Below are 922,746 nucleotides of genomic sequence, written 5' to 3' on the forward strand. Positions count from 1 at the left end.
TGGTGAACCGGCCCGAGCCGATGAACGACACGAGCCGGTAGCGCTTGCCCAGAACTCGACCGATCTCCTTCATTTCGGGCACGCTTTGAGGGTACCGATCTCCTTCATTTCGGGCACGCTTTGAGGGTACTGCCTGCTCGGAGTGGTTCCTGTGACTCGCCCAATCCAAAGTCATCCGGGGTGTATCTCGCCATCGGTAGCGGGCACACTGAGAAAGTGCGGAACTTCAACTTGTTGCGACGGCTACTTCTGGGAGCCGCAGCCCTGGTGGGCATAGCCGCCATCCTGCTGGCGCTGTTCCTGGCCGACACCGACGACATTGACGTGACCATCTCCGGCAACGCTGCGGTGGACGCGCTCATTCCCCCTCGCAACGCCGAGGTCCTCTCGCAAGAGACAGTGGGGGTGGATCTCGCCACCGGCTACGATGCCCGCCTGGCGCTCAACGGTGTGAACATTCCCCCGGAGCAGGTACGCCACATGCCCAATATCAACCGGTTCACCTTCCGCCCCGATGAGGGGAAGGTGATCGAGAGGCTTCAGGCCGAGCGGAACTGTGTTGAGGTCACCTACTGGCCCCTCGCCGCCGGTCCCGAGCAGGCCGACACCATCAGTTGGTGCTTCAACGCTTCCTAGCCGGTTAGGTGTTTGTTTGTCCTCGGGGCTGGTGCTTCAACGCTTCCTAGCCGGTTAGGTGTTTGTTTGTCCTCGGGGCTGGTGCTTCAACGCTTCCTAGCCGGTTAGGCGCTGGCGGGCAAGGGTGGTGGCCAGGCCGGGGCGGGAGGGGGCGATCAGAACCGCGGTTGTCTTGATGTCACCGGTACTCGTGTCGCCGGTGGCGCGATTCGCCCGACGGGTGGGTGGGGTCAGGGTGATCGGCTGGGTCATGGCCAGCTCCAGGATCAAGCCGGCCGCCCCCATGCTCAGGTCCACCGTGTCTGATTCTTGTGGGGCCGCCCCCGTGCTCAGGTCAACTGTGTCTGATCCTTGATCTGATCCTTGCGGGGCAGGGCCGAGGACGGCCACCACCCGGCGGCGCAAGAGCAGTGGATCCTGCACCGCGAGATGATCGTGGATCACCACCCCGGCGGGAACGAAAACCAGCCATCGCCGGGTTAGTGAGTAGAGGGAACGGGCCCCTACTACTGCCAAAAGCCCGCCCACCACCGTGATTACCACCCCTGCCACCCAGTGCTCGGCGGCCAGAAGCAGGGGTCCGCTGAGCAAGCCGCCCACGGTGATGGCCGCCGCGGCCGGCACGGGTCCGGCCACCAGCATCGCCGGGGGTCGCAGCAGCAGCCTGATCTCATCGCCGTAGGAGATCCCGTTCACGAGCACCTGGCCCACCGGAGCGCTGAGCGAGGCTGCGGCCACCGCGGCGGTGATCGCTGCCACCAGGGCAACCTCATCCCAGCCGGCCCCGCCCAGTCCGGCCCACACCAGCGCGGCCACCGCCGAGGGCAGCGCCAACCGAACCAGGACCAGCGTCACCGGATGAGCCAGCAGGATGCCCACCAGTACCAGTGCCCACAGTACCCATAATCCCAGCGACGAGGTCGATCTCCACGACGGCGATGTTTCGTGCAGGGCATCGGCCAGAACCGGCCCGGCAGTGAACGGCAACGCCGCCCACCACCCCCGCACCCCCCACACCCACAATCGATCTCCCCGAAGACCCCTCACGGCCCCCACTACAGCACCTCCCCCACCCCAGCCCAAACCATCCACACTGCACTCCGTATCAGTAGAGCTCGCCGTTTTGCCGCCGAAGTTGGTAGGTCGGCAGGTGTCGCCGGTGGTTGCGAGTTGTACTTGAACTGCGATTCGCAGTGCGCTATGTTTGACCCATGAGATTGAAAGCAACCTTCAAGTCGTTTGGGCGTGACCGCTCCAGCGACACACACACACACACACACACAGCGCGGGGGGAACAGCAATGGCTGACACCTCTCGTGTCTCACTGCGTAGTCCCCGCAGGGTCTTCGCCCTAGCGCTTACTGCCGCGGTTCTGACTGCCGCTCTCACGGTGGTACCGATCTCCAGCAGTGTTCCCCTGCTTGGCAACTCGGATGATCAGGCTCTGGCCCAATGTTGGGGGCTTCCCAGTTGGGCGTGTGGAGGGCATGATTTTAGAGACTCCGTGGATTTAGCCAACAAGGTGTTGGATCCCGTTTATGATGCCACTTCCGCGGCTCGGATGGGGACGTGGCAAACGGTGTGCACGCCACCGGTATCTTTAGGCACTCTGGTAGCTGCCAGCCAGACTGGTTTCCCGAGAATCGCTCAAGGGGCTGTTCGGTTTGCACCTGCCGCCGCTGTTGTCTGTACAACAATTTGGATATCGTTCTACTGAATCAAGGAGAAAGCACATGACACTGATGCACCATTGGCTGAGTTGTGTAGCCAGGTTCATCACGCAACCGAGTCATGCCCGCCGAGTGGTGTTCACGGCGGTTTTTGCAGGCGTGATCATCCTGCTGCGGATGATTGGGTTGCCGAACTAGGGTACGTATCCGGCATCTTGGCGAAGGCCGCTGCGTATGCAGGAGCGGTTTTCGCCGAGTTCCGGTGCTTTGTCCGTGAACGCCCCCGTTTCTTTGCCGAGGCCCGCCCCGACTTCTTCCCTAATACGGTATTGGAGGCCATAACTACCTGGATGTTGTAAAGCATTCCCACCTCGCTGCCGGTCCGCATCGGGGTAGAGTGCGACGAGTGACCAGGGGGGCAGAGGAGCGGATTGCTGAGCTGACCGAGCTTGTCCGCTATCACAACCAGCGCTACTACGTGAGCAACGCCCCGGAGATTTCCGATGCCGAGTACGACGGGCTCATGCGGGAGCTGGTGGAGCTGGAAACCGCCCATCCGGAGTTCGCCCGCCCCGACTCCCCCACCCAGACGGTTGGAGCCGACCCGGCCACGATGTTCGCCCCGGTGGAGCACCGGGTGCCGATGATGTCGCTGGACAACGCTTTTGACCGGGGCGAGCTGAATGCCTGGGCCGATAGGGCCCGGCGGGTCCTGGGCTCCCCCGAGCTGGGCGAACTGGTGTGCGAGCTGAAGTTCGATGGGCTGGCGGTGTCGCTGCGCTACGAGAACGGGGTGCTGGTCCAAGCCGCTACACGGGGAAACGGTCGGGTGGGTGAGGACATCACCGCCAACATCCTCACCATCAAGTCGCTTCCCCACCGGCTTGCTGCCGGAGCACCCGAGGTGCTGGAGGTGCGGGGTGAGGTATACCTTCCACTGGCCGCTTTCAATGCCCTCAATGCCCAGCAGGAGGCGGAGGGCAGGCCCCGGTACGTGAATCCCCGAAACACCGCCGCCGGTTCGCTGCGCCAGAAGGATCCATCCATCACCGCCACCCGGGGACTGGCGATGTGGTGCTACCAGGCCGGCGAGATGCGGGGAGGCCCCGATCTGGCCAGCCACAGCCACACCCTGAATTTGCTGGCCGATCTCGGCCTACCCATCAACCCGGAAACCACCACGGTGAGTTCCCTAGATGCAGCTTGGAGGTTTGTGGAGCACTGCGAGGCTGAGCGCCACAGCCTGCCATATGAGATCGATGGCGCGGTGATCAAGATCGACCGTCTGGACCTCCAGCAGGAACTCGGGGCCACCAGCCGGGCCCCCCGCTGGGCAATTGCCTACAAGCTCCCCCCCGAGGAGAGGGCCACCAAGCTGCAAGGGATCCAGGTATCCATCGGCAGCAAGGGCAAGGCCACTCCGTTCGCAGTGCTGGAGCCGGTTTTCGTCGGTGGTTCCACCGTGGCCATGGCCACCCTGCACAACGAGGATCAGGTGCGGGCCAAGGATGTGCGTCCGGGCGACACCGTGGTGGTTCGCAAAGCCGGCGATGTGATTCCCGAGGTGCTGAGGCCGGTCCTGGCCGACCGCCCCCCCGATCTGCCCGAGTGGGAATTTCCCGCAGTATGCCCCTGCCCCCACGCCGAACCGCTGGTCCGCAAAGAGGGTGATGCCGCCCACTACTGCCGATTCGCCCGATGTCCCGAGCAGCTCCGGGGTTGGATCGAGCACTTCGCTGCCCGCAACGCCCTTGACATCGAACACCTCGGCGAGCAGCGGGTGCGCTTGTTCATCAAACTGGGCCTCATAACCGATGTGAGCAGCATCTACAGCTTGGACCTCGAGCGCCTTGAAGCATTGAAGGGCACCTCCTGGAGTGCAGTGCTGGACGGCGGCACGGAGCTGATCCTGGACACTGATTTGATAGCAGCACTGTCACAGATGAACGCCGAGCGGCGCGACAAGCTGGCCGCATCGATTGAGGATCTGAAGCGGCGTTCTTTGGCCGAGCTACTGGTCGCGTTGAAAATTGACGGGTTGGGATCCAAAACCGCCGCATTGATAGCCCAGGCTTTCCCGCATCTGGACGATGTAATCGGGGCTTCCGCCCAAGAATTGGCCGAGGTCCAAGGTGTCGGGTCCCAGGTGGCCGGCAACGTTCACGACTTCTTGGGGTCACGGGTCAACCGGATCGCCATCGATAAGCTGCGCCGAGCTGGGGTGAACCTTGGAGCTTCGGCTTCTGAAGCATCAGGCCCGCAGGCATCGGAAACCAGCCCGCCACCTACCGGGGCGTTCGTTTCCCAACCGACCCGACTCTCACCGCCAGGAATGAACCTGGATCCGCAACAGGACCAGGACTTGCAGCGGATAATCCGCTTCACCGCCTCAACCCCAAAAAGGGCCGAAACGACCAAGGCCATCCCTGCGACCGCCGTGGAGGGATTGGGCAAGCAGAAAGCCAGGTTGCTCTTCCATCTGGGGCTGGTTGACGACTTCGGTGATCTGTTCGACCTGGATTTGGCGATGGTCGAGCAGCCCCGGCAGTCGGACTGGAGCACGGAGATCGACGGTGGGGGCCGGTTGACCCTACCGGTCGATGAGTTGGCTCAGTTGGGGAGCTTTGCCGACCTCTCCATGTCCAACCTGAAGGCCGCCATCGACACCTCCAGGCAGCAACCTCTGGCCCGGCTGCTCATAGGACTGAACATCCGCCACCTGGGTGATACCGCCAGCGAGGTTCTGGCCGGAGAGTTTGGACACCTGGACCGGATCATGGAGGCATCGATGGAGGAATTGGCCGAGGTGGACGGAATCGGGCCGGTTATTGCCGAGAGCGTGTACGAGTTCTTCCAGTCGGCGGCCAACCGGGAAATCATCGAGAAGCTCCGAACCGCGGGACTCAACTTCGCTGACGATACCTCCGGGGTCGGCACCGGGGTCGGCGCGCGGCCCCAGACGTTGGCCGACATGACCATCGTGGTCACCGGCGGGCTCGAGGGCTACACCCGTGACGGCGTGGGGGCGGCCATCAAGGCCCGGGGGGGTAAATCCCCCGGCAGCGTGTCATCCAGAACCACTGCTTTGGTGGTGGGCCAGAACCCCGGTGCTTCCAAACTGGACAAGGCCGAGAAACTGGGGGTCCCAGTCCTGGACGAGGCCCAGTTCCAGAAGCTCCTCGAGACCGGGGAACTGCCATGATCATGCCCCGATAACGGTCAACCCCAATGATCTGGCGGCTTGTGCTTGGCGATTGTCGAAGGTCAACAGGGTGGTTGCTGGTCCGGTACGAAAAGCGGAGGCAAGATGCAGCGCGTCCAGCGATCGGCAAAGGGTTTGCTCTGCGATCCTGGCTGCCTCACTGACGATTACGACATCCAGGCTTACCATATGTAATGCATCCAAGTCCTTGAGAAACTGGCTCTTGGCTCTGGCTGCTTCGTCCGGGTGGAGGAGGCGAGTGAGGTTTTGCCTGATCTCTATTTCGGTCAATCTGGATGTGACCAACACCGGGTCTGCTGCCATCAACTCTTCGGCCAGGTCAGAGTCGTGTTCGGCCACATAGCGCTTCAGCAGAGCGCTTGTGTCAACATACAAACTCACCCGCGATCCTCATCGAGAACTTCAAGCACCCCTTTTCTGGCAAAAAAGCGCTGTGTCGACTCCAACCCGGAGCGTTTCGAGGGCTCGATCCAGCCTTCCCGTATCCCTCGTTCTATGGCCGAATAGCCTGGTAGAGGTCCTAGCTGGGCTACCGGGCGGCCTCGATCGGTTATAAACACCGGTTCACCCTCGGAAGCAATCCCGATGAACTCGGACAGCTTTGCCTTCAATTCCCTTATACCAACTTCCATGTAGTCACATTACAAGAATAACGTGACTACCGCAATTTGCAGGCCAATAACCCCCCCTACCCCAGGACTGTTGGTTTCAACAGGTCACGCTGCCACCCCGCCGCCTATAACCAGATCACCCTGGTAGAACACCAGGGCTTGGCCGGGGGCTACTCGCCGCTGCGGCTCAACCCAACGGATCTCGCAACTGCCCCCTCCTCTGCTGGCGGTAACGGTGCCGACCATGGGGGCGGGGTGCGGGCCGCCTGGTTCGCCCTCCCTTGCTCTGCTTTCCGTAACCGTGCCGACCATGGGGGTACCGTGGGCGCTGGCCTGGATGTCCACCGGGCCGTTTACCGCCTCGCCGGTCCACTGGATGCCAATCACGTCCTGGGTGTCGGTGTAGAGATCCTCCCGCCGGCCCAGGGTGATCCGGGCCGAGGCGATGTCCACGCCGGTCACGTACCGGGGTTCATCGTTTCCGCCCAGGTTCAGCCCCCGGCGCTGTCCGATGGTCACCGCCGGCACCGACTCCACCGAGCCCAGCACCGTTCCGTCGGCATCGACCACGGTTCCCGGCATCTCGCCCAACCGCCGGGCCAGAAAGCCGCGCCTGCCCCCCGACCGGTTGGCAATGAAACACACATCCTGACTGTCGGGCTTGGCCGAGTTGCGCAGGCCCAGATCGGCAGCCCGCTCGCGGACCTCGGCCTTGGTCAGGTGACCGATCGGCAGCATCAGCCGGGCCATCTGCTGCTGGCTCAACATGTATAGCACGTAGGACTGATCCTTGGCCGTGTCCACCCCCCGCTGCACACGGGGCCCGCCGCCGGTGTCCAGCAGGCGAGCATGATGGCCGGTGGCCACCGCGTCAAAGCCCAGGGCCTCGGCCCGCACCATCAGCTTGTCGAACTTGATGTGCCGGTTGCACTCGATGCAGGGGTTGGGGGTAAGCCCGCCGGCGTGGCCATCCACATAGGGGGTTACCACCCGCTGCTCGAAGGCATCGCCGAAGTTGAACACGTGATGCTCCAGACCCAGCCGGTCGGCCACCCGGCGGGCATCCTGCACATCTGACACCGAGCAGCAGCCGGTGTCCGACTCCCCTCCCCACAGCTTGAGGGTGACCCCCACCACATCGTGACCCTGCTCGGCCAGCAGCCCCGCAGCCACCGACGAGTCCACTCCTCCCGACATGGCGGCCAGAACCCTCATTTCGTCACCTCCGGTACTGGGTGGTGGCTGGGGGTTGCTCCCTTCGACATGGCAGCCAGAACTCTCATGGCTTCAGCCCGGGCCGTGGGCGCGGAGGCGGGCGACCGCGGTGGGGATGGCGGCCAGCGCCCGGTCGATGTCGCTCTCGGTGGTCTCGTAGCCCAGCGACAGGCGCAGCGATCCCCCGGCCAGCCCCCGGTCGTAGCCCATGGCCGCCAGGACATGCGACGGATCCTGAGCGCCGCTGGAGCACGACGAGGCGGCCGACGCGTACACCCCGGCATCCTCCAGCAAGAACAGCAGGGCCTCCGACTCAATGCCCTCGAAACACAAATGGACCGACCCGGCCACCTTGGCCGACCGGTCTCCGGTTTCCACCACCCCTTCCACCGTACCCAGCACCCCGCCGGCCAGCCGATCCCGCAGCCGGGCCAGTCGGACCACCTGGTCGTCCCGGTTCTTCACCACGACCTCGGCGGCGGCGGCCATGCCCACGATGCCGGCCGCGTTGTGGGTGCCCGAGCGCAGCCCCCACTCCTGGCCGCCCCCCAGCAGCAGCGGGGACAGTTCCACCCCGGCGCGCACCACCAACGCCCCTACCCCCTTGGGCCCCCCGAACTTGTGAGCACTCACCGAGATCATGCCGGCTCCGGCGGCGGCGGTGGCCACGTCCAGCCAGGGAAAGGCCTGCACCGCGTCGGTGTGCAGCACGGCCCGGGGAGCAGCCGAGCGCACCACCTCGGCCACCCGGCTCAGAGGCTGCACCATGCCGGTCTCGTTGTTGGCCAGCATCACCGATACCACGGTCACGTCCTCGTCCAGGGCCGCGGCCAGGGCCTCGCAATCAATGACCCCGGTGCTGTCCACCGCCACCACCCGGCCCCCCAGGTGCTCCACCGGCTCCAGCACCGCGTGATGCTCGATGGCCGAGCACACCGGCACCCCGCCCGCTCGCCGGTAACGGCCGACCACGGCCAGGTTGTCGCTCTCGGTGCCCCCGCCGGTGAACACGATCTCACCGGGTTCGGCCCCGAGGGCCTCGGCCATCAGGTCACGGGCATCGTCAATCCGCCGCCGGGTGGCCCGGGCCAAGCAGTGCGCTCCGGTCGGGTTGGCGTAAAGCTCCCGGTGCAGCGGAGCCATCGCCTCAGCCGCCTCCCGGCACAGCGGGGTGGAGGCGGCATTATCCAGGTAGGCAACCTCGTCAGGCCCTGCGGATGCATTCATTGGGGGTTCGCTTTCATACCGGCACCTGCTGAGGTCGCGTAGAAGAGCAGTTCATGTCGGCACTCGTCTAGGTCGAGGAGAAGAGCAGTGTTCGTACCGGCACCCGCTTAGATCGCGGGGAAGACCAGATCGTCGCGCTGGGAGCGTTTCAGCTCGGCGAATGACGGCCATGAGGCCAGGGTCACCACCGCGTCCCACAGGCGCACCGAATCCTCCGGCGGCGGGAGTTGACTCACCACCGGTCCGAAGAACGAGGTGGTCCCCCGATCATGGTGAAACGTGATGATCGGGGTGCCCACATCCGGCCCCGTGCGCCTCAGCGCCTCCTGGGTGGAGTCCCGCAGGGCATCGTCCAACGACTCGTCCCCGGCCCGGCCGGCCAGCTCCCGGGCCACGCCGATTCGCTCCAGCGCGGCGGCCAGGTGCTCTTCGGAGGCCACCTTGTCCATTGATGAGCGGATGTTGGGGTCGGGGTTCCAGATGGTGTGCCCGTAGGCGGTGTACAGCGGGCCGACCGCCGCTGGTCCGTGCTCCTGGCGCACCGCTTGAGCCACCCGCAGCATCCGCCGACCCTTGTGGTGCAGCTCCCGGTAGCCGTCGGGAAAGCCGTCGTAGTCGCTGTTCTCGTTCAGGATCGACAAGCAGATAAACCGCCAGTCCACCGAATAGTCCCGCTGGCGAACCACCTCGGTCACCCATCGAGAGGTGATCCAGGCAAACGGGCAGATGGGATCCCAGAAGAACTCGATGTCGGTATCGGCCATGCCCATGATCCTACGGCTCGTGCCGCCACAAACCGGCCATCAAAACCGATCCGGCGATCCAGCTAAACCGGCCATCCAGCTAAACCGGCCATCAAAACCGATCCGGTGATCCAGCTAAACCGGCCATAAACTTGGGGGGTGGCCAGAATCCGGGTATCCACAACCATCGAGGCCCCCCTGGATGCGGTCTGGGAGTATGTGCGTCGCATCGACCGCCATACGGAGTGGATGGCCGACGCCCGGTCGATCGCCTTCAGCAGCCCTCAAACCGAGGGGGTGGGCACGGCCTTCGAGTGCCTCACCCAAATAGGCCCCTTCCGGCTCACCGACACCATGGTGGTTACCGAGTGGATCGAAGGGGCCGCCATCGGTGTACGCCACACCGGTCTGGTTGCCGGCGAGGGCCGCTTCACCCTGAGGGCCGCCGGAACCAATCGCACCGAGTTCTGCTGGGCCGAGGAGTTGCGCTTTCCCTGGTGGATGGGAGGCCCGCTGGGCGACATAATCGGGGCCCGCATCCTCGAATGGGTGTGGCGGCGCAACCTCAAGACCCTGCGCAACCAATTCTGAACCCACCCCCGCCGGCCCTCATGCCCAGCGGGTGGCGGCCCAGAGGGCACCGGCGAAGGAACCGGCAGCGACGACGACCGCAACCAGCAGGATGATCGCGATGGGGTGGTACTGCCGCCGGAAGGCCTGAGCCGTGGCCATCCCCACGATGAACCCGCCGAGGAGTCCACCGATGTGGCCACCCAGCGAGATCGACCGAACGAAGAGGCTGATCGCCAGGTTGATGATCAGGATCATCCCCAGCGGGGTCCGGAACAAGCTCACCCCCTGGTTCAGGGACAGAGCTGCGTAAGCACCCAGCAGCCCGAAGATGGCTCCCGATGCCCCAGCCACCAGCGCGTCGGGAGTTTCCAGGAGGGCTCCGAACGACCCGCTCACCAGCGACGAGAAATACACCGCAGCAAACGGGATCCGGCCCAGGGACTGCTCCAGTATCAACCCCAATATGAAGAGCGAGTACATGTTGACCGCCAGATGAAACAGTCCATGGTGCAGGAACCCGCCGGTGAACACCCTCCACCACTCGTTGAGCACATCGATGGCTACTCCCCGAGTGGCGGCCTCGAGGATCAGACCATTTTCGCTTGGTGTGCCGGTAAGGCTGTCCCCCAAGGCCACGCTCGCAATGAACACAGCCACATTGGTGGCAATAAGCATCTGGGTGACGATCACATGGCTGCTGAACCATGTACCCGTTTGCTGTGGAACCATACCGAAGCAGAGGCTACAGCCCCACCAGCGAGCCACCACTCACCAGATCTAGAGCCACGACCACCCCTTTACACAATGCGGAGGTTGTGTCTGCCCCAGCAGGTTATGGTGCCATCGGTGCGTATCCCGCAGGTGTGGACATTGCTGGTGGTGATGGCGGTGAATCGTCCCTTTGGGGCTTTCGTCTGACCGTATTCGTTGTCTCCCCAGCAGGTGATGGTGTTGTCGGTATGCAACCCGCACGAGTGAGATGAGCCGGCGGTGATGGCGGTGAATTGTCCCTCCGGCGCTTCGGTCTGACCGTATTCGTTGTCTCCCCAGCAGGTGATGGTGTTGTTGGTGCGCAACCCGCAGGCATGCCACCCACCGGCGGTGATGGCGGTGAATTGTCCCTCCGGCGCTTCCGTCTGACCGTATTCGTTGTCTCCCCAGCAGGTGATGGTGTTGTTGGTGCGCAACCCGCACGAGTGCGATGAGCCGGTGGTGATGGCGGTGAATCGTCCCTTTGGGGCTTCCGTCTGACCGTATTCGTTGTCTCCCCAGCAGGTGATGGTGTTGTTGGTGCGCAACCCGCACGAGTGCGATGAGCCGGTGGTGATGGCGGTGAATTGTCCCTCCGGCGCTTCGGTCTGACCGTATTCGTTGTCTCCCCAGCAGGTGATGGTGTTGTTGGTGCGCAACCCGCACGAGTGCGATGAGCCGGTGGTGATGGCGGTGAATTGTCCCTCCGGCGCTTCGGTCTGACCGTATTCGTTGTCTCCCCAGCAGGTGATGGTGTTGTTGGTGCGCAACCCGCAGGCATGCCACCCACTGGCGGTGATGGCAGTGAATCGTCCAGCCGGGGCCACTGCTTGGCCGGTGTCGTTATTGCCCCAGCATTCGATGGTTCTGTTGGTGCGTATCCCGCACGAGTGGTAGCTGCCGGCGGTGATGGCAGTGAATTGTCCTGCCGGTGCTACTGCTTGACCGGTGTAGTTGTCGTCCAGGTCGCTGTTGCTGCCCCAGCAAGTGATGGTTTTGTCGGTGCGTATTGCGCATGAGTGGTCCCAGCCGGCGGTGACAGCTGTGAATTGTCCTTCAGGTGCTTCTGCCCGACCACTTAGGTTGCTGCCCCAGCAGGTGATGGTGTTGTTGGTACGCAAGCCGCACGAGTGCAATAAGCTGGCGGTGATAGCTGTGAATTGTCCCCTTGGTGCTTTTGTTTGGCCAAACTCGTTGCTGCCCCAGCAGGTGATGGTGTTGTTGGTGCGTATCCCGCACGAGTGGTAGCTGCCGGCGGTGATGGCAGTGAATTGTCCTGCCGGTGCTACTGCTTGACCGGTGTAGTTGTCGTCCAGGTTGCTGTTGCTGCCCCAGCAAGTGATGGTTTTGTCGGTGCGTATTGCGCATGAGTGTGACGAGCCGGCGGTGATGGCTGTGAATTGTCCCCTTGGTGCTTTTGTTTCGCCAAACTCGTTATCGCCCCAGCAGGTGATGGTCTTGTTGGTGCGCAACCCGCATGAGTGTAACGAGCCGGTGGTGATGGCGGTGAATTGTCCTGCCGGGGCTACTGCTTGACCGGTGTAGTTGGAACCCCAGCAAGTGATGGTTTTGTCGGTGCGTATTGCGCACGAGTAGGCCCAGCCAGCAGTGATAGCGGTAAATTGGTTTGATTTAGAAAATTGAAGTGTGAGTGGGGAGCTGGCTAGCCAGCGGTTGGTGGGGGCGTTAGGGGGGAAGTAGCGGGTTTGGGGTAGCAGGCGCTCACCCCATGTGCCGTCGGGTTGGGCGGGTTGGAGGGCGAATTCAACTTTGCTGTTTTCCAGCTTGCGGGCAACGATGCGGACCTTTGCAATTCCCACAAGCAGCGAGGAGCTGGCTAGCCAGCGGTTGGTGGGGGCAGCAGGGGGGAAGTAGCGGGTTTGGGGTAGGAGGCGCTCGCCCCATGTGCCGTCGGTTTCTGCGGGTTGGAGGGCGAATTCAACTTTGCTGTTTTCCAGCTTGCGAGCGACGATGCGCACCTGTGTCGTGGTGTCATCGTTGGTGGGGTTTTGCGCTGCTGCTGAGGATGGGGCGATTGCCATAACTGCGGTCAACGACAACGCGGCGACGCAGGCAGCCGCCAACTGCTTCCCCAACACGGTGGGAACTCCGATTTGCCTCTTTGCCATGGATCTTCCTCTTTCCTGGCCATACCGCAGAGCGGCCCAAGTCTAAAGCGTTTTCGATCGGTGTGGAGGCTACAGACCTACCGGTGAGCCGTCGCTCAGCAGGGTTTGGCCGATGTTCACCACCTCGGTGATCCCTTCCACCCGGTCCTTGAGGATTCGTTCCACCCCGGCTTTCAGGGTGACGGTTGAGGCGGGACAGCTCACGCAGGCTCCCACCAGCTCTACGGTGACCACGCCGGTGGTCTCGTTCACCTCTCGCAAGTAGATGTCCCCGTTGTCGGCCTGCACCGCGGGGCGGATGGCTTCGATCACCTTGGCAACGGCCTCCTGCACTCCCCCATTGTCTCAACCAGGGATCGCTTCGCCAACCTCGCCGTCAAACTCCTCAACTATGAGGGCTCCCACCCGCCGAGTCGGGACCACCCCTACCCACAGCGTAGAGAATCATACATAGTGCTAGCTATATACCCTCTGACATGGGGTTTTAGCCCTGCGAAAGTGGATGAGGGTGTCTGCGGGCTGTAGCCGCGCTGCTGTCACACACAAGCTCCGCTACAAATTGTGTGTCGATATAGTAGTCTGTACGTATGGGTTTGGTCGCTGCGCGTGAACTCTCGGAGTGGATGATCAGTCAGGAACGCACTTTCGCTTCCGCGGGTGAGATCGCCCGCTGGCTCGGCTGCTCTCAACTTCAGGTTCCGCACCGTCTCCGAGGGGCGCGACAGGCAGGTGAAATGGTTTGCGTAACCACCGGAGGCTGGGTGCCTGCCCGCAATCATCGAATCTGGGTGGATTCGTTCCTCGACGAAATGATGCGTTACCTCGGTCACCCCTACTATGTGGGATACCTCACCGCTGCCAGCATTTACGGGGTGACGCATCAAGCGATCCAAACCACCACCCTGGCTACCACCGCTGCCTTGCGGACACGTAGCATCGGGGTCCACGGAATGCGATTCGCCCGTAAAAATGACTTGGCACGGTTCCCAACCCGGAAGCGTCAGATGGTAACAGGGTGGGGAAACTCCAAGAAGGCCTTACTGTTATCTACCCCGGAGGTGACCCTGCTGGATTTGATGGAACGTCCAAAACGGCGCGGTGGGCACATTTACTTGAACGTGGTGGCCGAGATGCTGGACTCCAGGGAGACCATAGTTCCAGCACCCACCGACCCTGATGCTCCCAAGCTACGCCAAGTGTCCATGGTTGACCCCTACGAACTGGCAGACGCAGCATATCTGTACGGTCACAGCACACGGCAAAGAGCCGGATACGTGCTAGACGCAATGGCGGATTACATGGGTGTTGAGTTCGACACCGACCCGTTGCGATCCACTCTTCCGGTCAACCCACGCCGTGTTCACTATGATACCAATATCGATGAATATGACCGTGAAGAAGGCTGGGTGAAAATAGACGACCGTTGGAATGTCACCCAGTGGCGCGAATTCGACCCCGATGTCTGATGCTCAACCGTGAGACTATTAAGCAATGGAGGCAGCAGGTTCCCTGGCGTGAGGCTCAGCAGGTCGAGCAGGATTTGCTACTCGAAGCGGTTTTACATACTTGGGTAAAAGCGGAAGAGGCATTAGACAATTTTGTTCTGATCGGCGGTACTTGTCTTCACAAATTCCATATAGATAAGCAGCAAGGACGCTACTCTGAGGACATTGATGTCACATACACGGGCGATATCAAGAGGCTATGGGATGTGCTTCACTCAATAAGAGATTGTCTGGGCGATCTTGATTTTGAGGAGATTGAAGTGATCCCACCAGATTCAGCGAGGTTCCCGAAGCTGCTGCTTTACTTCACGAATATCAATGGAGGTAAGAGGAAGATCAAGTTTGAGATAAACACTGGCTTAGCCGATGTTTTGAGAGGCGAGCAGGTGATGTTGCCGTTATACACCGACTCCGATTGGATGCGGCAACAGTCATTAATACCGTGCGCTCCACTGCCTTCCATAGCTGCGATGAAAGTCCTTGCTTTAGGCGACCGTGTGAAGCCTCGCGATTTTTATGATCTTTGGGTCATGCGAGAACAGCTCGGAGTCCTTCACTCCGACCTGGAATGGTGGTTCAGACGAATGAGCCCCTCGGACCTGAAGTTACCTCGTCGCCATCGTGCTGTGAAACGCAGATTACATAAAGGTGTCGATTGGGGGGAACTGGAGAACACTTTGCCTCAAGGCACCATGCTGGACAAAACCATCAAGGCCGATATGGGTAACCTGGCTTTGAACACTCTGCACCGGCTACAACCTCAAAACACAGCACAGTAAAGATCCCCCAATCCACCGTGCAGAGACTACAAGCCCACTGGTGAGCCGTTGTTCAGCAGGTCTTTGAGTTAGGACCACCCCTACCTGATGCGTAGGTTGGAGATGCCCCAGCATTCGATGGTTTTGTCGGTGAGCAACCCGCACGAGTAGAACAAGCCGGCGGTGATGGCGGTGAACTCTCCCTCTGGGGCCACTGTCTGGCCGTAGCTGTTGTCGCCCCAGCAGGTGACAGTGCGGTTAGCGCGCAACCCGCAGGTATGCCCACTGCTGGTGGCTATGGCGGTGAACTGCCCTTGCGGGGCCTCCGTCTGCCCGGACGAGTTGCCTCCCCAGCAGGCGATGGTGTTGTTGGTTCGCAACCCGCAGGAGTGGTACTCGCCGGTGGCTATGGCGGTGAACTCTCCCTCTGGGGCCACTGCTCGGCCGTATTCGTCGTCGCCCCAGCAGGCGATGGTGCTATCGGCACGCAATCCGCAGGAGTGGTGCCAGCCGGTGGCTATGGCGGTGAACTCTCCCTCTGGGGCCACTGCTCGGCCGTATTCGTTGTCGCCCCAGCAGGTGATGGTGTTGTTGGTTCGCAATCCGCAGGCATGCAAATGGCCGGCGGCGATGGCAGTGAATTGTCCTTGTGGAGCCTCCGTCTGGCCGTATCTGTTGTCGCCCCAGCATTCGATGGTGCTGTTGTGGCGCAAACCGCAGGAGTAATACGGGCCGGCGGCGATGGCGGTGAATTGTCCTTGCGGGGCCTCCGCCTCGCCGTAGCCGTTGAGGCCCCAGCAGGCCGCGGTGCTGCCGGTGTGCAACCCGCACAAGTGGAACAATCCGGAGCTGATGGCGGTGAATTGGTTTTGCGGGAGGGTGAGGGGGGAGCTGACCAGCCAGCGGCCGGTGGGGGCACTAGGGGGGAAGTAGCGGGTTCGGGGCAGAAGGCGCTCACCCCATGTGCCGTCGGGCTGGGCGGGTTGAAGGGCGAACTCAACCCGGCCACTTTCCAGCTTGCGGGCAACGATGCGGGCCGTTGTGATTCCTACGGTGAGTGGGGAGCTGGCCAGCCAGCGGTTGGTGGGGGCACCGGGGGGGAAGTAGCGGGTTTGGGGCAGAAGGCGCTCACCCCATGTGCCGTCGGGTTGGGCGGGTTGGAGGGCGAATTCGATTTTGCTGTTTTCCAGCTTGCGGGCAACGATCCGCACCTGTGTCGTGGTGCCATCGCTGGTGGAGCTCTGCGCGGCGGCTGAGGATGAGGCTATTGCCATAACCACGGCCAACGACAATGCCACCATGCCGGCACCCGCCAACTGCTTCCACAGCACGGTGGGAACCCCGAATCGACTCCTTACCATCAATCTTCCTCCAAATGGCGGTAGCGCAGAGCAGTCTAAATGTAGAACCCCCGGTAGGGAAGCCAGGGAGGGCTCAGTTGGGTGGGGGTCCGGGGGTCTGGCAGACTCGGAGGTGTGGAAGTGCTGGCCCACCAGGGGGGATGGGACGAGATTCTCCTGCTTGCCGTTCCGCTGGTTCTGCTGGGTGGGCTCTTGTTCTTGGCTAACCGTCGGGCTTCTCGCGGCGGACGTCGGCCCCAAGGTCGCTGAGCTTGCCGACCAGGTTCTCGTAGCCCCGATCGATGTGGTGGGGGTCCAGCACCTCGGTGGTGCCGTCGGCGGCCAGGCCGGCCACCACCAGGGCTGCCCCGGCCCGGATGTCGGAAGCCCGAACCGGTGCGCCGCTCAGCCGCTCGACCCCCCGGATGACCGCATGGTGGCTCTCGGTGCGGATGTCGGCCCCCATGCGTATCAGCTCGTCGATGTAGCGGAACCGGCCGGAGAACAGGTTCTCGGTGACGATTCCCACCCCCTCGGCCACCGACAGCATGGCCACCAGCAACGGTTTGCAGTCGGTGGGCAGACCCGGGTAGGGCAGGGTCGAAACATCGGCTGAGCGCGGCCGGCCCCTGCTCATGGCCCACATGCCGTCGGGATCCGATGAGGTCCGCACTCCCATGTCCCCGAGCTTGCGGCACAGCATGGCCATGTGGTCGGGGCGGGCCCCTTGCAGGGTAATCTCCCCGCCGGCCACTCCGAGGGCGGCCAGGAATGTAGCCGCCTCGATCCGGTCGCTCATGGCGGTGTGCTCGGTGGGGTGCAACTCGCTCACTCCCTCCACCACGATGGTGGATGTTCCCGCCCCGATGACACGACCGCCCATGTGGTTGAGAAACCCGGCCAGGTCGGCTATCTCCGGTTCCCGGGCGGCGTTGTCGATCATCGTGGTTCCCCTGGCCCGAGCCGCGGCCATCATCACGTTCTCGGTGGCCCCCACGCTGGGGAACTCCAGCAGCACCGAGCTGCCCCTCAGGATGTCGGCGGTGGCGTGGATGTCACCCCCCGAGATTTCGAACCGGCACCCTATGGCCTCCAGCCCGGCAATGTGCATATCGATGGGCCGGGACCCGAAATCGTCCCCACCGGGCAAAGCCACCCGGGCCTGCCCGGCTCCGGCCAGCAGAGGGCCCAGCACCGCGGTGGAAGCCCGTAGCCGTTCGGTCAGCTCGTAGGGAACCTCGGGGTTGATGTCCGGGGGGCGGACAATGGTGAGGGTATCGCCCGACCGATCCACGGACACCCCCATGGTTCGCAGCACCTCGGTCATCACCATCACGTCTTCTATGTCGGGCACGTTGCGGATCACGTTCGTGCCCACGGTCAAAAGGCAGGCGGCCATGAGCTTGAGCACCGAGTTCTTGGCTCCGCCGATGGGCACCGTCCCCTCCAGTGGCCCACCGGGGTGCACCACGATCCGATCCTGCTGTTCCCGACTGTCCCGGTAGGTGCGCTCCACCCCACCAGTATGCCCGCCCGAACCCGCCAACCCATCCGATCCCCGCTTCGTGGATCGCGGGCCGTCCCTTTTCCGCAAGTAAACTGCCCCGCACCCATGCCCTCTGTGATGTCTCGTCGCGTCCTGGGTACCGATGTTGCCGATGAAGCGCTGAACGGTCCCGGCGGCCTGCTGACCCCCCGATCCGACATGGTCCTGGAACGCCTCGCTGAGGATGGCACCGACCAACTAGCCGGCGGTCAACTAGCCATCAACCAGCCGGCTGGCGATCAACTAGATGGCAAGAGGGAGATGGGCTGTGGGGAGGCCGTGTTCGTTGCGGTGGAGGGGCCGGTCGACCACTACTTGCGCACGGTCACCGTCGAGCCGCTCGGGCGCGACCAGGTTGTGGTCATCGAGAGGTTCGACTACCGGCTGGCCGTGCCGGTGTGGCAGGTGCTGTTCGACATTCCCTTCCGCCGCGCCCTGTGCCGGGGCCGGGAGTGGCCGTGGTGGCATCCACCGGTTCGATTCAACGCCCGGCAGGCCCGGGTGGTGGCCCTTCTGGCCATCCTGGCGGTGATCGCCGGGTTCCTGGGCACGCTGATCGGCCAGACCATCACGTTCGCCCGCCAGGAGTTCGGGTTCAGCAAGTCGGCCGAGGGGGTTGCTCTCGGGTTGATCCGGCTCAGCATCCTGGTAACGGTGGTGGTGGCCGCCCTCGGTGATCGCCAGGGACGCCGGCGCACCCTGCTGCTGGCCGCCGCCGGATCCATCACCGCGGCGGTGGCCACGGCCCCGGCCCTGGGGTTGGGCATGCTGGTGGCCACCCAGGCCGTGTCCAGGGGTCTGTCCCACGCCATGGCCCTGCTGGTGCTGGTGTTCGCCATGGAGGAGTCCCCGGCCGGGGCCCGAGCCTACGTGGCCTCGATGCTGGCACTGGCTGCCGGTCTGGGCTCGGGCCTGGTGGTCGGGTTCCTGCCCCTGGCCGACCTGGGAACATCCGGATGGCGGTTGGTCTTTTTGACGGCTCTTGCCGGTTTGCCATTGGTGGCTTACGTGGCTCGGCACCTGCCCGAATCACGGCGTTTCGAGGTTGTCCGCCGTCAACCCCGAACCCAGCGGCCGCCCGAGCATCGCTCTCGCCTGGGGTTGCTGGCGGTGACGTCATTTGCCGCTCTGGTGTTCTCAACCCCCGCGTCCCAGCTCCAGAACGATTTCTTGCGTGATGATCGGGGTTTCAGCGCCACCAGGATCACGATGTTCACCCTTCTCACCGCCTGGACCGCCGGGCCGGGCATGCTCTTTGCCGGAAAGCTGGCCGATCTCCGGGGTCGGCGGGTGATCGGTGCTCTGGGCTCGGCGGGCGGCGCGCTTTTGATTTTGTGGCACTTCACCCAGACCGGATGGCCCATGTGGGTGGTGTTCGCGGGGGGCGCATGTCTGGGGGCGGCCACCATACCGTCGCTGGGGGTGTACCGGGCCGAGCTGTTCGGCACCGCTCACCGCTCGGAGTCCAACGGGTTGCTGGGGGTGGCCTCGGTGGCGGGGAGCGCGGCGGGGCTGGCCGCCGCCGGTTTCATGGCCGATGCCTGGGGTTATGGCACCGCCTTTTCCGTTCTGGTGGCCGGCCCGATTCTTGTCGCTCTCGTCGTGATCCTGTTCTATCCCGACACCGCTCGCCGCTCCCTGGAGGACCTGAACCCCGATGACAAGCCCGATGACAAGTAGGCGAGATCGGCCATCACATGTGGCAACTACATGTACGGTCGCAGGTGATCACGCAGGGCTGTTGCGGCCTCAACCCCGGACATTTCCCCGGCCCCCGGATCGGGGTCGGTTGCCAGGATGTCTCGTAGTTGTTCGGCGCAATCCAACATCGAGCGCCAGAAGTCGGCTGTGTAACCCCACGGCAGGCTGAGCTGCGTCACCTGGTCGTGGGCGATCACGAAATCCTGCACCGCCCTGGAATCCTTGAGGGTGCGGCGCAGACGATCGGCAGCCAAAAAGAGCGCTTCCAGCACCTCGTAGGGCTCAACTCCGGGAAGTCCCGGTCCGAACCGGGGTGGGGCATCGGCACCGGCCATGCGGTCGAACAACCCGTCAACGGCCTCCTCGTCGTTTTCCCCCACCACCAGGTTGCCGTCGTCATCTGTCTCATGGGCGATGTGCTCGGACAGCAACTCGCTCAGGACCGCGGCCCTCTGGTCATCACCGAATTCATCCATCTCGTACACCACCGTGGGCTGGTTCTGGTCGAGCTCGGGCAGTTCATCCCGCAGGACTTGCTCCACCGCCCGGTCCACCGCCTCCTCGTCACGCTCGCACACGATCAGGGTCGGACCCAGCCAGGCGTGCTCCAGGGTTTGATCCCTGAGCGAGGCCTCCAGGCGGCCACGGGCGCGGTAGGACCACTCGTGGAACTCGTAGGCAAGCTGCTCCTCGTCGTGGCCTCCCACATCGGTGGCCGGCTGGGGTTGGGTGGGGAAGGTGGCCACACCGCACTCCACGCACTCCAACACGTCCTCCTCGTAAGGGGCACCGCACTGGAAGCACCAGACCATTGCCCCATGCTGACAGATCGAGATGAGCCGGCCACACCCGAAACCGCGCTCTGTCCAACCCCTGAATCGAAGTGTTGGGAACCTGTTGGCGGATAGTGCCTTTGGCGGTTCGGTGGCATTACGGTTGGGCAACGTGAATGCATCGCCCGAGACCCCCGACCGCAACCTGGCGATGGAGCTGGTCCGGGTTACCGAGGTAGCCGCTCTGGCGGCTTCGCGGTGGATGGGTCGGGGTGACAAGGAGGGGGCCGACGGTGCCGCAGTCGAGGCCATGCGAGTGCTGCTGCGGACCGTACCCATGGACGGGGTGGTGGTGATTGGCGAGGGCGAGAAGGACGAAGCGCCCATGCTCTACAACGGGGAGTTGATCGGCGATGGATCACCCCCGGAGTGCGACATAGCCGTTGATCCCATCGATGGCACCACGCTCACCTCGTTGGGCCGGAGCAACGCCCTGTCGGTGATCGCTGTCTCCGAGCGGGGCACCATGTTCAACCCCGGCCCCTGCGTGTACATGGAGAAGATCGCCTTCGGCCCGGAGTGCGCCGGCCACGGTATCTCACTGGACAACTCCCCCACCCAGAACCTGGAGCTGGTGGCCGAGGCCAAGAGCGAGTCGGTGCGAGATGTGACCGCTGTCATACTGGATCGGGACCGCCACGCCGAGCTGATTGCCGAGGTGCGCGAGGCCGGGGCCCGCATTCGTCTGATTCCCGATGGTGACGTGGCCGGGGCCATCTCGACCGCATGGGCCGACTCGGGGGCCGACATCCTGTTCGGTATCGGAGGCACCCCCGAGGGGGTGATTTCGGCTGCGGCCCTGAAATGCATGGGTGGTGAGATGCTGGGACGGCTCTGGCCCCGCAACGACCGGGAGAGGAAGGCAGCGGAAAAGAGGGGAATGGACCTGGGGGCCACGCTCACCGCCAATGATCTGGTTCGCAGCAACAACTGCTTTTTCGCCGCCACCGGAATCACCGACGGGGACCTGCTCAGGGGGGTTCACTACAGCAAGCAGCACGCCAGCACCCAGTCGCTGGTAATGCGGTCCAAGTCGGGCACCGTCCGGTTGGTCAACGCCACCCACCAGATGAGAAAGCTGACCAGCTTCTCCGCGGTGGAGTTCGGCTAGCAGCCCCCAGTTCGGCTAGTAACCCGGTTCGGCTAGCAGCCCCCAGTTCGGCTAGTGGCCCGGTTCGGCTAGTAACCCGGTTCGGCTAGCGGCGGCGGGCGGCCCAGCCTATGGCTATTCGCCGCAGACGGCGGGGAGCTTTGGTGGTCACCACCGAGTAGACCCGGTTGAGCCGTCCGGTCACCACCTCGGCTCGACCCCTGACCGCAGCGGCCAGCGCCTCGGTGGCCACGGCATCGGCATCCTGCCAACCCACCGACGGCCAGCGATTGAGATCCCAACCTCCCCGCTGGTGGAACTCGGTGCGGGTCAGCCCGGGCAGCACAGTGGTGACCACCACCCCGTTGGGTTTCATCTCCTCGTGAAGAGCTTCGCCCAGGCTGGTGATGAATGCCTTGGTGGCGGCGTAGACCGCGGTCATGGGCATCCCCTGGAGCGAGGCCATGGATGACACGAGAATCACCTGGCCGCGACCCCGGGCGGTCATCGGCCCCAGCGCGGCATGGGTCAGCCGCACCAGCGCTACCAGGTTCACCCCAATGGTTTCGGACACCTCTGAGCTGCTCTGGGTGTGGAAGGGCCCTTCGTAGCCCAAGCCGGCGTTGTTCACCAAAAGGTCGATGGGGGCCTCGCTAGCCGTCACTCTCCGTTCCACCTCGGCCAGGTCATCAGGGTCGGACAGATCCGCGGCCAGCACCTCCACGTCGGGCCCGGTGCCGCCGGCCCGCAGCTCCCCCGCCAGCGCCTCCAGCCGGTCGCGGTTGCGGGACACCAGCACCAGATCGGTCCCGGCATCGGCCAAGCGGACGGCGATGGCTCGACCAATGCCGGCGGATGCCCCCGTTACCAGCGCCCGATCCCAGGACCGCCCCTCAACCCGATTCCTCAAGAACAGATATGTTAGCGCTACAAGCTCGGGCCAGGATCAATGCCGTCACCGCTGCCAGCTATAACACGCGGCCATGGCTCTAAACCCCTTCCCCGCTGTGGCCGGGTGGATGGAGAGACGGAGCGACGGCATCGCCCTTGCATCACCTGTAACGCTTGGGGCTATAATTTTCCATGGCTTTCGGGGGCTGGGGTGATGATGACGACTCCGATGGGGGCTCCGGCGGTTGGGGTGGTGGTGGCTCCGATGGGGGTTTTGGCGGCTGGGGTGGTGGTGGCTCCGATGAGAGTTCAAGTGGCTGGGGCGATGACGACGACTCCGATGTGAGTTTTGGTGGTTGGGGTTCTGGGGATGATGATGATTCCGATGAGGGTTTTGGTGGTTGGGGTTCTGGGGATGATGATGATGATTCCGATGAGGGTTTTGGTGGTTGGGGTTCTGGGGATGATGATGATGATTCCGATGTGGGTTTTGGTGGTTGGGGTTCTGGGGATGATGATGATGATGATTCCGATGAGGGTTCAAGTGGCCGGGACGATGACAAGGACTCCGATGAGGGTTCAAGTGGCCGGGACGATGACAAGGACTCCGATGAGGGTTCAAGTGGCCGGGACGATGACAAGGACTCCGATGAGAGTTCAAGTGGCTGGAGCGATGGTGATAGGGACAACTCCGATTTGGTCATCGCGGGCACAGCGACCTTGGCTGCCGCGAACATTGCCCGAGAGAGGAAGAAGGCTGCCAGGGCCCGCTACAAGAAACGGGCAGCGGCCGCCTTTGTCATCTGGCAAGCGATGAAGCGAAACACTGCCACCCGGAGCGCCGCGCGCAGGAAAGCTAGGGCTGCCTACAACGCTGAGCTTCGTGCGGCTGCCGCCGAAAAACGGGCTACGAAGCGAGGGAAATAAGTACCGTTACCGCTGCCAGCTATGCGGAGGCAGTCAGGATACGGTGGCGGTGTCGCTGAGTACGGCTACGTTGTCGTGGGCGATTTCCACGAAGCCCCGCTCCACTGCGATGGTGGTCTTGGTGCCGTCGGTGGTGTACACCCGCACATCGCCGGGAACCAGAACTCCCAGAAAGGGCACGTGGCCGGGTTGGAACGCGATCTCCCCGTCGGTGGTGCGGGCCACAACCATCTCGGCTTCGCCGGAGTAGACGATCTCCTCGGGGGAGACTAGCTCGATGCTCAAAGCCATGGTCGGGTTCCCCTGCCTGCCGATGCTTCGCGTCCCCTGAGCGCCACTAGGCCGCCTGAGCCTCGAGTTCGGCCGCCTTGCGCTGAGCATCCTCGGCCCCGCCGACCATGAAGAACGCCTGCTCGGGCAGGTCGTCCAGTTCACCGCCCACCAGGGCCTCGAACGAGTCCACCGTCTCGGTGACCGGGGTGAATATCCCGCTCAGCCCGGTGAATACCTCGGCCACGAACATGGGCTGGGACAGGAACCGTTGCACCTTGCGGGCCCGGGACACGATCACCTTGTCCTCCTCCGACAGCTCATCCAGACCCAGGATGGCGATGATGTCCTGGAGCTCCTTGTAGCGCTGGAGGATCTCCTGCACCCTGCGGGCCACACGGTAGTGACGGTCACCCACCACCTCGGGAGTGAGAATGGTCGAGGTGGAGGACAGGGGATCGACTGCGGGGTAGATGCCCAGAGCGGCGATGTCCCGGCTCAGCTCGGTGGTGCCGTCGAAGTGGGTGAACGAGGTGAACGGTGCCGGGTCGGTGTAGTCGTCGGCGGGCACGTAGACCGCCTGCAAAGAGGTGATCGACCGGCCTCGAGTCGAGGTGATGCGCTCCTGGAGTTCACCCATCTCGTCGGCCAAGGTGGGCTGGTAACCCACCGCCGATGGCATCCGCCCCAGCAGGGTGGACACCTCCGAGCCGGCCTGGACGAACCGGAAGATGTTGTCGATGAACAGCAGCACATCCTGGTTCTGAACATCCCGGAAGTACTCGGCCATGGTGACCCCGGCCAGGCCCACCCGCAGCCGGACACCGGGGGGTTCGTCCATCTGGCCGAACACGAGGGCGGCCTTGTCCAGAACCCCCGACTCCTCCATCTCCAAAAACAGGTCGGTTCCCTCACGGGTGCGCTCCCCCACACCGGCGAACACCGATACGCCACCGTGCTGGGTGGCCACCCGGTTGATCATCTCGGTGATGAGCACGGTCTTACCCACACCGGCCCCCCCGAATAGGCCGATCTTGCCGCCCTCCTTGTAGGGGGTGAGCAGGTCGATGACCTTGATCCCGGTTTCGAACATGCGGGTGGACGGTTCCAGGGCGGCGAACGCCGGGGCCGGGCGGTGGATCTCCCACTCCTCCTTCACGTCCAGGGTGGCCCGGTCGGTGTCCAGGCACTCCCCCACCACGTTCCACACGTGGCCCAGAGTGACATCGCCCACCGGTACGGTCATGCCCCGGCCGGTGTTGCGCACCACCGTTCCCCGGGTGAGGCCGTCGGTGGGCTTCAGGGCGATGGCCCGAACCCGGCCCTCACCGATCTGCTGGGCCACCTCGGCCTTCACCGTCACGGTCTGCCCGTCCACGTTCACGTCGAACTCGAGGGCGGTGTTGATCTCCGGCAGCGCGTCCGGGGGGAACTCGGCATCGATGACCGGGCCGGCGATGGTGATCACCCGGCCGTCCTTGAGATTCTCCGACATCTTTACTCCTACTGGTTGGTGATGGCAGCGAGGTGATCGGCCATGCTGCCGCCACCTTTTTCTTTTTCTTCCTTGAGGGCCTCGGCCCCGCCCACGATCTCCATGATCTCGGTGGTGATGGCGTCCTGGCGGGCCCGGTTCATGGCCCGGGTGAGCTTGGTGATCAGCTCCTCGGCGTTGTCGGTGGCCGCTTTCATGGCCCGCTGGCGGTTGGCGTGCTCGGAAGCAGCCGCGTCCAGAAGGGCCGAGAAAAGCCGTGACTCCACGTATCGGGGTAGCAGCGACTCGAGTACTCCCTCGGGGGAGGGTTCGAACTCGAATGCGGCCCGCAGCTCTCCCGAGCCGGAGGCGGCGATCACGTCGATGCTCTCCAGCGGCAGGAACCGCCGCACCGCCACCCTTTGGGTGCCGATGGTGAGGAACTCCATGTAGGCCAGGATCACCTCATCGATGTAGCCCGATTCGAATCGGTCGGCCACGATCTCGGCCACCTGGCGGGCATGATCGTAGGTGGGGGTGTCGCTCATGCCGGTGAAAGCCTCGTCGATGCGGTAGTTGCGGAACCGGAAGTAGTCCTGGGCCTTCTTGCCGATGAGGATGAGCGAGTAGTCCTGCCCCTTGGTCTGAGCATCCATCAGCTCTCGCTCGGCGGCCTTGATCACCGAACTGTTGTACGGTCCGGCCAGGCCCCGGTCGGAGGCTATGACCACGAACCCCACCCGCCGCACCGTCTCCCGCCTTTCCAGCAGCGGGTGCGAGGCCTCGGCCCCGCCGGCCGCCACATCCTCGATGATGCTGGTGAGCCTGGTGGAGTAGGGACGGGCGGCGTGGGCCCGCTGCTGGGCCTTGACCACCCGGGTAGCGGCGATGAGCTCCATGGCCCGGGTGATCTTCTTGGTTGACTGCACCGACGAGATTCGCCGGCGAAGCACCCGTTCCTGACCGCCGGCCACGGATCAGTTACCCCCGGGGCGGTTCGCCGCCCACCGACCGGTGCGATCTCGAGCTCGATCTCGACCACGGGCCACGGATCAGCTCTCCTCGGGGCGTTGAATATCGGTTTCGGGGAGGGTGTAGTCGGCATCCACCACCCCCGAGGTGGCTTCGGCCTGGGTCTCGGCGTCGGGTTCATCGCCCTCGGGTTGAACCGACGACTCGAACTGGGAGGCGAAGGCCCCCACCGCGGTTTCCAGTTTCTCCTCGTCCACCGCCCCGGTATCGACCACCTCCGCCAGCAGGTCGGCGTTGCGAGTCCGCACCCACTCCAGCAGTTCGGCCTCGAACCGGGCCACATCCTCCACCGGGATGGTGTCCAGGTAGCCTCGGGTTCCGGCGTACAGCGTCACCACCTGCTCCTCCACCGGCATGGGCGACTGGATGCCCTGCTTGAGCAACTCGGTCAGGCGGTAACCCCGGTCGAGCTGGGCCTGGGACACCGCGTCCAGGTCGGAGCCGAAAGCGGCGAAGGCCTCCAGCTCCCGGAACTGCTGGAGGTCGGCCTTGAGCGTGCCCACGGCGGTTTTCATGGCCTTGATCTGGGCGGCTGAGCCCACCCGGGATACCGAGATGCCCACATCCACTGCCGGCCTCACCCCCGACTTGAACAGGTCGTCCTGCAAGAAGATCTGCCCGTCGGTGATGGAGATCACGTTGGTGGGAATGTAGGCCGATACGTCGCCGGCCTTGGTCTCGATGATGGGCAGCGCGGTCAGCGAGCCCGCCCCCCGCTCGTCGCTCAGCTTGGCCGCCCGCTCGAGCAGCCGGCTGTGCAGGTAGAAAACGTCGCCGGGGTAGGCCTCCCGGCCCGGAGGGCGGCGCAGCAGCAGCGCCATCTGGCGGTAGGACTCGGCCTGCTTGGACAGGTCGTCGTACACCGCCAGGGCGTGGCCGCCGTTGTCCATCCAGTGCTGGCCCATGGCGCAGCCGGCGTAGGGAGCCAGGTACTTGAACGGGGCCGGGTCGGAGGCGGGAGCCACCACCACCACCGTGTATTCCATGGCCCCCCGCTGGGTCAGGGTGGCCACCGCTTGGGCCACGGTGGAGGCCTTCTGGCCTATGGCCACGTAGATGCACTTAACGCCCTGGCCCTTCTGGTTCAAGATGGTGTCCAGGGCCACGGTGGTCTTGCCCGTCTTGCGGTCGCCGATGATCAGCTCCCGCTGGCCCCGACCGATGGGGATGAGCGAGTCGATGGCCTTGATGCCGGTCTGGATGGGTTCGTGCACCGGCTTGCGTCCGGTTATACCGGGGGCCTGCACCTCCATGCGGCGGGTTTCGGCCCCGACGATGGGGCCCTTGCCGTCCACCGGCTCACCGAGGGCGTTCACCACCCGGCCCAGAAGAGCGTCACCCACCGGAACCGACAGGATGTCCCCGGTGGAACGGACTGCCTGGCCCTCCTCGATCTCGTCCACCTCGCCGAGCACCACCGCGCCGATGGAGTCCTCGTCCAGGTTCAGGGCCAAACCGATCATGCCGTTCTCAAACTCGAGCATCTCGTTCACCGCCGCTCCGGGAAGCCCGGAGATACGGGCGATGCCGTCGCCCACCTCGGTGATCCGACCCACCCGGGCCTGCTCGACCTTGGGCTGGAAACCCTCCAGGTTGCGGCGGATGGCCTCCGCGATGGCGCTGGTCTCGATGGTCAGCTCAGCCATTGCTCTCCTCGGTAGGAAACGTTCATCGAATTCATCGGCCCGAGGATCACTGGAACGAGTCCCGGAGCTGGTTCAGGCGGTTGCGCACCGATCCGTCTATGACCTCATCACCAATGGTGGTGATCACGCCCCCCATGACGTTGGGATCCACCACCACTTTGATGTCCACCCGGTGGCCGGTCGCGGCACCGAGGGCGGCGGCCAGCCGCTCGGTCTGGTCCTCGGTGAGCGCCACCGCGGCTCGTACCTCGGCCACCGAGCGACCCCGGTCGCGGGCGTTTTGCTCCACCGCCTCCCGGGCAATGCCGCCCAGGTCGGAGGACCGCCCCGCCGCCACGATCATGGATGCCACAGCGATGGTGGTGTCCGATGCCCGGTCGCCCAGCAGGTCCTCCACGATCTGCTGGCGGCGGGCCGCGGGAATCTGCCGGTCCGAAAGAGTCATGCGCAGCTCGTCGGAGCTCTCCAAAGCCCGGGCCACCCGGAACAGCTCGTCGGACACCACGTCGAGGTTGCCCTCGGCGCGGGCCACCGCAGCCACGGCATCGGCGTAGCCGGCAGACCGATCGCTCATGGCCACCTGCTGGTTCGCGCCCACGCGGGCGATGGCCCGCCCCAGTCTTGTCGCTGCCTTATCATCGCTACTGGTTAGCGCCCACGCGGGCGATGTAGTCGTCGACCAGTTGACGCTGGGTCTCGGGGTCCTCCAGGGTGCGGCCCAAAACGGCCTCGGCCGCGCCCAGGGCGATGTCGGACACCTCCGACTGCAAGTCGGCTATGGCCTGCCGCTTGGAGGCTTCGGCATCGGCGGCGGCCCGTTCCCGCATCTCGGCGATGTCGGCCTCGGCTCGAGCCTGAAGGTCGGCCCGTACCGAGGCTGCCTGGTTGCGGGCCTCCTCCACGATACGGGCGGCCTCGGCCTTGGCATCGGCCAGCTCCGCCTCGTAGCGAGCCTTCACCTCGGCGGCTTCGTCCTTTTGCCGGTCGGCATCGTCGAGAGCCCCCTGAATGCGCGCGGCCCGCTGGTCCATGAGGTTCTTCACCACCGGGAACAGCTTCCAGCGCATCAGGAGGAGGAGTACAACGAACGCTGCCCCGCCCCAGATGATCTCGGTAACCTCGGGGATGATCGGGTTGGGGGCCTCAAGGCAGCCCTCGAGATCCTCCTCGAACTTCTCCTTGAGTTCCTTGGCCTGCTCGTCACCCGCCTTGTACTGGTCTTTCAGGTTCTTGACCGCGGTAAACCCCTCGCCGTCGATACCGGTGAACCGGGCCTCGCCCAGTTCGTCGAAGACGCAGGAACCGACCGTTTCTCCGGCAGCGCCGGCCGCCGACGCGCTGAGCGCGACCACGGCCACCACCATGGCGACCGCGGCTCCAAGCCGCCGGTTCATGGGAGCAGGAGGATGAAGACGACGAAACCGATCAGGGCCAGCGCCTCGGTGAAGGCGATGCCCAAGAACATTGTGGTCCGGGCCACACCGGCCGACTCGGGCTGGCGAGCCATGGCGGTAATGGCGTTGCCGACCACGGTACCGATACCGATACCGGGGCCGATTGCGGCCAAGCCATAGCCGAGACCGGCGCCGATGGCCTTCAGTCCCTCGAGGAACTCGCCGGCTTCGGTGGCCGACTGGGCAAGGATGGAAAGCAAGGTGTTTCTCCTAATGCTCGGGGTGTAGTGATCCACCGATGTACACGGCGGTGAGAATGGTGAAGATGAAGGCTTGCAGGGCCGATACGAATATCTCGAACCCGGTCAGCAGTATCAGGGCGGCGAAGGGCAGCACCGCCGGCAGGTATCCCGTGCCCCACAGGGCGGCCGACAGCACCGCAAAGGTCACCAGCAGGAGGTGGCCGGCCACCATGTTGGCCCATAACCGGATGGCCAGCGACAGCGGCCGGATCAGCAGGATCTGAAGCAGCTCGATGGGGGCCACCAGGATGTAAAGCGGCTTGGGCACCCCCGGCGGGAAAATCGCACCCTTGAAGTATGTACCCAATCCCTGGGCCCTGATGCCCACGTAGTGGTAGATGGCCCACACCACCAGGGCGAGCGCCAGGGGGATGGCCATTCGGGAGTTGGCGGGGAACTGGATGAACGGTATGACCTCAAAAATGTTGCTGAAGAGTATGAAGAAGAACAGCGTGGTCAAAAAGGGTAGGTACCGGCGGCCCTCAGGACCGATGGTTTGCATGATGATGCTGTTCTCGACAAATTCGATACCGGTTTCGACCACCGTCTGGGTGCCGGTTGGCACCAGTGACCGCCGCCGGCCGGCAGCCCAGAACAATCCGGCGGTCAGCACTAGCGAGGCCAGGTAGATCAACCCGGTCTTGTTCAGCGCCAGCGGTGTGTCCTGGAACAAGATGTCGGGCCAGTTGAACAGTTGCGAGACCGGAGGGAACTCCAGGGCGAACACGGTCATCGGCTAAACCCTGCCCACTTATTAAACCGGCTTATCAGCCGCCTTATCCACCGCACCACCCGGCTCGGGACTGGCAGGAACTTCGAGATGTTCACGAGCGGGCTCCTTGCGGCTTCAAGCCGGGGTAAGCGAGCGACATTGAGACGTACCGGGTCTCCCAGACAAGCAGAACAATATGGGCTGCCACCAGGGTTATGACAAATGGGAGCGCCTCGAACCAGCCGGTATTCCTCACCAGGAAGTAGGCCCCGGTGAGAATGCCCAGCCGCACGAAGTAGCCCCCCAGCACGCCGGCCAGCAGCACAGTGGGGGAAATCCGTACCGACCAGGTGATCAGCGAGGCAGCCAGCCAGAAGTTGATCAGGATCAGGCCCAGGGCATAGCCGCTCGACCACAGTCCGTCGAGACCCCACGCCCCGGCGCAGGCCCCGACCAGAACCGGGCCGCCGATCACCCCTCGCCTGATGATGTCGCGAGCTACGGCCTGCTCGGGGTTCTGCTGGTTTACGGCCCGCTCGGGGTTCTGCTGGTTTACGGCCCGCTGGTCGGTCCGGTCGGTCGGCGCAGCCGAGCGTTCAGCCATCGGTGGCCTCCGAATTGGGCGAATGGGAAGCGACCCGGCGGCTGGGCAGGTTGCGGTCGTAGATATCCATACGGGCGCTGTAGGTTCTCATGGCTTTCCAACCGGCATAAACCGCAGTGAACAGGCCCAGCGCCAGGGTGAACGCCGGCCCGGTGCCCAGCGCCCTGTCGATGAGCCAACCGAAAAAGGCGAACAGGGCAGGGGTGGCCACCAGCTCAAAGGCTATGGATAGGGCATCCCCCGCGCTCTGGGGGTTGTTGGGTTGGCGATTCTGCGTCATTGCAGTGGGCACGTGGTGGGCCTTTGGTAGACGGTCCGACCTCGCCGAAATAGTTTCGCGAACCGCCCCGTGAGGACAAATCATGAGCCACCTCTGATCATGAATAACCATGAGGATCGGACCATGTTGCGACGCGTTGGGGCCGGTTGATCACCGATCATGGGGTGCGGCGGCGCAGGATGGGGTGGAACACCGTGTAGAGCATCAGCACCAGCACCGCGGCTGCCGGCACCACGATTGCTTCGCCCCCTCCGGCGTAGGTGGGGTACAGCACCAGGGTGGACATCAGGGCGGTGAACAGCCACAGGATCAGCACGCTGCGGCGGTGCCCGTGGCCCAGGCTCATCAATCGATGGTGCAGGTGCTCCTTGTCGGGGGTGGTGAGGCTGGTCCGGGCCCGGGTTCGCCGGAGCACCGCCCACAGCACATCCACTACCGGCACTGCCAGGATGATCAGCGGGATGAGCATGGGGGCGAACAAGAAATAGGTCTGGCCGGCGAAGGGCTCGCTGCTGCGCCCCCCCACCGAAACGGTGGAAGCGGCCAGCAGCGTGCCCAAGAACAACGCCCCGCCATCGCCCATGAAGATGCGAGCCCGGTGGAAGTTGTGGGGCAGAAAGCCCACCGCCACCCCGCCGGCGGTGATGGCCACCAGCGGACCGATGTTGTTGGGCAGCAGAACCTCGTCGTCGGTGAGCTTGACGGAGTACACGAAGAAGGTGATCCCGGCGATGGCCACGATGCCCGCGGCCAGGCCATCGAGGCCGTCGATGAGGTTGATGGCGTTGACGATGGCCACCAGCCACAGCACCGTGATCAAAAAGGCGAGGTCCTGGGACAGGATGAGGGCTCCCACCACCGGCAGGCGCAGGTTCAGCACGGTCACCCCGGTGAACGACAGAATGCTGCCGGCCAGCACCATGGATGCCACCTTGGCCGGGGCCGACATTTCCCGGACGTCGTCGTAGGTGCCGAACGCAATCATCACCAACCCGGCGATGACGATGCCCACGGCCTCGGAGGCGGCTGCGAAAACCACATCGAAGTCGTCCAGCAGCCAGGCCACGCCCATGGCCGACAGGAAACCGGTGAACATGGCCACCCCGCCGAGCAGAGCGGTGGATCGCTCGTGGATCCGGCGGGCATCGGGTTCCACCATGAAATCCCAGCGCTCGCTGATCCGGCGTACCACCGGAGTGATCACCAGCGTGACCCCGGCGGCTACCGCGAAGACCGTGAGGTAGCTGCCGATCCCGGGGGACATCGCGAAGACCGTGAGGTAGCTGCCGATCCCGGGGGATATCGCGAACACCGTGAGGTCGCTGCCGATCCCGGGGGACATCGCGCTTGCCGGTTCCGGCCTCGATGTTTATGCCGCGCTTATACCGCGGGCGGGTAGGGGGTGAACCGCTGGCAGAGATCGTTGACCTCGGCTCGAACTTCGGCCACCACGCCCTCGTCGTCGCGCTGGCGCAGGGTCCGGCCGATCATCCCCGCAATGGTGCCCATTTCCTCGGGGCCCATGCCCTGGGTGGTGGTGGCCGGGGTGCCGATCCGTACCCCGCTGGTCACGAACGGGGATCGGGGGTCGTCGGGCACGGTGTTCTTGTTCAGGGTTATGCCCGCCCGGTCGAGCACCTCCTGGGCAACCTTGCCGGTGAGGTCGGGATCGAAGGCCCGAAAATCCACCAGCAACAGGTGATTGTCGCTGCCCCCGGAAACCAGGCGGAAACCCTCCCGGGCCAGTCCCGCCACCAGTTCCCCACTGTTTTTCACGATTCGGGCTGTGTAGCCGGCGAACTCGGGGGTGGTGGCCTCGCCGAAGGCCACCGCCTTGGCGGCGATGACGTGCTCCAAGGGACCGCCCTGGAGCCCCGGGAACAAGGCCTTGTCCACCGCCGGAGCCAGTTCCTGGGTGCACAGGATGGTCCCGCCCCGGGGGCCGCGCAGGGTCTTGTGGGTGGTGAAGGTGACAATATCGCAATGGGGTACCGGGTTGGGATGGACACCACCGGCGATCAGCCCGGCAATGTGCGCGGCGTCGAACATGAACAGGGCCCCCACCTCGTCGGCGATGGCGCGGAAGGGTTCCGGGTCGATGATCCGGGGATAGGCGGTGGCACCGGCCACGATCAGCTTGGGCCGGTGCTCGTGGGCCAGGTCGCGAACCTGGTCGTAGTCGATGCGCTCGTCGCTGGGGGTCACGCCGTAGGCCACGAACCGGTAGGTGCGACCACTGATGTTCACCGGGGAGCCGTGGGTGAGGTGGCCACCGTGGTCCAGGCTCATACCCAGCACCGTGTCGCCCGCCTCCAGGACGGCCAGGTAGGCGGCTACGTTGGCGTTGGCTCCCGAATGGGGTTGCACATTGGCGTGATCGGCCCCGAACAGGGACACGGCCCGCTGCCGGGCAATGGATTCCACCTCGTCGATCACCATGTTGCCGCCGTAGTAGCGGCGTCCGGGGTACCCCTCGCTGTACTTGTTCGTAAGCACCGACCCGGTGGCGGCCAGAACCGCGGGCGAAGCGAAGTTCTCCGATGCGATGAGCTGAACGGTGGTGTTCTGGCGCTCCACCTCCCGGTGGATCATCTCGAACACCGGGTCGTCGCTGCTGTCCGGCCAGATCATGGTCATCCTTCTCCCTCGGACTCCGGTGTGCCCTTGGGCCCGGGCAGCAGGGCGTTTATTTTTGCCACCCGGGGAGCATGGCGACCTTCCTCGAATGCGGTGTCGAGGAAGGTTTCCAGGGCCTCCCGGGCCAGTTCGGGGCCAATGAGCCGCTCCCCCAGGCAGATCACGTTGGCATCGTTGTGGGCCCGGGTGAGCCGGGCCGAGGTCACGTCGTGCACCGTGGCCGCCCGCACGCCGGGCACCTTGTTGGCCGCCATGGCGATTCCGATGCCCGTACCGCACACACATAGCCCCATCTCGACCTCCCCGGCGGCCACCTTGCGGGCCACGGCCTCCCCGTAGTCGGGATAGTCCACCCGGTCGGGGCCGTGGGTACCGCAGTCGATGACCTCGTGCCCGCCGGCCCGCAGATGGTTCACCAGCTCATCCTTCAGCCGCACTCCGGCGTGGTCCGCTCCGGCGGCGATTCGCTTCACGACCATCAAACCTATCCCCCGCCGGCGACACTTCGGACGGCATTAGCCGAGATCGCGCCTTCCCGCAGCACGGTGAGCCCGGCCTCGGTGACCTCCACAACGGTGGATGGCGGGGATTGGCATCGGCCACCGTCGATTACCAGACTCACCGCCCCGAACGCGCCGGCCGCCGCCGCGGCGGTGTGAGGGGTCGGCTGCCCGCTCAGGTTGGCGCTGCTGGTGGTTATCGGGCCGACCTCTGCCGCCAGGGCCCGCACCAGGGGGTGATCGGGGCAGCGCACGCCACAGCCGTCCTGAACAATGGTGAGCGCGCCGGGCCAGAACCTCTCCATGAGTCGCCGGGTGGGGGGAAGGGGATCGAACAGTTCCCCGGCATCGGCGGCTCGGGCCACCAGCACGGCCACCGCCTTGTCGGGGGGGCGGTGCTTGAGCTCGAACAGCAGCTCCACATTCTCGGGCAGAACGGCCAGCCCGTACACGGTATCGGTGGGGATCACCACTGCCCTTCCGGCTCGCAGCTCCGCAACGACCATTCCTATTGCCCCGTCGGCATCGCTTTTCACCATTGTTTGCGATCCGGGTTTTATTGCATTGCCGGCCATTCCTACCGGCTCCGGCATTGCAGTACGCGGTCCCGGCCGGTCAGGTCGGGGTGGATAGCCTCAACCTCCAGGCCGGCGGCTCGGGCCAGCGACGAGGCGGTGCCCATCTGGTCGGGGGACAGCTCCAGCAGTACCGATCCCCCCGAGCTCAACCAGCGGGAGGCCCCGGCCAGAATCCGGCGGGTGCCGTCCAGACCGTCGGGGCCGCCCCGCAGGGCCAGAGCCGGCTCCCAGCCGGCCACTTCGGGGGGCAGCGCATCCTCGTCGCCCACATAGGGGGGGTTGCTCACCACCACATCAACCGTCGAGGCCAGGCACTCGGGCAGGGCCTCGTACCAAGACCCCTGATACACCGACACCCTCACCGCCGCTCTGCCCAGCCCGGCCAGATTGGCTCGGGCCACGGCCAGGGCATCGGTGGAGACATCGGTCAGCACCACCTGGGCCGCCTTGCACTCCGCGGCCACGGCCAGGCCCACCGCTCCGCTGCCGGTACCCAGGTCCACGACCAGACCGCCGGGAGGATCCCTGCGTTCCAGCTCGGCTATGAGCAGGCCGGCCAGCGTCTCGGTCTCGGGTCGGGGGATGAGCACCGAGGGGTTGACGATCAGGTCCAAACCCCGAAACCCCCAACGGCCCAGCACGTACTGGAGCGGTTGGCCCGCCAGCCTGCGGGCCACCATCGAATCCAGGCGGGCCGCCTGTCCCCGGGTGGCTGCTTGGGTAAGGCCCCGGTAGTACTCCGAGCCCTCGTAGCCCGATGCCTGTTCCACCAGGCGGCGAGCCTGGACCTGCGCTCCGGCCACCCTGGCCCTCTCGAGACGGTGGGCGGTCTCGGCGGCAATGGCACCCCAGGTAACCGTGCCGGTGGTCGGGCTCACGATCCGACCTGCTCAGAATCCGACCTGCTCAGAATCCGACCCGTTCACGGTCCGACCAGCTCATGATCCGACCTGCTCAGAATCCGACCAGGTTGTCCTGGCGCTCTGCGTCGGCCAGGGCGTCCACAACCTCGTCCAGGTTTCCGGCCAGGATGCGGTCCAGCTTGTACAGGGTGAGGCCGATTCGGTGATCGGAGACCCGGTTCTCCTTGAAGTTGTAGGTGCGTATCTTCTCCGAGCGGCCACCTCCGCCCACCTGGCCCCGGCGCTGCTCCGACAGCTCGTCCTGGCGGCGCTGCTCCTCGGCCTGAAGCAGCCGGGCCCGCAGGACGGCCATGGCCTTGTTGCGGTTCTGAAGCTGGCTCTTCTCGTCCTGCATGGACACCACCATCCCGGTGGGTTTGTGAGTGATGCGCACCGCCGAGTCGGTGGTGTTCACCGATTGCCCGCCCGGCCCCGAGGACCGGTAGACATCAATCTGGAGATCCTTCTCGTCAATGTGGATCTCCACCTCCTCGGCTTCGGGCAGCACCGACACGGTGGCGGAGGAAGTGTGCACCCGCCCCTGAGACTCGGTGGCCGGTACCCGCTGCACTCTATGAGGCCCCCCCTCGTACTTCATCCGGCGCCAAACGTTGTCGCCCCGCAGCATGAACACCACATCGGTGTAGCCCCCCATATCGGAACTCCGGGCGTTCATCATCTCCAGCTTCCAACGGTTCAAACCGGCATAGGCCTCGTACATGGCAAACAGGTCGCGAGCGAACAGGTTGGCCTCCTCGCCCCCCTCGGCTCCCTTGATTTCCACGATCACGTTCTTGCCGTCGTTGGGATCGGTCGGGATCATCAGATCGGCCAGCTCGGCCTCCAGGGTGGAGACCGCTTCGGTGGTGGTTCGGATCTCGGCCTCCAGCAGGTTCCGCTCGCCGGCATCGGCCTCGGCCAGCATCTCGGTGGCCACCGCTATGTCCTCGCGGTGCCCCAACAGTTCCCGGATGCGGGTGGCCCTGGGCTCGAGTTGCTTGTAGCGCCGGGCGGCAACGGCATACCCATCCCTATCGGCCAGCAGTTCGGGATCGCCCAACCGTGCCTCCAACTGGGCGAACTCCGCCTCGATCTCCTCGTAGGTGGAACGGGCCTGCATGGCTCCAAGCTACCGCCGGGCCGGGAACAGTATGGAAAGGGTGGGGGCGCGCCCGGTCAGCTCTGGCGGGGGGCGCGCTTGCGGTGGCCGTAGCGGCGCTCGAAGCGCTCGACCCGTCCCGCAGTGTCCACGATGGTCATCTGGCCGGTGAAGAACGGGTGGCTGGCGCTGGAGATGCCCACCTTGGCCAGGGGGTACTCGTTGCCGTCCTCCCACACCACCGTCTCGGTGGTGTCAATGGTGGATCGGGTGAGGATGGATGTGCCGGCGGAGGTGTCCTGGAACACCACCATTCGGTACTCGGGATGGATGTCGGGTTTCATGTTCCTCCTAGTGGCCCCGGCCTCATACCCCGGCGGGACCCTTGGCTACCTCCTCCAGGAAGGCATCATTGTTGGGAAAGGTTCGCAGCCGGTCGATCAGCAGTTCCAGTCCGGCGGCCCCGCCCCCGTTGCCGTCACTGGAGATGCCGTTGAGCACCCGGCGCAGCTTCCACACCTGCTGGAGCTTGCGCCGCTCAAACAGCAGCTCCTCGTGGCGGGTGGATGAGGCATCGACGTTGATGGCCGGGTAGATGCGCCGCTCGGCGATGTGCCGGTCGAGGCGCAGCTCCATGTTGCCGGTGCCCTTGAACTCCTCGAAGATCACCTCGTCCATCCGGGAGCCGGTCTCCACCAGTGCGGTGGCCAGGATGGTGAGCGAGCCGCCCTCCTCCACGTTGCGAGCCGCCCCGAAGAACTTCTTGGGCGGGTACAGGGCCCCGGTGTCGATACCGCCGGACATGATGCGGCCGGTAGCCGGTGCCGCCAGGTTGTAGGCCCTCGACAGGCGGGTGATGCCGTCCAGGATTATCACCACGTCCTCGCCCCGCTCGACCATGCGCTTGGCCCGTTCGATGGTCATCTCCGCCACCTGGGTGTGCTCGTCGGCCGGCCGGTCGAAGGTGGACGCAGCCACCTCGCCCCGCAGCAGCCAGCGCCGCATGTCGGTAACCTCCTCGGGCCGCTCGTCCACCAGCAGCACCAGCAGGTGCACCTCGGGATTGTTGAGTTCGATGGACCGGGCAATCTCCTTCATGATCGTGGTCTTGCCCGCTTTGGGAGGGGACACGATCAGGCCGCGCTGACCCTTGCCGATGGGTGACAGGAGATCGATGATCCGGCAGGTCATGTTGGTGGGGTCGTCGTCTCGCTCCAGCCGCAGTTTCTGGTCGGGGAAAAGCGGGGTGAGATCCTCGAATCGAGGCCGTTTCCTGCTGGACTCGGGTGGCTGTTCGTTGACGCTGTCGATTTGCAGGATGGCCGGGTTCTTCTCGTTGCGGGTGGCCGGCCGGCAGTCACCGGTTATGAGGTCGCCCTTGCGGAGCCCGAACTGGCGTACCTGCTTGACCGATACGTAGGCGTCATCCCTGCTGGGGTGGAAACCTTTGGTCCGCAGGAAGCCGTAGCCGTCTTCCCTCAGATCCAGGTAGCCGGAGATGGCGATGGGATCACCGGTCCAGGGTTCCTCCGGACGATCCCGGTCGTTGCGGCCTCGCCCCCGGCGGCGGCGACGGTTACCGGCTTCGGGTTGGTCGTCGGATTGGCGCGATCTGTCCTGGCGGTCATCGCGGTCCTGGTTGTTGCGCGATCTGTCCTGGCGGTCCTCGCGGTCGCGGTCCTGGTTGTTGCGGGGGTGGTCTTCGCGGTCGCGGTTGTCGCGGTCCTGGTTGTTGCGGGGGTGGGGAGTTGGTCTCTCGCCCGCTTTGTCCGGTTGATCTCGGCTTTCGGGGCTGCTTCTGGCTGCTCCCCTTCGGGTTCCCCGGTGCTTGACTCGGCGGCAGCCGGCTCCGGGAATGCGCTCGGCTCGGCCTCTTCCCCGGTACTGCTGCGCTGATCCCGGCTGCTTTCCTCCTGCTTCGCGATCCGGATCGGGGCGGGGCCGTCCCCATTGCCGGTCGGGTCCGGCCCGGCACCATCGGGACCGATACCGGCGAGGTCGAGGATCAGATCCACGATCTCGGCCTTGCGAGCCTTGCCATCGGGTCGCCCGCCCATGGCTCTGGCAATGATCTGGAGCTGTGCCCGGTCCTTGCGTTGAAGTTTGGACCGAGAGAGCCCAGTGGTTTCTACGCTCACGATTCTCCCTTGAACATGAATCACTTATGTGCGTTGCTCGCGCTTGCGGGTAACACAATCCGAACAGCCGTTCACCGCCGGGACGCTGACAATAGGAATGTCGAAATCGACCAGGAGGTCAGAAGGCTTAGCCTGAGGTTGCGGGCATTAGCGAAACCTCAACGCCGGTTACCTTACACCAATCCTCGACTCCGGGCAACATTCCGGCTTTGCCATCCCGATTTTACCATCTTGGGTCATTTTGGCTTTGCCATCCCGGTTTTACCATCTTGGGTCATTCCGGCTTTGCCATCCCGGCGTTGCCGGTTCTTTTGGTCCCGGTTGCTTCTGCCGGCTTCTTGGCTACCACTGCCCGTGCAATAACTCCGTCATCAGCAGGTGGCCGGGCAGCACCTGGGCAGCTTCCGCCCCCCGCTCGGTGTAAACCCCACCGGAGCCATCGGTCCGGGAGTCCACCAGAAGGTAGGGAACCGGATCGCTGGTATGGCTTCTTAGCGACAGTGGCGTGGCGTGGTCGGGCAGCAGCAGCAGTCGCCACGGCCCCATCCGGTCCAGGCCGTCCACCAGTCCGGCCAGGATGCGGCGATCCCAGTTCTCCAGGCACCTGACCTTCTCGGCGACGTTGCCCTCGTGGCCGGCTTCGTCGCTGGCCTCCACGTGGATCACATACAGGTCGGCTCCTGCGGCCAACCCGGCCAGGGCCGCATCCCGCTTGCCCTCGTAGTTGGTGTCGTACCAGGCGGTCGCACCGGGTACATCGGCCACGGCCATACCGGTGAGCACACCGATCCCCCGCACCAGGTCGACCGCGCTGACCAGTCCGGCATCCACCCCGTGCATTTCCCGGAAGGAGGGCATATCGGGTTGGAAGCCCTGCCCCCACAGCCAAATCCGGTTGGCCTTCAGGTCGAATCCAGCCAGCACCGCCCGGGAAGCTTCCTCCAGTGCGGCCAGCTTGGGGGCAGCCGGGCCCTGAGGGCCCACCACCGGTTGATCGGAGAGCTCGTGGGGCGGGATGCACACCGCATCGGCCCACTCGGCCGGGGCAATCATGGTGTGGCGGTACTGGACACCGGGGTAGAAGCTGACCTCGCCGCCCAGTTCAGTGTTCAGGGCGGCGATGGCTTCGCCGGCCCGGCCCGAGTCGGGGTGACCACCGGAGAAATCGGCCATGATCCCGTCATCTGTCACCGTGACCAGATTGCACCGGTAGGCCACCTGGTCGGGGGTGAGGGTCAGGCCCATAGCGGCGGCCTCGATGGGCGATCGGCCGGTGTGGTACCGGGTTGGGTCGTAGCCGAAGATGGACATGTTGCCCACATCGCTACCTGCCGGCAGGCCCGGGGGGATGACCTCGGCCAGCCCCACCTGCCCCCGGGCGGCCAGCGAATCGAGCACCGGGGTGCGAGCCACTTCCAGCGGGGTGGCCCCATCCAGCTCGGGCACCGGCAGATCGGCGCACCCGTCGGGGATGCACACCACGTACTTCACAAAGACCTACTCTCTTTCATCGAGGCCCATCTTCTCACACTCCCCATCAGCCCGATACGCCGAACCGCCCCTGTCGCGCCGAAATTCCCGCCACCCCATGGAACGACACCTCACCAGCCGGCGGGCAATCTTCCCGACACCCCGTACATACCAGCATGGTCGCCCCGTCGCGATCACCGATGGAGCCCGGCGTTGAGCTGTGGTCAGTTTGTTTGAGCGGTGCAGCGGGTTATGTGGGTTTTTACTGCGGCTAGATCGTTGGGTAGGTGGGTGCAGTGTTCGGGCCGGTCGGCCAGTTCGACCAGGGGCGGCGGCACCGGTGGGGGTTTTCCGATGGCGACTTTTACCGCGTCGCCGAACTTGGCCGGGTGGGCGGTGGCGAGTACCACCATCTGCTGGCCGGCTTCACGGTTGACCCGGTGGGCGGCGGCCAGGGCTACCGCGGTGTGGGGGTCGATGATGATCCCTGTGTCTCGGTAAAGCTTGGCGATGGTGGCTGTGGTCTCGGTGTCGTCCACCCTCACCCCGAACCAGCCCTGAGAAAGCCTGGCGGAGACACCGGCATCTATACGCATCCGCCCGGTGGCCCGGAAACTGTCCAGCAGATCGGCGGTACGGGAGCCATCTCGATCCAAAAGCTCGAACAGCAGCCGTTCGAGGTTGGACGAAACCTGAATGTCCATACTCGGTGACAGCGTGGGATGCACCTCGGAGATGGTCATCGAACCGGTGGTGAAGAACTGGGTCAAGATGTCGTTACGGTTGCTGGCCACCACGAACCGGTCCACGGCCAGGCCCATCTGCCGAGCGGCATGGCCGGCCAGCACATTGCCGAAGTTACCGGTGGGCACCGAGAAGCTCACCCGCTCCAGCTCGTAGCGGGTGGTGGCGGCCACGTAGTAAACGGTCTGGGCCATGACCCGGGCCCAGTTGATGGAGTTGACCGCCGACAGCCGCTGCTCGTTCCGAAAGGCGGTGTCGGCGAACATGGCCTTCACCAGATCCTGGCAGTCGTCGAACGTACCCTCGATGGCCACGTTGTGAACGTTGGCGCTGTCCACGGTGGTCATCTGCCGGCGCTGCATCTCCGAGATTCGCCCGTGAGGGTGCAGGATGACGATCTGGATGTTCTCCCGGTCGCGCACCGCCTCGATGGCGGCCGACCCGGTGTCGCCCGAGGTGGCTCCCACTATTGTCACCCGCTCACCCCGGCGGGCCAGCTCCTCGGCGAACAGTCGCCCCACCAACTGGAGGGCAATGTCCTTGAAGGCCAGCGTGGGGCCGTGGAACAGCTCCAGGAGCCACAGCCCGTCACCCACCTCCACCAGCGGGGCCACCTCGGGGTGGGAGAACCCCCCATAGGCATCCCGCACCAGCTCATCGAACCGGCCCCGGGGGTAGGTGCCGTCCACGAAGGGCCACATGACCTCACTGGCCAGATCGGCGTAATCCCCGCGTCCGGGGCTTCCGCTCCGCGCCCCCGAAGACAGCTCGGGCCACCGGTCGGGCACGTAGAGCCCGCCGTCGGTCGCCAACCCGGCCAGCAGCGCATCCCCGAACTCCAGAACCGGTGCCCGGCCCCGGGTGCTGACATACTTCATGGGCTCATGGTTGCCTAGCGGATTCGCCCTCACCGGTTGATGACGCGCAGCAACGCGGGCGCTCCCCGCACTGCCTCCAACTCCCGGAGATCGGTAAGGGTGGCCTGCACATCCCGCTCGGTTGCCCTGTGGGTTATGAACACCAGCCGGGCCTGGTCGTCCAAGCCCTCCTGCTCCATGGAGCGGATGCTCACCCCGTGGTGCCCGAACACGCCGGCCACCGCGGCCAGCACCCCGGGGCGGTCCAGCACCTCCAGGTCGATGCAGTACTCCGACGCCAGATCGTCGATGGGACGGATCACCGCCTCCCCCAGGTCGCCAATCGGGTTCCACGTATTCCGGTAGCGGTTGCCGGCGGCGTCGATGAGATCGCCCAGAACGGCGCTGGCGGTGGGCCGGCCTCCGGCACCCCGGCCGTACAGCATCAGCTCCCCCACCGCGCCGCCCTCCACGAACACCGCGTTGAAGGAGTCGCGGACCGAGGCCAAAGGATGATCCACCGGCAGCATCGCCGGGTGGACCCGAACGGCCAGCTCGGGCTTGCCCTCGACCCGACCCACCTGCTCCACGATGGCCAGGAGCTTGACCACGTAGCCCAACCGCCCGGCGTGAGCGATGTTCGTGGGGCCGATGTCCGAGATCCCCTCCCGGTACACGTTGCCGGCCAGCACCCGGGCCCCGAAGGCCACGGTGGCGATGATGGCCGCCTTGGCCGCCGCGTCGAAGCCCTCCACATCGGCGGTGGGATCCCTCTCGGCGTACCCCAGTGATTGGGCACTGGCCAAAGCGTCCTGGTAGCTGGTGCCCTCCTCGGTCATGCGGCTGAGGATGTAGTTGGTGGTTCCGTTCACAATGCCCATAACCCGGCGGATGGGCTCGGCGGCCAAAGATGCCCGCAGGGGGCGGATGAGGGGTATCCCGCCACCCACGGCGGCCTCGAACAGCAGGTCCACCCCGGCGGTGTCGGCGGCGGCGTACAGCTCGGCACCATAGTTGGCCAGCAGCTCCTTGTTGGCGGTGACCACCGGCTTGCCCAGCTTCAGTGCGGTGGTCACCAGCTCCCGGGCCGGTTCGATACCCCCGATCAGCTCCACCACCACATCCACCGAAGGGTCGCGAACCACCGCGGCGGCATCGGTGGTCAGCACGCCATCGGCTATTGCCACCTTGCGGGAGCGCGAGGCGCTGCGCACCGCCACCCGGACCACATCCAGCTCCAGACCGGTGCGCCCGGCGATAATCGTCCGCTGCTCGGCCAGCAGCTCGACCAAAGCCGCTCCCACGTTCCCACAACCCAACAAGCCCACGCCCACCCGCGCCCTGGAAGGATCCTTCACCTTTGCCGGTTGGGTAGCCGTGCTCTCACCGGCCTGGTCGTGCGTCCCGGAAGGATCCTTCACCTTTGCCACCGTATCGGCTTGGGCCGGTTGGGTGGAAGGTTTTACCCGGTGGGGGGTCACTGCCCGGCGGTGCTTTCCCCAATCCAAAAGATTCTATTGATTTTCATTATAAAACATATACTCTGAATCAAACATGACCTCCCATGAACTGTTTGCCCTGGCCGACGATCTGCAACGTCAGGCGTTGATTTGCGATCGGTTGCGAGCCGAGGTGGATCCGATCTGGTTCGGGCTCGACGAGGTGCTCAACCGGCCGGTGGACGGGCATGCCCCGGCGGTTTGGCAGTCGGCCACGGCTGATGCCAGTCGCCTTCGGCTTCGCCACCAGCGCTCCCACCTGGTGAGGCTGCGCTACGAGATCCAGCAGGTGGCCCGCCGTCTCGCCGACCGAGCCGAGAGTCTGTACGGCGACGCGGTCCGGGCTCGAACCGCCGCCGAGTACGCCTTACGGGAGGAAGCTCGAGAACTTGAATTGCAAATGCATTATTTTAGATAAATATCTTGCTATTTCAGTTTTGAAGAGCTAGGAATAGTGACGTTCAACCGGCTCAGCCGAAAAATTGGAGCAAGGAAAGGCCCGCCATGTCCGTTCTCAGCATGAACACCGAGGAGATGGACCATCTCCAGCAGCAGTTCTCCGCGTTCGCCGCCCAGGTGGAGGATCTCCGCTCCCGGCTGTCGGCAACCCTGGAGGGCACCACCTGGACGGGGAGCCGTTCCGAGCGATTCCGGGGGGCATGGCACGAGCAGTGGTCACCCTCTTTGGGTCAGCTACAAGAGGCCCTAACCGAGCTGGCCACCTCCGTGGGCCTCGAGCGTCAAAACACCATCGCGGCCCTCGACGCGGTTTGATCGCCGGGGCGGAGTGCGGGCTCGTGTTATTGGCATTTTCACTGAAGAATCGGTTGCCTCGACGCGGTTTGATTGCCGGGGCGGAGTGCGGGCCCTCCGGCACGGCCTGATCCGGCCCTGATCTCGCCCCATCGAGGCGGCCCGTGCGCCTGCTCTACGAGGGGCCCGAGGGCGGTCGCGAGATAAGTATCAGTACCGCTCGGGTCGCCTCCGTAGCAGAACTGGCCGAGGCCCTGGGTCTGCCCGCTCCGGTAACGGGTTTATGGATCCACGACCATTGGGTGGCAGCCGATACCCGGCTGGACGAAGCGGGGATGGCCGATGGTGTCCGGGTGGGTATCCGTCCCGACCCCGAGCCCGACCAGCCGGGGTTGACCCTCGAGGTGATCGGGGGTATCTGGGCCGGTGACCGCCACCGATTGGGGTCGCAAGGTTTACGGGTGGGCCGTTCGCCGGGCGATGACGTGACCCTGCCCCACTCCGGGTTGCGCCCCCACCATGCCCGCCTCGAGCACCGGGATGGCCGCATCCAGGCCCGGCTGGGCGATGACGAACCGGTGGCCATGGAGACAGCCGTCCCGCTCCGGGTGGGTCGCGCCCTGGTGCAGGTGGTGGATACGCCCGATGACCGTCCCCACCGCCTGGTGGTGATCCCCGGGGGTACCGTCTCGGGGCGGGTCGCCTTCAATCGGCCTCCCCGGGCATCTCCCCCCAGTGCTCCAGAACCGCTGCCCGCCCCGGTTCACGAGCCCGGCCGCTCGTTCCGGGCGGCGGCCTTCGGCTGGGCCGCGCTGGGAGGGCCGCTCCTGGTCGGGCTGCTGATGGCCGTGCTCTACCGGCCGGTCATGGCTCTTTTTGCCCTGCTCAGCCCTTTGATGATGGCGGCAAGCTGGATCGATGGTCGCCGCCGTGACCGCTCGGCCCGGCGCCGGTTGTGGCATCGCATGCAGGCATCCCTGGCCGACTTCGGTGAAGCCGCCGCTGCTGCCCACCGGGCCGAGACCCGGCACCGGCGGGAGATTCATCCCCACCTGGCCGAGGTGGTCAGGCGAATCCGCCGCCCGAGCATGCGATTGTGGGAGCGAAGACCGAGCCACGAGGATTTCATGCTGCTGGTTGCCGGCCACGGTTCGTGCCCCTTCGATCCGGAGCTGAAGGTGGAGGGATCCCGCCCCGCCGATGGAGTTGCCGGCGCGCTCGAACAGCTGGGTCCGCTGATCGACGTGCCCATCCCGGTGGACCTTGGTCCGGGCAAGCTGCTGGGCCTGGTGGGGCCCAGGGTGGTGACCACGGCACTGGCCCGGTCGCTCATCCTCCAGGCGGCGGCTCACCATGGTCCTGCCGACCTGGCGGTGCTGGTGGCGGCCGATGCGGTTACCGCGCCGGCCTGGACCTGGACCTCCTGGTTGCCCCATACCCACCATCCGGCCATCGGGGAGCACCGCCGGCTGATCACCGGTAGCCGTTCGGGGCTGGCCGGCCTGGCTCTCGAGCTGGCGGATGCCTGGCAGCGGCGGGGAGAGGCACCCTGGCCCCAGCTCATGGCCGTGTTCGACGGAAACGATCTGGCCACGGGACGAAACCCGCCGGCGCGACCCCTGCTGCGGGGTGATGGTCCGGTTTCGGCGATCGTGCTGGCCCCCAGCGTGGATCAGCTTCCGGCGATGGCCACCACGGTGATCGAGGCCCGTGATGGGTCGGGTTTGGTGGAGGTATCGTCCCGCGAGACGGTTCCGTCGGTTCTGGCCACCGGGATGGGTTTGAACCTGGCTCACGACACTGCCCGCCGGCTGGCTCGCTTCGAGGATCCCGAACTGGCCGGTTCCGACTCCGGCATTCCCCGCTACTCGTCTTTGTTCAACCTGCTGGATCTGGAGTCCGTCGCCTCCGAGGTTTCGCAAGTGGATCTGGAATCCGTCGCCGAAGACTCACCAGCGGATCTGGAATCCACCGCTCCCGAGACCTCGCCAGCGGATCTGGTTGCGGCGATCTCGGCCCGGTGGAGCGAAAACAGGCACAGCGACAATCTGGCTGCTCCTATAGGAGTCGACGGCCACGGGCCTTTGCTGTGTGACATGGTGACCGACGGCCCCCACACGCTGGTCGGCGGTACCACCGGATCGGGCAAGAGCGAGCTGTTGCGCACGCTGGTGGCATCGGTGGCTTCCACCTACTCCCCCGAGCAGGTCACCTTTGTCCTGGTGGATTACAAGGGTGGTAGCGCGTTCGATGCCTGCGCCGGTTTGCCGCATGTGGTCGGCCTGGTCACCGACCTGGACGACCGCCTGGCCGAGCGGGCGTTGCGCTGCCTGGAGGCCGAAATTCGCCACCGTGAGCAGGTGCTGCGAGCCCACGGAGCCACCGACCTGATTCAGTATCGAACATTGCGTCGCTCCCCGCATGAATCTGCCCAAGATCGAGACGCTGGGGACCTGATTCACTATCGAACATTACGTCGCTCCCCGCATGAATCTGCCCAAGATCGAGACGCTGGGGACCTGATTCACTATCGAACATTGCGTCGCTCCCCGCAACCGCCCTGCCCTCCCGCTGAAAGCGACCCGTGTTTACTTGCTGAGAGCACCCCGTGCCCGCCCGACGAGAGCCCCCCGTGGTTACCGCTTCCCCGCCTGGTGGTGGTCATTGACGAGTTCGCCGCGCTGGCCACCGAGCTGCCCGGCTTCACCGACTCGCTGGTGAACGTGGCTCAGCGGGGGCGCAGCCTGGGCATGCACCTGGTGCTGGCCACCCAGCGCCCGACAGGCGCGGTCAGCGCCAACATCAGGACCAATACCGGGCTGCGGATCGCCCTACGTATGCTGGACTCGTCCGATTCGGTGGACATTCTCGACAGTCCCGAAGCCGCCGGAATCGGCCGGGATCAGCCGGGACGGGCTCTCGTGCGCTTCGGCCCCAACGATTTGATCGGGTTCCAGGCCGCTCTGGTCACCGGGGTAACCGCCCCAGCCGAGCGGGGTTTGCGAGTGGTGGCTGTCGTGGATGGGATGCCGGCTCCCGATCCCGCGACCACACCACCCGGGGACCGACCCAGCGACTTGTCCCGGCTGGTGGTTGCCGCCCGCGACGCATGGTCCCGGCAGGGTGCGGTTCCGTTGCGCTGCCCGTGGCCCGACCCCCTACCCCGGCGGATCACCCTAAAGGAGTTGGCCAAACATGAATCAGGTCTGGTTCCGCTCGGTGATCCCAACCAGAAACCCCTTTATCCGGGGGCAGTCATCGCTTTGGCCGATGATCCCAACCAGCAGAGGCAGTATCCGTTGCAGTGGGATCCTCACCGGGGCAGCGTCTTGTTCGCGGGCATTGCCGGAAGCGGGACCACCACCGCGCTGGGATCACTGGCACTGGCCCTGGCTCACCGCTACCGCCCCGCCGGTTGCCATCTGTACGCCATCGACTACGGCTCCGGCGGGCTGTCAGCCCTGGAGGATCTACCCCACTGCGGTGCGGTGGTGGGGATTGATGAGCGTGACCGGACCTTGCGGCTCATCCGCCGCCTGGGGGAGGAGCTGGATCGCCGCCTGGCCGCTAATGCCGGCCGGGGTGACGGCGGAGATCAACCACCGCTGGTGGTGACGCTGGTGGACAACTGGGGAGCGCTGGCCAAGAGCCTGGACACGGTAACCGACCACGCCCTTTTGACCACCCTCGAACGGGTATGGGTGGAGGGCCCCACGGTCGGGCTGGGCATTGCCGCGGCCACCGACCAACTCTCCCGGGTGAGCCGTACCGTGCAATCCTCCACCCCCCAGACATTCGTGTTCCGCCTCACCGATCCCGCGCTGTACCGGCAGTGGGGAGTGAGCGTTGCCGACCCCTCGGTTCTGCCTCCGGGCCGAGGTTTCGCCGTCCCGTCGGGAATCGAGGTGCAGGTGGCGCTACCCGATGGCGGGCTGGCCGAAGCAGTGCCCCGAGCCGCCGGCCTTCATCCCCCCGCGGGCGGTCCCCAACCGGTGGGGAGCTTGCCTTCCGTGGTGAACCCCGCCGGCCTGGACGGAGCCCGATTGGCCGGCTCCCCCATCTACCTCCCCCTGGGGCTGAGTGACGACACCCTGGCTCCGGTCGGGCTTACCCTGCACCCCGGTGAGCACGCCATGATCCTGGGACCGGCCCGGTCGGGCCGATCCACCGCCCTGGCCCAGGTGGCCGCAGTGGTATCGGCCGCCGGCGGGTCGGTGGTCGCCCTGGCCTCACCGGAGTCGCCACTGGCCCGCTGCCCCGGTGTCGGGTTGGTGGCCGATCCGGATGATCTGGTTACCGCGGTGAGCGGCCTCGAGAACTCGGTGCTGATACTGATCGACGACACCGAAACGGTGGACGATCCCGGTGGGGCACTGATGGCTCTGGCTGCCGGTGGTCGCCCCGGGCTCCACATCGTGGCCGCCGGCCGAGCCGACCGGCTGCGCACGACCTACGGCCACTGGACCACCGAGATTCGCTTCTCCCGCACCGGGGTGCTGCTTCAACCCGCTCCCCTGGACGGTGACCTGTTCGGACTCCAACTCCCCACCCGTCCAGCCCTGCCCCCACTGCCCGGCCGTGGTTGGCTCATCCAGAACGGCCACCCTTCCATCATCCAGGTAGCCGGGAACGCCGAATCGGTGTCCAACGGCATTTAGGCATTTAGAGGTACAACGGTGTTTAGGTCCGGAGGCCCAGCCGCGTTTAGAGGTCGTTGCGGATGAGGTCTTCGTGGGTTTCCCGGCGGATCACCAGACGGGCCTCACCGTCTCGCACGAACACAACTGCGGGGCGGGGTACCTTGTTGTAGTTGGACCCCATCGAGTGACCGTAGGCTCCGGTCACCGGGGTGGCCAGGATATCGTCCACCTTGATGTCACCGGGCACCCAGCCGTCCCGCACCAGCAGGTCGCCCGATTCGCAGTGCTTGCCCACAACTCTGACCGCCCGGTCACGGTCGCGGTCAACCGCTCGGGGCAAGAACGTCTCGTAGCCGCTGCCGTACAGCACCGGCCGGGGGTTGTCGCTCATGCCCCCGTCCACCGAAACGTAAGTGCGAATCCCGGGCAGGTCCTTGATGGTGCCCACCCGGTAGAGCGTGATCGCCGAGGAGGCCACCAGGGCTCGTCCCGGCTCCACGCTCACCGGGGCGGTGAAACCGGCCACAGCGCAGGCCTCGTCTATGGCCGCGGCCCATTCGGCGATGCTCGGAGCCGATTCCCCCTCCACGTAGGCCACACCCAAGCCGCCGCCCAGAGAAAGCTCGGGCAGGCCGTAGGGCTGGGCGAACCCGGCGATCACTTCCACCGCCTGGCGGAACGGACCCAGCTCGAACACCTGGCTACCGATGTGGGCGTGCAGGCCCATCAACTCCACCGAGCCGGACCGCCGGCACCGGTTGATGGCGGCATCGGCCATCCCGCTGGAGGCGGTGAAACCGAACTTGGTGTCGTCCACCCCGGTGGTTACGTACTCGTGGGTGTGGACCTCCACCCCCGGGGTGATCCTCAGCAGCACCCGGGGGCGGGCACCGGTGGCCTGGTGGAGCGCATCCAGACGATCCAGCTCGTCGAAGGAGTCCACCACGATGCGGCCCACTCCGGCATCCACAGCGTCGCTCAGCTCGGCGGCCGATTTGTTGTTGCCGTTCATCACCAGGCGGTGGCCGGGCATCCCCGCGGCCCGAGCCACGTACAGCTCTCCGCCGGTGGCCACATCCAGGTGCAGCCCCTCCTCGTGGGCCAGGCGGACCATGGCTAGGCAAAGGAACGCCTTGGCGGCATAGGCCACCGAGCCGGCGAAGGCGGTTCGGGCCTGGCGGCACCGCTCCCGCAGGTGGGCCTCGTCGTACACGAACAGCGGGGTGCCGAACTCCTGGGCCAGCTCCAGTGTGTCGCATCCGCCAATGAACAACCGCCCACCGGCCCCCAGCGATGCGTTGTCGGGCAAAAGAGGCAGGGGAAGCACTGACATGTTCAGATTTTCACAGGGTTTCGGATGTGTTCATGTTCAGATTTTCACATGGCTTCGGAGGCGCTCATGTTCAGATTTTCACAGGGTTTCGGATGTGTTCATGTTCAGATTTTCACATGGCTTCGGGGGCGCTCACGCCGAGCACGCCCAGAGCGGTGGCCAGGCCCACCCGAGCGGCTTCAATCAGCATCAGGCGGGCCCGGGTCAGTTCGGGGGCGATGCCGGTACCCATTACCTGGCAGTCGTGGTAGAAGCCGTGAACCGCGGCAGCGAAGTCTCGTAGCCAAGTGGTAATCCGGTGGGGGGCCCGCTCCTCGGCCGCGGTGGCGATCACTTCCTCCAGGGTGGAGAGCCGGCGCATCATATCCAGCTCCCGCTCGTGGTCGAGCACCCCCAGATCCACGGGGGCGGCACTGTCCCCAACCATCCCTCCGGCCCGGGCCCGGGCTGCGATGGAGCACAGCCGGGCGTGGGCCATCTGCACGTAGAACACCGGGTTCTCCATGACCTGGGCAGCGGCGGCGGCCAGGTCGAAGGTTGGCGTGGAGTCCATCGACTGGAGCAGGTAGGTGAACCGGGTGGCATCGGCCCCCACCTCGTCGATCACATCACCCAGCTCGATGATTTCACCGGCCCGCTTGGACAGCTTTACATCCTCGCCGTCGCGCTCCAGGTGGACGAGTTGGGTGACCACCACCTCCAGACGGTTGGGGTCGTAGCCCAGTGCGGCCAGAGCCGCCTTCATGCGGGCAACGTATCCATGGTGGTCGGCCCCCCACACGTTGATCAGCAGGCCCTCCGGACCGACCCGATCCAGCTTGTCACGGTGATAGGCGATATCGGGCAGCAGGTAGGTGTACTCACCGTCGGATTTCACCAGTACCCGATCCTTGTCGTCGCCGTGGTCGCGGGTGCGCAGCCACCGGGCCCCCCCGGAGTCGTAGCAGGCCCCGGCCGCCTCGAGCAGGGCCAGCGTCTCGTCGATGGCTCCGGAGTCCACCAGCGATTGTTCGCTGAACCAGGTGTCGAACTCCACGGCCATCGAGCCCAGCACTTCTTTCTGGGTGGCCAGCGCCTTCTGCCGGCCCCACCGGCGGGGGTCGGCGTCGGCAGGCATCTCCGCTGCCCAATCGGCGATGTACTGGCCGTTGTAGCCCCCATCGGGTACCGGCTGGTTCTTTCGGGCCGCGGCCAGCGAGGCGGCGTAGAGCTCCATCTGGGTTCCCCGGTCGTTGACGTAGAACTCCCTCTGCACGCGGTAGCCGCACCGGGCCAGCAGCCGAGCCACCGCGTCGCCGTATGCCGCACCCCGCCCGTGGCCGGCATGGACCGGCCCGGTGGGGTTGGCGCTCACGAACTCCACGATCACGGTACGACCCCGACCGAGGTTCCGGCGGCCGTATCCCTCGGTGCCGGCGGCAACCGCCTCCCGGACAACGCTGTGCAGCCAGCCCGGTGCCAGCCGGAAGTTGATGAATCCGGGGCCCGCGGTGCTCACCTCGGCCACGTGCTCGGGCCGGTGCTTGTCCAACCAGGCCGCCAGCTCTGCCGCCAGCTCCCGGGGAATGCGTCCCGTCCCCCTGGCCGTGGCCAGCGCCACATTGGACGACCAGTCCCCGTGCTCGGGCCGGGCCGGACGTTCCAAACCGGCCCGAAAACCGGCCGGCAGGTCAATCCCCGCGGCAATCAGCGCGGCATGCAGGGCCTCGATCAAAGAGGCGCGGATATCGGCCATGAAGTGAGACATGCTAGACCCGCCTGGCTGGGTATACTCATCCGGTCACTGCCTCACCCATGTCCAGCGGGCTGCCTAGCCGGTGGTGGCCGCCTGGCTGGGTATACTCATCCGGTCACTGCCTCCGTGGCTCAGAGCTATGACCAGCAGTGGCAATAGCGAGTAGTACATCTGATCACTGCCCACGTAGCTCAGGGGATAGAGCACTTGCCTCCGGAGCAAGGGGCCGCAGGTTCGAATCCTGCCGTGGGCGCTTCCAGGAGTTTTCTGCGGTTGCCAGCACGAAGTGGGGCCCCTGGGCTCAGCCTGCCGCCGCTGTAGAGAGCCTCCCCCAACAGCGCCCGAGCGTCGCCGCATCGAACAGCGGGGTGCCGGGCTGGCAATTGGGATGGCCCATTTCCCCAGGCAGCTCCAACACGTTGATGACCCGCACAGCTCTCACACACCTCATCCTACAATCGGCCACCCGCCGGAATGGTCGAAACCCTAAGTAGAACTTCTGATAGGTTGTGAGTGTTGGCAGTGTGCTTCTTGTAGCTATTTTGACAAAATATTTTTTAGAAATATCTTTATATTTTGGGTGGGTATTGTCACTCGGTCTGATAGTATTACAGGTATGGAGTTCGACCCCAGTGTTTCCGAACCTGAGAGCAAAGGTAATGCCAATGCTGCTGGCATTAACGATGCTGATGGTGGGGATGTTTTGCGGTTGGAGATGGTTGATTTGGAGGGCATGGATTCCAAGGGTTTGTTCAATTTGCTGTTCGAGATCAACGCGGCCCGCTGCACGCTGGATGGGTACATGACCGAGGTGTTGAATCGTTACGGTGATCTTTTGGGCGAGGGCGAGGTGCGGGCTCTTTGCCTTCAGTTCGGTATGGGCCGTTACCTGGCCAACCGCGAGGCCCGAACTGCTGGGGCGTTGCGGGAGTTGCCGGCCACGGTGGATGCGGTCAAGGCCGGGGGTTTTCGATAGATCATGCTCGTTTGTTGGGGGAGTCTCATGGTCGGGTGCCTTTGAGCCGGGCACAGGAAGATGACTTGATCAACAAAGCCAGAACCGAGGACCTGGACAGGTTCAGAAAAACCCTGGCCCGCCAGGAGGATGATCGGCGCGGCTCTGATGGTGAATCGCAACTCGACCAGCAGCGCCGCCGCCGCAAGGCTGCGGTGTTCAACGGTGATGACGGCATGGTGGTGCTGCACGACGAACTTGACCAGGTGACTGGTGAGCGGGTCAAAACCGCTTTGGACGGCATGTGTGATCGCCTGTTTCGCGATGACTCCAAAGTTGGTAGCGATCGCACCCACCAGCAGCGCGCCGCCGACGCGCTGGCTGCGCTTATTACCCAAACCCCTGGTAAGAACCCTAAAACCGGTGGCACCTGTGGTGGCCATGTGGTGGTGCAGCCCACGACGCTTGTGGTGAAGGTTGACTACGACTTGCTCACTGGTCAGCTCAAAAATGCTGGGCTCATAGATGACACTCCCATTGAAATAGAGGAGTTGCGCCGCATCGCTTGTGACGCAGCGCTGGTGCCGGCCATTTTCACCGCCGAGGGAATACCCCTGTATCTGGGTCGCAAGCAGCGTTCCGCTACCCAAAAACAAAAACTCGCTCTCTACGCCCGTGACAAACACTGTGTCAACTGCGGGCTGAGAGCTACTGCTTGTGATGTGCACCACATCAAGCCCTGGGAACACGGCGGCAAAACCAGCATCAATAACCTCGTCCTGCTCTGCCCCACCTGCCACGCTGAAACCCACAAACAGCAACCCCAACCACCCTCCACCCCATGGGCCCGAAAACCCATCTACAGCAACGTCCTCCTCAGCACCTAAGCAACCGGTCAATCCCCCGCATCCACCCGAAACACCCTGCCCAACCCAGCAGGCCTTCACCGGAGAGTACTGGGATCTGAAGCCTTGAGGTGCCAACCCGCCGGAATGGTCAAAGCCGTGCCGGACTGATTTGGGGGTGGATGAACAAATCCTGGCCCCGACGTGGCAAGATTTGAGTATGGCTGCGGGCAAGGTTCGTTGGACCCATCAGTGGAAGGAGCTCTACGAGGAGGTAATCGACTCGGGGCTGTGCACGGGTTGTGCCGGCTGTGTCATTGCCTGCCCCCACGATGTGATCGGTTACAAGCATGAGCCCGGCCAGTACAAACCCTTCCACCTCGAGGAGGAGCTGGGTCTCACCGACTGCATCCATGGCCAGAAGGGATGCACCTCGTGCACCCGGGCCTGCCCCCGGTTCCGCACCTGGGAGGCCGAGGCCGATGAGCACCTGTTCGGTCGTATCCGCACCGAGGACGAGGTGGCGGGGATCTTCAGCGATGTCCTGTTGGTGCGGGCCTCCGACGATTACGTATACGAACTGGGCCAGGACGGCGGCCTGGTGTCGGCCATCCTGATCTGGTGTCTCGAGAACGATGTGATCGACGGTGCCCTCACCTCATTCCTGGAGGGGGGCGATGCCGGCGGCTGGAAAGCGGTGCCCGGCCTGGCCGTCAACCGCGACGAGGTGCTGCGGGGTGCCGGCAGCCGCTACACCTACTCGGCCAATACTCTGGCCTACCCCGAGGCCAGGGAACGGGGTTTGAGCCGCCTGGCCCTGGTGGGCATGAGCTGCCAGACCTCCATAGGCCCGGTGATGTGGAACCGCAAGGTGGGCAAGGTGGGCCGCCCCATCAAGCTGAACATCGGACTCCTGTGCTCCAAGAGCTTCGACGACTCCATGTTCGAGGAGTTGTTCTGGGTGAAGTACGGCCTGCCCACCGATCAGATTGCCAAAATGAACATCAAGGGTGTCTTCCAGGTGTGGATGAAGAACGGCGACTACCACGAGATAAACCTCAAGGAGTGCCATGCCTGGACCCGGGAGGGCTGCAACTTCTGTCCCGACTTCGCCGCCGAGCACGCCGACATCTCCACCGGCGGCATTGGCGACGTTACCGACTGGACCCTCACCGTGGTCCGCACCGAGCTGGGCCGGGCCATCGTCAACGCCATGCTTGCCGATGGGGTGATCGAAGCCCGGCCGGGTGACGACGACCCCGGCGGGGTGGCGCTCATGCACAAGCTGGCCGCCAAGAGTCGCCAACGCTGGCCGGAGTGGGCCGAGAGCGCGGTCAGGGTGGGAGTCTGAAGGTTCCCCACCGGATCGGCCGGGTTCCCGGCTAGCTGCCGCCGGCTAGCTACCGCCGGCCGGCGAGCCGTCAGATTCCGGCTTCGTCCTTGATGCACTGGCCTATCTTGGTTTTCACCGATTCGGGCAACCGGGTGTTGATGTTGCTGCGCAAGTCATCGTCGAGCTTCTTGAAGTCCTCGAAGTTCGGGAATTCGTCCTTGATCGCGTCGAAGCTGCACTTGCATACATCTGCCAGGTTCTGCTTCACATCATCACTCAGGTCATCCCGGCCGGATTCTTCGCAGCCGTCGCGGAAGTTCCTCTCGGCCTGACCGACATCGGGTTCTCCTTGATATTCGGCGGGGTTGTCCTCATAGGTGGTTGGAGCGCCGGAATTGGCGCAGGCCGCCAGGACCAGGAGCAGCAGGGTTACCACGACCAGCAAGCGGCCATTTCTCACGGTCCCAACTGTATTGCCCCACTCCACCCGGTCGCGAACCATCCCGCGGTTGGGTCGATCAGCCACCGGGGCCGCCGACCTCGCCATCCTGAGGGGCACCGGCGTGGGCCAACCTCATCATCCTCCTGAAGGGGCACCGGCATGGGCCAGCGCTTTTTGGAACACCTGGTCGAGCATGCCGGGAGTGAGCCGGCCGGTGAACGTGTTCTGCTGGCTCACGTGGTAGGAGCACATCAAGATGGGCCCGCCGGGGACGGTCACCTCCAAACCGTGGGCGAACCGGGGCCGGGGCTTTACCGCCAGTTCGGTGGCCGCGGCATCGTAACCGATGGCTCCAAGCGCCACGAACACCCGGGCCCGGTTCAAAAGGGCCAGCTCCCGGGCCAGAAACGGGCGGCAGGCATCTCGCTCGGCTGCGGTCGGCTTGTTCTGAGGCGGTGCGCATCGAACCGGTGCGGTGATGTAGACATCGCGCAGAACCAGCCCGTCGTCGATGCCGGTGGCATCGGGCTGGTTGGCCAAACCCATCCGATGGAGCGAGGCGTACAGGAAATCCCCCGACCGGTCGCCGGTGAACATTCGCCCGGTGCGGTTGGCTCCGTGGGCGGCCGGAGCCAGGCCCACCACCACGATTCGGGCCCCGGGATCGCCGAAGCCCGGCACCGGTCGCCCCCAGTACGTCCAATCCCGGTAGGCGGCCCGCTTGGTTGCCGCCACCTCCTCCCGCCAGGCCACCAGCCGGGGGCAGGCCCGGCAGGCGATAACATCATTGGCCAATCCATCTAGTGAATCCATTACCACCCCAAACTAGGTAAAGCTGGAGAATCATGCCCCGCAAACCCACCATGGTGTTGTTCGTGCGCCACGGCCAAACTCCCACCACCGGGGCGGTATTGCCCGGACGGGCCCCGGGCTTGAATCTCAGCGACCGGGGCCGGGAGCAGGCCGAGCAAGCCGCGGCTCGTATTGCGGTCTTGGGCCCGGACCGGATTGAAGCGGTGTACGCCTCCCCCATGGAGCGGGCTCGACAGACCGCCGCCCCCATCGCCCGGGCGGTGGGCCGCCGGGTGCGGGTGCTTCAGGGGCTGAACGAGTGCGATTTCGGCCGGTGGACCGGTCGCCGCCTCAGCGACTTGCGCCGCCGCCGCGATTGGCAGCAGGTGCAGCGCACCCCGAGCAGCTTCCGCTTTCCTGGTGGGGAGTCCTTTGCGGAGATGCAGATCCGGATCACCGGCGCAGTGCAGTTGCTGGTGGACCGTCACCCCGGCTCAACGGTGGTGGCAGTGTCGCACGCCGACCCCATAAAGGCGGCGATCGCCCACGCCTCGGGGACCCACCTGGACCTGTTCCAGCGGATAGTGGTGTCACCCTGTTCGATAAACGCCGTTCTGTACCATGAGGATGGCCCGCTGGTGCTGGCGGTGAACAGCACCACCGATCTGGAAGCGCTGGTGCCCCAATGAACGTTTTACTGTCACAGCGTCTCGCAACCGCAACCACCGATCTGGAAGCGTTGATGCCCTAATGACCGTTTTACTGTCACAGCGTCTCGCGACCGCAATCACCGATCTGGAAGCGTTGATGCCCTAATGAGCCCCTCCTACGATCTTTTTGACCTTGAGCACTTCACCGTGGGAGCCACCGGATCCCCCGGGCAGCGGGTGTTCTATCTTCAGGCCGGGGTAACCGGCACGCTGGTCTCCCTGAAGCTGGAGAAGCAGCAGGTAGCCGCGCTGGCCGAGTACCTGGACGGGGTTATGCGGGAGATCAGCGACGACCCCGAGGCCATCGTGCCCGAGGCCGACATCGGCCTGATCGAGCCGGTGGAGGCGGAGTGGACGGTGGGTGACATCGGTATCGGGTACGACCCCGAGGCCGACCGGATGCTGATTATGGCCACCGAACTGCTGGCCCAGGACCACCCCGACGACCCGGCCTCCGCCCGGTTTCGGATCACCCGGGCTCAGGTGGTGAGATTCGTGGCCCGCGCCCGGCAGGTGGTGGCGGCCGGGCGGCCTCCATGCCGCTACTGCGGTGCCCCGCTCAACGACGACGGTAGCTGGTGCCCCTGCTCCAACTAGTTGCCCACAAGCCCGGTAACGAGTCGCCGTTTCGATGGTTGCGCCGAATGGGGTGGCCCCGGTGAAGCCCGGTAACGAGTCGCCGTTTCGAGATCGGCCACCCCTGGCCGACGGGGAGGCCGTTGAGCGGTTGCGAACCGGCGAGCTGGACGTTCTGGGGCGGATGCCGTGGAGCTCGAACCTGACCTTTTTGGTGGATGTCCACTCCCCCGGTGTTCCCATCATCCAGGGGGTGTACAAGCCGGTGCGGGGGGAGCGGCCTCTGTGGGATTTTCCCGCCGGGTTGTACAAGCGAGAGATCGCGGCCTTCGAGCTGGCCCGGGCGCTGGGTTGGAGCCTGGTGCCCCCCACTGTGCTGAGGGGTGGACCGCTGGGTGAGGGGTCGGTCCAGCTCTACGTGCCCACCAACTACGACGAGCACTACTTCACCCTTCGGGAGGAGCCCAACCACCACCGGTGGTTGCAGCAACTGTGCGCATTCGACTTCATCATCAACAGCACCGACCGCAAGGGCGGCCACATCCTGCTGGGCGACGACGGGAGGCTCTACGCGGTGGACAACGGCTTGTCGTTCCACCACCAATTCAAGCTGCGCACGGTGATCTGGGAGTGGGCCGGGGAACCCCTGCCCCCCGCGCTGGTCGATGCAGTGAACCGCCTGCTGGTCGAGGGCCTGCCCCCCGGGGTGGCCGGCCTGCTCTCCCGGTCGGAACACGATGCCCTGCTCATCCGGGCGGGCACCCTGGTGAACGAGGGTCGCTTCCCCACCGATCCCAGCGGTAACCGCTACCCCTGGCCCCTGGTGTAAGCAACCGAGAACCGGAGCGGGCCCCGGTTTGAGGTGATCCCAGTAACGAGGTTCTGGCCCCCGGTTTGAGGTGATCCCAGTAACGAGGTTCTGGCCCCCGGTTTGAGGTGATCCCAGTAACGAGGTTCTGGCCCCCGGTTTGAGGTGATCCCAGTAACGAGGTTCTGGCCCCCGGTTTGAGGTGATCCCAGTAACCAGGTTCTGGCCCTAGCCTCGGGCTTGCAGTGCTTCGATCAGCTTGGGCAGTACTTTGTGCACATCGCCCACCACCCCGAGGTCGGCGATCCCGAAAATGGGGGCCTCGGTGTCCTTGTTGATGGCGATTATGTGCTTGGAGCCCTTCATGCCCACCATGTGCTGGGTGGCTCCGGAGATGCCGCAGGCCACGTAGACATCGGGCTTGACCACCTTGCCGGTCTGCCCCACCTGGTGGGAGTAGGGAACCCAGCCGGCATCCACTATGGCCCGGGAGGCCCCCGCCGCTCCCCCCAGCAGCCGGGCCAGATCCTCGATCATCGAGTACTTCTCGGCATCGCCCAGGCCCCGACCGCCGGACACCACCACGCCGGCCTCGTCGAGTTTGGGGCCGGTGGCCTCCTCGGCGTACCGGTCCACCACCCGAGCCGCTCCGGTGGCTCCCAGCTCGGGAACGGCCAGCGCTGACACCGCCGCCGGGGCCCCTCCGCTCTGCTCGGCGGTGAACGACTTGGGGCGGACCAGGTACAGGCCTGTACCCGGTCCGCTGAACCGGGTACTGACGTTGACCGTTCCGCCGAATACCGGCTCGGTTCCCACCAGAGTCGCATCGGACTGTTCGAGCTCGACGATGTTGGTGATGACCGGCACGCCCAGCTTGGCCGAGAGCCGCCCGGCCACGTCCCGGCCGTCGTAGGTGGTGCCGAACAAGATCGCGCCGGGGGCGGCACCGCCGGCAACGGCGGCGGCGATGGCCGAGGCCACGGCGGGGCCGGCCAGGCGGCCTTCCAGATCACCGGTGGCGTGGACCGTGGTCGCCCCGTGCGCGCCCAGCTCGGCGGCCACCGGCTCGCCCTCGCCCCCCACCACTGCTTCCACCGTGCCGGCCAGCTCCCGGGCCCTGGTCAACAGCTCGAGGCTGATCGAGGCGACCTTCCCCCCCGAAGCCTCGGCAAGTACCCAAATGGTGTCCATGGTGCCTCCTAGACGATCCTGAGTTCTTCGAGCAGGGCGATGATGCGTTCGTGGGCATCGCCCTCGTCGGTGATGATCTCACCGGCCTCCCGCTCGGGGGCAGGGCTGATGTCAACTATCTCCTGGCCCCCGCCGCTCCAGCCCACCTGGTCCGGGTTCATACCCAGATCGGTTATTCCCACCTGGTCCATCGGCTTGGATTTGGCCGCCATGATTCCCTTGAAGGACGGGTAGCGGGGCTCAACCACACCGGCGGTGACCGAGACAACTGCGGGCAAAGGGCACCTAACCTCGTCGTAGCCTGCCTCGGTCTGGCGTTTCACCATCACCTCATCGCCTTCGATCCGGATCTCCTTGGCGAAGGTTACCGAGGGCAGACCCAGTAGCTCGGCCACCTGCTCAGGAACGGTGCCGGTGTAACCGTCGGACGACTCGGTGGCCGTCAGAATCAGGTCGGCTCGAGCCCGCCCGATGGCCGCGGCCAGAACCCGAGCCGTGCCCAGGGCATCGGTTCCGGCCAGAGCCTGATCGCTTACCAGGATGGCCTTGTCGGCCCCCATGGCCAGTGCCGATCGCAGTCCGTTGACCTCCTCATGGGGGGCCATGGACACCAGGGTTACCTCCCCCTCCCCCACGGTATCCCGGAGCTGGAGAGCCATCTCCACGCCGTAGGAGTCCGACTCGTCCATGATGAGCTTCATGTCTCGTTTGAGGGTTCTGGTTTCCGGATCGAGTTCCCCGGGATCGGCCGGGTCGGGGATCTGCTTCACGCAGACGACGATGTCCATAAGGTGCAAGTTTCCCACCACACTCCGGGCGCGCAAAACCGAGCACCCAAGCCCTCCCGCCGGGTCGGGGAACGTCTTCAACAACCGAGCCCTGCTTTTGGGTCGGGGAACGTCTTCAACAACCGAGCCCTGCTTTTGGGTTGGGGAACGTCTTCAACAACCGAGCCCTGCTTTTGGGTTGGGGAACGTCTTCAACACCCAAGCCCTCCCGCCGGGTCGGGGAACATTTCATGGTAGGGGGTACCATTGGGGGTCTGAGAGTGCTGCTTCTCGTCAATCCCCATGCCTCGTCGGTGACCGCTCGGACCCAGGTGATCATCCAGAAGGCACTGTCCGCCGACCACGATGTGACGCTGGCCACCACCCACCGGCGGGGCCATGCCTCCCGCCTGGCTCACGGGGCGGTGGCCGATGGGTGCGAGGTGGTGGCGGTGCTGGGGGGCGACGGAACCCTGAACGAGGCCGTCAACGGGTTGGCCGGTTCCGGCGTGGCCCTCGCCCCCCTGCCCGGGGGGTCCACCAATGTGTTCGCCCGTTCCATAGGGTTGCCCGACGATCCGGTGGAGGCGGCCGCCCTGCTGCTGGAGACGCTGGCCGCCGACAACATCCGAAGTGTGGGTCTGGGCTGGGTGAACGGGAGGTTCTTTCTGTTCCATGCCGGGGTGGGGTACGACGCCGCCGTGGTGCAGCAAGTGGAGCGCCGGGCCGGGTTGAAGCGGTACGCCAACCATGCCTTGTTCGCCTTTGCGGCCGTGGACACCTGGATGCGCCACTACGACCGCTCACGTCCCCGCTTCACCGTGTACCACTCCGACGGCGAGCCGGTGGCCGGCCAGTTCGCCATCTGCCTCAATACCGACCCCTATACCTACCTGGGGTCACGCCCCTTCAACATCGTACCCGGAACCACCCTGGATGGACCGCTGTCCATGGTGGTTTTACGCTCGCTGCGAGCCACCCGGCTCCTGCGGGTGGCGGCCGGAGCCCTCGGCCTCGGCTCTCCGGTTACCGCCCACCGCCACGTCCACTCCCGCACCGGAGTGGATCACGTTGTTGTGGCCGGTGAGACCCCCTTCCCGTACCAGCTCGACGGCGACTACCTCGGAGAGACCACCCGCCTCGAGTTCCACCACGCCCCTGATGCCCTGGCTCTGGCCCTGCCCCTGGTCTGAAACCCCCGCCCCAATCAGTTGAAGAGGGGGCGCGCCACGGGTCACAACTACCGGTTGTCCAGCACCTCGCGGGCGACATGGCTACCGGTTGTCCAGCACCTCGCGGGCGACATGGCTACCGGTTGTCCAGCACCTCGCGGGCGACATCGCTACCGGTTGTCCAGCACCTCGCGGGCGACATCGCTACCGGTTGTCCAGCACCTCGCGGGCGACATCGGGGACGTCGGTGATCACGGCATCGGTGCCCAGGGAGGCGAGGTGGGCGATCCGGTCGGGGTCGTTCACGGTCCAGACGTTCACCTCCAGATCGGCGGCGTGGGCGGCATCCACCAGGGCCTTGCTGGTGGAAGCCACATGGGGGTGGATGGCAGTATGGCCCGCGGCCACCACCCGGCTCACCAGCAGTTCGGGGGCCAGTACCTCGAAGGTCAGGTAGGCGGTGGGGATCCGGGGGTCAATGGCTCTTATCCGGTTGATGGCCTCCATATCGAATGAGGAGACGATCACCTCCCCGCCGGTCTCGCCGATCCCCCACCCCAGCACCAATCCGGCCACCGCGGCCGATACTTGGTGCTCGGCATCGTAGTCGGGGTCTCCGGGCCAACTCTTGATCTCGAGGTTGATGAGGAACTCCCGATCAATGGCCGGATCCCGGCACACGTCCATGGCTTCGGCCAGCGTCGGCACCCAATCGGGGAGCTCGCCGTCCACCAGATCCACGAGGGCTCGGCCGTCGGGAAGGTGGGCATCGTGGTGGACCACCAGGACATCGTTGGCCGTCCTCCTCACGTCCATCTCCACCCCGTCGGCGTTGAGCCGCATTGCGGCGCGAAACGCATCCAGGGTGTTTTCCCGCTCCACCGCAGATGCTCCCCGGTGGGCGATCACTCTCACTCAACCATCCCGACCGGACCAACCTTCAACTCTCACGTAGCCACCTCGAGCGGACCAACCTTCAACTCTCACTCAACCATCCCGACCGGACCAACCTTCACACGAGCAACACGGTTATGTGGCATCATCATCAGCCCCTCTTGCCCCATCAGTAAACCTGCTCTATTCTTATTCCCAAGTGATGCACAAGAGCTTGCTGGAGAGCCTGGACCGCGACCAGAGTCAATGGCGGTGCGATGCGGCCTGCCGCGACACCGATCCCGACCTGTTCTTTCCCATTGGGAGCACGGGCTTGGCCCTGGAGCAGATCGAGTTGGCCAAGTCGGTGTGCCAGGCGTGTGTTGCCCGCACCGACTGCCTGGAGTTCGCCCTGACCACCAATCAGGACTCCGGCATATGGGGCGGCCTGTCCGAGGAGGAACGTCGTCAGATCCGCCGCCGCCGAAAGGCCGAGCGGCTCCGGGTCTCCGTTGTCGGGGTTTAGCCTCACGATTCGCTCCGGGTCTCCGTTGTCGGGGTTTAGCCTCACGATTCGCTCCGGGTCTCCGTTGTCGGGGTTTAGCCTCATATCTGCTTGACCTCCTGATGGGCCATCAGGGGTATCGCCACCTCCACCACGGTCCCGGGCCGGGGAGGATTCCCCCCACCGTTGCTCATGGAGATGCTCCCTCGGAGGTCGGCACCCACCAGGCTTCGCACTATGGCGATTCCCAGGCCGTCGGCGCTGCCCACCTCGAAGCCAGGAGGCAAACCCACCCCGTCGTCGATGACCCTTACCCGTACCCGATCACCGTCGTTGTCCAACTCGATTCGTACCTGCCCGCCGGGGGGATCGGGATAGGCGTGGTCCACCACGTTTTGCAAGCACTCGTTGATCACCACCGCCAGCGGTGTGGCCACATCGGCGTCCAGCTCGCCGGCATCGCCCGTCACCTTGAACTCCACCGGCCGGTCGGGACCGGTCAGCCCCTCCTCGACCATGCGCATCAGCGACCGCACGATCTCCACGAAGGGCACCTCGCTGCTGGCATCACGGGACAGGATCTCGTGGACTATGGCTATCGCCCGGATGCGCCGCACCGATTCCTCGATGACGGCCCGGGTCTCCGGCTCGGTAACCCGGCGCCCTTGCAGGCGCAGCAGCGAGGAAACCGTCTGAAGGTTGTTCTTCACCCGGTGGTGGATCTCGGCGATGGTGGCATCCTTGGACATCAAAAGCCGGTCCCGGCGGCGCAGCTCGGATATGTCCCGCATCAGGACCAGCGCGCCGGTTACCTCTCCCCCGCCAATCAGCGGCAGGCAGCGCAGGACCAGCGTGCCCCGGTCGCCCTGCTGTATCTCCTCGGTCTGGGGGAGGCGGGAGGCCAGCGCGGCCCGGATGGCTCGCTGCTCCAGGCCGATCTCGGCCAGCCGGTGCCCCTCGGCATTGCTGTGCAGACCTATGCGGTGCAGCGCCGAGGCGGCGTTGGGTGACAGCAACCGGACTCGGCCCGAAGCGTCCAGCAGCATCAAACCGTCACTGACTCGGGGGGATTCCTCCGTCTCGATGTCGTCCACCGGAAACGGGTACTCGCCCTCGGCGATCATGGTGGCCAGGCGCCGGAACAGTCTGAAGTAGTTCGTCTCCAGTTCACCGGGGTTCCGCTGGCTGTCGGGGTCGAACTCCCGGGCCAGCACCGCGATCACCTCGCCGTGGCAGTTCACCGGCACGGCCAGCGTCCGGATGCGGGGTTGGTCGGCATGGCCGATGCGCCCGCCGTCGGTTATCCGACCCTCCCGGTAGGCCACATCCACCAAAGGACGCTGCCCGGGGGTGAAGCGAGTACCCACCAGGTTGTTGCGATGAACAGATCGAGCCGTGGTGGGACGGATCTGCCCGGCGATGGTGTAACTCTCGACGGTTCCTGCGGGCGGGCCTTCGCCATTTTGGTCACCGGAGCGCAAGCCGCCCGGCACGTACAGCAGGAGATCGGCAAAGGAGATGTCGGCCAGCGGCGCCCATGTCCTCATGAGTCGCTTGAGGTGGTTGAGGCGCGACTTGGGCAAGCCGGGTGCCAGCTCCTCCAGGCTCGCCATTGTTCAAGTCTACGGGCCGCGGGCAGCCCGACTTTGGCAGGTGCTGCTAGCTCCCGAAGCGGATCCTCCCACGAACTCGGCCGTGGGGTCAGGCAAGGCGGTCAGGTTCTGCTAGCTCCCGCGGTCAGCTCCCGCGGTCAGCTCCCGCGGTCAGCTCCCGAAGCCGATGGATCGGCTCGAAGCGGCGGGATCGAGCTCGATGTAGGCCACACTGGCCGCCGGGATTCCCACCTCCCGGCCCCGGCTGTCGGTCAGCCACAGCATCTCCCCCGAGACCACCCCGGAGGTGATGGTTTTCTTCACTTTTTTCACATCGGAGTCGGGGTCCAGTTCCACCTCGATCTCCTTCTGGCTCCGGGCAACGCCGATCCTCACGTGCATGGGTGTTCTCCTTTGTCCTTCAGTGTTGTCTTGGATGATCTTTCCTAGATGATCTTGAGCTCCGGCCGGTGGATCCGCCGGGGAGGCGGGTTGTCCAGCAGGTGGGCGGCCATGGCCGAGAAGGCCCGGCCGGCCTCGGAGTCCGGAGCGGTCGCCACGATGGGCCGCCCCCCGTCGGCTCCCTCCCGCAGCGCGGGCAGAAGCGGCACCCGGCCGATCAGGGGCACGTCGAGCCGGTCGGCCAGTTCCTGGCCTCCCCCGGCGCCGAACAGCTCGTACCGCTTGCCGTCGTCGCCGGTGAACCAGGACATGTTCTCGATCACCCCCCGCACCGTAAGGTTGACCTTGCCGGCCATGAACGCCGCCCGCTGGGCCACCCGCTGAGCTGCCGGTTGAGGGGTGGTAACCACGTACACTTCGGAGCGGGGCAAGAACTGGGCCAGCGATATGGAGATGTCCCCGGTGCCCGGCGGCAGGTCCACCAGCAAAAAATCGGGATCCTCCCAGGCCACATCGGTGAGGAACTGCTCCAGGGCCTTGTGAAGCATGGGGCCTCGCCAGATGACCGCTTGGTCCTCCTCGGCGAAGAACCCCATGGAGATGCACCGCACGCCGTGGGCCTCGGGGGGCACGATCATCTCGTCCACCATCTGCGGGGGGTGGTGGATTCCCAGCATCCGGGGAACGGAGAACCCCCACACATCAGCGTCCACCACTGCGGTGCGGTGCCCGGCCGCGGCCAGGGCCACGGCCAGGTTCACGGTTATCGACGACTTGCCCACCCCGCCCTTGCCCGAGGCGATCAGCATCACCCGGGTCGAGCACGCCGGATCGGTGAAGGGGATGGTTCGCCGGGGCGGGGCGGAGGTGTCGTCGCCGGGAGCCATGCCGGTAGATTACGGCATCGACTCCCCGTTCCTTGTGCCGTGACCAACCGCCACTATCTCGACCACGCATCGACATCGCCCATCCGCCCCGAGTCGGTGGCGGCCATGAATCGCTGGTGGGCCGCCGAGCACGGCGATCCCTCCCGGATGCACGCCGAGGCTCTGGCCACCCGCTACGAGATCGAGCAGGCCCGCCGGCAGGTGGCCGATTTCTTCGGTGCCCGACCCCGGGAGGTGGTGTTCACCAGCGGAGCCACCGAGTCGATAGCCGCCGCGGTTCATGGGGCATCGCATCGCGGTACCCACCAGGTGTTGAGCGCGGTGGAGCATTCTGCGGTGCGGCTGTCCACCCGAAGGCTCGAGACCCAGCATCACGACATAACCGTGGTCGGGGTGGACGGCACCGGGCGGGTGGACCCCGACCGGATGGCCGGGGCCATCACGGCCGTAACCGCCGCCGTTCACTGCCAGTGGGCCAACCACGAGGTGGGCACCGTGCAGCCGGTGGCAGAGGTGATTGCTGCCTGCCGGGAACGATCCCCCGAGGTTCTGATCCACGTGGATGCCGCCGCCGCCGGCGGCCGCCTGCCCATCGACTTTGCTGGGATCGGAGCCGATTTGCTGTCGATCAGCGCCCACAAGTTCGGAGGTCCCCCCGGCGTGGGGGCGTTGCTGGTGCGCCAGGGGTTGCGTCTGGTGCCGCTCCTCGAGGGCGGGGACCAGGAACGAGGCCGCCGGGCCGGGTTGGAGAACGGCGCGGCCATCGCCGGCTTCGCGGCCGCTTGCACCGCTCTGGCCGGGGATGGCCTGAAGAGGGAGGCCCAGCGCTGCGAATCGCTCACCGGCCGGCTCAGGTCGCAGGTCGCCGCCATCGAGGGGGTGGCCATCCACGGGCACCCCACCCAGCGCCTACCCCATCTGGTGTGCCTGGGAATCGACGATGTGGAGCCTCAGGCAGTGCTGCTGGCCCTGGATCGAGCCGGGGTGGCCGCCCATTCCGGCAGCTCCTGCGCTTCGGAGTCGCTGATGCCTTCCCCGGTACTGGAGGCCATGGGGGTGGATGCGCACCATTCGCTGCGCCTCTCGGTGGGCTGGTCCACTGGGGACCAGGATGTGGACACCGCCGTCGAGGCTCTCCAAGAAGCTCTGGCGGGCCTGCGCCGCCTCCGGCCCCACTGAGAGGCGCCACTGAGGGTGAGGGTCAGGAAGTCGAAAGTGGGCTAGCCCAGCCAGTCGAAGAAGTCGGAACCGGCCAGGGCACCGGGGATTCCCTCCAGCTCCTCCACGTGCAAGAACTCGAACCCGGCGGCTTCGGCATAGTAACGATCCACTTCGGTGTCGCCGATGTGAACGTAGCGGCTGGCCTCGAACCGGTCCCGGACGTCGCTCAGGTGGTGCTTGCCCCCCACGAAGTCAACGTTGATCCCGTTGGCATCCCACAGACGCTCCTGATCGGAGCGAACCCGGTCGGAGCCGCTGCCAATCACGTAGCCCCGGGCTTTGGCTTCGCGCATGGCTTCCAGTGAGATAGGACCGGGAGGATCGCCACATTCCAACGTGCCGTCGATGTCAAATGAGATGAGGATGGCGAAATCTTACTACCTTGTCGGTATTGATCGGTACTGGTTCTCCTATGGGCCAGGAGGTAACTTGCGAATTGAACCGCTCAGCGCCATCATCGGGGCGTCGGTGGCCGACGTTGCTGCGCCGACTGGTTAGGTGCGGGGGCGGGTGGGGACGTTGGTTTGGCCGCTACTGTTGTCACCCCAGCAAACAACGTGGCCTGTGCGCAGCAGCCCGCACGAATGCTCATGGCCAATCGACACCTCTCTGAACAGGTGCGCCGAAAACTTTGACTTGCTGAAGTCGTAATCGCCATCGCCCCAGCAGAAAGTAGCGCCATAAGCATCCATGCCGCACGACTGCCAGTAACCAGCCGACACCCTCCTCATGGTGGATGGGTGCGTAGGCACATCCGTCTGGCTTCTACTGTTATCACCCCAACAAACAATAGTGCCGCCCTGTTTGACTGTGCAGGAATGCTGGTAGCCAGCCGATAGTCTAAGGAAGCTTTCGGTCCAACTTGAGCCTTGTTGTTTCACGGGTGCGTCCGTTTGACCGCTACTGTTATCACCCCAACAAACAACACTTTCGCCTCGGAGTATGACTATACTATATCCTCGCTTTAGTCCACAAGAATGCTGGTAACCAACCGACACCGCATCGAACGTGCCCGAAGGGGCGTCCGTTTGACCATGGCTGTTGTCACCCCAGCAGGCAATAGCGCCGCCAGGGCGCAACCCGCACGAATGAGCCCCACCGGAAGATATAGCAATGAACTCACCCGACGGAGCGTCCAACTGGCCTTTGCTGTTGTTCCCCCAACAACTAACGGTACTGCCAGTGCGCGCTACCCCGCAGGAGAAGTCCTGGCCGGTGGAAATAGCGGTAAACTTGCCTGAATTCGGAGTTGACTGGCCATGGCTGTCGTCTCCCCAACAAATGGCTTTGGCATCATCACTCAACAAGCCAGTAAGCAACCCGCACGTGTGATCCCCACCAGAAGATATAGACGAGAACCGGAATGGCTGGTTTGACCCATCGGTTGACGTACCCGCCAAATCGTCGGGTACGTCCGTCTGGCCATCATCGCTGATACCCCAGCATACAAGGGTGCCATCAACACGCATGGCACAAGAATGCCGCCAACCAGCACTGATCGCAGTGAAGCTCCCCGCTGGTGGGTCAGTCTGGCTCAACCTCTCATTACCCCAGCAGGCAATGCTGCCGCCAACACGCACCCCGCAGGCAAAGTCAACGCCGGCAGCTAAAGCTTTGAACTCACCCTCCGGAACATCCGACACCAGGGAGAGCCACCCGTCGCGACCCCAGCAGGCAATAGTCCCATCAGGGCGCAACCCGCACGCAAAATCCCCGCCAGCCGAAACCGATGTGAACTTACCTGGTGGAGGAAGCAACTTGCTGTAAATACTGGAAAGGTCGGGTTTCTTACAGTAAAAATCTTCCATCGTGGTACCAGTGAACACTTTGCATAGAAAAGGATCGACAGTAGGAGTAGGACTTGGAGTGGTGGAACTTTCGCCTACCCAGCAGGCAACGGTGCCGTCAGCACGCAGAGCGCAAGCAGCGTTAAACCCTGTTGACAAGGTGCTGAACTTGCCTGACGGAACGTTTAACTGGCCCGACCCGTTGCTACCCCAGCAGGCAATAGTACCGTCAGTGCGCAACCCGCACGCATAAGACCGTGCAGTTGATACCGCGCTGAAGCTTCCCGATGGTATACCCACCCGCAGATCCACACCCTTATTACCCGCAGACCCCCAGCAGGTAATGGTACCATCAGTGCGCAACCCGCAAGAAGAGTAGCTGGCAGCTACCGCACTGAACTTACCCGCCGGAACATCCAACTGGCCATCCCGGTTGCTACCCCAACAGGTAATACTACCGTCGTCACGCAACGCGCAGGAATGGTCCATACCAGCAGCAAAAAGAGGGCTTTCAGACGCAGTAACAACAACGTCATCCACCTTGCCCACAGCACCATCACCATCGTCATCATCATTCAAACCACCATCATCGTTATTGTCATCATTACTATCATCGTTTACATTGCTGGGAGGAGGCGTGGGTTCAGGAGTCGCAGTGGCAGTGGGGGTTGGAGTGGGAGTAGGAGTTGCAGTGGGGGTAGAGGTTGGAGTGGGAGTAGGTATGCCATCTTGTGTGGGTTGTTCGTCTCTGATTCCAGCTCCGTAGACTTGGGTTTGAGTCGCATCGTCATCACGGATGGTGCCGGTGGCTTCAAGTTTCCGATCGCCTCCTGTGAAAATAACTCGATCATCCTGAGTTTGAAGGTTTTTGAGGCGCAAAACAAAGGTTTCGTCGTCCTCCGATGCTGTATCCCCCACCACTTTGACGGTAACGGTTTGAGTGAGCTGAGTTCCGGTGGCGTTGGCTGGAAAGAGCACAGATCTTTTGTTGAAACCTACGTAATCACGCCCCGGATTGTTTTTATTGCGGGTGGCTGAGGCACCCAGGGGTGACACTGCTGAGGCATGCATGGTTACGTCATGGCTGGGGGTGCCGCTCAACTCCACCGTGAACACAAGGTCGGTGTAATCGCGGTTACCCTCAGCAACGCTCACATCAGCCATTGATACCGTCAACACCTCTGGCGTGGGTTCGGGGGTGGGCTCAGGGGTTGGTTCTGGCGTGGGTTCGGGGGTGGGCTCAGGGGTTGGTTCTGGCGTGGGTTCTGGCGTGGGCTCAGGGGTTGGTTCTGGTGTGGGTTCGGGGGTGGACTCAGCGGTCGTTGTGAAACTAACTGTTTTGCCACCGTTGCTTGCGTACCTGTCACAGCTTTGCGAATGAGGCCACACCTGGACCCAATAACCAGTAGACGGAGCCAAACCCTCATCGACCTCGAAACTGGTGGCCGGGTAATCCAAATAATCCTCGGCATCAAGAACATACTGGCCTGCCGCGAAGTGATACACCCTCACCCAGTACCGTGAAACAGGACACTCGACACCCTCACCAGCACCACCAACATGAGTCCATGACAAAGTAACCCCAGCACTCGAAGGAACAACCACCACCTCCGGCACAACCTCAACCCCATCAACAGCCCCCTCACCCGAAGAGCCTTGCGCCGCCAGACCCTGAGGAACAACTGCCACAGCAACCCCACCTGCCAACAACGCCACCAACAACAAACACCTGCGAAAACACGCTCTACTCATCAATCAGTCCTCCTAGGGCTGAAACTCACTCAGCTCCAACCTTACCCCCCCCCCCCCCTCCCGAAGTCAAGCCTACCCACGATATTTCTCCTACCGGTCGCTGGGCCTCCATCGAGTACAACTCACCGAAGGCGCGATACCAGCCCTCCGGGACGAACAGGGCAACGATCTCATCCGGTTCGTTACGGCGGCATCAGGGGTGAGGTTGCCGGCATCGCACCCGTCGGCTGCGGTCAGCGTGGAAGGGTCATCACGGTACTCGCACGGGAGCACGAAAATGGGTGGCGCGGCTGTCCAGCCCGAACCGGTGATGGCGAACTCCGTACCGCCGGAAGCTTCCACGTGGCTCGGTTCGGCTCCAGGATGTCGTTGCTGTTCAGAACCTGTACCCAGGTGGCCATCAGCCGCTCGGCGGAGATCGCGTGGTTGAACAGGCACCCCCCGACCGGTCGTAGACCGACTGGGGCAACACCCCCGATTGGGCGTAGGCGATGCGCTCGTGCTGCTCGGTGACGCACAGCACGGTCTCCGCGGCCATCCCGCCGACGAACACCACGATGAAGGCCTCGTCGTCCTCGGTCGCCTGGATGCAGGCCGGCTGCTGGTCGGTGGCCGTGGCCCCGATCACGATCAACACCCTCACCGTTCGTAGCACTACGATCCCCTCTCATTGGTGGCACCGCCGCGGGCGGCCACAAATTGATGTTTACCGGGGGCCGAGCACTTCAAAGGCGTTCATGCAGGCAGCCCAACGGTTTCCCGCTGTTTTTTGGGGGTTAGCGCAGGTCGAAGCGGTCCAGGTGCATGACCTTGGACCAGGCGGTGGCGAAGTCGTTTACGAACTTATGCTCGCCGTCGCTGGCGGCGTAGACCTCGGCGATGGCTCGGAGCTGCGAGTTGGAGCCGAACACCAGGTCGGCGGCAGTGGCGGTCCAGCGAAGTTCGCCCGAGGTTCGGTCACGACCCTCGTAAACTTCGGCCTGGTCGGCCGACGGCTGCCACCGGGTGTCCATGTCGAGCAGGTTCACGAAGAAATCGTTGGTGAGCGCCCCCGGCCGGCCGGTGAGGACACCGTGGCGAACCGAACCGACGTTGGCATCGAGGACCCGCATGCCCCCGACCAGCACCGCCATCTCCGGGGCGGTCAGGTTGAGCAGGAACGCCTTGTCCACCAGCAGTTCCTCGGCCGGCCGCTTGTGGAAGTCAGCCCGGTGATTGCGGAAGCCGTCGGCGGTGGGCTCGAGCACGGCAAAGCTCTGAACGTCGGTCTGTTCCTGGCTGGCATCGGTCCGGCCCGGCGAGAAAGCAACCTCCACCTCGTGTCCGGCATCGCCGGCGGCCTTCTCCACCGCGGCGCAACCGCCGAGGACGATCAGGTCGGCCAGCGAGACCTGCCGGGCTTCCCGGGCGTTGAAGTCGGCCTGGATCCGCTCGAGAGCGCTCAGCACGGGGTGGACACCGGCCAACACGTTGACCTCCCAGTCCCTTTGAGGAGCAAGCCGGATGCGAGCTCCGTTGGCACCGCCCCGCATGTCGGTGCCCCGGAATGTGGAGGCCGAGGCCCACGCCGTTGCCACCAACTGGGCCACGGACAGTCCCGACTCGAGGATCATGGTCTTCAGGGCGGCGGTATCCGCCTTGGTGATCGCTTCGCCACCGGCGGCGGGAACCGGGTCCTGCCAGATCAGCTCCTCATCGGGAACCTCCGGGCCCAGGTAGCGGGACACCGGCCCCATGTCGCGGTGGGTGAGCTTGAACCAGGCCCGGGCGAAGGCATCGGCCAGCTCATCGGGGTGGGCGTGGAAGCGGCGTGAGATGGGCTCGTACACAGGGTCGAATCGCAGCGCCAGGTCGGTTGTGAGCATCACCGGTGCATGCCGCTTGGAGGGATCGTGAGCGTCGGGCACGGTACCGTCGGCGGCTCGATCGGTCGGTCGCCACTGGCTGGCCCCGGCGGGGCTCTGCGTAAGCTCCCACTCGTAGTTGAACAGGTTGTCGAAGAAACCGTTGTCCCACCTGGTGGGATCGGTGGTCCACGCCCCCTCGAGACCACTGGTGATCGTGTCAGCACCGGTACCGGAGCCGAAGGTGTTCCTCCAGCCCAGCCCTTGCTCCTCGAGGGCGGCCCCCTCGGGTTCGGGGCCGACATAGCTGTCGGGGGCCGCTCCGTGCATCTTGCCGAAGGTGTGACCGCCGGCGATCAGGGCCACGGTTTCCTCGTCGTCCATTGCCATGCGGCCGAAGGTTTCCCGGATGTCGATACCGGCGGCAACCGGATCGGGGTTGCCGTTGGGCCCCTCGGGGTTCACGTAGATGAGACCCATCTGGACCGCGCCCAGCGGGGTCTCCAACTCGCGGTCCCCCGAGTAGCGCTCATCACCGAGCCACTCGCTCTCGGTGCCCCAGTTGACATCCTCCTCCGGGGCCCAGATGTCCTCGCGACCTCCGCCGAAACCGAAGGTCTTGAGGCCCATCGACTCCAGGGCCACGTTGCCGGCCAGGATAAGAAGATCGGCCCATGACAACTGGCGGCCGTACTTCTGCTTGATCGGCCACAGCAGCCGCCGGGCCTTGTCGAGGCCGGCGTTGTCGGGCCAACTGTTCAGCGGCGCGAACCTCTGCGCCCCGGTTCCCCCACCCCCGCGACCGTCACCGATCCGGTACGTGCCGGCGGCATGCCAGGTGAGGCGAACCATCAACGGTCCGTAGTGGCCGTAGTCGGCCGGCCACCAGTCCTGGGATTTGGTCAGCACGCCGACGATGTCCCGCTTCACGGCGGCCAGGTCGAGGGACTCGAACTCGGTGGCGTAGTCGAAGTCCCCACCCATCGGATCGGCTTCGGCCGAGTGCTGGTGCAGGATCTTCAGGTTCAACTGCTCGGGCCACCACTGTTCGGTGGCCGATGCTGCCTTCACGGTGTTGGCACCCGAGAACGGGCACCGGTTCGCTTCTTGTGACATGGGATTCTCCTTACGGATGATGGATGTTATGGATGGATGGGTTCATAAGGCCGAGGATTTCGGCGCTTCGGCGAGGCACCGGGGGCATCGGCCCCAGTAGATGACCTCGGCCTCGTCGATCTCGTAACCGGAGTTGTCGGCGGCGGTGAGGCAGGGGGTGTACCCCACCGCGCAGTCAACATCCACCATGCAGCCGCAGGCCCGGCAGATCAGGTGGTGGTGGTTGTCGCCGACTCGGTCCTCGTAGCGCGCCGGGGATCGGGCCGGTTGTATCCGGCGGATCAGTCCCCGGTCGGCCAGCATCCCCAACGAGTCGTACACGGACTGGCGGGATATGGCGCCGATCTCGTGGTGGACGGCTTCGGCCACATCGTCGGCGGTGCTGTGGGGTTGGGTGGCCACGGCACGCAGAACCGCGAGCCGCTGAGCAGTGACCTGAATACCGCTCCTGCGCAACAGATCAGCAGCGGGTTCTCCGGGGGCCATGACCCCATACTGCTACTGATATTGGACTAAGTCAAATTATATTAGCAATCCAATTTAAGTTTTCTCCTTCTGATGATTCCCCACTGGGATCCAACCGGGTGCGGTTTTGTATGGGCCGGGATCAGTCCCAGATCGAGGTGTGGCCGTCGGGATCGAAGAAATGGAGATTCCCAACCTTGACCGTGATATCGATGATCTCACCGGCGCTGCATCTGCTGCGGGGATCCAAACGGGCTACGGCGTTGTTGTGGCGGGTGTCATCGCTGGGGTCGGGATTTCCGGGGTCAGCCCTTGTGGCATCGAGCAGGAAATGGATGACGATCTCGTTGCCCAAAGATTCGGTCAACTCCACAGTGCAGCTCATGGTCGTGCCGCTCGGCGGAGTCGGCCCCAACGATGCATCCTCCAGATCCTCGGGCCTCACCCCCACGATCACGTTCTGGCCCCGGTAGCGCTGGAGAGCGGGCCGCTGCTCGAAGGTTGAGGTCGGCAGCGTCAACTCGTGCGATCCGAGCCGGAGCCGGTGATCCTCCAGCGAGGCTTCGTAGAGATTCATCGAGGGCGAACCGATGAAGGCGGCCACGAAAACGTTATTGGGCCGGTCGTAGAGCACTTGGGGGGTGTCGATCTGCTGGAGTACCCCGTCTTTGAGAACAGCCACCCGGTCGCCCATCGTCATCGCTTCGACCTGGTCGTGGGTGACGTAGATGGTCGTGACTCCCAACTGCCGCTGGAGCCGGGAGATGTCGGCTCGCATCTGGACCCGGAGCTTGGCATCGAGGTTCGACAGCGGTTCGTCCATCAAGAAGGCGGCGGGTTGCCGCACTATTGCTCGACCCATCGCCACGCGCTGGCGCTGCCCGCCGGATAGCTGGCTCGGTTTCTTGTCCAGTTGTTCGGACAGCTCGAGCATCTGGGCGGCCTCGATGACGCGTTTGGTGACCTCCTTTCTCGGGACCTTGGCCAGCTTCAGTGCGAATCCGATGTTCTCCCTGGCGGTCATATGCGGGTAAAGCGCGTAGTTCTGGAAGACCATGGCGATATCGCGGTTCTTGGGTTCAACATTGTTGACCACCCGATCGCCGATTCGCAGCACGCCGCTGGTGATCTCCTCGAGGCCCGCCACCATTCTCAAAGCGGTTGATTTGCCGCAGCCGGATGGCCCGACGAGTACCAGGAACTCCCCGTCCTCGACCTCCAGGTTGAGGTTGTGGATTGCCTGGAAGTCATTGGGGTAGACCTTGTCCACCTGCTGGATCGTTATCGATGCCATTGCCTCAACTCCTTTTCGGGGCTGCCAGTTCGGGGCTCAACTCGTACTGTGAGCTGAGATCCCCGGTTGTAACCACACGTCAACCCTGGTGATCGCGCCCTTTCGGGCAAACAACGCCCTGCTGGTTTCCCGGTCCAACCGGTCATCACCGGTGACCACCTCTCCATCGGTATGGGTTGCATGGGTCAGCAGCTCTCCATCTCGGCGGTGGTAGACGATCGGGATTCCACAGTAAGTGAAACCCAAAGTGTTGGCCTCAAGGGCCTGACCCGGCCCGAGCGGTGCCCATGGTCGCGGCTCGGTCAGGAACTCCTGGTTGGCGAGAAAAATGGGTTGAAAGCGTACGGAACCGGCTTCTACTCGCACCCCGAGTTCACCCCACCGCAGAAGAACGCCTTCCTTGGCCGCACCGGTTGGTCCGGGCTGCTGCGCACCGGAGTGGGCCGGAGTGTGCGAATGGGGGTCGAGCGGGAACGCCCCGTGGTTGGCAACGGTTTTCCTGTCCCCGAGGCCGGCCCTTATCCGGCGGTAACGTTCGATCATCCCGGTCACGAGGGCCACGTCGTCACCCGAGTCAACCGCGGCAAAAATACGTTCCTGCAACGCGAGCAGCAGTTTGGCCACCATGTGCCAGTAGACCGACCCGAGCCCCTCGTACCGGTACATGGTCTGGGATCGGCCGGTGAAGGCCCAGTGGTTGAACACGGCCTCGTAAGCATCCATGATCTCGGCGCGGTCGAGCGGCAGCGATGCATCCAGTTCATCGAGAGCGGCTGTGAGATCCCGAGCGCAGCGGAGGTGGCTACCAAATCGCACGATGCCGTTTATGTCGCGGCTCACGATCCCGGTATCGGCATCCAGGAGGCTCGACACAACAGGGCCGATCATTGTGTTGGGAACCCGGTTCTTGTGCAAAAACGGTGGGCGCGGGGTGAACGGATAGAGCAGGAAGGAGGCCTGATCGGGCCTATAGAGCCTGCTCCTGAACAAGTTGTCAACGAGTTCGATCACCGAGTTGGGGTCGGTGGCCGAAGAACCCAGTGCAGCCACCTGGCCTTCGAGCATGAGGTAGAGCCTCTCCGAGTCGGCGGTGTTCGGCCCGAGTCGGAGCAAGCGGTAGGCATCCACCAGCCCGTCGGGCCGTCGCGCCGTATCGGTCACATTGTCCAGATGGGGCCGGACGGCGTGGATGAAGCTGCGGAGTTCGTCCACACCGACCGGGGCGGCTTGCCCCGGGGAGTGGCCGTATACCCGTGATCGGTACCGGCTGGCGGCGGTTCCCAATCGATCCATCAGCCGCCGGCGGGTTACGGCGGTCAGCGAGCCCAGCGGACCCAGCGGACCCGTCAAATCGGTATCGGCGGGGTCGGCATATGCCGAAAAGGCGGCATCCAGATCGCGGAGCCAGTCGATAACCGGCAGCCCGATCGGCACCTGATCCCCCGGTGATCGCTCCAGAATCCCATCGATGAAAGCGAGGTAGTCACGAAGATGGAATACCGTCACCACCGATACGCCATTGCCAACCAGGGCGTTGTTGGCATCGTTCCATTCGGGTCGTTGGGTATTCAGCCAGATTCCCGCGCCGGGAACCAGGTTGGAGAGCTTCGCCAGCGCAGGTACGAGCAGTTTCTCGGCCAGTGACGCGTGGTGCACCTGGCCGTCGTTTGTCAGCACGAGCTTGCCGTCCGAGCCCATTGCGGCCACCCGGAAATCTATCCTGGCTTGCTCGCCATGGTCGAACTCCAGGGTGTACTTGGGGTCCTCGAGGATTGTGTCGTAGGGAAGGATCCGGTACGGCACGTTGGCATACGAGAAGGCCGGGTTGGGCAGCATTTTTTCGAGTAGTCCGGGATGGAAGCGATGCACGGCATCGAGCAGCCGGTGCAGGTAAACGATCTGATGATCACCCCAATAGCCGAAGTTGGACCAACTCCCCTCTTCGGGTGTCTCCCATTCGATTCCCTGACTGGTGATCCGGTACGGGTTGTACCCATCCATCGTGGATGCGTTGAGGAACTTGGCCACCACCGGCTCGGCATATCCCGGAAAGCTGCGAATCAGCGCTTCCCAATTCTGGAAGATGTCCCGCCAGTTGCCCTCGTACTCGAGGGAAACCGTTCCTCCGGAGGGCCAGCTTCCTATGTTGAAGCTGTTCCACGGCCGGCTCGGATCGCCGTGGCGGCGACTGAGCGCCAGAGGGAGGTACTCGTTGAGCAGGCGGGAAAGGTCAATGTCGCCTGCCACCGCGTCGCGAAGCACGTCACGCTCCACCGTGGGGTCCAGAGCTTTGACAAGGGGAGCGAGCCTGGTACTCGCAGCCCGGTTTCGCGATGCCACGAAGCGGCTGAAGTCGTCGATCTCCAGGCGGTGGCTGTCAACGGGCACACCACCTCGCATGCAGTTGTAAAGCACGTTGGTGAAATGGCTGACGACTGCTCGACGATCCCCGGTCTCCTGCTGGGCATCGGCTGACGCGACAAGATCGATCAATCCGGAACTGGTGGTGTCCGCGGCCGCAGCCACCTCGGCCTCCGGTGCTGTCGAGCTGCGAAGCCACCGGAGGAGGCGAACCACGGCGGCATGGTCCTGGCCCACATCGGCGACCATTGTCCACCGCAAGGGCGAGGAAGCATCCAGACGGGCTCTCGTCGAGACGAGAAAAGCCCCCTTCCTACCGGTAACAAGGTGCTCGGGCTGGATATTTTCTCCAGAACGGAAGCTGCGAATCTGGCGCTCGGACAGGGCCGTGGTCACGTTCTCCAGTCCGGCTGACCACACCACCGATGCCCTCAGGGATTCCGCGGGGTCGGGCTTATCGGTTATCAGGGCCTCGAGTGTGAAAAGCGCCAGACCCGACTCGGAATCCAACTCCGAGCGGCGGTATGCATCCACCAGGGAACTGGATAACTTTTGGGTCGAGAGTTCGACTCCGGCAGGGAGCACATCGATCAATCCGTCAAGCAGATCCACCTCCACCGCTTGCTGGGGACCGTCGAAGGCCAGCTCGCAGGTTCGGATCAGGCCGAAATCCACCGCTGATGACCATGTGTAGCAAAAGGTGAGCCCCAACGCCGGATTGTGTTCCTGGAAGCGCAGCCGGTCGCCCTGGGATGTCTTGGCGATGGATCTGTGGACCTTTCCCATCGGGGTGTGCTCGGCAAACGGTTCCCAGGCTTCGTCTATTCCTTCGACACGAATGAGGGTGAAAGGGCCGGTTTTTCCACCGCTGCGGTGCAGGCGGTCCTCCGTTTCATAAGGAAAAAGTGCGTTGTCGGCACGATGCCGTCCCGCGGTGATCGCCCCCGAACTCGAGGCGAAGAGCCACTGGTCGTGAGGAGCGATTACGTTGATCAAAAACGGGTCGAGGAGGTCGTAGTTATCAATCCTGTACCACTCGAGGCCGTCCTCCACGCAGAACTCCCCCACCGGCCTTACCCCGGACATCGAGCCCCCGGACACCGCTAGGCCCCGGATTCCGAGATTGGCCGGTAGACGCGCACATGGTCCACGTAGAGGTTCACCGGAAACTCCACATCGAGGCCGATCGGGCCGGGGAACTGGCCGCCCACCGCAAGGTTCAAAATGAGAAAGAACTCGTGGTCGAATACCCACTCACGCTTGCCCACAACATCTCTGGTCAGGGTGTGGTACAGCTCGCCGTCGTAGAACCAGCGGATTCCCTCCGCGTCCCATTCGATGGCATAGGTGTGGAAATCATCGGCGATGTCGTAATCCCGGCGGTTCCACTTGGTGAAGCCGAGTGCCCCCGAATAGCCCGGACCGTGAAGCGTTCCCATGATGAGGTCGGGCTCGCGGCCGAGGTACTCCATGATGTCTATCTCCCCGACGAAGGGCCAGTGGTTGGTCGGATCGGCGGAGTGCCGGTCGAAATGAGCACCGAGCATCCAAAACGCCGGCCACAATCCGGCACCGGCGGGAACCTTGATTCGAGCTTCGAATCGGCCGTACCGGAACTCTTGCAGCCCCTGTGTCTTGAGACGGGCAGATGTGTAGTACGAGTTCTCGAAGCGCTCCTGGCGGGCTTCGATCACCAGCAGACCGTTCTCGACCCGGGCGTTCTGGGGGCGGGAGGTGTAGTACTGCGCCTCCCCGTTTCCCCAGCCCCAACCGCCAATGTCGTAAGTCCAGTTGGATGGGTCAATGGTGTCGCCGTCGAACTCATCGTGCCAGACCAGTTCCCACCCCACCCCCGGATCGATCGGTACGGGAGTAGGGGCGGCAATCGGTGCAGTGGTCGGCACCTCAGTCGGGGTGATGCTGCTGGGGCTGGGCACAGGCGATACCTCCACACCGACCGCCTGGGTTGATGCCCGGGTTGGTGCCTGCTCCGGTACAGCTTGCTGCTCAGCCCCGCAACCGGTCGCCAAAATGATGCAAATCAGCGTTATGATACTCATGGCTTTGGTGCTCATATCGACTGCGGTCAACCTTTCACTGCGCCGGCGGTCAGGCCAGAGATTATGTATCGCTGCAAGAATAAAAAGAGCAGGAGCATCGGCATCATCAACATGAGCACAGCGGCTGCCAGAGGCGGCCAATTGCTGCCATACAGTCCCTCGAAAACGATCAAACCGCGCGTAATCGGATAGAGGTCATCATTGGTCAAGTAAATTGTCGGTAGAATCAACTCATTCCATATTCCAATGGCATGGAGCACCGTCACGGTAGCAATAGCAGGCCGAATAAGAGGCATTATTATAGTGAAAATAAACCGGTAGTACCCGCAACCGTCCACCGCAGCCGACTCGTCAAGTTCTCTCGGAATGGATTTTATATAGTTAACCAAAATGATTATACCTATAGGGTTCACAAGAAAAAGCAGGATGTAGCCAGTTCTAGTGTTGAAAAGGCCCAGGTTCAAAATTAGTTGGAACTGAGGGATCAGTGCCGGTGGTAGGAAAAGTGCGATGAGGTACAAAGTCAGGATGAGCTTGGCTCCCTTGAAATATCCACGGGCTATTGGGAAGGCAACCAGCACCGAAGTGATCACGCATATTGCCGTAGCTATCCCCGTGTACAACGCGGTGTTGAGAAGGTAGCGGGGAAAGTTGGCCAACTCCCAGGCAGTGGTAAAGTTTTCAAAACCGAAACCCTCTGGCCAGCCGGTTGGGTTCCTGAAAAACTCCGGAAGCGATTTGAACGAGGTGAGAACCAGCATCAGCAGTGGACCGATGTATAGAGCAGTAAACACCAACAAGACTACATAAGAAGCAACCTTACCTTTTTTCGGCATTTTTTTTGCACCTAATCGTTGTTTCGGTGTCTTGAGTGGCTTTTTTGCAATTATGGTCATGATAAGTACTTCTTCTCACGGCGGGAAACTAGGAAATTGGCTGCCAGCGCGATGAACAGCACCAGCATGAACAAGGCTATCGAAGCTGCTGCGGCGTAACCTTGGCGAAAGGCTGTGGTCACTGAGCCTGATGTTTGCCCAAACCCCTCGGCAAATACTAGATATCCCAGTACTTGACTGCCCGGTCGGTAACCAATAAGTACAAGGAATAGCTGCCATGCTTGTAGAGAACCAATGATGTTGAGGAGAAAGTTAGTGTTGGCTGCTGGGGTCAACAACGGCCAGGTGACGTTTTTGAAAACCTGCCAGCCGCTGGCACCATCAATCCGGGCTGCTTCGTACAGACTATCTGGTATTGTTTGCATACCTGCAAGGAAGATCACCATGGTTATACCGACGTTTGACCAGATTTGAACGACGATAACCCAAGCAAAAGCCTGGTTGGGTTGGCCGCCCAGAAACTCGGAGGTAACTCCGAAGAATTCAAATACTTCCGCCGCAGGACCCCCTCGTGGCAGGAGGAACAACTTCCAGATCAGTCCCTGAATTGCCACCCCGAGGATAACAGGCATAAAAAAGATCGTCCGGAAGAAGGCCGTGCCCTTCAGCCGGCGGTTCAGGAGCACCGCAAGCAAGAGCCCCAGCACGAACTGAATAGTGGTGACGAAGAAACAGAAGTAGAGCGTTCGCTTGAGCGCATCGATGTTGTCGCGTGATGCTGCCCCGCGAAAAAGAAACTCATCGTAGTTCTCAAAGCCGACCCATTTGATGGGTATGCCCGTGATTCCTGTCGCATCGGTGAACGAGTAGACAGCGGTCGCCAGCGAGGGTCCAACCGCTATTACCAGGTAGAGCAGGAACCCCGGCAACAGCAGGACAATCGGGGCCATGCTCTTCCAGCCCCGGGCGAACAGGTAGTCCCGCTTGATGAACTGCATGCCTTCCCCCGCAATCCGCCGGGGTGCGGGCCCCACGCGGGGCCCGCACCATTCAGCGGTTGTGGTTTCTACTGGCTGGCGTCAAGTCCGGCTTGCAGGTCGGACTGAGCCTGCTCCGCCAGCGCGACTGGATCGCTCCACTCATTGAACGGCTGGAACCATGCCGCTGCTTGAGAGCCATTGGCCCACTGACCCGCGCCGGTGGGCGGAACCCAGTACTGCTCAAAGCCAACCTGGAAGTTCTTCAAGTATGGTGCGACTTCGGCACCAAGTTGGGTATTGAGGTTGGCAGTGGGCTGGGTGGGAATGAATCCGACTGCGTTGGCGAAAGCCTCGTAGTTGTCCGGCTCCGAAAACGCATCGAGGTAAGCCAGCGCGGCCTCCGGATGCGGTGTGTTCGCAGCTATGGCCCACCCCTGGTCGTACTTGCCGAACAGGTATTGGTTGTCCTCAGGGTTGTTGCTGCCCGGGAAGGGTATGTAGGCCCAATCGAAGTCCACACCGGCATCTTCGAGGGCGGGAGCCTGCCATACCCCGGTGGGCATCATTGCGACATCACCGGCAGCAAAGCGGGCCGGAGCGGCATCATGGGACAGGCCGGTAACCCCGTCCTCGAGCATCTCGGTGGCGTATACCTGCATGCGGCGGAACATCTCCACCGAACGCTCGTCGTCCCAGGTGATGTCACCGTTCCAAAGTCCCTCGACCAGCGCCGCCTGGTCGGGGTACATGGAGCCCAGCAAACCGTAGGAACCGACGAAGATAGGCCACCCGTCGGATCCACCTGCGGTCATGCAGGAGTTACCGGCATCCTTGAACGCCTCACATGCGGCCACGAGTTCATCCCAAGTGGTGGGGATCTCAACGCCGGTGGTCTCGAAAAGATCCAGGTTCAAGAACATGCCGCTGTAGGAGGTGCGGCCAAGATTTATCGCGTAAACCTTGCCATTGAGTGAACCGGCATCGGCGATGGTCGCAGCGTCGTAGTTGTCCACAAATGGCTGGCCGGTCAGATCCATCAACAGCCCGGCTTCAATCAAGGTCTGCCAGTTCGGCGGCGTTACATCGGACATGTAGGGCTGAGCGGCGTTGGCGAACCCGAAGATGTCGATGACATCAATGTCGTTGGCCGACAAACGGGTTTGAGTGGAAATACTCAGATCGCCGGCTTCAACCACCTGCATGTCGATCGAGATGTTGGGGTTGTCGTCCTCGAATGCTTCGTTGAACTGTTCCATGAACTCCACCATTGGTGGGTTCTGGTGCACGAGCACTCGTAAGGTGACATCCTCGGCCGGCTCCTCAGTGGGAGCCATCGGGTCGGGCGAGTCGGTGTCGCCCGGTTCGGCCGTGGCCGGGTTCGGTTCATCCGTGCCCCCCGTTGAGTCATCGTCGTTGCCGCAAGCGGTCGCGACCATAACCAGAGCGAGCAGGAGGACCAGCAGGTTTCTGATTACTGGGATTTTCATGGTTGTGTATCTCCTTTATAGGGGTTACGAGGGTTGGGGGTTTCTTGGCCAAAATGGCAAGAGCGTAGGGAGCGCTCGCAGCCTCTTGCGCAAGGAGGGGATCGCGCAATGGTTGGGAGCGCTCTCAACAAATTGTTCGGCAAAGCTAAGGGCTGAAAGGTGAGCAAAAGCCGATCTCATGATTTACATCCCGTTGGCGAGTCGTGACCCGCACGATTCACGTATGACCAGTTCGGTCGGGAATGAGATGCACTCGGGAACCGTGACAGACCCGTCAATAACCGATTTGAGTAATCTGACGGCGCGTTCGCCTACCTTGCTCACCGGTTGAGCTACCGAGGTCAGTGACGGAACGGTCTGATCGGGAGCAACCAGACCGTCAAATGACACCATCGCGATGTCTTTTGGACACGAGAGCCCGGCATCTCTTATAGCCCCCAACGCACCCACGGCCATGCGATCCGAGGCGATGAAGACGGCATCGGGTCGATCGGGCAGCAGATCCTCCATTGCTCTTCGGCCCGAGCTTTCCGTCCAATCCCCGGCTCGGACTCGATTTTCCAGGTTGAGTCCGGCTTCGGTGATGCCGTCCAGAAAACCTTTCCGCCGGTCAACCCCGGCGCTGGTGCTGGATGGCGCGGAGATGAGCGCCATGCGCCGGTGACCAAGCCCGGCCAGATGCAGGGCTGCCGCTCGGGCCCCTCCTCGGTTGTCGACATCCACCGAATAGACCGGTCCTCCGTCATCAGGTCGCCCGATGACTACGAAGGGCATGTTCGTACCCCGTAGGTAATCGATCAGCGGGTCGCCCATCTTGGTTGCAGTGACAATGACCCCGTCAACCAGACCTGGACTCACCACCCGCGAGATGATCGAGCTCTCATCGGGTACTTCTCCGAACAGGAACAGGGTCAAAGTCATACGCACTTCGTTCGTGGTCCTGCTGATGCCGTAGATGAGGCGACCGAAATACGGATCGTCAAAAAGAGTCTCCACCGCGCTGGGGATGACGAGCCCCAGGACATCGGTGCTGTTGGAGGCCAGGGACCGGGCCGCGGCGTGGGGACGGTAGCCGGTCTCGGCAATGACAGCCTCAACCCGCTTCTTGGTCTTGGAACTCACGTTGCGGTCGCCGTTGACCACGCGAGAAACGGTTGAGCGGGACACACCCGCTCTACGTCCGATCTCCTCCAGGTTCAGTCTTCGCTCCATCCATCCCCCCTGAGAGCGCTCCCACACCATATTGGCCTCGTACCTGCCTGTCAACCCCAAAATCTAGCTGGAAAAATTTCCCCGGCAATGGCCGACAGTATTCTGGGAGCGCTCCTAATTGGGAGCGCTCCTATTATGGAGTGGGATCAGCGGGTAACCGAAGCCTGCCTGGAGGGGCTCAGGGGGCCGCGTACTTCTTCGGCTCAGCCCGTTTTGGTCCGGTCGTGGGTTGTTGGGGACACGCCGCGCTCGCGCAGCTTGATTTTCTGTACCCGTTCCGACGGGGTCTTGGGGAGCTCATCGACCACCTCGATGAACCGGGGCACCGCGAACGCCGGCATGCGGGTATCGGCCCAGGCCCACAGTTCGGTCATATCGATCGGGCCCGAGGTAACCAGCCAGGCCATCACCTCGTCCTCGCCGGCCTCGATGTCGGCCTCGACGGCGACAACCGCGCACTCGGCGATGTCGGGATGGCCGAGCAGGGCCTGCTCGACCTCGTAGGAGGAGATGTTCTCGCCCCGCCGCCGCAGCGCATCCTTCAGGCGGTCCACGAAGTAGTACCAGCCGTCGGCATCGCGGCGCAGGCCGTCACCGGTGTGGAACCACAGGTTGCGCCACGCCTCCGCGGTCTTGTCGGGCATGTTGTAGTAGCCCATGGAACAGGTCCACGGGTATTTGGTGCGGATAACCAGTTCGCCCAGTTCGCCGGTGGGAACCTCCTCGTCGGTCTCGGGGTCCACCAGCCGGACATCGAACCAGTCCTCGACCGCCAGACCCGCCGCTCCCGGGGGGCGATCCTCCCCGTAGGGCGACAGGATGGGCATCGAGGTCTCGGTGAGTCCGAACACCTCAACGAACGCGTCCACCCCGAACCGGGCTTTGAACTCGTCGATGATCGAGTAGGCGGTCGGTGCCGCGAAGATGCACCGCAGATCGTTGCCGGCATCGTCGGGCCGAGGCGGCTGTTTCCACACGAAGTCCATCATCACGCCCAGAAAGTTCGTCACGGTTGCCCCGCAGTCGCGGATCTGATCGATCCAGCGGCTGGCCGAGAAGTGCGAGTGCAAAACGAACCGGGCTCCCGCCACCAGCGCCGGGTACGCGGCGAGGAACTGGGCATTGCCGTGGAACAGCGGTGTGGTGATCATGTAGGTGTCGGCATCGGTGAGGCGGGTGAGCGAGACGCACTCGTCCGCGAAGAAGTACATCTGCGCCTGGGGCATCATCACCCCCTTGGACGGCCCGGTGGTCCCCGACGTGAAGAAGATGGATGCCAGATCTCGGGGCGACGCTTCGACCGGTTCGACCGGCTCCGAAGCCTCGAGCGTGTTCCACAACTCGGCCTCCCAGCCCGCGTCGCGCAGCGTGGCTATGCCGGTGGCCGCGTCGGGGCCCGCCACCCAGAACCGCTGGATGGATTCGCAGGCTGCCCTGGATTCCACGAAGCGCTCGGCATACGAGCCGTCGATCACGGCCAACTTCGGACGCACCGTGGATACCTGATGCTCGAGGAACTGGCCCCGGTAGCTGGTGTTGATCGGAACCTCGACCATGCCCGCCACCTGGGAACCGAGCCAGGTGCGGATGAACATCGACGAGTTGGGCAGCATCACCAGCAGCCGCTCGCCCGGCCCACCCCCCGACGACAGCGTGGCCGCCACCCGGCAAGCCGCCTCGAAGATTTCGCGGTAAGTCCAGGTGCGCCCCTCCTCGGGACAATCCAGGTAGATGGCATCACCATGGCTCTGCGCCCGGTGAGCCAGCACCCGTGCGGTTGTCCAGGACTCACGATCAGCGAACGTGGGCCGGAGATCCCGGTAGGTGCGAACGGGACGGTTGGGTTCGGCCGGGCTCAAGTCTGAATGCCCGGCCCTAGGAGTGACTGTTGGGTTGCTTGCGTTGGCTGCACTGCCTCAGCTTCAGGATCGGTCACTGCTGCTTCGAGATCATCGATCGACGAGATCGCAAGTGCCCCTTTTTCGATGAGTTTTTCGTTGCCAGGACCTTGGCCGGGCCCTCGCCACACGCCCACACGCCCTGATCTCTGTTCCAAGGCTTTGCTGGCTCCGTACCAGGTTCCACCCTTCTCGAGATCGCTCGCGACAACCAGGGTGATGATGGATAAAGCGTAGATGAGCTTGTTTCTGCCCATCGCGGTCCCGCGGTGGAAGTGCGGCGCGTCAGGGTTGTAGGGCGTGCACATGACGGCGCGCCTTTCGTGAATGGCCCCTCGTACATCCGGAGACTTGAGTTTTCGCTCGAGCGCCCCAGCGAGGACACCTACGACAGTCCCGCCGGCATCGAGAGCGGCATACATGGCGAGCTCATCCACGCCTCTTGCGCCTCCCGATACCAACCCGTAGCCGAGTCCAGCGGCTAGCTGGGCTGCCTCCTTTGCCACATCGGCACCATCATCGCTCACATCCCGGCTGCCGACCACCCCAATCCCAGGACGCTGGAGCAGGTGAAGTTCGCCGGCTGCATAAAGAAGCGTGGGGGCCCTGGTTGCAAGCTGCTTGATAAAACGTTCTGGATAGCGGTCATCGAATGGGGTGAGCGTGCTGATGCCCGACTGCTCAAGCCTCTCGAGCTCGGAAGTCATATCCGTGGCTCTAGCGAGCAGGCGAACGATTCTGGCCGCGAACTCAGATTCAAACCCATGGCCCTGGGAGAGCTCACTCTCGGTCTGTCCAAGCAAGACACTCGGCTTGCCAATTTGGCTACACAGCTTCCAGTACTCCGAGGGCTTGAGCGGCTGCACTCCTTCATCAAAGAGTCTGCTTACAAGCAAGATTCTTGCCAGAGAATCGTCGCTCCTCACGTCAGCGACCTCCTCGCCGTGTCGGCCAGAGCGAACGGATAGACGTGCGAGACACCGGCTGCTCGGAGTTCGTACCCAATGACGGTCAATGTCCATCGAGAGTCGACGATGTCGTCCACCAGCAACACAGCCCCACCCGGTACCGGGGTAAATACCTTGAACGCCCCTCGGACGTTGCCGTACTGCTGCTGGCTGTTCTCCAGCGTCTTCTGCGGCTCAGTCTCACGAACCTTCACCACTACATCTTCGCAGGGCAAACCCAGGGATTCGGCCAGGCTCTCGGCAAAGTCCGGCACGAGGGTAAGGTTTCGCAAGGATGGAGCGTAGGTCACCCACGTAGGAGGCGGGTTGGGGCGCCAGCGGTTTCTGATGAGGTCGGCTGCGTCCCCAACGAGTCGGTCGTCGAAGTGTCCGTCAACTTGCTTGCCCGAGCGGACAAGATCGCTCCAACCCCCATCCCCCCATACTGAGAGGACTCGTCCGACTTCGAGCCGACGGTCTTCTGCGATCTTGGTTCCATCTGGCAGTTGCTTGAGCGGTTTGATCAGTAGCTCCGCCGAGCCTGAGCGCAAGTATCGCTCTGCCCTTTGCTCTTCCTCTGGCGAGGGCAAGGCCTTGAGGGTGTGGGCTGCATCGGAGCAGTTGTCACAGATGCCGCAGGTCTCACCGGCCGGGTCATCCAAAAACCTCGACAAAAGCTGCATCCGGCAACCCTTCGCACGTATGTACTGGCGCATTTGAGCCTGCTCTGTCCGTCGTAGGGCGATGACTGACCGAGCCCGTCTGTGATCGTAGGCCCAAGGTTTACTCGTTCGTCGCCACCCAGTGTTCTCGCTCTCCATACCCTCGCGCTTTGTGCTCTCACGCTCTACTGCCCCCTCCGCTTCCAGAGTCTTCAACAACTTCTCGAGTTCCTTCCACTCCACGTTGACCTCTTCCAGGATCTCCTTTCCTGACGTGAAATCAGGGCGATTCTCCAGGAAGGTCACAACCTGCTCGGCGAGATATAGGTCGGGAAATGCCGAACGAATGAAGTAGTCCTGTCTGTTGGTTTCCTCAGCCACGCTCAGCAGAATCCCTAAAGATTTTGGGAGTGCAGTACCAGCGCGGCCAACCTGCTGGTAGTAGGCAACCGGTGAACCAGGTGGTTGGTAGTGAATGACAAACGCGAGGTCGGGTTTGTCAAATCCCATCCCCAGTGCCGATGTCGCCACCACCACCTTGAGTTGGTTCGACAGGAGATCTTGTTCGATCCGAACCCGTTGCTCAGAATTGGTGCTCCCGGAATACGCGACCGCGGAGATCCCGTTGATCTGAAGCCACTCAGCGACTCGCTGCGTGTCCGCAACCCTCACGCAGAACACGATTCCGGTGCCCGGCAGCTTGGGGATCTGGTTGGCAAGCCACGCGAGGCGGGTGGCCTGCTCCGGCATTTCGAGGGCAGCGAGGTAGAGGCCGTCGCGGGCCAGCGGACCTCTGACCAGCGCTAGATCGGAACCGAGTTCGGACGTTATGTCATCGAGTACTCGCTTGTTGGCAGAGACCGTGCAACAGAGCACCGGTATACCAGTGGGAAGCAGATCCAGTACTCCTGCGAGTTGCCGGTAGGCCGGCCTGAAGTAATGACCCCAGTCGGAGATGCAGTACGCCTCGTCGATGACCAGCAGCCCGCTTCGACGACCAACCTCCGGAAGGATGTCGGAACGGAACTGCGGTTTGGCGAGACGTTCCGGCGAGATCAGGAGAAGATCAACCTCGCCTGCCTCGAGCTGCCACTCGATCTCCTTCCAGTCCTCATAGTTCTCGCCATTGATCGTGGCGGCCCGAACGCCCATGCGTTGCGCTGCCTGGATCTGGTTACGTATGAGCGCTAGGAGCGGTGACACCAAAAGCGTGGGGCCAGCGCCTCGGTCACGCAGCATTCTGGTCGCAATGAAGTAGACGGCGCTCTTGCCCCACCCTGTCCTTTGCACGAGGAGCATCCTTTGGCGATCCTCAACCAGTCCCCGAATCACCTCAAGCTGCCCATCGCGAAAGGTACTGCTCGCATCGCCAGTGAGCCTGCGCAGCATGGCCAGCGCCTCAGCAGCAAGAGAATCACTCATCAGCACGACGATCTCGGGCATCCGGACCTCGGGGTCAACTCCACGACACTCCCCATCGCTTGCCCCACCCCCTCAGAGTATCCCGTGAAGTCGGCCCACGCGGGAACTCCGGCTTATGGTAGTGGACATGTTGAGAGGTTTTCGTTACATTTAGATCTTATGAGTACGGCTGAGCTGGTCCGCAAGCGGGTTGAAGGCGCTCCGCAGCGTTCCTTCATCGAAATCGCTGAACTGCCAGGGTCTCGTCACGCCGTTGAGTGTGAGTTGTCTCGACTTCTCGCCAAGGGTGAGGTCACGAGGGTTCGTAGGGGCCTGTACTGGAAGGGGCCACGCACTCCGGTAGGTATGCCGCTACCTCCCGCTTTCGATGTTGGCATGGTGATTGCCGGACCTGGTGCCGGCCCGGCCAGCGTGTCCGCAGCCATGTTTCTTGGACTGACGACACAGGTTCCTGCTGTCGAGACGATCGCGGTCCCTGGGCGGGTCCCAACGCCTCCGGCTGGTGTTCGATTTGTGAGTCGGTCGATCGAGCGGCGTATCCAAGGTTTGGAGTTGGCTGAGGTTGCCGTTCTTGAGGTTCTTAGGGGCGGGCCCACGACCATCGAGACACCATGGACCCGTCTGGCCGGGGTAGTCATGCGTCTTGAACACGACACCCTGATTCGCCCCTGGCTGATCACCGAACAGCTTGCCCAAGAACACCACGTTGCCGCGCGCCAGCGTTGGGCCGAGCTGCATTGACCGACCCTAATCAGCGCCACCTGCGCGAGACTGTGGAAAGCGAACTGATCTGGCCTACAGCACCAGCATCATCGATCGCTGAGTGCTGCCAGCGCGTGTATGAGCTTGCCGAACTACTTTAGAGCGCACAATAGAGGGCTATGACCGGGTTGTGGGCATCGCTTTGTCCGAAGCATCGGTGGACACATCGACCCACAAAGCGCCCTGCAGGGGCGACCGGGCAGGCAAAAACGTAGCAGGACCCGAAGAGTGCACCAGCCAATGTGTCGGAGGGGGGACTTGAACCCCCACGCCCGTATTGGGCACTAGCCCCTCAAGCTAGCGCGTCTGCCAATTCCGCCACTCCGACGTGGATACCTGGCCGCCGGGGTCACCGGCGGGAAGGTCATCCTACTTCATGGTCACGGAGTTTTCGCAGTGGGTAACCGGGGAGCGCTGGGCAGGCCCAGTACCCGCTCGCCCAGGATGTTGCGCATCACATTGGAGGTGCCGCCCATGATGGTGTAGCCGGGGGAATAGCAGATGCCCCGGGTCCAGGGGCTGTCCAGCAGGGCATCCGGGCCCAGTTGGGTGGCGGCGAACCGGGCCACCCGCTGCTCGTGCTCGGTGCAGAACGCCTTGGTGGCTGCGCTGAAGTTGGTAGGGGCCTGTCCCATCGCCTCCCGGTAGACCAGCAGCCGCCCCACCCGGTACTCGCTCTCGAGCCGGGCGATCTGCTGGCGAACCCGCCGATCCTGCCGGTCGGCCCGGGCACAGGCGTGGTGAAACAGCGCCCGGTTGGACACCAGGCGGTCGATGCCCCCCCGCTCGTGGGCCAACTGCGCCATGGTCTGCTTGAAGGCATCCCCCTCGGTGCCCACCAGATTGCCGGCCGGCACCCTGACACCGGTAAAGAAGATCTCGCAGAAGTGCCGGTTGGAGATCATGTCGGTGATGGGATGCACCTCGATACCCGGGGAGTCCATGGGGACGACAATCTCGCTGATCCCCCGGTGGGGCGGCCCATCGTCGCCGGTGCGACAGATCAGGTAGCAGTAGTCGGCCACATGCCCGAAGCTGGTCCAGATCTTCCGACCCTCGATCACGAAGTCCGATCCGTCCCGCACCGCCCGGGTGGAAATGGACACCAGGTCGGAGCCGGCGTCGGGCTCGCTCATCCCGATGCACCACGTGGCCTCCCCCGACAGCATCTTGGGCAGGTAAGCCGCCTTCTGCTGCTCGGTGCCGTAGGCGATCAGGGTTGGCCCCATCTGGCGGTCGGCGAACCACATGGCGGCCACCGGGGCCCCGGCGGTGATCATCTCCTCGGCCACGATCAGCCGCTCGATGGGCGGCCGGGCCTGGCCCCCGTACTCCTTCGGCCATCCCATGCCGATCCAACCCTCACCGGCCATGACCTGGGCGAACTCCTTGGAGTAGCCGTTGATCCAGGAATCGTTGTGCCGACCGAACCGAGCCACTCCCTCGGCGGCCACCGCCCGCGCCCGGTCGCGCAGCTCCAGAAGGTCGGGGCTGAGGGCGAAATCCAACCGGAAGCTAGCTGGAGTCCAGCAGCAGGGCCAGTGCCAGGGTGCAGAAGGTGAAGATCAGGGCGGTGGAAATGGTCAACCGGTCCAGGTTCTTCTCGACCACCGTGGACCCCGCAGCCTGGGTCCCCAGCCCACCGCCGAACATGTCGGACAGGCCACCCCCCCGGCCACTGTGCAGCAGCACCAGAAAGAGCAGCGTCAGCGCGGAAGCAACATCTATCACCAGCAAAGCGATGGTCACGACGGGTAATCCTACTTGCTCAAAGCGATGGTCACAGTGGGCAATCCTACTTGCTCAACGCGATGGTCACGACGGGTAATCCTACTTGCTCAACGCGATGGTCACAGTGGGCAATCCTACTCCTACCGCCGGCCTGATCGGCCACCCGACAGGGAGGCTCCCTGCCGCCCGGTCCGCGGAATTGATGGGGCTTGTCTACCGCCCGGTCCGCGGAGTTAAGCGTGCGAAGCATTACTCTGACCTCAACTGCTGGATGCCCGACGGTGTCGAGGGAGATCGCTTGCTTACCGTTTCGATTGCTACTGGGAAACGCCCGTGAAACCGGGCCGCGGGTTGGTTCGTGGGGTTCGCCGGGGCTGGGGTGGTGTAGCGGGAGTTGCGGGCGTGGCGGGCCGCGGGTTGGTTCGTGGGGTTCGCCGGGGTTGGGGTGGTGTAGCGGGAGTTGTGGGCGTGGCGGGGCGCGGGTTGGTTCGTGGGGTTCGCCGGGGCTGGAACGCAACCAGGCAGGCTTTGGGAGGCTTCGGGCTACGCCGGACTCTGGGGGTGCTCGCAGTCCTAGGGGTTGCCTTCGGGCTGGGGATCGTGGTTTCTAGGACATGGATACCGGGTGGTTCCGGCAACGACGGGCGAACCGGCGATCCAACCGGCGATCCCCCGGCCGGCTCGGCAACAGTGGTTCCCGCTATCCCCCAGCCCACCCCCACGCCGACGACCACCCCACCACCAAGCGCCACCCCCACGCCGACGACCACTTCCACCCCTACCGCTACCCCCGCGCCCACCCCGACTGCCACCCCCGCGCCCAGCCCCACCCCGGTGTTCGTGGTTCTGGAGCGAGAGCCGCCCCCCTTCGAGCAGGCCCTGGAGTTCGCCACCACCCTGGCCCCGAGAACCTCGGTCCCCAGCGACTGCATGTCCCCACTTCCCCACCCCGCCCTGCTGCCCAACTCCTCCCGAAACTACCGCTCGGGAATCCACCAGGGGGTTGACTTCCGGTGTTTTGCCCGAGGCCACGAAGCGGTAGCCGCTCTCGATGGGAGGATCGTGGTGGTGGTCGGTGAGTACGCCGACCCCGATCCCAACGACCGGATACAACTGCTGGACATAGCCGCCCAGGTCGGCAACACCCCTCCCTACACGCTGTTGACGCTGTACGGGAACTATGTGGTGATCGACCACGGCATCATCTCCGGCGTGGGCCATGTCGTATCGATCTACGCTCACCTGGAGGAAGTGGACCCAAACATCAGGGTCGGCCAACTCGTGGAGGCGGGCCACACGATCGGCTTGATCGGGAACCGGGGAACCCATGCCGCCGCCAACGGTGATCTCTACGACGATCCCCACCTGCATTGGGAACTGCACATCGACAACCAGTTCCTCGGCGCCGGCCTCTCGGTCGACGAAACCCGAAAGGTGTACACCACCCTTTTTGCCCCACCCTCGGGCTGATACTCCTCCACCCTTTTTGCCCCACCCTCGGGCTGATACCTCACCGGCGGACTCAAGAACCCCCGCGCCGCTCTGCAAGACTTATGGGAATGGATTCGGAATTCATCAAACGGGCGGTGGAGTTGGCCGATCTGGACGCGGTGCGGGTGGCGCTTTATCACAACACCGACGATCCCGAGATCGAGGCCCTCCCCAGAGCCATTGAGCTCGACGACGGCGACCGGGAGCTGCTTATCGACAAGGCGGTGTCCTGGCTCGAGAAAAATGCCGGTCCGGGAATGCCCGAGGAACCCCCGCTCCCCCGCTTGCGCAAGCTCATGAACCTGGCCATGAAGGAAGAAATGGGCGACCTGGAGTTCGAGGCCCGCCAAGACCTGGCCGCCTTCAAACCCTTTCCCTGGACGGCCGGCTGGACGGGCACCAAACCCGATCTCCCCGAGGGCTTCAAGGTGGCCATCATCGGCAGCGGTTTCAGCGGGCTGGCCGCCGGCATCCAGATGGAACTGCTGGGAATCCCCTACGTGATCCTCGAGCGCCGATCCGAACCGGGCGGCACCTGGAGCCGGCACCGCTATCCCGACATCCGGGTGGACACCATCTCCATCACCTACGAGTTCGCCTTCGAGAAGAACTACCCGTGGTCGGAGTACTTCGGTCAGGGCCGCGAGGTTCTGAGCTACCTAACCCACATCTCCAAAAAGTACGGGATGCACGAGAACACCCGCTTCGACCACGAACTGAAGCGGGCAACGCTCGACGAGGGCCGCAACTTGTGGATGCTGGAGGTGGACACCCCGAAAGGCCCCGAAATCCTGGAGGCCAACGTGGTGATCAACGCGGTGGGGGCGTTTGCCAACCAGAGAACCCCCGACTTCGAGGGTTTGAACGATTTCCCGGGCCCGATCATCCACCCATCCCAGTGGCCCGACGACTACGACTACGAGGGGAGGCGCATCGCGGTGATCGGCAACGGTTCCACCGGCGTGCAGCTCTTGGCCCCCATTGCCGAAAAAGCCGAACAGGTTTACGTGTTCCAGCGCACCAAGCAGTGGATCAGCCCCCGACCCAAGTACGGCGACCCCATCGAACCCGAGATCAGGTGGCTGCTCGACAACTTCCCGGGTTACTGGAACTGGTGGCGCTACATGGCCATCGCCGCGCTCTTCAAGACCCACGACCAACTCGTTCCCGACGAGGAATGGCAGGCCAAGGGCGGCTACTGGAACGAGGTCAACGACCAGTTGCGCGCCTTTCTCACCAACTACATCCACGAGCAGACCGACCACCGTGAAGACCTCGTCGATAGGTTGGTTCCCGACTACGCCCCCTTCTCGAGGCGTCCGGTGGTGGATAACGGCTGGTACCGTGCGCTGACCCGCGACAACGTCGAACTGGTCACCGATCCCATCACCCGGTTCACTTCCCGCGGCATAGAGACGGCCGGGGGAACCCTCCATGAGGTGGACTCGGTGATCACCGCCATCGGTTTCGACATCGTGCAGTACCTCTGGCCCGCCGACTGGATCGGTAGGAACGGCCTCAGCGTGCACGACTTCTGGTCCAAGGACGGCCCCCGCGCCTACCTGAGCATGATGGTTCCGAACTATCCCAACATGTTCATGCTCTACGGCCCCAACTCCCAGCCCCTCTCGGGCGGCACCGGGCTGCCCATCTGGTACCAGGTGTGGTCAGGTTACGCAGCGCAGCTCATCGTGAAGATGCTGGAAGAGGGAAAGTCCAGCGTGGAGGTGAAGCCCGATGCTCACGATCGCTACAACGAGGCCCTGGATCAGGAGGCTTCCGAGCTCTTGCTGATGCAAGACATCGGGGCCCCGGAGAAGAACTACTACCTCAACCAGACCCACCATCGTCTCCAGATGAACGCCCCCTGGTACGGGCCCGAGTTCCACCGCCTCTGCACCGAGGTGAACTGGGAGGACATCCAGATCACCTGATCGGCTTCACCCGATCAAGCAGCTACTGGAGCCGGAAGCGGACTATCCGGGAGAAGCTCTCCACCTCCAGGGAGGCACCGCCCACCAGTGCCCCATCGATGTCGGGTTGGGCCATGAGGTCAGCGATGTTGATGGGTTTGACCGAGCCGCCGTACTGGATGCGGACCTGGGCCGCGGCTTTGCTCCCGAACCCGGCCCGTACCCGGTCACGGATGATGGCGCAGCCGGCCTGGGCATCGGCGGGGGTGGCGGTGCGACCCGTCCCGATGGCCCACACCGGTTCGTAGGCGATCACCATGGATCCCACCTGATCCCGCTTCAACCCCACCAGCCCGGCATCCACCTGAGCGGTGATGCGGGCCTCGGTTTGTCCCGCCTCCCGCTCGGCCAGCGTCTCCCCGCTGCACATGATCGGGGTCATGCCGGCGGCCAGGATGGCCTGCACCCGGCGGTTCACGTTCTCATCGGTCTCCCCGAAGAGCAGGCGACGCTCGGAGTGGCCGGCGATCACGTGGCTCACCGCCAGCCGGGCCAGCATGGGGGCCGACACCTCCCCGGTGAACGCCCCGCCGCTCTCCCAGTGGCAGTGCTGAGCCCCCAGAGCGATGGGGATGTTGTCGGCGTCCAGCACCGTCTGGGCCGACCGCAGGTTGGTGAACGGCGGGTGTATGGACACGTCGGCGGTGTCGTAGTCGGCCTGATCCAGCAGGTACGACAGTTTCTGGATGAACTGGATGGCCTCCAGATGATTCATGTGCATCTTCCAGTTGCCACTGATGAGCGGCTTGCGCTTGTCAGCCATTCGCTACCCCTTTCCGGTAGGTTTGCGAGTTCCGGAGGGCTTCGAGGCCGGGCAGGTCGCCCCGCTCTATCAACTCCAGGGATGCTCCCCCTCCGGTGGAGACGTGATCCATCTCCCGGTCCAGCCCGAACCGGCGGACCGCGGCGGCGCTGTCACCCCCGCCGACCACGGTGAACGCCCGGGTGGTGGCCATTGCCTGCGCCACCACTTTGGTGCCGGCCGCGAACCGGGGATCCTCGAACAACCCCATGGGGCCGTTCCACAGCACGGTGCCGGCATCGGCAATGAGGTCACTGAATTCGGCGGCTGAGCCCGGCCCGATGTCCAGCCCCCGCCATCCGGGGCGTAGATCCACCCCGGCCTGCACCACCCGCTCCCCCGGGGCCAGCGCGGTGATGTCGGAGGGCAGCCGGATGCGAGCCCCCGAGGCCAGCAGGTGGGAGCAGGCCTCCACCTGGTCGGCCTGAAGCAGCGAATCACCCACCGGGTGCCCCAGAGCGGCCAGGAAGGTGAAGCACATTCCCCCACCGATCACCACCTCGTCGGCAATCCCCAGCAGGGCGGCGATCACTCCCAACTTGTCGCTCACCTTGGCCCCGCCCAGCACGGCGACGAACGGACGCTTGGGCGCGGCCCGCAGGCCCAGCAGCACCTCGGTCTCCCGGGCCAGCAGGGAGCCGGCGGCGCTGGGCAGGTAGCGGGGCGGTCCCACGATCGAGGCATGAGCCCGGTGCGATGCCCCGAAGGCTTCGTTCACATAGCCGTGGCAGCCCTCCACCAGTTCCTGCACGAAGCGGTCGTCGTTGCCGGTCTCGCCCCGATTGAACCGCAGGTTCTCCAGCAACTCCACCCCGGGAGCCCGCTCGGCCAGCCGCTCCCGCACCGGGGCCAGCGAGTAGCGGGAGTCGGGTTCGCCGCCGGGACGCCCGAGGTGGCTGCACACGACCACCGCCGCCCCCCGGCCGGTCAGCCATCGGATGGTGGGCAACGTAGCCTCGACGCGGAAGTCGTCGGCGATCCGCCCCCCGGCATCCAGCGGTACGTTGAGATCGGCCCGCACCAGGATCCGCCGGGACTCCAGACCCCCCAGAGCCTCGCTCAAGGATTCGAGGGAAGGAAGCACCGGTGTTATGCCGAGCCCACGATCTCCACCAGGTCAACCAGGCGGTTGGAGTAGCCCCACTCGTTGTCGTACCAGCCCGATACCTTGACCAGGTTGCCCAGTGCCATGGTCAACTTCGAATCGAAGGTGCAGGAGGCGGGTGATCCGCAGATATCGGCCGACACCAGCGGGGCCTCGCTGTAGTCCAGCACCCCGGCCAGCGAACCACCGGTTGCGGCGGCGGCGAAAGCGGCGTTTATCTCCTCGGCGGAGGGCTCGCCCCTCACCACCGCGGTGAAGTCGGTGAGCGAACCGTCGGGTATGGGCACCCGCAGGGCGATGCCGTCGAGCAGGCCGTTCATGGTCTGGAGAACCAGGCCGGTGGCTCGGGCCGCCCCGGTGGAGGTGGGCACGATGTTCACCGCCGCGGCCCGAGCCCGGCGCAGGTCGGAGTGGGGCCCGTCCACCAGGGATTGATCGCCGGTATAGGCGTGAACGGTGGTCATCAGCCCCCGCTCCACCCCGAAAGCGTCGTCGAGCACCTTGACCATGGGGACGAAGCAGTTGGTGGTGCAGGAGGCGTTGGATACCACCAGGTGGGTTTCGGGGTCGAAGTCCCTGTCGTTCACCCCCACCACGAAGGTGGCATCGGCCCCCGAGGATGGGGCCGAGACGATCACCCTCGGGGCCCCCGCGGTCAGGTGTGCGGCTGCCTTGTCGCGGGCGGTGAAGAATCCGGTGGACTCCACCACCACATCCACCCCCAGATTGCCCCAGGGAAGATCGGCCGGGTTGCGCTCCGACAGCACCCGAAGAGCGGTGCCGCCGATGTCGAGCCCACCATCGACCACGGTAACCGGGTCGGGGAACCGGCCCATCACCGAGTCGTACTGCAACAGGTGGGCCATGGTTGCCAGGTTGCCCAGGTCGTTGACCGCCACGAACTCGAGGTCGGCACCGGCCTGGCGGGCCGCTCTGAAGAGGTTCCGCCCGATACGACCGAACCCGTTGATTCCCACACGAATGCTCATGGTGTTGAGGGTAACTCAGTACAGTCGCCTGAAACCTATGCGAATCGTTGATCTGCTTGAACGGGATGCTGCTTCTAGGGGGTCGCATGCGAATTGTTGATCTGCTTGAACGGGATGCTGCTTCTAGGGGGTCGCATGCGAATCGTTGATCTGCTTGAACGGGATGCTGCTCTTTACCCCGATCGGGTGGCGGTCGCAGTGGTGGGCGGCCCCTCGCTGACCTTTGGTGAGCTTCGCGATCGGGTTCGGCGGGTGGCCGGGGGGTTCCGGGCCGCCGGAGTGGGCCGGGGTGACAGGGTCGCAGTCATGGCCGGCAACGGTTTGGTGTTCTTCGACGTGTACCTGGCCGCCGCGTATCTCGGTGCCGCCGTCGTTCCCATCAACCCCGGACTCACCGGCGAGGAGATCACCTACATCCTTGCAGATGCCGAACCCGCACTGACCATCGCCGGGGCGGGCCACGCCGATCGGGTGGGGGCAGGGGTGGGGGCCAAGATGGAGGTTGTCGAGGTGGCCACGGCGGGGTACCGGGATCTGCTGCTGGCTGATCCCTTGGCCGGCACGGAGCACTCGGACGAGGAGGATGTGGCCCTCATCATCTACACCAGCGGCACCACCGGGCAACCGAAGGGGGTGTGCCTCACCCAGCGGGGATTGGCGTTCAACGGCCTGACCATGGCCCTGGTGCAGCGGTTCCGGCCCGACGACGTGTTTCTATCCACCCTGCCGCTGTACCACGCCGCCGCCGGCACCCGGGTCAGCTCGATGCTGGCCGACGGCCAGACCCATGTGGTGCTGCGCTCCTTCTCGCCCGAGTCGTTCTTCGCCGCGGTGGCCGAATACCGGATCACCATCTCGATATTGGTTCCCGCGCAGTTGCGCCGCATTCTGGATCACCCCGGCTTCGACGGTGCCGACCTCTCCAGCCTCCGTCTCATCGTGTACGGTGCGGCTCCCACCGCCGGGGCGCTCATCCGCCGGGCCCACGAGCGTTTCGGCTGCGGGTTGTACCAGGCCTACGGCCTTTCCGAGGGTGTCAGCAACCTCACCGGGTTGCTGCCCGAGGACCACGACCTCGCGATGGCCGGCCGTCCCGAGCTGCTCGACTCCTGCGGGCGCCCCGTGCCGGGGGTGCAAATCGAGATCCGTGACGGCGATGGCGCTGCGGTGCTCCCCGGTGAGGTGGGCGAGATCTGGGTGAGGAGCGAGAAGGTCATGGCCGGCTACTGGCGCGATCCCGACCGGACCGCCGAAGCCCTCGTTGGGGGATGGCTGCGAACCGGGGATCTGGGCCGGATGGATGGCGATGGTTACCTCTACATTGTGGATCGGGTCAAGGACATGCTCATCAGCGGCGGTGTCAACGTCTACCCCGGCGAGATCGAGGCCGTGCTGCACGCCCACCCGAGCATCATCGAGGCGGCGGTGGTCGGGTGCCGGGATCCCCAATGGGGCGAGCGTCCGGTGGCCTTCGTCCAGTTGCGGCCGGGCGGATCGCTCGACCCTTTGCCCGGGTGGTGCCGCCGGTACTTGGCCAGGATCAAGGTTCCCGATGAGTTCTTTGCCGTGGATGGTTTCCCTCGTACCGCCACCGGCAAGATCCGCAAAGCCGAGCTTCGGGAGCGCCTCGCCGCCGGGCAGCAAGCCGCTGGCACCTGATACCAGGGGCCGGTTCGGGCTGCTGCCTTTCGATGTCCCAGGGGGCCGGTTCGGGCTGCTGCCTTTCGATGTCCCAGGGGGCCGGTTTTGCCTGTTACCTTTCGATGTCCCGGTGGATGATCAGGGGGCGGACACCGAACTCGGGATTCTCGGTGAGGCGGCGGCTGATGTCCTCGGCCACGAAAACGGAGCGGTGGCGGCCCCCGGTGCAGCCGAAAGCAATGGTGAGGTACGACTTGCCCTCCCTCACATAAGCGGGTACCAGCAGTTCGAGGAGGTTCTCGGTCTGCTGGAGAAAGGTTTCGGCCATGGGCTGGCCGGTGAGCAGGAAGTCCTTCACCACCGCGTCCTGGCCGGTGAGGGGGCGGAGTTCCTCAACCCAGTGGGGATTCGGCAAGAAGCGACAGTCCAGCACCAGGTCGGCGTCGAGGGGGATGCCGTGCTTGAAGCCGAACGACATGATCCGGGTGGTTACCGATTCCGGGCCGGAGTCGAGCTCGAACACCTCGTCTATGAAGCGATTCAGTTGGTAGATGCTGAACTCGGAGGTATCCACCACCACGTCGGCCTGGCTGCGCAGGTAGACCAGCGCTTCCCGCTCGGACTCGATGGCATCGGACACGCCCATCGGTGAGGTGCCGGCGAACGGGTGGCGGCGCTTGGTGCTCTCGAAGCGATTCACCAGCACCGGGGTGGTGGCATCCAGAAAGAGGATCCGCACCGCCCCTTCGGCGGAGGCCCTGAAAGCGCTGAGAGCGGGAGCCACTTGTTTGTGGTAGCGGTTCAGCCCCAGCACCAGACCCACTCGGGAGATGCCGCTGTCGGGGGCATCGGCAAACTCTCGCACTTTGGGAAGCAGTGCGGGGGGCAGGTTGTCCACCACGTACCAACCCAAGTCCTCGAAGTGGTTCGCCGCCTGAGAGCGGCCAGCTCCCGACATGCCGGTTATCACCACGAATTCGGCCATACCTCCAGGCTAACGGCCAAAACCTGGTCGTTCGGGCAATCCCGGTTGAAAACGCAGGAGTCGAGAATGCGCAGATCAAACAGATTAGTCCGAGGTGCCGACTTTTCAGGGTTGTGGTTGGTGGTGGGTGTAGTGGAGGTTGAAGTTGACGGGTTGTTGGAGGGGTTGGTCGAGGGTGATGGTGATGGTTGTGGTGGGGTTGGTTCCTTCGGTGACGGTGGTTGTGGTGGGTTGTATGGAGATGAGGTTGTTGTTGGTGATGGTTATGGTGATTGTTCGCAGGTAGGCGTAGTCGTTGGTGTCGGTGGCGGTCACCGTCATGGTGTAGGTGCCGGTTTGGGTTGGCGTGAAGGTGAGTTGAGCGGTGTTGAGTATTGTGCCCTCCGGTAGTGGTGGGGTGGTCTCGTCGGGTTCACGAGTCCAGGCGTAGGTGATGACCTCATCCTCATTGGTGTGGGTGGCTGTGGCGGTGATGTTCACTTGTTGGCCGAGTCTGAGGACCAGGTTGTTGAGGGGGGCGAGCTCCAGTGGGTTGGTGTGGTTGTCGGTGGGGCTGATTTCGTGTTCTTCGGGGGTTGGGGGGGTGCCGACGGTGATTATTACTGTTTGGGTGTCGGTGTTGTTGTGGGTGTCGGTGGCGGTGATGGTCATGGTGTAGGTGCCCGATGTGGTGGTGGTGAACCGTAGTCGGGCGGTGTTGAGTGTTGTGCCGGTGGGTAGTGGTGGTGCGGTCTCGCCGGGTTCGCGGGCCCAGGTGTAGGTGATGGTTTCGTTGTCTTTGGTGTGGGTGGCTGTGGCGGTGATGTCGATTCGTTGACCGGCTTGGACTTTGATGTCGTTGAGCGGTTCCAGTGCTGGGGAGTTGTCGTCGTCGATGACGGTGATGGTGGCGGTGGCGTTACCCATCCCGAAACCCGCCGGCAGCGGGCCAACCGGTTCTATGGTCACCGTGATGGTTTCTGTTTCTTCGTCCACTTCGTCGTCGGGTATGGGGATGGTGATGGTTTTGGACACCTCGTCGGGGCCGAAACGCAAGGTGGCTACAACTGCTACCACCACGGTCCGGGTGTCGGTGTTGCCGTTACCGTCACTGGCGGTCACCGTCATGGTGTAGGTTCCCACCTGGGTGGGGGTGAACGTCAACCGGGGTGTGTCCAGCGCGGTGTTCTCAGGCAACGGTGGGGTGGTTTCGCCGTCTTTGCGGGACCATTGGTAGGTGATTGTGTCTGCGTCGTTGTCGGTGGCTGATGCAGCGATGTTGACTTTTTGGCCGGCTCTGACGGTGATGTTTTGTAGTGGTTTGAGTATTGGTGAGCTGTCGTCGTCGGCGATTTTTGCGATTGTGATGGTGTTGCCCATGACGAACCCATCGGGTAGTGGGTTGATGGGGGCTATGATCACGCTGAACCATTCATCACCCTCATCTACCCCGTCGTTGGTGATTGGAATCATGATGTCTGCGAACCGTTCGTTGGCTTCAAGGACGACTTGGGTGATGTTTTCACCGAAATCCGTTCCGTCGGTGGCTGTGCCGCCGGCGGTGATTCCACCGATTGAAGCGGTGTCGTAGATGACTCTGAAGGTTACGTCCTGGGTGGGTGGTTCAGCGGTGCTGATCCTGACTGCGGCGAAGTTATCGGTGCCCTCTGTCACCGACACCATGGCTGGTACCGAGATCACGGTGTCGGCAACAACGGTGATAGTCACGGTTTCGGTGCTGACAGTGTTGTTGTTGCTGTCGGTGGCGGTGACTGTCATGGTGTAGGTTCCCATCCGGGTTGGGGTGAATGTCAACCGGGCTTGGTTGAGTAGTGTGCCCGTTGGCAGCGGTGGTGCTGTTTCGCCGGTCTTGCGAGTCCACTGGTAGGTGTAGGGGTTGTCGTCATCGGTGCTAGCAGCCGTAGCAATGACGTCCACAAGCTGGCCGACTTTGGTTGTTACCTGGAGTGGGAAGCTGTCGTAATCGGTGATCGTCACCGTCGCCACCGTGTTGCCCAATCTGTAACCGGCTGGTAGCGCTGCTGATGGTGCGATGGTGACAACAATGGTTTCGGCGCCCTCTACTACATTGTCGTCGGTGATCGGGATCACAATGTTCTTCGACGTGTCGCTGTTGCTGAAGGTGATCGAGGTTACAGCGTCGTTGTCGTAGTCCCCGTTGGCCGGGTCAGCCGCGCCGGTCGCGGTACCAGCATAGGTGATGTTGAAGGTGACCGGTTGGGTGAACGCTTCGGCCAGGCTGATCGTGACCGTGGCATTTTTATCGTTGCCCTCGGTTGCTACCACTGCGGCGGGCACCGACACCACTGTTTTCGGGTTGACTGTGATGACCACTGTTTCAGCGTCGGTGTTGGCGTTACCATCGCCGGCGGTCACGGTCATGGTGTAAACCCCGGCAGTGGTTGGGGTGAACATCAACTGTTTGGCACCCAACGCGGTGCTCTGGGGCAGCGCGGGTAAGTTCTCACTCGCCTTACGTGACCAGGTATAAGAGATGGTGTCCCCATCGGCATCGGTGGCGTTGGCGGTGATGTCCACCTGTTGCCCGGCTTTGAGGGTGACATCGGTCAACTCCTCCAACACCGGGGAGTTATCATCATCGGTGATCGTCACCGTAGCCACCGCGTTGCCCAACCTGTACCCGGCCGGCAACGCAGGTGATGGGTCTATGGTTATGGTGATCGTTTCCGCGGTCTCGTCCAAACCATCGTCGGTGATCGGGATCACGATGTTCTTCGACGTGTCGCTGGTTCCAAAAGTGACTGATGTTATGGTGTCGTTGTCGTAATCCCCGTTAGAGGGGTCAGTCGCGCCGGTAGCGGTACCGCCATAATCAATGTTGAAGACGACCGATTGGCCGAACGCTTCCGCCAAACTGATCGTAACCGTTGCGTTGCTATCAGTCCCCTCCGTCACCGCCACCGTTGCTGGTACCGACACCACTACCTTTGGGTTGACTGTGATTGTCACTGTTTTGGTGTCGGTGTTGGCGTTGCCGTCGTTGGCGGTAACGGTCATGGTGTAGGTACCGGTGGTGGTCGGGGTGAACGTCAACCGCTTAGCGTTCAACGCGGTGCTTGGAGGTAGTGCGGGGGTGGTTTCGCCGCTCTTGCGGGTCCAGGTATAGGAAATCGTGTCAGCATCCGTGTCGGTGGCGTTGGCGGTGATGTCCACCTGCTGGCCTGCTTTGAGGGTGACATCGGTCAAGTCCTCCAGCACCGGGGAGTTGTCATCATCGGTAATGGTCACCGTTGTGGTGGCGTTGCCCAACGTGTATCCGGCCGGTAACGCTGCTGAAGGCGCAACAGTCACAATGATCGTCTCGGCGTTCTCGTCCAAACCGTCATCGGTGATCGGTATCACAACATTCTTCGACGTGTCGCTGGTGCTGAAAGTTACTGATGTTACTTCATTATTGTCATAGTCGCCGTTGGCCGGGTTATTAGCCCCGGTAGCGGTACCGCCATAGGTGATGTTGAAGGTGACCGATTGGTCGAACGCTTCCGCCAGGCTGATCGTGACGGTAGCATTACTATTGGTTCCCTCGGTTACCGCCACCGCCGCGGGTACTGATACCACTACTTTTGCGGCGACTGTGATAACCACCGTTTTGGTATCGGTATTACCATTACCATCACTGGCGGTCACCGTCATGGTGTAGGTGCCGACCGCGGTAGGGGTAAAGCGCAACCGTTTCGCACTCAGCGTGGTCTCAGGCAGCGCCGGGGTACTCTCACCGCTCTTGCGGGTCCAGGCATAAGAGATCGTGTCACCGTCGGTGTCGGTGGCGTTGGCGGTGATGTCCACCTGCTGGCCCACCTTGACCCCAACATCGGCCAAATCCCCCAACACCGGGGAATCATCATCATCGGTAATCGTCACGGTTGTCGCGGCGTTGCCCAACGTGTACCCAGCCGGCAACGCCGCCGACGGGGCAACAGTGACAATGATTGTTTCCGCGGTCTCATCCAAACCGTCATCAGTAATCGGGATCACGATGTTCTTCGACGTATCGCTGGTTCCGAAGGTGACCGATGTTACCGCGTCGTTGTCATAATCCCCATCAGCCGGGTTTGCCGCGCCGGTAGCGGTACCCCCATAAGTCACATTGAACGTAACCGACTGGCCGAATGATTCCGCCAGGCTGATCGTCACCGTAGCATTACTATCGGTCCCCTCGGTGACCGCCACCGTGGTTGGTACCGACACCACTACCTTCGCCCCAACAGTGATAACCACTGTTTTGGTGTCGGTGTTGCCGTTGCCGTCGTTGGCGGTCACGGTCATGGTGTAGGTGCCGGTAGCGGTGGGGGTGAACGTCAACCGTTTCGTGTTCAGCGCCGTTCCCCCGGGTAGCGCGGGTGTGGTCTCACCGGCCTTGCGGGTCCAGGTATAAGAGATCGTGTCGCTGTCGGCATCGGTGGCGTTGGCGGTGATGTCCACAAGCTGGCCCACCTTGAGCGTCACATCAGCCAAATCCCCCAGCACCGGGGAGTTATCGTCATCGGTGATCGTAACGGTTGTCGCGGCGTTACCCAACGTGTACCCGGCCGGCAACGCCGCTGATGGGGCAATGGTCACAGTGATTGTTTCCGCGGTCTCATCGAGACCATCATTGGTGATCGGGATCACGATGTTCTTCGAGGTGTCGCTGGTGTTGAAGGTGACCGAGGTTACCGCGTCGTTGTCGTAATCCCCATCAGCAGGGTTTGCCGCACCGGTAGCAGTACCGCTATAGGTGATGTTGAAGGTGACCGACTGGCCGAACCCCTCAGCCAGGCTGATCGTCACCGTAGCATTCGTATCGGTTCCCTCGGTGACCGCCACCGTAGCGGGTACTGATACCACTACTTTTGCGGTGACTGTGATTACCACCGTTTCGGTATCGCTGTTACCGTTACCATCGTTGGCGGTAACGGTCATGGTGTAGGTGCCGGTGGTGGTGGGGGTGAACGTCAACCGCTTCGCGTTCAACGCCGTCCCCCCGGGCAGCGCCGGGGTGGTCTCACCCGCCTTGCGGGTCCAGGCATAAGAAATAGTGTCGCCAGTATCGGCGTCGGTGGCGTTGGCGGTGATGTCCACCTGCTGGCCCACCTTCACCCCAACCGCCGCCAAATCACCCAACACCGGCGAGTTGTCATCATCAGTAACCGTCACCGTCGCCGCGGCGTTGCCCAACGTGAACCCGGCCGGCAACGCCGCCGACGGGGCAACAGTGACAGTGATTGTTTCAGCAGCCTCATCGAGACCATCATCAGTGATCGGAATCACGATGTTCTTCGATGTGTCGCTGGTGCTGAAGGTGACCGAGGTTACCGCGTCGTTGTCGTAATCACCATCAGCCGGATCACTGGCACCGGTAGCGGTACCACCATAAGTCACATTAAACGTAACCGACTGGCCGAACCCCTCAGCCAAACTAATCGTCACCGTAGCATTACTATCGGTTCCCTCGGTTACCGCCACCGTAGTGGGTACTGATACCACTACCTTCGCGGCAACAGTGATAACCACTGTTTTGGTATCGGTGTTGCCGTTACCGTCGTTGGCGGTCACGGTCATGGTGTAGGTGCCGGTAGCGGTGGGGGTGAAAGTCAACCGTTTCGTGTTCAACGCCGTTCCCCCGGGTAGCGCGGGTGTGGTTTCACCGTTCTTGCGGGTCCAGGTGTAGGAGATCGTGTCGCTGTCGGTGTCGGTGGCGTTGGCGGTGATGTCCACCTGCTGGCCCACCTTGACCCCAACCGCCGCCAAATCCCCCAACACCGGCGAGTTGTCATCATCAGTAACCGTAACGGTTGTAGCGGCGTTGCCCAACGTGAACCCGGCCGGTAACGCCGCCGATGGGGCGATGGTCACAACGATTGTCTCCGCAGCCTCATCGAGATCATCATCAGTAATCGGAATAACAATATTCTTCGACGTGTCAGTAGTTCCGAAGGTGACCGACGTTGCCGCGTCGTTGTCGTAATCCCCGTCAGCCGGATTAGCCGCACCGGTAGCGGTACCGCTATAAGAAACGTTGAAGGTGACCGATTGGCCGAACGCTTCGGCCACGCTAATCGCCACGGTTGCGTTGCTATCGGTACCCTCGGTCACCGCCACCGTCTCGGGCACCGACACCGGGGTGTCAGCCAGAACAGTGATAACCACCGTCTTAGTGTCACTATTACCGTTACCATCACTGGCGGTCACCGTCATCGTATACGTACCGGTGGTGGTGGGGGTGAACCTCAACCGCTTCGCGTTCAACGCCGTCCCCCCGGGCAGCGCCGGTGTGGTCTCACCGGCCTTGCGGGTCCAGGCATAAGAAACCGTGTCGCTATCGGCGTCGGTGGCGTTCGCGGTGATGTTCACCTGCTGGCCGGCTTTGACCCTAACCGCGGTCAAGTCATCGAGCACCGGGGAGTTGTCATCATCGGTGATCGTCACCGTCGCCGTGGCGTTGCCCAACACAAACCCGGCCGGTAACGCCGCCGACGGTGCGATGGTCACAATGATCGTTTCCGCAGCTTCATCGAGATCATCATCGGTGATCGGAATCACAATATTTTTCGACGTATCCGCGGTGCTGAAGGTGACCGATGTTACCGCGTCGTTGTCGTAATCACCATCAGCCGGATCACCAGCACCGGTAGCGGTACCACCATAGGTGACATTGAACGTCACCGATTGGCCGAACGCCTCGGCCACACTGATCGTCACAGTCGCATTAGTATCAGTGCCCTCGGTTACCGCTAACGTGGTTGGTACCGATACCACCGTTTTCGCGTTGACTGTGATAGTCACTGTTTTGGTGTCGCTGTTGCCGTTACCATCGGTGGCGGTAACGGTCATGGTGTAGACACCGGCCTGGGTTGGGGTGAACCGCAACCGCCTCGCACCCAACGTGGTCTCGGGCAGCGCCGGTGTGGTCTCCCCGCTCTTACGGGTCCAAGCATAGGAAATCGTGTCACTATCAGCATCGGTCGCCGTTGCTCTGATGTTCACCTGCTGGCCCACCTTGACTGTCACATCCTCCAAATCCGCCGCACCGGGGAGTGGTCATCATCGGTGATCGTCACCGTCGTGGTGGCGTTGCCCAACGTGAACCCGGTCGGTAACGCCGCCGACGGTGCAATGGTCACAGTGATCGTCTCCGCCGGCTCATCGAGATCATCATCGGTGATCGGGATCACGATGTTCTTGGAGGTGTCGCTGGTGCCGAAGGTGACCGATGTTGCCGCGTCGTTGTCGTAATCCCCATCAGCCGGATCACTAGCACCGGTAGCGGTACCACCATAGGTGACGTTGAAGGTGACCGACTGTCCGAACGCTTCGGTCACACTAATTGTGACTGTCGCATTGGTATCGGTGCCCTCGGTTACCGCCACCGCTTCGGGTACCGACACCACCGTTTTCGCTGTGACCGTGATAACCACCGTCTCGGTGTCGCGGTTGCCGTTACCATCGGTGGCGGTAACAACCATGGTGTAAACACCGGCCCGGGTGGGGGTGAACGTCAACCGTTTCGTGTTCAACGTCGTACCTTGGGGCAGCGCGGGGGTGGTCTCACCAGCCTTGCGGGTCCAAACATAAGAAACCGTGTCATTATCAGCATCGGTCGCATTAGCGGTGATGTCCACCTGCTGGCCCACCTTGGCATCAACATCGGCCAACCCGTCCAACACCGGAGAACTATCATCATCGGTGATCGTCACCGTCGCCGTGGCGTTACCCAACACGAACCCCGCCGGCAAAGTTGCCGACGGTGCAATAGTCACAATGATCGTCTCCGCGGGCTCGTCGATATCATCATCGGTGATCGGAATCACAATATTCTTCGACGTATCACTGGTGCCGAAAACAACCGAGGTTACCGCGTCGTTGTCGTAATCACCATCAGCCGGGTTATTGGCACCAGTAGCAGTACCCCCATAAGAAACATTGAAGGTGACCGATTGGCCGAACGCCTCGGTCACGCTGATCGTCACCGTCGCATTGGTATCGGTGCCCTCGGTTACCGCCACCGCTTCGGGCACTGACACCACCGTTTTCGCCCCGACAGTGATAACCACCGTCTCGGCGTCACTGTTACCATTACCATCGGTGGCAGTCACCGTCATCGTATAAGTACCCGTGCTTGTAGGGGTGAACCGCAACCGCTTCCGGTTCAACGCCGTCGCTTCGGGCAAAGCGGGTGTGGACTCACCGCTCTTACGGGTCCAGGCATAGGAAATCGTGTCACTATCAGCATCAGTCGCGTTAGCAGTAATACTCACCTGCTGGCCTATCTTCACCGTCACATCATCCAACTCCTCCAACACCGGAGAACTATCATCATCAGTGATCGTCACCGTCGCCACCGCGTTACCCAACGCGAAACCAGCCGGCAACGCTGCTGACGGCGTAATGGTCACAGTGATCGTCTCATCGGGCTCATCCAAATCATCATCAGTAACCGGAACCACAATATCCTTCGACGTATCACTGTTCCCGAAAGTGACCGATGTCACCGCGTCGTTGTCATAATCACCGTTGGCCGGGTTATTGGCACCAGTAGCAGTACCCCCATAAGCCACATTAAAAGTAACCGACTCCCCGAACGCCTCTGCCACACTGATCGTCACCGTCGCGTTACTATCAGTGCCCTCGGTCACCGCCACCGCTTCGGGCACCGACACCACCGTCTTCGCCGCAACAGTAATAACCACCGTCTCGGTATCACTGTTACCATTACCATCGGTGGCGGTAACCGTCATGGTATAAGTGCCGGCCTCAGTAGGAGTAAACCGCAACCGCCTCGTACTCAGCGTCGTGTCAGGCAACGCCGGGGTGGTCTCCCCAGCCTTGCGGGTCCAGGCATAGGAAATCGTGTCACTATCAGCATCAGTCGCCGTCGCCCTGATGCTCACCTGCTCACCCACCTTGACCGTAACATCGGTCAAATCCTCCAACACCGGCGAGTTGTCATCATCGGTGATCGTCACCGTCGCCGTGGCGTTACCCAACGAGAACCCCTCCGGCAACGCCGCCGCCGAAGCAATGGTCACAGTAATCGTCTCATCGGGCTCATCCAAACCATCATCAGTAACCGGAATCACAATATCCTTCGACGTATCCCCGGCCCCGAAAACAACAGAAGTCACCGCATCATTATCATAATCCCCATCAGCCGGATCACTCGCACCAGTAGCAGTACCACCATAAGAAACATTAAACGTAACCGACTCCCCAAACGCCTCACCCACACCAACCCTCACCGTCGCACTAGCATCAACACCCTCCGTCACCGCCACCACTGATGGAACCGACACACTCTTAGGAGACACAACAGGAATAACAACAGCACCAATCTCATCAAGGGACAAATCCCCGCCTAAAGCATCTATCACAGCCACTAGAATAGCCATACCCCCCTCCGGTACCGTGAAAGTTCTCTTACCTGTCCAACTACCCTCACTGTTGACCCTCGCGCCTCTGACAGAGGCTAGGAGCGCCAGTAGACCACCAGCAAAAGCTATATTTTTCACACAAATGTTGGGGTCACCTTCAATCTTGTTCACATCCCCACCAGGTGGGTAATCACATGCTATGAAGAAAACACCCAGATCTTGAGAAGCTCCTTCAGTGTCCCACCCGGAACCGCTAAGAGTGAACTCATAATCACCAGCACTTTCAACACTTGCTGGGCTAACTGTTACAGGCTTAAACTCAGGAAACTTAGGATAAAACATTGACGCTTGCTCAGGTGACACCAAACCATTATCCGTGCGAACCTGGAAAGTATACACAGAAAAATTGGTTAAACCTGTTGTTAGAGTATAACTAGTCGTATCCGCATCCGAACCCGGCACCTCCAACCAAGAAGTATAAGGAACATCAGGCGCAACCTGATGATCAACTTTATAACGATACTCATAACCAGTAATACTATTATCATTAGGATCAGTCCACGACAACTCCATCAGCCCCTTAGCAGATTCCACTGCAAAACCACTGAGTTGCTCCGCTGGGTCATCCAGCGTCCCATCAGCGATACTATCACTGCCTACCGTATAACCCGTACCAGCATTCAAAGTGACCCGATAAGCCTCACCACCCTCAACAGAAGCATCACTCAAGGTCGGAATTATTACCGCACCAGTTGTATTAGGAGTCGAACCGAAAACGGCATCGAAGTTACGCGGCCCCAGCATGCCCTGAATATCGTCTGCGGTGAAACCACTGGAATCACGGGCCGCCAAAGTTAGACTCACCTGCTGCGTGCCCGTCAACGCCTTATTGGAGGTAACCGTCAAACTGATATCATTGCCCTCCGACACCGTCGCCGGATCAGTCAACAACTGCAAAACCGGAGGGTCAATCAGTGCTCCATCAGCGATGCTGTCACCACCCACTGTGTAACCCGTCCCAGCATTCAAGGTAATCCGATAAGCCTCAGCACCCTCAACCGAGGAATCACTCAAGGTCGGAATCGTCACCGTACCAGTCGTATCAGGAGTCGAACCGAAAACAGCGTCGAAGTTACGCGGCCCCAAAGTGCCCTGAATATCAGCTGCGGTGAAACCACTGGAATCACGAGCCGCCAAAGTCAAATTCACCGCCACCGTGCCCGTCAACGCCCTACTCGAGGTAACCGCCAAACTGATATCATTGCCCTCCGACACCGTCGCCGGATCAGTCAACAACTGTAGTAAAACCACTGCATCGTTAATTGTTCCATCAGCGATACTGTCACTACCCACCGTGTAACCCGCCCCAGCATTCAAAGTAACCCGATAAGCCTCATCACCCTCAACCAAGGTATCACTCAAGGTCGGAATCGTCACCGTACCAGTTGTATTAGGGCTCGAACCGAAAACAGCGTCAAAGTTACGCGGCCCCAAAGTGCCCTGAATATCGTCTGCAGTGAAACCACTGGAATCACGGGCCACCAAAGTCAAACTCACCTGCTGCGTGCCCGTCAACGCCCTATTGGAGGTAACCGTCAAACTGATATCATTGCCCTCCGTCACCGCCGCCGGATCAGTCAACAACTGCAGCGAAGGCGGTGGGTCGCTCAGTGTCCCATCAGCAGTGCCGTCACTACCCACCGTGTAACCCGTCCCAGCATTCAAAGTAATCCGATAAGCCTCAGCACCCTCAACAGAGGCATCGCTCAAGGTGGAAATCGTCACCGTACCAGTCCTGCTGGGACTCGCCCCGAAAACGGCATCAAAATTGCGCGGCCCCAAAGTGCCTACAATGTCGTCTGCGGTGAAACCACTGGAATCACGAGCCACCAAAGTCAAACTCACCTCCTGCGTACCCGTCAACACCCTATTCGAGGTAACCGTCAAACTAATATCATTGCCCTCCGACACCGTCGCCGGATCAGTCGACAACTGCAAAACCGGAGGGTCGTCCACTGTACCATCAGCAGTGCTGTCACTACCCACCGTGTAACCCGCCCCAGCATTCAAAGTAACCCGATAAGCCTCAGCACCCTCAACCAAGGAATCGCTCGAGGTGGGAATCCTCACCGTACCAGTCCTACTGGGACTCGACCCGAAATCAGCGTCAAAGTTACGCGGCCCCAAAGTACCCACAATATCGGCCGCTGTGAAACCACTGGAATCACGAGCCGCCAAAGTCAAACTCACCTGCTGCGTACCCGTCAACGCCTTATTAGAGGTAACCGTCAAACTAATATCATTGCCCTCCGACACCGCCGCCGGATCAGTCAACAACTGCAAAACAGGAAGAAGAGTAGCTACACGGATAGCAACCAAAGCTACTTCATTAGGAGCACCAGTAGCTAATATGATTGTCCCTGTTGCCGGCACCGTACGGTTAGTAATTTTTTTGGTAAAGGCACCCTGCTCCAGCTTGACAAAATCAATATAATTACCAAAATTGGTGCTACAAGCTGTGTAGACAAAATCTTTAATTTTGCCGCTTGATGGCATATCACATTGAAAGAGCCAGGGAGCAGTGGTACCCCAGTCGCTGCCGGTAATTGTGAAATCATAAGTACCAGCACTAGAAACCGACGACGGATCTGCCGTAAGCGAAGGCCCAGCAGGTGTTGTAGTAGGAGCAGGCGTAGGAGCAGGCGTGGGGGTAGGATCGGACCCCTCAGTTTCCTGCGCACGGAGCTCACCAGACCCGACGATTGACCCCCCCCCCCCCCCCAGATCATGAGAACCAGCGCAACCATGACGACCCACCACCTCTTAAGGAGCGTCAAAACTTGAGCTGATGATCCGTGCTCTTTCATTTTCCCCCTCTTTTCTGTTTTGCTGTTCACAGCTAGCCACCCACAGACCCCGTATGCTACCGCGAGTGACGCTCCCTGTCCAGAGCCTCTTGAGATTTCTGCCCAAGCCGAACAGCCGCGCCCACCCCAGCAGCGATACCCACCCCCACCCGGGCCGCTTCAAGCTCGAGACCGACCCCATCCTCAAACACCTGCACCTGGCGGTTACCCCTCAACTACGAGCTACCCACCCCCAACACCCACAGGGCGATGGATACCACGAGAAGAAAAAACAAGAGGAGTGTTGCTGGGGCACGGGTGTCGAAGTCCACATCGAGAAGATAGATGCCCGCTTCGAGGGGTTGGATGCCCGCATGGAGAAGATGGACACCCGCATCGAAGGGGTAAAGACCCACGTAGTCGAGTTGGGAGACAAGGTGGACCGACTAGGAGGTCGGGTTACCCGAATCGAAGGAAAACTAGACATCCCCGAGCCAGTGACCCCTTGAACACCCGCCCCAACCCTGCCCACGGCGCTGTTCCTAACTCACCGCCCTGGGAAAAGTTCCCGGTTCCATAACCGATCGGCCCGGAGGGTATGGTGCCCAGGTGGTCTACAGCGATGACGTGACCCTGGGCCTGACCCGGCGGGTTCTCGACCTGTGGCAGAACGACACCACCGATCTGGCCGCCGGCGTGATGCCCCAGTCAATTGATGCCTACCTCGACCGGGATCGCTTCGAGTTCGAGACCAACCGCATCTTCAAGCATCTGCCGCTGGCCCTGGCCCTCAGCTCCGAGTTGCCCACACCGAACACCTACAGGGCAATGGAAATCATGGGAGTGCCGGTGCTGCTCACCCGGGGAGCCGATGGTGAGGCCCGAGCATTCCTGAACGTGTGCAAGCACCGGGGGGCACCGCTGTGCGAGGCGGGGTCGGGGTCGGCCCGGCGCCTGACCTGCCCCTACCACGCCTGGGTCTACGACACCGCCGGCGACCTGGTGGGCATGTTCGGGGCCCAGACCTTCGGCGATGTGGACCGCGATCATCTCTCCTTGACCCCGCTGGCCTGCGCCGAGAGGGCCGGCTTCGTGTTTGCCTGCCTCACTCCTGGTGTCGCCTTCGACATTGATGCCTTCCTGGGCGATTTTGCCCCTTACATCTCCGCGCTGGACCTCGACCGCTGGCATATCTTCGAGCAGCGCACCCTGGACGGGCCGGGCTGGAAGGTGGCGTGGGACGGCTACCTGGAGGGCTACCACCAGGAGAGGCTGCATCCCCAGACGGTGGGGCTGAACACCATCGGCAATCTCATGGCCCACGACACCTGGGGGCCGCACCAGCGCATCGTGTTCGGGCGCAAATCGCTGCCGGCACTGGCGGGAAAACCCGAGGAGGAATGGGACCCGCAGGAGCACATCCGCCTGATCCATTCCATCTTCCCCAACGTTTCGATATCGGGAATCCTGGGTGACCACTGCCTGGTGAGCCAGCTCTTCCCCGGCCCCACCCCCGACACCAGCCTCACCATCCAGAGCATCCTCTGTAGGGACGAGCCATCCACCGATACCGAGCGTCGAGCCGCCGAACAGTTCAGCGCCCTGGTGCTGCGAGCCGTCCGCGACGAGGACTACTGGGTTGGTTTTCAGATTCAGAATGCCTTGAAAAGCGGGGCCATGAGCGAGGTGCTGTTCGGGCGCAACGAACCCTCTTTGCAGCACTACCACCGGGCGGTGGAGCGCTATGCCGAAACCGGTGCCGGCGCAGGAGGTAACCAAAATCGGTAACAACCCGAAACCGATGGTCACCCAAAACCGGTAACCGCGTAACCTCTAGGTAATGCTCAGCATCCGGTCGAGGGCGATGCGGGCCTGGGCGGCAATATCGGGGTCCACGGTGATGCGATTGCGAACCTTGCCCTCCACCAGACCCTCCAGTGTCCAGGCCAGATGGGCGGCATCGATGCGGAACATCGTGGAGCAGGGGCAGATCAGCGGGTCCAGCGACACCACGGTTTTGTCCGGGGTCTCGTTGTTGAGGCGGTTCACCAGATGGATCTCGGTACCCACCCCGATCACCGATCCGGCCGGTGCCGCGGCCACTGCCTTTATTATGTAGTCGGTGGAGCCCACCTGGTCGGCCAGGGCGCACACCTCCCGGCTGCACTCGGGGTGGACCACCACCAGCCCGCCGGGGTGCCCCGTTCGGAACGCCGCCACATGATCGGGCTGGAATCGCTGATGCACCGAGCAGTGCCCCTTCCACAACAACAGCACCGACTCCTTGCACTCGGCATCGGTCAGGCCCCCCATGTCCAGGCGGGGATTCCACACCGCCATGTCGCCCTCGCGGTAGCCCAGATCGAATCCGGTGTTTCGCCCCAGGTGCTGGTCGGGGAAGAACAGCACCTGGTCGCCCCGCTCCAGCGCCCAGGTGAGCACCGCCCGGGCGTTGGACGACGTGCATACCGCTCCACCGTGGCGAGCCACGAATGCCTTGAGGTTGGCAGCCGAATTCATGTAGGTGATGGGCACCACCCGGCCGATATCAACCACTCGGGACAGTGCGTCCCACGCCTCCTCCACCTCGTCGATGTCGGCCATGTCGGCCATGGAGCAACCCGCGTTCAGATCGGGAAGCAGCACCTGCTGGTGGTCTCCGGTCAAGATGTCGGCTGACTCGGCCATGAAGTGGACACCGCAGAACACGATGAACTCGGCCTGGGGTCGCTGCTGGGCCAGCACCGACAGGCGGAAGGAGTCACCCCGGGCATCAGCCCAGGCCATAACCTCGTCCCTCTGGTAGTGGTGTCCGAGAATGAACAGCCGGTCGCCCAGGGTCTTTTTGGCCGCGGCGATCAATGACACCAACTCCTCGGGGGATGCCGTTGTGTACCGCTCGGGGAGCGGGCGCTGCAAACGCAACATCTCTTGAGAACCTCCATGAGGTACGGGAACCCCGATCAGTGGCCGGTGGGGGCAGCCGGGTCGCCTCGCCACGGGGATGTCGGCCTCGGAATTCGATATGTCGCCGGATACCCGGCCGGCGTGGGATGAAATTATAACCGCGAGGATCGGCAAAGAAAAAGCGGAAGCCGGTTACCCGCTGCCGGCCATACTCGGCTCGTAGGATGGGCAGGGCATGTTGAAGCGCCCACTCCCCGGCACCATCCCCACCACCGCGGGCTCCTACCAGTTCAAGGACCGTCACGGTCGGCCCATCTACGTGGGCAAGGCCAAGAACCTCAGGGCCCGGTTGGGCAACTATTTCCAGAACCCGGCCCACCTCCCGCCCCGAACCGCTCAGATGGTGGCCGCGGCCGCATCGGTGGAGTGGATCCAGGTGGACAACGAGGTGGAGGCGCTGATGCTGGAGTACAGCCTCATCCAGCAGCATCAGCCCCGCTTCAACGTCCGTTACCGGGACGACAAGAGCTACCCGTTCTTGTGTGTCACCACGCTGGACGACTGGCCCCGAGCCATGGTGATCCGGGGCCGCAAGAAGAAGGGCAACCGCTACTTCGGGCCCTATGGGCACGCCTACGCCATCCGGGAGACCCTCGATCTTTTGCTGCGCACCTTTCCCATCCGCACGTGCAGCGACAACAAGTTCAACCATCACGCTCGGCTGGGTCGCCCCTGCCTGCTGTTCCACATAGAGAAGTGCGCGGGCCCGTGCGTGGGAGAGGTGGCCCCGGAGCGTTACGGCGAGATGGTGGAGGATCTCATCGGGTTCTTGGGCGGTGACACCGACGAGGTGATCCAGCGGTTGGAGAGCGACATGGCCCGAGCCTCGGCCGCCCTGGAGTTCGAGCAGGCCGCCCGCCATCGGGACCGGCTGGCCAGCGTGCGCAAGGCCATCGAGGGCCAGCAGATGGTGGGCCCCCGCTCGGAGGATTACGACGTGATCAGCCTGGTTGACGACGAGCTGGAGGCGGCCTGCCAGGTTTTCTACGTCCGCAAGGGTCGGGTAATGGGCCGGCGGGGTTTCATAGTGGACAAAGCCGGTGATCTCAGCCGCCCCGAGCTGGTGAGCCGGGTGCTGGAGCGGTTGTACTTCGAGGAGAACCCGCTGGGTTACCCCAAGCAGGTGCTGGTGCCCGACCTCCCCGACAACCAGGAGCTGTACCAGGAGTGGTTGCGGGAGCAGCGAGGGTCCCAAGTGGTCATCTCGGTACCCCAGCGGGGGGCCAAACGACGCCTCCAGGAAACGGTGAACCGCAACGCGGCCGACGCGTTCGCTCGGCACCGCCTCAAGCGCACCTCCGACCACAACAGCCGGGCCCGAGCCCTCAACGAACTCCAGAACCACCTGGGTCTCACCGAGGCTCCCCTTCGGATCGAGTGCTATGACATGAGCCATCTCCAGGGGTCCGACTACGTGGGCTCAATGGTGGTGATGGAGGACGGCCTACCCCGCAAGTCGGAGTACCGGCGGTTCAAGGTGCGTGCCGTGGTCGGCAACGACGATTACGCCGCCATGGAGGAGGTGCTCACCCGCAGGCTGAACAACTACCTGGCTGAGCGCCACCGACCGGTGCAGGAGCGCGGGCGGTTCGCGTACCCACCGCAGCTCCTGGTGGTGGACGGGGGCAAGGGCCAACTGGGAGTGGCCGAGCGGGTACTGGCCGACCTCGGCCTGGAGGGAGAGATTTTTCCCGCGGGGCTGGCCAAGGAGTTTGAGCAGGTCTTCGTGCCCGGTCGATCCGACCCGGTGGAGATTCCCCGCCCATCGGAAGGTCTGTACCTGCTTCAGCGGATTCGCGATGAGAGCCACCGCTTTGCCAACGACTACCACCGGCGGTTGCGGGGCAAGCGGATGACCCGATCCTCGCTGGATGGCATCGACGGCCTCGGCCCGGCCCGCCGAACCCGGTTGGTCAAGGAACTGGGAGGGTTGCGGGCGGTGGAGCGGGCCTCGCTCGATGATCTGCTGGGGTTGAGCTGGTTGCCTGATGCGGTGGCCTATTCGGTGTACGAGAAGCTCCACGGGCCGCAGTGACCCTAGGTATAATTTTTTTTGGGCGTAGCAGGCCAGGTTTGTAATAGGGTCGGGTAGCATCCACATACAAATCGCTACGTAGCCGGAAAGTGCACAAGGAGCGTGGTGCCATGTTAGACGGATCCAAGTGGGATGGCCTTTCATGGGGGTGCCGCGGGGCACGAGGGGCCCGTCGTCGCGGTCTCGCGGTTCTCGTTGCTGTGGCTTGCTCTCTTCCCGCTCTCCTGTTCGCGTTCGCGGTCCCGGCATCGGCCCAGGCCCCAGGCGAGACGGAGGGTTCTGACGCTCCTGTGGCTGATCCGGTTGTGGTGTCGGTGCCGGTGGCGGTGGCGGTTACTGAGGGTTCTGATAGTGATGCGGTGGTGACTATTAGTGTGGATGAGGCGTTTGGTGAGGAGGTGTTTTTCAGGGTTACTTATGCTGATGTTACTGCTACTGGTGCTGGTGAGGGGGGTGATTATGACGACATTGCTGTGCAGGATGTGCGTTTTGGGGCTTCTGATACGTCGGTGGATATTGAGGTTGGGATCAGGTTGGATGAGTTGGCTGAGGAGGATGAGACGTTCACGGTGACCATCGCCCCCGCCGCGCCGATAAATGAGATGTTCTGCCGCACGACGGGTATTGGGTGTACGGGTTTGGATCGGGATTTGCCCGCCGGGTTCGTGTTGGGTAATGCCACCACCACGGTGACGATCAGCGACAACCAGTCCCCCGTCATAGCTGAGATTGCCGATGTGACGGTTGGGGTGGGCGAGGAGGTGGATATCACTGCTACGGCCACCGATGCTGATGGTGATGCTCTTACTTACACCTGGACCCGCGAGGAAAGCGAGACCACCCCGGCGCTGCCTGATAACACCGCTTTGGATTCTGAGCGGTTGACGTTCACCCCAACCCAGGCCGGTACTTATACGATGACGGTGACCGCTGACGACACCTACAGCGATACTCACAGTCAGAGTGTGATTATAACGGTGGCTGATCCGGTTGTGGTGTCGGTGCCGGAGGTGGTGGCGGTTACTGAGGGTTCTGATAGTGATGCGGTGGTGACTATTAGTGTGGATGAGGCGTTTGGTGAGGAGGTGTTTTTCAGGGTTACTTATGCTGATGTTACTGCTACTGGTGCTGGTGAGGGGGGTGATTATGACGACATTGCTGTGCAGGATGTGCGTTTTGGGGCTTCTGATACGTCGGTGGATATTGAGGTTGGGATCAGGTTGGATGAGTTGGCTGAGGAGGATGAGACGTTCACGGTGACCATCGCCCCCGCCGCGCCGGCAAATGAGATGTTCTGCCGCACGACGGGTATTGGGTGTACGGGTTTAGATCGGGATTTGCCCGCCGGGTTCGTGTTGGGTAATGCCACCACCACGGTGACGATCAGCGACAACCAGTCCCCCGTCATAGCTGAGATTGCCGATGTGACGGTTGGGGTGGGCGAAGAGGTGGACATTACTGCTACGGCCACCGATGCTGATGGTGATGCTCTTACTTACACTTGGACCCGCGAGGAAAGCGAGACCACCCCGGCGTTGCCTGATAACACTGCTTTGGACGTGGCACGGTTGAGGTTTACTCCAACCGAGGCCGGTACTTATACGATGACGGTGACCGCTGATGACACCTACAGCGATACTCATAGTCAGAGTGTGATTATAACGGTGGCTGATCCGGCGGTGCCGGTGGCGGTGGCGGTTACTGAGGGTTCTGATAGTGATGCGGTGGTGACTATTAGTGTGGATGAGGCGTTTGGTGAGGAGGTGTTTTTCAGGGTTACTTATGCTGATGTTACTGCTACTGGTGCTGGTGAGGGGGGTGATTATGACGACATTGCTGTGCAGGATGTGCGTTTTGGGGCTTCTGATACGTCGGTGGATATTGAGGTTGGGATCAGGTTGGATGAGTTGGCTGAGGAGGATGAGACGTTCACGGTGACCATCGCCCCCGCCGCGCCGATAAATGAGATGTTCTGCCGCACGACGGGTATTGGGTGTACGGGTTTGGATCGGGATTTGCCCGCCGGGTTCGTGTTGGGTAATGCCACCACCACGGTGACGATCAGCGACAACCAGTCCCCCGTCATAGCTGAGATTGCCGATGTGACGGTTGGGGTGGGCGAGGAGGTGGATATCACTGCTACGGCCACCGATGCTGATGGTGATGCTCTTACTTACACCTGGACCCGCGAGGAAAGCGAGACCACCCCGGCGCTGCCTGATAACACCGCTTTGGATTCTGAGCGGTTGACGTTCACCCCAACCCAGGCCGGTACTTATACGATGACGGTGACCGCTGACGACACCTACAGCGATACTCACAGTCAGAGTGTGATTATAACGGTGGCTGATCCGGTTGTGGTGTCGGTGCCGGAGGTGGTGGCGGTTACTGAGGGTTCTGATAGTGATGCGGTGGTGACTATTAGTGTGGATGAGGCGTTTGGTGAGGAGGTGTTTTTCAGGGTTACTTATGCTGATGTTACTGCTACTGGTGCTGGTGAGGGGGGTGATTATGACGACATTGCTGTGCAGGATGTGCGTTTTGGGGCTTCTGATACGTCGGTGGATATTGAGGTTGGGATCAGGTTGGATGAGTTGGCTGAGGAGGATGAGACGTTCACGGTGACCATCGCCCCCGCCGCGCCGGCAAATGAGATGTTCTGCCGCACGACGGGTATTGGGTGTACGGGTTTAGATCGGGATTTGCCCGCCGGGTTCGTGTTGGGTAATGCCACCACCACGGTGACGATCAGCGACAACCAGTCCCCCGTCATAGCTGAGATTGCCGATGTGACGGTTGGGGTGGGCGAAGAGGTGGACATTACTGCTACGGCCACCGATGCTGATGGTGATGCTCTTACTTACACCTGGACCCGCGAGGAAAGCGAGACCACCCCGGCGCTGCCTGATAACACCGCTTTGGATTCTGAGCGGTTGACGTTCACCCCAACCCAGGCCGGTACCTACACGATGACGGTGACCGCTGATGACACCTACAGCGACCCCCACAGCCAAACCGTGACCATAACGGTAATTAGGCTGCTTGGAAAGGTGTCGGTACCGGAGACGGTTACCGTAACCGAGGGCATTAATACCGACTCGTTGATAACTATCAGCGTGGGGGAGGCGTTTGGTGAGGAGGTGTTTTTCAGGGTTACTTACACCGACGGCACCGCTACCGGTGCTGGTGAGGGGGGTGATTATAACGACATCGCTGTACAGGATATCCGTTTCGAGGCCACCGACACATCAGTGGACATTCCGATTTTTACCAATACGGATGAGTTGGCTGAAGGTGATGAGACGTTCACGGTAACCATCGCCCCCGCCGCACCGATAAATGAGGCGTTCTGCCGTATTACGGGTACCGGGTGTGTGGGTTTGGATCGGGACCTGCCCGCCGGGTTCGTGTTGGGCAACGCCACCACCACGGTAACCATCATCGACAACCAGCAGCCGGTTATAGCTGAGATCGATGACGTAACCATTGAGATAGGCAAGGAGGTGGACATCACTGCTACAGTCACCGGTAGCGGTGATGCCAGCATTACCTACACCTGGACTCGTCAAGACGGAGAAACCACCCCAGCCTTGCCCGACAATACTGCTTTGAATACTGCACGGTTGACCTTCACCCCCACCCAGGCCGGTATCTACACAATGACGGTCACCGCCGACAACGGCCACGGCAACACCCACAGCCAGACCGTGACCATAACCGTGCTGTCCGAGCAGGAAATATATTACTTGCAACAGTTTAGTCTTTATTCACAACAGTCAAATGAAATGGTGTCAGTGCAACAAGCAGTCTCCGTGAACGAGACCGATGGAAGGAACAGTTACGCCTCTATTACAGTGAGTGTGACTGAGGCATTCGAAGAGGTGGTATACTTCAGTGTCACCTACCAAGACGTTACAGCTACCGGTGGATCAAAACTTCAGGCTGGTAGAAATACTCAAGTATACGATGATGATTATATTTATGACGCGGTAACTCGAATAGCCTTTGAGCCTGGCGAGACATCGAAAGAAATTAGAATCCCAATTGGTGATGACGAAGTAGTTGAGGGTGCTGAAACCTTCACAGTAACGGTTTCACCTGCTGAATTGACATCTCATTCAGAATGGCTATGCACACTGTTTACTTGTCCTCGTTTTTGTATGATAGCCGTGCCTTCTTCAGCTTCACCTGGCAATAATTTAGCCAAGTGTACTTTGCAAACTGGTGAGCTGCCAGAAGGTTTTGCAATGGGCAACTCTACCACAACTGTGACGATCTATGACGACGACACCTCCTCCACACTAGATCCCAACCGAGCACCAGTTTTGGAGTCCATCGCTGCTAAATCAATCAGACCTTACCAACGATTGAGAATCACTGCGAGGGCTGTAGACCCTGGCGATTCAGTCACTTATGAATGGTCACGTAAATCCGGTGAAACCTCACCACCATTGCCCGCGGGGACTTATCTCCGAACCGCCATGCTGGACTTCAGGCCCACTCGAACCGGTACTTATACGATGACAGTTACTGCCACAGACAGTGGCGGTAATATTGACACCGAAACTGTGATCATCACGGTTCTACCCCCACTAGAGATAGGTGTTCCAGAAACACTTTCAGTTACTGAGGGAGTTGATAGCGCTGCGGTGGTTTCAATTACCACACCCGAGACGTACCCCGCTACAACCCAGTTCGATGTCATTTTCACGGACGGCACTGCTATCGGTGCCAACAGTCCTGCTAATCGTGATTACGACAACACACCGGTGGTAAACTTCCACGGTAGGAACTTTGTTTATTTCAACAACGGCAGCACCTCGTTGGACATCACAATTCCCATTACTGATGATGCAGTGGCAGAGGGCAATGAAACGTTCACAGTAACTATAAGGCCGAGGGGAGGTAGGTTCCAATATGCCGATGGCCACCAGAGCTACACCCCAGAAGGGTGGATACTGGGTAATGCCACCACAACTGTGACGATCATGGATGATGATAACTCACCGGTGTTGGCTGATTTGACCGATGTAACTGTCAAGGTGGGTGAGCAGGTGGATATAACTGCAACCGCGACTGATGCCGATGTTGGGGATACGATTTCTTATGTCTGGACCCGCAAGGCCGGTGAGACCACTCCTGCGCTGCCCGGGGGAACGACGGTGAACACGAAGCGGTTGACGTTCACGCCTACTGCTACCGGTACTTATACCATGACCGTGACTGCCAGTGATGGTAATGGCAACACAGACACCAAAACGGTGGTTATCACTGTTGCCGCGAAAACGGTGGTGTCGGTGCCAACTGCGGTGGCGGTGACGGAGGGTACTGATAGTAATGCTACGGTGACGATTAGTGTGGCTGAGGCGTTTGAGCAGTCGGTTACCTTCAATGTGTCTTATGGTGGTACGGCTACCGGCGCGGCAAATCCTGCCAATGGTGATTACGACAATGATGCGGTAACATCAGTCACCTTCGGGACCAGCGATACCTCGAAGAACATTGTGATTCCGATTACCGACGATGATTTGGATGAGACTGCGGAAACGATCACTGTGACCATTGCCCCGTCGTCGGCGTTACCGACCGGGTTCAGTTTGGGTAATGCGACTACGACCGTGACGATTACCGATGATGATAACTCACCGGTGTTGGCTGATTTGACCGATGTAACTGTCAAGGTGGGTGAGCAGGTGGATATAACTGCAACCGCGACTGATGCCGATGTTGGTGACACGATTTCTTATGTCTGGACCCGCAAGGCCGGGGAGACCACTCCCGCGCTGCCTGGGGGAACGACGGTGAACACGAAGCGGTTGACGTTTACCCCAACAACTACCGGTACTTATACCATGACCGTGACCGCTAGTGATGGTAACGGTAATAGTGATACCAAAACTGTGGTTATCATAGCTACCGAAAAAATAGTAGTATCAGTACCAGCGGCGGTGGCGGTGACGGAGGGTACTGATAGTAATGCTACGGTGACGATTAGTGTGGCTGAGGCGTTTGAGCAGTCGGTTACCTTCAATGTGTCTTATGGTGGTACGGCTACCGGCGCGGCAAATCCTGCCAATGGTGATTACGACAATGATGCGGTAACATCAGTCACCTTCGGGACCAGCGATACCTCGAAGAACATCGTTATCCCGATCACTGATGATGATTTGGATGAGAGCGCCGAGACAATAATTGTGACCATTGCCCCGTCGTCGGCGTTACCGGCCGGCTACACATTGGGCAATGCGGTGGCAACAGTGACGGTTACCGATGATGATAACTCGCCGGTGCTGGGGGATTTGACTGCTGTTGGGGTCAAGGTGGGTCAGCAGGTGGATATAACTGCAACCGCGACTGATGCTGATGTTGGGGATACGATTTCTTATGCCTGGACCCGCAAGGCCGGTGAGAGCACTCCTGCGCTGCCCGGGGGAACGACGGTGAACACGAAGCGGTTGACGTTCACGCCTACTGCTACCGGTACTTATACCATGACGGTGACCGCTAGTGATGGTAACGGCAACACCGACACCAAAACGGTGGTTATCACTGTTGCCGCCAAAGTAGTGGTGTCGGTGCCAACTACGGTGGCGGTGACCGAGGGGACTGACAACAATGCAACGGTCACGATAAGTTTGGCTGAGGCGTTTGGGCAGTCGGTTACGTTCAATGTGTCTTATGGTGGTACTGCTACCGGTGCCAACAACCCGGCCAATGGTGATTACGACAACGACGCGGTAACATCAGTCACCTTCAGCACTACGGATACGTCGAAGAACATCTTGATTCCAATCACCAACGACGGGCTCGACGAGAGCGCCGAGACAATTGTTGTAAGCATTGCACCGTCAGCAGCGTTACCGGCCGGCTACACATTGGGCAATGCGGTGGCAACAGTGACGATTACCGATGATGATGATTCCCCGGTTTTGGAAGAGTTGACCGATGTTACGCTCAAGGTGGGGCAGCTTGTGGACATCACCGCCAACGCCACTGATGGCGATGTTGGGGATACGATTTCTTATACTTGGACCCGCAAGAGTGGGGAGACCACCCCGGCTCTGCCTCAGGGCACTGCTTTGAATGCCAAGCAGTTGACGTTCACCCCAACCACCACCGGTACTTATACCATGACGGTTACCGCTAGTGATGGTAACGGTAACAGCGACACCAAAACAGTGGTTATCACAGTCAACCCGAAAACGGTGGTTTCAGTACCAAGTACGCTGGCGGTGACAGAAGGAACCGACAACAACGCAACGGTAACAGTAAGTTTGGCTGAGGCGTTTGGGCAGTCGGTTACGTTTAGCGTGTCTTATGGTGGTACTGCTACCGGCGCGGCAAACCCGGCTAACGGTGATTACGACAACGACGCGGTGACATCGGTTACCTTCAGCACTACGGATACGTCGAAGAACATCTTGATTCCAATCACCAATGACGGGCTCGATGAGAGCGCCGAGACAATTGTTGTAACCATTGCACCATCGGCAGCGTTACCGGCTGGATACACATTGGGCAACGCCACCACAACAGTAACGATTACCGATGATGATGATTCCCCAGTTCTGGAAGAGTTGACCAATGTTACGCTCAAGGCGGGGCAACTTGTGGACATCACCGCCAACGCCACCGATGGCGATGTTGGTGACACGATTTCCTATGCCTGGACCCGCAAGGCGAATGAGAACTTACCCGCACTGCCTCAGGGTACCGCATTGAATGCCAAGCAGTTGACGTTCACCCCAACCACCACCGGTGTTTACACCATGACCGTGACTGCCAGCGATGGCAACGGTAACAGTGATGCTAAAACGGTGGTTATCACAGTCAACCCGAAGACGGTGGTGTCGGTGCCGGCTGCGGTGGTGGTGACGGAGGGTAATGATAAGAATGCTACGGTGACTATTAGTCTGGCGGAGGCGTTTGGGCAGTCGGTCACGTTCAATGTGTCTTATGGTGGTACTGCGACTGGTGCGGCTGATCCGAGTAATGGGGATTATGATAATGACGCGGTGACATCGGTTACCTTCACTTCTACGGACACCTTGAAGTATATTTTGATCCCGATTACTGATGATGAGGTGGTGGAAGGCGCAGAAACGGTTGTTGTGACTGTTGCACCGTCAGCGGCGTTGCCGGCTGGTTATAGGTTAGGTAATGCTACTACTACAGTGACGATCACCGATTATGACAGTTTCCCGCTTCTGGTGACATCCAAGGTGGGGCAGCTTGTGGACGTTATCGCTACGGTTGCTAATGGTAATGGTGATGACAAAACGTATACCTACCGGTGGACCCGCATGGCTGGGGAAACTGCGCCGGTGTTGCCTGCGGGTACGGTACTCAACAGGGCTCGGTTGATGTTCACCCCGGCTGCGGTGGGGACTTACACGATGACGGTGACCGCAACCGATGGTAACGGTGAGGTTGTTAGTACCGAAACGGTGGTTGTTACTGTTGTTGTTGACACGGTGGTGTCAGTGCCGGACGCGGTGTCGGTGACTGAGGGTACCGATGCTTTCGCGGCGGTGAGGATCAGCGCGGGTGAACCACTCAGTGAGGACGTGACCTTCGAGGTCATCTCTGATAGTGCCCCCCGTGGCGAGCCTGCCACTAGTGATATGGATTATGACGAAGTTGGTGAGGTGGTTTTTGAGGCTGGTGAACGGTTTGTGGATGTTATGGTTCCGATCACCGATGACGGGATAGATGAGGATAACGAAACGTTCCTGGTGATCATTGTGCCGGTCAACCCACTACCGGGTGGGTTTGTCATGGGCAACACTATCGCGACGGTGACAATTGCCGATGATGACAGTTCACCGGTCCTGAAACCGATTGAGGATGTCACTGTCAGGGTTGGCCAAAAGGTGAACATCACCGCTTCGGCCACCGATGAGGATGGGGATACGGTTACCTATGAATGGTCTCGCAAGGCTGGGGAGGTCACCCCGCCGTTGCCTGAGAGCGCTGCGCTGGATGAAGCGGGGTTGGTGTTCACCCCGACCCAGGTGGGGACCTACACGATAACGGTGACCGCCAGTGACGGTAACGGTAATACCGACACCCGAACTGTGACGATAGCGGTTGTGGGCACCTTGAGTTTCGGCCCTGGTGAGGTATCCAAGACCGTCACGATCCCTATACCCGATGATCGGGTGGACGAGGACGTGGAGACCATCACGGTGACCATAGAACCGGTGAGCGAGCTGCCGGCAGGGTTCAGGCTGGGTAATGCCACCGCCACGATTACCGTCATCGACGACGACAGCTCCCCGGTGCTGGAGCCGCTCGATAACGTCACCGCCCAGGTTGGTCAACGAATCGACATCACCGCCACCGCCACCCACGCCGACGAGGACGAGACCATCACCTACGCCTGGACTCGTGAACCCGGCGAGACCACACCACCGCTACCTGAGGGCACTACACTCAACACCGCTAGGTTGCGGTTCACCACCACCGCTTCGGGCACCTACACCATGACGGTCACGGCCACCGACACCCACGGCAACACCGACACCCAGGCAGTGGTAATCACCGTCGGCACCCCCTCAACCCCCGAAGAAACCGAAGAACATGAGGAAATCAGTCCCACGGACAACGACACCAACCCACTGGAGCTCGCCCCTTTCAGTGATCTGGTCCTCAGACTCGGCCAGCAGGTGGACATCACTGCGGTAGCCACCCACGCCGACGAGGACGAGACCATCACCTACGCCTGGACTCGTGAACCCGGCGAGACCACACCCTCGCTACCGGAGGGCACAGCACTCAACACCGCCCGACTCACTTTCACCCCAACCCAAACCGGCACCTACACCATGACAGTTATGGCCACCGACACCAAGGACTACGCCTACCTGCGCACAATCACCATAACCATCACCACCGACAACCTCATTACAATCAAACCCACAACCACCACCATCACCGAAGGAACCAACCCCACCACCACCATCACCATCACCCTAGACAAACCCCTCCAACAACCCGTCAACTTCAACCTCCACTACACCCACCACCAACCAGATGACTTATGATGCACCCGGTGAGCATTTCAGTACCACTGCCACCTACCAGTTGAGCTTGCTGCGAGACAGAAAAGAGGGGACATGAATAGGTATAGAACATCACTGGATGCTTTAAAAACCAATAAGAATCGGTGGGTTGTTATGATCGCACTGATTCTTATGGTCTGGGGAGGGGTAATCGTTGGGCCGGGTGAGCACTTTGCCCAGGGGCAGGGAAACCAGGAGGAGGATAACCCGTTCGTTGATAAGATTATTAACACGGTCGTTGCTACTCCATCGTACGTTTCGGCTGCTGGTACACATAATATTACTGTCAGTAGCGCTTCAGGCTGGAGTGTAGCCAGTGTTAGAGTCATAATTTGTAACTGGCCATCAAGTGGCAAAGTTGACGATATAGGACCGAATGAATGTGGTACTAATGCTTTAGCGACAGGATTTTTTAAAATTGTTTCAATCAATCCAAGTGGCGGTTTCAGTGTTACTTTCAACAATGTCCAAGTAGCAAGTCCCGGTGTAGCTTTTGGAGTATCCGATAATGCTACTCTTTTGAATGTTCTTACCGGTGGAAAAATCAAGGAAAGTGGTGGGGTTCTGGTGCCAGTCGGTAGGCCTACTGCGACCCCCACTGCTACATCTACTGCGACCCCTACACCAACTGCTACTCCTACACCAACTGCAACCCCTACGTCTACTGCTGCCCCGGTATCAGGGGGTGTGTCTGTACCTCAGGCTGTGACTGTAATTGAGGGGGCAAATAATAATGCGACGGTCACGATCACAACAACAGAAGCGTTTGGGCAGTCGGTTACGTTTAATGTTACCTATGGTGGTACTGCTACTGGTGCGGCAAACCCCTCTGAGGGTGATTATGATAATGATGCGGTCACATCAGTTACTTTTGGAAGTAATGAGACCTCGAAGGACATTGTGATTCCCATCACTAATGATAATACGGATGAGAGTAATGAAACTATTACTGTAACCATAGCACCCTCGGCAACGCTGCCTACCGGGTTCACGTTGGGTAACGCCTCGACTACAGTGACCATTATTGATGATGATAGCTCTCCGGTTCTGGAGCAGTTGAACGATGTCACGATCACAGTGGGCCAGCCGGTGGACATTACCGCAACTGCAACCGATGCTGACCGCGACACCATTTCTTATCAGTGGACCCGCAAGGCCGGTGAGAACACCCCTACCCTACCTCAGGCGACGGTATTGAACGCGAGACGTTTGACGTTTACACCAGCAACTACCGGTACCTTCACCATGACGGTTACGGCCACCGACAGCAACGGCAACACTGCCACGGCAACGGTGGTAATTACGGTGGGGTCGAGAACACAGGAGGGGCCCGGTCCCAGTGCTCCCATCAATGTTAGAGCCACGCCTGGAAATAGAAGTGTGATGCTTAATTGGGATACTCCAAGCCGTGGAAGTGCTTCTATTGCCAGATGGGAATATACCTACTATGAAGGCAATGTAGGCGGAGTTCTTCGAGCAACTAATGTCTGGGTCTCGATACTAGGTAGCAGTCGTGCAACCACCAGTCATACTGTCATCAACTTGAGCAATAGCAAAGAATATAGATTCAAGTTGCGAGCGGTTGACTCTGAAGGTGTGCTAGGTAATGAGAGCGAACTAACCGAAAAGGTAAAGCCACTATCTTCTGGTACGACTGTTCCTAGGCCGCCGGTTGGTTTGACTGCTATTCCGGGTGATTCGCTGGTTTACTTGTCTTGGGTTCCTGCTGCTTCGTCTGAGACTGAGAGGAATGTCCAGAATGGGTTTTCGCCCATTACTGAGTATGAGTACCGGACGAAGGTTGGGAGTCGGTCTTATTCCCCCTGGACTGTGATTGTCGATTCTGGTCCTACTAGCGGTACTTCTGGCGCTGCGGGTAGTGAAGTATATCCTTTCAGGGTTACTGGTTTGGTTAATGGGGTTATTCACCAGTTTCAGGTTCGGGCGGTTAATGCTAGGGGCAGGGGTGGTGCTGCTGAGACAAAACCGGTTCTCGTCGCCGGTAAGCCGGGGAGTCCCCGTGCTTTGATGGGTGTTGCCGGTAATAGGTTTGTGGCTTTGTCCTGGGTGGCTAGTGGTGATGGTGGGTCTCCGATTGTTGGGTGGCATGTTCGGTGGGCTGAGGTGGGTAGCGAGTTTAGTGATGATGATTGGGTTACCGTTCCGGGCGGTGCGGGTGCTAGGTCTCATACTGTTATTGGTTTGGATAATGGTAAGAGTTACAGGTTTCAGGTTCGGGCGGTGAACGCAGCAGGGGCAGGTGCTGCTGGGGTTAGTACTGTGGTGGATCCCGGTGATGGCCCGCCCGCTCCGACGGATTTGAGTGCTGTTGCAGGGGAAAATTTTGTGACTTTGAGTTGGGACCCGCCTAAGGATGATAGCAATAATTTGGATGGTAATGGTTCTGCAATTTTGGGTTACGAGTATTCTTGGCGGGTTGATGATGAGGAGTGGGGCGAGTGGTTGCCAATTCCGAGTACAAAAACTTTTGTTGCTAACTCCTCAGGTGTGCTTAGTGAAACAGTGGCAAACTTGAATAATATAGCCAGGAGGGGCTTCAAGGTTGAGGATTTGGAAGCGGGGGTAGGTTATTGGTTCAGGGTTCGCGCAGTAAATGCAGTTGGTGGCGGTCGTTTTGTTGAGTTGTCGAAGCCAGTTTATCCTGGTGCAATTCCTGCGGCTCCTGTGGAGTTTGCAGCTAGGCCAATTTATGATGTTCGTTCGGGGGTTGGTCGGGTTGTCCTGTCGTGGGAGCCGGGTGATTACAGTGGTCCTCCGGTTGACAGGTGGCAGTTCCGTATAGTAGTTGATAAGCCAGAAGAGATAGCAAAATCTGCTGCTGTGGCTTCTGCTTCCAACCCGGGGGGGTGGAGGACGATTTGTGACAACACTATGGGAGCGGACCCGGGTTGTGGGTCGCGAACCAGGGTTACTTTACCCAGGCCACCGGGTTTGTTCGGTGTAGTCCCCGTAGAGGTTCCTCCGTTCACCTTCAAGCCTGGACCCAAATATTATTTTGTGGTTCGAGGTTTGAATGCTTTTTATAAAGCAAACGATGACGCGAACACCGCTGGGTTTGCATCTGCCGCGATCAATGTAAGTTTTGATAAGGCTGTTCCCTCCAAGCCTAGCTTTATATATGTGAAGGAATACAAGGTTGTTGATGACAAAAAGAATGTGGTTCTGGTTCCGGTTGGGGTAGCCAATGGCGGTGAAACGGTGTCGGGCTATGAATACTCTGTCAAAATTGAAGATGGTGAGTGGGGTCCGTGGATCAAATCTGCCTCGTCACCGGTGCTGGTTGGTGGTTTACAGGACGGGACCATGTATGCGGTGAGGATCCGGGCCCTCAACAAGCTGGGGGCTGGTGATTATGCCGAAACCCCGGAGTTGACGTTTGGTGCTCCGCCGCATCCGGGGGCGAAGGGTGTAAACACTAATGATGATCCTCGGGTGGCGAAGGCTCCTTCTTTGTTGGCCTTGCCGGGCAGTTTGGTGCCCTTCAATGAGTTGACCGCGTTTGTGGTCAATGCTCAGGCTCCGATCAGCGATCGTGATAAGTTTTTGAAACCGTCCACGGTTACGTTGAGGTTGTCGCTTGCGCCTGCTTTCGATTTTTTTGGCGTCTCGGCGGAGACTTCTGATATGGGGGGTGGGGTTGACAGTAATACCCGGTGGGAGTATTCCTACAGTTCCGGTGCCGGGGGTTTCACCGACTGGTTATTCGTGAATGAGGGTGCACAGTTCAATGGTGGGACCGATTATGTGGTCGATGGTCTGGTGAACGGCATGTTTTACACATTCCGGGTTCGCGCCATCAACCCGAGAGGGCCCGATATTCCCGATCTGGTGGGCCCCTACCTTCAAACCCCGGCGACCATTCCCGGCATACCAGGTATACCGCCGGGAGCGCCGTTGAACGCCAGAGCGGTTGCTGGGGACAGCCAGATCACGGTGTCGTGGGTTCCGGGCAACAGCGGCGGGTTTCCCCTGGATAGCTGGCAGTACTGCCTGTACGACATAGACGAGGACCCAACCACACCCGGCCGCCAGGGCTCCCACACCCCGGGCTGTACCTGGACGAAGATACCCAACAGCAACGCTGCCACCACCTCCCACACCTTCACGGGCCTAACCAACGGCTGGGCCTACACCTACCAGATCCGAGCCCTCAACGTGATAGGAGCTTTCGTAACAAAACTGGGATCCGGGGCTTTGGCGCAAACGCTGCCCACAGTGCCGGGCCGCCCCCCCGGTGCTCCTACCAATACAGTGGTTCAACCCGGTGATGGCCAGGTGACCATCTGGGCAGCGGGGCCGAGCGACACCGGTGGGAACCCGGTGATTGCTTACCAGGTTCGCAAGAAGCACTCCGGTGGAGCCTACGACGCTTGGGAAACCCTGGGCACAATGGTGAGCCCCACATCCCCGCGACCATCGGCTGAACAAGCGGGGGCGGTGGTGCGCAACCTCATCAACGGAGCCAGCTACACATTCCAGGTACGAGCCCGGAACGCCCTCGGTGCCGGTCCCGAAAAACAAACCGCAACCGTGATCCCCATCGGTGCCCCGACCCCGGGCCAACTCGAAGCCGAACCCGACGACCGACAAGTGACATTGACATGGACTCCGGGCAGTCCTGCCGGCAGCGTGGTTACCGGATGGCAATACCGTCAAAAACAAGCCAACACCGGTTACGGACCCTGGACCGACATCGCCCGAAGCGGCCCCGATACCAGAACCCATACCATTACCGGACTTTCCAACGGCATCACCTACACCTTCCAAACCCGTAATCTCACCAACAACCCGCAAGTCAACGGCAACCCCTTCGAATCCCAACCGGTCACCCCCGCCACCACACCACCCGCACCGCAACTCACGGCCACCCCGGGAAATCGCACCGTTACCCTGTCGTGGACCCCCGGAGCATCCGAACCCGCCGGACAGCCTGGCTACAGCGCACCTGTTACCGGTTGGGAATACCGAACCAGAGCCGGCACCGATTCCTACGGTGACTGGACCAACATTGACGGCAGCGACGCAACCACCACCAACCACACAATAAACGACCTAACCAACGGCACCATCTACACAATCGAGCTACGAGCAAGCAACGTCATAGGCAAGGGTGCTACAACGACCGTCTCAGCCATCCCCGCCACTGGGCCCGAAGCTCCGACCGTGACCGTTACCGCCACCGACCGCACGGTGGTGTTGTCATGGACCCCGGGCGATAACGGTGGTTCGCCGGTCACCGGATGGCAAATGAGGATCGACGACGGGGAGTGGGTTGATCTCAACGCCGAAACCGGCATCAACAGTGTGCCCGTACCCAACCTGGTGAACGGCACCACCTACACGTTCGAGGTGCGAGCGGTGAACGCGACGGGTGTTGGTGCTGCCGGTGAGGTGTCGGCTACCCCCGCTACTGTGCCTGGGGCTCCGGTTGTGACCGCTGCTGGCGCTGATCGTGCGGTGGTGCTGTCATGGACTCCCGGCGATAACGGCGGTTTTCCCGTTACCGGGTGGCAGTTGAGGATTGACGATGGTGAGTGGGTTGATCTTGATATTGAGGCTGGGGCCAACGGTGTGTCTGTGCCTGATTTGGTGAATGGAACCACCTACAAATTTGCAGTTAGGGCGGTGAACGCGGCGGGTGTTGGTGCTGCCGGTGAGGTGTCGGCCATCCCGCTGGCGGTGCCACCGGCCCCCGAGGTGGATGTTGTAGCTGGTGATGGTGAGGTCATTTTGTCGTGGGTGTCAACCGGTGATGCTGGTTCTCCGATCATGGGTTGGCAGTACCGCATCAGGATCGGTGCGGGTGATTATCTGGATTGGGTTGATGTTCCCGCCAGTACCACCACTGTTAGCCTTAGCGGTCTCAACGGCGGTACCGGTTTGTTGGCCTATACCTTCCAAGTGCGAGCCATCAATGCTGCTGGTAACGGTGTCATAGCTACCTCACCACCCATCACCCTCCGGGAACCGGTATCAGTTGGTGAAAACTACTACTCCGGAACCATCACCGGCGCGAGCTTCTGTGCCGAACTATCACTCGGCGGCCCCCGCCTGTTTCCCCTCGACAGCGATGGTGATGGCATCGCCGATGTTTGCTCGCTGCCCTACACCCGCCGCGAAGCCATAGCTCGCCAGAACGCGGTGCGCACCCTTGCGAGCCGCTACCTAGAGGATTACACCGCTCTGGTGAACACCATATGCGCCACCCTCGAAAACAACCAGGACGAAACATGCGGGGGCGAGACGTTGAACATCCCCGGCTCCCCCCCTGCCAACGATGGTGGCCCCTACTACTCCGGAAGCATTACCGGGCCAACCTACTGTGCCAACCGTTCCCTGGGTGGGCTCACCACCTACCCCCTTGACAGCGATGGTGACGGTGTCGCCGATACTTGCTCGTTGCCCTACACCCGCCGCGAAGCCATAGCTCGCCAAATCGCGGGCGATACTCTGGCCGCCACTCATCGCGACGAGTACAGGAGCGCCCTGGCTGAGGAGTGCCGCCGACTGGGCCTCGGCGACTACGGCGACAATCCCCAGGACCTAAGCAACGACATCTGCGCCCCGTAAACAGGCTCTCCGGCTCTCTTTTGTGAGCTGACCCGAAGATGTGAGGGTTGCGGTGCTGGTACTGCCGGTTGGCGTTTGGGATTCTCGGGGCAGAGTTGCCCCAGTTGAAGGTTGTTTTGAAAGCGGGCTATGTCGGGGTGGATGGTGCCGTTCAAAATGTGAAGAGTTCTTTTAGAGTGCGCAAATGTCGTTGCCGATGTCTTGGGAGTTGTCGCCATGGTTTGTGTTCTGGAGGCGGCGACATTCCTCGGCCAGTGTGGTGTTGAACTCTGTGAGGTGTAGGGCGGAGAGAATATCGCCGGCTATTTGGCGGGCGATGGCTTCTCGACGGGTGTAGGGCAACGAGCAAACATCGGCAACGCCGTCACCGTCGCTGTCGAGGGGGACCAGACCGGGGCCGCCGAGTGAGCTGTTGGTGCAGTAGGTTGGGCCGGAGATGGTCCCGGAGTAGTAGGGACCACCGTCGTCGGCGGGTGCGAATCCGGGGGCGGCCAACTCGTCTCCCCCGCAGGCCTCGTCCTCGTCGCTGGGGATGGTGGTGCATATGGTGTTGACCAGTGTGGTGTATTCGTTGCGGTAGCGGTTGGCGAGGGTGACCACTGCGTTTTGGCGGGCGATGGCTTCGCGGCGGGTGTAGGGCAGCGAGCAAACATCGGCGATTCCATCATCGTTGGTATCGAGGGGGAACAGGCGGGGGCCGCCGAGTGATAGTTCGGCACAGAAGCTCGGGCCGGTGATGGTCCCGGAATAGTAGTTGTCACCAACGGTTGCGGGCTCCAGGGGCACGATGGGCAACGAAGTAGCTATGGCACCGTTACCAGCAGCGTTGATGGCTCGCACTTGGAAGGTATAGGCCAACAAACCGGTACCGCTGTTGAGACCGGTCAGAGCAACGGTGGTGTTAGCAGCCTCGACATCAACCCAATCGAGATAGTCACCGGCACCAATTCTGGTGCGATACTGCCAACCCGTGATCGGGGAACCACCATCACCAGTTGAAACCCACGACAGCGTGATCGCACCATCACCAGCTACAACATCCACCTCGGGGACCGGCGGCACCGTCACCGGGATGGCCGACACCACGCCAACAGAACCACCACCCACCGCGTTCACCGCCCGCACCCCAAACCGGTAAGCAAGACCGTTCACCAGGTTGGGCACCAGCACACTGCGGGCAACAGCTTCAACATCAAGGTCAACCCACTCACCATCATTGATTCTCAACTGCCACCCGCTAACCGGCAAACCACCATCACCACCCGCAGACCACGACAAAACCACCGAACCATCAGCCGCAGCAGCAGTCACAGCCGGAGCTTCGGGCACAGTAGCAGGGATAGCCGAGACGGTCGTGGTTGCGCCGTTGCCTATGGTGTTGATGGCTCGCACCTCGAATGTGTAGGTGGTGCCGTTCACCAGGTTGGGCACGGGCACACTGTTGATACTGGTTTCGGCGTTGAGATCAACCCACTCCCCATCGTTAACCCTCAACTGCCAGCCGGTGGTGGGGGCGGCGTAGCCGGGTTGTCCGGCTGGTTCGGATGTTCCCGGGGTCCACGACAAGGTAACGGAGCGGTTTGTGGCTATGGCGGTGAGTTGCGGGGCGGGGGGCACGGTGGCGGGGGTGGTTGAGACGGTTGAGGTTGCGCCGTTGCCCATGGTGTTGGTGGCTCGCACCTCAAATGTGTAGTTAACACCGTTGGTTAGATCACTCACCTTGTGAGTGGTGGTGGTTGCATCACTATCGTCGATGTTGGTCCAGTCACCGTAGGGGTTGGTGCCGGCCCTGGTTCGGTATTGCCAGCCGGTGACCGGTGCGCTGTAGCCGGGCTGTCCGGCGGGTTCTGATGTTCCCGGGGTCCATGACAAGGTAACGGTGCTATCTGCGGGGGTGGCGGTGAGTTGTGGCGCGGGGGGCGTGGTGGCGGGGGTGGCTGGCTGGGATTCGGAGGGTTCGCCGCTGACTTGGGGGAGGTTTCGGATTTGGAAGGTGTAGGTAACGCCGTTGGAAAGCCCGGTGATGGTATGGGTTCTGGTATCAGGGCCGCTATCGGGGATGTCTGTCCAGGACATGTAACCGGCGTTGGCTTGTTTTTGACGGTATTGCCACCCGGTAATCTTGCTGGCATCGGGTTTGTTGCCGCCACTGTCCAGGGTCCACGACAGCACTACTTGGCGGTCACCGGGTTCGGCTTGGAGTTGGCCCGGGGTTGGAGGCCCGATGGGGATCACGGTTGTGGTTTGTTTTTCGGGGCCGGTGCCGAAGGTGTTCCGGGCTCGTACCTGGAATGTGTAGCCGGCACCGTTGATGAGGTTGCGCACCACCGCCCCCGACCGTTCAGCCGAAGGCCTCGACGAAGACGATGACGTGGCTCTCACCGTTGTACCCAGGGTTTCCCAAGCGTCGTAGGCTCCATCGGAGTGTTTCTTGCGAACCTGGTAGCCAATCACCCGGTTCCCACCGGTGTCGCTCGGTGCGGTCACCCGGATTGTCACCTGGCCATTACCGGGTTGAACCATAACATTGGCGGGCGCACCGGGGGGGCGACCCGGCACTGCCGGAGATGTTCGTATTGGAGCCCCCGACCCCAGTTTTTCCAGGAAGGCACCTATTACATTGAGGGCTCGGATCTGGTAGGTGTAGGCCCAGCCGTTGGTGAGGCCCGTGAAGGTGTGGGAGGTGGTGGCGGCGTTGCTGTTGGGTATCTTCGTCCACGTACAACTCGGGGTGTGCGATCCCTGGCGGCCGGAGCGGGTTGGGTCCTCATCTATGTCATACAGGCAGTACTGCCAGCTATCCAGAGGGAACCCCCCGCTGTTGCCCGGAACCCAAGACACCGTGATCTGGCGATCACCACCAACTACTCTGGTGTTCAACGGCGCTCCCGGCGGTATCCCCGGTATACCCGGAATAGTCACTGGGGTTTCAAGATAGGGGCCCACCAGATCGGGCCGGCCCGGGTTGATGGCGCGAATCCTGAAGGTGTAGAAGTTACCGTTCACCAGACCATCGACCACATAATCGGTCCCACCATTGAACTGCGCACCCACATTCACGAACGTCCAGTCGGTGAAACCCCCGGCACCGGAACTGTAGGAATACTCCCACCGGGTATTACTGTCAACCCCACCACCCACCTCAGAAGTTTTTGCCGATAAACCGAAAAAATCCAAAGCAGGGAGAACTGACACAGCAGGAGGAATCGACAACCTCAACGTAACCGTGGACGGCTTCAAGAACCTATCCCGGCCTTCTATCGGAGCCGCAGCATTGAGCACATATGCGGTCAACTCATCGAACGGCACCAAACTACCCGGCAAAGCCAGCAAAGAAGGAGCCTTCGCAACCCGAGGATCATCGTCAGTGTTGACATCCTTCGCTCCCGGATGCGGCGGAGCACCAAACGTCAACTCAGGGGTTTCCGTATAATCACCAGCCCCCAGCTTGTTGAGGGCCCGAACCCTTACCGCATACTTCATCCCATCCTCCAACACCGCATACTTCTCCCCGCCCTCCAAAGCAAAACTGCTAATAAGTATCGGTGATGAGGCAGACCCGCTCCATGGACCCCAGTCACCATCTTCAAGTTTTATAGAATATTCATAGCCCGACACCGCTTCACCGCCATTGGCTATTCCAACTGGAACCAGAACCACATTCTTTTTGCCATCAACAACCTTGTATTCTTTCACATAAACAAACCCAGGCTTGGAGGGCACACTCTTATCAAAACTAATGGTAATTATAGAAGAAACTAACCCGGCAGTGTTCAAATCACTGTTCTCATCATAAAAAGAGTTCAAACCCCGAACCACAAAATAATACTTGGACCCCGGCTGGAAGGTGAACGGAGGAACCTCTAGGGGGACTATACCGAACAAGCCCGGGGGCCTGGGCAAAGTAACCCTGGTTCGCGACCCGCAACCCGGATCTGCTCCCGCGGTATTATCACAAATCGTCCGCCAACCCCCCGGGTTGGTATCAGAAGCCGCCGCAGCAGATTTCGATATCTCCGCGGCATCATCAACCACCATACGGAACTGCCACCGGTCAACCGGAGGGCCGTTATAATCACCCTGTTCCCACGACAGAATAACCCGACCAACACCGGAACGAGCATCATAAACAGTCCTAGCTGTCAACTCCACAGGAGCCGCCGGGCTCGCACCGGGATAAACCGGCCCTGACAACCCAGCAAAATCACTACCACCAACAGCATTAACCGCTCGAACCCTGAACCAATAACCCAAACCCGCCTCCAATCCATCAACCCTGAACCCCCTTTTAGCTACACTAGTCAAGCTTGCCACTGTTTCACTAAGTGCACCGGAGGAATTAACTACAAAAGTACTCCCACCCGGAACCCTCAACCACTCACCCCATTCACCATCGTCAACTTGCCAAGAATACTCGTAACCTGAAAGCGCAGAATCACCATCATCCAAATTATTGCTATCATCCTTAGCAGGGTCCCAAGTCAAAGTCACAAAATCACCCCCTCCAACCGCGGTCAAACCGGTCGGAGCAGCAGGCAAATCACCAGGGTCCACAACCGTAGTCCCAGAAGCAGCCCCAAACCCTATTGTGTTCTCTGCCCTAACCTCAAACCTGTACCTCTTACTATTATCCAAACCAACAACGGTATAGGACCTAGAACTTGGCCCACCAGGAACAGTAACCCAAGCACCAAACTCACCATCCGCCTCAGACCACCGAACATGCCACGCAACAACCGGAGAAGTGCCATCACCACTAGGCTCCCAGGACAAAACCGCAAACTCATCACCGGCAACACCCTTCAAGCCAAGAGGACCCCCCGGCACCCCAGCAGCAGCAACCGGCTTCGTCTCACCAGCAGCACCCATGCCCCTAACATTAACTGCACGAACCTGGAACTGATAAACAACACCATTACGCAAACCACTAACCCGGAAAGGATACACCTTGCTACCCACCGGGCCAGAAGTGCCACTGGTAGCACCAGAACCAACAATTACAGCCCAGGGGGAATAAGACTCACCTTCAACTCTCATCCGGTACTCATACCTAATAATAGGAGAGAACCCATTCTGAGCATTCTTCGTATCCCCGGATGAAGCAGCAGGAGCCCAAGATAAATCAACCCCCGAGTCAACCGGAATAGCAAGCAAATCAACCGGTGCCCGCGGGGTAGTGGCTAGTAGTACTATTGGGGATGCAGTAGCAGCTTCAGAAACACTGCCCGCGCGATTAATCGCTTGCAGTTTGAACTCGTAGTGCTTACCGTTGGTCAAGCCGGTAATGGTATGGCTAGTAGTAGTCGCATCGCTGTCCGGTATGGGTATCCAAGTATTTGTAGAGGTAAGATTACTGCTGGTGTCGCCCACCGAGTAAATGTATTGCCATCTGGTGATCGGGCTACCGCCATCGTTGGAGGGTGCTGTCCACGTCAGCGTGACCTGCCCGTCCCCGGCCTCGGCCCGCACATTGGTGGGGGCACCCGGCCGGGTAGCCTGCTGCGCCCTGACGGTGGAGGCCGGAACCAGAACCGAGGCCAGCAGCACCAGAACGCCCAAGGTGACCGGTGCCATGACCCGGGGCGGGGAAAAATTTGCTTGCCCACCCCGCGGATCAGCCCTCGTGGGCGCTCTGGCCCGTACAGCAGATTTCCTGGGTCGAACCCGGACAAGCTTCATATTTGAATCCTTCTGGATCATGGACTCAGGAAGAACTAATCCTACACCAATCAAGTATTGAATCAAGATTGACACAACATTAACTGATTCAACAGTAACTATAGCAACTATAGCCGCGCGGGGCCGGCACAGAGCAGGAAATCAGATTCCCAGGGCAGGACGGAGAAACTTGCCGGTGTAGCTGTGGCCGGAGCGAGCAACCAGTTCGGGGGGGCCCTCGGTTACCAGGGTGCCACCCTTGTCGCCGCCCTCGGGGCCGAGGTCCACGATCCAGTCGGCGGTCTTGATCACATCCAGGTTGTGTTCGATCACCAGCACGGTGTTGCCCTGGTCCACCAGGCGGCCGAGTACGGTGAGCAGCTTGCGAACATCCTCGAAATGCAGACCGGTGGTGGGTTCATCCAGAATGTAGATGGTGTGTCCGGTGGGCCGTTTGGCCAGCTCCGAGGCAAGTTTCACCCGCTGGGCCTCACCCCCCGACAGGGTGGGGGCGGGCTGGCCGAGCCGGATGTAACCCAGCCCCACATCCACCAGGGTTTGCATGTGGCGGACAATGACCGGTTGGTTGGCGAAGAACTCCAGGGCATCGGCACAGGGCATATCCAGCACCTCGGCGATGGTCCGACCCTTGAACTGGATGTCGAGGGTGTCACGGTTGTAGCGGGCCCCCCGGCACTCCTCGCAGGGCACGTACACATCGGGCAGGAAGTGCATCTCGATTTTGATGGTGCCGTCACCCGAGCAGGCCTCGCACCGGCCGCCCTTGACGTTGAACGAGAAGCGACCGGGCAGGTAGCCCCGCACCCGGGCCTCGGGGGTCTGGGCGAACAGCTTGCGGATGTGGTCGAACACGCTGGTGTAGGTGGCCGGGTTGGACCGGGGGGTGCGGCCTATGGGTTGCTGGTCGATGTTGATCACCTTGTCCAGAGCCTCGATGCCATCGATTCCCTTGTGCAGGCCGGGCGGAATCTTGGACTTGTAGATGCGCTGCATCAACGAGCGGTACAAGATGTCGTTGACCAGGGTGGACTTGCCCGACCCCGACACCCCGGTGACGGTCACGAAACACCCCAGCGGGATGTCGATGTCGATGTCCTGGAGGTTGTGCTCCCGGGCTCCCCGGATGGTCAGCCAGTCGTCACCGGGAACCCGCCGGCGTCCCGGCACCGGGATGGAGCGGTGCCCCGAAAGGTACTGGCCGGTCAGCGACTGCTTGTTCTTGATGAGGTCGGCAACGGTACCGGAGTGGACCACGGTGCCGCCGTGCTCACCCGCACCGGGGCCGATGTCCACCACGTGGTCGGCAACCCGGATGGTTTCCTCGTCATGTTCCACCACCAGAACGGTGTTGCCCAGGTCGCGCATCCGTTCCAGGGTGTCGATCAGGCGGTGGTTGTCCCTCTGGTGCAGCCCTATTGACGGCTCGTCCAGCACATAGAGCACCCCCACCAGGCCGCTACCGATCTGCGAGGCCAGCCGGATGCGCTGGGCCTCTCCCCCGCTGAGGGTCCCGGCCGAGCGCCCCAGGGTCAGGTACTCCAGCCCCACATCCAGAAGGAAGCGAAGCCGGGCGTTTATCTCCTTGAGTACCTGCCCGGCAATGGTCCGGTCGCGCTCGGACAGCTCCAGCGAGGCCAGAACCGCTGCCGATTCCCGGATCGACAGGGAGCACACTTCGGCGATGGTGCGATCCCCAACGGTCACCGCCAGCGACAGGGGGTTCAGCCGGGCCCCGTCGCACTCCGGGCAATCCACTTGTCGCATGTACCCCTCGGCGTGGGATCGCAGCGAATCGGAGTCCGACTCGCTGTGACGGCGCTTGAGATAGGGGATGACCCCCTCGTACTGGGCGTTGTAGCGGCGGGAGCGTCCGTAGCGGTTGCGGAAACTCACCTCGACCCGCTGGCCGGCGATGCCCCTCCCATACAGCAGCAGCTCCTGGTGATCCCGGTCCAGGCTTCCCCACGGCTGATCCATGGGTATGCCTTGATTCTCGGCCACCGACTCCACCAAACGCTGGAAGTAGTGATTGTGACCTCTGGCCCAGGGGGCGATGGCTCCCTGGGCCAGGCTCAGATCGGGGTTGGGGATAACCAGCCGGGGATCCACCTCGAACACCGATCCCAGGCCATCGCAGTTCCGGCACGCTCCGTAGGGGGAGTTGAAGGAGAAGTTGCGGGGGGCCAGCTCCTCGAACGACTTGCCGTCGGATGGGCGGGACAGGTGCTGCGAGAAGGTGATGGTTTCCGGCTCCTCCTCCGGTGATCGGGGCACGATCATCAGCTCGGCCACGCCCTCGGCCAACCCCAGGGCGGTCTCCATGGACTCGGTGAGCCGGCGCTCGATGCCCTCCCGCATCACCAGGCGGTCGACCACCACCGAGATGCTGTGCTGCTCGTAGCGGGCCAGATCCAGATCGTCGATGCCGCCGTCCAGCTCGATCGGTTCACCGTCCACTATGGCCCGCACGAACCCGCCGGCGGCCAACTCGGCCAGCAGGGTGTCGTAGGTGCCCTTGCGGCCCCGCACCACCGGGGCCAGCACCTGGAACCGTATGCCCTCGGCCATACCCATCACCCGATCCACGATCTGCTGGGGGGTTTGGCGCACCAGTCGCTCGCCGGTCTCCGGATCGTGGGGGATGCCGATACGGGCGAACAGCAGCCTCAGATAGTCGTAGACCTCGGTTATGGTTCCCACCGTGGAGCGGGGGTTGCGGGAAGCGCTCTTCTGGTCGATGGAGATGGCCGGTGACAGGCCGTCGATGAAGTCCACATCCGGTTTGTCCATCTGACCCAGAAACTGGCGGGCGTAGGCCGACAGCGACTCCACGTAGCGACGCTGACCCTCGGCGTAGATGGTGTCGAAGGCCAGCGAGGACTTGCCCGACCCGGACAGGCCGGTGAACACGATGAGCCGGTCACGGGGTATCGTCAGGTCCACGTCACGCAGGTTGTGTTCACGCGCCCCGTGGATGACGATCTCATCGGCCATGCAGTGAACTTACCGGCCCGCGACGGGATTGGAATAAGAGAACCCGAAGTTGAGGAAGATACCGGCGCAGCCGAGAATGGGATGCCCATGGCCTACCCCAACGTGTTCCAGCCGCTGAATATCGGCGGCTGCACGCTCGCCAATCGGATCGTCAGGGCCGCCCACAGCACCGGGGCGGTCGGCGAGGATCTGATCGCGTACCACGAGGCTCGGGCCCGGGGAGGTGCTGCGCTCACCATCCTCCAGATCGCCGGGGTTCACCCCACATCCCCCACCGACATCCCGGTGTTCGACGACAGGGTGCTCCCGTTCTACGAGCAGATGGCCCTGCGCCTGCACGCGGCGGGGGCCAGGGTGTTCCAGCAGCTCTGGCACGGGGGCGCGGCCACCGAGCACCGATCTCTCCGGAACTTTCAACAACCTCTAGCCCCCAGCGCGGTGCCCAACCCCATGGTCGGCATCGTTCCCCAGGCCCTGACCGGCACCATGATCGACGAGATTGTGGGGTCGTTCGCCGCCGCCGCCCGGCGGTGCGAGCAGGGCGGGCTCGACGGGGTGGAACTCCACGCCGCCCACGGCTATCTCATCGGCCAGTTCCTCTCCCCGGCCACCAACCGGCGCGACGACCACTACGGCGGCAGCCTGGAGAACCGCACCCGGTTCCTGCGGGAGATCCTGGCTGCCATCCGCCAGGAGACCAGCCCCGGTTTCCCGGTGGGCATCCGCATCTCGGCCGATGACCAGATCGAGGGTGGGGTGGATCCCGAGGAGTCGGCTGCCATCGCCGCCCTGGTGGAACCCGGCATCGACTTCTTGGATGTGTCCCTGTCGTCCTACTGGCGCTTCCATCGACTGCTGTCCACCCTCGATGAGGGCCTCGGCTACGAAATCCCCACCAGCGAGGTGGTGACCCGAACCGTTGAGGTGCCCACCATCGTCACCGGACGCATCATGACCGTGGACCACGCCGAGCATCTGATCGGCAGCGGGGTTGCCGATCTGGTTTCGATGGTTCGGGGGATGATCGCCGATCCCGAGCTGGTGGTGAAGGCCCGGGAGGGTCGGGAGCGGGAGATCCGGCCCTGTATAGGCACTTCGGTGGGCTGCGTGGCCCGCTTCATGACCACCGGGAGGATGCGGTGCGTGGTCAACACCGCCGCGGGTCAGGAGGCTTCGGTGCCGTTCGAACCGGCCGGCAGGGTTGCCGAACCCAAGCTGGTGCTGGTGGCGGGGGGCGGACCGGCCGGTCTGGAGGCAGCCCGAACCGCGGCCCTCCGGGGCCACGAGGTGATCCTTCACGAGATGACCGGTCATTTGGGGGGTCAGGTGCGCATGGCAGCCTCGGCCCCGCACCGGCCCGACCTGGGGGCGATCACCGCTTTCTTGGCCGGTGAGCTGGAGCGTGTGGGGGTGAGTGTCCGGTTGCGCTCCCCCGTTGATCCCGATGTGGTGACCGAGGTGGATCCCGACGAGCTGATCGTCGCCACCGGCACCATCCCCCGCCGCGGTTTTCAGATCTCAGCGCCCTCGAAACCGATTCCCGGGGCCGACCTGCCCCACGTGTTCACCAGTTGGGAGGTGCTGGGGTTCGGGGGTCGAGCCACCATCGGCACCAAAGCGGTGGTGTATGACGACACCGGTACGTTCGAGGCCATCTCGGTGAGCGATGCCCTGATCGCGGCGGGGGCGGAGGTGATCTTTCTGAGCCGCCACGAGCAACTGGGGGCGGCCATCATGTATCCGGCCGCCACCGTCGCAGCCAGCCGCGAGCGGCTGTTCGGCGGGCCGTTCTGGTTCGTTCCCACCGTGGCGATCCGGGAGATAACCCCGGTTGACGAAGGGGGTGGGGGCACGGTGGTAACCCGCGATCTGGGCACCTACAGGGAGCGGAGCTTCGAGGCCGACACCGTTGTGGTGGTGAGCTACCACCATTGCAATCGGGAGTTGGCCGACCACTGGAGCGCCAATGTTTCGGGCCAGGATCCCTCGCCCCGCTTCAACCTGCACCTGGTGGGCGATGTCAACGGTACCAGCAGCATCATGGATGCCATCCACGCCGGGGCTCGGGTGGGCCGGGAGATCGGCTGAACCTAGACACACCGGTGCCAGGGGTGGCGGTGGCGGTAGCGAAACCTCCGGGGCTCAGGGGGCCGGAAGCGGGGAGAGCCTCAAGCCATGGCCCGCAGGTCGCGTTCCAAGTCCTTGATCTCGTCCCGCAAGCGGGCGGCGTACTCGAACTTCAACGCCACGGCGGCCTCGTTCATCTCCTCGGTGAGGGTGTGGATGAGCCGCTCGAGGCCCCCCGAATCCAGGTCGATCACGTCGGGACGGTAACGGGAGCGGTCCAGGGTGCGGGAGCGCCGGCCCGCGCCCGGGATGGGGGCCCCGTCCTCGGCCGGCCGCAGCTCGGCCAGGATATCGCTGACCGCCTTGCGGATGGTTTGGGGGTTGATGCCGTGCTGGTCGTTGTGAACCTGCTGGAGATTTCGGCGACGATGGGTCTCCGAGATGGCCCTTTTCATGGAGTCGGTCACGATGTCGGCGTACATGATCACCTGACCGTCCACGTTGCGGGCGGCCCGGCCGATGGTCTGGATCAGCGAGGTCTCACTGCGCAGGAAGCCTTCCTTGTCGGCATCCAGGATGGCCACCAGGGACACCTCGGGCAGGTCGAGGCCCTCCCGCAGAAGGTTTATGCCCACGAGCACGTCGAACTCCCCGAGCCGGAGGTCTCGCAGGATCTCGATCCGTTCGATGGTGTCCACCTCGCTGTGCAGGTAGCGGACCCTTACCCCCAACTCCAGCAGGTACTCGGTGAGGTCCTCGGCCATCTTCTTGGTCAAGGTGGTGACCAGCACCCGCTGGCGGCGCTCGGTGCGGTCCTCGATTAGCTTCATCAGGTCATCGATCTGCCCCTTGGTCGGGCGTACCTGCACCTCGGGGTCGACCAGGCCGGTGGGCCGCACGATCTGCTCGACCACCTGAGCGGAAACCCCGATCTCGTAGTCGCTGGGAGTGGCCGACAGGAACACCACCTGCCCCACCCGCTCCATGACCTCCCCGAACCGCAGCGGGCGGTTGTCCACGGCCGAGGGCAGCCGGAAACCGTGGTCCACCAGGGTCAGCTTGCGACTCCGGTCGCCCTCGAACTGGCCGTGAAGCTGGGGCACCGCCACATGGGACTCGTCGATCACGGTCACGAAGTCATCGGGGAAGTAGTCCAGCAGCGTGAACGGCCGCTCGCCCGGAGCCCGGCCGTCGATGTGGCGGGAGTAGTTCTCGATGCCGTTGCAGAAGCCGATCTCGGTCATCATCTCGAGGTCGTAGGTGGTCCGCATCCGCAACCGCTGGGCCTCGAGCAGCTTGCCCTCCTTCTCGAACCGGGCCAACTGTTCCTGGAGCTCGACCTCGATACCGGCAATGGCTTGCTGCATTCGTTCCTCGCCGGCCACATAGTGGGTGGCCGGGAACACCGCCACCTCGCTGAGGGTCTGGATCCGCTCACCGGTCACCGGATCGATGGTGGTGATCTGCTCCACCTCGTCGCCGAACAGTTGGATGCGAACCACATACTCCTCGTAGGCCGGATGAACCTCGATGACATCGCCCCGCACCCGGAACCGGCCTCGCACCAGATTGGCATCGTTGCGCTCGTACTGCATGTCCACCAGCCGTCGCAGCAGATCGCGCTGGTCGTAACTCCGGCCCACCTTGGCGATGAACAAAAGGTTCCGGTACTCCTCTGGGGCTCCCAGACCGTAGATGCACGACACCGAGGCCACCACGATCACGTCCCGCCGGGTCAGCAGTGCCTCGGTGGTGGAGTGGCGCAGCCGGTCGATCTCGTCGTTCACCGACGAGTCCTTCTCTATGTAGGTGTCGGAGGCCGGCATGTAGGCCTCGGGCTGATAGTAGTCGTAGTAGGAGACGAAGTACTCCACACGGTTGTCGGGGAAGAACTCCCTCATCTCGTTGGCGAGCTGGGCGGCCAGCGACTTGTTGGGGGCCAGAATCAGCGTGGGGCGCTGCACCTGCTCGATGGTCCAGGCCATGGTGGCACTCTTGCCCGACCCGGTTATGCCCAGAAGCGTCTGGAAGCGGTCCCCCCGCCTCAGCCCCTCCGACAGGGCGGCGATGGCCTTGGGTTGATCCCCCGCCGGGTCGAACCCCGACACCATCCGAAAGGCGGCATCCTCCGGCTTGCTCACGGATCACCCCGCCGATCGGGGCAACCGGTAGCCATCACCGCCGGCCCGGCCGGGTCAGACGGTGCCTTCCGGTGCCGGTTCCTGTGCTGGTGCTAGTTCCTGTGCTGGTGTCGGTTCCGGCACCGGGGCGTGCTGGCCCTCGGGGGCGGCAACGACGGGTTCACCACCGGCTTCGGAGTAGTACTGGGCCCAGGCCTCGTCCTGGTCCGCCGCCACCTCCTCGGCCACGGTGCCGATGTAGTTGCCCTCGGTGTCGTAGGCGTGCTCGCCGAAGTGCTCCTGGAACTCGGCGGCCACCACCCCACCCTCGGCCGCCTGCTTGATGGACAGGCTGATGCGGCGGCGGGCGATGTCCAGGTCGATGATCTTCACCCACAGCTCCTCGCCGGGGGTCACCACCTGCTCGGGCAGGTCGATGTGGTGGGAGGAGATCTCCGAGATGTGAACCAGACCCTCGATGCTGTCGCCCACCTGGACGAACGCCCCGAACGGTACCAACTTGGTGACCCGGCCGTATACCAGCTCGCCCACCTGATGGCTGGAGGCGAACTCCTGCCAGGGATCCTGCTGGGTGGCCTTCAGGGAGAGGCTGATGCGCTCCCGGGTCAGATCCACCTCCAGCACCTGCACCTCGATCTGGTCGCCCACCTGCACCACCGCGCCGGGGTGGTCCACATGCTTCCAGGACAACTCGGAAACGTGCACCAGGCCGTCCATGCCTCCCAGATCCACGAACGCTCCGAAGTTCACCACCGAGGACACCACGCCGCTGCGGCGCTCCCCCGGCTTGAGGTCGTCGAGAAAGGCCTCGCGCTGCTCCTTCTCCGTCTCCTCCAGCCAGGCCCGCCGGGACAGCACCACGTTGTTGCGGTTCTTGTCCAACTCGATGATCTTGGCCTCCAGGGTTTGGCCGATGTAGGGCTGGAGGTCACGGACCCGGCGCAATTCCACCAGCGATGCGGGCAGGAAACCCCGCAGGCCGATGTCGATGATCAAGCCGCCCTTGACCACCTCTATCACCGTGCCCGACACCGTTTCCTCCTTGGCCTTGATGTCCTCGATCCGGCCCCAGGCCCGCTCGTACTGGGCCCGCTTCTTGGACAGGATCAGGTTGCCGTCCTTGTCCTCCTTGTGGAGCACCAGGGCTTCGATCTCCTCGTCGAGGGTGACGATCTCGGCGGGGTCGGCCACGTTGCGGATGGACAGTTCCCAGATCGGGATGATGCCCTCGGACTTGTAGCCGATGTCCAGCAGTACCTCGTCGCGATCCACCTTGACCACCTTGCCGGCCACGATCTGGCCGTCCTCCACCTGGATCATGGTGGAGGAATAGGCATCCTCCAGGAGCTGCTCCTCGATGTCGTGGTCGATGATCGGGCGAGGGATGTAGTTGCCCTCGGCATCGAAGGTTCCCATGCCTTCGGGCGCCTCGAGCACTGCGGTTGCCGAAGGGGGAGCGGGAGTTATCGAAGTTGGAGCGGAGGTTGCCGAAGGTGGAGCGGGTGGGGGGCTGGCGGGATCGGACACGATTGACTGAGCCTCACGGGAGGAAGGGGATGGAACAAATGCCGGGGCCCAACGGCCCGAGTCGGCTCCCCAATGATAGCAGTCGCACCGGGGGGCGGGCTACTTGGCATCGGGCTACTTGGCATCGGCCCAGGTGCGCCCCGAGGAGAGATGCACCTCCAGGGGGATCCTCAGGTCGTAGGCACCGGCCATGGTCGCAGCCGTGAGTTCGGTGGCCGCGACCTGCTCCTGCTCGGGCACCTCGAGGATCACCTCGTCGTGGACTTGCAGGACGATGCGGCCGGCGAGCCCCCGGTGTTCCAGCGCGGTGTCCAGGGCGACCAGGGCGACCTTGAAGATGTCGGCGGCCAGACCCTGAATGCCGGAGTTCATGGCTTGGCGCTCAGCCGCCTGCCGGAGCCGGGCGTTGGTGGAGTTGATCTCGGGGATCCGCCGCCTCCGGCCGAACAGGGTCTCGGTGTAGCCCCTGCTCCGGGCTTCGGCCACCGTTCGATCCATGTAGTCCCGCAGCAGGGGGAAGGCGGTGAAGTAGGCATCCAGGATCAGGCCGGCCTCCCTCGTGGGTATGTTCAGCCGCTGCCCCAGACCGTAGGCCTCCATGCCGTAAGCCAAGCCGTAGGACACCATCTTGGCGGTGGATCGCTCCTCGATGCCCACCGCGGCGGGGTCGATGCCGAACACCTGGGCGGCCACCGAGGTGTGGATGTCCTGACCGGATTCGAAGGCATGGATCAAACCGGGTTCCTCGGCCAGGTGAGCGATGCATCGCAGCTCGATCTGGTTGTAGTCGGCCACCAGCAGCACATGGCCCTCACCGGCCACGAACACCCGGCGAAACTCCCGCCCGGTCTCGGTGCGGATCGGGATGTTGTGCAGGTTGGGGGCATCGGAGCTGAGCCGCCCGGTGCGGGCCACCGTCTGGTTGAACGTGGCCCGGATGCGCTGGTCGGGCTCCGACTCCACCGCCGCCAGCAGCCCCTCCGCGTAGGTGGAGCGCAGCTTCTCCACCTCCCGGTACTCCAGCAGCTCCTCCACCACCGGGTGCTCACCCCGCAGCTTCTCCAGCGTGGCGGCATCGGTGCTGTAGGCCCCGGTTGGGGTCTTCTTCTGGGGGGTCAGTCCCAACTTGTCGAACAGCAACTCGCCGATCTGTTTCGAGGAGTTCACGTTGAAGGCTCCCCCACCAGCAGCCTCGATCACCGAGGCTCGGTATCGCTCGGCGGCCTCGGCCAGACGGTTGCGCAGGCGGCTCAGCTCCTCCACGTCCACCTTGATGCCCACCAGTTCCATGCGGGCCAACACCCGGACCAGGGGCACCTCCATGTCATCGTTCAGCGACCGCAAACCCTGGACCTCCAGAGCCTCCAGCACGGGAGTGGCCAGATGGGCCAGGGCCAGGGCCTGGAGGCCGGCCTGCTTCGACTCATCCGGAGCATCATCGGAGTCGTCGCTGAACAGCCGCCCCTCGTCCTTTTGGCTGGCTTGCGGTAGTTGCAGTTGCGTGTGGGTTCTCAAGAGATCGTCCAACTCGAACCGTCCCCCGGTGGGATCCAGCAAGTAAGCGGCGATCCGGGTATCCAGCATCAGGCCGGTGACATCGACTCCTCGCGCCAGCAGCCACCGGATGAGCGGTTTGGCATCGTGGGCGATGAGCTGGTTGCCCGCGCCGAAGAAGCGGCTCAGAGCCTCGATCCCCGCCGACTCCAGCAGTTCGGCTCGCAGCCACACCGCCTGGCCGGTGCCGGCATCGGACACCAGGGCGAGACCCAGCAGCCGTCGGTGGTGGGGGCGGCGGAGATCGAGCGGGTCGCCCCACGCCGCGGCCAGTGCCACCGGGCCCGACTTGGTGGCCGCCTCGCCCAGAGCTTCGATGCCAGCAGCTTCCACCACGGATACCTGCAATTCCCGAGTCCCACCCCGGCCCGGATCCACCCCCAGAACATCGACCATGTCCTTGTCGAACCCTCTGAACTCCAGGAAATCGAACAGCTTCTTGACCTCGGTTCCATCCGGCTGCCCCCGGCTCAGATCGTCCACTCCCACTTCCAGCGGGACATCCCGCAGCAACCTCATCAGCTCCAGATTCAGCCTCACCCGATCCTCGGCGGCTCCGAGATTCTGCCGGAGCTTTGGGGTTTGGTGCCCCAGGTGCTGGTACAGCCCGTCGATGTTGCCGTAGGTGTTGATGAGCTTGGCGGCGGTCTTCTCCCCGACCCCGTCCACCCCGGGCAAATTGTCGGAAGGGTCACCTCGCAGGGCGGCGTAGGCCACGTAGTCGGCCGGTTTCACCCCGGTGCGGGCCTCGATGCCGGCCTCGTCGTACTCCTCGCAGTCGGAAACCCCGCGCTTGTTGTAGAGCAGCCGGACATGAGGATCCTCCACCAGTTGGTAGGCATCCCGATCCCCGGTGACCACGATCACGTGGTCGCCCCGGTCCCGGGCCTGGGTGGCCAGGGTGGCGATCACATCGTCGGCCTCAACCCCGGCGTGATCCACAACGGCTATCCGCATTGTCTCCACCAGTTTCCGCACCAGCTCCAACTGCTGGAGCAAGGTGTCGGGGGTTTCCCGGCGGTTGGCCTTGTAGCTGGGGTTTTGCTGGTGGCGGAAGGTGGGCTCGGGCCGGTCGAACACCACCGCCACCCGGTCGGGCCGATGGTCCCGCAGAAGCTTCAGGAACATTCTGGTGAAGCCGTAAATCGCGTTGGTCACCTGGCCGGCGGCGGTGGTCATGTCCTCGGGCAGCGCGAAGAAGGCCCGGTAGGTCAGGGAATGACCGTCCACCAACATGACGGTTTCCGGCCCGGTCGGGGGGTTCATCGCCGCGACCCGATGATCTCGCCAAAATTGCCGGTTGGGGGGCTCATTGCCGCATCTGCATGATCTCGGCAGCCACCTTGGCCATCGAGGTGCGCTCGCTCATGGCCCGGCGCTGAATGTGCCGGTAGGCATCGGATTCCGACATGGAGTGGACATCCATCAGCCGGCCCTTGGCCCGATCGATGGTCTTGCGGGCCTCCAGCCGGGCCTCGGTCCTCTCCAAACGGTGGTTGAGCGCCACCAGCTCCTGGAAACGCGCCAGGGCCACCTCAATCGCCGGCACCAATTCGGCTCGCTCGAACGGTTTGACCAGGTAGGCCAACGCACCGGCCCCGGCCGCCCGAGCGATCAGGTCCCGCTGGCTGAACGCGGTAAGCAGCAGCACCGCGCACAAGCGTTCGTCGCGGATCCGGCCGGCAACGGTGATCCCGTCGGTGCCCGGCATCTTCACGTCCAGAATGGCCGCATCGGGCCGCAGCTCCCTCACCATGTCCAGCACCTGGTCTCCCCGGCTGGTCTCCCCCACCACCGCGTAACCCTCCTCCTCCAGCGTCTCCCGCAAGTCCAGGCGGATGATGGCCTCGTCCTCGGCCAGCACGATGCGCACGGGATCTGGTGGCGGCGGCAGATGAGGCGCTTGCAAAGAATCCGGCATAGGCGAAGGCTCAGGTTACCCCGGCGAGGCGGGCCACCGGGCTGGTGTCAGCCATCGGAGTAGAATCTGTCCAGCAGTTCGTCCTGTTTTTGCTCCAGATGGTGGATCTCCTCCCGCAGGCGGGCGCGATAGGTGTTCATCGTCTCCGCCCGGCGGAAGGCATTCTTGTAATGGCGCTCGGAGGCCGGGGTTTCCGATACCAGCGACCGCAGCCGGGCATCGTCGGCCAGAGCATCGAAGTGCAGGCACTGCTCCTCGGCAACCTCCATGTCGGCTCGCAGCCGCTTCAACCGGTCGGCCAACTCGGCCAACCGCTTATCCACCCTGCTTCGGGCCACCATCCGATGCTATTCCCCCGGCCCGGGCCAGTTCGTTCCGGAGCCTTCCCGGCTGCTGATTGTCGGGGGTGGAGGTCGGGGTTACGTAATCGTCGGAACGGTTCTCGACTTCGGCTGCCGATTGTCGGGGGTGGAGGTCGGGGTTACCCTTCCGGCATGGGTCAGAACCCGAGCATCGACTTGTTGGGAACCTCCGGGCCGGAGATGGCCGCCGAACCGACAATTCTGGCCGCCGAGCCGCGCCGGCGCATCAGCCGCGAGGACTACAAGCGGGAGTTGACTAGCCTCCAGAAAGAATTGGTGCGGTTGCAGCGCTGGATTCGCCACCGGGGCCTCAAGGTGGTGGTCATCTTCGAGGGGCGTGATGCCGCGGGTAAGGGCGGGGTGATCAAACGGATAGCCGAGCGGACCAACCCGCGGGTGGTTAGGGTGGTGGCACTGGGCACACCGAGCGACCGGGAGAAGACGCAGTGGTGGTTCCAGCGCTACGTGGCCGAGCTGCCCGCCGCCGGAGAAATGATCCTGTTCGACCGTAGCTGGTACAACCGGGGGTTGGTGGAACCGGTAATGGGGTTCTGTAGTGAAGAGGAGTACCGGGAGTTCTTGCGGTCGTGCCCCGAGTTTGAGCGGATGCTGGTGCGGTCGGGGATCATCCTTATCAAATACTGGTTCTCGGTGAGCGATGCCGAGCAGGAACGGCGGTTCCAGAACCGGCTCGCGGATCCGGCGAGGCGCTGGAAGCTGTCGAGGATGGACATCGAGGGCCGAGCCAGATGGGTGGAGTTCTCCAAGGCCAAGGACACCCTGTTCTCCCACACCGATATCAAGCAGGCCCCATGGTATGTGGTCAATGCCGACTCCAAGAAGGCGGCCCGGCTCAACTGCATCTCGCACCTGCTGTCGCAGATCCCATACAAGGACGTGCCCTGGGAAGAGGTCGAGCTACCTCCCCGCCAGGAGAGAGTCGGCTATATGCGTCCTCCGATGTCGGACCAGACATTCGTTCCCGAGATCTACTGAATTCAGGGGTGTGCGGGCCGAGCTGATGCTTGCTGGTCACGACGATGCTCCCTCTTGCATCATGTAGGTGACCACCGCTGCGTCGAACCTGCGTTCAGGCCTGAGTTCAAGTTCGCCGCCACCCGTGATGAGGTCGGACAGGACGTTACGTGGCAACCGTGGTTGCCGTAAGTGGGGATGGGCGAGATAGCGGATGCTCTTACTTCCGTTCAGCGAAAATGCCTTGTCGGTCTGGCTGCCCAACGCCATCCCCTTGTAAATGCTCTCGTAGTTGTAGTCGCCTTGGCTCAGAACCTCATATAGTGCCCTGACGTGACGGGCGACCTCGCGTATTGGGCGCGACACCGTGGCTGTATCGTCCGACTGGTCCACCGGCAACCGCATCACGGCGACATCGGACCATACAAAGACATCGAAGCAATTGTCCGCCAGCTCAAAGGACTGGCCGACGGTACGCCATAGAGGTTGGATCAGGAATGGGCGTTGTAGTCCGCCGGTTGCCACCGCTTGTAAGGCTTCGTCAAGAGCGGAGCGCAAATGTTTGGCGTTCTGGGCTATTTCGGTGGCGTTGTCCCAATTATTTATGAGGTTGTAGCCGGCCCGCAGGCTCGCCATGACATTTCGACGGATTGAACCGTTGCTAAGGCTCGCGGCAACACTCATCATGGCGTAGGCCCGAGCTAACAGGCCGCATTACCATCTCCGGTGCCCAGAGATTCTCAAGGGCGGAAGCGGTGGCGATATCGGGTACGACTGTGAGCTTTACCTCCAGCGGGCGCAGAGGATCGCCGCCTGACGACACTACTAGGTCGATCTTGTCCACTCTGCCGCGTACACAGCCAGCAAACGGATCGAATGCCGTCTCGAACAAGTATCGGCAGCCAGGCCCGCCGATCACATCATCCATTAGCCATTGATCTTTGTCGGTTGTGATGCCCGAGCGCTCAATGACGGCCACGGGCGCTAGGCCGTGGTCTCGCATGTAGAGGCACAGAGCAAGTGGAAACGTCGAGTTGAACTGGTTCTTGCCCCACAGCGACGCGCCGTGCCGGGTGGAGTTCTCTTCAGTAATGCCGTACAGCGACGGGCTATCGATCGATGGCATCAAGGATCGCGGCTCCCACGCGGGCCGCAAGTTTCACCGGCACCGCGTTGCCGACCAGCAGCTCCGCGTCCGCATTGCGGTCTCCACCGGGCCATTTCCAGGTGGGCGGAAAAGTCTGCACTCGCCCTCGCTCACGTGTCGTCATAGGGCGCACTTTGCCTGGCGGGGCGCTGTCCAGATGGTTGCCAATGTAGTTCGGCGGTACGGGACGATTCACTCCCCGCACCGTGGGCGACGGCTCATGGACGCTGAACACCGAACGGCGGCTGTAGTTGCGAGGATGCCGGTAGTAGAACTTGATGTCGATCTCGTCACCTAGATACTCTTTAACGGTCAGCCGCTCCGGGGTCTGGCGGGCTTCGAGACCATCAGCGAACCACTCGCCGACGGTGCTGTTACCAAGGTGTCCGAACACAAAAAACCGGCGACGTAATTGCGGTACCCCGAATCGGCTGGCATCGAGCACCGTCTCCACCAGCGAGTAGCCGGCTCCGGTCACGTCTCGGCGCATCCGCTCGTAGGTGGAGCTGGTTCGGACCTGTGGCACATTCTCCATCAGGAACGCCGCTGGGCGGTACTCGCAGACAATCTGAGCGAACGCGGTGGTGAGGTTGGCCTGCTCGGCTTCGACCCTTTTGCCCGCGGTAGAGAAGTCCTGGCACGGCGGCGCACCGGCCACCAGATCAGCTCCAGTCTCGGCGATCCATTTGATCGCGGTGGCGGTGTCAGACAGGTCAAGCTGAACGGCGTGATCGCCGACGTTGCGGCGGTAGGCGTCGAGTGCCTGGGGCCAACAGTCATAGGCTTCGACCACTTCGATACCAGACTCAATCAGGCCTGCCGACAGGCCACCGCATCCGCTGAACAGATCAACCGCTGTGAGGCTCATGACGCTGTTAGCGCTGTGAACACGAACCCTTGCAAGTTGGCGGCATCGGTCGATTCAACCACCCTAGCCGCCACCATGTCGATGGCACGGTCTTTCACCCCCGCAACCGTCGCCTTGTCGTCCGCGCCCCTACCCGTGATCCGCTCCGCCCTCACCCTGGCGTGCATTTTCTTGGCCTTCCCGCCGAAGTACGATTCGTCGGCCTCCACCGGCCCCATAAAAGACTCGGTTGCCGTCCGGCAGCACTTGCGTCTGCGATGGGCCAAGTGCCAGACCGCATTTTGGAAGATATCCAGATCGCTTTGCAGATTCATTGAGCTAGTCCCCTTGATGGTCGTGTTGAACTGATGGACGGCAATCAGAGTTACATACGGGAGTGACAGTTACCCGCCTTCCGGCGACTTATGTCCATGACTCCCCTACTGGCAACGGGGGGCATGGGCGCGGGGTGCGGGCTACTCGTGCCGGTCTGCCCATGGTGCCCGGGGAGGGACTCGAACCCTCACTCCCTTGCGGGAACCGGATTTTGAGTCCGGCGTGTCTACCAATTCCACCACCCGGGCCGGTGGCAAGTGTCGGGGTGTTCGGCAGGATCCCCGAGGCAAGCGCAGTTTAGGGGGTGCCGTCCCCGAAAGCTCACCGGATAACCGGTCGGGAGCCCCCAGGTCGTAAAGTGTTGAAACCCCATTGCCGTTCGGGAGGTCTGACCCCTGATGATCTGCTTCACCTATCCCGGCCAGGGATCCCAGAAGGCTGGCATGGGTGCGGCTTGGATCGACCACCCCTCTTGGGAGTTGGTGGCCGAGATGTCCGAGGCGGCGGGGCGGGATGTGGCCCGGCTGCTCCTCGACGCGGGGAAAGATGAGCTGCGGGAGACCCGTAACTCCCAGTTGGCCACCTTCGCGACGTCGATGATCGCTCTGGACGCGGTGACCCGGGTGGGGATCGAGACCGCGGCCCACGCCGGTCACAGCCTGGGGGAATACTCTGCGCTGGTGGCCGCCGGGGTGGTGGATTTCACCGACGGGATCCGCCTGGTCACCGAACGGGGAGAGGCCATGCAGGTGGCGGCCGAGGAGCGGGACGGCACCATGGCCGCAGTCCTGGGTTTGGATGATGATCTGGTGGAGCAGGCCTGCCGGCAGGCCGACGGCGATGTCTGGGTGGCAAATTTCAACGCCCCCGGCCAGGTGGTAATCGCCGGTGCCCCCGAGCTGGTGGACCGGGCCGGTGCCATTGCCCGGGATCTGGGGGCCAAGCGCACCATGGCCCTACCGGTGGGGGGTGCCTTCCACACCCCGTTCATGGCCCCGGCCCGGGACAGGCTTCGCAAGGCAGTGGACAGGACCGAGTTCCGGCTCCCCGACCACCCGGTGTACGCCAACGTGGACGCAGCTTCGCACACCGGGGCCGACCCCTGGCCCGAGCTGCTCAACTCGCAGTTGACCAACCCGGTGCGCTGGCGCCAATCGGTACACAACATGTGCGATGCCGGGTTCACCACTTTCGTGGAACTCGGCCCGGGCACGGTTCTGACCGGTACCGTGAAGCGCACGGCCCGGGGCAGCCAGGCCCTGAAGGTGAACCTACCCGCCGATATCGACACGGTGCTGGAGACGCTGGCCGGGCCGCCGGTCACCGAAATCGGTCCGCTGGAGGGCGAAGCCCTGTTCACCACCGAGCGGCTGGTGGTCAGCCCGGCACTGGGCATCTTCCGACCCACCGACGACCGGCTCCTGGGTACCGTTGTGCCCGCCGGGCAGCTCCTGGGGCATGTGGGAGACACCGAGGTCCGCACCCCGTGGGCCGGCGTGATCATGGGGTTTCTGGCCGTGGAGGGGGAGCGGGTCACCGCCAGCCAACCCATAGCCTGGCTGCGAACGAGTTAAGAGTCCTGAGCCGATGACCCGCAGCGGCTTTGACCCCCAGCGGCCATGACCCGGGCGACGATAACCGGTCTGGGCACGGCGGTGGGTAACAAGGTAATCACCAATCACGACCTGGCTGCCGTGCTGGACACCAGCGATGAGTGGATTGTGGAGCGTACCGGCATCCACGAACGCCGGGTGGGGGGAAGCTGCCTCGAGTTGGGGGGCCAGGCGGCCAGGATTGCCCTGAAGGAGGCCGAGATGGATGCCTCCGACCTGGACCTGATCATCTGCGCCACCTGCACCCCCGATCAGGTGTTCCCGGCGGTGTCCAACCGCCTCCAGGAGGACTTGGGCGCAGCATGCGGAGCTTTCGACCTGAACGCCGCCTGCTCGGGTTTCACCTATGCGATTTCCCTGGCCCAGGCCCAGATATCCGCCGGGATGGAACGGGTGCTGGTGGTGGGGGTGGACACGCTCAGCCGCTTCACCGACTGGGATGATCGTTCCACCGCGATCCTGTTCGGCGATGGTGCCGGCGCCGTGGTCATGGAACCGGCTCGACGCGACGACCGGGGCGTGCTCAGCACCTACATGGGCTCGGAGGGCCGTTTCGCCGATCTTTTGACCTGTGACTTCGGTGACTACATCCGCATGGACGGCAAGGAGGTGTTCCGCCAAGCGGTGCGGGTCATGGTCTCGGCCAGCCGGCGAGTTCTGGCCGATGCCGGGTTGGAGCCGTCGGATGTAACCGTGGTGATCCCCCATCAGGCCAACCTCCGGATCATAGAGAGCGCCATGAAACGCCTGGGCATTCCCCTGGGGAAGGCAGCCACCGTAATCGAGGTCACCGGCAACACCTCGTCGGCGTCCATCCCCCTGGCCATGGGCGCGGCGGTCTCGAAGAGCGGCATCGCCGACGGTGATGTTGTCCTGCTGGTGGGTTTCGGGGCCGGCATGAGCGTGGCCGCCGCGCTGCTACGCTGGGGCCGGTGAGCGCATCCAGGGTCGTCTTGGTGACCGGGGGGAACCGGGGTATCGGGCTGGCCACCGCCACCGAGTTTGCCCGGAACGGCCACCGGGTGGCCATCACCTACCGGGGAGAGACGGCTCCGGCCGACGAGCGGTTCGAGCTGATGGGGGTGCGCTGCGACGTGACCGACGAGTCTCAGGTGGACACCGCCTTCACCCGGATAGAAGAGCATCTGGGGCCGGTGGAGGTGGTGGTGTCCAACGCCGGCATCACTCGGGACAAACTGGTTATGCGCATGACCGAGGCCGATTTCACCGACGTGATCGACACCAACTTGACCGCCGGTTACCGGGTGGCCCGCCGAGCCACCCGGTCCATGCTCCGCAATCGTTGGGGTCGCATCGTGTTCGTGTCCTCGGTGGTTGGGGCCGTGGGCCAGGTGGGTCAGGCCAATTACGCCGCCTCCAAGGCCGGACTGGTGGGGCTGGCCCGATCATTGGCCCGAGAGCTGGCCAGTCGCAACATTACGGTGAACGTGGTTGCCCCCGGCCCGGTGGGCACCGACATGTTGAATGAGCTGGACGAGGATCGACGCTCGACCATCATCGACGCGGTTCCCCTCGGACGATTGGGCGACCCCGGGGAAGTAGCTGCGACCATCTCGTTTTTGGCCTCCGATGCTGCCGGGTATGTCACCGGGGCGGTGATTCCGGTAGATGGGGGCCTGGGCATGGGAGGATGAACCATCCCAATAATCAATTGTCCCACAAAGGAGGGAGTCAGCGTGAGCGACGACAACTTCACTCGTTTCCGGAACTGCACCGTGGAGGTGCTGTCGGTGGAAGCCGATCAAGTCACCCCCGAGGCCAGTTTCGCCGATGATCTGGACTCGGACAGCCTCGATCTGGTGGAGCTGGTCATGGCTCTCGAAGAGGAATTCGACATCGCCATAGATGAAGAAGAGCTCGACGGGATCGAGACCGTGGGCCAGGCTTTCGACTTGGTGACGGCCAAGTTGGGATGACCCCGAGCCGTCGAAAGGGAATCCGGCCCCGGGGGGCGAGGCCATGACGGCCCCTCGCCGGGTTGTGGTAACCGGGATTGGGGTCCTGGCCTGGCCGGGTCTCGGCCGGGAAGCATTCTGGCAGGGGCTGCTGGAGGCACCGGCCGGGGGGCGGCGGGTCATGGATCACTTCGATCCCCTCCCCTGGTTCGACAACCCCAAGGAGGCCCGCCGCACCGACCGCTTCGCCCAGATGGCTCTGGCTGCGGCGGCCGAGGCGCTGGAGCAGGCCGGCGAGTTCAGCACCGATCCCGATCGCATCGGGGTGTGGGTGGGATCGGGCGTGGGTGGGCTGCGAAGCCTCGAGGATCAGATTCAGATTCGCATCGAGCGGGGTGAGCGCAGGGTATCGCCGTTTCTGGTGCCGATGATGATGGCCAACGCGGCATCGGCGGCCATTTCGATGCGTTACGGCTTTTCGGGACCGTGCGAGAACACGGTGACCGCCTGTGCGGCCGGCACCCAGTCGATCTCCAACGCCGCCCTGCTCATCCGCTCCGATCGCTGCGACGCGGTTATCACCGGCGGCAGCGAGGCCTCGAACTCCATCACCGCGGAGGCCGCGTTCAGGAACATGACCGCTGTCTCCAGCACCAACACCAGCCGCCCCTTCGACCGGGAGCGGGACGGCTTCATCCACGCCGAGGGGGCGGCGATTCTGGTACTGGAGGAGTTGGAGACGGCTCGCCGGCGGGGAGCCAACGTGCTGGGCGAGGTGCTGGGGGGAGCCAGCACTGCCGATGCCCACCACATCACCGCCCCGGCACCGGGGGGAGCGGGAGCCGTGCGCTGCATGGAGCTGGCCCTGGCCGATGCCGGGCTGGAACCCCGAGACATAGTCCACATCAACGCCCACGGCACCTCCACCCCGCTGAACGATGCCGCCGAGGCCGAGGCCATCCATAAGGTATTCGGCACTCCGGGACCGCTGGTCACCTCGACCAAGGGTGTGACCGGCCACGCCCTGGGAGCTGCCGGGGCCATCGAGGCGGCCGCTGTGCTTTTGGCCATGCACCACCGGCTGATCCCCCCCACCTACGGGTACGAAACCCCCGATCCCGATATGGCCCCCATCCGGATCGTGGCCCGGGAGCCCGCCCCGTGGACTCCGGGGCCATCGCTTTCCAACTCCTTCGGTTTCGGTGGACACAACGGAACCGTGGTTATCGGCCCGGCCCCGGACTAGCGGGTTAGACCTAGTTATCTCTGCGGCTCCCGAACCAGCGGGTTACTCCCAGCGGGTTACCCCCTGCGGGTCCCGAACCAGCGGTCTACTCCTGGTTATCCACCACCACGAACAGCAGCTCGCACTGGCAGGCCAGCTCCCCGGCCACCGAAGCCTGCCCCCGGCCCCGGCCCCCCCGGGCCGACAGCCTGGTCATCTCCACTTCCAGATCCAGGCGCTCACCGGGGGTCACCTGGCGGCGAAAACGGGTGCCGTCGAGACCGCCGAACAGGGGCAGCTTGCCGGCAAACCGATCGTCGTGGAGAACCACGTAGGCCCCGAGCTGGGCTACGGCCTCCGCCATCAGCACCCCGGGTAGGGTGGGACGGCCGGGAAAGTGCCCGGCGAAGAAGGGTTCCTGACCGGTGAGCTGCCAGTAGCCCTCGGCCCTCGGCCCGGCCCCCACTGAAACCACCTCGTCCAGGAACAGGAAGGGGGGGCGGTGGGGCAGAACCTCGGCCGGAGGTCGCATCCCGCGGTGCCGGCTCCCCGCTACCCCGCCGCCAGCGCCGCGGCCAGCTTCTTGGGGGTGTCCTTGGGGCTTACCTTGTACCAGGCGTGCTCGATGAGACCATCGGCTCCCACCAGAAACGCCGATCTGACAATGCCCAGGTAACTCTTGCCGTAAAGCTTCTTCTCCCGCCAGACCCCGAACGCCTCGGCAACCTCGTGGTCGAGATCGGACAGCAACCGGTAGCCCAAGCCGTTCTTCTCATCGAAGCGCTTCTGCTTCTCGGGTTTGTCCCCGCTGATGCCCAGAACCACTATGCCTCCGAGCTCTTCGGCAGTGTCACGCACGCCAACCGCCTGAGTGGTTCAACCGGGGGTGAGCGCCTTGGGGTAGAAGAAGATCATCACCCTCTGGCCGGCGAAGTCGTTCAACGACACCTGCCCCCCGTGCTGGTCCGGCAGGGTGAACGCCGGCGCGGGATCACCGGTGGACAGCAACCAATCGGTCATGGGCAAGAGGTTACCGGATGGGAGCGCGCCGGACTCAGGTGCCCTTTATCGCGGCCTTCAACCGGGCCCCGGCGCTGACCTTGCAGCCCTTGGTCTCGGCAATCTGGATGTTCTCACCGGTGCGGGGATTGCGACCGGTACGAGCCCCCCGGGTGGTCTGCTCGAAGGAGACGAAACCGGGGATCACCACCTTCTCGCCCAGGACCACCTGCTCGGTGACCACCTTCTCCAGCCCGCCGAGCACCGCATCAACGGTGCTCTTGCTCTCGCCGGTGCGCTCGCTGATGGCGCTGACCAAATCGGACTTGTTCATTGGATCCTCCTGCTTCTTGAACCGCATGACTGTAATTCAGTCAGGGGGCAAAACAAAATCCAAGCAGGCGCACGGGGGCGGTCAATAATCGTGATCATGCTCAATGTGACGCTCAGTGTGACCATGCTCAATGCAAGCACGGCTCAATGCAAGCATGGCTCAATGCAAGCATGGCTCAATCCAGGGCCCGGCGGAACCGCCCGACCAGCTCGGCTACCGCCGCCGGATCCCCGTGATCCAGCATCCGGCGCACCACTGCGGATCCCACCACGACACCGTCGGCCACCCGGCAGACCTCCTGGGCCTGAGCCGGGGTGCCCACTCCCACGCCGACCAGCACCGGAACATCGGTTACCCGCTTGAGCCTTTCCGCCATGACCACCGCCGATGAGGCCAATTGGCTGCGCACGCCGGTCACCCCCAGCAAGCCCACCCCGTAAACGAATCCTCGACTCCGTGAGCAGATCCGGGTCAGCCTCTCATCGGAGGCGGTGGGAGCAGCCAGCAGCACGGTCTCCACCCCGGCGGTGTCAGCCGCTTCGACCCACGGTCCCGCCTCTTCCAGGGGAAGGTCGGGCAGGATGGCTGCGGCCACCCCCCGCTCGGCCAGAACGGCGGCGAACCGTTCCAGCCCGAACCGGAAGGCGATGTTGTAGTAGGTCATAACCGCCAACGGCACTCCGACATCGAGGCGGCCCAGATCGTCCAGCACGCTTGTTGGGGTGACCCCAGCGGCCAGCGCCCGATCATTGGCCTGCTGGATCACCGGGCCATCCATTACCGGGTCGGAGAAGGGGATCCCCACCTCCAGGGCATCGGCTCCGGCGTCGGCAGCCGCAGCCAGCGCGCCCTGCCAGTCTCCCAGCCCTCCCGTCAGGTAGGGGACCAGCGCCTTGCCCCCCCGGGAACGGCGGACCCGCAGCGCCGCCTCAAGGGGGCCAGGCTCAAACCCCACCGTTGCCCACCTCGTCCCCATTCGGAGCGCCATCCATCCCCAGAGGGTCACTACCCACCTCGTCCCCATCCATTCCCAGACGGTCCATCATCTGGCCCACGTCCTTGTCGCCCCGGCCGCTGAGGTTCAACAGAACCGTTCTTCCGGCCAGTTCCGAGCGGGATCGCGACACCCAGGCCAGGGCGTGGGCCGGCTCCAGCGCGGGGATGATGCCCTCGGTTCGCGACAACAGCTCGAAGGCACCAACCACTTCGGTGTCGGTGACCGGCACGTAGCGGGCCCGGCCGATGCTGGCCAGGTGCGAATGCTCCGGACCGATGCCGGGATAGTCGAGACCGGCGGATATGGACTCGGCTTCCAGCACCTGACCGTGCTCGTCCTGCATGAGGAACGACTTGGATCCATGCACCACGCCGGGAACTCCCCGTCCAATGGCCGCCCCCCCGGCCGGCTCCACCCCCACCAGCTCGGCATCGCCGTCCACAAAACCGCTGAATATACCGATGGCGTTGCTGCCGCCCCCGACACAGGCGGTTACCACGTCGGGATCGCCCCCCAGCAGGTGCCGGCACTGCTCACGGGCCTCGTCGCCGATCACCCGGTGCAGCTCCCGGACCATCCAGGGGTAGGGATGGGGTCCCATAACCGAACCCAGGCAGTAGTGGGAGGACTCCACGGTCGCCACCCAGTCGCGCATGGCCTCGTTGATGGCATCCTTGAGGGTACGGCTGCCCGACACCGCCGCCCGCACCTCGGCACCCAGCAGCCGCATCCTGAAGACGTTCAGAGCTTGGCGCTGGATATCCACCTCGCCCATGTACACCGTGCATTCCAGACCCAGCAGGGCGGCCGCGGTGGCTGCGGCCACTCCGTGCTGCCCGGCTCCGGTCTCAGCCACTAGACGGGTCTTGCCCATCCGCACGGCCAGCAGGGCTTGCCCCAGCACGTTGTTGATCTTGTGGGAGCCGGTGTGGTTGAGATCCTCCCGCTTCAGCAGCAGGCGCAGCCCCAACTCCTCCGACAGGCGGCGGCATTCGGTGAGCGGTGACGGCCGGCCGGCGTAGTCGGCCAGCAGCCGGTTCAACTCGTCCCTGAACTCCCTGTCCCCCCAGGCCGAGCGGAACGCGGCCTCAAGTTCTTCGCAGGCCGGCACCAGGGTTTCGGGAACGAACCGCCCGCCGAACTCCCCGAATCGCCCGCCGGTGGGTTCGGCGATGGTCATGCCCGTTGCCAGTCGTAGGGAGCATCGTCGATATCCGATTGAGCAGGGGGGGCGGGCTGAACGCTGCGGACGGTGGTGATGAAGGCTCGCAGCCGGGCCGGATCCTTGCGGCCGGGAGCGACCTCCACCCCGGAGCTCACATCCACCCCCCAGGGCCGGACCTTGTCGATGGCGGTGGCCACATTGTCGGGGTTCAGGCCACCGGCCAGGATGAGCCGGATCCCACTGGGAGCCCCCTCGGCCAGCGACCAGTCGAAGATCCGGCCCGAGCCGGGGGTGTCGGAGTCCACCAGCACCAGGTCGGCACCGTAACGGTGGGCCAGGGCCAGGGCCTCGTCATTGCCCGGGAATGCCTTTATGACCACCGGAACCTCATCGCGTACCTGCTGGGTGCCGGCAATGCTCTCCTGACCGTGGAGCTGGGCTGCCTTGAGACCGCAGCGGTTCACCAGTTCGATCACCCGCTGGGGGGCCTCATTGCGGAACACCCCCACGGTGAGAACCCCGGGGGGAAGCCGGCGAACGATCTCCTCGACCCGGGGTGGGGCGATCCGGCGGGGTGACGGGGCCATTACGAAACCCACCGCATCGGCCCCCAGGGCAGTGGCCAGCAAGGCATCATCGGTCGAGGTAATGCCGCAAATCTTTACGAACACCAACCCCAAACTACCGGCTGATCGTCCCGGAGCATGGATCATCCGAGGGTTCTACGGGGAAGGGCCGGAGATTACGCAAAGGTTCTACGGGGAAGGGCCGGAGATTACGCAATAGTTCTACGGGGAAGGGTCGGAGCATGGATCATGCAATAGTTCAGCGGGGAAGGGCCGATGCTTGAGCCCGGTGGCCCGCTAACTCGACTTCGGACGGCATCTCCACGGAGCGTTTTATGTATCCCAGGGCCACCGTGGTGCCCGCCCCCGCATCCCAGGCCGTACTGGTCACCACGCCCACCTCGCCACCGCCGGAACCGGTGATCGGATCGCCACCGGCCAGGCGAACCCGGCCGGCCACAACGAGCAGCCGAAGGTACCGGGGGGCAGTGTTTCCCCGGGAGTCCATGCGAGCCACCAGCTCCTGGCCGGTGAAGCATCCTTTGGTGAAGCTCACCGTCCAGGGCACCACCTCGGCTTCGGCGGGAATGGTACGGCTGTCGATGTCGAGTCCCATCCGGGGGAATCCAGCCCTGATCCTGTGGGCCTCCAATGTTTCCGGATCCACCTGCGGTACTTGCGGCGGGACTATGGGGGCCGGTCCCAGCACATCGATGCCGCCAGTGGGGACCGGACCGATGATCTCCCCGGATACGGTTGCCTCCCCGGCTCCCGGCCCCCGAACCGCCAGGCATCGCCAATCGAGTGCTTCCAGGGTCACGTCGGTTCGGAGCATGAACCGCTCCAGCCGGGTGGTGAGTTGCTCCAGGGGACCATCGGTATCCAGCACGAACTGTTTCCCCGCCCTCCGGGTGATCCGCACCAGAGCGTCGATGCGCCCCTGGGGCTGGAGGATCAGCGACCAGGCCGATTGGCCCTCGGTCAGCCCGTGGATGTCCTGGCTGAGCTGACCATGCAGGAAGGTGGCCGCGTCGGGGCCGGCCACCGACAGCACAGCCCGCTCCACGGGACAGACCCCCACGGTGGTCGAAAGATCCACGGTGCCGGTCATGACAGGGTCGAAAGATCCACGGCCCCGGTCATTACGGTCGGCTCCGTCTCATGCGCCGGGCGGCAGGCACCGCCGAAAGGAGGGCTCGGGCCTTGTTGCGGCATTCCAGATCCTCCTGTTCGGGGATGCTGTCGGCCACGATGCCCGCGCCGGCCTGGACCGACGCTCGCCCTCCCCGGATCACCATGGTGCGAATGGCGATGGCGGTGTCGATGTTTCCCGAGAAGTCGAGATAGCCCACCACCCCGGCGTAGGGCCCCCGCTTCACCGGTTCCAGATCGTCGATGATCTCCATGGCCCGCACCTTGGGCGCTCCCGACACCGTGCCCGCAGGCAGGGTGGCCCGCAGCACATCGACCGGGGTGCGGCCGGGGGCCAGTTCACCCGACACCTGCGAGGTCAGGTGCATTACATGGCTGTAACGCTCCAGAGTCAGCCTCTCGTCCACCGTCTCGGTGCCGAAGCTCACCACGCGCCCCACATCGTTGCGGGCCAGGTCGAGCAGCATTATGTGCTCGGCGATCTCCTTGGGGTGCTCGGACAGCTCGGCGGCCATCCGGCGATCCTCGGCCGGTGTGCGACCCCGGCGGCGGGTGCCGGCGATGGGACGGGAGATGACCCGCCCTCCGAGAAGCTGCACCATCGGTTCGGGGGAGCACCCCACCAGCGACAACTCGGGAAGGTGCACGAAGTACATGTACGGGCTGGGGTTCACCTGGCGCAGCGAGCGGTAGACATCGAAGGGCTCGGCATCCAGGTCGAAGTCGTACCGCTGGGCCAGCACCACCTGGAAGATGTCCCCGGCCAAGATGTGCTCCTTGGCGGCCTCCACCGCGGCACAGAAGCTCTGCGAACTCATGGTGGACACCACCTCGGGCAGTTCTTCGTCATGATCGGGGGGCTCCAGTAGCGGTTCGGCCACGGGGCGGGCCCCGTCGGCGGCCAACTGCTCGAGGGCGACCACAGCCCGGTCGTAGGCCTCGTCCATCTCGCTCGGAGAGGCACCGGGGGGAACGATTACGTTCTCGATCAGGCACACCCGCTGGCGCCAGTGGTCGAACACCGCCAGTTCCCCGATGACCGACAGCACCGCATCGGGCAAGCCCTGGTCGTCGTGGGGCTGGTTGGGCAGATGCTCCACCTCCCGGACCACGTCGTAGCCCAGATAACCCATGAGGCCACCGTGCAGTGGCGGAAGATCTTCCAGGGCCGGGGAGCGCCACCGGGACAGGATGTGCTCCACCGCGGCCAGTATGCCCCGGTCCAGCGGGGTGTCCTCGGGCAAAGCGCCGGTGGCGGTAATCCGGTGGCCGCGAGCCACCAGTGTCCCCAGGGGGCGGCGACCGATGAAGGAGAACCGGCTCCACCGCTCGCCATGCTCCACCGACTCCAGCAGGAAGCCCGGCTCGTCACCCACTGTGCGGGCAAAAGCCGCCACCGGAGTGGTGAGGTCGGCTATCAACTCCTGCCAGACCGGCACCACCGTCCACTCCGCAGCCAGCCGGTGGAACTCCTGGCGCCCCGGACGGATCACAGGAACCCCCACCAGGACACCAGGAAGCGGATCACAGGGACCCCCAACGGAGCGTTGGGTACTCGATCACGGGGACCCCACCAGGACACCAGGCACCGGATCACGGGGAGGGGGGCTGGTCGAAGGATTGGAAGAAGCAGGAGTACTCCCCGGTATGGCAGGCCCCCCGGCCCTCCTGCTCCACCTTCAGCAGCAGGGTGTCGCCGTCGCAGTCGTAATAAGCCTCTCGAAGGTACTGGCGATCACCGGAGGTCTCCCCCTTGCACCAGTACTCCTGCCGGGACCGGCTCCAGAACCAGGTGCGCCCGGTGGCCAGGGTGCGCTCCAGCGATTCCCGGTTCATCCAGGCCATCATCAGCACTCGCCCCCCCTCGTGTTCCTGCACGATGGCGGGAACCAGCCCGTTGCTGTCGAACGCCACCTTGTCCAGTGCGCCCGGATCTGCGTTCAAGGGAGTGGTTGCCGGCATCCCCCCATCGTAGGATCAGATCTCACCCCGCAAAGAGCCATTTGCCCCAACCCCTGTTCCAAGGCACCTGATCAGAGATACAGCCTGATCAGCAATGAGGCACCTGATCAGAGATACAGCCCGGTGCTTCCCTCATCGAGGCGAGGGGCGGCCACCGCGTGAATATCCCGCTCGCGCAGGATCAGGTAATCGGCACCGCGTACCTCCACCTCATAGCGGTCCTCCGGGTTGAAAAGAACCTGATCACCGGGTTCGACGGTGCGGACGTTTGGACCCACCGCGATGGCCTCGGCCCAGGCCAGGCGCTTGCCCACCTGAGCCGTGGCCGGTATGAGGATGCCGCCGGTGGATCGCCGCTCCCCCTCGGGGGTCTCGATGTGCACCAGGATGCGGTCGTTGAGCATCTTGATGGGGAACTTGTCCTTCGGTGTGACCTGATTCGCGGAGCTTGCTGTCCTGGCCATGGGGTCACAACGCTACCGTGATCGGTATCTGCCCGGCGACTTTGGGGCCACCACAAGCACGCTGATCACCTCCGATCGTCTCGTACTCAAGCCTCAGTGGGTGCTACCTCTTCCAGCTTGAGCCGGGGTGGTTACACGGTTTTTCGTGGGGGTACTTGCGCGGGGGCGTGTGGGAGACTTTTCAGTGTAATTGTTTGAGCCCTCGCAGCGAAGTTGTATGCTTGGGGTCCTGGTCCTTTTGGAAAGGATGGTTCGGTGATGGTTGATCGGTTTGACTCAGTGAGGGGGGGGGGGGGTAGGCGTGTAGGGCTGCTCTGGTTTATTGGGACCCTGGTTTTGGTGGGGTTGTTGGGGTCGGTGTTGGTTTCGGTGGGGGGTGTGGGTGCTCAGAGTGTGCCGAATGCTCCGTCGTCGGCATCAATGGTGGTGTTGGGTGGTGGTGCGGTGCGGTTGTCGTGGGGGCCGCCGTCGGATGCTGCGACTACGGGGGTTTCAGGTTATGAGTACACGTATTCTGAGCAGGCGTTTGGTCAGAGCAGTTGGGTTCCACCGGAGAACAGGGTGGTGGATGCTTCTACGAGTTTAGCGCCTACTTCGGGGGATCGTAGTGGGGTTGTATGGCGGCCGGTGCCCGGTGGTGGGGCTGCTGGGTCGGTGGTGGTGTCGGGTTTGACGGTTGGTAGCCGCTACCGGTTCTTCGTGCGGGCGGTGAACGCTGCGGGATCGGGTCAGATTGAGGTGCTGAGTGGGGATTGGATGTCTGATGTTGCGCCGGCACCGGCGGGTTTGCGGGCGGTTGTTTCCGATTCCCAGGTGGAGTTGAAGTGGACCAAGGCTAACGGTCAGGTGGCGGGGTCGGGGTTTGCTACTATTTTGCGGTACGAGTACGCGATCAAACAAGGCGATGGGGGATGGTCGGGGTGGTCGGTGATGGCCGATGACGGTAGTACGGCGGCTGGGCTTCGCGAGTTGTTCGTGGTTTCGGGTTTGGTTAACGATGTTGGGTATTCGTTCAGGGTGCGGGCGGTCAACAAGCATGGCAACGGTGCTGCGGGTGAAGTGGGGCCGGTGGTGGTGGGGGGCGCGCCGGGTGCTCCTCGTAACTTTGTGGTGGCACCGGGTGATAAGTCGGCGTTGTTGTCGTGGGCTTTGCCGGGGGTGGTTGGCTCGCCGATCACGGGTTGGGAAGTCCGGTGGGCCGGGGGTCGTAGTTACACAAACTTGGGGTTGGCTCAGTGGTTTAGGGTTCCTGGTGGGGTTGGGGTTAGGTCTTATTTTGTGACCGGTTTGGATAATGCCCAGTCCTATGTGTTTGAGGTGCGGGCTGTTAACGCGTTGGGTGGGGGTTTGGGGACGCGTTCTGGGTTCATATATTTGGGTGAGGTTTTGGGGGCTCCCAAAAATTTGAGAGCGACACCAGAGGAGTCGTCGGTGACGCTGAACTGGGGCCGACCGGATGGTGCTGCTGGCGGGACTTTTCGGCGTTTTGAGTATTCGGTGCGGGCTGGTGATGGTGAGTGGGGTGGTTGGGTGGCGATACCGAACAGTGTTTATTCAACTGTAAAGTATCAGGTTCCGGGTTTGACAGCGGGTGTGGGGTATCGATTCCGCCTACGGGGGGTGAGTAGTGCGGGTGCGGGTCCGGCGGCGGAGACGGGGGTTGTTTATCCGGGTACGGTGCCGCCGGCTCCGGCGGTGTCCGCGGAGGTGGTGTCGGATTACACGGTAGGGTTGCATCAGGTGGTTTTGTCGTGGACCGGTTTTGATGGTGGCTCTCCGATAATTAAGTGGCAGTTGAAGCAGGCGACATCGGTGGACAAGTTGGGTGATGCAGTTTGGTATGATTTGTGTGATAACAGGGCGGGGTTGGATCCAGGGTGCGGGGGGTTGTCGACGGTGACGTTGCCCAGGCCTCGGAGTTTTGATTACGATAATGCTACTAACTGTTTTGCTCAGTTGTGTGTGGGGGCTTTGGGTGCGGGGGAGCGTTATTTTGTGTTGCGGGCACAGAACGCCAGGGGTGTGGGTTTGGAGTCGGGGGTGGTGAGGGTGAATATTCCCAAGGGTGTTCCTTCTATGGATTATGTCGTGTTTTTTAGGGGTTATAATGATGATCCTCGCAAGGCCGGTAGTCGGCCTCATATGGGGGCAGGCTCTCCTGTGAGTTATCTTCATGGTGGTACGCGTTTGCGGTTTGAGTCGTCCTGGAAGGTCGGTGATGGGCAGTGGGGTGGTTGGGTCACTCAACAGGGTAGCTTGAGTAGGGGAACCGAGACTTTCGGTGGGATGACTTTTGAGGTTGGGAAGACGTATACGTTTAGGACTCGGACGGTGTCTGTTGTGGGGGCGGGTTATGCGGCCGAGTCGGAGCCGTTTGTTTTCGGGTCTCCGGGATTGCCGGGTGCTGGTGATTGGGCGAGTGAATCCCTGATGCGTCCGGAGGTGTTGGCGATTCCGGGTAATGGTCAGGTGAAGTTGAACATTGTTCGACCCAAAGCGCGGCTTTTCAATCGTAATGATAAGTATTTGTTTCAGTATGAGAATGCTTTCACCGATACCGATGGTACTTATGCTGGCACGGTTTGGGAGTATTCGTATCGTCCCGCCGGTGGTGAGTGGTCGCCGTGGGCGGTGTCCAATGTGGGTCCAAGGTTCGCTGATCGGGATGCGGGCAGTGCTGATGTGGCTGGTGATGGGATTACGGTGTCGGGTTTGCGTAATGGGGTGGCCTATGAGTTTAGGGTCAGGGCGCGAAACCGGCACGGTACCGGTTGGTTGGTGGGTCCGGCGTTGTATTCCAACGGTGCCGGTTTGTTGAACAAAGCCGCCGATGCCATTCCGGATAGGGTGGTGATCCCGGGTGTGGCACCGCCCGCGCCGGCGGGTTTGACGGCTTCGGGTGGTGATGGTGAGGTGTCGTTGTCGTGGACATCGGTGGGGTCGGGGGGTCCGCCGATTATTCGTTGGGAGTACATCAAGGATTCAAAAGCTGCAGGCGCGAATACCTCATGGAGTGGTTGGGACGATGAGTGGACAGCGGTTCCGGGTTCGGGGCCGTCGACGACTCAAGGGGTGGTGAAGGGTTTGACCAATGGCACCTCATACCGGTTCCGGTTGCGGGCGGTGAACGCGTTGGTGGCCTTGGACAGCGATAACACCTTGGATCCCAAAACCCAAACCGTTGGTCAGGGTGCGCAAGCCCAGTCGTTGGTGGTGGTTCCCGGTAAGGTGCCCACCGCGCCCCGCCAAGTAACAGCGACACCGGGCGATGGTGGGGTGAGGGTCACTTTGTTGGCCCCGGTGGGTGGTTCTGCGGTTTTGAGTTATGAGGTTCGGATGCGGCGCAGCGGTAGTAGCAGTTTTGATGCGTGGCAATCGTTGGGAGCTCGCGTCACCCCACCGGCGCGCCATTTGGCCGAATCAGCAGGGGTGCCGGTGCGGGGCCTGGTCAACGGGGTGGCTTATGACTTCGAGGTGCGAGCGGTGAACCAATTCGGCACCGGCCCCGCCGCGGGGGTGGTTGGTCCGATAACACCAGTGGGCGCACCCGCCGGCGGTGCGCTGTCTGCGACTACTGGTGATGGGCAGGTCACGCTGTCGTGGGTAGCGGTGAACACGGGGGGCAGCACGGTTACGGGTTGGCAGTACCGGATGAAAACCGATGGTGGGGGTTACGGTTCATGGACCACCGTCACCGGTGGGGCGACGGCTCGTAGCCTGGTGGTGGATGATCTCGCCAACGGGCGGGCCTACACCTTCCAGGTGCGAGCCACGGCTCGGTTGATGACCACCAACACTCAGGTGATTGGGGCGGCGTTCGAGTCCGAGGCGGTCACCCCTTCAGCGGTGCCCTCCGCACCGTCGGTGACCGCCACCGCTGGCAACACGATGGTCACTTTGAACTGGGCAGCCGGTGCTAGCGGTGTGGTGGGTGAATCCAACTGGGCTGCGGCGGTTACCGGGTGGCAGTACCGGATGAAAACCGGCACCGCTGGTTACGGGGCTTGGGTTGATGTGGCTGCCGCTACTACCACCCGTGAGGTTGATGGTCTCACCAACGGTGTTGCCTATATGTTTGAGGTCCGAGCGCTGAACAGGATTGGTGCTGGTACTGCCGTTACCGCGACGGCGATGCCGGCAACGGTGCCTGATGCGCCGGCGGTTACCACCACGGCTGGTGACAAGACGGTGACGGTGAGCTGGACACCGGGTGGTGATGGGGGTTCGGTGGTGACGGGTTGGCATTTGCGCACCGGCGATGGTGAGTGGGTTACTTATCCTGCTGGTACGACTTCGGTGCCCGTCTCCAATCTCGCCAATGGCACCACCTACACCTTCCAAGTCAGAGCCCAAAACGATATGGGCAACGGCACTGTTGGAGTTGACACTGCGATGCCAGCGATGACCCCTGCCGCTCCCACCTTTACCGTCACGCCCGGTGACGGTACGGTGACTTTGTCGTGGACACCTGGTACCGATGGGGGTTCTGCGGTGACCGGTTGGCATTTGCGGGTTGATGATGGCCAGTGGCGGGACTTGGCCGGGATGGGTTTGGGTGCTGATGCCACCTCGGTGCCGGTGTCGGATCTGACTAATGGCACCAGTTACACGTTCCACCTAAGGGCTGAGAACGCGATGGGTGCCGGTGTGGTGGCCTCGGTGTCGGCGATGCCTGCTGCGGTACCGGCTGCTCCCAGCGTCACAGCATCGGCCACCGATGGGACCATCACCGTTACCTGGATGGCGGGTGATGATGGGGGGTCTGCGGTGACGGGTTGGCAGTGGCGTACCCGGGTCGGGAGTGCCGGTTTTGGTGAGTGGGCCGATGTTGGTGCGGTCACGATGAGCACGGTTATATCCGGTACCGATACCGGTACTTCTCCGGTGGCCTATACCTTTGAGGTGCGAGCGGTAAACGCCATCGGTGCCGGTCCCGCGGGCACATCGTCCACCATCGCCTCCGGCGACGATGCTCCTGGTGGCGACAGCCCCAGTGATCAGGTTTATTACTCCGGCCCGGTTACCGGTCCGAGTTTTTGTGCGGAGTTCTCTTTGGGTGGGGCCCGCTTGTTCGCCTTGGATAGCAACGGTGACGGGGTGGCCGATATTTGCTCGTTGCCCTACACCCGCCGTGAGGCCATAGCCCGGCAAAACGCGGTGATCACCCTGGCCAACCGGTACCCCGACCTGTATCGCCGGCTCGTCAACGCCGAGTGCGCCAACCAGCCCGGTAGCGGGGCTTGCGGGGGCGATGAGTTGGCGGTGCCGGGGTTCCCGCCGCCCAACGATGGGGGCCCCTATTATTCGGGGACCATCACCGGGCCTTCCTACTGTGCCAACCGCTCTTTGGGTGGGCCCACCACCTACCCGCTGGACAGCGATGGTGACGGCGTGGCCGATGTGTGCTCGTTGCCCTACACCCGCCGTGAAGCCATAGCCCGCCAAAAAGCCGGCGACACCCTGGCCGCCACCTATCGCGACGAGTACAGAGCCGCTCTTGCTGAGGAGTGCCGCCGCCTCGGCAACTACGGCGACAGCGTTGCCGACCTCAACAACGACATCTGCAACTAACCAACCCCGCCGGAAGCCCGGTGCTTGCCGGTGCTGCTATCAGGCACCGGCGGGGCGTAGAGGGATTCCGGCGGCGGCCATGAAAGCCTTGGCCTCGGCCACGGTGTGTTCGCCGAAGTGGAATATGGAGGCAGCCAGCACGGCATCGGCCCCGCCCCGCTGCACGCCCTCGACCAGGTGATCGAGGGTGCCCACTCCCCCGCTGGCGATCACCGGTACGTTGACCACTTCCACCACGGCCCGAGTCAACCCCAAGTCAAAACCATCGCGGGTGCCGTCACGATCCATGGATGTGAGCAGGATCTCCCCCGCACCCAGGGCGGTCACCCGGATGGCGTACTCGATGGCATCGATCCCGGTGGGTGTACGGCCTCCGTGGGTGAATACCTCGAACGGGAAGGCCCCGCCCCCGCTACGACGGGCATCGATGGACACAACCGCACACTGGCTACCAAACTCGCCGGCGATCTCGGCCACCAACTCGGGACGCTTCACCGCCGCAGTGTTCACCGACACCTTGTCGGCCCCGGCCCGCAGCAGGCGGCGGGCATCGTCCACCGTGCGGATACCCCCACCGATGGTGAACGGAATGAACACCTCCTCCGCGGTCCGGTGAACCAGCTCGACGGTGGTATCCCGCCGGTCGGAGGACGCGGTGATGTCCAGGAACACCACCTCGTCGGCCCCCTGCTGGTCGTAGCGGCGGGCCAGCTCCACCGGGTCACCGGCATCGGCCAGATCAACAAAATTGACCCCCTTGACCACCCGCCCCGCATCCACATCCAAGCAGGGAATCACCCGGGCGTTGCCGGCCGCCGGCACTGGGGTGCTTCCCCGGGCGTTGCCGGCCGCCGGTACTGGGGCGCTCCCCTGGGCGTTGCCGGCCGCCGGCATCGGCGCGCTCACCGGTCCAACGTCTTCAGGGCCTCTGGCACCGTGAATCGGCCCTCGTACAGCGCCCGCCCCACGATCACCCCGGCCAATTTCCGCCCGGCTTCACCGATGGTTGCCAACTCGATGAGATCCGCCAGCCCTGCCACCCCGCCGGAGGCGATCACCGCCAACCCCGTGGCGGCCAGCACCGCGGCCAGGCCATCGGTGTCGGGTCCGCTCATGGTTCCGTCCCGACCGATCTCGGTCACCACCACCGCCTCGGCACCCGATGACTCGAAGCCGACCGCCAGCTCCAGAAGGTCCCCGCCACCACCCCGCTCCCAGCCGTGAGTGGACACATCCCGGCCCCGGGCATCCAGCCCCACCGCCACCGGCTGGCGGGCAGCCACCTGCTCCACCAGTGCGGGGGTCTCCACCGCCGCGGTACCGATCACCACCCGAGCCGCCCCGGTGTCGGCCAGAGCCAGGGCCGCGTCCAGGCTTCGAACCCCTCCACCAGCCTGCACCGGCACATTCACCGCGGCGGCTATGGCAGCGATCATCGGCCGATTGACCGGCTCGCCGGTGCGGGCCGCGTCCAGATCCACCACATGCAACCACGAAGCTCCGGCATCGACGAATTGGCGGGCCTGATCCACCGGGTCGTCGCCGTAGATCGTCTCGGCATCGTAAGAACCCTGGTAGAGCCGCACGCATCGGCCACCCCGCAAGTCGATGGCCGGGTAGAGTCGCATGTCACCTTCCCCCGCAGCCCGGGCAATCCGACTCCATGAGCATCATCGGTGGCGGGCCTGGTTCACGAAGTTCTCCAGCAGTTGGAGTCCGGGGCGGGCCGACTTCTCGGGGTGGAACTGAGTGGCCCACACGTTTTTGTCGGCCACCGCGGCGACCACCGGGCCGCCGTACTCACAGGTGGCGGCCACGTTGCCGGCCAGCGGCGCGGCGTAGGAGTGGACGAAGTAAACCCAAGCCTCCTCCAAGCCCGCCAGCATGGGGCCGGGGGTCTTCACCTCCAGGCGGTTCCACTGCATCTGAGGATGCTTCACACCGTCGGGCAGTTTGCGAACAGTACCGGGGAGAACGCCCAGACCCGTGATGCCCGGTGCCTCCTCTGAGCCCTCGTAGAGAAGCTGCAAGCCGATGCAGATACCCAAAAATGGCCGGCCATCGGTGGCTGCCGACCGAGCCAGGAGGTCGAGCCCGGTGTTTTGCAGCGCGGTCATGCACGGCCCGAATGCTCCGACCCCGGGCAGCACGACGGCGGAAGCCTCGGCAATCAGGCCGGGATCGGAGGTGAGCCGGGCATCGGCCCCCATGCGCTCAAGACCCTTCTGGGCCGACCTGAGGTTGCCAATGCCATAATCCAAAACGGCGATCAGCGGCCTGCTCATTGCTTTGCCTGCCTCACCGGAGTTTGCTGCTCACCGGTTGGCCTCGTTCACAGGATGCCCTTGGTGGAGGGGATGGCGGTGCCCTCCACCCGGACAGCATCTCGCAGCGCCCGAGCCACCGCCTTGAAGCCGGCCTCGATTATGTGATGGGTGTTGCGGCCCCGAACCAATGTGATGTGCAGGGTCAGGGCGGCTGAGGTGGCGAAAGCCCGCCAGAACTCCTCACAGAGCTGGGGGTCGAACGGCGGGTCGCCCAAGATCTTCTGCCCCGGAGGATTCACGTCGTAGTGCAGGAACGGTCGACCCGAGAGATCCACCGCCACCGCCACCAGGGCCTCATCCATCGGGACCGATACCGACGCGAAGCGGCGCACCCCGGCCTTGTCACCCACCGCCTCGGCAAAGCACGAGCCCAGCAGGATACCCACATCCTCCACCGTGTGATGGGCATCGATCTCCAGATCTCCCCGGGCTTTCACCCGCAGGTCGAAACCGCCATGGCGGCCGAGCTGGCTCAGCATGTGGTCGAAGAACGGGAGCCCGGTTTCCGCCGCGCCGCGGCCCTCGCCGTCCACATCGATGGCGATGTCGATGCTGGTCTCAGCCGTGCTCCGGGACGCAGTGGCAGTTCGGGCCCGAGCCGTCATATCAACACCTCGCTCATGGCGGACAGAGTCATCGCCACACCTCGCTCATGGCGGACAGAGTCATATCAACACCTCGCTCTTTGGGGATAGGGTCATGCCAATACCTCGCTCATGGCGGATAGGAACGCATCGTTTTCGGTTGGAGTGCCCACCGTAACTCGCAGGCATCCGGCCAGCCGGGGCCAGGAGGAGCAGTTCCTCACCAGCACCGATCGTTCCACGAGTTTCTCCCAGACCTCCAGGCCGTCGCCCGAGTGGGGGCGGAACAGGATGAAGTTGGCCCCCGACTCCCACTGGTGAACCGGGAGCGCATCAAGCATGGTTGCCATCCGCTTCCGCTCGGACACCAGCATGCTCACCCGGTCTTCCATGTCGCTCTGGTAGGCCAGCGCCAGGCGGCCGGCGATCTGCTTGAAGGCATCCAGGTGATAGGGCAGGGTGGCTTTCTCCAGTTCGGCCACCACCCAGGACGGGGCAATGAGGTAACCGAGTCGGGCCGCGGCCATCGACCACGTCTTGGAGTAGGTACGGGCCACCGCCAGAGGGCGATCCTCGGCAACAAGCCTCACCGCAGTGTGGTTATCGAACTGGCCGTAGGCCTCGTCCATCAGCAGCAGGCCGGGCAAGGAGGCCACACCGGCCAGCAGGCTCTCAACCAGGTCCGGGGGCTCCACCATGCCCGTGGGATTGTTGGGCGAGCACAGGAAGGTAACCGCGGGACGATGCTCCATTATCATTTGCCGGGCGTATTCGGCATCTAGCGCAAAACCCTCGTCCCGCTCGCCGGCCACGGCCCCGGTGGAGGTCAGGCGAGCAATGTGGGAATGGAGCGCATAAGTGGGTTCGAACGTCAGCGCTACCCGACCCGGCCCCCCGAAAGCCAGAAGAAGGCACTGGAGCACCTCGTTGGAGCCGTTGGCTGCGAACACCTGCTCGGGCCTCACCTTCTCGTGAGCGGCCACCGCGGCCCGTAGCTCCCGGGCCTCCCGGTCGGGATAGCGGTGCCAGTCGATGCCCGACATGGCATCCCGCAGGGCCTCCGCCCAGCCAGCGGGTGGGGGAACCGGTGACTCGTTGGTATTGAGCCGCACGGCCACGTCGAGTTGCGGGGAGTGGTAACCCGACATCATCGCCAGGTTGTCGCGTACCGCGGGACGGTTGCTGCTAGGCATCATCGGCCTCTTTCGGGGCGCGTACCGCGGGACGATTTTTGCTGTTTATCATCGTGTTGCTGGTCATCGTCGGCCTCTTTCGGGGCGCGTACCGCGGGACGATTTTTGCTGTTTATCATCGTGTTGCTGGTCATCGTCGGCCTCTTTCGGGGCGCGTACCCCCAACCCCTCTCAGGTGAATGGATCGGGCGTGGGCCTCCAATCCCTCGGCAGTGGCCAGGGTGGCCACGTGGGGGCCGACCGCAGCCAGGCCCTCGGGGGTCACGGTGATCTCGTGCATGGGCTTGACGAAATCCCGCACCCCCAGGGCACCGGCGAAGCGAGCGGTCCCCCCGGTGGGCAGCACGTGGGATGGGCCGGCCAAGTAGTCCCCGATGGATGCCGGGCTCAGCGAGCCGCAAAAGATGGCTCCGGCATGGTGAACCCGGCCGGTGATGGCCTCGGGGTCCCCGGTCATGATCTGGAGGTGCTCGGGGGCAATCAGGTTCACCACCTCGGCGGCCGCCTCCGGACCGTCGACCAGCACGGTGTTCCCGCTGCGGCTGAAGGTGGCCAAGATGTCATCCCGGCGGGCTGCGGTGGTCAGCAGCTCGGCCACCGCGGCCTCTATCGCACCCGCCGCTTCGATATCCCAGGTTACGAGCCAAGCCAGCCCGTCGGGACCGTGCTCGGCCTGCACGATCAGATCAATGGCGGCGTAGCTCGCCGGGGTGGTGCCGTCGGCCACCACCACCACCTCCGACGGCCCCGAGAATGCGGCCGGCACCCCGACCTCTCCGGCCACCAGTTGTTTGGCAACGGCCACGTAAACGTTGCCCGGCCCCACGATCACATCCACCGCGGCCACCGACTCGGTTCCATAGGCCAGGGCCGCAATCGCCTGAGCCCCACCCACCGCATACACCTCGTCCACCCCGGCCACGGCAGCAGCGGCCAGGGTGACATCGGCCACCCGACCGCCGGGACCGGGGGGCACGCACAACACCACCCGACCCACCCCGGCGGCCCGAGCGGGCAACGCGGTCATCAACACGGTGGAGGGGTAGGCGGCCCGACCTCCGGGCACGTAGCAGCCGGCCCGCCCCACCGGTTGGTCCCAGCTCCGGATGCTGATGCCCTGGTGGCAATGGGTCCGCTCCGGTGAGAGCCGGCCCTGGTGGAACTCGGCAATGGAGTCCGCGGCTGCTTGCAACGCCGATTTCAGATCGGAATCGATCCGGTCCGAGGCTGCGGCCAGCTCCTGAGGGGGAACCCGCCAGCTTGGAGGCACCGCAGCATCGAATTGTTGGGTGAATCGGGCGAGCGCAGCGTCGCCCCCGGCTCGCACCGCGTCGATGATCTTGCGGACCGCAGCCACTGAATCCGCAGAAATGGGCTCGGGACGGGGCAGCCGGCTGGCTATGTCGTCCACCCCCCGCAGGTCCACTCGATCAAGCACAACCCCCGAATCTACCGGCCCACCGGTTCCCGTGACGAAGGGTTTGGGTTCACCAATTGGGGTTAGAGTGAACGCCCCGTCGCGGGAGGGTAAACGTCCCTCGGGGGTTTGGAGGCACCAATTGGGGTTAGAGTGAACGCCTATGGCATCGGATGCTGCTGAGCTCAGCTCGCTGGCCGGCGTAACCCGGGACCTAATCGAACGAGTGGCCGAGATTGCCCGGCGGCACGAGGGCACCGACCGCGAGGATGTGGCGTTCGAACTCTACGAGGTGGAGCGAGGCCTGCGGGGAGCAACCCGCCGCCTCGACCGCCTCACCAGAAGCCTGTGAACTTGCAAACCTATCCATAACCCGAAGCCTGTGAACCTGCAAACCTATCCATAACCAGAAAGCTGACAGGAGAAGAACATGTTCAATCTGCGTTTTGATCTGAGAACCCCTCCGTTCACCGATGTCACCCACGGCGACCAGTACCGCACCATGCTGGAGATGGTGAAGTGGGCCGACAGCCGGGGGTTCGCCGGGGCCATCACCAGCGAGCATCACGGCACCGAGGATGGCTTCATGTCGGCCCCGCTGGCCATATCCGCCGCCATCTTGGGATCCACCGACAACCTTTTGTGCACGCTATCGGCCCTGCTGGTGCCCTATCACGACCCGCTCCGACTGGCCGAGGATATCGCCACCATAGACCTGATGGCACCGGGCCGTTTCATCGTCATCGCCGGACTGGGCTACCGCGAGTTCGAGTTCGAGATGTTCGGCAAGGACCGAACCCGCCGGGGCCGTGACACCGAGGAGGCGATCCGGGTTATGCAAAAAGCCTGGACCGGCGAGCCGTTCGAATACCAGGGCCGGACCGCGTGGGTGACACCCAAACCGGTTACCCAGCCCCACCCCATGGTAATGGTAGGGGGATCGGTCCCGGCTTCGGCTCGGCGCGCCGCCCGGCTGAAGCTTCCCTACATGCCCCCCATCGGCGACCAGGAACTGGTGGACCTCTACTACCAGGAAGCGGCCGAGGTGGGTTTCGAGGGGGCTTTCGCCATGGCTCCCGACGGCCCGGGGCTGGTGCTGGTGACCGAGGATCCCGAGGCTCTGTGGGCCGAGATAGGGCCCAACCTGCTGTACGATGCCCAGGCCTACGCCAGTTGGCAGTACCCCGACCAGCGTTCCGGCTGGCATGTCGAAGCCAACGATGTGGCCGATCTCAAGGACTCCGGCCAGTACGCGGTGGTCACTCCCGAGGGCTGTGTGGATCTGGTGCGCACCAAGGGAGCCGCCACCCTGCATCCCCTATGCGGTGGCATCGACCCCGCCATTGGCTGGCAGTGCCTGGAACTGGTGGTGGACAAGGTCATGCCCGCCCTGTGATCGGGAGATGGAACTGAACCTGAAGCCCCCACGGGGTGCTTAGCTGGTCACCCAAATCCGGGTCCTGCTCAGCAGCCCGGTTATTGTTGATTGCTAACCGGCCAGGTCGTCGATGATTGCTCGGCCTACGTATTTCCCCGCCTCCAGCTCGTTGAAGATCGTGTCCAGCTCGGACAGGGCACCGGTGCGCCCCACATGGGTGGCAACCTGGCCGGCGGATGCCATATCCACCAACTCGCGCATGTCCTGAACGGTTCCGACGGCCGAATAGATGAGGGTGGGGTCCCGGGCGAAGAACTCGAACGGGTTGAGCTCAAGATTGCCCTCACTGGTGGGAGGCAGACCGACGGCCACGAACAGGCCCTTGGGACGCAGCAACCTTAGGCCCAGGTTGAATCCGGCCATGCGGGCCGAGAACACCAGGCTGGCATCCACCCCACCGACCTCCTGAGGCACCACCGTGAGGGCATCATCGGCGCTGACCGCGATGTCCGCGCCCAGCGACTCCACGAACGCCAGCCGGTCGGCTCCGATGTCTATGCCCACCACTTTGTAACCCAGTGCCCCGGCGATTTGGACCGCATAATGCCCCAACCCACCGGCTGCTCCAACGATGGCCACCCAGCGGCCCGGGGGAACCTGGTGGCGGAACAGCTTCTTCACCGCCCCGTAGGCGGTGAGCCCGCCGCAGGCCAGCGCAGCCTCGTGGTCACCCACCGTGTCGGGCAGTACCACCAGCGACTTGGCCCACACGCAGAACTGCTCGGCAAAGGTACCCATGATTCCCCGGGTCTGGGGACAGTGCCGGGGCTCCCCGCGCAGGCAGTACTCGCAGGCCCCGCACCAGTAGCCACCACCGGTTCCCCCCAAACCCAGGATTACCCGATCCCCCACCCGGCTGTAACGCTCAGCCCCCGGTCCCAGTGCCGCGACCACCCCGATGGCTTCATGGCCCAGTACCTCGATGCCGGAAACGCCCAGCCAGTCGCCCCGGGCCAGGTGGAGATCGGAGTGGCACACCCCCGAGGAGCTGATGCGGATAAGCGCCTCCTCGTAACCCGGTTCCGGGGTGGGGACATCCAGGATGCCCAGTTGCCCGTCAACAATTCGTGCTGCTTTCATGGCTTGAGTGGGGCCGCGTCCAACGTCCCTACCTCCAGTTGCCCGTCAACAATTCGTGCTGCTTTCATGGCCGGCCTTATCCCCTCCTACTGGAATGCGAGCGCAGTGGGACTCCAGTGGACAGAACCCTAGTACCTTGCCATTACCGGCCCGCGGAAGGGCAGAAATCAGCCAGGATGCATTCGTGGCAGCGGGGGCGGCGGGCGATGCACACCCGGCGACCGTGGAGAATGAGCCGAAGGGAGAACTCCCCCCGCTCGGCCGCCGGCACCATCGGGTTCAGCTCCATCTCGATTTTTACCGGATCCTTGTGCTCGGTGATCCCCAGCAGGCGGGTTATTCGGGACACATGGGTATCCACCGGCAGGCCGGGCCGGCCCAGGGCCACGCTGCGAACCACGTTGGCGGTCTTGCGACCCACACCGGGCAGGCTGACCAGATCGGCCAGCTTGCCGGGCACCTCACCACCGAAGTGATCCACCAGGTCCTGAGCCATGCCCACAATGTTGCGGGCCTTGGTGGCATAGAAGCCCGTGGACCGGACCAGCTCCTCCACATGCGCCAAAGGAGCTTCGGCTAGATCTTGCGGGGTGGGATAGGCCGCGAACAGTTGGGGGGTGACCATGTTCACTCGCTTGTCGGTGCACTGGGCCGACAGGATGGTGGCCACCAGGAGTTGGAACGGGTTGGCGTGGTCCAACTCGCACACCGCCTCGGGGTATTCCTCGGCCAAAAGCTCGTGTGTTCGCCGGGCCCGGCCCTTGGGAGTACGGGGTTTTGCCATTGCCGGGATGGTAGCGCCCGGTTCCCCATGTTCGGCGCTACCGTGGTTCGGATGACGCTAACGGTTGACCGCCCGGAACCGACACTGCTCGACCAATGCATCCCAGGGATCATGGGGCTCGGATGACGCTAACGGTTGACCGCCCGGAACCGACACTGCTCGACCAATGCATCCCAGGGATCATGGGGCTCGGATGACGCTAACGGTTGACCGCCCGGAGCGGGGAGAGTTCGCGTGGTCGATCACAGTCGGGGCCGATCGGCCCCGGAACAGCAACACCGCCAATGAGATCAGGGCGCTGCTCGACCAGGTTGACCAGGGGGAACCGGTACAGCTCTGGATCGAAAGTATCGAATCCGGTGACGATCCATTCGCCGGGGTCCTGGGCTTTCAGCCCTACCGGGATCTGTGGCGCATGCAGCGGTCGCTGCCGGCTGGTCGCTCCACCCTCACCACCCGATCCTTCGTACCCGGCAAGGACGATGAGGCTTTCCTCGAGGTCAACAATCGGGCGTTCCACTGGCACCCGGAACAGGGCGGATTGACCCTCGCCGATCTGAACCGTCTGATGGCCGAAAGCTGGTTCGACGCCGAGGGGTTCCGGCTCTACGAGAACCGCGACCGCCTGGCCGGCTTCTGCTGGACCAAGGTCCATCCCGACGAGACCCCACCGGGGGGTGAGATTTACGCCATCGCGGTGGACCCCGACTTCCATGGCCAGGGGCTGGGCAAACCCATGACCCTGGCCGGGCTGGACCATCTGCACGACCAGGGTCTAACCGTGGGCTTCTTATACGTGGAATCCGACAACCAGCCCGCGGTGGCTACCTACCGCGCCCTGGGTTTCGCCCACCACTCCACCAACCGGGCCTACCGGTTGGAGCGCCGATGACCACCGACCCCTCCGAACGCTCCAGTGTCAAGTCGGTTGGAAAGCAGGTCTACCGGTTGGAGTGCCGATGACCACCGACCCAGCTCTGCCCCGGGGCCAGGACAAGGTAGCCACGGTGCGTTCCATGTTCGACACCATCGCCCCCCGCTACGACCTGCTCAACCGGCTGTTGACCTTCGGCATGGACCGGCGGTGGCGGCGGCGATCGGTCCGGGAGTTGAACCTGCCCGCCGGATCCCGGGTGTTGGATCTGGCTTGCGGCACCGGTGATCTGTGCCGCGACCTGAAGGCGGCCGGGCACAACCCGCTGGGCTTCGACCTGTCGCCGGGAATGTTGCAAGCGGCCCGAACCCGAGCGCCACTGGTGCTGGCCGACATCCTGCACTTGCCGGTTCCGGCCCAAAGCGCCGACGGGGCAACCTGCGGGTTTGCCCTAAGGAACGTGGCGGACCTCGACAAGTTGTTCGCCGAGCTGGCCCGGGTCGTCCGCCCCGGGGGTCGGGTCTCGCTGCTTGAGGTGGCCCAGCCGACCAACCCGGTGCTGCGAGCCGGGCATCGGTTCTACTTCGGCAAGGTGATGCCCAGGATCGGGGGCTTGCTGTCCGACCGTGCCGCCTATGAGTACCTGCCCCGATCGGTTGCCTACCTTCCCCCCACCCCAGAGATGCTGGCCCTTCTAGCCAGTCACGGATTTGACTCGATCCGGCGGATGCCGCTCTCCGGCGGTATCGCCCAACTCATAACCGCCACCCGGATACCCTCCAACCCGGTGGATCCTCAATCGGTTCTGCCGCTAGATGGCCAGGCCGGCGGTGAGCAGAGCCCCTAGCGCGAGGTGCAGGCGGGCGGTCTGGTTGCGCAGGGGGATGGGCGATGCCGAGGATAGGGCGATTCGCAGGCTGGGGATGGCCAGCGGGAGCACCGCCAGGCACATCAGCGTCCAGGGGTGGGCTACGGTCAGTGCGGTAGCGGCGGCAATGGCGGCCAGCACGAGGACGGTATAGAGCAAGGCCGCCCGGCGGTGACCCAGGCGAACCGCCAGGGTTACCTTGCCTGATGCCCGGTCCTGGGGGATGTCGCGCAAGTTGTTGGCCATCAAAAGCGCGCAAGCCATCAGCCCCACCGATGCTCCCGCGACGATGGCCACCCCGGTCAGCGTCTCGACCAATTCCTCGGTCTGCACGTAAGCCGTGCCCGCGGTGGCCACCAGCCCGAAGAACACAAAGACCGACAACTCTCCAAAGCCGGTGTAACCGTAGGGTCGCCGGCCCCCGGTGTAGTACCAGGCCGCCGCTACGCAGGCCACCCCCACCGCCACCAGCCACGGACTCACAGCGATGCTCAGCGCCAGGCCGGCCCCGGCAGCCACAGCGAACCATCCGAACGCGGCTCGCCGAACCCGGGCGGGCTCCATCAGGTCGCCCCCCACCAGCCGGGCCGGACCCAGCCGGTTGGCATCGGTACCCCTGATCCCGTCCGAGTAGTCGTTGGCGTAGTTCACCCCTATCTGGAGGGCGACAGCCACGACCAGAGCAACAATGGCCCTCTCCACCACCGTGTCGGGAACGGCCACGGCGGTGCCCACCGCCACCGGAACGAACGCCGCGGGAAGCGTTCGCAACCGAGCCCCCTGCACCCAGAGCCCCAACGATCCGGTCCGGCCGGCCCGAGGACGTGCCAACTGGAGGAAGACCCGGTTTCCCTCTATCCACAGCCTCACCTGGCCAGTCTTGCCAATCCTGTCTCATGGCCGGCAATCGGTAGAGTCGGGCTGTTGGCATTCCCAACCCCATTACCGCCAATCCTGACTCGTGGCCGGCAATCGGTAGAGTCTTGCCAATCCTGTCTCATGGCCGGCAATCGGTAGAGTCGGGCTGTTGGCATCCCCAACCCCATTACCGCCAATCCTGCCTCGTGGCCGACAATCGGTAGAGTCGTGGAGCATGAACCGATTGGGCGAGGAGACCAGCCCCTATCTACGCCAGCACGCCGACAACCCGGTGGACTGGTACCCGTGGGGTGAGGAGGCTTTCGCCGCCGCCCGAGCCGCGGACAAGCCCATCTTGCTGTCGGTGGGATACTCGGCCTGCCACTGGTGCCACGTCATGGCCCATGAATCGTTCGAGGACCCAGCCACCGCTGCGGTGATGAATGACTTGTTCATCAACATCAAGGTGGACCGGGAGGAACGCCCCGACGTGGATGCCATTTACATGGAAGCGGTCCAGTCGCTCACCGGTCGGGGCGGGTGGCCCATGACCGTATTCATGACCCCCGACGGGCACCCGTTCCATGGTGGCACCTACTATCCGAAGATCGGTCGGGGCCAGATGCCGGCGTTCACCGAGATCATGCACCGCATCCATGATGTGTGGATCAATCGCCGCCCGGAGGTGAACCACCAGGCCGATCAGATCACCCGGTCGCTGAATCGCACCGCTCTGATCCAACCCGATCCCGCCGGCCCAGCCACCGAGGAGGCTACTGACGGGTTGAACCGGGCCACCGGGGATGATGCCAACGGGTTGAACCGGGCCACCGAGGAGGCTACTGACGGGTTGAACCGGGCCACCGGGGATGATGCCAACGGGTTGAACCGGGCCACCGAGGAGGCTACTGACGGGTTGAACCGGGCCACCGGGGATGATGCCAACGGGTTGAACCGGGCCACCGCCGTGCTGCGCCGGCAGTACGACGCGGCCTGGGGGGGCTTCGGAGGTGCGCCCAAGTTCCCCCACACCATGTGCCTCGAAGTGCTGATGCGCTCCTACCTCCACAGCGGCGACGGTGACGTGCTCAACATGGTGATCAACTCGCTGGACGCCATGGCCTCGGGAGGTATCTACGACCATCTGGGAGGAGGGTTCAGCCGTTACTCGGTGGATTCCCAGTGGATCGTACCCCACTTCGAGAAGATGCTGTACGACAACGCCCTACTCACCCGCCTGTACCTGCACGCGTGGCAGGTGACCGGCCGGAGTCGCTTCCGGCAGGTGCTGGAGGAAACCATCGGTTTCGTGCTGCGGGATCTGCGGCATGACAGCGGGGGGTTCTACTCAGCCCTCGATGCCGACTCCGAGGGCGAGGAGGGCCGGTTCTACGTATGGACCCCCGACCAGATCACCGCGGTTCTGGGCAACGCCGGGGCCGAGTTCATGGCGTGGTACGGGGTGACCGAGGCCGGCAACTTCGAGGGCCACAACATCTTGTGGCGACCGGTTCGGGGTGATCTGGTACGCCCGGCCGGCGTGGAACTATCCCGGGAGAAGTTGCTGTCAGCCCGGAATCTACGCATCCCGCCCGGCCTGGACGACAAGGTGCTGCTGGAGTGGAACGGCCTGATGCTGGCTGCGCTGGCCGAGGCCGCCGCGGCCACCGGGAACCAGCAATGGTTGGAAGCCGCGATCAAGAACGGCGGGTTCCTGCTCGACCGACTCCGCCGATCCGACGGCCGCTGGTTGCGTTCCTGGCAGGCCGGTGACGGAAACCAGCCGGCCCGGGCTCGTCACCTGGCCTATGCCGCCGACTACGCCGCAGTGGTCGATGCCTTCACCCGCCTGGGTGAGACCTCTGGCCAGGCCCGGTGGATCAATGAGGCCGTCGCCGCGGCCGACGGGCTGCTGGAGCTGTTCTGGGACCACGAGCGGGGCGGGGTGTTCACCACCGGCACCGACGCTGAGAAACTGATCTTCCGGCCCAAGGAGATCACCGATAACGCCCTCCCCTCGGCCAACAGTGCGGCCGCGGTTGCCCTGCTGCGGCTGGGCACCCTTACCGGGCGGTCCCACTACCTCGACCGGGCCCGGGACATCCTGACCCTTCTGGGCGGGGTGGCAGCCGACCACCCCAGCGGCTTCGGCCATCTGCTGGAGGCGGCCGACATGAACGCCACCGGCCTCACCGAGGTGGTGATCGGCGGTGACCGCCCCGACCTGCTCGACGCGGTGCGCAACGCTTACCGACCCAACACGGTGCTGGCCTGGGGCGAGCCCTACGACTCGCCCCTGTGGAACAACCGTACCCAGGGACTGGCCTACGTCTGCCGCGACTACACCTGCGAGGCTCCGGTATCCGAACCAGAAGATTTGCTGGCCCGACTCTGAGGTGACTCCAGAACCCGCAATCATGTTCAAGTTTGGCCAGTGAGCGTCACGAGCTGGGACCGGGTGGCGCTGGCAACGGTGCTGGTGGTAGTGGCGGTGCTGGTGGGGCTTCATGTCCGTGACCATCCGACCCTTTCCCATATCGACGAGCTCCAACACATGGACTACACCCTCAAGTCGCCCTTCCACATACCTCGCCACGGCGACTCGATAGGGCGGGAGGCCATGGAGGAGGCCGCCTGCCGGGGCATCGACTACCCCCTGCGGCTGGCCATCGACGACCTCAACGGTTGGCTGCACCGTACCGGTGAGAAGGGAGTGGCTCAGCTCCGCCCCGGCAGCGTTGCCCGAGTTCGGCTGCCGAACTGCCGGTCGCTTTTGATGTCCCCCGACCAGTTCCCGAACTCGGGTCTCAACACCGCATCCACCCACCCTCCGGTGTACTACACCACCACGGCGCTGGGGGCCGCGGTCCTGGATGCGGTACCCGGAGTGGATAGCAGGGTAACGGGGGCCCGATTGGTAGGCATCCTGTGGCTTGGGGCCGCCGCGGTGGTGCTGTGGTATCTGCTGGCCGGCCTGGGAACCACGATCTGGATCAAGGCCCTGCTGATCGGTCTTCTGACGGCATCGCCCACCGTGCTGCACGAGTCGTCCATCATCAATCCCGATGTCACCGCCCTGCTGGGCGGGGCCCTGGTGCTGGCCGCTGCCCTGGACTGGGAGAAGGGCCGGGCTCCGGGGTGGCTGCTGCCGCTGGCCGCGCTGGTGGCGGTGTGGCTCAAGTTCACGAACTCGGTGGCGGTGGGCGCGGCCGTGCTGTACCTCGGCATCCGAGTCTGGCAACAGCGAGGCCGCATCCATGGTGGAGAATCTCGCTCGGGCCGCATCCATGGTGTGCGGATCGGGAGCCTGGTGGTGGTGGGGGGAACCGCCATCGCCCTGGTTTTGGCCTCCATAATCAGTTGGTCGGCATTACAGGATGCCCGGGGCCACATCCCCGCCGAGCAACTACCGACCATTGCCGTCCACAAGGTGAACAGCTTCCAGTGGGACCGGCTGGGCCAGGAGCTGTTCTCGGCGGTCACCCCTTTGCGGGATGCGTTCGTGCCCGACAGTTTGCCTCGTAACCTGCTGGATCCGCTGGGGGATCTCATCAATCTTCTGCTCATCGCCGGCCTGGGAGCGGTGGCGGCATTCGCACCCTCGGGATCGAAACACCGAGCGCTCACCGGGGCGGCCGTGGTCGCCATGGTTGCCACCGGCGTTATAACCATGGTCTCCAGCTACCTGTCGTTCGAGATCTACTTCGACACCAACCCCCGGTACGGGTTGTCGTTGTTACCCTTCGCGGTGGCCGCCGTTGTGCCTGTTCTCAGCAACCGGTCGATCCGCTGGGCCACCACCGCTGTGGTACTGGCCACCGCCGGAGCCGCCCTCGCCGGTGTCGCCACCTAGCCACGCCGGCAATAAAATTAAACCTGGACACCGTTGGGCATAGGCTATGATGGCCCAAGGAGGGTAACCACCGGAAGGTCGGGAACATGGTAACCGGGATATACGTATCGTTGATCAGCGTTCTGGGGGCAGGGTTCATTACGGTGGTCGTGACTTTCGCCCGGAGCTTGGACAACCGGCTGTTAGCAATCTCCAGCAGGATCGACCTGGGGTTTTCTGAATTGCGCACCGAGCTCTCCGGCAAAATCGACAAGCTCGACGACAAGATCGACAGGCTCGACGGCAAGATCGACGAAGTACGCACCGAACTCTCCAGCAGGATCGACAAGCTTGACGACAAGATCGACAGGCTCGACGGCAAGATCGACGAAGTACGCACCGAACTCTCCAGCAGGATCGACAGGCTCGACGGCAAGATCGACGAAGTACGCACCGAACTCTCCGGCAGGATCGACAAGCTTGACGACAAGATCGACAGGCTCGACGGCAAGATCGACGAAGTACGCACCGAACTCTCCGGCAGGATCGACAAGCTTGCGGCTTAGGCTTCGACCATGTGCATGGCGAAGCTGATCGCGGTGATCCCAGCCCACAACGAGGAGGCTACGGTTGGGGAGGTCATAACCGAGGTACAGCGGGTTTGCTCCGGCCGGGCCGAAGTCGTCGTGATCGATGACGGTTCGATCGATCACACGTTCGAAACGGCAACCGCCGCCGGGGCCACGGTCCTGAGGTTTCCGATCAATCTGGGGTACGGGGCCGCCCTACGATTGGGGTTCCGATACGCCGCCGACCGCCAATGGGATCACGCGCTGGTGCTCGATGCCGATGGTCAGCACATTGCCACCGAGATTCCCACCCTACTGGCTGCCCGCGACTCGGGGGCCGACCTCGTGCTGGGCAGCCGGTTTCATCCTGACTGCCCTGCCCCCTACCGGGTGTCAACCACCCGGCGGTCAGCCATGAGACTGGCCGGTAGGGTGCTCCGCCATCGCTACGATGTATCGCTTACCGATCCCACATCGGGGTTCTGGGCCCTGTCAAGACCGTGCATCGACTTGTTCTCCCGAGAACTGCCCACCGGTTTCCTCGACAACCTGGTCGGTCTGTCCCTCGCGGCCCGGGCAGGGATGGCCATTGCCGAGGTACCGGTGACGATGGCCCCCCGCCAGGGAGGCCGACCCTCGGCTCGGGGGGCGGCCCTGGCCTATCACTACCTGCGAACTCTGCTCGCTGTCTCCATAGGAGGTCGTTCGTGAGCCTCACCGCATACCGGCGATGGCTACACGCCCGTTCAGGCAGGCCTGTCTCCATAGGAGGTCGTTCGTGAGCCTCACCGCCCGCATCGTCTCTGCCCTGCTGGCCGCCGCAGTGGTGCTTATCATCCTCAAGCTCCAACGCCGGGGCGGCATGGGCTCCAAGTACGGGTTGTTGTGGACGGCAACCTCGGCCATGATGCTGGTACTGGCCACCGCCCCCGACGTTGCCGACACCGTGGGCGGCTGGCTCGGGGTGGACTACACCCCTTCGCTGGTGTTCATGGCCGCCCTGAGCTTCGTGCTGATCGTGCTGGTGCAGTACTCGTGGGAACTGAACCGAACCGAACAGCGCATCCAGGTGCTGATGGAAGAGGTTGCCCTACTCCGGCGAGAGCTCGAGGATCGGAACGACCAGACGATGGGAGCGGCGGGAACGCCTGGTCAACAGGATCGGAACGACTAGCCGATGGGAGCGGGAGCGCAAAGGCCGTCTAGTTCCACGATCCTTATCCTGTCGCGGTTCTCCCAGGTGATGGGCTGCTCCGGGTCCGGGTGCAACCTGTACTCCCGGAACGACATCTCGGCGGCATCGAACGCCAGCAGCCGTCCCACCAGGGTGTCGCCGAGTCCCAGGATCAGCTTCATGGCCTCCAGCGCCTGAATCGACCCCACGATGCCGGGCAGCACTCCCAGTACCCCGGCCTCGGCACAGCTCGGGGCCATCTCGGCCGGTGGCGGCTCGGGAATCATGTCCCGGTAAGTGGGGCCGTTGCGAGGATCGAACACCGTGACCTGGCCCTCGAACCGGAAGATCGACCCGTGAACCACTGGAATCCCCAACTTCACCGAGGCATCGTTGAGCATGTAGCGAACCGGGAAGTTGTCAGCCCCGTCCACGATCACGTCGTAATCCCGGATTATGTTCAAGATGTTGTCGGCCCCCAGCCGCACGTCATAGGTCACCACGTTCACATCGGGGTTCAGGGCGTTGAGCGTCTTTTTGGCCGAGTCCACCTTGCGTTCCCCCACCCGGTCCACGTTGTGGAGGATCTGGCGCTGAAGGTTGGAGGCATCCACCACATCCATGTCCACGATGCCAACGGTGCCCACTCCCGCCGCGGCCAGATAAAGGGCTGCCGGGGAGCCCAGCCCACCGGCACCCAGGCACAGAACCTTGGCCTCCAGCAGTTTTAGCTGCCCCTCGGTGCCCACCTCGGGTAGCAGCAAGTGACGGTGATATCGGTTGCGCTGCTCCGCAGAGAGCGACACCGGCAGGGACCAGTCACGACCCTCGTCCTTCCAGCGGTTGAACCCCCCATCCATGGAAACCACATCGCCGTAGCCCATCTCCTGGAGCGTTCGAGCGGCGAACGCCGAGCGCACCCCGCCCGCGCACATGACCACCACCGGGGCGTTCTTGGCCGGTAACCGGTTCTCCACGTTGGGTTCCAGGTTGCCCCGGGGAATGTGGATGGAACCGGGCACCGCCCCCTGCTCGAACTCGTCGGGTTCCCTGACATCGAGCAGCACCGCCCCCCGGGCCAGCATCGCCTCGGCCCCGGCCGGATCGGTCTCCCGGATCTCCGCCTTGGCGGCTCTGAGCATTTCTCTGAAGGTGGGCATGGCAACGGTCACCTCGGTACGGGAGCAAAGCGTCGGGGTTGCTCGGAAACTATTCCCCACAAATCCTACCGGGTTAGTCCGATTTTTCCAACCCCGGCCTCGATTCCACCCTCCAGACGCCGAACTGCCAAAAATAATCAGCAGGGCCCTTGACAGGGTTACATGAAAAGTAGCAATATGTATCTAAATCTTCCTCCCCATAGCCAGCACGGCACCAGCCGGCAGAAGTAGTCCTTCCATGAGCTCCAGCTTTACTCACTCATCATTGTGGATTGAGCCCTGGCTCGACATCATGACCGAGGAGAACGGGTACGACCCCCGCTCGAGATATGTCGAACAGTTCTGGCTGGGGGTGATCGGCCCCACCGCCGCCTGGCTCATGCGCTACATCGCCCACGAGCTCGAGAAGCGCCCGGACGGGTTCGAGCTCTGGGTCAGCGCCACTGCCCTGCAATTGGGGATCAGCCCCAAAGCCGGGCCCCGGGGCGGACTTCACCGGACCTTCCAGCGGCTGGTGATGTTCCGGCTGGCTGCCGAGGGCCATGCCAGCTACGCCATCCGCCGCCGGTTACCCCCGCTCAACCACTCCCAGCTCCGTCGCTTGCCCAAGCACCTCCAGCGCTCCCACTCGGCCCATCACCCCCTGACCCCTGCCGGCATGGCCTGATACGGCCTGGGTGGGGTCAAATCGGGCTCGGTCCCGGATATCCGGCTAGACATTGGGGGATGGACAACAACCTGAGAGCCTCCTGGGAACGGCTGTGCGACTCGCTCAAGAAGTCGGCCGATTACATCTTCGACCCCCAACTGGGGGTGGATGCCTCCGAGCAGGCCGAGGGTTTGCGCCATCAGCTCCGCATGCTCTGCTGGGCCATCGACCGGGCAATCGAGAACAATGACACCGACCGCCCCGAACTCGGCTGGGTCTTCCCCTCCAAGGTGGGCCAGGACAACCCCGACGGGCTGTACATGTCGGCACCGGTGGACCTCAGCCGAACCTACCGTCTCACCGGCCGCATCGACACCTTGCGCTATCTGGGGCTGTCGCTCATGGATCTGCGGTTCGGGCGGGGCCGCATCACCCAACTGCTCAATGTCGGCAGTCCCGACCTGATCGATACCGGCGGCGGTCGTATAGACGTGGTGTTCAGCCCCAACCCCGACCCCGGCAACCACCCCGGCAACTGGTATCAACTCGAGCCCCGGACATGCCGGTTGTTCGTGCGCCAGTTCTTTTCCGACTGGAGCACCGAGGAGCACGCCCAGCTTTACCTGGAGTGCCTGGACCCGACCGGACCACCCACCCGGTTGGACCCGGAACTGACCTCCCTGCGACTGGACGACCTGGCCGACGAGATCAGTACCGTGCCCAAGTTCTGGACCGATTTCGCCCTGGCCCAGCGCGACCAGGGCCAGATCAACTCCTTCGCCCACGTTCCCGAGCACAAGGTGAGCGAATCCGGCCTCGGCGGCAGTGACCAGCAATCCTACGGCCAGTGCTGGTACGAGGTGGCCCAAGATCAGGCTCTGCTGCTGGAGGTGACCCCGCCGAACTGCCGGTACTGGAACATCCAGGTGGGTGATACGTGGTTCCAGAGCCTGGACTACGTGAACCTTCCAACCACCCTCAACGATTCCCAGGCCCGCCTCGATCCCGATGGTGTTCTGCGGGTGGTCATCTCCCACCGCGATCCCGGCATCCAGAACTGGATAGCCCTGAGCGGCTGCCCCCAAGGGGCAATAACCTACCGGTGGAACAATGCCGATACCGTGCCGGTGCCGTCGCTGAAACTGCTGGCGATGACCAGTGTGGATGGCTGCCTCCACCCCGACACCCCCCGCCTCAGCGCAGATGACAGGGCCGCCCTTAATGCCGACCGCCGCCGGCACGTCCTGCGCCGTTTCGTGCGCTGACCCCCGATACGCCCGAGGTGCAGGCGCTCGCCGGTAGGGCAACCGTGACCGGCGGGAAACGTTTCGTGCGCTGATCCCCGATGTACGTAGTGGTTGCGGTTTACCTGATGGTCGCGCTTCTGTTGGGGGGGGCCGGAGCGGCCAAGGCCATCACCCCCGAGCCCGCGTCGGTGGCTCTGGCCCGGCTGGGGCTCCCCCACCATTTGTGGATGGTTCGGGTACTGGGTATCGCGGAGCTGGCGGTGGCGGTGGGAGCCTTCGTGCTGGGCGGCGTGGGGCCGGCGATCGGCCTGGCCGTTCTCTACTCGGGGTTCGCGATGGTGGCCGGGGCCATGATCCGCTCAGGGTCGGCGGTGCCCTGCGGATGCTTCGGACGGACTGCAATGCCCGCCACTGCCCGCCATGTCGTGATCAACATCCTGGCCAGCGCGGCTGGGATCGCCGCGGCCCTCTGGTCGGTGGAGGCCATCGACCAGCTCGTTCACCCCCGCCGGTGGCTGCTCGGCCCGCTCGTTGCGCTCCTGGCTGCCGGTGCCTTCGGGCTATTCCTGCTGCTCAACCAGAACCAGCCCGACAAAACAAACCATCAAACCTCACCTAACTGAATGAAAAAACCCTCAAAACTTACCTAACTGAATGAAAACAAACCATCAAACCTCACCAAACTGAATGAACTTGTCGGGCCAAGCAGGTGTACCCCGGACAATGCTCCGCACGCTCACATAACACAGTATGACGTTGTTCTGGTTCATCTCGGATACCCAGATAGTGTTGCCATCCTCAGACACTGCTTCCACAAAAGCAACATGCCCGATGCTTGTCCCTGAAATCCGACCTGGTTTCCATTGAGCCACTGCAAATTTATTGGGGGTTTGGGTAACCTTGACCCCCAAACCCCCCAACTTAGAAGCAATATTGTCCCATTGCCCGGCATGACCCCAAATGCCACCGCCGGATTCACCACGGCCATACCCATTGTCAAATTCCGCCAATACTGTACCTCTCACTCTGAATTGAACCCATGAAGTACACTCACCAAGATAGAAAGCATACCAAGGATATGTCAGTATCCATAACTTGTTGGTTGACGGTTTCCTTCTGGTGCTCCACTCCTCGCACATGCCTCCGTTTGGACTCTGTTCAATGTACTGGGCGTATAGGTCTTCATAAAATGGCGATAAAGTTCTATCGTAATTGTTGCCCTCTTGCTCAATATAACTGCCAGGTTCTAAAGGTTCAGATGAAGCAGTCATATCGCTCTCATCTATCGAAATAAGACGAGCATTCGCTGCTCCAATACTGTGATCACCACCCCAGGAGCACCAGTCATAGGCACCGCTTGACCTGGTGCCATGATTACTCAAAGTCAACCAAAGCTGCCCTCCACCATAGTTGAAGTTGGCAACTGTAGCCCACCTACCTCTTTTTTCGGCCTGGACAAGTTGTACCGGGTCAACAACTGGGTCATTGCCGTTACTTCTGATATTGTAAGTAACTACCGCCGTCGCTTCATGCGGTGGAATATAAACTTCAATTCTATAGTAGCCTGCTGGCATATTGGACCAGACCCACTTTGCCCAAGTTTGCTTATCCGACTTGGCAACTGGGCAGGCATACCGGTAGTTGGAGTCGTAGTGGTTCTTGAACCATCGGGACTTGCCATGAAAAGTAGGAGCAACCTCATGGGCCTCCGATTGAGCATTGACCTCCGTGACCGGCAGCACCGATATCAGGAAGACCGCGGCCGCAGCAAGCACTCGCGCTTTCGATTTCATTCTTGGAAGTCCCTTCCAGGCCTGAATTTCAGCCTTGCTCAGGCCGGTACTGGGGGCTCAAACCTCTCCAGCGTATCCAAAAGCAAGCGTACACCAAAACCGGTGCCCCCCTTGGTGATCTCCCCGTCCTCGGAATCGGTGAACGCCGGACCGGCAATGTCCAGGTGGGCCCAGGGGATGCCTTTGGCCACGAAATTGGACAGGAACAACCCGGCCACCAGCGCCCCGCCGTGGGGCCCTCCGATGTTCTTCATGTCGGCCACCGGTGACTCCAGTTGACTCCGGTAGTCCTCGGGCAGCGGTAGCCGCCACACTCGTTCCCCGGTGCGCTCGGCGGCATCAGCCAGTTGGTCGACCCATACCTCGTTGTTGCCCATTAGCCCGGCCACCCTCGGGCCCAGCGCCACCATGCATGCCCCGGTGAGGGTGGCCAGGTCAACCACCGCATCGGGTTCTGTGCGGCAGGCCACCGACAACGCGTCAGCCAGCACCAACCGGCCCTCGGCATCGGTGTTGAGCACCTCCACGGTCTTGCCGTTGGCCATCGTGAGCACGTCACCAGGTCGAGTGGCGTCACCCCCCAGCATGTTGTCGGTCATGGGAATGTAACCGGTAACCCTCACCGGGGGGGCCACCGAGGATATGGCGGACATCACCCCGAGAACCGCAGCCCCCCCACTCATGTCGCACTTCATGGTCATCATGCCGGTACCCGTCTTGATGGACAGGCCGCCGGCATCGAACGTCAGCCCCTTGCCCACCAGCGCCACCGATCCCCGACACTCGACCTCCGGGGCCGGGGTGTAGCCCACCTCCACAAACCGGGGGGGCTGCTCCGACCCCCGGTTGACCCCCAGCAGCCCACCCAGCCCGGCCTCGCGAATGCCGTCCAGGTCGAGTACCGACACCTCCAGGCCCTCCCGCTCGGCCACCTCCTGCGCTATGCCGGCGAACCGGGCGGGAGTGAGCGAACCACCGGGTTCGTTCACCAGGTCGCGAGCGAAGCACACCGCCTCGGCCACCCGCCGTCCCCGCTCCAGCGCCGCGGTTACCGCCCTGCCCCCCGGGCCGATAATGGTGACCGTAGCCAACTTGTTGGGGGCGGGCTCGGTTTTGAAGGCCCCGTAGGAGTACGAACCCAGAACCATCCCCTCGGCCAGTGCCCGCAGCGCTTCCCGGCGATCCAGCTCCGAGTGCACGGCATCCAGCACCGACACCGTGATGCGCCGTAGCCGCTTGGCCGAACGGGCCAGCTCGGCCCCCGCCCGGCGCACCACCGCGGCGGTGACCTGGCCGGGTGGCCCCAGCCCTACCACCGCCACCGGGCGGTCTGCTCCCGACACGATCTCCACCTGACCGGGCTTGGCCTCGAACCCCCGCCCGTCCAGCACCCTGCGGTCCAAACCTTCGGGCCAATCGAAACCATCGCCCGAACACACACCCACCGAATGAAGCTCAGAGCGCGCCGGGATCTGCCTACCGGCTCGAAACACAATCACCGGACCTCCCCCACCCAAACCCCCATACCGGCTCGAAACACAATCACCGGACCTCCCCCACCCAAACCCCCATACCGGCTCGAAACACAATCACCGGACCTCCCCCACCCAAACCCCCATACCGGCTCGAAACACAATCACCGGACCTCCCCCACCCAAACCCCCATACCGGCTCGAAACACAATCACCGGACCTCCCCCACCCAAACCCCCATACTGGCTCGAAACACAATCACCGGACCTCCCCTGTCTTTGTGCTGCCGGCATCTCAGTGGCTCCGCGATATTACTTGTACCACTTGCCCACCCCGTGAACGGTAACCTCACTATCCATGGTCTCCTACCAGGAGGCGACCCGTGAGCGGGTTCTCATCTACGACGGTGCCTTCGGAACCTACATTCAAGAACTGGCCCTCAACGCCGACGACTTCGGTGGCCCCGATCTGGAGGGCTGCAACGAACTGCTATGCCTGACCCGCCCCGAAATCATCGCCGGGATGCACGACATGTATCTGGGTTTGGGGGTGGACGCGGTGCAAACCGCCACCTTCGGGGCGTTCGCGGTGCCCCTGGCCGAGTACGGCATCGCCGACCGGGCCTACGAGATCAACCGGGCCGCGGCCCGAATTGCCCGGGAAGCGGCCCACGCCCACTCCCGGCCCGGGCAGTTACGCTGGGTGGCGGGGTCGATCGGGCCGGGAACCAAGATGGCATCTTTGGGCCAGATACGCTACGCCGAGCTGCGGGATGCCTTCGAGGTCCAGGCCCGGGGCCTGCTGGACGGCGGGGTGGATCTGTTCAACATCGAGACCCAGTACGATCTGCTGGGGGCCAAGGCGGCCATAAACGGATGCCGCCGGGCCATGGCCGCCACCGGGCGGGAGGTGCCGCTACAGGTTCAGGTCACCATCGAGCTGACCGGCCGGATGCTGCCCGGTACCGAGATCGGTGCCGCGCTGGCCGCGCTGGTTCCCCTGGGCCCCGCCGCTTTCGGGCTCAACTGCGCCACCGGCCCGGCCGAGATGGGCGAGCACCTGCGGTTGCTGTGCGAGCAGTGTCCGGTACCGGTGGCCTGTAGCCCCAACGCCGGGCTCCCCCGGGTGGTGGACGGTCGCATGCACTACGATGTCGGCCCCGACGAGTTTGCCGACCACCTGGCCCGTTACATCACCGATCTGGGGATAAGCGTGGTCGGCGGCTGCTGCGGTACCACCTCTGAGCATCTCAAGGCGGTCATCGACCGTTGTGGGCACCTGACCCCCGCCCGCCGGACCGGGCGGCTGACCCCCTCGGCCACCTCCATCTACACCGCGGTACCCTTCGACCAGGACACCTCCTTCCTCATGGTGGGAGAGCGCACCAACGCCAACGGCTCCCGCAAGTTCCGCGACGCCATGCTGGAGTCCGACTGGGACGGTTGCGCTCAGATCGCCCGTGACCAGGTGAGCGAGGGTGCCCACCTGCTGGATCTGTGCGTCGACTACGTGGGGCGTGACGGTACCGCCGACATGGACGAGCTGGCCCGACGGTTCGCCACCGGGGTAACCGTCCCCCTGGTGCTCGACTCCACCGAGCCCGATGTGATGCAGGCGGGGCTGGAGTGGATCGGGGGTAGGGCCGTCCTCAACTCGGCCAACCTGGAGGACGGCGAGGGCCAGGAGTCGCGCCTGCACCGGGTGCTGTCTCTGGCCCGGGAACACGGTGCCGCGGTGGTGTGCCTGCTCATTGACGAGGAGGGGCAGGCTCGGGATCTGGAATGGAAGATGCGGGTGGCTCATCGCCTTCATCATCTGGCGGTTGAGCGCTACGGGCTGGCCCCGCCGGATCTGATATTCGACACCCTGACATTCCCGCTGTCCACCGGCGACGAGGATCTGCGCAAGGACGGCCTGGCCACCATCGAAGCCATCCGGCGCATAAAGGCCGAGCTGCCCGGTACCTACACCATTCTCGGCGTGTCCAACGTTTCGTTCGGACTGAGGCCGGCGGCCCGTCACGTGCTCAACTCCGTCTTCCTGCACGAGTGCCTGGCCGCAGGGCTGGACTCGGCCATCGTCCATGCCGGGCGGATCATCCCGCTGAACCGGGTGGAACCCCACCACCGGGATGTGTGCCTGGACCTGATCTACGACCGCCGGGGGGCGGCGGGAATCGCATCGGGGGGCCGGGAGGGCTACGACCCGCTGATGGAGCTCATGGCGGCGTTCGAGAACGTTGCCGTTGCCGCCACCGCCGGGGAGGACCGCTCCGGGTGGCCGGTGGAGCAGCGTTTGGAACAGCGGATCATCGACGGCGACCGGGATGGTCTGGATGCCGACCTGGATGAGGCCCTGGCCGGCACTGCGGCACTGGGCATAGTCAATGGCCCCCTGCTGGCCGGGATGAAGACGGTGGGCGATCTGTTCGCCTCCGGGGAGATGCAGCTCCCGTTCGTGCTCCAGTCGGCCGAGACCATGAAGTCCGCTGTGTCGTATCTGGAACCGCACATGGAGAAGTCCGACGAAACCGGGAGCAAGGGCCGGATCGTGCTGGCCACCGTCAGGGGTGATGTGCACGATATCGGCAAGAACCTGGTGGACATCATCTTGACCAACAACGGGTACGAGGTTCACAACCTGGGCATCAAGGTGTCCATAAACGAGATGATCGAGCGGGCTACCCAGGTGGATGCTCATGCCATTGGTATGAGTGGGTTGCTGGTGAAGAGCACCCTCATCATGAGGGACAACTTGGAGGAGCTGAACAACCGCGGCCTTGAGCACATCCCGGTACTGCTGGGGGGCGCGGCCCTGACCCGTACTTACGTGGAACGGGACATGCGGGAAACCTACCGGGGCCGAGTGTTCTACGGCAAGGATGCCTTCGAGGGCCTGGCGGTGATGGATCGGCTGGGTGAGCTGCGCCGTTCCGGTATTGATGATCCCGAGTTCGGTCGCCGGCCGGGAGGCCGTGATCTGCCCCGCCGGGCTCGCCGCGACTCGCCCGGGGATCTCTCCGACCGGCCGGCACGGGCCCCGTCGGTGACCACCGGCAACCCGGTGTTCGATCCCCCCTTCCTGGGGTCCCGGGTGGTCAAGGGCATACCGGTGGCCGGCATCGCTGAATACGTCAACGAGACCGCCCTGTTTCGCAACCAGTGGCAGTTCCGCCCCACCGGTGGCGAGGACGATGCCGCCTTCAAGAACCGCATACGTCCCATCATGCGTGACCAGCTAACCACGGCCACCGCCCAGGGACTTCTGGTACCGCAGGTGGTGTACGGCTACTTTCCGGTGAACGGCAGCGGGGACGACCTGGTGGTGTGGGAAAGCCCCGACCGGGGGGCGGAGCTCTGCCGCTTCCGGTATCCCCGCCAGCCCCGGGATCCGTTCCTGTGCATCGCCGACTTCTTCCGCCCGGCCGCCGGCGACGAGGTGGACTACGCCGCTTTCCACATCGTCACCATGGGGGCCGAGGTGTCCAGAGCCACCGCCAAGCTGTTCAACGACAATCGCTACCAGGAATACCTGCTCCTGCACGGTCTCGGGGTGGAGATGGCCGAGGCTCTGGCCGAGTACTGGCACCACCGCATCCGCACCGAGTGGGGGTTCGTGGCCGAGGACGGCCCCACCCTGAGCGGCCTGTTCCGCCAGCAGTACCGGGGTGGACGCTACTCCTGGGGCTACCCGGCCTGCCCCGACCTGGAGGACAACCTCACCGTGGCCCAACTGCTCGAATCCGACCGTCTCGGCATCGAGGTTGGCGAGCAGACCAGCTTCCAGTACCAACCCGAGCAAACCACCTCGGCGCTCATCTGCCATCACCCCCAGGCCAAGTACTTCATCGTCCGCTAACCCACCTCCCAATCGCTCGAAGGACTTCATCGCCCGCTAACCCACCTCCCCACCACTTCGAGATCTGCTCCCGGTTATGTGGTGTCCAGCAACACTCCGGCTATCCGGTTATGTGGTGTCGAGCAGCACCCGGGCCACCAGGTCCATGCCGAAGGCGGTGAGGATACCCAGGTACAGCAACCCGGTAGCGGCCATCACCGCGGAGTAGAACCGCTCTCGCAAAGCAGCCCGGGCCAGGATCACCAGCCCGATGGTGGTGATGGTGCATGCCCCCCAGAACCAGCCCAAAAGACCGTTGTAACCGTCGTCGATGCTCCCGTTGAGCACCGAGACCATGCCCACCGGCCACAGCATCACCACCAGCTCGGGGAGCCACAGCAAACCCGTCCAGCGGACCAGTTCCAGCAGCGGGCCCCGGGCCAGGCCGGGCTGGACCAGGTACCAGTGTCCCAGCAGCATGGAGCTGGTAACCGCCCCCAAAAAGAAGGCCCCAACAACCGTGCGGGCCACGGCCAGTACGGCCGGATCCCCGGCGTCCAGCCCACCGGCCACCACCCCTATAAGCCCGATCAGGGGGGCCACCAGATCCAGTGCCGGGGGGAACTCCGCCCGGTTGGGGTCGAAGCGCGGCTCGACCCGGTCGATGCCGGTCATGGCCGCCATCTCGCGGCTGCGCCGCTGCGCCCGTTCCCGCTGACCGCTCACCCCGGCCCGCCGCCGGACCACCGACACCACCAGAGCGACCGCCGCAGCCATGGAAGTGGCTACCGCGGCCCAGTCCCTTACCGCCACCGGATCGGTGGCAAAACCCAGCCCGGCCCCACCCCCGGCCAGGAGCCCGAAAAAACTGCGCATCAGCCAGCCGTAACCCAGCCCGGCCTCCCGCCGCCGGGTGGTGACCCAAGTGAAGGCCAAACCACCAACGGCCAGTTGCAACAGAACCGTGGCCGGCTGAAGCTCAATCACCTCAAAGCCCTACTCGAAGGCGCACAGTGCTGGGGATCGGGAGGGGGGATCAGGCGTCGATGAGCGCCAGGTGGTGGTCGGCGGTGGTCAGGTTGTCGGGGGCATCTACGCCGGCCACCACGATGTCCTCCAGCCTCAACCCCCACCGTCCGGGCAGGTAAATGCCGGGTTCGATGGAGAAGGCGTGACCGGGACGAAGCTCCCGAAGGTTGCCCTCCACGATGTAGGGATCCTCGTGGGCCTCGGTACCGATGCCGTGACCGGTCCGGTGAATGAAGTTGTCGCCGAAACCGGCCTCGGTGATCATTGCCCGACCCACCCGGTCCACCTCCTGGCAGGGCTGTCCGGCAACCGAGGCCGCCACCTGAGCTGCCTGAGCCTCGAACAAAACCTCATAGGCATCGGTCAGCTCCGGGGGCGGATCGCCCAGATGCACGCACCTGGTTATGTCGGAGCAGTAACCCACCCCGCCGGTGCCCGCCAGGGTTCCCCCGAAGTCGCACAGCACCACCTCGCCCGGCCGGATAACCCGCTCCCCCGGTTCGTGGTGGGGGCTGGCCGCGTTGGCTCCTGCGGCCACGATGGCGAAGTTGACCCGTTGATGACCCTCGGCCAGCAGCCGCCGGCCCAGTTCGGCCGACACCTGGGCCTCGGTTCGCCCGACCAGGGGGATATCACCGGCCTGGAGGGCGGCGGCCACTCTGTCGGCGGCGGCAGCGGCAGCTCTGAGCGACTCCACCTCGGCAGCATCCTTGATCTGGCGCAATGGGCTGGTCAGCTCGGAAGCCCGGCGAAACTCCACCGAGGGCAGTACCCCCATGAGATCCACCAGGAACCCGGCCCAGGTGTGGTCACCGATGGCCGCCACCGAGGCGGCACCGATGAGGCCGCGAGCCAACTCGATGGGATCGTCGGTCTCATCCCAGGTGAGGATCTCGAACACGTCGGGACGCTCCACCACCCTCGGGGCCTCCAGCCGGGGGACGATGAGGCGGGCGTGATCCTCGCGGGGCACGACCAGCATGGTCAACCGCTCCAGGGGCATGGCTTCGTAACCGCAGAAGTAAGGCAGATCGGCCCCTACCGACAGCAGGAGCACATCCACCCCCTCCCCGACCATGAGGGCCCGCACCCGATCCATCCTTTGACAGAACATCGCCAACATCTACCTCCTGGTCACCAAACACTCAGCCACCGGATACTCGACTGGATACACACCATCACGACTGGCACCGTAAACCATCCTGGTCACCAAACGCTCAGCCACCGGATACTCGACTCCTAGGAACTGCCTCACCATTATGCCCCTCTCACTTCGGCTGTCGATAGCAGAGCTTGGGAATAGGCCTGCTGGGCGTGGTGAGAACTCCGGGTCAGGGGACTGGCCTCCACATGGGAGAGGCCCAGCGACAGGCCGGCCTGCTGGTACCACTCGAACCGTTCGGGAGGCACCCAGCGAGCCACCGGCAGGTGATGGCTCGTGGGTCGCAGGTACTGGCCCACGGTAAGGATATCGGTGCCCACCGCGGCCAGATCGGCCATGGTCTGGGCCACTTCCTCGTCGGTCTCCCCCATCCCGACAATGATCGAGGATTTGGTGACCAGCCCCGCCCTCTTGGCCCGGCCCAGCACGGCCAGGCTGCGGGCATAACCGGCCGAGGGCCGTACCACCCGCTGGAGCCGAGCCACCGTCTCGATGTTGTGGTTCAACACGTCCGGTCGGGCGGCAAAGATCACGTTGAGAGCGCTGGGATCACCCCGGCAATCAGGGATGAGAACCTCCACCCGCGCCCCGGGGGTACGGCTGCGGACGGCGGCCACCGTGGCGGCAAAACCTGCGGCTCCCCCATCGGGCAGATCATCACGAGCCACCGCGGTGATGACCGCGTAGTCCAGATCCATGGCTTCCACCGCATCGGCAACCCGCTCGGGTTCGTCGGGATCGGGGGGTTCGGGATACCGGGTGTCCACCAGGCAGAACCCGCACGCCCGGGTGCAGCGCTCGCCGTTGATCATGAACGTGGCCGTGCCCTCGTTCCAGCACTCGTAGATGTTGGGACACCCGGCCTCCTCGCACACCGTCACCAGATCGCGATGGTGCAACACCGACCGCAGCCTGCGGAACTCGGGGCCGGTTCGCAGCGCCACCCGCAACCAGGGTGGCTTCCGCTCGGTTATGGCCAGCCCTTCCCCCAACCCGGCCTCGACCATCCGGGACTGCCGGCGAGCCTTATTATGGGCGACCCCGTCCGGTACCCGACCTCCGCTGAAGGGGACACGGGAGGGATGCTGCCGGCGACCCTCACCGTCGGTACCCCCGTCCGGTACCCGACCTCCGCTGAACGAGCTCAGATCATCGGGGCTGTGGCGCCAGGCCACATCGGCGCGATCCACTTCCCCCCGGCCCCAACGGTCGGCGGCCCGGACGGCTACCGCATCCACCACCTCCCTCATGGAAACTTCAAGCCCCTCGCCGGCCAGAGTGGTGACCGCCTTGTCGGGAATGCCACAAGGCACGATGCGGTCGAACCATTCCCGGTCGCAGTTCACGTTCAGGGCGAAACCGTGCATGGAGCGGGTGCGGTTGAGACGCACACCGATGGCCGCGATCTTGCGGGGATTGTCGCCCCCGGGTGCCACCCATACTCCGGGATAGTCGGCCAACCTACCGCAGCCCGTGAGCCCGAGATCACCCAGCACATCGATCAGGAGCTGCTCAACCGAGCGCACGTAGGCCACCGTGTCGGCCAGGCCCCCGCCCCGCTTGCCGGGCACGGTCATCACCGGGTAGCCGACGAGCTGGCCGGGACCGTGATAGGTGACGTCCCCACCCCGGTCGGTATGCACCAACTCGGCCCCCACATCGGCGGGGTCGACCAGGATGTTGGATTCGTTCCCCCTCAACCCCAGGGTGAACACGTGGGGGTGCTCCAGCAGCAGCAGGTAGTTGCCCTTCCGCTGGAGCAGGGCCTGCTGGCAAGCGTGGGCATCCCGATAGGCGACCCGACCCAACCATCGAATCCGAAGGCTCACGGCAAATCACCCACCGCCGGGGACACCATCGCCGGAAGCCCCATCGCATCTGAACAGCTCAAGGAATCTCGCAGATCACGGAATCTCGGCGTGCCAGTCGCGAGTTTCGATAATGGAGCGCAGGTGGTCGAGAAACGCGGCCACATAGGCTCCGTCGAAGGCCCGATGATCCCAGGCCAGGGCCAGCACGCCCACCGAGTGGATGGCGATGGCCTCGGTTCCGTCCTCCCCGGTTATGACCACCGGCCGGCGGCGAATGCCATCGGTGGACAGTATGGCCACCTGAGGCTGATTGATGATGGGAAACTGCATCATCGTGCCCCACTGGCCGGGGTTGGTGAGGGTGAAGGTGCCACCGGAGATCTCGTCGGCGTTCAGCTTCTTGGCCCGAGCTCGTTGCGACAGGTCCGCTATCTCCTGGGCTATGGGCACCAGACGCTTGCGGTCGGCATCTACGACCACCGGGGCCAGGAGTCCCTGGAAGTCGAGGTCCACGGCGACGGCCAGGTTCACGTAGTTGTGGACCACCAGCTCGCCGTCACCCACCGAGGCGTTGATGTGCGGGTAAGCGTGAAGGGAGTCGCACACCGCCCGGACAATGAACGGCAGGTAGGTCAGGCTGAAGCCGTTATCAGCCCGGAACTGCTGGCGATGGGCCTGGCGTACCTGCTCAACCCGCTCGAAATCCACCTCAACCGCAGTGAGCACATGGGGAGCCACAGCCTTGGATCGCACCATGTGCTCGCCAGTGATGCGGCGGATGTTGCTGAGGGGCACGATGGTGTCCCGCCCCGATGCTCGACTGGGAGCAGGGGGGGCCGAGGTCGGAGCCGGTGCCGGTGGGCCACCGGCCCTGCGATTCTGGCTAATTACCGCCTCGACATCGGCGCGGGTTATGCGCCCGCCCTTGCCCGTCCCGGTGATCCGTGAAGGGTCCAGCTCGTTGTCGTGGATAAGGCGGCGCACTACCGGTGACAGCACCATCGCCTCGCCGGTCAATAACTGAGCACTCGACTCCTCCACCAGCTCTGGGGAAGGTTCCGGCACGGGAGAAACCGGCACCGGCTCCGAAACCGGCACAGAAGGAAGCGGCACCGGCTCCGAAACCGGCACAGAAGGAAGCGGCACCGGCTCCGAAACCGGCACAGAAGGAACCGAGGCTGTGCCCGTCTCACCCAGAATGGCAATCACCGCCCCCACCTCCACGGTTTCACCCTCAGCGGCCACGATCTCCAACAACACCCCCGACATGGGGGATGGCACCTCGGAGTCCACCTTGTCGGTGGATACCTCGAAGAGGGGCTCATCCTCGGCAACCTCTTCCCCCACCTGCTTGAACCACTGGGTGATGGTCCCCTCCACCACCGTCTCCCCCAATTGGGGCATCCTGACCTCAGACATCAAATCCCCCCGATGCTTCTCTTCCATCCTGTTCAGACATCGAATCTCCGTACCGTTGCGGGCGAATACATGGTGCTCTTCCATCCTGTTCAGACATCGAATCTCCGTACCGTTGTGGGCGAATACATGGTGCTCAGTGCAGTGCCCGACCCGTCAATGACAGCACCGACTCGCCGAACAGCTCGCTCATGGTGGGGTGGGGCTGGATGAACTCGGCAACCTCGGGCACGGTGGCCTCCCAGTTCACGGCCAGGTAACCCTGGCCAAGCTGCTCGGTCACCCACGACCCCACCATGTGAACCCCGAGGATGCGCCCCCCGGTACCGTCAACAGACCGCTCGGCTATCACCTTGACCAATCCGTCGGTCTCCCCCACGATCATGGCTCGCCCGTTACCGGTGAACCGGTGCACGGAAGTGACCACGTTGTGCCCAGCCTCAATGGCCGACTCCTCGGTGTGGCCCACGAAGGCCACCTCGGGATGGGAGTAGATGGCCCACGGAACATTGGCATAGTCCACCGGTGTCGGCGACTCCCCCAGCAGGTGCTTAACCACCAGGATGGCCTCGGCAAAGGCCACGTGGGCCAACTGCGGGGTTCGGATCACGTCACCCACGGCGTAAACCCCCGGAAGGGATGTTTGGCAGTACTCATCCACTGCCACGTACCCCCCCTCGTCCTTTTTTACCCCAGCAGTGTCCAGACCCAGGCCGTCGGTGAATGGTTGGCGACCCACGCACACCACCACCACATCCACCGCGAGGGGATCGTTGCCCTCAATGTCGAGTTCGATGGCATCACCGGCGCTCCGGCAACTGTTGACAGTCACGCCCGATCTCACCTCGATGCCCCGCTTCCTGAACGCTCGCCCCAGCAGCCTCGCCACATCGTTATCGGCTCCCATCAGGATGCGGGGTAGAGCCTCCAGCACCGTGACTTCGGATCCGAGATCGGCCAGCAACGAGGCAAACTCCAACCCAATGGCCCCACCGCCGATGATCGCGGCCCGTTTCGGCAGGGCGGTTATGGACAGGAGGTCATCGCTGGTCATAATCCGCTCCCCGTCCACCTCAAAGCCGGGCAAGGTCCGGGGCACCGACCCGGTGGCCAAAATAACGTGATCGGCGGCAAGCGTGATCTCGCCCGATTCCCCACCCGAGACCGACACCGTTCGATCCGCCTCCAGCGAACCCCAGCCGTCCAGGAGGGTAACCTTCCGCCCCTCCAGTAGCTTGCTCACGCCCTTGTGGAGCTGATCCACGATCTGCTGCTTGCGAGCCTGGGCCGCCCCCATGTCCACCACCGGTGCCCCCGCGGTGATGCCGAACCGGCCGGCGTGAGCCACAGTGCGGTACACCGCCGCGGTCTCCAGCAGCTCCTTGGCCGGAATGCAACCCACGTGCAGGCAGGTCCCTCCCAACTTCTGCTTCTCGACCATGGCGACATCCAGGCCGGCGGCGGCCCCGTACAGCGCGGCGGCGTAGCCTCCAGGACCACCGCCCACCACCACCAGGTCATGGTCACTGCTCACGACCCCAGCTTACCGGTGCCCATCACCAGCGGTCATCCACCCAGCACCACCGTGGCTGATACCGCGACATTGCTGGCCTAGCTGTCCAGCCCGATGCCGGATCATCGCAGGATCAGCACCGCCTGAACCCACGCCAAATTATCACCTATTTCGATCTCGATAAATGCCGGGATTATCGCAGGATCAGCACCGCCTGAACCGCAAACGCAACCAGAATGGCCACCCCGCACAGAAGGGCCAGCAGGATCAACCGGCGGGTGCTCATGGTGGGCTCAGCGATTACGCCGCGCCGGCCATGGGCTCCCGCAGGGAAAACCGGCACCGCTGGTGCTCACGAGGCGGGAGGGGGGGTTCAGCGGTTACGCCGCCGGCCCATGTACCAGCTTGCGATCTCGGCGCAGACCACGCTGAGAACGATGGTGATCAGCAACAGCAGGAACAACGGCAGATCCCAGTCCCACCCCAGGAAGTTGACCTCCACCTCGCCTGTGTTCTGGGCGATGAACACGATAAGCGCCACTGCGGCCAGCGCGCCCAGAACCATTCGGGCGTTGATCCGGCGGAGCCCATCGGCGAGCGAGCGGGGAGCTGAGGGCTTCTCTCCCCCACCCTGCTCGATATCGAAAGGACGGTTCTCGCCGGGTGGTGTCTTCTCATCGGATGGAGGCACGGAACCACATTACCGGCCTCGCCCTCCAAGCTGCTGCTCCAGCAGAAACCGTTAGGCCCGAACGGATAAACGGCAATAGCAGGATTGCCCGCATCGAACCTTCCCCCCGACCGTAAAATGGGCCAATGCGAGTGGTAGTTGCCGGAGCATCGGGATTGATCGGAACCGCGCTGGTGAACCATCTCAATGCCGCCGGCCACGAGGTCATCCGGTTGGGGCGCGATCCAGCCGCCCGAGCCGACGACACCCGTTACTGGAACCCGGCCACCGGGGCCATCGACGACGATGCCTTCGACGGGGTCGAAGGAGTGGTAAATCTGGCCGGTGCGGGGATCGCAGACCGGCGCTGGACAAAAAACCGCCGCCGGGAGTTGCGGCGGAGCCGGGTTGGGGCCACCGAACTTTTGGTTGAAGCCATGATGGCCAACCCCAACCCACCGGGAGTGCTGGTGGCCGGATCGGCAGTCGGCTTCTACGGGGACCGGGGTGATGAGGTGCTGGATGAGGAATCCGGCCCCGGAACCGGTTTTTTGGCCACCCTGGTTGCCGATTGGGAGGCGGCCGCCACCAGCGCCACCGCGGCCGGTATTAGGGTGGCTCTGGCTCGCACCGGGCTGGTCATGGCCGAGAACGCGCCCTTCCTCACCCGGATGCTGCCCCTGTTCAAGCTGGGTTTGGGGGGACCGCTGGGTCGAGGCCGGCAATGGTGGCCGTGGATTACCCTGGAGGACGAGGTCCGGGCGCTGACCCACCTTCTGGAATCCGACATTGCCGGGCCGGTGAACTTGTGCGCCCCCAATCCGGTAACCAACCAGGAGTTCACCCGGACTCTGGCATCGGTGCTGCGCCGGCCCGCCTTCCTGGCTATCCCCCGGTTCGGTCCTCAACTCCTGCTGGGTCGCGAATTGGCCGACGAACTGCTGTTCTCCAGCACCCGTGCCCACCCCACCGCCCTCACCACCGCCGGGTTCGAGTTCCACCACCCCGACCTGGAAGCCACCCTGAGAGCTCTGCTCCAGTGAGCAACCGCCCCCCACTCAGAACAAGCTCTGCTCCCAAGCTCTGCTCCAGTGAGCAACCGCCCCCCACTCAGAACAAGCTCTGCTCCCAAGCTCTGCTCCAGTGAGCAACCGCCCCCCACTCAGAACAAGCTCTGCTCCCAAGCTCTGCTCCAGTGAGCAACCGCCCCCCACTCAGAACAAGCTCTGCTCCCAAGCTCTGCTCCAGTGAGCAACCGCCCCCCACTCAGAACAAGCTCTGCTCCCAAGCTCTGCTCCAGTGAGCAACCGCCCCCCACTCAGAACAAGCTCTGCTCCTCCACCTGGTACTGCTGATCGGCGGCTTCGGTGGCCAGACGGTCGGCCTCTTCGTTCCAGTAATCCCCGGAATGGCCCTTAACCTTGTGAAAAACAATGGATCGAGTTTGAAACTGCTCAATGATCTGCATCCACAGATCGCGATTGGCCACCGGCTTCTTGTCAGCCGTTCGCCAACCCCGGCGGAGCCACCCCTGCCACCACTCATCGCGAAAGCAGTTGACCACATAGGTCGAGTCGCTGTACACCTCCAGTGGCCCATCCAACGCCAGCAGCGCCTCCCGCACGCCCATCAGCTCCATCCGGTTGCTGGTGGTCTGTGGGGCACCGCCCGACCCGGACCGCCCATCGGGAACCACCCAGGCCCACCCTCCGGGACCGGGATTGCCCCGGCAAGCCCCATCGGTGTACACCACCGTGGGTTTCTCTGATTCGGTCATCTTCCTATGCTATAAGTATTGGTGCTTGGACTGGGTAATGGTCGGTGAATTTTTTTGACTCCGGCATCTTTCTGTGCTGGCAAAACAAACCCCGGAATTGAAACCATTGCGCCGTGACCATGAATTTTTCCCACCAAATTGAAAGCATTGTGCCGTGACCATGAATTTTTCCCACCAACTACCGGACACCGATCCGGATGAGACCCGGGAATGGCTCGACAGCCTCGACGCCGTGGTCAATGCTTTTGGCCGCCAGCGGGGACGGTACCTGCTGCGCCGCCTCCTGGACCGGGCCGACGAGTTGGACATGGGCTTGCCGGGCACGGTGCAGACACCGTATGTGAACACCATCCCCACCGCCCAGCAACCGTTCTTCCCCGGCGATGAGTTCATCGAGCGCCGCATCCGGGCCTTCATCCGATGGAACGCCGCGGTCATGGTGGTCAAGGCCAATAAGAAGGCCGACGGCATCGGTGGGCACCTGTCCACCTTCGCTTCCTCGGCCGCCCTTTACGACGTGGGGTTCAACCATTTCTTCCGGGGCAAGGAGGACGGGCGGCCCGGCGATGCCGTATACATCCAGGGCCACGCCGCGCCCGGCATCTATGCCCGAGCGTACCTGGAGGGTCGCCTGAGCGAATCGCAGCTCGACAACTTCAGGATGGAGATCGACGGCGACGGGCTGTCCAGCTACCCCCACCCTCGACTCATGCCCGACTTCTGGGAGTACCCCACCGTGTCGATGGGGTTGGGGCCCATCAACTCCATCTACCACGCCCGCTTCTACCGCTACCTGCACCACCGCCACATCGAGGACACCAGCGGGTCCCAGGTTTGGTGCTTCGTGGGTGACGGCGAGTGCGACGAACCCGAAACGTTGGGATCCATCTCGCTGGCGGGCCGGGCCAAGCTCGGCAACCTCATCTGGGTGGTGAATTGCAACCTCCAGCGCCTGGATGGACCGGTGCGGGGCAATAACAAGATCATCCAGGAGCTGGAGGGCAACTTCCGGGGTTCGGGCTGGAACGTGATCAAGGTGATCTGGGGGTCGCGCTGGGACGAGCTTCTGGTCAACGACGTCAACGGCGTGCTGCTGGAAAAGATGATGTCCACGGTGGACGGCGAGTACCAGCGCTACGCCACCGAATCGGGAGCCTACATCAGGGAGAACTTTTTCGGCCCCGACCCCCGCCTGCGCCAGATGGTGGCCCACCTGAGCGACCGGGAACTCCAGGACCTGCCCCGGGGCGGCCATGACTACCTCAAGCTGTACGCCGCTTACAAGGCCGCGGTGGAGACCACCGACCGGCCCACGGTGATACTGGCCAAGACCATCAAGGGCTGGACGCTGGGCGAGGGCCTGGAAGCCCGCAACGCCACCCACCAGATCAAGAAGATGACCACAGCCCAGCTCATGGAGCTGCGTTCCCGGCTCCGCCTGGAGGAGGAGATCCCCGCCGAGGCCCTCCAGGACGATGCCAACCCCCCTTACTACAAACCCCCGCCCGACTCCCCCGAGCACCAGTACCTGATGGCCCGCCGCCGGGAGCTGGACGGACCCCTGCCCACCCGGGTGGTGAACATCCGGCGGCCCCTCGAGCTGCCCGACGACAAGCTGTTCGCCGACTACGACGAGGGGTCCGGGGGCCGGCAGGTGTCCACCACCATGGTGTTCACCCAGATGCTGCGCAACATGATGCGCGACGAGGACTTCGGGGCCCGAGTGGTACCCATCGTGCCCGACGAGGCCCGTACCTTCGGCATGGACTCCCTGTTCCGGGAGTTCAAGATCTACGCATCCGAGGGTCAGCTCTATGAGCCGGTGGATCACGACCTGATGCTGTCCTACGCCGAGGGGCAGGACGGCCAACTCCTTCAGGAGGGCATCACCGAGGCCGGAGCGCTGGCTTCTTGGACGGCGGCGGCCACCAGCTACGCCACCACGGGCGTGCCCATGGTCCCGTTCTACTCCTTCTACTCCATGTTCGGGTTCCAGCGGGTGGGCGATCTGATCTGGTCGGCAGCCGATTCCCGGGCCCGGGGCTTTTTGATGGGAGCGACCGCGGGGCGCACCACCCTCATGGGCGAGGGATTACAACATCAGGACGGGCACAGCCACCTGATAGCCTCCACCGTACCGGCCTGTTGCGCCTACGATCCCGCGTTCGCCTACGAGCTGGGGGCCATCGTGCGGTCGGGGTTGGCTCGGATGTACGGCAACGGGGGTGGCGAGGACCTCTTCTACTACATAACCATCTACAACGAGAACTACCGCCAGCCCCGCCGGGCCGACTTCATCAGCGACGAGCAGATCCTGTCAGGCCTCTACCAGTGGAACCACCCGCTGAACGGCACTGACCAGCAGGCCACCGTCATTTTCTCCGGAACCGCCCACCAGGCGGCCCGGGATGCCCAGGCCGAGCTGGCCGAGCACTACCGGATAGGAGTGGATCTGCTGAGCGCCCCCTCGTTCAAGGCAGCCCGGGAGGAAGCTCTGGCCGTGGAGCGGTGGAACCGCCTCCATCCCGGGGAGGAACCCAGAGTGCCGATGGTCACCCAACGGCTCGGCGGGGGCCGGGGGCCGGTGGTGGCGGTAACCGACTTCATGACCCTGGTACCCGACCAGATCTCCCGTTGGGTTCCCCGCCCTTTCATCCCGCTGGGCACCGACGGTTTCGGTCGCTCCGGCACCCGGGAGTCGTTGCGCCGCTTCTTCGAGATCGACGCCCCCAGCGTGATCGTCGCCGTTTTGAGTGGCCTGGTCGCGTGCGGCGACCTCGATCCCGCAATCGCGACCGATGCCATCACCCGCTACGACCTCCGCCGCCCTCACCGCGACCCCACCGGTTAGAAACCCGCTACGACCTCCACCGCCCCCACCGCGACCCCACCGGTTAGAAACCCATTACGACCTCCGCCGCCTCACCGGTTAGAAACCGGGCCCTGGGTGGGTTTTCCACCAGGGGTGTCAGGCCGGTTGGAGCCGGTTCAGCTCGGTGACGTTGTCCAGCAGGATCTTCTGCTTGGTGGGGTCGTCGAAGCCCTTGTCCTTCAGCTCCACCAGGTAGTCCAGCGGTTGGGGCATGCCCTCAATGTGGGGCCAGTCACTGCCGAAGATCACCCTATCGGGACCCATGTACTGAACCACTTCGGCCACGTCGTCCTCCCAGAAGGGGTTGATCCACACGTGGCGACGGAACAGCTCGGAGGGATCCTCTTTGAACCACCCGACGTTCTTCTTGGTGGCCTGGCCCAGCTTGCGGAACATGTCGCCCAAGAACTGAGAGCCGTTCTCGACCGAGGCAACCCTCAGGTTGGTGAACCGCTCGAACAGTTTCTCCAGCGCCAGGGTGATCAGGTAGTCGTAGGCGGCCCGCTCGATGTTGTAGGCCTTGATGCTGGGCTTGTACTTGCGCTGTTTGGCCATGCCGGCCGAGCCGAAGCCGTCCACGTCGTAGCCCTGGGTGGTGTAGCCGCTGTCGCCGGCGTGGACCACCGCACAGATGCCGGCCTCGTTGATCCGGGCCCAGAACGGGTCGAAGTGCTCGTCGGCCGGTGACTTGAATCCGTCCGCGGTCCACACCGCCGCCGGCCGCATCACGATGGTGCGGGCACCGCGGTCCAGGCACCATTCCAGCTCCTCACAGGCCCACTCGACATCGCCCAGCGCAATGTAGGGGGAAGCGTAGAGGGTGTCCCGGTAGGAGAAACCCCACTGCTCGTCCAACCAGCGGTTGAAGCCCCGGAACAAGGCGCACACAGCGGCGATGTCGGTCTTGATCAGCTCCTCGTAGAGCACTCCCAGCGTGGGGAACAACCACACCGACCGCAGCCCCTGCTCAGCCACCTTGTCCGCCCGGGCATCCCGGTCATCCACGTAGTAGCGGGGCAACTGCTCCCGCCTGCTCAACATGTCGGCGGGGTTCCGACCCTCGGGATTGCCCCTGAAGTAGTCGTGCATCGCTCCGGGCAGCGCGATTGGATCCCAGGTGGGGTTGACCACCGCATGGCTGATCTTTCCCCCCACCAGGTGGTAGCGGCGACCGTTCACCTCAGCCCACTGCACGCAACGGGGTTGCATGGCCGGTTCGACATGGCGGGTGAAGGCATCCACCGCCTCGTAGTAGTGGTTATCGCAGTCGAAGGGGGTATAACCGAGCTCATCCACGGTCACCAGGCTACCGCGTGCACGGGCGGCATTGCTGATAGATGAGGGTTCCAACTTTGGAAGCACCGCCGCTGAAGGCAGAGATGGGGCGAGCACCGGACACGCGGTGATGGATGAAGGTTCCAACTTTGAAAGCACCGCAGCCGGTAACGTCGATGAATGGATAGGTTCGATCTGGATGGGCGAGTGGCCATCGTCACCGGTGCCTCCCGGGGAATCGGTTGCGCGCTGGCGCTGGGGTTGGCCGAGGCGGGGGCGAAGGTGGTGGCGGCCAGCCGCACGCTGGAGGCTTGCCAAGACCTGGCCGATCGAATAGTCGCGGCCGGCGGGGAGGCTCTGGCCGTCCAGGTGGATGTTGGCTGCCTCGACCAGCATCAACCGCTGCTGGAGGCCACCATCGGCCACTTCGGCCGCCTCGACATCCTGGTTAACAACGCCGGGATCCTGCGCCCCCACCTCACCACCCGGGTCACCCCCGAGGAGCTGGACGACATACTGGCGGTAAACCTCAAGGGGCCTCTCTTTTTGTCGCAGGCGGCGCTGGATCACCTGGCAGCCGGCGGGACCGGGTCCATCATCAACATCGGGGCACTGGGGGCCTTCCAGCCGATGGAGGGCATCGGGGCCTACTGCGCCGCGAAGGCAGCCATGGCCAACTGGACCACCACCATGTCCCGGGAGTGGGCCGCCCGGGGAGTGCGGGTGAACCTGCTGGTGCCCGGCCCCGTGGCCACCGACATGATCCTGCCCCGGGATCCCCAGGCCCGAGCCCGCTTCGAGGACGAGGTGGCGGCCGAAACCATCTTCGGCCGCCTCGGCATCCCCGATGATCTGGTGGGAGCCGCGGTGTTCCTGGCTAGCGATGCCTCTGCGTTCATGAGCGGCCGCCCGGTGTTCGTGGACGGCGGAATGCTGCGCTGAATCGCCTCGGCAGGACGAAGACACCGGAGCAGGATGAAAGGTGCGCGTTCGCAAACCCGACACCGGGCGTGTCGAACCCATCGGATGATCCAGCAACTCGCGGGGATGAAAGGTGCGCGTTCGCAAACCCGACACCGGGTAGGGTCGGATCATGGCCTTTGAGGTGCTGATCGCCCCCTCGGTGCTACCTGCCGATTTTGCCCGCTTGGGCGAGGAGTGCACCGGTTTGGAGAAGGCCGGGGCCGACCGGATCCACTGGGACGTGATGGATGGGCGGTTCGTGCCCAACCTCACCTTCGGCCCCGACGTGATCGCCTCCGTCCGACCCCTGGTATCGCTACCGTTCGAGGCTCACCTGATGGTCGAGGCTCCCCATGAGCTGGCCCACCGTTACGCGGCGGCGGGCTGCGACCTGCTCACCGTACATGTCGAGGCCTGCCCCCACCTGCACCGCACGCTGGGAGCTGTTCGAGAATTGGGGATGGACGCCGGTGTAGCCCTGAACCCAGCCACCCCGGCATCGGCGGTGGCCCATGTACTGGATCTGTGTCAACTGGTGCTGGTGATGACCGTCAACCCCGGCTGGGGTGGCCAGTCCTACATCGCCGCCATGGAATCCAAAGTGGCCGAAGTCCGGGCGATGATCGACGAGGGTGGCCACGATGTGAAAGTAGAGGTGGACGGTGGCATCGGCCCGGTCACCATCACCGCCGCCGCCCGGGCCGGGGCCGAGGTGTTCGTGGCCGGAAGCGCGGTGTTCTCCGACAACCTGGGGTTCGACCACGCGATCACCGAGTTGCGGAGAGCAGCCACCGGCCACTGACCATGCAAAACCGGCAGGAATGCGATCACCGAGTTGCGGAGAGCAGCCACCGGAAACCGGTTGCGACCTCGCTAGTAACACTGCTGGCCGCCGCCGCGGTTTTATCGGCAATGGGGGCATGTGGTGGGGATCAGCCCGACCTGGCTGCTTTCTGCCAGAAGCTCGGTGCTGCCTCCGGGCCCGAGGGAGCGCTGGCCTCGCTCGCCCCCAACGACCCGAATGCTGCCGAGGTGGCCGCCAAGGAGTTGGAAGACCTGCGCAGGATCGCACCTTTGGAGATCAGACCATCGCTGACCACTATCAATGCCACCATGGGCCTGGTTCTCGCGGCGTTTGAGGATCCCGATGGCAACAGCCGCCAGAGCTTGCAGAGGATGGAGAACGAGATGGCCGCCTACACCGAGGCAGCCAGCAAGTTGGACGGTTTTGCCGCCGACCACTGCGGATTGGAACTGAACCCCGCGATTCCAGCCCCCACCATCAACCCCGACCGGATCACCGAGGAGGTGGAATTGAACGTGAAGGGCTAATCACGATGACGTGGTCAATAATGCCGGGCCCGCAGACACCACCACACCGAATCAGATCATCTCACCGCGCTTGACGATGACGTGGTCAATAATGCCGTACTGCTTGGCCTGTTCGGCGGTGAACCAGCGGTCCCGGTCGGAGTCGATCTCGACCTGTTCCATCGACTGGCCGGTGTGGTGAGCTATGCGCTCGGCCAGAAGCGCCTTCACATAGGCGTGCTGCTCGGCCTGGATGGCGATGTCGGAGGCCTGCCCCCGAACCCCACCGAGGGGCTGGTGCATCATGATCCGGGCATGGGGCAGGGCGTAACGTTTGCCGGGCGCGCCGGCGCACAGCAGGAACTGGCCCATCGAGGCCCCGAGGCCCATGCAGATGGTTCCCACATCCGGGGCGATGAACTGCATGGTGTCGTAGATCGCCATGCCCGAGGTGACCGATCCGCCCGGGGAGTTGATGTACAGCCAGATGTCCTTCTCGGGATCCTCGCCCTCCAAGTACAGGAGCTGGGCGGTTATGTAGTTGGCGATGTCGTCATCCACATCGGTTCCCAGGAAAACGATGCGGTTCTTCAACAACCGGTTGTAGATCTCGAATGCGCCGCGGTCGGGGCTGCCCGGCTCGAACATGGCGGGGGTGGTCATGGCCCAAGCGTACCGGCCCACCACCATTGCCCAGCCATCCAACCCCGACCCCACCCCAAAAGTGCGCCAGGTGGGACACCCCCATCCAACCCCGACCTCACCCCAAAAGTGCGCCAGGTGGGACTCGAACCCACACGGGCTTTCGCCCACAGGGACCTAAACCCTGCACGTCTGCCGAATTCCGCCACTGGCGCGCGGTGGGGCCAGGTTATAGGCCGAGTCGGGTGGCAAGGGCGCGGAATGCTCGGCCTCGATGGGACAGGGCGTTCTTCTCCCCAGCCGGCATTTCGGCAAAGGTTCGCCCCCCTCCCCCTTCGGGAACGAAAATCGGGTCGTAACCGAACCCCCGATCACCCCTCGGGACCGTGGCGATGCTGCCGGCGACAACCCCCTCGGCCATCACCTCGGTGCCATCGGGGAAGATCACCACCGCCACCGTGCGAAAGCGGGCCGACCGGTTGGACACTCCCTCCATGGCGGCCAACAACCGGGCTCTGTTGGCAGCATCGTCAGCGTGGTCGCCGGCGTAGCGGGCCGACCGCACTCCTGGATCACCCCCCAGAGCGGTCACTTCCAAGCCAGTGTCGTCGGCCACTGCGGCCTGGCCGGTGTGCCGGCACACCGCGGCCGCTTTCAGCCGGGCGTTGGCCTCGAGGGTGTCGCCGTCCTCAACCACCTCTCCCAAATCACCGGGCCGAGCCAACAGTTCCACGACTGGTCCTGAAACGGTCGATCCCGAAGGCCTCGCCACTGACCCCGAAACAGTTGATTCCAAAACCGCTGACTCCAGGATGGTGGCGATTTCAGCCAGTTTGTGGGGATTGGCAGTGGCCGATACCAACCGCAGCCGAGGCGGGTCGGCCAACCGCATAGTGGTGCAGGGCGGCCAACCGGACATCACCGCAGCCGGAGCGGGTCGGCCAGAAGCTGGTTCTGCTGAGCGATGATCTGCTCGATCCCCGAGCGGGCCAAGTCCAGGAGCGTGTCCAACCGGTCCCGGCGGAACGGTTGCCCCTCGGCGGTGCCCTGAACCTCCACAAAGCAACCCGATTCGGTCATGACCACGTTCATGTCCACCTCGGCGGCCGCATCCTCCTCATAGGGCAAATCAAGCGACGGCGTACCGTTGACGATCCCCACCGACACCGCAGCACACGCCTCTGTGATGGGGTGCTGGTCGATCTCGCCCCGGGCCAGCAACCGGGTGAAGGCATCGTGCAGGGCGATGTAGGCCCCGCTGATGGCGGCGGTGCGGGTACCGCCATCGGCCTGCAACACATCGCAGTCGCAGACCACTTGACGTTCCCCCAACCTGGTGGCATCGGTCACCGCCCGCAGGGAGCGTCCGATCAGCCGCTGTATCTCCTGGGTGCGACCTGATTGGCGGCCCCGAGCCGCTTCCCGGTTGACCCGCTCGGATGACGAGCCCGGAAGCATGGAGTACTCGGCGGTGACCCAGCCTCTGCCCTGTCCTCTCATCCAGCGGGGAACCGAACGATCAACCGATGCCGTGCACAACACCCGGGTACGCCCGAACGAGACCAGCACCGATCCATCGGCCATCTCGGTGAAGTCCCGCTCAAAGCCGATGGGCCGCAACTCATCAAAGGCCCGACCATCACCTCTCATACTGCTCATTTCTCATACCGACACCCCTTTTGGCTGCTCATTTCTCGCCCTCATACCTGGTAAATCCAATCCTGTTTCGCCACGTCCACCGGTTGGCCGAACGACTCCGAAGCCTCGCGCGCCATGGCACCGGCATCAGAGCCGGGGATCAGATGAGTCAGTAGCAGTTTCTCAACCCCGGCCGCCGCGGCCATCGCCCCGGCCTGCCGGGCGCTGAGATGGGGGGCATCCGGGTGGCGGTCGGCCTCGGTGAAGGTGGCCTCGCACAGGGCCAGATGGATGCCTCGGCCCAGTTGCTCGAATGACCAACCCGGGGCGGTGTCGGCCGAGAAGGCGAAGCTGCGGCCCCCGCAGTCCACCCTCGGGGCCAACGTCTCCACCGGGTGATCGGTGCGGGAGAAGCGCCACTGCTGGTCGGCAATACTCATCCGATCCTCCGAGGAGATCCGGCGCCAATCGAAGATGGGGGCCAGGTCGTCCTTACCCAGCAGGGCACAGGCCATCGACCGCGTACCGGCGGTTCCGTACACCGGTAATCGCTTGTCTCCCACGTAGTGGCGAAAGGCAGTGAACGCCAGGGCCAGGTCGGTCCAATGATCGGCGTGCTGATGGGTGATGACCACGGCGTCGAGGTCGGCCAGATCGCAGTGCCGCTGAAGGTTGGCCATGGTACCGGGCCCGGTGTCCAGCCAAACCCGGGCCCCCGGGGAGGTCACCAGATACCCGGTACAAGCCATACCGGGACCGCTGTAAGAACCCGAACACCCCAAGACGGTGATGCTCAGCGCCATGGGGGGATGCTCAGTTCCATAGGGGGGCAGGCACTAAAATGAACGGCCCCGACTCTGGCGGGTGTGAGTCGGGGCCGTTCCGCTGGAGCTGTGCTCCAGCGTTGGTGGTGTGGTTTGGGAGACCTAACCTTAGCCGAACAACCAACGTGTTGCACATCATGGAGCAAAAAAACTGCTCGGAATTATGAATATCCGGATAATAATTCTTGTCGAGGTCGAAACACACCGTTCAGAAGTAGATGATCCCCCCGGCCCGGGCCGCTACCTGGTCCAAGGGGTCGGTCCACGCTCCGGTTGACAGGTATTTCCAACCTCCGTCGGCCGACACCACCACCACCGTCGCCTGGTCGATCCGTTCAGCCACCCGAGCCGCCCCGGCCAGCGCCGCACCGGTGGAGATGCCGGCGAAAATGCCCGCCTCCTCGGACAAGCGCCGGGTCCACTGGATCGACTCCCGGGGTCGGACGATGCGCTTGCCGTCGAGCAACTCATCACCGCCCCACTTTTCGTAGACCGGGGGGATGAACCCGTCGTCCAGGCTGCGGAGGCCGTCAACCGTCTCGCCCGCGGGAGGTTCCACGGCCAGCACCTGAACCGAGGGATTGCGCTCCTTGAGATAAGCCCCGACCCCCATGAGAGTACCGCTGGTACCCAGGCCCGACACGAAATGGGTGACCCCGGGGCAGTCGGCATAGATCTCCGGGCCGGTGGTGCCGTAGTGGGCCCGGGGGTTGGCTTCGTTGCCGTACTGGTAGAGGAAGGCCCACTCCGGGTTGTCGTCGGCCAGCTTCAGAGCCAGGCGCACGGCCCCGTTGGAGCCCTCAGCGCCGGGCGACCAGATGATCTCGGCCCCGAACACCTCGAGAAGCTGCCGGCGCTCGGGCGAGACATTCTCGGGCATGACGATCTTGATGGGGTAACCCCGGATGCGAGCGATCATGGCCAGCGCGATGCCGGTGTTGCCCGACGACGGTTCGATGATGGTGCGACCGGGCACCAGCGTGCCGTCGGCCTCGGCCTCGAGGATCATCTGGCGGGCCACCCGATCCTTGACCGACCCGGCCGGGTTCATTCCCTCCAGCTTGATGTGGATGGACACCGCCGGGTTGGGGGACAGTGCGGTGACATCCACCATCGGGGTGTTCCCGATGAGGTCGATGACCGATTCGTGCAATGCCACCGGCCTCAGGCTACTCCCCCACCGCCACCGGCTCCTCCATGGTGCGACATATCGTCCATTTCGGAGGGGTCACGCTTCAGGCTACTCCCCCACCGCCACCGGCTCCTCGGCTATGGCACCGTTGAGGATGCGGTAGCAGCGCAACGCCGGCTCGGGATCCTTGAGCGACACGATCACGTAGAGCAGAGCTCCGAACGGGTCGAAAGCCGAGGCATCGTGCACATCGGTGGGTGACGGGTAGGCGGTGGTATGGGTGTGGGAGTGCATCACCGCCACCAGCGCGAGACCCTCGGCATCGGCGGTGCGCTCTGCCCGAAGGTGCTCGACCTCGTCGAAGCGGTAGATGCGGCTGGACCGTGCCGCGTTTCGCATCGGGAAGAACCGGGTAACCTGCTCCGCCCCCACCGGCGCGGCCAGCAGCCCGCAGGCCTCGTGCGGCAACCCCGACAGCGCGTGGGCCACCACCTCTGCGTAAACCTCCGCAGTCAACCGCAACACCCACCCACGCTACCCGCCGCCGGTGGGGTGGCGGCCACGCAGGAAAGGGACGGACTGGGTCGGAACTTCCTTCACAACCTGGTCGCCGTTGACGGCCACGTCCGAAAGGGACGGACTAGCGGTGGGATGGTCCCGCCACGGGATAGGCGATGGTTTGCTCGAACACGGCGCGCAGGGCCTCGGCATCGCGGGTGAAGTCCTCACCCGCGCGGACATCCGCGTTCCAGGGCGGTGCCGGGGCCCACCATGGCGGCATCTCCGAACCGCCATCGGGAGTCTCCTCGGGGATGAAGGCCAGGCACCACTGCCACGAACCCTTCTGACCTCCCTCCTGCTCCCCGGGATAGCCACCGGGAGGAACCAAGGCATAGGTGAAACCCGGTCCGGGACCCGATTTGTCGATGGCTCGAGACGAGACCCGGCGGGAGTACGGAAGCCGGGCGGCTACGAACGGCAGGATCAGCAGCAGCAGGACGATGACGGCGGTCACCACCGTGGTCAGGCTCATGTCAGGCATGTCAAGTGTCTCCATCCAGAGCAGGCCGAATACCTACTCGAGCAACACAGGCCCCATTAGCCCCACCCGCAACGAGATACAGGGTATAACGATGCCTCCCGAGCGTCAACCCGTATCCGGATTTAACCGGGAACCCAGCCGGGGGGCCTCAGATCGCCACCACCGAGCGAAGCACCTCTCCCCGCTCCATGCGGTGGAACGCCTCCTCCACGTCCTCCAACGAGATGGTTTCCGATACGAACCGCTCCAGGTTCAACCGCCCCTGAAGGTACAGATCGATCAGCATGGGGAAGTCCCGCGACGGTAGGCAGTCGCCGTACCACGACGACTTGAGCGCACCACCCCGGCCGAACACCTCGATCATCGGTAGCTCGATGCGCATCTCCGGGTTGGGAACCCCCACCAGTACCACCACTCCGGCCAGATCCCGAGCGAAGAAGGCCTGCTCGTAGGTCTGGGGCAGCCCGACGGCATCAATGGCCACATCCACCCCGTTCCCGCCGGTCAGAGCCCGGATGCGCTCCACCGGGTCCTGCTTGGTGGAGTTGATCGTATGGGTGGCGCCGAACTCCCGGGCCCATTCCAGCTTGGTGTCGTCGATGTCCACCCCGATGATGGTGTGGGCCCCGGCCAGCCTCGCCCCCTCGATGGCCGCGTCACCCACGCCGCCGCAGCCGAATACAGCCACCGAATCGCCCCGACCCACCCCACCGGTGTTCATGGCCGCACCCAAACCGGCCATCACCCCGCAACCGATGAGTCCGGCAACCTCGGGGCTGGCCTGCGGATCGACCTTGGTGGCCTGGCCCGCGGCCACCAGTGTCTTCTCGGCGAAAGCCCCGATCCCCAGAGCCGGTGACAGCTCCCGGCCGTCGAGCGTCATCTTCCGGGTGGCGTTGTGGGTGGCGAAGCAGTACCACGGGCGGCCCCGCATGCACGACCGGCATTGACCGCACACCGCTCGCCAGTTGAGTATCACGAAGTCGCCGGGAGCCACGTTGATCACCCCCTCACCCACCGACTCCACCACCCCGGCCGCCTCATGGCCCAAAAGGAACGGAAACTCATCGTTGATGGCCCCCTCCCGGTAGTGCAGATCGGTATGGCACACGCCGCACGCCTGCACGGCTACCACGGCCTCACCCGGGCCGGGGTCGGGCACCACTATGGTCTCGATGCTGACCGGCTCCCCCCTGGCCCTGGCGATAACGGCTCGAACCTGCTGTGCCACCTGCTGCTCCCTTCTCGCGCCCTCCGAAACCTACTACGCCCGGGCTACCCGCAGGCGCTCAGGTGTCCAGGAACCGCTAGGGGCGGTGCTGGTGGGTCTCCATGGCCGCGTCGGGGGCAACCACCAGGCACTCAGGTGTCCAGGAACCGGCTGACCGCGATACCCGAGCCCACCGTGCCCACAACCGCACCCAGGCCCACCATCTGGAAGCCCAGCGTCCATACCCGGGAGGGATCGACGGTGAAACCCCGCAAGAGCTCCAGCGAAACGTCGTCGTTGATCACCCTGAAGAAGTTGTTGGTCAACCAGATCAGCGGTATGGCGATCACCCCGCCTATGAGCCCCTGAATGAGTCCCTCGAACATGAACGGCACCCGGATGAACCAGTTGGTGGCCCCCACCAGCTTCATCACCTCTATGTCCCGCCGGCGGGAGAACAGGGCCATGCGGATGGTGTTCAGAATCAGCACCGCCGCGACCACCAGCAAGATGATGGCGATGATGATCACCCTCTGGCGCAGCCCGCTGGACAGGTCCTCGATGGCCCGTATGGTCTCGCTGGCCGTGACCACCTTGGCCACCCCGGGTTGGGTCCGAAAGGCACCGGCCAGCTCGTCCACCCGCTCCGGCAGGGTATCGGTGGGCCTGACCCTGAACGATGCCGGCAGCCGCTCGGGAGTGATCACGCTCACCAGCTCGGGGGAGTCCCCCAGCAGGTCCTGCACCTCGGCGTAGGCCTCGTCCTTGCCCACATGGGTGAACCCGCTGATCTCGGGGGAGTTCTCCAGTTGGCGGCGGATGTCGGCCTCCAGCTCGGGAGTGATGTCGGGGTCCATGAACACGATGAACTCCACCCCGTCCTTCCAGCGGACGGTGGCGTTGTCCACCGCGTCGCCAAACAGCAGGGCCGCGCCCAGAAGCGTCAGCGAAACCGTGACGGTGATTACGGTGGCCAGGGTTAGGGTTATGTTGCGACGGAAGTTGCCGACCGTCTCCCGCAGGACGTAGTCCAACCTGAGGTTCATCGACCCTTGCCCGCCGATCCACCCCCGTAAGTGGAACCCCTCTGGACCATCGGCTATTCGTACACACCCCGGGACTGATCCCGGACGATCTGGCCCCGGTCCAGCTCCACAACCCGGCGGCGCATCTTGTCCACGATGCTCCGGTCGTGGGTGGCCATGACCACCGTGGTGCCGGTGCGGTTTATGCGATCCAGCAGCGTCATGATGCCCATTGAGGTGTTGGGATCGAGATTCCCGGTGGGCTCATCGGCCAGCAGGATAAGGGGCCGGTTCACGAAGGCCCGGGCGATGGACACCCGCTGCTGCTCCCCACCCGAGAGCTCGTCGGGATAGTTGTTCATCTTCCTCGACAACCCCACCAACTCCAAGATGGCCGGTACCTTGTCCTTGATCACGCTCCGGGGGTGCCCGATCACCTCCAGGGCAAAGGCCACGTTCTGGACCACCGTCTTGTTGGGCAGGAGCTTGAAATCCTGGAACACGCAGCCGATGCGGCGGCGCAGAAACGGCACCTTCCAACTCGGCAACCGGCCGATGTCCCGGCCGGCCACCAGCACCCGGCCCCGGCTGGGGGTCTCCTCCTTGTTGAGCAGGCGCATCAGCGTGGATTTGCCCGACCCCGACGGGCCGACCAGAAAGACGAACTCCCCCCGCTGCACCTCACAGGTCGCGTTCTGGAGGGCGAGCACCTCGCCCTTGTAAACCTTGGTGACGTTCTCCAGCTTGATCATGGAATGCGAACTCCGAACCCCGATCCCGGCGCACCCCCACGCCGCAGACCTCTAGGACTCAAGCAAAGCTACCATCAGGCCGGTTACCGCAAGTGCATCCCCAGGCCAAACCGGAACATCCATCACGATAGCCGCTTCCACCGCAAATAGGCCTCGATCACGATAGCCGCTTCCACCGCAAATAGGCCTCGATCACGATAGCCGCTTCCACCGCAAATAGGCCTCGATCACGATAGCCGCTTCCACCGCAAATAGGCCTCGATCACGATAGCCGCTTCCACCGCAAGTAGGCCTCGATCAACTGGTCGAGATCGCCGGCCAGCACCCCGTCCACGTTGCCGATCGATACTCCGGTGCGATCGTCCTTGACCTGCTGGTAGGGATGCAGCACGTATGAACGGATCTGACTACCCCATTCCGCCTTCATGTAGTCGCCGGCCAGACCGGCCAGCTCGGCCTCCCGCTCGGCTCGAATCCGGTCGGCCAGGCGGGCGGCCAGTATCTGCATGGCTCGGTCCTTGTTCTGGTGCTGGCTGCGCTCATTCTGGCACGACACCACTATGCCGGTGGGCAAGTGGGTTATCCGCACCGCCGAATCGGTCACGTTGACGTGCTGGCCGCCCGCTCCCGACGACCTGAACGTGTCGATCCGCAGGTCCTTGTCGTCGATGTCCACCTCGTCCGACACCTCGTCGAAGAACGGCACCACCTTGAACTGGGCGAACGCGGTGTGGCGGCGGGCATCCGAGTCGAACGGCGAGATACGAACCAGCCGATGAACCCCCCGCTCCGATTGCAGCAGCCCGTAGGCGTTGCGTCCCGAGATGGTGAACTCGGCCGAGGATATACCCGCCCCCTGCCCCTCGGATACCGAGTCAACCTTGAATTTGAAGCCCCGTCGGTCGGACCACCCCCGGTACATGGCCAGCAGCATCTCGGCCCAGTCCTGGGCGTCGGTGCCCCCCGCACCGCTGTGAATCTCGCACACCGCGTCGGATCCGTCATGCTCGCCCCCCAGCAGCGACCGCAGCTCCAACTCGTCCACCTTGGCAGCCAGGGTGGCCAGCATCTGGGAGATCTCCGGGACCAGTGATTCGTCACCCTCCTCGGTTGCCAGCAGGTGCAGCGTGTCGGCATCCTCCAGCGCCGCTTCCAGCTCGGCAAACAGCTCCAGATCCTCAACCAGCTCCGACAGCTCCCTGGTGACCCTGCGAGCCCGGTCGGGGTCGTCCCATAATCCGGGAGCAGCGGCCGCGGCCTCCAGCTCGGGGCGGCGGAGGGTCAAGTCGCCGATGCGCAGGTAGTGGCGGGCCCCGTCCAATTTGGTGCGAAGCAAGGCGATATCGTCGAAGAAATCAGGCACGGGGATTCCCGGACAGAAGCGGTCAGCGCCCGTGGCACTGCTTGAACTTGCGGTTGGATCCGCACGGGCAGGGGGCGTTGCGAGGGGTCTTCTCGAAGTCCGACTTCACCACCGGCACCTTCGGGGTGGGCATCGACTCCTGCGCCACCGCCGGACCGCCGGCAACCGCCCCCCGGGCCCCGGCTCGAAGCAGGGAGGGTTGGGTGGACGGGTCGGCCGGACCCGACTCGGTGATGTTGCTGGTACCGGCATCGTCGACGGGAGTCGGGGTCTCCACGTTGACCTCCACATGCATGATGTAGGTGACGAAGTCCCGGGCCACCCCGGCCATCATCTGACCGAACATCTCGAACCCCTCCCGCTGCCACTCGGTCAGGGGATCCTTCTGGCCCAGGGCCCGCAGGTTTATGCCCTCCTTCAAGTAGTCCATCTCGTAGAGATGCTCCCGCCAGCGCTGGTCGATGATGCGCAGCATGATCTGGCGCTCCACCTCCCGCATGGCCTCGGCACCCACCTGGCGCTCCCGCTGCTCGTAGTGCGCCACGGCCTCGTCCATCAGCAGTTCGCTGAGATGGGCGGTGGAGGTGGCCCGCCCCAGATCATCGGCCACCATCCGGGAGGGCCACAGGACCCGGACCTCGGTCTCGAGCTGGTCCAGATCCCAGTCGGCGGGATCCTCGGACGTACAGTGCCCGCCAACAACCGCCCCCACCGCCTCTCCCAGGTGCTCCAGAGCCTCGGCCCGCAGGTCGCCGCCCGAGAGGATCTGGGCCCGCCGCTTGTAGATCACCTTGCGCTGCTCGTTCAGCACCTCGTCGTACTTGAGCACGTTCTTGCGGGCCTCGGCGTTCTTTTGCTCCACGGTGCTCTGGGCCCGCTCAATGGCCTTGGTGACCATCTTGGCCTCGATGGGAACATCCTCGGGCAGGGCCTTGTCCATGACCCAGTTCATGGCCCCGGTGGCGAAGATCCGCATGAGGTCGTCCTCCAGCGACAGGTAGAACCGGCTCTCACCGGGGTCGCCCTGGCGTCCGGAGCGGCCCCGGAGCTGGTTGTCGATCCGGCGGCTGTCGTGGCGCTCGGTACCCAGCACGTACAGCCCCCCCAGCTCGCGCACCTTGTCGCCCTCGCTCCGGCACTCGGCCTCGTACTTATCGAGCAGCTCGGCGGCCCGGGTCCGACCCTCGGGCTCGGCGGGGTCGAGGCCCTCGGCCGCCACATCCCGGCGGGCCAGAGCTTCGGGGTTGCCCCCCAGCACAATGTCAACCCCCCGCCCGGCCATGTTGGTGGCCACGGTGATGGCATGCAGCCCCCCGGCCTGGGCCACGATCTCGGCCTCCCGAAAGTGCTGCTTGGCGTTGAGCACCTCGTGGTGGATGCCTCGCTTGTTCAGCACATCCGACAGCTTCTCGGAACTCTCCACCGAGGCGGTACCCACCAGCACCGGCTGGCCCCGCTCGTAGCGACTCACCAGATCCTCGACCAGGGCGTTGAACTTGGCATCCTCCGACTTGTAGATGAGATCACCCCGATCGGCCCGGACCACCGGCAGGTTGGTGGGGATGGGCACCACATGCAACCCATAGGTGCCGAACAGTTCGTTGGCCTCGCTGACCGCGGTGCCGGTCATGCCCGCCAGCTTGTCGTAGAGCCTGAAGTAGTTCTGGAGGGTTATGGTGGCCAGCGTCTGGTTCTCCTCCTTGATCTTCACGCCTTCCTTGGCCTCCACCGCCTGGTGCAGACCCTCCGACCAGCGGCGACCCTCCAGGATGCGGCCGGTGAACTCGTCGACGATCTTCACCTCGCCCCGCTGCACGATGTAGTCCTTGTCCCGGTGATACAGCTCCTTGGCTCGGAGCGCGGCCTGGAACTGGTGCACCAGATTGGCGCTGACCGAGTCGTAGAGGTTCTCCACCCCCAGCGCCCGCTCCACCGCGTGGACACCCTCCTCGGTGGGAGCCACCACCCGCTTCTCCTCGTCCACGTCGTAATGGACGTCGCGCCGCAGACCCCGAACGACACCGGCGAACCTGTAGTACATCTTGGCCGCATCGGCGAGCCGGCCGCTGATGATGAGAGGGGTCCGGGCCTCGTCGATGAGGATGGAGTCGATCTCATCCACGATGCAGTAGTTGTGGCCCCGCTGAACCTGGCGGTCGGCTGACATCGCCATGTTGTCCCTGAGGTAATCGAAGCCCATCTCGTTGTTGGTGCCGTAGGTGATGTCGCAGCCGTACTGCTCGCTCTTGTGGTCCGATCCCCGGTCCCCGGGCACCACGAGGCCGACGGTCAGCCCGAGCCACCGGTGAATGGCCCCCATCCAATCGGCATCCCGAGCAGCCAGGTAATCGTTCACCGTGACCACGTGCACGCCGTTGCCGCTCAGACCGTTCAGGTACACGGGAAGCGTCGACACCAGGGTCTTGCCCTCACCGGTGCGCATCTCGGCCACCCACCCGAAGTGGAGAGCCGCACCCCCCATGAGCTGCACGTCGTAGTGCCGCTGACCGATGACCCGCCACGCAGCCTCCCGCATCACGGCAAAGGCCTCGATCAGCAGATCGTTAAGATCCTCCCCGTTGTCCAAACGCTGGCGGAACTCCCCGGTTCGGGCCCGCAGTGCATCGTCGGACAGCGCCTTGGTTTCCGGTTCGAGGGCATTGATGTCGGGCACCAGATCTTGCAGTGCCCTGAGCTTTTTGCCCTCACCGGTGTTCAGGATCTTCTGGAACACGCTCATGTCGAACCCACTCTACCGCCGCGGCCCCAGCACTCGGTCACAAGGGGCCGGGCTCAGGCAGGTAAAGGCAGACCCCGCAGCCGGGCTCAGGCAGGCAAGGGTAGACCCCCGCGGCCGACCCCGAGCAGGCGAGAGCCACCCCCGCCACCCGCGGTCGGCTCAACCGGCCCGGCGCTCCCCGGCGTTGTGCTGGCGGTTTACCCGGCGGGTCTTCTCCTTGCGCAACTGCCGCTCCAGCTTGTCGATGGCACCATCCAGGGCCGCTTGTGCAGTAACGCCATGGCCACCGCCGCGGATGTGGTAACCGTGACCCTCGAGGGTCACCTCGCAGTTGAGGGGCTCCGCGATCCGAGGATTCCTCTCCTCGCTGAACCTCACCTCGGCACGGTCGATGCCCGACAGGTAGCGGTCCAGCTTGGCCACCTTGGTACGGGTCACCTCCTCCAGCTTCTGCGACACCTCGACCCCACTGCTGCTTATGGCGATATCCATAGCGGCTCCTTTCTTTATGAGACCTGATAAAATACAATATCGTAGCACCATTTTACTGCTGTAGCACGAAAGGCGTTTGAACTGTGCCTCCTATAGCCCCCTCAATGCTTGGATTGGCTGAATTCTCGCGGCTTTCAACGAAGGGTATATGCCCGCAGCAAGTCCAATAATGACCCCAGACATTGGCGCAAGAATGGGCAACCAAGTTTGAAGTACAGCATCCCAGCCTCTTATTGCAGAAACTACTGATATTATAATGAGACCAAAAGAAGTTCCCATCAAACCTCCGTGAGCACCCAATACCATAGACTCAATAAGAAATTGATGAGCTATCTGTATCCTTGTAGCGCCAACAGCCCGGCGAAGCCCAATTTCTGCGCGACGCTCCAATACAGAGGCTAGTGTCACATCAGCTATACCAATTCCCCCAATTATTAAAGTAATGATACCCAGCAAAATAAACAGCATATTGATATCACTCCTGACCTTATCTTTCAGACCAGTAAGGTCTGAAGAAACTGTTATACTAACTAGATTAGGGTCATTAGGGCTAAGAGCAACAGGAGCTTGCTGAGCAAGTAGGTTGGCAGCACCTATTTCCGTACGGATGTACACAAGACTAGGTGCTTCTATACCATATACTTGTCTAGCAGTTCCGTTTGGTATGATGATCTGTGACAATAACTCAACATGACGTTCCACACCAAAGTCAGCAATCACTCCTATTACAGCAAAACGTTCTTCGCCCACAAATATAACAGGCTGATTATCAACCCTTCCTATATTCAATCGTTGCGCAGCCACTGGTCCAAGAATAGCAACTTTATCACCCATCTTATCGTGACCTACATCGAAAAAACGGCCAAACTTCAAACTAGTATTTACAGCGTCAAAAAGGCCAGGTGAAGCTGCAACTACTTCAATTGAAAACTCCGTAGCAGCGGCAGGGTCTGTGACAGGAACACTAGTAGTTACTGCTCCACCGATATTTATCAGAGTAAGTGTACCCACCGCTTCTACACCATTCAACCGAGAAATTCTTGATTCAGAATCCCATGGCAAAAAGTAATTATGCTGGTTACTCACCAAAACATTATTGTCTGCAACTTCAGCAGTAACTTCTGTAGCAGATAGCTTATCGAAATGCCCTACTATCTGACTACCGGCGGTTTCTGTAAGCCCCACGGTTGCCACCAGCATGCAAACTCCCATCACCGTACCGAGAATTGTCAATACTGCCCTAGAAGGCCAGTTAACCAAACCAGATGTAGCTTCAATAAGCAGATCAATAATAGAAATTCTAGGCTTACTTAAAGCTATTTTAGGTTTATTCATGGGGTCAATCAATTATAATCTTGGACTATACCATCATTCACCTGGAGAATTCTATCAGCCCGTTTAGCTATATCGAGATCGTGGGTGACAAGCAAGATAGTGAGTCCTCTATCACGAAGATTCTCAAAAATATCTAGGACATCTTTACCGGTACTTTGATCCAAGTTCCCGGTTGGCTCATCTGCTAATAACAAACTAGGGTTACCCACAATAGCTCGAGCAATAGCTACGCGTTGTTGCTCACCTCCTGACAAAGTATTTGGTCTAACTTTAGCATGTTTCTCTAGTCCAACTTCTTTCAAAGCTATTTTCGCTGCTTGTACCCGAGAGGCACGGCTCTGCTTCCTATACAATAATGGTAAAATAACATTATCAAGAACTGTGCGGTGCTCAAGTAAATAAAAATGCTGAAATATAAATCCAATCTTTTGACTTCTCAAAGTAGTCAACTCAACATCATCAAGGTCATCAATATTTAAGCCATCTAAAAAATATGTGCCCTGTGAAGCGCTCTCTAGTAAACCGACTATATACAATAATGTGCTCTTTCCTGATCCTGATGGGCCTATAAGCGAAACATACTCCTTATGACAAATCGTGATATCCACACCTCGCAAAACCTGAACAGGGGTGTCACCGGAAAAAGTACGCTGTAAATTGCGAATCTTAACAATTGGAGTATCTTCCATAACCTGCCTAGAGCTAATAAGTAGTGGGATCCAACATGCCAACTACTACCTGAGTCCCTTCCACGATAGAGACATCATCTAGAGGACGTATTTCAACCTCCCCAAAAGCACGCAGGCCTGTCTCAACCTTTACTGTAATGATTTCTCCTTCAGGACTTTCAATTTGAACTTGGGGTATATTATCTATACTGATTGATAGTGCAGAAAATGGAACTGTAAGAACTTTGCCATTTGTAGATGTTATAGGAATCACAACTCTCACATTACCAGACAGGGCTCCTGCATCTTCTCCCAGGATACTAATCTCCATATAATATCTATTATCTGGTAGGTCATTTGTGCCTGGCACATCCTCAAGAAAAGTGATCTGACCTTCGTAGGTACTATTATCTGACTGATTGTCTAGCATAACACTCATGCCAGTTTCTATTAAAGATATGTCCGTACTGGAGATCGAAGACTCAACAATATGTTCAACTCCTGACAAAGCAACATATACTTCAGAGATAATATCCCCACGATTTACAAATACTTGGGCTACTTGCCTCGGTAACTCTGATACAAATATAATTTCTTCTTTGGGCACTCTTGATCCATAAATACTCGTGTTCCTTGTCAACATCAATTCTGCTATTTCCAGGTTCCGCTCAAACTGAGCAATCCTAGATGAAACTCCTAATTCCTCCAGGTTTGATGTTGAAGAAGTAATACTTTTTGCTTGTCTTAGTTGCTCTCGGGCAGCATCTACCTGATTTTGGCTACGAACAATTTGCTCTCTATCCTCTAATGAAGGCTCATACATACTATATCCAGCATCGCTATAAAATACCTCTACTGCTTCTTCCATAGATAAATCATAAACACCATCAATAGCTCCTACATCATAACCTATACGGGTTAAGGCCTCTTCTAATTGCCGGATATCCTCTCCCTCCAAACCTAGATGAAAGTCTCGGAACATTGGTAGTTCACCTTGAAAAACGAATACAGGCCTAAATGTTACCTCAGCTACAACATTGCCTTCTACTACTCTTGACCCAACATTGAGTATATCTTTTGTAAGGATAGAGGCTCCTGCTCCTTGTACTAAGTTGATATTCTTTGCACCCTTTGTGCGGACATTCCCTCGCACAGCTACTCTTGATTCCAACTCTTGATATTTAACTGGTACGGTTATAATACTAGGTTGAAGGTCCCCTGAAGCAAAACTAGATTCATCTGATGAGCCTAATGTTCTGCCAGCTAGCCACCCACCAACGCCAGCTAAAACAGTAACCACAGTCACAATAGATATTACCTTATGTGGGCGCATAACCCTTCCAATGATCTTTTGACTTAATGCTCGCAACAGTAAGGAGAAAATTAAAGCAATTTATCAATTTGATACTTGTTGATTAGCAATATCTTTGATGATTATATTGATATAACTTTGAAGAGAACTATCAATCAGTTCTTGCTGTAGTTGAACCTTAGTTACTTCAAGATTTGCAGAACATTCATCATTAGCTGTATTTATAGATCGCTCAAACATGCGTGCGTTTGTGAGATCTGAAGCAGCATCTGCTGTAATTTCATCTTGAATCATTTGAGTGATGTCAGCAAATTTTTGTATGGAATAACCATTGTCAGACATACAGTTGAGCCACTTTTCTTCTTCAAACAGGTAATCAGGGTGGGACTCAATTTGCTTATCAAAATCTAGTGAAGCATTTAGCACCTTTAAGCGAGCTTCTACAGCTCTTCGACCATATAGTTCAACCCACGCTGCATTATAACATCCAAATCTACTTTCATCACCGCTGGGCGAGTCCCCTTCAACCATATCTTCTTTGCCCCACAATCTCTCATAATATGCAGTTTTTTCCTGCCTTGATAATCTACCATAAATCTCAGCATTAGGATCTTCATCATTTTCGGAGCTAGATAAACTATGCTCATAAGCATCAACAACTGGAGTATCCGATTTAGAATAATCATAAATATGAGCATCCTCCACCCAGGGTATATACTCAAATCCAGCTTTGTGCATACAATCTGCTACCCAATCTTGTACCTCACCTTCACGTATTACTAGGTACTGATTATCAGCATCTAGAAGACCTTCTAGAGTAGAATACTCACGAAGAGATACACCATCATTGTCGCCTGAGGAACAGGATAACAGGCCGCAAAGACCAACAACGTATATTACTAGTAACATATTTTTCATGTTTGATAACATAACTTCCAAATAAAATCTTGGTATAAACTATTCATCAATAAAACCATGAAGCTCAAGAACTAGAGGTCTGCCTTCAGCTATATCAATTGCGGTGGACAACACGTTCATCGGGTCTGGACTATAGTGTCCCCCCCTTGCTTCAAGAAGATCATTTGCCTTTTGAGCTATTGGTCCAAGTTCCGGAATTGTTTGAGCCATAGAAGTGTCACGTATGTCATCATTCCGAGGACATAATGTAGGATTTTCTTTCAACACTTCTATCATAACATCTTGCAAAGTACCTGATACAAGAGGAATCACTTGACTACCTGTGTGAGTACTTATATCCTGCTCAACCATCTGGACAAGTTCTCCCGTAAAGATTATTTCTAACCCATCTGCATACCAAGTTGCTAAATCAACACAACCACTAGTTTTTGGTGGTTCAGTGTACCTTTTAATAGCTTGATTCACAGCAGCTACTATTTCTGGATCATTTGATACTTTCCCCCCGTGTTCTATCTCAAACTCCCCACTTTTAAAGACTATTGATGAGGAGTTAGAGCCATCATCTCCACACCCAGCAAGTAATATAGCTATAATAAGGGAAATCAAAAATAAAAAAAAATTTCGCTTCAAAAAGTGTGTATTCCTTCTGGTCACGGATCAACCTGTAACTACAGTACCAAAATGAAACCAGTTAGCATCTAAGGCCAGTTGTATGAGGGCTAGAACTCCTAATCCACTTTGTTGCTAGCCCATCTATTGTAATTGAGCCTCCCAGGCTTCCTATACCTAAGGAAATAGAAGTAGTAGATTGATTTACTAGTTTTAGATCCAACCGACCTCGGTATGTACCCGGTGACTTATTACAAGTTGCATATGCTCCTGTATAGGAAATTTGGTTAAAAGGAACTATTATCTCAGAGTTGCCAGATGTGTGCCATCCCCAAAAGCTATATTGAATTTTATATCTAGCTTCGCAGTACACTACACCGCAACTACCACTTAGCAAGATCCAACTGCGCGGATGGCCGTTGTCATTGTACGGAGGGGCCATCCCATCGTTTGTGATTTGCGCACTGGCCGACTGTTGAAAGGTCACTAGCGTGGCCAGAAGCACGATTACACTCAAAAAAGCCAAAAGGGGCCTGGAGGCTAGCCCTCTCGTCCGGATCGGTAGTGCACTCATTTCTCTCCTACCTCTTCAATAGTGCCTGGATAGGCCTCAAGCTTGGTCTTTCCTCACTTGCTAATGCAGCTCTTACCAAAGCTCGCTCCCCTTGTCAAGTCTTTCCAATTTTTTGAGCCCTCGCCTCGGAGCATTGGGCCGAAAACCATCCCACCCAAATCCTCTTGTCAAGTCTTTCCAATTTTTTGAGCCCTCGCCTGCTGTGGAGCGCTCGCAAGCGGAGGAGCAGGCGTGGTTCCGGCCACCACCGCGAACACCTGTTGGGCACCGGCCCCGATCAAGGCTCGGGCGGCTGCTTGTAGGGTGGCTCCGGTGGTGATCACATCGTCCACGACCAGAATCGTACCAGGGGGGCGGCGGCGGGGATCGAAATTCGGGGAACCGTACCGCTGGCTGCGACTTCGTCCGGTCTGGCCCGCGGCATCCATCCTCCGCAGCAGGGGAACCAGGGGCAGGCCGATCTCGCGGGCCAACCTCCGGGCAAGCAGTTCGGCCTGGTCAAAGCCCCTGTGCCGGCGGCGGTGAGGAGAAGTCGGAGCCCAGGTTACCGCGTCCACGGCCGCCCCAGCCGGCAACGCCTGGGCCATGGCCGACACCACCCACCTCACGCAGGACCGCTGGTTGCGGTACTTGAGCTGGGCCAGCAACTCCCGCCCCGCCCCCTCGTAGGAGAAGGCCGCCCACAACCCGGACAGCGGTTCGAGCGCCACCATCTCCCCGATGGACCGCATCCCAGCCGCACACCGCCGGCACGGCGACGGCCCCGGCCCCCGGCAACCCGCACATGCTCTCGACAGCAGCACGGGTACACCCTAGAAACGCCCGGTGACAGCCAAGCAGAACAGCCGGACGAAAGGAGGACTCCAACCAGCATCTGGAAACGACCGGTGACAGCTATGGTGCTCGACAGCACCGGGGTTGCCAGCAACGACCGCAACGAAGCATCTGGAAACGACCGGTGACAGCTATGGTGCTCCAGCAAGCTCGAGCAATCAGTACCGGTAGTGATCGGGTTTGTAGGGTCCGCCCGTCGGTACGCCCATGTAGTCGGCCTGCGCGGGGGTCAGCTCGGTGAGGCGCACCCCTAGGGCATCCAGGTGCAACCGGGCCACCATCTCGTCCAGTTCCTTGGGCAGTGTGGTCACCTCGGTGCCGTAAGCCTCGGCGTTGGCGTGCAACTCCATCTGGGCCAGCACCTGGTTGGTGAAGCTGCACGACATCACGAAACTGGGATGACCGGTGGCGTTGCCCAGGTTCAGCAGGCGGCCCTCCGAGAGGATGATGACCGAGTGGCCGTCGGGAAAGACGTACTCGTCCACCTGGGGCTTGATGTTGATGCGCCGGACATCGGACAGCGCGTTGAGCCCGGCCATGTCGATCTCGTTGTCGAAATGGCCGATGTTGCCCACCACGGCCTGGTGCTTCATCCGTCCCAGGTGCTCGGCGCTGATCACGTCACGGCATCCGGTGGCGGTTATGAACAGGTCGGCGGTACCCAGCACGTCCTCCAGGCGCTTCACCTCGAAACCCTCCATGGCCGCTTGCAGCGCGCAGATGGGGTCCACCTCCGTGATCACCACCCTTGCCCCCTGGCCTCGCAACGACTGGGCGCAGCCCTTGCCCACATCGCCATAACCGCACACCACGGCCAGCTTCCCGCCGATCATCATGTCGGTACCCCGGTTGATGCCGTCCACCAGCGAGTGCCGGCAACCGTAGAGATTGTCGAACTTCGACTTGGTCACCGAGTTGTTCACATCCACGGCCGGGAACCGCAGCGTACCTTCGGCCCTCATCCGGTAGAGCCGGTGGACTCCGGTTGTGGTCTCCTCCGACACGCCGCGTATGCCGGCAGCGATGGTGGTCCACAGCTCGAGGTCTTCGAGCAGCGTCCGCCCCAGCAGCCGGCGTATCTCGGCAAGATCCTCGGAGTCGGCCCCATCAGGGGGCCCAACCCGGCCCGCCGACTCGGCATCCGCACCCATGTGGACCAGCAGGGTGGCGTCGCCCCCGTCGTCCAGGATGAGGTTGGGACCTCCACCATCGGGCCAGCGCAACACCTGCTCGGTGCACCACCAGTACTCCTCTAGGGTCTCACCCTTCCAGGCATAGACGGGAACCCCCCGGGGCTCCTCCACCGTACCGGTGGGACCGACGGCCACCGCGGCTGCCGCGGCGTCCTGGGTCGAGAAGATGTTGCAGGATGCCCAGCGCACCCGGGCCCCCAGAGCGGTGAGGGTCTCGATGAGCACCGCTGTCTGCACGGTCATGTGCAGCGAGCCGGTGATGCGAGCCCCGGCCAGCGGCTGGTGGTCGAAGTGGCGGGCCCTCAGGGCCATGAGACCGGGCATCTCGTGCTCAGCCAGGCGGATCTCCTTGCGCCCGGCCTCGGCCAGGCCCAGATCGGCCACCTTGAAATCGTGTTCGGGGAAGTCCTGTTCGGGGAAATCGTGTTCGGGAACCATCGCGACTATGCCTTTCCATTTTGCATCTGTATGGGGTCCGACTGTCAGGTTTGCAGGTGCAGGTTTGCGGGCGGGTTATCGAGGGTCGCCGATCAGCGTCTCCCGAGCCGTGACGATGGCCGGCACCGGGCCGGGATCGAGGCCAACCACGGCGGCCATCTCCAACGCGGTGACCGACCCCTGGTACATGAGATCGAATATCTGGGCCACCGGACCCTCCCCGGCCGCCTCCACCAAGTGGACGGACCCCACCACCTCTTCCATCATCTCCTCCACGATCCCAAAGCCCCGCATCACCTCGGGGTGCTCGTGCTCATGGCGCAAAACCACCAGGCTGAACGCCTGGCGGGTCAAGTCGCCGTGCTGGCCCCAACCGGCGATCTCGTTGTGCAAAAGGTCGGGCACCCCGGCGCTGAACGCCGGTGACTTGGCGCTGGTGTTGATCATGTTCTTCCAGTGCCGGGCGGCCACCAACCCCAACCCCCCGCCGCCGTAGATCAGCGACACTGTGCCGGCCAGGCCCCGGGCCAGGGCTAAAGCCGTACCCCCGACCGTGTCCCGCCGTCTCCGGATCTGCTCCACCGCATGGCGCACCCATTGGGTGGCACCGGGGAACAATCCCATGCGCTCGAGGACGATCATCGGGGCCACGGTGAACACCCCCAACCCGGCCCGGGGCGGGTACAGCATCGGGTCCACCTCGATCAGCGGGGCCCCCCAGTCGGTGGCCAACCGAGCCAGTTGGCCGCCTCCGGTCACCGCCACCACCCGCCCGCCGGCCTCGGCCGCCTGGGTTGCGGCCTGGAGGATCTCGGGCGTGTCGCCGCTGGCCGAGAGGGCGAAAACCAGAGTCTGCTCGTCCACATACGACGGTGGCTGGTAGCTCTTGACCACCACGATGGGCAGGGGCATGAACGGCCCCGCGGCCACCGCCAGCAGGTCGCCGGCAAACCCGCACGGGCCCATACCCAGCACCAGCACGTTGGCTATACCCGACCGGTCGGGCAACCGAGCCAAGTCCTTGGCCCGATCCACGGCATCCAGCATCTGCTCGGGCAGCCGGTTGATGGCAGGCCACATGCCCAGGGTGTCCACCCGCTCGTTCATGCTGATCCGTTCACGATAATCCGTCGCCGGAACCGGCAAGAGCGCCCACGGGCCGAAGGCAGACCGTGGGGTTCAGATGCTGACCCAGGACTGGAGTCGCCGGAACCGGCAAGAGCGCCCACGGGCTGGCTCACGGGCTAAAGGTGAAGGGGATCGACTCGGTCTCGACCACGGCCATCAACCGCTTGTGCTCGTGCTCGTCCACGGTCTCAGCCTCGTCGATGAGCATGTTGGGGATGTCGTCGTCCACCGAGTAGCGGCGGCGCCGGCGGGGGTTGTACAGCGTGCTCTCGCCGGCAAGGTACAGCAGCGGCCCCTTGTCATCGGGACAAGCCAGTATCTCGAGCAAGCGGGGGTCCAGTGCCATGTCCCCCAGTCTTACCCACACACTGCTCCCGCCCCCAGTGATTCATGGGCAAAATTATGGAGATCATGAAAATTATGGAGATCATGAAGGTGGCCCCATCCATCAGTTCGTTCGGGCCCTGAACACCAGCCCGGTTCCGGCAACCTCGTACTCCCCGGTTCCCGCCGGCAACCAGATCGCGGCACCCCCGGCGACCTCGTGGCCCGCGGCCACCACCCGGCCCGATGCGCACAGCAGGATCTCCGGTCCCACCGGTTGGCACACCACCGTTTCGGTCACCTCCATCCGGGTCGTGATCGAGTTCGACGATGACCTCCCCGGTTGGCACACGACCGTTTCGGTCACCTCCATCCGGGTCAAGGAGAAGTCCCGGACCGGCGGCCTGAAGGTGTGAACCGGGCCCTCGGGAACCATAACCGGTGCCCGGTCGGGGTGGCAGTCCACCACCTCCATCAGGGCGGCGGTATCCACGTGCTTGACGGTGAGCCCGCCCCTCAGCACGTTGTCGCTGCTGGCCATGATCTCCACCGCCACACCGTGCAGGTAGATGTGCAGGCTGCCCGCCCCCAGGTAAAGGGCCTGCCCCGGGTCGAGATGCACTGGGTTCAGCATGAGGGCGATGGCCACGCCGATGTCCCCGGGGTGCTGCTCGCCAATGCGAACCGCCCACCGCCTCTCGCCGGGGAAAGAACCGGGCCGGGCGCAGGCCGCCACCACCCGGTGGGCAAGCTCGGAGCCGTCCCCCGGGGGCAACTCCAGCAACCATCGCAGCGCTGCCTGTATCTCCCCGGCGTTCAGCAGCTCGATCACCGGGCTCAGCCCGGGAACCTCCAGCGATTCGAGGAGAGCAGCGGTGGTGGTTGGCTGCCGGAACCCGCACAGGGCGGTGAACGGTTCGAGCGCGCAGATCAGCTCCGGCTTGTGGTTGCGGTCGCGGTACAACCGGTGGGGTGCGGTTAGCGGGATGCCTCGGGCGTCCTCGGTGGCGTGCCCCGCTTCCGCCCGGGAACGGGTGGGATGCGCCTGCAACGACAGCGGCTGGGCCACAGCCAGGATCTTGAGCAAAAAGGGCAGCTCACCGCCGAAGGTGCCGGCCGTGTCGGACCCCAGCTCCCCCACCGGGTCGGCGGCGATCACCCGGTCGAGCGGACGGTTCATCCCGTCCCGATGCAGTACCGATGGGGCTCGGGGGTGGGCCCCCAGCCAGAGCTCGGCCTGGGGATCCCCGGTGGGCGGGACACCCATGATTCGAGGCAGCGCCGTCACCGACCCCCAGGCATAGCGCTGCACCACGCCGTGCAATCTCCCCGGCCCGTTCACGATCCCAGAGTAAACTCATCGGATCAGCCAGATCAGGTTGACCACCGCAACCAGGTTGAAGCCGATGTGTGCCCAGATGGCCGGTCCCAGCCTTCCGTAGCGCCGCACAAGCATCGCGGCGATTATCGCGAAGGCCACGAGCGCGGGGAACTGGAGAAGCTGTAGGTGCACGGCCCCGAACAGCACCGAGGAAGCCAAAACGCCCGCCACCGGCCCCCACCGCCGCTCGAACGCTCGCAGCGCCAGCCCCCGGAAGAACAGCTCCTCGAAAATGGGGGCCCCCACCACCACTCCCAGCATCACCAGAGCGATGTCGCCCGGGGTTGCGGCCCGATCGGTGATGGCTCGGGCCGCCTCGCTCACATCGAAGTCGAACACCAGTTGGAACGGCGCATATATCAACCACACCACCACCACCTGGGCGAACACCCCGAAGGCCAACCCGATGGGCACGTCCGACGCTCGCATCGACCACCCGAAATCGCGACGCAAACCGTTGCCTCGCCGGGTGGCGGCCACCACCGCGGTCACCGCCAGTCCCGCCCACAGTCCCAACTGACCCACGGGAAGGGTCCAAAGCGGCAACGCCGGATCGACCCGCTCGACCCCCAATGCATCGCCCACCCCGTAGCGCCCCACATACGAACCGGTACCGGTCTCACCCCCGGTTTCCTGCCCGCTCAGGGCCAGAATCGCAAGCAGCACCACCACCGCAGCGACCCAGGACACCACCACACCGATGAAAACATCGGGCAGACCCCACCGGACTTCCCTCTCTTCGCCCTGCCATGCTGGTGTCACAGCCCGCACAGTAGAACAGCAAAGCGGTGAATTCGTCCGTCGAATTGCCAAATCCACCTCCGACCGCCGGAGGTGCCACCGCCCTCTGCCCGCAGAATTGCCGAATGGCCTGGCCGTCGCCCTTGAGCACTTGAGCACTTGCTGCCCGTAGAATCGCCGAATGGCCTGGCCGTCGCCCGCCCGATGGTGAATTCGTCCCTCTGCCCCGTAGAATTGCCGAATGGCCTCACCCCCTCCTCCCGAGCGGCGTGATTCCCAACGCGGACCGGGCCAGCAGACCACACCGAACCGGGTACCCCGCTGGCTGTGGGCAATCGCGTTGGGGATAATGCTCGCCCTGTTGTTTTCCGGGGTTTTCCGCAACAACGACAACGGCGAGGAGATCTCCTTCAAGAAGTTCGTGACCTGGGCCGAGAACGAGCAGATCGAGAAGGCCGAGTACAACAACAACACCGGCAACATCAAGGGCACGACCACGGATGGGACCAGGTTTCACACCACCGGACCGATCCCGCTGAAGGAAACGGTCGAGGACAACCTTCGGAACAACATCGGGGAGGCTTTCAAGTACCACACCCCCAGCAGCAGCATCTGGAGTACCATCCTGCCGCTGCTCATCCCGGTGCTGCTGATCTTTTTCATCTTCTGGTGGTTCCAGCGCCGGGCCCAGGGCCAGATGAGCGGGATCATGTCCATCGGCCGATCCAAGGCCAAGACGTACACCACCGAGCGACCGGGAACCACCTTCAAGGACGTGGCCGGCTACGAGGGGGTCAAAAAGGAGATCGTCGAGATAGTCGACTTCCTCAAGCACCCCGACAAGTTCTCCCAGATCGGGGCCCGCATCCCCAAGGGAGTGCTGCTGGTGGGACCGCCGGGTACCGGCAAGACCCTCATCGCCCGGGCGGTGGCCGGAGAGGCCGGGGTTCCGTTCCTGTCGGTCACCGGGTCGGACTTCATGGAGATGTTCGTCGGGGTGGGGGCCAGCCGGGTGCGGGATCTGTTCCAGTCGGCCCGCAAGATGGGGCGGGCCATCATCTTCATCGATGAGATCGACTCCATCGGCCGCAAGCGGGGGGCCGGGTTGGGCGGCGGCCACGATGAGCGCGAGCAGACCCTCAACCAGATGCTGGCCGAGATGGACGGGTTCGAAGCCACCGAGGGCATCGTGATGATGGCGGCCACGAACCGGCCCGACATCCTCGATCCGGCTCTGCTGCGCCCCGGGCGGTTCGACCGTCAGGTGGTGGTTCCACTGCCCGAGGCCGACGACCGGCTGCAAATCCTCAATGTCCATGTCCGCTCCAAGAAGATCGCCGCGGATGTGGATCTTCCGCTGATCGCCCGGGGCTCACCGGGCATGAGCGGTGCCGATCTCGCCAACCTGGTGAACGAGGCTGCGTTGTTCGCGGTGCGCAACGACTCGGATCAGATCCGCATGATCCACTTCGAGCATGCCCGGGACAGGGTGCTGATGGGCCAGCGCCGGGAGTCCATGGCCATGTCCGAGCAGGAACGCCAGATCACCGCCTACCACGAGGCCGGTCATGCCGTTTGCGCCGCGGTGCTCCCTCACGCCGACCCTCTGCACAAGGTGACGATCATCCCCCGGGGCATGGCCCTGGGAGTGACCATGACCCTTCCCGAGGAGGACCGTCACACCCTGCGGCGCGATTACCTGGAGGACATGCTGGTCATGCGCATGGGCGGGCGCATCGCCGAGGAGTTGGTGTTCGGCGTGTCGTCGAGCGGCGCGGCCGATGATCTGGCCGGTTCCACCGAGTTCGCCCGGCGCATGGTGCGGGAGTGGGGTATGAGCGACCGCATCGGACCCATGGCCTGGCGGAGCTCGGGGCAGGTGTTTTTGGGCGACGAGATGATGACCAGCCGGGAGTACAGCGACGAGACCGCCCGGGTCATCGACGAGGAAGTGGCGGATATCCTGTGCTCCCAGGAAAACCGGTGCCGGGAAGTGCTCTCCGAGCACCGCAACGGCCTCGATCTGGTGGCCCGGGCGCTGCTGGAACACGAGACCATTTCCGGCGAGGAGGTGGGCCGGCTGGTTGAGTTGGGGGCTGAGAATCCCGTCGGGGATCCCCGGGATGTGATCGGCGTTGCCCTGGCGGCCCGGGGCGCGGCGGCGACACTGGCATCCACGACCCCTGCTGCGTCCGACCCCGAGGAGGCGGACGCGCCGGAGACGTGGCCCGCACCCTGATCGCCCTGGGAATCGTTGCCGGGGCGCTGGTGGTGGCCGCCCTCGCCCGGCGCTCCCGCACCGCGGCCCCGGCGGCCCCGTCATACTCGGTACCCGTCCACCTGGAGCGGTGGGACTTCGCCCAACCCAGTTCCGATTGGTTGCTGGTGGTGTTCACATCCAAAACCTGCTCAACCTGTGGTGCGGTGATCGAGGCGGCCCGAGGCTTGGCCGACGATTCGCTGGCCGTGCAGGAGGTCGAGCATCGCCGTCACGGCGATCTTCACCGTCGCTACGGCATCGATGCCGTCCCCCTGGCCGTGCTGGTGGATCGCAGCGGTGCCGTCCATGCCTCTCTGGCCGGGCCCGCCACCCCCGACGAACTATCCAACCTCATCGCCTCGGCCCGGAGTTCAGAAGGTGACAACCGGGATCGATAGGGTCACCGAGGTGAACGAACCCTCAGTACTGGCGGAACTGGCGGGCACACCACGACCGCCCCGGACCCAACCACCGGCAACATGAACGAACCCTCGACACTGGCGGAACTGGCGGGCACACCACGACCGCCCCGGACCCAACCACCGGCAACATGAACGAACCCTCGACACTGGCGGAACTGGCGGGCCGGTCACCGGGTGATCTGGCCCTGGAGGATGACACCCACCGGGTGAGTTGGGCCGAACTCGATCGCCGCACCCATGCCATCGGGCAGGGGTTGCTGGCATCCGGAGCCACTCGTGGGGACCATGTCGGGCTGGTGTGCTCCAACCGCACCGAGTTCGTGGAGGTCATGCTGGCCTGCTTCCGGGCCGGCCTGAGGATGACCCCGATCAAGACCAACTGGACAGCCACCGAGATCGCCTACGTGCTGGACGACGCCGGGTCGGCTCTGGTGGTAACGGATGTGCCCGCAGCCCTGGATGCCGCCGGCGACCGGCCAGTGCTTCGGATGGACGACGGTTTCGATGCCTGGGTGAATGCCCAGGATCCCCGACCCTTCCCGGCAGGTGGCACCGGCTACCGCATCCCCTACACCTCGGGCACCACCGGGCGGCCCAAGGGAGTGGAGCGCACCCTGGACTCGGAGTCCACCTTCGAGCAGTGGTGGCAATTCTCATCTTTGGGAGCCCAGGGTTTGGGTCTGCCCCGTGACGGCAAGCACCTGATGGTGGCCCAGCTCTTCCACGGCGCTCCCCTGGCTTTTGCCCTGGGGGCGCTGGCCAATGGTGCTCCCATGCGGATCATGGGCCGCTGGGACGCCCACCGCTCGGTGGACATCCTCAACGACGGGGTGACCTCCACCATCATGGTGCCCACCATGTTCCGCCAGCTCCTGGGCCTGACCACCGAACGCCGGGCTGAGCTGGATCATTCCCGGCTGGTCACCGTCCTGCACGGCGGCGAACCCTGCCCGGTACCGCTCAAGCGGCGCATGATCGATTGGTGGGGCCCGATCTTCACCGAGTACTACGGGTTCACCGAGGGAGGCATGACCATGTGCAGCTCGACCGAGTGGCTGGCTCGGCCGGGCACGGTGGGCACCCCCATAGGGGAGCTGGCCATCCAGATCGTGGGCGAAAACGGCGAGCTCATGGGGCCGGGAGAGCCCGGCACGGTTTACTTCCGCCGGCCCGAGGGACGCTACTTCCGCTATATCAACGCTGACACCAAGACCGATGAGGCCTACAACGATGCCGGCTTCTTCTCGGTGGGTGACATCGGGTATCTCGATGAGGACGGCTACCTGTACCTGTCGGGTCGCAGCTCCGAAGTGATCGTGGCCGCGGGCGTGAACATCTACCCAGCGGAGATCGAGGACGTGGTGTTCGGGGTGGAGGGGGTGGCCGATGCCTGCGCGGTGGGTGGTCCCGACCCCGATCGGGGCGAGCAGGTGGTGGTTTACCTGGCAGTGGCCGAGGGTTTCGAACCCGACGATGTGACCACGGCCATAGATGCTGCCTGCGCCCAGCACCTGGCCGGTTACAAGCGCCCCCGCCGATACATAATTGGCCCAACCGTGGACCGCGACCCCACCGGTAAAGTTTTGCGCACCAAACTACGCGACCAACTCTGGGATGCTGCCGACCCGCAATGACCATGAAATCGCAATGAACACAAAGCAGCAAACGGCCCAGGAGGATGCCGGCTCGCAACGCCTACAAAGTGCTCCCGGTAAAACGCCGGCTCGCAACGCCTACGAAGTGCTCCCGGTAAAACGCCGGCTCGCAACCACCATGAGGTGGTCGAGGACGATTGCGCCCTGGCCGCGGTCGCGCACCACCACCGGGTTCAGATCCAGTTCGGCCAGGTGGTCACCCAAGGCGGTGGCCAGGGTGGCCGTGGCCATCACCACCTGGACGAGGGCCTCCACATCGCCGAGCGGGCGACCGCGGGCTCCGTCCAGCAAGGGGAACCCCCTGAGCGATCGGATCATCTCGTAGGCATCAGCCTCGTCCATCGGCAGCGGGCGCACCGCTGTGTCAGCCAGAATCTCGGCGAACAAACCGCCGGTGCCCACCATCACCGCCGGACCGAGGGTGGGATCGCGGGTCACCCCCACGATCATCTCGGTACCCCCCACCACCATCGGTTGCACTTCCACTCCATCGATGGCTGCTCCCGGAGCCAGGGCCCGGGCCCGATCCAGCACCGCACGGGCTGACTGCTCCACACCGTCCAGCGAGTCCACACCCAACACCACCAGGCCGGAGTCGGTCTTGTGAGGGAAGTCCACCGAGGCAATCTTCACCACCACCGGCAGGCCGATGTCCTGCGCAACCCGGCGGGCATCAGCGGACGAACCGGCAATCCCGCCGGCAACCAGCGGCAACCCAAAGGCCCGCAACACCGCCGCCGCATCTGCAGAATCCAACCCCAAACCAGCCGCTGCCCCAGCATCGGCAGAAGCAAACCCCAAACCAGCCGCTGCCCCATCCGGCAGAGCATCGGGTAGCGGCGGGCGGTATCGAAAGTTCTTTCTCCGGCGCTGGTAACGGTGATAGGCGGCCAGAGCGCCGAAGCACCCCCGGAAGGAGCGGAACAGCGGCACCCCGGATTCCACCAGGCGATTGAATCCGGCTTCATCCACCTTGAAGGAGTTCCAAGTGGCGATGATCGGTTTGTCCAACTCGCCGGCCAGTGCCCCGATGTCGTCGCCCAGCAGATCGGTCATGGGGGGAACCGCCCCAGTAACCCCCACCACCGTGTAGCCCACCGACGGGTCGTCGCTCAGATCCCTGATCACCTGCCGGCGGATCTCGGCCGGCTGAGAGGTGATGAAGGCACCACCGTTGTCCACCGGGTTGGACACCGTCAGGTAGCCGGGGATGTGGCGGTGAAGTTTCTCCCGGGTCGTCCCGGCCAGTCGGGGAACGGCAACTCCAGCCAGTTCGGCGGTCTCGGCCATCAGCGTGCCCGAACCCCCGGAAATGGAGTACAAACCGGCCCCCTCGGCCACATCGGGACCCAGCTTGGCGAACAGGGCGGCCGTCTCCAGCAACTCGTCGAGGTCACGCACTCGCACCACCCCGTACTGCTCGAACAACCCGTCGATCACCGCGTCCGACCCGGTGAGATGGCCGGTGTGCGACGACGCCATCCGGGACCCGGCATCGGTGGCACCCATCTTGAGCAGCACCACCGGCTTGTTCTGTGCGTTGGCCGCCGCCAGGGCGACACGCAACTTGCCGGCGGAGCGAAAACCCTCCACGTAGCCGGCAATCACTGCGGTGTCGTCGTCGTAGGCGAAGTACTCGATGAAATCGCTCACCTCGAGGTCCACCTCGTTGCCGCACGGAATCTGGCGGCTGAACCCGATGCCGAAGTGGACCCCCTGCATGATGGGACGGCCGTTGTGGCCCGACTGGGTGACCAACCCGATCTTGCCTCCCCGCTGCTGGGGCACCTCGGGCACCGGCTCAAAGGCGTTGGTGTTGGTGTTGGGGCCGAATATCCGAATGTTGTGACGACGACCGGCCTCCCCCAGCGCGGCCTCCAGCGCGGCCCCATCGGGACCGATCTCGCTGAAACCCGATGAAAACACCAGGGCGTAACGGACCCCGGCCTCGGCGCACTGTTCAACCACCGAGGCACACACCGCCGGTGGGGTGGAAATGACCGCCAGCGTCACCGGTTCGGGCAGATCGGCCACCGAGCGGTGGACGGGGACCGACCCGATAGAGCCGCCCCCAGGGTTGACCAGATACCAGTTCCCCACCCCCCAGCGATTATCCATGGCCGCCCGCAGAGCCACCTCCGTCCGGGTCCGGTCCACCCCACCGATCACCGCCACCCCGTCAGGATGAAAGAACTCCTCCAGATCACCTCGCCGCTGAACCATGGGATCTCCATGGTAGTTGGACAAGGCCAAGAGATTGGTAGCAGCGTGCTTCGATTAACCTGCTGTGTAAGTGTGGTTGAAATGTTCGCCGAAACGGGCGAGTAGCGCTTGGGGGTACGACAACACCGTGGTGTATCTAGAGATGTATTCGGCCACCAGGCTCAGGATCGACGGGCGGCCGCACGAGCCGGAGCACCGACTCGTCGTCAAGCAAGAGCTCAACCGAGAGCGAGCCACTCGTGTCAACGTTCACGTCCACAATCGACCTGCCAACCGCAGCTTCAATGAGCTCCGCAACTTCGATAGTACGAAATGAATCAAAACGCGCGATGGCATAGCGAAGGCGGTCTCGAGCAAACGGAGTGAGACACCATCGGCGTTCCGAGATCGCCTTGCGATCGATGGTGCACCGGTAAGTGAGATCGACGAGGCACTCTGGGAATGAGCTATCCGGAGGTGAGGGCAGCGGGTAATAGCCAACAACTCGGCCCGCCCGGTAGTTGCCGCGGCTTCCAGGATTGAAATCCTCAAGGGGGATCAAAGGGCTTGCCTGAAAGGTTCGGTCGAGATCATCGTCCTTGTCTACGATCCGTGATGCCTCTTTAGGGTCCACGCCGGCTCGGATGAGGCGTTTTCGTTCCGCGTTCCATTCCTTGTCGTGATGGTAATCATGGGAGGTGACCATGACAAGCGCCCAGCCCACAACGGTGTGTATGGCGGGTTCACCGAATTCCGACCGGTCAATTTGCTGCTCGATTTGGTCCAGCCGGTCCCAACGGTCCGGCACGAAGCGGTCCGATGCAATCACTCGCGTCATCGGAGCGATCAAAATGTCCCCCTGATTCAGTGGGCCATCTGCGTCCTCGTAGCAGTCCTTCGATTGCATCTAGATTCCCTTACGTCTGGGCGTTGCCGGAGAAGCGACTGAGGGTACGGCCTTCGACAGGTCCTGTTCGTGCTCGGCATCGGATCGGGGTACTCCCGCTCGGGTGGGCAGGCTCCCCTTCCCCTGCCACACACCGGATGCCTTGAGGTAAAGCGGCACCTTTTCGGTCTCTCGAACATGAGTCTGGATCCTTGTCTGGGGAACGATGCCGAAGCGCTCCGCAATGGCGAGGAGCTCCCGGCGTATATCAGTAGCGCCCTTTGCTATCAATAAGAGCGGTGATCTGTCTGGGTCGAGACCCCGCAGAATTCCGCGCGCGTGCTCACCGAACTCATTCGCTGACCAGTCAGCGGTGTCGGCCAATACCCGAAGAGCCCGCAAGCGTTCCTCAGTTGGGCGGATCTCTCCCTTAACGAATCCTGACAGTGAACGCCGGTCAACCCCCATAGCTCGAGCGATCTCCTGTCGTGTGAGACCCGAGCGCAAGACAACCAGGTCACGAAGCTGCTCTACTTCGGCTGCGACTGCTCGCCACATCGTCCGAGCTGTCGGGAATCGAGTCGAGCTCACTAGATCGGGGACGACTCGGCATCTAGCTGCGAAACCGATATGGTCGCTCGTTCCAAAGGTGTCTTCATTGAAGAAAGCTGGCACGAGGAGTGTGAACTCACTTGTTTCGTCAACCATGTCGACAGAAGCAGTCAATGGAGAGGTAGTAACCATCACGACTTGGCTCCAAAAGTTGCGATGAACTGGTCGGTCGTGGCCCACCGGAAGTAGCGGTATATGCGATCCGAAAAGAGTTGAACCTGGCCCTGGATGGCAATGGGGTCGAATGGTCGTTCACCGTGTGAAACATCGAGATCGAGAATCCACGAACTGCTCTCGATCGGATCAATCGCGGGATCAAACGTCGCCTTCGGCGGTAGGAACCCCCATCGGGCACGCATCGCCGTCTCGTCTGAGAACTGGTAATGGCAATCAGTCAAGCTGTGCTGAAGTCGTACACCGGAAGGGTCGGACACCGTCATGGGTCCGAGCACCTCTGGCCGTACCAGTTGCCCAATCGAATCGATGTGCTCTTCGCCCACGCGATCGATATACCGAACGCCAAGCCGCCGAACCTTGCGGGGGTTGATCCAAGCGCCCAGCGCCTCCAGCAGAAACCCGAGACGGTCAAGAAAGTCAGCTCGGCCCGTATAGCTGTTCGTGGCCAGGGCAAGAAACTCAGGGGCAAGCGCAACCTCCCAGTTATCCTCATCGGTGAATCTCCAGACGATGCCTGGTTGCTGGGTTTGGATGCCGGTGGGCCCAATTTCCACTTGGAGCTCTTCCTCTCGACGCAGGTCGGAGTACAGATTCCGGATCCTCTCCTGGAAGGGACCGACGAACGCGTGATCAGCAATCGAAGCGACCACCGGGAACCGAATTTGAGCCACCACCAAGCTAAGGGGCGAATTCGGCAATGGGACGGAAGGTACCGCCGGGCCGAAAGGATCATCTACCATGGTTCTCATTATACTGCCCATTCAGGCAAATGGGAAGTATAATGAGAAGTAGTCTCACAGTTGGTCTGCTGAGCAATGGTCTGCTGGCAAAGTCGGTGCCTTCCGAGCCTCCGCCACAGATGTAGGGTACGCTCGGTGGCATCACCCGGGACGAGGACGAATCACCATCTACAAGCTGCCATGCAGAGGGCGACCAAGAACGATGACGACACCGAGAAGGGGTCTGCTGTTCCACCTCACGCACATCGACTCGATGGTCGATTGGCAGCTCATGGAGGACCAGTGGTGGTTCAACAACACATCTGCCGACCCCGACAGGAAGGAGCGGCGGATGGCTGAACTCCTTGTTCACCAGCGCGTTCCCTGGAGCACGATGCTTGGCATCGCTACCAGGTCGGAAGCTCGATCCCGACAGGTGTCACTGGCGTTCCAAGTCATACGTGTCCGACATTGATCGGGGACTCGACGATCTCGCACACGTCATTGAGGACCGGGGCATCACCTCTATCGCCATTCCTCGCCTTGGCTGTGACAACGGAGGTCTCGACTGGACAGAAATCGAGCCGCTCATTCGCAAGAAACTCAATGACCTGCCAGCGATGGTCCATTTGTTCGTCCCCGAAGGGCCGCTGCCGCTATGACAACTGCGCCGTTTGTAGGTCCTCCAGGGGATCATAATCTACCGAATCCTGCTGCTATGACCCTTGCGACGAAGCGTCCGCCGCTGACCGAAGGCAAAGCCGCGTTGATCGTGTTGCTCGACCGCTACTCGCAGTTGGCATTTGGTGCCACCGTCATCGAAGTGCAGAAGTTGATGTACTTCCTTCAGGAAACAGGGCAGGAGCTGCGGCTCAACTTCGTCAAGGAGCGGTACGGCCCTTACGCCGACAACCTTCGACATGTCCTCATCCGGCTCGAAGGCCACTACCTTCAGGGTTACGGAGATGGCAGCAAGCCAGTACAGGACGCGGAACCGATCCAGCTCCTGGGCGATGCCGCCCACGAGGCGCAAGCAGCGATTGAGGGTCTCGATGACCAGTCGGTGCTTGAACGCATTGATCGCACGTTTGAGCTCGTTGAGGGTTTCGAATCGGCATACGGCTTGGAGCTGCTCGCGACCATCCACTGGTGCGCGAAGCACAACGATGATGTCGGCTCCGCGGTTGACGCAGCCAAATCTGTGCCTGCATGGAGAAAGCGCAAGGAGCGCATGTTTACCGACGAACACGTTGAGGTCGCCTGGGACCATCTCCGGCACCTCGGTTGGATTGGTGCCCGCGAACCAAAACCCGCCTGATACCAACTATGCAGGAACGTCGACGAACTCCGAGACGACACACAACGCAACTTCTTTCACACCCAACACATCCACGTGGCGAAACGGACGGGCAGAAGAGCGGCAACCTACCCTGATCTGATGAAGCTGTCAGCCCCCTCCCGTACAATCGGTCTACATGGAGAGGCTGCGGAAGTATCAGGTTATGGCTGATCGGTCGGGCATCGAGTGGACGGAGGTTACGTGGAACCCAACCACGGGCTGCGACAAGACCTCCCCGGGCTGCGACAACTGCTATGCCCTCACGTTGGCAAAACGTTTGCAAGCCATGGGTCAGACGAAGTACCAGAATGATGGCGACCCGAGGACCAGTGGCCTAGGCTTTGCACTGACAGTCCATGAGGACACCCTGGCTGCCCCTCATAAATGGAAGTCGCCACGGCTCATCTTCGTCAACTCAATGAGTGACCTGTTCCACCCGGAGGTGCCGTTCGACTTCATTAAGCGGGTGTTCACCGTCATGGCTGAAACGCCACAGCACACGTACCAGGTGCTTACCAAGCGCTCCAAGCGTCTCGCGACGCTAGCTGAGCGTCTCGACTGGCCGCCCAACGTATGGATGGGTGTCAGCGTCGAGACCTGTCGCTATGCCTTCAGGCTCGATCATCTCCGATCGGTCAACGCAGCCGTGCGCTTCGTCAGCGCTGAGCCGCTACTTGGACCTCTGCCGAATCTCGACCTGTCCTCGATTGACTGGCTAATTGCCGGCGGGGAGAGCGGACCCGGCGCTCGCCCCATGGACGAAGCATGGGTCCGCGATCTGCGTGATCAGTGTGGTACTGCGGGTGTCGCCTTTTTCTTCCAACAGTGGGGCGGTAGGACTCCCAAAGCGGGTGGCCGAGAACTTGAGGGCGCACTCCACAATGAGATGCCAACCTCAGTAAGGACTTGACCAGTGGCACGCATGTGGAGTTTCTGGACAAAGGGCAAACTTGATGTGTTGCGTAGATATCTCGACGCGTACACGACAGCCACCAAGAGCGTGAGCGAGCGCATATATTTGGATGCCTTCGCTGGTGAACTTGATAACGAGGAACGCTTGACCGGTGAACAGATTGAGAGCTCTGCATCAATAGCTCTATTGATTGGTAACCCACCCTTCACACGGGTCAGACTATTCGAGAGAGAAGGGAAGGCCAAACAGTTGGCTTCATCGCTTCACGCTCAATTCCCAGGACGAGACCTAAAGGTCTACGGCGGCGACTGCAACGAGAGAATCCCAGAGGCACTAGCAGAGTTAAAGGAAGTGAGGTGGGCACCCACATTCGCGTTCATCGATCCGAACGGAACTGAAGCTGAGTGGAAATCGCTCGTTTCGCTTGCCGGGTTTCGAGAGGCACACCGAACGAAGACAGAGCTGTTCATCCTCTTCTCAGCGCCAATGTTCACGCGCCTGCTCCCTGTCGACGGCAACAAGGTCCGCCCCCAGGACTTAGCCCGCATCACGGCGATCTTTGGCTGCGACGATTGGCAACACATCTATGCGGCACGCCTCGACAACGCAATCACTCCTGGCCAGGCACGCGATGAGTATCTCAATCTCATGCGGTGGAGACTTGAGAAAGAACTCGGATACCGGTGGACGCAGCCTTTGGAAGTCCGAAATGAACGCGGCATAATGATTTATCACATGGTCTTCGCTACCGACCACGATGCAGGGTACCGGATCATGAAAAGCGTGTACGCACGGGCCGCCGCCGAGTTCCCCTCAATGGCGGAGCAAGCGCGGCGGCTTCGCAAGAAGAAGGAAGACGAAGAACGGGGCGTGCAAAGTCTGTTCGGCGAGGACGATGCCTTACTGCACGCGCCGATTCAACCCGGCGAGCGCTTATACATCCACGATCCGCCTACACGGCCGTGGTTCATGGAGGAGTTATAGCGGTCCCCTCCGGCGGGGTCAGCCAAACGGCTACGCTGGTGGTCATGGAGATTGGTCACGTTTATGACATGCCCCCCATGCGGCCCGATGAAGCCAACACCACCTACTTCCCAGCCGGAGCGATCAAGATCGGGGTGGAATACCGTGATCTCACCCCCGAGGCACTCACCGAGTATTACGGGGGCGACGAGGCCTACGTGGAGGAGTTGCGCCGAACCGCACCCCTGGGCATCGAGGATCGGGGAGTGTCGCTGCACGTGTTCGATGCCGACGGCCGGTGGGAGTACCTGCGCTTCGACCTGTTCGAGGATGCCCCCCACTACCACTACAACCACCTGGGGGGCGGGCGGAACCACATCGTTCCCTTCGACGAGACCGCCCACGGTCCCATCACCGAGTGGGCAGTGAACAAGATCCGATCCGGCGAGCTGGCTCCCATGCTGGTCCAGGCCGGAGGGTCAGAACTGGCCGACGCGCTGGACCCCGATGTGCTGGCCAGAACAGCCGACCAGGTAGCCGCTTACACAGCCGAACTCCGCAACCGCCTTACCACCAAGACCTAACCGCTTCGCTTACCCAAACAATCTCCAAGCCCGCTTGAGCAGCCCCCTTGAGCAACCCGCTTGAACAGCTCCCTTGAACAGCCCGCATGAACAGCCCGCTTGAGCGCGGTGTCCTAGCCGGCGAGTTCCCCGAAGTCCACCTGGCCGGTGATCACCGAACCCTGGAAGGCGTTGTCGATATTGACATTCACCCCCGACACGAACGAGGCGGCGTCGGATCCCAAATAGGCCAGCAGGTTGGCCACTTCCGACGCGGTCACGTAGCGACCCCCGGAGTTGGCAGCCGTCCAGTCGATCATCTGCTCACCCATGGTCTTCTTGAAATCGGGAAGCAGTGGGGTGTCGATGGGAGCCGGGCAGGCGCTGGCAATCCGCACACCGTTGGCCAGCATCCCCCTGGCGGCCTGCATGGTGAAGATCTGCACGCACTCCTTGGAGAACATGTAGCCGTCGGCCACCACCTCGGGGTGTTCCTCCACCCAGGCCACCGCCTTGTCCCAGTCGTCGATGGACAGCAACTCGGTGATCTCGGCCTGATGCGCCGGCCAGTTCATACCGGCAATCGAGGCGGTGTTGACCACCGCACCCCCAGCGGGGATCTTGGGCAACAGGGCATCGGTGAGCCGCATCAACCCCAAGGTGTTTACCCTCATCACGTCAGCGGGTGAGAAAGTGGCCGCGATGCCGGCATTGTTGAACAGGGCATGCACCGGGGCATCAATGGCAGCCGCCGCCTCGTCGATGGCCACCGGGTCGCCCATGTTGGTGGGGATGTAGCGGGTGATCGGCCCGGTGGGTTCCTTGATGTCCAGCGCAGTGATGGATGCGGCCCCGAGGTCGGCCAGCAGCCCCACCAGCGCGGCACCGACACCGGAGTAGGCACCGGTGACCACCACATTGCGGCCTTCGTAACTCATGGGGTTGGACATGGGGAACCTCCCGCGTTCCTGATTCGCCAGCACAGAATAATACCAACGTGACCCCTCTCCGCCAGCAGCCGGAGTTCGTCTCGCTCGAACTCGGCCAGGTTGTGCCAGGATAATACCGGCGTTGCCCCTCTCCGCCAGCAGAGTGCACCGCGGCGAGTATTCTAGGTTGAGCCCTGAGTAGTTCGGATGCTTCGGAGGTCAAAATGGATTTGAACGAGATGATCCTGGTGAGCGTCGACGACCACCTGTGCGAACCCCCCGACATGTTCGACAACCATCTTCCGGCCCGATGGCGAGATGAGGCCCCCAAAGTGGTCCGCACCGACTCGGGCGACGACGTGTGGACGTTCAACGGCGCGGTCATCCCCAACGTGGGCCTGAACGCGGTGGCCGGGCGCCCCAAGGAGGAATACGGCATCGAACCCACCGCCTTCGACGAGATGCGCCCCGGCTGCTACGACGTCCATGCCCGAGTCAAGGACATGGATGCCGCCGGGGTGCTGGGATCGATGTGCTTCCCCTCCTTTCCCGGCTTCGCCGGCCGGCTCTTCGCCAACCATCCCGACAAGTCGTTCGCCGCCGACCTGATCCGGGCCTACAACGACTGGCACATCCACGAGTGGGTCGGTTCCTACCCGGGCCGGTTCATTCCCATGGCCCTGCCCATGATCTGGAGCGCCCCGGAGTGCGCCGCCGAGGTTCGCCGGGTGGCCGAATTGGGCTGTCACTCCATGACCTTCACCGAGAACCCGGCCAAGCTGGGGCAACCCAGCTTCCACGACGACTACTGGAACCCGCTGTGGGAGGCATTCAGCGATACCGGCACGGTCTGCTCCATCCATCTGGGCTCGTCGGGAGAGATGGTCATCACCGCGCCCGACGCTCCCATGGACGTGATGATCCAGCTCCAGCCCATGAACATCAGCCAGGCGGCTGCCGACCTGTTGTGGTCACCCATCCCCCGCCGCTATCCCGACATCAGGATTGCCCTGTCGGAGGGGGGCACGGGCTGGATCCCCTACTTCATGGACAGGGCCGACCGCACCTACGACATGCATCACCTCTGGACCGGGCAGGACTTCGAGAACCTGCTGCCCAGCGAGGTGTTCCGGCGCAACTTCTTGACCTGCTTCATCAACGATCCGGTGGGGGTCATCATGCGTCACGAAATCGGCATCGACAACATCTGCTGGGAGATGGACTACCCCCACAGCGACTCCACCTGGCCCAACGCCCCCGAACTGCTGGCCGAAACGCTGGTTGGGGTGCCCGATGAGGAGGTGAACAAGATAACCCACCTGAACGCCATGGCCTGGTACCAGTACGACCCGTTCTCCCACCGGAACCGCCGCGACTGCACCGTGGGGGCGTTGCGGGCCTCGGCCGGCGATCACGACATCTCGATAAGGTCGATGGACAAGGGCCGCCACCAGGGCAAGGATCGCAACCTGGCCCGGTTCACCACCCGCAACGCAGGTGTCAACCGCTGAGCCCCAGCCCCACCTCTCAACACCAATTGCCCTCTCACCACCTGTAGCCCCCTCACCAACGATTGGAGAAGATGCCACCATGGGTTGGGATTTCGAGACCGAATCCGATTACCAGGAGAAGCTGGACTGGGTCCGGGCCTTCGTGGACGAGAACATCCTGCCCCTGGAGACCATAGAGCTGGATGTGACCGACGAGCAGTGGACCGCACTCACCGCCCCGCTCCGCCGGCAGGTCAAGGATCGGGGGTTGTGGGCCTGCCACCTGGATCCCGAACTGGGGGGCCAGGGCTACGGTCAGATGAAGCTGGCGCTGCTGCACGAAATCCTGGGACGATCCACCATCGCTCCGGGCATATTCGGCAATCAGGCCCCCGACTCGGGCAACGCCGAACTTCTGGCCATCGGGGGCGATGAGCACCAGAAACAACGGTGGATGGTGCCGCTTTTGGCGGGTGAGCTGCGTTCGGGATTCTCGATGACCGAACCCGACGTGGCCGGTTCCGACCCCACCCTGTTGCAGACCTCTGCGGTGCGAGACGGTGACACCTGGGTGATCAACGGCCACAAGTGGTTCACCTCCGGGGGGTCGGCGGCCGACTTCTTGATCGCCATGGTGGTGACCAACCCCGATGTCCACCCCTATCAGGGGTCATCCATGTTCGTGGTGCCCACCGACACCCCCGGCCTGGAGATCGTGAGGGACGTGCCCAACATGCACCACCCCTATCCCGGCCGGTTCGCCCGGCGGCCCGGCGGCCACTCCGAGGTGATCTACCGGGATGTGCGGGTGCCCGCCGACCACCTCATCGGCAACCCCGGAGACGGATTCGTGCTCGCCCAAAAGCGCCTCGGCCCCGGCCGTATCCACCACGCCATGCGCTGGATCGGCCAGTCCCGCCGCGCCCTGGACATGATGTGCGAGCGGGCCCTGTCCCGGTTCTCCCATGGCAGCTTGCTGGCCGACAAGCAGATGGTGCAGGACTTCATCGCCGAGACCCGCATCGACATCGAATCGGCCCGGCTGCTGTGCCTTCATGCCGCCTGGCACATGGACAAGCACGGATCCTCGGCATCTCGTACCGAGATCGCCATGATAAAGGTGTACGGCACCAGGATGCTCTACAACGCCATCGACCGGTCGATCCAGGTTCACGGTGCCCTGGGCTACTCGGCCGACATGCCCCTGGAGGAGATGTACCGCAACGCCCGGGCCTCCCGCCTGGTGGACGGAGCCGACGAGGTGCACAAGGTGACCATCGCCCGCCGAACCCTCAAGGAGTACTCACCGGCGGACGGTAACCCCACCGAGCACATCCCCACCCGCCGGGCCGCCGCCCTGGAACGCTTCGGCAAGTTGATCGACATCGAGGTGCTGAACAGCTAGTCAAACCCACCACAATTTGAAAATTCTATGATCCAAGAAACGCGAGCAACAAGGGGAAACTGGCTTGCTGATGGGGGTGCCATCCATTCAAATTGGACCACCATGATGCCTGTGCCATCAGTAGATGGAAGAGGAAATTCTATTGCATCCCTATACACTTGTCTAACACATTCATTTTCCGATTGAATACAGAAATCATTAGCCAAAGGTGGTCCTATAGGCATCCTGCTTTGCGAATCACGATCCTTATATATCCAATACTCGGTTGATATAGGTGTAGCAAAGGTTGGAATCCTGAGGGTTAAGCCATCGGACCAAGGGGTTGGGTCCGGCCAATGGATGCCAGCATCTGCGTACCAAAAATTAACATCATCATAATCCTGATTCGGCCATTCATATGCAACTGCTTCCGCTACTCCTACTTGTACCTCGTTGGCGAATACCTGTGCATGCAGTGGAGGATCTTCTGGTAGGTCAACCTTATTCAATAATTGCGATGAGAGATCAGCCGTGTTTTTATCTGAAAATGGAGTGCAGGCAAGGGACGCTCCCATAAGAATTAGGAGGGTTGCCAGCAAATAAAGCCAGAAGGTCGTGTCTCGCACTTTATTCTGATTTCAATTCCATAAAGGTTGGCAGCATATCTTGTGCCATTTTCGATGCTATATACCTTGGCACGAGTTCGATAGTGGTGCGAACCTTGATCTCCTATCTTATGTTGTGACTCGCGGAAAGCACGTCTATTGTTCACTTTACTTTTAACATGATTGTTAGTATGCTCTTTCCATGCAGAAAACCAACCCCACTTATGCTTTCTGTCACCCCATACCTCAATACCTATCTCACCAACAGTAACAAGACAAACAACGGTTGCCCGATAACCTATATTCCCCTCATTATAACGAGAAGCGTGGGCATGATCTGCACTACCTACACACCTAGCAGGACTGGTCTCTCAGTATTTATATGACTGCTGCTGTACCCGAACAACGACATATTCCGAATCAAACTGCTAGAAACAGAACCAACAGGCTCATCAATTTCTTGTGCATTGGCACTGGAAGGAAGGGCCGCAATAAAGCAGATCAAGACTGATGTGCCTAATGCTTTGAAAATTTTATTTACTTTTCCCTTTTTTGATTTCATAGTAACTTCCAATGTCTAGTATTTTTTGGAACCGAACCTAAAGTGACATTTTAGCAGGTCTTGAGTGGCGATGCAAGTTTCGTGGGGGAAAACATAGGCCTCAACCACATGGTTCCTTCATGATCCCAATACGATAATGGTATTATTCCTTGCTCGCTTGCTTTATCATAATTGTCATGAGCAAGAATAAAACCAGCCCAAGAGAGATGTACAGCATCATATTTTTCCGCTATTGAAGCCCAACTTGGCGATATACCTTTAGAAGTACTATTACCTGGATTGCTATCGATCAAATAAAACCAATCCTCAAACTCATGAATCTCATAAATGTGAGCATTGTCGGGTACTGTGACTCTTAATCCTCGTTTTATTGCGCCGTACTCTACTAGCTCTTCTGTGTATCTTGGATCTGTAGACCAAAGAGCAGCCCAGGTTAACTGTCCATCTGCATAAACATCTTCATAAACAAAAGAGGGTTCTTCCAGATCAACCAAGCCATCGAAGCTGACTGACATCTTCCACGCACCTCTTTCCAACACTTCTTGCGAGTTGCGTTTAATATCATCTACTAGGTGGTCGGCAAATTTGTTGCAAATCACTTTTGCGATTTCTATTCGCTCGCATGCTTGAGCAAGAAAACTGGAAATGTTGGTTTTCTGATCTGGATTGAACGGGCCAACCATATCAGCAGCACTCAAGATTGTTTCCAGTAATTCCCCATATGACATTTCTCGCGCATTTTCTGTAGCCCGTTCTACTGATGCTGGATCAAGGGGGGCTTGATGGGTTATAAGCTCGGGGTTACCCGCCCGCCACTCCATAATTGTGACAACTCCAGCCCCTACTGGACTGGCAACAAAATCTTCGATTGCTCTACTCATCCGCTTACACTATCTCATTGCCCGAGAGGTGAGACGGTAGCCTTTGGGTATGCCCAAACCGCTGGCCCTGCACTTTCTGCGGTCGGCCGGCGATGCCGGGCAGCTCCCGGAGTCCCGCTGCGAGGTGGCGCTGGTGGGCCGTTCCAATGTGGGCAAGTCCTCGCTGTTGAACGCGGTGGCCAATCGCAAGGGACTGGCCCGCACCTCCAAGGCACCGGGTGCCACCCGGCTGCTGAACGTGTACGAACTCGACGGTGAACCCGGCCGCTGGGTGGTGGATTTGCCCGGCTACGGCTTCGCCAGGGCCCCCAAGGCGCAGCGGGCCGGTTGGCAGCAGATGATGGACGGCTACCTGCTCGACCGCCCCACGCTGGCACAGGTGCTGCTGCTGGTGGATGGGCTCATCGGCCCCACCCCGCTCGACATCCGGACCGCCGAGTGGCTGGAGCACCACGATGTGGCCCTGCGCCCGGTGGCCACCAAGGCCGACAAGGTGAAACCCTCCCGCCGGGGTGCCCGCCGCACCGAGCTGGCCCATGGCCTCGGCCTCGCCCCCGCCGATGTCCTGTGGACCAGCGCCTCCAAGGGCCAGGGCATCCCCGAACTCCGCACCGAACTTGCCGTCACCCTCCGCTCCGATCCTTACGCCCGCACCCGGCGAGGAGAAAGTAACAAGAAGTTAAAAAGTTAAAAGAAGTGATAAAGTGACAAGAAGTTAAAAGCAAGGAGTCGGGAAAAGCAAGGAGGCTCAGTGGCCGACAACAACCCGTTCCTGCCTACTTTCGGGACTTCACCACCGATGCTGGCCGGGCGAGACGGTGTGGTCGCCAGGTTCCATCGGGCATTCGAACGGGGACCGGCCCACCCCGACTACACGATGCTTATCTCCGGCGTGCGGGGCTCGGGCAAAACAGTGATGCTGAACGAGGCCGAGGATACGGCTCTAAACCTCGGATGGCGGGTTATCTCGGTGTCGGCATCGGCCCGCGATCTGTGCCGGCAAATCACCAACGCCGCTCTGGAACACTTGCGAGAAACCGAAGCCGGCAAGCCGTCGAGACGCATCTCATCGATGAACGTGATGGGGTTAGGAGTGGCGTGGACGCAACAGTCAACCACCGGAACCGGGATAACCGTGGATCTGCGCTCATCGCTCACCTCGCTGGCTGAACTATTGGCCCGCAAAGATACCGGGCTTTTGCTCACGGTGGATGAGATGCAAGCCACCGAGCGTGACGAAGCCACCGAGTTGGCAGTGGCAATACAGCACATAGCCCGCCGGGAGATGCTGCCCCTGGCTTTCGTCGGTGCCGCTCTGCCCGAGATCGACGAGACACTGCTGGCCGACCGGGGAATGACCTTCTTCCAGCGCTGTGCCCGAGCCCGACTGCTGCCCCTCAACCAGGACGAAACGCAGACTGCCCTGGCGCTTCCGGTGGAGCGCGCCAAAGGACGCATCGACCACGACGCTCTCCGGCTCAATGTCGAAGCATCCGGTGGGCACCCGTTCACGATCCAACTGCTCGGCTACCACAGTTGGGAGATGGCGGGACCCGACCGCCACATCACGCTGAAGCACGCCCGGGCTGGTGCACTCGAATCTGAACAGGCACTTCTTGACCAGATTGTCAAGCCAATCTGGAGCAGCCTATCAGCCATGGACCGAATGTTCCTGCAAGCCATGTCCATCGACGACACCGACTCCGAGATCCACCGGATCGCCGAAAGGCTCGGACGCTCCCCCAACTACGTCCAAAACTACCGGCGGCGCCTCATTGATGCCGGAGCCATAGAACCCGCTGGACGCGGCAAGCTCCGCTTCACCCACCAATCCATGCGCCCATGGCTCCGCTCCCAGCAATGACCGGCACCCTGGCGAGATTGTCCATGGTGTGGTGGACTGCTCGGACATAAGCCGCTCCCACGGCGATACGTTGCTTATGAACAGCCGCGACCGGCTGGCCAGGGCGGAGTTCACCAACCAAGTGATAGCCGAGTTGGAGGCGCGCCTGAACGAACACCAGGCGCTGCGAAAGTTGCGCAACGAGCGCATCCGGTACGCGGGTGTTGCCAATCCGACTTCGTCAACACCATCGAGCTGAATGTCAAACCCCCGCACCAGCCGGCCGGCAGCGACACCGACCAGAAGAAGCCCAAACGCAGGTTGCCCAGAGCGGATCTGCCGGAGCTCATACCGGTGGCCGAGCCCGAGTGGTTTGCCGCATCGGCACTGGCAGCGGCAGCCTCCGGGGACGGCGAATAAGCCCGACCGAACGAGACATACCTTTGGGGGAGGAGGCAATTTCCCATCTCCAAGTGTGTGAGCATAGTGATGTGAGGTGTTGAGCATCATGATGCTAGGCTTACATCATGCGAACCACGATCACGCTGGCGGCAGATGTAGCAGCAGCAGTCGAGGGCTTGAGACGTTGCGAAGGAATCGGGGTCAGCGAGGCAGTGAATCGGCTGGCACGCGATGGTCTGGCCAAGCCAAATGTCGTTTCGCGCTACCAACACGCCTCCTATGAGATGGGTGAACGGATCGACATCTCCAACATCGGTGAGGTTCTGGGTCTGCTTGATGAGGAGAGCTAGCAGTGCTGGTTGATGCCAACTTGCTGCTGTACGCCACAGATCGCTCCTCTCCGCATTACGACCGGGCCTCTGAGTGGCTGAAGGCAGCGATGAGCGGCAATCGCCGGGTGGGTATCCCCTGGCAATCCCTGGGAGCGTTCTTGCGCATCGGCACCAACCCCCGGATATATGAAAAGCCTCTCACCGCCGAACAGGCGTGGGGTTGTGCTCGGGCCTGGCTGGATGCCGAACCGACTTGGATACCACCGGTGACCGAACGCACTTTTGCCATCCTCGGTGACCTCCTGACCAGCCATCAAGTGACCACGGGCTTGATGCCCGACGCCATGTTGGCGGCGATCGCTTTCGAGCACGGATTGGTGGTGATGAGCGCCGACAGCGACTTCGCTCGATTCCCTGAAATCGGCTGGGAGAACCTCCTGATCGGCTGACCGAACCCCGGAACAACCGCCTAACCGGGCACCCCAAGCCCCATATTTCTTGCCTGCCTTTTATTTTTTATTAGGTATACCTTATAATTGGCTTGTGGACAGCGGCCTCCCATTGTTGCGACATCACTTTGTGAGCCTGCCTCTCTGCGGCCTGCTGCTCGGTGGTATAGCCCTGCTCAGCCTGCGTTACGGCGTTTTTGGGATCGACATGGCCACGGTGTGGGGTGCCATCTCCAATTTGTGATCAATTCCCTACGAATGCCCCGAATAGTAGTGGCCGTGCTGGCCGGAATGAGCCTGGCCACATCTGGTGCGCTGTTTCAGGCGCTGATCAACAACCCGCTGGTGTCGCCCGACATTATCGGGATCGACACCGGCGCTACGGCATGCGCTATAGCCATCCTCGCCATGGGGCTGGATATCCGCCTGCTACCCCTGATGGCCTTCGCGGGGGCGCTGGCGACTGCGGCCATGATCTTCCTGCTGGCCTGGCGTAGGGGCTTCAGCGGGGGCCGGCTCGTGCTGGTGGGTATCGGGGTCAACGCTTTGCTCAGCGCAGTCATCACCTACCTGCTGGTGCGGTATCCCATAGAAAGGGTCAGCGCGGCTGCCCGTTGGCAGGCCGGCACCCTGGCTTCTTCTTGGAGCGATGCCCGCATGCTTGCAGTCGGCCTGGTCATTCTGCTGCCGGTGGCCCTCCTGCTCACTCGCCGGTTGCAGGTCATGCAACTGGGTGATGGCAGCGCCATGTCCCTGGGGGTTGGCTTGGAGAAAAGCCGCCTGGCGGTGATCGCCACCGGCTGCGGCTTATCCGCAACTGTGGTTGCCGTGGTTGGCCCTCTAGGTTTTGTTGCACTGTTGGCTCCTCATGTGGCCCGTTTTTTGGCAGGTGCTCTCACGCGGGGGCTAGTGATGCTCACCGCCCTGCTGGGAGCGGTCATGCTGCTGTCCGCCGATCTGGTGGCCCAACGCCTGTTCGCCCCGACCGTGCTGCCCGCCGGGGTGGTAACCGCAGCGATGGGTGGTCCCTACCTGCTATTCGTTTTGAGGAGGTTCAACCGTGCCGGATGATCGACCATCCAGTCCCAATCTATGGGTGGAGCACCTCAGCACCGGCTACGGAGGTCCAAAGGTGCTCGAAAACCTCACCACTGCCATACCTCCCGGCGAGATCACCGCCATCGTGGGGGCCAATGCCTCGGGCAAGTCCACCTTCTTGCGAACTCTGGCCCGTCTGCTTCGACCTTCGGAGGGCGTTGTGCTGCTCGATGGGGACGACGTGTGCCGCCAACCCACCCGATCGGTTGCAACCCGCCTCGGCCTGCTGCCCCAGTCTCCCCGGGAGCCCGAAGGTGTGGTTGTTGAAGACTTGGTACGTCTGGGGCGCTACCCCCACCAACGCCTGTTCAGCCAATGGTCCAAGTCCGATGAACAAGCGGTGAATCGGGCGTTGGAGTTGGCCGGGCTGGTCGAGATGCGCAAACGAGCGGTAGACGAACTGTCGGGAGGCCAACGCCAGCGGGTGTGGATTGCCATGGCCCTGGCTCAGGATGTGCCACTGATGCTGCTGGATGAGCCCACCACGTTCCTGGATATAGCCCACCAGGTGGAGATGCTGGAACTGTTGGCCCGATTGAATCGGATGGAGAACCGCACGGTGGTGATGATCCTGCACGATCTCAACCAGGCGTGCCGTTACGCATCCCACCTCATTGCCCTGGCCGGCGGGCGAATTGAAGCGGTGGGCCACCCCTCGGAGGTGGTGACGGCGGAGTTGATCCAGCGGATCTACGGACTCGAGGTGAAGGTGGTCTCCTGCCCGGTCAGCGGCACCCCATTGTGCATTCCATATTCGCACAACCACTCATCGCCTTGGGCATGGGAAGCAACGTGGTGGCAACCGACATGTCGGCCACGTATCCACCCGAAGCTGATGCTTTGCCGGAGATCGGCTACCAGCGGGCACTGTCCGCCGAAACCGTGGCCTCTTTTGCTCCTACCGTCTTGCTGGCCACCGACATTGCCAGCCCGCCCGAGGCGCTGGACGATATGCGTCGACTCGGGTACCCCCTTGTGATCCTGCCCAACGAGGCCACCCATACAGGTGCCGGCGAGAAGATCAGAGCTGTGGCTGCGGCTTTGGGGGTGTCCCAACGGGGGGAAGAACTGGCTGATGAGCTGGATGATGCCATGCTCAAAGCAATGGTCCCCTCCGGACATGAGGGGCACCACCCCCGGGTGGTGGCCCTCTATGTTCGAGGCACGGCGGCTCAACTCGTGCTGGGCCGGTCGTCCAATACCCACTGGCTGATCCATGCTGGCGGGGGTGTGGATGTCTCCCAGGAAATGGGGGTTGAAGGCACTGCACCAGTTTCTGCCGAAGCCATTCTGGCCACTGCTCCCGACGTTCTGCTGGTGACGAAGAATGGGCTCGAATCGGTGGGAGGTGTGGACGGGCTGCTGGCCATCGCCGGGCTCGGGCAAACCCCGGCGGGCCAGAACCGGCAAGTTCTGGCCTATGACGATCAATTGCTGCTGGGCAACGGTCCCCGGACCGCCCAGATGCTCACCCAACTTAGCAAAGACTTGAGCGCCGTAACCGTCGCATCTTCAACCAAATCCTAGAATTTTCAATCCGATCCAATTCCTACCAACCAAAGGAGAAAAACCAATGAGCATCGTCCGGATCAACGCCATCACCGTGCCTGACGGAGCTGGCGACGAGCTACTGAGCCGTTTTGAGCGGCGGGTAGGCGAGGTGGAGACCATGGCCGGCTTCGAGGGTTTTGAACTGCTCAAACCTTCGAAGGGGAACACCTGGTACGTCTATACCCGCTGGTCCAGCGAGGAGGATTTCCTGGCCTGGGTACGGTCACCGGAGTTCGCCCGAGGCCACGCCCAACCCAGCAACCAGCCATTGGCCCATGGTGCCGAATTGCTCAGCTTCGACATCGTGTTGAAGGCCGCACCGCCAAGTAGCTGAAATGTCTTAACCATCAACCCCCCCCCCCTCCCCCCGCCACCAGAGCACTTCGACAACGGGGTGATGGCTGCTGCCGGGTGGTGGTGGCGAAGTAGGGTGTTGGGGCCATGAGTGCTTTCCGTAACGTGCCCGACAAGCCGGCCCTGGAAGGGTTGGAGGCCAAGTGGGGCGAGGTCTGGGAAGCCGAGGGCACGTACCGCTTCGACCGTACCGCCACCCGGGAGCAGGTCTACTCCATCGACACCCCCCCACCCACCGTGAGCGGGTCGCTGCACGTGGGCCACATGTTCAGCTACACCCACTGCGACACCCTGGCCCGCTACCAGCGCATGCAGGGCAAGCAGGTGTACTACCCCATGGGCTGGGACGACAACGGCCTACCCACCGAACGCCGGGTACAGAACCACTTCGGAGTGCGCTGCGACCCATCCCTACCCTACGACCCCCACTTCAAACCCCCCGAGAACCCCGACAAGAACCAACTCCCCATCTCCCGGCGCAACTTCGTGGAGCTGTGCGAAAAACTCACCACCACCGACGAAAAAGCCTTCGAACAGCTCTGGCGCCACCTGGGACTATCCATCGACTGGTCACTCACCTACGCCACCATCGACCAACGCAGCCGCCGAGCCTCCCAAAGAGCATTCCTGCGCAACCTGGCCCGAGGCGAGGCCTACCAGAACGAAGCCCCCAGCCTGTGGGACGTAACCTTTCGCACCGCAGTCGCCCAAGCCGAACTCGAGGACCGGGACCGCCCCGGTGCCTACCATCGCCTGGCCTTCCGGCAACCCGGCGGCGAGGACCTGCTCATAGACACCACCCGCCCCGAGCTGCTGGCCGCCTGCGTGGCCGTGGTGGCCCATCCCGACGACCCCCGCTACCAGCCCCTCTTCGGCCAAACCATCACCACCCCCCTGTTCAGAGCCGCAGTGCCCATGGTGGCCCACGAACTGGCCGACCCCGGCAAGGGCACCGGTGCCGCCATGATCTGCACCTTCGGCGACACCACCGATGTAACCTGGTGGCGGGAACTGAACCTACCGGTACGAGCCATCATCGACCGGGACGGCCGCCTGGTGACCAGCCCCCCCGACGGGGTGAACCCGGCCCCCTACGCCGAGATCGCCGGGCGCACCGTCCACGGAGCCCAGCAAAGGGTGGTCGAACTCCTCAAGGAATCGGGAGAGCTGATCGGCGAACCCCGAGCCATCACCCACCCGGTGAAGTTCTTCGAGAAAGGCCAACGCCCCCTGGAAATCGTCACCTCCCGCCAGTGGTACATCCGCAACGGCGGGCGCGACGAGGCCCTGCGCGATGCCCTCATCGGCCGGGGCCGGGAGCTGAACTGGGTGCCCGAGCACATGCGGGTCCGCTACGAGAACTGGGTCGGGGGGCTGAACGGCGACTGGCTCATAAGCCGCCAGCGTTTCTTCGGTGTGCCCTTTCCCATCTGGTACCCGCTGGATGCCGGCGGCCGGATCGACTACCACCACCCCATCGCAGCCGAGGAAGCCTCCCTCCCGGTGGATCCCTCCTCCGACGTTCCCCCCGGCTACCGGGAGGATCAGCGGGACCGGCCCGGTGGTTTCACCGCCGACCCCGACGTGATGGATACCTGGGCCACCTCCTCGCTGACCCCCCAGATCGCCTGCTACTGGGAGGACGACCCCGACCTGTTCGAACGCACCTTCCCCATGGACCTGCGCCCCCAGGCCCACGAGATCATCCGCACCTGGCTGTTCGCCACCGTGACCCGGGCCCACCTGGAGCACGGCGCAGTACCGTGGTCCACCGCGGCCATATCGGGATGGGTGCTCGACCCCGACCGCAAGAAGATGTCCAAGTCGAAGGGCAACGTGGTCACCCCCATGGACACCCTGGAGGCGTTCGGGGCCGATGCCTTGCGCTACTGGGCTTCGTCGGGGCGGCCCGGCACCGACACCGCCTTCGAGGAGGGTCAGATGAAGGTGGGGCGCCGGCTGGCGGTGAAGATCCTCAACGCCAGCCGGTTCGTGCTCGGCCAAGCACCGACGGCGGCAACCGAACCCACCGAGACCCTCGATCGGGCGCTGCTCGCGAACCTGGCCCACCTGGTGGACGGTGCCACCACCGCCTTCGACCGGTGCGACTACGCCCGGGCTCTGGAGTTGACCGAGACCTCCTTCTGGTCGTTCACCGATGACCACCTGGAGCTGGTCAAGAACCGGGCCTACGGCAGCCGGGGTGGCCCTGCGGGCGAATCGGGGCGCCGCACCCTGGAGTTGGCCCTGATCACCTACCTGAAGCTGTTCGCCCCCTTCCTACCCTTTGTGACCGAGGAGGTGTGGTCGTGGTGGCAGCCGGGCTCGATCCACCGCTCGACCTGGCCCGACACCGGAGGTCTGCGGGCCGCCGCCGGCGACGTGGACCCGCGGGCTGCCACGGTGGCCGCCGACACCCTGCGAGAGATTCGCCGCATCAAGAGCGATGCCAAGGTACGCCTGTCGATCCCGGTGACCTCCGCCACCGTTACCGACACCGCCGAGCGCCTGGCCGTTCTGGATCAGGTGGCCCAGGACGTGGCCGATGCCGGCCGGTGCCGGGAACTGCTAACCGCGGTGGGACCGGAGCTGTTCGTAACCGCGGAGCTGGAGACCGGAACCGCGACCTGACATGCTCCCTTTTTCAAGTGGAGTATGCGGAGCTGGAGACCGGAACCGCGACCTGACATGCACGAACCAGAACTGCCTCACAAAACCACCAACGGGCAACACCCAACCGCGGCCCTACATGCGCATATACATGTTGAGCCTTGGTTTGTTGGCCGGGGTTCTGGGTTGGGCATCGGTGGGTTGCGGTGGAGATGATGCCACCACCGTGACCGTGTATGCCGCCGCGTCGCTGTCCGGGGCATTCGAGGACATGGCCGGGGAGTACGAGGCCACCAACCCCAAAACGGCGGTGAGGCTCAGCTTCGCGGGCAGCGCCCGGCTGGCCACCCAGATAATTGCCGGGGCCCGAGCCGACGTGTTTGCGTCGGCCGATACCGCCAACATGAACCGGGTGGTGGCCGGCGGGCGCACCGCAAAATCTCCGGTGGTGTTCGCCCGCAACCACCTGGCCCTGGTGGTGCCGGCCGGCAACCCCGGCGACATTGCCGAGCTGGAGGACCTGGAAGAACCCGGGCTCGTCCTGGCAGTATGCGCCCCCGAGGTACCCTGCGGTGCCCTGGCCCGGGCAGTGCTGGCCGGCGCCGAGGTCGAGATCGATGCCGACACGGAGGAGACCAGCGTGCGAGCCGTGCTCACCAAGGTGATGCTGGGCGAGGCCGATGCCGGGCTGGTGTATGCCACCGATGTGGCCGCCGGGGGGGCAAAGGTGTTGGAGGTGCCCATCGGCCCCCAGGAACGGTTCACCGACTACCCGGTGGCCGCCGTCAGCAATCGGGCGGAGGCCGCCGACTTTGCTGCCTTCGTCACCGGCCCCGAGGGCCGGCGCATCCTCGCCTCCCACGGGTTCGAGACCCCATGAGCGATCCCCCCAATAGGTCTCCACACGATGCGGGATGTGGTGTCGCCTCCCACGGGTTCGAGACCCCATGAGCGCCACCGAAGGGCCGCACAACCGACCTACTACTGCTGCGAACCCGGTTACCAACCGCCGGGAGGGTTCCACCCCCCGTGACCACCCGCCGCACAGCCGACCCCCCATCGCCGCCATAGTGATGGCCTTCATCGCCGTGGCCGTGCTGGGGCTACCCCTGGTGGGCCTGCTGCAACGCACACCGTGGTCGTCCCTGGCCACCACGCTGGGTGAGGCCGGCACCCTGGAGGCGCTGCGGGTGTCGGTGGTGGTGTCACTGGCGGCCGCGGTGGTGTCGGCGGTGCTGGGGCTACCCCTGGCCTGGGTGCTGGCCCGGATGCCGTTCCGGGGCCGGGCGCTGGTGCGGGCCTTGGTGCTGTTGCCCATGGTGCTGCCCCCGGTGGTGGGAGGCATCGCCCTGTTCTTCGCCCTGGGACGCCGGGGGCTCATCGGCCGGGCGCTCCACAACGGGTTCGGGGTGGACACCCTCATCGGCACCACCCCGGGCGCGGTGATTGCTGCCGCGTTCGTGTCCATGCCGTTCTTCGTGATCACCGCCGAGGCGGGGATGCGCCAGCTCGACCCCCGGCTGGAGTCGGCCGCCGCCACCCTGGGGGCCGGGCGCTGGACCGTTCTGCGCCGGATCACGGTGCCATTGCTGGCCCCCTCGCTGGCCGCGGGGATAACCCTGTCGTGGGCCCGGGCTCTGGGGGAGTTCGGGGCCACCATCACCTTCGCCGGCAACCACCCCGGGCGCACCCGCACCCTGCCACTGGCCATCGCCCAGGCCAACGAGGCCGGCCGGCCCGAGGCGGCCATCGCCATGTCGGTGCTGCTCATCGGAGTGTCGCTGCTGGTGCTCATCGGGCTGCGCCACCGCTGGGTCGCCCCCCGCTCCCCACACCCGGCGGGCTTGGCGGAGACCCCCCGGCCATGAGCGTCCGAGCCGGCATCCAAGCCACAACCGGAAACCTCACCATCCAAGCCGGGTTCCACGCACCGGCAGGAAGCTGCACCGTGGTGGTGGGGCCCAACGGGGCGGGCAAGACCACCTTGATCCACGTGCTGGCCGGGCTGATCCCCCTGCAAGCCGGCAGGGTCGTGCTGGCCGGCCAGGTGGTCGAGGACACCGACCGGGGCATACGGGTACCCCCCGACCGCCGACCCATGGCCCTGCACAGCCAGCACAACCTGCTGTTCCCCCACCTCAGCGTGGTGGACAACGTGGCGTTCGGTCCCCGGTGCTCGGGCCTGGCCACCCGCCCCGCCCGCCGGCAGGCCGAGGCGTGGCTCGACCGGGTGGGGCTGGCCGAGGTGGCCGGGCTGCGCCCCTCCCAACTCTCCGGCGGCCAGGCCCAGCGGGTGGCGCTGGCCCGGGCCGCGGCCTGCCGGTCCGAGGTGCTGCTGCTCGACGAGTCCCTGGCCTCCCTGGATGCCGGAACCCGCACCGACGTGCGCCACCTGCTGGCCGGCATCGAAGCCACCCGCATCCTGATCACCCACGACCCGGTGGAGGCCCGGGTGCTGGCCGATCAGATCCTGGTGATGGAAAGGGGCCGGATAGTGCAGGCCGGGACCCCCGAGGCGGTGGCCGCCGACCCCCGAACCCCGTGGACCGCCGGCCTCATGGATGTAAACCTCCTCACCGGCCACGCGTCCGGCACCGAAGTGACCCTCGACTGCGGGCTCACCCTCACCACCGCCTCACCCATGACCGGGCCGGTGCTGGTCACCTTTTCGCCCGCGGCCGTAACCCTGTCGAACTCCCGACCCCACACCAGCGCCCGCAACACCTGGGAGACCGAGGTGGCCCGCGTCCAGCCCGAGGGCGACCGGGTCAAGGTTGTGCTCGGTGCCCCCGTGCCCTGCCACGTATGGGTCACCGCCGGGGCCGAGCGCGAGCTGGATCTGAGCTCCCAACCCCGGTGCTGGGCCGCCCTCAAGGCCACCGAACTGACCGTCCGGGAAGCCTGAGAGCGCGCGCCGGTGCGCGCTCATGGAGATCCAGCAGCATCGACTCACCGCAAAATCCCTGCTCACAACGTGATCTTTTTTATTTCCATTGATGGAATTACCGATTTGTAACTACAATTGAAAAACTTGACGCCAAGAGCCTCATCCGCAGGGGGGAACCGATGACACTGGTACAGGAGCCGTTGGCCGCATTGAGCCGGGACCGGGCCGATAGCGACTCGAACCGTTCCCCCGCCACCGGAATGCGGGTGCGCAAACGCAGCGGCGAGCTGGAGCCGGTGGACGTCAACAAGATCGTCAACGCCGTGGCCCGCTGCGCCGAGGGGCTGGTGGGGGTGGACCCCATGCGAGTGGCCACCCGGACCATCTCCGCGCTGGCCGACGGGGCCACCACCCGGGAGCTGGACGAGCTGTCCATCCGCACCGCGGCCGGGCTCATCGTCACCGAACCCAACTACTCCAGGCTGGCCGCCCGGCTTTTATCCACCTGCATCGACAAGGAGGTTCGCAACCAGAACATCCCGTGGTTCACCGAGTCGATCAGCACCGGTCGCAGCCTGGGCCTGATCGGTGACGAGACGGCCACGTTCGTCGAGACCCACGCCCCGGCGCTGAACGCATCCATCAGCTCGCTGCGGGATCGCAACTTCGAGTTCTTCGGGCTGCGCACGGTGTACGACCGCTACCTGCTGCGCCATCCCGACACCCGCTTGGTGATCGAGACCCCCCAGTACTTCTTCCTGCGGGTGGCCTGCGGCCTGTCGGTGGATGCCAACGAAGCCATCGCCTTCTACGATCTGATGAGTTCGCTGGCCTACCTGCCGTCGAGCCCGACACTGTTCAATTCGGGTACCTCCCATCCGCAGATGTCCTCGTGCTACCTGCTCGACTCCCCCGAGGACAGCCTGGAGGGCATCTACCAGCGCTACACCGACATCGCTCGGCTGTCCAAGTTCGCCGGCGGCATCGGGGTGGCCTGGCACCGCATCCGCTCCAAGGGATCGCTCATCCGGGGCACCAACGGCCTGTCCAACGGCATCGTGCCGTGGCTCAAGACCCTCGACAGCTCGGTGGCCGCGGTCAACCAGGGAGGCCGGCGCAAGGGAGCGGCCTGCGTTTACCTGGAGAGCTGGCACGCCGACATCGAGGACTTTCTGGAGCTGAAGGAGAACACCGGCGATCATTCCCGCCGGGCCCACAACCTCAACCTGGCCAACTGGGTTCCCGATCTGTTCATGCAGCGGGTGGAGAAGGACTGGCAATGGTCGCTGTTCGACCCCAAGAAGGTGCCCCACTTCGCCGACCTCTACGGGGAGGAGTTCCGGGAGGCCTACGAGGAGGCCGAGGCCGCCGGGTTGTACGAGCGTCAGCTTCCCGCCCGCCACCTCTACAGCCGCATGATGCGGACGCTGGCCCAGACCGGCAACGGCTGGATGACCTTCAAGGATGCCTCCAACCTGCGCTGCAACCAGACGGGCCGGACGGGCCGGACGGTGCACCTCTCCAACCTGTGCACCGAGATCATCGAGATCACCAGCGCCACCGAGACCGCGGTGTGCAACCTGGGGTCGATAAACCTGGGGGCCTTCGTCGACACCGAGCGGGGCGGGATGGACTTCGAGCGGCTCGGTGAGGTGGTGCGCCTGGTGGTACCCCTGCTGGACCGGGTGATCGACATCAACTTCTACCCCACCCCCGAGGCGGCCGAATCCAACGCCCGGTGGCGACCGGTGGGTTTGGGGATCATGGGTCTCCAGGACGTGTTCTTCCGCCTGGCGCTGCCGTTCGACAGCGACGAGGCCCGCAAGCTGTCGGCCCTCATATCCGAGGAGATCTACCTGAACGCCCTTTTGGCCTCCACCACGCTGGCCGAGAAGCATGGCCCTCATCCGGCCTTCGACCGGACCAGGGCGGCCGGCGACCAGCTCCAGTTCGACCTGTGGGACCGGGTACCCACCGACCCGGATCGATGGCAGCAGGTGAGGGATCGCATCGCCGAGCACGGGCTGCGCAACTCCCTGCTCATCGCCATCGCCCCCACCGCCACCATCGCCTCCATCGCCGGCTGCTACGAGTGCATCGAGCCCCAGGTGTCCAACCTGTTCAAGCGGGAAACCCTCTCCGGGGAGTTCCTTCAGATCAACCGCTACCTGGTGGACGACCTCCAGAGCCTGGGCCTGTGGGACGAGGAGATGATCGCCGAGATAAAGAGATCCGAGGGCTCGGTGGCCGGTATCGAGCGCATCCCCGACCGTTTGAAGTCGGTGTACCGCACCGCCTGGGAGATCCCCCAGCGGTCGCTCATAGACATGGCCGCCGATCGGGGGGTGTTCATCGACCAGTCCCAGTCGCTGAACCTGTTCATGGAGTCCCCCACCATAGGCAAGCTCAGCTCCATGTACCTGCACGCCTGGAAGTCGGGGCTCAAGACCACCTACTACCTGCGATCCCGACCCGCCACCCGGATCAACCAAACCACCGCCGACACTCCCAACACCCGGATCAACCAAACCACCGCCGACACTCCCAACACCCGGATCAACCAAACCACCGCCGACACTCCCGGCAATACGCCCACTGCTCCGGTGACTGATACCGAAGCGGTGGCCTGCTCCCTGGAGAATCCCGAGACCTGTGAGGCATGCGACTGATGGCCCTGGTAGATACCCCCCTCTCGCAACAACGCTACGGCACCGATCCGGGGGCGCAACCCCAGCCGGCCGGGATCCCGGCCGCTGGCCGCATCCTGGATCCCGGCTTCGAGTTGACGCTGCGCCCCATGCGCTACCCGAAGTTCTACGACATGTACCGCGACGCCATCAAGAACACCTGGACCGTGGACGAGATCGACTTCTCCGACGACCTGGTGGACCTGGAGCGTGCCCTTTTGCCCGCGGAGAAGCATCTGGTCAACCGGCTGGTGGCCTTCTTCGCCACCGGTGACTCCATCGTGGCCAACAACCTGGTGCTGAACCTCTACCGCCACATCAATGCCCCCGAGGCCCGGATGTACCTGTCCCGGCAGCTCTACGAGGAGGCGCTGCACGTCCAGTTCTACCTGACCCTGCTGGACAACTACATCCCCGACCTGGCCGAGCGGAAAGCTGCCTTCGCGGCGGTGGACAACATCGAGTCCATCCGCCAGAAGGCCGAGTTCTGCTTCCGGTGGATGGATTCGATGGATGACATAAACCGGTGCGACACCCCCCAGCAGCGCCGCCAGTTCCTGCTGAACCTGATCTGCTTCGCCACCTGCATAGAGGGGCTGTTCTTCTTCGCTGCCTTCGCCTACGTGTACTTCCTCCGGTCCAAGGGGTTGCTGAACGGGCTGGCCGCGGGCACCAACTGGGTGTTTCGCGACGAGAGCTGTCACATGAACTTCGCCCTCGAGGTGGTCAACACCGTCCGGGCCGAGGAGCCCGATCTGTTCGACGCCGAACTGGGTCGGCAGGTCACCACCATGATCGGGGAGGCTGTGGACTGCGAGCACCAGTTCGCCACCGACCTGCTCGGCCAGGGAGTGCCCGGAATGTCGGTGGCCGACACCCGCCGCTACCTGGAGTTCGTGGCCGACCAGCGCCTGACCCAACTCGGCCTGCCCAAGCAGTTCGGCGCCCGGAACCCCTTCTCGTTCATGGAACTCCAGGACGTGCAGGAACTGACCAACTTCTTCGAGCGCACCGTCGCCTCCTACCAGACCAACGTGGAAGGCAACGTGAGCTTCGACGAGGACTTCTAGGCGGTTGAAAGAGGTTTGTCCGAGCTGCTTTTCCGCCTTCTAGGCGGTTTCCAGCCGCTTAGGGGTTACCGGGGAGTCCTCGGTTCCCGGTCGGAGCAACCGCAGCAGCGAGTGGGCCTGCTCGGGCTTCCATTCCGATGTCTTGAGTTGATCCATGGCTGTTTTCAAGTCGCCGACGCGGCGCATCAGCGGTTCGTCGGCTGAACCGAGGCGGGCCTGGCGCTCTAGGTAGGCCAGCTCTCTCTGCGCCGCTTCATGGATCAGGATCGCCATTGCTATCTCCTGGCGGTGGACGCTGGCCCGCAACTGCTCATCTTCGACAACCAGTAACTCTCGCGTGATCTCGGCCAGCTTGGGGTCGGCATCGGACTGGAGCGCTTCCAGGTCGGGATACTCCAACAGTGCCTCGAACAACGCCCGGTACAAGGGGTAGTCGAACATCTCGGGAACGATCTCGGGCCACACCGCACCGGGTTCATGGGCCGCCAACCACAGCACCAGGCGTTCCATGTTGTTGGGTGGGGGGCCGTAGGGGTCGCCGCCCTGCTCGGAGCCAACCCGATCACCGGTGGAGGGTTCGCCGCCCCTGCCCGGATCGTACCCAGCATCGGCCGGATGGGGAGCAGCATCGCTGGTGGCCGCCCCAGATGTCCCCCGGCGTGATGACCGCTGGGCGGCTTTGGTCACCTGGCGCAGACGGTCGGCGCTCACCGAGCAGCGGTCGGCCACATCCATCAAGTACTTGTCCCTGACCTCGGGGTTGGGATGCTCGGCTACCAGGCGGGCAGCCCGCTCCCCGGCCCGTACCTGACCCTTCAACGTTTTCAGGTCGGCCTCGACCAATATCCGATTTATGCGGAAGTCCATGAAGTCCACCGCCTGATTCACCGCCGCCACCAGCCGGTCGGGTTCGCTCTGGGCCAGATCACCGGGGTCGGAACCCGCGGGCAGATCGGCCACCACCACCTCCAGCCCAAAGTTGTACTCCCACTGGGAGAACCGCTCGGCCGCGGTCTGGCCGGCGGAGTCGGCATCAAAAGCCAGCACGATGCGGGGCGCGAACCGGCGCAGCACCTGAACGTGCTCCTCGGTGAGGGCCGTGCCGCAGGTGGCCACCGCCCGGGAGATACCGGCCTGGGCGAAACCGATCACGTCGGTGTAGCCCTCGCACACGATCACCTCCCCGGCGTTCACGATGTCCTGCTTGGCCCAGTTGAGGCCGTACAGCACCCGGGACTTGTGATAAACAGCGTTGTCCACCGAGTTCTTGTACTTGGGCCCCTCCCCGCCGGGCAGCACCCGCCCGCCGAACCCCACCGGTCGGCCGCTGCGGTCGAAAATGGGAAACAGCAACCGGGCCCGGAAGCTGTCCTGGATGCGCCGGGCCTTGTTGCGAAAACCCAAGCCGGCATCGGAGAACACCTGATCGGACATCCCCTTTTGGGTGCCCACCCCGAGGCTCACCGCCAGCGCGTCCCACTCGTCGGGGGCCCACCCCAGCTTGTAACGGCGAACCACCTCACCGTCGTAGCCCCGCTGGCGGAGATAACCCCGGGCCTGGCCGGCATCGGGGGCGGTGAGCAGCCGCTGGTGATACCACTCCACCGCCCGCTCCAGAGCCTCGGTGAGCCTGACCCGCTTGAGACGGTCGGCACCCTCGCCCGACGACGTGTACCGCAGCTTGATCCCCGACCTTTTGGCCAGGCGCTCCACCGCCTCGGTGAAGTCGGCGTGCTCGGTTTCCCTGACGAAGGTGATGGCATCACCGCTGGCCTTGCAACCGAAACAGTGGTACACGCCCATTTCGGCGTTGACCGAGAACGACGGGGTCTTCTCGGGGTGGAACGGGCACAGGCCCTGCCAGCGCCGCCCGACCCGTTTGAGCTGTACCTGCTCGCTGATGACCGCGACGATGTCGGTAGCCTCCCTAACCCGCGCCACATCATCGTTGTGGATGCCCACAACACGAGATTATGCCGAACCGGCGACAGCTTGAGCAGCCATCCGACGGGTCACCGTCCAACCAACATTCGCAGCCATCCGATGGGTCACCGTCCAACACCAACCTGCACAGCCATCCGATGGGTCACCGTCCAACACCAACATTCGCAACCATCCGACGGGTCACCGGCCAACACCAACATTCACAGCCACCGGGCGAGTCACCGTCCAACACCAATAACAGCATGGGCGGTGGACAGGCGGGCAACGGGCACCCGGTGGGGGGAGCACGATACGTAGTCGATGCCGGCGGCGGCCAAGAACGCGATGGATGCCGGGTCACCGCCGTGCTCGCCGCACACCCCGATCTCGATACCGGAGCGGGTCGAGCGAACCGCCGCCACCGCATCGGCGACCAGCCGTCCCACCCCCTGGCGATCCAGCGTCTCGAACGGGTTGGCATCCAGCAGCCCCTGCTCGACGTAGGGGCGCATGATCCGAGCCTCCACGTCGTCACGGCTGAATCCAAAGGTCATCTGGGTCAAGTCGTTGGTACCCACCGACAGGAAGTCGGCCTGGGCGGCCACCTCGGCCGCGGCCAGCGCCGAGCGGGGGGTCTCGATCATGGCCCCCACCGGGACGACTTTGCCGCCCAGGCGGCCGGCGGCCCCGCTCAACTCATGGGCCACCACCGCCCGCACGTGGGCCAGCTCAGCACCCCCCACCACCAGCGGAACCATGATCTGCACCCAAGGATCGCCCCCGACCCCGATCCGGCGAGCTACCGCCCCGACCACTGCCCTGGTCTGAGCCCTGTACAGCTCGGGGCGCAGCACCCCCAACCGGGCGCCCCGAACCCCGAGCATGGGGTTGTCCTCAGCCAGATCGGGGTGGTCGGGCAGGAACTCGTGCAGGGGTGGGTCGAGCAGGCGAACGGTCACCGGCAACCCGTCCATGGCCTCGAGGAGTTCGGTCAGGTCCTCGACCTGGGCCTCGGTCAAGGCATCGAGGGCCGCAGAGCCGCCCCCGGTCACCGCCCGCTGAAGGAGGGGCAGCCGCTCGCCCAAGAACAGGTGCTCGGTTCGGCACAGCCCCACCCCGGCAGCCCCGAACTTTCGAGCTGTCCGGGCCGTTGCCGCGTCATCGGCATTGGCCCGCACCCCCAGCCGCTCGCCCCGCAGCTCGTCGGCCCAGCCCAGCAACGTGAACAGTTCGGCGGGCACGCTGGTTGAGCCCACCGTCGCCGCACCCAGCATCACCGTGCCCGCCGAGCCGTCGATGGTTATGGGATCGCCGTCGCGCAGCTCGATGTCGCCCAACCGAGCCACCCCGGCGACATCGTCCACCGTCAGGGTCTCCACCCCCACCACTGCGGGAATGGCCCAGCCCCGGGCGATCACCGCGGCGTGGCTGGACAGGCCTCCCCGGGCGGTGACGATGCCGGTGGCGGCCGACATGGCCACCTCATCGGCCGGGGTGGTCAGCGGCCTGACATAGACGGCCGGAAACCCCCGGTCTTCGGCATCGAGTACGGCCTCCACCGACAGGCACACCCGGCCCGATGCCGCTCCCGGCGAGGCGGCCACCCCTCGGGCGGCCACCGGACCCGCCGGGTCGCCGGCTATCCGGGCGTGGAGCAGATCCTCCACATCGCCGGGAGAAACCCTTCGCACCGCCTCGACCCGTTGGATGTCGCCACGCTCGACAGCCCGAACCGCAGCAACCACCGGACCAACCATCACAACAAACTCACAACCCAAGCCAAACAGCCCGAACCACCGGACCGATAAAACTCACAACCCAAGCCCGGCAGCCAGGTGCTCGATCAGGTCTTGGATGGGTACCCGGTCCTGATCCATGGAGTCCCGGTCGCGCACGGTGACCGCCCGATCCTCCAGGGTGTCGAAGTCCACGGTCACGCAGTACGGGGTGCCGATCTCGTCCTGGCGGCGGTAGCGGCGGCCGATCGACTGGGTTATGTCGTAGTCGGTCATCCACCGGGGCTGGAGCAGGCCCAGCACCTCCTCGGAAACCGTCTGGAGCTCGGGCTTTTTGGACAGGGGCAGCACCGCCACCTTGTAGGGGGCCAGCCGGGGATGGAGCCGCAGAACGGTGCGGGTGTCCCCCCGTACCTCCTCGGTGTCGTAGGCGGCCAGCAAGAACGCCATCATGGTTCGGGTGGCCCCCGCGGCCGGCTCGATCACGTGAGGCCGGTAGCGCTCACCGGCCTGCTGGTCGTAGTAGTCCAGATCGGCCCCGGAGTGCTGGGCGTGCTGGGTCAGGTCGTAATCGGTCCGGTTGGCGATGCCTTCCAACTCGCCCCACCCCCAGGGGAACAGGTACTCCACGTCGGCGGTGCCGGCCGAGTAGTGGCTGAGTTCGTCGGCATCGTGGGGCCTCAGCCGCAACCGGTCGGCGGGTATGCCCAAGCCGGTGTACCAGTCCATGCGGGCCTGGCACCAGTACTCGAACCAGAAGGAGGCCTCGCCGGGGGGCACGAAGAACTCCATCTCCATCTGCTCGAACTCCCGGGTGCGGAAGATGAAGTTGCCCGGGGTGATCTCGTTGCGGAACGACTTGCCGATCTGGGCTATGCCGAAGGGGGGCCTCGACCTCACGGTGTTGATCACGTTGGCGAAGTTGATGAACATGCCCTGGGCGGTCTCGGGCCGTAGGTACACATCGGCCCCGGCCCCCGCCACCGGACCGGCCTGGGTGCGGAACATCAGATTGAACTGGCGGGCCTCGGTGAGTTGCCCCGGCTGCCGGCAGTGGGGACACACCTCGGGATCGACCAGTTGGTCCTCCCGGTGGCGGGTACCGCAGTTGCGGCAGTCCACCAGGGGATCGGTGAAGTTGGTCAGGTGGCCCGATGCCTCCCACACCTCGGGGGGCGACAGGATGGAGGCATCCAGGCCGACCACATCGGTACGGAGTTGCACCATGGTCCTCCACCAGGCATCCTTCACGTTGCGCAGCAGCAGAACCCCCAGGGGGCCGTAGTCGTAGGCGCTGCGGAACCCTCCGTATATATCCGCCGACTGGTACACGAACCCCCGCCGCTTGCAGAGGTTCACCACCTTGTCCATCAAGTCGTCGTTATTCGGGTGGTCCTTATCCGGGTCGTGTTTTTCCATCAGTTCGTCACCCGCGCCCTGTTCGGCATCGTTGCTGCTCATGGGGCGCAGGCTACCGGCCCCCGGTGATAGGTCTGATACCGGAGGCGCTCGGGACAGCCATCAAAAGAAGGAGCCCTACCCAACTACAGAATGTAGGCGTTCGTGGTTCGGAGGCGACGTTCCAGGTGGTGCTCCAAGGCGGCGGTGGCCAGGCGCTCCACCTCGGCGGTGGCCGGCGACGGTGCCACCTCCAGCGCCGCGCTCAGGTTGCCCCCCAGAACCATCCGCATCAGCTCCAGTACCTCGGGCATCAGCGGGGATCCTCGCCGGCAGCCGCGACACAGCACCCCGCCGCGGCTGTAGTCGAAAGCCCCCAAGTCGTCGGAGATGCCGCAGGATGCGCACACCCCAACCTCGGGCCCCACCCCGTCGTGGGCCAGCAGCTTGAGGTAGAAGGCGGGCACCACCAGCGCGGAGTCTCCGGCATTCAGGGTGCGCAGACCGCCCAGCAGTATGCGATACAGCGCGCCGTCGGGCTCCCGGTCGACCCCCACCCGATCCACCGCTTCCAGCATGGCCATGGCCTTGCCCAACCGGACCAGATCCTCGCGCACCGCCCGCAACCGGTCCACCGATTCGGCCTGGGTCACCACATCCAGCTCGCCGCGCCCCCGGTGGAGCTGGAGCTCCACATGGCTGGTGGGTTCCAGCCGCCCCCCGAAACGGCTGCGGGTCTTGCGCACGCCCTTGGCCACCGCCCTCACCTTGCCGTGACCCCGGGTGCAGAACACCACGATACGATCGGCCTCCCCCAGCTTGTAGGTGCGAAGCACGATCCCCTGATCCCGATAGAGGCTCACGGCAAAAAGCCCCCCACCCCCCGGTTGCGAAACAAAATCACCGGAGCCCGCCGGTTACAAACCAGGATCATCGAAGCCCCCCACCCCCGGTTGCAAACCCGGATCACCGGATTTCCCCACTCATACCCGGCCGAAACGGCGGTCGCGGTGCTGGTAATCGGCGATGGCGGCATAAAGGTCGTGGCGGGTGAAGTCGGGCCACATCACATCGGTGAAAACCAACTCGGAGTAGGCCAGCTCCCACAGCAGGAAATTGGAGATCCGGTACTCCCCCGACGTGCGGATGATGAGGTCGGGTTCGGGCATCTCCTGGTCGTAGAGGTGACGGGCGATGGTGCGCTCGGTGATCCGCCGGGCCGGGATCCGCCGGGCCGCGATGCGCCGCACCGCATCGGTGATCTCGGCCCGGCCGCCGTAGTTGAAGGCGATCGCCAGGGTCATCCGCCGGTTGCCCCGGGTGAGTTGGATGGCCTCGTCCATCTCCTTGATCAGCCCCTTGGGCACCCGCCAGTCGCGGCGACCCAAGAACCGGATCCGCACCCCCATCTCGTTCAGCTCCTCGCAGCGCCGCCGCAGGATGGTGCGGTTGAAGTTGAGCAGGAACCGCACCTCGTCATCCGGGCGGTTCCAGTTCTCGGTGGAAAAGGCGTACACCGTGAGCCATTCGATGCCGAGCTCCAGGGCTCCCTCGATCACATCGAACAAGGCATGCTCGCCCTGCTCGTGGCCCTCGGTACGAGCCATGCCCTTCTGCTCGGCCCACCGCCCGTTGCCGTCCATCACGCACCCCACATGGCGGGGAATCCGACTGAGGTCGAGGCCATGACCGGGTATACCCACACCTGAACGGTACTCCCCGACAAGCCCTGCTGGGGGGAACAGTCTCCCCGCTGGGAGGACATGGCGGCAACAACCTTCCATTACCCGGTTACCGGCACTGATGCCGGGGGGTACGCGCCCATCCACCCGGCCCCTCCTGCAACGCTTCCATGATGGAGGCTGCTCACTGTCTCACGGCGCGGGTAACGTCGAGCAGATGCCCGACATCGACGAGCTGGAGGTGGCACTGGATGCGGCGGTCTCGTCCCTGAAGGGCGGGGGTGAGCACCGGCCGGGTCAGCGCACCATGTGCAGGGCGGTGGCCGAGGCCATGGAGTCGGGGCGTCACCTGATCGTGGCCGCCGGGACCGGCACCGGCAAGTCCCTGGCCTACCTGATCCCGCTGGCCATGGGAGAGGGCCCCTCGGTGGTGGCCACCGCCACCAAGACCCTCCAGGACCAGTTGGTCGACAAGGACCTCCCCCAGTTGGTCGAAGCGCTGAATCTGCCGGTGCGCTTCGCCGTGTTGAAGGGCCGATCCAACTACCTGTGCCTCCAGCGGCTGAAGGAGCACCTCGAGAGCGACCAGCAGAGGCTGGACATCGCCCCCGGATCATCGTCGGAGATGGCCCGGCTGGCGGCCTGGGCGCAGCGCACCGATACCGGCGACCGGGCCGAGCTCGACTTCGAACCCTCAACGGAGGCCTGGGATGCGCTCAGCGTGTCGGGGCGAGAGTGTCCGGGGGCGAAGAACTGCCTGTCGGGACCAACCTGCTTCGCCGAGAAGGCGGGCCACCGGGCCGAGGAGGCCGACATCGTGGTGGTGAACACCCACCTCTACTGCCTGCACTTGTTCAGCGAAACGCCTATCCTGCCCGAGCACGACACGGTGGTTCTGGACGAGGCCCATGGCCTGGAGGACATCGTGTCGGGCGCGGCCGGTTTGGTGCTCACCGGGGGCCGGTTCGACAACCTGGCCCGCCACATCCGATCGGTGATGGCCGAAGCGGAAGTTGCCGACCTGCTCGAAAGTTCGGGAGATCGGCTGCGGGAGGTTCTGGCACCGTTCCGGGACAAGTCCCTGCCCTCTCCCCTGCCCGACAACCTTCTGGAGGTGGCCGTGCTGGGGCGGGGCCGGGTGGACCGGGCCGGTGCCGAGCTGAAAGCCGTGCCCGATGACGGCCCCGGAGATGTGGGCCAACGCAAGCTGAGGGCGGTGCGGGCAGCCGGCGCGCTGGCCGAGGATCTCAGCAGGGCGGTGGCAAACAACGCCGGTGAGGTTGCCTGGGTGGAGGGCAGTGAGTCGTCGCCCACCTGGCGGATCGCCCCCATCCAACTGGGTGATCTGCTGACCGAGAAGCTGTGGCCGCGCACCACCGCAGTGCTGACCAGCGCCACCATCCCCATGAACCTGGGGAAGGTGCTGGGCCTCGAACCCGAGGAGCACGACACCATGGATGTGGGCAGCCCGTTCGACTACCAGGCCGCCGGGCTGCTCTACTGCGCCAAACACCTGCCCGATCCCCGCAACCCCGACTACGAATCGGCCATCCACGAGGAGCTGGCCGCGCTGATGGAGGCAGCCGGGGGGCGAACGCTGGCTCTGTTCACCAGCTACCGGGCCCTGGATCGAGCGGCCGAGGTGCTGAGGGACAAGCTCGACCTCAAGATCTACACCCAGCGCGACCTACCCAAACCCGAGCTGCTGCGGCGCTTCGCCACCGAGGTGGAGAGCAGCCTGTTCGCCACCATGAGCATGTGGCAGGGGGTGGACGTGCCCGGCGAGTCGCTTTCGCTGGTGACAATCGACCGGCTGCCGTTCCCCCGGCCCGATGATCCCCTGCTGGAGGCCCGGCGTGAACAATACGGCAAGGACGCCTTCCGCCTCGTCGACCTGCCCCGGGCCGGCACCCGGTTGGCCCAGGGTGCCGGCCGCCTCATCCGCCGCGGCACCGACCGGGGAGTGGTGGCGGTGCTCGACTCCCGGCTGGCCCGGGCCGGCTACCGCTGGGACCTGGTACGAGCCCTGCCCCCCTTCACCCGTACCGCCGAACGCCACCAGGTCGAGGCGTTCCTGCGGGCGATCAGGGAGCAAAGCCAGTAGCTGGCATCTCCGGACTTGGACTCCGAGGGCCACACGGGTGATAAGGGAGCAAAACCCACCGGGCAGATCTGATCAGGGCTCGCTCGACGATTCCAGCCCGTAACCCAAACGGTCGAGCACCTCAGGGCTCGCTCGACGATTCCAGCCCGTAACCCAAACGGTCGAGCACCTCGGGGCGGCGCTGCCAGTTCTTCTCCACCCCGACGTGCAATTCGAGAAACACCCCCTCGGGAAGTTGGGCCCGGACTGCGGTACCCACCTCCTTGAGCACCGACCCCCGCTTGCCGATCACCATGGGCTTCTGGGACTCACGCTCCACCAGTATCACCACCCGTATACGGGACCCATCCCACTCGGTCACCGCCACCGTGATGGAGTGGGGAAGCTCATCTCGGGCCAGAGTCAGCAACTGTTCCCGCACCAACTCGGCCACCCAGCGGGCCTCGGGCATGTCGCTCACCATGTCGCCGGGGTACAGGGCAGGACCGGGGGGCATGAGCTCACACAGCCGATCCACCAGAACATCCACCCCCTCGCCGGTGCGGGCCGAGGTGGGAAAGTACTCGGCGAACCCCAACTCGCCGGCGGCGGCCAGTTGGGCCACAACCCGGGCCCGGGAAGCAGCGTCGATCTTGGTCACCACCACGATGGACTCGGGACCGAGCCGCTCGGCGATGAACCGGTCTCCCCGTCCCAGCGGCCGGGTGGCGTCTATGCACAAACACACCACGTCCACGCCGGCAGCCGCATGGTTAGCAGCGGTGTTCAAACGCTCCCCCAAAGCGGTGCGAGGCTTGTGAATGCCGGGGGTGTCCACAAACACCACCTGTGTGTCGGACCGGTGCAGGACACCCCGAACCGCGTGCCGGGTGGTCTGGGCCTTGTCGGAGACGATGGCCACCTTCGTACCCACGATGGCGTTCACCAGGGTGGACTTTCCCGAATTGGGCCGCCCCAGAAGGGTCACGAACCCCGACCGGAAACCCTCCCACCGATCCTTATCACCGGTTTCCTCCCCACCCGGCACATCCGGTGCCACCCCTTCATCGACCACAACCCCAGGTTACCCCGAAGATGCCCAGGGACTTTTCCCGATCAGGCGACCCAAAGGAATCAACCCCCGAGCTCCCCGGCGAGGAAACAAAAGAATCAACCCCCGAGCCACTGAGCCGGTATCATGGGTGGGCACCTTGACAACAGTGCACACGGGGCTGATCGGTTTCGACGTTGGGACCGGAGGCTGCGCTGTGCGACCCGAGTTGCTCAGACTCGCAAAACGGGGCAAACAAATAACCGACACACAACGTGTCCCTCTCGCAGCCTGATCCGTCAGGGTTAGAGAGTCATCGCGACCGGTAACGGCACGCGGGGTCGGTCCATCGCAGCCCGGCAACAGAAGCGGTGGAGACTGTAGGGAAAGACCACCGACGGCGGGAAAGACCGCTGACTCCGGGAAATAGACCCGGTGGTGGGCCTCCTGGTGGGGCCACCCGACCCGGCGGCGCGGCTGCCATTGATGCCGCAAACCGGGAATGGTCGTATCGCAGTCGGACTTCACTCAGCGGACGGGGGTTCGATTCCCCCCAGCTCCACCCTTTCCCGGTCATGGGGCTAACCGGGTCGGCCCCATGAAGGCGAACGAAGCCCCTGGATTACCGCGGCTATGGGGAAGAAGCCGCGATCAGCATCCCTTGTAATTGAGCACAACGATGCCCCTGGATTACCGCAGGCACCAGGAAGAAACCGAAATCAGCATCCCTTGTAATTGAGCACCGCCTTGAGCTTGTGGTCCACCGACACCAGATCATCCTGGTCGGCCACGACCTGCGCTATGGGTTTGTAGGATGCGGGGGCTTCGTCCAGCAGGTCGTGAGCCCGATCCGACCTCCAGGCCCGCCCCCGCATGGAACGTTCCAGATCGGCTACGGACAGCGTCTTGCGGGCCTGGCTTCGGCTCATGCGGCGGCCGGCACCATGCGCCGAGGAATGGTAAGAGGCTTCGCTGCCTGTGCCCGACACCACATAGGTATCGTCACCCATGCTGCCGGGGATAACACCGCGATCCCCGCAACCGGCCCGGATCGCCCCCTTGCGGGTGATCCACAGCGTGCGCCCGCCGTGGATTTCCTCCTCGGCGTAGTTGTGGTGGCAGTCCACCCGATCCACTATCTCGAATCCCAACCCGGTGGTCGCCCTGAGCGCCACAAGAACGGCATCCACCATGAGCCTGCGGTTGGCCGACGCGTAGTCCTGCGCCCACAACATGTCTGCCACATAGGGGGCGAAACCGGCATCGTCCTTGGTGAAGTAGGCCAAATCGGCATCCTCCAGCTCGCGCCCGGCGGCCTGGCAGGTTCGCTTGGCCTCCTTTATGTGGGTGGTGGCCAGAATGTTGCCCACCCCGCGTGACCCCGAGTGCAGCACGACCCACACGATTCCCGCTTCATCCAAGCTGACCTCGATGAAATGGTTACCGCCTCCCAGGGTGCCCAGTTGCGCCCCCATACGCTTTCTGGCTTTCGCAGGAGTGGCCCGAGCATCCGGCAGCGGGTGTGCCTTCAACCACGCTCGGGCTCCCGCGGTCGGTTCGGGATGGCCGGCGAAGCCCGAAGGCACGGCAGCGGCCACGGCATCCAGACAATCGGTGAGATCATCAGGCAGATGTGAAGCGGTGTGCTCGGTGCGTATGGCGGTCATGCCGCAGCCGAGGTCCACACCAACTGCTGCCGGGATGATGGCCGCTTCGGTCGGGATCACCGAACCAACGGTCGAGCCGATACCCACGTGAGCATCAGGCATCAAAGCGATGCTGCCCGCTACCACAGGGCTGCGAGCCGCCCGCTTGGCCTGCTCGATAGCGCCCGGTTCGATGTCTGACCCCCAACTTCTAACCGAGCGCCCACCCCCCGCATCAATAACCCTCGGCGACGTCATGCCTCCAGGTTAGTGAGAATGCGTGACGCTCAGCCCGCCCATTTCTTCCCGCCCCCTCCTCCTGTTGCGGTGGCGTGGACATGGTTGTTGGGCGTGGCTGCTTGGACATGGTTGTTGGGCGTGGGGCGTGGCTGCCCGGGGCGCTCGATTGAGCCTGAGAAACCGCGTTTACGAGCCCACATCGCTTACATCCTCTGGGATTGGAAGGCAACGGCCGAGGTCCAAGCCGACCCTGCGCTGCTCCGCCGCCTGAGCGAACCCATTGCTACTGTGTCGGGAGAACCCGTTCCTATTCCCGCTGCCTGACCGCTACGGATACCCTAGCGTAAGGAGCGGGTAGCCCCCCCCCCCCCCCCCCGAGCGGGATGGTTGGGACATCCTCTTTGGCCTGCTTCTCACCCTGATTGACATTCGCCGGACAGTACGAGTAGGTTATCCTATAAGTAGTTGCAGTGACCGTAAAGAGAGTCGGGGTCGGACACCCTGGCTAACTTCGGAACGGTCACAGCATTGACGGCAATTCGACACCGGACACCCAGAGGCAGCCACTTATGCCCCCCCCCCCCCCCAGAAAATAGCCACACCGAACTGGATCACGGGCTTGTCCGATACCTACATCTCGGCCCCTTGCGGTACCGGGATGATGCTCATGGTGACCTTCCGCATATTCTGAGCTTCTCAGGTGGCCGTTCATCGGCTGCACTAGCACTTATGGCAGCAGAGGAAGGCCTGCTGCGACCAGAACGCGGTGATCTTTTGCTGTTCGCTAATACTTCGGCTGAACATCCAGGCACCTACGAATTCGCTGCGGAGTGCAAGCGGCGCATTGAACACGATTTTGGACTGCCATTCTTGTGGTTTGAGTTCTGCACGGTAGAGGATGCCTGGAGAGGTGAGTACTGGCGGCGTGAGACATACCGCCTTGTAAAGCCTGAGCCCATTGAGAACCACCCGGATGGTTTCCGCAGCCGTGGAGAGGTGTTCGAAGAAATGCTCTCATTTCAGGGGATATTACCAAATCCCCATTCGCGAACCTGTACAGCAAAATTGAAGCTGTACCCATCTCATAAGCTCCTCGGTGACTGGCTGGGTGGAACCACGGGACCTGCGCACGCCGGTCATCACTGGCCCGGGGATAATGGCTGTGCTTCAGGGGCCAACTTGGTTGGAGCAGAGCAGTTTGCTGAGGGCTACATAAGTCGTGGCGGAAGCGCACCCCGTGAACAAGTGTTGCGTCGTGCCAAGCACTTGGCATCCCTTCCTTCTCAGCGTCCGGCACAGGATTTTTCTGATTTCACCGATGTGCCCCTGGTCAATCACAGACGCAACCAGGACAACAGTTCTGCCGTTAAGTTTCGACCGGCCCTCATGCGTGGCAAGAAAGCTGCTCAGCACGTGCGACTACTAGGGCTTCGAGCCGATGAACCGAAACGCGTAGACCGCGTGTTGATGCGCTGCCTATTCGCTGAGGGGGCAACCACTTCAGGATGTACAGTCAATACTCAACCCCCAGGTGAAAGGCCATATTTTCCGCTCCATGATGCTGGCATTGATGCCGACGATGTTATCAAATTCTGGCGTGAACGTGATTTCGATCTTGACATACCCATTGGGGCGGGAAATTGCACCTTCTGCTTCATGAAGGGAACAAGGAAACTTCTTGAATTGTCGGCCCTGCCGGATCCCCGGCGCAATCTGGGGACACCTTCTGACATCGGGTGGTGGGCTGATATTGAGCAGCGCCATATGCGAACTGAGCCGCGTCGCCACGGCGATGGCATCTCAACCTTCGGCTTTTTTGGTGTGAACTCAGGCACATTTGAAGACCTGAGTCGTAGATGCATTGACGGTTTGAACCGCTACAAGGAGGGAACTCCGGCTTGTGACTGCACCGACTGACGGAGAACTCCATTTTGGACGTACCCATGCCCCTGTGGGCTTCACCAGCGCGCAGGTTTCGCAGTTTGACGGATCAGCGGAACCTGTGGTGCGTGAGCTTATACAAAACTGTTTAGATGCCGCCGACAGAGCCGGACGTCCTGCTCAGGTTAGATTTATAATTACCGATGTGTCACCCAGGGAGCTGCCTGGGTGGTCACAGTACTGCGATGCGTTCTCCAAAGCCAAGAGCGAACGGCAGCAACGGCATACCCAAGCTTCCCATGACGAAAAAATAACCATCAGACGCATCAGTCAGTTAATTTCACTCGAACGGATCCCTGTTCTCCTTTGTGCCGACAACGGCTGTGGTGTAAATCCACAACAAATGATCTCCCTGCTGACCGTCGGCAACACGGACAAAGGCGAAGGTGGAGCGGGATCGTTTGGACTCGGCCACCATGCCGCGTTCGGCGCTTCAGACCTGCGCTATGTACTGTATGGCAGCAGATATACTCACAAAGGCGCAAGTGGAACAATATCCTCAGGCCATGCGATCCTAGCTACACGTACAAATCAGGATGGCAAGCTGCTCGCCCCTGAAGGCTATTGGAGGCGTGCTGACTGGAAGGGCAAAGCATGGAAGGATGGTTCTGAGTTCCCCACCCAAGTACCAGCAATGCTCACATCTTACCTTCCTGAAACTGAGACAGGTACTGTTGTCGCAATAGCAGGGTTCAACGACTTTCACCGGGAAACTGATGAACCATCTTCCGAAGAATTGATAATGCAAGTTGCCGCGGCAAACTTTTGTGTTGCAATTGACGAAGAGCGATTAAAAGTCGAGATTATCAGTCAAGATGGCAGTACTCATAAAGCTGACCGAATCATGCTCACTCCAACGCTCGAAAAAATTGCTGAGCGCAAAAGAGCTTACAAAACAGGACATATTTCAGGAGCACAAGCTTTTGCAGCATGGCTTACATTGCGAGATGGAAATGAGTTAAGACTTCTTTCGGGAGTAAAAATCAAATGGAGACCTCTTGATCCTGCACGTGGTGAGCAAACCCAAGTTCATCTTTTTCGCAAGGGAATGTGGATTGATTCCCGCGTTACAGGCCTCTTGAAGCGGGACTTCAGCTCTGTTTGGCCTTTTGATGCCGTCATAAATCTCAAAGACGGTGAACTAGAAAAGCTTGTTCGCGCATCGGAGGGGCCTGAGCATCGAGGCATCGACCGCGGCCGGCTGGACAACGAACAGAAACGCTTGCTGAGAGAACAACTTGCTAAGGTAGCCGACGCGTTGCGTACCGATGTCGGCCAGCGAGATGATGAGGAGGAATACACTCCGGAATCGTTCGCAACTCTCCAAGGCCACTATATCCGCAAAGCGGAACCCATTCGACGACCGCGTAAACAAGGAGGAGGCAGGCAGAAAACCGATGTTAAGGGAGGGAAAGATAGAAGAAATAGAGGTAAAGGCGAACGACGCCAAGGCACCCCCAGACCTGGCTCGGTACCGCGCTACCGTCATGTTCTACAATCAAGCACTGATGCGGGAACTATTGAGGTCGGTTTGCAGTATGAGGAGGACACCAAAGACGGTCATACTATGGGTATCCGTGTACGTCGCTCCTCAGGTGCAGACGGTACCTGTGAGCAGCCACTCCCTGACGACTACCTTCGACTTGTGTCGGTACTGGATCAAGAAGGCAGACTCGTCTCCGCGGCTACTACCGAAGGCGAGTTGGAGTTAGAACTCCCAGCGACTTCAGGTGGACATACCTGGCTGATCGAGTTAGCTGGCAGCAAAGCTCGCGAACTTGCAGCGGTGCCACACCTACTAAGTATTGACATTGTCAAGCGGACTAAAGCGCCACCTTTTGATCCAGGCATGAGCAAAATATCTGCCCCCATTGATTCTATAATTATGCCAGACCATGATTATACTAACTCAAAGGATCAAGCCTGATGCAACCGAAAGGCTCGCTGGGGAGCAGGGTCGGCCCGATACCCATTCTATACCATGATGGTTCCCGACTTGATTGGCTTCGAGCACAGTATACAACCAATGTAGTTTTGAAGCAGCAAAGAAGCACAGTCAAACACACTCTGAGAGATGCCCCGGAGATCAAGAAACTTCTGGAAAGTGGCGATGCCGTCTACGCAACAGAGATTCGCTGCCCTCGCACAATGTTTAGTCGAATTGAACATGCCGCCAACAGTGAACAATCAATCAACTTGCCGGAGACTGAACGCAACGATAATTTGTACTTAATACCGGGTATCATTGTGGCCCGTGATACGTCATTATCTACGACAGGATTACATAATCTAGTCCATATAAATCGAAAATCTGTGGAGGTACCTGCTGGGTGGTGGCTAGCATATGGTGGTGAGTATCAGTTCACACCACTTCTCGTAAACTTATTAAAATTTTTCAAAGATAATTCACTCAAACCAGGAACTATGAAAGTCGAAGAAGCAGGGGAATTGGGTAACCCTTACTTCAGAGTAAACCTATCCGCAGAGTTATACGACCATGGTCGTGAGAAGCGTGATGTCCAGATCGCTGCACTTATTGCTGTATTTGGTCACTTCCCCCGTAGTTCACTACGAGAAGATGGAGAAAATTATGATAGCCCTGTTGCCCAGGAGCTTCGGGCTAAGCTTGAAGATCATGACCCACCACTACCCGATTGGGACAAGGAAGATTACGACCCTGCTCAGGCAGCCACTTCGTTGGAGCAATTCTGGATTAGCATCGGAGATAGCGAGTGAGCAGCAATTATCGATCTAGCGGTATTTTGACGATGGTTGACGAAGAGGCATATCGGAAATGGCAGGAGGGCATCATCTCGACTAAAAGCCAAAAACAATTGTCCGATAACCAGAAAAATAATGATGTCTCTGAAGGAAAAGATTCGGCAGATGTACAGCTAAGTACCAGCGCCTATGAATCTCAGAAATGGCATCAACTCAACAGTCTACAGCAGGAGCTGATTACAGCAGTTAACACCGGCCATGATGAATGCTCGCGTTATCTACTGAAACAACTCCGCGTCACCGAAGAGGCAGCGAAGGCAGCACTGATGTCAGTAGTGCCTCCGCTACCGAACCCCCTCACAGCAGCGGAATTGAAACGAATGCCTCGGTATGCTGAGGTCAAGGTGGCCGAGAGCCTTGATGGGATCTTGCCAGGCGAAGCAGCAACACCGGCATTCTGGGCAGCTTGCCACGCAGTCTGGATAAAGCAAGAGAGATTCGATGATCTAGTTGACTGCTTTCTCGAAGGTAGTCGCGGAACCGGAGATGAGGAACAGACCCGCAACTTCTTGCGACGCACAGGAGGTCTTGAAGCAGTTAGGGGGAAAGTTAGTGTCCTTACGAACTGTCCGATATCCATGGCGTGGTGGCGTGTCCGAACCGCACGAGAAGCTGCCGAGATAGCTACTGCATCAAAGCTGGACTTCTCCACCGCACACGAACTGCTCCACGACACCATTATCTGGGAAGAACTCACTGGCCTTTCCGTCAAACGACTAACAGCTCTGAACGCGCCGAAAGCCCGTGCTGCCTCAATCGTCGCTCTCTGGCAACGTGGTTCTATAGGTCGTACCGTCTCATCGACACTCAGAAAAGCCCATTGCAAGGGGGCTTTTCACGCTGTTGCTCGCCTTAGTCACAGCTTCAGCTTGAACATTATCCCATGGGAAAAGCTGCTACAAGCAGCACAAGATGGAATCAAAGAAGCTGATGACAATCATCTAGAGGTTCAACCCTCAGACCTTCCCGAGGAAGGATGAGGGACGGACTCAAACCAGGGTTGCATGTTGATGGCTCTGCCACCATTAGTAGCGTATGGCCCTTGCCTGTATACCGTGCATAAGCATCTACTTACGGGCCGAGGGTTGTTATGGGGGTGATGATTACTCCGTCGGGACGGGTGTAGGTGTAGCCGGTAGCGGTTACCACAACAAGGGCTGCGAGCGGCCCGGTTTTTGCGGTGTCCACCGTGTTGGCGATCTTCAGCAACGAGCGGGCGGCGTGGTCGATTGTGTCCGCAGAATTGGAGAGCTTCACCTCTACGGCAATCCACTCGCCGGTGTAGCGGCGGCGGATAACGGCATCGGCTTCCAAACCACCTTCGATACGGTGATGGTAGACATCGCAGTCGTGGGCCCCGGCATATATGCGAAGGTCGCGCACCACCAATGATTCGAACAGCAGCCCGCAAGTTTCCAGATCGGCGTGCAGAGAGTCGGGCCCTGCCCGCAGTGCGGCCGCAGCCAGCGAGGGATCCACAAAATGCCTCTTGGGGGATTTCGTGAGCCGCGCCCGGGAACGCAGATGGGTAGGCCAAGCAGGCAGATCCTCGACAATGAACAGCCTGGTCAAGGCATCGAGGTAGGCCCGCACAGTCTGATGGTTCATGGAATCACCATTGCCGGTGTCGTAGGCAAGGCGACTATTGGGAGCAGTTGTGGCGGTGTTGCGGGCCAGAGAAACCAGCAGCTTCTCTACTAGTACGGGATTACGGCTCCGCTGCGAGGCCACATCGACCTCAAGGCGTCGCACCTCCTCCAGGTAATCACGCAGCCTGCGCTGGACGGTAGCGGCAGGTTGGCCAATAAGCCAGGGCCAACCTCCCACGCAGATCGCTTCACAGACATCGGTAAACCGTTTCTCGCTGGATCCGGGCTCAACCACCTGCCCATCAAGAAGCCGGCCCAGTGACACCAATCCGCTCGACTGATCCGACTCGTAAAGCGACATCGGTCGCATTCTCACTCTTGCCACTCGACCGGCTCCTGAGTGCCGTACCGCATCATCGGCCGGGACAACCGAGCCGGTCAGCAGGAACCGACCCGACTCGCTGGACCGGTCGCAAGCATGGCGGACGTGGTTCCAGATATCCGGGGCCAGTTGCCATTCATCAAGCAGCCGGGGCGATGGGCCGGCCAGCACGGCTTCGGGGCTAATCGTAACCAGATCGCGGGCGGCGGCATCGCCATCGAAGCGAACGGCGCTGCGGGCGTGATTCAAGGCGGTCCAAGTCTTGCCACATCCCTTGGGGCCATCAATCAGCACCGCCCCCACAGAGCCGAGGCATTCTGTGATTATTGGGTCAACTAGGCGCGGGCGATAGTCGGGCGGCGTGAGTGTAGGGATTCCGATGCTTATAGTGTAGGGTTTCCGAAGTTAGCAGTGTAGGGTTTTCGGTGATGGAGTTTCCCCGGTTGGGGGGGGGGGGGGGCACGCTGCGCTGTTCATATCTCGGTGGCTCGCCAGCAGTACCAGGCGGCGACGCTGCGGTAGGGGCGGAACCGGTCGCCCAACGACTCCAACTCCTCAGCAGCGGGAGGTTCGGTCCAGCCGTGGGCCAGGCCATAACCTTTTCTCACCCCCAGGTCACCCACCGGCCACACATCCAACCGGCGCAGCGAGAAAATCAGGAACATCTGAGCAGTCCACACCCCGATACCCCAGACCTGGCCGAGCTGGGCAATCACGTCCTGGTCGGGCAGCCGGCCCAAACAGGTCAGATCCAGCGAGCCCCGCTCGCAGTGGGCGGCCAGGTCAAGTATTGCTCGGGTCTTGGCCCCCGACAGGCCGGCGGCCCGCAGGGGCTCCGCGCCCAGAGCCCTCACCGTAGCGGGAGTCCACTCTGATTCCTGCTCCCGCACCCGCCCCCAGATGGCAGCGGCCGCTTGACCGGCCAACTGCTGGTAAACGATCTGGCGGCTCAGCACCTCGAACCGCTCCCCCACCCTGGGTCTAGCCCCGAACCGGGCCGGCCCGAACCGTTCCACCAGCCGAGCCATCACTTCGGAGGTGCGACACAGAGCGTGGCTGGCCTCGGTCAAGCTCAAATTTCCCACACCGGTTCTCCCACAAAATCAGTTGGCCATGCCACCATTTGGCATCAGGGGCCTTTGGCACCAGCCGATGCTAATTGCGAAACCGTGCGGGCACCTCGCTCTAGGCCATCAGCCCCTCCCACCTTTGGCACCAGCCGATGCTATCCAAGACCACCCTGGCAACAGCCCCCAAACCCCACTCCGAGACTCTAAATAGCACTCAATGAATATTGACCTCAACGAAATAGTATACTCAAACAGCCTACAACTTTTTTATCACTGTAAATTACTTATTTATACTGGAGTGCAAGGTGATTCACTGGTATAAGAGCATACAACATTGTCAAAAATGTTATCAATATTGGAAGGGTCTATATTATGGATAATGTCAATATGTGGCTCACCACAGTCACCAAAGGGGTCACAGGATATATTGCCACTAACACCCTGAAAGTTGTTGACTTTACTCAAGTAAGTACGTACCCTTGCTCTGTCGATGTATAGGGTGTGTAATGGGTCGCTACCCTGAGATGTATCTGGAACAATATATGAAGCACTTCTGATGGCTTCCAAAAGTAGCACTGTAGCATCGTATGCATGAGCCCAAAAGCCTATCTCTGGCATTTCATCGGAAGTGTCTATGAACCTCTGCCGGAGTTCTTGCTGAGATATTCCGGTGATTTCATTTTCCCCAGATGTAAACCTCTGATCGGGAGTAGAAACATAGATCCCTTTTGTAAAAGCCTGGCGCAAGAATGCGGAGCTGGTAAGACCATCCCCAGCGAGTACTACTACCTCATCAAAGGCACTTAGATCTGTGGCTTGTTTGAGAATAGCATTAGCTAAATCCTCATTGAGCGGCAAGAACAATGCTCCAGGCTGTTTGCTAGCTATACCTTTGAGCGTGTCTAGCACTTCAGTTTCATCCGATGCCAACTGTACAAAATCAGTGATAGTGCCATCATGTTGCTCAAAGTACTTTCTGAAGCTTTCTGCTAAGCCAAGTGTATATGCATCGCCATCATGAATAACAGCAGCCCTATCTATTGACAAATGCTCAGTTAGCAAATCAGCTAAAGCATGACCCTGATAATTGTCGTTGTATGATGTGCGATAATAGCCAGGGTAATAATATCGACCTGGAGTGCCAGTCAAATCAGAGGTCAAGAATGGGGAAGTATTAGAAGGAGATATCATTACCATACCTGCCGCCGATAACCTTGGAGAAAGTGTAGTGGCAGTACTGGAACAAGTGGGGCCAACAATTCCGATAACTTGGCTATCCTCAGTAGTCAAGCGGCCCAAGTGTTCGCCGCTTTTAGTATTGCACTCATCATTTAGAGGTTCGCCCAGACTCACTTCAACCTGGCCATGAATGAGCCCATAATCTGCTATAGCGAACCTGGCGGCCCGCAGGTTATCACTATTGCCAACCCCAGCCAGAAAGCTCAAGGAGCGAATCTGAACGCTGTCACCGGGCTGGACTTTCACTACACCCAACCACGGAGAACATTCCCCATCCGCCTGCTCCGACCCTGGCCGCTTGCAGCCCTGGGTTACCAACTCGATGTAGTCATCATGATACCGGCTGGCCAGAGCCTCAAGGGCCTTCTGGCGAGCCAGAGCAACTCGCCTGCTGGTGGGTAGTGAGCAGGTGTCGGCTACGCCGTCGCCATTGCTGTCGAACGGGTAGGTAACTTGACCCCCCGAACTCGACTTCGAACAAATGTCGGCAGCAGATATGGGCCCCGACCAGTACGTGGGATGATCGGGTGGCGGAAGCGGTGGCGGCGCGATGATTCTGCAACCGTCTTCAAACTGGCACTCTTCGGAAAGGAGCACTTCAAAGGCATCCCGGTACCGGTCGGCGAGTGCCTCCAAAGCCCTTTGGTGCGCTATCGCGGCCCGGCGAGAGATCCGCACCGCGCACGTATCAGCCCAACCATCACCGTCACTATCGGCGGGGTGAGCAACCGGACCACCCAAGCTCCGCTCCAAGCACCACTCGTGATCGAAGGCCACAGGCAACGAGCGGTAGATGCTGGTGGGGTCAGTGCCTGCGTCGGCGGGTTTACCGGCAAGTTCATCAGCCTGAGCCGAAACCGTAACAGCACTAGCACCAACCAGGAAAATAACACAAGCAGCACCAGCAACCAACAGAACCCAACGTCGCAGCATCTGGGGAGAGTAGCACATCCGTCAACTCAACATCTGCTTGATGTTTTGTATACTCAAAACACCAATCGGGTGAACCCCTTCTCTCTTGCCATTCCATACACCAGTTGTTGGGTCGAGCATATTGTAAATATCGTAAGAGGTAACCTGCACATTTTCAAGATCAGATGGCCAGTCATACCTTGCAGCTATCTCGCTCATACTGGCAGCATTTTTTTCTAGGTATGATATCCACCGCTCAAAAGGTTCTGGACCTAGCAACAGATTGCTCTTACTGCTATTAACTCTCTTGCTGGTGAGCACAAGATTTTCAACCTGAGTCAACCTAGCACGCGACCATGGCACGACATGATCCAGTGACTGCCCACTAGAACCCAATATTTCACTTGAATATATACATTTATTACCTTGCAAATCCACTAGTTCATTCCTCATCGCAATGGGGGGCATATTCCTTTTGACACCAAATAAATGCTCATAAATCTGACATTCTGTAGTACTGCCCAAATCTTTCTTGTTTAAGTCTGTGACTAATTCTGCAAACCTCCACTCTACTAAAGGCCTTAGAACACCGGCAAACCGAGAGAGCTTTTCGATAACGCCTGGGATAAACTGTATTGTACATCCTTTTATTTCAAACAAAAAAGGTTCTGGGTTTCCAGGGAGGTTCTGTAATTTGTCAACAGGGTTTCTCCATAAACTTTTTTTTACATCTTTGAGTGCCCCATCCCAACATTCTTCCCACCAGGTTATGTTATCCAGCTTACTTCGGACGACATCAAGAATATTGTCTGCTAGAGATCCATATTTTCTTTGAATTATCTCTTCTCTCATATAGCGTACCTGTTGCATGACTGTAGTATCTTGAGCAAAGGAACCGTCATTGCGTTCTTTTTTTACAAAACTATGCCGTAACTCAGTTTCTCCATATGGTCTTGCGTGTTCCCAGTGAAGTTCCAAGTACTTTTTAGCTAGTTCATCTTGGGAAATAGGTCTATTGTTTTCACTAATCTCTGGGGCCAGATCAAGCACGACCAGAAGTAGGCCTAGTTTGTTGGTTCCGGCCATCGAAGCTTGCTCTAGTATCGCCAGCACCCCTTCTATGGGGTCCAGCCTGGTGTCGCTGGTGTGTACAGGATCTTCATGCCCCATGGAGTCCTCCCCTATTGGATCAGAGAGCTTAGTTATCCACCGGAGACGGGGCTGCTGATTGGGGGGGTGGGGGTGGGTTTTACTATTACCCGGGCGATCCGGCGACCGGAAACCCGTTCCACTGCCAACTCCCAACCGTCCACCACCAGCATCTCCCCCTCATCGGGCACATGACCCAGCGTGTTGAAGATCAGCCCGCCCACCGTGTCCCAGTCACCTTCGGGAAGCGGTGCCCCCAGCACATCGCTGAGCTCGTCGATGGGCACCCGGCCGTTCACCCGCACCGCCCCCATCCCCATGCGCTCGATCATGGGCACCTCCACGTCGAACTCATCGACGATGTCGCCCACCAGCTCCTCGATCAGATCCTCAAGGGCAACCACCCCGGCAGTGCCGCCGTACTCGTCCACCACGATGGCGATGTGGAACTTCTCGGCCTGCATCTCCCGCAGCAGCAGGGATATCCGCTTGGTCTCCGGGACGAAGCGGGGGGTTCGAGCCACGGCCACCGCCACCGAGTCGGGACCCTGCTCCCGCTCGGCCCGCATCAGATCCTTGGCGTGGACCACACCCACCACGTCGTCGATGCCATCGGCGTACACCGGTACCCGGCTGTAGCCATGCTCGATGACGATACCGATGGCATCGGCCACCGATTGCTGATCGCTCATCGCCACCATGTCGGTGCGGGGTACCATCACCTCACGGACCACGGTATCGCCGAACTCGATTATCTGGCTGATCAGCTCCCGCTCCTCGGGCTCGATGGCATCGGACGCCTCGGCCGCCTCGGCCACGGCCAGCAACTCCTCCTCCGACACCTGGGGAGCCTCACCCCGCCTGCCGACCCGCAACAGGTGCCTGAACGAACCCAATCGGCGGAAAGTGCTCACTACAGCCAACCCAATCGGCGGGAGGGGCTCATTACGGGACCGCTTGATGGGCGGTCGGCGGACTCGGAACCAACACCGAGGCCAGCAGTTCCTGCTCCCGCCCCTGCATGCGAGCAGCGTCGGTGTCGTCAATGTGGTCATAGCCCACAAGATGTAGGGCACCGTGCACCACCAGCAGGGCCAGCTCGTCCTCCACGGCCTTGTTGCGGTCAGAGGCGTTGGCCGCAGCCACCGAAGGGCAGATCACCACATCGCCCACCAACCGGGGTTCGTCATCGGCACGGGGGGCGCGGCCATCATCGGTACCGAGCGCGAGCACGTCGGTGGGCCGGTCCATGCCTCGGTGAGCGGCGTTGAGCGCGGCCATCTCGCCGGCGGACACGAACGACAGACCGACCTCCCAGGGGATGCTTATCTGCTCCTCCACCATTACCCGGCGCAACAACCCCGCCCAGCGGTTTTTGTCCACCCGTAGCTCCTGCTGATGGTCTGTCACCACCACCGCTACGGGGTCAATACCGGCACAATCAACATCAATACCTGAGTCAATACCAACACAATCAAGATCGATAGCTGAGTCAGCACCAACACAATCAACATCGATACCTGAGTCAATACCGGCACAATCAACATCGATAGCTGAGTCAATACCGTTGGGTCTGGGACCCGGATCGGGGTCGGTGCTCACGAACCGGCCCGCTCGTAGGCATCAACAATGTCGGCCACGATGCGGTGGCGAACCACGTCACGGGAACTCAGATGCACGAACGACAGACCGTTGATCCCCCCCAGGATCCTCTTCAAGGACTCCAGCCCGCTGCGACCCCGACCGACATCCACCTGGGTCACATCACCGGTGATTACCGCCCGGGATTCAAATCCGATGCGGGTCAAAAACATCTTCATCTGTTCGGGGGTGGTGTTCTGGGCCTCGTCCAGGATGATGAAGCTGTTGTTGAGGGTTCTGCCCCTCATGTAGGCCAGGGGAGCAATCTCGATGACCCCCCGATTGACCAGGGACTGCACTTCTTCCGTGTTCAGCATGTCGTGGAGGGCGTCGTAGAGCGGGCGCAGGTAAGGATCCACCTTGGCAATCATGTCGCCGGGCAGAAATCCCAGATGCTCTCCCGCCTCCACCGCCGGCCGGGTCAAAATGATGCGCTCCACCGTTTGAGCCTTCAACTCCCGCACCGCAGTGGCCACCGCCAGCCAGCTCTTGCCGGTCCCCGCCGGGCCGATCCCGAAGGTGATGATGTTGTCCCGCATGGCATCCACATAATTGCGCTGGCCGGCCGATTGGGGGCGGATGACCCGGCCCCGACCCGATCTCAGCACATCGGTGCCCATCACCCCCGAGGGGCTCTCGTCCGCCTCCACCATCTGAATTGCCCGGCTCAGCGTACCGGAATCGAGTTGATGGCCGCCCTGCACCAGTTGAAGCATCTCGTCGAACAACCCGGCGACGCGATCGGCCCCCCGGCCGGACACCGTGATCCGGTTGCCCCGCACGAAGATGTCGGCGTGGGGAAAAGACCGTTCTATCTGACGAAGATTCTGGTCGCGCTCCCCCAGCAGGGCGGGCATGAGCCCATTGCGAGGGATATCTATGGTAACCGGTGCCGTGATGGTCATTCAGGGGTGGTCATTCAGGAGCCGGCATCCGCGTCCCCACCCTCGCCCTTGCCGGCATCGTCGCTGGAAACGGGATCGGGGTACAGGTGACTGAGTGTACCGGGCTCGATGCGGCAGAGCTTGATGAATTCGTCCACATCGGCCTGGTTGACCCGAATCACCCGCCCCATCCGATACGCCGGCAGGCTGCCCTCATTAATGAACCGGTAAAGCGTTCTCGTGGTGATACCCAACCGCTTGGCCGCGGTCTCGGTATTGAGCCACAAAATCTGGGAATCGCTCTGGAAGTCGCTCATCTGTCCCTACCCTATCGCGTTTCCGGTACATCCCGGTACATGCCCCGGACTTGCATGACTAAACACTCCGCAACAACAAGTCGCAACCCGAAAACCCCCTTCACAACCGCAACAACAAGTCGCAACCCGAAAAGCCCTTCACACCGTCTCCGGCGGTGGGGGGGAGTCGTTGGCGTGGCGCAACATCTGCACGGCGCTCACGATCAGCAGCAGGGCGAACAGGGTGGCCGACAACCGGGGACTCAGCTCACCGGCCCCGAGAGCCCCGAGGAACGCCGAAGCCATCCCGGACACACCGATGGCCAGCGCCCCTTTCGGGTCGAGGTTGCCGGCATTGCGGTTCCTCAGGGTGCCGATTATGGAGGTGGGAAGGATCACCAGCAGCGAAGTGCCCTTGGCGGTGACATCCACGAAGCCAAACAGCAGGATCATGGCCGGTATCATGATCACGCCGCCGCCCACTCCCATGGTTCCGGAAAGCAACCCGGTGGCCAAACCGCAGGCCACGTATCCGAAGGCAAGGGCCGGGGACACGTCGCCGTGGCCGGTGGCATCGGGAACCACCGCCAGGAATCGGGCCGCGGTGACCAGCAGCAACACCGCGAAGCCAATCCGGAGCGACCGTATGGGCACGTGGTTGAGCAACGAGGTGCCGATGGTGACCCCCACCGAGGAGCCAGCGAAAATCAGCAGGCCGGGCAACCACGCCACCGAGCCGTCCAGCAGGAATCCACCCAGGGCCGACGCGGAGATCAGCACCATGGCCCCCAGTGAGGTCCCATGGGCCCGGCGCTGCTCCATGCCCAGCACCAGAACCAGGCAGGGAACCATGAGTATCCCACCACCCACCCCGAACAGCCCGGACAGAAAGCCGGTGGCCACTCCAACCCCGACCGGACCCCACCGGGAACCGTTCACGCCGAGTCTCCAGCAAAATGTGCCGGCCTTGTTCGGATCCCCCGACCGACCGTCCCCCACCGGGAGCCGGTCACACTGAGTCTGCTTGTTCTCGCAACACGTACTTGAGTACCTTGCCCGAGGCGTTGAGGGGCAAGGCATCGGTGAACCGCACCCGGCGAGGCACCTTGTAATTGGCCATCTCCTGGCGGCACCAGGCGATGATCTCAGCCTCGGTGGGGTCGGTACCGGGAACGGGAACCACGGTGGCCACCGCTACTTCACCGAGCCGCTCGTCGGGCATGCCGACAACCGCAACCTGCCCGATCCGGGGGTGGGCAAGCATGATGTTCTCGATCTCGGCCGGATAGGCGTTGAACCCCCCCACGATGAACATGTCCTTCTTGCGGTCGGTGATGTCGATGTTGCCCTGCTCGTCCATCACCCCGATGTCACCGGTATGCAGCCAGCCTTCGGCATCGATGGTCTCCGCGGTCTGCTCGGGATCGCCCAGATAACCGAGCATAACGTTGTAGCCCCGCACCACGATCTCACCGGGCTCGCCCCGGGGCATCTCGACACCGCGGTCGTCCACCACCTGCACCTCGACATCGAGAATGGCCCGGCCCGAGGTGCGAGCGATGGTCTCGGGGTCGTCGTCGTGGCGACACATGGTGGCGATTCCCGAAGCCTCGGTGAGCCCGTAGCCGGTCACGATGGTCTCGAACCCCAACCGGTCCCGCATCTGATGAATCATCTCCACCGGGATTACGGCCGCTCCGGTGACCGCCAACCGCAGGGTGGACAGGTCGAAGCTGTCCAGATTGGGATGATTCAGGATGGTCTGGTAGATGGCCGGGGGTCCGGGTAGAACCGAGACCCGTTCTTCGGGTACCCGGGCCATCACCGCCGGGACATCGAACACGGCGTGGGGGATGTTGGTGGCCCCGGCCATGAGGCAGGCCAGGATGCCGGAGTTCAGACCGAAGGCATGAAAGTAGGGGTTGACTATCAGGTAACGGTCACCAGCTCGCAGACCGATCACGTCGCACCACGATTTGAAGCCCCGGCATATGGCCGAGTGGATGAGCATGGCCCCCTTGGGCAGGCCGGTGGTACCGGAGGTGAACATGATGTGGCACAGGTCGTCGCCGGTCACCGAGGCCGCCCGACCATCCCCGTCGGCCTGGCTAACCCGACCGGCCCGGTCGAGGAACCGGGCGAAGCCGGTGGTGCCATCGGGCACAGCCCCTCGCATCACCACGATCTCGTCCAGGTCGGCCCCACCACCGGCATCGCGCAGCAGCCTTACATAATCGGTGTCCAAAAAATCGGTAACGGTGAACAGGATGCGAGCCCCGGAACGCTGGAGGATGTAGCCGGCCTCCCGCCCCTTGAACCGAGTGTTCACCGGCACCAGCACCCCTCCGGCCAGGTGCACCCCCAACCCCGCCACCACCCATTCCCATATGTTGGGACCCCAGACCGCCACCCGATCCCCGGGCTCGACCCCCGAAGCCATCAACGCACGAGCTGAACCTCTAACCTGTTCTCGCAGCTCAGAAAACGTCCAGCGAACATCGCCGTCAACCAGAGCCTCCAGATCGGGAAACCGCCGGGCGGCATCGTCCAGCAGCTCACATATCGTCCTCCACGGTGCGGTGGTCATCCCTCAAGACCCTACTCCCCTCCTCAGCATCGCCGGACTCACCGGACTCAACTTCCACGTCGCCACCGGTAACCGCCACTTCAGCCCCCTCACAAGACGCAACCTCAGCATCGCCGCCGGTAGCCGCCACTTCAGCCCCCTGGGGGGAGCGAGCGCGTTGGTGGCGAAGCCCTATGGCGAGAACAATCGCCAGCCCGAGGATGCCGAGCAGGATGATGGCTACAACAGCCCCGGCCCCCAACCCGCCATCGCCCTCCGGGTTGGTCTCGGCATAAAGCTTCACCTCGGAGCCTTCCATGATCTCCATGAGGTCGAATGACCAGGAAAATCTCGAACCCTCCACAACGTGAGCGTTGTGATCCACCGGCTCGCCCGGAAGGGTAACCGAAACCGACACTGTCACATCGAAAACGAGACCGGCCATCCCTTCCCACATCTCGGAGAGTTCTTGTAGCTCGGCGGCAAATCCCAGCTCGGAAGTCAGCCCAAGGCTGGGATCCTGCACCAGGTCATCCACCTCAAGCCTCCAGTTGCCACTGTCTAACTTCATCACCCTGGTTCCCTCTTCGGCGAGGAGCCTACCCACCTCCGGGAACTCCTCAGCCGTCCATTCCAACGACTCCGTAACCGAGCACTTCCCATTGTTGGAGCTTGCTTCGATGGACAAGCCCGCCAACTCCTGATCCGAATCCTTGGAAGCAATCCTGCTCGGCAAGAATTCGGTTGCAGCAATGCTGCCCAAGCAGACTGTTTTTTCAGAAATCCCCAAGTCGGGTTGCTGGAAGTCTTCTCCGACTAACTCCCGCTGCTGCGGGAACTCTTCTTCAATGGACCTCTGAAGGAAGTTCGCGTATGCCCTTGAGTCGAACTCCAGGGTGCTCGAAAGCCGGCCCGAGCCATCAGGGAACACCTGAATCTCGTTTTCGATGGACAGGCAACCGGCACCCAGCAAAGCACCGATGATGCCCACGATAACGAGCTTTGAACCTCGGATAGCCATTTTGGCCTCCTTCCTCAAGCTGCTTGGGAAGCAGGCTACCAGCCTCAGGGGCGAAAAGGCGGCGGGCTGCTTGTGCCGGCGGTGTACCTTGAGCCAATGCCCCAAACCGGACCGGGATCCGGCAGTGCCCAGGAACGAAACCAGCAGGAACGCATCAAGGTGGTGGCCACCAATCGCCGTGCCCGGCGGGACTACGAGATCCTCGACGAGTTCGAGGCCGGCCTGGTGCTGGTGGGATCGGAGGTCAAGTCGCTGCGGGAATCGGGCGTGACCCTGGCCGAATCTTACGCCCGCATGGCCAACGGTGAGCTATGGCTGCGGTCGTTGCACATCGCCGGCTACAGCCACGCCGGAGCCTCCACCGGCCACGACCCCGACCGGCCCCGCAAACTACTGCTGCACCGGGGGGAGCTGAATCGCATCCGAGCCCGACTCGACCAGGATCGCCTGACCGTGGTGCCGCTGTCGCTGTACTTCAAGCAGGGCCGGGCCAAAGTTCTGATCGGACTGGCCCGGGGTCGCCGCAAGGCCGACAAGCGCCAGACAATCGCCGAATACGATGCCCGCCAGGAAGCCCGCCAGGAGATGGGCCGATCCGGCGAAACGAAATAACTGCCCAGTGTCAGCCAGTAGTTATGGCTAACCAGTAGCTGACGGTGTAGCTAACCGGCGGGGTTTGTATCCCCCTCAGGTTTCTTACCCCTCAACAGATTGAAAAAGCTCCACAGGACTCGGACTGCAACCCAGAGAATCACCAGCCCCATGATGCTGAACACCACGGACAGCAGGATGGTTTCAGCAGATACCCCGTCATCATCCGGAGTCGTCTGGGCGTAGAGAACCAGATCGTTGCGGAGGATTACCTGGGATAAGTCGAAGCTCCAGGTGAACCTCGAGCCCTCAACGTGGTGAGCGTTGTGATCCACGGGCTCGCCGGGAAGAGTGATGGCAGCGTTAAATGTTGGCAAGGCAGGAAGGGGGGAATCCATGTCAGATATCATGGCTTCCTCGTGCTCATGACTACCGTCTATCTCTTCCGGTTCCCCTATCTCGTCTATCTCAACTCTCCAGCCACCGTTATCCAGCCTCATGATTTTCGTCCCCATGGGTTGCAGGATGTCCATCACGGTTTCAAGCTGGTTCTTGGACCACTTCAAAGTCTCGGTTAACGAACATTCATCGCCGTTGTTGGTTTGTTCCTCGGAGAACTCAAACCGCTTGCTCGTATCACTGCCGAAAATGGTGCCAGGCAACAATTGTTGATCGGCAAGCGCTTCGGAGCAGGCTTCTTCGGTGGACATTCCCGGCAGCGAACCGAGTGCCTCCAGCTCAGCCACATCCACCTCAAAAGTGCCGACAATACGTCCGGAACCATCAGAATTGATCCTGATGTCATGATCGACTGACATGCTGCTGGCGGTCAGCAAACCACCCAGAAGCACAGCCATCACTTTGTTGAGACCCAGGATTGGCATCGTCCGCGGCTCCAGTGTTTACCGGTCGGGCTCGCCGTAGCAGGTGAAGGGGTGGGCTACCTCGAAATCACCATCCACAACCTGAACTGCGCTGATGCAGTCGGGAGCGATGACATGGTCAACAGGGAACCTCACCGCCCCCAGCCCACCGGGCTGCTGGGTGGATTCGAAGCCATCGAGGTTTATGGCCTGGTAGAAGCTGGCGGTGTTCAGATCCTCACCAGCCGCCGCCACCATCTGCACCATGAGATCGGCCGACCAGTAGCCAACCAGGCTACCGAAGCCGGGGAAGGCATCGACCGCCTCGAAATCGGCCAGCAATAGCTGGATGGCCGGCTGCGTTTCGTCGAGCGGGGGAACTTGGGTCGCGGCAAACCCGCCCTCCAGAGCTTGACCCAAATCGGGGCTGGACTGGGGAAGGCCGGGCACGTAAGTCAGGTAATCAGCCACCGGACCGTCCCAACCGGAAGCGGCGATGGCCGCCTTGAGTGTGACTGCTCCGGCGAAGTCGGTGGACAGGATCACCAGCTCGGGATTGGCCTCGAGCACCCTGTTCACGAAACGGGTGGGATCGGTGATGCCACCCGCGGTTTGTGTGGGAACGAAATCGCTGAACGCCAGCCTGTCACCCCAAAGGGTTTCGTACAGACCGGCACCGGCACGGCCGGCATCGTCGTCGCTATTGAAGATACCGACAGAGAAATCATCGTTGCCGAGATAGTCGTTCCATATCTCCCGGACCGAAACCAGCGGATGAGCCCCCTCGACCTCGAAGGCAAAGCCGCTCAGGCAGCCGTTGAAGCCGAAGCCCCACTCATTGGGAGCGCAGAATCCGGGCATGAACCCCCAACCGGTGAACGGCACCTGGTTATCGTTCAGATAATCGGTGGTCTGGGGTAGTGAAACCGCCGAGGTCACCATGATTCCGAAGACCTCGTCGTTTTCCACCATGCTCCGCGCACCGTCGAAGTTGGCCTGCGGATCGCTGCCGTCGTCCACGAACTGCACCAGTTCGGCTTGGCGCCCACCGGGCAGCTCACCGTCGCGATTGGCTCGCTCTAACCGGGCCTTGATTCCATCCTCATAACCGGAATACAGCGCCGACTGGGTCATCGCCCCGAACCGCACCGTGTCGTCGGTTACCCCCCGGGTGGAGGGCTCAAAGTCGATGGAATAAGTAAAGGCCCCATACGTGCGAGACCCGATCGTAACATCGCCATCGTCCGTAGGTAGGGGGTCATCGCTATCACCACACTCGCGGTGCACATCGTCCCAGGTGTAATCCGAAGGGGCGGCATCCCACATCCTCTCGGCGGCATCCCCTCTCGCTTCCATAGCGTCGGCCCACTGCTCCAACTCTCCCGACGGCCAGGTGGTCGTGTCCTCCCCGTGCTCGGCCTCTATCGCCCGTGACCTCGCCTCAGCGTCGGCCCAGGTGTCGTAATAGCGACAATAGGAAGGGCGATCATCGCTGGCCTCGGCAGCTGTCGAATCCGGTGCTGGTTCGTCCGGCTCCTCGGTCGCCGGAGCTGGTTCATCGGGCTCCTCAATTGCCGTCTTTGTAGTTGCCGGTGGGTCGGCGGCATCGGTCCCATCGTCGTCGTTGCCGCAGGCCGCAGTCGCCAGCAGCAGGGCGGCCAGGAGTGCTAGCAACTTGTAGAGCATTGAACGTTTCATTTCCCCTCCGAAAATTGGAACGATGAAATACTAGAGCAGCAATCGGCTCATGTCATCCTGACACAGCGCCAATCCGAGACCGTGTCATTCCCGGACCTGGTGGAGCTCAAGAGGATGTCACCTCTCCCAGGTAGGCAGCGTCAAGCTGGTCGTGGTCCACCTCGGAGCGGGAGCCGTGCCAGGTTACGTGGCCCAGGCTGATGAAGGCCACCGAGTCGGCGATCTCCAGCACATCACGAGCCTTCTCCTCGATCAGCAGCAGAGCCACGCCTCGCTCCTTGAACTCGACGAAGAGTTCGAGGATCTGGTTCACGATGAGCGGGGCCAGCCCCAGCGACGGTTCGTCGGCAATCAGCACCTCGGGCGGATGGGCCAGAAGCGGGGCCAGGGTGAGGATCTGCTGCTCGCCCCCCGAGAGGTTGCCGGCCAACTGATTCTGGCGCTCCCCCAGGATGGGGAACCGGTCGCAGCACAGCTCCCGATCCTCGGAGCTGGGCAGCCAGAGCTGCATGTTCTCCCTAACGGTGAGGCCGCTGAAGATGCCCCGAGACTCGGGGGCCAGCACCACGCCTCGGCGAGCCCGGCGATGGCTGCGCTCTGCGGTGATGTCCATGCCGTCCAGAAGGATGCTCCCCCGGGTAGCGGGCAGCAGCCCGGCCGCCACCGCGCCGGTGGTTGACTTGCCCGCACCGTTTGGTCCCAGCAGGGCGGTGATCTCACCCCGGGGCACCGACAGGTCGATACCGTGAAGGGCCTCGACCAACCCGTAGCCGGCTCGCACGTCCACCAGTTCCAGGGCCGCAGGGTGCTGCCCGACGTACCGGCCGCTCCCCACCCCAGCAGCCGGAACATCGGGAGTAACCGGAACCGCGGGAGCAGCCGGAACCGCACTCTGGGTGAAGGCCTCGGCCTCTCCCCGCCACGCGGCCAACCGCCGGCGCCAGGCATCCCGCCGAGCCCGGTTCTGGGCGGCGGTGAGCGCGATGATCCCGTCGGGGCGGCGGGCGAGCTGCATGGCCCCGAGGCCGAACATGATGGCCGGAATGTTGCGGGCCCTGTCGTACTGGTTGAACCCGTCCCAGTCGATGGGATACCAGGAGTACACCCGGGCCAGGCAGATGAAAGCGAGAATCCCCAGAACGGCCGGGATCCCGGGCGAGACCGGCAACCCCACCTGCCGATCCCGGACGGCGGTGGCCAGCGCAGCCGCCCCGAGCACCGAGGCCACCAGCACCACATGCCACGACTCCAGCCACTCCCAGTGCCAACCGTTGCCGAACGTATGGTCGCTGGCTGCCACCATGATCCCGGCCATGACCGCCCCTCCGGGCCGGCGGATACCGATGAGTACAACCACCGCCAGCCAGAACAGCCCTTTCTGGGTGGGGGCGGTGAACGGGGTCACGTTGCCGATGAACACCGCGAAGAAAACGCCGCCGAATCCGGCCAGCAATGCCGACAGGGCAAAAACAGCCAGCTTGGTACGAACCACGGAATGTCCCGAGGTGGCCGCCGCCGGCTCGGAATTGCGCACTGCGATGATGGCCCGGCCGGTGACCGAGCGCTGGAGGTTCCTCACCAACCAGCCGGCGGCGAACACCAGCAACGCCAAAAGCACCGCCAGGGAGGTTTCGTCCTCGAAGTCGAAAGGGCCTATCCGGGGACGGGGAATGTCCCACCCCTTGGTGCCCTGACCGTTCTTGAACCAGCTCCACTCGAACAGCACCCGCTCGCTCATGAAGGCCAGAGCCAGCGTGGCCAGGGCCAGCGGCAGCCCCCCCAATCGCAGGGCGGGGAGGGCCACGATGACCCCGAGCACCCCGGCGATCACCGTGCCCACGATCAGCGCGGGAATGAACGGCAACCCGGTTCGATTCAGAACCAGCCCACCGGTCATGGCCGCCATGGTCACGAACGCGGCCTGGGCCAGGCTGACCATGCCCCCCAGACCGGTGAGAACCACCCAGGACATGAACACCAGGGCCAGGGCCAAGCCGGTGATCCACAGGCCGAGCCAGAACTGATCGGCGAAGATGAACATCTGGAGCACGATGAAAACCGTGCCCAGAATCCAGGGCAGGCGGATCCGCCAGGCCGGGAGGTCGTCGGTGTACTCGGTTACCGGGGGGGCATCGGCGACCATGCCACCCCGACGAGTCCGGTCCCGGGCCATGAACAGCAGCCCGACCAGCAGCACCACGAACGGCACCGAGCTCTCGAACCCCCGGATGTCCTGGGCGAAAGTGGCATACCTGCCCACCCAGCTCGTAATCACCCCCAGGCCCACCCCTCCGGCGAGCGCCAGCGGGATCGAACGCAGCCCGCCCACCACCGCGGCGGCGGTGGCGGTGAACATGAACACGTTGTACTGGCTGGAATCCAGGGAGTTGAACACCGGAGCCCCCACAACCCCGGCTACCCCGGCCAGCATGGTGCCGATGATCCAGGCGGCCGAGGAGGTGAACGACTCGCTGACTCCCCGCAACCCGGCCAGGGCGGGACGATCCACCACCGCCCGCATCTGGAGCCCGAGACGGGTGTGGCGCATGAGCACCCACAGCGCCGCGGAGATGACAACGGCCACCACCAGCACCGTCCACTGGTTGCTGTCGATGCGGAGATCCAGACCGCCGCGGTCGTAGATCCAGGTCTCGGTGGGCACCTTCCACACCCCCGGGGTCAGGAACACGTAGTCGGTGCTCCGGAGCCCCCAGTCCCAGGTTTTGGTGCCCAGATCCACAACCAGATCGGCCAGGGCGGGCAGGGCGACCAGGATGCCGATGGTGGCCATGACCTTGGCCGCGTCGTTGGCCCGGGCCAGGGGCCGGAACACGGCCACGTTCAGAAGCTGGCCCAGCAGCGGGCAGAACCCGAACACGACGATGAAGCACGCCAGCAGGCGCATCCCCAGGCTCTCGATGCCCAAGGCGTTGATGAGCTGGAAGTAGAGCATCGCCGAGGTGTAGGCGACACCCCCGTAGGCCAGGTTGAATATGCCGGTGGAGGTGTAGCTCAGCGTGAGCCCGGCGGCGATCAGCGAATAGATGGCACCGCTGATCGCCCCGCTCACGAGTAACTGGATGAACTCGCTCATCCGATTATTGCCCCCTCGTCCATCTCGACCCCCGACACTTTAGATCGCAAGTCGCGCCGAGCGTCGAAACCTGCAACACTGGGGGGATGGCCGCAACGCTAGATCAGTTACGGGTGATCGACGTGGACACCCACATCACCGAACCCCACGACTTGTGGACCAGCCGAGCCCCGGCCGCCTATGCCGACCGGGTGCCGAAGGTGGCCGACGTGGACGGGCGTCCCCATTGGACACTGGATGGCGAGACCCTGGGAGCAGCTATGGCCAGCGGGGTGATACGCCCCGACGGCAGCAAGGCTCTGGGCACCGACTTCTTCACCTGGACCATCGAGGATGTCCACCCGGCGGCCTACAACATGGAGGCCCGGGTGGAAATAATGGACCGGCTCGGCATCCACGCCCAGATCATCTACCCCAACCTGGCCGGCTTCGGCAGCCAGAAATTCGGTGCGGTGGAGGACCGGGAACTCAAGCGGCTGTGCGTGTCGGTGTACAACGATGCCATGGCCGAGATCCAGGACAACTCCAGCAACCGGCTGTTCCCCATGGGGCTGATCCCGTGGTGGGACATCGAGGGATCGCTGGCCGAGGCCGAGCGCATCGTCGGCCTGGGATTGCGGGGCATCGTGATGTGCAGCGATCCCCAGCTCCGAGGGCTACCCGATCTGGGCGAGGAGGCCTGGCGGCCGCTGTGGGAGTTCTGCTGCGACCACGAGCTGCCGGTGAACTTCCACATCGGGGCCAGCGAGAGTTCGATGGGTTGGTTCGGCACCTCGCCGTGGCCGTCGCAGGGTGACGAGCAGAAGCTGGCCATCGGCTCGGCCATGATGTACCTGACCAACGCCCGGGTGCTGGCCAACCTGATCTTCTCCGGTGTTCTGGAGCGGCACCCGACGCTCAGGATCGTATCGGTGGAATCGGGAATCGGGTGGATCCCGTTCGTTCTGGAATCGCTGGACTACCAGATGGACCAGCTAAAAACCGAAGTGCAATCGCAATTCAGCCTGCGCCCCAGCGAGTACTTCCGCCGCCAGATGTTCGGCTGCTACTGGTTCGAGGGACTATCGGCCGATCTGCTCATCAACCAGATCGGCGCGGACAACGTGCTGTTCGAGACCGACTTCCCCCACCCCACCTGCCTGTATCCCTACGGCTTGGAGGAGGCATCGCAAGCCCTCGGTGATGTGAACGACGACATAGCCCGCAAGGTTCTACAGGACAACGCCGCCAAGCTGTACAAGATCGCGATCTGACCAGCCGATCGGGATCGGCAACCCGCAGACCCTGATAATCGATCTGACCGGGGCCGCGGCGGCTTAGAGATCCTCGTAGCCCGGGGCCGCGGCGGCTTAAAGATCCTCGTAGCCCGAGGCCGCGGCGGCTTAGAGATCCTCGTAGCCCGAGGCCGCGGCGGCTTAGAGATCCTCGTAGCCCGAGGCCGCGGCGGCTTAGAGATCCTCGTAGCCGGTGCGGTCGTTGCGGTGGGGTTGGCGGCCGGTGCGGAACGGGCTCAGGGGGGCATCCACCAGCAGGAACCGCTGCCAGCCCTCCACCAGGTGGTTCACCCCGGCCCGCCACCGAGCTGGGCTTCGGTGGCTGCGCTGAGCCTTCTCGAAGTCGGCCCACGCCTCCCAGGTGGGGATGGCCCACAGCAGGAACACTTCGTCGTCGGCAACCATGGCCGTCTCCCACGCCCCGGCCAGCTCCCAGCCGTAGGGCTCGTGGGCCGGGCGGGCATCGGTGCGCACCCGATCCAGGAACTTGGCCGAAGCGCCCCGCTTCAGGGTCACCTGCTCATGGGCGTAGCACTCGCCGGTAACGCCATCGGCGCACAACTCCTGGATGGTACGGGTCCACGGGGCAGGCACCAGCAACCGGTCGGTACCGCAGCGGCGGTACTCAGCCGCCCGAGCCCACCATTTGGCCAGCTTGGGATCCTGGATGCCGGCCCCCTGGCACTCGTGGCGAAACGAGGTGGCCATACCGTCCCAACCGTCCTCCTCCCACAGGTTCAGCACCTGGGGCCAGCCCCTGGTTGTGCCCACGATGCCCCACACTCCGTAGCAGAGCTGGTTGCGCTCCTCCTGGGCGATGGGTGACCAGTTGGCCGTCATGTGGTGCATGTAGTTGGCCCGGTTGTGACCGATTATGTCGATGAACTCGTGGATGTAGAGCTTGTGGTTGGCCACGCTCAGCCTCTCTGGCCCCCAAAATCGGGAACTCGCTTGTTCAAGAACGCATCCACGCTACAGACCACACAATGACTCACCGTTTCGGCAAGAAATCGGGAACCCGCTTGTTCAAGAACGCGTCCACGGCCTCCCGGTGGTCGGTGGTGTCGAAGGTGATGGCCTCCAGCGCGAAGGCCAGGTCGTAGAGGCGGTTCACCCGATCCTCCAGCTCCTTGTTGCACAACCGCTTGTTGAACTCGATGGCATGGCGGGGACCGGCGGCCAGCCGGTTGGCCATGGCGGTGGCCGACCTCAGCACCTGGTCGGGTGGCACCACATGGTTGACCAGCCCGAAACGCTCGGCATGGTCGGCATCCAGCAAGTCGCCGGTCATGAGCAGCTCCTTGGCCCGGTTGAGTCCCACCAGAAGCGGCCACAGAACCGCTCCCCCGTCACCGGCCACCAGCCCGGTGTTCACATGGGGATCGCCGATGCGGGCGGCATCGCTCAAGTACACGACATCGCAGAACAGCGCCAGCGACGCGCCCAAGCCGATGGCGTGGCCATTGACCGCGGCCACCATCGGTTGGCGCACCCGTAGTGCACCCCGAGCTATGTCGATACCGTCGTCCAGCAGGTCGGGGCGGCCCTCGGGGTAGCCCGATTCCAGGTTCTGCTCCATCACCGCGAAGTCAGCCCCCACGCAGAACGAACGGCCCGCGCCGGTGAGCACCACCGCTCGCACCTCGGCATCGCCGGTGATGCGCTGATACAGGTCCCGCAGGTCCCGGTGCATTTGCTGGTTCAGGGCATTGCCCCGATCGGGCCGGTTCAAAGTAGCGATGAGCACCCGGTTGGGGCCGAGTTCGGTGGCTATGGTTGCCAATTCGTACCGGTCAGCCATGGGTTGAGTCTCCCCTCACCCCTCTGAACAGCAGCAGGGATTAGCGGTTGGCCACCCGGTCGGTCTGCTCGCGGTGTTCGTAGATGAGGCGGACCAGCCAGTAACGCATGAACCGCCGGAAGGAGCTGACGGTGATCATCACCAACCCTACAAGGGTGAGGCTCACCCCGAATAGGGCCGACACCACCAGGTCGAGGTGGTTCTTGTTGTCGGAAGCGTCACCGGTCATGAAAAACGACACGAGGGTGAAGGCCAAACCAACAATGGTGAGGATAACCCCGATGCGGAATACCCACCGGTCGGGGTTGGCCCGGCCGCCGGAGGCCTGGAGCCGGCCGACCTCCTGGTGGAATTGCTCCAGCCGGCTTCCATCGGCGGTGGAACCTGCCGCAGTGTCGTTGGGTTGGCTCATGGTGTTCTCCTCAGGAAATGCCCAGGTAGGCAGCGGTCAATTCTTCGGCGATCTCAGCGGGGGGGCCGGTTCTCTGGATCCGCCCATGCAACATTATGGCCGCCTCATCGGCCACCCCGAGAACCTCGCGGGCGAACTGCTCGACTATCAAAATCGACAACCCGGCATGGGCCAGGGTGGCCACCTGCTCGTACAGCTCGCCCACGATGATCGGGGCCAGCCCCATGGACAGCTCATCAAGCATCAGGATGGCAGGATCGGTGGCAAGCGCCCGGGACATGGCCAGCATCTGCTGCTCGCCTCCCGACAGCGTGCCGGCCACCTGGGCTCGACGTTCCCGCAGGCGGGGAAACTGGGTGAAAGCACGCTCTTGAACCTCCCGGTAGGACACACCGGCGTAGGTACACATGCGCAGGTTCTCCTCCACGGTGAGGTTGGGAAAAATGCCGCGGCCCTCGGGAATCAGGCAGACCCCGGCCCGGGCCAGGCGGTCGGGGGAGACCCCGTTCACCTCGTGGCCGGTGAGCAGCACCGACCCCGTCTGGGGATGGATCTGCCCGCTGGCCACCCCCAGGGTGGTTGTCTTGCCCGCCCCGTTGGGGCCCAGCAGGGCGTAAACCGTGCCGGGCAGGACTTTGAGGTCCACGCCGTGGAGCACGTCGATGGTGCCGTAACCGGCCCGGATGCCGATCAGCTCCAGCAAAGGGGTAACAGCCTGTGTATCGCTCATCAGCCGCTCCCCAAGTAGGCCACCCGCACATCTTGGTTGGCCTGCACCTCATCGGGGGTGCCCACTGCGATGATCTTGCCGAAGTCCAGCACGTGGATGCGGGAGCACACGCCCATGACGAAGCTCATGTCGTGCTCCACCAGCAGGACGGCAAGATCGTTGTCCTTGTCCCTCACCAGGCCCAGCAGCATCTTGCCGACGGCCGTGGTCTCCTCCTCGTTGAGCCCTGAAGATGGCTCGTCCAGCAGCAGCACCCGAGGCCGGCACGCCAACGCCCGGGCCAGCTCCACCCGGCGGGCAATGCCGGTGGGCAGCGTACCCACGGTCACATCGGCCACATCGTTGAGTCCTACCCGTCCCAGCATCTCGTGGGCTACGTCGCCGGCTTGGCGGTCCTTCCACTTGAAACGTTGGTTCATCTCCACCGCCACCCGCACGTTGTCGAACGCACTGAGCGAGTTGAACGCCTCCAGCTTCTGAAAGGTGCGAGCGATGCCCATTTGCGAGCGGCGGGCCACGCCGGTCTTGGTTATGTCGATCCCGTCCAGCTTCACCGTACCCCTGGTGGGGGGCAACAAACCGGTGATCACATTGAACAAGGTGGTCTTGCCCGCGCCGTTGGGACCGATGAGACCGGCCACCTCTCCGGGGTGAACCTCAACCGATGCGTAGGAGAGAGCCACCACGCCCCCAAAGTGCACAACCACCTGCTCAGCCTCGAGAAGCGCCATAACCCTCCTTCGGATGCTCAGCCTCGAAAAGCGCCATAACCCTCCTTCGGATGCTCAGCCTCGAAAAGCGCCATAACCCTCCTTCGGCACGACCTGGTCGAGGATTCCCAGCCGTCGATCCATTGCGATCACCTCTTCGGGCGTGAACGGCCGCTCCAGACCCAGCTCGCCAATCTCCGGTTCTCGCTTTTGGGCGTTCTCCGCGGCGATCTCCGCTCGGGCATCGGCCCGCCACGGCAGAATGGGGGCAAATCCCCGACCCATCTCCACAAGCGCTCCTCGAGGATTGAAGACCATGCCCAGCACCAGCAGGCCCGGACCGTAAGTGGTTAAAAGGTCCAGTAGGGTCACCAGAAAGTCCACGTTGCCGGTGTCCTCCAGCCGGTTGCCGAAGCCCTTGAACAGCGGTATGAAGATCAAGAAGATGCCGGCCATCGGCACCGACACTCCGGCAGCCGCCACCAAAAGGACGATGTTGAACCCGATGAGCAGGTCGAATCCCTGCACGCTGTCAACGTTGCCCGAAACGGTGGCCCAGAACACCCCGGCAATACCGGCGATGGCCGCCGACAAGGCGTAAACCACCACCTTGGTTCGCACCACCGGAATCCCCAGGGTGGCCGAGGCTGCCTGGGAGTCGTTGATGGCCATCCATCTCCGCCCGTAGCGGGATCGTCGTAGCAGAACCAGGGCGTACACGAAGATGGCAAAGACGCTCACGATCAGAAGAAAGAAGCCCCGGCGATCATCGAAGGTGATCCCGAACAGCTCGATGTGGGGGAACTGCCGGCCGGTTCCGATGACGGGCATAACCCACGGGTGGGGGAAGAAGATGAGCGACATGGCCTGGGCGAAAGCCATGGTCATCAGCGCCAGGTACAGCCCCCGCAACCGGGCGGCGGGAAGGGCTACAAGAGCCCCGAGGGGCGCGCACAGCAGCCCGACCAGCGGGATCCAGTAGCCGTTGCCGGAGTCCCCGGCCAGCTTGAGGTAGACGAAAGCACCGAACCCGGCAAAGGCCAGCGGCGCGAAGTTGATCTGCCCGGCCCAACCGATCAGCGGAACCAGCGACAGCCCGATGAGGGCCAGAGCCATGGCCTCGTTGGCCGAGTTCAACTCTCGGGCCCCCCATGAGCCGGGATCCCAGATGCCGAAGTCCAGCCAGCCCCCCGAGAACACCACGGCCAAGAGGATGATCACCCCGCAGCCAAAAAGCCCCTCCCACCAGTTGGTGTACCGCTCCTTTCTTCGCAGGTTGTGCGCCAAGCGTCCCACCTCGAGCCGGGCCTGGGGCAGAGCTATAACCACGAACAGCAGCAACAGGGGAGCGATGGAGAGATGGGCAAAGCGGAAATCGGAACCGAAGTCGAGCCACGCATTGGTGTGGGATCTGAGCAAGCCGATCAGCATGGCCCCCACCACCACCAGGGGCAGGTTTCTCAACGCGCCAAAAGCGGCCGCCGCAAATGCGATGATGACCACGCTGTTGAGGGTGGCCGGATCCAACCCCAGCTCGGGGGCAATGAGTATCCCCCCCAATGCTCCGAGCATGGATCCCAGGGCCCAGGAGGTGGACGACACCACATTGGGGCGGGCACCGTTGAGGGCAGCCAGCTCCCGGTTGTCCACCACCGCCCGCATGGCCGTGCCGATACGGGTCCAGCGCAGGAGGATTCGCATGGACGCGGCTATGGCAATGGACACCACGAAGACGATGAGCCGGTGCCAGGGAAGCCGGGACGGCCCCAGGTCCCTACCGTTTTCGATGCCGAACAGGTACGGCACCCGTCGCGGAGTGTCGGCCTTCCATATATCGCCCACCACCGACAGCAACAGCACCATGATCGCCACGGTGACCATGAGCTGCACCACCAGCGATGCGGTACGCAACCGTCTCATAATCACGATGTCCAGGGTCACCCCCAGAGCGGGGGCGAAAAGGCCGACCACCACCACAAGGGCAATGAGGGAGTGCCAACCCCGGTTCACATGAAGTTCCCAGTACAGGAAGGCAGCGAAAACGCCGATGGCCCCCTGGGCGAAGTTGAATACCCCGGTGGTGTTGTACACCACCACCAGGCCGGTGGCGTACATGGCATACAGGGCCCCCAAAAAGAGCCCGATATAGGTGGTTACCAGGAAGGTCTCGCTGGTAACCGGGGCCCCCTTCCAGGCCACGATGGTCAGTACCATGGCCCCCACGGTGGCCCCCACGGTGGCCACAACCACCGAGAGGCGAATTCGCGCCATAGCTACGATCCCGCCTCGCTTTGACCCGGGGGCACTACCTCAGCTTGGTCGGTGCAAGCAGTTCGCAGCATTACAAGAACCCAGCCCCTTGGCCCGTTCCGGTTAGCCGCCGAACTCAGCGCTCCAATCCCGGGACAGCGAGACCACGTTATCGGGGTTGCAGTCCAACTCCCCTCGCTCCTCGGGATGCACCCGCACGAATTCGCTGTTCTGCACCTGCATCAACATGAAGCAGGGCATTATGTTCTCAGTGCTGGAGTAGTCGGCTGGGCTCCACCAGCCGTTCACATCGTAAGAGGTAACGTTGCGAGCGCCCTCCAGCACCGCTTGGCGGGTAACGGCGTTGGGCCCGCCTTCGGCCACTATCTGATTGACAACCTGCTCGAAGAGCACGCCGCCGGCCCATGAGCCCGCTGCCCAGGCCGGGGGGAACTCATTGTCGATGGCTTCCATGAAGTCGGCCAGTTCCTGGTTCTGATCCACCTCGTCGAACGGCAGGAACCAGATCCATACGTAGGTGCCTTCAACCACGTCGCCCTGCTCGAGGAAGCCGGGGGTGTAACAGGAGAGCTGGCACATCCAGATCACATCGTCGGCATCCAACCCCTGAGCCTCGGCCTCGCTGCGCCACTTGATCATGGACTGGTCGTCGGAACCGGTGTAGGCGAAGTTGGCGTTGGAGTCCCGCATCACCTGAATGAACGCGCCGTACTCCGACTGGGTGGTGAAACCGCTCACTCCGGGCTCGGCCTCGATGACCACACCCACCTCCTGGAAGGACCGCACCTGGGGCATGGCCGTGGCAATGGTGGACGGCAGATCGGAGGGAATCAGGAACACCCCGTTGAGCTCCGGGCTGACGTTCTCCATGACCCATTGCACGTGACCCACCTGGCTCTGCACCACCCGGAGGCCAGTGCCCTCGTAGGGGCATTCGCTGTTGGGTCGGCTGGTGGCAAACGTGACCACCGAGCACTGGTGGGGCGGCTCGGTGGTTATGTAGGCGAAGTCGGGCACCCCGATTTCATTGCCCGAAGCGTCTGGGCAGTTCTGCAAATCGGTGGTTTCGAGCGCGAACAGCGAGGTGGTCCCGACCAGAGCGAAAGCATCCTCGCAGGCGATCAGGAATCCGTTGGTGGTCTCGGTGGCGTTGATAGCCGAGTCGTGCTCGATGACCTCGATCTGGCGGCAGGCCAGTCCCCCTTCGGAGTTCAGCCGGTCGGCCCAGGCCTTGACCCCGTCGATCGACCCCTGGAAGAGGCCGGGAGCCAGCGGGGAACCCACATCGGCCATGACCAGCACGGTGATGGTGTCGGAGGTGATGCCGATATCGGTGGCTTCCAGATCCACCGCCTCACACGGGTCAACCTCGGGCGTGGCTTCGGGCTCATCCCCATCATCGGGCTCATCCAGATCGTCGTCAGGCTCGTCCCCATCATCGGGCTCATCCAGGTCGTCATCCAGATCGTCACCGGGCTCATCCAGGTCATCGTCCGGATCGTCACCGGGCTCGTCCAGATCGTCACCGGGCTCATCCAGGTCATCGTCCGGGTCGTCGTCGGGTGCCTGGGTGGGGGCGGCGGTCGGCGCACTCATCCCGGAGTCATCGTCATCGTTGCCCCCACACGACACCGTGACCAGAGCGAGCACTGCCAGCAAGCCGATAATCCAGCGAAGATGCTTCACATTTCCCCCTTATGAAATGAAGAACCGGCTCACACCCTTGGCGTGTACCGGCAATACGATGCGGCCACATTGTTACCCATCCGGTCAACTCCGCGCCACCCTTGCCCCCGACATTCCCCTCCCAGGGACCATCCATGAATTGCGCAAAGCTCGAACAGAGCTCAAGAGGGAAGATCTGAAAAAGCTCGGGAGGGAGGACTCGAACCCCCAATATCGGGACCAGAACCCGGTGTGTTGCCAATTACACCACTCCCGAGGGCAAGAGCCATCCTACCCCCCAGCCCAGTCCGCCCGACAACGCTTTAGTGCCAGTACTTCAGTGCCAGCGCCTCACAGCTTGGATAGGGCTGCCCGGAGGCGGCGGTTGATCCAACCATCTTTGCAGTCGGGGTCGGGCCACCTCACAGCTTGGATAGGGCTGCCCGGAGGCGGCGGAGCACCTCCTCCCGGCTCAGATGCCGCACCATGGGCTCGAACAGCGGCGGACCCACCGATCTGCCGGTTACCGCCACCCGAACCGGGGCCTGGGCCTTGGAGCGATTGACCCCGTTGGCCTCGCCCACCGCGAACACCGCATCCCTGACGGTATCGGGATCCCAGGAACAGCCGGCCAGCGCGGCCATGGAACCCTCGAGTATCGCAACCGCGGCCCGACCCCGCACCACTGCCTTGTCCCAGGATTGCTCGTCGAGGGGCGGATCCACGCAGAACAGCCAGTCCACCTGGCGGACCATGTCGGACAGCGTGCGCAGCTTCTCCTGCACCAGCGGGGCCACCGAGGCGATCACCTCGGGGCGGTAGCGCTCCGGCGGCCACGGCACCCGATCCGGGGCCAGATGGGGCCCCAGCGCGGCCAGGAGCTCCTCGGGATCGAGGGCCCGGATGTACACCCCGTTGAAGTGCTCCAGCTTGGTCCGGTCGAAAAACGCCGGTGCCTTGTTCACGTCCTCCAGGCGGAACTGCTCCACGATCTCGACCAAAGGCCGGATCTCCACCCCGTCACGCGGCCCCCAACCCAGAAGGGCCAGGTAGTTGACCATGGCCGGGGCCAGGAACCCGCTTCGGCGGTAGCTCTCCAGCGACACGTCGTCGCGCCGTTTGGACAGCTTCTTGCGCTGCTCGTTCACCAGCAACGGCAGGTGGGCGTACACCGGCGGGGGCCTTCCCAGCGCCTCGGCCACCAAAACCGCCCGCGGGGTGCTCGACAAAAGGTCCTCGCCCCTGATGGCATGGGTGATGGCCATGTCGGTGTCGTCCACCGCGTTGGCCAGCACGAAAGTGGGGGATCCGTCGAAGCGCCAGATCACGAAGTCCCCGAGTTGGGCGTGATCGAACGACACCTCGCCCCGGATCACATCGTTCACCACCGTGGTCCCCGCCGGGGTTCTGAACCGCACCGCCCGACCCTCGGCCATCTGGGTGCCCGGCAGTTCGTTGTCGTCGCGATCGCACAGGTAGGCCCGGCCACTATCCAGAAGCTGCTGCACGGCCCGGCGGTGGCGCTCCCGGCGCTCCGACTGGTAGTGGGGCCCCTCGTCGTAGCCGATGCCCAGCCACTCCAGGTATTCGAAGATGGCTTGGGTCAGCTCCGGGCGGTTGCGGTTCTCGTCGGTGTCCTCGATCCTCAGCACCATGGTCCCGCCCGTGGAGCGGGCGAACAGCCAGTTGAACAGCGCCGTGCGGGCGGAGCCGACATGGAGGTAGCCGGTGGGCGATGGCGCGAACCGAACCCGTACCCCATCAGCCGGAATCACTGGTCACACAATGCTTTCGGCGCTTTCGGCAAAAAACCTGGTCACACAATGCTTTCGGCGCTTTCGGCAAAAAACCTGGTCACACAATGCTTTCGGCGCTTTCGGCAAAAAACCTGGTCACACAATGCTTTCGGTGCTTTCGGCAAAAAATCCGGATCTATCGGGGGAGCAGGCGGCCTCCACTTCATCGGGGGTCAGGCGCAGGATCTCCTCGGGAACCAGGTTCACCAGGTGGCGGGCCTCCAAGTAATGGTGGGGATTGCTGACCTCGGCAAACAGCTTCCGTCGCCAAGCCAGAAAGGTCGTGCCCGCGGCCGGTGGCAGGTATCCGAACAGCATGAAAGCCACTCGCAGGTCGGCCATCACCGGGGCCCTCCCAAAAGCCGCGGCCCGTTTGAGGGCCAAACCCAGGCAACCGGCAATGACATCCTCGACCTCCTCACCGGCTTCGAGCAGCAGCTCTTGTTCAAACCTGCGGGCCAACCGCAGGGCGTACCCCTGGTCGGGCCCGGGTACTCCCATCCCGGTTCCCTGGGGCTGACCCCCGGTGAGCTCTGCGGGCCGGCCGGCCAACCACGGTTGGGGCAGGCGGGGCGGCGATACATAGTGCCGGTTGGCCGGCCCGGTCTCGGTGGGCACGTAGTCAGGCGCGGCCATCGTATGCCTCACTAGCACTGGCTTCATCCACCTCATCCTCGCTACCCATGGCTTCATCCACCTCGTCCTCGCTCCCACTGGTTTCATCCTGGCTGTGGAGCAGCCCGTAGACCAGGCTGTCCACTAGGGCCTGCCAACTTGCCTCGACGATGTTGGCGGACACGCCTATGGTCGTCCAGACCCGGTCGCCGTTGGTGGAGTCGATAATGACCCGAGTGACCGCGGCGGTACCGGCGGCGGTATCGAGTACCCGCACCTTGTAATCGATGAGGGAGATCGACCGGAACGCCGGGTAGCGATCACCCAGAGCCAGCATCAACGCGGAGTGCAGAGCATTCACCGGGCCGTTGCCCTCACCGGTGGCCACGATGCGCTCACCCCCCACGTGGAGTTTCACGGTGGCCTCGGTATCCATATCCACCGCCACCTTGTTCCAGGCCCGAGCCCCGGTACCCGATCGGTGCTCGGTGGCTACCTTGAACGACTCCAGCTCGAAGAACGGCTGGGTCCACCCCGATGCCCCCCGCATCAGCAACTCCAGGGAGGCATCGGCCACCTCGAAGTGGTATCCAGCATGCTCCAGCTTCTTCAGAGTGTCCACGATCTCACCGATGGCGTTGCCGTCCAGGTCGATACCCAGTTCCCTGGCCTTGATCTCCACCGTCGAGCGCCCCGCCATCTCCGACACCACGAACCGGGTGCCGTTGCCCACCGTGGCCGGGTTTATGTGCTCGTAGGCGTCGGGGCGGCGGGCAATGGCACTGGCGTGAAGTCCCGCCTTGTGGGCAAAGGCCGATGCCCCCACGTAGGCCTGCTGGGGATCGGGCGGGAAGTTCACCAGTTCGGCCACATGGTTCGAAACCCCGGTGAGTCGATCCAGCCGGTCGGGGGGAACGGTGCTTATCCCCATCTTCAGGCTCAGGTTGGCAATGATGGGTACCAGATTGCAGTTGCCGGTGCGCTCGCCGTAACCGTTGATGGTGCCCTGCACCTGGGTGGCCCCCGCTCGCACTCCGGCCAGGGCGTTGGCCACCCCGCACCCGGTGTCGTCGTGCAGGTGTACCCCCACCGGAGTGTCCAGGTATTCCACCACCGCCCCCACGGTGTCCTCCACCCGGTTGGGCAGCGAACCCCCGTTGGTATCGCACAACACGAGCCGGTCAGCCCCGGCCAGCGCGGCCGCCTCCAGCACGGCCAGGCTGTACTCCGGGTTGTCCCGGTAGCCGTCGAAAAAGTGCTCGGCATCGAAGAACACCCGCAGGCCGCTCTTTCTCAGGAACCTCACCGAGTCGGCCACCATGGACACGCCCTCGTCCAGGGTGGTTCGCAGGGCCTCGATCACGTGGTAGTCCCAGCACTTGCCCACGATGCAGGCCACCCGGGCACCGGAGGCCACCAGGCCGGCCAGGGTGTGATCGTCGTCGGTTCGCCCCCTGACCCGGCGGGTGGAGCCGAAGGCCACCAGGGTGCTCACCTCCAGGGTCAACTCGTCACGGGCCCGGGCGAAGAACTCATCGTCCTTGGGGTTGGAACCGGGCCAACCGCCCTCGATGTAGTGCACCCCGAGGGAGTCGAGCTGGCGGGCGATGCGCAGCTTGTCCTCCACGGTGAGGGATATGCCCTCGAGCTGGCTCCCGTCCCGCAGCGTGGTGTCGTATATCTCCACCGCTGACGGCCACGACCGGGGCTCGGCGTTCTCAGCGGTGGACATCTTCGTTCCAATGCCGATACTCAAAGCACACCATCATCGCCACCACCAAGACCTCAGCCATCGACATACTCATTCCAATGCCGATACTCAAAGCACACCATCATCGCCACCACCAAGACCTCAGCCATCGACATACTCATTCCAATGCCGATACTCGGCGCGCCGGCCCCGCACCGCGGCTTGGAACACCTCCTGGATTTTGCGGGTGATCGGACCGGGGTCCCCGATCTCGCGGTCGTCCACCGAACGGATGGGCACCACTTCGGCCGCGGTGCCCGACAGGAAGGCCTCATCGGCCAGGTACAGGTCGCTGCGCAACAGGTTCTCCGACGCGTAGGGAATACCCAGGTCGGAAGCCATGGTGCGGATGGCATCCTGGGTGATCCCCTCCAGCGCCCCCACCGAGGTGGGCGGGGTGACGATGGTACCGTCCCGCACCACGAACAGGTTCTCACCGGTGCACTCGCTCACGTAGCCCTGGGGCGACAGAAGAACCGCCTCGTCGTAGCCGGCCCTCACCGCCTGAACCTTGGCCAGTTGGCTGTTGACGTAGTGCCCGCACCCCTTGGCCGCGGTGGGCATGGAGTTGGGGTCGTGGCGCTGCCAGGAGCTGACCATGAGCCGCACCCCGTTGGTGATGCCCTCATCGCCGAGGTAGGCCCCCCACGGCCAGACCGCAATGGCCACGTTGACCGAGCACGGCAGCGGGTTGAGCCCCATCTCGCCGTATCCCAGATAGGCCAGCGGGCGGATGTAACCGCTCTTCATGCGGTTCACCCGGACGGTCTCCTTGGTGGCGGCCACCAGCTCATCCACCGTGTAGGGGATGTCGATCTGGAGGATCTTGGCGCTGGCGAACAACCGGCGGATATGGGGGGTGAGCCGGAACACCGCGGTGCCCTCACCGGTCTCGTAGGCCCGGATGCCCTCGAACACCCCATTGCCGTAATGAAGGGTGTGAGTCAAAACGTGCACGGTGGCATCGGCCCAGTTGACCAGCTTTCCATCCATCCACACCTTCTCGGTGGCTTCGATTGGCATCGCGCTCAGACCCTTTCTGCGATAGGAGCTTGGATTGACACCGGGCTCACACCCGTTTGGCGATGGCATCGCCGATCTGGGTGGTGGTACCGGTTTGGGTTGTGGGGTCGGCGCAGGCAGCCAGAATCCGGCGGGCGGCTTCGGTCTCGCCCAGGAACTCAACCATCATGGCAGCCGACAATATGGCAGCCGTGGGGTTGGCCCGGCCGGTACCCACAATATCGGGGGCCGACCCGTGAACCGGCTCGAACATCGACGGTCCGGTGCGGTCGGGATTCAGATTGGCCGAAGCGGCCAAACCGATACCCCCCGAGACCGCCCCGCCCAGATCGGTGAGGATGTCACCGAACAGGTTGTCGGTCACGATCACGTCGTAGCTCTTGGGATTCTCCACGAAGTAGATGCAGGCCGCATCCACATGGTTGTAGGCGGTGGCCACCTCGGGATACTCCCGGGCCACCTCGCTGAACGTCCGCTGCCACAGATCCCCGGCGAAGGTCAAAACGTTGGTCTTGTGCACCAGGGTGAGATGACGTCCCGGACGGTTGCGGGCCAACTCGAAGGCGTAGCGCACGCAGCGCTCAACACCGAACCGGGTGTTCACCGACCCCTGGGTGGCCACCTCGGCCGGGGTGTGCTTGCGCAGAAACCCGCCCTCGCCGGCATAGGTGCCCTCGGTGTTCTCCCGGATGACCTCGAAATCGTGGGACCCGTCGGGAGCCCGGAACGGGCGGCGATTCACGTACAGGTTCAACTCGAAGCGCATCCTCAAGAGCAGGCCCCGCTCGATGACACCCGGGGGCACGTCGGGAGTCCCCACCGCCCCCAGGTAGAGGGCATCCATTCCCCGCCATTCCGCCAGAACCTCATCAGGCAGAACCGTGCCGTCCCGCAGGTAACGAGCGCCCCCCAGGTCGTACGGCACCGTATCCATGCCCACCCCGGCCGCGTCCAGCACCTTCAGGCCCTCGGCGACCACCTCGGGGCCGATGCCGTCGCCGCCTATAACTCCGATGACGTAATTCGACATAGAACGCGCCCCAGTGTGAACCCTGAGCACCGCAGCCGTCAATGTAAATACGGCGATGCCCATGAGAGCAGGCCCAGACGGGTGACGATCCACGGGTTGCCATGTTGGCCCGGCTTCCATGTCGGGAGTGTCCCGGAGTGGGCTGCCCCGGTTGGCCGGGAGGTCTTGGATGAAACATCGCATCCTCAACCATGGCTGCCTATAATGCTGGACTGGACCGAGACTATGGACAACGAGGTTTCAATCGTTCGACAGTTGATGGGTTAGCCACACATGACAATACAGAGCACACAAGAGCTTTCCTCCCACCTCCGGGATGGCCCCCGTGGTTCTAGTCACGGTTCGTCCTTCCCTACGAGAAGCACTGGGAATACAGAGACCTTGGCGAACAGGGAAAATGGTGCCTCGCTGAAGTCCTCCAATTCCTTTGGGGAACGACACCCATGGTTGAGTGCCCAACCGGACGAGAGCATCGTCTTCTCCCGTCTTGACGCTCGCGTCCGAACGGCACTCAGGAAGGTCGGATGCTCCACATGGGGTGACTTGGACACGCTGTCAGAAGACGACTTGAGGCTTGTCCCTGGAGTGGGTGATGCTACGATCAACAGCCTCTACAAGGACTTAGAGCGCGCTCCGTCTGTCATGCTGGCACCAATAGCGACTATCTCCGACACAACACTGGATAAGAAATACGGCTGGATGATCGAGGCCGCCGATGAGCAGATCAAAGCTTCGCTCCTTGATATCAGAATGTCCAATGCCCTCCTTCGAGAAAATATAAGGACTTGGGGTGAGCTAGGAGCGCTGAGCGATGTTGCACTCCTCAAACTTCAGCACGTTGGTGTTCTCTCAGTTCGTCGTCTCAACGAAGCGCTTTCAGCATACCAGCCTGATGAACCGAAACTTGCTGGCATGGCGGCAGCTTTTAATGAGAAGTTGCCCGAAGACGACCGAGAGGCATCTGCTGTTGCATTCAACTTGCGAGCTAGCACCGATTGGTTGACCGTCTTCTCAGACGACGGAACCCTAGAAGAGCTTCTTGCCACCTATAACAGCGGGGTTGAAGTTCCCGATGTCGTGAGCAGCGAGATAAGCACTCTGCTCAACACCCCGCTCTCTAGGTTGGCGGGCTACCCTGCTACTCCCCTCAGTGAGCTTGTGGAAGAACTTTTGTCGAAGGCAAAGGAGCCCGAGTTGCTGATAGCTCGCGAGTGCTCACGGCCCAGACCGACACTTGAGGAACTTGGCAAAGAACAGGACCTTACCCGTGAACGAATACGACAGAAAGTAGCCGAAGATGCCGAACGGGTCCGGGACTTGCTCAAAAGCGAGCGGTTTCGAGCTGTAAGATGGGTTACGGAGAGACTCGGGGCTGACTTCGGTCTTGTCATACCCTCTGAAAGCGAAATCGTAGATCGGTGGAGGGAAAGACTCGGTCAGCGGCGATTCGAAATGCTCAGGTGGCTCTCAGACTATACATACAAAGACGATTGGCTTCTCAAGGGCGCTAGCGCTCTGAACGACCTCAAAACAGCGCTGGACAATGCTGTCAGAGATGAATGGCTGATCAAAATCGAAAAACTGGTCGCCAGCCTGAACCTCCCCGTACACTCCGAAGTAGTGCTTGCCTTCCTGCTAGAATCGAACATTTGGCGGGACATAGGAGAGGGGTGGCTGGTCCGATGGGATGGCCCAATTCAGGCCAAGGCAGAGCGGGTTCTTCAATTGACCGGGCGGCCCATGACACCCGCTGAGATTGTCGACAAGATTGGCCATGGATCAATCCCTTCACTCAAGAATCAACATGGCTCAACCTTGATTCGCATTGACAAAGAATTCCGATTAGCACTTCAGGAGTGGGGATACGAGGAGTACGAGGGGATCACAACCGAAATTAAGCAACGAATCGACCGCGGTGGAGGTGTTGCTTCTGTCTCAGCAATTCTGGAAGAGTTTGTCCCTACATTCGGCGTGAAGGAGGCATCAATACACGCATATTTAGAGGCAGGTCCTTATGTAATTTATGGGGATGAAGTCCGCCATCTCAGTAACTACGGATATACACCCAGCAGTGTGTTGGGACGACAGCATGCCATAAAGGTCAGAGAAAACTGGGGTCAACGCTTCACTGTATCCGATAACAATCTAAAAGGGTACTCATTCAACCTTGACCGAGATATAGCTGCCCACAATGGCCTCCAACCAAAAGACTCCCTTCTCGTTCCAGCCATACATCAGGGCAGAGTTTTGGGCAAGGCTTCGCTCATATGGAGGCTGGCCAATCTGAGCAAGAAAGTAGATATAGGCCGTCTCAGGAGTGTTCTCAAAAGGCTGGGGATCAGTTCCGGAGATGAAATCATCATTGTGGCCACTCCTACCTCATGCACTTTGTTACGCGTGGATGAGATACCCCAGAATCAGGAGTGAGCATTAAAAGGAGATCAATAGGCCCAAACATTCAGCGTAATATGCAAAATGAGTAAAATCCTTAAAAAGTAAAATCCTTAAAATATTTTTTATTTAGGGTGGGTTTTGTCACTCGGCCTGATAGTATTGGGGGTATGAAGTTCGACCCCAGTGTTTCCGAACCTGAGACCAATTCTGATGTTAATACTGCTGGCAGCAGTGAGGCTGGTGGTGGGGATGTTTTGAGGTTGGAGTTGGTTGATTTGGAGGGGATGGAATCCAAGGGTTTGTTCAATTTGATGTTTGATATCCTCGCTACCCGCCACATACTCGATGGGTACATGGCCGAAGCGTTGAATCGTTACGGCGATCTTGTGGGCGAGGGCGAACTGCGGGCCCTTTGCCTCCAGTTCGGTATGGGCCGTTACCTGGCCAACCGCGAAGCCCGAACCGCCCGCAGGCTCAAGGAACTACCCGCCACGCTAGACGGGGTCAAGGCCGGCGGGTTCTCCATAGATCATGCCCGCTTGATGGGGGAATCTCATGGCCGGGTGCCTTTGAGCCGAGCCCAGGAAGATGACTTGATCAACAAAGCCAAAACCGAGGATCTGGACAAGTTCAGGAAAACCCTGGCCCGCCAGGAGGACGACCGGCGCGGCACCGATGGCGAATCGCAACACGACCAGCAACGCCGCCGCCGCAAGGCCGCGGTGTTCAACGGCGACGACGGCATGGTGGTGCTACACGCCGAACTTGACCGCATAACCGGCGAGCGGGTCAAAACCGCCATGGACGGCATGTGTGATCGTATGTTTCGCGACGACTCCAAAAATGGCAGTGACCGCACCCACCAACAGCGAGCCGCCGACGCACTCGCCGCTTTGATAACCCAAACCCCCGGCAAGCACCCCAAAACCGTTGCTGGATGTAGCGACAATGGCAGTGATGTGGTGGTGCAGCCCACCACGCTTCTGGTCAAGGTTGACTACGACCTCCTCACCGGCCAGCTCAAAAACGCAGGACTCATTGACGACACCCCCATTTCGATGGAGGAGTTGCGCCTCATCGCCTGCGACGCAGCCCTAATACCAGCCATCTTCACCGCCGAAGGAATACCCCTATACCTGGGCCGCAAACAACGCTCCGCCACCCAAAAACAAAAACTCGCCCTCTACGCCCGAGACAAACACTGCGTCAACTGCGGACTAAGAGCCACCGCCTGCGATGTGCACCACATCAAACCCTGGGAACACGGCGGCAAAACCAGCATCAACAACCTCGTGCTGCTCTGTCCCACCTGCCACGCCGAAACCCACAAACACAAACCGCCGCCACCCACCCGATGGTTCAAACAGCCCATCTACAGCAACGTCCTGCTCAGCACCTAACAAACCGGACGGCAGGCACCCGGCCGCCGGCACACCCGAGAACCCAAGGGACAGCCGTGACCAGCATGAGCAGCTATCTGGGACCCCATGCGAGATACCGGGACGGGGGCCGGGCGGGAATTCAAGTGAAAACCGGGGGCGGGCGATACTAGAGTGGCCCGCTATGCCTGAAACCCATGAGCTCTCCCGGGCGGCATTCGACCGTCTGAGCGCTGAGTACGAGCAGCTCACCACCTTTGGGCGGGTGGACATTGCCCGCAAGATCGAAACGGCCCGGGAACTGGGCGATCTGAGCGAGAACGGTGATTACCACGCGGCCAAGGACGAGCAGGGCAAGATGGAAACCCGCATCGCTCAGCTCGGTGCCCTGCTGAACAATTGCCGGATCGTGGAAGCCGGCGACGGAACGGTGGTGACGGTGGGGTCGGTGGTGACCGTGGCCCACGATGGTGACCCCGACGATGTGGAGACCTACCTGGTGGGGTCGATAGAGGAGCGCCACGACGGCCTCGATGTGATCTCCCCCGCCTCCCCCATGGGGTCGGCCATCCTGGGGGCGAAGGCTGGGGACACCCTGTCCTACCAGAGTCCCGCCGGCGGGGTGCTGACGGCCCGGATCGTGTCCATTGAGCAGTAGCGGTGCCCCGGTCGGCCCCCGGCTGCCCCCGGGGGAGTTCATCGACCTGCCCGAGCGGGGTCGCCTGTTCGTGCGCCGAATGGAGGGGCCGCCGCACTCGCCCACCGTGGTGCTGCTGCACGGCTGGACGGCGACCGCCGACCTGAACTGGTATCCCACCTTCGAGCCGCTCTCCCGCAGGGCATCGGTTCTGGCATTCGACCACCGGGGCCACGGCCTGGGACTGCCCACCGGGCGGTTCAGATTATCCGAATGCGCCTCCGACGTTCTGGCGGTGGCCGACGCTCTGGGCATCGACCGCTTCGTCTGCGTGGGCTACTCCATGGGTGGGGCCATCGCCCAGCTTGCCGCTCGGGCCGCACCCAGTAGAATTATTGGCCTGGTTCTGGGGGCCACCGCCACCAGCTTCCGGGGCCGGGGATTGAGGGCAATCCGTTTCGGGCTGCTCCCGATGGTTGCCGCCGCGTCTCGCCTGACCCCGGTGAGCCTGCGGTCTTGGGGCTGGGAGCAAACCGTCCGCAGCCTGATCGGCACCGATATGAGCCGGTGGGCCCAGGCCGAGATCCTCAAGGGCGACCCGCAGGCGCTGCTGGATGCCGGCACCGAGCTGTTCAACTTCGATTCGTCGTCGTGGATCGCCGAGCTGGCCATGCCGGTGGCCCAGATTCGCACCATCGGTGACAAGGTGGTGCCCGACTACCTCCAGCAGGAGCTCACCGATGCCAGTTACATCGATGGTGCCGAAGTCTTTTCCTACCGGGGCGGGCACGCCTCCGTGGTCACCGACTTCGACAGCTTCTGGGGCTGCCTGAGCCCCGCCCTGGACTCGGTGGGAGTGCCCAACCCATCCGTATCGGGCATGACCGGGTAACCTCCCCGGTTGCTGGGCCAAGACTAGAATTGGAGCGCCTATGGGTCGAACCCTCAGTGAAAAGGTCTGGGACCGCCATGTCGTGCATCAAGCCGAAGGGGAGCCCGATCTGCTCTATATCGACCTGCACCTCATCCATGAGGTGACCTCGCCGCAGGCCTTTGACGGTCTCCGGCTGAGCGGCCGGACCGTGCGACGACCCGATCTGACGGTGGCCACCGAGGATCACAACGTCCCCACCACCGCCACCGCCCGGCCCATCGAGGATCCCGTCTCCCGCCGGCAGGTGGAGACGTTGAGGGCCAACTGCGAGGAGTTCGGCATCACCCTGTACCCGATGGGCCATCCGGGACAGGGCATCGTGCATGTGATCGGCCCGGAGATGGGGCTCACCCAGCCGGGCATGACCATCGTGTGCGGCGACAGCCACACCTCCACCCACGGAGCCTTCGGCGCGCTGGCCTTCGGCATCGGCACCAGCGAGGTGGAGCATGTGCTGGCCACCCAGACCCTCCCGCAGCAGCGACCCGGCACCATGTCGGTAACCGTGGACGGAGCCCTGCCGATGGGCAGCACCGCCAAGGATGTGATCCTGGCCGTGATCGGGCGCATCGGTACCGGCGGAGGCATCGGGTCGATCATCGAGTACCGGGGATCCACCATCCGGTCGCTGTCGATGGAGGGACGCATGACGGTGTGCAACATGTCCATAGAGGCCGGGGCCCGGGCCGGCCTGATCGCCCCCGACGACACCACCTTCGCCTACCTGATGGGTCGCCCCGGTGCCCCCTCGGGAGCGGAGTGGGAGAGCGCTCTGGACGGCTGGCGCAGTCTCTACACCGATGACGATGCCACTTTCGACAAGAAAATGGTGATCGACGGATCGAAGTTGGTTCCGCACGTGTCGTGGGGTACCAACCCGGCTCAGGTAGCCCCCATCACCGGAGTGGTCCCCCACCCCGACAGCTTCACCGACAGCAGCACCCGGGAGGCGGCCGGGCGGGCCCTCGACTACATGGGCCTGACCGCCGGCACGCCGTTGAGGGAGATCCCGGTGGACACCGTGTTCATCGGTTCCTGCACCAACAGCCGGATAGAGGATCTGCGCATCGCCGCCGCCGTGGTGGAGGGTCGCCGAGTGCGGCCCGGCGTTCGCACCCTGGTGGTTCCCGGCTCGGGGGCGGTCAAGGCCCAGGCCGAGTCCGAGGGCCTCCATGAGGTGTTCAAGGCGGCCGGGTTCGACTGGCGGGAACCGGGCTGCTCCATGTGCCTGGCCATGAACCCCGACAAGCTGGCTCCCGGCGAGCGGTGCGCCAGCACGTCCAACCGCAACTTCGAGGGCCGCCAGGGCCGGGGGGGCCGCACCCACCTGGTGTCGCCGGGAGTGGCCGCCGCCACCGCGATAGCAGGCACTTTCGCGGCCCCTGGAGACCTACTATGAACACGAAACCGGTACTGACCATCGGGGGATCTACCATGAAACCGGTACGGATCATCACTGCCCCTGAGGATCTACCATGAAACCGGTACGGATCATCACTGCCACCGGGCTGCCGCTGGATCGCAGCGATGTGGACACCGACCAGATCATCCCCAGCGACTGGCTCAAGCGGGTTGAGCGCACCGGCTTCGAGCAGGGTCTGTTCTCGGAATGGCGCCAGGATCCCGGCTTCGTGCTGAACGACCCTCGTTTCACCGGAGCCCGCATCCTGGTGGCGGGACCCAACTTCGGTACCGGGTCCTCCCGGGAGCACGCGGTGTGGGCCATCCAGCAGTACGGGTTCGAGGCGGTTGTCTCCCCCCGCTTCGGGGACATCTTCCGCAACAACTCCACCAAGAACGGCCTGGTACCGGTGCAGGTGGACCCGGCAACGGCCCGCACCCTGCTGGATGCCGTGGCCAGCGATCCCTCGACCGAAATCACCGTGGATGTGGAACGGCTAACGGTGTCGGCCCCGGCTGCGGGTGTGAGCACCGGGTTTCCTCTCGACCGGGCGGTGCAGCACCGGCTACTGGAAGGCCTGGACGACATCGCCATGACCCTGATGCACGCCGAGGCCATCGACGCCTTCGAAACCACCCGCCCGGCCTGGATGCCCTCGCTGGAGCTCAAATAGCCCAGAGCATATAATCACAAAAACCCGTCGAAACTGCCATGACGGTGGAACCAGCCACTATGGCCGTATCGTCATAAGGGTATGTTCAAACAAATCCACAGCAACCGTTACCGGCGGGGAGCCGTTCTTGCCGCAACCCCGAACCGGGCAGAGGCACCACGATCAAAGAGCAACCGCTACCGGCGGGGAACCGTTCTTGCCGCAATTGCACTGGCCTCGGTGCTGGCGCTTCTGAGTACGGCATGCTCGTCCGATTCCACCGGCTCGCCGGGCATCACCGGCGGTAGTCCCAGAAACGACACCGCCACCCCGGGGGAGCCCCTGGAACTCGACAACGTCGATCTCCTGTCCGCCCTGCGCTCTTTCGAGGACTGCAACAGCGCCCTCGAATACTTGCGTACCGAAACCGTGGAAAGGGTTGGCCCCTACGGCATCGACGACGGAGGCTTCTACCCCGGGTTCCTGGATGATGCAGTTGAAGAAAGCGTGGCGGACATGGCGGGGCGGGAATCCTCCAGTCAGGCCGCGGCTACTGATGACTCGGCGAGCGGGGAGGATTCCGCCGGCTTCTCCAGCACGAACGTGCAGGTGGCGGGGGTGGATGAACCCGACATCATCAAGACCGACGGCAACCGCATTCTGGCGGTGGCCGACCGGCAGTTGCACTACGTCGACCTGACCGGCAGCCGGCCCCTGCTCAAAGGCAGCTTGAAGCTCGGGGATTGGGGCTGGCCCCAGGAAATCCTCATGCACGGCGACCGAGCCCTGATTTTCGCCAACAGTTACGTGGAGGGGCTGCCGCCGGTGAAGCCCGGCGACCTGGTGGGCCCGGCCCGAGCCACGGACGTGGACTTCAACGGCACTTCGGTGGTGCATATTCAAGAGGTTGACCTGTCGGAGCCTTCGGACATGAAAGTGGTGCGCGAGCTTCGGGTTGATGGCCAGTACTTGAGCGCCCGCTCGTCGGGCAGCACCGCCTGGGTGTCGCTTTCCAGTTACCCGCTGCGATTCCAGTTCGTCCGACCCAGCGGACCCTCCGCGGAGGGAACCGCCGAGCGGGTCAACAAGGAGATCGCCGCGGCTGCCGAACTCGGTGCTTGGCTACCCGCCTACCGCTTGGACACACCGGGCGGCCAGACCGAAGCGGGCCTTCTGCCCGCCTGCGAGAACCTTTACGTACCGGCAGACTTCTCGGGGCTCACCGTGCTTTCGGTTATCACCCTCGACATGAACGGGCCCCTGCAAGCCGGCAACGCCGCCTCCGTTCTGGCCGACGGTCACACCCTCTACGGCACGGGACAGTCCCTGTATCTGGCCACCAGCAACTTGGATACGCCGGGGGGCAGGGTAGATGAGCGCACGACAGGGAGCAGCAGCGCTCCCGCAAAGTGGACCACTTCCATCCACAAGTTCTCGGTCTCCGAATCCGGCCCGGCCCGCTACGAGGCTTCGGGCGAGGTTTTCGGCCAACTCCTCAACCAGTTCTCCATGGACGAGCACGACGGCCACTTCCGGGTGGCCACCACCACCGGCGACCCCTTTGGTGGTTCGGAGGATTCGCAGAGCCAGATCGTGGTGCTCCGCCAGCAGGATCGCCGCCTGGAAATCGTTGGCAGCGTCGGTGGCTTGGGCCAGGGGGAACGCATCTACTCGGTGCGATACGCGGGTGATACCGGCTACGTGGTGACCTTCCGCGAAACGGATCCCCTGTATGTTCTGGATCTTTCCGACCCGACCAACCCATCGGTGTCGGGCGAGTTGAAGATCCCCGGCTTTTCCACCTACCTGCACCCCCTGGGCAATGGCCTGCTGGTTGGGATCGGGCAGCAAGCCGACGAGCGGGGACGCACCCAGGGTACGAAGGTGTCGCTCTTCGACGTGAGCGACCCCTCAACGCCGACCGAGCTGGATGTGCTCGTGTTCCCCGGTGCCTACAGCGAGGCCGAAGGGGATCACCGGGCCTTCTTGTACTGGCCGGACGAAGAAATGCTGGCCATCCCGTTGAACCAGAGCGAGCCAAGCGCAACGGAGCAGGGATTGGTGACGTCCAACCCGGCCGGTGTCTCCCGCCCTGACGGTGAGAAGCCGTTCAGCGGGGCGGTTGTCATGCGGGTGAACAGCACCGGGTTGAGCAAGACCGGTCGTATCATGCACCGCAGGGGGGCGGCATCCTTCCCGGGTTGCCGACCCGTGATCAACCGGACACTGCTCCCGGATTGGTTGTCGCAAGCCGACGAACTCCACTTCTGCCCCACCGGCACCCCGCTCCTGCACCCCGGCTTCACCTGCGATACATGGGATGAGGATTCGGTTCGCAAGGAATGGCCCGAACTTGGTATCCGCAACGGCGAGATGCTGCTGGCCTGCCGGGAATGGAACCCGGGCATACAGCGCCTTCTGGTGGCGGATGATGCCTTGTGGACGATGACCGTTGAGGCCATCCAGGCCAACGACATGGAGACCCTGGAGTTCGAGCACCAGCTCTTTCTGACCCGAAGCGCAAACTAGGCAGACCCGCTCCACCCCGGGCTTGGGTTCGAGTGCGGTTACCCGAGCCCGGCGCAGGCGCGGTTCAGGGCACTAACGATGGCCCGCATGGAGGCGGTGGTTATGTCGGTGTGAATGCCACAACCCCACATCTCCCGACCGTCCACCAGCAACTCGATGTAGGCCACCGCCTCGGCGTCGGTACCCCCACCCCGGGAGTGCTCGTAGTAGTCCACAACCTTCACCGGAGTGTCGATGATCCGGTTCAACCCCGTCACGAACGCGTCCAGGGAACCGGCACCCTCACCGTGGACCACCACCTGCTCCTCCCCGGCGGACAGTCGAGCGGTGACCACGGTGAGGTCGGCCCCACGGGCGTTCTGGGCCGACTCGTAGCCATTCAGCCGGTAGGGCTCGTCCAGGTCGAGGTACTCGGTGGCGAACTCGCTGTAGATCCGGTCGGCGGTTATCTCCTCACCGGTGTCGTCGGCGATCCGCTGGATGACCCGGCTGAACTCGATCTGCATACGCCGGGGAAGATCGAACTGCCCCTCGGTCCTGAGCAGGTACGACACCCCTCCCTTGCCCGACTGGCTGTTCACCCGCACCACGTCCTGGTAGGTGCGACCCACGTCCTTGGGGTCGATGGGGATGTAGGGCACCTCGAACAGGGTCTGGCCGGTCTCCTCCATGGCCTCGAAGCCCTTCTTGATGGCATCCTGATGCGACCCCGAGAAGGCGGTGTACACCAGATCGCCGACATAGGGGTGGCGGGGGTGAATGGGAAGCTGGTTGCAGTCCTCGGCCACCCGGCGCAACCCGTTTATGTCGGAGATGTCCAGCTCGGGATCAACCCCCTGGCTGAACAGGTTCATGGCCAGGTTCACCACGTCCACGTTGCCGGTGCGCTCCCCGTTGCCGAACAGGGTTCCCTCCACCCGGTCGGCCCCGGCCATGAGCCCGAACTCGGCCGCGGCCACCGCCGTCCCCCGGTCGTTGTGGGGGTGCAGGCTCAACACGATCCGGTCCCGGCGAGCCAGGTTGCGGTGCATCCACTCAATCATGTCGCCGTAGATGTTGGCGGTGGACATTTCCACCGTGGCCGGCAGGTTGACGATGACCGGTTTGTCGTGGCCGTCGGCCAGTATTTCAACCACCTCGTCGCACACCCGCTTGGCGAACGGCAGCTCGGTGCCGGTGAACGACTCCGGGGAGTACTCGTAGAACACCTCGGTGCCGGGCACCTGGGACTCCAGCGAGCGGCACAGCTCCGAGGCCCGGGTGGCGATCGCGGTGATGCCGTCCATGTCCAACCCGAACACCACCCGGCGCTGCACGCTGGAGGTGGAGTTGTAGAGATGCACGATGGCGTCGGCCGCCCCGGCGATGGCCTCATAGGTGCGCTCGATCAGCTCCCGGCGAGCCTGGGTCAGTACCTGGATGCGGACATCGGTGGGGATGGCCCCCTGCTCTATGATCTCCCGCACGAACCGGAAGTCGGTCTCCGACGCCGACGGGAAACCCACCTCGATCTCCTTGAACCCGGCCTCCACCAGCGCGGTGAACATCCTCCACTTGCGCTCGGGATTCATGGGCTCGATGAGGGCCTGATTGCCGTCCCGCAGATCCACCGAGCACCACCGGGGGGCACGGGTGAGCACCGCGTCGGGCCAGGTCCGGCCGGTCAGCCCGATCGGCTCGAACGCCCGATACTTGTGCACCGGCATGCCCGACGGCTTCTGGGGCGGCAGGTGGGATCCGACAAAGGGGGCCTCGGATCCGCTTCCGGATGGGCTCGATGGGGGGGATTTCATGGCTGTTCCTCTGGTTGTTGCACTGGGAACGACCCCACGACTCGGAACGACCCCACGAAAAGACCCCCTGCCCTTACGGGTCAGGGGGTCGGGGCGAGCACCGGTGGGGGGCGCTCGCCCTACATGAGCAGCAGGTGGGTTAGTGTGCCGCTCATAAGCACCACTCTAGTACCAGGGCCGACCCCGGATCAAGTTCGAGTCCGGGCCAGGCCCAGACACCCCACCGAGACACCCAGCAGCCCTCACCTCCAGCCCCGGATCAAGTTCGAGTCCGGGCCAGGCCCAGGTACCGGACAGCCATCACCCCGTCCAGGGTAACCAGGGCATCGGCCACTTCACCGGGCACCGGCTGGCTTGTGGCAATCACCATTGAGGCCCCCTCTCCGGTGGGGGCCCGACCCACACTCATGTCATTGATGTTTATACCGGCGTTGCCCAAAAGCGTGCCCACCGCGCCGATGACCCCGGGACGGTCGTCGTTGGCAAGCAGGATCATGTGATCGGAAGGGGGCATGTGGATCGTGTGGTCGTCGGCCAGAACCAGTACGGGCTCCTGGCGGGCACCGGCGAGCCGCCCCCCCAGGCTGTGACCCCCGCCCCTCACCGTGAACAAGTTCACGTGCTCCCTGGAGGTTGGCTTGCTCAGTGCCCGCACCTCCATGCCCCGTTCCTTGGCCACATTCAGAGCGTTCACATAGCTGATCGGCATGTCGGACACGGCGCTCAACAAGCCCTTCACCGCCGACATCACCGCTACCGAGTTGTCGGGCCCGCCGATCTCACCGATCAGCTCCACCTCAAGCACTTCGGGCAGGCGCTCGCACAGGTTGCCGAACAGGCGGCCCAGCATCTCGGCCAGCGGCAGGTAGGGGCGCAACACCTCGCTCACGTTCTTGGCCGACACGTTCACGGCGGCGGGCACGAACTCCCCACTCAGCGCCAGCAGCACCTGCTCCGCTATGGCATCGCCGGCTTTGTGCTGGGCCTCCAGGGTGCTGGCCCCCAGATGAGGTGTTACCACCACCGGATCCAACTGGAACAGCGGCGACTGCGTGATGGGCTCCCCGTCGAACACATCCAGAGCCGCCCCCGCGATGCGCCCCGATGCCACCGCCTGGGCCAGGTCGGCTTCATCGACTATGCCGCCTCGCGAAACGTTGATGATCCGAAGGTTGGGCTTGGCCAGCGCCAGCAACTCGGAGTTGATGATCCCGATCGTTTCGGGGGTGCGGGCCACGTGGATGGTCATGAAATCGGACTGGGCCACCAGCTCCTCCAATGACACCAAGGCCATGACGCTGTGGAGGGCCACTTCCTCCGACACGTAAGGGTCGCTGGCGATGACCCGCATGGCAAAAGCCATCGCCCGCTCGGCCACCAACCGGCCGATGCGGCCCAGTCCCAGGATGCCCAGCGTCTTTCCGTTCAACTCGACACCCTGCCACTGGGAACGCTCCCACCGCCCCTCGGTCAGGGCCCCATGGGCTTGGGGGATGTTGCGAGCCTGGGCCAAAAGCAGCGCCATGGTGTGCTCGGCGGCCGACTGGATGTTGGATTGGGTGTCGTTCACCACCAGCACCCCGCGCTCGGTGGCCGCGTCCACATCCACGTTGTCCAATCCCACCCCGGCCCGGCCGACGACAACCAGATCGTGGCCCGCCTCGATCACCTCGGAGGTCACCTGGGTGGCCGACCGGATGATCAGGGCATGAACCCCCGAGACCGCCTCCACCAGCTCGGCGGGAGAGAGCCCCGGGCGGACCTCCACCTCGTGCCCCGCCTCCCGGAGGCGAGCCAGCCCGCCATCGGCAATCTTCTCGGTTACCAGAACTCGCGCCATCGCCACCAGAATAAACCGTGCCTGCGCCTCTACCGGCGTATGGTCACGGGCGGGATGTCGTCAGCGGGGGTGAAACCCAGAATCTGGGCGAAAAAGGACAGCTCTGCCTCCAACGCCGCCACCATGTTGCCCGCCTGGCGGAAGCCGTGCTGCTCACCCTCGAACAGCAGGTAGGCCACCGGGATCGACCGCTGCTCGAGAGCGGTCACGATCATCTCGGCCTGATTGGGGGGAACAACCTCGTCGTCCGAGCCCTGGAGCACGATCATGGGAGCATCGAAATTGTCAACATGAAAGAGGGGTGAGCGGGCCCGGTACACCTCGGCGGCCTCGGGATACGGCCCCACCAGGCTGTCCAAGTAGCGGGACTCGAACTTATGGGTGTCGATGGCCAGAGCCGCCAGATCGGCGATGCCGTAGCGGCTGGCCCCGGCGGCGAAAACCTTGTGGAACGCCAGCGCGCTCAAGGTGGTATAGCCGCCGGCGCTGCCGCCCCGGATGATGAGGCGGTCGCCATCCACCTCGCCGGAGTTGACCAGGTAGCGGGCCGCGGCCACACAGTCGTCCACATCAACGATCCCCCAGCGGCCCCGGAGAGCCTCCCGGTAGGCGGTCCCGTAGCCGGTGCTCCCCCGGTAGTTGACATCCACCACGGCAATCCCCCGGCTGGTCCAGTACTGAATGCCGAGCTGGAGTCCGCTGCGAGCCGCACCGGTGGGGCCGCCGTGGCTCAACACCAGAAGGGGGGGCCGCTCGCCGGCGGGCACCCCGGCAACCGGATTGGCCGGCGGGTAGTAAAGCCCGTGAGCCTCGGCACCATCGGTGGTGGCAAACCCAATGGGTCGAGGCTCGGACAGGTAAGCGGGATCAACCCCAATTCGGGTCGCAGAACTGTGAGCAGGATCAACCCCGTCCCGGGCCGCCGAACTACAGGAAGGATCAACCCCGTCCCGAGTCGTTGAACCGACCACCTCGAAGGTGGCGGTGGATACATCGATGCGAACCGCGGTGGGCTCGTGGGTGGGCGAGGCGGCTATGGCAGTAACCGAACCCGGGCCGGCGGGGCGGACACACCCGTACGATGTCCAGGGAAGATCCAGGCGGACACACCCGTATGATGTCCAGGGAAGATCCAACCGCTCGGGGTGGGCCCCACCGGCGGGCATCAACCACAACTCGGCCAGCGACCCCCTGATGGCTGAGACCACCACGGTGCCATCGTCACACACCGCATAGCTGGGATCGTCGAACAACCAGGCCGGTCGATGCATCTCGGCGTCCATCTCGAACACCGGCACCATTTGGTCGCCATCCAGCGACTGGTCACCGTCCAGCAGTTGTTCGCCATCCAGGTGGTAGAGATTCCACCAACCGTTGTGGTCGCTCACGACATAAAGGCGGCCGTCGGGACCCCACTGGGGTTCCACCACCGAGCCGATGCCCGCTATCACCCGCCGACCGTCCACCCACAGCTCGGTTTGATCCCAGGGCATGTTGGGGTGATCCCACTGGATCCAGGCCAACCGCCGACCGTCGGGGCTGGGCCGGGGCCAAGCGTAGAAGTCGGCCCCGGTGGCCACGATCTCCAGCTCGCTGGATCCACTGCCATCGAACCGCACGATCCGGTTCACCGCTTCGTTTCTGGCCTGATCTTCGCTCTGGTGTTCCTCCAGCACACACACCGTGGTGGTGCCGTCGGCCCGGCCGTCGGCGTAGCGCCGGCTGTGGGCAACCGCGGGCTCGGGCGACACCGGCCGGGCTTCGCCGCCGGCCGTGAGGTGCCAGAGACGACCATCGGCATCGTCGCAGGCATACACCCCACCCTTGCCGTCGGGCCACCAGGCTCCCCCGCCGTAACTGTGGACCCGGGTTCTCACCGAAACGGAATCCCAGATGTCTTCCCCGTCGCACACCAGAGCGTTGCGGCCCGATTCCGCCGGTCGTGACTCGGTCCACCACATCCGGCCCCGATGGCTCCAAAGGTTGTTCAAGAGCGCGGTGCCGGTCGCGATCAACGATGCCGAGATCGGCGACGGCCAACTGCCGCAGGGCAAGTCCTGAAAATCGCTCACCCCAGTACCTCAGCAATGCGGCCGATGCCCTCATCCAGGTCCTCATCGCTCAGAGCGAACGACAGCCGGGCATGGCCGGCACCGGCAAAGGCTTCACCGGGGACGATGGCCACCTGGGCCTCATCGAGGATCCATGCGGCCAGCTCGGCGGTGGTGCCGGGAATCCCCGGGCGACCCAGTACCCCCTCAAAGGAGGGGAACGCGTAGAACGCCCCCTGGGGCTTCATGCATGTCACCCCGTCGATCCCGTCCAGCAGCCGGTGCATGGCCCGGCGGCGGCGATCGAACGCGGTTCGCATCCCGGCCACTGCGTCCAGCGATCCACTCACCGCGGCCAGCGCCGCCCGCTGGGAGACATTGCCCACGTTGGAGGTCTGGTGCGACTGGAGACCCACCGTGGCTGATACCGCGTCCGGGGGACCGATCATCCAGCCCACCCGCCAGCCGGTCATGGCGTAGGTCTTGGCCACGCCGTTGATCACCAGGCAGCGGTCGGCCAGTTCGGGCACCACCACCGGGATGGAGCTGAATTCGTGGTCGTCGTAGGTCAGGTGTTCGTAGATCTCATCGGTGATCACCCACACGTTGTGAGCCGCGGCCCACCGGCCTATGGCCTCCACCCGATCCCGGGGGTACACCGCGCCGGTGGGGTTGGAGGGCGACACGAACACCAGTGCCTTGGTTCGGGGGGTGAGAGCCGCCTCGAGCTGGTCCACCGAGACCATGAACCCATCGGCGGCGGCGGTTGATACCTCCACCCCAACCCCCCCGGCCAGCGCTATCGCCTCGGGGTAGGTGGTCCAGTAGGGCGCGGGCAAAAGCACCTCATCACCGGGATCGAGCAGCACGGCAAAAGCGTTGTACACCGCGTGCTTGCCCCCGTTGGTCACCACCACCTGGGACGGATCCACGGAGTAACCCGAGTCGCGGAGGGTTTTGGCCGCTATGGCCTCCCTCAGTTCGGGCAGACCCCCGGCCGGTGAGTAGCGGTGGTTCCGGGGATCGCCCACCGCTGCTCGAGCCGCATCCAGGATGTACTCCGGGGTGGGGAAGTCGGGCTCACCGGCCCCGAAGCTGATCACCGGAGCCCCCTGGGCTCGCAGCTCCTTGGCCCTGGCGTCCACCGCCAGCGTGGCCGAGGGGGCTATGGCGGAGATGCGTCGGGATATGCGAGCCATTGCCGCAGCTTCTCACACTGCCACCGCCGGGTCGATGCTCTTTTGCCCATGCTGCCACCACCGCCGGCATCATGGGTAACGTTTTGTCTCGTGAGCCGCACCGCCAGTCCCCCCAGAATCACCATTCCCCCCGACCTGCTGCCCGAGGATGGGCGCTTCGGCAGCGGGCCGTCCCGGGTGAGATCCGAAGCGGTGGTCGCCCTGGCCGCTGCCGCCGGCGATTTTCTCGGAACCAGCCACCGGAAACCAGCGGTGAAGGACATGGTTCACCGGCTCCGCACGGGCGTGGCCGAGATGTTCTCGCTCCCCGATGACTATGAGGTGGTGCTGGGCAACGGGGGAACCACCGGGTTCTGGGATGCCGCAGTGTTCGGCCTGATCGAGACCCGTAGCCAGCACCTGAGCTTCGGGGCGTTCTCGGCCAAGTTCGCCGCCGCGGTGGCGGCCGCCCCCCACCTGGAGGCACCGGTGATCATCGAATCCGACCCCGGCACCCACCCCCAACCGGTAGCCGACCCGCGGGTCGATGCCTACGCCCTGACCCACAACGAGACCTCCACCGGGGTGTCGATGGAGTTGCACCGCCCGGCCACCGGCGGCCTCGTGCTGGTGGATGCGACCTCGGCCGCCGGCGGGTTGCGCTTCGACCCCGGCGAGACCGACGTGTACTACTTCGCCCCCCAGAAGTGCCTGGCCGCCGACGGCGGGCTGTGGCTGGCCTGCTGCTCGCCCGCCGCGGTGGACCGGATCGAGCGGATCGCCGCCTCCGGTCGGTGGATCCCACCGTTTTTGAACCTGGGCTTGGCCCTCAGCAGCTCCCGCAAGAACGAGACCTACAACACCCCGGCGCTGGCCACCCTGTTCTTGGCGGTCAACCAGGTGGAGTGGATCAACAGCAACGGCGGCCTGGAATGGGCTGCGACTCGCTGCGACCAGTCGGCGGAGATCATCTACTCCTGGGCCGAAAGGCGGGACTTCACCATTCCGTTCGTGACCGACCCCAACCACCGCAGCGCGGTGGTGGCCACCATCGACCTCAACGGGGTGCCGGCCGACGAGGTGGCCGGGGTGCTGAGAGCCAATGGGGTGGTGGATGTGGAGTCGTACCGGGCGCTGGGCCGCAACCAACTCCGGGTTGCCCTGTTCCCCGCCATCGCCCCCTCGGAGATCGCCGCGCTGTGCGGTTGCATCGACTACGTCGTGGAAGCCCTTTAGGGGTGATCACCTGGACGGCAACTACAAAGAGGCTCGCAGATCGGCAGCCAGCCCTCCTATAACCCAGCCCTCCTACAAAGAGGCGCGTAGATCGGCGGCCAGCCGGGAAACCTCGGGGGGTGGGGCGAGGGTGTCGAGGTGGTCGAGGTCGCGGCGGGCCTGGTCGGGCCGGCCGAGCCCGATGAGCAGCCAGGCCCTCCACAAGCGGGCTTCGGGGTGGTCGGGGTCGGCCTCCACCGCCCGGTCGAGGCGGCGAGCCCCTTCGGCGGCCTGGTCCTCCAACCCGGTCTGGATGAGCACCACCCCGCTGAAGGTCAGGGCCCCGGCATGGTCGGGGTGGTCGGCCAACACCGCCTGGTAGACCCGCAGCCCCAGCACGGGGTCACCCTGGCCCGGAATGGTGGGATCCCACAGGGCCTGGGCGGCGGCCACCGCATCAGCCGCGGTTATGCCCAGGGCGGCCAGGTCCAGTGACTGCTCCCCAGCCGATGCGGTCACCCGGCAGAGGGCGATGCGGGTTCGCAAACCCTGGTCCTCGACCAGCCGATCCACGAACTCGGGGGGGTTGGCCGCGTCGAGAGCAGCCAGTTCGGTCGCCGCTCCGGCACAGTCGCCGGTGCGGTACAGGAGTATGGCCCGAAAGGCCCGGGCATCGGGATAATCGGGAGCCGCGGCCACCGCGTCGGCCAGCGAGTCGGCGGCCTCGACCTCACGACCCTCCAGAAACAGCAACCAACCCCGGTAGGCCAGCGCGGTGGGGTTGGCCGGAGATCTTTGCAGTACCTGGTCGTAAATGCGGATCGCGGCGGTCCGGTCCCCGGTCGCCAGCGACTCCTGGGCGTCGTTGAGCAGCCCGACAGTGCTGGTAACGGCGTCGTTGCCGGTGATGGTGTCCCCCGAGTACCGGGATCCGGCCGCTCGGGCCAGCAACACTCCGGCCACAACCCCCACCGCCACCAACCCGATCACCGCCACCGCCCTCCGGCCCCGATTCCCGCCGGCCGGTGGCTTGGGCCGGCCCTGTTCGCCCCGCAGCACCTGGGCAGCCTGGCGGGCATAGCTTTGGCTGAGAGCCCGATGATCCTCCGGGTCCAGATCTCCCGCGGCCAGCTCCTCGTCCAGGTCATCCAGCGACCGCAACCAGAACTCCCGCTCATCGGCCCGGCGATCCCTCACCCTCCTCTCCCGGTGCCGGTGGTATCGACTGGCGAGGAAGAAGCCCCAGGCTGGATCGGAGCACCAATGCCTCTCCCCGAACCGGTGGTATCGACTGGCGAGGAAGGGGCCTCAAACCGTTGGTCACGAGCCCCGGCCACCAGGGCCAGGTCCTCCTCGGAAACCCCCTCACCCGACCGGCTCGCCCTGCGCCACCGGTTAAGCGTCATCGCCAGCAATCCAACCCCCACCACCAACCCGATCACCGGGATGACCCACACCAGGCCACTCACCCCCGAGCTCGACGGGGTCAAAATCACCCAGTCCCCGTAGCGCTCGGAGAACCGGGCTCGGATGTCATCATCGCTGTAGCCCATAACCACCAACCGGCCGATCTCGGCCCGGATCTCCCGGGCTATGGCCACATCGGACTCCACCACCGACTGCCCCACGCACTGGGGGCAGGCAATGGTGGCACCGATGTCGTGGGCCCGCTCGGCGTTGGTCCGGTTGTCCCGCCCATCCACCACCCCGAACGCCAACATGGTGGCTACCGACACTCCAACCACCAGCCACGAAACCAGCACCCGGCGACGACCCGACATCACACCCCAACCACAAGCCACGACACCAGCACCCCGCGACGACCCCAAATCACGCCCCAACCCCCCCGAATCGAAGTAGCTCAGCCTCCAGTTGGGTCGAGGTGACGCCGCCGGTGAACTTGGCCACCACCTGGCCTTGGGGGCTCACCAGGTAGGTTTCCGGTACTGCGGTAACCCCGAAGTCGATGGCCACCCGCCCGGTATTGGTCACCACCACCGGCCAGTCCCCCCCCTGGGCGGCAAAGAAACCAGCGATGGTCTCGATGTCGTCCCGAAAAACCACGCTCACCAGCTCGACATCGGGATCGTGCTGGTACCGGTCATAAAAGGCCACCAGTTCGGGGTGTTCCACCACGCACTCCACGCACCAGGTGGAAAAGAAATTCACCACCACCCAGCGGCCCCGCTGAACCGCCATGTTGAAACTGCCCCCGTCGAGGGTTTCGCCGGTGAAGTCGGGGGCATATTCGGGTACCGGCGGCGATCCCCGCCCCCGCTCCGAGACGGCGAACACCACGATCAGCCCCGCGATCAACACCCCGACCCCCAGCACCACCACCCGCACGCCGCGAGGTCGCGGGATTGATCGCGGAGCTGGGGGGTGCTCAGGCAACCGGCACACCCCGTTCCCGAACGCCCCGCTCGTGCCCACCCGGTTCCCGGATCGGCACTCCGGTTATCGGTGCCGACACCGGCTGGGTGGGTGACCGGCGGCGGCCGGGGAAGGCCGAGAAGGCCGCGCCCACCAGCATGATCGCCCCGCCCACCCACAACCACAGGGTGAGCGGCTGGACGGTGACCCGCACCCCCACCGGGGCACCGTCACCATCGGGCAGATCCAGCACCGCCACCTGGATGTCCCTGATCGGCGAGGACTTGGTGCCGGGAGTACGAACCACCCCGCCATTGGCGAACCGGCTAACCCCCGGGCGCACGACCGACCCGTCCACCAGCATCACCGCCTCGGTGACCAGCTTGTTGTCGAATGCCCTCTCCTGCGTGCCCAAAAAGGTGATGTCGTGCCCGGCGACCCGGGCCGTCGCCCCCGGCTCCATGGTCAGCTCGCTCCGGTACAGGTAGCTGTTGCTGGCCGCCAGGGCCACCGCCACCACCACCACGCCGAGATGCACCACCATCCCACCGTTGGCCCGCCCCACCAGACCCCTCCACCCCTGCCGCCGAGCCGCCAGCACCAGTTGGCGCACCGCCGCGCCCCCCGCGAACCCGGCCAGGGTGAACGCCAGCAGCGGGGCCAGCCCCCGAGCCCCGACCAGCAGCGCCACCAGCAGGGCGGCCGCGGCGGCCCAGCCCGGCCCCGCCAGGCGCTCCGACAGCCTCTCGACGGTGGTCCGGCGCCAGGGCAGCACCGGGGCCACCGCCATCAGGAACAGCAGCATCAGCCCGACGGGCATGGTCATCCGGTCGAAGAACGGCGTGCCCACGCTGATCCGGTCGCCGTTGATGCTTTCCACAATCAGCGGGAACACCGTCCCCAGCAGAACAACCAGGGCGAACACCCCGAACAGCAGGTTGTTGACCAGAAAGGACGCTTCTCGCGACAGCGCCGAGTCGATCTGCCCCGGTGAGCGCAGCCGGTCGCCCCGCCAGGCAATGAGCCCCACGGTGACCACCACCACCAGAGCGAAGAACACCAAAAGCGCGGGGCCCACCGCGTCGGCCGAGAAGGCATGAACCGAATCCACCAGGCCGGAACGGGTCAAGAACGTACCCAGGATGGTGAGCGCGAAGGTGGCACATACCAGCGAGAGGTTCCACACCCGCAACATTCCCCGGCGTTCCTGCACCATCACCGAGTGCAGGTAGGCGGTGCCGGTCAACCACGGCAGCAGGGAGGCGTTCTCAACCGGATCCCACCCCCAGTAGCCCCCCCAGCCCAGAACGTCCCACGACCACCATGCCCCCAGGATGATCCCCGCGGTGAGGAAGGCCCACGCGAACAGGGTCCACCGGCGGGTGGCAACCAGCCAGCCCTCCCCCAACCTCCCGGTGGCCAGCGCGGCCACCGCAAAGGCGAACGGTACGGTGAACCCCACATAGCCCAGGTACAGCATCGGGGGGTGGACGGCCATCAGCCAGTGATTCTGAAGCAGGGGGTTGGGGCCGGGACCGTCGTAACCCGGCGGCACTTCCACCCGGCGGAACGGCTGGGCCAGGTCCAGGTTGGGCCAGTTGAACATCAGCACGAAGAAGAACAGGCACACGGTGAACAGCACGACCATCGCCCAACCCACCAGAGGGTCGTCCAGGCGATGGTGGAACTTGGTGGCCACCAGCACCGTATAACCGGCCAGGATGAGAGCCCACAGCAGGATGGAACCCTCCAATGCCGCCCACAGGGTGGCCACATTGAACAGGGCGGGAGTGGCATGGCTGCCGTTGGCGGCCACGTAGGCCACCGAGAAGTCCCGGGTGATGAGCGCCATCTCCATGGCCAGCACCGACAGCGCGGCCCCGCCCAGAACCAGCCACGAGCACAGCTTGATCCAGTTGAACCGCCGGGTGGCCACCGCATGGATCCCGAGAGCGGATGCAGCCATCGCCACCGCGATTCCCAGAACTCCCAGGGTGATGTTCACACTCGTAGCTACCCGTACTGGCTGCGCTGTTCCGCGTCGTCGATGCGGTCCTGATTCTCAACCCGGTAGTCGCTGCGCTGTTCCGCGTCGTCGATGCGGTCCTGATTCTCAACCCGGTAGTCGTTGTCGTGCTTGATCAGCATTCGATCGCTGGCGAAGTACCAGTCGTCGTCGGCCAGGCCGGCGTGCTCCCGGCTCTCAACCCAGCGCCCATCGATAACCACCGGAACCCCGGGCTGGAACTGATCCGACAGCGCCCCGGTGTGCACCACGTCGGCCACCACCCCATCAAGGGTTACCGAGAAGGCCACCGCGGGACGGCCGTCGGCCAGGGTGACCTCGCGTACCGAACCGCTCACCGGGGAGCCGATCATCCGGAACCGGTCGTCGCCCACCTCCTCCCGGTGCTGCACCGCATCGTCCACCTCGCGAAACACCAGCGTGGCGTCGGCCAGTGCCTTCCACAGCACGAATCCGATTACCACCACTATCACCGCGACGATCAGAACCGGCCCCCACCGGCGAACCCCCCGCCGCACCGGGCGGGCCGGGCGGGGAGTCAGCTCCACCGACTCCCCGGAACCCGCCAACTCAGCCCCGGAAGGGGTCAGCTCCCCGGAACCCACCGATGCGTCCCCGGGATCAGTCATCGGGCATCATCCACCGGCGGCGGTTCTCGGGTACTCGCCGGCTGAGGGATCGCCCCCGCATCAGCACCCATCCGGCGTATGTCACCACCGCAGCCACCGAGATGCTCCAACCAGCCACGATGTAGCCCACATGGGTCATGGCCGCCCCCTCGACGGGTCGGACACAACAACGGGTGTTTTCAAAAAATAGGCAGAGCACCCGGGGGTCATGGCCGCCCCCTCGACAGGTTGGACAGGTCGGCCTCGGCCCAGCGCTCCTCGAGGGCTTTGCTCACCTCGATTTGCTCGATCTGACGCTCCAGGTAGGCCAGGCGGAAGCGGTGCAGCATCAACCAGGCGAACAGCACCAGGCCCACCGCGAACGAGAACGACAGCGTGAACAGGGTTTCGTCGCGAATCCTGCGGGCGATGAGCGTGGACTGCTGGTGCAGGGTGCGGTTCTCCCACCAATCCACCGAGCGGTTCACGATCACGATGTTCACCGCCCCCACCAGGGCTATCACCACCGACCGGCGGGCCTTCACCGCCGCGTCGGCGGGAATGCGGCGCACGGCCAGATAGCCGACGAACACCAGCACCAGCATCAAGGTGGTGACCAACCGCACATCCCCCCACTCCCACCAGGTCTGCCAGGTAGGGCGCCCCCAGATGGATCCGGTCACCAGGGTGAGCACCCCGAACACCACCCCGATCTCCGCGGAGGAGTGGGCCATCATGTCCCACCAATCGGTGCGCCATCGCAGGTAGGCCAGGCTGGCCACGAACGTGAGCCCGAACCCGACATAGGCGAGGATGGCCGACGGCACGTGCACGAACATCAGGCGCACGGCGTCGAACTGGCCCACCACGTCACCATCGCCGGTTATACGGGTGTCCTCGGGTACCCAGACGAAGGCCAGCACCAGCAGCACCGCGAACCCGACCAGGGCCAGTTGACCCAGAACTCGGGTGGCCCGTGAGGAGGTGGTGGCCAGAACTCGGGTGGCCCGTGAAGAGGTGGTGGCCGACCCGGTGCTCATGCTTCCTCCAGCAGAGCGCCGTAGCTCAACGCTCCCAACACCGCATAGATTGCGGCGAAACCCACCAGGAGGCCCAACCAGGCCCATCCCTCGGCTCCGGCAACGCCGAACGCGTCCTGGAATGCCCGGGTGGCCCCGATGAGCACCGGTGCCACCACAGGCAGGAGAAGTACCGGCAGCAGGGTCTCGCGCACCCCGAACCCGGCCACCAGCGCCCCGTACAGCGTGCCCGCCGCCGCTATCCCGGTGGCGGCAACCAGCCCGGCGCACACCAGAAGGCCGAAACGATGCACGGTCACGTCGAACAGCAGCACCACACCCGCCCCCAGCAGCACCTCCAGAGCGATGAGCTGAACGGCGATGGCCGCAGCTTTGCCGCCGAAAACGGCGATGGGATCGATCCCGGCCAGCAGCAGGTGGTCGGCGGCCCCGTCGGCCAAATCCACCGCGAAGGAGCGGCTGATGGCCAGCAGCGAGGCCAGCAGCACCGTCACCCAGAACAATCCGGGAGCATGGGTGCGCAAAGCGTCCTGATCGGTGTCAAGGGCGAACGCGAACAGCACCAGGACCGTCACCGCGAACGGCGCTATCTGGTTGAGCCCCACCCGGGAGCGCATCTCGATCCTCAGGTCCTTGCCCGCGATCAGCCACACGTCACGAACCACGGTTTTCCCCCTCAACCCCCGCCACTAACCCCAGGTCATTCACGCGAGGGGGTGGCAACCGAGCTTGATCCTTGGTCGATCCCTCAACCCCCGCTGCTGCCCCAAGGTCATTTCCGGGGCGTACCATGCCGCCGGCCAGGCTCACCACCCGGGGTTTCAGCAACCGGATGCGGTCCAACTCGTGGGAGGCCATCACCACCGTGGCCCCGGCGGCGGCGGCCTTCCGTACCAGCCGATCCACGGTGTCACGTGACGGCTGGTCCAAGCCGGCGTGGGGTTCGTCCAGCAGCCACAGCTCGGGCCGCCTCACCACCAGGGAGGCAATGGAAACCCGCCGGCGCTGGCCGGACGAGAGCCGACCCACCCGGGTGTCAACCAGTCGCCCGGTGAGTGAGAGCTGCCCCAGCGCGGCATCCACCTCGTTCGGGCCGGCCCCGGTGGCCCGAGCCCAGAATGCCATGTTCTCCGCCACCGTCAGATCGTCGTACAACCCGGTTCGATGCCCGAGAAGCGCCACCCGGCGCCGCACCATCCGCCGTTCGGACGACAGGTCGTGACCCAGAACCCAACCCTTACCCGAGACCAGCGGGCACAAACCGGCACAGAGCCTCAGCATGGTGGTCTTGCCCGCCCCGTTGGGGCCCTTCAAAAGAACAACCTCCCCGGGCGAAATGTCGAGATCAACTCCGGCCAGAGCAGGGAACCGCCCCAATAACGTCACAGCGGCCCGGAGCCGGACGGCACATTCCACAACTCCCGCCAGGCTACAGGCAGCGAAGCCAAGAGGTAGCATCGACTCGGTGTTCGTACTGGTGAGCCAGAGGTAAGAGGTAGCATCAACTCGGTGTTCGTGCTGGTGAGCGAGAGGGCATATGAGCGGCACCGGTGCCATTTCGACACTCTGGACGATGAGGGGCACGGCCTCGAGTGGTTGCCCATGGCCGGGGACGGGCGTATCAATGGTCCGATCGGGGCCGAACCGGAGGTGGCGTGGCTGTCGAGCGATGTTTTCTTCGATGGGCTGCTGGACCGGTTCTTCGAGGCGGTGGAGGGCACCCCCCGACTCCGGTGGCTCCAGTCGGCCGCCTCCGGGGTGGATCTGGAGCCCTACGGCCGCCTTCTGGATCGGGGGGTGCGACTGTGCAACGCCCACCCGACCGCCATCCCCATCGCTGAGTATGTGCTGCGATCGGTGCTGGACATATTTCAGGATGCCGGACGCTGGCGGGCGGCCCAGGCCGAGGGCCGGTGGGAGCACCACGATTTCAAGGAGGTGTGGCGAACCCGCTGGATGGTCATCGGCATGGGGGCCATCGGCACCGAGACGGCCCGCCGGGCCCGGGCGTTCGAGGCCCACGTAACCGGTGTGCGGCGCTATCCGACCGGCGATGAGCCGGTGGACGCCTTGATCTCCCCGGCCGAGGTGACCGTCGCCCTGCCCGCAGCCGACGTGGTGGTGCTGGCCGCACCCGCCACCCCCGAAACCGAGAACCTGGTGGGCGAGGGCTTCCTGGCGACCATGAAGCCGGGAGCAGTGCTGGTGAACGTGGCCCGGGGGAAGCTGGTGGACGACGATGCCCTGCTCCGGCACCTGGACCGGGGCCACCTGTCGGCCGCGATTCTGGACGTGTTCAACACCGAGCCCCTGGACCCCGACCACCCCTACTGGACCCATCCCCGGGTGGTGCTCACCCCCCACTCCTCCGGTGGGGGCACCGGGCGCTGGGATCGGGGGGCCGAGTTGTTCTGCGAAAACCTGCGCCGCCTGCTGGCGGGCGAACCCCTGCTCAACGAGGTGACCGCCACGCAACTTCCCGCCACCGATCTGCCCTTCACCCTGGGCCAGCACCCACGATGAGTTCGACCGTAGGAGCACTGGCCGGGAACGCAACGGCGGTGGGACGCACCACCGAGGCCCCATGAACCCGGGCGCGGGAGCACTGGCCGGGAACGCAACGGCGGTGGGACGCACCACCGAGGCCCCATGAACCCGGGCGCGGGAGCACTGGCCGGGGTTCGGGTGCTGGACATATCCTCGTTTCTGGCCGCGCCCCAGGTGGCCACCTTTCTGGGCGACTTCGGTGCCGACGTGATCAAGGTCGAACCCCCATCGGGCGAGGCCCTGCGCCGCATAGGAGCCGCCCGCAACGGGGAATCGCTGGTGTGGGCAATGGTCTCCCGCAACAAGCGGGTCATCACCTGTGATTTGAACCGGTCCGAGGGCCGGGACATCCTCCGCCAACTGGTGGCCGAGGTCGATGTACTGGTGCACAACTACTCCCCGACCGTGCTCCAGCGCTGGGACTGCACCTGGGATCGCTTCCACGCCATCAACCCCGGATTGATCATGGTTTCGGTGAGCCCCTACGGGCATACCGGCCCGCTGGCCGACCGCCCCGGCGCGGGCACCATGGCCGAGGCCTTCGCCGGTCTAACCCATATGACCGGGGAGGCCGGCGGGCCCCCCATGCTCACCTCCATCCCGCTGGGCGACACCCTCACCGGGGTGTACGGCATGATCGGGGCCCTGGTGGCCTGCTACGGCCGGGATGTGAACGGTCTTGGCGGCCAGCACGTGGACGTGTCCATGTATGAGCCCATCCTGACCCTGATGGGCAGCACCCTGGCCGCCTGGGATCCCGACGGCGACGACCCTCCCCCGGCCCGGTTCGGGTCTCGCCTGGCCACCGGCGTGCCCCGCAACATCTACCGCACCGCCGACAACCGGTACCTGTGCCTGTCGGGAACCACCGACCGCCAGGTGGAACGCATCCTGGCCCTGGCCGGCAGGGACGGCCCCGGCGACAGGGCCAAGTTCGCCCGCATGGCCGACCGCCTGGCCCACAATGACGAGCTCGACACCCTGGTGGGCGACTGGGTGGCCCAGCACTCCCTGGACGAGGCTATTGCGATTCTGGTGGAGGCCCGAATCCCGGTGGCCCCGGTGAACGACCTCTCCGGGCTGCTGGTCGATGCCCAGGTTCGGGCCCGCAACAGCATCACCCTGGTGGCCCACAACGTGCTGGGCACCGTGCCAATGGCCACCCCGGCCCCCGTGCTGAGTGAGACCCCCGGTGCCATCCGCCACCCCGGGCCGCCGGTGGGGGCCCACAACGCCGAGGTTTACGCCGCGCTGCTGGGCTGGGACACCCACCGCCTGGCCCAGGCCCAAGCCGAAGGCATCATCTGAACGGCCCCGCTCAGAACCATCGGCGGGCTTCACCGGTGGAGCCCGCCGTCCCCCTCGGATTCCGGCCCCGGTAGGGTACGGCTCCATGACCCCTCAAGAGGTGGCCGCGGCCACTGCAACGTCTCAGTACTCCATCGAAACCCCACCGGCCCAGCCATGACCCCTCAAGAGGTGGCAGCGGCCACTGCAACTCCCATCGGCGCTCTGGGGCGCAGTTACTTTGCCGCCGGCGCGGTTACCGAGGCGATGGAGGCCGCCGGCTTCGAAGGTCTGCCCCGGTACGTGGGGGGCCGGGGCGGGGTGCTCGGCGATGTCGCCGCCGGCGTGGTGGTTTCAGGATTCGCCCTGTTCCACCCGGCCATGATCCGGAAGGCCTGGGATCAGACCCGGGAGCAGGGATCACCCCCCGATGCCGCCGCCGCCCTGGCCACAGGAATCGGCCGGTGGGCGGTCGACACTTTCGGCCATCTCGACGGGCTCGGTGACTTCGCGGCCGCCGCCCGCACCGTGTTCGACGCCACCGAACCCATGAGCCAGGCTCTTTACGCCGGCTGGCGAGCCATGCCGGTACCCGAGGGCGAAGCCGAAGCCGCCGGCCTGGCCCTTCAGATACTGCGCGAATTGCGATTCGGGTTCCATGTGCATGCCCTCAGCGCCGTTGGCATGACTCCGGTGGAGGCAATCATTGCCCGAGCCAATCCCCAGCAGGCCCGGTTCTTCGGGTGGAGCGAGCCGTTCCCCGACCCCGAACCCCTGGTTATCGCCCATCAGAGGGCCGAGGAGATCACCTCGGCCCGGATGAGCGAGGCATACGAGGCCATCGACACCGATCAGCGGGCCCACATGGCCACCACCGTCGCCGCCATCGCCACAACCGCCCTTGCCCAGAGCTAACCGGAAGACCCAGGACCAGCCGGCAAGTAAACAGAGCTAGCCGGAAAACCCAGAACCAGCCGACGAGGAGCCAGATCAAACATCCAGAACCAGCCGACGAGGAGCCAGATCAAACATCCAGGACCAGCAGGCGAGGAGCCAGATCAAACATCCAGGACCAGCAGGCGAGGAGCCAGATCAAACATCCAGGACCAGCAGGCGGCCCCGGGTGGCGAACTCCGCCCGGATCGTTTCTATATCGGCAGGCAGCAGTGGGCGGTAACCGTCACCGTCGCGCCACCAGGTTTCGTCGTTGGATTCCCAGCGTTCCCGGCGCAGGGTGCGCTTCAGAATCTTGTTGGTCTCGGTCTGGGGCAGGGCATCGGCCCAGCGCACATAGCGGGGAGCCCACTTGGTGCCCAGATCGTCCTGGGCGGCCAGGAACTCGGCGAAACCCTGGGGGTTGAAGGGCACCCCGGGACGGCGCACCACCGCCGCCATCACGTCGTCACCCACCGAGGAGCTGGGTACGGCGTACACCGCAGCCAGGTCGATGTCGGGATGGCGCACCAGGATGCGCTCCACCGGGGCCGCGGCAAAGTTCTCCCCGTCCACCCGCAGCCAGTCGAAGTTGCGGCCCGCGAAGTAGATGAACCCGTCGGCATCCCGGTAAGCCAGATCACCCGACCAGTAGATGCCGTCATGGGTGCGCTCCTCATCGGCTTCGGGGTTGTTCCAGTAGCCCTCGAACGTCGGTGCCGACACCATCGACACCAGCTCACCGATGGCCTCGTCGGGGTTCATGAGCTTACCGGTGGTGTCGAAAACCGCCGTCGGGGCCTCCTCGCCGGTATCGGGGTTGAGCACCTTCACGGTCTCGTCGGAGCGGCCCAGGGCGTTGGGCGGGGTGTCCGGGGTGCGGCTCACCGACACTCCCCCCTCGGTGGAGCCGTAGGAGTCCTCCACCGGCACCCCGAAACGGCGGGAGAATCGCTCCAGGTCATGCACCGCCCCCTCGTTGCCGAACACGATCTGCAAGGGGTTGTCGGCGTCGTCGGGCTGTTCGGGGGTGGCCAGGATGTAGGTGAGGGGCTTGCCCACGTAGTTGAAGTAGGTGACCCCGAAACGGCGAACGTCGGGCAAGAAACCCGATGCCGAGAACCGCCGCCGGAAAGCAGCCACCGCCCCTGCCGTCAGCCACGGGATCCAGCCGGCCATCAGCGCGTTGGAGTGGAACATGGGCATGACCTGGTAGAACACGTCGTCGGCGGTCAGTTTCCTCATCCCGGTGATTACCTGACCGATCCGGGCCAGCCGAACCTGGGAGCAGATGGCCGCCTTGGGATCACCGGTGGTGCCCGACGTGAACAGCAAGAGGTAGGGGGCCAGCGGATCGATGCCGACCTCCGGTGGGCCGATCCCGGCACGGGAGGCCAGGGCCGCACTCCACTCGGGCGAGTCCACGTCCAGCACCTCGACCGGGCCCAGGTTCAGACCGTCCAGCAGCCCCCGGTGGCGGCTCTCGGTGACAATGATGCCGCAATCGGCGTGGTTTATGTCACGGGCCAGCTCCGCACCCTGCCGGGTGGGGTTGATACCCACCACCGCGGCCCCGGCCACCGCCGCCCCACCCAGAAGCATGGAATACTCCGGCCCATTATCGAGCAGCGCGCCCACGTGGAAAGGCCCCTCTCCCCTGTGGGCCAGCAGCAGGTGGGCCCGAGCGACGCTGCCGGCGGTGAACTGCCGGTAGGTGTACCGCTCATCTTCGAACAGCATGGCCAGGCGATCATCGCCCGCCCGCTCGAGCACCAGATCTCGCACGGTGGGAAGGGCTCCCGTTGTTTCTTCCACAACAGTGATCGTAGGCCCGCCCAGCCAACCGTCAAAAACCTCCTTAGGTGTAACCCTTATGGAGGTTGTTGACGGTTCGGTTGGGGTTGGCAGGTTTCGCCGGTGGTTGCGTTGGTTGGTTAGGGGCTGAGGAGGACGTTGCTGTAGATGGGCTGTTTGAATCGTCGGGTGGGTGGTGGGGGGTTGTGTTTGTGGGTTTCGGCGTGGCAGGTGGGGCAGAGTAGGACGAGGTTGTTGATGTTGGTTTTGCCGCCGTGTTCCCAGGGGTTTGGGTTATCAAAGCAGCGAGTGCGTCGGCGGCCCGCTGTTGGTGGGTGCGGTCGTTGCCATTTTTGGAGTCGTCGCGAAACAGGCGATCACACATGCCGTCGAGAGCGGTTTTGACCCGCTCACCGGTCACCTGGTCCAACTCGGCGTGCAGCACCACCATGCCGTCATCACCGTTGAACACCGCAGCCTTGCGACGGCGGCGCTGCTGATCAAGCCGCGACTCCCCATCAGTGCCGCGCCGGTCATCCTCCTGGCGGGCCAGGGTTTTCCTGAACCGGTCCAGGTCCTCGGTTTTGGCTTTGTTGATCAAGTCATCTTCTTGGGCCCGGGTCAAAGGCACCCGACCATGAGACTCCCCCAGCAAGCGGGCATGATCTATCGAAAACCCCCCGGCTTTGACCGCATCCACCGTGGCCAGCAACTCCCGCAACGCGCCGGCGGTTCGGGCTTCGCGGTTGGCCAGGTAACGGCCCATACCGAACTGGAGGCAAAGGGCCCGCAGTTCGCCCTCGCCCACAAGATCGCCGTAACGATTCAACGCTTCGGTCATGTACCCGTCGAGTATGTGGCGGGTAGCGAGGATATCAAACATTAAATTGAACAAACCCTTGGAGTCCATACCCTCCAAATCAACCAACTCCAACCGCAAAACATCCCCACCACCAGCACCGTCACTGCCAGCAGTGTTAGTATCAGAATTGGTCTCAGGTTCGGAAACACCGGGGTCGAACTTCATACCCTCAATACTATCAGCAAGGGTGACAATACCCACCCAAAATATAAAAACAATTCTGAAAAATTTCAGGCAAAAGTAGGTACTGACCAGTTTACAGCCGACGATAACGTGCCCGATGGGCCCACCAATACTACCCAGGCGGTTCAAACCATTGCATTTCAATATTTTCCCCCACCACCGAGATAATTGACAACCACCACAACGGCACCGCAGACTCACCCAACCGAACCATCAACAACGCCCATAAGGGTTACAGCTAGAACGCTGAGATGTCCAAAAAGGTGGGGTCGAAGGGAACGGAGGTGCTTGAGGCCAGGCCGGTTCCGCTTGGGGACATGAGTGAGCGGGTCACCGCCACCGGCCGGGTGGACTCCACCAGAAGGGCGTAGGAGTCGCCGCTGGTTAGCCGGTCCACCGGCACTATCAAGCGGCTGCGGGGGCCCAGTTCCCGGGGATCCAGCCGAGCCACGGGAACGACCCGGCCATCGGCGATCCTCGACACGGTGATCTGGACAATCGAGTCGGGCGAGGGGTTGACCACGGCCAGAGCCACCCCGGTCCCGCCGGCCCGGCTGCCGGTGATCAGGTGCCGAACCGCGGTGACCGCAGTACCGGCGGTGATCCCCACTCCGGCCGGCGAGGACAAAGCCGGTGCGGCCACCACCCGCTCGACCACGATGGGCACACCGTTGAACACCTGCACCGCGGCCCAGAACCCCGACCCGCCGGGGAGCTGGTCCCCGACATAGTAGGTATGGGGGGCAGGGGGAAGCGGGTAGGGCCCGGGGGAACCCAACACCAGGACGACCCGCTGGTGGGGCGGCACCTGCACATCCAGGGGAGCCACCGTTCTGGCCGACTCGGGGGCATCCAACCGGATGTTGATACCGGTGTCGGCCACCTCCCCGGAGGGGTTGTAAAGAACGATGTGCTCCACCACTCCCCCACCGGTCGGACCACCGGGCAGCGCCCACCGGGTTTGGGGCTCGGCAATGCCGGCCCCCGCGGTCAGGCCCTCCAACCCCTCGCTGCCATCGAAGAGCTGGAGCCGGCCGGCCACGATACGGCCGGCCGGCGACTCGATCGTGGTGGACACCGAAGAGAACCGGGGCACCGCGTCGGTGGCGTTCACCACCACCAGCGATCGGGGCGGCACCAGTACCCCCTTCAGGGCCGAGGGCTCGCGGATTCCCTCGTCGGTGGAGAAAGTGAACCTGGCCACCGCCCGGTCGCGAAACGGGTTGAACAGCGTGAAGATCAGCCGAGCATCCCGCCGGGTGGATCCGGCGGGGAAATGCCAGACCGTAGACGAGCGGGTGGCGCAAGCGGTGGCATCGGTGCCGGTGGGTCCCTGCACCCGCTGCTCGACAGTCGCCTGCCCCGAGTCGATCTCGACCAGGGCCGCTGTGTACTGCGACACCACCACCTCGGCCAACCGCAGGGAAACCTCCGATCGGGCCGGCACCGCCAGCGTCACCTCCTGGGGAGCGGCCGATGCCGATCCCGATCCTCCCGGTGTCACCGGAAACACCGTTACAGTGGCGGTAACCGGATCCGGGCTCGGATTTATCACTGTCACCGAGTGGTCGGCGATCTCTCCCGGCATCGACGTTCCCGCGGTGCAGTACCAAACCCCTCCCCGGGCGTTCGGGCCCGGAGCGGCGCTGGTGATCCCCCAACCCGCCGGGGCTTCACCGGGTCGCGACCCTCCGCCCCCGCTCTCCGCCACTGCCAACCCGACCACCACCACCACCAGGGCCAGAACCACAAACGGTCGGCGCATGACCGTTCCCCTCACCACGCCTGGCCCGGATGCAGTCCCCGGCGGCTTACCAGCCGAAGCAGAAGCCATATTTCACCAAGCCTCCCCCGGGCGCAGGCTCCGGCGGCGGGTCCGAGCCAGGTAAGCCAGAGCAAACAGGGCCACCGCCCACAACACCACCTGCATCGACAGCAGCAATCGGGTCGATCCTGAGGTGTCACCGCTACCCACCGAGAAAACCGGGAGTTCGGTCGCCGCCGGGTTCGAGGCGACGTTTCGGTAGGTGGTGATACCCGCGGCCAGCCGGCCCGAAACCAGATCGAGCTGGTCGTCGAGCAGGTCGAGCAACCACTTGGGAGTGGCCCACGACAGCTCGCCGTAGGGGGCGGGCGCCAATCTTTCCGCCACCAGGATCGTGTCGATCCCCCACCGGGCAAGCTCAGCACCCAGGCGCTTGGTGCCGGCGGTACGAGCCCCGACCACCGCCGCCCCCACCTGTCGGTTGTGGTCATCCAGCTCGCCAACCCAACGTTGTGCCACCGTGGGGAAACGGTCCGATATCGCGAACGACAGCCTGCCGCTCAGCTTCCAACTACCCAGAGGCAGGACATCGGGATGCCCGATCCACAAGACCCTACCCCCGCGACCATCACCCTCCCCGGTAGGTTCACCGGAGAGCGGCACCACATCGGCAACAGCATCGCCGCCAGTACGTTGTTGGTCACGTTGGGCGATGGAATCCCCGGAGAGGAGCGGCACCACATCGGCAACAGCATCGCCATAGTCGTCACCGGTTGCGTTCCAGTCACCATCGGATACGGCGGCCAGCAACGGAAACATTCCCGCCACCAGGGCGGCCAGCGCGGTCAGGGGCACGATCTGCCGCCACCCGAAGCGATAGCGCCGCACGTCCACCTGGAACGCGGCCACCCCCATGGCCACGGCGATGGCCAGGCCCACCGCACCGGGCACCTGCACAACCTCGGGCCGGGGCAAGGGCACCGGCGACCAGCCCTGCTCACCGGCCAGAGCCACCGCGGCGGTACCCAGGTAAAGCGTCCATCCCCGCACCGCCCAGGCCAGGCGGGAGTCGTGGGCCAGAACCAGAGGGAGCAGCGCGGCCACCGGCAGGGCCCAGCCCAGGCGGTCATCGCCGAACGGTCCGGTGTCGAACCGCAACAGCTCGGCCCATGAGTTCTCGTGTCCACCTCCCGGACGGTTCCCCAGAAGCGACGGTCCGCTGTCCAGCAACCACGGCAGGTTAAGCACCGCGCCGACCGCGGCGCCGGCCAACACCACCAGCACGAGTCGGATCACGCCCGTCGCGGTTCCGGCCAGAAGCGACCCCAGCGCCAGACCTACCGCCATCAGAGCCACCACAATGAGGGCCTCCGGTGCCATGGCCACAACCAGCCCCATCAGCAGGCCCACCGCCAGCACCCCCCGACCGGCCCAAAGGCGCGCCCCCAACACCGCCCCCGCACTGTGGGAAGCAGCCAACCCCCCGGAACCGAGCACCGCCCCCGCACTGTGGAAGGGGTCCAACCCCGCGGCGGCGAGCACGGCCCGCAGCAACCAGGGAGCGATGCCGTAAAGCAGCAGGGCACCCCACACCCCATTGGCCAGCGCGTTGTACGGCACCGGGCAGGCCAGGTACACCGCCAGAGCAACCACCCGGAGCGGAAAGTCGAACGGGCGCATGATCCGCCACATTCCCAGCGCTCCCAATGGGACCATCCCGACGATCAGCACCGTGCGCAAAAGATCGGTCTCGCCGATGAACAGCCAGCTCAGCAGGGTCAGCACCGCCAGACCGGTGGGCGCGAACCCCTCCTGGCCCAACCCGACGGGGCGCGACTCGCTCCACCAACCGGCCAAAAGGTCGGAACTGGACCCCAACCGGGGCAACCCTCCCGCGGCGGGAATACCTCCGGTTATGAGGCCCCGGGCCCCGAGCAGGATCACAATCGCGGTGATGATCCCCACCACCATCGCACCCCGGGATCGACTCATCCGGGCCCGGTAGGCATCCTGGGCTGCCGGCCCGCCATCGGAGCCGAGCCCGGTGTGCCCATCGCCACGACCCAGCAACGACGAGGCCCACCGGGTGTACCCCTTGACCTGATGGCGGCGGATATCGGCATCTGAAACGTGGCGGCTCCGGCCGATGGCCTGCCGGCGCCGGTGGATCGACAACGGGCGAACCAGGTTGTACCCCCAAGCCGCGGCGATCCGCCGGGCCTGGCCCGGATGCCCGTTGATCAGGGCAGCCAGCAGTTCTATCGCGGCCAACACCAGCGCTCGGGGGATCACCAGGAGCGAGTGCCAGAACCCGTGAACCGACAGCAGGGTCCGCACCCGGTGCCGGCGCGACAGCCGGTCAACCTCCCTCGGGGAGAGGCGTTCGGCCAGCTTCTGGCGGTGACGGACCACCGCGGAAGGGGCCACCATGACCCGAGCTCCCCGGATCCGGGCTCGCCAGCACAGATCCACCTGCTCGTAGCAAAAAGGCATCTCCGGGTCGAAGCCCCCGACCGCCCGGAACAGATCCTCACGCACCAGCACGCACCCTCCCGGCACCGCGAACACCTCCTCCACGGCATCGTGCTGCTGTTGATCCAACTCCCCGGCCTCCACCGTCGGGAACAAACCTCCGGCCCTGTCCACCATCAGACCCACCTGGCGGATGCGAGAGGGATCGTCCCAGTCCACATACTTGGGGCCGATGATCCCGGCGTTGGACCCGACCGCCTCCTCGGCCATCAACCGCAGGGCGTTGGGAGCCAGCGAAACATCGTCGTGACACACCACCAGGAACCCGGATCGGGGAGCGGTATCCAGCGCCCGGTTGGCAGCCACGGCGAAACCCGGATTGCCGCCGAGCCGCAAAACGGTGGCCTGGGGCAGAAAGCGGTGTACCCGGGCAGTGGGATCGGCCTCGCTGCCGGTATCCACCACGGTTACCTCCACCCCAGGATGATCCTGGGCGGCCACCGACTCCAGCATCTCGTCGAACCACAGACCGGGATCGTGGGTCACGATCACCACATGGATCCTGATGCTGGACTCGGCTTCCATCAGCGCTCGGTTCGGCTGAGAAACTCCCGGAGAGCCGCCGCGATGTCCGGGGCCTGCTCAACCGCATCGGACAGGACGGTGCGGACCGACTCGGGGAGTTGGCGAGCCAGGTCGGTCACCGAGTACCGGATGTCCTCAGGAATCTGATCGGCCAGGTCGGCCAGGGAATCCCGCAGGTCATCGGGCATCCGGCCGGCCCAATCCTGCCGGGCGGCCTGAAAGCGATTGACGGCGAGCAGCCCGAGCCCAACCGCCGCGTATATGCCGTTCCTGATGCACTCGACCAGCGGATCGTCCGAACCAGACCCACCCGACAACTGCACTTCGTCCGAACCAGACCCACCCGGCAACTGCGGATCCTCCGAACCCGACCCACCCGGCAACTGCGGATCCTCCGAACCCGACCCACCCGGCAACTGCGGATCCTCCGAACCCGACCCACCCGGCAACTGCGGATCCTCCGAACCCGACCCACCCGGCAACTGCGCTTCGTCCACGTCACCACCGTACCGGCCCGCTAGGGCCACCAGCGGGAACAGATTATGAGCAGATCAGGGGCTGGTACGGCAGATCCCGGCTCGAGGTGGCACACTCGTGGCGATGCGAGCCCTGGTTACCGGGTCACGAGGGTTTGTGGGCACTCACCTTGTCGCTCATCTGAACGCCTGTGACGACGACGTTGTGGAGGTGGACCGCGTCATCGGCGGTCCCCCCATCGAGGATGCCGGAGCCCTGGCCGAGCTGATTGCGGAGGCGAAGCCGGAGGCGGTGTATCACCTGGCCGGCCAGAGCGACGTGGCCGCTTCCTGGGACGACCCCCTGGGCACTTTCCGGACCAACGCCGACGGTACCCTCCACGTGGTCCGGGCCTGCATAGATGCGGGAGTGGAGCGCCTGCTGTCGGTCACCAGCAGCGACGTGTACGGGCGTGTCAACCTCGACGAGTTGCCCCTACACGAGCACGCCCCCCTCCGACCGGTCAATCCCTACGCCGCCAGCAAGGCCGCCGCCGAGATGGTGTGCATCCAGGGCTTTCTGGGTCACGGCCTCGGGGTCATCCGGGCTCGGGCCTTCAACCACCTGGGCCCGGGCCAGAGCGACCGATTCCTGGCCCCGGCGCTGGCCGCCCGGATCGTCCGCAACGAGCAGTCCGGCAAGACCAGGGTGCCGGTGGGCAACCTCTCGGCTCGACGCGATTTCACCGATGTGCGTGACGTGGTCAGGGCCTACCGCCTGCTGGTCGTACACGGTGAGCCGGGCGAGGCCTTCAACGTGTGCACGGGCCGGGATGTGGCCGTGTCCGAGGTGGCGGAGATCCTTTTGAGCCTGGCCGAGGCTCCGATGACCCTGGAGCAGGACGACCGCCTGTTCCGTCCCGTGGACGAACCGGCCATGCGGGGCGACAACACCAAGCTCCGGGAGGCCACCGGCTGGACCCCGGAGATCGGCCTGACCGAAACCCTGGCCGAGACCCTGGCCGAAACCCGCCGCCGCCTGAACCCTCCAGCCGGAGGCCCCCATGGCCGATGAACACCCCACCCCGCAAACCGAGTGCCGAGCCCATGGCCCCGGAGCCTCCCATGGCCGATGAACACCCCCGGCGAGCGCTGATCACCGGGATAACCGGCCAGGACGGCTCCTATTTGGCCGAGTACCTGCTCGACATGGGCTACGAGGTGGTGGGGCTGGTCCGGCGCTCCAGCACCGTCAGCTTCGAACGAATCGCCCACCTCCAGAACCGGATAACCATTACCGGCGGGGACCTGCTCGACGAGGCATCCCTGATCGAGGCTCTGCGGCAACACCGGCCCACCGAGGTTTACAACCTGGCGGCCCAGTCGTTCGTGCAAACCTCCTTCGGTCAGCCGGTTCTCACCGGCGAGACCACCGCCCTGGGGGTGACCCGCCTGCTCGACGCCATCCGCATCGTGAATCCGAGCATCCGCTTCTACCAGGCCTCCAGCAGTGAGATGTTCGGCAAGGTGCAGGAAGTGCCCCAGACCGAGACCACCCCGTTCTATCCCCGGAGCCCCTACGGTGTCGCCAAGGTGTACGGCCACTGGATCACCGTCAACTACCGGGAAAGCTACGGGCTGCACGCCAGCTCGGGCATCCTGTTCAATCACGAATCCCCCCGCCGGGGACTGGAGTTCGTGTCCCGCAAGATCTCCCACGCGGTGGCCTCCATATCGCTGGGGCGCCAGGATGAGCTGCGGCTGGGAAACCTGGATGCCAAGCGTGACTGGGGTTTCGCCGGGGACTACGTGAAGGCCATGTGGTTGATGCTCCAGCAGGAAGAACCCGGCGATTACGTGGTGTGCAGCGGGGAGACCCACTCGGTCCGGGAGTTCTGCGAGCTCGCCTTCGGCCACCTGGGCATGGACTACCGGGACTACGTGGTGATCGACGAGGCCTTCATGCGCCCGGCCGAGGTGGACCTGCTGGTGGGCGACGGCAACCGAGCCGCTTCCATCCTCGGATGGCATCGGGAGGTGGAGTTCCCGAGTTTGGTGACCATGATGGTGGATGCCGACTTGGATCTGCTCCAGGGCAAGCTCAAGGGACTCTCTTGACCGGAGGAACCAACCCGACCCCATCCGATCACCAGCAAGGAACTCTCCTGACCGGGGGTGTGGTTACGCTGGCGGGAGGGGTGGGGGCGGCCAAGCTCCTCACCGGCCTGGTTCGGGTCCACCCTCCCAGGGATCAGCTCGCGGTGGTGAACACGGCCGACGACACCGTCCTGCACGGACTCCACGTGAGCCCGGACCTGGACACCGTGATCTACACGCTGGCCGGGGCGGTGAACCCCGAGACCGGGTGGGGATTGGCCGGGGAGACCTGGCAGGCCATGGAAGCTCTGGATCGCTACGGGGGCATCACCTGGTTCCGGCTGGGCGACCGCGACCTGGCCACCCACCTGTACCGCACCCACCGGCTGGGGCAGGGAGCCGATCTGGCCTCGGTGACCGGGGAGATCGCGACCGCCTGGGGTCTGGAACTGGCCGTTGTCCCGGTAACCAACGACACGATCCGAACCAGGATCACCACCGTTGATGAGGGGGAGATCGACTTCCAGGACTACTTCGTGCGCCGCCGCCACAACGTGACCGTGACCGGGGTTCGGGTGGCCGGGTTGGAGAGCGCCCACCCCGCACCGGGCCTGATCGAGGCCCTGACCCGGGCCACGAGAATCATCATCGCCCCCTCCAACCCCATCGTGTCCATCGCTCCGGTGCTGGGGGTGCCCGGGGTCAGGGAGGCGGTGGCTGCTCGCCGGGAAGCGGTGATGGCGGTGTCCCCCATCGTGAACGGCGCGGCGCTGAAGGGCCCCGCCGACCGGCTCATGCTGGAGCTGGGTCACGAGTGCTCGGTGGTCGGGGTGGCCCGGCTGTACCGGGATGTGGCTGCCACCCTGGTGATAGATGAGGCCGATGCCCACCTGGCCCCCGATGTGGAGGCGTCCGGCATGAACTGCGTGGTAACCCACACCGTGATGAACGGACCCGAGGAGGCCACCGCGCTGGCCCGAGTCGTCCTGGGTCAAGCCGGTAGGGGCCGGGCATGAAACCGGCTAACCCAAACCTGGGTCGAGCCAGAAAGGGTCCGGGCATGAGGCTGGAGATTTTCGGGGTTGAGGGTTTGCCGGAAATCGGGGCGGGTGCCGATCTGGCCGGCCTAATCGCCGGGGCGGCCGGGTTGGCCGGCGGCGATGTGGTGGTGGTCACCCAGAAGATCGTGTCCAAGGCCGAAAACGCCATGGCCGCCGTGGACCCTAATGATCCCCGGTCGCACCAACCGGTGGTGGAGCGGGAGTCGGTGCGGGTGCTGCGGCGCCGGGACAACCTCATAATCAGCGAGACCAAGCACGGATTCGTATGCGCCAACGCCGGAGTCGACCGGTCCAACGTGGCTAGCGGGATGGTCGCGCTCCTGCCCGACGATCCCGACCGCTCGGCCCGGCGCATACGCGACGGGATCAGGGCCCGAGCCGGGGTGGAGGTGGGGGTTATCATCTCCGACACCTTCGGGAGGCCCTGGCGGCGGGGAGTTACCGATGTGGCCATTGGTATAGCCGGGATCCGCCCCATACTCGACCTGCGAGGAACTCCCGATGCCTCGGGACGTGAGCTTCAAGTGACCGAGGTGGCCATCAGCGACGAGCTGGCCGCTGCCGCCGAGCTGGTGATGGGCAAGGCCGCCGGCGTCCCGGTGGCCGTCATCCGGGGGGTTGACCCGGCCTGGCTCGGCCCCGGAAGCATCCAGCAGGATCTGATCCGCCCCCCCACCGAGGACCTCTTCCGCTAGCCCAGCTCAATCAACTGGTGACCCAGCCGCTAGCCCGGCTCAATCAACTGGTGGCCCAGCCGCTTACCCAGCTCAATCAACTGGTGGCCCAGCCGCTTACCCAGCCGCTGGCAACCGCTCGGCCCGCAGAACGGCCTGGGGGGGGATCACGCAGCCGTCCCCCACCACGGACAGGTCGCTCAGGCGGGCACCGGCTCCGATTTCGGCCCGGTAGCCCACGATGGAGCCCTCCACCGTCGCATCCCGACCCACCCGGGCCCCGGGTAGAACCGCGGAATCGATGATCGCGGCACCCGGGTGAACAACAGCCCCATCCATCACCACCGAGTGCGTCACCGATGCCCCGGGCGACACCACCGCCGCGGGATGAACCCAACCTTCGCCCGCCAGAGCAAGCTGCACCTCCAGGTAGGTTTCGGGAGTGCCGGCATCCACCCAGAACCCATCCCACCCCAGCGCGTACAACCCGCCCTGGGAAACCAGGCCGGGGAAAATCTCCCGCTCCATGGATGCCCGCCCCCCCTCGGGAACCGAGTCCAGCGCCCGGAGCTCCAGGGCGTATATGCCAACACTGATCTGGTTGCTGGGGGCCTGGAGGGCCGGGGGCTTCTCCACGAACCTCTGCACCCTGCCGTTGGGATCGCACACCACCACGCCGTAGCGGGAGGGGTCGGCCACCGGGGCCAGGGCTATGGTGGCCCGGGCCCGGGCCCGGCGGTGCAACTCCAGCAGGCCGGCCAGGGGAAAACGGTTGATCACATCACCGTTCATCGCGATGAAGGTGCCGTCCACTCCGGCGGTGCGAGCGGCAAAGGCAATGGCTCCAGCCGTGTCCAGCGGTTCGGGCTCGACGGCGTAGAGCAGCTCCACCCCGGCACAGCGACGCTGCGGATAGGCCGCCTCGAAGCCGTCGGGCCGGTATCCGAGCGACAGGATGGCCCGGGATACCCCCTGCGCTCCCAGGTGCCCGACCACATGCTCGATCATGGGTCGATCCACAACCGGCAGCATCTGCTTGGGCCGGTTCAAGGTCAGGGGCCGCAACCGGGTACCGAAGCCCCCGGCCAGAATCACCGCGTCCATGTACCGAAGCCCCCGGCCAGAATCACCGCGTCCATGTACCGAAGCCCCCAGCCAGAATCACCGCGTCCATGTCGGAGCTCGGGCTCAACGGCTGCCCTTTAACCCGACCCCAACCGGGCTCAGCCGCTGTCCTCCACCCTAACCCCCGGGATCTCGCCCTCAGGCGTTTCCTCAATGCGAACCGGACCCTCGGGCTGCTGGAGATTGGCGGTCAGTGACGGCGATACAGAGAGAAGATCGTTGATGGTGGGAGGCGGGGGCACTACCGCGTCGCGAGGGGCAAGGGCCAGCGTGAAGGCCTCGCCATCATTTTTGAAGTGAATCTTGTCGAAATCCTCGTAGATCCGCTCATCGGGCGGCGCCACCCCCGCGGTAAGCGCGTTGTACCAGCGCACGATCTGGATAACCGCCGGCTCCCCGTTGCAAACGGCATCCGCCGCGCTGATCACCCCGAACTCCGATGCCTGAATGGCGTTCTCGTCCATGGTCACGAACATGCTCTCGAAGAACTTACCCATCACGGCATCCTCACCCGCCGCGTTGGCGGTGTACGGGTGAATGTGGATGATCCCGTCGGAGTGGGAATGGATGCCCTCGGGGTCATAGGGGAAACCCTGGCTGTTCTGCCGACCCTGGAAAACCGGCTGAAACGCCCCGTCCTCGCCGTCGGTGCAGTCCCATACCCCGTAGGCCGAATGCCAGTGATCGCTGATACTGGGACGAGATTCGGCCTCGCGCAGGGTGTAGGCCATCGCCACCACCCCGCTGCCGAGCAGTATGATGAGCGTCAGGACCGCAGGGAAGCCGATGAACCGGCGCTGCCGGCTGGCCTCGCCCATTGACGCGGCCCGCGCCACCTTTCGTGAACCAGAGGCTCTTGCCACAGCCAACTACGCTACCCGGCCCAACCGGCAAACCCATACCTGTAGCCCGTGGTCCGGTTTGCGATTCGTGGTCCGATCCGCAGCCCCAAGGATGCGAGCTAAGGCCGGGCCAGGCGCTGGAACAGCTCCAGATACCTATCGGCCACCTGGCCGGGACTGGGGATCTGTTCGGCATAGGCCCGTGCCCGGCGACCCATCTCGGCCAAACCGCTGGGGTCGTCAACCATCTCGGCCACCGTGGAGCAGAAGGCATCCACATCATCGGGATCCACCGTCCGGCCGGCACCGGCGGCCACCAGCAATCGCTCAATCTCGCTACCCCGGTCGACGGCAGCCACCATTGGCCGGCCCGCGGCCAGCACCGAGTACACCTTGGAGGGCACGCTCGAGGCCCCCAGCCCCTTTCGCAGCAGAATCAGGTGCAGATCGGCAGCCGCCAGAACCTCACCCAGGCGCTCGGGCGGTTGCCAGCCCACGAGGGTCAAATTGTCCAGGTGCCGGGCCGCTTCAGCCACCAGAGGGCGAGCCACCCCGTCGCCGTTGACCACGAACCGGACATCATCCCGCCCCTCACCGGCGAACCGCTCCGCAGCCGCCACCACCAACTCCAGCGACTGGGAATAGCCCAGGTTACCGGCATACATCACCACCGTTCCGATCGCTTCCGGGCCGCGGCCGCCACCCGACCCCAACTCCGCCCCCGGCTGGCCAAGCCGCGAGGCCGCCGAGTCCGGGCCCCTGCCGCTGCTGCCGCCACCCGACCCCAACTCCGCCCTGTAGCGGTTGTGGCGGTCAGCGGGGGTGATGCGGTCCACATCCACCACATTGGGGATAACCACCACTTTGGACTCATGGTCACCGGGGTCCAGCTTGGCCCTCACATTGCCGGCCATGCCCTCCGACAACACGGTCACCGCATTGGCCCACCGGTACACCCGGCGCTCCAGCCGGCGGGCCGCGGCCACCCCCCGAGAACCCCGCAGCACGCCCGTCTCAACCGCCACATCGGGAAACACATCCTGCACGTTGAACACCAGCGGTACCCGTCGCATCCGGGCCGCAACCCTCCCGGCCACTCCCAGAGTGAGAGGCGGTGACATGGCGAACACCACATCGCACCGTCTCGAGGTCGCCACCGCGTCCGCTCCGGCCAGCACGGTGAAACCGGCGAACGATACCGCCCTGGCCACCAGCCGGCCCTTTCGGGAAGGAAACGGATGCCAGCGGCGAATCCGACCCCAAACCTCGTGCTGGGTCCGCAGGAGACGTCCCGACCACCCGGCAGCCACGGCATGGTCCCGGTACCACGGAAGGCTGGTGATGATCTCGACCCGATGACCACGCTCCACCCAGTGCCGGCAAAGGATCGTCATGATCTCCCCGGTGGGGGCGGTATCCGGCTCATAGTGCGGGCACAGCACCAGGATCCTCAACCCGGCGCTCACCCGGCCACCTCGAAGTAGAGAGCGCACAACTCGGCTGCGGGGTCCAATCCGGCCAGCTCCTGCGCCCGGGACCGGCCGGCCTCGACCAGATTCCGGCGAGCACGAGGGTCGAGGAGCAGGGATTCGATGGCGGTAGCCCACGAAGCATCATCATCGGGATCGACCAGATACCCCCCCGATCCCACCACCTCGGGCAGTGATCCGGCATCAGCGGCCATCACCGGGCAGCCTCGGATCATGGCCTCGACAACCGGAAGCCCGTAACCCTCATAACGCGACGGGAACACAACGGCCAGCGCCTGGCGGTACAACCCCTCCAGCACCCCCGCGGGGATGCGACCCAGCCGGTGCCACCGCTCCCCCAGCCCGAGAGCGTCCGCCAGCCGGTCCAGCTCGCCATCGAGTGGGCCGGGAATGCCGGTAACCACCACGTCCACCTCCAACCCCCGGCCGGCCAGCCGGGCCAGCGCCCGCAGCAGCACCGCATGGTTCTTGTGAGGGTAGGTGATTGCCGGGTACAGCACGAACGGCCGGGACAGATCGGCAACCAACGGCGGCCTGGCGGAGGTCGAGACACCCGGTGCCGGCTCCACCCCACCCGGGTTGGCAGCAACCAACGGCGGGGCGGTCAAGCGGGAGTTGGCGGAGGCCTCTGTGGAAGCCAACACCGGTGCCGGCAGAACCCGCACCCGCCGGGGATCAACCCCCAGGTGATCCACCAGGCGATCCCGGCAGAAGCCACTAACGGTAACCACCGCCTCGGCCCGGCGCACCGACCACGGCAGCATCATCCGCAGGTACGACCTCTTGACCACACCGAAACGTTCGGGAAACTCCAGGGGTTGAACATCGTGGATGGTCACGATCGAGGGGCGGTTGCCGATCAGGGGTACCGTGCCCCCGAAATGGTGAACCAGGTTGGGGCGGCGGCGGCGGCACTGATCGGCCAGCCAGGTGTTCTCGCTGAGAACCCGAAGCGGGCGACCCCTCCCCACCGGTGAGGTCACCACCTCGTGGCGCTCGGCCAGCCTCGGATGGGCTCCGCTGAAACCGGGTTGGGCGAACAGGGTCAGGCGCACGGGCGCATCGAAGTCGATGGCGGCCAGCAGCCGGACGGCATACTCCTCGGACCCCCCGACCCGGCCGGGCCGGAGCCAGAGCAGGTTGACCCCAACCGAGATCGTGTCCCCCATCAGCAGGTCACGCTCACCGGCCCGCCAACTCCCGGTAGGCACCATACAGCTCCCCAGCAGTGCGGGACCAGGTGAACACTGCCAGCGCCCGTTCCCGTCCCTGCCGACCCAGGCGAGCCGCTTCGCCGGTATTGTCCAGCAGCCCGGCCAGTGCCCCTGCAATCTCGCCCGGCCGGGTGGGATCGACCAGCAACCCGGACGACCCGGCCACCTCGGCGGTTGCCCCCGTTGCCGAGGTGACCACCGGTGTGGCCTGAGCCATCGCCTCCAGCACCGGCAAACCGAAGCCCTCGGTCAGGCTCGGATAGCAAACCGCGGTCGCCGCCCGCAGCAGAGCCCGCTTGTCGGTCTCGGCCACAAACCCCAGCCACCGCACCGACGGACCGGCCGAGTCAACAGCACCGGTCCGGTTGGGCCGCCGGCGGCGCAGCGACCCTGATGATACGGGACCGGCCGAGTCAACAGCACCGGTCCGGTTCGGCCGCCGGCGGCGCAGCGACCCTGATGATACGGGACCGGCCGAGTCAACAGCACCGGTCAGGTTCGGCCGCCAGCCCTGCGGTCCGGCCAGCACCAGTTCCTCACCGTTACGGTCGAGCATCCTCCACGCCTCCAGCAGCCCCGGCAGGTTCTTGCGGGGCTCCAGGGTGCCGATCCACAGCACGAACCGCTCGGACAACCCGAACCGCCGGCGCACCTCCTCGGCTTCGCTCGCCGGCACCAGCAGGTCATCCACCCCGTATGGAACCACCCGCACCCTTTCGGCCCCGATCCCGGCCCGCACGCAATCATCAGCCGTGTGCTGCGACGGGCATATCACGATGTCGGCCTCGCTGCGGGTCAGCTCCAGCGACTGCTCAAAGAACCGGAGTCCTCGGCTGGTGAAATGATCGGGGTAGTGACGAAACGCCAGGTCGTTTACCGTCACCACTAGCGGTGCGGTGCGGGGCGGTACCGCCATTCCGGTGGCGTGGATCACATCCACCGCCCCGGCAACCCGCTCCACGGATGGCCGGCGCCGATGATGCCACCCCCAGTACAGGGCGGTTCGGGGCAACCCCACAGTGGCCATGGGCACCTCGGGAGCAAAGGGGGCCTGGGGAGGATCCCGGTGCCAAGCCGATATACCCACCATCTCCGGCGGCACGGGCAACCGTTGCAGAGCCCTCACACATCCCAACGCCGCCGCAGCCGTACCCCCCGGCACCCGATGCCAGCACTGCTCCAGCGTTATGGCCGCTCTCACCACCCCCAGTCTGCCACCGAAGCCATCCAGGTTGGTGATGGGCTAGTTGTAGCAGAAGTCGTTCTGGCAGGGGTGGGTCCCCGCCGGGGTTGACCCAGGGTGGTAGGGGGCACCCCGGCGGGGAGAAATAGGATGGAGGTGGGCTAGTTGCAGATGTCGTTGTTCAGATCAGCGGTGCTGTCGCCGTAGTTGCCGCGGCCCAAGCGGCGGCACTCCTCGGCCAGGATGGCTCTGTACTCGTCGCGGTAAGTGGCAGCCAGGGTGTCACCGGCTTTTTGGCGGGCTATGGCCTCACGCCGCGTGTACGGCAACGAGCACACATCGGCCACCCCGTCACCATCACTGTCCAAGGGGTAGGTGGTGGGGCCTCCCAGGGAGCGGTTGGCGCACCAGGAAGGACCGGTAATGGTCCCCGAATAATAGGGACCCCCATCATTGGGGGGCGGGAACCCGGGTGTAGCCAGGGTGTCGCCCCCGCAGGTCTCGCTACCGGGTTGGTTGGCGCACTCGACGTTGACGAGCCGACGGTACAAATCGGGATACCGGTTGGCCAGGGTGATAACCGCGTTGTGGCGGGCTATGGCCTCACGGCGGGTATACGGCAACGAGCACACATCAGCCACACCGTCACCGTTGCTGTCGAGAGCGAACAAGCGTGCCCCGCCCAAAGAGAACTCGGCACAAAAACTCGGGCTACTGATCGGGCCGGTGTAGTAACCCTCATCATCAGCTTTGTCATCACCGGGGACGATGGTGGGCGAAGTGCCCGCGGGGCCAGCACCCACCGGGTTGATGGCTCGCACCTCGAAGGTGTAGCCCACCGGACCGGTACCGGTATCCACACCGGATATGACCGCGCTCATCGTGGCCGCACCAACATCGGCCCACTCACCGAAACCGGCGCTCCCGATACGGGTACGCCACTGCCAACCCGTCACCACAGAACCCCCATCACCACCCGCCATCCAGGTAACGGTGATAGTGCCATTAGTAGTCGTTGCTGTGACGGTGGGAGCCGCAGGCACCGCCGCCGGTGTCGCCGTGACAGAGGCCACAGCCCCGGGACCCATCACGTTTTGGGCTCTTATGTGGAACGTGTAGCTGGTGCCGTTGACAAGGTTCAGCACCGGCACCGAGGTGGCATCAGCGCCCAAACCCATGCCGGTCAGGTCCTGCCACTGGCCTTCATCGACCCGCAAGTGCCAACCCGTCACCGCAGACCCCCCATCGGTGCCGGGTGTCCACGACAAAGTAACCGTACCGTCACCGGCGGTGGTGGTAACGGTGGGAGCAGCGGGGGTCATCGCCGGCATCGCGGTGTCAACTCCAACAGCCCCAGCCCCCATGGCGTTTTGGGCTCGCACCTGGAAGGTGTAGGTGGTGCCGTTGGTGAGATTCTGAACCGGCACCGAGGTGGTACCAGCAGGATAACTACCCCACTCACCATCATCGGTGCGCAACTGCCAACCCGTCACCGCAGAACCCCCATCACCACCAGCCGTCCAGCTCACCGTCACCGTCTTGTCACCAGCCGTGGTGGTCACTGCCGGCGCATCAGGCACCGTCGCCGGCATCACCGTCGCGGTAGCAGCGGTACCAGCACCAATCCTGTTCTGCGCCCGGACCTCAAAGGTATAAGCAACACCGTTGATGAGACCATCAACCTCACGGATGGTCGTAGCAGCAGGCACATCAACCCAAGCCCCGTAACCGGCGGTGCCGGTTTTCATCCGGTACTGCCAACCAGTAACCGCAGCAGCCCACGACGATTCCCCCACCGCCCCACCATCAACAGCGGTCCAGTTCAAAGTGACCATCGTATTGGCAGCGGTGGCTTTCACTGTGGGGGCGGGGGGCACCGCCGATGGGGTGACAGGGGTGGACTCGAACGCCGCCCCAATCACTTGAACATTGGTAGTCACCGCTCGCACCTGGAACGTGTAGGACCGACCATTGGCCAAACCATCCACCACCAAACCCCGGGCCGCCGCCCCACCGGTGACCGCGGTCCACGAACCGTAACCCCCACCGTTGGTTTTCATGCGGTACTGCCAACCCGTAACCACAGAACCCCCCGTGTTCGTTGCCGCCCACGACAAAGTGACCTGCCCATCACCAGCAGTCGCAGACAGCGAACCTCCGGTGGGTGCGCCGATCGGTGTTATCGGGCCGACCACTCCTGCGGCGGGGCCGGCACCGAACTGGTTCACCGCCCGCACCTCGAAGTCATAAGCCACCCCATTGACCAAACCCCGCACCGGCACCCCAACCGATTCCGCCAAATGACGAGCTGGCGGGGTGATGCGAGCTCCCAACGACTCCCACGCATCAAAACTGCCACTACCGCTGCGGCGCACCCGAACCTCATAGCCCAAAACATCAGAACCACCCTGCGGAGCCAACAAAGTAACCCTCACCCCACCATCGGCCGGTGTCACTGTTACTTGGCGGGGCGCGGTGGGCACCTTACCGGGGGTGGCTGCCAATGACTGTGCCTGCGCACCCTTGTTGACATCGGTAGTCACAGTATCCAAAACACCTTCACTGTCGAAGACTGCCAAAGCGTTCACCGCCCGCAGGCGGAACCGGTACGTCGTGCCGTTGGTCAAACCCTTTATCACCGCTTGAGTCGTCAACGGCCCCGAACCCGGAACCGGAGTCCAAACACTGTCCCAACCACTCCATGTGGTCGAACCCGCAGCTTTTGAATCCTTGATGTATTCCCAGCGGATGATCGGCGGACCTCCCGACCCCACCGACATCCACGACAGCGTTACCTGGCCATCACCACCCGAAGCCGTCAACCCTGCCGGGGCGGGGGGTGCCACACCCGGTATGGCCACCTTGTCGGGTATGACATCGGAGGCTTTGTTATGCAAACCGGCACCGTTGGAATACAACACCGGACCCGGCAACCAACCGGTGCCGTGCCGGTTCAGCGCCCTGACCCGGAACTCATAGGCCACCCCATTGCGCAAACCCGACACCACGATCCCATCGCCAGCCACATCGGCGCTGTTCGCAGCCCGCCCCGCGAACCTTTGACCCGTATTGGACACCGCCCACGGCGACCACTCGCCACCAGTAGGCCGATACGAATACTCCCAAACCGTGTCATCATAAGTACCATCGGTATCGGTGAAAGCATTCTCATAACCAACCACAAAACCACCACTACGTCTTATAAACCTTCCTTTGGGTCGAACGATGTTCAACTTCACCTGACCATTACCCGGCACCGCCAACACCTGCGGACGCGTGAAGGGTACACCCGTCCAACCATCAGCACCGGGCAAAGGCGGAGCCCCGAACACAAACGGTTCCGACTCGATCGCATAACCCGCCCCCACATCAGACACCGCCCGGTGCCTGAACGTGTAAGTCTCCCCAACTCGGAAGGTAATCTCATCAAAACCATCAGTAGCATCCCTCAACCTGCCATCTAGAGTAGCCGATCCACTCCACACCCCATCACCAGCTTTCCAGGAATACTCCAACCGCAAAAGCGTACCACCATGAAGATAACTAGCAGGAAATCTTGACCCCATATGAGGACGACCACCGGTAAGGGGATCATCAGTATAACCCCTCAAATACACGTTCCTCGGCATAGCGGGAACACCATTAGCAATGTTCACCCTCACCACCCCCGACTCTAAACCCACACCCCTGGCATTCTGCGCCCGCAACACAAAATAATGCTCCCCCACCTTCAAACTCCCCACACACACCCCAACAAAACAGCCAGTTGCATTCTGGTAATCTAAGGTCCGATTCTTGGTCACCGTAAACGTCGATAACCCCGCACAGGTCGGATCTAACCCCGTGGTGTTATCACACAAATCATACCACGTCGCGCTGGTCAACTTCCCCACATTAGCCGCACCTTCTACCCGCTTCAGTTGCCACTTCGTTATCGGTGAACCACCATCGGAACCCCTCCACGACAAAACCACCTGATGCAACCCTATCGTGTAATCCGACACCACCTCTGCGGACACTGCCGGCGCCGACGGTACCGTCCCCGGATAAACAACCCCCGTTTCAGCCACCGCACCAGCACCAACAACATTCACCCCCCGCAACCGGAACCGATACCCGGTGCCCGCCTTCAAACCCGGAACCGTAAACTCTTCAGTCGTGTAGTCACCCGGTATCGTCACCCAACTACCCCACTGCCCGTCACCAGCCCGCACCGAATACTCATAATGCTGAAACCCCGCACTATCACCACTACTAGAGAAATTAGCTGGCCGTTCCCACCCTAATGTCACCGACGAATCCTTCACCGTCTTCGTCTCCAAATTAGCAGGTGCATCCAGCAGCTTACCCAAATAAACGAACCCAGAACGCGCCCCCAAACCCCCACCCAACGCGTTAACAGCTCGCACCTCAAACACATAACTCTGGGTATTATCCAAACCGGTCACATAATAAGACCTGGCCCCGGCCTCACCAGGAACCCGGTTCCAATCAGCTTCCGCCAAAGTGCCGTAATTACCGTCTGACCACCGGACTTCCCAACCCGTTACTGGGGAGCCAACCACCCCCGGCGGCTGCCACGACAACAACGCCGACTTATCACCCGGTGTCACCACAAAGTTACGAGGAGCACCCGGCGCGCCCCCCACCACCACCGGCCCCACCACACCTGTGGCCCCGTTGCCATGCTTGTTAACCGCCCGCACCCTGAACGAATACCCAACATCATTGGTCAAACCCAAAACCACGAACGACTCACGATCCCCAGCCGAACTACCATCATCGGCCATCACCGACCACCCCGACCATCCCCCATCACCTTGTTTAATCGCGTACTCATACCGCAAAATAGGAGAAAACCCCGACCCTGCAACCGTGCCCCGAGCCTGCGTCCACTTCAACTCCACCTGGGAATCGGAAACAACCGCCCGCAAACCCGCCGGTGCCGGCGCAACATCAGACACCAAATCCCCACTCACCGTGCTAGAAAGCTCACGAATTCGCCCCGCTCCCGCAGCGTTCACCGCCCTTACGAAGAATCGGTAGGTGCTACCAACCGTCAAACCCGACACCACCACCCACCGAGCAGCCCCACCACCGGGCACCGTCCTCCACACAACCCCACTACGATCCCTCGAAGTGGGCGCTAATCCCCCTGTAGAAGCCACCACCCTGTCCACCGGCGGAACCCAATTGGTCCCACCATCGGTCGACTGTGAAAACACATACTCATAACGCACCTCCCCCGACCCCGGCGATTCCCACGACAACCGAACCTGACCACCACCCAACACCTCCACCTTCGGCGATCGCGGAGCCGCGGGTACACCCCCCTGCGCACCCACACCCCCCACCCCAACCAACACCGACCCCACCAACCCCACCAAAACCAGGAACCCAAACCAGGGCAGCGCTAAACGACTACCCCCCCCCCCGGCTAGAACCCAAAACAACCCGCAAAAAACTCAACATAAACCTCTACTATACCCGCACCCCCCCCCCCAGCAAGTATTTCCACCACAGAGCAGGTAACAGGGGTGGGTCCCCGCCGGGGTTGACCCAGGGTGGTAGCGGGCACCCCGGCAGGGAGAAATTAGGTGGGAGTTGGTTAGGCGCAGATGTCGTTGTCCAGATCAGCAATACTGTCGCCGTAGTTGCCACGACCCAAACGGCGACACTCCTCAGCAAGCACAGCCCTGTACTCGTCACGATAGGTAGCAGCCAGGATGTCACCCGCTTTCTGGCGGGCTATAGCCTCACGCCGCGTATACGGCAACGAGCACACATCAGCCACCCCATCACCATCACTATCCAACGGATACGTGGTGGGCCCACCCAAAGAACGATTAGCACACCAGGAAGGACCGGTGATGGTCCCCGAATAATAAGGACCCCCATCGTTGGGCGGCGGGAACCCCGGCACAGCCAACTCATCACCCCCACAAACCTCATCACCGGGCTGATTAGCACACTCAGCGTTCACAATCCGGCGATACAAATCCGAGTACCGGTTCGCAAGGGTAATAACCGCGTTATGCCGCGCTATCGCCTCACGGCGGGTATACGGCAGCGAACAAATATCGGCCACCCCATCACCATCGCTGTCCAAAGCGAACAGGCGGGCCCCACCCAAAGAGAACTCCGCACAAAAACTCGGGCTATTGATCGGGCCGGTGTAGTAAACCTCATCGCTGGGGGTGTCGCCACCGGGAGCATCCTCACCAGGGGTGACCATGGACGAGGTACCCGCGGGGCCTGCACCCACGGCGTTGATGGCTCGCACCTCGAAGGTGTAGCCCACCGGACCGGTACCGGTATCGACCCCGCCTATGACCGTGCTCATCGTGGCCGCACCAACATCGACCCAGTCACCGAAACCGGCGCTCCCGATACGGGTACGCCACTGCCAACCCGTCACCACAGACCCACCATCGGCACCCGCCTTCCAGGTGACAGTGATGGCCCCATCGGTGACCGCAGCAGCAACATTGGGAGCGGCGGGCACCATGGCCGGCATCGCCGCGATGGTGGCCACCACACCGGGGCCCATAGCGTTCTGAGCTCTTATGTGGAAGGTATAGCTGGTGCCGTTGACCAGGTTGGGTACCGGCACCGAGGTGGCATCATCCATCCCGGTCAGGTCCTGCCACTCACCATCATCAACCCGCAAATGCCAACCCATCACCGCAGAACCCCCATCGGTGCCCGGTGTCCACGACAAAATAACCATCCCATCACCAGGTGTCGCGGTAACAGTAGGAGCAGCAGGGGTCGTAGCAGGGGTCGCCGTGTCAACCCCAACAGCACCGGCACCCATGGCGTTTTGGGCTCGAACCTGGAAGGTATAAGCGGTGCCGTTGGTGAGATTCTGAACCGGCACCGAGGTGGTACCAGCAGGATAACTACCCCACTCACCATCATCGGTGCGCAACTGCCAACCCGTCACCGCAGAACCCCCATCACCACCAGCCGTCCAACTCACCGTCACCATCTCATCACCAGCCGTGGTGGTAACCGTGGGCGCAGCAGGCACCGTAGCCGGCGTAGCGGTCACAACCGCAGCGGTACCAGGGCCCATCTTGTTCTCAGCCCTGACCTCAAACACATAAGCAGTGCCATTCATCAAATCACCAACATCAACGGTGGTGGTTGCGGCAGGCACATCAGACCAGGTGCCGTAATCACCGTCGCTGGGCTTGGCCCGGTACTGCCACCCCGTAACCGCAGCAGCCCACGACGACTCCCCCACCGCCCCACTCACACCAGCGGCCCAGTTGAGAGTGATCTTTTTGTCGCCAGCGGTGGCAGTCACCGTCGGCACCGGGGGCACCGCCGAGGGAGTGACCGCCTCGGACTCAAAAGCCGCCCCAATCACCTCAGCATCAGTGGTTATGGCCCGCACCTGGAAGGTATAAGCCCGACCGTTGGCCAAACCATCCACCACCAGGCTGCGCGCCGCGGCCCCACCGGTGACGGCGGTCCACGAACCGTAACCCCCACCACCAGTTTTCATACGATACTGCCAACCCGTAACCCTGGAACCCCCCGTGTTCGTTGCCGCCCATGACAGCGAGACCTGGCCATCACCAGCAGTGGCTTGCAGCGAACCACCGGTGGGTGCGCCCACCGGTGTTACTGGACCGACCACCCCCGCCGCGGGGCCGGGGCCGAATTGGTTCACCGCTCGCACCTCAAAGTCATAGGCCACCCCGTTGGTAAGGCCCCGCACCGACACCCCCGCAGACTCTGCCCGGTGGCGGGCCGGTGGGGTGATACGAGCTCCCAACGACTCCCACGCATCAAAACTGCTACTACCGCTGCGCCGCATCCGAACCTCATAACCCAAAACAGCAGAACCGGCTAACGGGTCCGGGGCCGCCACCGGGGCCATCACAGTGATCATCACCCCACCATCACCGGGCACCACCTGCACCTGGCGCGGCGCGGTGGGTGCCTTACCGGGGGTGACCGGCAGCGATTGCGCTGGCGCGCCTGCTCCCGCGGAGATCAAAGCCCGCTTGGTGCCTGTGGTTTCCAGAGCCACCAAAGCGTTCACCGCCCGCACCTGGAACCGGTACAGGGTGCCGTTGGTCAAACCCCTCACCGTCGCCGAGGTAGTTGAGGGGCCACTACCGGGAACCGGTGTCCAATCGGTGTCCCAAGCCCCGAAATCAGCATCGCCCGCGGCGCGTGACTGTTTGCGGTACTCCCAGCGAATGATCGGCGGCCCCCCAGACCCCGCCGATGCCCACGACAACACCACCTGACCATCACCACCAACAGCAGCCAATCCGGCCGGGGCGGGGGGTTTCACACCCGGTATCACCACCTTGTCAGGATTTCGATTGTAGAATTCGCTCACCAAACCGGCACCGTTGGAATACAACACCACACCGGGCAACATGGCGGTGCCGTGCCGGTTCACCGCCCGAACCCGGAACTCATAGGCCACCCCGTTGCGCAAACCCGACACCGTCAACGCCCGATCAGTACCAATACTACCGGTGTTGCCCATGAACTGCTGACCAATATGAGCCACCGCCCACGGTGACCACTCCCCACCTACGGGGCGATACGAATACTGCCAAACCGTGTCAGCATAAACCCCCTCGGTATCAATCAAAGCAGTCTGATAAACAAGCGGATAACGATACCTAAGATGGGGAGGGTGCGTACCGGGAAGGAGTACCCGGTCACCATCTGAGGCTCTGGCAATTCTCAACTCCACCTGACCATTACCCGGAACCGCCAACACTTCAGGAATGCCGCGTGTATCACCTGTCCAATCCTTAGCACCCGGCAAGCCTGGAGCACCGAAAACAAACGGCTCCGACCCAACCGTATGACCTGCACCCACATCAGTCACTGTCCGGTGCCGAAACGTGTAAGTTTCTCCAACCCGGAAAGTTATCTCATCAAAAAGCTCCGTAGCGCTAGTCAAACTACCATCTTGAGTAACCCACGAATCCCACGTCCCATCACCAACCTTCCACGACCACTCAAACCGCAACCGCGTACCACCATTATAAGTACCCGCCCAGGCACCCATATGAGGCCGACCATCGGTACGGGGATCAGCAGTGTAACCCCGCAAATACACAGTACTCGTCTTAGCCGCAAGCCCCTTGGGAATGTTCACCCTCACAATCCCCGACACCAAACCCTCACCCCTGGCATTCACACCCCGCAACACATAATACTGATCCCCCACCCCCACATTCGGATCACACCTCTCATAAGGACATACAGTACCTCCCTGACCATCACTGACCCGACCCTTGTTCAACGTCGCCGACCGCAACGCCCCACACCCCGAATCCAACTCTGTTTCACACAAATGCAACCATCTCGCATCATCCAACTCATCCACCGTTGTCGCATGTTTGAACTGCCACTTCGTTATCGGCGAACCACCATCAGAAACCATCCACGACAAAACCACCCGATGCAACCCGTTCTCATAATCCGACACCACCTCCGCAACCACCGCCGGTGCCGACGGCACCGTCCCCGGATAAACAACCCCCGACATCGCCACCGCACCCCCACCAATATTGTTCACCGCCCGCAGGCGGAACCGATAACCCACACCCGCCGTCAAATTCGGAACCGTGACCGTAGTGACCTTACCACCCGGTATCGCAACCCAATTACTCCAATCACCGTCACCAGCCCGCACCGAATACTCATAACGCCGGAACTTTAGATTACTAACACCAGTCGGTTGCGACCAACTTAACGTCACTGATGACTCCCCCGGCGTCGCTGTGAAACTACCAGGTGCTCCCAACACTGTACCAGGCGACACCAATCCAGAACGCGCCCCCGTTCCCGCGCCCAGCGCGTTGATGGCCCGTACTTCAAACACGTAATTCGCAGTATTATCCAAACCACTCACATTATAAGACCTGGCCCCAGCCCCACCAGGAACCCTCAACCACTGAACCGACGCTAAAGCATTGGTATTCACTGACCATCGGACCTCCCAACCCGTTATCGGGGAGCCAACCACCCCGGGCAGCTGCCACGACAACAACGCCGACTTATCACCTGGTGTCTGCACAAAGTTACGAGGAGCACCCGGCGCACCCCCCACCACCAGCGGCCCCACCTCACCCGCTGCACCGTTGCCATGCTTGTTGACCGCCCGCACCCTGAACGAATACCCAACATCGTTGGTCAACCCCGTGACCACGAACGACTCGCGATCCTCAGCCGCCACAACCGCATTGTTCGAAATCAAATCCGGTATCGTCGACCACCCCGACCACTTTCCATCACCTTGTTTGATCGCGTACTCGTACCGCAAAATAGTAGTAAAACCCGACCCCGCTACCGCACCCCGAGCCTTGGTCCACTTCAACTCCACCTGGGAATCGGAAACAACCGCCCGCAAACCCCCCGGCACCGGCGGAGCACTAGACATAAAATGCCCATTCGCCGGACTCATACTCGCAATACGGCCCGCTCCAGCAGTGTTCACCGCCCGTATATAGAACCGGTAGCTGCTACCAACCGTCAAACCCGACACCACCACCGACCCAGCAGCCCCACCACCGGGAACCGGCCGCCACACAACCCCACTACGATCCCCCGAAGTAGGCGCTAACCCCGTAGAAGTATCCACCACCCTGTCCAACGGCGGAACCCAACTGCTCTGACCAAACGCCCGCTCAGAATACGCATACTCATAACGCGAAACATCCGCACCCGCCGACCCCCACGACAACCGCACCTGACCACCGCCCAACACCACCACCTGGGGCGATGTAGGATAACCCGGCACACTCTGCGCACCCACACCCCCCACCGAAACCAACACCGACCCCAACAAAACCAGGGGCCCAACAAACCAGGGCAGCGCTACACGCCTACCCCCCCCCCCCCCGGCTAGAATCCAAACCAACCTGCAAAAAACTCAACATAAACCCCTACTATACCCACACCCCCCCCCCCCCCCAGCAAGTATTTCCACCACAGAGCAAGTAACAGGGGCGGGTCCCCGCCGGGGTTGACCCAGGGTGGTAGGGGACACCCCGGCGGGGAGAAATAGGATGGAGGTGGGCTAGTTGCAGATGTCGTTGTTCAAATCAGCAACGCTGTCGCCGTAGTTGCCGCGACCCAAGCGGCGGCACTCCTCGGCCAGGATGGCTCTGTACTCGTCGCGATAAGTGGCGGCCAGAGTGTCACCGGCTTTTTGGCGGGCTATGGCCTCACGCCGCGTGTACGGCAACGAGCACACATCGGCCACCCCATCACCATCACTGTCGAGGGGGTAGGTGGTGAGCCCACCCAGGGAACGGTTGGCGCACCAGGAGGGACCGGTGATGGTCCCCGAGTAGTAGGGGCCCCCATCGTTGGGAGGCGGGAACCCCGGAGCGGCGAGGGTGTCACCCCCGCAAGCCTCGCTACCGGGCTGGTTGGCGCACTCGGCGTTCACGAGCCGGCGATACAGGTCGGAATACCGGTTGGCCAGGGTGATAACCGCGTTATGGCGGGCTATCGCCTCACGGCGGGTATACGGCAACGAGCACACATCGGCCACACCGTCACCATCGCTGTCGAGGGCGAACAAGCGAGCCCCACCCAAAGAGAACTCCGCACAGAAACTCGGACTACTGATCGGGCCGGTGTAGTACTCCTCATCACCAGCCCGATCATCACCAGGAGTGATGGTGGGCGAAGTACCCGCAGAGCCGGCACCCACCGCGTTCACCGCTCGCACCTCGAACACATAGGCCACCGGACCGGTACCAGTATCGACACCGGATATGACCGCGCTGGTCACCGCCGCACCAACATCAGCCCAATCACCAAAATCGGCATTACCGATACGGGTACGCCACTGCCAACCCGTCACCACAGACCCCCCATCACCACCCGCCATCCAAGTAACGGTGATGGTGCCATCGATGGCGGCAGCAGACACAGTGGGGGCAGCGGGTACCGCAGCAGGTGTCGCCGTAACAGAGGCCACAGCGCCGGCACCCATCGCGTTCTGGGCTCTTATGTGGAACGTGTAACTGGTGCCATTAGTCAGATCCGACACCGGCACCGAGGTGGCATCAGCGCCCAAACCCATCCCAGCCAAATCCACCCACTCACCATCATCAACCCGCAAATGCCAACCCGTCACCACAGAACCCCCATCGGTGCCCGGTGTCCACGACAAAGAAACCGTTTCGTCACCGGGCGTGGTGGTAACCGTGGGTGCAGCGGGGGCGGTAGCAGGGGTTGCAGTGTCAACCCCAACAGCGCCGTTGCCCATGACGTTTTGGGCTCGGACTTGGAAGGTGTAGGTGGTGCCATTGGCGAGATTCTGAACCGGCACCGAGGTGGTACCAGCAGGATAACCAACCCACTCACCATCGCCGGTGCGCAACTGCCAACCCGTCACCACCGAACCACCGTCACCACCCGGTGTCCAGCTCACCGTCACCGTCTTGTCACCAGCCGTGGTGGTAACCGCCGGCGCATCAGGCACCGTCGCCGGTGTCACCGTCGCGGTAACGGCAGTACCAGCACCAATCCTGTTCAGCGCTCGGACCTCAAACATATAGGCAACACCATTGGTGAGACCATCAACCTCACGGGTCGTGACCTCCGCAGCCACATCAACCCAAGCCCCGTAACCAGCGGTGCCGGTTTTCATCCGGTACTGCCAACCACTAACCACAGCAGCCCAATTGGACTCCCCCACCACACCGCCAGCACCAGCACTCCAATCCAAAGTAACCATCGTGTTGCCCGCGGTGGCTTTCACCGACGGCGCCGGGGGCACCGCGGAGGGGGTGACCGCATCGGACTCAAACGCCGCCCCAATCACCTGAACATCGGTGGTTACCGCCCGCACCTGGAAGATGTAGGCCCGCCCGTTGGCGAGATCATCCACCACCAAACTACGAGCCGCCGCCCCACCAGTGACCGCTGTCCATGAACCGTAACCCCCACCAGCAGTTTTCATCCGGTACTGCCAACCCGTAACCGTGCTAGCCCCCGTGTTCGTTGCCGCCCACGCCAGCGTGACCTGCCCATCACCAGCAACAGCAGTCAACGCCCCACCAGCGGGTGCGCCCACCGGTGTCACCGGACCAACCACCCCCGCGGCCGGACCGGCACCGAACTGGTTCACCGCCCGCACCTCAAAGTCATAAGCCACCCCGTTGACCAAACCCCGCACCGGCACCCCTGCCGATTCCGCCAAATGGCGGGCCGGTGGAGTGATGCGAGCCCCCAACGACTCCCACGCATCAAAACTGCCACTACCGCTGCGCCGCATCCGAACCTCATAGGCCAAAACCGCAGAACCACCCTGAGGGGCCAACAAAGAGATCCTCACCCCACCATCGGCCGGTGCCACTGCCACCTGACGGGGCGCGGTGGGTGTCTTACCGGGGGTGACGGATAATGACTGCGCCTGCGCGCCGTTACCGGAACCTGCTGGCAACTGCCCTGAGTGGGTCCAATCGGCCAGCGCGTTCACGGCCCGCAACCGGAACCGGTACGATGAGCCGTTGGTCAAGCCTTTGACCGTTGCCGAAGTCGTTGACGGCCCCGAACCCGGAATTGGTGTCCATTTGGTGTCCCATTCACCGAACGACGTGTTACCCGCGGTTCGTTCCTGTTTGATGTATTCCCAGCGGATGATCGGCGGACCCCCAGAACCCACCGAGGTCCACGACAACGAAATCTGGCCATCACCACCGGTGGTGGTCAACCCGGCTGGTGCTGGGGGGTTCACACCGGGTATCACCACCTTATCCGGGTTGGTGTCGACCCCTTTTTCCAGCAACAAACCAGCACCGTTGGAATACAAAACCACACCGGGCAACATGGCGGTGCCGTGCCGGTTCAGCGCCCTAACCCGAAACTCATAGGACACCCCGTTGCGCAAACCCGACACCGTAATCCCGTCGGTGGTAACACTGGTGCTGCTGGTATCCCGGTTCGCGAACCTCTTACCAACATTGGCCACCGCCCACGGCGACCACTGGCCCCCTACAGGGCGATACGAATACTGCCAAACCGAGTCATCATAAGTACCCTCAGCATCAATAAAAGCATTCTCATAAACAATCGTGGTGTAGCGGCCGGCGGTCGTGGGTCGAACGATGTTCAACCTCACCTGACCATTACCCGGCACCGCCAACACCTCCGGACGAGTCCGGGAATCGCCGCCCCAGCCCGAAGCACCCGGCAAAGGCGGAGCCCCGAAAACAAACGACCCCGACTCGCGCGCATAACCCGCACCCACATCAGTCATCACCCGCCACCGAAACGTGTAAGTCTCCCCAACCCGAAAAGTCACCTCATCAAAAAGCTCAGTAGCCCTGGTCAAACTACCCACCTGGGCGATCCAACCACTCCACGGCCCGTCACCAACCCTCCACGACCACTCATACCGATGAGCAGGCGATGCCCGAAACTGGCCACCATTCGACCAGCCGGTACCGCCCACAGCATTACCGGCCAGCAAACCTGCACCCATATGAGGGCGACCATCGGTACGGGGATCATCGGTGTAACCCCTCAAAAATACACTAGCTGCCTTAGCGGCAACACCTTTGGGAAAGTTCACCCTTACCACCCCCGACTCCAAACCCTCACCAACCGCGTTCTGCGCCCTTACCACAAAATAATGATCCCCCACCCCCATACTCCAAGCACACTCAGAACAGCGATTAAGACCGCCACGATCATTGGGAACCTCACCTCGTCCCAACGTCACCGACCGCAACCCAGCGCACGTCGGATCCGCCCCCTGGCTGTTGTCACACAAATCCACCCAATTCTTACCAACCAAACCTGCCACCGTCGCTGAGCGTTTGTATTCCCACTTCGTTACCGGCGAACCACCATCAGAACCCGTCCACGACAAAACCACCTGATGCAACCCCAACGCATAATCCGACACCGGCACCGCAGACACCGCCGGTGCTGGCGGCACCGGCCCCGGATAAACAACCCCCGCCTCAGCCACCGCACCAGCGCCAACACTATTCACCGCCCGCAGGCGGAACCGGTACCCCACCCCCGCCGTCAAACCCTGAACCGTATAAGACGTGACCGGACCACCCGGTATCGCCACCCAAGCACCCCAATCACCATCACCAGCCCGAACCGAATACTCATACCGCCGAAACCCCTTGCGTTGAATACTGGCCGTAATACTGGCCGGCCGCCTCCAACTCAACGCCACCGACGACTCCGCAGGTACCACCTCCAAATCAGTAGGTGCCTCCAACACCACACCCGGCGACACGAACCCAGAACGCGCCGCCACACCCGCACTCAACGCGTTAACAGCCCGCACCTCAAATAGGTAATTCTTGGTATTATCCAAACCCCTCACGTTATGAGACCTAACCCCAGCCCCGCCAGGAACCCGATGCCAACCAGCTTGCACCAACGCCGTATGAGTCTCGGCCCACCGAACCTCCCAACCCGTCACCGGCGAGTGAACAACTCCGGGCGGTGCCCATGACAGCAACGCTGACTTATCACCCGGTGTTACCACAAAGTTACGAGGAGAACCCGGTTTGCCTGCTACTACAATTGGTCCTACCTCACCGGTGGCACCGTTGCCGTGTTTGTTGACCGCCCGCACCCGGAATGAATATCCAATCTCGTTGGTCAACCCCTTGACCACGAATGATTCGCGATCCCCAGCCGCGTTGCCGTCATCAGCCATCACCGACCACCCCGACCACTGCCCGTCGCCTTGTTTGATCGCGTACTCATACCGCAAAATATCAGTGAACCCCGACCCGGCAACCTCACCGGCAGCCTTGGCCCACTTCAGTGTGATTTGGGAGTCCCCGGGAACCGCCCGCAAACCCGCCGGAGCGGGGGCAACACTGGAAATACGAACCGAAGTCGGATCCGCAAACTGGGAAGCACCCGCACCAGCAGCGTTCACCGCTTTGACATGGAACTGGTAATGAACACCAACCATCAAATTCGACACCACAAACGACCGGGCAGCCGCACCACCAGGCACCGGCCACCACACCACCCCACTACGATCCCCCGAAGCGGTCCTTACCTGAGCCGAAGTCGGAACCCACGTACTCCCACCATCGGTCGACCGCGAAAACGTGTACTCATAACGCGCAACACTCTCAGCATTCGCCCCCGGTGTCCACGACAACCGCACCCGCCCACCATCCAACACCACCACCGACGGATTCGGATACCCCGGCACACCCGACTGCGCACCCACACCCCCCACCCCAACCAACACCGAACCCAACAACCCCACCAAAACCAGAAGCCCAAACCAGGGCAGCGCTACACGACTACCCCCCCCCCCTACTGAATCAAACCGACCAGCCATCACAAGGCCACCCTTCCCGAAACGACCAGAACCCCAAAGCCCCAGCCAAAAACGATTAGCAACACCCCAACACTACCATCACCCCCCCCCCCCCCCCCGCAAGTACCCCCCACAAAAACTTTGACCCCCACACCAAAGAGCCAGCCATGCCGTGGAGCTGGCCTGCCGCCTCCCCGCCGGGTTCGACCGGCAGCACCGGTTGCTGGTGCCAATTGGTCGTAATGTGGAGTTGATGAGCAGTTTCTGGGCCAACAAGCAGGTTCTCGTGACCGGGGGAACCGGGTTCTTGGGGCAAGCGGTGTGCCGGGTGCTCAACCAGCAGGCTCCAAAACTGATGGTGGCCCCCTCCCGAGCCGATTACGACCTGAGCGATCCGGGCGCGGCCCAAAGCCTGCTGGCCGAGACCCGGCCCGACGTTGTTATCCATCTGGCCGCCCGGGTGGGGGGGATCGGGGCCAACCGGGAACGGCCCGCCGATCTCTACCTTGAAAACCTACTTATGGGTACAAACGTCATAGAGCAGTGCCGGTTGGCGGGGACGGAACGGCTCGTGGTGGTGGGCACCATCTGCTCCTATCCCGAGCACACTCCGGTGCCGTTCTCGGAGCAGTCCCTGTGGACCGGGTACCCCGAGAAGTCCAATGCCCCCTACGGCATCGCCAAACTGGCTCAACTGGTGCAGCTTCAGGCCAACCGCGACCAGTACGGCCAGCAGGGGATCTACCTGATGCCCACCAACCTGTACGGTCCCGGGGACAAGTTCCACCCGTCGGTGTCCCATGTCATTCCCGCCCTCATCAAGAAGTGCGTGGAGGCAGTCGAGGCCGGTGACGACCATATAGAGGTTTGGGGCACCGGAACCGCCAGCCGGGAGTTCCTCTACGTGGACGACGCCGCCCGGGGAATCCTGCTGGCCACCGAGCATTACCGGGGTCGTGAACCGGTAAACCTGGGAACCAACCAGGAAATGCCCATCAAAGAACTGGTGGAGTTGGTGGCCGAGGTGGCCGGTTTCACCGGGCGGGTGGAATGGGACACCACCAAGCCCGACGGTCAGCCCCGCCGCTGCGTGGACACCGGTCGGGCCCGGGAACTCTTCGGATTCGAGGCCTCCACCCCGTTCACGCAGGGGCTGCGCCGCACCTACCAGTGGTACATGGCCAACCGTCAGGAGGCCGAGTCCCGGGGGCGGCCGGAAATGGTGGCGTAGTCGCCCCCCACCACCAACTCCACATCGGCACCGCTGATACCGGTCACCAGCTCCAGCCGTGGTGCGGGCTCGACATACCGGGCCAGCGTCTCCGCCTCCGCCTCAAATCCCTCGGTGTAGCGAACCACGGTTCTGGCCACATCGAACCGGTCGGCGTTGCCCCGCTCCACCACCGAGAACCCGGCCAGTTCCAGGGCAACCTCCACCCCGACCACGGTGCCCGACGGGGCCCCGTTCAGCACCCTCACCCGCACTCCGGCCAGGCTCCCGGCCCGGAAGAACTCCAGCGCGGGCCGAGCCTGTTGCTCCCTCAGCAAGAGCACCTGCTTGCCGTCCCTCACCGCGTCAACCACCGGCAGTTCGTAACGCTCGATCTGATCCACCCCGAACGATCGGAACTCGTTGCCCAGATTCACCAGCCGGCCAACGGTGATGCGGTCATCCAGGGTAATGCTCGGGTTTTCTCCGCCCAGCAGCTCGTCGACCACCCGCCGCAGGGTCAAGGGGTTGCGGATGCCTTTCTCAACCGCCCGCTTGAGGGTGGCCACCACGAATTCCTGCTGGCGCTGGTTGCGCTCCAAATCGTTCCACACCCCCAGCCTCACCCAGTCGTTGTCGTCGTCCGGGTCACCCCCCTCAACCAGCGTCAAGGGCCGGCGGGTCCGCGCGTAGGCCAGGGCGGTGTCGGGGTCGAGGGGGAACACCCCGGCCTGCTCGATCCGCAATCCCACCGAATCGTCCCGGATGGGCTGGGCGATCTGAACCGGAACCCCGTCCACCGCTTCGACGATCTGGAGGAATCCGGCAAAGTTGACCTCCACGTAGTGGTGGACGGGTACGCCCAAATACTCCGACACGGTGTCGATCAAGGTGGCGGCCCCGCCCATGGCTCGAGCGGCATTCACCCGGTCGTGCCGTCCCTTACCGGAGATGGGCACCCACAGGTCGCGGGGAATCGACAGCATCGCCACCCGGTCGGCGTCGGGGTCGATGCGAACCAGGATCACCGAATCGGTCAGCAAGGTGTTGATGTCCCGGTCGATGTGGATGGGACTGCCGGGGTCGATGCCCGCCGCGCTGTCGATCCCCACCAGCAGGAAGTTCTGGGCCTCCGAGTCGCCCCGCTCCTCGAAGGACAGGGACAGTCCGACCGACACCCGGGGGATCCTGTCGATTCGTGACTTCACCATGGCCAGGCCGACCGCTCCCCCCACCGCAGCCAGAAACACCAGCAAACCGGCCAGTACCACGCAGAGTTGCGCCCAAGTCCTCCTCCCCTGCCCCCGGCGGCGACCCATTACCCACCAGTGTAACAGCTCGCCTATTGGTGCGCGCTATTAGTTAGAATTAGGGCTAGGGCAGGTAGTAGTTCCTTGCTGAGAAGTTGCTACCATTTCAGTTGTTCTGTCCCCCTCAACTAGATAGCTAGCAACAGTAAATGAGTATTGCTCTCCAGGAGTTGCATCAACAGTAGCGGAGGTCGTCCCAAATCTTACTTCCTCAATAATCACCTTTTGATTGCCTGATTCTCGGACCCAAAATCCAGTAGTATTACTACTATTACTAGCAGCGACAGGCTCCCAACTCACTGTCAAAATTTTCCCATCTTCTGAACAAGTTACTTCTACAGAAGTAGGGGAGTGTAAATCAGTATATGATTCTCCTGACGAACGGTAAAGGAGGCTGCTAAAAGAGCCTGGAAATAAATGAACAACATCCGTTAAGATATACAAAACAGACAGTCCTAAAGTAGCCCCTACGATGCCCAGACATGCATGTTTTATCAAAAACAGTGCTTTGGGTACTTTACCCTCGGGCCTTTTAGGGCGCTTGCCCTTCTTCTCAAGAGAGTTAGAGAAGTCATCAATCACAATATCTTCATCAACATCTTGTTGCTGCTTTTGAAATCTGTTAGCCTTTTTCATTCTATTGTTCATTTTCAAGCGCTCGTACTCTCCCACGAATTCCTCAACTTTGACCACTTGACTGAATCCTTCGCGGTCTGGCTTTGCAAGTTCGCAGAAAAGTTCGCGAGTCGTCCGCTCCGGTGTTATGCGGTCATCCACGAACCCTCGCAGGGTCACCCCGTCCACAGCATCAACCACCTTGCCGGTCGCCCGATCCTTGATCCCCACAACAGGAGTCTTGTCCACGCCACCGCGCCCCGTCAAATCTGCACGCTTGGCGGCGTGCAGATTGCGGGCATTACCACCCATGCAGGTCTCGTCCACCTCGACCGGCCCCTCAAACATTACCTGCGGGCCTTCGGCGGCGAACGCCTCGCGGATGCGTTGTTGCATGAAGCACGCCGTTTTCTGGGTTATCCCCAGGTCACGGTGCAACTTCATCGACGACACACCTTTGAGGTTGGTCACATCCAGGTAGATGGCGTAAGCCCACTTCTGTAGGGGAATCGGGGACTGTGCCGTCACTGTCCCCGTTTTCACGGAGAAGTAGCGCTTGCACGCCCGGCACCTTCGCGTGATTGGCCTCGTAGGTATCATCAGAACCACAGTTCGGGCACACCCTGCCGTCTGCCCAGATGATCGCCTCGAACCAACGGCGAGCCGCTTCCTCGTCTGGGAACATCTGGGCCAACTCCAGTAGCGTTATACCGGTACGATGGCTTTTAGCAGGAGCTTTACTATAGGGGCTTATATATGTGACTAGCCAAACTGCTGTTGACCTGGGGAAATGGGCCACAGAGAAAGTGTCGATTGTGTCGGTATAATAGTAAGTATGGAGAATAAGAAATCCTCGGGTAAAGGGCCGGGACGGTCGGGTAGGAAAGGCATTTCCTTGCCTCAATTTTTTCGACTCTGCACACATCCGCAGCCGCCACTCTTTTGTTTGGCATCTACCCCGCAGCCATAACCCACTTCACCGATGGCACCCTCCTAGCCCTCTCCCACCAGCAACCCGCCTGAGTAATATGGCCAGTTCGACTGCGGCCCAAGTAAAGCCGCACTGAAAGTCCTGCTAAGACATCTGCGGGAGCTGCTCTGTTAATGCTTGGACTTACTCTACCTATTTTTGTTGGTGAAGAACATCCTCACTTTGGAATGGGACAGATACCCAACCTGGCCATCTCATATTAAAATAGTATATACTTGCCAAAATTGTATATAAGCCCAAAATAACTCCTACGACTAAAGCAAAAAATCCTGATAAGCCCACGAGCATTAAAGATATAGCCACAAAGTAAAATAAAACTATAGTTATTGAGATTAATATACAAAAATAAACAAATGGAAGTTGTTTTCTTAAATTAGGTGGCGATTTTAGGCCTATCTTATGCCCAATAACTACATAGCATAATACTAGACAGCTACACATAAAAAAACTTATACCATGCCTAACAAATCCAGGCACTTTAAAAGTTTCATAATACTTTCCATCCAATTGTATTTGGAAAAAAACCGCGCCACTAACAAGCAAAGTGCACAAAAAATAGAAAATAAGTTGCTGCAGCTTTTTTTCTCGACCTACATACCTTCTAACTAAATTCATGGTATATTCTTTCTATCTTTCCGGCCAAACCACAAAATGTTTACAACATAAAAATATAGATACCCGAAAATATAAAATGCTATAAATAATGCTACAAGGATAGCAACCAGCCTAAATCTAGGTGGCATAAATGCTATAAGTAGTTCACTTACAAGCAAATAAGCACCTGAAATAAATAGCATACAACAAACAAGCGATCTTCCACTCTTAGGTTGTATATCATTTCTGCTCATAGCCTTTATGACTTTTATCATATATATTTTAATTCCTGCTTTTAGGTACCTTTGGAAAGAAAATAAAGTACTTCTAGTGTATCACTTGTGTTGATTGATGTCAAATGATGGCAAGTCAACCAGTGCTAGCTAGCAGGTAGTGGTGTCACTTTGGTAACCATATTCCGAGAACTTACGTAAAGTAGATGAGTAGCTACTTATAGCAAAGGAGTACTTAGTACCAGCAGTTGCATTGAAGGTAACCGTTGAGCCATTGGTTACTCTTTTGGCTAATCCAGAACCATACCGATCTGAGACATCATACCAAGCAATCGGCACGGTTGATTCGTCGTCCCAAGTGACTGTGATAGTTGAGCTATTCGAGGAGCACACAGCTCTTACATTAGTAGGGATAAGCAATCCTCTAGGCACAGGAGTGGGCCTGGGTGTGGGGGTAGCGGCTACCGATTTCGAATGTGTGCCGGTACCAGTACTGTTTATGGCCCTTACCTGGAACCGATATTTCACACCCCCGGTCAGACCTGATACTGTTAATGAAACAGTATCATCATTGGAACCAGGTATGTTAGTCCATCTACCCCATCGTTTTTGTCCTACCTTTTTTCGATACTGATACTTCGTGATCGAAGTATTGTCAGGATCATCCCAGGATAATACAACCTGCTCAATACCACCTACCACAGTCAAACCGTTCGGTGCCGATGGCTTGACAACAGGAACAGGTGTAGAGGAGGGAGTTGGTACAGGTGTGGTAACAGATGCAGAGCTGCAAGTGGTTGTTCCATCCTGTAGAAGCCAAGATGAGTATACGCCCAACTTGGACGAGTAACCTATTACAGCAAAAGAATAGGCAACTCCAGAAGTTATATTATTGAAAGTGATTTCAGTAGTACCACCTGTTGCAATTAGTGTTAAAGGTTCAGTAGCACGACGTCTTTGCATTGAATTGACCGTTTCTTGAACAGTATACTTACTAGTCTGACCGCTCCTATCACCTAACCAAATAACTTTAATACTTGTGCCCTTAACACAGCTTGCAAGCACATTACTAGGATCAGTTAAAGGTTGCTGTGGAGGAGGGGTAGGGGTTGAAGTCGGTGTAGGTGCTGGGGTCGGAGTTGAAGTAGGTGTTGCTTCATTACCCAACCACAAACGTTCAATATCCTCTTCAAGACCACAATAAGCGTCCGTTCCTGCAACACCAATCCCATACGCTAGAAAACCTTTACCCGGATTTAATGTTATAGAAGTGGTTATACCTCCTGCTATAAAGCCTGCTAATTGTGGTGATATTCGACCACATATTGCTGCACGGACTCCTGATTCTTTGGAGTACTTATAAGCAATATAAATTGTCGGAAGGACTGCAGGAACCCCAGGCAAGAAAGCTAGATACCTCTCTGGTGTTCTTTTGATGCTACTAGCTAAAGCCTCATAAGCATTTTTGAACATACCTGCTATATCTATTGACTGGTTTTCTGCTAGTTCATAGCAATCATACCAACTCCTACTTCTAGTATTGCTGTAACCGTACCAGATCTTGTATCCACTTTGTGTTGTCAGTAGTGGACTATGTTTAGAGTCAGCTTGGCTGTGGTATCTCCATACATTGTCACCAGGAGCGCTTTCAGGTACAGGAGGATTGTCAGAAATAGCTAGTTTTATATCTTGGGATGGGCAAACTGCCTCATTTAGTCTCCAGCATACATATTCATCTGACGTAGACTTGACTTTTTTGTACGTCCAAAAATAACCCCAATTAGCTAAATTCCTATAAGGATTTGAAGCGGTGAGTGGAGGGGTTGGATATTCAGCAGATATTTGAAGTTGATATGGTTTTTCAATGTCTCCTTGTGGACAACGGCTCGCGGTTGTTGGAGTTGGGGTAGGTGTCGGAGTGCTAGTAGGTGTTGGACTTGGAGTAGCAGTGGGGGTGGGTGTGGGTACGGCTCTACATTGGTTGTGGTTATAAAGTTCCTGGCCCGTGCCACAGGAATGGTCCGCATGGCAGGTAAAGCTATTGTGGTCATGGTGGCCTAGGTGCTGCCCACTGGTACAGGTGTGATCGGCGTGGCATATACCCTGTTCAGGAGCCCCTAAATAGGTGTGTTTGTGCTCACCAACCCCAGGGCTGCAAGGAGGCTTAGGAGCAGGGGTTGGGCTAGGGGTAGGCACAGCAGTGGGCCTTGGAGTTGGACTAGGAGTGGGTGCAGCGGTAGGTACAACAGTGGGCCTGGGGGTTGGGGTTGGGCGTTGGCAAGTTGCTGATGCGGTGTTGGACCATGATGAGCTCTGGTATCTGTTGCTATCCGAGGTGACCGCTTGAACTTGGAAACTGTAACTGACTCCAAGGTTGACGTTTCTAGCTCTCGTTATAGTGTTACTACCTCGATAAGACAAGCGAGCATTGATCGCTTTAGCATAATAACCGCCAGCATTAACCACTGGAGTCCAAGACAAAACAATATCACTACCACTAGACGAACAAATTACAGATAAAACAGGAGCAGAAAGACGAGAAACTGGAGTGGGATGAACACAGCTTCTACCTTTCAAAACATGGGACACCCCAGACGAGGAACCACCATGAGCACTCACACCAGCACAGGATAAACCAACCGGACGGTTAGCAAAAACACACCTATCACCCTGAACATTACCTTCCGAACAAGCAAACCTAGGATCTGTAATATGATAGCACCGCTGATTTTCAAGCAAATAACCAGAACTACATTTATAATCCGGTGCCCCAACCTGCACATAACTCTGCTTAACACACTTACTACCCTGAAGCGCACCCTGCCCCGCCTTACAATACAACTTAGCAACACTATACCGAACACACGCATCCCCTGAGAGTGAATAACCACTAGGACAAACCGGAAGAGTCGTCTTATGAGTCGTCGGATGGTAACAACCATTAAACAAAGGCCTATACCCCTCCGGACACTGCCTAGAAACAATATGCTTACAAACTTTCACACCAAACGCACCAGTCGCCAACGTACCAGAAGTACAACTATAAGAAGCCGCTGCCGTAACCTCTACCCGCCTAACACAGACACCCCAAAACAAAAACGCATCACCCTCACAAGGCTCAGCAGCAACATAAGAACTGCTCTTACACCGAAAAGACCCACTAACAAACCCCCAACTCAACCGAACAGCCTCATAACCCGAAGGACAAACCGGCGTAGCAGCAACAGACGACCTAACACACGCCGTACCAGCAGCATCCAGAACATACCCACCAGAACACGTCACCGCTGACGGCTCATGAGCCTCAACCACCGGCACCCCATCAGGAACCGCTACAACCAAACCGCTTGCCAGCAACAACACGGCCAGCAGCAACAACAACGCTCGCCGAGCGCTGGAACTTCCATGGACAGCGGGGAGAGCTTCAGCTCCCCGCTCGGTTTGCTCTGCCGATTTATTGGCAGAGGAAACCGAGCGGGGAGAGCTTCAGCTCCCCGCTCGGTTTGCTCTGCCATCTCAGAGGGCTCCCTTCGGGAAAACAAATTTTCAGCCACCAGCTACACCTGACGACTGTTAGACAACATACACCATAACAACCGGAGCACGCAACCCCAAACAGAAAAAAATTGGGAACAGACACCCAGGACCGATGGATGTGTACCGAAACAGCGTAGTCGGCATGCTCCCAGGAAGTAGTCTGCTTTGCTCTCCCACTGCCACCGCATCGAGTTACACTGACCGCGATGGAGATGGCGGCCATTGCCGTGGTGGGGTGCCATCTGTGTTCGGATTTGGCCGAGGTGACCGGGGACCTGGGGGCCCTGGATTCGAGCGGGTTCTGGGCAGTGGCCATCGACTTCCACGGTCAGGCGGTGTGTGCCCGCTTCAACTCGGTCCGCCCCGCTCGTCCCTGGAGGGGCCGCCCCTGGAAGGGACTCCCGGCCGATACCTGGACGAGTTCGCTCAACCGGGACGGTTTCACCACCAGGGTGTCGGCCATCCGGGAGATGATCGCGGCCGGCGATGTCTACCAGGTCAACCTTACCCGCCGCCTGAGCGCCCCGCTCGTTCACCCCAACACCGACATCGCCGCGCTGGGGGCAGCGCTGGCCGAGGGTAACCCCGCCCCCTACGCCGCCGTGCTGCGCCTGCCCGAGCACGGGGTGCACATAGCCTCGGCCTCACCCGAGCGGTTCCTGGTGCGCAACGGTTCGTGGGTGGAGTCGTCCCCCATCAAGGGCACCGCAGCCGATCCGCGGGGGCTGACCCCGAAGGACCAGGCCGAGAACCTCATGATCGTGGACCTTGTCCGCAACGATCTGGGGCGGGTGTGCGAGTACGGCACGGTCAGCGTGCCCGCACTGTTCTCGCTGGAAGCCCATCCCGGATTGGTCCACCTGGTGAGCACGGTTCGGGGCAAGCTGGCCCCCAACCGCGGCTGGTCGGAGCTTATAGATGCCACCTTCCCACCGGGGTCGGTAACCGGGGCCCCCAAACCGGCCGCTCTGGATGTGATCGCCGCCCTGGAGACCCAACCCCGGGGGGTTTACTGCGGCGCGGTGGGTTGGGTGGATGCCGACCGGAAGCAGGGCGACCTGAACGTGGCCATCCGCACGCTCTGGCTGGAGGGCGAGCACCTCCACCTCGGGACCGGCGGCGGCATCACCTACGACAGCGACCCCGAAGACGAGTGGCAGGAAACCGAGTTGAAGGCCAAAAGGCTGCTAGCCGTTGCCACCGGGGAGCACATACCCCTATGACTTCTGGTGACATGACCTCAACCGGAGAGCACGTAGCCTTATGACCTCCGACAACCCTATGACTTCTGGCGACATGACCTCCGGTAACCCCCGCATTGTCTGGTTCAACGGATCCCTGCTTGCCGAGGATCAGGTGCGGATATCCCCGTTCGACCACGGCTGGTTGGTGGGCGATGCCGTGTTCGAGACCCTGACCATCGTGCGGGGGATGCCGTTCGCGGCTCGCCGCCACCTGGAGCGGCTCAACCGCTCGGCCGAACCCCTGGGAATCGCGGTGCCCGATACCGGCACGCTGAGGGAAGCCATGATCTCGGTGGCCACCGCCAACGGCCTTCGGGAGGGGCGGCTGCGGATCACCGTCAGCAGCGGCACCGGCCCGCTGGGCAGCGACCGGGGTACCGGCCCCCCAACCGTCACCGTGGCCGCCGGTGAGCAAACCCCGTGGCCGCTCACCACCGCGGTAGCCACCGTCGACTGGACCATCAACGAGCGCGGCCCCCTGGCCGGCCTCAAAACCGTCTCCTACGGGGCCAACGTGCGGGCTTTGGCCTCGGCCAAGGCGGTTGGAGCCGGCGAAGCCGTGCTTGCCAACACCCGGGGGATGCTGTGCGAGGGTACCGGCAGCAACGTCTTTCTGGTGCACCAGGGCCGGTTGATCACCCCCTCGCTGGCCTCGGGATGCTTGGCCGGGATCACCCGCCAACTGGTGATGGAGCTGACCGGCGCTACCGAGCAGGATGTACCCATCGGTATGCTGGCCTCGGCCGGCGAGGCGTTCTTGACCTCCACCACCCGCGACGTGCAAGGCATCCACGCCGTTGATGGCCACCCCATGGCCCCCGCCCCCGGCCCGATAACCATCGCCGCCGCCCAAGCCTTCGCCGAACTCAAGGCCGGCAACCTCGACCCCTGATTTTCCACCCCCCGGCCCCATCCCCCCAATTACCATTACCAACCGCTTGCTAATCGCTTCGCAGGTTCACCACGTCTCCCACCACAACCCTCTTTCCCCCTCTCAGAACCAACCCACCCCCCTCGTCCAGATCCTCGGCCAGTCCCTCCAGCACAACCCCATCGGCCATCCGCACCGACACCATCTGGCCAACCGTCACCGACTCGCTCCGGGCCGCCTCCACCAGCGCCAACCGACCCCCGCGCTCGGGCACTGCGTCCATCCACCGGGACAACCCGGGCAGGATCGCGGCCAGCAGAGCTTCGCGTTGCAGCGCAAAACCGCACACCTCCTCCAGGGCGATGGCGATTGCTGCCGCCTCCGGGGGGGCCGCCCCCGCCAGCACATTGAGACCCATCCCCACCACCACGGCCTCCAGCCGCTCCCCCACCACCACCGACTCGGCCAGCACGCCGGCCAGCTTGCGATCCCCCACCACCAAGTCGTTGGGCCACTTCAATCCGGGGCGCACCCCCGCCAGCGCATCGCAGGCCTCCACCGCCGCCAGCGCCAGGGCCGTGGTAACCAGGTGGCTGTCATGGGGACCCAGCCGGGGCCTCAGCAGCACCGAGAACAGCAGGCTCGATCCCGGTGTCGCCCCCCAGGACCGCCCCCTCCGCCCCCGGCCGGCCCGCTGGTAATCGGCCACCAGCACCACTCCCGACTCCTGCCCCTGCCGGGCCGCGGCCAGCAGATCGGCGTTGGTCGAGCCGGTCTCACCCACCCACTGGATTCGAAAACCGCCAATACCGCCCAAATCGACCATTATTCGTGAGCTTGAGAAATTGTCTGCCACCATATTGCCGTGCTGTCCAAGGTACTGGTCGCGAACCGGGGAGAGATCGCCGTTCGGATAATCCGAGCCTGCCGGGAGATGGGCATCACCACGGTGGCGGTGTACTCCGAGCTCGACCGCAACGCCCTCCATGTGCGCATGGCCGACGAAGCCTACGCGCTGGGGGGTCGGACCGCCGCGGAGAGCTACCTGAACACCGATGCGATCCTGGACGTGATCGAGCGTTGCGGGATCGACGGTGTCCACCCCGGATACGGCTTCTTCTCGGAGAACGCCGACTTCGCCCGGGCCATAACCGGCCGGGGGGTTGCGTTCATCGGTCCCAACCCCGAGGCCATCGAGATCATGGGCGACAAGATCTCCGCCCGCCGAGCCGCCGAGCGGGTGGGGGTTCACGGGGTTCCCGGCACCACCGAACTCATCACCGATCCCGAGCAGGTGCGGGCGTTCGGAGCCGAGAACGGCTACCCGGTGGCCATCAAGGCCGCCTACGGCGGGGGCGGGCGGGGCATGAAGGTGGTGGCCGGCGAGCACGAGGTCGCCGAAGCCATGGATTCGGCTCAGCGGGAGGCCCTCAGCTATTTCGGGCGTGATGAGATCTACATGGAGCGCTACCTGGAACAGCCCCGGCATGTGGAAGTGCAGGTGCTGGCCGACAGCCACGGCAACTGCGTTTACCTGGGCACCCGCGACTGCTCGGCCCAGCGCCGCCACCAGAAGCTGATCGAGGAGGCACCGGCCGCCGGCATAGACCCCGATGTTCTTGCCGCCATGGGTGAGGCCGCGGTCAAGGTGGCCCGGGGCTGCAACTACGTGAACGCCGGAACGGTGGAGTTCCTCTACGAGAACGGGCAGTTCTACTACCTGGAGATGAACACCAGGCTCCAGGTGGAGCACCCGGCCACCGAGCTGGTCACCGGGATGGATCTGGTGGAGCAACAGATCCGGGTGGCCTCCGGCGAACCCCTGGCCTTCACCCAGGACGACATCGCCATTAGCGGTCACGCCATCGAAGTGCGTATCAACGCCGAGGATCCGGCCGGGGGGGCCTTCTTGCCATCACCGGGACGGATCACCGACCTGCGGCTACCCAGCGGCTACGGAACCCGTTGGGACGGGGGCTACGAGGCCGGGGACGAGATAAGCCAGTTCTACGACAACCTGGTGGGCAAGCTGATCTGCTGGGGCCGGGATCGGCCCACTGCCATTGCCCGCACCCTGCGGGCCCTGGACGAGCTGGAGGTGAGCGGGGTGGCCACCACCATCGAGGCCGACAAGGCCATCCTCTCGCATCCCGATTTCGCCGCGCTGGCCCACTCCACCAAGTGGGTGGAGGAAACGCTGGACCTCACCGGTGTGAAGAGCCCGGTGTCACCGGGGACGGCCGGCGAGGAGGATCGGGTACGGCGCGACCTAGATGTCGAGGTCAACGGGCGGCGGTTCTCGGTGCGGATGTGGCTACCGGATGACCATCGGGGCGCGGTCGTGGCCCCGGGCCCGGCCAAGCGTCCCCCGCGGGCCGGTACCGCAAGAAGCGGGGGAAGCGGAGGAAGCGGCGACGTCACCGTCCCCATGCAGGGCACCATCGTCAAGGTAATGGTCGCCGCCGGTGACACGGTGGAGGCGGGAGACCCCATTGTGGTACTCGAGGCCATGAAGATGGAGAACAATGTCTGCGCCGAGAAGTCGGGCACGGTGCTAGAGATCCGGGTGGCCGAGGGCGACGCGGTGGGGGGTGGCGATGTCGTCGCCGTCATCGAATAGCACTCGCTGATGGCCGCGAGCGGCCCCGAGACAACCCGCAAGTAGAGCCGGCACAAGTAGCCTGGGTTGGTGGCCGAGCTCGTAGTTCTGACCCAGGGGCCACCGGATTCAGATGTGAGTTGCACGCCACTGGGGAGGTCGCTGGGCTGCCAAACCGGGGGTGGGTGGCGCCTCTCCCCGGCCCCGGGCGGGGATCTCCAACCCGACGACATCGTCATGGTCCTGCCGGTGGAAACCCGGTTTGCCCGCTCGGCGTGCGAGACGATCCTGCAAGCATTCACCGAGCACCCCGAGGCTGTGGCGCTCTACGGCGATTGCCTGGTGGGAGGCCGGTGCCACTCCCGCCCGGCATGGTCGCCCACCAGGGTGCAGTCCGAGCCGGGGGCTTCGCTACCCCTGGCCGTCCGGGTGAGCCGGCCAGGATTTGACCCGGCGGACGACCCGCTGGAGCAGGAACGTCAACTGGCGGAATCCAACGCCCCGGTCCTCCACCTTCCGAGCGTGCTCACGATCCACCCGGATTGGCCACCCCCCGGGGATGAATTCCTGATGGGTGATCCCCGGTTCGAACCCGGGGAGCGTTCGGGCACGCGCCGGCGGTGCCCATCCTTGCGGGGCCAGGCGAGCACTTCCATCATCATCCCCAGCGCCGGCGTGTCCCGGCCGGCCACAACCCGGTCGATGCTGTCTCGACACCTGGAGACCCTCACCCTGCTCGACCCCCCACCACTCGAGGTCATCGTGGTGATCGGCGACGAGTTCCGGGGGGAACCCCCCCAGCAGGAAGACCTCAAGGGGAGCGGCCTCGAAGTGAAGGTTCTGCACCGCGGTCCCGGCACCTTCGACTTCTCCCGGGCGATCAACCTCGGACTCCTGGCCTGCCGGGGCGAGCTGGTGCTGATGGCCAACGACGACCTCGAGGCCGAGACCCCCGACTGGCTGGGCCGCATGGCTGCCCACCTGGATGATCCGACAGTGGGGGCGGTGGGTGCGGCGCTGCTCTACCCCGACCGGACGGTGCAACACGCCGGCATGGTGATCCACGGCGGCCACCCACGCCACCTATTCAAGGGAGCGAGCTTCGACGAGTTGGGGACCGGCATGGTGATCCACGGCGACCACCCGCAACACCTATTCAACAACATGGAGCCGGCGGGCACCGCGGCCCACGGTGGGGATGTGGCCCGGGATGCCATAGGGGTAACCGGAGCCTGCCTGCTGGCTCGGCGCCGCGACCTGCTGGCGGTGGGCGGTCTTTCTCACGATTACCCGGTCTCCTATGGCGACATCGACCTGTGCCTGCGGTTGCGCAGGACCGGTTTGCGGGTGGTGATCGAACCCGCCGCAGTGCTCGTTCACCATGAGAGCGCCAGCCGGGAGCCGGTGATCCAACCCTGGGAATGGAACCGCTTCATCCATCGCTGGGGCGAGGTGAACGATCCGTGGTTCCACCCCAGTTTCCGGGGCCCCAACCATCCCGACCCCAAGGACGGCAACACCGATGCCGACCCAACCGATACCGACCCCGATGACGATGCCGCCACTGCCGATGACAATGCCGCCCCAACCGATGCTTCGGGGCCGGCCCGGAGCACGGCCATTCGTTCGAGGATGCACGAGTCCTGGGTGAACATCCCCTGGGAGTTACCTGCTCAGGGGTAACCGATCCCATCCGGGAACCCCCTACTTACCTAGGATGCAACCATGACCGCCGACTTGATCGAGAGTGAGGATCTGGCCGAACTCCGCCTCGAGATCCTCCGCCTGCGAGACCAGACCCTGGGAGTTGAGGTTCGCAACCAGTACCTCAGCGGGCACATAACCAACCAGAACGACCGGATCGCCGAGTTGGAGAATCAGGTGGCCGAGCGGGACAGCCGGGTCGAGGAGTGGAAGAGCCGGGTGGCCGAGCGGGATGCCCGCATAGCCGAAAAGGACATCCGTATAGCCGAAAAGGATGCCCGGATAGCCGAACTGACCGGCTCGATCATCCTCCGGGCTGTTCGGCGGATCCTACCCGGATCATCCAAAACATGAGCAGCCCCGATTCATTCGACATCGAGGTTGATATCGAGGGCATCAGCGCGGAAATCGAAGCCGAGGCCGGCCAGCGGCGACACCAGAACCCCGGGATCGGCCAACTGGAGTTCGAGATCCAGCAGGCATGGGCCGGTATCGCCCACGAGGCGATGGCCTCCAGCAACGATGACCCACTCCTGGACCGGATGGCGAGCCGGGCCGCGCTGAACCCCCATGTGCCCGTCGGGTCGCGCCGGGGACTCGGCGGAGTCAAGTGGATGATCCGCAAACTCACCTACTGGTACATCCGGTTCATAACCGACCAGTTCAATGTGTTCTCCGGAATGCTGATCCGGCACCTGCGGGGCATCGAAACCCGCCTGGATCGACTGGAGGGCACGGCCCTCTCCGGGGTCGGCGGATCGGCCCTGCTGGACATTCCCCCCGAACCATCGGCCGCCACCGCAACCCGAATAGCCGATCTGGTGGGCCCGGAACCCTGCCTGGTGCTATCCGGTGACCCGAAAGCGCTCCCCGGCTTGAGCAAAGCCAAGGACGGATCGCTGGAAACCATCGCGCTCACCGGGGTAGTGGAGGTGCTCCCGTTGAGGCACCTGGTGGAGATAATCCATTTGGCCGGTCGGAAACTCACCGAAACCAGCCGGATCATCGTGGCGGTCGCCGATCCCGCCACCAGGAACCGCGTTGAATCGGAGTTGGGATCGGGATTGGGTATCTCTCCAGCAGCATGGCGACACCTGCTGGAAAGAGCCGGCTTCGAGGCCCGGCTGGAGCCCTGCCCCGACCCCCGCATCACCGAAATAGTCGTTGCCGAAAGAAAAGCATTTCGAACCCCATCCAAGTCATGAACCCCACGGTTGATCTCCTGATCCCCCAGATTTCCACCGGTGATGCCACGAGCAATCACACCCGGCTGATCCAGAAACTCCTGGAGGAGAAAGGCACCAAGGTTCGCATCGTTGTGGAGCGCAGAACCAGATCAGCAAGCCGCGCCCTCCCAATCGATAAGTGGAAAGCCAACGCCCGGGTGTCGGTGCTCCAGCACTCCATCGGCTCAGAAGTCGCCCAGTGCGTCATCAGGAAAAAAGTGCCGATCGTGCTGAATTACCACAACATAACCCCATCGAGTTACTTCGAGGCCTGGCAACCGGAGCTGGCCAAAAGCGTCGAACGGGGCCGCCACCAACTCGGCGAATTGGCCTCCCTAACCATCCGGGGCATCGCAGACTCCGAGTTCAACGCCCGAGAATTGAGAGAATTGGGCATAGATGATGTGGCCGTGTCTCCCGTGTTGTGGCAGTTGGGCAAGGCCGAGCACCCCCGCCGGAGCAAACCACCGGTTGACCCGGACGGTGGGACAATCCTTTTCGTGGGACGGTTGGCTCCCAACAAGTGCCAGCACGATCTGATCGCGGCGCTGGCGGTTCTGTCCCGCTTCCGGCCCCGGGCCCGTTTGGTTCTGGTGGGTGGTGCCTCCCCTCCCCAGTACCGGCAATCCCTGAAAACCCTGGCCCAGCGGCTCGAGGTGGACGACCGGGTGGTGTTCACCGGCAAGGTCTCCGACCGGGGCCTGCTCGAGTGGTACCAGGTCTCCGACGTGCTCGCCTGCGCATCGGAGCACGAGGGATTCGGGGTGCCCCTGGTGGAGGCCATGGCGAACGGCCTGCCCGTAGTGGCCTACGATGCCGCCGCGGTGGCCGAGACCCTGAACAACTCCGGTGTGGTTCTGAAGGACAAGCGGCCGGCGACCATAGCGGTAGCCCTCGACCGGGTGCTGAGCGACGAGTCGCTCCGAAACAGCCTGTGCCGCCTGGGAATCAGCTCGGCCCGGCGATTTGACCTCGCGGTGACGCGCGAGCAGATGTGGGCCGCTCTCGAAGATTTGCTCGGCACCGGCCCCTAGCTTCAGCGGGAACCCAAAAATCGGTACCCGCGGTGAGTATCGGAACCCGAACCTCAGCGGGTGCGGCGGATCAGCCGGGCGATCCTGCCGTGGATCCGCTCCCGCCAGGCCACCCGGGCCAGGCGAGTGCGGGCCTCATCCCTATCAGCGGCCACCCGGGCCAGGCGGGCACGGGCCTCATCCCTATCAGCGGCCACCTCGTCCCGATCAGCGCTCAACTCGGCGATCAGCTCCTGCTGGCGGTGAACCAGGTGCTCCAAGCGCCGGTAGGGGGCCAGGGGTGACCTCAGAAGATCCATCCGTGAGCGGTTCCCGGCATCGTGCAGCTCGGCCAACCGGATCGCAGGCCGAAGGTAGACCCGGCGAACCAGATCATCCTCGGCCCGGCGCCACCGTTCCAGCAGTTTGGTATCCACTTCCTCGCCGATCAGCCCCCCCAGGTGAACGATGAGGCGGTTGTTGCTCCAGGTTGGCGGCCAGGGCAGGGGGCAATGGGAGCTCAACAGGGCCGAGAGCGTTTTCCAGAGGCCCCGGACCACGACCAGGCGCACATCAACCCCCCCGGCAGCCCGCCATTCCCGGTCCACGAACCGGAGACCGCCGGCGGTGACCACGAAGTTGTCCGGTCCGGCATCGAGCCACTCCGGGGGAAGGGCCCGGGGGCAACCGGCCGGCAGGAAGGGGTGGGGGGCGGCACCGGCAGCGACCGGGCCCTCCTGAGCCGCCAATTCGGCCCGCCATGATTGCAAATGGGCCACGAACCCGTCGATGTCCCCCTGGCGAACGCAGTCCAGCAGGCACTGCTCGAGGTTCCGGCCAGGGTGATAGGGCTCCTCGCTCACCACCTCCTGGCCGAGCCAGTCATCGAAGTCGCCGGCCCGACCCGGGTCCATCAGGCGGCGCCTCATTATGAGTCCCGACCCGGAATCCATCACAACGGCTTGCTGCCTCCAGCGCCGGCGACGATCGGGAGCGACTCGCCACGCCAGGGCCCCCTCCTCGACCCGCCCGACCAGAGCCTCCGGGTCCCGGCCGGCCACCACCAGGAACGAGTTGGCCACCTCGGGTCCCAGCCCCGCGGCCAGCAGCGTCCTGTGAGCGGCCCGATCATCGGCCACCAGCACCGGCTGGAAGTACTCGCTGCTGGTCGGGTGGCCCACGATCTGGTCAACCAGGTCGACCGCGCCGGTTTGGGCATAGATTTCGTGGGCCAGTACCGCCCGGGGCAGCTTGTAATCGGGAAAGGGATACAGCCATCTCTGGGCCACCAGCCCGGCACCGGCCAGCATCCCCGCCAGTTCCCGCCGGGACCATGTGGTGGGCTCCTCGGGCCGGTAGCCCTCCAAACCCACCCAGGGCAATCCCAGATGGTCCTCGGGGAAACCCAGCAGGTACTTGAGGCCCAGGCGGTTCTCGATGGCCAGAACCACCACCCCTCCCGGAGCCAGGGCATCCACCACCCGGTCGAGGAGCGCCATCGGCCCGGCACCCCCACCGAGGTCAGTGCCGGCATACTCCAGCACGCCCACCACCAGCACCACGTCATGGAGCCCCGACCGGCTGCCATCCAGACCGTCCAGGGGTCCGCAGAGAACCTTCACCCCCTCCAGCCCGGCGCAGCGATGGGCAATCAGCTCCGCCCGGGACGCGCTGCCCTCGACTGCGGTCACCACCGCCCCCCGGTCGGCGCAGATACGGGTGTTGACCCCCGAACCGGCGCCAACGTCCAGAACCCGGTCGCCCGGACGGACGACCACCGGATCCAGAAGCACTGCCCGCTCCGGAGCCAGGTGGTAGGCGGTGGGCCAGTTGCACACCGCCGCCGCCAACTCGTCGGACCCCACCCGGCGATCCCCGACCGTGCGAAACCGCGCCAGCAACTCGGACTCCACCCCATCGGCATAGGGCAGCGGATCACCGATCATGGTGATGGGCCGCGGCTCAGCCCTCACCGCCTCAGCCCTCACCGCAGCCCCCCGGTCACTGGGATCCCACCCTCCAGCCCCACCCCGGCCCCGAACCCACCGAGCACGGCCCCCCGGTCACTGGGATCCCGCCCTCCAGCCCCCCTCCAGGTTCAACAGGCCGTTGGCCCGGGGGTCGGGCTCGCCGGTGATTTGCAGCCAGAACTCCCGGGCCCGGCGGTCGTAGAGGAACGAGGCGTCGCGGTCCTGAACGGCGGCGTTGACGTGGAAAGCCCCGGTGCGGAAAGGGATGCGGCCGGCGCGGAACTCCACCCACCCCTCGCCCTCCAGCCTGCCGGGGCGGAACCCGTCGATATGCGAGCGCGGCCCGGCCAGATGGAGGTTGTTGTGGTCGTAGAACCCCAGCGAGAACACCGGATCATCGATGGGCTCGGAGGCGAGGTAGTGGATGCGCACGATGAGCGGATCACCGGATGCGAACGACTTGGGCCGGTGACCGGCGTCATCGAAGAACTCCAGGTTGGTGATGCGCATCGGGGTTTCACTGCCGGCATCGGGGCGGGGGCGGTGACCCACCGAGGCGGCCCCCTCGGTGTCAACGGTGTCGAGGTAGGCGTTGATCACCGCCTGGGGCTCGCCCTCCGCGGCCAGCAGGCCCCGGTTGAGCCATGCCATCCGGTCGCAGTTGGCCCGCAGCATGCCCAGGTCGTGGCTCACCAGAACTATGGTCACCCCCTGGGCCCGGAGCGACTCCAGATGGCTGAGGCAGCGGTGCTGGAACTCCTCGTCACCGACTGCCACCACCTCGTCAACAATGAGGATCTCGGGATCCACATTCACGGCCACGGCAAAGCCCAGCCGCACGTACATGCCGCTGGAGTAGATCTTGACCGGGCTGTCGATGAACTCCTCCAGGCCAGAGAACTCGATGATCCGGTCGACCCGGTCGTGGATCTGGGCCTTCGGCACCCCCAGCACCGAGGCGTTCAGGTAGATGTTCTCCCGGCCGCTCAGCGCAGGATGGAACCCCGCACCCAGTTCCAGCAAGGCCGATGTCCGGCCCCTGACCACCACCCGGCCCCCGGTGGGGCGGTAGATGCCGGCCATGATCCGCAAGAGGCTGGACTTGCCCGACCCGTTGCGCCCCACCAACCCATACATCGAACCCCTGGGCACCTTCAGCTCGACATCTCGAAGCGCCCAGAACGGCTCGCTGCGCCCCCGGTGGGACCGGCGGCCCGAGCGGGGGCGCATCCCCGTCCAGGCCTCCTTGAGGCTGAGGGGCCGGTCCCTGATCACCCGGAAGCACTTGGAGACCCCGTCAACGACCACTGCGTACTCGCCTGCGTACTCGCTCATGGGTTTCCTAATGCGTACTCGCCTGCGTACTCGCTCATGGGTTTCTCAATGTCATAGCTGGTCATAGCAGTCTCAATGCGATGGTCATGGCTCTATAGTTCCTCGGCTATGTCGAGGGTGCGGGCCTTGAACACCGACCAGCCGATCACCCCCACCGCCAGAGAGATCACCGCCATGAGCCCCAAACGAAGCAGCCCGGGCCAGTCCAGGCCGTAAAGCAATTCGCGGGAGGCCTCGGTGAACTGGGAGAGCGGGTTCAGCCGGATGATGTCCCGGGTCGGCAGGCCCATGGCCCGTTCGGGAATCAGCGACAGCGGGTAAACGATGGGGGTGATGTAGAAGAGGAACTGGAGGGCAATGGTGGCCAGGTAGCCCACATCGCGGTAGCGCACGTTCCAGACGCTGAGCACCAGCCCGATGCCCATGGCAAAAACCGTGAGCAGCACCAGCAGCACCGGCCACAGCAGGAACGTCCAGCTCACGTTGACCAGGCAGACAAGTATGAGCATCAGGATGAACACCTCGATGGCCGCCTGGAACAGTACGGTGATCAGAGCCGCGACCGCCGGGGTCTCGGGCGGAAAGTACACCTTTCCGAGAAGCGGTCCGAGCTCCAGCAGAGCGTTCATCGCCCCGGTGATCACCCCGTAAAAGGCATTCCACATCACCAGCGCGCAGAACAGGTAGAGGGCGAAGTTGTCGAAGCGCCCGTTGCCCGCCCGGGGAGGGTCGAACCGCAACAGCACGCCGAACACCAGGGCGTAAATGGCCAGCGTGGCCGCCGGATTGAGCATCGACCAGAGCCAGCCCAGTACCGACCGCTTGTAGCGCGAACCCAGTTCCCGCTGCACCAGCCGCCCGATCAGCTCCCGGTAGTTCCAGATCTCGAACAGCCCGCCCCGGCCCACGCCCCCCCGACCCCAACTACACCCGGGCACCGGCCCCTCCCCCGACTCCATCCCCCTCACCGGCGGGACTCGGGATCGCACAGGTATTCGTACACCCCGGCCAGGTTCTGACCCCAGTGGGCATGACGCTCGGCAATATCGGCCAGGCCCTGGGCGGAGAGCCGCTGCCGGCGAGTGGGATCCTCCACCAGGGCCCCGATCTCGGCCGCCAAACCATCGGCGGTCTGGGGGGCCTGCATGCAGTTGTGGTCGTGGCGCAGCAACCAGTCGCCCGCCGGATTCTCGAACGTGACCACCGCAGCACCGCAGGCCATCAGCTCCAGCGGCAGGTAGGAAGGATGCTCGGACGTGGTGAGAGCCACCCCGATGTCGCAGGTACGGTAGAGGGGGCCGGTTTCCCTGTAGTCGAGTTGGCCGAAATGAGTGATGAGAGCGTCCATGTGTTCCGGAAAGGCCCACGAGCCGGCGGTAACGATACGCACGTCGTCGGCCCACCTCTCCTTCACCAGGCGCACCGCTCGAGCAGCCAGCTCCCAGCAGTTGCGCAGATGGCCGGGGCGGGCATAGAGGAACACGGTCACCGGGCGGTCGGCATCGGAACCGGGATCGGCATCGGCACGGCCGCGGGCATGGAAGATGGAGTCATCCACCGCGGGCCAGAAGTGCTGGGCGACCCCGCCGTAGCGCTCCCGGTAAATGCCGGCCAGGTGGCCGGTGTTGCACAGCCCGTACAGGCCCAACCGGTAACTGTGCTCAGCCAGGGCGTAGAGCGTGCCCGCCGGGTAGAACATGGGCTCGTAGTCCTGGATCAGGTAGAAGCGCCGGGTCTGGCCGGGGGTCCGGACGGCAAAGTAGGCGGTGGTCCACATGGTGGCCAGCGCCGCGTCGGCCGGGGGAACATCATCGGGGTTGAAGGCGAAGGAGTCGTGATAAACGATACGGCTGGCGGCCAGTGACTCGAAAGCAGCGGCGATGCCCGACCGGTACCACCGCTCGTCGTGGTCCACCGGACCGGTCATAACCATGAACCGGTTCTCCACCCCGTGGTTGACCGCCAGATGATCCGCCAGCCGGAACACCGTGTGGATTCCCCCGTAGAACGGATTCTGGAACTCGGGTACGAACCAGTTGACGGTTCTCACCGCGTGCCGGCCCCGAACGGCCCGGTGCGCCCGGCGCACCGCCTCGGTCAAGTCCCGGTCGGCCTCGGAGACCAACGCCAGGGCGTGAGCCTCCCCCGGGTCGTTGCGCTGGTGGAACACCTCCATGGGTCGGCCCAGCATGGCGGTCAACCGTTCGAGGATGCTCGGCTGCTCCTCGCAGCGCAGCGCCGGTTCGGGGTTGGTGAGGTCAAGGTTCGGGGAGAAGTAGGGATCACCCCCCATCAACCATCGCTGGTAGGCCCAGTAGCTGGCGAACACATCGCCCTCGGGCACATTCTCACCCCGGGTGGCCGATTCCCGATGCCCGACCGGGGTGGCCGCGCAGACCACGTTGCGATATCCGGCCTGGCGGGCTCTCAGTCCGAGCACCACATCGCTGCCGCACAGCTCCAGGCGCTCGTCGAACCCCCCGACCTCCTCGAACACCGACCGGCGCACCGCCAGGCAGGCCCCGGTGACCGCAACCGTGTTGCGGGTCCAGCCGGTGGGGCCCAGCAGGCTGCCGGAATGCGGGGTCATGCCCTGGAAGAGGTGACCGGCCAGACCGGCCAGACCGATGATCACCCCGCCGTGCTGGATGAGGCCGTCACCGTCCAGCAACTGGAGGCCGACCACGCCGATCTCGGGGCGCTGGACCCACCCGCAGAGGTTGTCCAGCCAGCCGGGGTGGCCGGGAAAGGTGTCGTCGTTCAGGAACACCAGAACCTCTCCGGTGGAGCCGGCGGCGGCCCGGTTGTTCACCGCCGAGTAGTTGAACGGCTCGTCCCACCAGATGATTCGGGGATGCAGATCGGCGGCATGGGTCCGGTACCAGGCCCGGTTGGCATCGCTGCCCCCGCCGTTGTCCACGATGATGAGCTCCAGCGCGGGGTGGTTGGCTGATCGGATCAGGGCGAGGGCCCCCTCCAGCAGCTCGCGGTTGTGGCGGGTGGCAATCACGACGGTGACCGGCACGGCAGGACCCGGGTCCCACACCAGATTCATGTTGATGCCGCCCGGTCCCACCTCGGCTCTTGCCGGCCAACCATCCCGGGCCAACCGGCGGCCCACCAGTTCCCGTTGGTGGAGCCCCACCCGGTCGTTGCGCCGGCTCAGCGCGTGCAGAACCATCGGCAGCCGGTAGACCTGCTGATCGCCGACATCCAAGCCCATCAGCAGGTCCCACCACAGCGAGTCGTCATCCGGTCCGGTGTCCGGATACCGGCCGGCCACCTCCGATTTCAGGTGGCGGGCTCGCACCGCGAAGGCCCGCCCGATGTAGTTCGCCCCCACCAGGAGATCGGGCGACCATCCGGGCTTGACGCGGGGCGGGGCGATCCTCCTCAGATCCTCGCCGGAGTAGCCACCCTCGGGCATCCCTTCGAGATACCAATCCCAAACCCCGGCCAGGTCGGACAAACCGTCGTCCCAGTACACCAACTCCAGCGCCGGATCCCGCCACACGGCCTGGGCCACCTGGTACACCGCATCGGGTCGCAACCGATCCCCGGCCCGCAACAGGATCACCGGATCGGCGGGGCAGTCCCGCGACAGCCGCTCGAATTCCCCGGCCAACGCCTCCGGCTCCACCCTGACAATCTCCACCGACCCCCAGCTCTGGTGGCCCAGAGAGGCCTCGGTGGCCGCAACATCGCCGTCGCCGCCGATCACCACCCCCCACACCCTCGGGGGTCGCGACCACTCCTGGAACCACCGCCGTTGCACCGCGAGGATGCTCGGATCGGGTGGTAGCCGGCAGAACCACTCCCGGTAGGTCACCCCGGTGGACCGGGATTGCGATCCCGCCCCGGGATCGGTGGCCACCATGCGTCGATTGGTGCGGGCACGGGTGCGGCGGGCCGCAGCACGAGCCTCCCTGACCATCCTCCCGATGAGTTGGCGGCGGCGGGTCCCGAGAGGCAGAGCTCGCTCCAGCAGGCGACGGACCACTGTGACACCCTACCCCTGCCCCACCCCGCTACCCGGCTTTAGATCACCGAGGTTTGCATCACCACCGGCGAAGTACTCGAAGTGGGAGACACCGAGTGCGGTGTGCGTTCAACGATCACGGTCACACCCCCGCCGGCGAAGTACTTGAAGTGGGGGGCCGGAACTGGGAACATTTGGGGGCGGGCGGCCAAACAGTTGCGAGCAACCTATGCATTGGCTGCGGCTGGTGGTCCTGAACCGCCTGCGCTCATACCTATTGATAACCGCCGTTGGCGCACTCACGATCTCGGTTGTGGCCACCGTTGCGGCCCGGGCCCAGAACGATCCCGAGCCGGTGCTCATCGTCGATCCCGCGGCCGTTGTCACCTTCACCGGAAGCGGCTGGGGACACGGGGTCGGTCTGAGCCAGTGGGGGGCACACTCCCGGGCTCTCGCCGGGCAGACCAGCACCGACATCCTGGCGTTCTACTTCGAGGGAGCCAATCTGGCCGAAAATTACGGCCGGCCACTGCCGCCCCCCACGCCGGAGCCCACCCCCGAGCCACCCCCGGAGTCGGTGGTGACCATTCCGGTGCCCACGTCTTTGGAGTCGCCGGTGGCGGTGCACCTGGCCACCACAACCACCACCACCCTCACCCCCACCGGACTCAACCGCATCACCATCGACAACAACAACATCACCCACAACAGCCAACCCGAAACCCGAGCCCCCGCCAACACCCCCATCACCTTCACCCGCCACAACAACAACTGGCACATCACCATCAACGGCACCAACATATGCAACACCGGATGCCCCGGCCACACCGCCCAACTCCTATTCGCCTCCAACACCTCCGTCGCCATATCCAACACCGGACGCTCCCACGCCCACGGCCGCATCAACCTAATCCCCAACCCCAACAACCCCACCCAATTCCACATAACACTCGACCACCTCACCGCCAACACCTACCTCAACGACCAAACCCAACCCCCAACCCCGGGGAATGATCCCCCTGCTGCGCCCACGTCTTTGGAGTCGCCGGTGGCGGTGCACCTGGCCACCACAACCACCACCACCCTCACCCCCACCGGACTCAACCGCATCACCATCGACAACAACAACATCACCCACAACAGCCAACCCGAAACCCGAGCCCCCGCCAACACCCCCATCACCTTCACCCGCCACAACAACAACTGGCACATCACCATCAACGGCACCAACATATGCAACACCGGATGCCCCGGCCACACCGCCCAACTCCTATTCGCCTCCAACACCTCCGTCGCCATATCCAACACCGGACGCTCCCACGCCCACGGCCGCATCAACCTAATCCCCAACCCCAACAACCCCACCCAATTCCACATAACACTCGACCACCTCACCGCCAACACCTACCTCAACGACCAAACCCAACCCACCAACCCACCAACCCGCACCCCGCCCAAACCGGAGTTCCCCGAGGACTCCATCCGAGTGCACCTGGCCACCACAACCGCCACCACCCTCACCCCCACCGGACTCAACCGCATCACCATCGACAACAACAACATCACCCACAACGGCCAACCCGAAACCCGAGCCCCCGCCAACACCCCCATCACCTTCACCCATCACAACGGGCACTGGCATGTCGCCATCAACGGCACCGACATATGCAACACCGGATGCCCCGGCCGCACCGCCCAACTCCTGTTCGGCCTCGACACGTCCGTCGCCGTATCCACCACCGGTCATTCCTACCGCCACGGCCGCATCAACCTCGTTCCCGACACCAGCAACAAGTTCCACGTGGTGCTCGACCTGCTGAGCATGGAGGAATACCTGCGGGGCATTGCCGAGATTCCGGGCAACTGGCCCACCGCGGCCATCGAATCCCAGGTAATCGCCGCCCGCAGCTATGCCATCGCCGCGCTCGAGCGCCGGAGGGCTGCCGACACCTGGCCCCACCCGTTCGACCTGTACTCCTCAACCTGGGACCAGGTGTACATCGGGGACACCACAGAGATGAACCCGCGCATGGTGCCCTGGGTGCAAGCGGTGGAGAACACCGCCGGGCGGACCCTGCTTTACGGCGGGGCCAAGGTCCAGGCGTTCTACTCATCCTCCAACGGGGGGCACACCGAACGCAGCAACTACGTGTTCCATTCCGACCTGGCCTATCTCAAAGCCAAACCCGATCCTTTCGACCAGCAGCACAGCCCCCACGCCTCGTGGACCCGCACCTACCCGGTGAGCACGTTCAATCGCTGGCTGAACGATCACGACGACACCCGGGTGGGCCGGCTCATCGGCATGGAGTTGACCGGCGGGCTCGGGGAGTCCGGCCGCATGGACAGAGCGCAAATCCTGATCACCGGCACCGACCGGACCATCACCATCAGCGGCAACCGGCTTCGGGCCAGGATCAACACCGCGACATCCGATGACGGCCTCGGTCGCGCCGGCCAACTCCTCTCCACCAGATTCACTTTTTCGGTCCCGCCGGCCACGGCTCCGCAGGACTCGCCCCCGGTGCCGGCAGACCCCACCGGGGATCCCGCCGATCCCGGCCAACCCCCATCCGATAACCAGCGTTTCTACTCGGGGGTGATCACCGGTCCCGACTTCTGCCTCAACCGCAGCCTGGGGGGGCCGATCACCTACCCCTTCGACAGCAACGGCGACGGCATCGCCGACAACTGCGTACTCCCCCGCACCCGCCGAGCCTCGGTGGCCCACCAGAACGCCCTCGAACAACTGGCCCTGGTGTTTCCCGAGAAGTTGCGGGCACACATGGCCGAGGAGTGCCTGGCCGGCCCGGCAACACTCGGCGAACCCCAGAACGAGGCCACCGACGAGTGCTCGCTGTATCTCAATCGCCAGACCACCGCCGGTATCTCTTCAGAACCAGAACCTGGACCCGACCCCACCCCCGGCACCCCAACCGAACCCACCCCCACGACAACCCCAACACCCGGCACCCCAACCGAACCCACCCCCACACCCGGCACCCCAACCGGGGAGGACCGGGCGGTGAATACTCCCGACCCACTCCCCGATTCGAGCCTGTTCTACTCGGGGGTGATCACCAGCCCCGACTTCTGCCTCAACCGCAGCCTGGGGGGGCCGATCACCTACCCCTTCGACAGCAACGGCGACGGCATCGCCGACAACTGCGTACTCCCCCGCACCCGCCGAGCCTCGGTGGCCCGCCAGAACGCCCTCGAACAACTGGCCCGGGAGTATCCGATTCATTTCGGTGCCCACCTGGTCAGGCAGTGCCAACTCGGGAAACAAACATTCGGAGAACCCCAAAAAGAAGCCGCCGACGAGTGCGCCCCCTACATCGACCCCAACCAGCGGAAATAGAACCCACCCTCTTTCCTGCTTCCCGCGTCGTTACTTGCCCGATCATTGACCTTGAGCAAAGCTTGCCCATCCCCTAGAGCGGTCTCAGAGCAATTCGGCTAGCAGCCTTCGCAGGGAGTAACGGAAGTCGGGGGGCAGTTCGAGGCCGGCCAGGGTTAGCGCCCGGTTCTCGAGCACGGAGTTGGATGGGCGGGGGGCGGGGCGGGGTGGGTTCAGGTCGGCGGTGGCGATGGGCTCCACCCGGCCGGGGTCGTGGCCGGCGGCAATCATGATCTTCTGGGCGAACTCGTACCACGACACCGATCCCTGGTTGGTCACGTGATACAGCCCGGGCCGGCGGTCCACGCACAGGCGCTCGATCACCGCAGCCACATCGGGGGTGAACGACGGGGAGCCCCGCTGGTCGTCCACGAACCGCATCGGCCCACCCCTGCTGGCCAGCCCCAGCACGGTGCCCACCATGTTGGAACCGTGGCGACCGCTCAACCACGATGTCCTCACCACGGTGGCCAACCCACCGGCCTCCTGCTCACCAGCCAGCTTGCTGGCCCCGTATACAGATAGGGGATCGGGCCGATCCCACTCGTGATAGGGCTCGGGCTGGTCGCCGGAAAACACGTAGTCGGTGGAAACCTGGCACAGGTGAGCGGCAAACCGGCGGGTGGCCTCGGCCAGATGGCGAACCGCCAGAGCATTCACCCGGTAGGCCCGGTCGGCGCTGGACTCGCAAGCATCCACCGCGGTGAAGGCGGCACAGTTGACCACCACATCGGGGCGGATGCTGCCGATGGCCCCCAACACCTGGTCACGCCGGGTTATGTCCAGCTCCTGGTGGCCGGCCGCGACCACCTCGTGACCCGATGCCATGAACCGCTCGGCGGTATCCCGGCCCAACTGCCCAGCAGCACCGGTAACCAGCACCCTCATGGGGGCACCGCACTCACCGGGACTCCCCAGCCGGCACCAACACTCCCAGCAACCGGGCCACCAGCACCCTCATGGGGTCGCCTTGAGTGGTTCCCACCACCACCGGTTGTGCCGGTACCAGTCCACAGTGGCGGCCAGGGCCTCCTCCAGTTGCCGGATGGGTGACCATCCCAAGCCGGCCACCTTGGTGGTGTCCACCGAGTAGCGCCGATCGTGACCCAGGCGGTCGGCCACCAACCGGATGAACGACTCGTCCCGCCCGCACAGCACGAGCAAGCGGTTGGCCAGATCACGATTGGTCAACTCGTTTCCCCCACCGATGTTGTAGATCTCCCCCGGCTGCCCCTGCCGCAGCACCAGATCTATGGCGGCGCAGTTGTCCTCCACATGACACCAGTCCCGCACGTTGTCCCCGTCGCCGTACAGGGGCACCGCCAACCCGTCCAGCAGGTTGGTGGTGAACAGGGGAATGACCTTTTCTGGGTGCTGGTAGGGGCCGAAGTTGTTGGACGACCGGGTGACCACAACCGGCAGCCCGTGGGTCTCCCGATAGGCCAGCGCGATCAGATCGGCACCGGCCTTGGATGCCGAGTAGGGCGAGCGGGGTGCCGGCCCGTCGGCCTCGGTGAACGACCCCTCGTCAATCGATCCGTACACCTCGTCGGTGGAGACGCACACCACCCTGCTCACCCCCAGGCGGCGGGCGGTGTCGCACACCACATTGGTGCCCCCGCAATTGGTGCGCACGAACTCATCGGGATCGACGATGGAGCGGTCCACATGGCTCTCGGCCGCGAAGTGAACCACGGCATCACAACCGGCCATGGCCTCGCCCACCCCGGCACGGTCGCACACATCGCCCCGGATGAACACCAGCCGGGGGTCGCCCTCCAGGCCCCGCAGGTTGTCCCGGTTGCCGGCGTAGGTGAGAGCGTCGTACACCACCACGGTGTCGTCGCTACCGGCCAGCACCCGGCGCACATAGTGGGAGCCGATGAACCCGGCACCCCCGGTGACGAACAGCCTCACTTCATGTCCTCAACATATTTTCGATCTCAATATCCTCATCTTCGATCTCAATATCCTCAATCTCATGCCCTCCAACCGTCATGGGCTTACCTCCGAAACCGGGGCCTGAGCGAAGCGGGGATGTCGGCCCGGCGGGGGTTGGCCTGGTCCCGGTTGGAAAGAACCGGGTTATCCATCCCCCAGTCGGCGGCAATATCGGGGTCGTCCCAAGCCACGCCCAGCTCATCGGTCGGGTTGTAATACCCGTCCACCAGATAGGTGATGGTCATGTCGGTCAGGGCCGCAAAACCGTGAGCCACCCCGGAGGGTATGTACACCCCGAGGTGGCGGCTGGTGCCATCGGGCTCGGTCCCCAGGTTCAGGGCCACCGTCCCCCCATCGGTGGGCGAGCCCAACCGCAGATCGTGGAGCACCACTCGAGCCCGGCCGGCGGGCACGTACCAGTAATCGGCCTGATGCAAGTGGTAGTGCAGGCCCACCAGCGACCCGGCGCGACGGTCTCCCCGGTTGGCCTGGACCATCTCCCGGCCTCCGGGAAACCACTCCCGGCGATAGGTCTCCACCAGAACCCCCCGCTCATCACCATGAACATCGGGTTCCACAACGAACACGCCACTGATCCCCCCCAAAGCGGTCACCTCGGCCAAGGCCCTACTCCCACCTGGCCATGGTCACCCAAAAGCAAAGCCCTACTCCCTGGCTATCGTCACCCAAAAGCAAGGCCCTACTCCCACTCCACCTGGCTATGGTCACCCAGAAGCAATCGGGCCGCTGAGCGGTGATCGGGAGATCGCACCACCCGAACGTGCTGGCCAATCAGAGAATCGGTGATGCGGTTGATGCCGATCACGTGGCTGCCGTCCAGCACCACCGAATGGTCCAGTTCGGAATCGGTTATCACGCAGTTGGCCCCGATGGAGGTGTAGGGACCGATGAAGGTGTTCTCTATGCGGCTACCAGCCCCTATCACCACCGGGCCCCGCACCGTGGAGCTGACAATCCTGACCCCCTCGGCCACCACCACCCGCCCTTCCACCCTGGAGGTGTCGTCCACCATGCCGTCCACCTGCCGGGTGATGGTGTCAAGCACCAGCCGGTTGCACTCCAGCAGAGGATCCTTCTTGCCGGTATCGATCCACCACCCCTCCAGGATCCGATGATCCACCCGGTGACCGGTGCGGATGAGCCAGTGGATGGCATCGGTGATCTCCAACTCGCCCCGGGCCGACGGTTCGATGGCCCTCACCGCCTCGTGGATGGAGGCATCGAATATGTACACCCCCACCAGGGCCAGGTTGGAGGGCGGATCCCTCGGTTTCTCCACCAGGTTCACCACATCACCGTCGGGACCGATCTCGGCCACCCCGAACGACGACGGGTTCCCCACCGGGGCCAGGAGAATCTGCGCCCGGCACCGGCCGGCCCGGCAGTCGGTTGAGGGTTGAGAATCATCCAGAGCCCGGGAATCGGTTGCCAGCCGGGAATCCTGCTTGCGCTGCTGCTCGAACTGGGCCACGAACCCCGCCAACCCCTGCTCCAGCATGTTGTCGCCCAGATACATGACGAAGCAGTCGTCGCCCAGAAAGTCGCGGGCGATCAGCACGCAGTGGGCCAATCCCAGGGGCGCTTCCTGGTGGATGTAGGTCACGCTCACCCCGAAGCGTTCCCCGGTGCCCACCGCATCCCGTATCTCCTGATGGGTGTCGCCCACCACGATTGCGATCTCGGTGATACCGGCGGCAGCCATATCCTCAATGCCGTAGAACAGCACCGGCTTGTTGGCGATGGGCACGAGCTGTTTGGCCCGGGTATGGGTAAGGGGCCGCAGTCTCGTTCCCGCCCCCCCCGACAGGATCAGCCCCTTCATCTCTCCCGGGGATCCTCGATGGTTACCGCATTCACCCCGGCCGCTCGGGTGCGAATCAAGTCCAGGGCGATGGGCTCCAGGAACTCCCGGGGCATGACGCACTCACGGCACTCGACCCCTTCCAGGATGAGCCGCAGGGTAACCGTTGAACCGGCAACCGAAACCAACTCCACATCACCGCCGTCGAGAGCCACCATGTCCCTGACCTCACCAACGGCCTCGTGCAACAACTTTTCATCCATCACAGCAACCCATCATTACTTCCCGGTTGTTGTTTCCAACCCAACCCATCATTACTTCCCAGGGTCGGGGTTGGGGGCGAGGTTGGGGGGCCGGGTTCGGGACAGGAAAGCCCCGGCATCGGCCAGGATGAGCTGACCGGTTGTGCAGCGAGCCAGATCGGAGGCCAGGTACACCGAGAGTCGCCCCAACTCGGAGGGTGAGGTTTCCCGGCGCAACGGGGTGGCGGCCACAATGGCTTCGTAGTGGTCGGCGGGAAAGGCCTTCTCCACCTGCTCGGTGAGGGTGGTGCCGGGGGCGATGGCGTTGACCCGAATACCGTGGGGCCCCAACTCCACCGCCATGGACCAGGTCAGGTGGTTGATGGCCGCTTTGGCCGCCCCGTAACTGGACATCAGGGGCGACGGCCGGGTGGTCTCCCCCGAGCTGACGTTGATGATGACCCCACTGCCCTGCTCCATCATCACCCTGGCCTCGGCTCGGCCGCACAGCGCGGTCAGCACCAGGTTCTGATCCAGAAGGTCACGCCAGTAGGCCCCATCCATGTCGATGAACCGGGTCGGGGATCGCCCGGCCATCATGCCGACGTTGTTGATCGCAACATCCAACCGGCCCCCCCACTCAACCGCACCGGCCACCAGGCGGTCGATGGAAGTGTCGTCCCGCAAGTCGGCGACCAGCGCAGTGGCCACACCCCCCTCGGCGGTGACGAGATCCACCGTGGCGGTGGCATTGCCGGCCCTGATGTCGTTGACCACCACCGCCGCCCCGGCCCGAGCCATCCACCGGGCGATCTCCCGACCGATGCCCGCTCCCGACCCGGTGACCAGCGCCACCTTGCCGGAGTGATCAATCGCAATGCTCATGGTGCCTGCACCGGAGTTTCCCGATCCATGACGATGCTCATCCCCCGGTAACCGCTACCGGTGGCGGAGTCCGACCCTCACCGCATCGCGGTCGGCGGTGCGCTGGAGCATGGCCATGGCCTCATCCATCCGGTCAAGGCCGAACACCTCCCCCAGCAGGGGGCCGGTGGGGAACTCCCCGCTGTTCAAGATGGCCACCGACTCCTCCATCGAGTCGTAGGTGGAGCCGGCCCCACCCTGCACGGTGAGCCCCTTCAGCACGATCATGTCGCTGACCAACTCCACCGGGGCCATGTTCTTGAGCCCGGCCAGTAACACCTTGCCCCCCTGACGCACCAGGTTCAGGCACAGCGGCACGGTCGCCACGGTATCGGCAGCCAGATCCACCACCATGTCGGCCATGGCCCCGCCGGTGACACCAGAGACCAGTTCGACCGGATCGGCCGCGGTCACGTCGATGGTCATGTCCGCACCCACCTCGCGAGCCACCTCCAGTCGCAGGCCGTCCATGCCGGTGCCGGTCACGATCACCGTCCCCGCGCCCCGGCGTTTGGCCTCGGCCGCGCACACCAACCCCATGTGACCCGGCCCCTGGACCACAACGGTGTCGCCGTCCACCACCGGCATCAGCCCGAACCAGTTGCACACGCTGGCCAGTGGCTCGAACAGGGTCAGCTCGGCGGCATCGGTGTCCTCGGTCAGCTTCATCAGGTGGGATCCGGGCAGCAACCCCATGTACTCCCCGTAGCCGCCCCACAGCCCATGGTCGTCGTCAACCCCCATGGTGTACCCGTACAGATGGCCCAGGCCGAACGGGTTGGTGTCGGTGGGCGGTACCCGCACGATGAGGTCCACCGCCACCCGATCCCCCACGGCCACCCCCAGGTCGGCATCGGCGGCCAGCGCACTGACCCGACCCACGATCTCGTGGCCGGGCACCAATGGGGCCTTCTCCCCGGGCACGTGCTGGTGACCGTGGAGTTGGGCCAGGTCGCTGCCGCACATGCCAACGGCCTCCACCTTCAGCACCCCACCTCCAGCAGGGGGCTCGGGCACCGCGAAGTCGTCGCGCCGGTGATAGGTGCCGTCACCGTTGAACACCACTGCCCGGCAGGTGCTGGTCGTCATCGCCACCTCCTAGTTGGTTGGTTTGTACCTAGTTGGTCGGTACCGGGCTGGTTGGTCCGGCTCCGAGCGGGTTCAACCGATCCCGCTCCTTTCCAGGATGTGGACACCGCAGCTCGAGCCCAGACCGATCACGTGGGTCAGGCCCACCTTCGCCCCCTCGATCTGGCGGTCACCGGCCTCGCCCCGCAGGTGGGTGACCACCTCGTAGATGTTGGCCACACCGGTGGCCCCGATGGGATGGCCCTTGGAGATGAGGCCGCCGGACACGTTCACGGGAGTCTCGCCGTCCCGCCACGGAGCCCCGCGGTCAATGAAGTCGCCGGCCCCCCCGGGTTCGCACAGCCCCAGATTGTCGTAGTGGATGAGTTCGGCGGTGGCGAAGCAGTCGTGCAGCTCCACCAGGCTCAGATCCTCGGGACCCACGCCGGCCTGCTCGTAGGCGGCCTGGGCGGCATTGCGGGTGAGGGTGTTCACATCGGGTTGAACATGACCCGACGGCACGTAGGGATCGGTTGTCAGCACCGACGCGGAGATCTTCACCGCCCGGGACTGCTGCTGGAGGCTGAGCGATGCGAACCGCTCCTCGCCCACCAGCACCACGGCGGCAGCCCCGTCGCCGGTGGGGCAGCACATCAAAAGCGTGTTGGGGTACGACTGCATGGGCGATGCCATGACCTCCTCCAGCGTGAACTCCTTCTGATACTGGGCCAGGGGATTCAGCGTGGAATGGGCGTGGTTCTTCTGGGCCACCTTGGCGAACTGCTCGAACCCCACACCGTCGTTGTCGTTGGCGTACTCCATGCCGGCCTGGGCGAACACCCCGGGCATGGTGTCGGTACCCAGGATGCCGTCGATGGGCATGACCGTCCCGTAGCGGCCCGACGGCTCGTAAACGTTCTTCTCCTTGCGGCTCCCGCCGGCCAGCAGCCCCATCTTGCCCATCTGCTCCACCCCTATGGCCAGACCCAGATCGGCCTCCCCGGAGCGAATGGCCATGATGGCGGTGCGCAGAGCGGTGGCCCCGGTGGCACAGGCGTTGGAGACGTTGTACACCGGTATTCCGGTCTGACCGATCTGCTTCTGCACCTGCTGACCCATGCCAGTTGAGGCCTGGAACAGGGTGCCGCACGCCAGGATGTCCATGTCGGCGATACCCACCCCCCCGTCGTCCAGCGCCCCCAGGGCGGCGGTGGAGGCCAGATCCACCGCGTCCTGTTCGGGGTACCGTCCGAACGCAGTCATGTGCGCCCCCAAAACCCAGATGTCCTGTGCCATTTGCGGCCTCCTATCGGTTGTTCAAACTATTCGATTGTTCGGATCAGCCTGCCATGCCGGTGCGTAGCCGAACCGTGATTATGTTACGCATCCCGGCCAGAACCTCAGCATTTATGCTATAGCAGGCAGCGTTAGACCAGGCCAGCGGTGGTATCGGCCCTCGGTGGTGGCCCAGTGGTAGCCCTCGGCGGTCGGCCCGATCCTCGGTCAGGTCAGGGCCTCGGCGGTGGCGGCGGCCAGTGTCCGGGCCAGTCTCCCGGTGGTGACCTCTGCCCTCAGCGGCGGCAGACTCGGCCAGTATCTCGGCGGCCCATAGTCGATCATCGGCGGTGGTCAGTATCTCGGCCAGTGTCCGGGCGGTCATCTAGTTGTAATCCTTATGGAGGTTGTTGACAGTTCGGTTGGGGTTGGGGGTTGGCCGGTTATCGCCACAGGTCGGTTGTCATGGGTAGAGGTCTGCTGTGTTGGTTAGGGGCTGAGGAGGACGTTGCTGTAGGTGGGTTTTCGGGCCCATGGGGTGGGTGGTGGTTGGTGTTTGTGGGTTTCGGCGTGGCAGGTGGGGCAGAGTAGGACGAGGTTGTTGATGCTGGTTCTGCCGCCGTGTTCCCAGGGTTTGATGTGGTGCACATCACAAGCAGTAGCTCTCAGTCCGCAATTGACGCAGTGTTTGTCTCGGGCGTATAGGGCGAGTTTTTGTTTTTGGGTGGCGGAGCGCTGCTTACGACCCAAATACAGGGGCACCCCCTCGGCGGTGAAAATGGATGGTATTAGCGCTGCGTCGCAAGCGATGCGGCGCAATTCGTCCATTTCGATGGGAGTGTCGTCCATGAGCCCAGCGTTTTTGAGTTGGCCGGTGAGCAGGTCGTAGTCAACCTTCACCAAAAGCGTGGTGGGCTGCACCACCACATGACCACCACGGGTGCCACCACCGGTTTTGGAGTTCTTGTGAGGGGTTTGGGTGATTAGCGCGGCCAGCGCGTCGGCGGCCCGCTGCTGATGAGTGCGGTCACTACCATTTTTGGAGTCATCGCGAAACAAGCGATCACACATGCCATCCAAAGCGGTTTTGACCCGTTCACCGGTTATGCGGTCGAGTTCGGCGTGCAGCACCACCATGCCGTCATCACCGTTGAACACCGCGGCCTTGCGGTGGCGGCGCTGCTGATCGTGCCGCGACTCACCATCGGAGCCGCGCCGATCATCCTCCTGGCGAGCCAAAGTTTTCCTGAACCGGTCCAGGTCTTCGGTTTTGGCTTTGTTGATCAACTCATCTTCCTGGGCACGACTCAACGGCACCCGACCATGAGACTCCCCCAGCAGGCGAGCATGATCTATCGAAAACCCCCCGCCCTTGACCGCATCCACCGTAGCCGGTAGTTCTCGAAGGGATCCGGCGGTTCGGGCTTGGCGGTTGGCCAGGTAACGGCCCATACCGAACTGGAGGCAAAGAGCCCGCACCTCGCCCTCACCCAAAAGATCACCGTAACGGTTCAACACCTCGGTCATGTACCCGTCCAGCGTGCAACGGGCCGCGTTGATCTCGAACAGCAAATCGAACAAACCCTTGGAATCCATCCCCTTCAAATCAACCATCTCCAACCGCAAAACATCCCCGTCGCCAGCATTGTCGCTGCCAGCAGTAGCAGCATCAGTATTGGTCTCAGGTTCGGAAACACTGGAGTCAAACTTCATACCCCCAATACTATCAGGCCGGGTGACAATACCCACCCAAAATATAAAGATATTTCTGAAAATGTGAAAAGTTTTAGGGAAAAATAGGTACAGGCCAGACCTTATATAATATCTATGATGTAGGCCCACCCGATCAGCAAGCAACCTCAACAACACCGGCGCTCCCTTGAACACAAGAAAAAGGGCTAACCGATGGTGACGAGCCTGAGCCATACCCGACTCAACCCTTCGTACCACCAACAACCACCCCGCGGACATAAAAAGCGCATTACCATGTGACACAAAGCCTCCCCTGCCACCTAGATGGACGTGATTCACAACCACCACAATGGCATCACAGACTCACCCAATCGAACTGTCAACAACCTCCATAAGGATTAAACCTAGATGACCGTCCGGACACTGACGCTGAGGATCAGGCCGCTGCTGGACTATGACCACCACCGAGGCCACTACCGGCCACCGAGCCAGGATCATGGCATGGACACTGGCCGGGCGCTACTGTCCGACACTGCCCTGACCGACACCACCGAAGGCTGAACCGAGGCACTGGCTGATGCTGCCGATGCCCTGGCAGTGACCGCCGAGGGCCTGGCCACCGCATTAGGCCAGTATCCCTACGTTGCCGCCCGCTTATCGGCCACCGCTACTAAGGGCCATGTGCTGACGCTGACCGCCGACTGGCTGAGAGATATTGTCCGCCTACTGACCGGCTACGCTGAGGATCAACTATGACCGACACCGCTGCCCGCCTACTGAGGATCAACTAGATGGGCCGCCGCCGTGAGGATCGGCACTGGCTACTACGCCCGCCGAGGAACCGCCAGGAACTATTGAGGGGCATAGCTATCGCCATACCGACCGTCCTAGTAACCATCGTGGTCGTGGTCATAGTGACCGCCGATCCTGACACCGAGGATCGGCCCGCTGAGACTGCCACCGCCGAGGCTGCCGCTACTGAGGTTGAGTCACCGCCACCTACTGCCACCGCTGAGGCCATGACCGATCCTGCCAACGCCCAGGCTGTCGCTACCGCTGCCCGTACTGCCGCTGCCGCTGCCTTGACCCTGGCTGCCACCACCGAGGGCCTGACCAACATTGCCGAGACACTGACGCTGACCGCCCTACTAATGCCCGCCGAGGTTGCCGAGGGACTGACCGACCTGGCTACAGATGCCACTACCAACGCTGAGGGATTGACCGACATAACCGAGTTGATGACCGCTATTGCCGCCGCCGAGGTTGACTACGCCGATACTGACTACGCCGAGGGACTGGCTACCGCCGCTGACTGGCTGGCCGCTATTGCCGAGGCCCTGCCCGGCATTGCCGAGGGATTGACCGAGATTGCCGAGGCCCTGCCCGCTGAGCTTGCCGCCGCTGCCTCGGCCCTGGCCGATCCTTCCGAGGCTGAGGCAATGACCGCCTACGCCGATGCGCTGACCGCCGCTGCCGATGCGCTGACCACCGAGGCCGACCTACTGACCGCCGCTGCCGTGATCCTGACCGATCACGCCGAGACACTGGCTACCGCTGCCGAGACACTCAGTGAGGCTGCCGCTGAGTGACCGCCTACGCCGAGGATCAACTATGAGTGTCACTGCCCGCCTACGCTGAGGATCAACTGTGACCGACACCGAGGATTGACTGCCGCCGCCTGCTGATGATCGGCCCCGACCGACTGGTCCTAGATGGCTGCCACTCCGACACCTGAGGGATTATCGATGGTGGCACTGGCTGAGTGTCGTAGTGATTGGCCTACTGGCCGCCGTCATTCGGAATGGGCCGCTACCTGGCCAACCGCAAAGCCACGGTGTTCAACGGTGATGACGGCATGGTGGTACTACACGCCGAGTTGGACCAGGTGACCGGTGAACGGGTCAAAACCGCACTCGACGGATCGCATGTTCCGCGACGACTCCAAAAATGGCAACGACCGCACCCACCAGCAAAGAGCCGCCGACGCACTCGCTGCTATGCCCGAGACAAACACTGCGTCAACTGCGGGCTAAGAGCTACTGCTTGTGATGTGCACCACATCAAACCCTGGGAACACGGCGGCAGAACCAGCATCAACACCTCGTCCTACTCTGCCCCACCTGCCCCACCTGCCCCACCTGCCACACCCAAACCCCAACCACCACCCACCCCATGGACCCGAAAACCCACCTACAGCAACGTCCTCCTCAGCCCCTAAACAACCCCAAGCGACCAGTACAACAAACCCCCACCCACCAAAACCAACCCACCGCGACTGCGTAGCCGAACCGGATCAGCCCGTCATGCCGGTGCGTAGCCGAATGCGACTGCTTCTTGGCCCTCGTCATCGGTACCCACCACGTAAGTGTCGAGCTTGACCTTCATTCCCAGCTTTATGCTTTCCGGGTCGGGCTCAATCCCAACGAGGTTGGCCCGCACCGAGGTGCCGTCGTCGGTATGCACGATGGCCGAGACGTAAGGAGTGGGGATGCTGGGAGCGGCCCGGTGAACGATGCTGAAGGTTCGCAATGTACCGGTATTGCTCACCTGCACCACATCGAACGACCGGGCCCCGCATTGGGCACAGCCGTTGCGCCGCCCAAAGAACCTGGCTCTGCACGCCGTGCACTCATGGGCCTGCAAGTAGGGCTCGTCACCCAGGACGAGATAGTCCACCAGTGGAATCTGCACGCCCGCAGACTACCCCAGCAACCCCGGCCCAGACCCAACCGCCCGCTATCGAGCGGCTACTCGGGAACGCCGAACCCCTCGGGGAAGCCGCCCTCGTGGTATCCCGACTGTTCCACCTTCTTCTTGATGCGGAAACCGTCGGGGGTTCGGGTGACGGTGTCGTGATACCAACCGCCCACGAAGAACATGAACAGCTTGGAGCCGGCGGCATCGAACGTTTTGCCGTCGTCGGCCACCGGAATGCCCATCGGGTTGTGGAATATCGTCGTGCATTCGGCAGTTTCGCCGTCCCAACTGCGTATGTAGGTCTTTCCCACCATGTGTTGGGTCATGGGGAAGACCGCCAGCGCCGTTTGGAGCCAGCGCTTGACCGTGGGGTAGTCGGCGGCGGCTTCGGCCACACCGGGAGCCGACGAGGAATAGTCCAGGTAGGCATCGGGGGTGAAAACCGTGTCGAGGAGATCCCAGTCCTTCTCGTCGATGGCAACGGTGTAGCGGACGATGGTGTCCTCGATGGCCAGGCGGTCAACCGGATCAGGCATGCTCATGACGGGCACCGTATACGATTGGGTGGCCGGTGGTGGCAACCGGTCTCATTCCACGATGTGAACCACCTCGTGGAGGGGGCGGCGGGGGCGGGAGGCCGACGGGCCGGCACGATCGTCAGCGGGATACCCCAGGGCCACCGTTCCCACCACTCTTCGATCCTCGGGGATGCCGAGACCGGCCACCAGGGCGGCCTCATGGTGGAATGCGCCGAAAAAGCACGACCCCCAACCCAGGGCCGACGCGTCCAGCAGCAGGTTGTGAACGGCCATACCCGCGTCCACCCACCAGTACGGCACCGGCCAGGCCTCGGCGCTCTCCCCCAAACCGGTGCGCAACTCGTCGGCCTCGGCGCTCTCACCCAATCCGGTGCGAAACTTGTCGGGCTCGCCATAGCGGCGGACGTAGCGGTCGGGCTCGGTTAGCACCACCACCAGCACGGGAGCGGCCAGCAGGCCGGGCCAGGCGAAACCGGTCCGGCGTTCGGGTGTAAGAGTCAAACTCCAGTACCGCTCGGGCTGGGACACCACCCAGAACTCCACCGCCTGGGTGTTGCCCGCCGACGGGGCCCGGCGAGCCCGGTCCAGCAACTCCGTCACCAGCCCCTCGGGCAACGGATCGGCCCGAAAGTTGCGACACATCGGCCGCCGCCGGGGCAAAGGTATACCCCCCAAGGAGAATTGCTCAGCCATGCCCACCGGTTGCACCCCCCAAGGAGAATTGCTCAGCCCCACCCAATGCCTGCACCCCCCTGAGACAAGTGCTCAGGTGTATTTGAGCAGGTCCTCGGCCATGATCCAACCGAAGGCGATCATGGTGTCGTCCCTCTCGCTGTCCACATCGTCGAACAGGGCAACAATATCGGGGGCGATGCTGTCGGGCTTGGGGGTCTCGTAGTCAAACAGGCGGGCCTGGCTGCCATCCCCCACCACCCGGAAGTCACGGTCGAGATAGCGGGAGGGGCTGATGCTGAACCGCTTGGCCAGCCGGCGGCCCCAGGCCCGCTCCTCACCGGAGGCCTTGTGGCCGGGACGGGGGACGATGTCCACCAGGGGCTTGAAGGCATCGAACCCCCCGGGGTTGTCCAACTGGGTGCCCACCAGCACGTCCTCATCGGGAAAAGCCATCAGCGCCCGGTGCAGTTGGGCCTCGGTGAGCTGGCGCAAAACGGTGCTGCGCTTGGACGTGCGGGCCACGGATGCCAGACCCACCAGCACGCTCGGGGTACCGCCGATGCGCTCCAGCGTGAAGAAGGCGAACCCCCGGAGCTTCCCGTTCTCCCGGGCGGTGGAGATCAACACCCACTCCTCGGCCTGCTTGGACAGCAGCCCCACCGAGAATGGATTGGAACCGTCAACACACATGTCCGCCATTTCGGCCAGCTCAGCGTCGGTGACCGCGGTGCAGTCCTTGGTCTCGGCGTCGATTGCCATGTGCTGCTCGCCCTCCTCGTTGGATGCCTTCCCCCGCGGATTTCCCCCCCGGGTCACCCATAGTCCATCAACCATCCCGGTAGGAGCGCAAACCCGCAGCAGAACCAGGGGTTTTTGAGACCCGATAACCCCAGCTAGTCCCTTGGATGGCCGAGGGATCTCCGAAACCCGATAACCGCCGGGCAATCCAGGTCGGGCTACACCGCGATGGCCTCGTCGCCCAGCATCTCCTGAAGCGCACCGATCAACCCGCTGCCCAGGTCAACTCCATAGGCGGGTGGGAGCTTGACCCCCCTGCTGTCGCCGAGCATCAGAATCACCTCGGAGGTGCCCGGGTACTCGGAGATCACCGACTTGAGATCATGGATGCGGTCGCGGGAAAGACCGCGGCCCCCCAGGTTCAACCGCAAAATACCCGGGCCGTCCACCCGATCGGTGGCGATCAGCTCCACGTTGTCGCCGACCAGTTTGGGCTCGTCATCACGGCTATCCAGCCGTCCCTCGACCACAACCACCAGGTCGTCCGCCAACTTGTGGCCGTGCTCCCTGGTGGTATTGGGGAACAGCGTCACCTCTATGGTTCCGTACAAATCCTCGAGATCGCACGACATCATCGGGTCACCCTTGCGGGTCCATCGCTTGCGCAGGTTGCTGACCACCCCGGCAACTTTGACCCTGCTTCCCTCCTTCACCTCGGTGAGCTGGTCGATCCGATGGGTGACCTTGCTGTCCAGCACGCTCTCCATGCCCATTATGGGGTGGTCGGACACGTAAAGCCCCAGCATCTCCTTCTCGGCCGCCAGCCTTTTGGACTTGTCGAACTCGGTGTCGGGGATCTCGATGTCGTCGTTTGCCTCCCCCGAGCCGCCGTCCCCGAACAGGCTCATGATGCCCTGACTCTGCTCCTTCCTCTGCTGGATGCAGCGGCGGGAGATCGACTCGTGAACGTTCAACAGCCCCTGGCGGGGATGACCCAGAGAGTCGAAAGAACCCGCCTTGATCAAAGCCTCGACGACCCCCTTGTTCAGCACTATCGGATCGACCCGGCGGCAGAAGTCATGGAAATCGGTAAACGGGCCGTTCTCGTTCCTCTCGTCCAGAATCATCCGGGCGGTACCGGTGCCCATGTGGCGAATGGCCGACAACCCGAAGGAGATGGACTGCTCCCCGTCCGGGGAACCGATGGCGGCAAAATCCGACTCCGAAAGGTTCACGTCGGGCAGCGCCACCCTTATGCCCATCTGGCGGCACTCGGCCAGATACACCGCCGCCTTCTCCAGCTTGTTCTTCACGCTGGTCAACAGCGCGGCCATGTACTCCGCCGGGTACCGGGCCTTGAGGTAGGCACCCTGGTAGGCGATCAGGCCGTAGCCGTAAGCGTGGCTCTTGGTGAAGGCGTAGTCGGCGAACTGCTCGATTATGTCGAACAGCTCCGTGCCCAGTTCGGCACCGTAACCGAGGCGGCTGCACCCCTCCACGAAGGAACCCCGTTCCCGGGCCATCAGCTCGCGGTCCTTCTTCCCGCAGGCCTTGCGGAGATTGTCGGCGTCGGCCAGTGAATAGCCGGCGAACCGCTGGGCCACCCGCATCACGCTCTCCTGGTAGATCATCAAACCGTAGGTGTCGGCCAGGATGTCGGTGGCTTCCTCGTGGAACACCTCCACCTTTTGGCGTCGGTTCTTGCGATCGGCATAGTCGTTGTGCATGTTGGCGGCCATCGGGCCGGGCCGGTACAGGGCCACCAGGGCGGCCACATCGTCGAAGCAGGTGGGCTTCAGCGCCCGGATCAACGCTCTCATGGGGCCGCTCTCGAGCTGGAACACCCCTATGGTGTCACCCCGGGCCAGCAACTGGTAGGTAGCCTCATCGTCCAGGGCCACGTTGTCGATGTCCACCCGCTCGCCCCGGGATCGCTCTATGAGCCCCACGGCATCCTCGATGACGTCCAGGTTCCGCAGGCCCAAAAAGTCCATCTTGAGCAGGCCCAGATCCTCCACCGCGTGCATCTCGTACTGGGTGACGATGGGGGCATCCTCCTGGGCCTGGCCCTTGGAGGCCTTGCGCTGGATGGGAAGATGCTCGGTGAGCGGATCCTTGGTGATGACCACCGCAGCCGCATGGATGCTGTCCTGGCGCCGCAAACCCTCGAGCCCCCGGGCCACGTCCACCACCTTTCGGGCATCCTCATCGCTGCGGTACATCTCCCGCAGATCGGCGGCGGCCTTGAAGCCGTCGGCGTACTCCTCGCTTTCCTCCAGGCAGGCCCACAGCGGGGTATCGCGCCCCATCACCAGCGGGGGCATGGCCTTGGCCAAGCGGTCGCCCAGGGCGTAGGGGAGGTTCAGCACCCGGGCGCTGTCACGCACCGCGGCCCGAGCCTTGATGGTGGAGAAGGTGATGATCTGGGCCACATGGTCCTCGCCGTACTTCCTGGAGGCGTAGCGGATGATCTCGTCCCGGTAGCGGGAGTCGAAATCCATGTCGATGTCGGGCATGGAGACCCGCGACGGGTTGAGGAACCGCTCGAACAGCAGGTCGTAGCGAATCGGGTCCAAGTCGGTGATTCGCAGGCTGTAGGCCACCGCGCATCCCGCGGCGCTGCCCCGGCCCGGGCCCACCCGGATGCCCCGCTCCCGGGCGTAACGGATCAGATCCCAGGTGATGAGGAAGTAGGAGGAGAAACCCATGTCGGAGATGATCTTGAGTTCGTAGGCCAGCCGGTCGGCAACCTCGTCGGGCAGGGGGCTGCCCCAGCGAGCCTCGGCTCCCTCGAGGGTGAGGGCTCGCAGGTATTCGTCGGCACTGCCGTACTCCTCGGGGAGGGGGAAATCGGGAAGCTGAGGCTTGCCGAACTCGATCACCACATCGGCCCGCTCCGCGATCCACAGTGTATTGTCACAAGCCTTACTCAAATCGGGGAACAGGGCGCGCATCTCGGCTGCCGACTTGAGGTAGTGGTCGTCGCCATGGAACTTCAACCGGTCGGGGTCGCTGACCAGCGAGCCGGTCTGCACGCACAGCAGCGCATCGTGGGCCTCGGCATCGGACCGGCTGGTGTAGTGGCTGTCGTTGGTGAGCAGCAAGGGGGCGCCGATCCGTTCGGCCAGCCGGACCAGGTCGGGGTTGGTTCGCTTTTGTTCCGGGATACCGTGGTCCTGAATCTCCACGAACAGGTTGTCCTTGCCGAAGATGTCCTGGAGCCGGGCCGCCGTGGTAACCGCCTTTTCGTAGTCGTCCCGCAGCAGGGCCTGGAGCACCTGCCCGGCCAGGCAGCCGGTGGTGGCGATCAGACCCTCGCGGTGGTCGGAAAGCAACTCCCAATCCAACCGGGGTTTGTAGTAGTAACCCTCGAGGAAGGCCCGGCTGGAGAGTTGGATCAGGTTCTTGTAGCCGGTGTTGTTCTCGGCCAGAAGGGTGAGGTGATAGTAGAGCTTCTCGCCCCCCTCGGTGCTGCCCCCGCCATCGTCCAGCTTGCCCCGTCTCGGCGGGCGGTCGAACCGGCTCTCGCGAGCCATGTAGGCCTCGGTGCCGATGATCGACTTTATCCCCTCGTCCCGGCAGGTCCGGTAGAAATCGACAATCCCGTACATGTTGCCGTGATCGGTGATCCCCAGCGCGGGCTGCCCGTCGGCGACTGCCGCTTGGACCAATTCCCCCACCCGGGAGGCACCATCGAGGATGGAATACTCGGTGTGAACATGGAGGTGGGTAAAAGAGCTGGTCACTGCACTCCTTATGGGCGGGTCGAGTTATGGTCTGGTCAAATTAAGGTCTGGTCGAGTTATGGGCGGATCAAGTTATGGTCTGGTCGAGTTATGGGCGGGTCGAGCGGCTACCGGTAATCGAACAGCTACAGGTAGGTTCCCGAGGGTCTCTCCGGTCCGACATGGCGGGTGCCGGGTGGCAACTCGGCCCGGATGTTGGCCAGTTGCTGCTGAGCGGAGACCTGCTGAGCGAACAGAGCCGCCTGGATGCCCTGGATGAGGCCCTCCAACCAGCCCACCAGTTGGGCCTGCGCCACCTGGAGCTCGGCGTGGCTGGGAGGGTGGCCCTCGGGGAAGGGCGACACCAGGCGATCCAGTTCATCGCTCAGATCGGGGGACAGTGCCGATCCCAGCTCGTCGATGGACGTTTCGTAAATGTCCCGCAGCCGGTCGCGGCTGGACTCGTCCAGGGAAGCCTGGCGGACCTCTTCCAGGAGCTGCTTCATCATCGTGCCGACCCTCATCACCTTGGCCGGCTGCTCGATGGCCTCCCTGGCTTTCTCGGGATCGGCCTGCTTGACCTCGGAATGGGGGTTGTCGTGGACCACCTCGACGGGCTCGGTCGGCTTCGACAGGTGGGAATCGGACATGGTCGGCCAATCTACCCGGTGGATCCATGCCCCGGGTGACACCCTTCATTATCCGGTTCCGCAGGCAGCCAGGCAGGAACGGGCCGGGGGTTCCTCCGATGCCACCACCCAACCGGCCTATCCGGTGCCATAAGCAGCCAGGCAGGAACGGACCAGGGGCTCCTCCGATGCCACCACCCAACCGGCCTATCCGGTGCCATAAGCAGCCAGGCAGGAACGGACCAGGGGCTCCTCCGATGCCACCACCCAACCGGCCTATCCGGTGCCATAAGCAGCCAGGCAGGAACGGACCAGGGGCTCCTCCGATGCCACCACCCAACCGGCCTATCCGGTGCCATAAGCAGCCAGGCAGGGAACCAGCACCTCGGCTGGGGTGAGCGAGCCGTGACGGGCCAGCAGTTGGAATCGGGGCTTGGTGCCCGGGCCGGAGGGCTTTCGGGACGGGGTTTCGGGCTCGGTGAACGCCACCGGATCGCGAGGCACAAGGGCCACGTCACCCATCCGGGACCGGGCCTCGGGACTGACCCGGGAACCGAACCACCCCTCGTCCAGTACCTGCTGGCGGGTGACCACCAGGCCATAACGGCCATAGTGCTCGGTGGCCGTGTCCAGAAGTTCACCGGCCCGGCCGGAACGGGCGTGCAGCCAGCGGAACCGGGCTTCCCCCGAGACCACCGATGACAGGGCCAGCACCGGGCGGGCCAGCTCAACCTTGGCATCGCCCACCATGACCAGGCCGTGGTCGGACACCACCAGCAGCGCAGCCTCCGGCGGCAGCGCAGCCAGGATCTGGGCCACCAGGTGATCCACAGCCCCATACTCGGCATCCAGGTGAGGCCCGAACCCGTACTCATGGGCCACCCGATCAGGGCCGTCGTAGTAGGCATACACCAGCGGCGCACCGGCATCCACCTGCATCCGTACTTCGACCGGGATGGAACTGGTCAGCTTGTAGCTGTGGTGATCCACTCCATCCATGTGTGCCCGGGTGAAGCCGCTTTCATGAAACTCGCTCCGACCCACCACCGGCACCCGCCGCCCGAAGAAAGCCGGTTGGGTCTGGAACTGCTCGGGGACGATGCTCTTGCGGGCATCGGCCCGTTTTTTCCCCACCGTCCACCGCAAGGCGTTCAACAATTGGCCCTGGGTGTGGATCTGATAGCCGATCAGGCCGTGCTCACCGGGGGTTGCGCCGGTGACCAGCGAGGTCAAAGCGGTGGTGGTGGTGGTGGGAGCCACCGTGGTGATGACACCGCCCTGCATGCTCGACAGCACCGGGGTCAGCCTCGCCCGGGGTTGAAGCTGCTCCCATCCCATCCCGTCCACCGCCAAAAGCACCACCGCCTCGGCCTCGCGGGCCGGAGGCGGCAACCAGGGGGAGGCATCTCGCGGGCCGAGCAGGGCGGGCACGACATTGCTAAGGCACGCCCCCCGGTAATCCGGCAGTACCGGGAACTTTGCCGGTGATGCGGGCGAACCGGATGGGTCGGATGTCGGACCGGATGGGCCGGATGCCGAAACAGCGTTCTCGGAGCTGTCAGTGCTCATGTGATCCCCAATCCTTCCCAACCTAATCGGCACAACCCAACCGGCAACTAGCATGAAGGGTGGTGAGAGTATCCACGCGTGGTGACTATGCCGGCCACCATCAGGGACGATCTAGGTAGGGGTGGGGGTGAGAGTATCCACGCGTGGTGACTATGCCGGCCGGGCGCTGCTGTCATTGGCCCTGCACGCCGATGAGGGGGGCCCCACCTCGGTGCGGGACATTGCCGAGCGAACCGGTCTCCCTCAACCCTACCTGGAGCAAATCCTGCAAGCGCTGAAGGGAGCCGGGCTGGTCCGCTCCAAGCGAGGGGCGGGCGGGGGCTACGTTCTGGCCCGCCCCGCCGAGCAGATCAAGCTGAGCGAGATCGTGAGCGCGGTTGACGGGCCGATAGTGCTGGGCGATTTCGGGGAGCCCCACCAGGACGGAGCCTGCGACCACGAGGGCCAGTGCGTGCTGCTGGCCATCTGGACGCACGCAGGCGAGATCATGCATGACCTGCTCAGCAACTACACCCTGGCCGACATCGCCAAAACCGCCCAGGGCCTCCTCCCCTGGCCGGGATCCTACTGATGCTTCCCCTCCCGCCCATTGCCACTCGCTCAGCCTCATGGGCAAGGTCAGGCAAGTTGTCACCATCAGTGACTAGTCTCACCCAGCGTGAGGCAAGGACGAAGGGCGAGCGACACGGCTCTGCGGTCACGGATCACCCCGGGCGCACCATGCACCATCTTGCATAAACTCAACTACTAAGTAGACAAGGGCACCAAATGAGACTCGATTTCAATGGCAAACAACATATTTACGGCCACCACCTCACAGTGCCGATCTCACCTTTGATTCCCAACTACGAAAATTCGGTGCCGAGCACTGACGGAGACTTCGACGATGACAACATGATAATTCATGGCGATAACTTGCGCGCCCTCAAATCATTACTGCCTCGATATGCAGGAAAGATTGACTGTATCTATATTGACCCACCATATAATACAGGAAATGAACAATGGATCTATAATGATAATGTAAAAAGCCCGTTAATGAAAAAGTGGTTTGAAGATAACAAGCCTGTTGACAACGAAGATCTGGAACGGCACGATAAATGGCTTTGCATGATGTGGCCAAGGCTACATTTGCTTCGTGAATTATTAAGCAAGGACGGCACCATTTTTATTTCAATAGACCATAATGAGCAACACCACTTACGAGTAGTATTGGACGAAATATTTGGCGAAGAAAACTATCTCAATACATTTGTATGGGTGAATAATTTAAAAGGAAGACAAATCACAGGACAGGGAGCAGCCGGCACGCATGAAAATATTTTAGCGTATAGAAAAGAATCCAATACATCACAAACATTTACAGGTTCTATAAATTATTTAAAGCAATTAATGCCTGATATATATAGAGGATTCAATTACTCAATAAAAAAAGATAGTCTGAGTGATTATGTAACAAAAAATGAACTTCATAACACAAATTCAAGATTCAATGAAAATACAAGGCCCACTTTGGTATTTGATATTTACTACCAACCTAGTTCTGGTAAAATTATTTGTGAGGACATGACCGACTCTCATCTTCACTCCGATTTCATCAAGATACCACCTAAGAAAAACAATAGTGACAGGGGTAAATATCATGCCTGGAGATGGAGCAGAGAAAAAATAATCAGCGATTCCCATAACCTAGAGTTTCAAATAGATGCCAATGGAAGTGCAAGAATTTTTACTAAAGTCAGGAGTACTGACCAAACCGCTGTCAAAGATATGATTATGGGAATAAGCACTACTGCTGGCACGAATGACTTGAAAAATACAGGGATCAATAGGATTTTTGATAATCCCAAGCCAGTAGCACTGATAAAATTTTTACTTTCACTTTGTATTGACAATGCAATCATTTTAGATTCTTTTGCTGGTTCTGGTACTACCGCACATGCTACCTTAGCATTGAATGCTGAAGATGGTGGGAACAGAAAGTTCATACTCGTCGAGTGTGAGGACTATGCCAACTCCATTACTGCTGAACGGGTGCGGCGTGTTATTAATGGAGTACCCGATGCTCAAGATCCGAAGTTACGCAAAGGGTATGGGGGGCAATTTACTTATTGTACATTGGGAGAACCTATAGAGGCTTCGTCCATGTTGACTGGAGAATCACTACCCTCCTATAAGGATTATGCTATATATGCTTACCATCATGCTACCGGAAAAGCAATAGATCCTGAAATGATTGATGATTCAGGCAATGGGCCATTTTATCGAGAAGCGACAGGGAGAGATTTTTGGCTTCTCTATAAGCCTGATTTGGCCTGGTTACAAACCAGCGAGTCCGCTCTTACCAAGGACTACGCCGATCAAGTATCCAAGACTAGCCAAAATGCAGTTGTATTCGCATCGCATAAATTAATTCCACAGCGGCTCCTCACAGACATGGGAATTGTATTTTGCCAGGTACCATTTTTCGGAGCGGTCTGAAATGCAGCTCAAACGCTACCAAGAACGCACCTTGGAACAGTTGGCAAAGTGGTTCGAGTGCTTGGATGCTTGTGGTGGGTACCCTGGCGCAGCTTGGGAGCGGGCTGGCTTTGATAGACATGTATCCAGAAAGGATAGTTCCGGCAAGCCAATCCCCCATATCTGCCTGAAGGTACCAACCGGAGGCGGCAAGACGTTTCTTGCTGCACAAGCGGTGTTGAAATCCAAGCGGCGTACCGGTCTCTTGCTTTGGGTGGTACCCAACAAGGCAATTTTTGCTCAAACCAAGAAAGCCTTATGGAATAGAGAACATCCTTACCGTACAATTTTGAATCTTGCCAGTGGTGGGCGAGTTAAGGTGATGGAGAAGGACGACAATTTATCGCGCCAGGACGTTGAAAATTATCTTTGTGTCATGCTGCTATCGGTGCAGGCCGCAAATCGTACCAACAACAGAGAGTTCTTGAAGATGTTTCAAGAATCCGGCCGCTACTCTTCATTTTTCCCCGATGTTGATGATACACAGATGGCCGAGCAGTTACTGAACGAACATCCCGGGCTTTATACTTCAGAAGAGGGGCGAGTCCTCTCGACGCTAGCCAATGTATTCAAAGTATCACGTCCAGTGATTGTGCTGGACGAAGCTCACAAGTCCTACGGCAGGAACTTCGACCATGCTTGGTTCAACCAATTTGACCCCTCGCTCATCATCGAGCTCTCAGCTACTCCCGATCAGTCAAGAAGTAACATACTGGTGGATATTGGTGGGCAGGAGCTAAAAGATGAAGAGATGATCAAACTTCCAATTCAAGTCACAGGATACGAAGATACATCTTGGAAGGATATACTAAGGGAAGCTGGGGAACAGCTAAAAGGATTGTCCTCACAAGCTGAACAGTTATTGGAGAATAATGGCACCTATATTCGACCTATGATAGTTGTACGGGTAGAACGAACTGGCCAAAACCAGCGCGGGGAAGGGAGACTACACGCAGAGGATGTGCGAGAGTTCCTTGTTTCAACAATGGGTATCAACGCCGATGAAGTTAAAGTCCAATCCAGTGATTTGAAAGAATTAGAGTCTGAAGATCTGCTTTCTGAGCAAAGCAAAGTTAGGTGGATCATAACAAAAGATGCTTTGAAGGAAGGCTGGGACTGTTCCTTTGCTTATATTCTGGTATTGCTGGACAACACCCGGGCCAAAATTACAGTCACCCAGATGATGGGACGTGTGCTGAGGCAACCATACGGCAGACTTACCGGTATTGATGAACTTGACCGTTGCTACGTACATTGTCAAAATGCCTCGGTAGACCTGGCGGTCAGTGCAGTTAAAAGACAGTTACAGAATGAAGGATTTGGAGATTTGGAAATGTATGTACGCGGAGGTACCGAAGAGGCCAAGCCGATACGAACAGAACGACGCAGCCCTATTACACCGGAGATGACCAGACTTCCCCGGGTTCTACACAAAGACAAGAGAGAGATTGACTACGATATGCACATCCTAGCGGGTATCAACTGGGCAGAGATCAGCCCACCTGAGAATTGGGAGATGCTGGAAATCCGGAATCGGCTAAGTACTGCTGCGGTGGATATAGGAGAAGATGGGTTCGGCACCTCCAAGCAGCACTATCATGTTGACTCGACCGACAACCAAGATTTTGACCTGGCATGGCATGCCAGACAGTTGGGTGATGCCATCCCCAACCCCTGGCAAGCAGCACGAGTTGTTACAGAGGCGGTTGAGAGCCTACTTAAGAACGGACATGATCACTCCTGGATTGGAGAAAGGCGACCCGCCTTCCTTCGTGCCATCGAACGGCATGCTTTGGATCAGATTGATGAGCAAGCAGAACGTTTGTTCAAGAACAAGCTTGACCAAGGTGAGATTACCTTCGATTTGGATTTACCTTTTGAATACTGCGATTGGTACGAGTTGGAAGTTCCCCGATATGACCCAGGAGCTGCCTTCCAACGAACTTTGTTTTCACCAGCTTATAACCACAATATGAACAACCTGGAAAAAAAATATGCTATTTTTCTTGATGGTAACCCAGCAATCCAGTGGTGGCACAAGATAGCAGCGAGAAAACCAGGAGAGTACCGATTACAAGGATGGCGTAAAGATTACGTATACCCCGACTTCGTAGCCCTCCAAATGCAAGACACGATCATCGTGCACGAGGTCAAAGGAGAACATTTACGCCATAACGACGACACTCAATACAAACAACGTTTACTGAACTGTCTGGAAAGCCAATTTAACAGCAACGCTACGGTGACAATTCACGGTGGCACGGTAACTGCCGATTTCAAGCTGATATTTGAAAAAGACATCCCATGATCCTGCTCCACCTGGAGTCATCGGCCATTGCCGACTACTGCGGATCGAGCAGGCGGTAGAGGCTGGAGAAGTCATCGGGAGGTTCGGCCTCGAAGCGATACTGCTCCCCGGTGCCGGGGTGCTCGAAAGCCAGGGTGGCCGCGTGCAGTGCCGGGTGGCTCAAACCGGAAACCGCAGGACCGCCGTACAGCTCATCGCCCAGAATGGGGTGGTCAATGGCAGCCAGGTGAACCCTGATCTGGTGGGTGCGCCCGGTTTCCAGCCATAACTCCAGGTGGGCGGTGCCATACGGAACCACCCCAACCGGGGACTCCGCTCGGGCCGCCATGCGGGCAACCACCCGGTAGTGGGTGCGAGCCGGGCGACCATCAGCGATTACCGCCATCCGGGTGGGGTGGCGGGGGGAGCGCCCCACCGGAGCGTCAATCACCCCCCGGTCATCGGCCGGTACCCCCTTCACCAGGGCTACATAGCCGCGGTGCATCTCGCGCCGACCCAGTGCGCCGGTCAGCGCCTCGTAGCTGGACTGGGTGCGGGCCACCACCATCAACCCCGAGGTGCCCCGGTCCAGCCGGTGGACGATTCCGGGGCGCTCCGGTTCCCCCACCCCGGTGATCTCGGGGAATCCGGCCAGCAGGCCGTTCACCAGCGTCCCGCTCGAGTTGCCCGATCCGGGATGGACCACCAGATCGGCGGGTTTGTTCACCACGATCACCTGCTCATCGGCATGCACCACCTCCAGAGCCACCGAAGGATCGGGCTCCGGTGCCGGGTAGCCGGTGACCGGTGCCTCCGCCAGCACCACCCGATCCCCGGCAGCCAACCGCTGAGAGCGCACAACCGCCGGGGCACCGTTCACCACCACCTTGCGCCCTCCGATCAACCGGGCCGCCTCAGCCCGGCTGCACTCCCACACCAGCGCCACCACCCGGTCAAGCCGCTCGCCAGCCAACACCGAGGAGACAGTTACCTCCATCTAGTGTAACGGCTCTTTTTGCCTGTCTGGTATGCCAAGTACAACATGTCCATTTTGATAAAATGTTGGTTCAACAAATTCAAACCGGCGGGACATTACCTGGATGGCTTCGGGGTTGTTGTCCACCAGTACGGCGCTTCGGCCGGCCAATAGGGCAGCTTCTCCAGTTGTTCCACTGCCGGCAAAAAAATCCAAAATACGGTCTCCAGGGTTTGAATGTACCCTCACTATCCTGTTCATAATAGCAATAGGCTTTTGCGTTGGATATCCTGTTTTTTCCTTACTGTTGGGGCTAACAATGGTATGCCACCAAGTATCAGTTGGAGTTTTACCTTTAGCAGCTTTTTCCGGACCAACCAGGCCAGGTGCCATATAGGGAATCCGACCTATATCATCAAAACGGTATGTATAATTATCAGGGTCTTTGACATACCAAAGTATGTTATCATGTTTTGCAGACCAATGTTTCTTTGATCTTGCCCCATAATCGTAGGCCCATATTATCTCATTCATAAACGCTTCCCGTCCGAATATTTGATCCAGAAGAACTTTGCAATAGTGTACTTCACGGTAATCAATATGCAGGAAAAAAGAGCCAGCCGGTGATAACAATCGGTAAGCCTCACTCAGTCGCGGTTCCAAAAAAGCCATGAAGTCATCAAAGCTGTCCTCAAAGGACAAAGACCCCAGGCGAGTTGTTTTGTAGCGCTTGCCTTGAAAACCCGTGCGGTCACCATCCACATCCCGAACCGTCTTGAGTCGTACCCGCGACTGAGTTCTCCCGGTATTGAAGGGCGGGTCAATGTAGATCAGATCAAACATACCATCATCAAAACCCGAAAGAACATCAAGATTGTCACCAATATGAATTTCGAGGGTGGTCACAGTTGCCTTTTTATCAATCCAACCCAAACCTTCTCCGTATTCTTAAGGGCAGTGCCTTCACTTTGGTTTGCATCTCCTCAAGCTCTTTACGGACCTTATCTCGTTCCTTACGAGAGTCATTCAATTGCAACTCCATCATTTTGTTGAGCGCAGCAAGGTGATCTCTCATAGCAGTAATTGTGTTCTGAAGCTGTTTATAGGCTTTGTCTTGTTCCTTTTGAGAGTGGTCTAGTTGCTGCTCCACCCTTTTGCTAAGCGCAGCAATATTATCTTTTACAGCAATAGCAACCTGCTGATCAAACTGCTTGAAGATGGTTTCTGCTAATGTAGTTGTTTCTTGGAGCGTGGCCAGCACCTTTGCTCCAAGTTTACCTACTGGGCTAAGTGCTTCAATTGTGGACATCAACCTTATATTTGCCTCGATAAAAGTTTCTGAAACTTCAGAATGCTGCAATTTAAGGTCATCAAGAGCTTTTACTTGCTTACAAAATTGATCCAGAGCTGCGGCAGCATCGTCAAACCGGCGAACAGAGGCAGCAAAACGGCTTTGCAAATTATTAGTGTCAGTCATTGAGCCATCATTTCGAGTTTGAGCTGCTTATCTGAGCCTAATTGTATTTTGTTATCAAAAGCAATTTTACCGGCAATTTTGTTAGCAGTTTCAATGCTATCAGCTAGTTTGAACACTACGAGGTCGGGGCTGCGGTGCCAGTTGAATTCAAGCCATCGGTTAACCATATCACAAGTAGGTATCGTAGAACGGGCAGCAGCAACGCATGCTGAAGCAATCTCCAGCCGTTCATCTTGAGGTTTGTTGGCGATTACGGGTAGCGGCTCCGATTGATCTGAAACCATGCTCAAAATCTGCATTACCATCTGCTCCGCGTCGCCTGGGTCAGCCTGATAGCGGTTGAAGGCCAACTCAATTGACTGCTTCAGACGGTTTTCAAAATCATCTGGAGAACTTTCAGAAAGGAGAGCTCCGGCAAAAGCACGGGTGGCTAGCAGGCCGGGATGGTCCGGATATGAGCCGAGAAGGCGAGCGGCAGCGCCACGCCACTGCCGAGCATAATCAATGCTGGCAATTTGGCTCCACTGCTCAGTCCAGCGCTCATATCTGAACTCATCCTCCTGGGCAAGCTCCTGGGCAACGACCGATGGGATCCCATCAGAGAGGTAATCAAGGATACCTTGCCGAATTGTCTCACTATCTTTGATGCCGGAGACGGCCAATTCATACATTTCGTAGAGGTTTCTCAGGCGAGACCGACCAATTGTACCGTAAACAAAGTCGGCGAGCTCCCGGCTGCACACCTCAATGGCGCTTTGTGGACTATCAAAATTGAAATCAAAAAGGCGGGATCGTAATGCTCTAGCCTGGCCAGGTTGAGAGCGGTCAACAAACTCAAGCAAATTATTAACGATCTGCTCTGGGCTGATATCCGACAGTTTAACCACAGCTTTTTCATTGTTTTCCCACCCTTCGATGCAGTAGTCCTCAACAACACCAAGTGTAGCTAGCCGATACAATGCTCGTTCTGACGCGCTATTAATACTTTCACCTTCGCCAAGGTGTATAGTGCTGCCCACGCGAAGTTTGGTGTACATTTCTATGGTTTCTTTAGCATCTTCTTGTGAGCTTGGAAATGACTTATCATAGAACCAAATAACAGTGGAGATGTCGTCGCTAGCTTTTCTTGTATTTGTTTGGGATGCGGTCTGTTGCAGTTTGGATTCTAATATAGCTTTGTTATAGGCTCGATCGCTCTCAGAAAGAATGAGCACACATTTTGATTTTTCTCGGTCTCGTCCCGCGCGCCCGACTTCTTGGTAGTAAGACTCAATTGACTGGGGCAAACCATAGTGAATAATCCACCTTATATTTGACTTGTCGATACCCATACCAAATGCTTTGGTAGCTACAATAGCTGTGGCTTGATCTTGTTTGAACTTCTCAGCGTTTTGGGGTTTTTCTTTTTCCCACTGCTTGCGGCTTTTGCCTTTGGGAGGCTTTCCTGAGAATCCCACTACCGCAGGGATGACCGAACCCACCACGTCAAGCGTCTTGTTCAGGCTGCGATGTCGTCCGTTTACAGTGGGGATGAAGACAATTCCCGGAAGCTTTACTGGCTCCGAAAAAGCTGACAGATACTCTTTAAAATTAGTAGGAAAACGTTTTAGTACGTTTACGAGGGTTTTCTCAGATTCATTAGGGCTAGTGGGTATCACCTCATAGCTAAGCTCTTTTCGGTCAAATGTCTTCGGGCTGATGATATTGTCAGAAATATCTAGTTGGAACAGAACGTCGGACAACACCACCTGTGAGGCTGTACCAGTCAAAGCAAGTATGGGGACCTTGTTAAGCCGATAAGGGTCGCAAACCCTTTGAACAGTCTGACCAAAGTTAAGATAAGCAGGGCGGAAGTCGTGCCCCCATTCTGACACACAGTGAGCTTCGTCAACTACCACAAGATTTACTGGAAAAGACCAGTCTGAGTCTTTAAGGAAGTCGCGGAACTTCTGCTTCTGGAACCGCTCAGGGGAAACGAACAAGAAAAGCACATCCTTGGCAACATCATGGCCTTCCCAACTATTGCGGTAGGTAATCCCCCTCACCCGGTCTATGCCGTGACCAGTCAACCCTCTAATCTGATCATCAATCAGCGAAACTATCGGATCAACAACCAGAACTCGGCCACCCAGGATCAGCCCTGCCAACTGGTAGATCATGCTCTTGCCCGCCCCGGTGGGAAGCAGCACTACACAGTCCTCACCGGCCAGAACCGTCGAAATCGCCTCGAACTGGCCCTCCCTGAACTCATCAAAACCGAACACGGCCTTCATCACCGTTTCCAAGGCCTGGCACATCCGGGGGCTTTCACCGACCCCTTCTGGCCGAGTGGCCAAGCGGCGAAACAGATCGTTGGGCAGCACCGGAACACCGGTTGAGCGGATCACCACCGACGGAGGCTCGATTGGATCAGGAACCGGGAGTTTCTCGCAGGGAAACCAGTCGCTCTGCAAGATAATCTTGACCGCGGCTGCTTCCTCACTGGCATCCGTGCTGGTGGACTGCTCATAGCCGAACCCGCCACCCTCCTGGAACCCGTAGATGACCTCGGTACCGTTGCTGCGGAATACCACCACTTGCGGCGCGAGCTCACCAGAACCCCAGATCTCGAAAAGCGCGGCCAATGTCGCCAAATATGGCCCCACCAGATAAGCCGACAAACCCGTCGGGTCGTCCAACTCGATTATCCACCGCTCGCCGGACAAGAACCCCGCTTCAACTGCCTCGCAAATGGCAAGAACCAACCTGTGAACCTGTATGGGCCCCCACACCAGCGGGGGCCATGCATCAAACGAGCTTTCAGGCGAATGCAGGCCATTTTGACTCCGAACGGCCTCATCTATCGCCTTTTGCAGGCTATCAAGGCCCGGGCCTTTCCAGCGGCCCCCCAATTCGGCTGTAGGCACCCTCACCGTGGAAATACCGGCCTGTTTCAGCAACCTGTCCCTCTGGCGATCCACCGACTTGGCCTCTTGATGCTGGGAGCCATCCACCTCAACCACGGTCGGAACGGCCCCCGGCGGGCAGAACAAGAAATCACACCGGCGATGGGCAGAAGGCTCCGCGCCCTTCACTCCAGCAGCGCTAGCAAGCACGTCAAGCGGCACCTGCGGGATCAGATACCTCTCCGCCCCCGGCTCGACGGTCATAAAAAAATCTACCAATGCCTCCTCAGCGGCAGACTCGCACATCCCCTCAGCGAACTCCACTGCTCCTCGAGCGGGAACCAGAAAATCATGGTCATCCAACCCCGACGTGGAATCGTTTTTGTAGTTATCGAGTAAGCATTTCTCGGCGTCCGGGTGCATTGGAGGCGACACCCCCCTGGCCAGCAGCCTCAGCATCGAATGCACCGCCGCAGATGACGAAGGCGACCTGCCCGCCGCTTGTCCTGGTTCTGGTTCCCGATCCTCGCGTGCGACCCAGCAACACCCCAGTTGCCCGAACCGCTCGGCCTGCTCACCGGAAAATGACCTCAGCGACCCCCCAGCCGACGCGTGACGGACTCTCCAACCCTCTCGACCGAAAGTCGTCCCATCAGCCCAGTCCACCCTCCGCCGGCGCAAGTCATGCACCCTCGGCACCGTATCAGAGCCGCCAGCTATCGACCATCGTGACCAATTGGTTGCTACCACCGGTGGAGCCTGCCCTCGCCCGAGCCGACACCCTCAACGCCGATCAATCTCACTCATCATTGCCAACCCTGTGCTCATCCGATTGCGGATGGGGTTCACCGGCCGGTGAGCCGCGGCGGTTGCCGGAGGCGCTCAGCACCAGGGCGATGGCGGCCACCACTATGGCGGAGTCGGCGGCGTTGAACACCGGCCACCACTGGAGGTCTATGAAATCAACCACCGCCCCGCCCAGAAACCCATCGCCGGCCCGCACGGCCCGATCACTCAGGTTGCCGACCGCACCCCCCAGCACCATGCCCAAAAGCACCGGGGAAAATGGCAACCGGCGACCTCCCCAACCGGCCCAGATCACTATGACCACGAACCCCAGGGCCACCAGCCCGATAACGGTGTCCAGGCTCTGGCCCAGCCCGAAGGCAGCCCCGGAGTTGTGGACCAGATGCAACCGCAAAGTCCAGATCAGGTGTATGTCCTGATCCTTCAACACCTCCAGCGCCCACCACTTGGTCAACTGGTCAACGGCCACCACCAGCGCGGCCACCGCCAGAAAGACCAGGTTGTGACGGCGAGGGCGAAGGCGAGAGCGAGATCGGTTACCGGCCTCGGCCGGGCTAGAACCCACCGGCTCGGTTGCCGCCCCACCCGGGCTAGAACCCACCGGCTCGGTTCCTGACCTCGGCCGGGCTAGAACCCACCGGCTTTGTGCTCAACCCGCTCAGCCGCCCAGGGAATGGCATTGAGCCTCGTGCGCGGGATTGGCTTACCCGACACCAGGCATATCCCGTAAGTGCCGTCCTCGATCCGGGCCAGGGCGGCATCGATCTGCTCCACCGCCGCCCGGGCGTGGGCGCTGAGCGCCAGATCCCGCTCCCGCTCCACCGCCAGGGTGTCACCCTCGCCCGATTCCTCGTCGAACTGGATGTCGCCCGGCTCCCTCTCCTCCACCAGGGAGTCGGCCTCGGCCTGGAGACGGGTGGCCGAGTCGATGTAACGACCGCGCTCGGTCAGCAGAAGCCGGCGTTGCTTCTCCAGGTACTTATCATCGAACAGCGGCTTCTTGCTCGCCGGGGACTTGGTTTTACGGGTTCCCATTGTCGCTGTCTTCCTGACGGTCATCGAACTTCCTGGCGGCCACCAAAGGCGGGAGTTTAGCCGCCGCCACCGCCCATTACCCCCGGATTGGCCCAGAAATGGTTGGAAGAGGCACAACAATGTCAGAACCCGCACCCCAACGGGTTATTTTGTGGCTATCCGGTACCCTCTGTGCGCTCCTCGGGGCGATCCTGCCGGGGGACTGCCGGCAAAACTGCCCGCCAGGCCTGGAGGCCCGTTGCCCGTGCCCGACTCGCCCACCCCCTACCCCGAGGTAGACCCCAAACCCTTCTTCCCCGACATCGAGCAGCGGGTGCTGGCGTCCTGGACCGAGGGTGCAACTTTCGCCCGGTCGGTGAGGGGGCGACCGGCGGGCACCGGCGGTGACAACGAGTACGTGTTCTACGACGGTCCCCCGTTCGCCAACGGACTCCCCCACCACGGGCACCTGCTGACCGGCTACGTGAAGGACGTGATCCCCCGCTTCCACACCATGCGGGGCCGCCGGGTGGAGCGCCGCTTCGGATGGGACTGCCACGGGCTTCCCGCCGAGATGGAGGCCGAGACAGAGCTGGGGGTATCGGGACGGGCCGCCATCGATGCCTACGGTGTCGAGCGCTTCAACGCCCATTGCCGCCAATCGGTGCTGCGCTACACCCGGGAATGGGAGACCACGGTGACCCGCCAGGCCCGCTGGGTGGACTTCGCCAACGATTACAAGACCATGGACCTGCCCTACATGGAATCGGTCATGTGGGCGTTCAGATCACTGTGGGACAGGGGCCTGATCTATGAGGCCTACAAGGTGATGCCCTACTCCTGGGCGGCCGAGACGCCACTGTCCAACTTCGAGATCCGCCTGGACGATGCCACCCGACTCCGCCAGGACCCGGCCATCACCGTGGCCTTCGACCTGGTGCCCGAACCCGGCGATCCGGGGCCGGGGCCGGTGCGCCTGCTGGCCTGGACCACCACACCGTGGACCCTCCCGTCCAACCTGATGCTGATCGTGGGCCCCGACGTGGAGTACGTCATCGTGGAGCACCGGGAGGGCCACGTGGTACTGGCGGCGGCGACGCTGGAGGCCTACGGGGCCGAGCTGGGTCAGGGGCGGGTGGTGGGTACCGTCACCGGCTCGGAGCTGATCGGTCGGCGCTACCGGCCCCTGTTCGACTATTTCGCATCCCTGGCCGGCGAGGGTGCCTTCCGGGTGGTGGGGGCCGACTTCGTGGACACCGGCGAGGGCACCGGCGTTGTCCACGCCGCTCCCGGCTTCGGCGAGGACGATCAGCAGGCGGCCGAGGCCAACGGCGTGCCGGTGGTGGTACCGGTGGACGACCAGGGCCGTTTCACCGATGAGGTCATCGAGTGGTCGGGAACCAACGTGTTCGAGGCCAACCGGGGCATCATCGACCGGCTCAAGGCGCAGGGCAGGATCCTGCGCCACGCCACCTACGAGCACAATTACCCGCACTGCTGGCGCACCGACGAACCGATCATCTACCGGGCGCTCAGCTCGTGGTTCGTGCGGGTCACCACCATTCGGGCCCGGATGCTGGAGCTGAACCGCCAGATCAACTGGGTGCCGGACCACGTTCGCAACGGCCGGTTCGGCACGTGGCTGGAGGGAGCCCGGGACTGGTCCATCAGCCGTAACCGGTTCTGGGGCTCGCCCATCCCGGTGTGGCGCAGCGATGACCCGGCCCACCCCAGAACCGATGTCTACGGCAGCCTGGATGAGATCGAGCGGGACTTCGGCGTGCGCCCCACCGACCTGCATCGACCCTTCATCGACGAGCTCACCCGGCCCAACCCCGACGATCCCACCGGGGCCTCCACCATGCGCCGGGTACCCGAGGTGCTGGACTGCTGGTTCGAGTCCGGGTCGATGCCCTTCGCCCAGATCCACTACCCGTTCGAGAACAAGGACTGGTTCGAGCACCACTTCCCGGCCGACTTCATCGTGGAGTACATCAACCAGACCAGGGGTTGGTTCTACACCCTCCACGTGCTGGCCTCCGCCCTGTTCGACCGACCCGCGTTCACCAATGTGATCTGCCACGGCATCCTGCTCGACGCCAAGGGCAGGAAACTCTCCAAGAAACTGAGGAACTACACCGAACCCGAACAGATTTTTGCCACCAAGGGGGCCGATGCCCTGCGCTGGTACCTGATGAGTTCACCCATCGTGCGGGGCGGCGACCTCCGCCTGGACGATTCGGGGATCGACGATGTGCTGCGCCAAGTGATCATCCCCATCTGGAACGCCTATTACTTCTTCACCCTGTACGCCAACGCCGACGGGGTGACAGCAGAACCCGTAGCGAACTCCACCGACGGGGTGAAAGCAGAACCCGGGGCAAACTCCACCGACGGGGTGAGAACAGAACCCGGGGCGAACCCCACCGACGGGGTGAAAGCAGAACCCGGGGCAAACTCCGAGGACCTGCTGGATCGCTACATCCTGGCCAAGACCAGGCTGCTGATCGAAACGGTCACCCAAAGGATGGATGATTACGATCTTCCCGGTGCCATCACCGAGCTGGAGGGGTTCATCGACTCCCTCAACAACTGGTACATCCGCCGCAGCCGGGATCGGTTCTGGGCCCCGGCCCGACCCGCATCGGCCCGCGACAAGCAGGATGCCTACAACACCCTCTACACGGTGCTGACCACCCTGACCCGGTTGCTGGCCCCCTTCCTTCCCCTGGTGTCCGAGGAGATTTACCGGGGACTCACGGGGGAGCCGAGTGTTCACCTGTGCGATTGGCCCGATCCCACCGAGCTGCCGGCCGATCCCGGGTTGGTGAGCACCATGGACCTCGTGCGAGAAGTGTGCTCCACCGGGCTGCGGGTGCGGGAGGACGAGGGAATCAGGGTACGCCAACCCCTGCGGTCACTGACCGTGGCCGGCCAAAAGACCGCCGGCCTGGTGCCGTTCACCCCGCTGATCGCCGACGAGATGAACGTGAAGGAGGTCATCCTCAGCAACGACCTGGAGGCCCACGGCCGGTTCGTGCTCAGACCCCGGGGCCAGGAACTGGGTCCCCGCCTGGGCCGGGAAGTGCAAGCCGTCTTCGCGGCCGCCCGCACCGGCCGGTGGGAACGCAACCCCGACGGCACCGTCACGGTTGGCGGTCACATCCTGGCCGAACATGAGTTCGAGCTGGCCCTCAACCCGGTAGAGGGCACCACTGCCGCCGCGCTACGCACCAACGATGCCCTGGTGGCGCTGGACACCACCATAAGCCCCGAACTGGCCACCGAGGGGGTCGCCCGGGATGTGGTCCGGGTGATCCAGGCTGAGCGAAAAGCCCAGAATCTGGAAGTCACCGACCGGATCAACGTGACATTGACCGCCGGCCCCAGGGTCGCAGAAGCGATCGAGGCCCACAAAACCTACGTGTGCGAGCAGATCCTGGCGGTGAAGCTGGAACTCAGGAACTCCCCCGATGGCAAGAATGCCGCCCCAACCGCCGGAGCCGCCGAGATAGATGCCGGTTCGCTGGAGTTCTCCATCCAGAAAGCCAAACCTTAGGGGGGTTCCGCAATTCAATTGCCCCCAAGGTTTTGGGGCTTCCCGGTGGGGTTAGTTGTTGCAGATGTCGTTGTTCAGATCAGCAACGCGGTCGCCGTAATTGCCACGGCCCAGGCGGCGGCACTCCTCGGCCAGGATGGTTCTGTACTCGTCGCGGTGGGTGGCGGCCAGGGTGTCACCGGCTTTTTGGCGGGCTATCGCCTCACGACGGGTGTAGGGGAGTGAGCAGACATCGGCCACGCCGTCACCATCGCTGTCCAAGGGGTAGGTGGTGGGCCCACCCAGGGAGCGATTGGCGCACCAGGAAGGGCCGGTGATGGTCCCCGAATAATAGGGACCCCCATCGTTGGGCGGCGGGAACCCCGGAGCCGCCAGAGCCTCACCACCGCAAGCCTGGCTATCGGGTTGGTTGGCGCACTCGGCGTTCACGAGCCGGCGATACAGGTCGGGATACCTGTTCGCCAGGGTGATGACCGCGTTGTGCCGGGCTATGGCCTCACGGCGGGTATAGGGCAGCGAGCAAATGTCGGCCACCCCGTCACCATCGCTGTCCAAAGCAAACAGGCGGGCCCCACCCAAAGAGAACTCCGCACAGAAACTCGGACTATCGACAGGACCGGAGTAGTAGTCCTCATCACCAGCCCGGTCATCGCCGGGGACGATGGTGGGCGAGATGCCCGCAGGGCCGGCCCCCACCGCGTTCACCGCTCGCACCTCAAAGGTATAACCCACCGGGCCGGTACCGGTATCGACACCGGATATGACCGCGCTGGTCGCAGTGGCCCCAACGTCGGCCCACTCGCCGAAACCAGCGCTCCCGATGCGGGTGCGCCACTGCCAACCCGTCACCTCAGACCCACCATCGGTGCCCGCCATCCAGGTGACGGTGATGGTGCCGTCGGTGACCGTGGCAGCAACAGTGGGAGCAGCAGGTACTGCCGCCGGTGTCGCCGTAACAGTGGCCACAGCACCAGCACCCATCGCGTTCTGAGCCCTTATGTGGAAGGTGTAGCTGGTGCCGTTAGCGAGGTTCAAAACGGGCACCGAGGTGGCATCAGCACCCAAACCCATGCCAGCCAGGTCCTGCCACTGGCCATCATCGACCCGCAAATGCCAACCCGTCACCGCAGAACCGCCATCGGTGCCGGATGTCCACGACAAAGTCACCGTACCGTCACCGGCGGTGGTGGTAACGGTGGGAGCAGCGGGGGTCATCGCTGGCATCGCGGTGTCAACTCCAACGGCACCAGCCCCCATGGCGTTTTGAGCTCGGACCTGGAAGGTGTAGGTGGTGCCGTTGGTGAGGTTCTGAACCGGCACCGAGGTGGTACCCGCAGGATAATCAACCCACTGGCCGGTACCGGTACGCAACTGCCAACCCGTCACCACCGAACCCCCATCACCACCAGCCGTCCAGCTCACCGTAACCGTCTTGTCACCAGCCGTGGTAGACACCGCCGGCGCATCAGGCACCGTCGCCGGCGTCGCCGTCGCAGTACCAGCAGTACCAGCACCAATCCTGTTCAGCGCCCGGACCTCAAAGGTATAAGCAACACCGTTGATGAGACCACCAATGTCGCGGGTGGTGGCCTCAGCAGTCACATCAACCCAAGACCCGTAGCCAACAGCACCGGTTTTCATCCGGTACTGCCAACCGGTAACAGGGGCGGCCCAGTTGGATTCACCCACCGCCCCGCCAGCACCGGCTGCCCAGTTCAAAGTGACCTTCATGTCAGCGGCGGCAGCGGTCACCGTCGGTGCCGGGGGCACCGCGGATGGGGTGACCGCCTCGGACTCGAACGCCGCCCCGATCACCTGGGTGTTGGTGGTTATGGCTCGCACCTGGAAGGTGTAGGCCCGCCCGTTGGCGAGATCATCCACCACCAGGCTGCGCGCCGTCGCCCCACCGGTGACGGCGGTCCATGAACCGTAACCCCCACCAGCAGTTTTCATGCGGTACTGCCAACCCGTAACCGTGCTACCCCCCGTGTTCACCGGTGTCCACGACAGCGTGACCTGCCCATCACCAGCGACCGCAGCCAACGCACCACCAGCAGGTGCACCCACCGGTGTTATCGGACCGACCACCCCCGCTGAGGGGCCGGCACCGAACTGGTTCACCGCCCGCACCTCGAACTCATAGGCCACCCCGTTGACCAAACCCCGCACCGGCACCCCCACAGATTCAGCCAGGTGGCGTGCCGGTGGGGTGATGCGAGCTCCCAGCGATTGCCACGCATCAAAACTGCCACTAGCAGCACGGCGCATCCGAACCTCATAGGCCAAAACCGCAGAACCACCCGCCGGGGCCAACAAAGTGACCCTCACCCCACCATCGGCCGGTGTCACTGCCACCTGGCGGGGCGCGGTGGGCGTCTTACCGGGGGTGACCGGCAGCGACTGCGCCGGCGCGCCGTTACCCGCGGAGATCAAAGCCCGCTTGGTGCCTGAGGTTTGCAGAGCCATCAAAGCGTTCACCGCCCGCAACCGGAACCGGTACGACGAACCATTGGTCAAACCCTTCACCGTCGCCGAAGTCGTCAACGGCCCCGAACCCGGAACCTTTGTCCAATCAGTTTCCCAATCACCCCATGTGGTCTCACCCGCAGCTCGTTCCTGCTTGATGTACTCCCAGCGGATGATCGGCGGACCCCCCGAACCCACCGATGTCCACGACAACGAAACCTGACCATCACCACCAGCAGCAGCCAACCCTGCCGGCGCCGGCGGTGCCACACCCGGTATCACCACCTTGTCGGGATTTCGATCGGTGGCTTCGGCCACCAAACCGGCACCATTGGAATACAAAACCACACCAGGCAACACCCCGGTACCGTGCCGGTTCACCGCTCTAACCCGGAACTCATAGGCCACCCCGTTGCGCAAACCCGACACCGTCAACGCCCGATCAGTGCCAATACTACCGGTGTTGCCCATGAACTGCTGACCAATATGAGCCACCGCCCACGGCGACCACACACCACCGACAGGCCGATACGAATACTCCCAAACCGTTTCAGCATAAACCCCATCGCCATCAATCAAAGCAGTCTGATAAACAAGCGGATAACGAAGGCGTCGCCCGAAAGGGTCCCCAGCAGGAACTGCTACCCCGTCACCGTCTGAGGCTCTAACGATTCTCAACTCCACCCGACCATTACCCGGAACCGCCAACACCTCCGGACGATCCCGGCCCTCGCCGATCCAATCCACAGCCCCGGGCAACGGTGGAGCCCCGAAAACAAACGGCACCGTCTCGCGTGCGTAACCCGCACCCACATCAGTCATCACCCGCCACCGAAACGTGTAAGTCTCCCCAACCCGGAAAGTGACCTCATCGAAAAGCTCGGTAGCCCTGGTCAAACTGCCATTCTGAGCAACCCAGCTACCCCACGGCCCGTCACCAACCCTCCACGACCACTCATACCGATGAGCAGGTGACGCCCGAAACTTACCACCATTCGCCCAACCACCGAGCAAAGCTGCACCCATATGAGGCCGACCATTACTGAGGGGATCAGCGGTGTAACCCCGCAAAAATATACTCAGAGGCTTAGCAGCAAGCCCCTTGGCAATATTCACCCTTACCGCACCCGACACCAAACCCTCACCCCTGGCATTCACACCCCGCATCACAAAATAATGATCCCCCACCCCCAAATCCGGGGTACACTCACCATAATGACAATAAGTACCACCCTCACCATCACTAACCCGACCCTTGTGCAACGTCACCGACCGCAACGCCCCACACCCCGGATCCGCCCCCATGCTGTTGTCACACAAATCCTTCCAATCCCCAGAAACCAAACCCGCTAAATCACCCACATCATCCTTACGCACGAACTGCCACTTAGTTATCGGAGAACCACCATCGGAACCCGTCCACGACAAAACCACCTGATGCAACCCCTCCGCATAATCCGACACCACCTCCGCCGACACCGCCGGCGCCGGCGGCACCGTACCCGGATAAACAACCCCCGCCGTCACCGCCACCGCACCAGCCCCAACATTGGTCACCGCCCGCACCCGGAAGCGGTACCCAACACCCGCCGTCAAACCCGGAACCGTGAACTCTGTAGTCGTGTAGTCACCCGGTATCGCCACCCAACCACCCCACTCAGAATCACCAGCCCGCAGCGAATACTCATAACGCCGAAAACTCCTGCTAGCAATACTAGCCGGCCGGGACCACTCCAAAGTCACCGAAGACAACGACACCGATGTCACCCTAAAATTAGTAGGCACCTCCAACACCGAACCCGACTGCACGACCTCAGAACGCGCTGGCGTGCCCGCTCCCAGCGCGTTAACGGCCCGCACCTCAAACACATGATTCTTGGTATTATCCAAACCAGTCACGTAATAAGACCTAGCACCAGCCCCACCAGGAACCCTCTGCCACGGAGCTCCCCCCACCCCTGGCGCGGAACTTGTCGAAGAAACCCATCGGACCTCCCAACCCGTTACCGGCGAGCCAACCACCCCCGGCGCAGACCACGACAACAACGCCGACTTATCACCCGGTGTCACCACAAAGTTACGAGGAGCACCCGGCGCACCCCCCACCACCACCGGCCCCACCACACCAAAAGCACCAGCACCATGCCTGTTAACCGCCCGCACCCTAAACGAATACCCAACATCGTTAACCAAACCCGAAACCACGAACGAATCACGATTCCCAGCCGCCAAAACTGAATTCCCACTAATCAAATCCGGCATCGGCGACCACCTCGACCACTGCCCGTCGCCTTGTTTGATGGCGTACTCATACCGCAAAATATCAGCAAACCCCGACCCCGCAACCTCACCGAAAGCCTTGGCCCACTTCAACTCCACCCGGGAATCGGAAGCAACCGCCCGCAAACCCCCCGGCGCCGGTGCCACACTAGACACCAAATGCCCATTCACCGCGTTGCTAAGCTCACGAATTTGCCCCGCTCCCGCAGCGTTCACCGCCCTTAAGAAGAACTGGTACCTACTACCAACCACCAAACCCGACACCACCACCGAGCGAGCAGCCCCACCACCGGGCACCGTCCTCCACACCACACCACTACGATCCCCCGAAGTAGACGCTAAATCCGTAGAAGCATCCACCACCCTGTCCTCCGGCGGAACCCACGTAGTCCCACCATCAGTAGACCGCGACAACACATACTCATAACCCAAAACACCCACAGCACCCGACGGCGGCCCCCACGACACCCGCACCTGACCACCACCCAACGACACCACCTGCGACAACGACGGATGACCCGGCACACCCTGCGCACCCACACCCCCCACCGAAACCAACACCGACCCCAACAACCCCACCAAAACCAGGAGCCCAAACCAGGGCAGCCCTAAACGACTACCCCCCCCCCCCCCGGTTAGAACCCAAACCAACCCACAAAAAACTCTGCATAACCCCCACTATAACCACACACCCCCCCCCCCCCCCGCAAGTATTTCACCGAAAAGCGATTGGCGGAGGTGGGTCCCCGCCGGAGTTGACCCAGGGTGGTGGGGGACACCCCGGCGAGGAGAAATAGGGTGAGGGTTGGTTAGGCGCAGATGTCGTTGTTCAAATCAACAACGCGGTCGCCATAGTTACCACGACCTAAGCGGCGGCACTCCTCAACCAGAATGGCCCTGTACTCGTCGCGGTGGGTGGCAGCCAGGGTGTCGCCGGCTTTTTGGCGGGCTATGGCTTCGCGGCGGGTGTACGGCAGCGAGCAGACATCGGCCACACCGTCACCATCGCTGTCCAACGGGTAGGTGGTGGGCCCACCCAGGGAGCGGTTGGCGCACCAGGAAGGGCCGGTGATGGTCCCCGAATAATAAGGACCCCCGTCGTTGGGCGGCGGGAACCCCGGCGCGGCCAACTCATCACCCCCGCAAGCCTCGCTGCCGGGTTGGTTGACGCACTCGGTGTTGACGAGCCGGCGGTACAGGTCGGGGTACCGGTTGGCCAGGGTGATCACCGCGTTCTGGCGGGCTATGGCCTCACGGCGGGTATACGGCAACGAGCAGATGTCGGCCACACCGTCACCGTTGCTGTCGAGCGCGAACAAGCGGGCCCCACCCAAAGAGAACTCGGCGCAGAAACTCGGGCTATCGACGGGGCCGGAGTAGTAGTCCTCATCATCAGCTTTGTCGTCACCGGGGGTGATGGTGGGTGAGGTGCCCGCAGGGCCGGCACCCACCGCGTTGATGGCTCGCACCTCAAAGGTGTAACCCACCGGACCAGTACCGGTATCAACCCCGGATATAACCGTGCTCATCGTGGCCGCACCAACATCGGTCCAATCACCGAAACCGGCACTGCCGATACGGGTGCGCCACTGCCAACCCGTCACCGCTGACCCCCCATCACCACCCGCCATCCAGGTGACGGTGATGGTCCCGCCGGTGGCCGTCGCAGCAACAGTGGGCGCGGCGGGAACCGCAGCAGGTGTCGCCGTAACAGTGGCCACAGCACCGGCACCCATCGCGTTCTGAGCCCTTATGTGGAAGGTGTAGCTGGTGCCATTGACCAACCCGGTGACGGGCACCGAAGTGGCATCAGCGCCCAGACCCATGCCGGTCAGGTCCTGCCACCCGCCATCATCAACCTGCAAATGCCAACCCGTCACCGCAGACCCACCATCGGTGCCGGGTGTCCACGACAAAGTAACCGTACTGTCACCGGGCGTGGTGTTAACGGTGGGAGCATCAGGCACCGTGGCCGGCATCGCCGCAGCAACCCCGGAGGGGCCGGTACCCATGGCGTTTCGGGCTCGGACCTGGAAGGTATAAGTAGTGCCGTTGGTGAGATTCTGAACCGGAACCGAGGTGGTGCCAGCAGGATAGTTGGCCCACTCGGCATCGCCGGTGCGCAACTGCCAACCCGTCACCACCGAACCCCCGTTATCACCAGGTATCCACGACAAAGTGACGGTTCTATCACCGGGCTTGGTGGTAACCGTGGGCGCATCAGGCACCTTGGCCGGTGTCGCCGTGGCGGTACCAGCGGTGCTGGGGCCAATCCTGTTCTGTGCTCTGACCTCAAAGGTGTAGGCAACACCGTTGGTGAGACCGTCAACCTCACGGGTTGTGGTAGCGGCAGCCATATCAACCCAAGCCCCGTAACCGGTGGTGCTGGTTTTCATCCGGTACTGCCAACCGGTAACAGGGGCAGCCCAGTTGGGTTCCCCCGCCACCCCGCCAGCACCAGCGGTCCAGTTCAAAGTGACCCCCATATCACCAGCGGCAGCGGTCACCGACGGAGCGGGGGGCACCGCCGAGGGGGTGACCGCTTCGGACTCGAACGCCGCCCCAATCACCTGAGTGTTGGTGGTCACTGCTCGCACCTGGAAGGTGTAGGCTTGCCCGTTGGCGAGATCATCCACCACCAGGCTACGAGCCGTCGCCCCACCGGTGACGGCGGTCCATGAACCGTAACCCCCACCAGCAGTTTTCATGCGGTATTGCCAACCCGTAACCGTGCTACCCCCCGTGTTCACTGGTGTCCACGACAACGAGACCTGCCCATCACCAGCAACAGCAGACAGCGAACCCGCACCCGGTGCGCCCACCGGCGTAACCGGGCCGACCACCCCGGCGGCGGGACCGGCACCGAACTGGTTCACCGCCCGCACCTCGAACTCATAAGCCACCCCGTTGACCAAACCCCGCACCGGCACCCCAACAGATTCAGCCAGGTGGCGGGCCGGCGGGGTGATGCGAGATCCCAGCGATTGCCACGCATCAAAACTGCCACTAGCAGCACGGCGCATCCGAACCTCATAGGCCAAAACCGCAGAACCATCCTGCGGGGCCAGCAAAGTAATCCTCACTTCACCGTCGCCCGGTGTCGCTGTTACTTGGCGGGGCGCGGTGGGCACATTACCGGGGGTGACCGCCAACGATTGCGCCGGCGCTCCCTCACCAGAACCCGCCGCCAACTGGCCGGAGGGCACCCAATCAGCCAGCGCGTTCACCGCCCGCAACCGGAACCGGTACGACGAACCATTGGTCAAACCCTTCACCACCGCCGAAGTCGTCGACGGCCCCGAACCCGGAACCTTTGTCCAATCAGTTTCCCAATCACCCCATGTGGTCTCACCCGCAGCTCGTTCCTGCTTGATGTACTCCCAGCGGATGATCGGCGGACCCCCAGAACCCACCGAGGTCCACGACAACGACACCTGGCCATCACCACCAGCAGCGGTCAAACCTGCCGGCGCCGACGGTGCCACACCGGGGATCACCACCTTGTCCGGGTAAACATTGGCACCTTTGCTTGTTATCAAACCGGCACCGTTGGAATACAACACCACACCCGGCAACATGTTAGTACCGTGCCGGTTCAGCGCCCGAACCCGGAACTCATAAGCCACCCCATTACGCAAACCCGACACCGTAATCCCATCGGTAGTCACACTGGTGCTGCCCTCAGCCCGGTTCGCGAACCTCTGACCAACGTTGGACACCGCCCACGGCGACCACTCACCCCCTACGGGACGATACGAGTACTCCCAAACCGTACCAGCATAGATGCCATCGGTATCGGTGAAAGCATTATCATAAACAATCACATTGAAGGCATCACCACCAGAAGCGGGGCTCCTAGTAGTGCTATGTACCGTGCGGCCCCTGACGATGTTCAACCTCACCTGACCATTACCCGGCACCGCCAACACCTCCGGACGCTCCCGGGGATCACCGGTCCAATCCTTAGCGCCCGGCAAAGGTGGAGCCCCGAAAACAAACGGCACCGTCTCGCCCGCATAACCCTCACCCTCATCAGTGATCGTCCGAAGCCGAAACGTGTAAGTTTCCCCAACCCGGAATGTGATCTCATCATAAAGCTCAGTAGCGCTAGTAATGCTACCATTTAGAGTAACCCATCCACTCCACGGCCCATCACCAACTTTCCACGACCACTCAAACCGCAAACGCGTACCACCATTATAATTACCAACATTTACACCCATATGAGGCCGACCAGTGCTGCGAGGATCAGTGGTGTAACCCCTCAAAAACACAGTCGTAGGCTTAGCAGCAAGACCATTGGGGAAGTTCACCCTCACAACTCCTGACGACAAACCCTCACCTCGACTGTTAACGCCCCGCAGCACAAAATAATGATCCCCCAACTCAAAACTCGGACCACACTCTTCAAAACAGTTAACCCCACCAATATCATTAGGATAAAACCCCGTAGGCAACTTCATCGACCGCAACCCACCACACCCCGGATCCGCCCCCGCGGTGTTGTCACACAAATCCTGCCACGGCGCGTCAGCCAACAACGCCACCGTTTCGGCTCGTTTGAACTGCCACTTCGTTATCGGAGAACCACCATCGGAACCAGTCCACGACAAAACCACCTGATGCAACCCCTCCGCATAATCCGACACCGCCTCCGCAACCACCACCGGTGCCGCCGGCACCGTACCCGGATAAACAACCCCCGTCTCAGCCACCGCACCCGCACCAACAACATTCACCGCCCGCAACCGGAACCGATACCCTGTGCCCGCCGTCAAACCCGAAACCGTATAAGAATTAGTAGAAGAAGGCCCCGATATCGCCACCCAACTACCCCACCCACCATCACCAGCCCGAACCGAATACTCGTAACGCCGCCAGGTTCGAACATTGGTATTAGGAACCGAGGACCAACTCAAAGCCACCGACGACTCCGCCGCCGTTGCAGTGAAACTACCAGGCGCTCCCAACATCGTACCCAAATACACAGACCCAGAACGTACCCCCGCACCTGCACCCAACGCGCTGATGGCCCGCACCTCAAACAAATAAATACTGGTATTATCCAAACCACTCACAAAATAAGACCTAACCCCAGCCCCACCAGGAACCCTCAACCACTGAGCCCGCCCCAAAGCCGGGTAACCACCACTCCCGACCCACCGAACCTCCCAACCCGTTATCGGCGAGTGAACAACTCCGGGCGGTGCCCACGACAGCAACGCCGACTTATCACCCGGTGTCACCACAAAGTTACGAGGAGCACCCGGCGCGCCCCCCACCACCACCGGCCCCACCACACCAAAAGCACCAGCACCATGCTTGTTGACCGCCCGCACCCGGAACGAATACCCAACATCATTAACCAAACCCGAAACCACAAACGACTCGCGATCCTCAGCCGCCGTACTACCGTCATCGGCCATGGTAGACCACCCCGACCACTTTCCATCACCCTGTTTGATCGCGTACTCGTACCGCAAAATATCGGTGAACCCCGACCCTGCTACCGCACCGGAAGCCTGCGTCCACTTCAACTCCACCTGGGAATCGGAAACAACCGCCCGCAAACCCCCCGGCGCTGGTGGAACACCAGACATCAAATGCCCTTGCACCGCGCCACTCAACTCAACAATTTGCCCCGCTCCTGCCGTGTTCACCGCCCGCACCCAGAACCGGTAGCTGTTACCAACCCTCAAACCCGAAACCACAATCGACCGGGCAGCCCCACCACCGGGCACCGTCCGCCACACAACCCCACTACGATCCCCCGAAGTAGGTGCCAAACCCGTGGAAGCATCTATCACCCTGTCCACCGGCGGAACCCAATTGGTGCCAAAATCGGTCGACTGTGAAAACACATACTCATAACCCACAACACCCACAGCACCCGACGGCGGCCCCCACGACAACCGCACCTGACCACCACCCAACACCACCACCACCGGCGACGACGGAGTCGCCGGCACACCCGACTGCGCACCCACACCCCCCACCGAAACCAACACCGACCCCAACAACCCCAACAAAACCAGGGGACCAAACCAGGGCAGCCCTAAACGACTACCCCCCCCCCCCCCCCCCGGCTAGAGACCAAACCAACCCACAAAAAACTCAACATAACCCCCACTATAACCACACACCCCCCCCCCCCCCCGCAAGCATTTCCACCACAAAACCGTTAACGGGAACCGGTCCCCGCCAGGGTTGACCCCGGGTGGTGAGGGACACCCCGGCGGGGAGAAACTAGGCAGGGGCGGGGTCAGTTGTTGCAGACGTCGTTGTTCAAATCAACAACGCTGTCGCCATAGCTGCCACGACCCAAGCGGCGACACTCCTCAGCCAGGATGCTCTTGTACACATCGCGATAGATGGCAGCCAGGGTGTCACCGGCTTTTTGGCGGGCTATGGCCTCGCGCCGGGTGTAGGGGAGTGAGCAGACATCGGCCACGCCGTCACCGTCGCTGTCCAAGGGGTAGGTGGTGGGCCCACCCAAAGAACGGTTGGCGCACCAGGAAGGCCCGGTAATCGTCCCCGAATAATAAGGACCCCCATCATTGGGCGGCGGAAACCCCGGCACAGCCAGAGCCTCACCACCACAAACCTCGCTACCGGGCTGGTTAGCACACTCAGCGTTCACCAACCGGCGATACAAATCGGGATACCGGTTCGCCAAGGTAATAACCGCGTTGTGACGGGCTATCGCCTCACGCCGGGTGTACGGCAACGAGCAGGTGTCGGCCACTCCGTCACCGTTGCTGTCCAAAGCAAACAAGCGGGCCCCACCCAAAGAGAACTCGGCGCAGAAACTCGGGCTATCGACGGGGCCGGAGTAGTAACCCCCATCACCCATCCGATCATCACCAGGAACGATGGTGGGCGAGGTACCCGCAGGGCCAGCACCCACCGCGTTGATGGCTCGCACCTCAAAGGTGTAACCCACCGGGCCAGTACCAGCATCAACCCCGGATATGACCGCTCTCGTCGTGGTGGCCCCAACATCGGCCCACTCACCAAAACCAGCACTCCCAACCCGGGTACGCCACTGCCAACTCGTCACCACAGAACCCCCATCGGTGCCCGCCATCCAGGTGACGGTGATGGTCCCGCCGGTGGCCGTCGCAGACACGCTGGGGGCGGCGGGCACCATCGCCGGCATCGCGGCGACGGTTGTCACAGCACCGGGTCCCATCGCGTTCTGGGCTCTAACCTGGAACGTGTAGCTGGTGCCGTTGACAAGGTTCAGCACCGGCACCGAGGTGGCATCAGCGCCCAAACCCACCCCAGTCAAATCCACCCACTCACCATCATCAACCCGCAAATGCCAGCCCGTCACCGCAGAACCCCCATCGTCACCGGGCATCCATGACAACGTGACTCTGCTGTCATCGGGTGTGGCGGTAACCGTCGGCGCAGCAGGGGTGCTAGCAGGGGTCGCGGTGTCAACCCCAACAGCACCATCGCCCATAGCGTTTTGGGCTCGAACCTGGAACGTGTAAGTGGTGCCGTTGACCAGGTTGGAGACGGGTACCGAGGTGGTATCAGCAGGGTGGTCCTGCCATTGGCCATCGCCGGTGCGCACCTGCCAACCCGTCACCGCAGACCCACTGTCATTGCCGGGAGTCCACGACACTGTGACCATCTCATCACCAGCGGTAGCAACAACCGTCGGCGCAGCAGGCACCGTCGCCGGCGTTGCGGTGACGGTGGCGGCGGTGCCGGGACCCATCTTGTTCTGGGCTCTGACCTCGAACACATAACCAGTGCCGTTCATCAAATCACCAACATCGGCAGTGGTGGTAGAAGCAGCCACATCAACCCAGGTGCCATAATCACCATCGCCGGGCTTGGTCCGGTACTGCCACCCCGTAACCGGGGCAGCCCACGACGATTCACCCACCTCACCACTCACACCAGCGGCCCAACCCAAAGTGACCATCATATCACCAGCGGTGGCGGTCACCGCCGGGGCGGGCGGCACTGCGGAGGGAGTGACCGCGTCGGACTCAAACGAAGTGCCGATCACTTCGGTATCGGTGGTTATGGCTCGTATTTGGAAGGTGTAGGCCCGCCCGTTGGCCAAACCATCCACCACCAGGCTGCGGGCCGATGCCCCACCGGTGACCGCCGTCCACGAACCATAACCCCCACCAGCGGTTTTCATACGATACTGCCAACCCGAAACGGTGCTACCCCCCGTGTCGGCCGGTGTCCATACCAGCGTGACCTGCCCATCGCCGGGGGTGGCTTGCAGCGAGCCGGCTGCGGGCGCACCGGTCGGTGTCACCGGACCAACCACCCCAGCCGCGGGCCCAGCGCCGAACCGGTTCACCGCCCGCACCTCGAACTCATAGCCCACCCCGTTGACCAAACCCCGCACCGGCACACCTGCTGTTTCAGCCGGATGTCTGGGTGTCGCGGTGGCCGGCGACGGGTTCTGCGGCTGCGCGATAGGGGTTCCCAACGCCTGCCACGCATCAAAAGTGTTGCTGCCGGCACGGCGCACCCGAACCTCATAACCCAAAACCGATGTCCACTTCACATCCCCCGCAGAAGCACCCCGCAACGGGGCCACCACAGTGATCTTCACCTCACCATCACCCGCCACCGCCATCACCTGACGAGGCGCTTGGGGCACCTTACCAGGCACCACTTCCAGCGACTGCGCCGCCGCACCGTTACCGGAGTTAGCGGGCAACTGGCTTGAGGGCACCCACTCAGCCAACCCGTTCACCGCCCGCACCTGGAACCGGTACAGGCTGCCATTGGTCAAACCCCTCACCACAGCCGAAGTCGTCGACGGCCCCGAACCCGCAACCGGTGTCCAAGTCGTTTCCCAAGCCCCGAACGCGGCATCAGCCGCCGCCCGTGACTGTTTGCGATACTCCCAACGGATGATCGGCGGACCCCCAGACCCTGCCGAGGTCCACGACAACACCACCTGACCATCACCACCAGTCGCGGTTAACCCTGCCGGGGCCGGGGGGTTCACACCCGGTATCACCACCTTGTCGGGGATAGCGTCGGAGGCTTCGTTGGTCAAACCGGCACCGTTGGAATACAACACCACCCCTGGCAACATGTTGTTGCCGTGCCGGTTCAGCCCCCTGACCCTGAACTCATAGGCCACCCCATTACGCAAACCCGACACCGTGACCCCATCAGTGGTCACACTGGTGCTGCCCGCAGCCCGATTAGCGAACCGCTCCCCAGTGTTGGCCACCGCCCACGGCGACCACTCACCACCGGCGGGACGATACGAATACTCCCAAACCGTCTCGGAATTCGTACCCTCAGCATCAGTGAAAGCATTCTCATAAACCACCGCATAGTATCTGTATCTAATATTATTAGCAGTAGCGAAGCGGCTTTCCTCTTTGGGTTGCACAATGTTCAACCTCACCTGACCATTACCCGGCACCGCCAACACCTCCGGACGAGTCCGGGGGGTACCGCCCCAATTCGCAGCGCCCGGCAAAGGCGGAGCCCCGAAAACAAACGGCACCGTCTCGTACACATAACCCTCACCCACATCAGTCACCGTCCGCTCCCGAAATGTGTAAGTCTCCCCAACCCGAAAAGTCACCTCATCGAAACGCTCAGTCGCACTGTTAATACTACCCTCCTGAGTAACCCACCCACCCCACGGCCCATCACCAACCCTCCATGCCCACTCAAACCTCGACTTACTACCACCATTAAAAGAACCCGATGCGACCACCATATGAGGCTTGGCATTGCTATCAGTAAGAGGATCAGTGATATAACCCCGCAAATTCACACTCTCCGACCTAGAGGCAAGCCCTTTAACAAAGTCCACCCTCACCACCCCCGACACCAAACCCTCACCCCTAGCATTCACACCCCGCATCACAAAATAATGATCCCTCACAGCTAAATCCCTGGCACAATCACCATCAGGACAATAAGTAGCCCCAAGTTGCCTAGGATCAACAAGCCTACCCGTGGGCACCGTCACCGACCGCAACCCCCCACAAGTCGGATCCGCCCCCTGGCTGTTATCACACAAATTCTTCCAATCCCCAGAAGACAAAGATGCCAACTCATTCACATCTTCTTTGCGCACGTACTGCCACTTCGTTATCGGCGAACCACCATCATCCACCGTCCACGACAAAACCACCTGATGCAACCCCAACGCATAATCCGACACCGCCTCCGCAGACACCACCGGCGCCGCCGGCACCGTCCCCGGATAAACAACCCCCGACATCACCGCCACCTCACCAGCCCCAACATTGCTCACCGCCCGCAACCTGAACCGATACCCAACACCGGCCGTCAAACCCGTAACCGGAAACGACGTAGTCGTGTCGTCACCCGGTATGGCAACCCAACCACCCCACTCACCGTCACCTGCCCGCACCGAATACTCATAACGCCGGAACTTATCATCAACAAGATTAGCCGGCCGCCTCCAACTCAACGTCACCGACGACATTGTCACCGTCCCGGTACGGAAGTCAAGCGGCGCTCCCAACACCACACCCGGCCACACGAACCCAGAACGCGCCGGTGTACCCGCACCCAACGCGTTAACCGCCCGCACCTCAAACACATAATTCTTGGTATTATCCAAACCACCCACAACATGAGACCTGGTCCCAACCCCGCCAGGAACCCGATGCCAACCAGCATTAGTCAACGCCCTATAACTCTCGGCCCACCGAACCTCCCAACCCGTCACCGGGGCTTGAACAACCCCCGGCGTAGACCACGACAACAACGCCGACTTGTCACCCGGCATCACCACAAAGTCACGAGGAGCACCCGGTTTGCCTGCTAATACAGTTGGCCCCACCTCACCGGTGGCACCGTTGCCGTGTTTGTTGACCGCTCGCACCCGGAACGAGTAGCCGACATCGTTGACCAAACCCTTGACCACGAACGATTCGCGTTCTTTAGCCGCACTACCGTCATCAGCCATTATCGACCACCCCGACCACTCACCATCACCCCGCTTGATCGCGTACTCGTAGCGCAAAATATCGGTGAACCCCGACCCTGGTACCTCACCGGATGCTTTGGTCCACTTCAACGTCACCTGGGAATCGCCAACCTCAGCGCGCAACCCTGCTGGAGCCGGGGGAACGCCAGACATCAAATGCCCATCCGCCGCTTCACTAGCCTCACCAGGACTCCCCGCTCCCGCAGAGTTCACCGCCCGCACCCAGAACCGGTACCTGCTACCAACCGTCAAACCCGTCACCACAACCGACCGAGCAGCCCCACCACCAGAAACCGGTTGCCACACAACCTTACTACGATCCCCCGAAGTACCCGTCACCCTGTCCACCAGCGGAACCCACACAGTCCCACCAGCCTCCCGCTCCGAAAACGCGTACTCATAACGCACCTCACCCGACCCCGGCGAACCCCACGACAACCGCACCTGACCACCACCCAACACCACCACCACCGGCGACGACGGAACACTCGGCACATTCTGCGCACCCACACCCCCCACCGAAACCAACACCGACCCCAACAAAACCAGGGCAACCCCAAAGGGCAGCGCTACACGCCTACCCCCCCCCCCCTACTGAATCAAACCGACCAGCCATCACAAGGCCACCCTTCCCGAAACGACCAGAACCCCAAAGCCCCAGCCAAAAACGATTAGCAACACCACAACACTACCATCACCCCCCCCCCCCCGCGCAAGTACCCCCCACAAAATCTTTAGTTTTGGCTGAATTACCGGGATCTGGACGCAGCAGTGGTACCTACCCGCGTGTTGGAGTCGGTCGGCATCAGGGTTCCCTGTAGCCTGCCTCCTCGATGCGGCGACGCTCCTCGGCTGACACCTCGACGTTGGAGGGGGTGAGCAGGTAAACGTGCTCGGACACCCTCTCCATCCGTCCATCCAGCCCGTAACAAAGACCGCTGGAAAAATCTATTAGCCGGCGGGCCACCTCCCGGCTGCCGTGCTGAAGGTTCACGATGACGGCCTGCCCTCCCCTGAAGCAATCCCCCACATCTTTGGCATCGTCGAACGACATCGGGGTCACCACTGCCGGTCGAGAAGAGGTGGAGGGGATGGGGCGGACGAAACTGGTCCGGGTTTGAGCAGCCCTGGCCTCAACCTCGGATGCCGCGGTCGGGGGAATGGGCCGGACCGAACCGGTATCGGCATCGGTCGAGTACTGCACATCGGGCACCGGTGCCACCAGGCGCATGCCGGCGGAATCCTGCTCCGCAGGCATCCCCGGGGGTAACTCCTTCTCGGGCTGGCTCCCGAACCCGAACAACAACTTTGTTTTCTGCCATGTGGTGGACATCCGAATATCCCCTCCCAGCATTATTGCATCTACTTCAACCGATGGTACAGCAAGCAACTACCGCATCGGGGACCCATGCAACAAACCCACCGTCGACCGCTGATCGTCGCCAGGGCCTGTGTCTTTGGAACACCCCTCAGCGGGGACGGGCACCGAACAGCGCCGAGCCCACCCGCACAATGGTGGCTCCCTCCTCCACGGCAACCTCCAGATCGGCGCTCATGCCCATCGAAAGGTCGGCCAGACCCAGTTCCGCGGCCTGGGTCGCCAGCATGCGGAAACCGGGTCGGGCCTGTTCCGGCAGCCCCGGGCGGCCCACCGCCATCAGACCGGCAACCTCCAGACCGGCCCGGCGGCAGTCGCCCACCAATCGAGCAGTGTCCTGCGGCCGGCACCCCCCTCGGCCCCCCGTACTGGCGATGTCCACCTGTACCAGCACGCGAGCGCCCGGGGCCCAACGGGCGATCTCGGCCGCCACCTCAGAACGATCCACGCTCTGCCATAGTTGCACCAGGTCGGCAATCCTGCGGATCTTGTTGCGCTGGAGCCGGCCGATGAAGTGCCACCGGGGCTGGGGTTGGATATCGGGGTTGTCGCGACAATCACCCGCCTTGGCCACCAGTTCCTGGGCGTAGTTCTCCCCCAGATCCAGCAGGCCGGCACCCACCGCAGCCGCCACTGCCTCGGGACCGAAACCCTTGGTCACCGCCACCACCCGAACACCGTCACCCCCGGCGCGAGACAGCCGTTGCCGCAGAGCAGCCAAACGCCGGGCGACCTCCGATGCGTCAATCACATCCGGTGCCCGATCCGGCACCCGATCCGGCACCCGGCGATGGGGATCACTCGAATTGTCCTGGACAGAGCCCGGCGATGGGGATCACTCGAATTGTCCTGGACAGAGCCCGGCGATGGGGATCACTCGAATTGTCCTGGACAGAGCCCGGCGAGCTTATGGCACCCGGTGATGGGGCTATCGAAGGAACGATGGGATGTCGAACTCGTCTTCCTCATCGGAAGCCAAAAGATCGTCGTCGGTTCCCCCGAACACATCGGGGGTTGCCGAAGGTGGTCTGGTTGCCATCCGGGTGGCCCGCTCGCCCTCCCACCGATCGAAACCGGCAGCGATCACCGTCACCCGGATGTGGTCGCCCATCGAATCGTCGACCACCGTACCGAAAATGATGTTGGCATCGGGATGAGCCACCCCCTGGACTATCTCCGCCGCCTCGTTCACCTCGAAGATACCCAGTCCGGGACCACCGGATATGTTGAGCAGGATACCGCGAGCCCCCTCGATGGAGGCTTCCAGCAACGGGCTGGAGATGGCCTTGCGGGCCGCACCGGCCGCCCGGCCCTCGCCCGAGGAAATGCCGACACCCATGAGCGCCGACCCGGCATCGTGCATCACCATCCGCACATCGGCGAAATCGGTGTTGATGAGACCCGGGGTGGTGATGAGATCAGTGATGCCCTGAACCCCCTGAAGAAGCACCTCGTCGGCCATGCGGAACGCATCCACCACCGAGGTGTTGTCGTCGGCGACGGCGAACAGGCGGTCGTTGGGGATGACGATCTGGGTGTCAACCTTGTCCCTCAAAGCCTGTATCCCGCTCTCGGCCTGCACCGAGCGGCGCCGGCCCTCGAAGCCGAAGGGACGGGTCACCACCGCGATGGTGAGCGCCCCGAGGCTCTTGGAGATCTCGGCAATAACCGGGGCCGCTCCGGTGCCGGTACCGCCCCCCTCACCGGCGGTGATGAACACCATGTCGGCTCCGCTGAGCACCTCCTCGATGTCCTTGCGATGGTCGGCGGCGGCCTGAGCCCCAACCTCGGGATCACTGCCCGCGCCCAACCCTCGAGTCAGCTCTCGACCGATGTCAAGCTTTACCTCAGCCGAACTCATGAGCAGAGCTTGAGCGTCGGTGTTGACAGCCACGAACTCGACACCACGCAAGCCGGATTCGATCATACGGTCAACCGCATTGACACCTCCACCGCCCACGCCGACGACCTTGATGACGGCCAGATAGTTCTGGGGTTCACTCATGGGTATTCCTCTCAGGTCTTATCCTCTACAAACGGTTTATCCGAATGGAGAGTTCAGGGTTAAGAACCTATTCCTCTAGTTGAGGTATATCCAGCTTAAGAGCAATCCTCGTGCCGGGTCAAGACGGGGAGTTCGGGAACACTGAGATTCACTTTCTCCAAACAGTTCAAATCGGCTTTGGCCAGCACGGTGGCCAAGGCGGCCGCCTTTCCGAAGGGGTCGTCCCTACCTCCCCAATGGACCTCCCCGGCTTCGAGGAGGTCCACGATCACCTGGTTGTTCCTCAAGAAGATCAAACCGATACCGTCACCGCCAAGAGGTATCAGAGCCTCGCTGACCTCCAGGAGGGGCAAGGACGGTTCCCGCAACCACTTTCCCGGTTCGGGAACCGGGCTGAACAGCACCACGGGCAGATCCCCACGATCGGCATCCACTTGGAGCACCCGGCCCCGCCGGTCGACCAGCGCCCATGCTTCATCAATCGGGATCTGGGCAACCGCCTCCCGCTCGGTGATGTCAAAGGTGACCCTGCCCCCCCATGTCCGGCTGGAGCGAACTTGATCCACCCAGGGTAGGGCGGCGATGGCAGTGCGGGGACCCGACAGATCCAGCCCCAGAAGCGGGGTTCCCGGCTCGACAGCCGCGACCTCCAGCACCTTGCCAGCGCCGGTACGGGACGCACCGATGACCTCGACCTCGTCCACATCCAGCAGGGCACTTTGGGAAATCCCGTAGGCCGCGGCCACCAGGGCAACGACCACCCCCACGGTGATCCACAACCGGAGCCACCGCCGGGACCTGACATCATGGCCCCGAGCCTCGATCCGGGGATCAACCTGGGGGGGCTCGCTTCGCCGGTTAGCAACCTGCCGAGCCTCCACCTGAGGATCAACCGGAGGGTTGCCGGCCTGAAGCGGGGGTAGAGGTTGACCTCCGGGCCGTCCCGGTGTGCGATCCGAGGGCATCTCAACCGGCCTGATCGCTCCATGGGCCCAACCCGAAACCCACGAGACGAGTCTCCGGTTGCAGCGCAAGGCCGTAACCGGCCCGCACCCGGCTGAAGACCTCGCACATCAGGGCAAAGAGATCGTCGGCCGAGCCGTCCCGGTCGGCAATGAAGAAGTTGGCGTGCTTGACCGAGACCGAAGCAGTACCCACGCGGTACCCCTTGAGGCCGGCGGCCTCGATGATCCGCCCCGAGTGATCGCCATCGGGGTTGGTGAACACCGATCCGGCATTCTGGCCTCCGGGCTGGTTGTCGCGCCTCCAGGCCACGATGCCGGCGATGCGGGCGTGGGCAGCCTCGACATCCCCCTCGACCAGGTTCATTTCGGCCCCGACCACCAGGTGGTGATCGGCCAGAGCGGAGCGCCGGTAACCCAGATCAAGCCTTCCCTTATCCCAATGCTGCACCTCGCCGGCTCGTAGATCCAAGATCTCGGCCCGGACCAGGCAGGCCGACAGGTCGGAACCGTGACCGCCGGCGTTCATGCGAATCCCGCCTCCCAGCGACCCCGGCACCCCGACGGCCCACTCCAGGCCGGTCAGCCCGGCAGCCGCACTGCGGCGGGCCAGCACCGGAAGCCCGGCGGCACCCCCGGCCCGGAGCCGCGAGCCGTCGATTTCCACCCCGTCGCACCCGGAACCCAACCAGATGGCCACGCCGTCGAATCCGGCATCGGCTACCAGCAGGTTGGAGCCCTTGCCCACCACCAGCACATCGCATCGGTGGGCGGCCAGAACTTCGGCCACCGCGGCCCGGTCGGCCACCGCGGCGAGGGTCACCCCGATCCGGGCGGCTCCTCCCACCCGGTAGGTGGTGACCGGACCGATAGGGAGTTCCCGGCACACCGCCCCGGCACCCAACACACCGGCCAGGTCCCGGGCCAAACGATCCCAATCGATGCCGCTCATCGCCGTCCGGCCAGCACGGAAATAACCAGCACCGCTCATCGCCGCCCGGCCAGCAGGGGAATAACCCGGGGGGGCAGCTCGGTCAGGTCACCGGCGCCCAGGGTGAGGCATAGATCCCCGGGGCGCAACAGGGCCGCCAGATGGTCGGCGACATCGTCGAGGTCGGCCACGTAGGAAACATCCCACTCCGGATGAGCCTCGGACACCGCCCGGTGGATCAACTCTCCGGAAACACCAGGAACGGGCGACTCACCCGCAGGGTAGATATCGGTGATTATCACGATGTCGGCGCACTCGAAGCAATGGGCAAACGTCGGCCAGAGGTGCGAGGTTCGGGTATAGCGATGGGGCTGGAACACGCACACTACCCGCTCCCAGTTGCCCTCGAACCCCGTTCTCAGCGCGGCAGCCACCTCGGTGGGCAAATGGGCGTAGTCGTCGACGAAGTCAACCCCGGCTGCTTGCCCGCGCCACTCGAACCGCCGAGTCACCCCCTCGAAGTTGGCCAGAGCCCCGATGGCGTCGGGCCAATCCACCCCCAGCTCACGGGCCATGACCAGAGCACCCAGAGCGTTGAGGGCGTTGTGGTCGCCGGGCATGGGCACTGTGACCTGCCCCACCGGCCCATCGGGGCCATGTATCTCACCGAAGGTCTTGTACCGGTGGCGGCGCAGGGGTACCCAGCGGTAGCCGGCATCGGATCCCCGGCCATACAGAACCCGGCTGCAACCCTCGGATGCCTTGAGAGCCCCGGCATCGTCGGCACACACCACCAGGCCACCGGCCGCTCCGGCGCAGAACCGGGCGAACTCCGCCTCCAGCTCGGCCACAGGGCGGTCGGGGCGCAGGTGATCGGGTTCCACGCTGGTCACCACCGCCCGGTTCACCGCCAGCTCGTTGAAGGTTCCGTCGCTCTCATCGGCCTCCACCACGAACCACGGGCCATCGGACCAGCGAGCCCCGATGCTGCCCCCCGCCAGAACCCCACCCACGATGAAACCGGGATCACTCCCGGCCGCCACCAGCACATGCGACAGCATGGCCGCGGTGGTGGTCTTCCCATGGGTGCCGGCCACCGCCACGGTGGTACGCATTCCGGTGAGGGCCGACAGAATCTCAGCCCGGCGGTGCACGGGTATCCCGGCCCGGCGGGCGGCGACCACCTCGGGATTATCGTCGCCGATAGCGGTGGATCGGGCCACCATATCCACCCCCGACACCCGGGAGGGGTCATGGCCGGCGAAGACCTCCACCCCGATCCCCCGCAGTTGATCGAGCACCGGAGTGTTAGCCAGGTCGCTGCCGCTAACCGAGCATCCCATCTTGTGCAGCACAACCGCGATCGCCGACATGCCCGCACCCCCCACCCCCAGTATGTGAACCCGGGCCGGTAAGCACAGCTCGACCATAGGCCCTATTGTGGCCTCATCCCGCCACCTTCCCGGAGCGGGAACACCTCGATACCATCCATCCCCCCGACCTTATTGTGGCCTCATCCCGCCACCTTCCCGGGGATGGCGGGCCCACTTTTGGAGCAGATCGACCACCTGGTTGTCGGCATCGCGGTGCCCCAAACCGGCTGCCGCCCGGCCCATGGAGGCGAGGAGCTCCGGTGCCGCCAGCAACCGGTCCACCTCGGCGGCCATGCGGCGACCATCCATCTCCCCGTCGCGCACCAGCACCGCCCCACCGGCGGCCACCAGCCCGGCGGCGTTGGCGGTCTGGTGATCACCGGGGGCCCACGGCAGCGGAACCAGCACCGAGGGCAGGCCCACCAAGGCCAACTCGGCCACACTGGTTGCCCCCGCCCGGCCCACCAGCAGATCGGCGGCGGCGTACACCCCGGGCATGTTCTCCTCGAACTCCACCGCCCGGTAGTCCAGCAAGGCACCCGCCAGGTCGGGCCGCAGGGGGGCCAGATCCTGCCAATCCCTTCGACCCACCACGTGGTACAGGGTCAGATCATCGCGATCGGCCCAGAAGCGGGCCGCCTCGAACGCGGCCCGGTTGATGCGGGCGGCCCCCAGAGACCCGCCGACCACGACCACCAGGCGACGCCGGCGGTCCACACCGAGGGCCGCTCGGGCGCAGTCCCGGTCCCGGTCCCGATCCACTGCCTGCACCTCGGCGCGCACCGGGTTGCCGGTCAGCACCGGACGCGGCAGCTCCGTCCCCGGGAACGACACAGCGGATGCCCGGGCCCAGCGCCCCGACAGGCGGTTGGCCACACCGGGTACCGCGTTCTGCTCCGCGACGACAACCGGGATCCATAACAGTCGGGCGGCCAGCGCGCACGGCAGGCTGGCGTAGCCGCCCAGTGCCAGCACCACCGCCGGCCGGAGCCGGCCCAGCAGGTATCCGGCCCGGACCCCGGCCCGGACCAATCCCCAGAGCGCCGACAGGTTCTGCCAGGACAGGCGGGACAGGCGGCGTTCGATACCCCGCCCCGGCAGCATGGTCAGCTCGAACCCCGCAGCGGGCACCAGGTCACGCTCCACGCCACGAACCGACCCCACGAAACGGATGCTTTCGGACTCGCAGCCCCGGCGTACCAGCGCCCGGGCCACCGCCAGGCCGGGATGGACATGGCCGGCCGTTCCCCCCCCGGCTATGACCACCCACACCCGATCTCTCCGGCCGGGCGCACCCCGGCCCCCAGCGAGCTTCGACCAAAAGCGGTTCGAATAGGGCCGATCGGCTCCCGATCTGCCGGGCGCACCCGGCCATTTCATGCTTCGACCCGGATCTGGCGGGATATGTTGAGCAGCACCCCCGCCGAGGCCATGTTCATCAGCAGGGCGGACCCCCCGACCGACAGGAAGGGCAGGGGAACCCCGGTGACGGGCAGCACCCCCACCACCGCGGCGATGTTCACGAACGCCTGAACCCCCACCCACATGGTGATGCCCGCCGCCAGCACTTGCCCGAACCGGTCCGGGCTGCTGACGGCAACCCCGAACCCGCAAATCACGAATACGGCGAACAGGGCGATGATCAACATCGCCCCCAACCACCCCATCTCCTCGGCGATCACGGAAAAAATGAAGTCGGTGTGAGCCTCGGGCAAGAATCCCCACTTGATCCGACTCTCGCCCAGCCCGGCACCGGTCAGCCCCCCGGAAGCGATGCCCACCTTCGACTGTATGGTCTGCCAGCCGGTGTTGAGCGGGTCGTCCCACTCGTTGAACAACGACAGCACACGGTCTCGGCGGTAGCCCGATCCCCACGCCGCCAGAGCAGCCACCCCCCCGCTCAGCAGCGACCAACCGGTCAGGGGAACGAGGGGTACCCCAGCCATGAACAGTGAGGCGAAGGCGATAAACCCGATTATCACCGCGGTTCCCAGGTTCGGCTGAAGAAGGATGAACCCGGCCATCAGGCTGCACACCAGCAGCACCGGGCGGATGGTGATGCGGGCATCGTCCTCGCTGCCGGCCTTGTCGGTCAACCACGCGGCGGCGAACAGGGCCATGGCCAGCTTGGCCAGCTCCGAGGGCTGGAAGCTGATCGGGCCGAAATAGATCCAGCGGGTGGCCCCGTTCGCCGTTGTGCCGATCCCCGGTATCAGCACGGCGACCAGCAGCAGCAAGGTGAACGCCACGAGCAAACGGGCGTACTTCTGCCAGTACAGGTAGTCCACCCGCATTGTCACAATCATGGCGACGAACCCTCCCAGGGCCCAGAAGAGCTGGCGCTGGAAGGTGAACCAGGGCGACTGCCCGGCATAGAGGCCGGTCACCGACGATACCGACAGCACCAGGGCCAGGCCCAGGCCGGTAAGGATCACAATCAACCCGGCCAGCAGGTAGAAGGGCTTGGTGGCCCGGCCCGCCGGTGGGGATAGAAGCACCTCGGCCCAAGCTCGCCGGGCGATGCGGGGGGAAACCGTGGTCATCGTGAACCTCCGATCAACGGGGCGGCTGTGGTGGACACTCGACCAGCGTCCCCGCCGGGGGAAACCGTGGTCATCGTGAACCTCCGATCAGCTCTTCAACCAGGTGGGCGAAGTGATCACCCCGCTGGGCATAGGACTCGTACCAGTCGAACGAAGCGCAGCCCGGTGACAGCAGCACGTCATCACCGGTGCGGGCCAGCCCCGCCGCTGAACTCACCGCCTCTTCCATCGAGGTTGCGACCACCACCGGGCACCGCCGGGCAAAAGCCTCCTGCACCTCGGGCGCGGCCTCACCGATGGCCACCACCGCTCGCAGCCGGCCGGCGATCTCGGCCATGGCCCCCAGGTCAAGGCCCTTGTTGCGGCCCCCGGCGATGAGAACCGCCGATTCCACCGACCGCACCGCGGCACGAACCGAGTGGGGGGTGGTGGATTTGGAATCGTCGTAATACCGGACACCGTTGTGCTCGGCCACCAGCATCATCCGATGGGGCAAACCCACCCATTGCCGCAGGGCCAACCGCACCCCATCCGGATGAGCACCCCCGGCCATGGCCACCGCCGCCGCCGCCAGTGCGTTGGACAGTTCGTGGGGCTGTGACCGCCGCAGTTCGGCGATGGGAACCAACTCTGTTGACCCGGCCCACAAAGCCTCGCCGCTCACCCGGTAGTCACCCTCGCCGGCGCCGTACTCCCCCCCGGGCCAAGCCGCCGGCCGGGTACCGCTCACCCGGTGATCACCCTCGCCGAGGCCGTACTCCACCACCCGACCCCGGCGGGGAGCGTGAGCCGCGACCACGGGGTCGTCACGGTTGACCACCGCAGTGGTGCCGCCGGCGGCTCTGGCCCACAATGAAGCCTTGGCCGCCCGGTAGCTCGCCAACGATTCATGGACATCCAGATGGTCGGGGGCGAAGTTCAGCCAGGCCCCCACTGCGGGGCGGTAGCACCGGCTATGACCCAGGCGGAAGGAGGATGCCTCGACCACGAACACCGCGGGTCGGGGGTCCCGGATGGCCTCCACCATCGGGGTCTCGGTGTTCCCGGCCACGCTCGCCGCGATGCCCGATGCCTCCAGCATGGACGAAATCAGAAGCGTCACCGTGGTCTTGCCGCTGGTGCCGGTCACCGCCAGGGTTGGGCGGGAATCCCACCGCTGGGCCAGATCCAACTCGGAAACGATCGGCGTGCCCGTGGCCGCCGCGGCCCCGAAGGCGGGATGGCGCTCGGGCAGACCCGGAGTGGGAACCATCACCCGCGCATTGGCCACCAGCGCCAACCATGCCTCGGGATCCGGTCGCTCCCGCAGGTTTATGCCCAGTTCGCCGGCATGGCTCAGGGCCCGGTCGTCGGGAGCATCGTCGGCGGCCACCACCGGATGGCCGCGCTCTGTCAATTGAGCCCCCACAGCCTGGTTGGCCACCGCGTAACCGGCCAAAAGAACGGGATCTGGACTCAATCCGCACCCCCGGCCAAAAGAACGGGATCCGGACTCAATCCGCACCCCCGACAGAAACGAAGTCGGCGTAGAACAGTCCCAGGGCCACCGCGGTGGCAAAACCGGTCATGATCCAAAGCCGGATGATCACCGTGGTCTCCGGCCAGCCGAGCAGTTCGAAATGATGATGGATGGGGGCCATCCGGAACACCCGGGTGCCGAAAACCTGGAAGCTGAAAACCTGGATGATCACCGACAGGGTCTCCATCACGAACAAGCCGCCGATTATGGGCAGCAGCAGATGGGTGTTGGTGGCCAGGGCCAGCGCGGCCAGCCCGGTACCCAGGGCCAACGATCCGGTATCACCCATGAAAATACGAGCCGGGGCGGCGTTCCACCACATGAACCCCGCGCTCGCTCCCAGCATGGCCGCGGCCAGGATGGCCAAATCCAGGGCGTGGGGAATGCCGTAGATGTCCTGGTTGCGAAAAGCCCAGAAGGCGATGAACACGAACGCGGCAAAGGCGAATATCGAGGAGCCCGCGGCCAGGCTGTCCAGACCGTCGGTCAGGTTCACCGCGTTGCTGGTGGCCAGGATGAGCAGCACCGCCCAGAGCCCCCAGCCCCATGACCCCAGGTCGATGTTCAGGGAGTCGTAGCGGGTGAACGAGAGCTCGGTGCGCACATCGGTGAAGTGGATCATCATTACCGCGAATCCCACCGCCACGGTCAAAAGACCCAGGACCTTGGTCCGCTTGCCCAAGCCCAGGTTTCGCTCCCGGGACACCTTGAGCCAGTCGTCGACAAAACCGACTATGGCCGAACCGGCAATGGCCACCATGACAATCAACCCGGTACGGGTGAAGATGCCGTTGTAGAGATCACTGATGACATATCCGGCCAGCCCGCCCCCCACGATGGCCACTCCGCCCATGGTAGGGGTGCCCGCCTTGCTGACGTGGCCTTGGGGACCGTCCTGGCGTATCGGCTGGCCTATGGAGTGCTTGCTCAAAAAGGTGATCAGCAACCGGGTGCCGATAACCGAGAGGGTGCCGGCGATGGCGACTGCGACGAGCAGGCGGATCATCTCGCGAACTCTCCTTGGCTCTTCCGGCCCAGGATCTCTCGTATCACCGCTCGGTCGTCGAAGGGGATCTCCCGATCCTCCACCACCTGGACGGTCTCGTGACCCTTGCCGGCCACGACCACTACATCGCCCTCGGAAGCCTCGGCCAGACCTCGGGCTATCGCCGCTCGACGGTCGACCAGGGCCACCAATGCCCCACCGCGTTCGCCTACCCCACCGGTTTCGGATACCCCCGACAGCACGTTATGGATGATGGTCTCCGGATCCTCAAAGCGAGGATTGTCGGAGGTCACGATGACCTGATCGGCCAGCCTAGCCGCCGCCCGACCCATCATCGGCCGCTTGCCGGCATCGCGATCACCACCGCAGCCGAACACCACCCTCAAGCACCCGGATCCGGTCACCAACTCCCGGGCCGCGGCCAGCACCTGGGCCAACCCATCGGGGGTGTGGGCATAGTCCACCACCACCGTGAAGGGCCGGTTCGACCCGATTACCTCGAAACGGCCCGGCACCGGAACCGCCGATTCCAACCCGGCCACCACCTCGGGCACCCCGACACCCAGCAGGAGTGCGGTTTCTGCCGCCGCCAGTGCGTTGGCGGCGTTGAACCTCCCCATCAGGGGCAGGCGCACATCCTGGCCCCGCCACCGCATGACCATGCCCCAGGATGGGCGGCCCCCGGCCTGCAGCTTGGCCTGGGGGGGAGTTCGGAACCGGACCATCAGGCGGCGAGGGTCATAGCCCACGGTGGGAATGCGGGATTGGTGCGCCAGCCGGTCCCCGTGCTCGTCACCCCGGTTGATTACCGCCCTGGCGGCCAGGTCGGGGGTGAACAGCCGAGCCTTGGCCGCGAAGTACCCCTCATCGGTGCGGTGATAGTCGAGGTGTTCGGGGGTGAGGTTGGTGAACACGGCGGCGTCGAAGCGGATACCGTCCACTCGATGCTGATGCAGTGCGTGACTGGAAACCTCCATGGCCACCACGTCCACACCGGCCGAGAGCCAACCAGCCAATCGGCGCTGTAGATCCAGCGATTCCGGGGTGGTCAGCGAGCCGGTCAGCGTGCCGAGGACCTCGGGGCGGAAACCGGCGGCCGCCAAAATCGAACCCAGCAAGCTGACCACCGTGGTCTTGCCGTTGGTCCCGGTTACCCCGATCATGGTCATCCAGCGGGCGGGGTGACCGTAGAATGCAGAACTCACGGGACCCATGGCCCGACGTACCGAAGCGGTTTCCAGCTCGGGGCAACCCAGTCCCAGAGCGCGCTCCACCACCAGAGCGGCCGCTCCCCGACCGAGGGCATCGGCGGCGAAATCGTGACCGTCGTGGTGCTTGCCCCGCACGCAGAAGAACAGGTCGCCGGGTTTCACCACCCGGGAGTCGTGAGCCAGCCCGGTGATGGTGGCTTGCCCGCGGCAACCGATCAGCTCCGGGGCAGCCGCGGCCAGCTCCGCCAGTGACCGGGCCGGGACGGTCACTGCCCAACCTGAGGGGTGGGAGCGGGCGTTGCCTGGGGGGTGGGAGCGGGTCCCAGCCTGGGCTTCACGGCGACAATGTCAACCGGGGGAGCGATGCGGAGACGTTGCAGGGAGTACTTGGCCAGATCGGCGAACAGCGGGGCGGCAGCCTGGCTGGCGTAGATGTTGGTGACCGGCTCGTCTATGACCACGATCATCGAGAGCTGGGGATTTTCTGCCGGATAGAAGCCGGCAAACGTGGCCGTGTGGTGAGTGAGTCCCTCGCTGTCCTCGTAGCCACCGCTCAACGACGCCTTCTGGCCGGTACCGGTCTTGCCGGCAATGGAGTAGCCCTCGACCTGGGCTTTGCGTCCCGTTCCCTCCCGCACCACGGTGACCAGCATCTGGGTCATCTGGTCGGCGGTGCTTTTCGACACGATCTTCCTCGCTTTGTCCCGCTTCAGCGGGATCTCCTGGCCATCAGCCGCGACCGCTGAGCGCACCAGGGTCGGGGGCACCCTGATCCCACCGTTGGCCAAAATGTTGTACGCCATCAAAACCTGCAAGGGGGTGACCAGGATGCCCTGACCCAGCGCGAAACTGGCCACATCGGTCCCGCTCCACTGCGACCTCGGTGGCATCAGGCCGGATGATTCACCCTTGAACCCCAGTTCGGTAACCGATCCCACCCCGAAGCGGGACAGGTACGCGTGCAAACGGTCGGAACCGAGCATCAGGGCCCATTCCACGGTACCGGTGTTGGACGAGCGGCCCAGGATTTCCTCCATGCTGTAAACCACGGTGCCGTACTCGGTGTGATCGGTGAACCTTTGATCGTAGAGATCGATCCAATGGTTCACCTCCCGCACATGGTGCGGTGCTCCCAACCCCTCCTCGATCACGCCGGAGAACACAACGCTCTTCATCACCGATCCCGGCTCGTAGGCCCAGGTAACCGCCCGGTTCTCGCCCAACGAGATCGGGTTACCCTCATCATCCCGGCCCACCGAAGCCATGGCCAGGATCTCACCGGTGGCGGGAACCATGATGATGACGGTGCCGCTGGAGGCGCTGACCTTCTCGATCTGGCGCTTCAGCGCTTGCTCGGCCTCGAACTGCAAGGAGCGGTCAATGGTCAGGAAAAGGTCGGCCCCCGACTTCTCGGGTTTGACCTCCCGAACCCCGGTGGGAATCGTGCGTCCGTCGTGACTTCTTTCCATTAGCATCTCGCCGGGGACCCCTCCCAGCATGCGGTCGTACTGGTACTCGAGGCCGCTGATGCCCTTCTGGTCCACATCCACCGACCCCACCACGGCCTGACCCAGAGAGTTGCCGGCAGGATTGAACCGGGCCGACTCCCTCAACAGGTACACGCCCTTCAACTTGAGGTCGCCCACCCGGGCGGCAACATCGTCAGGCACGGTGCGAGCCAGGTAGGTGTGCTGGTCGGGTTCGCTCAACCGCGCCAGGAGCCTTTCCTCGTCCATGCCCAGCACGGGGGCAAGGGCCGCGGCCGCCGCGGCCGGGTCTTCCACGTGAGTCGGGTCGGCCCAAACAGTTGTCTGGGGGACCGATATGGCCAGCTCCACCCCGTTGCGATCCAGGATGCGACCCCGGTCGGCCGCCAGCTTGACCTTCCGAATCCGCTGACCCTGGCCGTACTCCACATAGGCATCGGAGCTGAAGAGCTGAAGGTCGGCGAGCCGAACGCTGAGCCCCACTGCCACAAAGATGAAAGCCACCACGACCGCGATCCCTCGCCGGCGCCGGGAGCGGCTCCTGACGGCCTCCTTGGTGAGGATCACCTCGCTCTGATCCCGGTCGGGGCGGTCCCGGTTGGAGCACTGATCCCAGTTGGGGCACTGATCCCGGTTGGCTCCACCGGTGACAGGTAGATCAGATTCTCGGGTTCCACCATTCCCAAACGGAAGCGGGCCTCCGCCAGGATCCGGTCGGGGGCTTCGGACTGGCCAACATAAAGCTGAAGCTTGTCGTTCTGTACCTGGAGATCCTCGATCTCGTGGTTGAGGCTGTCGAGAGCGGTCTGACCATCAACTATCACCGCATGGAACACGGCCAGCAGGAACAGGCCGATGACCACCGTTACCGCAGCGCCCCACACCAGGTTCGGGATCAACATCCGAGGAGGGCTGGGGACGGCGCGAAGGTGCCGGGGGTAACGGTCTGCGGGCTCGGTCGATGCCGGATGCGGGAGGTGTTGGGGAGCAACCATCACGCGGCCCCCTCTTCCCGGCCCGTCTCCACCCTGGCGAAAGCCCGGAAGCGGGCGCTGGAGGCCCGGGGGTTGCCGGCAACCTCGGCCGGGCTCGGGCGGCGGCTGCCCCGGGGAATCAACTCGATCACCGGTGAACCCCCAACCGGGGACCGGGGCAGGCCGCGGAAGCGGGCTTCGTCGCTCAGGCCGGCTCGGCAACGCAACACCCGCTTCACAATGCGGTTCTCCCCGCTGTGGTAGCTGATGACCACCCCACGGCCCTGCGGCACCATCCGGTCGATAGCTGCGTTCAGGGCGGGCTCTATCTGACTCAGCTCATCGTTGACCGCGATGCGAATGGCCTGAAAGGTCCGCTTGGCGGGGTGCCCTCCCCGGCGCCGGGCCGCCGCGGGAATGGCACCACGCACCACATCGGCCAGGGCGGTGGTGGAGGTGATCGGCCGGGCGGCGGCAATGGCGGCGGCAATGCGCCCGGCGTAACGCTCATCGCCGTAGGTTCGCAGGATCTCGGCCAGATCCTCGACCGCCCACGAGTTGACCACCACATCGGCCGATCTCTCCTGGGTCCCGTCCATCCTCATGTCCAGCGGTCCGGCGTGGCGGTAGCTGAAACCCCGCTCGGGGTTGTCCAACTGGGGCGAGCTGACCCCGAGGTCGAACAGCACCCCCACCAGACCGGCCACCTGGAGGGAGTCCAACACCTCACCCAACTCGGCAAATCGGGCCTGGCGGATCGTGGCCCCCCGCCCGGCCAGGGCCACAGCCGCGGCCTCAACCGCCGAAGGGTCCCGATCGAGGCCGATGGGCAAGAGGTCGGGGCGGGCGTTGAGAAGGGCTCGCGTATGACCCCCTCCCCCCACGGTGGCATCCAGGAAGGGGCCCGGCGGAATCTCGGAAAGGTGCTCCACCATTTCGGACACCATCACGGGGTGATGCACGAATCGTCGATTCGGCACTGTCGGTGTCACCCCGTTCATGACTTTTCTTCCCTTTCAAAGTAAGGCGGCCGGCTGCACGCTCGGGCTGATGAGGAGTCAGCTTTTGCGCCCGGCGGATTCGGACAGCAAACTGGTCGCTAGTCGGCAGTCCCCCGCCCGGCGACCGCACTCCGGGATTTCTCCCCGGGGGTGCCGAATGGCAAGCGGGCGGAGTAGGGGCCTTCCATCTCGTCGGACGGAGGACTGCCCATTAGCGACCTGGATCGTTAAATCACACCTGCATCATCGATCCCCCTGGAGTGCCGGAAACCCGCATCATCGATCCGCCTCGCGAGCCGGAAACCCGCATCACAGCCACCGATCCACATCGACATCGCCAAGGTCGTCCTGGAGCGAATCCCACGCCGCCTCGTCCCACACCTCGCCACGGCTGAACACCCCGAGCAGCACCACCTGCTTGCCCATCCCGACCAGCTCGCGCTTGGTGGCCGGCAGGCTCAACCGGCCCTGGGCATCAACCGACACCGGCTCGAGGCTGGCAGAGAACCGGCGCAACTCGTCGCCGGGGGTCTCCCCGGCCCTTACTGCGGCCTCAAGCCGCTCCAGCGCGCCGCGGGCCTCACCAGCCGTCCATATTCCGAGACATCCCTTGTAGATGGCTACATAGGCCCCTTCGGCCAGCACCGATCTGAATGCTGCCGGCAACGAAAGTCGGCCCTTGTCGTCAAGCGAACGCCGATGCTCACCGGTGAGCATGGTTCCCCCCTGCCGGGGCCATATGCTTGCCTACCTGCTTGCCACTTTCTCCCACTAAGTCCCACTATAACCCCCATTGCCCCACAAAGCAAGACCTCTCAGGAGTTATTGCCGCAGAGCGGTCAGGAAGGCGGTGCGAATCTCGTCGGGGGGGGCATCCACCGGTTGGGCGGCAATCGACAGGGCCTCTCGAAGATCCTCGCTTTGGGGAGGCGGCACCGCGAGGCGGGCCAGCAGTTCCCCCGGGGCCCACCGGCGGTAAACAAGGGTTTGGAACCGGGCCGCAACCCGGGTGCGGCTCTGGGAGACCCCGACCGCTTTGGCCCCGTTCACCAGCACCTCACCCGGGCCCCGGCCGGCGAAACAAGCCACCCTGCCCCACCGTCCGGGCCGGTAGCAGTCGCTAACCTCCCCGCCGCTGACTCCCAGCGAGGCCAGCGCCGCCACCCACACCCGACCCAGCCACAGGGGGGCGCGGTTCATATCCTCGTCCCAGAGAGGGTCATCACGGCTGATCACAACGTCGATCCACACCGAGTCATAAGGGACCACCAGCACGGCCCCCCCACCGCTTCGGCGCCGCACCACCCCGGCATCATCGCCCGGATCGCCCACCGCAAGGTTGGGCTCCTGCGCCGAGCCCAGCACCAGCGCAGTGTCGATGGGTGACATCAACCACACCTGCCGGTGGACATCCACCCCCGGGCGCCGGGCGTGCAACTCCCCCACCGTCCCCCTCAAACGACGCACCGCCCACTCCCCCACAGTCCCACTCATATGTGGCCGTAGATCGGAGCCAACCCCAGAAATCGTTTCAGGCAGTCCGCGTTTCAGGCAGTCCGGGCCACGGGTTCGGCGGTTCGATCCAGGAAGGGCAACCAGTCGGACGGTACCTGGCCCACCGCGGAGGCCACCCAGGCGGAGCGGGGAGGCTCGGCCGGTGGGCGCATCAACCTCATCGGGGTTTCGGACAGCAACCGATCCCGCTTGGTCATGTTGCACCGGCGACAGGCCGCCACCACGTTTTCCCACGAGTGGGTGCCGCCCCGGCTGCGGGGCCGAACGTGATCAATGGAGTCGGCATGGCGGCCGCAGTACTGGCAGCGGTACCCGTCCCGGGCGAACACCCCCCGGCGACTGAGCCCACCCGTGCGAAAGAACGGCACCCGAACGAAGTAACTCAGTCGAACCACCGACGGCACCGGTAAGTCCAAACGCTCGGAGCGGAACCGCTCGTCGGACTCCAGCAGAACCTCGGCCTTACCCGCCAGCACCAGAATCAAGGCGCGCCGGGGGGATACCACGCTCAGCGGCTCAAAAGTGGCGTTCAGAACCAGTGCCCGGCTCATGAACAAGAACCATAGTGAACAAGACCACCCGATTTTTGCGGTTTACCCCGATCGCATCCCCGTTCAGCACCCCGACAAGCTGCGGTTCCCCTGGTTCATCGGGATCGTTGCCAGGCTTTGCACCACCTCAGATAGGTCACGAGGTCGTCACCCCGGGGTCGGGCATCGGCATCGCCGTACATGGTGACCATCCTGAACCTCAGGTAGTCCGGATCGGGGACCAAGCCCAACCGCCACCCGACCCGCATCGCGGTTACCCAGATTCCAGGATGGGCCAGCAGTTTCACCAGGGATACAACCACGGTTCAAGGCTACTTCGCTATAGCGAACTTCCAGGCCGGCCGAGGCCTCGGAGGTTTCCAACCACGGTTCAAGGCTACTTCGCTATAGCGAACTTCCAGGCCGGCCGAGGCCTCGGAGGTTTCCAACCACGGTTCAAGGCTACTTCTTCCGGTTGCTGATCGGTACGATGGGGGAATGGGAACACTTGCGGTAACCGGCGACCACGATGCCGACCAGCTCCTTATCGATGATCCGTTCGCACTGCTGCTGGCCATGATGCTCGACCAGCAGATTCCCATGGAGTGGGCGTTCATGTCGCCGTTGCGCCTGAAGGAACGCATACCCGATGATTTCTCCGCCGAACGCCTGGCCGTGCTCGACCCCGGCCGGGCCGAAGCCGCCTTCAAGGAAAAACCCGCCCTTCACCGGTTCCCGGGGTCAATGGCTCGCCGAGCCCAGGAACTGGCCCGCCATATAGTTGACCATTACGGCGGCGACGCCAGCCGAGTGTGGATGGGAGCCACCACCGGCCCGGAGCTGCTCGACCGGCTCAAGGCCCTTCCCGGCTACGGGCCCGAGAAGGCCATGATCTTCCTCGCCGTGCTGGCCAAGCGCTTCGGCGTGACCCCCGAGGGCTGGGAGGCCGCCGCCGGTCCGTTCGCCGATGCCACTCCCCGCTCGGTTGCCGACATTGATAGCCCCGAAGCCCTGTCCCAAGTGAGAGCCTGGAAGAAGGCTCAAAAGGCAAGGGGCAAAACCAAGCAGGATTGAAACGGGGGGGCCCCGTCCCGGCGGAATCAGGCGATAAGGGTTATCTGGGAATCCAGCCAGCCCAGCAGGATGGCGATGCAGCGGGGGTCCGAGTGGAGGCTGTGACCGGCACCGCTGATGATGCGGAGGGTGGCCTCACCGTGGGCATCGGCAATCACCCGAGCGTCCAGGGGCGACACCTCCCGGTCATCGGAGCCGTGAAGTACCAGCATGGGTCGGGGAGAGATCCCGGCGGCGCACCGATCCACCCGGACGGACAGAGCGGCCTCGGCCCAGGATTCGACCGAGTCGGGAAACCCGGGAGTGGAGATGATGCCCAGCGAGCGGGCATACGACACCACCCCCGAGGCATCGAGACCCCAGTGGGTGAAGTCCACCGGCGCTCCCATGGTGGCCACTCCCCTGACTCGGGGATCATCCTGGGCAACGTGAGCGGCCAGCGCGCCGCCAATGCCGAATCCGGCCAGCCAGACCCCCTGCACCTGCTCCATCCCGTCCAGGTGGCCCACCGCACTGCGGACATCGCCGATCCAGCCCTCCAGCGAGAAATCGCCCTCGCTGTCGCCACATCCCCGGTAGCTGGGCACCAGCGCGGCCCACTCCATGTGCTGGGCGATGCGATCGGCCAGGGGGTAGATGCGGGTCGCCGCCCTCGAGCCCCCGTTGGCCACCGACGGGAAGCCCGGACACAGCACCACTCCCGGCAGCGCCCGAATCCGCCGGTTCTCCGGCAAGGCCAGATGCCCGGCAAGCTTCACCCCGCCGGATGAACGCCAATGGGTCATACCACCCGGAGGCGGTAACCGCGGTTTCGGGCTTCGGCTAGGGTGTCGGGCCCGAACACCAGGAACTGCTCCGATGCCACCAGCTCCTCGATAACCGACTCGTCGCTCACTTCATCCAGGTCGTACACCACCTGGTACCGCTTGTCCCCCACATACCGGAAACCCTGCAAAGACCTCGGCCTGTCCATCCCCCAACCGTACCGCCAACAACCTCCGTAAATGTTATACCTAGCTTGGTTCCGTGGCGGGAGGGCCGATGGCGCCGATGGCCCTCAAGTACTGGCCCTCCAGATCGAGCACCACCACAACATCCAGGGCATCGATGTCGCGCCCGGACTCCGTGGCTCGAGCCAGCACGTAATCCACCGAGTCGTCATCGCTGGTCACCACCGCCTCTTCCCGACCCTCCGCGGCGGTGGCGGTCGTATCGGCCCGACCGTAGGTGGCCGCCCCCCGCCGCCGCAGATGATCCAGGTGCCACAGCAGGATGGCCTCCACATCTTCATGGCTCAGCTTGGCCGCCAGCTCGTGGGGCAGCTCGGTGGCCACAAAATCCACCGCCTCGACCAGGTCGTACACCGCCCGAGCCCGGGTGTGGGCCAGCCGGGACGACACCCGCATCACCGCATAGGCAGCCAGGCCCACCACCAGGACGGCGGCGAGAACCAGCAAAAGAGCCATGCCCGCTGCTCAGACCTCGAAGACGGCAGCGAGAACCAGCAAAAGAGCCATGCCCGCTGCTCAGACCTCGAAGACGGCAGCGAGAACCAGCAAAAGAGCCATGCCCGCTGCTCAGACCTCGAAGACGGCAGCGAGAACCAGCAAGAGAGCCATGCCCGGTCAGATACCGATGCGCTGAGCCAAAAGCTCGCGGTGATAAGTGGGATCGATCAGATGCCGATGCGCTGAGCCAAAAGCTCGCGGTGATAAGTGGGATCGCCGAACAGCAGCTCCGACGACTTGGCCCGTTTGAAATACAGGTGGGCCGGGTGCTCCCAGGTGAAGCCGATCCCCCCATGGATCTGGATGTTCTCCGCCGAAGCGTGGAAATAGGCCTCCGAGCAGTAAGCCTTGGCCAGGCTGGCCACCGAGGGGAGTTCGTCGTTCAGCTCCGAGGCGCACCAACCGGCGTAGTAGGCGGCCGACTTGGCCGACTCCACCTCGAGGAGCATGTCGGCACACTTGTGCTTGATGGCCTGGAACGACCCGATGGGACGGCCGAACTGCACCCGATCCTTGGCGTACTGCACCGCCATGTCCAGGCACATCTGGGCCCCACCCACCTGCTCGGCCGCCAGAGCCACCGCGGCCAGGTCGAGCACCCGCTCCAGCACCGGCCAGCCCCCGCCCTCGGTGCCAACCAGCGTGACCGGGGTGTTGTCGAAGTCCAGGCGGGCCTGCTTGCGGGTCTGGTCCATGGTGGACAGGGCCGTGCGGGTCAGCCCAACGGCATCGCCGGAACACCGGTACAGGCTCACCCCGGCGGGGGTGCGGGCGGCCACCAGCACCAGATCGGCCGTGCACCCGTCGATCACGAACATCTTGGTACCGCTGATGCGCCAGTTGTCGCCATCGGAAACCGCCTCCACGGTGATCCCAGACTCGTCCCACCGACCGTTCTCCTCGGTAAAGGCCAAGGTGGCCACCGTCTGGCCCCCGGCGATGCCCGGCAGCAGTTCGGCCTTGGCCTCATCGTCCCCGCTGTGAATCAGGGCATTGGCCGCCAGCACCACGCTGGAGAAGAAGGGAGCGCACAGCAGGGCCCGGCCCATCTCCTCGAGCACCACGATCAACTCGATGTAGCCGAAACCGCTACCCCCGTACTGCTCGGGGATGATGAGGCCCTGCAAACCGAGTTGCTCGGCCATCTGGGCCCAGACGGCATCGTCGTAGCCTTTCTCGGTGTCCATCTGCTCCCTGACCGCCGATTCCGGGGATTTATCCTCCAAGAACTGGCGGACGAAACGCCGCAATTCTTCCTGTTCCTCGCTGAAGGCAAAATTCACACCCCTGTTTCTACTAGATGGTGACCCAGGTAGTCACCCTCTAGCCTCAAGGCCATGACTCTTCACTGGCAGGACACCCAGGCCGAGATCCACAAAGTGGTGGTGGGTCCGATGGACAACAACGTGTTCGTCGTGCGCTGCCGCCGAACCGGCGAGGCGGTACTGATCGACGCGGCCAACGAGCACGAGAAACTGCTGGAGCTGTGCTCCTCCTTGGGGGTCCGCACCGTTTTGGAGACCCACGGGCATTGGGATCACATCCAGGCCATCCCCGCGGTGCGCAACGCCGGATACGAGGTGGGGGTAACCGCGGAGGATGCCGCCATGCTCGACTCCTACGACTACCTGCTCGAGGACGAGTCGGTCATCGAGGTTGGCGGGTTACGGCTGCATTGCATCCACACTCCGGGTCACACCCCGGGATCCATGTCATTTCGCCTTGAGGGCTCGCCCGTACTGTTCTCGGGCGACACCCTGTTTCCCGGGGGGCCCGGTGCCACCGGCTTCGAGGGTGGCGACTTCGGCACCATCATCACCTCCATCGAGCAGCGAATTTTCTCCCCCCTGGCGGCCGACACCCTGGTGCTTCCGGGTCACGGCGACCAAACCACCATCGGTGCCGAGTCCCCCCATCTCCAGGAATGGATAGACCGGGGCTGGTAGGCAGTTCCTCCAGAACCTGGATTCGATGCCCTACTGGTCGGTGGTTTGAGACAGGGCCTGGGTAAGGGTGTGCCAGGACAGGGTGGCGCACTTGATCCTCACCGGGAACTTGACCACACCCTTCAGGGCCTCCAGGTCACCGAGCTTCACGTCGGAGCTGTTCATACCGATGGTATCGGCGCTGGTGCCGTTCACCGGAGAAGGGTCATCGGCGGAATCGGGCTCAATGGACATCATGGCCCGGAAGGCCCGGTTGAGACGGTGCAACTCCTCGGTGGTGCGGCCCTTGACGGTGGCGGACATCATCGACGCGGAAGCCTGACTGATGGAACAGCCCTGGCCCCCTACCCGGATGTCGTCGACCACCCCGTTCTCCACCCGCACATAAACCACCACCTCGTCCCCGCACAGGGGGTTGAACCCCTCGGCCCTGACCGCGGGCGGGGTGTCGAGCTCCCCCCGGTTGCGGGGGTTACGGTAATGATCGAGGATGATCTCCCGGTAGAGGTCTTCAAGATCGGGCATGGCTACAGCTAATACCTCATGACCAAAATTTCATGAGAACCCAATATTTCATAAGAACAAGTCATCGGTGTCACTCAATATTTCATAAGAACAAGTCATCGGTGTCACTGAGCGCGTCGGCCAGGGCATCCACATCGGATTCATCGTTGTACACGTACATTGATGCCCTGCTGGTGGCAACACACCCCAACACCCGCATGAGCGGTTTGGCGCAATGGTGGCCGGCTCGCACGCACACCCCGGATCGGTCCAGCACCTGCGCCACATCGTGAGGGTGCACCCCCTTGTACTCGAACGACAGAACCCCGCCCCGCTCCGCCGGCTCGGTCGGCCCGTGAATGATGATGCCGTCCCCGTAGCGCTGGGTCAGGGTCCGCAAGGCATAGCCGGTCAGGGCCACCTCGTGCTCACGCACCTGGTCCATGCCCAGGCCGGACAGGTAGTCCACCGCCGCGCCCAACCCCACTGCCTCGGCGATGGGAGGGGTGCCGGCCTCGAACTTCCACGGCACCTCAGCGGTGCTGAAACCCTCCTTGGTCACGTTGGCAATCATCTCGCCCCCGCCCAGGAACGGGGGCATGGACTCCAGCAGCTCGGACTTGGCCCACAACACCCCGATGCCGGTCGGGCCGCACATCTTGTGGCCAGTGAAAGCCACGAAGTCGGCCCCCATCTCCCCCACATCGGTGGGCAGGTGCGGGGTGTGCTGGCTGGCATCCACCATCATCAGCGCCCCCACCCGGTGGGCGGCATCCGCCAACTGGCAAATGGGATTGATGGTTCCCAGAACGTTGGACACCGCGGCCACGCACACCAACCGAGCTCCGTCCAGCAAGCGGTCGAGATCGGTCAGGTCAAGGTGGCCGTCATCGCCCACGGGGATCCAGCGCAGCTCAATGCCTCGTGAGGCGGCCAGCATCTGCCAGGGAACGATGTTGGCGTGATGCTCCATCTCGGTTATCACCACCGGGTCGCCCAGCCCCAGGTTGGCCTGGCCCCAGGTGCGGGCCACCAGATTGATCGCTTCGGTGGCGTTCTTGACCAGAATTACCTCGGAGGCTCGAGGGGCCCCGATGAAGCGGGCGACCTTGGCTCGGGCCTGCTCCAGCGCCTCGGTGGCTTCCACCGCAAGCTGGTAGGAACCCCGGTGAACATTGGAGTTGAAACGTTCGTAGTAATCGGTGATGGCATCTATCACCGATCGGGGCTTGTGGGAAGTTGCCGCCGAATCCAGATACACCAGGCGCCGGCCGTGCACCTTGCGGCACATGATCGGGAAATCACCACGAACGGCAACCGGGTCTAACGCCACGCCTCAAACCCCTCGGCAACTCGACCTAACGCCACGCCTCGAACCCCTCGGCATCGAGTTGGGCGGCCAACTCGAAGCCGCCGCTGGCCACCAACTTGCCGCCGATCAGAATGTGAACGTTGTCAGGGCTGAGATAATCCAGCAGGCGGCGAAAATGGGTGATGGCCAGAACTCCCATCCCCGGTCGGGCTGCTCGCACCTCCTGCACCCCGCCGGCCACTATCCGGAGGGCGTCGATGTCCAAGCCGGAGTCGGTTTCGTCCAGGATGGCCATCTCCGGTTCCAGGATGGCGAGCTGGAGAACCTCGTTGCGCTTCTTCTCCCCCCCGGAGAAGCCATCGTTCAGATAGCGGTCGGCAAACGCCGGATCCATGTTGAATCTCTCCATCCACTCCATTACCGCCAGACGCAGCTCCAGTATCGACAAGTCGATGCCCTTGCGGGCCGACAGGGCCTGGCGCAGGAAGTTCATAACCGATACACCGGGGAACTCCTGGGGGTACTGGAAGGCCAGGAACAAGCCGGCCTTGCCCCGCACATCGGCGGACCAATCGGTAATGTCGTCGCCCCGGAAGCGGATGGAACCCCCGGTCACCACGTACTCGGGGCTGGCCAGCAGCGCGCTGGCCAGCGTGGACTTGCCCGAACCATTGGGTCCCATGAGGGCATGGACCTCGCCGGCCCCCACGGTCAGGTCGATGCCCGACAGGATCGGGGTGCCATCGGTCGTGGCCACATGCAGGTTTTCGACCTCGAACAGAGGAGGCTCCGGCAAGCTCACCCCATCAGTCTACGCCAGCCCGGGGGCCGTCCCTATCACCCAACACCATTAGAGCTTGCTCACGCGGCGGGCGAACTCAAGGTCCAGCTCGGTGAGGCCACCGGCAGCGTGGTTGGTGATGGCGATATCCACGGTGGACCAGACATTGGACCACTCGGGGTGGTGGAACAGGCGCTCGGACACCAGGGCCACTCGGGACATGAACCCGAAAGCCTCGGAGAAGTCGGAGAAATTGAAGGTGGCACACAACTTCTCTGCCTGCCGCTCCCACCCGGGGAGATCCTCCAGGGCGGCGGCGATCTCCTCGTCGCTGAGCAGCCTTCGGGCATCAACTTCTACAGACATGGATCTCCTCCTGAATGGATTCTACGGCCACGGGTCTCCTCCTGAATGGATTTCTACGGCCACGGATCTCCTCCTGAATGGATTTCTACGGGCGATGAGGTGCGGGTGTCGATCCAGGGGTCGTAACCGGTTTGCTCCAGTTGGGCGGCCAGCTCAGGACCACCGGTCTCCCGGATAATCCCATCAACGAGGATGTGGACCACATCGGCGTGCAGCACGGTCAGCAACCGGCTGAAGTGGGTGATGGCCAGCACCCCGAGAGCGTCCTGATGGGTGGCCTGTTCGATGCGATGGCTCACCGCAGCCAGCGCGTCCACATCCAGGCCGCTGTCGAGTTCGTCCAGAATGGCGATCCGGGGGCGGAGCACGCCCAGTTGCACGGCCTCGCTCCGCTTCATCTCGCCCCCGGACAGATCCACATTCACCGACCGGGTCAGCAACTCGATGTCGAAACCCACCCGCTCGGCCTCAGTGGCCACCCGGTCCGCCACCGTGCTGCGGTCCCCCCCAGCGGCCGCCACCGCCTCGGCCATCATGATCTCCAGGCCCACCCCCGGCACTTCGGTGGGGTACTGCTGGGTTGCGAACAGCCCGGCTTGGGCCCGTTCCCACGGGGAGAGGGCCACCAGGTCGGTGCCGTTCAACACCATCGACCCCGCCGTCACCTCGTACCCGGGACGGCCCATGATGGCGTGAGCCAAAGTCGATTTGCCCGACCCGTTGGGCCCCATCACCGCATGGACCTCACCGGACACCACCCGCAGATCCACCCCGTTGAGCACCATCCGGCTACCGACCCGAACATGGAGCCCCTCGATCACCAGTTCGCTGATCCCCGACTCACCCATCACCATCAAGCCCCTCGATCACCAGTTCGCTGATCCCCGACTCACCCATGAGCACTGGTTATATCCAACCAGACGTGCCCGTCGGATACGCCTACGTCGTAAACCGGGACCGGAAGGATGGCGGGCATGGTCTCTGCCTCCCCGGTGGCCAGCGAGAACAAGCTGCCGTGCTTCCAGCATTCGATGGTGCCCTCCTCGGCATCCACCTCCCCCTCGGCCAGGGAGTAGTCGGCATGGCTACAGGTATCACCCAGTGCATACAGGTCGTCCCCCAACCGAACAACTGCGATGCGGTGGACGAGGCCGCCGGCCTCCACCTCAAACCGCCGGGCCTGCCCGTCGGGCAGCTCCTCCAGCGGGCACAAACCCACCCGGTCGGAACTACCCTCATCGCCGCCATCGGTCCGAGGGCGCGCCCCCGGATGCGTCCGACCCCGGTCGGAACTCACGATGGGGCCTCATCGCCATTGGGGTGGTGGCTCAGCCCGGAGATCTTGGCTTGGAGCCGGTCGCGCACCGCGGGTACCGCCCCGGGAACGGGGAAACGATCCAGCACCTCGTCGAAGAACCCGGTCACTATGAGTCGCTCGGCGATCTCGGTGGGCACACCCCGGCTCTCCAGGTAGAACAGTTGCTCACCGTCGATGGGGCCCACCGTCGATGCATGATTGCAGCTTACCTGGTTGTTCTCGATCTCCAGATTGGGCACCGACTCGGCCCAGGCCTCCCTCGACAGCTTGATGTTGCGGTTGGTCTGGTGGGCGGTGGTTCCCCGGGCGTCGGGGCCCACCCGGATGAGCCCGGTGTACACCGATCGGGAGTCGTCGTCCACCGCCCCCTTGAACAGCAGGCTGCTGGTGGTATCGGGGGCAACATGATCCTGGAAGGTGCGGAAGTCCAGCGTCTGGTGGCCGTCGCCGAAATACAGCGACACCAGATCGCCGGTGGCCCCCCGCCCCGACAAGTGGGTGTCCAACCGCATCCGGGCATACTCCCCGCCCAGCGCCGCCGAGGAGGCCCGCATATGGGCCTGCGAACCGATGTGGCTGACCTGCGAACCGATGTGCCACACCCGGGGGCCGAGATCCTGTACCGCCAGATAGCCGACCCGGGCGGCTGCCGCCACCCTGATCTCTATCACCGGGCTCACGAACACTGCTGCATCCACGGAGCCGTACAACTCCAGCACTTCCACCGAGGAGTCGGCCCCCGCGTCCACGATCAGCCGGGGAAACACCGCGGCCCCGTCGCTGCCCGCATCCAGCCAGTGACGCACCACAACCGGTGCCCCCACATCCACTCCGGGGGGGATCCGCACCAGCACCGGCTGAACCGAGAAGGCCGCGTTCATGATCGCGAACAGATCCACATCCACTCCCGCCGCCAGTTCGGAATCACCGGGGCCCAACGGGCGGACCTCCACCCCCTGGGCCGCCGCCTCGGGGGACAGCTTCACCGCCCCCAGGCAACCGTTGCTGGTGTCGGCCAGGGCACAATGGTCGGGAACGGGTACCGGTGATCGATCCCCGGGGTCGCCAACCAGGTGGTACCGCCCCAGATCCAACTGCCCTATGGGGGTATACCGCCACACCTCCTCCTGCGCCGAGGGCATCGACGCGGCGGCCACCTGCTCGGCCGCAGCCACCCGCCGGCGCACCAGCCAGTCGGGACCGGGAATGGCCCCGGCGGCCTCAGGAGTGAAGCGGGTTCCTATCACAGAGTTTCAATCACAAACGGACCACACACAAACGGACCACAGCCGCCGCTCACGACCGGCGGCGGCGCTTGCGTCGCTTCGCCTTCCGTTTGACCCCCGCTCCCAGCCGGCGCCGGGATTTCTCCCTCTCCAGTTCGGCCATCACCCGGGGCCCGGCCGCGTTCACGATGTCCTCGGCAGCATCCAAAAGAGCCCCGATGCTGTCGTCGCTACCCAAACTGGCCGGTGCTTCCGGGGTGGGCGGCGTGACCAGCGTGCCATGCGACCAGTTGACGTCCACCATGCGGCGCTCGTAGGAAGGGCAGTCGTCGGGGCACCGCCACGGGGCCTCGGGGGCCAGGTCCAGGTCGCACTTCCTCACGGTCTCCCCGTTGGGGTAGGACCGGCTCTCGAAGTACTTGCAATCCTGCCGCATGGGCATCAGCCGACGGATCCCTCCATCTGCAACTCGATGAGCCGGCTCCACTCCACCGCATACTCCATCGGCAGGGTACGAGTGATGGGCTCGATGAAGCCGTTGACGATCATGCCCATCGCCTGCTCCTCGGTCAGCCCCCGGCTCATCAGGTAGAAAAGCTGCTCATCGGCCACTTTGGAAACGGTGGCCTCGTGGCCGATCACCGCGTCCCGGGTTCCCACCTCCATGTAGGGGTAGGTGTCGGACACGCTGTTCTCATCCAGGATCAGCGCGTCGCACTGCACGTGGCTGCGGCAGCCGTGGGCACCGTCCTCCACCCGCACCAAGCCCCGGTAACTGGTACGACCACCGCCGTTGGAGATCGACTTGGACACGATCTTGGAGGTGGTCTCCGGAGCGGCGTGGGTCATCTTGGCCCCGGCATCCTGGTGCTGGTCGGGCCCGGCATAAGCCACCGACAGCACCTCGCCCGACGCCTTTGGACCCACCATGACCACCGCGGGGTACTTCATGGTCAGCCGGGAACCAATGTTGCCGTCTATCCACTCCATGTGGCCCTCGGCCTCGACCTTGGCCCGCTTGGTGACCAGGTTGTACACGTTGTTGGACCAGTTCTGGATGGTGGTGTAGGTGACCCGGGCCGATTTCTTCACCAAGATCTCCACCACCGCGGAGTGGAGCGAGTCGCTGGTGTACACCGGGGCCGAGCACCCTTCGATGTAGTGAACCTGAGAACCCTCGTCGGCGATGATGAGGGTTCGCTCGAACTGGCCCATGTTCTCGGCGTTGATGCGGAAGTAGGCCTGGAGCGGCATATCCACGGTCACGCCGGGAGGTACGTAGATGAAGCTGCCCCCCGACCACACTGCGGAGTTCAGGGCCGCGAACTTGTTGTCGCCCGGGGGGATGATAGTACCGAAGTGCTCCTTCACCAGCTCGGGATACTCCCGTAGCGCGGTGTCCATGTCGCAGAACAGCACCCCCTGGCGCTCCAGATCCTCCCGGTTGCGGTGAAACACCACCTCCGACTCGTACTGGGCGGTGACCCCGGCCAGGTACTTGCGCTCGGCCTCGGGGATGCCCAGCTTCTCGTAGGTGTCCTTGATGGCGTCGGGCAGGTCCTCCCAGTCATTTACCTGCGACTCGGTGGGCTTTATGTAGTAGTAGATATCCTCGAAATTGATGCCCGACATGTCGCCACCCCACGAGGGCATGGGCCGCTTCTCGAACCGGTTGAGCGACTTCAAACGGAAGTTGCGCATCCAGTCGGGCTCGCTCTTCATCCATGACATCTCCTGCACGATGCCGGTGTCCAGCCCCTTCTTGGGCTTGAAGACGTAATTCTCCTCGTCGCTCCAGCCCAGCTTGTAACGGCTGAGGTCCAGGGCAAGCGCCTCCGACGACATATCAAAGTCCTCGCAATTATATTGAGATATTGAGTCCTGACGATTAGTCCTGACTTAGTCCTGAGGGTTCATGGACTACCCCGATACTACCGGCGCTCAACCCAATAATCGCATCTCTGCCCTATATCGGTGGCCGAGATCCACATAGTGCTGGGCATCCTCCCGATTCTGGCCCTCGGACATGAACCCCTCGCGCACCCCGGCGGGCACCCCCACGGCCAGCGCCAGCGGTGGAATTATCATCCGGTTGGTGACCACCGCGTTGGCCGCCACCAGCGCACCCCGACCCACCAGCGCCTCGTGCAGCACCACCGAAGCAGTGCCCACCAGCGCCTCGTCCTCCACGGTGCAGCCCTCCAGATGGGCCAGATGCCCGATGGTGACATCGCTGCCCACCACGGTGGGCAATTCGCCGGTGTTGTGGATCACGGCGTTGTCCTGAACGGAGGTGCGAGCGCCGATGGTGATGCCCGCCCCGTCGCCCCGAAGCACCGCTCCCGGCCATACCGTGGATTCGGCCCCCACGCTCACCCTGCCGATGATCACCGCCTGGGGATGGATGAAGGCATCGGGGTGAACATCGGGCTCGAACGCTCCCAGCGCGTACAGCGGCATGGATCCTCAGCCCTTCCCGCAATCGAATCGATCCAACATCACCGTCAACCCGCTCAGCGCGTACCGCACAGCATGAATCCTCAGCCCCGCTGTTGGAAGGAGCCGTACTGGCCGGACAGGAACACCAGCGGACCCACGTCGTCGCGCTGGATGCCCAGGTCCAGCACCCGACCGAGAACGATCCAGTGGTCGCCCCCCTCCAGCACCCCATCGATTTCGCAATCGATCCATGCCAGCGAGTCCTCGAAAATGGGGGCCCCGGTGATCTTCGTGATCCACTGCAAACCGGCAAACTTGTCCTCGGCCTTGGAGGCAAACAGGTTGGACATCTCCTCCTGGTCCTCGGCCAGGATGTTGACCCCGAAATGCCCCGCGGCTTCGATGGCCGGCCAGCTCGTGGATGATTTGCCCGGCATGAACATGACCAGCGCGGGGTCGAGCGACACCGAGCCGAAGGAGCCAATGGCCAGCCCGGCGGGACCGGCCGGACCGGTGGCGGTGACCACGGTCACCCCGGTGGGGAACCGCCCGAGAACTTGGCGGAAAAAAGCCGAATCAAACGGCGGATGATCGGACACACGGGCTCCTCAACACAAGCATGCTCTGTTCTGCACCAACCCAAAGGTTAGCGCCCCGCCCCCCATCCACCCCAACAGCGCCCAGTCTCCACCATGGACAGGCAGCCACGCCATCGGGTATGTGGGGTTGCCGGTGTGGGCGGGCTCCACCGGTGATCGCGACGGGTCGGCCATGATGGTCGATCAGAAACATTGGCGAGTCACCGGTGGAGGTGTTCCAGTATGGCACAGAGGTTGTGTGCGAGCGAGCGAGCCCGCATCGAGACGATGGTTGAGATGGGAGTGGGGACAACCGGGATGGCCCGCCGGTTGGGCAGGAGCCGTTCGGCGGTGTGGCGGGAACTTCGGCGCAACGGGGGTGGTTCGGCTTATCGGGCCGATGCGGCCCAAGCCGCCGCCGATGTGCGGGCTCCGAGGCCTCGCCCATCCAAGTTGGCCACAGATCCGGTGTTGGCCGACGCGATGGCCAGGTTGTTGGCTGATCGTTGGAAACTGCTGGTGCGCCGTCGCCGCAAACCCCGAAGACGTTGTGAACAGGCCAAACGCTCCGTGCTGGGCGATTTCCGGCCCATAGCGCAACGTTTGTAGTACCACTACCCGATGGCTACGACACCCACAACACCGCCAAAGCCGTCACCGCCCCACTCAAACGCCAACCCGCCGCAATGGTCAAAACCCTCACCTGAGACCAAGGCACAGAAATAGCCAAATGGGCCGACATCGAACACAACCCGGGCACACAAATCTACTTATGCGAACCCCGATCCCCCTGGCAACGACCCACCAACAAACAAAACAACACCACACTCAGACGCTAGCTACCCAAAAGCACCAACCTCAACATCAGCCCGATACACCTCACCATCATCGAAGACCTAATCAACACCATGCCCCGCAGACCCCACCACTGACAACCCGCCCAAACCACCTACACTAAACTCTGTCGCAATCACCAATAGATCTGTCGCGATCACCAATAGAGCCTACCGCCTCTTAGCGGGCCTCATAGCCGCCCGCCGGGAGTTTGTGAGTCAAGCGGCACGGCCCGCACAAAGCCGGGCTAGTGAGATGGCACCGACAAACCCCATGCTCAGCGTCAGCGAGCATTGAGGCCGCCCTCTCGGTGGGATCATCCGACAAGATGGCCACCCAATCCGAGGTAGCGGTGGTGGTAGTGGGGTCAAGGGTCATGGCCGCGCATAATAGCTAGCAGCGGTGGCAAAGATACAGGGGCCACTCCGGTAGCGTGCGCCCAGGGGTCGGGTCGGTGGAGGGTCATCGGTGGTGGCCCGACCCTTCTTACACCACCCACAGATCAAACACCGTCCAGCCCCCAGTCACCGCGCCGAAAGGGGTACCTCAGTGAGGCCCAAACCCCACAACTCGCCTCTCAGAAGCCCAGATACGGCCACCTGGGAGCCGATCCGAGGCCTGTGGCGGCTCGGGTGCTCTGTGAGGCCCCGCACCGCTCAAAGCCTCAGGTCGGCTCCCGTTTGCTTTGCTGCGGGCCGGTTCTAGTCGGTTTCGGGGTGCAGCGAGTCGGCCAGCGAGTCGGCCAGTCCGGTTAGTGCTTCGATCACCGGTGCGGTCAGGGGTGCTTTGAAGGTGGCTCTTTTGTGGTCGGGCCATGCCTCGGTGTCGCTCAGGTCAACCATAGGAGCCACCAGGGTTGCCATGAGTACCGCCACCGCCTCGGCCAGAGGGTTCGCGGTGGCAGCATCTGGGTGGTCTAGGGCCGCCATCAGTGGTTCGGTGGGCAACCCCGGAGTGTTACCCACCGCCTCGGCCAACGCGAACTGAGCGGCGGTGACCTTTTCGGCCAACAACTCCACCGAAGCGGTAGCCAACAATCGACTCAACCCGGACAAAGCATCCCTCAGTTTGGCGACCTCAACCGTCAGGTACGCCATCGACTCCCTGGCATGAGCCTCAGCCTCGATGCCGGCCCGCTCGGCCAGTCTCGCGGCCAGGGTTTCTCCTAGAGTGCTCAATGTGGCCGCCAACGCCTCGCCAGGAGCCTCACCCCCACCGGGTGCTGATGGCCACGCTCGATCTCGCTCGACCCCCTCCAACGCCTCAGCCAACCCATCGCTGGGAGCCTCGGCCACAACCTCGACCAACCCAACCAACGCCTCCTGTAGCGACGGCAAACCCTCACCCGCCAAAGCGTCCCGCAACAAAGTCAAACCCTCAACCGATCCTGTCTCAGAACCAAGAACCTAACCAGGTGGGGAACAACTAAAGCGAATACTCCTGGAAGACCACTCAGAAGCAGGAATACCAGAAGCCCGAGCCTGAACCTCGAACTGATAAGTACCCCTCACCGTTCGAGGAAACACAGTCGAAGTGCCAGTCAAACCGCTCCGAGACAAACCCGAACCCAACGCATCGCGAACAACATAACTCTGAGTCCTACTATCCCCACTCCGCCACTCAACCGACACATTCACCGTACCCGGCCTACTACTAGAAACACAATCAACACGATAAACAGAAGGAGTCCCCAACCGCGCAGGAACCGCAGTAGGCGTGGCAGTAGGCGTGGGAGCCGGGGGGCGGGTGGGAACATTACAAGTAGTCTTGTCACTCCAACCAGACCAACGCGAACTACTCACACCGTCAGCATGACCCCGAACCCTGAACTGATAACTACCGTCCACACTCCGAGTAAATGTAACCGAAGTACCAGTCACCCCAGTTCGGGACAAACCCGACCGGCGACGCTCCGAAACAGAATAACGCTCAGTCCTACTATCCCCACTACCCCAACTAACAACCACATTCACCCTCCCAGCACTCCCACTAGCAGCACAACTAACCCTCACACTAGAAGGAGTCCCCAACCTAGCAGGCGCAGTAGTCGGAGCCGGAGTAGCAGTAGGCGTAGCAGTAGGCGTGGGGGTAGCAGTAGGCGTGGGAGCGGGAGTGCGGGTGGGAACATTACAAGTAACATGAGCATTAGTATTATACTGAGAAGACCAATGCGACCACTTATTCAGAGACTTAGAATACCCGGCAACCACAAACCGATAAACACCGCTAACAGTCCGAGGAAACACAGCCCTAGTAACACCCTTTACTCTCTTGGTCACCACCGAAGAACGATTAAGATCCTTCACACTGTAGTCCGTGGTAACACCCGTCGAGTCAGCATCCCACTCAACAACCACATTTATAACACCAGTTCTAGGATCATTCGGACTACGACCAGGAACAACACAACTAGCCCGCACATTAGCAGGCACAGACACCGTCGTAGGAACAACAGGTGGAGTACAGGTGATACGGGCACTCCTGGAAGACCACTCAGAAGCAGGAATACCAGAAGCCCGAGCCTGAACCTCGAACTGATAGGTTCCTTTCACCGTTCGAGGAAACACCGCTGTAGTACCAGTCAAACCAGTTTTAGACAAACCCGAACCCAACGCCTCGCGTACAGCGTAACTCCGGGTTCTGAGATCACCGCTCAGCCACCTAACAACCACATTTACCGTACCCGGCGTACTACTAGCCACACAATCAACACCAGAAACAGAAGGCACCCCCAACGGCGAAGCCGTAGGAACATCACAAGCCGTAACCGGGCTATAAGAAGACCAACCCGACCAACCCAACCCAGACCTAGAAGAATACCCGCGGACCTTGAAACTATACCTACCGCTCTCCGTCCTAACAAAAGTAGCTGTATTAGCACCGACCACAATTTTAGACAACCCATTAACAAGCGACGGCACCGCCGACGCTTTCACCTCATAACGCTCAGTCCTACCCGTCGAGTCAACATCCCAACCAACAATAACACTAACAACACCAGCCCTACCCTTAATCCCACCAGCGTAACACCTAACAGATACATCAGAAGGAACCACCATCGGCCTACTATCAACACAAGTAACACTACCAGGTTTACGAACCCAACCCGAATACCTACTATTACCCCCGCTAGTTACAACACTCCTCACCTCAACCAAATAACTAGCAGTACCAGGAGCCATCCTAAGAGTACCACGAATAGCAGGAGCCCTCACCGTCTTAGAAGACCCACCAACTACTTTGAACTCATAAGAAGTAGCCCCCACAGCGGCATCCCATGTAACAGTTATAGTACGACCATCAGCCGAACAAGTAGCCGAAATATTAGAAGGTGAAGGCGCAGGATTAGGACAAGTAACACTACCCGAACTAACCCAATCCGAATACTTACTATTACCCCCGCTAGTTATAACACTTCTCGCTTGAGCCGTGTAAGTACCGCCCGGAGATACTGTAAAAGTAGTAGAGGTAGCGGGAGCCCTCACTGTCTTAGAAGACCCACCAACTACTTGTACCCCATAAGAATTAGCCCCGTCAGAAGCGTTCCATGTAACAGTTATAGTACGACCATTAGCCGAACAACTAGCCAAAACATTAGAAACCACAAAAGTATCAGTAGGTATAGTCTTAAGTTTAGCAATAAGTGCCCTAATCACTGGCGCTCTATGACATACATTAGTCAAAGGTATACAAATATTAAGTAAAGGATTAGAAGCAATACGACTAAGATATACAATCTCGTTATCAATAATTGCTTTAGCTGTAATTTTGTCAGTACATACTTTAGTGTTATCTATAGTTATACAAAATGTATCATCAGGTGCAGGTACAGGAGTAGGAGTAGCAGTAGCAGTAGGAGTAGCAGTAGGGTCTGTTCTAGCGCAAACCTCAGCAGCAAATACCTCAGCACCAACTCCGAGTGTAAGGCTAGTTATCAATTTCCACGGAGAGCCTCCCCTTGTGATTGCTTTACTCGCACCGTTTTTTAAGTTTGTCAATATTCGTTTTGCAATATTTTTTTCAACACGATGTGTTACTACATACGTTGTCCCCACCCCAAGAACAGTAAGAACTCCGCGAGCACAGACAACATCTAATATAGAACTACCCTCAAATATTGGTGAATAGCAATTATGATAATGATCCGAAGCAAGACTAATTCTCGTCCAAGCTTCAACCTTTTTACCTGGCCCACTTCTCGGACTACGCCGCCCATTTATATAGCTAAAAGCCCTTTCTGGGAGGGGAGGTGAATACTGCCCTTTCTGGCAAGGGTGGGCTTCATGGGTAGTAACGGTTTCTGTGGTAGCTTCGCTGACCAACACACTTTCAGTTTTCGTTTGTTGTACCCGCCGAGTCTCAGTTTTATAACAACGATACCTAGTCACATTACGATATACAGTGTATTCGTAGGTAACGGTGACTGGAGTTGCTATTTTCCATTTCCCAGCGGCAGTAGATAGGGGAAAGAAACGGCCAGAAGGATATATATAAGCACCCCAAGCATTACCAACTCGTTGTTGTAAAGCTACCTCAACTGTGATACTCGTCACCCTGCGGGCAGCAATACGCACCGAAGTGCCACCAACGGTAACTGCGGAAGTATGCAACCATTTTCCAACCGTAGTACTTGCCGGGAAAAAACGAGATGTAGGATATATTGTGCTACCCCAGGAACCAGTCAGCCCAGTACCGCGTCGTTGTAAAGCTAACTCAACCTTAATACCGCTTGATGTCTTACGAGCACCAATACGAACACCGTATGAAGCAGATACAGTAGATGGCTTGTGGGCGATATAAGGCACCCGCTTAGTGACTCCCTCCTCATCACAATTGACCTCAACCGTATACTCCTTATCAACCCATTTTGTAACCTCTCGATCCTCATAAACAGCCGGAATGGTTACAGTTCGAGGCTCCGGGTCATGCGCCAACACAACCTTAGGAGCAACCGAAGCCAACAACCCAGCAACAACAACAAACACTAATACTTTTCTCATGCAACACTAATACTTTTCTCATGCTTATATCTCCTTTCTTTTTTGTCTATACTTTTTATAGTAACAAAAGCACCTAACAGCTAATTGACATAATAACGCCACAGTAGCCATTGTTATCAGAACGCTAATCCACACATTTATATTCAATAAACTACTAAAAAAATACACAAAATGTATTAATCCAAAACCAGCAAGACCAACCATAAGAGCACGAATGTATAGATTTAGAGTGGCCTCTTCTGGGCCAGATACGGCAGAATTACGGTCACTGGTGACATCCGAGGCAAAGTCGGTATCTTCGGTCGGGGTCGTCAGGTGGGTGTCCGAGCTGGGGTCGGGGGTGTGTGGGGTGGTCACGGGGCCGATGGTAGCCGGGTGGGGTGTTGTTGTCATTGGTGGCTCCCTTAAGACTGGCGTTGAGCTTCAGTTCACAAAAGCATCGTGGTCAGGGCCGAAGGGAGCCATGAGGCGAAGCCCCAAAACGCCTTTTGATCCCGACCACGAGGCCGAGGCCTGACGATGCTTTTGTGAACGCCGGTCATTATATTGGGTGGGGTTGTTTGTTTGTCAAGTGAGACTGTCGAGGGCCGCCCGCCGGGGTTGGCTGCCGGGGAGGCCATCGAGGGCCGCCCGATCCTCGGCCCGCTGATCCCCCGCCGCCACCGCCGAGGCTGAGAGAGGCCCGTTCCTGGCCGTCTCAGAGGCCCTGACACCAACCGACCGCTGCATGACTGCCGCCACCACCGAAGATCGACTATTACCGTCTGAGGCCCGTAGTAGGCCCGCCCGCATAGTTCGCCGCTGAGAGGATGACCGCCGTAGTAGGCCCGTTATCAGCCCGCTGAGGCCGAATTAGGGCCGATAACGGGCCTACACCCCTACCGAGGCCCCCCCGCCGAGGTAAACGCGAGGGCCGACTACGGGCCGCCGCCACCGAGGGCCTATCTAGTTCGCTGACCTGGCACTATGCCCGCCGCCCTTTGAGGGACGATCCGCGCCCGCTACCTGCCGCCCTTTGGGAGATGATCCACACCTGACAGGGCCGGGGCCGCCCAGCACGGCTCAACACTCCCCAGAAGCCACCAGGGGTGTAAGGGGTGGTTCTCAGCCACCGGCACAACCGGGGGTCAGGCCTGGACACGGTTCGAGACCGAGGGGGCACTCCAGTAAGGCTCAAACCCCATAACCGGCCTGTGAACGGCCCAGAACCGGCCCCACAGGCCCGCCACAACGCCGGTCAGGGTTCAGGTGCCCCCAACCGCTCTCCGTGCGGCCCAGAGCCTCACAGCCCCATTAGGGGCCTCAGGCGACCAAGATACGGCCCCACAGCATCACAATCGAGAGCCAACGCATCACTCCACAACCCACTCCCCGATCCCGTCACCGCCGCACACCCCACCCCCTCGGGGGGTGGGTCGAAACTCTGTTTAGGAAGCACCTCTGAAACCCAATTTTCAAGCCTCTTTTCTCTCCCGAAGAAGTCTCGGCCTTACCACCGAACGGGCCGATACCCCAAAACAAGCCATCAGAGTTACCCCAAACCCGAGGGATCGCTCAAACAACCCCAGTAGCGAACCGCTACACAACACGACACACACCCCACCAACCCTAAACCACAGCTTTACAGTAACAAACAAAGCCGGTTACCAACTAAAACCCCCGCCTGATAGTGGATAAAGTTCGTGAAGTTGGGTTTCCAGGGCCGCCGGTGCGCAGAGTTTCAACCCACCCCCCCCCCCCCCCCACCACCCAGCCCTCAGAAGCCCCACAAAACCGAAGTGATGTTAACCACCACCCCAACGACTCAACACCGCCCACAAGCCACCACAGGGCAGGCGCGCATCGTCTCCCACAGGGCGGCGGGGCCGTAGCCCCAGCGAAGGCCCCGACCGCCCACCTACCCCACCCTGGGGGGTGGGGTATAGGGGTAAAGCGTTTTCCCAGGTCAAAGACAAATAGCATACCCGTAGGAATGTCTAGGCGTTCGGGGCTTCGAGGATGATCCATCGGCCTGGTTTTATCTCCCACAGGTCGAGTACCGGATCGTCCTCGTCGGCCAGGGCCGTAAAAGTGTTTATTGCTCGGCTGCGGTTGGTGCGGGTGGTATCGGCCAGGGCGAGCATCCGGGCGAGTTCGGCGGCGCTCCAGGTTTGCCGCTCTACCCGTGCTAGTAGGTCTCGCCGCCGCCGGGTGCGGTGTCCGTTTTCTATGTGGGCGCGGGTGATCCCAGCCCCTCGGTAGGCGGTGCGGTCGATGATGTAGCGGGCGATGATGTGGCCCCGGTACATGGGGGCTGAGGTGATGCCGTGTACTTGTAGGCGGGGCCAGTTGATGCGGGGGCCGTGCTCGCTTCCAGGCGGTAGCCGTACTTCCAGGGTGGTAGTGCCGTGTCTCAGGTCGTCTCGGTTTAGGGGGCCTCGGCGTACTGTGATGGGTGCCCACCCGCCGCCCGGTACAGGTACCACTATCCGGCCCATAGTCCAGATCGCATCCGCTATAGCCCGCCAGTACTTAGACAAGTTGGGTGGGGCGGCATCGGGTGGGGTGAGGTACCTCACGATGTCGGCGGTGGGCCAGGTGAGTATCACCGGGCCACCGGCGGCGATGCGGTCGGCGGGGGTGTGGATCAGGGTTGCCACCCACAGGCGTAGCGGCCTGGGCGCTCCTTTGCCCTGGGTGTAGCTCAGCATCCCGGCGGCATCGAATACGGCGAGCATCGGGGCGGGTACTTCACCACCTCGGCCCAGGCCGGGTAGCGCCAGTTGATCGCCGACCTCGGCGGGTATTTCTGTTAGGGGGATGCGGTCGGTTTCGGTGCGAGGGGCAGTGACGATCTCGGCGGCCCGCCCGATGTGGGGCATCATCGGGCGGCGGTCGTGGCGAAGTGTGGGTGTTTCGGGGGGTGATGTGGCCCAGTGTGTTTGCCAGGTGTGAATGATGGGGGCGAGGGGGTGTTTGGGTCGGTGTTGTCGGTCGGTGGTATCCCAGCGGCGGTGCGTCTCTGCGGTGGATAGTACGGGTAGGCGGTCGGGGTTTGTGGGTAAGCCGTCACCGTGCCAGGCGGGAGCGGCCCACAGGGGGCCGATGATCTCGCCTCCGGTTTTGGTTCCGATGATCGGGGGGCCGGGTGTCCAGGTGTAGGCCCATCCTTCGGGTGGTGAGATAAGGGTATTGAGGCGGGTGTTGGCCTCGGCCAGGTGCTCGGCAATAGTGGTTTCGCTGTCGAGTGTTTGAGGTGGTGGGGGGTCATTGAGCATCTTGGCGAGGTCGTCCTCGGTGGGGATGATCCAGCCGGGGCAGTCATCGGGGTTGCTATCGGGGTTGTGTTTGGCCCAGAGGTGGGTGGCGAGGCGGTTGGCCCAGGGATCGGTGGTGGTCATTACAAATCTTCCAGGCGGGCGGCGTAGGGGTCGGGGTGGTTCGAGGTAGTGGTGTTGGTGGGTGTGAGGGCGGCGGGCCAGCCGTTGTGTGGGGTGATGGTGAGTGTGAGTGGTGTGGTTGGGGTTGGGAGGTTGGTGGTGGTGTTTGTGAGGGGGCCGGTTTTGCCGAGGTTGGCTTTGGTGACGGTGAGGTGTACTCCTTCGGGTTGTTCGGTTGATCCTTTGGGTTTGGGTGGTGGTGTGGCGGTGATGACTAGGCGGGCGGCGTCGTGCCAGGCGGCGCTTCCGCTTATCGCTCCGGCTTCGCTTAGTCCGTCTCTGGCGGCTTTGGTGGAGTGGGCCACTATGAGGGCGGCTCCGTCTATTTCGCCGGTCATCCGGCTTAGTGTGGCGATGAATGAGCGGACGGTGTGGGCATCGGCGGCGGGGGCGGCGAGCGCGCACAGGGCGGGGTCGATGATGGTGAGGATGGGGCGGCGTTCTAGCAGGTCGGCGGCGAGGGTGAGCATTAGGTTGGTGGGGCCGTGTTCTTTGTCTCGGTGCCGGTAGTCGGGGGCTTCCCAGAGGGGGCCGGTGTCTTCGGCTCCGTAGATGGCGATGCGGGAGCGGTAGTTGTCCAGGTGCGGGCCGCCGGTGCTGGCCCACCAGTCGGCGGTGGCGGCGGTGCGGCGGGCGGCGAGGGCGGCGGGGTCTTCTAGGCACCACATTGAGACCGGCCTACCGGCGAGGCCGGGGCGGGAGCCGGGGGCGGCGGCGAGGCCGATAGCGGCGAGGCCCGCTCCGGTGGGATTACCGGCGGCGGCGGCGCAGGCGATCATTTGGGCGAGGGTGCTTTTGCCGATACCGCCGGGGCCGGAGATGATGCCGACGGTGCCCGGTGCCAGGAGTCGGCGGTCGGTGGGGATGTCCCTGTCTGTTAAAGCGTCCCGTAGCAAAGTCAAACCCTCAGTAACAAAGTCAAACCCTCAACCGATCCTGTCTCAGAACCAAACACCTAACCGGGCGGGGAACAACTAAATCGAATACTCCTCGAAGACCACTCAGAAGAAGGAATACCAGAAGCCCGGGCCTGAACCTCGAACTGATAAGTACCCCTCACCGTTCGAGGAAACAAAACCGAAGTACCCGTCAAACCAGTTCTCGACAAACCCGAACCCAACACATCGCGAACAGCATAACTCCGAGTCCTGAGATCACCACTCAGCCACCTAACCGTCACATTCATCGTACCCGGCCTACTACTGGAAACACAATTGACAATCAACCCAGAAGGAACCCCCAACCGCGAAGCCGTAGGAGCATTACAAGTCTTGGCGGGACTGTAAGAAGACCAACCCGACCAACCCAACCCAGAAGAATACCCACGAACCCTGAAACTATACCTACCACTCACCGACCTAACAAAAGTAGCCGTATTAGCACCCTCCACAGTCTTAGTCAACCCATTAACCAGCGGTGGCAGTGCAGACGCTTTCACCTCATACTTCGTAGTCCTACCTGTCGGGTCAGCATCCCAACTAACAATAACACTAACAACACCAGCCCTACCCTTTATCCCACCGGCATAACACCTAATAGATACATTAGAAGGCACCACCATCGGCCTATTAGTGGCAGTAGGGGTAGCAGTAGCAGTAGGGGTAGCAGTAGGCGTGGGAGTGCGGGTGGGAACATTACAAGTAACATGAGCGTTACTATTATACTGAGAAGACCAATGCGACCACTTATTCAAAGGCCTAGAATACCCGGCAACCACAAACCGATAAGTAGCATTCACAGTACGAGGAAACACAGCCCTAGTAACACCCTTTACTCTCTTGGTCACCACCAAAGGACGATTAAGAGGCTATTCGCGTTTGAGCGGGGTTTTGTGGGTTCTGATTCTTGTGGTGGGTGTATTTTGGTGGGGTTTGTGGCCGGTGGCAACTAGGATGCGGAGTCGGTAGTTGCCGATGTTGGTGTAGCCTCTGGCTTTGCGTTTGATGTCTTTGATTTTGGCGTTGGCGGCTTCGGTTCGGGCGTTGGTGGTGGCGGTGGCGACGCTGGTTATGGTTTCGGTGTGCCAGCGGTTGAGGGTACCGGCGAGGGCTTGTAGTTCTGGGGGTGCGTCGGGATCGGAGCAGTAGGCAATAGTGTCGTCGAGGCGTTGGACGGCGGTTTGGGGGTTGGTGGTTTTGAAAATGGATCGGGTTTGTTCTTTGGCTTGCCAGCACTCGAGGACCTCATCGCAGGGGTCACCGGCTTTGAGGGCTTGGTGTAGGCGTTGCCAGCCTCGGGGGTCCAGCCGCTCGGCGGCCATCAGTAGGAGTTTGCGGATACCGTAGAGAGGGTCACCTTTGCGGCCCCGGTGACCGGTGGTTTGTTGCTGGGTGCGTTGACGGGCCCGAGTGATGGCCTGGTTGGCCAGCCGGACGATGTGGAACGGATCGGTGGCCAACCGTGTGCCGGCTGGTAACAGGCCCTGGGCTATGAGGGCTCGAATGGCTTTTCTGTACCCCTCGTGGGGATCACAACACACCACCCGAATATTTTGTCTCCACCCCCGGGGTTGTGCACTCACCCATTTGTGCAGGTCATTGGCATCGCGGCCGTCGAAGACATCTATGACCTGGCCGGTCGCGGTGTCCACCGCGGCGGTGATGTAGCGGCACCGGCGCCGGCGGGTGGCGGAGTTCATCACGGTCTCATCGAATCCCACCCCGAAGGTGGCCCCCACCCTGTCGGGATCATCGGCCCGCTGTTTTAGTTCCGGTTCAACTGCTGACCAAACGGTGTGCCAACCCGACCGCCAAACTACAAGCCACACCGGCGACCGAGCCCTCCACCGCGGCCAACACCTCAACCGCGTGAGCTGCGGCCCGACGTGTGAGCTGGCAGCGAGGCTTCGCCAAACAGTGCTGCTCAGTCCATGTCTTGGTCTCACAATCAGCGTTCCCGCAAACCCATAAACGCTTGTTCCACACCACCCGCACCCGGTGACCCCCCGGGATGCAAGCATCCCGCAACCGGGTTCTGCGTCGCCCCTTGGACCTGGCCCTGTGACCGCACCGCTCACAACAAACCCGCCGACCTGGAGGTGTCTCCACCTCCACCACCACCTCGCCATCAACCACACACTGGCCGGTCACCACCAAACCCAACGCACCGTAACCCAACACCCAACTAACATCAACCACCAGGGACCTCCCGACTCCACGACTATGTGACAGTCACAAGAATCGGCGAGGCCCCCACCCAAAAGACAGACCCCACCCAAAAACACCCCCTCCCCACTCAAACGCGAAGAGCCGCTTAAGATCCTTCACACTGTAGTCCGTGGTTACAAACATCGGGTCAGTATCCCACTCAACAACAACATTTATAACACCAGTTCTAGGATCATTCGGATTACGACTAGGAGTGACACACTTAGCCCGCACATTAGCAGGCACAGGCACCGTCGTAATAAAAGTAACACTATTAGAACTCACCCAACCCGAATACCCACTATTACCCCCGCTGGTTATTACACTTTTCACTTGAGCAGTATAAGTATCACCAGGAGACACAGCAAAAGTAGTAGAAGTACCAACTACCTCTTTACTAGCTTTCCCCGTTGCCTTAACCTCATATGACCTAACCCTCGAAGCAGCCCTCCACTCAACAGTCAAAGTGCGACCATCAGCCGAACAACTAGAAACCACCCTAGAAGGCGCAGGAGGAGCAGCGGTCGGCGCAGCAGTAGGACTAGCTGAGGATGTAAAACTACAAAGCCCGATTCCGGCAGCCGTACCCGCCGCTCCCACCACAAAAGCAACACCCACCCTTACAGGAGTGGTTATCTCTGTTGGATCAGGTGATGACATTGCTGCTGCCATTGCTGCTTTGGCTCCACCCTCCAACGCCTTATAAGCGACATTCCCAAATATCGCACCTGCCCCACCAGCAATTATCCGGCCACCTACACTATCACATAGACCTTTATGTACCCTCTTTAACCACTGAGCTAGACCAGAGTCACTCGGTTGAAAAATTGGTAAATAACAGTCATGGAAACGGTCAGTTGGCCCTTGCCAACCTATAACAACTCTAGTCCTAAGAATACCATCTCTTAACCTGAGAGGCTCTCTATGGCTCACTCCTGACACAAAAGAACCTATGTAATAACCATGTGGACAAGCGTGTGGTTCATGCCTTCTAACAGTGTCTGTCCTAGCTGCGCTGACCAACACTCTTTGAGTTTCCGTTTGTTGTACCTGCCGAGTCTCGGTTTTATAACAACGATACCTGGTCACATTACTATATACGGTGTAGTTGTAGGTAACGGTGACTGGGGTTGCTATTTTCCATTTCCCAGCGGCAGTAGATAGGGGAAAGAAACGGCCAGAAGGATATATATATAAGCACCCCAAGAATTACCAACGCGTTGTTGTAAAGCTACCTCAACTGTGGTACTCGTCGCTCTGCGGGCAGCAATACGCACCGAAGTGCCACCAACGGTAACTGCGGAAGTATGCAACCATCTTCCAACCGTAGTACTTGCCGGGAAGAAACGAGATGTAGGGTATATTGTGCTACCCCAGGAACCAGTCAGCCCAGTACCGCGTCGTTGTACAGCTAACTCAACCTTAATACCGCTCGATGTCTTACGAGCACCAATACGAACACCATATGAAGCAGACGCAGTAGAAGGCACTAACCCGGTATAAGGCACCCGCTTAGTGACTCCCTCTTCATCACAATTGACCTCAACCGTATACTCCTCATCAACCCATTTCGTAACCTCTTGATCCTCATAAACAGCCGGGATAGTGTGAGTAGTAGTCACCGGGTCATGTGCCAACACAACCGCAGGGGTAACTGAAGTTATTAACCCGGTGATAACAACACATACCAACAGCTTTCTCATACTGACACCCCCTAATTGTTATGCCGTCTATACATGTAACGGTCAAATACCAGTAACAGTTTTCGTAATGAAATACCAGTCAAAAACGAAATAACAAATGTAAGTAAGATATACAATGTAACAGAAGACCATGAACTACCAGATACACCCATAACTTCATATACAAACAGGCTCACACCACCCCAACAAACGGGATAAAACACAAACGTCCATCGGTTGATTGTCCTAATTGAAAAGAAAATTAAAGTGCCAGGTTTGGGTTCGGTTGGGGCTGCTGGGGCTGCCTCGGCGTGGTCAGCCAGTGTCTCGGTGGTGGTGTCGGGTGTGGGGTCGGTCATGGGGCCGATGGTAGCCGGGTGGGGTGTTGTTGTCATGGGTGGCCCCCTTCAGTCTGGCGTTGAGCTTCAGTTCACAAGAAGCGTCGCGGTCAGGGCCGAAGGGAGCCATGAGGTGAACCCCAGAACGCCTTTTGATCCCGACCGCGAGGCCGAGGCCTGACAATGCTTTGCTGAACGGCAGGGAGGGTAGGGGTGGGGTTGTTTTTTTGTCAAGTGAGAGTTGCCGGGTGTGGCCCGGTGATGGCCGCCGAGGCCCGACCTGAGGCCGTTTGAGGGCCGCCCGATCCTCGGCCCGCATGAGATCGGCGCTGCCACCACCGAGGCTGAGAGAGGCCCGTTCCTGGCCGTCTCAGAAGCCCTGACGCTGCCCGACCCCGGCATGGCTGCCACCACCACCGCTGCCACGCTGAGGGCCGTAACCTGACCGCCCGCTGACCACCGCACCACCGCTGCCCTATCTACCACCGAGGCCATGACCGGGCCGGACACCACCGATCCTGCCGACCGGCTGAGAGCCGAGGAACTGACCACCGCCGAGACGCTGACCGAGGCCCTATCCGACGGGCTGAGAATGGCCCTGACCGATGCTGCCGAGATCTGGCGATCACCCCAGGAAGTACCAACGCGTTTTTGTAACGCTACCTCAACCCTGTTATTCACTGCCTTACGAGCAGCAATACGAACCGCGCCATTAGGAAAACTGATCGGGGCGCTGTATCTCCATTGTCCAACAGGAGTAGATAAACTAAAATACCGGGTGGCAGGATACTGGCGGTCACCCCAGGAAACAATAAGAGCAACAGCAATACGCTCCCGTAATGCTACCTCAACACTGCTCCTGTGCCTACGAGCAGCAATACGGAAACTCAAAGAAGCAGTCGAAACAACAGGAACCTTTACAACTTCTTTCCAATAATCCGCATAAACATCAACTTCCTTATCCTGATAAACAGGAACCTCTACAGTCTGCGGGTCATGCGCGAGAACAACCTTAGGAACAACCGAAGCCAACAACCCAACAACAACAAACATCAATAACTTCTTCACAAACACTCACTTTCATTTCTATTTCTTTTTTTGCTACCAGAACGCCTTGCTCCGTGCACCTCTATGGTCTGGGCCTTTTTCCTTTCTTCCATTTCTCTGAATACCTCCATAAACAGGGCTTTTTTCCTTTTTCTACCCAAGAACCCATACCATATTTTACCTCTAATAAAACATGGAATTACCATCACTTCAACATAACTACATACCGCTATTGGGAAAATCATAATAAACAGGATTAAAGCAGTCCTACCTGAAAAACCATGCGACCGATAATCGAATGGAAGTGTAACTGCAAACATCAGCGACACCCATATGAGTAGAGCTATAAACCACAAAAATACTTTTTTAAGGGTAGAGTCTTCAGCCTCTTCCAAATCTTCCAACTTGAGAGCGATGTATCGCTCAAAGTGGGGTGAGAGTGGAGTGTTCGAGTTGGGTGGGGTGGTCATGGGGCCTAGTTGTCGGTTCGTGTTAGGTTGTGTGCGCGTGTTGCGGGTGGGCCGCCTATGGCGGTGTGGTGTCGGTGGCAATTGTAGCGGTGGATCCATTGGGTGAGTCGTCGTCGGTGGTCGGCTTCGGATCGGAACTTATGGGCGTAGAGGAACTCCTCTGCGAGAGTACGGTTGAAGCGTCCGGCTTTGGGGTTGGTTTGGGGCCGGTAGGGCCTGGTGCGCCGGTGCGCGATAGCCCGCTCCGCGAGCAGCACAGCGAACGCGTCGGAGCAGAAGTTGGCTCCGTTGTCGGTGAGGACTTCGTTCACGGCCATGTCGTTTGACCAGAACCAGTCCTGCGCGCGCTGCCAGAACCCGACCACGGTGTCGGTGGTCTCGTTGTCGTGGGCCTCGACATAAACCACCCGGGAGTAGTCGTGGATCGCGACGTGCAGGTACGTGTACGCCACCCGCTTGCGTTTGCGGCGGCGGGCTTTGGCCGAGCCGCGGCCATGAGCGCGCCACCCACCACCAGGGGGAACACGAACGACTTTTTTGATGTCGAGGTGCACCAGCTCCCCTGAGGCCTCGCGCTCATAGCGGCGTATCACCTGTCCCGTGGGCCGATCCAACCAGCCAAGCCGGTTGAGACCGTTGCGGCACAGGATGCGCCACACCGTCGAAACGGGCACCCCAGTACGAACCGCCAGATAAACAGGCCCCCGCTCAGTGCTCCGGCGCAGCCCGCAGATGCGCTGCCCAACCCCAGCCGAGGTGCGCCGCGGCGAGCTGTGAAGACGCGACGACCGCCCATAAAGCCCCGCGGAACCCTCGTCGCACCAACACCGATACCACTTCGCCACCGTACCCCGCGACACCCCCACCTGCTTCGCGACCACCGAGATATGTCCACTACACCTAGTGTATCAGTGTGTGGTGTTTCCATGTTGGGGTGGCCCCCCTTCAGTCTGGCGTTGGGCTCCAGTTCAACGCAGTGTCGCGGTCAGGGCCGAAAGGGGGCCATGAGGTGAAACCCCAGAACGCCTTTTGATCCCAACCGCGAGGCACACACCCCAGCGATGCTTCTTGTGAAAGCCGGGGAGGTTGGGGGGTGGGCCTACGGTTTGCAAACCTCCAGGCGATACGCGAAGCCAACTCCGACGGGGCCGACAGCCCCCAGGAGAACACCAGCAGGGGCGATGGGCGAGGTGGTTCTCAGCGTCTGCCAGGGCCTCAAATATGTTCAGCGCTCGGCCCAAAACCCACATTTTCGCGAAGGCTCACATACATATCAACGGTGAGGCACGAATGTTACCTCTAGCGTTGGAGAGGGGGTATGTGTCACAGGTGGTTGGTATGGTGTTTGGCATGGAATCCAACAGTGCAGCTACCGGTTTAGCTGTTGAAAAAAAGCCGATTGCAAACGACCTGGCTGGGTTTGTGGCTGAGGCTGTTTTGGCTTCTGGTGAGGGGTTTGTTGTTCGTGTTGCCCGTCGGAGTGTTGATGGGTTGTCTTTGGATGAGTTGGATGATCGTATTGAAGAGCTTGGTAGGGCCAGGGCCAGGATTGAGGGTTGTTTGGCTGAGGTGTTGGCGGAGAGAGCCCGCCGGAGTAGTAATCGTGAAGCTGCCGCGGTGTTGAGGGAACGGGTGTTGGAATCGGCGGGTCGCGCTTCGGGTGAAGTGAAAACAGCGGTGTCTTTGGCGGAAAACTTTCCCTCCACCCTGAAGGCGTTGATCGGCGGTGAGATCAACTCCGGTCACGCTCGGGTTATCAACCGGGTGGCTGGGAAACCCGATTACCGGGGCGAGGAAGAAATCTTGGGGTCCGCTCGGGTTGTGCCTTCGGATTTGCTGTCCAGGTACGCGCTGCGCCACACCCCGGTTGAAGAGCGTGACTACAGCAAGTACCAGCAACAGCGCCAGGATCGGCGGGCGATGATGACCCAGGAACCCGACGGGCCAACGGTGGCGAAACCAACATCAACAACCTCGTACAACTATGCCACAGCTGCCACCACCTCACCCACGACACCAACTGGCAAGTCCACCAAAACCACCAAGGCCGACACTACCTCAAACCCCCACCCGACCCATTCCCCAACACCGCAACAACCACCCACCAACCCAACCAACACAACCCCATACTCCAAACCTGAAACCCCACTACGGCGCCTCCAGAATGGTTTTATTGCCTGGTTACGACTTTGACATCTATTCCGTGGCTGCGGAGTGTTGTGGTGGTTCGGTCCCGTGATTGTTCTAGTTGCGGGGTTAGGTCGGGGTGGGTGTCGTTGGCCAGGGCACCGACCACATCGATAATGGTGAAGGTCCGGCGATCCACCCAGGTCGGCACGGCTTCGATGGCCTCCACCTGGATCCGGCCCGATTCGCTCTCCGACAGCTCCACCACCACGATCACGCCATCGGTGGATCCCGGCGGGCATGACCGGCACGACTGGGGCGACTGGTTGGACAGGAAGTTGCCCAGGCCGTAGATCACGTAGTTGCCGTTCACCAGATCCACCGGTTGGATCACATGGGCATGGGAGCCGACGATGAGGTCGATCTCGTCGCCGGCCAGGAGTTCCTCGGCCAGCGCCCGCTGGTGAGCGGAGGGAGCCGTCCTGTACTCGGTGCCCCAATGGATGCTCAGCACCACGAAGTCGGCACCGGCTCCGATGGCGGCCCGGGCCTCGGCCAGAATGTCCTGGGTGGATATGACGTTCACCACCCAGGGCCGGTCGGCCGGGCGGATGAAACCGTTGAGGCCGTAGGTGTAGGAGAGGTGCCCGATGGTAATGCCGTTCACCGCATACAGGGTCGGGGTGGTGGCTTCATCGAAGGTACGGGCCATACCGGCATGGCCCAGATCAGCCTGGTCCAGCAGGTCGAGGGTGGCGGCGATCCCGGCCGTCCCCTTGTCGAGGGAGTGATTCGAGGCGGTGGAACAGCCGTCGTAACCCACTTCGGCAATGGCGACCGCCAGATCACCGGGGGCATTGAACACGGGGTAACCGGAAAGGTTCTGGTTGTCGGGCGACAGCGGGGTCTCCAGGTGGCAGATGGCCAGATCCGCGCCGCTCAAGGTAGCGGCCACCGGCTCGAACATCGGCCGGTAGTCATAGGCCAGCTCGTCGCCCCCGTAAACCTCGGCCCGGTTGAACACCGATGAGTGCGACAGCAGGTCCCCGGTGAAGGCCAGCCGGGCCTGCCGGGGCGGGGTTGGAGTGGGGGTAGGGGTGGGAGAAGGAATAGGGGTGGTAGCGGGGGTGGGCGGAACAGCAGCTTCGGGAACGGGGGTCGAAGCGGTGCCGGGCCGAGATGTCGCCGCCGGACCCGAGTGGGGATCGGGAGGTTCCGGGGTGGTCTCATCGGTAGTGGTCGAAGTGATCGGGGTGGCAGCCGGAGATGGCGCTGTGGCCGGGTCAGCGCCCCCGCAACCGCCGACCACTCCGAGGACCACCGCCAGCAGGGCCGGCATTCCCCAACGCAGCATGGGTATCTCCCAACGCGATATGGGCATCCCCCAACGCAGCATGGGACGGAGCAAGCGTGAGCGGTTCAATCGGCTGCGCAGAACAACTCGGGAACCACCGGACAATCGGTTTCGCCAACCGCTTCGGCCACCGTCACCAACCCTTCGGGGCCGACCACCATGTCGGCCAGAGCGAGGGACACAACCTCCCGGTCCGCCTCCCAGGGCTCCACCCCTGCCAGCGTCCGGGCAACCAGCGCGTCCCACATCGGTGCGGGCAAAACCGCACCCCTGCCCGCCACCAGCCACACCGGCACTCCGGTGGTGTGAGCCACCGCCGCAGCAGCCCGGGATCCGGAGACGGCGAGGAATCCCCCGGGGCCGACCGCGGCCGATTCCAGCAGCACCACATCGGCCGATGCCGCCGCCGCTCCCAGCCCGCTTTCGGCCACCTCTGCCACCCAACCGTCCTGCTCCGAAAGCCGGCGCACCAGGTGGTGGCCCTCCCCCAGCACATCCACCACCAGCACGTGGAGGTCGCCGCGCCGCCGCAGCGTGTCGCCAACCAGATCGGGACGACCGAGCACGCACACCGTCGCCTCAACCGGCAGCTCCAGTGCCAGGAACCGGGCAGTTTTGTCCTCGGTCATCTCCCGCAGGCACATCCTGATCTCCGACCGGGGGTCAGCGGCGGTGAGCACCCGGGCCGCCAACCACATGAGCGGTCCCGATGAGGGCCGGCGGGCAATCATGCTCCGGCAGGCGGTTACCAGCCCGGCGGGATCGTGGCCGAAGCTCAGCAACGCCCCGGCCGTCTCCCGCACCAGCGATTCCTGGCCCCAACCCGAGGATCGAGCCACGTAACGCAAATGCTCAATCGGATGCACCACCCCAGAGTACAAACTCCTCACCCGATCATGAGCCACACGCCCCCATTCCCAACCCCATCACGAGCCACGACACCAGGTCACACCTTCTGGCTGGAGTAGCCTCAAGTTTGATGGGTACCACGCTTGATGCCGATGTGGCCTTGACCCCGCTGAACGGCGATCCCCGACCGATGGGCGACTGGGTCACCGTCTTTCACCTGGTCATGGTGGTGCTCGACCCGTACACCTACGAGAGTTCGTGGATGATCGACACCGCCGGGCGCATTCTCCGCAGCTTCACGGGGGCCGATTGCCGGGTGGCATTCCTGGTCACCTCCTCACCCGAGGAGGCCGAGGAGTTCCTCGGGCCGTGGAGCAGGGAGATACTGACGTTCGCCGATCAGGATCGGTCGGTCGTGCGAGCACTGGGGTTGGAGTCGCTCCCCGCCGTGGTCCACCTCGATCACCGGCTCAGCCTGCGGGCGTCCGCCGAGGGCTGGAACCCCCCCGAGTGGAGGGCATTCGCCACCGAGCTCAGCCGGATGATGAGCTGGCAAGCGCCGGTGATCCCCGCCCCCGGAGATCCGTCACCTTTCATGGGCACCCCGGCACAGGGCTGACGCTAGCGAGCAAGGTTTCGCCAATGGCCGACTTCGCCTACACCGAATTGCTGATCCACTCCCTTTTGACCCCAATCTAAGGTTTCGCCAATGGCCGACTTCGCCTACACCGAATTGCTGCCCAAAGGGCCGGATACCGGCACCGAGTACCGCCTTTTGACCACCGATTACGTCTCCACCGTCACGCTCGGCAACCGCCGGTTTCTGGAGGTCGATCCCGAAGGCCTCCGCCTGATCACCCGTGAGGCCATGAGGGACATCGCCCACTTGTTGCGGCCCGGGCACCTGGCGCAGTTGGCCGCCATCCTGGACGACCCCGAGGCCTCGACCAACGACCGGTTCGTGGCCACCGAGTTGCTTCGCAACGCCAACATCGCAGCCGGCGGGGTGCTGCCGGGTTGCCAGGACACCGGTACCGCCGTGGTGGTGGGGCACAAGGGCGAGCGGGTGCTCACCGATGCCGACGATGAGCGGGCCATCGCCCATGGGGTGTTCGACACCTACCAGACCTCGAACCTGCGTTACTCCCAACTGGCCCCGCTGACCATGTTCGAGGAGCGCAACACCGGCAACAACCTGCCCGCCCAGATCGAGCTCTACGCCACGCCCGGAGACGAGTACTCGTTCCTGTTCATGGCCAAGGGCGGCGGTTCGGCCAACAAGTCGTACCTGTTCCAGGAAACCAAGGCGCTGCTCAACCCCGACTCACTCACCCGCTTCATGGACGAGAAGCTGCGCACCCTGGGCACCGCGGCCTGCCCGCCCTACCACTTGGCCGTGGTCATCGGGGGAACCTCGGCGGAGTACACGCTGAGAGTTGCCAAGTACGCCTCGGCCCGATACCTGGACACCCTTCCCACCGAGGGGTCGGAAACCGGTCACGCCTTCCGGGATCTGGAATGGGAGAACCGGATCTTGGAGTTGACCCGGGGCTTCGGGATCGGAGCCCAGTTCGGGGGCAAGTACTTCTGCCACGACGTGCGGGTTGTGCGGCTGCCCCGACACGGTGCCTCCTGCCCGGTGGGGGTGGCGGTATCGTGCTCGGCCGACCGCCAGGCCCTGGGCAGGATCACCTCCGAGGGGGTGTTCCTGGAGCGCATGGAGACCGACCCGGCCCGGTTCCTGCCCGAGACCACCCCTGAGGACTTGAGCGGCGAGGTTGTGCGCATCGATTTGAACCAGCCCATGTCCGACATCCGGGCCGAGCTCTCCCGGCACCCGGTGACGACCCGGCTTTCGCTAACCGGCACCCTGGTGGTGGCCCGCGACCTGGCCCACGCCCGGATCAAGCAACGCCTCGATGCCGGGGAGCCCATGCCGCAGTACCTGCGGGATCATCCGGTGTACTACGCCGGCCCGGCCAAGACCCCAAAGGGCTACGCCTCAGGGTCGTTCGGCCCCACCACCGCCGGGCGGATGGACCCCTATGTCGAGCAGTTCCAGGCCGCAGGGGGCAGCCTGGTGATGCTGGCCAAGGGCAACCGATCGCGCTCAATAACCGAGTCCTGCGCCCGCCACGGCGGGTTCTACCTGGGATCCATCGGCGGGCCGGCTGCCCGGCTGGCCCAGGACTCGATCCGCAGCGTGGAGGTGCTGGAGTATGCCGAACTGGGCATGGAGGCGGTGTTTCGGATCGAGGTGGAGGACTTTCCCGCCTTCATGGTGACCGACGACAAGGGCAACGACTTCTTCACCGAGTTGGCCACCCCGGTGTCCTTGGGCCGATAACCCCGAGGAACCGCCCCCTGCGGATCGGTTGATCCCCCTTCGCGGATCGGTTGATGCTTCGGATCAGTTGATGTTGCGCTCGTGTTCGGCCCAGTAGGGCTGGCGCAGGCGGTACTTCTGGAGCTTGCCGGTAGCGGTACGAGCCAGCTCGGCCCGGAACTCCACCGAAGTGGGGCACTTGTAGTGGGCCAGGCGGTCCCGGCAGTGCTGGATCAACTCGGCCTCGGTGACCGTAGCTCCCGAGGCCGGCACCACCAGGGCCTTGACCGTCTCGCCCCATTTCTCGTGGGGCACCCCGATCACCGCCACCTCGACCACCGACTCATGGGCGAAAAGCACATCCTCCACCTCGATGGACGACACGTTCTCGCCCCCGGAGATGATCACGTCCTTCTTGCGGTCCGACAGAACCAGGTAGCCCTCGTCGTCGATGATCCCACCGTCGCCGGTGTGGAACCAGCCACCGGCCAGCGCCTCGGCCGAGACCTGGGGTTGCTGCCAGTACCCATCCATCACATGGTTCCCCCGAGCCATCACCTCGCCGGAGTTGTCCACCGTCAACGAGACCCCCAGGGCGGGCACACCCTGACGGGCCAGCTTGTCGGCCCGCTCCGCCGGACTCAGATGATCCCACTCCGCCCGGCTGCGATTCATGGTCAGGTAGGGAGCGGTTTCGGTAAGGCCGTAAAGCTGGATGAACTCCCAACCCAGCTCGGTTTCCATCCTTTCTATGATCCGGGTGGGCGGGGGCGCACCGGCCACGGTCATGCGAACCCGGCCCGAACCGGGGACGTCCCCATCCCAATCCTGGGCCGCATCCAGCACGGCTGCCACCACCGCCGGAGCCCCGCACAGGAACGTCACCCCGTGACTCTCCACCCGACGCAGGATCTCCCTGCCGTCCACCTTGCGCAGCACGACATGTCGTCCACCCATACCGGTGATCGAGTACGGCATCCCCCAGCCGTTGCAGTGGAACATGGGCAAGGTGTGGAGATAAACGTCGCGATCGCTCACCCCGGCGGCCCAGCCGAATGTGGCGGCGTTGAGCCACAGGGAGCGGTGGGACATCCGAACACCCTTGGGACGGGCGGTGGTGCCCGACGTGTAGTTGATGGTGGCGGTGGCATCCTCGTCAGGGGTCCACGGCTCGGGATCGACACCGAACCGGTACAGGGCCTCGTCGGATCCAGCACCCATTACATACCGGTGGCGGCAATCCACGGCGGCCAGCGGGTCGGCCAGTTCCGGATCCACCAGCAGCATCGACGCCCCGCTGTGTTCCAGTATGTAACCGATCTCATCCTGCTTGAGCCGGAAGTTGATGGGAACGCACACCCGGCCGTACCCGCTCACCCCGAAAAGTGAGACCATGAGGCGGGCGGCATTATGGGAGACGATGGCCACCCGCTCGCCGAAGCCGATCCCGTGCTCATCCAGGGCCGCAGCCTGGGCCCGGGCCAACTCGGCCACCCGGGCGTAGGTGAGCTCTCCCCAGCTCTTGGCGGGCTGATCCGGCTCGTCCACTATCCCCACCCGGTCGCCGTAGACGGTTTCGGCCCGGTTCAGGAAATCCTGCACATTCAGCGCAATCCTCATGGGTACCACGGTAACTACCCGCCGAGGTCGGGAACACGGCGAGGGGGGCCATACAATTTCTACCGTGACCGTCGTCAGGGTTCTGGGAGCGTTCGGCAAGACCGTTATCGCTATCGGGCTCATAATCCTGCTGTTCGGGATATTCCAGCTCTGGGGAACCGGGGTCATCGAGGCTCGAGCCCAAAGGGGACTGGACAGCGAATTCTCCGATCTGCTGGAAAATGCCGGGGCTCTGGGCGCACCGACCTTCAACCAGCTACCCGCTGCAACCCCCCCACCCCCGGCTCCCCCCCAACCCACGACCAACCCCGCCACAATCCCCGAACCCACGGCTCCCCCCCAACCCGATCCCGCCACAACCCCCCAACCCACACCCGAACCCACGGCTCACCCCCAACCCACACCCGAACCCGATCCCGCCTGGCTGGAGATGCTCTACCCCAAGTGGGGATCGGCCCTGGCGCGAATCCATATACCCAGCCTCGGGGTGTCCAAGACCGTGGTGGAGGGGGTGCGGGTGAGCGATCTTCGCAAGGGTCCCGGTCATTATCCCAACACCCCCCTTCCCGGTCAGGCCGGTAACGCCGCCATTGCCGGGCACCGCACCACCTATGGAGCACCCTTCGGCGACATCGATGAGCTGGTCCCCGGTAATCAGATCTTCGTCGAGACGATCCAGGGAAGGTTCGTCTACCAGGTGGTGGCCCAGGAGGATGACCAGGGCCACTTCATCGTGCCCCCCGATGCCGTCGAGGTGCTGGATCAGAACTTCAGCGACCACCCCAATCGCCTGACCCTGACGGCCTGTCACCCCAAGGGCTCGGCCCGCCAGCGCATCATCGTGGTGGCCGAGCTGGTTGGCCAACCGGCCCCCACCTACCCCCGACCCGGCTCGCAGGAACCAGCCCCCACCATGATCGCCGATGAGAACCTGGACGGGGCGGGCGGCAACGACCAGACGGTCGCCGAAACCCCAACCCCGGAAGCAGCCGGGCCGGGATCAGCCCCAACCCCGGAAGCAGCCGGACCGGGATCAGCCCCAACCCCGGAAGCGGCCGGGCCGGGATCAGCCCCAACGCCGACCCCTACCGCCGTCGTCGCCGCCGATGAGAACCCCGACGGAACCGGCAGCAACCAATCGTTGGATGGCACGGCCGGGGTAACCGGCGCGGGATCCACCGGACCCCCCGGAGCGGGCCGGGCCGGAGCCGGGGCGCCAAATCCGGCATCGCCAAGTCCGGCACCCGCTCCGGTCACCGATTCCTTCGGGGAAGGTCTCAACGGCGACTCCGATGCCCTGGTCCCGGCCATTCTGTGGGGTTTGGCCGCCCTGGCCGTGTGGTTCGCGGCCCTGTTCGCGGGATACCGCTGGAGGAGATTCCCCGCCTATGCCCTGTCCGCCTTACCCTTTCTGGTGGTGCTGTTCATGGCGTTCTGGCACATAGACCGGATCATCCCCTCATATTGAGGTTCACCGACATTTTTGGTTCGATGTCCATAATCGCTCGCATCCTGCCCGCCGCTCTGGCGCTGAAGAGGTGGCCCATTCCCCGCCCCCGAATTGGCCCCGCTACTCGCATCCTGCCCGCCGCCGCTCTTGTTATGGCACTGGTCTGGAGCGGCTGCACCACTGCCGAACCCGAGAACGACCGGTTCAGCGAGGTTTTCGTGGACCCCACCCCCGAACCCGACCTTCTGCCGACCGAGGAGGATCTGCGGGACCGGTTCGAGGGAACGGTAACCGAACCCTACGATCTGCTGGTGGGAACGTGCTTCAACCAGTACTCCTACCGGGACCGCAACGACCTGCTTGCCCGGCTCACCACCGCCATCGGCTGTACCCGCCCCCACAACGCCCAGGTGTACGCCATGGTCCTGCACGATGCCCCTCCGGGTGCCCCCTACCCCGGGGAGGAGGCGGTGGACACCTGGGGCCAGATGCAGTGCTACCAGAAGTTCGAGTCGTTCGTCGGTCTCGCTTACGAGCTGTCCCAACTCGAGATCGGCATGATCACCCCCCGCCGCGACACCTGGGAGGGCGAGGACTCCCACCGCCTCATCGCCTGCTACGTGTACAGCCTCGAGCGCAAGCTTCTGGTGGGCACCATGAACGGCATCGCCCTCTGAAACCCCGGCCCGATCCGGCTGCCTTCTGTCCCGCCCCCTGGCCCGGAGGGCTCACACCATCAACGCAGCCAGGGCGGTCCACGACTGGGGCGCGGCGCCACCACCGGTGCCGTCGTCGGGATCCCAGTATTCGGCGAAGCCGCTCCGCATCGCCCCCCGGACGGTTGCAGAGGCCACCGCCGCGGACTCGGGTCGACCGTGCCGGCCCAGGCCCACCCACATCAGGTAGCTGAGCTGGGGCCAGGCCGGTCCCCGCCAATACGCGCCAGCATCGAAACCGGGTTCGGATCGGTGCACGCCCGCCGGCCCGCACCACCCGCCGTAAGCCGAGGGATCCACGAGGTCGGCGGCCACCGCATTCACCCGATCCGGCTCGGTGGCCACAATCATCGGCAGCAAACCGTCCAGCGTTCGGGCCCGACCCGAGCCCGACTCAGATGCTCCCGCGTCCACCCATGTCCTGAGGGCTCCATCCCACCGGGCGGCCAGGCATCCGGCCAGCTCATCGGCCCGGTCGGTCAATTCCGACCGGCCAGTGACCATCGACAGTTCCCGAGCGTTGAACACCACCAGAGCGTTGAACCCCACCGATGCCGCCACGAACCCCGGATTGGCCACGGGGGAACCCGCCGGGCTGCGCCGGATCGAACCCACCATCTCGTTCTTGGCCAACCGCCAGGCACCAACCGAGAACCCACCGGGGCAGAAGTAGTCCCAACGAGGGCTGTCGTCGGCCCCGCTCTCCCAGGGATGGCACAAAAGCACGAGCCCGCTGGGATGGCGATGCCGGTCGAACAGCAGGAAGCGCAGGCCGTGCTCGGCCCGGGCCAGGGTGGCTTCGTCAACATCCACTCCCCGGCGGACCAGCTCGGCGAGGGCGTGCCCGTACATGGGGGGTTGCGTGATGGAAGATGCCCGCGACCGGCCCCACAGGTCGGCGGCCACATCGGGGTCGCGCCCGTAGTTGATGTGGGGTACGAACCCGTCGGCGGCCTGCATCGACAGTGCGGTGCGAATCTCGATAAGGCCGCGGTCGTCGCCCAACTCGGCCCAGCACACTGCTTGGAAGCACGAGTCCCACAACCACTGCCAGGGGTAGGTAATGGGGTTGGGGACGGCATAACCCCCATCCACCCAATGCGCCTCCAGCACCGCCCGAGCCGCCTCCCGCACCGCTAAGCGGTCGAAGCCCTCGGACTCTCCCATATCCCCAAAGTCTCACAAACCAGGATCATCTGGTTACCTCGAAGGAATGGCCCGCGGCGCAAAACCTGATTACCTCAAAGGAATGGCCCGCGGCGCGATTGTCTCGTTCCGGCTCGGTTTGAGCGATGGAGTGTCCATGGTCGCCCGCGTCTGGCAGGAGCTGCTGACCGATATCGGCTTCGACATGGTTACGGTGGCCGGGGAGGGTCCGGTGGATCGGCTGGTTCCCGGTCTCGGCATAGATCAACTCGACGGCCCCGATCCTGAGGTGTTCGCCGCCTCGGTGGCCGATGCCGACCTGGTGGTGGTGGAGAACCTCTGCACCATCCCGCTGAACCTGCCCGCATCTCGGGTTGTGGCTCGAACCCTGGCCGGCCGGCCCGCCATCTTGCACCACCATGATCCCCCGTGGCAGCGGGAGCGGTTCGCGGCGGTGACCGAGCTGCCCCCCGACGACCCCTCCTGGCACCACGTGACCATCAACCGGCTCACTGCCGATCAGTTCGCCCAGCGAGGTATCCAAACCTCTGTCATCTACAACGGATTTGACACCGAATGCCCCGAGGGCGACCGGACCGCGATGCGAGCCGAACTGGGGGTGACCAGCGACACCCTGCTGGTGGCCCATCCGGCCCGGGCCATTGCCCGCAAGAACATCCCCACCGCCATTGCCATTGCCGAGGAGCTGGAGGGCACCTACTGGCTGATGGGGCGCGCCGAGGAGGGCTACGACGCCACCCTGGCCCGCCTTTTGGCCGGGGCCCGATGCCCGGTGATCCATCGCCCGGTGGCCCGCACCCCCGACATCTATGCGGCGGCCGATCTGGTGGTGTTCCCCTCCATCTGGGAGGGGTTCGGCAACCCGCCGGTGGAGGCGGCCATCTGGCGGCGCCCCTGCGTGGTGGGCGACTATCCGGTGGCCGCCGAGTTGGCCGGGTTGGGGTTCCGATGGTTCTCCCCCCACCGCCTCGAGGAGGTGCGGGCTTTTTTGAGCAACCCCGATATGGATCTGCTGGACAGCAACCAGGCCATCGCCCGGCAGCATTTCTCGCTGGATAGGGCCCGATCCGACCTGGTTGCCCTGCTGTCCGGTGCGGGCTGGTTACCGTGAACGGCATGAACCTGGTTGCCCTGCTGTCCGGTGCGGGCTGGTTACCGTGAACGGCATGAACCTGGTTGCCCTGCTGTCCGGTGCGGGCTGGTTACCGTGAACGGCATGAACCTGGTTGCCCGGCGCCGGCGCATTGCCCGACTCACGGTGGCCGGCCAGAGGTTGGGCTACCTGCTGTACCTGACGGCCATCGCCTTGTTTTTCACCGGCTTTGCCACCAGGTTCCACAACGCTCTGGTTACCGCCACCATCGCCTGCCTGGTGGTCGGATCACTCGTCCTCGCCCCCGCCATCATCTTCTCCTACGCCGTCCGAGCCGCCGACCGCGACGATCCCCTGCCCGAATGATCGGGAAGGCAACCCCGCTGCCCGAATGATGGAAATGGGGCCGAGCGCGGGCCGGCCCAGTACCCGTCAAGGGCTTATGTCAATCGGCTCCTCCGGCAGGTAACCCGCCACCACTGCGGGCAGGAACTCCCGCAACCGCTCGGGCAGAACCTTCTCATCGGAGGCCAGCAAATCGTCGAGACCCCACCATCGGGCCTCCTCGAACGCGGCTGCCTCCAGCGCCTCGAGATGCCGGGGGGCCCACCTGCCCCCATCGGGGCACCAGGCGATGTGGATGCGCTCATCGGAGTCGAAATGGATACCGGCGAAGTCGAACTCAACCTGCTGGGTCCAGATGCAGGGGCCGACCTCCACGTCGGCGAACCCGGTCTCCTCCCACAGTTCACGCCGAGCACCGGAAGCGGAGTCCTCCCCCGGTCCGAGCCCGCCGCCGGGTATCTCCCACCACGACTCCTTGCCGGGATCGATGGGGTCGCTGGCCCGCATCATGAAGATGCGCCCGTGGCGATCCAGCAGCACCACCCTGGCCGCCGGGCGCTGAAGTGTCCATACCATGGCCCCCGACCATACCGCCCCACCCCACCGGCAACGGTGGTACGCCGGGCAATGGTGGTACGCCCAACAGCGGTAGTAGACCCGGCAATGGTGGTACGGGGAGGTGGATGGACAGTACAGTCCCGCTGGACAAACCACACCCGGGAGTTGCCCAAGATGGAGTTCGGATATTTTGCCCAATGCTTCGTACCCGATTTCGGCTACGAGAACGACCCCGACTGGGAGGCCCAGCGCATTCGCGACAACCTGGAGATCTCCCAGTTGTGCGACCGCAACGGGTTCAAGTACATCTGGGCCTCCGAGCACCACTTCCTGCGGGAGTACTCCCACATGTCCTCACCGGAGGTGTTCCTGTCGGCGGTGGCCTCCACCACCGAGAACGTTCACCTGGGCTCGGCCATATTCAACATCACCGCCCCGGTGAACCATCCGGTGCGCTCGGCCGAGCGGGCCGCCATGATCGACATCCTGTCCAACGGTCGGTTCGAGCTGGGCACCGGTCGGGGCTCATCGTCCACCGAGGTGATGGGATTCGGGATGCCCGGCACCCCCCGCAACCCCGCCACCGGACTGGCCGACACCGAGATCACCCGGGGCCTGTGGGACGAGGCCATCGCCCAGATACCCCACATGTGGCGCGAGGGTGCCTACAGCTACGAGGGCGACAGTTTTTCGATGCCGCCCCGGGAGATCTTCCCCAAGCCGGTAACCAAGCCCCACCCCCCGCTGTGGGTGGCCTGTGGCAGCCCGGGCACGTTCGAGAAGGCGGGAAAGCTGGGCATCGGGGTGCTGTGCTTCACCATCGGCACCCCCGATGAGATCGCCCCGCTGATCGAGATCTACAAGAACGAGGTGGCAAGCTGCAAGACCCCGGTGGGCGACTACGTGCACGACAACGTCATGTGCGTGGGTTTCGGTATCTGCCTGGACGACCGGGAGGTGGCCATCGACCTGGCCACCCGCAGCCACATGTACTACTACCAGTGCCTGGTGTACCGCTGGCTGGATACCTTCCCCAAGCCCGACGGCATCCCCGAATGGCCCGCGGTCATACCCGAACCGACCCACGAGGATGTGAGGGCGGCCATCGAGGGCGGATCGCTGTGCGTGGGCAACGTCGAGGACTGCATTCACGTATCCCGCCAGTACGAGCGGGTGGGGGCCGATCAGTACGTGATCAGCCCTCTCACCTCCACGCTGCCCATGGAGGTGGTGCGGGAAACCATCGTGAACTTCGGCAAGCACGTGATTCCGGTGATCGACACCGACCCGGTCCACCGCTCCACCCGCCAGCGCCAGGCGGCCCTGGCCGCCACCGGCTAGGCCGCACTCCCCACCATCAACATCAAAGCAAGATCAAAAATACCCCAGAATTATTCCAGAAGAATTGTGGCCCGGTGGGTGACGGGCCGCTAGCGTGGTGGCTGCCTGTACCCAAAGCTGGGAGCAACACCATGAAAAAATCAACCAGCCGCCTGCTCGCCCTACTGGGATTGCTGCTGACCTTCGCGTTGATCGCCACCTCGTGTGGCAACGACGACGACACGGGTTCCGATGCTAAGACCCCGACCGCCACCGAAGCACCAGCAGCAACGGAGGCACCGCAAACCCCCGTTGAGCTGGTACAGGACGGCGGCACCCTGGAGGCCGTCATGGACCGCGGCCGCGTGCTGTGCGGATCGCGCGACGATGTGCCCGGGTTCGCCCTGCTGAAGGACGGGGAGTACCAAGGCTTCGACATCGACATGTGCAAGGTGGTGGCCGCCGCCGTTTTCGGTGATGCCACCAAGGTCGAAATAGTGCCGGTCACCAGCGCCGAGCGCTTCACCGCCCTGGCCTCGGGCCAGTTCGACGTGATGAACCGCAACACCACCTGGACGGCGACCCGTGATGGCTCAGAGGGTGCCAACTTCCTGTTCACCACCTACTACGACGGCCAGGGCCTCATGGTTCCGGCCTCAACCGGTTTCACCACCCTTGAAGATCTGGAAGATGCCAACATTTGCGTGAGCACGGGAACCACCACCGAGTTGAACCTCACCGCAGTGTTCGCGGCCCGGGGTATCCCCTTCAACCCGGTGACCTTCGAGGGCTTCGACACCCTGGTACCCGCTTACGAGGAGGGCCAGTGCGAGGCCATGACCTCCGACAGCAGCGTGCTCGGCGTGTACAAGTACGAGATCGAGCAAAAGGGTGGCCCCGAACAGCACATCATGACCGAGATCATCTCCAAGGAGCCGCTGGGAACCGTGGTGCGCGACAGCGACACCCAGTGGGCCCAGGTTGTGAACTGGGCCACCATGGCCACCGTGCAGGCCTGGGAGTTCGGCCTCAACTCCTCCAATATCGCCAGCTATGACGGCAACGACCCCAACATCTTGAACTTCCTGGGCCGCGACGGCTTCGACCCCGGCCTCGGCCTGCCTAGCGACTTCGCCATCCATGTGGTGGAGCAAGTGGGCAACTACGAGGAGATCTACAACCGCTACCCGCAGTTGGGGGTCCTTGATGGAAGCGTGAACGACCTCTGGACCAACGGCGGCCTCATGTACGTGCCGCCCTACCGCTAAGCACAACCACTTCGCTCGTCCCCGTTGACGGGCAACAACCGACACTTTGAGCGGCCCACCGGTCACCAACCGGTGGGCCGCTTTCGTCTACACTGCGAAACCAACCTGCTATGAGCAGCATTGACGACCTCGCCAGTACCAGAAACAACCTCTCGGCAGTGCCTTCCGCGCCAAAGCCCCGGATGCTTCTGGGGCTGCTGATCGATCTGCTGCTTCTGGCTGTTGTAGGAGTTGTCTCGGTGTGGCAGCTCGGTTTGCGGCTGCTGGACGGCTACAGCGACATTGCCGAGCTGCTGCTGGCCTGGGTATTCACCGCCGTGTTGCCCGCAGCGGTGGTGACCATAATGGTGATCGACGCGGTGCGCGTGGGGCAGACACCGGGACAGGCCGCGGCCGGCATCCGCACCGTTCACGATGGCGATCGCCCAAGAGTTGTTCTCGCCAATGACCCGCGCGTGCCCGAACCCGGCACTCCCGCTTTGTGGCGCGACGTGCGAATACTGCGGCTGCTCGGCCAAGCCCTGGCCGTGCTGGTGGTTGTAGCCCTCATCCGGTGGATGTTCCACAACCTGATCGTGAAGATGGATGAACTGGGCCTGCCCAAGGATTTCGATTTCCTGGATGCCCCCTACGGGGTGGCGCTGCGCGATGCCCAGGGATTCAATGTGCGCGACCCGGTTTGGAAAGCGTTGCTTATCGGGCTTCAGAACACCGTTGTGGCATCGGTGGTAGGGATATTGATAGCCACCGTGATCGGGCTGTTCGTGGGCATAGCCCGGCTCTCATCCAACTGGCTGGTGGCCAGGGGAGCCGGCCTTTACGTGGAAACCCTGCGCAACATTCCCCCACTGGTTGTCATCGTGTTCTTCGGTTTTGCCCTGTTCACCTACGGCCCCTTCCCCCAGTTCAATCCCTCCAACCCGCCGTGGCAGGGCACGTTCTTCGGATCCGACAGCAACTGGATAATCGTTAGCAAGGACCGTTGGGCAATACCCTCGCTGGCCTCCGAAAGCAACGTGGGCTCGTTCTGGCTGCTGGTTGCGCTGGCCGCGTTGATTGCCGCCGCCGTGTGGGTCTCGCGCACCCAGCGGAACGAAACCACCGGTGAACCCCACCACCGGGTTCTGTGGTCGCTTGGTGTATTCGCCGTGATCGTGGCGGCGTGCTTCGTGGTATTGGGAGGCCCCTACTCGTGGTCGTGGCCGGCGGTTTCCGAGAACGGTCGGCGAGTTGTGGGGGGATTCAGCACCAACTCCGGCTACATGGCACTGACCCTGGCCCTGGGCCTGTATACAGCCAGCTTCATTGCCGAGATCATTCGTGGCTCCATCCTGGCCGTGCCCAAGGGCCAGGCCGAAGCCGCCATCGCGGTGGCGCTGAAACCCGGCCAGCGTTACCGCCACGTCGTGCTACCGCAAGCAATGCGAATCGCCATTCCCCCCTACATCAGCGAGTGCGCCAACCTCATCAAGAACACCTCCCTGGGCATCCTGGTGGCTTACCCCGACCTGGTGCTCGTGGCGGTGACCGCGTGGGGTATCAACTTCCCCGCTCCACAGTTGATCTTCATCCTCATGATCGCATACCTGCTCATCAACCTCATCGTGTCCGGGCTGTTGAACCTGTACAACCGATCCCTCCAACTCAAAGAACGATGAACCGATGACCAACACGACACGCTCCACCGGAACCAACCCCCAGGACAAAGCTGCGAACCTTCCCCCCAACCTGCGCTTGTCACCTTATGATTGGGCCCGAAAGCACTTGTTCAACACCTGGTACAACGGTCTTATCACCCTGATCGTGGTTGTGCTGGGAGCGATCCTCATCTTCTATGGCGGGCGCTTCGTGCTCTTCACCGGGCAGTGGAGGGCAGTGCGCATCAACCTCACGCAACTCATGGTGGGCACATTTCCCCGCGATGAGCACACGAGGCTGGTAGCACAAATGTATATTGCTGCCTCGGCAATCGGCCTGGTTTGGGGGACGGTAACCGCCAGGAGCCAGGACCGGGCACAGGACACCGGTACCAACGTTTCCCGGCCCAGCCCGCTGGACTTGCTGCGCCGTTACTGGGCCATCCTGCTGCTGCTGGCCGTGATTCTGGTGCTAACCAGAACCATATGGCCAACTTTGTTCACTCTGTCAACCATTGCGCTGGGGCTCGGCGTGCGTGCTGTGGCCATGCGCCTACCACGCTCTGCCCGACAACCCTGCTGGTACATAGCCGCGTTCATGGCCATACTTTCATTCCAGGTGGTATCAGGAACCGGTGGTAACGCCTGGTGGTGGACCGCCGGTCTGGCGGCTTACATCGCAATGAAATCCACGGCCAATCTGGAAACCTACGCTGCCTGGCACCGGGTCGTTCTACGTACCATAGGCATAGGGCTTGCTGTAGGGGTTATATACCTGGCTTACCGGATAGCTGGCCTAGCTGGTGACGCTGACGGCGTTAGCTGGGACCGATGGTCGGGTCTTTACCTGACGCTGGTGGCTTCCGGCGCGGCCATCATCCTTTCGTTTCCACTGAGCTTGATGCTGGCGCTGGGCCGGCGCTCCTCCCTTCCGGTGGTGAGGTGGCTTTGCGTGGCCTATATCGAACTGTTCCGGGGCATTCCCTTCATCGCACTGTTGTTCGTAGCGAAGACTTTCATCGACTTCTTCCTCAACGTCGAAACTCCTCTCTCGCTAATGACCCGAGCCATCATTGCCTTCACCATCTTCAGCTCGGCCTACCTGGCCGAGGTGGTGCGTGGTGGCCTTCAAGCCGTACCCAAGGGGCAGATAGAGGCCGGCCAAGCCGTGGGCCTTCAGCCGCCGGCGGTCATGCGCCTCATCGTTTTGCCCCAAGCACTGCGGGCGGTGATACCCGCCTTCGTGGGCCAGTGCATCAGCTTGTTCAAGGACAGCTCCCTGCTGGCCATCATCAGCATCGTGGACTTCTACAGGGCCCGCGAGCTGATTCACTCCCAGCAGGAGTTTTCTACCATTGCCCACGCCGAAACGCTGGTGTTCGTGGCCTTCGCCTACTGGGCAATCAGCTACACCATGTCCAGGGAGAGCCAGCGCGTCGAACGCCACCTCGGAGTAGGAGAACGATGACAGACATCACCGAACCAACACCGGCAAACACTTCCGCTTCCACGCTTATAGTCAACCGCGACGCCACCCAGATCGGCGGGCGAGAGCTGATGATCGAGATGGTCGGCGTGGACAAGTTCTTCGGAACTTTCCAGGCGCTCTCGAACATCGACATGAAGGTGGGAACGGGCGAGGTTGTGGTTGTGATCGGCCCGTCGGGGTCGGGAAAGTCCACGCTCATCCGCTGCCTAAACCGGCTGGAGCATCATGACCGGGGGCACATCGTGGTGGACGGCATCGAACTCACCGACGATGTGCGCAACATCGCCCTCATCCGCCGCGAAACCGGCATGGTCTTCCAGCAGTTCAACCTGTTCCCCCACCTGACCGTCATCGACAACATCACCCTGGGCCCCCGCCAGGTGCTGAAGATGCCCAAGAAACAGGCCGAGGATCGGGCCATGGAACTGCTGGAGCGGGTGCACATCCCCGAGCAGGCCCGCAAGTACCCCGGCCAGTTGTCGGGCGGCCAGCAGCAACGGGTGGCCATCGCCCGCTCGCTGGCCATGCGCCCCAAGGTAATGCTGTTCGACGAGCCCACATCGGCGCTGGACCCCGAGATGATCTCCGAAGTACTCGAGGTCATAAAGGAGCTGGCCGGAACGGGCATGACCATGATCCTGGTAACCCACGAGATGGGCTTCGCCCGCGAGGCCGCCGACCGGGTGATCTTCATGGCCGACGGCGAGATAGTCGAGGTGGGCGAACCCGAGCACTTCTTCACCAATCCCCAGGAGGAACGTACCCAACTCTTCCTGTCACAAATCCTTTGAGCCGGCAGGCGCAGTTGACCAGGCAGACACAGTTGAGCCGGCAGGTGCAGATGCAATCTCGTCGATCAATGATCTCGAAATCGTGTGCGAACACCGGACTCGGGCTGCGAGACTGCTCGTGATCGTGACCGGCTAGGAGGTATTGGACGCTGTGCGCAAGGTGCTGATCTACTCGGTGTTGCTGCTCGCCGGCCTGGCGTTGTCGCAGGTTCTGCCCCAGATATTCGGCGGCGTGCACGACCAGGCGGCAACCACGATCCGCGTGCTGACCATGACCGGCCTGGCCTTCATCATGATCCACGTCGGCTTCGAGTTTCACATCGACAAGACCAACCTTCGCCAGTACGGGTGGGACTACTTCGTGGCGTTCACCGCCGCCTCGTTCCCGTGGATCTTCGTGACCAGCTACTTCGTGTTCGTGATGCTGCCGGCGGATCTCTGGGGCGATGCCGATGCCTGGAAGGAGACGCTGCTGGCGGGCCGGTTCGCCGCCCCCACCTCCGCCGGAGTGCTGTTCAGCATGCTCGCGGCTGCTGGTCTGGGTGCCACCTGGCTGTTCCGCAAGGCGCGGATCCTGGCGATCTTCGACGACCTCGACACCGTGTTGTTGATGATCCCGCTACAGATTCTGCTGGTGGGCCTCGCCTGGCAGCTCGGCCTGGTGGTGGTGCTGATGGCAGTGCTGCTGTCCATCGCCTACATTTTCCTGCACCGGGTCACGCTGCCGGTGACGTGGGGCTGGGTGCTGTTCTACGCCGCGGCCATCGTTGGTATCAGCGAGCTGCTGTACGAGCTGACCAAGGTGATCGACCCGTCGGTGCCCATCCACATCGAGGTGCTGCTGCCGGCGTTCGTGCTGGGCTGCATCGCCCGACCGAGCACCCGGACCAGGGCTGGCGCAACCTCCTCACCGGACGCGGTGGCGCAGGATGGCGGTGAGGCCGTAGCAGTTGACCCTGGCACCGCCTCATCCCCACCATCACCGGACACCTCGGCGCAGGTGGAGGCCGATCTGCACAAGCTGCTGGAACGGCCAACCGAGATTCGGGCGGCAGCCTGGGTCGCAGCGACGTTCATGCTGCTGGTGGGGCTGAGCCTGCCGCAGATTTTCGAGGGCGACGACGCGCAGCACCTCGAGCCCGTCGCCGCCTCGCTGCACGCCGCCGCGCCGGCCGCCTCGGTGGACGATCCGACACGGCTCGGCGGAGATTACGAGGGCCGCTACACCGCCACGGTCACGGCCAGCCAGCCGCAGATGAGCTGGGGAGAGATCCTCATGCACGTGCTGTTGCTGTCGGCGTTGAGCAATCTGGGCAAGATGTTCCCGGCGCTGTGCTATCGCAGCCAGGCTCACTGGCGAGAACGGCTGGCCGTGGCCATCGGCATGTGGCCCAGAGGCGAGGTCGGCGCGGGCGTGCTGGTGCTGAGCCTGAGCTACGGCATCGGCGGGCCGATCGTCACCGTGGCGATGCTCTCGCTGGCGCTCAATCTGGCGCTGACCGGGGTGTTCATCCTGATCGTCAAGAAGCTAATCGCCCCGGTCTCGGTAGAGCTTCAGCCGGCTCACCGCGCCTAGACGCGCGGAGGGGGTGGCGTTGCCGGGATCATCGTTGCCCGAATCATCGTTGCCGGGATCATCGTTGCCCGAATCATCGTTGCCGGGATCATCGTTGCCGGAATCATCGTTGCCGGAATCATCGTTGCCGGAATCATCGTTGCCGGGATCATCGTTGCCGGAATCATCGTTGGACGGCAGGATCCGGCGGTTGCTCGACCGTGACGAGGAGTTGCTGGCTTCGCCGTGGCAACTCTTCGAGGATTTGCGGTCGGATTGCGGGCCGGCGTTTTATAGCGAAGCCATGGGGGCCTGGGTCATCACCGGCCACCAACTGCTGCACGACATCGTTTCGGATCCCGAGACATGGTCGAACCGCTCCCCCACCGCTACCTACAAATTCCGCGACCCGGTGGCCGACCATGTCGAGGCCATTGCCGAGGAACCGGAGATGGCCGAGGCGGTTCGCCGCTTCCGTAACCGCTCCCGGGGCCGGGTGCTCAACACCGCCGACCCGCCCGAGCATGTCCGCCAGCGGCGAGCGCTGCACCGGGCGTTCCGCCCCGCCCGCCTGCGAGCGCTGGAACCCGAGGTGAAATCGGTGTCCGACCAACTGGTGGCCGGTTTCGCCCACCGGGGTCGGGCCGACCTGGTGAGCGAATACGCCGTCTTGCTGCCCATGGTGATGATCTCCCGGATGCTGGGGGTGCCCGAGAGCGAACTCGAGATGTTCAAGGGATGGTCCGACGACTTCGCCATACCCATCGGGCGGGCCAAGCCCAGCCGCGAGGAGGTGCGCAGCTACATCAAATCGGAGTCGGAGTTCGAGGACTACTTCACCACCATGGTGGAGCAACGCCAGGCCGAGCCCCGCGACGACCTGATATCGGATGTGGCCAACGCCGAGGTGGACGGCGAACCCCTCAGCCACGAGGAGCGCATGGGGGCGCTGAGGCAGTTTTTGCTGGCGGGCAACGAGACCACCACCACGCTTTTGGCCAACATCGGCCACCGCCTGGCCACCGACCACCGGCTGCGGGACCGGCTGGCTTGCAATCGCAACCTGGTGCCCGCATTCGTCGAGGAGGCTCTGCGCCACGAGGCACCGGTAACCGGCCTGTTCCGCGTCGCCACCGCCGACACCGAGATCAACGGTACGCCCGTCGCCAGGGGCGAGTTCGCGTGGCTGGCGTTCGCCGCCGCCAACCGCGACCCCCAAACCTGCCCCGTGCCCCACACCTTCGACATCGACCGCAACCCCAACGACCACGTGAGCTTCGGCCACGGAGAGCACTACTGCATCGGCCAGGGCCTGGCCCGCCTCGAAGCCAAGGTCGGCACCAACGCCATGATCGACCTGCCCAACCTGAAACTGGCCGAAGACCACACCGACACCTTCATGGACAGCTACATCCTCAGAGGCCGCACCCAACTACAAGTAACCTTCGACCCGGTGGCGCTGGCGGTGCGCCATCTGCGCCAAGACCGGATAGGAGCCGACCTTCGCGATGATCTGAGCGCAGCAACGATCACCTTCGACAGACCGGAAGGTCAGCACCGATAGCGCTTTTCCACCCAACCAGGTACATTGCCACCTGTGGTGTTGAGCATCAAGAGCGCTAAGGCCGACCAACTTGCCCGCGAGTTGGCCGCATTGACCGGAAAATCCATCACCGTGGTGATCACCGAATCGCTGGAGACCCAGCTCGATTTCGAGCGCCGCCGCCGGCGGCACCGTCAGGGTTTGAGCGACATCGTGGAGCGGTTCCGGCTGCTACCGGTGCTCAACGAGCGCGCTCCCGACGAGGTAATCGGCTACGACCAGCACGGACTCCCCGCATGAAAGTCGTGGACACCTCGGCAACCGATCGCCCCGGTTGACGAGAACATGGCCGAAGAGGCCCTGGCGTTCGGCTGACCGCTGGGCTTGACCGCTGGGGTCTGGTTGTTGCGGGCCGGTAAGGTCTTGGAGAAGCCCTGGAAGGTGATCTTCCACAACAGCTTCAACGGCGAACCGATGCCGTTCAACGATCTCGGTTGGCCCGAGCTGGACAACCCCGAGCTGGCCGCGACGGAGTTCCAGATCTACAACCGATGGCTGGCCGACTTCTGCTCGGTGGCCCCGGAGCGCCTGATCGGCCTGGCCCACATACCGCTTTGGGGCCTCGAAACGGCCATTGATGAGGTGCGATGGGCGGCGGCCCACGGATTGCGCGCAGTGAACTTCCCCAGCGCCCGCCCCCACTGGAAGCAGTACAACGATACCCACTGGGATCCACTCTGGGCCGCGGTGCAAGAAACCGGATTGGTGCTGGCCACCCATGCCGGGGCGGCCACCGATCCGGCGGTGATGGAGGTCAACGGCACACCTCTGCTGCTGATAGAGGCCGGAGGGGCCTACAACCGCCGGGCGGTGGCCCGCATGATCCTATGACCCCGACGAGACCCCGATGACCCATCTCTCGCTGCGCCACGCCATGGTCGGTATCCCCCCCCCCGACCAGGTTCGGGCGATTGTCGGCACCAACGCCGCCAGCGTCTATGGCCTCGACACCAAAGCGCTGCGCTTGATCGCCGACCGGATCGGACCCACGATCGACGAGATCACGACCCCGCTTGAGGCTGTGCCTACCCTGCACGGCGCAGAACGCCAGGGCTGCGGCTACTTCGCGTTCCGAACCCTAGGCCCCTACGCCTAGCCCCAACCGAAAAGGATGGGTCAGGGCACCAGAAACAACAACCACATTGTATGCATATCTGCTAACATAGATGTATGCAGAGCACCAGCGTGCGGATTGATGTTGCGACCCACCGGGAGCTAAAGGCACTGGCATCCGCCTTGAGAATCAGCGTGGGGGAGACGGTGGCGCTGGCGGTGCGGTGTCTGCGCCAGGACCGGATCGGAGCCGACCTTCGCAATGATCTGAGCCCAGCAGAGAAAGACTGGCTCGATGCTGAACTCGGGTGATGTCCTCATGGTGGAGCTTGGCATGCCCGCTCCGAAAGAAGCCGGATTCCGCCATCCCGCGATCGTGGTAACCGCTCAGCGCATCTTGGACGCAGACCCGAGTGTTGTTCAAGTAGTGCCGCTCACTTCGAAACTTCGTGGATTCGCGTCCGAGATTGTGATTGATCCCGATGCCGCGAACGGGCTTGAACACCCTTCGGCTGCCCAGTGCCAGCACATCAGGGCAGTGGCGACAAGCCGCATTGAGTCCAAATTGGGCAACGCAGGGGCAATTGCGTTGTTGCAGATCCGTGAAGTGATCGGGCTTCTCCTAGAAGTCGGCAAACCCTAACGGTGATCGCGACGGGTCGGCCATGATGGTCGATCAGAAACATTGGCGAGTCACCGGTGGAGGTGTTCTGGTATGGCACAGAGGTTGTGTGCGGGCGAGCGTGCCCGCATTGAGACGATGGTTGGGACAGCTGAGATGGCCCGCCGGTTGGGCAGGAGCCGTTCGGCGGCGTGGCGGGAACTTTGGCGCAAACCCCGAAGCCGTTGTGAGCAGGCAAAACGCTCCGTACTGGGCGATTTCCGGCCCATAGCGCAGCGCTTCCGCAATAGTCGCCACCCGAGCCGAGGCGGGCCACTGGGAAGGTGATCTCATAATCGGCAAGAACAACCAATCAGCCGTAGCCACCCTGGTGGAACGTACCAGCCGCCACACCCTGGTAGTGCCTTTACCCGATGGTTACAACGCCCAAACCACCTACACTAAACTCTGTCGCGATCACCGGTGGAGCCCGCCAACCTGAGGTTGCTCAACCCCAGGGGTTATGTACGTTGAGGTTCTCGAACCGCCCAAAATCACTGACGTTGCGAGTTATGACAGTCATGCCATGGTGCAAAGCGGTAGCGGCGATCAGCGCATCCCGAAAAGGTGCTGGGTTGGGAACCTGCAAGGTAGCAGCCTGCCGGGCTATTTCGGCTGTTACGGGGAGGATCCGGTCTTGGAAGGCCGCATTGACGCTGACATCCAGCCACGTGCGCAGGAGCATGCCCTGGTTGAGGTCTCGGCGCTCAAGGAGCAGAACTTCCATGTTCGAGCTCGTGAAGCGATATCACCGAAATGAACATTTGGGTTGCGGGAACCGAGTCGGCCCACTCGGTAACGCCGGGGTTCGCCCTACCAGAGAGCACCTTTCTGAGTTCGGACACCACATTGGTGTCAACCACGAACATCATTCAAGGTCAGCCGGCTGGGGGGTGTCGGGTGCTTTGGGCGGGTGGAAGTCAATGGCCTCCACTCCGGGAGGTTGTGCCAGCAGCTCTATGATTGTGGTTTGATTCCCGCAGAGGCGCTGGAAATCGGCAAAGGTGAGAAGCACATGGGACGCTTGCTCTCGGTTGGTGATGTCCACAGGGCCATGCTAAGTCACCGAAACCTTGTGGGTTCGCGTTTGAGCCCGAGGCGGGCATAATTGCTGGTATGAACGCTGAAACCCGCCCGGCTGACAACATCGCTCCTGCTGGGCTCAAGGGTTTGGTGGTGGCCGACACCGAGGTGGGGTCGGTTCGCGGGGACGAGGGGTGGTACCACTACCGGGGCTGGAACGCTACCGAGCTGGCCCGGGATCACTCCTTCGAAGCGGTGGCTCACCTGCTGCTGGCCGGGACGCTGCCGACCGGTGCGGCCGAGGAGGCGTTCCGGGCTGAGTTGGCGGCGGCCCGCCCCCTGACCCCGCCGGCGGCGGAGCTGGTGGCTTCCCTGGCCCTAACCGGCCTGCCCCCGATGACCATCCTGCGCAGCGTGATGGGGATGATCGTCGACCCCCGACCCACCCTCGATCTCGATCCGGCCGAGCGGCGGGACGCGGTGACCCGAGCCATTGCCATCACCCCCACCGTGCTGGGGGCGGTCAACCGGATCCGTTCGGGGGCCGAGCCGCTGACCCCCGACGAGTCGCTGTCCCACAGCGCCGACTACCTGCGTATGACCCTGGGGCAGGCACCTCGGCCCGAGCACGCCCGAGCGGTGGAGACCTACCTGTGCCTGACCGCCGATCACGGTTTCAACGCCTCCACCTTCGCGGCCCGGGTCATCACCAGCACCGGAACGGATGTGGGCGGAGCCATTATCGGGGCGCTGGCCGCCCTGGCCGGTCCGCTGCACGGTGGCGCGCCGGGCCGGGTGCTGGACATGCTGCTGGCCATCGGCCATCCCGACAACGCGGTGGACTGGGTTGCGGCCGAGATGGATGCCGGGCGCAAGATCATGGGCTTCGGCCACGCCGTGTACCGGGCCGCCGACCCCCGCTCCGAGACCTTGAGAGCCGTCGCCCTCGAACTGGGGGGCGACCTGGTGGACCGGGCCACCGAGATCGAATCGCGGATCCTGGACTACCTGGCAGAGCGAAAACCGGATGCGGTGATCGTGACCAACGTGGAGTACTACGCCGGTGTCGTGCTCCACCTGGCGGGACTGCCCCAGGAGGCTTTCACCCCCACATTCACCACCAGCCGTGTCGTGGGCTGGGGTGCCCACCTGCTGGAGCAAGCCGCCAACAACAAGATCATGCGCCCCAGCGCCCGCTACACCGGACCACTGCACTGAACCTTTGTTAGCATTCCCCCTCAAAAGCACCGCAGTGCCGATTATTTATGGGGGGCCGGATGGCGGATGTCGTCCTTGAGGATGTCAACAAGGAATACAGCAACGGTTTCAAGGCCGTCACCGACCTGAACCTCCGGATCAACGAGGGCGAGTTCCTGGTTATGGTGGGGCCGTCGGGATGCGGCAAATCAACCACCCTGCGGATGATCGCCGGTCTTGAGGACATCACCTCGGGGACTTTGAAAATCGGGAACCGGGTGGTCAACACCCTCGCCCCCAAGGATCGCGACATAGCCATGGTGTTTCAGAACTATGCGTTGTACCCCCACATGAACGTGTTCGACAACATCGCCTTCTCCCTGAAACTGGCGCAACGGCCCCGAGCCGAGATCAAGGAGAGGGTGCTGGACGCAGCCCGCATCCTCGAGCTGGAAAGCCAGCTCAACAAACGACCGGCACAGTTGTCGGGCGGCCAGCGCCAGCGAGTGGCGATGGGCCGGGCCATCGTTCGCCGCCCTCGGGTGTTTTTGCTCGACGAGCCCCTGTCCAACCTGGACGCCAAACTCCGGGTGCAGATGCGGGCCGAGATCACCGAGTTGCAACGCGAGGTGGGGGTCACAACCTTCTACGTCACCCACGACCAGGTTGAGGCCATGACCATGGCCGACCGGGTTGCGGTGATCAGCGAGGGGATCCTGCAACAGGTGGACATCCCGATGAAGCTATTCAACGAACCCGACAACATCTTTGTTGCCGCCTTCATCGGCTCCCCCTCGATGAACCTGATGGAGGCCGTCGTGCGGCGGAAGGACTCGGGTTTGTGGATGGAGCTGGGAAGCCAGACCCTGGCGGTTCCCGAATCCGTGCCCAACCGGCGGCCGGCCCTGGAGCGATACCTGGGCTCGACCGTGGCCGTGGGCCTGCGACCCAAGGACTTCGAGGATGCTGCCATAGCCTCCGACCATCCCCTTGATCAGAGGTTGAGGGTGAACATCTCACTCATCGAGGCCCTGGGCTATGAGGCCATCGCCTACTTCGAGGTGGATGCCAAACCGGTCATCTCGCGGGAGGCGTTGGAGCTGACCGAGGAGCATCTGACCGGTGAGGAGCAAAGCTCCACCCGGGTGCACGCCCGATTCCACCCCACGACCTCGGTTCGGCCCAACGACACGATCGAGGTTGCCGTGTCGATGGAGAACGCCCACTTCTTCGACTTGCAGACCGGCCGGGCCATCCGGGATTGATACCCCGTCCACCCACCCCCTACCGGCAGCTCCCCGGCAGCCCCGCAACCCACTCCGGCGGACTCCCCTCACCCACATCCCCCCCACCCGAAAGTTCAGTTCCGGGGCAGGGGGGCGTGGTTCAGGCGGGGCAGCACGAAGCGGCCGATCCGCTCGCACTCGGCCAGGTGCGGGTAGCCCGAGAGGATGAAAGCATCGATGCCCGCCCGGCGGTAGGCATCCAATTTGGCCAGCACTTCATCGGGGCTACCGACGATGGCGGCACCGGCCCCCGATCGCGCCCGACCGATCCCGGTCCACAGGTTCTCCTCGGCATAGCCATCGGCATCGCTCATCTCCCGCAGTTCGGCTTGGCGGCGCACGCCGGCCGAGGTCGAATCCAGCGATTGTCTCCGTATGGCCGCGCCCGTCTCGTCATCGAGGCGGCTGACCAGCCGGGCGGCGGCGGAGCGGGCCTCCCCGGCAGTTGGGCGCACGATGACATGGCTCCGCAGCCCGAACCGCAACGTGCGACCCCGGCGGCCGGCTCGAGACCTCATATCGGCAACGGTTCTGCCAACACCGGCCACAGTGTCGGGCCAGGTGAGAAAAACATCGGCCGCGGCCGCTGCCACCTCCCGGGCGGCATCGGAGAAACCGCCGAAGTAGAGGGGCGGGCAGCGGCCCGACAGGGTGGTGGCTCGGGGGGGATCAATGGCCAGATCCACGAACTCGCCGTGAAAGTCCACCGACCGGCCGTCGAGCAGTGTCCGCAGCACCTGCATCCACTCAAGGGTGCGCCTGTAGCGGGGTTCGGAGTCGAGGGTGCGGCCGGGAATGTCGCTGGAGATGATGTTGATGGTGAGGCGCCCGCCCAACACCCGGTCGATGGTGGCCATTTGGCGAGCAAGCTGAGGAAGCCACAACTCCCCCATTCGCACGGCCAACAGGAGTTGGATCCGCTCGGTGAGCGGTGCCACGGCGGCGGCGAAAGCGGTGGAGTCGATACCCAGCGCGTAGCCCGAGGGAAGGAGGATGTTGTCGAATCCTTGGCGATCAGCGGCCAGGGTGATGTTGCGGCAGTGCTCCCAGGAACTGGCCAACCCAGGGTCGGCCACACCCAGAAACTCGTAGTCGTCGTCGCACAGCGCCGCGAACCATGCCACCTCCACGGGAGCAGAACCTTTCGCAGTACCGCCCGACGAACCGCTCACGGCAATGGGAAGGGATTGAGAGACCACTTCACTGCGATGGTAGGTGCCGAACCGCGGGGCGAACCGCTCACGGCAATGGGACACCCTCGGAGGCCTCGATGATGCTGTAGACGTCAGCCCGATCCAGGGAGATGGCGGCTGCTTGGGCGGCATCGGCCAGCCGCTGGGGATTCTGTGTTCCCAGCAGCGCAACCGGGCGAGACGGATGAGCCAGCACGAAAGCGATGGCCAGAGCGCTCCTGCTGGTGGCATGGTGCTCGGCCAGCCGGTCCAGCGCAGCGACCAACTCGGGACGCACCTCGGTGCCATCGGCCAGCCTTCCCCCGGCCAGCGGGCTCCAAGCCAGGGGAACAACCCCATCACGCATGCAAAGGTCCAGCGTGCCGTCCCGCAGCGCCCCCAAGCAGGCGGCGGAGTACTCGGGCTGGCTGGAGGCTATCGGAAACGGCAGGTGAGCGGCGAGCGCCTCGTGCTGGCGGGGGGTGAAATTGGACACCCCCACTTCCCGTATCTTCCCCTGGTCACGCAGTGCAACCAGGGCCTCGGCCAACTCTGCGGGGTGGGTGAACAGATCGGGCCGGTGAATCTGGTAGAGGTCGATGACATCCACCCCGAGACGGCCGAGCGAAGCCTCGCAGGCGGCGGTGATGGCCGGCGAGCCCGAGTTGTAGGGGGTGGGCGGGGTGATGCCTCCCTTGGTGGCCAGAACCATCCGGTCCCGCAGGCCGGGGGCCTCGGCCAGAACCCGTCCCAGGTTGTCCTCGGCCTCACCGAAAGATGTCCCGCCCCAATCGAGGCCGTACACATCGGCGGTGTCAACCAGGTTCATACCCAAACCCAGGGCGGTCTCCAGCAGCTCCCGGTAGTGGTATTGCGAGCCGCCGACGAGGCGCCAGCAACCGAATCCTAGCCGGCCGACCCGAAAGTCGGAACCGAGGGGGATGGGATCGGGATTGATGAGGCTGGTTGGCACCAAATCAAGCTACCGTGTGAAGCCGCCCACCGGGAAGCACGGGGATGCTCCCCCGATCTGGACGGTTACCTCCGGTCACCACCGGCTATGCAGCGGCTATGGGGGAGCAACAGGATGATCCGCTACGGCATTATCGGGGTTGGCATGATGGGCCAGGAGCACATGGCCAACATCCGCCACCTTCCCGGTGCCGAGGTTGTCGCGCTGGCCGACCCCCACCTCCCATCCCTCGAAGCCGCGGGGGCGATGGCCCCCCGAGCGCAACGGTTCGCCGACCACAAGGACTTGCTGGCCGGCGAAGTGTGCGATGCGGTGGTCATCTCCACGCCCAACATGACCCATGCCGATGTTTTGGGCGACGTTTTGGGAACCGATCTGCACGTGCTGATCGAAAAGCCGCTCTGCACCACCGTGGCCGGCAGCCGCCGGATAGTCGACGCCGCCGCTCATCATCGCGGGGTGATCCGGGTGGGGTTGGAGTACCGGTACATGGAACCGTTCGCCCGGCTTCTCACCGAGGTACGAGGGGGTGCGGTGGGCCGGGTACGGATGGTTTCGATACGCGAGCACCGGTTTCCGTTCCTGCCCAAGGTTGGCAACTGGAACCGCTTCGCCGAAAACACCGGCGGAACGCTGGTGGAGAAGTGCTGCCACTTTTTCGACCTGATGAACCTGGTGATGGCGGGGCGGCCCGAACGGGTGTTCGCCTCGGGAAGCCAAGCGGTCAACCACCTGGATGAGCGCTACGGGGGCCGTGTTCCCGATATTGATGACAATGCCTATGTCGTGGTCGACTACGACGACGGGGCCCGGGCGATGCTCGACCTTTGCATGTTCGCCGAAGCCACCCACAACCAGCAGGAGTTCGCCGTGATCGGCGACACCGGCAAGGTGGAGGCATTCGTACCGGAGCACATCGTGCGGATCGGGCGCAGGGGCGAGCATTCGATTGGCGCGGTCCAAGCCGTTCACACTCCGGTCAAGGCCCCCTACGAGGGAGTTCATCATGGTTCGAGCTTCGTGGAGCATCAGCGCTTCCTGGAGGCGATAAGCGCGGGTGGTGGCCCCGATTCCAAGGCCCGATCCATTGCGGCGCTCGAAGCCGCCACGGTGTGCGTGGCCATGGGGGTTGCGGGGCAGCGGTCCATGGCGACCGGCGGGCCGGTGGCACTCACCGAAGTGCTGTGAGTATCTCGGAGAGTATCTTGAATTACCTCGGTGGGGATCAGCCCTTGACCGAACCCGCCAGCAGCCCGCGCACGAAATGGCGCTGGAGGCTGAAAAACACGATGAGCGGCACAATCATGATCACGAACGCGGAGGCAAAACGGAGCTGGAAATTGGAGCCTCGCTCGCCAACCAGGTTGACCAGCGCCACCGTCATCGGCTCGTTGTCGGTGAGGAATACCGCAGCTATCAGGTAATCGTTCCAGGTCCACAAGAACTGGAAGACAGCGAAAGCGGCCAGCGCGGGGCGGGCCAGGGGCACGACAAGGCGCCAGAAGATGGTGAGGTGGCCGGCACCGTCGATCCGGGCCGCCTCGAACACCTCTCTGGGCAACTGGCTTATGAAGTTGTGCAGCAACAACACGGCCAGCGGCAGGCCGAACGCCGTGTGGGTCAGCCAGACCGCGGCGGCGGTGTTGGCCACTCCCACATCGGGAATAAGCACGAAGGTCCAATCCAGGCCGGGGATGGTGAGCCGGGCCCCGTTGTTGAACAACTGGAGCAGCGGTACGAAGGCCATCTGGTTGGGCAGAGCGATCATCGAGACCAGGGCGATGAAGAGCCAGTTGCGACCCCGGAAGTCGATCCAGGCAAACCCGTAGGCGGCGAAGGCGGCAATGGCGATGGGAATGATGGTGGCCGGCACCACGATGGCGAGCGAGTTGAGGGCGAACTCCCACATGGACGGTTGGGCGGCGCTGTCCCTGAAGATGTCGCGGTAGTTCTGGAAAGTCAGGTTGTCGAGGTCGTTCCACGCCGTCCACCAGCCCGAGCTGTTTATGTCGGGAACCTTGCGGAACGAAGAGACGAACAGCCCGAAAGTGGGCACGGTCCAAACCACCACGATCAGCCACATCACCCAACTGGGGGCATTGGCCAGCATCCGGCGGAGTCTTCGGCCCGTGGGCATAAGCGCGGTGGTGACCGGGCTGGCGGCGGTGCTCATCTCAACTCCGATTGCAGCCTGGATGCCGCCAGCAGATGGCAACCGGTCGGGCTGGCGGCGGTGCTCATCTCAACTCCGATTGCAGCCTGCGGATGTTGTAGATCATTACCGGCAGGACGAGGGCCAGCAGCACCACCGCGAACGCGCTGCTGGAGGTGAAGTTGCGGTCGCGGAGCTGGTCGAACATCTCATTGGCCAGCACGTTGGTGCGGTTGGCCCCGTTGGTGGTGGCCTTCACCAGGTCGAACACTTTGGTGACGATCACCATGAGCGTGGTGACCACGACGATGATGGTGGGCCGGATCTGGGGTACCACCACCCGCCAGAAGACCTGTATTTCATTGGCCCCATCCACCCGGGCTGCCTCGGTGAGGTCCTCGGGAACGGCCCGGATGGCGGCCGACAGGATGACCATGGCGAACCCGCTTTGGATCCACACCATGATGAACATGATCCAGAAGTTGTTCCAGGGAATCATCGAGGAGTTGATGAAAAACCCCCGGGGTTCAAACCCGAGACCTTGGAGTAAGGCGTTGAGCAGGCCGGTTTGGGCACCGGTGGGCTGCACCTCGTACATGAAGTCCCAGATCACCGCGGCACCAACCATGGATATGGCCATGGGCATGAAAATCAGGGTCTTGGCCACCCGCTCACCCCGAGCCCGCTCGGCCAAAATGGCCAGCAGCAGGCCGAGCATGGTGGACAGCCCGGCTACGGTGAACACCCACCAGATGTTGTTCCACACCGCCCCTCGAAGGGTGGAGAGCAAGCCGAAAATACCCATGGCGATGGCCAGCACCAGCATCATGGAGGATGTGGGGGATCCCCAGTCCATCTCCACATCACGGCTGCGCAGCCCGGCCCAGAACCATGCCCCCAAAAGTGCGACAACCACTGCGGCCACAACCACCAGCGTTGTCCGGCTCGACACCAGAACGGTGAGCACGTCCACGATCTCGGACCGGTTCGGCTCGCGGATCACCGACTCGATGAAGCCGAGCAGCGCCGCCGTGCCGAGCAAAGCGGCGAGGATGCCGAGAACCCTCATGGTTCGCCGGGCCAGGTTCGCTCTCAGCGGGCCACCGACAATCCGGGATGCGCTGGCCCAAGCGGCAACCCCCGCAACGGCGGCGGCGGCCAGGGCAACTATGAATAGGCGGCTGGTGAGAAACGAGCTCCATCCGGAAACGGAGAAGAAGTTCTGATTGGTGAATATGTCCCGGTAGTGCTCGATGGTGAAACCGGCTTCTTGGCCCCGAGTTCCGTTCTTCAACGACAACCACAGGGTTCGGAAACCGGGAATGATCAAACCACCGGTGACGAACAAGAGGGCCGGGCCCACGAAAACCCATGGTCTCAGCCGGGCCTCCAGGCGAATGCGCCGATCCAGAGCGGGCACCAGCGCTCGCCCCCCGGCACCCCCGAGGGCAGCCCCGATAATCCCGCCGATGACGATTACCAGCCAGCCCTCGGAGAACGGCCCCCCGGCGGCCGGGCCTCGGGGGATCCATCCATTGTGCTGGAGCACAGCTCCGGCCACCAGCCCCAGCACTGCCCCGATAGAGGCCATGAAGGCCGGCCATCGGTTCAGGGCCGAGTCAACGGTGCGGTCGGCACCGACAAACAGCACCGCGGTGACAACCAGCGCCCCGGCGACGCTGATGAGCATTGTGATGATTTGGCTCATGGCTCACCCAACCGAACCGTCAACAACCTCCATAAGGATTACGACCAGCCGCCTAGTGTTGGGTTAGGAGGACGGCCACGCATCCTCGGTGTCGTCAGCGAACTCCTGCGCAGACTTCGAGCCCGACACATAATCGGTGCCCGAGCGCCAGAACTCGCCCGCCCCCACTTCGGGAGGCATGAGGTCGGAAGCGTCGAACCGGAAGGGATCCGCGCTCACCAGTATGTCGGCCAGGCCGCGGTCGAAGTCCGAGCTGTAAAGCGAGGTGTCGTGCTCGCGGTTGGGCGACAGGAACCCGCCCTTGTCGGCCATGATGCGAGCGTTGGCGTACTCGGCGGTGCCGATGTACTCCATAACCGCAAGAGTTTCGGGCTTGTCGGTGAAGGCCACCGCATGGGTTCCGGCCCCGAGCACAACTGTCCCGAACTCGTCGCTGATGGTCGGCAGGTAGAACACGTTCACGTCACCGTTGGGGCCGAGCGATGCCTCCGCTGCGGTGAAGAACGCGCCCGCGAAGTTGGCTTGGCGGTGCAGCACGCAGTCGCCGTCGATGATCGGCAGGGCCGCCTCCTGGAAGCCGGTTGACGCAATCAGGTCACGGCCACCAAGCACGTTGCCCTCCCCGAACCAGATGTCGCCCACGAACTCGGCCACCTCGACCACTCGCGGATCGTTGAAGGGAATCTCGTGGGACACCCACTGGTCGTAGACATCGGGGCCGTGGATGCGGAGCATCATGTCCTCCATCCAGTCGGTGAACACCCAGCCGGTTGCGTCACCAGACCCGATGCCGATGCACCATGGCACCAACCCGTCAGCCTTGATCTTTTCCGTGAGTGCTTCGAGCTCGTCCCAGGAGGTGGGGATCTCGTAGCCCCTCTCGTCGAACAGCGACGGGCTGTACCAAACCAGGCTCTTCACATCGCCCTTGTTGGGAACGCCGTACACCTGCCCACCCGTCGTGGTGGCCAGATCGAACCAGAAGGGGTCGTAAGCCCCGCTTATGTTGTCGAGAAGCGACTGGGGCAGGGCCACGGCCTCACCGTCCTCCCCGAACTCGATGATGCGCCCCGGTTGGGGAATGATGACGATATCGGGCGGGTTGCCGGCCTCCAGGGCCAAGCTCAACTCGGTGGTGGCATCACGATTGCCGGAGTAATTGACCGTAATGCCGGTGCGTTCGGTCAGCGGGTCGAAACCGGCCAGGAAGCCCTCCGCCTCGGTGCCGGTTTCCGGGCCCAAAATGGTGACCACGGTCCCGGCCAGGCTCATGCCATCGTCAGGCTCGGGCTCGTCATCTGGCTCATCCTCACCACTGGGTTCGGCATCCGGCTCATCCCCACCCATCGGCTCCTCCGGCGCTTGGGTAGCAGGAGCGGGCGTGTCAGCAGGAGATGAGTCGTCGTCATCGTTGCCGCAGGCCCCGGCCACTAGGGCCATCGTGAACAAAACGGCGACAAGCACCAGAAGCTTCGATTTGATTTTCATGGTTTGGGACTCCCTCCAGTCGCACCAGTAACTGCAAAACTTGCTTGCAGAACCTACTTGTAAAATTTAAAGGTTAGTGTTCGGTTTCGGGCTGTAGCCAAACTTGGACGCACTCACCCGTCGAAGGCGGCGAAAATCCGGTCGCATGCCGTGGCGGGGGTGGTTCGGCCCGCGGCCACTTCCTGCTCCAGGCTGGGCATCAGGTTGGCGACCGCCGGGGATTTTTGCAATCGATCCTGGAGGCGGTCGTGCACCATCGCCCACATCCAGCGCACCTGCTGGTCGGCTCGGCGGCCGGCTAGTTGGCCCGAAGCTGTGGCCTGCCCGAAGTAGTCCTGAATATGACGCCACACCTGATCGATGCCGGTACCCTCGATGGCGCTCACCGCCAGAACGGGGGGCACCCAGTTGGGTTGGGCCGGAGCGGTCAGGGCCAGTGCCGCCCGGTGGTCCCGCACTGCCCGCTGGGCGGCGATCTCGTTGCCGCCATCCGCCTTGTTCACCACCAGGATGTCGGCCAGCTCCAGCACACCCTTCTTGATTCCCTGGAGCTCATCGCCCGCTCCGGGAAGCATCATCACCAGGAACAGGTCAACCATGCCGGCCACCGCTGTCTCCGACTGGCCCGCCCCCACCGTCTCCACCAGCACCACGTCGAAGCCGGCTGCTTCCACCACCACCATGGTCTCGCGGGTGGTGCGGGTCACCCCGCCCAGCAACCCCGAAGACGGCGAGGGTCGGATGTAGGCGGCATCGTCCACGGCCAGGTTGGGCATTCGGGTCCGGTCCCCCAGGATGCTTCCCCCCGAAACCACCGAGGACGGATCCACCGCCAGCACCGCCACCCGGTGTCCCTTTCCGGTGAGGTGGGTGCCCAGCGTGTCGATAAAGGTGGACTTGCCCACCCCGGGCACGCCGGTGATCCCCACCCTCTTGACATCCTTGGCCTCTTTGGCCTCCTTGATATTCCCGGTATGGGCCAGCAAGCGCCCCAAGAGCTCCCCGGCCAATTCCCGGTCGCCGGCACGGGTGCTCTCCACCAGCGTGACCGCCCGCCCCAGCCAAATGCGATCACAAGCCAGAACCCCCTCGACACAAGCATCCAGATCGATCATCGGTTTACCCACCCCAACCACAAGGCTTGCAAGCGTCGAGATCGATCATCGACACCCCTCGACACAAGCGTCCAGATCGATCATCGGCACCCCTCGACACAAAAGTCGAGATCGATCATCGCTCCCGGGATTCCAGGGCGGCCAGCAACTCCAGGGCGGCGTCGGCGATCACCGTGCCCGGTCCGAATATGGCCTCGGCCCCGGCTGCTCGTAGCTCGTCGTGGTCGCTGGGGGGGATCACCCCGCCCACAACTATCATGATGTCGGGCCGTCCCAGCTCTTTCAGCTCGGCTTGCAGTTCGGGTACCAGCGTCAGGTGCCCGGCGGCCAGCGAGGATGCCCCCACGATGTGCACATCGGCCTCCACCGCTTGGCGAGCCGCCTCGGCCGGGGTTTGGAACAGCGGCCCGACATCCACGTCGAAGCCCAGATCGGCAAATGCGGTGGCGATCACCTTCTGACCCCGGTCGTGGCCGTCCTGGCCCATCTTGGCCACCAGGATGCGGGGTCGGCGACCGGTTTGGGACGCGAAGCCGGCCACCGCTTCCCGCACCTTGCCGGTGCCGCCCGCGTCGTCGCTGCGTCCCATCTCTGCCCGGTACACCCCCGAAATCGTTTGAATGCGGGGGGCATGGCGACCATACACCTTCTCCAGGGCATCGCTGATCTCTCCCACGGTGGCCCGGGCCCGAGCCGCATCCACGGCCCTCGCCAGCAGGTTGGATCCCGCCTGGCCCGGTGGTTGTGCCGCCGCCGCGGTGAGCGCATCCAAGGCCCGGCGGCAGGCTTCGCTGTCCCGCTCGGCCCGCAACCGGCCCAACCGGGCGATCTGAGCGGCCCGCACCTCGGCGTTGTCCACCCTCAGCACCTCAACGGGCTCCTCGCTCTGCGGTTGGTACCGGTTCACGCCCACCACCGTCTGGGCTCCCGAGTCGATGCGGGCCTGGGTGCGGGCGGCGGCCTCCTCTATCCGCATCTTGGGGATCCCGGCTTCGATGGCCTCGGCCATACCGCCGGCGGCCTCCACCTCGGCGATGTGCTCCCAGGCTCTTTTGGCCAGGTCGTGGGTGAGCCGCTCGACGTAGTACGAGCCTCCCCAGGGATCGGCCACCCTGCAGGTGCCCGACTCGTGCTGAAGCAGCAGTTGGGTGTTGCGGGCGATCCGGGCCGAGAAGTCGGTGGGCAGGGCCAGGGCCTCGTCCAGGGCGTTGGTGTGCAGCGACTGGGTGTGACCCTGGGTGGCGGCCATGGCCTCGATGGTGGTGCGGACAACGTTGTTGTAGACGTCCTGGGCTGTGAGGCTCCACCCCGAGGTCTGGCTGTGGGTGCGCAGCGACAGGGATCGGGGGTTGGCCGGGCCGAACGGGCGCATCAGCTTGGCCCACAGCAGCCGGGCGGCCCGCAGCTTGGCCACCTCCATGAAGAAGTTCATGCCGATGCACCAGAAGAAGCTGAGCCGGGGGGCGAAGGCATCGATGTCCAGCCCGGAGTTCACCCCGGCCCGCACGTACTCCACCCCGTCGGCCAGGGTGTAGGCCAGCTCCAGGTCGAGCGTGGCCCCCGCTTCTTGCATGTGATAGCCGGAGATGGAGATGGAGTTGAACTTGGGCATGTGGGCCGAGGTGTGGGCGAAGATGTCGGAGACGATCCGCATGGACGGGGCCGGGGGGTAGATGAAGGTGTTGCGGACCATGAACTCCTTGAGGATGTCGTTCTGGATGGTTCCGGCGAGCTGCTGGGGGGCCACCCCCTGCTCCTCTCCGGCCACGATGTACATGGCCAGGATGGGCAGCACTGCCCCGTTCATGGTCATCGACACACTCATCCGGTCCAGCGGGATGCCGTCGAACAGGATCTGCATGTCGAGGATCGAGTCGATGGCCACCCCGGCCATGCCCACATCGCCGCTCACCCGCCGGTTGTCGGAGTCGTAGCCCCGGTGGGTGGCCAGGTCGAAGGCCACCGACAGGCCCTTTTGCCCCGCGGCCAGGTTGCGCCGGTAAAAGGCGTTGGAATCCTCGGCGGTGGAGAACCCGGCGTACTGGCGGATGGTCCACGGCTGGGTCACGTACATGGTGGCATAAGGGCCCCGCAGGTAGGGGGCCAGACCGGGATAGGTGTCGCAGAAGTCCAGCGGGGCCCGATCCTCGGCGGTGTACAGCCGGTGCACGCCGAAGCCCTCGGGGGTGGCCCACACCAGCTCATCGGGATGCTCACCGGTTTCGGCAGCCACCAGCTCATCCCACCGGCTGCGGCCTCGACCCGGATCATGAGCGCTCGCCGCGGTACTCGCTGAACCCCCCGGATCGCTCGCCGGGCGGCCATAGTCATAAAGATCAACCTTCGAGAAGTCGGGGATGGTCACAGGCCCAGCCTCTCGTGGATTGCTCGCAGCACGGCCAAGGCATCACAGCCCAGGTATATGTGGGCATCAGCCAGATGGTCATCGGCCAGGTGATCATTGGCCATGTGGGCATCGGCAAGGCAGTCATCGGCACCCCAACGCTGGCCGGGTCGTCCGGCGATCACCACGTAGTCGCAGCCGGCCTTTTTCAGCGCCGCCATCGTGGGCCCGGCTTGGGTGGCGTACACCTCGTCGGAGGAGCACAGCACCGCCACCGGCGTGCCCGCCAACGACCATGCCTGCGCCGCTTGTTCCGGGGTGTCGAACCCCTCGCTGGTGAGCGAGCGGATGCCGCCGGCGGCGAGCAGGTTGGCCGCGAACGTGGATCGGGCAGTGTGGGTGGGTAGCGGGCCGAGGTTGACCAGAAACGCCCTGGCTCGCTCGGGAGCGGCATCGGCAGCATCCCTCAGGGCCTCGTAGGGTTCGGCCAGCCGGTTCAGCCCGTTGTCAACCAGCATCGACAGTCCAGGGTCCGACAGCGGCGGACGATCCAGCGGAACCTCGTGCGGGTCGGCGAACTCGCTCACTCCGGTGAGCGGCAAGCGCCGGGTGGCCACATCACGGTTCCGGGCGACGCTGGTCTGCTGGATGCGGCCGGCAAGGTCGGCTCCGGCTTCCAGTTCCTGGAACAGCGCCCAGGCTTTTTGCGCCAGGGCATCGGTGAGCGCTTCGACATAGTACGAGCCCCCGCCCGGATCGATCACCTGGTGCAGGTGCGATTCCTCCCGCAGCAGCAACTGGGTGTTGCGGGCAATGCGCAGCCCCAGGGGATCGGGCACTCCAACGGCGGAGTCATAAGGCCTCACACCGATGGAGTCGGCACCACCGGCCGCGGCGGCGAAACAGGCCACCGTGGTGCGGATCATGTTCACGACCGGGTCGCGGCGGCTCATCATGGCCCAGGAGGTCACCGCGTGCTGGCGTTGTGCCACCTGATCCGACCCGCAGGCCTCGATCACCCGGGCCCACAACCGGCGGGCGGCCCGCAGCTTGGCCACGGTCAGGAACTGGTCAACCCCCGCGCCGTAGCGAAACTCCAACTTGGACGCGGCCTCGGAGACCTCGATGCCGGCCTGGTGGCAGGCCCGCAGGTAGGTCACCGCATCGGCCAGCGAGCCGGCCAGTTCCTGGGCCTCGGACGCACCCCGATCGGCCAGCTGGGCCGCGTTCACCACCGCCACCAGCACCCCCGGATAGTGCGAGGAGTTGGCCACCGACGGTGCCGCAGCCGGATCAGCGGCATCGATCCCAAAACCGCCTCGGGCTTCGGAGCGGTCCATGCCCCCTTGCTCCCACCACTCGACCAGGGGGCAGATCGCACCGCTGCTGCCGGGGGACAGCATCACCGGCACCGTGGAGGGAACGCCATCCAGCAGAGCGTCCAGCTCCTTGACGCTGGCCGGTCCGTCCAGGTGCAGCTCGATGGCATCGGCTCCCCCGCGCAGATCGGCGAGTATGGCCTGGTTGCCCGTGGCTCGGCTGTGCGCCTGGCGGACTTGCCACGGCCCGCCGGTTAGCCTGCCGCCCCGGGTGAACGGCGCGATACCGGGCAGGCCGGTGTCGCCCGAATGGTCAGCGCCGGTGTACAGCGGTTGGATGGAGATGCCGTCGTAGGTGGTGCTCACCAGCTTCTCGTCGAAGGGTGCTCCCCGCAGCACCTGTTCCACCAGTGCCATCCACTGGTCCCGCCCAACCACCTCGAAATCATCGGCCAGGCTCATCACGGCATCGCTCACAACCCCAATGCTACGCCCCCAAGCCCAACCGCCCCATAGCTGTATCCCCGGCATTGCCCGCCGGGACTCACCTGCCACCCAGCACACCCACTATCCTGCTTCAACGCGAAGGCTCCAAATTGACAACCATAGAATTTGACAAATAGGGATATACATAGTATAAGTATCACTATGACATCTGCAACAAACCCACACATTAAACCAGCTAATGGTATGGCCACCGCAGGATTTATTCTATCCTTCTTTACGCTGACCCCTTTTGTTGGCTTTCCTATATTTGTTCTTAGCATTGTCTTTTGCAGCATTGGACTGCGTCGTGCCAATGTTGAGGGTCGCCAAGGTAAGGGACTAGCGATAGCTGGATTAGTTATAAATATTGTAATGCTACTTTTCGCTATCCTTATTGTGATTGCAATACTAAGTGAATCCTCTTGAAGGACATTTTAGCTTCACATTTTCACCAGCTATAAGCTGGCCCAGATCTATAGAAGATATCCGGTAAAGATTATGTTTTGGACAAACCTCTGGGCACGGATGAACCATTGTTGGAGGGGCTGGTCAAGCCCATAGCGTGCTAATCAGCAGCCCCCAGCTCTTGGGGCATCTCCTGCCACTCGTCAAGCAGCACGGGCTCGTCCAGACCCTCGATGGCAGCGTCCGGGTCAGCCGCAACCGCTAGGGCTTCGGCCTTTCGGTCCAGCCTTATGATTGTTCGGGCGTAACGCGCTGCTGTGGTGGTCTTCCCCGAAGCTCGCGGGCCGGTGAGCGCCAGCGCCGGAAGCTCTCGGATCAACCCGATGATGCGCTCGTCCGCCAGGCGCTCCAGATACTCCACCGCCCCTACACAGTACCGGTTTTCGACACCTTTGAGTACCGGTTTTTAACACTCCAGGGTGCCGCTGATTGACAACGCCCATAACTCCGACCTCCCGGACCGCAGATGTCCACCCGAACCACCAACTGGCTCTGCCGGCGGGTAGTTCTTTCTGGGTTGGGCTATTCGGGTTGCTCTGGTTTGATGTTGGTTTAGCGTCTTTGGGTGGGTTTGGGTGGTTGTTGCCAGGGTGGTCGCAGGTAGGGGCGGCCGGTGTCGGGGTGTTTTTCGACTTTCCAGTTGCGGTGGTGGGTTTTGTGGTGGCAGTCGTGGCAGACCAGCACCAGGTTGTCGGGTCGGGTGGGCCCGCCGTGTTGCCAGTGCTCGATGTGGTGGCTGACACACCATTCGGGCTCTTTGGCACACCCGATGCACCCCTGGTCGCGGGCTATGAGGGTGGCTCGGAGTTGGGGACTGGGATGGCGCTGGCGGCCCAGCGACAAGCACTCCAGGTCGCGGTTGAAGATACCGGTGAGCACCTCGGCATCGCAGGCCAGTTCGCGGAACTCCCCGTCGGTCAGCGGAGTGCCATCGGCCAGGCGGGGCCGCCCGAGTTTGTGGTCAATCACGTCATAGTCGGCGAGGATCAACAAACTGGTCGGCTGGGGCCGCTCCCTGATGCCATCCTCACCATCGTCCTCGGTGGTTCGGGTCAACAACTCAGCAATCGCATCGGCCCGGCGATGACGAACCTCGCGGTGCTCACGACCACCGGCGGCGTGCCAGGCCATGTCCGTCCTATGGTTCAAAGCGGCCCGAATACGTTGAGCTGTGACCGGGTCGAACAGGCCGTACAGGCACCACATACCGTCGTCGCGCTCACCGAAAGTAGCGGTACGCGCGTTCTTCTGACGCTCCAACCGCTTCGAACCATCATCACCGCCCGACAGCTCATCTTGATGAGCCCGCACCGTGCGACGGAGCTGCTCCGGACTCTGAGATTCCGCAGCAGCCACCATCTTTTGCTCATCCAACGGCCCTGCCTTGGCCGCACTACCCAGGATGCGGGCGTGCTCAGAAGTGATGCGACTGTCAACCAGCGCCTCACGCGCCACCGGCAACGACTCCAACCGTTCCGCCTCATCCACGATCCGCTGAGCCTCACGACCCGACTGGCGCAAACCATCCTGCAAAGCACCTTTGGCATCAAAAGCACAACTGCGCCGCTTCTTCTCAGCCACCACCTCAGCCAGATAACCGTCCAAACGATTGCGAGCCCGACCGATCAACCGCAACCGCAAATCCAAACCAGCATCATCCAACCCCACCACCTCCACAGCATCCACATGCACCCCCGAACCAACCCCACACGCCGCGGCGGGCCGCTCCCCCACATAAGTGTTTTCCCTGCTCAGAACCCCTAACTCCATACCCACCAGTCTACCAACAACAGTGACAACATCTTTTGCGATCCAACGCGCTGGGTGGCTTCTCGGGCCAGGTTCAGGCCACCCTGATGGCTGACATGTCAAAGGCTGTGTGTTTGATGTAGTTGGCTATTTGTTCGACTTGCCCGAGGATCTCTTCCGGGGTGGCGGCGAGGTTGAGGGTCTCGACCCGCAGCCGCTTGCCCGCCATTGGGATCTCATGGGTTGCCGGCTCCGACTCTCCTGCGGCATAGATCAGCAGCCCCTCGTCGAGGCCGGCTGCGGTTACATAGGCGAGCAACTGGTAAAGGTCGGCATGCTTGCCCATCCCGTCATCGGTCTGCTTGTACTTGACATCACCGATGAAGCGGCACTGCTTGCCTTGCCACCACGACAGATCCGGGTGCATCCTGATGCTTCCTGCTTCGTCCAGGCAGAGCTGGCTTCCGCGCGGGAATGCGTGCTCACCCAGGCCCAACTTTTCTCGAAGCGCCGTGTGAACGAATCCCTCGAAAACCTGGTTCATGTCCACAAGGAAGGTGCTGGCCGGTGCGTCGCCTTGCTGGAGGTCGAAACCGGTGTTCTTGAGAATTAGGGTGGCCAGCCTCACCGCCGGTTGGTAGTGGCCGTTGAGTCGAGTCCAGTGAATCTCGGGCTCACGGGCCGGTTCGGTGATACGCGAAACTCCCGAGAACATATGCCGACTCTCTCGGAGGGAGTCCCGAAGTTCAGAGTTGTGAACACCAAGTCGCAGCAGTCTATCGGTCGCTGTGGCCAGGAGCCGATTCTCGAGAATGTCCTCGGTGTGCTCATCGAAGGAGACCTCTATCGGAGGCACCCGGCCGTGGTGGCGGGCAATCTGGTCTCCGAGTAGGATACGGCCCCGGACAGTATTGAGTGAGTCTTCGACCGAGAGATAGTCTCTGAGAAGTCCACGACCGGTTGCTGCCTTAACGTGGTGCAAAAAAGACGGGATCATCGCCTCGACAAGGCTGTCGGACTTGCCCAGGGTAGATGGGTCTGGTTTCTTTTTGTCCAACAAGTCGAGGGCATATGACACCAGGAAGAGGACGTTTTCGATGGTCAATTTCGGATGTACGATGATTTGCAAATCGCCCAGCATTACCGTGCCAACAACCGAGTCAGGGGTGAGATCGTAGTGATCATTGCTCCCCGGGGATGGAGCTATGCTTATCGACGGAGCCAACCGACTGAGTTGATCCCGCTGTTGCGATGTCAGTAAAACATTGGGTTTAGTTTTATATTCTTCCAGATCAATAAAACGCATGACAGGATATTCACTCCTCAGGCTGATCCTCCGAGGAGGAATCCGGTTTGGAGTCATCATTTGTGGAGCTTGAGATCTCACGGAGTCTATCGAGTTGGAACTCGTCAATTCGATCATGTTCACCGAAGAGCAGCTCCCTCACATGGGGTAGGATCGAATGCTCCCAGATGCGTTTGATCCACGGCTCGTCAAGGTTATTCCCCATGGCAATGAAATGGCTCGGACCAATCGCGTAGTCCCGGTCACCCAATAACTCGTTGGCTTTCTCAACCACACCGGCAAGCCACATCAACTCCGGTTTGTTGTCCTTCAACCACTTTGGCAAAACATCGGAGATTGGAGGCTCGTCCGGGTAGAAGTCAACGAAGTAGAAGCGGCGGCGCAAGGCCGAGTCCACAAGCGCGATGGATCGGTCAGCGGTGTTCATGGTCCCGATGATCCAAAGATTCTCAGGCAATGAAAACGCCTGTTTCGAGTACTGCAAGTGCATCTCGTCATCCCGGTACTCGAGCAGGTAGTACAGCTCGCCAAGGATTTTCGCAACATTGCCCCGGTTGATCTCGTCGATGATAAGAATATGCTTCGCATCCGGCTCTTTTGCCGCCGCAGCAGCCGCCCGCTTCAGGGGGCCAGCCTGCAACTTAAAGCCCGGTTGACCCTCAATCAGGGCCGGTCTGTAGCCCTCAACAAAATCCTCATAAGCATAAGACGGATGAAACTGGACAACACTCACCCTATCCTCGGCTCCGGTTAGGTAGGCAGCGAGTCGGCGGGCAACAAAAGTCTTACCAGTCCCCGGTGGCCCCTGCAATATAACCTGCCCGCGATTCTCCAAGAGCGTTCCAATTTCTTCAAGGAACTCCCCATTTAGATAAAGTTCCTCGGCCAACTTTTCCAGAGGGTGGGGCGGTGGTTGACCCTCTTTACTGTCATTCATCAGTTTGCCTCCTTTTTTGTGCATGTCCCAGATTGACCACACCAGCCCTCGAGCTTCAAGCCGGTTCTTTACCTCAATCCCACGTTCATTGCACTCTCTAATCAAAGTGTCGAGAAAGTCTGAAGCATACTCATAGATGTCGCTTTCGGAATCCGTGGGGAACTCAGAACGACCAACCAATTTATAACAGTTTGTAAACCTCTCCCAGGCAAACAAAGGGTTTTCATCCACTTCACAAGCCAATAATAATACCGATGCAAGACTAAGGCTAGTACCTGGTCTTGGTATAACTCCAGCAATTTGACTACAGAACTTTGTAATTCTATCCACCAAATTACCTTCACAGTCCCAAATGACTTCTAAAGCCTCGCGCCCTTTAGCTTCATTATCTTCAACCCAGTAGAGGAAACCTTTTCTATTTTTATTATCTTTAATATAGCTCCAGCGGATAAAGTGATTGATCTCTTTATGTTGGAAAGCTTTATCTAATTCGTCTTTCCAGCTCGAGCTACTCTCACCTGCCTGAAGAGCTTCCTTAGCTTTTACAAAGTACTTTGCAATATCACGTTTGTATTCCTGTACAGAGTCAAACTCAGGATCATTAAGAAAACGTGCGCACCAGCCGCAGAACTCATCCCACTTCTCGGCAGAGCCCAAATGCTCAGCATTGTTCATAGTTCAGCAAATCCTCCTATAGGCACTAGAACTATATGTGATGGTTCGCAGAGGGTAGGAAGGCTCCACCGGTGATCGCGACAGGTCGGCCATGATGGTCGATCAGAAACATTGGCGAGTCACCGGTGGAGGTGTTCCAGTATGGCACAGAGGTTGTGTGCGAGCGAGCGTGCCCGCATCGAGACGATGGTTGGGATGGGGGTGGGGACAGCCGAGATGGCCCGCCGGTTGGGCAGGAGCCGCTCCGCGGTGTGGCGGGAACTTCGGCGCAACGGGGGTGGTTCGACCTATCGGGCGGATGCGGCCCAAGCCGCTGCCGATGTGCGGGCTTTGAGGCCTCGTGTGTCCAAGTTGGCCGCAGATCCGGTGTTGGCCGACGCGGTGGCCGGGTTGTTGGCTGATTGTTGGTCACCTCATGCGATCTCAGATGCTCTCCGCAAACGGGCTATTCGCGTTTGAGCGGGGTTTTGTGGGTTCTGATTCTTGTGGTGGGTGTATTTTGGTGGGGTTTGTGGCCGGTGGCAACTAGGATGCGGAGTCGGTAGTTGCCGATGTTGGTGTAGCCTCTGGCTTTGCGTTTGATGTCTTTGATTTTGGCGTTGGCGGCTTCGGTTCGGGCGTTGGTGGTGGCGGTGGCGACGCTGGTTATGGTTTCGGTGTGCCAGCGGTTGAGGGTACCGGCGAGGGCTTGTAGTTCTGGGGGTGCGTCGGGATCGGAGCAGTAGGCAATAGTGTCGTCGAGGCGTTGGGCGGCGGTTTGGGGGTTGGTGGTTTTGAAAATGGATCGGGTTTGTTCTTTGGCTTGCCAGCACTCGAGGACCTCATCGCAGGGGTCACCGGCTTTGAGGGCTTGGTGTAGGCGTTGCCAGCCTCGGGGGTCCAGCCGCTCGGCGGCCATCAGTAGGAGTTTGCGGATCCCGTAGAGAGGGTCACCTTTGCGGCCCCGGTGACCGGTGGTTTGTTGCTGGGTGCGTTGACGGGCCCGAGTGATGGCCTGGTTGGCCAGCCGGACGATGTGGAACGGATCGGTGGCCAACCGTGTGCCGGCTGGTAACAGGCCCTGGGCTATGAGGGCTCGAATGGCTTTTCTGTACCCCTCGTGGGGATCACAACACACCACCCGAATATTTTGTCTCCACCCCCGGGGTTGTGCACTCACCCATTTGTGCAGGTCATTGGCATCGCGGCCGTCGAAGACATCTATGACCTGGCCGGTCGCGGTGTCCACCGCGGCGGTGATGTAGCGGCACCGGCGCCGGCGGGTGGCGGAGTTCATCACGGTCTCATCGAATCCCACCCCGAAGGTGGCCCCCACCCTGTCGGGATCATCGGCCCGCTGTTTTAGTTCCGGTTCAACTGCTGACCAAACGGTGTGCCAACCCGACCGCCAAACTACAAGCCACACCGGCGACCGAGCCCTCCACCGCGGCCAACACCTCAACCGCGTGAGCTGCGGCCCGACGTGTGAGCTGGCAGCGAGGCTTCGCCAAACAGTGCTGCTCAGTCCATGTCTTGGTCTCACAATCAGCGTTCCCGCAAACCCATAAACGCTTGTTCCACACCACCCGCACCCGGTGACCCCCCGGGATGCAAGCATCCCGCAACCGGGTTCTGCGTCGCCCCTTGGACCTGGCCCTGTGACCGCACCGCTCACAACAAACCCGCCGACCTGGAGGTGTCTCCACCTCCACCACCACCTCGCCATCAACCACACACTGGCCGGTCACCACCAAACCCAACGCACCGTAACCCAACACCCAACTAACATCAACCACCAGGGACCTCCCGACTCCACGACTATGTGACAGTCACAAGAATCGGCGAGGCCCCCACCCAAAAGACAGACCCCACCCAAAAACACCCCCTCCCCACTCAAACGCGAAGAGCCCGCAAACGGGGGTTGCGGGTGTGCGCAGAAACGATCTACCGGGCCTGTTACGACCCCACCGGACGCAGCGGCCTAGCAGCCGATAGCTGGAAACTCCTGGTACGACAACGCCGCCGGCGCAAACCCCGAAGCCGTTGCGAGCAGGCGAAACGCTCCGTGCTGGGCGATTTCCGGCCCATAGCGCAGCGCTTCCGCAATAGTCGCCACCCGAGCCGAGGCGGGCCACTGGGAAGGTGATCTCATAATCGGTGCGAACAACCAATCCGCCGTAGCCACCCTGGTGGAGCGCACCAGCCGCCACACCCTGGTAGTGCCACTACCCGATGGTTACGATGCCCGAAACACCGCCAAAGCCGTCACCGCAGCACTCGGCCGTCAACCCGCCGGGATGGTCAAAACCCTGACCTGGGACCAAGGAACAGAAATGGCCAAATGGGCCGACATCGAAAAAACCCTCAACATACAGATCTACTTCTGCGAACCCCGATCCCCCTGGCAACGACCCACCAACGAACAAAACAACGCCACACTCAGACGCTGGCTACCCAAAAGCACCAACCTCAACATCAGCCCAGTACGCCTCGCCATCATCGAAGACCTAATCAACACCATGCCCCGCAGACTCCACCACTGGCAACCCGCCCAAACCATCTACACTAAACTCTGTCGCGATCACCAATAGAGCCTACCGGTCTTTGACAAAGCGCCTTTCTCGCCGGCTGGTCCGCGATGCGAAAACGATGACGGTTTCGGCAACCGCGCGGTGTCACAAACTGAGCTGGCATCTGGTGATGGGTGTGCTCAGCGCTTGGGCGGGGCTCGTCGCTGACCGGCACCGCCGACAAACCTGCCGGGTGTTGCTGGTCGATGAGACATCAATGCGTAAACGGCACCGCTACGTCACGGTGCTGGTCAACGGTGACACCGGCCAGACCCTGGCTCCTGTACCACACCGGCTTTAAACTTTACCCAATTATTCCCCTCTTCACAAAATATTGCTTCCGGAGGTCTATAAGTGGTTTGCCGTCATCAGTACACCATTTTTCCCACCCATTACAGTTCAGAATCCGCTCTTTTTCTCTTCCTGGCTGAGCTGCTACGGTATTGGCTGCTTTTTTTGCTGCTTCTGAAGGAGAATTGCAAGTCAAGTTATCAGTGAATTCAAAAATGCCACTTTTCAGCAACTTGATTTTTCCGGTGTCCAATACTTCAGCCCAATAATCAACTCCATACTCCTTACGATCCCATGTGAGTTTAGCTCCTGCTTGCAGCAAACCTTCGTCAATTAAATCCTTAACCAGAAAATCGCGATTCCTAATCATATATCTACCTCGACTAATCCACGCTTTCTCAGCCGGTTTATCCTCCGAGCGGTCACGCCCCCTATGCTCTCCCCGTCCGCCCCCACGGCCACGCTCCTCCTTAGAGCGCGCGCAGATAGGTGACCATCCACCTGTCGTTGTGTTGGTCCGGCTTTGATGTCGGGTAGTTACTCAACGACAACGACATGGTGGAGGTATTGTAATCATGCTTGCTTTGGATCCGCGGGTGGTGGATGCTGTGTGGGCGGCGGTGGAGCCGCTTGTGCCGGTGCGGGGGGAGGTGTTCCATCCGTTGGGTTGTCACCGGCCGAGGATCCCTGACCGTGACGTGTTTGAGGGGATCTTGTTGCGATTGGTGACCGGGTGCTCTTGGGATGTGGCCGGCCGGTTGGGCAAAGGCGGTGAAACGGTGTTGCGCACCCGGTTCAACGAGTGGAACGCCCAGGGTGTGTTCGAAGGTGTCGTCACCGAAGCCATAGAGGGCTACGACCGCGTTGTGGGCATCGATTTGTCCGAAGCATCGGTGGACACCTCGACCCACAAAGCACCCTGCGGTGGGGAGGGAACGGGTAAAAGCCCTGTTGACAGGGGCAAATCCGGGTGGAAATGGTCGCTTCTGGCGGACCGTAACAGCTATCCCAGTGGGTTGGGCCGCTGGGGCCGCGAACCGTCACGACCAGCAACTGTTCGCTCCCACTTTGGCGGCCACAGCACAACGCGGTCTACACCTAGACATCGAGACCCTGCACCTAGATCGCGGCTATACCGGTGAGCCCGTCCGCCGAACCTGCTGGAGCTACGGAATCGAAGACATCGTCTGCGCTCCCAAACGAGCACCCGCCACCACCCCCCAAGAACCCAAACCCATACCCCTGGGGAAACGCTGGACCATAGAACCCTGGCTATCCAACTTCGGACAACTACGCCGCAACACCGACCGCAACACCAAAGCACGCCTCGGCCAACTCGCACTCGCCATCACCCTCATCATCACCATCAAACTCACCAAACTCAACCCCGACTAACCTATCTGCGCGCGCTCTTAGTAGGATTATCTTTCATTTCCTCGGTAGGCTTATCTTCCGGACGGGACCCCTCCCCATAGAGCTGACGCATCAGATTCTCTCGCAGGCTACGGATCTGCTTGCGTTCTTCTGCGTTGTCGAAGGCTTCCAGAATCCTCTCCATCGAGTCAAGTGCCCTGAGGATGTCATCGCTAGACAGGGCCTGCTGATGAGCCCAACGGTTACGCACATCGGCCACCTCAAACACCAGCGAGCGCACCGATGGCCCGAGCGACTGGCCAAAGACCTGAGCCCACGTGGCCTTGAGAGCGTTGAACAGAAAGGCTACATCATCGGGGTTTGGGTTGTGCTGAGGTCTGTGGAGTTCTTGGTTGACTCTGTTGAGCCAATCCTCGCCGTAGTGTTTCTGCCAGGTTTTCTTACACACTGGTACTAATCCGTCACGCAATAACTTTAGGGCCAGATTCACCTGGTCTATATTGGATATCATGGGAAGCTCCTCTCGAGCATCAGCACAGAGTAGATTATAGAAGATTTGGGCTGGTAAGCTGGCTTTTCACGTTGCCCCACCCACCAGCCTGCCAGTCCAGATCAAGGCTGGTGACAGGCGACTCCTTGTTTCTGGCGAAAAACCAGCAATTGAATTCCAGATACTTGGTCACGTCAATAAATTCATTCAGCTACCGTCTGTGTAGGCGTCTGAAGACTACTGTCGCTTGCTACCAACAACAAAAACTGCTACCAGCGAGACAAGGTTGGTTGATGCCAGCACAGTTCCGTAGATGCCATGCCCATTGTTGACCAGCCAGCTTGAGAGGCCCACGACAAGAATCGTCACCAATAATCCAGAGCAAACCCCAAGCAGAGAGTGACGAGAATCCCGTTTGGCCTGCTGCTCGCCCATTCTCTGCTGATGAGCAATGCATAATTCTGCCATTGTGATGATGCGATCCGCAGCACCTGGCATCACCGATTCATACTCTTGTAGATCATCAGGTGGAGGAAGAGGTCCTATGCGCAGATGCCTGGACATGGCAAGACGCACCTCGGTCGAGCTTGCCTCCTGGGCAGATTCTGCTTTTTCGGCCGCCAGGGCTTGTTCTTCAGGTTTCTTCAGGTCTGGAGGATGCTCGCTCACCGGGTTGAGCCGGGAAACTGTCCCATGGCAGTTCGGAGAGCGTCGCCTACAGTCAGCCAGCCGTTTGCCAGTGCCTCGGTGGCGGCCTCGTGCAAATCGCCTTCAGACCGGCGTTTGGGTCTCAGATTGCCCGCGAAATCAAAAATAGAGGCTGCTCCAAGCAGGAACGGCGACCTACGAGTGCTGGACATACACATACCTCCGTTCTCGGTTACCCGCACTATAGCTGGGTTGATAACAATTCTCCCCAACAAAACCCTCAAACCGTCTGAACCGGGCGGAGTTGGCCTGATTTGGGGGGATGGGTGGGGCAACTTGTAGCTGGGCCCTGGTAGGGGGGACAATGCCGAGCAGTCCCAACCCGTATGGCGGGAGCTGTGATCCGGCATCGGGAGGGGGAAGATACCGTCCAGCCCGATTGCCCCGATTGCGAGGTGCCACATGGCCGAGCTGCCGTTCAAGGTGTTCGATGCCGACAACCACTACTACGAGGCCACCGATGCCTTCACCCGCCACATCGACCCAGCCATGAAGAAACGCTGCATGCAGTGGGCCAACATCGACGGCAAGACCCGCCTGCTGGTCGGAGGCAAGATCAACCGCTTCATCCCCAACCCCACGTTCGACCCGGTGTCCAAGCCGGGAGCGCTCCAGGACTTCTTCCGGGGCCGCAACAAGGACGGCGTGGATGTCAAAACCATGTTCGGCGAGCTCGACCCCATCTCCGAGCGCCCCGAGTACCGCAACCGGGACCAGCGCCTGGCGCTGATGGACACCCAGAGCATCGAGGCGGCCCTGTTCTTCCCCACCCTGGGGGTGGGCATGGAGCAGGCTTTGCGCCACGATCCCCCGGCAGTGACCGCCGCCTTCGGTGCCTTCAACCGGTGGCTGGCCGAGGACTGGGGCTTCGCCTACCAGGAGCGCATCTTCTCCGCGCCGATGATCTCGATGATCGACGTGGACTGGGCGGTATCCGAAGTGGAGTGGGCCCTCCACAGCGGGGCACGCATGGTGGTGATGGTGCCCGGCCCGGTGCCCACCCCCGATGGCGGCAGCCGCTCGCCGGGCATGAGCGAGTACGACCCGGTATGGGCCCGCATTGCCGAGGCCGGCATCACCGTGGGCATGCACGGCGGCGACGGCGGCCTGCACGACTACAACGAGTGGTGGGAGCCAACCGACGACTTCCAGTCGTTCCGCACCTCCCCGTTCAAGCAGATCACCGGCCATGATCGCCAGATCTTCGACACCATGGCCGCCCTGGTCTGCCACGGGACATACGACCGCCACCCCAACCTGAGAATCGCCTGCATCGAGAACGGGGGTATGTTCGCCCCCCGGCTGGTGGAGGAGCTGAAGATCGCCTACGGCAAGATGCCCCACGAGTTCCGGTCCGACCCGGTGGAGCAGTTCCTCACCCACGTCTGGGTGTCGCCCTACTACGAGGACGACATCGACCTGATCAAGGAAACGATGGGGGCCGATCACATGCTGTTCGGCTCCGACTACCCCCACGCCGAGGGGTTGGAAGTGCCCACCGACTTCATCTACGACATTCCCAACTTCACCGATGCCGAAACCAGGGCCATGATGCGCGACAACGCCTGGGACGTGATTACCCCCCGCTCCGCATCAGCGGCCTGAGCCCGAAGCACTTACCCGAACCGAACACGGCCATAACCGAACAGGAAAGGAACACCTCAATGGGCATGCCCACCGACATCGCCATCATCGACACCATGGTCGGGTTCCCCAAACCCGACTTCTCCACCTACGACTTCATCCGGGCCCAGACCAAGGACACCCAGTCGTCCGAGGAGTTCGACTTCCCGGTGGAGTACATGTTCAAGGGGGTTCCCAAGGAGCTGTACGGTACCGGCGACGACCCCGTCCGGGTGGTTCTGGGCGAGATGGACCGGTTCAACATCGAGATGGCCATGGTCTCCTGCGAGGACGAGACCGGGCAGCGGGCGATCAAGAACCATCCCGAGCGGTTCATCCCCTCAATGAGCGTGGATCCCAACGACGTGATGGGCGAGGTGCGGCGCATGGATCGGCTCCACCGGGAATGGGGAGTGAGAGCGGCCGGGGCGTTCCCGTCCGGCTGCTTCCCCCAGGTGCCGATCGACGATGCGAAGTTCTATCCCATATACGCCAAGTGCGTGGAGCTGGACATCCCCATCTTCGTGTGCGCCGGTGTGCCCGGCCCCCGATTCCCGTTCTCTCCCCAGCACGTGGAACGCATCGACCGGGTGATGTACGACTTCCCCGAGCTCACCTTCGTCACCCGCCACGGTTGCGAGCCGTGGGAGGATCTGGCGGTGAAGCTGATGCTGAAGTGGCCGGGCCTGCACTACTCCACCTCGGCGTTCGCTCCCAAGCACTACCCCGAGGCCATCATCCGCTACGCCAACACCCGGGGGGCCGACAAGATCATCTACGCCGGCTACTTCCCGATGGGCCTGTCGCTGGAGCGGATAATGACCGAGATGAAAGATGTGCCCTTCCGGGACAAGGTGTGGCCCGGCTTCCTGCGGGAGAACGCCCGGCGGGTTCTGAAGCTGGGCTGAGCAACCGCACCGAACAAAAGGAGATAACCAATGAGCGATCAAAAGGTTGAGCAAACCTGGGAGACCCCCTCGCTGGAGGAGATCCCGGTCATCAGCAAAATGCATGTGGAGGCCATGGAATCCAGCGACGATCCCGAGGTGTGGGGTCAGGTGGGCATGCACCATGTGCTGATCCGCACCATCGGGCGCCGTTCGGGCACCGAGCACAAGGTGGCGCTGCCCTACTGGCGGGATCCCGAAGGCCACCGCATCGTGGTGGCATCCTTCGCCGGGGCCAAGGCCCATCCCTCGTGGTACTTCAACATCGCCGACAAGGAGGCCAACCCCGAGCTGCTGGTCACCGAGGTGGGCCACCGGTTCTGGGCCGAGGCCGACATCTGTGACGAGGACGACTACCGGGCCACCTGGGAGGGCCTGGTGGCCGACCGGGCCTGGTACGCCGATTACCAAGCCAAAGCCCCCCACCGACGGATCCCGCTGGTACGACTTATCGAAAAGCGCCCAGCCTGAACAAGACCCCGCTGGTACGACTTATCGAAAAGCGCCCGGCCTAGAGTGAATCGCCATGGAAGATAGACCGGTTAGAACCCTGCCACCGGCCGGGGCCATTCAGGACGAGCGGGAGATCGAGGCGGTGATGAACGTGCTCCGCTCGGGGAACCTGTTCATCGGCGAGAACGTGGCCCGCTTCGAAGACGAGGTGTCAACCCTGCTGGGCAAGAACCGGGGGGTCATGGTCAACTCGGGTTCCTCGGCCCTGCTGCTGGCCATCGGGCTGCTCGATCTGGAACCGGGCGACGAGATCATCACATCGGTGCTCACCTTCTCCACCGATGTGGCCCCAATGGTGCAGCAACAACTGGTGCCGGTGTTCGTGGATGTCGAACCCGACACCTTCCAGATCGACGTGAACCGCATACCCGAGATGATCGGCCCCCGCACCCGGGCCATCCTGGCCCCCAACCTCATGGGCAACTGCCCCGACTGGGATGCCATCCGGGCCATCGCCGACGAGCACGGGCTCAAGGTGATAGAGGATTCCTGCGATGTGCTGGACACCCGGCTGCGGGGCACCCGGATCGGCACCCGCAGCGACATCAGCGTCACCAGCTTCGCCATCTCCCACTCGCTCACCTGCGCGGGCAACGGCGGCATGGTGGCCATGGACGACCCCGAAATGCACGACAAGTGCCTCACCCGGCGGCGCTGGGGACGGCGCTCGGAGTCGTACCTGTACGGCTCCCGGCAGGGGCAGGAAACCCGCTGGGGTCCGCTGGAGGATGGCACCATGTACGACCAGATCTTCATCTTCGACGACATCGGCTACAACCTCGAGCCGTCGGAGCTGGGGGCGGCCTACGGGCTGGTGCAACTAACCAAGCTCCAGGAGTTCAACGCCCGCCGCCGCCATGCCTGCGACCGCTACAACGACCTGCTGGTCAACCACACCGACAAGGTGATACTGCCCCGCACCACCCCCGAGGTGGATACCACCTGGATGCGCTACGGGTTCATCCTGCGCCCCGAATCGGGATACGACCGCACCGAGGTGCAGAACTTCCTGGAGGATCGCAACGTGCAGTCCCGCATGATCTGGACGGGGAACATCCTGCGCCAGCCCGGTTTCGCCAACATCGAGCACCGGGCCCCCACCGGCGGCTTCCCCAACGCCGATCTGGTGATGAGCCACGCCCTGTCCATACCCACCCACCATGGTCTGGGGTCCGACGACATCGGCTATGTGGTCGATACCCTGACCGACCTGTTCGGCGGCTGATCCCCGGGCAGGCTCAGCGGCCGGGGCTGCTCAATCGGGTACCGGTTGGCAGGACCAGCCCGCGGCCAACACTCCCATATCAGCCGCTGCCCTCCATCGGCTACCAGTTATCAGCCGCTCTCCTCAATCGGCTACCAGTTATCAGCCGCTGTCCTCGATCCACGCCGCGGTGACGGCCGCCTGCTTGGTGCCGTCGAAGGAGATGCGCTGGGTGGGCTCCACCTCAAGGATCACCCGCCGGGGCGAATCCAAAAAACCCGCAAAGTGTCGCTGCATCTCCTCCTGGGGATGCAGCGCAGCAGCCAGCCTGGGGTAGAACCAAGCCTTGGTTTCGGCATCGTCATGCACGCGGCAGATGCCCTTGTAGGTAACCGTCTGCTTCTGCGGCACCCCGGCAGCACCCTTGCTGGTCACCACCACGCACACCCTGGGGTCACGGCGCACCGCGGCCACCCGGGCCCGCTGGCCGCTGGCGGTGAGCCAGAACCGACCCCGATACCAGATGAAGCTCATGACGACCCCCACCGGCCACCCCTCCTTATTGGCCCAGATGAACGTGCACTCGGTCTGGGCGGCCAGCATCGCCTCCTCGGCCTCGGAGTCCAGACCCCACCCCGATACATCCTCGTAGTTAGCCACCTCTCGCTACACCAGGTTGAGCAAGTGGCCGAGGCGCTGCTGCTTGGTGCGGAGATAGTGCTCGTTCTCCGCTCGGGGAGGCACCTCCAGGGGGACCCGGCGGCAGATCTCCAGGCCGAAGGCGGCCAGGCCGTTGTGCTTGGTGGGATTGTTGGTCATGAGCGCCACCCGCTCGACCCCAAGCTCGGCCAGGATGGCGACACCGATACCGTAGGTGCGGTCGTCCACCGGCAGGCCCAGCTCCAGGTTGGCGTCCACCGTGTCCCGACCCTCGTCCTGGAGGGCATAGGCCTGCACCTTGTGGCCTATGCCGATGCCCCGACCCTCATGGCCCCGCAAGTACACCAGCACCCCGTTACCGCAGGACGCTATGGCAGCCATGGCTGCGTGGAGTTGAGCCCCGCAATCGCAGCGCCACGAACCGAACACATCACCGGTCAGGCACTCGCTGTGCACCCGCACCAGCACCTCGCCCCCGGTAGCCACCTCACCCAGGGAGAACGCCACATGCTCCTGGCCGTCGTCGGTTGACCGGAAGGCGTGGCAGGTGAACCGGCCCCACTTCGTGGGCACCTCGGTGGTGGCAATCAGCCGGGCCGGGCCCACCGGCGGCTCCCCACGGGATGCAAGCGTCATCGTCGGGTCAGGTCTTTTGGCTTCGGAGCATCATCAAGGTCGCAGCGTACCGCCGGGGTGCGGCCGGCATGTATTCAGACCACTCCTGGCCGGGGTCCGGCCGGCAAGTAACCAGATCATTCCTCGCCGATATCCAGCACGGTGCGGACCACACCACCGGTGTCCAGCTCATCGAGAGCGGCGGTGACTTCATCCAGAGGGCGGTGCCGGGTCACCAGTTCGTCCAGCAGCAGCCGGCCGGAGCGGTAGAGATCGAAGATCCACGGGAAGTCCCGGGCCGGGGAGGAATTGCCGTACATGCTGCCGGTCAGGGCCTTCCCGAAGTAGATCTCGGTGGCATCGATATGGAACGGGGTTCCCGCGGGCGGGCCCCCCACCATTACCGCCAGACCCCCCATGCCGATCGAGTTCCAGGCATCCATGTAGGTAGCCCCGGAGCCGATCACCTCGAAGGCGTAGTCGGCCCCCCGGCCACCGGTCATCTCCATCACCACCGCCACCGGATCGTCATCGGACGCGTTCACCGTCCGGGTGGCACCGAAGGTCTCGGCCAGGGCCAGCTTGGCGGCCAAAAGATCCACCGCCACGATCTCCGCGGCCCCCATGAGCCGGCAGCCCTGGATCACGTTGAGGCCCACGCCCCCGCAGCCGTAGACCACGCAGGTGCTTCCCCGGTGCACCCGGGCGGTGTTGACCGCCGAACCCACTCCGGTGGGCACTCCACAGCCCACCAGGCAGGCCACATCCAAACCCACATAGTCGGGAACAACCACCGCCTTCGAGAAGTGGACAACGGCGTGCTCCGCGAACGAACCCACCGTGCAGAACGAGTGATGGACCTCACCAGCGCGCTCGAAGCGATGCCCGCCGTCGTAGTAAGTACCGATGGGGAACCCCATGTACTCCCGGCAGCGGTTGGCAAAGCCCGAGGCGCACGGGCGGCACCGGCCGCAACTGGCCACCAGAGACAGCACCACCCGGTCGCCGGGCCTTATGCCGGTGACCCCCTCCCCCACGTGCTCCACCACTCCGGCCCCCTCGTGACCCAGGATCATGGGGGTCTCCCAGTCGCGATTGCCGTGGTAGACATTCAGATCGCTGTGACATATCCCACTGTGGGTGATCCTCACCAGCACATCCTGGGGGGCCAGGTTGCAGATGTTCAGCTCGACGATGTCGAGGGGCGCGTTCGGCGTTCGGTGTCCGGTATACCGCAGCCCGTGTTCTCATGCCTGCCCCTCCTTTCCCAACACCTTACCGCCGTCGGTATTCACCGGTATCGCACCCGAACCGCGGCCGGTATTCAGCGGTATCGCACCCGAACCGCCGCCGGTATTCAGCGAGAATCGGCATCCAGGCCGGCAAACACCAAGCTTCAGCGAGAATCGGCATCCAGGCCGGCAAACACCAAGCTTCAGCGAGAATCGGCATCCAGGCCGGCAAAGCCGTTGGACCGGATGGTGGTTATCACCCAGAACACGGCCAGCAGGCCCCCGAACAGCAGCATCACGAACCGCATGGAAACCAGGTCGCCGAGCAACCCCCCGATCAACGAACCGAGGGGTAATCCCGCAAGGACCGACATCAGCCACACCGACATGACGCGACCCCGGTACTTCTCTTCCACCTGAACCTGCAAGGAGCTGTTCATCGTGACCCCGTGGGCCACATGGGCCGCCCCGAAGATGAAGTATCCCAACAACCCGAACACCAGCCAGGGGGTGGCCCCGGTCAGCAGCACCCCGATGGCGTACACCCCAATCGCAGCCATCTCGGCTCGGGATCGAGCATGGCGATCACCGCGCCAGGTCATGTAAAGACCCACCACCAGAGACCCGAACCCGAAGGTGGCCGTGAGCCACCCCAAACCGCCATCACCGAGGGAGAACATGTCGTCGGCCACGCTGGCCACCAGGGCAAAGGCGAAAACCGCCCCGAGGCTGGCCACAACGAACGAGGTCACCACCACGAGACGCATGGCCCGGCGATGCCTGATGTAGTCCACCCCCTGGCGGAACTCCTCCCGGAACGACTCCCGGTTGACCGCCTCGGACGGGCGGAGCCTCATGGGGGCCATGAAGGCCAGGCCCAGCACGAAGCCGACGATGGTGATGGCGAAGGCCGGCCCCGGGCCCCAATTCAGCAGGACTAGCCCGGCCAGAGCGGGACCCAGCGCTCTGCCGGCGGTGAACGAAAGGGACACGAAGCGCACCGCCGAAAGCAGATCCTCGGGTGGCACCAGCAACGATGTCATGGCCTGGGTGGGGGCCCACTGGAACCCCGAGGCCACGCCCACCACCAGTTGAAGCCCGATGATCGGCCACGGGCTCAGCAAGTCGGCGATGTACAGGACCAGAAATACCGCCGATCCCACCAACTGGAGGAGGAAGGACCCAATCAGGATGGCTTTGCGGCTGACCCGGTCGCTCCAGATACCCGCCACCGGGGTCATTATCAAAGACGGAACCAGCACCGCGAAAGACGAACCCCCCACCCAGAAGTTAGAGTCGGTCAGCTCGTTCACGTAGAAGGGTACGGCCAGCGACTGCATGAACTGCCCGGTGGTGGCGATGGACACCCCGATGAAGAACAGAAGGAATCCACGGTGGGTCAGAGCGCGAAACGAGGAGTGGGGCGGGATCACGATCTACCGACAGTATCCGGCCCGCTTTGCTGGTCGGAACTGCCCACCACCTGAGAGACTCCCCAGCATGACTTCGGAACAGGCGGAACTGCCCACCACCTGAGAGACTCCCCAGCATGACTTCGGAACAGGCGGAACTGCCCACCACCTGAGAGACTCCCCAGCATGACTTCGGAACAGGCGGAACTGCCCACCACCTGAGAGACTCCCCAGCATGACTTCGGAACAGGATCTGTTCGCCAAGCAGTTCCAATCCATCGTGGACAACATCGGCCAAGCCATAATCGGCAAGCAGGATGCGCTGGAACTCGCCGTCACCTGCCTGCTGGCCGAGGGTCACCTGCTCATCGAGGATGCCCCCGGGGTGGGCAAGACCAGCCTGGCCAAGGCGCTGGCCATCACCGTGCAGTCCGAATTCGGCCGCATCCAGTTCACCCCCGACCTGCTTCCCTCCGATGTTGTCGGCACCACCATCTGGAACCGAACCGGCAACACGCTCGACTTCCGGCCCGGGCCGGTGTTTGCCGGCATCATGGTTGCCGACGAGATCAACCGAGCCTCTCCCAAGACCCAGTCGGCGCTGCTGGAAGCCATGGCCGAACGGCAGGTCACGGTGGACGGGACCACCCACATGCTGCCCCGGCCTTTTATGGTCATCGCCACCCAGAACCCGCTGGAGCACGAGGGCACCTACCCATTGCCCGAGAGCCAGCTTGATCGCTTCATGATGCGGATCGAGGTGGGCTACCCGTCGAGGCAGGCCGAGGGTGAAATCCTCAACACCCACGGCGGCCAGAACCCGCTGGATTCCCTCCAACCCGCAGTGGACCCCGGCACCGTAATGGCGCTGGCCGAACGGGCCAACGAGGTCTACACGGCACCGGCCATAAGAAACTACCTGGTGCAGATCGCCCACACCTCTCGGAACCATCCCAGCCTCGCGCTGGGGATGTCCCCCCGGGCGACCCTCGCCCTCCAACGGGCCGGCCGGGTGCGAGCCGCGGCCCGAGGGCGGGATTTCGTGCTTCCCGACGATGTTAAGCAGCTTGCCAAACCCGTTCTGGCCCACCGGCTGCTCCTGAACCCCCAGGCCCGGGCTCAGGGAGTCTCTCCGTCTCGGATCGTGGACAGCATCGTTGCCTCGATCCCGGCCCCCGCAGGCTGATGATCCGGATACCCGATCCCGGCCCCCGCCGGCTGATGATCCGGATACCGGAGCAGCTCGCGGCGGCACCGGCCGGCTAGGCCGTTCATGCTCTCCCCCCAGGGCCGGTTGCTCCTGGCCGGATCGGTAATACTGGGAGCCGCGGGACGCATACTGGGCCTGGACGAGCTGCTCGCCGTGGGGGCAGCCGGCGCGGCGGTGGCTGTCCTGTCGGTGGTCTACGTAAGGACCCACCGGAGTATGCGACTGATCGCTCGCTCCCTGGAACCGAATTGCATCCATGCCGGGGACAACTGCCAGGTACGCCTGAAGATGTTCAATCCCGGTCGCTTCCGCACCCCGGTGCTGCACATAGCAGATCGTTTCCTGCTCTCCTCCGAGGCTTCGACCACCTCCTTCGACACCCCTGAGATGCTGATAGCCCCAGTACCGGCACGAGGCGATCTGGAGGTTAGCTACCAACTCCCCACCAAAAGGCGAGGACGGGTGTCGGTAGGACCGCTCAGCCTGACGTTGACCGACCCGCTGGTGGTATCAGCCCGGCACATCCGGTTCGAAGAGCCCTCCGAGGTTCTGATCTACCCCGCCGTTCACCCCCTGGAACCCCCGCCGCACCGGCTGGGAAACACGTTCGAGGCGGTCCGGCGCAGCCCCCTGCCCCACAGCGGCGACGAACTTTACGGGCTGCGCCCCTTCCAGCAGGGCGATGATCCTCGCCGCATTCACTGGCGGTCGTCCGCTCATCACGACGAGTTGATCGTCCGCCAGCTCGAGGAGTTCTCCCCCACTCACACCACCCTATTGCTCGACACCCGGATCGACCCGACCAGCGCTGAAGGCAAGGAGGACCGGTTCGAAGCCATGGTGTCGGCTGGCGGGGAAAGCAGATTCGAAGCCATGGTGTCGGCTGCCGCCAGCATCTGCCGGGCCTGCCAGCGCCGGGGCGACCGGATCCGGCTGACCACCTCCGCTGATTTCGACAGCGGTTACGGGTCCGACTCCGCCCATCTCCACAAGATCTACGAGCACCTGGCCATGGTCGGCCCGCAACCCGGGAATCTGCTCGGGGCGATTGACAGGCTCGATGGCGGGCTGCTGGTGGTGGTAGCCGCGGCGCGGGACGGAACCGAGTCCGGCCTCTTGAACCCACCGGTTTCGCAGTTCGGCTCCCGGACGGTGGTTCTGTTCGCCGGCCCCGGGTCGAGCCCACCGGAGTTGACCGAACCGAAGACACCGCCGGCGGCAACCGGGGCGGTGGTGTGGGTGAACGAGCCATCCGGGTTTGCCGAGGCATGGGCCAAGCACACTGCTTCTCCAACCGGGATTGCCACCACAACCGACCCGGTTACCGCGGCCAACCCGGCCACCACAACCGACCCCGTTACCGCGGCCGGACGACCGTGACCCCCTCCCCGGCACCGGCAAGGGGGAACTCGGCTCTCTGGACGGTGACCCTGGAGGCAGTTGGCCCGATACTCACGCTGGCCCTCGCCTTCGGCCTGATCCGGGTGTTCGAGGGCGACCGCTGGGTCATACCCGTGCTCATTGCCGCCCTGAGCAGCCACCTGCTGGCCCTGTCCGCCCGCCGCATCGGCTGGGGTGTACCGGTATCGGCTCTGGTCGGGGGGGTCGGCTTGATCCTGGTGATCACCTGGACCCACTACCGGGACACCACCTTTTGGGGTCTGCCCGCAAGAAGCACCTGGTCAGCATTGATCAACGACCAGGACCAGGCCTGGGCGGCTCTGGGCAACCTCAGCCCGCCGGTGGAACCCCTGAACGGGTTCATCGTCAGCGCCATGGCGGCCGTGTGGGCACTGGCCTTCTTCAACGACTGGGCGGCCATGAGGACACGGACCCTGCTCGAGTCCCTGCTGCTGCCCATCGCGGTCACCGGCCTCGTGGGGCTAATAGGCGATGAGCGCCACCGGATGCTCACCATCGGGGTGTTCATCGCCGCCCTGCTGCTTTTTGTCTGGATTCACCGGGTGGTGGCCCGCACCACCGGCGCGGCGTGGCTGGGAGGGGAGAGCCGAGCACCGGATGGGCGCCGGGCGATGTTGCTGGCCGGTGCCTTGCCGGCCGCAATCGCGCTGGCCGCGGCGGTGCTGGTGGGTCCGGTGCTGGGTGACCACGACGATCCCCTGCTCGACCTGACCGGTATCGCCGACCGCGACGATTCCGGTACCGAGCGGTTCGTGATCAGCCCCCTGGTGGACATCAGGGGGCGGCTGGTGAACCAGGCCGAGACGGTTATGTTCCGGGTGCGAGCGGACCAGCGGTCGTACTGGCGCCTCACCTCACTGGATCGGTTCGATGGCCAGGTATGGACATCCCGAGCCGACTACGCCGAGAGCCCCTCCCGGCTGCCGTCCCAATTCCCGTCGGGTACCAGCGTCGAGCAGTCCTCCCAGGAGTACCACATAGAGCAGTTGGCCGCGGTATGGCTGCCGGCGGCATTCGAACCCCGGTACCTGGATTCCGACATTACCGACATCAGCTATGAACCGTCATCCTCCACACTGATCGTGGGCCGATCGCTGGCCAACTCCGACAACCTCACCTACACCGTGGTGTCGGCGGTACCCCGGTTCGACCCCGAGGCGCTCAGAGCCATCCCCAGTTCGGCACCAACCAGTCCCGATCTGGCCCGCTACACCCGCCTACCCTCCGACTTCAGTCCCCGGATACGGGAGCTGGCCGCCGAGATCGGTGGGGGCACCGGATCGGACTACGAGCAGGCGTTGGCCCTTCAGAACTTTTTTCGCGATGGGAGCTTCATCTACGACACCAGCACCGCAGGGGGCCATTCCGAGAACCGCATCGAAAGTTTCCTGGAGACCCGGCGAGGTTATTGCGAGCAGTTTGCCGGAACTTTCGCCGCCATGGCCCGATCATTGGGTCTGCCGGCCCGGGTGGCGGTGGGCTTCACCGTGGGCGAGTCCGATCCCTCCGATCCCGGCCTGTACCGGGTGCGGGGCCAGCACGCCCACGCCTGGCCCGAGGTCTTTTTGAACGGGGCCGGATGGGTGGCATTCGAGCCCACACCGGGCCGGGGGGCCCCCGGGGCTCAGAACTACACCGGAGTGGCCGAGAGCCAGCACACCGGCGACACCGTGACCCCACCGTCCGGGGAAGACCTGCCCCCCGACCCGGACCCCGACTCCGACATACCCATCGATTTCGAGAGCCTCATCGGCTCCGAGCTGGCGGACTCCGGTGAGACCCCCACCGGCGGCGGTGACGGCAACGGCAAGGGAACCCGGATACCCTGGCCTGCCATTCTGGCCCCTGTCCTGGCCGTTCTGCTGATCGCGTCGGTCCCCTGGTTGAAGCGCCTCCAGCGGAAACGGCGACTCGGGAAGGCTCCCGGGAACCGGGGAAGAATCAAGGTTGTCTGGGCCGAGACCATCGAGTCGCTGGCGCTGATCAACGTCATCCCCCGGCCGGATGAAACCCATGCCGAATTCGCCCATAGGGCCATAAAGCAGATCCCGCTGCACAGCCCCGACCTGCGAAACCTGGGGGAGCTGGTCGCAGCCGCCACCTTCGGCCCGTCCGAACCCACGGACCGCCATCAGTGGCTGGCCCGAACCTGGTCGATGTCGGTGCGCTCCGAGGTCAGATTCCGAACGAGCCGGCACCGGAGGATGATTGCGGCATTCAACCCGCAACCGCTGTTCACCACCCGGACAAAAAACAACCCAGCTCCGGAGCCCTGAGCACTGCCAAGCCCCCGCCGTTGCCGGGGTGCCTGCGCTACTCGCGTTCGGGGTGATCGGCGCTGCCGCGGCGCAGGCGGTTGAGAATGCGCCGGCCCGGTGATCGCAGGTAGGCGCTCACGTCGCCCCGATTGATGCTTTCGCTGATCTGCTGGAGCCCGAACCGACCGAGCTGGCGCAGGTTGCTCCAGCCCCACAGCGATGCGGCCAGCATGACCAGGAACCCCAGAAACGACAGCCACAGCGAGGTGGACAGGGTCAGGATCATGAACACCAAACCGGCGATGCCGGCCAGAACGGCCAGCCGGAGATTGCGGGCCGGATGGGTGAACACCGTGGTCCGGCCGACCTCGCGAGCCAACGCCGGGTCGGTCTCGTACAGTCGTTCCTCTATCTCGCTGAGGATTCGTTGCTCGTCCTCGGAAAGTGGCACGCCTAAAGTGTCTCACAGGCCAACCCGCCTGACAATACCGGTTATCCCAATTATCCCGAGAGGGCTCCGTCTTATCCCGAAACGCCGTCTTATCCCGAAGGGGTGCCGTCAGGGCGAACCCGGCTTCAACCACCGGTTTGTTCCCGAACCAGCCGCTTGCTTCGCCCCGGGGTGGATGGCCCCATCCCCGAAACGATCCCTGATGAGATCAATGGCCCTATCCACATCGCGCCACGACGGGGAACCTATGTCGTCCAGGGAGAGCTGATGGCGGCCGGTGCCCTCCAGTTCCGACACCCCCACTCCTATGAGGCGCACACCCGATGCCACATCCACCGAATCCAGGAGCCGCTTGGCCTCCCTGGCCAGGACAACCCCGGAGTCAACCGGGCCGGCCGGTGTGCAAGACCTGGTTATGGTGCGGAAGTCCCCGAAGCGAACCTTCACGGTGATTTTTCGCCCCGCCAGACCGGCGGCCCGGAGCCGGGAGGCCACCGAGTCGCTGAGCCCCACCACCACCGCACCGATGGCCTCATGGGTGTGCAGGTCGCGGGGGAAAGTCTCCTCGCGACTCATCGACTTGGGCTCCGTGCTCGGGTTCACCGGGCGGGGATCAACGGCATTGGCCAGATTGTGAAGATGCCGGCCCTGGGCCTTGCCGACGACCTCGACCAGCCGCTCGATGGAGAACTCGGCCAGCTCCCCGATGGTGGTGATGCCGATCCGGGTGAGGCTGGCCAGGGTGGCTGGGCCCACCCCCCAGATATCGCTCACCGGGCGGGGAGACAGGAATGCCCGCTCCTGCCCCACCCCGACCTCGTACACCCCGATCCCGCCGGCCGGTCCCGATGGGGTGGGCTCGGGCTTGGCCAGCTTGGAGCCCAGCTTGGCCAGGAACTTGATCGAGGCCACCCCCACTGCGCAACCGATCCCCTCCTCCTCTCGGACCCTTCGGCGGATCCGATGGCCTATCTCAACCGGGTGATGGCGGGAACCGGACACATCCAGAAAGGCCTCGTCCACCGACAGGGGTTCAACCAGCGGGGTGAACGACCGGAGGATGGACATGATGCGCTCGCTGACCTCCAGGTAAAGGGCGTGATCACCGGGTAGGAACACCAGATCGGGGCACTGCCGGCGGGCCTGAACGGCCGGCATGGCCGATTTGACCCCGTAGGCCCGGGCCTCGTAGGAGGCCGATGCCACCACACCCCGGCGGCCCGAACCCCCCACCGCCACCGGCAGCCCTCGCAACTCGGGATGCCGCAGCAGTTCCACCGACACGAAGAACGCGTCCATGTCCACATGCAGGATCGACCCCGAACGGCGGTGGTGCCCCTGGCCTGCCCGTGATGCATCACCGGAACCGGTCACAAGCGGGCAACCTCCAGGCCCCGAGCCTCGAGTCCGGTCACCCGGTAGCAGTAGCTCAACACCCGGTCGGATCGATCACGGCACCACTCCAGCAACGGCTCGTGCACCCAGCGGGGGCTCTGGGCCAGGAGGGCCTCGCACTCATCGGGATCGTAGAAATCGGCGTGTTCCACAATACCGTCGGGGTCCTCCACCACGATCCGGCCGTCCCAATCCAATGCCCGGTGGGTCTCCACCCGGAGCCGCCAACCCAGATCGGCGAAATCCACTATTACCCGGTACAACGGCCCGTCCCAAAGATGCACCCGGAGCCCGGTCTCCTCTCGCACCTCACGACCCAGTGCCTCCAGCATCGTCTCGCCCGGATCCACCACCCCTCCGGGGGTGCTCCACTCCACCGAGTCGTTGCGGCGCCGGTTCCGTACCAGCAACAATTGCTCCCCCCGCAGGATAACTCCCCCGGCCACCGCCCAATCCCGAACCGATCCCGGCCTCGCCCCCGACATAGCTCCAGTATGGCCCCACCCGCTACCCCACCCCGATAAACACCCAAACCGCCATGGCCCCACCCGCTACCCCACCCCGATAAACACCCAGCCCGCCGGGGCCGTAATATGGGTGGATGGCCGACCCGGAATCGCCCGAGGAGAACTCGACGGGCTCCCCCCCAGATTCAGGGGAACGCCCACCCTCGCCGGCAGAACGAGATTCAGGAAAACGCCCAGCCTCAATGGCAGAACGAACCGCAGCCCCACCCCGGGGGGCCCGCTGGCTGGCCTTCGCATCAATACTGGTCGGGGGCCTGTGCGGCGGCCTCATCGGCTTTGCCTACATCGATCTCCAGTGCGAGGGCTCCTGCGGTCTGTGGACCGGGCTCAGTGCCCTGATCGGAGCGGTGGCCGGCGCGATGGGTCTGGCCGTGGTGGCGGTTTTGACGCTGCGGGCCATGGAGGAGTGGCGAATGTTCGGCGGCCGCCGCCAAGACCGCCATCGCCGCTGAACCGCAAGGGGAGTTTCCTCGAAAAGCCCGGGCACCAAGCTGACATCTGAACCACAACAGGAGTTTCCTCGAAAAGCCCTGACACCAAGCGTAGGGTGTCGGTTGTGGGGAGGTTGGAAACTGGGAACGCAGAGCTGGAGAAACTGGCCGCCGAGGCCGCCGGAGTAGCCGCCTCCATGCTGCGGGTGGAAACCGGTGCCCAACGCCGGATCACGGCCAAGTCCTCACCCACCGACCTGGTCACCGACATGGATCTGGCCTGCGAGGCCGCCATCGTGGACTTCCTTTCGGCCCACCGGCCGGATGACGGGGTGATGGGAGAGGAGGGCTCGGTCCGGGACGGCACCAGCGGTGTGCGCTGGATAATCGACCCCATAGACGGCACCGTCAACTTCGTCCACGGCCATCCCGGGTTCGGGGTGTCGGTGGCGGCCGAGATGGGGGGCCGGGTTGTTGCCGGAGCGGTGCTCGACCCCATCCTGAACGAGGCATTCACCGCCCATCGGGGCGGCGGAGCCCGAGTCAACGGGCTTCCCATGACCGTCCGAACCGGGGGCGACCCGGCCCTGGCCCTGGTGGCCACCGGGTTCTCCTACCAGCACGAGCGGCGGCGGCGGCAGGCCGAAGTGCTCGGCGAGCTGCTGCCGATGATCGGCGACATTCGGCGGGTGGGAGGAGCGGCAATCGATCTCTGCTGGGTAGCCTGCGGCCGGGTGGATGCCTTCTTCGAGGTCGGACTCAACCCGTGGGACTACGCCGCCGGCGTACTGATAGCGGCGGAGGCCGGAGCGGTGGTCCAGGACCTCAACGGGGGGCCACCCAGTAGTGATTTCGTGTTCGCCGCTGCCCCCGCGGTGGCCGAACCCCTTCTGAAGCTGCTACAAAGTGCCGCTGCCGACCGTATATGAACGCTCGCAGCCAACGCTCGATGCGCAATGAGTCACGCATGAGCACCGAAAATCGGGCACCATTCTGGGGTGGAAACTCGCATCCTGACCATTGAGGACGACGAGAGGATCCGCACCGCGGTCCGTCTCGCTCTTGAGGACGAGGGCTGGGAAGTCCTGGAAGCCGCCAACGGCCGGGATGCCTACAAAGCTTTCTCCGAGAAACCGGCCGATGTGGTGCTCATCGACATAATGCTTCCCGACCTCGACGGTTTCGAGGTATGTCGCGCCCTTCGGAGAACCAGCGATGTACCCATCATCATGGTTACCGCCCGAGCCGATACCCACGATGTGGTGGCCGGCCTGGAAGCAGGGGCCGACGACTACCTGACCAAGCCCTTCGCTCCCAAGGAACTCTCGGCCCGGATCCGTGCCCTTCTGCGCCGGGTGCGAACCTCCGACAGCGTCATGACCAACTTTCGCTTCGGGCAACTGGAGATCCTGCCCGAGCAGGGGGTGGTGACCATCACCGGTGAGGAGGTCCACCTCACCAAGACGGAGTTCCGCCTTCTGGTCGAGTTGGCCGCCAACTCCGGCAAGGTGCTCAGCCGGGAGGCCCTTCTCCAGCAGGTGTGGGATATCGGGTACCTGGGGGATGGCCGCCTGGTGGACGTTCACATCCGGCGCCTGCGCACCAAGATCGAGCGCGACCCGGCCAACCCCCGGTACGTGGTGACCGTCCGGGGCCTGGGTTACAAGCTCCAGGCCCCGGCCCGGCCCGAGGATGTCCCAACCCCCAAGGGCAAGCACTAGGACACCCCACTGATGTCCCAACCCCCAAGGGCAAGCACTAGGACACCCCACTGATGTCCCAACCCCTGGAGGGTTCCGAGGTTCACCGGCCGGGATTGCATTCCCGCATGTGGGAACGGGTGGGTTCCCGGACCCGCAAGCTGAAGCTTCGCACCCGATTCATCCTGGCCTTCGTGCTCACCACCCTGGTGCTGTCGGGGCTGCTGACGGTGGCGGTGTTCGCGCTGACCCGCCAGAACCTGCTGGATGGGAGGGAGAACGATGCCTTGGCCACCGTTGGGTTCAACGCCTCCTCGGTCAGCCGCCGGCTGAGACCCGAAACCGGGTCGGAAGCCCTCCAGAACCTGGTCAACACCCTTGCCACCCCGGAGGGCTCCCGACCCGTTCTCCGGGTGGGAGACGACTGGTTCCAGCAGTCCTTCGAGTTCGAGTCGGGCAACATAAACGAGCGCCTGCGCCGCACGGTGGAGAGCGGGAGACCCGCACAGATGCGCTACCGGGTGAGAGACAAACCCTTTCTGGTGGTGGGCATACCCATCCCCGGACTCAACGCCTCCTACTACGAGGCCACCCCCCTGGATGAGATCGAGGACACGCTGGGCTCGCTGGGAATCATCCTGGCCGGTGCCAGCGGTGCCGTCACGCTGGTATCAGCCGGAGTCGGCTTCTGGGCCAGTCGCCGCCTGCTGCGCCCGCTGGTGGATATCGGCGAGGCGGCCCAATCCATCGCCCGGGGCAATCTCAGCACCCGCTTGGAGGCAGGGACCGCCCAGGAGCTGGTGGCCCTCACCGACTCGTTCAACACCATGGTGGGGGCACTCCAGAACCGGATCGCGCGCGACGAGCGCTTCGCGTCCGAAGTGAGCCACGAACTCAGGTCCCCCCTCATGACCCTCTCCGCTTCGGTGGAGGTCATGAATACCCGCCGGGCCGAGCTCCCCGAGCGGGCCCGAACCGCTCTGGACCTGCTGACCGAGGACGTGAACCGCTTCGAACACCTGGTGGAGGACTTGCTGGAGATCTCCCGCTTCGACGTGGGGACCGCCGAGCTGGACCCGGACCTGTTCACCCTGCTCGAGTTCGTGCAGAACGCGGTATCGATTTCCAGTCCCACCGACATACCCATAATCTGCGATCCGACCACAGCCCGGGTAAGGGTGAGAGCCGACAAGCGCCGGCTGGTGCAGGTGATCGACAATCTGGTGAGCAACGCCCAGAAGTACGCCGGAGGTGCCACCAGCGTGGTGCTCATGCGCCGGGGAAGGGAGATCGAGATAATTGTGGAGGATGCCGGGCCGGGGGTGGCCGCCGAAGAGCGGGAGCACATCTTCGACCGGTTCTCCCGGGGCCGCCAGGGAGGCGAGCGGGGAGCCAGCACCGGCGTAGGACTGGGACTGGCACTGGTGGCCGAGCATGTGCGGCTTCACAAGGGTCGGGTATGGTGCGAGAACCGGCCCGACGGCCGCTCCGGGGCCCGCTTCGTGGTCCGCTTGCCGATAGTGGTTCCATGACCCGGACGGCACCCCTGCGAATCCTGCTGGTAGCCCTGGCCCTGTTCGGCACCACCTGCTCGGTGCCCGAGGACAGTAGCCCCCGCACATTGGACTATTCCCGCCTCCCCGACGACCTGGCCACCACCCCCGAACCCATCGAACCCACCCCGCTGGTCACCCAGAAGGTGCTGTTATACCTGATAGACGACAACAACCTGCTGCATCCGACGAGCCGTGACGTGGCCAGCCCCGCCGATCTCAGAACCGTGCTGGAAACGCTGCTGTCCGCCCCCAACGAAGCGGAGACCGAGCAGGCTCTGTCAACCGCCCTGCCCGCCGAGGTCAAAGTGGTATCCGTGGAGCCGTCCGGGGATCTGGTGACCGTTGCCCTGGAGTCGGAGGTCTTCGAAGAGCGGTTGGAGGGTGAAACCCGCCGGCTGGCCGTGGCCCAACTGGTATTCACCGCCACCCAGGCCACCGGGGCGACCCGCTTCTTGCTGAGGTTGAACGACAACCCCGTACCCCTGCCCACCGATAGCGGTGAGAGCGAGGACCCGGTGACCCGCGACGATTTCCGGTCGGTGGACCCCGACCAGCAGGCCGAGCCCACCGCCACTGCCGAGCCCACCCCCGTTCCCCCGACCCCCACGCCATCGCCCGAACCGACCCCCACCGCCGTGCCCGATCCCACCCTGCCTCCCGGATTCAGGTTGGACTTCTCCAACAACAACGACGAGAACGGCGGCTAGGAGAAAAAGCCCGAACCAGAACAGCAGCTAAGAGCGCGCGCAGATAGGTGGCCATCCACCTGTCGTTGTGTTGGTCCGGCTTTGATGTCGGGTAGTTATTCAACGACAACGACATGGTGGAGGTGTTGTGATCATGGGTGCTTTGGATCCGCGGGTGGTGGATGCTGTGTGGGCGGCGGTGGAGCCGCTTGTGCCGGTGCGGGGGGAGGTGTTTCATCCGTTGGGTTGTCACCGGCCGAGGATCCCTGACCGTGACGTGTTTGAGGGGATCTTGTTGCGGTTGGTGACCGGTTGTTGTTGGGATGTGGTGGGCCGGTTGGGCAAAGGCGGTGAAACGGTGTTGCGCACCCGGTTCAATGAGTGGAACGCCCAGGGTGTGTTCGAAGGTGTCGTCACCGAAGCCATAGAGGGCTACGACCGCGTTGTGGGCATCGATTTGTCCGAAGCATCGGTGGACACCTCGACCCACAAAGCACCCTGCGGTGGGGAGGGAACGGGTAAAAGCCCTGTTGACAGGGGCAAATCCGGGTGGAAATGGTCGCTTCTGGCGGACCGTAACAGCTATCCCAGTGGGTTGGGCCGCTGGGGCCGCGAACCGTCACGACCAGCAACTGTTCGCTCCCACTTTGGCGGCCACAGCACAACGCGGTCTACACCTAGACATCGAGACCCTGCACCTAGATCGCGGCTATACCGGTGAGCCCGTCCGCCGAACCTGCTGGAGCTACGGAATCGAAGACATCGTCTGCGCTCCCAAACGAGCACCCGCCACCACCCCCCAAGAACCCAAACCCATACCCCTGGGGAAACGCTGGACCATAGAACGCACCAACTCCTGGCTATCCAACTTCGGACAACTACGCCGCAACACCGACCGCAACACCAAAGCACGCCTCGGCCAACTCGCACTCGCCATCACCCTCATCATCACCATCAAACTCACCAAACTCAACCCCGACTAACCTATCTGCGCGCGCTCTAAGCGAAAAAAGCCCGAACCAGAACAGCAGCTAAGCGAAAAAAGCCCGAACCAGAACAGCAGCTAAGCGAAAAAAGCCCGGGCCGGAACAGCAGCTAAGCGAAAAAAGCCCGCGCCACCTCGTAGAGAGCGGGATTGACCGGCTTTAGCTCGGCCACCGCCTGATCCAGGCGCACTCGAACCATCTCGCCACCGCGAAACGCCACCATCGAACCCCAGTCGCCGTCGTGGACCGCGTCGATGGCGGCAATGCCGTACCACGAGCACAGAACCCGATCCAGCGCCGACGGGGTGCCGCCCCGCTGGATATGGCCCAACACCGTGACCCGGGCGTCGAAACCGGTGCGGGCCTCTATCTCGGCGGCAACCACCTGGCCTATACCCCCCAAACGAATGTGGCCGAACTGGTCGATATCCGGCGGGGGTAGCTCCAGAGTGCCCTCCGCCGGCCGGGCCCCCTCGGCCACGACCACTATGGAGGCCCACTTGCCGTTGCGGTGACGCCTGATGATGGTCTCGGCCACCGCGTTGATGTCGAAGGGATCCTCGGGGATCAGGGTGAGCGTGGCCCCACCGGCGATACCCGCCCAGGTGGCGATGTGGCCCACGTGGCGGCCCATCACCTCCACCACCATCACCCGATCGTGCGACTCGGCGGTGGTGTGCAACCGGTCGATGGCCGCAGTAGCCACTCCCACCGCGGTATCGAACCCGAAGGTCAACTCGGTCAAACCTATATCGTTGTCAATGGTCTTGGGGACCCCAACCACATTGGCCGCCCCCGCCGTTTGTACCCCCACCGCCGCCGACAGGGTGCCCTCGCCCCCGATGACGATCAAGGCATCGATGCCGGCTGATGCCATGGTCGATCCCACCCGGTCGATCCCGTCGTCGTACATTCGGGGGGATACCCGGGAGGTGCCCAGCACGGTGCCGCCCCGGGGCAGCGTTCCCCGCATGCGCTCCACGTCCAACTCGATGAAGTCGCCCTCCAGAACCCCCCGCCACCCATCCAGAAAACCGAGCACGCTGTCCTGGTAGTGGCGCTCGGCCTTGCGCACTATCGCCCGGATAACCGCATTCAACCCCGGGCAATCACCACCCCCGGTCAACACCCCAACCCTCATAAATGATCACCACCTCCGGTCAACCTCATGAATAATCAGCCCAGTTCGGCGAGCGCTTGGCGGAGCTGGCGAACGGCCTGTGCGGTGCGCTGCTCGTTCTCGATAAGGGCGAACCTGACATGACCCTCACCTCCGGGCCCGAATCCCACGCCCGGGGAAACCGCTACTCGAGCGTCCCGAACCAGCCAGGAGGCGAACTCCACCGACCCCATCGCCAGGTATGGCTCCGGTATCTTGGCCCACACGAACATGGTGCCACGCGGCGGCTCCACCTCCCAGCCCATGCGGTTCAACCCCGAGCAGAGGGCGTCCCGGCGACTCTGGTAGATGTCGCACACCTCCTTGGGGTAACCGGGAGCCTCGTTCAGGGTCACCGTGGCCGCTATCTGGATGGGCTGGAAGGTGCCGTAGTCCAGGTACGACTTGAGCTTGGCCAGCGCCGCCACCACCTCGGGGTTGCCCACCATGTACGCCACCCGCCACCCGGCCATCGAGAAGGACTTGGTCATGGAGTAGAACTCCACCGCCACCTCCTTGGCCCCCTCCACCTGCATGATGGACGGCGGAAGGTAGCCGTCGTACCCCAGGTCGGCGTAAGCGAAGTCGTGAACCAGAAGAACATCGTGCTCCCGGGCGAAGTCCACCACGCCGGCCATGAACTCCAGGTCCACGCAGGCCGTGGTCGGGTTGTGGGGGAAGGACAGAACGATGATGCGGGGTTTGGGCCAGGAGTACTGCCAGCGTTCCTGCATGGTCCCGAAGAAATCGGTTCCGGTACTGAGCGGGATCTCACGCACCTCGGCACCGGCGAAAAGCGGGGCGTACAGATGGATCGGGTAGGACGGGGAGGGAACCAGAGCGGCATCGCCGGGCTGGAGCAAGGTCCACATGAGGTGGGACAACCCCTCCTTGGCCCCGATGGTGTTGATCACCTCCGTCTCGGGATCCAGATACACTCCGAACCGGCGGGCGTAGTAACCGGCAACGGCCTCCCGGAGCTTGGGAATGCCCCTACTGGCCGAATAGCGGTGGTTGCGGGGGTTGCGGGCCGCCTCGGCCAGCTTGTCCACCGCGATGTCCGGCGACGGGAGGTCGGGGTTGCCGAACCCCAGATCGATCACGTCATGGCCGGCTCGGCGGCTCTCCACCTTCAGATCGTTGATGATGGTGAACACATACGGGGGCAGGTTGTTTATCCGGCGGAAGTCCACGCTCCCAATGTACCCCCACCCGGGGCGGATCCAGGTTCATCTAGGGGGAATCGCCGGCAACCAACCCAATGCCCCCTCCCCCCTCCCCCACCCGGGGCGGATCTAGGAGAGTTTGCCCGCGCCGGATTCGGCTCGCCGCCGTAGATCCTCCAGCGCGGTGCGCATGATGCGGGCCTCGGCCCGGCGCTTCACGAAACCGGGTAGTGGCATCACCATCTGGACGGCCAGGTGGTAGGTGACCTCGGTGAGATCGGGCTCTCCGGGTACCGGGTTGAAGCAATATTCCCCGTCGAGGCGGCGGGTCAGATCGCCCTGAACCAGGCGCCAGGAAATCCGGAGCGGGTTGGTCCCGTAGTAGTACTCCAGCAGGTAGTTGGTGCTGCGACCCATCGCCGCGGCCCGGAACGACACCAAACCGCCCCGGCCGTCATCGTCCCGTCGAACCACCTCGACCTGCTTGACCTCCGTGGCCCACTGGGGATAGGACTCAAAGTCGCACACCACTTCAAAGCACCGCTCCGGCGATGCCTGGATCGAAATACTCCGGGTGGCGTGATCAAACATGGTCACCGTTCCTAGATGGATCATCGTAAATGGAGGTTGTGCCGCCGGAGGGGCGGGGTGGGAAAGTCCCGTACCCGGCCCCCCATGCACCGGACAGGCCCAACGCGTACACGGGTACCAGGATACCGAACGCGGCGGCGGTGAAGGGGCGCACCGAGGCCGCGATCAGCGCCACGACGACCTCCACCGCCAGCGCAGACATCATCGAGAGCCGTACCGGGCGGGGAGCGCACCCGGCCAGGAAGTACAGGCCTCCCACCCCGATCAGCTCGTAGCGACTGCGCAGCAGGGCCCGCCGGAAGGCCCAGAGCATGGCCCCGCATCCCCCGGCAAACAGTGCCAGCGACACCACCGAGATGGGAATGGCCATGGCACCGGGGGCAGCGGTGGTGAGAATGGCAATGGCGGTGAACAGACCGGTCCCGGCCCAGCAGGCCCGAAGCAGATCCCGACCCTCGGCCCCTTTCGGCACCAGACGTTGGCTCAACATACGAGGCTTTGGAGGCGCGGGAGGATAATCTGCGTTTCGGCCCCTTTCGGCACCAGACGTTGGCTCAACATGGCTCGCGATTCTCACCCCGGTGGATGACCTCATCTATCAAGACCCGCAACCGTTCCGCCACGTAGTCGTAGGAGAATTCGGCCACCACCCGCAGCCGGCTCTCCAGCCCCATCCGCCGCAACCGGGCAGGATCGGACAGCAGGGCATCCAGCAAGGCGGTCACGGCGTCCACGTGGCTGGGCTTGTCCACCACCAGACCGGTGCGGCCATGCTTCACCGCTTCAGCCGCTCCCCCGCTGTCGCCGGCCAACTGCGGCACCCCGGCGGCGGCGGCCTCCAGGAACACGATGCCGAACCCCTCCTGCTCCAGACCTCCCCACCGCCGGCGGCACACCATGGCGAACACGTCGGCGCAGCCGTAGAGGTCGGGCAGGTCCGAGTCGGTCACCCGGTCGAGCAACCGGGCCGGAGCACCGGTGCGGCCTATGAGGCGATCCAACCGGGCCCGATCCCGCCCGCTGCCCGCCACCACCAGGGTTAATCCCGGATGGCGGTCGGCCAGGCGAGCCGATGCCTCGATGAGAACATCCATGCCCTTGCGGGGCACCAGACGGCTGATGGATACCACCACCGGCGCATCCACCGGCAGGCCGAATCGGCGGCGGACCTCCACCCTCCGGGCGGCATCCAGGGGTTCGAAGCGGTCCAGATCCACCCCCGGGGGCACGATCACCGCGGGCAACGGTCCCCCCGCGGCTCGCTCGGCCTCGGCCACCGAGTACCGTCCCGCCGCGATCACCACCCGGGCCCCGCGCAACACGCGGGCCAGCACCTGCTTGCCTCCCGGCAAGCGTCCGGGAACGGTCACCTCGGCACCGTGGAGAACCACGCCGTAGGGGTGGGGCAGTCGAGGGGCCAGCACCCCGAGCGGGACCGCAGGATCGTAGATGACCAGCTCGGCACCGACCTGCTCAACCAGATCGGTTATCTCGCCGGCCATGTCGGGGGTGGGCAGCAAGAACCGGCGCGGGGAACGAACCACCCGATGGTCCTGCTGGGCATCCCATTCGGCATCTCCGGGATGCGACCGGGTCAGTACGCAGACATCATCGGGGGGCAAGCGGCGCCACAACTCCCACAGGTAGTTCTGAATACCCCCCACCTTGGGCGGGTAGTCGTTGGTAACCAGCAGGTGCCGGGCCATGACTCAAGCCGGTACTGCCGCATCCACCCCGAGGCGGCGGGCGGCCCAGACCGCGTGGCGGACCAGCATCGGATCGGCATCGGCCAGGTAGCGCACCACGGTGGCTACAACCTCGGGATCATCCCCCCGCCCCGAGTTGCCCAGCGCCACCAGCGCGTTGCGCCGCACGTAGCGGGGTTCACGCCGGGGAATGTACCAACGACCGTAACGATCCATGAGCCGGTCATCGTCCAACCCCAACAACTCCACCAGGTCCACCCACGCCATCTCCTCCTCGGAGCCGGATGACACACCCCCAGCCACCGACCCCCACGCCATGTCCTCCTCGGAGCCGGAAGCCGTACCAACACTGGCATCTTCACCGGCATCTTCGAGCAACCGGTTGGGGGGGCACACCTCCTGGCAGTCGTCGCAGCCGTAGATCCGGTTTCCCAGGGCCTCCCGGTACTCCAGGGGAAAGTCGCCACCGGCCTGCACCAGCCAGGCCAGGCAGCGGCGGGCGTCCACCACCCCGGGGGCGATGATGGCTCCGGTGGGGCAGCTTTCCAGGCAGCGGCGGCATGGCCCGCACTGATCGGGCACCGGGTCCGACGGGACCAGTTCGGCGGTGGTGACCACGGTGCCCAATACGAACCAGCTCCCCCGGCCCGGCAGCAAGATGTTGCTGTTCTTGCCGTACCAACCCAACCCGGCTCTGCGGGCGGCCTCCCGATCAACCAGGGCATTGTCGTCGGCCACCACCACGGCCTCGTATCCGGCGGCAACCAGCATGGCGGCCACCTGCCCCAGGGCCTGCCTCAGCGCGCCATAGTGATCGCGCCGAGCATACGCGGCCACCCGGCCCACGGCCCGGTCGGGTCGCACCGGGGTCGGGCGACGGTACCCGAGTGCGCCGACCACCAGGGAGCGGGCCCCGTCAACCACCCGGCCGGGGTCGGTGGAACGATCGGGGTTGCGATAGGTGAACGCCATACCCCCGTGGAGTCCCTGGTCCCGGTGCCGCACCAGCTCGGCCCGCACCGACCCGAACCGCTCGGCCCGGGCCACCCCGACGGCATCCAGACCGGCAGCCACGCCGGCAGAGATAACCTCGGTGGAATCAGGGGGACTCACTGAGAGATAACCTCGGCGGAATCAGGGGGACTCACTATTCGCCAAAACCCGACCATCCCAGGGGATCGGCCACTTCCAGACCCATGATCTCCAGCAGCTTGTAGGGGCGAACCAGGTTGGCCCCCCGGTCGCGGGCCCGCTCGCGAACCTCGTTGTCCTCCGAGACCACCACGATCTTGCGCTTGAGCGGGTAGTTGTCGCACAAACCGATGATGTGGTCGTCGGCGGTCACCCCCGGAGCGGAGAAGCGGACGGACAGTCCCAGGGAGCGGGCGGTGGTGGGGATGTAGTCGTAGTCGGTCTGCTTGCCGTCGAACACCACCACCAGATCGACCCCGCTGTAGCGAGCGCTCAACTCCTCCAGCTTCTGGAGGAATCGCTGCCGCTGTCCCCGCGGCGGAAGATCCGCCCAGTTCTTGAAGGTCACGTTGTAGCCATCCACCAGGACGACCAAATCAGGCTCATGACGGAGAAGATGCTCGGCGGCCTCCACGGTGTCCTGAAGCATGCCGGGAGGCAAAGATGCCGGTACTCGATGGGTGAGCGGGGGCTCCGGGTCGGGATCGGCCTCCACCACCGGCGGGGGCTCCGGGTCGGGATCGAACCCCGCCGCTCGGGCCCGATCCACCCCGTCCTGCGCCACGGCCAGCCGCTCGGTCAGATCATCGAGTTCGTCGCGATGCTGATCACGGGCTTCTCCCCATTCCTTTTCGAGCCGATCCTTCTTGGCCGTAACGCTCTTGAGCTTCGACTCGGTGCGGTCCTGCTTGCGCTGGGCCCGCTCCAATTTTTTCAGAGCGCCATCTTTCCCCGCCCGCACCTTGTCCAACTCTGCGGACAGCTTGGCGGCCTCATCAGCAGACCGGCGGGCCTGGGTGCGGGCCTGCATCGCATCGTTGCGGGCCGCGTCGCGGTCTTCCTCTGCCTTCTCCCGGCGGCGCTCGGCCTTTTCCAGGGCCGCTTCGGTTCTTTGCAGCTTTTGCTCCAGCGCCTCGACCTGCTGGTTACCGGTGGCCTGCTCGGTCTCGATCTCCGCCGCCTCGGCCAGATCCCGGCACTCCTGCTCCCACCCGTCCGGGCGGGTCAGCCACAGCCAGCCGACCCGGCCCAAGTCCTCCTCTTTTACGCTCTCGACCACCCTCCCCCGGAACTCCTCGTCGCTGTCCACCACCCCCCGCACCTGCGACAGTGCCCTATCGGGCAATTTCGTTGTCAACCTCAAGAGGGGCTTCAAGCGAGTGGGTGGATCGATGGGGGGCTTCTCCTTCAATCCCGCCTTAGCCGCTTCCACCGCGGCAACGAGCACCTGCCTGAGTTCATCTATGGCCGGACTATACGGCTTTTCCATTCCTACTCCTTCCCTGACCGGGCGGCACCCTTGGATACCCAAGCGAACAACTCCGGGGAGCTGCTAATGCCCACTTCCGAAGGCTACCTAGTGGGCGGCGTCTTTGGATACCGAAACGAACAACTCCAGCACCTGGCGGGCCCGCCCACTGTCGATGGATGCGGTGGCGGCCTCCAGACCCTCACCCAAGGATCCGCACATCCCGGCCACCCCCAACGCAGCCGCCGCGTTCAGCACCACTATGTCCCTGTGCGCCCCCCTTTGGCCGTCCAGGACCCGCTCCAGGCAGCCGGCGTTCACCGCGGCATCCCCCCCCACCAGGTCCTCAGCCTTCGCGACCGCCAGGCCCAGATCAGCCGGATCCACCGTGTAGCGGAGGGTGCCACCGTCCCGCAGTTCCCAAACTTCGGTCGGCCCGGTGGTGGACAGCTCGTCCAAACCGTGGTGACCGTGCACGATCATGGCCCGCTCGGAACCGGTGACGGCCAGCACTTCCAGCATGATCTCGGCCATGGCCCGGTCACTGATGCCCACCAACTGGTGGGTTACCCCCGCCGGGTTGGCCAGCGGTCCCAGAAAGTTGAACACCGTGGTCACTCCCAGCTCCCGGCGGGACGGACCGGCGTGACGCATGGCGGGATGGAACCGGGGGGCCAGGCAGAAGCCGAAACCGGTCTCGGTCACGCAGCGGGCCACCCCGGTCGGGCCGAGATTGATGACCGCGCCCAGCGCCTCCAGCACATCGGCCGAACCGCAGCGGGACGAGGCCGACCGGTTGCCGTGCTTGCAGACTCGAGCCCCCGCGCCGGCCGCCACCAGCGCCGCAGCAGTGGACACGTTGATGCTCCCGCTACCATCGCCGCCGGTACCGCAGGTATCGATGAGCCCCAGGGCCGCGGCATCGAGCGGTACCGTCTCCGATGCCGCCCGCATTGCCGTTAGCAAACCCACCAACTCCTCAACGGTTTCCCCCCTGATCCGCAGAGCCACCAGGAACCCCCCGATCTGAGCCGGCGTAGCCCCGCCGGTCAAAATATCGGTCATCGCCGCGTTGGCCACCTCGGCAGTCAACCGACCACCCCCGGTCAACTCTCGGAACACGCCGACCCACCCCCCGTGCTCACCCAGGCTCATGGCCATAGTGTGGACCACCCCCGCCCCCCTGCCACAATCTCCTCCATGAACATCTGTGTCATTGATGTGGGCACCAGCAGCATCCGCTCGGCAGTGACCGACGGCCACCGGGTGATCTGCTTTCGCCAGCGGCGCACGCCCCCGAGGATGCCCGAACCCGGATTGGTGGAGTTCGATGCGAGCGATATGGCCGAGGTCGTGCTCCAAACCGCGACGGAGGTCATCGACGAGGTTGGAGGGGTCGATGCGGTGGCGGTCACCAACCAGCGGGGGTCGGCGGTGGTTTGGGACCGCCGCACCGGCGAACCGCTGGAACCCGCTATCGGGTGGCAGGATTTGCGCACCGTGGGTGATTGCCTGGCCTGGCAGGACCGGGGCCTGCGGCTGGTACCCAACGAATCGGCCACCAAACTCGCCTACCTTCTGGATCTGCACGACCCCGACCGGACCCGTGATCTGTGTTTCGGCACCGTGGACACCTGGACGGTGTGGTGCCTGTCGCAGGGTGCGGCCCATGTTATCGACCCCTCCAACGCGGCCATGAGCGGGATGCTGACCGCTGACGGGCGGGGCTGGTCGGAGGCGGTGATCGATCTTCTCGCCATCCCCCCCACCTGCTTGCCGGAAATCGTCGACTCCACCGGGGTTGTGGGCAACGCCACCGCCCTGCCGGGAGCTCCGCCCATCGCCGGGATCATCGGTGACCAGCAGTCGTCGCTCATCGGGCAGCGCTGCGTTCTCAAGGGCCTGGCCAAGCTGACATTCGGTACCGGTGCCTTTCTGGATGTGTGTACCGGTGCCGAACGGCCGGCCTTCGAGAACCGCAGCCCCCGGGGAACCTTCCCCATCGTGGCCTGGCAGGAGGGCGGCGACCTCGTCTGGGGGGTGGAAGCCATGATGATCGCCGCGGGATCCAACATGAGCTGGCTCATCGACGACGTGGGCCTGCTGACCGATGCCGCTCAGTCCATGGAGCTCGCCGGCAGCGTGGCCGACACCGGTGGCGTGGTCTATGTGCCCGCCCTGTTCGGCTTGGGCACCCCCCACTGGGACTTCGGAGCTAGGGGGGCGATTCTCGGCATCACCGGGGGCACCACCGCGGCTCACCTGGTCAGAGCCGTCCTCGAGGGGGTGGCCCACCGAGCCGCCGACCTGATGGAAGCGGCCGAAGCCGACAGCGACTGCCGGTTAGAGCGACTCCGGATGGATGGTGGCATGTCCCAGAACCCGGTTTTCATTCAGATTCTGGCCGATGCGCTGGGCCGTCCCGTGGAGCTCTGCCCGGTACCGGAGGGAACGGCGCTGGGGGCCGCGGTGTTGGCCGGGCGGGCCCTGGGCCAATGGTCGAGCTGGCAGGAGGTGGCGGACTCCTGGTCGCCCCGGGCCGTGATCGAACCGGCGGGAACATTGGACCGCGACCGCTGGCACGAAGCGGTGAACCGAGCCGCACGCTGGCATCCCGACCTCTCCGCCATCAGCTTCTGATCCTGAAACCTCCCGGCCCCCGGGCGTTCGGGATGGCCCTTGCTATCGCTGCCTGGCCCCCGGGGAGCTCGGGATGGCAGACTGGAGGGGACGGTGAGTCGGCCGGGTGGCCGCGGCTTCGGGGCCCGAAATCCGGGATTCGAGGTCGAGGAAGGTCGGGACTCCACAGGGCAACGGTGCTGGCTAACGGCCAGTCGGGGCGACCCGCAGGAAAGTGCCACAGAGAACAGACCGCCGATGGCCCGCAAAACCGGGCACAGGCAAGGGTGAAACGGTGCGGTAAGAGCGCACCAGGGGCCGGGGCAACCCGGTTCGCTAGGCAAACCCCACCGGGAGCAAGGCCAAGCAGGGGACATGGTGGCCCACCGCCCCCACCAGGGGGCAGTCCCCGGGTAGGCCGCATAGATGGATGGTCACCCACGGTCCGCCAGGACCGGGACAGAATCCCGCCTACAGGCCGGCTCACCGTTTTTATGTGCCGGGATTCAGCGCCGCGCTTATCCCCCCCCCCCCCCCCTCACCGCAACTGGCCGGGACTCAGCGCCGTGATCCCCTGCTGCCCATCCTGGCGCGGTCCAATCGACCCTGGGTGAGGAAAAGCCTCCACCTCTTCCGGTCGGCCAAGCCGTAGCGGTGCACCGCCCAGGCCCCGACGACCAGCCCTATCACCTCCAGCGCGACCAGTACGGCCACCGGCTTCAACTCGGGCAGCTCACCGGCCTCCACAACCACCCCCCGAGCAGGCCACCAGAAGAGTTCGGTGCGCAACCACGCCCCGTCCAGCACCAGGTACAAGAACAACCCGATGGGGAGCCCCAACCAGCGACGCCGTGCCAATCGGTGCCCCCGGGTAACCGCCATCACCGCAGCCAGCACAAGCAGCGGAGCGAGCAGGGTGTGCAGAACCCACGGACCCCCGGCCGCCAGCTCGACCAGGGGCAGTACCGATCCGAGCATCACCACCCGATAGTCCAGCGCCGGGCTGTCGAACACCAGAGCCACCAGAACGAAACTGAGGGCCAAAAACCAGATGAACACGGCTTGAATCCGATCAGGCCCGAACCGGAATGAACACGGACTTACCCCGATCAGGCCCGAATCAGAATGCAGCCGCACTCCTCGCAGTAGCAGACCTCATCGGCGGGCGCGCGGCGGATACGATCCTGCTCCATGGCCGACAGCGCCAGGTGGCAGCCCTCGCAGGTCCCGTTGCGGAAGCGGGCCACCGCAACCCCACCCATGCGAGCCCGCAGGCTTTCGTAGCCGGCCAGCAAAGTCTCGGGGATCCCGGCCGCCTCCACCGATCGGGCCGCGACCTCCCTGTCGATCTCCTCCCTCACCACGGCCTCGGCCTCGGCCAACTGTCGCCGAGCCTCAACCTCGGCCGCCTCGGCCGCCTCGACCTCGGCATCCAGGGCTCCGAGATCGGCACTCACCCCCTCTATGGCCTCCATCAGCATCAGAGCCTGCTCTTCCATGTCCGAACAGCGGGACCGCAACCCGTTCACCTCGTCCTGGAGGGCCAGCAAATCCCGGGTACCGCTGATTTCCCCGGAGTACAGGCGGTCGTTCTCCCGCTTGGTGCGCTCCTCCAGCGCAGCCAGATCGTCCTCGTTGCGCTTGAGAGTCCTCTGAAGCTCCAAACGGTTGACCTTAACCTCCTCCTGGCGGCTCAGAACCTGCTGGCGGGCCTGCCCGCAGGCAACCAGAGCGGCTCGCTCGTCCAGGTTGTCCAACCGGTAGCGGAGCTGGTCCACCCTGGTGTCGTGGTCCTGAACCGCGAGAAGGCGTTGGAATCTGTCGACGCTCACGGCTCGATACTAGGAGCAGGCGCGCCCCCAGGATCAGGGGTGGTGGCAGAATCGGCCGAAGGATCAGGCACACCCCCAGAATCGGGCGCGGGATCAGGCACACCCCCAGGATCGGGAACACCCCCGGAATCGGGCGAAGGGTCCGGGGTGGCGGCAGAGCCCACGCAGGTTTCGGCAATGCCGTCATCGTCGGAGTCCAGGGGGAACTGACCATCGGGGCATTGCACCTGAACGGCCGAGGGAGTCCCGCAGTACAGGGTGACGGGATCGCCGTCCTCGGTAACGAACTCGCTGGGCCCGCAGGGCTCGACTCCCCCGAAGGTATCGAGGTTCAAACAGATGTCGTGAACACCGTCGTCATCAGTGTCCACCGGGACGGCAACCGTAGCAGGGGGCGTTTCCCCGGGTTCCGAATCATCCTGCGCTCCCGAGGCCTCGCAGGGGTTGTGCACCGTGAACACGCCCTCCAACTCGATCAGACTGCCGATCCGGGGTTCGTTCGGGCAGCGGGGAAAATCCACCACTTCCCTGCCCTCGTGGTAGCCGGTCATGAACCGCCCCCAAGCGACCGCCGGATAGGAGCTGCCGGTCACCCGCCGCATGGGTATGACCTCGTTGGGGTTCCCCAACCACACCGCAGTGGCCAGATGGGGGGTGAACCCGACGAACCAGGCATCGGCCGATTCTTCGGTGGTGCCGGTCTTGCCCGCGGCGGTCTGGGCCGGCAACTGGGCCCGCCGGCCGGTGCCGTTGATCACGTTGTTCTCAAGAACATCGGTGGCCCAGCAGGCCGAGCGCTCCGAAACCACCCGCCGGCCGGACAGCTCGTGCTCATAGATGACGTTGCCCCGGCGGTCGACGATCCGTTCGATGAGGTAGGGCTCGTACCGGATACCCCCGGTGGCCATCACCCCGTAGGCCGATGCCATATCGATGGGGTGCACCTCCTCGGAACCCAGCGGCAGCGACGCCACCGGTTCCAGTTCGGTGGTTATGCCCATCTCGGTCGCGGTGTCGATGACCGGCTGGATCCCCGCCACCTGGCCCAGCCTCAAGAACCCGCAGTTGGACGAGACCCTGATCTGGTTGGTGATGGTGTCCAACCGTCCAGCCGATCCGGCGAAGTTCTCGGCCACATAGGGGTCGGGGACACCACCGGGGTTGGGAATCTGGCAGGGACCCCGGCCACTGATCCGGTCGCTGGGCTGGTACCCCTGCTCGAACAGGGTCAACATGACGAACGTCTTGAACGCCGACCCCGGCTGGCGGGAACCCTGGGTGGCCAGGTTGAACTCCTCCTCGTCCTGGGCAAAGCCCGGCCCGCCCACCAACGCCCGCACCGCTCCGGTATCGGGCTCGAGGGCGGCCAGGGCCATGTGGGCCACAACGTCACCGTGATCGCCAAGTTCGTACTCAACCATGGTGGCGTTCACCGCATCCTCGGCCTGCCGCTGGGTCTTTGGGTCGAAGGTGGTGTAGATGCTCAACCCGCCGTTGAAAACCAGGTTGAAGCGGTCCTCGGGGCTGCCGCCCAGATACTTGGGGTCGTCCAGGAGCTGCTGCTTGACCTCCTCCACGAAATAACTCTTGGGGGGAAGCTCGATCTCGTAGACCTCGGTGGGGAGCGGCTGGAGGTTGAGGGCATCGGCCTCCTCGGCGGTGATGTAGCCCAGCAGGGACAGCCGGTTGAGCACAACCCGGCGCTGGCGCAAGGCTCTGAGAGGGTTGAGAATGGGGTCGTAGCCGCCGGGGTTGCTGATGAGCGCGGCCAGCAACGCAGCCTCCCCCCAACCCAGATCGGACGCATCCATTCCCCAGTACACCTCGGCCGCGGCCTGCACGCCGTAGGCACCCTCGCCGAAATAAACCGTGTTCAGGTAGAGGTTGAGAATCTCGTCCTTGCTCAGCTCCCGCTCCAGACGCTTGGCCATGGCCATCTCCTGGGTCTTGCGCTCGGCCTCCACCTTGTTCCCCACCACCAGGTTCTTGATGAGCTGCTGGGTGATGGTCGAACCGCCCTGGGTGATACCGCCGGCCCCCACGTTCTCGAGGCCGGCCCGGAACACCGCACTCAGATCTATTCCGGAGTGGAGATAGAAGTTCTTGTCCTCGATGGCGATCACCGCGCTCTTCACCGGATCGGAAATGTCATCCAGCCCGACCAACTCGCGGTTCTCGACGTAGCTGAACACATCCACGAGCCGCTGGTCGGTGTCGTACACGTAGGAGCGGATGGACAGCTCGTTCACGCTCACGTCCTCGGCCAGGTTCACGTCCACCGGGGTGGATTCCCACGACTTCAGAACATCGGCTACCGGATCCCAAACCACGAACAAGGTGGCGGCCACCGCCAGGGCCAGCATCGGCATCAGCACCACCAACCGGAGCAGGTGCGACAACCACCTCAGCAGATCCTTCACCAGATCCCCCAGCTCGACCCAGCGCGCTCACCGGGCCGGGAGTGCGACAACCACCTCAGCAAATCCTTCACCAGATCCCCAAGGCTACCGGCCCCGAGGCCAGCGGCGGGGTGGCGTCAGTAGCTGCCGCCCAGTTTGGTGTGATCCCAGCTAATGGTGCGCTCCGCCTTCACCACCACCGCTGTGCGCTTCTGTGCCATGCTCTCGGCCGCTTTGGAGAGCATCTCCCGGTCGATACCGGGATTGTTGCGAGCCATCACCTCCAAGGCATAGCGGTGCACCACTGCCGGATCGGTGTGCAGCTCAGCCCGCCCGTTGATCGCCACTCCCCGGAGTTTGTCGTACTCGAGCCCGTCCTCCAGCAGCAAGGCGATGCGGTCGTCCCGCTCCAGGTTCTTGATCTTCTGCGACTTGGTGTAGGTCTCGAACACGATGTCGCCGTCCACCACCGCGAACCACAGGGTGCTCATATGCGGTGTCCCGTCCCGGTTGATGGTGGCTACTTGCAGGCTCTTCTGCTCCTCGATGAAGGTTTTCAGCTCCTCGGGAGACAGGCGGATCCGATCACGACGCTTTACCACCCCACCAGCCTGCCACATCCAGCCCTACCACGGTTACTCATCCAAAACCGCCCTAAAAACAACACCGACCCCTACCACGGTTACTCATCCAAAACCGCCCGGGCCCGGCGGGCCAGGGGCTCGTCGATCATCTGGCCCTCGAATGCCACCGAGGCTTCGCCCCGGGCCAGGGCCTGATCCCATACGGTCAGCAACGCTCGAGCCCGGTCCCGCTCGGCAGCAGACGGGGAGAAGCACTGGTTGGCCAGCGGTACCTGGGCGGGGTGTATGCAGAGCTTGCCGCGATAACCCATGGACCGGCCCAGCGAAGCATCGGTGCGGAACCGGTTGTCATCACCGAACTCGATCACCACCTGGTCCAGAGCGGGCACTCCGGCCAGGCGGGCGGCCAGCGCCACCCGGGAGCGGGCGTACAGCACTTCGAGGCCCCCAGCGGTGCGCACCCCACCCATGTCGGTGATGAAGTCCTCGGCACCAAAATAGGCGGCTGCAACCCCGGGGTGCCCCAGCACATCGGCGGCCCGGGCCACCCCGGCGGCGGTTTCGATGCCGGCCAGGATCAAAAGATCGTCCCGGCCGGCTCGCTCCAGCGCGGCCATGACTCGATCCACCTGGGCACCGCTCTCCAGCTTGGGCACCACCACCCCGGTCAGACCCCCGGTCAGAGCCCCAGCCACATCACCGCTGAACCACTCGCTGCCGGGGGGGTTGAGCCGCACGAAAATGGTCAGCTCGGGGTGCTTGTCGTGCAGCTCGGCCGTTGCGGTCCGGGCCTGGGCACGGGCCCCGGCCTTGGCCGCAGGGGCCACCGCGTCCTCCAGATCCAGCACCACTGCGTCGGGACCGCTACGGGGCAGCTTGGCACACAGGTCGGGGCGGCTGGCCGGGGCGATCAGAAGGCTGCGCAGCCGGGGCGGTGAGGTGTTGGGCGGGGGATTCCCGGTCATGCCAGCTCCGGTGTCAATGCCGGGGGCATTGCCGGGCCATGCCGTTGGGCGGGGGATTCCCGATCATGCCAGCTCCGATCGGTTGCGGAAATGCTCCAGGGCCTCGGGGTTGGCCAGCGCCTCGATGTTGGTGACGGGCCGCCCGCTGATCACGTCGCGCACCGCCAACTCCACGATCTTGCCGCTGCGGGTGCGGGGAATGTCGTCCATCGCGACTATGACTGCCGGCACGTGCCGGGGGGTGGCTCCGGCCCGGATGGTCGCTCTGATGGCGGCCTCCAGCCCGGCATCGAGGCTCACCCCCGCGGCCGGCTTCACGAACAGCACCACCCGGGTGTCGCCATCGGTCGGCTGGCCCACCACCACGCTCTCGGCCACCTCGTCCATGGCATCCACCAGCCGGTATATCTCGGCGGTACCGATCCGCACACCGCCGGGGTTCAAGGTGGCGTCGGACCGCCCGGAGATCACGTAGCCGCCGTGCTCGGTGGCATGTATGTAGTCACCCTGGTGCCAGCGACCCTCGAACCGTTCGTAGTAGGCGGCCCGGTACCGCTCGGCTCCTCCCTCGCCCCAGAACCCCAGGGGTTGCGATGGGAACGGCGACGAGCACACCAGCTCACCGGAGAGTCCCGGGGCCAGGGGCGAGCCGGATTCGTCGCACACCTGTATGTCCATGCCCAGGGCGGGACGCTGGATCTCCCCCGGCCACACCGGGGCGGTCGGATCACCGGCCACCAGGCAGCCGCACAGGTCGGTACCCCCCGAGATGGAGGCCAGATGCACATCGGCCTTGACGTGGTCGTAGATGTAGCCGAACCCGCCAGGAGACAGCGGCGACCCGGTCGAGCAGATGGTACGAACGGTGGTCAGGTCATGGGTGCGGCGAGGTGACCGGCGGGCCTTGCGCAGCGAATCGATGTAGCGTGCCGAAACTCCGAAGAGCGTAACGCCGGTTTGGTCGACCAGATCGAACAGGGTGTCGAGGGTCGGATGAGCGGGATTGCCGTCCCACATCACCGCGGCGGCCCCCGATGCCGGGGCCGAGGCCAGCCAGTTCCACATCATCCAGCCGGTGGTGGTGAAGTAGAACACCCGGTCGCCGGGGCGCACATCGCAGTGGAGCTGGTGCTCGCACAGGTGCTTGAGCAGGACCCCGCCGGCCCGGTGGACTATGCACTTGGGTCGCCCGGTGGTGCCCGAGGAGTACAGCACGTACAGCGGATGGTCGAACGGGAGCTGCTCGAAGCGGATCGACCCGGCCGGGTGGGGCTCGATCCAAGCATCGAAGTCCACCGTGCCAGCGGGTGGGGGGCCGCCGCCTTCGGAACGGTTAAGCACCACGGTGGCGGTCACGGAGGGCAGACCGGCCCGGATTTGCCCCAGTCGCTCGGTGCAGTCGAACCGCCGGCCGCCGTAGGCATAGCTATCCACGGCAAACAGCACCACGGGCTCTATCTGACCGAACCGGTCGAGAACCCCGGCAGGGCCGAAATCGGGGGAGGTGGATGAGAACACCGCCCCCACCGAGGCCGCCGCCAGCATGACTGCGTAGGTCTCGGGAACGTTGGGCATCCAGCACGCCACCCGATCACCGGGACGCACTCCCTGGGCCCGCATGGCCCCGGCCAACCGGGACACCAGCGCCCGCAGCCCGGCCCGGCTCATCTCCGCGCCGGCCCCCGACTCGTCGGCGAACACCAGCGCTGTCTCGGCATCGTCACCATCCCCATCGCCATCGCCCTCACCGCCGTCACCGTGAAGCAGGTTCTCGGCATAATTCAAACGAGCACCGTCGAAGAACCGGGTGTCGGCCATGCTCCCGGCCCTCACCACCGGAGAACTCCCCCTCTTCGAGGCCACCACCCCGCAGAAGTCCCACACCGCCGACCAGAACCCGCCCAGGTCCTCTACCGACCACCGGTGCAGTTGCTCATAACCCCCACCGGCCCCAATGTGGATCCCCACTCCGGCGGCAAACCGGGCCAGATTGGATTCCGCCACCCGACCCTCATCGGGCACCCACAGCGGCCGAACGCTCATATATCGACTTTATTGGGTGCGGGTGTTACTGGGTGCGGGCGTTACTGGATGCGGGCGTTACTGGATGCGGGTGTTACTGGATGCGGGTGTTACTGGATGCGGGCCAGCCACCACCACCAGGCCGCCGCGGCCACCGCGCCCAGCAGCAGGGCAGCCACGAAGGCCCGTTTGGCCAGCTTGTACAACAACCCCAAAACGGCGGCCACACCGACAACCAATGCCAGCAGCGTCGGGATGGGGTTGGCCGAGGCGAATTCGATCAGGTCGTCGGGAATGCGGTCACGGACATCGGGAGGCAGGCAATCCAGAGCTCGCTCGGGGAGCTTGCTGATCGACCCGTCCCGCAGCTTCTCCAGCAACTCGGAGTCGACACAACCCATGCCCTCGGGCAGGTCCGGGCGTTGACGGCTGAGCGGCACAGCGACATTCTTTCCGACTCACCGGTCAACCGGCCAGATCGCCCTTTCAGGCTCAGCGCAGATCCAACCCTGGAGGCCCCTCCTCCACCATACCTCCTCCCAGGTTCAGCGCAGATCGGACAGCTTGACCAGCTCGGTCTCGATGCGCTCGACCGGGCCGGTGGGCAGGAAGAATCGCCAGAAGATGCTGCCGGTGGGGCGGCCCTCGGTGTCCAGCCAGTTGTATCGGCCGGGATCTTTGTGGGCAATGACCATCCTGAAGGTGCCGTCGGCCTCCGGGGTGGTGTTGGCCCGGTTGCGGCTGGTCCGGCGGTTGACGTAGTCGTAGGTCTGGCCGAACTTGGTCCACAGGCAAACGTTGCCGAACTTGCAGTCTGGCCAGCGGCCGGTCATCACCAGAGCCTCATCCGGGGTGATCTCGTAGCGCCCCATCGTGTAGTAGGCATCAAAGGCGGCAAAACCCATGGCCCCGGGAGGCTGGGGATCGGGCAAAACATTGGGCTCACGGCTGACCCACGAGGGCAGGGGGTAGGTGCCGGGAACGGGTTGTTGCACCGTCTTGCCCAGCACATGGTTGGTCACCCGGTTGATGGCTGCGGCCACGGTCTCGTCGGTCCATTGCGGGGCCGGGCCCACCGGGGAAAGGCATTCGATGGCCAGGGGTATGTGCAGAGACTCCTCAGCCGCTGCCGGTTGAGGGAACTCGAAGTAGTGCCGGGTGGTGATCCGGCCCGAGTCGGGGGGAAGAGCCAGCCAGTTGCGATCCCTGGGCTCGCCCCCGAGGTGCACCACGTAGTTGCCATCGGCATCCACATCGATGTCGTCGTCGTTGAGCACACCACCGGTGCCGGTGGCATACCGGCCCTCGGAGGAGCCCAACTCCACGGTGAACGAGGTGTAGACCGCCCCGGCCAGGTTGCCGCTCACCCGGTAGGCCCGATCACTGAGCACGGGGGCCTCGAAATACACCGCGTCGGAGTTGTCCCCGGTGAACTTGCGGGTGGGCGACACTATACGTCGCCATACCGGACGCTCGGGATCGAACTCGGCGTGGGCAAACAGGCCCGACTGGAGAATGTGCATCACCAGGCGATGGCAATCGGCGATTTCCTGCTCACCCGACACCCCCCATTCCTTGCCGCAGAAACGGTCGCCGGCTTCGGTCAAGGCATCAACCATGGATGCCCACGCCACCTGGGTTCTGGTCCGATCAGCCATTGCAATCTCCCACTTGGTTCGGATCAGACACTACTGTTATGTTTCCTCAAGTTCATTATCAACTCTTAGGAGGTTGTTAGATGTCTGATAGCGGTGGATTGAACCCAATCACCCAAGTCACCCCCCCCCCCCTAGTTTGGGCGGTTTGACAGTGCCCCGGCTTCGAGGGTGGGCGCTACTGGCGGCAGTGGGTTTGCTAGCCGGTGTCATTGGTGGGGTGTCGAGCTCCGCGGCTGCTGCCCCGATGCCGAGCACACCAACCAACGTGAGCGCTCAGTCGAGCTACAGCACAGCGCTTATCTCGTGGTCCAGTGGTGGTACCGGTGTGGGAGGCAATTGCGCGAGCAGCGAGTACTACGTAACGGTGTACGACATGTCCAAGCGGTCGCTTCCCGTGGCGGCGGAGTCCCTACCCATCACCGACGGTACAAGCTGGTATGTGGACGGTTTGTCCCCTGGCACCTGGTACTTCGTCGAGGTAGAAGCCTACGGTTCCGCCTGCGATGACTACTCCCCAGACCTGGGAACTGCCAGGTTCGCGACCACTTGGGGTGGTGGTAGCGTCACCAAACCGGCGAACGTAAAAAAACGCAAGCCGGCCCCGGTGAGAAACCTGCAAGCATCTAAAGATCCATCAACCGGCAATTTGGTGGTAACCTGGACCAAACCTAAAGCCGCCCAGGCCAGCAAAAGATGCCTTTATATTCCCTCCGGCGGGGATCATGCCGCAAAATCCATAGAATACAACTACCTTGTGGAGGACCTCACCAGCGGCACCGACATTGCCGACACCGACTTCTCCTCCGCCGATGACACACTGAGCAGAACCATCAGCAGTAATGTGCCCTCGGGAACTGGCTACTACATAAGAGTAACAGTCAGCGCGTATTCCGAAGAATGTGACCACTGGTCCCCGCAACGCACCTTCACATTCTGGATATAAACCAAACCACCCCTTGAGCTAAGCCGAGCTAAGCCGGGGCGACTCCTGCCACAAGCCGGAGTCGCCCCGGTTCAACCGGTGGTCATCGTACCCCTCGGCCCGGAGCACCCTCCACATTTCCACCCGGCTGAACCAAGTTCCCCGCCGGCTTCTGGTCCGATCAGCCATTTCCATCTCCCCTTCGACTCGGGCCGGACACCGCCGCAGCCGCCCCCCATCCACCAAACTGTCACCACTCCATTTAGGATGGGAGCATGGAAGATCGTTTCGAGGGCTTGCAAGAAGCGGCCCAGCTATTGCTTGACACCCACGCGAAGGCCGCAAGAGGTGGGGCAACGGAGAGCGACATCATTCGCTGTGCCTTGGACTTGATGACAAAAGCGGGTTTGGTGAAGCCGGAAGATCTAGCCGAAGTTCACCAGGAACAACACTATGTCGATTTGTCCACTGGTGTGCACCGGTTCGAGTTCAAAAAGAGGATCGGTGTCGGCAGCGAGCCCTACTCCGACCATCTGGAGCAGCTCGATGGATACATGAGCAAAGCCCAGGAACGGGGCGAGCCTGACAAGCTGGGTATGCTCACCGACGGGAAGTACTGGGTGACCCGGTTCCTATCAGAGGTCGGAAAACCCGCCAAAACTGCACCCCCGCACGCGTTCACCCTCCACTCCGCTCTGGAGGTGGGCGACTGGGTGGTGTGGATGAGGGACCGTTCTCAGTTGCTCCCTGCTAGCGGTGCTTCCCCAAACACCGGGACTATCGGAGACGCTTTCGGCACGAGCACCCGTGCTCAGGAAACTCTTGCTAGGTTACGGCAGCTTCATGACCTGAACAAAGACCACCCCACGGTGGAAGTGAAACGCGATCTCTGGCATGAGCTGCTGGGCGCGGCACTGGGCGAGGCAGTGGAGCAGGAGAGCGACCTTGACGGCCTGTTCGTTCGCCACACCTACCTGGTTACCGTCGTGGCGCTGGCATTGCAGCAAGCCTTCGGCATCGACATCGAAGCGGCGGCAGCGTCATCGCCCGAGAGGTTACTGGACGGCTCTGAGTTCGTTTACAGAATCGGCGTGCGCGGGGTGGTGGAATCGGATTTCTTTGGTTGGCCTGCCGAGTTGGAAGGTGGAAGCGGGTGGATAAAGGCGCTGGCTTCCTGGGTGAGCCGATACGAGTGGAAGGATGCCGATTACGATGTCGGTAGGCTGCTGTACCAGGGAGTAGTCACCGCGGAAGAGCGGAAACGGCTCGGGGAGTACTACACGCCCGACTGGTTGGCCGAAGCAGTCGTTGCCGAGACCGTGGACGACCCCCTCAACCAGAAGGTTCTGGATCCGTCCTGCGGATCCGGGACGTTCCTGCGGGCCGCCGTGACCAGGCATGTGACCACCGCAAAGGAGGCAGGATGGAGCGCTGGCGATATACTTTCGGGGCTACGGGCCAACGTAATCGGCATCGATGTTCACCCTGTTGCCGTTCACCTGGCGAAAGCGGCGTGGGTGTGGGCCGCTCTGGACGTGATCAACAAAGCGCCCAACCTTTCCGGTTTCACCGTACCCGTCTACCTGGGTGACAGCCTCCAACTCCGGACCCACACGGATAGCACCGGTGACCTGTTCAGCGCACTCGACAAGGTGATAATCGAAACCGACCATGTGCGCCTGGAGTTTCCCAAAAACCTCGTAACAGACACCGATTTTTTTGACTTTCTGATGCAGAGGGTGGCCGAGAACATCAAGGACGGGCTCAATCCCACCAACCGCATTTCCCCGGAGAGACTACCAACCGGAGGAGACCTTGCGACGCTCAATCAGACGCTGGGGAAACTGCGTGAACTGCACGAGCAGAGCCGTAACCACGTGTGGGCCTACTTCACACGCAACCTGGTGCGTCCGATATGGATGTCCACCGATGAGGGCAAAGCCGACCGAATCGTCGGCAACCCACCGTGGATGGTGTACAACCAAACGCGCTCCAACCTTCGTGAAGCGCTGGAAAAGCTGGCCAAGCAGCACTACCAGATATGGCCGAAACCCCACTATGTGACACACGCCGATGTGGCCGGCCTGTTCTTCACCCGCTGCTTCGACATGTACCTCGCGCCCGGCGGACACCAAGCCATGGTGCTACCCCACTCGGTGCTCTCCGCCGGGCAGTACGAGAACTGGCGCTCCGGGATATGGGGCGGTCAACCAGCAGACCTGTCCGCCGATCCGTGGGACTTGGAAAAGCTCGAACCCAACAACTTTTTCCCGGTTCCTGCCAGCGTGGTATTCGCCACTAAACTCACCACTGCTAACTCCAACGAGCCGGCAACGGCCCGGAAGATGTCGGGAACTTGCCAGCAATGGATCGGTAGCCCCGGTAAGGATGCCAACCGGATAACGGCTCCTATTCCCGGCATGGGAGATTCGCAGTCACCATACATGGAACGAGCGCGACAAGGTGCGACCATCGTGCCACGCTGCTTGTTCTTCGTGACCGCTGAACCTTCTCCCACATCGTTGATAGGAGGAACCAGCAACGTCACTCCCGTACGTTCCAACAACGAGAAAGAACCGTGGAGGTCGCTCCCGGTGAATCAGCTCAAGAACCAGCCCATTGAGGACGACTACATCCGAAAAGTGCATCGCGGTGACTCGCTCGCACCGTTCCTCCTACTGGAACCCGCCCTAGCCGTGCTGCCCTGGCCCGAGGATGGCGAACCGCAGTGGAGAAAAGATAGAACGAAAAAAGGATCGCCAATGATCGCATCCCGTGAGCTGATGGAGATTCGGATGCGCGCCCGATGGGATGAAATAGACCGAGTATGGGAAGAGAACAAGTCCGAACAAAACAAGCTGAGCCTTATTGAGGAAATTGATTACCGCGGTAAACTCTCCGCGCAGCGGGATACTGTACCGATCCGCCTGCTTTATGCTTCCTCAGGTCGCCCGACTGCCGCCGTGTTCAATACCCAGAACATTCTGATTGACTACACGTTGTTCTGGATAGCTTGTTCCAGCCTGGACGAGGCCCGCTACCTAGCTGCTATCATCAACAGCGATGCCCTGTGCAAAGCGGTAGAACCACTAATGCCGATGGGGCAGTACGGAGCAAGACACCTTCAAAGACACCTTTGGCGCTTGCCCATACCCGCATACAACCCTACCAACGAACTGCACATAAAGCTAGCCGCTGCTGCCAGGAAAGCCGAACAACAAATTGCGAAAGCCTGGGCAAAAGAATCACAGCACCGTATCAGCAATAATAAGTCCACCTCGTCGCAGGTGGCTCGCAATCACATCAGGAACTATCTCGCCGAATCCCAAATCGGCACCAACATCGAACAGCTTGTACGAAAACTACTAGATTAGTTCAATCTCACAGGTTGGCCCAGAGCCAACTCAGCACGCTCGACTTCCAGTGCTGCTACCGCATCCCACGGGTAAAATGCCCTAATTGCTGGCTTTCCATGTGCTCGATCATTTCATCCACGGCAAACCCGACACCATCCACCAAATTGTCACCACCTGTCGGTAGGGTCGCACCATGAGTTCAACCTTGCTGGATACAGCGATTGATGGGGTGCCAGAGGTTTTGCCACGACTGCCGGTACGAGTCATCCGCAGCGCGAGGCGGCGGAAGACGGCCGCGGCCAGGATCCAACCCGATTGCATCGAGGTGCGTGTGCCCGCCGGGATGACCCCTGATGTCGAGGCCGAGATGGTGTCCTCCCTGGTAGGCCGCTTGGAGCGAAAGCGGGCGGCCGAGGCCGGCGGGACCAACCTGGCCGACCGGGCCGCCAAGCTGGCCAAGAAATATGGCCTGCCGCGGCCGGAGTCCATCGACTGGGCCGAACAGAACGACCGGTGGGCATCGTGCACCTCGGTTCGGGGCACCATCCGCATTTCCACCCGGCTGGCTCGGGTTCCCCGCTGGGTTCTGGACGCTGTCATCGTTCACGAGCTGGCCCACCTGCGCGAGCCCAACCACAGTCCCCGATTCTGGGAGCTGGCCAACCGCTGCCCTCGCCAGGAACGAGCCCGGGGCTTCCTCGAAGCCATGAGCACCGGCCACAGCGACCCCTGCCACACCATTTGAACCCTGCGCTACGATTCCCGAACGCCGGGGAAGCCAACGAAATAGGGTTGGTAGTGTCTGACCCATCCTGGGGATTCCCGAACGGACACTGGGAGGAGGGTGAGCAGTGGAATTGCCTGATATCGATCTGAGCGATGTCACCGGATTCTGGACCCGGCCCCCCGCCGAGCGGGAAGCCGCATTCACCCGGCTGCGAGCGGAGGATCCCATCCGATTCTTCGAGGAACGTGCGGTTCACTACAACGAGACCGAAATCCTCCCGGCCGGACCGGGCTACTGGGCGATAACCCGCCATAGCGACATAATCGAGGCCAGCCGCCGGGCCGACCTGTTCAGTTCCGGCATCGGCGGCACCCAGATCGCCGACCTGCCCCTGGAGTTCAACGAGTTCTTCGGCTCGATGATCAACATGGACGACCCCCGCCACGCCCGCCTCCGGAGGCTGGTGTCGAGGGGTTTCACCCCCAGAACCCTCGACCGGGTAAGCCGGCAGGTGGAGCAGGTCGCAGCCAGGATCGTCGAGGACCTGGCCAGGATGGGCGAGTGCGACTTCGTGACCGAAGTGGCCGCCCGCCTACCCCTGCAAATCATCTGCGAGATGATGGGCATACCCGAGAACCGCCACCAGGAAGTGTTCCACCTGAGCAACATCATCCTGTCGCAGGGCGACCCGGAATACATCCCCGAGGGGGAGAACCTCCTGGACGCGTTATTGGTGGCCGGTGCCGGGTTGGCCGAGATCATGAACGAGCTGTCCACCGCTCGCCGGGCCGAACCCACCGACGACATCACCTCGATTTTGATCCATGCCGAGGTTGACGGGGAGCGACTGAACCAGGCAGAGCTGGCTTCGTTCTTCGTGCTGCTGTGTGCGGCCGGCAACGAGACCACCCGCAATTCCATCAGTCACGGGATGGTCGCCCTCACCGATAACCCCGACCAGCGCCGGGTATGGCTGAACGACATCGACGGGGTTACCCCCACCGCAGTGGAGGAGATGGTGCGCTGGGCCTCCCCGGTCATCCACTTCCGGCGCACCGTTACCACCGACGGGGCCCGGCTGGGCGACAAGGAGTTCAAGGCCGGCGACAAGGTCGTGCTCTGGTACAACTCGGCCAACCGCGACGAGGCCGTTTTCGAGAACCCACACCGCTTCGACGTGCTCCGCAACCCCAACGACCACATAGGCTTCGGTGGCCCCGGACCGCATTTCTGCCTGGGAGCACACCTGGCCCGGCGACAGATCGGCACCATGTTCCGGGAGTTGCTGAAGCGGTTCCCCGACATAAGAACCACCGGAGAGCCCGATCGGCTCCGATCCAACTTCATCAACGGCATAAAGCACCTCCCCTGCTCGGTCTCCTGACCCCTTGGCAGTGAGTAAAACCAAGCAGTGTCCTGACCCCGCCTCTCGGGCACTGCTTTTTAGTTTTAGGCCCGGACGCGCCTACTGTCTGCGTTGGATCCGACCTCGATTCAAGGAGATCACCATGCGTGGAGCCGTCCTGCACACCAGTCCCGGCGAGCTTGTCGTAGAAAACCTGACCGTCGACAAGCCTCACCCCAACGAGGTGCTGATCAGCACCACCTACGCCGGGCTTTGCCATTCCGATCTGCACTTCATGGACGGTCACTGGGCCGTACCGGCACCGATGGTGATGGGCCACGAGTCCGCCGGTGTGGTCGAGGCGGTGGGCGATGACGTGACCTACGTCGAACCGGGCGACCACGTTATTACTTGCGTGTCGATGTGGTGCGGCGAGTGTCGCCCGTGCCTATCGGGCAAGCCCTACATGTGCGCCCACGGCGATGCACTGCGCAACGGCCGTCCCGCACCCTCGCACCGGTTCGAGGACGGCCGGCCGTGCGCAACCATGGCCGGGCTGGGGTCGTTCGCCGAGGAAATGCTCGTGCACGAGCGGGCGGTGGTCAAGATCCGCAACGATATGCCCCTGGATAGGGCATCCTTGATCGGCTGCGGGGTCACAACCGGGCTGGGGGCCGTTATGCGAACTGCGGCTGTGCCCGCCGGATCCAGCGTGGTGGTGATCGGCTGCGGCGGCATCGGGCTGTCGGCCGTACAGGGCGCACGCATCGTGGGGGCAACACCGGTGATCGCGGTTGATGTGCTGGACTCCAAGCTGGAGATGGCCCGCACTTTGGGAGCCACCCATACCATCAACGCTTCGGAGACCGACCCCGTTGGCGAGGTTCAAGAAATTACCGGGGGTGGGGCGGACTTTTCCTTCGAAGCCATCGGTTTGAGCGCCACCGCCGAGCAGAGTTGGCAGATGATCGGCCCCGGCGGCACGGCCACCATCATCGGGATGCTGCCCATGGGCAGCCAGGTGAGCATTCCCGGCCCCGAGATTTTCATGAAGGAAAAGAAGCTCCAGGGTTCGCTCATGGGCTCCAACCGGTTCAGGATCGACATGCCCAAGTTCATCGACTTGTACCTGGACGGGCGGCTCATGCTGGACGAGATGGTGTCGGCCACCATAGGCATTCACGAGGTGAACGCGGGCTACGCAGACATGAAGGCGGGCAAAACCTTGCGCTCGGTCATAAAGTTCTAGCCGACTCGCCCGATTCGACGACCGGCGGCCGGGACATACTCGCCCGATTAGAGGGCCGATGGAAAGGACATACTCGCCCGATTAGAGGGCCGATGGAAAGGACATAGCGGATGGGAAGATTGGATAACCGGGTAGTGGTTATCACCGGCAGCGGTGACGGCATCGGATACGGAATCGCTCGGCGTTTCGCGGCCGAGGGAGCCACGCTGCTCATAACCGACATTGACGCCGCCGCTGCCGATCGGGTGGGCAACGAGTTGCGAGACGATTTCGGTGCCGAAACCCGGTCGATGCGGGTGGACGTTTCGGTCAAGGATGAGGTGCTGAACATGGTGTCAGCCGCGGTGGACGGCTGGGGCCGCCTTGATGTTCTCATCAACAACGCTTGGGGGGGCGGGGAGTTGGGCCGGGTCGAGATAAAAACCGATCAGCTCATGAACGATGCCATGCATGTGGGCTTGTTCGGCCCGCTGTGGGCCATGCAGGCGGCCTTTCGGGTAATGCGTGACCAGCGCTACGGCCGGGTGGTGAACCTGTGCTCGCTCAACGGGGTGAACGCCCACATGGGCACGCTGGAGTACAACTGCGCCAAGGAGGCCTTGCGCACCCTCAGCCGCACCGCCGCCCGGGAATGGGCCCCTTACGGCATAGTGGTGAACGTGATCTGCCCGGGAGCCAAAACCGCCTCGGCCCGGCGGGTCGAGAAGATGATGCCCGACCTGATCCGTAACGCCGAAGCAGCCAACCCCATGGGCCGGATGGGTGACCCCGAGGCCGACATCGCCCCGGTGGCCCTGTTCCTGTCCACCGAGGATGCCCGGTACCTCACCGGCAACACGCTGTACGTGGACGGCGGCAGCCACATCAACGGGGCAAGCTGGGTGCCCGACCTGCCCGAAACCGGGTAACCCGCCAACCGGGGGGAAGGCGCAGCAACCGGGCAACGCAGGATCGGCTGATACCGACCTAATCCTGTGCCAGCACCTCAGCCATCGTGTCGAACAGCGTGCCGATCTCGTGGTCGCTGATGACCAGGGGCGGGCAGATGGCCAAAGCGGTGCCTATGGGGCGGAGAACCACCCCGGCATCCAGTAGTCGCATCCGGACCGCAGCGGTGTCATAACCCAGTTCGGCGGCGTACACCGCTCCCGTTCCCCGGTAGCTCGAGATGAGCCCATCGGCTTGGAGCGCGGCCAACCCCTCGGTGAGCCTGCCGGCCAGATGCGGCACCCGCTGAACCAGCTTCTCGTCCTCCATCAGGGCCAGGTTGGCCACCCCGGCAGCCATGCCCGCGGGATGCCCGGAGTAGGTGTACCCGGTCCGCAGCACCCAGCCGGGCCGCTCCAGCACGTCGCACACGTCCCGACTGCATATCACCCCACCAACCGGCTGGTATCCCGAGGTGACCCCCTTGGCGAACGTGATCAGGTCGGGCACGACACCGTAGTGCTGAGCCCCGAACCACGATCCGGTCCGGCCGAAACCGCAGATCACCTCGTCCATGATTAGCAGGGCCCCGTGCCGGTCGCATAGGCGGCGCAGCCCCTCCAGGTAGCCGTCGGGGGGCGGGAACACTCCCCCGGCCCCCTGCATCGGCTCGGTTATGACCGCGGCCACCTGACCCTGGTTGGCGGCCATCGTGGTGCTCAGCGCCTCGATGTCCTCGCGGGGCACCTCCACGAAATGAGGGACCAGATCACCCCAACCCTCCCTGTTGCCCGCTATACCCTGCGCCGAGGTACCGCCGAAGTTGGTGCCGTGGTAGGCATCGGTGCGGCGGATGACCACCTGGCGGTCGGGTTCCCCCCGAAGCTGGTGCACTCCCCGGGCGATCTTGAGCGCGGAGTCCACCGCCTCCGAACCCGACCCGCAGAAGAACACCCGCCCATCGGGCAGCGGCGACCGCTCGGCCACCATCGCTGCCAGCTCCTCGGCCGGCTGGTTCGTGAAGGGGGCAAAGGTCTGGTAGGCATCCAGCAGGCGCATCTGATCGGCCACCGCATCGATTATCTCGGCCCGTCCGTGCCCCACCTGGCAGTACCACAGGCTGGCCATGGCATCCAGGTACCGCTTCCCCCGATCATCCCACAGCGTGCAACCCTCGGCTCGCACGATGGTGATGAAATCATCCGACGAGGGCGGCGCGAAGGCGTGAAGGAACTTGCTCGGCACCCCAGCACTTTACCGGCAACCGATTCACGCACCGGTCTCGAACAGCTGATCGCCGATCCACTTTGCGTTCTGATTTTTTACCGGCAACCGATTCACGCAGCGGTCTCGAATAGCCGATCGCTGATCCACTTTGCGTTCTGATTTTACCCGTCGCCAATTCACCCACCGGTCTCAGGAAGTGGAATAGTCACCGGATATGAAGCTGGGCATCGGGGTGGACGTTTGGAACCAGGCCCGGCTGGAGATCCCGCTGGCCCGGGTCAAGCTGGCCGAGCGCCTGGGATACGACTCGGTCTGGTCGGCGGAAATATACGGGGCCGATGCCATAACCCCGCTGGCCTGGATGGCGGCCCATACCCGCCACATCCGGCTGGGGACCGCGGTGTGTCAGGTGGCCGCCCGCCCGGCGGTGACCACCGCCATGCAGTTCGGCACCCTGGAGGCGCTGGCCGGGCCGGGCCGGGCCATCTGCGGGCTGGGACTGTCGGGGCCCCAGATCGTGGAGGGGTGGTACGGCCAGCCGTGGGGCAAGCCCAACGCCCTGCTCCGGGACTACGTGTCCATCATCAAGAAGGTGTTCGCCCGCCAGGGGCCGGTCACCCATGACGGGGCCCAGATCAGCCTGCCGCTCACCGGCGACGGCGCGCTGGGGGCCGGCAAACCGCTCAAGTCGATCCTTCACATGAACCCGGAAATCCCGGTGTTTCTGGCCACCGGCGGGCCGGCCAACACCGCGCTGATGGCCGAGCTGGCCGACGGGTGGCTGCCCCTGGGCTACACCCCCGCCAGCGCCCACCTCTACACCGAGACGATCCAGAAGGGGCTGGACCGGTCGGGGCGCACCTGGGACGACATCGAGATCCAGGCCGGGGCCCGGGTTTCGATCACCGACGATGTGCAGGGGGCCATCGATGCCGCCAAACCCCAGTTCGCCTTTCTGGTGGGGGGATACGGAACCCGCGAGCACAACTTCCACCGCGACGCCATGGTACGGCGGGGTTTCGGCGAGGCCGCCGAGCGCATCCAGGAACTGTTCATGGCCGGCCGCCGGGACGAGGCCGCCGCCGCGGTGCCCGACGAGTACATCGACGACGGGGCCCTGATCGGATCCCGCCGGCGCATTAGGGAACGCTTCGCCCTCTGGTGCGACACCCGGGCCACCGGCCTCACCATCCGAGCCGACACCGACGAGGAGCTCGCCTACATGGCCGAGCTGGCCGGAGCCAGACCCCGGGACCCCCTCTAACCAATCGGTGCCCAGCTCCCCCTACCTGTGTACCGGCACGTTGGGCCGGGTTCTGTGGGAGAGCAAGGCTCGGGCCGCCGCGAAGGCGGGGTTCGTCCGGCTGTCCATATACCGCCACGAGCATCGGCAACTCCGGGAGCGGGGTTGGGACGACCTGGCCCTGCTGAACCTGCTGGGCGACCTGAACCTGAAGGTGGCCGAGTACGACGGGGCGGTGCTGACCATGCAATCCCCCGGCGACGCAGAAGAAACCGTCGCCGCAGCCGCCGCCATCGGGGCCCGATCCATCACCGTGCTGGAGCACTCCGGGTGGCAACCGGGTGAACACATCGACCAGGCCGCGGCCACCCTGGCCGAGATAAGCGACATGGCCGCGGAGCACGACATCCTGGTGCTGATCGAACCGTTCGCCTGGTCACCCCTGGACGACCACCGGGTGGCGGCGCGGATAGTCGAGCGGGCCGACCGGCCCAACGCCGGGCTGCTGCTGGACACCTGGCACCTCTGCCGGGGACCCGAGCAGGGCCGCCTGGACCCAACAATCGACCCGGCCATCATCGGAGCCATCCAGATAGCCGGCACCGGCCCAACCCCCGCAAACCCACAATCACCACGCCAGATCGCCCACGAGTGCATGCACCACCGCCTGCTACCCGGCGACGGCCACACAAACATCGCCAGCCTGCTGGGCAACCTGACCACCCGCGGCGTGAATGCCCCGGTGGGCATCGAAGTTTTCTCCGACAAGCTGAACACCCTCAACCCCGAAACCGCCGCCCACCAAGCCAAAGACAGCTTCGACCGGTTGACCCTGTAAGCGCCTACTATGCGGACTTTGCTTCAGCTCGATTCGCCTGAAAGGATCTCCCAGACCCTCTTGTACTTTTCTCCTGACAGGGCAGCACCCTTGGGCCTCACTCCATCCCATTCACCAGTGTCAAGCTCCTTCAAAAAGCTCCGTGCCTCTCTTACCGAATATCTGCCTTGATCCTCACCAATAGTCTCCCGGTACAGGCTGCCCAGAGCTTCAGCCACGCTTCGCGGAGCCGAGTTCATCCGCATCAGCACCGCCTCTTCGGTACTCACTCCGTGATAGATCATGGCTGGCAATGCATTGATGCGCCGTTTGTCAGATTCCGAAAGCGCATCGAACTCGATTCCTGACAACCGACTCAGGGCAGAAACCCCCCACGTTCCGCTGTTGACGATAGTTCGATATATTGCTTTGCAAGCATCCGTAATTGCAGTGGTACTTGCTTCACTATCTCCCTCACTACTAAAATATTCTCTGGCAATTGCTTCTAAGCCCTTTCCATTCACCCAGTCACTGGTGATTTCAGATATCCGACTATTTTTGGAGCCTTGGACACTCAAATCATTTAAATCCTGCCTGAGTTGTGGCACCTTCAGCATGACACCAAAAAGATCTGCCAGTCTACCGCCGTTTCCGAACAAGCTCTCCGGTGCCCAGTCTGATAGGGTGAGCTTGCTCTCCAAGCCTCTAATGCCACGTAGTGCTGCTTGGACACCTTCGGGTGAAAAGCCAGTGGAATCAGCCAATTCAGCAGTGCCTTCGGGCATACCATCAAGTTTCTGCATATATTTGCGCGTGGCCTCCAGCAGGGCATCTGCTTTCTGTCTCTGCTGGGGATCATTCCTCATTGAGGTGTACCCATAGGTTTGCCTCAAAAGCTGCTCTGAGTCCGCGAGAACTGCATCAAGGTTCTTCTTCTCAGCCCACAAATGCGCTATGTAACAGCGAAAATCCTCCCACTGTTCCTTCCAAAGAACCTCTGACAAGTCTGCCAATGATCCTTGTTCAGCAAGTTCATTGAGCAAGACCACCAGGCGGGAGACCAAAGCACCGGTGTTCCTACTCACAAACTCAATCATCGCGTCACGATCTCTACCCTGACATAATCCTACTACACCAACACTATCATGGTAGATGCGCCCTGCACGACCGGCAAGATTCCAGAAGTCTCGCGGGGCGATCTCCACAGAACTCTTTCCATATGGTAAATAGCGTGAAGACAAAAAAACCGACGACACTGGAAAATTGATGCCTTGAGCAATCGTTGATGTCGCGCATAATATTCGAAGACTCCCCCTTTCTGCTAGCCATTCCATCAACGCCCTAACCTCGTCAGACAGGCCCGCGTGATGCACTCCGACACCCTTTTCTAGCATGCCAACCAGCTCAAAATTGCTGCTGACCTCGGTGCGCAGGAAGTCCTGAACTAACCTGATATCCGGCGATAACTCTTCCATCTCTGGAAGTTTCTGTGTCGCTTCTCCAGCCATCCTCCAGACTGCTTTAATGGTGTTACCCACTGCAATGCTTGTTCCTCGTGCCGACATCACCAAAGCAATTGCCACCGTTTGCAACCCAAGCCCCTTTTGATCCCCTCTCGCGAGCACCTCGCTTTTTGGAACTTTGATTGGCTTCACACCTCCTACACGGTGACTACCCTCAATTGGCAAGGCCCTCTCGGTAGCGGTCAGCGTCTCGAACTCAAGGTGCCAACCACCACGAACACTTTCGTCTGCCACCGCACGATAAATGCCAATGATGCGTTCATTTGGCTTCCACGGAACCGTGCTCAGGCTGATTGCGTTGCCTGCGTTGATGTCATGCGCCAGCCAGCGCGCCACTGCCGCCGATTCTTCAACATATGGCATCAGTAACAAGAAGTTTGCCTGTAGGCAGTCGCGTTTGACTGTCGCCAGCAATAACTCAATCCTCAGACCTCGCCCCTCCGATTCCATATTGTGGGCCTCATCCATCACCACAAGCGCAAGAGGGCGCGCTACCTTATGATTGCGGATCAATAATGACAGCTTCTCAGGGGTCGCTACCAGGATGTCGAACGGCTTCTCATTCTCGGCAAGTAACTCTTCCTCGTAGGCATCCACTTCTACGGCCGAAGTCAACTGCTCGACGCGTAGCCCGACTGGCTCAAAATCCGTGCGCAGCTGCCGCGTGATTTGTGCCGAAAGCGCCCGAGTTGGCGCGACGTAGACAACCCATCCCTTTTCATCCCGGAACTGGTTCAGCGCCTGGAGAATTCGGAACTGAGCGAGCAGAGTCTTACCGCCAGATGTGGGCATGTCCACCACAATCGCCGTCTTCGCCTGATCGAGCAGGCCTTGTTCAGCCAGAGCAGCTCGCTGCGGCGGCAAAAGCTCAAACATCGCCTGGTGTTCTCGTTTCGTGACCGAATTCACAAAATGCGATGTAAGCGAGTTGACCGTCCGTGTAGCCCACCAGAGCGAATTCGTCACCATGATGCGCGCCGTTGCATGCAGCCATCGCAGCATCACTTCATGTTGCGCGTCCCCCGACGCAGCGGCTGCCTTGATCCCCGCTTCAAAATGCTTGTCCAGGGTGCCAAACGGATCACCGGGCTCGCCTTGCAACATATACGCTGCAAGAGTCTCAGTAGCCTTCGCCCAGTTGTAGAGCGCCGCCAGTCGCAGAGCCATCGCCCTGTCGCCCGCCTCCGAACCATTTTGCAGCCGACGGGCTTCGTGAACCTTCTGGTCGTTTCGCAAGCCGGCGATGATCTCGCGAATACGATCCAGGTCGTCCCAACCCTGCTTGCGAAAGAGCCTGACCCAGCAATCGAACAGTCTGTACAAGAGTCTGCGATCCCATTCCGTGTTCGCCACGCTCGGTGCTATCAGAACCTCTTCATGCTCTCGGTACCAGCGGCGCAAGTCAGACCAGCGATCACCGCAATAGGCAATCGCGGAAAGGTGAAGCACGAAGAACAAGCGATCATGCGTCTCTGCCGGGACAGGAAACAGGCGGCGAATATTGAAGGTTTGGAACGAAGCTGCAACCGCCTGATCACGCAAAGCAAGGTTATCTCCGGCTGGACGGCTCAACTCCTCTAGCCCCTCAATGGCGGCCAACTCAAAAGCGAGCGCTACCCGCTCCAGGAAGGGTTCGTCCTCTGTGGTGTCCACAAATGAAAAACTGATCTGGTTTCCAACTGCCTGCCGTACGAGACGCTGGTTGACGAGAACATCGGCACGTTCAAGCTCTCCGGCACCGATAGCTGTGACCGCCCAATGTTCTTTCAAAGCCCTCAATGCTTCGTTGGACAAGCTCATCGCTCCAAACCTGCCCTTTGTATAAGCATCTCCTGCCCGATACCATCTAACCTATCCTGTGGAAGATAGATCGCAAGCAGTTCAATGCGCGTTCCTTCGGGACATCCATTGCCAAGGTCGCTGACCCGTGCTCGCAAGTCATCCTCATGGGGTTCTACATCACGAACAAGACATCCATAGAGCTGAATGTCAGATGAGTTTCGTAGATACCTGCCAGCCGCGTGCTCGTACTGAGTCTTCCACGGTGCAGATCCAGAGCGGTAGCCCAGGTATTTCATCAGATCGTCGCGAGTCGCCTCAACATCACGCAGATCTTCCAGTTGCTGCTTCAAGCCCATTCGACCGTACATAACCCCAGGAGGGTGTCGACGCTCACTTGAAGTCTTTACTTCGCCAAATGCAAAGCAGGCTCCATCATCATCAACTCCGAATCCAACCAGATCTGCACCTGGCAGGCTGGATCTGCTCCTTCTCTCATCCCGCGCATCTGGCCAGGGAAAACTGCATGACCGGTGGTCGGTTAGATAGGTTTCTGCTATCGCCTCTCCCACCCGCCAATCCTCGACTTCTTCCGGGTCTTCCAGCAAACGGCGCAGCCCTTCCCGATTAAACTCTGTTTCAATCACGCCAGCAAGAATTTCCTTGATATTTTCCTTTCCTTCGTCATCAAACAGAACAGCTGCAACCGGATTATCCATCGCTGCCCCTAGTTCTTCTTCCGACCACCTTAGACCAACCCCCTGGCATGACTCTTCGCCTAATTGGTAAACAATCCGTCCCGCTTCAACTGGCACTTTGCGCAATGTCAAATTTTACTCACTGCTTCAAAGCTGCTCAGCGCTGAGCGCAGGTTCTCCACAATCTCTTCCATAAGCACTTCCGGCTCCGGCAGGGTATCGAGATCAGTCATGGAGGCATCCTTGAGCCAGAACACATCGAGGCTCGCCTTGTCGCGTTGAAGAAGTTCTTCGCGCGTATAGGCCCGCCATCTGCCGTCCGGGGACTCCTCGCTCCAGGTTTCCTCTCGCGGGTGCCGGTCCTCAGGTTTGTAGCAGGCAACGAAGTCCTCGAGATGCGCATAGGTCAGCGGCTTCTGCTTGAGGGTGTGATGCACGTTGGTGCGGTAGTCGTAGTACCAGACCTTCGAGGTCTGTGGATCAGCGCTGGCGGGACGGTTGTCGAAGAAGATTACGTTTGCCTTCACTCCGTGGGCATAGAAGATCCCCGTAGGCAGCCGCAGGATCGTGTGCAAGTCGGTGGCGTGAAGCAGTCTTCGCCGGATCGTCTCGCCGGCCCCACCTTCGAAAAGCACGTTGTCGGGCACGACAACAGCCGCTCGGCCGGTCGTTTTCAGCATGGTCCGAATGTGCTGGACGAAGTTCAACTGCTTGTTGGATGTTGTAGCCCAAAAGTCCTGCCGGTTGTAGGTAAGGTCTTCGATCTGCTGCTCACCGGCGGCGTTGGTGAAGCTCATCGAGCTCTTCTTGCCAAAAGGAGGGTTGGCGAGGACGTAGTCGTATGTCTCCGAAGGCGGGGAGATCAGCGCGTCAGCAGGTGAAATTCGCGTCTCGCCAGTCATCTCCCCGATCCCATGCAGTAACAAGTTCATCAGGCAGAGCCTACGTGTACCCGCCACGATCTCGTTGCCATGGAAGGTGTCGTGCTTCAGGAACTCCTTCTGATCCCTGTCGAGCGCCCAATTCTGCGGGTCGGTCAAAAAGTCATGGGCGGCGAGGAAGAATCCGCCTGTGCCGCAAGCCGGGTCAGCGATGGTCTTGCCCGGTTCCGGACGCACACACGCCACCATCGCGCGGATAAGGGCGCGAGGCGTGAAGTACTGGCCCGCACCGGACTTGGTGTCCTCGGCATTCCGCTCCAGCAGACCTTCGTAGATGTCGCCCTTCACATCCGCCCCGGTCTGCACCCAATCGGTGCCATCCACCATATCGATCAAGCGATAGAGCTTGGCTGGATCGGTGATCTTGTTCTGAGCCTTGGCGAATATCTGACCCAGCATGCCCCTCTGCTCACCGAGCTTTCGCAAAAGGGTAACATAGTGTTCTTCGAGATCTGCACCGCGACGGATGGTCAGGCTCGTCCAGTTGTAAGCATCAGGAACGCCAACATCACGGCTATAGGGTGGGCCGGCATATTCGTCGGCCATCTTCAAAAAAATCAGATAGGTCAACTGCTCTAGATAATCACCATACCCGACACCATCATCACGCAGCGTGGTACAAAAACTCCATACTTTAGAAACAATCGGAGCTGTGCTCATTCTGCCATTCCAATCGTTTCAGCTTCATCAGACTGGTCTCGATGTACGGATATTTTAGTAGCTATCTCTATCAATTCGATCAATGCTCTCTTGCGATGAGAATAGAATGTCCGAAAGTCATCAGATCTAAGAGGGGCAAAAGGAATCCTATGGGTGGAAAGGATACGGTTCATTTCCTCATCAGTAAGACCAACCTGGTTGTGAGATTGTAAGGCAATCAGATATTCAGATGGAGCCTTGCGGCCGATCATTTTGTTTGCCCTCGAAGAAATTGGTGTCCGATTGATGATGGAGTCGTACTCTGATCGCTCGATACCATTTTCTTGACACCACGCTCGGGGAAAGATATGGTGGATGTCAAGAGCCATTTCTGGGGCTTATATATGTGACTAGCCAAACTACATCTGGCCTGGGATTTTTTTGACTGGTTAGAGAGAAAAGCCCTGGTCAAAACAGATGTGGTTAGCTTTGTATATAATTTCCGCATTAGACGCTATCCTCCAAATCGGTTGTGTCCACAGCGTCGGGTGGCATGATGAGCACGGCTCGGAGCGTATCCGCTAGTTCTTCCTCTGTGGGATAGTCAGGCTGCATTCGCTTGGACCCCCTCGGCGGTTAGACGGTCATAGGTTAGTAGTTTGTCCTCCATCATGGAGAACGCATCCGCCATTTGCTGAATCGTGTTCTTGGGACGCTCGTTGTGCCTGTGCTGGAACTCAGCGATGTAGCGGTGGAGATGTTCAGGCGATATGTGGTGGTAGGTGCCCTGATAGCCGCGCTTGAGCAACGCCCAAAAGGATTCCAGCCCATTCGTGTGGGCCATCCCATCAACCCAGCGACCTGTCGAATGCGTAACGGCGTGGTGCTTGTACCCGGCCCTGTTCAACGGCAGGTAGCCGGGGGCCTCGTCGGTGAACACCACAGACTCCCTCTCAGTGTGGTCGGTGACCACGGCGGTCAAGGTAGCAGCTTTGGTGTCAGCCACCACACCGGCAGCAACCCGACCCGTTGTCCGCTCCCTCACACCGGCGACGATAGCCTTCCCCGATGGGCCGCCTGCTGCTTTCATCCGTTTGTGCTGGTGCTTGTTGCGCTCCAGCCCGCCCACATAGGTCTCATCGGCCTCCACCGGGCCGACAAACAGGAAATCGTCAACCTTCATCCCCTCACGAATCCGGTGCGCCAAATGCCACGCCGTTTTCTGCGTCACCCCAAGATCACGATGCAACTTCATACTAGACACACCTTTCAACCCGGTGTTGAACAAATACACGGCTAACAACCATGTCTGGCAGGAGAGCTTTGAGTCGGCCATCACCGTGCCGGTCTTCACTGAGAAATGCTTACGGCAGTCCTTACACCGAAAGGGCATCGGCTGGCGGGTTCTTATACGACTGATCCGTTCACTTTGGCATCGTGGACAGGCCACACCGTTCGGCCACCGCGCCGCTTCTATAAAAGCTTCTGCACTTTGATCGTCGGGAAAGAGTCGAAAAAATTGAGGCAAGGAAATGCCTTTCCTGCCCGACCGTCCCGGCCCTTTACCCGAGGATTTATTATTCTCCATATTTACTATTATACCAACACAAGCGACACTTTCTCTGTGGCCCAATTCCCCAGGTCAACAGTAGTTTGGCTAGTCACATATATAAGCCCCCCATTTCTTCATAGTTAAGTGCCTCAATCGTCTCTTTCCAAAAGAAATCTTCTGCACCCTCCCGTAGGACCAGGACATTCAAGGCCTTATATGCGGCACTGACACGAGATCTCAAGGTATCCAGGCGGCTCTCTCGAAAAGTTGCTTCGGAAATTGTACGGGGCCTCCAATTCGATGTTTCCTGCTTGAAACCAGCCAAATCCAACTCAAACCAATGCATAAGGTCTTCAAAGTCATTGGCAATGCGTGTCTCAACAGATTGGCCATACAACTCGCCAAGTACACCGCACCAGAACCATTGAGATAGACGGTCATAGATACGCGGTTCCCGCCAACGGTCTTGAAGTTGTGAAAGCACAGCAGCCAAAGGGACAAGTTGTGTTTGATAGGGGAGCTCACGAGAGGCAAAAAAGCGTTGTTTATGCATAAATTGAGATGCCAAGTTGAAGCCTTCCTCAACAAGTTTTGCCCACCTTCTATACGCATCTAGATCCAGTGATAGTATGGCAGCACGCTTAGCACTGACTGCGGAAACCATCTTTCCCTTCTTGCCCGCAGAGATGTCTGCTTGCCGATGTTGATATGTTTCGAGAATAGACACCGCCTGTAAAAAATCCGTGGGCTCTACACTGGCCAGTACAGGTATTCTAGCAAAACGTTCGGAAATTCCTTCAACTTCTTTCAACTCGCTGCCAAACCAATGATCGCGAAGATTGAAGCCTTCAGCGGCAAAAGTTGCCGTGACCAGTTCAAATACGGAAAGTGGCACACCACCAGTGTTAACTTTTTCGAAGACAAGGCACACGGCCTCTTTCGTAGTCGTTTTTCCCAAAGTAATCACTGGCAGTTGATAGTTCCTGAACTTATCCAGGATTTCTTTGCGAAACCTCATATAGTCTGCAAATCTTTCGGGAGCCTGAGCGTGCAGCGCCTGTTCCCACTCATCTGAATCAAGTACTTGCGAACAGGGAAAATAAAAGTTTTCTAGTTCCAATTCACGTGTAGAGAGGTCCAAAACAATATCTCGATTGAAATTGGTTTTAACTTTGTGATCTTCTGGAACTGAAATAAAAGCCTCTTCCAGTTTTCCTTCTTCCAAGGCCATCGCAATATCTATATAGTAATGTCGGCTAATTTTAGCGCCCTTGTGATCAAAGGTATGAACAGGCTTTTCCACAGAAAGCACCTGTGTTAGTGATGTAAGCCTTTGTTGACCATCCAAAATAAGGCGCTCTGGTTCTGGAGGGTTCCCAAAAAAGTCTACGTTTTCAATAGGTCGTGCCTGAAAGCGGATATCACCACCCACTTCAAGTATCATCACTGCACCGACTGGAAATGACCGGGCAATGCTGACCAGTAATGACTTTACATGTTCGTCATCCCACACCCAACCGCGCTGAAAATCTGGAAGCTGAATCTTTCCGGCTGTAATATCAGCTAGTATTTGTGTTAGGGGAAATTTAGTGCTGTCAAATGTGTTCATATGGACCTTTTCTGTTTGTGTGATTTATTGCCATCTGAAGGACGCTCAGCTTGTATTCGAGCAAGTAGGACAGCGGCAGGTTCGTCATTTGGATCTTGGGAGATAAGTTGGCCGGCAAAGGCTTTCTTCAGGATGGATTGGCGAAGTTTCTCGGCGTGAACTAGGGCAGCATCTATCTCAGCATTCAGTTTTTCTGCTGCCTCAAAATGAGAGTCAATAATCTGGAGGATACGTTGTTGTTCATTGATGGTAGGTAATTTAATAGGTATTGAAAGTACCTGAGTTTTTGTGATTGCAGAAAAGGTCGACCCAGTAGCAAGTTTTGCTAATGTTGGCTCATACGACCGAAGTGCCCACATGATAAACCGATTGGATATACACCCAAGGGAAGTAATAGCCGCTAAGCCTCTACCAATACAATAATCTTGACATGCAATGTTAGTTGGCCCTACAGGTGCCTGTACAGACAACAGAACAGCTCCAGACTTTGCAATCTTTTGTGGAATAGCACAAAATTTTTTTGGTGTCGGATATAGATTGCCAAAATCGCTCTTCCCTTGAAGGAATGGAAGCCCAGAGCTGCTAATATTATAGGTGCTTGATGGTGGGGCTTGGCCCATCTCTATATCACAAACTTCAGCAAGTTTCGCCTGTACCCAACCTGTAGGCAAATCCGTCACGCTGCCAGTGCCTTGTTCATTTCAGCCATTATATCATCCATCCTGTCACCAAATAGGGTATACATCCGCCCGAGGCCGCCTTGTGCTTCGAAGGGCGCTAGTTCCAGGTCGTCGCGCTCTATGGTGAACGAAGTCACAAGGTGGTCACGGATCATGTGCAGCCAGTCTATCTGCTCCTCGGAAAATTTTTCACCTGCCCCGGCGTGGCGCTTGAGTATCCACTCCTGGAAATTACGCCGCACTCTACCGGAATGGGGTGTCAGTACTTCGTCCAGGCCACAAACACGCCGTATCAGAGAGACCAGGGCCGTGAGTTCGCTGACCGGATGGGTGCCCTTGTAGTCGTCGAGATGGGCGTAGGCACGCCAGACATTCAGAGGGGCAAGGCGCGGGGAGCCTTCTCTGAGCTTGGCCAGCACAGCCTTGACCATGGCATGGCTCACCTCTGAGCGGCGAGCGGGCTGTGAGAAGAAGATGGTCAGCGCCTCTATCTCGTCTCGATGCTCCGCCAGATACACCTCGAACTCCCTTGCGGTCGCCTGAGCGTTCTCGGCTATGTCGCCTTCCCAGCCGGCTCTCAAGAGCTCGTCGAGATTTTCATGATCGATGGTCTGTTCCTTGTCGCGACGGATCGTGTCCAAGAGATTGATGAGCGGCCCGGTGAAGATGGTGGCCGCCTGCTTGATGCGTTCCTCCCGTGCAACCTGCATGGCAGCATCGTCGGGTTCGGCATGGCCAGCGGCCTTGGCATCGGCCTCAACCTTGTCCGGGTCGATGGCGTCAACAAGATCGCGGACAATGGTGGTGAGAGGCTTTCCGGCGACTTGCTTGACCTTTGCCTGATCGTGGGGTTCGAGTGTGTTGTCGAGGCGCGATAGCCGCGCGGCGAGCGAGCTCACGGTCTCTTCCGAGCGGTCGCCCATCATCAGGCACATGGCAAGATCCTTGAGCGGGATTGAAGGCTTGGAGTCGAGCGGCTGGCTCGCAGTCTTCAACGACTTGGTGACACCTACGGCATCGACGATCACATAATGAGTCTTGGCTCGGGCCGACGGCGTAACCCTTTGCAACTCATCCGGTGTGAGAACACGGGTACCCCGACCCTTCATCTGCTCGAAATAGTTACGTGATCTCACATCGCGCATGAACAGCAGGCACTCGAGCGGCTTCACGTCGGTGCCCGTGGCGATCATGTCCACTGTGACAGCAATACGCGAGTAGTAGTCGTTGCGAAACGCCGCCAGGGATGATTTTGGGTTGTGGGCACCGTTGGTGATTTTGCGGCAAAAATCGTTACCCTCGCCGAATTCCTGCCGGACAGTCTGGATGATGTCGTCGGCGTGGCTGTCGGTCTTGGCGAAAATCAGAGTCTTGGGTAGCTCATTGCGTCCAGGAAATATCTTCGGCCAATGGTCACAAAAGGTGCGCATTACGGTCCGTATCTGGTCGGGGTTCACCACCGACCGGTCGAGTTGGGAGGCCGTGTAGTCCTCTTTTTCGTCCTGCACCTCCCAGCGACGGGCACGGGTCTGCCGCTCGCGCTTCTCCACAAGCTGCTCAGGTCTCAGGGTGTCTCCGCTCTGGGTGATCTCCGTTTCGATGAAGTAGACCTCGTTGCCGACGTTGACTTTGTCGGCCACTGCCTGCTCGTGGCGGTACTCGCTGACCACGTTCTTCTGGAAGAACCCGTAGGTGCGGTTGTCAGGCGTGGCAGTGAGCCCGATCATGTAGGCATCGAAATACTCGAGCACCTGCCTCCAGAGGTTGTAAATCGAACGATGACACTCATCAATGACAACCACATCGAAACTCTCCGGTGGCAGGTCGGAGTTGTAGACGACCGGAAGCGGTTCGTTTCGTTGCCATCTCTGCTCCGCCGGGTTCTCCTCGTCGACCCCTTCGGCCAACTCCTCGCCCTTCAGGGTCGCGTACATGCGCTGGATGGTGGAGATGACGACCTGGCTGTCTTTGGCGATGGACGGTGAGGTGAGGCGCTGAACGTTGTAAAGCTCGGTGAACTTGCGGTTGCCATCATTGGGGATGAAGGCCAAGAACTCCTGTTCGGCCTGCTCGCCCAGGTTCCGAGTATCGACGAGAAACAGCACGCGGCGGGCATCAGCGTACTTCAGCAGGCGGTAGACCTGGGTGATCGCGGTGAAGGTCTTGCCGGCACCAGTCGCCATCTGGACAAGCGCACGCGGCTTGTCGGCCTTCAAGGAAATTTCAAGATTGGTGATCGCGTTTTCCTGGCATTCGCGCAAACCAGCGGGGTTCAGAGGCGGAAGCGCCGCAATTCCTGCCCGCAAGGACCGCTGGGCATTCGCCCAACCGTTCAGGGTTTCCGGACGATGGAAGGTGAAAACCTCCCGGGAGCGTGGCTTGGGGTCGCGTCCATTCGTGAACCGTGTGATCTGCCCGGTGCTCTCGTAGAGAAAGGGTTGGAGGTCGGAATCAGGAATCCACTTGAGCTCAGCATTGGCATAGCCTTCCGATTGCTCTTCTACTGTGGTGAGCCTGGCCCCCCAACTGTCCGGCTTGGCCTCAATGATGCCTACGGGCCTCCCGTCGGAGAAGAGCACATAGTCGGACGGTCCGATGCTGGTTTGGTATCCCCGCGCAGCAATGCCAGGACCCGCCCTGAAGTCAATGGCATCCTTGTTCTGCACATGCCAGCCCGCCGCCCGGAGCCGATCGTCGATTCGGTCGCGGGCAACTTGTTCCGGAGTCTGGTTTACATCATACGGCATGCAACCACTCAAGCCCTTGTGGCGCTGCGTGAGGTATCGTTGTAGTCGTCAGCACCGGCCACGCCCCCCCCCCCCCGATAGCGGCGCGACCCTGTCATCATCACCCGGCGGGAGATCGTCCAGGTCAAAGGGGTAATCAGCAATGGACCAGCGCACCTGTGCGATGATACCGGCAGTGGTAGTCCAAGCGCCAGGCTACTCCCATCTGAAAAACTCAGTGATGATTGCATTCCAGCCATCACTTCCTAAGTTTTGACAGCACGGTAGGGCCAAACTCTACTCTAAATGGAGCAGTTGTTATTGATGCTCTGTCAACCTCTATTCCTAGATAGCTCAGCCGGTTGACGATCCAGTCAAAATGCTCTAATTCGTCGTCAGGTTCCAGGACAGCTATTACTTCTCGTGCCAACTTGGCCCGAGAAGTGAACCACCACATCACCCGTGGTGACCTAGCCAGTGGCAAAGACAAAGTACGCCATTTGCCGACTTTTACTGCCAAACGCCATGGCCCCTCACTGAATCCACGGTCTGCCTTCAGTGTGATCCGCCTACCATCGCTCAAATCGGGAAACTCTTCCAAGCTGAAAATCAGCACCATTGGCTTGTGCCTACCGGTCTTTATTTTATGTTGTGTTGGAGTAGCAGGGCGAAATACATCAGGCTTAGCATTGGAGGTGTCTAGTTCTTCATCCACCCCAGTTAACCTGCTATCCCAACCAGTACTTTGCTTCAGCTCACATACAGCTCCCAGAGCAACTACGCTTATCATGGTTCATCAAATCTTAGTCAATTGTATTGGTCTGTATTCAATCTATGCTCAATTCAATCTATGCTCACTCAGAGGCAGCAGGTGAGCCACCAGCCCATAGCCAGCTCATCCCACCCCCTCCACGGTGAGCACCGCCGGGTGATAGCATTCAGTGCACCACTGGACGGTTACCGAACGGGGAGGAGCGTGATGAACACACGGTTGACCGCGATTGTCGAACGCGAGGGTGATGGCTATGTGGCCCTGTGCCCGGAAATTGATGTCGCAAGCCAAGGCAGAACCGTGGCCGAAGCACGTGACAACCTCGCCGAGGCACTTGCACTCTTCTTTGAGGCCGCTCCAGCCGAGGAAATCCACCGGCAGCTGCGCGGGGAAGTCTACGTAACTCAAATCGCCGGAACCAGCTTGGGTAGATTGGGCTTGTGAGCACTGACAGCGTACCCCGGGAATTGGATGAAGCCATCGACACCCTGCTGGCGGAGCATGATCCGGCCACGGTGCCGGTTGTGGAGTTCCGGGGCTACCAGTACGATGCCGGGCTGGCCTGGGTACATTTTCCGGTGGGCTTCGGGGGGCTGGGGCTGGCCCCGCGCCTGCAACGCCACGTTGAGCGCCGCCTGCGGGATGCCGGGGCCGGGGGTGCCGATCCGGGCATCTTTTTTTTCACCCTGGCCGGTCCCACCATTGTCACCCACGGTACCGACGAGCAGAAGCGTCGCTTCCTGCGCCCGATGTTCACCGGCCAGGAGCGTTGGTGCCAGCTATTTTCCGAACCGGGAGCGGGTAGCGACTTTGCCGGCTTGGCCGCTCGGGCGGTGCTCGACGGCGAGGTTTGGACGGTGGACGGCCAAAAGGTTTGGAACACCCTGGCGCACCGGGCCGACCGGGGGATGCTGGTGACCCGCAGCAACCCCGAGGCCCCCAAGCACAAGGGCCTCACCTACTTCGCGCTGGACATGCACGCCGAGGGGGTGGAGGTGCGCCCGCTGCGCCAGATCACCGGCGAGGCCGAGTTCAACGAGGTTTACCTCACCGGCGTGAGGGTGCCCGACGCCGACCGTATCGGTGCCGAGGGCGAGGGTTGGCGGGTGGCTCTCACCACGCTGATGAACGAGCGCACGGTGATCGGTGCCGGCGGCTCTCCCAAACGCGGATCGGGAAGCATCGCCGAGTTGGTGCGAGTGTGGTCGGCGCTACCCGATGAGCAACGCACGCCATCACGCCGCGACCGGGTTATGCAACTCTGGAGCCAGGCCGAGACCCTGCGGCTCACCAACATGCGGGCCTCGCAGAATCGCCGGGCCGGCAACCCCGGTCCCGAGGGATCGGTCTCCAAGGCCATACACTCCGATTTGAACAAGGCAGTGTTCGAGGAGTGCATAAACCTGATGGGGCCGGCCGGATTGGTGGGCTTCGACTACACCTTCCGGCGACCCGAGAACGTGTCCGAGACCGGAGCCGAGAACGGGGTGGCGCATGCCTTCCTGCGGGCCCGGGCCAACTCCATCGAGGGCGGCACCAGCGAGATCATGCGCAACATCCTCGGCGAGCAGGTGCTGGGACTGCCCGGCGAACCCCGGGTGGACAAGGGCATCCCCTGGAGCCAGATCCCCCGGAACTAGAGGCTCAAGCGAGGCTCAGACGAGGCTCACACGAGGCTCACGCGAGGCTCAAACGAAACTCACACGGCGGCACCGGCTCTCTGGCGATCCAGCCAGCCGATTACTGCGTCGGCCACGGCTTCGGGCTGTTCGGGCAAAAGGGCGTGGCCGGCGTTGGGGATGAATACCACCTCCACCCGATCACCGGCGGCCTCCACCAGGGCCTCGGCGTTGGCCGGCACGGCCAGCACGTCGTCGGCGGGCTGCACCGCCAGCATGGGGGCGCTGCCTCCCGCCCACCAATCGGAGACCGGTGTGGACACGGTGGCCCGCTCCTGGCGGTGGGCCAGGGACCCGTGCCAACCGCCGACCCACGGGGTCGGATCGTTGCCGGGGGCGAAGAAAGCCCTGGCCACCGCGTCCCGGCGAACCTCGGGCGGCTGCCGGGTGTCGAACACCGTCCGCAGGGTGCCGGCCACCTCCTCGGTCGGGGGAACGAACCCGCCACAGGCCAAAAGCACCAGGCCTTCCACCAGCTCGGAGTGCATGGTGGCGGTCATCCGGGCGATCCGGTTGCCGTAAGCGTGCCCGACCACATAAGCAGGACCCCCACCAAGACCGCGAATCACATCGGCAACGTCACCGGCCAGCGCTGCCAAGGTTTCCTCACGTTCGGCCCCCGCACTACCACCCAAGCCCCGGGGCTCGGGGCAGGCCACCCGGTAGCCGGCCCGGGCCACATCGTCAGCCAGCCGGTCGAAATCGGCCGCCCCCCGGCCCAGCGAGGGCAACATGACCACCAGCGACTCCTCCCCGCTGGTGCCTCCGCTGATGCGAACCTCAATGGACCCGTGGTTGGTGGGCACCATCATCACCGGAGATCATAATCCAGAGTTGCCAACCGGCAGATAGCGATTGGCATCCATGCCTGCTGCCGGCGGCAACGCAACCCATTCAGACCAGGACGGCGAAGAGGGAGCCGGATAGCCTTTGGCATCCATGCCCGCTGCCGGAATTACCCCGCCGATGCTTAGCGCGATGCTTAGCGTCGAGCACGCGTACAAGTCATTCGACAGCGGCCCGGTGCTGACCGACTTGGATCTGGTGCTGAACGCGGGGGAAGTGCTGTCGCTTCTGGGGCCGAGCGGGTGCGGCAAGACCACCCTGCTGCGCCTCATCGCCGGACTCGAGCGGGCTGACCGGGGAAGGATAATCCTGAACGGAACCGTGGTGGACGATGGCGAGAACTGGGTACGGCCCGAGGACCGCAACGTTGGCATGGTGTTCCAGGACTGGGCACTGTTTCCCCACCTGGATGTGGCCGGTAACGTGGGCTACGGGGTGCCCCGCCGCCGGCGAGGCGGGGAAGTGGCCCGGACGCTGGACCTGGTGAACCTGGCGGGAATGCAGAGCCGCACCCCCGACACCCTCTCCGGTGGCCAGCAGCAGCGGGTGGCGCTGGCCCGGGCGCTGGCCCCCGAACCCACTGTTTTGCTGCTGGACGAGCCCTTCTCCAATCTGGACACCACGCTGCGGCGGGAGGTGCGTGCCGAGGTGCGCGAACTGCTGGGGAACGCGGGGATGACCGCTGTATTCGTGACTCACGACCGGGAAGAGGCCCTGGTTCTGGGAGACCGGGTGGCAGTGATGAACTCGGGCCGTATCGTGCAGACCGGATCGCCCACCGAGATCTACCGCAACCCGGCCACCCCGTGGGTGGCGGAGTTCGTGGGCACGGTGTCGCTGTACCCCGCGGTGGCCGCCGGGAACATCGCCGAGACCGACTTCGGACCCATCCCCCTGATAGACCCCTTCCACGGCCCGGTGAATATCGCGGTGAGGCCCGAAGCAGTGGACCTGAGGGAAAGCGACGGTACCGCCGACCACACCGTCGAGCACTTCGAGTACCGGGGAGCCGATGCCATGGTCACCGTGGTCGGCCCCAGCGGCACCCGCCTCCACACCCGGGTCGACGGCACCAGGAGCTTCTCACCCGGTGACCGGGTCTCCCCCACCTACACCGGCCCCGCCGCCGCCGCTTTCGACCCCGACTGACAAGCCGCCGCTAGCCACAGCTTTCGACCCCGACCCCGCCTAACCAAATCAGGGTTACCGGAGCCGGTCAAGGAATGTAAGGCAAGCTTTATTCCGGGTGATGCCGGTGGGTATAGTTGCCGGTCGTGCTGTCGCCGACCACCCGATCCACGGTGGTGCCGAAGGCGGTTGCCGTCGTGGTGACCATCGGGTTCGCCTTCCCCGCCGGTTACCTGGTGTGGCGCAACTTCACCTTCCACAGCGACCCGCTGGACGTTCTTTTCTCCCAGCGCACCCGGGGCCCGCTGCTGCGCACGCTGCGGCTGGCGGTGCTGGTATCGGCATGCACCGCGGTGCTGGGCACTGCTCTGGCCTGGCTCACCACCCGCTGCGACGTTCCCCTGAGGCGACTCTGGCAGGCACTGCTGCCGCTGCCGCTGGTATTCCCCACCTTCATCGGTGCTGAGGCCATGATCCGCACCATCAACCCGGGAGGGCTGCTGGCCGACTGGCTCGACAACGTGGGTCTCACCTGGAACGTCGAGATGAGGGGCCTGGTCGGGGCCCTGCTGACCCTCACCCTGTTCACCTACCCCTACGTGTACCTCCCGGTCGCCGCCCGGCTGCGCCGCCTACCCGGTTCGGTCGAAGAGACCGCCCGGCTGCTGGGCGACAGCCCGCCCACCATCATCCGGCGGGTCGTGTTGCCCCAGACAGTGGGAGCCATCAGCGCCGGCACCCTGCTGGTGTTCCTCTACACCATCAGCGACTTCGGCGCGGTGCAGCTCATGCGCTACGACACCCTCAGCCGGGCCATCTACACCACCCGGCTCAGCAACCAGCGGGAATCCTTGGCCCTCAGCGTGATCCTGCTGGTGCTGGCGGCCGTGGTGGTGCTGGCCGAGCGGGCGGCTACCAGACGATACGACTTCTCGGCCCCGGCCCGGTCGGGGCAGCCGGTGATATACCGCCTGGGCCGCACCAAACCCCTGGCAGTGGCGTTTCTGGCCGCATCGGTGGCACTCAGCCTGCTGGGTCCGCTGGCATCTTTGGCCGACTGGGCCATCGACGGCATCAGGCTGGACATGTCCGGCGAGCGCGAGCTGCTGGTGGGCTGGAACAACATGTGGTCGCCGACATGGAACACCGCCTACGGCAGCGTGCTGGCCGCGGTGGCCGCGGTGGCCGCGGTGCTGCCCACCGCCTACCTGGTGGCTCGTCACCGGTCCTGGATCGGCACGGTGACCAACACGGTGATCGTTTCGACGTTCGCCCTGCCCGGCATTCTGATCGGGTTGGCCCTGCTGTTCTGGACGCTGAGAACCGGTATGGGGAACCATCTCCGCAACACTCTGGTGCTGCTGGTGTTCGCCTACGTGGTCCGCTTCGGCGGCCAAGCCATGCGCACCTCCCAGGTGGCGGTCTCGGCCGTCCCGCCGCGCCTGACCGACGCGTGTCGCACCCTGGGAGCGGGCTGGGTCCGCCGGTTCTGGACGCTGGATCTGAAGCTCATGGCCTCGGGTCTTCTGGCCGGGGGCGGGCTGGTGATGCTGTCGGTGATGAAGGAGCTGCCCATTACCCTGCTCATAGCCCCGTTCGACTTCCCCACCCTGACCACCAAGGCGTTCAACAGCATCGAGGAGGCCTTCGTGACCGAAGCAGGGGTGTGGGCCGGTATCCTCGTTGTGCTCTCGGGCGTACTCACCTGGTTCTTCGTCGTCCGCCGCGCCGACCACTTCGACTAGACGATGCCGGCGCGACGAGGGGGCTGGATCGCGGGGCTCTTCGACTGAAGGATACCGGCGTGACAAGCTCAAGGGGATGAGCATCGAGCCGTTCGAGATCGACATCCCCCAAACAGACCTGGACGATCTGCATCGGCGGCTGTCGACAACCCGCTGGCCCGACCGGGTGCGGTTGGGCTGGGCCGACGGTGCCGATGTGGATTACCTGCGGGAACTGGTCGGCTACTGGGCCGGTGGCTACGAGTGGCGGGAGCGGGAGGCATACCTGAACGCCTACCCGCAGTTCACCACCACCACGGCCGGGGAGAGGGTCCACTTCTACCATGTGCGCTCATCCGAGCCCGGTGCCCTGCCGATGGTGCTGATCCACGGCTACATGGGGTCGGTGGTGGAGTTCCGGGAGATGATCGGACCGCTGACCGACCCGGCGGCTCATGGTGGCGATCCGGCCGATGCCTTCCACGTGGTGGTTCCCTCGCTACCCGGCTACGGCTTCTCGGGACCGACCACCAACCCCGGGGTGGACATGCATCGCTGTGCCGATGCCATAGCCGGGGTCATGGAGCAGCTCGGGTACCATCGTTACATTGTGCAGGGGGGCGACTGGGGGGCCCTGGTTGCCCGGCGGATGGCTGAGGCCCACGGAAACCGGCTCATCGCTGTCCACTTCAACATGCTGTTCGCCCAGCCAACCCCGGAGGAGGCCGCCGACCCGGAGCAAATGATGAGCGGGGTGACCGAGGCCGAGCAGGCGGCCATGGCCCGGTCGCTGGAGGTGATAACCGGGGGCACCGGCTACATGTCCATGCTGTCCACCAAGCCCCAAACCCTGGCTCTGGCCCATAACGACTCCCCCACCGGGTTGGCCGCGTGGTTGATCGAGAAGTACCAGCACTGGTGCGACCTCGAGGACGGCCAACTCGAGAGCGTCTTCACCAAGGACCAGCTCCTGGACAACATCATGCTCTACTGGATCACCGGCACCGCGGCATCATCGGGGCGGCTCTACCTGGAGTCGGCCCGCCAGGGCACCTCAGCGCTGGACCCGTGGGCCGGCCAGGTGACCGTTCCCACCGGCCACGCGGTTTACCCCCGGGAGCTCATGCAAACCCCGCGGGTATGGGCCGAGCGCCGCTACAACATCGTCCACTGGTCGCTACAACCCAAGGGCGGCCACTTCGCCCCCTTCGAGCAGCCGGAACTTTTCGCCGCCGATCTGCGCACCTTCGCCCGGCTATTCCGCTGAACCGCCGGGGTTCGCCACAGAAGGGGGCGCTTTCGCCCGGCTATTCCGCTGAACCGCCGGGGTTCGCCAGCGAAGGGGGCACCTTCGCCCGGCTATTCCGCTGAACCACCGGGGTTCACCAGCGAAGGAGCCGCTTAGACGAATCGGGCCGAGCGCATCGCCAGGATATCGCCCTTGCCATCCCCGGAGGCATCCTCCTGCTGGGCGGCCTCCTCGGGGCTTTTCATGCGCAGCGGGCAGGAGACCGAGACGTCCATAACCTGGTTGAGGCGGCCAAAGGCGATCCAGCAGCCGATGGACAGGGTCATATCCACCAGAACCTCGTCACCAAAGTACTCGACCATCCGGTCAATCAGGGCCTGGTCGATGGACATGTGATCGGTGGCGAACCTCTCGCAGTACTCGAGGGCATCGCGCTCGGCCTGGCTGTAACCGCCGTAGCCATCCCGATTGCCCACGTGGAGGTAGTCGTCCTCGCTCAGATCATGTTGCGCCAACGACGCAACCCGGGTGTCCAGTCAAACCCCGCAATGGTTGATCTGGGCGATCCTCATCCGCAGCAGCTCGCGCAACCGAACCGGGAGCTTGCTGTGGTTGTAAACCGCGGCGCTGAACGCCGATGCCGGTGCGGTCAGCTCCGGGTTCATCATCCACAAGCGGTGCAGCTCCTCCTCGGGGCCATCGGGAATCCGAATTCTTGCCATGTTTCCTCCTTGGCTGGGATGACCCCTACAGTATCGCTCGCGGCCTCGCCACCTCCACGGTTGTGCTCCGGGGTCGCGGTTGCAGGGTCGTGCTCCACGGTTGTGCTCCGGGGTCGCGGTTGCAGGGTCGTGCTCCGAGGTTGTGCTCCGGGGTCGCGGTTGCAGGGTTGCCTCGGGCTAATCCGGGGAGGCTGAGACCCGAGGACGAGTGATTCCCAAGGTGCCGTAAAGGACACCGGCCAAAACGACCACGGCACCGACCGCAGCCGCCGGTGGGGGCAGTTCGCCCAGGAACAGGGCGGCCCAAACGGTTCCGGCCACGGTCTCCACCGGGGCGAACAGGGCCACGTCGGCCACCGGGGCATAGCGGGGCGCGGTGGACAGCCCCAGGCGGCCGAGGGGGTTGAACACCAGCCCCATGGCGGCAATCGACAGGTAGGCACGGGTATCCAGCGAGAGCGGCGATGCCACGAACAGCGTGCCCACCACGGTTATCACCCCACCCAGGGACAGCCCCACCAGCCGGCTCATGTCGCGATAGAGCCGCCACATGGTCAGGCTCACCGAGAAACCGATCACCGCCAGCACGGCCAGGAGGTCACCGGTCACGGTCGGCCCTCCCAGCGAACTCGACACGATCACCCCGATACCGGCCATGGTTACCGCGATGGCGATGCCCGTCCTCGGACCGATCCGCTCCCTGAGCATCACCCAGGCGCACACCGCAGCCAGAAGCGGCACCGCAGCCACTATGGCCACCACATTGCCCACCCGGGTCTGGGTGACGGCGATGATGAAGCAGAGTTGGCTACCCCCCGACAGCGCGCCCACCACCAGATGAGGCCGGGGATGTCGAAGGAATGCCTCCAGCGGCCAACAACCGTCCAACCGGCGGCCCAGCATGGTGTAGAGAGGCACCGAGCAGCACGCCACCCAGAACGCCACATCCACCCCGCCGGCCTGCGACACCCGAATCCACAAAGAATCGGTGGACACCGCCAAAATCCCGGCCCCGGCCAGCAACCAGCCCAACCGGCGTCGATCACTGGACCGGTCGACAACCATGAGGTGGGCCGTAAGGGACTCGAACCCCTGACCCCCTGCGCGTCATGCAGGTGCTCTAGCCAACTGAGCTAACGGCCCCGAACAAAGCAGGCTAGCAGCACCAGCCACCCCATCCATTACCAGTAACAACCTTGCTCGGTTATTTGGTTAACAAGCCAACCGAGCCGGGGGCTCAACCCCTGAGAGGCACCGAACCTGACCAGTTACTATTATTGGGCTAGTTGACCTACGAGTCTTCGCGTTTCCCCTATGGCTCTTGTGAATCGTCATCGGATCAGGTTCATCCCAGCGGTGCTGGGAACATTGATACTCGCCACGGCTGTCACCCCGGTGCTTCACGCCCCTGCTCTGCCCCTGCCCACGCAACCGGTTGGCGAAAATACAGAAACCGACTCGTCGCCACGACCCGGCGAAAATACAGAAACCGATTCGTTACCCGATCCCGAGCCACCGGCCTCACTGGCTGAGATGCTCACCCGGATAGTGATCCAACCGGAGCGCTACACCGGCTACAACCGCCGGGATTGGAGGCACTGGACCGATGACGACAGGGATGGGCTCGACACCCGCCAGGAGGTTCTGGCGGCCGAGTCGCGGGTGCCGGCCGAAATAAGGGGTGGGAGAGTGCGCCGGGGTTACTGGGTCAGCCCTTACGACAATGTGGGGACGAACACGCCAGGAGACTTGGATGTGGATCACGTTGTACCCCTGGCCGAGGCCCACCAGTCCGGTGGTTGGGCCTGGGACGCAGCAACTCGGCAGCGTTACGCCAACGATTTGGTTTTTGACCACCACCTGATCGCAGTATCGGCGGTTTCCAATCGCAGCAAGGGGGCCGATGATCCCGCAAGATGGCGGCCCCCCAACATCGATATCTTGTGCCCGTACCTGGTGTGGTGGACCACGATCAAGGTTAGATGGAAACTATCCATGGATGAAGCTGAATATAATGCTATTTCAAGGTATACTGATACTGATTGTGCTGATACCACCATCGACTTGGATCCCGCCACGGTCGAGATCACTCCGGTGATCAGAATACGCCCGAGATACCCGATAATCCCGATAATTCCAATCATATTGGACCTTTCTGCTATCCCATTCATGTCCAACCTGACCACTGGGCCGCGGTGCCACCCCGCCTACTCCCCTTGCTTGCCGAACCGGCCCGGTGATGCGTTGAACTGCGGAGACCTGAACCGATCGCAGCGGCCGGTCACGGTGAAAACCCCCGGGGTGGACCCCTACCGGCTGGACCGCGACCGCAACGGGATCGCGTGTGCCCCCTGACCACGTCAGCCCACAAGAATCGGATGGAGCGCCGGACGGGATTTGAACCCGTGAATTCGGATGGAGCGCCGGACGGGATTTGAACCCGTGAATTCGGATGGAGCGCCGGACGGGATTTGAACCCGTGAATCATGGCTTTGCAGGCCACTCCCTTAGTCCACTCGGGCACCGGCGCGGGTCTGGCCACCGCAGCGGCCAGCACCAACAGTGTAGGGGATCAACTTTGGTGGTGGCGTGGAAGTTGAGTGCGGCGGCCGGTAAGGGCCTATAAAGAAGGCATCCGGTAAAGGAGATGGCCATGGAAGACACCCTGATCGGGCCCGAGGACGACAACTTCCACCCCCCGTCCGACGACCCGTGGGAAACCGAGACCTGCTGGTTCGCCTTCTGCGTTCCCGAGCGCAGCATGATGGGTTACCTCTATAGCTGGATCCGCCCCAACCTGGGCATAGCCGGGGGTGGAGCCATGGTGTGGGACGACACCGCCCACCTGCCGTGGGAAGTGCCCTTCTTCGACTACAACCACAGCCTCCCCCTGCCCGGCGGCCTCGACCTGCGGGATACCACGCTGCCCACCGGCATGCGAGTGCGGGTGATCGAGCCCCTCACCCGCTACGAGTTGGGCTACCGCTACCGGGACCTGTTCGAGGCCGAGCTGCGCTTCGATGCCCTCACCCCACCCCACGTGTTCACCCGTGGGGACCCCCCGTTCACCATCGCCAGCCACATCGACCAGCCCGGCCGCGTCACCGGGCGCATCAGATTGCACGGCGAGGAAATAGATGTGGACTGCTGCGCCATGCGGGACCGATCATGGGGGCCTCGCAGCGATCTGCGGGGTTTCCGCATCGGCTACTCCTTCGCCACTGCGTCGGCCCAAAGTGCGTTCTTGTGCTACTCGCTGCCCAAGGACAACCACGACCCCATCAGCGCGGGCTACTACCGGCGCGACGGTGTCCGGGCCGGCATCGTCAGCGGCCGGCGGCGGGTGGAGCGTCACCCCGAGCACGGCTACGCCACCGCCTTCGTGCTGGAGGCGGTGGACGAGCTGGGCCGGGAGCTGCGAGCAGTGGGCACTCCGGTCAGCCGCATCGTCTTCAGCCCCTATCCGAAGATGCTCACCTGGGTGAGCACCACCCTCTGGGATTTCGACAACACCACCGGATGGGGTGAGGACCAGGACTGCTGGCGTCCCGACCAGTGGTCCCGCTACCGCCGCAGCCTCCGCTGACCCGTCCAGCCACCAGAGCCGATGAGCAATAACAACCCGCGCCTGCTGAACCCCACCGATGAGCAATAACAATCTACGCCTGCTGAGCCCTAACGAGCTGGCCGAGCTCTCCCTGTCCCCCCGGGCCGAGCTGGCGGGGGCACTGGCCGGCGACCCAACTGAAGCGGTCGAGGTTTTTCGCCGCATCGACCGGGGCTACCGGAGCTTCATCGACGGCTTCGGCGCGTGGATCGCCACCACCCAGTGTTTTGTCGCCAAGCACTACGGAATCGATGGCCTCCAGCAGGTGGGCTCAGCCGACGATACCTACCGGTCGGCACTGCTTCACGGGCTGACCGAAGAGGATATAGTCGGTTGCCGTCGCCCCGATCGGGCCAACCGCATAGAGCAGCTCATCGGTCAGGGTGACCACGAGGCAGCCCTGGCTTGCTACGACACCCTGGAAGCCAGCTACCGCCGAATCCACGATGTCGAGTGCGACCGGCTGGCATCGGTGCTGTCTCAGGTGTACCGGGCCTGGGGGCCCGATGTGCTGGAGGCGGGCATCCGCTTCGCCGGGGAGCACACACTGCTGGGGTGGATGACCCATGACGTGTCCCGACCGGCCGAGGTACGGGTGCGGCAGTGGGCCGCCATGCAGAAGGGAAACTTCGCGGAGATAACCGTGACCGAAACCGACGATGCCTTCGTGATCGACCTGCACCCGTGCGGTACCTGCGGCCGTCAGGTAGCAGGTGGCTGCTACGGGCAGAACCTGGATCTGGCGGTGGTCACCGAGGACCATCCCCTGACCTTCGGGAAAGGTCCGGTACCCATCTACCGCACCCACGTGGCGGTTATGCACTTCCTGATCCCGATGGAGCGCACCGGCGTGCCCTGGCCGGTGATCCGGTGCCCGGCGGGACTGGAGGCGGAGCCCTGCCAGGTGATGCTGTTCAAGAATCCCGAGGCCACCCCACCGGAGGCCTACGAGTTTGCGAGCCCCTGACAAGCGCCGAGGAACAACCGCTCGGACCACATCATCGCGGCTCGAATGCACAACTTGGAGCGAGTCTGGAGCGGATGACCGGGCTCGAACCGGCGACCTACACCTTGGCAAGGTGTCGCTCTCCCAACTGAGCTACATCCGCGTGTGAACCCAGCATAGCAAGCTGCCGGCAATACCCCCACTGCAATACCCCCAAGACCAGGAATCAGCCCCACTGCAATACCCCCAAGACCAGGAATCAGCCGCCGGCTGCGTCGAGCAGGGCTTTGGCTTGGGGGCTGAGCGGGAGATCCCGAGCGATGGCCCGGGCCGGGGGGCTCATCTTGGCCAGGGTCTTGGCCAGCACCCCGGTCATGTGATCGTCGCCCAACTTGGCCGCCAAAGCCTCGAACTGGGTTTGCAGGAACACCAGGCACAGGGCATCCTCATGGGTTTGCACCCGGGGGTCGGTTCCCAAGCCCTGCTTGGCCACGATGGCCGACACCTCGGCCGCGAAGTCATCGTCATAGCCCGCCGCGGTGGCGATGCGAACCACGTCGGCGGCCTGGCGCCTGCTCTGGGCCGCCCGCCACCGCAGGTAGCCGGCCCGACCCTCGGGGAAATCCGACCGGGGCACCACCCACCGCCGCAAGTGATGGGCCCGGGCCGCCACCATCTGGGCCTCGTCGGCCCCGGGATCGAGGCGCTGCACCCATCCGGTCATGAGCTCGGCATGGGCCTGCTCCTTGGGTCGGGCCACCCCTTCAACCACGATGGTGTGGGGATCGTCGGCGTTGGCCGCGTCGATGGCAGCCAGAACGTCGCGCAACCTCAGGTTGCCGGATGGGTCCATGGCTCCGGGATCAAGGCGAATTGGTGGCACATCGCAAGCAAGCCGCGAACGATTGGCCTGGCCCACGGCTCCGGGATCAAGGGTCGGCGGGAGGGCGCAAATCCACCCGCAAGACCAGAAAGCCGTCCTCAATGGTGCCGATGGCATCGCCGATGATGGCAAAATCCTGGAAGTCCTCCTGGGCCCGGCGGATGAACAGGGTCCGCTCCTCACCGGCCACCGGGGGCAGCGGACGGGTCCTGACCGCCTCGGCCCGCTCCCGGAACCGGGTAATCATCGCCTCCACATCCAGCTCGCCGGCCACCACTACAGCGTACCCCCCGATCAAGGAGTGTTCGGCAAATCCCGGCCTTTGCCCCGAGCACCGTCGCCGGTTCGTACCCAATAGATCAAGGTGCCCAGCAGGGCAACCGCGGCCACCGCGATCAGCAGGGCCAGCACCACCCGGACCTCCTCATCCGAGTTCCCCGGCGACGGGGTGACCCGGGAATCATCGGACATCCCCGGCGACGGGGTGACCCGGGAATCATCGGACATCCCCGGCAACGGAGTGGGCTGGGAATCGGGTTCGCCAGCCTGGGCGACCGGGGCGGATCCCCCCGACCGGTCTTGGGCCATCACCGGCCCAGCCATCACCATAAGCAGCGCCAGCACAAGCGCCAGCACAAGCCCCAAAAGCACCAGCCGACCCGCCGACCCACTGCTAGCGCCCATACCCACCAGCCTCGCGCGCCCCAATGCCGCTTCGGAGATCAATCATCTCCGTAGGCAGTGGCCCTGCTCGCGGCGTGAAGCAGGTCGGCAACCACGTCGTCGCCGTGTTCAAGGCCCACCGAAACCCGGACGGTTCCCGGCCCGATACCGGCCATAGCCAGCTCGTCGGGGGTCAGCCCGGCGTGAGTGGTGGATGCCGGGTGGGTAACCAGCGTCTCGGGACCGCCCAGCGAGGTTGCCACCTGAGCCAGCCTCACCGCTTGGATGAACCGCTCCCCCGCCTCGAACCCACCGGCCAGATCGAAGGCCAGCAGACCCCCGAACATCCGCATCTGCCGCCGGGCCAGCTCGTGCTGGGGATGGGCGGCCAATCCGGGATACCGCACCACCTCCACCCCGGGGTGATCCGACAGGGCCTCGGCCACCTGCTGGGCGGTGGCGCTTTGACGCTCGATGCGAACCCCCAGGGTGCGCAAACCCCGGAGACCGTTCATGGCATCGAACGGAGCGGCATTGGCCCCCTGGATGACGGCGAACCCCCACAACGAGGTGATCAGATCGGTGCCGCCCGACACCACCCCCAGGGTGGCGTCGTTGTGGCCGCCGAGACTCTTGGTGGCCGAGTGCAGGCTCAGATCCACGCCGTAGTCCAGCGGCCGGGTGATGTTCGGGGGTGCAAAGGTGGAGTCCACCACCGTCAGCGGCCCCCCAATGGCACCCAGCTCCTCCAGATCAACCAGATCCAGGCAGGGGTTGGCGGGGCTCTCGGCGAAAACCAGCATGGTTCGGCCCGGTCGCACCGCGGCCCGGAACGCTCCCGGCTCGGTGCCGTCCACGAAGGTCACCTCGATACCGAAGCGGGGGCACACCGCTTGGAGCAGGAACTGCGTACCGGAGTAGAGCTGACGCTGGGCCACTATGTGGTCGCCCGACGAGCACAGGCCCAGCACCACACCGGTGACCGCCCCCATGCCCGACCCGAAGGCCCGGGCTGCCTCGGCCCCCTCAAGATCCGCCATGGCCTCCTCGAAGGCCCGCACGGTGGGGTTGCCGTTGCGGGTGTAGTAGTGGCTCTCCGCCGGGTCCAGCGCCATGCGCCGGCCGGCCTCCAGTGATGGGATGCGAAACGTGGTGGTGGGAAACAGAGTGGGAGCCAGCTCCGCCCCCCCCGAGCGGCGGCCGGCCAGGACGGCCACCGTGTCCGGATGGCTGTATTCCAAAGGATCGGGGGCCCCCACCCTTTGGCCCCTTTGGCCCCTTTGGCTGTATTCCGCCGGATCGGGAGGGTGCAAGGAGGTGTCAGCGGGCATCGCTAACCACCTTCTCCAGAAAATCCTTGATGGCCCGGCCCACCGCCTCCACCTCCAGCAGGAAACCATCATGACCATGAGGGCTGTCCACCACCGTGTACAGGCACCGACCACCGGCAGCAACCACCGCGTCGTGGAGATCAACCTGCTGGCGGGGTGGGTACAGCGTGTCGCTGTTGATGCTCAAAGACAGCACCGGTGACGATATCCGGGCGGCGGCGGCGGCAATACCACCCCGATCCCGGCCAATGTCGTGCAGATCCATCGCCCGGTTGAGCACCAGGTAGGTGTTGGCATCGAACCGCCTCACCAGCTTCTCCCCGTGGTAGTCGAGATACGACTCCACCTGGAAGCGGTCCCAGGCACCGTACACCGAGTGGGTGTCGAACAGCTCCCGACCGAAGCGACTCTCGAACACCTCATCGGACCGGTAGGTGATCTGAGCCAGCGACCGGGCGATGGCCAGCCCGGCACTGGGCCCCTGACCCGGCGGGTTCCGGTAGTAGTCGCCCCTCCGCCAGTTGGGATCCAGCGCCAGCGCGGTGCGCCCCACCGCCGACCAGCCGATCTGCTGGGCGCTGGCCGCCATGCAGCCGGCCAGAGAGCACACCGAACTCACCCGCTCGGGGAACATGACCGCCCATTCCAGGGCCTGCATGGCCCCCATGGAACCTCCGATCACCGTGAGCCATCTCGGGATACCCAGGTGGTCGGCCAGCCGCCGCTGGGTGCGCACGATGTCTCGCACCGTCACCGTGGGGAACGAAGAGCCGTAAGGGGCACCGGTGCCGGGATCGGGAGACGCCGGTCCGGTGCTGCCCTGGCATCCGCCCAATACGTTGGCGCAGACCACGAACAGCTCATCGGTGTCCAGAACCTTGCCCGGCCCGACCATGTCCCCCCACCAACCGGGGGTGGGGTGGCCGGGGCCGGCCTCCCCCGCAACGTGGGAATCACCGGTCAGGGCGTGGCAGACGAGCACCGCATTGGAGCTGTCGGAAGCCAGCCGACCCCAGGTCTCGTAGGCCACCGTCACCCCTCGCAGTGCCCCGCCGCCCTCGAGCTCGAAGGAGTGGGGGCGATCCAGGGTGAAGAACCGGCGGTGGCCGGGAGGGTGGCCGGGTTGCCACGCGCCGGTTACCGGCAGATCGGTGCTGTAACCCCGGGGATGGGTAGGTCCGGCGGCGGCGGGAGGGGTTGGAGGGTGGTTTCCCCGGCCGGGGTTGCTTGCTGATGACATGGTCCTCCCTTCACGCTTTCTGTAGGGAGGGCAGACCCTGCCACCGGCAGGCCCGGACACTTGGTTGCCCCCGGCCGAGCCGGTGACCACATCTCCCGCCGGAGCGGGTGAGCACCTTGGGTGTCCCTCCCAGGTTGCTGGACCCTCCATCGGGGCACGATGTCCCCGGCGGTGAGCCGCTCTTGATGAACCCCATAACATTAGCGGGACCGCGATCCCGGGCTCAAGCCCTTACTCTCGATCCAGGCGATACCCCTGCCCCCGGTCGACTTACTCTCGATCCAGGCGATACCCCTGCCCCCGGGTCGAAGAGATGTACCCACTTCTGGCCGAAAAGATGAACCGCAGCTCGGGTCCTAGACGGCCTCAACCACCGGGTCCCACCGGTCGAGGGCCTCCAACCGGTCGTCGTTGGAGAAAATCTGAACGATGGGGATGTCCAGCGACAGCCGGCGTTGGAGCCTTTTCACCTCCAACTCCTGGTTCCACAGCACCAGGGTGACGGCCATGCCCGACTCCCCAGCCCGGGCAGTGCGCCCCGAGCGGTGCAGGTAGGTCTTGTGATCGGGGGCCGGGTCGTAGTGGATCACCACATCCAGATCCTCGATGTGCAACCCCCGGGCCGCCACGTCGGTGGCTACCAGGGCCTGCACCTCACCGGCCGCGAATCTGGCCAGCGAGCGCTCTCGAATCTTCTGGTTGAGGTTGCCGTGAATGGCTTCGGCTCCGACGTTCTCGGCCCTGAGCTTGCGGCAGAGGCGATCGCATCCGTGGCGGGTGGAGGAGAAAACCAGCGTGCGGTTCGAGGCCCGAATAATGGCCGCGGCCACCTTGGCCTTGTCCATCTCATGAACGGCCATGAACCGATGCTGCATCTCTTCCACCGTGACCTGCCGGGAACTGACCTCGTGGCGAACCGGGTCGACCTGGTACCGGCTAACCAGGGTGTCAACCACACCGTCGAGGGTGGCGGAGAACAGCATGGTCTGGTGACGGGACTTCACATGGCGCAGGATCCACTCGACCTGGGGCAAGAACCCCATGTCGGCCATGCGATCGGCCTCGTCCACCACCACGATCTCCAGCTCGGTCACCGACACTGCCCGGCGATCGATCAGGTCGATGAGCCGTCCGGGGGTGGCCACGATGATGTCCAGGCCGGCCTTCACCTTACCAATCTGGGCCTCCATGGGGGCCCCGCCGTAAATCGGAGCCAGATCCAGCCCCCGGCACCGGGCCAGCGGCCGCAGCTCCTCGGACACCTGCACGGCCAGTTCCCGGGTGGGCACCAGTACCAGCCCCCGTACCCGGTTGGAGTCGGCCCCGGAGAGTTTCTCGATGAGGGGCAGACCAAAAGCGAGGGTCTTGCCCGACCCGGTCTTGGCCTTGCCACAAACATCACGACCGGCGAGCGCGTCGGGGATGGTGAGAGTCTGGATGGGAAACGGGGTGTGGATACCCCGTTGCTTGAGCGATGCCACCAAGTCCGAGGCCACGCCCAAAAAGCGGAAATCTTCTGTCATCTATGGTGCGGACCGCGGCAGGAAACAGGAAATATGGTCGGTCCCGCGCTTGTAGCTTACCGGATCGAGTCCCCAAAGGTGATGTTTTCGGCACCTTGGCCGCGGCGGCCCCGCAGCAGGTAGAGCACCGAACCGCCGATCAGGGCCAGCATGAGCCAGATGTTTACCCGCACCCCGGCCAGTTGGCTGGCGGGGTCAACCCGGATGGTCTCGATCCACAACCGTCCCAGCGAGTATCCCAGAACGTACAACCCGAACAGCCGGCCGGGCTTCAGCACGAAGCGCTTGCCGGCCCACAGCAGGACCCCGACCAGGGCCAGGTTCCACAGGCTCTCGTAGAGGAAGGTGGGATGAAAGGTCTCGTCGGCGTAGTACTGGGGGCGGCGATGCTCGGAGTCGATCTCCAGCGCCCATGGCAGGTCGGTGGGACGCCCGTAGAGTTCCTGGTTGAACCAGTTGCCCCACCTCCCGATGGCCTGACCCAGCGGCAGGGCGGGGGCAACCGAGTCAGCAATATCGGCCAGCGGTATGCCCCTGCGGCGAGCGAACACCCACAGGGCCGCAGCCGCGGCGATGACGGCGCCGGGAATCCCCAAGCCACCCTCCCAGATCTGCCAGGCCTCGCCCCAGTTATCGTTGTCCCGGAAGGTTCGCCAGTCGGTGACCACGTGGTAGGCACGAGCCCCGATCAGCCCGGCTACTACCGCCCACACCGTGGCCGAGCCGGCCAGATCGGAGGAATAACCCCTCCGGGTGAACCGCCGGGTGAACAACCAGGCCGCGGCCAGAACCCCGAGGGCGATCATCAGGCCATAGGCCCTTAGATCCAAAGGACCGATCTCCAGGCTGCTGGAACCCGGACTGGGTATCGACAACAAAATCACCTCCCTACTCTGCCACGCACCGCCGACGTTTGGTGGTTCGACCAAAGGATCATGCTGGTGGACAATCACGATGCCCCGACCCGGTTAGTTCGACAATCACGATGCCCCGACCCGATCCGGTTAGATTGCCGGCCATGAGCGATAGTGCCCGCCTGATCGAGAACCTCCTGTACTCCTATGCCGAGCGGATCGATACCGGAAACCTGGAGGGGGTGGCCGATCTGTTCACCCACGGTTGCATTGTCACCACCCCCGAGGCCCCGGTGGACCAGGTGCTGGCGGGACGCGACCAGGTTCTGGGCCTGTACCAGAACTCCGTCCGCCTCTATCCCTGCGGCACCCCCCGCACCAAACACGTCACCACCAACGCCATGATCGAGGTGGATGACGGCGCGGGAACCGCCGCCGCCCGTTCCTACTACACCGTTTTCCAGCAACTGGACGACTTCCCGCTGCAACCAATCATCACCGGCCGCTATCACGACACCTTCCACCGCATCGACAACGTTTGGTGGTTCGACCAAAGGATCATGCTGGTGGACCATCTGGGCGACCTCAGCCGCCACCTACTGTTGGAGCTGAAACCATGACCGGGCTCAACTTTGGACAGGAGGCACCATGACCGGGCTCAACTTTGGACAGGGGAACTTATGACCGGGCTCAACCCGGCCAACCTGTTCGGTCTCGACGGCAGGATTGCCCTGGTCACCGGCGGGGGCAGCGGTATCGGGGCCATGATCGCCGAGGGTTTCTTGGGGGCGGGAGCCCGGGTCATTATCGCCTCCCGCAAGCAGGCCCAACTCGACGGGGCGGTGGAGCGCCTATCGGACATCGGACCCGTAGAGGCGATCGTTGCCGACCTGTCCTCCGAGCAGGGCTGCCTGGACCTGGCCGAGGCCGTTGGCGAGCATACCGAGCGATTGGACATCCTGGTGAACAACGCCGGTGCCACCTGGGGGGCACCCCTGCGGGAGTTCCCCGACTCGGCGTGGGACCGGGTGCTGAACCTGAACGTGAAGGGGGTCTGGCACCTGACCGTAGCCCTGCTCCCCCTGCTGGAAGCAGCAGCCACCCCCGACCATCCCGCCCGGGTGATCAACCTGGGCTCGGTGCAGGGCCTGCACGCCCCCGATATCGAGAACTACTCCTACTCAGCAGCGAAGGCGGCCGTGCATCACATGAGCCGGGTCATGGCCAAAAAGCTGGGTCGCCACCACATCACGGTCAACGCCATCGCACCGGGGGCATTTCACTCCAAGATGATGGCCAAAACCTTGAACGACATGGGGGACGAGATCAGCGCGGCCACCGCGCTGGGGCGGCTGGGGCGGCCCGAGGACATGGCCGGTGTGGCCCTGTTCCTATCCGGGCGGGGAGGGTCGTACCTGACCGGTGCCGTGATCCCGGTGGACGGAGGCTACGTCACCACCCTGTAAGTCCTGTAAGTCCTGCCATTCACCGACACCCGTAAGTCGCCGGTATCCCCGTTCCCGGGGGCAGGGCTTCGAACCGTTGGTTAGGTTGGCCTCGTATTTGACTTGCCGGGCACACGGACCAGAAGCACCCCTTCGGGAGCATCCAGGCTGATGGCCGACTCGACCACCGCCCCGGCGGGCCGGCGGGATGAAAACGCCAGTTGCCATTGCCCGGGTGGCAATCGTAATTCGGTCGGAACCTCGGCCACATTCAGGGCACAAACACAATCGCCCCGCCGGAAGCTGATCACCGGCACCGACCGATCGGTCAACCACTCCAACCCACCGCCCGGAGGCACACCCACGGGAGGAGTACCGGCATAAGGATCACCCACGGGAGGAGTACCAGAAGCAGGGTTGCCGGCATACGGGTCACCGGCACCCCTGCTGTGGGTATGAAGGTCTTCCAGTTCCCGGCGCACCGCCAGCAGCTCCCGGTACTTGTGAAGGATCGAGCTGGGATCGTCCCGCTGGACCGCCACGGTCTCGGTATCGGCGCGACCCACCGGCAGCCACGGCTCCTGCCCATCGGTGAATCCTCCCCCCGGCCCCGGGGCCCACGGCATCGGGGTCCGGCAGCCGTCCCGGCCGTCGCCGGGGTTCCGGTTGCGAACGGCCACCGGGTCGCGCCGCTGGTCCGGGGACACATCCACGTCGGTCAGACCCAGCTCATCGCCCTGGTACAGAAACGGCAGGCCGGGCAGGGCGAACAGCAACACGCTGTAGGACAGAGCCCGAATCCGGCCCAGCTCGCCACCTCCCAGCCGGGTCGGGGCCCGGGGGTCGTCGTGGCTACTGATCGCCCAGGACAGGTCCTGGGGCGCGGCGTCCAGGGCATCCCGGAATGTGGACCACATGGCCGGCGGATCCCAGGGCGTGTGCATGGGAGCGAAATAGAAGGCCCGGTGCAACCCGTCCTGCTTGGCCACGTACCGGCTCACCCGGTTGGGATTGTTGTCCCTCAGGTAGACCTCCCCCAACAGCATGGCATCGCAGTCCTCGACGATGGCCCGCCAGCGGCGGTAGATGGCGGCGTTGCCCGCCTGATCCAGGTCGTATCGGTGGTCATAGCAGTCGAACACCTGGCGGGGGCTCATGTTGGGGGCGACCGGGAAGCGCTGCGGGTTGTCGGGCATGAGCATGTTCTTCACCAGCCCCTGGGCCACGTCCACCCGGAAGCCGTCCACCCCCCGGTCCAACCAGAACAGCAGCACCTGGTCGAACTCCCGCACCAGATTGGGGTTCGACCAGTTCAGGTCGGGCTGCTCGGGCAAAAACAGGTGCAGGTAGTACTGCCCGGAGGACTCGTCGTAGGTCCAGGCCGGTCCTCCGAAATGCGACACCCAGTTGTTGGGGGGCCCGCCCCCCGGAGCCGGATCCCGCCAGTGATAGAAACCCCTAAGGGGACCGTCCGGGTCGGCCCGGGATGTTTGGAACCACCGATGCTGGTCGGAGGTGTGGTTGGGAACCAGGTCGATGAGAACCCGGAGCCCCAGACGTCGAGCCTCGGCGATGCAGTCGTCGAAATCGTCCAGCGTGCCGAACAGCGGGTCCACCCCGGTGTAGTCGGCCACGTCGTAGCCGAAGTCCCGCATGGGCGACGGGTAGAAGGGGGTGATCCACACAATGCCCACCCCGAGCCAGGCCAGGTGATCCAACCGCCCGGTCAAGCCGGGCAGATCCCCCACCCCGTCACCATTGCCGTCGGCAAACGACCGTATGTAAACCTCATAACCCACCTCGCGGTCCCACCATCGCCGACCGTTGCCGATCCCGTGCCGCTGAACCTCCCGGTCACGCATGGGTCATGGCACCCGTCGAAACAGCCGACCAGCTCGAAAACTGAACCTCCCGGTCACGCATGGGTCATGACCTCCGCGTGGGGGCGGGGATGTCGTTCGTTGTGAACCTCCCGGCGGGGGGTTGATCCCGGGCCGCGCCGGGGAGCGGGAGGAGCGACTCGTGGCGGTCCGGGCGGACGACCCGCTGGTCGGTCACGAGGGCGGTTATGAGCCCGGCCGGAGTGATGTCGAAGGCGGGGTTGACGGCGTTGGTGCCCTTCGGAGCCGTGGCCACACCGACCACCGACACGACCTCCCCGGCCCCCCGATCCTCGATCTCGATGCTGTCGCCGCTCGGGGTGGTCATATCCACGGTGGACTCGGGGGCCACCACGATGAAGGGCACCCCGGCATGGCGAGCCCCCAGCGCCAGCGAGAAAGTACCGACCTTGTTGGCCGTGTCACCATTGGCGGCCACACGGTCGGCTCCGGTCAGCACCACATCGGCCTGCCCCCGGGCCAGCATGAACGGGCCGGCCGAATCCACCAGCAGCCGGTGGGGAGCGCCCATGCGGGCCAACTCCCAAGCGGTGAGCCGGGAGCCCTGGAGCAACGGTCTCGTCTCCAGGGCCAGAACCTCGGCCAGCCGGCCCCGCTCGTGCACCGTCTGGATGACTGCCAGCGCCGTGCCCCGCTCGACCGAGGCGAGACCACCGGTATTGCAGATGGTCATGGCCCTCACGGGGCCCGGACCGACCAGCTCAAGCACCAGATCGGCACCAAGAACGCCCATAGCCACCGACGCAGCCAGCTCCTCGTCGCGGATGGCCAGGGCCTCGGCCAGCACGGCATCGAATCCTTCGGGGATCCTGGCCGCGGCCCGGTCGACCATGCGAGCCAGGTTCACCGCGGTGGGCCGAGCCCGGCGCAACCGAGCTATCGCATCGTCCAACCGGGGACCTGAGGGACCGAAAGCCCTGGTGGCCAGCACCACCCCGAAGGCTCCGGCCACTCCGACCGCCGGAGCGCCCCGCACCGACAGGCGCTGGATGGCCGCCACCATGTCATCCACAGCGTTGATGCTCAACACGCGGAGAGTGCCGGGCAGGGCGGTCTGATCAACCATCGCCACCGCACCGTCGGAGCCACCCTCCCAGTCCAGGGCCCGCAACCCGCCGGTATCCATGTAGAGCCGAGGCTAGCCGCTAGCCGGCAACCTCCATAAGCAAGAACCAGACATCAGGAAAAAGCACTCAGGAACAACCCGAGGTGACACCACCGGAAAAGCACTCAGGAACAACCCGAAGTGACACCACCGGAAAAGCACCCAGGAACAACCCGAAGTGACACCACCGAAAAACACTCAGGAACAACCCAAAGTCGCACCACCGGAAAAACACTCAGGAACAACCCAAAGTCGCACCACCGGAAAAACACTCAGGAACAACCCAAAGTCGCACCACCGGAAAAACACTCAGGAACAACCCGAAGTCGCACCGCAACCGGGGCAGGCGTGGCAGCTTCCGGACTGGACCATGATCGTCCCGCAGTTGGAACAGACCGGAGCGGACGAGTCCTGAGGGCCCCGCCGGGTGAACGGCGACGGAGGATCGGGATACACATTGCCAGCCGGCATGGTTGCCGCAATCTGCTCCTCCATCCCGGGCAGGGTGGGCTGGGTGCGCTCATCGGTGGTGTAGATGCCCAATCCGAATCGCTCCTCGGCCCCGAGATACTCCACCGCCAACCGGCGGAACAGGTAATCGATGAGGCTGGTGGCAATGCGGATGTCGGGGTCGTCGGTCATGCCGGCCGGCTCGAAACGCATCCCGGTAAAGGCATCCACGTAGGCCCGCACCGGTACCCCGTACTGCAAACCGTGACTTACCGCCATCGCAAATGCGTCCATGACCCCGGCCAGGGTGGAGCCCTGCTTGGAAACCCGGATGAAGATTTCTCCGGGCCGGCCGTCCTCGTACTCCCCGACAGTGGCAAAACCCTTGCAGTCGGCCACCCGGAACTCGAATGTCCGGCTGGTTCGGGACCTGGGCAAACGTTGCCGTTCAGGCATGACCGCCACTTCCGGAGTGCCGTTGGAGCTGGACACCACAGAACGGTCGGAAACACCAGTGGAACCGGACACCACAGAACGGTCGGAAACACCAGTGGAACCGGACACCACAGAACGGTCGGGAGTGCCGTTGGAACCGGACACCACAGAACGGTCGGGAGTGCCGTTGGAACCGGACACCGACAGGGGTTGGCCCAGCTTGCAGTTGTCCCGGTAGACGGCCAGGGCCTTCACCCCCATCTGCCATGCATCCACGAAGAGCTGCTGGATCTGCGTTGCGGTGGTGTCCTCGGGAACGTTTACCGTCTTGCTGATCCCCCCCGAGAGCCAGGGCTGCACCGCAGCCATCATGGCGATGTGGCCGCCCGGGGAGATCACGTTGTCGCCCATGGAGCAGGCGAACACCGCCAGATGCTCCCGGGCCAGATGGGGAGCCCCCAGAACCGTGCCCCGCTCATCAATATGAGCCTTGATAGCGGCAGCTTGGTCAGGACTGTAACCCAGCCGTTGCAGTGCCCGATCAACCGTTTGGTTTACGATGGGAATGGTACCGCCCCCCACCAGCTTCTTGGTCTTGACCAAACCCAGGTCGGGCTCTATACCGGTGGTGTCGCAGTCCATCATGAACGAGATGGTCCCGGTGGGAGCCAGAACGGTGGCCTGCGAGTTGCGGACCCCGACCGTGTCGACCCACTCCACCGCGGCATCCCACGCCGCCCGGGCCGCTTCCAGCACCCCCGGCGGCGTGGGCTCAGCCTCCAAACGGCTCAACGCGTCCCGGTGCATCCGCAGCACCCGTTTCGTGGGCTCCCGGTTCTCGGCGAACCCCTCGAAGGAGCCCAGGCGGGCGGCCAGGCGCCCCGAGGTATCGTAGGCCACCCCGGTCATCAACGCGGTCACCGAGGCGGCCAGACCCCGACCCTCGTCGGAGTCGTAGGCCATGCCCTGGGCCATGAGCGTGGCCCCAAGATTGGTATAGCCCAGGCCCAGTTGGCGGAACCGGCGGGTGGTGTCACCGATCTGCTCGGTTGGATAGTGCGAAGGGTCGACCAGGATCTCCTGGGCGACGGTCATCACCCGGACCGCGGCGCTGAAACCCTCCACATCAACCACACCGCCGTCGCCGATGAACGGCAACAGGTTCAAGCTGGCCAGGTTGCAGGCCGAGTTGTCCAGGTGGAGATACTCGGAGCAGGGATTGCTGGCAGTGATGCGACCCGTGTTGGCCGCGGTGTTCCACCGGTTGATGGTGGTCTCGAACTGCACTCCGGGATCGGCGCACTCCCAGGCCGCCCGAGCGATCTGGGACAGAAGCTCTCGCGCCGGCACCGCTTCCACAATCTCACCGGTGGTGCGAGCGGTGAGATGCCAATCCCGGTCATCGGCCACCGCCGACATGAACGCATCGCTGAGGCGGACCGAGTTGTTGGCGTTCTGGTACTGGATGGAGTGGAGGTCGGAGCCATCCAGATCCATGTCGAACCCGGCATTGCGAAGCACCCGGGCCTTGCGCTCCTCAATGGCCTTGCACCAGATGAACTCCGCCACATCGGGGTGGTCGATGTCCAGCACCACCATCTTGGCCGCCCGCCTGGTCTTACCCCCTGATTTTATGGTGCCGGCCGAGGCATCCGCGCCCCGCATGAAGCTCACCGGGCCGCTGGGAGTGCCTCCCCCACTCATCGACTCCCTGCGGGAGCGGATACGGCTCAGGTTGACACCCGCGCCCGAACCCCCCTTGAAGATGCGGCCCTCCTCCCCGTACCAATCGAGAATCGACTCCATGGTGTCGTCCACCGACAAGATGAAGCAGGCCGAGCACTGGGGGGGAGCACCGGAAACCCCGAGGTTGAACCAGACCGGCGAGTTGAACGCAGCTCTCTGGTGGACCAGCAGCCAGCGGAGTTCGCCGGCAAACGCCGCGGCCTCCTCGGGGTCGGCCAGGTGCCCCGATTGGGTACCCCAATCCACCAGCGTGTCCACCACCCGGTCGATGACCTGACGCAGGGAGGTTTCCCTCTCCGGGGTTCCCAGCCCTCCCCGGAAGTACTTCTGGGTCACGATGTTGCCGGCGTTGACCGACCAACTCTCGGGAAACTCCACCCCGGCCTGTTCGAAGACAACCTCACCCCCGGCACCGGTGATCCGGGCATCGCGGCGGTGCCAGACCACCTCGTCGTAGGGATGGGTGCCGGCACGGCTGAAATGGCGGCCCAGGCCGATCCCGATGCGGTCAGATACCAGAGCCATCAGCACTCCTCAACGGAATGCGGCCCAAAAAGCGCATCCCATCCTCGTAGATTAGCGACGAATTTTTAGGCTGCGGTGTGGGTGGCCAGGTCAAAGAGGCCTCTGCACGAGGCATGAAAGCCCATCCCTGCGGTGGGCCTAACCTCTCAAGGAATCGCCTGAACCCCACTACGGTCGTCGGCACCATCCACCATTCCGGCCACCCACTCCGCAGCAATCGGTCACGGTAGAGCAAGAAGCCTGTGGACAGTAAGGAGGAGATTGGGATTTTTCTGTGGATTTCTGGTGGATCATTGGAATCTTCCGGTGAACCCCCGCCTGCTACGGTCGAAGACCGGTGGATCAATTGTTTCCGCGGTTCGCAACCGGTGTGGACCCGGCTGCCCTGTATGCGTCCGACGACCGCGCTCCCCACTCCGATCGACCATGGTTGATGCTGAATATGATCACCTCGGCGGACGGAGCCACGGCGGTCGACGGCGTGTCCGGGGGTTTGTCGGGGCCGGAGGACCGGGAGGTGTTCGCGGCCATCCGGGCCGTGGCCGATTTCATACTGGTTGCGGCAGAGACCGTTAGGCGCGAGGCCTACGGACCTCCACGAACCAGCCCTGGAACGGCTGCGAGCCGAACGCTTCGGAGCCAGGCCCCGAGACCACGCCTGGCCGTGGTGAGCCGATCGCTGGAGCTGGACTTCACCGCGGCCCTGTTCGACGACCACCCGCCGCCGGTGCTGTTCACCGTGACCGATCCGCCCGCCGAGCGGTTGGCCGAGGCCGGGACGGTCGCCGAGATCCACCGCTTGGGAACAGACCGTGTGGACATGGAACAAGCCATGCGCCGGATGGGCCGGTCGGGAGCCCGGGTGGTGCTGGCCGAGGGCGGACCCAGCCTCAACGGGCAGCTCCTGGCCGCCGGGCTGGTGGACGAGGTGTGCTGGACCATCTCGCCGGCGTTGGCCGGTGGCGACACCCACCGGATGACCAGGGGTGCTCCCCCCCGGCTCGACCGACTCCGGCTGGTTCGGGTGCTGGCCCAGAACCACACCCTGTTCCTGCGATACATCACCCCCTGACCACCGAAGCTCCTGCCATGCCTCAACCCCCGACCACCGAAATTCAATCATTGCCCGGCTCGATGATCGGCAGGGCGGTGTCCCCCACAATCACGTAGCCAGGAGACGCTTGGGGAGCAGCGGGCCGGGACAACATCGCAGGATCATCGAGGGTCAGCGCCCCCTGGAACTGGCCAGCCAGCAACGAGCTGAGCCAGAGAAACAGGAGCAGGCCCGCCGCCGCCAGAGCCCGCCGCAGCCAGCAAGCCGCAGAAGGTGACCGCGGGGCCGGTGATGGGCTCTGCTGGTGGGCCGGAACTTTCGACACCAGGGTCGGAGCGAACCGGGTCGGGGGTTGTTCACATAGGGGTAATGCCATGTAACCATCATCCGGACCATGGTGACAGTTTGCCGGAAAACGGTGGGAACAAGCCTTCTTACCTGGGGTTATGCAAGTTCAACAGCAAATTTGACCCCAGTGTTTCAGCACGCGGTGAGCAAATGCTCGAGGGTGCGCCTGTAGCTCTCGATGGCGGCGGCATCCACCCGCTCCTGAGCGGTGTGAGCCAGGGTGGGGTCTCCGGGTCCGTAGTTGGCGGCCGGAATGCCCTGCTCGGCGAAGAAGGCAACATCGGTCCACCCCAGCTTGGCCCGGACCTCCAAACGGTTATCCCCGATCAGGCCCTGCAATACCGGATGACCCAAACCCGGAAGCGCCGACGGGGACCGCTCGGTAACCGTGAAGCAGTCCCCGTCGCCCATCACCGGCACCAGAAACTCCTTGAGGGCGGCCTCCGCGACCTCGATGTCACGGTCGGGGGCAAACCGGTAGCCCAGGGTCACCTCGGCGGTATCGGGCACCACGTTGCCGGCAACCCCCCCTCCCACCGCGACCGCCTGGAGGGACTCCCGGTACCGGCATCCATCTATCTCCGGGGTTCGGGGCTGGTAGGCATCCACCCGCGCCAGCAGCGGTCCCAAACGGTGAATGGCGTTCACCCCCATCCACGGTCGGGCCGTGTGGGCCCGGGTACCGGTCAGCGTCACCACGGCTCGCAGCACTCCCTGGCAACCGGCCTCCACCGCTCCCCCGGTGGGCTCGCCGAGCAGGGCAACATCGGCGGCCAGCAGGTCGGGGCGAGCATCGAACAGCTCCCGCAGGCCGCTGTCGGCAACGCGGACCTCCTCGCGGGCATAAACCAGCCAGGTCACATCCACCACGGGCTCGACCACGGTGGTGGCCAGCTCCAGAATCACGGCCAGCGCGGCCTTCATATCGGCGGCACCCAGCCCCCACACCACATCACCGTCGATGCGGGCAACCGCATTCCCATTGGGAGCCACTGTGTCGCTATGACCGCCAATCAGCACCCGCCGGTCGCGGCCCAGGTTGGTCCGGGCCACCACGTTGTCGCCCACCCGGTCCACGACGAGCCCGGGCCCGGCCCGCAACCGAGCCTCGATGAGATCGGCAATGGCTCTCTCGTGGTACGACACCGATGCCACATTGATCAGCTCCGCAGTCCGGGCCAAAAGATCAGCACCCACGGCCCCTCCGCTCATGCTCCTCTACCGGGGGGCGAACCATGCTCAGAACCGGGCACGACTAAGGGGGTGCGCGGATAGGCAGGATGTAGTCTGATTTTTCGGCTGATTTGTTGGGATCGGGCGGCTTTCATACTACCTATCCGCCTGTGCTCTAAGTGGCAGCACCGTGCTGGCGCAGCACTGCGTTGAGTTGGGCCTTGTCGTGACGCTCACCCGGCGCGAGGTGGCGTATAACCAGCACGCAGGGCATCCCAAACGTGCCCCCGTCGAAGGTGCGGGACCGGGTGGCCGACACTGCCACCGTCCAGGGCGGCACCGAACCACGGCCCAGTTCCTCACCGGTGGCCGCGTCGATCACCGGGATGGAGCCGGTGAGCACGCAACCCGCACCCAGCACCACCCCTTCCCCCAGCCTGGCTCCCTCGGCCACTATGCAGCGGCTCCCCACCAGGCAGTCATCGCCGACAATGACCGGCGCGGCCTGGGGAGGTTCCAATACCCCACCGATGCCCACGCCCCCCGACAGATGGACGTTGGCCCCCACCTGGGCGCAGGAGCCCACCGTGGCCCAGGTGTCAACCATGGTGTTGGCCCCCACCCGGGCCCCGATGTTCACGTAGCCGGGCATCATGATCACGCCCCGGTCGAGGAACGCGCCCCAGCGAGCCGATGCCCCCGGCACCACCCGAACCCCGGCGGCCTCGTAGCCGGTTTTCAGGGGAATCTTGTCGGCGTACTCGAACGGCCCCAACTCCATGGTCTCCATCTTGGCCATGGAGAAGAGCAGCAGTATGGCCTGCTTGAGCCACTGGTGGACCACCACTTCACCGTTCTCGTTCACTTCGGCCACACGGGCCGCTCCGGTGTCCAGCAGGCCGATGGCCGCCTCCACCGTGGCTCGGGCCTCGGGATCGCCCCCGGTAATGGGGGTTCGATCGGTCCACAGTGCCTCGATCCGGACCTGAAGATCGTTGATGGCCTCGCTCATCACGGCATTACCAACCCTGCATTGCGGCCGCTCATCACGGCATTACCAACCCTGCATTGCGGCCGCTCATCGCGGCATTACCAACCCTGCATTGCGGCCGCTCATCGCGACAGAGTATCTCCGTAGCGGGCCGCCATACGCTGTTCAAGCAGGTTGATCCGAACATCGGGGGCCACCGCAGCCACCCTGACATGGCCCGCACCGGCCGGGCCGTAGAACTCGCCCGGGCTGACCAGAGCCCCCATTTCCCCCGCCACCCGCCGGGCCAGCCCCCAACCATCGCCGTCGACGGATGCCACCCATAGGTACAGCCCGCCGCCGGGCCCGGAAACATCGGGGTCATAGGCCGAAAAGAGCGCCCGAAGGCGGTCCAGGCGAGACCGGTAGACGAACCTCTGGGCCTCGACATGGGCATCGTCGTTGAATGCGGCCACCGCCGCGACCTGCACCGGTCCGGGAATCATCATCCCCGCGTGCCGGCGCACCTCCGACAGGTAGCCGACCAATCCCGGGTCGCCGGCGTAGAAACCGGCCCGGATGCCGGCCAGGTTGGATCTCTTGGACAGGGAGTGAACCGCCACCACCCCCTCGGGGCCATGATGCAGGATGCTGGCCGCGCCGCCGCCCCCAGGATTACCGCTAGTACCGGACCGCCCGCCCGCCCAGGTGAACTCGATGTAGCACTCGTCGCTGAATACCGGCACGCGGTGAGCCCTCCCCCATCGGGCTATGGCGGCCAGGTCGTCCAGACCACCAGCGGGATTGCCCGGAGTGTTGACCCAAAGGCACAGGGCCCGAGCCGCGTCCTCGGGAGCTATCGCGCCGGTATCCATGCACCACCGGCTGTCCACCGGCACCGGAACCGCCCGGCAGTTGGCCAGGGTGGCTCCCATGGCGTAGGTCGGGTAGGAGATCGCTGGATAGAGCACCGTGTCCCTGCTGGGGTCCCGCAAACGCAAGTAATGGGGCAGCGAAGCGACGAACTCCTTGGTGCCCACGCATCCAGCCACTTCCACCCCGGTGCTGTCAACCCCGAACCGGCGGGCGAGCCAGCCCATCGCCTCCTCGCGGTACGCAACCGATCCCCGCGATGGCGGGTACCCCCGTTCGGTATCGGAGCCGGCCAGGGCTTCCACCACTGCTGGTGGGGGTGGATCCGAGGGTGTCCCCACCGATAGATCGACGCACCCCCCCTCGAAGCCGCCGGCTATCACCCGTAGCTCATCGAGCCGGTCATAAGGATAGAGAGGGGGAACAAAACCAGCCGCAACTGTCACTAACCCACCACCCATTCGGAAAGCCGAACAACCACTAACCCACCACCCATTCGGAAAGCCGGGCGGCCGATGCCTGATCCAGCCGGGCCCGCAACCGGTAGCCGGTGTCGTCGGTGCCGGTGGTCAGCACCTGCCCGGCCCGCTGCACTGCGGCCATCACCTCGCCCCGCTCGTAGGGCACATGCAGCTCCACGATCTTCCCGCTCGAACGCAGTTCATCAGCCATGGCATCCAGCAGCCTGCCGGTTCCCTCGCCGGTGGCAGCCGAAATCATGATGGCCTTGCCGCCGGCACCCGGATGGCCGTCGGCACCCAGCTTGAGATCGGCACCCGGATGGCCGTCGGCACCCAGCTTGAGATCGGCACCCGGATGGCTGTTGCACCCGGCGAGCAGGTCGCACTTGTTGTGTACCAGCAGCTCGGGCACGGCCCCGGCCCCTATGTCCCGCAGCACCCGGCGCACGGCGGCGACATGGGCCTCGGGATCGGGACCGGCGGCATCCACCACGTGCAACAAGAGATCGGCCTCGACCACCACACCGAGTGTGGAGCGAAACGCCTCCACTAGCTGGTGAGGCAGCTTTCGGATAAATCCCACGGTATCGGTCAGCAGCACCCTTTCGCCGCCGGGCAACTCCAAGCGGCGGGTGGCGGCATCCAGGGTGGCGAACAGCCGGTCCTGCACCAAAACCTCCGAGCCGGTGAGCCGGTTGAGCAGCCGGGACTTTCCGGCATTGGTGTAACCCACGACGGCCACCAAGCTCTGGGCCGAGCGCCGGCGATTCCGGCTCTGCACATTGCGGTTCTTGACAATGTCACGGAGCTGGGACTCCAGCTTGTGGATGCGCCGCTCGATACGGCGGCGATCAACTTCCAGTTGGGTCTCCCCCGGTCCTCGAGTGCCGATACCACCGGCCTGCTGGCTTAGACCGCGGCCCCGGCGAAGTCGGGTCAGCCGGTAGCGAAGCTGGGCCAGCTCCACCTGAGCCTTGCCCTCCAGGCTGCTGGCGTTCTGAGCGAAGATGTCCAGGATCACCGCAGTGCGGTCAATGGCGGAACGCCCGAGGATCCTCTCCAGATTGAACTGCTGGGATGGGCTCAACTCGTTGTCGAACACCACGGTGTCGGCATCGAAACGCTCGCACACCTCCAGGATCTCATCCACCTTGCCCCGGCCGACATAGGTGGCCGGATCGGGCGAGACGCGCCGCTGGACCACCCGCCCCACCTCGTCGGCTCCCGCCGTGTCGATTAGCTGGGCCAGCTCATCCAGATCAACCAGGGTCCGGTTCGGGTCGTCACCACCCAGGTTGACCCCCACCACCACGATCCGCTCCCGGAAGGCCCGTTCGATGAACGCCCCCGACTCCCCGCCGTGGGTTCCGAATCCACCCCTGTGGGTGTCCGGTTCAGCCATCTTCCCCGCCATGGTCAACCCACCCCAATAATGCGCCCCTGTGCCCGGTTCAGCCATTGTTCCCGCCATGGTCAATCGTTGCGATACGGACCGCGGGGCCGGTTAGCACCGCTGTTTCGTCCAGCTCCACGACAACCTCACCCCCCAGCATGAACACGCTCACCTCCCGGCCATCCACAAGCCCCCACTCCTGGGCCGCATGGGCCGCAGCGCAGGCCCCGGTACCGCATGCCTGGGTCTCCCCAACGCCCCGCTCCCACACTCGCATGTCGATCCCCTGGTCACCGGCGCGCCGGCTGACGAACTCGACGTTTATCCCCCCCGCGGCCCGGGACAGCTCGTAGCCGTCCCAAGACACGTTCATGCTCCCGGCATCGGCGACCTCCACCACCAGATGGGGGTTGCCCACCTCTACGGTCATGAAGCGCAAGCCGCCCGAGTAGTCGATGCTCGCCAGCTCTGGTCCGGGGCCGATCGGGCCCATATCCACTCGAGCCCGGATCATTCCCCGATCCTCAGTGGCTTCGATCCAGACGGTGCGAACCCCGGCATCGGTTCCGATCCGCAGCACCCCGTCGTGGCCGGATTCGACAATCGCCTGGGACACCCCGTCGTGGCCGGATTCGACAATCGCCTGGGCCACCCCGTCGTGGCCGGATTCGACAATCGCCTGGGCCAGGCAGCGGATGCCGTTGCCGCTCATCTCGGCCCGGGTGCCGTCGGCGTTGAACAGCACCATGGTGGCATCGGTGCCCATGGCGGGATCGCCGGGCAACCCCCACAACAGGCCGTCCGCGCCCACCCCCCGGGTGCGATGACACACCTCCCGGGCCCGAGCGGAGGCATCCTCGGGCAACGAGTCGACCATTGCGACCAGAAAGTCGTTCCCCAAGCCGTGGTGCTTGGTCAACCGCATGGGAGATCCGGCTCCTTCGGTCGTACCAGCAAACCCCGCTTACCCTCCATCGGTCTCATACCAGCAGACCTTGCTTGTCGCTGCGCACCAGCACCTGATCGGTCAGCCATTCGGTGCCGGCCCGGGCATCCAGCCAGACGATGCGGGGATCGCGCCGGAACCACCGCTCCTGGCGGCGGGCGAACCGCCGGGTGCGGGTTGTGGCCAGCCCCACTGCCTCGTCCAGCGACATGTCACCGTTGATATGAGCCAGTAGCTCCTTGTACCCCAGGGCCTGGGAGGCAGTGCGCGACAGTGGCGGGCGGCGGGCGGCCAGCGCCTCCACCTCGGCCAGGAACCCGGCTTCCATCTGCCGGTGATAGCGCTGCTCGATGCGGCGGTCGATCTCGTCCCGGGGCAGCCGCAAACCGATCTGAAGGATATCGCGTGGCGGGTAGGCACCCAGCCCCGGACCGTAGGAGGAGAACGGGCGGCCGCTACCCACCGTCACCTCCAGGGCCCGCACGATGCGCCGCCGGTTGGTGGGTTCCATGCGGGCCGCGGCCACCGGGTCAAGCTGGGTGAGACGGTTGTGCAGCACCGCGGTATCGGGTTCCTCCTCCAGGTCGGCGGCGGCCTCGGGATAGCGGCCGGGTATCTCCAGATCATCGATCACCGCCCGGTGGTACAGCCCGGTACCCCCCACCAGCACCGCCTTCCGATCCCGCTGGGCCAGGTCGGACCGAACCCGGCGGGCCGCGGTCTGGAACCGGGTCAAGGAGTAGTCCTCCGATGGATCGGCCACATCGATGAGGTGATGGGGCACTTCGGCTCGTACCGCCTCTGTTGGCTTGTCCGTACCTATATCCATCTCGCGGTACACCTGCATGGAGTCAACCGAGATGATCTCAGCATCGCCCAGGCCGCGGGCAACGGCCAGAGCCAGAGCCGACTTACCAACAGCCGTGACCCCAACTATGGCGAGCACCCTCTGAGCAAGATCTCGAGAACCGGAGGGGGAAGGGAAGCTCAGAGCTCCACCTTTGGAACCGGAGGGGGACGGGAAGCTCAGAGCCCGACCACCGGGATCCGGGTGCGCCACCGGGGCGGGGCAGTGACCTCCACCAGTTCTCCTCTCAGGTGATGGGCACCAGCCGCGGTCACATCCACCAATGCGAATGTTCCCGGCCTCAGCTTCTTGGACGAGGGGAAGTGAACCAGCCGGTTCTGGCGGGTCCGGCCGGTTAGTTCGCCGGGGTCCCGCTTGGACGGACCCTCCACCACCACCTCCTCCCGATTGCCGATGCGAGCCCGGTGGCTCGATCTACTGGAGCGGTCCACCACCACCCGAAGCCGCTCGAAGCGGTCCCTGACCTCGTCGGGATCGCAGAAACGGTCGGACATCCCTGCGGCCTCGGTACCCGGGCGGGGTGAGAACACGAACGTGAAGGCCGAGTCGTACTCGGCTTCGGCGACCACCAGCAGCGTCTGCTCGAAGTCCTCCTCGGTCTCGCCGGGAAACCCCACAATGATGTCGGTGGACACCGCCAGATCGTCCACCGCGGCCCGGGCGGCTCGCAACCGATCAAGATACCGCTCGGCGGTGTAGCCCCGATGCATGGCCCCCAGCACCCGGTCACTGCCCGATTGCAGGGGCAGGTGCAGGTGCTCGCACACTGAGGGCACCTCAGCCATGGCCTCGATGGTCTCGGAGCGGAGATCCTTGGGATGGGGGCTGGTGAACCGGATTCGCTGTATGCCGTCCACGTCACCGATGGCCCGAATCAGGTCGGCGAACAGGGGGCTCAGGGGGACGCGCTCACCGGTCCGGCGCCGATCCCGTTGAATGTCCCGGCCGTAGGAGTTGACGTTCTGGCCCAGCAGGGTTATCTCGGTAACCCCACCGGCAGCCAGGGCCACCGCTTCGGCGACCAACGCCTCCAGGGGGCGGCTGATCTCCGCCCCCCGCACCGAAGGCACGATGCAAAAGGCGCACGAGTTGTCGCAACCCACCTGGATGGTCATCCACGCGGCGTAGGGGGCATCCCGGCGCACCGGCAGTGCGGAGGGAAAACCTCCGGGATCATCGGTGTCGGCCTCCTCCAGTATCTCCACAACCGGTCCGCGGGCGGCAGCATCGATCAACTCTGCGGCCCGATTCACGTTGTGGGTACCGAACACCACATCCACATGATCGGCCCGCTCCCGGATCAGCTCCCGATCCTTCTGGGCCAGGCAACCCGCCACCGCGATCTGCACACCGGGACGGGCTTGCTTGAGTCGCTTGAGGTGCCCCAGTTGGCCGTAGAGCTTGTTGTCGGCGTTCTCTCGTATGCAACAGGTGTTGAGCACGATGACATCGGCCGACTCCATGGTATCGGCCAATGCCATCCCGTCTGCTTCCAGCAATCCGGCGATGCGTTCGGTATCGTGCTCGTTCATCTGGCACCCGTAGGTACGGATGAAATAGCTGCGACTCACCCCGCCAGATTAGCGGTCGGATCGCAAGACCCGGCTAGCCAGTTTTTACGACCTCCTCTTCCTCCACCGGGGGGTCCGCGATCTGCCAGACCCGGTCGGTGATCTCCACCATTATCTCGGGGTTCTCGGACAAGAACGCCTTGGCCTTCTCCCGTCCCTGGCCGAGGTGCTCGCCCTCGTAGGTGAACCAGGCCCCGGACTTATCAATGATGTCCAGGCTCACCCCCACATCCAGGAGCGAACCCTCCCGGCTGATGCCCTTCGAGTACATGATGTCGAACTCGGCTTGCCGGAACGGCGGTGCCACCTTGTTCTTGGCCACCTTCACCCGGGTGCGGTTGCCGATCACATCCATCCCCTGCTTGATGGACTCTATGCGCCGGATGTCCAGCCGGACCGACGAGTAGAACTTCAGTGCCCGACCCCCCGGCGTGGTCTCGGGAGAGCCGAACATGACCCCGATCTTCTCCCTCAACTGGTTGATGAAGATGCAGACGGTCTTGGACTTGTTGAGATTGGCGGTGAGCTTGCGCAGCGCCTGCGACATGAGCCGGGCTTGCAGGCCCACATGGGTGTCCCCCATGTCCCCCTCGATCTCGGCCCGGGGGGTGAGGGCAGCCACCGAATCGATGACGATCACGTCGAGCGCCCCCGACCGGATCAACATGTCGGCTATTTCCAGTGCCTGCTCCCCGGTGTCGGGCTGGGAGATGAGCAGCTCGTCCACATCCACGCCGATGGCCTTGGCATACACCGGATCCAGAGCGTGCTCGGCATCCACAAACGCGCAGATGCCCCCGTTGCGCTGGGCCTCGGCCACGGAGTGCAGCGCCAGGGTGGTCTTGCCCGACGACTCCGGGCCGTAGATCTCCACAACCCGGCCCCGGGGAAGCCCCCCGACTCCGAGAGCCAGGTCGAGGGCCAGAGCGCCGGTGGGGATCGTCTCGATCGCCATGGTGCCCTTCTCCCCCATCTTCATGACGGCACCCTGGCCGAACTGCTTCTCGATCTGGCTCATGGCCATCTCAAGGGCTTTTTCTCGCTCCACTTTTCCTCCTAGGTTCGTGGGTTTTGTGGCTGCAAACTTCCTGGTGGAAGCCTGAGCCCCACTATAGGTACAGCCGGTGACAGTTTATTCTCGGCGAATGACACCAGCGTAGTTACACCACCCGGATTCAACAAGCACCCCCACCCCAACGGGCATCGCCGATGTGGCTGGCCCCATCGACCAGGGTCAGCAGCCAGGCCAGGGGTGTTCTATGCTTGGGCTGCTGTGCGGCACAGCGATATTGAGGAGGGTTCATCGTGATGAGGCGATTCGGGGTTCCAACCGTCTTGTGGAAGCAGTTGGCGGGTGCGGGCGTAGCCGCACTGTCGTTGGCTGCGATCGCGGCTTTCGTCCCCTCCCCAGCAGCCGCGCAGGACTCCACCAGCAACGACACCACCGCTCAGGTACGGATAGTGGCCCGCAAGCTCGAAAACGGCAGGATCGAATTCGCACTCCAACCGGCCGAAACCGACAACACATGGGGTGACCGCCTCCTACCCAAAACCCGCTACTTCCCCCCAACCGCCCCCACCGGACGCTGGCTAGCCAGCTCCCCACTCACCATAGGAACCACAAAAGCCCGCATCGTGGCCCGCAAGCTCGAAAACGACCGAATCGAATTCGCACTCCAACCAGCAAAAACCGACAACACATGGGGTGACCGCCTCCTACCCAAAACCCGCTACTTCCCCCCAACCGCCCCCACCGGACGCTGGCTAGTCAGCTCCCCACTCACCCTCGAACCTACCCCCCAACCAACTCCAACACGCACACCAAACCAATTCACCACCATCACCGCCATCGAAAATCATACTTGCGGGTTGCGCACCGATAAAACCATTACCTGTTGGGGCAACAACGATTATGGTCAAACGGAAACCCCGAAGGGACAATTCACAACCATCTCCATCGGCCGATCCCGCTCGTGTGGGCTACGCACCGATAAAACCATCAAATGCTGGGGTGTCAACAGCAACGGCCAGTCGAAAGCCCAAGAAGGACAATTCACCGCCGTCACCGCAGGTTATGGGCACTCGTGCGGGCTACGCACCAACAAAACCATCACCTGCTGGGGCAACAACTTATGGGGTCAGGCAAGAGCTCCACAAGGACAATTCACCGCAATCGCCGTTAGCCAGACTTACTCGTGCGGGCTACGCATCAACAAAACCATCACATGCTGGGGTGACAACTTTAATGGCAAAACAGAAGTCCCAGAGGGAGAATTCACCGCGATCACCGTTGACTTGTCCCACTCGTGCGGACTGCGCACCGACAAAACCATCACATGCTGGGGCCGCAACGATTATGGTCAAGCGGAGGCACCACAAGGACAATTCACCGCAACCACCACCGGCTGGTTGCACTCGTGCGGACTGCGCACCGACAAAACCATCACCTGCTGGGGAGGTGATGATAGCAACAAGCGGACGGAAGCCCCAGAAGGACAATTCACCGCAATCACCACCGGCCAGGCTCACTCATGCGGACTGCGCACCGACAAAACCATCACCTGCTGGGGCAACAACCATTCTTATCAGGCAGAAGCCCCAGAAGGACAATTCACTGCAATCACCGCTGGCGATTCCCACTCGTGCGGGCTGCGCACCGACAAAACCATCACCTGCTGGGGCAACAACCGCACCGGCCAGGCGGAAGCTCCAGGAGTACAATTCACCGCAATCGCCACCGGGCAGAACCACTTGTGCGGGTTGCGTGCCGACAAAACCATCAGGTGCTGGGGCTACAACCCCTTAGGTTGGACAAATCCCCCAGAAGGGCAATTCACTGCAATCACCGCCGGTTATAGGCACTCGTGCGGGCTGCGCACCGACAAAACCATCACATGCTGGGGCGACAACGATTTGGGTCAGGCGGAGGCACCAAAAGGACAATTCACTGCCGTATCCGCAGAGGCCTGGGATACCTGCGGGTTACGCACCAACAAAACCATCACATGCTGGGGCCGCAACACCGACAGTCAAACAGAATCCCCAGAAGGACAATTCACCGCCATCGGGAGTAATAACTGCGGGTTACGCACCAACAAAACCATCACATGCTGGGGCGACAGCCTAAACAGCTTTTTTGTAGAAGCACTCGGGGAAGCACTGGAGGGACAATTCACTGCCATATCCGCCGGGACTATGCATATCTGCGGGTTGCGCACCAACAAAACCATCACATGCTGGGGCCGCAACATCTACGCTTACGGTCAAAGAGAAGCCCCAGAAGGACAATTCACCGCCATATCCGCGGAGGCCCGGTATGCGTGCGGGTTACGCACCGACAACACTATCATCTGCTGGGGTGACACCAACCTAGGTATCGGGTAGAGGCAGTCATAGTTCGCTGCCTGCTGAGTTATGATTTCTCATTGGATCCGTAGCCCCCGCACCGTTATGGTTTCGCAACAAAACCGGTACCAGGAGAATCTTGTCCTATCCCCTGGTTGACCAGTACCTCCACACCCCTGAATCCGCCAAACCCCCAAACGGTGCCCCAATTAGCAGTCATGTGAAGGGTGTTTTATGCTTGGGCTGCTGTGCGGCACAGCGACATTGAGGAGGATTCATCGTGATGAGGCGATTCGGGATTCCAACCGTCTTGTGGAAGCAGTTGGCGGGTGCGGGCGTGGTCGCACTGTCGCTCGTCGCGGTCGCAGCTTTCGCCCCCTCCTCAGCAGTCGCGCAGGACTCCACCAGCGACGACACCACGACACAGGTACGCATCGTGGCCCGCAAGCTCGAAAACGGCCGGGTTGAGTTCGCTCTCCAACCAGCAGAAACCAACAACACATGGGGTGACCGCCTCCTACCCAAAACCCGCTACTTCCCCCCAACCGCCCCCACCGGACGCTGGCTAGCCAGCTCCCCAATCACCATAGGAACCACAAAAGCCCGCATCGTGGCCCGCAAACTCGAAAACGGCCGAATCGAATTCGCCCTCCAACCAGCCAAAACCGACAACACATGGGGGGACCGCCTCCTACCCAAAACCCGCTACTTCCCCCCAACCGCCCCCACCGGACGCTGGCTAGCCAGCTCCCCACTAGAAATCCGATCCACCACCACCGAAGAACCTCCGCCAACAAACCAACAAACCACCCCCACACGCTCACTCGAGTTGTCCGGCACGGGCACCGCGGTTCGCGGCGTAGACATCCAAACTGGCCGTTACCAAGTAGACATGAACACCGAATCAGACGACGACTCCTACTATTTCAGCATCGAAGCAAACGACTCCGAAGGAGTATGCGAGCTTCTAGCAAACGAAATAGTGGACACAACCTGGACAGCCTCAATCGTATTCACAATCGGAACCGACCGACGATCAGACTGCGAACCCGGCGAACTACTACTCGAAATCGACGCCCCACCACAAGCAACCTGGCAAATCACCATAACCAACCGATCCACCCCTCCCACCAACACTAAAACACTATCGCCAACCAAACTACCAACCAATCCGGCAACCCAACTCGAAGTGTCCGGCACGGGCACAGCAGTACGCGGCATCAACATCGAGACCGGCCGCTACCAAGTAGACATGAACACCGAATCAGACGACGACTCCTACTATTTCAGCATCGAAGCAAACGACTCCGAAGGAGAGTGCGAACTCCTAGCAAACGAAATAGTGGACACAACCTGGACAGCCTCAATCGTATTCACAATCGGAAACGAATGGCCCGCAGACTGCGAACCCGGCGAACTACTACTCGAAATCGACGCCCCACCACAAGCAACCTGGCAAATCACCATAACCAACCGATAAAGGGCAACAAGCTCTACTGGTGTGGGGCTGTTTCATAATTGTTCTTTTTCAAAATATTTTTCAGAAATATTTTGAATTTTGGGTGGGTTTTGTCACTCGGCCTGATAGTATTACAGGTATGAAGTTCGACCCCAGCGTTTCCGAACCTGAAACCAATGCTGATGCCAATACTGCCGGCAGCGACGGTGCTGGTGGTGGGGATGTTTTGCGGTTGGAGATGGTTGATTTGGAGGGGATGGACTCCAAGGGTTTGTTCGATTTGCTGTTCGAGATCAACGCGGCCCGTTGCACACTGGACGGGTACATTACCGTTGCACACTGGACGGGTACATTACCGAGGTGTTGAACCGTTACGGTGACCTTCTGGGCGAGGGCGAGGTGCGGGCTCTTTGCCTCCAGTTCGGAATGGACCGCTACCTGGCCAACCGCCAAGCCCGCACCGCCGGATCCCTGCGAGAGCTGCCGACCACGGTGGACGCGGTAAAAGCCGGCGGGTTTTCGATAGATCATGCCCGCTTGCTGGGGGAGTCCCATGGTCGGGTGCCTTTGAGCCGGGCCCAGGAAGATGACTTGATCGACAAAGCCAAAACCGAGGACCTGGACCGGTTCAGAAAAACCCTGGCCCGCCAGGAGGACGACCGGCGCGGCACCGACGGCGAATCGCAACACAACCAGCAACGCCGCCGCCGCAAGGCTGCGGTGTTCAACGGTGATGACAGCATGGTGGTGCTACACGCCGAACTCGACCGGGTAACCGGTGAGCGGGTCAAAACCGCTTTGGATGGCATGTGTGATCGCCTGTTCCGCGACGACTCCAAAAATGGCAACGACCGCACCCACCAACAACGCGCCGCCGACGCACTCGCTGCTATGCCCGAGACAAACACTGTGTCAACTGCGGGCTACGAGCCACCGCCTGCGATGTGCACCACATCAAACCCTGGGAACACGGCGGCAAAACCAACATCAACAACCTCGTCCTACTCTGCCCCACCTGCCACACCCAAACCCACAAACCAACCACCACCCACCCCATGGACCCGAAAACCCATCTACAGCAACGTCCTCCTCAGCCCCTAACCAACCAGCCAACCCCTCGCACACACCCGAAACACCCCACCCCAACCCCGTAGGCCTTCACCGACGAGTACTGGGACTGCAGCCCTGAGGTGGCAACCAGCCCAAACCATCTACGCTAAACTCTGTCACGATCACCACTAGAGCTTGCCGAGCTTACCGATGTTCTATAGTTTAGGCTGCTCTGCGGTACCGCTAGAAGAAAGAGAGTTGACGGTGCAAAGGCAACATTTGAGATTCCCCCCCCCCCCCCCCCCCGGTTCAACGGAGACGGGCGGCGTGTGTCTGTGTGGTCGCGCTGTTGTTCGCCGCGATCACCGCTTTAGCCCCCTCCACGGCAGCAGCGCAGGGCACTACCAGCGACGACACCACCACACAGGTGCGGATCGTTGCCCGCAAACTGGAAAGCGGCAGAATCGAGTTCGCCCTCCAAACCGCGAATACCGACAACACATGGGGTGACCGCCTCCTACCCCAAACCCGCTACCTACCCACTGATGCCCCCACCGACCGCTGGCTAGCCAGCTCCCCAATCACCATAGGAACCACAACCGCCCGCATCGTTGCCCGCAAACTGGAAAGCGGCAGAATCGAGTTCGCCCTCCAAACCGCGAATACCGACAACACATGGGGTGACCGCCTCCTACCCCAAACCCGCTACCTACCCACTGATGCCCCCACCGACCGCTGGCTAACCAGCTCCCCACTAGAAATTCGACCCACCAACACTGAAACACCTCCGCCGACTAATGACACCGATACAACACCCATTTCAGGCTCAACCGGTACGAACACCGAGTCTGACTGTGATTCGCAAATCAAGGCCAACCTTGAAGCACTTTACTATGCACCGTATGGCCTACCCCTAGAAGAATTGGATTTGCCCCCAATCCACCCGAAGTGCGTAAATCTCTACCGCCAGTGGCTTGATGCTATGGTATGGTATGAGCAAACCGAAATCGCTGCCCAGAAATTATGCAAAGAACGTACCGAAGCGGCACACACCCTGTTTTGGGAAAGAATCCTTGAGGGTGACACGTCCACGAACATATGGCGAGAACTAGGCGATACCCTCCCATCGATTTGCCAAACATACTTTTATGCCTGGGGCAACGGTTCAGTATACGAACCCTAAAGCAACAACGTCTTTGAAAGGGAATTATACACAAAGCTAAACAGAACTTCCTGGAAATATAAAAACTCATATAAACTTTCCCTTATAATTATAATTCCCGCATTTTTTAGAGATATTTTGGGTGGGTTTTGTCACCCTACCTGATAGTATTGGGGGTATGAAGTTCGACCCCAGTGTTTCCGACTCCAGCAGCGACGCTGATACTGCTGTTGCCGGCAGCAGTGATGCTGACGGCGGGGATGTTTTGCGGTTGGAGATGGTTGATTTGGAGGGCATGGATTCCAAGGGTTTGTTCGATTTGCTGTTCGAGATCAACGCGGCCCGCTGCACACTGGACGGGTACATGACCGAGGTGTTGAACCGTTACGGTGATCTTTTGGGCGAGGGCGAGGTGCGGGCTCTTTGCCTCCAGTTCGGTATGGGCCGTTACCTGGCCAACCGCCAAGCCCGCACCGCCGGAGCCCTGCGAGAACTACACGCCGAACTCGACCAGGTGACCGGTGAGCGGGCCAAAACCGCACTCGATGGCATGTGTGATCGCATGTTCCGCGACGACTCCAAAAATGTCAGCAACCGCACCCACCAGCAAAGAGCCGCCGACGCGCTGGCCGCGCTCATCACCCAAACCCTCCGCACACACCCATCCAAAGCACCCCACCCCAACCAGCCAACCCCTCATGTTTTCCCATCTTTTATCCGGTACGGTTAGCGGTATGGCTGAGCGAACCTTTACCGATGAGGAGTTGCGGCGGCGGCTGACCGCCGAGCAGTACCACGTAACCCAGCAGGCCGGTACCGAGCGGGCCTTCACCGGCGAGTACTGGGATTGCAAGGACGAGGGGATGTACCGCTGCCGGGTGTGCGACGTGACCCTGTTCTCCTCGGAAACCAAGTACGACTCGGGCACGGGTTGGCCCTCGTTCTACCGGGAGGTTGCCGGGGGCAGGGTGGATCGCCGCACCGACACCGGCCACGGCATGGTTCGCACCGAGGCGGTGTGTGCATCCTGTGGTGCCCACCTCGGACACATCTTCCCCGACGGCCCCCAACCTACCGGCGAGCGCTACTGCATGAACTCGGCATCCCTGCGCTTCGACCGCGACGCAACCGGCCAGATACCGAGCCGATAACTCACCGCCCGGCCAAAATCCGAACGCGGAGGTTGTTGAGCACCGAGACGGTGGTGAACTGGCGGGTACGTTCCCGATCGAAGGGGAACTTCACCCGGATGGCCACCACCTCTCCGGCCACCAGCGTGGCCATCCACACCGTGCCCGGCTCCTGCCCGTCGAGGGGGTCGGGACCAGCCACCCCGGTAACCGCGATGGCACAATCGGCCCCCAGCAGTCGGGCCGCCCCCCGAGCCATGGCGGTTACCGCCTCCTCGCTCACCACCGGACCCTCGGGCACACCCAGCAGGTCGAACTTGATGTCACCGGCATAGGAAACCAGCCCGCCCCGGAACACATCGCTGGCCCCGGGCACCGCGGTGAGCCGGGCCCCGATCATCCCCCCGGTGAGCGACTCGGCCAGGGCCAGTGTCCACCCCCGGGACCGCAGAGCGTCGAGCACAGCCGATTCCATGGTCTCGCCATCCACACCGAACACGATGTCGCCGATCAACCCCCGAACGATCCGCTCCTCGCCGGCCAGGATCTCGTCAACCGCGTCCTCGCTGGAGGCCTTGGCGGTGAGCCGCACTTTCAAGCCCTCCATACCCGAGGCCAGAAAGGCGATGGTGCACTCGCCGGTTTTGTCCAGCCGCTCAAGCTCGCCATGGAGCTTCTCGGCCAGGCCCGACTCGGAGTCACCCCAGGTGCGCAGCGTGCGGCTCTTTATCACCGCGGTGATACCGGCCCGGCGTTTGAGATCGGGCAGCACGCACTCGCTCACCATCTGCTGCATCTCCCAGGGCACACCGGGCACGGCGTACACCACCTGATCGCCGGTGGAAATCATGAACCCGGGGGCGGTGCCGGGCATGACCGGCATCACCTCGGCCCCAGCGGGCACATCGGCCTGGCGCAGGTTGTTCTCCGGCATGGGTCGCCCCCTGCCCCCGAACACGGCCGAGATGCGCTCCACCAGATCGTCGCGCCTTACCAGATCAACCCCCAGGGCGGCGGCTACTACCTCCCGGGTGATGTCGTCCTGGGTGGGACCCAACCCGCCGCACATGATTACCGAATCGCTGCGCTCCAGGGCCTGGATCAGCACCCCCGTCATGCGCTCGAAGTTGTCGCCCACCTTGACCTGATGGTGCGAGTCGATACCGGCCAGCGCCAACTGCTCACCGATCCACGACGAGTTGGTGTCAACGATCTGACCCAGCAACAACTCGGTTCCCACTGCGATTACTTCACAATTCACACCCGGAGGCTATACGCCCCCAGCGGATTGCCCTCGGCCCATGGCCGGCAAGAAGGACGACGGCATGGGATGCCCGTATGCCTATACGCCCCCAGCGGATTGCCCGCGGCCCATGGCTGCTATCGCTCCGGCTCGGCCATCGGCCAGGTAGCGCCCTCCGGTGTAGACGGTGATGGCCACGGCCGCCCAGATGGCCGGCGAGGGAGCCCAGCCGGTTCCCTCCAGCGGGGGTAGCGCGGCCACGGTCAGGGCCGCCCCCTGCACCAGCGTCTTGAACTTGGCCAAGCGGCGGGCGGGAAGCGACAGGCCGTCCCGGGCCCATTTGGTGCGAACCGCGCTCACCAGCAGCTCCCGCACCGTGATGATCAGCACCGGCACCCAGAAGAACCTACCCACCGCCACGAAACACCAGGCCGCCCCCAGGATCATCACCTTGTCAGCCAGCGGATCCAGAAACGCCCCCCAGAGGCTGACGCTGCCGGAGGAGCGGGCTATCCATCCGTCGTAGTAGTCGCTGGCCCCCAGCACCCAGCCCACGGCCAGGACGGCCCACGACGTGCCCATGCTTTCGGATGCAGACAGGATGAGCACGAACAGCAGGGGCGATGCCACGATACGGCCCAGGGTCACCAGGTTGGCCGCCAACCACAGATCGGCCCACGGGTACGACCCCACCCGGTTCACGACCCCCCCACTCGTGCCGATGGTGCCTCGACCACTGCTGGGGCAGCATCCTCGGCCGGGGCGGTATCCCCTGCTGGGGAAGCAACCTCGGCCACCAGGTCAACGCCTCGGGCATCCACCACCCGCACGGTATGGAACCGGCCGGCGGGCAGGTGTTCGGGCACGATGATGATCCCGTCGATCTCAGGAGCTTCCCGGTAGCTGCGGGCCACGCCGGGGGCATCCACCAGAACTTCGATGTCGCGACCGATGAGCTGATCCCGCCGGGCTGCGGTTATGCCATCCTGCACCTCGGCCAGCTCCCGGCGGCGCTCCGCGGCCAGCTCGGCAGGCACCTCACCGTCGAGGGTGACGGAATGGGTGCCCTCCTCCGCCGAGTAGGTGAAGAACCCGCACCAGTCCAGGCGCACCTCGGCCACGAAATCCAGCAGGGCATCGTGGTCGGCTTCGGTCTCACCGGGATAGCCGATGATGAAGTTCGACCGCAGAACCGCCTCGGGTCGGCGGCGGCGGATGTCGGCGATGCGAGCCGCGAACCGGTCACCATCACCCCACCGGCGCATCCGGGCCAGCAACGGGCGGGACACGTGCTGCAACGACAGGTCGAAGTAGGGGACCCCGGTGGCGCAGATGGCGTCGATCAGCGGGTCGGTGAGGTCGGATGGATACAGGTACAGCAACCGCACCCAGTCCACCCGGCGGCGCAGCGACTCCACCAGGGGGATGATTCCCCGCTCCCCCTTACCCTGGTCGCGCCCGTAGGAGGCCAGATCCTGGGCGACCAGCACCACCTCTCGCACCCCAAGACCCTCCACCTCCCGCTCGATGTCTTCGGCCGATCGGGAGCGCTGCGGCCCCCGGAAACCGGGAATGGCGCAGTAACCGCAACGGCGGTCACACCCCTCGGCGATCTTCACATAGGCCCACGGTGCTTCAACAGGCGGCCGAGGCAGGTTCAACAAGTCGAATGCAGGCAGATCCTGGGCCGGAGAAAGTGCAGCCAACGCAGGCCGATCCTGGGCCGCAGAAAGTGCAGCCCGCACAGGCCGATCCTGGGCCGCAGAAAGCGCAGCCGACGCAGACCGATCCTGGGCCGACGGAGCTACTGCCGGGGGCTTGGCCCCGATGCTGACCGGTACGCCGAACCCGGCCACCCGGTCGACCTCGGGCAGGGCTTCGGCCAGCTCGGTACCGTAACGCTCGGCCATGCATCCGGTGACCACCAGCTCGGCACCGGCCACGGCCTTTCGCAACTCCAGCACCGTGTCAACCGACTCCTGGCGGGCCTCCTCGATGAAAGCACAGGTGTTGACCACCACCAGATCAGCCTCCTCGGGGGCATCGGCGGCAACCATCCCGTCTTGAACCAGCAAACCCTGGATCTTGTCGGAATCCACCTGGTTCTTGGGACACCCCAGCGTCTCCACCCAGAACCTGGGGGTAGGGCTACGCCGAGACAACTTGGAGTTCCCCCCCGGGCCGAGCCACCACCTCGGCAGCGGGAATCAACCGAAAACCACCACTAGGGTCAGCCTCACGCTCCACCCCGGGCCGAGCCACCACCTCGCCAGCGGGAACCGACCGCGCAACATTGCCGGCTTCATCGGTATCGCCGGACACCAAAAATGGCATCGACACCAGGTAGACGGCCAGCAAAAGCGCACCCTCCCACCATCGCTTCAAACCGTTACCCAGGAACATGATCAGCCAGGCACCGGCGGAAATGCCCACCATGATCCACACCGCCAAACCGGACAGGTTCCCGTCGACCAGCGGACCGGGGCCCAGCAGCGCCACCAGCGCGCCCACCAGCAAGCTGTTGAACGTATTGGAGCCCAGAATATTGCCGACCAGCAGATCGGCCTCCCCCCGGCGGGCCGCCTGCACCCCGGTGATCAGCTCGGGCAGCGAAGTACCGAAGGCCACCAGCGACAGTCCCACGAAACCCGTGCCCAGACCAACCTCCTGGGCGATGTCAACGGCTCCCTCCACCGCCAGTTGCGCACCGGTCACCGTGGCCGTCAACCCCAACACGGTTCGACCCAACTCGAAAGGCTGGCTGATGAGCTTGTCCCGGCGGGCAACTTCACCCACCACCTTGCCGGCATGGGCCGGTCGTCGCAGGATGGCGGTCATGGACAGCACGAAGGCCACCGCCAGAACCACCCCCTCCCAACGCTGGAACCCGTCCTGGATGAGCACCCAGAACAGCACCGCGGCAACCACCGCTACCATTCCCTCCCGCCACAGGGTGCTACGAGCCACCCGGATGCGGCGGCCCCCGGCGGCCAGGGCGGCCACCAGCGCGGCAAAGCCCAGCACCAGGCTCAGGTTGGCCACGTTCGAACCGACGATGTTGCCCACTCCCAAGTCGGCTTTGCCGTCCGCGGCGGCCAGGCCGGATACCAGCATCTCGGGAGCACTGGTACCGAAACCGATGACCAGCGCCCCGATCACGATCGGCGAGATACCCCGAGCCAGAGCCAAACGGGATGCGCCTATGACCAGTTGATCGGCACCCACCGCCAACACCAAGAGGCCCCCTGCAAGCAATACCGCTGCCAATACCACGCTAGGAGACTACAGATCGGAGATGAAACCGGACGGGTCTGGAGGCAATCCCCCACCCAGCAGCCGGCGACCCTACCGGCCCGATCAAGTGAGTTCGTCGGGGGACATCAAAACCTCTCGGGCCTTGGATCCCTCGGATGGTCCCACCACCCCCCGCCGCTCGAGCAGATCCATCAGCCGGCCCGCTCGGGCGAACCCCACCCTGAGCTTGCGCTGGAGCATGGATGTGGAACCGAGCCCGCTCTCCACCACCAGCCGCATGGCCTGAGCCAGCAGCTCGTCGTCCTCGTCGCCCCGGTTCCCGGAGGCCGCGGCGGGGTCGGGGGCCAGAGGATCGACATCGCCGGGCCCGGCCTCGGAGGTGGCCGCAGTGCTCATAACACCGTGGCCCATCGCCGCGTCCTGGCGTCGCCAAGCCGCCACCACGCTGCGAACCTCGGCCTCGGTAACCCAAGCCCCCTGAATACGCTGGGCCGCGGTGGAGGTGGGGCTGAGCAGCAGCATGTCGCCCCGGCCCACCAAACGCTCGGCCCCCTGCTGGTCGAGGATCACCCGACTGTCGGTCTGGCTGGACACCGCGAAGGCCAACCGGGCCGGGATATTGGCCTTGATAACCCCGGTGATCACGTTGATGGACGGTCGCTGGGTGGCGATCACCAGATGTATACCCACTGCTCGAGCCTTCTGGGCGATCCGGCAGATGGAATCCTCCACGTCCCGGGGAGCCACCATCATCAGGTCGGACAGCTCATCCACCACCACCAGGATGAGCGGCATCCGCTCCTGAACCTCGGAATCATCTACTCCCGAATGGTGATCCCGCTCGAAAACGCCCCGGTCGCAGGCCTCGTTGTAGCCGTTGATGTCGCGAACGCCGACCGAGGCCAGAATCTCGTAGCGGCGATCCATCTCCCGGCACGCCCAGGCCAGGGCGTTGGCCGCCTTCTTGGGGTCGGTGACCGGCTGGGTGAGCAGGTGGGGCACATGCTCGTACTGGGCCATCTCCACCATCTTGGGATCAATCAGGATCATGCGAACCTGGTCGGGGGTGGACCGCATGAGCACCGAGGTGATCATGGAGTTTATGCACGAGGACTTGCCCGCACCGGTGGCACCGGCAATGAGGATGTGGGGCATCCGGGACAGGTCCATTATCACCGGCTTGGCATTGATGTCCCGGCCGATGGCCACCTCCAGGGGGTGGATTGCCCTACGGGCCTCATCCGACATCAAAATGCCGCCCAGGGATACCACCTGGCGGTCCGGGTTGGGCACCTCCACCCCTATGGCCCGGCGGCCGGGAATCGGGGCCAGGATACGGACATCTGGCGAGGCCATGGCGTAGGCAATGTCCTTGCTCAGGCTGGTGACCCGACTGACCTTGACCCCGGGGGCCAACTCCAGCTCGTAGCGGGTTACGGTGGGTCCGACCACCATACCCACCAGCTTGGTATCCACATCGTGGGCCGCCAGAGCCCGCTCGAGGGCGGCACCCATCCGGGCGGCCTCCTGCTGGTTGCCCTGCTGGGGATCAGACCCGGTAAGCAGGTCCAGCGGGGGAAGCTTCCACACCGACGAAACAGGATGGTTGTCCCCGACGATGGTCGGTGCCCGCCACCGTGGATCGGCCCGGGAACCAGCCGGGCCGGATTCGAGCGGAGAGCCATCAGCGCCAGATTCAGACTCAGACTCAGACTCAGACCCCAGAGCACCCGCACTAGGCGCGGGCTCAGAATCAGACCCAGACCCCAGAGCACCCGCACCAGGCGCGGGCTCAGGCTCAGCCTCAGACCCCATAACCTCCACCGCGGACTCGGGCTCGAACTCTGGGGGCAGGGTTGGGATAGCCACTGTCTCGGGGGTGGAGGGCTCCGACTCCCCGGGGCCTTGGTCATGGTCGACCGGCGTAACCGGCCCCGAGATTTTGGCCGAGAGCGAACGGGCGATCCGGCTGAAACCGGCTTTCAGCTTGGTGCCGTCCACCCGCCGGGCCCAGGCCCGCAACGACACCCGGGTGAGCACCACCGTGCCCAGCAAACCTGTGGCGATCATCACCAGAACGGCTCCCCAAACCCCCATCGCGGCAACCAGCACACCCCCCACGGCCAGGCCCAGCGCCCCGCCTGCGCCCGCCAAGCCGTCGAAATCGCCGACTCCGGGCCGTCCCATCGTTATGTGCAGCAAACTGGTGATCGACAGCAGCATCAACGTGGTGCCGACCCCCAGGCGCACTGCCAGTACCAGCTCGGCCCGGGCAGTGTTGCCCCCAGCCCCCGGAATCGTGCCCCCTTCGGGCTCCCCTACGGAGGCATCCCCGGGACGGGGGCCCCGCAGCAGCATGATCCCGATCCCCACCAAAGCCATGGGGGCCAGAGCCCGCATCGATCCGATGAGCACGCCGGTAGCGATCCTGATCCCCGCTCCGACCGGACCGGCCACATCGGCCCAGATCCCGCAGGCGGCCACCAGCCCGGCGAGAACGAAACCCACCGCGATGATATCGCCACGGTGGCCGGCCCAAACCGCAGCCGAAGCCTGCCTCAGCCTGCCGGCCGAATTGGCACCGGCCTTGGCACCGGCTCTGGGTCGAGACTTTGAGCCGACCTTGGCACCGGCCTTGGACCGAGACTTGGCACCGGCTTTGGGACCGGGTTTGGACCGAGACTTGGCACCGACCTTGGACCGAGACTTGGAGCCGATCTTGGCACCAGCGCTGGTACGGGAGCTGGTCGCGGGTTTTCGAGCGGTTCGAGTAGCCACAACAGAAACAACCGTATCATTGTCAACACCCACAACCAACGGTTACCCCCACCACCACCCGAACGATCACCGGGCCGCGACCCCGCTCAAAGCTCAACCACCACCGGAACGATCATCGGGCGGCGACCGGTGTTGTGGTTCACGAATTGGCCCGCCGCCCGCCGGACCAGCCGCTCCAAACCGTCCCCCTCACCTCCGGCCAGGTAATCCTGCACCGCGGCGGCCACCTCATCAGCCCCGGCCCGCTCCAGATCCCGAGCGTTACCGTCCCCCACCCAACCCCGGCTGATGAAGCGGGGACGGTTCACCAGCCGACCCTTCGCCCGGTCCACCACCACCACCACGGTCACAACCCCCTGGTTACCGAGAATGGATCGGTCGCCGAAGAGCTCCGGGTTGCTCTCGATGAACTTCCCGTTCACATAGAAATAGGCCCCCGAGGTCACCTTCCCCCGGTTGATCAGACCACGGTCGCTCAATTCCACCTGCTCGCCGTCACGAGCCGTAACCACCCGATCGGAGGGCATACCCATCTTGATGGCCAGCTCGGCGTGGGCGATGAGGTGGCGGGCCTCGCCATGGACGGGCACGAAGTACGCGGGATCGGCAACGGTATGCAGCGTGCGCAGTTCGTCCTGCTTGCCATGGCCGGTGGTGTGCACCTCCATCCGGTCGCTGTGGATCACATCGGCCCCCCGGCTCACCAGGTTGTTGATCATTCGGGCCACACGGGCCTCGTTGCCGGGGATCGCGCTCGAACTCAGCACCACCACATCCGCCGACCCTATGTCGATCCAGCGACTGTCGCCGGTGGCGGCCAGGGCCAGAGCCGAGCGGGGCTCCCCCTGCGAACCGGTGGACACCACGCACACCTGTCCCGGAGGGTAGCGATCGGCTTCGGACACATCCATGAACGCTCGGTCGGGCAGCCGGAGCAAGCCCAACTCCCGGGCCAGGGCGAAGTTGCGCTTCATGGACATACCCAGCGTGGCCACCTTGCGCCCCGACCCCACCGCTGCATCCACCACCTGCTGAACCCGATGAACATGACTGGAGAATGCCGCCACCACCAGCCGCTGGTCGGGATGGTCGGTGAACACCCGGCGCAGCACTTCTCCCACCTCGGTCTCCGACCGGGAACTCCCGGGAATCTCGGAGTTGGTGGAGTCGCACAGCAGCAGCCGCACTCCCTCGTCGTGGGCAATGGCCCCGATCCGGGCCAGATCGGTACGGCGCCCATCAACCGGGTTCAAATCCAGCTTGAAGTCGCTGGAATGCAGGATCACCCCCTGAGGGGTGCGGATCACCGAGATCAATCCGGAGGGGACCGAGTGGGTGACCGGGATGAACTCGCAGTCGAACGATCCGATACCGACACGATCGTGATCACCGATGGGTACGAGTGTCGTGCGGTTGACCACCCCGTGTTCCTCGAGGCGGTGACGGATCAGCCCCAGGGTGAACGGGGAGGCATACACCGGGAACGAGAACCGGCCCAGAACATGAGCTAGCGCCCCGATGTGGTCCTCGTGGCCGTGGGTGCACACGCAGCCCACGATGCGATCGGCCCGATCGTGGAGATATTCCAGGTCGGGTAGGACGAAGTCGGCCCCCGGCATGTTCTCATCGGCGAACAGCACCCCGCAGTCCAGCAGGAGCAGCTCACCCCGGCATTCGATCGCCGCACAGTTCCTCCCAATGTCTCCCAACCCCCCCAGAAAGGTGATCCGGACCGGGTCAGCCATGGCCACCTACAACCACTCCCAGGGAAAAACCCAAACAAACAATCCGGACCGGCTCAGCCATGGGGGGCCAAGCGGGTGCCTGCGAGAACTGCGGCCGCGGTATCCACCAACCCGTCGGGCTCGACATCCATGGGGGGGCGGCATCGACCCACCGGAAGCCCGATAAGCCGCATCATGGTTTTGGTCGGGATGGGGTTGGGCGCCGCCGGCCCGGTCTCGTAGTCGTAGGAGGGGATCAAACCGGCATTGATCCGGCGGGCGGCGGCCACGTCGCCACTCGAAAAAGCCGTGATCATGTCGGCGTGCTCGGCACCGCTCCAGTGGGTGGCCACGCTGATGAACCCCACCGCTCCGACGGCCAGCAGCGCCAGATTCAAGCTGTCGTCACCGCTGTACACCTCGAAACCCTCCGGAGCCCGAGCGATCAACTTGGCGGTTTCGGCAGGATCACCGGCGGCATCCTTGAGCCCCACGATGTTGTCAACACCATGAGCCAGCTCCAGCAGCGTTTCGGTGTCCACTTTGCGTCCGGTACGCACCGGTATGTCGTAGATGACAACCGGGAGGTGGGTAGCGGCGGCCACCGTGCGGAAGTGCTTGGCCAGACCGGCCTGGGAAGGGCGGTTGTAGTAGGGGGCCACCAGCAGGATGCCGTCGGCACCGACCTCGGTGGCCCGCTCGGTGAGTTCGACGGCTGCGGCGGTGTCATTGCTGCCCGCTCCGGCCACCACCGGTATGTCCACCGATTGGGCTACCGCCTCGATAAGTTGGATCTGCTCGTCATGGGTCAGGGTCGGGGCCTCACCAGTGGTGCCAGCCACCACCAACCCCTCGCTTCCGTGGTCGGCCAGCCATCGGGCCAGCAAAGCGGACGCTTCCAGGTTGAGCGAGCCGTCATCACCAAACGGCGTGATCATGGCGGTGATCACCCTGCCGAATCGGGCCATTGATCCTCCTTGTGCTTCATGCCTCGGCGATATCGGCGACCGTCTCGGTTGCCCGGTCGATTCCCAGGGTCACCAGCAGGTCCTCGTGCAGCTCGAACCACACTTCATGGTAGGAATCAACCGAGGGTTTGGTGAACCAGTCGAGGTCGCCGCCCAGCACCCGGCCCAGGGCGAGGTCGAACCGGTCCCCGTAGTGACCGAAACGGTCGAGCTCGCCGGCGAGCTGAGCGGTGATCGGCTGAACCCCACGGTTGATCTCGGCCAGGCGGCCGATGACCGCAGCGTCGTACTCGGGATCGGTGTGGTCGTTCACCGTCAGACCATCTCTGACCTGAAAATCGGTGCAGGCCGATTTCAGCTCGGGGTCCAGAACCATGAACGACCGGTAGAGCTCGTGAACCTGCGGTCGCCGACCGGACCGCTGGATCTGATCGGCCACCCGCCGCTCTCCCTCGGTCCGGCCCGGTGCCAGCAGCATCCACCCCTGGGACCGGCTCCCGGCCCGGTAGCGCACCCACCCCTGCTCGGCCAGATCCCTCAACACATCACCGGCGTGGGCGGTGGCCAACCCGGCCGCCCGAGCCACCGCGGCATCGTCGGCCATACCCTTGATCCGCAGAGCATGGAGCACCCGCATCACCAGATCGTTTGTCTCTGGCGGACGGCTCACCGTTCCACCCTATCCCACCCCCACCTCCGGCCCGCCCCAGTATCGGTTTCAAGCCGGCGATGAGCTGCGACGCATCATCAAGGGGTAACCAGCGAAAAGCTGCGACGCATCATCAAGGGGTAACCAGCGAAAAGCTGCGACGCATCATCAAGGGGTAACCAGCGAAAAGCTGCGACGCATCATCAAGGGGTAACCAGCGAAAAGCTGCGACGCATCATCAAGGGGTAACCAGCGAAAAGCTGCGACGCATCATCAAGGGGTAACCAGCGAAAAGCTGCGACGCATCATCAAGGGGTAACCAGCGAAAAGCTGCGACGCATCATCAAGGGGTAACCGACCGATGTGATGGCGGCGAATACGAACCACTGCACGGCATAGGCAAGATGGGATCCTTCCCCCAGGTCGGGAGCCGGAGCGGGAACGGGCAGTTCACCGGTCGGGGGGTTCTGGGATTGGAGTTGTACATAGACCGGGAGCAAATCGGTGTCGAGTTGCCGGGCCAGGCGAGCCAGGTCGGGGCGGGCCATTTCGGTCAGCACCCCTTGAGGGGGGTCGTCCTGCTGGAGCCCAACGGCGGTCACCGTGGCCCGCAACAGTCCGATCACCTCAACCGGCCCGGGAATCGGGGCGAAAGCCGCGGGGGACGGATCCAAAGCGGCACCGCGGGAAATCCAACCCCGGTTGACCGCCACCGTGGCCCCGGTATCGAGCTGCAACGGGGTGAGAACCCAGTACCCGGCCGAACCCTGGTAGGTCCGGTTGCGAATCAGCACCTGATCCGCCGGTTGGTAGACCCCTAAGGCTCGGACCGTGCGGAACTCGATCTCCTGCCCCACCTCGTAGGAATCGTGGATGCCCACCAGGTTCTGCACCTCGGCAACGGGCAGTTCGCCCCGGTCGGTGATGAGGCTGTTTCGGTCTTTGCGCTCCGACAACCGGTGGAGCTGCCAGAACCCGGCGGTAACCATGGCGGCCACGGCCAGCAACACGGTTACATGCAGCAGCAAGCGCCGGAGCGACGCAACCGGGGTTGGAGAGCTCCGCGATTTCTTCGACCCCATAGTTACATGCAGCAGCAAGCGCCGGAGCGACGCAACCGGGGTTGGAGAGCTCCGCGATTTCTTCGACCCCACAATTACATGCAGCAGCAAGCGCCGGAGCGACACAACCGGCCCGGTCGGCTAGATGGCCAGCAGGGTGTCGAGACCTACGATGAGCCCCGAGTGACCCGGGACGGCTTTCACCGCGGCCAGCACACCGGGCATGAACGAGGCCCTATCGGTGGAGTCGTGGCGGATGGTGAGCGTCTGGCCCTCGGTGCCCAGGATTACTTCGTGATGGGCCACCATCCCCCCCATCCGCACCGAGTGCACCCGGATACCGGCAGGCCCCTCAGCCCCCCGCACCCCGGTCAGCATTTCATGTTCGGTAGGATCGGGGGCCCACGTACTTGAGGCGGCCGCCATCCTTTCCACGGTGAGGCGGGCCGTGCCCGAGGGAGCGTCGATCTTGGCGTTGTGGTGCAGTTCGATCACCTCGGCGGTGTCGAAGTAGGGCGCGGCCAGCTCGGCAAACCTCATCATCAGCACCGCGCCGATGGCGAAGTTGGGGACGACGACGCAGGCTCGGTCGGCGCTGGTGAACGCAAAATCGAGCCGCTCGAGATCCTCACCGGTAAGCCCGGTAGTACCCACAACCGCGTGAATGCGCTGCTCGGCCAGCCAAACCAGGTTGTCGCGGGCGGCATCGGCAATGGTGAAATCAACCACCACTTCGGCTCCGGCATCGGCCACGGCCTGACGGTGGGCGGCCACGACTGCCCCTCCCGCCGCCACCCCCACCCGATGAGGATCGACCGCGGCCACCAGCTCCAAGTCGGGGTCGGCCGCCAATGCCTCGCATACGGTGGCCCCCATTCTGCCCCCCGCTCCGAACACCCCTACCCGAAGCATTGCGGGATCAGCGCGAGGGGCGATTGCGGTCGCGGTCGCGGTCGCGACCTCCTCCATGGCGATGAGAGCCCCCATCCGGTCCGAGATCGCCGAACTCATCCCGTAGCTGGGCCTCGAAATCAACTTCAAAGGAAGCCACCTGGCCAGGACCTCCCCGGCTGTCACCGTCCCGACGGCCTCGGCCACCCCGATCATCGGAACGACGATCCCTACCACCACGATCCCGATCATCGGAACGACCACCCCTACCACCACGATCCCGATCATCGGAACGACCACCCCTACCACCACGATCCCGATCATCAGAACGACCACCCCTACCACCACGATCCCGATCATCAGAACGACCACCCCTACCACCACGATCCCGATCATCAGAACGACCACCCCTACCACCACGATCCCGATCATCAGAACGACCACCCCGACGATCCCGATCCCGATCATCAGAACGACCACCCCGACGATCCCGATCCCGATCATCAGAACGACGATCCCTACCACCCCTATCCCGCTCCGTATCATCGGTGGAGTCGCTGTCGTCGCCGACCAGCTTGAGTCTGATCTTGCCGTTGGGGTCGATGTCCTCCACGAAAACCTCGAGGTCGTCGCCCAGGGAGACCACATCCTCAACCCGGTCGATCCGACGACCCCGACCGAGCTTGGAGATGTGCACCAAACCGTCGCGGCCCGGAAGGATGTTGACGAATGCTCCGAATGATGTGATGTTCACCACCTTCCCGAGGTAAACCCCACCCACATCGGCAGTGGGCGGATCCAATATCAAACGGATTTGACGCTCGGCTTCGGCCACGCTGTCCCGGTTGGACGAAGAGACGGTGACGATTCCGAAGTCCTGGCCGTCGTCCACGTTGACCTCGGCCCCGGTCTCGGCCTGAATGGAGTTGATCACCTTGCCCTTGGGGCCTATGACCTCGCCGATCTTGTCCAGCGGTATCTCGAACTTGACAATCTTGGGCGCGGTGGGCCGGACATCGTCCCGAGGGGCATCTATGGCCCCGGCCATAACCTCCAGGATCTTGAGCCGGGCATCACGGGCCTGGTTCAACGCCCCCGCCAAAACATCGGCGGGCAGGCCGTCGATCTTGGTGTCGAGTTGCAGGGCGGTCACGAAGTCGGCCGTACCCGCCACCTTGAAATCCATATCGCCGAACGCATCCTCGGTGCCCAAGATGTCGGTAAGCGTGATGTAGTCGCCCTCGTGGAGCACCAGCCCCATGGCAATCCCGGCCACCGGGGCTTTGATGGGCACACCGGCATCCATGAGCGACAGCGTGGACGCACACACCGAACCCATGGAACTGGAACCGTTGGAGGAGAGCACCTCCGACACCAGGCGCAACGTGTAGGGGAACTCGTCCATATCGGGGACGACCGGAATCAGGGCTTTCTCGGCCAGCGCGCCGTGTCCGATCTCCCGGCGCTTGGGACCCCGCATGAAGCCGGTCTCCCCGGTGGAGTAGGGGGGGAAGTTGTAGTGGTGGATGTACCGCTTCTTGTCAACCGGGTCGATCCCGTCGATCATCTGATCCATCCGGGCCGTGCCCAGCGTGGTGATGTTCAGCACCTGGGTCTCACCCCGCTCGAACAGCCCGGATCCGTGGACGGTCTCCACCATCCCCACCTCGGAAGCCAGCGGGCGGAGGTCGGACACTCCCCGGCCGTCGATGCGGGTACCGTCCTTGGCGATGCGGGTACGCACGATGCTCTTGGTAAGCGATCGGATCGCGGCCGATATCTGCTGGTCAACCCCTTCAACATCGCCGAACCGGCCGGCCAGAGCCTCGGTGATCTCGTCGGTGGCCCGAGCCTCGGCATCCTTGCGGGCCGCCTTGTCGGCTATGGCCATGGCCGTGGCCAGCTTGCCGGCCCCGACCTCGGACACCGCGGCCTCCACCTCGGGGGTGTAGTCGGCCTGGAGTTCGTACTCCATGGGGGACTTCACCTCGGCGGAAGCGATCAGCCGGCGTTGAAGGCCCACCGCTTCTTTGATCCACTGCTTGGACTGCTCCAACCCCTCGGCCAGGGCAGCCTCATCCACCTTGGGGGCACCGTTGCTGTAGTGCAACCAGCACGCTTCGGTGCCGTTGGCCTCCACCATCATGACGGCCACGTCGCCGTTGTCCAGCACACGACCAGCAACCACCATCTCGAAGGTGGAATCGGCGCTCTCCTCGTAAGTGGGGTGGGGAATCCACTGGCCCTCGACGCTGTGTGCCACCCGCACCGCCCCAACCGGACCGGCGAACGGGATTCCCGAGATGCTCAGTGCGGCCGACGCGCCGTTGATGGCAACCACGTCGTAGGGATTCTCCTGATCGGCGCTCAGAACCGTTCCGACGATGTGAACCTCGTTGCGAAATCCATCGGGAAAAGAGGGCCTCAGGGGACGGTCGATCAGGCGGCAGGTCAAAATGGCGGACTCGGGAGCCCGACCCTCCCGGCGGAAGAACGAGCCGGGGATCTTGCCCGCGGCATACATCCGCTCCTCGATATCAACGGTGAGAGGGAAGAAATCCGCCCCCTGCCGAACCCGGCGGGCCGCGGTGGCGGTAACCAGGATGGTGGTACCACCCATACGGGCCACCACGGCCCCATCGGCCTGCCCGGCCAGACGACCTGCCTCCAATGACAGGGTTTTGTTGTCCGCGCCGCCCAAGACGGCTGAAACGGTGATGGCTTGCGCCACTTTTGCTCCTCTCCGGATCATTCTGGATCCGAGCGGACCGTATGCTTCCTCCTGGTCCGCTTAATTGTTTTTCATATGTCGCCTCGGCGGCACTCGCTGGTCAGCGGCGAAGCCCGAGTTCTGCGATGATCCCGCGGTAGCGCTCCACATCGTTGTCCTTGACGTAGTCGAGCAACCGCCGCCGCCGGCCCACCATTATCAACAAGCCTCGCCTGCTGTGGTGGTCCTTGACATGCACCTTCAAGTGTTCGGTGAGGTGGTTGATCCGCTCTGTGAGCAGTGCGACCTGAACCTCGGGTGAGCCTGTATCGGTGTCGTGAAGGCGGTGTTTCTCGATTGTCGCGGTCTTTGACAGTAGCTTCTCAGCCATCCTTACTCAATGTCCGTCAGTCAGAAAACGGGCATCTGCACTGCTCCTTGCCGTACCGGTGCCCGGGGGACGGGTTCAGGTTAGCACCCTTCAACCCAAAACACCCACCCGAGAGCTACCAGTTATTCGAGAGATGCCATCTTCGGGCACGCTAGTTTCAGAGATACTACAGGGATACCAGGGATAATAGTTGCATGAAGGTTGTGTCCTTCGGGAGCCTCAACTACGACCTGTCCATCTGGCTCGACCGGCTTCCCGGCCCCGATGAAACGTTGCGGGCCCAAAGAATGGGGGTGTTCTCCGGGGGCAAGGGGGCCAACCAGGCCACCGCCGCGGCCCGGCTCGGAGCCGCGGCCCACCTGGTGGGTTGCGTGGGCAACGACGATCGGGGCCGCTGGCTGCTGGACACGCTCAGCGGCAACGGGGTGAACATCGGCCATGTCCGGATATCCCAGGAGCCCACCGGGACCGCGGTGCCGCTCATCACCCCCTCGGAGGTTTCCATAGTCATCGTTGCCGGAGCCAACGCCGATACCGGGATGGCCGATGCCGATGAAGCCGAGGCGGTGATTACCGGAGCCGATGTCCTGCTTCTCCAGGGCGAGGTGGGAGCTGCGGGGGCCCAGCGAGCGGCCCAGATCGCCCGCTCGAGCGGGACCGCGGTGCTCTTCAACCCCGCTCCCGTCGACCCGGTACTGGTGAAGGCGGTCACTCCCCTGGCCGATGTGCTGGTGATGAACCGGGCCGAGCAGGCCCAGGTGGCGGCCATCGGGCCGCGAACGGACCAGTGCGAAACGGTAATCACCCTGGGCAGCCGGGGTGCCCTCATAAACGGGGTGGAGGTTCCCCCCTATCCGACGCAGGTGGTGGACCCCACCGGTGCCGGTGATGCCTTCTGCGGTGCGTTGGGCGTAGCGCTGGCTGAGGGTCGCCCCTTGATCAAGGCCGCCCGCTTCGCCAATGCCGCCGGGGCCCTGGCGGTGGCAACATCGGGGGCCCAGCCATCCATGCCCACCCTAACCGCCGTCGAATCCCTGCTCGATGCCCACCGCGAGGGGGTTTAGGGGGTTAGTGGGTCCCCGCCGGGGTTGACCCCCGGGTGGTAGGGGGCACCCCGACGGGGAGAAATTAGGTGGAAGTTGGTTAGGCGCAGATGTCGTTGTTCAGATCAGCAACACTGTCGCCGTAACTGCCACGACCCAAGCGGCGGCACTCCTCAGCAAGCACAGCCCTGTACTCGTCACGGTAGGTGGCGGCCAGGGTGTCGCCGGCCTTTTGACGGGCTATGGCCTCACGCCGGGTGTACGGAAGCGAACACACATCGGCCACCCCGTCACCATCACTGTCCAACGGGTAGGTGGTGGGCCCACCCAGGGAACGGTTGGCGCACCAGGAGGGGCCGGTAATGGTGCCCGAGTAGTAGGGGCCACCGTCGTTGGGCGGCGGGAACCCCGGAGCGGCCAACTCATCACCGCCGCAAGCCTCGCTACCGGGCTGGTTGGCGCACTCAGCGTTGACAAGCCGGCGATACAAATCCGGGTACCGGTTGGCCAGGGTGATCACCGCGTTGTGGCGGGCTATCGCCTCACGGCGCGTGTAGGGCAGCGAGCAGATGTCGGCCACCCCATCACCGTCGCTGTCAAGGGCGAACAAGCGAGCCCCACCCAAAGAGAACTCCGCACAGAAACTCGGACTATTGACAGGACCGGAGTAGTAACCCTCATCACCAGCCCGGTCATCGCCAGGAACGATGGTGGGCGAGGTGCCCGCGGGGCCGGCCCCCACCGCGTTCACCGCTCGCACCTCGAAGGTATAACCCACCGGGCCGGTACCGGTATCGACCCCTGATACAACCGTGCGGGTCACAGCCGCACCAACATCCGCCCAATCACCAAAACCAGCGCTACCGACCCGGGTACGCCACTGCCAACCCGTCACCGCAGACCCACCATCACCACCCGCCATCCAAGTAACAGTGATAGTGCCATCGGTGGCGGCAGCAGACACGGTGGGGGCAGCGGGTACTGCCGCCGGTGTCGCCGCAACAGTAGCCACAGCACCAGCCCCCATCGCGTTCTGAGCTCTTATGTGGAACGTGTAACTAGTGCCATTAGCGAGGTTCAAAACGGGCACCGAGGTTGCATCAGCACCCAAACCCATGCCGGCCAGGTCCTGCCACTGGCCATCATCAACCCGCAAATGCCAACCCGTCACCGCAGACCCACCATCAACACCGGGTGTCCACGACAAAGTAACCGTACCGTCACCGGACGTGGTGGTAACCGTGGGAGCTTCAGGCACCGTGGCCGGCATCGCGGTGTCAACCCCAACGGTACCGTTGCCCATCGCGTTCTGGGCTCGAACCTGGAAAGTGTAAGTAGTGCCATTGGCGAGGTTCTGAACAGGCACCAAAGAGGTGCCAGCCGGATAATCAACCCACTGGCCGGTACCGGTGCGCAACTGCCAACCCGTCACCACCGAACCCCCATCACCACCAGCCGTCCAGCTCACCGTCACCATCTTGTCACCAGCGGTGGTGGTAACCGTGGGCGCAGCAGGCACCGCCGCCGGGGTCACCGTCGCAGTACCAACAGCACCGGCACCAATCCTGTTCTGAGCCCTGACCTCAAAGGTGTAGGCAACACCATTGGTGAGGCCACCGATGTCACGGGTGGTGGTAGCAGCAGGGACATCAACCCAAGCCCCGTAACCAGCAGTGCCGGTTTTCATCCGGTACTGCCAACCAGTAACCGCATCAGCCCAGTTGGACTCCCCCACCACACCGCTAGCACCAGGACTCCAGTTCAAAGTGACCTTCATATCCGCAGCGGTGGCGGTCACCGACGGCACCGGGGGCACCGCTGATGGGGTGACCGCCTCGGACTCGAACGCCGCCCCAATCACCTGAACATCGGTGGTTATGGCCCGCACCTGGAACGTGTAAGCCCGCCCGTTGGCGAGATCATCCACCACCAAACTACGGGCTGCGGCCCCACCAGTAACGATCGTCCATGAACCGTAACCCCCACCAGCCGTTTTCATGCGGTACTGCCAACCCGTAACCGTGCTGCCCCCCGTGTTCGTCGCCGCCCATGACAGCGTGACCTGCCCATCACCAGCAGTGGCTTGCAGCGAACCGCCAGCAGGTGCACCCACCGGCGTCACCGGGCCGACCACACCTGCGGCGGGGCCCGCACCGAATTGGTTCACCGCTCGCACCTCGAAGTCATAGGCCACCCCATTGGTCAAGCCCCATACCGGCACCCCTGCTGATTCCGCCCGATGGCGGGCCGGTGGGGTTATGCGAGCTCCCAACGATGCCCACGCATCAAAACTGCCACTACCGGTGCGGCGCACCCGAACCTCATAACCCAAAACAACAGAACCACCCACCGGGGCCAACAAAGTAACCCTCACCCCACCATCGGCCGGCACCACCCTCACCTGGCGGGGCGCGGTGGGCGTCTTACCGGGGGTGACGGATAATGACTGCGCCTGGGCACCCTTGTTGACAGTGGTAGTCACAGTATCCAAAACACCCTCGCTGTCCAAGGCCACCAACGCGTTCACCGCCCGCAACCGGAACCGGTACGAGGTGCCATTGGTCAAACCCTTCACCACCGCTTGAGTCGTCGACGGCCCCGAACCCGGAACCGGTGTCCAAACACTGTCCCAACCACTCCATGAGGTATTCGCGCCCGCAGCTTTTGAATCCTTGATGTACTCCCAACGAATAATCGGAGGACCCCCAGACCCCACCGACATCCACGACAACGACACCTCACCATCACCACCCGAAGCCGTCAAACCCGCCGGCGCGGGCGGTGCCACACCCGGTATCACCACCCTATCCGGAATGGCATCGGCGGCTTTGTTCAACAAACCGGCACCGTTGGAATACAACGCCGGACCCACCAACCAACCGGTACCGTGCCGGTTCCGCGCCCTGACCCTAAACTCATAGGCCACCCCATTACGCAAACCCGACACCGTAATCCCATCGCCCAAATCGGTTCTCTTCGCAGACTGCCCCGGGAACCTTTGACCAGTACCGGACACCGCCCACGGCGACCACTCACCCCCGGCGGGACGATACGAATACTCCCAAACCGTGTCATCATAAGTACCATCGGTATCGGTGAAAGCATTCTCATAACCAACCACAAAACCACCAGAACGCCTCACGAACCTCGCTTTGGGTCGAACGATGTTCAACTTCACCTGACCATTACCCGGCACCGCCAACACCTCCGGACGCGTCAAGCTAGCACCCCACCAACCATCAGCACCCGGCAAGCCTGGAGCCCCGAAAACAAACGGCTCCGACTCGACCGCATAACCCACACCCAAATCAGACACCGTCCGAGTCCTAAACGTATACGTCTTCCCAACCTCAAAAGTCATCCCACCAAAAGTCTCGGTTGCCCTACTCAACCTACCCTGTTGAGTGAACCACCCACCCCACTGCCCATCACCGACCTTCCACGACCACTCAAACCGCAAACGCTTACCACCATGAAGATAACTCACAGGAGAGTTTGCCCCCATATGAGGCCGACTACCGGCCTTGCGGGGATCACCAGTATAACCCCTAAACAACACGGTGTAAGCCATAGAAGGAACACCCTTGGCAATGTTCACCCTCACAACCCCCGACTCCAAACCCACACCCCTAGCATTCTCCGCCCGCAACACAAAATAATGCTCCCCCACCTTCAAAATCCCCACACACAACCCAACAAAACAGGCAGTTGCATTCTTATAGTCAAAAGTCCGATACTGGGGCACCGTAACCGTCGACAACCCCCCACACCTCGGATCCGCCCCCTCTGTGTTATCACACAAATTATGCCACACTGCGCTGGTCAACCCGTCCACCGTTGTCGCCCGCTTCAACTGCCACTTCGTCACCGGGGAACCACCATCGGAACCCGTCCACGACAACACCACCTGATGCAACCCTATAGTGTAATCCGACACCACCTCTGCTGACACCGCCGGCGCTGCCGGAGCCGTACCCGGATAAACAACCCCCACAGTTTCGGCCACCGCACCCGCACCAACACTGTTCACCGCCCGCACCCGGAACCGATACCCGGTGCCCGCCGTCAAACCCGTAACCGTAAACTCTTGAGTCGTGGAGTCACCCGGTATCGCCACCCAACCACCCCACTGCCCATCACCGGCCCGCAACGAATACTCATACCGCCTAAACCCACTAATAGCAGTACCACCAGATAAATTAGCCGGATTGTTCCACCTCAACGTCACCGACGACTCCGTCACCGTCGTCGTCTCCAAATCACGAGGCACCCCCAGCAACGCACCCAAATACACAAACCCAGAACGCGCCCCCACACCCCCACCCAACGCGTTAACCACCCGCACCTCAAATACATAACTCTTGGTGTTATCCAAACCACTCGCAAAATAAGACCTAACCCCAGCCCCACCAGGAACCCTCATCCACTGAGCAAGCCCCAAACCGCCGTACCCCTTGTCTGACCATCGGACTTCCCAACCCGTTACCGGGGAGCCAACCACCCCCGGCTGCTGCCACGACAACAACGCCGACTTATCCCCCGGTGTCACCACAAAGTCACGAGGAGCACCCGGCGCACCCCCCACCACCACCGGCCCCACCTCACCGGTGGCACCATTGCCATGCTTGTTAACCGCCCGCACCCTGAACGAATACCCAACATCGTTGGTCAAACCCGACACCACAAACGAATCACGATACTCAGCCGCCACAACCGAACTCCCACGAATCAAATCCGGCATCGGCGACCACACAGACCACTGCCCATCACCTTGTTTGATCGCGTACTCGTACCGCAAAATATTAGCAAATCCCGCCCCTGCCACTTTACCCTGAGCCTCGGTCCACTTCAACTCCACCTGAGAATCGGAAACAACCGCCCGCAAACCCCCCGGCGCTAATGGAACACTAGACACCACATCTGTCCCTAACAATACAATACGGCCCGCTCCCGCAGCGTTCACCGCCCGCACCCAGAACCGGTAGGTGCTACCAATCGTCAAACCCGACACCACAAACGACCGAGCAGCCCCACCCCCGGGCACCGGCCGCCACACAACCCCACTACGATCCCCCGAGGTGGGCGCTAACCCCGTAGAAGTAACCACCACCCTATCCACCGGCGGAACCCACGTGGTTCCACCATCGGTCGACCGCGAAAACACATACTCATAACCCACAACCCCCACAGTGGCTGGCGGCGGCCCCCACGACAACCGCACCTGACCACCACCCAACACCACCACCTGCGGCGACGACGGAGTGTTCGGCACACTCTGCGCACCCACACCCCCCACCCAAACCAACACCGACCCCAACAACCCCACCAAAACCAGGAGCCCAAACCAGGGCAGCCCTAAACGACTACCCCCCCCCCCGGCTAGAGCTCAAACCAACCCGCAAAAAACTCTGCATAACCCCCTACTATAACCACCACCCCCCCCCCCCGCAAGCATTCACACCACAAAGCAATCAGCAGGGGTGGGTCCCCGCCGGGGTTGACCCCCGGGTGGTAGGGGGCACCCCGACGGGGAGAAATTAGGTGGAAGTTGGTTAGGCGCAGATGTCGTTGTTCAGATCAGCAACACTGTCGCCGTAACTGCCACGACCCAAGCGGCGGCACTCCTCAGCGAGGATGGTTCTGTACTCATCGCGATAGGTTGCCGCCAGGGTGTCACCGGCTTTTTGGCGGGCTATCGCCTCACGACGGGTGTACGGCAACGAGCACACATCAGCCACGCCGTCACCATCGCTGTCCAATGGGTAGGTGGTGGGCCCACCCAGGGAACGGTTGGCGCACCAGGAGGGACCGGTGATGGTCCCCGAGTAATAGGGGCCACCGTCGTTGGGAGGCGGGAACCCCGGAGCAGACAACTCATCACCCCCACAAACCTCGGCACCGGGCTGGTTAGCACACTCAGCGTTCACAAGCCGGCGATACAAATCCGAGTACCGATTCGCCAAGGTAATCACCGCATTGTGCCGGGCTATGGCCTCACGCCGGGTATACGGCAACGAGCAGGTGTCGGCCACCCCGTCACCGTTGCTGTCCAAAGCAAACAAGCGGGCCCCACCCAAAGAGAACTCCACACAAAAACTCGGGCCGGTAACCGGGCCGGAGTAATAACCCGGGCCGCCAGGAGCGTCACCACTAGGAGCGCCATCGCCGGGGGTAACCGGGGAAGAGGTACCCGCGGGGCCGGTACCGACGGCGTTGATGGCCCGTACCTCAAACACATAACCCACCGGGCCGGTACCAGTATCAGTACCGGTCACAACCGTGCTGCTCACCGCCGCCCCAACGTCGACCCAATCACCAAAACCGGCGCTCCCAACCCGGGTACGCCACTGCCAACCCGTCACCACAGAACCACCATCATCACCGGGTGTCCAGGTGACGGTAATGGCCCCATTGGTGGTCGTTGCTGTGACGGTGGGAGCAGCGGGGGTCGTCGCCAGCATCGCCGTAACAGAGGCCACAGCACCGGGGCCCATCGCGTTCACCGCTCTTAAGTGGAACGTGTAACTAGTGCCATTAGCGAGGTTCAAAACGGGCACCGAGGTTGCATCAGCACCCAAACCCATGCCGGCCAGGTCCTGCCACTGGCCATCATCAACCCGCAAATGCCAACCCGTCACCGCAGACCCACCATCAACACCGGGTGTCCACGACAAAGTAACCGTACCGTCACCGGACGTGGTGGTAACCGTGGGAGCTTCAGGCACCGTGGCCGGCATCGCGGTGTCAACCCCAACGGCACCAGCCCCCATGGCGTTCTGGGCTCGGACCTGGAAAGTGTAAGTAGTGCCATTGGCGAGGTTCTGAACAGGCACCAAAGAGGTGCCAGCCGGATAATCAACCCACTGGCCGGTACCGGTGCGCAACTGCCAACCCGTCACCGCAGAACCCCCATCACCACCAGCCGTCCAGCTCACCGTCACCATCTTGTCACCAGCCGTGGTGGTCACCGCCGGCACATCGGGCACCGTGGCCGGTGTCACCGTCGCGGTAGCGGCGGTACCGGGGCCAATCCTGTTCAGCGCTCTGACCTCAAAGGTGTAGGCAACACCATTGTTGAGGCCACCAACATCGCGGGTGGTGACCTCAGCAGACACATCAACCCAAGCCCCGTAACCGGTGGTGCCGGTTTTCATCCGGTACTGCCAACCAGTAACCGCAGCAGCCCACGAGGATTCACCCACCGCACCGCTAGCACCGGCTGCCCAGTTCAAAGAGACCATCGTGTTGCCCGCGGTGGCGGTCACCGACGGCACCGGGGGCACCGCCGAGGGGGTGACCGGATCGGACTCGAACGCCGCCCCGATCACCTGGGTGTTGGTGGTTATGGCTCGTGCTTGGAAGGTGTAGGCCCGCCCGTTGGCCAAACCATCCACCACCAAACCCCGAGCCGCGGCACCCCCGGTGACGGCGGTCCATGAACCGTAACCCCCACCGTTGGTTTTCATGCGGTACTGCCAACCCGTAACCGTGCTACCTCCCGTGTTCATTGCCGCCCACGCCAGCGTGACCTGCCCATCACCAGCAGTCGCAGTCAGCGCACCACCGGTGGGTGCGCCCACCGGTGTTACCGGACCAACCACCCCCGCGGCGGGGCCGGCACCGAATTGGTTCACCGCCCGCACCTCGAAGTCATAGGCCACCCCGTTGGTCAAGCCCCGCACCGGCACCCCCACAGATTCAGCCAGGTGGCGAGCCGGTGGGGTGATGCGAGCTCCCAACGATTGCCACGCATCAAAACTGCTGCTACCGCTGCGACGCATCCGAACCTCATAACCCAAAACAGCAGAACCACTCTGCGGAGCCAACAAAGTGACCCTCACCCCACCATCACCGGGCACCACCCGCACCTGGCGGGGCGCGGTGGGCATATTGCCGGGGGTAACGGATAATGACTGCGCCTGGGCACCCTTGTTGACAGTGGTGGTCACAGTATCCAAAACACCCTCGCTGTCGAAGGCCATCAAAGCGTTCACCGCCCGCAGGCGGAACCGGTACGTCGAACCGTTGGTCAAACCCTTCACCACCGCCGAAGTCGTAGACGGCCCCGAACCCGGAACCGGCATCCAAACACTGTCCCAACCACTCCATGTGGTCGCGCCCGCAGCTTTTGAATCCTTGATGTACTCCCAGCGGATGATCGGCGGACCCCCAGACCCCACCGACGTCCACGACAACGTCACCTGGCCATCACCACCCGAAGCGGTCAACCCTGCCGGCGCGGGGGGTGCCACACCCGGGATCACTACCCTGTCCGGCATAACATCACCGGCTTTGCTATGCAAACCGGCACCGTTGGAATACAACACCACACCCGCCAACATGGTGGTGCCGTGCCGGTTCCGCGCTCTAACCCGGAACTCATAGGCCACCCCATTGCGCAAACCCGACACCACGATCCCATCAGTGTTAACCGCGGTGCTGGTCGTATCCCGCCCCGCGAACCTTTGACCCGTATTGGACACCGCCCACGGCGACCACTCACCCCCGGAAGGACGATACGAATACTCCCAAACCGTGTCATCATAAGTACCATTGGTATCGGTGAAAGCATTCTCATAACCAACCACAAAACCACCACCACGCCTTATAAACGTTGCTTTGGGTCGGACGATGTTCAACCTCACCTGACCATTACCCGGCACCGCCAACACCTCCGGACGCGTCAAGCTAGCACCCCACCAACCATCAGCACCCGGCAAAGGCGGAGCCCCGAAAACGAACGGCACCGACTCGCCCGCATAACCCACACCCAAATCAGACACCGCCCGGTACCTGAACGTGTAAGTCTCCCCAACCCGGAAAGTCACCTCATCAAAAAGCTCGGTAGCATCCAAACTACCCTGTAGAGTAGACCATCCACTCCACGGCCCATCACCCACCTTCCACGAATACTCTAACCGCAAACGCGTACCCCCCTGAAGATAACCACTAGGAAAACTTGCCCCCATATGAGGGCGACCATCGGTGCGGGGATCACCAGTATAACCCCTCAAAAACAAGTTCGTCGCCATAGAGGGAACACCCTTGGCGATGTTCACCCTCACAACCCCCGACTCCAAACCCACACCTCTAGCATTCTCCGCCCGCAACACAAAATAATGCTCCCCCACCTTTAAACTCCCCACACACAACCCAACAAAACAGCCGGTTGCATTATCGTAATCCAAGGTCCGAGGCCTGGGCAAATTCACCGTCGACAACCCCCCACACATCGGATCCGCCCCCGCGGTGTTATCACACAATTCCTCCCACGAAGCACTACCCAACCCGTCCACCGTTGTCGCATGTTTCAACTGCCACTTCGTCACCGGGGAACCACCATCGTAACCCGTCCACGACAAAACCACCTGATGCAACCCTATCGCGTAATTCGACACCACCTCCGCGGACACCGCCGGTGCCGCCGGCACCGTCCCCGGATAAACAACACCCGTCTCAGCCACCGCACCCGCACCAACACTACTCACCGCCCGCACCCGGAACCGATAACCCACCCCCGCCGTCAAACCCGTAACCTCAAAACTTATACTCGCGAGAGCCTCGCCACCCGGTACCGTCACCCAACCACCCCAATCACCATCACCAGCCCGCACCGAATACTCATACCGCCGAAGCTCCGCACGCCTAGATACATTAGCCGGCCGGTCCCACCTCAGCTCCACCGACGACTCCTTCACCGTCAGTATCGTCAAATTAGGAGGTGCCTCCAGCAACGCACCCAAATACACAAACCCGGAACGCGCCCCCAAACCCTTACCCAACGCGTTAACAGCTCGCACCTCAAACACATGTACTTTGGTATTATCCAAACCAGTCACATAATAAGACCTAACCCCAGCCCCACCAGGAACCCGGTTCCAACCAGCATTCCTCAAGTTTATGTAATCACCGTCCGCCCATCGGACTTCCCAACCCGTTACCGGCGAGCCAACCACCCCCGGCGGCTGCCACGACAACAACGCCGACTTATCCCCCGGCATCACCACAAACCCACGAGGAGCACCCGGCGCACCCCCCACCACCACCGGCCCCACCACACCGAAAGCACCATCACCATGTTTGTTGACCGCCCGCACCCTGAATGAATACCCAACATCGTTGGTCAAACCCGAAACCACGAACGAATCGCGATCCTCAGCCGCCACAACCGCATTGTTCGAAATCAAATCAGGTATCGGCGACCACACCGACCAACCCCCATCGCCTTGTTTGATCGCGTACTCGTACCGCAAAATAGTGGTAAACCCCGACCCTGCCACCTCACCCCGAGCCTTGGTCCACTTCAACTCCACCTGGGAATCGGAAACAACCGCCCGCAAACCCGCCGGTGCCGGCGCAACATCAGACATCCAATTCCCATCATCCGGACTCATCCTCACAATCTGACCCGCTCCCGCGGCGTTCACCGCCCGCACGAAGAACCGGTAGCGGCTACCAACCGTCAAACCCGACACCACCACCGACCGAGCAGCCCCACCACCGGGCACCGGCCGCCACACAACCCCACTACGATCCCCCGAAGTAGGCGGCAACCCCGTAGAAGTAACCACCACCCTATCCACCGGCGGATCCCAATTGGTCCCACCATCGGACGACCGCGAAAACACATACTCATAACCCGAAACACCCACAGTGACCGGCGGCGGCCCCCACGACAACCGCACCTGACCACCACCCAACACCACCACCACCGGCGACGACGGAGCATTCGGCACCGACTGCGCAACCACACCCCCCACCGAAACCAACACCGACCCCAACAAAACCAGGGGCACAACAAACCAGAGCAGCGCTAAACGCCTACCACCCCACCCACCCGAAACAACCCGATGAACCATAGCAAGGCCACCCTTTCCAAAACGACCAGAACCACAAAGCCCCGGCCAAGAACGAATAACTATCTCATAACATTATCTCTCACCCCCCCCCCCCCCCCCCACGCAAGTACCCTCCACAAAATCCCACCCGGAAGTGGAGTTGCCCAGGTTTTGTGGACAGGCCGGATCAGCTCTTGGTCAGGATTTCCCGAGTGAGGGCAACATCCACCCGTAGTTGCTTGACCAGGGATTCAATCCCATCAAAACGGTGCTCACTCCTCAGCAGCTCCACGAACTCGACTCTGGCCTCCTCCCCATACAGGTCGCCATCGAAGTCCAGCAGGTGCGCCTCCAGCAGTGATTGCTGGGCATGCTCGTAGAAGGTGGGACGCCGCCCTATGTTGATGGCAGCCATGTACCGGGACCCATCGGGTCGGGTGTACCAACCGGCGTACACCGCATCGGCGGGCCAGGCCATGACCATGGAAACGGGAATGTTGGCGGTGGGAAACCCGATGGTCATCCCCCGCCGATCCCCCATCACCACCCTGCCCCTTATCTCGTGGTAGCGCCCCAGCATGGCCGACGCGGTACGCACATCCCCACCGGCCAGCGCCCGGCGCACCGCCGTGGAGGAAACCGGCTCGGGCCACTTCTCATCGTGATGCAAAAGCTTCACCGCATGGACCTCGAACCCCATCTCCCGGCCGTACTCGCGCAACCTCTCGATGTTGCCCAACCGGGCCCGCCCGAAATGGAAGTCCTCCCCCACCACCACGCTCCGCACTCGCAACCTCTCCACGAAAACCTGGCGCACGAAATCCTCTGCGGTGGTGTAGGCCCGGTCGAGGGAGAACTCGATCAGGTACACGTACTCGATGCCGGCCTCCTCCAGCAGCTCCAGCTTCTGATCGAGACTGTTCAGGAGCTTGGGGGCGTTCTGCGGCCGCAGGACCAGCGCCGGATGGCGGTCGAAGGTCACCACCGCGGGGGCCACCTCCAGCCGTTTCGCCTCCGCCAGCAGGTTGTCGATAACCGCTTGGTGGCCGACATGAACACCGTCGTACACCCCGATGCTGGCTGCGGTCTCCATGCTGTTCCCCGGACGACCGAAGTCTTGGATGACCTGCACGCCAACCGACGGTAGTGGTCAAAACCTCGATCCAAACAATCCCCCCTCACCCAGCCGAGCCGGCGGAAGATTATGGGGATATGACCACCGCCGGTTTCACCCAACCCTCGGTATAGGGTTCGTAAACGGCCAGGAGCCGGCCTCGAGAATCCAGCACCGGCCACGGCCCCCCACCGGCACCGCCCAGCTCATCGGCCCCCAGAACCTGCCCGGCAATCACCCGCCGGCCAAGATCCTCACCGGCGGTAACCGCGGGATGGTCGCGCAGGGCCGCTCCCATGGGCAAAAGAACCGGTGAGTCAACCGGATGAGCCTCGGAAACGGTGAACGAACCAATGGCCAGGCGCCGCAGCGCCCGGACATGCCCCCCTCCCCCCAAGGCCCTTGCGATATCAGCCCCCAGCGAACGAATGTAGGTACCCGACGAACAACTCACCTCCATCCGGTACACCCCGGTACCGATGCCCACCGGCGCAACCACCAGGTCATGGATGATCACCGGGCGGGCCTTCCGCTCCACCTCGATGCCCTGTCGGGCCAGCTCATGGAGACGGCGGCCTCCAACCTTGACGGCCGACACCATGGGGGGAACCTGCATGATGTCGCCGACAAAATCGGCTGCGGCTGCGGCCACCTCCTGCGGACCTATCCCCGCCATGTCATGGATCGCGGTGACCTCACCGGCCGCGTCCAGCGTGGTGGTCTCCACCCCCAGCACCAACTCGGCCTCGTACTGCTTGACCAGCGGGGTCAGGAATCGCAACAGCCGGGTTGCCCTTCCCACCCCCAGCAGCAGCACTCCGGTGGCATCGGGATCCAGCGTCCCGGAATGGCCGATCTTGCGAGTACCGAGCACACCCCGCGCCTTGGCCACCACATCGTGTGAAGTCCAACCCGCTTCCTTGTCCACGACCGCAAGCCCCTCGACCGCTCCCTTTTCTTCACTCATTGTTGATTCAAATCTCGCAAAATCCGATCTATCCGCTCCCCGGTCGGGATCGAAGGGTCGGGGGCGAAGATCAGCTCGGGCACCCTGCGGGTGGATGCCGATCGGGCCACCGCCTGCTTCAACCAGATGCGGTGCTCCTCCAACGCTTCCAAGGCTCCCCGGATGGCCTCATCATCCAAACCGCTGATGTAGACCACCGCTCGACTCAGCTCCGCAGTGGTGTCAACCCCGGTAATACTGGCCAACTCCAGGCGGTCGTCGTCCAGACGGGCCAGCTCGGAAGCCAGTATTTCTCGCAACAACTCGCCGAGCCGAGCCGAGCGGGAATAGTGGGAGGGGCGCGATGCCCGGCGGCGAGACACGACTACCCTTCGGATCCAGGGTAACTACCAACGGCGAGAACGTGCACCAGCCCGGAATCCCTGGAACGGTCAGACCCGAGCGACTTCCCGCTCCTCGAAAGTCTCGATGATGTCGCCATTTTTGAGATCCTGGAAATCCGACAACCCGATTCCGCACTCAAACCCTGACTGCACTTCCCTAACGTCATCCTTGAAACGCCTCAGAGACGACACAGTACCCCGCCAGATGACCGTTCCATCCCGCAAGAACCTGACCTTGGAACCCCTAGTAATGGCCCCGTTGAGCACGTAACAACCGGCCACCGCGCCCACCCGGGGAACCCGGAATACTTCTCGAACCTCGGCATCGCCGGTGACGACCTCCTCGAACTCCGGGGCCAGCATGCCCACCATGGCGTTCTCCACGTCCTCGATGAGCTTGTAGATGATCTCGTAGGTGCGAATCTCAACCTTCTCCAGTTCCGCCAACTCCCGGGCCTTGCGATCAGGCCGAACGTTGAAACCGATGATGGTGGCATTGGACGCTGCGGCCAATTGGATGTCGTTGGCGGTCACCCCTCCCACTCCCAGATGGACGAAGGCCAGCCTTACCTCTTCGCGCTCCAGACGCTTGAGACTGTCCACCACCGCCTCGAGCGACCCGTTCACATCAGCTTTCACGATGAGGTTCAACGTCGTGACTTCTCCGGCCTGGATCTGGCCGAAAATATCCTCCAGGCGCGCCCCACCCGAGCCGGCCGAGGCATCCCGCCCCAGACTGGCGAGCCGTTGGGAATGCTCGCGCGTGCTGACAACCTTGGCCGCCACCTTCTCATTGGGGGCCACCACAAAGGCATCACCGGCGCCGGCCACATCGGACAATCCCAGAACCTGCACCGGCTTCGACGGCTGGGCCTCCTGAATCGGCTGGCCCCGGTCGTCGAGCAATGCCCTGACCCGCCCCCAGGAGGCACCCGCCACCACTGGATCCCCTCGTTTGAGGGTTCCTTGCTGAACCAAAAGGGTGGCCACCGGGCCCCGCCCTATGTCCAGGTTGGACTCCAGGACCACGCCCCGAGCCCTACCCTGCGGGTCGGCCCGCAAATCCTCCAACTCGGCCACCACCGCCAGATGTTCGAGCAGATCATCGATGCCCAGGTTCCGAAGAGCGGAGATCTCCACCATGACGGTGTCACCCCCCCATTGTTCGGGCACCAGATCGTGCTCGGAAAGTTGCTGCATGGTCCGGTTGGGATCGGCGTTGTTGCGGTCGATCTTGTTGATCGCCACCACTATGGGTACTTCTGCGGCCCGAGCGTGATTGATGGCCTCCAGGGTCTGAGGCATCACCCCGTCGTCCGCCGCCACCACCAGAACCACGATGTCAGTGGCATCGGCACCCCGGGCCCGCATGGCAGTGAAAGCCGCGTGACCCGGAGTGTCTATGAAGGTCAACGTCCGGTCATTCTTGTCAACCTGGTAGGCACCGATATGTTGGGTGATGCCGCCGGCCTCCCCATCGGCCACATTGGCGTTGCGGATCTGATCCAGCAGTTTGGTCTTGCCATGATCCACGTGGCCCATGACCGTTATAACCGGGGGCCGAACGGGATGGTCGTCGGCGAATTCATCGCCATCGTCCTCGGCCTCCAGCAGTTTGAGAAGCTCGTTCTCCTGCTCCTCGCCGGGATCCACCAGGCGGACTTCAGCACCCACCTCGGCGGCAAAGAGCTCGATCATGTCGTCAGTGAGCGACTGGGTGGCAATAACCATCTCGCCCTGTTGCATGAGAAAACGGACCACATCAGCAGCCGTGCGGTTCAGCTTGGGACCTACTTCCAGTGGCGTGGAAGCTCGCTCAATCACCACCTCACCGACCGGCGCAGCCGCATCGGTGGAAGCCTGGGCGGGGACGTTCATCGGCTGGAGATCCTCGGCCACCCGGCGGCGGCGCCGACTCTTGCGCCGTCTTTGCTGGGGACGCTGAGGGCCACCCCGACCCCGCCCCCCCGGACCTCCGCCACCACCGGGAGGCCCACCGAGCGCTCCGGCTCCGGCAGGACCGCGTGCTCCTATGGGCGCGGGAGCACGTCCCGGGGAACCAGTGGCCGGCCCCCGAGTAGCTCCTGCCGGGCGGGCCGGGCCCCGAGGACCCCTTCTGGGGCTTGGTGGGGCAGGACCTCGCCCACCTCGGCCGGGAGGGGGCGGAATGGGCTTGCCCGAGGACGACATGGGGGGCCGGCCGGGAGGGGGCGGAATGGGCTTGCCCGAGCGGGATAGCGGGGGGCTGGGACGGGCCGAAGCGGCAGGTTGGGCCTCGGGTGGCTCGGGTGCGGGTCTTGAAGCTGGTCGAGGAGGTGATGACGAAGAGTCACCGGGGACACGAAACTCCGCGGGCGGCACAACCGGACGGGGCCGGGGAGGAGCCCCGCCGCTGGAAGTGACCACCCGAACCGGTTTGGAAGCAGGCTCGGGCTTCGCCTCCACCACCGGCTCGGGCTCCGGCTCGACCACAACCACTGGCTCCGGCTCGGGCTCCGGCTCGGGCTCGACCGGTTCAGGCTCCGGCTCCACCACCACAACAGGTTCAGGCTCCGGCTCCACCACAACCGGCTCGGCCTCCACCACCACAACAGGTTCAGGCTCCGGCTCGACCACAACCGGCTCGGCCTCCACCACGACTGGTTCGGGCTCCGGCTCGGGTTCCGGGGGGCGAACCAAACCATCTCGATGAGCTCGCCGGCGGACGCGGTCGGCTTGAGCATCAACGATGCTTGATGAGTGACTCTTGACGCCGATCCCCAGCATTACACAGAGATCCAACGTTTCCTTGTTTTCTAGGCCGAGCTCTCGGGCAAGCTCGTAAATCCGAATACTTGGTGGCAAAAAGCTCTTTCTTGATCTGTCCGCAACATGCGGCCAACCCGTTTGGGCTGGATCTTTATTTTCTCACGACCAGTCCCTGGATTTCGAAGTCAATCCAAAGCTCCGTTCATTACCCTGGGGAGGGAGTGCCCTAAAAATGTTCATTACCCTGGGGAGGGTGTTCCCTCCGGAACCGTCCCGACCTGCTCAATCGGGGCCGGCTGACTACCTTCTGCGGCCCACTCCTGGGCTGATAGTGCCGGTCCCCCTTCAGCAGGACGCCACACCTGCTCACCGGTTTTCTCATCCACCACCCATTCACCCTCAGCCCACTCCGTTTCTGCATAAGCGGCTTCTTGAGCCACCTGACTCTCGCTCTTGATGTCTATTCTCCACCCGGTCAGTCGAGCTGAGAGGCGGGCGTTCTGGCCCTCCTTACCGATGGCCAGCGAAAGCTGGTAATCAGGCACGATCACTTCGGCCACACCGGATTCCTCGTCGATGTTTACCTCCTTGATCTTGGCCGGAGACAGTGATTTGGCCACAAAATCCGCCGGTTCATCCGCAAAGGGAACAATGTCGATCTTCTCTCCCCGCAACTCGTTGACCACCATGCGGACCCGAGCTCCACGGGCCCCCACGCAAGCTCCTACCGGATCCACGTTCGCATCGTTGGAAAAAACTGCGATCTTGGTGCGATGCCCCGGCTCCCGAGCGCAGGCCCTGATCTCGACCACACCGTCGGCGATCTCGGGAACCTCCAACTCGAACAGCCGCTTGATCAACCCGGGGTGAGTGCGGCTGACCACGATTTGAGGCCCCTTGGCCGTCTTGCGCACCTCCACGATGTAGGCCTTGAGACGGCTGTTGGCATCCGGCCGCTCGAATGGCACCTGCTCCGCCTGGGGCAACAGGGCCTCCACCCGACCCAGATCCAGCAAAGTGTAGCGAGCATCGTTCTGCTGGATGATTCCGGTAACAATGTCGCCCTCGCGTCCGGCATATTCCTCGTACTTCAGCTCCCGCTCCACCTCGCGGATCCGCTGCATCATGACCTGCTTGGCGGTCTGGGCTGCTATCCGGCCAAAACCCTGCGGGGTAACATCGAACGGTTCCCCGATTGGCTCCCCATCCTCGTCCAGCTTCTGAGCAAAAACCAGGATGTCGGCCGTCTCGGGATTGATGGTGACCCAGGCGTACTCCTCGCTATCGGGCATACGCTTGTAGGCCGATTCGAGAGCATCGGCCAGCGCGGCCAGAAGAGCATCCACCGATATGCCCTTGTCGGCAGCCAATGCCTGGAGGGCCTCCAGCATGTCGGGGTTCATCGGCTGCTCCTCTGCTTCGGTTTGTTTTCTGACATCGGACCCCACTCAAAAACGGTCCTGGCCTTGGTGATGTCCTCATAGACCATCCGACGGGGAACCCCGTCCTGCTCAATGGTTATACCGTCGTCATCGCTGTCCATCAAAAAACCCTGGATCCGGCGGTCCCCCTCGATGTGGGGGCCGAGCTTGACGCTCACTTTCTCACCCACGGCCCGGGCGTAGTGCTGCGGTTTGCGCAAGGGGCGCTCCAGGCCGGGACTGGAAATCTCCAGAGTGTACCGACCTTGCACCAGGTCGTGGTCGTCGAGGAGGCGGGAGACCACCCTGGAGACATCGGCCACCTCGTCCACGCCGACCCCACCGGGCTTGTCCACCATGATGCGTAGCACCCCCCCGCCGTAGGTCAAGTCGTACACATCCAAACCTCTTCCCCGAAGAAGTGGTGTGAGCAGGCCCTGCACATTGTCTGCCACCGACATGTTTCGCTCACTCCTTCCCCGGACCGGACCGGTTCTGCTGGCCGCTCCCCCAAAGTCAGAAGGCGTGGGCCGGAGCCCACGCCTCACCCAACAACAGAGATCGACGATTCGGGGTTCATGCTACCCGGTGGCACCGGCAATGTCGCCTCAACCCGAGACCCGGTGGCCGAGACCCGGTGAAATCGGCAATATCCCCCTCAACCGGTGGCCGCTCAGTAGCTGCGCCCGCAGATGGCCACCAGGTCGGGCTCTTCGCTGCTGTTGGGCAGGGATCCATCCGGACGTTGCAAGCAGCGCACGGTGATCGCGTCCTTGGCCAGGGTAGCCTCCCCCTCCGGGCCCAGTTCGGCCCACGGAATCCGGGCAAAGCCGGTGGTAGCCGCGTGCTGGACCTCGGAAACGGTGGTCGCCTCGAAAATGCGGGAGTCCAGCCACGAGGTTGCTTCGGTAAGCATCCGCTCCTGGAGGGCTTCAAGCATTGAGCTCACCCGGGCCGGTACCCCGGAGAGGGCCACGGTCTGCTTCTCGCCCCCGACCCGGGGAACCAGTGCGGCTTGATCCTGCTCCAGATCTCGGGGTCCGATCTCCACCCGCACGGGTACCCCCTTCAGCTCCCAATCGGTGGCTCGGCGACCGAAGCCGGTTTCGGTCCGATCGTCCACCACCGACCGGATTCCGGCCGCAACCAGGGCATCGGCCAGCCGGTGGCAGGCATCCACAACCCCATCGGCGTCGCGTACCGCAACAACCACGGTTTGAATCGGGGCCAGCCTGGGTGGCACCAGCAGCCCATCGTCGTCACCGTGGGCCATTATCAGCCCCCCGACCATGCGGGAGGACACCCCCCAGGAGGTCTGCCACACGTATTCCCGGTTCCCCTCGGAATCGGAGTAGGTGATGTCGAACATGGAGGCAAAGCCCTGGCCCAGCTCATGGGACGTCCCCATCTGGAGGGCCTTGCCGTCCCGCATCATCCCCTCCAGGCACATGGAGTTGATGGCCCCGGGGAACCGCTCGGCTTCGGTCTTGTACCCGATGAGCACCGGTATGGCCAGCACCGACTCCATGAAATCCAGGTAAACCTCGTGAAGAATCCGGGCCGCGTACTCACGGGCCTCATGGCGGGTGGCATGGGCGGTGTGGCCCTCCTGCCACAGGAACTCCGTGGTGCGCAAGAAGATGCGCGGGCGCATCTCCCACCGGACCACATTGGCCCACTGGTTGATCAGCAGGGGCAGGTCGCGATGGCTCTGTATCCATTTGGAGAAGTAGGCGTTGATGATGGTCTCGCTGGTGGGACGCACCACCACCGGTTCGGCCAGTTCCCGGCCTCCCCCCCGGGTTACCACCGCCAACTCAGGGCTGAACCCCTCCACATGGTCGGACTCGCGATTCAGGTAACTCTCGGGGATGAACAGCGGGAAATAGGCGTTCTCGGCCCCGGCAGCCTTGATGCGCCGGTCAACCTCAGCCTGCATACGCTCCCAGAGGGCGTAACCGTAGGGTCGGATGACCATGGTGCCCCGCACCGGCCCGTTATCGGCCAGCTCCGCCTTGTTGAGCACATCCTGATACCAGCGGGGAAAATCCTCGCTCTGGGGAGTGAGCACCCCCTTTCCGGCCATTCGTTACACCCTCCTGCGAACCATCTCGATTTTCTCACTGGTCCGGTTGACATCGGTTCCCTGATCGGCCAGCAGCCGGCTCCGATCCCGGTCGGCCTCCCGAGCGGCGGTGACCGTGTCGGCCCGGGCCAGAGCGGCATCGAATCCGTGCTCATGAATCAGTTCGGCCCACTCCACCAAGGCCGTCACCATGTCCTTTTCGGCGACCACGGCAACGTTGCGGCCCTTAACGAACAGGTGGCCCCGCTTGTTGCCGGCGGCGATGCCGATATCGGCATCGCGAGCCTCGCCCGGCCCGTTCACAACGCAGCCCATGACCGCCACCTGCAAGGGTATCTCCCGGTCGCCGAACGCTTCCATGGCCTGTTCAGCCACGGTATACACATCGATTTCCGCCCGGCCGCAGCTCGGGCAGGCGATGAGATCGACGTTCTTGCGCTCCCGCAGACCCATGGCCTCCAGGAGCTGGCGACCGGCTTTGGCCTCCTGCACCGGATCGGCGGTGAGGCTGTAGCGGATGGTGTCACCAATGCCCTCGGCCAGCAGCGTGCCGATTCCCGCGGTGGACTTGATCAGCCCGACCGGTGGTGGTCCCGCTTCGGTAACCCCCAGGTGAAGTGGGTGATCGGTAACCTCGGCGAGCAGGCGATAGGCCTCGATCATCAAGGGCACGCTGGAAGCCTTGACCGATATCTTGACATCCTCGAAGTCCACTTCCTCGAAGTAACCCAACTCCATCCGAGCTGATTCCACCATGGCCTCCGGGGTGACCCGATCACCGTACCGTCGGTACAGGTCGGGGTGCAGGGACCCCCCGTTCACCCCGATACGGATGGGAACTCCCCGATCCCGGCACTCCTTGGCCACCACCCGGATGTGCTCGGGCTTGCGGATGTTGCCGGGGTTGAGCCTCAGGCAATGCACCCCGGCATCCAGCGCCGCCAGGGCCATACGGTACTGGTGGTGGATATCGGCCACGATGGGAACCGGCGACCGGGGCACTATCTGGGCCAGCCCCTCGGCGGCTTCGATCTCGTTGCAGGTACAGCGCACTATATCGGCACCCGCGGCGGCCAGGGCATAGACCTGCCGGAGCGTGCCCTCCACATCGGCGGTGCGGGTGGTGGTCATGGATTGGACGGTTATGGGTGCGCCACCCCCGACAGCCACATCCCCCACATGGATTTGCCGGGTCCGGTTCCGCTGGAAAGAGGCCTGGACTTCCACGGACTCAGCTTGACACGCCCGGCCCAGGACATTGGTATCCATCCCCGCCGGCAGCCGTTCCCATCATTACAGTCACGGCACCATAATCATCCCCGCCGGCAGTCAACCCCATCATTACAGTCACGGCACCGTAATTGGATCGGTGATGTCCAGGTAAAGCGCCCCCAGGCCCACGAAAACCAGGATGAGCACAACGGCGTAGGCCACGGGCATCATCTTGGATACATCGGCGGTGTACCGATGGCCTCGCCAGGACCGTAAGCGCTCGTAGGTGGCTATCACCACATGGCCCCCATCCAGCGGCAGAAACGGAAGCAAGTTGAAAACCCCGATGAACACGTTCAGCAGCGCCAGGAACAGCAGCAGGTTGTCCCAGCCGTTCTCCGTGAGGTCGGCCCCGATCCGAAGCGCTCCGAAGATGGACACGACGCGGTTCTGGCCGTCATCGCCCACTCCTGCGGTGGTTCCACCCCCGGCCGGGGCCACCTTCTGGGAACCCTGGGGATCGGGCTGATCAGCCACCTCCCGGTAAAAGCTGCTGAGGCCGCTGGGGGAGAAGAACCTGCCGATGCTCAGCACGGATTCCTTGACCAGGAAGCCGAACTCGTCCAGCGTCTCGGGAACGGCCTGCACCGGCCCTACTTCCACAGCCCGGCTGACCCGCGCCGTCCGAGAGCTGATGCCCACATACCCCCGGCCGGGATCCTCGGGATGGGTGCCGAGCGTAAGGGTGCCCGATTGCCGATCACCGTTGCGCTCGATTCCCAGCGTTACCGGCACCCCCGGACCGGGCAGGGCCGCCACCATCTCGTCCATGGTGACCACGGAACGGCCGTTCACCGACACAATGCGGTCGCCGGGTTTCAAACCGGCCCTATCGGCAGGGGAACCGGGAGCCACCAGATCCACCCCCCATTCCGGGGAGGCAACGATCTCGTTTCGGCCCCCGACCACCAAGAAGGAGTAGATCAGAACCAGCGCCAGCAGGAAATGGACGGCCGAACCGGCCACGGCCACCGACATGCGCCGCCAGTAGGGTTTGCTGCGATAGGTCCGGTGCTCCTCGGCGGGGGAGACCTCCTCCAGGTTGTTCATCCCGATGATCCGCACGTAGGCACCCGCCGGGATGGCCTTCAGGCCGTAGACGGTCTCCCCCCGTCGGAACGACCACATTCGGGGTCCGAATCCCAGGAAGAACTCGGTGACCTTCATGCCCGCGGCCCGAGCCGTGAGGTAGTGGCCCAGCTCGTGGAGGAACAACATACCGATGATCGCCAGCACCACGATCAGCATCGGCAAACCCCATAGCACCAGCACCACGGCCAGCAGACCCACCACCGATACCGGACCCCCCCAATCCCGGCGCGCTCCCCTCACACCGGCGAGCCGGGGTAGCCGAGATCGATCATTCCCCGAAAAGCGGGGCAGCCGAGAACTCACCCCATCAACCGCGAGGGTGTAGAGATGATCTACTCATTGGGGCCTGCCTTACCGAGCGCGGGTGTGTAGGCGGACGGCCTGTTCAGCCGCGGCTCGGGCCTTGCCGTCAATCTCCATAACCGCCTCCAGGGAGTCGGCCTCGGTGCCGTCGTGACCATCGAGAACCGTCTCCAGAATCTCAGGAATTGCCGTCCATCGTATCCGCTCCTCCAGAAAAGCCTGCACAGCCACCTCATTGGCCGCATTCAGCGCGGCGGGAGCGGTTTCGCCCATACGTCCTGCTGTATAGGCCAGGCTTAGGCAGGGGAAGGTAGCGGTGTCGGGCGGCTCGAAGTCCAGCCGGCGCAACTCGGCCCAGTTTATGCGGCCGAACGGCATGGAGATGCGATCTGGATAGGCAAGTGCATAGCCGATGCACAGCCGCATATCGGGCAGCGAGAGCTGAGCGATGGTGGCCCCGTCGGTGTACTCCACCATGGAGTGGACCACGGACTGAGGATGGATCACAACCTCGATGCGGTCGTAGCCCAGACCGAAGAGTTCGTTGGCCTCGATCACCTCCAATCCCTTGTTCATCAGGGTGGAGGAATCCACCGTTATCTTGGGCCCCATACTCCAGGTGGGGTGAGCCAGCGCCTGCTGGACCGAAACGTCGGCCAGCTCGGCCCGCGTTCGGCCCCGGAAAGGCCCCCCGCTGGCGGTCAGCAGGACACGATTCACGCGCTCCATACCCGCCATACCTTCGGATACGTTGACCTCATCACCCGCCATACCTTCGACCCCATCACCCGCTCGGGCGGTGAACACGTCGTTGGCCCGCAAGCACTGGTGAACTGCGCAGTGTTCGCTGTCCACCGGCAGTAGCTCGGCCCCAGGAGTCTGCCGGGCCCGCCGAACAACCGGCCCGGCAGCGATCAGCGACTCCTTGTTGGCCAGAGCCAGCCGGCAGCCCGACTCCAGGGCGGTCAGAGTCACCGGCAGCCCGGCGAATCCCACGACTCCGTTGACCACCACCTGGCCCATGGTCGCGGCCTCGGCCAGCGCCGAGGGACCGGCGGCCACGGCGATACCGGGCAACTCTTCCCGGACCTCCGGCATCAGATCGGTGTCGCCCACCACCACCAGGCGGGGGTGAAACTCGCGAGCTTGATCAACCAACCGATCGACCGACCGGCCCGCTCCCAAAGCCACCACATCCCAGGCCTCGGGCTCGGCCCGCACCACCTCCAAGGTCTGAACCCCAATCGAGCCGGTGGAACCGAGCAACGACAGGGAGGTCATGTCCTCACAGTGTCGGGATTACCCAGCAGCTCAAACCACCTCGACGAGCTTCGATAGCACCAGAGATTTAGCCCGGCACCTGAATCGCCCAGCAACTCAAACTCCCCCAACCGGCTCCTCGGGCACGAGAGAATCCACCTGGTGTCGGGATTACCCAGCAGCTCAAACCACCTCGAGCATCAGAGCGGTGAAATAGGTGGCCGGCAGCACGAACAGCAGGGCATCTATGCGGTCCAGCATCCCCCCGTGGCCGGGCAGTAGAGAACCCATGTCCTTGACCCCAAGATCCCGTTTGAGAGCCGACTCCATCAGGTCGGCCAGGGGAGCGACAACGGCAACCACTATGCCCAGCACCACACCGTCGGTGCGGGATCCGGAATTGGCACCGAAGGGACCAACCTCGAAGATGGAGATGAGTATCAATGCGGTGGCAATGGTGGCAATGAAGCCGCCGATAAGGCCCTCAACCGTCTTGTTCGGGCTGTACCGCGACAGCGGGGTGCGACCGGCAGCCCGCCCGACGACGAAAGCCCCGACATCGTGGGCCGCGGTCAGCACGACTGCGGTCAGCACCAGCTCGGCACCATCGGTCATGTCCAGGAGCAACCCGCCGAAAGCCCCAGCCACCCCGATGTAGACGATCCCCAACGAGGTGACCCCCAGGTTGGCGAGCGGGCGATCACGGCCCACCCCTCCCAAGTACCACAAACCCGCACCGAACAGGGCGAACACCAGCACCATCACGATGCCGTCGGTCCCTCGCCAGTAGGCCACCGGGGGCATGGCCACCACTGCGACAAAGCCCACCAGGGATGGGGGCTGATAGCCGGCGTTCCGCAAGCTCGTGAACCAATCGGCCGCGGCCAGCAGCAACGCCACGGTGAGAACAACCAGGGCAGCCCGCTCACCCCAGGCGATGGCACCGAGAACGATGCCCCCCAGCACCAAACCCACCACAGTGGCGGTAATGGTGTCGTCGGATCGGGGGGGCCCCTGGGTTGCCGTCATCGCATGGGGCGAGGTGGGCATAGCCGTTTCCGGCACTCCCACAGGCTCGCTGATGCCCGGAATGTCCACGGATTCTTCAACATCCTGGATGCCCGGAATGTCCACGGATTCCCCAAAATCCTGGATGCCCGGAATGTCCACGGATTCCTGAACATCCTGGGAGAGAACCTCGTCCACCCGATCAATCGAAGGAAACTCCACCGCCTCGGTGGGTTCGGGATCCTCGAATACGCTGGTCCTCTCGATTCCATGAGCTATCTGGGGCTGGTCCCTGGTCACGAGGTCATCCGAGTCGTCACGCCAGCGGGGGGCGGCATCAGTGGAACCCTCCCAGCCTTCAACCGCAGTGGTCTCGGTCTTGGCCGGCTCATCCCAACGGGGCAGGTCGCTTTGCTCCTCCTCATCGAACAACGAGGTCAGGTCGTCCAGGAAGGTCGCCTGCTCATCATCGGGCGGTTCCCCGGACCGGTCGGCCGGCCTTTGGAAAGGATTGTCATCGCTCACTGGACCCTCCAGGTACTGGACATTTCAGATCTCGAGCAGCTCTTGCTCTTTGACGGCCAAGGCATCGTTGATGAGCTGTTCACGATCTTGGGTTAAATGGTTGAGTTCCTTCTCGGCCCGGGTTGCCACATCCTCGGAAATGTCGCCCCCCTTACTGAGCTGGTCGATTTCGTGACGGCTGCTGCGCCGGGTGTTACGGATTGCCACCCGACCCTCTTCGGCCATGTGCTTGACCAGCTTGACCAGTTCACGGCGGCGTTCCTCGGTCAGAGGTGGGAACACGAGACGCACCACGTTCCCGTCGTTGCTGGGATTGAGCCCTAGATCGGCTTGGATGATGGCCCGTTCGATTGCGGCTATGGAGCCCTTGTCAAAAGGGGAGATGACCAGAAGCTGTGCCTCGGGGACGCTGAAGCTGGCCAACTGTTGCAGCGGCACCTCGGCACCGTAATAGTCCACCAGGAACCTCTCGAACAGCGCAGAAGAAGCTCGACCAGTCCTGACGGTGCCGAACTGCTGACGGGTGTGATGCACCACGGAATCCATGCGCCCCCCGGCCTCGTCCAAAACCAGATCCGTCAGTTCATCGCCGGTATTCATGATCTCACTGTATGGGGGCGATCCCTCGCATCCCCGCCGTCTCTCATGACACCAGGGTACCGATCGACTGACCATCAAGTATGGCACGCACATTTCCGGGCCCCATGAGGTCGAACACCACAATGGGCAGCTCGTTGTCCATGCACAGGGAGACGGCGGTGTTGTCCATGGCTCGCAGCCCCCTGGACAACACGTCCAGATACCGCACCTCACCCAGTTTCTCGGCCTCGGGATCAATTCGGGGATCAGCGGTGTATATCCCGTCGGTGCCGCTATGCGTACCTTTCAGAAGAGCACCGGCCTCTATCTCCACCGCTCGCAGGGCGGCTGCGGTGTCGGTGGTGAAAAACGGGTTGCCGGTTCCGGCCGCAAAAATAACCACCCGACCCTTCTCCAGGTGGCGAATTGCCCTTCTCCGAACATAGGGCTCAGCCACTTGGGCCATACCGATGGCCGTCTGAACCCGGGTGGGCTGACCCAGCCGTTCGAGGGTGTCCTGGAGCGCGAGGGCATTTATGACCGTGGCCAGCATCCCCATGTAGTCGGCTTGGGCCCGGTCCATGCCCACCCCCTCGCCGGCCATTCCCCGCCAGATGTTGCCGCCACCCACCACTATGGCCACATCTATCTCGAACTCCGACCTGACCCTTACGATCTCGGTGGCTATCTGAGCAGCTAATTCCCCGTCAATGCCGTAGCCGTTCCCTCCGGCAAATGCTTCCCCGGAGAGCTTCAGGACGATACGGCCCCACCGCCCCGGACGCCTGGCTCCGCCGCTGCTTGTCACGACACTCCGCTATCCGCCGATGGTCACCAGCTCGAACCGCACGACCGTACCGCCCCCCAACCGGGACTCCACGGTTTCCTTCTCACCAAACATGCCCTGTTCCAGCAGCACCCGCTCGGCATACCAAGCCCGCAGGCGGCCGGTGACGATCTTGTCCCAAGCCTGCTCGGGCTTACCCTCGGCCTTGGTCATCTCGGTCAGCGCAACCCGCTCCCGCTCGACCTCATCGGCATCCACCTCATCGCGGTGCAAGACCGTGGGCTTGGCGAAGGCAATATGGAGGGCCACCTCATGGGCCAGATCCTGGCTAACCCCGCGGGCCTCAACCACGACGGCGCTGGTACCCCGACCATCCTGCATATGCAGGTAGCTGTCCAGAATGTTGCCCTCGGCGGCCTGAATCCTGACCACCTTGCCCAACCGCACATTCTCCTTCTTGGCCAACCCCAGATTCTCAATTGCCTCCTGGCGCGTCCCGACGGCCTCCTCCCCCCCGTCCAGCACCAACCGGGCCAACTCGGAGACCAAAGCAATGAAGTCATCGGCCTTGGCAGAAAAGTCGGTCTCACAGCGCAATTCCACAATGGCTGCGGCATTCCCATCCCCCGCGAGTGCCACTGCCCCCTGATCGCTGGCCCGGTCGGCCCGGGCGGCAGCCTTGGCCATACCCTTCTCGCGCAACCACTGGGTGGCTGCCTCCATGTCACCCCCGTTATCGACAAGCGCGCGCTTGCAGTCCATCATCCCCGCACCGGTGACCTGACGCAGGGCTTTCACATCTTGGGCCGTGAACGAGCTCACACTTGCTCCTGAACATCGACCGGCTCGGAAACAACAGATGGCTCCGGCTCAGCACCAACCACAACCGCCGGCTCGGAAACAACAGATGGTTCCTGAACATCCACCGGCTCCGAAACAACAGATGGCTCCGAAACCTCAACCTCTGGAACCTCCTCCGCCACCGGAACCTCCGCCACAACCGCCGGCTCCGGCTGAGGCTCCGGCTCAGCACCAACCACAACCGCCGGCTCGGAAACCCCTGGCACCTCCGGCTCAGATGGAGCAACGGTATTGCCTCGGGCGATGAATCGTCCTTCCAGAACGGCATCGCTGATGATCCGGCACATCAGCTTGCCAGAACGAATAGCATCGTCATTGCCGGGAATAACGTATTGGATAACGTCGGGGTCGCAGTTCGTATCCACTACCGCTATCACCGGTAGCTTCAACTTGTTGGCCTCTGCCACCGCGATGTGTTCCTTCTTGGTGTCAAGTACGAACACAGCGTCGGGAGGTCGGGTCAAGTCCCGGATGCCGTTGAGGTTGCGCTCCAGTTTGGCCAGCTCCCGGGTGATGAGAAGAGCTTCCTTCTTGGGCATGACATCCAGCTCACCGGAGCTGCGCATTCGCTGAAACTCCTTCATCTTGCCCATGCGCTTGGAAATGGTCTCGAAGTTGGTCAGCAAACCTCCCAACCAGCGCTCATTCACGTAGGGCATGCCTACTCGCTCCGCGTAACTCTGAACGCTGTCCTGAGCCTGCTTCTTGGTACCCACAAACAGGACTTGACCCCCTTTGGCCACCAGATCGCGCACGTAGGTGTAGGCCGCCTCGATGCAGGCCAGCGTCTGGGTCAGATCGATGATGTAGATGCCCCCGCGCTCTCCGAAGATGAAACGCTGCATCTTGGGATTCCATCGACGAGTCTGATGACCGAAGTGGACTCCGGCATCGAGCAACTGGCGCATGGTCACAACCGGCACCATGGTGATTCTCCTCTCCCAACGGTTCAGCGAAACCCGGGGTCAGCACCTGACGGCGACCGTGGGATGCCCCGAGCGATCCTTGTTGTCAGCCGGGAGTAGTTCCCGAACCGGTCAAACCATAGTCCAGATGCAGGCCCGAACCGTAAGCAGCCGACCAATCGAGCTTATCGGTGCCCACCTATGCGTCCACGTTGGCTTGCAGGTTGGGAGCAGCCAACCAATCAAGTTGAGCGGAGCCCGCCTATGCGTCCGTGTTGGCCGGCGGGTTGGGAGCAGCCAACCAATCAAGTTGAGCGGAGGGGCACCAGCCGCACTCGGCCGACGCTCATGATCTGCTCGGGATCCAGATAGTTGTCTCCTGCTCGCACGCTGAAGAAAAACCGCTCGGAGGTGGTGCCCAACAACTGTCCCGCCTCCACCCAATCGCCCTCGGCCACGGCGACCCAGCCCAGATAGCCATAAGCGGTACGTAGCCCGCTGCGGTGCAGAACCGTGACAAAACGGTGGTGAGCCACCGATCCGGCAAACACGACCTCTCCCCCGGCTGAGGCTCGCACCGGCTGGCCCGGCTCGGGATCATATTCCAGGCCCCGATTACCCGGTGCCCCCACATGGGCCGGGGGTCTGAAGAAATCCACCACCTCGGCATCCACCGGGGGCATGTACACCTCCGGGTATTCCTCAGGTGGGTCTTCCTCCAGATGGCCTTCGGGCGGCGCGGAATCTACCTCTGCTTTCTGGCTGGGCGCGGCGACCAACCATTCAAACGGCACAAACCGGCCCGGGAACAGGGCCAACCACGCCGATGCCGCTATCACGAGCACTCCACCGATCCGCAATGCCATACCCTTTCAGAAGGGGCCGAAAAGGGGGAAGTGCCGGTCTCAGCCTACCTCTTGGGCTGAGAAAATCCTCCTCGGAGTACTGGGATGGGCTCAGGCTCGAGGATGGCTGTCGTGCAACACGCTGCGAAGCCGCTCCCGGCTGACATGGGTGTAGATCTGCGTGGATCCCAGATCGGCGTGCCCCAGCAACTCCTGCACCTGCCGCAGGTCGGCCCCACCGTCGAGCAAATGGGTGGCAAAGGTGTGGCGCAGCGCATGGGGGTTGGTCGGGACAGGGGCCCGACGATCCACCAGCCTGCGCACAGCCTGGGTATTCATCGGCCGACCGCTCAGGTTTACGAACACTGCATCCTTGGCTTCGGATGGATCGGCCATCTCCTCTCGACCTTCGGTCATCCATTGGCGCAGGGCTACCACGGCAGGCTCGCTCAGCGGGACAATCCGCTGCCTCGACCCCTTGCCGTGCACCGTAAGCCGTCGACGCTCCCAGTCGATATCCCCGACACGGATGGCACACACCTCGCTCACCCGCAGGCCACTGCCGTACAGCAGCTCGAGGACCGCCGTGTCCCGCTGATACCGGGCTGGATCGTCGTTGAGCACCGCCGCCCGCGGCTGATCCAACATGATCTCCAACTCGTCGGAGCGCAGAACCCGGGGCAGTCGACGCTCCCGAACCGGCACCACGACACCAATCGTGGGATCCGCGACAACCCGGCCGGTGCGGTTGGCCCACCGGAAGTAGCGGCGCAGGCAAGAGGCCTTCCGGGCCACCGTCCTGCGGGCCTGACCCTGCCTGCTCAAATGGGCCAGGTACCTCCTGACCATGCGGGAGTCAACCTCGGCCGGGCCCATTTCCCGAGCCGGGGAAGGGGAGGATTCCTCCCGGGCCGGCCCGAGCCACTCGGTGAACGCCGTCACTTCTCGGCAGTACATCCCCACCGTGTCCTCGCTCACCGACGTGGCCGACACAGCAAATGCGTCCAGGTCCCACCCCATCAACACTGAAGACTACCAACAAGCTCCAGGCGCTCAGAACCGTCATCGCCTGTTAGCTCGTCTTGATGCTCTCGCAAAGTACGGCGCAACTGCTCAGGGGTCTGGATTTCGGCAGCAGCCACCATATTGAGCTCATCCATCGGACCAGTTTTGGCAGCGTTACCCAGGATGCAGGCATGCTCGGAGGTGATACGGCTATCGCTCAATGCCTCGCGGGTGGTTGGCAACGCCTCCAACTGCTCGGCATCGCGCATCACGCTGCGAGCCTTGCGACCCGATTGGCGCAAACCCCTACGCAACACCTCAGCAGTATCAAAATCACTGCTACGCCGCCTCTTCTCAGCCACCGCCTCAACCAAAAACCCATCCAACCGATTACGAGCATCACCAATCAACCGCAACCGCGCATCCAAACCCGCATCACTCAACCCGACTCAACCCGGCCAAATCCACCACACCAACAAACACCCCCGAAGCAGCTCCACCCGCCACCTCAACCTGCCCACCCGAAATGATATTACCCCTGGTCAGAGCCTCAAACTCCATACCCACCAGTCTACCGACACCAGCGACAACATCCCCCCGCATCACAAACCACCCAACCAACATCAAACATACGGCTTGACAACGCCCCCCCCCCCCCGCGCGCTAGACACTTCCCATGACAACTCAGCCAATTGCAAAAAGACTCCTAGCATTGCTCATGTTCGCCGGACTGGTCGGCGCGATAACCATTCCGGGAGTGCTGGCCCAAGACCCAGCCCCCACCGACCCACAAGTACGAATAACAGCCCGCAAACTCAACAACGGCAGAATCGAGTTCGCCCTCCAACAAACCAAAACAGACGGCTCATGGAGCGACCGCCTCCTACCCCAAAACCGCTACTTCCCACCCGACACCCCCACCGGCCGCTGGCTAATCAGTACCCCTCTCACACTTTCCATACTCGCCCCACAACCCACACTCACCCCACAATCCAACCCCACCACCGCTCTCGCCCTCGGCAGTAATCACGGCTGCCAAGTACGCACCGACAACACCATCACCTGCTGGGGCAACAACGAATACGGCAAAGCAAACCCACCAGACGGCAAATACACCGCCGTAGCCGCCCACTCGAACTACACCTGCGGGTTACGCACCGACAACATCATCACCTGCTGGGGTCGATACAAAGACTACTATTCCGGGGGGTTCCGGTACCGGAGTACAGAAGGATACAAATACTACAAAAACGCATTTGCACCAGAAGGTAAATACACTGCTTTAGCCGCCGGCTGGAGCCACGCTTGCGGGTTACGCACCGACGGCACCATCACCTGCTGGGGCTACAGTAGTGACGGCCAAACCAACGCACCACACGGCGAGTTCACCGCCATCACCGGCGGCGAGTACCACGCTTGCGGGTTACGCACCGACGGCACCATCACCTGCTGGGGCAGCAACGAATACGGCGAAACCAACGCACCACACGGCGAGTTCACCGCTTTAGCCGCCGGCGGGAACCAATCATGCGGACTACGTACCGACTACACACTTACCTGCTGGGGCGCAGGACAATAGGTTTCTTACCCCACCGCCAGCTTGAAACGCGTTGCGGCTTCAAGCTGGCGGTGCCTTCGCAGCGACAACAAGGGTGTGGACTCCACACGGGCTATCGCCTAAGCAGGTAGATCATCCACCGGTTACCTCAGCTTGCTCGCAGGCTTCAGCCGAGGAATCGCCAGCACACGAAACAAGGAGAACCCCCGCCGCCACATGCTGCGCCTGCTACGACCATACCAGGAGGGCTTAACGGAACAGCTACTCCCGACGCGCCGCCCTCCGCCTAGCCACCACCATCTTGATCACCACCAAACTGATCAACTGGAAAAATCGATGTAACTCATGAACAACCACCTAACCGCGCAACCCTAAGTGTAACCCTTATGGAGGTTGTTGGCAGTTCGGTTGGGGTTGGCAGGCTTCGCTGGTGGTCCCGGTGGGTTGGTTTTGGTGAGTGAGGGTTGGCGTGTTCGTTAGGGGCTGAGGAGGACGTTGCTGTAGGTGGGTTTTCGGGTCCATGGGGTGGGTGGTGGTTGGGGTTGCTGTTTGTGGGTTTCGGCGTGGCAGATGGGGCAGAGTAGGACGAGGTTGTTGATGCTGGTTTTGCCGCCGTGTTCCCAGGGCTTGATGTGGTGCACATCACAAGCAGTAGCTCTCAGCCCGCAATTGACACAGTGCTGGTCACGGGCATAGAGAGCAAGTTTTTGAGCCCGGGTCGCGGAGCGTTGCTTACGACCCAAATACAGGGGCACCCCCTCAGCGGTGAAAATGGATGGTATTAGCGCTGCGTCGCAAGCGATGCGGCGCAACTCCTCTATTTCGATGGGGGTGTCGTCTATGAGCCCAGCGTTTTTGAGCTGGCCGGTGAGCAAGTCGTAGTCAACCTTCACCAAAAGCGTGGTCGGCTGCACCACCACGTCACCACCATGACCACCACAGATGCCACTGGCGGTTTTGGGGTTCTTGTGGGGGGTTTGGGTTATCAAAGCAGCGAGCGCGTCGGCGGCCCGCTGTTGGTGAGTGCGGTCGCTGCCATTTTTGGAGTCGTCGCGGAACAGGCGATCACACATGCCATCGAGCGCTGTTTTGACCCGCTCACCGGTCACCTGGTCGAGTTCGGCGTGTAGCACCACCATGCCGTCATCACCGTTGAACACCGCAGCCTTGCGGCGGCGGCGCTGCTGGTCGAGCTGAGATTCACCGTCGGTGCCGCGCCGGTCGTCCTCCTGGCGAGCCAAAGTTTTCCTGAACCGATCCAGGTTCTCGGTTTTGGCTTTGTCGATCAACTCGTCTTCCTGGGCCCGGTTCAAAGGCACCCGACCGTGGGACTCCCCCAGCAAGCGAGCATGATCTATGGAGAACCTGCCGGCTTTGACCGCATCCACGGTGGCGGGTAGTTCTCGCAGGGATCCGGCGGTTCGGGCTTGGCGGTTGGCCAGGTAGCGGCCCATTCCGAACTGGAGGCAAAGAGCCTGCACCTCGCCCTCGCCCAAAAGATCGGCGTAACGGTTCAACACCTCGGTCATGTACCCGTCCAGTGTGCAGCGGGCCGCGTTGATCTCGAACAGCAAATCGAACAAACCCTTGGAATCCATGCCCTCCAAATCAACCATCTCCAACCGCAAAACATCCCCACCACCAGCAGCATTGGCACTGCCAGCAGTATTGGTCTCGTCACTGGAAACACTGGGATCGAACTTCATACCCTAAATACTATCAGCAAGGGTGACAATACCCACCCAAAACATAAACATATTTCTGAAAAATAGTAGGAAAAATAGGTACAAACCAGACCTTATATAACATCTATGATGTAGACCCACCCGATCAGCAAGCGACCTCGACACCCCCAGCGCTCCCTTGAACACGAGAAAGAGGGCTAACCGATTGTGACGAGCCTGAGCCATACCCGACTCAACCCTTCGTACCACCAACACCCACCCCGCAGGCATCAAAAGCGCATTACCATGTGACACAAAGCCCCCTCCCTGCCACCCAGATGGACGTTTTTACAACCACCACAATGGCATCACAGACTCACCCAACCGAACTGTCAACAACCTCCATAAGGGTTACACCTAAGCGTCCCAGGCCAGGATCGGTCTCATCGGGGGTTGCTTACCCGTTCGATCCAGCGGCCTGAGATGGCTACCCAACCGGCAGCTCGCAGTTCCTCCGTCGCTCCGGCCACCAGGGCAATGTCCAGACCGGTGCGTTCTCGGATCTGCTCGACATCGGCGGGCTGCCAGCCCAGCGCCTCCAACACCTGCTGGCCAACGGTATCGGGCTTCACCCTGGAATCAACAGGCACCGATTCGGCTCCCGACAGGCCCAGGGCCAGCAGCACATCTCCAGCGTCGCGGCAGGGGGCGCAACCATCGGCCAGCAGCTCCAGGCAACCATCGGATGCCGAACTGCGAACCGGTCCGGGCACAGCCAGAACCGCCCGATTTCGGGCCGCCGCTTCGGCCACCGTGTGCATGGATCCTCCTGAGGCGTGGGATTCCACCACCACGACAACGTCGGCCAAAGCGGCAATGATCCGGTTGCGGGCCGGAAACCTCCACTTCTCGGGGGGTGCTCCCAGCGGAGCCTCCCCCAGCAGTACCCCCTTGTCGGCCACCGCCCGCCACAGGGCCCGATTGCGCTGGGGATAAACCCGATCCAACCCATTGCCCACCACCGCGATGGGTGGAGTGGTGCCCGCCTCGAGAGCGCCGGCATGGGCCGCGGCATCAATACCCAGGGCCAAGCCCGAAACCACCCCCACACCGGCCGCGGCCAGATCACGACCGAGTTCGAACGCCACATCGCTGCCGTAGCGAGTGCATCGCCGGGTACCGACCACGGCCACGCGGGGACCGCTGATCACCTCGGGATTCCCTTTGTGGAACACCACTGCGGGAGGCTCCGAATCATTTGACAGCGCCGGCGGGTAGCCAGGAGTGCCCAGAGCGGCCACCCCCACGCCGTACTCCCGATGTCGATGCCACAGCCCCGCCACATCCATTGCCGCCGCGGCCTGCCGCCAGGTTTCGTACAGGTCCCTTCTGCCCGCAACCCGGATCAGGTCGGCTGATGGCGGTCCCCGGAGACCGGCCCATACATCGTCCGGCCCGCCGGCAGCCAGCAGTGCCCGCAACCGGGTGGGACCGACCGCGGGCAGGGAAGCCAGCGCGGCCAGCCACGCCTCCACCGGCAACTCGCCAAAACCGGCCTCACCCGTTGACCGCGACACCCCCGCAAACCGGGACAAAGCCGGCAACTCGCCAAAACCGGCCTCACTCGTTGACCGCGACACCCCCGCAAACCGAGCCACGGACACCTCCAGCGGCAACTCGCCGCAATCGGCATTGGCGGGAACAGGCGCTCCCCAACTGCTCAGAGCATGATCACTGGGCATTGGTACAGCTCCAAGGGTCGTGGGCCACAGTGACCGGCTCTGTTCGCATGAACAAAGCCTGGGCGACAATATCTTTGGTCAACGGGGGTGCCTGCCCCGACAGATCCGCCAGGGTGAGGGCGACCCGTCGAATCCGCTGAAGCCCTCTGGCGGTGAGCCGCCCATCCCCGATGGACCGGCGCAAGAGATCCTTGGCCTCCGGGGCCAGCGGGGCCAATTCCTCCAAGGCGCTATCCCTCAGCTCGCTGTTGGCCACCACCCCCCGGTCGCGGGCCATGGCCCGGGCACGGTCCACTCTGGCCCTGACCTTGGCAGAACATTCACCGGGTGGAGCATCGAACAGGTCGGCCACTTCAGGGCGGTTCACATGGATTCTCAAATCGAACCGGTCCAGCAACGGGCCGCTCAGCCGGCGGGCATAACGCAGCCGGGCCACAGGGGTGCATCGGCACATACCGGGGCGCCCGAGTTCTCCGCAGGGGCACGGATTCATCGCCCCCACCAGGAGGAATCGAGCCGGGAACGAGGCCACGGCCGCAGCCCGGTTGACCCGGATAATTCCCTCCTCCAGGGGCTGGCGCAGCGCGTCCAGGGCTTGGGGGGCGAACTCTCCCATCTCGTCCAGAAACAGAACCCCGCCGTGAGCGCAGCTTATGGACCCCGGTCGCAGCGCATGGCTCCCTCCACCCACCAGGGAGATCATTGAGGCCGAATGATGGGGAGCCTGCCACGGAGCTCGACGAACCAGCTCGGCGGGGGGAAAGTCCATCCCGGCCGCCGAATGCACCATGGTGGTATCGATGGCAGTGGAATCATCCAGCGGCGGCAGGAGTCCGGGGAGCCGCCGAGCCAACATGGTCTTACCCGCGCCGGGCGGACCGATCATCAACAGGTGATGACCCCCGGCTGCCGCCACTTCCAGCCCCAGCCGCGCCATGTGCTGGCCCCGCACATCGGCCAGATCCACCCCCGCCTCCACCGGGTTGGCCGATATGAACCGGGGTGGATCGGGCCAGGCCTCCTCACCCCGGAGTGCCAGGATAAGATCCCTGAGCGTTGCCGGGGCCCGAACCTCGGGACCACCAGCCAGGGAGGCCTCAGCAGCACTTTCCGGTGCCACCACAATCGCAGCCCTGCTCAGCCCGCGCACCTGAGGCAGCACCCCGGGCACGGGACGAAGGTGGCCGTCGAGCCCCAACTCGGCCAGAAAAGCCATGTCGGCCACTGTTTCGGCGGGCAACTGGTCATCGGCAACCAGGACTCCCATGGCAATGGCCAGATCCAGCCCGGAGCCCTCCTTGCGAAGACCCGAAGGGGCCAGGTTCACGGTTATGCGCCCCGAGGGCCAGGTCACACCGCTGGAGAGCAGGGCAGCACGGACCCGATCCCGGGCCTCCCGGCAGGCGGCATCGGGCAGACCCACCACGGTGAAGGTGGGTAGGCCCGATGAGACCTGCACCTCCACCGAAACAGGATGCCCGGTGATACCGGTAAGGACGGATGCAGCAATGGTGGCAAGCATGGGAAGATGCCTTCTCGAGGATGATCCTCGGGCCTGGAGGGTGACCCGTCGCGCCGGTCACGAGCGTGCGGCCAGACCTTAGAGGCAACCGGTGACAACTACCCCCCTTCCCCGCCTCACCCGTTTCCGCCGCGAACCCCACCACCTCCCACCCGAGAGCCTCAGAGCACGTCGCGGATGTAGCGGAGCACGGCATCCACTTCGTTGCGGGTGAGCAGGCCACTGAACGCCGGCATGCGCCTGCGGCCCCCCAACACCACTGCTGCGGCGTCATCCAAACCATCGTATTCCTGCTCCAGCAGGCCACGATTCAACCGCGGCCCTTTACCGGTTCCGCCACCACTGGCACCGTGACAGGAGGAGCACCGGTCCATGAATACTTCCCGGCCCGCTACCAGCACGGGATCGGGGGTGCCAGCCGGTCCCACCTCCACCTCGGGAGAAGTACTTGCGCCACAAGCGGTTGCCACCAACCCGGCCACCAGGCATAGAACGAGGGCGAACGATGGCAAGCCCCGAACTTCTCCGGTCATCACCGCCTGCACGATACTGGAGCATGGGCTTCGACCCCACCCGCCGGCAACGACGCACCCGTTTCGACTACTGGTACGTGGCCATCGGGCTCCTGGTGTGCGTGGGTTTGATCCTGTGGGCGGTGCTGGCCTGAGGATCGAACCTCTAGAAGGCTGATTCGATCACCCGCAGATCTCGAACCTCTAGAACGCCGACTCGATCACCCGCAGATCTCGAACCTCTAGAACGCCGACTCGATCACCCGCAGATCTCGGCCCACCACCTCAGCGACATCGAACCGGAGCTGTACCGACCCCGAGCGCTCCTGCTCGGCCAGCCACTGGGCCGCCAGCCGTCGTATGCGCCGCTGCTTGTCGAGGCCCACCGCCTCGGCCGGATACCCGAAGGACAACGACGACCGGGTCTTTACCTCGCACACGACCACGACCGCACCTCGCTGCACGATCACATCCAGCTCTCCGTGGCGACACCGCCAGTTAATGTCCAGTAGCCGGTAACCATGGCGCTTGTACCACCGGACGGCGCGCTCTTCGCCCCAACGACCCAGCGCCTGCTTGTTCGACATCACCCCACAATAAGAAGCAGGGGTGACAACGGGGCTAGAAGCGCTTCTCCCTGACGCGGGCGGCCCGGCCGACACGATCACGCAGGTAGTAGAGCTTGGCCCGGCGCACATGGCCGCGAGCCCCCACCTCCAGCTTGGCCACGATGGGCGAATGCACCGGGAAGGTGCGCTCCACCCCCACGCCGAAACTCACCTTCCTGACGGTGAAAGTCTCACGTATCCCGCTGCCCTGGCGGGCTATGACCACGCCCTCGAAAACCTGGATCCGCTCGCGGTTCCCCTCCACGACTCGCACATGCACCTTCACCGTGTCGCCGGGATTGAACTCGGGAATGTCGGTGCGTCTTGTGTCGCGATCAACAATGTCAGTGGGATTCATAACACGCCTCGTATGCCTACTACAGCGCCCAACTCGGGGCGGGGGGGCGGCTGCCCAGCATACCCAACCGGATCAGCCCAGGCCGAACTCTTCGAGAAGAGCGCGCTCGTTGGTGGTGATGCCTCCTCGGGCCTCGAGGAGGTCGGGACGCAGGGCCACTGTCCGGGCCAAGGATTGAGCCTTCCGCCAGCGGCTCACCAGACCGTGATCCCCTGAACGCAGCACGTTGGGTACCGACCAGCCCCGGAAATCAGCCGGGCGGGTGTAATGGGGATACTCCAGGAGCCCCTCGTGAAATGACTCCTCCACGGATGACATCTCGTTGCCCAGAACGCCGGGAACGAGCCGGCCCACCGTCTCGATTATGGCCATGGCCCCCACCTCGCCCCCGGCCAGGACGAAATCTCCCAACGACAACTCACCATCCACCAGGTGATCCCCAACCCGCTGGTCCACCCCCTCATAGCGGCCGCACAGCAACGAGAACCCCTCCTGGCCGGCGAGCTCGCGGGCAATGCCCTGATCGAACCGGCGACCGGCCGGGCCGAGCAGGAAAAGGGGCCGCGCGGATTCCGCCTCCTCCACTACCTTGAACAGGGGTTCGGGCATCATCACCATGCCCGCACCACCCCCGAACGGCGCGTCGTCCACCGAACGGTGAGGATCGCCGGCCCCCGCTCTTATGTCATGGACATTCACCCGCAGCCGACCCTGCTCGACCGCCCTACCTATCACCCCATAACCCAAAAACCCGTCGAACAAGGAGGGAAAGATGGTGAAGACGTCTATTCTCACCGGTGCCTACCGCCTGCCATTCACCCGTCATTACCGAACAGCCCGTCCGGCACATCCACCACCAGCCGATCGCCGGCCCGCTCGGTCAAAAAGGTGAGAGGCACCATGGCCCCGGATTCCAGAACCAGCAGGTCGCTGGCCGGGTTGTTCTGCACCGCCTCCACCCGCCCCCGTTCCGTCCCGTCAACCTCACACACCTTCATCCCGATCAACTCATGCACCCACAACTCATCGGGGTCGGTGATGGCCTCGGCCCTGAGTACCCGTCCCCGCAGGGACTCCGCCGCGCTCCGGTCCCGTATCTCGGTGAACCGCACAATCCAACGCCATTGAAACGGTCGAGCCGCAGCTACCGTGAGTGGCCCCGAATCGGTACGAAGCACTGCTCCAACCTCAAGCCTCTCGGCCCGGTTGGTCCACATCGTGACCACCATCTCCCCCCTGGTCCCGTGAGCCCGGTCGATACGGCCGACCTCCAGCAACAGGGGCCCGTCCGGCACCCCAACAAGTTTAATCGACGAACTCTATATCCACGGAGCCGAGATCAATCGACGAACTCTATATCCACAGAGCCAAGATCAATCCACGAACTCTATATCCACAGAGCCGCCGTCCTTGCTGGCCGCTGCTCGGGTAATGGTGCGGATGGCGTTGGCGATGCGGCCACGACGGCCTATCACCCGACCCATGTCACCTTCGGCCACCGTTACCTCCAAGGCGACCGAGTTCCGCTGCTCGACCACCTCCACCTCGACCTCATCAGGGTTCTCCACCACTGACTTGACCAGGTATTCCAGAACGTTGCGGGCAGTCGGGACGGCGATGGTGTTGATGTCACCGCCTTCGTCGTAATCCTCGTCGTAGTATTCCTCGCCCTCGGCCCCCAGGTCAGCGTCGCTCACGATTTATCGTCCTCCACTTTCTCGACATCCTGCTCGGAACCTTCACCTGCCTCATCCGGCCCCATCTCGGCCGAAGCCGCCACAGTCACCTTCTCAGGCTGACCACCAGAACCCTCCGCCGAAGCCGCCACGGTCACCTTCTCAGGCTGACCACCAGAACCCTCGGCCGAAGCCGCCACGGTCACCTTCTCAGGCTGACCACCAGAACCCTCGGCCTTGCCGGTGAACTCCTCCCAAGCTCCGGATATGACGAGAAGCTTCTGCACTCGCTCGCTCGGCTGGGCACCGTGGCGCAACCAGTAAAGCGCCCGCTCATTGTCCACCTGGATCAGCGATGGATCCTGGCGAGGGTTATAGGTACCCACGATCTCTATGAAGCGTCCATTGCGGGCCTTACGGGAGTCAGCGGCCACCACGCGGTAGGTGGGCTGCTTCTTCTTGCCCATCCGCATCAGCCGAAGTCTTACTGCCACAAGCTGGTCAACCCTTCCATCATCGTTAACCCAATGACCATGCCACCGGTTCTAACCGGCACGCGATGGACAAACTCTACCCGCTGGGAACCCACGGGAACTACCTGAGGGAGGAGAGATCCAATGGCCCGTCCTCCAGGCCCGGCAAAACCAGCTTGGACTTACCCGGCTTCCCCGGCCGGCTGCCGGGTGAGGTCACCCGCCCACCCTTGCGACCCTTCTTCGACTTCTTGCGCGGCGATCCGGGGCCCTTGCCCCCCATGCGCTTCATCATCCGCTGGACCTCGCCGAACTGCCGCAGAAGCTGGGACACCTCGGAGGGGCGGGTACCCGAGCCGGTGGCGATTCTCTGGCGGCGGGAGCCGTCGATAATGCGGGGAGCGGCCCGTTCCTCGGGGGTCATCGAGCAGATGATGGCCTCCACCTGGATGATCCGTTCATCCCCTATCTCGGACTTGCGCAACTCGGAGGGCACCCCGGGAAGCATCCCCACCAGGCTCTGGAGCGAACCCATCTTCTTGAGCTGCCGCATCTGCTCCAGAAAGTCCTCCAGGGTGAACTCCCCCTCCATCAGTTTGGCTGCGGCCGCTTCCGCCTCGGCCTGCTCGTACACCTGCTCGGCCTTTTCGATCAGCGTAAGCGCATCACCCATCCCGAGAATCCGGCCGGCCACCCGGTCGGGGTGAAACAGCTCGAACTCGTCGATCTTCTCGCCGGTGGATGAAAAGGCAATCGGCCGGCCCACCACCTCTTTCACCGAGAGCGCGGCCCCTCCCCGGGAATCGCCGTCCACCTTGGTCAGGATCACCCCGTCCAGCTCGAGAACGGCATGAAACGCCTCGGCAGTGGTAACCGCGTCCTGGCCGGTCATGGCGTCCACCACCAGGAAGGTGTAATGAGGGTTGATGGCGTCGGATATCCGCCCAACCTGATCCATCATCTCACTGTCGATGGCCAACCGCCCGGCGGTGTCGCAGATCACAACATCCCGACCGGAGGCCGCTGCTTCGGCCAGGCCCCGGCGGGCCACCGCAACGGGGTCGGACGGCTCACTGAACACCGGAACCTCGATGGAATCCCCCAGGGTGCGGAGCTGATCCACCGCTGCCGGTCGCTGCAAATCGGCACCCACCAGCATCGGGTTGCGACCCTGCTTCTTGAACCAGGAGGCCAACTTGGCCGCGTTGGTCGTCTTGCCCGATCCTTGCAGGCCCGCCAAAAGCACCACCGTGGGGGGTTTGGCCGGGTGGGAGATCTCCAGAGTTTCCCCACCCAGGCTGGCGACCAGCTCCTCGTGCACGAACTTGATCACCTGCTGAACCGGGTCCAGGGCTTTGTGAACCTCAGCCCCTACACAACGCCGGCGAACCCTCTCCTGGAAACCGCGGACCACGTGAAGATTGACATCGGCCTCCAGCAACGCCAGGCGGATCTCTCGCAACACCTCGTCGACATCGCTTTCCTTCAGCGTCCCCAAGCCCCGAATCCGCTTGAAGATGCCCTCCAACCGGTTGCTAAGCGTGTCGAACATGAACCCTCCACTTTACGGGGTCGATGCCCCTACTGAACACCCGCCAGATTGAACATCTGGTCGCCCGACTGAACATCGATGCCTCGATTGAACATCAGGTCGCCCGACTGAACATCTGCTCGATTGAACATCTGCTCGAAAACCAAGATCGGCAGGAACCAGAAGGATCAGGAGAACAACGCCTCGGCGAACTCGACGGGGTCGAACACCATCAAGTCCTCCACACCCTCCCCCAAACCCACCAGCTTCACCGGGATGTCCAGCTCGTTCTGCACGGCCATCACGATGCCGCCCTTGGCTGACCCGTCCAGCTTGGTGAGCACCACCCCGGTGAGCTGAGCCGACTCGGTGAACCGGCGGGCCTGGGCCAGACCGTTCTGACCGGTAACGGCATCGATCACCAGCAGCACCTCGGTCACCGTTCCCGGGCCCTTGCCGGCCACCCGGTGAATCTTGGCCAGCTCCTCCATAAGGTTGGTGCGGGTGTGCAGGCGCCCGGCGGTGTCGGCCATGACCAGCGGAACTCCGGTAGCCGAGGCGTGCTGGATGGCATCAAAAACCACCGAACTGGGATCGGCATCCTCAGCACCCCGCACCAGTTCGGCACCCGACCGGTCGGCCCACAAGCCCAGTTGCTCAGCAGCCGCGGCCCGGAAGGTGTCGCCCGCGGCCAGCACCACCTTGCGGCCGCTGTTCACCTCCCGGGCTGCCAGCTTGCCGATGGTGGTGGTCTTGCCGGCTCCGTTCACGCCCACGAACAGCCACACCGCGGGGTTGCCGCCGGTCTCCAGCCCCCGATCTCTGCCCCCGAGATCCTCGGCCAATTGAGCCTTGAGCAGGGCCAGCAGAGCCTGGGGGTCGGTGACCTTCTCGGCCCTGGACCACTCTTTCAGGCGATCCACCAGCTCGGTGGCAGCCCCCACTCCGGCATCAGCCAGGATCAAGGCCTCCTCCAACTCCTCCCAGGTGGAATCGTCCACCCCTCGGGAGACCACCGAAGCCAAAAAACCCGAAAAGACCCCTCTCGTACCACCCATCCGGCGGCGGAACCCGGTTCGCGCCACGGGACTAGGCCTTACCCATCATCGCCATCCGGTTCGCGCCACAAAACTAGCCCTCACCCATCATCGGGCTCGTTGCTGGGCTCCTCGGTGGGCAGGGAACCGATCACTACGGTGAGCGTCACCCGAACTTCGTCGCGCAACACCTGCATCTTCACCTCGGTCCCCGGAACGCGGAACTGGACCTTGGCCGCCAGCTCCGTAAATGACGTAACCACCTCGCCATCGAAGAGAACGATCAGGTCTTCGTCCATCATCCCGGCCTGCTCGGCGGGAGTATCGGGCAGCACCTCCAGAACCAGGGCACCAGGACGACCCAGTTCCGGATTGGTCCCCATGACCCCCAGGTAACCGAGTTCAGTGCTCTCCCCGGCCAGGATGCGCTGGGCAATGTTGAGAACTATGTCGGAGGGGATGGCAAAACCCAGACCTATGTTGCCCTGGCCCCGCCCCGCGGTGTGGATGAGCGTGGTCATGCCGATGACCTGACCATGGCGGTTGGCCAGGGCCCCTCCCGAGTTGCCGAGGTTGATGGAGGCATCGGTCTGGATCATCTCAACGAAGGCTCTGTCCTGCGATCCCTCCCGGATTGCCCGACCGACCGCGCTGACGACTCCGGCCGTCACCGACTGCTGCAACCCGAACGGGCTGCCCACCGCTACTGCAAGCTGCCCAACCTCAACGGTGGACCGGTCGGCGAACACCGCCGGGGTCAGCACCTTATCGGTATCGACCCTCACCAAAGCCACATCGATGGCTGGTGCGGTACCCTCCACGGTGCCCTCGGCCCAGGTGCCATCGGCAAACTGCACCCTCACGGACTCGGACTCGCCCACCACATGGGCGTTGGTCAGGATGAGGCCGGAAGCGTCGTAGATGATCCCCGATCCTTGTCCGGTGATCCGCGGTTGCTGGTCGGGGGTTTCAGGGTTGTTTCGGGGATTCCAGGGAAAAGTCGGTGGTGCCGCCCGGTCCTGCTCGCTCGTGATCGACACGATGAGTACCACCGAGGGTCGAACCACTTGAGCCACCCTCACAACGGGTTCGAACAGGACCTCCGACTGATCGGAGCCGGCGGCAACCTCCGGTGGGGTCACCGGCACCGGGGCCCCAACCAGTGACGGTTGATCCGAGGAGGCGCTCACCACCTGAGGTCCGGGAACCACCAAAACCTCGGTAGGAGCAGGAGGAGTGCTCTGGTCGAAGAAAACGCTGGCGATGCCGATGCCTATACCGACCAACCCCAGAACGGCCAGCAGCACCGATGCCACCACCATGGCCACGGAGGGACCCCGGGACCAGTGAGGCGGATCATCCGGCGGCACCCAGGCGACGACTTCTGCCGCAAGGGGCTCAGGCGAGTGGCCGGGCCGACCGGATGGACCTTCCAGTTCCCACCCCAAAGGCTCCCACTCCGACCGGGGATCGGTGGGATCGTTACTCATCATCTGTGCTGAATCCTCGGTGGGATCGTTACCCATCATCTGTGCTGAATCCTCGGCGGGATCGTTGCTCATCATCTGTGCTGAATCCTCTCTGTGTTGAATCCTCGGTGGGATCGTTGCTCATCATCTGTGCTGAATCCTTAGCCCTGTTGGAGAAGTACTTTCGGTTCTGAAGCTCCCACCACTTTTTTCTCGGATATCACCTTGGAGCTGCCTCCCGGCCTCATGGAAACACCGTGGAGGCAGTCGGCCGCATCCATGGTCCGTTTCTGATGACTGACGATCAGCAATTGGGCATCGGAACGGAACTCGTCGATGAGCTGGAGGAACCGGTGCAGGTTGACATCGTCGAGGGCCGCCTCCACCTCGTCCATGACGTAGAACGGCGACGGCCGGCTGCGGAACACCGAGAACAGAAAAGCCAGCGCCGTGAGCGAGCGCTCCCCTCCTGACAGCAGGCTCAGCCGCCGGATGTTCTTGCCCGATGGGCGAGCCTCTATCTCCACTCCGGTGTCCAGCAATGCATCGGGCTGGGTGAGGCGCAGCTTGCCCTCGCCGCCGGGGAACAGCATCTGGAACAACTCGGCAAAATTGCGGTCCACATCGGCATAGGCCGAGGAGAATACGTTGACGATTTCCTCGTCGATCCTGCGAATGACCCTGCGGAGTTCCCGGCGACTTTGGCGTATGTCGTCAATCTGGCCCTGGGTGAACTGGTAACGCTCGAGCAGCGCCTCGTATTCCTCCAGTGCCAGCGGATTCACCGGCCCCATGATGCTCAGTTCCTGCTCCAAGGTTCGGATCCGATCCTCGGGGGCAACATCCGGTTCCAGGGGGGGGCACACGGCGGCAACCGCCTCACCGGGCTCACAGTTCAGCTCCCGGCGGCACCGCTCAATCGCTGCTTCCAACCTGATGCCGGTCTCAGCCGACTCGATCTCCGCGCTGCGATCCTGCTCCCGGCACCGATCCAACCCGGCCTCGGCATCGGCCCGCCGGCGGCGCAACTCCTCAAGCTGCTCCGCCGCTTCCGCGGCCTCCTCGGATTCGCGAGCCCGCCGGCGGCGTAACTCCTCAAGCTGCTCTCCCACCTTCGGAACCCGACCGGCCACCCAACCGCTCAGCCCTTCCATGACAGCCAGGCGCTGATCGATGGCCTCCCGCCTCGAGGCCACCTCGGCTCGGGCGGTTGCCATCCGGCTCAGACGATGCTCCAACTCCCGGCGCTGGGCGGTCAGCAAGCGATGGCGTTCCCGGAATCCGGCAACCCGAACCTGAAGGTCGGTGCGAAGGTTGTTCACGGCTTGCGACTGTCGGGCAAGTTCATCGCGGGCTCGGTTCATGCTCGCCACGCGCTCCAGATGCTCGGCGTCCTGGCGCTGGTGCCGGGGTAGCTCTCGATGCAGCTCGTCAACCCGCCGGCGCTCCTCGGCAACCTTGTCGATCAACTCGCTCCGGCGGGGACCGAGCGCAGCCATCTCCACCTCTGCATCCCTCAGATCCCGCTCCACCGCCGACGCCCTGCTGCGCGTCTCCTCCACCGCCTCCGCCCGGATCCGCACGGCTTGCCGGACCCGGAGCATGTCCTGGCGGGCCTGCTCCAGCCGATCATCAGCCATGACCAGACCCTGCTCCGCCGCACCGGCCTCGCCGTCGGCCCGGGTCCATGCCCGCTCAGCCTCCTCCAGCAGCTCTCTGGTGGCCCCCGAACGCCGCACTCCCACCCGCCAACCCGATGAGCAGAACCGGTCGCCCGCTCGGGTGACCACCACCGCCGAAACATCAGCAGCCGCGGCGGCGGCCGCTTCCTCGCTCGTATCCACCACCCCAACGCTGCCGATCAGGATGTCCAGTAGTTGATCCATGCCCGCCAGAGATGAGCGCACATGGGGACGCAAAGGCACCCCGGCTGCCGGTGCCGGTGGCACCACACCCCGGTTATCCAGGGGCAGCACCGCACCGCTGACCTTGCCCGCCTCCAGGATGGCAACCGCTTGCATGGCCACCTCGGTGCTGGTGGCCACCACCGCAGCCACTGCCTCACCGGCCGCCGCCTCGAAGGCCGCCTCCCAACCCCGGTCGATATCCACGATCTCCATCAGGGTTCCCACCACACCTTCGATTCCGGCCAGCCGCTGGATACCGGACTGGTCGCGGGTCTCGTCCAGCGCCAGAGCCAGCACCTCGCGCCGAGCTCCCCACGCTTGACGGTTACCGACTGCATCGGCAAGAGCCGATCGGGCCTGCTCGCTCGCCAACCGGGCCTGCTCCACCAACCGCTCCGCCACCTCCAACTCGTCCTGCTGGGACTGCTGGGCAACCTCCGCCTCCTTGGCTTCGGCCCAGTTTCGGTCCAGTTCCTCACCCAACGCCCGGTGCCGTGATCCCAGCCCCTCAAGGCTCTCTCCCAGTCGATCCAGCTCGGCCTGATCTCGCCCTATTGATGCCTCCAACGCCCTGATCTCGCCCCGTAACCGGGGGGCCTCCGATGAGGGTTCGGGCGAGGCTCGATCACCCCACCGCTCATCGAAGGACGAACGGAGCTGCTCCAACCTCTGCTCGGCCTCGGTGACAGCGGCAGCGTCGGGGGCCAGTGCCGCTTGCTCGGCCTCCAAATCGTTGAGCTCTCCGGCCAGGCGATCCGATTCGGCCTCCAGCGTGGCCACCACATCCTCGTTCACCCCGGCGTTGCGGTCACGCTGCAAGCGCAAGCGGCGTTCCGACATGAGCGCTTCCAACCCCCGAAGGCGCTCATGGAGCCCCTCGAAGCGGGAGAGGGCATCACTGATGTCCTGACCCCCAGCCGCCGATAGCCGGGCCTCGGCAGCGGCCACATCCCGATCCAAGGATTCCACCTCAACCGACAACCGCTGCATCTCATGGCGATTGGCGGCTCGCTCCTGGTCCAGCGAACCGACCCGGTGGCGAAGTTGCTTGATCTCCTGCCCGGAGAGGAACCGGCGGAGACCGTTCAACTCGACCACCAGATCCCCGTGACGGCGGGCGGCCTCGGCCTGGACTTCCAGCGGTCGCAACTGGCGGCGAATCTCTCGCACCATGTCCGAAAGCCGGGTGAGGTTGGTCTCGGTGGCCGCCAACCGCCGTTGCGACTTCTCCTTGCGACGGCGGAACTTCAACACCCCCGCAGCCTCCTCGATCACCGCCCGTCGATCCTCCGGCCTCGAACTCAGAACTCCCTCGATCTGACGCTGGGAGACGATCACATGCTGCTGCCGCCCGACTCCGGTGTCGCTGAGGAGCTCCTGAATGTCAAGCAGGCGGCAGGGCACCCCATTGATGGCGTAGGTGCTCTCCCCGCTGCGGAACAGCGTGCGGGTGATGGTCACCTCCCCGAACTCGATGGGCAACAGGCCGGCGGTGTTATCGATACCCAGGGACACTTCTGCCCGACCCAAACCGGGCCGGGAGGCGGTGCCCGCGAATATCACATCGTCCATCTTGGCTGAGCGCACCGATGTCGGTGCCTGTGCTCCCAACGCCCAGGCCACCGCGTCCACCACATTGGACTTGCCGCTGCCATTCGGGCCCACGATCACCGTCACGCCGGGTTCGAATACCAGTGTGGTGGGATCGGCAAAGGATTTGAACCCCTTGATCGTCAACGTCTTCAGAAACACTTATGCGACCTTACCCACCGGCGTACCGCTATTTGTGGCACCCCCGTCAGCCGGAGGGGGTAAGCAGAAAAGTGGGGAATACGGCCGGGCAAGGGATTAGATCTGGCACTGCTCGCAGTAGAAGGTCCAGCGACGACGGAAGCGATACTTCTGAATGGCCCGGTGGCAGCGGGGACAGGGGCGCCCGTTCCGGCCCGCCTGCTTGAAGACGTTCAGGTGCTCCCCGTATCCGCCCGGCTGGCCGTGCACATCCACGTACAGCCCGTCCTCCAGGGTTGAGCCCCGATGCTTCGCCGCATCATGCAGGGTCTCGACCATCGCCCGGTGCAACCGCCTGACCTCCTGGGGGCCCAGCGAGGTGGTCAGGCGGTCGTACCGCAGGCCGGCGGAGAACAGGATTTCGTCCGAGTACACCTCACCCAGCCCGACCACCACCCTGTCATCGGTCAACACCGCTTTCAGCTTGGCCTTCTGAGCCAGGAGCATCTCCCCGAATACTTTCCACGCCACCGGCTGATTGAGGGGATCGATGCCCAGCCCGTCCAACTCGGGAACCTCCTCGACCAGATTCTCGGCACTGGCCAGGAACAGCTCAGCCTCACCGGTGCTGTCCACGAGCCGAAGCTGCCCCTTCATGGTGAACGTGATGACCACCATGGTGTCGGGCTCGATCTCATCCTTGTTGGCGTGGCGCCGCAACCGCCCTCCACGACCCAAATGAGCAACGACCACATCCTCGCCTTCCAAGCCCATGATCAAGTACAGCCCCCGGCGGCTAACTCCGGTGAACTTGGCCCTATCCAACCGGTCCGCAAATGTTCGGGCCCCGACCGATTGCCTCATGCTGCGATCATCCATAACCTTTACCGACTTGACCCGCAGACCGGACAGTTCCCGGTCCAGATCACGACGGATGGTCTCGATTTCGGGTAACGCGATCATTGAACAACTCCTGAGGGTGGACTGAGAAGAATGGATCGACCCACCACCGGGGCCGGGTCGGGATCCAGGATTTGCCATGCCGAGGCCGCGGCCGCCTGCTCGGCCTGCTTCTTGGATCGACCCTTACCTCGACCCCTCTCCTGGCCTCCCACATGCACAACGGCCCGGAACTGCTTGGCGTGATCAGGACCCGTCGTGGTGACGCGGTACTCGGGTACGGCCTGGCCGTGACGAGCGCAGTACTCCTGCAAGCGGCTCTTGTAGTCCAGAATGCCGGGCCCCCGAGCAGCCGAAGCCATGCGAGCGGCCAGCCATCCCTGCAACAATCCGACCACCACATCCCAGGAAGCATCCAAGTAGATGGCCCCTATCACCGCCTCCATGGCATCGGAGAGGATCGACCGCTTCTCCCGCCCACCGGATGCCTCCTCATCGCGTCCCAGCCTCAAAACCTCCCCCAACCGCATCTTGACGGCCAGATCGGCCAGAGTCTCGGACCAGACCACCTCGGCTCGCAGGGGGGACAACTGCCCCTCGTTCATTTCGGGGTAGGTCGAGTAGATGTAGTCGGTCACCGCCAGACCCAGCACCGCATCACCCAGGAACTCCAGCCGTTCGTTGGATGGAAACTCGGGGTGGTCGGCACACCAGGATCGATGGGTCAGTGCCTCGATCAGCAGGCCGGTGTTGTCGAAGGAGTAGCCGAGGCGACCGGCCAGAGCAGCGAGATCGGCTTCGGAAGTCAGGAGCTTCGACCCAACCGGCTGTGGACGTAGTCGACGGCGTCGCGCACCGTCCTCAGATCCTCCAAGTCCTCATCATCGATGCTGAAACCCACTGCCCTCTCACTCAACTCCTCCTCCAGGGTCTCGACCAGCTCGATCAGGGCCAGGGAGTCGGCATCCAGGTCGTCGCCGAAAGCCTGGCCCTCGGTGATCCGGTCGGGGGGGATCTCCAGGATGTCGGCCAGGGAATCCCGTACCAGGGAAAAAACCCCGTCGCGGTCCAACGGGCCCTGTTCAACATGGGTTTCGGATGGCACGGATTCTCCAGAGCTGGTCAACGAAATGGTGCCCCGAAAGTATACGCCGACCTTTTGGCATTCCCACTTCCTGGCCTCGAAACCCCGGCTGCTTCTCCCCTTCCCTTTCCCCTCTTCCCCCTCTCGAACCACTACCGGGCCGCCAGAACCCGGCGGAGGGAACTCATGGTGTCGCGCTGGGCCAGTTCATGAGCCACTTGGATGGCGTTGGCCAGCGCGCTCGGGGACGACGCGCCGTGGCTGATGATGCTGACACCGCTGATCCCCAACAGGATGGCCCCGCCCACCGAATCGGGGTTGAACTCGTTGTACAGCGGGGCCAGGGCCGGGGCCAGGAGTTCGGCCCCTTTTCGAGCCTCCTCGGAGGACTCGAATGCCTTGAGCAGGGCGCCGATGAGCTGCTTGGCCACCCCTTCAGCGGTCTTGAGGGCCACATTCCCGGTGAAACCGTCGGTGACTATCACATCCACCAGATCCCCCAGCAGATCCCGCCCCTCCACATTGCCGGCGAATACCGCACCGGCCCGGGACTGCCAGCCCCCGCTGCTCAGAAGCTCGAAAGCCTCCTTGACCAGCAGCGAGCCCTTGCCGGCCTCCTCACCGTTGGACAGCAGCCCCACCCGAGGTTCCTCAACCCCCCAGCGGTCACGGCAGTAAACCGCACCCATCTGGGCGAACTGCACCAACCACTCGGGACTGCATTCGGTGTTGGCACCGGCATCCAGCAAAACATTGGGCCACGCCCGACCCGGCACGATGATCGGGGTGGCGATGGCGGGTCGGGCAACTCCCCGGATACGACCCATCCTCAGCAGGGACGCGGCCATGGCCGCCCCGGTATTGCCGGCGCTGACCATGGCCGAGGCCCGCCCGTCCCTTACCGCTTCGGCCGCTCGCACCAGCGAGGAGTCCTTCATCCTCCGAACGCTGACCGCCCCTTCAGCACCCATGGCGATGACCTGAGAAGCCGGGACAAGTTCGAAATCACCGGCATCGGCCAGTTTCTCGGGCTGACCCACCAGCAGGATAGGGATACCCCGCTCGGCGGCGAGACGAGCACCGGCAATTACCGACTCGGGGGCATCATCACCCCCCATTGCATCAACCGCAACCGGAAGTGATGGCAACGAACCTTTCCCCCTCACACCTTGCTCAGCTCAACTTGGCCCTATCGAACCAATCGCAACCGATGGCAACAAACACCCTCCAGGGGCCGGCGATACCGCTTAGAGCACCTCGACGGCTTCGCGCCCTGCGTACCAGCCGCACCCACGGCAAACCCGGTGAGGCCGTTTGATGGCCCCGCACCGGGAACACGTGCTCTGTGCCGGTGCCGACACCCGCCAGGCCGATGCTCGGCGGCTCCGGCTCTTGGCCTTGGATGTTTTCTTCTTGGGTACAGCCATCGGACAATCCTGGGGATGCGGGAAGCAGCGGGATGGATCCACGCCGGTGCGGCCCACCAATCTACTGGCCGGCGCGCAATGCATCCAACACAGCCCAGCGGGAATCCCCGGGGCGCTCTTCGGGGGCGGGGTCGATCCGGTTCATGGGATAAGCATCCGGGGCCGGTCCCGCGCAATCCTCGGAGCACAGCGGGGCAATGGGTAGCGCGAGAACCAGGGAATCCCGGACCATCGGGGCAAGGTCCACCTCGCCGTCATTGATCGGATAGGTATCCTCATCGTGCGGAGCCGGGCTGAACACCTCCCTCAGGTCCTGATGCACCATCTGCTCAACAGGCTCCAAGCACCTTCGGCAGGATCCCCGCCACCCGGCCAGCAGGACACCGGTTGCCTCCAAGCCACCCACCATCGACTCCAAGCGAATCCGGAGATCCACCGGGCCCACAACCGCGGCCGAGGAGGTGGCCAGACCGTCGAAATCCGCCCTCACCGACAGCGTGCGGTGCGAGCCCGGGCGGCGCAGCAACTCCGCCACCGGGACAATCAAGGAGTGGGTCGGGCCCGATCTCCGCGACATGGTGCCTCCTCTGGCCTCACTGAGGGGTGCTAACCGGTGGTGTCCTGGTCGAAAAAACTGTCACTTGCCGTCTGTTCCGGTACCGGCTCCGGACCGTAGGCCCGAGCCAGGTCCTCCATGGGGTCACCCTGAAGTCGCGTTCTGGCCTCCCTCACCGTGTTCAGGATTCGCTCCAGGGCGTTCTCGAAGCTGCCCAGCTTGGTGTCGCAATAGTCCTCGGTCTCGAGGCGCAATCGGCGGGAGGTGGCTTCGGCCTCCTCCACCATCCGTCGAGCCCGCTGCTCGGCCGCCTTGACCACTTCCGTGCGCTGCACCATGGTCTCGGCCTGGGATCGAGCCGCCGACAGGATCTCATCGCCCTCCCGATGGACTCTTTTCAGAAAGTCCTCCCGCTCCTTCAGGAGCCATCGGGCCGCTCGCATCTCCTCGGGAAGCCGGCTCAGGCAGTTCTGAAGCAGCTCCAGCACCTCCTCCTTGTTGATCATGGAGGAGGCCGACAGCGGCATGGGACGGGCCGCGCCCACCAACTCGATGGCCTTGCGCAGCAGTAGATCGAACTCGGGATCCACGAATGTCCCCGAGAATGGACGATGGGACGCAGTGGTTCGGGAATCGGCGTCAGTCATTCTGATACCTCTCTATCAATCGTTCGGCCACCGGAGCGGGAACCATGGAATCAATTCGCTGGCCGAAGCCGGCCAACTCGCGGATCAGCTTGGATGCCAAGAAGGAGTGCTTGCTGGCCGAGGGTATGAACAGGGTGTGCACCCCGGATATGGCTTGATTCATCTGGGCCATCTGGAGCTCGTTCTCGAAGTCGGACACCGCCCTCAACCCTTTCACGATGAGATCGGCCCCCTCGTCCTTGGCCAGCTCCACCACCAGCTTGGCGAACATGGTGGTTCGCACATTGGGGAGGTGGTCGAAGCACTCCTCCAACATGGCCCGGCGCTCCTCCAGATCGAACAGGGGCTTCTTCTGGGGGTTGTGCACCGCAGCCACGATCACCTCCTCGAACAGGCGCGCCGCGGTCTCCACGATCTCCATATGGCCGTTGTGTATGGGATCGAACGACCCGGGAAACAAAACACGCGTCACTTGGGATTCTCCTGGATTCTACCGCCGACCGGCTATCACCACTACGGTACTCGCGTAACGCCGCTGCTTTATGACAACCCACCCCGGACCAGGAACCACCGGCTGATCGGACTCGGCCATCACCAGGTCGGCGGGGATCAAGGCCAGCAGCTCCGGCCAGGCGTCGAACCGGTAGGGCGGATCGCACAGGGCAACGTCATAGCTTCCCGGCAACCCGGGCAATTCCTCCATGACATCGCCCGGCACCACCCGGCAACGATCGCCGAAACCGGTGGCCGCGATGTTGGCCTCCAATGCGGCCAGCGCAGGGCGGGCCCGTTCCACGAACGTGACCGAAGCCGCGCCCCGCGACAGGGCTTCGAGGCCCAGGGCCCCCGATCCGGCGAACAGGTCCAGCACTTCGGCTCCCTCCAGGCAGCCCGACCCGCACAGCGAGTTGAACACCGCCTCCCGCACCCGACCGGTGGAAGGACGAACATCCAACCCCTCGGGAACACTCAATCGCCGACCCCGAGCCACCCCGGCAATGATCCGCAACGTCATGGCTGCTCAGGCCCGAGGGGCAATGATCCGCAACGCCATGGCTGCTCAGGCCCGAGGGGCAATGATCCGCAACGCCATGGCTGCTCAGGCCCGAGGGGCAATGATCCGCAACGCCATGGCTGCTCAGGCCCGAGGGGGGATGGGTTCTCGGATCATGGGGGTTATCAGCACCTGGCCGCCCAGCGTGAACCGCCCGGAGGGTTCGAAGCCGTGCCGGCGGTAGAACCCCACGTTGGCCGGGTTGCTGGACTCCAGGTAGGCCGGCAACCCGATCCGGTCGCAGCGCTCCAGCATCGGGGCGAGAACCCGACCTCCCAACCCCTTGCTCTGCTGTTCGGGTGACGTGCCCAAAACCGCCAGGTACCAGTGGGGATCGCTCGGACGGGCCTGATGCATCCGACCCAAGGCCTCCATGCGGGAAGGGGCCAACTCGCCGAGCAGCTCGTTCATCATGGTTACGAACTCCGCCCCGGCATCCTGAGCCATTGGTAAAGCCTCATCCCCTCGCGGCGGCTGCCAGTAGGCGACGCATCCATCGGTTCGGGTGCCGTGCAGCTCGCTGCCTGGGAGCAGATGGTCGAGGGTGAAACCCCACCAGCGCCTCAGCGACTCCAGCCGGGCCGGTTCGCCGGGAAAAATCCACCCCATCAGCGGATCATGCTCAAAAGCGGCGACCCAGATGGCCGCTATCCGGTCCCGCCTCTCCAGGCCCATGCGTACGATATCCAGCACCGTCAACCCTCCAATCCTGCCTCCATCAGCCCCAAAAAAGACTTCAGCTCTTCATTAGATAATCGGCATCATCATCGCCCAGGAACAACTCCACCTCGCAGCGCAATGCCGGATGCCGCTCCAGGCCGGGATCCAGGTCCAGCAGTTCCTCTGCGGTGTCGCGGGCCCGTTTCACCCAGTTCTTGTCCCGGCGCAGGGAAGCGAGCTTCAAATCGGTGCGCCCCTTCTGGCGCTCACCCAAAATTGTGCCCTCCCCTCGTAACGCCAAATCCGTCTCGGCCAGCTCGAAACCATCCGTTGTCCCCACCAGGGCTCGCAAACGCTCAGCGGCAACCCCTACTGCGTCGGCAGCCAGAAGGCAGCAGGTGGACTCCTGATCGCCTCTTCCCACCCGGCCCCTGAGCTGATGGAGCTGGGCTATACCGAACCGGGCTGCGTCCACGATTACCATAACCGTGGCGTTTGGCACATCCACCCCCACCTCGATCACAGTGGTGGCCACCAGCACATCGAGGGCCCCAACCCGGAACAGGTTCATCACCGATTCCTTCTCCGCCGGCGAGAGGCGGCCGTGAAGAAGCCCCACCCGTAAGCCGGCCAACTCCTCGGCCTGCAACCGCTCGTAAGTATCGGTGACCGACCGGGCATCGATGCTGCCGGACTCGTCGATCAGCGGGCACACCACGTAGGCCTGCCGGCCCCGGCCCACCTCAGCTTTGACCTGGTCCCACACCTCGGATTCCTCTGCCGGTGTCCGCGCCCAGCGGGTGGATATCGGCGTTCTTCCCGGCGGCATCTCGTCCAAAACGGAAACATCCAGATCGCCGTACACGGTCATGGCCGCGGTCCGGGGAATGGGGGTGGCGGTCATTACCAGCACATCGGGTAACACATCGTTGGATCCCTTGGCCCGCAAGGCGGCCCGCTGCTCCACCCCGAAGCGGTGCTGCTCGTCCACCACCACCACCCCCAGAGAAGCAAAGTTCACCCCCTCCTGTATGAGGGCATGGGTTCCGATGACTATGTCCACCTCCCCCGCCCCCAGCCGGGCCTGGATCCTGGTTCGCTCGGCCCCTGGAGTCTGGTTGGTGAGCAGTGCCACTTGCAGGGGTCGCTCAGCCAGAAGCGAGTTGGGAGCGGGCACAACCATCTCGTTCAGCAGGGATCGAACCCCAAGGTAGTGCTGCGTGGCCAGAACCTCGGTGGGAGCCATCAGCGCGCCCTGGTGGCCCCCCTGCACCGCGGTGAGCAGTGCCGCCACGGCCACCACGGTCTTGCCCGCTCCCACATCTCCCTGCAAGAGGCGGTGCATGGGAACCGGCTGGGCCATGTCCTTCATCACCTCGTGGATAACCCGGCGCTGGGCCCCGGTCAGCGGGAAGCCCAATGACTTCACGAACCGGCCGACCAGCTCGTCCCCCGAGTCATGGCAGATCCCGAGAGCGTCTTTTTGCATTACCAGCTTGCGCATGATGAGTTTGAGTTGCAGTCGCAGCAGCTCATCGAACACCAGCCGGTTTCGAGCGTCGTACTGGGCGGTCATGGACTCCGGCCGGTGGATGGTGTCGAAAGCCTCGTGCCTCCCGACCAGGTTGTGGCGGGCTCTGAGGGATTCGGGCAGCGGGTCACCGATGCCCCGCTTTTCGGATCTTCGCAGCACCTCGTCCACCCAGCGCCTGATCTCTCGGGTGTTGATGCCCGCTTTGCCCGACTGGGGGTAGACGGGCACGATCCGGCCGGTCTCGTCCCCCACCAGGTCGACAACGGGGTTGGTCATCTGCTGCTGGCCCCGATACAGGTCCGGTTTCCCGAACACCACGACCTCTTGGCCTTTTTCGAGCTGATTCCCCCTCCAGGGTTGGTTGAAGAACACCAGCCGCAAACGGCCGCTGCCATCGTCCACGGTTACGGTCACCATCGTTCGATTTCCCCTGATCTTTTTGGTGAACACGCTGTGGACTCGAGCCATGACCATGGCCTCCACTCCGTCCTCCAGGTCGGCAATCATCGCCTGGTTGGTCCGGTCGAGGTAGCGGCGGGGGTAGTAAGTCAATAAATCCAGCACCGTGCGAACATCGATTTCCCACAACGCCCTGGCCTTGGATGGGCTCACCCCGTTGAGGTGCTCCACATTCTTGTTCTTGAAGTCGGCCATGGTCAGCGGGAGCAAATCGTTTGCAGGTTTCCACCCGGAAGTTTCGCCATCCGGCTCGAAATCAGCCAGAGTTCGCGTTCTTTGCTCTTGGGTTCCTGCCATGCCGAGCCCAGCTCACTCGATCCCGAAATAGAAGGGGTACATCTCACTCGATCCCGAAGTAGAAGGGGTACATCTCACTCGATCCCGAAGTAGAAGGGGTACAGGGGTTGGCCGCCCTCATGGATTTCCAACTCCATGTGGGGGTGGTTCCGGGTCAGCCACTCCGATACCTGCTCGATGTCGGCGGCTGTGGCATCAACGCCGCTGATCAGGGTAACCAGTTCGTGGCTTTCGTGGATGAGATCACCCAACAATTGGATGGCGGCCTGAGCCGCGCTCGGGGCCACGACGCGCGGGCCGTGGCAATCCAAACCCAACCAATCCCCGGCAACGATGGATCCCAGCTCGCTCTCGGTGCCCCGCACCGCCCGGGTGACCTCCCCGGTCACCACGGCAGCCGCGGCAGTGGCCATGGCCTGCTGGTTCTGGTCGGCACCAGCCGATGGGTCGTAGGCCATCAACGCGGCCAAACCTTCGGCAACCCCCCGGGTGGGCACCACCCGCACAGTCGCCTCCGTGCACTCGTCCACCCGCTCGGCAACCGGCACTATGTTCTTGTTGTTGGGCAAGAGCACGATCTCCGAGGTATCGAGACGCTCCACCGCCTGAAGGAAATGCTCCGTGGAGGGGTTCATGGTCTGGCCGCCGGCGATTGTGGCTCGCCCGCCCAGCGATTCGAACAAGCGGCGCACCCCGGCCCCCACTGACACCGCCACCACTGCGGTGCGAACCGATTGACCGGCCACCACGGTCACGGTCCCGCTGGTCTCGGTAACCACCATCGACTCGACGTGTTCCACCTGCTCGAACAGATCGGTCACCCGTATGTCGAACGGGCGGCCGGCACCGATCCCCGCTTCGATGCTGCCCCCGATGTCGTTGCTGTGAATGTGGCAGTTCCACAGGCCATCGCCACCCACCACCACCACCGAGTCGCCCAAGCCATTCCAGGCTTCCCGGAAGTCGCCGATCCGGTCGTCATCGGCCTCCAGGAAGAACATGACCTCATAACGCATCCCCCCCGCGCCATTGCCCGCCCCACCAGCTTCCGTAGCCCCGCTCACCACCCCGCTACCGGGATCCACCGGCGGCGGGTCGGGCAGGGGTCGGCCATCCAGGGCGGTAGCCAACGCATCCAAGAACAGCAGGAACCCCGCCGCCCCGGCATCCACCACGTTGGCTCGAGCCAACTGGGGCAGAAGCTCCGGGGTGCGCTCCAGCGAGACCCGCCCCGCCTGCCTGCAGCTCTCGACAAGCCCGAGGAGACCATCCACACCCTGCTCAACCGCCTGGGAGGCTGCGGTCGCCACCTCGCGCACCACGGTCAGGATGGTTCCCTCCACCGGCACCGAAACCGCTTCGTCGGCGGCGGCCGAAGCCTTCTGCAAGGCACCGGCCAGCACCGGAGAATCGATATGGCCGGCTTCGGCCACCGAGTCGGCCAAGCCCCGCAGAATCTGCGACAGGATCACGCCGGAGTTGCCCCGTGCCCCCATGAGCGAGCCATGGCTGATGGCCCGGCACACCTCGGTCATACCCTCGCCGGCACCGGACACCTCGGTCACCACCGACTCCAGGGTCAACGCCATATTGGTGCCGGTGTCGCCATCGGGAACCGGGTACACATTGAGCTGGTTGATGACATCTTGGTGCATGCTGAGAGCATCTCGGAACCACCCCATCGCCTCTCGCAATCCCTCAGCCCCCAGACGGTCCGCCGCCATGGCTTCGATGATACTGATTTGAGCATGATCGCTGAGGTCGTTCGACTCGCGCCCCGCTCGGCTCGGGCGTTAGCCTGCTGAAACTCGGATCACCGGCAGAAAGAGTGCTCGTGCAGGGAGTGATCAAGGCCTACGACCCAACCACCGGCATCGGTGTCGTTGTGAGCGACACCGATATGGCCGAGTTCGATCTAGCCCCCGATGCGCTGGCAGGATCGGTGTTTCGGATGCTGCGCCAGGGCCAAAGGGTGCTGTTCGATCTGGAGGAAGGCCAAGCCACCCGCCTGCGGTTGGGGTCGGAGGTGGACATGGGTACCCCCGCCTTCCTGACGGTTGCCCGCAGTTCGGATAACTCGTGAAGCACTCGGTGGCCGACCGGATTCGTGCCCTGCAACCACCGTCCCCGATAGTGCCGTGGGGCATCTCGTGAAACACTCGGTTGCCGACCAGCTCCGCGCTCGCTTCGGCTTGGACTCGGTGGATGTCCGGTCAGGATTGACCCAGGACGAGTTGTTCAGCGCCGCCATTGCCAGGGATAGGGGTCGCACCCGCATCGATGGTGGCGAGCACGACCAGAAGGCCTTCTCAACCGCGCTGGGCATCGATGGTCCGCTGATCTTCTATTCCGATCCCACCTGCACCGGCCGGCCCGTTCAGGACACGTTCGCAGTGGCCTGGCCCGAAGTGGTGGACGAGGTGTGGTGGAAGTCGGACTTCAACAAGCTGGATGCCGATCACTACCCCGGGCTGTTGGACCGAGTGCTGGCCCACCTGAACGAGCGGCGGTCCACGCTGTACACCACCGACGTGTTCTGCGGCTGGGACCCGGAGTTCGCCATCCCCTACCGGTTGGTCAGCGAGTACGCCACCCATGCCTACTTCGCCAACATCATGTTCCCCAAGGGGGTGCGCGACGACACCGAGCGGGCCGACTCCGGCTGGACCATGCTAAACGTCCCCAGCTTCCGGTGCGATCCCGACCGCGACGGCACCCGCACCGACCGGGCGGTCATCATGGACCTGAGAAATCGACTGGGCCTGGTGCTGGGCCGGGCCGATTACTGCGGCGTGGTCAAAAAGACCATGTTCACCGTGATGAACTTCGTGCTGCCCGACGCTGAGCAACTCACCATGCACTGCTCGGCCAACGTGGACCGTAACGGCAACAGCGCCATCATGTTCGGCCTCTCCGGAACCGGCAAGACCACACTGTCCGCCGATCCCAATCGGAGCCTGATCGGCGACGACGAGCACGTATGGACCGAGTCGGGTGTGTCCAACTTCGAGAACGGCTGCTACGCCAAGCTCATCCATCTGAACAAGGAGGCCGAACCCGTCATCGCGTCGGCCCTGTCCATGGCGGGAACCCTCATCGAGAACGTACCCGCCCTGCCCGGCCGGGACCTTGCCGGCATCCACCCCCAGGAACTCGACCTGGCCGACGACTCCATAACCGAGAACACCCGCTTCGCCTACCCGCTGACCTGCAACCCCCATGTTGCTCCCGGTGCCAGGGGCCCCCATCCCCGCACCATTGTGTTGTTGACCGCCGATGCCTTCGGCGTGCTGCCCCCGGTGTCGATACTGAGCCGCAACGAGGTCATGTACCACTTCGTGATGGGGTTCACCTCCAAACTGGCCGGCACCGAGGTGGGCGTGGTGGAACCGCAGGCCACGTTCAGCGCCTGCTTCGGAGCGCCGTTCATGTCCCATAAGCCATCGGTGTACGCAGAACTGCTGGCTCAGCGCATGGACACCCACCAGGCCCGCTGCATCCTGTTGAACACCGGCTGGTCGGGAGGACCCCACGGGGTGGGGGAACGGATATCCATAGCCCATACTCGAGCGCTGCTCAACGCCGCCCTCGACGGCAACCTGGACACCGTGGAAACCACCAGCCTGCCAATCCTGGGACTCAAGATCCCGGTGTCTTGCCCCGGCGTTCCCGACGAAATCCTTAACCCCCGCAACACATGGAGCGACCCCGACGCCTACGACGAGGCTGCGATCCACCTGCGCGACCTGTTCCGCCAGCGCTACGAGGAGCAGAACTACGCGGCCCTGGGCATCGAGTCCATGCTCTGAGGGGCAGCGCTACCGCCACAAGGAAAGTCGATGCTCTGAGGGGCAGCGCTACCGCCACAAGGAAAGTCGATGCTCTGAGGGGCAGCGCGGTTGGTTAGTTGCAGATGTCGTTGTTCAGATCGGCGGGGTTGTCGCCGTAGTTGCCGCGGCCCAGGCGGCGGCATTCCTCGGTGAGGATGGTTTTGTACTCGTCGCGGTGGGTGGCCGCCAGGGTATCGCCGGCTTTTTGGCGGGCTATGGCCTCACGGCGGGTGTAGGGCAGTGAGCAGACATCGGCCACGCCGTCACCGTCGCTGTCGAGGGGGTAGGTGGTGGGCCCACCCAGGGAGCGGTTGGCGCACCAGGAGGGGCCGGTGATGGTGCCCGAGTAATAGGGGCCTCCATCGTTAGGCGGCGGGAACCCCGGAGCAGCCAACTCATCACCGCCGCAAGCCTCGCTGCCGGGTTGGTTGGCGCACTCGGCGTTGACCAACCGGCGATACAAGTTGGGGTACCGGTTGGCCAGGGTTATCACCGCGTTGTGGCGGGCTATCGCCTCACGGCGGGTGTAAGGCAGCGAGCAAATATCGGCCACCCCGTCACTATCGCTGTCCAAAGCGAACAAGCGGGCCCCGCCCAGGGAGAACTCAGCACAAAAACTCGGGCTGTCGATGGGGCCGGTGTAGTAATCCTCATCACCAGCCCGATCATCACCAGGAGTGACGGTGGGCGAGGTGCCCGCAGGGCCGGCACCAACCGCGTTGACGGCTCGCACCTCGAAGGTGTAGGCCACCGGACCGGTACCGGTATCCACACCGGATACAACCGCGCTCATCGTGACCGCACCAACATCAGCCCACTCACCAAAACCGGCGCTGCCGATACGGGTGCGCCACTGCCAACCCGTCACCGCTGACCCCCCATCGCCACCCGCCATCCAGGTAACTGTGATGGTGCCATCGGTGGCCGTCGCCGACACAGAGGGAGCTTCGGGCACCGCCGCCGGTGTCGCCGACACCGAAGCCACAGCACCAGCACCCATCGCGTTCTGAGCCCTTAAGTGGAACGCGTAACTGGTGCCATTGACCAGATCCGACACCGGCACCGAAGTGGCATCAGCCCCCAACCCCATACCAGCCAAATCCCGCCACTCGCCATCATCAACCCGCAAATGCCAACCCGTCACCACAGAACCCCCATCGGTACCAGGGGTCCACGACAAAGTCACCGTACCGTCACCGGGCGTGGCGGTAACCGTGGGAGCAGCGGGAGTGGTAGCAGGGGTTGCAGTGTCAACCCCAACAGCGCCGACACCCATCACGTTTTCGGCTCGAACCTGGAAAGTATAAGTAGTGCCATTGACGAGATTGGAGACGGGCACCGAAGCAGTACCAGCAGGATAAATAACCCAATCCCCATCGCCGGTACGCAACTGCCAACCCGTCACCACCGAACCCCCATCACCACCAGCCGTCCAGCTCACCGTCACCGTCTTGTCACCAGCCATGGTGGACACTTCCGGCGCATCAGGCACCGCCGCCGGCATCGCAGTCGCAGTCGCAGCGGGGCCGGCACCAATCCTGTTCCGGGCCCGGACCTCAAACATATAGGCAACACCGTTGGTGAGACCATCAACCTCACGGGTGGTCGTAGCAGCAGGCACATCAACCCAAGCTCCGAAACCAACAGCACCGGTTTTCATCCGATACTGCCAACCACTAACCACAGCAGCCCAAGACGACTCCCCCACCACACCGCCAGCACCAGCACTCCAGTTCAAAGTAACCATCGTGTTGCCAGCGGTGGCGGTAACCGACGGAGCGGGGGGCACCGCCGAGGGGGTGACCGCCTCGGACTCGAACGCCGCCCCAATCACCTGAACATCGGTGGTTATGGCTCGCACCTGGAACGCATAAGCCCGCCCGTTGGCGAGATCATCCACCACCAAACTACGAGCCGTAGCCCCACCGGTGACGGCGGTCCATGAATCGTAACCTCCACCATCGGTTTTCATACGGTACTGCCAACCCGTAACCGTGCTACCCCCCGTGTTCACCGCAGCCCACGCCAGCGCAACCCGCCCATCACCGGCTGTGGCTTGCAGCGAGCCGCCAGCAGGTGCACCCACCGGCGTGACCGGGCCGACCATGCCTGCGGCGGGGCCGGCACCGAACTGGTTCACCGCTCGCACCTCGAAGTCATAGGCCACCCCATTGGTCAAGCCCCGCACCAGCACCCCCGCTGATTCAGCCAGGTGGCGGGCCGGTGGGGTGATGCGAGCTCCCAGCGATTGCCACGCATCAAAACTGCTGCTACCGCTGCGACGCATCCGAACCTCATAACCCAAAACCGCAGAACCACCCTGCGGAGCCAGCAAAGAGACTCTCACCTGACCATCACCCGGTGTCACTGCCACCTGGCGGGGCGCGGTGGGCGTATTGCCGGGGGTGACCGGCAACGACTGCGCCGGTGCGCCCTTGTTGACATCGGTAGTTGCAGTCTCCAAAACACCCTCGCTGTCAAAGGCCATCAAAGCGTTCACCGCCCGCAACCGGAACCGATAAGACGTACCGTTGGTCAAACCCTTTATCACCGCCGAAGTCGTAGACGGCCCCGAACCCGGAACCGGAGTCCAAGTCGTCTCCCAACCACTCCATGAGGTCTCGCCCGCAGCTTTTGAATCCTTGATGTACTCCCAGCGGATGATCGGCGGACCCCCCGAACCCACCGACCTCCATGACAACGTCACCTGGCCATCACCACCCGAAGCAGCCAAACTCGCCGGCGCAGGGGGTGCCACACCCGGGATCACCACCCTGTCCGGCATGACATCGCCGGCTTTGTTGTACAAACCGGCACCGTTGGAATACAACACCGGACCCTCCAACCAACCGGTGCCGTGCCGGTTACGCGCTCTGACCCGGAACTCGTAGGCCACCCCATTGCGCAAACCCGACACCACGATCCCATCACCCAAATCGGTGCTGGTCGCATCCCGCCCCGCGAACCTTTGACCCGTATTGGACACCGCCCATGGCGACCACTCACCCCCGGCAGGACGATACGAATACTCCCAAACCGTGTCATCATAAGTACCATCGGTATCGGTGAAAGCATTCTCATAACCAACCACAAAACCACCACCGCGCCTTACAAGCCTCCCTTTGGGTCGGACGATGTTCAACTTCACCTGACCATTACCCGGCACCGCCAACACCTCCGGACGCGTGAAGGCTATATCCCAACCATTGGCACCGGGCAAAGGCGGAGCCCCGAACACAAACGGTTCCGACTCGCCCGTATAACCCGCCCCCAAATCAGACACCGTCCGGAACCGAAACGTGTAAGTCTCCCCAACCCGGAAAGTCATCTCATCAAAAAGCTCAGTAGCCCTAGAAATGCTACCCACCAGAGTAACCCACCCACCCCACGGCCCATCACCAACCTTCCACGACCACTCCCACCGCAAACGCGTACTACCATTAAGATAACCACCAGGCAAGGATAAACCCATATGAGGGCGACCATCGGTGCGGGGATCACCAGTATAACCCCTCAAAAACACATGCATCGCCATAGCGGGAACACTTTTGGCGATGTTCACCCTCACAACCCCCGACTCCAAACCCACACCCCTGGCATTCTGCGCCCGCAACACAAAATAATGATCCCCCACCCTCAAACTCCCCACACACAAATTAACAAGACATTCAGTTGCATTCCTATAATCAAAACTCCGAGGTCTGGACAACGTCACCGTCGACAACCCCGCACACATCGGATCCAACCCCGCTGTGTTATCACACAAATCATACCACGCTGCGCTGGTCAACCCATCCACCGTTGTCGCATGTCTCAACTGCCACTTCGTCACGGGAGAACCACCATCGGAACCCGTCCACGACAAAACCACCTGACGCAACCCTATCGTGTAATCCGACACCACCTCCGCTGACACCGCCGGCGCCGACGGCACCGTCCCCGGATAAACAACCCCCGTCTCAGCCACCGCACCCTCACCAACACTATTCACCGCCCGCAACCGGAACCGATAACCCACACCCGCCATCAAACCCGGAACCTCATACTCTCTAGTCGTGTAATCACCCGGTATCGCCACCCAAACACCCCACTCACCATCACCTGCCCGCACCGAATACTCAAAACGCCGAAAACTCCCGCTAGTAGCACCATCCGGTCGGCCCCAGTTCAGCGTCACCGACGACTCCTCTGGTGTCGCTCTCAAATTTTTGGGAGCCCCCAAAACCTCACCCAAATATATGAACCCAGAACGCGCCCCCAAACCCCCACCCAACGCATTAACCGCTCGCACCTCAAACACATAGGACTGGGCATTATCCAAACCGGTCACAAAATAAGACCTAACCTCGGCCCCACCAGGAACCTTCTGCCACGCCGCTCTACCCAGATCGCTGTAACCCGAACTCGTCCACCGGACTTCCCAACCCGTTACCGGCGAGCCAACCACCCCCGGCGCAGCCCACGACAACAACGCCGACTTATCCCCCGGTGCCACCACAAAGTTACGAGGAGCACCCGGCGCACCCCCCACCACCACCGGCCCCACCACACCGGTAGCACCGTTGCCATGCTTGTTGACCGCCCGCACCCGGAACGAATACCCAACATCGTTAACCAAACCCGAAACCACGAACGACTCGCGATCCCCAGCCGCACCACCATCATCGGCCATCGTCGACCACGCCGACCAACCCCCATCACCCTGTTTGATCGCGTACTCGTACCGCAAAATAGCAGAAAACCCCGACCCCGCTACCGCACCAAAAGCCTTGGCCCACTTCAACTCCACCTGAGAATCGGAAACCTCAGCCCGCAAATCCGCTGGCATCGGCGCAACACTGGACATCAAATACGCATCCCCCGGGCCTATATTCGCAATCTTGCCCGCACCCGCGGCGTTCACCGCCCGCACCCAGAACCGGTAGTGACTACCAACCGTCAAACCCGTCACCACCACCGACCGAGCAGCCCCACCACCGGGCACCGCCCGCCACACAACCTTACTACGATCCCCCGAAGTGGGCGCTAAAATCGTAGAAGTATCCACCACACTGTCGTCCGGCGGATCCCAATTGGTCCCACCATCGGTCGATTGCGAAAACATATACTCATAACCCGAAACCCCCGTAGTAGCCGGCGGCGGCCCCCACGACAACCGCACCTCACCACCACCCAACACCACCACCAATGTCGACGACGGCAAATTCGGCACACTCTGCGCACCCACACCCCCCACCGAAACCAACACCGACCCCAACAAAACCAGAGGCCCAACAAACCAAGGCAGCGCTACACGCCTACCCCCCCCCCCCCCCGGCTAGAACCCAAACCAACCCGCAAAAAACTCAACATAACCTCCACTATACCCACACCCCCCCCCCCCCCCCGCAAGTACTTCACCGCAGAGCCGTTAGCGGGGACCGGCCCCCGCCGGGGTTGCCCCGGGTGGTGGGGGGCACCCCGGCGGGGAGAAATAGGGTGGGGGTGGGCTAGTTGTTGCAGATGTCGTTGTTCAAATCAGCAACACTGTCGCCGTAGTTTCCGCGGCCCAGGCGGCGGCATTCTTCGGTGAGGATGGTTTTGTATTCGTCGCGGTGGGTGGCGGCCAGGGTGTCGCCGGCTTTTTGGCGGGCTATGGCCTCACGGCGGGTGTAAGGCAGCGAACAGACATCGGCCACGCCGTCACCATCACTGTCAAGGGGGTAGGTGGTGGGCCCACCCAGGGAGCGGTTGGCGCACCAGGAGGGGCCAGTAATGGTCCCCGAATAATACGGGCCCCCATCGTTGGGAGGCGGGAAACCCGGAGCGGCCAGAGCCTCACCCCCGCAAGCCTCGTTACCGGGTTGGTTGGCGCACTCGGTGTTCACGAGCCGGCGGTACAGGTTGGGGTACCGGTTGGCCAGGGTGATCACCGCGTTGTGGCGGGCTATGGCCTCGCGGCGGGTGTAGGGGAGTGAGCAGATGTCGGCCACCCCGTCACCATCGCTGTCGAGCGCGAACAAGCGGGCCCCACCCAAGGAGAACTCCGCACAGAAACTCGGGCTGTCGATCGCACCGGTGTAGTAGTCCTCATCATCAGCTTTGTCGTCGCCGGGGATGATGGTGGGTGAGGTGCCCGCGGGTCCGGCCCCCACCGCGTTGATGGCTCGCACCTCAAAGGTGTAGGCCACCGGGCCGGTACCGGTATCGACCCCGGGTATAACCGCGCTGGTCGTGGTGGCCCCAACATCGGCCCAATCACCAAAACCGGCGCTACCGATGCGGGTGCGCCACTGCCAACCCGTCACCACCGACCCCCCATCGGTACCCGCCATCCAGGTGACGGTGATGGTGCCGTCGGTGACCGTGGCAGCAACAGTTGGCGCGGCGGGCACCATCGCCGGTGTCGCCGCAACAGAGGCCACAGCGCCGGGGCCCATCGCGTTCTGGGCTCTTATGTGGAAGGTGTAGCTGGTGCCGTTGACCAACCCGAGTACCGGCACCGAGGTGGCGTCAGCGCCCAAACCCATCACCGCCAAATCCACCCACTCGCCATCATCAACCCGCAAATGCCAACCCGTCACCGCAGAACCCCCATCATCACCAGGCATCCATGACAACGTGACCCTACTGTCGCCGGGCGTCGCGGTCACCGTGGGCGCAGCAGGAGTAGTAGCAGGGGTCGCGGTGTCAACCCCAACCGCGCCGGCACCCATAGTGTTTTGCATCGCGTTTCGGGCTCTAACCCCGAACGTGTAGGTGGTACCATTGACCAGGTTCAGCACCGGCACCGAAGTGGTATCAACAGGATGATCCTGCCATTGGCCATCACCGGTACGCACCTGCCAACCCGTCACCGCAGACCCACCGTCATTGCCGGGAGTCCAGCTCACCGTCACCATCCCATCACCAGCAGTAGCTGTCACAGTCGGCGCGGCAGGCACTGTCGCCGGGGTTGCGGTGACGGTGGTGGCGGTGCCGGGGCCCATCTTGTTCTGAGTCCTGACCTCAAACATGTAAACAGTGCCGTTCATCAAATCACCAACATCAGCGGTGGTGACAGCAGCCCCCACATCAACCCAAGTGCCGTAATCACCATCGCCGGGTTTGGCCCGGTACTGCCAACCAGTAACCGGGGCGGCCCACGACGATTCCCCCACCTCACCACTCACACCAGCTTTCCAACCCAAAACGACCATCATGTCACCAGCAGTAACGGTCACCGCCGGCGCTGGGGGCACCGCCGAGGGGGTGACCGCCTCGGACTCGAACGAAGTGCCTATCACCTCGGTATCGGTGGTCACCGCCCGTATTTGGAAGGTGTAGGCCCGCCCGTTGGCCAAACCATCCACCACCAGGCTGCGGGCCGATGCCCCACCGGTGACCGCCGTCCACGAACCATAACCCCCACCAGCGGTTTTCATACGATACTGCCAACCCGAAACCGTGGAACCCCCCGTGTTCGCCGGTGTCCACGACAACGTAACCTGCCCATCCCCGGCAGTGGCTTGCAGCGAGCCGGCCGCGGGTGCGCCGGTCGGTGTCACCGGACCAACCACCCCAGCCGCAGGCCCCGGGCCGAACCGGTTCACCGCCCGCACCTCGAACTCATAGCCCACCCCATTGACCAAACCCCGCACCGGCACCCCAACCGACTCAGCCGGATGTCTGGGTGTCGCGGTGGGCGGCGACGGGTTCTGCGGCTGCGGAATCGGGGAACCCAACGCCTGCCACGCATCAAAAACTTCGCTGCCAGCGCGGCGCACCCGAACCTCATAACCCAAAACCGACGTCCACTTCGCATCCCCCGCAGAAGCACCCCGCAACGGGGCCACCACCGTGATCTTCACCTCACCATCACCGGGCATCACCATCACCTGGCGAGGCGCTTGGGGTTTTTGGCCGGGAACGACCTCCAACGATTGCGCCGCCGCACCATCACCCGCGGAGATCAAAGCTCTTTTGGTGCCTGTGGTTTGCAGAGCCACCAAGGCGTTCACCGCCCGCACCTGGAACCGATACAACGAACCGTTGGTCAAACCCTTCACCACAGCCGAGGTCGTCGACGGCCCCGAACCAGCAACATCAGTCCAAGCCTTGGACTGAGTAACGCTGGGACTACCGCCGGTAACGTCGGTGGTATCAGCCCAAGCAGACCACGTAACGCTCGTAGCTGCGGGAGCGGATTGGTAACGGTACTGCCACTTGGTGATCGGCGGACCCCCAGAACCCGCCGAGGTCCACGACAACACCACCTGCCCATCACCACCAGTTGCGGTCAGTCCTGCCGGGGCGGGGGGTTTCACACCCGGTATCACCACCTTGTCGGGATTTCGATTGCTGATTTTGTTCGCCAAACCGGCACCGTTGGAATACAACACCACACCAGGCAACATGTTGGTACCGTGCCGGTTCACCGCCCGAACCCGGAACTCATAGGACACCCCGTTGCGCAAACCCGACACCGTCAACGCCCGATCAGTGCCAATACTACCGGTATTACCCATGAACTGCTGACCAATATGAGCCACCGCCCACGGCGACCACACACCACCGACAGGGCGATACGAATACTCCCAAACCGTTTCAGCATAAACCCCATCGGTATCAATCAAAGCAGTTTGATAAACAAGCGGATAACGATAAGTACGACCCAAAGGGTCCCCATCAGGAAGTTCTATCCCATCACCGTCAGAGGCTCTAACAATTCTCAACTCCACCTGACCATTACCCGGAACCGCCAACACCTCAGGACGATCCCGGCCAGCACCGTCCCAATCCGCAGCCCCCGGCAACGGTGGAGCCCCGAAAACAAACGGCACCGACTCAGTCGCAGGACCCGCACCCACATCAGTGACCCTCCGGAGCCGCATCGTGTACGTCTCCCCAACCCGGAAAGTCAGCTCATCAAAACTCTGAACCTGCCGGGACAATCTATCCTCCACAGGGAACCACAACCCCCACGGACCATCACCAACCCTCCACGAATAATCCCACCTAACACCACTCCCACCATTACGTGAATTAACAACTGTACCCGTATGAGGCTTAGCACTAGCAGTAGTAAGAGGATTATCAGTGTAACCCCTCAAAAACACACTCATAACCCTAGAAGCGAGCCCCTTGGGAATATTCACCCTCACCACCCCCGACACCAAACCCTCACCCCTAGCATTCACACCCCGCATCACAAAATAATGATCCCCCACCCCCAAATCCGGAGCACAAGCATCATAAGGACAATAAGTACCACCCTCACCATCACTTATCCGACCCTCGTTCAACGTCACCGACCGCAACGCCCCACACCCCGAATCCAACACCGAATAACACAAATCACCCCAATTCTCATCATTAATCGCGTTATTAAGCCCACCCACCGTTTCCGACCGTATGAACTGCCACTTCGTTATCGGCGAACCACCATCAGAACCAGTCCACGACAAAACCACCTGATGCACCCCCAACACATAATCAGACACCACCTCAGCCGACACCACCGGCGCCGACGGCACAGTCCCCGGATAAACAACCCCCGTTTCCGCCACCGCACCGGCACCAACATTGTTCACCGCCCGCAACCGGAACCGATACCCCACCCCCGCCGTCAAACCCTGAACCGTATAAGACGCAGTAGTATAGGGACCCGGTATCGCCACCCAACCACCCCAATCACCATCACCAGCCCGCACCGAATACTCATAACGCCTAAAAGTCTCGCTACTTTGAATACCAGCCGGCCGGGACCACTCCAACGTCACCGAAGACAACGACACCGATTTCACCTTAAAATCAGGAGGCGCGCCCAAAACTGGGCCCGGCCACACAAACCCAGAACGCGCCGGCACGCCCGCACCCAACACATTAACAGCCCGCACCTCAAACACATACCTCCCGGTAGTACCACCACCCACAAAATTATCCAAACCACCCACAACATAAGACCTGACCCCAGCCCCACCAGGAACCCTCTGCCAACCCGCCTGCCCCAACTCCGTATAACCCGCAGCCCACCGAACCTCCCAACCCATAACCGGCGAACCAACCACCCCCGGCGCAGCCCACGACAACAACGCCGACTTATCACCCGGGGCCACCAGAAAGTTGCGGGGAGCCCCCGGTGCGCCCCTCACCACAGTTGGTCCTACCTCACCGGTGGCACCGTTGCCGTGTTTGTTGACCGCCCGCACCCGGAATGAATACCCCACTTCGTTGGTCAACCCCTTGACCACGAATGATTCGCGATCCTTAGCAGCGTTGCCGTCGTCGGCCATCACCGACCATCCCGACCATTGCCCGTCGCCTTGTTTGATGGCGTACTCGTACCGCAAAATATCGGTGAACCCCGACCCGGCTACCTCACCGGCAGCTTTGGTCCACTTCAGTGTGATTTGGGAGTCCCCGGGAACCGCCCGCAAACCCGCCGGTGCGGGGGCAACACTGGAGATACGAACCGAAGTCGGATCCGCAAACTGGGAAGTGCCCGCACCAGCAGCGTTCACCGCTTTGACATGGAACTGGTAATGAACACCAACCGTCAAATTCGACACCACAAACGACCGGGCAGCCGCACCACCGGGCACCGGCCACCACACCACCCCACTACGATCCCCCGAAGCGGTCCTTACCTGAGCCGAAGTCGGAACCCACGTACTCCCACCATCGGTCGACCGCGAAAACGTGTACTCATAACGCGCAACACTCTCAGCATTCGCCCCCGGTGTCCACGACAACCGCACCCGCCCACCATCCAACACCACCACCGACGGATTCGGATACCCCGGCACACCCGACTGCGCACCCACACCCCCCACCCCAACCAACACCGAACCCAACAACCCCACCAAAACCAGAAGCCCAAACCAGGGCAGCCCTACACGACTACCCCCCCCCCTGAATCAAACCGACCAGCCATCACAAGGCCACCCTTCCCGAAACGACCAGAACCCCAAAGCCCCAGCCAAAAACGATTAGCAACACCACAAAACTACCATCACCCCCCCCCCCGCGCAAGTACCCCCACAAAAATCCGTCACCGCCACCAATAGAGCTTGCCCCTCCTACCAAATACAAAAGACGACGAAGAGAAAGCAGAACTCCTGGACATCAAGGCAATACCCCAGCCCCGGTGGTGGGGATAGTTGGAGGGAGCCGCCGGTACCCCCACGGGTGGGAGGATTGCCATGTCCAAGCATCCCGGCACATGTCGGCCAGGGTCCGGTTGGCCGACCATCCCAAATCCCGGAAGGCCTGGGCAGGATCGGCCCAGAGTTCAGGAACGTCGCCGGGGCGACGGTCGCACACCTCATGGGGCAGGGAGTGGCCACTGACCTTTTCCATCGCTTCGATGACCTCCAGCACCGAAACGGCTCGACCAGTCCCGAGGTTGCAGATCATCGCCTGCCCGGCCGACGACTCCAGGTTCCCCAACGCCGCCAGGTGGCCGTCGGCCAGGTCCATCACGTGAATGTAGTCCCGCCGCGCCGTGCCATCCGGGGTGGGGTAATCGGTTCCGTACAGTGGCAGCGCCGGTCGGCGGCCCACCGCCACTTGGAGCAGGTACGGCATCAAGTTTCCGGGCACCCCCCCGGGATCCTCCCCGATGAGGCCGCTGGGATGAGCCCCCACCGGGTTGAAGTAACGCAGCAGCGCCGCCGACCAACGGGGATCGGCCTCAACCATGTCGGTGATCATCCGCTCGACCATGAGCTTGGTCCATCCGTAGGGGTTGCACGGTCGGAGGCTCGCCGTTTCAGCCACGGGAAGCTCATCGGGCACCCCGTAAACCGTGGCCGATGAGGAGAACACGATCCGGTGCGCACCGGCCCGATTCATGACCGATAGAAGAACCGCAGCCGACTCCAGGTTGTGGCGGTAGTACCTGAGCGGATCCTTCACCGACTCGGGCACCGATTTGAGCCCGGCGAAATGGAACACCGCATCGGGACGCACCTCGGCAATGATCTTCTCGAGAGCGACCTCGTCCCGGCAGTCAACGGCATCGAAGCGCGGGCGGCAACCGGTGATGCCCGCGACGGCATCAATCGCACCGGCCGAGGAATTGGCCAGGCTGTCCACCACTGCCACCTCGTGACCCGCCTGCAACAGGGCAACACACGTGTGGCTGCCTACGTAACCCGCCCCCCCAGTCACCAGCACCGTCGCCATGCTGGTCAATCTAGATGCCATTGGACCATTAGCCCGGGCCCCGCTTTAGATGCCGTTGGAGCATCAGCCCGGGCCCCGCTTTATGCGGGTCTTGCCGCACATCGATCCGAACAGGAGGCGACCGTCGTCATCCACCGTCACCCCAGCTCCCAGGGTGTTGAACTTGGACCCCCCGAGGACATAGTGAAACCGTGACTCACCGGTGGCCCAGTCGGCTGCCTCCAGGGTCCACTTACCGTCACGAACTCCGCAGGTGTAGACCAGGCCGCTCTCCTCGGCAACGAAGGGAACCGAATTGGGAGAGGAGATGTCGAGGTTGACCCACGCCTCCCTCAATTCCCGGACCCCGGGATCCCACTCGTACTTGTGAAGTCCGTGGGGCCTGTACTCCGGCTTGTGGCCGAGCATGAAGCAGAGCATCCGGGATGCCTGCGGTGGGAAACCATCGGGAATCGAGGCCGGTTCGTTGTTGACCGTCATGGCCCCGTAACCCGACACGGTGATCGACTGCTCGGTCTTGACCTCATCGAGATCGAGAGCACCCATGTTGGCCGGCCCGATCCCCGCGATACGGCGATCGGGAGCGTTGGGCAGTTGCTCCCAATCATCGGGAATCTCTTCGCGCCACAAAAGAGTGATGTTCACCACCTCGTCGCCATCGCCGATCACCACGAACCGGTCATCATCGGGGCCGAAACCCATCAGCGAGGGGGTGGTACCGGAGCCTAATCCGCTGCCGTTGCGGTAGGGCACCGTCCAGCAGCCGTGGGTGGGATCATCGGTGAGCTCGGTACCCGTCCAGCGCAGCTTGTGGTGGTGGTCGTTGGACGAGAGATAGATGCCGTTGTCGCTGTCAACACAAAGGCTGGTCCTGACCCAGCCGTAGCCCGTGTGACCTCGTTCGGATTCCCGGCGGGCGCAGTAATCGGCAGCTTTCTCGGCCCCACCAGCTACCTGAAGCGCCTTATAGGCGCTGAAGTCCCGTTCGAGCACGATGACCCAGCCATGATCGGTGGACATCACCAGCCTGCCGTCGAAGGTCATGTTCATCCCTACGAAAAAGCCCTCGATATGGCTGGGCCTGTACCACCGGTCCCGCTCCACTATGCCCGAAGCCGGATCGGACGGATCGGTCTCCACGTAGGCCACCGCATGGTCCTTGCGACCCAGAAACAGCGTGTGGTCGCAGTCGAGGAGCGCGTAGATCCCGTCGAGACCGGTCATGTATCTCATCGACAGTTGGATGGCGTGCTCGATCACCTCCCAACCCTCCTTCTCATCGAGACCGCGGAGGTTTTCCTCCAGAACGGGCACAGGGGTGCGCCCCTCCCCGCCAACTATTTCGTGATCGGCGAGCACCTCCAGTGTCTCGTAGTCGAGCTTCACGATGTTCTGGCGCCCGTTGCTCCACAGCGCCCGTCGCCCGTTGGGATACGGCCCCGATATCAGGTGGCCGAAGTGGCACGGACCCAACCACGCGTACTGAAGATCGACCTCCTCGTCGAGAACCTCGGTGGGACCTTCGGGACCCCGCCACGGCACGTTGTCCTGCTGATCGCACCGGCCGTGACCGATGGCGTAGGAGGAACGGGCGAGGTACGGGTTGGTGGGAGCACGGTCCATGGTTAAACATCCTTACCCTTGCACGCTGCCTGGGTGCCTGAGATTCCAGTGGGAGCACGATCCATAGCTCAGTATCCTTACCCGTTCACTATGCACAAATCTCCGCGAACCGGTCATGCCGCCGAGCTTTTGCCGGGTGGCTCGGGTACCATGCAGAACAAATCAATCGGAGGTACAACGACGTGGGTGTCAGCTCTTATGTTCTGATCCAGACCGAAATGGACAAGGCCCGGCAGGTGGCCGAGGCCATCCGGGAGATCGAGGGTGTGGTGATCTCGGAGATAATGACCGGCCCCTACGATGTGATCGCCAAGGCCGAGGCCGAATCCATGGACCAGTTGGGCCGCTTGGTGGTGAGCCAGATACAGATGGTGGACGGCATCACCCGCACCCTCACCTGCCCCGTCGTCAACCTCTGAAACCGCACCCTCACCTGCCCCGTCGTCAACCTCTGAAACCGCACCCTCACCTGCCCCGTCGTCAACCTCTGAAACCGCACCCTCACCTGCCCCGTCGTCAACCTCTGAAACCCTGGCCGCGGCCGGCAACCCTTCACCGCGATGCTCCCCGCCGTGGCATCGTCAAGCTCGAAACCCCAGCCGGCTAGCTGAGGATCATCGCTCGGACAGCCAGGCCGGCCAGAAAAAAACTGCCGCCGGCATAGAGGAGTTCGCGGCGGTCGGCCATCTGGAGTCGATAGGCATAAATGATGGCCACCGCGGCTATAGCCGCGAAGCCATAAAGTCGGTGCAGATCACCTGGATCGGTTTCAATGCGATTTTCCAGCACCACCCCGATGATCACCTGGGCAAAGACGGTGCCCTGGGCCACGGCAATGAACGTCCACAACTGCCAACCCCGAAGCCCGGGCCGGAAATGGGCTCCCAAGGCCCATCCACCGGCAACAGCGTTGGCCAGCACCACGACCCAGGAGAACCGATCATGAAATCCGGCCAGCGACCAGAGGGCAGAAGCCGGACCAGCAAAGATGCTAAGTATTGACTGAGAACCGATCATGAAATCCGCAGAGGGCAACCGGAGAAACCCGGCCCAGAACAACCGCGGCCCCCAACAAGAAGCTCAACCGAACAGGTCGGTGGCGAACCCGTCCGTTTGTGCCAACCCCGGCGCCACGAACCACTCAACCCCGAAAGCATCGGCGAACTGTTCCTCGGTCATGTCCCCGAAGAAGGAGTCGGGGGCGATCTGGCTGGTGTGAGCCAACATGGCGGCTCGCTTGCGCCCCAAGTAGCTGGTCACGTCCACCGCATGGGTTATCTCCTCTTCAGCGGTGCCGAAATCCTCCTGGGTTATCTCCTCTTCAGCGGTACCGAAATCCTCCGGGTCGAACCGTTCCAACCGCTCGGTCTCCATCGCTTCCATGGCCTCGGCAAAGGACTCAACCTCGGCCATCTGGCGCAGGATACGGGTCCGGTTCATGGTGGCGTAGAACACCCTTTCGATCCCGACCTTGCGGGCGGCACCCACCCCCACCCGGTGAACCTGGATGTGGTCGGGATGACCATATCCACCGTGCTCGTCGTAAACAGTGAGCACATCGGCGGACTCCTCGATCAGGATCCGAGCCAAGCGCTCCACCGCCTCGTCAAAGTCGGCTCGCCAAAAGCACGCCGGGTTGTCGTTGGCCGGGTCCCCTGCCATCCCCGAATCCTCGTAGCCCAGGAACTCCACCCGATGAGCTCCGATGATTGCGGCTGAATCCAGGGTCTCCGCCGCCCTTCGCTCTCCCAACCGCTCGCCGGGTTCCAGCACACCGGACACCGGCTCACCCTGCTCCCCCCGGGTGGCAACCACCAGCACCACCCGATGGCCGTCATCGGCCGCCTTCATCATGGTGCCGGAGGTGGCGATGGCCTCATCATCAGGATGGGCATGAAAGTTCACCATGGTTCCCATCTACTTCACGGCCCCGGATTCTTGGAGACCGGCCACCGTGGTGGCGTCAAACCCCCAGTCGATCAGCGCCTCAGCGGAGTGCTGGCCGGGATGGGGGGCGGCACGATCGATCCGAGCCGGGGTGCGGCTGAAGCGAGGGGCCGGGCCGGGCTGAAGCACGCCCCCCACCTCCACGAAGGTACCCCGGGCGGCGTTGTGGGGATGGTCCGGAGCCTCGGACAGGCTGAGCACCGGGGCGAAACAGGTGTCGGAGCCATCAAGAATCCCGCACCATTCATCCCTGGTCCTGGACTTGACCGCCTCAGCCAATCGAGCTCGCATCTCCGGCCAGGTGGAACGGTCGTTCTGATCGATCCCGCCGGCATCCAACCCCATTTTCTCCACCATCTCCGCGAAGAACTGCGGTTCCAGCGAACCCAGCGATATGTACTCCCCATCGGCACACTCGTAGACATCGTAGAACCAGGCTCCGGTGTCGAGCAGGTTGGTGCCCCGGGGACCCCACACCCCCAATTGGTGCATGCCGTAGATCATGGTGATGAGCAGAGCGGAACCCTCCACCATGGAGGCATCCACCACCTGCCCCCGACCCGAGGCACGAGCCTCCAGGATCCCGGCCAGCATCCCGACGGCCAGCAGCATTCCTCCCCCGCCGAAATCACCGGCCAAATTCACCGGCGGCACCGGGGCCTCCCCGGCTCGACCAATCGCCCCCAACACACCCGAAAGGGCTATGTAGTTGATGTCATGACCAGCCATGGACGCGTAAGGACCGTCCTGACCCCAGCCGGTCATGCGCCCGTAAACCATCTGAGGGTTGCGCTCCAGACACGCCTCGGGGCCGATCCCCAGGCGCTCAGCCACACCGGGGCGAAATCCCTCAATCAGCCCGTCAGCGCTCTCCACAAGCGTCAGCACGGTCTCCACACCGTCGGGATGCTTGAGGTCGACGCCCACGCTGCGGCGGCCCCGGTTCAGCAAGTCGAAATGGGGAGTCCGGGGCATTTCCTCCCGGACACGATCGGCTCGGTCGATCCGCAGCACCTCGGCCCCCAGATCGGCCAATACCATGGCGGCGAACGGTGCCGGGCCTATCCCGGCAATCTCCACCATCCGAATACCCTTGAGTGGCCCCGTGCTCTGCCCGGACTTGTCCATTGCGGCAGGGTACCCCGTTGATGCAGTGGTCAGCCGGATCAGGCCCAACCCAACTCGTGGAATAGCCAGCCCGGATCAGGCCCAACCCAACTCGTGGAATAGCCAGCCCGGATCAGGCCCAACCCAACTCGTCTAGGCGGTCGTCCTCAAAACCGAAGTGATGAGCCACCTCGTGGATGACGGTGACCCGTACCTCCTGCACCACCTCGGCCTCGCTCTCGCACCCCTCGCAGATCGGCAACCGGTAGATGAAGATACGGTCAGGCAACACCATCTCGCCCTCGCCGTAGCCACCACGATCCGTGAGCGGCACCCCGTCGTACAGGCCCCAGATATCCGGGCTATCGCCTTCGTCCTCCACCAGCACGGCTACATTCTCCATAAGATCGGCCAGCTCACCGGGAATCTCATCCAGAGCCTGCGCCACCAGTTCCTCGAACCGCTGCCTTGAAACCGCAAACATCCCCGCCATCCTCTCACAGCCCCAACCGAACTAGCCGTGAAAATATTTCTTGCGCGCCCGCCGCCGACCTGTTAGGGTACTTTCCGCTTCCCCCGTGCGACAGATCGTTTAGGAGAACATCATGGACCAGGCCATGATCGCCATGTTGGGGGTTGTCATCACCTTGATTCTGTATCTGGACCGCGCTCGGCGCGCTGACTTAACTGAGCTTCGAGAGCAGCTCTCGAAGCTGAGCAAAGGCCAAACCAGGCTCCGGGAAGAAATGCATGCCGGCGATGCCAGCATCCGCGAAGAAATGCACACCGGGTTCGCCAGCATCCGCGAAGAAATGAAAGAACTCGAAACCACACTCCGCAAAGAAATGAAAGAACTCGAAACCACACTCCGCAAAGAAATGCACGACGGGTTCGCCAGCATCCGCGAAGAAATGAAAGAACTCGAAACCACACTCCGCAAAGAAATGCACGACGGCGACACCAGTATGCGCGAAGAAATGCACACCGGGTTTACCTTTATGCACCAGCGGACAGATCAGCTAACCAACTCGATTATCGATTTGGCCGCCAAAACAGGAATCATAGAAGGTCGCTTCCAGAGCCACCCCGCAAGCGACACCTGAAGCGATCAGTGCCAGCGGCCTTGGCGGTAACCGATCCAGAGGAACTCCTGAGCGGACTGAACGAGCGGCAAAAGGCCGCGGTGAGCACGCAGAGCATCCCTCTATGCATCCGGGCTGGTGCCGGCACCGGCAAAACCAGGGTGTTGACCCGTAGGATTGCTTATCAATCGTTGACCGGCAGAATCGACCCTCGCCGCACTTTGGCCCTCACATTCACCCGCAAAGCGGCGGCCGAGCTGCGAAACCGCTTGACCGGGCTGGGCCTGGAGAGCTCGGCAAGCGCGGGAACCTTCCACAGCACGGCATATGCCCAGTTGCGCATCCGGTGGGCCGAGCAGGGTGTGCGAGCCCTCGAGTTGATGTCGAACAAGCTGGGGCTGATGGCCAGAATCGCCCGAAAAGGCAAGCAGCGCCTGGACAGAACCGGTTTGCTCGAAGTGGCAACCGAGATCGAGTGGGCCAAAGCCCGCCGCATCCAACCCGAGTGCTACGCAGAGTCCGCCGTTCAAGCTCGCCGGTGGTCGGGAATGGAGCCCGCACTGATCGGCGATTTCTACCAGCAATATGAGAACGAGAAGCGCAAGCAAAGCACGGTGGATTTCGATGACCTGCTGATCCTGGCCCTGAACGATCTAAACGAGGACCCCGACTATGCCGAAGCCATACGCTGGCGGTTCCAACACCTGTTCGTGGATGAGTTCCAGGACGTCAACCCGTTGCAGTTCGAACTGCTCCAAGCCTGGCTGGGAAACCGCAACGACTTGTGCGCGGTGGGTGACTCCAACCAGGCCATCTACCGCTGGAACGGTGCCGAGGCCGATTACATCCAGCGGTTCGACCACTGGTTTCCGGATGCGCAGATGCTCGACCTGGTGGACAACTACCGCTCCAGCCCTCAAATACTGACCGCCGCCAAGAACGTGCTGGGGGCTTCGGCCAACTCGCTGGAAGCCACTTGTGCCGACGGCCCCCGACCCACGGTATCCAGCCACGCCAACCATTGGGACGAAGCCGATGACATAGCTCGGATGCTGCGGGATGCCAAGGGCCCGGAGGTGGCCTGGTCGTCAATGGCGGTACTGGTCCGGACCAATGCCCAGATTGCCACCTTAACCAGCGCACTGGAACGGGCAACCATTCCCTTTCGGATTCGGATTCGGACCACCGCCCACCACCTCGAGAACAACTCCCCCCTGAGCAGTGATCCGAAGATCGACCAATCCATTGACGGGGTAGACGTGGTGACCTTCCACGCGGCCAAGGGACTGGAGTGGCCCATCGTGCATCTGGCCGGCTTGGAACAGGGACTGGTGCCGATCGGCCACGCCCAGGAACCAGCCGAAAGAGCCGAGGAGCAGCGGCTGCTGCATGTGGCCATCACCAGGGCGGAACGCGAGCTGCACTGCCACTGGGCCGCCGAACGGGTCTTCGGTGACCGAACGGTCCCCCGCACCCCCTCGTGCTACCTGGGTGCCATCCTAGAAACCGGATAACCCACCAGCACCCAACCACCATTGGCCTCAACCGGCGGGCATCCTAGAAACCGGATAACCCACCAACCCCTGCGGTCAGAGATCGAATGGGATGAGAACCACCACCACGGTGGCATCGCAATCCCGGAGCACCTGCTCAACCCTGTGACCCAAAAACGGACGATCCCCAACCCGGCGGAGGTGAGCTCCCATCACCACCAGATCGGCCTCGATGTCCCGCACCAAATCAAGGATCAGTTCGGCCGGCGACGAACCCTCCAACACCACCGACCGGGATGTCGCTCCCAACTCGTCGGCATGAGCCATGGCCTGCTGCACCACCTGCTCCCCCACATCCGGCGCGCTGCGGGGAATCATCCGGCGACCGAAAAGAGACGGTAACGCCGCCGGCTCACCCCGCCCCGAGTTCACATGGGTGAGATGCAACTCGGTGCCAAGCTGGGCACTGAGGTTGAACGCCACCTCCTGGGCAGCCCGGGATACCGGGCTTCCGGTAACCGGCACCACTGCCCGGCTGAACGCCCCCGGCAGCGGTCGGTCCAAGTTCCGGGCTCGGCGCACCACGACCACCGGTATGGGGCTCTCTGACAGCACCCCGTCCACCAGGGGCGAGATCACCTGTTGGGTATCCACATAATCCAAAGCTCCCAGCCCGATCACCCCGTAACCCAACCGACTCTCGTCGATGATCGCCCGCACCGGATCATCAACCCGCACCCGTCGATGCTCCAGAGAGCGGTCGTACATCACGTTTCGCAACGGGGTTATGTCCACCTCGGTGTCCCGGTCGCCGGTCGTGAACACCGTGGCTCCGGCCTCCACCGGCCAGGCGAAATGCAGAACCTGGGCGGCCGCAATGGACTCCGGCCCGCCCCGGCTGGGCAGCAGCAGCCGGGAAGTGCGCACCACCAGGTTTTGGCTCAGAGCCTTCTCCCTCCCGAGGCGCGCCTGCTCGTCCGGGGTGCCTTGCCAGTTGTTCACCACCCATCGCAGGGTGGCCGACGCGAACAGCGATGTGATCACCGGCACCAGCACAATCACCGAGAAGGCGGTGGAGCTGAACACCCCAAGGCTCAGCCCCACAGCCGCGATGACGATCTCCAGAGCTCCCCGGGCGTTCAACCCGGCCCCCAGAGCCAGTCCAGCCCGATGGGTGCGACCGGCAAGGCGGGCCCCACCGTAAGCACCGGCGAACTTGAAGACGATGGCCACCACCAGCAGCACCAGCGCCCACAGCAAAGCCTCGGAATCGTTCAGCAGGCGAAGATCCACCTTCAATCCGGCAGTGGCGAAGAACACGGGCGCGAACAGTGCCCCGGTGAGGCCCTCAAGGTGGTGAATTACCTCCTCGTGCTGGAAGCGGGACCGGTGCAGCACCACTCCGGCCACGAAGGCTCCCAACACGGCCTCCACTTCCAGCCACTCGGTGACCACTCCAAAGCCCAACATTGTGATCATGCACACCGCCAGCGCCGCAGCCAGGTTGCCCCCGGTGCGCCGCACCCGGCGCAGGAGCATGTTCACAAGCCGCTGGCCAACGGTGAGGGCCAGCACCCCGAACGCCACTATTCCCCCCAGCGTGGCCAAGACCTGCCCGACCGACACCCCGCCGGAGGTAACCAAACCGGCGAAAACACCCAACATGATCCAGCCGACCACATCATTGGCCATGCCGACAGCCACGGTGATCTGGCCGAAATCCCGCCGCATCAGCCCCAGTTCGCTGAGAATCTTGGCCACCACCGCCAGCGATGACACGCTCAGGGCAAGGGCCACGAACAAGGTGAATGTGAACCGTTCCGCCTCGTCCCCCAGAAAAATGGAGGGCATCAGCATCCCCACCACGATGCCGGCGACCAGCGGCACCACCAGGCTTCCGGCGGTCACCAGAAGAGCAGGCCGGCCCAGCTTGGAGATGAGTCCCAGGTCGGTCTCGAATCCGGTGACCACCAGCAACAGGGCCACCCCCACCCAGCTCACCGCATCCAGCGCGGCTGTTTGCTCGCTACCGGTGGGCAGGAACCACTCGAAACCCGATTCCCACACCACCCCGAACACCGACGGCCCGAGCACCAGCCCGGCCATGAGCGCTCCCACCACCGAGGGCAAACCCACCTTCCTCATCACAACCCCGAAGAGATGGGCGGTGGTAACCAGAACCAGTATCTGAACCCAAAAGACCAGAAGGTCGAACCCCCCGGCCTCGGCCGCGAACACCGTTGCCCCCAGATCAGGCATCAACGAATACCGTGAATCGGATCCCAGTCGAAGTCCACCACCACAGGGGCGTGGTCCGACGGTTTCTCCCCCTTGCGGGCATTGCGATCCATCAGAACCGTGGTCGCTCTCCCAGCCAGCGGTTCGGTTGCCATAACCATGTCGATTCGCATCCCCTGGCGCTTGTGGAACCGCCCAGCCTGGTAATCCCAGAAGGTGTACAAACCATCATCGGGCCACCGGCGGCGAAACACGTCCACCAGCCCCCAGTCCACCATCTCCAGGAATGCTTCCCGCTCGGGTTCGCTCACGTGAGTCATCCCCTCGAAAGCCGTCATGTCCCAAACATCGTTGTCGGCCGGGGCCACGTTGAAGTCTCCGGCCACCACCACCGGATCGGCGGCACTGGCATTGGCCTCGAGATGGGACCGCAGCCGGCCCAGCCAATCCAGCTTGTAGTGGTAGTGGTCATGGCCCAGCTCCCGGCCGTTGGGAATGTAGGCGCTGGCCACCCTCACCCCGGCGCAGGTGGCCCACACGATGCGGGCATCGGGATCGACCTCTCGGCCATCGGCAAAACCGTTGGCGGCGCCGTCGAGCCCTACCCGGCTCAAGATGGCCACCCCGTTCCAACGCCCCTGGCCGTTATGGACCCACTCGTAGCCCATTGCCTCAAAGGCCAGACCCGGAAAGGCATCGTCGGCCATCTTGGTCTCCTGCATGCACAAAACATCGGGGTCGGCCAGCTCCAACCACTCCTGAACCCGGGGCATGCGGGCGTTCAGCGAATTCACATTCCAAGTAGCCAACCGCACTGGCAGAACCCTAGTGGCTCCGAAGTTCATAAACTGCGTACATGGCCCCCGAAGCCCAGCAAGTCGTAGGTCAGAACGCGTGGCTGGTGGACGAGATGCACCACCTGTACCTGACCGATCCCACATCGGTCAGCGAAAGTTGGCAGGACTTCTTCTCCGACTACCGACCCGACCGGGTAGTGGCTGAACCGGGAACCCCAACCAAAACGGGAACCCCAACTGAACCGGGAACCCCAACTGAACCGGGAACCCCAACCAAAACGGGAACCCCCGCAGTCCGGCCCGAGCCGGTTGCGGAGCCGACCGAGCCGTCGGAACCCCCGGCGGGGAACCCGCTACGGGGCTCAGCAGCCCGGATCGCCCGGAACATGGAGTCCAGCCTGGCCGTCCCCACCGCCACCAGCTTCCGGGAGATCCCGGCCAAGTTGCTGGATGTCAACCGCAGCATCATAAACGGCTACTTGGGCCGCACCGATGGGCGCAAGGTGTCCTACACCCATCTGATCGGCTACGCCGTGGTGCAGGCCATCGCCCACCACATGCCGGTCATGAACTCCACCTACCACGACACCGGCAGCGGGCCCCGGGTGATCCATCACCCGCACGTAGGTCTGGGCATCGCCGTGGACCTGGAGAAGGCCGATGGCTCCCGATCCCTCATGGTGCCCTGCATCCCCGATGCCGACACGCTGGACTTCCCTCAATTCGTGGAGATGTACGACACCATGGTCCGCAAGGTGCGAGGCAACAATCCGAGTCCCGACGACTTTGCCGGCGTCACTGTGAGCCTCACCAATCCCGGCACCATGGGCACCGTCCAATCGGTTCCCAGGCTCATGCCGGGCCAGGGAGTCATCGTGGGAATCGGCACCATCGACTACCCCACCGCGTACCACGCCTCCGACCCTCGAACGCTGGCCGGCCTGGGGGTGTCGAAGGTAATCACCCTGTCGTCCACCTACGACCATCGCATCATCCAGGGTGCCGAATCGGGCATGTTCCTGGCGGCCGTCCACCGCCTGCTGCTGGGCGAGCACGACTTCTACGACAACGTGTTCCGAGCGATCGGCGTGCCCTACGAGGCGGTGCGCTGGCGACCCGACGTGATGCCCGCCGACCGCGAGCAGGCCATGGTGGTGAAGCAGGTTCAGGTGAACACGATTGTCAACATGTACCGGGCTCGCGGGCACCTCATCGCCGACTTGGACCCCCTGGCGGCCAAGGTGCCGGAGATGCACGACGAGTTGGACCCGGCCACTTACGGGTTGACCATATGGGATCTGGACCGGGAGTTTCTGGCCACCGGCTTCGGCGGTACGGATCTGGGCAACGCCCGCCCACGGATGCCGCTCGGTGAAATCCTCCATGTGCTGCGCGACGCCTACTGCCGGACGGTGGGCGTGGAGTACATGCACATCCAGGAACCCGACGAGAAGCAGTGGATCCAGGAGCATGTGGAGGGGGTTGACACCTCCGTGGGGCTCAGTGAGAAACTCCACATCCTGGACCGCTTGAACGCGGCAGAAGCGTTGGAGCGGTTCCTGGAGACCAAGTACGTGGGCCAGAAGCGGTTCGGAATAGAGGGGGCCGAAAGTGCCATCGTGGTGCTGGACACCGTGCTCGGCGGGGCCGCCGACCTGGGAATGAACTCCGCGATGATAGGTATGGCCCATCGGGGACGGCTGAACGTGCTGGTGAACATCGTGGGCAAGGAATATGGGCGGCTATTCGGCGAATTCGAGGGCAACCAGGACGAGTCGTTCACCCAGGGATCGGGTGATGTCAAGTACCACTTGGGAATGATCACGCTTTTCGGGAGCAGGGCGGGCAACCATATTCCGGTGGAACTGGCCGCCAACCCGTCGCACCTGGAGGCGGTGAACCCGGTGGTGGAGGGCATGGTCCGGGCCCGCATGGATCGCATCAGGCGCCGGAGGAACAAACCCGGCCCGGTTGAGCAACCCGTTGAATCCCCCTCAGGAGTTGACAGTTCAAGCGAACTCCAGACCGTTGAATCCCCCTCAGGAGTTGACGACGACGATTACCCGGTTCTACCCCTGCTGGTGCACGGGGATGCCGCCTTTGCCGGCCAGGGGGTGGTGAGCGAGACGCTGAACCTGTCGCTGATCCGGGGCTACCGCACCGGGGGAACGGTGCATCTGGTGATCAACAACCAGGTCGGGTTCACCACAACCTCGGAGTCGGCCCGCTCCAGCTATTACTGCACCGACGTGGCCAAGATGATCCAGGCCCCCATCCTCCATGTGAACGGCGACGACCCCGAGGCCTGCGCCCGGGTGGGCCGCCTGGCACTGGCCTACCGCAACCACTTCCACAAGGACGTGGTCATCGAAATGTGGTGCTACCGCCGCCATGGTCATAACGAGGCCGATGATCCCAGCTACACCCAGCCCGAGATGTATCGCCGGATCGAAGGCCACCGGTCGGTTCGTAAGCGATACGTGGAATCATTGGTCAAGCGGGGTGACATAACCCTGGAGGAAGCCGAGCAGGCCATGGACGAGTTCCGGGCCAAGCTCCAGCAAGCCCTGGACGAGACCCGGGACCGGGCCACCATCGAAGAGTCCGAGCCGGACGAGACCGGTTCTGCCGCCAACAACGACACCGGCAAAACCGGAAATGCCGAGACCGGTTCTGCCGCCAACAACGACACCGGCGAAACCGGAAATGACGAGACCGGTTCTGCCGCCAACAATGGCCCCGGCAAAACCGGACCGGACCCGAAACAACAATACGGCACCGGCAAAACCGACGAAGCCGGTGCCGACCTTGATCTGTCGAGCTCAGCGGCGATGGGCGATGCCACTCCCCCGGTGGCCGAAGCGCTGGCCACCAGCGTGACCAACGATCAGATCAACCAAGCGTATAAGGCTCTGAGATCGGTGCCTGACGGTTTCGTGCTGCATCCCAAACTCGCCCGCCAGTTCCGGGCCCGCGACACCATGATGGGCGAAGGCATGGTGGATTGGGGGCTGGCCGAGGCCCTCGCCTTCGGCACGCTTCTGGCCGGAGGAACATCCATCCGCCTCGCCGGGCAGGACTCCCGGCGGGGCACGTTCTCGCATCGCCACAGCACGCTGGTGTGCAACGAGACGAGCCGGGAGCACTGCCCGCTGGACGGGCTGTGCGGGGACGGGACCGAGTTGTGGGTTTACGACTCCCTGCTGTCGGAGTATGCGGCCCTGGGCTTCGAGTACGGCTACTCGGTGGTGGCCACCGACACCTTGGTGCTCTGGGAGGCCCAATTCGGTGATTTCGTCAACGGCGCGCAGATCATCCTCGACCAGTTCGTCGTGTCGGCCGAGGACAAGTGGAATCAGCGCTCGGCTCTGGTGATGCTCCTGCCCCACGGTTTCGAGGGGCAGGGACCCGAGCACTCCTCCGGGCGTATCGAGCGGTTCCTGCAATCGGTGGCGGACAACAACATCCGGGTGACCAACCCCTCCACTGCGGCCCAGTACTTCCACTTGCTACGAGACCAGGCCATTCGCCCCCAGCGCCGGCCGCTGGTGGTGTTCACCCCCAAATCGCTACTGCGCCACCGCGCCGCCCGATCCCCGGTTACACACCTGACCGATGGAGGGTTCGCCCCGCTCCTGGCCGATCCGAGCGGAATCGACCCCCACCGGGCCACGAGCGTGGTGCTGACCACCGGCAAGATCAGCCACGAGGCCATCACCGAGAGGGACCGGCAGGGCTCGCCCGCCGCGGTGCTCCGGGTGGAACAGCTCTACCCCTGGCCGGCCGAAGCCCTGGCCGAGGCGGTTGGCCGCTTTTCCGATGCCAAGAGGATCATCTGGCTCCAGGAGGAACCCCAGAACATGGGCCCGTGGAACTACGTCAAGGGCCACCTCCACGATGCCTTCGGTGACCGGTGCGACATCATCCGGTTCAGCCGTAGCGAGTCGGCCAGTCCCGCCACCGGCAGCTCCTCGATACACGCCCGGGAACAAACAGCCCTGCTGCATCGCACGTTCGCCTCCTGTGCCTGAACATGTTGACCAAGGGCCGCTACCTAATGTCAGAGGTCCTGCTGCATCGCACGTTCGCCTCCTGTGCCTGAACCTCGTTTGTGAGTTTCAACCGATGTCGAGGTTGAGGAGGCGGGCGGCGTTTCCCCGAACCAGCTTGTGGACCACATCGGGGGGCAGGTGGCCCATCATGTCCTCGGCCACCTTCTTGCTGTGGGGCCAGGTACTGTCGGTATGAGGGTAGTCGGTCTCGAAGGTGACGTTGTCCACCCCCACCTCATCCAGGGACTTCAAACCGTGGTTGTCGCGGAAGAAGCAGCCGAAGATCTGGCGGTAGTAGTAGGTGGAGGGCGGTTCGGGAACGATGTCGCGCACCCCGCCCCAGGCCCGGTGCTCCGACCACACATCGTCGCAGCGCTCCAGAATGTAGGGGATCCAGCCGATCTGGCCCTCGGAGTAGGCCAGCTTCAGCTCGGGAAACCGGACCAGCACCCCTGAGAACAAGAAATCGCTCATCGAGGCGATGGCGTTGTTGAAGCTGAGCGAGGCCGACACCGCCGGCGGGGCATCGGGGGAGGCCGCAGGCATCACCGACGAGGAACCTATGTGCATGCACACCGCAGTGACAGTGTCCTGGCAGGCCGAGAAGAACGGATCCCAGTAACCGGTGTGGATGCTGGGCAGACCCAGATTGGGAGCGATCTCGCTGAAGCACACCGCGTGGCAGCCCCGGGCCGCGTTGCGCTCAACCTCGGCCCGGGCCAACTCCACATCCCACAGGGGGATGATGGTCAGGGGAATGAGCGCCCCATCGGAATCCCCGCACCACTCCTCGATCATGAAGTCGTTGTAGGCCCGCACGCAGGCCAGGGCCAGCTCCTTGTCATCGGCCTCCAGGAAGGTCTGGCCGCAGAACCGGGGAAAGGTCGGGAACGACAGCGATGCCTCGACATGATTCATCTGCATGTCCTCAATCCGGGCTCGGGGCTCGTAGCACCCCGGACGCATCTCATCGTAAGTGATGGGCACGGCTTCCATATCGTCCCGATCGAAACCCACCGCCGCCACATGACGCTTGTTGGGGTAGACGAGGTCCTCGTAGAACCAGACATCACCCCACGGTGCCCCCTCCACATCCAGCTCGTAGGTGTACATCTTGGCCCCGCCTACGTAGGTGATCGGCCCCACCCGGCGACGCTCGACACGCGGCCCCTTCTCCTTGAACCGCTCGGGCAGCCAGCTCTCCCATAAGTGGGCGGGTTCCACCAGGTGGTCGTCCACGCTGATGATCCTGGGAATCTCGGTGCGCATAAAGCAGAGCCTACCGCCATGAAGCCGCCATAACCCGATCAATCCGCGGCCGACAGGGCAGCGACATGGGGCCGAGCGAACCACGCGGCAATAACGGAAACAACCCGATCAGTCCGCGGCCGACAGGGCGGCAACCACATCGGGAGCAAGTGAGGATTGAGCAGGGCCGCGGTGATGTTCCGCAGCCCACACCACGGTCAACTCGGCACTGCCCGCCGCTCGCAACATCTCCGCTCCCCGGCGGGGGTGATCCCGATATAGGGCCCACCGGCCGGTGAGGAGGCCGGGCGAAACCGCGCCCACCACGGTGGCCCCTACCCGGGCGACAATACCCAACCCGGCCTCGGTCTTGCCCACATCATGGAGAGCGGCGGCCACCCGCTGGGCATCATCAACCAGTCCGGGGCAGGTGGCCGAACGTACCGCGTGGCTGCGATCAACCGCGCTCATCCGCCGGTAGAGTTCTGCCTCCGCGCCGTTGAGCAACCCGAGCAACCAGACTTCCGCCCCGGGGTTGGGGCCACGATCGGTCAACGACTCGAAGAAGCGCCGCCCAAGATGGAGCCAATTGTTCATGGACCCAGCCCTTCACCGGTCGAGCGTCGCTCGGGGATGAGCCGATCTGTAGGTCTCCCACAACATAGCCTGCAAATGTGGCTGCCGAGCCCTATTTTCTGGCTCGGGGATGAGCCGATCGGTAAGTCTCCCACAACCGCTCGGTGGCCACCATGGTGTAGATCTGCGTGGTGCTGATGGAGGCGTGACCCAGAAGTTCTTGTACCGCCCGGATGTCGGCCCCACGATCCAGCATGTGGGTGGCGCACGAGTGGCGGAACACATGGGGGGAGACCCTTGCCCCCAGCCCCACCTGCCGGGCCCGTTTCTTCACCACCCCCCAGGCCCCCTGCCGGGACAGGCGACGGCCCCGCTGATTGAGCCAGACAGCCTCCTGGTCGTTCACCGATGCCCAGCGTTCGGGCTCCATCGCGCCCCGCCCTGCGGGAACCAACCAGGCGGTCATCGCCTCGTGGGCGCATCGACCCACCGGCAGGATGCGCTCCCTTCGGCCCTTGCCCAGAACGCGCACCGTCGAGGCTCCCATGTCCAGATCCGGCAGCGACAAACCCACCAGCTCGCCGATACGCATCCCGGTGCCGTAGAGCACTTCCAACAGTGCCCGGTCCCGCCGAGACGCCGGATCCGACCCGGTGACGGCGTCCATGATCCCATCCACCTCGGCCTCACTCAGCGCCTTGGGCACTCCAACCGGCACCCTGGGGAGTTCGATGTGAGCACCGGGGTCATCGGCTCTCACCCCTTCGACGATAAGGAACTGATGAAAGGTTCGGACCGCGGTCAGCGCCCGTTTGACCGACACCGGGGCCATCCCCCGACCCTGCTCATGGTGCAGAAAAGCCAGGATGTCGTCCTCGACCGCAGCCTCGAAACTGCTACCCCGCGCCACCAGGGTGGCGCGGTAGCGGTTCAGGTCCCGGCGATAGGACTCGCAGGTGCGGGGCGACCTACCTCGCTCCAGCACCAGCCAATCCAAGAAACCCTCCACCCCTTTTGACCCACCCGCCGGCGGCATCACATGATCGGGATCGAGATCGGGGCGAGCCTCCACCCCTTTTGACCCGCCCGCCGGCGGCATCACCCCAATCGCTCGCGAGCCAGCATCAACCCGGCGATGGACTTGGCATCCATCAACTCGCCCGCAGCCACCAACCCGGGCACATCGGCCAAATCTATGGTCTCGATGGCCATGTGCTGCTCCTCGACACTGTGGGGGGACCGGCCGGCATCCACCAGGTCGGTAGCCAGGTAGCAGTGGGTTATCTCGTCGCAAAAGCCCGGGGAGTTGTGGAAGACAGCCAAAAGATCCAGACGGCCGGCTCGCTTACCGATCTCCTCCTCCAACTCCCGCTGGGCCGCCACCTCCGGAGGCTCACCAGCCTCGTCCAGCTTCCCGGCGGGGATTTCCAGCATCTCCCGGTTCACCGCAGCTCGATACTGACGAATCATGATGACATTCCCACCGTCGAGAGGAACCACCACTGCGGCACCGGGATGGCGGATTATCTCCCTCTCGTACATCGAACCGTCGGGGGCCTTGATCTGGGCAACCGACAGCGATACCACCCGCCCCTGCCATTCCCGGCGCTCCCCCACCAGGGTGAACCCGGCTCCGCCCTTGCCGGCCGTCACTTTTTGATCCCTCACCCAAATATCCCTCAACCAGAAGCGATGGATCCAGAAGCGATGGATAATGCATCGGCCTGGTCGGGAGCGGCCCCGGAATCGGCTCCCCCGGCGGAGTCATCCACCGTATCAGCAGCCGGTCCGCTCCCGCTTCGGGCCAGCGCGGCCTGCACCAAACCGCAGAACAGGGGTGAGGGCCTGTCGGGACGGCTCTTGAACTCGGGATGGGCCTGGGTACCCACCCACCAGGGGTGACCATCCAATTCGATGAACTCCACCAGCAGCCCGTCGGGCGACTCCCCCGCTATCACGAAGTCGGTGCCCTCAAAACGGCTGCGCAGCCTGGGGTTGAACTCATAGCGATGACGGTGGCGTTCGGATACCACCTGGGTGCCGTACACCTCGGCCACCTTGGTACCGGGTCGCAGCTTTGCCAAGCACGCCCCCAACCGCATGGTGCCGCCCTTGCCGGTGATGCTGCGCTGCGACTCCATCAGATCTATGACCGGCCAGGGGGTGCGGGGATCGAACTCGCTCGAGTGGGCTTTGGCCAGGCCCAGAACGTTGCGGGCATAGTCTATGGTCATCGCTTGAAGGCCCAGGCAGAGGCCCAGGCAGGGAATACCGTTCTCCCGGGCATAGGCGGCAGCGTTTATCTTCCCCTCCACCCCCCGTTCACCGAACCCACCGGGAATCACGATGCCGTCCAACCCGCTCAACAGGCTGTCGACCATCAAACCCTCCACGCTCTCGGCCTGAATCCACTTGATCTCCACGGACACGTCTTGGTGGATGGCAGCATGGTTCAACGCCTCCACCACCGACAGATAGGCATCCTGAAGGGTGACGTACTTGCCGATGAGACCGATGCGCACGGTGCTGCGGGGGATGGCAATCCGCTGAGCCAACTGCTGCCAGGCGGCCAGGTCAGGCTCGGGCACATCCAGGCGCAAAATGTTGCACACCTCACGATCGAGGCCTTCCTCGTGGAGCACCAGGGGGATCTCATAGATGCTGTCGGCATCGGCCGCGTTGACCACCGACGCCACATCCACATCGCACAGGCCGGATATTTTGCGTTTCAAGGCCTGGGAGATGGGCTTCTCGCTGCGACACACGATGGCATCGGGCTGAACCCCCCGGCTGCGAAGCTCGGTCACCGAATGCTGGGTGGGTTTGGTCTTCTGCTCCCCCGCCGGCCCGATGAAGGGAACCAGCGTGACGTGGATGTAGCAGACATTGCCCCGCCCCACATCCAAGCGCACTTGGCGGATGGCCTCCAGGAAGGGAAGTATCTCGATATCGCCGACGGTGCCGCCGATCTCGGTGATGACGATATCGGTGTCGTCGGATACCAGCCGCATGATGCGGTTTTTGATCTCATTGGTGACGTGGGGTATCACCTGTACCGTCTTGCCCAGATATTCCCCGTACCGCTCCGCGGCGATGACCGAGGAGTAAATGGAGCCGGTGGTGGCATTGGAGAGCTTGGTGAGGTTCTCATCCACAAACCGTTCGTAGTGGCCGAGATCCAGGTCGGTCTCCCCACCATCGTCGGTGACGAACACCTCCCCATGCTCAAACGGGTTCATGGTACCGGGATCCACATTTATGTACGGATCCAGCTTCTGCATGATCACCCGCAGACCACGCTGCTTGAGCAAGCGCCCCAGTGACGCGGCAGTGAGCCCTTTGCCCAGGGAACTCGCCACCCCACCGGTGACAAAGATGTGTTTGGTCACGCCCGTAAATCCTAGCCCCCGGCGATGACAATGAGCACCACCATCAACGCTTCGATGCCTCCAAAAGTTCTAGCGCCGAGCGGACGGTGGTAGCGGCCCGTGCCACTTGGGGCTCTCAACGCTTCGATGCCTCCAAAAGTTCCAAAGCATGAAGGCGGGCGCTCTGGCTTGCGGGCGATCCCGAGAGCATGCGGGATAGCTCCACGATCCGATCCTCACCCTCCAAGGTCTCGGCTACCACCGTCACGGAGAACCCGTCATCGTGCTTGCTGATGCTCACCTGGTGGTCGGCGCAGGCGGCTACCTGAGGTAGGTGGGTAACCACCAGCACCTGGTGCTCCGGGGTGAGGCGAGAGAGCGCCCGACCCACGGTTTGGGCAACCTGGCCGCCAATGCCCGCGTCCACCTCATCGAACACCAGCACCGGGGGGCCGGCGCTGGTCACCAGGCGCAGGGCCAGCATGATCCGAGCCAACTCTCCCCCCGAAGCGGCCGATGTGAGCGGCAGGGAGGGCGCGCCGCTGTTGGCCGCCAACAGGATGTCCACCTCATCGCCGGGGTCCTCACCCACCACCACCCTCACCTCGGCTCGGTTCATGGCCAACTCCCGCATATGAGCCGTCACCTCCCGACCCAGTGCCGGGGCCGCATGGCGCCGGGCCGCGCCCACAACGGCACCGGTATCGGCTACGGCCGCGACGCAACGCCCGTGCTCGCCGTCGAGATCCCGGGCCAAGCGGTCGAAATCCTCCAGCTCCTCGAGGCGGGCGGCCAGATCACGATGGAACTCCATGACCTCGGCCAAAGTATCGCCGTACTTGCGGCGAAGGTCGACCAACAACTCCCGGCGCTGGCGGACCTCGGCAAGACGGACCGGATCCTCGTTTATCGACTCGGCCGCCCGACGCAGCTCGACCGCCAGATCGGCCACCTCCTCGGCCAGGTTGAGAATCCGACCGTGGGGACCCTCCAGGAACGGGCGGTTTTCCAAAGATGCGTTGATCCGGGCCAGCTCAGCCCCTACCGGGCCGTCGCTACCCAGCGCCAACGAAGCCTGCCGGGCCGCATCCCGACCTGCCGCAGCATCGGACAGCACCGCCTCCTCGAACCTGAGCGACTCCTCCTCGCCGGGGTCGTCCAGGCCCGCCGCGTCCAGCTCAGCCAACTGGTAACGACACAGTTCGATCTCCCGGGCCCGGGACCGCTCATCGCCGCCCAGCTCAACCCGCCGGCGCTCCAAACCGGCCAGCGCGGCCCGAGCCTGCATCAGCGGAGCCAGATCCACCCGGCCGAAGCGATCCAGCAAGGCCCGTTGATGGGCACGGCGCAACAAGGACTGCTGAGAATGCTGACCGTGCAGATCCACCAGCTCTCGACCCCGTTCCTCCAGGGTGGCCGCGGAGGCGAGTTGACCGTCCAGGTAGGCTCGGGCCCGGCCCTCGGCGGGAACGACACGGCGCAGGACAACCTCCTCGCCTTGCTCGCCCCCCTCGCCCCGCTGGAGGAACCGACCCTCCACCACGGCCTCGGCCGCGCCGGATCGCACCAGCGCCGGATCTGCCCGACCCCCCAAAAGCAGTTCCACCGCCGTTACCACCAGGGTCTTGCCGGCCCCGGTTTCCCCGGTTAGCACGGTCATGCCCGGGCCCAGCACCAGGTTGAGTTGCTCTATCACCCCCAGATTCGCCACCGCCAACTCAGTCAGCACCCGAACCTGCTTTCGAAATCACCGGTCGGCCAGGCCGAAGGTGGACTTCAGGGCTTGATGAAAGCCTCGCCGGCTCAGGGTTACCAGGCGGGCGGGCTTGTCGGAAACGGTGACCGTCAACGAATCGCCCACCTCCAGCCGGCCCAACTCGCGGCCGTCCACCGCCACCGCGGCCGAGCGATCACCCAGTACTCGGACCACCAGCTCGCTGGCGGGAGGGAGCACCAAACTGCGGTCGAACAGCATGTGGGGAGCCACCGGGGTCAAGATCACCGCGTGCATGGTCGGGGCCAAGATGGGACCTCCGGCTGAGAGTGAATAAGCCGTGGACCCTGTAGGGGTGGCCGCGATCAACCCATCGGCGGCATAGCTGGTGAAGAACTCCCCGTCGATGTGAACAGCCAGATTTACGGTGCGACCGCTGTCCACCTTCTCCACTATGGCCTCGTTGAGGGCGCTCACCACCTGGCCGTCGCCCAGGTGGCACCGCAGCCGGATGCGCTCCTCGATCCGGTACTCGCCGGCCAAGAACCGCGCCACCGCGCCCAGCGCGGCCTGCGGTTGTATGGCGGTGAGATACCCCAGGGATCCGTAGTTGACCCCGAGCACGGGCACCCCGTGGTCAGCTACCGCAGTCACCGCTCGGAGCATGGAACCGTCGCCTCCCAGGCTCACCGCCAAGTCCAGCTCCCGGCCGATCCGGTCATCGGGCCGAGCAAGGTCGGCGCGGCCCGCGGCCCCAGCCGAGCTGGGGGGAAGGCATATCTCGTGACCATCCGCACCGAGGCGGTCGATCAGGTCGGCGGCCAGCTCGAGGGCCTCAGGCCGATCGGCATGAACGAACAGGGCAATAGCGGCCACGGGTTGAAGATTATTGGCCCCCAGCCGCACTTTGGTCATTTGCCACCGACACCACTTTGGCGACATCAACTGTTGAGGCCACACCACCTTTTTCCAGCAGGACGAAGAACTCCACGTTGCCCTTCGCCCCCATGAGCACCGACTGGGCGGCAGCCTGGGGTGCCACCCCGGACTCGACGGCTGCTCCCAGCACCCGATCCAGCGCAATCCTCCACTGCTCGGGGTCACGAATAACCCCCTGGCCCCGCCTGGCCTCCTGCCGCCCCACCTCGAACTGGGGCTTGACCAGAACCACCAGGGGCGCACCCGGTGCCGCCAGACCGGCCAGCGCCGGCATAACCGTCACCAGCGATATGAAGGACACATCGGCGGTTACCAGGTCGAATGGTGCCCCGATATCGGCCGGATCAACGTCCCGGACATCGGTGCGCTCGTATACGCTCACCCGGGGATCGGCGGCCAGGCGCTCATGAATCTGAGCCCGGCCCACATCCAGGGCAACAACCCCGGCCGCACCGCTCTGCACCAGACAATCGGTGAACCCACCGGTGGATGCCCCCACATCGCAGCACCACCGGCCGGCAACGTCCAGCTCGAAGGCTGCCAAGGCCCCCTCCAACTTCTCACCACCCCGACCCACGTAACGGGGCGGCGGACCCATCAGCACCAGGGCATCACCAGCCAGCACGAGCCGAGCCGGTCGCTGAACCACCGTCCCGTTGACCATCACCCGACCGGCCACCACTGCTTCACCGGCCCGATCCCGGCTCGAAACCAGGCCACGACGCACCATCTCCGCGTCCAGCCTCCGGCGCTTCCTGCTCACCCCACCCACCCGAACAATGACGAACCACCCGGGCTCAGTACGAGTTCCCTCCGGCGCGGCCCCCTCATCCCACCCACCCGAACAATACCGAACCACCCGGGCTCAGTACGAGTTCCCTCCGGCGCTTCCTGCTCACCCCAATGGCTGGATACCCATCCGATCGACCAGCTCAACCAGGTCCCGGGCCTGATACTGCGGCTCGGGAGACACCGGCAGATCATCAGCGCTGGTGACCCCGCTCAGCACCAGCGCAAACTCGTATCCCAAAGCCTGGGCGAAGCGACCGTCGGAATCTGGACGATCTCCCACCACCACCCCGGTGTCACCCATCCGGTCTCGCACGCACTCGACCACCGGCTGGTTGGGCTTACCCGCCATCGTCGGCACGGCCTCTGCAGCCGCCGCCACCGCCGCCAGCAAGGCACCACCCCCTGGTTCCAGTCCGGCCTCGGTGGGGTAGCTGGGATCATGGTTGGTGCCGATCAACCGGGCACCACCTCGCACCGCCCGCATGGCCCGACCCAGGGCATTGTAGTCGAAACCAGGGTCTATCCCCACGATTACTGCATCGACGGCCTCCGACGAGCACACCTCGGCCCCGGCCAACTCCACCGCTTCGACGATACCCGAGCCCCCCACCACCAGCACCCGCTCGCCCGGGTGGATAAGCCGTCCCGCCGCGGTGGCCGAGGTGACGACCAGCCCGGCGGCATCGATCCCGCAACCGGCCAGCCTGGCCTCCTGCTCGGCCACGGTCAGGGCCGACAGGTTGGTTACGAACACAACGGACGCGCCCGACCGGCGCAGCCGCTCCACCGCCTCAGCAGCCCCGGGCACCGGGGTTTGCCCCACCCACACCACCCCGTCCAGATCAAGCACCCACCCACTGGGCATGAAGTGCCCGAAAGACAAAGCAGAGCTGCTCATAAGCCGGGATGCCCCCACGGCAAACCAGAACTTCTCATAAGCCGGAATGCCCCGAAGGCAAACAAAAATCGCTCAGGAGACTTTCCAGGTGGGCTGGGAGTGCAGTAGCGCTTCGAGGTCGCCGGGTCCCGACAGTTCCTGGGCCATGGCGAGCTGCTTGCTGGCCTCCGCGGCGTACTCGGCCCGCTCCACCGCCCGGTACACCCCGATGGGCGTGGGTTCGAACGGGCCGGCCGACAGCCGCGACAGGGCAAAGGCCAGGCTGGGGTCCTGACGGGTCTCGTCGTGAACCAGAAGAGCCGACTCGCCAACATCGGCCACATCGACGATCTCGGCACTGCCCTGGGCGTTCATGACAACACCCTTCTCGTTGTTGTCGCCAAAACGCACGGGCCGGCCGTGCTCCAGCGGGATGAGCATGGAGGCCCGCTTGTCCTTCTTGGTGATCGCCCCGAACGCCCCGTCGTTGAAAACGTTGCAGTTCTGAAACACCTCCACGAAGGAGGCACCGGGAAAATCATGGGCCCGCCGGAACATGTCCATCATGTGCTGACGATCCATGTCGTGGGTGCGGGCCACAAAGCTGGCCTCGGCTCCCAATGCCACCGAGATGGGATTGAACGGCTCGTCGATACTGCCCGCAGGGGTGGACTTGGTGACCTTGCCGATCTCGCTGGTGGGCGAGTACTGGCCCTTGGTCAGCCCGTAGATCTGATTGTTGAACAGCAAGATGTTGAGGTTCACGTTGCGGCGCAGGGCATGCAGCAGGTGGTTGCCTCCGATGGACAGCATGTCGCCGTCACCACCGACCACCCACACATGCAGGTCGGGGCGGGCCATGGCCAGGCCGGTGGCCAGCGCAGGGGCCCGCCCGTGGATGCCGTGCATGCCGTAGGTGTTCATGTAGTAAGGAAACCGAGCGGCGCAGCCGATTCCCGATACGAACACGGTGTCCTCCCTCCGCACCCCGAGTTCGGGCATGAGGAGCTGCACCGCGGTCAGGATCGAGTAGTCCCCGCATCCGGGGCACCAGCGAACCTCCTGGTCGCTGGTCCAATCGGCTTTGGTGGTGGTGGGAACGTCAGTCATCGAGGGCTCCATTGATGTGAGCGTGAAGCTCGGCCGCGGTGAAAGGAACCCCCTCCACCTTGCTTACGGATTGGGCATCCACCAGGAACTCGGCCCGGATGATGCGACAGAGCTGACCCAGGTTCATCTCGGGCACCAGCACCTTGGGGTAACGGCGCACGATGTCCCCCAGATCCTTGGGCAGCGGGTTCAGATGGGTTAGGTGGGCGTGGGCCACCTTGTGCCCCTCCGACCGGGCCCGCATCACCGCACTGGTGATGGCTCCCCAGGTCGAGCCCCAGCCCAGCACCAGGAGGTCGGCATCGTCCACATCCCCGTCCACCATGAGGGGGGCGATGTCGTCGGCAATACGAGTTATGCGATCCGCCCGCAGCCTCACCATGTAACCGTGGTTCTCGGGCTCGTAATTGATGTTGCCGGTGCCGTCCTCCTTCTCGATACCACCGATGCGGTGGGTGAGGCCGGGGGTACCGGGTACCGCCCATGGACGGGCCAGGGTCTCGGGGTCTCGCAGGTAGGGCCAGAACACCTCGGTTCCGTCCGCTTCGGTGTGGTTGGGTTCGGTGGTGAACCCCACGGTCAGGTCGGGCAGCAGCGACACGTCGGGCAAGCGCCAGGGTTCACTGCCGTTGGCGAGATAGCCGTCGGACAGCAGGATCACCGGAGTGCGGTACTTGAGGGCGATTCGAGCCGCCTCGATAGCGGCAAAGAAACACTGCGAGGGGCTGTAGGCAGCCACGATGGGCACTGGCGACTCGCCGTGGCGCCCATACATGGCCTGCATCAGATCGGCGCTCTCGGTCTTGGTCGGCAAGCCGGTGGACGGCCCACCTCGCTGGATGTTGATGATCAAAAGGGGCAGCTCCAGGCTGACCGCCAGGCCAATGGTCTCACCCTTGAGGGCGATACCCGGCCCGCTGGTGGTAGTCACCCCCAGATGTCCCCCGAAGGCCGCTCCCAGCGCGGCGCACACCGCGGCGATCTCATCCTCGGCCTGAAGGGTGCGCACCCCGAAGTTCTTGCGCCGGCTCAGCTCGTGGAGGATGTCGCTGGCCGGCGTGATGGGGTAGGAACCCAAAAAGAGAGGCACCTTGGCCCGCTGGCTGGCCGCGATCAACCCCCACGACAGCGCGGTGTTGCCGTTCACGTTGGTGTAGGTGCCCGGTTCCAGCACCGCGGGCTTGACCTCGTAGGTGAAGTCGAACAGTTCGGCGGTTTCGCCAAAGGCCATGCCTGCTTTGAACGCGGCGGTGTTGGCATCGGCAATGAGCTGCTGGCGCTTGAACTTGGCCGAGATCCAATCCAGGGTGGGCTGAGCCGGACGGCCGTACAGCCACGACAGAAGCCCCAGGGCAAAGAAGTTCTTGGACCGCTCGGCATCGCGGGGCTTGACCCCGAGGTCCTTGCAAACCTCCTTGGTGATGGTGGTCATGGGCACCGTGAACAGGGTGTAGTTGTCCAGGCTGCCGTCGGCCAGCGGATCGGTGTCATAGCCGGCCTTGGCCAGGTTGCGCTCCACGAAGGCATCCTGGTTGACGATCACGGTGCCGCCGATCTCGAGGTGCATCAGCTCCTTGCGAAGCGCCGCCGGGTTCATGGCCACCAGCACATTGGGGGCATCACCCGGAGTGGTTATGTCGTGGTCGGAAACTTGCACCTGAAATGCCGACACCCCGGCCAGCGTCCCCTGCGGGGCCCGGATCTCAGCCGGGAACTCGGGCAGCGTGGCCAAGTCGTTACCGAACAGGGCGCTGGCGGTGGTGAAGCGGTCACCGGTTAGCTGCATCCCGTCCCCGGAGTCGCCGGCGAAGCGAATCACGAGGCGACTCAGCTCCCGCGTCCCCACGGTCTTGGGAACAGTGTCAGTCACGGAATCCTCCTTGATCCCATCTGGCCCCTCGCCCAGGCGATGCCGAGCATTGAGATTACCCAGCGCGACCCCGCAAGTGGCACATAGTCGGCAAAAACTCCCCGACCACCGGTGCACCCCGCGCCCGCGGGTGAGAATCAGGCCGCCCAGCAGGCGTTTCCCAGCCAGCAAGTAATTAGTCTGGTCTAGTCTGGTCAGAAAAGTATAGCATGGTATAGAATGTGGCTATGGTGATCAACGTTTACGAGGCAAAAACCAACCTGTCGAAACTTTTGGACAGGGTTGCTGGGGGAGAAGAACTCGTTTTGGGCAGGGCGGGCAAGCCCATAGCCCGGCTGGTGCCTTACCAGCCGGTTCGCCAACCCCGAAAGCCGGGGAGCCTGGCTGGAAAGGTCTGGGTGGCTCCCGACTTTGATGAAACCCCCGAAAACCTCATTGCTGCCTTTGAAGGCGACCTTGCCGACAAGGTTTGGGAGTGAACCTGCTGCTTGACACCCATGTCCTCCTTTGGTGGGTACAAGGGGCCACGATCTCGGACCAAGCGCAAGCCGCCATTGCCAACCCCAACAACATTGCCTACGTGAGCGCTGCCAGCATCTGGGAGATTAGCATCAAGCGAGCTCGCGGAAAGCTACGGGTTGATGAGGCAATTTTCGACATGGAAAAAGAAAAATTCGAGCCACTCAGTATCACCCACGCCCATGCTCAAAAAGCAGGATCCTTACCCGACTTTCATCGGGACCCATTCGATAGAATGCTCATTGCTCAAGCGCTGACCCATGAACTACTGCTTGTCACTCGCGATCCCCGTATGGAGCTCTACAGCACCCAAATCCTGCTTGCATAACCACCCCTGTCTATCCGGATAATCCCGGAATCTAGCTCGTTCAGAAAATCTTCCAATTTGAGTGGTAAGGGGCTAGTCATGGTATTGGCTGTAGCCCAGGCCGCTCACGTGAGGTTCTTCGTGCAGTAGCTTGCGTAGCACGGCGATCTCACCCTCATCCCAGCCCAGTGCGGTGCAAACGGCAGCATCCCAGAGTTCGCGGACTTCGCACTCACCGTCACGAAATTGGGGAACGATTTCGTCACGGGTCAATTCCCAGCAATCGGCAAGCGTGGAGCTGATATATGGATCGGAGATGTCGGGGATGGGGAGGTTGTTGAAAATGGCTGGGGTGTACTGGGGGAAAGCGATCTTGCGCCCTGGATTTCTAAGCAACAACAGCCGTCCGGGTGTGGAGTTAAGGAAAATTGCAACTGCCTTAGCTAAGTTGGGATAAATACCTCTGACTGGCAACCAACCACCACCTACATAAGCAGAATTAGATGCCACGGCGGTGACGCGCCCAGTGCTTGTGTCCTGGCCAGCGGTAACGAGTAGGTATCCGGCCTTGTCAAGCACCGGCGAAGGCCCTGTTTTCTTGTATGTCCAGTGCTCGTCCGGTGTGGCTTCGATCGTCAATTGCCCTTCAGCACCTTTACTCTTTAGGACTGGAAAAGCGCCGAAAGCACCTACAGAAGTTCGGCGATGGACAGTAGCTAGCAGGGGAAGTGTCTGGTGACAAGTCATGCCTTGATTATCCATCGGTTGCAGTGCTGGGTGTGAGGCAAAACTTGCTGCTGCTTCAGCCAGTATCGGTGAGCGCCAGATCGCAGTAGTCCAATCGCCATTTTGGATACGTTCTACCGGCCATTCAGACACTTCCCCCCAGCCGCCAGCTAGTGGACCAATATCTCGCTGTTCAATTGCACTGAACAACTCAGCAACTTCGGTGTCATTGTTGGGGAAGTGATCCAGGGCTATAAACCTTGTTGGTGGCCGTTCACCAGTGTGACGGCGAAGTATAATGATGCTTTCGTTGATGCTGGTGTTCTGGCTCAGGTTGATGTTGTCGGGCTGGTGGCAGGTTAGGATAGTGTGAACGTAAAAACGGGCGGCAAGTACTCGACGCTCTTGAGCTCCGGAATAATTAGCCAATGAAACCGTCGGGCTTATCATGGCCAGCACACCTTCTTTTTGCCCAATGCATAGGTCCGCAAGTGATACAAACATGGGGCGCAGAGACCGTTTCGTAACGAAACCCTCCAACAATGGATCAGCAGTTGCCAGCACGTTCTCAAGCCCATCGACACGATTCCGTAATGAGTTTCTAATGTCAGTCGAGAACTTTTTTCCCATACGTGTACGTTCAGTGAACGGCGGGTTAATTATTACGATGCGGGCACCCATGGCTGCTTTCGCCGCTCTTTGGACTTCTGGGTCTTCCAGGTTGTGCCTAACTGCCTCGCCCTGGGCCGCGCCGGCAAACATCTCTGTCTGCAACTTGGGAACCACCTCATCCTCGGCTATCAACTCCAACGTGCCAGCCGCTATCGGCACCATCGAATCACCGGTGGGGCCGTAGGGCATCCGATAGAGGCCCATACCGCTATACTTGATGTCGGTGTTGCCGGCGGTCAACTGGGTTGCGGCCAGTTGCAGCGACACCGGGTTGATGTCCATGCCCTTCAGCACTTCTTCCACCGCCAGCTTTTGTAGTGAGGCGACTTGCTCTTCCGAGGCACCTTGCTCGCGAGCTCGGCGCTTCATGTCGGAAAGAAGCGCGGCCAGCAGGGTGCCGCTACCACAAGCCAGATCCACCGATTTGTGAGCCCGCCACGTTGCCGGATCAACCCAGTTCTGGGGGCCGCAGGCGTCCAGCGCCAACCGGGCCGCCATGGTGGCTGCGGGCGGGCGGGTGAAGTAGGCACCGTCGGAGGCCTGGTTGCCCATGACCTTGTTGAACAGCGGGCCGGCGTGGTCGGCACCCATGTCGGCGTAGGTGGCGGCAATGCGTTCGGCCTCCGAAGCCAGGTGCCGCAACGCTCGTTCCAGGCCGGCCAGCCTCGCGGTGTCCTCAACGGCATAAATCGCCTCCAGCGCGGGCTCGATAACCGGTACGAAGTCCTGGCGGGTTATGCGGTTCCAGTTGCGTTTCAGCCGTTCGATCACGCGAGCATCGTTTTTTGTGGCGGCCAGCGGTTCGACATCTCGCAACCAGCCACCCTCGGCGATGCGCTGGTGCAGCATCGCCGCGTTCATGAACAAGAGTGCGGCGATGGTGCAGCCGTCGGCTTGGGCCGAGAGGCTCTGGGAGTCCAAGTGATCCAGGCCGAAGTGCGCATCCAGCGCCGTCTTCAGCCCATCTGAGTGAAGATGGTACTTCGCCTCGTTGATGCTTTCCTCCAACAGGTTGAGGTCTCGGCTCACCCGGTCACGGCGCAGACCCGACTTGGCCAGCAGGTTGACCGTGATCTCCTTCCCAAACTCATCGCCAATTTTCAAAAGCATCAACTGGGTCTGTTCTTCCTGGCGCTGGGCTTTGGTCTTGGCAGCTCTCCTTCGACGCTCAGCTTTTGGCGGTACCGGATTACCGGCACCCTTGTTGATCATCTCCCGGGCGTGCTTCTTCGACTTGTCGGCATTGACCCGACCAAGCATCTCGCCGGCCCGAGGCTTGTCTCGCTTCACCGTGTCCTGACGCAACCGCATTGCGCCGTCGGGGGTTTGAGCAACGGTCACGATTTGCGTGGGCTCCATGTCGGGAGTCCATTCGTCCGAACGCACCGGTTCCAGGCCTAGTTTCGACCAGGGTTTTTCCGTAACGACGGTTTCCTCGACCACATCGAACACCGATTGGGCCGGGCCGCGATGCTCGCCGTAACGGATGCGACCGGCGGATGCCGAAGCAATCGCCACCAAGCTGGTGATTGCCCGATCCTCCTGGGGCGGCGGAACGTAGATCTTCAACATCTCGGCAAGTTCTTCCTCGATGCGGCTGTCGTGGGCTCTCAGCGCCAGCAGTATCTGCCCCAGCTCCGACCAACCTTCTTCAGGATCGGCTCTCGCCAACCATTGTTCGGGGTCGTCGTTGGGCGGAAACAGAATCGGGCAGACGATGTAGCCGAACTCCTTTTCGGAAGCAGTACGCATCGCCCGGCCCACTGCTTGGACAACATCAATCGGGCTCTTGCGCGGCTCCAGAAAGGCCACCGCGCTGAGCGATGGGGAGTCGGTGCCCTCGCCGAAGATACCCACATTAACGACGCCATGGGGGGCTTCGGGGTCTGCCTCGGCCAAGCGTCTCTTGGCGTTGTCACGGTTGGAAACATTGTCGGTTGCGTCGAGATGCTCCAAGCTGAAGTTGGCGGGCTCTTGACCCTCCATGCGAGATGCCAGCCAATCGCGCACCACGCCGGTTTGAAGGTCTTGAGCCATGTTCTTCGACTTGTGAACCGTGTTCATGAACGCAATGCACGACTTGATGGTCACGTCATGGTTGGTGCTGCTCGTCCGGGTGGCCCCTGCCATAACCAGCGCCAGCGCCAAACCCCGCAGGTAGTCCACGGTCGTGAGGCTGGATCTGCCCCTCGATTCGGTGGTTCGAGCAAGTTCGTTGGCAGCCGCGTAGGCCTCGGGATCGTTCACCCCCAGGGCGATGATTCGATAGTCGGCCAACCAACCGTTGTTCACTGCCTCGACATAGCTCTTGCGGTACAACTCGACACCAAAGGTGGTCTCGTCGTCCATCGAACGAACCACGAAGTCGGATGGATTTACCCTTCTGGTGGAAGTGGCGTGGTTGTAGATGCGGGGAGTGGCGGTTTGATAGATACGGAAGCGAGCCGGAAAGGCCTGCTGGTCGTGGCAGAGGGTGAACTCCTTGAGACGGGCCTGTTGTTCATCGGGCCCGGCGCGGCGGCGCAGGGTTGCGGTGCGGTGAGCCTCATCACAAACCAGCACCTGTATTTCGGTGCCGGAAATTTCCAGCGCTTCGGCTACCCGGCTGGCGCTCTGGTAGGTGCCGAAAATGACGCTGAGGCGCGGGCCACGAACATTGCCAACACCATCTCCCCCCCCCCCCCCCCGCAATCCAATCGGCGATTTCTTGCGGCTGGGTGGTGACCAAGCCTTTTACCTCGCTTTGGCTTACGTTGCTGTTGTCCTGTGTGGGGTCGAGGGCCCGATTGTTGTTGCCCTCTTTTTTGGGATCGTAACCGGCGGTCTGGTCGGAGCAAACCGCCATCGCCCTGATCGGGGTGCGGGCGTGCTGGAGAAACTCGCGTCGCAACTGCGACACCAGCGCGATGGAGGGACACAGCACCACCGAAAGCTGGCCCTTACCCCCCCCCCCGGTCAACTCTTCGACGATGCGCAACGCAATGCGGGTTTTGCCGGTACCGCAGGGCAGGATGATGCGCCCTCGGGCTTGGCCTCGAGGCAGCCCTCCCGAGTCGGCTTCGGCATGTTCTCGCAGGATGCGCACGCTCGCAGCCACCGCTTCGCGCTGCATGCAGCTACGGGTCTGCTCGGCCTCAGGATCGTGGCAATGCGGGCAATCCCCGGCTTCGTCGGGGGCAGCGGCATCTGCGGCGGTTACCTCGGCGGTCAGGTTGACGACTTTAACCGGCTTGTCGGATATCTCGATTGCATGTCGGGCACGGCTGCTGGGTGAGCTGGCACCGTTGGTGACCAGCCACTGCTCGGCAAAAACGTCACTACCCGCGGGATGGGCAAACTTGCTGATCTCGCTCTTGGAGATCTCCCCGCCCGTTCCGTCCGAATCCAACTTGCGAGCCTTACACTGGATGGCGATGTAGCGGCCATCGGATCCTCGACGGGCCACCAGGTCTATACCAGGATCCTGAGCAGTGCTCCTGGGGAAAAGCTCAAGCCGCGACGGCCAATCGGCCCAGGAGTGGATCTCATCCACATCCCAATCAGCCAGATGGAGCGCCACTTTCTCGGTGAGACGCTCCAGCCAGATGCCGTCGGTGGATTCATGCCCGTACCGCTCCAGAGTCTCCCTGGCTTCCCCAAGCACATCAGCCTTGCCGATCATGCTAGCCCTCCTGGATTGCCGCCCAGATCACTTCTCGCGGCGAACTCCTTTGAACGGGCCTCCTGCCTTCTTCATCTTCATGAAGCGGCCAGACTCAGCATCTCGCTTTATCCAGTTGCCGTTCTTGGGGTGGGGGAGTTGGCTCCGACCAGTGACAGGCCCCACCCGACCGCCGCCCCTCGCTCCGTTCTTAGCCATCGTGACTCCCCTCTGGTTCAGGATAATATAGTTTTGAATAGGTTACCGATGCTTTTGACTCCGTCCCAAATAGAATCTACCTACACCACATCGGCATTCAGGAGCAGGCGGAAGAGAGCAAATGCCCACAGCACGGTAATCGCCAGTACGAGTACTACCTTCCAATGCCGAAGCAGTCTTTCTGTGAGAGGCGTGGAGCCCCGAGAGAGCACGAGAGCCCCAGCCAAGGTGAGTGGGAAGGTCAGGAGAGCAAGCGATTCCACCAGATCGGCGTTATCCGGCAGCAGGCCTGCTACAGTGGTAGCGGCTAGAATCAGCACCAGTATCCACAGAACCAACAGGCTATGTGCCTGTCTAGTATGGGCGCGGACGCTGATCCGAGCAAAGTAGGGCCTTTTTGGGTCCGATGCGTAAAATGCCACTGTGTCCGCTGTTGCTGGTACAGAGTCACCGGCAGCAACGCCAAGACGTTGGCCCAAGAGGTCGGAAATTTGAGGCTTGTCAATCACGATCCCGTGATCCGCAGCCCTGATCTCAACATGGGTTGTCCTGGCATCACCCCAGGCGAGTTCCTGCTCCATTTTTGATGAGTGCGCCCGAAGCCAGGGGCGTTGCTCCGAAAGCTTGATCAAGCAGGACTGGTCAACCGGCACAGTCGTGTCAATGATTGCTTCCCAACGACGACCGTATTCAGCCACTACTTGTAGAGTCGTGAGGTCCATTCTGTCAACCGCTCCAACGAACTCCTCTACGAGGAGGTCTATATCCTCAATTCCTTGTGGACGAAAGGGCATGAAGGGGACGGCCAGTAATACACACTCCGACGATGACTCCAAATTGTCTCCCTCTCCCAGGGCATATACGAGCGCTGTCCGAGCGGGCTCAAGTTGCTGCAACCACCTTTCTACGTGCCCGATCTCTACATTAAAATCGAGATCAGCATTCAGATATGAAGCGAGCGCGAGCGCATCTATGTATCTGTGCGAGTTTGAAGCAGATAGGCACCTTCTCCAAAATCCCTGCTTTGTGGGGGCATAAAATTCTCGCCAGACAGAGTTGGTATAAGCAGATATTCCTATCCACAACGATCCCCCAAGTGGCTGTTCATCAAAGGCTCGCCCGTCTACATGTGCAATGTACCGTGCCTGAAGTTCTGCTGCTTCTCGCCGAAGAAGCAGTGTCGTTGTATTACCTTGTGCACCAGTGAAATCAACGTTCAAGAGTAGCTCCTTCGGGCGCATACCGAAGGGTAGAAATAATCGAACCTGATCGCCAGTTTCTACTGAACTCTCAAACTTTTTTAGCAGTTCGATAGGTAAGCACACCTGGTAGGAGGAAGCCAGATTCACGTGGTCGCTGTCCCGAAGTACTATTTCATGTACGGCCCTCTCTCGCCACCTCCGTGTGTAATCTAGGAGTTCAAATGTAAGTTCCCAATTCTGGGAGAGGTCAAAAAAAGCTGGCTCGCGCCCTCAGGGTCGACAAGCAACGGGTCTACTGTCAGGCAACGGCGTGGCTGACGTTACAATCGAGACCACCCGTCGAAGCCACTTAAGTATCCAACTCACCGCTTGATTATTCCATAATGCTACGACAATTTCAAGAACCTGCACGGCAGGCGGATTGCCATATAACCATTTTTCCGCCCACAAGCTAGGCGATTGTCACATCCTTGGAGAGGTACACATCCTGGATGGCGTTTAGTAGCTTGATGCCTTCTGCCATTGGGCGCTGGAAGGCTTTGCGGCCGCTGATGAGGCCGAGGCCGCCGGCTCGTTTGTTTATCACTGCGGTGCGTACTGCTTCGGCCAGGTCTCCGGCCCCCGACGATGCTCCGCCGGAGTTGATGAGACCGATGCGGCCCATGTAGCAGTTGGCCACCTGCCAACGAGTGAGATCGATGGGGTGATCGGAGGTCAGCTCGTCGTACACCAACGGGTGGGTCTTACCGAATCCCACCGCGTTGTAACCGCCGTTGTTCTCGGGAAGCTTCTGCTTGATTATGTCGGCCTCTATGGTTACTCCGATGTGGTTGGCCTGCCCGGTGAGGTCGGCGGCGGCGTGGTAATCGGTGCCATCCACCTTGAAGCCGGAGTTGCGTAGGTAGCACCACAGGACGGTGAACATCCCGCACTCATGGGCCCGGTGGAAGGCCTCGGCCACCTCCTGGATCTGGCGGGTGGCCTCGGCAGAACCGAAATAAATGGTGGCACCCACCCCGGCCGCCCCCAGGTCGTAGGCCTGCTCAACCGATCCGAACATCACTTGGTCGAACTTGTTGGGGTAGGTGAGCAGCTCGTTGTGGTTGAGTTTGACGATGAAGGGGATGCGGTGGGCAAACCGGCGGGAGGTGGCTCCCAACACCCCGAAAGTGGAGGCCACCGCGTTGCACCCCCCTTCGATGGCCAATTCCACGATGCCCGCCGGATCGAAATACCGGGGGTTGGGAGCAAAAGAGGCCGCCCCCGAGTGCTCGATGCCCTGATCCACCGGCAGGATGGATACGTATCCGGTGCCGGCCAGCCGGCCATGGTCGAGCAGCGACTGAAGATTGCGCAATACCTGGGGGGATCGATCGGTGGACACCATTACCCGGTCGATGTAATCGGGGCCGGGGAGATGCAGATCCTCACGGGAAATGGTTGTGGATTCGTAGGACAGTAGAAATTCAGCCTCGTCACCCAAGAGTTCTTCTATTTTCATGGTCTGCCTTTCCTTCGAACCGCTACCAGCACCCCACAATAGTGGCGGGGCCGAACCTTCGGGGGCATGTTCTCGAGCCCAGGCTCACCGCAGGGCTGCCAACCTCTCGGCCACATCCACATACAGCTCATCCTGTTCGTTCAACCACCCGAAAAGATCCCGAGCTCGGGGAATGTCCCCGGCTCGCTCGCACAAATCGGCGAGGGCGTAAGCCTGACGCAAATGGTGTTCCGCGGCCCGGCGAGGAAGCTTCAGGCCCTCCGACAGCAGATGCACGGCCTCGGCCGTCTTTCCCCTGTCGCCCAGCGCTCCGGCAGCCACCATCCGGCCCTCGACCAGCACTGCCGTGCTCGCCCCAGAGGCTCTCAACTCGGCCCACAGCTCATCGACATCGGCCCACCGGTGCTGAGCTCGATGGCAGTCGGCCAGAACGGGATGAAGATCGGTACGGCCGGTGAGCCGCCGGAAGGCCTCCAACTCCGCTGCCGCCGGTTCCCATCGGCCCAATCGGTACAGGGTCAGACCGGTCAACTCTCTCACCTCTGGCACCTTGGGGGCCTGCTCGGACAAGCCGTCCAGATCTCTCCAGGCCCTGCGGTAATCCTCCTGCTCGTATGCAGCCTCGGCTCGATCCAATCGCCGCCGGAAATGGACTGCCATTCGCTGGCCTACCGCCTCCTCCAACTTCTGGACTTCAGGAGCCGAGCCGCCTTTGGGCAATCGGGCGCGTTTTCGACTCCGAGGCTGCTCGCCCGGCGTCCGGGCCGGTGCATCGCCCAGGTTGCCTCTTTGGACAGCTTCTCGAGCCTCGGCTCGCAACTCCTTGGTGCGGGCTTGACGAACTGCCCGCCGCTCAGACCGCAAGCGGGCCTGCTCCGCCTGCTCCGCCTCCTCATCGGACAACTCGACGATCTCGGGGTCTGCTTCGACCTCGGAAACCAGAAGCGGTTCCGTCACCTTGGCGGCCCCCTTACGGGCTACTGCCCCCATTCCATGTGGCCCCTTCGGGGCAGGTAACTGAGATTTCCCCCGGTTATTGGACCTACCGCCCGCCGTCTTTTTACCCCGAGGCGGGCCGGACCGTCCCCGGCCTCGATGGATCCCTTGCCTAGAAGGCCCCCTACGATTAGGAGGCTTGCGGCCTGATCTTCCGCCAGAAGACACCACCTGAGTTTACCGAGACAGCCACCGCATACGGCATGGAAACAAAATAGGCAAAAAACAAAAAACAAAATAATGGCGGGGGCCACACGACCCCCGCCATTTGCGAAATCCGGCGGCGACCTACTCTCCCAGGGCGTCTCCACCCAAGTACCATCGGCGCTGGTGGGCTTAACTTCCGTGTTCGGAATGGGAACGGGTGTGACCCCACCGCCATCGCCACCGAAACCTTTATGTTCTTCTATGTTCTCCTTCACGAGGGAGTGCCCAAAGAACTCCATAGCGAGCACAAGCACCTGTCCGACATCAAGTTAATGATATTGAACCAAGCCCTCGGCCGATTAGTACCGGTCAGCTAAACATGTTGCCATGCGTACACTTCCGGCCTATCAACGTGGTGTTCTACCACGGGCCTTACCCGGTTAACCCGGTGGGTGATCTCATCTTGGAACAGGCTTCCCACTTAGATGCTTTCAGCGGTTATCCCTTCCGCAGGTCGCTAACCAGCCATGCCCTTGGCAGAACAACTGGCACACGAGAGCTGCGTCCGTCCCGGTCCTCTCGTACTAGGGACAGCCTTCCTCAAATCACCTTCGGCTACAGAGGATAGGGACCGAACTGTCTCACGACGTTCTAAACCCAGCTCGCGTACCGCTTTAATGGGCGAACAGCCCAACCCTTGGGACCTGCTTCAGCCCCAGGATGCGATGAGCCGACATCGAGGTGCCAAACCTTCCCGTCGATATGGACTCTTGGGGAAGATGAGCCTGTTATCCCCGGGGTACCTTTTATCCGTTGAGCGACGGCGCTTCCACACGCAACCGCCGGATCACTATGCCCAACTTTCGTTTCTGCTCGACCCGTCGGTCTCGCAGTCAAGCTCCCTTGTGCCATTACACTCGACGCCTGATTGCCAACCAGGCTGAGGGAACCTTTGGGCGCCTCCGTTACTCTTTGGGAGGCGACCGCCCCAGTCAAACTACCCACCTGACACTGTCCTCAACCCGGATAACGGGCCTAAGTTAGATGCCCAGCATGCGCAGAGTGGTATTTCAAGGTTGACTCCACACAAACTAGCGTCCATGCTTCCTAGTCTCCCACCTATCCTACACAACACATACCAAACACCAATATCAAGCTGTAGTAAAGGTCCACGGGGTCTTTCCGTCCTTCTGTAGCTAACGAGCATCTTTACTCGTACTTCAATTTCGCTGGGTCTGTGGTTGAGACAGTAGGAAAGTCGTTACGCCATTCGTGCAGGTCGGAACTTACCCGACAAGGAATTTCGCTACCTTAGGACCGTTATAGTTACGGCCGCCGTTTACCGGGGCTTAGGTTCAGAGCTTCGCCTTACGGCTAACCCCTCCCCGTAACCTTCCGGCACCGGGCAGGCGTCACAGCGTATACTGCGTCTTACGACTTCGCACGCTGCTGTGTTTTTAGTAAACAGTCGCTTTCCTCTGGTTTGTGCCACCCGATCAAGCTCCGGGCGCGAAGCCCATCACTTTACTAGGGTCATCCTTATCCCAAAGTTACGGATGTAATTTGCCGAGTTCCTTAACCACAGTTCTCCCAATCGCCTTGGTATTCTCTACCTGCCCACCTGTGTTGGTTTGGGGTACGGGCACCGTGAAAGCTAACTAGCGGCTTTTCTTGGCAGTTCAGGATCAGTGACTTCACCTCATGCGGTTCGGTATCACGCCTCAGGCTTTATGGGGACCGGACTTACCTGGGCCCCACCCTACACGCTTACCCCAGGACAACCATCGCCTGGGTTCACCTACCTCTCTGCGTCCCCGCGTTGCTGGCCGCTCCGATGTGGGTCGGTTTCTTCTGTCCCTTTGCGGGACAGACATCCCCTTAGCAACACCAGTTAAGCCTGGACGCGTTCACAGCGGTACCGGAATATCAACCGGTTGTGCATCGACTACGCCTGTCGGCCTCGCCTTAGCTCCCGACTCACCCTGGGAGGATTAGCCTTCCCCAGGAACCCTTGGGCTTTCGGCGGAAAGGTTTCTCACCCCTCTCTCGCTACTCATACCAACATTCTCACTCGGCCCCGGTCCACGCCAGCTCACGCTGACGCTTCGCTCCGAGACCGACGCTCCGCTACCACTCCTGCCTAACGGCAGAAATCCGCAACTTCGGTTTCTAGCTTTAGCCCCGTTACATTGTCCGCGCAGGATCACTCGACCAGTGAGCTGTTACGCACTCTTTCAAGGATGGCTGCTTCTAAGCCAACCTCTTGGCTGTCTGTGCAATCCCACATCGTTTACCACTTAGCTAGAAATTAGGGACCTTAGTTGGCGGTCTGGGCTGTTTCCCTTTCGACCCCGAAGCTCATCCCCCGGGGTCTCACTGCTGTGCTCTGGAACCATGGCATTCGGAGTTTGGCTGAGGTCAGTAAGCTTGTCGGCCCCCTAGCCCATCCAGTGCTCTACCTCCATGGTTGAACGCACAACGCTGCACCTAAATGCATTTCGCGGAGAACCAGCTATCTCCGGGTTTGATTGGCCTTTCACCCCTATTCACAGGTCATCCGCCCAGTTTTCAACCTAGGTCGGTTCGCGCCTCCACGGAGTCTTACCCCCGCTTCACACTGCCCATGAATAGATCACCCGGCTTCGGGTCTACAGCATGCGACTATACGCCCAGTTAAGACTCGCTTTCGCTCCGACTTCCCTTCACAGGTTAATCTTGCCACATACCGTAACTCGTTGGCTCATTCTTCAAAAGGCACGCCATCGCGATCTCGGATTGATGGTCAAAAGACCATCGGTTGAGACGACGCTCTGACTGCTTGTAAACCAACGGTTTCAGGTACTATTTCACTCCCCTCCCGGGGTACTTTTCACCTTTCCCTCACGGTACTAGTTCACTATCGGTCGCCTACGTATACTTAGCCTTACGAGGTGGTCCTCGCAGATTCACGCCGAATTACACGGCAACGGCGCTACTCGGGGACACTCAGCGGAGTGTGCAGCAGTTTCGTGTACGGGGCTATTACCCCCTGTGGCTCGCCTTTCCAGAACGATTCCACTACCACGCACATTTATAACTCCGTGGAGGATCTGGTGCTCCTCCTCTGAGACCCCACAACACCGGACCGGCAACGCCACCAGGCTATTCCACCGGCACGGTTTAGGCTCTTCCCATTTCGCTCGCCGCTACTAAGGGAGTCGCGGTTGCTTTCCTTTCCTACAGGTTACTTAGATGTTTCAGTTCACCTGGTTCCCTCTACCGGTGCTATGTGTTCACACCGGAGTGATACCCCATGACGAGTATCGGGTTTCCCCATTCGGACATCCCCGGATCGAAGCTCAGTCGGCAGCTCCCCGAGGCTTATCGCAGCCTCTCACGTCCTTCATCGGTAGTAGGCACCAAGGCATCCACCGTTGGCTCTTCGTAGCTTGGAAGATTCAAATATCGAAGAACTCTTATTTCGATCAGATGCTCGTGCTCGCTATGCAGTTCTCAAGGTTCACAAGAGGATACCGTCATACAGTAAAACTGTTTCGGCAGAGCCTCGAGCGTGAAAATCACGCTCCCTCAAAACGGAAGAGAGAACAAAGAGCAGCCAGTGCATCAACTGGGAGTGTCCGAACTTGATACCACTATTCAGCGCTATCAAGCGGATACGGAACTCCTTAGAAAGGAGGTGATCCAGCCGCACCTTCCGGTACGGCTACCTTGTTACGACTTCACCCCAATCGCCAACCCCACCTTCGGCAGCTCCCCCTCAAAAGAGTTAGGCCACTGACTTCGGGTGTTGCCGACTTTCGTGGTGTGACGGGCGGTGTGTACAAGGCCCGGGAACGTATTCACCCCGGCGTTGCTGATCCGGGATTACTAGCGACTCCGACTTCATGGAGTCGAGTTGCAGACTCCAATCCGAACTGAGACTGGTTTTAAGGGATTCGCTTCACCTTGCGGTGTCGCTGCCCGTTGTGTCAGCCATTGTAGCATGTTTGCAGCCCTGGACATAAGGGGCATGATGACTTGACGTCGTCCCCACCTTCCTCCGAGTTGACCCCGGCAGTCTCCTACGAGTCCCCACCATAACGTGCTGGCAACATAGGACGAGGGTTGCGCTCGTTGCGGGACTTAACCCAACATCTCACGACACGAGCTGACGACAGCCATGCACCACCTGTGTACGGCCCCGAAGGACACCATATCTCTATGGCTTTTCCGTACATGTCAAACCCAGGTAAGGTTCTTCGCGTTGCCTCGAATTAAGCAACATGCTCCGCCGCTTGTGCGGGCCCCCGTCAATTCCTTTGAGTTTTAGCCTTGCGGCCGTACTCCCCAGGCGGGGCACTTAATGCGTTAGCTACGGCACGGAACCCGTTGATAAGGCCCCACACCTAGTGCCCAACGTTTACGGCGTGGACTACCAGGGTATCTAATCCTGTTTGCTACCCACGCTTTCGCTCCTCAGCGTCAGTACCGGCCCAGAGTGCTGCCTTCGCCGTCGGTGTTCCTCCTGATATCTGCGCATTTCACCGCTACACCAGGAATTCCACACTCCTCTACCGGACTCTAGTCATGGCAGTATCGGATGCAGTCTTAGGGTTGAGCCCCAACCTTTCACATCTGACTTACCAAACCGCCTACGAGCTCTTTACGCCCAATAATTCCGGACAACGCTCGCCCCCTACGTGTTACCGCGGCTGCTGGCACGTAGTTGGCCGGGGCTTCTTCTTCAGGTACCGTCAATTTCGTCCCTGATGAAAGGGGTTTACAACCCGAGAGCCTTCATCCCCCACGCGGCGTTGCTGCGTCAGGCTTTCGCCCATTGCGCAAGATTCCCCACTGCTGCCTCCCGCAGGAGTCTGGGCCGTGTCTCAGTCCCAGTGTGGCTGATCGTCCTCTCAGACCAGCTACCCGTCAATGCCTTGGTGAGCCGTTACCTCACCAACAAGCTGATAGGCCGCGAGACCCTCCCGAAGCGCCGGAGCATTTCCTCTGCCGATCATGCGACCGGCGGAGGGTATCTGGTATTAGCCACAGTTTCCCGTGGTTGTCCCAGTCTTCGGGGCAGGTTTCTCACGTGTTACGCACCCGTTCGCCACTTGGTCATTGCCCGAAGGCGACCTCGTTCGACTTGCATGTGTTAGGCACGCCGCCAGCGTTCGTCCTGAGCCAGGATCAAACTCTCCGTCAACATCTCCAGCAGCTTCCCCCGAGGGAGGCCACTGCCTTCGATCAGATGCCCGCCTCGCTTCATTGCCTCGGCAAGACAGGGCGATTCCGGAAAGCCATGAGCCACTCAATCCTTGCGAACTGGTGCCTCGACGAGAGCCGAAGCCCTCCCTGGCTTGATTTCCTTGGAATTGTGTCAGGTCGACGACATCGACGCGAGGTGCGCCGAGCCATCGCCCGCACTGGCTTTTCCGTCCTCTCTTCCGTTTTCAAGGAGCGTGGGGCGGTAACCCTAGCGGGAGAACCGCATTGCCCGGGCGAACCCGGAACCTTGCTCTGCCTCCAGAGTGGACCCGAGGGCCACCCGTTCAAGAGGCGGGTTGCCACCTTACCGGCGAGGATCGGACAACGTCAACCCAAAATGTCAATCCAAAATAATTTTTTGCCAAAATAATTTTTTGGTTGACCCATCATTCTCGGGCGGCCTCGACTTTTCCCCCACCGTCGGCTCAACTGGGCCCCGACCCCGATAGAACTCGCAACAGGTGGTGGCGGCGCTTGCCCCGCCTGAGCAGCAGGTAGCGGCCATGCAGCAGGCGATCAACCGCCACCAACGGCGCTGACCCGGAAACCCGCTGGTTGTTGACGTACACCGAACCCTCCGCCAAGCCCCGGCGGGCATCGCCCTTTGATGAGGCCAGCCCGATGGCAACCAGCAGTTCCACCAGATCGAAGCTGTTCGACTCGGCATCGAAGCCAGCACCAGGCGCGAGAAAAACATCGGAAGTGGGAACCTCGGCATCGAAGCCAGCGCCAGGCGTGAGAAAAACATCGGAAGTGGGAACCTCGGCGGCCACGGCCTCGAGGGCGAACTCGTCCATGTCCTCAATGGGAGAGCCGAACAGTATCCGGGCCGCCTTCTCGGCGGCGGCCGCCGCCGCTGGACCATGGACCAAAGAGGTGACCTCGTTGGCCAGCACCCGTTGGGCCTCCCGCCGGCCGGGGTCGCGTTGATGGGCCTCGACCAGATCGGCAATCTCCCCCACCGGTAGCATGGTGAACCTGAGCAGGCTCTGTTCCACGTCCTCATCGGCCACCTGCACGAAGTACTGGTGAAAGCGGTAGGTGCTGGTGCGCGCGGGATCCAGCCAAACCGCACCATCGGCGGTCTTGCCGAACTTGGCCCCGTCGGATCGGGTCAGCAGGGGCCAGGTGAGTCCGTGAACCTGGGCACCGGAGCGGCGGCGAATAAGATCCACCCCGGCGGTGATATTGCCCCACTGATCGGAGCCGCCGATCTGAAGTTCGCAGTTGCGATGAGCGTGCAACCACCAGAAGTCGTAGGCCTGCAACAGCATGTAGGTGAACTCGGTGAAAGAGATGCCGGTATCGCTCTCCATACGGGTGCGCACCGAGTGCTTGGCCGCCATCTGGTTGACGGTGGCGTGCTTGCCGGTCTCCCGCAAGAACTCGATGAGCGTGAGATGGCGGGTCCAGTCGTAGTTGTTGACCAGTTCGGCATCACCATCGAAGTCCAGCAGCTTCTGCAACTGCCCCCTTATGCCGGCCAGGTTGGCCGCCAGAGTGTCCTCGTCCAGCAGATTGCGTTCGTCGGAGCGCCCGCTGGGATCGCCCACCATGCCGGTGGCCCCACCCACCAGGGCGATGGGCCGGTGACCGGCCCTCTGGAACCGCCGCAGCACCAGTACCCCGATGAGGTTGCCCAGATGCAGGGAGCTGGCCGTAGGGTCGATGCCGTGGTACACCCCGACCGAACCGCTGCTCAATCGTCGGGCCAGCGTATCCCTATCGGTGGTGTCCTGCACCAGGCCGCGGGATTCGAGTTCTTCAAGCACCGAGCGCATGCTAGGAGAGTAGGCGGCCCCGGGAGAACAGGAACATGAATGCCGGACGATTAGTGGGAATAGCTGGGTTCGTGGTGGTCGCTCTGTTCGCGGCGTTCTGGATCGGGGCCACAATCTGGTACTTCGGCGATGAGAACCCCGACCGCCTGGAGGATCGGGAATGGGTGGCCGGTGCCGAGGCCCTGTGCGCCCAGGTACGGGACCAACTCGAACGGTTGCCCGCGGCCCGCGATGCCGTAGATCTGGCCGACCGTGCCGATCAGATAGAAGCATCAACCGCTGTGCTGGCCGGTATGACCGCGAACCTGGCCGCGGCGACACCCGAGGGGGACGACGGTGAACTTCTGGGATTGTGGCTGGGGAGCTGGGATGTCTATCTCGATGACCGCCGAGCTCACGCCGAAGCTCTTCGGGCCGGTGATGACCTCCAATTCAGGGTGAGCGTGGATCCCGAGCGCAATGAGGGCGTGGATGCCTTGCTGGATGCCTTCGCCGACCGCAACCAGATGCCCTCCTGCGGCGACCCTCTGGACATCGGCTAGAACCAGACAACCTGAAATCGCGGCCACCTCAAAACTGGGGTACCTCAGAACCGCGGCCACCTCAGAACCGGGCCACCTCAAAACTGGGGTACTTCAGAACCGGGGCACCTCTTTCAGGGCTCTTGCTCCCAACTCGGCCAGATGTATGAGGCCTGGGTCGCAGCCAAATTCGGACAAGCGGTTCAGTGGCACCCAGCGCATGCCCATAGATTCGTGATTGGCACGGGGTAGGGCCCCGACAGGTGCTCGCACCAGAAACCGAACGTCGTAGTGCAGGTGTGGATCCTCATCGGGAGGATCCACCCGGTGGATGTCCAGATGCAGGGGATTCGACCAGATGCGTAGACCCTTGATGCCGGTCTCCTCAGCGGCCTCCCGGAGTGCGACCGCCACCAGGTTGGCATCTCCGTCGGCATGGCCCCCCGGCTGCAACCAGAGTCCCAGCTTGGCGTGCAGCAAGAGCAGGGTGTTGTCCCCCTCATGGTCCACCACCAGCGCCGAGCCGGTGAGATGCCCGGGCCGGCACATTCGCCGGCAGGCATCGGGATGATCATCGATCAGCGCCCGGTAGCTATCGCCCAGCGAATCATCGAAGCCCGCGAGCAACCTCCGGGCCGCGGCCAAATCGGTGGTAGGGGCCAACCGTACATCCCCCTGCCCCAACCACAACCCCCCACTCAGGTCAAGATCCGCTTCTGTGGCATCAGCCACGACCGTGGTCAGCCTCTCCGGGACAAATCGGCACAACCGGGAACGTACCAGCGCCACGAAAGGTCGTTACCGGCAGTGAGTCCGATGCGGGTGGAGCGCCCCGGGTTAGTGGGGGGCGGGATCCCGTCGTCAACAATTTCCATTCCCCCATCGGTGCCGACCAGATCTGCACCGTTGGTGGCACCGTCTATACCCAGCGCCGCGCTGAGCTTGGCCGGCCCGCTGCACAGATCCCGATCCCGGCGAGCCGCTGGTCGGCGTTCGCGCATCCGGTCCAGGCCGGCCAGCGGGGTCAGCGCCCGCAGCAGCACGGCGGCACACTCCCCGTCGGCACCGCACACCACGTTGGCACACCAGTGCATGCCGTAGGTGAAGTACACGTAGAGTCGACCCGGAGGACCGAACATGACCTCGGTGCGGGGAGTCATGCCCCGGAACCCGTGGCTGGCGGGGTCATCGTCCCCGCCATAGGCCTCCACCTCCACGATCCGGCCCCGGCAGTCTCCTAACCCCAAAACCTTGTTCAGCAGGTCGGGGGCCACCTCCAGCACATTCCGAGCGTAGAAACCCCGCTCAAGCGGCATTGCCAGACCCACCCTTTCAGGATATTTCAGGATTGGAACCCTGCGAAAAGACGGCCCTGCGGTCGGCGAGTGCTACCCGAGGCCAACAGCCAGCACGGAACCCCAAATGGCCAGCGCGAACCCGACCATGGTGAACACCAATGTGCGCGACAAACGGGCCATCTGGAGCAACAACCTCCCCTCCATCGCCTTCATCTCCCCCCGCAAATCTTTGAACTCGGCATGGACTACCTCAAACTGGGCATCCACCCTCTCGAACTGAGCATCCACCCTCTCGAACTGGGCATAGACCCCTTTGAACTCGGCATCCACCCTCTCGAACTGAGCATAGACCCCTTTGAACTGGGCTTTGAACTGGGCCTCCATCCTGTCGAACTTGGCATCCACCCTCTCGAACTGAGCATAAACCCCCTCGAACTGGGCTTGGACTCCCTTGAACTGGGCATCCACCCTGTCGAATCCGGTGTTCATCTCGATGCGGAGCCGGTCCTCGGTAGCCCGCAGATCTTCCTTGGTAGCCAAACGATCCCACGGAACAGGGGGCAAAGACTCAACCAACGTGGATGCCTCCTCCTCTCCCAAGGTATCGACCAAGCGACTCAGCAACGCCAAACGCCTGCTCTCCCGCAATGACTCATTCCCCGACACAGCCGGACTCCCCAGTTATAAACGTGGAAGGGAGACAAAATCCACTGCCTCCGAGTGATGCCCCGCAGCCTACCGCCCTAACCTCCAACGAGCAACAAACCAACCCCCATCCGTTTTTTTCGTAACTTCAAAAGTTTTCAGGAAGCGAGACGGGCTCTGTCGGTGGCGAGGCGGGAGCGGAAGCGTTGGATCTGTGCGACCACCGGCTCGGGACCAGCCCCACCAGGAGTGGTACGGCGGGTGACGGCAACACCGGGGGCCAGCAGTTCCGCAGCGGTCGGGCCCAAGCGGGCATCGGCTGTTACCAACTCGACCAGGGAGGCTTCACCATCGAGGGAGCGGCGCACCAGGTCGGCGATCACAACATGGGCCTCGCGAAACGGCATGCCGCCGACCACCAGATGCTCGGCCAGGTCAGTGGCCGCGGCGGTGGGAACATCGGCGGATGCGGCCATGGCCTCGGTGCTGAAGGCAATGGAGGTCATCAGGCCGGTCATGGCCCGAACCCCCAGACGAACCTGGTCAACCGTGTCGAACAGGGGTTCCTTGTCCTCCTGGAGATCGCGGTTGTAGGCCAGAGGCAACCCCTTCAATGTCGCCAGCAAGCCGGTGAGGTTACCGATGAGGCGGCCCGCCTTGGCCCGGACCAACTCGGCAACATCGGGGTTCTTCTTCTGGGGCAACATGGAGCTGCCGGTGGCGTAGGCATCGTCCAGAACGGCGAAGTTGGCCTCATCGGAGGTCCAGAACACGATCTCCTCGCCGAGACGGGACAGGTGGACGGCAACCATGGTGAGCACGAACAGGCTCTCGGCCACGAAATCCCGGTCGGACACCGCGTCCATCGAGTTCTCGAACCGGGCGGCAAAACCGAGTTCGGCGGCTGTCGCACCGGGATCCAGCGGCAGCGACGATCCCGCCAGCGCGCCCGCTCCCAGAGGGCTCACATCCAGGCGGGCGCGGGCATCGACCAGCCGATCCACATCCCGGGCCAGCGCCCAACCGTGGGCCAGCAGGTGATGGGCCAAAAGCACCGGCTGGGCCCGCTGGAGGTGGGTGTACCCCGGGAGGTAGGCATCACCGGCGTCCAGGGCCCGCTCGAGCAAAACCTGCTGGAGGGCGATCACATCGGAGGCGATGCCGGCCAGTTCTCGCTTGGCGTAAAGGCGCAGGTCGGTGGCCACCTGGTCATTGCGGCTGCGGCCGGTGTGCAGCTTGGCTCCGGCCGAACCAGCCAGCTCGGTCACCCGGCGCTCGATGGCGGTATGGATATCCTCGTCGCCCGGAGCCAGAGCGAACTCTCCGGAGGCAAGCTCCAGTTCGGTACGATGGAGCGCCACCAGCACGTCGGTGACCTCCGCATCGGTGAGCAGACCGGCGCGGCCCAACATGCGGACATGGGCCCGTGAGCAGGCTATGTCGTCGGGGGCCAAGCGGATGTCAAAGCCGATGCTGGCGGTATAGGCCATCATCTCCTCAGCCGGATTGTCATCGAACCGGCCGTGCCAAAGCGTGCTCATGGTGTACCCCGGTGATCGAAACCGCAGCCCGGTCCCCCGGCGAACCGGCCGTGCCAAAGCGTGCTCATGGTTCGACGGCTCTCATCCCCGCTCGGTTTCCCGCTCGGCCAGGGTGCGCAGCCTCAGGGCGTGAAGCTTGATGAAGCCCTCGGCATCGGCCTGGTGATAGGCACCCTGATCCTCCTCGAAGGTAGCCACGGCCTCGTCGAAGAGGCTGTCCTCGGAGCGCCGCCCGGTGACGGTTACCGTGCCCCGGTAGAGCTTGAGCCGCACGATGCCGTTCACCCGAGCCTGCGAGTGATCGATGGCGGTCTGGAGCATCCGGCGCTCGGGACTCCACCAGTAACCGTTGTACACCAAGCTGGCGTAGCGGGGCATCAGCTCGTCCTTGAGGTGGGCTACTTCCCGGTCGAGGGTGAGGCTCTCCATGGCCCGATGGGCCTTGAGCATGATGGTGCCGCCCGGGGTCTCGTAGCAGCCCCGGGACTTCATCCCGACATAGCGATTCTCCACCAGGTCCAGCCGGCCTATGCCGTTGGCCCCCCCTATGCGGTTCAGCTCGGCCAGAACCGTCGCCGGGCTGAGGATTTGGCCGTCGATGGCGGTGATGTCGCCGCTACTGAAGGTAAGTTCGATCTCGGTCGGGGTATCGGGGGCGTCTTGGGGGGCAGTGGTCCAGCGCCACATCTGCTCGGGGGGCTCGATCCACGGATCCTCCAGCGGGCCACCCTCGTAGGAGATGTGCAACAGGTTGGCATCCATGGAGAACGGGGATCCTCCCTCCCGTTCGGCTTCGATGGGAATACCGTGCTCGGCGGCATACGCCATCAGCTTCTCCCGCGAGCCCAGATCCCAGATGCGCCACGGGGCCACCACCGAGATGTCGGGGTTGAGGGCGTAGGCCCCCAACTCGAAGCGCACCTGGTCGTTGCCCTTGCCGGTGGCACCGTGGGAGACGGCATCGGCTCCAACCTGAGCGGCTATCTCCACCAGCCTCTTGGCGATGAGCGGGCGGGCGATGGAGGTGCCCAGCAGATACTCCCCCTCGTAGATGGCGTTGGCCCTGAACATGGGGAACACGAAGTCGGCCACGAACTCCTCACGCAGATCCTCAATGTAGATCTCGGTAACCCCCATGGCCTCGGCCTTGGCCCGGGCCGGTTCAAGCTCCTCACCCTGGCCCAGATCGGCAGTGAAGGTGACCACCTCGCAGTCATAGGTTTCCTGCAACCAGCGCAGGATCACCGAGGTGTCCAGCCCCCCGGAATAGGCCAGCACGATCTTGTTCAACCCCGACACATTCACAACCCCTCCTCAATCTTGTTCAACCCCGACACATTCACAACCCCTCCTCAATCTTGTTCAACCCCGACACATTCATAACTCATCCTCGAGTTGGGCGGATCCGGCCGAGTGAGGGATACCGGCCAGGGGGCGGAAGAAATCGGCCAGTGCGCGCCCGCCCCCTTCCTCGATGGTCACCACCAGCAAGGTGTCGTCGCCGGCAATGGTACCCAGCACCCCGTCAATCTCCGAGCGATCGATGGCCGACCCGACCACGTGAGCCGATCCCGGTGGAGTTTTCAGCACCACCAGGTTCCCGGAGCTGCCCACCGCCACCACCCACTCCCCCAGCACTCGCCGGAGGTGGTCGTCGGGGATTACCTGATCGGAGGGCAACTCGGGGATGGCGTAGACCGACCCGCCGCCGGTGGGCACCTTGACCGCTCCCAGGTCGTCGAGGTCGCGCGACACCGTGGCCTGGGTGGTCACAACCCCCTCGGCGATCAGCAGCTCCACCAGGTGGGCCTGACTCTGCACCGACTCCTGCCTCAGAATCTGGGCAATCCGGTACTGACGCTGGTTCTTTCCCAGCCTCATTGGTGCCTCAGAAGAAATGTGAGCAGCCCGCGGGCGGCATGCATCCGGTTCTCGGCCTGTAGCCATATCCGGCTGCTGGGACCGTGGAGGACTTCTTCGGTTACCTCCCAGCCAACATGGGCGGGCAGGCAGTGCATGAAGATGGCATCGGGGGTGGCTCGCCGCATCAGCCGGTCATCAACGGTGTAGCTACCGGCGAAGGCGCTCCTCTTCTCCTCAGCCTCGCTCTCCTGACCCATCGACACCCAAACATCGGTGTAGATCACATGGGCACCGTCGACCGCCCGCCCGGGATCCTCAACCTGCTGGGCGGCTCGGCCGCTTTTGGCTATACGATTGAGATCGGAGCTGTCGAAACGATAACCGCCGGGGCTGGCGATGATGAACTCGGCTCCCATCAGGCCGGCACCGATGGCCAGCGAACGGGCCACGTTGTTGGGGTCGCCCACATAGGCGATCCTGCGCCCGTCGATCTCGCCGAACACCTGCTGGATGGTCAACAGATCGGCCAGGGCCTGCAAGGGGTGGGCCCGGTCGCTCAGCAGGTTGATGACCGGCACCGGGCTGGCTGCGGCCATGCGCTCGACCACGGTGTGGTGATACACCCGGGCCCCGATGGCAGCGTGGTAGCACCCCAGCGTTCGGGCGATGTCCTCAGCCGACTCCCGCTGGTCGATTCCCACCTCGTCGCCGGTTATGGATACCGGGTGACCGCCCAGTTGAACAACAGCAATTTCCATGGAATGCCGGGTGCGGGCCGAGGGCTTCTCGAACAGCAGGGCCACCCCCAACCCCTTCAACACCTGTGTTGGAGGCGAGCCCGAGGATGCGGTCAAAATCTGGGCCAGCTCGCCGGCGTTGAGATCATCAACCTCCAGAAAATGGCGCACGCTCATGGCTTCAACACCCCATTGAGCACAGCGAGGGTTCGCACATCCCGCACGCTCATCACCCCAACACCTCGTCGAGCGCAGCGAGGGTTCGCACATCCCGCACGCTCATCACCCCAACACCTCGTCGAGCGCAGCGATGCCGTGGTCCATCTCGGCGTCGTCGATGATGAGGGGTGGGGCGATGCGCAGCGAGGTGGTACCGGCGGTGCCCAGCAGCAGACCCGCAGCCATACCGGCGGCCACCACCTCGGTGGCGAGCCGCTCCCCGGCCAGATCCACCCCCAGCAGCAGGCCCCGGCCCCGAACGCCGGCCACGCCGTCGAGCGACCGGAGCGCGGCCTGCATCTTCTGCCCGGCGCGAGCGGCCATGGTGGGCAGGTCCAGCTCCTCCATCACCTCCAGGGTGGCCCGGGCCGCCGACGCGGCCAACGGTTGGCCACCGAAGGTGGTGGCATGATCGCCGGGGTTGAAAGCAGCCGCAACCTCGGTGCGGGCCCAGCAGGCCCCGATGGGCATGCCGTTGCCCAGTGCCTTGGCCACGGTCACCACGTCGGGTTCGACCCCTTCGTGATGATGGGCGAACCAGCGACCGGTGCGAGCCAGGCCGGTCTGCACCTCGTCGAGCACAAGCAGCAGGTTCCGCTCATCGCACAACTCACGCACGGCTCGCAGGTAGCCGGCGGAGGGCACGTTGACACCCCCCTCGCCCTGGATGGGCTCGAGCAGTACCGCAGCAACGGTGCCGTCGATGGCCCGTTCCAGCTCGGTTATGTCGTCCCAGGGCACGTGACGAAAACCCTCGGGCAGGGGAACGAAGGCCTCGTGCTTCTCGGGCTGCCCGGTGGCGGCCAGAGCGGCCAGCGTGCGGCCGTGGAACGACCGGCCGGCGCTGATCACGGTGTGGCGGCCCCGCCCGCCCCACTTGCGGGCCAGCTTTATGGCGCATTCATTGGCCTCGGCACCGCTGTTGGCAAAGAACACCTGACCGGGGGAACCACCGATGAGCCGGTCGAGGGCACGGGCCACCTGCATCTGAGGTTCGGTGGCGTACAGGTTGGAAACGTGGCACAGGGTGCGGGCCTGCTCGGCCACCGCCTCGGCCACCCGGGGATGAGCGTGACCCAGGTTGCACACCGCTATACCGCTTAGGAGGTCCAGGTAGCGGTTGCCGTCGCGATCCCACAGCCAGCAACCCTGCCCCCGCACGAACATCACCGTCGGGGGCCCGTAAGTGGGCATCAACGGGCAATGTCCGGTGCCGACCCCCACTGCTTGGGTGTGGGCACTCATAGGTCGGCCTCCTTTTGGGGAACGGCCGGGATGGGGTCGGGACCGACCGGGTTGCCACCAACTAAGCGCCCATCCTGCTTTTGAGGAGCGGCCGGGATGGGGTCGGGACCGACCATGGTGCCCACCCCGGCATCGGTGAACAGCTCCAGCAGCAGCACGTGCGGGGTGGTTCCGTTGACCATGTGGGCTGAGGCCACCCCATGGCGCACGGCGTGGACGGCGGCCTCCGCCTTGGGGACCATGCCCCCTGCCAGCTCCCCGGATTCGATCATGGCCTCCAGGGCCGCAGCGCTGGTCTCGCTGATGAGGCTGGACGGGTCATCGGGGTCGGCGTACAGCCCCTCGACATCGGTGAGGAACAACGCCTTGACCGCCCCCAGCGCTCCGGCCAGGGTACCGGCCACGGTGTCGGCGTTGATGTTGAGGGCCTGGCCGGTGGCATCGACCCCGATGGTGGACACCACCGGAATCAGATGCTCGTCCAGCAGGCGGTCGATGATGGTGGTATTGACCGCATCCACCGTACCCACAAAACCCAGGCCGGGATGGCGCACCCGAGCCTGGAGCAACCCGGCATCCTCGCCGGACACCCCCACCGCCAGCGGCCCATGGACGTTGATGGCCGATACGATGTCGCGGTTCACCCGGCCCACCAGCACCATGCGAGCGATGTCCAGGGTGTCGGCATCGGTTACCCGGAGCCCATCCACGAAGGTGGGCTCCAGGCCCAGGCGGGCCATCATCTCACCGATCTGGGGGCCGCCGCCGTGCACCACCACGGGGCGGATGCCCACCGAGTGCATAAGTACCACGTCCGCCGCGAAGCGGGTCAGGTGGGCTTCATCCAGCGCGCTGCCCCCGTACTTGACCACCACGGTGGCTCCCGAGAACCGCTGGATGTAGGGCAGGGCCTGGGTGAGCACCGCGGCGGTGGCCTCCGGAGACAAATCGAGGGCAGCGGTAGGAGCAGGGTTCATGATGTACCCATGTTCTCATCTATGTAGGCGTGGGTGAGGTCGGTGGTTATGACCCGGGCCTCGCCGTCCCCCAGGCCCAGATCGACATGGAGGTCGAGGTGGCGACCGGTCATGTACCGGGCCAGCTCGGGGGGGTGGGCGGGCTCGCCGCGGTCGTACACCACATGGGGTCCGTAGGCGATGGTGAGCCTGGTGTGGTCGAAGGCCACCCCGGCCGCCCCCATCTCCGAGGCGATGCGCCCCCAGTAGGGATCCTGGCCGTACCACGAGCACTTCACCAGTTGGCAGTTGGCCGTGTCCCGGGCCGCTTTGGCCGCCTCGGCATGGGTGGCCGCCCCGGTTACCCGCAGGAATACCGTCTTGGTGGATCCCTCGGCATCGTCGGCCATCTGGAGAGCCAGGTTCTCGCAGGCGGCCGCCACCACCGGGGTCAGGGCTTCGGGATCCACCGGACCGGCCCGCCCGTTGGCCAGCATCAGCACGGTGTCGTTGGTGGACTCGGCCCCGTCAACGGTGAGGGTGTTGAACGTGCCGGCCACCCCGGCGGCCAGGGCGTGGCGGAGGGTAGCGGGATCGGTGGCCGCATCGGTGACCAGCACCGCCAGCATGGTGGCCATGTTGGGTTCCAGCATGGCGGCACCCTTGGCCATGCCCGCCACGGTGAACCCATCGCCGGCGATCACCACCTGCTTGGTCACCGTGTCGGTGGTCATTATTGCTTCGGCCGCTTGAGGCCCCCCGTTCGGGTTACGAGCCCGGGCTGCGGCGGTGATACCGGCCGAGACGGCATCCATGGGCAGGTTGTAGCCGATCAGCCCGGTGGAGCACACCAGAACCTCCTCGGGTGCCACCCCGAGGGCGGCAGCGGTCTCTGTGCACATCCGCCGGGCATCGGCCATACCCCTAACTCCGGTGGCGGCGTTGGCGTTGCCGCTGTTCAGCACCACCGCCGCGGCTTTACCGCCGCTGGCAACCAGGTGCTCGCGGCACACCAAAACCGGTGCGGCGGTCATCTTGTTGGATGTGAACACCCCCGCCGCGCTCACCGGATCACCGTCGGTGGTCGCAACCAGGGCGAGATCCAGGGCCCCGCCGGGTTTGATACCACAGGCCACCCCCGCGGCGCTGAACCCGTTCACTGCGGTCACGCTCATGGGTACAGACCTTCCGGCGGGCGACCCCCAGGAACCACCCGCTCAATATAAGAGGCGAACACGCTCATGGGTACAGGCCCACTGCGGTCAAACCGGTGGTCTCTTCCAGCCCGCTGATGAGGTTGGCACACTGGATCGCCTGGCCGGCCGCCCCCTTCACCAGGTTGTCGATGGCGCAGATTGCCACCACGGTTTGGGTGCGCTGATCGAAGCGGGCGGTGATATGAGCCGCGTTGGAACCCAGCGTGGCCTTGGTGGACGGTGGGTGCTCGGAGACGACGATGAACGGCTCCGTGGCATAGAACTCGGCCAGGGCATCGAGCGGGGCATCGGTGGAGGTTACCCCCGAGGGTCGGGCATAGCAGGTGGCCAGGATACCCCGGTTCATCGGAGCCAGGTGGGGGGTGAACAGCACCGATGCCCCCGTGGCCTGCTGGATCTCGGGGGTGTGGCGGTGGTCCAGCAGCCCGTAGGCGGTGAAGTCCTCGTCTACCGCGCAGAACGTGGTATGTGCCCGGGGGGGACGACCGGCACCGGACACCCCACTGGCCGCGTCCACTATCACGCCTTCGGTCCGGATCAAACCTGTGCGCACCAGGGGGGCCAACGCCAGCGCCGCCGCGGTGGGATAGCAGCCGGGTACCGCCACCGAGGTGGCACCGACCAACTCGTTGCGGAACAACTCGGGCAACCCGTAGGCGAACCGCTCGAGCAGCCCGGGGGCTTGGTGCGGTTCCCCGTACCACTGCCGGTACTGCCCGGCATCCCCGAGCCGGAAGTCGGCAGCCAGGTCAACCACCATCTTGCCCCGATCCAGCAGGTCGGCAACCATGCTCATCGACTGGCCGTGGGGCAGAGCCAGAAACGCCACCGCCACATCGTCCAGAAGCCCCGGGTGGTACTTCACGAACTCCCGGTCGGCACCGGCCACCGCCAGGTGGGGGTAAAGGTCGGCCACCGGCTGCCCCGCCCGGGTATCGCCGGTGACGAAGACGATGTCGAAACCGTCGTGGTGAGCCAGGAGTCGCATCAACTCCGCGCCGACATATCCCGATGCCCCAACGATCCCGGCGGGGATGCTACCTGCCATGAAAGGCATTATGCACTAGGCTGAATACTAATGCAAATTTATTCAGGGTCAGTTTTGCCCTCACAGGATGGCACCCTGAGTCGCAGTCACGACGGGGAGGATCGGCAGGCTCCACCGATGATCATGATGGGTTGGTCATAATGGTTGATGAAAGGCATCAACTAGCAATCGGTGGAGCTTGCCGTTGTGAAAACATCAACATATCAGGATCAAGTAAGAGGTCTTAGTTCTTGTAGTTTATGTTGTACACTTGGGCCAAATTCAACCGTATATGGAACAGAGCGAAGACTGGCAGTTTCAATAGCAACACCCATCTTATTTAACTGTTCTGCAACCCACTCTATCCAAATATCATAGTCGTCTGGCTCCAGTACTAGCATCACCTTTTTTGTCAGTTCTTGCCCACTAACATACATCCATTTACTACTTGCATCAGATTCCGACCATCCACTCCAACCTCTACCTTTTCTCAATATAATCCTCTGACCATCACTAAGGTCTACATATTCTTCTAAAGAAAACCTCAGATAGTCTGAGTCTTCAAATTCCTTCTCTTGTTCAACTTTTTTTGGCGCGAGAGTATAGGAATCTCGCCATTTAATTGAATTCAAAAACCTATTCTGGCGCTTAGGCTGATCATAATGGTGACTATCTTTGTCGGTTGAAATGATTTCCTTGGGGCCTTTCAGTACTTGTACCTCACAGACAGCCCCTAGAGAAATAGCATATAGTTTGCATGTCAACGTTCTCAACCGCGCAGGGTTGCGTTGTGACTGCTTACTACGGCGTCGATGCAGCTCTGGCGGGCCTGGGCCACCTCGGTGTCGGTGAGGGTGTGGTCGGGGGCCTCGAAGCGCAGGGTGAAGGCGAGGCTGCGGCACCCGTCGCCCAACTGTTCGGAGCGGAACACGTCGAACAAGGACACTGTGGCCAGCAACTCACCCCCGGCAGCGGTGATGGTGGCGGCCACCTCACCGGCCGACACTTCATCGGGTATCACAAAGGCCAGGTCAACGTCGCTGGAGGGGTAGCGGCTGGGGGGACGGTACGGGGCCAGCCCCCGGTCGGCACCCAGAAGCGCCCCCAGGTCCACCTCCAACCAGGCCACCCGTTCGGCGATCCCGTAGGCATCCAGTACCTGAGGGTCGATCTCGCCCAACGCGCCCACCGGGGTCCCAGCGGCCAGCACCCTGCCTGAGCGTCCGGGGTGGAGACCGGCCACCGGTTCGTTCACCACCCCTGGGTCGGTTACCAGCAGGTTGCGGGCCAGCCTGTGCCATAGCAAGGTGGCGGCGGTTGCCTCCCGGCCGGCCAGGATAACGGCCAGGTGCTCATCCTCGTGGGGCAGGTCATCTCCCCCGCCGGGATGCACCCGCCCGATCTCGAACAGCGACACCCCGGTGGTACGCCGGGCCGAGTTGTAGGCCACCGCCCCCAGCAGGCCGGGGCGCAGCGAGGTGCGCATCACCGATTCCTCGGCCACCAGGGGGTTGGTCACGGTGATGCCGTCGTCGCCCAAACCGGCTCGGGCCAGATCGCCGGGGGCCAGAAACGGCAGGGGCATGGCCTCGGTGATCCCCATGCCGCCCATAAGTGCTCTGACCGTGCGCCGGTCCCGCTGGCGGGGGGTGAGCGCCCCGGCCTGCTCGGTAACCGGCAGGGTGCGGGCGATCCGGGAGAACCCCCACAGCCGCCCCACCTCCTCGATCACGTCGATCTCGGTGGCCGAGTCCAGCCTCCAGGAGGGGATGGTCACATCCAATTCCTGGCTGCCGTTGCGGGCGCGGCAAGCAAAGCCAATGGGTTCCAAAAGGTTGGCCATCTCACCGGTGCCCAACTCCGTACCCAGGATGGAGTTGACCCGCCGGCCACGAACCCGAACGGTGATGGGCTCGGGGCGGTTGCCGGTGGTGTCGATCATCCCGGTGCCGGTGGTGGCTCCGAGCGCGGCGGCCAACTCGGCGAAGCGATCCAGGGCCACCGGGATGATGTCGGGGTCGGTGCCCCGCTCGAAGCGAGCCGAGGCCTCGCTGCGCAGACCCAGGCGGCGGGCGGTGCGGGCGATGGTCATGGGATCCCACCAGGCGGCCTCCAGCAGCACCGAATGAGTGCCTGGCGATATCTCGGTGGAGGCCCCACCCATTATCCCGGCCAGGCCGATGGGTTCGTCGTCGCGGTTGACTATCACCCCGTCAGTCCCGGTCAGGATTCGGTCCGCACCATCCAGGGTGACCATCCGTTCCCCCGGCCGGGCCATGCGCACCCCCAGCTCACCCCCGGGCACCAGATCCAGGTCGTAGGTGTGGTTGGGCTGGCCCAACTCGAACATCACATAGTTGGACAGGTCCACCACCGCGTTGATGGGCCTCTGTCCCACGGCCAGCAGGCGGTTGGCCATCCACCGGGGAGACGGGCCGGAGGGCACGTTGTCGAGCACCCGAACCCCGAAGCGTCCGCACAGGTCGGGGGCGGCGATGCCCACCGATGCCCTCTGGGCCGAGGGCCGGCCGGTCTCGACCACCCGGGGAGCAGCCGCCGAGAAGGGAACCCCGAGGCGGGCGGCCAGGTCGCGCGCCACCCCCATCATGGACATGGCGTCGGGGCGGTTGGGGTTCACCTCCAGGTCGAACAGCACATCGGCTCGGATGTCCAGCGCCTCGGCGAGCGGGACCCCCAGGGGCAGGCCGCGATCCAGGATCAGGATGCCCTGGTGGTCGTCACCCATGCCGATCTCGGCCCCCGAGCACAGCATGCCGTTGCTCCACTGGCCCCGCATCTTGCGCCGGGCTATCTCCATGCCGCCGGGCATGGTGGTGCCCACTGTGGCCAGGGGAACCCGGTCACCCGCGACCATGTTGAAGGCTCCGCAGCACACCTGGAGGGCTTCGCCGTTGCCGGCGTCCACATCCACCAGTTGAATCCGGTCGGCATCGGGATGGGGTCGGGTGGACAGAACCTCGGCCACCACGATGCCATCCAGACCCCGGCCCAGATGCGACATCTCCTCCACCGCCAGGCCCAGATCGGCCAGAACCTCGGCCAGTTCTGCGGGGCTGCCCCCTATGTCGGGAGCGAACTCCCGCAGCCAGCTCAACAAGACCTTCACCGCACCACCACCAAATAATTTGCTGTCCCAGCCACTAGAACTGCTCCAGAACTAGCTGTCCCAGCCACTAGAACTGCTCCAGAACTAAGTGCCCCCAACACTAGAACTGCTCCAGAACTAGCTGTCCCAGCCACTAGAACTGCTCCAGGAAGCGGATGTCGTTGGTCCACAGCTCGCGCAGGTCGTCGATGCCGAACCGGATGAGCGCCAGGCGGTCGATGCCGAAACCGAAGGCGAACCCCTGCCAGCGCTCGGGATCGATGCCGCAGGCCTCGAAGACGTTGGGGTGGACCATGCCGCAACCGCCCAGCTCCAGCCAGGTACCGTCGGGACGCTGGATGTCGAACTCGGCCGAGGGTTCGGTGAACGGGAAGTAGGAGGGCCGCAGTCGAGAGGTGAAGCCGGGACCGAAGTAGGCGGCGGTGAAAGCCTCTATGGTGCCGGCCAGATCCCCCAGGGAAATGTCGCTGTCCACCACCAGGCCCTCGATCTGGTGGAAAACCGGCATGTGGGTGGCATCGGCGGTGTCCTGGCGGAAACACCGGCCCGGTGCCACCACGTAGATGGGAGGGGCCTGGCTCTCCATCACCCGGGCCTGCACGGGGGAGGTATGGGTGCGCAACAGGGTGCTGGCCGGCTCGCCGTAGTTCACGTACAAGGTGTCGTACATGTCCCGGGCCGGGTGGCCGGCGGGAAAGTTGAGGGCCCCGAAGTTGTACCACTCGCTCTCGATCTCGGGGCCCTCGGCCACCCGGTAGCCCATACCCACGAACACGTCCTCCAACTCCTGCCAGGTCTGGGTGATCACGTGGAGATGACCGTCGGGAAGCTGCTCTGTTACCTCGGTCAGGTCGAGCCGTTCGGCGGCCAGCTTTTGAGCCCGGGCTGAAGCGGCCAACTCCTGCTCCCGTGCCCCCAGAATCTCATCGATGGCCGCTTGAGCCGCGTTCAATGCCTTGCCCAAATTGCGCCGGGCCTCGGGGTCCATGGTTCCCAGGGCTTTGCGGGCCTGCGCCAGAGGGGAACGCTTGCCGCTCACTGCGGTGCGCACGGTGCTCAACTCGTCAAGGGTGGCCGCCGACATCGCCTTCTGCCGGGCCTCAGCCACCACCTGTTCGGCCTCGGAAATACCCTGTTCGGCCTCAGACATACCGCTCCACTATGGCAACCCCTGCCTTGCTAATGCGCATCATTTGCATCCAGCTCAGCCCCGCCACTGGTTCATCCCGACACCGATCCATCTCGCTAATGCGCATCATTTGAATCCAGCTCAGCCAGATACAGGGCCCGGGTGGCCAGAACCTCCCGGGCCTCATGGGCCATGTCGTCGTAGAAGTGCTCCCGGTAGGTCTGGTCGGTTACCGATGACACTGCGAACTGAAGAGCGGACAGAGCCGCGATGAAACCCGACACCGCCAGGAGTTCCGAGGTCAGGACCAGCTCGTCGCCCAGAAAGCCGAAGCGGGCCAGCGGATCCACCGATTCCGACGCCACCCAGGACACGATGGTGGCCTCCCGCACCGTCAGCAGGCCGAAAGCCACGTAGAACCCCCCGATGACCAGGCCGACCAGCACTACCCGCACCGCTTGGGCCACGAGCATGAGCAGCCCGAGGTTCAACCGATCCAGGCGGCCCAGAGCGGGAATCTCCGACACCGCGAAACCCACCGGCGGCTCAGCCGGTCCCAGTGGGGAGTCGCAACCGTCAACCAGCTCGCACACCTGCTCCCAGCTCTCGAATCGGGCCAGACCCACCAGTTCGGAGGGCACCCGCACCACCACCGAGGCGAGGCTGATGGCAACGATCACCCCCATCACCACGGCGTAGTACGGCCAGGTGATGTCGTGGGCCACTTGCCACACCTCGGCGTTCAGGAACAGGAAGGCGCTGAACAGCAAGAGCAGGGGCAGGATGCGGCCCACCAATCGGCCGATGAGGGCTATCTGATGCCCGGAATAGGCACCGGCCCAGGCCATCATGGGCAACAGCCCGAAGCTGACCACCAGGTACGTACCTACCAGCAAGCCGACGTTGATTAGAGCCAAGCCGGCGGCATCGGACCACGGGTTGTCGGAGAACAGAGCGGGCAGCACGGGAGGTATGAGCACGAACACCGCCAACTCCACCGCGCCCACCCGGTCGGGGAGCTGAAACAGCCTCCGACCCCGCAACCGGTTGACCGCGCCCACCGCGCTCAGAGCAATGGCTGCCCCCGCACAGAACACGCCGAACTGGGCCCAGCCGCTGAAACGGTTACCGAAGGAAGCGAACAGCTCCACCGCGAACACCAGCGCCAGGAACGGCACGGCCCGGGTGAACACATCGGTGGTGGCCCGGTATTCATGGATGACGTGGGGTACGCCCCGCCGGATGAACCAGCGCTCGACGGCCTCACGGCGGGTGGTCATGGCCCCCGCCGCCCGTCAGGCCCCCTCGGGGATAGTGGGCACTTCAACGCCGGGGCCGTAGTAAATGAAAAGGTTGGCGATCAGCTCGTCGATGCCGTCCCGGGTACCGCCCTTGGCCAGATCGACCGTAACAATGTTGCTGTTCACGTGAATGGCATCAATGCCGCCCCGTTCAAAAAGGCGGCGGGCCAGTTCGTCCACCGGACGCTCCCCGAATATGTCCTGGCCGGCAGCGAAGCGCTCATGGCCGGTACCGGTGATGCTCCGGTTGATTTCGTAGCGGATTACCCCGGGGCGGCTTGTCGCCCTCTCCACAACAGTTACCGGCTGCCCCATCGGGCAAAAATCCTACTAGGTATCATCCCCCCGGCAAGCAGTCGGGCACTCCCAACCTTGGACAAGCCATCAGGTTGGGCAAGCCATCAGATTGAAAAACCACCATGTGCGCCTTGTTACCTGCTTAGGCGCAGATGGCCCCAGCCGAGGTTGTCCATGAACGCCCAGGAGCGGCGGTGCAGCGGGGTGGGGCCGTGGGCAGCCAGGGCAGCTTTGTGGCGTGGGCAGGGGTATCCCTTGTTGGAGTCGAAGCAATAGTCGGGATGCTCATCGCCGGTGGCCCGCATGAGCCGATCGCGGGTGACCTTGGCCAGCACGGATGCCGCGGCTATCGACAAGCAAACCCTGTCCCCGTTGACCATGGTGTGGGTGTTGCTGCCCCCCACGAAATCCCACTTGCCGTCGATCACAACCGCGTCAAAGTCCGTACCCAGCGCGTCGAGAGCCCGCCGAGCCGCCAGCCTCTGAGCCTGCGACATTCCCAGCGCGTCGCATTCATGGTTGGTGGCGTGCCCCACACCCCAAGCAAGGCACCAATCGGCAAGCCGGTCGTACAAACCCTCCCTCTGCGACTCGGTGAGGAGCTTGGAGTCCCTCACACCGTAAACCCGACGATCATGCGGCACCACCGCCGCCGCAACGGTGAGAGGCCCAGCCCATGCTCCCCTACCCACCTCGTCCACCCCAACCACTCTCTTTGCCCCCTCAGCCCACAACCGGCGCTCAACCGAGAGCCCAGGTACACACGACCTGCCCATTTTCAAACAGTACTCACCCGGGTGCCGCCAGCAGCGCCTCGCCCGCGACCTGTTCACTGAACCAGCAGCGCCTCGCCCGCGACCTGTTCACTGAACCAGCTCTCATCCAGCGCCGGGGCCCTCACCGTAATCGGCTCCTGGTCGGGATGAGCCGCCAGTTCCCACAGCAACGCGGGACGGTCACCATGCCAGCGCACCGCATACGAAACCGGCCCGAAGCGGGTGGGCAACCCGTAGACCGCCAATGGACCGCCCCGCCACGCCGGCCGGAACCCGGGCACCAGGAGCAGGTGGTCGCCCTGCTCGCTCACCAATTCGGCCCGCAAACCCTCTTCACGGGGTTCGGCGGGGCGCAGATCCAATCCCTCTAGGTCACCTCGGTATTCTCTTACTCGTGACCGGGGGAATATCGCTTCGGCGGGGCGCAGATCCAATCCCTCTAGGTCCCGGGCCGCCCGGCTCTGGCCCGCAGCGTTCAAAAGGCGAACAATGGATTCGACCGGCACCTCCGCCCCAACCCGGGCGGCCGCCTCCACCGCCTCGGCCACGGCCTCTACGTACCGCACCGCGGCGGCGCGGCTTCGGGTCAGGTCGTGATGCACCCCGAACGCCGTGAGCCGCTCGGTGGGAGCCTCCGTGGTCCAACGTTCGGCGATCTCGTTCAGCACCACCTCGGCATCCTGGTGGTAGCCGTGGTGATCCAACCGTACCGACAACCGGCAAAGCTCGGCCATCCCCACCGTCTCCATTCGTCCGGTAGAACCCAACCACCGATGCCGATTCCGGTCGATACGCCCAGCCAGTGCCCCATCGGGAACCTCGATGAGGGCTCCCCTATCCAGATGGGACCGCCACCCCCGCACCACGGCATCGGCCTCGGGCAGATCTGAGGGTCGAAGCAGCGGCCCCCGCCCCAGCGCGGTGCTCACCGCCAGCCGAGCGGTGTGGGGCAACGGCCAAACCAGCGCCGCAATGTCGCGGCCCCCACCGCTCAAACCCCTGTCGCCGGTCACCGCCCCGGTGCCGGGATGCAGCACGGCCTCGATCGCACCGGGCCCGGTTGCGGCCGCCGCCGGAGGTCGATCCCACACCAGCACCGGTTGGTCGCCAACCACCAGCCCGGTTCGGTCCACCTTCACCACTTTCCCGGGGACTTCCACGATCAAAGCCACCGCGAAAGCAGTGGCAGCCTCATTGCCCACCTCCACCACCGCCACCGCCGTTCCCCCGCCGGCCACCGCCCACACCCGTTGCACCGCGTCCCCGTCGGGGAGCTTCATGCGGGTCTCCACCACCCCCACATCGCTCTGGCCCACCGTCGCTTCCTGCGAAGCCCGGTGCCAGCGGTCTGACGCTCCCACCCACCAGTCCAGGGTCCAGTCCCCGGTGCCGGGTCGAACCGACCCGCAAGCATCCACCTCTCCCCACCCGGGGGTGCCGAGAACGTCAAGGGGTCTGCTCACCGGTTGAAGCGCTTGTACATCAACGGATTCGATCACCGGGGAGAACGCTTATACATCAACGTGCTCGATCACCGGTTGGAGCGCTTGTACATCAACGGGCTCGATCACCGGTTGGAGCGCTTGAGGAACCGCCAGGCTCGGTGGAGCCGCGACCTCCGGGAACCGGCCGATTCCGGCTCGGGGCGGGCCTGGCGTCCCATCAGCACCATCGAGGCCTCGGCCGCGGTGCGGGCACCCTCGATAACCGAGTGCACCTCGGTGCTGATGGGCATCTCCACGCCGTGCTCACCGGCCAACTCCACCACCACCCCGGCGGTGAACACCCCCTCGGCCACCTGATCCATCTCACCCACGACCTCCCTGGCCCTCCGGCCCCGCCCGAGCTGTTCACCCACATGGCGGTTGCGGCTCTGGGGGCTCATGCAGGTGGCCAGCAGGTCGCCCATCCCCGCCAGCCCTGTGAAGGTGTCGGCCCGCCCCCCCATGGCGGTGCCCAAACGACCCATCTCGGCCAACCCCCGGGTTATCACCGCCGCCCGGGTGTTGTCCCCCGCGCCCAGGCCGTCCACCATGCCCGAGGCCAGGGCAATCACGTTCTTGAGGGTGCCACCCAGCTCGCAGCCGATCACATCATCGTTGGTGTACACCCGAAAGAGGTCGGTGGCGAAGACCTTCTGCAACGCGATGGCCACGGTGTCGTCAGCCATGGCCATAACCGAGGTGGCCGCGTGCCCCGTCAATATCTCCTTGGCCAGGTTGGGGCCGGTGAGCGCGCCTGCGGGGTGGGCGGGGGCCACCTGATTGATGATCTCCGTCATGCGCAATCGAGTGCCCCGTTCCAATCCCTTGGTGAGGCTCACCACCGGCACCCATGGCCGCAAGTGCGGGGCCACCTCTTGCAGCATCGACCTGAAAGCTGCCGATGGCACCCCCATCACCACCACCTCTGCTTCGGCCACCGCCTTCTTCAAGTTGGTGGTCGCCCGCAAGCTGGAGTGCAGCTTGTAGCCGTCCAGATAACGAGGATTGGTGTGGTGTTCGTTCACCGCGGCGGACGTTTTGGGGTCACGACACCACAAGACGGTGGGCACGTTGTGGGCAGCCAGATGGGCAACAGTGGTTCCCCACGACCCTCCACCTATAACGGCAACCCGGTTGGACATGGGTACCGAGCGTAGACGGGTCACGACCCGCAATGGACTTTCGCAGATGGATGCCGGCCCGACAAGGTCACGACCCGCAATGGACTTTCGCAGATGGATGCCGGCCCACCGCCGAACATCTTGGGGCCGAACCCGGCCGCGCTACCCGCAATAGACTTTCGCAGGTGGATGCTGGCCCGACCGTTGCCGCACTGATTCCGGTCAAGGCATTCGCTCAAGCCAAGCTCCGCCTCGCACCCGCGTTGGGGTCGCAGCAGCGGGCCGCTTTGGCCCGTAACATGGCAGCCCACGTGGTAAAAGCCGCGGCTCCGCTGCCGGTGGCGGTGGTGTGCGACGATGGCGAAGTGCGAGAGTGGGCCATCTCTGCGGGAGCCGAGGTTGTGTGGTGCCCGGGCACCGGGCTGAACGGCGCGGTACGAAGCGGTGTGGAGCATTTGCGGTACGCCGGTGCCGACCGGGTGATCGTGGCCCACGGGGATCTGCCTCTGGCCGGATCGCTGGCCCCGCTGGGTGACTGGCCCGGCATCACCCTGGTACCCGACCGCCGTAACGACGGTACCAACGTGGTTGTCCTCCCCAGCGACTGCCCCTTCGAGTTCTCCTACGGTCAGGGGTCCTTCGCCCGCCACCTGGCCGAGGCTCAGCGGCTGGGGCGCAGCTTGCGGATCTGGCGCGACCCCGCCCTCGGGATGGACATCGATCTTCCCACCGACCTGGACGACCTGGCGGTAATGACATGAAGTCCCGGAACAGGAACCACCTGGCGGTAATGACATGAAGTCCCGGAACAGGGACGACCTGGCAATAATGCAATCGGCTATGACATCGGCCATAGCCACATGAAATCCCGGAACCTGGCCGTACCCGAGCGGGTGCTGGCCATCGGTGCCCATCCTGACGACATAGAGCTGAACGCCGGGGCCACGCTGGCAAAATGGGGGGCTGCCGGATGCGAGGTGAGCCTGCTGGTGTGCACCGATGGCTCCAAGGGCACCTGGGACCCCGATGCCGAACCCGGCGAGCTGGTGGCGGTTCGCCGGAACGAGCAACGGGAATCGGCCCGGCGGCTGGGCGCGACCGGCTCGGTGGTGTTCCTGGACTGGATCGACGGGGAGCTGGAGTCCGGGCCAGCACCTCGCCGGCAGTTGGTGTCGTGGATCAGAAAATTGCGGCCCGTGGTGGTACTGGGCCACGACCCCTGGCGGCGGTGGCGGCTCCATCCCGATCACCGCCACGCCGGTTGGCTGACCGTCGATGCCATCGTGGCCGCTCGTGATACCCACTTCTTTCCCGATCTGGGCCTTGCTCCCCACCGGCCCGATGCCCTCCTGCTGTTCGAGGCGGACGAACCCGACCACGCCGAATACACCGGTGGCTTCGAAACGATCAAGGCCACGGCCCTGGAGGCCTTCGTGAGCCAGTACGAGACCACCCTGTCGCTGCCTCCCGATCCCGATGACACCGACCGGGCCCGACTTCACAACCGGGTGGCGGGCGACCTGATGGATGCCGGGAGAACCGCCGGGCTGGCCTCAGCCGAGCTGTTCAAGCTGATCGACAACCTCTAGAGTTCTTCGAGCCTTCCCTTCCAGACCGGCCCAGGAGTTTCCATGCTGCAAGACCAGAAGATCCTCATCACCGGCATGACCGGTCAGATCGCCTTCCCCATGGCCGCCTACCTGGCCGAGCACAACGAGGTGTGGGGTATCGCCCGGTTCAGCGTCGAAGGCAGCCGGGAGAAGGTGGAGGCAGCCGGCGTGCGCACCGCAGTGACCGACCTGGCCGAAGGGGATTATTCCAACCTTCCCGACGACTTCGACTACTTGATCCACATGGCTGCCTTCCAGGGGACGGGCCTGGACTACGACTGGGCCATCCGGGTGAACGGCGAAGGAACCGGTCTGCTAATGGCCCACTGCCGCAAAGCCAAGGCCGCGCTCATCGCCTCGACCTCTTCGGTGTATCACCCCCACCCCGACCCATGGCACCCCTACACCGAGACCGACCGCCTGGGCGACTGCCACGCGGTGCATGCCCCCACCTACTCCATGTCCAAGATCAGCCAGGAGGCGGTGGCCCGCACGATGTCTCGGATTCTCAACCTGCCCACGGTAATCACCCGCATAAACGCCAGCTACGGACCCAACGGCGGGCTGCCGGTGTACCACATGGACTGGTTAATGAGCGACCGACCCATCCGCCTCAGAGCGCCGGCCCCATCGCCTTACTCTCCCATCCACCAGGATGATATGAACGCTCAGGTTGAGCCGCTTCTGGCCGCAGCATCGGTGCCTGCCACCGTGGTGAACTGGGGTGGCGATGAAGCAGTAAAAGCCGAGGATTGGGCGATGCTGTTCGGTGAGCTATCGGGAAAAACCCCCGAGGTGGTCTATGACGACTTTCCTGGTTCGCAGCCGGGCAACATCGCAGACCCGACCAAGCGCATCTCGCTCACCGGGCCTTGCCGGGTGAGCTGGCGCGACGGGTTTGCCGGCATATACGAGGTGCGCTATCCAGGGGGTGTGCCGGCACCCGGTATCGGCGGAGCCGACCGCTTGACCAACGCCTACGGCAACGACTAGACGGGAAGCAACTAACCCAACTGGGCTGCCGGCAGGCGGGCGACCAAGCAACCACTAGCCCAGACGAGTGGCCAGCAGGCGAGCCAGTTCCAGCGGCTGATCGCCCTGGATGCTGTGACCGGCACCGGCCACCACCACTACCTCGGCATCGGGCTGGCGGCGCAGGAACTCCTCCACGTCCTCATCGCCCACCACCCCCGAATCGGCGCCCCGGTAAAGCACCACCGGGCAGGTCAGGGCATCCACCGCGGCCCACAAGCTCGAGAACTCGGGGCCGCCACCGGGCTCGGTGAGCTTCCAGTCGCGCACTGGATCCCATCGCCATGTCCAGCTCCCATCGGTCTGCTCCCGGGCGTTGTGGATTATGCCCCGCCGCAGCGAGGATTCACTGCGGGTGGGGTTGAACTCGACTGTTCGGGCCAGGATGTCGTCGAAGCTCTCGAAGGTCTGGGGACCGGAGATGAACTCCACTATGGGTTCGGCCTTGGCGTGGTCGGTGCCCGGAGTCATGTCCACCACCGCAAGCGAGCGCACCAGCTCGGGGTGTTGGGCCCCCAGGCAAATGGCGGTCAACCCTCCCAGCGACATGCCCACCACCAACTCGGCCTCCGGGGCCAGATCACCGACGGCTACGGCCACGTCGTCGGCCATGGATGGGGGCCAGTAATCGTGCTCGGACCTCCAATCGGAGTGTCCATGGCCCGGCAGGTCCACCGCCACCGCCGGTTCCCCCAGGGCCAGCACCACCGTGTCCCAAGTGTGGGCGTTCTGTGCCCCTCCGTGGATGAACACCACCCGGGGCGACCCTTGGCCCCACACGATGGCGCTCAACCTCAAGCCGCTGGGAAGATCCACCCTGCTACGCGCCACCGGGGGAGGCCCTTCCCATGCCAGCCCCACCTCAGAAGCATTCTCAGCCAGCATCGAGAACTCGTGGTATCCGCTCACCGGCAACAACCCTGACTCGTGGTATCCGCTCACCGGCAACAACCCTGACTCGTGGTATCCGCTCACCGGCAACAACCCTGACGCTTGCTGAAAGCTGCTGTCAAACATTACAGTCCGGCCCTGATGAGCATTTCCGCCTGGGAGCCCGATCCCACCGGTCGCCACCAGTACCGCTGGTGGGACGGTGAGCGGTGGACCGACCAGGTAGCCAACAACGGGATGCAGGGGGTTGACTCGCTGAGCAGATCCGAAGCGGAACTACCCTCGTGGTGGCGTACACCACCTTCAGATCAGGTTGACTCGCTGAGCAGCTCAGAAGCAGAACTACCCCACCAAACCCGCACAACTCTTACCACCCCTCCTCCTCCCCCAGGGCTGCCCGGCGAGGTGTCGAGCGCTGGCCACGGTTCAACCCTCCCCGATCCTTTGATGCTGCTGGCTACAAGAGGCCAGCGATTCGGCGCGTATTTTATGGAATTCCTCCTAATGATTGTAACCTTAGGCATCGGCTACCTGATCTGGTTGCTAATCGTTTTTGCCAAGGGTCAAACCCCAGGAAAGCAGTTGCTCAACATGAGGGTAATTCGCTTAGAGCAGCGAAAAGCGGCTCACTGGGGATGGATGTTCTTACGCCAAATAGTAATTGCGACAGCAATAAGTTTAGGATTCACTATCTTGATTGACCTTATACTATTGAACCTCATACTATCTGTAAATATTTCTCTCGGAGTTTTCATATTTGTGCTGCTTTGGTATCCAGCAAATTTGATAGTTTTTCTAACCAATGACAAAAATCAGGCCATTCCAGACACGATAATCAAAACAGTGGTTGTCAAAGAAACCGCAGGTGAATTTGATCCCCCACGTCAAGGGTATTAGCACCGGACAAACATCCGCAATAATGCTGTTTTATCCATGAGTGTTTCTTCCTGGGATCCTGACCCCACAGGTCGCCACCAGTACCGCTGGTGGGACGGCGAGCGGTGGACTGACCAGGTAGCCGACAACGGGGTACAGCGGGTTGACTCGCTAAGCGACACCGAATCCAAGCTACCACATAAAGGCCGCCCAGAAAATGCACCTGCATCAAGCATAACAAATAGGTCTCTGTCGCCGGCGGAGACCGGCGACCCATCGACGATGCTGGCTTCCAGGGGGCAGCGAGTCGGGGCGTTCTTCTTGGAATTATTGATGTCTATAGTGACGCTTGGGATTGGCTACCTGATCTGGTCGCTGATCGTTTATTCCAGGGGTCAAACCCCAGGAAAGCAGTTGCTCAACATGAAGGTTGTCAGCCTGGAACAAAGACAAGCTGCCAGTTGGGGATCCATGTTCGTGCGAGAATGGATACTAAAAGGAATAATCATTGTGATATTGACCACTACTACAGCAGTAGGAGGCTCAGCATGGTTGCTGCTCAACCTGATAATCATGCTCACCAGTGACACGAACCAGACCATTTGGGACAAGATACTCAAAACAGTGGTTGTGAACGACCCTGATGGCGTATTCAATTCCCAGCGTGGTTGGCAGTAACACGGCTCGAGCAGAGAGGCTGCTCACCGGCAATACCCTTCCAAACAGCTCCAGCGGCAAGGTCCGCTCACCGGCGATACCCTTCCAATCAGGCTTGCGGCAAGGCACCCAGCATCACGTCGGGGCCCAAGGCAGGGGCTATGAACGGAGAGAAGTCGGGGCCCCGTCGCAAGCTGTGGCCACCGTCCACGTTGATGCACTGGCCGGTGATCCACCGTGACTCGGGGCCGATCAGGAATCGGGCCAGGTGCCCAACATCCTCCGGATATCCCACATCGGCCATGGGCGTGTTCTTGATGTAGCTCTCGTACACCTCTCCGTCGCGGGGGATGCCCTCCATGATCTCGGTGGCGATGAACCCCGGGCGTATGGCGTTGAAACGGATGCCGGCCGCGCCGTACTCGTCCGCCGCGTTGCGCATGATGGCCTCGATGCCCGCCTTACCCGGTGTGTAGGCCCCGAAATACGGGTGGGTCACATGACCGGCGATGGACGACATACCCACGAACGATCCCCCACCCGCTTGCCGCATCAAAGGAACGGAGTGTTTGACACAGAGCATCGTGCCCAGCACGTTGAGGTGCAGCACGCGAAGGAACTCCTCGGTGTCCTGCAAATGAAAGGGGCCCATGCCTCCTCCCCCACCGGCGTTGGCCACCACTCCGTTGAGGGTTCCTGTGGGTTCGGTGGCGGCGGCCACCGCCGCGGCAACCGAGGCTTCGTCGGTCACGTCGGCCACCACGTAGCTCACGCTGCCCCCACTGCCGGCAACCTCGCCGATCCGCTCGGCGGAGTCCTCCAACTTGGCTTCGGTACGACCGCAAATTGTGACCGCGGCACCGCCGGCAACCAGCGCGGCCGCGCAGGCGTGGCCGATGCCGGTGCCCCCACCGGTAACCAGCACTCCGTATCCCTTCACCCCATCTGCCATGATTACTCCCTGATGTGTAATCGCACCAGGCCTTCTGGCCTTGTGCGGTTGATCGAACTCAGCAACCGCAAAGGTAACAGGAGGATCCGATGAAACCAGACGCGCTGGACGCATTCCGGCTCGACGGCAAGGTGGCGGTGATAACCGGCGCAGCTTCGGGTATCGGTGAGGCCACCGCCGAGTTGTTCGCCGCCGCCGGGGCCAGGGTGGTGTGCGGTGACCTCGACGGTGAGGGAGCCGAGACCACGGTCAAGCGCATCCGCGAGGACGGGGGTGAGGCGGTTGCCCAGGCCTGCAACATAACCTCCCGGGACGAGGTGGAGGCCCTGATAAACCGGGCCGTAACCGCTTACGGCGGGCTGGACATCATCGCCAACATCGCCGGTGCCATGTTCCCCGGTTTGATAGAGGACCTCACCGACCAGGACATCGACGCGGGCATAAACCTCAACATCAAGGGGGTTCTCTACGGTTGCCAGGCCGCCATAAGAGCCATGAAGAACAACGGCGGTGGGGTCATCCTGAACGTGTCTTCGGGGGCCATCGACCTGGCCTACGAGGGCATCGGGGTTTACGCCTTCAGCAAAGCGGCGGTGGCCATGCTGGGCCGCACCCTGTCGCTGGAGGTGGGACGCTACGGCATAAGGGTGTGCACCCTGGCCCCGGGCAGCACGCTGACCAACTTCACCACCTGGCGGTTGCACAACGACGACGGCACCCTGAACCAGCAGGCCTACGACGAGTTCCTGGACTACGCCCGGGGCCTGTCCCCCATCGGTGCCATCGGCGAAGCGATCGACCAGGCCTACCTGATGCTCTACCTGGCCTCGGACGCCGGAAAGTTCACCACCGGGAACATCTTCCGCTCCAACGGCGGCCAAACCACCACCTTCTGAGTCAAACCAGCGCCCTGCCAAGCGCTCCCCACGAGGGAGGGGAGAAGGGGGAAGTCGCAAGCGCTCCCCACGAGGGAGGGGAGAAGGGGCAGGCCACAAACAGGCCCAAACCGGGGGAACTCATCGCGGGGACCGGGGCAGGCCCAGACCGGCGGTGGCGATGATATCCCGCTGGATCTCGTTCACGCCCCCGCCGAACGTTCCCACCGGCGCTCCCCGGTAGGCCTGCTCCAGCTCCCCGGCCAGGACCGCCTCCGGTGTCCCCCTCACCAGGTAGGACCGCGGCCCCAGTACCTCCATGAGCGTCCGGAACGACTTGACCTTGAGTTCGGTGCCGAACACCTTCATGGCCGATGCATCAGCCGGCTTCAGCTCGGTGTGCTCCAGGGCCGCGGCCACCTTCCAGTTGTACATCTTCAGCGCCTCGTTGCGGGCGTAAACCTCGGCCAGGGCCACCCTCACCCACTCCTGGTCGATCACCCGGCGGCCATCGTCAAGGGTGGTGCGGCGGGCCCAGTCCACCACCCGGCGCAGCGGGCCGTCGATGTTGCCCGCCGGGGCCAGGCCCACCCGCTCGTGGTTGAGCTGGGCGGTTATGAGCTTCCACCCCCCGTTCACCTCGCCTATGCGAGCCCAATCGGGAACCCGGATGTCGTTGTAGTAGGTGGCGTTGGTGTGGCCCCCGCCCAGCAACCAGATGGGGGTGTGGCTGAACCCGTCCAGGGTGGTATCCACCGCGAAGATGGTGATGCCCTTGTGCTTGGGGCCATCGGGGTCGGTGCGGGTGGCCAGCCATACCCAGTCGGCCTCGTGACCACCGGTGGTCCAGATCTTCTGGCCGTTGACGACCCACTCGTCACCGTCGCGCACCGCCCTGGTCCGAAGCGAAGCCAGGTCGGTGCCGGCGGTCGGCTCGGAATAACCGATGGCGAAGTGCAGCTCCCCGGCCAAAATCCTGGGCAAAAAGAACGCCTTCTGCTCCTCGGTTCCGTAAACGTTCAGAGCCGGTCCCACCGTGTTCAGGGTCACGAACGGCAGGGGGGCCCCGGCCCGATTGGCCTCCTCGAAGAATATGAGCTGCTCCAGCGGGGTGTAACCCTGGCCTCCCCACTCCCTGGGCCACCCCACTCCCAACCAACCATCCCTGCCCATCTGCCGGATGGTCTCCTTGTACACCGGCCCTCCGTGCTCGGCCCCCAGGGCTTCCCGCCGCTCCGGGGTCATGAGACCGTCAAAGTACTCCCGCAGCGTGGCCTGAAGCTCAAGCTGGTCATCGGTAAGATCAAGAAACATTGAAGGTCATGCTAGCGGCCTGCCCCCGGGCAGTAAGTGGGCTAACCCGTTCATGAGCGGGAGGAGCCGGACCATCAGCCCCAGTTGGCGGGGCGGGTGCCTATGACTTGGGCTTCGGCCAGGCGGGTTATCTCGGTATCGTCGAGGCCGAGCACGTCACGCAGGATCTCCTCATTGTGCTGTCCCAGGGTGGGGGCGGGGCGGCCCAAGCTGTGGTAGCTGCCATTGAAGCGAGCCGGGAAGCTGGGGTAGGGCACCCGGCCGACCACGGGATGATCCATCCACTGGTGGTGGCCCCGGGCGGCTAGCTGGGGATTGTCCATCGACTCCCTACCGGTGATGACCGGGGCAGCGGGTACGCCGGCATCCAGCAACTCGGCCACCGCGGCGTCACGGTCCCGATGAGCCACCCAGTGGTTGATGGCGGCATCTATCTCATCGTGATGGGCTTGGCGGTCGGCCCGGTCGGCCCACCCGGCCCAGTCGCTGCGGCCCAAAAGCTCGGCCAGGGCGGGCCACTGGGCATCGTCATCCACCGAGATCACCACCCAGCGGTCCTCGCCGGCGGCGGCGTAGATGCCCTGGGGGGCGGCGTAGGGCGAGCGGTTGCCCCCGCGCTGGAGGAGCTGGCCGTAGGCCGTCCACTCGATCACCTGCTCGGCGGCCGCGTTCAAACCGGCCTCGATGAGCGGCACCTCCACCAACTGGCCCTCGCCGGTCTGGGCCCGGTGCTCCAGGGCCAAAAGGGTGGCGAACACGGCGTGCATGCCGCCGAGCTGGTCGCAGATACCCCGGGGCACCAGCGGCGGACCGTCGGGGTCACCGGTGAGGAAGGCCAGACCGCTGGCCTGCTCGATGGTCATGGCGAAACCGGTGCGGTCGCGCCACGGCCCGTCCAGCCCGAAGGCCGGCATCCGCACCATGATGGCATCGGGATTCAGCCGGTGAACCTCGTCCCAGCCCAACCCGAAGTTCTCCACCACCCGGGGGGAGTAGTTCTCGATAACGATGTCGGACATCCCCACCAACCGCTTGACCAGGGCCAGGCCGTCGTCGCTGGACAGATCCAGAGTCACCGAGCGCTTGCCGGTGTTGGCCCCGTGGCACACCGGGCTCCACTCCCACAGGTCGTCGCGCTGGAGCCCGCTGGCGAAACGCATCCCGTCGGGGCGCTGGATCGACTCCACCTTGATCACGTCGGCCCCCAGAGCGGACAGCAGGCACGAGGCCACCGGACCAGCCCAGAAGGTGGCCAGATCGCACACCCTCAACCCCGCCAGCGGCTGCGACGGTTCGGTGCGAGGCAAACCCCCTGCCACTTCCGGGGATTCGGTGCGAGGCAAACCCCCTGCTGCTTCCCGGGATTCGGTGCGAGGCAAACCCCCTGCTGCTTCCCGGGATTCGGTGCGAGGCAAACCCCCTGCTGCTTCCCGGGATTCGGTGCGAGGCAAACCCCCTGCTGCTCCAGACTCGAAATGGGCTGATCCGGCTAGAAGCTCTTCGGTGCCTTCCCCCGGAGCCGGCGCCGGGCGAACCGGCAACCGGGGGCGACGGCCCAGGGTGTAGGGCACCCGGGGCTGGATGAAACCGCCGGGGTTCTGCACGTACACACCCCGCTCGGCGAAGTGGTCGATCCGGGCCACCCGGCTGCCGTCACCGATGGGAGCCACCGGCACCCGCAGCAGGATGGCCTTCTCCACGATCTCATCCACGGTGTGTGCCCTCGTGTAGCGGGCGATGCGCTCCCACACCTCGTTCCGGTTGTCCAGCCGCCCGCTGGCGGTGGCCAGCGCCGGGTCGTCGGCCATTGCGGGGTCGTCGATCACCACGCAGAAATCCTTGAACTGCTGACCGGTGATGGTACAAAAACCCACCCAGCCGTCCCGGGCCGGCTCCACCGAGGGAATCTCGATGGAGCGCTCCCCGGTGCGCGACTCCGGGGCGTAGGCGGCGTAAAGGTGGGCGTACACGACGAAGCTGGTGGTCATGGCCTCGTAAGCCGAAACATCCACGTGCTCGCCGGCGGTGCCGTCCCGCCGGGCGGCCATCAGCGCCCCCAAACCCAGGGCAGCGGCGTTGGCCGCCACCAAGAACTCCCCCAACTTCCCGCCCACCCCGAAGGGCATCTCGCCGGGGATCCCCCGACCGTCGGTGGAGCCCACCCAGGCTTGAAGGGTGAACTCGTTGGCCGGGCGCTGATCCCACGGCCCACCCCGACCCCAGGGCGAGATCGACAGCATCACCAGGGCCGGGTTGCGCCGGGTCAACTCGCCGTGACCCAACCCCAGCGACTCGACAACCCCCGCGCCCCGGTCCTCCACCACAACATCGGTGGTTCGGGCCATGTCCAGGAACCGGTCACGGCCCCCGGGCTCATCCAGGTCGATCACCACGCTGCGCTTGCCGGCGTTGAGGAACCGGAAGAAGGCCCCGTCACCGTGCTCCGACGACCCCGATGCCGACCACGACCGCCACCGGTCACCACCGGGGGGTTCGACCTTCACCACCTCGGCACCGGCATCGGCGAACAGCTTGGCCGTATAGGCCCCGGCGATGGTACCTGTGAGCTCCAGCACTCGCACCCGATCCAGGACCGCACCGCCGGGCGTACCCAGCAGGCCTCCCGCGGCCCTCCCGGGGGTGGGAACCCCGCGAGCCGCAGCCCCCGCCATCAGCCAGGCCCTCCTGCGCTTGCGGCCACCTCCGGCACCGGAGGGCTAACCGATGACGACCGGGTTGATCGGGCTACCGGTGGCCCCGGTCACGTTCAGCGGCGAGACGGTCATGAAGCCCTCGTGGCAGCCATCGGCAGCCATCCCCGCGAGGTTCAGAAACTCCAGCATGTAGATGCCCGCACCCACCAGAAGGATCTTGTGGACGGTGAGGAAGTCGTTCTCGTCGAAAGGGATCACCTCGATGGCCGCGTTATCGGCCCCCACGGCCACAACATCCTGGTCGGCCAGCCACCGGGCCCCGTCGTTGTTGATACCCGGTTGCGCGAAGGGCTGCTCGGCACCGGGATCGGCGTTGATCGACCACCACATGTCCAGGTAACCGGTACGGATCAGCACTATGTCGCCGGCTCTCACCGGGGTACCCTGGGCCTCGGAGCAAGCCGCCAGATCGGCCCCCCCGATGGGAGTGCCGGGCTCGAGCCAGCCATCGGCTCCGAAATGAGCCACCATGTCCAGCAGCACCGCCCGCCCGGCGATGGCCCCCACCTTCTCGATACCCAGCCGGGAGGCCCCGGTGTGGGTCTTCATGGCCTCCTTGGAGAAGCCGTTGTAGTGCTTGTCCTCGCCGTAGACATGGCACAGGGCGTCCATGTGACTGGTGGTGTGGGAGGCGAAGACCAGCACATCCTCGTGAGCCCCGGTACCGGCATGGCAGCCGTAGGCCTCATAGATGCCCTCGTCGGAGGCGTTCTGGAGGGTGAGCCGCATAGGGGTGCCCCTGTAGTCCATTATCGGTACCCCCTGGGACTGGATGGGGATACCCAGCGGGTACACCTTCCCCGAGGTGATGGATGCGCTGGCCGCTCTCACCACCTCCGGGGTCAGCAGGTTCAGCGCCCCCCGCTCATCGTCGTCGCCCCATCTTCCCCAGTTGTTCTCAGCCATGGGGCGATCCTAGCGTTTCGGCCTCGACCCGGGTGCGGTCAACAACATGAAGCCCCCGCCGGCACAGGGGGCAGCCCACCTCCCCTGTGCAGATACAGAGTTGATAATTACTCTATTGAGTAAATTTACTCACTTACATAAATACAAGCGCTATAATGTTACCGATGCCACTCTTTCACCGGGCACAGGTTGACCTCCTCATCGAGAGGCTGCTGGAGCCACCCCAAACACTGATCGCCATCTTTGGCCCCCGCCAGACCGGCAAGACAACGGCGGTTCGCCAGGCGCTGGCTTCCATCGAAGTGAAAAGCCAATACGTGTCCATGGAGCCCGCGTATGACGCTGCTAGCCCCATGCTGCCCCCGCCGAATACCGGATCCTCACCAAGTGATTCAATGACATGGGGCCCCAGTGCATCTCAACCTAACGAGCAGCGGCTCATGCAAATTTGGGAGCAGGCCCGCCATGAGGCCAGAAAATCTCCAGGGGGCTTTGTCCTCGTCCTGGATGAGATCCAGAAAATCAACCAATGGGCTGGGTTGGTCAAGGGGCACTGGGATCGGGATCGCATGGAGAACCTCCCTTTGCACGTGGTCATACTTGGGTCGGCACCCCTGCTGATGCAGTCCGGGCTGAACGAAAGCCTGGCCGGACGATTCGAGCCGCTCCGATTCTCGCATTGGTCGTTCTCGGAGATGTCGGAGGCTTTCGATTTCAACTTGGACGAGTACATATACTTCGGCGGATACCCTGGAACTGCCTCCAGAATCGCCGATTCCCATCGTTGGGGTGAATACGTGCGTAGTGCGCTCATCGGGCCACTCATAGAACGCGATGTGCTCTCTATGGTCAGAGTAGACAAGCCGGAGTTGTTGAAACGGTTGTTCGAGGTAGGGGCACGCCACTCAGGACAAGTGGTATCGTACAACAAGATGCTGGGCCATTTGCAGGAAGCTGGTAATACCACCACCCTGACCAGGTACCTGAGTCTTCTCGACCAGGTGGGCATGCTGGCAGGATTGCCCAAACTCACAAACCGCCCCCTGAACCCCAAAAGACCCACGCCTAAGCTAAACGTGTTGAACAGCGCTCTCATGTCGGCAACAAGCGGACTTGACTTTGATGAAGCTCGAGCCGACCGTTCCTTCTGGGGTCACCTGGTTGAGAGCAGCGTTGGGGCCCACTTGTTAAACTCTTCCTCCACAAGGACCAAGGTTAAGCACTGGCGGGACGGGAATTACGAGGTAGATTTCGTCCTTGAGAGAGGTCCACATCTTATTGGCATCGAAGTCAAAAGTGGGAACTCGCCCTCCAAAACCCATGGTATGACAGAGTTTGAACGCCGGTTCAGCCCAACAAAATGTATTCTTGTCGGAGATGCAGGTATACCACTCCACCAATTCTTGTCTCTACCAGCGGAGCATTGGTTCGATACACTATGAACGCCTACGTTTCCCGTACTTGCTCCAAGATTGACACCGAAAGCGGTGCTATCACCGGAGAGCCGAGACCGCTTAGCGATTTCGACGATTGCCATGCCTATGTGCTGCTGGGTGATCCAGGCGCGGGTAAAACCACCACCTTTCAACAAGAGGTCGATCGCCTGAGTGGCACCTCTAAGTACTTGAGCGCCAGAGACTTTTCGACATTTCATGTGGATTCTCATCCGGAATGGCAGAACAAGACTCTTTTCATAGACGGGCTTGATGAGATGCGGGTAAGTACCACGAACTCGCGAACCCCATTGGACAATATCCGTGGTCGGCTCGACCAGCTTGGGCAACCAAAGTTTCGCCTCTCATGCCGAGAGGCTGATTGGCTTGGCAACAACGACTTGCAAAGCCTGCAACGCCTGTACAATGACTCTCAGGTACTGGTTTTACGACTGGACCCGCTGAACAGCGTGGGCATTTTGGCGTTGCTGAAAAACGTCAGGAGAGACGACCCGGAAGCATTCATACAGGAGGCTCAACAGCGAGGCCTGGGGCCGCTTCTGCGCAACCCACAAACCTTATACCTGCTTGCTAAAGCAGTGACAACTACTGATGGTTGGCCAAAAGACCGTATGAGTACCTTCGAAATAGCTTGCCAGCAGATGGCTGTGGAAAGCAACGAAGAGCACAGATTAGAAACTATTTCAGCATCAGAAAAAGATATACATGACGCGGCTGGCTATCTTTGCACACTGCTGCTGCTCTGCGATGTTGAAGGCATCTCACTGTCCAAAAACTGGGAAGAGCCATCTGCTATTTCGCTGCACGACCTGGGAGACCTGCCTGCTTCACTTACTCTTGATCTTCTCAAATCTACCCTTGCTACAAGATTGTTCACTGCTATAGGTGAACAGTGTCAAGGTCCGGTTCACCGTCAGATTGCCGAGTTCCTGGCCGCCCGGTGGCTCTCCAATCGGATTGCAGATGGGCTGCCACCCAGAAGGATCATGTCGTTGTTAGGCGCATCAAATGGCGGCCGTGTGGTGACTCCGCTAAGAGGTCTATCTGCCTGGCTGGCAACCCACTCATCCACGGCCAGGAGACTCCTCATTGAAAACGATCCTATAGGCGTGTGCTTGTACGGCGACTTGGCTCAGTTTTCCGGAGAAGATAAAAAGTTCCTGCTGGAGCAGTGCACCCGGGAAGGGTCATTACTTAGCCACGAAACAATAAATCGTTTCACAGGTAACCCTGCGTTTGCTTTCCGGTCATTGGCATCGGCAACCATGTTACCAAGCATACAGGCATTGCTCGACAGTTCCTCACAAGCTACTGGATACCCCTGGACGGTGGAGTTTGTTCTCCATGTCCTAACCAAGGCCGAAAAATCAGAGTTGCAGGCGCTTGGCCAACTCAACCTCAAACTTAAGGCAATAATCGAGAACCCCAAGTGGCCCCCATACACAAGGCAGCTAGCTTTGGATGCTTTCCTCCATATCATGCCAGATAGTGAAACCAGAGCTGATTATCTTTTTTGCCTTCTACAAGACACAAAAAATGGCAAAGTTCCCGATCCTGATGATGGCCTATGCGGAACGCTGCTTGCTGTCCTCTATCCAAAACACCTTACCCCTTCCGAAATGTGGAACTATACCCTTCCCCATAACCGATCCAACTATTTTGGTCGCTTAGCAAAGTTTTGGCACTTTGACCTACTGAGGTATTCTAACGATACTCATATTGCTGAGTTGCTGGATAGTTTATATCAAAGCAGATCACAAATTATGCCAGCACTCATCCAGACAGGCTTCGATGACATACCTGTCAAGCTACTTGATCGAGGATTGGAAGCCTATGGTGATTCTATCGAACTATCCCGTTTGTTCAATTGGCTGATTACACCTAGACCTCTGCCAGCAATTACAATATTTGACCCAGATAACGAACCAACAATAAAGATGTGGCTTGAGGAGCGTCCAGATATACAAAAGTCATTATTCTTGACCTGGATCAGGAGATGTAAGTCCAACAGTCTACAAGAGGTATTTGAGCACTGGAACTGTGATGCCCTCCACCAAAGTCAGCTCCCTCCTGACTTTGGCTGGTGGTGCCTGGAGAAGGCACTTGAGGTTGCCACAGAAGAGCCTTTGGTATCTGAAGAACTATTTCGGCAAGCCTACCATTCACTTGATGAACCATCCATCAGTGAAGGGCTCACACTTGACGATATAGGTAGCCAAGCCCAGAACAATGAGACCCTTACAACTTTATTTGCGGAACTTGTACAATCTTCAGCGCGTCAAAAAGGAATTCCAAAATGGCAAACACAAGAACGAGAACTTCGAGCAAAGCATCATGAAGAGCAACTTAAAAGGCAACTAGAGTGGCAAGCTATACTGCGTTCTGCCAAAAATGATTTGCAACAAAACCGGCTATCTCCAGCAGCACTGGATACTCTGGCTATAGTTTATCTCGGAACATACTCCGATGTTAACAAAGACATATCTCCGCGCGACCGAATAAGTCAGCTTATCGGTGGCGACACTAAATTGGTAGATGATGTCATCACTGCACTGCGGGAAGCAGTATTCAGGGATGACCTACCCGAGGAGGAAACAATCATTGAGCTTATGATTGAGTCCCGCTACCACTGCCTGTCGAACCCAGTTCTAGCATCTATGAGATTGATAGCAAAAGATAATCCAGCCCGCTTGGATGTACTCAGTGCCTCTCAGAAACGTATGGTTCTTGCTATGGGCTACAGCCAAAACGGATTCCACCTAGAAGGCAGCACTCCCAGTTACCTTGACAGATGGCTGGATCAAGACCCCGACCAAGTCTTTGATGTTCTCTACCAGTGCGCAATTGCCACCCTCAAGGTAGGTGACAACATAATCCCGGGGTTAAAGTACTTTGACGATCTCACAGACCAGGAAGAACGAGTTACTAAGTTAAAGTTCAAGTTGCTTGAAGCATTCCCTACTCGAGCGCCAAAGAAGCAATTTCCTTTGCTCGACCGCCTGCTTGGACAGGCAGTGCGACACCCCGATTCTTTATTACTTCTCCCATTGGTCAACAGAAAGCTAGGCACCAAGAGCATGACCAATGGGCAGCGGATCAGGTGGTTGACCGTTGGTGCTATCCTTTCTCCACAGGTCTACAGGGAGTCGCTAATCGACTTCATCGGCAACAAAAATGAAAGAACCAGGCACTTGGCTGAGTTCTTGCGAGACTCTGCGATTCGTAGCCCTCTCAATAGCTATATTGCGAGTGAATGCTCTGACCCAATGGTACTTGCTACTATCATAAAGATACTGGGGTGCCTGTATGATCCCCTCCGGTTGGATGGTCTTGTAACTCTAGAAATAGCTATGTCTAACCAGATTGAGGGGTTGATCTGGAAACTTGGCTCCATCCCCAGCAAAGAAGCCCACGATGCACTTACTAACCTGGTGGATGATCCTCTACTAGCCAGTTGGCAGGAGTATCTTCAACCGGCCCGTGAACGTCAACTAATCCTGCTATGGGATACCTCTTATGTCCACCCCAGCCTTAACCATGTTCAGGAAATCCTCAGCAGTCAAAATTAGGTTGGTTTGTCGGGTGGGGGTTTCAACTTTCCCAGGGTTACCATGCGGTGCTCCAGCAGGGGCATCAGGCCGGGGAAACCGGGGATGCGGCGGAGGCTGCGGTCCAGGTAGAAGCCTATGACCAAAAAGGTGGCCATCGACGCACCCCAGTTGGTGCCCATGCGGATGAACACGAACTTGTTGATGGAGGCGTTCCGGAGCAGCCAGGTGTCGAACCCGACGCTGGCGAACACCACCAAGGCCACTCCCAGAGCGATCCTGTTCATCGCCCGCCGGTACTCGGGAAGCGACTTGATGTGATCCAGCAACGGCAACAAAAAGGAAAAGGCGTAACTCACAAGATTGCGCCGTATCAACACTGATATAACCAGAACCACCGCGGCCAGAGCCTTGACCCCGATACCGATGCCGAAATACACCTCCCCGCTGTCATAGATGATCCCCAGCGTGCCTCGCACCAGCAGGTACACCACGATGATCGGCATTACCTTGCCTTGCGGTAAACCCCGGCGATGCCTACTCACCTGGGCTTTTATGGCCCACAGCGTCATGGCCACGATGGCCCAGAACAAACTGACAAGGGAGTTGAGCACCAGGAACAACACGATGGGCATGTACTGATCGAACACATCGGCCGATGTGGGGGTCGGGGGTGTGCGGGGCGGCGGGTGGGGTTGTTCGGTCATGGTAGGCAATGGCGGGGGCGATTGATGCCGCCGGCTAGCGGGACAGGGCGAACCAGGCCCGGGCGGTGCCGGCATCGCCGAAAACCTCCACCCCGGGGGTTTCCAAACCGATGCGCTCCCAGGCCAGCAGAAGCAATTCAGCGCCACCGGCCCGCACCGCGGCATCACCTTTGGCATGCTGGTGGCTCATCCTGATCCTGCCGCTGTCGTTGACCAGCAACCACTCCCCATCGCCGTCGGTGCGGTGCAAATGGAGGCTGGTGGCGGGCAGGGCAACGTCCCAGTTGGCCACAGTGAACGGCAGCACCAGCTCGTAAAGCTCGCTCACCCCGTCGGCCGACAGATCGGGGTCGAGCGGAGTGGGTTCACCGAGGGCCGCCTCGGCATCCCAGCGATGCACCGCTGTCTCGTGGGCCATCCTTCGGAAATAAAATGCCATGTTGTTCGGGCCTGCCCAGGTCCACACCGCATCGTCGGGGTCGGCCCCATCCAGCGCTTCCTGGACGAAACGGTGGCCGTCCTCGAACCACTCCACGATGGCGTTGCCCTCGGGGGGACGGGGAATCTGGTCGGCAGGAATCATCTGAGTGGCCCGCTCGGCCACATGGCGGCCCACCGAGCGGTACACCCGACCGACATGGGCCAGCAGCTTGTGCATGGTCCATCCGGGGCACGACGGCACCTGGGTCCCGAGATCTCGCCTCCCGGCGACGGCTATGGCCTCACCATCGGCTCGCAGGGCTTGCTGGTAAGCGGCACGGTCAACGCTCATGGCGCGAGGCGGACATCATCACCGGCATGCGGCTCGACTGGATCGTGGGGGTGGACGGCACGGTCAACGCTCATGGCGCGAGATGGACATCGTCACCGGCATGCGGCTCGACTGGATCGTGGGGGTGGACGGCACGGTCAACGCTCATGGCGCGACGGTATCAACCCCGCACGGGCCGACCACTAGATTGGGACCATGATCGAAGCCAATTGGGACCTGGACACCATCCGGGTTTTCCTGCACATCCTGGGCGCGGCGGTGTGGGTGGGGGGCCAGGTGGTGGTGGCCGCCCTGGTACCGGCCCTGCGCCGGGTCGGTCCCGAGGCCACCCAGGCCGCGGCCCAGCAGTTCGCCCGGGTGGCCTGGCCGTTCTTCGCCCTGGCCGTGCTCACGGGGCTGTGGAACCTGTTCGAGGTAGACGGCTTCGAGGATGCCGCCAACAGCTACCACGTGACGCTCACCGTAAAGATGGTGCTGGTGGTGGCCACCGGCGTGGCCGCCTGGTTGCACACAAGGGCCACCGACCGCCGCCGCATCGCCATGCTGGGCTCGCTGTCGGGCGTTGCCTCCATCGGTGCCGTGCTGGTGGGTGTGGCCCTGTAGGCCATGGCCCCAACCCCAGGCCCCGATCAGAACTCGGAGTCACCGAAGATCTCGGGCAGGGTGAAGTCGAACCCCACCTCGAAGGCCGCCCTGGCTCCGAACAGGGCATCCATGGCATCGCTGGTGATGTCGTAGGCGGCTTTAATCTCGCTGAGGGCTTGCCCACCAACCGCAGCCCGAGCCTCGATCAGGGCGTCAGCAGCCACCGCCCGGTTCTCAACCAGCAGCGCATCGACGGTGTCGCAGGCGCTCTGGGCCCGGCGACGGAACTCCCTCGCCTCCACGACAACATCCCGGGCAGTGTCGTAAACCCCTGCGGGGGTCTGGGAATCGCCGAACGAGTACGCCAGCGCCGAAGCGGTGTGAAGGTCGTCGGTACCCTCGCGGTCGCCCGCCGCGGCTTGGATCTCGAACACTGTCGCAGTGGCCGCCGCCAGGTTGGTTCGGGCCTCGGCCAGGGCTCCCCAGAGTCCGTTGGCAACCTCGGCGTTGTAGGCGGTTCGGGTGACCGCCAACGCAGTCAACGAGGACCGGAACTCACCGATGGAAGAAGACCGGATATCGCCGTCCAGTGTGGCTTTGACATCGGCCGCCAAAGCGGTTTGCGCCGAGGCCGCCGAGGCCGCCTGGTAGGCGTTTCGGGCGTTGTCCAGCATGATCAGGGTTGCATCCACATCCCGATAGGAGGTGCGGGCGTCGGCCAGAACGGTGAGGGTCTGGGCCATCTTGATATAACCGGCTTCGTCGGTGTCGAGGTCGGTTGGCCTCTCCCGTTGCTGGGACAGGGCAACCAGGGCATCGGCCAGATGGGCGGAGTAGAAGCCCCGCTCGCCGGGATCATCACCCCCGGCATCAGCCGCACCGGCTTTGGGGGCGGTGGGAGCGGTAGGAGCAGTGGGAACCCTGGGCATATCGGCGGTGGCAAACGCCGCGGTAACCTCGGCCAACGTCCGTCGGGCGGCATCGGAGTAGGCAGCAACCGCCTCCTTGGCCCGCAACGCCTCGGCCATGGCCATGACCGCGGTCTTGTGCGCATCATGGGCCGAGGCATCGGCCTCGTCGTGCCAGCCGGCGATGCCGGAGAAGAATCCGGCCCTTTGGGCTGCGTCCGCCGCCGCCCCCACCTGGGCACAGGCACTCCGTAGCCCCTCGACCGCCCCGGCGTAGTACCGGGAATCGGCGACAACCCCACCAGCAGAAAAATCTGTACCCGGAACCATCTCGGCCATGCCTCACAAGCTAGTTATTCCGGGGTAAGAATGGGGGCATGTCCGAAGCCCTGACCCCGGAGGAGATCGCCCGGAAGATAAAGCGGGCCGGTATCGGCAAAGCCAGATTCGACCTTGCTCAGACCACCATTCTCGGGATCATGGCGGGGGCGTTCATCGCCCTGGGCGGAGTGTTCGCCCTCACCATCGCAGTCAGCCCCGAGCTGGGAACCGGCCCGGCCCGGCTGCTCATCGGCGTGGGATTCTCACTGGGTCTGTTCCTGGTGGTGGTAACCGGTTCGGAGCTGTTCACAGGCAACAACCTCATGGTGGCCAGCTTCTTCAGCCGGCGCATCACCGGTCGTGAGCTGGCCCGCAACTGGTCACTGGCCTTCGCCGCCAACCTCATCGGCGCTCTGGTGATCGTGTTCCTGCTGTACCTCAGCCGGTGGTGGGCCCAGGGGGATCACTCGTTCTCGGTGCGGACCATCCAGATCGCCAACGACAAGGTCAACCTATCCTTCGGAACCGGGTTCGTGCGGGGACTGCTGGCCAACCTGCTGGTGTGCCTGGCGGTGTGGATGGCGGTGGCGGGCCGCACGCTCATCGACAAGATGACCGGCATAATCCTGCCCATCACCGCCTTCGTGGCCGCCGGCTTCGAGCACAGCATCGCCAACATGTTCTTCTTGCCCCTGGGCTGGCTGGTGTCCACCGACACCGATGCCCTGGCCGCCGCCGGGCTCACATCAGAGCAGGTGGGACGCCTGAACCTTCCCTGGATCGCCCACAACCTGGCCGCCGTCACCCTTGGCAACATCGTCGGCGGCGTTCTCGTCGGCGTGGCCAACTGGACCGTCTACCTACGCAGGCAGTAACAAGGCCCGCTATCCCGTTAACCTGGTGATATGAGCAAAAGGCTGGAGGGCAGGGCGGCGATGGTTACCGGGGCGGGCAATGGTATAGGCAGGGCCATTGCGCTGCTGCTGGCCGAGCACGGGGCGAAGGTGGTGGTGAACGATCTGGGCACCGACGAGTCGGGTGACGGGGCCGATGCCTCCCATGCGGCCCGCACGGTGGCCGACATCGAAACCACCGGGGGTACCGCGGTGGCCAACCACAGTGACGTGGCCACCTTCGAGGGAGCCGGGACGCTGGTGCAGCAGGTGGTGGACACCTACGGGCGCATCGACATTGCGATCAACTGCGCCGGGGCGGCCATCGAGGGGTCGATCTATGAGATGTCACCAGAGCTGTACCACAAGACCATCGCCCTCCAGATGTCTCAGAAGTGGTTCATCGCCCGTCACGCCGTGCCCCTTATGGTGGCCCAGGGCCGGGGCCGGGTGATCAACACCACCTCGCACGGGGCGCTGGGTGATCTGGGCCAGCCGGCCTTCGCTGCGGCCATGGGCGGGGTGATCTCCATGACCAAGGCGCTGGCCACCGAAACCGCGGGCACCGGTGTCACCGTCAACTGCCTGGCCCCGGGAGCAGCCACCCGGCTGCACGCCAAATCACACGACGACTTCCGGGCCTGGCACGAGCAGGGCATCATCGACGACGAGATGTGGCAGAGCTACCTAACCACTCCCCCACCCGAATACGTCGCCCCCGCAGTGGTGTGGCTGTGCACCGACGCAGCCGGCTACGTGAGCGGTCAAGTGGTCCACGCCGCCGGCGGCCAAGTGGCCGTGTTCAACGAGCTGCGGGAGGAAAGGGCCATCTACCGGGGCGACCACTCCCAAGTCGCCCCCTGGACCCTGGATGAACTCGACCACCTGTTCCCCCGCAACCTCCTCCCCCGCCCATAGGGCTGAGTCCCACCGCGACCCGAAAGAGGCAAACAACTCGGCCTCATTTGACTTATAGCGCAAGTTTCTTGCAATACTTAGGCTGTGACAATCGATAGTACGTTGTTTTTCCCTTCTGCCCTGCTCAGCTTCCGGGCAGCCAATGTCCGGTCGTTCAGGGACGACTTGGAGCTCTCCCTGCTCGCAACCAAAATGGGAGAAAAGCGCTACTCGCGTAGCGTGCCGTGGCAGCAGAAGGGGTCCTCCCGTGGCGTGCTGGCGGTGGCCGGCATATTCGGAGCCAACGGCTCCGGCAAGAGCAACCTGCTCAAGGCGATGAATGACATGCGCAGGCACGTCCTGCTGTCGTTCCGTTCGGGCAACCCCACCGGCGGGATGCCTCGGCAACCGTTTCTCTTGGATCCTGACCTACGAAGCCAACCGTCGCGCTATGAGGTTGACGTTGTGGTCGGCGGTGTGCGACACGAGTACGGCTTCATAATCGACGATCAGGAGGTCTTGGAGGAATGGGCGTACTGGTACCCCAAGGGGCGGGCTGCTCTCATCTTCCGGCGAGAGCGGGATCAGGTCGAGACCGGTGCTATAGAACGTCAGAAGACTCGAGCTGTGCAGGAAGTGCTCAGGCCGAACGCCCTGTTGCTGTCCACTGCCGCTTCGGCTAAACACGTCACGCTCCTTCGGCTGCACCAGTGGTTCGAACAGAACCTCCTGTTTGCGGATGCTCACTCTCGAGCGTGGCGCCAGGCGCTAACGACCAAGATGCTCAACAACGATGGCCATCGCCAACGAATTTTGGATCTGCTCAGGGCCGCGGATCTTGGTATCACCGATGCCCGCAAGCATGAGTTAAACCCTGTGGTCCAAGAACGGTTGCGTCGCGCGGCACGCATCCTTTATGGCATCGAGGAAGAACCGGATGGAGACGACGAGCCGACGTTCGAGGAGCTGGATATCCGGTTGGTTCACCGGGCAGCAGGAGGCCACACGATGGAGTTGCCTGCTGGTGATGAATCCCTCGGCACGCGCGTCTGGTTCGGTCTCATCGGGCCTGTCGTTCAAGCTCTTGAGTCGGGATCCGTCCTCTGCACGGACGAACTCGATGCCAGCCTTCATCCCGCTCTGGTGGCTGAACTAGTCCGCCTCTTCCAAGATCCCGAAACAAACCCTCAACACGCCCAGTTGATGTTCAACTCGCATGACCCAACGCTGCTAGGCAACACCGTGGACGATCGGCTCATGGGGCGAGATCAAGTCTGGTTCACCGAGAAAGTCAATGAGGGGAGTACCCGCTTGTACCCGCTCACCGACCTTGAACCCCGAAAACAGGAAGCCATTGGCAAGCGATACTTGGAAGGAAGGTACGGGGCTACCCCGATCCTATCCCACCACGAGTTCGCCGCCGCTGTAGAACCTGAACTAGCAGGCTCACATTGAGAGCACGCTCTTCAAGGACTCTCCATAGGTCGAAACATCACCCCTCCCGACGTTCGATCTTGATTTTCACTGAGGGCGAGAAAACCGAGGAACAATACTTGTTGCCTTGGCGCAGGGAGTTTAGGGACCGTTTATTGATCACAATTGATTCATTCCACGGTGTACCACTAGCACTCGTCAACAAAGCAGTTGAGGCAAAGAAGTCAGAGGAGCGAAATCAGAAACGAGGCTATGACCGCGCTCATGATGAGATCTGGTGCATGTTTGATATTGATTCTCACCTGCTATTTTCACCGACGAGCAATGTAAGTGGAGCAAGTGTTGCATTTTGTTCTTCGCGAAAGCAACGAAAGTTAGTTAGACTTATTTTATCCATGATTTACATCCCTGCTGCTGTTAGCGTAATTCTAACAGGCCAGAACCCGTATATTCAAAGTTTGTGTTGACATATCCAGCGGTGCATGGCTATGCCGGAGGCTACGGCGGAGTTGATGGAACGGGTTGAGCCGAACTGGGTGATGGCCAGCACTGCCTGGCAGGCGGCCAGGGCTGGGGGTGACAGGCCGGGGCCCTCCTGACCGAAGAGAAGCAGGCATCGTTGTGGCAGCGAGTAGCCCTCGATGGGTACGGTGCCGGGGCCGTTGTCGATGCCCAGTATCGGTAGCTCGGTCTCACCGGCCCAGGCCACCAGATCCTCCAGCTCGGGGTGGTGGAGTATGTGGAGGTAGCGGTCGGTGACCATGGCTCCCCGGCGGTTCCAGCGGCGGCGGCCCACTATATGGACGGTGGCGGCCCCGAAGGCGTTGGCGTTGCGAACCAGGGTGCCGATGTTGAGATCGTGCTGCCAGTTCTCCACGGCCACATGGAACCCGTGGCGGCCGGTGTCCATGTCGGCAACGATGGCATCGTGACGCCAGAAACGGTAGGCATCCACCACGTTGCGGGTGTCACCGCCCTCCACCAGCTCGGGATCAAGGTGGGGTGCAAGGCGATCCATCCAGCGCCGCGGTGCCTCCATGGCCGGCCGCTAGACCGTAGCGGCGATGCGCTCAGCGTGCTCGTCGAGCGATCCAAAGCTCGGGGTGAGCGCCCAGGCCCGTTTCAGGTAGAGATGGGCGTCGATCTCCCAGGTGAACCCCATGCCCCCGTGGACCTGCACGCAGTCCTTGCCGTTGTGGTCGGCCGCTTCGGCAGCCAGGATGCGGGCCCCCGACACCGCTCGGGACACGTCACCCAACTCGGGGGAGTCCATCACGCACCCGGCAAAGTAAAGGGCGGCCCGGGCCACCTCCTCCCGGCTGTACATGTCGGCGCACATATGCTTGATCGCCTGGAACTGGCCGATAGGTTTGCCGAACTGCCGGCGCTCCTGGGCGTAGGCCACCGCCAGCTCCCGAGCTCCCAGGGCCAGGCCCACCTGAAGGGCCGAACTCAACAAAACCGCCCGGTCGGCCCAACCATCGGGATCGGCCACCCGGTCGCCCTGAGGAAGCTCGGCCACCCGACCCACCGGGGTCAGCGGATCCACCGCCCGAGCCGCCTGCACCGCCAACCCGGAGACATCCACCCACCACACCCCGCCGCCGTCCACCACCAGCAGGGCATCCAGCACGTCGGGGTACTCCACCAGAACGGGACCGTCGGTGCGCTCGACCAGCCCGACCACGGCTCCGTCCACCACCCCGGCCGCCAGCAGCGTGCCCACCAGCGGCCCAGGCACCAGGGCCCGGCCCAACTGCTCGTACACCAGCGCGACATCCACCCAACCCAGCCCAACCCCACCATCGGCCTCGGGCACCACCAGCGAGAACACCCCGGTACCGGCCAGCTCGGCCCACAAGCGGCGATCCACCCCTCCACAGTCAGCCAGCCCCCGAACGGTGTCGATGTCGAAACGACCCCGGCACAAGTCCCGGATACCGTCGCACAGCGCAACCTGGTCCTCGGTCAGCTCAAAGTCCATCTACCGCTCCTCAAGCCAACCCGAAGCCTGCTCGTAGCACCCCACACTCATGTCCCGGAGTCCCGACCGACAGACGAACAAACAATACCCCTCACCTGCTCGTAGCACCCCACACTCATGTCCTATCGCTGTCCTACCGCTCCTTGGGTAGGCCCAGGATACGCTCGCCGATTATGTTCCGCTGGATCTGGGAGGTTCCCGCGGCAATGGACAGGCTGAGCACGTACAACCGGCCGGCCACCATGTCGCCGCCGGTCTGCTCGTCACCGGAATCGTCGGCCAGCACCAGGGCCTCCCGCCCCAGCAAGCGGTGAGCCAGGTCGGCCATGCGCTTTTTGACCTCGGCGTAGTACAGCTTGAACACCGAGCCTCCGGGGCCGGGCATCCCGGTGCGCTGAGCCTGCGAAACCACCCGCTTGGTCAGCGCCCACAGGGCATCGTACTCGGCCTGGAGCCGGCCGATCTCCCGACGCACCTCAGGATCGTCCCAGACGGTTGACCCGTTGCGGGGAATGCGCCGAGCCTCCCCGGCCATCTCGGCGAGCTGCGCCATGGTCCCCAGCAGCTCGCTGATGAAAGCAGTGCCCCGCTCGAAGCTGAACGTGACCATGGCCACCCGCCAGCCATCGTTCTCGTCACCCACCCGGTTCTGCACCGGGATGCGAACCTCGTCGAAGAACACCTCGCAGAACTCGCTGGAACCGGCCACGGTGGTGATGGGCCGGACCTCGATACCGGGCAGATCCATGGGGCATATCAGCCAGGTGATGCCCCGGTGCTTGGGGGCCTCGGTGTCGGTGCGCACCAGCAGCTCGCAGTAGTCGGCCACGTGACCGAACGATGTCCAGATCTTCTGGCCGGTCACAACGTAGTGGTCGCCGTCGCGGATAGCCCGGGTGGACAGCGAGGCCAGGTCGGATCCGGCGTTGGGCTCCGAGAAGCCCTGGCACCACACCTGCTCACCCCTCAGGATGCCGGGGAGGTGATACGCCTGCTGAGCCGGGGTGGCCTCGGCAATGAGGGTGGGGCCGGCATGAAGCAGGCCGACGAAATTAACCCCCACGTAGGGGGCACCCATCCGGGTGGTCTCCTCCAAGAAAATCAGGTGCTCGGTGGGAGTTGAGCCCCGACCCCCGTACTCCGAGGGCCAGTTGATGCCCGCGTACCCGGTGTCGAAGAGCATCCTCTGCCAGGCGGTGTCCCATTCCCGGCGGGCGGCCCAGTCGGTGCGTCCGGGGGGACTGCCCAAGGTGGGCAGCACGGTACCGAGCCAGTGGCGCAACTCGTCACGAAACGCCAACTCCCCAGCCGTGAACCGCAAATCCATCGAGTCGATGGTACCCAGACCTAAAGCAAGAACAGCAGTCGATCCATCAGCGAGTTGATCTCTTTGGCGCAGGCCTCAAAAGCGTCATCCTCCCCCCCACCGGGATCGACCACCTCCTCGGTGCGGGGTACCTCGGCACCGGCCAGGTTGAGCGCGGCCACCCGCCGGGCCAGTGCATCGGGGCCGGGCCTCAGATCGGCCACCAGGCGTTTGATGGTGGCGGTGCGGGCCGCGGCGGTGGGATGGACCCGGCGGACATAGTCCACGTGCTCGGGGGCGAAGGCCACAATGAGGTCGGCATCCTCGGCATCGGCGGCGGTGAGCTGGTGGCTGCGGTGGGAGCGGTCGGCCAAACCCAAATCCTCCAGCGCTCGCCGGGTGCGGTTGCTCATGGGAAGACCCTCGATGCTGTGGGTACCGGCCCCAACGAAACGCACCGCATCGGTGCGGGCCCGCCCCATGACGGTGGCCATCACCGAGCGGGCCGCGTTGCCGGTACACAACATCACCACCACTGGACGGGTATCCGGATCAGCCATGGGCAGCGGGCCGACCCCAACTAAGCAAACCCAGGAGCCCAGCAGCGCCCAACGAATCCGCCTTGCTCATACAGATTGGGCTCGACTCATACAGCCGCCCTACTCATACAGGGGCTCGACCCATACAGCCGCCCTACTCATACAGGGGCTCGACCCATACAGCCGCCTTGCTCATACAGATTGGGCTCGACCCTGGGCCTCCGTGGCGATACCGGCGGCCATCTTTTCCACCGCCGAGGCCATGACCTTACCGATGATGCCGCCGGTGAACGGAATGACCGGCTCGAACCAGGAGTCCCAGTGCAGGGTACAGCTCCCGGCCTGCTCGCCTTCCACCAGCAGCATCTCGGAGCGGCAGTTGCGCACCGGCAGCGGGATGCTCAATATCCGGTAGGCCATGCGATGGGGCGGATCGAAGGCGGTGATCTCCTCACTGGTGCTCACCGGGCCGGTGCGGAACACCCGGACTGCACCAACCCCGTTGCGGTCGGGCGAACCCTCGGTCTCCAGCTCCACCCGGCACCGGGGAACCCACCGGGCGTACAGCTCATGGTCGGTCATCACCTCCCAGGCCACTGCCTGGGGGGCCGCAATCGGTGTCGACGAGGAGAAGGTCCGCATGACTCGGCTCAACCCAGGTAGGCGTCGCGCACCGCGGGGTTGCTGCGAACCTCCTCGGGCGATCCCTCCCCGATCACCCGGCCCAGGTTCAATACGGTTATGCGGTCGCACTGGGACATGACGAACGCCACATCGTGCTCCACCAGCAGCACCGAGCACCGGTCCTCGGCCCGGATGGTCTGGATTATCCCGCCGAGCTGGGCGGCCTCCTCGTGCTCTATGCCCGAGGTGGGCTCGTCCAGCAGCAGCAGCTTGGGGCGGGACACCACGGCCCGAGCCAACTCCACCATACGAGCCCGGGCGATGGGTAGCTCCCCCGCCGGGGTGTCGCGGATATCCACAAGGCCGCACAGCTCCAGCACCTCATCCACCCGCCGGCGGCGGCGAGCCTCCACGCGCCGGCGGGAGGGCAGGGCCAGCAGGTCGGCAGCGATACCGCCCCCGCCACCCTCCCATTCCAGAGCAGTCAGCACGTTGTCGGCCACCGACAGCCAGCCGAACGGCTGCTGGCGCTGGAACGTGCGGCGTATGCCCCGCCGGGCCCGCCAGGTGGCCGGTCGTCCGCTCAGCTCCTTGCCCTCCAGCCGAATCGATCCAGCGGTCGGGATGTTCACCCCGGTGATGCTGTCGAACAGGGTGGTCTTGCCCGCTCCGTTGGGGCCGATGAGACCTCGAATCTGACCGGGCAACACCGACATGGTCACATCGTCCACCGCCACGACCCCGCCGAAACGCACCGTGACCCCCTCGACAGCCAAAAGGGGCCCATCCGTGGGCACAGCCGGGGGGGAGGGGGCTTCCAACACTGCGGATGCGCCCTGAACCTTCATCCGAGCCACGCTACCTCAGATTCCCAGCCCATCAGATTCCCAGCGCATCGGCGATACGGTTACGGAGATACCATCTATTCGTTCGGGCCGGTCCAAAGCCTCAGATTCCCAGCGCATCGGCGATACGGTTACGGTGCCAGGCGGTGTCGCCCCAGGCCGCGGCCAGGGCCCAGCCCCGCTTCATCCACAGGTGCAGGTCGTACTCGAAGGTGTAGCCGATGGCACCGTGGCACTGAAGAGCGGTCCGGGCGGCCAGGTCCACCGCTTCCGAAGCCAGAGCCTTGGCCAGCGACACATCCCGGCTGCGGTGGGAGCTGCCCGTCGCGATGCACCAGGCGGCGTGGTGGACCGCGGGGCGGGCGAACTCCAGTTTGAGGGCAACATTGGCCAGGTGGTGCTTGACCGCCTGGTAGGTACCCACCGGCTTGCCGAACTGGTGGCGCTGCGAGACGTACTCCACGGTGGTGTCCAGCAGATGCTGGGCCACGCCGACGCAAATGGCCGCGGCCCCCGAGGCGGCTCGATCGAAGGCCAGCCCGGGATCGGCGTCCAGCACCACAGCATCCCCACCCACCTCGTACAACCGCCGGGAACCGTCAATCGAGGGATGGGCAACCAGCGATGCCCCGGCCACCGGCACGGCTCCGACCCGATCGCCTATGAGCAGCACCAGATCACTGGAGGCCGCCCCCACCACGTAGCCGCTATCAGAACCCGCCCCCAGGGTGGCCTCCCCGGATGCGGCCCGCTCCAACCAATCCCGGGCCACCGGGCCGCCATCCTCGACCAGCGTGGGAATCCCCACTGCGGTGTGCTCCAGCAGTGGCTCGGGCAAAGCGGCCCGGCCGGCCTCCTCCAGCAACAGCACCAGGTCGATCTCGTCCATGCCCAGCCCGCCGTCCGACTCGGGAGCGGTCATACCCACCACGCCCATCTGGGCCAGCGCGCCCCATAGGCCATTGGTGACATCTGCACCACCGGTCCGGCCAGCACCACCGCCGCCATCAGCCCTGCCTGCACCATCAGACCGGCCAGCACCACCGCCGCCACCGGTCCGGCCGGTGTCGTTGTGCCAAGCCGACCTCACCACCTCGGGTGGACACTTACTGGTCAAAAAGTCCCGCACCGTGTCCCGGAACATGATCTGGTCGTCACTGAACGAAAAATCCACGCCTACCGCCTACGAACCGGCCCCGCCCCAACCCCTGCTCTTGCTTCTCTCATATTTCTCTCATCGCCGGGGAAGTCCCAGCACCCGTTCGGAGATGATGTTGCGTTGGATCTCGTTGGTGCCGGCGTAGATCGGGCCCGACAGCGCGAACACGTAGCCGTCCATCCACGAGCCATCGGCTCGCTCCCCGTCCCGGCCCAGCAACCTCAGCGCGGTGGCATGCAGCTCCACATCCAGCTCCGACCAAAGCACCTTCATGAAGCTGGCATCCGAACCGATGGGGGCTCCGTCCCGCAGGCGGGCCTCGGTGGCATAGGTCTGCCAGCGGTAGGCCTGAGCCCCCATCCAGGCCCCTACCACCTGATCCCTGCGCTCCCGGTCGGGCCCCCGGCGCTCGGCGGTTTCCTTGTAGAGGCCAACCAGCCGGTCGGCGGTGGCCATGAACCGGCCCGGGGCCCGCAGGTTCAGCCCCCGCTCGCTGCCGGTGGTAGCCATGGCCACCGCCCACCCCTCGCCCTCCCCACCCAGCAGGTGACGCTCATGCACCCTGGCACCGTCGAAGAACAACTCGGCAAAGCCGGGCTCGCCGTCGAGACGACCCACCGGTCGAGCCTCGAAACCCTCGGTATCACCGGGCACCAGCAGGTAGCTGAGCCCGGCGTGGCGCTCGGAGTCGGGGTCGGTACGCACCAGGCAGAAGAACCAGTCGGCGAACGCCCCCCGGGAGCACCAGGTCTTCTGGCCGTCGATCACGAAGTGCTCGCCGTCACGCCGGGCTCTGGTCTTGATGCCGGCCAGATCGGAACCGGCATCGGGTTCCGACCATCCCTGGGCCCAGATCTCGTCACCCCTAGCCATGGGCGGCAAGAAGCGGTCCTGCTGGGTGGGGGTGCCGAAGTCGAAGATGGTGGGGGCCAGCAGGCTCACCCCATTGGATGACACCCGCCCCGGGGCCCCCGCGGCCCAGTACTCCTCCTCGAAGATCAACCACTCCACCAGCGATGCCTCCCGGCCGCCGTAGCGCTCCGGCCACGAAACCACCGCCCACCCGGCATCGAAGAGGAGGTGCTCCCACTGACGGTGCTCCTCGAAGCCCCCGGGGGTGTCCATCGACGCCAGCGGCTCGGCCGGCACGTTCTCGGCCAACCAGGTGCGGGCCTCCTCCCGGAACGCCTGCTCCGCCGGGGTGAACGACAAATCCATCAGCAAGAACTCTAGGCCCCAGCCTCCGGTTCAAACAGCATCCGGTGACGACCCCGGCAGGTTTGTCGGATCGAAATACACTATGGTCACAAATCAGTCTCTATGTTCCATAACCCGTTCAGAAACCGGTCGGCGAGGGCGGGGACGCAAACGACCGGAAGCGACGGGTCGACTTAGAGAAGAAGGGTTCGTGAGGCGGTTTAGGGCTGCGGTGGCTTCTGCGATTATGGAGTCGATGATCTCCTGGCAACCGGGGAGGTTGTCGATGCTGCCCACAACCTGACCGGTGGGCAGGATGCCAACCTCGGGGTGGCCGTCCACCATGGCGGCCTTGGTCATCATCGGGGCGTTGGCGGCCATGGCCATCTGGGCCCAGGTGAGGTTGAGGCTGCGGCGCATGGCCAGTCCCTCGGACAGCAGTTGGCGATAACCCACCCCGGTGAGGGATCGGAACTTGAGCGCGTTGCGGACCGCCCGAATGAGCGACAGCGGGCCGGACCGTTCCAGCCGGGCAACCACGTCGGTGTTGATGACCCGCTGGGGTACGCCATCCACCGAAGTGGTAACCACCGTGCCGGTCAGCGGGGTGTTCAGGTATATGGCCTTTACCCGGTCGGGAACGTCGCTGTCGGAGGACAGCAGGAACCGGGTGCCCATGGCGATGCCTTCGGCCCCGAACGCCAGCGCGGCGACCAACGAGCGCCCATCCAACATACCCCCCGCCGCTATCACGGGGATGTCCACCGTGTCGATCACCGCGGGCAAAAGCAGCGAGGTGGCGATGGGGCCGGTGTGGCCCCCTCCTTCGGCCCCCTGGGCGATGACCGCGTCCACCCCCCAGGCCGCCACTTTCTCGGCGTGGCGGGGCGCACCTATGGTGGGCACCACCACCACCCCGGCATCCTTCAGCTTCTTCACGATGGCCTCACCGGGGGCCTGGGCGAAACTGGCCACCGGAACACCGCTGGCGATGATGTGATCCACCCGGCGGTCGATGTCGGCGGCATCGGTGCGGAGGTTGACCCCGAAGGGGCGATCGGTGGCCCCGGCCACCGCGTCGATGGTCCCGACCATCTGGTCGAAGGTAAGGGGAGCGGCGGCAATTATGCCCAGGCCGCCGGCGTTGCTGGTGGCCGCGGTCAGCCGGGCCCCCGACACCCAGCCCATACCGGTCTGCACGATGGGATGCTCCACCCCGAACAACCCGCACAGCCGGGTGCGCAAGCGAGGATCGGGGCTCATCCGAATAGCCCCTGCATCATCCAAAACTCAAAAGAGTCCGGGGTCGGCACCGCTCAGCCGAACTCGGCCTTGCGGGCCCCGGTGGGGTCGAGCACCTCGCGGATCAGGCGAAGCTCCTCGGCGGTGGGCAGCCGGGTTTCGGGCACCTCGGCGATGCCGGCCAGCTCGAAGGTGGTGGCCTCGACCACCTGATCCACCGTCACGCCGGGATGGACCGAGACGATCCTCATGCGGTGATCGCCGGTATCGAAGTCGAACACCCCGAGGTTGGACACCACCCGCCGCACCTCGTGGAAACGGTTGCCCGGCGCTCCCAACTCCCGCATCCGGTCGTAGCCCGGGCCCGACACCACGTCCACCGAAGCCACGAAGGATCGGGGGGAATGGTTGGGAACCCAGTAACTGGTGGTGTGGTTGACCAGGTTGCCCGGAGCGCCGCGCAAACCGAGCAGTTGCGCCTTTGGCCGGCGGAAATCACCGATGGCGGCAATGTTCTGGTTGCCCCACTGGTCGATCTGGCTGGCCCCCATCATCACGTGACGCTTGCCCGACCACACGATGTCGAACACCGTGCGGTACGGCACCCACGACTCCACCACCCTGGGGGCAGCGGGATCCCCCACCGGGTAGTCGTTGGCAACCAGCACCGACACGGTGTCGGTGTACACCAGGTCGGGCTCGAAGGTGGCCCGGGCCAGCCGACCCCCCACGATGGGAACCGTGCCGATGGGGTTGCACAGGATCTCGCCGTCCCCTCTGAAGGCCTCGGCACAGGCCACCACGCAGATCTCGTCGATGGTGGCTCCCGCGGGGCGGTCCGCCGATGAGGTGCCGATGGTAGCTCCCGCAGTGCTGGCTCCCGCGGGGCGGTCCGCCGATGAGGTGGCTCCCGCGGGGCGGTCCGCCGATGAGGTACCGGTGATGGCTCCAAAAGCGTGATCGGCAGTGGTGTTCATGAGCGGGCCTCCAGCACTCTGCGATACTCCTCATGGGAGGCAATGTCCAGGTAGGCGCTGCGGAAGGTGTCCCAGGCCCCGGGGTCGCGAGCGGTGGCGGCGTACTCCCGCTGGAAGGGCTCGTCGCGCCCGTAATCGGGGGGGCACTCGGTGAAGTGAGCCCCCCGGGGGGCCTCCACCACGCCATCGGTGAAGATGCGGGGGATGCGCAGCGTATGCACCGGCCCCTCATCCAGCAGGTTCTCGGTGGGGATGATCCGCTCGGTGCTCATGTAGGTCTTGGCGGCGGCCATGGCGAACAGGTCGTCGAAGTACAGGTCCGGTCCCAAGAACTGGCCGTTGCCGGCGGCGTCGGCCCGGTTCATGTGGATGAGGGCGGCGTCCAGCTCGAATGCGGGGATGGCCACCAGCTCCTCACCGTCATCATAGGGAGACACCACGATGCGCAGCTCGGGGTTCATGAGCAGCATGTCAGAACCCAAACCGGCCCGGGAGGGGTAGAACGGCACCCGATGAGCCCCGGCCAGCAGCCCCAGGTAGAAGGCCCCCTCGTCCAGCTCGATGAACTCGATGGCCCCACTCTGGCGGGCCCGGCGGAAGTGGGGCTCCAGCGGGATGGAATCCAGCGACACGAACCCGTACACCGCCCGGCGCAGCTTGCCCGCCGCGCACAAAAGGCCGATGTCGGGGCCGCCGTAGGCCACCACGGTCAGATCTTTGAGATCGGATCGCAGTATCGCCCGCACCAGCGACATGGGCTTGCGGCGCGACCCCCAGCCGCCGATACCGATGGTCATGCCGTCGCGCAGTTCGGCGATGACCTCATCCTCGGTCATCCGCTTGTCGACCATGACCGCGACGATAGCCCGCCCCCACCGCCACCCCCGAACCACCAAGCCCGCACACCAATCACCACCCCCGAACCACCAAGCCCGCCCCACCCCCGAACCGGGGTAGCGCCCCTGCCCCTCCCCCGGAATGACCGGTGACGGCGGGATGGGGCACACTGTCAGCAATGAAAGAGCTGGATTTCACCGGCAAAACCGTCATCGTCACCGGCGGGACCAAGGGCCTGGGCCGGGGTTTGGCCACCCGATTCCTGATTGCGGGGGCCGATGTCGTGACCTGTGCCCGGCGACCACCCACCGAGCCGGTGGCCGCGGGGGGCAACGTGGCGACGTTCACCGCCGCCGATGTGCGAGATCCCGAGCAGATCGCCGGAGTGGTGAGGGCGGCGGTGGATCGCACCGGGAGGGTGGATGTCCTCATCAACAACGCGGGCGGGGCCCCCCCGGCCGACTCGGCAACGGTGTCGCCCCGCTTCAACGAGAAGATAGTGGCGCTGAACCTGCTGGCCCCGATGGCGTTCAGCCAGGCGGTGTACCCGGTGATGCAGAACCAGCAAAGCGGCGGGGTGATCCTCAACATTGCCTCTGTGTCGGGCATCCGGCCCAACCCCAAGGGCGTAGCCTACGGGGCCGCCAAGGCCGGGCTGTTGAACATGAGCGAAACCCTGGCCGTGGAGTGGGGCCCCAGGATTCGGGTTCTCACCGTAACCGTCGGGCTGATCGTGACCGACGAGGCCCACTTGTACTACGGCGACGAAGCCGGCATCGCCGCGGTGGGCGAGACCATCGCTTTGGGTCGCATGGGCCGCCCCGAGGACGTGGCCGATGTGTGCCTGTTCTTGGCCTCACCTTTGGCCCGGTGGATGACAGGGGCCAACATAAAGGTGCACGGCGGGGGCGAGAAGCCCGCCTACCTGGGAGCTTCCACCGGCGAGGTTGCCACCAGCGAGGTTGCCACCAGCGAGGTTGCCACCGGCGAGAGTTAGCGGTTGTGGGTAGCTTGTTTCACTCCGGGGGCACTGCTGCCACCGGCGAGGTTGCCACCGGCGAGAGTTAGCGGTTGTGGGTAGCTTGTTTCACTCCGGGGGCACTGCTGCCACCGGCGAGGGTTAGCGGGAACCGGGTACGTCATGGCGCGAAGCATCCCGTTCGTCACCGAACCCGAGGTGCGCTACGGCACGGTGGCGGAAATGGCTCCCGGCCTGCGCCGCATCGTGGCCAACAATCCCGGCAAGTTCACCTACCGGGGTACCGGCACCTACATCGTGGGGCGGGGGCGGGTGGCGATCCTGGATCCTGGGCCCGACGACACCGAGCACGTGGATGCCCTGCTGGCGGCGGTGAAGGGCGAGCGCGTGGAAGCCATCCTCGTCACCCACACCCATCGTGACCACTCCCCCGCTTCCCGGGCGCTGGCCGAAGCCACCGCAGCGCCGGTTTACGGGTTCGGACCCCACCCGGTGGCCGACACCGGCAATGCCCCGCTCGCCGAACCCGGCGACGAAGAGTCCGGACCCCACCCGCTTGGCGGAACCGGCGATGCAAAGAGCGACGATGCAAAAATCGAGGAACGGGGCGACCTGGAGTTCATACCCGACTCCACGGTGGTTCACGGCGACGTGATCGAGGGGCCGGGCTGGAGCTTCCAGTGCCTACACACTCCGGGCCACATCTCCAACCATATTGCCTACCGCTGGCGGGAAATGGCCGGGGTGTTCACCGGCGATCACATCATGGGATGGTCCACCACCATCATCCCCCCACCCGATGGCAACATGAGCGACTACATGGCCAGCCTGCGGCTTCTGGCCGACTCTCCCGGCGACCGGTTCTACTGGCCCACCCACGGGCCGCCGGTCACGGAGCCCTACCCGCTGGTGGAAGCCCTTTACGATCACCGGCTGGAGCGGGAACGCCAGATCCTGGAGTGCCTGGCCACCGGCCCGGCCACCATCACGGAGATGGTAAGAACCATGTACGCCGATGTGGCCCCCGAGCTGCATGAGCCCGCCTCGCGCTCCGTGCTGGCCCATCTAATAGCCATGACCGCCGATGGGCGGGTGACCACCGGCGGGCAGCCCACCAGCAAAGCCGTGTACTGCCTGCCCTAGACACCAGGCTGGTCACCAGCCCCGAGATGCGTCCTCAGGCCACCGCACCGGATGCCCGGAGCGCTTCGACATCGCTGGTCGAGTAGCCCAACTCCTCCAGAATGGTGCCGGTGTCCGACCCGGGTGGCTTTGCCTCGGTGGCCGGCTCGGCGGGAGTGCCCTCGAAGCGGGGAGCGGGCCGGGGCTGGGAAACCCCGCAGGCCTCGAAGAACGAGGAGCGGGCCCGGGCGTGGGGGTGCGCTGGGGTCTGCCCCATTGTCAGCACCGGGGTTACGCAGGCATCGGTGCCGTCGAACACCGCCATCCACTCGTTCAGGGTGCGTCCGGCGATGATCTCGCCCACCCTCTGTTTCATCTCCGGCCACCGGTCCCGGTCCATCTGATCGGGAAGATCGCCGGCACCGGCCAGGCCTATTCCGGCCATGAACTCGTCGTGAAACTGGGGTTCGATGGCCCCCACCGCCAACCACCTGCCGTCGGCGGTGCCGTACACCTCGTAGAAGTAGGCCCCGGAGTCCAAGAAATTGGTCCCGTAATCATCGGTCCAGAACCCGCTGGCGTGGGCGGCGTACAGGGGCGACATCAGGTAGGCCGCCCCGTCCACCATGGCGGCATCCACCACCTGGCCGTTGCCGCCTCGAGCCACCTCCAGCAGGGCCGCCACCATGCCCAGCACCAGGAATACCGAACCACCCCCGAAGTCGCCGATGAGGTTGAGCGGCACCGAGGGTGGCTGGCCGGGGCGACCGATGTGGGCCAGCGGGCCGGCCAGCGAAATGTAGTTGATGTCGTGACCGGCCCGGTCGGCCAGCGGGCCGGCCTGGCCCCAACCGGTCATCCTCCCGTAGACCAGCTCGGGGTTGCGGGCCAGACAAACCCTGGGGCCGACACCGAGACGCTCGACCACCCCGGCCCGGAAGCCCTCGAACAGGCCGTCGGACACCTCGACCAGCCGGAGCAGCGCCTCAACTCCCTCGGGCCGCTTGAGGTTGATGGCCACCGCCCGCTTACCCCGCTCCATGGGACCCGATTGTGACCCCACCGGGCTTCCCGAACCGCCCACCCGGTCGACCCGTATGACCTCGGCCCCCAGATCCGACAGCATCATGCCCGCGAACGGGGTGGGACCGATTCCGGCCAACTCGATGATTCGCATTCCCTGAAGAGGACCCATGGCCCCTACGGTATGTCCACAAGCCGATACAACCGGAAGGCAGGACAAGACCAATGGCCACCAGCAACCAGAAAGCAGCACCCCAAGGCACGGCCACCAGCAACCAGAAAGCGCCAGTTCAGGACGTAGCACCCAAAGGCACGACCAACCAGAACCGGAAAACCGCACCCCAAGGCACGACCACCAGCAACCAGAAAGCAGCACCCCAAGGCACGGCATTGGTCACCGGGGCCAGCCGGGGTATCGGGCGGGCTAGTGCCATTGCCCTGGCCCGGGCCGGTTTCGACGTGGCGGTGTCGGCCCGCACCCTGGTGGACGGATCGGGCCGGGACATGTACAACCCCGACCTCGCCATACCCGGCGGGCTCGATACCACCGTGGCCGCCATCGAGGCCGAGGGGCGGCGGGGAGAGGCGTTCGTCATGGATCTTCTGGATCGATCCAGCGTAAAGGCGTGCGTGGACAAGGCACTGGAACGCTTCGGCCATCTGGATGTGCTGGTGAACAATGCCATCTACCAGGGCAGGGTGAGCATGACCCCGTTCCTGGAGTTGGAGGAGCCGGAGGTTCGCCGGCTGCTCGAGGGCAACGTGCTGGCTCAGATGGCGGTGACCAAACAGGTGCTCACCGCCATGCGCGAGCAGGGCTCGGGAACCATCGTGAACATGATCTCGGCCTCGGCCTACACCGACCCGCCCGGCCCCATCGGCCAGGGCGGCTGGGGCATGGCCTACGCCATGAGCAAGGGAGCGTTCAGCCGCATGACCCCCCACATCCACGTGGAACATGGCAACGAGGGCATCCGCTGCTTCAGCATCGACCCCGGCTACGTGATCACCGAAGCCGCCCGAGCTCGCAACACCGCGGGTTCGTTCCCCTACCCCGGTGGGGAACCGGCCACCATCGGTGCGGTGGTGGCCTGGCTGGCCACATCCCCCGATGCCGACGACCACCTGGGAGCCATAGTGTACGCCCAGAGCGAATTCAAAAAGCGGGGCTTGGCACCCTGAGCCGGGCCCCGTCCCCGCTCATACGCGTCTAAATCTTGGAGATGGTAAGCCAAACTGCCTGCGAGCTACTCCCCATGATCTCGAACAACCAAGAAGGTGGTTGCCGCGCCTACCCCAACCAAAATGGCTGTTGCGGCCAATGTAGACAATGACAACAGAGGCCCATCATGGATAAGTGCAGTCAATTGAAATACAGCAATAACCCCTAGCAATACCTTGACAGCCGTTTCGTAACGCTTTGCACGTCGCACCTTTATCGCTTCTGCAAACTCATACGTCAACTGTAGAGCGTTCTCAGCAGCTTCAATCTCATGCTCTAGGCCACTTGCATGCTTCAAGGTCTCCAGTATGTTTGCATGTCTTGTTGACAAGCTGGCTTCACTTATCTGCCTTGCTTCATATAAGAGGGGAATTACCTGCCCTCGAACCTCGTTGAGTTCAGATAGTTCGACTATATTATTATAAGCAAGTTGCCTCTCACACCATCGCCGTATTTGGTGAGCTAAGGACCAAATAATCTGAGTCCTGACTTCCAACAATTCATATATATTGACCGTTGAATCTAAGTGGTTAGATCGACAAGCAATTATCAAACTCGCCCAGGTCACACCGCAAAATACTCCCTTATTAGTCTCAATATCATGCGGCATATCTATCGGATCAAGGCCAGAAATTCGGCTTAGAATAGGCCAGTTAACTACAAAATTATCTTGCAAATATTCTTCTGTATCGCCAAGCCCAACTCTGCTAGGTTCAGACAGCGCAATAATTCCTAATTGGGAATCTCTATCATCTAAGATCTGGTCTGGATCTTCTTCTGCAACATAGAAAGTAAAAACATATAGAACTTTCTCCCAACTATCCCAGCGTGTAGTACAGCCAAATTCTTTTCTTACTCGCATTCTCAGGGCATCCACTTTTTTGGAGATCGAACTTGTTCCTTGGATGACTTCGTTATGAAATTGCCAGCGTTGCTCCAAGAGGTCAGCAATACTGCTATGGTCTCCAAATCGAGCTTCAGTGGATTCCCTATACACCAGAACACCAAATCCACGACGTTCCAAATAAAGAGTTATATTGATACCATCATCGTTAGACTCCCAACGGCTTACATCCAAGCCGATAAGTCGCTTGTCCATATCTTGAAGTCGTGACTCTGTAAATCCCTCAGCCTCTAGAGAATTGCGATGAATACTGATATTGGAGCCACCTATATCAAAGGGAATAAGTGATATTCTGGTGATCATCTGCACTCAAGATCGGCTGTAGTCACAACATTATCAGCACCAATATAACGAGGCAGTATTTTAATCGCGGCATCATGGTATTGACGGCCTGCATGACTCATCGATAAGTTGGTTACTACCAGAGGATGGAACCCTCTGTCGAATAAATCAATAGCTGTCGTAAATACACACACATCAGTATCTATACCGAATACTAAGACATCCTTGACATCTAGTGTTAGAAGAGTGTCTTCCAGCTTGGTATCCACAAATGGGGAGTAAGTGAACTTGTCTAGTACAAGAGTAGGTAGGCTATTCACCTCGGGATGCAAAGTTGTTTCGCACTCTTCTTGAAAGCGAGACCATCCCAAAATCTTCATGAACGGGCCATCAGCACCCGGATTGACGAATCGGGTGAAAATCCGGTGTTCAATAGGATTCTGCTCGCAGAACTCTCGAACCGCCGAAGGTATCAACGCTGTGGCTGGGTTAATGAAACCAGTCTGAATGTCCACGGCTATGAGACAGGATGGCAGAACCATGCCCTCCAGCTTACCGTGAGCAAGCAGGCAGGGGGTTCGATCAGGCCAGAAAGGAGGCTCGGAGGCGCTCCACGGTGGCCGGGCTGGTCACGCCATCCCATCACCGAAGCCGCCCGAGCTCGCAACACCGCGGGTTCGTTCCCCTACCCCGGTGGGGAACCGGCCACCATCGGTGCGGTGGTGGCCTGGCTGGCCACATCCCCCGATGCCGACGACCACCTGGGAGCCATAGTGTACGCCCAGAGCGAATTCAAAAAGCGGGACTTGCAGGCATAACCGCGCGGGAGCCGCCGGGGGCGACCGGAAACGGAGCGCACCCGCAGACGACATCTACCGGCGGTGGGGTTGCGACCGTTGACAGCTACAATTGGTGCGGTATCATAACCCAGAGGAGAACTCGGCATGGCAGAGGACATTTTAGGCCAAATCATTGTCGGAGCGCTGATTGTGCTGATCGGCGGCGTGTTTCTCTACCTGTTCAAACAAACCATGAACGGGCTCCGCTCGGAGATGAACGGCCTCCGCTCGGAGATGAACCTGAGGTTCGATGCCATCGACAAAAGGTTCGAGACCATCGACAAAAGGTTCGAGACCATCGAAGGGAAGCTTGACGCTCTGAGCACACGCGTCGGGGGCCTGGAGACAGATGTCGCCCTGCTCGTGGATCGTGCAGGAGTCAGAGACAGGTTAGCGGAGAGGTACCCCGCAACCGAAAGCAAGGTGGAAGCCGGGGTTTGATCACGCCAGAAAGGAGGCTCGGAGGCGCTCCACGGTGGCCCCTGGCTGGCCACATCCCCCGATGCCGATACCGGCGGGATTGCGACCGTTGACAGCTACAATTGGTGCGGTATCATAACCCAGAGGAGAACTCGGCATGGCAGAGGACATTTTAGGCCAAATCATTGTCGGAGCGCTGATTGTGCTGATCGGCGGCGTGTTTCTCTACCTGTTCAAACAAACCATGAACGGCCTCCGCTCGGATACGAGTGTTCTCCGTTCGGAGATGAACGGCCTCCGCTCGGAGATGAACGGCCTCCGCTCGGAGATGAACCTGAGGTTCGATGCCATCGACAAAAGGTTCGAGACCATCGACAAAAGGTTCGATGCCATCGACAAAAGGTTCGAGACCATCGACAAAAGGTTCGATGCCATCGACAAAAGGTTCGAGACCATCGACGGGAAGCTTGACGCTCTGAGCACACGTGTCGGGGGCCTGGAGACAGATGTCGCCCTGCTCGTGGATCGTGCAGGAGTCAGAGACAGGTTAGCGGAGAGGTACCCCACAACCGAAAGCAAGGTGGAAGCCGGGGTTTGATCACGCCAGAAAGGAAGCTCGGAGACGCTCCACGGTGCCGGGTTTGACACCGTAGGCCAGGGCGTACCCTTCGGCACCACCCCACTGGTCGTCAATGCAATCCAGCAGTTCGTTCATGGCCCCTACGGGGGCTTTGCTGATGTCATCGGGAAGCCCTGCCCACACCTGAGCCATTTCGGGCAACTCCGAAAGAGACCGCTCACGGATGGCCCTCACCGCCGGAGCAGTGGCTGCGTAGTCCCCCACGATGTCCTGGCGGTCAACCCCGACCAGGCCCAGAATGATCGCCGCCAGGCAACCGGTGCGGTCCTTGCCGGCCATGCAGAAAAAAGCGGTTGGCCAGCGGTCGGGGTCGGCCACCAGCTCGATGGCCGCGGCGAACCGTGCGCCACCGTTTCGGATCATGGCCTCATATATCTGCCCGAAAGAACGGTTCCGCATTTCGGGATCGAGACGGCGGGGAGCATGCAAAGCCCCGTCGGTGGTGCCCACATGGTGCTCGGCAATACCGATTGCGGAATCCAACACCCCCACCCGGGCTCGTTCGTCGGATGCCCGCAAATCAACCGCAGTACGAACTCCCAGGCGACCAACCACCACTTCGGCATCGGCCGGGGTGAGACGATGCAAGGAATCGGCCCGAAACAGCAAACCCCATCTCGTGGCACCCCCAAGCGCGCTGGCATAGCCGCCCAAATCCCGAAAGTTGATGCACCCCTCCAGCGGGACGCGCCGCAAATAATTCATCTTCGAGCTTCCTTCATCCATCTCCAGGGGTGCCGGCACTAGGGGTGCTGGGAGCTGACCGATACGACCTCACCGGTCATGTAGGTGGAGTAATCGCTGGCCAAGAACACCATCACGTTGGCCACCTCCCAGGGCTCGGCGGCCCGGTCGAAGGCCTCCAGCGATACCAGATCGTCGAGGAACTCCTGGCTGGACACCTTGGCCAGAAACGGGTGCATGGCCAGGCTGGGGGCGACGCAGTTGACCCTGACCCCGGCCCCGGCGGCCTCCATGGCCGCACAGCGGGTCAGGGCCATCACCCCGGCCTTGGCCGCGGCGTAATGGCACTGGCCGGGCTGGGCCCGCCATCCCATCACCGAAGCGTTGTTGACGATAACCCCCGACCTTCGGGGCATCATGTGGCGCAACGCGGCCCTGGTGGCCCGCATGGTGCCGTTGAGGGTGACATCGAGCACCGCATGCCACTGCTCATCGGTCATGTCCACCAGATTGGCGGTGCCCCCCAGACCGGCATTGTTGATCATCACATCCACATGGCCCATCTCGGCCACTGCGACATCCAGCAGACCCTGAACCTCCCCCTCCTCGGTGACATTGCAAAGCGCGGTTGCGGGGCGCATCCCGAACTCCTCAGCCAGGGCATCGGCGGTCTCGCCCAGCCGGCGCTCGTGAATGTCGCTGATGAGCACCCGGGCCCCCTCGGCCATGCACCGCCGGGCGACGGCACACCCGATGCCGGTACCGGCCGCCGCGGTAATCACCACTGTTTTGTCCCTCAACAACTCCCGACCCGGCGGCTCGGCCGGTACCGGTAAACCATCCCCAACCGGAGGCTCAGCTGGTGCCTGCAAACCATCCCCGAACGGCGGCTCGGCCGGCACCTGCAAAGCATCCCCAACCGGCATCAGGTCTTGGCCTGGGATGTCTGGCGCTCGGCCTCGCGCTGGGCCAGCAGCGCCATGGTCGGGTGCTCCTCGGTGCCGATGGCGCGGGGTAGCGCCTCCTCGATGCCCTCGGGGGTCCAACTGGCCCCACCGGGAGCGAACATCGAGCGCACCTCACCGAACTGGGCCCAAACCGAGATGCGGGGACCGATCACGGTGTATATCTGAGCGGTGATGTGCCGGGCGGTGTCACCCAGCAGGAATACGGCCAGGGGAGCCACATCGTCCGGTTCGCCGGCCTCGATCTCGAACGGCACGTTCTCGGACATGCGGGTCCGGGCGCTGGGGGCGATGCAGTTGGCGTTCACCCCGTAGCGCTTCAGGGCCAGCGCCGCGCTCTTGGTCAGCGACACCACACCCCCCTTGGCCGCCGAATAATTGGCCTGGGAGGTGGATCCGGTGAACGCTCCCGAGGTAACCCCCACCAGTGATCCCCCGGTATCCTGCTTGCGCATGATGGCCGATGCGTGCTTGTACACGGTGAAGTGCCCCTTGAGGTGCACGCGAATCACGTCGTCGAACTCCTCCTCGGTCATGTTGAAGATCATCCGCTCCCGCAAAATGCCGGCCACGCACACTGCGCCGTCGATCGACCCCCAGGTGTCCACCGCGGCTTGAACCGCGGCTGCGCCCCCCTCCATGGTGCTGATATCGGAGGCCAGGGCCAGCGCGGTGCCCCCGGCTGCCTCGATCTCGGCCACCACCGAATCGGCCACCACCGACGACGGATCGGAGCCGTCCAGCGACACGCCATAATCGGCTACCACCACGTTGGCACCGGCCGAGGCACAACCCAGGGCTATGGCTCGGCCGATACCGTTGCCCGCTCCGGTAACGACGATGTTCTTTCCTTGGAGATATCCGGTCACGGGCAAGAACCCTACCCTTGCCCACCGGCCAACAGTTGGTCGAAGCGGCGGACCAGGTCACCGGGAGGGATCCGACCGCTACCCCGATCCACCAGCATCCCATCGGAATCGACGAACACCCAGAACGGGGTACCCGACAAACCGAAGGCAGTGGCCACCGTGTCGGCGGCATCATCCATGAGAACCGGGAAGGACCATCCCGCATCCTTCAGCCACAGGCTGGGAGGATAATTGCCCTGCTCAGGATTCACCCGGGTGGAAACGCCGAAGAACTCCACCCCCTCGGGTAGCCGGTTGCCCCCATCCAACCAGCCGACCATTTCGGCCACCTCGGCCTGGCAGGCCGGGCACCAGTGGGCCAGGAACACGATGGCCGCGGGCCTGGTTCCCGGAGTCCACCGGAACGGGGTGCCGTCCAGTGCGGTACCGGAGATGCCCGGCACCGCCAGCCCCACCCCCAGTTCGGGCAGTGAACCGGCAGGGGTGCCATCGAAAAAGACCGGTGCCACCTCCGCAGCGCCGGCATCAGTGGGCACCGTGGCAGCGGTGGTGGGCATCCCGGTGGCGGTGGGCACCGGGGTATTGGATAGTGCTGGAGCGCCGGCATCATCATCGTTGCCGCAACCAACCAGCAGCAGGGCCAAAGACAGCGCCATCACCGCGCCTACGTACCAGGCTCTTGTTGAACTCATGTGTCCAGGATAAAGCGTGCAGAGGTGGGCAACACCCTAAAGGGGCATGACCACGCCACCGTTGGGTCGCAGGGTCTGCCCGGTGACGAACCGGCCGGCATCGGAGCAGAGGTACAAAACGGCGTAGGCAATGTCGTTGGGGTGGCCCACGAACCCCAGGGGGTTCATTTGGGCAATGGTGTCGAAGTGGTTCCTCTGGCGTTCGGGGTCAACCCTGCCGTCTTCACCCCGAAAATGGCGGTCATAAATCGGGGTCTCGATCGAACCGGGGGCCACCGCGTTCACCCGGATGGGAGCCATCTCCACCGCCGCGGTGCGGGTGATCATCTTGACCGCCGCCTTGGTCAGGGCGTACACCGAAATCATCGGGGCGGGCATATCGGCTCCGGCCGACGACAGGTTGACGATCGATCCCGACCGCTGCTCGGCCATGGCCCGACCCGCCGCCGCAGTCCCCCAGTAGACCCCCTTGAGGTTCACGTTCATCACACGATCCAACTGGTCGGGGGTGGTGTCCACAATGAGGCTGTCGGTGATGATCCCGGCGTTGTTGACCATTATGTCCAACCGGCCGTGGCGGGACACCGCACCGGCTACCAGCGCATCCACCGCGGCCTTGTCGCTCACGTCGGTGGGCACCGCCGACCAGCTTGCCCCCAGCTCCTCCAGCTCACCGCCGGTGTCACCCATCCCGTCGGCGTTCACATCGGCCAGCACCACCGAGGCACCGGCCTGGGCCAGGGTCACCGCCGTTGCCCGGCCGATACCCGAGGCCGCCCCGGTAATCACCGCCACCCGATCGGACAAATCAAACGCAGCAACCAGGTCATCATGCATAACCCAATCATGCCCCACCCCGAGCCAAAACCCAGCAGCAACTGTAGACGACCGGGATCGTCGGGAGGCGCACGAGTAGGGGTTCGTCGGGTTATACGGCGGTTTCGATTCTGGTTTCTGGGGGTTGGGGTTGGGTGGTGGGGGGGTAGCGCTTTTCGAGGCGGTCGTCGATACCTAGGCGGTCCACGATGATGGCGACATCTTTGGCCATGTCGGCGATGACCTCGTTCTGCTTATCGAACTTGGCATCGAACTTGGTGTCAAGGGCGTTGAATCGGGTGTTCATCTCCGAACGTAGGCGGTCCACGACGATGGCGACATCTTTGCCCATGTCGGCGATGACCTCGTTCTGCTTATCGAACTTCGCATCGAACTTGGTGTCGAGGGTGTCGATCTTGGTGTCGAGTTTGGTGTCGAGGGCGTCGATTTTGGTGAAGCCGTATTTGAACATGTAGACGAAGCCGCCGCCGAGCATGATTGCGATGACGCTTGCGGAGATTCCTGTTATCCACTCGGTGATCATTGCTCGTCGTCCCCTTTTTTTTGTGGTGGTTGTTTGTTTGTGGGGGAAGGCGAGATGTTGCCCCCCCTGCCCCCCCTGGTGGGGGGTGTGGGGGGGGGGGGGGGGGGGGTGGGTTGGTTTAGTTGCAGGCGTCGTTTCTCAAATCAGCGGTGTTGTCACCGTATTCGCCGGTGGCGAGGCGGCGGCATTCTTCTTTGAGGATGGCCCGGTACTCGGCGCGATAAGTGGCGGCCAGGGTGTCGCCTGCTTGTTGGCGCGCGGCGGCCTCGCGCCTGGTGTACGGCAGTGAGCAGATGTCGGCCACACCGTCGCCGTCGCTGTCGAAGGGGTAGGTGGTCGGACCACCGAGGGAGCGGTTCGCGCAGTAGGTGGGACCGGTGATCGCCCCGGAGTAGTAGGGGCCACCATCATAAGGCCTCGGGAAACCGGGCACTGTGAGCTGGTCGCCCCCGCAAACCTCATCACCGGGCTGGTTTTGGCAGGCGGCGTTGACGAGGTCACGGTACATCTGGGGGTACCGGTTCGCCAGGGTGATGATCGCGTTCTGCCTTGCTATTGCTTCGCGGCGTGTGTAGGGGAGTGAGCAGACATCGGCTACACCGTCACCGTCGCTGTCCAAAGCGAACAAGCGGGCACCGCCCAAAGAAAACTCAGCACAAAAACTCGGGCTACTCACCGTGCCGGAATAATAGGCCTGGTCGTCCTCGGGGGTGCTGTCACCAGGAGTGACGGTCGGCGAGGTGCCGGCGGGGCCGGTACCGATACTGTTTTGTGCTCTGACCTCAAAGGTGTAGGCGACCGGGGCGGTGCCGGTGTCGGCATCGGATACAACCGTGCTCATCGTCCCGGCCCCGATGTCGTTCCAGTCACCCCAACCGGCGATCCCGATGCGGGTGCGCCACTGCCAACCCGTCACCACGGCCCCACCATCTGGGCCGGCGGTCCAGGTAACAGTAATAGTCCCGTTAGCGGCCGTGGCATCAACAACAGGCGCAGCAGGGGTGGTGGCCGGGGTGGCCGACACAGAACCAACCATGCCGTCACCCATGGCGTTCACCGCTCTCAGGTGGAACGTGTAACCGGTGCCGTTGATGAGGTTGGGAACCGGCACCGAAACAACATCGACACTCAAACCCGTGGCAGTCAAATTCACCCACTCCCCATCATCGGTGCGCAAATGCCACGCCGTCACCGCCGAGCCCCCATCAGAGGCCGGGGTCCACGACAAGGTCACCATCTCGTCACCGGGAGCGGCGGTGATCTGCGGCGCAGCAGGGGTGGTGGCAGGTGTGGCGGTAACCATCGCCGGCGCACCGTCACCGGCCTCGTTCACCGCTCTTAGGTGGAAGGTGTAGGCGGTGCCGTTGGTGAGGTTCTGCACCGGCACCGACATGGTGGTCGCCGGGTAGGGCTGCCACTCGCCATCGCCGGTGCGCAAATGCCACCCGGTCACCGCAGATCCCCCATCGAAAGCCGGGGTCCACGACAAAGTCACCGTCCGGTCACCCGCGGTCGCGGACAGCTCCGGCGCCGCCGGGACGGTGGCGGGGGTGGCCTCGACAGCCGCAGCAGGGCCGGGGCCTATCTTGTTGCGTGCTCTTAGCTCGAACTTGTAGGCAGCACCATTGGTGAGGGCGGTGATTTCGTGGCTGGTCGCATCCGCGGCGAGGTCGGACCAATCACCGTAATCACCTACACCGGTTTTCATCCGATACTGCCACCCGGTAACCACATCAGCCCACGACGGCTCCCCCACAGCACCGCTACTACCGGCCGACCAGTTCAAAGTCACTGTCATGTCACCAACCACCGCCGACAGCGTGGGGGCGGGGGGTGCTGCTGAGGGGGTGACGGGGGCGGACTCGAACGCAGCACCAACCACCCGAGTGTCAGTGGTCACCGCCCGTATCTGGAAGGTGTAAACCCGACCGTTGTCCAAACCGGTGACCGTTTGGCTACGAGCCGTCGCCCCACCCGGAACCGTCATCCACGAACCAAAACCAGCGGTACCGGTGCGCATCCGGTACTGCCAACTCCTAACAGTCGAACCCCCCGTACCAGCGGGGGTCCATCCCAACGTGGCCCGGCGATCACCCGCAACAGCGTTCAGCTCACCACCGGTGGGCGCACCGATCGGGGTCACCGGACCAGCCGTGGCCGCCGCACCAGCACCGAACCGGTTGATGGCCCGCACCTCAACGGTGTAAGCCACCCCATTGGTCAGGCCCCGCAACACCACACCCGCGGTTTCCGCGGGATGCTGGGCCGCAACCACATCCGGACTCACCGGCTGGGTGATACGAGCACCCAACGGTTCCCACGCATCAAACACACTCGCACCGGCCTGGCGCACCCGAACGTCGTAACCCAAAACCGGTGTCCACTTCTTATCCCCCGAAGCAGAGCTGCGCGACGGGCCCACCACAAGGATTTTCACCTCACCATCACCCGCGGTCAACGTCACCCGCCGCGGCTGCTGAGGCACCAAACCCGGGGTGACCTCCAAAGACTGCGCCGCCGCACCGGTACCAACCGCGTTCACCGCCCGAACCTGGAACCTGTACAAACGACCATTCACCAAACCCCGCACCATCGCCTGAGCCGTCCCCGGCCCCGAACCAGCAACATCAGTCCAAGCCTTAGAAGTAGTAACACCCTGCACGACAGTATCGGTGATGGTGGCGTTCCAAGTTGACCACTCCGCGTTGCCCGATTCGGGGGGCGGGGCGGATTGGTAACGATACTGCCACTTGGTGATCGGCGGACCACCAGAACCCGCCGAGGTCCACGACAACGACACCGCACCATCAGCACCAGAAGCGGTCAAACCCGTCGGTGCCGGCGGCTCCACCCCCGGGGTCACCGGCTGGCGGGCCACCAACACCACACCGAACAAGTCCTGCTTGTTCACCGCCCGCACCCTAAAGGTGTGCGGCACCCCATTACGCAAACCCGACACCGTCAACTTCGCATCATTACTAGTCTCCTGGCCGGCGAATTGCTTGCCATGGTTCGCGAACGACCAATCAGACCACTCACCATCACCCACCCGATACGAATACTGCCAAAACGTGTTATCATCCATACCCACATTATTAGTCAACGCGTTCACCGGGCTGCTACCCGCAGTCTCAGGCGGTTTTTTGATGCTCAACTCCACCGAACTCGTTTTCGGTGTCACCTGCAAATACGGGTGTCGGCTCCCACTGAAACCATCGCCGCCCGGCAAAGCTGGGCCCCCGAAAACAAACGGCTCCGACTCTTTCACATAACCCACCTGACCCAACTCATTTATAACCCGATACCGAACAGTGTAGACAGTCCCCACCTTGAAAATAACCTCAGTAAACCACTCACCGCGGCCACCGGTGACTCCGGTGGGAGCAGCAGCAGCCTCATACCTGGACCACCCACCCCAATCACCATCACCAGCCTTCCACGACCACTCAACCGCCCAACCCTTCGAAGGATTCCCATTCGTAACAGAAATTCTAGGACCATTCAACGAACGAATATAAGCAGTGATCCTAGGCTTTCTCTGCGCATCCGTAGTCGCAGACGCATGAGGATCAATACCGTAAGCGTATAAAACCAAATATACAGGCTCATTCGGCCGGTAACGGGGGAAAGTCACCACCGCCACCGCCGACTGCAAACCAACACCCAAAGCATTCACCGCCTGCACCAAAAAGTAATAAGACTTGCCCCCGTTGAACTCCAAATCACCATCAGGGGAAGCCCCAGACGCGCCCGGCGGGCGAGGCAAAGTCACCGACGACAACGACGCGCACCCCGGATCCGCCCCCCGACTGTTATCACACAAAACCACCGGAGTCGCAGCAGCCGCCGCAGCCGCAGAATCACCCTGCCGGTACTGCCACTTCGTCACCGGGGAACCACCATCAGAACCCGCCACCCACGACAAAACAACCTTATGCAACCCCACCCGAGGCTCCGACTGGCCAGTCGCGGTCACCGACGACGGCGGCAAAGGCCTCACCCCCGGATACACCGGCCCCGACACCAAAGCAGGACCACCACCAGCATCATTAACCGCCCGCACCCGGAACCGATACAAAGTACCCGCCGTCAAACCCCTCACCATGTACTCCTGCTCACTCTTTTTTGTAGGGTCAACCCCAATCGCGATCCACTGACCCCAATCACCATCACCAACCCGCATCGAATACTCATAATCACGAAGAGTCGAACCACCATCACCAGCAGTGGCCCGCGGCCGTCCCCACTTCAACGTCACCGTATTCGCCGTCGGCTCCGCAAACGGCTCCCCATTCGACCATGTACGAGGACGATCCGGACGCTGACCCGGACGCACCTGATTAGACTTCGTCACCCCACCCGCACCCAACGCGTTAACCGCCCGAACCTCAAACACATACGCAGCTCGAGTAGACAAACCCAACACCGTGTAAGACCTAACACCAGCCCCACCCGGAATCACAACCCACCCCCCAGAAGCATCATGCTGATACTCCCACCTCACAACCGGATAAACATCAGACACCAAATCACTAGCCGTCCACGACAACCGAGCAAACCCATCACCAGCCTCCGCAGTCACAACACGAGGCGGCGCAGGCACCCCCCCCGGCACCACCGACGAAGACTCAGAAAACGCCCCCGGACCCCTAACGTTCGCCGCCCGCAAACGGAACCGATAAACAACCCCATTATCCAAACCCGAAACCACATGCGAACTCAACGCATCAGACTCACCAGAAGTCGGCACAATAATCGTCCAACCATCCCCAAACCCCGCATCACCCCTAGCCACCGAATACTCATAACGCGTAATCTTCGACCACCCCGTCGGTGCCGTAGTATCACCCGACGCCTGCGTCCACGACAACCTAACCCCCGCATCCTGAGCAACCACCCTCAAACCCGCCGGAGCCAACGGAACCGTAGGCAACCGCAGATCCTCCGGCGACAAAGTCAAAGGATCACCCACCACCCCATCCAAACTCACCGCCCGCACCTTAAACGAATACTGCAAACCATCCCTCAAATCACCAACAACAAAAGAAGAATCAGAACCACCAACACCCGGCATCCGAATCCAAGCAGACACACTAACCGACGAAGTAACACTATACTCATAACCCACCACCGTCACACCAGACACCGCAGCCGGCACCACCCACGACAACCTCATCGCACCAGCCCCAACAACCACAACCCCCACCGCCGGAGACGACACCGCAGTCGGCGTACCCGGCTTAGCCTGCGCCCCCACACCCCCCACACCCACCAACACAGAACCCAACAACACCAACACCAAACCCACCCCACACACCCGACCAACACCACCACCACCCCGACCACGACCCCCACCAACACGGCCCCGGCCCAAACCCAACCCAAACAACAAAAACTTCAACATAACCCCAACCATACAACACCCAACACCCAAAACCAAGCATTTACAAGAAGTGAATCCCGCCCAACCGGCGGATGTCGAGCACGGTCCCATAAAGGCCCCCGCCGAAGGTGGTATGTACGTCTGCTTGATGTACACTTACTTTATGGATATCAAGTCCGAACGGTGGTCGATTCGAGTGACCCCGGCCGAAGACACGATTGTGCGCCGGGTCCTCCGCGATGCGGGGATGTCGCTGAACGAGTACGTGGTCCGTTGCGCAGTCGCCGCCGCAACCAATGATCTCGCCGATCGTCGGGTCTTCACATTGTCAGTCGAGGCTTGGGACGAACTCCAAAAGGTCCTTGATCGGCCTGCGGCAGCAAATCCCAGAATCTCCAAGCTTTTGGAGCAACCCTCAGTGCTGGATGCCGGGTGAGCCCGTATCGGGGTCCGGAACTTCTTGCGCCCGACCACGACGTTACGAACTTCGACTGCGACGATAAGGCTCTCGACGAATGGCTTCGGCGCAGAGCGCCACGCAATCAGCTTGAGGGATCCAGCCGGACATGGGTCGTCACAGAAGACTCCCGCGTGGTCGCATTCTACGCGTCAAGCACGGCGGTTGTGGCTCGCACCGAAGCCACCTCTCGAGCCGCTCGCAATCAGCCCGACCCGTTGCCCGCGATGCTGCTGGGTCGCCTGGCTGTGGATCGTTCCCACCAAGGCAAGGGGTTGGCTGCGGCGCTGCTGAAACACTTCCTTCTCAAAGCCCGCGAAGTAGCCTCACTCACTGGTATGCGCATCGTGCTGGTCCACGCCAGGGACAACGAGGCTGCCGAGTTCTACCGACACTTCGGGTTTGACCCCTCGCCGGTGGACAGCCTGACCCTCATGCTTCTTGTCAAAGACATCAAGCCCTGAGTAGGGGTTTGTTTTTGTGGGGGGGAAGGCGAGATGTTGCCCCCCCTGCCCCCCCTGGTGGGGGGTGTGGGGGGGGGGGGGGGGGGGGTGGGTTGGTTTAGTTGCAGGCGTCGTTTCTCAAATCAGCGGTGTTGTCACCGTATTCGCCGGTGGCGAGGCGGCGGCATTCTTCTTTGAGGATGGCCCGGTACTCGGCGCGATAAGTGGCGGCCAGGGTGTCGCCTGCTTGTTGGCGCGCGGCGGCCTCGCGCCTGGTGTACGGCAGTGAGCAGATGTCGGCCACACCGTCGCCGTCGCTGTCGAAGGGGTAGGTGGTCGGACCACCGAGGGAGCGGTTCGCGCAGTAGGTGGGACCGGTGATCGCCCCGGAGTAGTAGGGGCCACCATCATAAGGCCTCGGGAAACCGGGCACTGTGAGCTGGTCGCCCCCGCAAACCTCATCACCGGGCTGGTTTTGGCAGGCGGCGTTGACGAGGTCACGGTACATCTGGGGGTACCGGTTCGCCAGGGTGATGATCGCGTTCTGCCTTGCTATTGCTTCGCGGCGTGTGTAGGGGAGTGAGCAGACATCGGCTACACCGTCACCGTCGCTGTCCAAAGCGAACAAGCGGGCACCGCCCAAAGAAAACTCAGCACAAAAACTCGGGCTACTCACCGTGCCGGAATAATAGGCCTGGTCGTCCTCGGGGGTGCTGTCACCAGGAGTGACGGTCGGCGAGGTGCCGGCGGGGCCGGTACCGATACTGTTTTGTGCTCTGACCTCAAAGGTGTAGGCGACCGGGGCGGTGCCGGTGTCGGCATCGGATACAACCGTGCTCATCGTCCCGGCCCCGATGTCGTTCCAGTCACCCCAACCGGCGATCCCGATGCGGGTGCGCCACTGCCAACCCGTCACCACGGCCCCACCATCTGGGCCGGCGGTCCAGGTAACAGTAATAGTCCCGTTAGCGGCCGTGGCATCAACAACAGGCGCAGCAGGGGTGGTGGCCGGGGTGGCCGACACAGAACCAACCATGCCGTCACCCATGGCGTTCACCGCTCTCAGGTGGAACGTGTAACCGGTGCCGTTGATGAGGTTGGGAACCGGCACCGAAACAACATCGACACTCAAACCCGTGGCAGTCAAATTCACCCACTCCCCATCATCGGTGCGCAAATGCCACGCCGTCACCGCCGAGCCCCCATCAGAGGCCGGGGTCCACGACAAGGTCACCATCTCGTCACCGGGAGCGGCGGTGATCTGCGGCGCAGCAGGGGTGGTGGCAGGTGTGGCGGTAACCATCGCCGGCGCACCGTCACCGGCCTCGTTCACCGCTCTTAGGTGGAAGGTGTAGGCGGTGCCGTTGGTGAGGTTCTGCACCGGCACCGACATGGTGGTCGCCGGGTAGGGCTGCCACTCGCCATCGCCGGTGCGCAAATGCCACCCGGTCACCGCAGATCCCCCATCGAAAGCCGGGGTCCACGACAAAGTCACCGTCCGGTCACCCGCGGTCGCGGACAGCTCCGGCGCCGCCGGGACGGTGGCGGGGGTGGCCTCGACAGCCGCAGCAGGGCCGGGGCCTATCTTGTTGCGTGCTCTTAGCTCGAACTTGTAGGCAGCACCATTGGTGAGGGCGGTGATTTCGTGGCTGGTCGCATCCGCGGCGAGGTCGGACCAATCACCGTAATCACCTACACCGGTTTTCATCCGATACTGCCACCCGGTAACCACATCAGCCCACGACGGCTCCCCCACAGCACCGCTACTACCGGCCGACCAGTTCAAAGTCACTGTCATGTCACCAACCACCGCCGACAGCGTGGGGGCGGGGGGTGCTGCTGAGGGGGTGACGGGGGCGGACTCGAACGCAGCACCAACCACCCGAGTGTCAGTGGTCACCGCCCGTATCTGGAAGGTGTAAACCCGACCGTTGTCCAAACCGGTGACCGTTTGGCTACGAGCCGTCGCCCCACCCGGAACCGTCATCCACGAACCAAAACCAGCGGTACCGGTGCGCATCCGGTACTGCCAACTCCTAACAGTCGAACCCCCCGTACCAGCGGGGGTCCATCCCAACGTGGCCCGGCGATCACCCGCAACAGCGTTCAGCTCACCACCGGTGGGCGCACCGATCGGGGTCACCGGACCAGCCGTGGCCGCCGCACCAGCACCGAACCGGTTGATGGCCCGCACCTCAACGGTGTAAGCCACCCCATTGGTCAGGCCCCGCAACACCACACCCGCGGTTTCCGCGGGATGCTGGGCCGCAACCACATCCGGACTCACCGGCTGGGTGATACGAGCACCCAACGGTTCCCACGCATCAAACACACTCGCACCGGCCTGGCGCACCCGAACGTCGTAACCCAAAACCGGTGTCCACTTCTTATCCCCCGAAGCAGAGCTGCGCGACGGGCCCACCACAAGGATTTTCACCTCACCATCACCCGCGGTCAACGTCACCCGCCGCGGCTGCTGAGGCACCAAACCCGGGGTGACCTCCAAAGACTGCGCCGCCGCACCGGTACCAACCGCGTTCACCGCCCGAACCTGGAACCTGTACAAACGACCATTCACCAAACCCCGCACCATCGCCTGAGCCGTCCCCGGCCCCGAACCAGCAACATCAGTCCAAGCCTTAGAAGTAGTAACACCCTGCACGACAGTATCGGTGATGGTGGCGTTCCAAGTTGACCACTCCGCGTTGCCCGATTCGGGGGGCGGGGCGGATTGGTAACGATACTGCCACTTGGTGATCGGCGGACCACCAGAACCCGCCGAGGTCCACGACAACGACACCGCACCATCAGCACCAGAAGCGGTCAAACCCGTCGGTGCCGGCGGCTCCACCCCCGGGGTCACCGGCTGGCGGGCCACCAACACCACACCGAACAAGTCCTGCTTGTTCACCGCCCGCACCCTAAAGGTGTGCGGCACCCCATTACGCAAACCCGACACCGTCAACTTCGCATCATTACTAGTCTCCTGGCCGGCGAATTGCTTGCCATGGTTCGCGAACGACCAATCAGACCACTCACCATCACCCACCCGATACGAATACTGCCAAAACGTGTTATCATCCATACCCACATTATTAGTCAACGCGTTCACCGGGCTGCTACCCGCAGTCTCAGGCGGTTTTTTGATGCTCAACTCCACCGAACTCGTTTTCGGTGTCACCTGCAAATACGGGTGTCGGCTCCCACTGAAACCATCGCCGCCCGGCAAAGCTGGGCCCCCGAAAACAAACGGCTCCGACTCTTTCACATAACCCACCTGACCCAACTCATTTATAACCCGATACCGAACAGTGTAGACAGTCCCCACCTTGAAAATAACCTCAGTAAACCACTCACCGCGGCCACCGGTGACTCCGGTGGGAGCAGCAGCAGCCTCATACCTGGACCACCCACCCCAATCACCATCACCAGCCTTCCACGACCACTCAACCGCCCAACCCTTCGAAGGATTCCCATTCGTAACAGAAATTCTAGGACCATTCAACGAACGAATATAAGCAGTGATCCTAGGCTTTCTCTGCGCATCCGTAGTCGCAGACGCATGAGGATCAATACCGTAAGCGTATAAAACCAAATATACAGGCTCATTCGGCCGGTAACGGGGGAAAGTCACCACCGCCACCGCCGACTGCAAACCAACACCCAAAGCATTCACCGCCTGCACCAAAAAGTAATAAGACTTGCCCCCGTTGAACTCCAAATCACCATCAGGGGAAGCCCCAGACGCGCCCGGCGGGCGAGGCAAAGTCACCGACGACAACGACGCGCACCCCGGATCCGCCCCCCGACTGTTATCACACAAAACCACCGGAGTCGCAGCAGCCGCCGCAGCCGCAGAATCACCCTGCCGGTACTGCCACTTCGTCACCGGGGAACCACCATCAGAACCCGCCACCCACGACAAAACAACCTTATGCAACCCCACCCGAGGCTCCGACTGGCCAGTCGCGGTCACCGACGACGGCGGCAAAGGCCTCACCCCCGGATACACCGGCCCCGACACCAAAGCAGGACCACCACCAGCATCATTAACCGCCCGCACCCGGAACCGATACAAAGTACCCGCCGTCAAACCCCTCACCATGTACTCCTGCTCACTCTTTTTTGTAGGGTCAACCCCAATCGCGATCCACTGACCCCAATCACCATCACCAACCCGCATCGAATACTCATAATCACGAAGAGTCGAACCACCATCACCAGCAGTGGCCCGCGGCCGTCCCCACTTCAACGTCACCGTATTCGCCGTCGGCTCCGCAAACGGCTCCCCATTCGACCATGTACGAGGACGATCCGGACGCTGACCCGGACGCACCTGATTAGACTTCGTCACCCCACCCGCACCCAACGCGTTAACCGCCCGAACCTCAAACACATACGCAGCTCGAGTAGACAAACCCAACACCGTGTAAGACCTAACACCAGCCCCACCCGGAATCACAACCCACCCCCCAGAAGCATCATGCTGATACTCCCACCTCACAACCGGATAAACATCAGACACCAAATCACTAGCCGTCCACGACAACCGAGCAAACCCATCACCAGCCTCCGCAGTCACAACACGAGGCGGCGCAGGCACCCCCCCCGGCACCACCGACGAAGACTCAGAAAACGCCCCCGGACCCCTAACGTTCGCCGCCCGCAAACGGAACCGATAAACAACCCCATTATCCAAACCCGAAACCACATGCGAACTCAACGCATCAGACTCACCAGAAGTCGGCACAATAATCGTCCAACCATCCCCAAACCCCGCATCACCCCTAGCCACCGAATACTCATAACGCGTAATCTTCGACCACCCCGTCGGTGCCGTAGTATCACCCGACGCCTGCGTCCACGACAACCTAACCCCCGCATCCTGAGCAACCACCCTCAAACCCGCCGGAGCCAACGGAACCGTAGGCAACCGCAGATCCTCCGGCGACAAAGTCAAAGGATCACCCACCACCCCATCCAAACTCACCGCCCGCACCTTAAACGAATACTGCAAACCATCCCTCAAATCACCAACAACAAAAGAAGAATCAGAACCACCAACACCCGGCATCCGAATCCAAGCAGACACACTAACCGACGAAGTAACACTATACTCATAACCCACCACCGTCACACCAGACACCGCAGCCGGCACCACCCACGACAACCTCATCGCACCAGCCCCAACAACCACAACCCCCACCGCCGGAGACGACACCGCAGTCGGCGTACCCGGCTTAGCCTGCGCCCCCACACCCCCCACACCCACCAACACAGAACCCAACAACACCAACACCAAACCCACCCCACACACCCGACCAACACCACCACCACCCCGACCACGACCCCCACCAACACGGCCCCGGCCCAAACCCAACCCAAACAACAAAAACTTCAACATAACCCCAACCATACAACACCCAACACCCAAAACCAAACACCCAACCCAAACATCCACCCCCCGACCACCGCAGGGATGAGGGTGGGGGCGTATCGAACGCCTCATCCAAACCGCAACCGCCCCCCACGATGATCGCAGGGGGCGGGCTCGACCAGGGCCAGAGTTTACCAACCCCCTCCCCCCACGGTGGGGGGAGGGGGTTGGGGGTGGGTTAGTTGTTGCAGATGTCGTTGTTGAGGTCGGCGGCGCGGTCGCCGTAGCTGCCGCGGCCCAGGCGGCGGCACTCCTCAACCAGGATGGCTCTGTACTCGTCGCGGTAGGTGGCAGCCAGGGTGTCTCCGGCTTTTTGGCGAGCTATGGCCTCACGCCGCGTGTACGGGAGCGAGCACACATCGGCCACACCGTCACCGTCGCTGTCCAAGGGGTAGGTGGTGGGCCCACCCAGGGAGCGGTTGGCGCAGTAGGAGGAGCCGGTGATGGTGCCCGAGTAATAGGGACCCCCGTCGTTGGGAGGCGGGAACCCCGGTGCGGCCAACTCATCGCCGCCACAGGCCTCGCCGTTGCCGGATTGCTTGGCGCACTCGGCGTTGACAAGCCGGCGATACAACTCGGGATACCGGTTGGCCAGGGTGATGATCGCGTTCTGGCGGGCTATGGCCTCGCGGCGGGTGTAGGGCAGCGAGCACACATCGGCCACGCCGTCACCGTCGCTGTCCAAAGCGAACAGGCGAGCCCCGCCCAAAGAGAACTCCGTGCAGAAACTCGGACCAGTGACAGGACCGGTGTAGTAATCCTCATCATCAACCCGGTCGTCACCGGGGGTGATGGTGGGCGAGGTACCCGCTGAGCCGCTACCGATTGCGTTGACGGCTCGCACCTCGAACACATAATCCACCGGGCCGGTGCCGGTATCGACACCGGACACAACCGTGCTGGTGGTGGCGGCCCCGACATCGGCCCAGTCGCCGAAATCACCAATCCCGATGCGGGTGCGCCACTGCCAACCCGTCACCTCAGACCCACCATCGGTACCCGCGGTCCAGGTGACGGTGATGGTGCCGTCGGTGGCCGTCGCCGACACGGTAGGGGCTTCCGGCACTGTGGCCGGGGTCGCGGTAGCGGCGGCGGCGGTGCCGGGGCCCATAGCGTTGCGGGCTCTTATGTTGAACGTGTAGGAGGTTCCATTGACCAGATCAGGCACATCCACCGAGGTGGCATCGGCACCCAACCCCATGGCGGTCAGGTCCTGCCACTCGCCACCGTTGGTGCGCAAATGCCAGGCCGTCACCGCAGAACCCCCATCATCACCGGCCGTCCACGACACAGTGACCATCCCGTCACCGGGCGTGGCGGTAACGGTGGGAGCGGCCGGGGTTGTCGCCGGTGTGGCGGTATCAACCCCAGCAGCACCATCACCCATCACGTTCCGGGCTCGAACCTGGAAGGTATAGGTGGTGCCGTTGGTGAGGTTCGAGACCGGCACCGAGGTGGTGCCGGCAGGATGGTTCACCCACTCACCGTCGTTGGTGCGCAACTGCCAACCCGTCACCGCAGAACCCCCATCGGGGCCGGGGGTCCACTCCACTGTCACCGTCTTGTCACCGGCGGTGGTGGTAACGGTGGGAGCGGCGGGCACCGTGGCCGGCGTAGCGGTGGTGGTGGCGGCGGTGCCGGGGCCCATCTTGTTCTGGGCCCTGACCTCAAACATATAAGCAGTGCCGTTGGTGAGACCATCGACCTCGCGGGTGGTGGCCGCAGCAGGCACATCAACCCAAGTGCCATAACTGCCGTCACCGGTCTTGGTGCGGTACTGCCACCCGGTAACCGGGGCGGCCCACGACGACTCCCCCACCGCACCAATAGCACCGGCTGTCCAGCCCAAAGTGACCATCATGTTGCCGGCGGTGGCGGTCACCGTGGGGGCGGGGGGCACCGCCGAGGGGGTGACCGGCTCGGACTCGAACGCGGTGCCGATCACCTCGGTGTTGGTGGTTATGGCCCGCACCTGGAAGGTATAGGCCCGGCCGTTGGCCAGACCATCAACCACCCGACTGCTGGCTGTCGCGCCGCCGGTTACCGCCGTCCATGAACCGTAACCCCCGCCGGTGGTTTTCATGCGGTACTGCCAACCCGTGATGGTGCTACCCCCCGTGTTGGGTGCTGTCCATGACAGCGTGACCTGGCCGTCACCGGCAGTGGCGGTCAGCGAGCCGGCGGTGGGGGCACCGGTTGGTATTACCGGGCCAGCCGCGATGGCGGGGCCGGAGCCGAACCGGTTCACCGCTCGCACCTCGAAGTCATAGGACACCCCGTTGACCAGGCCTCGCACCGGCACCCCAACCGATTCGGCGGGGTGGCTGGGGGTGAGGGTGTCCGGGTCCAGCGGTTGAGCGATGGGGGTACCCAAAGACTCCCACGCGTTGAAAGTGTTGCTGCCGGTGCTGCGCACCCGAACCTCGTAACTCAGAACCGATGTCCACCGCTCGCTACCGGCAGCGGAACCCCGCAGCGGGGGCACCACAGTGATCTTCACCTCACCATCACCCGGTGTCGCCGTCACCTGGCGGGGTGCTTGGGGCTTCTGGCCGGGGACAACATCCAAAGACTGCGCCGCCGCGCCGTTACCAGTACCAGTAGCCAACTGCCCCGAGGGCACCCAATCAGCCAACGCGTTCACCGCTCGCACCTGGAACCGGTACAAACGACCATTGGTCAAACCCTTCACCACCGCCGAAGTCGTCGACGGACCGCTACCGGGAACCGGCGTCCACTCACCGTCATAAGCAGTCCACGCGTCTTGCCCTGATTGGCCCCACACATTTCTCGCACCCGGCTTCCGTTGCTGTTTGCGGTACTCCCAGCGGATGATCGGCGGACCCCCAGAACCTGCCGAGGTCCACGACAACGACACCTGACCATCACCGCCGGTAGCGGTCAACCCCGACGGTGCCGGAGGGTTCACACCCGGTATCACCACTTTTTCGGGAAAGTTCTGGGAAGCTTTGTTGTACAAACCGGCACCGTTACCGTTGGAGTACAACACCACCCCGGGCAACGAGTTGGTGCCGTGCCGGTTCACCCCCCGAACCCGGAACTCGTAGGCCACCCCGTTGCGCAAACCCGACACCGTAATCCCATCAGTGGTCACCTTGGTGCTGTCCGCAGTCCGACGAGCGAACCGCTCACCAGTGTTGGCCACCGCCCACGGCGACCACTCACCACCGACGGGACGATACGAGTACTGCCAAACCGTATCGGCATTCGTACCCTCGGGGTCGGTGAAAGCATTATCATAAGCCAACACATAGTAATAATCACCATTGGCATCGGTGTTCTCAACCTCTTTGAACCGCGCAACGTTCAACCTCACCTGACCATTACTCGGCACCGCCAAGACCAGCAGTCGTGTCGGGTGAATACCGTTCCATTTATCAGCACCCGGCAAAGGCGGAGCCCCGAAAACAAACGGCATTGACTCGCCTACGTAACCCACACCCAACTCAGTCACCTGCCGATACCTGAATGTGTAAGTCTCGCCAACCCGGAAAGTCATCTCATTGAAAGGCTCGCTTCTTATGTTAGTCTGACTTTGAGTAGCCCATCCACTCCACGGCCCGTTACCAACCTTCCATGAGTACTCCCGCCTGGCAACAGTACCACCATTATGAGTATTAGAAGGTGCACGCACTTCCATCTTAGGCTTGGCGGTGCTATCAGTAAGGGGATCAGCGGTGTACCCCCGCAAAAACACATTCTCCGGCACCGCGGGAATCCCCGTGGGGAAGTTCACCCTCACAACACCCGATGTCAAACCCGCACCCCTGGCGTTATGCGCCCGGAGCAGTAAATAATGATCTCCCGTACTGAAGAAAGTCACAGAGCACTCATTAGGACAATAAGTAGCCCCGGGATTCTTGGGATCCCAAAGCCTACCAGTGGGCAACGTCACCGCCCGCAAGCCCCCACACATCGGATCGGTTCCGTTGGTGTTGTCGCACAAATCCACCCAATCCGTACCACCAGTTTGACTGGCATTTTTAGCCAAATTCGGCGCATTACCCGTACCTTCTACCCGTTTGAACTGCCACTTCGTTATTGGGGAACCACCATCATCCACCGTCCACGACAAAACCATCTGGCGCAAACCCAGCCTGAGGTCCGATACCGGCTCCACAGTCACTACCGGTGCCGATGGTGCCCTACCCGGATAAACAACCTTTGACGTCGCCACCGCACCCGGACCAACATTGTTCACCGCCCGCAACCGGAACCGATACCCCACACCGGCGGTCAGATTCGGAACCGTAAACGTAGTTACCGTACCACCCGGTATCGCCACCCAATTACCCCAATCACCGTCATCAGCCTTCAGTGAATACTCATAACGCCGGAACTTATCATTGATCATGCCCTCAGGTGGGCTCCACGTAAACGCCATCGACGATGCCGTCACAGTCCCCGTCATGAGACTACGCGGTGCCGGCAACACCACACCCGGCGATACGAACCCAGAACGGGTCGGCGTACCCGCACCCAACGCGTTGATGGCCCGCACCGCAAACACGTAATTCTTGGTGTTGTCCAAACCGCTCACGTTATAAGACCTGGTCCCAGCCCCACCGGGAACCCGGTGCCAAACAGCGTCATTCAACGCCGTATAATCCTCAGCCCACCGGACATCCCAACCCGTCACCGGCGAGCCCACAACCCCACCCGGAGACCACGACAGCAACGCTGACTTATCGCCCGCGGTCACCACTAAGTTGCGGGGAGCACCCGGTACACCCGCCACCACCGACGGCCCCACCTGCCCGAAAGCACCATTGCCGTGCTTGTTGACCGCCCGCAACCGGAACGAATACCCAACATCATTGACCAAACCCTTGATCACGAACGAATCCCGGTTTCCAGCCACCAGAACCGAACCCCTGGAATTAAGCAAATCCGGCACCACCGACCACTCAGACCAATCACCGTCACCTTGTTTGGTGGCGTACTCGTACCGCACAATATCGGCAAATCCCGACTCGGCCACCGCACCCAAAGCCTTGGTCCACTTCAACTCCACCTGAGAATCGGAAACAACAGCCCGCAAACGCGCCGGCGGCGGCGGAACGCTGGAAATCAGATACCCATCAGCGCCCGAACCGACATGCCCAATCCTGCCCGAACCCGCAGAACTAACCGCCCGCACCCAGAACCGGTATCTGCTACCAATCGTCAAACCCGACACCAGAATCGACCGAGCAGCAGCACCACCGGGCACCGTCCGCCACACAACCCCACTACGATCCCCCGTAGTGGGCGCGTTCCCCGAATTATCCACCACCCTGGCCACCGGCGGAACCCACGTGGTCCCACCATCGGTGGAGCGCGAAGACGTGTACTCATAATGCGAAATACCGGCAGCACCCGCACCCGGCACCCCCCACGACACCAGCACCTGACCACCACTCAACACCACCCCCGCCGTGGTCGTCGGAACCGCCGGCGCATTCTGCGCACCCACAACCCCCACCGGCACCAGCACCGACACCAACAACCCCATAACCCCCAACAGGACCAACGAGCCCCGGCCCCCAACCCGGCCCCGGCCAGAACCCGGAAAACCGCGAAGATTCAACAATGAAAAACTCAACATAGAGCTTACTATAGCATCACCCCCCCCCCCCCCGACAACAACCACCTACCAAAAAATGACGAAATTAAATGAAGAATTGCAGTAGGTGGTTGTGCTCGCCGATGTGGGGTGCCCGGTGGCGGATGAGGTACGGGGATTTTGGCGCTATGAAGGGGGCCCCCGGGTAGGTGAAGCTTCGCCCCAGATCATCGTGCTCCACCTCAACGGGAAATCCCCGCTGCCGGAAGTGGGGGTCGGCCAGCACCTCCTCGGGAGAGTAGATGATGCCCACGGCCAGACCCCGCTGTTGGGCCCCGACGAAGAACTCGTGCGAGGTCACGTTCTCGGCTATGAACCGCACCGCGTCGCGACCGGCCCCGAAGATGGCGGTGGCTTCCGGATCCTGACCCACCATGGACAGGTGCAGGGGCTCCTCGCGCTGGGCCCCCATCTCGAGGAAGAAAGCCTCCTCGAAGCGATCCCGCAGACCGAGATCCTCCAACCAGCCCAGCACCGCGGTGAAGTCCCGGGAACTGCGGGGCGGGAAACCGGTATGCACATCCACCCCATCGGCTGCCATGGCCCGAACGAACGTGGTGGGGTGAACCGCAGCATGGCGACCGGTCTGGCGCTGCACCTCGGCCCCGGCCACCAGCCACTCGACCGAGGCGAACTCGGTGGTCACGTTGGCGGCGGCATGCATGCTGACATCCACGAACTGGCCCCGGCCGGTGCGATTGCGAGCCAGCAGCGCTGTCTGCGCTGCGAGCACGGCGAACACCGAACCGGTCTGATAACCCTGATTGCCGCCACCCCGCTGGGGCGGGATGGTGTGATCGTCGTAACCGCAGCTCCATACCGGCCCGCCCGCGGCCAGCACGGTGAGGTCTACGCTCTGCTCCCGGGACCGGGGGCCCTGGCGACCGAACGGGGTGAGCGCTATCCATATGAGCTCCGGGTGCGCGGCCCGCAGGACATCGTGGTCCACCCCCAGGTCGGCCAGCCGCCCGGGACGCTCCGACTCCAGCACCACATCGGCAGTGCCCACCAGCGTTCGGAACCGGTCCCGATCAGCGGCCTCATCCAGGTTGAGGACCACGCTCAGTTTGGAGGCGTTGTAGTGCCACCACCACAAGCTGCGTTCCGGGCCGGGTTCGTCGTTGAGGAACGGCTCGAAACCCCGGCTGTGGTGACCACCGGGAGGCTCGACCAGGATGACCTCTGCCCCCATACCGGCCAGCAGCAACCCGGCATACGCCGATGCCTCCCCGGCCAGCTCCACAACCCTGAGGCCCTCCAGCGCCCCCGGTGTTTCCGCCCCCGGTGTTTCGCCGGCCACCATCAGATCACACCCTGGGCGCGGTTTGCCGGCCACCATCAGATCACACCTTCGGCGGCCAAATCGGCCAGTTCCTTGTCGGAGTGCCCGAGCAGGCCGTTGAGAACCTGATGGTTGTGCTGACCCAGCAGGGGGGCACCCCGCTCCAGCACCCAGTCGGTCTCCGAGAAATGGGCCGGGATACCGTCCACCCGCACCCTGCCCATCTCGCGGTGGGTGACGGTGGGCCACAGCCCCCAAGCCTCGGTGTTGGGATCGTTGTCCACCCGATCCACCGGTTTGGCAACCCCGGCGGCAGGGACCCCCACCGCCTGGAGCTGGGCGGCGGCATCGAACCGATCCCGACCCGAAGTCCAGGCCCGCACCGCCTCGTCGAGGTCATCCTCATGGGCCAGCCGACCGGCCAGGTCGTCGAACCGGGTGTCGTCCACCCCCATTATTGTGGCCAGGGCATGCCAGTCGCGGTCGTTGCGGGCGGCCAGCGCCAACCAGGCGTCGGGGCCGGCGGCCTCGTAGATGCCGTGGGGGGCCATGGCCGGGAACTGGCTGCGGTTGCTGTAGGGCATACCGTTGCGCCGAAGCGCCCGCCCGTTCACGGTGTGATCCAGCACTACGGGGCCGAGCATGGAGGCCCCGGCATCGGTGCACGACATATCGATCCACTGGCCCTCGCCGGTACGGCTGCGGTGGATCAGACCGGCCATGATGGCCATGGCCATGAAATTGCCCCCGTGGTGATCCATGTAGGAGTACCCCCACCCGGCCGAGGGCATGTCGGGCATACCGGAGGTGAACGTGAGCCCGCAGCAGGCCTGAACTATGGGCCCCCATGTTTTGTACCGGCGGTAGGGGCCGGCGTGGCCGAAACCGCAGTTGGACACGTACACGATGTCGGGTTTGATCTCCCGGAGGCGGTCGTAGCCGAAACCGAGCCGTTCGAGCACCCCGGCGGCAAAGTTCTCGGTGACCGCATCGCTCACCGCGATGATCTCGGCCAGTAGCTCCTTGCCCCGATCGGTGCGGAGGTTGAGGGTGACCCCCAGCTTCTCCACGTTGTGGTTGTTGAAGCACCCGCCGAACTCGTGACCCCGGCGGTCATCCACGAACGGTGCCGTACCCCGCAGCACATCCCACTGGCCGAGGCGCACCGGATCTTCGATACGGATTATCTCGGCTCCGAAGGCAGCCATCCACCGAGTGGCTCCCGCCCCGGCCAACTGCCCGGTGAAATCGCATACCCGGATGTGGGACAAAGCCTCGGACTTCACCTTACGCGGTTTCGCCGGTATCTGCCTGGATGACATGGGCCTGGATGGCGGCACGGCTCGACCTTACGCGGTTTCACCGGTACGGGTTTGGATGGGGACACGGCCCGACCTTACGCGGTTTCACCGGTATCTGCCTGGATGACATGGGCCTGGATGGGGGCCAGCACCTCGCTTCTTCGGACCTGGCCGGTGGTTTGTTTCACGGTTTCAAGATGGCGGCCAGCAGGTCCCGGCGGCGGACCTGGCCGGTGGCCGGGGTGCGGGGGATGGTGCCGGTTACCTCTATCCGGCGGGGGTGCTTGAACCGGGCCAGGCGGCTGCCGAGGTGGGCCTGCACGGTATCGGGAGCCGGCAGCGTGGCCCCCGGTGCCATTACGAAGACGGCGCACACCACCTCACCCCAGCGGTCGTCGGGGACACCCACCACCACCACTTCGGCCACCCCGGGGAAATCGGCCAGATGGCCCTCCACCTCGGCGGGTGACACCGTCTCACCGCCGGTGCGGATCACGTCCTTCACCCGGCCGATCACGGAGTAGAAGCCGTCAGCATCCACCGTGGCCAGATCGCCGGTTTTGAACCAGCCGTCGGGGGTGAACGCCTCGGCGGTGGCCTCGGGGTCGTCGAAGTAGCCGTCGAACATGAACGGGGAGCGGGTTTGCAGCTCACCCCGGTGGAGGCGCACCTCAACCCCGGTATGGGCCTGGCCGCAACTACCCGGCCGAGCCTCCATGTGGGTGTCGTCCAGCATGGTTACCGAGCCGGCTTCGGTGGATCCGTAGAACACCCGCCGGTGGGCGTTGGGCATCGCTTCCTTCAGCTCGGCCAGCAGCTCCGGCGGGGTGGCCGATGTGCCCGAGGTGGTGAACCGCAACGAGGCCATGTCCCGGTGGCGGCCGGCCTCGAGAACCCGCTGCCACACCGCGGGGATGCAGTTCATGTAGGCGGCCTCATGGGACTCGACCGCATCAATCAGCCCACCGGCCTCGGCCCGGTCGGTGAACACCACCAGCCCCCGGGCCTGCCAGGCCTGAAGGGCGATGGTCCACGCCCCCATGTGGAACATGGGAAACATGCATACCGTGGCCCCCCGGGGTTCCAGCAGCGCCGGCGGGCGGGTGCGGAGCCAGTTGCACCGGTGGGACAGCACCACGCCCTTTGGTCGCCCGCTGCTGCCGCTGGTGAAGAACACCACGTGTGGGTCGTTTTCCGATGGAGCCTGCGCCGGGGCTGGGGCCGATGCCGGGGCCGGCTCGGCCGGGGTCGTCTCAGGCAAGGTTGTCTCGGCCGGGGTCGTCAGGTCGAGTCCCGGCCCGGTTCCGCCCAACCGGGCCAGTGGCACCCCGACCGTTTCGCAAACCGCGTTGGCGGCCTCGGCGTGGGCGGGATCGGTCACCAGCAGCCGGGGGCGGGCCAGGCCCACCATCTCGGCGGCCTCGCCGGATGACAGCCGGGCGTTGGCCGGGGCGAACACCGCTCCGATCCGGGCCAGGGCTACGAACAGAACCACCGACTCGAGGTTGTTGTCGCTCCAGGTCACCACCCGGTCGCCCCGCCTCACCCCGAGCCGGGCCAGCACGGAGCCCATCCGGTGGGCCCGGCGGCTCAACTCCCCGTAAGTGAGCGTCTGCCCGGCCAAAATTGCCGCCGGCCGAGAAGGCACCGTGGCCGCCGCATTGTCAAACACCGACCCAATAACCAGCTCCATCACCGAGCACACTACCGGCGTGACAGTATTTAGCATTTGTTGGGGGGGGTGGGGGGATTATACGGAAAGGTGCCGAAGCCGAGGTCAGAGCCATAAATCCGCTGTCACACCCCCTCGCTACTGTATGGTCATGGTTACGAACGCACCCGGCAGGCACTTCCGCAAAGGACTGACCCTGGTTCACCAGATGGGCAGCGCCGTGAAGGGTGCTGTCGGCAAGCAGCTCCGTTACCGCGTTCTGGCCGCGGCATAGGGCGATGCTGGCTGAGACGGCGGCTGTCGCTGATCGGAACCAGCGGTGGGCATCGAGTCCGCTCATCCCATCGTGGGTTGATGTCTCCACCGTGGGGCTGGACCAGATATTCACGCGTCCCGAGTTGGCAGCCCGATGCTACGCCGATCTGACGACGCGGATGCGAGCGGATCATGCTCCTGTCGATGACTACCAGTTCGTCGAGCCGGGAGCCGGTGCGGGAGCGTTCTACGACCTGTTGCCACCGGACCGACGCACCGGACTGGACATCCTGCCGCGGCGCGACGACTTCGAGCGCGGCGACTTCTTGACATGGCATCCTGCGACCATGGGCCGTCACGCCGTGATCGGCAACCCGCCGTTCGGATATCGGGCATGGCTCGCGCTGGCATTCGTCAACCACGCCGCAACGTTCGCCGACTACGCCGGTCTGATCCTGCCGATGGCCTTCCAGTCGGAGGGCAAGGGCAGCCCCAAGCATCGAGTGACCGGAATGCGGCTCATCCACTCCGAACCGCTGCCACCGGACAGCTTCGTCCACGCCGACGGCCGGGATGTCAAGATCAACGCGCTCTGGCAGGTCTGGCAGCGCGGTGTCAACAACAGGCCCCCCGCCCAGCGCTGCGACGAGTGGATCGACCTGTTCACCGTCGATCAGCGCAAGGAGCGACTATGCGGACAGGAACGGATGGCCGAGGCCGACTGGTTCCTGCAACGTACCTTCTACCACGAGCCGCCCAAGCCGGTGCGTGCGTTCTCGCTGGTGCGGTACGTCTGCGGCTATGGCATCGTCATTCACAAGGCTAAGCGCGCCGTGAGCGAAGCGCTGCAACGAACCGATTGGCGGCACTATAGCAACCTCGCCGCGCACAACTGCCGTCATATCTCGATGTACCACATCCGCCAAGCCGTCATCGATGCCGGATTCGTGAATGGTTGACGCAAAGGCGATCCTTGCCGCGGTGCTCGACGGCTACGCCGACGACAACAAGTGGATAGGGTCACGTTTCGAGGCCATCAAACGACTCTCCAACACGAAGGTGGGTACCGTAGGGCAGGACTTTGTGGAGGGGCTCTGCGACGAGTTGAACTTCGAGGCCGAGTTGCCCGTAGGTCGCAGTCCTCAATCGCCGTGGGACATTCGCATCGAGGGTGTCACCTTCGAGTTGAAGACCGCCACCGAGGACGTGAACGGCTCGTTTCAGTTCAACCACATTCGCTACCACCGCAAGTACCAGGGCTTGCTGTGCGTCGGGATCGGTCCCGATGACATCGGTTTCGACGCGTGGAGCAAGGCCGACGTAACAACCGGCGCAGCCGGGCATCTGGTTTCGATGGATCAGGGATCGTCAGCAACGTGGAAGCTCACCAAGCGCTCCGGAGCGCTCCGGCCGATAGCGGACTTCGAGTCGCACCTGCTAAACCTCATCGTTCAGATAGAGCAAGGAGGCACCCCATGAACATCAAGTCCAAGCAGATGCTCCGTTGGCACCTTTTCGCATAAACTTCGTATAACCCCTTTTATTGGTTGCCCGATATGGAGATTTTTGATCCGCTGGCCCACACCGGCGATGTGCCCTACGCCAAGCTGGCCGGGCTGCGAGACGAGTGCCCGGTGGCCCGCACCCCCAGCGGGTGGTACCTCACCAGGTTCGACGATGTGCTGACCGCCACCAAGGATGTGGATACCTTCGTGTCCAGCTTCCGAGACCCCGGTGTGGTGGTGCCCGAGGAGGAGAAGCTGATCAGCGAGATCGCCGAGCCCCGCCACGGCAAGGTGCGGCGGATCATCAACGCCACCGTGGCCCACCACAAGTCGATGCGGGCCGAGCCGTTCGTGCGTGATCTGTGCCACCAGTACCTGGACCCCATCCTGGAGAGGGGCCACGGCGAGCTGGTGGCCGAGTTCATCACCCCGGTGCCCATCAACGTGATCTCCCACCTCATCGGCGTACCGGCCGAGGACTGGGGGCGGTTCCACGCCTGGACCGACGAGGTGGTGCTGGGGTCGTACTCCCGGACCAACCGGAACGAGCGGGGCGAGGGTTTGGCCGGTGCCCACCCCGAGTTCTGCGCCTACCTGGACGCGCTGATCGCCGAGCGGAGGGCCGGCGATGAGGCTCCCGATGACCTGGTGACCCGGCTCATCACCACCGAGATCGACGGCCACCGCCTTACCGATGTGGAGATACGCACCCAGCTCGCCTTCCTCATCATGTCGGGCAACGAGACCACCCGGCACCTGATCGGCAACCTGCTTGGGCGCATCATCGAGGATCCCGATCTGTTCGCCACCCTGAAGGCCGACCGGGGGCTGTGCGAGCGGGCGGTGGAGGAGTCGCTGCGGATCGACTCCCCGGTTCACATGCTCATCAGGGACTGCACCGCCGACACCGATGCGTTCGGGGTGCCCATGCGCAGCGGCGACAAGATCGTGTTCGGCATATCGTCGGCCAACCGGGACGAGGACTATTTCGAGGATCCCGAAGTGTTCCGGCTCGACCGGGATCGTCCCAAGGACCATGTCGCCTTCGGCGGTGGCCCGCACATCTGCCCCGGTGCCAGCCTGGCTCGGCTCGAGGGCCGGGTGGCGCTGGAGGTGTTCTTGGATCGGGTGGCCGCCGCCGAGCCGGTTCCGGGCCGGCCCCGCCGGAAAACCCCGGTGTTCTGGGCCAACGGACCCGACCGGCTGGATGCCCTGCTGACCCCCGAACCACGTTCGGGCCAGTAGCCCTGCTGACCCCCGAACCACTTTCGGACCAGTAGCCCATAAAGCCAGCCTCAACCATGGCTGAACTGGACCACGATGTAGCCGCCTTCTGGCACGCTGCTCTGCGCCACAACCCTGAACTATGCGACTTGGTGGCGGATTTTGACCCCACCCGCAAGGCTGTCTCTGACCTAGCCAATCACCGGCCCCGGGATCTGCTGGAGCATGGGTTCCAAACACTGGTGCTCAACCGCACCCGACGCGGTGGCATCCTCGCTCCAGGTGCCGCCTTGACCAAGTCGGGGGAGAACAACAAAGGCCTGTCCTCCCGCTGGTACCCCGATACCATTATCCAACGTTTGCAGAACATCGAGGCCCATAAAGCACGAATTATGTTCTGCGAAACCGACGGCCTTGAACTATTGGAGGTAGCGGTTGGAATCCCCGGTGTCGTGGCTTTCATCGATCCCCCGTACACAGTGGGAGGCAAAAGAGCTGGCAACCGACTTTATGCTCATCATCGAATCGAACACCGGCGGCTATTTAAGATTCTTGCCGAGACTACCGCGGACTTCCTGATGACTTACGACCGCTCACCAGAAATAGTAGAACTTATCAAAGAACACAGATTCCATGCCGTTGAAGTTGTGATGCGTAACACACACCATGCCCACATATCAGAACTGCTCATAACCCGACGACCGCTATGAACCAGCGGGGTACCAGCTTTAGTCACGCGGTGCGTAGGGGGATGCCTGCGGTGGAGCCGCCGTCGATTATGTACTCGTGGCCGGTCTGGTAGGAAGCGGCGTCCGACACCAGGTAGCAGGCCAGGTCGGCCACCTCATCGGCCACGCCGGCCCGGCGCAGTGGCACGTGGTCGAACAGTTCGGGACGTCCATGGCGGTCGGCCGGCAACATGGCGGTTTCGATCGGGCCGGGGTGTATGGAGTTCACCCTGATTCCCAGGGGACCCAGCTCGATGGCCGCCACCTTGGACAGACCCCGGACCGCCCACTTCGTACCCCCGTAAGCCGCATGGTGGGCGATGCCGACCATCCCGGCTACGGAGGAGATGTTGACTATCGCTCCGCCGCCGGCCTCGGCCATGGGCGCGGCCACACTCCGGATTCCCAGGAACGAGCCCAGGTAGTTGACCTCCCATATCCGGTGCAGGCTCTTTGGGGTCTCCTCGAGCAACGGAGCGGTCCAGTGAATGGCGGCGTTGTTGACCAGCGCCCGCAATGGCCCCCGTTTCGTGGCGGCGACCACCACCCGGGCCCAGTCGTCGGGAGAAGTCACATCGTGGTGCAAGTACACGGCTCGGCCGCCCAACTCGGCGGCCACCGCCTCTCCGGGCTCGTCGAGCACATCGCCCATCACCACGAATGCGCCCTCGGCTACGAACTTGCGGGCCTCGGCCTCACCCTGGCCCCGAGCCGCCCCGGTGATGATCGCCACCCGCCCATCCAGACATCCCATGTTGAAGTTCTAGCCGATCCAACCCGGGGCCGGAAACAAAAGCAGCCGGTGAGTGGCTCAACCCGGGGCAAAGGGCAAAGGGCAAAGGGTGGCTTGCGAAGCTAGGTCGTCTCGGCGCGCTCTTCCTCGGATCGAATCTGGTCGCGCAGGGGGATCTGGCGGATGGCCAGGGCAGCCAGAATGCCCAGGGCGATGATCGGCGCGCCCACGACGAAGCAGCGTTGCACCCCCAGCGTGAAGGAGTCCAGCACCGCTTCCAGCGTGGAGGGATCCTGGATGGCTCTGATCTGCTGGGGGCTGCCCAGCAGCTTGTCGGGATCGGGCAGCGCGGCGAGTTGGGCGGGGGTCACCCTGGACTCCAGGGAGGAGTTCAAGCCCGCGGCGTAGATGGCACCCATGACCGCAGCCCCTATGGTTCCGCCCAGGGACCTCACGAAGTTGGTGGCCGCGCTCACCATTCCGATGTCGCGGTGGGGGCTGGCGTTCTGCACCACCAGCACCAGCACCGGCATGGTCATCCCCAACCCCAGACCTATTACGAACACCATGAGCCCCACCTGAACCTGGGTGACACCCCGTTCCGTGAACAGGGCCAAAAGCACCATGCCCGCAGCCATCAGCGTGGTACCGAGAACCAGAAACTCCCGGTAACGTCCGAACCGGGTGAGCAGCCTCCCCGACCCGACCGAGGTGAGAATGATGCCGATGAACATGGGCATCATGTTCAACCCCGAGCCGGTGGCGCTCACCCCCGACACCACCTGGAGAAACACCGGGACGAACAGCGTGGCCCCGAACATGACCAGCCCTATGAGCATCATCACCACCATGGACCAGCGCACGATGTCGTTGGAGTAGAGCCGGGGCGGAAGTATCGGATCGCCGGCTCGGGTCTCCCACCAGAAGAACGCGGCCAGCAGAGCGGCCGATGCCACCAGGACCAGGATCATTCCGGTGGATCCCCAGGCCAGCTCGTCGCCCCCCAGGCTGAGGGCGATCAGCAGAGGGCTGAACCCGGCGATGAGCAGGCCCGCACCCGTCCAGTCGATCGGTCGGGACGTCATTTGGATGCGGACGTTGAACAGCACCGCCATTGCCGCCATCGACACCAGGCCGACCGGGATGTTCACGTAGAAAACCCAGCGCCAGCCCAGATGATCCACGAAGAAACCGCCGATGAGAGGCCCGGCCACGCTGGCGGCACCGAACGTGCCCGCTATGTAACCCTGGTAACGGCCCCGCTCGGTGGGGGCCACCACGTCACCCACTATGGCCATGGGCAGGGCCAGCAAGCCGCCACCGGCCAAGCCCTGCAACGCTCGGAACAGCACGAGTTGCAACATCGTCTGGGAAAGGGCGGCCAGCGCCGAGGTGATGATGAAGAAACCGATGGTGAGCTGGAAGACCAGCTTGCGACCGTATATATCGCTGAGCTTGCCGATGAGCGGGGTGGCGATGGTGCCGGTGAGCAGGTAGGAGGTGATGATCCAGGCCACCTGATCCTGGCCGCCCAGCTCGCCGGCGATGGTGGGCACGGCGGTGGCCAGCACCGAGTTGTCCAGTGCGGCCAGGAACATGCCGGTCATCAGGGCGACCATGATGATGTGGACCTGGCGGGGAGCGAGATCCTCGGGCTCCACCAACTCGGGATTGAACAGGCGGGCCATCATCGTCAGGTATATCCCCAGCTCCGGAGGGCCGTCTTTGTCTCACTCAAATGGCTCGGGCCCTTCCCTCCCAGTAGGGATCGCGCAACCGGCGCTTGTAGAGCTTGCCGTTGGGGTCGCGGGGCATCGCATCGGTGAAGTCGATGGATCGGGGCCACTTCTGCTTGGCTATACGCTCCCGGATGAAGTCCATGATGGCCGCCCGGGTGCCGTCGTCGGCTGCCACCCCGGCCACGGGCTCGATCACCGCCTTGATCTCCTCGCCGGTGTCCTCGTTGGGAATCCCGAACACGGCAGCATCCCCCACCAGCGGGCACTGGAGCAACGCCCCCTCGATCTCCGCGGGGTAGATGTTCATGCCCCCGACGATGATCATGTCGTTGGAGCGGTCGTTGAGGAACAGATAGCCGTCATCGTTGAAGTAGCCCACATCGCCCACGGTGAAGAACTCCTGGCCCAGGCGGGCTTTCTCGGTCTTCTCCCTGTCCTTGTAGTACTCGAAGCTCCCCCCGCCGGGCATCTTCATGTAGATGGTGCCGCTGGCCCCGGGAGGCAACCGGTTGCCGGCTTCATCCACCACGATGACCTCGGAGCCCGGCCAGGGGCGGCCGACCGTGCCGGGGTAGCGGCGCCACTCGTCGGGAGCAATGTAGGTGCCACCCCCCTCGGTGGCCGCGTAGTACTCCCAGATGCAGTCACCCCACCAGTCGAGCATCTTCTGCTTGGTCTCGATGGGGCAGGGGGCGGCGGCGTGGATCATCCGCCGCAGCGACGACACGTCGTAGCGCTGTTTGACCTCGTCGGGGAGCTGGAGCAGCCGGTGGAACATGGTGGGTACCATGTGGCTCTGGGTGACCCGGTAACGGTGGATGCGCTCCAGGGCCCCCTCGGCGGTCCAGCGCCCCATGACCACCGCGGGATGCCCCATGTGCAGCGAGGTGGTGGCCCACACGTTCACCGCTGTGTGGTAGAGCGGGGCCTGGGTGATGTGGACGTTGTTCTGGTGGGGCATGATGCCCAGCAGCATGAACAGGCCGCCCGAGGCCCCGGCCGACTCGTCGGGATGAATGCCGGTCAGCTTCCGGCGCACCCCCTTGGGGCGGCCGGTGGTACCCGAGGTGTAGAACATGAACGACCCGGTGGTCAGGGCATCGGGTCGGGTGCCGGGCCGGGCCTCGACCAGCTCGGCCCAGGGGCGGAAACCGTCGATGGTTCCCACCGAGAACCGATTGGCGGTCGGCACTTCGCTGTGCTCCAACACCTTGGACACCTGGGCCGCGAAACTCTCGTGGACAATGAACGCCTTGGTCTCGCTGTCGTTGACGATGTAGGCGATCTCGGGTCCGGCCAGGTGCCAGTTCACCGTGGTGATGTAGTAACCCCCCTGGTAGGCGGCCAGCGACATGGCCAACTGCTCGATCCCGTTGGGCAGCACGGTGGTGACCTGGTCACCGACCCCCAAACCCGCGTCCCGCAGGCCGTGGACGATGCGGTTGGTCAGCTCGGCCAGCTCCCCATAGGTGATCTCGTTGTAGTCGGGATCCACCACCGCCAGCCGCTCGGGGTCGGCCTCGGCGATCCTCCAGAATCCCAGCACATCGGTCTCAGCCATCTTTCCTCCCGTCGACGCCTGCCCCCGGCTCCGGGAAGGATGCCCGAAGTGGTTGCCCATGCGTGCTGCTGTCGGTGTGCGTGCCCGAAGGATGGTAGGCGCAGGCGGTTGGGGGGCCGTAACCGTGGGGCAACCGCAAAGCGCTCACAGGCCGGTGAATCGCATTCACATGCCGGTGAAATCGGGAGGGCGTTTCTCCATGAAGGCAGCGATGGCCTCGACGTTGGCGGGTGCTCCCATCAGTCGGGAGAAGGCCGCGTTCTCGCGCTCGCGGGCTGCGGCCACCCCGTCGTGCCAGCCGCAGGTTATGAGCGCCTTGGACTCCATGAGCGACGAAACCGGGAGCACGGCCAGCTTCTGGGCGTGGGCCATCGTCGTGCCCATGAGTTCGCCAGGGGGGCACACCTTCCATATCAGGCCCATGTCGCTGGCCTCGGCGGCGCTGATCCACTCGGAACTCAGCAGCATCCACATGGCCTGCTGGCGGCCCAGAAGCAGCGGGAAGGTGTAGCTGCTGGCCGCCTCGGGGGCCACCCCAAGGCTGGAGAACGGGCACCTGAGCCGAGCCTCGGACGACATGAACACCAGATCCGCGAAACCCAGCATGGTGGCCCCCACCCCCAGGGCCAGGCCGTTCACTGCAACGATGAACGGCTTGGGGAACGAGGCCATCCGGTCGATCATGCCCGGGAACCCGTGGATCCCGGCTGCGACACCATCCCCGCCCGGGTTGCGGGCCCCCATCTCCACCAGGTCGGTGCCGGCGCAGAACGACCGCCCGGTTCCGGTGACGACCAGCACCGCCACGTCGGGGGCGGCGGCGGCATCGATCAGGGCTTGGGCGGTGGCATCGTAGAGCGCCTCGTTGAAGGCATTGAGAGCTTCGGGCCGGTTCAACCTCAGCAGCCGCACCCGGCCATGGTCCTCAATCTCCAACATCGAACCGTCAGCTTACCGGTCGCATACCGGTCGCCCACGGCTCAACGGTATGGTGAGGGGCGAGGGATTTGGGCCGACCTTCTTGGGCAGGGGTCGAAATTATACAGGTTTGCTTGAGGCGGATTGCGGATTTCGTCGAGAACCAGTTGAGGAACGCGCCGTTCATCCCTATAGTGCCAGTTCTAGCATGACTATCGGGATTGCAGTAGGGGCCTATCTCGTCGTGCATCTGCTCGGCGTATACCTGTTGCGCGCCTCCGGCGTGGCCACGGATCTGTTCGGCCGGTTCCGCAACGTTCCCGACCTGCCCGAGCCGAGAGAATTGGCCGATTACACCGCCTTCGTGGAGACCCACTCCTTCTGGGACACCGGGGAGAACGACACCCTCGACGACTACGACGAGTTCGAACTCCACGCCGTGTTCTGGAACGAGAAGAAGCGCAGAACCGCCTGAACCCGCCGGCCACCGTTGGGCCAGATAGTGCTGGGGTGAGCCGTCAGCGGTGACGGGAACGCTCGTGGGACAGGAGCCAGGACTTGACCTCAGCCATGACGGGAACGCTCGTGGGACAGGAGCCAGGACTTGACCTCAGCCATGACGGGAACGCTCGTGGGACAGGAGCCAGGACTTGACCTCAGCCATGACGGGAACGCTCGTGGGACAGGAGCCAGGACTTGACCTCAGCCATGACGGGAACGCTCGTGGGACAGGAGCCAGGATTTGGCATCGGGGCTGCCCCCGTACTGGCCCACCGAACCATCGCTGCGGACCACCCGGTGGCAGGGCACCACCACCGGTATCGGGTTGGTGGCCATGGCCGTGCCCACCGCTCGAGCCGCCCCCGGGGAACCGGCCATGCGGGCCAACTCCCCGTAGGACACCGTGGTGCCGTAGCCCACCGTCATCAGGGAGTCCAGAACCCGGCGGTAGAATCCGGGGGTCGAGCGCCGGTCCAGGGCCAGGTGGAATTGGCGGCGACTGCCGTCGAAGTACTCGCGAAGCTGGCCGATGGGCTCGTCCAACCAGGCCGGATCGCCCCCGCCGGCCCAGGACGGCTCGGACGACTCGACAAGCTCGGCCATCGGGTCCCCGGCCATCGGGTCCGGGTGTCCCTCCCTGGAACCGAAGCCCACCCGCACCAGGCCCCGGGAGGTGGCCATCAGGTTCAGGGTTCCTATGGGGGTATCCAGCACCCCCGAGGCCACCGTGAACAGAGCGGCAGCGGATTGGGGGCGGGTGAGCAGCGCAGCAGGGGACATGGCACTGACCGTAGCGGAACGCCAGACTGAAAAGATGAGGTTTCCAAAGCGCAAGAACTGGGTGCCATGGATGAGGTTTCCGAGCAGCAAGCCCCCGAGGCCATGAACGAGCAGGAACCCAACCGCGGCGACATACCCGGTATCGACGAGCAGGAACCCAACCGCGGCGACATAACCGATACAGATCGCGACATACCCGGTATCGAGGTTGCCCCGGTCACGGCCTGGCTGGCCGCCAACATCGCCGGCAGCGAGCCCCCGTTCACCTTCGACCTGATCGCCGCGGGAGGGTCCAACCTCACCTTCCGGCTGGCTGATTCCGGCGGTCGCCAGTGGGCGCTGCGGCGGCCCCCGGTGGGATCGGCGCTGGCCACCGCCCATGACATGGGGCGGGAATGGCGCATCATGGCCGCTCTGGGCGAGGCCGGCGAGGTTCCGGTGCCCGAGATGGTGGCCTTCTGCGACGACCATTCCATCAACGGGGCCGACTTCTACGTGATGAGCTTCGTGGAAGGTCGTATCTTGCGGGACAGGGACTCCGCCGCGGGCATGACACCGGAGCAGGCCGAGATCGCCACCCGGAGCCTGCTGGACGTGCAGATCGCCTTCCACACCCTCGACCTGGACGAGGTGGGTTTGGGCGATCTGGGCCGCCGGGAGGACTACGTGGGTCGCCAGCTAAGGCGCTGGTTCCGCCAGGTGGAAGTTGCCGGGGTACGGGAGGTGCCCTTGCTGGCGGAGCTGCACGAGCGGCTGAGCGCGGCCAAGCCTCCCGAGACGGTGCCGGCGGCGCTGGCCCATGGCGACTACCGCTTCGACAACACGGTGCTGGACGAGCAGTGGAGGGTGGCCGCGGTGCTGGACTGGGAGCTGTGCACCACCGGCAACCCGATTGCCGACTTCGCCTGGTCGCTCCAGTACTGGGCCGATCCCGGCGACGAGATGAGCTTCCTGAGTGATCCCCCCACCGTGCTGAGTTGCTTCGCCCGCCGGGCCGAGCTGGCCGATCGCTACGCCGCCCAATCGGGTTTTGACCTGTCCGACCTCCCCTACTACGCCGTGTTCAGTTGGTGGAAGCAGGCCTGCATAGTGGAGGGGGCCTACGCCCGCCGGCTGAAGGGGATGACCGGGGGCATGGGAAGCACCGGTGATGTCCACGACATAGCCCGCCGGGTGGACGCCATGCTGGGCCATGCCGCCGACATGGCCGCCGGGATGCTGTGAACTCGCCGCCCACATAGCCGCCGGAGTGCTGTGAACTCTCCGCCGACATGGCCGCCGGGGTGCTGTGAACTCGCCAACAAGGGTTGGGCTCAAGGCTCAGGCCGCTGTGGTCACCAGCACGGTTAGCAGCACCATTGTCAGCATCGACATCGGCACGCCGAGGCGCAGGTAGTCGGTGAACCGGTAGCGGCCGGGGCCGTAGACCATGGTGTTGGTCTGGTAGCCGATGGGGGTCAAAAACGATGCCGAGGCCGCCACCGCCACCCCGAGGGCCAGGGTGCGGGGATCCAAACCGGCTTGAGCTGCCACCTCCAGGGCCACCGGGAACACCAGGGCAACGGCAGCCACGTTGGTGATCAGCTCGGTCAGCAGCATGGTGGCCACCACGATGCCCAGCACCACCCCGGCGTCACCCATGAAATCGAATCCGGTGACGATGCCGCCGGCCATGTCCTCGGCCAGCCCCACCCTGTCCAGCGCGGCCCCCAGGCCGAACGCCGCCCCGATGGTGATGAGCACGCCGAAGTCCACCGCCTCCCGAGCTTCGCGGGGCGTGAGCACCCCACCCAGAACCACCGTGCCGGCGGCGATCAAGGAGGCCTTCAAAACGCTCAGCACACCGGCGGCGGGCAACACCACCAGCGCCACCACCGCCAGCAGGGCCACCGGGGCCCGGCGGGTGGCTCGGGGTGGTGATCCGCCCAATCGGGACACCAGCAGGAAATCTCGGTGGTCGCTCCATCGCTGGTCGAATCCATCGGCAGCCAGCACCAGAAGCGTGTCGCCGGGTCGCAGTCGCACCTGGCCGAACTTGGCCTCCACCGGCGCGCCGGAGCGGTGGATGCCCACCACTGCGGCCTGATAGCGGCCCCGGAACCCGGCCTCGGCCAGGGTCCGCCCGCTGAGGGGGGAGGCCACCCCCACCACCGCCTCGAAGAAGGTGTGATCATCGGAGTCCACCGCCTCCAGGTGAGTATCCTCGGCCGAGGTCAGCCCGGACATGGCCTGGAGGTCGAGAACCAGATCAACCCGCCCCGCGAACGTGAGCCGGTCGCCACCCCGGAGCACGAATGTGGGGGCCACCGGTGCGATGACCGTACCCTGGCGCTCCACCTCCACCAGGAACACCCCCTGGAGATGGCGCAGACCCCCGGCCTCCACCGACTGCCCGTCGAAAGCCCCCCGCTCGACCACATGCATGGATACCAGGTAGGGGCGGGCCGTACCGTCGGCCCCGGTGTCGCGCCGATCGGGCAGCAACCAGGGAGCGGCCACCACGATCAGCACCAGTCCGGCCCCGGCCAGGGGTAAACCGAAGCGGGCCAGCTCGAACATCTCCAGCTCGTCCTGGCCCACCGATTGCAGCAGGCCGCCCAGCACCAGGTTGGTGCTGGTGCCGATGGCCGTGATCGCCCCGCCCAGGATGGTGGCATACGACAGGGGGATCAGGAACCGGGAGGCGGCCCGGCCGTAACGCTCGGCCCAACCCCGCACCGCCGGCACCAGCATGGCCACTATGGGGGTGTTGGCCAGAAAGGCCGAGGCCGCGCCGGCCGGGGCCAGCAGCCGGATCAGCGTCACCCGAGTGGGGGATCCCCGATCCAGCACCCTGGCCACCAGGGGCTGCAATGCGTTGGTCTTGGTCACCGCACCGGCCACCACGTACAGCGCGCCAATGGTTACCGGAGCGGGATTGCCGAAACCGCTGAAGGCCGAGTCGGCATCGATCACCCCGAGCAGGAACAACCCCCCGGTGGCCCCCAGAACCCCGGCGGCGGGCGACAGCCGGTTGCTGATGAGTCCGGCCCCCATCGCCACCAGCACCACAACGGTGAGCACGGCATCGCTGTCCATCCTGGCAAATGCTACGGCGCGGTAACGGCTTTGGTTCTGGTAAATGCTACGGCGCGGTAACGGCTTTCCCCGCCAAAGGGAGTGCTATTGGTGGTTTGATGGCCACGAACCGCTGAACCCGCGATAAGAAATATCCGTGGCTTCAGAACTGATACAACCCCACGGTGGCGAACTGGTCGACCTGATGGCTGACGATCCCGCCGCCGCCGCGCTCAAATCGCAATCGCGCGACCTGCCCTCGTACACCCTCGGGCCCCGCCACCTGTGCGACCTGGAGCTGCTGCTCACCGGTGGTTTCTCGCCCCTTCGAGGTTTCATGGGTAAGGCCGATTACGAGCGGGTTTGCACGGAGATGAGATTGTCCGGCGGGACGCTGTGGCCGATACCCATAACCCTGGACGTGGATGCCGAAACCGCCGAGACCGCCCGGGCCGCCGGGCAACTGGCGCTGCGGGACGTTGAAGGGGTCATGCTGGCGGTGCTCACCGTGAGCGATGTGTGGCAACCGGACCTAGCGGATGAGGCCGAGAAGGTGTTCGGAGGGGCCAACCCCGAACACCCCGGCGTCAACCATCTGATGCGCAATACCGCGCCGTTCTATGTGGGGGGGTCGGTGCAGGGTGTGCAACTTCCCGTCCACTACGACTTCACCGAGCTGCGCCGCACCCCGGCTCAGCTCCGGGCGGCCTTCGAGGCCCGGGGCTGGAACCGGGTGGTGGCCTTTCAAACCCGCAACCCGATGCACCGGGCCCATGTGGAGCTGACCAGAAGGGCGGCCGTGGAGGCCGACGCCAACCTGCTGATTCACCCCGTGGTGGGCATGACCAAGCCGGGGGATGTGGACCACTACACCCGGGGGCGGGTGTACCAGCACGTGATCAAGCGCTACCCCGAGGATTCGGCCATGCTGGCCATGCTGCCGCTGGCCATGCGCATGGGCGGGCCCCGGGAGGCGGTGTGGCACGCCATCATCCGCAAGAATCACGGTGTCTCCCACTTCATCGTGGGCCGTGACCATGCCGGGCCGGGGGCCGACTCGTCGGGCACCGCCTTCTACGGCCCCTACGAAGCCCAGGAAATGTTGCAGGACCACACCGATGAGCTGGGCGTAACGATGGTGCCGTTCAAGATGATGGTGTATGTCCCGGGCAGCGACAGCTACCAACCGGTGGATCAGGTGGACGAGGCGACGGCCACCCTCAGCATCAGCGGTACCGAGTTGCGGGATCGCCTGGCATCGGGCGACGACATTCCCGAGTGGTTCAGCTATCCCGAGGTGGTGGCCGAGCTGCGCCGCACCCATCCCCAGCGGTCGAAGCAGGGCTTCACCGTGTTCTTCACCGGGCTCAGCGGCTCGGGCAAATCCACTATCGCCAACGCGCTCATGGCCAAGCTGCTGGAGCGGGGGGGGCGGCCGGTCACCCTGCTGGACGGCGATGTGGTGCGCACCAACCTGTCGTCGGAGTTGGGGTTCTCGAAGGAGCACCGGGACATCAACATAACCCGCATCGGGTACGTGGCCTCGGAGATCACCAAGCACGGCGGTATTGCCATCTGTGCGCCGATCGCTCCCTACGCCGAGCCCCGGCGACTGAATCGGGAGGCCATCTCGACCAACGGTGGCTACGTGCTGGTGTACGTTGCCACCCCGCTGGAGGTGTGCGAGGAGCGGGACCGCAAGGGCCTGTACGCCAAGGCCCGAGCCGGGATCATCAAGGAGTTCACCGGCATCTCCGATCCCTACGAGGTGCCGGCCGACGCCGACATCGTTTTGCCCACCGTGAACCGGACCCCCGATCAATCGGCCCAGGTAATCGTGGACCATCTGGTAGCCGAGGGATACCTCCAATAGATGCTTCGCTGACATGGCCCGCACCGAGGATTTGGAACGCTGGAACGGATAACCCGCTGACATGGCCCGCACCGAGGATTTGGAACGGATAACCCGCTGACATGGGCCGCACCGAGGACCTGGAACGGATAACCCGCGCGCTGGCGGCGGCGGCTGGGGTGCTGGAGCGGTTCACCCCCGGGGAGGTTGAATCGGAGCTGAAGGACGGGGGCGACCCGCTGACCGCGGCCGATACCGCGGTGAACGAAGTGCTGGCCCGGCAGCTTCGCCACCGGAACGAGGGGTGGCTGTCGGAGGAGAGTACCGACGGTGTCGAAAGGCTGGGTTGCCGAAGGGTTTGGGTGGTGGATCCCATTGACGGCACCCGGGAGTTCATCGCCGGAATCCCCGAATGGTGCGTTTCGGTGGGGCTGGTGGAGGATGGCGTACCGGTGGCCGGCGGCATCCTGAGCCCGCCGAACGGCCATCTCATCGTCGGGTCGGACGAGACCGGGGTGATTTGCAACGGCTCACCTGCGATAACGACCGCCACCACCGATATTAGGGGGGCGCTGGTGCTGGCCTCCCGCAGCGAGGTTCGGCGGGGCGAATGGGAGCGCTTCTTCTCCACCCCGGTGGCGGTGCGCAACATGGGCTCGGTGGCTTACAAGCTGGGCCTGGTGGGTGCAGGGTTGGCCGACGCCACCTGGACGCTGGTTCCCAAGAACGAGTGGGATGTGGCCGGCGGGGCGGCGCTTGTCCGGGCCGGGGGCGGGCTGGTGTTCGGAACCGGCGGCGCCGAGGTGGTGTTCAACCGGGCCGACCCGCTGATGGACGGTTTCATCGCGACGGCTCCGGGCATCGTCGAGCAGGTGCGAGAATTGCTCGACATACCGTGAACTGGTGCCAAACCCGCAAGCGCCAAACCCCCATCGGACTGCAACACCAAAAACCGTGAACGACCACCAAAACTGGACTGACCAAAAACCGTGAACGACCACCAAAACTGGACTGACAAGAACCCATGAACGACCACCAACTGGCGGGCTGGCTGGCATCGGAGGCGGGGGTGTTGCCGGTGAGGGGCGCGGTTCAAAGTTCACGCCTTTAGATTGCTGGTGACGGGCGCGGTTCGAGTTGTACGCCTTTAGATTGGGAGCGTTGTGCGACTGGTGATTGCCCGGTGTTCGGTGGACTACGACGGCCGGTTGGCCGCGCACCTGCCCGAGGCGGTGCGGCTCATAATGATCAAGGCCGACGGCTGTGTGGCCATTCACGCCGATGGCGGGGCTTACAAGCCGCTGAATTGGATGAACGCCCCCAACCGGCTGTCGGAGCAAGAAGGCGAATGGACCGTGGTGAATCCATCCGGCGAGAGGCTCACCATCACCATTTACGAGACGATCTTCGACACCACCCACGAGCTGGGCCCCGACCCGGGCCTGGACAAGGACGGGGTGGAGGCCCACCTTCAGGAGCTTCTGGCCGCTTGCCCCGAGACGCTCGGGGACGGGTTCCGGCTGGTGCGCCGGGAGTACCCCACCGACATCGGCCCTGTTGACCTTCTGTGCCGGGACATCGATGGGAACGCCGTGGCGGTGGAGGTGAAACGGCGGGGCGAGATCGCCGGGGTGGAGCAACTGACCCGGTACTTACAGTTCTTGAACCGGGATCCGTCGCTGGCCCCGGTGCGGGGCGTGCTCGCCGCTCAGACCGTCCGGCCCCAGGCCAGAACTCTGGCGACCGACCGGGGCATCGAGTGCGTGGAGATGGACTACGACCGGCTCAGAGGCATCGAACCCAACCAGACCAGGCTGTTCTGATGCGACAGACGCATAAGCATCCCCCGCTACGCCTGCGCCGACCTCCCCGCCCGCCCTGGGTGTGGGCGCTGATGGTCGCTCCGGCCGTGCTTCTGGCCGCCTGGCTGGTGCTTTGGCTGATCGACTCATCCAGCGGCAGTGACAAGACCCCCCGGGGTTTGACGATTGAGGGGCCGGCCACCAGCATCGACATCGGCGGGCTGAACCAGGACGAAGTAACCGCAGTGGTGACCGAACTGGCCGAGGATCACCGCAGAACCCCGGTGGAGATCGTGACCCCCAGCCGGACCATCTCGTCGACCGCCGGGGAGGTCGGTCTGGTGGTGGATGTGGAGACCACAGTGGCTGAGATCATGAAGCGGGACCGGGGCGGGGGCAACCCCATCGGGTGGACGGCTTCGTTCTTCGAGAGCTCGGAGTCGGAACTGCTGTTCACCCTGGCGGTGGATACCAAACGGCTGGCCGACCTGGAAGCCCAATGGCAGCGGGTGCCGGTGGATCCGTCCATAGTGCTGGAGAACGGTGTCTTCCAAGTGGTGAGCGGCGTGCCCGGTGAGACCCTGAACCTGGCCTCAACGCTGCCCCGATTGCTGGAGAGCGTGGCCGGGCCCGAGTCTCCCCTGCGAGTGGAGGCCGAGGTGAGCCTCACCCCTCCCGACCTCACCGATGACGCGGCGACCAGGGTGGCCGGTTGGATCAACCAGCGCACGGCCCAGGGGCTTTTGGTGACGGTGAAGGAAGTCACCAAGCGAGTGCAACCGGCCCAGCTTCGTACCTGGTTGAAGCTCCAGAACGACACCGGCGAGTGGATCTACGACATTAACCAGCAACAGTTGGAAAAGGACCTCGCCGACCCCGATAAGCAACGACTGGCAAAGGACCTGGCGGTCATGAACCAGCAGCAGTTGGAAAAGGACCTGGCCGAACTGTTTGCCGAGGTGGCCACGGTGGCCTCGGAACCGGTGCTGACGGTGATGGACGATGTGCCGGTACTGGTGAGCGAGGTGCCAGCGCTGGTCTGCTGCCAGGAATCCGCCTCGCAAGTGGTGCTTTCGGCCCTCGATTCCGAGCAACCCGAAGTGAACCTGGAGCTGCGGGAACTGGACAAGATGAACGACCAGAGCTGGCTGGTGGATCGTGGCATCGTGGAACTGATCGGCAGATTCACCACCCACTACACACCGAACCAGGCCAGAGTGGGCAACATCCACCGCATTGCCGAGATGATCCAGGGGGCAGTGGTCTACCCGGGCGAGACCTTCTCGGTGAACCAATTCGTGGGCCAGCGCACCGAGGAAAAGGGGTTCGTGCCCGCCGGGGTGATCTACCAGGGGGTGTACGCGGAGGGGGTGGGAGGGGGCATCTCCCAGTTCATCACCACTTTGTTCACCGCCGCCTTCAACGCCGGGATGGAGTTCCCCACCTACCAGTCGCACAGCCTCGACATCCCCCGCTACCGGCAGGGAGTGGACGCCACCATCTCGTGGCCGGCCCCCGACTTTCAATTGCGAAACCCCAACCCCTACGCAGTGCTGCTGTGGCCCACGGTCACCGGCAGCAGCGTCACCGTCAGCCTGTACTCCACCGCCCACGCCGAGGTGAAATGGACCAACCGCTACGACACCTCCAGGAGGTTCTGCACGGTAAGGGTGACCCAGCGGAGCCGGACCTACTCCGACGGCACCGTGCTAAGGGACTCGGTGACCGCGCTCTACCAGCCCCGGGAGGGTGTGAACTGCGACGGTGCGTGCATCCTCCCGTTGCTGCCCCTGGACGGTGACGGCGACGGGCAGGGAGAGCTGGACAGCCGGGGCTTGCCGCAAACCTGCGTTGGCTCCGGTAACTGCGTCGAGCCCCGGACACCGGTTGACACCAACGAGGACGGGCGCGCCGACCTCTGCACCCTCCCTGTGCCGGACCCCTTGCCCGAGGCCGAACCAACCCCGGAAGCGACGGGATCGCCGGAACCGGAGCCCGTACCCACACCCGTACCCGTACCCGAGGCGACTCCCCCGCCGGATCCCGGTGACACTATGGATAACCCGCAGGCCCCCGATACTGGGCAGCCTGGGCAAGCACCCGACCCTGGGCAACCTGAACCGCCTGGGCAAGCACCCGACCCTGGGCAACCTGAACCGCCTGGGCAAGCACCCGACCCTGGGCAACCTGAACCGCAGATCCCCCAACCGGGCCAAACCCAGGATGCCTGAGCGGGGAGCGGCAGTGGTGGGCCTGTGGGATGTGGCGGTGATCGGGGCCGGGCCAGCCGGATGCGCCGCGGCCATCACCCTGGCCCGGGCCGGGCGGCGGGTGATCGTGGTGGACCGGGCCCGCTTCCCCCGCCCCAAGACCTGCGGCGACGGGCTCACCACCGGAGCCCTGCGGCTTCTGGAGGGTCTGGGGCTTGAGCCCACTGCCATCCCCACGTGGATGCCGGTGGAGGATGTGTGCATTCGCTCACCCTCGGGCCGCATCGTCGAGTTGCCCCTGCCCCGGGGCCGGGGCCAGTTCGCCGCGGTGGTTCCCCGGTCGGATCTGGACAACGAGCTGGTGCAACGAACCCGGAGCGAGGGGGCGGAGTTGATCGAGGGTGCCAACTGCCTCGGGGCGGTGGAGACCGGCGACCGGGTGGTGCTGGAGGTGGGCGACCTCGGGACGGTGCCGGCCCGGTTCGCCATCGCCGCCGACGGCATGTGGTCGCCCACCCGCAAGTACCTGGGCCTGACCCCCGGGGGCTACCTGGGTGATTGGCACGCGTTTCGCCAGTACTGGACGGGAGTGGCTCCCCCGGCCCGCCGGGCAATGTGGGTGTGGTTCGAGGATGAGATCCTGCCCGGCTATGCCTGGTCATTCCCCCTGGGCGATGGCCGGGCCAACGTGGGATTCGGTGTTCGCCGGAACGGCCCGGTAGCGGTGGGCGACATGGGTAGGTTCTGGCAGAATCGGCTGGGGGTCTCCGGTACCCGATCAGGTCGTGGAATGCAGGTGGGCGACATGGGTAGGTTCTGGCAGGACCTGCTGGAGCGTGACCACATCCGGGCCGTGCTGGGCGACGCGGCAACCCCGGAGGCCCATCATCGGGCCTGGCCCATCCCCGCTCGTATCGACAGGATGCCCCTGACCTCCCGGCGGACCATGTTCGTGGGCGATGCCGCGGCCGCCACCGACCCCATGAGCGGTGAGGGCATCGCCCAGGCTCTTCTCACCGGCATCGGCGCGGCCGGTGCCGTGCTGGTCGGTGGGACCGATGCCGACCGGGTGATGGCCGGCTACCGCCGCTTCGTGCGCCGGGAGCTGTTCGCCGACCACCGCATGGCCCGTGGCCTCGGGCGGATCCTCGCCCACCGCTCCGGCGCTCGGGGGGCCGTCCGCATAGCCGGGCTAACCCCCTGGACCCGGCGCAACTTCGCCCGCTGGCTGTTCGAGGACTACCCCCGATCCATCATCGCCACCCCCCACCGCTGGCCCGGTAAACCCCTAACCACCCCCGGTGCCTACCGCTGAACCAGCCCTTACCAACTCTTACCCCGGCGCTTACCGCTGACCCTCTCTTACCCCCGGCGCTTACCGCTGACCCTCTCTTACCCCCGGCGCTTACCGCTGAACCGGAGGATCATCGTAACCTTCGGCCATGGCATTGAGCTTTGACAACCGGGTGGCAGTGGTAACCGGGGCGGGGGGCGGGCTGGGACGCCTGTACGCGCTGGAGCTGGCCCGGCGGGGGGCCCGATTGGTGGTCAACGATCTGGGTGGGGCGACCGACGGAACCGGGAGCGGTGAAGGACCGGCCCAGCGAACGGCAACCGAGATCAACCACTCCGGGGGTGAGGCGGTGGCCGACACGAACTCGGTGGCCACCAAAGAGGGAGGGGTGGCCATAACCGAAACCGCGCTGGAGGCGTTCGGTCGGGTGGACATCGTGATCAACAACGCCGGCATCCTGCGGGACAGAACCTTCCACAAGCTGGAGGACGAGCAACTCCACCCGGTGCTCGCCGTGCACCTGCGGGGAGCGTTCAACGTCGCCCGGCCGGCTTTCGTGCGGATGCGGGAGCAGGGCTACGGTCGCATCGTGTGCGCCACCTCCAACGCCGGGCTGCTGGGCAACTTCGGCCAGTCGAACTACAGCGCGGCCAAGATGGGGCTGGTGGGGCTCACCAACACGCTGGCCCTGGAAGGGGCTCGCTACAACATCAAGGCCAACTGCATCGCCCCGGTGGCCACCACCCGCATGACCGAGGCCATCTTCGGGGAGGAGATCAAGGAGGCCATGAACCCCGAGCTGGTCACCCCGGTGGTGTGCTTTCTGGCCCATGAGGACTGTCCGGTGTCGGGCGAGGTGTACTCGGCGGCCGGCGGCACGGTGGCCCGATACTTCGTAGGCCGGACCCCCGGCTACTACAACCCCAACCTCACCGCCGAGGATGTGGCCGAGAACTTCGACCGGATCAGGGACGAGACCGGCTACAGGGTGCTCGCAGAGGCCAACCACGAGATAAGCGTGGCCTACAAGACCATCCGGGCAGCCGGCGGATGACACCCGAAGGGTTGGATGGCGCGGACGATCAGGAGACACCCGAAGGGTTGGATGGCGCGGACGATCAGGAGACACCCGAAGGGTTGGATGGCCCGGACGGTCAGGAGATGCCCGAAGGGTTGGATGGCGCGGTGAGCCGGGATGGGGGCCGGGGGGCGATCATCGAAGCCTTTGATGAGGCTACAGAGCAGGTGTTCGAGCGGCTGCGGGGGAATCCGGTGGCCGACCGGGTGTTCTACACCGCCTCGGAGCTGGGGAACTTCAGCATTCTGTGGCACGCCCTGGCCTGGATAGGAGCCACCTCCAAGCGGAGGCGGCGCAACGCCCTGAGGGTGTCGGCGGCCCTGGCGGTGGAGTCGGCGCTGGTCAACGGGCCGATCAAGTCGGCCTTCAACCGATCCCGCCCGCTGGTGGAGCACGATCATCCCCACCGGTTGCGCCAGCCCCTCACCAGCAGCTTTCCCAGCGGCCACGCCAGTGCGGCCGTGGTGGCGGCGGTGCTGCTGGGCGAACCCCGCCGCCATCGCCTGCCCCTCCTGCTGGCCGCCTCGGTGGTGGCCCTCAGCAGGATCCACGTTCGCATCCACCACGCCTCCGACGTCGCAGTGGGCGCAGTGGTGGGCGCACTGCTGGCCCGGCTCTTCAAAAGGATATGGCCCCTGCGCTAGCGAGGACATGGCCGCCAACTACCGCCGGGGCGCTAGCGAGGATCGCTAACGAGAATATGGCCACTGCGCTAGAGAGGATCGCTAACGAGAATATGGCCGGGGCGCTAGCGACTTGGCTGCCTCCCATACATCGATCCCCCCGAAAGCCATGACCTGAAGCGAGGAGGTGGTGACCCCGCTGTCGAAGTAGCGGTCGATGTGGGCCCGGCACTCATCGGGGGTGCCGTGCACGATCAGATCGTCCACCACCTGCTCGGGGATGGCCTCCAGCGACCCGGCCCTGTCCCCGGCCGCCCATCGCTGCCAATGCTCGGCCAGCAGATCCCCCCGGCCCAGCCATTCGTGGAAGGCCCGGTAAACCGGTACGTTCAAATAGGCGGCCACCGCTCGGCGCCCCTGGGCGATCACCGTCTGGCGATCGGGGTTGGGGCACACGAAGATGCGAGCCACGATCTCTTTGTCCCGGCCCGATCCCCGCTTATTGACGATCTCGCTCACCCGAGCGGCGTCGGAGGCCGACAACCAGTTGAGGATGGCCCCATCGGCCTGGCTTGCGGCCAGCGCCAGCATCTGCCCCCGCAGAGCGGCCACCAGGATGGGGGGTGGTTCGGGAGGCACGATCCCCAGCCGGAACCCCCGGACCGAGAAGGTGTCGTAGTCGGCGCTCACCTTCTGGCCCTCCAGGGCAGCTCGGAGGAACCGGACCAGATCGCGAACCCGCCGGTAAGGGTTCTCGAAGGGGATCGCATTCCACCGCTCCACAATCACATCCGAGGAGCTGCCCACCCCCAGGGCGAACCGGCCCGGGGCCAGCGAAGCCAGCGTGGCCGCCGATTGAGCCACCAGCGCCGGCCCCCGGGTGTAGGCCGGCACGATGGCGGTGCCCAGTCGCAGCGACGGTGCCCACTGCGAAGCCAGTACCAGTGGGGTGAAGGCGTCGTTGGCATTGGACTCCGAGGACCACACGTCGGTGTAACCCAATGCGGCCAGCTCGGCCACCTGCTCCGCCTGCTGGTGAAGGGGGCCGGGCAGGGGGACCGTCATTCCGTCACGTCGTTCGGGCATGCCGTCACTCTACGACTCCCCGGCTTACCCTGGCTCCCCCTTGAACACAGCTTTTGGGTGAACCTCAATACAGTTTTGCTAGGTATAGTTACCAACATGAACAGCTCGGACTCGCTCGACCCGGTTCATTTCGCCCGGACCCTGGCCGGAGCAGGTCTCAAAGCCGCAACCAACCCCGTGGGCACGGGTATAGCCCTGCTGAGGGCCACAGCTTCGGCCATGGAGGTGGGAATGGCCACGGTGGCCAAGGTTGTGGATGCTCCGGGGAGCGACGACCCCGCCCCGATCCAGCCCCAACCCAACGATCATCGGTGGTCATCGCCGGCATGGCAGGACAATCCCTACTTCTTCGGTATCCAGCAGACCTACCTGCTGTCCAGGAATCTGGTGGACGATCTCATCGACGCCGCCAACCTGGACGAGAGCGAGCACCGCAAGGCCAAGTTCGCGGCCTCCCTGGCTCTCGATACCCTGGCCCCCACCAACCTGCTGTTCACCAATCCCGATGCCCTGGCCCGGGCGATGGCCACGGGCGGGGCCAGCGTGGTGAGGGGCGCAGCCAACATGCTCCATGACCTGCGCCACAACGGCGGCTGGCCGTCCAAGGTGGACGATTCGGGGTTCGAGCCGGGGGTGAACATGGCCATGACCCCGGGCAAGGTGGTGTACCGCAGCGACCTCATGGAGCTGATCCAGTACGAACCCCAGACCGAGCAGACCTACCAGATCCCGCTGCTGTTCTGCCCGCCGTGGATCAACAAGTACTACATAATGGACCTGGCCCCGGGAAAGAGCCTGATCGAGTGGGCGGTGCAGCACGGCCACACCTGCTTCGCCATCAGCTACCGCAACCCCGACGAGTCCATGCGCGACACCAGCTTCGAGGACTACCTCCACCGGGGACCGCTGGATGCCCTCCGGGTGGTGCAGGAGATCACCGGGGCCGGGCCGGTGAACACCGTCAACGTGTGCCTGGGGGGCACGCTGACCGCCATCGCCATGGCCCACGGTGCGGCCACCGGCCACCAGCCCATCGGTACCGCCACATTCTTGAACACGCTGACCGACTTCTCCGACCCCGGTGTTCTGGGGGCCTTCACCGACGAGCCCACCATTGCCGGTTTGGAGCGCAGGATGGCCGACCAGGGCTACCTGGAGGCCGACGAGATGGCTCGAACCTTCGACGCCATCCGGGCCAACGACCTGATCTTCCAGTACGTGGTGAACAACTGGCTGCTGGGCGAGGATCCCCCGGCGTTCGACCTGCTGGCCTGGAACAACGACAGCACCCGGATGCCCGCCCGCATGCACAGCAGCTACCTGCGGCGGTGCTACCTAGACAACCAGTTCGCCAACGACGCCTTCGAGGTGGACGGTACCGTGCTTCACCCCGGCGATGTGACCCAGGACACCTACGTGCTGTCGGCCATTGACGACCACATCGTCCCGTGGACATCGGCCTATCGCACCGCCACGCTGCTCGGGGGCCACAATCGCTTCGTGCTCAGCACATCGGGCCATATCGCCGGTATCGTCAACCCTCCCGGTCCCAAGGCCCGCCACTGGACCAACGATCGGATTTTTGGCGAGCCCGAGCAGTGGCTGGAGGGTGCCGAGCAGCATCAGCGGACATGGTGGGAGGACTGGGCTCGCTGGCTGGGCGACCGGGCCGGTAGCAGGATCGACCCCCCGGCCCGGCTGGGCAGCGGGACCCACCCCCCCATGGAGGACTCCCCGGGCCTGTACGTGAAGATGCGCCCCGGCGATACCGCTGCGGATTGATCGACCGCAGCCCGGGGGATGTTTCGGAAAAATTTTCTTTTTGGTTTGCTTATCGAGTTCTTGCTAAGTAAAGTAAGCAACATGACCGACGTAAAGGAAATCACCGAGGCCATCCAGGATCAGATCCTCAGTGCCCTCAAAGTCAGCCAGACCGCCATCATCGAAAGTGTCCGCACCTGGACCGACACGGTGGGCGCGGCTACCCCCGAGAAGCTGAGGACCGAGGCCATCCCCGGTCTTGATGCCCTGCCCGATCCCAAGGAGCTGATGGATGTCGGCTTCGGGTTCGCCGAGGCCATCCTCACCACCCAGAAGGAGTTCGCCCAGAACCTGCTGGCCGCGGCCGCCCCCAACGGCTCGACCCCGGCCAAGCCAGTCACCAAGAAGAGCTGATTCCCCCCTCAGCTCTTCCCACCAACGGGGCCGGTCTTTTGACCGGCCCCGTTGCATTTGGTAAGCAGTTGCTAACTATCCTGAACAATCACGCCGGAGCCACCCGGGCCGGCGAGTGGAGGGAACCGATGAGCACCGCAACCGACTCCTCTAGCGGGCAACCGCCGCAGGAGTTCGACTCACCGCTGGAGCCCATCACCCGCGTAGGGGTGATAGGGGGGGGAACGATGGGATCGGGCATCGCCGAAGTGTGCGCCCGAGCCGGTTTGGACACCCTGATCATCGAGATCGATGATGCCGCCATCGATGATTCCCGCAAGAAGATCAAGGCTTCCCTGAACAAAGCGGTGGCCCGGAACAAGTTGCATGCCACCGCCCGGGATCTGGCCCTGGATTCGCTCAGCTACAGCTCCGATTTGGGCGACCTGGGCGACCGCGACCTGGTGATCGAGGCCATCATCGAGTCGCTGGAGGAGAAACTGTCGGTGTTCCGGGCCATGGACAAGGTGATGAAGCCCAACTCCATTCTGGCCACCAACACCTCCTCCATTCCCATCATCACCCTGGGGTCCATCACCAGCCGCTCAGACATGGTGATCGGCATGCACTTCTTCAACCCGGCACCGGTGCAGCCACTGGTGGAACTGGTGCGGTCGCTGAACACCACATCGGAGACCATGGATCGGGCCGACCGCTTCGTGGTGGAGGTTCTGGGCAAGCGGGTGATCCGCTGCCGGGACCGGGCCGGTTTCGTGGTGAACCGGCTGCTGGTGCCCTACCTGCTGGATGCCATACGTATGTTCGACGAGGGCAAGGTGAGCGCAGCCGACATCGACAGCGGGATGATGTACGGTTGCGGCCACCCCATGGGCCCGCTGACGCTGTGCGACCTGATCGGGCTGGACACCATAGAGGCGGTGGCCGATGTGCTCTACGAGGAGTTCAAGGGCACCCACAACGCCCCGCCCCCGCTGCTGAGGCGCATGGTGGCCGCCGGGCATCTGGGACGGAAATCCGGTAAGGGCTTCTACGAGTACGACGGATGACAAAGAGCTCGGCTTCTACTAACCCGGCGGCTGACAAAGAGCTCGGCTTCTACTAACCCGGCGGCTGAGAAAGAGCTCGGCTTCTACTAACCCGGCGGCTGAGAAAGAGGGACGATGGACCATACCGCGATAGAGGCGTTCGGAAGCTACCTCCGCAGCCAGCGCAAGCTGGCCCAGTTGACCCTGCGGGAACTGTCCGACCTTGCCCAGGTGTCCAATCCCTACCTCAGCCAGTTGGAAAGAGGGCTGCACCAGCCATCGGTGCGGGTAATAAAATCACTGGCCAAGGCGCTGAACCTGTCGGCCGAGACGCTGCTGGCCCAAGCTGCCGGCCTTGATGCCGCAAAAGGCTCGAACCCCGACGAGATGGGCGACACCGCCGCCACCATCCGGGCCGACACCAACCTCACCGATGAGCAGAAAGCGGCACTGCTGGAGGTGTACCGGAGCATGACCGGCAACGGTCGGGCTTCCTGAGGTCTCTTTCCTTTCCTGGCCCCGCCACCTCACCCCGACCCGGCAGCAACGGTTGCTGTCTTGGAAAACCTGCTTGAGGCCATCGCTTTTTGCCCTTGC

General features: G+C 63.1%; 744 protein-coding genes, 8 tRNA genes, 3 rRNA genes, 2 other RNA genes and 11 pseudogenes (1 of these 768 only partly in view). 251 read left to right on the top strand and 517 right to left on the bottom strand.

Features of this window, described 5'->3' with window-relative positions:
* A protein-coding gene (locus ACOGXC_RS05570) for a protein kinase domain-containing protein (RefSeq protein ID WP_419920021.1) crosses the window boundary here: on the bottom strand, positions 1–73 show its start. It extends 1,895 nt beyond the left edge of the window; the window shows 73 of its 1,968 coding nt (coding positions 1–73); the start codon lies at positions 71–73; the stop codon falls past the left edge of the window.
* A gap of 107 nt (positions 74–180) precedes the next feature.
* Here ACOGXC_RS05570 and ACOGXC_RS05575 point away from each other — a divergent pair, with 107 nt between their 5' ends.
* Positions 181–636, top strand: coding sequence for a hypothetical protein (locus ACOGXC_RS05575; protein ID WP_419919713.1), 456 nt, complete (start codon positions 181–183; stop codon positions 634–636).
* 96 nt (positions 637–732) lie between these two features.
* Here ACOGXC_RS05575 and ACOGXC_RS05580 read toward each other — a convergent pair whose 3' ends face one another.
* Positions 733–1,692, bottom strand: coding sequence for a hypothetical protein (locus ACOGXC_RS05580; protein WP_419919714.1), 960 nt, complete (start codon positions 1,690–1,692; stop codon positions 733–735).
* Positions 1,693–2,712: 1,020 nt separating this feature from the next.
* On the opposite strand from ACOGXC_RS05580, the gene ligA reads away from it, so the two are divergent.
* Positions 2,713–5,508 carry an NAD-dependent DNA ligase LigA gene (gene ligA, locus ACOGXC_RS05585; protein ID WP_419919715.1) on the top strand — a complete coding sequence of 932 codons (2,796 nt, stop codon included), beginning with the start codon at positions 2,713–2,715 and terminating at the stop codon, positions 5,506–5,508.
* On the opposite strand, the gene ACOGXC_RS05590 is transcribed toward ligA, so the two are convergent.
* The 5 genes from ACOGXC_RS05590 to ACOGXC_RS05610 form a co-directional block, all read right to left on the bottom strand.
* A complete protein-coding gene (locus ACOGXC_RS05590; RefSeq protein ID WP_419919716.1) occupies positions 5,509–5,910 on the bottom strand; it encodes a type II toxin-antitoxin system VapC family toxin in 402 nt (133 codons plus the stop codon).
* Positions 5,907–6,161: a type II toxin-antitoxin system Phd/YefM family antitoxin gene (locus ACOGXC_RS05595; protein WP_419919717.1), complete on the bottom strand. Its 255-nt coding sequence runs from the start codon at positions 6,159–6,161 to the stop codon at positions 5,907–5,909. The genes ACOGXC_RS05590 and ACOGXC_RS05595 overlap by 4 nt, the downstream gene beginning before the upstream one ends.
* Positions 6,162–6,245: 84 nt before the next feature.
* Positions 6,246–7,355 (bottom strand): tRNA 2-thiouridine(34) synthase MnmA, encoded by a 1,110-nt coding sequence (gene mnmA, locus ACOGXC_RS05600; protein WP_419919718.1) that lies wholly within the window; start codon positions 7,353–7,355, stop codon positions 6,246–6,248.
* Between the two features lie 72 nt (positions 7,356–7,427).
* Entirely contained in the window at positions 7,428–8,582 is a 1,155-nt protein-coding gene (locus ACOGXC_RS05605) for a cysteine desulfurase family protein (protein WP_419919719.1), read from the bottom strand.
* A gap of 107 nt (positions 8,583–8,689) precedes the next feature.
* Complete coding sequence (locus ACOGXC_RS05610; protein ID WP_419919720.1) at positions 8,690–9,346, bottom strand: hypothetical protein; 657 nt, start codon at positions 9,344–9,346, stop codon at positions 8,690–8,692.
* A gap of 138 nt (positions 9,347–9,484) precedes the next feature.
* On the opposite strand from ACOGXC_RS05610, the gene ACOGXC_RS05615 reads away from it, so the two are divergent.
* Positions 9,485–9,916, top strand: a complete 432-nt coding sequence (locus tag ACOGXC_RS05615; protein WP_419919721.1) for an SRPBCC family protein — start codon at positions 9,485–9,487, stop codon at positions 9,914–9,916.
* A gap of 18 nt (positions 9,917–9,934) precedes the next feature.
* On the opposite strand, the gene ACOGXC_RS05620 is transcribed toward ACOGXC_RS05615, so the two are convergent.
* The 3 genes from ACOGXC_RS05620 to ACOGXC_RS05630 form a co-directional block, all read right to left on the bottom strand.
* On the bottom strand, positions 9,935–10,627 hold the full coding sequence (locus ACOGXC_RS05620) for a rhomboid family intramembrane serine protease (protein WP_419919722.1): 693 nt from the start codon (positions 10,625–10,627) through the stop codon (positions 9,935–9,937).
* Positions 10,628–10,695: 68 nt separating this feature from the next.
* Positions 10,696–12,777, bottom strand: coding sequence for a hypothetical protein (locus ACOGXC_RS05625; protein ID WP_419919723.1), 2,082 nt, complete (start codon positions 12,775–12,777; stop codon positions 10,696–10,698).
* A 69-nt stretch (positions 12,778–12,846) separates the two neighbouring features.
* On the bottom strand, positions 12,847–13,110 hold the full coding sequence (locus tag ACOGXC_RS05630) for a NifU family protein (RefSeq protein WP_419919724.1): 264 nt from the start codon (positions 13,108–13,110) through the stop codon (positions 12,847–12,849).
* A gap of 254 nt (positions 13,111–13,364) precedes the next feature.
* On the opposite strand from ACOGXC_RS05630, the gene ACOGXC_RS05635 reads away from it, so the two are divergent.
* Together ACOGXC_RS05635 and ACOGXC_RS05640 are read left to right on the top strand one after the other, a co-directional pair.
* The gene (locus ACOGXC_RS05635) at positions 13,365–14,243 is read left to right on the top strand and encodes a type IV toxin-antitoxin system AbiEi family antitoxin (protein WP_419919725.1); all 879 of its coding nucleotides are present in this window, start codon (positions 13,365–13,367) and stop codon (positions 14,241–14,243) included.
* The gene (locus ACOGXC_RS05640) at positions 14,243–15,061 is read left to right on the top strand and encodes a nucleotidyl transferase AbiEii/AbiGii toxin family protein (protein WP_419919726.1); all 819 of its coding nucleotides are present in this window, start codon (positions 14,243–14,245) and stop codon (positions 15,059–15,061) included. Before ACOGXC_RS05635 ends, ACOGXC_RS05640 begins: the two co-directional genes overlap by 1 nt.
* A gap of 80 nt (positions 15,062–15,141) precedes the next feature.
* Here the strand turns inward: ACOGXC_RS05640 and ACOGXC_RS05645 are convergent, their stop codons facing one another.
* Together ACOGXC_RS05645 and murA are read right to left on the bottom strand one after the other, a co-directional pair.
* Positions 15,142–16,401 (bottom strand): RCC1 domain-containing protein, encoded by a 1,260-nt coding sequence (locus ACOGXC_RS05645; RefSeq protein WP_419919727.1) that lies wholly within the window; start codon positions 16,399–16,401, stop codon positions 15,142–15,144.
* 202 nt (positions 16,402–16,603) lie between these two features.
* Entirely contained in the window at positions 16,604–17,896 is a 1,293-nt protein-coding gene (murA, locus tag ACOGXC_RS05650; RefSeq protein WP_419919728.1) for a UDP-N-acetylglucosamine 1-carboxyvinyltransferase, read from the bottom strand.
* A gap of 108 nt (positions 17,897–18,004) precedes the next feature.
* On the opposite strand from murA, the gene ACOGXC_RS05655 reads away from it, so the two are divergent.
* Complete coding sequence (locus tag ACOGXC_RS05655) at positions 18,005–19,606, top strand: MFS transporter (protein WP_419919729.1); 1,602 nt, start codon at positions 18,005–18,007, stop codon at positions 19,604–19,606.
* Between the two features lie 26 nt (positions 19,607–19,632).
* Here the strand turns inward: ACOGXC_RS05655 and ACOGXC_RS05660 are convergent, their stop codons facing one another.
* Complete coding sequence (locus tag ACOGXC_RS05660; RefSeq protein WP_419919730.1) at positions 19,633–20,439, bottom strand: hypothetical protein; 807 nt, start codon at positions 20,437–20,439, stop codon at positions 19,633–19,635.
* A gap of 172 nt (positions 20,440–20,611) precedes the next feature.
* Here ACOGXC_RS05660 and glpX point away from each other — a divergent pair, with 172 nt between their 5' ends.
* A complete protein-coding gene (glpX, locus tag ACOGXC_RS05665; protein ID WP_419920022.1) occupies positions 20,612–21,571 on the top strand; it encodes a class II fructose-bisphosphatase in 960 nt (319 codons plus the stop codon).
* An 85-nt stretch (positions 21,572–21,656) separates the two neighbouring features.
* Here the strand turns inward: glpX and ACOGXC_RS05670 are convergent, their stop codons facing one another.
* Positions 21,657–22,460, bottom strand: coding sequence for an SDR family NAD(P)-dependent oxidoreductase (locus ACOGXC_RS05670; protein ID WP_419919731.1), 804 nt, complete (start codon positions 22,458–22,460; stop codon positions 21,657–21,659).
* Positions 22,461–22,633: 173 nt separating this feature from the next.
* Here ACOGXC_RS05670 and ACOGXC_RS05675 point away from each other — a divergent pair, with 173 nt between their 5' ends.
* Positions 22,634–23,368, top strand: coding sequence for a hypothetical protein (locus tag ACOGXC_RS05675; protein WP_419919732.1), 735 nt, complete (start codon positions 22,634–22,636; stop codon positions 23,366–23,368).
* 33 nt (positions 23,369–23,401) lie between these two features.
* Here ACOGXC_RS05675 and ACOGXC_RS05680 read toward each other — a convergent pair whose 3' ends face one another.
* From ACOGXC_RS05680 to ACOGXC_RS05780, 21 genes are all read right to left on the bottom strand, one after another.
* A complete protein-coding gene (locus ACOGXC_RS05680; RefSeq protein WP_419919733.1) occupies positions 23,402–23,659 on the bottom strand; it encodes a F0F1 ATP synthase subunit epsilon in 258 nt (85 codons plus the stop codon).
* 46 nt (positions 23,660–23,705) lie between these two features.
* On the bottom strand, positions 23,706–25,133 hold the full coding sequence (gene atpD / locus ACOGXC_RS05685; protein ID WP_419919734.1) for a F0F1 ATP synthase subunit beta: 1,428 nt from the start codon (positions 25,131–25,133) through the stop codon (positions 23,706–23,708).
* A gap of 8 nt (positions 25,134–25,141) precedes the next feature.
* Positions 25,142–26,086, bottom strand: coding sequence for a F0F1 ATP synthase subunit gamma (locus ACOGXC_RS05690; protein WP_419919735.1), 945 nt, complete (start codon positions 26,084–26,086; stop codon positions 25,142–25,144).
* A 78-nt stretch (positions 26,087–26,164) separates the two neighbouring features.
* The gene (gene atpA, locus ACOGXC_RS05695) at positions 26,165–27,790 is read right to left on the bottom strand and encodes a F0F1 ATP synthase subunit alpha (protein ID WP_419919736.1); all 1,626 of its coding nucleotides are present in this window, start codon (positions 27,788–27,790) and stop codon (positions 26,165–26,167) included.
* A 46-nt stretch (positions 27,791–27,836) separates the two neighbouring features.
* Positions 27,837–28,364, bottom strand: coding sequence for an ATP synthase F1 subunit delta (atpH, locus tag ACOGXC_RS05700; protein ID WP_419919737.1), 528 nt, complete (start codon positions 28,362–28,364; stop codon positions 27,837–27,839).
* Positions 28,365–28,431: 67 nt separating this feature from the next.
* Positions 28,432–29,184 (bottom strand): F0F1 ATP synthase subunit B, encoded by a 753-nt coding sequence (gene atpF / locus ACOGXC_RS05705; RefSeq protein WP_419919738.1) that lies wholly within the window; start codon positions 29,182–29,184, stop codon positions 28,432–28,434.
* The gene (atpE, locus tag ACOGXC_RS05710; protein WP_419920023.1) at positions 29,181–29,390 is read right to left on the bottom strand and encodes an ATP synthase F0 subunit C; all 210 of its coding nucleotides are present in this window, start codon (positions 29,388–29,390) and stop codon (positions 29,181–29,183) included. Before atpE ends, atpF begins: the two co-directional genes overlap by 4 nt.
* A gap of 64 nt (positions 29,391–29,454) precedes the next feature.
* Positions 29,455–30,219 (bottom strand): F0F1 ATP synthase subunit A, encoded by a 765-nt coding sequence (gene atpB, locus ACOGXC_RS05715; protein WP_419919739.1) that lies wholly within the window; start codon positions 30,217–30,219, stop codon positions 29,455–29,457.
* Positions 30,220–30,310: 91 nt separating this feature from the next.
* Positions 30,311–30,802, bottom strand: coding sequence for an ATP synthase subunit I (locus ACOGXC_RS05720; protein WP_419919740.1), 492 nt, complete (start codon positions 30,800–30,802; stop codon positions 30,311–30,313).
* Entirely contained in the window at positions 30,795–31,082 is a 288-nt protein-coding gene (locus ACOGXC_RS05725; protein WP_419919741.1) for an AtpZ/AtpI family protein, read from the bottom strand. The genes ACOGXC_RS05720 and ACOGXC_RS05725 overlap by 8 nt, the downstream gene beginning before the upstream one ends.
* Positions 31,083–31,239: 157 nt before the next feature.
* A complete protein-coding gene (locus tag ACOGXC_RS05730; RefSeq protein WP_419919742.1) occupies positions 31,240–32,424 on the bottom strand; it encodes a glycosyltransferase family 4 protein in 1,185 nt (394 codons plus the stop codon).
* Positions 32,425–32,462: 38 nt separating this feature from the next.
* The gene (gene glyA / locus ACOGXC_RS05735; protein ID WP_419919743.1) at positions 32,463–33,719 is read right to left on the bottom strand and encodes a serine hydroxymethyltransferase; all 1,257 of its coding nucleotides are present in this window, start codon (positions 33,717–33,719) and stop codon (positions 32,463–32,465) included.
* Complete coding sequence (rpiB, locus tag ACOGXC_RS05740) at positions 33,716–34,198, bottom strand: ribose 5-phosphate isomerase B (RefSeq protein ID WP_419919744.1); 483 nt, start codon at positions 34,196–34,198, stop codon at positions 33,716–33,718. The genes glyA and rpiB overlap by 4 nt, the downstream gene beginning before the upstream one ends.
* A gap of 5 nt (positions 34,199–34,203) precedes the next feature.
* Positions 34,204–34,812 carry an L-threonylcarbamoyladenylate synthase gene (locus ACOGXC_RS05745; protein ID WP_419919745.1) on the bottom strand — a complete coding sequence of 203 codons (609 nt, stop codon included), beginning with the start codon at positions 34,810–34,812 and terminating at the stop codon, positions 34,204–34,206.
* A complete protein-coding gene (prmC, locus tag ACOGXC_RS05750; protein ID WP_419919746.1) occupies positions 34,797–35,675 on the bottom strand; it encodes a peptide chain release factor N(5)-glutamine methyltransferase in 879 nt (292 codons plus the stop codon). The genes ACOGXC_RS05745 and prmC overlap by 16 nt, the downstream gene beginning before the upstream one ends.
* Positions 35,676–35,751: 76 nt before the next feature.
* Entirely contained in the window at positions 35,752–36,819 is a 1,068-nt protein-coding gene (gene prfA, locus ACOGXC_RS05755; protein WP_419919747.1) for a peptide chain release factor 1, read from the bottom strand.
* Positions 36,820–36,875: 56 nt separating this feature from the next.
* Positions 36,876–37,142 carry a type B 50S ribosomal protein L31 gene (locus ACOGXC_RS05760; RefSeq protein ID WP_419919748.1) on the bottom strand — a complete coding sequence of 89 codons (267 nt, stop codon included), beginning with the start codon at positions 37,140–37,142 and terminating at the stop codon, positions 36,876–36,878.
* Between the two features lie 22 nt (positions 37,143–37,164).
* Positions 37,165–38,994: a transcription termination factor Rho gene (rho, locus tag ACOGXC_RS05765; RefSeq protein WP_419919749.1), complete on the bottom strand. Its 1,830-nt coding sequence runs from the start codon at positions 38,992–38,994 to the stop codon at positions 37,165–37,167.
* A gap of 284 nt (positions 38,995–39,278) precedes the next feature.
* Entirely contained in the window at positions 39,279–40,427 is a 1,149-nt protein-coding gene (gene apgM, locus ACOGXC_RS05770) for a 2,3-bisphosphoglycerate-independent phosphoglycerate mutase (RefSeq protein WP_419919750.1), read from the bottom strand.
* A 203-nt stretch (positions 40,428–40,630) separates the two neighbouring features.
* Positions 40,631–42,028 (bottom strand): threonine synthase, encoded by a 1,398-nt coding sequence (gene thrC / locus ACOGXC_RS05775; protein WP_419919751.1) that lies wholly within the window; start codon positions 42,026–42,028, stop codon positions 40,631–40,633.
* Between the two features lie 29 nt (positions 42,029–42,057).
* Entirely contained in the window at positions 42,058–43,428 is a 1,371-nt protein-coding gene (locus tag ACOGXC_RS05780; protein ID WP_419919752.1) for a homoserine dehydrogenase, read from the bottom strand.
* 133 nt (positions 43,429–43,561) lie between these two features.
* Here ACOGXC_RS05780 and ACOGXC_RS05785 point away from each other — a divergent pair, with 133 nt between their 5' ends.
* The 3 genes from ACOGXC_RS05785 (at position 43,562) to ACOGXC_RS05795 (ending at position 48,917) form a co-directional block, all read left to right on the top strand.
* Positions 43,562–43,924 (top strand): hypothetical protein, encoded by a 363-nt coding sequence (locus tag ACOGXC_RS05785; RefSeq protein WP_419919753.1) that lies wholly within the window; start codon positions 43,562–43,564, stop codon positions 43,922–43,924.
* Between the two features lie 86 nt (positions 43,925–44,010).
* Positions 44,011–44,280 carry a WXG100 family type VII secretion target gene (locus ACOGXC_RS05790; protein WP_419919754.1) on the top strand — a complete coding sequence of 90 codons (270 nt, stop codon included), beginning with the start codon at positions 44,011–44,013 and terminating at the stop codon, positions 44,278–44,280.
* Positions 44,281–44,423: 143 nt separating this feature from the next.
* Positions 44,424–48,917, top strand: a complete 4,494-nt coding sequence (locus ACOGXC_RS05795) for an FtsK/SpoIIIE domain-containing protein (RefSeq protein WP_419919755.1) — start codon at positions 44,424–44,426, stop codon at positions 48,915–48,917.
* Positions 48,918–48,963: 46 nt separating this feature from the next.
* Here ACOGXC_RS05795 and lysA read toward each other — a convergent pair whose 3' ends face one another.
* Positions 48,964–50,232, bottom strand: a complete 1,269-nt coding sequence (gene lysA / locus ACOGXC_RS05800; protein WP_419919756.1) for a diaminopimelate decarboxylase — start codon at positions 50,230–50,232, stop codon at positions 48,964–48,966.
* Between the two features lie 112 nt (positions 50,233–50,344).
* The gene (gene argS, locus ACOGXC_RS05805; RefSeq protein WP_419919757.1) at positions 50,345–51,967 is read right to left on the bottom strand and encodes an arginine--tRNA ligase; all 1,623 of its coding nucleotides are present in this window, start codon (positions 51,965–51,967) and stop codon (positions 50,345–50,347) included.
* A 180-nt stretch (positions 51,968–52,147) separates the two neighbouring features.
* On the opposite strand from argS, the gene ACOGXC_RS05810 reads away from it, so the two are divergent.
* From ACOGXC_RS05810 to ACOGXC_RS05825, 4 genes are all read left to right on the top strand, one after another.
* Positions 52,148–52,220 (top strand) — tRNA-Arg (locus tag ACOGXC_RS05810).
* A gap of 363 nt (positions 52,221–52,583) precedes the next feature.
* Complete coding sequence (locus ACOGXC_RS05815) at positions 52,584–52,943, top strand: hypothetical protein (RefSeq protein ID WP_419919758.1); 360 nt, start codon at positions 52,584–52,586, stop codon at positions 52,941–52,943.
* Positions 52,944–52,978: 35 nt separating this feature from the next.
* On the top strand, positions 52,979–53,809 hold the full coding sequence (locus ACOGXC_RS05820; RefSeq protein WP_419919759.1) for a DUF222 domain-containing protein: 831 nt from the start codon (positions 52,979–52,981) through the stop codon (positions 53,807–53,809).
* Between the two features lie 178 nt (positions 53,810–53,987).
* A complete protein-coding gene (locus ACOGXC_RS05825) occupies positions 53,988–55,118 on the top strand; it encodes a Coenzyme F420 hydrogenase/dehydrogenase, beta subunit C-terminal domain (RefSeq protein ID WP_419919760.1) in 1,131 nt (376 codons plus the stop codon).
* A gap of 70 nt (positions 55,119–55,188) precedes the next feature.
* Here ACOGXC_RS05825 and ACOGXC_RS05830 read toward each other — a convergent pair whose 3' ends face one another.
* Together ACOGXC_RS05830 and ACOGXC_RS05835 are read right to left on the bottom strand one after the other, a co-directional pair.
* Positions 55,189–55,626: a hypothetical protein gene (locus tag ACOGXC_RS05830; protein WP_419919761.1), complete on the bottom strand. Its 438-nt coding sequence runs from the start codon at positions 55,624–55,626 to the stop codon at positions 55,189–55,191.
* A gap of 51 nt (positions 55,627–55,677) precedes the next feature.
* Positions 55,678–56,355 carry a uracil-DNA glycosylase gene (locus tag ACOGXC_RS05835; protein WP_419919762.1) on the bottom strand — a complete coding sequence of 226 codons (678 nt, stop codon included), beginning with the start codon at positions 56,353–56,355 and terminating at the stop codon, positions 55,678–55,680.
* Positions 56,356–56,387: 32 nt separating this feature from the next.
* On the opposite strand from ACOGXC_RS05835, the gene ACOGXC_RS05840 reads away from it, so the two are divergent.
* From ACOGXC_RS05840 to ACOGXC_RS05850, 3 genes are all read left to right on the top strand, one after another.
* Complete coding sequence (locus ACOGXC_RS05840; protein WP_419919763.1) at positions 56,388–57,023, top strand: MSMEG_4193 family putative phosphomutase; 636 nt, start codon at positions 56,388–56,390, stop codon at positions 57,021–57,023.
* 126 nt (positions 57,024–57,149) lie between these two features.
* Positions 57,150–57,641, top strand: a complete 492-nt coding sequence (locus ACOGXC_RS05845; protein ID WP_419919764.1) for a DUF3090 family protein — start codon at positions 57,150–57,152, stop codon at positions 57,639–57,641.
* A gap of 34 nt (positions 57,642–57,675) precedes the next feature.
* Complete coding sequence (locus ACOGXC_RS05850) at positions 57,676–58,449, top strand: SCO1664 family protein (protein ID WP_419919765.1); 774 nt, start codon at positions 57,676–57,678, stop codon at positions 58,447–58,449.
* A gap of 207 nt (positions 58,450–58,656) precedes the next feature.
* Here the strand turns inward: ACOGXC_RS05850 and ACOGXC_RS05855 are convergent, their stop codons facing one another.
* Both ACOGXC_RS05855 and ACOGXC_RS05860 read right to left on the bottom strand, forming a co-directional pair.
* Positions 58,657–59,619: an electron transfer flavoprotein subunit alpha/FixB family protein gene (locus tag ACOGXC_RS05855; protein WP_419919766.1), complete on the bottom strand. Its 963-nt coding sequence runs from the start codon at positions 59,617–59,619 to the stop codon at positions 58,657–58,659.
* A gap of 8 nt (positions 59,620–59,627) precedes the next feature.
* Positions 59,628–60,407: an electron transfer flavoprotein subunit beta/FixA family protein gene (locus ACOGXC_RS05860; protein WP_419919767.1), complete on the bottom strand. Its 780-nt coding sequence runs from the start codon at positions 60,405–60,407 to the stop codon at positions 59,628–59,630.
* A gap of 260 nt (positions 60,408–60,667) precedes the next feature.
* Here ACOGXC_RS05860 and ACOGXC_RS05865 point away from each other — a divergent pair, with 260 nt between their 5' ends.
* Positions 60,668–61,579: a diacylglycerol/lipid kinase family protein gene (locus tag ACOGXC_RS05865; RefSeq protein WP_419919768.1), complete on the top strand. Its 912-nt coding sequence runs from the start codon at positions 60,668–60,670 to the stop codon at positions 61,577–61,579.
* Between the two features lie 183 nt (positions 61,580–61,762).
* Here ACOGXC_RS05865 and ACOGXC_RS05870 read toward each other — a convergent pair whose 3' ends face one another.
* On the bottom strand, positions 61,763–62,473 hold the full coding sequence (locus ACOGXC_RS05870; RefSeq protein WP_419919769.1) for a glycerophosphodiester phosphodiesterase: 711 nt from the start codon (positions 62,471–62,473) through the stop codon (positions 61,763–61,765).
* Between the two features lie 181 nt (positions 62,474–62,654).
* Between ACOGXC_RS05870 and ACOGXC_RS05875 the strand changes: the two genes are divergently transcribed.
* Positions 62,655–62,957 carry a WhiB family transcriptional regulator gene (locus tag ACOGXC_RS05875; protein WP_419919770.1) on the top strand — a complete coding sequence of 101 codons (303 nt, stop codon included), beginning with the start codon at positions 62,655–62,657 and terminating at the stop codon, positions 62,955–62,957.
* Positions 62,958–63,037: 80 nt separating this feature from the next.
* Here ACOGXC_RS05875 and ACOGXC_RS05880 read toward each other — a convergent pair whose 3' ends face one another.
* The 3 genes from ACOGXC_RS05880 to ACOGXC_RS05890 form a co-directional block, all read right to left on the bottom strand.
* Complete coding sequence (locus tag ACOGXC_RS05880; RefSeq protein WP_419919771.1) at positions 63,038–64,549, bottom strand: sensor histidine kinase; 1,512 nt, start codon at positions 64,547–64,549, stop codon at positions 63,038–63,040.
* A gap of 150 nt (positions 64,550–64,699) precedes the next feature.
* On the bottom strand, positions 64,700–64,930 hold the full coding sequence (locus ACOGXC_RS05885; RefSeq protein WP_419919772.1) for a DUF3107 domain-containing protein: 231 nt from the start codon (positions 64,928–64,930) through the stop codon (positions 64,700–64,702).
* Between the two features lie 44 nt (positions 64,931–64,974).
* Positions 64,975–65,817: an Mrp/NBP35 family ATP-binding protein gene (locus tag ACOGXC_RS05890; RefSeq protein WP_419919773.1), complete on the bottom strand. Its 843-nt coding sequence runs from the start codon at positions 65,815–65,817 to the stop codon at positions 64,975–64,977.
* A gap of 39 nt (positions 65,818–65,856) precedes the next feature.
* On the opposite strand from ACOGXC_RS05890, the gene ACOGXC_RS05895 reads away from it, so the two are divergent.
* Complete coding sequence (locus tag ACOGXC_RS05895; RefSeq protein WP_419919774.1) at positions 65,857–66,996, top strand: cysteine desulfurase family protein; 1,140 nt, start codon at positions 65,857–65,859, stop codon at positions 66,994–66,996.
* A gap of 41 nt (positions 66,997–67,037) precedes the next feature.
* Here ACOGXC_RS05895 and ACOGXC_RS05900 read toward each other — a convergent pair whose 3' ends face one another.
* The 15 genes from ACOGXC_RS05900 to ACOGXC_RS05970 form a co-directional block, all read right to left on the bottom strand.
* On the bottom strand, positions 67,038–67,331 hold the full coding sequence (locus ACOGXC_RS05900; protein ID WP_419919775.1) for a DUF7124 domain-containing protein: 294 nt from the start codon (positions 67,329–67,331) through the stop codon (positions 67,038–67,040).
* A 201-nt stretch (positions 67,332–67,532) separates the two neighbouring features.
* Entirely contained in the window at positions 67,533–69,989 is a 2,457-nt protein-coding gene (locus ACOGXC_RS05905; RefSeq protein WP_419919776.1) for a hypothetical protein, read from the bottom strand.
* A 988-nt stretch (positions 69,990–70,977) separates the two neighbouring features.
* Positions 70,978–71,220: a hypothetical protein gene (locus tag ACOGXC_RS05910; protein ID WP_419919777.1), complete on the bottom strand. Its 243-nt coding sequence runs from the start codon at positions 71,218–71,220 to the stop codon at positions 70,978–70,980.
* Positions 71,221–71,353: 133 nt separating this feature from the next.
* The gene (katG, locus tag ACOGXC_RS05915; RefSeq protein WP_419919778.1) at positions 71,354–73,537 is read right to left on the bottom strand and encodes a catalase/peroxidase HPI; all 2,184 of its coding nucleotides are present in this window, start codon (positions 73,535–73,537) and stop codon (positions 71,354–71,356) included.
* 42 nt (positions 73,538–73,579) lie between these two features.
* Positions 73,580–74,023 (bottom strand): Fur family transcriptional regulator, encoded by a 444-nt coding sequence (locus tag ACOGXC_RS05920; RefSeq protein WP_419919779.1) that lies wholly within the window; start codon positions 74,021–74,023, stop codon positions 73,580–73,582.
* Between the two features lie 121 nt (positions 74,024–74,144).
* Complete coding sequence (locus ACOGXC_RS05925; protein WP_419919780.1) at positions 74,145–75,296, bottom strand: ABC transporter ATP-binding protein; 1,152 nt, start codon at positions 75,294–75,296, stop codon at positions 74,145–74,147.
* A gap of 36 nt (positions 75,297–75,332) precedes the next feature.
* The gene (locus ACOGXC_RS05930; protein ID WP_419919781.1) at positions 75,333–78,743 is read right to left on the bottom strand and encodes a hypothetical protein; all 3,411 of its coding nucleotides are present in this window, start codon (positions 78,741–78,743) and stop codon (positions 75,333–75,335) included.
* 17 nt (positions 78,744–78,760) lie between these two features.
* Entirely contained in the window at positions 78,761–79,609 is an 849-nt protein-coding gene (locus ACOGXC_RS05935; protein ID WP_419919782.1) for a glycoside hydrolase family 16 protein, read from the bottom strand.
* 134 nt (positions 79,610–79,743) lie between these two features.
* Positions 79,744–80,613: a carbohydrate ABC transporter permease gene (locus tag ACOGXC_RS05940; protein ID WP_419919783.1), complete on the bottom strand. Its 870-nt coding sequence runs from the start codon at positions 80,611–80,613 to the stop codon at positions 79,744–79,746.
* Positions 80,610–81,551 carry a carbohydrate ABC transporter permease gene (locus ACOGXC_RS05945; protein WP_419919784.1) on the bottom strand — a complete coding sequence of 314 codons (942 nt, stop codon included), beginning with the start codon at positions 81,549–81,551 and terminating at the stop codon, positions 80,610–80,612. The genes ACOGXC_RS05940 and ACOGXC_RS05945 overlap by 4 nt, the downstream gene beginning before the upstream one ends.
* A gap of 68 nt (positions 81,552–81,619) precedes the next feature.
* Positions 81,620–83,020: an ABC transporter substrate-binding protein gene (locus tag ACOGXC_RS05950; protein WP_419919785.1), complete on the bottom strand. Its 1,401-nt coding sequence runs from the start codon at positions 83,018–83,020 to the stop codon at positions 81,620–81,622.
* A 183-nt stretch (positions 83,021–83,203) separates the two neighbouring features.
* On the bottom strand, positions 83,204–84,232 hold the full coding sequence (locus tag ACOGXC_RS05955; protein ID WP_419919786.1) for a LacI family DNA-binding transcriptional regulator: 1,029 nt from the start codon (positions 84,230–84,232) through the stop codon (positions 83,204–83,206).
* Between the two features lie 203 nt (positions 84,233–84,435).
* Complete coding sequence (locus ACOGXC_RS05960; RefSeq protein ID WP_419919787.1) at positions 84,436–86,091, bottom strand: AMP-binding protein; 1,656 nt, start codon at positions 86,089–86,091, stop codon at positions 84,436–84,438.
* On the bottom strand, positions 86,088–87,056 hold the full coding sequence (locus tag ACOGXC_RS05965; RefSeq protein ID WP_419919788.1) for a DNA-processing protein DprA: 969 nt from the start codon (positions 87,054–87,056) through the stop codon (positions 86,088–86,090). Before ACOGXC_RS05965 ends, ACOGXC_RS05960 begins: the two co-directional genes overlap by 4 nt.
* A complete protein-coding gene (locus ACOGXC_RS05970) occupies positions 87,053–89,182 on the bottom strand; it encodes a RecQ family ATP-dependent DNA helicase (RefSeq protein ID WP_419919789.1) in 2,130 nt (709 codons plus the stop codon). Before ACOGXC_RS05970 ends, ACOGXC_RS05965 begins: the two co-directional genes overlap by 4 nt.
* Before the next feature lie 492 nt (positions 89,183–89,674).
* On the opposite strand from ACOGXC_RS05970, the gene ACOGXC_RS05975 reads away from it, so the two are divergent.
* On the top strand, positions 89,675–89,902 hold the full coding sequence (locus tag ACOGXC_RS05975) for a hypothetical protein (protein ID WP_419919790.1): 228 nt from the start codon (positions 89,675–89,677) through the stop codon (positions 89,900–89,902).
* A 264-nt stretch (positions 89,903–90,166) separates the two neighbouring features.
* Here ACOGXC_RS05975 and ACOGXC_RS05980 read toward each other — a convergent pair.
* The 3 genes from ACOGXC_RS05980 to secG all read right to left on the bottom strand — a co-directional run bounded on the left by ACOGXC_RS05980 (position 90,167) and on the right by secG (position 91,672).
* Positions 90,167–90,251: transfer RNA gene (locus ACOGXC_RS05980), tRNA-Leu, on the bottom strand.
* Positions 90,252–90,303: 52 nt separating this feature from the next.
* Positions 90,304–91,431 carry an acyl-CoA dehydrogenase family protein gene (locus tag ACOGXC_RS05985; RefSeq protein ID WP_419919791.1) on the bottom strand — a complete coding sequence of 376 codons (1,128 nt, stop codon included), beginning with the start codon at positions 91,429–91,431 and terminating at the stop codon, positions 90,304–90,306.
* Between the two features lie 7 nt (positions 91,432–91,438).
* Positions 91,439–91,672, bottom strand: coding sequence for a preprotein translocase subunit SecG (secG, locus tag ACOGXC_RS05990; protein WP_419919792.1), 234 nt, complete (start codon positions 91,670–91,672; stop codon positions 91,439–91,441).
* 450 nt (positions 91,673–92,122) lie between these two features.
* On the opposite strand from secG, the gene ACOGXC_RS05995 reads away from it, so the two are divergent.
* Positions 92,123–93,124: a M23 family metallopeptidase gene (locus tag ACOGXC_RS05995; protein ID WP_419919793.1), complete on the top strand. Its 1,002-nt coding sequence runs from the start codon at positions 92,123–92,125 to the stop codon at positions 93,122–93,124.
* A gap of 89 nt (positions 93,125–93,213) precedes the next feature.
* Positions 93,214–95,079, top strand: coding sequence for a flavin-containing monooxygenase (locus ACOGXC_RS06000; protein ID WP_419919794.1), 1,866 nt, complete (start codon positions 93,214–93,216; stop codon positions 95,077–95,079).
* A 22-nt stretch (positions 95,080–95,101) separates the two neighbouring features.
* On the opposite strand, the gene tpiA is transcribed toward ACOGXC_RS06000, so the two are convergent.
* The 3 genes from tpiA to gap are packed head-to-tail and all read right to left on the bottom strand — an operon-like array spanning position 95,102 to position 98,014.
* Positions 95,102–95,881 carry a triose-phosphate isomerase gene (gene tpiA / locus ACOGXC_RS06005; protein WP_419919795.1) on the bottom strand — a complete coding sequence of 260 codons (780 nt, stop codon included), beginning with the start codon at positions 95,879–95,881 and terminating at the stop codon, positions 95,102–95,104.
* Positions 95,874–96,983: a phosphoglycerate kinase gene (locus tag ACOGXC_RS06010; protein ID WP_419920024.1), complete on the bottom strand. Its 1,110-nt coding sequence runs from the start codon at positions 96,981–96,983 to the stop codon at positions 95,874–95,876. Before ACOGXC_RS06010 ends, tpiA begins: the two co-directional genes overlap by 8 nt.
* Before the next feature lie 26 nt (positions 96,984–97,009).
* Entirely contained in the window at positions 97,010–98,014 is a 1,005-nt protein-coding gene (gap, locus tag ACOGXC_RS06015; RefSeq protein ID WP_419919796.1) for a type I glyceraldehyde-3-phosphate dehydrogenase, read from the bottom strand.
* A gap of 135 nt (positions 98,015–98,149) precedes the next feature.
* On the opposite strand from gap, the gene ACOGXC_RS06020 reads away from it, so the two are divergent.
* Positions 98,150–99,673, top strand: a complete 1,524-nt coding sequence (locus ACOGXC_RS06020) for a class I adenylate-forming enzyme family protein (protein ID WP_419919797.1) — start codon at positions 98,150–98,152, stop codon at positions 99,671–99,673.
* Positions 99,674–99,767: 94 nt separating this feature from the next.
* On the opposite strand, the gene rapZ is transcribed toward ACOGXC_RS06020, so the two are convergent.
* From rapZ to ACOGXC_RS06035, 3 genes are all read right to left on the bottom strand, one after another.
* Positions 99,768–100,640: an RNase adapter RapZ gene (gene rapZ / locus ACOGXC_RS06025; RefSeq protein WP_419919798.1), complete on the bottom strand. Its 873-nt coding sequence runs from the start codon at positions 100,638–100,640 to the stop codon at positions 99,768–99,770.
* Between the two features lie 105 nt (positions 100,641–100,745).
* Positions 100,746–107,651, bottom strand: coding sequence for a PKD domain-containing protein (locus tag ACOGXC_RS06030; RefSeq protein ID WP_419919799.1), 6,906 nt, complete (start codon positions 107,649–107,651; stop codon positions 100,746–100,748).
* Entirely contained in the window at positions 107,648–112,354 is a 4,707-nt protein-coding gene (locus tag ACOGXC_RS06035; RefSeq protein ID WP_419919800.1) for a Calx-beta domain-containing protein, read from the bottom strand. The genes ACOGXC_RS06030 and ACOGXC_RS06035 overlap by 4 nt, the downstream gene beginning before the upstream one ends.
* Positions 112,355–112,943: 589 nt before the next feature.
* On the opposite strand from ACOGXC_RS06035, the gene ACOGXC_RS06040 reads away from it, so the two are divergent.
* Together ACOGXC_RS06040 and ACOGXC_RS06045 are read left to right on the top strand one after the other, a co-directional pair.
* Positions 112,944–113,366 carry a hypothetical protein gene (locus ACOGXC_RS06040; RefSeq protein WP_419919801.1) on the top strand — a complete coding sequence of 141 codons (423 nt, stop codon included), beginning with the start codon at positions 112,944–112,946 and terminating at the stop codon, positions 113,364–113,366.
* Positions 113,367–113,466: 100 nt separating this feature from the next.
* Positions 113,467–114,645: an aromatic ring-hydroxylating oxygenase subunit alpha gene (locus tag ACOGXC_RS06045; protein ID WP_419919802.1), complete on the top strand. Its 1,179-nt coding sequence runs from the start codon at positions 113,467–113,469 to the stop codon at positions 114,643–114,645.
* Between the two features lie 45 nt (positions 114,646–114,690).
* Here the strand turns inward: ACOGXC_RS06045 and nadA are convergent, their stop codons facing one another.
* On the bottom strand, positions 114,691–115,785 hold the full coding sequence (gene nadA / locus ACOGXC_RS06050) for a quinolinate synthase NadA (protein ID WP_419919803.1): 1,095 nt from the start codon (positions 115,783–115,785) through the stop codon (positions 114,691–114,693).
* Between the two features lie 214 nt (positions 115,786–115,999).
* Between nadA and uvrC the strand changes: the two genes are divergently transcribed.
* From uvrC to ACOGXC_RS06070, 4 genes and pseudogenes are all read left to right on the top strand, one after another.
* Entirely contained in the window at positions 116,000–117,859 is a 1,860-nt protein-coding gene (gene uvrC, locus ACOGXC_RS06055; RefSeq protein ID WP_419919804.1) for an excinuclease ABC subunit UvrC, read from the top strand.
* Positions 117,860–118,149: 290 nt separating this feature from the next.
* Complete coding sequence (locus ACOGXC_RS06060; RefSeq protein ID WP_419919805.1) at positions 118,150–127,905, top strand: PKD domain-containing protein; 9,756 nt, start codon at positions 118,150–118,152, stop codon at positions 127,903–127,905.
* Positions 127,906–128,055: 150 nt separating this feature from the next.
* Positions 128,056–130,545, top strand: a pseudogene (locus ACOGXC_RS06065) (fibronectin type III domain-containing protein); the annotation flags it as partial.
* A gap of 702 nt (positions 130,546–131,247) precedes the next feature.
* Positions 131,248–134,514: a fibronectin type III domain-containing protein gene (locus tag ACOGXC_RS06070; RefSeq protein ID WP_419920025.1), complete on the top strand. Its 3,267-nt coding sequence runs from the start codon at positions 131,248–131,250 to the stop codon at positions 134,512–134,514.
* A 171-nt stretch (positions 134,515–134,685) separates the two neighbouring features.
* On the opposite strand, the gene ACOGXC_RS06075 is transcribed toward ACOGXC_RS06070, so the two are convergent.
* The 3 genes and pseudogenes from ACOGXC_RS06075 to uvrA all read right to left on the bottom strand — a co-directional run bounded on the left by ACOGXC_RS06075 (position 134,686) and on the right by uvrA (position 143,187).
* Entirely contained in the window at positions 134,686–137,997 is a 3,312-nt protein-coding gene (locus ACOGXC_RS06075; RefSeq protein WP_419920026.1) for a fibronectin type III domain-containing protein, read from the bottom strand.
* A gap of 1,086 nt (positions 137,998–139,083) precedes the next feature.
* Positions 139,084–140,214, bottom strand: a pseudogene (locus tag ACOGXC_RS06080) (fibronectin type III domain-containing protein); the annotation flags it as partial.
* A gap of 120 nt (positions 140,215–140,334) precedes the next feature.
* Positions 140,335–143,187 carry an excinuclease ABC subunit UvrA gene (gene uvrA / locus ACOGXC_RS06085; protein WP_419919806.1) on the bottom strand — a complete coding sequence of 951 codons (2,853 nt, stop codon included), beginning with the start codon at positions 143,185–143,187 and terminating at the stop codon, positions 140,335–140,337.
* On the opposite strand from uvrA, the gene ACOGXC_RS06090 reads away from it, so the two are divergent.
* Positions 143,164–145,275: an FAD-dependent oxidoreductase gene (locus ACOGXC_RS06090; protein WP_419919807.1), complete on the top strand. Its 2,112-nt coding sequence runs from the start codon at positions 143,164–143,166 to the stop codon at positions 145,273–145,275. The two genes, uvrA and ACOGXC_RS06090, sit on opposite strands and share 24 nt — an antisense overlap.
* A gap of 80 nt (positions 145,276–145,355) precedes the next feature.
* Here ACOGXC_RS06090 and uvrB read toward each other — a convergent pair whose 3' ends face one another.
* The 5 genes from uvrB to ACOGXC_RS06115 form a co-directional block, all read right to left on the bottom strand.
* Positions 145,356–147,365, bottom strand: a complete 2,010-nt coding sequence (gene uvrB, locus ACOGXC_RS06095; RefSeq protein ID WP_419920027.1) for an excinuclease ABC subunit UvrB — start codon at positions 147,363–147,365, stop codon at positions 145,356–145,358.
* Between the two features lie 84 nt (positions 147,366–147,449).
* Positions 147,450–148,811, bottom strand: coding sequence for a 30S ribosomal protein S1 (rpsA, locus tag ACOGXC_RS06100; protein WP_419920028.1), 1,362 nt, complete (start codon positions 148,809–148,811; stop codon positions 147,450–147,452).
* A gap of 225 nt (positions 148,812–149,036) precedes the next feature.
* Complete coding sequence (gene polA / locus ACOGXC_RS06105; protein ID WP_419919808.1) at positions 149,037–151,742, bottom strand: DNA polymerase I; 2,706 nt, start codon at positions 151,740–151,742, stop codon at positions 149,037–149,039.
* A 43-nt stretch (positions 151,743–151,785) separates the two neighbouring features.
* Complete coding sequence (locus ACOGXC_RS06110; protein ID WP_419919809.1) at positions 151,786–152,397, bottom strand: ANTAR domain-containing response regulator; 612 nt, start codon at positions 152,395–152,397, stop codon at positions 151,786–151,788.
* Positions 152,398–152,444: 47 nt separating this feature from the next.
* The gene (locus ACOGXC_RS06115; RefSeq protein ID WP_419919810.1) at positions 152,445–152,735 is read right to left on the bottom strand and encodes a hypothetical protein; all 291 of its coding nucleotides are present in this window, start codon (positions 152,733–152,735) and stop codon (positions 152,445–152,447) included.
* Between the two features lie 204 nt (positions 152,736–152,939).
* Here ACOGXC_RS06115 and ppk2 point away from each other — a divergent pair, with 204 nt between their 5' ends.
* A complete protein-coding gene (gene ppk2 / locus ACOGXC_RS06120) occupies positions 152,940–153,755 on the top strand; it encodes a polyphosphate kinase 2 (RefSeq protein ID WP_419920029.1) in 816 nt (271 codons plus the stop codon).
* Positions 153,756–153,791: 36 nt separating this feature from the next.
* On the opposite strand, the gene ACOGXC_RS06125 is transcribed toward ppk2, so the two are convergent.
* From ACOGXC_RS06125 to ACOGXC_RS06145, 5 genes are all read right to left on the bottom strand, one after another.
* Entirely contained in the window at positions 153,792–154,418 is a 627-nt protein-coding gene (locus tag ACOGXC_RS06125) for a HindVP family restriction endonuclease (RefSeq protein WP_419919811.1), read from the bottom strand.
* Positions 154,396–154,860: a HindVP family restriction endonuclease gene (locus tag ACOGXC_RS06130; RefSeq protein WP_419919812.1), complete on the bottom strand. Its 465-nt coding sequence runs from the start codon at positions 154,858–154,860 to the stop codon at positions 154,396–154,398. Before ACOGXC_RS06130 ends, ACOGXC_RS06125 begins: the two co-directional genes overlap by 23 nt.
* The gene (locus tag ACOGXC_RS06135; protein ID WP_419919813.1) at positions 154,844–155,749 is read right to left on the bottom strand and encodes a DNA cytosine methyltransferase; all 906 of its coding nucleotides are present in this window, start codon (positions 155,747–155,749) and stop codon (positions 154,844–154,846) included. Before ACOGXC_RS06135 ends, ACOGXC_RS06130 begins: the two co-directional genes overlap by 17 nt.
* Positions 155,746–156,063: a transposase gene (locus ACOGXC_RS06140; protein ID WP_419919814.1), complete on the bottom strand. Its 318-nt coding sequence runs from the start codon at positions 156,061–156,063 to the stop codon at positions 155,746–155,748. Before ACOGXC_RS06140 ends, ACOGXC_RS06135 begins: the two co-directional genes overlap by 4 nt.
* A 162-nt stretch (positions 156,064–156,225) precedes the next feature.
* A tRNA-Leu gene (locus ACOGXC_RS06145) sits at positions 156,226–156,312 on the bottom strand.
* Positions 156,313–156,462: 150 nt separating this feature from the next.
* Here ACOGXC_RS06145 and fabD point away from each other — a divergent pair.
* From fabD to ACOGXC_RS06170, 5 genes are read left to right on the top strand one after another with little or no spacing between them, the layout of a single operon-like run.
* Positions 156,463–157,638 (top strand): ACP S-malonyltransferase, encoded by a 1,176-nt coding sequence (fabD, locus tag ACOGXC_RS06150; protein WP_419919815.1) that lies wholly within the window; start codon positions 156,463–156,465, stop codon positions 157,636–157,638.
* Positions 157,639–157,683: 45 nt separating this feature from the next.
* A complete protein-coding gene (locus ACOGXC_RS06155) occupies positions 157,684–158,613 on the top strand; it encodes a beta-ketoacyl-ACP synthase III (protein WP_419919816.1) in 930 nt (309 codons plus the stop codon).
* A complete protein-coding gene (gene fabG, locus ACOGXC_RS06160; RefSeq protein WP_419919817.1) occupies positions 158,610–159,332 on the top strand; it encodes a 3-oxoacyl-ACP reductase FabG in 723 nt (240 codons plus the stop codon). The genes ACOGXC_RS06155 and fabG overlap by 4 nt, the downstream gene beginning before the upstream one ends.
* Before the next feature lie 42 nt (positions 159,333–159,374).
* Positions 159,375–159,614, top strand: a complete 240-nt coding sequence (acpP, locus tag ACOGXC_RS06165; RefSeq protein WP_419919818.1) for an acyl carrier protein — start codon at positions 159,375–159,377, stop codon at positions 159,612–159,614.
* Positions 159,615–159,657: 43 nt separating this feature from the next.
* On the top strand, positions 159,658–160,839 hold the full coding sequence (locus ACOGXC_RS06170; RefSeq protein WP_419919819.1) for a beta-ketoacyl-ACP synthase II: 1,182 nt from the start codon (positions 159,658–159,660) through the stop codon (positions 160,837–160,839).
* Positions 160,840–160,924: 85 nt separating this feature from the next.
* Here the strand turns inward: ACOGXC_RS06170 and fabZ are convergent, their stop codons facing one another.
* From fabZ to ACOGXC_RS06220, 10 genes are all read right to left on the bottom strand, one after another.
* Complete coding sequence (fabZ, locus tag ACOGXC_RS06175; protein WP_419919820.1) at positions 160,925–161,350, bottom strand: 3-hydroxyacyl-ACP dehydratase FabZ; 426 nt, start codon at positions 161,348–161,350, stop codon at positions 160,925–160,927.
* A gap of 20 nt (positions 161,351–161,370) precedes the next feature.
* Positions 161,371–161,838 carry a thioredoxin-dependent thiol peroxidase gene (gene bcp / locus ACOGXC_RS06180; protein ID WP_419919821.1) on the bottom strand — a complete coding sequence of 156 codons (468 nt, stop codon included), beginning with the start codon at positions 161,836–161,838 and terminating at the stop codon, positions 161,371–161,373.
* A gap of 34 nt (positions 161,839–161,872) precedes the next feature.
* On the bottom strand, positions 161,873–162,151 hold the full coding sequence (locus tag ACOGXC_RS06185) for an HU family DNA-binding protein (RefSeq protein WP_419919822.1): 279 nt from the start codon (positions 162,149–162,151) through the stop codon (positions 161,873–161,875).
* 175 nt (positions 162,152–162,326) lie between these two features.
* Positions 162,327–163,106, bottom strand: a complete 780-nt coding sequence (trpA, locus tag ACOGXC_RS06190; protein WP_419919823.1) for a tryptophan synthase subunit alpha — start codon at positions 163,104–163,106, stop codon at positions 162,327–162,329.
* Positions 163,096–164,328 (bottom strand): tryptophan synthase subunit beta, encoded by a 1,233-nt coding sequence (gene trpB, locus ACOGXC_RS06195; protein WP_419919824.1) that lies wholly within the window; start codon positions 164,326–164,328, stop codon positions 163,096–163,098. Before trpB ends, trpA begins: the two co-directional genes overlap by 11 nt.
* The gene (locus tag ACOGXC_RS06200; protein WP_419919825.1) at positions 164,325–165,026 is read right to left on the bottom strand and encodes a phosphoribosylanthranilate isomerase; all 702 of its coding nucleotides are present in this window, start codon (positions 165,024–165,026) and stop codon (positions 164,325–164,327) included. Before ACOGXC_RS06200 ends, trpB begins: the two co-directional genes overlap by 4 nt.
* Positions 165,027–165,138: 112 nt before the next feature.
* A complete protein-coding gene (locus tag ACOGXC_RS06205; protein ID WP_419919826.1) occupies positions 165,139–165,990 on the bottom strand; it encodes a YgfZ/GcvT domain-containing protein in 852 nt (283 codons plus the stop codon).
* Between the two features lie 31 nt (positions 165,991–166,021).
* Positions 166,022–167,536, bottom strand: a complete 1,515-nt coding sequence (gene trpE, locus ACOGXC_RS06210) for an anthranilate synthase component I (RefSeq protein ID WP_419919827.1) — start codon at positions 167,534–167,536, stop codon at positions 166,022–166,024.
* Positions 167,537–167,624: 88 nt separating this feature from the next.
* Entirely contained in the window at positions 167,625–167,993 is a 369-nt protein-coding gene (gene hisI / locus ACOGXC_RS06215) for a phosphoribosyl-AMP cyclohydrolase (protein WP_419919828.1), read from the bottom strand.
* Positions 167,994–168,100: 107 nt separating this feature from the next.
* Entirely contained in the window at positions 168,101–168,457 is a 357-nt protein-coding gene (locus ACOGXC_RS06220) for a GroES family chaperonin (protein WP_419919829.1), read from the bottom strand.
* A 378-nt stretch (positions 168,458–168,835) separates the two neighbouring features.
* Here ACOGXC_RS06220 and ACOGXC_RS06225 point away from each other — a divergent pair, with 378 nt between their 5' ends.
* Positions 168,836–174,028: a fibronectin type III domain-containing protein gene (locus tag ACOGXC_RS06225; RefSeq protein ID WP_419919830.1), complete on the top strand. Its 5,193-nt coding sequence runs from the start codon at positions 168,836–168,838 to the stop codon at positions 174,026–174,028.
* 39 nt (positions 174,029–174,067) lie between these two features.
* On the opposite strand, the gene hisF is transcribed toward ACOGXC_RS06225, so the two are convergent.
* The 6 genes from hisF to hisD form a co-directional block, all read right to left on the bottom strand.
* The gene (gene hisF / locus ACOGXC_RS06230) at positions 174,068–174,934 is read right to left on the bottom strand and encodes an imidazole glycerol phosphate synthase subunit HisF (protein WP_419919831.1); all 867 of its coding nucleotides are present in this window, start codon (positions 174,932–174,934) and stop codon (positions 174,068–174,070) included.
* The gene (gene hisA, locus ACOGXC_RS06235) at positions 174,931–175,656 is read right to left on the bottom strand and encodes a 1-(5-phosphoribosyl)-5-[(5-phosphoribosylamino)methylideneamino]imidazole-4-carboxamide isomerase (RefSeq protein ID WP_419919832.1); all 726 of its coding nucleotides are present in this window, start codon (positions 175,654–175,656) and stop codon (positions 174,931–174,933) included. The genes hisF and hisA overlap by 4 nt, the downstream gene beginning before the upstream one ends.
* Positions 175,657–175,698: 42 nt before the next feature.
* Positions 175,699–176,313, bottom strand: a complete 615-nt coding sequence (gene hisH / locus ACOGXC_RS06240; RefSeq protein WP_419919833.1) for an imidazole glycerol phosphate synthase subunit HisH — start codon at positions 176,311–176,313, stop codon at positions 175,699–175,701.
* A 47-nt stretch (positions 176,314–176,360) separates the two neighbouring features.
* A complete protein-coding gene (gene hisB, locus ACOGXC_RS06245; protein ID WP_419919834.1) occupies positions 176,361–176,960 on the bottom strand; it encodes an imidazoleglycerol-phosphate dehydratase HisB in 600 nt (199 codons plus the stop codon).
* Between the two features lie 92 nt (positions 176,961–177,052).
* Positions 177,053–178,132, bottom strand: coding sequence for an aminotransferase class I/II-fold pyridoxal phosphate-dependent enzyme (locus tag ACOGXC_RS06250; protein ID WP_419919835.1), 1,080 nt, complete (start codon positions 178,130–178,132; stop codon positions 177,053–177,055).
* Between the two features lie 130 nt (positions 178,133–178,262).
* The gene (hisD, locus tag ACOGXC_RS06255) at positions 178,263–179,570 is read right to left on the bottom strand and encodes a histidinol dehydrogenase (RefSeq protein ID WP_419919836.1); all 1,308 of its coding nucleotides are present in this window, start codon (positions 179,568–179,570) and stop codon (positions 178,263–178,265) included.
* Positions 179,571–179,712: 142 nt separating this feature from the next.
* Between hisD and ACOGXC_RS06260 the strand changes: the two genes are divergently transcribed.
* Together ACOGXC_RS06260 and ACOGXC_RS06265 are read left to right on the top strand one after the other, a co-directional pair.
* A complete protein-coding gene (locus ACOGXC_RS06260) occupies positions 179,713–179,901 on the top strand; it encodes a hypothetical protein (RefSeq protein ID WP_419919837.1) in 189 nt (62 codons plus the stop codon).
* A 78-nt stretch (positions 179,902–179,979) separates the two neighbouring features.
* Positions 179,980–180,945, top strand: coding sequence for an LLM class flavin-dependent oxidoreductase (locus tag ACOGXC_RS06265; protein WP_419919838.1), 966 nt, complete (start codon positions 179,980–179,982; stop codon positions 180,943–180,945).
* A 93-nt stretch (positions 180,946–181,038) separates the two neighbouring features.
* On the opposite strand, the gene ACOGXC_RS06270 is transcribed toward ACOGXC_RS06265, so the two are convergent.
* Both ACOGXC_RS06270 and nth read right to left on the bottom strand, forming a co-directional pair.
* Entirely contained in the window at positions 181,039–182,067 is a 1,029-nt protein-coding gene (locus ACOGXC_RS06270; protein ID WP_419919839.1) for an alcohol dehydrogenase catalytic domain-containing protein, read from the bottom strand.
* A 142-nt stretch (positions 182,068–182,209) separates the two neighbouring features.
* Complete coding sequence (gene nth / locus ACOGXC_RS06275) at positions 182,210–182,851, bottom strand: endonuclease III (protein ID WP_419919840.1); 642 nt, start codon at positions 182,849–182,851, stop codon at positions 182,210–182,212.
* A gap of 193 nt (positions 182,852–183,044) precedes the next feature.
* Here nth and mshD point away from each other — a divergent pair, with 193 nt between their 5' ends.
* Together mshD and ACOGXC_RS06285 are read left to right on the top strand one after the other, a co-directional pair.
* On the top strand, positions 183,045–183,743 hold the full coding sequence (mshD, locus tag ACOGXC_RS06280) for a mycothiol synthase (RefSeq protein ID WP_419919841.1): 699 nt from the start codon (positions 183,045–183,047) through the stop codon (positions 183,741–183,743).
* A 67-nt stretch (positions 183,744–183,810) separates the two neighbouring features.
* Positions 183,811–184,572, top strand: coding sequence for a ubiquinone/menaquinone biosynthesis methyltransferase (locus tag ACOGXC_RS06285; RefSeq protein WP_419919842.1), 762 nt, complete (start codon positions 183,811–183,813; stop codon positions 184,570–184,572).
* On the opposite strand, the gene ACOGXC_RS06290 is transcribed toward ACOGXC_RS06285, so the two are convergent.
* Positions 184,537–185,364, bottom strand: coding sequence for a 1,4-dihydroxy-2-naphthoate polyprenyltransferase (locus tag ACOGXC_RS06290; protein ID WP_419919843.1), 828 nt, complete (start codon positions 185,362–185,364; stop codon positions 184,537–184,539). The genes ACOGXC_RS06285 and ACOGXC_RS06290 overlap by 36 nt on opposite strands.
* 322 nt (positions 185,365–185,686) lie before the next feature.
* Between ACOGXC_RS06290 and ACOGXC_RS06295 the strand changes: the two genes are divergently transcribed.
* From ACOGXC_RS06295 to ACOGXC_RS06315, 5 genes are all read left to right on the top strand, one after another.
* Positions 185,687–187,846: a thioredoxin domain-containing protein gene (locus ACOGXC_RS06295; protein ID WP_419919844.1), complete on the top strand. Its 2,160-nt coding sequence runs from the start codon at positions 185,687–185,689 to the stop codon at positions 187,844–187,846.
* A gap of 39 nt (positions 187,847–187,885) precedes the next feature.
* Entirely contained in the window at positions 187,886–189,304 is a 1,419-nt protein-coding gene (locus ACOGXC_RS06300; protein WP_419919845.1) for a hypothetical protein, read from the top strand.
* 86 nt (positions 189,305–189,390) lie between these two features.
* Entirely contained in the window at positions 189,391–189,849 is a 459-nt protein-coding gene (locus ACOGXC_RS06305) for a coiled-coil domain-containing protein (protein WP_419919846.1), read from the top strand.
* 9 nt (positions 189,850–189,858) lie between these two features.
* Positions 189,859–190,563, top strand: coding sequence for a glycosyltransferase family 2 protein (locus tag ACOGXC_RS06310; RefSeq protein WP_419919847.1), 705 nt, complete (start codon positions 189,859–189,861; stop codon positions 190,561–190,563).
* A 67-nt stretch (positions 190,564–190,630) separates the two neighbouring features.
* Positions 190,631–191,026 (top strand): DUF2304 domain-containing protein, encoded by a 396-nt coding sequence (locus tag ACOGXC_RS06315; protein WP_419919848.1) that lies wholly within the window; start codon positions 190,631–190,633, stop codon positions 191,024–191,026.
* Here the strand turns inward: ACOGXC_RS06315 and moeB are convergent.
* Positions 191,023–192,186 carry a molybdopterin-synthase adenylyltransferase MoeB gene (gene moeB, locus ACOGXC_RS06320; protein WP_419920030.1) on the bottom strand — a complete coding sequence of 388 codons (1,164 nt, stop codon included), beginning with the start codon at positions 192,184–192,186 and terminating at the stop codon, positions 191,023–191,025. The genes ACOGXC_RS06315 and moeB overlap by 4 nt on opposite strands.
* 238 nt (positions 192,187–192,424) lie before the next feature.
* Between moeB and ACOGXC_RS06325 the strand changes: the two genes are divergently transcribed.
* The 3 genes from ACOGXC_RS06325 (at position 192,425) to ACOGXC_RS06335 (ending at position 194,705) form a co-directional block, all read left to right on the top strand.
* On the top strand, positions 192,425–192,853 hold the full coding sequence (locus tag ACOGXC_RS06325) for a hypothetical protein (RefSeq protein WP_419919849.1): 429 nt from the start codon (positions 192,425–192,427) through the stop codon (positions 192,851–192,853).
* Positions 192,854–192,912: 59 nt separating this feature from the next.
* Positions 192,913–194,100: a DUF1214 domain-containing protein gene (locus ACOGXC_RS06330; protein WP_419919850.1), complete on the top strand. Its 1,188-nt coding sequence runs from the start codon at positions 192,913–192,915 to the stop codon at positions 194,098–194,100.
* Positions 194,101–194,180: 80 nt separating this feature from the next.
* Complete coding sequence (locus ACOGXC_RS06335; RefSeq protein ID WP_419919851.1) at positions 194,181–194,705, top strand: MauE/DoxX family redox-associated membrane protein; 525 nt, start codon at positions 194,181–194,183, stop codon at positions 194,703–194,705.
* Positions 194,706–194,750: 45 nt separating this feature from the next.
* On the opposite strand, the gene ACOGXC_RS06340 is transcribed toward ACOGXC_RS06335, so the two are convergent.
* The gene (locus ACOGXC_RS06340) at positions 194,751–195,875 is read right to left on the bottom strand and encodes a CHAP domain-containing protein (protein ID WP_419919852.1); all 1,125 of its coding nucleotides are present in this window, start codon (positions 195,873–195,875) and stop codon (positions 194,751–194,753) included.
* 38 nt (positions 195,876–195,913) lie between these two features.
* Complete coding sequence (locus ACOGXC_RS06345; protein WP_419919853.1) at positions 195,914–197,320, bottom strand: leucyl aminopeptidase; 1,407 nt, start codon at positions 197,318–197,320, stop codon at positions 195,914–195,916.
* Between the two features lie 384 nt (positions 197,321–197,704).
* On the opposite strand from ACOGXC_RS06345, the gene metH reads away from it, so the two are divergent.
* Positions 197,705–201,205, top strand: coding sequence for a methionine synthase (metH, locus tag ACOGXC_RS06350; RefSeq protein ID WP_419919854.1), 3,501 nt, complete (start codon positions 197,705–197,707; stop codon positions 201,203–201,205).
* Positions 201,206–201,313: 108 nt separating this feature from the next.
* On the opposite strand, the gene ACOGXC_RS06355 is transcribed toward metH, so the two are convergent.
* The 6 genes from ACOGXC_RS06355 to ACOGXC_RS06380 form a co-directional block, all read right to left on the bottom strand.
* Positions 201,314–202,171, bottom strand: a complete 858-nt coding sequence (locus ACOGXC_RS06355; protein ID WP_419919855.1) for a hypothetical protein — start codon at positions 202,169–202,171, stop codon at positions 201,314–201,316.
* Positions 202,172–202,220: 49 nt separating this feature from the next.
* Positions 202,221–203,327, bottom strand: coding sequence for a M24 family metallopeptidase (locus tag ACOGXC_RS06360; RefSeq protein WP_419919856.1), 1,107 nt, complete (start codon positions 203,325–203,327; stop codon positions 202,221–202,223).
* A gap of 143 nt (positions 203,328–203,470) precedes the next feature.
* Positions 203,471–205,204 (bottom strand): lipoyl synthase, encoded by a 1,734-nt coding sequence (lipA, locus tag ACOGXC_RS06365; protein ID WP_419919857.1) that lies wholly within the window; start codon positions 205,202–205,204, stop codon positions 203,471–203,473.
* A gap of 75 nt (positions 205,205–205,279) precedes the next feature.
* Positions 205,280–206,632, bottom strand: coding sequence for a dihydrolipoamide acetyltransferase family protein (locus ACOGXC_RS06370; protein ID WP_419919858.1), 1,353 nt, complete (start codon positions 206,630–206,632; stop codon positions 205,280–205,282).
* Between the two features lie 106 nt (positions 206,633–206,738).
* Entirely contained in the window at positions 206,739–208,136 is a 1,398-nt protein-coding gene (gene lpdA, locus ACOGXC_RS06375; protein ID WP_419919859.1) for a dihydrolipoyl dehydrogenase, read from the bottom strand.
* A gap of 352 nt (positions 208,137–208,488) precedes the next feature.
* Positions 208,489–208,806 (bottom strand): lipopolysaccharide assembly protein LapA domain-containing protein, encoded by a 318-nt coding sequence (locus ACOGXC_RS06380; RefSeq protein ID WP_419919860.1) that lies wholly within the window; start codon positions 208,804–208,806, stop codon positions 208,489–208,491.
* A gap of 125 nt (positions 208,807–208,931) precedes the next feature.
* Between ACOGXC_RS06380 and ACOGXC_RS06385 the strand changes: the two genes are divergently transcribed.
* Positions 208,932–209,828, top strand: coding sequence for a TIGR01777 family oxidoreductase (locus tag ACOGXC_RS06385; RefSeq protein ID WP_419919861.1), 897 nt, complete (start codon positions 208,932–208,934; stop codon positions 209,826–209,828).
* Between the two features lie 275 nt (positions 209,829–210,103).
* On the opposite strand, the gene ACOGXC_RS06390 is transcribed toward ACOGXC_RS06385, so the two are convergent.
* The gene (locus ACOGXC_RS06390) at positions 210,104–210,562 is read right to left on the bottom strand and encodes a ribonuclease H family protein (RefSeq protein ID WP_419919862.1); all 459 of its coding nucleotides are present in this window, start codon (positions 210,560–210,562) and stop codon (positions 210,104–210,106) included.
* Between the two features lie 160 nt (positions 210,563–210,722).
* On the opposite strand from ACOGXC_RS06390, the gene aceE reads away from it, so the two are divergent.
* A complete protein-coding gene (aceE, locus tag ACOGXC_RS06395; RefSeq protein ID WP_419920031.1) occupies positions 210,723–213,413 on the top strand; it encodes a pyruvate dehydrogenase (acetyl-transferring), homodimeric type in 2,691 nt (896 codons plus the stop codon).
* A gap of 117 nt (positions 213,414–213,530) precedes the next feature.
* On the opposite strand, the gene ACOGXC_RS06400 is transcribed toward aceE, so the two are convergent.
* Positions 213,531–214,736, bottom strand: coding sequence for an amidohydrolase family protein (locus ACOGXC_RS06400; RefSeq protein WP_419919863.1), 1,206 nt, complete (start codon positions 214,734–214,736; stop codon positions 213,531–213,533).
* 153 nt (positions 214,737–214,889) lie between these two features.
* Between ACOGXC_RS06400 and ACOGXC_RS06405 the strand changes: the two genes are divergently transcribed.
* From ACOGXC_RS06405 to ACOGXC_RS06415, 3 genes are all read left to right on the top strand, one after another.
* A complete protein-coding gene (locus ACOGXC_RS06405; RefSeq protein WP_419919864.1) occupies positions 214,890–215,651 on the top strand; it encodes an SDR family NAD(P)-dependent oxidoreductase in 762 nt (253 codons plus the stop codon).
* A 151-nt stretch (positions 215,652–215,802) separates the two neighbouring features.
* Positions 215,803–216,474 (top strand): ribulose-phosphate 3-epimerase, encoded by a 672-nt coding sequence (gene rpe / locus ACOGXC_RS06410; RefSeq protein WP_419919865.1) that lies wholly within the window; start codon positions 215,803–215,805, stop codon positions 216,472–216,474.
* Between the two features lie 2 nt (positions 216,475–216,476).
* Positions 216,477–217,004: a hypothetical protein gene (locus ACOGXC_RS06415; RefSeq protein ID WP_419919866.1), complete on the top strand. Its 528-nt coding sequence runs from the start codon at positions 216,477–216,479 to the stop codon at positions 217,002–217,004.
* Between the two features lie 51 nt (positions 217,005–217,055).
* On the opposite strand, the gene ACOGXC_RS06420 is transcribed toward ACOGXC_RS06415, so the two are convergent.
* The 25 genes from ACOGXC_RS06420 to ACOGXC_RS06540 form a co-directional block, all read right to left on the bottom strand.
* Positions 217,056–217,646, bottom strand: a complete 591-nt coding sequence (locus ACOGXC_RS06420) for an ATP-dependent Clp protease proteolytic subunit (RefSeq protein WP_419919867.1) — start codon at positions 217,644–217,646, stop codon at positions 217,056–217,058.
* Between the two features lie 109 nt (positions 217,647–217,755).
* Positions 217,756–217,840, bottom strand: a tRNA-Leu gene (locus ACOGXC_RS06425).
* A gap of 14 nt (positions 217,841–217,854) precedes the next feature.
* Positions 217,855–218,544: an RdgB/HAM1 family non-canonical purine NTP pyrophosphatase gene (gene rdgB / locus ACOGXC_RS06430; protein ID WP_419919868.1), complete on the bottom strand. Its 690-nt coding sequence runs from the start codon at positions 218,542–218,544 to the stop codon at positions 217,855–217,857.
* Complete coding sequence (gene rph, locus ACOGXC_RS06435) at positions 218,544–219,275, bottom strand: ribonuclease PH (RefSeq protein WP_419920032.1); 732 nt, start codon at positions 219,273–219,275, stop codon at positions 218,544–218,546. Before rph ends, rdgB begins: the two co-directional genes overlap by 1 nt.
* A 50-nt stretch (positions 219,276–219,325) precedes the next feature.
* Positions 219,326–220,066 carry an MBL fold metallo-hydrolase gene (locus tag ACOGXC_RS06440; RefSeq protein WP_419919869.1) on the bottom strand — a complete coding sequence of 247 codons (741 nt, stop codon included), beginning with the start codon at positions 220,064–220,066 and terminating at the stop codon, positions 219,326–219,328.
* Between the two features lie 229 nt (positions 220,067–220,295).
* On the bottom strand, positions 220,296–221,246 hold the full coding sequence (locus ACOGXC_RS06445) for a PLP-dependent cysteine synthase family protein (protein WP_419919870.1): 951 nt from the start codon (positions 221,244–221,246) through the stop codon (positions 220,296–220,298).
* 81 nt (positions 221,247–221,327) lie between these two features.
* A complete protein-coding gene (locus tag ACOGXC_RS06450; RefSeq protein ID WP_419919871.1) occupies positions 221,328–221,744 on the bottom strand; it encodes a Mov34/MPN/PAD-1 family protein in 417 nt (138 codons plus the stop codon).
* A 115-nt stretch (positions 221,745–221,859) separates the two neighbouring features.
* Positions 221,860–222,252: a hypothetical protein gene (locus tag ACOGXC_RS06455; protein WP_419919872.1), complete on the bottom strand. Its 393-nt coding sequence runs from the start codon at positions 222,250–222,252 to the stop codon at positions 221,860–221,862.
* 157 nt (positions 222,253–222,409) lie between these two features.
* Complete coding sequence (locus tag ACOGXC_RS06460; RefSeq protein ID WP_419919873.1) at positions 222,410–223,492, bottom strand: S-(hydroxymethyl)mycothiol dehydrogenase; 1,083 nt, start codon at positions 223,490–223,492, stop codon at positions 222,410–222,412.
* Positions 223,493–223,623: 131 nt separating this feature from the next.
* On the bottom strand, positions 223,624–224,517 hold the full coding sequence (locus tag ACOGXC_RS06465) for a cell division protein FtsX (protein WP_419919874.1): 894 nt from the start codon (positions 224,515–224,517) through the stop codon (positions 223,624–223,626).
* 53 nt (positions 224,518–224,570) lie between these two features.
* Entirely contained in the window at positions 224,571–225,248 is a 678-nt protein-coding gene (gene ftsE / locus ACOGXC_RS06470) for a cell division ATP-binding protein FtsE (RefSeq protein ID WP_419919875.1), read from the bottom strand.
* Positions 225,249–225,510: 262 nt separating this feature from the next.
* Positions 225,511–226,611: a peptide chain release factor 2 gene (gene prfB / locus ACOGXC_RS06475; RefSeq protein ID WP_419919876.1), complete on the bottom strand. Its 1,101-nt coding sequence runs from the start codon at positions 226,609–226,611 to the stop codon at positions 225,511–225,513.
* A 22-nt stretch (positions 226,612–226,633) separates the two neighbouring features.
* The gene (secA, locus tag ACOGXC_RS06480) at positions 226,634–229,351 is read right to left on the bottom strand and encodes a preprotein translocase subunit SecA (RefSeq protein ID WP_419919877.1); all 2,718 of its coding nucleotides are present in this window, start codon (positions 229,349–229,351) and stop codon (positions 226,634–226,636) included.
* 159 nt (positions 229,352–229,510) lie between these two features.
* On the bottom strand, positions 229,511–229,843 hold the full coding sequence (gene hpf, locus ACOGXC_RS06485) for a ribosome hibernation-promoting factor, HPF/YfiA family (protein ID WP_419919878.1): 333 nt from the start codon (positions 229,841–229,843) through the stop codon (positions 229,511–229,513).
* Between the two features lie 90 nt (positions 229,844–229,933).
* Positions 229,934–231,178 carry an ABC transporter permease gene (locus ACOGXC_RS06490; RefSeq protein ID WP_419919879.1) on the bottom strand — a complete coding sequence of 415 codons (1,245 nt, stop codon included), beginning with the start codon at positions 231,176–231,178 and terminating at the stop codon, positions 229,934–229,936.
* 8 nt (positions 231,179–231,186) lie between these two features.
* Complete coding sequence (locus ACOGXC_RS06495) at positions 231,187–231,867, bottom strand: ABC transporter ATP-binding protein (RefSeq protein WP_419919880.1); 681 nt, start codon at positions 231,865–231,867, stop codon at positions 231,187–231,189.
* Positions 231,868–231,880: 13 nt separating this feature from the next.
* A complete protein-coding gene (locus ACOGXC_RS06500) occupies positions 231,881–233,152 on the bottom strand; it encodes a peptidoglycan-binding protein (RefSeq protein WP_419919881.1) in 1,272 nt (423 codons plus the stop codon).
* A 90-nt stretch (positions 233,153–233,242) separates the two neighbouring features.
* Positions 233,243–234,076 carry a hypothetical protein gene (locus ACOGXC_RS06505; RefSeq protein WP_419919882.1) on the bottom strand — a complete coding sequence of 278 codons (834 nt, stop codon included), beginning with the start codon at positions 234,074–234,076 and terminating at the stop codon, positions 233,243–233,245.
* Positions 234,077–234,115: 39 nt separating this feature from the next.
* A complete protein-coding gene (locus tag ACOGXC_RS06510; RefSeq protein ID WP_419919883.1) occupies positions 234,116–234,730 on the bottom strand; it encodes a hypothetical protein in 615 nt (204 codons plus the stop codon).
* A gap of 696 nt (positions 234,731–235,426) precedes the next feature.
* Positions 235,427–236,062, bottom strand: coding sequence for a ComF family protein (locus tag ACOGXC_RS06515; protein WP_419919884.1), 636 nt, complete (start codon positions 236,060–236,062; stop codon positions 235,427–235,429).
* 189 nt (positions 236,063–236,251) lie between these two features.
* Entirely contained in the window at positions 236,252–237,724 is a 1,473-nt protein-coding gene (gene ahcY / locus ACOGXC_RS06520) for an adenosylhomocysteinase (protein WP_419919885.1), read from the bottom strand.
* A gap of 75 nt (positions 237,725–237,799) precedes the next feature.
* Positions 237,800–238,831, bottom strand: a complete 1,032-nt coding sequence (locus ACOGXC_RS06525; protein WP_419919886.1) for an SIS domain-containing protein — start codon at positions 238,829–238,831, stop codon at positions 237,800–237,802.
* Between the two features lie 130 nt (positions 238,832–238,961).
* Positions 238,962–239,198 (bottom strand): Trm112 family protein, encoded by a 237-nt coding sequence (locus ACOGXC_RS06530; RefSeq protein WP_419919887.1) that lies wholly within the window; start codon positions 239,196–239,198, stop codon positions 238,962–238,964.
* Between the two features lie 102 nt (positions 239,199–239,300).
* The gene (gene manA, locus ACOGXC_RS06535; RefSeq protein ID WP_419919888.1) at positions 239,301–240,518 is read right to left on the bottom strand and encodes a mannose-6-phosphate isomerase, class I; all 1,218 of its coding nucleotides are present in this window, start codon (positions 240,516–240,518) and stop codon (positions 239,301–239,303) included.
* A gap of 15 nt (positions 240,519–240,533) precedes the next feature.
* Entirely contained in the window at positions 240,534–241,319 is a 786-nt protein-coding gene (locus tag ACOGXC_RS06540; RefSeq protein ID WP_419919889.1) for a CPBP family intramembrane glutamic endopeptidase, read from the bottom strand.
* A 220-nt stretch (positions 241,320–241,539) separates the two neighbouring features.
* Between ACOGXC_RS06540 and ftsH the strand changes: the two genes are divergently transcribed.
* The 3 genes from ftsH (at position 241,540) to ACOGXC_RS06555 (ending at position 245,614) form a co-directional block, all read left to right on the top strand.
* Positions 241,540–243,537, top strand: coding sequence for an ATP-dependent zinc metalloprotease FtsH (ftsH, locus tag ACOGXC_RS06545; protein ID WP_419919890.1), 1,998 nt, complete (start codon positions 241,540–241,542; stop codon positions 243,535–243,537).
* Entirely contained in the window at positions 243,522–243,956 is a 435-nt protein-coding gene (locus ACOGXC_RS06550; RefSeq protein ID WP_419919891.1) for a TlpA family protein disulfide reductase, read from the top strand. The genes ftsH and ACOGXC_RS06550 overlap by 16 nt, the downstream gene beginning before the upstream one ends.
* Before the next feature lie 152 nt (positions 243,957–244,108).
* A complete protein-coding gene (locus ACOGXC_RS06555) occupies positions 244,109–245,614 on the top strand; it encodes an AMP-binding protein (RefSeq protein WP_419919892.1) in 1,506 nt (501 codons plus the stop codon).
* 99 nt (positions 245,615–245,713) lie between these two features.
* On the opposite strand, the gene ACOGXC_RS06560 is transcribed toward ACOGXC_RS06555, so the two are convergent.
* The 4 genes from ACOGXC_RS06560 to ACOGXC_RS06575 form a co-directional block, all read right to left on the bottom strand.
* A complete protein-coding gene (locus ACOGXC_RS06560; RefSeq protein ID WP_419919893.1) occupies positions 245,714–247,858 on the bottom strand; it encodes an acetate--CoA ligase family protein in 2,145 nt (714 codons plus the stop codon).
* Between the two features lie 136 nt (positions 247,859–247,994).
* Entirely contained in the window at positions 247,995–248,744 is a 750-nt protein-coding gene (locus ACOGXC_RS06565; RefSeq protein WP_419919894.1) for a hypothetical protein, read from the bottom strand.
* Positions 248,745–249,467, bottom strand: a complete 723-nt coding sequence (locus ACOGXC_RS06570; protein WP_419920033.1) for a helix-turn-helix domain-containing protein — start codon at positions 249,465–249,467, stop codon at positions 248,745–248,747. It abuts the gene before it with no gap.
* Positions 249,467–250,252 carry a TIGR04255 family protein gene (locus ACOGXC_RS06575; RefSeq protein WP_419919895.1) on the bottom strand — a complete coding sequence of 262 codons (786 nt, stop codon included), beginning with the start codon at positions 250,250–250,252 and terminating at the stop codon, positions 249,467–249,469. The genes ACOGXC_RS06570 and ACOGXC_RS06575 overlap by 1 nt, the downstream gene beginning before the upstream one ends.
* Before the next feature lie 253 nt (positions 250,253–250,505).
* Between ACOGXC_RS06575 and ACOGXC_RS06580 the strand changes: the two genes are divergently transcribed.
* The 6 genes from ACOGXC_RS06580 (at position 250,506) to ACOGXC_RS06605 (ending at position 254,030) form a co-directional block, all read left to right on the top strand.
* Positions 250,506–250,706, top strand: a complete 201-nt coding sequence (locus ACOGXC_RS06580; RefSeq protein WP_419920034.1) for a DarT ssDNA thymidine ADP-ribosyltransferase family protein — start codon at positions 250,506–250,508, stop codon at positions 250,704–250,706.
* The gene (locus ACOGXC_RS06585; RefSeq protein WP_419919896.1) at positions 250,693–250,893 is read left to right on the top strand and encodes a hypothetical protein; all 201 of its coding nucleotides are present in this window, start codon (positions 250,693–250,695) and stop codon (positions 250,891–250,893) included. Before ACOGXC_RS06580 ends, ACOGXC_RS06585 begins: the two co-directional genes overlap by 14 nt.
* Before the next feature lie 56 nt (positions 250,894–250,949).
* Positions 250,950–251,549: a hypothetical protein gene (locus ACOGXC_RS06590; protein WP_419919897.1), complete on the top strand. Its 600-nt coding sequence runs from the start codon at positions 250,950–250,952 to the stop codon at positions 251,547–251,549.
* 184 nt (positions 251,550–251,733) lie between these two features.
* A complete protein-coding gene (locus ACOGXC_RS06595; protein WP_419919898.1) occupies positions 251,734–252,480 on the top strand; it encodes a DUF5131 family protein in 747 nt (248 codons plus the stop codon).
* 12 nt (positions 252,481–252,492) lie between these two features.
* Positions 252,493–253,467: a three-Cys-motif partner protein TcmP gene (gene tcmP / locus ACOGXC_RS06600; RefSeq protein ID WP_419920035.1), complete on the top strand. Its 975-nt coding sequence runs from the start codon at positions 252,493–252,495 to the stop codon at positions 253,465–253,467.
* Positions 253,468–253,511: 44 nt separating this feature from the next.
* Positions 253,512–254,030 (top strand): DUF7700 domain-containing protein, encoded by a 519-nt coding sequence (locus ACOGXC_RS06605; RefSeq protein WP_419919899.1) that lies wholly within the window; start codon positions 253,512–253,514, stop codon positions 254,028–254,030.
* 113 nt (positions 254,031–254,143) lie between these two features.
* On the opposite strand, the gene ACOGXC_RS06610 is transcribed toward ACOGXC_RS06605, so the two are convergent.
* Positions 254,144–254,959, bottom strand: coding sequence for a coniferyl-alcohol dehydrogenase (locus ACOGXC_RS06610; protein WP_419919900.1), 816 nt, complete (start codon positions 254,957–254,959; stop codon positions 254,144–254,146).
* Between the two features lie 203 nt (positions 254,960–255,162).
* On the opposite strand from ACOGXC_RS06610, the gene ACOGXC_RS06615 reads away from it, so the two are divergent.
* Both ACOGXC_RS06615 and ACOGXC_RS06620 read left to right on the top strand, forming a co-directional pair.
* Positions 255,163–256,449, top strand: coding sequence for an amidohydrolase family protein (locus tag ACOGXC_RS06615; RefSeq protein ID WP_419919901.1), 1,287 nt, complete (start codon positions 255,163–255,165; stop codon positions 256,447–256,449).
* 79 nt (positions 256,450–256,528) lie between these two features.
* Positions 256,529–257,833, top strand: a complete 1,305-nt coding sequence (locus ACOGXC_RS06620; RefSeq protein WP_419919902.1) for an acyl-CoA dehydrogenase family protein — start codon at positions 256,529–256,531, stop codon at positions 257,831–257,833.
* Here the strand turns inward: ACOGXC_RS06620 and ACOGXC_RS06625 are convergent.
* Both ACOGXC_RS06625 and ACOGXC_RS06630 read right to left on the bottom strand, forming a co-directional pair.
* Positions 257,830–258,438 (bottom strand): hypothetical protein, encoded by a 609-nt coding sequence (locus ACOGXC_RS06625; protein ID WP_419919903.1) that lies wholly within the window; start codon positions 258,436–258,438, stop codon positions 257,830–257,832. The genes ACOGXC_RS06620 and ACOGXC_RS06625 overlap by 4 nt on opposite strands.
* A gap of 591 nt (positions 258,439–259,029) precedes the next feature.
* On the bottom strand, positions 259,030–259,860 hold the full coding sequence (locus ACOGXC_RS06630; protein WP_419919904.1) for a hypothetical protein: 831 nt from the start codon (positions 259,858–259,860) through the stop codon (positions 259,030–259,032).
* A gap of 49 nt (positions 259,861–259,909) precedes the next feature.
* On the opposite strand from ACOGXC_RS06630, the gene yihA reads away from it, so the two are divergent.
* The 15 genes and pseudogenes from yihA to ACOGXC_RS06705 all read left to right on the top strand — a co-directional run bounded on the left by yihA (position 259,910) and on the right by ACOGXC_RS06705 (position 275,143).
* A complete protein-coding gene (yihA, locus tag ACOGXC_RS06635; protein WP_419919905.1) occupies positions 259,910–260,551 on the top strand; it encodes a ribosome biogenesis GTP-binding protein YihA/YsxC in 642 nt (213 codons plus the stop codon).
* Positions 260,552–260,611: 60 nt separating this feature from the next.
* Positions 260,612–261,724: an ATP-binding protein gene (locus tag ACOGXC_RS06640; protein ID WP_419919906.1), complete on the top strand. Its 1,113-nt coding sequence runs from the start codon at positions 260,612–260,614 to the stop codon at positions 261,722–261,724.
* 28 nt (positions 261,725–261,752) lie between these two features.
* Positions 261,753–261,962, top strand: coding sequence for a hypothetical protein (locus ACOGXC_RS06645; protein ID WP_419919907.1), 210 nt, complete (start codon positions 261,753–261,755; stop codon positions 261,960–261,962).
* A 268-nt stretch (positions 261,963–262,230) separates the two neighbouring features.
* On the top strand, positions 262,231–262,455 hold the full coding sequence (locus ACOGXC_RS06650; protein ID WP_419919908.1) for a CopG family transcriptional regulator: 225 nt from the start codon (positions 262,231–262,233) through the stop codon (positions 262,453–262,455).
* A 2-nt stretch (positions 262,456–262,457) separates the two neighbouring features.
* Complete coding sequence (locus ACOGXC_RS06655) at positions 262,458–262,886, top strand: TA system VapC family ribonuclease toxin (RefSeq protein ID WP_419919909.1); 429 nt, start codon at positions 262,458–262,460, stop codon at positions 262,884–262,886.
* A 258-nt stretch (positions 262,887–263,144) separates the two neighbouring features.
* Positions 263,145–263,957, top strand: coding sequence for a FecCD family ABC transporter permease (locus ACOGXC_RS06660; protein WP_419919910.1), 813 nt, complete (start codon positions 263,145–263,147; stop codon positions 263,955–263,957).
* Positions 263,958–264,018: 61 nt separating this feature from the next.
* Positions 264,019–264,459 (top strand): annotated as a pseudogene (locus ACOGXC_RS06665) (ABC transporter ATP-binding protein); the annotation flags it as partial.
* Positions 264,460–264,791: 332 nt separating this feature from the next.
* Positions 264,792–265,511 carry a heme/hemin ABC transporter substrate-binding protein gene (locus ACOGXC_RS06670; protein ID WP_419920036.1) on the top strand — a complete coding sequence of 240 codons (720 nt, stop codon included), beginning with the start codon at positions 264,792–264,794 and terminating at the stop codon, positions 265,509–265,511.
* 46 nt (positions 265,512–265,557) lie between these two features.
* A complete protein-coding gene (locus tag ACOGXC_RS06675; RefSeq protein WP_419919911.1) occupies positions 265,558–265,869 on the top strand; it encodes an antibiotic biosynthesis monooxygenase family protein in 312 nt (103 codons plus the stop codon).
* A gap of 107 nt (positions 265,870–265,976) precedes the next feature.
* On the top strand, positions 265,977–268,520 hold the full coding sequence (gene valS / locus ACOGXC_RS06680) for a valine--tRNA ligase (RefSeq protein WP_419919912.1): 2,544 nt from the start codon (positions 265,977–265,979) through the stop codon (positions 268,518–268,520).
* A gap of 148 nt (positions 268,521–268,668) precedes the next feature.
* Positions 268,669–269,379, top strand: coding sequence for a molybdate ABC transporter substrate-binding protein (gene modA / locus ACOGXC_RS06685; protein WP_419919913.1), 711 nt, complete (start codon positions 268,669–268,671; stop codon positions 269,377–269,379).
* A 67-nt stretch (positions 269,380–269,446) separates the two neighbouring features.
* Complete coding sequence (gene modB, locus ACOGXC_RS06690; protein ID WP_419919914.1) at positions 269,447–270,367, top strand: molybdate ABC transporter permease subunit; 921 nt, start codon at positions 269,447–269,449, stop codon at positions 270,365–270,367.
* On the top strand, positions 270,364–271,404 hold the full coding sequence (locus tag ACOGXC_RS06695) for a sulfate/molybdate ABC transporter ATP-binding protein (RefSeq protein ID WP_419919915.1): 1,041 nt from the start codon (positions 270,364–270,366) through the stop codon (positions 271,402–271,404). Before modB ends, ACOGXC_RS06695 begins: the two co-directional genes overlap by 4 nt.
* 161 nt (positions 271,405–271,565) lie before the next feature.
* Positions 271,566–274,055 carry a ribonucleoside-diphosphate reductase subunit alpha gene (locus ACOGXC_RS06700; protein ID WP_419919916.1) on the top strand — a complete coding sequence of 830 codons (2,490 nt, stop codon included), beginning with the start codon at positions 271,566–271,568 and terminating at the stop codon, positions 274,053–274,055.
* Between the two features lie 128 nt (positions 274,056–274,183).
* Positions 274,184–275,143, top strand: a complete 960-nt coding sequence (locus ACOGXC_RS06705; protein ID WP_419920037.1) for a ribonucleotide-diphosphate reductase subunit beta — start codon at positions 274,184–274,186, stop codon at positions 275,141–275,143.
* Positions 275,144–275,182: 39 nt separating this feature from the next.
* Here the strand turns inward: ACOGXC_RS06705 and dnaG are convergent, their stop codons facing one another.
* The 5 genes from dnaG to uppS form a co-directional block, all read right to left on the bottom strand.
* The gene (gene dnaG / locus ACOGXC_RS06710) at positions 275,183–277,105 is read right to left on the bottom strand and encodes a DNA primase (protein ID WP_419919917.1); all 1,923 of its coding nucleotides are present in this window, start codon (positions 277,103–277,105) and stop codon (positions 275,183–275,185) included.
* A gap of 200 nt (positions 277,106–277,305) precedes the next feature.
* On the bottom strand, positions 277,306–278,811 hold the full coding sequence (locus tag ACOGXC_RS06715; RefSeq protein ID WP_419919918.1) for a putative PEP-binding protein: 1,506 nt from the start codon (positions 278,809–278,811) through the stop codon (positions 277,306–277,308).
* A gap of 66 nt (positions 278,812–278,877) precedes the next feature.
* A complete protein-coding gene (locus tag ACOGXC_RS06720; protein WP_419920038.1) occupies positions 278,878–280,173 on the bottom strand; it encodes a glycine--tRNA ligase in 1,296 nt (431 codons plus the stop codon).
* 173 nt (positions 280,174–280,346) lie between these two features.
* Positions 280,347–281,063, bottom strand: coding sequence for a DNA repair protein RecO (gene recO, locus ACOGXC_RS06725; protein ID WP_419919919.1), 717 nt, complete (start codon positions 281,061–281,063; stop codon positions 280,347–280,349).
* 120 nt (positions 281,064–281,183) lie between these two features.
* Positions 281,184–281,903 carry a polyprenyl diphosphate synthase gene (uppS, locus tag ACOGXC_RS06730; protein WP_419919920.1) on the bottom strand — a complete coding sequence of 240 codons (720 nt, stop codon included), beginning with the start codon at positions 281,901–281,903 and terminating at the stop codon, positions 281,184–281,186.
* A 100-nt stretch (positions 281,904–282,003) separates the two neighbouring features.
* Between uppS and ACOGXC_RS06735 the strand changes: the two genes are divergently transcribed.
* Entirely contained in the window at positions 282,004–283,986 is a 1,983-nt protein-coding gene (locus ACOGXC_RS06735; protein ID WP_419919921.1) for an ATP-dependent DNA helicase, read from the top strand.
* Positions 283,987–284,107: 121 nt separating this feature from the next.
* Here ACOGXC_RS06735 and era read toward each other — a convergent pair whose 3' ends face one another.
* Entirely contained in the window at positions 284,108–285,013 is a 906-nt protein-coding gene (gene era, locus ACOGXC_RS06740) for a GTPase Era (protein ID WP_419920039.1), read from the bottom strand.
* A 180-nt stretch (positions 285,014–285,193) separates the two neighbouring features.
* Between era and ssrA the strand changes: the two genes are divergently transcribed.
* Positions 285,194–285,581, top strand: a transfer-messenger RNA (tmRNA) gene (ssrA, locus tag ACOGXC_RS06745).
* 154 nt (positions 285,582–285,735) lie between these two features.
* Here the strand turns inward: ssrA and ACOGXC_RS06750 are convergent.
* The gene (locus ACOGXC_RS06750; protein WP_419919922.1) at positions 285,736–286,920 is read right to left on the bottom strand and encodes an RtcB family protein; all 1,185 of its coding nucleotides are present in this window, start codon (positions 286,918–286,920) and stop codon (positions 285,736–285,738) included.
* Positions 286,921–287,631: 711 nt separating this feature from the next.
* On the opposite strand from ACOGXC_RS06750, the gene ACOGXC_RS06755 reads away from it, so the two are divergent.
* The 4 genes from ACOGXC_RS06755 to ACOGXC_RS06770 all read left to right on the top strand — a co-directional run bounded on the left by ACOGXC_RS06755 (position 287,632) and on the right by ACOGXC_RS06770 (position 292,604).
* A complete protein-coding gene (locus ACOGXC_RS06755; protein WP_419919923.1) occupies positions 287,632–288,819 on the top strand; it encodes a hypothetical protein in 1,188 nt (395 codons plus the stop codon).
* A complete protein-coding gene (locus tag ACOGXC_RS06760; protein WP_419919924.1) occupies positions 288,803–290,770 on the top strand; it encodes a hypothetical protein in 1,968 nt (655 codons plus the stop codon). The genes ACOGXC_RS06755 and ACOGXC_RS06760 overlap by 17 nt, the downstream gene beginning before the upstream one ends.
* Before the next feature lie 107 nt (positions 290,771–290,877).
* Positions 290,878–291,579, top strand: a complete 702-nt coding sequence (locus ACOGXC_RS06765) for a hypothetical protein (protein ID WP_419919925.1) — start codon at positions 290,878–290,880, stop codon at positions 291,577–291,579.
* A gap of 32 nt (positions 291,580–291,611) precedes the next feature.
* Positions 291,612–292,604, top strand: coding sequence for a hypothetical protein (locus tag ACOGXC_RS06770; RefSeq protein ID WP_419919926.1), 993 nt, complete (start codon positions 291,612–291,614; stop codon positions 292,602–292,604).
* A gap of 91 nt (positions 292,605–292,695) precedes the next feature.
* On the opposite strand, the gene ACOGXC_RS06775 is transcribed toward ACOGXC_RS06770, so the two are convergent.
* The 11 genes from ACOGXC_RS06775 to ACOGXC_RS06825 form a co-directional block, all read right to left on the bottom strand.
* Positions 292,696–293,889: an ATP-binding protein gene (locus ACOGXC_RS06775; protein ID WP_419919927.1), complete on the bottom strand. Its 1,194-nt coding sequence runs from the start codon at positions 293,887–293,889 to the stop codon at positions 292,696–292,698.
* A gap of 179 nt (positions 293,890–294,068) precedes the next feature.
* Complete coding sequence (locus ACOGXC_RS06780; RefSeq protein WP_419919928.1) at positions 294,069–294,680, bottom strand: DNA-3-methyladenine glycosylase family protein; 612 nt, start codon at positions 294,678–294,680, stop codon at positions 294,069–294,071.
* Positions 294,681–294,953: 273 nt separating this feature from the next.
* A complete protein-coding gene (locus ACOGXC_RS06785) occupies positions 294,954–296,111 on the bottom strand; it encodes a branched-chain amino acid ABC transporter substrate-binding protein (protein WP_419919929.1) in 1,158 nt (385 codons plus the stop codon).
* A gap of 747 nt (positions 296,112–296,858) precedes the next feature.
* On the bottom strand, positions 296,859–297,986 hold the full coding sequence (locus ACOGXC_RS06790) for an HNH endonuclease domain-containing protein (RefSeq protein ID WP_419919930.1): 1,128 nt from the start codon (positions 297,984–297,986) through the stop codon (positions 296,859–296,861).
* A gap of 32 nt (positions 297,987–298,018) precedes the next feature.
* Positions 298,019–298,879, bottom strand: a complete 861-nt coding sequence (locus tag ACOGXC_RS06795) for a hemolysin family protein (protein WP_419919931.1) — start codon at positions 298,877–298,879, stop codon at positions 298,019–298,021.
* Between the two features lie 31 nt (positions 298,880–298,910).
* A complete protein-coding gene (ybeY, locus tag ACOGXC_RS06800; protein WP_419919932.1) occupies positions 298,911–299,375 on the bottom strand; it encodes an rRNA maturation RNase YbeY in 465 nt (154 codons plus the stop codon).
* A 188-nt stretch (positions 299,376–299,563) separates the two neighbouring features.
* Positions 299,564–300,511 carry a PhoH family protein gene (locus tag ACOGXC_RS06805; RefSeq protein WP_419919933.1) on the bottom strand — a complete coding sequence of 316 codons (948 nt, stop codon included), beginning with the start codon at positions 300,509–300,511 and terminating at the stop codon, positions 299,564–299,566.
* A gap of 14 nt (positions 300,512–300,525) precedes the next feature.
* Positions 300,526–300,807: a helix-turn-helix domain-containing protein gene (locus tag ACOGXC_RS06810; RefSeq protein WP_419919934.1), complete on the bottom strand. Its 282-nt coding sequence runs from the start codon at positions 300,805–300,807 to the stop codon at positions 300,526–300,528.
* Between the two features lie 138 nt (positions 300,808–300,945).
* Positions 300,946–301,725 (bottom strand): sulfite exporter TauE/SafE family protein, encoded by a 780-nt coding sequence (locus ACOGXC_RS06815; protein WP_419919935.1) that lies wholly within the window; start codon positions 301,723–301,725, stop codon positions 300,946–300,948.
* 70 nt (positions 301,726–301,795) lie between these two features.
* Positions 301,796–303,373, bottom strand: a complete 1,578-nt coding sequence (locus ACOGXC_RS06820) for a FadD3 family acyl-CoA ligase (protein ID WP_419919936.1) — start codon at positions 303,371–303,373, stop codon at positions 301,796–301,798.
* A complete protein-coding gene (locus ACOGXC_RS06825; RefSeq protein WP_419919937.1) occupies positions 303,342–304,391 on the bottom strand; it encodes a hypothetical protein in 1,050 nt (349 codons plus the stop codon). The genes ACOGXC_RS06820 and ACOGXC_RS06825 overlap by 32 nt, the downstream gene beginning before the upstream one ends.
* Before the next feature lie 78 nt (positions 304,392–304,469).
* On the opposite strand from ACOGXC_RS06825, the gene smpB reads away from it, so the two are divergent.
* Complete coding sequence (gene smpB, locus ACOGXC_RS06830; protein WP_419919938.1) at positions 304,470–304,985, top strand: SsrA-binding protein SmpB; 516 nt, start codon at positions 304,470–304,472, stop codon at positions 304,983–304,985.
* Between the two features lie 50 nt (positions 304,986–305,035).
* On the opposite strand, the gene ACOGXC_RS06835 is transcribed toward smpB, so the two are convergent.
* The 3 genes from ACOGXC_RS06835 to ACOGXC_RS06845 form a co-directional block, all read right to left on the bottom strand.
* Positions 305,036–305,848 (bottom strand): hypothetical protein, encoded by an 813-nt coding sequence (locus tag ACOGXC_RS06835; RefSeq protein ID WP_419919939.1) that lies wholly within the window; start codon positions 305,846–305,848, stop codon positions 305,036–305,038.
* 18 nt (positions 305,849–305,866) lie between these two features.
* Positions 305,867–307,513: an ABC transporter substrate-binding protein gene (locus ACOGXC_RS06840; protein WP_419919940.1), complete on the bottom strand. Its 1,647-nt coding sequence runs from the start codon at positions 307,511–307,513 to the stop codon at positions 305,867–305,869.
* Between the two features lie 118 nt (positions 307,514–307,631).
* Positions 307,632–310,619 (bottom strand): ABC transporter permease subunit, encoded by a 2,988-nt coding sequence (locus tag ACOGXC_RS06845; RefSeq protein ID WP_419919941.1) that lies wholly within the window; start codon positions 310,617–310,619, stop codon positions 307,632–307,634.
* Between the two features lie 86 nt (positions 310,620–310,705).
* On the opposite strand from ACOGXC_RS06845, the gene ACOGXC_RS06850 reads away from it, so the two are divergent.
* Positions 310,706–311,872: an amidohydrolase family protein gene (locus ACOGXC_RS06850; protein WP_419919942.1), complete on the top strand. Its 1,167-nt coding sequence runs from the start codon at positions 310,706–310,708 to the stop codon at positions 311,870–311,872.
* Positions 311,873–312,067: 195 nt separating this feature from the next.
* Here the strand turns inward: ACOGXC_RS06850 and ACOGXC_RS06855 are convergent, their stop codons facing one another.
* The 13 genes from ACOGXC_RS06855 to ACOGXC_RS06915 form a co-directional block, all read right to left on the bottom strand.
* On the bottom strand, positions 312,068–312,808 hold the full coding sequence (locus ACOGXC_RS06855; protein WP_419919943.1) for an NIPSNAP family containing protein: 741 nt from the start codon (positions 312,806–312,808) through the stop codon (positions 312,068–312,070).
* A gap of 76 nt (positions 312,809–312,884) precedes the next feature.
* A complete protein-coding gene (locus tag ACOGXC_RS06860; RefSeq protein ID WP_419919944.1) occupies positions 312,885–313,694 on the bottom strand; it encodes an enoyl-CoA hydratase/isomerase family protein in 810 nt (269 codons plus the stop codon).
* A 40-nt stretch (positions 313,695–313,734) separates the two neighbouring features.
* Positions 313,735–314,106, bottom strand: a complete 372-nt coding sequence (locus ACOGXC_RS06865; protein WP_419919945.1) for a hypothetical protein — start codon at positions 314,104–314,106, stop codon at positions 313,735–313,737.
* Positions 314,107–314,116: 10 nt separating this feature from the next.
* Complete coding sequence (locus ACOGXC_RS06870; protein ID WP_419919946.1) at positions 314,117–314,836, bottom strand: ABC transporter ATP-binding protein; 720 nt, start codon at positions 314,834–314,836, stop codon at positions 314,117–314,119.
* Complete coding sequence (locus ACOGXC_RS06875) at positions 314,836–315,567, bottom strand: ABC transporter ATP-binding protein (RefSeq protein WP_419919947.1); 732 nt, start codon at positions 315,565–315,567, stop codon at positions 314,836–314,838. The genes ACOGXC_RS06870 and ACOGXC_RS06875 overlap by 1 nt, the downstream gene beginning before the upstream one ends.
* A gap of 54 nt (positions 315,568–315,621) precedes the next feature.
* On the bottom strand, positions 315,622–317,817 hold the full coding sequence (locus ACOGXC_RS06880) for an ABC transporter permease (protein WP_419919948.1): 2,196 nt from the start codon (positions 317,815–317,817) through the stop codon (positions 315,622–315,624).
* Between the two features lie 102 nt (positions 317,818–317,919).
* Positions 317,920–319,503, bottom strand: coding sequence for an ABC transporter substrate-binding protein (locus tag ACOGXC_RS06885; protein ID WP_419919949.1), 1,584 nt, complete (start codon positions 319,501–319,503; stop codon positions 317,920–317,922).
* Positions 319,504–319,687: 184 nt separating this feature from the next.
* Positions 319,688–319,759: transfer RNA gene (locus tag ACOGXC_RS06890), tRNA-Gln, on the bottom strand.
* Between the two features lie 145 nt (positions 319,760–319,904).
* A complete protein-coding gene (locus tag ACOGXC_RS06895) occupies positions 319,905–321,257 on the bottom strand; it encodes a glutamate--tRNA ligase (RefSeq protein WP_419919950.1) in 1,353 nt (450 codons plus the stop codon).
* Positions 321,258–321,374: 117 nt separating this feature from the next.
* Positions 321,375–321,914 carry a hypothetical protein gene (locus ACOGXC_RS06900; RefSeq protein WP_419919951.1) on the bottom strand — a complete coding sequence of 180 codons (540 nt, stop codon included), beginning with the start codon at positions 321,912–321,914 and terminating at the stop codon, positions 321,375–321,377.
* The gene (cimA, locus tag ACOGXC_RS06905; protein WP_419919952.1) at positions 321,901–323,625 is read right to left on the bottom strand and encodes a citramalate synthase; all 1,725 of its coding nucleotides are present in this window, start codon (positions 323,623–323,625) and stop codon (positions 321,901–321,903) included. The genes ACOGXC_RS06900 and cimA overlap by 14 nt, the downstream gene beginning before the upstream one ends.
* Positions 323,626–323,745: 120 nt before the next feature.
* Complete coding sequence (locus ACOGXC_RS06910; protein WP_419919953.1) at positions 323,746–324,666, bottom strand: branched-chain amino acid transaminase; 921 nt, start codon at positions 324,664–324,666, stop codon at positions 323,746–323,748.
* 46 nt (positions 324,667–324,712) lie between these two features.
* Positions 324,713–325,696 (bottom strand): 3-isopropylmalate dehydrogenase, encoded by a 984-nt coding sequence (locus tag ACOGXC_RS06915; protein WP_419919954.1) that lies wholly within the window; start codon positions 325,694–325,696, stop codon positions 324,713–324,715.
* A gap of 543 nt (positions 325,697–326,239) precedes the next feature.
* Here ACOGXC_RS06915 and ACOGXC_RS06920 point away from each other — a divergent pair.
* From ACOGXC_RS06920 to ACOGXC_RS06950, 7 genes are all read left to right on the top strand, one after another.
* Complete coding sequence (locus tag ACOGXC_RS06920; RefSeq protein ID WP_419919955.1) at positions 326,240–328,123, top strand: hypothetical protein; 1,884 nt, start codon at positions 326,240–326,242, stop codon at positions 328,121–328,123.
* A gap of 134 nt (positions 328,124–328,257) precedes the next feature.
* Positions 328,258–329,490: a DUF222 domain-containing protein gene (locus tag ACOGXC_RS06925; RefSeq protein ID WP_419919956.1), complete on the top strand. Its 1,233-nt coding sequence runs from the start codon at positions 328,258–328,260 to the stop codon at positions 329,488–329,490.
* A 163-nt stretch (positions 329,491–329,653) separates the two neighbouring features.
* The gene (locus ACOGXC_RS06930) at positions 329,654–330,127 is read left to right on the top strand and encodes a GreA/GreB family elongation factor (RefSeq protein WP_419919957.1); all 474 of its coding nucleotides are present in this window, start codon (positions 329,654–329,656) and stop codon (positions 330,125–330,127) included.
* Entirely contained in the window at positions 330,117–330,998 is an 882-nt protein-coding gene (locus tag ACOGXC_RS06935; protein WP_419919958.1) for an alpha/beta fold hydrolase, read from the top strand. Before ACOGXC_RS06930 ends, ACOGXC_RS06935 begins: the two co-directional genes overlap by 11 nt.
* A gap of 40 nt (positions 330,999–331,038) precedes the next feature.
* Complete coding sequence (leuC, locus tag ACOGXC_RS06940; RefSeq protein ID WP_419919959.1) at positions 331,039–332,439, top strand: 3-isopropylmalate dehydratase large subunit; 1,401 nt, start codon at positions 331,039–331,041, stop codon at positions 332,437–332,439.
* Between the two features lie 76 nt (positions 332,440–332,515).
* Positions 332,516–333,115 (top strand): 3-isopropylmalate dehydratase small subunit, encoded by a 600-nt coding sequence (gene leuD, locus ACOGXC_RS06945; RefSeq protein WP_419919960.1) that lies wholly within the window; start codon positions 332,516–332,518, stop codon positions 333,113–333,115.
* Positions 333,116–333,196: 81 nt separating this feature from the next.
* Positions 333,197–335,623, top strand: coding sequence for a beta-propeller domain-containing protein (locus tag ACOGXC_RS06950; RefSeq protein WP_419919961.1), 2,427 nt, complete (start codon positions 333,197–333,199; stop codon positions 335,621–335,623).
* A gap of 38 nt (positions 335,624–335,661) precedes the next feature.
* Here ACOGXC_RS06950 and leuA read toward each other — a convergent pair whose 3' ends face one another.
* From leuA to ACOGXC_RS06970, 4 genes are all read right to left on the bottom strand, one after another.
* On the bottom strand, positions 335,662–337,329 hold the full coding sequence (leuA, locus tag ACOGXC_RS06955; protein WP_419919962.1) for a 2-isopropylmalate synthase: 1,668 nt from the start codon (positions 337,327–337,329) through the stop codon (positions 335,662–335,664).
* A 346-nt stretch (positions 337,330–337,675) separates the two neighbouring features.
* On the bottom strand, positions 337,676–339,256 hold the full coding sequence (gene serA / locus ACOGXC_RS06960) for a phosphoglycerate dehydrogenase (protein ID WP_419919963.1): 1,581 nt from the start codon (positions 339,254–339,256) through the stop codon (positions 337,676–337,678).
* 29 nt (positions 339,257–339,285) lie between these two features.
* Complete coding sequence (locus tag ACOGXC_RS06965) at positions 339,286–341,328, bottom strand: S9 family peptidase (protein WP_419919964.1); 2,043 nt, start codon at positions 341,326–341,328, stop codon at positions 339,286–339,288.
* Positions 341,325–342,506, bottom strand: coding sequence for a pyridoxal phosphate-dependent aminotransferase (locus ACOGXC_RS06970; protein ID WP_419919965.1), 1,182 nt, complete (start codon positions 342,504–342,506; stop codon positions 341,325–341,327). Before ACOGXC_RS06970 ends, ACOGXC_RS06965 begins: the two co-directional genes overlap by 4 nt.
* 90 nt (positions 342,507–342,596) lie before the next feature.
* Here ACOGXC_RS06970 and serC point away from each other — a divergent pair, with 90 nt between their 5' ends.
* On the top strand, positions 342,597–343,721 hold the full coding sequence (gene serC, locus ACOGXC_RS06975) for a phosphoserine transaminase (protein WP_419919966.1): 1,125 nt from the start codon (positions 342,597–342,599) through the stop codon (positions 343,719–343,721).
* A 72-nt stretch (positions 343,722–343,793) separates the two neighbouring features.
* Here serC and ACOGXC_RS06980 read toward each other — a convergent pair whose 3' ends face one another.
* The 9 genes from ACOGXC_RS06980 to ccmA all read right to left on the bottom strand — a co-directional run bounded on the left by ACOGXC_RS06980 (position 343,794) and on the right by ccmA (position 351,163).
* On the bottom strand, positions 343,794–344,897 hold the full coding sequence (locus ACOGXC_RS06980; RefSeq protein WP_419919967.1) for a tetratricopeptide repeat protein: 1,104 nt from the start codon (positions 344,895–344,897) through the stop codon (positions 343,794–343,796).
* Complete coding sequence (locus ACOGXC_RS06985; protein ID WP_419919968.1) at positions 344,894–345,502, bottom strand: cytochrome c-type biogenesis protein; 609 nt, start codon at positions 345,500–345,502, stop codon at positions 344,894–344,896. The genes ACOGXC_RS06980 and ACOGXC_RS06985 overlap by 4 nt, the downstream gene beginning before the upstream one ends.
* A 28-nt stretch (positions 345,503–345,530) precedes the next feature.
* Positions 345,531–346,046, bottom strand: coding sequence for a TlpA family protein disulfide reductase (locus ACOGXC_RS06990; protein ID WP_419919969.1), 516 nt, complete (start codon positions 346,044–346,046; stop codon positions 345,531–345,533).
* A 40-nt stretch (positions 346,047–346,086) separates the two neighbouring features.
* Positions 346,087–348,078 (bottom strand): heme lyase CcmF/NrfE family subunit, encoded by a 1,992-nt coding sequence (locus tag ACOGXC_RS06995; protein ID WP_419919970.1) that lies wholly within the window; start codon positions 348,076–348,078, stop codon positions 346,087–346,089.
* An 8-nt stretch (positions 348,079–348,086) separates the two neighbouring features.
* Entirely contained in the window at positions 348,087–348,728 is a 642-nt protein-coding gene (locus ACOGXC_RS07000; RefSeq protein ID WP_419919971.1) for a cytochrome c maturation protein CcmE, read from the bottom strand.
* Positions 348,721–348,867 carry a hypothetical protein gene (locus ACOGXC_RS07005; RefSeq protein WP_419919972.1) on the bottom strand — a complete coding sequence of 49 codons (147 nt, stop codon included), beginning with the start codon at positions 348,865–348,867 and terminating at the stop codon, positions 348,721–348,723. Before ACOGXC_RS07005 ends, ACOGXC_RS07000 begins: the two co-directional genes overlap by 8 nt.
* Before the next feature lie 67 nt (positions 348,868–348,934).
* Positions 348,935–349,747, bottom strand: coding sequence for a cytochrome c biogenesis protein CcsA (ccsA, locus tag ACOGXC_RS07010; RefSeq protein ID WP_419919973.1), 813 nt, complete (start codon positions 349,745–349,747; stop codon positions 348,935–348,937).
* A complete protein-coding gene (locus tag ACOGXC_RS07015) occupies positions 349,744–350,412 on the bottom strand; it encodes a heme exporter protein CcmB (RefSeq protein WP_419919974.1) in 669 nt (222 codons plus the stop codon). Before ACOGXC_RS07015 ends, ccsA begins: the two co-directional genes overlap by 4 nt.
* Positions 350,402–351,163 carry a heme ABC exporter ATP-binding protein CcmA gene (ccmA, locus tag ACOGXC_RS07020; RefSeq protein ID WP_419919975.1) on the bottom strand — a complete coding sequence of 254 codons (762 nt, stop codon included), beginning with the start codon at positions 351,161–351,163 and terminating at the stop codon, positions 350,402–350,404. Before ccmA ends, ACOGXC_RS07015 begins: the two co-directional genes overlap by 11 nt.
* A gap of 105 nt (positions 351,164–351,268) precedes the next feature.
* Between ccmA and ACOGXC_RS07025 the strand changes: the two genes are divergently transcribed.
* The 3 genes from ACOGXC_RS07025 to ACOGXC_RS07035 all read left to right on the top strand — a co-directional run bounded on the left by ACOGXC_RS07025 (position 351,269) and on the right by ACOGXC_RS07035 (position 354,496).
* Positions 351,269–352,270: a D-2-hydroxyacid dehydrogenase gene (locus ACOGXC_RS07025; RefSeq protein WP_419919976.1), complete on the top strand. Its 1,002-nt coding sequence runs from the start codon at positions 351,269–351,271 to the stop codon at positions 352,268–352,270.
* A gap of 126 nt (positions 352,271–352,396) precedes the next feature.
* Positions 352,397–353,602, top strand: a complete 1,206-nt coding sequence (locus ACOGXC_RS07030) for a CaiB/BaiF CoA transferase family protein (protein ID WP_419919977.1) — start codon at positions 352,397–352,399, stop codon at positions 353,600–353,602.
* Positions 353,603–353,758: 156 nt separating this feature from the next.
* Complete coding sequence (locus tag ACOGXC_RS07035) at positions 353,759–354,496, top strand: helix-turn-helix domain-containing protein (protein ID WP_419919978.1); 738 nt, start codon at positions 353,759–353,761, stop codon at positions 354,494–354,496.
* A 177-nt stretch (positions 354,497–354,673) separates the two neighbouring features.
* Here ACOGXC_RS07035 and ACOGXC_RS07040 read toward each other — a convergent pair whose 3' ends face one another.
* From ACOGXC_RS07040 to ACOGXC_RS07065, 6 genes and pseudogenes are all read right to left on the bottom strand, one after another.
* A complete protein-coding gene (locus ACOGXC_RS07040) occupies positions 354,674–356,329 on the bottom strand; it encodes an AMP-binding protein (RefSeq protein WP_419919979.1) in 1,656 nt (551 codons plus the stop codon).
* A gap of 119 nt (positions 356,330–356,448) precedes the next feature.
* Entirely contained in the window at positions 356,449–356,568 is a 120-nt protein-coding gene (locus ACOGXC_RS07045; RefSeq protein ID WP_419920040.1) for a hypothetical protein, read from the bottom strand.
* Between the two features lie 44 nt (positions 356,569–356,612).
* Positions 356,613–357,335: pseudogene (locus ACOGXC_RS07050) on the bottom strand (hypothetical protein); the annotation flags it as partial.
* Between the two features lie 256 nt (positions 357,336–357,591).
* Positions 357,592–359,187, bottom strand: a complete 1,596-nt coding sequence (locus ACOGXC_RS07055) for a DUF5719 family protein (protein WP_419919980.1) — start codon at positions 359,185–359,187, stop codon at positions 357,592–357,594.
* A gap of 3 nt (positions 359,188–359,190) precedes the next feature.
* Positions 359,191–362,175 (bottom strand): glycosyltransferase, encoded by a 2,985-nt coding sequence (locus ACOGXC_RS07060; RefSeq protein ID WP_419919981.1) that lies wholly within the window; start codon positions 362,173–362,175, stop codon positions 359,191–359,193.
* The gene (locus ACOGXC_RS07065; protein WP_419919982.1) at positions 362,175–362,702 is read right to left on the bottom strand and encodes a hypothetical protein; all 528 of its coding nucleotides are present in this window, start codon (positions 362,700–362,702) and stop codon (positions 362,175–362,177) included. Before ACOGXC_RS07065 ends, ACOGXC_RS07060 begins: the two co-directional genes overlap by 1 nt.
* A gap of 73 nt (positions 362,703–362,775) precedes the next feature.
* On the opposite strand from ACOGXC_RS07065, the gene ACOGXC_RS07070 reads away from it, so the two are divergent.
* The 4 genes from ACOGXC_RS07070 to cofE are packed head-to-tail and all read left to right on the top strand — an operon-like array spanning position 362,776 to position 366,483.
* Positions 362,776–363,705 (top strand): GDP-mannose 4,6-dehydratase, encoded by a 930-nt coding sequence (locus ACOGXC_RS07070; protein WP_419920041.1) that lies wholly within the window; start codon positions 362,776–362,778, stop codon positions 363,703–363,705.
* Positions 363,706–363,755: 50 nt separating this feature from the next.
* Positions 363,756–364,748 carry a GDP-mannose 4,6-dehydratase gene (gene gmd / locus ACOGXC_RS07075; protein WP_419919983.1) on the top strand — a complete coding sequence of 331 codons (993 nt, stop codon included), beginning with the start codon at positions 363,756–363,758 and terminating at the stop codon, positions 364,746–364,748.
* Positions 364,745–365,743: a 2-phospho-L-lactate transferase gene (gene cofD, locus ACOGXC_RS07080; protein WP_419919984.1), complete on the top strand. Its 999-nt coding sequence runs from the start codon at positions 364,745–364,747 to the stop codon at positions 365,741–365,743. The genes gmd and cofD overlap by 4 nt, the downstream gene beginning before the upstream one ends.
* A gap of 44 nt (positions 365,744–365,787) precedes the next feature.
* On the top strand, positions 365,788–366,483 hold the full coding sequence (gene cofE / locus ACOGXC_RS07085) for a coenzyme F420-0:L-glutamate ligase (protein WP_419919985.1): 696 nt from the start codon (positions 365,788–365,790) through the stop codon (positions 366,481–366,483).
* Positions 366,484–366,579: 96 nt separating this feature from the next.
* Here the strand turns inward: cofE and ACOGXC_RS07090 are convergent, their stop codons facing one another.
* The 8 genes from ACOGXC_RS07090 to ACOGXC_RS07125 all read right to left on the bottom strand — a co-directional run bounded on the left by ACOGXC_RS07090 (position 366,580) and on the right by ACOGXC_RS07125 (position 388,538).
* Complete coding sequence (locus tag ACOGXC_RS07090; RefSeq protein WP_419919986.1) at positions 366,580–367,566, bottom strand: sugar phosphate nucleotidyltransferase; 987 nt, start codon at positions 367,564–367,566, stop codon at positions 366,580–366,582.
* A gap of 119 nt (positions 367,567–367,685) precedes the next feature.
* Positions 367,686–368,450, bottom strand: coding sequence for a hypothetical protein (locus ACOGXC_RS07095; protein ID WP_419917505.1), 765 nt, complete (start codon positions 368,448–368,450; stop codon positions 367,686–367,688).
* A 98-nt stretch (positions 368,451–368,548) separates the two neighbouring features.
* Positions 368,549–369,895, bottom strand: coding sequence for a glycosyltransferase family 4 protein (locus ACOGXC_RS07100; RefSeq protein ID WP_419917506.1), 1,347 nt, complete (start codon positions 369,893–369,895; stop codon positions 368,549–368,551).
* Positions 369,892–371,130, bottom strand: a complete 1,239-nt coding sequence (locus tag ACOGXC_RS07105) for a glycosyltransferase family 4 protein (RefSeq protein ID WP_419917507.1) — start codon at positions 371,128–371,130, stop codon at positions 369,892–369,894. Before ACOGXC_RS07105 ends, ACOGXC_RS07100 begins: the two co-directional genes overlap by 4 nt.
* Positions 371,102–372,334, bottom strand: coding sequence for a glycosyltransferase family 4 protein (locus tag ACOGXC_RS07110; protein ID WP_419917508.1), 1,233 nt, complete (start codon positions 372,332–372,334; stop codon positions 371,102–371,104). The genes ACOGXC_RS07105 and ACOGXC_RS07110 overlap by 29 nt, the downstream gene beginning before the upstream one ends.
* Before the next feature lie 143 nt (positions 372,335–372,477).
* Positions 372,478–377,661 carry a fibronectin type III domain-containing protein gene (locus ACOGXC_RS07115; RefSeq protein WP_419917509.1) on the bottom strand — a complete coding sequence of 1,728 codons (5,184 nt, stop codon included), beginning with the start codon at positions 377,659–377,661 and terminating at the stop codon, positions 372,478–372,480.
* A 263-nt stretch (positions 377,662–377,924) separates the two neighbouring features.
* Positions 377,925–383,117 (bottom strand): fibronectin type III domain-containing protein, encoded by a 5,193-nt coding sequence (locus tag ACOGXC_RS07120; protein ID WP_419917510.1) that lies wholly within the window; start codon positions 383,115–383,117, stop codon positions 377,925–377,927.
* Positions 383,118–383,381: 264 nt separating this feature from the next.
* Positions 383,382–388,538, bottom strand: coding sequence for a fibronectin type III domain-containing protein (locus ACOGXC_RS07125; protein ID WP_419917511.1), 5,157 nt, complete (start codon positions 388,536–388,538; stop codon positions 383,382–383,384).
* 346 nt (positions 388,539–388,884) lie between these two features.
* Between ACOGXC_RS07125 and ACOGXC_RS07130 the strand changes: the two genes are divergently transcribed.
* On the top strand, positions 388,885–389,862 hold the full coding sequence (locus ACOGXC_RS07130) for a GDP-L-fucose synthase family protein (protein WP_419917512.1): 978 nt from the start codon (positions 388,885–388,887) through the stop codon (positions 389,860–389,862).
* Here the strand turns inward: ACOGXC_RS07130 and ACOGXC_RS07135 are convergent.
* The 5 genes from ACOGXC_RS07135 to ACOGXC_RS07155 all read right to left on the bottom strand — a co-directional run bounded on the left by ACOGXC_RS07135 (position 389,820) and on the right by ACOGXC_RS07155 (position 395,057).
* Complete coding sequence (locus ACOGXC_RS07135; RefSeq protein WP_419917513.1) at positions 389,820–391,160, bottom strand: LCP family protein; 1,341 nt, start codon at positions 391,158–391,160, stop codon at positions 389,820–389,822. The two genes, ACOGXC_RS07130 and ACOGXC_RS07135, sit on opposite strands and share 43 nt — an antisense overlap.
* 39 nt (positions 391,161–391,199) lie before the next feature.
* On the bottom strand, positions 391,200–392,294 hold the full coding sequence (locus ACOGXC_RS07140) for an IS1595 family transposase (protein ID WP_419917514.1): 1,095 nt from the start codon (positions 392,292–392,294) through the stop codon (positions 391,200–391,202).
* Positions 392,194–392,691, bottom strand: coding sequence for a transposase (locus tag ACOGXC_RS07145; RefSeq protein ID WP_419917515.1), 498 nt, complete (start codon positions 392,689–392,691; stop codon positions 392,194–392,196). Before ACOGXC_RS07145 ends, ACOGXC_RS07140 begins: the two co-directional genes overlap by 101 nt.
* A gap of 198 nt (positions 392,692–392,889) precedes the next feature.
* The gene (locus ACOGXC_RS07150) at positions 392,890–393,372 is read right to left on the bottom strand and encodes a hypothetical protein (protein ID WP_419917516.1); all 483 of its coding nucleotides are present in this window, start codon (positions 393,370–393,372) and stop codon (positions 392,890–392,892) included.
* A gap of 362 nt (positions 393,373–393,734) precedes the next feature.
* Entirely contained in the window at positions 393,735–395,057 is a 1,323-nt protein-coding gene (locus ACOGXC_RS07155) for a fibronectin type III domain-containing protein (RefSeq protein WP_419917517.1), read from the bottom strand.
* A gap of 2,270 nt (positions 395,058–397,327) precedes the next feature.
* Between ACOGXC_RS07155 and ACOGXC_RS07160 the strand changes: the two genes are divergently transcribed.
* Both ACOGXC_RS07160 and ACOGXC_RS07165 read left to right on the top strand, forming a co-directional pair.
* Positions 397,328–398,344: an anthranilate synthase component I family protein gene (locus ACOGXC_RS07160; RefSeq protein WP_419917518.1), complete on the top strand. Its 1,017-nt coding sequence runs from the start codon at positions 397,328–397,330 to the stop codon at positions 398,342–398,344.
* A gap of 40 nt (positions 398,345–398,384) precedes the next feature.
* Complete coding sequence (locus ACOGXC_RS07165; protein ID WP_419917519.1) at positions 398,385–399,257, top strand: aminotransferase class IV; 873 nt, start codon at positions 398,385–398,387, stop codon at positions 399,255–399,257.
* A gap of 49 nt (positions 399,258–399,306) precedes the next feature.
* Here the strand turns inward: ACOGXC_RS07165 and ACOGXC_RS07170 are convergent, their stop codons facing one another.
* Positions 399,307–400,020 carry a biotin--[acetyl-CoA-carboxylase] ligase gene (locus ACOGXC_RS07170; RefSeq protein ID WP_419917520.1) on the bottom strand — a complete coding sequence of 238 codons (714 nt, stop codon included), beginning with the start codon at positions 400,018–400,020 and terminating at the stop codon, positions 399,307–399,309.
* An 81-nt stretch (positions 400,021–400,101) separates the two neighbouring features.
* On the opposite strand from ACOGXC_RS07170, the gene ACOGXC_RS07175 reads away from it, so the two are divergent.
* The 5 genes from ACOGXC_RS07175 to ACOGXC_RS07195 all read left to right on the top strand — a co-directional run bounded on the left by ACOGXC_RS07175 (position 400,102) and on the right by ACOGXC_RS07195 (position 405,799).
* Positions 400,102–401,856, top strand: coding sequence for an acetyl/propionyl/methylcrotonyl-CoA carboxylase subunit alpha (locus ACOGXC_RS07175; protein ID WP_419917521.1), 1,755 nt, complete (start codon positions 400,102–400,104; stop codon positions 401,854–401,856).
* Positions 401,857–401,925: 69 nt separating this feature from the next.
* Positions 401,926–403,518, top strand: a complete 1,593-nt coding sequence (locus tag ACOGXC_RS07180; protein ID WP_419917522.1) for a glycosyltransferase family 2 protein — start codon at positions 401,926–401,928, stop codon at positions 403,516–403,518.
* A 42-nt stretch (positions 403,519–403,560) separates the two neighbouring features.
* Positions 403,561–403,893, top strand: coding sequence for a hypothetical protein (locus ACOGXC_RS07185; RefSeq protein ID WP_419917523.1), 333 nt, complete (start codon positions 403,561–403,563; stop codon positions 403,891–403,893).
* Positions 403,890–404,744 (top strand): hypothetical protein, encoded by an 855-nt coding sequence (locus ACOGXC_RS07190; protein ID WP_419917524.1) that lies wholly within the window; start codon positions 403,890–403,892, stop codon positions 404,742–404,744. Before ACOGXC_RS07185 ends, ACOGXC_RS07190 begins: the two co-directional genes overlap by 4 nt.
* Complete coding sequence (locus ACOGXC_RS07195; protein ID WP_419917525.1) at positions 404,741–405,799, top strand: glycosyltransferase family 4 protein; 1,059 nt, start codon at positions 404,741–404,743, stop codon at positions 405,797–405,799. Before ACOGXC_RS07190 ends, ACOGXC_RS07195 begins: the two co-directional genes overlap by 4 nt.
* A 53-nt stretch (positions 405,800–405,852) precedes the next feature.
* On the opposite strand, the gene ACOGXC_RS07200 is transcribed toward ACOGXC_RS07195, so the two are convergent.
* From ACOGXC_RS07200 to ACOGXC_RS07220, 5 genes are all read right to left on the bottom strand, one after another.
* On the bottom strand, positions 405,853–407,751 hold the full coding sequence (locus tag ACOGXC_RS07200) for a methyltransferase domain-containing protein (protein ID WP_419917526.1): 1,899 nt from the start codon (positions 407,749–407,751) through the stop codon (positions 405,853–405,855).
* A 90-nt stretch (positions 407,752–407,841) separates the two neighbouring features.
* The gene (locus ACOGXC_RS07205) at positions 407,842–409,083 is read right to left on the bottom strand and encodes an ABC transporter ATP-binding protein (RefSeq protein ID WP_419917527.1); all 1,242 of its coding nucleotides are present in this window, start codon (positions 409,081–409,083) and stop codon (positions 407,842–407,844) included.
* Between the two features lie 92 nt (positions 409,084–409,175).
* Positions 409,176–410,042, bottom strand: a complete 867-nt coding sequence (locus tag ACOGXC_RS07210) for an ABC transporter permease (protein WP_419920042.1) — start codon at positions 410,040–410,042, stop codon at positions 409,176–409,178.
* 5 nt (positions 410,043–410,047) lie between these two features.
* Positions 410,048–413,083 carry a glycosyltransferase gene (locus ACOGXC_RS07215; RefSeq protein ID WP_419917528.1) on the bottom strand — a complete coding sequence of 1,012 codons (3,036 nt, stop codon included), beginning with the start codon at positions 413,081–413,083 and terminating at the stop codon, positions 410,048–410,050.
* Between the two features lie 38 nt (positions 413,084–413,121).
* Complete coding sequence (locus tag ACOGXC_RS07220; RefSeq protein WP_419917529.1) at positions 413,122–413,256, bottom strand: hypothetical protein; 135 nt, start codon at positions 413,254–413,256, stop codon at positions 413,122–413,124.
* A gap of 35 nt (positions 413,257–413,291) precedes the next feature.
* On the opposite strand from ACOGXC_RS07220, the gene ACOGXC_RS07225 reads away from it, so the two are divergent.
* The gene (locus ACOGXC_RS07225) at positions 413,292–416,423 is read left to right on the top strand and encodes a SpoIID/LytB domain-containing protein (RefSeq protein ID WP_419917530.1); all 3,132 of its coding nucleotides are present in this window, start codon (positions 413,292–413,294) and stop codon (positions 416,421–416,423) included.
* Between the two features lie 84 nt (positions 416,424–416,507).
* Here the strand turns inward: ACOGXC_RS07225 and rfbD are convergent, their stop codons facing one another.
* The 10 genes from rfbD to ACOGXC_RS07275 all read right to left on the bottom strand — a co-directional run bounded on the left by rfbD (position 416,508) and on the right by ACOGXC_RS07275 (position 425,447).
* On the bottom strand, positions 416,508–417,350 hold the full coding sequence (gene rfbD, locus ACOGXC_RS07230; protein ID WP_419917531.1) for a dTDP-4-dehydrorhamnose reductase: 843 nt from the start codon (positions 417,348–417,350) through the stop codon (positions 416,508–416,510).
* 69 nt (positions 417,351–417,419) lie between these two features.
* On the bottom strand, positions 417,420–418,379 hold the full coding sequence (gene rfbB / locus ACOGXC_RS07235; protein WP_419917532.1) for a dTDP-glucose 4,6-dehydratase: 960 nt from the start codon (positions 418,377–418,379) through the stop codon (positions 417,420–417,422).
* 86 nt (positions 418,380–418,465) lie between these two features.
* Positions 418,466–419,017: a dTDP-4-dehydrorhamnose 3,5-epimerase family protein gene (locus ACOGXC_RS07240; RefSeq protein WP_419920043.1), complete on the bottom strand. Its 552-nt coding sequence runs from the start codon at positions 419,015–419,017 to the stop codon at positions 418,466–418,468.
* Between the two features lie 86 nt (positions 419,018–419,103).
* A complete protein-coding gene (locus ACOGXC_RS07245; protein ID WP_419917533.1) occupies positions 419,104–420,246 on the bottom strand; it encodes a sugar phosphate nucleotidyltransferase in 1,143 nt (380 codons plus the stop codon).
* On the bottom strand, positions 420,243–420,488 hold the full coding sequence (locus ACOGXC_RS07250) for a NifU family protein (protein WP_419917534.1): 246 nt from the start codon (positions 420,486–420,488) through the stop codon (positions 420,243–420,245). The genes ACOGXC_RS07245 and ACOGXC_RS07250 overlap by 4 nt, the downstream gene beginning before the upstream one ends.
* Positions 420,489–420,539: 51 nt before the next feature.
* Positions 420,540–421,352, bottom strand: coding sequence for an SDR family NAD(P)-dependent oxidoreductase (locus tag ACOGXC_RS07255; RefSeq protein ID WP_419917535.1), 813 nt, complete (start codon positions 421,350–421,352; stop codon positions 420,540–420,542).
* A 54-nt stretch (positions 421,353–421,406) separates the two neighbouring features.
* On the bottom strand, positions 421,407–422,480 hold the full coding sequence (locus ACOGXC_RS07260; RefSeq protein ID WP_419917536.1) for a zinc-dependent alcohol dehydrogenase: 1,074 nt from the start codon (positions 422,478–422,480) through the stop codon (positions 421,407–421,409).
* 72 nt (positions 422,481–422,552) lie between these two features.
* Positions 422,553–423,755 carry a thiolase family protein gene (locus ACOGXC_RS07265; RefSeq protein ID WP_419917537.1) on the bottom strand — a complete coding sequence of 401 codons (1,203 nt, stop codon included), beginning with the start codon at positions 423,753–423,755 and terminating at the stop codon, positions 422,553–422,555.
* A gap of 43 nt (positions 423,756–423,798) precedes the next feature.
* Positions 423,799–424,119 (bottom strand): hypothetical protein, encoded by a 321-nt coding sequence (locus ACOGXC_RS07270; RefSeq protein WP_419917538.1) that lies wholly within the window; start codon positions 424,117–424,119, stop codon positions 423,799–423,801.
* 104 nt (positions 424,120–424,223) lie between these two features.
* Positions 424,224–425,447: a DUF222 domain-containing protein gene (locus ACOGXC_RS07275; protein ID WP_419917539.1), complete on the bottom strand. Its 1,224-nt coding sequence runs from the start codon at positions 425,445–425,447 to the stop codon at positions 424,224–424,226.
* A 387-nt stretch (positions 425,448–425,834) separates the two neighbouring features.
* Here ACOGXC_RS07275 and ACOGXC_RS07280 point away from each other — a divergent pair, with 387 nt between their 5' ends.
* From ACOGXC_RS07280 to ACOGXC_RS07295, 4 genes are all read left to right on the top strand, one after another.
* Positions 425,835–425,987 carry a hypothetical protein gene (locus ACOGXC_RS07280; RefSeq protein WP_419917540.1) on the top strand — a complete coding sequence of 51 codons (153 nt, stop codon included), beginning with the start codon at positions 425,835–425,837 and terminating at the stop codon, positions 425,985–425,987.
* A gap of 36 nt (positions 425,988–426,023) precedes the next feature.
* Positions 426,024–426,182 (top strand): hypothetical protein, encoded by a 159-nt coding sequence (locus ACOGXC_RS07285; RefSeq protein WP_419917541.1) that lies wholly within the window; start codon positions 426,024–426,026, stop codon positions 426,180–426,182.
* A 35-nt stretch (positions 426,183–426,217) separates the two neighbouring features.
* Complete coding sequence (locus tag ACOGXC_RS07290; protein ID WP_419917542.1) at positions 426,218–427,015, top strand: hypothetical protein; 798 nt, start codon at positions 426,218–426,220, stop codon at positions 427,013–427,015.
* 185 nt (positions 427,016–427,200) lie between these two features.
* Entirely contained in the window at positions 427,201–427,644 is a 444-nt protein-coding gene (locus tag ACOGXC_RS07295; RefSeq protein ID WP_419917543.1) for an HNH endonuclease, read from the top strand.
* A gap of 83 nt (positions 427,645–427,727) precedes the next feature.
* On the opposite strand, the gene ACOGXC_RS07300 is transcribed toward ACOGXC_RS07295, so the two are convergent.
* The 7 genes from ACOGXC_RS07300 to ACOGXC_RS07330 form a co-directional block, all read right to left on the bottom strand.
* Positions 427,728–428,117 (bottom strand): Zn-ribbon domain-containing OB-fold protein, encoded by a 390-nt coding sequence (locus ACOGXC_RS07300; protein WP_419917544.1) that lies wholly within the window; start codon positions 428,115–428,117, stop codon positions 427,728–427,730.
* A 56-nt stretch (positions 428,118–428,173) separates the two neighbouring features.
* Positions 428,174–428,665: a nuclear transport factor 2 family protein gene (locus tag ACOGXC_RS07305; RefSeq protein ID WP_419917545.1), complete on the bottom strand. Its 492-nt coding sequence runs from the start codon at positions 428,663–428,665 to the stop codon at positions 428,174–428,176.
* A 45-nt stretch (positions 428,666–428,710) separates the two neighbouring features.
* Positions 428,711–429,355, bottom strand: coding sequence for a nitroreductase family protein (locus ACOGXC_RS07310; protein WP_419917546.1), 645 nt, complete (start codon positions 429,353–429,355; stop codon positions 428,711–428,713).
* Between the two features lie 72 nt (positions 429,356–429,427).
* Positions 429,428–430,153: a hypothetical protein gene (locus ACOGXC_RS07315; RefSeq protein WP_419917547.1), complete on the bottom strand. Its 726-nt coding sequence runs from the start codon at positions 430,151–430,153 to the stop codon at positions 429,428–429,430.
* A gap of 140 nt (positions 430,154–430,293) precedes the next feature.
* A complete protein-coding gene (gene dnaE / locus ACOGXC_RS07320) occupies positions 430,294–433,821 on the bottom strand; it encodes a DNA polymerase III subunit alpha (RefSeq protein WP_419917548.1) in 3,528 nt (1,175 codons plus the stop codon).
* A gap of 125 nt (positions 433,822–433,946) precedes the next feature.
* Positions 433,947–434,450 carry a proteasome activator gene (locus ACOGXC_RS07325; RefSeq protein WP_419917549.1) on the bottom strand — a complete coding sequence of 168 codons (504 nt, stop codon included), beginning with the start codon at positions 434,448–434,450 and terminating at the stop codon, positions 433,947–433,949.
* A gap of 324 nt (positions 434,451–434,774) precedes the next feature.
* The gene (locus ACOGXC_RS07330) at positions 434,775–435,998 is read right to left on the bottom strand and encodes an alkaline phosphatase family protein (protein WP_419917550.1); all 1,224 of its coding nucleotides are present in this window, start codon (positions 435,996–435,998) and stop codon (positions 434,775–434,777) included.
* Positions 435,999–436,125: 127 nt separating this feature from the next.
* Here ACOGXC_RS07330 and ACOGXC_RS07335 point away from each other — a divergent pair, with 127 nt between their 5' ends.
* From ACOGXC_RS07335 to ACOGXC_RS07345, 3 genes are all read left to right on the top strand, one after another.
* Positions 436,126–436,569: an RrF2 family transcriptional regulator gene (locus ACOGXC_RS07335; RefSeq protein WP_419917551.1), complete on the top strand. Its 444-nt coding sequence runs from the start codon at positions 436,126–436,128 to the stop codon at positions 436,567–436,569.
* Between the two features lie 197 nt (positions 436,570–436,766).
* Positions 436,767–438,479, top strand: coding sequence for a site-specific DNA-methyltransferase (locus ACOGXC_RS07340; RefSeq protein WP_419917552.1), 1,713 nt, complete (start codon positions 436,767–436,769; stop codon positions 438,477–438,479).
* 1 nt (position 438,480) lies between these two features.
* Positions 438,481–440,826 carry a DEAD/DEAH box helicase gene (locus ACOGXC_RS07345; protein WP_419917553.1) on the top strand — a complete coding sequence of 782 codons (2,346 nt, stop codon included), beginning with the start codon at positions 438,481–438,483 and terminating at the stop codon, positions 440,824–440,826.
* Positions 440,827–440,860: 34 nt separating this feature from the next.
* Here the strand turns inward: ACOGXC_RS07345 and ACOGXC_RS07350 are convergent, their stop codons facing one another.
* The 6 genes from ACOGXC_RS07350 to ACOGXC_RS07375 all read right to left on the bottom strand — a co-directional run bounded on the left by ACOGXC_RS07350 (position 440,861) and on the right by ACOGXC_RS07375 (position 447,985).
* Entirely contained in the window at positions 440,861–441,802 is a 942-nt protein-coding gene (locus tag ACOGXC_RS07350) for an RluA family pseudouridine synthase (protein WP_419917554.1), read from the bottom strand.
* A complete protein-coding gene (locus tag ACOGXC_RS07355) occupies positions 441,803–442,624 on the bottom strand; it encodes a DNA-methyltransferase (RefSeq protein ID WP_419920044.1) in 822 nt (273 codons plus the stop codon).
* A gap of 76 nt (positions 442,625–442,700) precedes the next feature.
* Positions 442,701–443,258: a hypothetical protein gene (locus tag ACOGXC_RS07360; protein ID WP_419917555.1), complete on the bottom strand. Its 558-nt coding sequence runs from the start codon at positions 443,256–443,258 to the stop codon at positions 442,701–442,703.
* Positions 443,255–446,602: a DEAD/DEAH box helicase gene (locus ACOGXC_RS07365; protein WP_419917556.1), complete on the bottom strand. Its 3,348-nt coding sequence runs from the start codon at positions 446,600–446,602 to the stop codon at positions 443,255–443,257. Before ACOGXC_RS07365 ends, ACOGXC_RS07360 begins: the two co-directional genes overlap by 4 nt.
* 340 nt (positions 446,603–446,942) lie before the next feature.
* Positions 446,943–447,551, bottom strand: coding sequence for a signal peptidase II (gene lspA, locus ACOGXC_RS07370; RefSeq protein WP_419917557.1), 609 nt, complete (start codon positions 447,549–447,551; stop codon positions 446,943–446,945).
* Between the two features lie 26 nt (positions 447,552–447,577).
* On the bottom strand, positions 447,578–447,985 hold the full coding sequence (locus tag ACOGXC_RS07375) for a TraR/DksA family transcriptional regulator (RefSeq protein ID WP_419917558.1): 408 nt from the start codon (positions 447,983–447,985) through the stop codon (positions 447,578–447,580).
* A 244-nt stretch (positions 447,986–448,229) separates the two neighbouring features.
* Between ACOGXC_RS07375 and ileS the strand changes: the two genes are divergently transcribed.
* Positions 448,230–451,523, top strand: a complete 3,294-nt coding sequence (gene ileS, locus ACOGXC_RS07380; RefSeq protein WP_419917559.1) for an isoleucine--tRNA ligase — start codon at positions 448,230–448,232, stop codon at positions 451,521–451,523.
* Positions 451,524–451,574: 51 nt separating this feature from the next.
* Here the strand turns inward: ileS and ACOGXC_RS07385 are convergent, their stop codons facing one another.
* The 21 genes from ACOGXC_RS07385 to ACOGXC_RS07485 form a co-directional block, all read right to left on the bottom strand.
* The gene (locus tag ACOGXC_RS07385) at positions 451,575–456,809 is read right to left on the bottom strand and encodes a fibronectin type III domain-containing protein (protein ID WP_419917560.1); all 5,235 of its coding nucleotides are present in this window, start codon (positions 456,807–456,809) and stop codon (positions 451,575–451,577) included.
* A 269-nt stretch (positions 456,810–457,078) separates the two neighbouring features.
* Positions 457,079–462,256: a fibronectin type III domain-containing protein gene (locus ACOGXC_RS07390; RefSeq protein ID WP_419917561.1), complete on the bottom strand. Its 5,178-nt coding sequence runs from the start codon at positions 462,254–462,256 to the stop codon at positions 457,079–457,081.
* Positions 462,257–462,531: 275 nt separating this feature from the next.
* Entirely contained in the window at positions 462,532–467,748 is a 5,217-nt protein-coding gene (locus ACOGXC_RS07395; RefSeq protein WP_419917562.1) for a fibronectin type III domain-containing protein, read from the bottom strand.
* A 295-nt stretch (positions 467,749–468,043) separates the two neighbouring features.
* Positions 468,044–468,571 carry a cell division protein SepF gene (locus ACOGXC_RS07400; protein ID WP_419917563.1) on the bottom strand — a complete coding sequence of 176 codons (528 nt, stop codon included), beginning with the start codon at positions 468,569–468,571 and terminating at the stop codon, positions 468,044–468,046.
* A 136-nt stretch (positions 468,572–468,707) separates the two neighbouring features.
* Entirely contained in the window at positions 468,708–469,400 is a 693-nt protein-coding gene (locus ACOGXC_RS07405) for a YggS family pyridoxal phosphate-dependent enzyme (RefSeq protein ID WP_419917564.1), read from the bottom strand.
* Between the two features lie 144 nt (positions 469,401–469,544).
* The gene (gene ftsZ, locus ACOGXC_RS07410; protein ID WP_419917565.1) at positions 469,545–470,621 is read right to left on the bottom strand and encodes a cell division protein FtsZ; all 1,077 of its coding nucleotides are present in this window, start codon (positions 470,619–470,621) and stop codon (positions 469,545–469,547) included.
* 95 nt (positions 470,622–470,716) lie between these two features.
* On the bottom strand, positions 470,717–471,586 hold the full coding sequence (locus ACOGXC_RS07415; protein WP_419917566.1) for a cell division protein FtsQ/DivIB: 870 nt from the start codon (positions 471,584–471,586) through the stop codon (positions 470,717–470,719).
* 1 nt (position 471,587) lies between these two features.
* Positions 471,588–472,535, bottom strand: coding sequence for a UDP-N-acetylmuramate dehydrogenase (gene murB, locus ACOGXC_RS07420; protein ID WP_419917567.1), 948 nt, complete (start codon positions 472,533–472,535; stop codon positions 471,588–471,590).
* Between the two features lie 35 nt (positions 472,536–472,570).
* Positions 472,571–473,944, bottom strand: a complete 1,374-nt coding sequence (murC, locus tag ACOGXC_RS07425) for a UDP-N-acetylmuramate--L-alanine ligase (RefSeq protein WP_419917568.1) — start codon at positions 473,942–473,944, stop codon at positions 472,571–472,573.
* A 72-nt stretch (positions 473,945–474,016) separates the two neighbouring features.
* Entirely contained in the window at positions 474,017–475,159 is a 1,143-nt protein-coding gene (gene murG, locus ACOGXC_RS07430) for an undecaprenyldiphospho-muramoylpentapeptide beta-N-acetylglucosaminyltransferase (protein WP_419917569.1), read from the bottom strand.
* A gap of 104 nt (positions 475,160–475,263) precedes the next feature.
* Positions 475,264–476,430, bottom strand: a complete 1,167-nt coding sequence (gene ftsW, locus ACOGXC_RS07435) for a putative lipid II flippase FtsW (protein WP_419917570.1) — start codon at positions 476,428–476,430, stop codon at positions 475,264–475,266.
* Between the two features lie 70 nt (positions 476,431–476,500).
* Positions 476,501–477,889, bottom strand: a complete 1,389-nt coding sequence (murD, locus tag ACOGXC_RS07440; RefSeq protein WP_419917571.1) for a UDP-N-acetylmuramoyl-L-alanine--D-glutamate ligase — start codon at positions 477,887–477,889, stop codon at positions 476,501–476,503.
* Positions 477,890–477,923: 34 nt separating this feature from the next.
* Entirely contained in the window at positions 477,924–478,955 is a 1,032-nt protein-coding gene (gene mraY, locus ACOGXC_RS07445; RefSeq protein WP_419917572.1) for a phospho-N-acetylmuramoyl-pentapeptide-transferase, read from the bottom strand.
* Entirely contained in the window at positions 478,952–480,436 is a 1,485-nt protein-coding gene (locus tag ACOGXC_RS07450) for a UDP-N-acetylmuramoyl-L-alanyl-D-glutamate--2,6-diaminopimelate ligase (protein WP_419917573.1), read from the bottom strand. Before ACOGXC_RS07450 ends, mraY begins: the two co-directional genes overlap by 4 nt.
* Positions 480,433–482,220, bottom strand: a complete 1,788-nt coding sequence (locus ACOGXC_RS07455; protein WP_419917574.1) for a peptidoglycan D,D-transpeptidase FtsI family protein — start codon at positions 482,218–482,220, stop codon at positions 480,433–480,435. The genes ACOGXC_RS07450 and ACOGXC_RS07455 overlap by 4 nt, the downstream gene beginning before the upstream one ends.
* The gene (locus tag ACOGXC_RS07460; RefSeq protein ID WP_419917575.1) at positions 482,217–482,555 is read right to left on the bottom strand and encodes a hypothetical protein; all 339 of its coding nucleotides are present in this window, start codon (positions 482,553–482,555) and stop codon (positions 482,217–482,219) included. The genes ACOGXC_RS07455 and ACOGXC_RS07460 overlap by 4 nt, the downstream gene beginning before the upstream one ends.
* A gap of 92 nt (positions 482,556–482,647) precedes the next feature.
* Entirely contained in the window at positions 482,648–483,628 is a 981-nt protein-coding gene (rsmH, locus tag ACOGXC_RS07465) for a 16S rRNA (cytosine(1402)-N(4))-methyltransferase RsmH (protein ID WP_419917576.1), read from the bottom strand.
* A 309-nt stretch (positions 483,629–483,937) separates the two neighbouring features.
* On the bottom strand, positions 483,938–484,345 hold the full coding sequence (locus tag ACOGXC_RS07470; RefSeq protein ID WP_419917577.1) for a division/cell wall cluster transcriptional repressor MraZ: 408 nt from the start codon (positions 484,343–484,345) through the stop codon (positions 483,938–483,940).
* Positions 484,346–484,450: 105 nt separating this feature from the next.
* Positions 484,451–485,095 carry a hypothetical protein gene (locus tag ACOGXC_RS07475; protein ID WP_419917578.1) on the bottom strand — a complete coding sequence of 215 codons (645 nt, stop codon included), beginning with the start codon at positions 485,093–485,095 and terminating at the stop codon, positions 484,451–484,453.
* A gap of 80 nt (positions 485,096–485,175) precedes the next feature.
* On the bottom strand, positions 485,176–485,694 hold the full coding sequence (locus ACOGXC_RS07480) for an HNH endonuclease (protein WP_419917579.1): 519 nt from the start codon (positions 485,692–485,694) through the stop codon (positions 485,176–485,178).
* A gap of 95 nt (positions 485,695–485,789) precedes the next feature.
* Positions 485,790–485,996 carry a hypothetical protein gene (locus tag ACOGXC_RS07485; protein WP_419917580.1) on the bottom strand — a complete coding sequence of 69 codons (207 nt, stop codon included), beginning with the start codon at positions 485,994–485,996 and terminating at the stop codon, positions 485,790–485,792.
* A 175-nt stretch (positions 485,997–486,171) separates the two neighbouring features.
* Here ACOGXC_RS07485 and ACOGXC_RS07490 point away from each other — a divergent pair, with 175 nt between their 5' ends.
* Positions 486,172–486,747: an HhH-GPD-type base excision DNA repair protein gene (locus tag ACOGXC_RS07490; RefSeq protein WP_419917581.1), complete on the top strand. Its 576-nt coding sequence runs from the start codon at positions 486,172–486,174 to the stop codon at positions 486,745–486,747.
* A 26-nt stretch (positions 486,748–486,773) separates the two neighbouring features.
* On the opposite strand, the gene ACOGXC_RS07495 is transcribed toward ACOGXC_RS07490, so the two are convergent.
* From ACOGXC_RS07495 to ACOGXC_RS07510, 4 genes are all read right to left on the bottom strand, one after another.
* A complete protein-coding gene (locus ACOGXC_RS07495; protein ID WP_419917582.1) occupies positions 486,774–487,505 on the bottom strand; it encodes an alpha/beta hydrolase in 732 nt (243 codons plus the stop codon).
* Positions 487,506–487,528: 23 nt separating this feature from the next.
* On the bottom strand, positions 487,529–487,720 hold the full coding sequence (locus tag ACOGXC_RS07500) for a hypothetical protein (RefSeq protein WP_419917583.1): 192 nt from the start codon (positions 487,718–487,720) through the stop codon (positions 487,529–487,531).
* Between the two features lie 40 nt (positions 487,721–487,760).
* Positions 487,761–488,213 (bottom strand): hypothetical protein, encoded by a 453-nt coding sequence (locus tag ACOGXC_RS07505; protein ID WP_419917584.1) that lies wholly within the window; start codon positions 488,211–488,213, stop codon positions 487,761–487,763.
* Between the two features lie 209 nt (positions 488,214–488,422).
* Positions 488,423–489,538 carry an acyl-CoA dehydrogenase family protein gene (locus ACOGXC_RS07510; RefSeq protein ID WP_419917585.1) on the bottom strand — a complete coding sequence of 372 codons (1,116 nt, stop codon included), beginning with the start codon at positions 489,536–489,538 and terminating at the stop codon, positions 488,423–488,425.
* A 54-nt stretch (positions 489,539–489,592) separates the two neighbouring features.
* On the opposite strand from ACOGXC_RS07510, the gene ACOGXC_RS07515 reads away from it, so the two are divergent.
* Positions 489,593–490,201, top strand: coding sequence for an MBL fold metallo-hydrolase (locus ACOGXC_RS07515; RefSeq protein WP_419917586.1), 609 nt, complete (start codon positions 489,593–489,595; stop codon positions 490,199–490,201).
* Positions 490,202–490,231: 30 nt separating this feature from the next.
* Here ACOGXC_RS07515 and sufU read toward each other — a convergent pair whose 3' ends face one another.
* The 11 genes from sufU to ACOGXC_RS07570 all read right to left on the bottom strand — a co-directional run bounded on the left by sufU (position 490,232) and on the right by ACOGXC_RS07570 (position 498,746).
* Positions 490,232–490,726, bottom strand: a complete 495-nt coding sequence (sufU, locus tag ACOGXC_RS07520; protein WP_419917587.1) for a Fe-S cluster assembly sulfur transfer protein SufU — start codon at positions 490,724–490,726, stop codon at positions 490,232–490,234.
* An 82-nt stretch (positions 490,727–490,808) separates the two neighbouring features.
* Positions 490,809–492,038: a SufS family cysteine desulfurase gene (locus ACOGXC_RS07525; protein ID WP_419917588.1), complete on the bottom strand. Its 1,230-nt coding sequence runs from the start codon at positions 492,036–492,038 to the stop codon at positions 490,809–490,811.
* Positions 492,039–492,063: 25 nt separating this feature from the next.
* Complete coding sequence (gene sufC / locus ACOGXC_RS07530) at positions 492,064–492,813, bottom strand: Fe-S cluster assembly ATPase SufC (RefSeq protein ID WP_419920045.1); 750 nt, start codon at positions 492,811–492,813, stop codon at positions 492,064–492,066.
* Positions 492,814–492,867: 54 nt separating this feature from the next.
* Positions 492,868–493,164 carry a 4a-hydroxytetrahydrobiopterin dehydratase gene (locus ACOGXC_RS07535; RefSeq protein ID WP_419917589.1) on the bottom strand — a complete coding sequence of 99 codons (297 nt, stop codon included), beginning with the start codon at positions 493,162–493,164 and terminating at the stop codon, positions 492,868–492,870.
* Between the two features lie 53 nt (positions 493,165–493,217).
* Positions 493,218–494,018, bottom strand: coding sequence for a Fe-S cluster assembly ATPase SufC (gene sufC, locus ACOGXC_RS07540; protein WP_419917590.1), 801 nt, complete (start codon positions 494,016–494,018; stop codon positions 493,218–493,220).
* Between the two features lie 35 nt (positions 494,019–494,053).
* Positions 494,054–494,461 (bottom strand): non-heme iron oxygenase ferredoxin subunit, encoded by a 408-nt coding sequence (locus ACOGXC_RS07545; protein ID WP_419917591.1) that lies wholly within the window; start codon positions 494,459–494,461, stop codon positions 494,054–494,056.
* The gene (sufD, locus tag ACOGXC_RS07550; protein ID WP_419917592.1) at positions 494,458–495,729 is read right to left on the bottom strand and encodes a Fe-S cluster assembly protein SufD; all 1,272 of its coding nucleotides are present in this window, start codon (positions 495,727–495,729) and stop codon (positions 494,458–494,460) included. The genes ACOGXC_RS07545 and sufD overlap by 4 nt, the downstream gene beginning before the upstream one ends.
* A gap of 49 nt (positions 495,730–495,778) precedes the next feature.
* A complete protein-coding gene (locus tag ACOGXC_RS07555; protein ID WP_419917593.1) occupies positions 495,779–496,150 on the bottom strand; it encodes a hypothetical protein in 372 nt (123 codons plus the stop codon).
* Positions 496,150–497,553, bottom strand: coding sequence for a Fe-S cluster assembly protein SufB (gene sufB, locus ACOGXC_RS07560; RefSeq protein WP_419917594.1), 1,404 nt, complete (start codon positions 497,551–497,553; stop codon positions 496,150–496,152). Before sufB ends, ACOGXC_RS07555 begins: the two co-directional genes overlap by 1 nt.
* A 96-nt stretch (positions 497,554–497,649) precedes the next feature.
* Entirely contained in the window at positions 497,650–498,168 is a 519-nt protein-coding gene (locus ACOGXC_RS07565) for a gamma carbonic anhydrase family protein (RefSeq protein WP_419917595.1), read from the bottom strand.
* Positions 498,169–498,248: 80 nt separating this feature from the next.
* Positions 498,249–498,746, bottom strand: coding sequence for a flavin reductase family protein (locus tag ACOGXC_RS07570; RefSeq protein ID WP_419917596.1), 498 nt, complete (start codon positions 498,744–498,746; stop codon positions 498,249–498,251).
* 222 nt (positions 498,747–498,968) lie between these two features.
* Between ACOGXC_RS07570 and ACOGXC_RS07575 the strand changes: the two genes are divergently transcribed.
* Positions 498,969–499,334, top strand: a complete 366-nt coding sequence (locus ACOGXC_RS07575) for a helix-turn-helix domain-containing protein (protein WP_419917597.1) — start codon at positions 498,969–498,971, stop codon at positions 499,332–499,334.
* A gap of 926 nt (positions 499,335–500,260) precedes the next feature.
* Here the strand turns inward: ACOGXC_RS07575 and ACOGXC_RS07580 are convergent.
* The 8 genes from ACOGXC_RS07580 to ACOGXC_RS07615 all read right to left on the bottom strand — a co-directional run bounded on the left by ACOGXC_RS07580 (position 500,261) and on the right by ACOGXC_RS07615 (position 515,542).
* The gene (locus tag ACOGXC_RS07580) at positions 500,261–500,932 is read right to left on the bottom strand and encodes a hypothetical protein (RefSeq protein WP_419917598.1); all 672 of its coding nucleotides are present in this window, start codon (positions 500,930–500,932) and stop codon (positions 500,261–500,263) included.
* A gap of 5,603 nt (positions 500,933–506,535) precedes the next feature.
* Positions 506,536–507,939 (bottom strand): hypothetical protein, encoded by a 1,404-nt coding sequence (locus ACOGXC_RS07585; protein ID WP_419917599.1) that lies wholly within the window; start codon positions 507,937–507,939, stop codon positions 506,536–506,538.
* On the bottom strand, positions 507,939–508,880 hold the full coding sequence (locus ACOGXC_RS07590; protein WP_419917600.1) for an AAA family ATPase: 942 nt from the start codon (positions 508,878–508,880) through the stop codon (positions 507,939–507,941). The genes ACOGXC_RS07585 and ACOGXC_RS07590 overlap by 1 nt, the downstream gene beginning before the upstream one ends.
* Before the next feature lie 905 nt (positions 508,881–509,785).
* Positions 509,786–510,745 carry an ISL3 family transposase gene (locus ACOGXC_RS07595; RefSeq protein WP_419917601.1) on the bottom strand — a complete coding sequence of 320 codons (960 nt, stop codon included), beginning with the start codon at positions 510,743–510,745 and terminating at the stop codon, positions 509,786–509,788.
* Between the two features lie 1,512 nt (positions 510,746–512,257).
* On the bottom strand, positions 512,258–512,827 hold the full coding sequence (locus ACOGXC_RS07600) for a hypothetical protein (RefSeq protein WP_419917602.1): 570 nt from the start codon (positions 512,825–512,827) through the stop codon (positions 512,258–512,260).
* 404 nt (positions 512,828–513,231) lie between these two features.
* Positions 513,232–514,218 (bottom strand): hypothetical protein, encoded by a 987-nt coding sequence (locus tag ACOGXC_RS07605; RefSeq protein WP_419917603.1) that lies wholly within the window; start codon positions 514,216–514,218, stop codon positions 513,232–513,234.
* Positions 514,209–514,595, bottom strand: coding sequence for a hypothetical protein (locus ACOGXC_RS07610; protein WP_419917604.1), 387 nt, complete (start codon positions 514,593–514,595; stop codon positions 514,209–514,211). The genes ACOGXC_RS07605 and ACOGXC_RS07610 overlap by 10 nt, the downstream gene beginning before the upstream one ends.
* Before the next feature lie 71 nt (positions 514,596–514,666).
* Positions 514,667–515,542 carry an IS481 family transposase gene (locus tag ACOGXC_RS07615; protein WP_419917605.1) on the bottom strand — a complete coding sequence of 292 codons (876 nt, stop codon included), beginning with the start codon at positions 515,540–515,542 and terminating at the stop codon, positions 514,667–514,669.
* A gap of 340 nt (positions 515,543–515,882) precedes the next feature.
* Here ACOGXC_RS07615 and ACOGXC_RS07620 point away from each other — a divergent pair, with 340 nt between their 5' ends.
* Positions 515,883–516,854, top strand: a complete 972-nt coding sequence (locus tag ACOGXC_RS07620; RefSeq protein WP_419917606.1) for a hypothetical protein — start codon at positions 515,883–515,885, stop codon at positions 516,852–516,854.
* On the opposite strand, the gene ACOGXC_RS07625 is transcribed toward ACOGXC_RS07620, so the two are convergent.
* A complete protein-coding gene (locus ACOGXC_RS07625; protein ID WP_419917607.1) occupies positions 516,832–518,142 on the bottom strand; it encodes a CapA family protein in 1,311 nt (436 codons plus the stop codon). The two genes, ACOGXC_RS07620 and ACOGXC_RS07625, sit on opposite strands and share 23 nt — an antisense overlap.
* Positions 518,143–518,207: 65 nt before the next feature.
* On the bottom strand, positions 518,208–519,008 hold the full coding sequence (locus tag ACOGXC_RS07630; RefSeq protein WP_419917608.1) for a hypothetical protein: 801 nt from the start codon (positions 519,006–519,008) through the stop codon (positions 518,208–518,210).
* A 113-nt stretch (positions 519,009–519,121) separates the two neighbouring features.
* Between ACOGXC_RS07630 and ACOGXC_RS07635 the strand changes: the two genes are divergently transcribed.
* Positions 519,122–519,610: a hypothetical protein gene (locus ACOGXC_RS07635; RefSeq protein ID WP_419917609.1), complete on the top strand. Its 489-nt coding sequence runs from the start codon at positions 519,122–519,124 to the stop codon at positions 519,608–519,610.
* Between the two features lie 90 nt (positions 519,611–519,700).
* Positions 519,701–521,338, top strand: a complete 1,638-nt coding sequence (locus tag ACOGXC_RS07640; protein WP_419917610.1) for a fumarate hydratase — start codon at positions 519,701–519,703, stop codon at positions 521,336–521,338.
* Positions 521,339–521,401: 63 nt separating this feature from the next.
* Here the strand turns inward: ACOGXC_RS07640 and ACOGXC_RS07645 are convergent, their stop codons facing one another.
* On the bottom strand, positions 521,402–522,937 hold the full coding sequence (locus ACOGXC_RS07645; protein ID WP_419917611.1) for an AMP-binding protein: 1,536 nt from the start codon (positions 522,935–522,937) through the stop codon (positions 521,402–521,404).
* 64 nt (positions 522,938–523,001) lie between these two features.
* On the opposite strand from ACOGXC_RS07645, the gene ACOGXC_RS07650 reads away from it, so the two are divergent.
* Entirely contained in the window at positions 523,002–524,405 is a 1,404-nt protein-coding gene (locus ACOGXC_RS07650) for a sortase (RefSeq protein ID WP_419917612.1), read from the top strand.
* Positions 524,406–524,428: 23 nt separating this feature from the next.
* The gene (locus ACOGXC_RS07655) at positions 524,429–525,064 is read left to right on the top strand and encodes a septum formation family protein (RefSeq protein ID WP_419917613.1); all 636 of its coding nucleotides are present in this window, start codon (positions 524,429–524,431) and stop codon (positions 525,062–525,064) included.
* 51 nt (positions 525,065–525,115) lie between these two features.
* On the opposite strand, the gene ACOGXC_RS07660 is transcribed toward ACOGXC_RS07655, so the two are convergent.
* Positions 525,116–526,270 carry an MGH1-like glycoside hydrolase domain-containing protein gene (locus tag ACOGXC_RS07660; protein WP_419917614.1) on the bottom strand — a complete coding sequence of 385 codons (1,155 nt, stop codon included), beginning with the start codon at positions 526,268–526,270 and terminating at the stop codon, positions 525,116–525,118.
* 82 nt (positions 526,271–526,352) lie between these two features.
* On the opposite strand from ACOGXC_RS07660, the gene ACOGXC_RS07665 reads away from it, so the two are divergent.
* A complete protein-coding gene (locus tag ACOGXC_RS07665; protein ID WP_419917615.1) occupies positions 526,353–527,381 on the top strand; it encodes a glycosyltransferase family 4 protein in 1,029 nt (342 codons plus the stop codon).
* A 105-nt stretch (positions 527,382–527,486) separates the two neighbouring features.
* On the top strand, positions 527,487–527,729 hold the full coding sequence (locus tag ACOGXC_RS07670; protein WP_419917616.1) for a hypothetical protein: 243 nt from the start codon (positions 527,487–527,489) through the stop codon (positions 527,727–527,729).
* Positions 527,730–527,795: 66 nt separating this feature from the next.
* Here ACOGXC_RS07670 and ACOGXC_RS07675 read toward each other — a convergent pair whose 3' ends face one another.
* Positions 527,796–528,284 carry an NUDIX hydrolase gene (locus ACOGXC_RS07675; protein WP_419917617.1) on the bottom strand — a complete coding sequence of 163 codons (489 nt, stop codon included), beginning with the start codon at positions 528,282–528,284 and terminating at the stop codon, positions 527,796–527,798.
* 87 nt (positions 528,285–528,371) lie between these two features.
* On the opposite strand from ACOGXC_RS07675, the gene ACOGXC_RS07680 reads away from it, so the two are divergent.
* The 14 genes and pseudogenes from ACOGXC_RS07680 to ACOGXC_RS07745 all read left to right on the top strand — a co-directional run.
* A complete protein-coding gene (locus tag ACOGXC_RS07680; protein ID WP_419917618.1) occupies positions 528,372–529,607 on the top strand; it encodes an LLM class flavin-dependent oxidoreductase in 1,236 nt (411 codons plus the stop codon).
* A gap of 131 nt (positions 529,608–529,738) precedes the next feature.
* On the top strand, positions 529,739–530,854 hold the full coding sequence (locus tag ACOGXC_RS07685) for an amino acid ABC transporter substrate-binding protein (RefSeq protein ID WP_419917619.1): 1,116 nt from the start codon (positions 529,739–529,741) through the stop codon (positions 530,852–530,854).
* 158 nt (positions 530,855–531,012) lie between these two features.
* Complete coding sequence (locus tag ACOGXC_RS07690; protein WP_419917620.1) at positions 531,013–532,512, top strand: ABC transporter permease subunit; 1,500 nt, start codon at positions 531,013–531,015, stop codon at positions 532,510–532,512.
* Between the two features lie 4 nt (positions 532,513–532,516).
* Positions 532,517–533,959 (top strand): amino acid ABC transporter permease, encoded by a 1,443-nt coding sequence (locus ACOGXC_RS07695; protein WP_419917621.1) that lies wholly within the window; start codon positions 532,517–532,519, stop codon positions 533,957–533,959.
* On the top strand, positions 533,956–534,771 hold the full coding sequence (locus ACOGXC_RS07700; protein WP_419917622.1) for an amino acid ABC transporter ATP-binding protein: 816 nt from the start codon (positions 533,956–533,958) through the stop codon (positions 534,769–534,771). Before ACOGXC_RS07695 ends, ACOGXC_RS07700 begins: the two co-directional genes overlap by 4 nt.
* A 151-nt stretch (positions 534,772–534,922) precedes the next feature.
* On the top strand, positions 534,923–536,347 hold the full coding sequence (locus ACOGXC_RS07705; RefSeq protein WP_419917623.1) for a sodium:proton antiporter: 1,425 nt from the start codon (positions 534,923–534,925) through the stop codon (positions 536,345–536,347).
* Between the two features lie 13 nt (positions 536,348–536,360).
* Positions 536,361–537,890 (top strand): cytochrome P450, encoded by a 1,530-nt coding sequence (locus ACOGXC_RS07710; protein ID WP_419917624.1) that lies wholly within the window; start codon positions 536,361–536,363, stop codon positions 537,888–537,890.
* A 39-nt stretch (positions 537,891–537,929) separates the two neighbouring features.
* Positions 537,930–538,169 (top strand): type II toxin-antitoxin system VapB family antitoxin, encoded by a 240-nt coding sequence (locus ACOGXC_RS07715; RefSeq protein ID WP_419917625.1) that lies wholly within the window; start codon positions 537,930–537,932, stop codon positions 538,167–538,169.
* Between the two features lie 123 nt (positions 538,170–538,292).
* Positions 538,293–538,760, top strand: coding sequence for an amidohydrolase family protein (locus ACOGXC_RS07720; protein ID WP_419917626.1), 468 nt, complete (start codon positions 538,293–538,295; stop codon positions 538,758–538,760).
* Between the two features lie 16 nt (positions 538,761–538,776).
* Positions 538,777–539,025: a hypothetical protein gene (locus tag ACOGXC_RS07725; RefSeq protein ID WP_419917627.1), complete on the top strand. Its 249-nt coding sequence runs from the start codon at positions 538,777–538,779 to the stop codon at positions 539,023–539,025.
* 74 nt (positions 539,026–539,099) lie between these two features.
* Positions 539,100–539,294: a hypothetical protein gene (locus ACOGXC_RS07730; RefSeq protein WP_419917628.1), complete on the top strand. Its 195-nt coding sequence runs from the start codon at positions 539,100–539,102 to the stop codon at positions 539,292–539,294.
* Positions 539,278–539,625: a type II toxin-antitoxin system PemK/MazF family toxin gene (locus tag ACOGXC_RS07735; RefSeq protein WP_419917629.1), complete on the top strand. Its 348-nt coding sequence runs from the start codon at positions 539,278–539,280 to the stop codon at positions 539,623–539,625. Before ACOGXC_RS07730 ends, ACOGXC_RS07735 begins: the two co-directional genes overlap by 17 nt.
* 72 nt (positions 539,626–539,697) lie before the next feature.
* Positions 539,698–539,931 carry a hypothetical protein gene (locus tag ACOGXC_RS07740; protein ID WP_419917630.1) on the top strand — a complete coding sequence of 78 codons (234 nt, stop codon included), beginning with the start codon at positions 539,698–539,700 and terminating at the stop codon, positions 539,929–539,931.
* Positions 539,879–540,025 (top strand): annotated as a pseudogene (locus ACOGXC_RS07745) (IS30 family transposase); the annotation flags it as partial. The gene ACOGXC_RS07740 and the pseudogene ACOGXC_RS07745, both read left to right, overlap by 53 nt.
* Positions 540,026–540,091: 66 nt before the next feature.
* On the opposite strand, the pseudogene ACOGXC_RS07750 reads toward ACOGXC_RS07745, so the two are convergent.
* Together ACOGXC_RS07750 and ACOGXC_RS07755 are read right to left on the bottom strand one after the other, a co-directional pair.
* Positions 540,092–540,512 (bottom strand): annotated as a pseudogene (locus tag ACOGXC_RS07750) (type II toxin-antitoxin system VapC family toxin).
* Positions 540,512–540,691 (bottom strand): hypothetical protein, encoded by a 180-nt coding sequence (locus tag ACOGXC_RS07755; protein ID WP_419917631.1) that lies wholly within the window; start codon positions 540,689–540,691, stop codon positions 540,512–540,514. Before ACOGXC_RS07755 ends, ACOGXC_RS07750 begins: the two are co-directional and overlap by 1 nt.
* Before the next feature lie 68 nt (positions 540,692–540,759).
* Between ACOGXC_RS07755 and ACOGXC_RS07760 the strand changes: the two genes are divergently transcribed.
* Together ACOGXC_RS07760 and ACOGXC_RS07765 are read left to right on the top strand one after the other, a co-directional pair.
* Positions 540,760–541,884, top strand: a complete 1,125-nt coding sequence (locus tag ACOGXC_RS07760) for a citrate/2-methylcitrate synthase (protein ID WP_419917632.1) — start codon at positions 540,760–540,762, stop codon at positions 541,882–541,884.
* Positions 541,885–541,943: 59 nt separating this feature from the next.
* Positions 541,944–543,128, top strand: coding sequence for an ABC transporter ATP-binding protein (locus ACOGXC_RS07765; protein WP_419917633.1), 1,185 nt, complete (start codon positions 541,944–541,946; stop codon positions 543,126–543,128).
* A 95-nt stretch (positions 543,129–543,223) separates the two neighbouring features.
* Here ACOGXC_RS07765 and ACOGXC_RS07770 read toward each other — a convergent pair whose 3' ends face one another.
* Both ACOGXC_RS07770 and ACOGXC_RS07775 read right to left on the bottom strand, forming a co-directional pair.
* Positions 543,224–544,321 (bottom strand): LLM class flavin-dependent oxidoreductase, encoded by a 1,098-nt coding sequence (locus ACOGXC_RS07770; RefSeq protein ID WP_419917634.1) that lies wholly within the window; start codon positions 544,319–544,321, stop codon positions 543,224–543,226.
* Between the two features lie 67 nt (positions 544,322–544,388).
* Positions 544,389–545,294 (bottom strand): aldo/keto reductase, encoded by a 906-nt coding sequence (locus ACOGXC_RS07775; RefSeq protein ID WP_419917635.1) that lies wholly within the window; start codon positions 545,292–545,294, stop codon positions 544,389–544,391.
* A 114-nt stretch (positions 545,295–545,408) separates the two neighbouring features.
* Between ACOGXC_RS07775 and ACOGXC_RS07780 the strand changes: the two genes are divergently transcribed.
* Positions 545,409–546,482 carry a Gfo/Idh/MocA family protein gene (locus ACOGXC_RS07780; RefSeq protein WP_419917636.1) on the top strand — a complete coding sequence of 358 codons (1,074 nt, stop codon included), beginning with the start codon at positions 545,409–545,411 and terminating at the stop codon, positions 546,480–546,482.
* Between the two features lie 37 nt (positions 546,483–546,519).
* Here the strand turns inward: ACOGXC_RS07780 and ACOGXC_RS07785 are convergent, their stop codons facing one another.
* The 6 genes from ACOGXC_RS07785 to ACOGXC_RS07810 all read right to left on the bottom strand — a co-directional run bounded on the left by ACOGXC_RS07785 (position 546,520) and on the right by ACOGXC_RS07810 (position 555,897).
* The gene (locus ACOGXC_RS07785; protein WP_419917637.1) at positions 546,520–547,467 is read right to left on the bottom strand and encodes a carbohydrate ABC transporter permease; all 948 of its coding nucleotides are present in this window, start codon (positions 547,465–547,467) and stop codon (positions 546,520–546,522) included.
* Between the two features lie 64 nt (positions 547,468–547,531).
* The gene (locus tag ACOGXC_RS07790; RefSeq protein ID WP_419917638.1) at positions 547,532–549,154 is read right to left on the bottom strand and encodes a carbohydrate ABC transporter permease; all 1,623 of its coding nucleotides are present in this window, start codon (positions 549,152–549,154) and stop codon (positions 547,532–547,534) included.
* 63 nt (positions 549,155–549,217) lie between these two features.
* The gene (locus tag ACOGXC_RS07795) at positions 549,218–550,642 is read right to left on the bottom strand and encodes an ABC transporter substrate-binding protein (protein WP_419917639.1); all 1,425 of its coding nucleotides are present in this window, start codon (positions 550,640–550,642) and stop codon (positions 549,218–549,220) included.
* A 113-nt stretch (positions 550,643–550,755) separates the two neighbouring features.
* Positions 550,756–551,757, bottom strand: a complete 1,002-nt coding sequence (gene meaB / locus ACOGXC_RS07800) for a methylmalonyl Co-A mutase-associated GTPase MeaB (RefSeq protein WP_419917640.1) — start codon at positions 551,755–551,757, stop codon at positions 550,756–550,758.
* Between the two features lie 115 nt (positions 551,758–551,872).
* A complete protein-coding gene (gene scpA / locus ACOGXC_RS07805) occupies positions 551,873–554,122 on the bottom strand; it encodes a methylmalonyl-CoA mutase (RefSeq protein WP_419917641.1) in 2,250 nt (749 codons plus the stop codon).
* A complete protein-coding gene (locus tag ACOGXC_RS07810; protein ID WP_419917642.1) occupies positions 554,119–555,897 on the bottom strand; it encodes a methylmalonyl-CoA mutase family protein in 1,779 nt (592 codons plus the stop codon). The genes scpA and ACOGXC_RS07810 overlap by 4 nt, the downstream gene beginning before the upstream one ends.
* A 171-nt stretch (positions 555,898–556,068) precedes the next feature.
* Here ACOGXC_RS07810 and ACOGXC_RS07815 point away from each other — a divergent pair, with 171 nt between their 5' ends.
* The gene (locus ACOGXC_RS07815) at positions 556,069–556,332 is read left to right on the top strand and encodes a hypothetical protein (RefSeq protein ID WP_419917643.1); all 264 of its coding nucleotides are present in this window, start codon (positions 556,069–556,071) and stop codon (positions 556,330–556,332) included.
* Positions 556,333–556,471: 139 nt separating this feature from the next.
* Here the strand turns inward: ACOGXC_RS07815 and ACOGXC_RS07820 are convergent, their stop codons facing one another.
* The 4 genes from ACOGXC_RS07820 to ACOGXC_RS07835 form a co-directional block, all read right to left on the bottom strand.
* Positions 556,472–556,732, bottom strand: coding sequence for a hypothetical protein (locus ACOGXC_RS07820; protein WP_419917644.1), 261 nt, complete (start codon positions 556,730–556,732; stop codon positions 556,472–556,474).
* Positions 556,733–556,923: 191 nt separating this feature from the next.
* Positions 556,924–558,141: an HNH endonuclease gene (locus ACOGXC_RS07825; protein WP_419917645.1), complete on the bottom strand. Its 1,218-nt coding sequence runs from the start codon at positions 558,139–558,141 to the stop codon at positions 556,924–556,926.
* 73 nt (positions 558,142–558,214) lie between these two features.
* The gene (locus ACOGXC_RS07830) at positions 558,215–559,426 is read right to left on the bottom strand and encodes an McrC family protein (RefSeq protein ID WP_419917646.1); all 1,212 of its coding nucleotides are present in this window, start codon (positions 559,424–559,426) and stop codon (positions 558,215–558,217) included.
* Positions 559,427–559,436: 10 nt separating this feature from the next.
* The gene (locus ACOGXC_RS07835; protein ID WP_419917647.1) at positions 559,437–561,038 is read right to left on the bottom strand and encodes an McrB family protein; all 1,602 of its coding nucleotides are present in this window, start codon (positions 561,036–561,038) and stop codon (positions 559,437–559,439) included.
* Between the two features lie 141 nt (positions 561,039–561,179).
* Here ACOGXC_RS07835 and ACOGXC_RS07840 point away from each other — a divergent pair, with 141 nt between their 5' ends.
* Positions 561,180–561,497 carry a helix-turn-helix domain-containing protein gene (locus tag ACOGXC_RS07840; protein ID WP_419917648.1) on the top strand — a complete coding sequence of 106 codons (318 nt, stop codon included), beginning with the start codon at positions 561,180–561,182 and terminating at the stop codon, positions 561,495–561,497.
* Here the strand turns inward: ACOGXC_RS07840 and ACOGXC_RS07845 are convergent.
* Complete coding sequence (locus ACOGXC_RS07845) at positions 561,484–562,443, bottom strand: ISL3 family transposase (protein ID WP_419917649.1); 960 nt, start codon at positions 562,441–562,443, stop codon at positions 561,484–561,486. The genes ACOGXC_RS07840 and ACOGXC_RS07845 overlap by 14 nt on opposite strands.
* A 501-nt stretch (positions 562,444–562,944) precedes the next feature.
* On the opposite strand from ACOGXC_RS07845, the gene ACOGXC_RS07850 reads away from it, so the two are divergent.
* Genes ACOGXC_RS07850 through ACOGXC_RS07860 form a run of 3 tightly spaced genes read left to right on the top strand, consistent with a single transcriptional unit; the run spans position 562,945 to position 563,888 of the window.
* Positions 562,945–563,163, top strand: a complete 219-nt coding sequence (locus tag ACOGXC_RS07850) for a hypothetical protein (RefSeq protein WP_419917650.1) — start codon at positions 562,945–562,947, stop codon at positions 563,161–563,163.
* 7 nt (positions 563,164–563,170) lie between these two features.
* A complete protein-coding gene (locus tag ACOGXC_RS07855; protein ID WP_419920046.1) occupies positions 563,171–563,608 on the top strand; it encodes an IS30 family transposase in 438 nt (145 codons plus the stop codon).
* Between the two features lie 58 nt (positions 563,609–563,666).
* Positions 563,667–563,888: a hypothetical protein gene (locus ACOGXC_RS07860; RefSeq protein WP_419917651.1), complete on the top strand. Its 222-nt coding sequence runs from the start codon at positions 563,667–563,669 to the stop codon at positions 563,886–563,888.
* A gap of 3 nt (positions 563,889–563,891) precedes the next feature.
* Here the strand turns inward: ACOGXC_RS07860 and ACOGXC_RS07865 are convergent, their stop codons facing one another.
* Positions 563,892–564,248 carry a hypothetical protein gene (locus ACOGXC_RS07865; RefSeq protein WP_419917652.1) on the bottom strand — a complete coding sequence of 119 codons (357 nt, stop codon included), beginning with the start codon at positions 564,246–564,248 and terminating at the stop codon, positions 563,892–563,894.
* A gap of 205 nt (positions 564,249–564,453) precedes the next feature.
* Here ACOGXC_RS07865 and ACOGXC_RS07870 point away from each other — a divergent pair.
* A pseudogene (locus ACOGXC_RS07870) lies at positions 564,454–564,699 on the top strand (transposase); the annotation flags it as partial.
* Positions 564,700–564,889: 190 nt separating this feature from the next.
* Positions 564,890–565,273 (top strand): hypothetical protein, encoded by a 384-nt coding sequence (locus ACOGXC_RS07875; protein WP_419920099.1) that lies wholly within the window; start codon positions 564,890–564,892, stop codon positions 565,271–565,273.
* 1 nt (position 565,274) lies between these two features.
* Here the strand turns inward: ACOGXC_RS07875 and ACOGXC_RS07880 are convergent, their stop codons facing one another.
* Positions 565,275–565,763, bottom strand: a complete 489-nt coding sequence (locus ACOGXC_RS07880) for a Swt1 family HEPN domain-containing protein (protein WP_419917653.1) — start codon at positions 565,761–565,763, stop codon at positions 565,275–565,277.
* 216 nt (positions 565,764–565,979) lie between these two features.
* Positions 565,980–566,411: a DUF2335 domain-containing protein gene (locus ACOGXC_RS07885; RefSeq protein WP_419917654.1), complete on the bottom strand. Its 432-nt coding sequence runs from the start codon at positions 566,409–566,411 to the stop codon at positions 565,980–565,982.
* A gap of 441 nt (positions 566,412–566,852) precedes the next feature.
* Here ACOGXC_RS07885 and ACOGXC_RS07890 point away from each other — a divergent pair, with 441 nt between their 5' ends.
* From ACOGXC_RS07890 to ACOGXC_RS07905, 4 genes are read left to right on the top strand one after another with little or no spacing between them, the layout of a single operon-like run.
* On the top strand, positions 566,853–568,055 hold the full coding sequence (locus ACOGXC_RS07890) for an amidohydrolase family protein (RefSeq protein ID WP_419917655.1): 1,203 nt from the start codon (positions 566,853–566,855) through the stop codon (positions 568,053–568,055).
* Positions 568,056–568,114: 59 nt separating this feature from the next.
* Entirely contained in the window at positions 568,115–568,981 is an 867-nt protein-coding gene (locus ACOGXC_RS07895) for an amidohydrolase family protein (RefSeq protein WP_419917656.1), read from the top strand.
* A 30-nt stretch (positions 568,982–569,011) separates the two neighbouring features.
* Positions 569,012–569,491 (top strand): nitroreductase/quinone reductase family protein, encoded by a 480-nt coding sequence (locus tag ACOGXC_RS07900; protein ID WP_419917657.1) that lies wholly within the window; start codon positions 569,012–569,014, stop codon positions 569,489–569,491.
* Positions 569,492–569,546: 55 nt separating this feature from the next.
* Positions 569,547–570,758 carry a DegT/DnrJ/EryC1/StrS family aminotransferase gene (locus ACOGXC_RS07905; protein WP_419917658.1) on the top strand — a complete coding sequence of 404 codons (1,212 nt, stop codon included), beginning with the start codon at positions 569,547–569,549 and terminating at the stop codon, positions 570,756–570,758.
* A 141-nt stretch (positions 570,759–570,899) separates the two neighbouring features.
* Here the strand turns inward: ACOGXC_RS07905 and ACOGXC_RS07910 are convergent, their stop codons facing one another.
* The 4 genes from ACOGXC_RS07910 to ACOGXC_RS07925 all read right to left on the bottom strand — a co-directional run bounded on the left by ACOGXC_RS07910 (position 570,900) and on the right by ACOGXC_RS07925 (position 574,677).
* Positions 570,900–571,397: a pyridoxamine 5'-phosphate oxidase family protein gene (locus ACOGXC_RS07910; RefSeq protein WP_419917659.1), complete on the bottom strand. Its 498-nt coding sequence runs from the start codon at positions 571,395–571,397 to the stop codon at positions 570,900–570,902.
* Between the two features lie 6 nt (positions 571,398–571,403).
* Positions 571,404–572,033, bottom strand: coding sequence for a GTP cyclohydrolase II (gene ribA / locus ACOGXC_RS07915; RefSeq protein WP_419917660.1), 630 nt, complete (start codon positions 572,031–572,033; stop codon positions 571,404–571,406).
* A gap of 116 nt (positions 572,034–572,149) precedes the next feature.
* Entirely contained in the window at positions 572,150–573,169 is a 1,020-nt protein-coding gene (locus tag ACOGXC_RS07920; protein WP_419917661.1) for a zinc-binding dehydrogenase, read from the bottom strand.
* Positions 573,170–573,447: 278 nt separating this feature from the next.
* Entirely contained in the window at positions 573,448–574,677 is a 1,230-nt protein-coding gene (locus ACOGXC_RS07925) for an MFS transporter (RefSeq protein ID WP_419917662.1), read from the bottom strand.
* Positions 574,678–574,891: 214 nt separating this feature from the next.
* Here ACOGXC_RS07925 and ACOGXC_RS07930 point away from each other — a divergent pair, with 214 nt between their 5' ends.
* The 3 genes from ACOGXC_RS07930 to ACOGXC_RS07940 all read left to right on the top strand — a co-directional run bounded on the left by ACOGXC_RS07930 (position 574,892) and on the right by ACOGXC_RS07940 (position 579,564).
* Positions 574,892–575,842 carry an AAA family ATPase gene (locus ACOGXC_RS07930; RefSeq protein ID WP_419917663.1) on the top strand — a complete coding sequence of 317 codons (951 nt, stop codon included), beginning with the start codon at positions 574,892–574,894 and terminating at the stop codon, positions 575,840–575,842.
* A gap of 87 nt (positions 575,843–575,929) precedes the next feature.
* Positions 575,930–577,246, top strand: coding sequence for a DUF58 domain-containing protein (locus ACOGXC_RS07935; protein ID WP_419917664.1), 1,317 nt, complete (start codon positions 575,930–575,932; stop codon positions 577,244–577,246).
* 44 nt (positions 577,247–577,290) lie between these two features.
* On the top strand, positions 577,291–579,564 hold the full coding sequence (locus tag ACOGXC_RS07940) for a transglutaminase TgpA family protein (protein ID WP_419917665.1): 2,274 nt from the start codon (positions 577,291–577,293) through the stop codon (positions 579,562–579,564).
* Positions 579,565–579,601: 37 nt separating this feature from the next.
* Here the strand turns inward: ACOGXC_RS07940 and ACOGXC_RS07945 are convergent, their stop codons facing one another.
* The 3 genes from ACOGXC_RS07945 to ACOGXC_RS07955 all read right to left on the bottom strand — a co-directional run bounded on the left by ACOGXC_RS07945 (position 579,602) and on the right by ACOGXC_RS07955 (position 581,838).
* Positions 579,602–579,997: a DUF3040 domain-containing protein gene (locus tag ACOGXC_RS07945; protein WP_419917666.1), complete on the bottom strand. Its 396-nt coding sequence runs from the start codon at positions 579,995–579,997 to the stop codon at positions 579,602–579,604.
* A 108-nt stretch (positions 579,998–580,105) separates the two neighbouring features.
* On the bottom strand, positions 580,106–581,371 hold the full coding sequence (dinB, locus tag ACOGXC_RS07950) for a DNA polymerase IV (protein WP_419917667.1): 1,266 nt from the start codon (positions 581,369–581,371) through the stop codon (positions 580,106–580,108).
* Positions 581,368–581,838, bottom strand: coding sequence for an NUDIX hydrolase (locus ACOGXC_RS07955; protein WP_419917668.1), 471 nt, complete (start codon positions 581,836–581,838; stop codon positions 581,368–581,370). The genes dinB and ACOGXC_RS07955 overlap by 4 nt, the downstream gene beginning before the upstream one ends.
* Before the next feature lie 263 nt (positions 581,839–582,101).
* On the opposite strand from ACOGXC_RS07955, the gene ACOGXC_RS07960 reads away from it, so the two are divergent.
* From ACOGXC_RS07960 to ACOGXC_RS07990, 7 genes and pseudogenes are all read left to right on the top strand, one after another.
* On the top strand, positions 582,102–582,371 hold the full coding sequence (locus ACOGXC_RS07960) for a hypothetical protein (RefSeq protein WP_419917669.1): 270 nt from the start codon (positions 582,102–582,104) through the stop codon (positions 582,369–582,371).
* 104 nt (positions 582,372–582,475) lie between these two features.
* Positions 582,476–583,279 carry an inositol monophosphatase family protein gene (locus ACOGXC_RS07965; RefSeq protein ID WP_419917670.1) on the top strand — a complete coding sequence of 268 codons (804 nt, stop codon included), beginning with the start codon at positions 582,476–582,478 and terminating at the stop codon, positions 583,277–583,279.
* A 69-nt stretch (positions 583,280–583,348) separates the two neighbouring features.
* Entirely contained in the window at positions 583,349–584,071 is a 723-nt protein-coding gene (locus ACOGXC_RS07970; protein ID WP_419917671.1) for a response regulator, read from the top strand.
* Between the two features lie 53 nt (positions 584,072–584,124).
* Entirely contained in the window at positions 584,125–585,582 is a 1,458-nt protein-coding gene (locus tag ACOGXC_RS07975; RefSeq protein ID WP_419917672.1) for a sensor histidine kinase, read from the top strand.
* Positions 585,579–586,313: a GerMN domain-containing protein gene (locus tag ACOGXC_RS07980; protein WP_419917673.1), complete on the top strand. Its 735-nt coding sequence runs from the start codon at positions 585,579–585,581 to the stop codon at positions 586,311–586,313. The genes ACOGXC_RS07975 and ACOGXC_RS07980 overlap by 4 nt, the downstream gene beginning before the upstream one ends.
* Before the next feature lie 133 nt (positions 586,314–586,446).
* Positions 586,447–586,692, top strand: a pseudogene (locus tag ACOGXC_RS07985) (transposase); the annotation flags it as partial.
* Between the two features lie 190 nt (positions 586,693–586,882).
* Positions 586,883–587,275, top strand: a complete 393-nt coding sequence (locus tag ACOGXC_RS07990) for a transposase (RefSeq protein WP_419917674.1) — start codon at positions 586,883–586,885, stop codon at positions 587,273–587,275.
* Positions 587,276–587,387: 112 nt separating this feature from the next.
* On the opposite strand, the gene ACOGXC_RS07995 is transcribed toward ACOGXC_RS07990, so the two are convergent.
* From ACOGXC_RS07995 to trpD, 8 genes are all read right to left on the bottom strand, one after another.
* The gene (locus ACOGXC_RS07995) at positions 587,388–588,419 is read right to left on the bottom strand and encodes a 6-phosphofructokinase (protein WP_419917675.1); all 1,032 of its coding nucleotides are present in this window, start codon (positions 588,417–588,419) and stop codon (positions 587,388–587,390) included.
* A gap of 35 nt (positions 588,420–588,454) precedes the next feature.
* Positions 588,455–589,630: an aminotransferase class I/II-fold pyridoxal phosphate-dependent enzyme gene (locus ACOGXC_RS08000; RefSeq protein ID WP_419917676.1), complete on the bottom strand. Its 1,176-nt coding sequence runs from the start codon at positions 589,628–589,630 to the stop codon at positions 588,455–588,457.
* A 102-nt stretch (positions 589,631–589,732) separates the two neighbouring features.
* Positions 589,733–590,194 carry an SRPBCC family protein gene (locus ACOGXC_RS08005; protein WP_419920047.1) on the bottom strand — a complete coding sequence of 154 codons (462 nt, stop codon included), beginning with the start codon at positions 590,192–590,194 and terminating at the stop codon, positions 589,733–589,735.
* On the bottom strand, positions 590,187–590,681 hold the full coding sequence (locus tag ACOGXC_RS08010; RefSeq protein WP_419917677.1) for a hypothetical protein: 495 nt from the start codon (positions 590,679–590,681) through the stop codon (positions 590,187–590,189). Before ACOGXC_RS08010 ends, ACOGXC_RS08005 begins: the two co-directional genes overlap by 8 nt.
* Positions 590,682–590,748: 67 nt before the next feature.
* Complete coding sequence (locus ACOGXC_RS08015) at positions 590,749–591,900, bottom strand: glycosyltransferase family 4 protein (protein WP_419917678.1); 1,152 nt, start codon at positions 591,898–591,900, stop codon at positions 590,749–590,751.
* Between the two features lie 3 nt (positions 591,901–591,903).
* Positions 591,904–593,013, bottom strand: a complete 1,110-nt coding sequence (gene queG / locus ACOGXC_RS08020; protein WP_419917679.1) for a tRNA epoxyqueuosine(34) reductase QueG — start codon at positions 593,011–593,013, stop codon at positions 591,904–591,906.
* Positions 593,014–593,047: 34 nt separating this feature from the next.
* Positions 593,048–594,361, bottom strand: coding sequence for an NYN domain-containing protein (locus ACOGXC_RS08025; RefSeq protein ID WP_419917680.1), 1,314 nt, complete (start codon positions 594,359–594,361; stop codon positions 593,048–593,050).
* A gap of 87 nt (positions 594,362–594,448) precedes the next feature.
* Positions 594,449–595,501, bottom strand: coding sequence for an anthranilate phosphoribosyltransferase (gene trpD / locus ACOGXC_RS08030; protein ID WP_419917681.1), 1,053 nt, complete (start codon positions 595,499–595,501; stop codon positions 594,449–594,451).
* Between the two features lie 39 nt (positions 595,502–595,540).
* Between trpD and ACOGXC_RS08035 the strand changes: the two genes are divergently transcribed.
* Positions 595,541–596,980, top strand: a complete 1,440-nt coding sequence (locus ACOGXC_RS08035) for an FGGY family carbohydrate kinase (protein WP_419917682.1) — start codon at positions 595,541–595,543, stop codon at positions 596,978–596,980.
* Between the two features lie 94 nt (positions 596,981–597,074).
* Positions 597,075–597,449, top strand: an RNA gene (gene rnpB / locus ACOGXC_RS08040) — RNase P RNA component class A.
* 68 nt (positions 597,450–597,517) lie between these two features.
* Here rnpB and ACOGXC_RS08045 read toward each other — a convergent pair.
* The 8 genes from ACOGXC_RS08045 to ACOGXC_RS08080 all read right to left on the bottom strand — a co-directional run bounded on the left by ACOGXC_RS08045 (position 597,518) and on the right by ACOGXC_RS08080 (position 606,419).
* Positions 597,518–598,018, bottom strand: a complete 501-nt coding sequence (locus ACOGXC_RS08045) for a hypothetical protein (RefSeq protein WP_419917683.1) — start codon at positions 598,016–598,018, stop codon at positions 597,518–597,520.
* Between the two features lie 50 nt (positions 598,019–598,068).
* Entirely contained in the window at positions 598,069–598,791 is a 723-nt protein-coding gene (locus ACOGXC_RS08050; protein ID WP_419917684.1) for a zinc ribbon domain-containing protein, read from the bottom strand.
* Complete coding sequence (locus ACOGXC_RS08055) at positions 598,788–601,211, bottom strand: transglycosylase domain-containing protein (RefSeq protein WP_419917685.1); 2,424 nt, start codon at positions 601,209–601,211, stop codon at positions 598,788–598,790. Before ACOGXC_RS08055 ends, ACOGXC_RS08050 begins: the two co-directional genes overlap by 4 nt.
* Before the next feature lie 116 nt (positions 601,212–601,327).
* Positions 601,328–601,792, bottom strand: coding sequence for a pyridoxamine 5'-phosphate oxidase family protein (locus tag ACOGXC_RS08060; protein ID WP_419917686.1), 465 nt, complete (start codon positions 601,790–601,792; stop codon positions 601,328–601,330).
* Between the two features lie 80 nt (positions 601,793–601,872).
* On the bottom strand, positions 601,873–602,739 hold the full coding sequence (locus ACOGXC_RS08065) for an HpcH/HpaI aldolase/citrate lyase family protein (RefSeq protein WP_419917687.1): 867 nt from the start codon (positions 602,737–602,739) through the stop codon (positions 601,873–601,875).
* A 63-nt stretch (positions 602,740–602,802) separates the two neighbouring features.
* Positions 602,803–604,782, bottom strand: coding sequence for an acetoacetate--CoA ligase (locus tag ACOGXC_RS08070; RefSeq protein WP_419917688.1), 1,980 nt, complete (start codon positions 604,780–604,782; stop codon positions 602,803–602,805).
* 89 nt (positions 604,783–604,871) lie between these two features.
* Positions 604,872–605,201 (bottom strand): hypothetical protein, encoded by a 330-nt coding sequence (locus ACOGXC_RS08075; RefSeq protein ID WP_419917689.1) that lies wholly within the window; start codon positions 605,199–605,201, stop codon positions 604,872–604,874.
* A gap of 105 nt (positions 605,202–605,306) precedes the next feature.
* On the bottom strand, positions 605,307–606,419 hold the full coding sequence (locus ACOGXC_RS08080; RefSeq protein WP_419917690.1) for a DUF1214 domain-containing protein: 1,113 nt from the start codon (positions 606,417–606,419) through the stop codon (positions 605,307–605,309).
* Positions 606,420–606,663: 244 nt separating this feature from the next.
* Here ACOGXC_RS08080 and ACOGXC_RS08085 point away from each other — a divergent pair, with 244 nt between their 5' ends.
* Complete coding sequence (locus ACOGXC_RS08085) at positions 606,664–607,362, top strand: fibronectin type III domain-containing protein (RefSeq protein ID WP_419917691.1); 699 nt, start codon at positions 606,664–606,666, stop codon at positions 607,360–607,362.
* A gap of 18 nt (positions 607,363–607,380) precedes the next feature.
* Here ACOGXC_RS08085 and ACOGXC_RS08090 read toward each other — a convergent pair whose 3' ends face one another.
* Positions 607,381–607,530: a hypothetical protein gene (locus ACOGXC_RS08090; RefSeq protein ID WP_419917692.1), complete on the bottom strand. Its 150-nt coding sequence runs from the start codon at positions 607,528–607,530 to the stop codon at positions 607,381–607,383.
* A gap of 86 nt (positions 607,531–607,616) precedes the next feature.
* On the opposite strand from ACOGXC_RS08090, the gene ACOGXC_RS08095 reads away from it, so the two are divergent.
* The 5 genes from ACOGXC_RS08095 (at position 607,617) to ACOGXC_RS08115 (ending at position 614,926) form a co-directional block, all read left to right on the top strand.
* Entirely contained in the window at positions 607,617–610,715 is a 3,099-nt protein-coding gene (locus ACOGXC_RS08095) for an N-6 DNA methylase (RefSeq protein WP_419917693.1), read from the top strand.
* A gap of 175 nt (positions 610,716–610,890) precedes the next feature.
* Positions 610,891–611,442, top strand: a complete 552-nt coding sequence (locus ACOGXC_RS08100; RefSeq protein ID WP_419917694.1) for a M48 family metallopeptidase — start codon at positions 610,891–610,893, stop codon at positions 611,440–611,442.
* Positions 611,443–611,548: 106 nt separating this feature from the next.
* Positions 611,549–612,808 (top strand): cytochrome P450, encoded by a 1,260-nt coding sequence (locus ACOGXC_RS08105; protein ID WP_419917695.1) that lies wholly within the window; start codon positions 611,549–611,551, stop codon positions 612,806–612,808.
* Positions 612,809–612,932: 124 nt separating this feature from the next.
* Positions 612,933–614,018 (top strand): Zn-dependent alcohol dehydrogenase, encoded by a 1,086-nt coding sequence (locus ACOGXC_RS08110; RefSeq protein WP_419917696.1) that lies wholly within the window; start codon positions 612,933–612,935, stop codon positions 614,016–614,018.
* A 110-nt stretch (positions 614,019–614,128) separates the two neighbouring features.
* Entirely contained in the window at positions 614,129–614,926 is a 798-nt protein-coding gene (locus ACOGXC_RS08115) for an SDR family NAD(P)-dependent oxidoreductase (protein WP_419917697.1), read from the top strand.
* 58 nt (positions 614,927–614,984) lie between these two features.
* Here the strand turns inward: ACOGXC_RS08115 and ACOGXC_RS08120 are convergent, their stop codons facing one another.
* Positions 614,985–616,190 (bottom strand): aspartate aminotransferase family protein, encoded by a 1,206-nt coding sequence (locus ACOGXC_RS08120; protein WP_419917698.1) that lies wholly within the window; start codon positions 616,188–616,190, stop codon positions 614,985–614,987.
* A 196-nt stretch (positions 616,191–616,386) separates the two neighbouring features.
* Between ACOGXC_RS08120 and ACOGXC_RS08125 the strand changes: the two genes are divergently transcribed.
* Together ACOGXC_RS08125 and ACOGXC_RS08130 are read left to right on the top strand one after the other, a co-directional pair.
* A complete protein-coding gene (locus tag ACOGXC_RS08125; protein WP_419917699.1) occupies positions 616,387–617,436 on the top strand; it encodes an LLM class F420-dependent oxidoreductase in 1,050 nt (349 codons plus the stop codon).
* A 7-nt stretch (positions 617,437–617,443) separates the two neighbouring features.
* Positions 617,444–618,253 (top strand): sugar phosphate isomerase/epimerase family protein, encoded by an 810-nt coding sequence (locus tag ACOGXC_RS08130; RefSeq protein WP_419917700.1) that lies wholly within the window; start codon positions 617,444–617,446, stop codon positions 618,251–618,253.
* Positions 618,254–618,276: 23 nt separating this feature from the next.
* On the opposite strand, the gene ACOGXC_RS08135 is transcribed toward ACOGXC_RS08130, so the two are convergent.
* From ACOGXC_RS08135 to ACOGXC_RS08180, 10 genes and pseudogenes are all read right to left on the bottom strand, one after another.
* Positions 618,277–621,555, bottom strand: a complete 3,279-nt coding sequence (locus tag ACOGXC_RS08135) for a DEAD/DEAH box helicase (protein WP_419917701.1) — start codon at positions 621,553–621,555, stop codon at positions 618,277–618,279.
* Positions 621,552–622,253, bottom strand: a complete 702-nt coding sequence (locus tag ACOGXC_RS08140; RefSeq protein WP_419917702.1) for a hypothetical protein — start codon at positions 622,251–622,253, stop codon at positions 621,552–621,554. Before ACOGXC_RS08140 ends, ACOGXC_RS08135 begins: the two co-directional genes overlap by 4 nt.
* 107 nt (positions 622,254–622,360) lie before the next feature.
* Positions 622,361–623,833, bottom strand: a complete 1,473-nt coding sequence (locus ACOGXC_RS08145; RefSeq protein ID WP_419917703.1) for an N-6 DNA methylase — start codon at positions 623,831–623,833, stop codon at positions 622,361–622,363.
* Positions 623,830–624,201, bottom strand: a complete 372-nt coding sequence (locus tag ACOGXC_RS08150) for a hypothetical protein (RefSeq protein ID WP_419917704.1) — start codon at positions 624,199–624,201, stop codon at positions 623,830–623,832. The genes ACOGXC_RS08145 and ACOGXC_RS08150 overlap by 4 nt, the downstream gene beginning before the upstream one ends.
* Before the next feature lie 215 nt (positions 624,202–624,416).
* On the bottom strand, positions 624,417–625,166 hold the full coding sequence (locus ACOGXC_RS08155; RefSeq protein WP_419919999.1) for an IS1595 family transposase: 750 nt from the start codon (positions 625,164–625,166) through the stop codon (positions 624,417–624,419).
* Positions 625,167–625,184: 18 nt separating this feature from the next.
* A pseudogene (locus tag ACOGXC_RS08160) lies at positions 625,185–625,400 on the bottom strand (transposase); the annotation flags it as partial.
* Positions 625,401–625,491: 91 nt separating this feature from the next.
* Positions 625,492–626,973: pseudogene (locus ACOGXC_RS08165) on the bottom strand (GmrSD restriction endonuclease domain-containing protein); the annotation flags it as partial.
* Entirely contained in the window at positions 626,970–627,653 is a 684-nt protein-coding gene (locus ACOGXC_RS08170) for a restriction endonuclease subunit S (RefSeq protein ID WP_419917705.1), read from the bottom strand. The gene ACOGXC_RS08170 and the pseudogene ACOGXC_RS08165, both read right to left, overlap by 4 nt.
* Positions 627,650–630,400, bottom strand: a complete 2,751-nt coding sequence (locus ACOGXC_RS08175; RefSeq protein WP_419917706.1) for a DEAD/DEAH box helicase family protein — start codon at positions 630,398–630,400, stop codon at positions 627,650–627,652. Before ACOGXC_RS08175 ends, ACOGXC_RS08170 begins: the two co-directional genes overlap by 4 nt.
* Positions 630,401–630,638: 238 nt before the next feature.
* The gene (locus ACOGXC_RS08180; protein ID WP_419917707.1) at positions 630,639–631,169 is read right to left on the bottom strand and encodes a hypothetical protein; all 531 of its coding nucleotides are present in this window, start codon (positions 631,167–631,169) and stop codon (positions 630,639–630,641) included.
* A gap of 189 nt (positions 631,170–631,358) precedes the next feature.
* Here ACOGXC_RS08180 and ACOGXC_RS08185 point away from each other — a divergent pair, with 189 nt between their 5' ends.
* Positions 631,359–631,595 carry a type II toxin-antitoxin system HicB family antitoxin gene (locus ACOGXC_RS08185; RefSeq protein ID WP_419917708.1) on the top strand — a complete coding sequence of 79 codons (237 nt, stop codon included), beginning with the start codon at positions 631,359–631,361 and terminating at the stop codon, positions 631,593–631,595.
* Positions 631,592–632,791: an acyl-CoA dehydrogenase family protein gene (locus ACOGXC_RS08190; RefSeq protein ID WP_419917709.1), complete on the top strand. Its 1,200-nt coding sequence runs from the start codon at positions 631,592–631,594 to the stop codon at positions 632,789–632,791. Before ACOGXC_RS08185 ends, ACOGXC_RS08190 begins: the two co-directional genes overlap by 4 nt.
* Positions 632,792–632,850: 59 nt before the next feature.
* Here ACOGXC_RS08190 and ACOGXC_RS08195 read toward each other — a convergent pair whose 3' ends face one another.
* A complete protein-coding gene (locus ACOGXC_RS08195) occupies positions 632,851–633,642 on the bottom strand; it encodes an alpha/beta fold hydrolase (protein ID WP_419917710.1) in 792 nt (263 codons plus the stop codon).
* A gap of 127 nt (positions 633,643–633,769) precedes the next feature.
* On the opposite strand from ACOGXC_RS08195, the gene ACOGXC_RS08200 reads away from it, so the two are divergent.
* From ACOGXC_RS08200 to ACOGXC_RS08210, 3 genes are all read left to right on the top strand, one after another.
* Entirely contained in the window at positions 633,770–634,825 is a 1,056-nt protein-coding gene (locus tag ACOGXC_RS08200) for an ABC transporter ATP-binding protein (protein ID WP_419917711.1), read from the top strand.
* Positions 634,826–634,950: 125 nt separating this feature from the next.
* The gene (locus ACOGXC_RS08205) at positions 634,951–636,549 is read left to right on the top strand and encodes an ABC transporter permease (RefSeq protein WP_419917712.1); all 1,599 of its coding nucleotides are present in this window, start codon (positions 634,951–634,953) and stop codon (positions 636,547–636,549) included.
* 76 nt (positions 636,550–636,625) lie between these two features.
* Positions 636,626–637,795 carry an epoxide hydrolase family protein gene (locus tag ACOGXC_RS08210; RefSeq protein ID WP_419917713.1) on the top strand — a complete coding sequence of 390 codons (1,170 nt, stop codon included), beginning with the start codon at positions 636,626–636,628 and terminating at the stop codon, positions 637,793–637,795.
* A 134-nt stretch (positions 637,796–637,929) separates the two neighbouring features.
* Here ACOGXC_RS08210 and ACOGXC_RS08215 read toward each other — a convergent pair whose 3' ends face one another.
* The 4 genes from ACOGXC_RS08215 to ACOGXC_RS08230 all read right to left on the bottom strand — a co-directional run bounded on the left by ACOGXC_RS08215 (position 637,930) and on the right by ACOGXC_RS08230 (position 639,642).
* Complete coding sequence (locus tag ACOGXC_RS08215) at positions 637,930–638,292, bottom strand: hypothetical protein (protein WP_419917714.1); 363 nt, start codon at positions 638,290–638,292, stop codon at positions 637,930–637,932.
* 21 nt (positions 638,293–638,313) lie between these two features.
* Entirely contained in the window at positions 638,314–638,499 is a 186-nt protein-coding gene (locus ACOGXC_RS08220) for a carboxymuconolactone decarboxylase family protein (RefSeq protein ID WP_419917715.1), read from the bottom strand.
* Between the two features lie 177 nt (positions 638,500–638,676).
* The gene (locus tag ACOGXC_RS08225; RefSeq protein ID WP_419917716.1) at positions 638,677–639,564 is read right to left on the bottom strand and encodes a DMT family transporter; all 888 of its coding nucleotides are present in this window, start codon (positions 639,562–639,564) and stop codon (positions 638,677–638,679) included.
* A 4-nt stretch (positions 639,565–639,568) separates the two neighbouring features.
* A tRNA-Val gene (locus ACOGXC_RS08230) sits at positions 639,569–639,642 on the bottom strand.
* Between the two features lie 213 nt (positions 639,643–639,855).
* On the opposite strand from ACOGXC_RS08230, the gene ACOGXC_RS08235 reads away from it, so the two are divergent.
* Positions 639,856–640,854, top strand: coding sequence for a GmrSD restriction endonuclease domain-containing protein (locus ACOGXC_RS08235; RefSeq protein ID WP_419917717.1), 999 nt, complete (start codon positions 639,856–639,858; stop codon positions 640,852–640,854).
* Positions 640,855–640,952: 98 nt separating this feature from the next.
* Here ACOGXC_RS08235 and ACOGXC_RS08240 read toward each other — a convergent pair.
* A tRNA-Cys gene (locus tag ACOGXC_RS08240) sits at positions 640,953–641,029 on the bottom strand.
* 123 nt (positions 641,030–641,152) lie between these two features.
* Here ACOGXC_RS08240 and ACOGXC_RS08245 point away from each other — a divergent pair.
* On the top strand, positions 641,153–642,085 hold the full coding sequence (locus ACOGXC_RS08245; protein ID WP_419917718.1) for a DUF7065 domain-containing protein: 933 nt from the start codon (positions 641,153–641,155) through the stop codon (positions 642,083–642,085).
* A 58-nt stretch (positions 642,086–642,143) separates the two neighbouring features.
* On the top strand, positions 642,144–643,073 hold the full coding sequence (locus ACOGXC_RS08250) for a hypothetical protein (protein ID WP_419917719.1): 930 nt from the start codon (positions 642,144–642,146) through the stop codon (positions 643,071–643,073).
* Positions 643,074–643,139: 66 nt separating this feature from the next.
* Here the strand turns inward: ACOGXC_RS08250 and ACOGXC_RS08255 are convergent.
* The 8 genes from ACOGXC_RS08255 to lgt form a co-directional block, all read right to left on the bottom strand.
* A tRNA-Gly gene (locus tag ACOGXC_RS08255) sits at positions 643,140–643,215 on the bottom strand.
* A 96-nt stretch (positions 643,216–643,311) separates the two neighbouring features.
* Positions 643,312–643,905 (bottom strand): DUF4202 domain-containing protein, encoded by a 594-nt coding sequence (locus ACOGXC_RS08260; RefSeq protein ID WP_419917720.1) that lies wholly within the window; start codon positions 643,903–643,905, stop codon positions 643,312–643,314.
* Positions 643,906–643,981: 76 nt separating this feature from the next.
* Positions 643,982–644,209 (bottom strand): hypothetical protein, encoded by a 228-nt coding sequence (locus ACOGXC_RS08265; protein ID WP_419917721.1) that lies wholly within the window; start codon positions 644,207–644,209, stop codon positions 643,982–643,984.
* Positions 644,210–644,229: 20 nt separating this feature from the next.
* The gene (locus ACOGXC_RS08270) at positions 644,230–644,619 is read right to left on the bottom strand and encodes a hypothetical protein (protein ID WP_419917722.1); all 390 of its coding nucleotides are present in this window, start codon (positions 644,617–644,619) and stop codon (positions 644,230–644,232) included.
* A gap of 38 nt (positions 644,620–644,657) precedes the next feature.
* Complete coding sequence (locus ACOGXC_RS08275; protein ID WP_419917723.1) at positions 644,658–645,929, bottom strand: trans-sulfuration enzyme family protein; 1,272 nt, start codon at positions 645,927–645,929, stop codon at positions 644,658–644,660.
* On the bottom strand, positions 645,919–647,169 hold the full coding sequence (gene metX, locus ACOGXC_RS08280) for a homoserine O-acetyltransferase MetX (protein ID WP_419917724.1): 1,251 nt from the start codon (positions 647,167–647,169) through the stop codon (positions 645,919–645,921). Before metX ends, ACOGXC_RS08275 begins: the two co-directional genes overlap by 11 nt.
* A 356-nt stretch (positions 647,170–647,525) precedes the next feature.
* A complete protein-coding gene (locus tag ACOGXC_RS08285) occupies positions 647,526–648,692 on the bottom strand; it encodes a DEAD/DEAH box helicase (RefSeq protein ID WP_419917725.1) in 1,167 nt (388 codons plus the stop codon).
* Positions 648,693–648,748: 56 nt separating this feature from the next.
* A complete protein-coding gene (lgt, locus tag ACOGXC_RS08290; protein ID WP_419917726.1) occupies positions 648,749–649,576 on the bottom strand; it encodes a prolipoprotein diacylglyceryl transferase in 828 nt (275 codons plus the stop codon).
* 134 nt (positions 649,577–649,710) lie between these two features.
* Between lgt and ACOGXC_RS08295 the strand changes: the two genes are divergently transcribed.
* On the top strand, positions 649,711–650,166 hold the full coding sequence (locus ACOGXC_RS08295; RefSeq protein WP_419917727.1) for a nuclear transport factor 2 family protein: 456 nt from the start codon (positions 649,711–649,713) through the stop codon (positions 650,164–650,166).
* A 60-nt stretch (positions 650,167–650,226) separates the two neighbouring features.
* Complete coding sequence (locus ACOGXC_RS08300; RefSeq protein ID WP_419917728.1) at positions 650,227–651,012, top strand: SDR family oxidoreductase; 786 nt, start codon at positions 650,227–650,229, stop codon at positions 651,010–651,012.
* A gap of 80 nt (positions 651,013–651,092) precedes the next feature.
* On the opposite strand, the gene ACOGXC_RS08305 is transcribed toward ACOGXC_RS08300, so the two are convergent.
* From ACOGXC_RS08305 to ACOGXC_RS08315, 3 genes are all read right to left on the bottom strand, one after another.
* On the bottom strand, positions 651,093–652,853 hold the full coding sequence (locus ACOGXC_RS08305; protein WP_419917729.1) for an alpha-amylase family glycosyl hydrolase: 1,761 nt from the start codon (positions 652,851–652,853) through the stop codon (positions 651,093–651,095).
* Positions 652,854–652,917: 64 nt separating this feature from the next.
* Positions 652,918–654,003, bottom strand: a complete 1,086-nt coding sequence (mtnA, locus tag ACOGXC_RS08310) for an S-methyl-5-thioribose-1-phosphate isomerase (RefSeq protein ID WP_419920048.1) — start codon at positions 654,001–654,003, stop codon at positions 652,918–652,920.
* Between the two features lie 303 nt (positions 654,004–654,306).
* Positions 654,307–657,153: a vitamin B12-dependent ribonucleotide reductase gene (locus ACOGXC_RS08315; RefSeq protein ID WP_419917730.1), complete on the bottom strand. Its 2,847-nt coding sequence runs from the start codon at positions 657,151–657,153 to the stop codon at positions 654,307–654,309.
* A gap of 433 nt (positions 657,154–657,586) precedes the next feature.
* On the opposite strand from ACOGXC_RS08315, the gene ACOGXC_RS08320 reads away from it, so the two are divergent.
* Positions 657,587–658,225, top strand: coding sequence for a dihydrofolate reductase family protein (locus ACOGXC_RS08320; RefSeq protein ID WP_419917731.1), 639 nt, complete (start codon positions 657,587–657,589; stop codon positions 658,223–658,225).
* Between the two features lie 43 nt (positions 658,226–658,268).
* On the opposite strand, the gene ACOGXC_RS08325 is transcribed toward ACOGXC_RS08320, so the two are convergent.
* The 9 genes from ACOGXC_RS08325 to recA form a co-directional block, all read right to left on the bottom strand.
* On the bottom strand, positions 658,269–658,583 hold the full coding sequence (locus ACOGXC_RS08325; RefSeq protein WP_419917732.1) for a hypothetical protein: 315 nt from the start codon (positions 658,581–658,583) through the stop codon (positions 658,269–658,271).
* A 104-nt stretch (positions 658,584–658,687) separates the two neighbouring features.
* Positions 658,688–659,767, bottom strand: a complete 1,080-nt coding sequence (gene dapE / locus ACOGXC_RS08330) for a succinyl-diaminopimelate desuccinylase (protein WP_419917733.1) — start codon at positions 659,765–659,767, stop codon at positions 658,688–658,690.
* A gap of 136 nt (positions 659,768–659,903) precedes the next feature.
* Positions 659,904–660,743 (bottom strand): 2,3,4,5-tetrahydropyridine-2,6-dicarboxylate N-succinyltransferase, encoded by an 840-nt coding sequence (locus ACOGXC_RS08335; RefSeq protein WP_419917734.1) that lies wholly within the window; start codon positions 660,741–660,743, stop codon positions 659,904–659,906.
* A gap of 98 nt (positions 660,744–660,841) precedes the next feature.
* The gene (locus tag ACOGXC_RS08340) at positions 660,842–662,017 is read right to left on the bottom strand and encodes an aminotransferase class I/II-fold pyridoxal phosphate-dependent enzyme (protein ID WP_419917735.1); all 1,176 of its coding nucleotides are present in this window, start codon (positions 662,015–662,017) and stop codon (positions 660,842–660,844) included.
* 34 nt (positions 662,018–662,051) lie between these two features.
* Positions 662,052–663,434, bottom strand: coding sequence for a GTPase HflX (gene hflX / locus ACOGXC_RS08345; protein ID WP_419917736.1), 1,383 nt, complete (start codon positions 663,432–663,434; stop codon positions 662,052–662,054).
* A 49-nt stretch (positions 663,435–663,483) separates the two neighbouring features.
* Complete coding sequence (dapF, locus tag ACOGXC_RS08350) at positions 663,484–664,350, bottom strand: diaminopimelate epimerase (protein WP_419917737.1); 867 nt, start codon at positions 664,348–664,350, stop codon at positions 663,484–663,486.
* Between the two features lie 55 nt (positions 664,351–664,405).
* Entirely contained in the window at positions 664,406–665,317 is a 912-nt protein-coding gene (gene miaA, locus ACOGXC_RS08355; RefSeq protein WP_419917738.1) for a tRNA (adenosine(37)-N6)-dimethylallyltransferase MiaA, read from the bottom strand.
* 80 nt (positions 665,318–665,397) lie between these two features.
* Positions 665,398–666,810, bottom strand: a complete 1,413-nt coding sequence (gene miaB, locus ACOGXC_RS08360) for a tRNA (N6-isopentenyl adenosine(37)-C2)-methylthiotransferase MiaB (protein ID WP_419917739.1) — start codon at positions 666,808–666,810, stop codon at positions 665,398–665,400.
* A 34-nt stretch (positions 666,811–666,844) separates the two neighbouring features.
* Positions 666,845–667,858, bottom strand: coding sequence for a recombinase RecA (recA, locus tag ACOGXC_RS08365; RefSeq protein WP_419917740.1), 1,014 nt, complete (start codon positions 667,856–667,858; stop codon positions 666,845–666,847).
* Positions 667,859–668,118: 260 nt separating this feature from the next.
* Here recA and ACOGXC_RS08370 point away from each other — a divergent pair, with 260 nt between their 5' ends.
* The 8 genes and pseudogenes from ACOGXC_RS08370 to msrB all read left to right on the top strand — a co-directional run bounded on the left by ACOGXC_RS08370 (position 668,119) and on the right by msrB (position 674,977).
* On the top strand, positions 668,119–670,194 hold the full coding sequence (locus ACOGXC_RS08370) for an RCC1 domain-containing protein (RefSeq protein ID WP_419917741.1): 2,076 nt from the start codon (positions 668,119–668,121) through the stop codon (positions 670,192–670,194).
* A 244-nt stretch (positions 670,195–670,438) separates the two neighbouring features.
* Positions 670,439–671,635: a hypothetical protein gene (locus ACOGXC_RS08375; protein WP_419917742.1), complete on the top strand. Its 1,197-nt coding sequence runs from the start codon at positions 670,439–670,441 to the stop codon at positions 671,633–671,635.
* Between the two features lie 118 nt (positions 671,636–671,753).
* The gene (locus ACOGXC_RS08380) at positions 671,754–671,981 is read left to right on the top strand and encodes a hypothetical protein (protein ID WP_419917743.1); all 228 of its coding nucleotides are present in this window, start codon (positions 671,754–671,756) and stop codon (positions 671,979–671,981) included.
* Between the two features lie 59 nt (positions 671,982–672,040).
* Positions 672,041–672,499 (top strand): annotated as a pseudogene (locus ACOGXC_RS08385) (hypothetical protein); the annotation flags it as partial.
* A 59-nt stretch (positions 672,500–672,558) separates the two neighbouring features.
* Complete coding sequence (locus ACOGXC_RS08390) at positions 672,559–672,768, top strand: HNH endonuclease (RefSeq protein ID WP_419917744.1); 210 nt, start codon at positions 672,559–672,561, stop codon at positions 672,766–672,768.
* A 233-nt stretch (positions 672,769–673,001) separates the two neighbouring features.
* Positions 673,002–673,847 carry a hypothetical protein gene (locus ACOGXC_RS08395; RefSeq protein WP_419917745.1) on the top strand — a complete coding sequence of 282 codons (846 nt, stop codon included), beginning with the start codon at positions 673,002–673,004 and terminating at the stop codon, positions 673,845–673,847.
* 157 nt (positions 673,848–674,004) lie between these two features.
* Positions 674,005–674,556, top strand: coding sequence for a hypothetical protein (locus ACOGXC_RS08400; RefSeq protein WP_419917746.1), 552 nt, complete (start codon positions 674,005–674,007; stop codon positions 674,554–674,556).
* A 4-nt stretch (positions 674,557–674,560) separates the two neighbouring features.
* The gene (gene msrB / locus ACOGXC_RS08405) at positions 674,561–674,977 is read left to right on the top strand and encodes a peptide-methionine (R)-S-oxide reductase MsrB (protein WP_419917747.1); all 417 of its coding nucleotides are present in this window, start codon (positions 674,561–674,563) and stop codon (positions 674,975–674,977) included.
* Position 674,978: 1 nt separating this feature from the next.
* On the opposite strand, the gene ACOGXC_RS08410 is transcribed toward msrB, so the two are convergent.
* The 12 genes from ACOGXC_RS08410 to rpsO all read right to left on the bottom strand — a co-directional run bounded on the left by ACOGXC_RS08410 (position 674,979) and on the right by rpsO (position 690,626).
* Positions 674,979–676,217 (bottom strand): competence/damage-inducible protein A, encoded by a 1,239-nt coding sequence (locus tag ACOGXC_RS08410; RefSeq protein ID WP_419917748.1) that lies wholly within the window; start codon positions 676,215–676,217, stop codon positions 674,979–674,981.
* An 81-nt stretch (positions 676,218–676,298) separates the two neighbouring features.
* Complete coding sequence (locus tag ACOGXC_RS08415) at positions 676,299–676,901, bottom strand: CDP-alcohol phosphatidyltransferase family protein (protein WP_419917749.1); 603 nt, start codon at positions 676,899–676,901, stop codon at positions 676,299–676,301.
* The gene (gene rimO, locus ACOGXC_RS08420; RefSeq protein ID WP_419917750.1) at positions 676,898–678,328 is read right to left on the bottom strand and encodes a 30S ribosomal protein S12 methylthiotransferase RimO; all 1,431 of its coding nucleotides are present in this window, start codon (positions 678,326–678,328) and stop codon (positions 676,898–676,900) included. Before rimO ends, ACOGXC_RS08415 begins: the two co-directional genes overlap by 4 nt.
* 19 nt (positions 678,329–678,347) lie before the next feature.
* A complete protein-coding gene (locus ACOGXC_RS08425; RefSeq protein WP_419917751.1) occupies positions 678,348–679,472 on the bottom strand; it encodes a calcium/sodium antiporter in 1,125 nt (374 codons plus the stop codon).
* Positions 679,473–679,556: 84 nt separating this feature from the next.
* Positions 679,557–681,962 (bottom strand): DNA translocase FtsK 4TM domain-containing protein, encoded by a 2,406-nt coding sequence (locus ACOGXC_RS08430; protein WP_419917752.1) that lies wholly within the window; start codon positions 681,960–681,962, stop codon positions 679,557–679,559.
* 356 nt (positions 681,963–682,318) lie between these two features.
* Entirely contained in the window at positions 682,319–683,977 is a 1,659-nt protein-coding gene (locus ACOGXC_RS08435) for a ribonuclease J (RefSeq protein WP_419917753.1), read from the bottom strand.
* A gap of 53 nt (positions 683,978–684,030) precedes the next feature.
* The gene (gene dapA / locus ACOGXC_RS08440; RefSeq protein WP_419917754.1) at positions 684,031–684,924 is read right to left on the bottom strand and encodes a 4-hydroxy-tetrahydrodipicolinate synthase; all 894 of its coding nucleotides are present in this window, start codon (positions 684,922–684,924) and stop codon (positions 684,031–684,033) included.
* 16 nt (positions 684,925–684,940) lie between these two features.
* Complete coding sequence (locus ACOGXC_RS08445) at positions 684,941–685,594, bottom strand: transcriptional regulator (protein ID WP_419917755.1); 654 nt, start codon at positions 685,592–685,594, stop codon at positions 684,941–684,943.
* 287 nt (positions 685,595–685,881) lie between these two features.
* The gene (locus tag ACOGXC_RS08450; protein WP_419917756.1) at positions 685,882–686,601 is read right to left on the bottom strand and encodes an SURF1 family protein; all 720 of its coding nucleotides are present in this window, start codon (positions 686,599–686,601) and stop codon (positions 685,882–685,884) included.
* Positions 686,602–686,775: 174 nt separating this feature from the next.
* Positions 686,776–687,546, bottom strand: a complete 771-nt coding sequence (dapB, locus tag ACOGXC_RS08455; protein WP_419920049.1) for a 4-hydroxy-tetrahydrodipicolinate reductase — start codon at positions 687,544–687,546, stop codon at positions 686,776–686,778.
* Positions 687,547–687,553: 7 nt separating this feature from the next.
* Complete coding sequence (locus ACOGXC_RS08460; RefSeq protein ID WP_419917757.1) at positions 687,554–690,256, bottom strand: polyribonucleotide nucleotidyltransferase; 2,703 nt, start codon at positions 690,254–690,256, stop codon at positions 687,554–687,556.
* A 100-nt stretch (positions 690,257–690,356) separates the two neighbouring features.
* Entirely contained in the window at positions 690,357–690,626 is a 270-nt protein-coding gene (gene rpsO / locus ACOGXC_RS08465; RefSeq protein WP_419917758.1) for a 30S ribosomal protein S15, read from the bottom strand.
* 194 nt (positions 690,627–690,820) lie between these two features.
* Between rpsO and ACOGXC_RS08470 the strand changes: the two genes are divergently transcribed.
* The gene (locus ACOGXC_RS08470; RefSeq protein WP_419917759.1) at positions 690,821–691,690 is read left to right on the top strand and encodes a PfkB family carbohydrate kinase; all 870 of its coding nucleotides are present in this window, start codon (positions 690,821–690,823) and stop codon (positions 691,688–691,690) included.
* A gap of 79 nt (positions 691,691–691,769) precedes the next feature.
* On the opposite strand, the gene ACOGXC_RS08475 is transcribed toward ACOGXC_RS08470, so the two are convergent.
* The 21 genes from ACOGXC_RS08475 to ACOGXC_RS08575 all read right to left on the bottom strand — a co-directional run bounded on the left by ACOGXC_RS08475 (position 691,770) and on the right by ACOGXC_RS08575 (position 722,229).
* Positions 691,770–696,956: a fibronectin type III domain-containing protein gene (locus tag ACOGXC_RS08475; RefSeq protein WP_419917760.1), complete on the bottom strand. Its 5,187-nt coding sequence runs from the start codon at positions 696,954–696,956 to the stop codon at positions 691,770–691,772.
* A 265-nt stretch (positions 696,957–697,221) separates the two neighbouring features.
* Complete coding sequence (locus tag ACOGXC_RS08480) at positions 697,222–702,420, bottom strand: fibronectin type III domain-containing protein (protein ID WP_419917761.1); 5,199 nt, start codon at positions 702,418–702,420, stop codon at positions 697,222–697,224.
* 274 nt (positions 702,421–702,694) lie between these two features.
* Positions 702,695–703,639 (bottom strand): bifunctional riboflavin kinase/FAD synthetase, encoded by a 945-nt coding sequence (locus ACOGXC_RS08485; RefSeq protein ID WP_419917762.1) that lies wholly within the window; start codon positions 703,637–703,639, stop codon positions 702,695–702,697.
* A 70-nt stretch (positions 703,640–703,709) separates the two neighbouring features.
* A complete protein-coding gene (gene truB, locus ACOGXC_RS08490; protein ID WP_419917763.1) occupies positions 703,710–704,588 on the bottom strand; it encodes a tRNA pseudouridine(55) synthase TruB in 879 nt (292 codons plus the stop codon).
* Positions 704,585–704,950, bottom strand: a complete 366-nt coding sequence (gene rbfA / locus ACOGXC_RS08495; protein ID WP_419917764.1) for a 30S ribosome-binding factor RbfA — start codon at positions 704,948–704,950, stop codon at positions 704,585–704,587. The genes truB and rbfA overlap by 4 nt, the downstream gene beginning before the upstream one ends.
* 69 nt (positions 704,951–705,019) lie before the next feature.
* Positions 705,020–707,815: a translation initiation factor IF-2 gene (infB, locus tag ACOGXC_RS08500; RefSeq protein WP_419917765.1), complete on the bottom strand. Its 2,796-nt coding sequence runs from the start codon at positions 707,813–707,815 to the stop codon at positions 705,020–705,022.
* Between the two features lie 143 nt (positions 707,816–707,958).
* Positions 707,959–709,122 carry a transcription termination factor NusA gene (gene nusA, locus ACOGXC_RS08505; RefSeq protein WP_419917766.1) on the bottom strand — a complete coding sequence of 388 codons (1,164 nt, stop codon included), beginning with the start codon at positions 709,120–709,122 and terminating at the stop codon, positions 707,959–707,961.
* Entirely contained in the window at positions 709,119–709,601 is a 483-nt protein-coding gene (gene rimP / locus ACOGXC_RS08510) for a ribosome maturation factor RimP (RefSeq protein ID WP_419917767.1), read from the bottom strand. Before rimP ends, nusA begins: the two co-directional genes overlap by 4 nt.
* A gap of 212 nt (positions 709,602–709,813) precedes the next feature.
* A complete protein-coding gene (gene proS, locus ACOGXC_RS08515) occupies positions 709,814–711,226 on the bottom strand; it encodes a proline--tRNA ligase (protein ID WP_419917768.1) in 1,413 nt (470 codons plus the stop codon).
* 3 nt (positions 711,227–711,229) lie between these two features.
* On the bottom strand, positions 711,230–712,495 hold the full coding sequence (ispG, locus tag ACOGXC_RS08520) for a flavodoxin-dependent (E)-4-hydroxy-3-methylbut-2-enyl-diphosphate synthase (protein ID WP_419917769.1): 1,266 nt from the start codon (positions 712,493–712,495) through the stop codon (positions 711,230–711,232).
* Between the two features lie 78 nt (positions 712,496–712,573).
* Positions 712,574–713,830, bottom strand: coding sequence for a M50 family metallopeptidase (locus ACOGXC_RS08525; protein ID WP_419917770.1), 1,257 nt, complete (start codon positions 713,828–713,830; stop codon positions 712,574–712,576).
* 111 nt (positions 713,831–713,941) lie between these two features.
* Positions 713,942–715,174, bottom strand: a complete 1,233-nt coding sequence (gene dxr / locus ACOGXC_RS08530) for a 1-deoxy-D-xylulose-5-phosphate reductoisomerase (RefSeq protein WP_419917771.1) — start codon at positions 715,172–715,174, stop codon at positions 713,942–713,944.
* 162 nt (positions 715,175–715,336) lie between these two features.
* On the bottom strand, positions 715,337–716,686 hold the full coding sequence (locus ACOGXC_RS08535) for a phosphatidate cytidylyltransferase (protein WP_419917772.1): 1,350 nt from the start codon (positions 716,684–716,686) through the stop codon (positions 715,337–715,339).
* A 24-nt stretch (positions 716,687–716,710) separates the two neighbouring features.
* Positions 716,711–717,286: a ribosome recycling factor gene (gene frr / locus ACOGXC_RS08540; RefSeq protein ID WP_419917773.1), complete on the bottom strand. Its 576-nt coding sequence runs from the start codon at positions 717,284–717,286 to the stop codon at positions 716,711–716,713.
* A gap of 43 nt (positions 717,287–717,329) precedes the next feature.
* Positions 717,330–718,073 carry a UMP kinase gene (gene pyrH / locus ACOGXC_RS08545; protein ID WP_419917774.1) on the bottom strand — a complete coding sequence of 248 codons (744 nt, stop codon included), beginning with the start codon at positions 718,071–718,073 and terminating at the stop codon, positions 717,330–717,332.
* A 9-nt stretch (positions 718,074–718,082) separates the two neighbouring features.
* The gene (gene tsf / locus ACOGXC_RS08550; protein WP_419917775.1) at positions 718,083–718,874 is read right to left on the bottom strand and encodes a translation elongation factor Ts; all 792 of its coding nucleotides are present in this window, start codon (positions 718,872–718,874) and stop codon (positions 718,083–718,085) included.
* The gene (gene rpsB, locus ACOGXC_RS08555; RefSeq protein WP_419917776.1) at positions 718,871–719,839 is read right to left on the bottom strand and encodes a 30S ribosomal protein S2; all 969 of its coding nucleotides are present in this window, start codon (positions 719,837–719,839) and stop codon (positions 718,871–718,873) included. The genes tsf and rpsB overlap by 4 nt, the downstream gene beginning before the upstream one ends.
* A 284-nt stretch (positions 719,840–720,123) precedes the next feature.
* Positions 720,124–720,684, bottom strand: a complete 561-nt coding sequence (locus ACOGXC_RS08560; RefSeq protein WP_419917777.1) for a murein hydrolase activator EnvC family protein — start codon at positions 720,682–720,684, stop codon at positions 720,124–720,126.
* 90 nt (positions 720,685–720,774) lie between these two features.
* Positions 720,775–721,683, bottom strand: coding sequence for a tyrosine-type recombinase/integrase (locus ACOGXC_RS08565; protein WP_419917778.1), 909 nt, complete (start codon positions 721,681–721,683; stop codon positions 720,775–720,777).
* Complete coding sequence (locus tag ACOGXC_RS08570) at positions 721,683–722,096, bottom strand: hypothetical protein (RefSeq protein WP_419917779.1); 414 nt, start codon at positions 722,094–722,096, stop codon at positions 721,683–721,685. The genes ACOGXC_RS08565 and ACOGXC_RS08570 overlap by 1 nt, the downstream gene beginning before the upstream one ends.
* 7 nt (positions 722,097–722,103) lie before the next feature.
* Positions 722,104–722,229 carry a hypothetical protein gene (locus tag ACOGXC_RS08575; RefSeq protein ID WP_419917780.1) on the bottom strand — a complete coding sequence of 42 codons (126 nt, stop codon included), beginning with the start codon at positions 722,227–722,229 and terminating at the stop codon, positions 722,104–722,106.
* Between the two features lie 157 nt (positions 722,230–722,386).
* Between ACOGXC_RS08575 and ACOGXC_RS08580 the strand changes: the two genes are divergently transcribed.
* On the top strand, positions 722,387–723,247 hold the full coding sequence (locus ACOGXC_RS08580; protein ID WP_419917781.1) for an RCC1 domain-containing protein: 861 nt from the start codon (positions 722,387–722,389) through the stop codon (positions 723,245–723,247).
* 455 nt (positions 723,248–723,702) lie between these two features.
* Here the strand turns inward: ACOGXC_RS08580 and ACOGXC_RS08585 are convergent, their stop codons facing one another.
* The 26 genes from ACOGXC_RS08585 to ACOGXC_RS08710 all read right to left on the bottom strand — a co-directional run bounded on the left by ACOGXC_RS08585 (position 723,703) and on the right by ACOGXC_RS08710 (position 749,798).
* Positions 723,703–724,932, bottom strand: a complete 1,230-nt coding sequence (locus tag ACOGXC_RS08585; RefSeq protein WP_419917782.1) for a DUF222 domain-containing protein — start codon at positions 724,930–724,932, stop codon at positions 723,703–723,705.
* 401 nt (positions 724,933–725,333) lie between these two features.
* Complete coding sequence (dprA, locus tag ACOGXC_RS08590) at positions 725,334–726,632, bottom strand: DNA-processing protein DprA (RefSeq protein WP_419917783.1); 1,299 nt, start codon at positions 726,630–726,632, stop codon at positions 725,334–725,336.
* Positions 726,622–728,154: a YifB family Mg chelatase-like AAA ATPase gene (locus tag ACOGXC_RS08595; RefSeq protein WP_419917784.1), complete on the bottom strand. Its 1,533-nt coding sequence runs from the start codon at positions 728,152–728,154 to the stop codon at positions 726,622–726,624. Before ACOGXC_RS08595 ends, dprA begins: the two co-directional genes overlap by 11 nt.
* A 161-nt stretch (positions 728,155–728,315) precedes the next feature.
* A complete protein-coding gene (locus ACOGXC_RS08600) occupies positions 728,316–728,687 on the bottom strand; it encodes a c-type cytochrome (RefSeq protein ID WP_419917785.1) in 372 nt (123 codons plus the stop codon).
* 221 nt (positions 728,688–728,908) lie between these two features.
* Positions 728,909–729,253, bottom strand: coding sequence for a YraN family protein (locus ACOGXC_RS08605; protein ID WP_419917786.1), 345 nt, complete (start codon positions 729,251–729,253; stop codon positions 728,909–728,911).
* A 34-nt stretch (positions 729,254–729,287) separates the two neighbouring features.
* Positions 729,288–729,632, bottom strand: a complete 345-nt coding sequence (gene rplS / locus ACOGXC_RS08610) for a 50S ribosomal protein L19 (protein WP_419917787.1) — start codon at positions 729,630–729,632, stop codon at positions 729,288–729,290.
* 72 nt (positions 729,633–729,704) lie between these two features.
* Positions 729,705–730,427: a tRNA (guanosine(37)-N1)-methyltransferase TrmD gene (gene trmD / locus ACOGXC_RS08615; protein WP_419917788.1), complete on the bottom strand. Its 723-nt coding sequence runs from the start codon at positions 730,425–730,427 to the stop codon at positions 729,705–729,707.
* Positions 730,428–730,447: 20 nt separating this feature from the next.
* Positions 730,448–730,927, bottom strand: a complete 480-nt coding sequence (gene rimM, locus ACOGXC_RS08620; protein ID WP_419917789.1) for a ribosome maturation factor RimM — start codon at positions 730,925–730,927, stop codon at positions 730,448–730,450.
* A 78-nt stretch (positions 730,928–731,005) separates the two neighbouring features.
* Positions 731,006–731,329 (bottom strand): KH domain-containing protein, encoded by a 324-nt coding sequence (locus ACOGXC_RS08625; RefSeq protein ID WP_419917790.1) that lies wholly within the window; start codon positions 731,327–731,329, stop codon positions 731,006–731,008.
* On the bottom strand, positions 731,326–731,802 hold the full coding sequence (gene rpsP, locus ACOGXC_RS08630) for a 30S ribosomal protein S16 (RefSeq protein ID WP_419917791.1): 477 nt from the start codon (positions 731,800–731,802) through the stop codon (positions 731,326–731,328). Before rpsP ends, ACOGXC_RS08625 begins: the two co-directional genes overlap by 4 nt.
* Before the next feature lie 100 nt (positions 731,803–731,902).
* On the bottom strand, positions 731,903–733,333 hold the full coding sequence (ffh, locus tag ACOGXC_RS08635; protein WP_419917792.1) for a signal recognition particle protein: 1,431 nt from the start codon (positions 733,331–733,333) through the stop codon (positions 731,903–731,905).
* A 167-nt stretch (positions 733,334–733,500) separates the two neighbouring features.
* Positions 733,501–734,397: a signal recognition particle-docking protein FtsY gene (gene ftsY, locus ACOGXC_RS08640; protein ID WP_419917793.1), complete on the bottom strand. Its 897-nt coding sequence runs from the start codon at positions 734,395–734,397 to the stop codon at positions 733,501–733,503.
* Between the two features lie 53 nt (positions 734,398–734,450).
* Positions 734,451–735,911, bottom strand: a complete 1,461-nt coding sequence (locus tag ACOGXC_RS08645) for a S1C family serine protease (RefSeq protein ID WP_419917794.1) — start codon at positions 735,909–735,911, stop codon at positions 734,451–734,453.
* Between the two features lie 68 nt (positions 735,912–735,979).
* Entirely contained in the window at positions 735,980–739,477 is a 3,498-nt protein-coding gene (gene smc / locus ACOGXC_RS08650) for a chromosome segregation protein SMC (RefSeq protein WP_419917795.1), read from the bottom strand.
* A 96-nt stretch (positions 739,478–739,573) separates the two neighbouring features.
* Positions 739,574–740,419, bottom strand: coding sequence for an Fpg/Nei family DNA glycosylase (locus ACOGXC_RS08655; protein WP_419917796.1), 846 nt, complete (start codon positions 740,417–740,419; stop codon positions 739,574–739,576).
* Positions 740,416–741,165 (bottom strand): ribonuclease III, encoded by a 750-nt coding sequence (gene rnc / locus ACOGXC_RS08660; RefSeq protein ID WP_419920050.1) that lies wholly within the window; start codon positions 741,163–741,165, stop codon positions 740,416–740,418. The genes ACOGXC_RS08655 and rnc overlap by 4 nt, the downstream gene beginning before the upstream one ends.
* Positions 741,162–741,461, bottom strand: coding sequence for a phosphopantetheine-binding protein (locus ACOGXC_RS08665; RefSeq protein ID WP_419917797.1), 300 nt, complete (start codon positions 741,459–741,461; stop codon positions 741,162–741,164). Before ACOGXC_RS08665 ends, rnc begins: the two co-directional genes overlap by 4 nt.
* Positions 741,462–741,592: 131 nt before the next feature.
* Positions 741,593–742,606: a phosphate acyltransferase PlsX gene (gene plsX / locus ACOGXC_RS08670; RefSeq protein ID WP_419917798.1), complete on the bottom strand. Its 1,014-nt coding sequence runs from the start codon at positions 742,604–742,606 to the stop codon at positions 741,593–741,595.
* Between the two features lie 81 nt (positions 742,607–742,687).
* Complete coding sequence (gene rpmF / locus ACOGXC_RS08675; RefSeq protein WP_419917799.1) at positions 742,688–742,951, bottom strand: 50S ribosomal protein L32; 264 nt, start codon at positions 742,949–742,951, stop codon at positions 742,688–742,690.
* Positions 742,929–743,444: a YceD family protein gene (locus tag ACOGXC_RS08680; RefSeq protein WP_419917800.1), complete on the bottom strand. Its 516-nt coding sequence runs from the start codon at positions 743,442–743,444 to the stop codon at positions 742,929–742,931. The genes rpmF and ACOGXC_RS08680 overlap by 23 nt, the downstream gene beginning before the upstream one ends.
* Positions 743,445–743,473: 29 nt before the next feature.
* Complete coding sequence (locus tag ACOGXC_RS08685; protein WP_419917801.1) at positions 743,474–744,070, bottom strand: hypothetical protein; 597 nt, start codon at positions 744,068–744,070, stop codon at positions 743,474–743,476.
* Positions 744,063–744,542 carry a pantetheine-phosphate adenylyltransferase gene (coaD, locus tag ACOGXC_RS08690; RefSeq protein WP_419917802.1) on the bottom strand — a complete coding sequence of 160 codons (480 nt, stop codon included), beginning with the start codon at positions 744,540–744,542 and terminating at the stop codon, positions 744,063–744,065. Before coaD ends, ACOGXC_RS08685 begins: the two co-directional genes overlap by 8 nt.
* A gap of 18 nt (positions 744,543–744,560) precedes the next feature.
* The gene (locus tag ACOGXC_RS08695) at positions 744,561–745,085 is read right to left on the bottom strand and encodes an RsmD family RNA methyltransferase (protein ID WP_419917803.1); all 525 of its coding nucleotides are present in this window, start codon (positions 745,083–745,085) and stop codon (positions 744,561–744,563) included.
* Between the two features lie 123 nt (positions 745,086–745,208).
* The gene (locus ACOGXC_RS08700) at positions 745,209–745,817 is read right to left on the bottom strand and encodes a GNAT family N-acetyltransferase (RefSeq protein WP_419917804.1); all 609 of its coding nucleotides are present in this window, start codon (positions 745,815–745,817) and stop codon (positions 745,209–745,211) included.
* A gap of 43 nt (positions 745,818–745,860) precedes the next feature.
* A complete protein-coding gene (gene recG, locus ACOGXC_RS08705) occupies positions 745,861–747,987 on the bottom strand; it encodes an ATP-dependent DNA helicase RecG (protein ID WP_419917805.1) in 2,127 nt (708 codons plus the stop codon).
* A 161-nt stretch (positions 747,988–748,148) separates the two neighbouring features.
* A complete protein-coding gene (locus tag ACOGXC_RS08710; RefSeq protein ID WP_419917806.1) occupies positions 748,149–749,798 on the bottom strand; it encodes a DAK2 domain-containing protein in 1,650 nt (549 codons plus the stop codon).
* Between the two features lie 110 nt (positions 749,799–749,908).
* Here ACOGXC_RS08710 and ACOGXC_RS08715 point away from each other — a divergent pair, with 110 nt between their 5' ends.
* Together ACOGXC_RS08715 and ACOGXC_RS08720 are read left to right on the top strand one after the other, a co-directional pair.
* On the top strand, positions 749,909–750,157 hold the full coding sequence (locus ACOGXC_RS08715; protein ID WP_419917807.1) for a hypothetical protein: 249 nt from the start codon (positions 749,909–749,911) through the stop codon (positions 750,155–750,157).
* Positions 750,158–750,224: 67 nt separating this feature from the next.
* The gene (locus tag ACOGXC_RS08720; protein ID WP_419917808.1) at positions 750,225–751,883 is read left to right on the top strand and encodes a phosphoenolpyruvate carboxykinase (ATP); all 1,659 of its coding nucleotides are present in this window, start codon (positions 750,225–750,227) and stop codon (positions 751,881–751,883) included.
* A gap of 94 nt (positions 751,884–751,977) precedes the next feature.
* Here the strand turns inward: ACOGXC_RS08720 and ACOGXC_RS08725 are convergent, their stop codons facing one another.
* The 4 genes from ACOGXC_RS08725 to ACOGXC_RS08740 all read right to left on the bottom strand — a co-directional run bounded on the left by ACOGXC_RS08725 (position 751,978) and on the right by ACOGXC_RS08740 (position 765,674).
* Positions 751,978–757,131 carry a fibronectin type III domain-containing protein gene (locus tag ACOGXC_RS08725; RefSeq protein ID WP_419917809.1) on the bottom strand — a complete coding sequence of 1,718 codons (5,154 nt, stop codon included), beginning with the start codon at positions 757,129–757,131 and terminating at the stop codon, positions 751,978–751,980.
* Positions 757,132–757,393: 262 nt separating this feature from the next.
* Complete coding sequence (locus ACOGXC_RS08730) at positions 757,394–762,688, bottom strand: fibronectin type III domain-containing protein (RefSeq protein WP_419917810.1); 5,295 nt, start codon at positions 762,686–762,688, stop codon at positions 757,394–757,396.
* 301 nt (positions 762,689–762,989) lie between these two features.
* The gene (gene galE / locus ACOGXC_RS08735; RefSeq protein ID WP_419917811.1) at positions 762,990–764,072 is read right to left on the bottom strand and encodes a UDP-glucose 4-epimerase GalE; all 1,083 of its coding nucleotides are present in this window, start codon (positions 764,070–764,072) and stop codon (positions 762,990–762,992) included.
* 42 nt (positions 764,073–764,114) lie between these two features.
* Entirely contained in the window at positions 764,115–765,674 is a 1,560-nt protein-coding gene (locus tag ACOGXC_RS08740) for a hypothetical protein (protein ID WP_419917812.1), read from the bottom strand.
* Positions 765,675–765,856: 182 nt separating this feature from the next.
* Here ACOGXC_RS08740 and ACOGXC_RS08745 point away from each other — a divergent pair, with 182 nt between their 5' ends.
* Positions 765,857–766,093, top strand: coding sequence for an Lrp/AsnC family transcriptional regulator (locus ACOGXC_RS08745; RefSeq protein WP_419917813.1), 237 nt, complete (start codon positions 765,857–765,859; stop codon positions 766,091–766,093).
* 184 nt (positions 766,094–766,277) lie between these two features.
* On the opposite strand, the gene ACOGXC_RS08750 is transcribed toward ACOGXC_RS08745, so the two are convergent.
* The 4 genes from ACOGXC_RS08750 to ACOGXC_RS08765 all read right to left on the bottom strand — a co-directional run bounded on the left by ACOGXC_RS08750 (position 766,278) and on the right by ACOGXC_RS08765 (position 769,221).
* Positions 766,278–766,691 carry a hypothetical protein gene (locus ACOGXC_RS08750; protein ID WP_419917814.1) on the bottom strand — a complete coding sequence of 138 codons (414 nt, stop codon included), beginning with the start codon at positions 766,689–766,691 and terminating at the stop codon, positions 766,278–766,280.
* A 63-nt stretch (positions 766,692–766,754) separates the two neighbouring features.
* Entirely contained in the window at positions 766,755–767,591 is an 837-nt protein-coding gene (locus ACOGXC_RS08755) for a PIG-L family deacetylase (protein ID WP_419917815.1), read from the bottom strand.
* A complete protein-coding gene (locus tag ACOGXC_RS08760) occupies positions 767,592–768,749 on the bottom strand; it encodes a CaiB/BaiF CoA transferase family protein (RefSeq protein ID WP_419917816.1) in 1,158 nt (385 codons plus the stop codon).
* Positions 768,750–768,861: 112 nt separating this feature from the next.
* A complete protein-coding gene (locus ACOGXC_RS08765) occupies positions 768,862–769,221 on the bottom strand; it encodes a metallopeptidase family protein (protein ID WP_419917817.1) in 360 nt (119 codons plus the stop codon).
* A 112-nt stretch (positions 769,222–769,333) separates the two neighbouring features.
* Between ACOGXC_RS08765 and ACOGXC_RS08770 the strand changes: the two genes are divergently transcribed.
* Complete coding sequence (locus ACOGXC_RS08770) at positions 769,334–769,831, top strand: hypothetical protein (RefSeq protein WP_419917818.1); 498 nt, start codon at positions 769,334–769,336, stop codon at positions 769,829–769,831.
* Between the two features lie 8 nt (positions 769,832–769,839).
* On the top strand, positions 769,840–771,324 hold the full coding sequence (locus ACOGXC_RS08775; RefSeq protein WP_419917819.1) for an ATP-dependent helicase: 1,485 nt from the start codon (positions 769,840–769,842) through the stop codon (positions 771,322–771,324).
* A gap of 75 nt (positions 771,325–771,399) precedes the next feature.
* Here ACOGXC_RS08775 and ACOGXC_RS08780 read toward each other — a convergent pair whose 3' ends face one another.
* Both ACOGXC_RS08780 and ACOGXC_RS08785 read right to left on the bottom strand, forming a co-directional pair.
* Positions 771,400–773,562: a cation:proton antiporter gene (locus tag ACOGXC_RS08780; RefSeq protein WP_419917820.1), complete on the bottom strand. Its 2,163-nt coding sequence runs from the start codon at positions 773,560–773,562 to the stop codon at positions 771,400–771,402.
* Positions 773,562–774,482 carry an exodeoxyribonuclease III gene (locus tag ACOGXC_RS08785; protein WP_419917821.1) on the bottom strand — a complete coding sequence of 307 codons (921 nt, stop codon included), beginning with the start codon at positions 774,480–774,482 and terminating at the stop codon, positions 773,562–773,564. The genes ACOGXC_RS08780 and ACOGXC_RS08785 overlap by 1 nt, the downstream gene beginning before the upstream one ends.
* Here ACOGXC_RS08785 and ACOGXC_RS08790 point away from each other — a divergent pair.
* Positions 774,398–778,369: a multifunctional oxoglutarate decarboxylase/oxoglutarate dehydrogenase thiamine pyrophosphate-binding subunit/dihydrolipoyllysine-residue succinyltransferase subunit gene (locus ACOGXC_RS08790; RefSeq protein WP_419917822.1), complete on the top strand. Its 3,972-nt coding sequence runs from the start codon at positions 774,398–774,400 to the stop codon at positions 778,367–778,369. The genes ACOGXC_RS08785 and ACOGXC_RS08790 overlap by 85 nt on opposite strands.
* 87 nt (positions 778,370–778,456) lie before the next feature.
* Here the strand turns inward: ACOGXC_RS08790 and ACOGXC_RS08795 are convergent, their stop codons facing one another.
* From ACOGXC_RS08795 to ACOGXC_RS08845, 11 genes are all read right to left on the bottom strand, one after another.
* Positions 778,457–779,659 (bottom strand): amidohydrolase family protein, encoded by a 1,203-nt coding sequence (locus ACOGXC_RS08795; protein WP_419917823.1) that lies wholly within the window; start codon positions 779,657–779,659, stop codon positions 778,457–778,459.
* Between the two features lie 108 nt (positions 779,660–779,767).
* A complete protein-coding gene (locus ACOGXC_RS08800) occupies positions 779,768–780,235 on the bottom strand; it encodes an HD domain-containing protein (RefSeq protein WP_419917824.1) in 468 nt (155 codons plus the stop codon).
* A 91-nt stretch (positions 780,236–780,326) separates the two neighbouring features.
* Positions 780,327–781,313 carry a site-specific tyrosine recombinase gene (locus tag ACOGXC_RS08805; RefSeq protein WP_419917825.1) on the bottom strand — a complete coding sequence of 329 codons (987 nt, stop codon included), beginning with the start codon at positions 781,311–781,313 and terminating at the stop codon, positions 780,327–780,329.
* The gene (locus tag ACOGXC_RS08810; RefSeq protein WP_419917826.1) at positions 781,313–781,882 is read right to left on the bottom strand and encodes an NUDIX hydrolase; all 570 of its coding nucleotides are present in this window, start codon (positions 781,880–781,882) and stop codon (positions 781,313–781,315) included. Before ACOGXC_RS08810 ends, ACOGXC_RS08805 begins: the two co-directional genes overlap by 1 nt.
* Before the next feature lie 11 nt (positions 781,883–781,893).
* Positions 781,894–783,603 carry a CTP synthase gene (locus ACOGXC_RS08815; protein WP_419917827.1) on the bottom strand — a complete coding sequence of 570 codons (1,710 nt, stop codon included), beginning with the start codon at positions 783,601–783,603 and terminating at the stop codon, positions 781,894–781,896.
* 115 nt (positions 783,604–783,718) lie between these two features.
* Positions 783,719–785,311, bottom strand: coding sequence for a DNA repair protein RecN (recN, locus tag ACOGXC_RS08820; protein WP_419917828.1), 1,593 nt, complete (start codon positions 785,309–785,311; stop codon positions 783,719–783,721).
* 18 nt (positions 785,312–785,329) lie between these two features.
* Positions 785,330–786,211: an NAD(+)/NADH kinase gene (locus ACOGXC_RS08825; protein WP_419917829.1), complete on the bottom strand. Its 882-nt coding sequence runs from the start codon at positions 786,209–786,211 to the stop codon at positions 785,330–785,332.
* A complete protein-coding gene (locus tag ACOGXC_RS08830; RefSeq protein WP_419917830.1) occupies positions 786,183–786,998 on the bottom strand; it encodes a TlyA family RNA methyltransferase in 816 nt (271 codons plus the stop codon). The genes ACOGXC_RS08825 and ACOGXC_RS08830 overlap by 29 nt, the downstream gene beginning before the upstream one ends.
* A 132-nt stretch (positions 786,999–787,130) precedes the next feature.
* Entirely contained in the window at positions 787,131–787,925 is a 795-nt protein-coding gene (locus tag ACOGXC_RS08835; protein ID WP_419917831.1) for an HAD-IIA family hydrolase, read from the bottom strand.
* A 72-nt stretch (positions 787,926–787,997) separates the two neighbouring features.
* Complete coding sequence (locus tag ACOGXC_RS08840) at positions 787,998–789,014, bottom strand: 2-oxoacid:ferredoxin oxidoreductase subunit beta (protein WP_419917832.1); 1,017 nt, start codon at positions 789,012–789,014, stop codon at positions 787,998–788,000.
* The gene (locus ACOGXC_RS08845) at positions 789,007–790,884 is read right to left on the bottom strand and encodes a 2-oxoacid:acceptor oxidoreductase subunit alpha (RefSeq protein ID WP_419917833.1); all 1,878 of its coding nucleotides are present in this window, start codon (positions 790,882–790,884) and stop codon (positions 789,007–789,009) included. Before ACOGXC_RS08845 ends, ACOGXC_RS08840 begins: the two co-directional genes overlap by 8 nt.
* Positions 790,885–791,111: 227 nt before the next feature.
* On the opposite strand from ACOGXC_RS08845, the gene ACOGXC_RS08850 reads away from it, so the two are divergent.
* Together ACOGXC_RS08850 and ACOGXC_RS08855 are read left to right on the top strand one after the other, a co-directional pair.
* Positions 791,112–791,363, top strand: a complete 252-nt coding sequence (locus tag ACOGXC_RS08850) for a type II toxin-antitoxin system Phd/YefM family antitoxin (RefSeq protein WP_419917834.1) — start codon at positions 791,112–791,114, stop codon at positions 791,361–791,363.
* The gene (locus tag ACOGXC_RS08855; protein ID WP_419917835.1) at positions 791,360–791,731 is read left to right on the top strand and encodes a type II toxin-antitoxin system VapC family toxin; all 372 of its coding nucleotides are present in this window, start codon (positions 791,360–791,362) and stop codon (positions 791,729–791,731) included. The genes ACOGXC_RS08850 and ACOGXC_RS08855 overlap by 4 nt, the downstream gene beginning before the upstream one ends.
* 72 nt (positions 791,732–791,803) lie before the next feature.
* On the opposite strand, the gene ACOGXC_RS08860 is transcribed toward ACOGXC_RS08855, so the two are convergent.
* The 9 genes from ACOGXC_RS08860 to tyrS all read right to left on the bottom strand — a co-directional run bounded on the left by ACOGXC_RS08860 (position 791,804) and on the right by tyrS (position 807,841).
* Positions 791,804–795,670: a hypothetical protein gene (locus tag ACOGXC_RS08860; protein WP_419917836.1), complete on the bottom strand. Its 3,867-nt coding sequence runs from the start codon at positions 795,668–795,670 to the stop codon at positions 791,804–791,806.
* On the bottom strand, positions 795,657–796,769 hold the full coding sequence (locus tag ACOGXC_RS08865) for a DEAD/DEAH box helicase family protein (RefSeq protein WP_419917837.1): 1,113 nt from the start codon (positions 796,767–796,769) through the stop codon (positions 795,657–795,659). Before ACOGXC_RS08865 ends, ACOGXC_RS08860 begins: the two co-directional genes overlap by 14 nt.
* 278 nt (positions 796,770–797,047) lie before the next feature.
* A complete protein-coding gene (locus ACOGXC_RS08870; protein ID WP_419917838.1) occupies positions 797,048–798,187 on the bottom strand; it encodes a hypothetical protein in 1,140 nt (379 codons plus the stop codon).
* Positions 798,188–798,620: 433 nt separating this feature from the next.
* Positions 798,621–799,670 carry a class I fructose-bisphosphate aldolase gene (locus tag ACOGXC_RS08875; protein WP_419917839.1) on the bottom strand — a complete coding sequence of 350 codons (1,050 nt, stop codon included), beginning with the start codon at positions 799,668–799,670 and terminating at the stop codon, positions 798,621–798,623.
* A gap of 84 nt (positions 799,671–799,754) precedes the next feature.
* Positions 799,755–800,660 (bottom strand): hypothetical protein, encoded by a 906-nt coding sequence (locus ACOGXC_RS08880; RefSeq protein ID WP_419917840.1) that lies wholly within the window; start codon positions 800,658–800,660, stop codon positions 799,755–799,757.
* 281 nt (positions 800,661–800,941) lie between these two features.
* A 5S ribosomal RNA gene (gene rrf, locus ACOGXC_RS08885) occupies positions 800,942–801,058 on the bottom strand.
* Positions 801,059–801,152: 94 nt separating this feature from the next.
* Positions 801,153–804,247, bottom strand: a 23S ribosomal RNA gene (locus ACOGXC_RS08890).
* Between the two features lie 235 nt (positions 804,248–804,482).
* Positions 804,483–805,998: ribosomal RNA gene (locus ACOGXC_RS08895) — 16S ribosomal RNA — on the bottom strand.
* The 16S, 23S and 5S rRNA genes sit together here, the layout of an rRNA operon.
* 487 nt (positions 805,999–806,485) lie before the next feature.
* A complete protein-coding gene (gene tyrS / locus ACOGXC_RS08900) occupies positions 806,486–807,841 on the bottom strand; it encodes a tyrosine--tRNA ligase (RefSeq protein WP_419917841.1) in 1,356 nt (451 codons plus the stop codon).
* Positions 807,842–807,876: 35 nt separating this feature from the next.
* Between tyrS and ACOGXC_RS08905 the strand changes: the two genes are divergently transcribed.
* Positions 807,877–808,383, top strand: a complete 507-nt coding sequence (locus ACOGXC_RS08905) for a hypothetical protein (RefSeq protein ID WP_419917842.1) — start codon at positions 807,877–807,879, stop codon at positions 808,381–808,383.
* 93 nt (positions 808,384–808,476) lie between these two features.
* Here the strand turns inward: ACOGXC_RS08905 and ACOGXC_RS08910 are convergent, their stop codons facing one another.
* The 19 genes from ACOGXC_RS08910 to ACOGXC_RS09000 form a co-directional block, all read right to left on the bottom strand.
* A complete protein-coding gene (locus ACOGXC_RS08910) occupies positions 808,477–809,094 on the bottom strand; it encodes an NUDIX hydrolase (protein ID WP_419917843.1) in 618 nt (205 codons plus the stop codon).
* Positions 809,095–809,102: 8 nt separating this feature from the next.
* Positions 809,103–809,678: a DNA-3-methyladenine glycosylase gene (locus tag ACOGXC_RS08915; protein WP_419917844.1), complete on the bottom strand. Its 576-nt coding sequence runs from the start codon at positions 809,676–809,678 to the stop codon at positions 809,103–809,105.
* Positions 809,679–809,750: 72 nt separating this feature from the next.
* On the bottom strand, positions 809,751–810,326 hold the full coding sequence (locus tag ACOGXC_RS08920) for a hypothetical protein (RefSeq protein ID WP_419917845.1): 576 nt from the start codon (positions 810,324–810,326) through the stop codon (positions 809,751–809,753).
* Between the two features lie 137 nt (positions 810,327–810,463).
* On the bottom strand, positions 810,464–811,846 hold the full coding sequence (gene argH, locus ACOGXC_RS08925; RefSeq protein ID WP_419917846.1) for an argininosuccinate lyase: 1,383 nt from the start codon (positions 811,844–811,846) through the stop codon (positions 810,464–810,466).
* A gap of 81 nt (positions 811,847–811,927) precedes the next feature.
* The gene (locus tag ACOGXC_RS08930; RefSeq protein ID WP_419920051.1) at positions 811,928–813,145 is read right to left on the bottom strand and encodes an argininosuccinate synthase; all 1,218 of its coding nucleotides are present in this window, start codon (positions 813,143–813,145) and stop codon (positions 811,928–811,930) included.
* 78 nt (positions 813,146–813,223) lie between these two features.
* Positions 813,224–813,727, bottom strand: coding sequence for an arginine repressor (gene argR / locus ACOGXC_RS08935; RefSeq protein WP_419917847.1), 504 nt, complete (start codon positions 813,725–813,727; stop codon positions 813,224–813,226).
* Entirely contained in the window at positions 813,724–814,623 is a 900-nt protein-coding gene (gene argF, locus ACOGXC_RS08940; protein ID WP_419917848.1) for an ornithine carbamoyltransferase, read from the bottom strand. The genes argR and argF overlap by 4 nt, the downstream gene beginning before the upstream one ends.
* 105 nt (positions 814,624–814,728) lie before the next feature.
* On the bottom strand, positions 814,729–815,910 hold the full coding sequence (locus ACOGXC_RS08945; protein WP_419917849.1) for an acetylornithine transaminase: 1,182 nt from the start codon (positions 815,908–815,910) through the stop codon (positions 814,729–814,731).
* On the bottom strand, positions 815,907–816,887 hold the full coding sequence (gene argB / locus ACOGXC_RS08950) for an acetylglutamate kinase (protein ID WP_419917850.1): 981 nt from the start codon (positions 816,885–816,887) through the stop codon (positions 815,907–815,909). Before argB ends, ACOGXC_RS08945 begins: the two co-directional genes overlap by 4 nt.
* The gene (gene argJ, locus ACOGXC_RS08955; RefSeq protein WP_419917851.1) at positions 816,884–818,041 is read right to left on the bottom strand and encodes a bifunctional glutamate N-acetyltransferase/amino-acid acetyltransferase ArgJ; all 1,158 of its coding nucleotides are present in this window, start codon (positions 818,039–818,041) and stop codon (positions 816,884–816,886) included. The genes argB and argJ overlap by 4 nt, the downstream gene beginning before the upstream one ends.
* Positions 818,042–818,105: 64 nt before the next feature.
* Complete coding sequence (gene argC, locus ACOGXC_RS08960) at positions 818,106–819,131, bottom strand: N-acetyl-gamma-glutamyl-phosphate reductase (RefSeq protein ID WP_419917852.1); 1,026 nt, start codon at positions 819,129–819,131, stop codon at positions 818,106–818,108.
* Positions 819,132–819,340: 209 nt separating this feature from the next.
* Entirely contained in the window at positions 819,341–819,883 is a 543-nt protein-coding gene (locus ACOGXC_RS08965) for a hypothetical protein (protein WP_419917853.1), read from the bottom strand.
* On the bottom strand, positions 819,880–822,237 hold the full coding sequence (gene pheT, locus ACOGXC_RS08970) for a phenylalanine--tRNA ligase subunit beta (protein WP_419917854.1): 2,358 nt from the start codon (positions 822,235–822,237) through the stop codon (positions 819,880–819,882). The genes ACOGXC_RS08965 and pheT overlap by 4 nt, the downstream gene beginning before the upstream one ends.
* Before the next feature lie 133 nt (positions 822,238–822,370).
* The gene (gene pheS / locus ACOGXC_RS08975) at positions 822,371–823,366 is read right to left on the bottom strand and encodes a phenylalanine--tRNA ligase subunit alpha (protein WP_419920052.1); all 996 of its coding nucleotides are present in this window, start codon (positions 823,364–823,366) and stop codon (positions 822,371–822,373) included.
* 116 nt (positions 823,367–823,482) lie between these two features.
* Positions 823,483–824,646, bottom strand: coding sequence for a hypothetical protein (locus ACOGXC_RS08980; protein ID WP_419917855.1), 1,164 nt, complete (start codon positions 824,644–824,646; stop codon positions 823,483–823,485).
* Between the two features lie 15 nt (positions 824,647–824,661).
* Positions 824,662–824,982, bottom strand: coding sequence for a hypothetical protein (locus ACOGXC_RS08985; protein ID WP_419917856.1), 321 nt, complete (start codon positions 824,980–824,982; stop codon positions 824,662–824,664).
* A gap of 116 nt (positions 824,983–825,098) precedes the next feature.
* Positions 825,099–825,740 carry a ribonuclease HII gene (locus ACOGXC_RS08990; RefSeq protein ID WP_419917857.1) on the bottom strand — a complete coding sequence of 214 codons (642 nt, stop codon included), beginning with the start codon at positions 825,738–825,740 and terminating at the stop codon, positions 825,099–825,101.
* Between the two features lie 53 nt (positions 825,741–825,793).
* Positions 825,794–827,203 carry a hypothetical protein gene (locus tag ACOGXC_RS08995; protein ID WP_419917858.1) on the bottom strand — a complete coding sequence of 470 codons (1,410 nt, stop codon included), beginning with the start codon at positions 827,201–827,203 and terminating at the stop codon, positions 825,794–825,796.
* A gap of 104 nt (positions 827,204–827,307) precedes the next feature.
* Positions 827,308–828,366 (bottom strand): NAD(P)H-dependent glycerol-3-phosphate dehydrogenase, encoded by a 1,059-nt coding sequence (locus ACOGXC_RS09000; protein WP_419917859.1) that lies wholly within the window; start codon positions 828,364–828,366, stop codon positions 827,308–827,310.
* Between the two features lie 164 nt (positions 828,367–828,530).
* Between ACOGXC_RS09000 and cofC the strand changes: the two genes are divergently transcribed.
* From cofC to ACOGXC_RS09015, 3 genes are all read left to right on the top strand, one after another.
* Complete coding sequence (cofC, locus tag ACOGXC_RS09005) at positions 828,531–829,106, top strand: 2-phospho-L-lactate guanylyltransferase (RefSeq protein WP_419917860.1); 576 nt, start codon at positions 828,531–828,533, stop codon at positions 829,104–829,106.
* Between the two features lie 99 nt (positions 829,107–829,205).
* Positions 829,206–829,934, top strand: coding sequence for a PIG-L deacetylase family protein (locus ACOGXC_RS09010; protein WP_419917861.1), 729 nt, complete (start codon positions 829,206–829,208; stop codon positions 829,932–829,934).
* Between the two features lie 42 nt (positions 829,935–829,976).
* Positions 829,977–830,948, top strand: coding sequence for an NAD-dependent epimerase/dehydratase family protein (locus ACOGXC_RS09015; RefSeq protein ID WP_419917862.1), 972 nt, complete (start codon positions 829,977–829,979; stop codon positions 830,946–830,948).
* Between the two features lie 54 nt (positions 830,949–831,002).
* Here the strand turns inward: ACOGXC_RS09015 and ACOGXC_RS09020 are convergent, their stop codons facing one another.
* Entirely contained in the window at positions 831,003–831,962 is a 960-nt protein-coding gene (locus ACOGXC_RS09020) for an alpha/beta fold hydrolase (protein WP_419917863.1), read from the bottom strand.
* Positions 831,963–832,019: 57 nt separating this feature from the next.
* Between ACOGXC_RS09020 and ACOGXC_RS09025 the strand changes: the two genes are divergently transcribed.
* Positions 832,020–832,775, top strand: a complete 756-nt coding sequence (locus tag ACOGXC_RS09025; RefSeq protein ID WP_419917864.1) for an RDD family protein — start codon at positions 832,020–832,022, stop codon at positions 832,773–832,775.
* Between the two features lie 36 nt (positions 832,776–832,811).
* Complete coding sequence (locus tag ACOGXC_RS09030) at positions 832,812–833,432, top strand: RDD family protein (protein WP_419917865.1); 621 nt, start codon at positions 832,812–832,814, stop codon at positions 833,430–833,432.
* An 88-nt stretch (positions 833,433–833,520) separates the two neighbouring features.
* Here ACOGXC_RS09030 and ACOGXC_RS09035 read toward each other — a convergent pair whose 3' ends face one another.
* The gene (locus ACOGXC_RS09035; RefSeq protein WP_419917866.1) at positions 833,521–834,363 is read right to left on the bottom strand and encodes an SDR family oxidoreductase; all 843 of its coding nucleotides are present in this window, start codon (positions 834,361–834,363) and stop codon (positions 833,521–833,523) included.
* A gap of 89 nt (positions 834,364–834,452) precedes the next feature.
* On the opposite strand from ACOGXC_RS09035, the gene ACOGXC_RS09040 reads away from it, so the two are divergent.
* Positions 834,453–835,259: an SDR family NAD(P)-dependent oxidoreductase gene (locus ACOGXC_RS09040; RefSeq protein ID WP_419917867.1), complete on the top strand. Its 807-nt coding sequence runs from the start codon at positions 834,453–834,455 to the stop codon at positions 835,257–835,259.
* Positions 835,260–835,379: 120 nt separating this feature from the next.
* On the opposite strand, the gene ACOGXC_RS09045 is transcribed toward ACOGXC_RS09040, so the two are convergent.
* From ACOGXC_RS09045 to ACOGXC_RS09055, 3 genes are all read right to left on the bottom strand, one after another.
* A complete protein-coding gene (locus ACOGXC_RS09045; protein WP_419917868.1) occupies positions 835,380–836,552 on the bottom strand; it encodes an acyl-CoA dehydrogenase family protein in 1,173 nt (390 codons plus the stop codon).
* A gap of 74 nt (positions 836,553–836,626) precedes the next feature.
* Positions 836,627–839,224, bottom strand: coding sequence for a CaiB/BaiF CoA transferase family protein (locus ACOGXC_RS09050; RefSeq protein WP_419917869.1), 2,598 nt, complete (start codon positions 839,222–839,224; stop codon positions 836,627–836,629).
* A 45-nt stretch (positions 839,225–839,269) separates the two neighbouring features.
* Positions 839,270–840,172: a cyclase family protein gene (locus ACOGXC_RS09055; RefSeq protein ID WP_419917870.1), complete on the bottom strand. Its 903-nt coding sequence runs from the start codon at positions 840,170–840,172 to the stop codon at positions 839,270–839,272.
* Positions 840,173–840,336: 164 nt separating this feature from the next.
* On the opposite strand from ACOGXC_RS09055, the gene ACOGXC_RS09060 reads away from it, so the two are divergent.
* Together ACOGXC_RS09060 and ACOGXC_RS09065 are read left to right on the top strand one after the other, a co-directional pair.
* A complete protein-coding gene (locus ACOGXC_RS09060) occupies positions 840,337–841,614 on the top strand; it encodes an ATP-binding protein (protein ID WP_419917871.1) in 1,278 nt (425 codons plus the stop codon).
* Positions 841,611–845,195 (top strand): NACHT domain-containing protein, encoded by a 3,585-nt coding sequence (locus ACOGXC_RS09065; RefSeq protein ID WP_419917872.1) that lies wholly within the window; start codon positions 841,611–841,613, stop codon positions 845,193–845,195. Before ACOGXC_RS09060 ends, ACOGXC_RS09065 begins: the two co-directional genes overlap by 4 nt.
* Here the strand turns inward: ACOGXC_RS09065 and ACOGXC_RS09070 are convergent.
* Positions 845,192–845,881: a hypothetical protein gene (locus ACOGXC_RS09070; RefSeq protein WP_419917873.1), complete on the bottom strand. Its 690-nt coding sequence runs from the start codon at positions 845,879–845,881 to the stop codon at positions 845,192–845,194. The genes ACOGXC_RS09065 and ACOGXC_RS09070 overlap by 4 nt on opposite strands.
* 34 nt (positions 845,882–845,915) lie before the next feature.
* The gene (locus ACOGXC_RS09075; protein WP_419917874.1) at positions 845,916–846,653 is read right to left on the bottom strand and encodes a maleylpyruvate isomerase family mycothiol-dependent enzyme; all 738 of its coding nucleotides are present in this window, start codon (positions 846,651–846,653) and stop codon (positions 845,916–845,918) included.
* Between ACOGXC_RS09075 and ACOGXC_RS09080 the strand changes: the two genes are divergently transcribed.
* A complete protein-coding gene (locus tag ACOGXC_RS09080) occupies positions 846,652–846,852 on the top strand; it encodes a hypothetical protein (protein ID WP_419917875.1) in 201 nt (66 codons plus the stop codon). The two genes, ACOGXC_RS09075 and ACOGXC_RS09080, sit on opposite strands and share 2 nt — an antisense overlap.
* Positions 846,849–847,256 carry a CopD family protein gene (locus ACOGXC_RS09085; RefSeq protein WP_419917876.1) on the top strand — a complete coding sequence of 136 codons (408 nt, stop codon included), beginning with the start codon at positions 846,849–846,851 and terminating at the stop codon, positions 847,254–847,256. Before ACOGXC_RS09080 ends, ACOGXC_RS09085 begins: the two co-directional genes overlap by 4 nt.
* A 26-nt stretch (positions 847,257–847,282) precedes the next feature.
* On the opposite strand, the gene ACOGXC_RS09090 is transcribed toward ACOGXC_RS09085, so the two are convergent.
* Entirely contained in the window at positions 847,283–848,485 is a 1,203-nt protein-coding gene (locus ACOGXC_RS09090) for a hypothetical protein (protein ID WP_419917877.1), read from the bottom strand.
* A 38-nt stretch (positions 848,486–848,523) separates the two neighbouring features.
* Here ACOGXC_RS09090 and ACOGXC_RS09095 point away from each other — a divergent pair, with 38 nt between their 5' ends.
* The 4 genes from ACOGXC_RS09095 to ACOGXC_RS09110 all read left to right on the top strand — a co-directional run bounded on the left by ACOGXC_RS09095 (position 848,524) and on the right by ACOGXC_RS09110 (position 852,158).
* A complete protein-coding gene (locus tag ACOGXC_RS09095) occupies positions 848,524–849,342 on the top strand; it encodes a formate/nitrite transporter family protein (RefSeq protein ID WP_419917878.1) in 819 nt (272 codons plus the stop codon).
* 30 nt (positions 849,343–849,372) lie between these two features.
* A complete protein-coding gene (locus ACOGXC_RS09100) occupies positions 849,373–850,278 on the top strand; it encodes an SDR family NAD(P)-dependent oxidoreductase (RefSeq protein ID WP_419917879.1) in 906 nt (301 codons plus the stop codon).
* A gap of 84 nt (positions 850,279–850,362) precedes the next feature.
* Positions 850,363–851,712 carry an AAA family ATPase gene (locus tag ACOGXC_RS09105; RefSeq protein ID WP_419917880.1) on the top strand — a complete coding sequence of 450 codons (1,350 nt, stop codon included), beginning with the start codon at positions 850,363–850,365 and terminating at the stop codon, positions 851,710–851,712.
* A gap of 59 nt (positions 851,713–851,771) precedes the next feature.
* On the top strand, positions 851,772–852,158 hold the full coding sequence (locus tag ACOGXC_RS09110; protein ID WP_419917881.1) for an RloB family protein: 387 nt from the start codon (positions 851,772–851,774) through the stop codon (positions 852,156–852,158).
* On the opposite strand, the gene ACOGXC_RS09115 is transcribed toward ACOGXC_RS09110, so the two are convergent.
* The 11 genes from ACOGXC_RS09115 to ACOGXC_RS09165 all read right to left on the bottom strand — a co-directional run bounded on the left by ACOGXC_RS09115 (position 852,143) and on the right by ACOGXC_RS09165 (position 862,415).
* Complete coding sequence (locus ACOGXC_RS09115) at positions 852,143–852,730, bottom strand: TrmH family RNA methyltransferase (protein ID WP_419917882.1); 588 nt, start codon at positions 852,728–852,730, stop codon at positions 852,143–852,145. The genes ACOGXC_RS09110 and ACOGXC_RS09115 overlap by 16 nt on opposite strands.
* Before the next feature lie 9 nt (positions 852,731–852,739).
* On the bottom strand, positions 852,740–853,675 hold the full coding sequence (locus ACOGXC_RS09120) for an acyl-CoA dehydrogenase family protein (protein WP_419917883.1): 936 nt from the start codon (positions 853,673–853,675) through the stop codon (positions 852,740–852,742).
* 133 nt (positions 853,676–853,808) lie between these two features.
* A complete protein-coding gene (locus ACOGXC_RS09125; protein WP_419917884.1) occupies positions 853,809–855,002 on the bottom strand; it encodes an acyl-CoA dehydrogenase family protein in 1,194 nt (397 codons plus the stop codon).
* Between the two features lie 20 nt (positions 855,003–855,022).
* Positions 855,023–855,541, bottom strand: coding sequence for a hypothetical protein (locus ACOGXC_RS09130; RefSeq protein WP_419917885.1), 519 nt, complete (start codon positions 855,539–855,541; stop codon positions 855,023–855,025).
* Positions 855,542–855,712: 171 nt separating this feature from the next.
* The gene (locus tag ACOGXC_RS09135) at positions 855,713–856,174 is read right to left on the bottom strand and encodes an SRPBCC family protein (protein ID WP_419917886.1); all 462 of its coding nucleotides are present in this window, start codon (positions 856,172–856,174) and stop codon (positions 855,713–855,715) included.
* Positions 856,171–856,992 carry an ABC transporter ATP-binding protein gene (locus ACOGXC_RS09140; protein ID WP_419917887.1) on the bottom strand — a complete coding sequence of 274 codons (822 nt, stop codon included), beginning with the start codon at positions 856,990–856,992 and terminating at the stop codon, positions 856,171–856,173. The genes ACOGXC_RS09135 and ACOGXC_RS09140 overlap by 4 nt, the downstream gene beginning before the upstream one ends.
* A gap of 100 nt (positions 856,993–857,092) precedes the next feature.
* A complete protein-coding gene (locus ACOGXC_RS09145; RefSeq protein ID WP_419917888.1) occupies positions 857,093–858,163 on the bottom strand; it encodes an acyl-CoA dehydrogenase family protein in 1,071 nt (356 codons plus the stop codon).
* A gap of 60 nt (positions 858,164–858,223) precedes the next feature.
* Complete coding sequence (locus tag ACOGXC_RS09150) at positions 858,224–859,366, bottom strand: acyl-CoA dehydrogenase family protein (RefSeq protein ID WP_419917889.1); 1,143 nt, start codon at positions 859,364–859,366, stop codon at positions 858,224–858,226.
* 93 nt (positions 859,367–859,459) lie between these two features.
* The gene (locus ACOGXC_RS09155; RefSeq protein WP_419917890.1) at positions 859,460–860,608 is read right to left on the bottom strand and encodes an NAD(P)H-dependent flavin oxidoreductase; all 1,149 of its coding nucleotides are present in this window, start codon (positions 860,606–860,608) and stop codon (positions 859,460–859,462) included.
* Positions 860,609–860,661: 53 nt separating this feature from the next.
* Entirely contained in the window at positions 860,662–861,564 is a 903-nt protein-coding gene (locus tag ACOGXC_RS09160) for a CoA-transferase subunit beta (RefSeq protein WP_419917891.1), read from the bottom strand.
* Positions 861,561–862,415, bottom strand: coding sequence for a CoA transferase subunit A (locus ACOGXC_RS09165; RefSeq protein ID WP_419917892.1), 855 nt, complete (start codon positions 862,413–862,415; stop codon positions 861,561–861,563). The genes ACOGXC_RS09160 and ACOGXC_RS09165 overlap by 4 nt, the downstream gene beginning before the upstream one ends.
* A 164-nt stretch (positions 862,416–862,579) precedes the next feature.
* Between ACOGXC_RS09165 and ACOGXC_RS09170 the strand changes: the two genes are divergently transcribed.
* A complete protein-coding gene (locus tag ACOGXC_RS09170) occupies positions 862,580–863,398 on the top strand; it encodes an SDR family oxidoreductase (protein WP_419917893.1) in 819 nt (272 codons plus the stop codon).
* Positions 863,399–863,542: 144 nt separating this feature from the next.
* Positions 863,543–864,523, top strand: a complete 981-nt coding sequence (locus ACOGXC_RS09175) for an MBL fold metallo-hydrolase (protein WP_419917894.1) — start codon at positions 863,543–863,545, stop codon at positions 864,521–864,523.
* A gap of 34 nt (positions 864,524–864,557) precedes the next feature.
* Here ACOGXC_RS09175 and ACOGXC_RS09180 read toward each other — a convergent pair whose 3' ends face one another.
* The gene (locus tag ACOGXC_RS09180; protein ID WP_419917895.1) at positions 864,558–865,697 is read right to left on the bottom strand and encodes a CaiB/BaiF CoA transferase family protein; all 1,140 of its coding nucleotides are present in this window, start codon (positions 865,695–865,697) and stop codon (positions 864,558–864,560) included.
* Positions 865,698–865,750: 53 nt separating this feature from the next.
* Between ACOGXC_RS09180 and ACOGXC_RS09185 the strand changes: the two genes are divergently transcribed.
* Complete coding sequence (locus ACOGXC_RS09185) at positions 865,751–866,707, top strand: SDR family NAD(P)-dependent oxidoreductase (protein ID WP_419917896.1); 957 nt, start codon at positions 865,751–865,753, stop codon at positions 866,705–866,707.
* Positions 866,708–866,772: 65 nt separating this feature from the next.
* Here ACOGXC_RS09185 and ACOGXC_RS09190 read toward each other — a convergent pair whose 3' ends face one another.
* Together ACOGXC_RS09190 and ACOGXC_RS09195 are read right to left on the bottom strand one after the other, a co-directional pair.
* On the bottom strand, positions 866,773–867,960 hold the full coding sequence (locus ACOGXC_RS09190) for a hypothetical protein (RefSeq protein WP_419917897.1): 1,188 nt from the start codon (positions 867,958–867,960) through the stop codon (positions 866,773–866,775).
* Positions 867,951–868,475 (bottom strand): cysteine hydrolase family protein, encoded by a 525-nt coding sequence (locus tag ACOGXC_RS09195; RefSeq protein ID WP_419917898.1) that lies wholly within the window; start codon positions 868,473–868,475, stop codon positions 867,951–867,953. Before ACOGXC_RS09195 ends, ACOGXC_RS09190 begins: the two co-directional genes overlap by 10 nt.
* A 15-nt stretch (positions 868,476–868,490) precedes the next feature.
* Between ACOGXC_RS09195 and ACOGXC_RS09200 the strand changes: the two genes are divergently transcribed.
* From ACOGXC_RS09200 to ACOGXC_RS09210, 3 genes are all read left to right on the top strand, one after another.
* Positions 868,491–868,751, top strand: a complete 261-nt coding sequence (locus ACOGXC_RS09200) for a hypothetical protein (RefSeq protein WP_419917899.1) — start codon at positions 868,491–868,493, stop codon at positions 868,749–868,751.
* A 126-nt stretch (positions 868,752–868,877) separates the two neighbouring features.
* Entirely contained in the window at positions 868,878–869,213 is a 336-nt protein-coding gene (locus tag ACOGXC_RS09205) for a hypothetical protein (protein ID WP_419917900.1), read from the top strand.
* A 136-nt stretch (positions 869,214–869,349) separates the two neighbouring features.
* Positions 869,350–869,790, top strand: coding sequence for a hypothetical protein (locus ACOGXC_RS09210; RefSeq protein WP_419917901.1), 441 nt, complete (start codon positions 869,350–869,352; stop codon positions 869,788–869,790).
* On the opposite strand, the gene ACOGXC_RS09215 is transcribed toward ACOGXC_RS09210, so the two are convergent.
* From ACOGXC_RS09215 to ACOGXC_RS09245, 7 genes are all read right to left on the bottom strand, one after another.
* The gene (locus ACOGXC_RS09215) at positions 869,791–870,537 is read right to left on the bottom strand and encodes a tyrosine-protein phosphatase (protein ID WP_419917902.1); all 747 of its coding nucleotides are present in this window, start codon (positions 870,535–870,537) and stop codon (positions 869,791–869,793) included.
* Positions 870,538–870,575: 38 nt separating this feature from the next.
* Entirely contained in the window at positions 870,576–871,442 is an 867-nt protein-coding gene (locus ACOGXC_RS09220; RefSeq protein WP_419917903.1) for an SDR family oxidoreductase, read from the bottom strand.
* On the bottom strand, positions 871,442–872,350 hold the full coding sequence (locus tag ACOGXC_RS09225; RefSeq protein WP_419917904.1) for an SDR family oxidoreductase: 909 nt from the start codon (positions 872,348–872,350) through the stop codon (positions 871,442–871,444). The genes ACOGXC_RS09220 and ACOGXC_RS09225 overlap by 1 nt, the downstream gene beginning before the upstream one ends.
* 11 nt (positions 872,351–872,361) lie before the next feature.
* Positions 872,362–873,042: a TlpA family protein disulfide reductase gene (locus ACOGXC_RS09230; protein ID WP_419917905.1), complete on the bottom strand. Its 681-nt coding sequence runs from the start codon at positions 873,040–873,042 to the stop codon at positions 872,362–872,364.
* Positions 873,043–873,078: 36 nt separating this feature from the next.
* Complete coding sequence (locus ACOGXC_RS09235) at positions 873,079–873,879, bottom strand: SDR family NAD(P)-dependent oxidoreductase (protein ID WP_419917906.1); 801 nt, start codon at positions 873,877–873,879, stop codon at positions 873,079–873,081.
* Positions 873,880–873,970: 91 nt separating this feature from the next.
* On the bottom strand, positions 873,971–874,402 hold the full coding sequence (locus tag ACOGXC_RS09240) for a hypothetical protein (RefSeq protein WP_419917907.1): 432 nt from the start codon (positions 874,400–874,402) through the stop codon (positions 873,971–873,973).
* Between the two features lie 118 nt (positions 874,403–874,520).
* The gene (locus ACOGXC_RS09245; protein WP_419917908.1) at positions 874,521–879,659 is read right to left on the bottom strand and encodes a fibronectin type III domain-containing protein; all 5,139 of its coding nucleotides are present in this window, start codon (positions 879,657–879,659) and stop codon (positions 874,521–874,523) included.
* A 289-nt stretch (positions 879,660–879,948) separates the two neighbouring features.
* Between ACOGXC_RS09245 and ACOGXC_RS09250 the strand changes: the two genes are divergently transcribed.
* Both ACOGXC_RS09250 and ACOGXC_RS09255 read left to right on the top strand, forming a co-directional pair.
* Positions 879,949–880,221 carry a DUF1778 domain-containing protein gene (locus ACOGXC_RS09250; protein WP_419917909.1) on the top strand — a complete coding sequence of 91 codons (273 nt, stop codon included), beginning with the start codon at positions 879,949–879,951 and terminating at the stop codon, positions 880,219–880,221.
* The gene (locus ACOGXC_RS09255; protein ID WP_419917910.1) at positions 880,218–880,706 is read left to right on the top strand and encodes a GNAT family N-acetyltransferase; all 489 of its coding nucleotides are present in this window, start codon (positions 880,218–880,220) and stop codon (positions 880,704–880,706) included. Before ACOGXC_RS09250 ends, ACOGXC_RS09255 begins: the two co-directional genes overlap by 4 nt.
* 97 nt (positions 880,707–880,803) lie before the next feature.
* Here the strand turns inward: ACOGXC_RS09255 and ACOGXC_RS09260 are convergent, their stop codons facing one another.
* From ACOGXC_RS09260 to ACOGXC_RS09280, 5 genes are all read right to left on the bottom strand, one after another.
* Positions 880,804–885,942, bottom strand: a complete 5,139-nt coding sequence (locus ACOGXC_RS09260) for a fibronectin type III domain-containing protein (RefSeq protein WP_419917908.1) — start codon at positions 885,940–885,942, stop codon at positions 880,804–880,806.
* A gap of 358 nt (positions 885,943–886,300) precedes the next feature.
* Entirely contained in the window at positions 886,301–891,637 is a 5,337-nt protein-coding gene (locus tag ACOGXC_RS09265; protein WP_419917911.1) for a fibronectin type III domain-containing protein, read from the bottom strand.
* Positions 891,638–891,794: 157 nt separating this feature from the next.
* Positions 891,795–893,051 (bottom strand): CaiB/BaiF CoA transferase family protein, encoded by a 1,257-nt coding sequence (locus ACOGXC_RS09270; RefSeq protein ID WP_419917912.1) that lies wholly within the window; start codon positions 893,049–893,051, stop codon positions 891,795–891,797.
* A gap of 35 nt (positions 893,052–893,086) precedes the next feature.
* Positions 893,087–894,316 carry a CaiB/BaiF CoA transferase family protein gene (locus ACOGXC_RS09275; RefSeq protein WP_419917913.1) on the bottom strand — a complete coding sequence of 410 codons (1,230 nt, stop codon included), beginning with the start codon at positions 894,314–894,316 and terminating at the stop codon, positions 893,087–893,089.
* Positions 894,317–894,515: 199 nt separating this feature from the next.
* Positions 894,516–896,024 carry a class I adenylate-forming enzyme family protein gene (locus ACOGXC_RS09280; RefSeq protein WP_419917914.1) on the bottom strand — a complete coding sequence of 503 codons (1,509 nt, stop codon included), beginning with the start codon at positions 896,022–896,024 and terminating at the stop codon, positions 894,516–894,518.
* A gap of 130 nt (positions 896,025–896,154) precedes the next feature.
* Between ACOGXC_RS09280 and ACOGXC_RS09285 the strand changes: the two genes are divergently transcribed.
* The 5 genes from ACOGXC_RS09285 (at position 896,155) to ACOGXC_RS09305 (ending at position 899,697) form a co-directional block, all read left to right on the top strand.
* Entirely contained in the window at positions 896,155–896,277 is a 123-nt protein-coding gene (locus ACOGXC_RS09285; protein ID WP_419917915.1) for a hypothetical protein, read from the top strand.
* A gap of 4 nt (positions 896,278–896,281) precedes the next feature.
* A complete protein-coding gene (locus ACOGXC_RS09290) occupies positions 896,282–897,217 on the top strand; it encodes a hypothetical protein (protein ID WP_419917916.1) in 936 nt (311 codons plus the stop codon).
* Positions 897,210–897,737 carry a hypothetical protein gene (locus ACOGXC_RS09295; protein ID WP_419917917.1) on the top strand — a complete coding sequence of 176 codons (528 nt, stop codon included), beginning with the start codon at positions 897,210–897,212 and terminating at the stop codon, positions 897,735–897,737. Before ACOGXC_RS09290 ends, ACOGXC_RS09295 begins: the two co-directional genes overlap by 8 nt.
* 77 nt (positions 897,738–897,814) lie before the next feature.
* Entirely contained in the window at positions 897,815–899,008 is a 1,194-nt protein-coding gene (locus ACOGXC_RS09300; protein ID WP_419917918.1) for a cytochrome P450, read from the top strand.
* A 56-nt stretch (positions 899,009–899,064) separates the two neighbouring features.
* Positions 899,065–899,697 (top strand): DNA adenine methylase, encoded by a 633-nt coding sequence (locus tag ACOGXC_RS09305; RefSeq protein WP_419917919.1) that lies wholly within the window; start codon positions 899,065–899,067, stop codon positions 899,695–899,697.
* Positions 899,698–899,719: 22 nt separating this feature from the next.
* Here ACOGXC_RS09305 and ACOGXC_RS09310 read toward each other — a convergent pair whose 3' ends face one another.
* From ACOGXC_RS09310 to ACOGXC_RS09325, 4 genes are all read right to left on the bottom strand, one after another.
* The gene (locus ACOGXC_RS09310) at positions 899,720–900,469 is read right to left on the bottom strand and encodes an SDR family oxidoreductase (protein ID WP_419917920.1); all 750 of its coding nucleotides are present in this window, start codon (positions 900,467–900,469) and stop codon (positions 899,720–899,722) included.
* Between the two features lie 101 nt (positions 900,470–900,570).
* Positions 900,571–902,136 (bottom strand): MDR family MFS transporter, encoded by a 1,566-nt coding sequence (locus ACOGXC_RS09315; protein ID WP_419917921.1) that lies wholly within the window; start codon positions 902,134–902,136, stop codon positions 900,571–900,573.
* A gap of 46 nt (positions 902,137–902,182) precedes the next feature.
* Positions 902,183–903,748, bottom strand: a complete 1,566-nt coding sequence (locus ACOGXC_RS09320) for an acyl-CoA synthetase (RefSeq protein WP_419917922.1) — start codon at positions 903,746–903,748, stop codon at positions 902,183–902,185.
* Positions 903,749–903,913: 165 nt separating this feature from the next.
* Positions 903,914–904,687, bottom strand: coding sequence for an enoyl-CoA hydratase/isomerase family protein (locus ACOGXC_RS09325; RefSeq protein ID WP_419917923.1), 774 nt, complete (start codon positions 904,685–904,687; stop codon positions 903,914–903,916).
* 187 nt (positions 904,688–904,874) lie between these two features.
* Between ACOGXC_RS09325 and ACOGXC_RS09330 the strand changes: the two genes are divergently transcribed.
* On the top strand, positions 904,875–905,141 hold the full coding sequence (locus ACOGXC_RS09330) for a hypothetical protein (RefSeq protein ID WP_419917924.1): 267 nt from the start codon (positions 904,875–904,877) through the stop codon (positions 905,139–905,141).
* Positions 905,142–905,368: 227 nt separating this feature from the next.
* On the opposite strand, the gene ACOGXC_RS09335 is transcribed toward ACOGXC_RS09330, so the two are convergent.
* Positions 905,369–905,947: a methylated-DNA--[protein]-cysteine S-methyltransferase gene (locus ACOGXC_RS09335; protein ID WP_419917925.1), complete on the bottom strand. Its 579-nt coding sequence runs from the start codon at positions 905,945–905,947 to the stop codon at positions 905,369–905,371.
* A gap of 66 nt (positions 905,948–906,013) precedes the next feature.
* Here ACOGXC_RS09335 and ACOGXC_RS09340 point away from each other — a divergent pair, with 66 nt between their 5' ends.
* Positions 906,014–907,171 carry a phosphotransferase family protein gene (locus ACOGXC_RS09340; protein WP_419917926.1) on the top strand — a complete coding sequence of 386 codons (1,158 nt, stop codon included), beginning with the start codon at positions 906,014–906,016 and terminating at the stop codon, positions 907,169–907,171.
* Between the two features lie 96 nt (positions 907,172–907,267).
* Here ACOGXC_RS09340 and ACOGXC_RS09345 read toward each other — a convergent pair whose 3' ends face one another.
* Positions 907,268–909,025, bottom strand: coding sequence for an SLC13 family permease (locus ACOGXC_RS09345; protein WP_419917927.1), 1,758 nt, complete (start codon positions 909,023–909,025; stop codon positions 907,268–907,270).
* Positions 909,026–909,161: 136 nt separating this feature from the next.
* Between ACOGXC_RS09345 and ACOGXC_RS09350 the strand changes: the two genes are divergently transcribed.
* From ACOGXC_RS09350 to ACOGXC_RS09380, 7 genes are all read left to right on the top strand, one after another.
* On the top strand, positions 909,162–910,877 hold the full coding sequence (locus ACOGXC_RS09350) for a bifunctional sulfate adenylyltransferase/adenylylsulfate kinase (RefSeq protein WP_419917928.1): 1,716 nt from the start codon (positions 909,162–909,164) through the stop codon (positions 910,875–910,877).
* Between the two features lie 101 nt (positions 910,878–910,978).
* Positions 910,979–911,755, top strand: coding sequence for a 3'(2'),5'-bisphosphate nucleotidase CysQ (locus ACOGXC_RS09355; protein WP_419917929.1), 777 nt, complete (start codon positions 910,979–910,981; stop codon positions 911,753–911,755).
* A gap of 264 nt (positions 911,756–912,019) precedes the next feature.
* A complete protein-coding gene (gene nucS / locus ACOGXC_RS09360; RefSeq protein WP_419917930.1) occupies positions 912,020–912,679 on the top strand; it encodes an endonuclease NucS in 660 nt (219 codons plus the stop codon).
* Positions 912,679–914,889 carry a VanW family protein gene (locus ACOGXC_RS09365; protein WP_419917931.1) on the top strand — a complete coding sequence of 737 codons (2,211 nt, stop codon included), beginning with the start codon at positions 912,679–912,681 and terminating at the stop codon, positions 914,887–914,889. Before nucS ends, ACOGXC_RS09365 begins: the two co-directional genes overlap by 1 nt.
* A complete protein-coding gene (locus tag ACOGXC_RS09370; RefSeq protein ID WP_419917932.1) occupies positions 914,882–916,183 on the top strand; it encodes a geranylgeranyl reductase family protein in 1,302 nt (433 codons plus the stop codon). Before ACOGXC_RS09365 ends, ACOGXC_RS09370 begins: the two co-directional genes overlap by 8 nt.
* A 127-nt stretch (positions 916,184–916,310) precedes the next feature.
* On the top strand, positions 916,311–917,216 hold the full coding sequence (locus ACOGXC_RS09375; RefSeq protein WP_419917933.1) for an SDR family oxidoreductase: 906 nt from the start codon (positions 916,311–916,313) through the stop codon (positions 917,214–917,216).
* Positions 917,213–917,884 (top strand): phosphatase PAP2 family protein, encoded by a 672-nt coding sequence (locus tag ACOGXC_RS09380; RefSeq protein ID WP_419917934.1) that lies wholly within the window; start codon positions 917,213–917,215, stop codon positions 917,882–917,884. The genes ACOGXC_RS09375 and ACOGXC_RS09380 overlap by 4 nt, the downstream gene beginning before the upstream one ends.
* An 81-nt stretch (positions 917,885–917,965) precedes the next feature.
* Here ACOGXC_RS09380 and ACOGXC_RS09385 read toward each other — a convergent pair whose 3' ends face one another.
* A complete protein-coding gene (locus ACOGXC_RS09385; RefSeq protein ID WP_419917935.1) occupies positions 917,966–918,949 on the bottom strand; it encodes an LLM class F420-dependent oxidoreductase in 984 nt (327 codons plus the stop codon).
* A 96-nt stretch (positions 918,950–919,045) separates the two neighbouring features.
* On the opposite strand from ACOGXC_RS09385, the gene ACOGXC_RS09390 reads away from it, so the two are divergent.
* From ACOGXC_RS09390 to ACOGXC_RS09405, 4 genes are all read left to right on the top strand, one after another.
* A complete protein-coding gene (locus tag ACOGXC_RS09390) occupies positions 919,046–920,731 on the top strand; it encodes a PHA/PHB synthase family protein (protein WP_419917936.1) in 1,686 nt (561 codons plus the stop codon).
* Positions 920,732–920,812: 81 nt separating this feature from the next.
* On the top strand, positions 920,813–921,124 hold the full coding sequence (locus ACOGXC_RS09395; protein ID WP_419917937.1) for a hypothetical protein: 312 nt from the start codon (positions 920,813–920,815) through the stop codon (positions 921,122–921,124).
* 128 nt (positions 921,125–921,252) lie between these two features.
* On the top strand, positions 921,253–922,170 hold the full coding sequence (locus tag ACOGXC_RS09400; protein ID WP_419917938.1) for a 3-hydroxybutyryl-CoA dehydrogenase: 918 nt from the start codon (positions 921,253–921,255) through the stop codon (positions 922,168–922,170).
* Positions 922,171–922,284: 114 nt separating this feature from the next.
* Complete coding sequence (locus ACOGXC_RS09405; RefSeq protein ID WP_419917939.1) at positions 922,285–922,647, top strand: helix-turn-helix domain-containing protein; 363 nt, start codon at positions 922,285–922,287, stop codon at positions 922,645–922,647.
* Positions 922,648–922,746 lie beyond the last annotated feature (99 nt).

Origin of the sequence: Candidatus Poriferisocius sp., from assembly GCF_965202595.1 — a bacterium.
Classification (GTDB): domain Bacteria; phylum Actinomycetota; class Acidimicrobiia; order Acidimicrobiales; family Bin134; genus Poriferisocius.

Coding starts and splice junctions, on each gene's coding strand:
- ACOGXC_RS05595 (WP_419919717.1), bottom strand. CDS start 6,161: ATGGAAGTTGGTATAAGGGAATTGAAGGCAAAGCTGTCCGAGTTCATC.
- mnmA (WP_419919718.1), bottom strand. CDS start 7,355: ATGAGGGTTCTGGCCGCCATGTCGGGAGGAGTGGACTCGTCGGTGGCT.
- ACOGXC_RS05605 (WP_419919719.1), bottom strand. CDS start 8,582: ATGAATGCATCCGCAGGGCCTGACGAGGTTGCCTACCTGGATAATGCC.
- ACOGXC_RS05610 (WP_419919720.1), bottom strand. CDS start 9,346: ATGGCCGATACCGACATCGAGTTCTTCTGGGATCCCATCTGCCCGTTT.
- ACOGXC_RS05620 (WP_419919722.1), bottom strand. CDS start 10,627: ATGGTTCCACAGCAAACGGGTACATGGTTCAGCAGCCATGTGATCGTC.
- ACOGXC_RS05625 (WP_419919723.1), bottom strand. CDS start 12,777: ATGGCAAAGAGGCAAATCGGAGTTCCCACCGTGTTGGGGAAGCAGTTG.
- ACOGXC_RS05635 (WP_419919725.1), top strand. CDS start 13,365: ATGGGTTTGGTCGCTGCGCGTGAACTCTCGGAGTGGATGATCAGTCAG.
- ACOGXC_RS05640 (WP_419919726.1), top strand. CDS start 14,243: ATGCTCAACCGTGAGACTATTAAGCAATGGAGGCAGCAGGTTCCCTGG.
- ACOGXC_RS05645 (WP_419919727.1), bottom strand. CDS start 16,401: ATGGTAAGGAGTCGATTCGGGGTTCCCACCGTGCTGTGGAAGCAGTTG.
- ACOGXC_RS05655 (WP_419919729.1), top strand. CDS start 18,005: ATGTCTCGTCGCGTCCTGGGTACCGATGTTGCCGATGAAGCGCTGAAC.
- ACOGXC_RS05660 (WP_419919730.1), bottom strand. CDS start 20,439: ATGGTCTGGTGCTTCCAGTGCGGTGCCCCTTACGAGGAGGACGTGTTG.
- glpX (WP_419920022.1), top strand. CDS start 20,612: ATGGAGCTGGTCCGGGTTACCGAGGTAGCCGCTCTGGCGGCTTCGCGG.
- ACOGXC_RS05675 (WP_419919732.1), top strand. CDS start 22,634: ATGGCTTTCGGGGGCTGGGGTGATGATGACGACTCCGATGGGGGCTCC.
- ACOGXC_RS05680 (WP_419919733.1), bottom strand. CDS start 23,659: ATGGCTTTGAGCATCGAGCTAGTCTCCCCCGAGGAGATCGTCTACTCC.
- atpD (WP_419919734.1), bottom strand. CDS start 25,133: ATGTCGGAGAATCTCAAGGACGGCCGGGTGATCACCATCGCCGGCCCG.
- atpA (WP_419919736.1), bottom strand. CDS start 27,790: ATGGCTGAGCTGACCATCGAGACCAGCGCCATCGCGGAGGCCATCCGC.
- atpH (WP_419919737.1), bottom strand. CDS start 28,364: ATGAGCGATCGGTCTGCCGGCTACGCCGATGCCGTGGCTGCGGTGGCC.
- atpF (WP_419919738.1), bottom strand. CDS start 29,184: ATGAACCGGCGGCTTGGAGCCGCGGTCGCCATGGTGGTGGCCGTGGTC.
- atpB (WP_419919739.1), bottom strand. CDS start 30,219: ATGACCGTGTTCGCCCTGGAGTTCCCTCCGGTCTCGCAACTGTTCAAC.
- ACOGXC_RS05720 (WP_419919740.1), bottom strand. CDS start 30,802: ATGGCTGAACGCTCGGCTGCGCCGACCGACCGGACCGACCAGCGGGCC.
- ACOGXC_RS05725 (WP_419919741.1), bottom strand. CDS start 31,082: ATGACGCAGAATCGCCAACCCAACAACCCCCAGAGCGCGGGGGATGCC.
- ACOGXC_RS05730 (WP_419919742.1), bottom strand. CDS start 32,424: ATGTCCCCCGGGATCGGCAGCGACCTCACGGTGTTCGCGATATCCCCC.
- glyA (WP_419919743.1), bottom strand. CDS start 33,719: ATGACCATGATCTGGCCGGACAGCAGCGACGACCCGGTGTTCGAGATG.
- rpiB (WP_419919744.1), bottom strand. CDS start 34,198: ATGGTCGTGAAGCGAATCGCCGCCGGAGCGGACCACGCCGGAGTGCGG.
- ACOGXC_RS05745 (WP_419919745.1), bottom strand. CDS start 34,812: ATGCCGGAGCCGGTAGGAATGGCCGGCAATGCAATAAAACCCGGATCG.
- prfA (WP_419919747.1), bottom strand. CDS start 36,819: ATGCAGGCCCGTTCCACCTACGAGGAGATCGAGGCGGAGTTCGCCCAG.
- ACOGXC_RS05760 (WP_419919748.1), bottom strand. CDS start 37,142: ATGAAACCCGACATCCATCCCGAGTACCGAATGGTGGTGTTCCAGGAC.
- thrC (WP_419919751.1), bottom strand. CDS start 42,028: ATGAAGTATGTCAGCACCCGGGGCCGGGCACCGGTTCTGGAGTTCGGG.
- ACOGXC_RS05785 (WP_419919753.1), top strand. CDS start 43,562: ATGACCTCCCATGAACTGTTTGCCCTGGCCGACGATCTGCAACGTCAG.
- ACOGXC_RS05790 (WP_419919754.1), top strand. CDS start 44,011: ATGTCCGTTCTCAGCATGAACACCGAGGAGATGGACCATCTCCAGCAG.
- lysA (WP_419919756.1), bottom strand. CDS start 50,232: ATGTCAGTGCTTCCCCTGCCTCTTTTGCCCGACAACGCATCGCTGGGG.
- argS (WP_419919757.1), bottom strand. CDS start 51,967: ATGGCCGATATCCGCGCCTCTTTGATCGAGGCCCTGCATGCCGCGCTG.
- ACOGXC_RS05815 (WP_419919758.1), top strand. CDS start 52,584: ATGGAGTTCGACCCCAGTGTTTCCGAACCTGAGAGCAAAGGTAATGCC.
- ACOGXC_RS05825 (WP_419919760.1), top strand. CDS start 53,988: ATGGCTGCGGGCAAGGTTCGTTGGACCCATCAGTGGAAGGAGCTCTAC.
- ACOGXC_RS05835 (WP_419919762.1), bottom strand. CDS start 56,355: ATGGATTCACTAGATGGATTGGCCAATGATGTTATCGCCTGCCGGGCC.
- ACOGXC_RS05840 (WP_419919763.1), top strand. CDS start 56,388: ATGCCCCGCAAACCCACCATGGTGTTGTTCGTGCGCCACGGCCAAACT.
- ACOGXC_RS05845 (WP_419919764.1), top strand. CDS start 57,150: ATGAGCCCCTCCTACGATCTTTTTGACCTTGAGCACTTCACCGTGGGA.
- ACOGXC_RS05850 (WP_419919765.1), top strand. CDS start 57,676: ATGGTTGCGCCGAATGGGGTGGCCCCGGTGAAGCCCGGTAACGAGTCG.
- ACOGXC_RS05855 (WP_419919766.1), bottom strand. CDS start 59,619: ATGGACACCATTTGGGTACTTGCCGAGGCTTCGGGGGGGAAGGTCGCC.
- ACOGXC_RS05860 (WP_419919767.1), bottom strand. CDS start 60,407: ATGGACATCGTCGTCTGCGTGAAGCAGATCCCCGACCCGGCCGATCCC.
- ACOGXC_RS05875 (WP_419919770.1), top strand. CDS start 62,655: ATGCACAAGAGCTTGCTGGAGAGCCTGGACCGCGACCAGAGTCAATGG.
- ACOGXC_RS05880 (WP_419919771.1), bottom strand. CDS start 64,549: ATGGCGAGCCTGGAGGAGCTGGCACCCGGCTTGCCCAAGTCGCGCCTC.
- ACOGXC_RS05885 (WP_419919772.1), bottom strand. CDS start 64,930: ATGCACGTGAGGATCGGCGTTGCCCGGAGCCAGAAGGAGATCGAGGTG.
- ACOGXC_RS05890 (WP_419919773.1), bottom strand. CDS start 65,817: ATGGCTCCCGGCGACGACACCTCCGCCCCGCCCCGGCGAACCATCCCC.
- ACOGXC_RS05900 (WP_419919775.1), bottom strand. CDS start 67,331: ATGCGCGAAGCCAAAGCCCGGGGCTACGTGATTGGCAGCGGCTCCGAC.
- ACOGXC_RS05905 (WP_419919776.1), bottom strand. CDS start 69,989: ATGGCTGATGTGAGCGTTGCTGAGGGTAACCGCGATTACACCGACCTT.
- katG (WP_419919778.1), bottom strand. CDS start 73,537: ATGTCACAAGAAGCGAACCGGTGCCCGTTCTCGGGTGCCAACACCGTG.
- ACOGXC_RS05920 (WP_419919779.1), bottom strand. CDS start 74,023: ATGGCCCCCGGAGAACCCGCTGCTGATCTGTTGCGCAGGAGCGGTATT.
- ACOGXC_RS05925 (WP_419919780.1), bottom strand. CDS start 75,296: ATGGCATCGATAACGATCCAGCAGGTGGACAAGGTCTACCCCAATGAC.
- ACOGXC_RS05930 (WP_419919781.1), bottom strand. CDS start 78,743: ATGTCCGGGGTAAGGCCGGTGGGGGAGTTCTGCGTGGAGGACGGCCTC.
- ACOGXC_RS05940 (WP_419919783.1), bottom strand. CDS start 80,613: ATGACCATAATTGCAAAAAAGCCACTCAAGACACCGAAACAACGATTA.
- ACOGXC_RS05945 (WP_419919784.1), bottom strand. CDS start 81,551: ATGCAGTTCATCAAGCGGGACTACCTGTTCGCCCGGGGCTGGAAGAGC.
- ACOGXC_RS05950 (WP_419919785.1), bottom strand. CDS start 83,020: ATGAAAATCCCAGTAATCAGAAACCTGCTGGTCCTCCTGCTCGCTCTG.
- ACOGXC_RS05955 (WP_419919786.1), bottom strand. CDS start 84,232: ATGGAGCGAAGACTGAACCTGGAGGAGATCGGACGTAGAGCGGGTGTG.
- ACOGXC_RS05970 (WP_419919789.1), bottom strand. CDS start 89,182: ATGCCCGAGATCGTCGTGCTGATGAGTGATTCTCTTGCTGCTGAGGCG.
- ACOGXC_RS06000 (WP_419919794.1), top strand. CDS start 93,214: ATGGATTCGGAATTCATCAAACGGGCGGTGGAGTTGGCCGATCTGGAC.
- tpiA (WP_419919795.1), bottom strand. CDS start 95,881: ATGGCTGACAAGCGCAAGCCGCTCATCAGTGGCAACTGGAAGATGCAC.
- gap (WP_419919796.1), bottom strand. CDS start 98,014: ATGAGCATTCGTGTGGGAATCAACGGGTTCGGTCGTATCGGGCGGAAC.
- ACOGXC_RS06020 (WP_419919797.1), top strand. CDS start 98,150: ATGCGAATCGTTGATCTGCTTGAACGGGATGCTGCTCTTTACCCCGAT.
- rapZ (WP_419919798.1), bottom strand. CDS start 100,640: ATGGCCGAATTCGTGGTGATAACCGGCATGTCGGGAGCTGGCCGCTCT.
- nadA (WP_419919803.1), bottom strand. CDS start 115,785: ATGTTGCGTTTGCAGCGCCCGCTCCCCGAGCGGTACACAACGGCATCC.
- uvrC (WP_419919804.1), top strand. CDS start 116,000: ATGTTGAAGCGCCCACTCCCCGGCACCATCCCCACCACCGCGGGCTCC.
- ACOGXC_RS06070 (WP_419920025.1), top strand. CDS start 131,248: ATGTATGCGGTGAGGATCCGGGCCCTCAACAAGCTGGGGGCTGGTGAT.
- ACOGXC_RS06075 (WP_419920026.1), bottom strand. CDS start 137,997: ATGAAGTATGCGGTAAGGGTTCGGGCCCTCAACAAGCTGGGGGCTGGT.
- uvrA (WP_419919806.1), bottom strand. CDS start 143,187: ATGGCCGATGAGATCGTCATCCACGGGGCGCGTGAACACAACCTGCGT.
- uvrB (WP_419920027.1), bottom strand. CDS start 147,365: ATGGTGTCGGGGTTCGACCCGGCGGGGGATCAACCCAAGGCCATCGCC.
- rpsA (WP_419920028.1), bottom strand. CDS start 148,811: ATGGGAACCTTCGATGCCGAGGGCAACTACATCCCTCGCCCGATCATC.
- polA (WP_419919808.1), bottom strand. CDS start 151,742: ATGAACCCCCCGACCGGGCCGGAAACCGTCATGTTGGTGGACGGTCAT.
- ACOGXC_RS06110 (WP_419919809.1), bottom strand. CDS start 152,397: ATGCCGGATTCTTTGCAAGCGCCTCATCTGCCGCCGCCACCAGATCCC.
- ppk2 (WP_419920029.1), top strand. CDS start 152,940: ATGGCCGCCGAACCGACAATTCTGGCCGCCGAGCCGCGCCGGCGCATC.
- ACOGXC_RS06125 (WP_419919811.1), bottom strand. CDS start 154,418: ATGAGTGTTGCCGCGAGCCTTAGCAACGGTTCAATCCGTCGAAATGTC.
- ACOGXC_RS06130 (WP_419919812.1), bottom strand. CDS start 154,860: ATGCCATCGATCGATAGCCCGTCGCTGTACGGCATTACTGAAGAGAAC.
- ACOGXC_RS06135 (WP_419919813.1), bottom strand. CDS start 155,749: ATGAGCCTCACAGCGGTTGATCTGTTCAGCGGATGCGGTGGCCTGTCG.
- ACOGXC_RS06140 (WP_419919814.1), bottom strand. CDS start 156,063: ATGAATCTGCAAAGCGATCTGGATATCTTCCAAAATGCGGTCTGGCAC.
- fabD (WP_419919815.1), top strand. CDS start 156,463: ATGATCTGCTTCACCTATCCCGGCCAGGGATCCCAGAAGGCTGGCATG.
- ACOGXC_RS06155 (WP_419919816.1), top strand. CDS start 157,684: ATGACCCGGGCGACGATAACCGGTCTGGGCACGGCGGTGGGTAACAAG.
- ACOGXC_RS06170 (WP_419919819.1), top strand. CDS start 159,658: ATGACGGCCCCTCGCCGGGTTGTGGTAACCGGGATTGGGGTCCTGGCC.
- fabZ (WP_419919820.1), bottom strand. CDS start 161,350: ATGCGACCTCCGGCCGAGGTTCTGCCCCACCGCCCCCCCTTCCTGTTC.
- ACOGXC_RS06185 (WP_419919822.1), bottom strand. CDS start 162,151: ATGAACAAGTCCGATTTGGTCAGCGCCATCAGCGAGCGCACCGGCGAG.
- trpB (WP_419919824.1), bottom strand. CDS start 164,328: ATGACCATCGCCGAACCCACCGGCGGGCGATTCGGGGAGTTCGGCGGG.
- ACOGXC_RS06200 (WP_419919825.1), bottom strand. CDS start 165,026: ATGATCCATGCTCCGGGACGATCAGCCGGTAGTTTGGGGTTGGTGTTC.
- ACOGXC_RS06205 (WP_419919826.1), bottom strand. CDS start 165,990: ATGACCGGCACCGTGGATCTTTCGACCACCGTGGGGGTCTGTCCCGTG.
- hisI (WP_419919828.1), bottom strand. CDS start 167,993: ATGCCGGCAACCACTCCCTTGAACGCAGATCCGGGCGCACTGGACAAG.
- ACOGXC_RS06220 (WP_419919829.1), bottom strand. CDS start 168,457: ATGGCCAGGACAGCAAGCTCCGCGAATCAGGTCACACCGAAGGACAAG.
- hisA (WP_419919832.1), bottom strand. CDS start 175,656: ATGCGACTCTACCCGGCCATCGACTTGCGGGGTGGCCGATGCGTGCGG.
- hisH (WP_419919833.1), bottom strand. CDS start 176,313: ATGAGCAGGCCGCTGATCGCCGTTTTGGATTATGGCATTGGCAACCTC.
- hisB (WP_419919834.1), bottom strand. CDS start 176,960: ATGACGGCTCGGGCCCGAACTGCCACTGCGTCCCGGAGCACGGCTGAG.
- ACOGXC_RS06250 (WP_419919835.1), bottom strand. CDS start 178,132: ATGCCTAGCAGCAACCGTCCCGCGGTACGCGACAACCTGGCGATGATG.
- ACOGXC_RS06260 (WP_419919837.1), top strand. CDS start 179,713: ATGGCATCGGATGCTGCTGAGCTCAGCTCGCTGGCCGGCGTAACCCGG.
- ACOGXC_RS06265 (WP_419919838.1), top strand. CDS start 179,980: ATGTTCAATCTGCGTTTTGATCTGAGAACCCCTCCGTTCACCGATGTC.
- ACOGXC_RS06270 (WP_419919839.1), bottom strand. CDS start 182,067: ATGAAAGCAGCACGAATTGTTGACGGGCAACTGGGCATCCTGGATGTC.
- nth (WP_419919840.1), bottom strand. CDS start 182,851: ATGGCAAAACCCCGTACTCCCAAGGGCCGGGCCCGGCGAACACACGAG.
- mshD (WP_419919841.1), top strand. CDS start 183,045: ATGACGCTAACGGTTGACCGCCCGGAGCGGGGAGAGTTCGCGTGGTCG.
- ACOGXC_RS06285 (WP_419919842.1), top strand. CDS start 183,811: ATGACCACCGACCCAGCTCTGCCCCGGGGCCAGGACAAGGTAGCCACG.
- ACOGXC_RS06295 (WP_419919844.1), top strand. CDS start 185,687: ATGAACCGATTGGGCGAGGAGACCAGCCCCTATCTACGCCAGCACGCC.
- ACOGXC_RS06305 (WP_419919846.1), top strand. CDS start 189,391: ATGGTAACCGGGATATACGTATCGTTGATCAGCGTTCTGGGGGCAGGG.
- ACOGXC_RS06310 (WP_419919847.1), top strand. CDS start 189,859: ATGTGCATGGCGAAGCTGATCGCGGTGATCCCAGCCCACAACGAGGAG.
- moeB (WP_419920030.1), bottom strand. CDS start 192,186: ATGCCCACCTTCAGAGAAATGCTCAGAGCCGCCAAGGCGGAGATCCGG.
- ACOGXC_RS06325 (WP_419919849.1), top strand. CDS start 192,425: ATGAGCTCCAGCTTTACTCACTCATCATTGTGGATTGAGCCCTGGCTC.
- ACOGXC_RS06330 (WP_419919850.1), top strand. CDS start 192,913: ATGGACAACAACCTGAGAGCCTCCTGGGAACGGCTGTGCGACTCGCTC.
- ACOGXC_RS06335 (WP_419919851.1), top strand. CDS start 194,181: ATGTACGTAGTGGTTGCGGTTTACCTGATGGTCGCGCTTCTGTTGGGG.
- ACOGXC_RS06340 (WP_419919852.1), bottom strand. CDS start 195,875: ATGAAATCGAAAGCGCGAGTGCTTGCTGCGGCCGCGGTCTTCCTGATA.
- metH (WP_419919854.1), top strand. CDS start 197,705: ATGGTCTCCTACCAGGAGGCGACCCGTGAGCGGGTTCTCATCTACGAC.
- ACOGXC_RS06360 (WP_419919856.1), bottom strand. CDS start 203,327: ATGTTCTGTCAAAGGATGGATCGGGTGCGGGCCCTCATGGTCGGGGAG.
- ACOGXC_RS06370 (WP_419919858.1), bottom strand. CDS start 206,632: ATGGAAGAGAAGCATCGGGGGGATTTGATGTCTGAGGTCAGGATGCCC.
- ACOGXC_RS06385 (WP_419919861.1), top strand. CDS start 208,932: ATGCGAGTGGTAGTTGCCGGAGCATCGGGATTGATCGGAACCGCGCTG.
- ACOGXC_RS06390 (WP_419919862.1), bottom strand. CDS start 210,562: ATGACCGAATCAGAGAAACCCACGGTGGTGTACACCGATGGGGCTTGC.
- aceE (WP_419920031.1), top strand. CDS start 210,723: ATGAATTTTTCCCACCAACTACCGGACACCGATCCGGATGAGACCCGG.
- ACOGXC_RS06405 (WP_419919864.1), top strand. CDS start 214,890: ATGGATAGGTTCGATCTGGATGGGCGAGTGGCCATCGTCACCGGTGCC.
- rpe (WP_419919865.1), top strand. CDS start 215,803: ATGGCCTTTGAGGTGCTGATCGCCCCCTCGGTGCTACCTGCCGATTTT.
- ACOGXC_RS06415 (WP_419919866.1), top strand. CDS start 216,477: ATGCAAAACCGGCAGGAATGCGATCACCGAGTTGCGGAGAGCAGCCAC.
- ACOGXC_RS06420 (WP_419919867.1), bottom strand. CDS start 217,646: ATGACCACCCCCGCCATGTTCGAGCCGGGCAGCCCCGACCGCGGCGCA.
- rdgB (WP_419919868.1), bottom strand. CDS start 218,544: ATGTCCGGTTGGCCGCCCTGCACCACTATGCGGTTGGCCGACCCGCCT.
- rph (WP_419920032.1), bottom strand. CDS start 219,275: ATGAGAGGTGATGGTCGGGCCTTTGATGAGTTGCGGCCCATCGGCTTT.
- ACOGXC_RS06440 (WP_419919869.1), bottom strand. CDS start 220,066: ATGGCGCTGAGCATCACCGTCTTGGGGTGTTCGGGTTCTTACAGCGGT.
- ACOGXC_RS06455 (WP_419919872.1), bottom strand. CDS start 222,252: ATGAGCCTGACCACGGTGGTGACCGCCGTCATCGTCCTGCTGCTGCTG.
- ACOGXC_RS06465 (WP_419919874.1), bottom strand. CDS start 224,517: ATGAACCTCAGGTTGGACTACGTCCTGCGGGAGACGGTCGGCAACTTC.
- ftsE (WP_419919875.1), bottom strand. CDS start 225,248: ATGATCAAGCTGGAGAACGTCACCAAGGTTTACAAGGGCGAGGTGCTC.
- secA (WP_419919877.1), bottom strand. CDS start 229,351: ATGAGCGTGTTCCAGAAGATCCTGAACACCGGTGAGGGCAAAAAGCTC.
- hpf (WP_419919878.1), bottom strand. CDS start 229,843: ATGGATATCGCCATAAGCAGCAGTGGGGTCGAGGTGTCGCAGAAGCTG.
- ACOGXC_RS06490 (WP_419919879.1), bottom strand. CDS start 231,178: ATGAATAAACCTAAAATAGCTTTAAGTAAGCCTAGAATTTCTATTATT.
- ACOGXC_RS06495 (WP_419919880.1), bottom strand. CDS start 231,867: ATGGAAGATACTCCAATTGTTAAGATTCGCAATTTACAGCGTACTTTT.
- ACOGXC_RS06505 (WP_419919882.1), bottom strand. CDS start 234,076: ATGAAAAATATGTTACTAGTAATATACGTTGTTGGTCTTTGCGGCCTG.
- ahcY (WP_419919885.1), bottom strand. CDS start 237,724: ATGGTTCCCGAACACGATTTCCCCGAACAGGACTTCCCCGAACACGAT.
- ACOGXC_RS06525 (WP_419919886.1), bottom strand. CDS start 238,831: ATGAACGAGCGGGTGGACACCCTGGGCATGTGGCCTGCCATCAACCGG.
- ACOGXC_RS06530 (WP_419919887.1), bottom strand. CDS start 239,198: ATGGCACTGGACCCCCGCTTGCTCGAGATACTGGCTTGTCCCGATGAC.
- ftsH (WP_419919890.1), top strand. CDS start 241,540: ATGGCCTCACCCCCTCCTCCCGAGCGGCGTGATTCCCAACGCGGACCG.
- ACOGXC_RS06555 (WP_419919892.1), top strand. CDS start 244,109: ATGAACGAACCCTCGACACTGGCGGAACTGGCGGGCCGGTCACCGGGT.
- ACOGXC_RS06560 (WP_419919893.1), bottom strand. CDS start 247,858: ATGGTTCAGCGGCGAGGTGATCTGGAGGAGTTCTTTCATCCTGACGGG.
- ACOGXC_RS06565 (WP_419919894.1), bottom strand. CDS start 248,744: ATGCAATCGAAGGACTGCTACGAGGACGCAGATGGCCCACTGAATCAG.
- ACOGXC_RS06570 (WP_419920033.1), bottom strand. CDS start 249,467: ATGGTTACTACCTCTCCATTGACTGCTTCTGTCGACATGGTTGACGAA.
- ACOGXC_RS06575 (WP_419919895.1), bottom strand. CDS start 250,252: ATGGTAGATGATCCTTTCGGCCCGGCGGTACCTTCCGTCCCATTGCCG.
- ACOGXC_RS06580 (WP_419920034.1), top strand. CDS start 250,506: ATGGTCGATTGGCAGCTCATGGAGGACCAGTGGTGGTTCAACAACACA.
- ACOGXC_RS06590 (WP_419919897.1), top strand. CDS start 250,950: ATGACCCTTGCGACGAAGCGTCCGCCGCTGACCGAAGGCAAAGCCGCG.
- ACOGXC_RS06595 (WP_419919898.1), top strand. CDS start 251,734: ATGGCTGATCGGTCGGGCATCGAGTGGACGGAGGTTACGTGGAACCCA.
- tcmP (WP_419920035.1), top strand. CDS start 252,493: ATGTGGAGTTTCTGGACAAAGGGCAAACTTGATGTGTTGCGTAGATAT.
- ACOGXC_RS06605 (WP_419919899.1), top strand. CDS start 253,512: ATGGAGATTGGTCACGTTTATGACATGCCCCCCATGCGGCCCGATGAA.
- ACOGXC_RS06610 (WP_419919900.1), bottom strand. CDS start 254,959: ATGTCCAACCCCATGAGTTACGAAGGCCGCAATGTGGTGGTCACCGGT.
- ACOGXC_RS06615 (WP_419919901.1), top strand. CDS start 255,163: ATGGATTTGAACGAGATGATCCTGGTGAGCGTCGACGACCACCTGTGC.
- ACOGXC_RS06620 (WP_419919902.1), top strand. CDS start 256,529: ATGGGTTGGGATTTCGAGACCGAATCCGATTACCAGGAGAAGCTGGAC.
- ACOGXC_RS06630 (WP_419919904.1), bottom strand. CDS start 259,860: ATGAGTAGAGCAATCGAAGATTTTGTTGCCAGTCCAGTAGGGGCTGGA.
- yihA (WP_419919905.1), top strand. CDS start 259,910: ATGCCCAAACCGCTGGCCCTGCACTTTCTGCGGTCGGCCGGCGATGCC.
- ACOGXC_RS06650 (WP_419919908.1), top strand. CDS start 262,231: ATGCGAACCACGATCACGCTGGCGGCAGATGTAGCAGCAGCAGTCGAG.
- ACOGXC_RS06660 (WP_419919910.1), top strand. CDS start 263,145: ATGCCCCGAATAGTAGTGGCCGTGCTGGCCGGAATGAGCCTGGCCACA.
- ACOGXC_RS06670 (WP_419920036.1), top strand. CDS start 264,792: ATGTCGGCCACGTATCCACCCGAAGCTGATGCTTTGCCGGAGATCGGC.
- ACOGXC_RS06675 (WP_419919911.1), top strand. CDS start 265,558: ATGAGCATCGTCCGGATCAACGCCATCACCGTGCCTGACGGAGCTGGC.
- valS (WP_419919912.1), top strand. CDS start 265,977: ATGAGTGCTTTCCGTAACGTGCCCGACAAGCCGGCCCTGGAAGGGTTG.
- modB (WP_419919914.1), top strand. CDS start 269,447: ATGAGCGCCACCGAAGGGCCGCACAACCGACCTACTACTGCTGCGAAC.
- ACOGXC_RS06695 (WP_419919915.1), top strand. CDS start 270,364: ATGAGCGTCCGAGCCGGCATCCAAGCCACAACCGGAAACCTCACCATC.
- ACOGXC_RS06700 (WP_419919916.1), top strand. CDS start 271,566: ATGACACTGGTACAGGAGCCGTTGGCCGCATTGAGCCGGGACCGGGCC.
- ACOGXC_RS06705 (WP_419920037.1), top strand. CDS start 274,184: ATGCGCTACCCGAAGTTCTACGACATGTACCGCGACGCCATCAAGAAC.
- ACOGXC_RS06720 (WP_419920038.1), bottom strand. CDS start 280,173: ATGGACAAGGTGGTGAACCTCTGCAAGCGGCGGGGGTTCGTGTACCAG.
- ACOGXC_RS06735 (WP_419919921.1), top strand. CDS start 282,004: ATGCCGGGGGGTACGCGCCCATCCACCCGGCCCCTCCTGCAACGCTTC.
- ACOGXC_RS06750 (WP_419919922.1), bottom strand. CDS start 286,920: ATGACGTCGCCGAGGGTTATTGATGCGGGGGGTGGGCGCTCGGTTAGA.
- ACOGXC_RS06755 (WP_419919923.1), top strand. CDS start 287,632: ATGGCAGCAGAGGAAGGCCTGCTGCGACCAGAACGCGGTGATCTTTTG.
- ACOGXC_RS06770 (WP_419919926.1), top strand. CDS start 291,612: ATGGTTGACGAAGAGGCATATCGGAAATGGCAGGAGGGCATCATCTCG.
- ACOGXC_RS06790 (WP_419919930.1), bottom strand. CDS start 297,986: ATGGGGCATGAAGATCCTGTACACACCAGCGACACCAGGCTGGACCCC.
- ACOGXC_RS06805 (WP_419919933.1), bottom strand. CDS start 300,511: ATGACCATCACGGCACCGGTTACCATAGATATCCCTCGCAATGGGCTC.
- ACOGXC_RS06810 (WP_419919934.1), bottom strand. CDS start 300,807: ATGAGCGACTTCCAGAGCGATTCCCAGATTTTGTGGCTCAATACCGAG.
- ACOGXC_RS06820 (WP_419919936.1), bottom strand. CDS start 303,373: ATGACCACCGCACCGTGGAGGACGATATGTGAGCTGCTGGACGATGCC.
- smpB (WP_419919938.1), top strand. CDS start 304,470: ATGCCCCAAACCGGACCGGGATCCGGCAGTGCCCAGGAACGAAACCAG.
- ACOGXC_RS06835 (WP_419919939.1), bottom strand. CDS start 305,848: ATGCCAATCCTGGGTCTCAACAAAGTGATGGCTGTGCTTCTGGGTGGT.
- ACOGXC_RS06840 (WP_419919940.1), bottom strand. CDS start 307,513: ATGCTCTACAAGTTGCTAGCACTCCTGGCCGCCCTGCTGCTGGCGACT.
- ACOGXC_RS06845 (WP_419919941.1), bottom strand. CDS start 310,619: ATGAGCGAGTTCATCCAGTTACTCGTGAGCGGGGCGATCAGCGGTGCC.
- ACOGXC_RS06850 (WP_419919942.1), top strand. CDS start 310,706: ATGGCCGCAACGCTAGATCAGTTACGGGTGATCGACGTGGACACCCAC.
- ACOGXC_RS06860 (WP_419919944.1), bottom strand. CDS start 313,694: ATGGCTGACCGGTACGAATTGGCAACCATAGCCACCGAACTCGGCCCC.
- ACOGXC_RS06865 (WP_419919945.1), bottom strand. CDS start 314,106: ATGAGCCAACCCAACGACACTGCGGCAGGTTCCACCGCCGATGGAAGC.
- ACOGXC_RS06870 (WP_419919946.1), bottom strand. CDS start 314,836: ATGAGCGATACACAGGCTGTTACCCCTTTGCTGGAGCTGATCGGCATC.
- ACOGXC_RS06875 (WP_419919947.1), bottom strand. CDS start 315,567: ATGGCGCTTCTCGAGGCTGAGCAGGTGGTTGTGCACTTTGGGGGCGTG.
- ACOGXC_RS06880 (WP_419919948.1), bottom strand. CDS start 317,817: ATGGCGCGAATTCGCCTCTCGGTGGTTGTGGCCACCGTGGGGGCCACC.
- ACOGXC_RS06900 (WP_419919951.1), bottom strand. CDS start 321,914: ATGGCCGCGCCTGACTACGTGCCCACCGAGACCGGGCCGGCCAACCGG.
- cimA (WP_419919952.1), bottom strand. CDS start 323,625: ATGTCCACCGCTGAGAACGCCGAGCCCCGGTCGTGGCCGTCAGCGGTG.
- ACOGXC_RS06910 (WP_419919953.1), bottom strand. CDS start 324,666: ATGCCAATCGAAGCCACCGAGAAGGTGTGGATGGATGGAAAGCTGGTC.
- ACOGXC_RS06915 (WP_419919954.1), bottom strand. CDS start 325,696: ATGTCGAATTACGTCATCGGAGTTATAGGCGGCGACGGCATCGGCCCC.
- ACOGXC_RS06925 (WP_419919956.1), top strand. CDS start 328,258: ATGAAGTTCGACCCCAGTGTTTCCGAACCTGAGACCAATTCTGATGTT.
- ACOGXC_RS06930 (WP_419919957.1), top strand. CDS start 329,654: ATGCCTGAAACCCATGAGCTCTCCCGGGCGGCATTCGACCGTCTGAGC.
- leuC (WP_419919959.1), top strand. CDS start 331,039: ATGGGTCGAACCCTCAGTGAAAAGGTCTGGGACCGCCATGTCGTGCAT.
- leuD (WP_419919960.1), top strand. CDS start 332,516: ATGAAACCGGTACGGATCATCACTGCCACCGGGCTGCCGCTGGATCGC.
- ACOGXC_RS06950 (WP_419919961.1), top strand. CDS start 333,197: ATGTTCAAACAAATCCACAGCAACCGTTACCGGCGGGGAGCCGTTCTT.
- leuA (WP_419919962.1), bottom strand. CDS start 337,329: ATGCCGGTGCACAAGTATCGGGCGTTCGAGCCGATCGGGCTGACCGGC.
- serA (WP_419919963.1), bottom strand. CDS start 339,256: ATGGCGCGAGTTCTGGTAACCGAGAAGATTGCCGATGGCGGGCTGGCT.
- ACOGXC_RS06970 (WP_419919965.1), bottom strand. CDS start 342,506: ATGGCTCGCATATCCCGACGCATCTCCGCCATAGCCCCCTCGGCCACG.
- ACOGXC_RS07000 (WP_419919971.1), bottom strand. CDS start 348,728: ATGACTGATCCCGGGGACGCATCGGTGGGTTCCGGGGAGCTGACCCCT.
- ACOGXC_RS07005 (WP_419919972.1), bottom strand. CDS start 348,867: ATGACCCATGTGGGCTACATCGTGGCTGGTTGGAGCATCTCGGTGGCT.
- ccsA (WP_419919973.1), bottom strand. CDS start 349,747: ATGAGCACCGGGTCGGCCACCACCTCTTCACGGGCCACCCGAGTTCTG.
- ACOGXC_RS07030 (WP_419919977.1), top strand. CDS start 352,397: ATGAACCCGGGCGCGGGAGCACTGGCCGGGGTTCGGGTGCTGGACATA.
- ACOGXC_RS07035 (WP_419919978.1), top strand. CDS start 353,759: ATGACCCCTCAAGAGGTGGCAGCGGCCACTGCAACTCCCATCGGCGCT.
- ACOGXC_RS07055 (WP_419919980.1), bottom strand. CDS start 359,187: ATGGCTTCTGCTTCGGCTGGTAAGCCGCCGGGGACTGCATCCGGGCCA.
- ACOGXC_RS07060 (WP_419919981.1), bottom strand. CDS start 362,175: ATGGAAGCCGAGTCCAGCATCAGGATCCATGTGGTGATCGTGACCCAC.
- ACOGXC_RS07070 (WP_419920041.1), top strand. CDS start 362,776: ATGCGAGCCCTGGTTACCGGGTCACGAGGGTTTGTGGGCACTCACCTT.
- gmd (WP_419919983.1), top strand. CDS start 363,756: ATGGCCGATGAACACCCCCGGCGAGCGCTGATCACCGGGATAACCGGC.
- cofE (WP_419919985.1), top strand. CDS start 365,788: ATGAGGCTGGAGATTTTCGGGGTTGAGGGTTTGCCGGAAATCGGGGCG.
- ACOGXC_RS07090 (WP_419919986.1), bottom strand. CDS start 367,566: ATGGACGCGGTGATTCTGGCCGGGGGCTTCGGTACCCGGTTGCGGCCC.
- ACOGXC_RS07130 (WP_419917512.1), top strand. CDS start 388,885: ATGAGCAGTTTCTGGGCCAACAAGCAGGTTCTCGTGACCGGGGGAACC.
- ACOGXC_RS07135 (WP_419917513.1), bottom strand. CDS start 391,160: ATGGGTCGCCGCCGGGGGCAGGGGAGGAGGACTTGGGCGCAACTCTGC.
- ACOGXC_RS07145 (WP_419917515.1), bottom strand. CDS start 392,691: ATGTGTGCAGAGTCGAAAAAATTGAGGCAAGGAAATGCCTTTCCTACC.
- ACOGXC_RS07150 (WP_419917516.1), bottom strand. CDS start 393,372: ATGAATTTAGTTAGAAGGTATGTAGGTCGAGAAAAAAAGCTGCAGCAA.
- ACOGXC_RS07155 (WP_419917517.1), bottom strand. CDS start 395,057: ATGTTCAAAAATGCTTATGAGGCTTTAGCTAGTAGCATCAAAAGAACA.
- ACOGXC_RS07160 (WP_419917518.1), top strand. CDS start 397,328: ATGGAGATGGCGGCCATTGCCGTGGTGGGGTGCCATCTGTGTTCGGAT.
- ACOGXC_RS07165 (WP_419917519.1), top strand. CDS start 398,385: ATGACCTCCGACAACCCTATGACTTCTGGCGACATGACCTCCGGTAAC.
- ACOGXC_RS07185 (WP_419917523.1), top strand. CDS start 403,561: ATGACCGCCGACTTGATCGAGAGTGAGGATCTGGCCGAACTCCGCCTC.
- ACOGXC_RS07190 (WP_419917524.1), top strand. CDS start 403,890: ATGAGCAGCCCCGATTCATTCGACATCGAGGTTGATATCGAGGGCATC.
- ACOGXC_RS07195 (WP_419917525.1), top strand. CDS start 404,741: ATGAACCCCACGGTTGATCTCCTGATCCCCCAGATTTCCACCGGTGAT.
- ACOGXC_RS07205 (WP_419917527.1), bottom strand. CDS start 409,083: ATGAGCGAGTACGCAGGCGAGTACGCAGTGGTCGTTGACGGGGTCTCC.
- ACOGXC_RS07210 (WP_419920042.1), bottom strand. CDS start 410,042: ATGGAGTCGGGGGAGGGGCCGGTGCCCGGGTGTAGTTGGGGTCGGGGG.
- ACOGXC_RS07220 (WP_419917529.1), bottom strand. CDS start 413,256: ATGTTCCCAGTTCCGGCCCCCCACTTCAAGTACTTCGCCGGCGGGGGT.
- ACOGXC_RS07225 (WP_419917530.1), top strand. CDS start 413,292: ATGCATTGGCTGCGGCTGGTGGTCCTGAACCGCCTGCGCTCATACCTA.
- rfbD (WP_419917531.1), bottom strand. CDS start 417,350: ATGAGGGTGCTGGTTACCGGTGCTGCTGGGCAGTTGGGCCGGGATACC.
- ACOGXC_RS07245 (WP_419917533.1), bottom strand. CDS start 420,246: ATGAAGGGGCTGATCCTGTCGGGGGGGGCGGGAACGAGACTGCGGCCC.
- ACOGXC_RS07250 (WP_419917534.1), bottom strand. CDS start 420,488: ATGGATGAAAAGTTGTTGCACGAGGCCGTTGGTGAGGTCAGGGACATG.
- ACOGXC_RS07255 (WP_419917535.1), bottom strand. CDS start 421,352: ATGAGCATTGCGATTGATCACTCCGGCAAGGTGGCGCTGGTCACCGGG.
- ACOGXC_RS07260 (WP_419917536.1), bottom strand. CDS start 422,480: ATGACGACCAGCACCTGCCGGGCAGTGGTGTTCAACGGTGACGGCACC.
- ACOGXC_RS07265 (WP_419917537.1), bottom strand. CDS start 423,755: ATGGCACAGGACATCTGGGTTTTGGGGGCGCACATGACTGCGTTCGGA.
- ACOGXC_RS07270 (WP_419917538.1), bottom strand. CDS start 424,119: ATGACCGCCCGGACACTGGCCGAGATACTGACCACCGCCGATGATCGA.
- ACOGXC_RS07275 (WP_419917539.1), bottom strand. CDS start 425,447: ATGAAGTTTGACTCCAGTGTTTCCGAACCTGAGACCAATACTGATGCT.
- ACOGXC_RS07280 (WP_419917540.1), top strand. CDS start 425,835: ATGACCGTCCGGACACTGACGCTGAGGATCAGGCCGCTGCTGGACTAT.
- ACOGXC_RS07290 (WP_419917542.1), top strand. CDS start 426,218: ATGGGCCGCCGCCGTGAGGATCGGCACTGGCTACTACGCCCGCCGAGG.
- ACOGXC_RS07305 (WP_419917545.1), bottom strand. CDS start 428,665: ATGAGCATGCCTGATCCGGTTGACCGCCTGGCCATCGAGGACACCATC.
- ACOGXC_RS07310 (WP_419917546.1), bottom strand. CDS start 429,355: ATGGCTGAGCAATTCTCCTTGGGGGGTATACCTTTGCCCCGGCGGCGG.
- ACOGXC_RS07325 (WP_419917549.1), bottom strand. CDS start 434,450: ATGTCCGATTCCCACCTGTCGAAGCCGACCGAGCCCGTCGAGGTGGTC.
- ACOGXC_RS07330 (WP_419917550.1), bottom strand. CDS start 435,998: ATGAGCACTGACAGCTCCGAGAACGCTGTTTCGGCATCCGGCCCATCC.
- ACOGXC_RS07340 (WP_419917552.1), top strand. CDS start 436,767: ATGAGACTCGATTTCAATGGCAAACAACATATTTACGGCCACCACCTC.
- ACOGXC_RS07345 (WP_419917553.1), top strand. CDS start 438,481: ATGCAGCTCAAACGCTACCAAGAACGCACCTTGGAACAGTTGGCAAAG.
- ACOGXC_RS07350 (WP_419917554.1), bottom strand. CDS start 441,802: ATGGAGGTAACTGTCTCCTCGGTGTTGGCTGGCGAGCGGCTTGACCGG.
- ACOGXC_RS07355 (WP_419920044.1), bottom strand. CDS start 442,624: ATGTTTGATCTGATCTACATTGACCCGCCCTTCAATACCGGGAGAACT.
- ACOGXC_RS07360 (WP_419917555.1), bottom strand. CDS start 443,258: ATGACTGACACTAATAATTTGCAAAGCCGTTTTGCTGCCTCTGTTCGC.
- ACOGXC_RS07365 (WP_419917556.1), bottom strand. CDS start 446,602: ATGCTGAGGCTGCTGGCCAGGGGGGTGTCGCCTCCAATGCACCCGGAC.
- ACOGXC_RS07375 (WP_419917558.1), bottom strand. CDS start 447,985: ATGGGAACCCGTAAAACCAAGTCCCCGGCGAGCAAGAAGCCGCTGTTC.
- ACOGXC_RS07400 (WP_419917563.1), bottom strand. CDS start 468,571: ATGTCCACCACATGGCAGAAAACAAAGTTGTTGTTCGGGTTCGGGAGC.
- ftsZ (WP_419917565.1), bottom strand. CDS start 470,621: ATGAGTGAACCCCAGAACTATCTGGCCGTCATCAAGGTCGTCGGCGTG.
- ACOGXC_RS07415 (WP_419917566.1), bottom strand. CDS start 471,586: ATGCCCTCGGATCGCACACCGGGACGGCCCGGAGGTCAACCTCTACCC.
- murB (WP_419917567.1), bottom strand. CDS start 472,535: ATGAGCGGCATCGATTGGGATCGTTTGGCCCGGGACCTGGCCGGTGTG.
- murC (WP_419917568.1), bottom strand. CDS start 473,944: ATGGTCGAGCTGTGCTTACCGGCCCGGGTTCACATACTGGGGGTGGGG.
- ftsW (WP_419917570.1), bottom strand. CDS start 476,430: ATGACCACGGTTTCCCCCCGCATCGCCCGGCGAGCTTGGGCCGAGGTG.
- mraY (WP_419917572.1), bottom strand. CDS start 478,955: ATGATCCGCCTGCTCGTCGCAGTCGCCATCGCCGGCACCCTCTCGGTT.
- ACOGXC_RS07460 (WP_419917575.1), bottom strand. CDS start 482,555: ATGTTGATCCCGAACCTGGTGTGGGGCGCTGCGGTAACGGTGGTCATC.
- rsmH (WP_419917576.1), bottom strand. CDS start 483,628: ATGAACGGGGTGACACCGACAGTGCCGAATCGACGATTCGTGCATCAC.
- ACOGXC_RS07470 (WP_419917577.1), bottom strand. CDS start 484,345: ATGCTCACCGGTGAGCATCGGCGTTCGCTTGACGACAAGGGCCGACTT.
- ACOGXC_RS07480 (WP_419917579.1), bottom strand. CDS start 485,694: ATGAGCCGGGCACTGGTTCTGAACGCCACTTTTGAGCCGCTGAGCGTG.
- ACOGXC_RS07490 (WP_419917581.1), top strand. CDS start 486,172: ATGGGAACACTTGCGGTAACCGGCGACCACGATGCCGACCAGCTCCTT.
- ACOGXC_RS07500 (WP_419917583.1), bottom strand. CDS start 487,720: ATGGACAGGCCGAGGTCTTTGCAGGGTTTCCGGTATGTGGGGGACAAG.
- ACOGXC_RS07505 (WP_419917584.1), bottom strand. CDS start 488,213: ATGGCTCTTTTGCTGGTTCTCGCCGCCGTCCTGGTGGTGGGCCTGGCT.
- ACOGXC_RS07515 (WP_419917586.1), top strand. CDS start 489,593: ATGACTCTTCACTGGCAGGACACCCAGGCCGAGATCCACAAAGTGGTG.
- sufU (WP_419917587.1), bottom strand. CDS start 490,726: ATGCCCGATCTTGAAGACCTCTACCGGGAGATCATCCTCGATCATTAC.
- ACOGXC_RS07535 (WP_419917589.1), bottom strand. CDS start 493,164: ATGTCTGTAGAAGTTGATGCCCGAAGGCTGCTCAGCGACGAGGAGATC.
- sufC (WP_419917590.1), bottom strand. CDS start 494,018: ATGGTGATGGGTGAGTCGGGGATCAGCGAACTGGTGATCGAGGGGCTC.
- ACOGXC_RS07555 (WP_419917593.1), bottom strand. CDS start 496,150: ATGCCCATGCGGCAGGATTGCAAGTACTTCGAGAGCCGGTCCTACCCC.
- sufB (WP_419917594.1), bottom strand. CDS start 497,553: ATGTCGTCGGAGGCGCTTGCCCTGGACCTCAGCCGTTACAAGCTGGGC.
- ACOGXC_RS07565 (WP_419917595.1), bottom strand. CDS start 498,168: ATGCCGCTGTACGCGCTGGGAGCGTTCGAGCCCGATGTTCACCCCGAT.
- ACOGXC_RS07575 (WP_419917597.1), top strand. CDS start 498,969: ATGGCACAGAGGTTGTGTGCGAGCGAGCGAGCCCGCATCGAGACGATG.
- ACOGXC_RS07585 (WP_419917599.1), bottom strand. CDS start 507,939: ATGACCACCACCGATCCCTGGGCCAACCGCCTCGCCACCCACCTCTGG.
- ACOGXC_RS07600 (WP_419917602.1), bottom strand. CDS start 512,827: ATGAGAAAGCTGTTGGTATGTGTTGTTATCACCGGGTTAATAACTTCA.
- ACOGXC_RS07620 (WP_419917606.1), top strand. CDS start 515,883: ATGTTCAGCGCTCGGCCCAAAACCCACATTTTCGCGAAGGCTCACATA.
- ACOGXC_RS07625 (WP_419917607.1), bottom strand. CDS start 518,142: ATGCTGCGTTGGGGAATGCCGGCCCTGCTGGCGGTGGTCCTCGGAGTG.
- ACOGXC_RS07635 (WP_419917609.1), top strand. CDS start 519,122: ATGGGTACCACGCTTGATGCCGATGTGGCCTTGACCCCGCTGAACGGC.
- ACOGXC_RS07640 (WP_419917610.1), top strand. CDS start 519,701: ATGGCCGACTTCGCCTACACCGAATTGCTGCCCAAAGGGCCGGATACC.
- ACOGXC_RS07645 (WP_419917611.1), bottom strand. CDS start 522,937: ATGAGGATTGCGCTGAATGTGCAGGATTTCCTGAACCGGGCCGAAACC.
- ACOGXC_RS07655 (WP_419917613.1), top strand. CDS start 524,429: ATGTCCATAATCGCTCGCATCCTGCCCGCCGCTCTGGCGCTGAAGAGG.
- ACOGXC_RS07660 (WP_419917614.1), bottom strand. CDS start 526,270: ATGGGAGAGTCCGAGGGCTTCGACCGCTTAGCGGTGCGGGAGGCGGCT.
- ACOGXC_RS07665 (WP_419917615.1), top strand. CDS start 526,353: ATGGCCCGCGGCGCGATTGTCTCGTTCCGGCTCGGTTTGAGCGATGGA.
- ACOGXC_RS07670 (WP_419917616.1), top strand. CDS start 527,487: ATGAACCTGGTTGCCCGGCGCCGGCGCATTGCCCGACTCACGGTGGCC.
- ACOGXC_RS07675 (WP_419917617.1), bottom strand. CDS start 528,284: ATGGTATGGACACTTCAGCGCCCGGCGGCCAGGGTGGTGCTGCTGGAT.
- ACOGXC_RS07680 (WP_419917618.1), top strand. CDS start 528,372: ATGGTGGTACGGGGAGGTGGATGGACAGTACAGTCCCGCTGGACAAAC.
- ACOGXC_RS07685 (WP_419917619.1), top strand. CDS start 529,739: ATGAAAAAATCAACCAGCCGCCTGCTCGCCCTACTGGGATTGCTGCTG.
- ACOGXC_RS07695 (WP_419917621.1), top strand. CDS start 532,517: ATGACCAACACGACACGCTCCACCGGAACCAACCCCCAGGACAAAGCT.
- ACOGXC_RS07700 (WP_419917622.1), top strand. CDS start 533,956: ATGACAGACATCACCGAACCAACACCGGCAAACACTTCCGCTTCCACG.
- ACOGXC_RS07725 (WP_419917627.1), top strand. CDS start 538,777: ATGACCCATCTCTCGCTGCGCCACGCCATGGTCGGTATCCCCCCCCCC.
- ACOGXC_RS07730 (WP_419917628.1), top strand. CDS start 539,100: ATGCAGAGCACCAGCGTGCGGATTGATGTTGCGACCCACCGGGAGCTA.
- ACOGXC_RS07735 (WP_419917629.1), top strand. CDS start 539,278: ATGCTGAACTCGGGTGATGTCCTCATGGTGGAGCTTGGCATGCCCGCT.
- ACOGXC_RS07740 (WP_419917630.1), top strand. CDS start 539,698: ATGGCACAGAGGTTGTGTGCGGGCGAGCGTGCCCGCATTGAGACGATG.
- ACOGXC_RS07760 (WP_419917632.1), top strand. CDS start 540,760: ATGAACGCTGAAACCCGCCCGGCTGACAACATCGCTCCTGCTGGGCTC.
- ACOGXC_RS07765 (WP_419917633.1), top strand. CDS start 541,944: ATGGCGGATGTCGTCCTTGAGGATGTCAACAAGGAATACAGCAACGGT.
- ACOGXC_RS07780 (WP_419917636.1), top strand. CDS start 545,409: ATGATCCGCTACGGCATTATCGGGGTTGGCATGATGGGCCAGGAGCAC.
- ACOGXC_RS07785 (WP_419917637.1), bottom strand. CDS start 547,467: ATGAGCACCGCCGCCAGCCCGGTCACCACCGCGCTTATGCCCACGGGC.
- ACOGXC_RS07790 (WP_419917638.1), bottom strand. CDS start 549,154: ATGAGCCAAATCATCACAATGCTCATCAGCGTCGCCGGGGCGCTGGTT.
- ACOGXC_RS07795 (WP_419917639.1), bottom strand. CDS start 550,642: ATGAAAATCAAATCGAAGCTTCTGGTGCTTGTCGCCGTTTTGTTCACG.
- meaB (WP_419917640.1), bottom strand. CDS start 551,757: ATGATCGATCTGGATGCTTGTGTCGAGGGGGTTCTGGCTTGTGATCGC.
- ACOGXC_RS07815 (WP_419917643.1), top strand. CDS start 556,069: ATGACATCTGCAACAAACCCACACATTAAACCAGCTAATGGTATGGCC.
- ACOGXC_RS07825 (WP_419917645.1), bottom strand. CDS start 558,141: ATGGAGTTAGGGGTTCTGAGCAGGGAAAACACTTATGTGGGGGAGCGG.
- ACOGXC_RS07830 (WP_419917646.1), bottom strand. CDS start 559,426: ATGCGTTTTATTGATCTGGAAGAATATAAAACTAAACCCAATGTTTTA.
- ACOGXC_RS07835 (WP_419917647.1), bottom strand. CDS start 561,038: ATGAACAATGCTGAGCATTTGGGCTCTGCCGAGAAGTGGGATGAGTTC.
- ACOGXC_RS07840 (WP_419917648.1), top strand. CDS start 561,180: ATGGCACAGAGGTTGTGTGCGAGCGAGCGTGCCCGCATCGAGACGATG.
- ACOGXC_RS07860 (WP_419917651.1), top strand. CDS start 563,667: ATGACGGTTTCGGCAACCGCGCGGTGTCACAAACTGAGCTGGCATCTG.
- ACOGXC_RS07865 (WP_419917652.1), bottom strand. CDS start 564,248: ATGATTAGGAATCGCGATTTTCTGGTTAAGGATTTAATTGACGAAGGT.
- ACOGXC_RS07880 (WP_419917653.1), bottom strand. CDS start 565,763: ATGATATCCAATATAGACCAGGTGAATCTGGCCCTAAAGTTATTGCGT.
- ACOGXC_RS07890 (WP_419917655.1), top strand. CDS start 566,853: ATGGCCGAGCTGCCGTTCAAGGTGTTCGATGCCGACAACCACTACTAC.
- ACOGXC_RS07895 (WP_419917656.1), top strand. CDS start 568,115: ATGGGCATGCCCACCGACATCGCCATCATCGACACCATGGTCGGGTTC.
- ACOGXC_RS07900 (WP_419917657.1), top strand. CDS start 569,012: ATGAGCGATCAAAAGGTTGAGCAAACCTGGGAGACCCCCTCGCTGGAG.
- ACOGXC_RS07905 (WP_419917658.1), top strand. CDS start 569,547: ATGGAAGATAGACCGGTTAGAACCCTGCCACCGGCCGGGGCCATTCAG.
- ribA (WP_419917660.1), bottom strand. CDS start 572,033: ATGACGCTTGCATCCCGTGGGGAGCCGCCGGTGGGCCCGGCCCGGCTG.
- ACOGXC_RS07930 (WP_419917663.1), top strand. CDS start 574,892: ATGACTTCGGAACAGGATCTGTTCGCCAAGCAGTTCCAATCCATCGTG.
- ACOGXC_RS07935 (WP_419917664.1), top strand. CDS start 575,930: ATGCTCTCCCCCCAGGGCCGGTTGCTCCTGGCCGGATCGGTAATACTG.
- ACOGXC_RS07960 (WP_419917669.1), top strand. CDS start 582,102: ATGGCAGAACGAACCGCAGCCCCACCCCGGGGGGCCCGCTGGCTGGCC.
- ACOGXC_RS07975 (WP_419917672.1), top strand. CDS start 584,125: ATGTCCCAACCCCTGGAGGGTTCCGAGGTTCACCGGCCGGGATTGCAT.
- ACOGXC_RS07980 (WP_419917673.1), top strand. CDS start 585,579: ATGACCCGGACGGCACCCCTGCGAATCCTGCTGGTAGCCCTGGCCCTG.
- ACOGXC_RS07995 (WP_419917675.1), bottom strand. CDS start 588,419: ATGAGGGTTGGGGTGTTGACCGGGGGTGGTGATTGCCCGGGGTTGAAT.
- ACOGXC_RS08005 (WP_419920047.1), bottom strand. CDS start 590,194: ATGTTTGATCACGCCACCCGGAGTATTTCGATCCAGGCATCGCCGGAG.
- ACOGXC_RS08015 (WP_419917678.1), bottom strand. CDS start 591,900: ATGGCCCGGCACCTGCTGGTTACCAACGACTACCCGCCCAAGGTGGGG.
- ACOGXC_RS08025 (WP_419917680.1), bottom strand. CDS start 594,361: ATGGAAAAGCCGTATAGTCCGGCCATAGATGAACTCAGGCAGGTGCTC.
- trpD (WP_419917681.1), bottom strand. CDS start 595,501: ATGGCCATGAGCCTGGGTGAGCACGGGGGGTGGGTCGGCGTGTTCCGA.
- ACOGXC_RS08035 (WP_419917682.1), top strand. CDS start 595,541: ATGAACATCTGTGTCATTGATGTGGGCACCAGCAGCATCCGCTCGGCA.
- ACOGXC_RS08065 (WP_419917687.1), bottom strand. CDS start 602,739: ATGACCGGGAATCCCCCGCCCAACACCTCACCGCCCCGGCTGCGCAGC.
- ACOGXC_RS08070 (WP_419917688.1), bottom strand. CDS start 604,782: ATGAGCGTTCGGCCGCTGTGGGTGCCCGATGAGGGTCGGGTGGCGGAA.
- ACOGXC_RS08080 (WP_419917690.1), bottom strand. CDS start 606,419: ATGGCTGATCGGACCAGAACCCAGGTGGCGTGGGCATCCATGGTTGAT.
- ACOGXC_RS08085 (WP_419917691.1), top strand. CDS start 606,664: ATGCCGAGCACACCAACCAACGTGAGCGCTCAGTCGAGCTACAGCACA.
- ACOGXC_RS08090 (WP_419917692.1), bottom strand. CDS start 607,530: ATGGCTGATCGGACCAGAAGCCGGCGGGGAACTTGGTTCAGCCGGGTG.
- ACOGXC_RS08095 (WP_419917693.1), top strand. CDS start 607,617: ATGGAAGATCGTTTCGAGGGCTTGCAAGAAGCGGCCCAGCTATTGCTT.
- ACOGXC_RS08100 (WP_419917694.1), top strand. CDS start 610,891: ATGAGTTCAACCTTGCTGGATACAGCGATTGATGGGGTGCCAGAGGTT.
- ACOGXC_RS08110 (WP_419917696.1), top strand. CDS start 612,933: ATGCGTGGAGCCGTCCTGCACACCAGTCCCGGCGAGCTTGTCGTAGAA.
- ACOGXC_RS08115 (WP_419917697.1), top strand. CDS start 614,129: ATGGGAAGATTGGATAACCGGGTAGTGGTTATCACCGGCAGCGGTGAC.
- ACOGXC_RS08125 (WP_419917699.1), top strand. CDS start 616,387: ATGAAGCTGGGCATCGGGGTGGACGTTTGGAACCAGGCCCGGCTGGAG.
- ACOGXC_RS08135 (WP_419917701.1), bottom strand. CDS start 621,555: ATGAGCTTGTCCAACGAAGCATTGAGGGCTTTGAAAGAACATTGGGCG.
- ACOGXC_RS08140 (WP_419917702.1), bottom strand. CDS start 622,253: ATGGATAATCCGGTTGCAGCTGTTCTGTTTGATGACGAAGGAAAGGAA.
- ACOGXC_RS08145 (WP_419917703.1), bottom strand. CDS start 623,833: ATGAGCACAGCTCCGATTGTTTCTAAAGTATGGAGTTTTTGTACCACG.
- ACOGXC_RS08150 (WP_419917704.1), bottom strand. CDS start 624,201: ATGGCTCTTGACATCCACCATATCTTTCCCCGAGCGTGGTGTCAAGAA.
- ACOGXC_RS08175 (WP_419917706.1), bottom strand. CDS start 630,400: ATGCCGTATGATGTAAACCAGACTCCGGAACAAGTTGCCCGCGACCGA.
- ACOGXC_RS08180 (WP_419917707.1), bottom strand. CDS start 631,169: ATGATAAGCGTAGTTGCTCTGGGAGCTGTATGTGAGCTGAAGCAAAGT.
- ACOGXC_RS08185 (WP_419917708.1), top strand. CDS start 631,359: ATGAACACACGGTTGACCGCGATTGTCGAACGCGAGGGTGATGGCTAT.
- ACOGXC_RS08195 (WP_419917710.1), bottom strand. CDS start 633,642: ATGATGGTGCCCACCAACCACGGGTCCATTGAGGTTCGCATCAGCGGA.
- ACOGXC_RS08200 (WP_419917711.1), top strand. CDS start 633,770: ATGCCCGCTGCCGGAATTACCCCGCCGATGCTTAGCGCGATGCTTAGC.
- ACOGXC_RS08210 (WP_419917713.1), top strand. CDS start 636,626: ATGAGCATCGAGCCGTTCGAGATCGACATCCCCCAAACAGACCTGGAC.
- ACOGXC_RS08220 (WP_419917715.1), bottom strand. CDS start 638,499: ATGGCAAGAATTCGGATTCCCGATGGCCCCGAGGAGGAGCTGCACCGC.
- ACOGXC_RS08225 (WP_419917716.1), bottom strand. CDS start 639,564: ATGGTTGTCGACCGGTCCAGTGATCGACGCCGGTTGGGCTGGTTGCTG.
- ACOGXC_RS08245 (WP_419917718.1), top strand. CDS start 641,153: ATGGAAGACACCCTGATCGGGCCCGAGGACGACAACTTCCACCCCCCG.
- ACOGXC_RS08250 (WP_419917719.1), top strand. CDS start 642,144: ATGAGCAATAACAATCTACGCCTGCTGAGCCCTAACGAGCTGGCCGAG.
- ACOGXC_RS08260 (WP_419917720.1), bottom strand. CDS start 643,905: ATGGACCCATCCGGCAACCTGAGGTTGCGCGACGTTCTGGCTGCCATC.
- ACOGXC_RS08270 (WP_419917722.1), bottom strand. CDS start 644,619: ATGGGCGCTAGCAGTGGGTCGGCGGGTCGGCTGGTGCTTTTGGGGCTT.
- ACOGXC_RS08275 (WP_419917723.1), bottom strand. CDS start 645,929: ATGCCCGCTGACACCTCCTTGCACCCTCCCGATCCGGCGGAATACAGC.
- metX (WP_419917724.1), bottom strand. CDS start 647,169: ATGTCATCAGCAAGCAACCCCGGCCGGGGAAACCACCCTCCAACCCCT.
- ACOGXC_RS08285 (WP_419917725.1), bottom strand. CDS start 648,692: ATGACAGAAGATTTCCGCTTTTTGGGCGTGGCCTCGGACTTGGTGGCA.
- ACOGXC_RS08295 (WP_419917727.1), top strand. CDS start 649,711: ATGAGCGATAGTGCCCGCCTGATCGAGAACCTCCTGTACTCCTATGCC.
- ACOGXC_RS08300 (WP_419917728.1), top strand. CDS start 650,227: ATGACCGGGCTCAACCCGGCCAACCTGTTCGGTCTCGACGGCAGGATT.
- ACOGXC_RS08305 (WP_419917729.1), bottom strand. CDS start 652,853: ATGCGTGACCGGGAGGTTCAGCGGCACGGGATCGGCAACGGTCGGCGA.
- ACOGXC_RS08315 (WP_419917730.1), bottom strand. CDS start 657,153: ATGGCTCTGGTATCTGACCGCATCGGGATCGGCCTGGGCCGCCATTTC.
- ACOGXC_RS08320 (WP_419917731.1), top strand. CDS start 657,587: ATGCTGAATATGATCACCTCGGCGGACGGAGCCACGGCGGTCGACGGC.
- ACOGXC_RS08325 (WP_419917732.1), bottom strand. CDS start 658,583: ATGGCATTACCCCTATGTGAACAACCCCCGACCCGGTTCGCTCCGACC.
- dapE (WP_419917733.1), bottom strand. CDS start 659,767: ATGAGCGGAGGGGCCGTGGGTGCTGATCTTTTGGCCCGGACTGCGGAG.
- hflX (WP_419917736.1), bottom strand. CDS start 663,434: ATGGCTGAACCGGACACCCACAGGGGTGGATTCGGAACCCACGGCGGG.
- dapF (WP_419917737.1), bottom strand. CDS start 664,350: ATGCGGTTGACCAAGCACCACGGCTTGGGGAACGACTTTCTGGTCGCA.
- ACOGXC_RS08370 (WP_419917741.1), top strand. CDS start 668,119: ATGAGGCGATTCGGGGTTCCAACCGTCTTGTGGAAGCAGTTGGCGGGT.
- ACOGXC_RS08375 (WP_419917742.1), top strand. CDS start 670,439: ATGAGGCGATTCGGGATTCCAACCGTCTTGTGGAAGCAGTTGGCGGGT.
- ACOGXC_RS08380 (WP_419917743.1), top strand. CDS start 671,754: ATGAAGTTCGACCCCAGCGTTTCCGAACCTGAAACCAATGCTGATGCC.
- ACOGXC_RS08400 (WP_419917746.1), top strand. CDS start 674,005: ATGAAGTTCGACCCCAGTGTTTCCGACTCCAGCAGCGACGCTGATACT.
- msrB (WP_419917747.1), top strand. CDS start 674,561: ATGGCTGAGCGAACCTTTACCGATGAGGAGTTGCGGCGGCGGCTGACC.
- ACOGXC_RS08435 (WP_419917753.1), bottom strand. CDS start 683,977: ATGGCTGACCCGGTCCGGATCACCTTTCTGGGGGGGTTGGGAGACATT.
- dapA (WP_419917754.1), bottom strand. CDS start 684,924: ATGGCCCGATTCGGCAGGGTGATCACCGCCATGATCACGCCGTTTGGT.
- dapB (WP_419920049.1), bottom strand. CDS start 687,546: ATGCTTCGGGTAGGGGTGTTCGGAGCGGGGGGCAGAATGGGGGCCACC.
- rpsO (WP_419917758.1), bottom strand. CDS start 690,626: ATGGCTGAGAAGCTACTGTCAAAGACCGCGACAATCGAGAAACACCGC.
- ACOGXC_RS08470 (WP_419917759.1), top strand. CDS start 690,821: ATGAAGGTTGTGTCCTTCGGGAGCCTCAACTACGACCTGTCCATCTGG.
- truB (WP_419917763.1), bottom strand. CDS start 704,588: ATGAGTGAAGAAAAGGGAGCGGTCGAGGGGCTTGCGGTCGTGGACAAG.
- nusA (WP_419917766.1), bottom strand. CDS start 709,122: ATGAACCCCGACATGCTGGAGGCCCTCCAGGCATTGGCTGCCGACAAG.
- rimP (WP_419917767.1), bottom strand. CDS start 709,601: ATGTCGGTGGCAGACAATGTGCAGGGCCTGCTCACACCACTTCTTCGG.
- proS (WP_419917768.1), bottom strand. CDS start 711,226: ATGGCCGGAAAGGGGGTGCTCACTCCCCAGAGCGAGGATTTTCCCCGC.
- ispG (WP_419917769.1), bottom strand. CDS start 712,495: ATGGATACCAATGTCCTGGGCCGGGCGTGTCAAGCTGAGTCCGTGGAA.
- dxr (WP_419917771.1), bottom strand. CDS start 715,174: ATGACCTCCCTGTCGTTGCTCGGTTCCACCGGCTCGATTGGGGTTCAG.
- frr (WP_419917773.1), bottom strand. CDS start 717,286: ATGAATACCGGCGATGAACTGACGGATCTGGTTTTGGACGAGGCCGGG.
- rpsB (WP_419917776.1), bottom strand. CDS start 719,839: ATGGTGCCGGTTGTGACCATGCGCCAGTTGCTCGATGCCGGAGTCCAC.
- ACOGXC_RS08560 (WP_419917777.1), bottom strand. CDS start 720,684: ATGGCATTGCGGATCGGTGGAGTGCTCGTGATAGCGGCATCGGCGTGG.
- ACOGXC_RS08565 (WP_419917778.1), bottom strand. CDS start 721,683: ATGGGGTGGGACCTGGACGCATTTGCTGTGTCGGCCACGTCGGTGAGC.
- ACOGXC_RS08575 (WP_419917780.1), bottom strand. CDS start 722,229: ATGGAGTTTGAGGCTCTGACCAGGGGTAATATCATTTCGGGTGGGCAG.
- ACOGXC_RS08580 (WP_419917781.1), top strand. CDS start 722,387: ATGTTCGCCGGACTGGTCGGCGCGATAACCATTCCGGGAGTGCTGGCC.
- ACOGXC_RS08585 (WP_419917782.1), bottom strand. CDS start 724,932: ATGAAGTTCGATCCCAGTGTTTCCAGTGACGAGACCAATACTGCTGGC.
- dprA (WP_419917783.1), bottom strand. CDS start 726,632: ATGCCCAGTGATCATGCTCTGAGCAGTTGGGGAGCGCCTGTTCCCGCC.
- ACOGXC_RS08595 (WP_419917784.1), bottom strand. CDS start 728,154: ATGCTTGCCACCATTGCTGCATCCGTCCTTACCGGTATCACCGGGCAT.
- ACOGXC_RS08600 (WP_419917785.1), bottom strand. CDS start 728,687: ATGACCGGAGAAGTTCGGGGCTTGCCATCGTTCGCCCTCGTTCTATGC.
- ACOGXC_RS08605 (WP_419917786.1), bottom strand. CDS start 729,253: ATGTCGAACAAGCAGGCGCTGGGTCGTTGGGGCGAAGAGCGCGCCGTC.
- rplS (WP_419917787.1), bottom strand. CDS start 729,632: ATGAATCCCACTGACATTGTTGATCGCGACACAAGACGCACCGACATT.
- ffh (WP_419917792.1), bottom strand. CDS start 733,333: ATGTTCGACACGCTTAGCAACCGGTTGGAGGGCATCTTCAAGCGGATT.
- ACOGXC_RS08645 (WP_419917794.1), bottom strand. CDS start 735,911: ATGAGCAACGATCCCGCCGAGGATTCAGCACAGATGATGGGTAACGAT.
- ACOGXC_RS08655 (WP_419917796.1), bottom strand. CDS start 740,419: ATGATCGCGTTACCCGAAATCGAGACCATCCGTCGTGATCTGGACCGG.
- rpmF (WP_419917799.1), bottom strand. CDS start 742,951: ATGCATTGCGCGCCGGCCAGTAGATTGGTGGGCCGCACCGGCGTGGAT.
- ACOGXC_RS08680 (WP_419917800.1), bottom strand. CDS start 743,444: ATGTCGCGGAGATCGGGCCCGACCCACTCCTTGATTGTCCCGGTGGCG.
- ACOGXC_RS08685 (WP_419917801.1), bottom strand. CDS start 744,070: ATGACTGACGCCGATTCCCGAACCACTGCGTCCCATCGTCCATTCTCG.
- ACOGXC_RS08695 (WP_419917803.1), bottom strand. CDS start 745,085: ATGACGTTGCGGATCATTGCCGGGGTGGCTCGGGGTCGGCGATTGAGT.
- ACOGXC_RS08710 (WP_419917806.1), bottom strand. CDS start 749,798: ATGGCGGCGGACCGTCTGGGGGCTGAGGGATTGCGAGAGGCGATGGGG.
- galE (WP_419917811.1), bottom strand. CDS start 764,072: ATGGCATCTAGATTGACCAGCATGGCGACGGTGCTGGTGACTGGGGGG.
- ACOGXC_RS08740 (WP_419917812.1), bottom strand. CDS start 765,674: ATGGACCGTGCTCCCACCAACCCGTACCTCGCCCGTTCCTCCTACGCC.
- ACOGXC_RS08750 (WP_419917814.1), bottom strand. CDS start 766,691: ATGATCGGTTCTCAGTCAATACTTAGCATCTTTGCTGGTCCGGCTTCT.
- ACOGXC_RS08755 (WP_419917815.1), bottom strand. CDS start 767,591: ATGGGAACCATGGTGAACTTTCATGCCCATCCTGATGATGAGGCCATC.
- ACOGXC_RS08760 (WP_419917816.1), bottom strand. CDS start 768,749: ATGGACAAGTCCGGGCAGAGCACGGGGCCACTCAAGGGTATTCGGATG.
- ACOGXC_RS08765 (WP_419917817.1), bottom strand. CDS start 769,221: ATGGCGGGGATGTTTGCGGTTTCAAGGCAGCGGTTCGAGGAACTGGTG.
- ACOGXC_RS08770 (WP_419917818.1), top strand. CDS start 769,334: ATGGACCAGGCCATGATCGCCATGTTGGGGGTTGTCATCACCTTGATT.
- ACOGXC_RS08780 (WP_419917820.1), bottom strand. CDS start 773,562: ATGCCTGATCTGGGGGCAACGGTGTTCGCGGCCGAGGCCGGGGGGTTC.
- ACOGXC_RS08790 (WP_419917822.1), top strand. CDS start 774,398: ATGGCCCCCGAAGCCCAGCAAGTCGTAGGTCAGAACGCGTGGCTGGTG.
- ACOGXC_RS08785 (WP_419917821.1), bottom strand. CDS start 774,482: ATGTGGGATCGGTCAGGTACAGGTGGTGCATCTCGTCCACCAGCCACG.
- ACOGXC_RS08795 (WP_419917823.1), bottom strand. CDS start 779,659: ATGCGCACCGAGATTCCCAGGATCATCAGCGTGGACGACCACCTGGTG.
- ACOGXC_RS08800 (WP_419917824.1), bottom strand. CDS start 780,235: ATGAACAATTGGCTCCATCTTGGGCGGCGCTTCTTCGAGTCGTTGACC.
- ACOGXC_RS08805 (WP_419917825.1), bottom strand. CDS start 781,313: ATGCCGCCGGCGGGCGGGTCAAAAGGGGTGGAGGCTCGCCCCGATCTC.
- ACOGXC_RS08825 (WP_419917829.1), bottom strand. CDS start 786,211: ATGACCAAAGTGCGGCTGGGGGCCAATAATCTTCAACCCGTGGCCGCT.
- ACOGXC_RS08835 (WP_419917831.1), bottom strand. CDS start 787,925: ATGAGCAGCTCTGCTTTGTCTTTCGGGCACTTCATGCCCAGTGGGTGG.
- ACOGXC_RS08840 (WP_419917832.1), bottom strand. CDS start 789,014: ATGACTGACGTTCCCACCACCACCAAAGCCGATTGGACCAGCGACCAG.
- ACOGXC_RS08850 (WP_419917834.1), top strand. CDS start 791,112: ATGGTGATCAACGTTTACGAGGCAAAAACCAACCTGTCGAAACTTTTG.
- ACOGXC_RS08865 (WP_419917837.1), bottom strand. CDS start 796,769: ATGATCGGCAAGGCTGATGTGCTTGGGGAAGCCAGGGAGACTCTGGAG.
- ACOGXC_RS08875 (WP_419917839.1), bottom strand. CDS start 799,670: ATGAAAATAGAAGAACTCTTGGGTGACGAGGCTGAATTTCTACTGTCC.
- ACOGXC_RS08880 (WP_419917840.1), bottom strand. CDS start 800,660: ATGGGGGCAGTAGCCCGTAAGGGGGCCGCCAAGGTGACGGAACCGCTT.
- tyrS (WP_419917841.1), bottom strand. CDS start 807,841: ATGCGCTCGGTGCTTGAAGAACTCGAATCCCGCGGCCTGGTGCAGGAC.
- ACOGXC_RS08905 (WP_419917842.1), top strand. CDS start 807,877: ATGAATGCCGGACGATTAGTGGGAATAGCTGGGTTCGTGGTGGTCGCT.
- ACOGXC_RS08915 (WP_419917844.1), bottom strand. CDS start 809,678: ATGCCGCTTGAGCGGGGTTTCTACGCTCGGAATGTGCTGGAGGTGGCC.
- argH (WP_419917846.1), bottom strand. CDS start 811,846: ATGAGCACGCTTTGGCACGGCCGGTTCGATGACAATCCGGCTGAGGAG.
- argR (WP_419917847.1), bottom strand. CDS start 813,727: ATGAGGCTGGGAAAGAACCAGCGTCAGTACCGGATTGCCCAGATTCTG.
- argF (WP_419917848.1), bottom strand. CDS start 814,623: ATGAGCGTGCGCCATTTTCTGGAGGTTGATGATCTCAACGCCGGCGAG.
- ACOGXC_RS08945 (WP_419917849.1), bottom strand. CDS start 815,910: ATGAGTGCCCACACCCAAGCAGTGGGGGTCGGCACCGGACATTGCCCG.
- argB (WP_419917850.1), bottom strand. CDS start 816,887: ATGAACCCTGCTCCTACCGCTGCCCTCGATTTGTCTCCGGAGGCCACC.
- argJ (WP_419917851.1), bottom strand. CDS start 818,041: ATGAGCGTGACCGCAGTGAACGGGTTCAGCGCCGCGGGGGTGGCCTGT.
- argC (WP_419917852.1), bottom strand. CDS start 819,131: ATGGCAGGTAGCATCCCCGCCGGGATCGTTGGGGCATCGGGATATGTC.
- ACOGXC_RS08980 (WP_419917855.1), bottom strand. CDS start 824,646: ATGACCACCCGCCGTGAGGCCGTCGAGCGCTGGTTCATCCGGCGGGGC.
- ACOGXC_RS08985 (WP_419917856.1), bottom strand. CDS start 824,982: ATGGGGCAGCCGGTAACTGTTGTGGAGAGGGCGACAAGCCGCCCCGGG.
- ACOGXC_RS08990 (WP_419917857.1), bottom strand. CDS start 825,740: ATGGGCAGGTCGTGTGTACCTGGGCTCTCGGTTGAGCGCCGGTTGTGG.
- ACOGXC_RS09000 (WP_419917859.1), bottom strand. CDS start 828,366: ATGTCCAACCGGGTTGCCGTTATAGGTGGAGGGTCGTGGGGAACCACT.
- ACOGXC_RS09010 (WP_419917861.1), top strand. CDS start 829,206: ATGAAATCCCGGAACCTGGCCGTACCCGAGCGGGTGCTGGCCATCGGT.
- ACOGXC_RS09015 (WP_419917862.1), top strand. CDS start 829,977: ATGCTGCAAGACCAGAAGATCCTCATCACCGGCATGACCGGTCAGATC.
- ACOGXC_RS09025 (WP_419917864.1), top strand. CDS start 832,020: ATGAGCATTTCCGCCTGGGAGCCCGATCCCACCGGTCGCCACCAGTAC.
- ACOGXC_RS09030 (WP_419917865.1), top strand. CDS start 832,812: ATGAGTGTTTCTTCCTGGGATCCTGACCCCACAGGTCGCCACCAGTAC.
- ACOGXC_RS09035 (WP_419917866.1), bottom strand. CDS start 834,363: ATGGCAGATGGGGTGAAGGGATACGGAGTGCTGGTTACCGGTGGGGGC.
- ACOGXC_RS09040 (WP_419917867.1), top strand. CDS start 834,453: ATGAAACCAGACGCGCTGGACGCATTCCGGCTCGACGGCAAGGTGGCG.
- ACOGXC_RS09045 (WP_419917868.1), bottom strand. CDS start 836,552: ATGTTTCTTGATCTTACCGATGACCAGCTTGAGCTTCAGGCCACGCTG.
- ACOGXC_RS09050 (WP_419917869.1), bottom strand. CDS start 839,224: ATGGCGGGGGCTGCGGCTCGCGGGGTTCCCACCCCCGGGAGGGCCGCG.
- ACOGXC_RS09055 (WP_419917870.1), bottom strand. CDS start 840,172: ATGGCTGAGAACAACTGGGGAAGATGGGGCGACGACGATGAGCGGGGG.
- ACOGXC_RS09060 (WP_419917871.1), top strand. CDS start 840,337: ATGCCACTCTTTCACCGGGCACAGGTTGACCTCCTCATCGAGAGGCTG.
- ACOGXC_RS09065 (WP_419917872.1), top strand. CDS start 841,611: ATGAACGCCTACGTTTCCCGTACTTGCTCCAAGATTGACACCGAAAGC.
- ACOGXC_RS09070 (WP_419917873.1), bottom strand. CDS start 845,881: ATGACCGAACAACCCCACCCGCCGCCCCGCACACCCCCGACCCCCACA.
- ACOGXC_RS09080 (WP_419917875.1), top strand. CDS start 846,652: ATGGCGCGAGGCGGACATCATCACCGGCATGCGGCTCGACTGGATCGT.
- ACOGXC_RS09075 (WP_419917874.1), bottom strand. CDS start 846,653: ATGAGCGTTGACCGTGCCGCTTACCAGCAAGCCCTGCGAGCCGATGGT.
- ACOGXC_RS09085 (WP_419917876.1), top strand. CDS start 846,849: ATGATCGAAGCCAATTGGGACCTGGACACCATCCGGGTTTTCCTGCAC.
- ACOGXC_RS09090 (WP_419917877.1), bottom strand. CDS start 848,485: ATGGCCGAGATGGTTCCGGGTACAGATTTTTCTGCTGGTGGGGTTGTC.
- ACOGXC_RS09095 (WP_419917878.1), top strand. CDS start 848,524: ATGTCCGAAGCCCTGACCCCGGAGGAGATCGCCCGGAAGATAAAGCGG.
- ACOGXC_RS09100 (WP_419917879.1), top strand. CDS start 849,373: ATGAGCAAAAGGCTGGAGGGCAGGGCGGCGATGGTTACCGGGGCGGGC.
- ACOGXC_RS09115 (WP_419917882.1), bottom strand. CDS start 852,730: ATGGAGGCACCGCGGCGCTGGATGGATCGCCTTGCACCCCACCTTGAT.
- ACOGXC_RS09120 (WP_419917883.1), bottom strand. CDS start 853,675: ATGGACTTTGAGCTGACCGAGGACCAGGTTGCGCTGTGCGACGGTATC.
- ACOGXC_RS09125 (WP_419917884.1), bottom strand. CDS start 855,002: ATGGATTTGCGGTTCACGGCTGGGGAGTTGGCGTTTCGTGACGAGTTG.
- ACOGXC_RS09130 (WP_419917885.1), bottom strand. CDS start 855,541: ATGGCTGATCCGGATACCCGTCCAGTGGTGGTGATGTTGTGTACCGGC.
- ACOGXC_RS09140 (WP_419917887.1), bottom strand. CDS start 856,992: ATGAAGGTTCAGGGCGCATCCGCAGTGTTGGAAGCCCCCTCCCCCCCG.
- ACOGXC_RS09150 (WP_419917889.1), bottom strand. CDS start 859,366: ATGGATTTGTCGTTCACCCCGGCGGAGCAGGCGTTCCGGGAGGAGGCC.
- ACOGXC_RS09155 (WP_419917890.1), bottom strand. CDS start 860,608: ATGAGCCCCGATCCTCGCTTGCGCACCCGGCTGTGCGGGTTGTTCGGG.
- ACOGXC_RS09160 (WP_419917891.1), bottom strand. CDS start 861,564: ATGAACACCACTGCCGATCACGCTTTTGGAGCCATCACCGGTACCTCA.
- ACOGXC_RS09165 (WP_419917892.1), bottom strand. CDS start 862,415: ATGGTCGACAAGCGGATGACCGAGGATGAGGTCATCGCCGAACTGCGC.
- ACOGXC_RS09170 (WP_419917893.1), top strand. CDS start 862,580: ATGAAAGAGCTGGATTTCACCGGCAAAACCGTCATCGTCACCGGCGGG.
- ACOGXC_RS09175 (WP_419917894.1), top strand. CDS start 863,543: ATGGCGCGAAGCATCCCGTTCGTCACCGAACCCGAGGTGCGCTACGGC.
- ACOGXC_RS09180 (WP_419917895.1), bottom strand. CDS start 865,697: ATGGGTCCTCTTCAGGGAATGCGAATCATCGAGTTGGCCGGAATCGGT.
- ACOGXC_RS09185 (WP_419917896.1), top strand. CDS start 865,751: ATGGCCACCAGCAACCAGAAAGCAGCACCCCAAGGCACGGCCACCAGC.
- ACOGXC_RS09195 (WP_419917898.1), bottom strand. CDS start 868,475: ATGGTTCTGCCATCCTGTCTCATAGCCGTGGACATTCAGACTGGTTTC.
- ACOGXC_RS09205 (WP_419917900.1), top strand. CDS start 868,878: ATGGCAGAGGACATTTTAGGCCAAATCATTGTCGGAGCGCTGATTGTG.
- ACOGXC_RS09210 (WP_419917901.1), top strand. CDS start 869,350: ATGGCAGAGGACATTTTAGGCCAAATCATTGTCGGAGCGCTGATTGTG.
- ACOGXC_RS09215 (WP_419917902.1), bottom strand. CDS start 870,537: ATGAATTATTTGCGGCGCGTCCCGCTGGAGGGGTGCATCAACTTTCGG.
- ACOGXC_RS09220 (WP_419917903.1), bottom strand. CDS start 871,442: ATGCCGGTTGGGGATGCTTTGCAGGTGCCGGCCGAGCCGCCGTTCGGG.
- ACOGXC_RS09230 (WP_419917905.1), bottom strand. CDS start 873,042: ATGAGTTCAACAAGAGCCTGGTACGTAGGCGCGGTGATGGCGCTGTCT.
- ACOGXC_RS09235 (WP_419917906.1), bottom strand. CDS start 873,879: ATGCATGATGACCTGGTTGCTGCGTTTGATTTGTCCGATCGGGTGGCG.
- ACOGXC_RS09240 (WP_419917907.1), bottom strand. CDS start 874,402: ATGATCACCGAGTGGATAACAGGAATCTCCGCAAGCGTCATCGCAATC.
- ACOGXC_RS09250 (WP_419917909.1), top strand. CDS start 879,949: ATGGATATCAAGTCCGAACGGTGGTCGATTCGAGTGACCCCGGCCGAA.
- ACOGXC_RS09265 (WP_419917911.1), bottom strand. CDS start 891,637: ATGGGGTTGTTGGTGTCGGTGCTGGTGCCGGTGGGGGTTGTGGGTGCG.
- ACOGXC_RS09270 (WP_419917912.1), bottom strand. CDS start 893,051: ATGGTGGCCGGCGAAACACCGGGGGCGGAAACACCGGGGGCGCTGGAG.
- ACOGXC_RS09280 (WP_419917914.1), bottom strand. CDS start 896,024: ATGGAGCTGGTTATTGGGTCGGTGTTTGACAATGCGGCGGCCACGGTG.
- ACOGXC_RS09285 (WP_419917915.1), top strand. CDS start 896,155: ATGGTTACGAACGCACCCGGCAGGCACTTCCGCAAAGGACTGACCCTG.
- ACOGXC_RS09290 (WP_419917916.1), top strand. CDS start 896,282: ATGCTGGCTGAGACGGCGGCTGTCGCTGATCGGAACCAGCGGTGGGCA.
- ACOGXC_RS09295 (WP_419917917.1), top strand. CDS start 897,210: ATGGTTGACGCAAAGGCGATCCTTGCCGCGGTGCTCGACGGCTACGCC.
- ACOGXC_RS09300 (WP_419917918.1), top strand. CDS start 897,815: ATGGAGATTTTTGATCCGCTGGCCCACACCGGCGATGTGCCCTACGCC.
- ACOGXC_RS09305 (WP_419917919.1), top strand. CDS start 899,065: ATGGCTGAACTGGACCACGATGTAGCCGCCTTCTGGCACGCTGCTCTG.
- ACOGXC_RS09310 (WP_419917920.1), bottom strand. CDS start 900,469: ATGGGATGTCTGGATGGGCGGGTGGCGATCATCACCGGGGCGGCTCGG.
- ACOGXC_RS09315 (WP_419917921.1), bottom strand. CDS start 902,136: ATGGCCCGCCTGTTCAATCCCGAGTTGGTGGAGCCCGAGGATCTCGCT.
- ACOGXC_RS09320 (WP_419917922.1), bottom strand. CDS start 903,748: ATGGCTGAGACCGATGTGCTGGGATTCTGGAGGATCGCCGAGGCCGAC.
- ACOGXC_RS09325 (WP_419917923.1), bottom strand. CDS start 904,687: ATGTTGGAGATTGAGGACCATGGCCGGGTGCGGCTGCTGAGGTTGAAC.
- ACOGXC_RS09330 (WP_419917924.1), top strand. CDS start 904,875: ATGACTATCGGGATTGCAGTAGGGGCCTATCTCGTCGTGCATCTGCTC.
- ACOGXC_RS09335 (WP_419917925.1), bottom strand. CDS start 905,947: ATGTCCCCTGCTGCGCTGCTCACCCGCCCCCAATCCGCTGCCGCTCTG.
- ACOGXC_RS09340 (WP_419917926.1), top strand. CDS start 906,014: ATGGATGAGGTTTCCGAGCAGCAAGCCCCCGAGGCCATGAACGAGCAG.
- ACOGXC_RS09345 (WP_419917927.1), bottom strand. CDS start 909,025: ATGGACAGCGATGCCGTGCTCACCGTTGTGGTGCTGGTGGCGATGGGG.
- ACOGXC_RS09355 (WP_419917929.1), top strand. CDS start 910,979: ATGGGCCGCACCGAGGACCTGGAACGGATAACCCGCGCGCTGGCGGCG.
- ACOGXC_RS09365 (WP_419917931.1), top strand. CDS start 912,679: ATGCGACAGACGCATAAGCATCCCCCGCTACGCCTGCGCCGACCTCCC.
- ACOGXC_RS09370 (WP_419917932.1), top strand. CDS start 914,882: ATGCCTGAGCGGGGAGCGGCAGTGGTGGGCCTGTGGGATGTGGCGGTG.
- ACOGXC_RS09375 (WP_419917933.1), top strand. CDS start 916,311: ATGGCATTGAGCTTTGACAACCGGGTGGCAGTGGTAACCGGGGCGGGG.
- ACOGXC_RS09380 (WP_419917934.1), top strand. CDS start 917,213: ATGACACCCGAAGGGTTGGATGGCGCGGACGATCAGGAGACACCCGAA.
- ACOGXC_RS09385 (WP_419917935.1), bottom strand. CDS start 918,949: ATGCCCGAACGACGTGACGGAATGACGGTCCCCCTGCCCGGCCCCCTT.
- ACOGXC_RS09390 (WP_419917936.1), top strand. CDS start 919,046: ATGAACAGCTCGGACTCGCTCGACCCGGTTCATTTCGCCCGGACCCTG.
- ACOGXC_RS09395 (WP_419917937.1), top strand. CDS start 920,813: ATGACCGACGTAAAGGAAATCACCGAGGCCATCCAGGATCAGATCCTC.
- ACOGXC_RS09400 (WP_419917938.1), top strand. CDS start 921,253: ATGAGCACCGCAACCGACTCCTCTAGCGGGCAACCGCCGCAGGAGTTC.
- ACOGXC_RS09405 (WP_419917939.1), top strand. CDS start 922,285: ATGGACCATACCGCGATAGAGGCGTTCGGAAGCTACCTCCGCAGCCAG.